This is a genomic window from Streptomyces flavalbus (assembly GCF_042674625.1).
Lineage (GTDB): Bacteria > Actinomycetota > Actinomycetes > Streptomycetales > Streptomycetaceae > Streptomyces > Streptomyces flavalbus.
The window spans coordinates 6,917,703-7,827,297 of sequence record NZ_JBHTEB010000001.1 but is presented as its reverse complement, the minus strand read 5'-3'; the positions used below and the strand labels follow the sequence as shown (position 1 = coordinate 7,827,297).

Here is a 909,595-nt window from a genome sequence, read left to right as displayed (position 1 = left end):
GCGGTGGATCCGGTGACCAGGGCGGTGCGGTTGGACAGGTCGAGGTTGAGCATGGAACGACTCCTGGGTCAGGGGGCATGGCCGCCAGACGTCCACCTCCCTGGTGGGGAGGGCTTCATTCCGGCTTACAGTGCGACTTTTCCCGGCCCCGCTATAGACCTTCTTGACCGGTACTAAAACGCGGCACACCGCGCGTCGGCCGGTCCGCGGGGACCGTCCCGGTCGGTGTGCCGCGTCCTGTCGCACGGTTCAGACGACTTCGCCGCTCCGTACGGGGCCCTTGCTCTGCGAGGGGACCTGCTGCGCGGTCTCGGGTGCCGTGCCCGGCGCGGGCCGCTTCCTGCTGCGGCTCCAGCGGCGCATCACCGGCTGCTCCACGAGGCTGTACAGCAGCCAGGCGGCCAGCAGGTTGGCCAGGAACAGCACGATCAACATGCCGATCGCGGGCAGGGTGTCGTAGGTGCGCGTCCCCAGTACCTCGGGCCGGCCGTAGAAGACCACGATGCCCTGGACGAGATAGAAGGCGAAGGAGACGTTGCCGAGCCACACCATGGGCCGACTGCCGAGCAGACCGTTGCGGCCCCGCAGGTCGGAGGAGGCCGCGGAGCACAGGATCATGCCGATCGGGACGACCGTGGTGAGACTGAAGTTGTACGGGTCCGGGACGGTGAGCGCGGCCCAGTAGCCCAGGCAGAACAGGGCCGTTGAGGTCAGCAGGCCGATGCGCGGCCACAGGCCCGCGGCGACGATCCGGGCGAGGATCATGCCCAGCACGAACTCGAACAGCCGCGGCGGCGGGAAGGCGTAGCCGAACCACTCCTGGTTGGCCGTCAGGTCCCCGAAGGGGCTCGGGGCGCCACCGGCCATGAACGCCTTCGTCACCGCCGCCATGACCGCCACACCGGCGACCATCCCGCCGGCCCACAGCCACAGCGCCCGTTCCTTGATGCGCCGTACCAGGACGATGAACAGCGGGAACAGGGCGTAGAAGAGGACCTCCGCGCACAGCGACCAGGACGGGAAGTTGACGCTCATCGCGATGTCGGCCCGGTTGCTGAAGGTGTGCACCAGGAAGAGGTTGGACAGCCATGCCTCCACCGGGGTGGTGGAGGCGAACAGCCACAGCGCCAGCGCCCAGGTCACGATGTGGTTGGGGTAGATCTTCAGCACACGGCGCCGGTAGAAGGCCGTGATCCGGTCCCCGGGGGTCGAGGACCAGGCCAGGACGAAGCCGCTGAGCACGAAGAAGAAGGACACCCCGATGCGTCCGGCGGGCAGGAAGAAGTCGGCCACCGGCTGGGCGACGTCGAGGTCGGCGAAGAAGGTGATGGGCGCGTCCGGCCGCAGCGGGCCGACCAGGTAGGAGGTGTGGTAGACGAAGACGAGCAGGGCCGCCAGGAAGCGGAGACCGGTGAGCGAGGGAAGCGTGGCCGGGCGCTGCGGTGAACCGCTGGTCGCCGGTACGGCGGTTCGGTCTGCCATGTGCACTGCCTTTCGATTGGGGACGCGGCCTGCGGGGCGGTCGGCGCGCGGTGACGCACGGACGGAGCAGGCGGCACGGTCAGCCGTTGCCTTGCTGATCTCGGTATGGGGGGGAGACGCCGGGCCAGAGGGTGCTCGCTGGCCGTGTCGCTGTTCTCCGGCGAACCGGTGCGCAGACTAGTGGGGGGACCCTCGGGCCCTGCTCGCGCTCGGCTTGAGGGTTGCGGCCTGCGGCGTTCCGCTTGCGGGGCGCTCCGGCCGGGGGTGCGTCCCCGGCAGTCGGGGGCGCCTCGAAGGAGGTCCCGCGGGGGGGCTGGTCGGGCGGCGCGCTGGGGGGCGGTGCCATGCTGGTGGCTTGTGGCTTGCTGGCACGGGACCGAGGGGGGCGAGGGGGCGTGGTCCTGCCGGGAAGACGCCAGCCGCCGGTCACAACGTCGGTGTCCCGCTCGTCAGTGCAGTGGGCAGCCCGCGGACCGCGGGACCGTGACCGCCCGTCTCTGCGAGCACGGCCGTCGTCGGCTGTCTCCGACCGGTCGGGCTGGGTGCCGAGGCGCAGAAGGAGCAGCGATGAACGAGACTGAATGGCTGGCGGATCGTTTCGAGGAGAACCGGGTTCATCTGCGGGCGGTCGCCTACCGTATGCTCGGCTCGCCGACCGAGGCGGAAGACGCGGTGCAGGAGTGCTGGCTGCGGCTGAGCCGGTCCTACGACGACGAGATCGCGAACCTGCGGGGCTGGCTGACCACCGTGGTGGGCCGGGTGTGCCTGGACATGCTGCGCCAGCGCCGGGCGCGCCGGGAGGACTCGCTGGAGGACCTCGTTCCGGCGGTGGCCACGTTCTACGAGGACGACAGCCCCGAGGAGCACGTGCTGCTGGCCGACTCGGTGGGGCAGGCGCTGCTGGTCGTCCTCGAGACGCTGGATCCCGCCGAGCGGTTGGCGTTCGTGCTGCACGACATGTTCGGTGTGCCCTTCGACGAGGTCGCGGTGATCGTGGAGCGCAGCCCGGCCGCGGCCCGGAAGCTGGCGAGCCGTGCGCGGCACCGGGTGCGAGGCGGCCGGTCGGCGGCGGACCCCGCCGCGTCCCAGCAGGGGCAGGTCGTGCAGGCGTTCCTCGCCGCCGCGCGTGACGGTGACTTCGACGCGCTGCTGGCGGTCCTGGACCCGGACGCCGTGGCCCGCAACAACGGGGTGCCGGTGGCCCTGGGTTCGGTGGCGGTGGCCAAGGGGGCGGCGACGTTCGCGCCGTTCCTCCAGGTCGCCTGGCTCGCGCTGGTCGACGGCTCGCTGGGGATCCTCGCGCAGCAGGAGGACGGCGGGATGCGTGCGATGACCTTCGATATCTCCGACGGGAGGATCCGCGAGATCGACGTCGTCACCGACCCGGAGCAGTTGCGCGGCATGGACCTGGCGGTGTTGGGGCCGCCGCACCGCGGACGGGGCGGGGGAAAGTAACCGTCACGCGGTGCGCGGACCACACGGCGCGGCCCTGGTTGTCTGACGAACGGGACGGCACTTGTGTGACCGGACGGGGCCGTGCGGACCGCGCCGTGTGCTTCGCCGTCGCCCACCCCACCCGTTCGGCGATCGCCTCCCGGACGGCGGGTCGGGTCAAGAGCGCGTAACAGCGCGACGTCGCCGCCGTTGGGAGCCCACCGCGGTTGCAGGGGGGCGGCTGCCCGCCGCTCGGCCCGCCCTGACATGGGCCCGCCCCCGGGGGAGTGCCCGGGGGCGGTGCGGTGGTTCGAATCAGGCGCCGGTCACGAGGCGGCGGGGGTGCGGGGGGTGTCCTGCGCGACAGCCGCCCCGCTGGTGGCCTCGGCGACCGCGTCGCGCGGCTTGGAGTCCACCTTGTCCATCAGCAGCAGGACGAGCACGGTGGCCACGACGAGGAAGCCGGCGCCGACGCGGAGCGCCAGCGCGTATCCCTCGGTCTGCGCTATCTGCGGAAGGTCACCGTCCGCGACGTGGTCGTTGACGTAGCGCAGGGCGAGGGGAACCAGGGTGGCCAGGCCGAGCGATCCGCCGACCTGCTGCATGGCGGTCTGCACACCGGAGGCGAGACCGGCGTCCTGGCCGGTGACCTCGTGCAGCGCGCCGTTGGTCAGGGCGGGGAAGCCGACGGCGTTGAAGAAGCCGTACACGAGCAGGCCCGGCATGATCCCGGTGAGGAAGGACGCGTCGGTGGCGAGGCCGCCCGCGGCCAGGAGCAGGCCGCCGGCGCTGCCGAGGAAGGAGATCATCAGGATCGGTTTGACCCCGAGGCGCGGCATCAGCGCCGTCGACACGCCCATGCCGACGCCGATGGCGATGGTGAACGGGATGTAGGTCAGACCGGTCTTCATCGGCGAGTAGCCGAGCACCTGCTGGAGGTACAGGGTCAGCAGGAAGGCGTACGTGTAGAAGGCCGCGAGCGCCAGCACGCTGACGCCGTTGGAGGTGACGCGGGTGCGGTTGGTGAAGAACCGCATGGGGATCATCGGGTCGGGGACGCGGGACTCCCACACGGCCATGAAGATCAGCAGGGCGATTCCGCCGAACAACGGGAGCAGCACGTCCGTGGAGCCCCACGGGTCGTCGGCGGCCTGGAGCAGGCCGTAGACGATCGCGACGAGACCGCCGGTGACGGAGAGGGCGCCGACCGCGTCGATGCCCTGGCCGGGGGCGCGGGCCATACGGCTCTCCGGGATGACCCGGGGGACCATGATCAGCGCGAACACGGCGACGGGGACGTTGATGAAGAAGATCCACCGCCAGTCCACCAGGTCGGTCAGCGCTCCGCCGACGATCGAGCCGACCGCGCTGCCCACGGCGGCCATGCCGCCCCAGATGCCCAGCGCCTTGGTGCGTTCCTTGGCGTCGCGGAACAGCACGGGGATCAGGCCCAGCGCCGCCGGGCCGGCCAGTGCCTCACCGAAACCCTGGACGAAGCGGCCGCCGACCAGCATCCCGGAGTTGGCCGCGGCACCGCACACGATCGACGAGATACCGAAGACCAGCACACCGGCGATGAAGATCCTGCGACGGCCGAACATGTCGGAGAGCCGTCCGCCCAGCAGCAGGAAACCGCCCGCGGTCAGCACGTAGGCGTTGACCACCCACGCGAGACCTCCGGGGGTGAAGTCCAGATCGTCTTCGATCTTGGGCAGGGCGATGTTCACGACGGTGACGTCCATCATGAGCATGAACTGCATCGCCGTCAGCACGGCGAGTGCCGCCCATCGCCGCGGGTCGGCGTCGGCGAGGACGCTCCCGCCTTGCGCTTCCTTGTCTGCGCTACTCATACCTAACTCGTTCCTCCGAATGATCCGCGGCCGGGGGTTCCGCCCGCCCGGGCGACATACCGGCCCCACGACGTGGGGGGGGGCACCGGCGGGTCGCCCGCCCCGCCGGTACGCGGGATGGTGTCCGTCTCAGCAGTACGACGAAACAATCTCCAGAGATGTGACACACCGCGCCGACCTCGGCGTTCGCTGTGCCGTCTCCGTGGCCGGGGACCGTCTCGGAGGGGACCGGGGCCGGCAGGATCACAGGGCGGGAGCCTGGCTGTGTCCTGCCGGCGGGGACGAACGCCGCCTGGCCGGTGGTCAGCCCAGGTAGCGCCGGATCGTCGGGGTGAGCAGCTGGATCAGCTCCTCGCTCGACGCCGACGCGATCGGCTCCAGCTTCACGATGTAGCGCAGCAGGACGACGCCCCAGACCTGGCCCGCCGCCGCGTTGATGTGGATCGCGGGGACCTTGATGGTCTCCGCGGCCTGGTAGATGTCCATGCCGGCGATGCCGAGCGCCTTGCCCGCCTGCGCGAAGAGCTGGTTGGCGAGGAACTGGCGCATCTGCGCCGCGCCTTCCTCGCTGTTGACCGCCGCGTGCAGGATGCCGAGGAGCTTCGGCCGCACCTGGGGGTCTTCCCACAGCTCGAAGGCCGCGCGCAGAAGGCTCTCCGCCAGTTGGTCGCGCGGCCCGTTGATCGCCTCGGCGCCGGCCTCGCCGAGGACGCCTCCCAGCGAGTCCAGGGCGGCGGCGCGCTCTTCGGCGCCAATGGCTTCGGACATTTCTCCTCCTGGTTGTCGGTGGTCGGTGCTGTTGCTATGCGCCGCGGTGAGCGGCGGCGAGCTTCTCGAAGGTGGCGGCCAGCGGCAGGTTGTCCCAGAAGGCGGGCGGCCTGCGGAAGTACACCCCGAGCTTGTGGTACTCCTCGCTGCGCGAGATCGTGGCGCCGTAGACGAGGACCCGTGCGCCGCCGTACTCGTAGGGGGCGCTCTTGGCGAACCGGGCGATCTCCTCGTGGAGGGTGGTGGGGTACGCGGTGTCGTCCGGGCTCACCGAGGAGAAGCAGATCCGGTGGATGTCCGGGGACTGGTAGCTGAAGGTCGGGTAGATCGAGAAGGAGTTCTGGACGAACTCCAGGAGCTGCGGGTTGGGCGCCGGCAGCTTCGTGTCCTCCAGCAGCGACAGGACGGACTTCTCCTGGAGGGAGCCCGCCATGAAGTACACGTTGACGGTGTGGCGTATGTAGTCGATGCCGATGATCGAGATCCGGTTGTCCATGCCGAGACCGGCGAAGGTGCGGGCGTGCTCGGCGACGCTGCGCGGCATGGACGGCAGCGCGGCGAGCGTCGACAGCTTCCCGAGGTTGTCCAGCGGGAAGAAGACGTACGTCTTCTTGAAGCCACCGACGACACCGCTCTCGACCCCGTAGAAGGTGACGGGGCTCGACTCCACGATCTCCGGGAGCAGGTTGGCGATCGGGTGGTCCGTCGCCTCGATCCAGCCGTTCGCCACGGCGATCTCGTACGGGTCGCCCACCTCGGTGGGCACCGTGAAGTTGTAGTCGATGTCCCCGCCGTGTCGCTCGCCGCCCGCCATGGCGAGGACGATCACGGACTCCTCCGACACCCCGTCGCCGAACGCGGACAGGACGGACATGACCTTCTCCCGCGAGCAGGGTATGTCCAGCAGGGCGGCCGATTCCTCGATGGCCGAATACACCGCTTCAGCGTTCTTCGTTTCCGACATTCTTCCTCCAGGGTTCATTACAGGTTTCCCGAGGAAACAGGAAAGAAAGCGACGGAGGACATCAGGTATTGACCAGGGCTCACGCCGTGGAGGGGTCGATTTCTGCGACCGTACCATTCGTCCGCCACTTCGATCACGCGTTCCACTCGACGTCCGCTCGATATCAGCTGGAATCCGCCTGTCAGGCAGTCTTCGTCGCAGACAGCATGGCCTCGACGGTGAGGGCGTGCGGCGGGAGGTTGTCCGGATCGTCGGTGACCGCCTTGGTGACCGTGAATCCGCATTCCTCGAGCCAGCTCTGCCAGGTGGAGAGTTTCTGCGGCCCGCCCTGCCCCATGGTGCAGCCGATGAAGAAGCTGGGGTAGAAGTCGACGGTGTAGTTCTCGGTTTCCTTGAGGTTCTCGGGAAACACCGGCACCAGGACGTGGACCTGACCACCGACTTCCAGTGACTTGTTGACACCTTCAAGAATCCGGAAGACGTCACTCTTGTCGAACATGGGCAGGAAGTGCTTGATGAGTACGACGTCGAACCCCTTGGGGACTTCTTCGAAGACGTCGCCGCCGATAAACGAGCAGTATTCCTCGACGCCGTGCGAGCGGAAGTTCTCCAGGCATTCCGCTTCCTTCTCGGGCAGGTCGAAGGTGGTCACCCGCAGTCCGGAGGAGTTCGCCAGCCTGAGGGTGTTGACGGCGCCGAGGCCGGTGTTCCCCGCGAGGTCGAGCACCCGGGACCCGGCCGGGATGTCGACCTGGGAGAAGAACCAGGGGTCGACGTGGGCGGTGACCGTGTTCATCAGCTTCGCCCACGGCTCGCGCAGTTCCGGCAGCTCGGCCAGGGCGCCGTACAGGTCGCCGTCGAAGCCGTACAGCTCCTTCAGGCCGACGGTCGTGCCGGTCCGCACGCTCTCGGTGAGGTAGAACAGCTGCCGCAGCGTGACCGCCTTGATCATGTCCAGGTCGGCGAGTGCCTGCTGGAGGTCCTTCTCGGCGACACCCGCGAGCGCGTCGAGGGTGTAGGTGCCCGCGGCCTCGTCGTGGGCGACGAAGCCCTCCTTGACGAGCAGCAGCAGGAGTTGTTCCACGGCGTCCGGCTTCGCGCCGGCCACCTTTCCCAGTTCGGCCGCCGTCAGGCCGGGGCTGTCCCGCAGCGCGTCCACGAGGCCCAGCTCGAAGCAGGTCAGCAGGGTCATGAACCGGGACGGCCCCACCATGTATTCGCGAAACCGAGCCAGCGTGGCTTCTGGCGTCATGTCACTGGCCTCTCTCAGTAGCGGTAGTGGTCCGACTTGTACGGGCCCTCGACCCGCACGCCGACGTGCTCGGCGTGCTCCGGGCGGAGGGTGGTCAGCTGGACGCCGGGGGCGTCGGGTGCGCGGGCAGCACGGGGACGCCGGTCGGGCAGGCGTCGGGCCCGGTGGTCCGGCGGGGACTCGCCCCTCCGCCGGCCTCGCCTCTCAGCAGGCGTTGAGGAGCCTGGTGCTCGGTGAAGTCAGCACGTTGCGGTGGATGTCCAGGGCCGCCGTGGACTTGTTGAGGGTGATGTAGTGCAGACCGGGGGCGCCCTCGGCGAGAAGCCGCTCGGCCATGGCGGTCGCGTACTCGACGCCGATGCGGTGGCCGTCGCGCGGGTTGCCCCTCGCCGCGTGCAGGCGCGCGGCGAGGTCCTCGGGGAAGGCCGCGTCGGAGAGTTCGGCGAAGCGGGCGATCTGCCGGTGGTCGGTGGCCGGCATGATCTCCGGGATGATCGGGATGTCGCAGCCGGCGGCCACCACCCGGTCCCGCAGCCGCAGGTAGTCCTCCACGTGGAAGAACATCTGCGTGATCGCGTAGTCGGCGCCCGCCCGGCACTTGGCGACGAAGTGCCGGATGTCGGACTCCCAGTCGGCCGAGCGCGGGTGCTTCTCGGGGAACGCGGCCACCCCGACCCGGAAGTCGCCGAGCGAGCGGACCAGTTCGACCAGTTCGTAGGCGTGGCAAAAGCCCTGGGGATGCGCCGTCCACGCCCCCTTCGGGTCGCCCGGCGGATCGCCGCGCAGCACCAGGACGTCGCGGATGCCCGCGTCCGCGTACTGGCCGATGATGTGGCGCAGTTCGGCCACCGAGTGGCCGACCGCGGTCAGGTGGGCGACGGGGCGCAGGGTCGTCTCGGCGGCGATGCGCCGGGTGACCGCCACCGTCCGGTCCCGGGAGGAGCCGCCCGCGCCGTAGGTGACGGACACGAAGTCCGGCCCGAGCGGTTCGATCCGCCGGATCGCCGACCACAGCGTCTGCTCTCCCCTGGCCGTCTTCGGGGGGAAGAACTCGAAGGAGAACGTCGTCACGAGCGGCCTCCGGCGGTGGAGTGGGTGGCCTCGGGTTCGGGGTGGAACGGGAGGATGCGGGGGCCCCGGCGCTCCGGGGCGCGTGTGTCCTGCGTCGCGGCGGGGCCCTCACCGGCCTCGGACCGTTCGTGCGCGCGGTGGGTTGGGCGGCCGGTGTCGGGGCCGGTGGCGTTGACGGTCCCGTTACGGCACCGGAGGTGCTCGACGTCCTTCGGCGGGGGTTGCTGTGCCGGGAGCACGGTGTCCCTGGTCCCGTCGGCGGCGACCGGGGCCGGTGCTTCGCGCGGCGCGGTGACGCGCCGGTGTCGGCCGGTCCTCACGACACACCGGCCAGACGGGGTTCGAGCGCGCGGGCCGCGTCGTTGCCGTAGGTCCGGCCGATACGGGCGGTCAGGTCGGTGGCGAGCAGCTTGTACTCCTGGGTGCCGACCGACTCCAGCACGGTGGTGGCCAGCGCGCAGCCGAGCCGGGCGGCCTGCTCGTGCGGCCACTGCCAGGCCACCCCGGCGAGGAACCCGGCGCGGAAGGCGTCGCCCGCGCCCGTGGGGTCGGCGATCCGGTCCGCGGGTACGGCCGGGACGTGCAGCCGGGGTCCGTCGGCGCGGGCCAGTGACACCCCGTTCGCGCCCAGGGTGGTGATCCAGGTGCCGACCCGGGCGAGGAGGTCGTCCTCGCTCCAGCCGGTGCGTTCGCGCAGCAGCGCCGACTCGTATTCGTTGGTGAACAGCCAGGTGGCCCCGTCGACCAGGCGGCGGGCCTGTTCGCGGTCGATGCGGGCCAGTTGCTGGGAGGGGTCGGCCGCCACCGGGATGCCCAGGCGGTGGGCGGCGGCGGTGTGCCGCAGCATGGCGGCGGGGTCGTCGGCGCCGACCAGGACGAGCGCGAGCGGTCCGCGGTGCGCGGCGGTCTCGGCCAGATCGATGTGGCGGGCCTCGGCCATGGCGCCCGCGTAGAAGGTGGCGATCTGGTTCTGGTCCTGGTCGGTGGTGCACACGAACCGCGCGGTGTGCAGGGTCTCGCTGACCCGCACCGCGGAGGTGTCGACGCCGTTGGTCCGCAGCCAGGTGTCGTACTCGGCGAAGTCCATGCCCGCCGCGCCCACCAGGACCGGGTCCAGGCCCAGCAGGCCGAGGCCGAAGGAGATGTTGGCGGCGACACCGCCGCGGTGCACCTTCAACTGGTCGGCGAGGAACGACAGGGAGACCCGCTCCAGCTGGTCCTTGATCAGTTGTTCGGTGAAGCGCCCGGGGAACACCATCAGGTGGTCGGTCGCTATCGACCCGGTCACGGCGATACGCACAGAAGGGCTCCTTGGACTCCGGGGCGGGACGGACCGGCCGGTGCCGGGTCAGCCCGCCCGCACCGCCTTGCGCAGGGCGTCGGCGCGGTTGGTGTGCTCCCAGGTGAAGTCGGGCAGCTCCCGGCCGAAGTGGCCGTACGCGGCGCTCTGGGCGTAGATCGGGCGCAGCAGGTCGAGGTCGCGGATGAGGGCGGCCGGGCGCAGGTCGAAGACGGCGGTGATGGCGTCCTCGATCTTCGAAACGGGGACGGTGTGGGTGCCGAAGGTCTCCACGAACAGGCCGACCGGCTCGGCCTTGCCGATGGCGTAGGCGACCTGGACCTCGCAGCGGGAGGCGAGACCGGCCGCGACGACGTTCTTGGCGACCCAGCGCATCGCGTACGCGGCGGAGCGGTCCACCTTGGAGGGGTCCTTGCCGGAGAAGGCGCCGCCGCCGTGCCGGGCCATGCCGCCGTAGGTGTCGATGATGATCTTGCGGCCGGTCAGTCCGGCGTCGCCCATCGGGCCGCCGATCTCGAAGCGGCCGGTGGGGTTGACCAGCAGGCGGTAGTCGTCGGTCTCCAGTTTCATGCCGTCCTCGGCGAGCTGGGTGAGGACGGGTTCGACGACGTGCTGGCGGATGTCGGGGGTGAGCAGCCCGTCGAGGTCGATGTCGCTGGCGTGCTGTGAGGAGACGACGACGGTGTCCAGCCGGACGGGACGGCTGCCCAGGTACTCGATGGTGACCTGGGTCTTGCCGTCCGGGCGCAGGTAGGGGACCGTGCCGTCCTTGCGGACCTCGGTCAGGCGGCGCGCGAGGCGGTGGGCCAGTTCGATCGGCAGCGGCATCAGGGTGGGCGTCTCGTCGGACGCGTAGCCGAACATCAGGCCCTGGTCGCCGGCGCCCTGGCGGTCCAGTGCGTCGGCCTCGTCGTGGGAGGCGCCCGCCACGCGGGTCTCGTAGGCGGTGTCGACGCCCTGCGCGATGTCCGGCGACTGCGCGCCGATCGACACCGACACGCCGCAGGAGGCGCCGTCGAAGCCCTTGGCGGAGGAGTCGTAGCCGATGGCGAGGATCGTCTCGCGGACCAGGGTGGCGATGTCGACGTAGGCGGAGGTCGTCACTTCGCCCGCGATGTGCACCTGGCCGGTGGTGATGAGGGTCTCGACCGCGACGCGGGACGCGGGGTCCTGGCGCAGCAGCGCGTCGAGGACGGCGTCGCTGATCTGGTCGGCGATCTTGTCGGGGTGGCCCTCGGTCACGGACTCCGAGGTGAACAGGCGGCGTGACATGGCGCTCCAAGGCAGGAAGGAGTGAGGACGGGGAGACGGCAGGGCCGTCGGCCCGGCGCGGGCCGGTTCGTGACCGGCCCGGTTCTCGCGCCGTCCCGGGTCGTCACGCCCGCGGTCGGGATTCGGGGGCGCGCCGCCTTCTGGCGGGCGGTGGCGGCGTGCTGGCGGGGCCGGTGTGCTGGCCGGGCGGGGCAGGGCGCGGGCGGCGGGCCGGGGGACCGTCAGGTGCCGACCCGCCTCGGGCGGGACGCTGGTGTGCGGCCCGCGGACGTGCGAGGTGCCCTTTCAGAAGGAGTACGGGCCGAAGCGGCCCCACGCCACGAAGACGGCGATGGCGAGCAGGACCACGGCCACCACGGTCCCCTGCTGTTCCTTGCGGCGGACGTGGGTGGTGGCTGCCAGGGCCATCAGCACGGCCAGGCCCGTGGCGGCCAGGGGCACCATGACCGGCGCGATGTCGAGGGCGGCGGGCAGGATCAGGCCCACACCGGCCAGGACCTCCAGGATGCCGATGGTCTTGACGACGCCGCCGTCGAAGTCCTCGACCCAGTCCCAGCCGGACGCGGCCAGCTTCTCCTTGGGCTGGGCCAGTTTCATGGCGCCGCCCGCCAGGAAGGCCGCCCCCAGCACTGAGGCGACGATCCACAAAGTCATGTTCATGAGAGTTCTCCTCCAGGGCCCGAACCCCGCGGCGGCCCCGTTCCCCGCGGGCAGAGAAAGACGCCGCCCACGGCGCACGGCAGCGGGCGGCGGTGGCTCAGGCGGCAGCCCCCCGGCACGTAGGGGGGAGGTCCGCCTTGGACGTGGCGGTGCGTCAGGCGGAGCGGCCGGCCTTGAGGGCGGCGGCGGTGTCCACGACGCGCCGGGCCTGGTGCCGGGCCGCCTGGAGGGTGGCCTCGTCGGGGCCGGAGCCGCTGGCGCCGATGCCCGCGACGTGCGAGGTGCCGTAGGGGTTGCCCGTCTGGAACTGGATCGGGTCGGTGTAGCCGGGCGGCACGATGATGCCGCCCCAGTGGTAGAAGGTGTTGCTCAGCGCCAGGATGGTGGCCTCCTGGCCGCCGTGCGCGGTGCCGCTGGCGGTGAACGCCGAGACGACCTTGTCGGCAAGACCGCCCTGCTGCCACAGGCCGCCGGCGGTGTCGATGAACGCCTTGAGCTGGCTGGCCACGTTGCCGAAACGGGTGGGGGTGCCGAACAGCACCGCGTCCGCCCAGCTGAGGTCGTCCAGGGTGGCCTCGGCGACATCGGCGGTGGCCTCGATGTGCTGGGCCCAGGCCGGGTTGTACTGGATGGCCTCCGGCGGGGCCAGCTCGCGGACCTTGCGCAGGCGCACGGTCGCGCCGGCCTTCTCCGCGCCCTCCGCGGCGGCCTGCGCGAGCGCGTGCACGTTGCCGGTGGAGCTGTAGTAAATGATCGAGACGTTCACAGGTGCCATGATCGGTTTCCTTCGCTAGCTCTTCATCTGACAAGACCGCAGACGTCAACTGCCTTGCGGCCAGGGGAACTTGAGGCGCGCACCCGGCGTTTCCGCTATCGGGCGATGACCAGGGTGCCGGGTGGTGCGGAGTGGAACAAGACCTCCTCGAAGCCGGCCTTGGTCAGCCACTCGTGGTAGTCGCTGCGCCGCCAGGTGCTGCCCTTCTTGCTCTTCAGCAACATCTCGGAGGCGAAGACCAGCGGGAAGGCCGGGCCGCTGCGGTCGTCGTCGACGACGTAGTCGTTGACGACCAGGGTGCCGCCGGGTCTGAGGGCCTGCCGCAGCCTGGTGAAGACCTCGATGTTGCTCTCCGGCCCTTCCTGGTGGGCGATGTGGGAGTACACCGCGACGTCGTACTGCGCGGTGCCGAAGTCGGTGGTGTGGAAGTCGCCGTTGACGCAGGTGAACCGGTCGGCCACCCCGCGCTCGGCCAGCAGCCGGCGGGCGACGGCGTTGATCGGCTCCCAGTCGAGCTGGGTCGCCCGGGCGGCCGGGTTGGCCTCCAGCCAGATACCCGAGTAGATGCCCGACCCGCCGCCCACGTCGAGGATGGAGATCTCGCCGGCCTCGGCGAGACCGAGCAGCTCGGCGGCGAGCGTCGCGGCGGGAACCGACTGCGCGGCGATGGCGGTGACGATCCCCTCCCAGTGCGGGTTGTTGGCGACCTCCACCACGGGGTTGGCCACCGGGCCGCCGACGCGGACCACCTCGGCCAGGTCGGCCACGCTGCCCATGTGCGTCATCTTGAGCCGGGCGAAGCTGGCGAGCGAGGCGGGCTTGCCCTCGACCAGGTAGGCGGACGCCTCGGCGGTGTTGCGGTACTGGCCCTCGCGCAGGTCGACCAGGCCCACGCTGACGAGCCCGTCGAGGAGGCTCTGCGCGCCGCGCTCGGAGATCTGGGCGCGGTGGGCCAGTTGGGAGGCGGTGCTCGCGCCGTTCTCCAGGTGGGTGAAGAGCGAGTGGCTGGCTGCGGCGGCGATGATCCCGGTGGCCCAGTAGCCGTTGATCAGCCGCATGATGTTGTCCGGGGACGGCTTGGTGTTCATCATGCTGGCCCTCCTAGGGGTTGAGTGGAAGCCGTGTGGGACCGGACCGCGGTACGCAGGGCGGCTGCGACGCGTTCGGTCTGGTCTTCGGTGAGTTCGGAGTGCGGGGGGATGGCGAGGTCGCGGGCGAACAGGTCCGCGCGGCCGGGGGTCGCGGTCGCCGACGGTGACCGCGTTCCCGGCGCCGTGGCGCTCCTTCGGCTGGGCTTCCAGGGCCTTGTCCCTGGGGCCTGCCCGGCGGGCCGGCCGGAGGCGAACACCTCGGCGATGGCGGCCAGTTCCCACTCCCCCGGGCTGGCGTAGGTCAGGGGTATGGCGTTCCTCGGGCCCATCTCGCTCACGCTCCGCGCTCGGTCGGCTGGGGACGAAGAGCGGTGGGGGGCTGGTAGCGCGGCGGGGTGAGGTGGTGGATGTCGTGGCGCTGACGTGTCCCTGGTCCGTGCGCCGTTCAGGCGATGGACTGCGGAACGTCGGCCGCCCAGGTGCCGAGTGCCATCTCGGCGGTGATGCCGGGGCCGAAGCCCGCGATCAGGCCGGTGGCACCGGGTGCGAGGCCGTCCTCCTCGAACAGCCGCCGCGCGGCCTCCAGGACGACGGCGCTGGCGATGTTGCCGTACTCGGTCAGCGTCGCCCAACTGTGCCGGAACACCTTGCGGTCGACGTTGAGGAACTTCGCCAGGTCGTCCAGGATGCGCGGGCCGCCGGCGTGGACGATGTAGAAGTCCAGCTTGCCCGCGTCCCAGCTGTGGTCCTTCGCCAGCTCCCGCAGCACCGGCGCCAGCGGCTCCATGGTGCCCGGCACGCGGCGGTCCAACTGGAAGTGGAAACCCGTGTCGCGGACGTCGTAGGAGATCCAGTCCTCGGTGTCCGGGATCAGATACGAGGCGTTGCGCTCCAGTTCGATGCCCACTCCCCCGGTGCCGCGGACCACGGCGGCGGCGACCGCGTCACCGAACAGGCCGTCGGACAGCAGCGAGCCGATGTCGTCGGCGTCGGGCTGGTAGCACAGCGAGCACAGCTCGCAGGAGACGATCAGCACGTTGCTGCCGGGGTGGGCCACGCAGAAGTCGTGGGCCCGGTTGATGGCCGCGCCGCCCGCCGCGCAGCCCAGCTGGGCGATGGGGATCTGGCGGGTGTCGGAGCGGAAGCCGAGCTTGTTGATCAGCCAGGCCGTCAGGGACGGCATCAGGAACCCCGTGCACGATACATATATGATCGCGTCGATGTCCCGGGCCGCCATGTCGGCGTTGCGCAGCGCCTCCTCGATGACCTGCGGGGTCCGCTTCTTCGACTCCACCTCGTAGATGCGGTTGCGTTCCGTCAGGCCCGGGTGCTGAAGCGTCTTCTCGATCGGCTGCACGATGTGACGCTTGCGCACACCGGTGTTCCGGATCAGCCGAAGCGCCAGAGGAAGCTGCGGCTTTCCACCGTGGACTCGTTCGGCGAACGCCAGAGTCTCCTCCATCGTGATGACATATTCCGGCGCGCTCATCGCCGGTTTGCAAAGCCTCGGCATATCGGGAGTCCACTTCTTCGAGAGGAGACGTTGGGCTGGTGACAGGCCGTCATCACCTGCCGCCCCTCGGCGGGGACGGCGGTGGGCTCACTGGCGACGTCGACGTGACCGACCGGGGGTCGGCGGCCGAGCGGGCGGAGTCTCGTGGGTCGGGCACGCCGGTTCGGCCTACGTGCGGGCACCACACAGCACCGGCTGGTGGCCGGGTGTGTCACAGGGACTGGTTTCGGCCGGGTGCACCGGCGCGGACAACCCCACGCCACGATCCTGGGGGCGATTCCAGGCAGGGGGGGTGTGCCGGAATAGTGACACACCCGCATCCTTCAAGCCAAGGTTTGACGTCGAGTGACGTGGGTCACTTCGCCCGGAAAAGGATCTTTAGCGGACTTGTAGATAGACGCTAGGTCGAGTTGAGGTGTGCCTGGTCGACTGTGGACAGGAAATAACGGTCCATTCAGTCTGAGGTGCGCTTCTTGCCCCGGCCTGCCGTTACCTCGTGATGGCCCTCGCCGCGCCAGCGGCCCGAGGGCAACGGCCCTCAGCACGACGAAACGGAACAACACCGCTCGTCATACAGTGAGGAAAGTACCCACATGAACAGGACAGTGAAGGCCGATGTCATCGTTGTCGGAGGGGGCCCTACCGGGCTGATGCTGGCTGGCGAACTCCGCCTCGGAGGCGCGAGCGTCATCGTCGCCGAGGAGTTAGAACAGCCCACCGGCCAGTCCCGTGCCCTGGGATTCACCACCCGCACCCTGGAATCCCTGGACCAGCGCGGTCTCGTCGCACGCTACGGCGACCTGGAGACCAGTCCGATGGGCCACTTCGGTGGTGTCCCGTTCGACTACACCATCCTTGAGGACGCGCACTTCGGGGCCCGTGGCATCCCGCAGGCCCAGACGGAGGCGATCCTGGAGGCATGGGCGCTGGAGCGGGGCGCCGAGATCCGCCGGGGTCACAAGTTCCTCGCCTTCGAAGAGGACGAGAAGGGCGTCACGGTCACCGTGGCCACCCCCGACGGCAGACAGGAGCAGTTGCGGGGCCAGTTCCTGGTGGGCGCCGACGGCGGGCACAGCGCGGTGCGCAAGGCCGCGGGAATCGACTTCCCCGGCACCTCCGGGACCCAGCTCATGTACCTGGCCGACGTCGTGAACAGCGGGGTGCGGCTGCGCCCCCTGGGTGAGCGGCTGCCGGGCGGCCTGGTGCAGGTCTTCCCGATGCCCGACGGCGTGGCCCGCATCATCCTGTCGGTGTACGGCACCTCGCCCGAGGACCACAGTGAGAGCCCCGAGTTCGCCGAAGTCGCCGCGGCGTGGCAGCAGGTGACCGGCGAGGACATCTCGGGTGGCGAGGCCCTGTGGGTCAGTTCCTTCACCGACTCCACCCGCCAGGCCGCCGAGTACCGCAAGGGCCGCGTGCTGCTCGCCGGTGACGCCGCGCACATCCACCTCCCGGCGGGCGGTCAGGGCATGAGCACCGGCATCCAGGACGCGGTCAACCTGGGCTGGAAGCTGGCCGCCACCGTCCGGGGATGGGCACCCGGGGACCTGCTGGACACCTACCACGACGAGCGCCACCCGGTGGGCGCCCGGCTGCTGTCCAACACCCGTGCCCAGGGAATGGCCATCTTCGGCGGTGACGACTCCCAGGCACTGCGCGACCTGTACACGGAGCTGATCGCCCTGGACGAGGTCAAGCGGCATCTGGCGGGCGCGGTCAGCCACATCGACATCCGCTACGACGTCGGCCCGGACGCCCACCCGCTCGCCGGCTACCGCCTGCCGCCGCGCACGCTGGACACCCCCGACGGGCCCACGCGGACCCCCGAGTTGCTGCACCAGGCGCGGGGTGTCCTGCTCGTCCTGGCCGACAAGCCCAAGGTGCGGGCGGCGGCGGTCGGGTGGGAGGGCCGGGTCAGCACCGTCATCGGTGCGCTGCCCGCCCCCTTCGACGAGGTCGCCGCGCTCCTGGTCCGCCCTGACGGGTACATCGCCTGGGCGGGCGGCGACGAGTCCGGTCTCGACAAGGCCCTGCACCGCTGGTTCGGCACCCCCGACGCCGCGAGGTGACCGCCGTCCGGCCCTGCCTTCCCGGGACACGCCGGGACACGGCGGGACGTGCCCGTCGCCGCACGGCCGGGTGTGCCGCTGACCCTGACCGCGCCGCCGCGGCGGGTGCCCCGCGGGGAAAGCGGATGCCGTCCAGGGCCGCCCCCTCCGGACCGCCGCCGGGAGGCCCTGACGGCCGGGCCAGCCGGGTCGTCGGTCCTGCCGCGACGGGCGGACAGCCCCGGGCACGGCTCCGCACCGTCGACCGGACACCGTCGCCCGCTTGAGATGGCTGGCGTTGAGCGGCGGTGCGGCGGGGTGAGGGGGCCAGCGCCGTACCGCGCCCGCCAGCAGGTACCCGCGTCGCTGACGGTCAGCGCGGTGGCGGTGCGGGCGCTCCCCCCGGGGCCGGGGCGAGGGGGTCGGGGATCCGTGGCTGCCCGTGCTCGTCCCCTCCGCGGGGGGCCGACGGCGGCCTCGACCGGGCTCAGCGGGCAGGCCCCCCGGGACCGGACGGCCGCGGTCCGTTGGGTGCCCCGCACCGCGGCACATGTCCCGCTGGCCGACGCGGTCGTCGCCATGGCGCTGCCGGCCGTGCGGAGTACGGGGGACGGCGTGGCCCCCTGTTTCCCGGCCGCGCTCACGGCCACGACCGCGGTGCGAGGAGGGGACCTCAGGCGGGCAGCTGCGTGTCGATGACGAAGCTGATCTCGACGAGCTGGCCGGGCAGGGCCAGTTCGGTGACGCCCAGGACCGTGCTGGCCGGGCGGTGGTCGCCGAAGTACTTCAGGTTGCCCTGCGACACCGCCTCGGCGTTCTGCCGCAGGTCCACCAGGTACAGGGTCTGTGAGACGACCTGGTTCCGGGTGGCGCCGTAGTGGTCCAGGACCCTGTCCATGTTGGCGTGGGTCTGCTGGAGCTGGGCGGCGAAGTCGCCCGGGTGGAGGAACTCGCCTGCCTCGTCGAAGGCGACCTGGCCGGAGACGTGGACCAGGTCGCCGGACCTGATCGCCTGTGCGTAGCCGAAGTCGCTCTCGGCTGGTATGCCGTAGCGGAAGACATCAGGGGTGGTCACGGTACTCGCCCTCCTGGGCTCGCTCTCTTGTGGTTACTGGGGAACTGTAGGAGAGTCTGGGTTGACCTGGAAGAACGCACTTTTCGGTGACTGAGGAACCTGATGGTGACCAAGCAACTGCTCAAGGGCCTGCCCGAGGACGCCGACCTGCGGCGCGCGGACTCCCTGGCACGGGAGATCTTCTCCGACATCGCCAACAAGTGGGCGCTCCTGATCATCGAGGCGCTCGGTGAGCGCACGCTGCGCTTCAGCGAACTGCGCGCCGAGGTCGAGGGCGTCAGCCACAAGATGCTCACCCAGAACCTGCGCATGTTGGAGCGCAACGGCCTGGTCGACCGGGAGGTGCACCCCACCGTGCCGCCCCGGGTCGAGTACACCCTCACCGGGCCGGGCCAGGACCTGCGCGCCGCGGTCGACGTCATCTGCGGGTGGACCCACCAGCACCTGGGACACATCGAGAACGCACGCACCCGTTTCGACACGTGACCGGCTCGCCCTGGAGACACCTTCGGTGACGCGTTCGGGCGGGGTGGTGCCGCGTTCGGCCATCAGTCGCGTGCGTCGCCCGGGCGTCGCTTGCGGTGTGGGGGCGAGTGAGGCGGTCAGGGTGGTGGCAGGTGCCGGGCGGTGGAGGGCTTCCTCCGCTAGGGCGTGTTGCGAAAGTCCCGTCGTCCGCCCGGAGGGCGGGCCGAGCGGCGTCCGGTGCGTGCTCTGGGGGTACCCCCTGCTCGAAGAGCTTGGGGGAGTGCCGGGCGGAAGCCCTCGTACTGGTTGTACGTGGGCTTTCGCCCGGTGCGGCGAGAGTGCGTGCCGGGCGTCGCTCGGCAGGCGGGACTTTCGCAACACGCCCTAGGTGACCTTGCTGGTGGGGACGTGTGCGGGTGCGTCCGTGCTCGCCTCGGCGGCGCTGTCGCGGGAGAGCCGGGCGAGCAGGGCGACCACCGCGAGGGCGGCGAGGGAGACGGCGGCCAGCAGCCACATGGCTGCGTGCATCCCGTGCGTGAACGCCGCGCTGAAGACGCGGTCCGCCTCGGAGAAGGGCAGCGAGGTCTCCCGGGCCAGGATCCCGGTGGCCCGCTCGGGGTTGGTGACCACCTCCTCGGTCCAGGCGCCGGTCGCCTGGTCGTAGCGGGTCAGCTCGCTGGTCAGCCGGTCGGTGGCGGAGGAGCGGAAGAGGACCACCGCGCAGGCCAGGCCGATCGCGCCGCCCAGGTTGTGGAAGGTCCAGGAGGAGCCGACCGCGAGCCCTGCCTGCCGCTCCGGTACGGCCGACAGCGCGGACACGGTGGCGGGGCTGAGGACGCAGGCCCATCCGATGCCCATCGTCGTCAGGGCGAGGGCCAGGTGGGGGGTGGGGGTGTGGGCCGTCAGCCTGGTCAGGAGCAGCGCCGAAACGGTGAAGGCCGTGAAGCCCGCCGCCAGGAGCGGGCGTGGGCCGAAGCGGTCGATGAGGCGTCCGATGACGGGCGACAGGAGCGCCATCACGGCCGTGCCCGGCAGCAGCAGGGCGCCGATGGCGTATCCGTCCAGCCCGCGCACCGCGCTCAGGTAGAGCGGGATGAGGAAGAGCACGGTGGTGTAGAAGCAGGCCAGCGCGAAGTCGGAGGACAGTGCGCCGACGAAGGCGGGCTTGCGGAACAGGGCGAGGTTAAGCAGCGGGTTGGCGCTGCGGCTTTCGACGGCGGCGAAAGCGAGCAGGGCCAGGACGGCGAAGGCGGCGAGGGTGAGGGTCGCCGCGCTGGTCCAGCCCCAGGTGGAGCCGAAGGTGAAGGTGAGGACGGCGGCGGGGATGCCGAGGCCGGACAGCGCCAGGCCAGGCCAGTCGAGACGGCCGTCGGCCGTCTCGTCGCGCGACTCACGGACACTGAACGAGCACACCGCGAGCGCGAGCACGACGAGCGGCACGTTGAGCCAGAACACCCAGCGCCAGCCAGCCGCCGACACCAGGACCCCGCCGAGCAGCGGGCCGACGGCGAGGCCGAGGCCGTTGACGCCGTACAGCGCGCCCATCGCCCGGCCCCGCCGCTCCGCGGGGAACGCGTTCTGCACGATGGCGCCGGTGGCGGTGTACAGCACGGCGCACGCGGCGCCCTGCAGGAAGCGGAAGGCGATCAGCCAGCCGGTGCCGGGAGCGGCGCCGGCGCCCAGGGAGGCCACCCCGAAGACGACGGTGCCGACGTAGAGGACGCGGCGGCGGCCGTGTATGTCGGCCAGCCGTCCCATCGCCACCATGAACATCGACAGCGCGACGATGAAGATGTTGACGACGAGCTGAAGCTCCGTCACCGAGGCGCCGAGGTCGGCCTGGATGCGGGGCGCCGCGGTGTTGACGATGGTCAGGTCGATGCAGCCGAGGAAACTGATCAAACCGACACCGGTGAACGCCCACCAGGTGCGGTCTTTCGCTGCTGGAGTCACTGAGAACGCGTCCTCTACGCCGGATGGGTACGGTCAGGCGGCCAGGGAGGAGGCCGCCCTCTTCTTGAATCTGAGGGAGAGCCAGTTGCCTTTGCCCGGATACTCCCGGGCCACGAACAGCTGGTGGGTGTGGGCCATGGCGGTGGTCATGGGCTGCGGATAGACGATGTGGTCGTATCCCTGGTGGGCCCACATCGGCTGGATGACGGGGCATTCCTCGATGAGATAGGACAGGCATCCCTCGAACGCCTTGCGGGGGTCGACGCACGGGTTGCGGGACACCATGCGGTCGAGGAACGTGCGGATCGTGGAATCCACCGCGGCACGGTATCCGGGATCGTCGCGGTAGGCGTCGCGGACGCGACGCAGGAAGCGCGGGTAATCCGGGTCCCGCAGCGCCTCGTCCCAACGGAGCACGTCGTTGGGCACGCTCAGCCGGCCGAGGGTCTTGCTGTTGCGCTCCAGCCAGGCGTCGCCCTCGCGCAGGGCGCGACGATGGGCTTCGGCGGGGTCGTGCGCGAGGTAGTTGGTGCGCTGGAGGGTGTCCGCCACCGCGACGGTCACCTGGCCGAAGCCGGTGCGGTTGAGCAGTTCCACGGTGGCCCGGAGTTTGTCGCCCTCGTGGTACCGCTGGCCCACGCTGATCAGCAGGACGGCCCGGCGGCCGGACAGGTCGTCCTTCTGGCCGTCCTGCCCGAAGCTCGCCTTGGTACGGCCGTGAAGTACCTGCTCGGTGTCGCGTTCACTCATGCTCAGCTCCACAGTTCGAGCGGGCGGTCGTCGCCGTGGTAGCCGATGAAGTGCCCCAGGGTGATGCGCGGCCGGTCGTGGGAGGGGCGGACGGCGTGGATCTGCCGCGGGTTGAGCAGCAGCAGGTCGCCGGGGGCCGGCTTGAACACGGTCCGGGGCGGGCCGAGCCGGTCGCGGTCGATGCCCCAGGTGCGCTGGCCGCGCAGCCGGTCGTACTCGTCCGCGGTCGGCTCCACTCCCCACAGCTCCAGTTCGCCGCCGGTCTCGGGGATGTCGATGTAGACGTTGACCGACAGCTGGGCCTTGAGGGTGTGGCGGGACTCGGCGGGCAGGTTCCGTTCGAGGGCGTCGGTGTGCGGATTGAGGTCGACGTCCTTGTCCTGGTAGCGGCAGATGCCGATGAACGCCTTGCGGCCGTCGATGTGGAGCAGCCCGGCTCCGGGGCCCCATGCCTCCTCAAGGAGCAGCCGCAGCACGTCGCTGGGCGCGCTGTACGGCGCGAAGAGGTCACGCATCCGCTGGATGTTGGGGCGGGCCTGCGCGTAGTACCGGTCGCGGGATGCCTCGTCGCTTATCTCCGAGAAGGCGAAACCCACGCGCTTGAACTCCGCCGCCTGACTCAGGTCACCGCGCTCGGGATGGTCGAACAGTTTCTCGCGGGCTTTCTCCAGGGCCACCCGCGGAACGAATCCCGGAAGGTGCACCGCGAGGCACGTGCCGTCGATGACCGACCGGATGTCGGCGTGTGTGAGCGTGCGCGTCGTCTTCTCTCTGATGTCGGACATGGTGGTTCCTCGGCTTCTTGTGAAGGGGAATGCGCGATGGGGAAACGCGCGGCGATGTGCTTTTCGAGCATCCACCGCCGCCCGTGCCCGCCGCGTCCGCCTCTGACCCGATCCGGCGGGTCGTCCCCCGGGGGTAGGCGGGTCCCCGGTGTCCTCTCCAGCCCCGATCCGGTGAATACGCCGCAGAGCTGTCGCGGGGGCGAGGCGGGGCCGATCACAATCGGGGGGTGCTGCGCACCGCCTGGTGGGCCCGCGACCTGCGGGTTCGCGCAGCGTGTCCTTCCGGGCGTGCTACCCGGCCCGGGGTCACGCTCCTGCCGCCCCTCGTCTGCCTTGGAGCCCTTCGTGATCGACGAAACCCCGTCCAGTCAGTCCAGCACGGGCTGGCCTCTCGTGACCGTCCAGTCGGAGGACGCGCTGGCCACCGCGGCCGGTGTGCTCGTCGCGGACGACGTCGTGTTCGTCCCGCATCCCCCCGCGCGCCTGCTCACCTCACCGAAGTTCAACGTCGTGATCACCTCCGGCTCCACGGACGGGAAACCGCAGGAGTTTTTGGGGGTGACGGACGTACGGCTGCTGGGGCTGGATGACGGCGAGGTCCAGGCCGTGCTGGCGGCGTTCACCCTCGCCGCGCCGTCCGCCCTGCGCCGCAAGGTGCCGCGGTACTCGGCGGCGGAACTCGGCGAGGCCGTCACGCGCCACGGGGGCGATCTGTGGGCGGCCCTGGCGTCCCTCGGCTACCAAGTGCCGGTCGACGCGGACCGGCAGGCCACGCCGGATGCCTGGCCGACGTTCCGGGCCCTCGCGGACGAGGGGGCCAGGGCCGTCGACCTGCACGACAGCGTCGCCTCGTTCGCCAGCAGCGGCTGCAACGCCTGCGGATGCTGCCTGCCGCAGCATCAGCCACCCGCGCAAGGCGGCCCCCGGCCCTGACCATGAGGAATCCGACGCGGGTGGGACGCGTCAAAGCCTCGGACGCCTGGCGGGCGCTGGCCATCGTCGTGCCCGACATGGTGGCCTTCGGCCGCCTGGTCGCCCCGGACACCACCGGCTACCAGGCGCTGGTCACCGTGCTCGTGGCCGTCCCGTCGGGGGCTGCCCTGTGCCTGCTGCGGGCCGCGCCCGTCGCCGGGTTCTGCGCGCTGTGGCTGCACGCGGTGCTGTGCGGCCTGCTCAGTGTCGTCTCGGTACTCGACTACAGCCCGGTCTTCACGGTGCTGGCGGGGCTGTTCAGTGTGGCGGTGACCCGCCCGCTGCGCGTGGCCCTCGCGGCGCTGGCCATGTCGGCCGTCCCCATGGGACTGACCATCCTGCTCGACCTCCACCACGTGCCAGCCGAACGCCGGTGGCACGCGCTGGCGGGGCTCCTGGCGTTCTTCATGTCCCTCTACGTGGAGGTGTTCCTCTTCGGCCGGTGGATCCGCGCCAGCAACACCCAGGCCGAGCGCACACGGAACCGGCTCGCCGAGGCGCGCCAGACCATCGTCGACGAGCGCGCCCGCATCGCCCGCGAACTGCACGACATCGTCGCCCACACGGTGACCGTGATGGTCCTTCAGGCGGGCGGCGCGCGGCGGGTGCTGCGCAGCGACCCCGACCGGGCCGCCCTCGCCCTCGGCGACATCGAGAGCCAGGGCAGGAACGCGATGGGAGAGCTGCGCCGTATGCTGACGCTGCTGCGCGCCACGGACCAGCCCGCCGACTCCTCCCCGCACGACGGACTGGCGGGACTCGACCGGCTCTTCGACAGCGTGCGGCGCACCGGCGTGTCGGTGGTGTGCGAGGAGCGAGGGCGTCGGCCCCCGCTGCCGGAGAGCCTGGACCTGACCGCCTACCGGGTCATCCAGGAGGCGCTGACGAACGTGACGAAGCACGCCGGTCCGGGGTCCCGCGCCGTGGTCTCGCTGATCTGGGGTGAGTCGTCGCTGCGCGTCGAGATCGACGATGACGGCGCCGGGACCCCGTCCACCCGGCCGGGCGAGCTGTCCACCGGGCACGGCATCCCCGGCCTGCGGGAACGCGCCGAGGTCTTCGGCGGCAGCCTGTCCACGTGCGCCAACGGCCGGGGGTACCGGCTCACGGTGACCCTGCCGATCCCCGAGACCACCCGCTACGGCCCCACCGGAAAGGGACCTGACCTGTGATCCGTGTGATCCTGGCGGACGACCAGCCGCTCGTGCGCTCCGGCATCGGCATGTTGCTCTCGGCCGAACCGGACATCGAGGTCGTGGGTGAGGCCCACGACGGGGCCCAGGCCATCGACCTCGCCTGCGCCCTGAGGCCCACCGTCGTCCTGATGGACATCAGGATGCCCGGCGTCGACGGGGTGGAGGCCACCCGGCGCATCACCGCGGACCAGTTCTCGCGCGGGCAGGGCGTTCCGGTACGGGTGCTGGTCCTGACGACGTACAACGTGCACGAGGCGGTGATCCAGGCGCTGCGGGCCGGGGCCTCCGGGTTCCTGCTGAAGGACGCGGCACCGGAGGAACTGGTGCGCGCGGTGCGGTCGGTGGCCGACGGTGAGGCGTGGCTGGACCCTTCCGTCACCCCGGAGTTGCTCCGCGAGTTCGCCGCACGTCCTGACCGGCTGTTGCCGACTCCGGCGGAGGTGGAGAACCTCACCGCTCGCGAGCGTGAGGTGCTGACGTTGATCGCCCACGGGATGTCGAACGCGGAGGTCGCCGGGCACCTCGTGATCAGTGAGACGACGGTCAAGACGCACTACAGCCGTATCGTCATGAAGCTGGGGGTACGCGACCGGGCCCAGGCCGTCGCGGCGGCGTACCAGTGCGGCCTGGTCCAGCCGGGTACGACGCCTCCACCGCGGAGTCAGGGCCCGGCTCCGCGGTGAGCGCCACGCACCGGCAGGGGTGCCTCGTCCTGCTGTGGGGCGGTGGGGACGGGGGCGCCTGCGGCGTGGAGCCCGGCTGCCGTGTTGCCGGAGCCGACAGGTGTTGCAGAGCAACACGGTCGGCAACAGCGCCGGGCCGCCGGGCCGTTGACGGGGCGCACGGCTGCCGCAGGCGGTGGCAGCGCTTTTGCAACAGGCGTTCTTCGTTGCCCCGCTTACGGGTTGGGGACTGCAACACCCCTGGCTTCGCCCATCCTGGTTCTCCGTCCGTAACCGGCCGCAGAGCCAAGCCCTGCCGCAGTGCGGCGGGGCGGAGGAATGGAGAACACCGTGGACCGCCCCCTGCTGTCCCTGAGGTCAGCCCTGATATTCCTGCTCGCCTTACTCACCGGCGGGGCGGCGAGCGGACTGGCGGCAGCCGCCGGGGAAGGCACCGCGCGCAGCGTGCTCGCGGGACTGGCCGCCACAGGACTGGCCGTGCCCTTCTTCAACCGTCTCATCGCCGCCGACGGCGCGGGCACAGAGGAGAGCCGTGGGTGAACTGCGCCCTTTGGGAGACGACCTGAACGACGCGTCGCGGGCGTTGGCTGAGGCGCTGCGTGAGCTCTTCGAGAGCCTGCACCTGTCCGTCCGCCGGTACGCCGCCCGGCGCCGGCTCGATCCGGGCACGGTCACGCGCTACCTGAACGGCACCCGGCTGCCTCCGTGGCAGGTCATCAGTGACCTGTTCGCCGATGTCGCCGAGCACCGCGGGACCGCGGTCACCACCGAGGCCATCGCGCTGGTACGGGGTCTGTACGGGTCGGCCGTGGATGCCGCCTCCTCCCCCGGGCACGCGGTGGAGATACTGGAGCAGCAACTGGCCGACGCCGAGCGCTCCAGCGTCCGCGGCGACGTCCTGGGCGATGCGCTGCTGGACCGCACGCAGCGCATCGCCGACCTGGAGACGCGGCTCAACCAGCTGGAGGCCGACCGCACCGCGGAACGCAAGCGGGCGGACGAGCTGGCGCACGCGCATCCGGACGTCTCCGGCCTGCTCCAGGAGCGCGACGCGCTCCAGCGGGAGGTCGAGCGGCTGGGGGCCGCCCTGTACGAGGCGCAGGCCCAGCGTGCTGCCGCAGAGGGGCGCTGCGATCTGCTCGAACGCCAGCTGGACGCGGTCGAGCAGGCCACGGCGGCGGCGCTGCCGACCGGGCCGCAGGACATGCCCAAGATCCTCATCGTCGATGACCAGCCGGACAACCTGCTGGCGATGACCGCGGTCCTGACGACGCTGGAGCAGGAACTCGTCACGGTCTCCTCCGGCCGGAAGGCCCTCAAGGCACTCCTGGACCACGACGACTTCGCCGTCATCATCATGGACGTGCAGATGCCGGAGATGGACGGCTACGAGACGTGCGCCCACATCAAGCGCCGCCCGCGGACCAGGGACGTCCCCATCATCTTCCTGACCGCGATGGGCACCGGCTCGGAGCACTCGGCCCGCGGGTACGCGGCCGGTGCCGTCGACTACATCAGCAAGCCCTTCGACCCCTGGGCGCTGCGCGCCAAGGTCGCCGTCTTCACCTCCATCTACCTGGAACGGCGTGGCCAGTAGGAGCGAGGCGGGGCGGTGGGCGGTCATCGGGCGGGTTGGCAGGTGACCGCCTGGGGGAGGTTGAACAGCCGCTGTGGGTCGCAGGCCGCCTTGACGTGCTGCGTTCTCGGGTGGTTGGCGCCGTGGTAGGCCGTCTGCTGGTCGGTGGATTCGGGTCCATGCCGTTGGTGTGGCCGCCGGTGCCGAGGTGGGGTGCAGGGTGCCAGGAGGAGTGGTGCCGCACGACGCCGACGGCCGAGCGGTGCGGGAAGGCGGTCGCGCCGGGTGGCCGGTCGGTGACGGCGCCGCCGAGGGCGCCGCTCCCTCATCCCTTTCCTCCCTCCCACTCCCCCAGCGCGCGGCACGCACCGCGCCACACCGGCCTGTTCAGGAGCCCCCGACGAGACGGGACGAGGGACCCATGACCGCCGTACACCAACCTTCGTGCGAACTGAGCCTGGCGGGGCCGCGGTGGCGCAGGAAGGGCACGCCACCCACCCGCGCCAAGCCGCCTTCACAGCCGCTCGCGCCGTACGGAACCGGTGATCACCTTCAGGTGCCAGGAGGAGCGCTCACCCCCCGACGCTGGCCCGCCACACCGGGCCCTCTCCCTGGCTCCGGGCCGCCATAATGGGGACATGGTCTCCAGTTCACAGCACTCCGCGGCCCCGCCGCCAAGCGACCCGTCGGGCGCGGTCGCCGAGGATCTCGTGCTGTACCAGGAGAAGTTCCGGCGGCGCCTGCCTGAGTCTCTGGAGGAGCTGCGCGGGCCGACCCAGGGGGTCGTGGAGCTGCCGCTGCACATGGCCTGGTCGGGAATGACCTCCTACGACCTGGGCAAGCCCCGTCAGCGCATGGGTCTGTACCGCGCCGTCCTGCACGAGGGCCTGCACGATGACCTGCCCCGCTACCTCAACCGGGATCTGCTCCTTGAGCTGTGGCCGGTGCTGCGCACACTCGTCGGCCGGACGGTGCGCACCGTGTGGGAAGACGCCTTCCCCCAGCTCGCCTCCCGTACCCGGGCTGCCGCGTGACGGACATGCCGGAGCTGCACACGCGGCTCCTTGCGGATGTGATCGCCCTCGGCTCCCCCTATCCCCTGGTCCTCACCGGCGGGTATGCCGTGCGGGCGCACCGCCTGGTCAGCCGCCCCAGCCAGGACCTCGACGTCGCCACCGAGAACCCGGCGCCCATGGCCGACATCGCCGCCACGCTCCGCGGCGGCCTTGAAGCCCGGGGCTGGCAGGTGCGGGCGCTGGAGACCGCCCCGTTGTCCGCCCGCTTCACCGTGACCGACCCGGCCACCGGGCAGGAATGCGAGGTCGACATCCTCAAGGAGAACTTCTGGCGGCCGGTCGTCCGGAGTCCCTATGGGCCCGTCCTCGCGGAGGAGGACGTGATCGGCACCAAGGTCCGCGCCCTCGCCGACCGCGGCGCGCCCCGCGACCTGATCGACGTGTTCGCGGCCTCCCGACGCTGGTCCAACGCCGAGCTTGAGGAGTTCGGCCGCCGCCACGCCCGTGGCCGCTTCGAACCCGAGGACCTCCAGGCGAGCCTCACGGGCGCGGAGTGGACCGACGACGAGGCGTTCACCGCCTACGGGCTCGATGACGCCACCATCACCGCGCTCCGCGTCTGGGCCGTGGAGTGGGCCGACGACCTCGCGGCCCGCATCCTTGAGGAAGCCCGTGACCCGGACATCGACTGATCGCGTCCTCTGACCGGGAGGGGTCGGCGCAGGCCCCCGCGAAAAGCACCGCCGCCGTGGCCCTGCTACGTGGCGGTGCCGTGGGCGTCCATCGTCATGCGGGCCACGTGGAGGGCCAGGTAGGAGATCTCGTCGTCGCTCAGTTGCTGGCCCAGGCGTAGTTCGACGATGGTCGCCAGTTGCTGGGCGGTGCGGGTGGCGTCCGGGTAGTGCTGGCGGATGCCCTTGCCGATGGTGGATTCCTGGCCCTTGAGCTGGCGGTGCTGCTGGATGCGTACGAAGAGGTAGCGCACGTGGGTGATGAAGCGTGCCGCGCTCATGGAGGCGTCGGAGACGTCCAGGCCGTAGCGCTCGCGTACCACGGCGAGCATCTGCTGGATGACGCCGGTCATCGTGTAGGTGAAGGACAGGTCGCCGGAGACGAAGCCCGCGTTGACCAGGTGCAGGGCGAGGGCGGTGGCCTCGGAGGGGTCGAGGGCGGGGGTGACGCGTTCGTTGATGGCGCGCAGCAGGCGCTGGGCCTGGGCGTACTCGGTGGCGTAGAGGGTCTGGACCTCGGCGCGCAGCGGGTAGTCGATGACGATGCCGCGGGCGGCGCGTTCCAGTGCGCCGGAGATGTGGTCGGCGACGGCGACGGCGAGGGTGGGGCGGGTGGACCCGCGGTCCTCGATGCCCGCCTCGTGGAGTGCGGTGATGACCGTCTGGAGGGTCTCCTCGCTGATGAGGGCGAGGGCCTCGGCGAGGTGGTCGGGGTCGCGGCCGTCGGCCGGGACGAAGACCTTCTTGATCAGTTCGGGGTCGACGCGCTTGCCCTGGCCGGAGCTGAAGCCGATGCCGCGTCCGGTGAGGATGACCTCCTGGCCCTTCTCGTCACGCGCGAGGACCACATTGTTGTTGAGGACACGCAGCACCTTCACCGCCGTCCCCCCTTCTGTCCGTGCCCCGTCCTGCGTCTGCCGGTCCGGCGCGTCCCCCATGCTAAGGGGCGGTCACGCGCCGGACCGGCAGCGCTCGTGTCACCGTCGTACGGTCACCACGCGGGCGCCAGCGCCCACGTCCTGGCCGGTGTGCGGTTCGACCGCGGTGAGGTCGGCGGTGTTCAGGACCGTCATCAGGGTGACGGTCGGGTGGTTCGCCGCGCGCACCTTGTCGAGGTCGACGTCTGCCAGCGGGTCGCCGGTGGCGATCTGCTGGCCGGGGGTGACGTGGACGTCGAAGCCGTCGCCCTGCATCTGGACCGTGTCGATGCCGATGTGGATGAGTACCTCGACGCCGTCCGCGGTGCGGATGCCGAAGGCGTGGCCGGTGTCCGCGACGGTGATCAGTTCGCCGTCGACGGGGGCGACGACGCGGCCGTCGGCCGGTTCGATGCCGACGCCCTCGCCGAGCGCGCGGGAGGAGAAGACCGGGTCCTCGACGTCGTCGAGGCCGACCACGCGGCCTGCGACCGGGGCGGAGAGGGGGGTGCTTGCTGCGGCTGCGGGGGCGGGGGTGGTGGAACCAGTGGCGGTGGAACCAGTGGCGGTGGCGCCCGCGGCTCCTGCTGCCGCGGCGCCTACGGTGACCAGTTCGCGGTCGTCGGCCGCCTCGGTCTCCGCGGGAGACGCGGGGGCGGTGGCCTCGGCGTGGGCCGCGGCCTCGGCGGCGTCGCGTTCGGCGTTGGCCTGGGCGCGCTCTTCGGGGGTGCGGTAGTCGGAGAAGTAGACGAGCGCCATCGCGGTGACGAAGGCCGCCGTGATCGCGATGAGGTAGACGCCCACCGGGGAGAACACCGGGATGGTCAGCACGGAGGTGAAGGCGAAGGCCTCGGTGTCCACGCCGCCCAGGACGCCGACGATCACGCCGCCGACCAGGCAGCCCACCAGCATCCGGGGGTAGATCCGCTTGAAGCGCAGGTGGATGCCGTACAGCGAGGGCTCGGAGATGCCGCCGAGCAGGCCCGCGGCCAGGGCGCCGGTGGCGGTCTGGCGCATGAGGGGTTCACGGTGGCGGATGGACAGCAGCAGGACGCCCGCGGTGGCGCCGAAGCAGGCGAAGTTCCAGGCGCCCATCGGGCCCTGGATGAAGTCGTAGCCGATGGTGTTGATGTTCTGGAGCATGAGCGCGTTCAGGGGCCAGTGCAGGCCCAGCGGCACCAGGAACGGGTAGAGCAGCGGGATGACGATGGCGAAGACGATCGGGGCGTTGTTGTTCAGCCAGGACAGGCCCTCGCCGATGCCGTTGCCCGCCCAGATGCCCAGGGGGCCGATGAGGAAGGCGGTCACCGGGATCATGATCAACATGCTGAAGAACGGTACGAAGACCAACTGGATGTTCTCGGGGAACACGCGCTGCAGGGCCTTGTAGACCAGGGCGAGCAGGGCGACCATCAGCAGCGGTACGAACACCTGGCCGCCGTAGTCGTTCAGTTGCATCGGCAGTCCGAAGACGTGGGCCACGGACTCCGTGGTGCCGAGCGTGTCGTTGGTGGTGGTGGTGACGCCGGGGATCTTGGAGCCCGCGTTGAGCATCCCGGTGAAGTTGGGGGTCATCACCGCGGCCATCACCGTGGCGCCGACCCAGGGGTCGATCTTCAGCTTCTTGGCCGCGTTGTAGGCGACCATGATCGGCAGGAAGTACAGCACCGAGCGCCACATCGCGTCGACGAAGACCCAGGTGGCGGACTTGTCCTCGGCGCGGAAGTCGACGACGCCGAGGGCGTCGAGGACGGAGGCGATCGCGATAATCAGCGAGGCGCCGAGGAGGACGCCCAGCAGGGGGCGGAAGGAGTCGGAGAGGTACTCGAAGAAGTTGTCGAGCCAGGCGAAGCGGCCCCGGCCCTTGGCGCGGACCGCGGCCTTGACGTCCGCGTCGGACTGCGGGCGGGCCGCGCCGGAGCGGCTCATCGACGGCAGGTTGATGATCTTTGAGTGGACGTTCGCTACGGCGCCGCCGATCACGATCTGGAAGCGGTCCCCGGACTGGGGCACCGTGCCCATGACGCCGTCGAGGGCGTCGAGGGCGGCCTGGTCGACCTTGCTGCCGTCATGGAGCTGGAAACGCAGCCGCGTCGCGCAGTGCGTGAGGCTCTCGATGTTCTCCGGTCCGCCGACGCCGCGGAGGATGTCCTCCGCCAGCGCGTCGAGCCCCGGTACGGGGGTGGTGTTGATGCGTCCCTGCATCTTTGGTTCCTGCCGTCCTGCGTAGGTCCGCGATCTCTCCCGCCCGGATTCAGGCAACAAAAAAGGCCCGGGTCGCGCACGCGGCGCTTCCCAGGCCTTGCCTCTCCTCAGGCGGTCCGCCGCCGTGGCGTCGCGCGGGGCGACGACGGTGACGTCCTCGGAGAGTAACAATCCTGCGATCGAGATCGATCGTTTGTCACTGTAGCACCGGGCCGGGGGCGGGATGGGGCGCGCGCCGGGTGGCCTTCGTCTCAGCTTGCGTGGTCCTCGTCTCAGCCCGGCGGGTCACTCCGCGGGGGTGAGGGTCTTCCAGAAGGTGTAGTGGTGGTCGGCGGCGAAGTCGGTCGGGCCGGTGTGGGCGGAGGACAGGCGCTGGACGTAGGGGTGGTGGGGGGTGAAGCGGGGCCAGGGGGGTGTGGCGGGGGCGCTGGTCTGGCCGGTGCGGGCGAAGTGGGTCCAGTAGGCGGTCACCGTGTCCGACAGGGCGGCCTGGGTGGGGGTGAGGGGCTCGAAGAGGTCGTTGTCGAACAGGTAGGGCAGGTCGGTCATGTGGCCGGTGCCCGGACAGAAGCTCGTCGGCCGGGGGATGCCGCGGAAGTAGGGGGCATCACTCTCGGCGAAGTCGTAGGCGTAGGTGGGGGTGTGGCGGGCCAGGGCGCGCTGGGTGTCCAGGGCCGGGGTCGACCACGCGGAGTCGGTCAGGACGGCGGACAGGGCCGCACCGGGGGCCGGGTAGTCGGTCACGGGGTACTCGGCCAGGACGGCGGGGGCGTGCTCGCCGAACTCGTCGATGACCTTCTGGGTGTATCCGTCGGCCGTCAGCGGGATGCCGGTCATGGTCTCGTCGAGTCCGGCCAGGCCGCTCATCTCGTCGTGGGTGGAGCCGTGCAGGACCGGTACGCGGGTGAAGCGTCCGGCGGCGATCGCCCGGGAGGGGGCCTCGGGCAGGATCTCGCCGTCCACCACCGGGCGGTAGCCGTCGTGTCCGGTGGCCGACGCCTCGATCAGGTCGGCGGTGGACCTGCGGCGCAGGCAGGCGTCGGCGGTGCGCGGGTCGGCGCAGCCCGCGGCCTGGGCGACGGCGCGGCCACTCGCCTGCGCCTGGGCGGGAGTGAAGGAGCCGTCCCCGCCCACGCAGCCCGCGCTGTGCACGATGGCCTTGCTGAACAGGCCGCGGGATGAGGGCGAGACCAGGTGGGCGCAGACGCTGTAGCCGCCGCCCGACTGGCCCATGACCGTGACGTTGCGGGGGTCGCCGCCGAAGGCGCGGGCGTTGCGCTGGACCCAGCGCAACGCGGCCTGCTGGTCCCGCAGGCCGAGGTTGGCCGGGGCGCGCAGGCCGGGGGCGGTGAGGAAACCGAACGCGCCGAGCCGGTAGTTGACCGTCACGACCATCGCGCCCTGCCGTGCGCTGGCCAGCCTCGCCGCGCGGTAGGTGGCGCCGTCGCCGTAGGTGAAGCTGCCGCCGTGGATCCAGACGATGACCGGCAACGGCTGGCCCGCGGGCGTGGTGGCCTGTTCGGCGGGGGTGGTGACGTTGAGGTAGAGGCAGTCCTCGCTGCCGCCGCCGGGGATGGAGATGGGCTGGTCGGTCGGCTGTGCGCAGGCGCTGCGGGGGGTGCGGGCGTCAAGCGGCGTGGTCCAGGGGTGGACCGGCTGGGGTTCCCGCCACCTGCGTTCGCCGGTCGGCGGGGCGGCGTAGGGGATGCCCTGGAAGGTGCGTACCGCGGCGGTGGCCGTGCCCTGGACGGGGCCTTCGGCTGTCATCACCCCTGCGGTGCTGGCCTGTTGGGAGCTGGGGGTTCCGGCGGCGGGGGCCGCCGCGATCAGCGGGGTGGTGAGGGCCGCTAAGGCGGCGGCCAGGGCGAGGGCGTGCGGCCTCTTGGTGTTCGGCTTCGGCTTCTTGGAGGGCATCCGGGCTCCCGGGTGGGTGGGGTCTTCGGTGGTGTCCGGAACCGTAGCCAGGATTTGGGCAGATGCGCAAGGCGTTCGTCTGAGACGAATGCCTGAGGCGTTTGTCTCGCGCGGGTGCGCAGGCTGTTGCTAGGGTCCGGGCATGGGCATGGGAAACCGGGAGAAGCTGCTGGAGGCGGCGCGTCAGTGCCTGTTCGCCAAGGGCTATGAGCGCACGACGGTCCGCGATCTCGCCTCCGCGGCGGGGGTGAGCATGGCGGCGATCGGCTATCACTTCGGTTCGAAGGAGGCGCTGCTGAACCAGGCGCTCTTCGAGGCGCTCGACTCGGGGGGCGGGGCGTTCGGGCCGTCGGCGGGCGGCGGTGATCTCGGTGCGCTGTGGCGGCGGCTGATCGAGGCGTTCTCGGCCAACCAGACCTTCTGGGTCGCCAATCTGGAGACGGTCCTGCGCGCCCAGCGTGATCCTGAGCTGCGTGCGCAGATGGCCGCCGGGATGCGGCAGGGGCGCAGCGGCATGGCGCGCGAGGTCACCGGGGCGGCGGAGGCCGAGCTGTCCGAGGAGACGGTCCGCACGCTTGGCTCGGTGCAACTCGCCCTGGTCAGCGGGCTGATGATGCAGCACCTCACCGATCCGGAGTCGGCGCCCAGCGCGGATGAGGTGCTGGCGGGGCTGCGGGCGCTGGCCGCCCGTCTGCCTGACGAGGAGGAGGGGGACTGACCTGACCGGCTGAAGCCGCGGTTGCCCTCCCCGGCCGTGCCGGGGCGGGGGGTGTTCCGCTGTGCGGGGGCGTTGATGCTCCTATTGCTGGTCAAGCGGTTTGGAGCCAGTCGCGGTAGGCATGGGCGAGGTCGTCGAGTCGGCGGGTTCCGCGTTCGATGTCGGAGATTCTGGTGGGCCAGACGCCGAGGTGCCGTGCGGCGGCCGTGAGGGTGATGTTCTTGGACAGTCGCAGGGGACGCAGGTCGGCGATCTCGGGAACGTGGACCGTGGTGGTCAGGCAGCGGAAGACCTCACGGGCGATGGCTCGTTTCAGCAGCCGGATGATCTCCTTCTTGGTGCGTCCGGCGGCCGTCTGGCGTGCGGTGTACTCGCGGGTGCGGGGATCGCTGCCCATGCGGACCAGGGCGATGCGGTAGAGGGCGGCGTTGGCGGCCCGGTCACCGCCCCGGGAGAGGCGGTGACGGTTGGTTCTACCGCTGGAGGCGGGGACCGGCGCGGCTTCGCAGAGGGCTGCGAAGGAAGCCTCGGTCCGCATGCGTTCGGGGTTGCCTCCTGCCGTGATCAGCAGTTGGGCGGCGGTGTCGGGGCCGATTCCGTGGGCGGCTCGCAGGCCGGGGTTGCCGGCGGTGACCGCGGTGTCCAGGGCCTTGGTCAGGGCTTCATGCTCGGCGGTCAGCTCCTTGACGCGTCGGGCAAGAGTTTTCAGCGCGGTCAGGACCGCGGCGTGGAGGGCGTCTCCAGCCGGCCGCAGCCGGGCCAGGGCATCGGCACGGTCCGTTGATTTCAGCGGGCCGTACTTGGCGCGGATGGCCTCGGGGGCCGAGACAAGGATGCTGCCGATCTGGTTGAGCGCGGCGGTGCGTGCTTTCACCGCGGAGCGGGCGGCGTTGTGCAGGGCGCGTATGCCGGTGACGGTGTCGTCCTTCGGCACGCTGGAGGCCCGTCCGGACAGAGCGGCGCGGGCTGCGGCGTAGGCGTCGATGGGGTCGGACTTGCCGATCCGGCGGCGTTCGGCCTTGTCGGGGCGGTTGACCTCGATGACCTGGTGCCCGCGCAAGCGGGCAGCGCGAGTGAAGCCGGCCCCGTAGGAGGAGGTGCCCTCCACCCCGATCGCCCTCACGCTGCCGTGGGCGTCGAGGAAGGCCAGGGCGGCGGCGTATCCGGCGGGCGTGGTGGTGAACTCGGCGTCGGCGAGTTGGCCGCCGTTGTCGCTGATGACAGCCACATGGAGGGTGTCGGTGTGGGAGTCGACGCCTCCGAACACCTTCTGGTCGGTGCCAGTGGTGTCTTGCGGGGCCTGTGCTGCCATGCTGGTGAACGCCTTCCTAGCCGGAGGTGGCCTCGGCCGGGTGGCTCAGACAGGACATTGAAGGGGCTTCTGGCCAAGCTCCTATCAGGTCATGGTCCGCCCGGCCGGAGCCATGAGAACCAGGCTCCGGCGGCCGGGCAGAACAACGCGAAGACAGCCCAGCAGGGCGCCAGTCAGTGGCAGAGCCACGACCGCCGGAACCCGCGTACGAGTATCAATGTCAGTGGTGGCAGGCAGGATGACGGCATGACCACTCCTGCCGCTGTGATCAGGGATGCCGCCGCCCTCGTGCTGGCCGCCACCGCGCTCGCCGCCCGTTACACCGACGGCCGCCTCAGACAGCTGGTCACGCGCGGGGACGGGGCGGCCGGGGAGGGCGTCTCGCACACGATCGGCACCATCGAGGGGCTGCCGGAGACACTCGCTGAGCCGGTCACCGTGGAGGTGCGCGGCGAAGTCCTCATGACCACCGCGCAGTTCGCGTACGCCAGCCAGGCGCGCACCGCGCACGGCGGGCAGCCGTTCGCCAACCCGCGCGGTCCCTGGCGGGCACCCTGCGCGCCAGGGACCGCGCCTACACGGTGCCGATGACGTTCTTCGGCTACGGCCTGCTGCCCCTGCCCGGCACCCAAGGCCAGCTCGCCGCGCGGCTGGAGGACCTCGCGCACAGCGAACTGATGGCGCGGACGGCCGCGTTCGGGATCGACGGCATCGTCATCAAGGCCGACCGCGCCCGCCGGGCCACGCGTGCGGTCACCACCACGTGGCAGTACACCCGCTCTTCGCGTCGGCGTTGCCCTCACAGAGCTTGACGTCGAGCACGTTGTCCATATCGATCGTAACGTGGGCGGCCGACCCCCGGGGCACCCCGGCCGGTGGCACGTATCGGGTACCAGCGCTGGTGCGCACCGCCAGCACGGACGAGTAGAACGGGCTGCTAGAGCTGGTCACGACCTTCGCCTTCGCGGTCCAGCCCAGCTCAGACTGGTACTTGGTCACGTACCCGGTCGCTCCAGCCCGCGCGGTGGTGACGGCCTTCTCCCCGGTGTAGAGCACGTGGTACTTCGTGACACTGGTCAGGAAGGGGCTCTTGGCGGCGTTTGATCTCGGGTTGTTCGCCAGCCAGGTACCAGCAGGGGGATTGGCGCTGAAGTAGTCGTCGCTGTTGCAGTCGATGTCGTTCTCGGCTGCCTTGGGGCACAGCGTCTTCAGCGGATAGGTGGCAGTGTTCTGGTCGTCGTCGTAGCACATGATGTCCTCGTCGTCCCAGCAGTGGCCCCCGGGCGTGCCGTGCGGAGCGCTCCGGTTCACGGCACCCAGTGTGTGGAGCAGTTCGTGTCCGGCCGCGGGCCAGGTCCAGCAGTTCGTGCCGACCATGGCGTACGAGGGGCCAGACTCGAACGTTCCGTGTGCGGCGTCGCCGCAGCGGGCGGTCTGCACGAAGATCAGGTACTTGCGATCAGTCCTGTCGTATCCCTGCGTCCTCAAGTTCTGCACCACGGAGTCGTACTCCATGATGTTGGTCGTGGAGGAAACGACCACGTTGCCGATGTTGACCGTGCAGTCACTGTTCCGCACGTAGCGGACGTACAGTTCCCCGCCTGTTTTCAGCGCCGACCTGTTGACGGCGTTGCCTATTTCGGTGGCCATCCCCGCGAACTCGTCCGCCATCTCGGCGTAACGGTCGGCGCCCGCAGGGGAGCGGACATAGAGAACCTGGACTTTTTGCGTGCCGCCGTCGTCACCGATGCAGGCGGCGGCCGTGCGCGGCGGTGCCGCAGCGGTGGCGCTGGACAACGGGACGATGGTGCCCACCAGCGCCATCGCCGTGCCGAGCAGCACTGACAGCAATCTCATTCTTCTCATGGGACCCCTTCGACGAATGCGTCGCGGAAGTGATGAGGCCCTGCTCGGCATGTTCCACGGTGGCGACACCTCCCTGTGACGCCCGTGGCAGTTCGGATCAGTTCCGCTGAGAGTGTGCGAGCAGGGCTGGGCTGAGCCGCGCAGGGCGGCTCCACAGGTTCTCTGTCCCCCAAGCGCAGCGCAACGGCTGCCTCCTGTCCCGGACAAGCGCACCACTGTCCGAGCAGGTGCGAGCCCCTGCTCCCGGTGTGTCCCGGACAGGAGACGGCCAAGGGCACCCCGATTCCCCGGCATCGCTGCTCACCGACCGCCATGAGCACCACGGCAGTTCGGGGCCCGATGCTGGATTGGTTGTGGCTCTCCCACAGGGCTGATCGTGCAGCGGGCGGGCAGCTCTGCCTTATATCCCGTGCTGCTGGCCTGCCGAGGCACCGGGGCACGCGGCCCCCAACGGCTCCCTGGACACGGCCCAGCTGGCTCAGCTCCGAGCACGCCGCCCGTCCCGGGCGGCTGGTCTTCCCCGACGTCACCTCACCCAGCGATCTGGGAGCAGCAGAACCGATGCGTCGACGCAGCCTCGGCGGGAGCAGGAGAGGGCACGGCTCATGGGGATGCGGGACGTATGGGTGCGGGCACAGCGCATTGTCTACAACAGCCGGACCGTGCGGGCAGACACGATCACGCAAGTCGAGTGGGAGCGCCGGTCGTCCCCGTACCTGACCGCTTGTCGTCAAGAGCGGCGACGAGGTCCACCATCAGGTACGCCCCTACAGGCCAGGGGCCGAGCCACTCACCGAAAAGGACGGCCACCGCACTGGCTGACGGGCAGCTGTCCGCCATGGCCAAGACCGCGGCTGTCCCGGGCACCCGCGAACTTCGGCGCTACGCGCCCCCGATCCGAGGATGCGTTTCCCTCCCCGGCTAAAGCCGGGGATACCCACGCGAGTTCGGGGATGGCGGACTCCGACCCGCAGGGCCACTTCGCCTACTTCCTCAAGCGGCTGAGCGGGCGCGGTCTGGCGTACGCGCACGTCCTGGAGGGCGACATGTCGACGAAGAGCGCCCGGGTCGACTACCGGGCGCTGCGGGCGCGGTTCGACGGGGTGTACATCGCCAACAACGGCTACGACCTGCCGCGCGCCCAGGCGGCGGTGCGCGGCGGGCACGCCGACCTGGTCGCCTTCGGCGTGCCGTTCCTGGCCAACCCGGACCTGGTCCGCCGCTACCGGGAGGGCCTGCCGGTCGGCGAGGCGGACCCGGCCACGTTCTACGGCGGAGGGGAGGCCGGGTACACCGACTACCCGTTCCATCCGGGCGGCGGGGACGGGGCGGCGGGGACGGGGCGGCGGGCCGGGCGGGCGGCCTGGCGGGGGCGCCTGCCCTGGTGGACATGCCGCCGGTGGGGGGCTGACGCGGGGGGGGCGGCCCCGCTGGCCCCGCTGCCACGGCCCGGGCCGCGCGGGGCGGGCCGGGGCCGCGCGGGGCGGGCCGGGGCCGGGAGGGGCCGCCTCGTGTCACCGGCGCCAGAACAGGTGGTGGGTCACGCCGCTCGGGCTGGGGACGGTCTCCAGGTGGAACCGGTCGAGGAGTTCCTCCGGGGACCGCCACAGCCGCAGTCCGGAGCCGAGCCGTACCGGGGAGACCGCCACGTGCAGGGTGTCGACGAGGTCGGCGTCCAGGAACTGCCGGATGGTGGTGACGCCGCCGCCGAGGCGGACGTCCTTGCCGCTGGCCGCCTCGCGGGCCTGTGTGAGGACGGTGGCCGGGTCGCCGCCGGTGAAGTGGAAGGTGGTCTCGCCGAGCGTGAACGAGGGGCGGGGGTGGTGGGTCATGACGAACACCGGTGTGCGGAAGGGGGGTTCCTCGCCCCACCAGCCGCGCCAGTCGTGGTCCTGCCAGGGGCCGCGCTGGGGGCCGAACTTGTTGCGGCCCATGATCTCGGCGCCGATGTGGTGGGTGAAGTCCCGGGTGAAGTAGTCGTCCAGGCCCCGGCTGCCGCCGGGGTCCGTGCGCATCGGCCAGCTCGCCGTGGCCCCGGCCCAGGCGAACAGCCGCTCGGGGCGGACGTGGCCGAACGGCCGCTCCAGGCTCTGGTCCGCACCGGCGGCGACGCCGTCGCTGGAGACGCAGAAGTTCATCACTTTCAGCAGTTGGTCCACGGTGTTGTCCCCTCCGGGTTCCGTCGCGTCCTGGTGCGGCGGGGTGCGCCGCACACCCTGACGTCGATCGGGCGGGGCCCGGATCGACACCGGGCCGCGGCCCTTTTTCCCGAGGCCACCTCGGGGTGGGGTGCCGGGGGGACGGGCGCTGGCGCTCTGCGCGGAATAAATTTGACAGGAAAACTAATAGCGGCTGCAAAAAAGAGGTTATGGGTGTTTCTTTGTTGCCGTTTTACGTGCGGGGCGGCCGGGTTGCGGGGAGAGGGAGTCCGTGCGGAGCCTGGTATGAAGAGGTTTTTTCGGCGAGAAGCGGGTGAGTGGAATGCCGAATTGGAGCAATGTCGTTTCCGTCCCCGGCTGGTTCGGCTGGGAGGACCAGGGCGCCGGAGTCGCCGTCGGGAACATCCGGGGTACGGGTGACTCGGACGTGCTGGTCTTCCACGTCGACAATCCCGGCGGGGAGAACCACGGCTACTACCGCATCGGCTGGAACATCCAGGGCGATGCCACGGTGGCTGGCGGGTGGACGGACGTCAAGGCGGTGCCGGGCTGGTTCGGCTGGGAGGACCAGGGCGCCGGAGTGGCGCTGGGAGACATCAACGGCAGCGGGAAGCAGGACCTGTTCGTCTTCCACGTCGACAATCCCGGCGGGGAGAACCACGGCTACTACCGCATCGGCTGGGACCTCAACGCCAACGGCGACGTCTCCGGCTGGAGCGACATCAAAGCCGTCCCCGGCTGGTTCGGCTGGGAGAACCAGGGCGCCGGTATCGCGCTCGGGGACATCAACGGAAACGGAAAGCAGGATCTGCTCGTCTTCCACGTCGACAACCCCGGCGGAGAGAACCACGGCTACTACCGCATCGGCTGGGACCTCAACGCCAACGGCGACGTCTCCGGCTGGAGCGACATCAAAGCCGTCCCCGGCTGGTTCGGCTGGGAGAACCAGGGCGCCGGGGTGGCGCTGGGGAACATCAACGGAAACGGTATGCGCGACCTGATGGTCTTCCACGTCGACAACCCCGGCGGGGACAACCACGGCTACTACCGCATCGGCTGGGACCTCAACGCCAACGGCGACGTCTCCGGCTGGAGCGACGTCCGGCCGGTTCCCGGCTGGTTCGGGTGGGAGAACCAGGGCGCTGACGTCGCCCTGTGGGACATCCGCGGGGACGGCAACTCGGACATGCTGATCTTCCACGTCGACAATCCGGCCGGGGACAACCACGGCTTCTACCGGATCGGCTGGGATCTGGAGCCCGCCTAGGGGCCCCGGGGGGGGCGGTCCCGTCCGGGAAAAAATTGTCGGGCGGGGATGTCGAGAACGCGCATCCGGCTCCGTCCTTGGGGTGAGCGGCGGTCACAATGGCCGCCACGAGCCCTCAAGGAGAGCCCACGATGGCCAAGTACCTGCTGCTGAAGCACTACCGCGGCGCCCCGGACCCGGTCAACAACGTGCCGATGGACCAGTGGACGCCGCAGGAGATCGCGGCGCACGTGCAGTACATGCACGACTTCGCCGCCGAGCTGGAGAAGACCGGCGAGTTCGTCGACGGGCAGGCGCTCGCCCCGGAGGGGGCCTGGGTCCGCTACGACGGTGAGGGGCGCCCGCCGGTCACCGACGGGCCGTTCGCGGAGACCAAGGACCTCATCGCCGGGTGGATGATCATCGACGTCGACGGCTACGACCGCGCCGTGGAACTGGCCGGGCGGCTGTCGGCGGCCCCCGGCGCGGGCGGCAGGCCGATCCACGAGTGGCTGGAGGTGCGCCCGTTCCTGGCCGCGCCCCCCACCATCACCGAGTGAACGCGCCCATGGACGAGGTTCTCCTCAGGAGCCTCACCCCGGGCGTGCTCACCGTCCTCGTCCGCCGCGGAGCCGACTTCGCGGCGGCCGAGGACGCCGTCCAGGACGCCCTGGTCGAGGCGCTGCGGGTGTGGCCGGACGCGCCGCCGAGGGATGCCAAGGGCTGGCTGGTCACCGTGGCCTGGCGCAAGTTCCTCGACCAGCGGCGCGCGGACGCCGCCCGCCGCAGGCGCGAGGACCGCCTGGAGGAGGAGCCCGCGCCGGGGCCCGCGCCCGCCGCCGACGACACCCTCCAGCTGTACTTCCTGTGCGCCCACCCCTTGCTGACGCCCGCCTCGGCCGTCGCGCTCACCCTGCGCGCGGTCGGCGGGCTCACCACCCGGCAGATCGCCGACGCCTACCTGGTGCCCGAGGCGACCATGGCGCAGCGCATCAGCCGGGCCAAGCGGACCGTCTCCGGGGTGCGCTTCGAGCGACCCGGCGACGTCGCCACCGTGCTGCGGGTGCTCTACCTCGTCTTCAACGAGGGCTACTCGGGCGACGTCGACCTCGCCGCCGAGGCCATCCGGCTCACCCGGCAGCTCGCCGCCCGCGTCGACCACCCCGAGGTGGCCGGGCTGCTCGCCCTGATGCTGCTCCACCACGCCCGGCGCGCCGCCCGCACCACCGCCGACGGCAGCCTGGTGCCGCTCGCCGAGCAGGACCGCTCCCGCTGGGACACCGCGCTGATCGCCGAGGGCGTCGCCGTCCTGCAACGGGCCCTGGCCCGCGACCAGTTGGGCGAGTTCCAGGCACAGGCGGCCATCGCCGCCCTGCACGCGGACGCGCCCCGCGCCGCCGAGACCGACTGGGTGCAGATCGTCCAGTGGTACGACGAACTGCTGCGGCTGACCGACAGCGGCGTCGTCCGGCTCAACCGCGCCGTCGCCGTCGGGCAGGCCGACGGACCGCGCGCCGGGCTCGCGGAACTCGCCAGGCTGGACCCCGCGCTGCCCCGGCACACCGCGGCGGCGGCCTACCTCCACGAACACGACGGCGACCTGGCGACCGCGGCCCGGCTGTACGCGCAGGCGGCGCACCGGGCCGCGAACCTCGCCGAACGCGACCACCTCACCCGCCAGGCGGCGCGGCTGAACACGGGCCAGGATGCCCGGTGACGGGTCGGTGATGACGTAGTCACCGCACCAGGACAGGGCCCGCCGGTTCCGCCGGGGCGTGCCGCTGCGGCAACGGTCGAGAGGTGCGGTCAACGTTCGTTGAACGTAGGGGGAGGGACCCGCTAGGGTGCCATGCGCACGCACATCCTGTCGCTGCTCACCCCTGGGGACGCATCAGTGGACTCTGCCCCACCGCTGCACGTGACGCTCGAGCGTCTCGGAACGCTGACGGCCGAGCGGGGCATCGATCGGTCGGAACTGCTCGACCCCGGCGAACTGGCCGCCAGAACAGCCCTCCCGCTCCGGACGGTCCGGGCGCTCCTGCGCGGGGAGGCGCCGCCCGAGGACACGGTCAACGAGCGGGTACGGGCGCGGATCCACGCCCTGGCGAGCGCCCATCTGGAGCGTACCGGGCAGCGCATGTCCGACCTCGTCGGCAGCATTTCGCGGGAGCTGGGTGTCTCCGCCTACTGGGCCCGGCAGGTCTGTTCCGGTCAGAAGGTTCCCAGCGTGGAACTCCTGCACGGCCTGGTGGGGTTCTTCCGCGTCGAGGGGGGAGAGGCGTTCTTCACCGCGCCCGCCGACGAGGCTGTCAACCGTGTTCTGATGCCCGTCGTCGCCGCGCTCCAGCGGACATCGGACCGTGCGGAAGCGTCAGGTGACCCGCTGGCCGCCGCCGGGCTGTCGGGGTACGGCGACGTGCGCGGCGTCGCGCTGCGCAAGGCCGGGCGCCTTCCGCCGGAACGGTGGAAGGTACTCAACGCCACCCTGGAGGCGTTGCTGGAGCTCGACGAGAGGGAGGGCGAGCGGTGACGGCCGGAGCCCGGTCCATGAGGCGTCTCCGTGCCCGATTACTCGCCGCGCTGGAGACACCCGACCGCGATGAGGATCTCATCCCCGCGGTCGGCAGGGCGATCGAGCGGGTGCGGGGACGGCCGGTGCGGCTGTGCGCGGTGGCGTTCCCGCCCGAGACGGCCAGCGGGGTGTGGATCGACCGCACCCAGTCCGACATCCTCGCCTATGAGCGGCACACCGACCCGGGACACCAGTTGGTGATCATCGGGCACGAGGCGTGGCACATGTTCCAGGGGCACTGCTCTTCGCTCACCGCGCACGGATCGGTCGCCACCCGGGCGAAGGACAGCGCGGACACGGCCCTGCGGGACCTGCTGGAGGTGCTGGCGGCCACCGAGGTGCCCGGCGCCGCCGGGCCAGCGGACCGGACCGCGCCCCGGCTACACATCGCCATGAGGGCCGACGCAGGCACCCACCGTGAGGAGGACGAGGCGGAGTTCTTCGGCGTCCGCTTCGCGACGAGCGTGCAGGCGGCTCTCCTGGCGTCCCGCTCCTCGGCGGACACGGACAACCTGGCGGGCCGTATCCAGGCTTCCATGGCCCACCGCATCCGGCGGTCCTGACCCGTTCCCTCACCCCACACCACACACGAGACCGCGAGGAGTTGCGCAGGGTGGACCAAGGGACCGACAGCACGGCGTTCTACATCTGCGGAACCCTGCTGCTCGTCATCTGCCTGGTGAAGGTGCCCGCCCTCTTCCACCGGTGGCACGACATGCTGCTGCGCGCGGCCTGCCTGCTGCTCTTCGCCGGGGCGCTGATCTTCTTCTTCGCCGCGCCGGAGTCCATCGCCGCGATCAACGACCTCACCGGCGTACCCAACTTCGCGGCGCCCGTGGCGTACTCGGCCATGATCGCCTTCTCCGGCGCAAGCCTCCTGCTGATCATCAACTGGCGGCCCGCGCCACCCGAGCGGACCCGCCGCGCCTCACGCATCTGCATCACGGTCTACGGCCTCCTGATCGTCGCCGTCATCGTGCTGTTCTGGGCGGGCGAGGCACCGGTGGAGCAACTGACCCTGTTCGACGGCTACTACGCCAGCACGCCCTACATCCGGGAGATGATCCTCACCTACCTGCTGGCGCAGTGCGCGGCCACGCTCGCCACCAGCGTCCTGTGCTGGCGGTGGTCCTCGCAGGTCCACGGCTCCCTGCGCGCCGGTCTGTGGCTCCTGGGTCCTTGCTACCTGCTGCACGTCTGCTACGACGTCACCAAGCTGGTCGCCATCGTCGGCATCTGGCGGGGCCATGACTGGTACTTCCTCATCGACCAGGTCGCCCCGCAGTTCGCCGCGCCGTCCGCGCTGCTGGGCGTCACCGGATTCGCCGTGCCCCTGGTCGGCCCGCGGATCGCGGAACACACCCGTTCGCTGCGGCGGCTGCGCCAGCTCGCCCCGCTCTGGCGCGAACTCCAGGAGGTCCCGACACCGGGAGCCCTGAGGCTGCCGTGGTGGACCGCGCCGACCGTCCGCCTGACCTGGCGGCAGACCAGCATCTTCGACGCGCTGCTCGCCTTGTCCCCCCTCCTGGACACCCTGGTGCGCGACGAGGCGTACCAGGCCGCTCTGGCCGCGGGGGACGACGAGGACGGCGCGGCTGTCGCCGCGGACGCGGCCATGATCGTCGCTGCCAGCGCACAGCGGCGGCGAGGCACCGCCGAGGGTGTCAGGCCGCCTGTCGCGGCGCAGCCCTGGGGCCCCCATGACCTGGTCCCGCTGTCGCGGGCCGTCGTCTCCCCCGTCGTCGCCCGTTTCCGTCAGTACCCCAGTGCTCCCGCAGAAAGTAACGCATCATGACCGAGCCGTCGCAGGCGCCGAACACCCGGGCCGTCATCATCGGAGGCAGCCTCGCTGGCATGTTGGCCGCGGCCGCCGTCAGGGACCATGTCACCGACGTGGTGATCGTCGACGCCCACGAGATACCCGTCGGGCCCGAGCCACGCCCCGGGGTGCCGCAGGCGGCGCACCTGCACGTCCTGGTCTCCGGGGGCGCCGAGGCTGTCCACGAGCTGCTGCCGGGTGCGGTCGGGCAGTTGCTGGGGTCGGGCGCCAACCGGGTGCCCATGACCACAAACATGGTCATGCACTCCCCCGAGGGCTGGTACCGCCGCTGGCGGCGTGACAGCCACTACCTGATCGCCGCCAGCCGCGACCTGTTCGACTCGGTCGTCCGCCAGCACGTCCTGAAGGACTCCAAGGTCACCGTCCGGTCCCCCGCCAAGGCCACCGGTCTCGTGGGCTCGGCTGACCGCGTCACCGGCGTGCGTCTGCACGGCGCCGACGGCGAGGAGAGCGAACTCGCCGCGGACCTCGTCATCGACGCCTCCGGCCGGGCCTCCCGCACCCCGCGGTGGCTCGCCGCGCTGGGCGTCACCCACCTCAGCGAGGACGTCGTCGACGCGGGCTACGCCTACGCCAGCCGCGTGTACCGCGCCCCTGTTCCCACGCACAACTGGCCCGTGATCAACCTGCAGGCCGACCCGCGCCGTCCCGGCCCGGCGAGGGCGGGCGGCATCCTGCCCATCGAGGACGGCCGCTGGCACGTCAGCCTGATGGGCACCCCGGGCGGCCACCCTCCCCGCGACCCGGCTGGCTTCGACGCGTTCGCCCGCACCCTCAGGCACCCCCTGGTGGCCGACCTGATCGCCCAGGCCGAGCCGCTCACCGGCATCACCGTCACCCACACCACGGCCAACCGGCGGTACTACTACGAGCGTCTGCGCACCTGGCCCGACGGTCTCGTCGCCCTCGGAGACGCCGTCGCCGCGTTCAACCCCGTCTACGGCCACGGCATGTCCGTCGCCGCCCTCGGCGCCCTCGCCCTGCGCACCCAGCTGTCCCGCCACGGCCTCGGCAGCGGCCTGGCCCGGCGAGCGCAGCGCGCCATCGCCCAGCCCGTCGACCTCGCCTGGACCCTCGCCACCGGCCAGGACATCCACTACGCCACCACCCAGGGCAGGACCGCCGGGATGCTCGACCGGCTCCTGCACCGCTACGTCAGCCGACTGTCCCACACGGCGACCGGCTCCTACCACGTCGCCACCGCCCTGACCGACGTCCTGACCCTCCAGTCCCCGGGCACCTCCCTGCTGCGCCCCAGCGTCCTGGCCGCGGCCCTGCTCGGCCCAGGGCGCCCCCCGCTCAACGCCCCCACCTTCACCCCGGCGGAACGCCGCCTTCTGGCCGCGGCGGACATCTCCCTGCCCTCGGCCACCGGATAGTCCTGCCCCCGGGCAGCGGCCAACCGGCCACGGCAGCATCGAATCAACGATAGTTGAGCGGCTGGAATCAATCGTTGACACCCGGGGTGAGGCGTAGCAGGATCGGCGGGCAACGGGGACAGGCCGCCCAGGCCCCTGGGAAGACGGCGCACACACGCGCGCCGTCCTCAGCCGCTCCCGGTCACCTTGCGCTCCCCCTAGAGCAGGGGCGGCCGGGAGCTTGGGCGGTGTCGGTACCGGGTTACGGGGTGAAGCGGACCGGGAGGGTTCGAGGGCCGCGGATCATCATGCCCGGGCGCCAGGTGAGTGCGGCGGGGTGGACGTCCAGGGCGAGGTGGGGGCAGCGCTCCAGCAGGGTGCTGATCGCGATGCGGGCCTCCAGGCGGGCCAGGGGGGCGCCCAGGCAGTAGTGGATGCCGTGGCCGAAGGCGACGTGGCCGCGGGCGTCGCGGGTGATGTCGAAGCGGTCGGGGTCGGGGAAGCGGGCGGGGTCGCGGTCGGCGTCGGCGAGGGCGATGAGGACGAGTTCGCCGCCCGCGGGGATGGTCGTGCCGCCGATGGTCACCGGCTCGGTGGTGAACCGGTAGGTGGGGGTCTCCACGGGGCCGTCGTAGCGGAGCATCTCCTCCACGGCGCCGTCGATGAGGGTGGGGTCGGCGCGCAGCGCGGCCAGTTGCCCGGGGTGGGTGAGCAGGGCCAGGACGCCGTTGGAGATGAGGTTGACGGTGGTCTCGTGGCCCGCGACGAGCAGCAGCCAGGCCATGCCGATGAGTTCCTCCTCCGTAAGCCGGTCCCCGTCGTCCTCGTGGGTGCCGGTTGGGGGGTGCATCAGGGCGCTGAGGAGGTCGTCGCCGGGGTGCTGGCGCTTGTCGCGCACCAGGTGGGTGATGTAGCGCGCCATCTGGGCGGCGGCGCTCTTGCGGAGGTCGGGGTCGGTGGCGTCGAGGGCCTCGTTGGACCAGGCGCGGAAGGAGGCGCGGTCCAGGTCGGGGACGCCGAGGAGTTCGCAGATCACGGAGATCGGCAGCGGGAAGGACAGCGCCTCGACGAGGTCGGCGCGGCCGTCGGGGGCGGTGCGCATCCGTTCCACGAGGGCGTCGGCCGTCTTGTGGATGCGGGGCGCGAGTTCCTCCACGCGGCGGGCGGTGAAGGCGCGGGCGACCAGTCTGCGCAGGCGGGTGTGGTCCGGCGGGTCGGCCCGGAGCATGTGGGGGCCCGAGGAGACCGCCCCCAGCGGCAGGTCGGGCGAGGCCCTGCTCCAGTCCTTGGACAGGCGGGGGTCGGCCAGCGCGGCCCGCCCGGCCTCGTAGCCGACGACGAGCCAGGCCAGCGCGCCGCCTTCCGGCATCCGGATGCGGTGCACCGGGCCCTGCCGCCGTAGCCGGGCGTAGACGGAGTAGGGGTCGCGGGTGAACGGCTCCCCCAGCGCGGCCAGATCGACGACGGCCATGCGCACCACCTTCCAACGGGCTTGGTTGCGCCAACTGTTGGCATGGTGCCCGCTGGGTGGGGCGGTGGCCAGGCGGCATGACGGGGGCGTACCCGGCGGGCGGCACGGTGGGGTGCCGCCCGCAGGGCGCGGCAGCGGGCGGCACGGCGAGGTGCTGCCCGCCGCGTGCGGGGGTCAGGCCCCGGCGTCGCCCGTGATGTGGCGCTGGATGAAGTCGTGGGCGCGGTCGCCGAACTGGGCGCCCCACTTCAGGGAGCGGTCGACGGTGGTCTGGAAGTGCACGCCGCCCCAGACGCGGCTGTCGGCGCAGTCGCGGTTGAAGTCGGACCAGGTCGGCCAGGTGAGGGTGAGGTCGCGGGCGGGGACCTGGCCCGGCTCGGTCTGGCCGGAACCGGCGGGGAAGTCGACCGTCCAGTCGAGGACGTCGTCACCGAGGTAGCGGCGGGCCGCCTGCGCCTCGGCCGCGCACAGGGTGGTGGAGCCGGAGGGGTACTCGGCGTGGTCGCCGACGGGCAGGTAGGACTTCCACTCGTCGGCGGGCACGTCGCTCGCGGTGCCCGCGCCGGGTCCGGCCCAGGCGGTGACCTTGCCGCGGCCGTAGACGTGCCGTACCGCGGTGAACGGCCGTACGGCGTCGTACTTGACCTTCCAGTGCCAGGCGGCGATCAGGTCGTCGAAGCGGGCCACCGAGACGGCGGCGAACAGGTGGGCCCAGCCGTCCAGGTCGAGGTCGTGGGCGAGCGCGGCGGCGGTGGGGGCCTGGGTGATGCCCGCCAGCTTGTTGTCGAACCACTCGGCGAGCAGCTTGCGTTCGTCGGTGAGGGTGGCCGACGCCTTGAGGATCTCGTCGGTGGCGCGCTTGTAGGCGCGGGCGTTGGTGTGGGTGGTGTGGTCGGGCGCGGGGAGCGTGAACTGGCCGGGGTCGGTGAAGGTGTAGGGCTTGACCAGGCGCGCCTGCGGGGTGACGAAGCGCTGGATGACCCAGATGCCCTTGTCGCCCGGTCCGCCGCCGACGCGGCGGCGGTGCGGGTGCATCGCGGGCTGCCAGCGGGAGGGGTTGGTGAGGGCGTAGGGGGAGTTCACGGGCTGGTAGCCGGTGTAGTCGTCGTAGGGGGCGCTGGGGTATCTGCGGCCGATGTCGCCGAGGTGGTTCATGCCGTCGTGGGCGCGGGCGGCGACGGCGGCCTTGCCCGCGGTGTTGCCGATGCCGACGGCGGTGGTCAGGTCCTCGGAGTCGTCGTCGGGGTTCAGGCCGACGGCTATCAGGGCCTGCCGCATGACCGGTTCGCGTTCTTCGAACAGGGCCTTGGCGACCTGGTATCCGGCGTGCAGGCCCGCGATGTTCTTGTTGCGGTTGGTGGCGGACTCGGCGGCCGGGCGGCGCGGGATACGGCAGTGGATGCCGACCGCGGTGGGGTGGTAGGGCGCCAGCGCGTCGAACCAGGAGATCTGCAGGGTGCTGGTGAGCCAGACGAAGATGGTGGCGTCCATCGGACCGATCGCGCCCTCGGGCGGGAAGACGCCGTCGGCGCGGGTGGTGATCAGGTCCCGGATGAAGTTGCCGTTGTCGAAGTCGAAGGTGACCGCCGGTCCGTCCGCCGCCGCGGCCGGTGTGGCGGCGGCGGTGGCGCCCAGGGCGGCGAGGGTCGCGGTGGAGGCGCCGCCGATCAGCAGCGACCGGCGCCGCGGTGCGAAGGGGGTGGCCGCCGCCGTGGGTGCGGCGGGTGTGGCGGGCTCGGGCGTGGTCATGGGGTCCTCTCTGCTCTGTGCGCTCTGCTCGGTTCCGCGCGGCACGGGGGGGGGCGGCGGCGCCGGGGGCGGGTGCCCGGGCGCGGGGACGTCCCCCCACCGGGCTGGCTGGGCCTGCGCGGTGGGGGGACGTCGCGTGGTGGGTGCGCCGGACGGGACCGTGCTCGGCGGTCAGCTGCCGATGCTCTGCGGGTGGCGGAAGAAGTTCGGGGCGTCGTAGCGGCGCTTGACGGCGACCAGGCGGGAGTAGTTCTCCGCGTAGTACGACTGCCGCCAGTCCCCCAGGTCGGGGTTGGGGAAGTTGAGGTAGGACTCGCCGCTGGAGAGCGGGTCGATGACGTGGAAGGCTTCGGTGGGCCACACCATGGCGGCCTCGGCCTCCTCCGCGGTGGGCCGCGGGTTGGCCAGCAGCGTCGCGCAGGCGACGAAGAACTCCGCGCCGCGGTGCACGTAGGCGGTGTGGGTGCGCGGCACCCGGTTGGCGGCGCCGCCCAGGGCGGTGAAGTACAGGTACGTGGTGTGGCCGGGCCTGCGGTTGGCTTCGAACGTGGCGAGCAGGTCGGCGGTTCCGGAGCTGCCGGTGGGGCGGTCGAGCAGGCGGGTGCGCTCCCGCAGGAAGGGGGTGCGCTGGATCTTGGCGTCCGGGTTGGAACCGGCGCGGTGGCACTGCTGCACGGTCATCTGCTCGCAGGTGTAGACGGCCTTCATCGCCTCGCCGTAGGGGTACTCCTGGACGTGGCGCAGGGTGGGGGTGGCGCCCGCCGCGGCGGCCAGGTCGTTCAGGGCCTGCTCGATCTCCTGCTGGGGTCCGTGGTAGCCGCCGTGGATCTTGAGGAGGGGGACGTTGCCGGGGGCGCCGTCGCGGACGAGGAGGGTCAGGGTCGCGCCGAGGTTGTCCGAGCCGGTGGAGCACCACTCCTGCCAGGCGGTGATGACCTCCTGGGCCTTGTCCCAGGGCCAGTAGGTGTCGAAGTAGACCAGGCGGGGCGCGGTGATGGGGCGTACCTCAAGGTCGACGGCGACGCCGAAGTTGCCGCCGCCGCCCCCGCGCAGGGCCCAGAAGAGGTCGGGGTGCGACTCGTGGGAGGCGCGCACGATACGGCCGTCGGAGAGCACCACGCGGGCGGAGACGAGGCGGTCGCTGCCGATGCCGAACTTGCGGGCCTGGAAGCCGATGCCGCCGCCGGAGAGGTAGCCGCCCTGGCGGATGGTGGCGCAGGTGCCGGTGACGATCTGCCGGTTGTGGGCCTGCAGGGTGGTGACCGCGTCGATGCTCTGCACGCCGGGGCCGAGCCGTACCGTGCGGGGGCCGACGGCGATGTGGCTGAGCCGGGAGACGTCGAGGATCATGCCCGGGCCGGTGGACCATCCGGCCAGGTTGTGGCCGCCGCTGCGGGTGTGGACGGCGAGGTCGTGGTCCTGGGCGAAGGCGATGGCCGTGGCGACGTCCTGGGGGGTCTCGCAGTAGACGATTCCCTGCGGGGTCACGGTGTCGAGTTCCACCAGGACGCACTGCTTGGCATAGGTGTAGGCGTCGTCGGTGGGCAGGACGACGTCTCCGCGGAGGTGTTTGCGGAGCTGCTCCCACTTGTTCTCACTGCCATAGACCGCCCCCGCGGATGTCCCGACCGTGGCGGCGGCGAGCGCGAGGCCGCCGCCGCGGCGCAGAAGGGATCGTCTACTCAGCATCATTCCTCCAGGACCAGGGACCAGAACTGACAGGTGGCGTTCATGCTGAGCGTCTTGGTGGGTCAGGACGTCGGTCTGACATTTGTTTTTCCGCGCTGAGCAGGGCCGACGGGCATGACACGCCCCATTTTCGTTACTCGGCGAAGTTTTCATGCCGGGCACTCGGCATGTCAAGGGGATTCCCTTTTCCTAGCTTTCTTCGAGCAACTCTTGAGTGGCTGCTGGTAGGGTGCCGGGCCGAATTCAGTGAAACTGGTTCTGGTATTGGCTCAGCGGTAACGGCCGGGGATTGTCATTCTGCCGCCGCAAAGCCACGTCCACACGATTACGCGAATGCGTGGCAAAAAAAAGGGGGGAGGCGGGGACCCCGGGTGCTCGGTGACGAGTGTCCGGGGTCCCCGCCTCTCCTGGGTGCCTCCCGAGTGCCGGGGGCGGGGGGTCAGGCGGCGACGGTCTTGGTGTCCGCCGTCTCGTCGGGCGCGGCGGGGGCGGGGGCGGGGGTCTTCGGGCCGCGCAGGGCGATGTAGACGAACAGGACGGCCATCACGGCGACGCCCGCCCACATGGACTGCTGCCAGCCGTCGACGTAGGACTCCTTGGCCGCGTCGGCCAGGTCCGCCGCGCGGGAGCCCGCGCTGGGTGCGGCCTCCAGGGCGGTGGCGATGCCCTCGCGGGCGGTGTCCGCGGTCTGCTCGGGGATGCCGTCCAGCTCGTCGTCGATGGCGTTGCGGTATCCGGCTGACAGGATGGCGCCGAGCAGGGCGACGCCGAGGGCGGTGCCGAACTCGCGGGTGACGTCGTTGAGGGCGGAGGCCACGCCCTGCTTCTCGCTCGGCAGGGAGCGGGTGATGGCCTCGGTGGAGGGCACCATGGAGAAGGCCAGGCCGATGCCCATGACGATGATGCCGGGCAGGATCGACAGGTAGCCGCCGTCGACGGAGACGAACAGCGCCATCAGGGCGAGGCTGACGCCGATCAGCGCGATGCCCAGGCTCATCGTGGCGCGCGGGCCCACCGCCGCGGCCAGCCGGGGGGCCAGGCCGGAGGTTGCCATCATGGCGATCGCCAGCGGCATCAGCGCCGCCGCGGACGCCAGCCCGGACCAGCCCACCACGGCCTGCAGGAAGGGGAAGAGGACCACGGCGATCCCGCCCTGGACGCCGAAGACCACCACCAGCGTGATCGAGCCGCCGGCCAGGCCGCGCTCCCGGAACAGGCGTACGTCCAGCAGCGAGGCGTCCCGGCGGCGCAGTTCCCAGGCCACGAAGACGACCGCCGCGATGAGGCCGACGGCGAGGCTGGCCAGCGTCACCGAGGCGCCCCAGCCGCGCTCGGGGCCCTCCTGGAGGAAGTAGATCAGGGCGGCCACGGCGACGACGGACACCAGCGCGCCGACGGTGTCGAAGGTGTGCGGGCTCCGCTCGTGGGAGTTGGGCACCGACTTCAGCGTCATGGCCAGGGACGCCAGGATCAGCGCCACGGGCAGGGCGAACAGCCAGCGCCAGTCGGCGACGTCGACGAGGAAGGCGGACAGGAACATGCCCAGGATGCCGCCACCGCCGGCGACGCCGGTCCACACGCCGATCGCCTTGCCGCGCTGCTCCTCGGGGAAGGTCGAGGTGATCACGGCCAGGGTGATCGGCATGATGATCGCGGCGCCGACACCGCTGGCCACGCGCGCGGCGATCATCACCTCGGCGGTCGGGGCGGCGGCGGCCACCACGCTGGCGACGCCGAACAGGACCAGGCCCGCGATCAGCATGGGCTTGCGGCCCAGCCGGTCCCCGACCGCGCCGAGCGGCAGCAGCAGCGCGGCCAGCGCGAGGGTGTAGATGTTGATGATCCACAGGACCGTGCTCTGCGAGGTCTCGAAGTCGACCGCCATCTCCGTCTGGGCGACGTTCAGCCCGGACACCGATGCCATGACGGCCATCAGCGCGACGGAGACGGTGATCAGGATCTGGCGCAGCTGACGCGCGTCCAGCGTGCCCCCGCCGCTCCCGTCAGCGGGTGCCGCCTGTTCAGGGTTCGTGCTCATGGGTTCCTCTCAAAAAAGGGTGCCGGTTCGGCGCCGGAAGGACCGGTCGCCACAGGGGGAGGGGAGGCGGGCGCTGCCTGCTACCCGCGCGCCCGGCACCCCGGAGGGCGGTGAGGGCGGCGTACCGGGACCAGCCCTAACGGGCGACTTTTAACAGCCATGGGCAAATGATAGCAGCTGTCACTTGGCAGTTGTGAGAGATTGAGTGACTCTCGCACTCGCGGGGGCGCGGACCGCCCACGGGCGCGGCCGGACCGCCCCGCGCGGGCACGTTGGCGTGAGCATGACAGATGCGGTCGGCCGCGGGCGGGCTGCCGGAAATCCGCCGCCAATCATCCGAGTTCAATTGCGGCGCGGCTCCAGCCGGGCCCGTTCCGCCGATTTCTGCGGCTGCGCCCACTGAGCAATCTCAGCGATGACACCGTGCGGACCCGGCCGTCACTGTGGTCTTTGAAGCGTGTTCTCACTGGTGCGGCCACCTCGGAACGGGAAGGTCTTAAATGTCGTCCAATCTCTTCGGGTTTACTGGTGATTTCGACGTCATCGTCATCGGCGGCGGGCCCGCCGGCGCGACGACCGCCGCGCTGCTCTCCAAGCGCGGGCACCGCGTTCTCGTGCTCGACCGTGAGCGGTTCCCCCGCTATCACGTCGGCGAGTCGCTCATTCCCGGCGTGATGGTTCCCATGGAGGAACTCGGCCTGAAGGAGCGCATGGAGGCCAAGGGATTCGAGCGCAAGTACGGCGGCACCCTGGTCTGGGGCAACAACGAGATCCCGTGGAACTTCTCGTTCTCCACCGGCGGCCGTATCCCCTACGCCTTCCACACGCGCCGCGCCGACCTGGACGCGCTGATCCTGGACCGGGCCCGCGAGCTGGGTGCCTTCGTCGTGGAGGACGCGACGGTGAAGGACACCATCGAGGAGGACGGCCGGGTCGTCGGCGTCCGCTACGCCCTGCGCGGCATGAACGCCACCCACGAGGCCCGCGCCCGCATGGTCGTCGACGCCTCCGGGCAGGCCCGCGTCATCGGCCGCAAGTACTCCGAGGTCCACTGGCACGAGCAGCTGCGCAACGTCGCGGTGTGGACGTACTTCGACAACTGCCACCGGCTGCCGGGTGACGAGTGGAGCAACATCCTCATCGAGGGCACCCAGGACGGCTGGTTCTGGGGCATCCCGATCGACAAGGGCGTCTTCAGCGTCGGCTACGTGACGCGCTCGGAGATGGCCAGCGCCTCCGGGAAGTCCCTGGAGGACCTCTTCGACTCCGAGATCGCCTCCACCACCAAGCTGAAGGAACTCCTCAAGGACGCCACCCAGGCCGCGGGCTACCGCTCCGCGCGTGACTGGTCCTACGCCAACGAGCGCTTCCACGGCAACGGCTGGGTCCTGGTCGGCGACGCCGCCGCGTTCGTGGACCCGCTGTTCTCCACCGGCGTGGCGCTGGCGACCCTGGCGGCGAGCACCCTGTCGAAGGTCATCGACCAGATCCTTGAGCACCCGCACATCGAGGAGGAGGCGCTCGCCCGCTACTCCCGCTCCTACCAGGAGTTCTTCAACGACATCCGCGAGTTCGTCGAGGGGTTCTACGACCGCTCCAAGACCAAGGGCTTCTACTTCAACCTGGCCCAGGACATGGTCGACCCGGAGAAGAAGAACGACGCCGAGGTCGACTTCGTCAAGCTCGTCTCCGGGCTCAGCGGACGCCAGGGCGGCCTGTTCGAGCTGAACGTGGACGACCTCATCAAGGAGGGCGACGCCACCCCGGCCGCCGCCGGGGAGTAGCCGCCCGGCCGGCCGCACCACGAAGCTCCTGGCGGCGGGATCCCTCGGGGGACGCCCGCCGCCAGGAGCTTCGCCGTCTGCCCGGGGCACACGCCGCACGCCGGTGCCGCGGCCGGGTCAGCCCGCCCGGTCCGGCGCGGTCACCGGGGCGGGCCCGGCCGCGGCGGGCGGTCGGCCCTCCTCCGCGAGGACTTCCGTGCGCGGTGGGGGCGCGGGCGGTGCCCCCTGGCCGCGACCCCCGGAATGCCCGATGATCACCAGGGCGCCCGCCACGATCACCAGGTTCTTCAGGATGTACTGGCCCTCCAGGGTGCCGATGCACAGGGATTCCCAGGTCTCCTTCGGGAACAGGAAGAGCGGGGTGAACGTCCCCGCCATGTGCCCGAGCAGGACGATGACGGTGAGCGGACGGAGTTTCCCGCTGACCAGGAGCAGCCCGATCACCGTTTCCAGGGCGCCGGTCAGCACGGAGGCGGTCGTTCCCTCGATGAGCCCGAACGTCAGTTTTTCCACGGTATCCGCGGCCAGCGGTTCGGCCGGGCTCACTCCGGGAAAAAGCTTCGGCACCCCGAACCACAGGAAGATAATTCCTATAGCGGTCCGGAGTGCCGTGACCCCGATGGCGGCGCCGAGACCCTCGAGGAAACGAACAACCTGTCCGTAGATGCGCATGGGTTTTTACTCCCCCGCATGTGTCCCATTTCCGGATGAATCGCTTGAAGATTTTCATGTCCGGCTTAAGGCACGGTGGAGACGGAGCAGGACGAAGCTGCACCTCGGGCAGGAGGTCGGTGGAGGCCGCGGATATGGCGGAAAACGCCGTTCTCAGTGGCCGGAGGGCGCCGGGTTCAGCAGGACCCGCGCTTCCAGGGAGCCCTCGGCGAGCTGGTAGTACGTCTGGAGCTTGAAGTACTCGCCGCCGGGGTGGGCGGCGACGTTGTACAGGCCCTGGACGGGGCCGGGGTAGGTGTGCCCGACGCGGCCCGCGAACGTGGCCACCTTCTCCTCCAGGGCGATGCGCCCGGCCAGCGCCCGCGCGTCGGGGACCATGGTGGCGAAGGTGATCCGCTGGATCTTGTCGGAGTCCCACTTGAGGGTGGTGTAGATGCCCACCGCCTGCCGTGCCATCTGGAGCATCTGCTCGCTCGGCTCGCCCAGCCCCAGGTCGCGCAGCATCGCGCGGACGGTGTCCGGCTCGCGGCAGCTGTCGGGGAACTGCAGGAAGTAGACGTTCACCGTGCGGCTCGGGTAGTCGATCCCGATCATGCTGTTGCGGTCGTCCAGGCCGTAGCGGGCGTAGAAGTCGAGGTTCTCCCCCAGGCTGGCGGGCATCGACGGCAGCGCGGCGACCTTGGACAGCTTCTGCAGGTCGTTGCCGGGCAGGAACGTCCAGGTCTTCTTGAAGCCGTCGACGACGGAGAAGTCGACGCCGTGGGCGGTGACCGGCAGGTGTTCCTGGACGTCGTCCAGGAGGGTGCCCACCGGGTGGTCGGTCGCCTCGGCGATGTTCTTCGACACCGCGTAGCGGTAGGGGTTGACGTCCGCGGGCAGTGCCGTGAAACGGCAGTCCAGGTCCTGGCTGCCGCGCGTGGTCACCCGGAAAGCCACGACGACCTTCTCCAGGTCGTAGGCGGACAGGATCGGCCAGACCTTGTCACGCGAGGGGGATATGTTCAGCAGTCCGGACGTCTCCTCGATGGCGGCGTAAAGACCTTCCATGCCTGCGCTGGTCATTTGTCCTCCAGTTCACACTTAGCTTTTCTTTATTTCTGCGACGAGCAGGGCCGACGGGCATGGCACGCCCCATTTTCTTCACCCCGCGAAGTGTCGGCGCCGGGCACTCGCTATGTCAAGAAGATCCCTTTCCTTAGTTCATTTCGAGCGGCTCTTGAGCGGCGACTGGTAGGGTAACGGTTCAGGATTTCCCACATATGAATGGTCGGCATCGAATGCTTGGAGTCACTTGATGTCCGAAGGTATTTCCGATGGTTTTGGCGCGGAAGAGCTGTACTCGGTCATCGAAGAATCGGCCCGGCTGGTCGATGCACCGTTTTCCCGTGACAAGGTGTGGCCCGTCCTTTCCGCATTCGAGCGTGGGTTCTCGGCCGACGGCGGTGTCATCCTGAGTCTCCAGGCCAGTGACCGGGTCGCGGAGATGGAGTATTCAGTCCAGGTTTCCCCGGGGATCGGCGACCCTTATGGCCACGCTCTGGCCAGCGGAATTCTCACGCGGACCGACCACCCGGTGGCCACCCTGCTGCCGGAGATCGTGACCCTGGCGCCGACCAGTGAGCACTACGTCGACTGCGGGGTCGTCGGCGGTTTCAAGAAGATCTACGCGAACTTCCCGCACGACCCGCAGACGGTGTCGAAGCTGGCGGCCTGGCGTCCATGCCGCCCGCGGTGGCCGCGAACGCCGAGTTCTTCGCCCGGTACGGCCTGGACGAGGTGGCGCTGATCGGCGTCGACTACAAGAACAAGACGATGAACCTGTACTTCCAGCTCCCCGCCGCCGTCCGCGGGGACCTGGACGCGAAGGCCGTGCTGGCGATGCTGCGCGAGACCCGGATGAGCGAGCCGAGCGAGGAGATGCTGGCGTACGCGGCCCAGGCGTACCGGGTCTACACCACCCTCAGCTGGGACAGCGGCGACATCCAGCGGATCTCCTTCGCGCCGCAGCCGCGCCGCAGCCTGGACCTGGCCGAACTGCCCGCCCGGCTGGAGCCGAGGATCGAGCAGTTCATGCGCGCCACGCCGCACACCTACCCCGGCGCCCTGGTCAACGCCTCGGCCGCCAAGTGGTCGCCCCAGCGCGAAGTCCTGGACCTCGCGGCGTACTACCAGGTCTCCGCCGTGCACATGAAGGCAATCCAAGCTCAGGAAGGCGCCACCTCATGACGACATCCGGCCGCGCCCAGCAGATACCCTTCGACTTCGACAACGGCAACTTCGTCCGGGACCTGATCACCGCGCACGGCACCGGCGGCTACCCCCCGGCCGACGCCATGGCCCCCGGCGACGTGGCCTCCTACACCTGGGTGACCCATCTGCTGCAGACGTCCTGGTTCGACGCGCTGGCCCCCTACCACCCCACCGCGGTGGGCGTGTACTCGCAGATCCCGCGCCGCCCGGCCGAGGAGTCGGCGACCAACCGGAACAAGAACATCGCCGGTCTGCACGCCATGTTCCAGGTGGCCAAGGCCGTCTTCCAGGAGCGTGAGCCGGTGCTGCGGCACGCGATGGGCGCGCTCGGCCTGGATGCCGACGACGAGTCGCAGGACGTGACCACCGCGGTCGGCATCGGCAACACCGCGGGCAAGGCCATCGTCGCGGCCCGCGCCCACGACGGCATGAACGCCCTCGGCGACCAGGGCCGCGCCTACCACGGCCAGCCGTATGAGGACTACACCGGCTACCGGCCGGTGAACACCGCCGACGAGCTGACCGACCCCTCCCGCTGGCAGCCCGCGATCGAGCCGCACCGGCGGCGCATCGACGGCGGCCCCGGCGACAAGGCCGTCTTCACCGCCCAGCGCTTCGCCACCCCGCAGCTGGGCCTGGTCACCCCCCAGACCTACAAGGACCCCGGCGAGTTCGACCTGGCCGCGCCCCGGCACCTGGACCACACCGACGCCGCCGCCTACCGCAAGGCCGTCGACGAGGTCCTCAAGGCGTCGGCGCACCTGAGTGACGAGCAGAAGGTCAAGGCGGAGTTCTTCGAGCACACGCCCCTGTCGGTGACGCTGTCGCCGCGCGCCGCGGCCCTGGCGCACGACCTGGACCTGGACGGCTGGGTGCACCTGTTCATGGTGACGTCGGTGGCCCGGTTCGACAGCCTGATCGCCGCCTGGCACCACAAGCGCGCCCACGACAGCGTGCGGCCCTTCAGCGCGGTGCGGCACGTCTACGGCAGCCAGCCGGTCACCGCGTGGGGCGGGGTGGGCAAGGGCACCGTCGACGACATCCCCGCCGACGAGTGGACCGGCTACCTGCCGGTGGGCAACCACCCCGAGTACCCGTCCGGTTTCACCACCCTGTGCGCCGCGCAGGCGCAGGCCGCCCGCAGCTTCCTCGGCGACGACGTCCTCAACTGGACGCACTCCTTCCCGGCGGGTTCGGGCCAGAAGGAGCCGGGCGCCGTCCCGGCCACCGACCTGGAGCTGACCTGGGCCACCTGGAGCGACTTCGAGAAGGACTGCGCCGCCAGCCGGGTGTGGGCGGGCGCGCACTTCAAGAAGACCGTGGAGATCTCCCTCGCCTTCGGTGCCCAGTTCGGTGACCTGGCCCACGACTTCGTGCAGCGGCACATCAGCGGCGACGTCAGCGGCTGACCACCGCTGGCACGGCACGCACGACACGGCACGACCAGAGGGTGCCGTCCCTCTCTCTTCCCTCCCTTGACCAGGACAGGAACCCACTCATGACCATGTCCGGACGTTCTCCCGTCTCCAGTCTCCCGCTGGGCCGCAGGTCGCTGCTGTTCGGCGGGCTCGGCGGCGCCGCCGCCCTGACGGTGGGCGGGCTGGCCTCCGGCCCGGCCGCCGCCGCCGAGAGCGCCGAGCCGGCCCCGATCGACTTCGACCTCGACACCGACAACTTCCTTGAGTGGGCGCAGCCCAGCGACGACATGGCCGGCCAGTCACCGAACGGGGACCTGTTCGGCCCGATGGACGTGACCGTCTTCCTGTGGATCAACCGGCTGACGGCGCTGGCGGTGTTCGACGCGCTGGCGCCGTACCACGAGAGCGCGGTGGGCATCTACTCGCGCATCCCGCGGCGCCCCTCCAGCGAGAGCGCCACGAACCGCAACATGAACACCGCGGCCGTGCACGCCACGTACCAGATCTGGAAGCGGGTCCTGCCGACGAAGATGGCGAGCACGCGGGCGATGATGTCCGCGATGGGCCTGGACCCCGACGACACCTCGGAGAACCTGTCCAGCCCGGTGGGCATCGCCAACGTGGCCGCCAAGGCGGTGTGGGAGGGCCTGAAGAACGACGGCATGAACTTCCTCGGCTACGAGGGGGGCCGCAAGTACAACCCGCGCCCGTGGTCGGACTACACCGGCTACCGGCCCGTCAACACCGCGTTCGAGCTGAACAACCCCTCGCGCTGGCAGCCGCAGCTGCAGCCGCACAACGGGCGTCGGCTCGGCGGCGGCCACGGCGACATGGGCATCTACGTCGTGCAGCACATGGTCACCCCGCACCTGCGCAAGGTGAAGGCGCACATCTTCACCGACCCCTCCCGGTTCCGGCTGGCGCCGCCCACCCACGTCGACCACACCCGGCCGCGGGAGTACAAGCGCTCGGTGGACCAGATCCTGGAGGCGTCGGCGCACCTCACCGAGCGGCAGAAGCTGCTCAGCGAGGTGATGGACAACAAGGTCTGGGGCATCGGCCACTCGTCGATCGTCATGGCCCGCCAGCACACCGAGCAGTTGGGGATGCACGGCTGGATCCACTACATGCTGGAGCACATCCTGGCCACGTTCGAGCCGACGATCGTCGCCTGGCACCACAAGGTGGCCTACGACGCGGTGCGGCCGGTCAGCGCCGTCCGGTACCTGTACGGCAACCGCAAGCTGACCGCGTGGGGCGGTCCGGGCAAGGGCACGGTCAAGGACCTGCCCGCCTCGGAGTGGGCCAGCTACCTGGGCGTCAGCGACCACCCGGAGTACCCCTCGGGCTCCACGACGATCGCCGCCGCCTCGGCGCAGTCGGCGCGCCGTACCTTCGGTACCGACACGCTGGACTGGAAGTTCACGATCGCCGCCGGCAAGTCGCTGGTGGAGCCGGGCATCACCCCGCACGGTGACCTGCCGATCCACATCCGTACCTGGAGCGAGTTCGCCCGGATCTGCGCCGACAGCCGGGTGTGGGGCGGTGTCCACTTCCAGAAGACCGTCGACAGGTCCCTGGAGCTGGGTGAGCAGTTCGGTGACCTGGCCCACGAGTTCGTCCAGCGGCACGTCAAGGGCAACGTCAAGGGCTGAGTCCCGGCGCCCGCCGCGCAACGGCTTTCGTTCGGTGAGCCGTTGCGCGGCCCTTACCCAGCCCTTCTCGTGAAGGGTCCTTCCGCAGGCTCGCCTGGCTTCCTGCCATGAACAAGGAAGACGATCACCATGACGACGTCCGGACCCACCAGTTCCACGCTGGGCCGCAGATCGCTGCTCGTCGGCGGCGCCTCGGCCATGGCCATGTCCACGCTGCTGTTCGCCCGTACGGCCGGTGCCGCCACCGAGGAGGCGCCGCACATCGACTTCGACCTCGACACCGGCAACTACGTCAAGTGGGCGCAGCCCAGTGACGAGCAGGCCGGGCACGCGGCCAGCCTGACGGTCATCGCGCCGATGGACGCGACCGTGTTCCTGTGGACGAACCGGGCGGCGATCCTGGCGGTGTTCGACGCGCTGGCGCCGTACCACGAGAGCGCGGTGGGCCTGCACTCGCGCATCCCGCGGCGTCCGTCCAGCGAGTCGGTGACCAACCGGAACATGAACATCGCCGTCATCCACGCCCAGCTGGGCATCTGGAAGCGGCTGCTGCCCACCGCCGTGGGGGCCCTGCGGCAGATGATGACCGCGCTCGGCCTGGACCCGGACGACACCTCCGAGGACCTGTCCAGCCCGGTCGGCATCGGCAACGTGGCCTCCCGCAAGGTGTGGGAGTTCCTCGAGCACGACGGGATGAACCTGCTGGGCGACGAGGGCGGCCGGAAGTACAACCGTACGCCGTGGGCGGACCCCACCGGCTACCGGCCCGTCAACACCGCCTACGAGCTGGTCAACCCCTCGCGCTGGCAGCCGCAGCTGGGCCCGCACAACGGGCGCCGGGTCGGCGGCGGCAACGGCGACATGGGCATCTACGTCGCCCAGCACTTCGTCACCCCGCAGGCGGGGCGGACCACGCCGCACATCTTCTCCGACCCCTCCCGCTACCACCTGGCCCCGCCCACGCACAGCGACCACACCAACCCGCGCGCCTACAAGCGGTCGGTGGACGAGATCATCGAGGCGTCGGCGAACCTGGACGACAAGCGCAAGGTCCTCGCCGAGGTCATGGACAACAAGCTGTGGGGCATCGGCCACTCCAGCATCGTGGTGGCCCGGCAGAACGACCGCGACGACCACATGGGCGTGCACGGGTGGGCGCACTGGGTGCTCATCAGCATCCTGTCGACGTTCGACACGCTGATCGCCGCCTGGTACCAGAAGGCGAAGTACGACGCGGTGCGGCCGGCCAGCGCGGTGCGGCACGTGTACGGGCGTAGCAAGCTGACCGCGTGGGGCGGTCCGGGCGTGGGCACGGTCAACGACATCCGTGCCGACGAGTGGGCCAGCTACCTGCCGGTGAGTGACCACCCGGAGTACCCGTCGGGGTCGACGTCGATCTGTTCCGCCGGGTCGCAGGCGGCGCGGCGGTACTTCGGTTCCGACACGCTGGACTGGCGCTTCACCGTTCCGGCCGGTGCGCTGGGGGTGGAGCCGGGGCTGACGCCCGCGAAGGACACGGAGGTGTACTTCCCCACCTTCACGTCCCTGGACCAGGCGTGTGCCCGCAGCCGGGTGGACGGTGGCGTGCACTTCAAGACGACGGTGGAGCGGTCCCTGGAGTTCGGCCGGCCGTTCGGTGACATGGCCTACGAGTTCGTCACGCGGCAGGTCAAGGGCGACGTGAAGAAGTGACCTGCTCCTGTTGGTGCGGTGGACGCCCGCCCGCGCGGGCGGGCGTCCACCGTGCCAGTGCCCTACCTTCTCAAGGACAAGGAACGAAAAAGCTATGACGACGTCAGGTCGTTCCACGGTTTCCGTCTTCGCGCCGCAGCGCAGAACGCTGCTGTTCGGTGGGCTCGGGGGTGCCGCGACGTTGGCGCTGGCGGGGGCCGGTTTCTCCGGCTCGGCCGCCGCCGCCGAGGACGCCGCCGAGAACCTCACGGTCGACTTCGACCTGGACACCGGCAACTACATCAAGTGGGCCCAGCCCAGCGACGCGCGGGCCGGGCAGTCGCCCACCTTGGACTTCGTCGGGCCGATGGACGCCACCGTGTTCCTGTGGACGAACCGCACCACGATGCTGGCGGCGTTCGACGCGCTGGCGCCGTACCACCCGACGGCGGTGGGTGTGTACTCGCGCATCCCGCGCCGTCCGGCCAGTGAGTCGGCGACCAACCGGAACCTGAACATCGCCGCCCTCTACGCCCAGCTGGGCATCTGGAAGCGGTTGCTGCCGCGGAACGTGGCCGGGCTGAAGCAGCTGATGGTCGCGCTCGGCCTGGACCCCGAGGACACCTCGGAGAACCTGACCAGCCCGGTCGGCATCGGCAACGTGGCCGCGAAGAACACCTGGAACGCCCTGAAGAACGACGGCATGAACGTCCTGGGCTACGAGGGCGGCCGTAAGTACAACCCGCGCCCGTGGGCGGACTACACCGGCTACGAGCCGGTGAACACGCCGTTCAAGCTGAACAACCCCTCACGCTGGCAGCCGCAGCTCGGCCCGCACAACGGCCGCCGCGCCGGGGGCGGCCCGGGCGACATGGGCATCTACGTCTCCCAGCACTTCGTCACCCCGCAGATCGGGCGGACCAGGGCGCACATCTTCTCCGACCCCGCCCAGTTCGACATCGCCCCGCCCACGTACAGCGACCACACCCGGCCCCGGGAGTACAAGCGGTCGGTGGACGAGATCATCGAGGCGTCGGCCAACCTCAACGACGAGCGCAAGGCGCTCGCCGAGATCATGGAGAACAAGCTGTGGGGCATCGGCCACTCCTCCATCGTCATCGCCCGCCAGTACGACCAGGACGACTCGATGGGTGTGCACGGCTGGTGCCACTGGATGCTCCAGCACATCCTGGCGACGTTCGACACGCTGATCGCGTGCTGGTACCTGAAGCGCACGTTCGACGCGGTGCGGCCGATCAGCGCGGTGCGGCACGTGTACGGCAGGAGCAAGCTGACCGCGTGGGGCGGTCCGGGCAGGGGCACGGTCAACGACATCCCCGCCAACGAGTGGCGCGGCTACCTGCCCACCGGTGACCACCCGGAGTACCCCTCGGGTTCGACGACGCTGTGCGCGGCGGCCTCGCAGACGGCGCGGCGCTACTTCGGCTCCGACGAGTTGCACTGGACGTTCGAGTTCAAGGCCGGGCAGTCGTTGGTGGAGCCGGGCATCGGTCCCGCGAGGGACGTGCAGGTGCACTTCGCGACCTGGACCGAGTTCGACAAGGCCTGCGCGCAGAGCCGGGTGGACGGCGGCGTCCACTTCCGCAAGACCATCGAGCGGTCCCTGGTCTGGGGTGAGCAGTTCGGCGACCTGGCCCACGAGTTCGTGCAGCGGCAGGTCAAGGGCGAAGTCAAGGGATGACCTGCGCTGCCACCGGCGCGCGCTCGGCCCGGCCGGGCGCGCTCTGTTCTTCCTTCCGTCCCGCTTGCGTTTTTGCAGCAACCTCCACAGAACGGGGACACGCATGACGTCCGCACACACCTCCGTCACCGACCTGTCGCTGGGCCGAAGAACGCTGCTGGGAGGTGCCTCGGCGGCGGTGCTGTCGGCGCTGGCCTTCCCCCGGCTGGCGGCTGCCGCCGACGGCAAGGAGCTGGCGGTCGACTTCGACCTGGAGCACGGCAACTACATCAAGTGGACCCAGCCGCAGGACGCGCAGGCCGGGCTGGAGGGCAGGCTGGCGTTCATCGGCCCGATGGACGTGACGGTGTTCCTGTGGACGAGCCGCACCGCGATGCTGGCGGTGTTCGACGCGCTGGCGCCGTACCACGAGAGCGCGGTGGGGATCTTCACGCGGATCCCGCGGCGTCCGGCCGCGGAGTCGGCGACCAACCGGAACATGAACATCGCCACGATCTACGCCCAGTTGGGCATCTGGAAGCGGATGCTGCCCAACGACACGGCGGGCATCCGGCAGTTGATGACCGCGTTCGGTCTGGACCCCGACGACACCTCGGAGAACCTGTCCAGCCCGGTCGGCATCGGCAACGTGGCGGCGAAGAACGCCTGGGCGGCGCTGTCGCACGACGGGATGAACGTCCTGGGCTACGAGGGTGGCCGTAAGTACAACCCGCGCCCGTGGGCGGACTACACCGGCTACGAACCGGTGAACACGCCGTTCAAGCTGAACAACCCCTCGCGCTGGCAGCCGCAGCTGCAGCCGCACAACGGGCGGCGGGCCGGGGGCGGTCCGGGTGACATGGGCATCTACGTCACCCAGCACTTCGTCACCCCGCAGGCCGGCCGGGCCAAGGCGCTCATCTTCGACGACGTGCGCCAGTTCCAGCTGGCGCCGCCCGCGCACAGCGACCACACCAACCCGCGCGCCTACAAGCGGTCGGTGGACGAGATCGTCGAGGCGTCGGCGTCGCTGACCGACGAGCGCAAGGCGCTCGCGGAGATCATGGAGAACAAGCTCTGGGGCATCGGCTACTCCTCCATCGTGATCGCCCGCAAGTACGACGCGGACGACCACATGGGTGTGCACGGGTGGGCGCAGTGGCTGCTCCAGCACCTCCTGGCCACGTTCGACCCGCTGATCGCGGCCTGGCACTTCAAGCGCACGTACGACGCGGTGCGCCCGGTCAGCGCGGTGCGGCACGTGTACGGCAGGAGCAAGCTGACCGCGTGGGGCGGGCCCGGCATGGGCACCGTCGACGACATCCCCGCCAACGAGTGGCGCAGCTACCTGCCGGTGGGTGACCACCCGGAGTACCCCTCGGGGTCGACGACGCTGTGCTCGGCCACCTCGCAGGCGGCCAGGCGGTTCTTCGGCTCGGACGAGCTGGACTGGACGATCAACTACCCGGCCGGTTCCACGCTGATCGAGCCCGGTATGACCCCGGGCAGGGACCTGTCGATCCACTTCGCCACGTGGACCGACTTCACCCGCACCTGCGGCAGGAGCCGGGTCTGGGGCGGGGTGCACTTCAGCAAGACGGTGGAGCGCTCCATCGCCCTGGGTGAGCAGTTCGGTGATCTGGCCCACGCGTTCGTGCAGCGGCAGGTCAAGGGCGAGGTCCACGGCTGAGCCTGCCCCGTTCGTGGTGACCGGTGGCGGTGCGCGCGGGTGCGCGCCCGCCGCCGTCCCGCTGTGTCAACTGACCGGCCTCCGTCTTCTTCAGGGGGCGGGCCTGCCGCCCGCCCGGGGACGGGGCCTTCCTGCCAAGCAGAAGGAAGACGAACATGATGTCCGGACTGAACCCGGTCCTCAGCTCCTCGATGGGCCGCAGATCGCTGATCGCCGGCGGCTCGGCCGCCTTGCTGTCCACGCTGGCGTTCTCCCGCACGGCGGGTGCGGTCACCAGCGAGGAGCAGGTCGAGGTCGACTTCGACCTGGACACCGGCAACTACGTCAAGTGGGCCCAGCCGCAGGACGCCAAGGGCGGCTACTACTCCCCCAGCCTGAACTTCATCGGTCCGATGGACGCCACGGTGTTCCTGTGGACGAACCGGGCGGCGATGCTGGCGGCGTTCGACGCGCTGGCGCCGTACCACGAGACCGCGGTCGGGGTGTACTCGCGCATCCCGCGGCGTCCGGCCGCGGAGTCGGCGACCAACCGGAACATGAACATCGCCGTCATCCACGCCCAGTTGGGCATCTGGAAGCGGTTGCTGCCGCTGAACGTGGGCGGTCTGAAGCAGCTGATGGTGGCGCTCGGCCTGGACCCCGAGGACACCTCGGAGAACCTGACCAGCCCGGTCGGCATCGGCAACGTGGCGGCGAAGAACGCCTGGGCGGCGCTGTCGCACGACGGGATGAACGTCCTGGGCTACGAGGGCGGGCGTAAGTACAACCCGCGCCCGTGGGCGGACTACACCGGCTACGAGCCGGTGAACACGCCGTTCAAGCTGAACAACCCCTCGCGGTGGCAGCCGCAGTTGGGCCCGCACAACGGGCGCCGGGTCGGCGGGGGACCCGGCGACATGGGCATCTACGTCGGCCAGCACTTCGTCACGCCGCAGATCCGGCTGACCAAGCCGCACATCTTCGACGATCCGGCCCGGTTCCAGCTCGCCGCGCCCACGTTCAGCGACCACACCCGGCCCCGGGAGTACAAGCGGTCGGTGGACGAGATCATCGAGGCGTCCGCCAACCTCGACGACGAGCGCAAGGCGCTCGCGGAGATCATGGACAACAAGCTGTGGGGCATCGGCTACTCCTCGATCGTGGTCGCCCGCAACCACGACGCGGACGACACGATGGGCGTGCACGGCTGGGCCCAGTGGACGCTGCAGAGCATCCTGGCGACCTTCGACACGCTGATCGCGTGTTGGCACCAGAAGTACCGCTACGACGCGGTGCGTCCGCTCAGCGCGGTGCGGCACGTGTACGGCAGGAGCAAGCTGACCGCGTGGGGCGGGCCCGGCATGGGCACCGTCGACGACATTCCCGCCAACGAGTGGCGCAGCTACCTGACCACCGGTGACCACCCGGAGTACCCGTCGGGGTCCACGACGCTGTGTGCCGCCGGGTCGCAGACGTCGCGGCGGTTCTTCGGCGACGACACCCTGGACTGGACGTTCGTCTTCCCGGCCGGGTCCTCGCGCACGGAGCCGGATGCTGTGCCTGGCCGGGACGTCGACGTGCACTTCGCCACCTGGTCGGAGTTCGACAAGGCGTGTGCCCGTAGCCGGGTCGACGGCGGTGTCCACTTCCGCAAGACCGTCGAGCGGTCCCTGGTCTTCGGTGAGCAGTTCGGTGACCTGGCGCACGAGTTCGTGCAGCGGCAGGTCAGGGGCGGCAAGAGCTGAGCCCTGTGCTGGTCGGTCGTGTTCTGCCGCGCGGCGGCGGGCCCTGGTGCCCGCCGCCGCGCGCGGCGTGTGCCGGGCGCGGCAGGACCGGGGCGCGCGAAGGCGGGGCGTAGGAAGGCGGGGCGTAGTGAGGCGGGCACGAAAAAGGCGGGGGGCGCTGCCGGGTCCGGTCTGCGGATACGGCAGCGCCCCCCGCGGGGGTGTGTCACACGGTGCCTGACGTGGCGTCGGCGGGGCGGCCGACGGTGTCGGGGTGTTCCATCACCGTCATGGCCCGCTCGAGCATCTCCACCAGGCCGGTGTCCTCGCTGTGGTCGCCCCACAGCACCTGGTGCAGGGCGCCGGTCACGGCGCCGACCAGGACGTGGATCTCCAGGTTGTCGGCGGGCAGGCCCGCGCGTTCGGCGAGCAGTTCGCTGACGGATCTGGCCCAGCTGTCCTGGGACTCGCCGACCAGGGCCCGCATCGCGGGGATCTGGCGCACGAGCTTGCGCCGCCACCGGTACTCCTCGCTGAAGTCCTCGGCCAGCCTGCGCACCATCTCGGTCACCACCGCCCGCAGGGCGGCCAGCGGCGGCTCGCCCGGGGGGCGTTCCCGCAGGAACGCCATCATGTAGTTGGCGTAGTCGTCGGTGAGGACGATGTGTTCCTTGCTGGGGAAGTAGCGGAAGACGGTGCTGGGTGACACCTCGGCGGCGGCGGCGATCTGCTCGATGGTGGTGCTGTCGTACCCTCGCTCGTCGATCAGCCGACGGGCCGCCTCGCGGATCGCGTGGCGGGTGCGCAGCTTCTTGCGTTCACGCAGGCCGAGGCCGTCTGCGGCGACTGCGAGACCCGATACCGGTGCACTGGTCGTTGTAGAGGGCATACGGCTCATTGTCGCGCACCGTCCGCGATGTCGGACAGCGTATCGGGGACGGGCTGTTCCTTGTGGGTGTCCCCGTCCTTGCTGGCCGGGCGGCTGTCGGGCAGCTTGAGGGCGGCCAGCGCCGCGGCGAGGACACCGGCGATGCCGCACACCAGCATCACCGTGCTCATGCCGTCGACGAACGCGGACTCCGCGGAGCGGGCGAGGGCGGGCAGGTCGAGCTGGGCGGCGACGGCCTGGGCGGCGACCACGGACTCGTCGGCGGCGTCGGCCGCCTCGGCCGGGACCCCGCTGGTGTCGAGCCGGTCGGCGAACACGCCGCTGAGGACGCTGCCCAGCAGGGCGATGCCGATGGCGCCGCCGACCTGGCGCAGGGTGGTGTTCAGGCCGCTGCCGGTGCCTTCCTTGCCCTGCGGCAGCACCGCGAGGGCGGTGTCCAGGGCCGGGACCATCACCAGGCTCACGCCCAGACCGGTCAGGCTCATCCACACCACGGTGAAGCCGTAGCCGGAGTTGGTGTCGGTGGTGCTGCCCAGGAACATCGCCGCGGACATGATGAGCAGGCCCGCGATGACCAGCGGCCGGGTGCCGATCTTGGCGGTCAGCGGCGGCACGATCTTGGCGACGACGATCATGCCCGCCATCAGCGGCATCATGCGTACGCCGGTGGCGAAGGCGTCGTTGCCCTGGATGACCTGGAGGTACTGCGGCAGGACGAACATCAGGCCCATGAAGGTGAACATGCCCAGGATGAGGAAGAGCGTGTTCCAGCGGAAGACCGGGTTGCCCAGCAGTTCGAGGTCCACCATCGGCCGGGGCTGGCGGCGTTCGCGCAGCACCAGACCGGCGACCACCAGCACACCGCCGGTGATCGCGGTGATGATGACGGGGTCGCCCCAGCCCTTGGCGGGGGCCTCGATGATGCCGTAGACGAAGGCGCCGAGACCGGCGACGCCCATGAGCGCGCTCAGTACGTCGACCCGGGGGGCGGAGGGGTCCTTGGTCTCGGGGATCAGCAGCAGGCAGGCGATGATGCCGATGGCGACCAGCGGGACGTTGATGACGAAGATCGACCCCCACCAGAAGTGGTCCAGGAGCCAGCCGCCGATCAGCGGTCCGAGCGGCAGGCCGATCGACACGCCCACGGTGACGATCGCGATGGCCTTGGTCTGCTCCTCGCCCTTGAACAGGGTCGGGATGATGGACAGCGTCAGCGGCATGATCAGGGAACCGCCCAGGCCCATGATGGCGCGGGCCCCGATGAGCGCGCCGGGGCTGTCCACGAGCATTCCGATGATGGAGCCGCCGAGGAAGATCAGGAGTCCGGCGATCAGCAGTTTGCGCCGTCCGAAACGGTCGCCGAGGAAGCCCGCGGGGAGCATCGCTGCGGCGAAGACCACGGCATAGGCGTCGATGATCCACTGCAGCTCGCCCGTGGAGGCCCCGGTGTCGGAGGCCAGGGTGGGCAGGGCGACGTTCAGGATCGTCGTGTCGAATCCGACGACGAGGACGCTGATCGTGAGTCCGATCAGCGCTAACCAGCGATTTTTGACAGCCATAAGGAAATGCTAGCAGCTGTCACTTGCGAGCTGGTAGAGATTGGATGCCTCTCCCCCTCGCTGATCATGGCCTGGCGGGCGCCCGCACACGACAGCCGCCGGGGGCGCGGTCAGCCGGCCCGGTTCGCCTCGCGCAGGACCGCCTCGGCCTCGGCCACCGGGTCCGCGGGGGTGTCCTGCGCGCCGGGGATGACCAGGTGGACGCCCTCGACGCGGTCGTCCCGCAGGTCGAGGGCGATACCGCCGAGCACCCGCCCGGCACGGTCCCGCAGCAGGGAGCCGGGACGGCCGCTGAAGCGGTGCTCCTCCAGCCGCACGCCGATCCCGGCCAGCGGCGGGACGACGGCCGTCAGCAGCCGGGCCACGTTGCGGGCGCCGGTGACGTGGGCGGGCCAGGGCAGCGGCTCGCCGCCGCCGTCACTGGCCACGGCGACCGCGGCGACGATCTGCCGGGCCGCCTCCCCGGAGCAGCCCAGGGCGGCGGCCGTCTCCCAGGCGCCGCACCCGAACGCTTCCCGCAGCACGAACACCGCCCGCTCAAGCGGGGAGAGCCGCTCCAGCGCCAGCAGGGCCGCCGTCAGCAGCGACTCGGCCAGCTGAGCCGGGGCCCGCCGCCGCGCGCCGTCGTCCCCGCCGTCGTCCTGGCCGCCGCCGGGCAGCGGGCCGGCGGGCCACGGCCCGCGGTGCGTCTGCTGGCGCAGGCGTGCCGCGCGCAGCACACCGGTGCAGACGGCGATGACCTCGGCCGCGAGGTGCCCCTCGACGGACGCGGGCCGCGCCGCGGTGCCCGCCCAGCGCAGCCGGGCCGTCTCGACCGCGTCCCGTGCCTGGTCCGCGCCGCCCAGCGCCCGCCGGGCGATGGCGAACAGCAGCGGCCGTACCGCCTCGAACTCCTCGGCCCTGGTCACGGGCGCCTCCTTGGTGGGATCCCCAAACGCGCCGGGCGGGCCGCGGACCGCCACCGCCCCGCCCGGACATGCCGCGGCGGCGCGCCCGCCGACCGGGGGCTGGGAAACCGGCGGGCGCACCGCACCAGGGGGTGTGCGGGCGTCATCGTAGGGGCGGTGGCCGGTGGTGGCCCGTGGGGTGGACGGAACGTCGAGTTCGGTTCCGGCAGGTCACGACTGTCCGGAGACCAGCCCGGGAACCGGCCGGGGCGTCGTGGTGGACGGTTCGTCCCCCTCCTGCCGTCGGCCGCGGGCGGTCAGGCCCAGGGTGGCCAGCAGGGCGAGTGCGACCGGCGCGGCCAGGACGAGCAGGACCCTGGCCAGGGACCAGCCCGCGTCGACCATGAGGCCGCCGAACAGGCCGCCGAAGAGCGGGCCGACCTTGCCCGCGCTGTTGGCCCAGCTGACGCCGGTGGCGCGGGCGGACGGCGGGTAGGTGACCGCGGTGATCGCCTGGAGGACGGAGGTGGCCGCGGGCAGGCACAGGCCGAGCAGGAACGCGGTGACGAGCAGCGCGAGGAACTGCCCCGCCGTCGCGGCGGCGGCGCCGAGTCCGGCCGCGGTCAGCACCCACAGGGCGGTCAGCACCCGGAAGCGGTCGAACCGTTTGAGGACGAAGGACACCGACAGCTGTCCGATCAGGCCGCCCCAGCCGAACGCCGCCACGGACACCGCGGCCTTGGACTCCGACAGGCCGCCGTCCTCGGCCAGTTCGGGCAGATAGGTGATGATGACGAAGGCGATGCCCTGGCCGAGGAAGAAGCACAGCCACAGCGGCAGCGTCAGCAGGGCGAACCGCCGGGACAGCACCGTCTTCGGGCCGGGCTGCCGGGCGCGCTTGCGCCGGGTGCCGTGGCTGAAGTCCACGGTGGAGAAGTCCTTGTCCGTGTCCTCGAAGACGCTCGCCAGTACGGCGCGCACCTCATGCTCCGGGCGCCCGCGGGCGGTCAGCACGCTGGCGGACTCCGGGATGGTGCGCACGAGCGCGGGGAGCAGCAGCAGCGGGGCGAGCCCGCAGACCACCAGCAGGGTGGGCCAGCCCGCGGTGGAGTTCAGTACCGCGGCGAGGATGCCGCCGACGGTGGTACCGGCGGTCACCCCGGCGAAGGCCAGCGCCACCATCTGGAGCCTGCGGGCGGCGGGCATCCAGTCCGCGACCAGTGCCATCACCGTCGGCAGGACCGCGCCCAGGCCCAGACAGGCCAGGGCCCGCAGTCCGGCGAACGCTCCGATGCCGCCGGTCAGGCCCATGGCGGCGGTGCCCAGGCCGAAGGTGGCGGTGCCGGCGACGGTGATGGCCTTGCGGCCGTAGCGGTCGGCGAGCGGACCGGCGACCACCCCGCCGATGATCACCGCCAGGACGGTCACGGTCACCGTCACCGTCACGGCCCGGTCACCCACCCCCCAGTCGTCCTTGATCCGGGGGTAGACGAAAGCGGCGACGCTGAGGTCCAGCCCCTCGGCCACCATCGCCAGCAGGCCCACTGTGACGATGCGCCGCTGGCGGGCGCCCATCGGCCGCTGGTCGATGTACTCCTGCGGGCTCAGGCGTGCCGAGGCATCCGTGCTCATGGGCGGCGCCCCTTTCTTTGCGGTCTTGTCCAAGGCGCGTGGTTCATCCGACGGTCCAGGTGTCGCCGCCGGCGAGGAGGGCGGCGAGGTCGCCCTTGCCGCGCTGTTCGACGGCCTGGTCGAGCTGGTCGGCCATGAGGTCGTCGTAGACGGGGCGGGTGACGGAGCGCAGGACGCCGATGGGGGTGTGGTGCAGGGTGTCGGGGTCGGCGAGCCGGGACAGCGCGAACGCGGTCGTCGCGGACGCGGCGTGCGCGTCGTGCACGAGGACCTGGTGCTCGTTCTCCGGCGTGACGGTGACGACCTTCAGCTCCCCGCTCGCCGCATCCCGGATGACGCCCTTGGCCTGGTCGGCGCCGAAGCGGATGGGCTGGCCGTGTTCCAGGCGGATCACCGCCTCCTGGGCCTGCTGCTTGTCCTTCAGCGCGTCGAAGGCGCCGTCGTTGAAGATGTTGCAGTTCTGGTAGATCTCGATCAGTGCCGTGCCCGGGTGGTCGGCGGCCTGCCGCAGTACGTCGGTGAGGTGCCTCCGGTCGGAGTCGAGGGTGCGGGCGACGAACGACGCCTCCGCGCCCAGCGCGAGGGAGACGGGGTTGAAGGGGGCGTCCAGGGAGCCCATCGGCGTCGACTTGGTGATCTTGCCGACCTCGGAGGTGGGTGAGTACTGGCCCTTGGTCAGGCCGTAGATGCGGTTGTTGAACAGCAGGATCTTCAGGTTGACGTTGCGGCGCAGGGCGTGGATGAGGTGGTTGCCGCCGATGGAGAGGGCGTCGCCGTCGCCGGTGACCACCCACACGGACAGGTCGCGGCGGGAGGCGGCAAGTCCGGTGGCGATGGCGGGGGCGCGGCCGTGGATGGAGTGCATCCCGTAGGTGTTCATGTAGTACGGGAAGCGGGAGGAGCAGCCGATGCCGGAGACGAAGACGATGTTCTCCTTCGCCAGGCCGAGCTGGGGCATGAAGCCCTGGACGGCGGCGAGGATGGCGTAGTCGCCGCAGCCCGGGCACCAGCGCACTTCCTGGTCGGACTTGAAGTCCTTGGGCACGAGGCGCAGTTCAGTGGTCATCGCAGGGTGGCTTCCAGTACGTGGGCGAGCTGCTCTTCCTTGAACGGCATCCCGTTGACCTGGGTGTAGGGCGTCACGTCGGCGAGGTAGCGGGCGCGCAGCAGCAGCGACAGCTGGCCCAGGTTCATCTCCGGCACCACGATGTGCCGGTAGCGGGCCAGGACCGTGCCCAGGTTGGGCGGGAACGGGTTGAGGTGGCGCAGATGGGCCTGCGCGATCTCCTTGCCCGCGGTGCGCAGTCTTCGGACCGCCGCGGTGATCGGCCCGTACGTCGATCCCCAGCCCAGCACGAGCGTGCGCGCGGTGCCGGTGGGGTCGTCGACCTCGACGTCGGGGACGTCGACGCCGTCGATCTTGGCCTGCCGGGTGCGGACCATGAAGTCGTGGTTGGCGGGGTCGTAGGAGATGTTCCCGGTGCCGTCCTGCTTCTCGATCCCGCCGATGCGGTGCTCAAGGCCCGGCGTGCCCGGAATCGCCCACGGGCGGGCCAGGGTGTGCGGGTCGCGTTTGTAGGGCCAGAAGACCTCGGTGCCGTCCTCCAGGGTGTGGTTCGGACCCTGGGCGAAGGGGGTGCGCAGGTCGGGGAGGTCGTCGGGGGCGGGGATGCGCCAGGGTTCGGAGCCGTTGGCGAGGTAGCCGTCGGACAGCAGCATCACCGGGGTGCGGTAGGTCAGCGCGATCCGGGCGGCCTCCAGGGCGGTGTCGAAGCAGTCGGCCGGGGTGCGCGGGGCGAGGACCGGGACCGGCGCCTCACCGTTGCGGCCGAACATCGCCTGGAGCAGGTCCGCCTGCTCGGTCTTGGTCGGCAGGCCCGTGGAGGGGCCGCCGCGCTGGATGTCGATGACCAGCAGCGGCAGTTCGAGGGAGACGGCCAGTCCGATGGTCTCGCTCTTGAGCGCGACACCGGGACCGGAGGTGGTCGTGACGGCCAGCGAGCCGCCGAAGGCCGCGCCCAGCGCCGCGCCGATGCCCGCGATCTCGTCCTCCGCCTGGAAGGTCCGCACGCCGAAGTTCTTGTGCTTGCTCAGCTCGTGCAGGATGTCCGAGGCCGGGGTGATCGGGTACGAGCCCAGGAACAGCGGCAGATCCGCCTGCCGGGACGCGGCGACCAGGCCGTAGGACAGCGCCAGGTTCCCGGAGATGTTGCGGTACGTCCCCGTGGGGAACGCCTGCTGCGCCGGAGCCACCTCGTAGGAGACCGCGAAGTCCTCGGTCGTCTCCCCGAAGTTCCAGCCCGCCCGGAACGCGGCGATGTTCGCCGCCGCGATCTCCGGCTTCTTGGCGAACTTCGTCTTCAGGAAGGTCTCCGTGCCCTCCGTGGGCCGGTGGTACATCCAGCTCAGCAGCCCCAGCGCGAACATGTTCTTGCTGCGCTCGGCCTCCTTGCGGGAGAGGTCGAAGTCCTTCAGCGCCTCCACCGTCAGCGTCGTCAGCGGCACCGGGTGCAGGTGGTAGCCGTCGAGGGAGCCGTCCTCCAACGGGTTGGCCGCGTAGCCGACCTTCTGCATCGCGCGCTTGGTGAACTCGTCGGTGTTGACGATGATTTCGGCGCCGGGTGGGAGGTCGGTGAGGTTGGCTTTGAGGGCGGCGGGGTTCATCGCGACCAGGACGTTCGGGGCGTCGCCGGGGGTGATGATGTCGTGGTCGGCGAAGTGCAGTTGGAACGAGGACACGCCGGGCAGGGTGCCCGCGGGGGCGCGGATCTCGGCGGGGAAGTTCGGCAGGGTGGACAGGTCGTTGCCGAACGACGCCGTCTGGGAGGTGAAGCGGTCCCCGGTGAGCTGCATACCGTCGCCTGAGTCCCCCGCGAACCTGATCACCACCCGGTTCAGACGCTGCACGGGCATGAGCACTCCTTCACGACGGTGGGGGGTGGGGGTGGGTCAGGCGGCGGTGCGGACGGTCTCGGTCTCCGCCGGGGGGTCGGGCGCGTAGGGGGTGGCGGTGTCGGCGGCGGTGGGGCGGCCGAGGATCCAGTTCAGGAGCGGGCCGGTCATCGCGGTGGTGATGACGGCCATGACGACCATGAGCGAGTACAGGTCGCGTCCGAGGAAGCCCAGTTGCAGGCCCACGTTGAGGACGATGAGTTCGGTCAGGCCGCGGGTGTTCATCAAGGTGGCGAGCGCGGCGGCGGGCCGGGGGGGCATCCGGTGCAGGCGGGCGGCGGTGAACGCGCCGAGGAACTTGCCGCCGACGGCGACGAGGAGGATCAGCGCGAGGGCTCCCAGCGCGGACCCGTCCAGGGTGGACAGGTCGACCTGGAGGCCGGAGACCAGGAAGAACACCGGCAGCAGCAGGGTGGAGGTCATCTGCCCGAGGCGGTCGTGGATGTGGGTGCGCAGGCGGTCGGTGCCGGTGCGCGGGAGGACCGCGCCGAAGAGGAAGGCGCCGAAGATGTAGTGCAGGCCGACCCATTCGGTGGCGGCGGCGGACAGCAGCAGGCCCGCCAGGACGCACGCGAACACCGTGGGGGTGAGGGTGAGGTGCGGCCTGCTTTCGGCGTAGCGGCGCAGCAGGGGCCGTACGGCGAGGAGCATGGCGGCCAGGTAGGGGATGGCCAGCAGCATCCGCCACTGGTCGGCGTCGGCGGAGCCGCTGGCGGCGACGATGACGGCGAGCAGGGTCCAGGCGAGGACGTCGCCGATGGCGGCGCAGGCGATGGCCATGGCGCCCAGGGAGGTGTGGGTCATGTGCCGGTCGGTGAGGATGCGGGCCAGGACCGGGAAGGCGGTGATCGACATGGCGATGCCGAGGAAGAGCATGAAGCCGGTCTTGTCGTCGGTGCCGTAGTCGTCGGCGAGGTAGAGCGCGAGGAGGGTGCCCAGGCCGAAGGGGACCAGGATGGAGCTGAGGGAGACGGTGGTGGCGAGGCTGGTGTTGCCGCGCAGCAGGGTGGCGTCCACTTCCAGGCCGACGATGAACATGAAGACCGCGACGCCGACCGCTGCCAGGGCGCTGAGCAGGGGCCGGGTGTCGGCGGGGAAGAGGTGCTCGGAGAGCGCCCCGTTGACGACCGTGGGTCCCAGCGCGATACCGGCGAGGACCTCGCCGATCACCGCGGGCTGGCCCAGGCGCCGGGCCAGCGCGCCCAGCAGGCGGGCCAGCAGCACGATGACGGCCAGGCCGAGGAGGAGGGACGTGGTCTGATGTGTGCTCATGCGTTCTGTCTCCGGGTGCCGGGGGCGCGCCGCGCGGCGGGTGGGGTGGCCGCGGGGCGCGGGGGCAGGTCACGCCGCCAGTGGCTGCGGGTCGATGCCCATCGAGGCGGAGAGGATCGGCGGTCGCGTCCAGTCCATGGGGGACAAGGTGATGTCGAGGGGGCGGGGGGTGGGGCCCGCCACCTTCACGGGGCCGACGGTGGCGACCAGCAGGGCCCGGTCCGCGCTGGCGGGGGTGGGGCGGGTGTGGGCGACGGCGTGGATGTACCAGGTGCCTTCGGGGACGCGGGGCAGGGTGAAGCGTCCGGGGGCGGCGGTGTTGCTCCAGGAGGCGGGCACGCCCTGGAGGAGGGCGCTGTCGAAGGCGCCGACGGAGGCGCTGGTGAGGGGGGCGCCGTCGGTGTGCAGGGTGCCGGTCACCCAGCCGGTGGGCGCGGCGGGCGCGGGCCGGGTGGCGCGGTGGTCGGCGCGCACGCTGCTCAGGGAGAGTCTGCGGTACTGGGTGGGGGACAGTCCGACGAGTTCGGTGAAGCGGCGGGTGAAGCTGCCGGTGCTGCTGTAGCCGACGCGGGCGGAGATGTCGGCGACGGTGAGGGCGGTGCTGAGCAGCAGGCGCTGGGCTTCCTGGAGGCGTACGGCGGTCAGGAACCGTCCGGGGGTGACGCCGGTGACGCGGGTGAACACCCTCAGCAGGTGGTACTTGCTGACCATGACGCTGCGGGCCAGGTCGTCGAGGGTGAGGGGTTCCCCGTAGCGTTCGCGGATGAGGGTGACGGTATGCCGTACTGCGTGCTCCATGAGGGGTGCTCCTGGTCGCGGTGGTTCGTGGCCGTGCTGCCGTCGAAGCGGGGCCGCCAGGTCAGCTGTCAGCTGTTGCGGTAGGTGACGCGGACGGCCATGTCCGCCAGTTCGGTGCGCCAGGCGGGGTCGATGGGGGCGTCCGCGATGGCCTTGCGGCCGCGTTCGACGAGGTCGGCGATGTGGCGTTCGACGTCGTCGGGGACGCCGGTGTCCAGTAGGCGGCGGCGTACCTCGTCGGGGGTGTGGCCGGGTTCGGTCATCAGGGTGCGGATGTGTTCGTCGCGTTGCATGGCCCAGCCCAGCAGCAGGGTCATCTTGTACTGGCTGAAGTCCAGGCCCGCGGGTTTGCCGGTCTGGGCGGAGTCGCCGAAGGCGTCCAGCAGGTCGTCGCGGAGCTGGAACGCCTCACCGACGGCCTCGCCGTACTCGGCGAACGCGGCGGCCAGGTCGGGGCGGCCCGCGCCGGCCGCGCCCATGACCAGGGGCCGGTGGATGGTGTAGCGGCCGGACTTGATCAGGGCGATCAGGCGGGACAGGCGGGGGTCGACGGCGAACTCGGCGGCGGCGGTGACGTCGAGGCACTGGCCGACCTGGACCTCGGAGCGCAGGTGGTGCCATTCGGGGAGCAGGCCGGTGGGGGCGTGGGCCATGAGCTGGTCGGAGTAGACCAGGGCGAGGTCGCCGATGAGGATGGCCATGCCCTCGCCGTAGCGGCGGGCCTCGCCGCGCCAGGTGTGGCGGGTGTGGTGCTGGGCGAACGCGGTGTGCATGGTGGGCTTGCCGCGGCGCTGGGTGGAGTTGTCGACGACGTCGTCGTGGATGAGGGCGGAGACGTGCAGCATCTCCAGGCCCGCGGCGGCGGAGACGATGCCGGGGTCCTCGAGGTCGCCGCCCGCGGCGAGGTAGCCGGTGAGGCAGAACGCGGGCCGGATGCGTTTGCCGCCCGAGGTGACCAGGTCGGACAGGGTGGTGAGGACGGTGGCGGCCCGTTCGTCGACCTCGGCGAAGCGGGTGTGTTCGGCGGTGAGGAACGAGCGCAGCCGGTGTTCCACCCGCTCCAGCAGGTCGTCGGTGATACGGCGCACGGATGCGGTGGGCTCTGGGCCGTCGGCGGGCCCGGAGGTCACGTCGGTGGTCACTGCGTATCTCCTTGGGCAGGGCGGGTGAGCTGTCGCGGGGGTGAGCGCGGGGCAGCCCCGGGGCCGGTGGGGGCTGGTCCGGGGCTGTTGTGCTGCGGCTCGCGGCGGGATGCCCGCCGTGGGGTGGGTGCTGTGCGCTGGGGGGTTTCGCGTGCTGGGGCGGGGCAAGGGCGCCTGCGGGAGGGTGCGGGCGCCCTTGCCCCGGGGCGGGGTGCGGGCGGCGGGTCAGGCCGAGGTGCCGGGCTGTTGGCCGAAGCGGCGGGCGAGGGCCAGGCGCTGCACCTTGAGGGTGGCGGTGCGCGGCAGTTCGGCCTGCGGGATCTGGACGGGGTCGGCGAGCTGCGGGAAGTCGGCGACGGCGCGGCGCCAGCGGGCCAGGTCCAGGGGGGCGTCGTCGACGGTGCAGATGACGGGGACGGGTTCGGAGTTGGGGCCCTGGACGACGACGAGTTCGCTGAGTTCGTCGAGCTTGCTCAGGACGACGTCCTCGACCTCCAGGGAACTGCGCACGCCGGGGATCATGTCGACTTCGCGGTCGAGCATGTGCAGGCAGCCGAACTTGGTGCGGTAGCCGACGTCGCCGGTGCGCCACCAGTCGCCGTTGCGGTTGGTGTCGTAGCGGTCCTGTTCGCCGTAGTAGGTCTTGGCCAGGCCGTCCCAGGCGACCTCGATGAAGCCGGGGTTGGCCTCGGAGGGGGTCTGTCCGTCGCGGCTGACGACGCGGACGCGGGCGGCGCCGTGCGGCATGGCCCAGCCCACGCAGCGGCCGTTGGCCTTGTGAGCGGAGTGGCGGAAGTAGGCGCGGCCGACGGCGGGGCCGACCTCGCTCTGGCCGTAGATCTGGAAGAACAGGGCGCCGCGCCGGTTGGACGCCTTCAGCAGGCGGCTCATGGTGCGCGGGTGGATGGCGTCGAAGGTGCTGGAGAACACCTTGACGTTCCCGAACGGCATCCGCGGGTCGTCGGCGAGTTCCTCCCACTCCATCAGGGAGTTGGGCAGCGCCTCGATGAACACCGGCCGGTGCCGGATGAGTTGCTCGGCGACCGCGGCCGGGTCGGCTTCCCGCATGAGCAGGACGGGGTACTGCCTGAGCAGGGCCAGCGACATCGCGGCGACCATGCGGGAGTGCACGAACGGCACGTGGATGGCGACGGTTTCCTTCTTGCGCATCAGCGACAGCAGCCGCCACTGCGGCACCAGGCGGATGCCCTGGGTGCGGGGGGTGTGCACGACGAGCTTGGGGATGCCGGTGGTGCCGGAGGTGTGGGTGATGACGGCGGCCTCGTCGATGGGGCGGACCACCGGCCGTACGCGGGGGGAGCCCGCGAGGGAGGCGAGGGTGACGGCGCCGGGGCGTTCCCCGGCGGAGCTGATCACCCGGCGGGTGAGGTCGTCCAGGGAGATCCCGGCGAGCAGGTCGAGCTTGGCGCCGTCGGTGAGCAGGGTGGGCTGGCCGACCCGCTTGAGGAGGACGGCGACGGTCTCCGCATCCAGGTGGGGGAGAGGTTGACCACGATGCCGCCGATGCGGGAGACCGCGGCGGCGAGCATCCAGTGGTCGGCGTTGGCCGTCTTGAAGATCACGACGTGCTCGTCGGGGCGTACTCCGGCCGCCCACAGGCGGGCCGCGAGGTCGTCGACGTGTTCGGCGTACTGGGCCACCGTCAGCCGCCGTCCCACCTCGGGCAGGACCTCCAGGTCGTGGTCGAGGGTGATCGGCGTCGACGGGTTCACGGCCGCGGCCATCTCCGGCAGGAGGCCGATGTGAAGACCGCGCTTCTGTATCGATGTGTAGACCGTAGAGCCCTTCATGGGGTCTGTCTCCTTTGGGCGCGCTGCGAGGTCGACGGCGGGGTGCGGGAACCGTGGCCGGGCGGTGACGCCGCCCGCGGCTTTCGGTGTGCCGGTGGGCGCGTCGGGAGCGTATGAACCGCCTCTCAAATACCGGTGGACTCCCGGCACAGCCGGGGGTCGTGCGGCTGCGGCCTGGCGGCGCGGGGCGGGTGCCGGGGAGCCGACCACCGCCGCCCGGGGTGGTCTTTCCGGGGGGGGCGGGGCGGTCGGTTCGCCGGGGTGGGTGGGTGCGGTGCGCTCAGGCGGCGCGGCCGGGGGTGGTGCGGTGGGTGCGGACCGCGGTGCGCAGGGCGGCGGCGACGCGTTCGGTCTGGTCGTCGGTGAGTTCGGCGTGCATGGGGATGGCGAGGTTGCGGGCGAACAGGTCCGCGGAGACGGGGCAGGTCTCCTTGCCCGCGAAGACGGGCTGGACGTGGGTGGCCCAGGTGCCGTGTCCGCAGCCGATGCCCTGGGCGCGCAGGTCCTTGGCGAGGGCGGCCCGGTCCACGGACGGGTCCAGGGTGACCATGTAGGACTGCCAGGCGTGGGTGCGGTCCTCGGGCACCTGGGGCAGGGTCAGCAGTTCCTCGTCGGCGAGGAGTTCGCCGTAGCGGGCCGCGACCTGGCTGCGGCGCTTGAGGAGTTCGCCGATGCGGCCGATCTGCACCTGGAGGATGGCCGCGGCGATGTCGGACAGTTTGAAGTTGTAGCCGATCTCGGTGAACTCCGGGATCGGCAGCCCCACCACCTGCGCCTGGTCGAAGATGGAGCCGATGCCGAAGGAGGAGCGCAGCCTCGCGTCGGCGCCCACGGCGGGATCGGTGGCGATCAGGGCGCCGCCCTCACCGCTGGTGGCGCCCTTGCGTCCGTGGAAGGACAGGCACGCCACCTCCGCCAGCGCGCCCGCCTCACGCCCCTGGTAGGTGGCGCCCACGGCGCAGGCCGCGTCCTCCACGACGAACAGGCCGTGGCGGTCGGCGAGGGTCTGCAGTTGGGCGTAGTCGGCGGGCATCCCGACCGTGTCGACGGCGATGATGCCCACCGTGCGCGGGCCGATCAGGTCCGCGACCGCCTGCGGGTCGATGGTGCCGGTGTCCGCGCGCACGTCGGCGAGGACGGGGACGGCGCCCACGTAGCGCACGGCGTGCGCGGGGGCGGGGAAGGTGTAGTCGGCGACGATGACCTCGTCGCCGGGCTTGACGCCGAGGGCGAGCATGGCCAGGTGCAGGGCGGCGCCGCAGTTGCTCACCGCGACCGCGTCCCCGGCGCCGTAGCGTTCCTTCAGCTGGGCTTCCAGGGCCTTGCCGCGGGGGCCCTGCCCGGCGGGCCAGCCGGAGGCGAACACCTCGGCGACGGCGGCCAGTTCCTGCTCCCCCAGGCTGGCGTGGACCAGGGGTATCGCGTCCTTCGGGCTCATCTCGCTCACGCTCCGCGCTCGGTCGGCTTAGGGTCGGTGGGGGGCTGGTAGCGCAGCGGGGTGAGCTGGTGGACGTCGTAGCGCTGGCGCATCTGCTCCACGGCCTTGGGGTCCACCGCCGCCCCGCCGGCCGCCCAGATCTCCGCGATCTCCTCGAAGTACAGCTCGTGGTACGGCGAGGGGAAGCAGGTGAACAGCATCCGGGCGGGCTGGTCGCTGGCGTTGCGGAAGGCGTGCGGGGTGCCGGAGGGCACGAACATCGAGGCGCCCTCGGTGGCGTTGACGGGTGCCTTGCCGTCGGCGGAGCGCCAGTCGTGCCAGGAGTCGCCGGTGCGGGCGGCGGGCTCGAAGCCGAGGAGCTGCAGTTCGCCTTCCAGGACGTAGAAGAACTCCTGGGAGTCGTTGTGGACGTGCGCGCCGACGTCGAAGCCGGGGGGGACGACCACTTCGAACACCGAGACCGCGGAGCCGTCGGCCTGGGTGGCCTTGAAGGTGACCTCCTGGGCCTTGGTGATGAGTTTGCGGCCGCCGCCGGGCGGCAGGATCAGGCCGCTCATGCGGCGTTGCCCAGTTCGGCGGGGGTGTCCACGGCCCAGCGGCCCAGCGCCATCTCCGCGGTGATGCCGGGGCCGAAGCCCGCGATCAGGCCGGTGGCGTCCGGCTGCGGGGTGTCCTCCTCGAACAGGCGGCGGGCGGCGTCCAGGACGACGGCGCTGGCGATGTTGCCGTACTCGGTCAGCGTCGCCCAACTGTGCCGGAACACCTTGCGGTCGACGTTGAGGAACTTCGCCAGGTCGTCCAGGATGCGCGGGCCGCCGGCGTGGACGATGTAGAAGTCCAGGCTGCCCGCGTCCCAGCTGTGGTCCTTGGCGAACTCGCGCAGCACCGGCGCGAGGGGCTCCATGGTGCCGGGCACGCGGCGGTCCAGCTGGAAGTGGAAGCCGGTGTCGCGGACGTCGTAGGAGATCCAGTCCTCGGTGTTGGGGATGAGGTAGGAGGCGTTGCGCTCCAGTTCGATGCCCACTCCCCCGGTGCCGCGGACCACGGCGGCGGCGACCGCGTCACCGAACAGGCCGTCGGAGAGCAGCGAGCCGATGTCGTCGGCGTCGGGCTGGTAGCACAGCGAGCACAGCTCGCAGGAGACGATCAGCACGTTGCTGCCGGGGTGGGCCACGCAGAAGTCGTGGGCCCGGTTGATGGCCGCGCCGCCCGCCGCGCAGCCCAGCTGGGCGATGGGGATCTGGCGGGTGTCGGAGCGGAAGCCCAACTTGTTGATCAGCCAGGCCGTCAGGGACGGCATCAGGAACCCGGTGCACGATACATATATGATCGCGTCGATGTCCCGGGCCGCCATGTCGGCGTTGCGCAGCGCCTCCTCGATGACCTGCGGGGTCCGCTTCTTCGACTCCACCTCGTAGATGCGGTTGCGTTCCGTCAGGCCCGGGTGCTGAAGCGTCTTCTCGATCGGCTGCACGATGTGACGCTTGCGCACACCGGTGTTCCGGATCAGCCGAAGCGCCAGAGGAAGCTGCGGCTTTCCACCGTGGACTCGTTCGGCGAACGCCAGAGTCTCTTCCATCGTGATGACATATTCCGGCGCGCTCACCGCGGGCTTGCATAGCCTCGGCATATCTGGAATCTCTTTCTCTAGAGTCTGCCTTCGGTACGTGAAGAGCCTTTTGTGCGCAGCGTCCGCAGGCGTTGCCGGCCGCTTTTCCGGCTGCCTCGCCCCGGCCGCGCTGCCCGGCCGCCGCCGTCCCGGCATACGAAACGGCCCCCCGGGGCACCGGGGGGCCGTGCGGCGTGGCGGGGGCGGGCCGAAAGGCCCGGAGGAGAAGGTGGCGAGAGGGCGCGGGGCGACCGCTCACCGCGAGCGTCCCGTGAGGGCCCGGACAGGGCCGCCGCAAGGGGCTGCGCGGGGTCAGTCCGCGGCCGTGGGGCGGCTTTTGGGCAGGGGAGGCGTGCTGAAATAGTGACACGTCCGGCAACCGCGCGCCAAGACCAGCCGAAAGTGACGTGAGTCACGCCGGTCGGGGGTGGGGGTGGGCGGTGAAGTGCCCGGTCAGGCGGCCGGGTCGCGTTCCGGCGGCAGGATCAGGGTGGGTTCCAGGACGACCCGGGCGGCGGGGTCGAAGCGCTCCTCGCGGACCTCGGCGAGCGCGGGCCGGGCGCCGCGCTGCTGGCGCCAGCCGGCCTGCGCGAGCACCACCGCGACGTACGGGATGAGGGCCGCCCCGGCCAGCGCGCCGACCGCGACGGCGGGCCAGCGGCTCCAGGTCGCCGCCATCACCACCACGCAGGCGGTGCGCACCAGCATCGCCGTGAGGTAGCGGCGCTGACGGCCGCGCAGGTCCCGGGTCAGTCCCTCCCGCGCCCCGGTGATCGACGCGGTCTGGCCCGCGTCCCGGCGCCGGTGCCAGGGGGTGGTGTTCATCGGACCTCCGAGGGGCACGGTGGCGCGCGGCGCCGGGCGGCGGAACGAACGGGGCGGGGCCGGGGGAACCGGGTGGGGTGGCGCCGTACGGTCGGTGGGGGCGGGGTCGACGGCCGCCCTGGAAGGCCGGGAGTGCGCGGGGCGCGGGGCGCTTGTGGCGGGGGAGGTCACGCGGGCGGGGCGAAGCCTTCGCGTCCGCGGCCCGGGACGAGGGGGCCTGCGCGAGCCGGTAGTCGGCGGCGGGAGCCCGGGGGTGAGGGGTGCGTGGGGGTGGGGTTCGTGGGGTGGAGGGGGCGGCGCGGGTGCCCCCCGGCCAAGGGGGGCACCCGCGCCGTTGGGGCTCAGTGGGCCTCGTGGTCCACTGCGCGTTCCTCCAGGGCCGGTCGGGCGCCGTCGGGGCCGTGGCCGTTGGGGCTGTGGCCGTTGGGGTGCTCGAAGTGCTCCAGGGCCTGGCGCATCTCCTGCTCGGTGGGCTTGGCGATCTGGTTGCCGTACAGCCAGCGGCTGAGCTTGTAGCGCAGGACCTCCTTGCGGCCCTTGGGGTTGGGCACGCCGTTGTGTTCCGGCGCGGGGGCGGGCAGCGGCTTGTAGTCCTCGCGGGCCAGCAGCGCGTACTCGCTGCCGCGCTCCAGGCGCTCGTGTACCTCGACGAACTCGCCGTGCGGCAGCCTGCGGATCCGGCCCGTCTCGCGGCCGTGGAGCAGTTTGTCGCGGTCGCGGCGCTGCAGGCCCAGGCACAGGCGCCGGGTGATGACGTAGGTCAGCGCCGGGACGACGAAGATGCCGATCCGTACCGCCCAGGTGATGGAGTTCAGCGACAGGCTGAAGCGTTCGGCCAGGACGTCGTTGGCGCCGCCGAAGAACAGCACCAGGTACAGGGCGACGAAGGCGCAGCCGAACGCGGTGCGCGTGGGGTGGTCACGCGGCCGGTCCAGCAGGTGGTGTTCGCGCTTGTCGCCGGTGACCCAGGCTTCCAGGAACGGCCACAGCGCGATCACCAGGGCCATCACCGTGGGCAGCACGACCGCGGGGATCAGCACGCCCATGTTGACGGTGTAGCCGCCTGGTAGCACGAACTCCCAGGCTGGCATGGCGCGTAGGGCGCCTTCGAGGAAGCCCATGTACCAGTCGGGCTGGGAGCCCTGGGAGATCTGGTCGGCCTTGTAGGGGCCGTACGCCCACACGGGGTTGATCTGGGCGATGCCCGCCATCAGCACGATGACACCGGTGACCAGGAAGAAGAAGCCGCCCGCCTTGGCGGTGTAGTTCGGCACGAAGGGCTCGCCGATGACGTTCTTCTCGGTGCGTCCGCGACCGCGGAACTGGGTGTGCTTGTGGTAGATGACCAGGGCCAGGTGGACGTTGACCAGGATGAACACGATCGCCGGGATCAGCAGGATGTGCAGGCTGTACAGGCGTGGCACGAGGTCCGTGCCGGGGAACTCGTCGCCGAAGGCGAGCATGTGCACATAGGTGCCGACCACCGGCACGGCCAGGGTGATGCCGGAGGCGATGCGCATCCCGGTGCCGGAGAGCAGGTCATCGGGCAGGGAGTAGCCGAAGAAGCCCTCCAGGATGACCAGGACCAGCATGGTGAAGCCGATCAGCCAGTTGGCCTCGCGCGGCTTGCGGAAGGAGCCGGTCAGGAAGTGGCGCAGGGTGTGCAGGCACAGCGCGCCGATCATGATCAGGGCGGACCAGTGGTGGATCTGGCGGATGAGCAGGCCGCCGCGGACCTCGAAGCTGATCTCCAGGGTGGAGGCGTACGCCTCCGACATGGTCACGCCCTGCAGCGGCGTGTAGGGGCCGTCGTAGACGGTCTCGGCCATGCTCGGCTCGAAGAACAGGGTCAGCCACACCCCGGTGAGGAGCAGCATGACGAAGCTGTAGAGGGCGATCTCGCCGAACATGAACGACCAGTGTTCGGGGAACACTTTGCGGACCATGAAGCGGAACTGGTAAAGCCCGAGGCGGCTGTCCGCCCAGTCGGCTATGCGCTCGCCGTTGCCCGGCTCGGTGCGTGATGTCTGCGGCGCCGTTTCGGTCGCGGTCATACCCGCGCGCCCTCCCCTCGCCGCTCGGCCGTCACAGGCACACCCGTGCCCGGCGCGGGGCCGGTTGCGGGGGCGGCCTGCCGCGGCGGAAGCGGGCCCGTGCCCTGGAGCTGCTGAAACGCTATCGACGTGCGACGCGGCCGGACAACCGCCTTCAGGCCGAAGTTCGAGCCCGGCTCAAGGAGTTCTTGAGCGGTTTTCGAGTCGCGGGGGTGCATGGCGGCCACCTCCAGGCGTAACAGGGCGTGTGTGGCGTCCTCGTTACGAGTGTAGGGCGGCCGTTTCCCGCTCAAGTAGGCCCGCCGGAAGGCTAATTGATCCACTCTGGTCATGCGTCAAAGCGTAGGACCGCGCCGTTCGCGGTCTGCGACCGGGTGCCCCTTGTGGGCGGGGTCAGGGGCGGCGGCGGTCGCCCGCGGGTGAGGTGTGGGGTCCTTGGGGGCGGGCGGCGGGGGTGGTGCGCTGGCGGGCGGCGCCGGTCAGGGCGCGGGCGGCGGGGGTGTCGGGGGCCGGGGTGCGGCGGCGCCGGGTGTGCGGGCCGTGGGTGGTGCTGGGCGGGGCGGTGGGGGCCGGGTACGCGGCGGCGCGGGCGCCGCGCAGGGCGGCCCGCCACAGGCGCGGGCGGGCGGCGGGTGCGTCGGCGGGTTGGAGCTGCTGAAGGAGCAGGGCGGCGGCGCGGGCGTCGGTGGTCGCGGCGGCGGCGAGGCGGGCGGCCAGGCGGCGGCTGAGACGGGCGGCGAGGCGGGCGCGCAGGGTGGGGCGGGGGGCGGCGGTCTGCGGGGGCGCGGTGGCTTCGGGGGCCGGGGGGGCTGTGGGGGCCGCGGTGGTGGCGGTGGGGGTGGGAGATGTCGTGGAGGCGGTGGCCTCGGTGGCCGCCGTTGAGGTGGTGGGTGCGCTGGTCGTGGTGGCCGTGGTGGGGGTGGTGGGGTCCTGGGCGGCGTGCTGGGCGCGGGTGGTGGCGCGCCAGGCGGGGGTGAGCTGGCGGGCGAGGGCGCGGCGCAGGCGGTAGCCGAGGCCGATGGCGGTGTCGTGGGCGGTCAGCAGCTGGTCCAGGACGAGGGCGTCCGAGATGGCGCGGGTCATGCCCTGGCCGTGGACGGGGTGCAGGGCGGCGTAGGCGTCGCCGACGACGAGGAACTGGTCGGGGAAGCGGCGCAGTTTCTCGTAGTGGCGCCAGCGGCTGGCGGTGGCGGTGGCGCGGTAGACCGGGCCGAGGGGGGTGGCGGCGGCGATGAGGTCGCGCAGCAGGGGGTGGCGCAGGGTGCCCGCGGCGCGCAGCAGGGCGGCGTGGTCGGCGGGGGCGGGGCGGTGGTCGGCGGTGGTGACGGTGACCGACCAGCGTCCGCCTTCGATGGGGCTGAGGGTGCCCTGGGCCGGGTGGCCGGGGGCGGGCGTGAGTAACAGGGCGGTGAAGTCGGCGACGTGGCCGACGGGGGGTGCGAAGACGGCGGTGGCGAAGGAGGCGTGGGTCTCGGTGACGGTCTCTTTGGGGGTCCGGTAGCCGAGGTCGGCCAGCCACTGGGGGGCGTGGGAGTCGCGTCCGCTGGCGTCGATGACGAAGTCGGCTGATATCAGCCGTCGTTCGGGGGCGGTGGCGGTGGTGTGGGGGTGGGTGAGGGGGCGTATCCAGACGCCGGTGACGGTGTCGTGGGGGCCGCCTTCGAGGCCGACGGCTTCGTGCCGGGGCAGGAAGGTGACCTTCGGTTCGGCGCGCAGCCGCTCGCGCAGGACGGCGTCGATCAGGTCGCGGCTGGCGCTGAGGTGGCCCTGGCCGGTGGCGGTGCGGGGCAGCCAGCCCGCCGGGCCGAGGACGAGGAGGTCCTCACCGGGGTGGACGCGGACCGCTCCGGCGGCTTCCAGGTCGGCGGTGATGTGGGGGAAGAGTTGCTGGAGGCCCTGCTGGGCGGTGTGGGTGAGGGTGTGGGTGTGGCGGGCCTGGGGGACGCCGCGGCGGCGGGCGGGGCCGTGGGGCATCCAGTCGCGGTCGATGACGGTGACGTGGTCCATGAAGTTGGCCAGGGCCCGTGCCGCGGTGAGCCCGGCGAGACTTGAGCCGATGACCACGGCGTGTCCGTGGCCGCCGCCCGGCGTGCCGGAAACGTGCGCGCTGTGCGTCAACTCGCCCGCCCTCCTTGTCCGTTGTCCTTGCATCATGCGTGCAGCGGGCGCGGGGACGGCATGGTTTGGCCAGTCGTGTCCGGTGGCTTGAGGCGGTGTTGAGGGATTCGCGAGGGGTTCTTGAGCGGGTGGGAGGGCGCGGGTGGTCGGTGGGTGGGGGTGGCCCGCCCGGGGCTGCGCCCGGGCCCCGGGCGGGCGGTGTGGCCCCCCGGCGGGTGCCGGGGGGCCGGGAGGGTGTCAGGGGGTGGGGGCGGGTTGGGTGGTGGTCAGGGCGTGGTCGGTGAGCGGGCCGGCGGCGCCGGTGTAGGTGTGGGGGTCGAGGAGGGCTGTTGCTTGGTCGTGGGTGAGGATGCCGGTGAGCCGGGGGTGTTCGGCGAGGACGTCGGCAAGGGGGCGGCCGGTGTGGGCGGCCTGCTGGGAGGCCTGGGTGAGCAGGTCCTTGGCGGCGCTCTTGCCGAGGCGGGGTGCGAGGTGGGCGCTGACGCGTTCGGAGACGAGCTGTCCGGCGGTGGCGTCGAGGTTGGCGCGCATCGCCTCGGGGTGGACGCGCAGGCCCTGGGCGAGTTCGGCGGCGGTGTGCGCGGCGCCGCCGGTCAGGCGCAGGGCTTCGCGCAGGGGCTGCCATTCGGCGTGCCACAGTCCGGCGGAGCGTTCGTCCTCGGTGCTCATGCACTGGGTCACCACCGCGGCCAGCGCCGGTACCTGGGCGGCGGCGGAGCGGATCAGGGTGGCCAGGACGGGGTTGCGTTTGTGGGGCATCGCCGAGGAGGCGCCCCGTCCGGCCCGCTGGGGTTCGCTGACCTCGCCGATCTCGGTGCGGGTCAGGACCAGCACGTCCGCGGCGATCTTGCCGAGGGCGGCGGTGGTGTGGGCGAGGGCGGCGGCCAGGTCGGCCAGCGGGGTGCGCAGGGCGTGCCAGGGCAGGACGGGGACGGCCAGGTTCGTCTCCTCGGCGTAGGCGGTGGTGAGGTCGTGCAGGTAGGCGGCGGGGTCGGTGTGGTCACCGGCGTACTGCAGGTAGCCCGCCAGGGTGCCCGCGGCGCCGCCGAGGGCGACGGGCAGGCGGCCGTCGGCCAGGGGTTGCAGGCGGGCGGCGGCGTCCAGGACGAGCTGGCGCCATCCGGCCGCTTTGAGGCCGAAGGTGGTGGGGACGGCGTGCAGGGCCAGGGTGCGGGCGGCCATCACGGTGTCGCGGTGGCCTGCGGCCAGGCGGCCAAGGGCGTCGGCGGTGGTGTGCAGGTCGGTGAGGATCAGGCGCAGGGCGCGGGTGGCGACGAGCATGGCGCCGGTGTCGAAGACGTCCTGGCTGGTGGAGCCGCGGTGGACGTACTCGGCGGCCTGCGGTGAGCGCTGGGCGACCTGCGCGGTCAGCGCGCTGACCAGGGCGACGACCGGGTTGGCGGTCTGCCGTGCGGCCAGGGCGAGTTCGCGCAGGTCGAACAGGTCGGCGCGGGCGGCGTCGGTGATGATCGCCGCGGCGTCGGCGGGCACGGTGCCGCAGCGGGCCTGGGCGCGGGCCAGGGCCGCTTCGGCGTCGAGCATGGCCTGGAGCCAGGCGGCGTCGCCGGTGGCCGCCTCGGTGTCGGTGCCCGCCCGCACCGGGGAGAGCAGTCCGGCGTCCAGGTGGGCGGGCAGCGCCGAGGGGGGCGGGGGCTGGTGGGGGCTGGTCATGCGTCTGCTTTCGCGCTCGGGGCGGCGGAGCGGGCCGCGCCGGTGGTCGGGGGCGGGGTGCTGGGGGCCGGGGCGGGGGGCAGGGCGAGGACGGCGGCGGCGATGGCGTCGGAGTCCTCCAGGGTCACCGACCCCACGCCGGGCCTGATGCCCGCGGCGGTCACCCAGTGCACCGACTCGGTGGGCACCCCGTAGGCGAAGCGGCGCGGGTGCGGCACGCCGTGGGCGTCCAGCAGGTGGTAGGGCCGCTGCGACACCGCGAGCCCGCCGGTCTCGTAGCCCTCCTGTCCCGCTCCCCCACCGCCGCTGCTGTGGGGGGTGATGCGGTAGGGGCGGCACTGCCCGGTCGCCAGCAGGTGGCGCATCAGCGGGTCGGCGGTGCGCCGCAGGTCGATCTCGGGCAGCCGGGCCTCGATGAGGGCGGTGGCGCGGATCCTCACGTCGGGCAGTTCGCGGGAGGTCGCGGTGAAGCAGGGCCCGTTGGGTCCGCCGGTGTCGGCGGTGATGTGCAGGGCGGGCCCGGTGACGTCGAGGATCCCGGCGTCCATCAGGGCGGCCATCTCCTCGATGCGGGAGGCGGGCGGGCCGATGGACAGGTAGGCGTTCAGCGGCGTGTACCAGCCGTCGAGGTCGTCGCGGTGGGAGGCGGGGCTCAGTCCGGCGTGGTCGACGGCGAGGCGGATCTCGTTGCGCAGGTCGCGCAGGACGTCCAGGGCGGCCTTGAGGGGGCCGCTGACGTTGCCCTGGCGGGCCAGGCGGACGTCCTCGTCGAGGTAGCCGCGCAGCCAGGCCCGGAAGGCGTCCAGGCCGCGCAGCGCGCCGGGCGGGTAGGGGCGGGCCACGCGCTGCCAGTCCCACCGCTCCCGCGCGGGGATGCCGGACTCCTCCAGCAGGCGGTCCTCCGGTGCGCCGTCGGGGGTGTGCAGGTAGCGGTCGGTGAACTCCTCCACCGCGGGCGCCGGTTCACCGCGGGCGGTGAGCTGGGCGGCGTAGTAGACCGCGCGGACCTCTTTGGAGATCAGCGGCCACAGGTCGGCGGCGAAGTCGATGGCGGCGCCGCCGCGCCGGGCGCGCAGGTCGGCGATGTGCTCGGCGGTCAGCAGGCGGGGGAAGTACCGCCCGTGCGGGCCCTTCTCGTTCTCGCCGCGGGCCTGGTAGGGCACGCCCCGCCGGGACCCGGCGTACAGGCGTGGTTCGCGCCCGGAGGGCTCGTAGACGAGGCGGCCGTCGCCGTCGCGGCGGTAGGTGCCGCCGCGGCCCTGGGTGAACAGGGCCATGTAGTCGAAGAAGTTCAGGCCCAGTCCGCGCAGCAGTACGGGCTGTCCGGGCCGGACGGCGGACAGGTCGACGTCGGCGGGGTTGGCCGGTGGGGTGTAGTGCAGGCGGTGGCGGGCGGCGAAGTCGGCCAGGGCCTGCTCGGTGGCGGTGGGCCGGGCCGCGACGTGGCCCTGTGCCAGGACGACGGCGGCCAGCTGGGTCAGCCGGGTGCCGTCTTCCAGGACGGCCGTCTGGCCGCCGCCGGTCTCCTCCAGCGCGATGGCGCGCACCGGGTGCACGCGCACGTGCACATGGTCGGCGGCCTGGGTGACGATCCGCTGGAACGCCCAGGTGAGGTAGCTGCCGTAGAGGGCGCGGGTGGGGTAGGTGTCCGGGCCCAGGCGGGCTGCCTCAGCCAGTACGGCCGGGCCGGGGGCGGGGTCGGGGTGGGTGTCCAGGGTGCCCGATTCCAGGGCCTTGGCCCACTCGTACAGGCTCGGTCCCTCCGCCAGCGGGCCCTCGATGCGGACGCTGGCGTCGGTGTAGACCGTCACCTGGGAGGCGACGGTGTTCATCAGCAGGTGACGGGACTGGGTGGGGCGCCAGACGCGTCCGGAGCCGGGCGGGTCGGGGTCGACGACGTGCACGGTGACGGAGTCCCAGCGGGGTGACTTGCTCTCCTGTGCGCACAGCCGCTCCAGAACGGACAGTCCCCGGGGCCCGGCGCCGATGAGGCACACCTGTAGGTGCGCGGCCGGTCCGTCCCCCGCCGGCGGGGCGGCGGAAGCGCGGTGGTTGAGGTGCCCTGGTGAGAGAGCACCGCCCGGGGGATCCTGAGCGGCCGCCGTATTGAGCGGCCCTGCGGGGAGTGCGGCGCGTCCTGCGCGGCCGCCTCCGTGCGTACCGTCCACAGTGCCTCCTTCCTTCGCAACCGTCGGCGCAGGCGCTCAACCAGGGCTCGCTTACGCCTGGAAGCGCGCTGGAGCCCTGCGGTGCCCAGCAGGCCCCCAACGAGGCTGTATCGGGATTCGAGTCGCCGGTCGGGTAATGGGTTCTGTCCGCCCGCACGGCGCATCGCGCGCCACCCGGGCCACGGCAGCACCACCCCAGGCGCAGGCGCAGGCGCAGGCGGATACGGGTTCGGACAGACAGGACAGCGCGACGAGCAGCACCAGCACGACGAGCAGCACCAGGACGACGAGCACGATGAGCGTGACGCGTCTGAGCGGCAGCCGGGTGCCGCGGCCAGGCACGGGACACGCACGCGATGGACACGGGGGCGAGCCACCTGATGAAGGAGCTTCGATGACGTCTCACCCATGCCCGAGGGGCCATACCCAGGAAAGCCGGGCCGCCGCCGGGTGCCTGCTGTGCGCTCCGTGCATCCGGCGGGTGGAGCGCGGTCTGCGGGCCCTGCCCGGACTGCACCAGGAGTGTCTGCACCAGGTGTCACCGACGACGGCGCGGCAGTCGAACCCGACGAAGGTGTCGGGCAGCCGCAAGCAGGACCACCTGAACTTCTCCGTCCTGGACGCCCGCCACAACATCCTGACGATCCTGGAGTCGTGGTCGGGCATGGTCGTCGACAAGCTCCACGTCCCGGCCCCGCCGCGGACCGTGCCGCACCTGGCGCGGTTCCTGACACTGCACCTGCCCTGGCTCGCCGCGCAGGCACCGGCCGTGGAGTTCGCCGACGAGATCGACGCCCTGGTGGTGGAACTGCGCCAGACACTCGACCCCGAGCCGAGTGACCTGCAGACCCTCATCCGCAAGTGCGTCGTGGACAACTGCTCCGGGACGATCAGCGTGTCCCCCAAGACCACCGTGAAGGCCGGGCACGGCAGCATCGCCTGTTCGATGGGGCACTCCTGGGAGATGCGCGAGTGGCTGGGCCTGAGAAAACTCATGGAGCGGCAGCGAAAGGGCGTCAGCGCATGACCAAGCCACCCAGCCACCGTCTCGTGCCCACCAAGGTGGCCGCGCTCGCGGTGGGCGTGTCGGAGGCGACCATCCGCAAGTGGGTCAGCCGCGGGAAGATCACCCGCTACGGCGCCCCGCACTGCCCTTCGGAGTTCGACATCGAGGAACTCACCGAGATCGCCTTGCAGCGCCGGACCTGACCCGGCCCCGCCAGGCGCCTGCCCCACGGGCAGGACCGGACCGCCCCCGCGCGTGCCATCGCTGCCGCGCGCGGGGGCGGTCCACTTGTCGTACCCGGAGGAGCGTTCGGGCCGCCACGGCGGCCCAACTCCCCTGCTCCGCAGGCACGTTCACCGCGCGCGTGATCCAGGTCACGCGGGTGGGGTGTTGGCGTCCCCGCGCGGCCCGTGTCACTATCTACCCACGTCTACCCTGCCCAAAAGTTGCCGTGCGGTGGTGGATCGCGTGTCGTCCCCGCGAAGTCCCCCCGCACCCCCTCCTGCACATCCCCCGTATTTCCCTGTATTTCCCTGCATTTTTCCCCTGACGCTTTCTGGGAAGCGGCCATGCCCGCACAAGCCGGTGCTGCTTGTGCGGGCATGGCCGTTTCTGACGTCCATGCGGTCTCCATGCGGAACAGACAAAAGGGAGCTGAGTGCGTTGACTCTTCCGACCTCAGCGGAGGGGGTGTCAGAAAGCCGCCGGACCCGCTCGGTGGGCACTGGCCGCGCCCACGCCAAGGCCATCCTGCTCGGGGAACACGCGGTGGTGTACGGCGCCGCGGCGCTCGCGCTGCCGATCCCGCAGCTCACGGTGACGGCGAGCGCCGGGTGGGCCGCGGACGGCGACGGCCAGGGCGAGTTGTCGTACACGATGACGGGGACGGCGTCGCGGGCGCTGGTGACGCAGGCCTCGGACGGGCTGCGCCGGCTGATCGCCGAGTTCAAGGCGCGGCTGGGGGTTGCGGGCGGGCCGCGGCTGGATGTGCTGCTGGACAGTTCGGTGCCGCACGGGCGGGGGCTGGGGTCCAGTGCGGCCAGTTCGCGGGCGACGGTGCTGGCGCTGGCGGACCTGTTCGGTCACGCGCTGTCGGAGGACGCGGCGTTCGAGCTGGTGCAGACGGCCGAGAACATGGCCCACGGCCGGGCCAGCGGCGTGGACGCGCGGGCGGTGGGCGCGACGGCGCCGCTGTGGTTCAAGGCGGGCCGGGTGGAGCCGCTGCGGGTGGGGCTGGACGCTTTGTTCATCGTCGCCGACAGCGGGACGGCGGGCAGTACCAAGGAGGCGGTCGGCCTGCTGCGGGAGGGTTTCGAGGCGCATCCCGGGGCCCGGGAGCGGTTCGTGGGCCGCGCCTCTGATCTGGTGCGGGACGCCCGTTCGGCGCTGTCCGAGGGCAGGCCGGAGGACCTCGGGGCGCGGCTGACGGAGTATCACGACCTGATGCGGGGGGCGGGGCTGAGCACCAACCGGATCGACGCGCTGGTCGAGGCCGCGCTGTGGGCGGGTGCCCTCGGCGCCAAGATCACCGGGGGTGGGCTGGGGGGCTGTGTCATCGCGCTGGCCCGGCCGGAGCGGGCCAGGCAGGTCACCCGGCAGTTGCATGAGGCCGGTGCCGTACAGACGTGGGTCGTATCGCTGAAAGGGCTCGACAACCATGCGCCGTGAACATCCGATCGCTGTACTGGGGCCAGACGCCGAGGGCGCGCACGGCCTGGAAGGCGGGGGTGCGGTGGCTCTCGCGCACCCGAACATCGCGCTGATCAAGTACTGGGGCAAGCGGGATGAGGGTCTTGTCCTGCCGGTGACCGACAGTCTGTCGATGACGCTGGACGTGTACCCCACCACCACCCGGGTCCGGCTCGGTGAGGGGGCGGGGCCCGATGAGGTGGTGTTCAACGGGGTGAGCGCCTCCGGTGAGGCGCTGCGGCGGATCACCGTCTTCCTGGACCTGGTGCGTGAGCGTGCCGGGCGCACGCAGCGGGCGGTGGTGGAGACCCGTAACACCGTGCCGACGGGGGCGGGGCTGGCGTCGTCGGCGAGCGGGTTCGCCGCGCTGGCGGTGGCCGCGGCGGCGGCCTACGGGCTGCGGCTGGACGCGCGGGAGCTGTCCCGGCTGGCGCGGCGCGGGTCGGGGTCGGCGTCGCGGTCGCTGTTCGGTGGTTTCGCGCTGTGGCACTCCGGTGCTGGCACGGCGAGCCTGGAGGAGGCGGACGCGGTGTCCTACGCCGAGCCGGTCGCCGCCGCGGACGGGCTGGATCCGGCGCTGGTGGTGGCGGTGGTCAACGCCGGGCCCAAGGAGGTCTCCAGCCGGGCGGCGATGCGGCAGACGGTGGCGACCTCGCCGCTGTACGGGCCGTGGGCCGCCTCCAGCGCGGCGGACCTGGCCGAGATGCGGGCGGCGCTGGTGCGCGGGGACCTTGAGGCGGTCGGGGAGATCGCCGAGCGCAACGCGCTGGGGATGCACGCCACGATGCTGGCGGCGCGTCCGGCGGTGCGCTACCTGTCCCCGGCGACGGTGACCGTCCTGGACGCGGTGGTTGAGCTGCGGCGGGCGGGGGTGGCGGCGTACGCGACGATGGACGCCGGGCCGAACGTGAAGGTGCTGTGCCGCCGGGCGGACGCCGCGCGGGTGGCGGACGCGGTGGGCGCGGTGGTGGGCGCCTCCTCGGTGGTCGTGGCCGGGCCGGGGCCGGGGGCGCGGCTGCTGGACGGCGGGGACAGCTGATGGCCGCGGACACCAGCACCAGCACGGGTCCGGCCACCGCTACGGGCACCGGTACGGGCCCGGGTCCGGTCACCGGCACCGGCACCGGCACGGGTGCGGGTGCGGGTGCGGGTGTGGGTGCGGTGGTGCGGCACGCGCCGGGCAAGCTGTTCGTCGCGGGTGAGTACGCGGTGGTGGAGCCGGGCCGTCCGGCGATCCTGGTGGCGGTGGACCGGCGGATCACCGTCACCGTCGCTCCGCCCGCCGCCGACACCGGTGAGGTGGTGCTGGTCTCGGACCTGACGCCCGCGCCGGTGCGGCTGCGCTGGCACGAGGACCGTCTGGTCGCGCCCGGCCCCGGCGGAAAGCCGCGCCCGCCCGCCGGGCCGGTGCACGTGGTGGCGGCCGTGGAGACGGTGGGCCGTCTGCTGGCCGAACGCAGACGGCCGCTGCCCGTCTTCGAGCTGACGGTCAGCAGCCGTCTGCACGAGGAGGGCCGCAAGTACGGGCTGGGCTCCAGCGGCGCGGTGACCGTCGCCGCCGTCTCGGCGGTGGCCGCGTTCAGCGGGCTGCACCTGAGCCGTGAGGACCTGTACCGGCTGGCGCTGCTGGCCAGCGCGCGGATCGATCCGAAGGGCTCGGGCGGGGATCTGGCCGCCAGCACCTGGGGCGGCTGGATCCTCTACCAGGCGCCCGACCGGGACTTCGTCACCGACCTGGCCCGCCGGGTGGGCATCGGCCGCGCCCTCAAGGCGCCCTGGCCCGGCTTCGCCGTGCGGCGCCTGCCGCCGCCCGCGGGGCTGTCGCTGCAGGTCGGCTGGACGGGCCAGCCCGCCTCCACGACCTCGCTGGTGGCCGGGCTGCACCGGCGCAGTTGGCGGGGCAGCCCCGCGCACCGCCGCTTCGTCACGGACGCCGCCGACTGCGTCACCCAGGCGGCGGCCGCCCTGGACGGCGGTGACGGGCCGGGGCTGCTGGCGCAGATCCGGCGGGCCCGCGGCCAGTTGGCCCGGCTGGACCAGGAGGTGGGCCTGGGCATCTTCACCGACCGGCTGACGGCGCTGTGCGAGGCGGCCGAGGCCGCGGGCGGCGCGGCCAAGCCCTCCGGGGCGGGCGGCGGTGACTGCGGGATCGCGCTGCTCGACGCCACGGCGGCGCGCGAGATCGACGACGTACACAGGCGGTGGACGGCGGCCGGGGTGCTGCCCCTGCCGGTGGGCACCGCCGCGGAAGGGACCGAACCATGAGCGCTCAACGCAAGGACGACCATGTCCGGCTCGCCATCGAGCAGCAGCACACGCACCGCGGGATCAACCAGTTCGACGAGGTGGCGTTCGTCCACCACGCGCTGGCCGGGATCGACCGGCCGCAGGTGTCGCTGGCGACGTCGTTCGCCGGCCTCGACTGGCCGGTGCCGATCTACATCAACGCCATGACCGGCGGCAGCGCCAAGACCGGTGTCATCAACCGGGACCTGGCCACCGCCGCCCACGCCACCGGGGTGCCGATCGCGTCGGGTTCCATGCACGCCTACTTCAAGGACCCCTCCTGCGCGCACACCTTCCAGGTGCTGCGCGAGGCGAACCCGGACGGGTTCGTGATCGCGAACGTGAACGCCACCGCGTCGGTGGAGAACGTGTGGCGGGCGGTGGACCTGCTGCAGGCCAACGCGCTGCAGATCCACCTGAACACGGCGCAGGAGACGGCGATGCCGGAAGGCGACCGCTCGTTCGGGTCGTGGGCGGCGCAGATCGAGAAGATCGCCGCGGCCGTCGACATCCCGGTGATCGTCAAGGAGGTCGGCAACGGCCTGAGCCGTCAGACCGTGCTGGCGCTGAAGGAGCTGGGGGTGGCCGCGGCGGACGTCAGCGGGCGCGGCGGCACCGACTTCGCGCGGATCGAGAACGGGCGCCGGGAGCTGGGCGAGTACGCCTTCCTGCACGGCTGGGGGCAGTCCACGGCGGCCTGCCTGCTGGACGCCCACGGCGCGGGTCTGCCGCTGCTGGCCTCCGGCGGGGTGCGCCACCCGCTGGACGTGGCCCGCGCGCTGGCGCTGGGCGCGAAGGCGGTCGGCTCCTCCGGGGGTTTCCTGCGCACCCTGCTGGACGGCGGCGTGGACGCGCTGGTCGGCCAGCTTCGGACGTGGCTGGACCAGTTGGCCGCGCTGCAGACCATGCTCGGCGCGCGCACCCCGGCCGACCTGCAGGCGTGCGATGTGCTCATCTCGGGCGGGCTGCGGGAGTTCTGCGACCAGCGGGGCATCGACACCCGCCCCCTGGCCCAGCGCACCACCACCGGCACGGCGCAGGCCGCCGGTTCCTCCCCCGCGCCCGGTGCCGCCACGGGCGCCGGCGTTGCCGCTCACGACAGGACGGAAAGCACACGATGACCGACGCACACGCGATCGCCGGGGTCCCGATGCGGTGGGTGGGCCCCCTGCGGATCTCGGGCAACGTCGCCACCACCGAAACCCAGGTGCCGCTGGCCACCTACGAGTCGCCGCTGTGGCCGTCGGTGGGCCGCGGCGCGAAGGTGTCCATGCTGGCCGAGCAGGGCATCGTCGCCACCCTCGTGGACGAGCGGATGACCCGCTCGGTGCTGGTGGAGGCCACCGACGCGGGCACCGCCCTGCGGGCCGCGCAGACGATCCACGCCCGCATCGAGGAACTGCGGGACGTGGTGCGCGCCGGGAGCCGCTTCGCCCAGCTCATCGGCATCCGCCACGAGATCAACGCCAACCTGCTGTTCCTGCGGTTTGAGTTCTCCACCGGCGACGCCTCCGGCCACAACATGGCCACCCTCGCCTCCGACGCCCTGCTCAGCCACCTGCTGAACACGGTTCCCGGGATCTCCTACGGGTCGATCTCCGGGAACTACTGCACCGACAAGAAGGCCACCGCCATCAACGGCATCCTGGGCCGCGGCAAGAACGTCGTCACCGAACTCCTCGTACCCCGCGACATCGTCGAGAGCGTCCTGCACACCACCGCGGGCAAGATCGCCGAGCTGAACCTGCGCAAGAACCTCCTCGGCACCCTCCTCGCGGGCGGTATCCGCTCCGCCAACGCCCACTACGCCAACATGCTGCTGGGCTTCTACCTGGCCACCGGGCAGGACGCCGCGAACATCGTCGAGGGCTCCCAGGGCGTGACCATGGCCGAGGACCGCGACGGCGACCTGTACTTCTCCTGCACCCTGCCCAACCTGATCGTGGGCACCGTCGGCAACGGCAAGGGCCTGGGCTTCGTGGAGACCAACCTCGCCCGCCTGGGCTGCCGCGCGGACGCCGAGCCCGGCCACAACGCCCGCCGCCTGGCCGTCCTGTGCGCGGCGACCGTGCTGTGCGGGGAGCTGTCGCTGCTGGCGGCCCAGACCAACCCCGGTGAACTGATGCGCGCGCACGTGCAGTTGGAACGCGACACTACGACACAAAAGGTTGGTGTGTAACGGCATGTCCAGCGATATCGCGATCGGGATTCACGATCTGTCATTCGCGACCACCGAGTTCGTCCTGCCGCACGCGGCGCTGGCCGCCTACAACGGCACCGAGATCGGCAAGTACCACCTCGGCATCGGCCAGCGGTCGATGAGCGTGCCCGCCGCCGACGAGGACATCGTCACCCTGGGCGCGGCGGCGGCGGCCCCGCTGATCGCGGCGCACGGCAGCGACCGGATCCGCACGGTCGTCTTCGCCACCGAGTCCTCCATCGACCAGGCCAAGTCGGCGGGCATCTACGTGCACTCCCTGCTGGGGCTGGCGTCCGCGTGCCGGGTGGTGGAGCTGAAGCAGGCCTGCTACGGGGCGACCGCGGCCCTGCAGTTCGCGATCGGCCTGGTCCGCCGCGACCCCGCCCAGCAGGTCCTGGTCATCGCCAGCGACGTCTCCAAGTACGACCTGGACAGCCCCGGCGAGGCCACCCAGGGCGCGGCGGCGGTGGCGATGCTGGTCGGCGTCGACCCCGCCCTGCTGCGCATCGAGGAACCCTCCGGGCTGTTCACCGCGGACGTGATGGACTTCTGGCGGCCCAACTACCGTGAGGCGGCGCTGGTGGACGGGCAGGAGTCCATCGCCGCCTACCTCCAGGCCGTCGAGGGCAGCTTCAAGGACTACACCGAACAAGGCGGGCGCCCGCTGGAGGAGTTCGCCGCGTTCTGCTACCACCAGCCGTTCACCAAGATGGCCTACAAGGCCCACCGGCACCTGCTGAACTACTGCGGCGCCGACACCGACGCGGACGCCGTGGAGCGGGCCGTGAAGGCCAGCACCGCCTACAACAGCGTCGTCGGCAACAGCTACACCGCCTCCGTCTACCTGGGCCTGGCCGCCCTGCTGGAGACGACCGGCGAGGACCTGACCGGACGCCCCATCGCGTTCCTCAGCTACGGCTCGGGCAGCGTCGCGGAGTTCTTCTGCGGCACCCCCGCCCCCGGCTACCGCTCCCGGCTGCGCACCGCCGCCCACCGCGAGGCCATCGACCGGCGCACCGAACTCGACTACGCCGCCTACCGGGCCCTGCACCAGCGGTCCTTCCCCACCGACGGCGGCGACTACCCCACCCCCGCGCAGACCACCGGCCCGTTCAGGCTGGCCGCCCTCAACGGGCACAAGCGCATCTACGAGGCCCGCTGAGCCCGTCACCCACTCCCCCCCTCCCGGCGGCCTGATCCCGGCGCCGGACAGCACCCCCTCACACGGTCTCGTACGGCAGCCCTGCCAAAGGACGTCCCGTCTCGTCCCGCGGAGGGGCTTTTTCGTGTGCTGTCCGGCGCCACCAGGCCCCCCACCCCCGCTATGTCCCGCCTTGACGCATGTGCGCACCGCCGCCGCTTTTTCACACCACTTGAAGGGAGGGCCGCCGCATGAGCGACGTCAGGATCCTCGGTACGGGCGGCTACGTGCCGGACCGGGTTGTCACCAACGATGAGGTCGGCGCGGCAGCCGGGGTCGACGACGCCTGGATCACCGCCAAGACGCGGATGAGGCAGCGGCGCTGGGCCGCGCCCGGCCAGGCCACCTCCGACCTCGCCACCGCCGCCGCCCGGGCCGCGCTGGAGGACGCGGGCGTCAGCGCCGACCAGTTGTCCGTGATCGTGGTCGCCACCTCCACCCCGGACCGCCCCCAGCCGCCCACCGCCGCCTACGTCCAGCAGCGCCTGGGCGCGGTCGGCGCCGCCGCGTTCGACGTCAACGCCGTCTGCTCCGGCCCCGTCTTCGCGCTGTCCGCGGTCGAGGGCGTCCTCGCCCGCCGCGGCGGGCACGCCCTGGTCATCGGCGCGGACGTCTACTCCAGCATCCTCAACCCCGCCGACCGCAAGACGGTCGTCCTGTTCGGTGACGGCGCCGGAGCCCTCGTGCTGGGCCCGGCCGACACGGGCGGCCGGATCCGTCACACCGCCCTGCACACCTTCGGTGACCTCTCCCCCTCATCGAGGTCCCCGCGGGCGGCAGCCGCCGCCCGCCCAGCGCGGACACCGTCGCCGAGGGCCAGCACTACTTCACCATGATCGGGCGGGAGGTCCGCCGCTTCGTCAACGACCATCTGCCGCAACTGGCCAAGCAGTTCCTCCACGAGGCCGGTGCCGTCCCCGACGACATCCGCCACTTCGTGCCCCACCAGGCCAACGGTGTCCTCCTCGACGACGTCTTCGCCGAGATGGCACTGCCCAACGCCCGGATGCACGAGACACTGGAGCACTACGCCAACACCGGCGCCGCCTCCCTGCTGCTCACCCTGGACGCCGCCGCCCGCCAGGACGCCTTCCGCCCCGGCGAGCTGATCCTGCTGGCCGGTTTCGGCGGCGGCATGGCGGCGGGCTTCGCCCTGGTCGAATGGTGACCAGCCCCACCCGACCCCACCCGACCCAACCGGGCATGGCCTGCATGGCCTGCATGGCCTGATCTGGCTTGGACGTTGCCCGCCCCGGCACACGGGGCGGGCGGAAAACGCCTCAGGCGGCGCAGACGAAGACAAGAGGGGGCAGGGGTGTGCTCCCGGCCGCGTACCGTGGCGGCCGGGAGCATCAGGTCACCGCTGCCGGGTGCCCGCCTTGTGGGGCCACAGGTCACGGGCGAGCAGCTGCTCGGCCGGGGTCAGCGGCAGGTCGGTGCGCAGCCGTTCGGGGTGCGCGGGCGGTGGTCCGCCCGCGGCCAGCCGCGCCCACGGGTCGCCTGCCGCGTCGGGCGGCGGGCCCGGCAGCAGCCCGGACAGTTCCTGCAGGACCCGCGGCTCGCAGTACAGGGACCCGAACAGGGCCAGGGACCGCCACAGCGGGCGGCAGCAGACCGCCAGCGCCTGCCGCCCACCCCGCCACAACCGTTTCATGACCGCCCCATGGTGCGTGCCGCTGCCTGACCTGCCTGACTGTCAACTCCGGGCTGAACACGACGTCTTCGCAGCCCTCACGCGCAGGCTGTCACGGGCGACTCGCGCACCGGTCGAGAACGCCCGCAGCCCGCCCACAGCCACCCCTGGGCCCCGGCTCTTCACGGGTTCGGGGTGTGGGGGTGGGTGGGGGTCGCGTTCAGTCGATGCCGCGGACGAGGTGGGGCTCGAAGGTGTCGTCCTCGTCGATCCCGGCCAGCCGCAGCGCGGGCACCGGCTGCGGGCACGCACGCGTGGCCTGTCCCGGCCTGCTGCCGCCCCTGCTGCTGGTGCTGTCCTCGTCGTCGGTGTCGTACATCCAATCCTCCTGCTCCATCGGCTCACAGCGCTCAGGGCGGTGACACGCGGGGGCCGGACCACGGCCGGGCGGGGTGACCCCGGTCACATACCACCCTGCACACCGGCAGACGAGGCGCGCTCGAAGGGCGGTGGGAAACACATCGAGCCCCACCCGGTCGGCGGGTGCGGGCAGGGATGCGCTCAGGCGCCCGGGGCGGGCGGCCAGGCACCGCCGGGCGCGGCGGCCTTCAAGGCGGCGGCCAGGGCGCGGGCCCGGCCCGGGCCGTCGCTGTCCGCCCCGGCCAGGACCACCCGCGGCGGGCGGGCCCCGGCGGCGCCCAACTGCTCGGCCACCTTGCAGGCCAGGGCCCCGGCACCGCCGTAACCGGCGAGCAGCAGCGGGGCGCCGGTCAGCCCCGCCAGCGCCTCACACGCGTTCGCGGGGCCGGTGTCGGGCGCCAGCAGCAGCAGTTCCTCAACCCCCGGATAGGTGCGGGTGAACAGGTCGTAGCAGGTGGCGGGCGCGCCGGGCGGTAAGACGAGCACGATACGGCCCGCCCGCGGGGCGCGGGCCACCCGCAGCCGTACCAGCACCCCACCCGGCCTGTCCGGCCCGGCGGGCCCTTTCGGCCCTGCGGGCGGGGTGGGCGGCGCGGAGCGGGGCGTGGGGCGGCAGGTGGGGTGGGGGGGCAGGAGGTTCAGGGCCTGGCCGATGGTGGTGGATTCGTCCGCGGTGCGGGGCAGTTGGCGCAGCAGCAGGACGGTGTGGGCGAGGAGGTCGGCGGCGGTGTCCTCCTCCACGTGGGCCGGGTCGTGGACGGCGGTCAGCAGCAGCCCCCCGGCCGTGTCGTGGCGGGCCAGCAGCACGGCGGGCAGGGCGGAGCGGGCCGGGAGGAGGTCGGGGAAGGACGCGTCCAGGCCGCGGGCGGCGAGCGCGGTGTGCAGGCCCTCCAGGGGGTGCGGGGGATCCTCGAAGACGACGGCGCTGGCGACGGGGACACCGCCGCGGCGCCAGGTGCGGATCCAGCCGTCCGGCACCCACTCGTAGGCCGCCAGGTCCAGGGCCCCATCGCGCAGGCGGCGCAGCAGGCCCGCCACGGTGTCGGCGGGGTCCACCTCCACCGACACCGGCAGCGGGTTACGCAGCGGCCCCGGCATCCGGTCCGCGCCGTCCAGCGCGATACCGCGGCCGGGCACCGTGACGGCGAAACAGACCGGCGCCGCACCGCTGGCGCCGCACGCCCGGTACAGCAGCATGGCCCACACCGCCTGGACGACGCTGCTCTCCGCGGTCCCCCAGGCCGCGGCCCAGTGCGCCAGGCGGGCGGTCTGCGCGGCGTCCAGACGCACCCACATCCGCCGGCCCGCACCACCAGGCCCACCCCCCGTACCGGCAGGGGCGGGAAAGGGGGCGGGGGTGAGGGTGGTGGCGGGGGCGGGGGTGAGGGTGGTGGCGGGGGGCGGGGCGGTCGCGGTCCACAACGCGCGGGCCGGGGCGGGGTCCTGGGCGGCGAGCCAGGCGGAGTAGTCCCGCAGGTCGGGGCGGCGCTCACCGCCGGGCAGGGCGCCGTCGGCGAGGTAGGCGCGGTAGAACTGGCGCAGCAGCAGGTGCACGCTCCAGGTGTCGAGCAGGGCCCGGTGGTAGGTGAGCAGGATCCGGGTGCCCACCTGGCCCGGTGCGCCGCCCGATGTGCCCGGTGTGGGGGGTGTGGGGGGCGGGTCCAGGAGGGTGAGGCGTAAGGGGGCGGGGCGGCGCAGGTCGAAGCCGCGCAGCCGGTCGCGTTCCAGCAGGGCGGGCCAGTCACCGGTGCGGGCCTGGCGGGTGATCTCGGGTGCGGCCTGCTCGTGGACGGTGAGCTGAAGGGCGCCGCCGGTGGCGGTGAACGCGGTGCGCAGCACCGTCTCGCAGGCGAACACCGACTGCCAGGCGGCGGTGAAGCGGGGCAGGTCCAGGGGGCCGTGCCAGTCCCAGACGAGTTGTTCGACATGGCGTCCGGTGCCGGGCCGCCCGTCCCCGCTGCGGTAGAGGGCGGCCTGCTGGGGGGTGGCCGGGAAGGGCGGCGGAAGGGGGGTAGCCGGGGTGCGGGCCAACTCCTCCAGCAGGCCGCGCAGCTGACGGGTGAACACCGCCACGTCCGTGTCGGCGACCGTCCGCCCCGTGCCCGCGTCCTGACCCCCGGTGGATCCGTCGGCGCCGGGTGCGGCCAGGCCCAAACCGTCGGTGCCGGGGCGGGCGGTCGCGGGGCGGGCGGGGGCGCTGATCCAGTCCAGGCCGATGTGCAGACGGCCGCCGGCGAGCTGGGCCTGCACCCGTAAGGGGTGCGCGGGCCGCTCCGGGGCGATGCCGGGCACGGGGCGTACCCGCGGCGGCAGCCAGCCGCCGGTGGGCTGCTCCCCGAGCGGGTTCAAAGCCAGACAGGCCCACGCGGGCGGCAGTTCGCGCAGGGTACGCCGCAGGGCGGCGTCGTCGCTGTACTCCCGGCAGGCGCCGAAGCCCGCACCGTTCGCGCGGCCCGCGCAGGCGGCCAGCGGCCCCGCCAGGGCGGCCAGCTGGGCCAGCGGGTCAAGACCGGGGGCGAGGGTGAGGTGGACGGGGTAGGGCTCGGTCAGCCGGCCCACCAGGCGGCGCAGGCGCGGGCGGCCCGCGCGCGGGTCACCGCAGACGTCGAAGACGGCCTCGTCGCTGTGCTGCCAGCGGGCCAGAGCCAGCGCGAACACCCCGGTGAGGACCTGCTCCGTGGTCAGCGCCAGACGGCGGGCCACGTTCTGGGTGATCCGCTCGGTCGCCTCCTGCCCCAGGGAGAACCGGGCGTGCCGGACCAGAACCGACGGTGACGCGGCGGGCGCCGCGCCGAGCGCCGCGGTCAGCGCCAGCCGGTGGCCTTGAGCACTGCCGGAAGCCGCGGGCGTCTTGTCGTCCGGAACCGCGACGGCGGTCGGCCGGGCCTCACCGGTGCCCGCACCGGTGCCCGCACCGGTGCCCGGCGCATGGGCGCCGCTGCCGCCCCGCGCGGCGGGCGGCCGTCCGCCACAGGCGCTACGGGAGCGCCGCTCGGCGACCTGGGCCCAGTGCCCGGCCTCCACGGCGTCCCCGGCCAACTGCCGCAGCTCCCCCACCCAGTCAGCCAGCGCCGCCTGCGCGTCATCTGCCAGCGCCGCCTGCGCGTCATCTGCCAGCGCCGCCTGCGCGTCATCTGCCGGTGCCGCCTCGGCCACCGGTGCCGTCTCGGTCGCCTCGGTCGCCTCGGCCGTCTCGGTCGCCTCGGCCGTCTCGGTTGGCTCGGCCGTCTCGGTCGCCTCGGCCGTCTCGGTCGCCTCGGCCGTCTCGGTTGGCTGGGCTGGCTGGGCTGGCTGGGCTGGCTGGGGCTGTGGTGCCGTCCGCGGGTCGGGGTGCCGGGGCGCGGGGGTGAGGGCGGCGGTCAGGTCATGGAGCAGCACACACCAGGACGCGCTGTCCACGGCGAGCGGGTGGGCGAGCACCGCGAGGCGGCCGGCCCGCGGTGCGGCCCCCGCCCGCCGCTCCCGGGCGAGCACCAGCCGTACCTGCCACCCACCGCGCGCGCTGAGGCCGCGGGCCGCCGACTCCAGCAGCGCGGTGAACCCGGCCTCGTCGAGGAACTCCCCCTCCACCACCACGTCCTGCCCCTGCCCCTGCCCCAGGTCGTCGCTGGTCTGCCAGCCGTCCGTGGGATGCAGACGCGACCGCAGCTGGGGGTGGGCGGCCACCACGGCCCGGGCGGCCGCGCGCAGGACGGCACCGTCCGGCACGGTCTCCCACTCGGCCAGCACCGCCTCATAGGCGTAACGCCCCCCGAAACCGGTGGCCAGGACCGCGCGCTGGGCGGGGGTCAGCGGGCGCACGGCCACCGGCGCGCCGGTGAGCCGGTCGGCGATCCGGCCCGCGAGGACGGCCGCGGACTGCGCGGCGGGCGCCCACAGCCGCAGCCGGTGCAGGCCCGGCCCGTGCCGCAGCAGCCGGTGCCGCCAGCCGCCAGGCCCCCCGCCCGACGGCGCGGGGGCCAGGCCGCCCAGGAGACGTTCCAGCCTGGCGGTGTCCAGCGGCCCGCGCAGCTCGAGATCCCACGGCGCCGGATACGGCGGCCTCCCAGGATCGACGACCACACTGACCGGCGCGTACGGAAGACGGTGAACAGTCATGGTGTCCGGGTGCGCGGCCCGCTGCCACACGGCGGGCTGCCCTCGGTCTCCTTCCTGGCGCGGCAGTACCAACAAGCGGCGCGGCGGCGCACGCGAGAACACATGCACGCGTCAACCGCGAACGTGCAGGCGGTGCGGGAACGTGCAGGCGGTGCGGGAACGTTAAAGCAGTATGGGGGTGTTCGGGGGCGCGGGCGGTGTGCGGGGATACGGACATGAGGGGATGCCGGTGGTGCCGGGGGGGGAGGCGATGACGGGGCCCCGGCCCGCCGGCCCTCTCGCTGCCCCTTCGCCGCCCCTTGCTGCCCTGCGTTTTCCTCGTCCCCTCGTCCCCTCGTACCTGCCCCCTCTTTTTTCCCTTCTTCCCCCCGGGGACGGGCCGTGACTCCTCTTCCCCCTGGACCACGGCCCCCGCGGCGGCGTCTTGGCCTGATTCCCGCGCCCGCAACGGCAAGAATAAGCACGCTATGGCAGGACGCGCCCGAAGTCCCGTTTCCTGAGCGGATATGCAGCGGCCCCCAAGCGGGATGCGAGAGACCCGTATCAGCAGCGGCGTGCGCAGGCCAGGGCCGCGAATGAGCAGACGTGGTTTCCCCGGACCGGGAAATACCCCGGCCCTACCCCGCCCCCCTTCTTTTTGCTGGTGCGCGAAGACAGCGCACACAGCAGCCGGGGAGGCAGACGACGCACGCGGCGCACGGAAACGGGAAATGAGGGCGGGCAGGACGCAAAGGAAGCGCGAAGGAAAACCCGCGGGGCGCCCCCCGGGGGGCTGGCGGGTGCGGGGTGCCGGGGTGCGGGGGGGGTGCCGGGGGGTCGGGAGCGGTGGGGTCAGAGCATCCGGACGGCGGTTTCCGCGTGCTGTTTGGCCAGGGCGAGCAGGGCCAGGCAGTTCTGGCCCAGGACGGTGCGCACATGGCGGCGGGCGCGGGCCAGGTGCTGCCCGGCGCCGGGGCCGGTGGTGAGGTGTTCCTCGCGCAGGACGACGCTCTGGCGGGAGGTGACGGTCACGCCGGTGGCGTCGGGGACGACCGACCACTCGCCGGTGTGGGAGGCGAGCAGGTCCCAGCAGGCGGTCTGCTTGTAGACGATGCGGCCCGCGTGGGGGAAGCAGATCCGCACCGCGGAGGTGGCGCGGCTGCCGGTGTCGGTGAGGGTTTGAAGGGCCAGGCGCTGCACGCCGGGCGCGTCCTCGGTGAGGTGGGCGGCGGTGACGTGCGGGACGAGGCCCGGCCAGTCACCGGCGCGGTAGAGGAAGTCGTAGGCGAGTTCGGCGGGGCCGTTGATGCGCACGGAGTCCTCGAAGGACAGCACCAGGTCGTCCAGGCGGGTCCACCGCTCGGTGAAGTTCTTCAGTCCGGCGAGTTGGCTGTGGCTGTCCAGGTGGGCTATCCAGGACTGCCAGGCGGGCGGGGGTGGGGCGCCGGGGGTGCGGGCACCGAAACGCAGTTCCAGTTCGGTGGTGTGCGGGCTGCGGTCGCGGACGGTGAGCACGCCGCGGATGGAGTCCGGTGCGGGGCCGGGCCGCTGCTGGCAGAACTCGATCCGGCGGGCCACCGGGTCCAGGTGGCGCGAGGAGGTCCAGGACCTCAGCTGCCCGTTCATCAGCGCCCACATCCGGGTGCGTTCGTGTTCGCCGTCGAAGTGCAGGCGCTCCACGTGGATGCATGGCAGGAAGTACAGCGGCATGGTGGCCGCGTCGGCCAGGACGGCGTAGACCACGCCGGCGGGCGCGGCCAGCTGTACTGTCAGTGCCGTCGTGTCGGCACGCTCCTCACCCAACATTCGTCAACACCTCGCTTCGTGGTTCTGCGTCACACCGGCCGCGCGCCCGCCCCCAGAGGAACGGGGGGTGGTCGGGGGTCGCGGGCCGCGGCGCGCCGGTCAGCCGATGGGCGCGGGCTGTAAGGCGAGCCTGCGCGCGACGCGGCAGGCCCGGCCCAGCAGCCGGGGCAGTGCACGGCCGCCGCGCACGAAGAAGTGGCGCCCGGGGACGGTGCGCAGGTGCACGGGTCCGCGGGTGAACTGGCGCCAGCCCTCAGCGATCGAGGCCGGGGCCAGTGGATTGTCCTGGGAGGCGACCACCAGCAGCGCGGAGGCGGGGGCGGGCGCGTCGCTGGGGGTGCGGGCCGCCTCGTGCAGACTGTGGGCCAGCTCGAGATCGGCGCGCAGCACCGGCAGCATGGCGCGCAGGAAGACGCCCTCGTCGCTGGCGGGCGGTATGACGGTGTCCTGCCCCAGCAGGCGCAGCAGGTCGGCGTCGCTGGTGTGGGGGGCGGGCGCCCACGCGGGGACGGGCGGCGGGCAGGCCCCGACCGCGAGCAGGACCGGCGGCGCGGCGCCCCTCTCCTGCAGGGCGCGGGCCACGGTGAACGCGGCCAGCGCGCCCAGCCCGTGCCCGTACAGGGCGTACGGGCCGCCCGATGGCGGGGTGGTGAGGCGGGGCAGTACCTCCGCCAGCAGGTCCTGGCGGGTGGTCAGCGCCCGGCCACCGCGGGCGGCGGACAGCCGGACGGCGACCGGTTCGACCCCGGGGCCGACAGCGCTTCGCCAGCCGTCGAACACGGACACGCCGTCACCGGAGTGTGCGAAACAGTGCAGGCGCACTGGCGGTTCGTCCGACACGGCATCCTCCTTCGCGTCCCCCTGCCACCAGGGCCGGCTTCGAGCATCACCGCCCGCCCTCGAACCCCACTCGAAACCCACCCGAGGCCCCCCGGCCCCCTCCCCCACGACACAGGCCCCCCACCGCCGCCACCGCGCACCACGACCTCCACGAACACCGCCCCCGGGGCTGCGTGCCGGGGACCGCGAAACCCGCCCGGGGGTGGTGTTGACGCCAACCAGCCGCCCCCTTTCTTTCCCACCCCCGCCCGCAGGCAGGCACCCACACCGCTACCGCGCCAGGAGCAGCAGCCCCCGGCACCGGCACCGGCGCGGGCATGGGCATGGGCACAGAAAGGCGGCCAGGGGATACGGCGGGCAGGAGCGCAAAAGGTGAGCAGGGGGAACGCGGAAGACGAAGGCGAGAAAGACCGCCACCCCAGCAGGCGTTGACCGTGTCGCGGAAGCTGCCACGGTGCGGCAAGAACCGGAACCGGCGGCCCAGTGGGCCGCGTCCCAAGGTCGCCGTGTCCGCCCCTCACACCACGTACCGAGCCCGGGGCCGGGCAGGCCCAGGTCCGCAGTAGGCACGGAACCAGGCAGACCAGACCAGGCCCGCAGCAGGCAGACCTCCGGGCAAGACGGCACAGACGAAACCCCCGGGTCCGGCGCCGCACCCGCGCCGCCGGACCGGACACCTACCGGCCGCCACAAACCCGTCCCCAACCGCAAAACCACCCCCAGGACCAGACCGACTCCCGGGGCCGGGCCCGTTCCCAGCGGCGCAGACCGGGCTCGCACCAGACACCCCGGCCCGGACACAAAAGTCCGCGCCCCAAGGCGAGCACGTACCCCGCTTCCCAACCCGGGTGGCGAGCACGCGCCCCGCTTCCCAAGCCGGGTGGCGAGCACGTACCCCGCTGCCCAAGCCGAGTGGCGAGCACGTACCCCGCTGCCCAAGCCGAGTGGCGAGCACGTACCCCGCTGCCCAAGCCGAGTGGCGAGCACGTACCCCGCTGCCCAAGCCGAGTGGCGAGCACGTACCCCGCTGCCCAAGCCGGGTGGCGAGCACGTACCCCGCCCTCCCCGGGGCGGGCGGACGCCCGCGGCCCGGAAGGAACGGGCAGGCACCCCCTACCCCAGGACGGGCAGCTGCTGCCGGTCCCCCGAAGGGGCGGGGCGCCCAGGCCCTCCCCGGGGGGGGCGGGGGCGGGCAGGCCCGCACCGGGGGGCGGGGGGCGGGCAGGCCCGCACCGGGTGGGGGGCGCGGCGCAGGCTCGCCCCCCACCTGCCCGGGGGTGGGTGGGGGGTCAGGCGGCGTAGCGGTCGAAGGTGGACCCGCGGCGCGGCCCGGCCACCACGTCGAGTTCGGGATCGACCGAGAGCATCGCCTGGTGCAGCCGCTGCAACTGCGGGGAGGGCTCGACACCGAGTTCCTCGATCAGTCCCTCGCGCAGCTTGCGGTACACATCCAGCGCGGAGGCCTGCCGCCCGGACCGGTACAGGGCCACCATCGCCTGCGCGTGCAGGCCCTCGTGCTGCGGGTGACGGGCGATCAGGTCGGTCAGCTCGGCGATGAGTTCGGCGTGCCGCCCCAGCCGCAGGTCGGCGTCGATCCGCCGCTCGGTGGTCACCAGCTTCGACTCCTCCAGCCGCGTCACCTCGATCGCCAGCACCGGCCCAAGGCGTACGTCGACCAGGGCCGGGCCCTGCCACAGCGCCAGCGCCTGCCGGAAACTGCGCGCGGCTCGCTCGTCCTCGCCCTCGTCGAAGGCTTCCTGCCCCTCGGCGACCAGCCGCTCGTAGGTGTGCACGTCCACCGACTCCGGCGGTATCTGCAGCAGATAGCCGCCGTGCCGGGTGGCCAGGACGTTCTTCGCCGCGCCCGGCGCGCCCGGCCCCATCGCGGTGCCCAGGCAGCGCCGCAACTGCATGATGTAGGTCTGCAGGGTCGTCATCGCGCTCTGCGGCAGGTCCGTCCCCCAGATCTCCTCCATCAGCGTCGACACCGGCACCACACGGCTCGGGTACAGGGCCAGCAGCGCCAGAACCTGTCGGGGCTTCCCAGCGGTCGGGACGATCGAGTCCCCGTTCACGGCGGCACACAGCGGACCCAAGACCTGAATCTCCATGGTTCCCTCCGTTCGTCGTCGGACACTCCCGATGGCGGAAAGTCGTCGGCGAACTCGCACGCTATCCGAACGACACCGGAGGCATCGGTTCCTTCAGCGGCATTTGAGTAATCCTCAAAGACCCCACAGCCGACGCAGCGTAATTCGAGAAAGGCAGAAGGAAACCCCGAGGAATTGGCCGAAAATATCGCGCCAACGACTAGAAATGCTTTCTTCTCACACCCGGGCACCATATGCGGGTATACTGCGCTCCCCACCGCACACGCCAGGCTCCCGCCCCACCCCACCCCCGGGCACACCACCCGCACCGGCCGGGCCCGGCCCAGCCACCGGGGCAGGAACCCTACCGCCCCCCGCCCAGCACCCCCGACACCGGGGCCCCCAAAACCCCAACCACCCCGGCCACCCCAACCCACCCCAACCCACCCCGCGCCCTCAAGCCCGGCAGGCCCCCCACCCCAGGCACCCACCACCCGCAAGCCCCCCCCCCCCCCCGCAGGCCGCAACCACGACAGCAGGCACCCCCACCCGCACCCGCACCCGCACCCGCAAGCCCGGCAGGCCGCAGGGCCGCCGCCAGGCCGCCAGGCCGCAGGGGCATCCCCAGCCGCGGGCCCACAGCCAGGAAGCCGCAGCCGGGGAAGACGGGCAGGCGGGAGCGCACACCTGCCACAAGCGCGGCGGGCACAGTCCGGCAGCCGCTACCCGACCAGCGCCGTGGCAGCCCCCGTCGGCGATCGTCATGAGGGGTTTGACGCCATCCTCGGCACCGGACCCCGCCCAGCCCGGGAGGTCGTGCCGCTTACCCGGCACGGGGCCAACCCGCCACGACAACCCGTCGGATGTCCGGGTCGATCACCACCTGACAGGCCGTGGAAGAACGGTGGCTCTTCGACTACCCGGCCGCCGAGTGACCGCCGACGGGCACGAAGGCCCCGTCGACCATGCAGCACAGAGCCCCCTCACCGCACCGTGTCCAGGTACTTATGTGAGTGCACCACCGAGTACGAAGTTATGTGCACCACTGGTTAGGCCACGTCGGTCTCCCGCTCGATGGCCTGGAGGCGGTTCTTGAGCCGGTAGCTGTTGCCGTTGATCGAGACGACTTCGCAGTGGTGCAGGAGCCGGTCGAGGATCGCGGTGGCCAGGACCTCGTCGCCGAAGACCTGGCCCCATTCGCCGAAGGTCTTGTTCGAGGTCAGGATGATCGAGCCCTTCTCGTAACGCTTGGAGATGACCTGGAAGACCAGGTTCGCCTCGGCCCGTTCCAGCGGCTGGTAGCCCACCTCGTCCACCACGAGAACGGCGGGCCGGAGGTAGCTGGTGAGCTTGCTGATCAGACGGCCCTGGTCCTCGGCGGCCTTGAGGTGGCGGACCATGTCGTCAAGGCTGGTGAAGTAGATCGAGTAGCCGGCCCGGCAGGCCGCGACCGCCAAGGCGACGGCGATGTGCGTCTTGCCGACCCCGGGCGGTCCGAGCAGAGCGACGTTGGCCTTGTCCTCGACGAAGGAGAGGGTGGCCAGGTCCTTGACCTTGCGCGGGTCGAGGTCGGGCTGGAAGGAGAAGTCGTAGTCCTCCAGCGTCTTGTGGTGCGGCAGCTTCGACAGCCGCAGACCGTTGCGGAAGCGCCGGTCGTCGCGGACGGCGAGTTCCTCGGCCAGCACGAGGTCGAGGAAGTCGAGGTAGCCCATCTTGGCCTCGTCCGCCCGCTGGACGTACTGGTTCAGGGCCTCGGCCAGGTGCGGCAGGCCGAGCTTGGCGGCGGTGGTGCGGATGCGGGTGCTGGTCAGCTCGCTCAACGGGCTTCCTTGGTCGGGGTGGTGAAGGGACGGGTGCCGGTCAGCTCGTCATAGACCGACAGCGGGCGGCGGCCGACCTCGACGTTCGCGGCGGCGGCCCGGTTCAGCAGAGCCTGCAGCGGTCCGGCCTCCGCCTTCGGCGGCTGGCCGCGTCGGGGTGAGGGCAGAGCGTCGTCACCGGTGGTGACGCGGCGGCCTGCGCCGGTGGGAAGGCCGTCCCAGTGCGTCTCATCCACGATGCGGGCGCCCCGGCCAACGGCCCGCGGATGGATGGCCAGCAGGGTCTGGCCGCTTGCATCGGGAACGGTGGAATGGAGGCTGACTTGCGATTTCGTGGCCCGGATCTCGACTAGCTGGCGGGGGCGGACCTTGCGGGCGGGCACCGAGTAGAGGTTCGCGTCGAAGGCGACCAGGCAGTCCTTGCCGACATGCCGCAGGTGCCTTTGGGCGACCACGTAGGGGGCCGCCGGCAGCGGACGCAGGGCCATGTGGTCGCGCACGGCCCGGTGTCCGATGACCTCACCGTGGGTGCCGTGGACCTTCGCCCGCCGCAGCGGGACCCAGGCGGCGAAGGCGGCGTTGAGTTCCTCGATGGAGGAGAAGGCCCGCCCGGCCAGGACGTGGTCGCGGACGATGTTCACCTGCCGCTCGACCCGGCCCTTGCCCTGAGGCCGGTAGGCGGCCAGCACGTCGATGTCGAAGTCGTAGTGGCCGGCGAAGGCGACCGCCTCCGGGTGCAGCGGAACCGCCTCACCCGGGGCGACGTGCCGGCGCACGACCGTCTTGGTGCGGTCATAGACGATACTTATCGGCACCCCGCCGAAGTGCGCGAACGCGGCCCGATGGCAGTCGAAGAACGTGGCCAGGTCCTGGCTGGTGGTGAAACAGCAGAACGGGTCGCGCGAGTACGACAGCGTCATGTGGAAGGAATAGACCTTCGGGATGCCGACATGCGCGAGGATCTTGCCCTCGTCTCCCCAGTCGACCTGGGCCTGAGCACCGGGGACGACCTCGAAGCGCCGGTGCAGGCCCGCCAGCTCACCCGGGCTGATGCCCAGTTCCTCCGCGATCCGGGGCCGGGCTTCCTGCAGATAGAGCTTCACCCGCTGGTAGTTGATCGCGACCCCGTACTCCTGGGCCAGGCGGTCGTGGATCACCCTGCCCTTGAGCAGGATCTCCGACCTGAGCATCGCGTCGATCAGCGGCGCGACCTCATCCACCACCCGCCGAGGCCGCTGATCTGCTGTTTCTCTCTTCGGCGGCGCGACCGCCGCGGAGTCCTTCAGGTACTTGCTGACCGTCCGGCGGTTCAGCCCGGTCTCCTTCGCGATCTCCCGCAAGCTCATCGCACCGGACTCGTACAGCGGCCGGAACCGCCTCAACTCCAGCCAGCGATGTGGATCCAAAACCACCGTCAGCGGCCTCCCTGCCACCCCGAAACGACAGCAGCAGGCTCACGGCTGGCACCCCATCACCGCATCAAGAATGGTGCACTTTCATCCGTACGAGGTGGTGCACGTTCGCTTGTACGCCGACACACCGCTTGACGCTGCCGCAGCACCAAGCAACGACCCGCAGCAGTCGCCGCCCCACCCCGCAGCCAACTTCAGGCGACAACCGGCAACCCCCGAAAAGCGCCCGCCCCGACCCCGCCCACGGCGGCGAGCTCGGCCACCTCGACTTCCTCCAGACCCTCTGCCAGGACGAGACCACCACCTCCTTCCACTTTGCCCCCAGCAAGCGAAGTTCCCCCAGCAGGCGACTCCTCGTCGCGCTCCGGCGGGGACTGACACCCACCGCCTCACCATCAGCTCACGTCAGCAACTGGCAAGACGTGACCTGTCACCGGGGCAATGACGGACCCCGCCGCTGATCCGGTGAGGTCAGCCGTCGAAGCCAATCCAGCCGACAGGCAGATCGGCCAGTGCTCTGACCAGGAAGGATCGCCGGGTTGCTGGTCAGGGCGGTGGGATGGGCGGAGACGTCCGTTCCGACCGCTGGAGGTGCAGGGGCCCGTGTGCGCCAACTGACCGACCAGGAAGGACAGAAACTGCAGCAGAGCGCGCGCCGGGGCAGCACCAGCTCGGTGCGCTACCGGCGCGCGATGATGCTTCTGGCCTCGGCCGGCGGGAATCGGGTGCCCGTGACCGCCCAGCTGGTGCAGGCCGACGAGGACACCGTCCGGGACGTGATCCACCGCTTCAACGAGACCGGCCCGGCCTGCCTGGACCCTCGGTGGGCGAGAGGCCCTTCCCGCCAACTCAGCCCTGACGGGAAGGAATTCGTCGTCCAGACGGCCATCACCCGCCCGACCAAGCTCGGCCAGCCCTTCACCCGCTGGTCCCTGCGCAAGCTCGGCGCCTATCCGCGCAAAGCCCACGGCCACGTGATCCGGACCGGCCGCGAGGCGTCACGCTGCCTGCTCGCCCACCGCGGCGTGACCTTCCAACGCACCCAGACGTGGAAGGAATCCCCAGACCCCAACCGCGAGGCGAAGCTGGACCGGATCGAGAAGGTCCTCCCCTTTTCAGATATTCGCCGACACCATCACGGCGAGGCAGAAACCGCCTGGCCAGGTCACCAAGCTGATCCCGTCCGAGGTCTTCGCCCAGGTCGCCGACGGCATCGAGGGACTGGTTCACCTGCGGGAGCTCGCCTGGACACCAGTGGAGACTCCAGCAGATGCCGTCCAGGCCGGCGACGAGATCACGGTGGTCGTCACCGAGACCGACCGAGAGCGACGCAGGCTATCCCTCTCCCGACGACAAAGCTCATCCGCCGGCGTGTGACACGCTGCGTTCCTGCGACCCTTCCCTTACGCGAGTACTCCTGAACGTCTGCTCAACCACAGGAAGACACGACGCCCCAAACCGGTGAACCTATACGGTCACAGCACCAGCGCTGCCAGGACGCTTCGGTGGACGGCCCCAGCCCAGACATCGAACGCTTCCCGCTCCCCGCTCCCCGCTCCCCGCTCCTGACATGCACCACCAGGCCAGGGGCCACACAGAAGCAAGGGGGCGCCCACGGCCCCAAGGGACGCGAGAGCACAAGACGCAGCACTTCGGTAAGCCAAGCGACCTGCGCCGCCATAAGCCAGCGCGCCACCGCCCGGTCGTCGGCACTCACGGAAGCCTCGAAGAGAGACAACGCGATCAAAAAGCCGCTGAGCGGGTTACGCTCCGGCGAACGGCTCCCCCACGCGGCCCGGCAACCCAGGCGAAAGCCAGAGCAACCGGCCCGCACCCCCCACCACCTGGCACACTCCCCCCGACCCCACACACCCCGCGTCACAAACCGTGTGACCCGTATCCTTCAAGCGACAGACCCACCACACCGTCCCACACGCCCCCGACCATCCGCCGCCCCACGAAGGGGGTGAGGGGCGCGCGGCACCGCACGGGCGCCGCCAACAAGGCAGCACGAACAGCGCCGATCACGGCCCGCCCGCACACTCCCGCACCACCCAGGACACGAAAGGGCGGTCAGACGGGATGGCGGCCGGGCGGGGCGGACAACTGCGCAGAACCCGAACTGACCAGAGCCGACACCCGCGGCCGGTCAGCAAGCCGAGGCAGCAGCAACTCCCAAAAACGGGTCACATTCTGCCGCGACAGCCACGACGCGTCCGCACCCCCCAACACCTCCAAACCCACCGTCGCCGCAACAATCACCCGCGCCGCATCAGCCCACGACACATCCCTGGCCAGCACACCACTACGCTCCGCCCGCCGCAGACTCTCCTCCACCCACCGCTGCCACTCCCTACGCAACGGCGACTCCGCACGCCGCCCGATATCCCCCGCCAACCCGAACCCCCCACGCACCACCACATCCTGCGCCAGATACCCCATCAACTCATGCGTGGCATCCACCACCGACTGCAACGGATCCCCCTGCCGCGCACGAACCGCCTCCGTCACCCGCCGCACCGTCTCCGCCGCCTCCGCCTCCACCGCCTCAGCCAACGAGTTCTTATTAGCGAAATGAAAATGCAGCGCCCCGTTACTCACCCCCGCCCGCTTACTGATCACCCCCAACGACGCAGGCACAAAACCCACCTCAGCAAACACCTCAGCCGCAGCCCGGATCAACGAACGCCGCGTCCGCGCGGCCCGCTCCTGTGTCACCATCTGCTGCCTCCTGGGCAACGGGATGCCGAAAGCCGGCCAAGACACCGACACCTCACACCCCATGCAACGTACACCTAAGACGGCTACCCGCCGCGCCCACACCACCCCACACCACCACGGACACGACCCCGCACGGAACCCCACACCCCACACTAACAAACCGCGTGGGCGGTATCATCCATACGAGGGGCCAGCACACAGACCGCGACCAGCCCCCCACCACCGGCGCCGCCCCGCACGCCCGGCAGGCAGGCACCGTAACCAGCTCCACCACAAGCCAGGCAGCATCAACGGCCCGGAACACGCCGCCCCGGCACTACCGTCACACCCCCCGCCGCCAACCCCCGCGGTCAGCGTAAAGCAGCAGCACCCGCAAACAGTGAAAACCACACCCCCACCGGAACCCCGCCGACACGCCCGCCAGGAACCCACTGGCCCACACCCCCAAAAACCCGCCCCGACCACGCACCACCAGCACCCCAGCACCCCAGCACCCCCCAGAGGTCCGGTTGCTGACCCCGAAACCGCCCACCTCCCTATCCCTGCGGCCTGGAACGCCTGCCAGTGAACTCGCCTGAAAAAAGACGGCGTCGGGCGTAAGGGCGCCCGGACGACAGGAGGCCCTGACAGGTGACACGCCCCCCACCCGGCCCAGCGGAAACCAACCAGCCCCCTCACCCACCCCGCGCCAAAGCAACAGGACCGGAGCGATGACCTTCCCGCCACCACCCCACGACAGAGACACGAAAACACAGAGACACGGGGACACGGGGACACGGGGACACGGGGACACGGGGACACGGGGACACGGGGACACGGGGACACGGGGACACGGGAAGGCGGGGACACGGGGACACGGGAAGGCGGGGACACGGGGACACGGGAAGGCGGGGACACGGGAAGGCGGGGACGCGGGGAGGCGGGGACGCGGGGATACGGGAAGGCGGGGATACGGGGAGGCGGGGACGCGGGGATACGGGAAGGCGGGGATACGGGAAGGCGGGGACGCGGGGATACGGGAAGGCGGGGCCGAGAACCGCCCGGGCTGTACCGGCAGACAGCCAGAGAAGGAAGAAGGAAGAGGGGAGAGCAAGGGAGAGAGGGAGGGAGGGAGGGGGAGGGAGGGAAGGCTTCCCTCATCGGCTCCGGGCTCGGCGCGGCCAGGCCCTCGCCGTCCTCACCGCAGACCACGCTCCAGCACAGCGGCGATTCGCCAAGACCCGCTACTCAACGAGCAGTTCCACTGCCGGGACGGCGGGCCACACCGCCACACGCCCCGCACCCGCCGCCCACGACCGCGCACACGACACCAGCCCCCCGCAGAAGACCCACGCCCACCATGACGTCGCCCTCCGCGCGCACTCCCGCCAAAGGACACCCAGCCAAGCCCGCGCAAGCCCGCCCCGCACCCGGCCCCGCAGCAGAAGAACAACCGCCACCACCAAAGACAGCGCCACCCCCACCACGGCACACCACCCCCCACGGCAAGGGCCGGGAGCTGGCCAAGCAGACACCCCCGGATCCAGCACCGGCGCCACACCCGCACCCGCAGCCGGGCCAGCGGTTACCGGACAGTCAGCCCACACGGCAAAAACACCCAGACCACCCCGGCCCCGGCCCCACACCCCCGGCCACCCCGCCCCGAGGCGGCACCCCCGCACACCACGCCGAAACAGGCCTCAGCGAGCCTCGCCGCCCCCACGACCCGAGGACACCGGCACCTGGGAAAACTGCCCCTCCCCCGCCAACGGCGTCTCCGGCGCCGCCACCAAAATCGACTGCTGCAACCGCCGCAACCGCACCGACGGCTCCAACCCCAAATCCCGCACCAACGTCCCCCGCAACCGGTGATACACATCCAGCGCCTCACCCCGACGCCCCGACCGGTGCAACGCCAGCATGAACTGCGCGTGCAAATTCTCATGCGCCCGGTAACGACTCGTCAGCACCGTCAACTCCGCAAGAAGCTCCCGATGACGACCCAACCGCAAATCCGCCTCAATCCGCTGATCCAACGCACACAAACGGCTCTCCTCCAACCGCTTGGCCTCCATCTCCAACCGCGCCCCCGTCTGCACATCCGCAAACGCCGGACCACTCCACAACCCCAACGCCCGCCCCAACAACCGCGACGCCCCCGGAAAATCACCCACATCCATCGCCCGATACCCCTGCCCCGCCAACCGCTCAAACTCCCGCACATCACTGACCCCGTCATCCCCCAGGACCAGCATGTAACCACCAGGAGCCGTCACCAACACATCCTTCGCCCCCCGCACCCCACCAAAACCACCAGCCACACCGGCCACACCGGCTGCCCCACCAGAACCATCAGCCACACCCGGGCCACCAACGTCCCCAGCACCAGCAGCGCCACCGGACTCAGCAGCGCCACCGGACTCAGCAAGGCCACCAGCACCACCAGCACCAGCAGGGCCACCGGCCCCACCAGCACCCCCAGCCAGCGCCACCGTAATCAAATCCCGCAACTGCAACACATACGTCTGCAACGTCGTCCGCGCACTCCTCGGCGGACGCCCCGCCCACAACTCATCAATCAACGCCGACACCGGCACCACCTGACCAGCATGCAACGCCAACAACGCCAACACCTGCCGAGGCTTCGGCGCCGTCGGAGCGATCGACACCCCGTTCACCCGAACATCCACAATCCCCAACACGTCGATCTGCACGCCGTAGTCCCCCTAGACGAGTGCGCTGTCATTTGACACACCGAGTACAAAACAGTCCGCACGGTTTGTCAACAGCAAACCACCCACGCCGTTTCCACCACCAATCACCCCCGCATCCACCCACCAACCGACCAACACGCCTTCAACCAGCACCGACACGCATCGGCCAGCCGCAGACCGGCCCTTGCCCGCCCCCAGACCTCCACCCAACCCTCGGCCGGAACCGGCGGAAACAGCCCTAGGAAACGGGCGCTCACCCGATACCCCACGCCATGCCCAACCCCGTAACCGACCTCCCGCGCGGTTCCCCGCTCGCCCAACCCCGTACCAAACCTCAACAGTGCAGGCGAAACGCGCCAGAACGGGAATCATGAACGCATAGGCCCCAAGAAGGCAGGACGCACGGACGGCGATCACAGCGGAGTAGGCGTCAAACTGGGTCACAAGAAGAGGTGGGGGACAACGGCCAGGACACACAACCACCCAACACACACGGACCCCACCACCCCCCGGTTCACCCCACCCACATCCTCAGTCCCCGCACTCGAAGAACACTCAAGAAAGATCTCGCCTGCCAGACGGCCGTGGGCAGAGTCGTTGCGCTCCACCTCGGCCATGTGCCGCACGAGACCGAACGGTGTCATTGACGACGGTGATGCTGCGGGGAGCCGTGACTGGTCATCTTTCGGTCCCGAGCATTTCAGGGCGATCGTCGCACGGTGAAAGTCCAACCATGCTTCCAGCATGGTGCCCTCGGCGGCCCGTGGGGGCGGGACGGGCCGTCCATCTGGTGAGGTGTTCATGAACACACCGTGACAGCAACAGCGGTGGACCACGGCCGTCTTCGCTGGTGACGAACACGTGACTCAGGTCGCGTCAGCGCGTCAGCGGCGCGACCTGGCGTGGGCTGGCGTGGCGTCATATGCGATGACCCGCGAGGCGGCACGGGCGGCACGGCTCTCCTCGCTCAGGCCGGAACCGCCACCTGCCCCTGTTGCCCCGACTCCTCACCCTGCTCCCGGTCGGCTTCCGCGAGCACCCGTGCCCCCCGGTCCTCCGCCACGTCCAGCCGCATCAACACCGCGGGGGAGGCGATCGACGGCAGCAAGTGCTTGAGGAGTACCGACACCCGGTACTCCACGTCCCGTAGGCCGCTTTCCATCTGGGCGTACAGCTGAACCCCGTTGAGCGAACCCACCATCAGTTCCGCGACCTCACGCGGGACCACGTGCGCCAGCGTCTCGCCCCGACGGTGCGCCTCACCCAGGATCGCGCTCAGCTCGCCCACCCACAGCGGCCAGGCGCTGCCGTACTGCCGACGCCCCACCGGGTCCGTCGACAACCGTGCCCCCGCCCGCAGCAGCGGGTCCTCGGGCAACCGGTGCGCGACGGTCATCGCGAGGTCCACCACCTCCTGCATCTTGATCTCCCGCTCAGGAAGCACACGGTCCATCTGGACCTCCAGCACCCCCCGCGCAAGCGCTTCCTTGGAGTCAAAATGAAAGTAAAGGGCGCCCTTGGTCACCCCGGCTGTCCTCAGGATGTCCGCCACCGTCGCCGCCGTATAGCCATGCTCAGCAAACACCACCGCCGCAGCTTCCAGCACAGCACGACGGGTTTTGACTGCACGCTCCTGCTGGGCCACCGCACCTCCCTTTCACCCGCACCCCTCCCCCGTTTCCGGCGCCCCCGCACCGCTCAGGGCGCCCACTGGAGTACGCGGGAACAAACCGTCCAGGAGGTACCTTATCGTTAACCAACAACGAGCAACAGCACCTGACTCCCGTCTCTGTATATTCCGCAAACACCCACAAAGCCCACACCTGGCGTCCACTGTCTGTGGCGAGGCGGGGCCAAGACGAGACCAACTGGACTGATACCCCCGGCTGGACGGGGCACTCAGGGCATTTCTCGCGCCCCAACCTCACCGGCTGTGGCGTCACGGTCGCCCCAAGGTCAACCCTCCGTCAACCCACCGCCGCACATCATGACTGAGCGCTATCGGCAATAAACCGATCGTGCGGTTTTTAGGACGCCAGCCCGCCGCACCCCCCGCGGGCGCGGCGGGCGCGGGCTAGTAGGCGAGCTCCCCGATGCCCCCGTCGACCCGCAGGACCGTGCCCGCGGTGTAGGTCGACTCGTCCGAGGCGAGGTAGACCGCCGCCTTCGCCATCTCGGTCGTGGTTCCCAGGCGGTGGAGGGGCACCGTGCGGCGGAGCTCCTCGTAGAGGGCGGCCTGGCGCTCGGGGCCAAGGGGTGCGAAGGCGTTGGTGACGGTCGGCCCCGGGCTCAGGCCGTTGACTCGGATGCCGCGGTCCTTCAACTCGTGGGTCAGACCTCGGGTGTACGAGAGCAGGCCCGCCTTGGCCGCGCCGTAGACCGTCGCGTTGTCGTGTCCGATGTAGGCCGACACCGAACCTACGAGGATGATCGAGGAATGTGGAGAGAAGAGGGGCAGGAGGTCCTTGATCAGGAAGAAGGGGGACTTCAGGTTCACCGCGATCAGTCTGTCGAAGGACTCCTCGGTCCATGCCTCGATCGGGAGGTGGGTGACGTCGGCCGCGTTGCACATCAGGATGTCCAGCTTCGGCCATTCCGCCGTCAGGCGGCGGCTAGCGCCGCTTGGCCGGGTACGTCGCCCGCGTCGCTGGCGACGGGGAGCAGCCGTCCGTACCCGTCCAGTTGGCGGGCGACCTCGTCCAGCCGTTCCTGTGAGCGGCCGGTGACCGCGACGGTCGCCCCCTCGGCGAGGAACTCGCGGGCCGTCTCAAGGCCGATGCCGCTCGTCCCTCCCGTGATCAGGGCGTGCTTTCCCTCTAGACGTCCTTGACGTTCCTGGCGTGCCATGGTTTTTTCTTCTCTCGTCTCTCTCAGATGGCGGTTCGGCCGCCGTCGGCCGCCACGATCGCGCCCGTCATGTAGCTGGCCCGGTCGCTGGCGAGGAAGGCGACCACGTGGGCCACCTCGGTCGGGTCGGAGGTGCGCCTGAGGGCCGTCGTCAGGCCCATGCCGCCCATGTCGGGACCCATCGCCGCGACCACCTTCGAGGTGCGCATCGGGCCGGGGGCGACGGTGTTGACCCGGACGTTCGACGAGGCGAACTCGGCCGCCCAGGTGCGGGTCAGCGATTCGAGCGCCGCCTTGGTGGCGCCGTAGACGGCCATCCCCGGCATACCGAGGCTGGCCGCGGTGGAGCTGACGTTGACGACGCTGCCGCCGCCGTTGGCGGCCATCTTGGGCGCGAGTAGCGCGGTGAGCAGGTATGGCGCGCGTACGTTGACCGCGAAGGCGGCGTCGTAGCCCGTGAGGTCCTGGTCGGTGGTCGGGCCGAACGTCATGACGCTCGCGTTGTTGATCAGTATGTCCACGGCTCCGGCGTCCTCGGCCAGTCGCCGCACGGCGGCCGGGTCCGTCAGGTCGGCCGTGAGGAAGCGGACCGTCGTGCCGGTGGGTGGGGCGCCGAACGCGCGGAGGTCGGCGACGACCTGGGCGCCGCGCTCCGGGTCGGTTCCGGTGATGACCAAGTCGGCGCCCGCGGCGGCCAGGGCCCTGGCCGTCGCGTGCCCGAGTCCACCGATCGCGCCGGATCCGGTGATGAGTGCCGTCTTTCCTGCCAGCTCCACTGCTTCGCCTTTCGCAACCACGGTTGTGACGGGATGGGTAGGTGGTGGGTCGATGGGGGTGAGGGATCGGCCGACTTTTGTGCAGCCGTTCCAGAAGTGTGTGCTCGGAAGCTATGACTTCTTGAACGGGCTGTCAAGAAGTTGTAGTGTCGGACGCGTGGCACGAACCGGACGCCCCCGCGAGTTCGACAAGGACAAGACGCTGGAGCGGGCACTTGAGCTGTTCTGGTCCCGGGGATACGGGGCGACGTCGATCCAGGACCTGGTCGACACGCTGGCCGTCGAGCGCGGCAGCCTCTACGGGACGTTCGGGGACAAGCGCCGCTTCTACCTCGACGCCGTACGGCTGTACTGGGAGGTGTACGAGCGGCACCTGGTCGCCACGCTCGACGCCGACCCCCTGCTGCCCGCGCTGCGCGAGATCCTCACCCACCCGGCGCGTCTGGACGAACTGATCTCCGACGTGGGCGTACCGCAGGGCTGTCTGGTCGGCAACACCACCGCCGAACTCGTCCCCCATGACGATGAGGCCACCGAGGTCGTCAGCCGCTCCTACCGGCGGTTCACCGAGATCGTCACCGACGCGCTCCGCCGGGCGCAGGCCACCGGGGAGATCACGGACAGCGCCCGGCCCGAGGCGCAGGCCCAGCTACTGCTGTACGTCGTCCAAGGGCTCTCGCTGGTGTCTCGGGCGGGGCTCGACCAGTCCGCGGCCCTGGCCGCGGTCGACACCGCTATCGACGCGTTGCGGGCGTGAGCGAAGCCGTCGCGGCGTCCCCCACATGGGGGATCGCGTCTGGATTTGGGGGTGTGGGGGCTCCCGGGGGTTCTAGCCTGCGCAGGCAGGCAGGCAGGACAGCTAGTGGCTTGGTGGTCGTGGGGGGCTCGTGTCGCAGTACGCCAGGGGGGCCACCGATCAGGCGGCGTTGTGGTCGGCCGCCGTCGCCGCGGTGATCACCCTGTCGCTGGGTGAGGGGCGGTACGACTGGTTGAGCCTCGCCGTGGGGGCGGCGCTCGCCCTGCAGATCGCCGCCTTCTACCGGCCCGCCCCGTACGCGCCGGGCGACGTCCTGAACCGTGCCACGGCGGCCGGGGGCTTCGGAGCCGTCGGTGGTCTGGTCGCCTCGATGGTCCTCGCCTGGCCCGTGCAGATGGCGGTCGGTACGCCGCCGTGGTGCCGTGCGGGCGGGGTGGATTCGGACAACTGCGCGGGCGCGGAAGCCTACTGGTGGCTGGGGGTGGTGTGGCTCGTGTCGGCGGTCGCGCTGTCCTGCTGGCACTGGTCGACGGTGGTGCGCCGGACCGCGCCGGTGCCGTCCCCGTCCGCCTGAGGGTCCCCTCCGGCGTACGCCGTGGTGCCGGGTGCCCGGCACCGGTGATTTCACCGATCCCTCCTCCCCCGTCCCCCGACTGCAATCGACGCACGCCGCACCGGGGCGTCCCTCGGTGATCAACAGCAGGCGCAGTCGACCGGTTCGGACAGCCGGTTCAGGCAGACAGAAGGGATCTCGGACATGCCGTTACGCATCAGCCGACGCCTGCGCGTCCTCAGCGCGGTGGCCGTCGGCGTCGTCGGGCTCGGTACCGCCAGCGCCACGCCCTCCCCCGCCTTCGCCGCCACCGTCGTCTACAGCGAGAGCTTCGGCGACGGGCTCGGCACCTTCACCGCCACCGGCTCCGTCGAGACCGGCACGTACGGCGCCCGGATGAGGGGGTCGCTGCTGTCCGACCCCGCCATGACGTCCGCGTCCGTCAACCTGGCCGGGTACAGCGGGGTCACCGTGTCGTACACCAGGGCGGCGTCGGGGCTGGACCTCGGAGAGAGCTTCACCGCGGCCTACTCGGTCGACGGCGGCCCCTTCACCACACTGGAGTCGGCGCGTACGGCGTCGGGCGCGGCGTCGTTCCGGCTGCCCGCGTCGGTCGACGGGCGCGGGCTGCGGCTGCGCTTCTCGCTGGACGCCAACAGTGCGCTGGAGACGCTGACCGTCGACGACGTCCTCGTCGAGGCCACCGGCGGCGGGGGTCCGACCGACCCGCCGCCCGGCTCGCTGCCCCCGGTGGACGACGTCACCAGGCCCGGACCGTACGCCGTGACCATCGACACCTCCGCCGGGCCCGACGACGACGGCTGGCTCGTCTACCCGGCCAACGCCGGTCAGGACGGCGTGGACCACCCGGTCTTCGTGTGGGGGCCGGGAGCCGGGTCCGACCCCGCCGACTACGAGGACATGCTGCGGCAGTGGGCCTCGCACGGGTTCGTGGTGTACAGCGAGGTGTCGTCCAGCAGCGGCGACTACATGGTCCAGGCCCTCGACTGGCTGGAGGCGCAGAACCGCGGTACGAGCAGTGCGCTGTACCAGGACCTCGACCTGACCGAGGTGGCCTTCGGCGGCCACTCACGCGGGTCGATCGGCACCTTCGACGTGGCCGACGAGCCACGGCTGGAGACCACCGTCCACGTCGCGGGCGGCTCCTTCGACGGCAACGGACCGGACAGCCTCCGCAACCCCACCCTCTACGTCGGCGGTGACGAGGACTTCGCCACGGCCAACATGGAGCGCGACTACACCAACACCGACGTGCCGGTGTGGTTCAACGTCCTCGACAACACCGACCACATCTACGCCACCCGCAACGGCCAGCACATCATCACGGCCTGGCTGCGCTGGCACCTGGCCGACGAGGAGTTCCGGCGCACGGCGGACTTCCTGAGCCCCGGCTGCACCTTCTGCGGCCTCGGCGACGTGCGGTACAAGAACTGGTGACCTTCCGGCTGCCGCGGCCAGTGCCCGGTGCCGTCCCGGCGTTCCGTCGGCCGGGGCGGCACCGGGGGCGGCGGTCAGCGCCTCAGGCCCGCGCGGACCACCATGGCGTCGTGGTCCGTGTACGTCGTCGGCTCCGTCTCCAGGCGGGGTGCGGTCAGGTCGCCGTAGACGTGCTGGATGCCCGGCGCCTGGACGGCCGCCGCGTCGGTCAGGGTCCAGTGGCCGTCCGGGGCGCAGGAGGTGCGCCGGTTGACGTCACCGGCGAAGAGCGTCGGGCGGCCCCGGGCGGCGAGTACCTGCCGCAGTTCCGCGCACTGCGTGGAGTTGGCCGTGCCGGGTGCCTCGCCGTCGGTCGACAGGTGGCTGGTGCACACGTCCACGCCGCGGGCCGTGGTGACGCACAGCCAGCGGCGCTCCTCCACGCCGCTGAAGACGGAGAACGGGGCGTCCTCGGTGGCGCGGACCGCCTCCTTGGTCAGGACGGCGTTGCCGAAGACGCCGCGCCCTTCGGGGGACTTGCAGGGCAGGGGCGCGCCCCGGTAGACCACCGTGGCGAAGCGGTAGTGGTAGCCGGTGCGCGCGGCGATCTCCGCGACGTCGCCGCTGCACGCCTCGTTGAGGGTGACGGCGTTGACGTCGTTGGCGCGGGTGCGGGCGACCACCTCGTCCACGATCTTCGGGTACTCCGTCTTCGCGTAGCACCCGGCGTAGCCGCTGGAGCAGACGTTCATCTGGAGCAGGGCGTAGGTGGGGCGGGCGGGGCCGGGGCTGGTGGCGGTGGCCGTGGGGGCCGCCGTCGTGGCGAGCAGGCCGACGGCGAGCAGGCAGGCGGCGAGCAGGCAGGCGGGGAGCACGGGGCGCAGCCGTGCGCGGGCGTAGCTGATCACGGCGCGATTGTGGGTCCGTCGGCGGCGGTTCTGACAGGGGCCCGGCGAAGTGTTCGCCTCCCTGTCGGCAAAGCGTCACGATGGGCCCATGGACGAGATCGACATGGCGGGCGGCGGGCGCGACGAACTCCTCGCGGCGGCGGTACGGCTGCGGGAGGAGGGGCGGCACGAGCAGGCCCGGCAGCGGCTGCTCGCGCTGGCCGCCCGCTACCCCGAGGACCGTGAGGTGGCCTACCAGACGGCCTGGGCCCACGACGTGCTCGGCAGGGAGGCCGAGGCCGTCCCCTTCTACGAGCGTGGTCTTGACGGGCCCGGGCTCACCGCGGAGGACCGTCGCGGCGCGTTCCTCGGGCTGGGCAGTACCTACCGCGTCCTCGGCAGGTACGAGGACGCGGTGAGCACGCTGCGCCGGGCCGTGGCCGAGTTCCCCGACGACGGCGCGCTGCGGACCTTCCTCGCCATGGCCCTGTTCCACACGGAGGACCATCACGAGGCGATGCGTCTGCTGCTGACCCTGGTCGCCGCCACCAGCGAGGACCCCCAGGTGCGCCGCTACCGGCGCGCCATCGAGCAGTACGCCCAGGACCTGTGGGCCACGGTGTGAGTCGACGGGCGCGGCTAGCCAGTGTGCGCGCGGAACTGCTGCCCCGTGGGCTGGACGGTGTCCGGGCGCAGGGCGATCGCGTCGGCGGTCAGCCGTTCGCCGTAGATGTCGGTGATCCTGAGGGCGCCGCCGCAGCCGGTGCCCTGTTCGGAGAGGAAGTAGTTGTACTCGGCGCGGGGCAGGGCGCGCCAGCCGCTGCCGGTGCGCAGTTCCAGGCGTGCCACGGGGTTGCGGTGGCCGATGACCTGGAGGCCGCACCAGTGGGCGCTGGATCCGGTCTTGTAGCGGACGGAGACCGTGTCGGAGGTGGCGGGGCTGAGCAGGGTCCAGGTGATCGGTATCTGGCCCGCGGAGGGTGCGGCGAGTTTCGCGAACGCCTGGGCGGTGAGGTCGAGTTGGCCGGGGGCGCAGGGGGCCGGGCATTCGTTGGTGATGCGTACGGTGATGGCGGCGCCGCTCGCCGCGCGGACGCGGACGTACGCTCCGCACGCCTTGGCCGTCTCGTAGTCCGTGGTGTTCATCGCGGCGGTCATCACGTCGTCGGTGGGGCCGTAGGTGCAGGCGCCGTCGCCGTCCCCGGCGTCGTAGAAGGTGGCGGTGCCCTGGTAGGTGACGTGGGGGCGGATGCGTCCGGCCAGCGGTGCGGTGGCCGGGGCGGGGCGGTCGGTGGCCGTGGTCGACGGGCGCGGGGGGTTCGGCGGTGCGGTGGGGGACGCCTTCGTGGCCTTGGCCTTCGGGCGGGTGGGCGTCGCGGTGGGCTTCCGGTGAGTCGGGGTGGGGTGGACGGTTGCGGCGGGCGTGGCTGCCGCGCGTACGTCCTCGTCGGGGCGGTGGTCGGGGCGTGCCGCCAGGGCTACGGCGATGACGAGCGCGACGGTCGCCACGGCGGCGGCCGGGAGGAGGGCCGTACGCCGCTTGCGGTCGCGGGGTCGGCGGTGTGAAGGGGCTGCCACGGCGGGTCCTTGGGTGGTGGGGCGAACGCGGGGTGCGGGTGAGGCGCGTGGGACGGGAGCCTCCCCGTGGTCAGTCGCCGCCGGGGGCCGGAAGGTTGCCGCCGCTCGTTCTCAGGTGGCGGGGTGCGGGTCAGAAGGCGAAGGAGTTGTGCGGTTCGGGGTCCGTTCGGAACATCCGGGCGAGTTGGCCGAGTGCGCCGTCCGTGTGGGGGGTGATGTGGCCCGCGTGGGCGAAGTGGTGGGCTGACATGCCGCCGAGGTAGAGGGAGCTGAGGGCGGGGAGGGTGAGGGTCAGGTCCGCCGTGTCGTTCGTGGGGACGCAGGTCGCCGTGGCGTCGTCGGCCCGCAGGTGCCAGGTTCCGTTGTTGGCCGGGCACATCTCGTCGTCGTCGATGGTGAACCTCAGGGCGCCGGGGGTGGCGTACGAGCGTTGGGTCAGGGCTTGTGGGACATCGAGGAGGCGGGCCCAGAGGTTGTCCGTCTGGCGGGTGACGCGCATCGCCCGCGGGTTGGTGAGCATCCACCGCAGGGGTTCGTCGCGGGGGCGGCCGGGTGCCACGATCCTCTTGGTGAGGTCGAAGTCGGTGAGCAGGGCCCACAGGGCGCGGTAGGCCACGGGGTTCGTCGCCTCCAGGGCCTCCACCACGAGCGTTCCGGCGTGGTCGGCGGTCGGGGACCAGGGCAGGCGGAAGTTCGCGATGCCGTCCACGTCGCCGTGCTGGTCGCGGTGGACGAGGTAGCGCAGGGGGCCGTTCGTGCCGTCCGGCTCGTCGGACAGGCCGTCCCAGCGCGTTGGGTGGGGGCTGAGTTCCCCGACCCGGTGGGCGCGCACCGCCGCGTGCACCCGGGGCCAGGCCCCCTTGGCGTGCGCGGCGTCGACCAGCTCCAGTGTGCCGGGGTCCGGTGCCGTGGGGCGGAGGGTCGCCTCGTGGCGTGCCAGCTCCCAGCGGGTGCGGTAGGTCGCGGGGGAGAATCCGAACCGGCCGTAGATGCCGCCCTCGCTGGCGCTGAGCATCGCGAGCGGTTCGCCCCGTTCCAGGGCGCCCCGGAACATGGCCCGCATCATCTCCCGCAGGTGACCGTGGCGGCGGTGCGTCGCGGTCACCCCGGTGGCGGTGACGCCCGCCATCCGTACCGTGCCCCCGCCGGGGACCGTCACCTCGAAGGAGAGGGTCGCCGACGCGCCGACGCACCTGCCGTCGACGAACGCCGCGACCGGGTGGAAGGAGCGGTCCCGGGTGTCCGCGTCGGCCAGCTCCTCCAGTCGCCCGGCGCTGAGGGGAGCGGGTTGCGGCGGCCACGGTTCCGGGCCGCCGTGCCACGCGGCGTCCTCGGGCTCCCACTTCGGCAGGCCGTTGGCGAACGGGAGTACCCGGTAGTACGCGGCCATCTCGTCGCGTCGGGGCGGTCGGACCTCGGTCTCCATGCCGGACATTGCATCCGCCGCCCTGACGCGCGAGCAACCGAAATACGCGGCGCCCCGTGGGGTGCCGGGGCGGTCAGTCGAAGTGGCGGACGAAGACGTCCGTCTTGCCGTTGGTGTCGTCGGGCACGAGGTCGTCGGCCGCGGAGTGGAAGACGACGTCGCGGCCACCGGCGCTGACCGAGTCGACCCCGGCCTTGGCGGGCTGGTCGGAGACGGTCTGGTCGGTGCCCGTGGTCAGGTCGCGCAGGACGAGGGACGGGCCGCTGGTGTCGTTCGGGGTGTAGAGGAGGTAGCGGCCGGTGGGGTCGATGGCCACGCCGCGGACGTCCGGGACGAGTTGGGCGGTGCCGGACGCGAGGTCGTGGACGTAGGTGTCGGAGCCGGAGAGGTAGACGACCTTGGTGCCGTCGTCGCTGAGCTGGACGAGTGTCGCCAGTATGGAGGGGTCCTGGCCCTCGATCGGGCCGGAGCTGGTGCCGCTGGCCTGGTCCCAGACGAAGACGTCCTCCTTCAGGCCGTTCTGGTAGGCGACGTGCAGGCCGTCGCCGCTGATGGACGGCCGGGACGGGGCGGTGTGGGTGAAGGTGGCGACGGTCTGCTTGGCGCCCACCGTCCATTCCTGGATCTCGATGCTCTGGCCTTGCGTCGGGGAGTTCCAGTAGACGACGTGGGCGGTGCGGCCGTCCTGGGTCAGCGACGGCTGGTTGCAACTGTAGGCCAGGCAGTTGACGGAGGCGGTGAATCCGGTGGCGACCTGGTACTGGCGGATCCGCACGTTCCTGACCCAGGTCAGGGGGTAGGCGACGTAGCCGCCGTCGCCGCTGACCACCGGCGGGCTGAGGGGCGTGTAGTCCCCCATGCGCTGGGTCACGGTCGTGGTCTGGTCGCGGAGGTACGCCCGGTTGCCCGCCGTCCCCGGGGTGGCGGTGAGGTTCTGCGCCGAGGACATGAAGACGACGTGGCGGCCGTCGGGTGTGATCGAGGCGCCGGTGGAGTCGCCGTCGCCCTGGGTGCCGTCGGGCGCGACGCTGACCCGCTCGACACCGGCTCCGTCGACGGCCGCCGCGGAGGTGGCGCCCACTGCTGAGGCGGCGCCCTGCGGTAACGCCGTGGCCACGCAGGCCGCGAGCGCCGCGCCCAGGGTGAGCCGTACGCGTCTGGTGCTTCTCCTCATTTTCCCCCCAGAAAGAACACGGTCCGCCCCCCGGATCCCCACCGGAGGACCATGACCATGCAACCCTGAGGGCGCTGTGGGGTCAATGCGTCGCACGGCGTATGCAGGGGCGCGGGTTCCGGTCAGGTGCCCAGGACCGCGCGGACCGCCCGGGCCACGCGTGCCGGGGTCTCGGCGGGCCGGGGCGAGGGCAGCAGCATGTGGCTGAGCGTCAGTCGCACCGCCAGGTCGGCGGCCTCCTCGCGCCGGTCCGCCGGGGCGCCCGGCGCCACCTCGCCCAGCCAGTCGGCCAGCAGGTGCCGGGCATTGGAGAAGACCGGCTCGGGCCGACTGGTGAGGAACGGCAGCAGGGCGTCCGTGCCGCCACGGGCCGCGCCCAGCACCGCGTCGATGAAGGGGTTGTCGCCCGCCTCGGCCAGGGCGTGGGCGACGCCCGCCTCCACCGCGGCGCCCACGTCGTCCCGTCGGCGGTCCAGTACGGCGGCCAGGCCGAGCAGGAACGCCTCCGTCTCGCGTTGCACCAGGGCCCGTCCTATGCCCGCCCGGTCACCGAACTCCTTGTAGATCGAGGGCCGGGACACCTCCGCGCGCAGCGCCAGGTCGGCGACCCGGACCCGGTCCCAGCCGCCCTCGGCGGCGAGCGCGCGGGCCTCGGCGAGCACCCGTTCGCGCATCTGCCTGCGCCACGCCACCCGGGGCGGGTCGGGACGGGCGGGCGTTCCCTCCGTGTCCACCTGGTCCTCCACTTCACTGACTAACCGTCAGAACGTTGACACCGCGCCCCCTTTGTCAACGTACTCCATGACGTGTCACCGTCAGGGCCCCCAGTGTCCCTCCCCCTCCCCAAGGAGCCCTCATGAAGCCAGCGTCGAACGACGCCCGCCTCTGGCGGGATCCCCGGCGGCCGTTCTGGCTGCTCGCCCTCGCCGTGCCGACCCTGCCGTTCCAGGCGGGTGCCCTCGTCGCCGTCACCGGTGCGGGGGTGTTCTGGTGGTGGGGGCCGTTCTTCGCCTTCGTCCTCGTCCCGCTCCTGGACCTGCTGATCGGTCCCGACGGCGCCAACCCGCCCGAGGAGGCGATGTCCCGGCTGGAGGCCGACCGCTACTACCGGTGGTGCACCTACCTCTACCTGCCGCTCCAGTTCGGGGCGCTGGTGTGGGCCTGCGGCCGGTGGGCGGACGGGGGGCTGTCCGTCGTCGAGGCGCTCGGCCTCACCGCGACCACCGGAGTCGTCGCCGGTGTGGCCATCAACACCGCCCATGAGCTGGGCCACAAGCGGGAGTTGCTGGAGCGGCGGCTGAGCCGGATGGCGCTCGCGCAGACCTGCTACGGCCACTTCTACGTCGAGCACAACCACGGCCACCACATACGGGTCGCCACCCCGGAGGACCCCGCGAGCAGCCGGATGGGCGAGAGCTTCTGGCGGTTCCTGCCGCGGACCGTGCTGGGCGGCCTGCGGTCCGCCTGGCACCTCGAACGGCGTCGGCTTCAGCGGCGCGGGCGTCCGGTGCTCAGTCGGCACAACGACATCCTGACCGCGTGGGCGATGTCGGTGGCCCTGTTCGCCGTGCTGACCGCCGCCTTCGGGGTGCGGGTGCTGCCCTACCTCTGCCTCCAGGCCGTGCTCGGGTTCTGTCTGCTGGAGACGGTGAACTACCTGGAGCACTACGGCCTGTTGAGGGAGCGGCGGGCCGACGGGCGGTACGAGCGGGTGGCGCCCCGGCACAGTTGGAACAGCGACCACACGATCAGCAACCTGTTCCTCTTCCAGCTCCAGCGGCACTCCGACCACCACGCCCATCCCCTGCGCCGCTACCAGACGCTGCGCCACTTCGACGAGGCGCCGCAGCTCCCCTCCGGTTACGCCACCATGATCGTGCTGGCGTGGTTCCCGCCGCTGTGGCGCCGGGTGACGCATCCGCTGCTGCTGGCCCACTACGACGGTGACCTCACCCGCGCGCACGTGCGTCCGTCCGTCCGGCGCCGCGTCCCGGTCCGCCCCCGCCGGACCGGCTGACGGGCCGCTCACCGCACGGCGGGCCCCGTGCTCCCCCGGATCTCCAGCCGGTGCGGGACGACGACGTCGAGCGGCGGGACGCCCGGCGCGGGGCTGTAGACGCGGTCGGCCAGGCACTGCAGGGCGCGCTCGGCGATCTGCCGCTTGTCGGGCACGACCGTGGTCAGCGGCGGGTGGGCGTACCGGCCGTCCTCGATGTCGTCGAAGCCCACCACGGCCAGGTCGCCGGGGACGCTCAGGCCCGCCTCGTGCGCCACGTGCAGGGCGCCGAGGGCGAGTTCGTCGGTGAACGCGAACACGGCGTCGGGGCGGGCGCCGGACGCCAGCAGGGCGGTCATCGCCTCCGCGCCGTCCCGCCGGTGCAGCGCGGTCACCGTGCGTTCGAGGGCCGGGTCGGGGGTCAGACCGGCGCGGGCGAGGGCGTCGCGGTAGCCCGTGAGGCGCTGCTGGGCGGTGCCGTTGCGCAGGTGGGGCTGGAGGCCGAGGGCGGCGATGCGACGGCGTCCGGTTTCGATCAGGTGGGTGGTGGCCTGGTCGGCGGCGAGCACGTTGTCGACGGCGACCCGGTCGGCGGCGCCGTGCGGGTCCCGCTCCCCCAGCAGGACCACGGGCACGTCGCGGGCGCGGGCGGTCAGGTCCTCGGGGCTCACCGACCAGGGGCTGATGATGAGGCCGTCGACGAGGCGCCCGCCGGTGTCCGCGAGCAGCCTGCGCTCGGCGTCGGGTTCGCCGAAGGTCTGGTCGATGACGACGGTCCAGGAGCGGCGGCGCGCGGCCTCGACGAGGAGACCGGCCAGCTCGGCGAAGTAGGGCGAGTGCAGTTCGGGGACGGCGAGGCCGATCACGCCGGTGCGGCCCGCGCGCAGGTTGCGGGCGGCGAGGTTGGGCCGGTAGCCGAGTTCGTCGAGGGCCGCCTGCACCCGGGCCCGGGTCTCCTCGGCCACCGGGGCCGAGCCGCTGACGACGTTGGACACGGTGCGGACCGACACGCCCGCGCGGGCGGCGACATCCTTCAGACGGCTGCTCACGGCGGCCATCTTCGCATGGTTCGGCGGGCTGGTCGGGGAACTTCGACGGCATGGTTGCAACGTTGCATTCAACGCTGCACGATGAGGAGCGTCGCCAAGGGACCCGAGCGCTAGGGAGGCGCGAGCATGAGCACGTACGAGACGGTCGAGGTCGGCGCGCAGGACGTGGCGGCCGATGTCGCGGCCCTGTACGAGGACGGGATCACCGCGCGCCGGGGCGCCTTCCCGGTGCCCTGGGTGGACCGGCTCCGCGAGGACGTCGACGCGGCGTTCGAGGAGGCGCTGGCCCGGCCCGGCGGCGCGGTGGGGCGGGGCCCGAACCGGTACTACGTGGAGGTCCACCCCGAGCAGATCAGCGGCTTCGTCGAGCTGGTCGACCACCCGTGGGTGCGGTCGCTGTGCGCGGCGGTGCTCGGGCCGGAGTACCGGATCGTGGAGGTGGGCTTCGACGTGCCGCGGCGCGGGGCGGTGGACCAGCCCTGGCACCGGGACTTCCCGATGCCCGAGGAGACCCGGCGCGAACGGCGGCTGACCTCGCTGGCGTTCAACGTGACGACGGTCGACACCACCGACGAGATGGGACCGTTCGAGATCGCGCCGGGCACCCAGTGGGACGACGGCCCGGAGTTCGAGCACGGCATGTTCCCGCCCCGGTCGGCGTACGACCGCTACCGGGAGCGCGCGGTGCGCAAGTACCCGCGGCGCGGGGACGTCTCCGCGCGCAGCGCCCTGACGATCCACCGGGGTACGGCGAACCGCTCCGGCCTGGACCGTCCGGTGCTGGTGCTGGGCGTGGACGGTCCCGAGGCGGACAACAGCGAGCGGCACGACCTGGCGGTCACCCGCCGCTACTGGGACGCCCTGCCGGAGCGGGTGCGCCGCCACCTCGACTGCCCGGTGGTGGAGACGCTGACGCCCATCACGCAGAAGCACACCATCGAGGGTCTGGTGATGGGCGACGCCTGAGCGTCCGGGGCCCCGGTCGGGTCAGCCCTTCAGGCCCGACCGGGAGACGCCCTCGATGACCCAGCGCTGGGCCACGACGTACAGCAGCAGCACGGGAACGCTGGCGATGACCGCTCCGGCCATCAGCAGGTCGTAGTGGATGTTGTTGGCGCTCTGGAAGTTGGCCAGGCCCGCGGGCAGGGTCAGCGACTCCGGGCTGAGCAGCACGTACAGCGGCCACAGGAAGTCGTTCCAGTTGGCGAGGAACGCCAACATCCCGAGGGTGACCAGGGCGGGCTTCGTCAGCGGCAGGACGACGCGGACGAAGATCTGCCAGCGGTTGCAGCCGTCGATCTCCGCCGCCTCCTCCAGTTCGCCGGGCAGGGTGAGGAAGAACTGCCGCAGGAAGAACACGCCGAACGCGCTCGCCGCGCCGGGCACGATCACCGCGGGCAGGCTGTCCACCCAGGCGAACTCGTTGACGATGAGGAAGTTGGGGATCAGCAGCACCATCGGCGGCACGAACAGCGTGGCGACGACGGCGGTGAAGATCACCGTACGGCCGCGGAAGCGCATCCGGGCCAGGGCGTACGCCGCCGGGGTCGCCGTCACCAGCACCAGCAGGGTGTGCGCGGCGGCGGCGACGAGGCTGTTGAGCAGCCAGCGCAGCACGGGGCTGTCGGTGGCGCCGAGGACGTCGCGGTAGGCGTTCAGGGTGCCCGGTGAGGGAATCCACTGCGGGGTCGTGGAGCCCGCGTCGGAGGGCGTCTTGAACGAGGTGACCAGCATGTACAGCAGCGGGCTGAGGTACAGCGCGGCCACCACCGCGAGGATCAGGTGCAGCAGGGAGCGGCGCAGCCGCCGCCGGGCGACGGTCGCGGGCGCCGGTGCGGCATCCGGCTCCCGCACGGGCACGGGGTGCCGGGACTGCGGAACGCGGATCTCGGTCATCGGTCCTCCTGGCGCTCGCGGAAGACACGGAAGACCAGCGCGCTCGCGGCCATCAGCGCCAGGGCGAGCACGAAGCTCATCGCGGACGCCGAGCCCATCTCGAAGCGCCGCAGTCCGGTCTCGGCGATCAGGTAGATCGCGGTCTTCGTCTCGTCGGCGGGCGCCCCGGTGGTGATCAGGTACGACTGCCCGAACATGTTGGCCGAGGCCAGCAGGGTGGAGTTGACCACGAACAGGGCGACCGGCCGCAGCCCTGGCAGGGTGACGTGCCGGAACCGCTGCCAGGCGCTCGCGCCGTCGACACGCGCCGACTCGTACAACTCGGCGGGGATGTCCTGGAGTCCGGCGAGGTAGATCACGGAGTTGAAGCCGAGGGTCCACCAGACGGTGACCAGGACCAGGCCCCACCAGGCGGCCGGGGTGTCGGTGGTCCACTGGATGTCGTCGGGCAGCCCGAGCGCGCCGAGGTAGTGGTTGACCAGGCCGATGTTGCCGTCCAGCAGGAACCGCCAGAGCAGGCCGACCACGGCGACGCCGAGGACGTACGGCGCGAAGTAGACCGCGCGGTACAGGTTGCGGCCCCGGAACCTGCCGTTCATCAGCAGCGCCGTCAGCAGCGGCACCACCAGCAGCAGCGGCACGGACAGCGCGGTGAAGACGCCGGTGGCGCGCATCGCCCGCCAGAAGCGCGGGCCGTCGACGCTGTCCGGGTCGAACAGCTCGCGGTAGTTGTCCAGGCCGACGAAGGGTTTGACGGGGACGTTGATGTCCCAGGCGTGCAGGCTGATCCACACGCCGTAGACGATCGGGGCCACCACGAAGGTGAGGAAGAGCGCCAGGTAGGGCGCCATGAACACGTACGGGGTCCACCACTGGTAGCGCGCGGCCCGGGACGGCGTGCCGCCCCGGGTCCGCCGGTCCCGCGTGGCAGACGGCCCGGCTTTCAGCCGCTGCACCGGGACCGCCTCACTTCGCGTACTTCTGCTTGTTCTCGGCGAGGACCTTGTCGGCGGTCCGCACCCCCTCGTCCAGTGCCGCGGTCACGGACTTGGTGCCGAGGACGGCCTGCTGCACGGCGAGTTCCAGTGCCTTGGTCTGGACGTCGCCGAGGCCGGGCAGGGCGGGCAGGAAGCGGAAGACGTTCACGTCCTCGGCGAGCGGGACCTGCGGCAGCTTGGCGACCTCGGCCTGGGCGCGGACGCTGTTGCGGGCGGGGATCATGCCCGCCTTGGCCCACTCGGTGGAGCGTTCGCTCATGTAGTCGATGAAGAACTTGGCGGCCTGCGCCTTGTTCTGGTCGCGTCCGGCCTGGGAGGTGATGACGAAGTTGTGGCTGGCGGTCCACACCGCGTTGGTGCCGCCGATGTTCGGGACCGGGGACATCCGCCAGTCGACGCTCTTGGCGGTCTCCTTGAGGTCGTTGATCTGCCAGATGCCGTCCCAGGTGAAGCTGACCTTGTTGTTCTTGAAGGCGTTGTACTGGGCGTCCTGCGCGACCTGGGCGGGGCTGTGGCCCGCCTTGATCTGCGCGACCATCCAGTTCAGCGCCTCCGCCCCGGCGTCGGAGCCCCACAGGGCGTGGGTGCCCTCCTCGTCGTAGAGTTCGCCGCCGAACTGCCACAGCAGGGTCATGAACATCAGGTGCGCGGGCCACTTGTTGGGCACCCAGAACGGGTGCGCGACGCCGCTGGACCTCAGTTCGCGCAGGGCGCCCTCGAAGCCGTCGCGGTCGCTGGGGGCGTCCTTGAGTCCGGCCCGGGAGAGCTGGCGGCCGTTCCAGTAGTCGGCGAGGCAGTGCACGTCGAGGGGGACGCTGTAGCGCTGGCCGTCGTAGATGCCCGCCTGCCAGACCGCGGGGATGAAGTCGTCCTCGCTCAGGCCGAGCGCGGAGACCACGTCGTCCAGCGGCATGAGGGTGCGGCGGGCGGCGAAGGTGGCGATCTGGTCGTTGTGGATGACGGCGACGTCGGGGCCCTTGCCCGCGGCGATCGCGGTGGGCATCGCCGGGTAGAGGTCGGCCCACTGGCGGGTGGTGTTCTTGACGGTGATCCGGTCGCCGTAGCGCTTGTTGAAGGAGGCGAGCATGGCCTGCATGTGCGGGCCGTCGCCGCCGGTGAAGCCGTTCCAGTACTCCAGGGTGACCTTGGGGCCGTCGTACTCGCCGCCGGTGAAGGTCGGGGCCGTCGCGCCTCCCTGGTCCGATCCGATCTTGGTGCCTGAGCTGCACGCGGTGAGCAGCCCCGCGGCGGCCGCGGCCGAGGCGCCGAGCAGTGTTCTGCGGGACGGGCGGCCTGGGGTGGTGGTGGTACGCATTCTGGTGCTCCTCGGATGTGGGCCCGCGGCCGGGCCCGGGGACGGAACGGTCGGATCGGTCGGATTGATCGAGCGGATCGGTCGGATCGGCCGGAACGGTCGGATCGGTCGGATCGGTCGGATCGGTCGGGTGGATCGATCGAGCGGATCGGTCGGATCAGGCGGTCGGGTCGGATCGGGTCAGCGCGTGGCCAGGCGGATCATCGTCCAGGACACGGCGGGCAACTCGACGGTGAGCGCGCCGTCGGCGGTCGTGGTGTCCGGCACCGGGCGCGGGCGGACGCGGTCGGGGTGGTCGGCGGTGTTGGTCGCCGTCAGGTCGCCGTCGTGCAGGACGAGGTGCTCCTCGACGCGGGGCGCGGCGCCGAGGGCGCGCAGGTCGGCGGTGAGGGTCAGGGGCTGGTCGGGGTCGCGGTTGACGGCGAACAGCACCACCTCGCCGGTCTCCTCGTCGTGGGTCGCGGTGGCCCACAGGGCGGGGACCTCGCCGTACTTGGCGGTGTCCACCAGCGGGGAGTCCGGTTCGACGCGCAGGACCGTGCCGCGGGCGTGCCGGGCGGTGCGGGCGAAGGGGTGGAAGACGGTCTGCCGCCAGGCGGGGCCGTCCGGCCGGGTCATGATCGGTGCGATGACGTTGGCGAGCTGCGCCTGGCAGGCGGCGCCCACCCGGTCGGCGTGCCGCAGCAGCGTGATCAGCAGGCTGCCCACGACGACGGCGTCGGTGACGTCGTACACGTCCTCGATCAGTTCCGGCGCGGGGCGCCAGTCGAGGGACTGCTCGCCGCCGAAGCGGCTCTGGTACCAGACGTTCCACTCGTCGAAGGACAGCTTGATCTTCTTCTTGCTGCGCAGCTTGGCGCCGATGTGGTCGGCGGTGGCGGTGATGGACGAGATCATCTGGTCCATCTCGGCGGCGCTGGCGAGGAAGGAGCGGGTGTCGGTGCCGGTGGGTTCGTAGTAGGCGTGCAGGGAGACGTAGTCGACGAACTCGTAGGTGTGCTCCAGGACGGTCGCCTCCCAGGAGGCGAAGGTGTCGATGTAGGCGTTGGAGCTGCCGCAGGCCACGAGTTCGAGGGACGGGTCGAACCGCTTCATCGCGCGGGCGGTCTCGGCGGCGGTGCGGCCGTACTCGTGGGCGGTCTTGTGGCCCATCTGCCAGGGGCCGTCGAGTTCGTTGCCCAGGCACCACAGGCGCACGTCGTGCGGCTTGTCCACGCCGTGCGAGCGGCGCAGCTCGGACAGGGTGGTGTCGGAGGGGTAGTTGGTGTACTCCAGCAGGTCGAGCGCCTCGGCGGTGCCGCGGGTGCCGAGGTTGACGGCCATCATCGGCTCGACGCCCGCCCTGGCGGCCCAGCTCATGAACTCGTTGAGGCCGAAGGCGTTCGACTCGACGCTGCGCCAGGCCAGGTCGAGACGGCGGGGGCGGGAGCCGCGCGGGCCGACGCCGTCCTCCCAGCGGTAGTTGGAGACGAAGTTGCCGCCGGGGTAGCGCACGACGGTGACGCCGAGTTCGCGGACCAGGTCCAGGACGTCCGTGCGGAAGCCGTCGGCGTCGGCGGCGGGGTGGCCGGGCTCGTAGATCCCGGTGTAGACGCATCTGCCCATGTGCTCGACGAACGAGCCGAACAGTCGTCGGTCGACGGAGCCGACCCGGAAGGCCGGATCCAGGGTGAGACGGGCCGTGGGCATGAAGCTCTGCTCCCTGTGTTGCGGTCGCCCGCACGGTGGCGCGCGCCCCTGCTGGCGGCAGGGCACGCGCGCCATCGCGCGGAGGGGTGTGGACGGCCGCTGGGGTGGCCGGGGAGGCACGGGCCGTCGCTGCCCGCTACGATTACATCGTTGAAACAGCGTCGTAAATAGGGAGCGGCAAGGTTCTTTCGAAAATGTTCGACGCGGCGCCGCGGCGGGGGCTCGTCCACGGGCCGCGGCGCCGTGTGCGACGGTGAGACGTGTCATCGGGGCTGGAGCACCCGTGGGGTGCGGTGGAGGTGAGCAGGTGGGGGCGAGTCTCAAGGACGTCGCGGCGTTGGCCGGTGTGTCCGTGAAGACGGTGTCCAACGTTGTCAACGGCTACACGTACGTGTCGCCGCCGACCCGTGAGAAGGTGGAGCGCGCGCTGGCCGAGCTGGAGTACCGGCCCAATCTCTCGGCCCGCAACCTCCGCCAGGGACGCACCGGCGTCGTCGCGCTGGCCCTGCCGGAACTGGACGCCCCGTACTTCGCGGAGATCAGCCGCTTCGTGATCGCGGCGGCCACCGACCGCGGCTGGACCGTCCTGATCGAGCAGACCGACGGGCTGCCGGAGCGGGAGCGTGAGGTCCTGGACGGGGTCCGGGAGCAGCGCATCGACGGGCTGATCTTCAGCCCGATCACGGTCGGCCCCGAGGAGCTGGCCGCCCGCACCGACACCACGGCGCTGGTGCTGCTCGGCGAGCGGGTCCTGGACGGGCCGACCCACCACGTCGCCATCGACAACCAGCGTGCCGCCCGGGAGGTCACCGAGCATTTGATCGCCCGCGGCCACACCCGGATCGCCGCCATCGGCCGCCAGGACAACCCCAGCGCCAACACCGCCCACCTGCGGCTCGCCGGTTACCGTGACGCGCTGCGGGCGGCGGGCATCGCGTACGACGACCAACTGGCGCCGCCGACCGCGTCGTACCACCGCGCCGACGGGGCGCGGGTCATGCGGCGGCTGCTGGAGCTGCCGGAGCCGCCGGAGGCCGTGTTCTGCTTCAACGACCTGCTGGCGCTGGGCGCGCTGCGCACCGCGCTGTCCTCGGGTCTTGACGTGCCCGGGGACGTCGCCATCGCCGGGTTCGACGACATCGAGGACGGCCGCTACAGCACGCCGACCCTGACGACCGTCTCCCCCGACAAGGCGCAGATCGCCCGGGTCGCCGTGGACATGCTGGACGCCCAGCTCAGCGGCGTACGGCACTCGGTGCGCCAGCGCGGCAGCGTGCGGGAGGTGGCGGCGGACTACCGGCTGGTGGCGCGGGAGAGCACCCTGGGCCGCCCCTGACGGCATGGCGGTCTACGACTTCACGGCCCCCGCGGCCAGGCCCGCCCGCCAGTAGCGCTGGAGCAGCAGGAAGGTCAGCACGATCGGGACGACGGAGACCAGCGCGCCCACGATGGTGAGGGTCTGGAGTTCGGGCAGGCGGCTGGTCTGGGACTGCCAGGTGAACAGGCCGAGCGTGACGGGGTACAGGTCGTCGTCCTGGAGCATGACCAGCGGCAGCAGGAAGTTGTTCCAGATGACGACGAACTGGAACAGGAACACCGTGACCAGCGCGGGCGCCATCAGCCGCAGGGCGATCGTGCGGAAGACGCGCACCTCGCCCGCGCCGTCCATGCGCGCCGCCTCGATGACCTCGGTCGGTACGGAGGCGGTCGCGAAGATGCGGGAGAGGTAGACGCCGAAGGGGCTGACGACGCTGGGCAGGAACACCGACCAGAAGGTGTTGGTGGCGTCGACCTCGGCGAAGAGCAGGAACAGCGGCAGGGCGAGCGCGGTGGCGGGCACCAGGACGCCGCCGAGGATGACGGAGAACACCGCCTCGCGGCCCCGGAAGTCGTAGACGGCGAGGGCGTATCCGGCGGCGGCGGCGAGCAGGGTGGCTACGGCGGCACCCGCCCCGGCGTACAGCAGGCTGTTGAGGAGCCAGCGGCCGAAGACGCCGTCCTGCTGCTCGAAGAGGGCGGTGAGGTTGGCGCCGAGGTGCCAGTCGGCGGGCAGCAGGCCCGGGGTGGAGACCAGGTCGCTCTGGCTCTTGGTCGCGGAGACCAGCAGCCAGTACACCGGCAGCAGCATGTAGCAGGCGGTGACGGCGAGGAACGCCACGGCGAGGACGGTCGACAGCCGTCCGGGCGCGGACGGGCGGCGGCGGGCCGGTGCCGTCACGGCGTGGGCGCCCTCGGTCCGGGTGAGCAGGCTCATGGCCGCCGCCTCCTCGTGGTCAGGCGCAGGAACGCGAACGACAGCGCGAACGTCACGGTGGCGAGCAGCACGGACAGCGCCGCGGCCTCGCTGTAGTGGTCGCCCGCGGTGAGCGAGTACGCGGCGACGTTGGGGGTGTAGGTGCTGGTCACGCTGGTGGAGATGGAGCGGAACACCTGCGGTTCGGTGAAGAGCTGGAAGGTGCCGATGACGGAGAACACGCCGGTGAGGACCAGCGCGGGCCGGATCAGCGGCACCTTGACGCGCCAGGCGATGGTCCAGCCGCCCGCCCCGTCGACGCGGGCGGCCTCGTGGACGTCGGTCGGCAGGGCCTGCAGCGCGGAGTACAGGATCAGCATGTTGTAGCCGGTGTACGTCCAGGTGACGACGTTGCCGATGGACCACAGCACGAGGTCGGGCCCGAGCGGGTCGACGTCGGCCCCGGCCGACCTCAGCAGGTCCACGAGCGGGGAGAGCCGGGGGTCGTAGAGGAAGGCCCACATCAGGGCGGCGACGACGCCGGGGATGCCGTACGGCACGAAGTAGACCAGCCGGAAGAAGCGTTTGAGGCGGGCCACGGCCGAGTCGAGGAGCAGGGCGAGGACGAGGGCGAGCAGCAGCATCACCGGGATCTGCACCAGCGCGAACAGGCCGACGCGCAGCAGGCTCTCGGCGAAGAACGGCTCCTGGACGACGTCGGCGTACTGCTCGAACCCCGCGAAGACGGAGTGGGTGCGTCCGAAGGTGCCGCCGGTGCGTTCGGTCCTGTGCAGGCTCTGCCAGAACGCGTAGCCGACCGGGACGAGGGTGAACAGGACGAACGGGATGAGGAACGGCAGGAGGAAGCCGTAGGGGGCGAGGAGTCGGCGCGGGCGGCGGGGTACCGGGGTGGCCGGGGCGGGGGTGGTGGCTGTCACGGGCTGCCTTCGACGGTGGGGGGCTGGCCCCCGCCCGGAGACGGGCGGGGTGCGGGGAGCGGGCGCGGCCGGTCAGCCGCCGGTGACGTCGAGGGACTGCTCACGCAGGGAGTCGGCGCTCTGCTCGCCGGTGCGCTTGAGGACCTCGCCGAGGGTGGTCCGGCCGCCGGTGGCGTCCGCGGTGCCGTCGCTGAGGTAGCGGTAGGTGTCCGTCATGGTCGGGCCCCAGGTGAAGTCGGTGTCCACGTGGGCGGACGCCTCCGCGAAGACGTCGAAGATCCGCTGGTCGTCGTAGAAGTCGACCGGCTGGGAGAGCGCGGGCAGGTCGAGGCCCGCCTTGGCCGCCGGGTAGAGGCCGCCCTCGCGGTTGAGGATCTCCAGCGCCTTGGCGTCGGTGTTCAGCCACAGCGCGAACTCGGCGGCCTCGGCGGGGTGTTCGCTGCCCGCGAGGACGGCGGTGGTGGAGCCGCCCCAGTTCCCCGCCCGCTCCTCGCCCGGCTGCCACTGCGGCATGGGGGCCACCGCCCACTTGCCCGCGGTCGACTTGGCGTTGTCGCGGATGGTGCTGTAGCCCCAGGCGGCGCTGACCCAGGTGACGACCTCGCCGGAGTTCCACGCCTTGTACAGCGCGGGCGAGAAGCCCTGGAGGTCGGTGGCGACGAGCTTGTCGTCGATCAGCTTCTGCCAGTAGTCCGCGACCTGGCGGCTCTCGGGGCGGTCGACGGTGACCTTCCAGGTGTCGCCGTCGCGTTCGAAGAGGGTGGCCTCGTTCTGCCAGAGCAGGCCGGTGAACCAGTTCGGGTCGGTCTGGGAGAAGTGGGTGATGTACTTGCCCGCCTTCTTCAGTACGCGGGCGTCGGCCTCGTACTCCTGCCAGGTGGTGGGCGCCTTGAGGCCGAGCTGGTCGAAGATGTCCTTGCGGTAGAACAGCGCCATGGGGCCGGTGTCCTGCGGGACGGCCCAGACGCCGTCCTTCCCGTCGGCGCCGAAGTCGACCTGGGACCAGGTCCAGTCCGCGAACTCCGGCTCGGCGTCGGTCACTCCGGGGCACTGGGCGATGTCGCGCAGGCCGCCCTTGAGGCGGAAGCTGGCGAGGGAGTCGTACTCGATCTGGCCGAGGTCGGGGGCCTTGTCGGCCTTCAGGGCGTTGGAGAGGTTCTGGTAGGTGCCCGCGTTGCCCGCCGGGGTCGTCTTCAACGTGACCTGGATGTCGGGGTGTTCGCTGTTCCAGGCGTCCACCGCCTGCTGCATCCCGGGGACCCAGGACCAGTACTGCAGGGTGACCTTGCCCGAGGACCGCTCACAGGACGTGTCCGCCGCGCCGTCGTCCGTGCCGCCGCCACCGCAGCCGGTCGCCACGGTGAGGACCAGGACCGCCCCGCCGATCACGCGGCGTCTGGCCACGGAAGTGCGATCGCGCATCGCCATGTGGTTGCTCCTTGGGCCGAGGGTCCGCTCCGGTGGAGCGGTGCCGGCAACCTTCACAACAGGAATCCTCAGAAGTCAACAGAGTTGACAGGATCGGCTGGTTTCTATGTCGCTTCGTGATACGGGTGAGGTGTCGTTGTGGGGTTCAATTCGCCGCTCCGAACTGCGAGTTCTTCTTGTCGCGGGGCTGTCGGGTACGGGTGTGTCCGGTTACGGAATCGATTACGCCCAGGGCCGTCAGGCCGAGGCGCGGGCGACGAACTCCGCCCGTACGCGCACCGTTCGGTGTACGCCGCGGCCGTCGAACCGTTCGCCCAGCAGCCGGGCGGCGGCGCGGCCGACCTCCTCGGCCGGGTAGCGGACGGTGGTCAACTGGGGCCGGACCAGGGAGGCGAAGACGGCGTCGTCGTGGCCGACGAGCGCCACGTCGCCGGGGATGTCGACGCCCAGTTCGCGCGCCTTGTCCAGGGCGCCGACGGCGATCACGTCGTTGCCGCAGAACACGGCGTCCGGCCGGTAGCGCCGGTCCATCAGCTCGGCGAACCCGGCGGCGCCCGCCTCCCGGGTGTGCTCGCCGCGGACCACCAGCTCCCGGGGCAGCGAGGTGCCGAACTGGAGGGCGAGCGTCCGCAGCAGTTCCAGGCGCGGGTCGCCGCCCGTGGCGTCCCGTGGGCCCGCGATCATGGCGATCCGGCGGCGGCGTGCCGCGGTCACCCGCTCCAGGGCCTGCCGGGTCGCCGTACGCGTCTCGGGCATGATCTGGTCGACCGGGCCGAACGGGACGTCCGCGCTGACGACTACGGGGATGCCCGCGCGGGTCACCGCCTCGAAGTCCCGGGGCAGCAGGCGGAACGGGGTGATGACCACCCCGGCGAACCGCTGCTGCACCGCCTCCGCGAGCAGGGCGCGCTCCTCGTCGCGGCGGGCCCGCGTGTTGCAGACGACGACGTGGATGCCGAGGCCGCGCAGTTCCTCCTGGAGCGTCGCGGCGAGCTGGGCGAAGAACGGGTTGGCGATGTCCGGCACGATCAGCGCCACCAGGCTGGAGCGGCCGGTGCGCAGGCTGCGGGCGGTGCTGTTGACGGTGAAGCCCAGCTCGGCGATGGCGGCCTCGACGGCGGCGCGGGTCTCGGGGGCGACCGGCCGCTTGCCGGACAGCACGTAGGAGACCGTGGCGGACGAGACACCGGCCGCGCGGGCGACGTCCGCCATGGTGACCCGCTCCTGCACCGCCCACGCTCCTTTCGCGCCGTCACCCTACTTCACGGCGGGCGCGCCGCTGGAAGCGCTCTCACCGGGCGCCGGGGGGCTGAGTGGCGGGGGTCGGGGGGCTGGGTGGCGAGCGCCGGGGGCGGGGCGCCGGGTGGTGGGCGGCGGGCGCCGGTCACCGGGGGCTGGGTGCTGGGCGCCGAGGGCTGGGCGCCGGGGGCCTTACTGGGTGGCGGGGGCTGAGTGGCGGGGGTTGGGTGGCGGGCGCCGGGGGCGGGGCGCCGGGTGGTGGGCGGCGGGCGCCGGGTGCTGCGTGGCGGGCGGCGGGCGGCGGGCGCTGGGTGCTGGGCGCCGGGTGGTGTATCTCGGCCGGGGTGCCCGATCGGGCAGGTCGACCGGCCGGGCGGACGGGGCTGCCGGTGCCGCGCGGGGCGGTCTACCGTTGCCGCGCGTGAGTGACGTACCAGCGGCCCACGCCCGGGTCAGTCTGCGCGCCGTCCGCCACAACACCGGGCTGCTGCGCCGGGCGGCGGGGCGGGCCGAGGTGATGGCGGTGGTCAAGGCCGACGGGTACGGGCACGGCGCCGTGCCGGTGGCGCGGGCCGCCCTCGCCGCGGGCGCCACCTGGCTCGGTACGGCGACCGTCGCCGAGGCGCTGCGGCTGCGCGCGGCCGGGATCGGGGCGCCGGTGCTGTCCTGGCTGAACGGTCCGGGCGCCGACTGGGCGGGCGCCATCGCGCGGGACGTCGACCTGTCCGCCGGTGATCCGGCGCTCCTGGCGGAGATCAGCCGGGCGGCGGCGGGCCACGGGGCGACCGCGCGAGTGCATCTGAAGGCGGACACCGGGCTGGGGCGCGGCGGCTGCCCGCTCGCGGAGTGGCCCGCGCTGGTCGACGCCGCGCTCAAGGGCGAGGCGGACGGCACGCTGCGGATCGCGGGGCTCTGGTCCCATCTGGGGTCGGCCGACGATCCCCGGGACCGGCGCTGCCTGACCCAACTGGACCTGTTCCGGGACGCGGTGCGGTTCGCGGAGCGTGCCGGGGTGCGCGGCGCCGTACGGCACCTGGCCAACTCCGCGGCGACGCTCGCCCTGCCGGACGCCTGCTTCGACCTGGTGCGGCCCGGCATCGCGCTGTACGGGCTGTGGCCCGCCGACCCGCTCACCGACGCCGACCTGCGGCCCGCGATGTCGCTGCGGGCGCGGATCGCGCAGGTCGAGCGGGTGCCCGCGGGCCAGGGGGTGTCGTACGGCCACACCTACCGCACCGCGCGCCGCACCCGGCTGGCGGTGGTGCCGCTGGGGTACGCCGACGGGGTGCCGCGGGCGGCGGGCAACAGGGTGCCGGTGTGGGTGTCGGGGGTGCGGCACCGGATCGCCGGGCGGGTGTGCATGGACCAGTTCGTGCTGGACCTCGGGGACACCCCGGCGGGACCCGGAGACGAGGTGGTGCTGTTCGGGCCGGGGCTCGACGGGGAGCCGACGCTGGCGGAGTGGGTGCGGCCGCTGGACACCATCGCCAACGAGGTCGTCGTACGGATCGGTGAGCGGGTCACGCGCGTGTACACCGGTCAGGTGTGATCGGCGACTTCCGGCACGGGGTGCGGGCGTGGGGCCCGGGTCAGCAGCAGGGTCGCCGTCGTGGCCAGCAGGCAGCACAGTCCGGCCAGCAGCAGGCCGTGGCGCAGGCCGGTGGTGAGTTCCGCGCGGGCCGTGGCGGTCAGGGACCGTCCGGTCAGGGCGGCGGGCCCGAGGACCGCGCCGAGGGAGGCGACGCCCAGCAGCGCGCCGACCTGCTGCCCGACGCCGCCCACCGCCGCCGCCTGGGCGGTGTCCTCCGGGCGGACGCCGCCGAGCAGGGCCGCGTTGTTGGGGGACATCACCAGGCCCATGCCGAGCCCCATCAGCGCGGCGCCGGGCCACCACACCGCGTACGGGTGCCCGGAGGCGAGCGCGGCCACGGCCAGCAGCGCCACCCCGGCGAGCGCGGTCCCGGCGGCGACGGGACGCCACGGCACCGGGCGCCGGGCCAGGCGTCCGGCGACGACGGCGCCGACGACGATGGCCGCCATGGTCGGCAGCAGCCGCACCCCCGCCTGGCCGGGCGAGGTGCCGTCGAGGACCTGCAACCGCAGGCTGAGCACCAGGTAGGCGGCGTTGAGGGCGACGGCCATCAGGAACGTCACGCTGGTCGCGCCGGTGAACACCCGGCCGCGGAAGAAGTCCAGGCGCAGGGCCGGGTGCGCGGTGCGGCGCTCCACCCGCAGCAGCGCGAGCGCCGCCGCGCAGGTCAGGGTGAGCGCGGTGGCCACGGGCGGCGCCGACCAGCCCGCCCGGGGGCCCTCCACCAGCCCGTAGGTGGCGGCCCCGAGGCACGCCACGAGCAGGACCTGACCCGGGCCGTCCAGGGGGCGTCCGGGTCCCGCCGCGACGGGTCCCGGCAGCCAGCGGCCGACGGCGAGGGCGAACAGTCCGACGGGCACGTTGAGCAGGAACACGCTGCGCCAGCCGAGGAGTTCGGCGGAGGAGCCGCCCGCCACCGGGCCGAGGAGCAGCGCCAGGCCGGACACCGCGGACCAGGTGCTCAGCGCCTTCGCGCGTTCCCGTTCGCCGGGGAACACCTGGCTGAGCAGGGCCAGCGTCTGCGGGGTGACCGCCGCCGCGCCGACGCCCTGCACGGCGCGTCCGGCCGCCAGCACCGTCACGGACCCGGCCGCCGCGCAGAGCAGGGAACCGGCGGTGAACACCGCCATGCCCGCCAGGAACACCCGGCGCCGCCCGTACCGGTCGCCGAGGAACCCGCCGGTCAGCAGCAGCGCCGCGTACGGGCAGACGTAGCCCGCGACGACCCACTGGAGGCCGGTCAGGTCGGCGCCGAGGTCGCGGCGGACGGTGGGCAGCGCCAGGCCGACGACGGTGCTGTCGAGCAGGGCGAGGAACAGGGCCGAGCAGACGACGCAGAGGGTGAGGGCGCGTTCGCGACGGCCGCCTGGGGCGCCGGTCACCTCTTCGTCATCACGAAGCACGCGGTGTGCTCCGGCGACTCGACGCGCTCGATGCTGAACTCACGGCCGAACAGCCGCTGTTCCTCGCCGGGTTCGATCATGCTGTGCATCCGGGACACCCCGGCGAACCTCACCCTCGGTACGTCCTCCTTGCGGGCGTAGAAGCACCACAGGACGAACACCGTGCCCGGGTGGGCGTACCGGTGGATGAGGCGGGCCATGTCGGCGCGGGGCTGGCCGGTCATGTCGTCGAGGGCGCCGAAGTCGAGGATGACGTCGAAGGTGCCGTCGACGCCGGGCAGCGGGTACGACGTGATGTCGGCCTGGAGGAAGCGGCACCGGTCCTCGGCGCCCTGCTGCCGGGCGCGGGCGCGGGCCCGGTCCAGGGCGACGCGGGCGTAGTCGACGCCGACGACGTCGAAGCCCCGTCCGGCCAGGTACACGGACTCCGCGCCGGTGCCGCAGCCCAGGTCGAGGACGCGTCCGCCGCCCTCCGGCTTGATCCGGCCGGAGTCGACGAGGTCGACGAGGTGGGGCCGTACGCCGGTGTCCCAGGGGGCGATGCCCAGCCGGTAGAGGGTGTTGTAGAGCCAGGGGCGCATCAGGCCCTCCTTTCGCGGCGTCGGTCGACGGCCGCCTCGTCCGCGGCCAGGGCGGCGCGGACCGCCCCGGTGAGCGGAACGCTCTCGGTGTGCAGGAAGAAGTGGTCGCCGGGCAGCAGGTGGAGCCGGAAGTGGCCGCTGGTGCGGTGCCGCCAGGCGCGCAGGGTATGCGGGGGCGCCTCGGGGTCGTCGAGCCCGCCGAACACGGTCAGCGGGCAGGTCAGGGTGAGCCACGGGGAGGTGAGGCGGTAGGTGTTGGAGGCGGTGAAGTCGGCCCGCAGGACGGGGATGAGCAGGTCCATCAGGTCGTCGTTGTCGAGGACCTCCTGCGGGGTGCCCGCGAGTTCGCGCAGCCGGGCGCGGAAGGCGTCGTCGGGGAGCAGGTGGTCGCGGTCGGGTTCGGTGGGCGCGTCGGGTGCCTCGAAGGCGGACACCAGCAGGTGCGCGGGCGGTCGTCCGTGGACGTGTTCCAGGCGGCGGGCGAGTTCGAAGGCGAGCAGGCCGCCGAGGCTGTGTCCGAACAGCGCGTACGGGCCGCCGTCGAGGGCGGCCAGCACGGTGGGCACGAGGTCGTCCACGAGCGCGTCGACGGACGTGCACGGGGTCTGCGCCATGCGGGCGCCCCGGCCGGGGAGTTCCAGGGGGCGCACGTCGACGCTGTCGGGCAGCAGGGCGGTCCAGCCGCGGTACACGCGGGGTGCGGAGCCGCCCGCGTAGGGGAGGCAGAACAGGCGCACGGCGGTCACTCCCCCGGGTGCGGGGCACCGGCGGGGTCGTCCCGGGGGCCCGGCGCGTGGCCGGTGTGTTCGGGGACGCCGCGCAGCAGGTGCGCGGCGATCGTCCGGAACTGCATGTTGCTGGTGCCCTCGTAGATCTTGCCGACCTTGGCGTCCCGGTACAGCTTCTCCACTCCCCCGGCGTCGGCGTAGCCCTGCCCGCCGAGGGTCTCCACGGCCAGCGACGCGGCGCGCTCGGCGACCTCGGACGCCAGGTACTTGGCGACGGCGGCGGCCCGGGTCAACTCGCCGCCGCGGACGCCGTGTTGCGCCAGCCGGGTCGCGTGGTAGAGCTGTACGCGCGCCGCCTCCAGTTCGGCGCTGACCTTGGCGAGCGGGAAGCGCACCCCTTGGTAGGCGCCGATCGGGTGGCCGAACTGGACGCGGTCGCGCGCGTGCGCCACGGCGGCGGTGAGCGCGCCCTGGGCCAGCCCGACGAGTTGGGCGGCGATGCCGAGCTTGCCGACGTCGAGGGTCTGTACGGCGACCACGTCGCCCCGGCCGACCGCGCCGAGGACGTCGCGCCGGGCGACGCGTACGCCGTCCAGGCGCACCTCGCAGGTGGAGGTGGCGCGGATGCCCATCTTGGCGGTGCGGTCACCGACGGTCAGGCCGTCGGCGCGGCGGTCGACGAGGAACGCGGTGAGTCCCTGGTCGGGCACCCGGGCGAGGAGGAGGAACAGGTCGGCCTCGGCGGCGTTGGTGATCCAGCGTTTGGTGCCGTGCAGGACGAAGCCGTCGCCGTCGGGGCGGGCGGTGGTGGCCAGGGCGAGCGCGTCGCTCCCGGCGAGGTCCTCCGACAGGGCGAAGGCGCCGACGCCGCTCCCGGCCAGTGCGGTCAGGTGCGTGCGCTTCTGGTCGCCGCTGCCGTGGCTGAGCAGCGCCTCGGTGACGAGCGCGTTCTGTACGTCGACGAAGACGGCGACGGCGGGGTCGGTGCGGGCGAGTTCCTCGATGGCCACGACGACGTCGAAGAGGCCGCCGCCGCGCCCGCCGTACCGTTCGGGCACGTGGATCGCCAGGAGACCGGCGGCCCGCAACTCCGCGACGAGGTCGGGCGCGAGGGCCGCGGCACGGTCCATGGCGGCGGCGCGGGGCGCGACGGCGGTCCCGGCGACGGCGGCGACGTGGTCACGCCAGGACTGCTCGGCCTCGGTGAGCCAGGTGACCGGGCGGGGGGTTTCCTGACTGTCCGTCACCGGGTCTCCCGGGTGTCGAGTCCCGTGTCCCACGGCAGGGGTGGGCGTTGGAGTTCGCGCCACAGGGAGCGCTGCTTCACGGCGATGACGGCCGGGGCGACGGCCTTGGTGACCAGCCACTTCAGCACCCGGTTGTCGATCTGCGGCCAGCGGACCAGCCGCATCACCTGCTCGCGCACCCAGCGCACCCGGGGCAGCCGCCGCTCCTCGTAGACGCGCAGGGCGGTCACCGGGTCGTCGTGCGCGGCGAGCGCGTCGGCGAGCACCACGGCGTCCTCGATGGCCTGGCAGGCGCCCTGCCCGAGGTCGGTGGGCATGGCGTGGGCGGCGTCGCCGAGCAGGGTGACCCGGCCGTCGCCCCAGCGCTCACGCCAGTGGTGGTAGAAGATGTCGGTGCGGATCACCGCGGGCGCGGGCGTGGCGGTGACGAGTCTGCTGGGCAGGCCGGGCAGCGGGCGGGCGAGGTCGAGGGCGCGCTCCTTGAACACGCTCTGGTCCTCGCGTTCCCCGGGTTCCGCGACGCGGCTCAGCGTCCAGGCGACCCGGCCGCCGCCGACGTGCCAGGCGCCGCCGCCGACGCCGGTGGGCGCGTGGTGGAACATGTAGACGGTGCCGGGGGCGAGGCCCTGGTCGGTGGGGCTGATGCCGCGGTAGGTGGAGCGCCCGGTGTACAGCGGCTGCGGTGGTTCGCCGTGCAGTTGGGCGAGGATCGCGGAGCGGATGCCGTCGGCGCCGACGAGGACGCTGCCCTGGACCGCCTGCCCGTCGTCGAGTTTGAGGACGACGCCGTCCGGGCCCTGTTCGTAGCCCACGCAGCGGCGGTTCAGGTGCAGGGGGACTCCGGCGCTGTCGCAGGCGCTCATCAGCAGGTCGATCAGGTCGCCGCGGCTGATGCTGACGGAGGGCACGCTGCCCGGCCAGGTGTGGCGGGCGGTGCGCATCCGGTAGATGGGGCGTTCGCGGGCGTCGACGCTGACGCCGCCGAGCACCTTCTCGCCCAGCGCGAGGAGGGTGTCGGCGAGGCCGAGGGTGCCGAGGGCGGTGGTGGCGTTGCTCCAGATGGTCAGTCCGCTGCCCGCCATGACGATCTCGCCCGCCCGGCGGCGTTCGTAGACGGCGACGGGGATGCCGCGCCGCCGCAGGGCCAGGGCGGCGGTGAGTCCGCCGATGCCTGCTCCGGCGATCAGGACGGGCCTGGTGGGGCTCGGTGGGGTGGGCACGTCGTTCTCCGTTACGTCGTGGGGTCGGTCAGCGCCCGCAGGTAGCGGGCCAGCAGCGGGGCGTCGACCGCGGGGAAGGCGGCGCCCGCGCCGAGCAGCCGGGTGGTGGTGGCGCAGTCGTGGACGGGTTCGCGGAAGGCGTCCGCGTCCGGGTGGGCGAGCGGGGCGTACTCCTGGACGACGAGGGCGAGGCCCGCGTCGGACGGGTGCCTGGCGACCAGGTCCCGTACGGCGGTCAGCCACCGGTCGGGCGGCACCAGGCGCGCGGGGTGTCCGGCCAGCGGCAGCGCGTCGGCGAGCAGCCGCAGGGGTGTCTTGGCGGCCGGGGCGTAGTGGAAGGTCTCACCGAGGGCGTCGCGGCGCAGCGCGAGCGCGGTGATCGCGCCCGCCAGTTGTTCGACGGGGATCAGGTCGGTGGCGAGGGCGGTGTCGGGCACCAGGCCGGTGCGGGCGCAGGCCCGCATCAGGTGGCAGGCGACGTCCTGGCTCTGCCACCGTCCGGTCCTGCTGTCCCCGGCGATGCGTCCGGGCCGGTGCACGGCGACGGGCAGCCCGCGCGAGCCCGCCTCCCGGGCCAGCCGCTCGCTGGTCCACTTGGACTGGCTGTAGCCGTTGTCGTCGTACGGCGGTGTGGGCGGCAGGTCGGTCTCCCGCAGCGGGGCGCCGCCGCGGGCCCGCCCGAACACCGCCCGGCTGGAGACCAGGTGCACCGGCGTGGTCCGCTCGGCGCAGGCCAGCCGCAGGAGTTCGCGGGTGCCGTGCACGTTGGCGGCGCGCAGGTCGCGGTACGGCAGGGCGTAGTTGACGACCGCGCCGCCGTGCACGACGAGGTCGGCGCGGGTGGCCAGGGCCTGGAACTGGTGGGCCGGGAGCCCGAGTCGGGGCGCAGCGAGGTCGCCGGGGACGGGGATGACGCGGTCGGCCCAGGTGGGGTCCCACAGGTCGAGCGCGGTGAGGTGGTCCACGAGCCGTCGCCGGGCCGCCTCCGGGTCGGCGGCGCGGACCAGGCAGTGCACGGTCGCCGTGGTGTCGGTCAGCAGCCGGGCGAGGAGGAACGCGCCGAGGAAGCCGGTGGCGCCGGTGAGCAGGATCTCGCGGGGCGGCCAGACCTCCGGGCCGGAGCCGGTGGGGCGGATGGCGTCGTCGAGGGTGACGTCGGTGTCCGGGCGGGCCTCCTCCGCGGTCCGCTGTCCGGTGGCGGCCGGGTCCGGGTGGGCGTCCCGGCCGCTGGCGTCCAGGACGGCGGCCAGGGCGGCCGGGGTCGGGTGTTCGAACAGGGCGCGGACGCCGGGGGCCGCGGGCCACTCGCGTTCGATCCGGTCGTGGAGTCGGGCGGCGAGCAGGGAGTGTCCGCCGAGCGCGAAGAAGTCGTCGTGGACGCCGACGGTGTCGAGGCCGAGGGCTTCGGCGAACAGGGTGGTCAGGCGCCGCTCGGTGGGGGTGGCGGGTCCGGCGCCCCCGGTCCGCGGTGCGGCGGGCGCGGGCAGGGCGGCGCGGTCGACCTTGCGGTGGGCGGTGAGCGGCAGCCGGTCCAGGACCGTCGCCGCCGAGGGCACCATGTACGACGGCAGCCGTGCGGCGGCGGCCCGCAGGACGTCCCGGCCGCCGTCGGTGAGCGCCCCGGGCGCGGCGGGGACGAGGTGGGCGACGAGCCGCTGGTCGCCCGGTGTCGCCTCGTACGGTGTGACGACGGCCTGCGCGACCTCGGGGTGACCGGTCAGGACGGCCTCGATCTCACCGAGTTCGACGCGGTGGCCGCGCAGCTTGATCTGTGTGTCGTCGCGGCCGACGAACTCCAGGGCGCCGTCCGCGCGGTACCGCACGAGGTCGCCGGTGCGGTACCAGCGGCTGCCGTCGCGGGTGACGAAGCGGCGCCGGGTCTGCTCCTCGTCGGCGTGGTAGCCGCGCGCCAACTGCGGTCCGGCGAGCCACAGTTCACCGGTGACCCCGGCCGGGACCAGGCGTCCGTCGGGGTCGGCCACCCGGAGCCGTACGCCGGGCAGCGGGTGGCCGAGGGGCAGCCGGGGTTCGGTGCCGGTGACGCGGTGGGCGGTGGCCCAGACGGTGGCCTCGGTCGGGCCGTACATGTGCCAGACGGCGGCCCCGGCGTCCAGGAGGCGGCGGGCCAGGTCGGCGGGGACGGGCTCGCCGCCGCAGACGGCGGTGAAGCGGGCGGGCGGGCGCCAGCCCGCGTCCAGGAGCAGGTGCCAGGTGGTGGGGGTGGCCTGCATGACGGTCACGCCGGTGTCCCGCAGGCGCCGCGCGAACGCCGCCCCGTCGCGGGTCTCCGCCGGGGGGATGACCTCGATCGCGGCGCCGTTGGCGAGGGGCAGGAACAGGTCGGGCACGGACAGGTCGAACGCGGGGGTGGTCGGGGCGGCCATCCGGTCGTCCGGGCCGGTCCAGCCGAGCCCGGTGAGGTTGTCCAGGAGGCGGCCGAGGGCGCCGTGGGTGATCTCGACGCCCTTGGGTCGGCCGGTGGAACCGGAGGTGTGGATGACGTACGCCAGGTCGTCCGGGCCGGGGTCGGGGGCCGGGGCGAGGTCCGGCACGGGAGCGGGGTCGGGGTCGTCGAGCAGGACGACGGGGCAGGGCACGCCGTCCGGGAGGCTCCCTGCCGTCGCCGTGGTGGTGACCAGCAGGTCGGCCGCGCTGGCGGCGAGCAGCGCGCGGAGGCGCGCGGCGGGCTGGGCGGGGTCGACGGGCACGTAGGCGGCGCCCGTCCTGAGGATGCCGTACAGGGCGACGAACAGGTCCGCCGACCGCTCGGTGGCGAGCACGACCCGCCCACCGGGTCCGGCGCCGCGGGCCCGCAGCCGTCGGGCGAGCTGGTCGGCCGCGGCGTCCAACTCGCCGTAGGTGAGGGACCGTTCGGCGCACCGGACGGCGGGGCGTTCGGGGGCGCGGGCCGCCTGTGCCGCGAACCGGGCCACGACGCTCGGGCCGGGCGGCGTGGCCAGCGGCGCGCCCGTGCCCCAGGTGTCCAGGGCCTCCGTCTCCGCCGCCGACAGCAGCGGCAGGTCGGTGAGCGGTGCGTCGGGGCGGGCGGCGGCGGAGGTGGCGAGGGTGAGGAACCGGTCGAGGAGGCGTCGGGCGGTGGCGTCGTCGTACAGGTCGGCGTTGTACTCCAGGTGCAGCCGGTCGTCGGCGCCGTCGGCGCCCGGCTGCACGATCAGCGTCAGGTCGAACTTGGCGCCGCCGCCCGGCATGTCGACCTGCTCGGCCACGACGCCCGGCAGGTTCAGGGCGGGCGCCGGGAGCGGCATCAGGATGAACAGCACCTGGAACAGCGGGCTGCGCGACGGGTCGCGGGCGGGCCGCAGCTCCTCCACGAGCCGTTCGAAGGGCACCTCGGCGTGGTCGTAGGCGTCCAGGCAGGTGTCGCGCAGTCGGCGCAGCAGGGTGCGGAAGGAGGGGCGGCCGGAGGCGTCGCAGCGCAGGGCGAGGGTGTGGGCGAAGTAGCCGAGGACGCCTTCCAGTTGGGGGTGGGTGCGGCCGGAGTCGGGGGTGCCGACGGCGAAGTCCGGCTGTCCGGAGAGCCGGTGCAGCAGCGCGCCGAACGCCGTGAGCAGGGCCATGAACGGGGTGGCGTCCTCGGTGGCGGCGAGCTGGCCGAGCGCGTCGGCCAGGGCGCGGGGCAGCGCGGTGGAGCGGGTGGCGCCCCGGTAGGTCTGCCGGGTGGGCCGGGGCCGGTCGGTGGGCAGGTCCAGCGGGGGTACGCCGTCCAGCCGCCGCTTCCAGTGGGCGACCTGTTCGGCCAGGTGGGCGCCGGTCAGCCGCCGCTCCTGCCAGGCCGCGTAGTCGCCGTACTGGAGCGGCGGGGCGGGCAGGTCGGGGGTGGTGTCGCGGGTCAGGGCGGCGTAGGCGGCGGCCAGTTCGCGCACCATGATCTCGGTGGAGAGCCGGTCGGAGACGGCGTGGTGGGTGACGACGGCGAGGACGTGTTCCCGCTCCGACAGCCGCACCAGGGTGATCCGGGCCAGCGGCGCCCGGTCCAGCGGCAGGGGCCGCTCCGCCTCCTGCCGCAGCAGGGCGCGCAGGTCGTCCTCGCGCCGGTCGGCGGGCACCGCCGTGAGGTCGACGTGGCGCAGCGGCAGGTGCGCGCGCCGGGCGACGCGCTGCGCGGGCGCGCCGTCGACGGTGACCAGGCCGGTCCGCAGCGCCTCGTGCCGTGCGACGAGCAGGTCCACGGCGGCCTGGAGCGCCGCCACGTCGAGTCGGCCGCGCAGCCGCAGCGCGCCCCGCATGAGGTAGGCGCCCGCGCTGTGCGGGGCGAGCCGGTCCAGGAACCAGACGCGGCGCTGCTGGGCGGAGGCGGGCAGCAGGGTGTGCGGGCCGGGGTCGCGGTCGCGTACGGGGATGGGGGCCTGAGGTGCCTGGGCGCCCGCGGTGAGGAGTTCCGCCTGGGCGGCGACGGTGGGCCGTTCGAACACCGACCGTACGGTGAAGGGGCCGCCGGTGGCCGCGCGCAGCGCCGTGACGAGGCGGGTGGCGAGCAGGGAGTGTCCGCCGAGGGCGAAGAAGTCGTCGTGGACGCCGACGCGGTCGAGGTCCAGCAGGTCGGCCCAGACGGCGGCGACCGCGCGTTCGCGGTGGTCGCGCGGGGCGACGTAGCCGCCGCGGCCGGTGCGCTGCCGGGCGCCGGGGGCGGGGAGCCGGGAGCGGTCGACCTTGTTGCGGTTGAGGGTGAGCGGCAGTTCGTCCAGCACCATCAGGGCGGCGGGCACCATGTGGGCGGGCAGCCGGGTGCGGGCGCGCTCGTCCAGGTCCGCGAGGAGCGGCCCGTGCGGTACGGGCCGTTCGAGGACGACGTAGCCGACCAGGCGCGGGTCGCCGGGGGTGTCCTCCCGTACGGTGACGACGGCGTCGCGGACGTCGGGGTGGTCGCGCAGCAGGGTCTCGATCTCGCCCAGTTCGACGCGGAAGCCGCGCAGCTTGACCTGGAAGTCGGTGCGGCCGAGGAACCGCAGGGCCCCGTCCGGGGTGTAGCGCACCAGGTCGCCGGTGCGGTAGAGGCGGCGGTCGGGGTCGCGCGGGTCGGGCACGAAGCGCTGCCCGGTGAGGTCGGGGCGGTGCAGGTAGCCGTCGGCGAGTCCGTCGCCGCCGATGTACAGCTCGCCGGGGACGCCGACCGGGGTGCGGCGGCGGGCGGTGTCCAGGACCAGCAGGTCGGTGTTGGCGACGGGGTGGCCGAGGGGCAGCGGGTCGTCGTCGGGGCCGACCTGGTGGACGGTGGACCAGACGGTGGTCTCGGTGGGCCCGTACAGGTGCCAGACGGTGGCGCCCGTGCCGGTGAGCCAGTGCGCGAGGTCGGCGGGGACCTTCTCGGCGCCCGCGAGGGCGGTGAAGCCGGGCGGCGGCGTCCAGCCGACCTCCTGGAGCAGCCGCCAGGTGGTGGGCGTGCCCTGGAGGTAGGTGACGCCCGCCGCGCGCAGCCGCTCGCTGAGCCGTTCGCCGTCGAGTACGTCGGCCAGCGGCACGGTCTCGACGCGGGCGCCGCACAGCAGCGGCAGGTAGAGGTCGAGGACGGGCATGTCGCAGGAGACGGTGTTGGCGGCGGCGACCACGTCCCCGGCGCGGACGCCGGGCTCCTCGGCCATGCTGAGCAGGAAGTTGACCACGGGCCGGTGCGGCAGGGCGACGCCCTTGGGGCGGCCGGTGGACCCGGAGGTGTAGATGACGTACGCCAGGTCGTCCGGGCCGGGTCCGTCAGGCAGCGGGTCGGTGGACTCGCGGGCGACGGCGGGCCAGTCGGCGTCCAGGCGCAGCACACGCGCCTTGGTGTCCGGCAGCGCGTCCGCGAGGTGGGCGTGGGTGAGGACGAGTGCGGCGCCGGAGTCCTCCAGCAGGTACCGCAGCCGCTCGGCCGGGAAGTTGACCTCGGTCGGCACGTACGCGGCGCCGGAGCGCAGCACGCCCAGCAGGGCCACCAGCAGGTCGGGGCGGCGTTCCAGGAACAGCGCCACGAAGGTGCCGGGACCGGCGCCCTCGGCGCGCAGCGCGCGGGCCAACTGGTTGGCGCGGGCGTCGAGTTCGGCGTACGTCAGCCGCTGGTCGCCGTCGGCCACGGCGATCCGGTCGGCGTGCGCGGCGAAGGACGGGGCGAGCAGGCCGGGCAGTGAGGTGGCGGGGATGTCGAGCGCCGGTCCCGTACCCCAGCGGGTGAGCAGCGCGCGCTCGTCGGCGGGCAGCACGTCGAGGGCGGCCACGGGTCGGTCGGCGTCGCACAGGGCGTCCAGGACGGTCGCGTACTGGCGGAGCATCCGTTCGACGGTGGCGGCCTGGAACAGGTCGGTGCGGTACTCGGCGACGACGCGCTGACCGCCGTCGTGCGGGTAGGCGGTGAAGGTGAGTTCGTACTTCGCCGACTCCGCGGCCGGGGGCAGCGGTTCGGCGCGCACGCCGGGCAGGGCGAGGCCGGGCGCGTCGAGGTGGACGGCGATGAACATGGCCTGGAAGAGCGGGCTGCGGGCCAGGTCCCGGTCGGGCCGCAGCTCCTCGACGAGCTTCTCGAAGGGCACGTCGGCGTGCGCGTAGGCGTCCAGGCAGGTCTCCCGGACGCGGGCCAGCAGTTCCGCGACGGTGGGGTCGCCGTCGAGGCGGGCGCGCAGGACCAGGTTGTTGGTGAGGTAGCCGACCAGGTTCTCCAGCTCGGGGCGGGTACGGCTGTCGATGGGGGTGCCGATGGCGAAGTCGTCCTGGCCGCTCCAGCGGGACAGCAGCACCGCGTACCCGGCGAGCAGCACCATGAACAGCGTCGCGTCGTGCCGTTCGGCCAGCGCGGTGAGCCGTCGCACCAGGTCGGGCGGCAGGTCGTGGGTGGCGGTGGCGCCGGTGTGGCGGGGGGCGGCGGGGCGGGGCGCGTCGGTGGGCAGGTCGAGGACGGGCAGCCCGGCCAGCCGCTCCCGCCAGTGCTCGACCTGGCGGGCGGGTTCGGGGCCCGCGAGCCAGCGCTGCTGCCAGGCGGCGTAGTCGCCGTACTGCACGGGCAGTTCGGGCAGCGCGCTCTGCTCGCCCGGGTAGGCGGCTGCGAGTTCGCGGGTGAGGACGTCGACGGTGAGGCGGTCGCAGACCGCGTGGTGGACGACGAGTTGGAGGACGTGCCGGTCGGGCGCGAGCCGGAGCAGGGTGACACGGGCGAGCGGCGGCGCGGCGAGGTCGAAGGGCGCGGTGGCCCGCTCGCGCAGGACGCGCCGCGCGTCGTCGGGCCGGTCGGTGAGGTCGACCAGCTCGAACAGCGGTACGGGGTCGGGGTGGACGACCTGGACGGGTTCGTCACCCTGGACGGTGAACGAGGTGCGCAGCGTCTCGTGGCGGCGGGCGAGCCGTTCCGTCGCCGCGCGCAGCGCGTCGGCGTCGAGCGGGCCGTCGAGGCGCTGGGCGCCGTGCATGACGTACGCGGCGGCGCTGTCCGGGTCGAGCTGGTGCAGGAACCACACCCGGCGCTGCTGGAACGACGCGGGCAGCAGACAGGCCCCGGCGTGCGGGCCGGACGCCTCCGGCACGCGGTCGAGGGCGGGTACGGCGGCGGTGGCGGCGGTGTGTTCGTCTGGCGTGGGCAGCGCGGCGGCCAGGTCGGCCAGCACGGGGTGCTGGAAGACGGCGCGGGCGGGCAGGTCGATGCCGAACCGGGCGCGCAGCCGGGCGGCGGCGCGGGCGGCGAGCAGGGAGTGTCCGCCGAGCGCGAAGAAGTCGTCGTGGACGCTGACCGTGTCGAGGCCGAGGACGTCGCACCACACCCGCGCGACCTCCCGTTCGGCGTGGGTGCGGGGCGGTTCGGCGGACCGGTGCGGTACGGCGGCGGCGCCGGGCGGCGGCAGCGCGGCGCGGTCCACCTTGCGGTTGGCGGTCAGCGGCAGGGCGTCCAGGACGGTGAACGAGGCGGGCACCATGGGCGCGGGGAGCGCGGCGACGGCGTGGGCGCGGACGGCGGCGACGGTGTCTGCGCCAGGTTTCTCGGGGAGAACCAGGTACGCGGCCAGCCTCGGGTCTCCTGGCACGTCCTCGCGGACCTGGGCGACGGCCTCCCGGACCGCCGGGTGCGCGGCGAGTACGGACTCGATCTCGCCCAGTTCGATGCGGAAGCCGCGCAGCTTGACCTGGAAGTCGCGGCGCCCGAGGAACTCCAGTCGCCCGTCGGCCCGGTACCGGGCGAGGTCGCCGGTGCGGTACCAGCGGCCTTCGGGCCGGTCGACGAACCGCTCGGCGGTCAGCTCGGGCCGCCTCAGGTAGCCGTCGGCGAGTCCGGCGCCGCCGATCCACAGCTCGCCGGTGGCGCCGAGCGGGCGGGGCGCGCCGTCGGGTCCGGCGACGCGGACGACGGTGTTGGCGAGGGGTCGGCCGAGCGGGACGGGGTCCTCGTCGCCGCGCACCCGGTGGGCGGTGGACCAGACGGTCGTCTCGCTGGGCCCGTACATGTTCCACACGTCGGCCCCGGTCGCGGCCAGCGCCGCCGCGAGGTCGGACGGCAGGGCCTCGCCGCCGCACAGCACCGTGAACCGCCGCCCGCCGGGCCGCCAGCCCGCGTCGAGGAGCAGCCGGAAGGTGCTGGGCGTGGCCTGGAGGACGGTGGCGCCGCAGGCGTCGAGCCGGGCGGCGAGCCGCTCGCCGTCGGCGGCCTCGTCGGCGGGGACGACCTCCACGCGGGCGCCGGTCACCAGCGGCAGGAACAGTTCCAGGGCGGCGATGTCGAAGGAGACGGTGGTGACGGCGGCCAGCACGTCGTCGGCGGTCAGGCCGGGGGTGCGGGCGGTGGCGTGCAGCAGGTTGGTCAGCGCCCGGTGCGGGACGACGACGCCCTTGGGGCGGCCGGTGGAACCGGAGGTGTAGACGACGTAGGCGGGGTCGTCGGGGCGGGGGAAGGCGGCGGGCGGTTCGGTGTGCGGGGGTGGAGCGGCTGGGGCGTCGAGGAGCAGCACCGCGGGGATGCCGTCGGCCGGGAGGCGTGCGCGCAGGGCGCGGGTCGTCAGCAGGGCGCAGGGCCCGGCGTCGTCGAGGACGAGGCGGGTGCGGGCGGCCGGGTGGGCGGGGTCGAGGGGGACGTAGGCGGCGCCCGCGCGCAGCACGCCGAGCAGGGCGGCGACGAGTTCCGGGCCGCGGGGCAGGGCGACGGCGACCCGTGAGCCGGGGGTGACGCCGGTCGCGACGAGCCGGGCGGCGATCTCGTCCACGCGGGCGCGCAGTTCGCCGTACGTGAGGCGCTCGGAGCCGCAGCTCACGGCCACCCGGTCGGCGTCGGCGTGCGGTTGCTCGGAGCCGCGACCCACGGCGGCCCCGTCGGCGGCGGCGGTGAGAAGCCGCTCGACGACGCTCGCCCCGGGCAGCTCCCGTACCGGCCCCGTCCCCCACTCCCGCAGCAGCGTCTCCTCCTCCGCCGAGGCGAGCGGGAGTTCGGACAGCCGTAGCTCCGGTCGGCGGACGGCGGCGGCGAGGAGGCGGCCGTAGTGGTCGAGGAGCCGTTCGGCGGTGGACCGGTCGAACAGGTCGGTGTCGTACTCCAGGACGGCCCGCATCACGTCGCCCCGCGGTACGAGGGCGAAGAACAGGTCGAACTTGGCGGCGCCGGTGTCGGTGCGCAGCATCTCCAGCCGGGGCAGGCCGGGTGCGTCGGTGGCGGGCATGGGGACGTTGCCGAAGACGAACATCACCTGGAACAGCGGGCTGCGGGACAGGTCCCTGCCGGGCGCGAGGTGTTCCACCAGCCGTTCGAAGGGGACGGTGGCGTGCGCGTAGGCGTCCAGGCAGGTGCCGCGGACGCGTTCCAGGAGGCGGTCGAAGGACGGGTCGCCGGACAGGTCGGCGCGCAGGACGAGGTTGTTGACGAAGAACCCCACCAGGTCCTGCACCTCGGGCCGGTCCCGCCCGGCGACGGGCGTGCCGACGGGGATGTCGTCCTGGCCGCTCCAGCGGTGCAGGACGGCGCCGAACGCGGCCAGCGCGGTCATGAACGGGGTGGCGCCGTGCGCCTTGCTGAGCGCGCCGAGGTCCCGCACCACGTCGGCGGGGACTTCGCCGGTGACGGTCGCGCCGCGGTGGGCGCGTACGGGAGGGCGGGGCCGGTCGGTGGGCAGGTCGAGGACGGGCAGGTCCCAGAGCCGCCGGGCCCAGTGGTCGAGTTCGGCGCGTTCCCGGGCGTCGTCGGCGCGCTCACGCTGCCAGGCGGCGAAGTCGCCGTACTGGATGGGCAGTTCGGTGAGCCGCTCGCCGCGGTAGCTGGTGAGCAGGTCGCGCAGGAAGACGCTGCCGGACCACTGGTCGTAGACGGCGTGGTGGAAGGCGGCGACGAAGGCGTGGTCGTCGGGGCCGAGGGTGACCAGGGCGGTGCGGAACAGCGGGGCGCGGTCCAGGGTGAACGGGCCGAGCACGGTCTCGCGGAGCACGGTGTCGAGGTCGGCGGGGTGGTCGGTGAGGTCGAGCCGGGTGAGCGGGACGGTCAGGTGAGGCGCGATGGCCTGCACGGGTTCCCCGTCGACGTCGACAAGGGCGGTGCGGAGGGTCTCGTGCCGTTCCACCAGCGTGTTCACGGCCCGGTGCAGGGCGTCCGGGTCGAGCGGCCCGCGCATCCGGACGGCGACGTGCTCGACGTGCGCCGCGGCGCTGCCCGGCTCCAACTGCTCCAGGAGCCACAGCCGGTGCTGCCCCGAGGAGCAGGGCATGAGTTCGGTGCCGACGGCGGCGGACAGGTCCTGGGTCATGCGGTGCCCCCTCCGACCGCCGTGCGGCGGGCACGTCGGGTGATGGGGGCGGAGTCCGCGCCCGTGGCGGCCGCGGGGGCGGAGTCGGCGAGGTCCGCCGCCATGGCCGCCACGGTGGGCCGGTCGAAGACCAGCCGGACGGGCACCTCCACGCCGAGGGCGGCGGAGGCGCCGAAGGCGACGCGGGTGGCGAGCAGGGAGTGCCCGCCGAGCGCGAAGAAGTCGTCGTGCACGCCGACCCGGGCCACGCCCAGCACCTCGGACCACACCCGGGCGAGGGCCTCCTCCCGCTCGTCGCGGGGCGCCACGTAGGCGGCGCCCAGGTCGGGGCGGGCCCCGTCGGGCGTCGGCAGGGCGGCGCGGTCGGTCTTGCCGTTGACGGTCAGCGGCAGCGCGTCGAGCCGGACCACCGCCGAGGGCACCATGTGCTCGGGCAGCCGCGCCCGTACCCGGTCCCGCAGCCGGGCGGCCGGGTCGTCGTCGCCGTCGGTGACGACGTAGGCGACCAGGCGCCGGTCGCCGGGGGTGTCCTCGCGGGCGACGACCACGGCGTCCCGTACGGCGTCGTCCTCGCGCAGCACGGTCTCGATCTCGCCGGGCTCCACCCGGTAGCCGCGGATCTTGACCTGCTGGTCGGCGCGGCCGAGGAATTCGAGGTCGCCGTTCTCCAGGTAGCGGGCCAGGTCGCCGGAGCGGTAGAGGCGGGCGTCCGGGTCGTCGGAGAACGGGTCGGGCAGGAAGCGTTCGGCGGTCAGTTCGGGCAGGCCGAGGTAGCCCCGGGCGACGGCGGGCCCGCCGACGTACATCTCGCCGCCGACCCCGATCGGCGCGGGCCTGCCGTGCCGGTCCAGGACGTGCACGCGTACGTCGGGCAGGGGGCGGCCGACGTTGTTGGGGATGTCGCCGGTGAGGTCGGCCGCGGTGACCTCGTGGGAGGTGCAGTGCACGGTGACCTCGGTGATGCCGTACATGTTGACCAGCCGTGGCCGGTCGAGCCCGAACCGCTCGGCCCACGGCGCGAGCACGGGCGCGTCGAGCGGCTCACCGGCGAAGACGACGTAGCGCAGCGGGGGCTGCTCGTCGTCGGCGGCGGCGAGCGCGACGGTCATGTAGGGGCGGAACGCGGACGGGGTCTGGCTGAACACGGTGACGCCGTGCGCGCGCAGCAGGGCGTGCAGGGCCTGCGGGGAGCGGGCGTCGTCACGGGGTACGACGACCAGGCGGGCGCCGTTGCAGAAGGCGCCCCAGGTCTCGAACACCGACACGTCGAACGCGTAGGAGTGGAACATGCTCCACACGTCGTCGGGGCGGAAGGCGAAGCGGGTCCCGGCCCCGGCGACCAGCCGGGCCACGTTGCGGTGCGTCACCACCACGCCCTTGGGGCGGCCGGTGGAGCCGGAGGTGTAGATGACGTACGCGGGCGAGTCGGCGTCGGCGCGCTGCGCGGGCGGCTCGTCGCCCAGCGCGTCGAGCGCGGCGGCGTCGGCGTCGAGGTCGACGCGGGGGCCGTCGAAGGCGGGGGCGCGGTCGCGGCCCGCGGCGTGGGTGACGAGGGCGCGCACGTCGGCGTCGCGCAGGGTGTAGGCGAGCCGGTCGGTGGGGTGGGTCAGGTCGAGCGGGACGTAGGCGGCGCCCGCCTTGAGGACGCCGAGGACGGCGACCAGCATGTCCGTGGACCGCTCCATCGCCAGGCCGACGGTGGCGCCGGGGCCCGCGCCGAGGTCGGTGAGGCGGTGGGCGAGCCGGTTGGCGCGGCGGTCGAGTTCGCCGTAGGTGAGCTGGTCGGCGCCGCACTCGACCGCGACCTTGTCGGGGTGGCTGCGGGCCCGCGCGGCGAACGTCTCGTGCAGGGTGCCCGTCACCGGCACGGGTGCGGTGGCGGTGAACTCGTCGAGCCGTGACTGCTCGGTGTCCGGCAGGACGGGGATGTCCCCGAGGCGGCGGTGCGGGTCGTCGATGATGGCGGTCAGGGCGGTGTAGAAGTGGTCGATGAGCCGCTGCGCGGCCCGGTCGGGGAAGCGGGTGCGGTCGTAGACCAGCCGGGGCACCGGCAGCCGCTCCCCCGGCATGATGATCATGGTGATCGGGAAGTGCGGTCGGCCGTCGTAGGTGGACTCACCGATCCGTACGCCGTGCAGGGTCATGTCCGGCACGGGCACGTTCTCGTAGGCGAGGTCCATGTCGAACAGCGGGACGCTGCCCGGGAGTTGGGCGAGGCGGCGCAGTTCGGGCAGGGCGATGTCGGCGTTCTCCCTGGCCTCGGCCATCTCCTGCTGGAGGGCGCGCAGCCAGCCGATGAGGTCGGCGTCGGGGTCGACGTGGGCGCGCACCGGCATGGTGGCGAGCATCGGCCCCATGATCTGCTCGGCTCCCGGCAGCCCGGCCGGGCGCTGGGTGCCGGTGGACCCGGCGATGACGTCGTCGCAGTCGAGGTAGCGGCTGAGCAGCAGTGCCCAGGCGCCCTGCGCGATGGTGTTCACGGTCAGCCCGTGCTCGCGGGCCACCTCGGCGAGGCGCGGGACGAGGGCGACCAGGTCGCGGTCGGGCACCATGCCGTGGCTGGGCTCGCCGGGGCCGGGCGGGCGGCGGTCGATGCTGCCCAGTTCCAGGGGGCGGCGCGGCGGCTCGTACCCGGCGAGGTGGCGGGTCCAGAACTTCTCCGCCCGCTCGGTGCCGCGCCGCTTCCACCAGGCCACGTAGTCCCGGTAGGGGCGGGGCCGTTCCAGCGCGGGGTGCCGCCCCTGGGCGAGCCCGTTGTAGAGCTGCGTCAGCTCGAAGAAGCACAGGCCGAACGACCAGCCGTCCAGCAGCAGGTGGGAGAAGCTCCAGAAGAACGTCCACGTGTCGTCGGCGGTGCGCAGCAGGGCGGTGCGCATCAGCGGGGCCTTGTCGAAGGCGAAGCCGCGCATCCGGTCGTCCAGCGCGAACCGTTCGTAGCGGGCCCGCCGCTCCTCGTCCGTGGCGTCGCGCCAGTCGAGTTCGGGCATGTCCAGCGGCACCGTGCGGTGGACGACCTGGAGGGCCTTGCCGACGCCCTCCCAGTGGAAGCTGGTGCGCAGGATCGGGTGCCGGTCGACGATGGTCTGCCAGGAGCGGCGGAAGGCGGCCATGTCGAGGTCGCCGTGCAGGGTGAGGGTGATCTGCTCCAGGTACACGCCCGCGCCGGGGGTGAACAGGTTGTGGAAGAGCAGTCCTTCCTGGACGGAGGAGAGTTCGTAGACGTCCTCGATGCCGTCGAGCCTCATCGGTTCACCTCGCGGTTGCTGCCGTCGTTCGGGGGGAAGTCGTGGTCGCCGTGCGGGGCCGCCGCCGTACCGTCCAGGGCGGCGGCCAGCGCGCCGAGCGCCGCCTGGTCGAGGTCGGCCAGCGGGAAGTCACTGGGGCTGACCGCGCCGCTGTCCGCCGCCGCGCAGTGCTCGGCGACGGCGCGCAGCGCCCCGTCCAGGTGGGCGGCCAGGTCCTCGGCCAGGGCGCGCGCCGCGTCCCCCCGGCAGGCCCAGTCGATGTGCCACCGCCCGTCGAGGCGGTACGTCGTGACGACGAGCGGATGACCGGGTGCCGTCCCCACGTCCCACACCGGCGGCGCCACCGGCCCGTCCGGGCTGAAGGGGTGCCCGAGGCGCGGCAGTTCGGCCAGCGCGTCCAGGTCACGGAGGAGCAACACGGCGGGGGCGGCGGTACGAAGGCTGTCGTCGCGTACGGCGGCACGGAGCCGTTCCTTGGCCGCCGTCAGCAGCGCCGCCGTCTTGCCGGGCGCGTGCCGCTCGATCGTCACCGGCAGGAGGCGGGAGAAGGCGCCGACGCTTCCGCTGACGTCCAGGTCGCCCAGGTTCAGGGGCCGGGCGTCGTCCTCGACGGCGAAGCCGAGGGCGTGCCGGTCGGTGACCTCGAAGGCGGCGGAGGCGAGCACGGCGAGCGCGACCTCACGGCCGGTCAGCCGGTACGCCGACGCCGCCGCGCCGAGCAGCCGTTCGGCCGCGTCACGCTCCAGCACCGTGGCGAACCGGTGCACGGGCGCGTCCGTCGAGGGCGTGGCCTCCCCGCTGGCGGGCGCGTCCGTCGACGGGGTGGCCTCCCCGCTGGCGGGCGCGTCGGGCAGCGCCCGGACCCAGCGCGGGAAGGGCCGCGTCGGCGGCAGCAGGTCGACGGGGCGCCCGTCGCGCAGCAGCTCGGCCGCCGCGGAGAAGTCACCCAACAGCAGTTGCACACTGCGCAGATCGGTGACCAGCGCGTGTGACAGCCACATCAGCCGACGGTCGCCGGGGCCGAGGTCGAACAGGGCCGCCTTGACGGTGAGCCCGGCCGCCGGATCGAGTTCGTCGCGCATGTCGTCGCCGAGCTGCTTCATGGCCGACGCCCGCCGCTCGGCCGGGAGGGCGGACAGATCGATCAGCGGTACGTACGAGGTCGCGTCACCCGTCGCGTCCGCCGGGCCGACCTCGGTCTGGTGCCAGCCGTCCGGCCCCGCCCCGAACCGCAGCCGCAGCGCCGGGTGCCGACGTACCAGCAGCGCGAGGATCTCCTCCGCCTGCTCGGGCGCGAAGTCGGGCGTGACGGGGAGCGTGAACCGGTGCGCGGTCGTCGGCGGTTCGGGCTCCGCCAGTTCGAAGAGGTGCCGCTGGTACGGCGTGAGCGGCAGCGTCTCGTCGTCCCCGTCCGCCGCCGTCCCGGCCGCCCGCTCGTCTACGACGGCGGCCAGCTCAGCGATCGTACGGTGCCGGAACAGGTCCGCGGCGGTGACGTCCATGCCCTGCGCCCCGGCCCGGGACACCAACTGCACACCCATGATCGAGTCACCGCCGAGGGTGAAGAAGTCGGCGTGCGGGTCGAGCCCGTCGATACCGATGATCTCCGCGGCCAGGGCGGCGAGCGCGGCGGCGGTGGGACCGAGGGCGGCGCGCTGGGGGGTGGGTGTGCGGGTGGTGGTGGGGTCGGGGAGGGCGGTGCGGTCGACCTTGCCGTTGGCGGACAGGGGGATGGCGTCGAGGGTGTGGAGGAGTGGGGGGACCATGTAGGCGGGGAGGCGCTGTTCGGCGTGGGCGCGGACCCGCTGCAACAACTCGTCTTCCGGCGTTGCTGGTTCTTCGGGGACGACGTAGCCGACCAGGCGGCGGTGGTGCCGGTCACCGGGGGCGGCGGCCACGGCGGCGCGTACGCCCTCACAGGAGGCGAGGGCTGCTTCGATCTCGCCGAGTTCGATACGGAACCCGCCGACCTTGACCTGGAAGTCCTCCCGGCCCAGGAACTCGATGTCCCCCGAGGGCAGCCAACGGCCGATGTCGCCGGTGCGGTACAGACGTTCCCCGGTCGTGGGGTGGGTGATGAAGGAGGCGGCGGTGCGTTCCGGGTCACGCCAGTAGCCGTCGGCCAGTCCTGTTCCGGCGATGAACAGCTCGCCGGGCACGAACAGCGGGCACTCGCGGTACTGCGTGTCCAGGACGTGGAAGCGCTGGTTGCGCAGGGGACGGCCGTACGGGATGGAGTCCCAGGTTGGATCGACGGTGCCGACCGGATACGCGATCGACCAGATGCCCGCCTCCGTCGCCCCACCCAGGCTGACTACCTGCGCGTCCGGCGCGAGGGCGCGTATCCGGTCCGGCAGGTCCACCGGAATCCAGTCCCCGGACAGCAACACCAGCCGCAACGGGACGGTCTCGCCGATGGTGTGCTCGACGAACATCCCCATCAACGCGGGGACCGAGTTCCACACGGTGACGCCGTGCTCGCTCACCAGCTCCAGCCAGTGCCCCGGGTCCCGCCCCGTGCCCGGCCCCGGCAGCACCAGCGTGCCGCCGACGCCGAGGACGCCGAACACGTCGAACACCGACAGGTCGAAGCTCAGTGAGGACAGTCCCAGGACCGTGTCCGAGGCGTCGATGCCGTACCGCTCGCACACGTCCACGCACGTGTTGAGCGCGGCCCGGTGCGAGACCGCCACCCCCTTCGGCACACCCGTCGAGCCGGACGTGTAGATCACGTAGGCCAGGTCCCCGGGCCCGGTTTCCGTTGCGGGAGGCTGTGCGTCGTCGGCAGGTTCGGTGAGGTCCACGCGGTGTTCGACGGTTCCGTCCGGCCAGTCGAGTGGGGTTTCCCGGCTGGAGGTGAGGACGACCCGGCAGCCGGAGCGTTCCAGCAGGGAGTGCCTGCGCTCGGCGGGCAGTTCGGGGTCGACCGGCAGATAGGCCGCGCCCGCCATCAGCACACCCAGTGCCGCGACGACCTGCTCCCGGCTCTTGCCCATCGACACGGCGACCAGCTCACCGGGGGCGAGCCGCCGCGCGACCGTGGTCGCCCGAAGCCTCAACTCGTCGTAGCTGAGCGTCCCGTCGGCTGCGATCACCGCGTCCTTGTCCGGGTGCTCCCGCGCGCGTTCCAGCACCCGCGAGTGCAGCAAACCCTCCGGTACCGGCCCGTCGGTTGCGTTCGCCTCCGCCACCACCGCCGGGGCCAACTCCCCCAACCCCGAGGACGACCACGCCGTCTCCTCACCCGCCAGCCCCTCCAGCAACCGGCAGTAGGCGCCGAACATGTCGTCCACCATCCCCGCCGGGAACAGCTCCTCGACGGCGGGCCAGCTCAGGTAGAGGCCCTTGCTGGTTTCCAGGACGGCGGCGTCGATCCACACCTGTGGTGTCTGGACGGACTCGTGGACGAGGTCGCCGAGCCAGTCGAAGAGCGTCTCGCCCTGGTCCCCGGTGTCCTGGACGAGGGTGGAGGTGAAGACGATCGGCATCACGGAGCCGCTGGTCCCGCCGCGCTGTCGGGCGAGTTCGCGCAGGACGTCGACGCCGTTGACGTAGCGGTGTTCCAGGTCCTCCCAGGCGTGTTCCTGGAGGGCGCGGGCGATGGCGGCGATGCCCGTGTCCCGTTCGAGGTCGACGGGGAGCAGGTCGAAGGAGGCGAACTCGCCCACGAGCCGGTCGGCGTCGGGGTGGACGGGGAGGCGGTTGATGACCGTGACGTTGAGGGTGAAGCGCGGGCTGCGGGACCAGCGGCCGAGGACGGTCGCGTAGGCGGCGAGCAGCACGGCGGAGGGGGTGACGCCGTGGGCGGCGGCGCGGTCCTTCACACGCTGCCAGGCGTCCTGGGGAAGGACGTGGCTGCGGGGGGTGAACCGGGGCTCGGTGAGCGTGGAGGGCGCGACGGCCAGCGGGAGTTCGGGAGCCGGGGGGAGTTCCGCGACGCGTTGGCGCCAGTGGTCGAGCGACTTCTCGTACAGCGGGGTGCCGCGGACCTGGGCGGCGGCGAGGACGTAGTCCCGGTAGGAGATCGCGATCTCGGGGAGTTCGGCCGTGGGGTCGGCGTAGAGGGCGCGCCACTCCTGGAGCAGGATGCGGATGCTGCCGATGTCCGCGATGAGGAGGTCGAAGCTGAGGTAGAGCCGGGTGCGGTCCTCGGGGAGGTGGACGGCGGTGATGCCGAACAGGGGCCAGGTGTCGGTGGGGCGCATCTCGTGGGAGACGCGGTCGCGCAGGGCGTCTAGGCGGCGGGCGCGCTCCGCCTCCGGTATGCCGCGCAGGTCGACGCGGTCGAAGGCGTAGCGGCCGGGGTCGGGCAGGATGCGCTGGCGGCCGTCGTCGGTCAGGACGGCGTTGAGCATGGGGTGCCGACGCAGGAGCCGGTTCCAGGCGCCCTCCAGGCGGTCGAGGTCGATGCCGGTGTTCTCGACCTCCCAGTAGATGTGGGCGGCGACGTTGCCGAGGGTGAAGTTGCCCATCCGGCCGATCCACTGGGCCTGCTGGATCTCGGTGAGCGGGAAGGGGTCGTGGAGGTGGTCGGGGTCGGCCACGGCGACCGGGAGGGCGTCAGCCGCTGTTGCGTCGGCGCCGGTTCCGCCGTACTGGGTGACGAGGTCGGCGACCGCGGCGACGGTGGAGGCCCGGACCAGGTCCCGCATGGGGACGGTGACGCCGAGGTCGGCGCGGATGCGGGCGACGACCTGGGTGGCGAGCAGGGAGTGGCCGCCGAGTTCGATGAAGTTGTCGTGCACGCCGACCGGGGCGATGCCGAGCAGGTCCTGCCAGATGGCGGCGACGGCGGCTTCGCGGGTGTCGCGCGGCTCCTGGTACGGGGTGCTCAGGGCGGGCCGGGAATCCTGGAAGACGGGTTCCGGTTCCGTGCCGTCGTCGTTGGTGACCGCGTCCAGGGGCAGCGGTGCGGGGCTGGTGGCCGTCGGGGCGTCGATCCAGTAGCGGCGGCGCTGGAACGGGTAGCCGGGGAGGGCGACGCGGCGGCGGTCGGTGCCGTCGAGGGCCTCCCAGTCGAGGTCGGCGCCCGCCGTCCAGAGCCGTCCCACGGCGCTGAGCAGGAACTCCTGCGCGCAGGCGTCGCTGCCGGGTTCGGGCAGGGTGGGGACGATGGTGCGGTGCGGTGCGCCGTCGGCGCCGCGGGCCAGGGTGGACAGCGTCCGGCCGGGGCCCACCTCGACCAGGAGCAGATCCTGCTGTTCCAGCAGGCGGCGTACGCCGTCGCCGAAGCGCACGGTGTCGCGGGCGTGGCCCGCCCAGTAGGCGGGGTCGGCGAGCTGCTCGGCGGTGATCCAGTCGCCGGTGCGGTTGGACAGGTAGGGGATGTCCGGGGCGCGGGTGGTGAGGCGGGCGCCCTCCTCGGTGAGGCGGGGCAGCACCGGGTCGGTCATCGGGGAGTGGAAGGCGTGGGAGGTGTGCAGGCGGCGGTGGCCGATCTCCCGCCGTTCCAGTTGGCGGGCGAAGGCGGTGACGGCGTCGTCGGGTCCCGCCACGACGCACAGGCGGGGGGCGTTGACGGCCGCCACGGCCAGCGGTGCGGGCAGCAGGCCGCGCAGGGTGTCCTCGTCGAGGGCGACGGAGAGCATGGCGCCCGGGTCGAGGCCCTGCATGAGGGCGCCGCGCCGGGCGACCAGCCGCAGCGCATCGGGCAGGGACAGGGCGCCGGACAGGCAGGCCGCGGTGATCTCACCGACGCTGTGGCCGAGGAGGGCGTGCGGGCGCAGGCCCCAGTCGGTGAGCAGGCCCGCCAGCGCGTACTCGACCGTGAACAGGGCGGGTTGGGCGTACTCGGTGCGCTGGAGGTCGGCGGTGTCCTGGGTCTGCTGGAGGTCGGCGGCGACTGTGTCCTCGGTGCCCTCGCCGTACAGCAGGCTCCGCAGGTCGCGGCCGAGGTGTGGGCGCAGCAGGTCCGCGCAGGTGTCGACGCGGCGCCGGAAGCCGGGCTCGTGGTCGTACAGTTCCCGTCCCATGCCGGGGTACTGGCTGCCCTGCCCCGGGAACAGCAGGGCGATCCGGGCGCCGTCGCGGGCGTGTCCGCTCGCCGTGTGGGCGACGTCGGGGGCGTTGAGGCGGGCGGCGGCCTCGGTGTGGTCGTGGACGACGACGGCGCGCCGGTGGGCGAAGGCGCGGCGCCCGCGGTGCAGGGTGTGGGCGACGTCGGCGAGGTTGTCCGGCGCGGCGCCGGGTGCCGTGAGGGCGGCGGCGAGCGCCCCGCTGGCCTCGTCGACGGCTTCCGGGGTGCGTGCCGACAGGGTCAGCAGTTGTACCGGGCGGCGCGGCGGAGGTGAGGGCGCGGGCTCGGGCGCCTCCTCCAGGATCACGTGCGCGTTGGTACCGCCGAACCCGAACGAGCTGACGCCGATCCGCAGCGGCGTCCCGCCCTCGGGCTTCCAGTCCCGGAGGCGGTCGTTGACGAAGAACGGTGAGGCGGCGAAGTCGATGCGCGGGTTCGGTTCGCGGTAGTTGACCGTGGGCGCGAGGCGGCGGTGCCTGAGCTGGAGCACGGCCTTGATCAGCCCGGCCACGCCCGCCGCGCTGTCCAGGTGGCCGATGTTCGCCTTCACCGAGCCGAGGGCGCAGAAGCCGGTGCGGTCGGTGTCCGCGCGGAACGCCTCGGTGAGCGCGGCGATCTCGACCGGGTCGCCCAGCGGGGTGCCGGTGCCGTGCGCCTCGATCGCCGTGACGGTGTCCGCGTCGACGTCGGCCACGGCCAGCGCGGCGGCGATCGCGGCGGCCTGCCCGTGCACGCTGGGCGCGGTGTAACCGACCTTGTCCGCGCCGTCGTTGGTGAGCGCCGACCCCTTGAGCACGGCGTCGACACGGTCTCCGTCAGCGAGGGCGTCCGCGAGCCGCTTGAGGACGACGACACCGGCGCCGCTGCCGCCGACGGTGCCGTTGGCCGCCGCGTCGAAGGGGCGGCAGTGCCCGTCCGGGGAGAGGATCATGCCCTCTTCGAAGCGGTAGCCGACGCGGTGCGGGACCCGGACGGTGACCCCGCCCGCGAGCGCGAGGTCACACTCGTACGACAGCAGCGCCTGGGCCGCGAGGTGCACGGCGACCAGCGAGGACGAGCACGCCGTCTGCACCGAGACGGCGGGGCCCTCCAGACCGAGCTTGTAGCCGATGCGGCTGGCCAGGTAGTCCTTGTCGTTGGCGATCAGCAGCTCGAACCCGGCGGCGGACGCGTCCACCCGCCGCCCCGGCAGCAGATTGCTGAGCAGATAGCCCGACAGACTGCACCCGGCGTACACACCCACGCCCTGCCCGCCCTCCGGGTGCCCGGCGTCCTCCAGCGCGTGCCAGGCGCACTCCAGCAGGATGCGGTGCTGGGGGTCGAGGAGCGCCGCCTCCCGGGCGCTGTAGCCGAAGAAGCGCGCGTCGAAGCGGTCGATGCCGTCCAGTACGGCACCCGCCCTGACGTAGGCCGGGTCAGCGAGCAGGTCGGGGTCGACGCGGCCCTTGAGGTCGTCGTCGGGGAGGACGGTGATCGACTCGACTCCGTCGCGGAGGTTCTGCCAGAACGCGGTCACGTCGGGCGCGCCGGGCAGCCGCCCCGCCATGCCGATCACCGCGACATCGGGGGTGACCTGGGCTTCAGCCATGGCCGTGGGGTCCTTTCTGGGTGTGCGCCAGTGGGGGGATGGCGGCGGTCACCTGGCGCGGCGGGCGAGGGCCGCGCGGCGCAGCGAGGCGCGGTCCCGGGCGGCACGGGTCGCCCCGGCGGCCGTCGTCGCCCCGGCCAGGTGGGCGGCGAGGCGGCGCACGTTGGGCTCGCCGAACAGCGCGGTGATCGGGAAGGTGAGCCCCAGTTCGTCGCGCAGCCGCCGGTAGATCCGGGTCAGGACCAGGGAGTCCAGGCCGAGGTCGAAGAAGTTGTCGAGCACCCCGACGCCGCCGCCGGGCGCGTGTCCCGACACGACCCGCAGGATCTTCTCCTCCAGATCGGTCGCCGCCGGTGTCACCTCCCGCCGGTCGGTGCCGGTTGTGGTGGTGGGGTCGGGGAGGGCGGTGCGGTCGACCTTGCCGTTGGCGGACAGGGGGATGGCGTCGAGGGTGTGGAGGAGTGGGGGGACCATGTAGGCGGGGAGGCGCTGTTCGGCGTGGGCGCGGACCCGCTGCAACAACTCGTCTTCCGGCGTTGCTGGTTCTTCGGGGACGACGTAACCGACCAGGCGGCGGTGGTGCCGGTCACCCGGCGCGGCGGCCACGGCGGCGCGTACGCCCTCACAGGAGGCGAGGGCTGCTTCGATCTCCCCGAGTTCGATACGGAACCCGCCGACCTTGACCTGGAAGTCCTCCCGGCCCAGGAACTCGATGTCCCCCGAGGGCAGCCAACGGCCGATGTCACCCGTGCGGTACAGACGTTCCCCGGTCACCGGATGATTGACGAAGGAAGCCGCCGTGCGTCCCGGGTCACGCCAGTAGCCGTCCGCCAGACCGACCCCGGCGATGAACAGCTCACCCGGCACGAACAGCGGACACTCGCGGTACTGCGTGTCCAGGACGTGGAAGCGCTGGTTGCGCAGGGGACGGCCGTACGGGATGGAATCCCAGGTTGGATCGACCGCGCCGACCGGATACGCGATCGACCAGATGCCCGCCTCCGTCGCCCCACCCAGGCTCACCACCTGCGCGCCCGGCGCGAGGGCGCGTATCCGGTCCGGCAGGTCCACCGGAATCCAGTCCCCGGACAGCAACACCAACCGCAACGGGACGGCCTCACCACTGTGCTCGACGAACATCCCCATCAACGCGGGCACCGAGTTCCACACGGTGACGCCGTGCTCGCTCACCAGCTCCAGCCAGTGCCCCGGGTCCCGCCCCGTGCCCGGCCCCGGCAACACCAACGTGCCGCCGACGCCGAGGACACCGAACACGTCGAACACCGACAGGTCGAAGCTCAGCGAGGACAAGCCGAGGACGACGTCCGACGCCCCGACGCCGAACCGCTCGCACACGTCCACGCACGTGTTGAGCGCGGCCCGGTGCGAGACCGCCACCCCCTTCGGCACACCCGTCGAGCCGGACGTGTAGATGACGTAGGCCAGGTCCCCGGCACCGGTCGTCAGCTCGGGCAGCGGCTTCTCCACCACGGGCCCGTTCAGGTCGACCAGTTCCTCGGTGACGCCGCGCGGCCAGTCCAGGGGCGTTTCCCGGCTGGAGGTGAGGACGGCCCGGCAGCCGGAGCGTTCCAGTAGCGAGTGCCTGCGCTCGGCGGGCAGTTCTGGGTCGACCGGCAGATAGGCCGCGCCCGCCATCAGCACACCCAGCACCGCGACGACCTGCTCCCGGCTCTTGCCCATCGACACGGCGACCAGCTCACCCGGGGCGAGCCGCCGCGCCACCGCAGCCGCCCGCGTACGCAACTCCCCGTAGGTCAGCGTCCCGTCGACGGCGACCACCGCGACCTTCTCCGGGCACTCCCCCGCCCGTTCCAGCACCCGCGAGTGCAGCAGCCCTTCCGGCACCGGCCCGTCGGTGTCGTTGGCCTCCGCCACCACGGCCGGGGCCAACTCCCCCAGCCCGGACGACGACCACGCCGTCTCCTCACCCGCCAGCCCTTCCAGCAACCGGCAGTAGGCGCCGAACATGTCGTCCACCAGGCCAGCCGGGAACAGCTCCGCCACGAAGTCCCAGTTGAAGGAGAGCCCTTGGGAGTCCTCCCAGACCTGGTGGTCGAGCAGGACCTGCGGTGTCTGGGAGATGCCGAAGACCCACTCCCCGAGCCACTCCACGGGCAGGTCGGGATCGCCGTCCGGCGCCTGGCCGCGGGCGCTGGCGAAGACGACGGGGGCGAAGGGGCCGTCGGCCGCGCCGCGCCGCTGGGCGAGGTCGCGCAGGACCTGTACGCCGCTGTGGGCGCGGTGTTCGAGGTCGGACCACAGCCGCCGCTGGATGCGGGCGGCCAGCGCGGCGAGGCCCGGGTCGGTGTCGTCGAGGTCGATCTCCAGCAGGGTGACCGAGGTGAAGTCGCCTATCAGGGCGTCGACTTCGGGGTGGACGCGGTGCCGGTTGAAGGTCGGGACGCTGAGGGTGAAGCGGCGGGAGCGGGACCAGCGGCCGAGGACGGTCGCGTAGGCGGCGAGCAGCACCGAGGTGGGGGTGAGGCCGAGGGCGGTGGCGCGCTGGCGCAGGGTGGCCCAGGCGTGCGGGGCGAGACGGTGGTCCAGGCGTCGGAAGCGGTGGCCGGAGCAGGCGGCGAGGGGTCGGGCCAGGGGGAGTTCGGGGCCTGGGGGGAGGGTGTCGAGCCGGTCGTTCCAGTAGGCGCGGGCCGTCTCCTGGGCGGCGGCGTCGGGTTGCTGCCGGGTGGCGAGGACGTAGTCGCGGAAGGTCAGTTCCAGTGCGGGCAGGGTGTCGTCCCGGCCCTCGTACAGGGCGCGCCACTCGCGGAAGAACAGCCGTAGGCTCCACACGTCGAAGACGAGCAGGTCGAGGCCGACGTGGACGCGGCAGCGGCCCGCGTCCAGGACGCTGATCCTGATGTCCGCCAGCGGGGCGCGGTCGGTGGGCAGGACGGCGTGGGACATCTCCTCGCGTACGGCGTCCAGGTGGCGGCGTACCTCGTCGGCGGGGGTGTCCCGCAGGTCGTACTCGGTGAGGGGGGAGCCCGGTGCGCCGCCGCCGGTGACGAGTTCCGGTGGCAGGACGCGCTGGGTGCCGTCGGTGCCGATGACGGCGCGGAGCATGTCGTGCCGGGCGATCAGGCGGTGCAGGGCGTCGCGGAGCCGGGCGGGGTCGAGGCCGTCGGCGTCGAACTCGGCGTGGAAGTGGGTGGCGACACCGCCGAGGGGGAACTCCGGGTCGCGTCCGGCGAGGTAGGCGTGCTGGAGGTCGGTCAGCGGGAAGGGGTCGTGGCGTGCCGCCGGGTCGGGGGTGAGCGGCGGGATGGTGGGCTCGGGGGGTTCGGCGGTGTGGGCGGGCAGGCGGTCGAGGAGGGTGGTGGTGAGGTCGCGCGGGGTGCTGCCGCCGAGTTGGGCGAGGGGCAGCAGGACGCCCAGCTCGCGGTGGAGGCGGGCGCGGAGTTCCATGGTGCGCAGGGAGTCCAGGCCGAGTTGGAGCAGGGTCCGGTCGGCGTGGTCGGCGGCGGGGGTGTCGGTCAGCAGGTGGGTCAGTTCGCGCAGCAGGACGTCGGCGCGGGCGTCGGCGGAGGCGGTGTGGAGGGTCTCCGCGAGGGAGGGGCGGGGTGGCGTCGTGGCCGGGTGCGCCGTCCCGGCGCGGGCGAGGGCGGGGAGGTCGCCGTCGAGGTAGGCGGTGCGGCACGCGGTGCGGCGTACCTTGCCGCTCGCGGTGCGCGGGATGTGGTGCGCGGGTACGAGGAGGAGGTCGTCGACCTCGACGTCGTGGGCGGCGGTGACGGCGGTGGCGAGGTCGCGGGCCAGGGTCTTCAGGTCGGCGGTGTCGTCGTCGACGCCCTGGACCACCACCAGGTGTTCCCGTTCGCCCCGCTCTACGGAAAAGGCGGCCGTGGGCAGTTGGGCCAGGCGCGGGTCGGTCTGGCGGCAGGAGAGTTCGATGTCCTGGGGGTGGAGGTTGCGGCCCCGGATGATCACGAGTTCCTTCAGGCGTCCGCAGACGACCAGTTCGCCGTCGTGGAGGAAGCCGAGGTCGCCGGTGCGCAGGTGGCGTCGGCCGCCGTCGGCGAGGACTCCGTGGAAGGTGGCGGCGGTCTCCACGGGGCGGTGCCAGTAGCCGTCCATGACGACCGGTCCGGCGATCCACACCTCACCGACCTGGCCGGGCGGGCAGGGTCGGCGGGTCTCCGGGTCGACGATGAGGAGGTCGGCGCCGGGGCCTGGGGTGCCGCAGCCGACCAGGGTCTGGACGCGTTCGGTGGCCGCGTCGGCCGGTTGGACCCGGCCCCGTTCGAGGGCGGCGGCGTCGGCGTCGACGCGGACGACGGGGCCGCCGCGGTGCCCGGTGACGATCAGCATCGTCTCGGTGAGGCCGTAGGCCGGGAACAGGGCCCGCTCGGAGAAGCCGTACGGGGCGAAGGTGTCCGTGAAGTCGGCGAGGGTGCGGGGGCGGATGCGTTCGGCGCCGATGAGTGCCGTACGCCAGTGGGAGAGGTCGAGTCCGGCGCAGTGCTCCGCGTCGGCGGCGGCGGTGCAGCGTTCGTAGCCGAAGGGGGCGCCGCCGCTGAGGACGGGGGCGTCGGCGGCGGTGACGGCGCGCAGCCAGCGCAGCGGGTCGTCGACGAAGTCGCCGGGCTGGATGAGGGTGGCGGAGCCGCCGACGATGGCGGCGAGCAGCACGCTGCCGAAGCCGAGGGCGTGGTGGGCGGGCAGCCAGTTGACGACGTGGCCGCCGTCGGGGAGGCCGGTGCGGTCGCGTTGGAGTTCCAGGGTGGCGCGGAGGCGTTCGTGCGGGACCGCCACGCCCTTGGGGGTGGACGTGGAGCCGGAGGTGTAGAGCAGCAGCGCCAGGTCGGTCGGGCGGAGGGGGGCCGCCGGGGGCGGGGTGGCGGTCGCGGGCAGGTCGTCGACGCACCGCCAGGCCAGGGGCAGGGTGCCCCGGCGCTGCCAGGCGGCGCGGCACACCTCGCGCACCGGGCGGGTGGTGACGACGGCCGCGGCCTCCGCGTCGAGGGCGATCTCCGCGAGCCGGGCGGCACGGTCGGGGTCCTGCCCGACGGGCGGCGGGAGGGGTACGGCGGCGGCGCCGAGGTGCCAGGCGGCGAGGCAGGCGGCGAACAGGTCGGGGCCGCCGTCGAGCAGCACCAGGACGCGGTCGCCCGGCCGGACCCGGTCGGTGAGGGAGGCGGCGACGGCGTGGGCACGCCCCAGGAGTTCCCCGCGGGTGACGTGGGTCGTGCGGTCGGGCGTGCCGGGCTCCTTGGACGGCTGGACCACGCGCAGTACCTCGCGGTCGGCGGCGCGCTCGCACAGGGCACGCAGGACGTCGGCCGGGGTCGCGTTCCTGGCCGGGCGGCCTCGCACGGTGTGGGTCATCACGGCTCCCTCCGCAGCGGTGCGCGCCGGGTTCGCGGTCGGTGCGCGGCACTCGCCGGTTCACCGTGCCATCGGGGGCCGCCGCGCCCCAGGCTCGTCCGCTCCACCCGACCGGGGTGGGGCCGCCCGCCCCTTGGGAGGTGTCGGACGGGGTACCCGATCGGGCGGTCCGGTGCGCGGCCGGGCACCCCGGGCCGTCGCGTCGTACGACCGCCCCGTCGGCGTGGAGCTGGGCCGGGGGGTGTGGGGTACGGTGCGTCGTCGAGGGGGTGAGCGGGGTGGAGGCAGGGCAGCGGGGGCAGTGGGGGCTGAGTGCGCGGCTGCGGGGTGGCATGGGCCGGTTCACGCGCAGTGAGCGGCGCATCGCCCGGCTGCTGTTGACGGAGCCCGCGGTCGGCACGGACACGGTCTCGCTGCTGGCGCGGCGGGCGGGAGTGAGCGCGCCGACGGTGGTGCGGTTCGCCCGGCGGTGCGGTTTCCCCGGGTACCCGGCCCTGCGTGAGGCGCTGCGCGCCGAGTTGGCGACGCACACGACGCACGCGACGCACGCCGAGTTGACGACGCACGCCGAGTTGGCGACGTACGACGAGTTGGCGACGTACGCCGAGCCGCGGGCGCGGGACGCCTCGGGTGCGCCTGCCGTCACGACCCCTTCCCCCCGTACCCGCCCTGGCGGCACCGCCCCTCACACCGCCCCGCCCACCGCTCCCCACACCACCGCGGCCCGCGCCGCGACCCTGCTGGCCGAGGCGACGCGGGAGACGCTGACATCGTTGCCAGCCGCCGAACTGGACGCGGCGGTGCGGCTGCTGGGGTCGGAGCGGAACCGGGTGTTCCTCGACGGCGGCCGGTTCACCGGCGTCCTGGCGCAGTGTCTGGAGCTGCGGCTCATGGGGCTGCGCGACGGTGTGCGGCGGCTGCCCGACCATCCGGTGCAACTGGCCGCCGTCGCCCGGGACCTGCGACGCTCGGATGTCGTCGTGCTGTTCGACCACCGGCCCTACGAGGAGCGCACGGCGCGCCTCGCGCACCAGGCCAAGGCGGCGGGCGCGCGGATCCTGCTGTTCACGGACCCCACGTTCTCACCGGTCACGGAGATCGCGGACGTGGTGCTCACGGCGGCGGTGCGGTCGCCGTCCCCGCGGGCGAGCCTGGTGCCGACGCTGGCGTTGATCGAGGCGCTGGTAACGGTCCTGGCGGGTTACGGCGCGCGCCGCCCGACGCGCGGCTGAAACCCAGCGAGGGAAACAAGTCCCGTACGAGCAAAGCCAGTTGTAACGCTCGCGGACCAGCGGAACCGCTCCTTCATCCCAGGAATCCCGGGCCGCGGCGATGCACCACGCGTTTCATCTTCCCGTCCAACTCGCTTGGTTGTAACGTCCATGTCATGGTTCCGCAGGACGCTGAGCACGCGCTGAGCACGCTCGGCACGGTCCCCCCTGCGGACCTACTCCCCCCATTTGCTCGCACAATAAGGAGGATGGTCGGTGAGCGAACAAGCACTCCACCATCACGACGTCACCTCCGCTCCGAGGGACCACCGCACAGCCCCCCACACCCTGGACGTGGCCGTTTACCACGAGGACGCCGTCATCCGCTGCGGCCTGATGACCCTGCTGCACTCCGTGTCGGAGGTCGGCTCGGTGTACGCGCTCGACGAACGGGACCTGGTGCGCGACGTCCTGACGCGCCGCCAGCCCGACATCGTCGTGCTGCCCGCCGCGTTCGAGGCGGGTCCGCTCCAGGAGGTGCTGGAACTCACCCGGGGCGCTGGCGTCAAGGTCCTGCTGACGCTCCCGACCGCCGCCCGTGAGTGCGTACGCCGCGCGGGTCGGCTCAACGTGGACGGCTTCCTGCTGGAGAGCGGCCTCACCGAGGAGTCGCTCACGCACGCCGTACGGGCCGTGGCCTGCGGTGAGATGCCCGTCCCGCCCAGCCTGGTGCGCGAGTTGATGTCGGAGGCCACCTCCGGCGGGCGCCGCGACCGGGGCCCGCAGCTCACGCCCCGCGAGGAGGCCGCGCTGACGCTGCTGGTGCACGGCATGAGCAACAAGCAGATCGCGCACCGGCTCGGCATCTCGGAGAACGGCGCGAAGCGGCACGTCTCCAACGTCCTGGCGAAGCTCAACTGCCCCAACCGGACGGTGGCCGCGGTGATCGCCGTGAAGGACGGCCTGATACCCGCGCCCGCGCCGTCGGCGGCGGTCCTGTGAGGGCCCCGACCGGCCACCCCACCCCGGCCACCCCACCCGGGCCGCCCGCTCTTCCGCCCGGTCGGCCGTCGTGGGGTCCGCCCCTTCCTGCCTAGCGTGAGGGGCGACCGCCAGCCTCCCCGTCGACGAGTGAAGGAGGGGCGCGTGATGTCGTGGCATGGCCGAGCCCAGGACACCGGCACCGCGGGAGACCACGGCCCCGGCGAACGGGCGGTGGACGTCCGTACGTTCCGGGAGCTGATGAGCGGCTTCCCCAGCGGCGTCGCGGTGGTCACCGCGGTCGACGACGACGGGGCGCCGCGCGGCATGACGTGCACCTCGCTGTGCAGCGTGGGGCTGTGTCCGCCGACCCTGCTGGTGTGCCTGGACAACCGCAGCGGCACCCTGCGGGCGGCGGTGTCCCGGGGCGCCTTCGCGGTGAACCTGCTGCACACCGGCGGGCGCCGGGCGGCGAGCGTGTTCGGCCGTCCGGGGCCGGGCCCGTTCGCGGACGTCGACTGGGAGCCGGTCGGGCCGCACGGGCTGCCGCGGCTGGTGTCCGACGCGCACACGACGGCGGCGTGCCGGGTGCTGCGCACCGTGCCCGGGGGTGACCACACCGTCGTGCTGGGCGCGGTGGAGCAGGTCGCCACCGCGGACGAGGCGCGTCCCCTGCTCTACGGCCGCCGCCGCTACGCGACCTGGCCCGCGCCGTGAGCCAGCCACCGCCGCGCCGCCAGGCGCGACGAAAGACCGTCGGCGCCGGGCTCCACGCCCGGCGCCGACGGTGTGTCCGTGTCCGCTCCCCCGTCACCGCATCCGGTGCGTGAGGTACTCGTACTGGCCGGGCAGCGCCGCGACCAGGCGTTCGGCCTCCCGGCGCACCTCCGCGAACGCGGCCCGCGCCGCGCCCGGGTCGAGCAGGCCGAGGGCGGGGTGCGGGTGCTTCGGCGGGCGTCCGAGGCCGAGCAGCATCACGGCGTACGAGTACGGCTCGAAGCCGTGGTAGTACGGGTGGACGCTGCTGTCGGACGGCAGCCGGGACTCCCACAACTGGAGCCGCTCGGCCATCCCGTCGGGCAGCGCCCGCTCCTCGGTGGCCTTCCAGTACGGCGTGTCGTTGCGGGTGGCCGCCTTGTAGTGCAGGACGAGGAACTCCCGTACGCCGTCGAGGCAGCGGGCGACGCTCTCGTTGTAGCCGCGGGCCAGGTGCGGGTCGTCGGCCCGGTCCGGCCAGTGCCGTACGAGCTGTTCGATGCCGTGCTGGATGAAGAAGATGCCGGTGGACTCCAGGGGTTCCACGAAGCCGCTGGACAGTCCGATGGCGACGCAGTTGCGCACCCAGGAGCGGCGGTTGCGGCCCACCCGCATCCGGATGTGGTTGGCCTCGGCGTCCGCCGCCCGCGGTCCGACGAACGCCCGCAGCTCCGCCTCGGCCTCCTCGGGGGTGCAGAAGTCGGAGGCGTAGACGTAGCCGGTCCCGATCCGGCCGTACAGGGGAATGGTCCAGATCCAGCCCGCGTCCCGGGCGGTGGCCGTGGTGTAGGGGGCCATGCCGTCCTGGGCGCCGTCGACGGGCACCCGCAGCGCCACCGCGCGGTCGTTGGGCAGGACGTCCTGGTACGACTCGAAGGGCTCCTCCAGCGTCTTGTTGACCAGCAGTCCGCGGAACCCGGTGCAGTCGACGTACAGGTCGCCGGTGAGGGCGCCGTGCTCCCAGGTGACGACCTCCGAGATGTCGCCGCGCTCGTCACGGCGCACCTCCACCACGTCGTCCAGGACGCGGCGTACGCCCAGGTCCGCGCCGTGCAGGGCGAGGAACTCCGCGAGCAGCGCGGCGTCGAAGTGGTAGGCGTACGGGAACTGGGTGTCCTGCTGGAACATGGTCGTACGGCGCGCCCGGTCCCCGCCGTCGTGCAGGGACCGCTCGAACAGGGTGCCGTCCAGGTGCTTCGGGGCGCGCTTGGCCTCGCACAGGGCGGGCAGGACGTAGCAGCTCTCGTCGAAGCGCCGCTCGTGCGGGCCGAGCCGCAGCCACCAGTCGGCGAGGGTGAAGCCGTCGGCGGTGCGCAGCCGTTCGAAGGGGTGGTAGAAGTGCTCGCCGTTCCCCCGCCAGTTCTCGAAGCGGATGGCGAGCTTGTAGGAGGCGTTGCAGGCTGGCATCCACTCCTCCTCGGCGAGGCCGAGGTAGTCGAAGAAGTGCCGTACGGTGCTGAAGGTCGCCTCGCCGACGCCGATCGTGGGCACCCTCGCGGACTCGACGAGGGTGACCCGCACCCGGTCCCCGAAGGTGGCCTTGAGGTAGGTGGCGGTCATCCAGCCCGCCGTGCCACCGCCGACGATCACCACTGAGCGGATCATGCGCGGTTGTCTCCTTCGTGTCGTGCCGGACAGCCGGTGGGGGGCTCCAGCGGCGGGTGGTCGGCCCCGCGCGCGTCCGCGACGGCGCCGGGCAGGTGGTCGCGCGCCTCCCACAGGTAGGGGAAGAAGCGGTGACCGAGCGTCCGTTCGAGGTAGGTGATGCTGGTGCCGCCGGTGCCCCGGGTGGCGCCGCCGATCATCCGGCGGACCAGGGCGACGTGTTCGGTGCGCCAGCGCAGCCACAGCTCGTCGTAGTCGAGGAGGAGTTCGCTGAGCAGGTGCAGCGGGCTGCCGGTGCGCGGCGGGAGGTACAGCTCGGTCCAGCCGGTCAGGCCGTCCCGGCGCGCCGCGTCCTGGTGGGCCTCGGCGAGGCCGCGGTGGCGCAGCGCGGCGGCGACGGGGGCGGGCAGGGCGCCGCCGTGCACGGCGCGCACGGTGCGCAGGTACGCCTCGTGGCGCAGCCCTGAGGTGACCTCCAGCTCCCGGAACTGCGTGGACTGCAGGCCGCTGGCCCCGGCGAGCCGTCCGCGGAAGGCGTGGAACCCGGCGGGTGGCAGGCAGCGCAGGCTGCGCAGTTGGGTCAGCAGGACGCCCGTCGTGTCGTTGATCCGGCGCAGTCGCGCGCAGCCGTCGGTGAGGCGGGAGTCGTCCAGGAGTGCGACGAGGGCGCGCAGGTCGTGCAGGAGGAGCCGGAACCACAGCTCCATCGCCTGGTGCACGACGATGAAGTGCAGTTCGTCGGGTTCGTCGCTGACCGGCTGCTGGAGCCGCAGCAGTTCGGGAAGGCGCAGGTAGTGGTCGTAGGTCGGCGGGCGGTCGGCGCGGGCGGCGCGGTCGCCGTCCGGCCGGGCGGCCGTAGCCTTCATGGGAGTCCTTCCGTTCCGACGCGGCTCCGTCACGGCAGGGGAGCGGGTTACGAGCTTTCCGGGTCCGCGGCTTCGCGGGCAGCGCCGGTCGAGGTACCCGATCGGGCCGGACGGTGGCGCGGACCGAGCGGCACGAACGGTCGGGTCGCGGGGGCCCGACACGGACGCCGGGCCAGGGGCGGGACATGACGAAACGCCGGTCGGCGCACTCACGGACGTGCGCCGACCGGCGGCGCGACGGACTGCCCCGCGGTCCCCTACGGAGCAGTCGTCACGATCACTCGCTGTCGCCGTCCCACCATTTCATCGTTGGAACAGCGCTGTAAAGACCGCGTCAGCGCCGCGCGAAAGTAACGTGCGATACATCTATGCAGTTAACCACGTCGGATGTAACGTCCTCCTCCAACAGGCGGCGGCCTCCGCACCGCCGCACGCACGCTCGTCGAGAAGGACCTGACCGCCATGCCGACCTCCTCGCACCGCCGTACGACGGCGGCCCTCTCCTGTCTCACCGCCCTGCTCACCCTGTCCGCCGTGTCCGCCTGCGGCGGTGACGCCGACGCCGACGGCGGCGAGCCCGCCGTCGGCGCGAAGGCCACCATCGCGGGCACGGTCGTCCAGCGGGACCCCGCGCTGCACGACCTGCTCCCGGACGCCGTCAAGGAGTCCGGCACCGTGCGGGTGGCGACCGACGTCCCGTACCCGCCGTTCGAGATGTACGCCGCGGCGGGCAGCGACGAGATGACCGGACTCGACTACGACCTCGGACAGGCGCTCGGCGCGAAGCTCGGGGTCCGCTTCGCCTTCTCCGCGCAGAAGTTCGACGGCATCGTGCCCGCCCTCCAGGCGGGCAAGTTCGATGTCGCCATGTCCGCGATGACGGACAACAAGGACCGCCAGCAGGTCGTCGACTTCGTCGACTACACCCAGTCCGGGTCCGGGATCATGGTCGCCGACGGCAACCCGGAGAAGATCACCGACCTGGACGACCTGTGCGGCCGCAAGGTGGCGGTGCAGGCCGCCACCAACCAGCTCGACCTGCTCGACGCGCACCAGAAGGAGTGCTCCGCCGCCGGGCGCGGGAAGATCGACATCCAGACCTTCCCCAAGGACTCCGACGCCCAACTGGCGCTGCGCTCCGGCAAGGTGGACGCCGAGGTGCTGACGAAACCGGCCGCGGGCTGGACCGCCAAGACCGCCGACGAGGGCAAGGCGTTCGACCTCGTCGAGGACCCGGAGGCGCCCGGCGGCTACCACGCCTCCCCCAACGGCATCGCCGTCAGCAAGAAGCTCCCCGAACTGACCACCGCGATCCAGAAGGCCCTCCAGGCCCTGATCGACGACGGCACGCTCAAGCGGATCTGCGACCAGTACGGCGTCGGCTCGATCGCCCTGTCCAAGGCCACCCGGAACGCGGCGGTGGACTGATGCCGACCCACACCGAACCCCTGCCCCACACCGCGCCGCCCCGGGTCGCGGCGCGGGACCTGGACGTCGTCCCCGTCCGGCACTACGGCCGGTGGGCCGCCGTCGTGGCCGCCGTCGCCGCCCTCGTCGGACTGGTCGGCTCGCTCGCCCGCAACGCCAACGTGCACTGGGACGTGGTGGGCGACTACCTGTTCGCCTCCCTCGTCTTCGACGGACTGGCGACCACGCTGTGGCTGACGGCCGCCGCGATGGCGCTCGGCCTCGGACTCGGCACGGTCATCGCCGTCATGCGGCTGTCCGCCAACCCGGTCCTGTACGGCCTGTCGTCCCTCTTCGTGTGGTTCTTCCGCGGCACCCCGCTGCTCGTCCAGATCATCTTCTGGGGGTACGCCGCCGCGCTCTACCAGTACGTGCTGATCGGCATCCCCTTCACCGACGTCACGTTCCTGCGCGCGGAGACCAACTCCCTGCTCACCCCGTCGGTCGCGGCGCTGCTCGCGCTCGGGCTCAACGAGGCGGCGTACGCCAGTGAGATCGTGCGGGCCGGTATCCAGTCCGTCGACGCGGGCCAGACCGAGGCCGCCCACTCGCTCGGGATGCGCCCCGCGCTGACGATGCGGCGCGTCGTGCTGCCGCAGGCGATGCGGGTGATCGTGCCGCCGATGGGCAACGAGACCATCAACATGCTGAAGATGACCGCGCTGGTGTCGGTGATCGCCGCGCACGACCTGATGTCCAACATCCAGGCCGTCTACGCGCAGAACTACCAGGTCATCCCGCTGCTCGTGGTGGCCAGCATCTGGTACCTGGCCCTGGTGAGCGTCCTCAGCGTGCCGCAGGCGTGGCTGGAGCGGCGCTACGGCCGGGGCAGCGCCACCGACCGCACCTCCCCGGTGCGGCGTCTGTTCGTCGGCGCGGCGGCGGCGCTGCGCGGGAAGGAGACCGTCCGATGAGCGCCCCCATGGTGCACGCCGAGGGCGTCCGCAAGCGGTTCGGGCGGCTGGAGGTGCTCAAGGGCGTCGACCTGACCGTGGAGCGGGGGCAGGTGTGCTGCCTGCTCGGCCCGTCCGGGTCGGGCAAGTCGACGTTCCTGCGCTGCATCAACCACCTGGAGAAGGTGGACGGCGGACGGCTGTCCGTCGACGGCCAGTTGGTCGGCTACCGGCAGGAGGGCACCCGGCTGCACGAACTGCGCGAGCGCGAGGTCGCCGAGCGGCGCCGGGACATCGGCATGGTGTTCCAGCGCTTCAACCTCTTCCCCCATATGACGGCCCTGGAGAACGTCGTCGAGGCGCCGGTGCGGGTGGCCGGGCTCAGCCGCGCCACCGCGCGGGCGGAAGGGCTCGCCCTGCTGGACCAGGTGGGGCTCGCGGACCGCGCCGCCCACTACCCGGCGCAGCTCTCCGGCGGCCAGCAGCAGCGGGTGGCGATCGCCCGCGCGCTGGCGATGCGGCCGAAGCTGATGCTGTTCGACGAGCCGACCTCCGCGCTCGACCCCGAACTCGTCGGTGACGTGCTGGAGGTGATGCGGCGGCTCGCGGACGACGGGATGACGATGGTGGTGGTGACGCACGAGATCGGCTTCGCCCGGGAGGTGGCGGACACCGCCGTGTTCATGGACGGCGGCACGGTCGTCGAAGCCGGGAAGCCCTCGACGGTCCTGTCCGACCCCGAACAGGAGCGCACCCGCGCCTTCCTGTCCAAGGTGCTGTGACGGCGGCGGTACGGCGGCGGCCGGGCCCGCGCGTGTTCCTGGCGCTGGCCCGCGACCGGCTGCCGCGGTTCCTGGACGACCTCGCCGAACTGGTCGGCGTCGACTCCGGCTCCCACAGCCCCGACGGCGTGAACCGGGTCGCCGCCCTGCTCGCCACCCGCCTGGACGCGCTCGGCTTCGACGTCGAGCGGGTCCCGCTGCCGGACGGCGCGGACGGGCAGCGGTTCGGGGACGCGCTGCTCGCCCGGAAGGCCGGGTCCCTGACCGCCGCGCGGGGCGGGCGGCGGGTGCTGCTCCTCGGGCACATGGACACGGTGTTCGAGGACGGCACGGCGGAGAAGCGTCCCTTCACGGTACGCGGCGGGCGCGCCCACGGCCCCGGCGTCAGCGACGACAAGGGCGGCCTGCTCACCGGGCTGCTCGCCCTCGACCTGCTGCGGCGGGCGGGCGTGGACGCCTACCGGGAGGTGGTGCTGCTGGCCACGCCGGACGAGGAGATCGGCTCCCCGGCCAGCCGTCCGCTGACCGAGCGCGTGGCCCGGCAGAGCGATGTCGCCCTCGCCCTGGAGTGCGCGCGGGAGAACGGCGACCTGGTCTGCGCCCGCAAGGGCGTGGCCGACTTCCGTATCACCGTCACGGGCACGGCCGCGCACGCGGGCATCGAACCGGAGCGCGGCGCGAACGCGGCCCTGGCGGCGGCGCACCTGGTGGTCGCGCTCCAGGCGCTCAACGGCCGCTGGGACGGCGTCACCGTCAACGTGGGCGTGATCCGGGCGGGGACGCGGGCCAACATCGTCTGCCCGGAGGCGGAGCTGCGGGTGGAGGTGCGCTCGGCCACGGCCTCCGGCATCGACGCGGCCCGGGCCGCCCTGGAGGCGGCGGCGTCCCGGCCGGTGGTGGCGGGGACGCGGGCGCGGGTGGAGCAGCTCGACTTCTGCCCGCCGCTGGAGCCGTCCCCCGGGGTACGGCGGCTGCTGGCGACGGCGCGGGCGCTGGGCGCCGAACTCGGGGTGCCGGTCCGGGCGACCGCCACGGGCGGGGTGGGCGATGCCAACTTCGTCGCGGGCGTCGGCACCCCGGTCCTGGACGGCCTGGGACCGGTCGGCGGCGCGGACCACACGCCTCAGGAGTGGCTGGACGTGACCACGGTGCGCCACCGGGCGGCCCTGCTCGCCGCGCTGGTGGCCCAGCTGGGCGACGACCGCGCGTGACCGCGCGGAGGAGGGACAGGGGCGTGACGCACGGTTACACCTAGGGGTCCGGCGCGCGGGCGGGAAGGTTAGGCTCAGCGGCGTCGACCGTTGTTCAGGATGTCGGTCGCCGGGCGGGAAGGAAGCGGGCAGCATGGCCACGGGCGTACTGGCGGACGAGATCCGCCACAAACTGGGCGAACTCAGCCCGGCCGAGCGCAAGGTCGGGCGTGTGCTGCTGGCCGCCTACCCGTCCGCCGGGTTCGAGACGGTGGCGGCGATCGCGGAGCGGGCGGGGGTGAGCGCGCCGACCGTGCTGCGGTTCGTGTCGCGGTTCGGCTTCCGCGGCTTCCCGGACTTCCAGGCGGCCCTGCGCGCCGAGCTGGAGGAGCGCAACGCCTCTCCCCTGTCGCTCTACGAGGCCCCCGACTACGGCCGCCCGGTCGACGAGGCGGCCGACGGCGGGAGCCTGTTGGACCGGGTGGGGCGGGTGTTCCCGGCCGAGGTGGCCAAGACGCTGGCGGAGCTGCCGCCGCACGACCTGGACGCCGCCGTCGGGCTGCTCGCCGACGCCAAGCTCCGCCTCACCCTGGCGGGCGGCCGGTTCACCCACCTGTTCGCGCAGTACCTGGGGCTGCACCTGATGCAGTTGCGGGAGGACGTCCGCTTCCTGCCCGACCGGGACGTGGAGCGCACGGCGACGCTGGCCTCCCTCGGCCGCCGTGACGTCCTGGTCCTGTTCGACTACCGGCGCTACGAGCGGGACAAGGTGGCGATGGCCGAGCTGGTCCGGGACCGGGGCGGCAAGGTGCTGCTGTTCACGGACACCTGGCTGTCCCCGGTCACCAGCAGGGCGGACGTGGTGCTGCCCTGCCGGGTGACCGCGCCGTCCCCGTACGACAGCCTGGTGCCGACGCTCGCGGTGATCGAGACGGTGATCGCCGGGGTGATCGAGGCGCTGGGCGAGTCCGGCCACGACCACCTGCGGCGCGGTGAGGACGTCGCCCAGCACATCGGCCTGGTCTGACCAGCCGCCGCTACCGGTAGCGGATGTGCAGGTGGTTGTCGTGGTTGGCGTAGCTGGTGGTCAGGCCCTCCGAGATCAGTTGCGGGTCGTTGAAGAAGACCAGCTCGACGTGGCCGGGTGCCTTGGCGCGGATCTCCTGCACGAGCCGTCGGGTGGCGGCGCGGTCGTACGTCGACGACTGCCAGGTGATGCGTCCGGCGGTGCACTGCGCGGAGTCGGTGCGGATCGGCCAGACGTCGATGTCCATGCCGACCTCGTGGCTGGCGTGCCCGGGGATGTCCCCGCCGTGTTCGAAGCCCGCGTCGCCGACCGGCAGTCGGCCGTTGCCGGTGGTGGCGAACGTCGCGGCGGCGGCCTCCAGTTGGGCGACGGCGCCCGCGGTCGCCCAGTGGGCGTTCGCGTTGCCGTCGGGGCTCTGCGCGCACATGGCGCCGGTGCCGAAGTCGATGTTCTCGTAGTGCCAGAGCAGGTTCTTCCAGGTGGTCGGTCCGACGATGCCGTCGACACCGAGCCCGGCGTGTGACTGGAAGGTGCGCACCGCCGAGTAGGTCGCGGGCCCGAAGTCGCCGTCCACGGTCAGCCCGGCGGACCGCTTGGCGTTCAGCAGCGCCTGGACCGCCTTCACGGCGGGCCCGTTGTCGCCCTGCCGTACGGCGACGGCGAGGGCGCCCCAGGTGGCGGGGCCGACGACGCCGTCCGCGGTGAGGCCCTTGGACTGCTGGAAGCCGACGACGGCGCTGCGGGTGCCGGAGCCGAAGACGCCGTCCACGGCGACGGTCCGGCCGTGCGCGGCCAGCAGGTGTTGCAGCGCGACGACGTCGGTGCCCCGGTTGCCGTTGCTCACCAGCGGGAAGGCGGCCTGCGCGAAGGACTGCGCGGGCAGGCCCGCCCCGAGGAGCAGCGCCGCCACCGCGGCGAACAGGGTGATGACGCGGCCGAGTTGTCTCATCATGTCCCTCTCACTTCCCCGCCTGGAGGGCGCCCCAGGTGGCGGAGCCGACGATGCCGTCGCTGGTCAGCCCGCGCGAGGACTGGTAGTCACGGACGGCCTGGGTGGTGCCCGAGCCGAAGATGCCGTCGATGGTCACCGTCCGGCCCAGTGCGGCGGTCAGGGCGCGCTGGAGGCGGGTGACCGCCTCGCCCGTGGCGCCGCTCTGGAGGGTCGGCGTGGTGCCCCGGGACAGCAGCGCGGTCCAGGTCCTGGGTCCGACCACGCCGTCCGCCGAGAGTCCCTTGCTGGCCTGGAAGTTCCGTACGGCGGTGGCGGTGCCGGAGCCGAAGATCCCGTCGGGGGTGCCGGGGTCGTACCCGGCGGCCTTCAGCAGGCACTGGGCGGCGGTGACGAGGGGGCCGGTGGCGCCGCTCTGGAGGGTGCCGTAGGCGGTGAAGCTGAGGTTGACCGAGGAGCAGGTGGGCTGGGGCGCGGTGCCGGTGCCCACGTCGAGGTAGTCGCGGTCGATGTTGATCGAGTAGCCGCCGTAGGACTCGGTGACCTCGCCCACGTACTGGTGGATGCGCTGGTGGTTGGCCCAGTAGGTGGAGGGCACGTAGGAGCCGGTGTTGGTGTCGGCGGCGCCGTTCCACCAGGCGTAGAAGAGGTGGTCGACGCGGGTGTAGGCGGTGTTGTCGTACTCGCTGGCGGCGTCCCTGATGCCGGAGGCGGCGCTGGAGTAGAAGCCGGACAGGTAGCCGCTGGCGTGCAGCCGCTCGGTCCAGCCGGACAGGTACGACAGCACGGCCGCCTTGCAGGAGGTCGTGGAGGTGTACGCCTCGATGTCGCTGTAGAGGGCGCTGCCCGCGGGGATGCCGAGGTTGGCGGCGGCGCTGACGGCCCCGGCGGCGGCGGTGACGCCCTGGGACTTGGCGGTGGCCGGGTCGCTGGACATCCGCAGCGAGTAGCTGGTGCACGGCGCCTGGCGGCCGACGTCGATGGGGATGAGGTGCCAGCCGTTGTTGGTCTGGTTGGTCACCCAGCTCGCGGTCAGGTTGGGCTGGGCGCAGCCGCGGAAGGAGCCGCTGATGTAGACGCCGACCGCGCTGTACGGGGAGCTGGTCTGCCAGGCGTTCATGGCGGACTGCGAGGGGGCGGTGCAGGCGTCGAAGCCCTTGCCGAGGTAGCTGCCGGGCTGCGGTCCGGCCGCGGCGAGGGTGCTGGCGGCGGTGCGCTGGCCCGCGCCGGGCAGCTCGGTGCGGGTGGCGTCCGGTGTGAGCCGTGCCGAGGCGAGCACGTCGCGGACGGCGCTCTCGGTGCCCGGGGTGTGGTGGGCGGTGACGAGGACCCCGGCGTCCTCGACGGCGACCTGGATGGTGCCGTTGTCGGAGACGGCGGTGGGGGCGGTGGCCTTGCCCCGTGGGGCGCGGGCGGTCGCGGGGGCGGTCCGCTCGGCGGAGCGGGCGGTGAGGGGTTCGACGACCAGGCCCGCGGTGCGGCCGATGACGCGGGCGGGGCAGTCGCTCTGGTCGCCGGGCTGGCCCAGGTAGACGGCGGGGGTGTCGAAGCGCGGGCAGGCGCCCGGGTCCTTGGCGAGGTCGACCACCCGCCAGTCGGCGGGCGCCTCGAAGCGGTAGCCGTGGTAGGTGACGGTCCGCCGGTCGCCGTCGGGTCTGGAGTCCGCCTGGGCGGTCGTGGGGACGGTCAACGCGCCGGTTCCGGCGAGCAGCGCCAGCAGGGCCGTTCCGGCGCGCAGGCGCCAGCGGGGGCGGGACGACATTCAGGGCACTCCTACTCGTGGGGGGCCGGGGGCGCGCTCACGGTGGCGTGCCCCCGGGTCGGATGGCCGTCGGCGGTGGTCAGACGCCGCAGGTGGGCGCGGACCAGGAGCGGCTGGTGCGTCCGTCCACGTGGGTGTGGTCGTTGTGGTCGGGGTAGCCGGGGCCGAAGATCCCGCCGAAGCCGTGGTAGCGGGCGCGCTGCGCGAGCGCGCACAGCGACGGGTTGCCGACCAGGTCGGCCGCGTCGCCGTACAGGTGGCGGCTGTTGGAGGCGCCGCCGACGGCGCTGTTGCAGGCGTAGGAGCGGAAGCCGCTGCTGATGACGAGCGGGGTGTCGCCGAGGGCGTGCCGCATGGCCTCCAGCTTCCACATCGTCCGCAGGGCGTTGGCCTTGGCCGTGGCCGCGCTGACGGCGCCGCCGGACCAGTCGGAGTTGCACTTGTTCAGCTCGGCGTAGGTGAAGTGGACGGGGGTGCAGTCCGGGTCCTGGAGCGCGTAGATCTTGCTGAACGTCGCGGGACCGGCGACGCCGTCCGCCGTGAGGCCGTACGCCTGCTGGAACTTGGCGACGGCGGCCTTGGTGCGCGCGCCGAAGGCGCCGTCGGTGGCGAGGACCTCGCCGTAGTCGACGTGTCCGGCCACCCGGATCTGGAGCTGGGTGACGTCGGAGCCCGACATGCCCTCGGAGAGGGTGCGGCTCCAGGTGTAGCACTCGTCGGCCTGGGCCGGACCGGCGGTGACCAGCGCACCGCCCACCGTGGCAGCCATGACCATGACAATAGAGAGAAGTAGTCGAACCGCGCGTCGCAGCATCATGCCTCCGCCCTGAACCTGCCCCTCCGCACGGGGGGCCGAGCCGAGTGTGGCGCCCCGGTCGTGACCCTGTCCACACCACCACCGTTTGCCACAGGACCAGACCTCCGGCACAACGTGCGCCGGAGGCAGGCGAGTTACTCGTGCGACACCAGAGCGGCGGTCGAGGGCTGGTGGATCGGGGTTCCCAGGCCCGTCAGCGGGCGGCCCGTGCCGCCGCCGCGGGACGCGACGATCTCCGCCGCGATCGACAGGGCGGTCTCCTCCGGCGTACGGCCCCCGAGGTCGAGCCCGATGGGCGACCGCAGCCGGGACAGCTCCTCCTCGCTCAGGCCCGCCTCCCGCAGCCGGGCGTTCCGTTCGGTGTGGGTACGGCGGGAGCCCATCGCGCCCACGAAGGCGACCGGCAGCCGCAGCGCCACCTCAAGGAGGGGCACATCGAACTTGGCGTCGTGGGTGAGGACGCACAGCACCGTGCGGGCGTCGGTCCGGGTCTCCCGGAGGTAGCGGTGCGGCCACTCCACGACCACCTCGTCCGCCTCCGGGAACCGCGCCCGGGTGGTGAACACCGGCCGGGCGTCGCACACGGTGACGTGGTAGCCCAGGAACTTGCCGACCCGCACCAGCGCCCCGGCGAAGTCGACGGCACCGAAGACGATCATGCGCGGCGGTGGCGTACCGGCCTCCACGAGCACGGTGAGCCCGTCGGCGCCGCGCTCGCCCCGCGCGCACAGCTCGGCCGTGCCCGTGCGGCCCGCGTCGAGCGCGGCACGGGCCTCCGCCACGGCCAAGCCGTCGAGGTCCGGGCCGAGCCCGCCCTGGGTGGAGCCGTCGCCGTGGACGAGGAGCGCGGCGCCCGGGTGCGCGGCCGGCCCCGCGACCACCCGGGCCAGCGCCACCGGTTCACCCCGCTCCACGGCGCTCAGGGCGGAGTGCAGCAGCGCCCTGAGCGGCGAGTCCGCGAGCACCGGGGTGACCAGCACGTCGAGGACGCCGCCGCAGGTCAGGCCCACGGCGAAGGCGTCGTCGTCGCTGTAGCCGAAGCGCTCCACCACACTGCGCCCGGTGTCCAGCGCCTCGGCGCACAGGTCGTAGACCGCGCCCTCGACGCAGCCACCGGAGACCGAGCCGATGACGGTGCCCGCCCGGTCCACGGCCAGCGCGGCACCGGGGCCGCGCGGCGCGCTGCCGCCCACGGACACGACGGTCGCGACGGCGAGGTCGCGCCCGTCGGCCAGCCAGTCCCCCAGCTCCGGCAGCAGGTCAAGCACGGTGACCCGCCGTCAGGACGCGGTCCGGGCGGATGGGGAGGGCGCGGTGCCGTACGCCGGTGGCGTGCCAGACCGCGTTGGCGATGGCCGCCGCGGCGCCGACGATGCCCACCTCACCGATGCCCCTGATGCCGAGCGGGTCGTCGGGGTCGGCGTCGCTGTCGTTGTCGGGCACCCAGTGCGCCTCGATGGCCGGGACGTCGGCGTGCGTGGCGACGTGGTAGTGGGCGAGGTCGGCGCCGACCGGGCCGCCGAAGGCCGGGTCGCGCACCGCCTCCTCGTGCAGGGCCATCGACAGGCCCCAGATCATGCCGCCGGTGAGCTGGCCGCGCGCGGTCAGCGGGTTGACGATGCGGCCCGCGGCGAAGACGCCGAGCATCCGCCGTACCCGCACCTCACCCGTGCCCGGGTCCACGGCGACCTCCGCGAACTGGGCGCCGTAGGAGTGCCGTTCCTTCGCGGTGAGGGCGGCGATCTGCGCGGTGGTGTCCGAGCGTACGGTGATCCCCTCGGCCGGGATCGCCATGCCGGGGACGAGCCGCTCCCGCAGCTCGCGGGCGGCGGCGACGACGGCCAGGGACCAGGAGCGGGTGCCCATGGACCCCCCGGCGATCATCGCGAAGCCGAAGTCGCTGTCCCCGATCCGCACGGTCACCCGCTCCGGTGGCACGTCAAGGGCGTCGGCCGCGACCAGGGTGAGCGCGGTGCGCGCGCCGGTGCCGATGTCGGCCGCGGAGATCCGCACGGTGAACCGGCCGTCGGCCTCGGCGGTGATCGCGGCCGTGGAGGGCGCGGCACCCGCGGGGAAGGACGCGGCGGCGGTGCCGGTGCCCAGCAGCCAGCGGCCCTCGCGCCGCACCCCCGGGCGGGGGTCGCGCCGCGCCCAGCCGAAGCGGCGGGCCCCCTCCTCGAAGCAGGCGCGCAGTCCGCGGTGGGCGAAGGGAAGACCGGAGACGGGCCCGGTCTCCGGCTCGTTGCGCAGCCGCAGCTCGATCGGGTCGATGCCGCACTTCTCGGCGAGTTCGTCGAGCGCGGCCTCCATCGCGAAGGACCCCGGCGCCTCACCGGGGGCGCGCATGAACGTGGGGGTGGGCACGTCGAGCCGGACGACGCGGTTCTCGGTGTGGTGCGCGTCGGCGTCGTACATCACCCGCGCCACCCCGGCGCTCGCCTCGACGAAGTCGTACACGGTGGCGGTACGGCTCACCGACCGGTGGTCCAGGGCGCGCAGCCGCCCGTCGGCGTCGGCGCCGAGGCGGACCCGCTGAACGGTGGCGCTGCGGTACCCGGCCAGCGCGAACATCTGGGCGCGGGTCAGGGCGACGCGCACCGGCCGCCGGGTGAGCGACGCGGCCATCACGGCGGCCACCTGGTGGGCGCGCACCCCCTTGCTGCCGAAGCCGCCGCCGACGTGCTCCGAGCGCACGTGGATCGCCGCGGGGTCCAGCGAGAACAGGTTGGCCAGTTCGCCGACGACCCAGGAGGTGCCCTGGTTGGAGTCGACCAGTTCCAGTCGGCCGTCGTCCCAGCGGGCGGTCGCCGCGTGGGGCTCCATGGGGTGGTGGTGTTCCTCCGGGGTGGTGTACTCCTCGTCCACGACGGCGGCGGACGCGGCGAGTTCGGCGGCCAGGTCGCCCTTGTCGGTCACGCCGGGCGCGTGGCCGCCCAGGGCGTCCACGGGCTCGCTGTCGGGGTGGTCGCCGGTGAACTCGACGGCGTGCGGCAGTATTTCGTAGTCGACGGCCAGCGCCTCGGCGGCCTCCCGCGCCTGCTCGGGCGTCTCCGCGACGACCAGCGCGACGGGCCAGCCCAGGTGGGGCACGGTGTCGTGCTGGAAGACGGCGCAGGTCGGGTCGGGCCTCAGGCCCATCAGTCCGACGTAGTCGGTGTTCAGGTGGGGGGCGTTGCGGTGGTCGAGGACGGCGATGACGCCGGGCATGTCGAGGACCGGACCGCTGGCGATGTCGCGTACGCGGCCCCGCGCGACGGTGGACAGCACCAGCCACCCGTAGGCGAGTTCGCTGAAGGGGACGTCGCCCGCGTAGCGCGCGGCGCCGGTGACCTTGTCCCGGCCCTCCACCCGGACGTGGCCGGTGCCGACCGCGCGGACGGCGGCCGGGGGTGCGGTGGTGGTCATCGCGTGGCCTCCTCGGCGAGTTCGCTCAGCACGGCCACGGTCAGGGCGCGCATCAGGGGAACCTTGTGGGCGTTGTGCGGCAGCGGGCGGGCCGCCGCCAGTTCGGCGTCGGCCGCGGCCTGGTAGGTGTCGGGGGTGGCGGGCGCCCCGATGAGGACCTGCTCGGCGGCACGGGCGCGCCAGGGCCGGGAGGCGACCGCGCCGAACGCGAGGCGGGCGTCGTGGACGATCCCGTCGCGCACGTCGAGCGCGGCGGCCACGGACCCGGTGGCGAAGGCGTAGGAGGCGCGGTCGCGGACCTTGCGGTAGCGGGAGTGGACCGCGACCGGCACGGGCGGCAGCGAGACGCCGGTGATCAGCGCGCCCGCCGGGAGGGCCGTCTCCCGGTGCGGCGTGTCACCGACGGGCAGGTAGAACTCACCGAGCGGCGACGCGCCCTGCCCTTCGGCCGTCTCGTAGTGCACGACGGCGTCGAGGGCGGTCAGCGCGACGGCCATGTCGGAGGGGTGTACGGCCACACAGTTGTCGGAGGCGCCGAGGATGGCGTGGTTGCGGTGCTCGCCGCTGAGCGCGGGGCAGCCGCTGCCGGGGGCGCGCTTGTTGCACGGCTTGGTGGTGTCGGCGAAGTAGGCGCAGCGGGTGCGCTGGAGGAGGTTGCCGCCGACCGTGGCCATGTTGCGCAGTTGGCCGGAGGCACCGGCGAGCACCGCCTGCGTCAGCACCGGGTAGCGGGCGCGGACGTCGGGGTGGGCGGCGAGGTCGCTGTTGGTGACGGTGGCGCCGACGCGCAGCCCGCCGTCCGGGGTGGTCTCGACGCGGTCGAGGGGCAGTTCGCGCACGTCGACGAGGCGGGCGGGGCGTTCCACGCCGCTCTTCATCAGGTCGACCAGGTTGGTGCCACCGGCGAGGTAGCGCGCGTCGGGTGCGTCGTCGAGGAGGGCGAGGGCGCCGGGGACGTCCTGGGCCCTGCGGTAGTCGAACTCCCTCATGCGGCGGCCTCCTCGGACGTCGCCGTACCGCTCTCGGCGGCGCGTGCGACGGCCTCGACGATGGACGGGTAGGCGCTGCACCGGCACAGGTTGCCGCTCATCCGCTCCCGGATCTCCTCGGCGGTCAGCGGTGGCGGTCCTGCGGCCGGGCGGACGTCGCCGGTGACGGCGCTCGGCCAGCCGTCGGCGTGTTCGGCGAGCATCCCGATCGCCGAGCAGATCTGGCCGGGGGTGCAGTAGCCGCACTGGTAGCCGTCGAGGTCGAGGAACGCCTGCTGCACGGGGTGCAGTCGGTCGCCGTCCGCGACGCCCTCGACGGTGGTGATCTCACGTCCTTCGGCCGCCACGGCGAGTTGCAGGCAGGCCACGGTCCTGCGGCCGTCGACGAGGACGGTGCAGGCACCGCACTGGCCCTGGTCGCAGCCCTTCTTGGTGCCGGTCAGGTCGAGCCGCTCGCGCAGGGCGTCGAGCAGGGTGGTGCGGTGGTCGACGGGCAGCGTGTGCTTCTCACCGTTGACGTGCAGGGTGACGACGCTGGAGTGGGATGGCGTTAAACCCATGAGCAACTTCTTCCAGAGCTTAGGTGCTTGAGCTTCGGCGCCTGCGAGGGAGGCGGGTCCCGTGTGTGGGCGTACGGCCATGGCCGGAGTTAGAGTGGACCCTAACCGGACACTTGTCCGCTCACCCGAAAAACGTAACGGACAGGTGTCCGCTTAGCAAGGGCGTGCTTCCGCCACGCGCATCCAGGAGTGATGAGTGCACTACGAGAAGGACGAGAAGGACCCCGCCCGGCGCTCTGACGCCCAGCGCAACCGCGAACGCATCCTGCGGGTCGCGCTGGCCGAGTTCACGCACCGCCCGGACGCGCCGCTCAGCGCCATCGCCAAGAAGGCGGGCGTCGGCCAGGGCACGCTCTACCGGCACTTCCCCAACCGCGAGACCCTCGTCCTGGAGATCTACCGGCACGAGATGCGGCAGGTGGCCGACAGCGCGCGACAGCTCCTCCGGGAACTGCCGCCACCGCGGGCCCTGCGCGCCTGGATGGACCACCTGGCCGAGTTCGCCATGACCAAGGCGGGCCTCGCCGAGGCGATCCGCCTCGCCACCAGCGGGCCGGGCGGCTCCGAGAGACCCTCGCCCACCCCCGTCATCGAGGCGGCCGACCTCCTGCTGCGCGCCAACGAGGAGGCGGGCACCATCCGCCCCGGCGTCACCGCCGACGACTTCACCCTCGCCATCTCCGGGCTGTGGCAGCTCTCCCCGACCGAGGACTGGCGCCCGCGCGTGACCCGGCTCCTCGACCTCGTCATGGACGGCCTCCAGGCGGGCGCGCCCGGCCGCTGACGCCCACGAAAAGGGCCCCCTCCATGCCCACGGGGCGGAGGGGGCCCACACCGACTGACATCCTCGGGTCCGGTGCCGCACCGCACCGGGCCGGGGGGAAGGTCAGAGGCCGGGCAGCTGGCTCTGGATCTGCTGGGCCAGCGACTTCACCTGCTGCGCCTGGTCAGCCGTCTGCGGGGTGATCGGCTGACCGACACCGCCGATGAGGCCGTCCAGCAGGCCCGTACCTCCGGGACCGCCGAGAAGGGCGCCGAGCAGGTCGCCGACCGGATTGCCAGCGGCACCGCCGCCCGGGGCGGGCTGGGGGGTGGGGGGAATGGTCATGCGAGTCTCCGATGCTCTGGGCCGCCCCGCCGTCCGGAGCGGCCGTTGTCCGTCGACTGCACCGCCACCGCGAGGACACGCCCACGCCCGGCGGGACTCATCAGATGGGGTGACAATCCGAGGGGTGGCACCTCGCCTCCCACTGGCCCGTGCGTTCGACCTTCGCCCATGTCTTCGACGGCGGCACGGTCACATGTGGCGGGCGACCTCGTCGCGCAGGCGCGGGAGCATGTCGTGGATGACGCCGGGGCACAGGGTGTCGCCGAAGTCCTTGTGGCCGTAGATCTGGGCGGCGGGGATGCGGTACTGGGCGCACACGTACGCGCACATCAGGACCAGGACCTCCCACTGGGCCGCGGGAGGCACCGCACCCGCGTGGTAGGAGCCCTCGTTGGCGATGCCGATGGCCTGGTTGTTCTGGCCGGAGGTGTGCGCGCCCTGGACGAAGGCCGAGCCGCCGGTGAGGGTGCGCAGGCTGCCGTGGCGGCCCTCGGTGATCCAGCCACCCCGGCTGACCAGGAAGTGGTATCCGGTGTCCACCCAGTTGTTCTTGTCCATGTGCAGGTCCTGCACCCAGTGGGCGTGGGAATGCGCCTGACCGCGGGAGAAGTCGGAGGTGTTGGCGCTCACCGTGTGATGGACGACGATCTTGGTCGGCCGGTACTGGAGGGTGGTGATGGTCCCCCGGGGCGGGCGCGCGCCCCAGGCCGTGGTGGAGTCGATGTCCGGCTCCACCGCTTCGGCGCCGCGGGCCAGCGCCTGGTGGGCGGTGCCCAGGCCGACGGCGCCGGTCACCAGTCCGGCCGTGGCGGCGAGCAGCAGGCGGCGGCGCGGGGCGTTCTCGGTGGTCACGATCACTCCTCGGGCGAGGGTGGTGGGGAGGGAGGGTGCGGGACGCCGGTGGAGCCGCGGGGCGGCTCCACCGTGTGAACGCCCCGCTGGGCGGCGACCGGTGGGGAGGACGCCGCTGGTGCCGGTCAGGTGTTGTTGGCGAGTGCCAGGAGCCGGTCGCGCGTGCCGTTGAACTTGTTCCGGTCCACGTTTCCGGAGACACCGCTGACCGAGCCGGTGCTCGTGTACTGCCACACCGTCCAGTACGGGAAGCCGCTCGGGATCGTCGGGGACGACGCGCTGGTCCAGTGCGCCACCCACAGCGGGCTCTTGCTGGACATGCCGGTCCAGTTGCCCGTGCAGGTGTTCCACCAGCTCGCGGTGGTGTAGATCACCACGTCGCGGCTGGTACGCGACTTGTAGGCGTTGTAGAAGTCGTTGATCCAGCTACGCATCTGCGTGGTGGACAGGCCGTAGCACATCGCCCCGTAGGGGTTGTGCTCGATGTCCAGCACGCCGGGCAGGGTCCGGTCGTCACGCGACCAGGCACCGCCGTTCGAGGCGAAGTAGTTGGCCTGGACGGCGCCGCTGGAGAGGTTGGGCCGGGCGAAGTGGTACGCGCCGCGGATGACGCCCGCGTAGTAGGCGTTGGTGTAGTTCGTGTTGAACCGGTCGTCCTCGTAGCTGGTGCCCTCGGTCGCCTTGATCCAGGCGAACTGGATGCCCGCGTTGCGGACGGACGTCCAGTTGACGGCCCCCTGCCAGTGCGAGACGTCGATGCCCTGGACGCCGTCCGTCTGGGCCATGACGCCGACGGACGGCTCGTCCGCGGCGGCGCGGTCGCCCTGGTGGATGCGGATACCCACGCCCATGTAGGCCTCGCCCTCGCTGATCTGGGGGCGGCCCTTGCCGGGGTCGGGGGCCGCGGAGGCGCCCGAGGTGCAGGTGGCGGTCAGCGCGAGGGCGGCGCCGAGCACGGTGAGGGCCGTGACTAACCGTCTGCGGAGGGAGGTCGCGGGACGTCGGAGCGAGCGCATGGCGGTCTCCTGGCACGTAGGGGGACGGGGAGGAGGTGACGTCGGCCGGTTGCCACCAGGACGGTCCTGAGATTTGACGTGCGCGCGTCATTAGTTACGCACGTAGATTCCGCGGCTGTAAAGCACCTCCAGACGCCTCTGGTGGTCTGGTCCAACGTAAAGGCAGATGTGCAGGAAACTCGGCAACCGGCGGGCGGAAACTTTCACCGCGTGAAAGGTGAGCCGGGCTCAACTCCCGCCCCGGCGGGACGCGTCGCGCGGTGTCGCGCCGCCGGGGAGGGACCCGACGGGCGCGGTCAAGTCCCCGAAGGAAGGCAATCGGTGCCTCACCTCGCTGTGGCTCCGCTGGCCGTGCCGGAATCTGCGCTTAGGTCGTGATCACTGCTCCCGCCGTGCCGCGCGTACGCGGGCCCGCGGAACACTCGCGAAAGGAACCGACGGTGCTCAAGGGCTTCAAGAGCTTCCTCATGCGTGGTGACCTCGTCACCATCGCGGTCGGGCTGGTCATCGCGCTGGCCTTCTCGACCCTGATCAAGGCGTTCACCGACTACGTGATCAACCCGATCGTCAGCCGCTTGCAGGGCGGCAGGTCGGTGGGGCTCGGATGGCAGCTCGGCGACGACGGGAACGACGCGACCTACCTCGACATCGGGCAGTTCATCTCCGCGCTGATCTACTTCGTGATCTTCATGGCGGTCATCTACTTCCTGATCGTCGTGCCGTACAAGACCTACCGGGCCCGGCACGGCCTCAAGGCGTTCACCGAACCCGGCCCCGTCAAGACCTGCCCGGCCTGCCTGTCCGAGGACCTGCCGGTGGCCGCCAGCAAGTGCCTGCACTGCGCCACGGATCAGCCCCCCGCCACCAGCCCAGCGTCGCCGGGGTGAAGGCGCTCGCGGCGCGCTCGCCGGGGGCGAGGAAGGTGCAGGCATTGCGGCCGCTGGCGTGCGGGGTGAGGGCGGCGCTGAGCTGGTGCTGCCCCGCTCCACCGAGCTCATCGCCCGCGTCTTCCTCATGTCCTGCCTGCTGCGCACCGGCGACCTGGCCGCCTGGGAGCAGCAACTGGACCACTGCCACCGCCTCCTCAAGGAGGCTCCCCGGCCCGAGCTGGAGTCGATCGTGCGGGTCGGACAGACCGCCCGCGCCGCCCTGGACGGTCGCTGGGACGAGGCGGAGGAACTCGTCGACGCCCACACCTCCACCCGCTTCGCGGCCACCTCCTGGGGCGCACGCTGGCGGACCCGGGTGACCACCTACACCTGCCGACGCGGACAGGGCCGCGTCGCGGAGGTCGTCGACGACCTCGTCACCGCCGCCGCGGAGCCGGACATGACGCCCCTGCGCCCGGTCGCCATCCTGGCCGCCGCCGAGGCCGGACAGCCCGACCGGGGCCGTGAACTCCTCGCCCGCTGGGGCACCGACCTCGCCGACGACTGGACCGCCGACTTCCTCCTGCCCGTCCGGGGCCTGATCGCCGCGCACCTCGCCACCCCAGACCCCCAGGACCTCTACGACCGGCTCCTCCCCCACGCCGACCAACGCGTCCCTGCCACCGTGGCGGCCCTGACCGGTGCCCTTCGACGGCGCGGGCAACCCGGTCGCCGTCGGCGAGGGCGTGGCCCCGCGGAGCAGCCCGGGGGCCACGGCATCCTGACCTTCGACGTGGACAGCCTCCGTGGTGCGGCGACCGACAGCCAGGGCCGTGTCCGGGCGGCAGGCGTCAGCCTGCCGCCCGCGTCCGCTTTCGGCCAGGAAGGCCGGGGCCCGCGGCACCCCAGGACGGCGGGTCGGAGGATTCTGTGTCGAATGAGCGGATCGGCCCCCTAATCCCCCGGCATTCGCCTGTCCTGATTTCCCCGGCGGCGGCCGGATCTCACCCCTGCGACCGTTTTCCGCGAGTGCCTCGACTTCACGCCCGGCCGCCACCGGAAAGGGAATGATCAGGTCCACTCACCCACCTCCGCCATTCATGCTGGCAATCCGAATGCGCGGTCTTCAAACCTTTGCACCAGGCAAGGCCGAAATCTATTCAACCGGCCGCCGCACGGGTCTTCGCACTCTGGCAGACCCTCAGAAGCTGGTGCTATGAATAGCGGGCTCCGCGCAATTGGCCGTAATGTTCCGCCAGACCTGACGGGGCAGTTCCAGGTATTTCCTTTCACTTACGGAGAGGAGGTGTCCTCATGAAGAAGATCGCCGTCCGCAAGACCGGTGGCGTGAAGCTCACCACCAGCGCGAGCTCCTACTGGCCGCCCATGTGCCTCCTTCCCAACTAGCACATGCGCGAGACGTGGTGCCCGGAAGGACGTGAAGCACGCGCTTCCGGGCACCACGATCACGCGTCTCCGGGAGGCGGCGGTCAGGTTCCAGGGCGAGAGGACACGGAGACGCTATGACGGAGACACGGCAGCCGGTAGTACTCGCTTTCCATGAACTCACGTTCGTTCCCGAGGGGGACGACGTCCTCATAGGCTGCCCGCGGACCGACTCCTACGCCTTGTTCCCCGCCGACGGCGCGGCCCTGCTGGCGCGGCTGAGCCAAGGGACGCCGGTGGCCGACGCCGCCGCGTGGTACACCGCGACGTACCACGAGCCCGTGGACATGGACGACTTCCTGGAGACGCTGACCGACCTGGGATTCATCCGCGAGGACGGCGCGGCCCCGGACCCGCGTCCCCCGCCGGGGTGCGCTTCGGACGCCTGGGCCGGGCCCTGTTCTCCCCGCCCGCCTGGGCCGTCTACGCCCTGGTCCTCGTGGTGTGCGCCGCGCTGCTGGCACGGCAGCCGGAGCTGCGCCCCCACCCCACGTCCGTGTTCTTCACCAGCTCCCTGCTCGTGATGCAGGTGGGGTTGATCGTCGCGCAGCTCCCGCTGGTCTTCCTGCACGAGTCGTTCCACGCGCTGGCCGGTCGGCGACTCGGGCTCCCCTCCCGTCTGGGTATCGGGCGCCGATTGTATTTCGTCGTGTTCGAGACCACGCTGAACGGGCTTCTGGGCGTTCCGCGAAGAAAACGCTATCTACCTTTCCTGGCCGGCATGGTCGCCGATACCGTTTCTTTCTGCCTGCTGATCTGTACCGCTGCCGTGGATTCTGCCGTAAATGACGGCCAGCTTTCGGTGCTGGGCCGCTTCGCCGTGGCCATGGCATTTGTGACGGCCCTACGGTTCGTGTGGCAGTTCTATCTTTTCCTCCGCACGGATCTCTATTACGTTTTCGCCACCGCACTCGGATGCGTCGCCCTGCATGACGCGACGCGTGCGGTCATCCGGAACACCTTCTGGCGCCTGCTGCGCGTCCGGCACCGCATGACCGACCTGGAGCAGTGGTCCGCCCGGGACCGGCAGGTCGCGCGCTGGTACGCACCGTTCGCCGCCACTGGCGTCCTCGTCATGCTGGCCACGGCGGTGGGTACCGCCGTACCCACCCTCTCCCACTTCGTCCACCTGCTGGCCGACCGCCTGGACCACCCCGGCCAGCCGGACCCCGGCTTCTGGGACACGCTCGGGTTCCTGGTGCTGGGCATCGCCCAGTTCGGCATGGCGGGCGTGGTGGCCCTGCGTGACCGTTCCCGGAGCAAGCGGCGTCCGTCCGCTTCCGCCACGTCGTCCGGGTCGGCGACCAGCACCCCCTCCCCCAACTCCGCAGAACAGGAACGGACCTGATGACCGAGCACCCCGCGCACCTGTGGATCGTCGGTACCACGCGTCGCGAGCGCGACCTCGCCCTGCCCGCCGTCGGCACCGTGGAGTTCCACGCCGTCAACAGTCACCGCCGGTGCCGCGGCCCGTACTCCGGCACGGCCGCGCTGCTCAACCGGATCGTGCCGAAGGTACGGGCCACCGCACCCGCGCTGGTCGACGCCCATGACGTGGAACTCCTGTCGATGGCCCCCGACCTGGAAGCGGTCGTGGAACCCTCACGGGAAACCCTCACCTCCCTGGCCGTGCCCGAGGAGCGCACCCGGTTCTACGGCCCCGGCCGCACCCGACGGCTCGTCCACGGCATGGTCGAGTTCCTCAACGCCTACGCGGAGACCGTCGCTGGCCGACCCGTCGCCGTCCGCTTCGACGCCGTCCACGCCGCGGACGCCACCGAGCAGGAGCTCCTGGCCGTTCTCCTGCGCCGCGCGGACCCGGCCCGGTTACGCGTCATCGTCGCCACCACCGAAGGCCCCCTGCCGGAGCACGCCGCCGAGCTGGCGAGTGCCCTGGCCCGGCACGCCGTACGCGTCGACGCCCCGGCCGCCGACGACACCACCGCCGAGGTCCGGGAAAGCGCCGACCTGGTCCGCGCCTACGTGGAGTCCGACGGAACGTCCGACGTCGCCGGGGAACGGGCCGCCTACGAGAGCGCGCCCGCCGGGCTGCGGACCGCCCTGCACGACGAACGGGCCGCGGCCCTGGAGGAGACCCTGTCGCGGTCCTTCCGGCTCGGGGCGATCCCCTACCACCGCGAACACGGCAGCGACCCGCGCGGCGTGGGCCTGCGGTCGCTGCTGGAGGCGTCCGGCCACTGCGTGGACATGGGCTTCTACCACGCCGCGATCGACCTCGGCCGCAGGGCGCGGGCGCTGGCCGACCCCGCGCGGGACGAGCAGGCGTACTGCCTGGCCAGTACCAGGCTGACCAACTCGCTGGCCGTCCTCGGGCACACGGAGGAGGCGGAGGAGATCTACTTCGACCTGCGCGGCCGGTTCACCACGCCGATGGTTCACCTGTTCTCCAACTACGCGCTCGGGATGATCTACACCCGGCACCGCGGCCCCGAAGCCCGCAACCACCACATCGCCCGTGTCCACCTGCACACCGCGATCGCGCTGGCGGCGAACCTCCCCGACGCGCAGGAGAGCTTCCAGACGGTGTTCCAGCAGAACGGGCTGGCCCTGATCGAGATGCACCTGGGCAACCTCCCCGAAGCCGAACGGCTGGTCTCCGCGGGGCTGGCCCGACTCGACGCCGAGCTGGCGCCGGGCGAGCACCTGCTGCACCGCTCCGTGCTGCTCCACAACCGCGGCCAGGTGCGCGCCGCGCTCGGCCGGGTGGAGGAGGGCATCGCCGACATCTCCCAGGTGATCGACGCGGACCCCAACCACCCCGAGTACTACTTCGACCGCGCCTCGCTGTACCGGCGGCTGGGCGACACCGACGCGGCGTTCGCGGACTACCAGACGGCCATCGACATCAGCCCGCCGTTCCCCGAGGCGTACTACAACCGCGCCGATCTGCGTGCCGAGACCGGCGACATCGAGGGTGCGCTGAGCGACTTCGGCTATGTGCTGGAGCTGGAGCCGGACGACCTGCGCGCACGGATCAACCGTGCCTCCCTGCGGCTGGAGTCCGGTGACCTGGCCGGTGCCCGCGAGGACGTGTCGGCCGGGCTCACCCATCACCCCGAAAGCGCCGACCTGTTGTGCACCCGCGGACTGCTCAGCCTGGAGGACGGCGACGCCGACGCCGCGCTGCGGGACTTCACCTCGGCGCTGGAAAGCGATCCGACGCGGTACGAGGCGCTGGCCAACAGGGCGGTCATCTGGCAGGACCGCGGACGGTCCCACGACGCGATCGCGGATCTCACCCGCGCCCTGGAACTCGTGGGGCCCGACGCGTCGCTGCTCTACAACCGCGGTTACGTGCACCGGGCGGCCGGGCACTGGCGGGACGCGATCCACGACTACACCGCCGCCCTCGACCTGCCGGACGCCGACCGGGCCGAACTGCTGTGGGAACGCGCCGGTTGCCGTGCCGAGACCGGCGACGTCACCGGGTGCCGGGACGACCTGACCGCGTGTGTACGGCTGGGCGACGAGCCCTACGCCACCCAGGCGCGCTCCCGCCTCAGGGAGATGTCCGGCGCGGACGCCCCCGCTCGGCACCCGGTGCCGACGGGCAGCGACACCTGACGGCCCGACCGGCGCCCAGGGGCCGGGGACGACAGCGGCAGCCCTCGCCCCCGTCCTCCGCCGAGCGAACCCCGGCCCCGGGGCCCACACGTGCCGCCCACGCCTCCGACACCGTCACAGCAGACGCCCGACCGCTTCCCGCGCCGATTCTTCGCCGTCTTTGATCTGGGCGACCCCCTCTTCGAGCAGCAGAACATGCACCCCGGCAGGATCGCCGAGGAAGCAGCGATCGCCCGTGAACTCCATGGGACCCAGCCTCTGGTGCACTGAACCGCTCCTTGCCGAAGAGGACCGACGTCGGACACGACGGGCCTTCAGGATTCCGCATCCCGCGGGACCGGAGAAGCCCTCGTCAGGGGCGTCGCGGGCGCCCGCCATCCGGAGCTGCTGCCCAAGCTGCTGTGGTGGAACGGGAAGCGCTGAGCCGCCGACGGTTCAGGGCACCAGCCGCAGCCGCGTCGCCTCCGCGACCGCGCCCGCCCGGGTCCGTACGCCGAGCTTGGCGTAGACGCGGCTGAGGTGGGTCTTGACGGTGGCCTCGCTGAGGAAGAGGGCGCGGGCGATCTCCCGGTTGCCGAGGCCCTGGGTGAGGCGGGCGAGGATGTCGCGTTCGCGGGCGGTGAGGGCGGGGGCCGGGGCGCGGATGCCGGACACGACGCGGTCGGTGACGGCACGGGACAGGACCGTGCGGCCCGCCGCGGCGTCCCGGATCGCCGCGAACAGCTTCTCCGGTGGCTCGACCTTCAGCAGGTACCCCGTGGCGCCCGCCGCGACGGCACGGGCGATGTCGGCGTCCGTGTCGAACATGGTCAGCACCAGCACGCGCGGCGCCCAGCCGTCCGCGTCCGGGGCGGTCAGCAGACTGGTGGCGGCCACGCCGTCCATGCCGGTGCCGAGGTGCAGGTCCATGAGGACGACGTCCGGCCGCAGCCGCGCCGCCATCGCCAGTACCTCCTGCCCGTCGCCCGCCTCACCGGCCACCTCGATGCCCCCGGTGCTGGACAGCAGGGCGCGCAGCCCGGCCCGTACGACGGCGTGGTCGTCGCAGAGCAGGACCCGTACGGCGGCCTGGGCGGCGGCACTCACGGCGCCGCCCCCACGGGGGTGCCGGTACCGAGCGGCACGGACACCGTGACCACCGTGCCCCTCCCGGGCGCCGACTCGACGGTGAGCGTGCCGCCCGCCTGCCGGGCCCTGGCCTGCATCACGGGCAGTCCGTGGCCGCGCAGCCGGGCCCGGCCGCGGCGCGGCGCGCGGTCCGGGTCGAAGCCGCGGCCGTCGTCGGCGACGTCCACGGTGACGCGGTCCTCCATGCAGGTCAGGGTGAGGACGGCGCGCGTCGCCCCGGAGTGCTCCCGTACGTTGGCGAGCGCGCCCTGCGCCACCCGCAGCAGCGCCGCCTCGACCGGCTCGGGGAGCGGGCCGGGGTCGGGCCCGTCGAGGCGGAACTCGACGGTGGTGGTCCCGGGCTCGCCGCCGCGTGCGGCGAGGTCGCGCAGCGCGGGTACGAGGGTGCTCCCGGCGAGGTCGAGCGGCGCGAGGTCGCGCACGAACCGGCGGACCTCGTCCAGCGCCCGGCCCGTGACCTCGGCGGCGTCGCGCACATGGTCCCGGGCGGTGTCGGGCGCGGTGTCCCAGTGCCGTTCCGCGGCCTGGAGCAGCATCCGCTGGCTGGACAGGCTCTGGGCGAGGGTGTCGTGGATCTCCGCCGACAGCCGCTGCCGCTCGGCCAGGATGCCCGCGTGCCGCTCGCTGGCGGCGAGTTCCCCGCGGGTGCGCACCAGGTCCTCGATGAGCCGCCGCTGTCGCGCGGTCAGCCTGCGGCTGTGGACGAGTACGGCGGTGGCGACCGCCCCCAGGGCCACCGGGGCGGCGACCAGGTTGGGGTTGAAGGCGCCCGGCTGGGGGGTGTCGGCGAAGACCCGGATCTCGGCGCCGACCACCAGCAGGACGACGACGCCCGCGAGCGGTACGGCGATCCGCACCGGCAGCCGGTGCAGCCCGGTGAACAGCAGGGGTACGGCGCACCAGGTGGCGCTCGGCGCGAGCACGAGGAGCGCCAGCCACAGGGCGAGCACCACCCCGAGCCACACCAGGTGCCGCACGGTGGGCCGCTCCCCGTGCCGGGACGCGGGGGCGAGCACCTGTCCCAGCAGGTAGACCGCCGCGAAGAGCAGCAGCAGCGTCAGGACCACTCCGGTGCGGGCGTTCCCGGCGTCGTGCGTCAGCAGGCGGGCGACCGAGCCGCCCACCAGCAGGACGAACGCGGCTCGCAGGGCCGCCGTCAGCCACCACTCGTCGAGGTCAGGGGCGGGATCGGGATCGGGGTCGGGATCGGGGCCGGGGCCCGGACGCGCCGGGCCCCTCGTGAGGTCACCCGGGGTCGCCGTCATGGGGCAGCCCCCCATCGCCGTACCCGCCTGTCGTGCCGTACCACTGCCTGCCCGTCACCTCACCGACCGACCGTCGTCCCCCGCCCGCGTAGATCCACGTATACAAGTCAGCCCGCGTACCGCACATCATCCGATCGGCTGACGTCGGCATGGCCCGTCGGGGCCCTCCGGTACCACCGTGCGTCCGATGGCCGGGCCCTTCCCGTCCGCCGAGACTGCTGGCACACCGGAAAGAGACCGACCGTCCCCGAGGGAAGCGAGCAACCCGTCATGCCCAGGAAGAACCTCCAGGTCAACCGCGCCACCCTCGGGCACCGGCTCTCCTACGCGCTGCGCCACCCCGGCCGGGTGCCCGGGTACCTGGGGCGGGCCAGCCGGGACGCCTGGCTGCGCTACCGCTCGCCGGACCACATCGCCTACTACCGGGCGGTCATGCGGTCCGACACCCGGGCCGACCCGGACGCGGCGGTGGGCAGCCGCAGCCGGAAGCGCTGGCTGGCGCTGGGCGCCCTGCAGTTCGACTACCTGCTCGGGCACGGGCTGCGGCCCGAGCACCGGCTCCTGGAGATCGGCTGCGGGAACCTGCGCGCCGGTTGGCGGTTCATCGAGTACCTGGACCCGGGCCACTACCACGGCGTCGACATCTCCCCCGACATCCTGTTCGCCGCGCAGGACACGCTGGTGTCCCAGGGCCTCCAGGACCGGCTGCCCACGCTGACGCCGGTACGCGACCTCACCCTGCGGTTCCTGCCGGAGGCCCACTTCGACGTCGTACACGCCCACAGCGTCTTCTCCCACTCACCACTGCCGGTGATCGAGGAGTGCCTGGCCCACGTGGGCCGGGTGCTGGCGCCGGGTGGCTGGTTCGACTTCACCTTCGACCGGACGGAGGGCGAGGAACACCACGTGCTGCGCGAGGACTTCTACTACCGCACCGAGACGCTGACCGGCCTGGCCGCGCGGCACGGTCTGTCCGCGCGTCTGATGGACGACTGGGAGGAGCTGCCGCACGGCCAGTCCAAGATCCGGGTGACGCACGCGCGGGAGCGGTGACGCCGGGGCGGCCGGTTCAGTGGACGGTCTCCCCCGCCCTGTTCCCGGGGGCGGCGTCGAGCCGCGTCCGCTGGTCGTCGGTGGCCAGGGCGAGGACGCGGTCCCGTACGTGCGGCGGGATGTCCACGACGGCGACCTCGACGCCGTCGCGGTGCGCGTGGTCGAGGAAGGTCAGCAGCGCCCTGACGCCGGACAGGTCGATGTGGTCGACGTCCCTGAGGTCCACGGAGAGGCGGGGCCGGTCGTCCTCGCGCAGGGCGGTGAACACCCGGTCGACGGCGAGGAAGGACAGCGGCCCCCGCACGCGGTAGGCGCCGTCGCCGACCCGTACGACGGTGGCCCGGCGCCGCCGCGCGTGCACCGCGTGGAAGACGAGCGCCAGGCCCACCCCCACGGCGACCGCCACCGTCAGGTCGAGGACCACGGTGATGACCATCGTCGCGAACATCACCACGACGTCGCCCCATGGCGAGACCGGCACCTTGCGCAGGCTCTCCCAGTCGAACATGCCGACCGCCGTGAGGATCAGGATGCCGGACAGCACGGCGAGGGGGATGTACTGCACGGCGGCGCCCAGCCCGGCCACGAGGACGAGGAGGACGACGCTGTGCGCGGCGGCCGACCAGGCGGTACGGCCCCCGCTGCGGACGTTGACGACGGACCGGACGGTGGCACCCGCGCTGGCGAGCCCGCCGAAGAGGCCGCTGACGGCGTTGCCGATGCCCTGCCCGATCAGCTCCTTGTTGCTGCGGTGCCGACGTCCGGTGATGTTGTCCATGACCACCGAGGTCAGCAGCGAGTCGATGGAGCCGAGCAGGGCGATGCTGAGCGCGGCCGGGACCAGCGAGAGCAGCGTCGACCCACCGAGGTCGGGCACGGCGATCGAGGGCAGCGCCTCCGGTATTCGGCCTATGTAGTCGACGCCCGCGCTGAGGGTGACCGGGCCGAGGCGGACGTCCTGGAGCGCGGAGTCCGTGAGCCGCAGCGCCGGGGTGACGAGCAGGAGGGCGATCAGGCTCGCCGGGACCACCCGCACCACCCGGGCGGCGACGAGCATGAGCCCGATCGTGCCCGCCACCACCAGGAAGCTCCGCCGCACCTGGTCCAGCTCGCCCAGGATGATGATCAGCGCGATGCCGCCCATGAACCCCGACACGACCGGGTGGGGTATGAACCGGATGAGCGAGCCGAGCCCGCACACCCCGAACAGGATCTGGAAGCCGCCGGCCATGATGAACGCGACGAACGCGGCGTCCAGTCCGTGCGCGGCGATGACCCCGGTCGCGACGACGGTGATGGGCCCCGTGGGACCGGTCACCTGGGCGGGCGTACCGCCGAACAGCGCCGCGAAGAACCCCGCGAAGATCGCGCCGTACAGCCCGACGAGCGCGCCCTCGGGCGTGCCGGTCGCGGTGATGCCGAAGGCGATGGCGAGCGGCAACGCCACTATCGCCACGGTCAGTCCGGAAAGAAGCTCTCGTGCGACGCGCTGGAACATCTGCCCCCACCCTGGTCGACGACACACCGATGTCCGCCCATGACGGACCGCGTTGCCGACCAGACTTCCCGGCGCACCACGAGCAAAGGTGACGTATAGAGAAGGTCAAGACAAGGCCAAAGATCGGCCACGCGAATCAGCCAACCCGCCCTTGACAGCCAGGAGTCGGTCACACTCCGGGCGTCATCAGCTCACCCCGCCACGTCCTGCATGGCCGCCTGAACAGCGGTTACTCACGCCTGATGATCCGTTTGGGCTATTCGGTACGACGACAGGCGGCGGCCTCGGCAAGGGTGCGCCCATGGCGTCGGGTGACCGCCGCCACCGGTGCCGAGGCCCGTTCCGTGGCGCGGGCCGCGGGTGCCGCCTGGCGGGGGCGCGGGCGGGAGCGGGACCTGGCCGTGCAGTCGTTGAAGGCCGCGGCGGCGGCGCTGCTGGCCTGGCTGGTGGCGCGCGAGTGGCTCGGCGATCCGATGGCCCTGATGGCTCCGTGGGTGGCCGTCGTCCTCGTGCGGGCCACGGTGTACGGCTCGCTGCGGCAGGCGGCGCAGCAGTTCACGGCGATCTGCTGCGGGACGCTGCTGGCGACCGCGGCCGAGGTCCTCACGGGCAGCACGCTGGGCGGGCTCGCGCTCTCCCTCCCGCTGCTGATGCTGCTGTCGAACTGGCCCCGCTTCGGGGACCAGGGCGTCTACGCCGCCACGACGGCCCTGTTCACGCTGGCCTCCGGGACCGTCAGCGCGGTGGCGGTGGGGCACCGGGTGGGGCAGGCGGCGCTGGGCGCGGTCATCGGCGTCGCCGTGAACGCGCTCGTCCTGCCGCCGATCCACCTGCGGGACGTGCGCGAGAACCTCGCGGCGCTCGCCCGGGAGACGGGCGACGTGCTGCGCCTCGTGACCGCCGGTCTGCGGCGGCCCGGGTGGGAGGACGCCACCGCCGTCGACTGGCTCGACGCCGCGACGCGCCTCGAACGCCGCCTGGACGCCCTGCGCGCCGCCCGCCGCTGGAGCCGGGAGAGCCTGCGCCTGACCTACGGCCCCCTGCGGGCTCTCGGCCGTCTCCCGGCGGACGTTCCCCCGGCGGAGGAGGACGAGCGTTTCCGTCGGGTCACCGCCCATGTCACGGCGCTGGTCCGGTCGCTGGCGGTGGCCGCCGACCCCCGTCGGACGCCCGCCCCGCCCGACTCGGCGGCCCTGGACGCGTACGCGCGCCTGCTCGACCTCATCGCGGAGGCCTGCCACGCGGAGGCCCGCCGTCTGCTGGACGGCGACGAGCGGGCCGCGGCCGGGGCCCGCGGGGCCGAGTCGACGATGGGGGAGCTGGACCGGCGGCTCAAGGCCGGGCTGCGGGCGCAGGCCGGGCAGGGCGCCGAGGCGACCGCCGTGCTGGGCGCCCTGCTCCTCCAGGCCGAGAACCTCTGGGCCGAGGTGCTCCCGGAGACCGGCGAGCGGTAGCGCACGCGACCGCGGGGCCGTCCGCGGAACGACCACGCCGGGGCTTACGTCCGGGCCGGAGGGGCACGCGGTGGTCGGTGGAACCCTTCCAGCGGAGGACGGTGGCGTGATGGCCGAGTACGAGCGTTCACGGACGATGCCCGCGCAGCCCGAGCAGATCTTCGACCAGGCGGCCAACGTGCGCCAACTGGACGCCTGGCTGCCGCGGGAACTGCACGTCGAGGTCGGGGAACTCCCGGCCGTCACCGTGCACGAGGACCGTACCGACGAGGACACCGCCGCCCTGTGGCGGGCGCGGCCCGACCAGATGCGCGTCGAGTGGGGCACCCGCGACCAGGGCGGCTACGCGGGCTGGCTCCAGGTCTCCGGGACCGGGGGCGGCGCCAGCGAGGTGACGGTGCACCTGTCGTTCTTCGACGACGGCCACGACCCCGGCGCCGACGCCGTGCGGGACGCCCTCGACGCCAGCCTGCGCCGCCTTGAGGACCAGGTGCGGCTGCGGGTCGAGACCGCGTCCGGCTGACCGGGGCCCTCGCTCCCCGGGCGCCCGGCCGCCGCGGGGCCGTCCGACCGCCCGTCCGGGTGACCGGCCCGGGCGCGCGGTGAGGACGGCGCCCCCGCGTGGGACGGATCCCTGCGGGCGCGGAACCACGCGCCCATACCGAGCACCGGCGTGGTGGCACCGCCGCCGCTCCGGGTTGAAGGGAGCCGTACCGATGCGTAGACGACTGGTGACCGCCGGGGCCCTGGCGGTCGCGCTGTCCGGCATATCCGCTCCGCAGGCGCTCGCCGCCGAGGTCAGCGGCCAGGACGAGACGTTCCTGGTGAAGGCCCACCAGGGCAACCTCGCGGAGATCGCGGCGGGTCAGGACGCCGGGAAGAACGCCACGACCGACTGTGTGCGCGAGGTCGGCGCCACCCTGGTCCGGGACCACACCAAACTCGACTCGGACGTGCGGACGCTCGCCGAGAAGCTGGGCGTGACGCTGCCGGGCGCCCCGTCCGCGGAGCAGAAGAAGGAGCTGGCCGCCGTCCAGGCGAAGGCCAAGAGCCCGGCGTACGACGCGGCCTGGCTCACGGCCCAGGAGGGCGCGCACCGCAAGACCCTGACCCTGCTCGACCAGGAGATCAGGACGGGGCAGCACCCCGAGGTCGTCGCCGCCGCCCGCACCGCGCGTCCGGTGGTGGCCATGCACCTGGAACTGGTCCGGGGCGGCGTCTGCCACGCCGCCCGGCACGCCGGGACCATCCGGGCCGGTGAAGCCGGTCGTCTCGCCGCCGCCGAGGCGTCACCGAACGGCCTCGGCGCGCTCACCACGGCCGGGGGCGGACTGCTCGCCGCCGGTGGCATCGTGCTGCTGCTGCGGCACCGGCGCCGGGCCGAGCGGCGCTGAACCTTGGAACGCCACCGGCTGGCCGCCGTGTTCATGACTGTCTGCGGGCTGACCGCGGTGGCCACCGGTCGGCTCCTCGCGGGCGCCCCGCCGACCGCGCCGCAGGACGTGGGCGACGTCCCGGCCGGGGTGTCCCGCGCAGCCGCCGACCGCGCGGCGACCACGTCCCCGCCCGTGCTCGTGCGCGGGCCGCGGGGCCTCCACGCCCCCGTGGTGCCGGTCGCCTCCCGCCCGGACGGCTCCCTGGACCTGCCCCGTGACGCGCGCACCGCGGGCTGGTGGCCGTTGGGGGCCGGGACGGGGGCCGCGCACGGCACCCTCCTGATCGCCGGACACGTCGACACCCGTCAGGACGGCCTCGGCCCCTTCGCCGCCCTGCACGGCCTGCCCATGGGCTCCCGGATCGCGGTGACCGGCGCGGACGGCACGGTCCGCGCCTACCGGGTCGCCGCCCGGCGCACCTACCGGCAGGAACGCCTGCCGCGGGACCTCTTCGCCAGCGACGGCACGCACCGGCTCGCCCTGGTCACCTGCGCGGCACCCTACGACCGTACGGAAGGCCGTTACCTGCGCAACCTCGTGCTCTACGCCACCCCGGCCGGGGCGCCCGCCCCCTGAGGCCGCGGGTGCCGGGATGCGCGCTGCCCACCCGGGCCACAGGGTGGTGGCATGGCAGCCGCGCAGCCCATCGTGATCTACCCACCGGCCGGGGACAACGGTCGGCGGGTCCGTGCCAACGACCAGTTCCTCGGGATGGCCTACGGCGTGCTCGACATCGTCGAGTTCCTGCGGCTGGCGGGCCTGGAGGACGTCGACGACGACTGGGTCCGCCAGTCCTCGCTCATCGAGTGGCGGGGCGGCGGCCCCGAGGAGTGGGGGCACTGAGGCGTACGGTCGCCTCGACCGCCGTGGGCGGCACGGCCCAGGACGGGGCTCTGGTGACCGCCTGCCGCCGGATGGGGTGGAATGGCCCCCGTGAACACGCCACGACACACCACCGAGCGTCCCGGGCGGGCGCGTCCCACCGCCAGCGGCCTGACGGGGGTCGGCGTCGCCGTCCTCGACCGGGAGGGCCGGGTCCTGCTGGGCCTGTCGCACGACGGCCGGTGGGAGCTGCCCGGCGGCAAGGTGGACCCGGGCGAGGACTTCGAGACGGCGGCGGCGCGGGAGCTGGCCGAGGAGACCGGGCTCGCCGTGCCGCCGTCCGGCGTGCGGGTGCTGGCGGTGCTGGTCGACGGGCTGCACGGACTGACACGCGTGACGGCCGCCGCCGTCGCCGAGGGGGCGGCGGGGACGGCACGGGTCACCGAGCCCGACAAGATCGTGCGGTGGGAGTGGTTCGCCCGCGCCGCCGTGCCCCCTGCCGCGCTGCTCTTCCCGCCCTCCGCCGCCGTCCTGGACCGGCTCTGGCCAGCGGACACCCGTCGAGCGCCGCTGTTCAAGGGGTACGACGTGGTCGGCGGCGCGGGATCGGCCGCGAGGGCGTCGCGGGCCGCCGGTTAGACTCGCCCACCGTGGCCGACACCCAGTACGAAGACCTCCTGCGGACCGTGCTCACGTCCGGGACGGCCAAGGGCGACCGGACGGGCACCGGCACCCGCAGCGTCTTCGGGCACCAGCTGCGCTACGACCTCGCGCGGGGCTTCCCGCTGGTCACCACGAAGAAGGTGCACCTGAAGTCCGTCGTGTACGAGTTGCTGTGGTTCCTGCGCGGCGACTCCAACGTGGGGTGGCTGCGCGAGCACGGCGTCACCATCTGGGACGAGTGGGCCGACGCGAACGGCGACCTCGGCCCGGTCTACGGCGCCCAGTGGCGGTCCTGGCCCACCCCGGAAGGCACGCACGTCGACCAGATCAGCGCCGTACTCGACACGCTGCGGCGGGACCCTGACTCCCGCCGGATGCTGGTCTCCGCGTGGAACGTCGCCGAGCTGCCCGCGATGGCGCTCGCGCCGTGCCACGCGCTGTTCCAGTTCCACGTCGCGGACGGCAGGCTCTCCTGCCAGCTCTACCAGCGCAGCGCGGACCTGTTCCTCGGCGTGCCGTTCAACATCGCCAGCTACGCCCTGCTCACCCACATGGTGGCGCAGCAGGTGGCCCTCGAACCGGGTGACTTCATCTGGACCGGCGGCGACTGCCACATCTACGACAACCACGTCGACCAGGTCACCGAGCAACTGTCGCGCACCCCGTTCGACTTCCCCCGGCTGCGGCTGCGGCGGGCCGACTCGCTCTTCGACTACGCCTACTCCGACGTGAGCGTGCTCGACTACCGGCACCACCCGGCCATCAAGGCGCCGGTCGCGGTCTGAGGCCGGTCAGCCAGCGCGGTAGCGGGTCGCCAGCTCGGTGCTCTGCGCGCCGAACGCGGCGAGGTCGGCGGCGAAGACCGCGTCCAGGAGGGCGGTGTCCTCCACGCCGGGCGCGCAGACGGTCTCGCCCAGCTCCAGGCCGCGCAGGCTGGCGGTGACGACGTCGTCGGGCGTCATCCGGGGCACCTGGCTCAGGTCCAGGCCCTGGCGCTCGTGGAACTCGGTGGCCACCACGCCCGGGCAGACGACCTGCACCCGGACGCCGGTGCCCGCCAGCTCCGCGCTGAGCGTCTGGGAGAAGGTGAGGAGGTAGGCGAGGCTGCCGCCGTAGACGGCGCGGCGGGGGAGCTGGGCGTGCGGGGCGGGGCCGCTGAACGCGATCATCCCGGCGACGTTGACGATGCTGCCCCCGCCGCGTTCCCGCATGGCCGCGACGACGGCGCGGGTGAGCAGGGTCGGGGCGAGGACCTTGACGTTGACGAGTTCCGTGGCCCGCTCGGCGGGGAGGTCCGCGAGCGGCATGTAGTGGGCGACACCGGCGTTGTTGACCAGCGTGGTCAGCGGTTCGGTGGCGCAGATCCGGGCGACCGAGTCGATGCCCTCGGCGGTCGACAGGTCCGCGACGACCGTCCTGACCCTGACCTCGCGGTGCGCGGCGGCGAACCACTCCAGACGGTCCGCGCGGCGGCCCACGAGCACCAGGTCGTGGCCGTCGGCGGCCAGGCGTTCGGCGTAGGACCTGCCGATGCCGGAGGTGGCCCCGGTGACGAGTGCGAGCTTGCTCACTGGCTCTTTCCCTTCCCTGTGGCGGCGGGCGCCGCCGGGGTCGAGCCTGCGCCCCGGCGGTGCGGGCAGCCAGGCGTCTCCTCTTCCTGGGAACGCCAGTACCAGGCACCCCGGCGGCGGACGCGGCACACTGGCGACCATGGCAGCGACGGAGTTCGGGCAGGCGGTACGCCGATGGCGGGAACGGGTCTCGCCGGAGGCCGCCGGACTGCCCGCCGGTGGCCAGCGGCGCACCCCGGGGCTGCGGCGCGAGGAGCTGTCCCAGCTCGCCGGGATCTCCGTCGACTACGTCACCCGCCTCGAACAGGGCCGCGCCACCAGCCCGTCCCCGCAGGTCGTCGAGGCGCTCGCCAGGGCGCTGCGGCTGTCGGCGCCCGAGCGCGCCCACCTCTTCCACCTGGCCGGGCTCCAGCCGCCGGGGCCCGACAGCGTGCCCGCGCACCTCACGCCGGGTGTGCAGCGCGTACTGGACCGGCTGACGCACACCCCCGTCGCCGTCTTCGACGCCGCCTGGACGCTCCTCGTCGCCAACCCGCCGTACGCCGCCCTCATGGGCGACCCGTCCCGGTGGCAGGGGCACCAGCGCAACGCGGTGTGGCGCAACTTCCTCGACCCGGACGACCGGGTACGGCACACCGCCCGGTCCCGGCTCGAACTGCGGACGGCGCTCGTCGCCAACCTGCGCGCCGTCACCGCCCGCTACCCGGCCGACCGGCGGCTCAGGCGCCTCGTCGCCGAACTGCGCGGCAGGAGTGAGCTGTTCGCCACGCTGTGGGACACCGGCGTCGCCGGTCACCACGAGGCCGCCCGCAAGATCATCGACCATCCGCGGGTCGGCGCCGTCGCCCTCGACTGCGACATCCTCACCGTGGCGGGCAGCGACCTGCACATCATGGTGTACACCGCCGAGCCCGGCACGGAGGACGCCGACCGCCTCGCCCTGATCACGGCTCTGGGCACGCAGTCACTCGTGGGGTAGGCAGGGCAGGGGGGCGGGGCGCGGGTGTCGCGGGCGTATCGCGGGTGTATGGAAAACCGCATACGCCGTCGCAACCCGCCGCCGTCTGCAATGGGGGCATGAACCACAACGGATCAGTGGCGGCACCGGCCCGCCGTGCGCGCGGGATCGTGCTGCTGAGTTCGATGCTCCTCGGCCTGGCGGGCCTGTTGTTCGTCATGCGGCGGGCGCTCTTCATGGCCGCGCCGCGGTGTGTGGCCGGGCAGTGGCACGGCTGCCTCGACACGTTCAACGGCGTGGTGCTGGTCACCCTCGCCACGGTGCCGTTGGCCGTGCTGCTGGCGTGGGCGCTGGCGCGGCGTCGGCGTGCCGCCGGGGTCGCCGGGGCGTGGCGGAGGTCGCTGGCCGAGGTGGGCATGGTGCACGGGACGGTGCCGTTCGTGTGGCTGACGATGATGCCGGGTGCCGAGCCCGGGGTCGCGCCCGCGCGGGTGAGTCTGGTGCCGTTGCGGGACCTGGTGGTGATGGGGCCGCTCGGGATCGTCGGCAATCTGCTGGTCTTCGCGTCGCTGGGGTTCTTCGCCCCGGTGCGGTGGGCGGCGCTGGCGTCCGTGCCGCGGGTCCTGGCGCTCGGGGCGGGCTGCTCGGTCCTGGTGGAGACCGCGCAGTACGTGCTGCGCCTTGACCGGGTGTCGTCCGTGGACGACGTCCTGGTCAACGCCGCCGGTGCGGTGCTCGCCGGGGTGGCGTCGCGCCGCTGGTGGCGCGGGCGGGAGGAGCGGACGCCGTCGGACCGGGACCGTCCCGTGCTGACCCCGGCGGCGTAGGCAACGGGGCCGTCGCGGGCGGCACCGGCGGGCGTAGGACCGGGACCCTCGCGGGCGGCACCGGCGGCGTGACCGGGACCATCGCGGGGACTGACACCGGCGTCGGGCCCGGGACCCTCGTGGGGACTGACAGCGGCGGGCGGCGGGCCCGGGCCCTCGCGTCCTGACCGGCGGCGTAGGCGGCGGGCCCGCCCCCGCGCATACGTCGGCGATATGCCCCCCTGCCTAGGCTGCGCACATGCGCGTACTGATCGTGGAGGACGAGCCCTACCTGGCCGAGGCCGTCCGGGACGGACTGCGGCTGGAGGCGATCGCCGCCGACATCGCGGGCGACGGCGACTCCGCCCTGAAACTGCTCAGCGTCAACTCCTACGACCTCGCCGTCCTGGACCGCGACATCCCCGGCCCGTCCGGCGACGAGGTCGCCCGGCGCATCGTCGCCTCCGGCAGCGGCATCCCGATCCTGATGCTCACCGCCGCCGACCGGATCGACGACAAGGCGTCCGGGTTCGAGCTGGGCGCCGACGACTACCTCACGAAACCGTTCGACCTGCGGGAGCTGGTGCTGCGGCTGCGGGCCCTCGACCGGCGGCACGCGTACGCCCGGCCCCCGGTCCGCGAGATCGCGGGGCTGCGGGTCGACCCGTTCCGCCGTGAGGTCTTCCGCGACGGACGGTACGTGGCGCTGACCCGCAAGCAGTTCGCGGTCCTTGAGGTCCTCGTCGCCGCCGAGGGCGGGGTCGTCAGCGCCGAGGAGCTGCTGGAGCGGGCCTGGGACGCGCACGCCGACCCGCTGACCAACGCCGTGCGGATCACCGTCTCGGCGCTGCGCAAGCGGCTCGGCGAGCCGTGGATCATCGCCACGGTGCCGGGGGTCGGCTACCGCATCGACGCCGACCGTCCCGGGGGCGGTGACCGCGATGCGTAGGCGCCCGGGGCTGAGCGCCCGGCTGAAGCTCACCCTCAGCTACGCGGGGTTCCTGTTCGTCGCGGGCGCGCTCCTGCTGGCCGTGGTGTGGATGTACCTGCTGCGGTACGTGCCCGACAACTCGCAGGGCCTCCTCGGGATCTCGCCCAACCGCTACCTCCTCATCCACACCTTCGGCCCGGCGGCGGCGGTGGCGATGGCGTTCCTGCTCGTGTTCGGGCTCGTCGGGGGGTGGCTGCTCGCCGGTCGGATGCTGGCCCCGCTCGGCCGGATCACCGACGCGGCGCGGAAGGCGGGGGGCGGGTCGCTGTCCCACCGGATCCGGATGGCTGGCCGCCAGGACGAGTTCCGTGAGCTGTCCGACGCGTTCGACACCATGCTCGAACAGCTGGAGTCCCATGTCGCGGAGCAGCGGCGGTTCGCCGCGAACGCCTCCCATGAGCTGCGCACCCCGCTGGCGATCTCCCGGACGCTCCTCGACGTGGCCCGCGAGGACCCCACGCGGGACCGGGACGAACTCATCGAGCGCCTGCACGCCGTCAACACCCGGGCGATCGACCTCACCGAGGCCCTGCTGCTGCTCAGCCGCGGCGAGCGCGGCACCTTCACGCGTACGGACGTCGACCTCTCCCTCGTCGCGGAGGAGGTGTGCGAGACGCTGCTCCCCCTCGCCGAGCGGCGCCGGATCACGCTCGACGTGACCGGCGGCGCCGCCCGCACCAGCGGCTCGGCGGAGCTGCTGCTGCGGATGGTGACGAACCTCGTCCAGAACGCCGTCGTGCACAACCTCCCGGCGGACGGGACCGTGACGGTGCGCACGGAGGCGTACGGCGGCACGAGCGTGCTGCGGGTGGAGAACACCGGTCCCCGGCTGGCGCCGGAGCTGGTGCCGACGCTCACGGAGCCGTTCCAGCGCGGGGCGAAGCGCGTGCGCACCGACGAGCACGCCGGGGTCGGCCTCGGGCTCGCCATCGTGCGGAGCATCGTCCGCGCGCACGGCGGTGCCCTGCGGCTGGTGCCCCGCCCGACCGGCGGCCTCGTCGTCTCGGTGTGGCTGCCCGGCGCACCGGAGCGTGGCGTTACGGCGCGCCGAGCGGCGACGGCGGCCCGGTAGGAACGAAGCCTCCCGGGACGCGCGGTGTGTCACTCCTTGTCGCGCAGTTCGGCCGCGAGGGCGGTCAGCGGTGCGGCCTCCTCGGTGTGGCCGAGGGCGGTCAGCCGGGTGGCCGCGGCGTCGAGGCGGGCCAGGGCGGGGGCGCGGCGTTCCAGGTAGATGCCCTCCACGGCACCCGCGAGGCGGACGCACTCCGCCCACTCACCGGCGTGGTCCCCCTCCCCCGCCCCGGGCTCCCCGAGCAGGTCGCGGGCCTTCTCCAGGGCGGTCAGGGCGGCCTCATACTCCCCTGCGTAGGCGTTGACCCGCCCGTGTTCGTAGGCCAGGGCGGGGTCCAGGGGGCGGCCCTGGGCCTCGTACCCGGCGGCGCGGGCCTCGTCGGCGACGCGCTCGGCGTCGGTGAGGAACGCGAGGGCGCCGGTCAGGCCCTCGGCCCCCTGCTGCTGGGCCTGGAGGCGGGCGAGTTCGCGCAGGCAACTGCTGAGCTGCTCGTAGCGCGGCGCCCGGGCGTGGGCGGCCAGTGCCTGGTCCACCGCCTCCCGGGCGGGGCCGAACTCGCCCGACTCCGCGAGGAGTACGGCCGCCTCCGAGGCGATCATGGCGTGGCTGCCGGGGTCGTCGTCCCAGTCGGCCGACTCGGCGGCGAGGGCGAGGTACTCGGCGGTGGCGGCCTTGCGGTCCTCGCCCGTGTGCAGCGCGCGGGCGCGGGGCGGTCCCGCCGTCAGCGGGCGACCGGCGTGAACCGCACCCGCAGTGACCGCGGACCCCGGGTGAACACCCCCTGTTCGACGACTTCGTGGCCGTCGGCGAGCCGCATGTCGGGCATGGCGTCGAGGAGTTGGTTGACGCCGGTCTCGACCTCCGCCTTGGCGAGGAAGGCGCCGACGCAGAAGTGGCGGCCGAGGGCGAAGGCCAGGTGGTCGGCGGCGGCGGAGAACGCGGTCGAGGGGGTGAGGTCGTCGCGGAGGATGTCGAAGCGGTCGGGGTCGCGGTAGCGGTCGCCGTCCCGGTTGGCGGCGCCGATGAGGCAGGTGACGGTGGCACCGGCCGGGATGGTGCCGCCGCTGAGCCGTACCTCGGTCGCGGACTGCCGCATGATCATGTGGACGGGCGGGGTGTAGCGCAGCGTCTCGGCGAAGGCGCGGGCCACCAGGCCGCGGTCCGCGCGGACGGCGGCGAGCTGGTCGGGGTGGCGCAGCAGGTTGGCGAAGACGCTGGCGATGGCCTTGTCGGTGGTCTCGCCCCCGGCGGCGAGCAGCAGGCTGCAGAACGCCTTGATGTCCTCGTCGCTCATCTGGACGCCGTCGACCTGCGCGGCGCAGAGGGTGGACAGCAGGTCGTCACCGAGGTTGTCCCGGCGTTCCCGGACGATCGGCAGCAGGTACGCGGCGAACTCCTCCCGGGTCCGCTCCCCCGCCGCGGTCACCTCGGGGTCCCCGGAGAGGTTGCCGAGGTAGGCGATGACCGAGGTGTACCAGCGGTGGAAGCGGGCGTGGTCGGCCTTGTCGAGGCCCAGCATGTCCACGATGACGTTGATCGGGAAGCGCGTCGCGTACTCGGTGACCAGGTCGGCGGAGCCGGTGTGCCGGAATGCGTCGATGAGTTCGCGGGAGTCGCGTTCGATGACGGGCAGGAACCGCTCCTGGAGGTCGCGGCCCCGGAAGGCGGGGGCGACGAGGGCGCGCCGCACGGCGTGCTCACGGCCGCTGAGCGACAGGATCGTCCTGCCGTGCACCGGCTCGACCTGCCAGGCGTAGTTCTCGGTGGTGAACTCGCCGTCGCGGTCCTTGAAGACCCGCTCGACGTCCTCGTACCGGGAGATGACGTAGCTGCCGGTGGCCTCGTGCCAGTGCAGCGGGGCGCTCTCGCGCAGGACGCGGTAGGCCGGGTAGGGGTCCGCGGCGAACTCGGGTGAGAGGAGGTCGGGGACCTGCCGCGCGGTGGACATGGAACCCCCCGGGAGATCGGCGACGACGTACCCGCGCCTCACGGTAGTCGAGCACCCACCGCACGCACAGGGGCGCACGGCCCCGCACGCCCCTCACGCGGGCGCGCTCCGCCCACTTCCTTCACTTCCACGACACACGTTCTTCACATTCGATAGGCTCCCGCCCGCACTGTTCGCACCATCGAGGGGGGATCACCTCATGCGCATACGCACCGCCGTGGCGACCACCGCCGCCGCCACCGGCATCCTCGCCGCCGTGGCCGCCGCGCCCGCCCAGGCCACCGAGTACACCTCGGCGCTGAAGATCAAGGGCATCCAGTACGACGCTCCGGGCTCGGACGACAACCGGTGCAGTGGGGGCAACACCCGGGACGAGTACCTGACGATCAAGAACTACTCCAGCAGCACGACCGTCAACCTCAAGGGCTACGTCGTCAAGGACGCCGCTGGCAACCGGTTCGCCTTCCCCGCCAACCACTACCTCCAGCCCGGCGACTACGTGAAGCTGCGCGGCGGGCGGGGCACCGACTCCGACGCCAACAACGTCGTCTACCGACAGAACTGCAATTTCATCTGGAACAACGACAAGGACACCATCTACTTCTACAAGCCCTCCGGGTCCCGCGCCGACGTCCACTCCTACACCAAGCGGGACAACGACCGGGACGGCAACGGGTACATCAACTACCACGGCTGACCGACCCGTTGCGCACCGCGGTGTTGGAGGACCGGGTGGCGCCCGTTTCGGGGACGCCGCGGTGCCCGGGGGCGTGCGGCTGGAGTGGACCGGCCCGGCGGGAAACCGGCTGTACGTCAAGCGGGGCCGTCCGGGCCGCTGACGCCCGCGTGCCCGGCTGTCATCATGCCCAGGGGACGACGGGCCGGCGGCAGAGGGGAACGGGCGAACGATGAGGGTCATCGTCGTGGGTGCCGGTGTGCTGGGGCTGAGCGTCGCGCGGCAGCTCGCCCTCGGCGGTGCGGAGGTCGTCCTGCTGGACCGGCGGGGGGCCGGTGCCGGTACCACCGCGACCACCTTCGCCTGGACCAATTCGAGCCGGAAGCCCGATCCGGACTACCACCGGCTGAACGTCGCCGGGATGGCGGAGCACGCCAGGCTCGCCGGGCAACTGCCCGGCGAGCCGTCGTACTTCCCCAGCGGGGCGCTGCAATGGGCGGACTCCGCGCACGAACGACGCCTCGCCGACAACGTGGAACGGCTGCGGTCGCTCGGCTACCCCGCCCGCTGGATCACGGCCGGGGAGGCCACGCGCATCGCGGGCGACCTGCGGATTCCGGAGACCATCACGGCCATCGCGCACTTCCCCGGCGAGGGGTACGTGCTGCCGGACCTCTTCGTGGCGAACCTGCTGGCGGACGCCGAACGGCACGGCGCCAGGCTGGTTGTCGGGGAGGTCGTGGCCCTCGACGACCGGCCTGACGGGGTGTCCGTCACGCTGGCCGACGGCGAGGTCCTCGCGGGCGACCGGGTCGTCCTGGCGGCGGGCCGCTGGACCCAGGGGCTCGCCGCGGGGATCGGCGTGGACATCCCCCTGGTGACGGAGACGGGCCGGGGAGCGCAGACCGTCGGTCTGCTCGGGTACGTCAGGTCCCCGGAACTCGGCCTGCGCTGTGTGGTCCACAGCCCCGGCCTCAACCTGCGCCCCGCCGCCGGCGGACAGACCGTCGTCCAGGCCCTCGACCTGAACGCGGAGGTCGACCCGGCGGCCCCGCCAGCTCCGGACGGGGACCTGGCCCGCACCCTCGCCCGGCGGTTCGCCGCCCTGCTGACCGGCCGCCCGGCCCACGCCCCGCGGATCGACCTGCGCGTCGCGTTCCGGTCCCTGCCCGCGGACGGGCACACCATCGCCGGGTACGCCTCCGCGCGGTCCCGCGTCTACCACCTGGTCTCACACAGCGGGATCACCCTGGCGCCGGTCCTCGGACGGCTGGCCGCGGCCGAGGTCAGCACCGACCAGGAGCAGGACCTCCTCACGTCCTTCCGGCCCACGCGGTTCACCGGTGTCCGCCGTTCGGACTTCGAGGTCGACCAGCGCGCCACCACGCTGGGTGAGCAGTAGACCACACGTCCTTCCCGGCCGTGTCAAGCACTACGTCCGAGTAGGGCCGTACATTTTCCTGATCCCGGCATACTTTTGCTGGTTTCAGAAAAAGTTGGGGTCGTTTCAGGTTCAACGTATGGACACCGGTAGCGAAAGCCTCCTACTGTCTCGCCTCGACCCGGACGTTTCGCCGACGTTGCACGGACATGCCCCGATTGACGGGCCGTCCCACCGCACGCTCGTGCCCGAGCAACCACCCCCCACCTGTGTTCCGTTCAGCTCCGCCCGCGCTTGCGCCGCACACGAACGAGGAGTGACCGTGAGACCGTCACACAGGGACTTCGACCGCAGGTCGTTTCTGAGAGCCACCGCCGGAGCCACCGTCGCGGTGGGCGCCGTCACCCTGGCGGGAGCCGTGCCCGCCGCCGCGGCGGACGCCGAACCCAACCACGGCGCGGGGGCGTTGAGCATTCCCCGGGACCGGATCTCCATCCAGCTCTACAGCATCCGCGACAAGGTGAGTTCCCTCGGGTTCGCCGTGGTCTTCGAGGAACTGTCCCGGATGGGCTTCACCGAGGTGGAGTTCGCGGGCTACACCCAGTCCACCGCCATCCTGGGCCGCCAGATCACCGTCCCGGAGATCCGCCGACTGCTCGACGACAACGGGCTGAAGGCCGTGGGCAGCCACGTCGGCATCAACGCGCTGCGCACCGACCTCCAGCGCCAGCTCGACATCGCCGAGGCCCTCGGGATGCCGCACATCGGCACCGCCAACGCGCCCAGTTCCCTCAACACCGTCGACGGCTACCGGGCCGCCGCCGCGGAGTTCAACACCTGGGGCGCCGAGGCGAGCGCGCGCGGGCTGAAGCTCTACCAGCACAACCACGCGGGCGAGTTCGCCTTGGCCACCGACCAGCCCGAGGTCCGGCTGTACGACGTGTTCCTGGAGCACACCGACCCGCGCCACGTCTACCTCGAACTGGACGTCTACTGGGCGTACGTGGGCCAGTACCGCTGGCCCGGCTTCGACCCTGCCGCGTACGTCCGCCGGTTCCCGGACCGCTACCCGCTGTTCCACATGAAGGACGGCGCCACCAACGCGGAGAACGCCAACGGCTACGACATCGTCGAGTTCGGCGCCGGTGACCTGCCCTGGCAGCGGTTCATCCACTCCATCGGCCCGCGCGGCACGCACGTCGGCGTCTGGGAGCAGGACACCGCGCCCAACGCCCTGCCGAACCCGCCGGGTTCGCTGGGGGCGGCGGAGCGCAGCTACCAGGCGCTGTCGGCGCTGCTCGACTGACGCCGCCCTCCTCCACCGAGCCCTCTGCGCTTCCCGCGCTTCCTCCGGCGTTCCCGCTCCCGGCTTCCTGACCGCGCGTCCACACGCGCCCGGCGAAGGAGACACACGACCGATGCACCGCACCCTCAGACGCTGGGCGGCCAGAGCCGCACTCGCGTCCCTGCCGCTGGCCGGGCTCGTCCTGCCCGCGGCCCAGTCCGCCGCCGCGGCGGACGACCCGGCCCTCGACTGGGCCAACTACGAGCGCGTCACGCTCACCAAGAGCGTCGGCGAGCCCATCGACCTCGCCGTGCTGCCCGACAACCGGGTCCTGCACACCGCCCGCAACGGTGACCTGCGGCTCACCGATCCCAACGTCGGCACGACCACGGTCGTCAACCACATCGACGTCTACCGCAACTCGGAGATGGGGCTCCAGACCGTCACCCTGGACCCGGACTTCGAGGACAACAAGTGGGTCTACCTCTACTACTCCCCGCCGCTGGACACCCCCGCCGGTTCGGCCCCGCAGACCCTGCCCGCCGGTGAGGACGACTCCTACTGGGCGCGCTGGGAGGGCTACGACCTGCTGGCCCGCTTCAAGTGGACCGGCGACGGGCTCGACCTGTCGAGCGAGCAGGAGATCATCCGGGTGCCGCACACCCGCGGCCAGTGCTGCCACGTCGCCGGTGACGTCGACTTCGACGCCGACGGCAACCTGTACCTGGCCACCGGCGACAACACCCCCGCCAGCGGCCCGAACACCAACGGCTACGCGCCCATCAACGACGCGCCCGGCTACAACCCGGGCCTGGACACCCGGCGCGGCGCGGGCAACACCAACGACCTGCGCGGCAAGATCCTGCGCATCCGGCCCGGGGCGGACGGCGGCTACACCATCCCCGAGGGCAACCTGTTCCCGCCGGGCACCGCGAAGACCCGCCCGGAGATCTACGTCATGGGTGTGCGCAACCCGTTCCGCATCGACGTGGACGACGCCACCGGCACCCTCTCCTGGGGCGACTACGGCCCCGACGCCGGTACCGCCAACCCGGACCGCGGCCCGATGGGCCTGGTCGAGTGGCAGACCACCAGCAAGCCGATGAACAGCGGCTGGCCGTACTGCACCGGCGACAACTCCCAGCCGTACCGGGACTTCGACTTCGCGACCCTCACCTCCGGGCCCGCGTTCGACTGCTCCGCCCCGGTCAACGACTCCCGCTGGAACACCGGCCTGACCACGCTGCCCCCGGCCGTCCCCGCCACCCTCTGGTACGGCGACCGGGACACCGACCAGCCCTGGCCCGAGCTGACCGCGTTCGGCTCCGGCACCGGCCAGGCCCCGATGGGCGGTCCCGTCTACCACTACGACGAGGACAACCCGGCGGGCACCAAGTTCCCGGCGTACTGGGACGGCAAGCACTTCTTCGGCGAGTTCTCCCAGGACTACGTGGCCGCCTTCACCTCGGACGGCCCCGACGGCCCGGTCAGCAAGATCGAGGACTTCCTGCCGAACACGGCCCTCACCGCGGGCGGCCAGCCGATCTGGGACAACCCCATGGACATGGAGTTCGGCCCCGACGGCTCCCTGTACGTCCTCGACTACGGCGACGGCTTCTTCCGCGAGAACCCCGACGCCGGGCTCTACCGCGTCGACTACACCGAGGGCAACAAGTCGCCGCACGCCGAGTTCACGGCCTCGAAGACCTCCGGGCGGGGGCCGCTTGAGGTGACCTTCGACGCCGGGGGCTCCACCGACCCCGAGGGCCGGGCCCTGACGTACGACTGGGACCTCGACGGTGACGGCAGCTACGACGCCACCGGCCGCACCGCCACCCACACCTACGCGGACGACGGCCAGTTCCAGGCCCGCCTGCGGGTGACCGACCCGCTGGGCCTGACCGCCCTCGCCTCCCGGCAGATCACCGTCGGCAACACCGCGCCGACGGTGGAGATCACCTTCCCGGCCCACGGCGGCTTCTTCACCTGGGGCGACACCGTCCCGTACGAGGTGAAGGTGACCGATCCAGAAGACGGCACCGACGGCGTCGACTGCGCCCGGCTGGCCTGGACCTTCGGTCTCGGGCACAACGAGCACGGGCACCCCGTCGACAGCGGCACCGGGTGCAGGGGCACGGTCGTCACACCGCAGGACGCCGGGCACGGCGCCACCGAGAACGTCTTCGGCGTCCTCGGCGTGACCTACACCGACGGTGGCGGCTCGAACGGCGTACCGGCCCTCACCGGCGAGGCGCAGGTCGTCCTCAACCCGTCCCTGCTGGAGGCCGAGCACGCCGACGTCCTGACCGGCGTCGAGGTCACCGACGACGCCACCGCGTCCGGCCTGCGCAAGCTCACCTCCTTCGACGCGGGGGACAGCATCGCCTACGGCCCCGTCAATCTCACCGGCGTCACCGCCGTACGGACGGTCGCCCACGGCGCCGGGGAACTCCGGCTCCGCTGGGACTCCGCCACCGCCGACCCGTTCGCGACGGTGCGCGTCCCGGCCGGGGACGGCTGGCAGACCGTCAGCACACCGCTCGCGGACGCGCCCTCGGGCACCGGTGTCCTGTACGTCACCTCCAGTGGCGGCGTGACGGCCGACGCCTTCGCCTTCACGGGCCCCGGCGTCGCCGACAAGGCCGGTCCGAAGATCACCGTCTCCGGTCTCACCGACGGCGCGCGGTACGGCGACTCCGCGACACCGGACCTCTCCCTCACCGCCGTGGACGCGGCGTACGGCGAGGTCCCGACGGCCGCCACGCTCGACGGGGACCCGGTCACCGCCGGTGAGCTGGAGCTGTGGCGACTGCCGCTCGGCACGCACGCCCTGGTGGTGACCGCCGAGGACCCGGCGGGCAACGGCACCACGACGAAGGTCACCTTCACCACGAGGACGTCCTTCACCGACGTACGGTCGCTGGTCGAGCGCTTCCACCAGCGGGGCCTGATCACCGACCAGGGCGCCGAGGACCTCCTCGACCGCCTCGACCAGGCCCGCCGCCACGCGGAGGCCGACCGGGACGGCCTGGCGGACAAGGCACTCGCCAGGTTCGCCGCCCTCGCCGCCGACCAGCACCTGGTGCGCGACACCACGGTGTCCGCCGCCCTCGTCCGCGACGCGCGCTGGCTGATGGACTGACGGATGGTGGCCCGCGGCCACCCCTCCCCTGGCGCCCCGCCGTGCGGCACCCTCCCGGTGCCGCACGGCGGGGCGCCGTACGTCACCTGCGGTTATCCCCACCTTCGGCGCGCCGGGACGCCCCCGGACCGGCCGGGTGATGGCTCCATGGTCCCGAGGCGCCCCCGCTCCGTACGTTCTTCCCAGGCCGGGCGGACGCGCCGCGGGCCGTCTCCACGCATCCGCCGAACACGGGAGCCCCACCATGGCCCTGGCCACCGGAACCGCCCCGCCGCACCCCGAGCGAACCAGCACCGCGAGCCAGTCCCCACCGGACACCGGCAGCGAGTTCGCGCCCTTGCTGCGCCTGGTCAAGGGGCAAGGGCTGCTCGACCGGCGCACCGGCTGGTACGCGCGCACCATCGCGGTCAACGCGCTCGGCCTGGCGGCCGTCGTCACCGGCATGGCGCTCATCGGCGGTTCGTGGTGGGTGCTCGCCCTCGCCCCCGTACTGGCCGTCCTGTGTGCCCGTACGGCGTTCATCGGCCATGACGCGGGCCACGCCCAGATCAGCGGCGACCGCGCCACGAACCGCCGCATCGGGCTCGTCCACGGCAACCTGCTGCTCGGGATGAGCTACGCGTGGTGGAACGACAAGCACAACCGCCACCACGCCAACCCCAACCACATCGCCAAGGACCCGGACGTCGCCGCCGACATCCTCGTCTTCACCAGCGAGCAGGCCGCCTCCCGCACCGGCTTCCGCGGCTGGCTCACCCGCCACCAGGCGTGGCTGTTCTTCCCCCTCACCCTCCTCGAAGGTCTCGCCCTGAAGCTCTACGGCTTCCAGGACCTGCGCCGCCAGACCGGCCGCGAGCGCCTGGTGGAGGGCACGCTCCTCGTCGCCCACGTCGCCGGGTACGTCACCCTGCTCCTGACGACCATGCCGCTCACGCACGCGCTCGCCTTCGCCGCGCTCCACCAGGCCCTGTTCGGGCTGCACCTGGGCCTGGCCTTCGCGCCCAACCACAAGGGGATGGACATGCCCGACCCGGACGGCGAGAAGTGGGGGCACCTGCGACGCCAGGTCCTCACCTCCCGCAACATCAGGGGCGGTGTCCTCACCGACTGGTTCCTCGGCGGCCTGAACTACCAGATCGAGCACCACCTGTTCCCCCACATGCCCCGCCCCCACCTGCGGCTCGCCCAGTCGATGGTGAAGGCCCACTGCCGCGACCTCCGCCTCCCCTACGCGGAGACCGGCCTCGTCGACTCCTACCGCCAGGCCCTGCGGCACATGTACGAGGTCGGAGAGCCACTGCGCGCCGACATCTGAGGTGTCCGGCATTACCCCTGACGTAATCGACCACGCTCCCGCGCTACGGCAGCGTGGCACACGTCAACGAGACCCCGAATAGGGTCCGGTCACCGCGGCCCGACGAGGAGTGCCCATGCCCGTCAAGTCCACTTCCACCCCGGCGAGTTCCGTCGCGGACAGCACGCGTCGCGTCGTCCAGGAGTTCCTGGCCGCCCGACTGGCCGGGGACGTCGAGCGGCTCGTCGCGCTCTTCGCGGACGACGTCGACTGGCTGCTCGCGGAGAACCCCGCCGTGCCGTGGATCCGGCCGCGCTCCACCGGAGCCGAGTGCGCCGCCCAGTTCACGGAGCTGGCCGAGCACACGGTGGCCGAGGACGCGCGGGCCAGCGTCGACACGTTCCTCGTCGACGGCACCGACGCGGTCCTGATGGGCCACCTCTCGGGGACCGTACGGTCGACGGGCAAGTCCTTCGCGGGCCCCTTCGCACTGCGCCTCACCGTGGAGGACGGCCGGATCACCCGCCACCACCTGTACGAGAACAGCGTCTCGATAGCGGAGGCGTGCACGCCCACCTCCTGAGGGCAGTTGGGGGCCCTGGCTCCCGTCAAGTCCCGAACGGGCAACTCCGCGCCCCTACGCAGGAATTGCTGGTTTGCCCCGGTTGACGGGCCGGACGTGCGCGATCTATTGACAGTGGGTTTCAGGAGCTTTACGTTTCGCCCTGCCTGAGAGCGCTCTCAGGCAGGGGTCCCGAACCCGCTCCACCGACGGTTCCGCAGCGGTCCACCACCCTCCCCAGGGCGCCGACGGCGCCCTTGCGGTGGTCCGCCGCCCGCCGTCGGCGAGACGAGATCCCGTCCTCCGCGATGACATGAGGTGTTCCCCATGCCAGTCCCCCCACCACGGCCGACCGCCGCGCTGGTCCTGACGGTCGCCCTGGCCGCCGTCGGCCTCGGCCCGGCCGCCACACCCGCGGCGGCCGCCACCGTCCCGGTGGGCGCCGGGAGTTACTCCGACACCCGGCCCTCCGGCACGACCGGCCCCACGACCAACACCGGCACACCGGTGACCCCCAAGGTCACCCAGGCCGCGCAGGGCAAGCCCGTACCCACCAACGACTGGTGGTCCTCGCTGGCCTTCCAGCGCTACGGCGACAACCCGTACTCCACCCCCATGTACGGCCACCCGCTCACCTACCAGGCCGTCTCCGGCGGACTCGAGGTCGGCTACCCGACCAGCCCGGCGATCGTCGGCGACGGACGCCAGTACGAGTACGCGCACAAGCGGGACCTGACGATCGGGCTGAGCGGGCTCAACTCGCCCGACACGAAGGCCGACGCGTGGTCGGACTGGACCGTCACGCCGTACTGGTCGGACGGGACGCGCACGCTGCGCACCACCATCGGGCACGGGATGCCGTTCGTGTACGCCCAGGGCAGCGGCGGCAACGCCCAGATCACCACGGCGTCGACCCCGACCGTCTTCTCCGACCAGGGCAACGTCGTCGGCATCACCGTCGGCGGGCACCACTACGCCCTGTTCGGGCCCAGCGGCAGCGACTGGAACGTGTCCGGGACGACGGTCAGCACCGGCCTCGGCACCCGGGACTACTTCTCCGTGGCCGTCCTGCCCTCCACCGACGCGCTGGCCACGTACCGGAAGTACGCCTACAGCTTCGTCACCGGCTCGCAGGTGGAGTGGAGTGAGTCGGGCGGCACCGTCCGGGCCACCTACCGGGTCACCACCGAGGCCAAGGAGGGCACCGAGCGCGGCACGGTGCTCGCCCTCTACCGGCACCAGTGGATGAACACCGCCGACACCCTCACCCCGTACACCTATGTGTCGCCGCGCGGCACGATGAAGGTCCGCGAGGCGACGTCGTTCACCACCAGCCAGAAGACCGCGCCCGTGCTGCCGGGGCTGCCGAGGACCGACGCCGTGGACACCGCCCGGCTGCGGACCTACCTGAACGAGGTCGCCTCGGCCTCCGACCCGTTCTCCGGGGCCACCGACACCTACTGGACCGGCAAGGCGCTCGGCAAGCTGGCCCAACTCGTGCCGCTCGCCGAGCAGATCGGTGAGACGGCCGTCCGGGACAAGCTGGTCGCGCTGCTCAAGGGCCGGCTCCAGGAGTGGTTCACGGCGGGCGGAGCGAGCGAGTTCTCCTACGACCGGGACTGGAAGACCCTGATCGGCTACCCCGCCTCCTACGGCAGCGACGCCGAACTCAACGACCACCACTTCCACTACGGCTACTACGTGTACGCCGCCGCGATCGTCGCCCAGTACGACGCCTCCTGGGCGGCGGACTCCGCGTGGGGCGGCATGGTCAAGGCGCTGATCCGCGACACCGCCAACCCCAGCCGCACCGACGGCGCCTTCCCCTTCCTGCGCGGCTTCGACGTCTACGCCGGGCATAGCTGGGCCTCCGGCCACCAGGGCTTCGCGGCGGGCAACAACCAGGAGTCCTCCTCGGAGTCCACCAACCTGAGCGCCGCCCTGGTGCTGTGGGGCGCCGCGACCGGTGACACCTCCCTGCGGGGCCTGGGCAGCTACCTGCTCGCCACCGAGAGCGCGGCGATCGCGCAGTACTGGTTCGACGCCGACCAGCAGGTGTTCCCCCAGGCCTTCACCCATGACACCGTCGGCATGGTGTGGGGCAGCGGCGGCGCGTACGCCACCTGGTGGACCGCCAACCCCGAGGAGATCCACGGCATCAACGTGCTGCCGGTGACCGCGGGCGGCTCCCCGCACCTGGGCGGGTACAAGGCGGCGATCCGCCGCAACCTCGCCGAACTCGAGCGCGAGAACGGCGGGCCCGCGGTCGAGTGGCGCGACATCCTCTGGGAGTTCGAGTCACTGGCCGACCCGGCCGCCGCGAAGGCCAAGTGGGACGCTGGCAACGCCGGATACACCCCCGAGCAGGGCGAGTCCAAGGCCCACACCTACCACTGGATCGCCACCCTGGACGCGCTCGGCGCCCCCGACCCCTCGGTGACCGGCGACATCCCGACCTCGGCCGTGTTCAGCAAGAACGGCGTGCGCACCTACGCCGCCCACAACCACGGCTCCACCTCCCGCACCGTCACCTTCTCCGACGGCAAGACGCTCACCGTCCCGGCCCGGTCCACCGCGACGGGGACCGGCACCGGTACCGACCCGGGCACTCCGCCGGGTACGTCCACCGGCAACACCTTCCAACTGCGCACGGGCGGCACCCTCACCACCGCCACCGGTGCCACGGCGGGCGCCGACACCATCGCCTCCGCCGGTGGCGACAACCACGACGGAACGCCCACCAACCCGCTCGTCTACCAGGTCACGGGCGTCAACGGGCGACTGAAGTCGGGCGGCACGACCGCCTTCCGCCTCCCCGTCGACTCCGGCACGGCCATCGCGGTCGCCCCCCAGGTCCGGATCAGCTACGACCTCACCGGTGACGGCACCTTCGACCGCGTCGAGACCTACCGGTACTTCGCCACCGACCCGGTCACCGGGTGGGAGGACTACACCCAGGGCACCGGCCTGAAGTCCGCCTCCGGAACCCTCGGCGACCTGGTGAACGGAACCGTACGGCTGGAGGTGTGGAACGCGATCGGCAACGCCACGTCGCGGGTGCGCACCGGCACGGAGACGTCCGTGGTGGTCATCCCGTACGAGTGACGCGGACGGTGACCGACGGCCGATGACGGTGGCCGCGGGGCCTTGGCCCGCGGCCACCGTCGCCGTGCGGGCGAGCACGGCCCGGGGTCAGGCGGGGGCGCCGTGGAAGCCGCGCGGCCCGTCGAAGGTGAAGCGCGCCCATGTGGAGGGGACGTACGCGGCCACGGTGTAGCGCACCGGCCCGTGGCCGCCGACCGCCCCGACAGCGAGCGGCCGGTCGAACCTCATCGTGGGCCACGACCGGTCGGGCCACAGCACGTCGCAGTCGCCGGAGAGGGTGTCGAGCAGGGCACCCACCTTGTGCGCCTTCGCGGGCAGCAGGCGCTGGTGAACGTTGTGGACACCCATGCGGCCTCCCAACGATCCTCGCCTCACCCGGGGGCCCGGTGAGCCACGGCCGACGAGGGCTGGTCGCGGCGACTCGTCGGCGGCAGTCCTGAACGGTCACGGCGACGGGGCCGCCGGGCAGGAACCGCGCGCGGCGTTCCCGCCGGGCCAGGCTGCCCGTCAGGCACGGTCGCCACGGCCCCCGGGCTGTTCCTCCCCGAGTCCGCCTCAGTTCGTGTCCGTCGGCGGCGGTCAGTCTCGTACGTGCAGCCCGAAACCTGTGCGGCCCGCGGGCTCCAGGCCCTCCTTCAGACGCAGCGACGGGATCTCGTAGTCGCCGAAGTTCTGCCGCCGGAACGGGATCGGCTCGGTCGACTCCAGGGTGAGCAGGCGCTGCTCCCATGCCTTGGCGACGTCCGGCCACGTCTCTTCGGTCATCCGGTCGACGCCGTAGAGCACGAAGGGCGGCAGCACCTCGATACCCGGGTAGTAGAGGATGCCGTGCTGGAACGGGAACAGCAGGTCGTCGATGGGGCCGTTGATCCCGCGAGCGCCGTAGTGCGACTCCGGTCCGCCGACGGTCACCGACAGCAGGGCCTTGCGGCCCGCGAGGGTGCCCTCGCCGAAGCGCTCGCCGTACTTGGTGTCGCTGTGCTCGCCGACTCCGTACGCGAAGTGGTAGGTGAACACCCGGTCCACCCAGCCTTTGAGGATGGCGGGCATGGTGTACCACCACAGAGGGAACTGGAAGATGATCGTGTCGGCCCAGAGCAGCTTCTCCTGCTCGGCGCGGATGTCCTCGGTGAGCGTCCCGGCGTCGAAGGCCCGGCCCGAGTCCGCCGCGACCCTCAGCGGGCTTGAGGCGTGGGGGCCGTAGTCCGCGGCGTCCAGCACCGCCTTCCAGTCCATCGCGTACAGATCGCTCACCCGTACCTCGTGCCCGGCGCCTTCCAAGGTGGACACCGCGAGGTCCTTCAGCGAGCTGTTGAGGGACCGCGGTTCCGGGTGGGCGTGGACGATCAGCGTCTTCATGGGAACTCCTGGGGATCGGATGCCCCCGATCCTGGGCGTCCGGGCGCCCGGCGTTCAGGGGCTCCTCTTCCTGGGCCGGGAGTTCCTGGTATCGGCAGGGCCACCTTCGCGGGGGCCGACGCGGTGATACTGGAGGGCATGGAGGATCTCGCGCACTTCCTGCGGACCCGGCGCGGCCGGGTCGACCCGGCCACCGTCGGCATCCCCACCGACAGCCGCCGCCGGGTCGCGGGGCTGCGCCGCGAAGAGGTCGCGCACCTGTCCGGCGTCAGCGTCGACTACTACGTACGCCTGGAGCAGGGCCGCGCGAAGCAGCCCTCCGAGCAGATCCTCGACGCGCTCGCCCGCGTCCTCGGCCTCGACGAGACCGAACGCGGGCACCTCGACCGGCTCGCCCGGCAGCGCCGCCGCGGGGCGAAGGTGCCGGGCGGGCGGGTCCGGCCCGAGCTGCTGCGCGTCCTCGACCTGATCACCGACGCACCCGCGCTGATCATGAACCACCGCTTGGACGTGCTGGCCGGGAACCGCCTCGCCGGGCTCCTGCTCGGCCAGCCGATACCGGGGCTGAACACCGCCCGGCACATCTTCCTCGAGGAGGCCGAGCGCGGTCTGTACGCGGACTGGGAGACGTGCACCCTGGACGTGGTCGGGCATCTGCGCCTGGCCGTGGGCCAGTTCCCCGAGGACCCTCGCCTGGCCTCGCTCATCGGAGAGCTGGCGATGGGCAGCGAGCGCTTCCGCCGCCTCTGGGCTCGTGCGGACGTCCGCGCCCGCACCCATGGGCGCAAGGCGTACCGGCACCCGCTGGTCGGCCTGCTCGAACTGCACCAGGAGAACCTCGCGCTCCCCGACGCCACGGGCATGGAGCTGCTGGTGCTGTCCGCGGCCCCCGGCAGCCCCACCGAGGACGGCTTGCGCCTGCTCGCGGGCCTGGACACGGACGGCGGCGACACGCGTCCCACCGTCACCACCCGAGTCCGCGAGTAGCCCGCCGACGCCCTGCTCGGCGGCCAGCAGGGGAGCCCGTCCGGGGAGGGGAGCAGGCCCCGACAGAGGGACGGGACGCCCTGCGGAGGGCCCCGGTGAACGGCGCGCGCGTCGCCTCCCTGCGCACGGGCGCCTTCGCACTGGCCCAGGCTGGTCTCCTCGACGGGCTCCCCGCCACTACCCACCGGGGGCTGGCCGCCGACCTCGCCACCCGGTTCCCGTCCGTCGACGTCCAGCCCGGCCTCCTCTTCGTGGAGGACGGCGGCATCTTGCCCTCGGCAGGGCCCGCCGCGCGGCTCGCGGTCGTGCCTGTCGTACGGCCGGGCGGCCAGTCCCCGTTCATCGCCCCTCGACCGCCCACTCACCCTGACCGGCCTGGCCCCAGCACGCGCGAGCTTCGACCGGGCGCCCGCTGGCACCTCCCGCTGACAACGGAAGCACGAGGAGCGAAGGAGTCGGCCTCGCTGTGCGCCACGTCGCGGGCTACTCGCCGCCCAGGTCGGTCAGGTGGAGTTGGCCGCGGGAGGTGATGGTCAGTTTCTGGAAGATGCGGCGGAGGTGTTGGCCTACCGTGCGGTGGGAGATGAACAGGCGGGTGCCGATCTCGCGGTTGGTCATGCCGGTGGCGGCCATTCTGGCGATCTGGAGTTCCTGCGGGGTGAGGCCGTCCGCCGAGGAGGGGGTCGGTCGGCCGACCGCCTCGCCCGCCGCGCGGAGTTCGGCGCGCGCGTCCTCGCCGAACGCGGTGACGCCCAGGGCGTCGAAGCTCTCCAGGGCCGCGCGCAGTGGGCGTCGGGCCTCCAGGATGCGGCGTCGGCGGCGCAGCCACCGGCCGTAGGAGAGCAGGAGCCTCGCCCGGTGGAGGGGCCAGTTGGTCAGCAGGCGGGTGTCGAGGGCCTGTTCGTAGGCGGTCTCCGTCTCGTCCTCGGGGGCGATGAGGGGGCGGGTGTAGGTGGTCATGGCCTTCAGGAAGGGTGCCGTCGTTCGCTGGGCCAGGGTGTCGAGTTCGGTGAAGTAGTGGAGCGCCTCGGTAGCGCGGTGCGTGCGGGTCGCCGCCTCGATCAGGTCCGCGATCCCCCAGTGGCCGACGAAGGGGTGGTAGGCGACGTCGGCCGGGTCCAGGACGCGCGCCAGGTGCTCGTAGGCGTCGTTGTACTGCTTGTTGACCAGGGCGTACCGGCCCCTGGCGAACTGGGCGAAGGCGAGGATGGACTGGGCGCCGACGGAGAGCAGTTCCGCCTCCGTGGTCCGCAGGAGTTCGCTCGCGGCGTCGGATTCGCCGCGCTCCCCGGCGAGCGTGGCCAGGGCCAGGTCGGCCACGTGGGCCCAGCGGGTGCGGCCGGTGTCGCGGGACAGGCGCCGTGACTCGTCGGCGGCGGTCCGCGCCAGCCGGTGCTTGCCCAGTTGGATCGCCGCCCACGCCTGGGACGCCAGCGCTTCACCGAGCAGTCCGAGGCGGCCCTGGTGGCGCAGCCCGTCGACGGCCGCGCAGAGGTACGGCCAGGCGAGGTCGTACGCCCATACGGCGGTCAGCGAGGCGCCCAGCGCGTGCTGTTCGGCGGGGTCGTCGACGGCCCCGGGCGCGAGCTGGGACGTGCGGTCGATGACCCAGGCGGCCTCGGCCACGGGGTCGGCACAGGCGGCGACGGACAGGACCATCGGGTCGCCGTCGTCGCGCTGCAGGCGCCGCGCCGCCTTGACGACGAGGGCGCGGGTCTCCTCGGACGGATGGCCGTACCAGCAGCCGATGGACAGCGGCCACAGCGCCCGGAGCGCCAGCGCCGCGCCGTCGTTCTCGGCTCCGGCCAGTTGGTCCGCCACGTCGGCGAAGGACCGTACCCACTCGGGGGTGAACCAGCTCTCCTCGTTGAGTGACTCCGACCAGAGGGTGAGGCGGAGCCGTTCGTCGGGGGTGAGGCGGGTCGAGCGTGCCTCGGCGAGCTGTCGACGGGCGGTGGCCGCCTCACCCAGCTCGAAGTTGATCTCCGCTGAGCGCAGCAGCAGACGGCCCCGGTGGGTGTGCGGGCGGCTGAGCGGGGCGGCCTGTCGCAAAGCCTCGGCCGCGGCGCGCGGCGCACCGCGGCCAAGGGCCCGGTGGGCGGCCTGTTCGAGGTCGAGCGCGACGTCGTCGTCCGGCCCCTGGGTCGCGGCGGCGCGGTGCCACGCCCGGCGTTCGGGCTGGTCGGCCAGGACCGTCGCCACCGCCGCGTGCGCGGCCAGTCGTCGCGACGCGGGGGCCGCGTGGTAGACCGCCGAGCGGACCAGCGGGTGACGGAAGCGCACCTCGTGGCCGTTCAGTTCGAGGAGCTGGGCGGTGACGGCGGGTTCCAGGGCGTCGAGCGAGTCGGCGCGGTCGTCGAGGCTTCTCGCGGCGCCGAGGATCTCGGCGAGGTCGCCCTCGTCGTCGACCGCCGCGATCAGCAGGACGGTCTGGCTGGCCTCCGGCAGGGCCGCCGCCCGGGAGAGGAACGAGCGTTCCAGGCGCCGGGTGGTGGGCATCCAGGGGAGCAGCGTCCGCGGGACCCTGCGGTCGCTCGTGAGGGTCGCCGGGAGTTCGACCAGGGCGAGCGGGTTGCCGTGGGCCTCGGCCAGCAGGCGGTCACGGACGGGGCGGTCGAGGTCGGGTGCGTGGTCCGTGAGCAGGGCGAGCGCGGCGTCCTGGTCGAGCGGTGCCAGCGGCAGCTCGGGCAGTCCCGCGTCGGTGAGTACGGTGTCGTAGCCCTCCCGTACGGCCATGAGCATGACGACACGGTCGGCTTCCAGCCGTCGTGCGACGAAGGCCAGCACCTCGCTGCTCGGGCCGTCGATCCACTGGGCGTCGTCGATCAGCAGGACGACGGGGGTCTCTTCGGCCAGGCCGCTGACGAGTTCGAGTGCCGCCAGTCCGACGGCGAACATGTGGGGTGCGTCGCTGTCCGCCATCCCGAACGCCGCGTACAGGGCCTGCCGTTGCCGGGCGGGCAGCGTCGGGGTGTGGTCGGTGAGCAGCGGGGCGAGCAGTTGGTGCAGTCCGGCGAAGGGGACCGACGCCTCGGACTGGACGCCGAGCGCCGAAAGGATCCGGCCACCGCGCGCGCCCGCGCTCTCCCGTACCGCGCTGAGCAGGGACGTCTTGCCGATCCCGGCCTCGCCGCGCAGCAGCAGCGCGCCGCCCGCCCCGTCGAGGGCACGGGAGACCAGGTCCGACAGCAGTCGCAGCTCGGCGTCGCGTCCGTAGAGCATGTCCGCCTCCCGCGCCGTGTCCAGGAGACCGCCCCGACCCCGCGGCGTGACCGGCTGTCCGGCCCTTCGGCTGGAAGTGAACGTTTCTCCAGTGACCAGAAACTAGCACGTCGGCGCGGGTGTGGTCCGGCCCCGACCGAGCACTGGCGCGGGGAGCCACGTCACCGGTCGTCGCCGTCCCCCGCCTCCGGCGCCTCCAGTGGGATCGGTATCCGTACGTGGACGGAGGTGCCGCCGCCGGGCGGTGAGTCGATGGTCAGCGTGCCGTCGAAGGCGGACACCCGGTCCGCGAGCCCGGTCAGACCGGTACCGGCCTTCGCCTCCCCCACGCCGCCGACACCGTCGTCCACCACCCGGATGCACAGGACGTCCGTCAGCTCCAGCTCGATGTCGATCCGGGACGCCTGGGCGTGCTTGACGGCGTTGGTCACCGCCTCGGCGACGACGAAGTACGCGTTGGACTCCACGGCCGAGGGCATCCGGCGGTCGACCCGGCTCTCCACGACGGCGGGCACCGGGCACCGGGCCGCCAGCTCCCGCACCGCCGCCACCATGCCCTTCATCGTGAGCACCAGCGGGTAGATCCCCGAGGCGAGCGACCGCAGTTCGTCGATCGCCGTCTGCGCGTTGTCGATCGACTGGGTCAGCAGCTCGACCGTGGTCGTCTCGGTGTCGGGGACCATCTCCCGCGCGAGCCGCAGGCCGATCATCAGGCTGACGAGCCGCTGCTGCGCCCCGTCGTGCAGGTCGCGGGCCGTGCGCCGGTGCACCGCCTCGACGCTCTCCATGACACGGCGGCGGCCGTCCTGCAAGGACGCGGCCATGGTGTTGAAGGAGGCGCCCAGCGCGCCGGTCTCGGCCACCCTGCTGGGCGAGATCCGCACCGACAGATCGCCGCCCGCGAGTCGCTGCGCCGCCTCCGCGACACCGCGGACGGGGCGTACGACGGCCCGGTGCTGGAGGACCGTGAAGGCGGCCACCAGCAGCACCGACGCCGCCAGCCCCAGGCCCGCGGCGATCACCGCACGGTGGGAGTTGGTCCGCGCGGCGGTCTCCCGGGCGTCCAACTGGGCGCGCTCGCTCGCCATGTAATGGTCGAACTGGGCGCGGAGGGTGTCTACGCGGCGCTTCCCCTCGGCCGTCGCGGTCAGGCCGGAGGCGGCGGGGTCGCCCCGCCGCACCCCCTCCACCAGCGGGACGGAGTAGTCGCGCAGCAGGGACTCGACGCTCTTCGTGATCTGCTCGGCCGCGCGCCGCTGGTCCGCGGAGGTGGTGGAACCGGTGAACCGCCTGGCCTCCGCGGGGAGTTCCTCGCGCGCCTCCCGCCACGGCTGGAGGAACTCTCCCGCTCGGTGATCACGTATCCGCGCTGGCCCGTCTCGATGTCGAGGACGAGTTGCTCCATGGCCCCGGCTTCTACGAGGGCCGTACGGGAGGCCCGCCGTGCGGAGGTGGAGTCGTTCGCGTCGGCGATGGCCCACAGCAGCACCACGAACGCGACACCTATCAGCAGGGCGAGCAGCCCGCTCGCCGCGACCGTGAGGCCCGTCAGCCCCAGCCGTCGAGCCTGGCCCCGTCTTCGCACCCTCATGTTCCGCCTAGCTAGGGAGTGTTGCTGTCAGTCACGTGGGGGGCCTCTTCTCGACGGCAGTCACTTGGCAGCCGCGAGAAAGACAGTAAGACACAGAACATGAGCCAATCATAGGGTCAGCGCGCATCTGACATGACTGACATCACTGACATGGCTGCTGACATGACTCCACGCCTGTGGGGCTGGCCGTAGGCCCGTGGCGGACAACCCCATGTCAGGTCACCGGGATCGCACTACAGCCCCGGTCGCGGGTGAGTCCCCAGACTCGGAGCATTCCGAGCCCCACCATGAGTACGAGGAGTACGACATGACTGTCCCGCGCACCGGCACACCCTCCCGCGGCCTGCTGATCGGGGGCCGTGAGGTGCCCGCCCTGTCCGGCCGGACCACCGACGACGTCGATCCGGTGACCGGGGAGGTGTACCTGACGGTGCCGGCGGCCGGTCCCGAGGACGTCGCCCGGGTCGTGGACGCCGCACACGCGGCCTTCGCCGAGTGGGCCGCCACCCCTCCGTCCACTCGCAGGGCCCTACTGGAGCGGGCGGCCGACCTGATGGAGGCGCGGTCCGGCGAGTTCACCGACATCATGATCCAGGAGACCGGCGGCACCCGGACCTGGGCCGCGTTCAACATCCGGATGTCCGCCGACCTGATCCGGCAGGCCGCGGGCATGGCCACGCGTCCCGTGGGCTCCGTACTGGCCAGCGACGTGCCGGGCGAGTGGTCGATGGCGGTCCGCGAACCCGCGGGCGTGGTCGCCGCGTTCGTCCCGTGGAACGGTCCGCTGATCCTGTGCACCCGGGCGATCGCGGTCGCCCTGGCCACCGGCAACCCCGTCGTCGTACGGCCCAGCGAGGACGCCCCCGTCACCTCCGGCTACTTCCTCGCGGACGTCCTCGCGGACGCGGGCGTCCCGGCCGGGGTCGTCAACGTGCTCACCAACGACCGGACCGACGCGCCCGCCGTCGTCGAGGCGCTCATCGCCGACCCGCGCGTGCGCCGCGTCAACTTCACCGGGTCCACGCCGGTCGGCCGTATCGTCGGACGGCTCGCCGGGGAGCACCTCAAGCCCGTCATCCTGGAGTTGGGCGGGAAGAACCCCATCGTGGTGCTCGACGACGCCGATCCGGTGTACGCGGCGTCCGGGATCGCCGTCGCCAAGTTCATGAACTCCGGTCAGATCTGTCTCTCCGTCGACCGGGTCATCGTCCAGAACGGCGTCGCGGACGCCTTCGTGGAGGCCTTCCTCGCCAAGGTGCGCACGGTCGGGCAGGGCGCCGCCGAGGGCGAACACACCCTCGTGGGGCCGATGATCAACGCCCGGGCCGCCGAGCGCGTCGCCGGTCTCGTCGCGGACGCCGTCGCCAAGGGCGCCACCGTCCTGTACGGCGGCGGCCCCGCCGAGGGCTCCTTCTACCCGGCGACCGTCCTCACCGACGTCACCCCGGACATGCGCGTCCACACCGAGGAGGTCTTCGGCCCGGTCGCCACGGTCTACCGGGTGGAGACCGAGGACGAGGCCGTCACCCTCGCCAACGACACCGAGTACGGCCTGTCGAGCGCCGTCTACACGGAGAACGGCGGCCGTGGGCTGGCGGTGGCGCGTCGGCTGCGCCACGGCAACGTGCACATCAACGACCACTCCGTCGCGGACGAGCCGCAGGCGCCGGTCGGCGGGGTGAAGGACAGCGGGTTCGGCCACTTCGGCAGCGACTGGGGCGCCGAGTTCTTCACCGAGACGCGCTGGATCACCCTCGCCGACCGGCACCGCGCCTACCCGGTCTGACCGCCGACCCGCCCCTGACCGCCGCCGACCCGCCCTTGACCGCCGTAGGTCCGATCTTGTACCGCCGTAGGCCCGATCTTGTGAGGACGCCCGTCATGACCGGCTCGTACCCGCCTCTCAGCCGCCCTCGACGGGCCGTTCCGGCCGCCGTGCGGGAACTCCTCGTCCTGCGTCCGATGCCGTCGCGCCGCCGCAGCGCCACCGTGGCCGCCGTCTGCACCGCCGCGCCCGTGCTGGCGGGCCAGGCCCTGGGCCAGCCGGTCCTCGGCCTGCTCGCCAGCACGGGCGCGCTCGCGGCACTGTACGGCGGGCGCGGGACCGCCCGGCAGAAGGCCGCCGCGGTCGCCGGTGCGGGCCTCGCGCTCGCCGTGGGCATGGCGGTGGGCAGCGCGCTCGCCGGACACGCGCTGCTCGCCGTGGTCGGTACGGCGCTGTGGACCGCCGTCGTCGCGGCGCTCTTCGCCGCCGTGGGAGCCCGGCCGCCGGGCCTCGTGATGCCCGTACTGGTCTGCTCCGTGGGGACCGGCCTGCCGCCCGGTGACACCGGGCGGCGGGCCCTGGGGGTGGCCGTGGTGGCAGGGCTGGCGGTGGTGTTGAGCTGGGCCGTCGCGGCGCGGGGCGCCGCCCCTGGTGGTGTGCTCGCCCAGTCCGCGGTCGATACGAGGATGAGGCTGCGGCTCGCTCTGAGGTCGCTGCCGCGCTCACCCTTCCCGTGGATGGCGGTGCGTACCGGCGCCGCCGTGGGGCTGGCCGGTGCCGCCTCGCTGCTCTGCCAGGTGGGACGCCCCTACTGGGCGATGGCCACCGCCGCCGCCGCCGCCGTCCTGGCCCGGGGCAGTCACGCGGCGAGCGCCAACGCCCGTGCCGTGCTGCGCGGCGCGGGAACGGCCGTGGGCTGTCTGCTCGCCGGTGCGCTCGCCGCGCTCCACCCGCGGGGCGTCGCGGTCGCGGCGCTGCTGGCCGCGCTCACCTTCGTCATCGAACTCGTCGTGGCCCGCAACTACGCCGTGGCCATGGTCTTCGTGACGCCCCTGTCGGTCCTGCTGGTGACCGCCGCGAGCGGTGCGTCCGCGGTGCTGGCCCTCACCGGGGACCGCCTCCTGGAGACGGTGCTGGGCTGCGTCGCCGCGGTCGTCGCCGGGCAGCTCGTCACCCGCCGCTGGGCGGTACGGCACCGGCGGCGGGCCGTGTCGGACGTACGGGCCACGGTCGCCGACGTCCTGCGGGAGCCGTCCGAGCCTCGGCACCGGGCGGCGCTGCTGCACGCGCGCGACAGGCTGCGACTCGTCGGTGAGCGCACCGCCGGGGAGCGCCGGGGCGTGCGGACGGCGGTGGCCGCGCTGGACGAGGCCGCCGCGGCGGCGCTCGATCTGGCCGGGCGGGTCCTGGACGGTCCCGGGGGTCCGCCCGGCCCGCCCACCACATGAGCCACGGCTGCGGACCCGACCTGGGTCCGCAGCCGTGGCGTCGTCGCTCCCCGTACCGGGGTCCCGGTGGGTGCGGCGCTCAGCGTTCGCTGTCGAGCGTCGCCATCATCGGGGCGGCGTACCGCTCGCCCGCCGCCGCGCCGACCGGTACCGCCTTCTCGATCTCGGCCAGCGTCTCCGCGTCGAGGGTGACGTCGGCGGCGCCGAGCGACTCCGCCAGCCGGTCCCGGCGGCGGGCGCCGACCAGCGGCACGATGTCCTGGCCCTGGGCGGCCACCCAGGCGATCGCCACCTGGCTGGTGGTGACGCCGAGCCGCTCGCCCACCTCGCCCAGCGCCTGGACCAGGCGCAGGTTCGCCGCCAGGTTCTCGCCCTGGAAGCGCGGGGAGTGGGCGCGGAAGTCGCCGCCGCTCAGCTCCCGCTCGGGCGACCAGTGCCCGCTGAGGAGACCTCGGGAGAGGACGCCGTACGCCGTCAGGCCGATGCCCAGTTCACGCAGGGTGGGGATGATCGACTCCTCGGGGCCGCGGGAGATCAGCGAGTACTCGATCTGGAGGTCGCTGATCGGGGCGACCGCGGCGGCGCGGCGGATGGTGTCGGCGCCCAGTTCCGACAGTCCGATGTGGCGGATGTGACCGGCCTGCCGCATCTCCTCCAGGGCGCCGACGGTCTCCTCCACCGGGATGTCCGGGTTGAGGCGGGCCGGGCGGTAGATGTCGATGTAGTCGGTCTCCAGTCGCCGCAGTGAGTAGGTCAGGCGGTCCTTCACGGCGGCGGGCGACACGTCGTAGGGGACGGGCTGGAAGCTGCCGTCGGGCGCGCGGCGGGAGCCGAACTTGACGCTCAGGACGACGTCCTCACGGCGTCGTTCCCGCAGGGCGCGTGCGATGAGCATCTCGTTGGCGCCGGAGCCGTAGAAGTCGGCGGTGTCGATGAGGTTCAGGCCCGCGTCGAGCGCCGCGTGCAGGGTGGCGATGCTCTCGGCGTCGTCCGCGGGGCCGTACAGGTCGGACATGCCCATGGCGCCGAGGCCGATGGTGGACACCTCCGGGCCGGTCGCGCCGAGCTTGCGTCGGGTCACGGTCATGGCTGTTCTCCTCGTACGTGTCAGGTGTCGGTGCTGGGTGCGTGAGGGGGTGGGGAGGTCAGAGGCGGTCGAGCAGGCCGGTGACGCCCATGCGGCGGGCCAGGCGCAGCCGCAGTTCCTCGGCGGCGCCGTTGATGATCTCGGCGCCGAAGTCGGATCCGTCGGCGACGGTGCGGCGCGGGCGGTGGCCGACGGGCAGGTCCACGACCCGGACGACCTCGTCGGCGACGATCTGCGGGTCGGCGCTCACACCGCCGACCATCATCCGCTCGGTGTCCTCGCCCATGGAGGCGAGGAACGGGGCCACCTTGTCGTAGGCGGCCGTGCGTGCGGTGTCGGCGGGGAAGGCGGCGTTGGCGAAGTGCGCGGTGCCGTGGGTGAACACGCCCGGCATGAGGATCGTGGTCTCGATGCCGTAGGCGGTGACGTCCCAGGCCGTCGATTCGGCGAAGGCGTCGAAGGCCGCCTTGGCGGCGCTGTACGGGGCGAGGAAGGGCGGGATGGCACGGGTGGTGCCGGAGCCGATCCACAGCAACAGGCCCGACTCCTGACGGCGCATCACCGGCAGGGCGGCGCGGTTGACCCGCAGGGCGCCCACGGCGTTGACGTCGAACGCGCGCAGCACCTCCTCCGGGCTGAACGCCTCGGTCACGCCGACCAGCAGGTGGGCGGCGTTGTGGACGACGACGTCGAGTCCGCCGGTCTCCCGCACGACCTGCTCGACGGCGGCCCCGGCGGAGTCCTCGGAGAGCACGTCCAGCTCGACGACGGAGAGTTCACCGGCGGCGTCCTCGGCCTGGGCGAGCAGGGCCTGGGCCTTCTCGGCGTTGCGGCCCAGCGGGTCGCGCATCGAGGCGAAGACGCGGTGCCCGGCGCGGGCGAGGGACACGGAGGACAGGGCACCCATGCCGGTACCGGCACCGGTGACGAGGACCGTCTGGGGTGGGGACATGTTCTCTTCTCCTGACTGTGAGACCTGGGTTCGGTGACTCAGGCTGTCGTCAGGAAGCACACATGGCATCACACATGTGTGTGATTACGACGAGAGTGGTGACTGCGGACCTGACTACCTGGGGCTCTGCAGGGTCGTGTAGAACACGGAGTGGCCCTGCTTGAGGCGCAGCGCGGCGCTCCGCGCGACCAGGCTCTCCAAGGTGGTGCGGACGACCGTCGTCTTGATGACCCGGTCCGGGTGGGCCTCGCCCAGCGCCGTGGCGATCTCGGCCGCGGAGCACGGTTCCGGCTGCTCGGCGAGGTAGTCGCGGATCAGCGCGACCAGCGTCGGCTGGTGCTGCTGCCTGCTGCGCCGGGCACCCGCGGCGGCCCCGGGCGCCTGCTGCGCCGGGATGCCGTTCTCCAGCGCCCGCTGCATGGTGGCGAGCACCGCGTGGTCGTACTCCAGTGCCCGCAACCGCTCCTGGAGCTGTTCGATCTCCGCCCGGACGCCGTCCTGTTCCTGCCTGTTCCGTTCGAGGTCGCTCGCCAGCCGGGCACCGTACTGGGTCACCAGCTCAGTCGTACTGGTCTTGGCGTCAGCCATGCGGGAACTCTCCTCACTCAGGCGATTGCCAGTGATACTACGCCTTGACCTCATATCTGGCCGTTGTCTGATGTCAGTACTCAGTCGGCGGCGACAAGTGGCACCAGGGCGTAGGTACTGGCCAGCCACTGGGCGACCGGGGCTGCGGGGATCTCGAAGAGCGCCCGGTGCCTGGTGTCGCCCACCTCGACCCACACCTTGGAGTGCCTGCCCGACCACATGTCCGACCCTCGGTCCGGGCCCGTAGCGTGCTCATGCTCGGGCCACACCGTGACATCACCCTCGCCCGCCTTCGCCGTCAGCCCCTCCGTCAGTAGTTCCCTGGCGAACACCCAGCGCACCGGCGGTTCGTCCTCGGCGTCGAAGATCAGGGTCACGGCGTAGGGGTCCTCGGGGTGGAACGAGAACTCGCAACTGATCGGCAGGGGCACCAGCCCGGCCAGCCAGTAGGTGCCTTCCACAGTGAGGTGGCACTTCCTCATGTATGACCTCCGCCCACCGAACCGCCCGACTGCCGCTCCCGGCACCCGGCACGCCCCTCATCCTGCGCGTAGGGCCCTGCGCTCTCCCATACGTCATGTGACCGCGTTCGGGACCGTGGGGTTCTGTGGGGTTCTCCCGACATGGCCCGTGGGGAGGCCCCGGGACATGAGTCAGGCGGCCTCGACAGCCACCCGGTACCCGCTCCGCCCACGATGTGGATGACGCGGTGAGCGTCACGCGCCCCGCACGGGGTCACGACCAGTGGAGGCTGCCTTGAACCAGGCGATGGACATCTCGTGGCCGGTCCCCGGCGGTGTCGCCGAACTGGTGCCGCCCCCGGTACGCGGACGCGGGACGGAGCACGGACGGATCACCCAGTGGGTACGCCGTCTCATCCACCGCCGCGCCGGAGGAGTGCTGTGGATCGACGGTCCCGCCGACGTCGGCAAGTCCCGCCTGGTGGCCTGTGCCGGGGACGAGGCGGCGCTCGCCGGTGCCCGGCTGCTCGTCGGCGCCGGGCTGGCGGGGGGCGAGCTGACTCCGTTGGCGCCGCTGCTGGACGCGCTCACCCAGGGCGTCGACGACTCCGCCCACGACCTGCGCGGTCACTCCCTTCTCCAGGGTGACCCCTACTGGCTGGTGCGGGAGATCGGGGACCGGTTGCGGGCGCTGGCGCGGGACCGCCCCGTCGCACTGCTCCTCGATGACCTCCAGGTCTGCGACGAGCTCACCCTGCACACCGTGCGCGCGCTCACCGTGCGACTCGCCGACCTGCCGATCCTGTGGGTACTCGCCGCCCGGTCACACGGCGACCGGCCCGCCGTGGAGGCCCTGCGCCGCGACCTGCTCGCCGGGCCCGCCACCCATCTGGGGCTCCAGCCGCTCACCGAGGACGCGGTCCGGGAGATGGCCCGGGACCTGCTGGGGCCACGTGCCCCCGAGGCGGTCCCCTATCTGCGCTACCTCGACGGCCTGCCGGGCGCGGTACGGCACCTGTGCGCGCGTCTGGCGAGCGAGCCGTCCGCGACCGCCGTCGCCCCCGCCACCGCCGCCGCGCTGGAGCGCGAACAGTCGGTCATCGCCCCGCTGGTCGCCCGTCGCCTACGCCAACTGTCCGACGAGGCGCGGCAGTTGACGCAGTGCGCGGCGGTCCTCGGTGAGCGGTTGTCCGCCCGGCACCTGGCACGGGTGCTCGACTGCTCCGAGACCGCCCTGCTCAGGCCGCTGCGTGAGGTGCTCGCCGCCCGTCTGCTCCGCGCGGAGGAGGACCAGCTCCGGTTCCGTCACGCGCTGGTGCGGCGGGCGGTGTCCGCCGGTCTGCCCCGGCCCGTACGGCAGTCCGTCCGCCGCCGCTCCGTCGACCTGCACCTCAAGGCGGGCGTACCGGCCACCGCGGTCGCCGCCGAGCTGGTCGACGTGGCGGAGCCGGGCGACATGGCCGCGATCGACGTCCTGCGCGCCGCGGCGCGTGCGCTGGCCGCCGTGTCGCCGCGCACCGCGACCGACCACCTCCGGCGCGCGATGTCCCTGGCCCAGGGCGTCCCCGAGGAGCAGCGGCGGATCGCGGCGGAGCTGACGCCCCTGCTGTGGCAGGTGGGTGAGGTGGGCCGGGCGCGCGAGCTGGCCGACGGGATCCTCCAGTCACCGCCGGACGCCACGACCCACGCGCGGACGTGTCTGCACCTGCTGCGCATGGCGGGCCAGTTCCGCCTCCCCCGCCCGGACGCGCACCTTGATCGCGCCCAGCGCCGCCACGACGTCCCGAAGCCACTGAAGGACGAGTTGCTGTCCCTGACACTGCTCAACGACGCGCTCGCGGGCGACGTCGAAGAGGTCGACGGGCTGGCGTCCGACGCCCTGGAGCGGATCCACGGGACGGGTGCGGTCGGCGCCCTGACCCTGCGCACCGTCCGGTCGCTGACCGCCTGCCACCGGCAGGACTGGGACGCCGCCCTCCGGCACGGCGACGCCGCGGCCACGAGCATCGCCCGGCTCGACCCGGTGCACGCCTACGCCCTGCCCGAGGTCGCCCTGTCGGTCAGTTGGCACGCCTCGGTGCTGGGTCTGGCGGGCCGGGACCGCACCGCGCTGGAACTGGTCGACGACGGACTCCACGCCGCGCAGGCCAGCGGTCGCCGCGCGCTCCTCCCCCTCTGGCGGGCGGCACGCGCCCGACTGCTGCTCGACGCCGGTCGACTCACCGACGCGGCCAGCGAACTGTCGGCGGCGGAGGCGGTCACCGCCGACGTGCCCGCCAGGGGCGAGGCATCGGCCCTGTGCACACGCGTCCGCGTGGCCTGCCACACCGGCGACGACGCGGCCCTGGAGACCTGCGCGGCCCGGGCCGACGCCTGCCTCGCCAGCGACGATCCGCGGGAGCGGCACGTCGGTGCCTGGCTCACCGTGGTCATCGCGGCGCACCGCGACGAGCGTCCGGAGCCTCGGCACCTCGCCGCCGCCGCGACCTACCTGCGGCACGGGTCCGTCCATGCCGCTTGTGTCGATCCCGGCGACGCGGTCGTGCTGGTGCGCGTCGCGCTGCGCCGCGGTCGGCGGGACATCGCCGCCGAGACGGTCGAGTTCGCCGAGGACCGCGCCCGGCGCAACCCCGGCTTCGCGCTGTTCCAGGCGGTGGCCGCGCACACGAGGGGCCTCCTCGACGGGGACCGCGACCGGCTGCTGACCGCGACCGAACGGTACGGGGACGCGCGCCCGCTGCTCGCGGCCGAGGCGCTGGCCGACACGGGCGAGCTGACGACCACGGCCAGTGCGGCCCGGACCTGTTTCGAGCGGGCGCTGGAGCTGTACGACGGCTGCGGCGCGCGACAGGAGAGCGCCCGCGTGCGCAACCGGCTGCGCGGGCTGGGCATCAGGTCGGCGACGGGCACCCCCCGCGCAGCCGAGACCGGGTGGCGCGGTCTGACCCCGGCGGAACTGGGCGTCGTACGGCTGATCGCGCACGGCGCCACCAACCGCGCGGCGGCGGAGCGGCTGTTCCTGTCCCCGCACACGGTGAACACCCATCTGCGCCACGCCTTCCACAAGCTGGGCGTCCGCTCACGCGTCCAACTGGCCCGTCTCTACCTACGGGAAGTGGACCAGACGGGCACGACGTCCTGACCCGCACACCACGACGAACGACCCCACGGAAGCGAGACACGCCATGTCCCATCACCTCGACTCCCCGCTCGCCCAGCAGGACCCCCGGCTCGACATCACGGACCTCTACGTCTTCCGGGGCGAGCAGGGCACCGTCTTCGTCACGGACCACAGTCACTCACTCGCAGGCGAGGACGTCCCCCGGGGGCTGCACCCGGAGGGCAAGTACGAGTTCAAGATCGATGCCAATGGTGACGCGGTCGAGGACGTGACGTACCGCTTCACCTTCGGCGCGGCCGACGCGAACGGTGTCCAGGCGTACCAGGTCCGCCGACTGTCGGGACCGGACGCGCGGGACGACTTCGCCGAGGGCACGCTGCTCGGTGAGGGGCGCACGGGCGAGACGCTGGCGCTGCCGGGCGGGAGCCGGGCCTGGGTCGGCAGGGCGGGCGACCCCTTCTGGATCGAGCCCGACGTGCTGCACGCCGTCGGGCACGCCTTCCAGGACGGCACGCGGGTCGACCTGTCCGACTGGAACCCCGCGGAGGCGACGAACCTCTTCGCGGGGCACACCGTCCACTCCATCGTCCTGGAGGTCGCCGACGGTGAACTGCTGCCGGTCGCGGGCCGGGACCGCACGATCGACGTGTGGGCCGTGGCCTTCCTCGGCACCGACGCGGGCGGCTGGCGTCCGGTCAACCGGGCTGGCCTGCCGATGATCCACCCGCTGTTCACGCAGTACGACGGGGTGCTCGGCGACCGCCTCAACGTGAACGTGCCGTCCGAGGACGTCGCGCTGTACGGCGAGGCGCTCACCGCGTCGGTGGCGGGCGTGGTGCGGGCCTACGGCACGGCGGAGGACCCGGACGCGTACGCCAGGGCGGTCGTGGGGCGCATCCTGCCCAACGTCCTGCCCTACGAGGTCGGCACCCCGGCGTCGTACGGCTTCGCGCGGTGGAACGGGCGGACGTTGACGGACAACGCGCCCGACGTGATGTTCTCCTTCGCCAGCAACACCCCGGTGGCGCTCGGCCTCACGAAGGAGTCGGTGACGGCCAGGCCCACCCGGACCTTCCCGTACGTGCCTCGGGCCGTCTGAGTCGGCGGCTCGCCAGGGACCGGCTCTTCGACGCCGGTCCCAAGGGCGTGTCTTCACTGCTCCAGGTACCGCAGCACCGCCAGCACCCGGCGGTGCTGGCTGGAGCTGGCCTGGCTGAGGCCGAGCTTCATGAAGATGCCCGTCACATGGCGCTCCACGGCGGGCACGGTCACGAACAGTTGGCGGGCGACGCCGCTGTTGGAGTGCCCCTCGGCCATCAGCGCCAGGACCTCCCGTTCCTTCGGGGTCAGCGCGGCCAGCGGGTCGGCCGTGCGCTTCCTGCCGACGAGGGTGGCGATGACGTCGGGGTCGAGGGCGGATTCCCCGGCGACCACCCGGCCGACGGCGTCGGTCAGGACCTGTGGGCTCGCCACCTTCTCCTTGAGCAGGTAGCCCACACCGCTCGGGTCGTCGCCGACCAGGTCGAGGGCGTACGAGGCGTCGAGGAACTGTGAGAGCACGATGACGGCGGTCTCCGGCCGCGCGGCGCGGATCTCCTGCGCGGCCCGGAGGCCGTCGGCGTTCAGGTCCGGTGGCATCCGGATGTCGGTGATCACGACGTCGGGCCGCTGTTCCCTGGTGACGCGGACCAGTTCCACGGCGTTGTCCACGGCGGCGACGACCTCGATGCCCGCGGCGCGCAGGATGGTCGCGATGCCCTCGCGGACTAGGGCCTGGTCTTCTCCGAGCACTGCCCGCAGAGCTTCACTCATGACGCACATACTAGTCAGACACATGGCAGTCCCATGTCATGTCAGTCATATGACTTCAGTTCCGCCCACTGGGTTGTGGGGTCTTCCCTACATCGTGGGTCGGCGGGCCATATGACAGGACTCCAGCCTGCTCGATGGTGAGTCATGTGTTCCGGCGGAAGACTGGGTCGCGTGCCGAGCAGTTCCGGCGAGGACCCATCCGAAGACCTCATCCGAAGAACCCATCCGAAGAACCCATGAACAGGAATGATCACCATGACTGAGACCCAGACCCGCGTCGCCCTGGTCACCGGCGGAACCGGAGGCATCGGCCGGGCCGTGGTGGACCGCCTGGCGAAGGACGGCTTCGCCCTCGCGGTGCACTACGTCGGCAACAAGACCAGGGCGGACGAGACCGTCGAGGCCATCAGGTCCCGTGGCGGCAAGGCCCTCGCGGTGGCCGGTGACGTGGCCGACGAGGTGGCGATGGCCGCCGCGTTCGACGCCGTCGAGGCGGAGTTCGGCGGCATCGACGTCGTGGTCAACACCGCGGGCATCATGCTCCTGTCGCCGATCGCCACGCTGGACCTGGCCGACCTGGACCGGATGCACCGCACCAACATCCGCGGCACGTTCGTCGTCTCCCAGCAGGCGGCCCGGCGGCTGCGCGGCGGCGGTGCGCTGATCAACCTCTCCTCGTCCCTCACCCGCCTCCAGTTCCCGACGTACGGCGCCTACGCGGCGAGCAAGGGCGCGGTCGAGGCGATGACGCTGGTGCTCGCCCGCGAGCTGCGCGGCCGGGACATCACCGTCAACGCCGTCGCCCCCGGCCCCACCGCCACCCCGCTCTTCCTGGAGGGCAAGGACCAGGCGGCGCTCGACAACCTCGCCAAGGCCGCCCCCCTGGAGCGGCTGGGTACGCCGGAGGACATCGCGGAACCCGTCGCCTTCCTCGCCGGTCCGGCGCGCTGGATCAACGGCCAGACCCTGTACGCCAACGGCGGCATCGCCTGAGCCACCAGCCCGGCGTCACCCCACTCCCCTCCCCACTGCCCCAGGTCAAGGAGACTCCCATGAGCAACGTCGTCGTCATCACCGGCGCGTCCAGCGGTTTCGGCGCCCTCACCGCCCGCGCCCTCGCCGACACCGGCAACACCGTCTACGCGGGGATGCGCAACACCACCGGCCGCAACGCGCCCCAGGTGCGGGCCGCCGCCGACTACGCCGCCGAGCACGGCGTGGACCTGCGCGCCATCGAGATGGACGTCAACTCGCAGGACTCGGTCGACGCCGCCGTCAAGCAGGTCATCGCGGAGCACGGCCGGATCGACGTCGTGATGCACAACGCCGGTCACATGGTCACCGGCCCGTCCGAGGCGTTCACCCCCGAGCAGCTCGCGGAGTTGTTCGACGTCAACGTGCTGTCCACGCAGCGCGTCAACCGCGCCGTCCTGCCGCACCTGCGCAAGGCGCGTCGCGGGCTGGTGCTGTGGGTGTCCAGCTCCAGCGTCAAGGGCGGCACCCCGCCCTACCTCGGCCCGTACTTCGCGGCCAAGGCGGCCATGGACTCCCTCGCGGTCAGCTACGCCGCCGAACTCGCCCGCTGGGGCGTGGAGACGTCGATCGTCGTGCCGGGCTCCTTCACCCGCGGCACCAACCACTTCGCCCACTCCGGTCACCCGTCCGACCAGGCCGTGGAGGCGGAGTACGAGACCAGGTACGCGGGGCTGATGGAGCAGGTCGCGCAGAAGCTGGCGGCGCTCGCGCCGGAGGACGCCGACGCGTCGATGGTCTCCGACGAGATCGCCCGGATCGTGGCGCTGCCCGAGGGGACGCGGCCCTACCGGGTGCACGTCGACCCGGCCGACGACGGTTCGGCGGAGGTGTCCGGGACCGCCGACCGCGTCCGCCGCACGTTCCTGACCCGCATCGGCCTGGACGACCTGCTGACCGCGCACCCCGCGGACGCGGACGTCTGAATGTCGCACGTTCATGTGATGCGCGTCCTGCCCGCCGTTGGCAGGCTGTGTCGCAGGACATCAGCGCAGGTAACCGACGAAAAGGGTGTGGTGTTGCGATGCCGTTCGTGACGGTCGGGCAGGAGAACAGCGGTGCGATCGAGCTGTACTACGAGGACCACGGCAGTGGCCGTCCGGTGGTGCTGATCCACGGCTACCCGCTGAACGGGCACTCGTGGGAGAAGCAGGAGCGGGTGCTGCTGGAGGCCGGGTACCGGGTGATCACGTATGACCGGCGGGGGTTCGGCCGGTCGTCGCAGCCGGTGGTGGGCTACGACTACGACACGTTCGCGGCCGATCTGAAGGCGCTCCTCGACCACCTGGAGCTGCGGGACGTCGTCCTGGTCGGGTTCTCGATGGGCACCGGCGAGGTGACGCGGTACCTGGGCCGGTACGGCTCGGACCGGGTGGCCAAGGCGGCGCTGCTGGGCGCGATCCCGCCGTTCCTGCTGAAGACCGAGGACAATCCGGAGGGTGTCGACGCCTCGGTGTTCGAGGGGATCAAGGAGGCGGTGCTGAAGGACCGCCCGGCGTACTTCAAGAGCTTCCTCGACGACTTCTACAACGTCGACATGTACGCGGGGACGCGGATCAGCGAACAGGCGTGGCAGAACAGCTTCAACGTGGCGGTGTCCGCGTCGGCGTGGGCGGCGTACGCGTGTGTGGACGCGTGGCTGACGGACTTCCGCGCGGACCTGCCGAAGATCGACGTGCCGACGCTGCTGGTACACGGCGACGCGGACCGGATCCTGCCGTACGAGGTGACCGCGAAGCGGCTGCCCGGGCTGATCGAGGACCTGACGTTCGTCACCGTGGAGGGCGGTCCGCACAACATCGCCTGGACGCACCCGGAGGAGGTCAACGAGGCGCTGCTGGACTTCCTCGCCGAGTGACCCGACGCGGGGGCGGGGCTCAGGGGCGGGGCGCCGCCGTTGAGCCCCGCCCCCGCACGAGGCTGGTGCGCGTCGTCGGCGCCCGCGGCGTCCACGATCCGCGGGTCCGCCGGTTGCGGACCGTGCCGCGTGATCGCCTAGGGTGCGGTGATGCTGACTGTGCGAACCATGACGGAGGCGGACGTCGCCGCCGTGTCGTCGATACGGGTGACCGGCTGGCAGGCCGCGTACGCCGGGATCCTGCCGGGGTCGTACCTCGACCGCATGACGGTGGAGGAGGACGCGCGGCAGCGGCGGCGGCACTTCGCGGCGCCGCGGGCGGACATCGCCCAGTCGGTGGCGGTCGACGGCCAGGGGGAGGTCGTGGGGTGGGCGTGTCTCGGGCCCGCGCGTGGCGACGGGGCGGGCGCGGACACGGGTGAGGTGTACGCCCTGTACGTGCGGCCCTCGCTCGTCGGCTCGGGGATCGGGCGGACCCTGCTCGCCGCCGTGCACGAGGACGCCCGCGTCCGGGGGTTCCGCGCGATGCTGCTGTGGGTTCTCACCGGCAACGCCCCGGCCCGCCGCTTCTACGAGCGGGCCGGGTACGTCGCGGACGGTGCCGTCCGGGCCGAGGACTACGACGGTGCGTCCGTGTCCGAGGTCCGCTACCGCCGCGCGCTGTAGGGCCGCCGGATCAGCGCACGACGTCGAAGACGTTCTTCTGGATGCCGTTGGAGTACACCTCGTGCTCGACGAGGGTCAGCCGCTGCTTGTCCTTGTCCGTGGCGCTGAAGAGCCGCTTGCCCGCGCCGAGCAGTACGGGGAAGACGAGCAGGTGGTAGCGGTCGATGAGACCGGCGTCGGAGAGGGCCTGGTTCAGGGACGCGCTGCCGTGGATGATGATCGGCCCGCCCTCGGTCTCCTTCAGCGCGGCCACGTCGTCCAGTGAGCGCAGGATCGTCGTCTCGCCCCAGTTGGTCGCGAGGTCGTCCTCGGTGAGCGTGGTGGAGACGACGTACTTCGGCATCACCTTGTAGTCGGCGAACTCCGCCATGTCGGGCCACACCGGGCTGAACGCCTCGTAGCTGGCCCGGCCCAGCAGCATCGCGGTGGCCTCCTGCTGCTCGCGGCCCTTGATCTCGTACGCCTCGGGGAGGAACTCGATGTCCTTGAAGGTCCAGCCCGAGTTGCGGTAGCCGGGCTCCCCGCCCGGGGCCTCCACGACGCCGTCGAGTGAGACGAAGGCGGTGCTGATCAACGTACGCATCCTGGGTTCCTCGGTTCCTCGGTGTCTCGTGCGCTGAACTCCCAGCGCGCTGCGTGTACATGCTCTCTGACTGGGGTGCGCCGGAAAACTCATCGGTGTATTGACGGTTCCGTGATCGGCGTCCTACCGTCCTCCCAACCAATCGATAGGGAACTTTACTAACAGTTCCTCGCGACGGGTCGTGACGTCGACACGTCGGCTTGAAGGGCAGGTGCGCTCCCATGGCAGACACGAGCCAGGGCCCCCCGGGAGTCCCGGGCACGCCGCGGGTGCTGCGGGCCATGAACGACCGCGCCGCCCTCGACCTGCTCCTCGAACACGGCACCCTCTCGCGGACCCGGATCGGCAAGCTCACCGGTCTGTCGAAGCCGACGGCCTCCCAGCTCCTCGCGCGGCTGGAGGCCGCCGGGCTCGTCGTCGTCACCGGCACCAGCGCGGGCCGCCCGGGGCCCGGCGCCCAGTTGTACTCCCTCAACGCCCAGGCCGCCTACGCCGCCGGGCTCGACGTCAACCAGCACCGCATCCGGGCCGCCGTCGCGGACGTCACCGGCGCCGTCGTCGGGGAGTTCGAGCTGCGCACCGGGGGCCGTGGCGCGCACGGCGTGGTGCGGCAGGTCGGTGCCGCGCTGGACGGGGCGGTCAAGGCGGCCGGGCTCACCCGGGGTGACGTGCGGCGCCTGGTCATCGGCACGCCCGGCGCCTTCGACCCGGCCACCGGACGGCTGCGGTACGCCTCCCACCTGCCCGGCTGGCACTCCCCCACGCTGCTGGAGGAGCTGGCCGCCGCCCTGCCGATGCCGTTCGAGTACGAGAACGACGTCAACCTCGTGGCGGTGGCCGAGCAGCGGCTCGGTGCCGCCCGCGGCCACGCCGACTTCGCCCTGCTGTGGAACGAGGAGGGCATCGGCGCCGCCCTCGTCCTCGGCGGTCGGCTGCACCGCGGCTTCACCGGCGGCGCGGGCGAGGTCGGCTTCCTGCCGGTGCCGGGCACGCCGCTGGTCCGGCAGGTCACCAAGGCCAACTCCGGTGGCTTCCAGGAGCTCGCGGGCGTCCAGGCCGTCCCCCGGCTCGCCCGCGAGGTCGGCATCGACACCCCCGAGCACCCGTACGTGGAGGTCGCCAACGCCCTGCTCACCAGGGCCGCCGCGGTCGAGGGGGACGACAGCCGGTACGCGGAGCTGCTCGACCGGTACGCGGAGCGGCTCGCCACCGGGCTCGCCTCGCTCGTCGCCGTCCTCGACCCCGAGCTGATCGTGCTCTCCGGGGGCGTGCTGGTCGCCGGGGGCGAACCCCTGCGGGCGCGCGTCCAGTCCGAGCTGGCCGACCTCGCCGCCTCACGGCCCCGGCTCGTCCTGACCGCCGTACCCGAGTCCCCCGTGCTGCGCGGGGCGCTGGAGAGCGCCCTCGCCACCACCCGCGACGAGGTCTTCGACACCTCGCGCTGACGTCCCCGTCCGCCTCGCCTCTCGCTGACCTCCCCCTCCACCTCGCTCACCCGCTCCGTCCCAGGGAGACACCCCGCCATGCCCACACGCCCGCGCAGCACCACCGCCCTGCTCGCCGCCACCGCCTCGGTCGCGCTGTTCGCCTCCGCCTGTACCGGTGCCACGGACAACGCGGCGACCGACGACCCCAACGCCGAGACCACCATCACCTTCTGGCACGGCTGGTCGGCGCCGTCCGAGGTCAAGGCGATCAAGGACAACGTGGCCCGCTTCGAGGAGGCGCACCCGAACATCACGGTGAAGGTCGTCGGCAACATCAACGACGACAAGCTCAACCAGGCCCTGCGCGCGGGCGGTTCGAACGGCCCGGACGTCGTCGCCTCGTTCACCACCGCCAACGTCGGCAAGTTCTGCGCCTCGGGCGCGCTCGCGGACCTGAAGCCGTTCCTGGAGAAGGACGAGGTGGACCTGGACGCGACCTTCCCGAAGGTGCTCCAGGAGTACACCCAGTTCGAGGGCACGCGCTGCACGCTCCCGCTGCTCTCCGACGCGTACGGCCTCTACTACAACAAGGACGCCTTCGAGGAGGCCGGGATCACCGCCCCACCGAAGACGTGGTCGGAGTTCAGCGAGGTCGCGAAGAAGCTGACCAAGCCGAAGGGCGACTCGTACGAACAGCTCGGCTTCATGCCGAACTACCTCGGCTACGAGACGGTCGTCTCGCACTACATGTCCCAGTGGGACCACCGGTACTTCGACGACGACGGCAGGTCCAACGTGGCCAAGGACCCGGCGTTCGCGGAGATGATGACGTACCAGAAGTCCCTGGTGGACGACCTCGGCGGGTTCGGCAAGCTGGACAGGTACCGGACCACCTTCGGGGACGAGTGGGGCGCCAAGCACCCCTTCCACACCGGGCAGGTCGCGATGCAGCTCGACGGCGAGTGGCGGCTGAACTTCATCGAGCAGGCCGACGTGGACTTCGAGGTGGGCGTCGCCCCGCTGCCGGTCGCCGACGACGAGGTGGACGAGTACGGCAAGGGCTACCTCTCCGGCACGGTCATGGGCATAGCCCCGCAGAGCGAGAAGCAGAACGCCGCCTGGGAGCTGGTCAAGTACATGACCATGGACACGGACGCGGTGGTGAGCTTCGCCAACGCCATCGGCAACGTGCCGTCCACGCTGGACGCCCTCAAGTCGCCCGACCTGGAGTTCGACGACCGCTTCCAGGTGTTCCTCGACATCGCCCGGCACCCCGAGTCGACCACGTCGGACAACGCGGTCAACGGCTCCGCCTACCAGGACACCCTCACCGACTTCGCGCAGAAGTACGAGAAGGGTGAGGTCAGCGACCTGAAGAAGGGCCTGGCGGAGACCGCCGCCCAGATCGACCGCGACATCGACCAGGCGAAGTAACGGGCGCCCCCGTCATGACAAGCGCCCACGCCCAACGGCGTGCCAAGCGCCGCCGGGAGACGCTGCGCACCCTCGCCTTCATGTCGCCCTGGCTGATCGGGTTCGGTGTCTTCTTCGCCTATCCGCTCGTCTCGACGGTCTACTTCTCGCTGATGAAGTACGACGGTCTCAACCCGCCGACCTGGCGCGGCCTGGACAACTGGACGTACGTCCTCACCTCCCTGCCGAAGTTCTGGCCCGCGATGCAGAACACGCTGTGGCTCGCCGTCGTCATGGTCGCCTGCCGGGTCCTCTTCGGACTGGGAACCGGACTGCTGATCACCAAGGTGAAGACGGGTACGGGGATCTTCCGGACCCTGTTCTACCTGCCGTACCTGGCCCCGCCGGTGGCCGCGACGCTCGCCTTCGTGTTCCTGCTCAACCCCGGCACCGGGCCGGTCAACTCGCTGATTGAGGCGGTCGGCCTGCCCGCGCCGTCCTGGTTCAACGACGCCGACTGGTCCAAGCCCGCGCTGACGGTGCTCGCCGTGTGGGGCGTCGGTGACCTGATGGTGATCTTCATGGCGGCGCTGCTCGACGTGCCCAGGGAGCAGTACGAGGCCGCCGAGCTGGACGGCGCGTCGGCGTGGCAGCGGTTCCGGTTCGTGACGCTGCCGAACATCTCGCCGATCATCCTGTTCGCCGTCGTCACCGGGATCATCGGCGCGATGCAGTACTACACCCAGCCGATCGTGGCCGCGAAGGTCGCCTCCGGGGTGATGGGCGGCTCAGGCCAGACCTTCGAGCCGGGCTACCCGGACGACTCCACGCTCACGCTGCCGCAGCTCGTCTACAACCTCGGCTTCGGCCGCTTCGACTACGGTGCCGCCTGTGTCGTCGCCCTCGTCCTGTTCGCCCTCTCCATGACCTTCACCGCGCTGCTGATGCGCAGGCGCGGCGGTCTGATCGGCTCGGGTGACTGAACCATGACCGCTACGACTGTTCCCGTCCCTGTTCCCGTCCCCGCCGCCGTCCGGCGCCGGGCGCTGCTGCACTGGATCGGCGTGCACGCGCTCGCCGTCGCCGCGGCCCTGTTCTTCGTGCTGCCGTTCGTGTTCGTCTTCCTGACCTCGCTGATGAGCGACCAGCAGGCGCTCACCCGGGACCTCACCCCGAACTCCTGGCACTGGGACAACTACGTCCAGGTGTTCCGGACGCCCGGCTTCGGCACCTGGTGGCGCAACTCGCTGCTGTACGCCGGGCTCGGCACCGTCCTGGTGGTGGTCTCGTCGGTGCCGGTGGCGTACGCGCTCGCCAAGTTCCGCTTCCGCGGGCGCCACCTGTCCCTGCTGCTGGTCATCTCGATGATGATGCTGCCGCCGCAGGTCGTGATCATCCCGATGTACCTGTTCTGGGCCAAGCAGCTCGACCTGTCCGGAAGCCTGTGGCCGCTGATCATCCCGATGGCCTTCGGCGACGCCTTCGCGATCTTCCTGCTCCGGCAGTTCCTGCTGACCATCCCCAACGAGTACGTCGAGGCCGCCCGGATCGACGGCTGCGGCGAACTGCGCACCCTGGTCCGGGTCGTGCTCCCGATGGCGCGGCCCGGCATCGCCGCCGTCGCCCTGTTCCAGTTCTTCTACTGCTGGAACGACTACTTCGGGCCGCAGATCTACGCCTCCGAGAACCCGGGTGCGTGGACCCTGAGCTACGGCCTGGAATCCTTCAAGGGCGCGCACCACACCGACTGGAACCTGACCATGGCCGCGACCGTGCTGGTCATGGCCCCCGTGATCCTCGTGTTCTTCTTCGCGCAGAAGGCGTTCGTCGAGGGAGTCACACTGACCGGAGTGAAGGGCTGAGGGACACATCATGAAGCTCGCTGTCGTGGGGGGCGGCTCCACCTACACCCCCGAACTGATCGACGGTTTCGCGCGGTTGCGCGACACCCTGCCCGTCACCGAGATCGCCCTCGTCGACCCGGCCACCGACCGGCTCGACCTCGTCGCCGGACTCGCCCGCCGCATCCTCGCCCGGCAGGGCCACCCGGGGCGGATCGTCGCCACCGCCGACCTGGACGCCGCCGTCGCGGACGCCGACGCCGTACTGCTCCAGCTCCGGGTCGGCGGCCAGGCCGCCCGGAACCAGGACGAGACCTGGCCGCTGGAGTGCGGCTGCGTCGGCCAGGAGACCACCGGCGCCGGGGGCCTCGCCAAGGCGCTGCGGACGGTCCCGGTCGTCCTGGACATCGCCGAACGGGTCCGGCGGGCCAACCCGGACGCCTGGATCATCGACTTCACCAACCCCGTCGGCATCGTCACCCGCGCCCTGCTGATGGCCGGGCACCGGGCCGTGGGCCTGTGCAACGTGGCCATCGGCTTCCAGCGCAGGTTCGCCGCCCGGCTCGGCGTCGCCCCGGCCGACGTCCACCTCGACCACGTCGGCCTCAACCACCTGACCTGGGAGCGGGCGGTACGGCTCGGCGGGCCCGACGGGGAGGACGTACTCCCCCGGCTGCTCGCGGAGCACGGCGACACGATCGCCGCCGACCTGCGTCTGCCGCGCCCGCTCCTGGACCGGCTCGGCGTCGTCCCGTCGTACTACCTGCGCTACTACTACGCGCACGACGAGGTCGTCCGCGAACTGCGCGACAAGCCGTCGCGGGCGGCGGAGGTCGCGGCGATGGAGCGGGAACTGCTGGCGATGTACGGCGATCCGGCGCTCGACGAGAAGCCCGCGCTGCTCGCCAAGCGGGGCGGCGCCTTCTACTCGGAGGCCGCCGTCGACCTCGCCGCCGCCCTGCTCGGCGGGGGCGGTGCGCCGTACCAGGTGGTGAACACGTACAACGACGGCACGCTGCCGTTCCTGCCGGACGACGCCGTCATCGAGACCCAGGCGGCGGTGGGCCCGAAGGGCGCGCTGCCGCTGCCGGTGGCGCCGCTCGACCCGCTGTACGCCGGGCTCGTCGCGGGCGTGACCGCGTACGAGGACCTGGCGCTGGACGCGGCGCTGCGCGGCGGGCGGGAGCGGGTGTTCAAGGCGCTCCTCGCGCATCCGCTGGTCGGGCAGTACGCGTACGCCGAGAAGCTCACCGACCTGCTGGTCGCGCACAACCGGGAGCACCTCGCGTGGGCGTGAACGGGTTGCTCCTGGCCATCGACGCCGGGAACAGCAAGACCGACGTGGCGGTGCTCGACCGGGGCGGCACCGTGCTCGGGGCGGTGCGCGGCGGTGGCTTCCAGCCGCCGGTGGTGGGGGTGGCGGCGGCTGTCGACGGGCTCGCGGAGACGGTGGGCCGGGCGGTCGCGGACGCCGGGCTCCCCGTCGCCGCCTCCTTCGACCATGTCGCGGCCTGCCTCGCCAACGCGGACCTGCCGGTGGAGGAGGCGGAGTTGGCGCGGGCGTTGCGGGAACGGGGCTGGAGCCGCTCGGTGCGGGTGCACAACGACACCTTCGCGATCCTGCGGGCCGCCGTCGACGAGCCGCGGGGCGTGGCCGTGGTCTGCGGGGCGGGCATCAACTGCGTCGGGATGACGCCGGACGGGCGGACCGCGCGCTTCCCCGCGCTCGGGCGGATCTCCGGGGACTGGGGCGGGGGCGGCGCGCTCGCCGAGGAGGCGCTGTGGTGGGCGGCCCGCGCGGAGGACGGGCGGGGCGGGCCGACGGAGCTGGCGCGGGCGCTGCCCGCCCACTTCGGCCTGGACACGATGTACGCCCTGATCGAGGCGCTGCACCTGGGCCGGATTCCGCGGGCGCGGTGCCATGAGCTGGCGCCGGTGCTGTTCCGGGTGGCGGCGGCGGGCGATCCGGTGGCGCTGTCGCTGGTGCACCGGCAGGCCGAGGAGATCGTCGCGCTGTCGACGGTGGCCCTCGGCCGGCTCGGTCTGCTGGACGAGGAGACGCCGGTGGTCCTCGGCGGCGGCGTCCTCGCGGCGCGGCACCCTCGCCTGGAGGAGCGGATCGTGGACCTCCTCGCCGAGCGCGCCCCGAAGGCGGTCATCCGCTTCGTGACCGCGCCGCCGGTGCTGGGGGCGGGGCTGCTCGCCCTGGACGCGGCGGGGGTTACGGCTCCGGAGGCGGCGGCGCGACTGCGGGCGCACTACGGCGGGTGAGGGGCGGGGGGCTGGTGAACTCGGGGCGCCTGCGCGTGCGTGGGAGGCGCCCCGGGCGGCGGTCGGTTCGCGGGTTACCGTGTACGGGTTCCCCTGCCGCCCACGCCCGAAAGATTGCCACCCGGCTTGATATCCGATAGGTGCACCCTGGCCGCGAGCCGCGAGCCGCGAGCCGCGAGCCGCGAGCCGCGAGCCGCGAGCCGCGAGCCGCGAGCCGCGAGCCGCGAGCCGCTGACGTGGTGGGGGCTCGGGTTTGTCAGAGGCGGCCGAGTTGCTCGGTAGCCAGCCCCTTCGCGTGCCCGTGGGGGCCGACGCCCACCGCTGGAGCACCTTCCACGGCGAGCGCGTCCTCGTCGTCGCCGCCCGTACGGTCACCTCGACCGTGCGCGTCCTGGAAACCCTCCCCGCGCTGCTGCGCGACGACAGCCGGGTGACCGTCGTCTTCGCCCACGACCCCACCTCCGCGTTCAACGACGGCGTCCTGGACCTCCTCCACACCGCCGGTTGCCGGGTCGCCCCCTGGGAGCAGCTGGCGCGGATCACCCCCGACCTCATCCTCTCCGCCAGCGAGAACATCGACGTCCCCGAGGGGGACTGCCCGGTGCTGGTGCTCCCGCACGGCGTCGGCTTCCACAAGCTCGTACCGGATGCGCGTGGTCCGCGCGAACGGCTCTCCGGGGTCGTGCCGGACGCCCTGCTGGAGTCGGGGCGGGCGTGGCTCGCGGTGTCGCATCCGGCGCAGGAGGAGCAGTTGCTGGCCACGCACCCGAAGGCGGTCGGGCGCACGCTGCTGGTCGGGGACCCGTGCCTGGACGAACTCGCCGCCAGCCGGGCGCACAGGGCGGCGTACCGGGAGGCGTTGGGCGTCACGGAGGACCAGCGGCTGGTCGTCCTCAGCTCCACCTGGGGGCCGACGTCCGTCCTGGGCGCTCACCCGGACCTCCTCGCCCGCCTCCTCGCCCACCTCCCCCACGACGAGTACCGGGTCGGCGCGATCACGCACCCCAACGTGTGGTCGGCGCACGGCGCCTGGCAGCTCCGTACGCTCCAGGCCGCCGCGCTGGAGGCGGGGCTGCTGATGGTGCCGACGGTGCACGCCTGGCGGCCCGCGCTCGTCGCCGCGGACGTCCTGGTCGGTGACCACGGCTCGGTGACGCTGTACGGCGCGGCGGTCGGCACTCCGCTGCTGCTCGCGGCGTTCGGCGGTGACGCGGTGCCGGGGACTGCGGTCCACGAGCTGGCCGCCGTGGCGCCCCGGCTCGACACGCGCGGCGATCTGCGGCGGCAGGTGGAGGACGCCGTACGAGCGCACACGCCCGACCGGTACGCCGCCGTCGCGGCGCAGGCGTTCGCCGAGCCGGGACACGCCCTGGCCCGGCTCCGTGGCGTCCTGTACCGCCTGCTCCGGCTGCCCGAGCCGACGTCACCGTCGCCGGTCCCGCTGGTGCTGCCGGTGCCGGAGCGGCCCGCCGCGCCGGTGACGTCCTGGCAGGTAACGGCCGAGGTCACGGGGGACGGTACGTCGCCCACGGTCACCGTGCGCCGCGTCCCGGCGGCGGTCGCGGCGTACGCGCCCGCGCGCCCGGACACCGCCGCCCGCTTCACGCACCTGGCCTGCGCGGACGACGAGCGTGACCACCGGCTGACCGAGAGCGCGTCGGTCCTGGTCCGGCGGCAGCCCGCGGCCACCGCGGTGGGGGCGCTGCGCTGGATCGCGGAGACGCTCGCCCGGCAGCCCGGCAGCCTCCTAGCGGCGTCGGCGGTGCGCGGTGGCGGCTGTCTGGTGGGGTTGAGCGACGGTCGGGTGGTGACGGTGACGGTCACCGGCCCGGCGCTGGATCCGGGGCTGCCGGGCGCGGTCGTCTACGCCTGTCTGCGGGCGGGGCTGGCGCTGGACGACGCGCGGCCCCTGACGCTGCGGGTCGGTGACGGGCGGGCCGAGGACGTCGTCCTGCGCGTCCGCCCGGCCCCCTGACGCCCGGGTCCGGCAGTCGGCGGGCGCCGACGCCGCCGGTCTCAGGCGCCGCCGGTCTCAGGCGCCGCCGGTCTCAGGCGCCGCCGGTCTCAGGCGCCGCCGTCGAGGCCGTCCAGCCGTCGCCGCAGTTCCCGTGCCCGCTCCTCGTCGCCGAGCGCCTCGTGGATGTCGGCGGCCCGGCCGAGGCACTCCCGGACCAGTGCGGTACGGCCGCCCGCCCGTTCCGCGAGGTCCGCGAGCCGCTCCCGGGCCTGTGCCTCGTACGCCGTCCCGTTCGCCACGCCGCCGAGGACGCGCACCGCGTCGCCCAGTTCCCTGATGCCGTCCTCCATCTGGCCGAGGTGCCCGTGGACGACGCCGATGGCGGCCGTGACCCGGGCGGCCATCCGGTGGTCGGGTTCCGCGCGGCCCTCCAGTTCGCTCCGGGCGCGGCGCAGCAGGGCCATGGCCTCCGCGTGGTCGCCGCGGGCGTCGAGCGCGCTGCCGAGGAAGAAGGTGGCGAGGGCGACCCCGCGGGTCTCCCCGGCCTGTTCGTTGAGTGCGAGGGAGCGCCGGTACGCCTCGACGGCCCGCGGTGGGTCGACGACGTCGAGGTACCGGCCGAGGAACTCCTGCACGGAGGCGCGCAGGTCGAGGCGGTCGGTCGTCTCGGCGAGGGCGACGGCCCGCTCCAGGTGCTCGCCCGCGCGGTGGGTCTCGCCGAGGTCGAGCAGGGGGCGGGACAGCAGGGCGCGCAGCCGGGCCTCGCCCGCCGTGGCCTCGGCCAGCTCCCCCGGTGTGTCGGCGGTGGCCGCCGCGGCGGCTGCCGCGTCGATGCCCAGTTCGAGGGACTCCCGCCAGGCGCCGAGGTAGCGGTGGTACAGGAACAGCACGGTGAACGCCTCGGCCAACTGCCAGGCGAGGGTGTGCAGTCCGTGTCGTACGGCCATCCGCAGGATCGCGAGGATGGCGGGCCGCTCGGCGTCCAGCCACTCCAGCGGCGCGGGTCCACCGGGCGCGGCGAAGGGGTCGTCGGCGTCGCTGAGCAGGTCCGAGAGGTCGGCGGTGCGCAGGCGTTCCCTCCTGAGCGCGCGGTCGGCGTACGCGGTGAGCGCGAGGTAGTGTCCGCCCACCCGGCGTGCCAGTGCCGTCGGCTCGGTCGGCGGTTCCTCCTCGGCGGCGCGTTCCCGGGCGTGCAGCCGGACCAGGTCGTGCATCCGGAACCGGCGGTCGCGCAGCGCCTCCACCAGGCTGGCCTTCTTGAGGACGCCGAGCAGGCGCCTGGCGCTGGCCGTGTCGGTCCCGGCGGCGACGGCGGCCACCCCGGCGTCGAAGACGCCGAAGGGCAGCCAGCCGAGCAGCCGGTAGAGGCGGGCGGCGTCGGGCGGCAGCAGCCGGTAGGACGGCCCGAGGACGGTGGACACGGCGGACTCCTCTCCCTCCAGGGCGAGACCGGCCAGCCGACCGCTCTCGTCGTCGAGTTCGTCGGCCAGTTCCGCCATGGTCAGGGTGTCGTCGGTGGTCAGGCGTGCCGCCACGACCTGCAGGGCCACCGGCAGTCCGCCGCACAGGTCGACCAGCCGCTCGGCGGCGGCGCGTTCGGCCTCGACCGTGTCGGGGCCGCAGCGGTCCCGCAGCAGTTCGAGGCCGCCGTGCGCGTCGAGGGGCTTGACGGAGATCAGCCGGGCGCCGTCGTGGGCGGCCAGTTCCGCGAGCCTGCTCTGGCTGGTGGCCAGGACGGCGCTGCCGGGTCCCTTGGGGATGAGGGCGCGGACCTGCCGGGGCTGGTTCACGTCGTCGAGGACGAGCAGGAGGCGCAGGTTGGCGGTGCGGGAGCGGAACAGGCTGGCCCGTTCGGCGAGTGAGTCGGGCAGTGCGAGGTCGCCGCCGGGCAGCGCCCGCAGGCACATGGCGAGGGCCTCGGAGACGTCGGCGCCGGGGCCGGTGAGCGGGGTGGTCTGGTCGCGCAGGGCGGCGAAGTCGACGTAGAGCTGTCCGTCGGGGAACCGTTCCCGGGCGCGTGCCGCCCACTGCCACGCCATCGCCGTCTTGCCGACGCCGGGGAGGCCGTCGAGTACGTCGACGCTGACGGGCGCGGTGCCGGGGGTGGCGTCGAGGGTGGCGAGTTCGGCGTGGCGGTTGCTGAACCGGACGGTGACGGCGGGTACCTGGTCGGGTCTGACGGTGGGTCCGGTCGCGGGCTGGGGCGCCGTCGACTGCACGGTGAAGGTGATGCCGCCGTGGATGTGGGAGCCCTGGAAGACGGGGCCGTGGTTGACGCCGCCGCTCACCAGGTTGACGAAGGTGTGGGAGGTGTCCGGGGCCAGCGCCGCAAGTAACCGGGCGAGTTCCTCGGCGGCGCCCGGTTCGGTCTGGAAGATGTCCGCCAGCCGCTGCCGCAGCCGCGCGTGCACCCGTTCCTCACCGCGGACGTCGCCCGTGGCCCGCGCCCGCTCCAGCGCGTCCCGGGTCGCCCGCAGTTCCTCCTCGCCGTCGTCCGCGGGGCCGTCCGACCGTCGGAAGAACCGCCCCAGGCCGCTCTTGGCCCGCTCCCACGACTCCGAAACGATCAGTCCGACCAGCGTCGTCGCCCCCGACGCGGCCAGAGCGGCCAACTCCGCTTCCACACGGCCCCCTTCACCATCCGGCCCCGCAGGGCGGTCGGATCCCCACCGTAGAGAGATCTTGGACGCTTGGACAGTCAGGCACGCTGAACGCCGGGGTGCGCGCAAGCCGCCGGTCGCCCCCGGCGGCGTGGCCGGGCCGTCGTCAGACGCGGAACAGCGCCGAGACGTACTCCGTCATCAGCCGTTCCTTCAGCCGTGCGGGCAGGGCGTCGAGGAGGGTCAGGACCGGGGCCATCCGGGTGGGCGGTGGCTGGGCGCCGCCCAGGCCAGCGAAGGCCAGGACGGCGGCGATGTCGTCGGGGGTGAGGGTGTCGGGGTCCAGGGTGGCGGCCAGGGCGAGGAGTTGGGGGTCGGGGGCGGTCCCGGGAGCCGTGCGGGCCGACGTGAGCGCGTCGGTGAGGTCGGCCAGGAGGGGCGGGACGCGGTCGGCGGTGGCCGGGGTGAGGGTCAGGTGGAGGTTGGGGGGCAGGGGGCCGTGGGAGAGCTGGGGCTGGAGGTACCAGTCGCGTTCCCTCATCTCGTCCGCGACGTGCAGGACCCGCGCGAGGTCGGGGGTGCCGTCCGGTCCGGTCACGGTGAACGCGACGAGGCTGCCGGTGGGTTCTCCGAGGACGCGGACGCCGGGCAGGGCGCGCAGCGCGGGCAGCAGGTGGTCGGCGGCTGCCGCGACCTGGCGGGCCAGTGCGGTGTAGCCGTCCTCGCCGAGGTGCTGGAGCACCGCCCACGCCTGGGCCGCGAGTCCGGCGGGCCGGGTGCCCTGCGCGGTGGGGTTGACGACCGGGTAGCCGGGCCAGCGGGCGTACGCGAAGTACTGGTGGCGGCGGAGTTCCGCGTCCCGGTACAGCACGACGGAGGCGCCCTTGTCGGCGTAGCCGTACTTGTGCAGGTCCACCGAGAGGGACGTCACCCCGGGCACCGTCAGGTCGAACGGCTCGACCGCGCGGCCGGTGCGGCGCAGGAACGGCAGGAACCAGCCGCCGATGCAGGCGTCCACGTGGCACAGGACGCCCCGGGCCGCGGCGGCTGCCGCGATGTCGGCCACCGGGTCGAGGACGCCGTGGGCGTACGAGGGTGCGGAGGCGACCACCAGGACGGTGCGGTCGGTGAGCGCGGCGGCGACGTCCGCGGCGGCGGGCCGGAACGTCTCCGGGTCGACGGGGACGGTGACCGTCTCCAGGCCCAGGTAGTGGGCGGCCTTGTGGAAGGCGGGGTGGGCCGTCGCGGGCAGCACCAACTGCGGGTCGGTGACGCCGCGTTCGGCGCGGGCGTGGTCGCGGGCGGTCTTCACCGCGAGCAGGATCGACTCGGTGCCGCCGCTGGTGAGGGTGCCCTGCGCGCCCGGTCGTCCGAGGACCGTGTTGACGGCGCCGACGAGGTCGTTCTCCAGGCGGAGCGCGCTGGGGAAGACGGTGGGGTCGAGGCCGTTGACGGTGGCGTGGACGCGGTACGCCTCGGCGGCCAGGTCGTCGAGTCCGGGGACGCCCGCGTCGTACACGTAGGCGAAGGTCCGGCCGCCGCGGGTGGGGGCGTCGGCGGCGCGCGAGGCGCGCAGTTCGGCGAGTACGTCGGCGGCGGGGCGGCCCTTGGGCAGGGCGGGGGCGGCGGGGTCAGTGGGCACGTCGGGTCTCATCCTCCTGGGCGGGTGCGGGGTCGGGGCGTTGAGCCGGGCGGACTCGCGCTGGTAGCGGCGCAGCAGCGGGAGCGAGGCCAGTACGAGGAGGGCGGGGAGCAGGCTCATCGCGGTGTTGATGCCGGTGAGGGCCGACTCCGGCTGGCTGACGCGTTCGTCGGCGTCGGAGGAGCGGAATCCGGTGACCGTGAGGACGAGGGCGAACAGGGCCGGGCCCGCCGCCAGGGCGAGCGTCTCGGCCGCCGTCCACACGCCGGTGAAGGTGGCGGCGCGGCGCCGTCCGGTGCGGGCGGCGTCGGTGGCGAGCGTGTGGGCCAGCAGGGTCAGCGGCAGCAGTTGCAGACCGGCGTAGGCGACGCCCGCCGCGGCGACGGCCGCGTAGGCGAGGGCGGGGTGGGTGTGCGGGGTGAGCGCGAGCAGGGCGCAGGCGGCGGTGAACAGCAGGGAGGCGTACCACTGTGCGGTGGTGGTGCCGCGGGCGCGGGCGAGGCGGTTCCACAGCGGGGTGGCCGGGATGAGCGGGCCGATCATGCTGAGGAAGAGCCAGGTGACGGATGCCGCCGAGTCGAGGACGTAGGTGGCGAAGTACTGGGTTCCGGCGAGCATCACGCCCACGGCGAGGGCCTGCACGGTCCACATGCCCGCCAGTGGGGCGAAGGCGCGGTGGTCGCGGGCCGCCGCGAACTGGGCGCGCAGGGAGGGTTCGGCCGCGCTGCGCGCGAGGACGGGGGCGCGGCGGGTGGCCGCCCAGGCGCCCAGCATCCCCACGGCCAACAAGACGGCGATGACCACGCCCATGGTGCGGTATCCGGCGGGGTCCTCGTCGTCGGTCCGCGCGACGGCGGGGGCCAGCGCCCCGGACAGCAGGATGGACACGCCGAGGAAGGCGACCCGCCAGGCCAGGACCCGCGCCTGTTCGCCGGTGTCGTCCGTCATCTCCGCTGGCATGGTCACGTACGGCACCTGGAAGACGGCGTACGCGGTGGCGGCGAGGACGAAGAGCGCGGCCACGTAGGCGGCGGCGCCGGTGCCGCGCAGCGGGGGCGCGGCGAAGACGAGGGCGAACAGCGGGGGCAGGGTGAGCGCCCCGGCCAGCAGGAAGGGGCGCCGGGAGCCGCCCTGTGCCCGGCTGCGGTCGGCGGCGGCCCCGATGAGGGGGTTGACCACCACGTCCCACGCCTTGGGCAGGGCGACGGCGGCACCGGCGAGCGCGGCGGGCACGGCGAGCACGTCGGTCAGGTAGTACAGCAGCACCAGCCCGGGGACGGTACCGAAGGCGCCGGTGCCCAGGGATCCCAGGCCGTAGCCGATGCGTACCGTGCGGGGCAGGGCAACCGTGGTCCGCTCGGCGCCGGTCATGCGCGGCATTCTCGTCCGACTGACGGGCGCACGACAAGCGGGCGTGCAGACGGCTTCCGTCGGGGCTCACCGAGCGCCGCCTTGACGACCGCGGCCCTCTCAGTGCCGACGCTGGGCGGCCATCCACTGCCAGATGTGGGTTCCGTCGATGCTGGGGTCGTTGCGGGCGACGTAGATCCACGAGAAGTGGCCGTGGAACTGGTAGCCGTTCCAGATGACGTGGTCGTAGAGCGTCATCAGCGATCCTGGGACCACCTCGTGCGCGTGGATGGTGTTGGCCTGCGGGTCCACGACGGTGTCGTCGCCGGAGGCGACGAGCCAGCTGGGGGTGGTGATCCGGGCCAGCTCACTGTCGGGGAGCAGCGGCGCTCCTCCGGGCGGGAAGGAGGTGACGACGCCACAGATCGGTACGGACGCGGCGAACAGGGTGGGATAGACGGTGGTCATCTTCATGCTCATGTAACCGCCGTTGCTGCACCCGGCGACGTAGATCCGGTCGCGGTCGATGCGGTGCCTGCGGACGACCTCGCCGATGATCTCGTGGATGAGGGGGGCGAAGCGGGGGCCGTCCTCCATCCAATAGGAGGTGCTTTGCGGGGCGAGGACGTAGGCGCCGCCGAAGATGCGCTGCGCCTCGGGGGTGGCGAAGCCGAGGGCCCCTCGGTTGGCTCGTAGCGTGGTCTCGTTGTCGTAGTAGTCGTTGGGCAGTGAGGCGCCCTCTCCCCCGCCGTGCAGCCAGACGACCAGCGGACGTTTGTCGCGCCGGGGGGAGTGGACATCGGTGGGTGAGTACAGCCGGTACTTCATTCCTGAGCCGGAGACGTGGGCGCTGAACGCGTCCACCTCAGGGTCCGAGAGTCGGGGGTTCTGCACGAACTTCTCGATGACGAGGGTGCGGTGGTTGCGCAGGACGATCGGGGCGTGCTGAGTGAGGGTGTAGGTGAGGTCGAGCATCACGTTGCGGCCCTCGTCCGCGAGGTAGCTGAGCGTGCTCCCCCCGGTCTGGCCCTCCGCGTAGTCCAGTTCGAGCACGATGTTGCCGTTGCGGTCGAGCCGAACAGCGGTCACCGTGCGGTCGAGGTCGTAGTCGCTGACACTGTCGTCGTCGGGGGTGGCGGGGAACGGCCTGGTGCCTTTGGCGTGCACGCCGAAAGTCGCGGTGGTCAGGCCGCCCGGGTCGATCGGGCCGAGCCGGGCGGTCTCCAGGGTGATCGAGGTGACTTGTTCGCCGCCGTCGAGCACTTGGGCGTTCAGGGTGAATCGTACGGTGGCGGGCGTACGGCCGGCCGCGTACGCGGCGACGCCGGGGAGGGACAGCCCGGCGGCGCCCGCGCCGGCGGCCAGAATGGTGCGACGGCTGATACGCGTTGCCATGCGGACTCCTTATGGGGTCGGAGGCTTCACCGTGGCCTGTGCGCCGCACTCGTCTGATGCGGCCACAGCCGACACGAGGTCAGTAGAACAGGGAGGATCGCCGACGGGCAGGTCTCTGCCGGACAAAGGATCGCGCTGAATCGCCTGCGAGCTCGGGTCGATGACAAAGCCAAGATCCCCCTCGCACGGCGGGCGCGCTACAGGGCGCCTCGTGGCGCACACGGTCCGCTCCCCAAGCAGCGGTGCTGGCCCGGGCGTTGGGAGGAACCGATGGTGACCAGGTTGAGGACCTCGCGGGCTGCGTATCGCTTGAGGCGTCGGAGGATCTCCCGACGGGTCTGGCCCTCCTGGGTGCGGCGTTCGTAGTACGTCCTCTCCGCACGAGCGGTCCGGGGTGGCTGGTGGCCGCGTCGGCTACTTCACGGCGCCAGCGGTGAGGCGCTGGTGTACTGGCCCTGCATGACGGACAGCCCCAGGGGGACTGTCTGCTGGTCGTTGGAGATGAGCAGGACGAGGGGGTAGAGGAACTCGTTCCAGCTCCAGACGGAGAAGAACACGCACATCACCGACAGCGTGGGCCAGCTCATCGGCAGGACGATGCGCCACAGGATGGTCCAGCGGCCCGCGCAGTCCAGGGAGGCCGCTTCGATGAGTTCCCGCGGGAAGCTGCCGAAGACGGAGGACAGCAGGTAGGTGCCGCAGGCGCTGTAGGTGATGCCGACGCCGGGACTGATCTGGATGCTGTTGACGAGCTTCTGGGTGCAGTCGACGCGTTCCCAGACGTCTCCGATGATGCTCCAGCTCCACTGCTCGGGCCAGGACAGGGAGCCGTGGGCGCGGTAGTCGGCGCTGGTCTTGGAGGAGTTGACGAGGATGATGCCGAAGGGTGCGAGGAAGGCGAGGACGAAGACGGTGACGGCGGCGACGACGTCGTAGGAGCCCGCACCGCGTTGGCCGGGCGCTTGTCTCTTGCGGTCCCGCCGGGGGGAGGTACGGCCGGGGGCCTCCGCCTTCTGGACGGGGGGCTCGGCTCCGCAAGGCGTCCACTTCGCGGGGCCTTCCCCCTCTCCCTCTCACCGACCCGGCTGCCCCCGTACCGCCCTTCGCCCCACCCGCCCTCGCTTCGACCGTATCCGTCACGCCGGTGTCGTTGTGCTGGTCTGAGGCTCAGGTGCGGACCGAATCAGGCTGGCACTCGACGACTGCCGCGAGCGCCCGCGGAGCGGCTTACGCCACGGTGATGACGGCCTTGCCGCGGGCGTGGCCCCGTTCCACGTGGCGTACGCCCTCGGCGGTGTCGGCCAGGGGGTACGTCCGGTCGACCACGGGGGTGAGTACGCCGGACTCGATGAGCTGGACGACGGCGAGGAGGTCGTCGTGGGCCGGTCCGGCGGGGGCGGCGGGGAGGATGGGGCGGAGCCGCTGCCGGACGAGGGGGTTGACCGCGGCCAGCCGCAGCAGGGAGCCGACCGCGCCGAAGAGGTGGCCGGGTGAGCCGCCGCCGTTGGCGACCAGGGTCCCGGTCGGGGTGAGGGCGCCGCGCAGCCGGTTCAGAGGGTGGTTGCCGACGTTGTCCAGGATGACGTCGTAGTGGGCCCGCTGGTCGGTGAAGTCCTCGCGCGCGTAGTCGAGGACGTGCGCGGCGCCCAGGGAGCGGACCAGTTCGGCGTTGCCCGCGCCGCACACGCCGGTGACCTCCGCGCCCAGCGCGGCGGCGATCTGGACGGCGAAGGTGCCCACGCCCCCGCCCGCCCCGTTGACCAGCACCCGTTGTCCCTCCTGGACCCTGCCCACCGTGCGGATGCCGCGCAGGGCCGTCACCGCCCCCAGCGGTACGGCCGCCGCCTGTGCGTAGGTGAGGCGGGCGGGCTTGGGCACCAGGAGGTCGGCGGTGGTGCGCGCGTACTCGGCGAAGGCGCCCGGGCAGAAGCCCAGCACCTCGTCGCCGGGGCGCAGTCCCCGTACGTCGGCGCCGACGGCCGCCACCTGTCCGGCCGCGTCGAGCCCGGCCACCGCGCTCTTCGGCCGGGTCACTCCGACGCCGCCGAGCAGCCGCGCCACGTACGGGTCGCCGCGCAGCATGTGCCAGTCGTAGGGGTTCAGGGCGGCGGCGCGCACCCTGACCAGCACCTCACCGGCCTTGATCCGCGGCCGGTCGACGTCCGCGAGACGCAGGACGTCCGGCGGTCCGAACCGCTCCTGGGTGACTGCCCTCATCGTCTCTCCCCCTCCGGACCGGCCCCCAGGGTGTACGGCGTACACCTCTCTCTGGGCACGGTAGGTGTACGCCGTACACCCGTCAAGGGAAAGAGGTGAGGGTGGGTCAGGCCGGGCGGCGGGCGAGCCGTTCGAGGCCGTCGAGGGTCAGGTCGAGGGCGAACTCGAACTCGTACTGGTCGTCGCAGCCCGAGCCGACGACGGACTCCTTGTCATGGGCGACCGCCCTGGCCAGCGCGGTGATGTGCGGAAAACGCTCCGCCATCTCCTCAGGCGACGGCGCGTCCGGCTCCGGCGCGCGGTCGGGGCGGTCCTCGAACAGCTCCTGGGAGAAGCCCAGCATACGGCTGCCCATGACGTGCATCGCGTGGTGGACGAGGTCGATCGAGAACCCTCCGGCCCGGAAGATCCCGATCATCGAGTCCAGGTACGCCATCACGGCCGGGGTCGGGTTGGCCCGTGCCTTCATCCGCGCCTCGATGACCTCCGGCGCCCACGGGTGGCGCAGCAGCATCCGGCGGGCCGACAGCACCCGGCGGCGGACGGCCGTCTTCCAGTCGGCGTCGGGGGTCGGCGGGTCGATCTCGCCCACGAGGACGTCGATCATGCCGTCCAGCAGTTCGTTCTTGTTGGCGACGTGCTTGTAGAGCGCCATGGGGACGACGCCGAGCGCCTGGGCGATCTTGCGCATACTGAGCGCGTCGGCCCCGCCCTCGTCGGCCAACGCGACGGCGGCGGCCAGGACCCGCTGCCTGCTCAGGGGGGTGCGCGGCTGCGCGGCGGCGTCGGCCTGCGTGCTGATCTCCACCATCTCCTTGGGCACGGCGGGCCTTCGAATGTAACAGCGCCCACCGGCCCCTCCCTGACACCGGCCCCGGGAGTGTGGCGGCGACTGACCGACGCCCGGGACCGGAGGTTCGCGACCGGGTCAGGGCTTGCGGGCCACGCCGCCGTAGATATCGGTGGGTTCCGGGGTGGTGCCCGGTTCGGGGCGCCACAGGGGGCAGGAGACGATGCCCGGTTCCAGGAGTTCCAGGCCCTCGTAGTATGCGGCGAGCTGCTCCGGGCTGCGCAGTACGTACGGGATCGCGCCGGTGTCGTCGTAGCCCTGCTGGGCGGACTTCAGCGACTCGTCGGTGTCCGTGCTGTCGTAGTGGACGAAGTAGCTGCCGGACGGCAGGGCGGCCTGGAGGCGGCGGACGATGGACTTGGCCTCCTCGTAGTCCTGGATGTGGCCGAGGATGCCCATGAGCATCAGGGCGATCGGCTTGTCGAAGTCCAGGAACCCCTTCGCCCGCTCGATGATCTCCTCGGGCCGGTGCAGGTCGGCGTCGATGTACTCCGTGACGCCCTCGGGGGAGCTGGTGAGCACCGCCTCGGCGTGCCGCAGCACCAGCGGGTCGTTGTCGACGTACACGATGTGCGACTCGGGCGCGATGCGCTGGGCGACCTGGTGCGTGTTGTCGTAGGTCGGCAGGCCGGTGCCGATGTCGAGGAACTGGCGGATGCCGAGTTCGCCCGCCACGAAGGTGACGGCGCGGATCAGGTAGTGGCGGGAGGCGCGGGCCATGGTCTCGATGTTCGGGGCGACCTCGCGGTAGGCGTCACCCGCGACGCGGTCGACCTCGTAGTTGTCCTTCCCTCCCATCCAGTAGTTCCAGATCCGGGCCGAGTGCGGCACCGTGGTGTCGATCTTGGACCATGCTTCCTGGTCCGGGGTGGGCTGGCCGTCTGCCATGGGTGGTCTCCTGCCGTGGAACGCGTTCTGTCACTGCCTGGACGTCAATGTCTGAGCGTCAGTGTCTGGACGTCAGTGTCTGGACGTCGGTGTCCGGTGCCGTGCCTGGGGTTGACGGCGGCGGGAGGTCCGGCCCGGATGGGGCGGCAGGGCGGCGGCCAAGGGGTGGCGGGACCGACAAAGTCGGTCCCGCGCGGGAGTAAGCCCGCTGAAGGCTCATCGTCGTGTATGTGTCCCACTCCCGTCACGGCGATGGAACCCTCCCCCCTCGGTGGTGTGTGTCAGGCGATCAGGAAGTCCGCCTGGCCCGCCTTGGCGCCCTCCAGGAACGCGATCATCTCCTCGCGGGTGTAGACCAGCGCGGGCCCCTCGGGGTCCTTCGACTGGCGGAAGGCGACGCTGCCGTCCGGGAGGCGCTTGGCCTCGACGCAACTGCCGCCGTTGGTGCCGCTCCAGGGCTTGTGCCAGCCCTCGGTTCCCAGGTCGGCGGCGGACATGCCGTTGCGGACGGGGTCCTTGGATTCCATGGCTTCCATGGTCACAACTCCTTACGCATTCTTTCCAGGATGGCCCTGGTCTTCCCGACCGGCTCCGCCTGCACGGACATCCGGTCCATGACCTCAAGGTGGGTGACTACGTCCTCTGGTCGCTCGATGTAGGTGGCGCCGGTGAGGTTCTCGGTGTAGATCACGTCGGGCAGTTCGGAGAACCCGAAGCGGAACTGGTGGAAGGGGCCGAAGGCGCCGGGGTGGGCCCCCACGGCGACGGGCATGACCTGGATGCGGACCTTCGTCGTCTCCAGGATCTCGATGACCCGGTCGAGCTGGGCCCGCATCACCTCGGCCCCGCCGACGGGGCGGCGCAGCACCGTCTCGTCCAGGATGGCCCAGATGTTGGGGGCGTCGGGCTTGGTGAGCAGGTCCTGGCGCCTGAGGCGCAGGTCCACCCGGCGGGCGATCTCCTCCTTCGGCTCGGTGGGGAACCCGACGCGGAACAGCGCGGTCGCGTAGTCGCGCGTCTGCAACAGGCCGGGTATGTAGTGGGGTTCGTAGAGGCGGATGAGACTGGCTTCGCTCTCCAGGCTGACGTACGCCCTGAACCAGTCGGGCAGCACGTCGCGGTAGTTGTACCACCAGCCCGGCTGGTTGGCCTCCCTGGCCAGCGCCAGGAAGTCGTCGATCTCGGCCGCGGGGACACCGTAGGCGCGGAGGAGTTCCTTCACGTACGGGATGCGCAGGCCGACCTCGGCCTTCTCGATCCGGCGGACCGTCAGGGGGGTCACGTCGATCGTCGCCGCCGCGTCCTCGAACGTCATGCCCGCCTGCTGGCGCAGTTGCGCCAGACGCTTGCCGAGGACCCTGCGCAGGACGGTGGGAGCGCTGCCGCCAGAACGGTTCTCGCTCACTCCCCACCCCCGAGAACGGCTGTCACCTTCCGCAGTGTGCCACGCCGTCGACGACACAGACAGTGCGTTGCCGATAGTTCTGAAATTATCAGAACGTCGCTTGCGGAGCGATCCTCTCGGCGGCCATAGTGCTTGACGTGACGTGGCCCACGGTTTGGGCGCCCTCGAGCACAACCGCGCGCGGGCGCAAGCTAATTGACGCTCCATCAGCTTCGGTGGCTCGACCAGCTCCGCCAACACCGTCAGCCACGCCGCCAGCGCCCCGCTCCCCGGGTAACGGGCGAGCCGGTGCGTCCGACCGCGTGCTCTTACGAGGGGAACCGATGACGGCATTCACCACGCGGCGCCACGGGCCGTCGCCCGCACCGGACGATGTCGAGAACGGGATGACCGACGGTGGGGAGGTGACTGAGGGTGGGGAGGTTCACCTGCGCTCCACGGTCCCGGCCCGGCCCGCCTGGGCCACCGCCGTGCGGCGCACCGTCATCGAACACCTCGCGGAGCTGCGGCTCTCCCCCGACCTGCTGGACAACGCTGTCCTGATGGCCGACGAACTGTTCGCCAACGCCGTGCGCCACGCCAGTCACGGCCCCGACGACACGGTCACCCTCACCATCGACACCAGCGAGCGCACGCTGCGGGTGTCCGTGGCCGACCGCTCACCCGTGCCGCCACGGTCGCGTACGGCGAGCGACACGGCCGAGTCCGGACGCGGACTGGCCATCGTGAGCGCGCTGGCCGACGACTGGGGCGTGGCACCGCCCGAACCGGGCGCCCCCGGCAAGAGGGTGTGGTTCACCCTCGTGCTCCCGGGAGCGGTCTTATGAAGGGGGACGGCGGCACCGCACCGCCCGTGTCCCCCGCTCTCGCTTCGGCGCTCGCCGCCGAGTTGACCCGCAGGGCCGACGAGGACCGTGAACTGATGCGGCAGGCGGAAACGATCCCGCCACCGGATCACCGGCGCCGTATCGCCCAGTGCCATCGCGACAACGCCGAGGCCCTCGCGACGATCGTCCGCCGCCACGGCTGGCCCACCGCCGCGCTCGTCGGCGCGCCCGCCTCGACCGCGGCCCTGATGATCCTGCTGCACGCCCCCGACCCCGGCTTCCGGCGCGACGGCCGGGACCTGATCGCGCAGGCCGTGGCGGAGGGGCACTGCCCCGCCATCCACCTGGCGTACATCACCGACCACTGCGCCGTCGACGAGGGCCAGCCGCAGCTCTACGGCACCCGGATCGACCCGAAGACCCTGCGCCCGTACCCGATACGCCAGCCGCGGGACGTCGACGAGCGTCGCCGGGAGGTCGGCCTGGGCCCGCTCCAGGAACAGTTGGAGGCGCTGGGCATCCGCGTCTGACCACCCGTCGTACGGCCCCGCCTCACCACACCACCTCGTGGGTGTGGCACGGGATGCCGGAGGGGTCGCAGTCGGCGCACTTCTCGCAGTGCCGCCAGAACGCGCGCAGCGTCCGCCGACGGCGGAACTCCGCGGCGACGCTCCCGACGCGCTGCCGGTGACCGAACGCGCCCCCGCCGTCGTGCCACGTCCAGCCCGGGGCCGACGTCCGCGGCGCGGGGCCGAGGGGCGCCTCGCGGGTACGGCGTTCCGTCAGCGAGGTGATGCGGTCGGTGAAGTCGGGGTCGGGCAGGGGCAGGTCCAGGTCGTCGTCGACGTAGGCCAGGGCCGCGGGCACGTAGTCGAGTACGGCGTTGAGCTGTGCCGTGCGGGTGGCCAGGTCGGGCGCCTGGTCCCGGCGCGGGGTCCGCAGTGCCGTGGTGAACTCATGGAGTCCGCCGTCCGGTTCACCGCAGCCGGAGGTGACGGCGGCGGCCTGGGCGCGCCACCACCACTCCGCTTCCGGCCGCTCGCCGTGGGCCAGGTGGTGCAGGTACAGGCAGTAGGTGGCGGCGCTGTCCCCGGCACCTGCGGCGTACTGCCACCACAGCCGTGCGGAGTCCTCCCGCTCGGTGAGCTGGAGGACGCACCCCAGCACGCGCGCCCCGCACGGCTCGGGCAGCGCGCGGGCCACGAAGTGCCTGAGGCTGGTCAGGGCGCCGTCGCTCATGACGGCTGTCTCGCACAGGGCACGCAGGTCCTGCGCCGCGGCGTCCTGTTCGGGCACCGGTGCCGTCCCGGGGACCGGTGCTATCTCGGGCTCCGGGTCATCCGGCGCGCACTCGGCGCGCCGGGCCGCCGCGCGCGCGGCGACGCGGAGGGCCGCGGCGTCGATCTCCTCCAGGGTGTAGGGCTCACTGACCAGCCGGGAGCGGTCCAGCAACTGGTCAACGGGCGACGTCATCGGTTCGTCCTTCCTTGGCCAGACCCAGGATCTCCCGCAGGCGGCGGCGCGCGTAGCGGGCGGTGGAGCGGACCGCCGCGGGGGTGATGCCGAGGTGGTCGGCGGCCTCGCGGGTGGACTGCCCGTGCAGGGAGAGCAGCAGGACGACGTCCCGCTGCCGCTCGGGCAGTGCCTCGATGGCCCGCATGAGGCTCAGGTTCTCCTCCAACTGCCCTATGGGGTCGACCGCCTTGCGCAGCGCCGCCGTCTCGAAGGCGGCGGTGTCGATCAACGACTCGCGCCGGCCGCGGGCGCGGGCCACGTCGATGGTGCGGTGCTTCATCACCTGCCAGGCGTACGCCGCCGGGCTCTCCTTGGTTAGCACCTCCTGCCACCCCGTGAGCAGTTGCTCGAACGCCCAGTCGACGGCCTCCTCGGCGTCGGCCTTGTGCTTCAGGTACGACTTCGCCCAGGCCACGTACAGGGGGCGGTGCATCCGGTGGAAGGCCTCGAAGTCCAGGGGCAGTTCGGGCAGCTCGGTCATCGTCGTGACGCCGGTCGGCGTGTCCGGGGCGCCCCGCCTCACGCCCGTCCGTCCCTCTGGTCGCCCCGGCGCAGTTCGCTGATCCCCCACCGCACCCCGGCCGCCGCGGCACGCCGCAGCAGGGCCACCACGTCACGGCCCAGCACCCGCACCGCGAGCACCAAAAGGATCATCTCGTCAACTAACGGCAAAGACACGCGACTTCGCCCTTCCGTTCGGCGCACGAGCCAACCGGCCCGGAAGGACGCGGCTGCGCCCTCTGCCTGTGATGGCGTCCCGGGGTCCGCCATCGTGCACCCCGCGGGGCCGCGGTTCTCACGGACTGGATGCGTTCGATTACGCGGAAGCGCCGCGACTGGTCCCGTGACGCCGCCCCTCCCCCCTCACCCCACCGGGACCGCCAGCCCCGACCTGCGCGGGGACGAGCACCCTGGGCGCTCCGCCGGCGCCACACATGTGACGAGCATCACAGCATAAGCGAGGGGCAACCGAAAAGCGGCCCTACACCCGGTTCGCGAGCCTTTGGGTGCGAACACTTACTCGGGCATCGCTCACCCGTTCCGTCTTCGCTCCTGTCACCGACCAGGGCCGCTCCGACACGGTCGATGGACGGCGGCCACTCGGCGCACGGGCCGGTGAAGCCGGTCAGCACGCGGTTGGCCAGTCCGTTCCTCCCCGCTCAGCGAGCGGTGGCGGCGACGGCGGCCGTGTTGCCGTAGTACGCGTCCGGTCCGTGCTTGCGGGTGAAGTGCCGGTCGAGCAGGTGCTGCGGAGGCTCAGGGGCGTCGACGGGTGACCGCAGGGCCAGGGTGTGCAGGGCCATCTCCGCGACCGCCTCGCAGACGATCGCGTTCTCGAGCGCGGTGGTCGCCGTGGCCCCCCAGGTGAACGGGCCGTGCCGGGAGACGAGCGCGCCCGGCACCTCTTCCGCACGTTGCGGGTCGCCTTCGAGGAGGGCCACGATCACCTGGCCGGTGTTGTACTCGTAGTCCCGCGCGCACTGTTCGGCCGTCAGGTCCTCCGTCACCGGGACCGGTCCGTTGAAGGTGTCCGCGTGGGTGGTGCCGAGGACGGGGATCGGGCGGCGCGCCTGCGCGAAGGCGACGGCGTGCGTGGAGTGCGTGTGGGTCACGCCGCCGATGTGGGGGAACGCGCGGTACAGGCACCGGTGGGTCTCGGTGTCCGTGGACGGCTTGAAGTGCCCCTCGACCACCCGCCCGTCCGCAAGGGAGACCACGACCAGGTCCTCGGCGGTGAGGTCCGCGTACGACACACCGGACGGCTTGATGACGAAGACCCCGGCGTCACGGTCCACGCCGCTCACGTTCCCCCAGGTGAGGGTGGCCAGGCCAGCCTCCGGAATTCGCAGGTTGGCCGCCAGAACCTCCCGGCGGAGGTCCCCGAAGGAGAGGGACTCGCTCACTACGCTCACCGTCTTTCCGTCATCGGCTGACCGCCACCGACCCGCGAGGGCCTTCGCGGCCACGCACGAACCCTGCTTCGATTGTGCGCGCTAACATAGCGCAGCCTCAAGAGCTGGCCCAAGAATTCGGAGCGCATCCTCCCGACTGGACTTTCCCCAGTGTGAGCGCACACATCAGAGTGCGGCGAACGGACTCCTGTCCGGGCCGCCCCCACCCCCGGATGAGCCTCGGTTCATCCCCCAGATGAGGCCTCGGCCCATCCCCCGGATGAGGCCTCAGCGCGCCAGTGGTCAGGCGGTACCTTGAGTAAGGGCCCGTGACGAACTAGGAGGGGAAGAGGCTTGACCCAGCTCCCGGAAGTCTCCAGAGCACCCACCATGGCGGATGTGGCGCGCGTGGCTGGCGTGTCGCACCAGACCGTCTCGCGCGTGCTCAGCGGTCATCCCAACGTCAGCGCCAAGACCCGTATGGCGGTGACGGAGGTCATCCAGCAGTTGGGCTACCGCCGGAACTCCGCGGCTCGGGCTCTCGCCACCCGCCGGACGCACACGCTGGGCGTCATCGCGGTGAACAGCACGCTGCACGGACCCGCCAGCACGCTCTTCGGCGTCCAGGAGGCGGCCCGGGAACGCGGCTATCTGACCACCGCCGTGACCCTGCGCACGCTCACGGAGTCCTCACTCACCGAGGCGATGCACCACCTCACCACCTGGGGCGTCGAGGGCGTGATCGCCATCACCCCGCAGCGTGACGCGGTCCGGGCCCTGGCCGCGCTGGAGGCCCCCTTCCCCGTGGTCACCGTCGAGGGCGGCCACGCCCTCGACCTCCCCGGCGTGTCGGTCGACCAGTACGCCGGGGCCCGCATGGTCACGGAGCACCTCCTGGCGGCGGGCCACTCCACCGTCTGGCACGTGGCCGGTCCCGCCGACTGGCTGGAGAGCGAGGGCCGTACGGCCGGTTGGGAGAGCGCGCTGCGGGACGCCGGGGCCGAGGTGCCAGCCGTGCTGCGGGGCGACTGGAGCCCCCTGTCGGGCTACCAGGCCGGTCAGCAGCTCGCCGGGCGGGCGCTGGCGTCGGCCGACCGTGGCGCGGGGCTCACCGCGGTGTTCGTCGCGAACGACCACATGGCGCTGGGTGTGCTGCGGGCCTTCCGCGAGGTGGGGCTGCGCACCCCGGCGGACGTCGCGGTCGCGGGCTTCGACGACACACCCGAGGCGGAGTTCTTCCCTCCCCCGCTCACCACGGTCCGCCAGGACTTCGGCTCGCTCGGCCGCAAGAGCATCGAACTGCTCCTGAACCACATCGAGGGCACCGCGTCCGAGACCGCGCACCTGACGATCGCCCCGGAACTCATCGTCCGCGCCAGCACGGCCCGCCGCAGGCCCGCGATCGAAGACTGAGGGGACTGAGGGGCCGAAGGGACCGGATCACGTCCCGCCGACGGTCCTCCGCGCCCCGCACGCACGTGAGGGGCGCCTTACGCGACCCCTCTTCGCCAGCGTCAGCGCCCCCGTCATTGGGGACGCTCACAAAGGCGGCTCCCACCCTCTCCGCAGTCCCGCCGCCGATCCGATTCCCGCCACAGGGCCCTTGCGCACCAGAATTGTTAGCGCTCACAATACGAGAGCAAGAACCGAGGGCAAGACCCACTCCGTCCGTCGGCCCGCGGAGCAGTCCGCCGCCGTACGGCCCCTTCGAAAGGCGATCCGGTGACCTCCCTCCGAGCCTCCTCCGACGACCGCGAGCAGTACACCGTGGGCGTCGACTTCGGCACCCTGTCGGGCCGCGCCGTGGTCGTCCGGGTACGCGACGGTCAGGAACTGGCCTCCGCCGTCCACGAGTACGCCCACGCGGTGATCGACGAGCGCCTTCCCGGCACCGGTGCGCAGCTCCCGCCGGACTGGGCGCTCCAGCACCCCGACGACTGGCGCGAGGTGCTGCGCGGGGCCGTGCCGGAGGCCGTGGCCGCGTCCGGCGTGGACCCCGCCGACATCGTCGGCGTCGCCACCGACTTCACCGCCTGCACGGTGCTGCCCACGCTCGCCGACGGCACCCCCCTGGCCGAGACCGCCCTCGCCGGGCGCCCGCACGCCTGGCCCAAGCTCTGGAAGCACCACGCGGCGCAGGCCCAGGCCGACCGCATCAACGAGCTGGCGCACGCGCGGGGCGAGAAGTGGATCGGCCGGTACGGCGGCAGGATCTCCGCGGAGTGGCAGTTCGCGAAGGCGCTACAGGTGCTGGAGGAGGACCCCGAGGTCTACGACGCCTGCGCCCGGTGGATCGAGGCGGCCGACTGGATCGTCTGGGAGCTGACCGGCGCCGAGTCCCGCAACACCTGCACCGCCGGTTACAAGGGCATCCACCAGGACGGCAGCTACCCCGACGACGGCTACCTGGCCGCGCTGAACCCGCGGTTCGCCGATTTCGTCCGCACCCGGCTCGACTTCCCGCTCTCCCCGCTCGGCTCCCGCGTGGGCTCGCTGAGCGACCGGGCCGCAGCGTGGACCGGCCTGCGCCCCGGCATCGCGGTGGCCGCCGGGAACGTAGACGCCCATGTCACCGCCGCCGCGGCCCAGGCGGTGGAGAACGGGCGGCTGCTGGCCATCATGGGCACCTCCACCTGCCACGTCGTCAACGCCCCCGTCCTCGCCGACGTCCCCGGCATCTGCGGCGTCGTGAACGGCGGCATCGTGGAGGGGGCGTACGGATACGAGGCCGGGCAGAGCGCGGTCGGTGACATCTTCGCCTGGGTGCTGCGCCAGGGCGTCCCGCGCGCGTACTACGACGAGGCCGCCGAACGCGGCGAGGACCTGCACGCCCTGCTCACCCGCAAGGCGGCGGGCCAGCCGGTCGGCGGTCACGGCCTGATCGCCCTGGACTGGCTGAACGGCAACCGCTCCGTCCTCGTCGACCACCACCTGTCCGGCGTCATCGTCGGCCTGACCCTCGCCACCCGACCCGAGGACGTCTACCGCGCCATGCTGGAGGCCACGGCCTACGGCACCCGGGTCATCGTCGAGGCCCTGGAGCGGGGTGGCGTACCGGTGGAGGAGTTCATCGTCGCCGGTGGACTGGCCAAGAACGAACTGCTCATGCAGATCTACGCGGACGTCCTGCGCCGCCCGGTGTCCCTCGCCGCGTCCAGGCAGGGCCCTGCCCTCGGGTCGGCCATCCACGCCGCCGTCGCCGCGGGGGCGTACCCCGACGTGCGCACCGCGACCGCCGCGATGGGCCGTCTGGAACGCGCCGTCTACGTGCCCGACCCGGCGCGCGCCGACGCCTACGACGCGCTGTTCGCGGAGTACCGGCTGCTGCACGACCACTTCGGCGCCGACGACCTGCTGCACCGGCTGCGCGCCGTCCGCAACGCCTCGCTGACCGCCAACTGACCCCGCCCGCCCGCCGACCGCGTCCGTCGCGGTCGGCACCTGAACCACCGAACCACTCTCTCCCCAGGAGTTCACGTGTCCAGCGCCCCTTCCCCCGTCCGTGAAGTCTGGTTCCTCACCGGCAGCCAAGGGCTGTACGGAGAAGAGACCCTGAAGCAGGTCGCGGAGCAGTCCGAGCGGATCGCCGCCACCCTGGCGGGTGCGGACGGCCTGCCGGTCCGGGTCGTGTGGAAGCCGGTGCTGACCGACGCCGCCGCCATCCGCCGCGTCTGCCTGGACGCCAACGGCGACGACCGGTGCGTGGGCCTCATCGCCTGGATGCACACCTTCTCCCCGGCGAAGATGTGGATCGCTGGCCTGGACGCGCTGCGCAAGCCGCTGCTGCACCTGCACACCCAGTCGAACGTGGCCCTGCCCTGGGACACCATCGACATGGACTTCATGAACCTCAACCAGGCCGCCCACGGCGACCGCGAGTTCGGGCATGTCCAGGGCCGCGTCGGCGTGCCGCGCAAGACGGTCGCCGGTCACGTCTCCGACCCGGTGACGGTCGACCGCATCGTGACCTGGGCGCGTGCCGCGTCCGCCCGTGCCGAGCTGGCCGGTCTCAAGGTCGCCCGCTTCGGCGACAACATGCGCGACGTCGCCGTCACCGAGGGCGACAAGGTCGAGGCGCAGCTCCGCTTCGGCGTCTCCGTCAACACCTACGGCGTCAACGACCTGGTGGAGGTGGTCGACTCGGTGGACGGGAGCGAGGTCACCGCTCTGGTCAAGGAGTACGAGGACGCCTACCGTCTGGCGCCCGAGCTGCGGGCGGACGGTGAGCGCCACGCGTCGCTGCGGTACGCCGCACGGATCGAGGCGGGCCTGCGGTCGTTCCTCACCGAGGGCGGCTTCAAGGCGTTCACCACCAACTTCGAGGACCTCGGCGGCCTGCGCCAGTTGCCGGGGCTCGCCGTGCAGCGGCTGACGGCCGAGGGCTACGGCTTCGGCGGGGAGGGCGACTGGAAGACCTCCGTCCTGCTGCGCGCCCTCAAGGTCGCCGCCGAGGGCCTGCCCGGGGGCACGTCCTTCATGGAGGACTACACCTACGACCTGACACCCGGCGACGAGTTGATCCTCGGCGCGCACATGCTGGAGGTGTGTCCGTCGCTCGCGGGTGCCACGCCCGCCTGCGAGATCCACCCGCTGGGCATCGGTGGCCGCGAGGACCCCGTGCGGCTGGTGTTCGACGCGGCCCCCGGCCGTGCCGTCGTCGTCGGTCTGAGCGACCTCGGTGACCGCTTCCGCCTCGTGGCCAACGAGGTCGACGTGGTGCCGCCGCCGCACCCGCTGCCCGCCCTGCCGGTGGCCCGCGCGGTCTGGCGGCCCCTGCCCGACCTGCGTACGTCCACGGAGTCGTGGCTGACCGCGGGCGGCCCGCACCACACGGTCCTGAGCACGGCGCTCACCGCCGAGCACCTGGACGACCTCGCGGAGATGCTGAAGGTGGAACTCGCCCTCATCGACGAGACCACCACGTTCCGGCGGTTCCACCGCGAACTGCGCTGGAACCAGGCGTACCACCGCCTGGCCCTCGGCATGTGAGGCCCGGTGGCTGAGCCGTCAGCTCAACTGGCGCAGCCACAGGACCAGGTGCCAGTCCTGGTCGTTGGCGAGGGGGTCGGCGGCGTGGGCGGCGCGGCCGTCGACGGTGGAGGGCATGACGAAGGCGCAGGTGGCCGAGCCGTCCTCGTGGTAGTTGGCCATGTTGGCGCGCAGGATCGTCTCGGCCAGCCGGTCGGTGTCCGCGGTACGGAGGGTGGTCGGCAGGCGGAGCAGGGAAGTGGCCGTGAGGACGCTCCAGTAGTGCGGGAAGACGTCACCCCAGAGCCGGTTCTCGCCGAACCAGTAGCCGTCCCAGTGCCGGATGGCGATGCCGTGCAGCCGGGCGTGCGGCTGGGGTCCGCCGAAGGCCAGCAGCCAGGGCAGCCGCTCCTCGACCGCGTCGTGGAAGAGGGCCTCGCCGGTCAGGGCGTACGCGTCGCTGAGGAGGTCGAGGAGCGGGGCGACGATGGCCTGCTCGTAGCTGACCTCGTGGGCGGGCAGTTGGCGGCCCATGCGGAGGAATTGACGTGCGCTGTCGACGAGTTGGTCGCGCAGGCGGTCGGCGCGGGCGGTCTGGCCGACGGTGTCGAGGGTGTCGCAGACGGCCGTCGTCGCCGGGGAGACGTCGATGGACAGATGGGTGGCGCCGCCCAGGTCGAAGCGGCGCTCGATGACGCGGGCGGCGCGCTCCAGGTCCTCTGCGCGGCCGTGCGCCTGGTACCGGTCGTGGAAGAAGCGGGCCAGCCAGGGCATGTCGTACAACCGGGGTTCGATGTGCCAGCTCTGGGATCCGCGCCGCGGGGCGTCGCTCGCGTCGAGCAGGTGGCGCACGGCGAAGTCGGACCAGCCGTCCAGGAGGGGGCCGGTCTCCCGCGGGTCCGCGAGGCCGTGGGCGGTGGCGGCCTGCAACAGCAGCGGCATGGCGATCCGCTCGGAGCCGTCGGACCAGTCCGACCAGCCGTTGGTGGGGCTGGTCAGTCCGGTCCGGGTGTTCACGGGGACGAAGGCGTGCGCGAGCAGACCGGGGCGTTCCGTGGCCCGCTGGTGGCGGATGACGTAGGCGACGCGGCGGCGGACGACCTCCTCCAGCGGGAGGTGGAAGAGGACCTCGGTACGGGCGCCGTCGCCGATGTCCAGGGTGCGGGTGCCGTGCGCGGACGACTCGACCCGGTACCGGCCGTCCGCCTCCCGCTCCACCTTCACCTCCGGGTCCGGGCTGCTCACCGACGCCGCCTCGACGACGATCGGGGTCCCGGTCTCGGCGGCGTACGCGGAGAAGACGGCCGGTGGCCGGGTGGCGGCGGTGAAGTCGTCGACCGACGCGTACCAGCCCAGCTCCCAGGCGACCGACGTCGACTCCCCCGGCGCCAGCCGCAGCACCGGCTGTCCGCCGAACGCGTGCGGGTTGCGGGCGTGGTCGGTGACCTGGAGGACGAGGTGGCCCCGGACGTGGGACTGCGAGTCCTGGTTGCGGGACTCCACCGAGTACGCCCGCACCGCGCCCTCCCGCACGACCAGCCCCAGGCAGCGCCCCCCACCCGACATCGGCTGGGCCAGGACCCACGCCCAGGTGCCGCCGGCGAAGACGTGGGCGTGCACCGCCTCCTCCAGGGAGGTCCGCGCGTCCTGGTACCAGTCGGCGAACGGCGTCTGGACGCCGAGGCCGGTGACGGCGAGCGGCTCGTCACCGCTGTTGACGACCGTGTAGCGCTCACGCAGCAGGTCCCCGGCCACGGAACGCCGCGCCTCCACCCGGACGCCGGGCAGCGGTGTGTGCACCGTCTCCACGCTGTCGCCCGCCGCCCACAGCCGTGCCGGCGCGAGCCAGCGGGCCGCTCCCCGGTCCGTGACCAGGTGCCCGCTGCCCCACTGGTGTTCCACCGAGTGCCACGGTGCGCTGGCCTGGTCGAGCAGGAAGCGCCGGGCCGGGGCCCCGTCGTCCGCGAACCGCGTCGGCGCGCCCGTCACCGGGTCGAGCACCACGCGCCCCGTACCGAAGCGAAGCGATTCCGGAACCCCGGCCTCGGTGGATGACACTCGACCACTCCTCACGTGTACCTGAGCCCGTTCGGGCGGCAGTGGTCACATTCAAGGCAGCGCCCCCGGGTCACGTACAGGGCGGCGAAAGTTTTCGACCGCCGACGGTGACCGGCGTTCGCGTCCGCCGACTTCCTGGCCGTACCGTCACGAGGGTGAACGACGACTCGGTGCTCGATGATCCGGTAGGCCAGTCGCTCGGCGGTCCGCACGCGCGTCTCGCCCGGCGGCGCGGCGGGGCCGCCACCTATCTCGCGGACGTGGCGACCTTCTCCGCGGTGCCCGTCCAGCCGGACGCCGCGGACTGGGCCGATCTCGCCGAGCTGCTCGGGGGTCCGGGCGCCTTCGCCGACCTGTTCAGCAGTCCGGCCGCCCCGCCGCCGGGCTGGGAGCCGGTCTTCAGTCTCGCGGGCCGTCAGATGATCTGGCCCGGCGGCCACCTCCCCGACCGGGCCGGGACCGGTCCCGACACCGGCTTGGTCGTACTGGGCAAGGAGGACGTGCCCGAGATGCGCGCCCTCGTCGCACGGACCGAGCCGGGTCCCTTCTGGCCGCGCTCCCACGAACTCGGCACCTACCTGGGCGTCCGGGCCGGAGGCACCCTCGTGGCGATGGCCGGGGAGCGCCTCCGTCCGCCGGGCTGGACGGAGATCAGCGCCGTCTGCACCGCTCCCGAGGCACGGGGGCGGGGCCACGCCGCCCGTCTGGTGGGTGCGCTCGCCGCGCGGATCGTGGCGCGCGGCGAGCGCCCCTTCCTGCACGTGGCCGAGACGAACACCGCCGCCATCGCGCTGTACGAGCGCCTCGGCTTCGAAACGCGCGGACAGGTGACCTTCCGGGGTTTCCGCACGGGGCCGTCGTAGGTCGCGGTGCCGTGGCCGGAACTGTAGGGATCTCCGCTGCTGGCACCAGGCCCCGCGCGCCCCACCGTGGCACGCGCCGCCCATCACCAGCACAATGCAAGACGCGCTCCTGGCTCCTCCGTACCCGTTCCAGCACGCTGTCGCCACGGCAACCGGCCCCGCACCGAAGCAGGTTGTGACCCGGCCGGTCGCCTTCCCCTCTGTCGGAAAGAGGTCCCGTCATGTCCGAACAGCAGGCACTCGTCCTCGACCCCACCGGTAGCGACCCGGACGCCGAACACCAGACCCTGCGCGAGCGCGGTCCCGCCACCCCCGTGGACATCCTCGGTGTGCGCGCCTGGTCCGTCTCCGATCCCGCCCTCCTCAAGCAGTTACTCACCAGCAAGGACGTCTCCAAGGACGGGCGCGCCCACTGGCCGGACTTCGCCCGGACCATCACCACCTGGCCGCTGGCCCTGTGGATCGCGGCGGAGAACATGTTCACCGCGTACGGCTCGGACCACAGCCGCCTGCGCCGCATGGTCGCCCCCGCGCTCTCCGCCCGCCGCACCGCCGCGCTCCAGCCCGGCATCGAGGCCCTGGTCACCGGCCTGCTCGACGACCTCGCCGCCCGCCCGGCCGGGGAGAGCGTCGACCTGCGCGAGCACCTCGCCTACCCGGTACCGCTCGCCGTCATCGGACAGCTCCTGGGCATCCCCGCCCACCGGCGCGCCGAGTTCCGCGCCGTGGTCGACAAGGTGTTCGCCACCCACCTCACCGCCGAGGAACAGGCCGCCAACACCGCCGCCCTCTACGGCCTGCTGGACGATCTCATCGACGCCAGGCGGACCGCGCCCGGCGAGGACATGACCTCGCTGCTGATCGCCACCCGCGACGAGGAGGGCGACGGTTCCACCCTCAGCGCCACCGAACTGCGCGACACCCTCCTGCTGATGATCAGCGCCGGGTACGAGACCACCGTCAACGTCATCGACCAGGCCCTCACCGCCCTGCTGTCCGACCCGCGGCAGCTCGCCCACGTCCGCTCCGGCGGGTGCACCTGGCAGGACGTCGTCGAGGAGACCCTGCGCCACGAGCCCGCGGTCAAGTACCTGCCCCTGCGCTACGCCCTCACCGACATCCCGCTCCCCGACGGGCGGACCATCCGCTCCGGGGACGCCATCCTCGCCTCCTACGCCGCCGCCAACCGGCACCCCGACCTGCACCACGACGCCCACCGGTTCGACGCGACCAGGGTCAGCAAGGAGCACCTCGCCTTCGGGCACGGCGTCCACTTCTGCCTCGGCGCCCCGCTGGCCCGCCTCGAAGTCGCCACCGTCCTGCGCCTGTTCTTCGACCGCTTCCCCGACGCCCGACTCGCCACCGAGGACCTGCGACGCCTGCCGAGCCTCATCAGCAACGCACACACCAGCGTCCCCGTCGTGCTGCGTCCCGCGCCGGCGGACCGGCCATGACCTCAGCGAGCTGGTAGCCGCCGCCGACCTGCGGCGCCGCCGCCTCAGTCGGGGCGCTTCGCCATGACGACCAGGCCCGCACCGCTGTACTCCTCCGGGGGCAGCCGCAGTTCGGCGGCCACGCGCAGGCCCCGCCTGCTCGACCAGGTCGACGAGTTGTTCCGGGAAGGATGGCACGGGGGAGGTTGAGCAGCGACCACCCTCCGAGCACGCCCGCTGAAACCCTGGTCCCTTCCGGACTGGGGCGGGGCATCATCCCGCGTCATTTCTTCAGCCCAGGTTGTACAGCCTGGGCTGTCGATCTACTCTCGGGGCATGACCACGGACGACGAACCCCCGACCGAGGCCGCGCTTCAGGCGGCTGCCGACATCTGGGTGGTGGTGAGCCGGATTCGCCGCAAGCTGCGGGCCCTGGAGGCCGCCGAGGAAGCGGTGGGTCCGGGCCGGGGTGAGGACCGGGAGCCCTCTCCGCCGCAGAGTTCCGTCCTGCGCCGCCTCGCCCGCAACGGCCCCGCCTCCGCCAGTGACCTCGCCGCCGCCGAGGGCGTACGGCCGCAGTCGATGGCCAAGACCGTGCTCGCCCTGGAGCAGGCCGGGCTCGTCGTCCGCAGCCAGGACCCCGACGACGGGCGCCGCCAACTGGTTTCGCTCACCGAGCGCGGGTACGAGCGGCGCCGGGGCGACCGCCTCGCCCGTCAGGAGTGGCTCGCCCGGGCCCTCCAGGAGCACGGCACCGAGGAAGAGGTGCGGGCCGTCATCACCGCCATGGCACTGCTCGACAGGGTGGCGCAGGCGTGACCCGGCTCGCCCGACGCTCACGCGGGCCGCGGCAGGGTGAGCGGAGCGGCTTCGACCGGCGCCTGGTCGCGCCCATGGTCCTCGGCTCGGTCCTGAACCCGGTCAACTCCTCGATGCTCGCGGTCGCGCTGGTCCCCATCGGCCGCGCCTTCGACGTGCCGCCCTCGCAGACGGCCTGGCTGGTCTCGGGCCTCTACCTCGCGACTGCCGTGGGCCAGCCGGTGATCGGCCGACTCGTGGACACGTTCGGGCCGCGACGGCTCTATCTGCTGGGCACCGCCCTGGTCGGCGCCGCCGGACTGCTGGGCACCCTCGCGCCGAACCTGTGGGCGCTGGTCGCCTCCCGCGTCCTGCTCGGGTTGGGGACCTCCGCGGCCTTCCCGGCCTCGATGTCGCTGCTGCGCTCCGAGTCCGAGCGCACCGGCGAGAAGAGCCCCAGCGGGGTCCTGACGGCGCTGTCGGTCTCCAACCAGGTCTTCGCGGTCGTCGGACCCGCCCTCGGCGGCCTGCTGATCGGCACCGGCGGCTGGCGGCTGGTCTTCGCCGTCAACGTGCCGCTGTCCCTGGCCTGCCTGGTCCTGGGCGCGCTGTGGCTGCCGCGCGCCACTCCCCCGGCCAGGGCGGCGCGCACCGACACGCCGGGGATGCTGCTGTTCGCCGGGTCCCTGACGGCGTTCATGTTCTTCCTGATGGACCCTGCCGTCGCCCACTGGTACCTGCCGGTGCTCGGCCTGGTGACGGGGGCGGTGTTCGTCCGCCGCGAACTCCGCGCGGACGAGCCGTTCATAGACCTGCGGGTCCTCGGCGGGAACCCACCCCTGCTCATGACGTTCGCCCGGCAACTCCTCGCCTACACCACGTCGTACGCCTTCTTCTACGGCTACAGCCAGTGGGTGCAGGAGGGCCGGGGGCTGGACGCGTCCCAGGCCGGTCTGCTTCTGCTGCCGCTGTCGGTGACCGCCGTCGGTGTCACCGCGCTGACGGGCCGCCGGGGGCAGGTCCGGGGCAAGCTGGTGGTGGGCGCCGTCTGTCAGTGCCTGGGCGTCGCCGCCCTGCTGCCGCTCGGCGGCGACAGCCCGGTCTGGCTGCTCGTGCTGCTCAGCGCGGCCGTGGGCATCCCGCACGGGCTGATCGGGCTGGCCAACCAGAACGCCCTGTACGCGCAGGCCGACCCGGCGCGCATGGGCTCGTCGGCCGGACTGCTGCGTACGTTCATGTACGTCGGGGCGTTGTTCGCCTCGGCGGCGAACGCGGTGTTCTTCCGTGCGGGCGCCACCAGTTCGGGGCTGCACTCCATGGCGTGGCTGCTCGTCGGCGTGACGGCGGTGTTCCTGCTCGTGTGCGTCGCGGACCGGTCACTGGGCCGCGTCGGCCGCGACGCGTGAGGGTGCCGCCCAGGGGACCGCCGCGGGGTGGCTCCAGATGCCTAGGGCGTGCGCGGCAGGCGGATGGTGACGGTGGTCCCGGCGCCCGGCCGCGACGCCACGTCGACCTCGCCGTGGTGGGCGTGGACGATCGCCTCGACGATGGCGAGTCCGAGTCCGGAGCCGCCGTAGGCGCGGCTGCGGCTGGCCTCGGCGCGCCAGAAGCGTTCGAAGACGCGGGGCAGGTCCTCGGGGGAGATGCCGGGGCCGTCGTCGATGACGGCGAGTCGTACGTGCTCGGGGGTGTCGGAGATCTCGACGCGTACGGCGGTCTGGGGCGGCGTGTGCTGGACCGCGTTGCCGACGAGGTTGCGCAGGACCTGCTGGAGGCGGGTGGCGTCGCCGGTGACGGGGGCGGGCGGTGCGGGTGTCAGGGTGATGTCGCGTTGGGGGTAGATGATCTGGGCGTCCTCGATGACGCTGGCCGCCAGGGCGGTGAGGTCGACGTCGTCCTGCTCGACGGGGCGGCCCGCGTCCAGGCGGGCGAGCAGGGAGAGGTCCTCCACGAGCAGGCGCATCCGCCCCACCTCGTTCTCGATGTGCTCGAAGGCGGTCTCCAGGCCCCCCGGCCCGGAGAGGCCGCCCTGGCGGTGCAGGTCGAGCCAGCCGGAGATGGTGGTGAGCGGGGTGCGCAGTTCGTGGGAGGTGTCGGCGGCCAGGGAGCGGACGGTGGCCTCCGCGCGGGCCTGGGCGTCGAAGGCCCGGTTCACCGCCTTGGCGAGCAGGTCGGCCTCGCTGCCGTTGCGGTGGGTGGGCAGGCGTTCGGTGCGGGAGCCCGCGGCGATGGCGTCGGCGCTGCGGGCCATGCGGACCAGCGGGAACATGCCGAGCCGCAGCACGAGGACGGACAGGGCGAGCAGGACCAGCAACGCGGCTCCGACGAGGGCGAGTTGACGGTTGATCAGCGTCGCCGTGGTCGCGTCCTCCACCGAGGTGTCGATGGAGAGGATGACGGCGGCCGGTTCGACCGTGGGCTGGCCGGGTCCGCGGTCGATGGTCAGGCCGGGGCTCGGGATGCGTACCGCGCTGATGTCCCCGCCCTCCAGGGTGAACAGGTCGCCCGTCGGCACCGTGACGCTCAGCCCGGCCAGGTGCCGCCCCGCCCGGGACGCCGAGCCGGTGCTCAGCAGGACCTCGTTGTCCGCGTCGACGGCGACCGTGCCCAGGGGGGAACCGAGCAGGGCGCCGAGCTGGTCGGCGTCGGCGGTCTGCGGGCCGCGCCCGATGACCTCGGTGAGGCGGTCGGCGGTCGCGCGCAGCGTGGTCTCGTCGCGCCGGTCGAGGAAGTCCTCCATGAGGGCGGCGCTGATGACGGCGCTGGCGACCAGGCCGAAGACCAGCAGGACGGCCAGCCCCACGAGCAGGCGCAGCCGGACGCTGGACCAGGACCAGGACCAGGACAGGCGACGGCCTCCGAGGCTCATGTGCGGTTCCGCTCTCGGAGCGTGTAGCCGACGCCTCGGACGGTGTGCAGCAGGGGTGGGTGTCCGTGGTCGATCTTGCGGCGGAGGTTGGAGACGAACCGTTCGACGACGACGGTGTCGCCGCCGAAGTCGTACTGCCAGACGGCTTCGAGGAGTTGGGCGCGGGAGAGGACCTGGCCCTGGTGGTCCAGCAGGTAGTGCAGCAGGCGGTACTCGGTGGGCGAGAGGTCGATGAGCTGGCCCGCGCGGCGGACCTCGTGGCGGGGGTCGTCGAGGGTGAGGTCGGCGCAGCGCAGGGCTGTCCCCTCGGCGGCGGGCGCCGTGCCGCGGGCGCGGCGCAGCAGGGCCTGGAGGCGGGCGCCGACCTCGACGACGCTGAAGGGCTTGGTGACGTAGTCGTCGCCGCCCAGGCGCAGGCCGCGTACCCGGTCCTCGACGGCGTCGCGGGCGGTGAGGAAGAGCACGGGGACGTCGACGGCGCGGGCGCGCAGGAGCTGGAGGATCTCGAAGCCGTCGGCGCCGGGGAGCATCACGTCCAGGACGACGACGTCGGGGGGACGGCGGGCGACCTGGTCGAGGGCCTCGGTCAGGTCGCGCGCCGTGTCCACCTCGAACCCCGCGAACTCCAGCGCGGAGACCAGCAGGCGCCGGATGCCGGGATCGTCGTCCACGACGAGGACACGGTCAGGGGTCCCGGGGTCGGTGACGGCGTTCATGAGGGCTCCCGCTGGTCCCGCTGACGTCGGATTTCACCGACCGCAACATATTGACAATGATGCTGTAGCACATACGGTACTGCACATGGCACAGCTTCCTCACCTCACGATGTCCGCGACCCTCGGGGACCAGGCGTACACGGCGATCCGCGAGGCGATCGTCTCGGGCGTCCTCGAACGCGGCCAGAAGGTGACCGAACGGGGTCTCGCCGAGTCGCTGGGCATCAGCGCGACGCCGGTGCGGGAGGCGCTGCGCCGACTGGAGCAGGACCGGCTGGTGGAGCGGACGGGCCCGCGCTCCGTACGCATCGCGAAGTTCGCGGAGGAGGAACTGCGCGAGTTCACCATGATCGGGGACACCCTGCGCGCGCTGGCCGCCCGGCTGGCCGCCGAGAAGTCGACCGCGGCCCAGCGCCGGGAGATGAGCGCGGTGCTCGACGAGGCCGACCGCCTGCGCGGGGCGGCCCGTGAGTGCGAGCCGGGCAGCGAGGAGGAGCGGAAGCTGATCGAGGAGATCCTCGCGCACATGCGCCGGTTCCACGCGCTCGTGGACGAGGCCAGCGGCAACTCCACCCTGCTCCAGATGCTGCACATGGTCGACGCCTTCGGCGCCGACGAACGGCGCAGCTCGGTGCTGTCCGAGGTCAGCGGCGCCCGGCGCGCCGCGGTGGACGAGCGCTACGGCCAGCACCGCGCCATCTACGACGCCATCGCCTCCGGTGCCGGTGAACGCGCGGCGGCGCTGATGATCGCGCACAGCCGCTCCTCCAGCGACTCCCTGATCACGGCGCGCTTCGCGGACTGAGAGGCCCGCGGATCGGCAGCTCGGGCACAGCCCGGACCGAGAAGCTATAGCAAATAGCACAACCCTCAGCCGCACGGCTCCGGTCCACGGGAGACCGGATGCTATGGCATATGGCAAAGGAGCCGTCATGCCGGACACCGCACCACCCAAGCCCCGGGAAACCCGCCCGCCCACCGCGCGGCCCGCCCGGCGCATGAGCGCCACGACCGTCCTGTGGGTGACCCTCGCCGTCTTCGCCCAGGAGTCGGTGTGGAACTTCTACGACGCCCAGGTCCCCGCCGAACTCCGCCACTACCTCACCTCGGCGGGCCTGATCGGGCTGATCATGGGCATGGACAACGTCCTCGGGGTCCTGATCCAGCCCTGGACGGGCTTCCTGTCGGACCGTCGCGCCCGCGACGGCAGGGGCCGCTGGGCGATCATCCTCAGCGGTGCCGCACTGGCCTCCGTGCCCTTCGCCCTGATCCCCTGGACGCGCGACCTGCCCACGCTGTTGCTGTGCGTCGTCGCCTTCGCGGCCACGGCCAACGCCTTCAAGGGCGTCACGGAGACCCTCGTCTCCGACTACGTCTCCCCCACGCACCAGAGCAAGGCGCAGGGCTTCGTCAAGGCGGGCGTCAGTCTCACCATCGTCGTCTCGTCCCTGATCAGCCTGCTGGTCGTCGACCGCAGCACCACCCTCGCGTTCGCCGTCCCACCGGCCCTGATGCTGCTGCTGCTCACCGCCTCGTGGACGGTCCTGCGCCGCCGCCGTACCGCCTCGGCGGCAGACGAGGAGTCGGCCACCGCGGAGTTCGCCTCCCCGTGGGCCGTCGTCAAGGACATGGTCCGCGACCCGTCCCGCGCCCGGGCGCTGCTGATGCTCGGCATCTTCTGCTTCGCGGGCATGTGGTCCGCCCTGCGCTCCCTGATGACCCCCTACGGCACGGAGGCCCTGGGCCTGTCCCGGGGCGCGGCGGGCGGACTCGCCCTGCCCGGCGCCCTCGCCTTCCTGGTCTGCGTCGTCCCCCTCGCGTACGCCTCGTCCCGGCTGGGGCAGGCGCACGCCATGCGCTACGGCGTGGGCCTGTTCGTCGTGGGCCTGCTCGTCGGCTTCCTCTCCCCCACCGTGCCCGGCACGGTGACCGCCCTGGTGATCACCTCCGTCGGCTACGCGACCTTCGCTGTGAACGCCCTGGTGGCGCTCTGGGACCTGGCCCCCAGCAGACATGTCGTGGGCACCTACACCGGTCTGTACACGGTCGCCTCGTCGACCGGCGCGGCGCTCGGCCCGGCCCTGCTCGGCCTCACCGTCGACCTGACCGGATGGCGGTTCATGCTGCTGGACGGCGCCGGGTTCGCCGCGATCACCTTCGTCGTCTTCACCCGCCTGGCCCGCCGTGTCACCCGCACGACGACCAAGGCCTGACCCCAGCCATCCCAGCAAGGAGACAGAGACCTCATGGAGTTCCGCATCCTCGCTCCCACCGGAGCCCTCGGCGCCGGCTTCGACGCCGAGGCCTTCCGGCGCGGCGTCGAGGCCCGCCCGCACGTCATCGCCTGCGACGCGGGATCGACCGACTCCGGCCCCGCCGCCCTGGGCTCCGGGCAACCGAAGCTCTCCGACCAGGCCGTCGCCCGCGACCTGCGCCTGCTGCTGACCGCCCGCGCGGAACTCGGCGTACCGCTGATCATCGGGTCCTGCGGCACCAGCGGCCGCGACGTGGGCGTGGACCGCGTCGCCGCCCTCGTGCGCGGCATCGCCGCGGCGGAGAACCTCCACTTCAGGCTCGCCCTGATCTACGCCGACCAGCCCGCCGAGCGGCTCCGGGCGCTGCACGACGCCGACCGCATCAGACCGCTCCCGCACGCTCCCGCCCTCGACCCGGAGGTGTTCGCCCGCGGGCACACCGTCGCCATGATGGGCGTCGAACCCCTCCAGGAGGCGCTGCGCTCCGGCTGCGACGTCGTACTGGCCGGACGCGCCAGCGACACCGCGCTGTTCGCCGCGCTCCCCCATATGCGCGGCGCCGACCCCGGGCTGACCTGGCACATGGCGAAGACGATCGAGTGCGGTGCCGCCTGCGCGGTCCCCCCGTCCGCCAACGGGCTCCTGGTGCACCTGCGGGACGACCACTTCGACGTCACCACCCTCGCCGCGGACAGTCGGCTCACGCCCCGCTCGGTCGCCGCCCACACCCTGTACGAGAACGCCGACCCGTTCCACATAGAGGAACCGGCGGGCACCCTCGACACCACCGACGCCACGTACGAGAGCGTCGACGCACGCACCGTCCGGGTGCGCGGCGCACGCTTCGTCCCCGCCGACGGCTACACCAACAAGCTCGAAGGCGCCGAACTGGTGGGCCACCAGACCGTCATCGTCGGGGGCGTGCGCGACCAGGTGGTCATCCGGCACCTGCCCGACCTGGTGCCGTTCGCCAAGAAGTACTTCGCCGACAAGATCCTCGACGTGTTCGGCGGCGACGTCGACCCCGCCGACGTGGATATCGACTACCGCTTCTACGGCGACGGCGCGGTGCTGGCCGCCGCCGAACCCGAGCCGCTGCGCCCCCGCGAACTCGGTGTCCTCATCACCGTGACCGCGCCGGACCAGGCCACGGCGCACGCCGTGGCGACCTTCGTCGCCCACGCCAGCAGCCATCTGCCGATCCCCGAGTACGACGGTCTGGTCTCCACGCTCGCCTACCCCTACTCCCCTCCCGAGATCGACCGCGGACCGCTGTACCGCTTCACCCTCAACCACGTCGTCACCGGCGTGACCCCGACCGAACTGTTCCGCACCGTCACCGAGGAGCTGTGACCATGGCGACCCTGCTCGACTTCTGCTCCCTGGTGCGCTCCAAGAACGCCGGGCCCTTCACCCTCACCTTCGACTTCATGTGCCACGACCAGGCCGCCTACGACGCCCTGGTGGCCACCGGATTCCTCAACGAGGACCTGTTCTCGCGTCTCTACGGGGCCGACCCGCGGGACATCCTGCTCGTCAACCACCCCCGGGCGCTGGCCGTGAAGGTCTCCCTGCCCCGCCCCCACGTCCAGGGCGACCCGCGCGACAGCGACTGCTACGCCGGTCAGCAGTACGCCCCCCTGATGGACCTGCGCGTGGAGCCTCTCGCGGAAGGGCGCACCGCGTGACCGGCGAGCGCCCCCTGTCCCCCTGGGACCTGCCCGCCGGTCACCCCGGCGTGTCCTTCCTGACCGGCCGCACGCCGCTGTTCGCCCTCGCCCGCGATCCGCGCTTCTCCTCCTGCCTGTACGTGCCGGGCCGCCACGGCCCCGACGGCCCGCCCCGCCCCCTGGTGGTCGCCGTGCACGGCACCCGGCGGCGTGTGGAGGGCCTCCGCGACGCGTTCGCCGACTTCGCCGAACGCCATGACTGCGTGGTCCTCGCCCCGCTCTTCCCCGCCCAGATCACCGGCCCGAACGACGTGCACAGCTACAAGCTGCTCTCCCCGGCCGGGTTCCGCCCGGACGAGGTACTCCTGGCCATGGTCGAGGAGGCGGCCGTCCGCTGGCATGTGCGCAGCGACCGCTTCCACCTCCACGGCTTCTCCGGAGGCGGCCAGTTCGCCCACCGCTTCGCCTACCTCCACCCCGACCGGCTGGCGTCCCTGTCCGTCGGCGCGCCCGGACGCGTCACCCTGGCGGACCCGGCGACACCCTGGTGGCACGGTACGGCCGACGCCGAGGAACGCTTCGGCACCAGGCCCGACCTCGCCGCGCTGCGCGACGTCCCCGTCCAGTTGGTCATCGGCGAGCACGACACCGGCACCGGCGACCTCGCGCCTCCCGACGAGCGCGGGTCCGGCCCGGCGGCCGGGAACCGCACCGATCTCATCCACGCCCTGCGCGCCAACTGGCGTGCGCACGGCATCGACGCCCGGCTGGACACGGTTCCGGGCGCCGGGCACGACCACTTCGCGGTCCTGCCCGCCGTCCAGCGGTTCCTCGCCGCGCAGATCGCCCCGTAGACCACCGCGCTCGCGCTCAGCCCGCGACCTGGCTCAACGCCCGCATGGCCTCGCGCTCGATACCGGAGAGTTCCCCGAGAACGAGGCCCGCTCGCTCCAGGTGCGCGGCGTCGCCCGTCGCACCGGCTTCCGCGATCAGCGCCGCGACCCGCGTCCACTGGGCGGCAGCCTCGGCGTACAGCCGGTGGGCGGTGCGCAGCTTGCCGCTGTCGATCACCTCGGTGCACTCCCCCAGGAAGTCCCGGTAGAGGTTGCGGAACAGCGCTCCGCCGGTTCCGGCCTTCTCCATCAGGAGCGCCGCCCGCGGGAGGTCCCGCTGCGGGTCGTCGGTCCGCCCCAGCCATGTCCGTACCCTCTCCCCCGCCCTCTCGATGCCCCGGTACCCGAGGTTGGCGATGGGTGGGTGGAGGAAGGCGTCGGCGCAGGCCGCGAGGGCGGGAAGGATACGCTCCCGCGGCGAGGGCGGTTCCCCCGGCAGGTCCAGCGTGAAGGAGCGGTGCCGCGCGGTCATCGGGCCACGCGCGGCCCTGGCCTCCGCGAGGCTGCTCAGGCTGGTGGACACCGCGCCGCCCTGCTGGTCGGTGTCCACCAGGTAGGCGTCGTGGTCGTCATAGCCGTACATGGCCACGATGTGACCGCCGAAGTGCACCTTCGTGCTGAAGTAGTCGAGGTGGTAGCTGTCGAGCTGGAGCCCGACCGGTCGCCCCCCGTCGATGGCCGCGACCACGTTGTCCCATGCCCGGCGCGGCGAGGTGGTCTCCCGGACCGACAACCGCGCCCCGAGCCTGTCAGCGAGGTTCACGGTGAGCTGGAACGGCTTGACCCGCCCTCCGAGGAACGGGAACCCCATGGTCTTGCTGTCCCAGTAGACGAAGGACAGCCCGGAGCCGAGACCGAACACCATGGGCTCCGACAGTTCGACCCCTTGGTGCCTCAGCAACACTCCGACAGCCGTCGTCTCACAGTGCCGCAATCCACGGGCGTCGACGTCCACGACTCTGGCCACGCCCGGCACTCTATAGGGGTCAGTGCGGGTGGCGGACCAGCACCGCGTGCGTGACGTTCGGGGAGCCGACCACCTCCGACACGCGGTAGCCCTCGATCCCGTCCCCCCAGGTTGTCGAACAGCCGCTCGCCGCGCCCGATGAGCATCGGCGCGATCACCAGGTGCATCTCGTCGATCAGCCCGGCGCGTCCTGCCACGGCCCGCGCTGCGGCCCGAACATGTTCCGCCCCGTGATCGTGGCGCCGACGTTCTGGTCGCCCCAACCGACACCGTCACCGAAGGGGGCGTCCGCGCGCTGGTTGACGCCCGCCATGAAGCCGTCGAGGGAGATCGTCACGTTGTGTACCCGGACCTTGGGCATGGCCGTCGCCTCTCGTCAGGATGACCCGCTGTCATCCTCACGTCTAACGACGCGAACCCCCATCGACACACCCGGTCGTCAGATTCCCATCGACGCCATCTCGATCGCCGAGCGGTAGTTGGCCGCGGCGGTGACCACGCAGGCGCGGTAGGTCCGGTTGTCCTTCACGGCCAGGAAATAATCGCGCAGGTTCTTCCAGTAGCTGACCAGGTAGCCGAGCCCCGGCACGAAGCCGGGCGGGCGCGGCACGAGGGAGAATGCCTCGCTGCACCGGAGGATCTGGCCGGTGGCGGTCGACAGGACGGCGGCGACCGCCGCGTTCATGTTCCATCCCGCCGCCAGTTCCGGGCTCCAGATCGCGCCCGCGATCTCCCGCAACCGCTCCTGCTCCTCAGGCGTCGGATCGCTCAGGGCGCCCGCCGCCACCGACTCCCGCGCCGCGGTCGACGGCCCGACCGCGGCCACGCCCGGTCCGGCCGCCGACAACGTGAGCACCGCCGCCGTCATGACCGCGGCAGCCGCCGTCCCTCGTCTCACGATGCGCCTTCCACCCATGGTCACCGTCACTCCTCCCCTGGACCCCGAACCGGCCCGCCCGGACGGACGGACCGGACGCTTGACGGTGGCACGCGTCCGACGACCGGGTCAACGTCAGTAACTCGTCAGGGAGTTGCTACTGGCCGGACCGTGGCTCAGGGGGCGATGCCCACGCCGTCGATACGGCTCCACGCCCGTTCCTGGGCGGCGGACAGGGCGGGCCAGCGCAGTCCGCCGGGGCGGGGGCGGACCCGGGTGGCGAACGGCGCGGGCTGGAAGGCGGGATCGTAGTGGCAGCCGCCACCGTGGGCGGCGTCGAACGTGCCGCAGGCCCGCGCGATCGAGTGCGGGGTGGGCTTCTGGCCGGTGCGCGCCCAGGTGTCCAGTGCCGCGAGGGAGGTGGCGTACTCGGCGTCGCTGAGCGCGCTGTGCTCGCTCTCCGTCGTGAACGTCTGGACGAGGTTCTCGCCCTGGTCGGCGCTGCGGACGCTGGCGCGGTAGGCGGCCTCGTGCTCGACGAAGACCTGGGGGTCGTCGATCGCGTGCAGGGTGAGGACGGGCACGGTGACGCGGCCGGTGAGGTCGCTGTCGTAGGAGAGGTCACGGCGTGCGGTGGGGTCGGCCGAGAAGCGTGCCACGCCCGCGTTGAGCGCCTCGTCGTCGTGCGAGCCGTCGTACCGGACGCCGCGGTTGCCGAACGGGTTACGGCCGCCGAGCCGGTGGACGACGATGTCGCGGACGAGGAAGGCCGCGTACCGCATGTTCGTGGCCAGTGCGCGTTCCGGGATACGGGTGACGGCCAGGATGTCGTCGAGGTTGCGCTGCTGGAGCGGGGTGCGCTCGGCGGGGGCGGAGTCGATGCCGGTGCACTCCTGGAGGCGTGCGTGCACCTCGTCGGGCGTCATCCTGGAGTCGGCGGGCAGTCCTTGCCAGGGCGGGTACGGCGGCTCGGTGGGGCGGGGCAGGTTGCGGCAGTAGAACTGGTGGACCGCGCGCAGGTCGACGCGGGTGTCGTAGCCGCGTGAGCCTCCGGCCAGGAAGCCGTTCGTCAGCAGCACGCCGTCGTAGGCGCCGCGCTTCCTGCCGTGGGTCTCGGTGAGCTTGGCGGCGACGTTCCCGCCCCACGACTGGCCGTGGAGGTAGGTCCGGTCGGGGCGGCCGAAGCGGTCGACGAAGAGTTGGCGCACGTTCTCGGTGTCGGCGGCGGCCATGCGGACGCCGTATCCGCCGCGCCGGTACGAGGACGCGGCCCAGGCGTATCCCTCGTCGACCATGACGGCCCAGCGTGCCAGGTCCTCGGTGGGGGTGGAGGCGTCGTAGGAGGTCCTCGACGTCCCGCAGCGGGCTGTCGGCCGCGAGCGGTTCCTCGCTCACCACGTCGAGGGCCGCCGCGGCGATCTGGCCGCCGCGTACGGCGTCGGCGAGGGCGCGTTCGTCGACGACGGCCCCACGTGCCGTGTTGATCAGGACCGCCGTCGGTTTCATCCGGCGGAAGGCGGAGGCGTCGAGGAGACCGCGGGTGCGCTCGGTCAGTCCGGTGTGCACCGACACGTAGTCGGAGGTCTCCAGGAGCACCGGAAGGTCGACGAACCGCACGGACGGGTCGGTCCGCAGGTCCTCGGGCACGTTCGTCGCGCACAGCACCCGCATCCCGAACGCCCGCGCCAGGGGCACCACGGCCCGCGCCGCCGCCCCGTAGCCGATGAGGCCCAGGGTCGAGCCGCGCAGTTCGTGACCGTCCTCCCGCGGCCAGCCCCCGGCGGCGACGCCCGTCGCGCTCTGCACCAGCCGCCGTGCCGAGGCCAGCAGCAGGCCGAGGGTGTACTCGGCCACGGCGTTGGCGTTGATCCCCGGCAGGTTGCTCACCGTGATGCCGAGCCTGCCCGCGGCGGCGATGTCGATGGAGTCGTAGCCGACCCCGGTCCGTACGACGGCCCGCAGCCGGGGCGCCCGGGACAGGACGTCGGCGGTCAGGGGCTCGTTGGCGACGAGCGCGGCGTCCACGCCGTCGAGCGCGGCCACGAGCCGCTCGGGGTCGCGTCGGCCGACCATCGGTGCGTGCTCGGTGGTGTGGCCGTGCGTCCGGAGATACTGATCGACCTTGTCGCCGGGCCGCAGGTAGTCCGTGGTGATCAGGATGCGTGGCACGTGTTCCTCGTCTCTGACGGCGCCCGTGCCGGGCTCGCGCCGGGCCACGGGACGGTGCTGGTGCTACGGGGTGAGGGTCGGGGTGGTGCGCCGCTGGAGCGTGCTGATCCGGGCGACGACGAGGATCGACAGCGCGGCGACGAGGGCGATGTCGACGAGCATCAGCGGCCAGCCGTTGAGGTCGACCATGCCGCCGACCAGCGCGGGGCCCAGGAAGCCGCCACCGGCCCAGCCGACGGTGTACATGCCCGCGTAGGTCCCGAAGACCCGCGCCGAGGGGGCGAGGTTCCACAGCACGACCACCGCGTTGACCAGGAAGCAGGTCGCCCCGGCGGCGGCGAGGCACAGGGCGACGACGGCGCCCGTCGGCGTCTGGATCACCGTGCCGAGCACCATGGCACCGGCGAAGACCGACATGCCCGCGGCCATGACGCGCAGCCGCCCGTAGCGCTCGGCGAGTACGGCCGCCGGGTAGGCCGCCAGGATGAAGGCGATCCCGCTGGGCAGGGTCAGGCCGCCCGCGGCGCCCCGTGACATGCCGAGCGCCTCCATCCCGTACGGCGTGATCAGCGACCGGGAGGCGGCCCACGCGCTGCCGAAGACGAGGATCGCGACGAGGAGCAGGAGCCGACTGCGGTCGGTGTCCCTGACGATCTCGACGAAGGTGTCCCGGACCCGTGGCTCAGGGCGGTCGGCGCCGGAGGTGTCGTGGGTCTCGGCGACGGCGGCCTGGTAGGCCGGTGACCGGCTGTCGCGGACGGTGGCCGCGAGCACCGCGACCGAGACCAGCATGATGATCGCGGGGATCGCGAAGGCGAGGCTCAGGTGGTCGTCGACCAGGAAGATGCTGATGAGCGCGGCGACGATGGCCGTGACGCTCGACGCGATCTTGACGACGGCGTTGGCCCGGCTGCGCCGCTCGGGCGCGATGAAGTCCGGGACGAGCGCTTCGGCGATCGGTTTGAAGGTGTTGGCGACGAGCGCGTAGGCGAACATCACCGCGATCAGGAGCGGCAGGGACGCCGCGGTGTGCGGGATGACGATGAACAGCGTGGCGGCGATCGGCATCCCGACGACCAGGTAGGGCATCCGCCGTCCCCAGGAGGTCCGGGTGCGGTCGGAGCGGTTGCCGATCCACGGCTGGATGAAGATGCCCAGCAGGTTGTCCATGCCCATCAGCAGGCCCACGACGGCCGCGCTGGTGAGGTGTTCCCGCAGCAGCGGGGGGACTTGGGCCTCGTAGAAGTTCCAGGTCGACTCTTGGGCGAAGACCGCGAGAGCGACCAGGAACGTGATGCGCCGGGTACGTGTGCGCTGCCCTACCGACGTCGTCGTCATCAGGGTCGTCCCTTCGCGCCGCCACCATGCTGGGCAGCTACTGGAGAGGTTGTCGGGGTGGGCGTGGGGGGCGGGGCAACTCCGGGGTGGTGGCCGGAGGGTGCGGCTCCGGTGTGCTCACCGGTGCACCGATCTACCGGTCGATTCCCGCCACCAGGGTCAGGTCGTCGGTGACCCGGATCCGGCAGTCCGGTCCGAAGGAGCAGGACGACTCGCGTTCCTCGAAGATCGCCGGGCCTTCCAGCTCGGTTCCCGGCGTGAGGGCGTAGCGGTTCCAGACCGTCGCCTCCAGCGGCCCGTGTCCGGGGAAGTGGACCGGCCGGACACCGCGGCTGGCGTCGCCGCCCTTCGGGTGGCCGCCCTCCGTCGGCGTCTCGTCACCGGGCAGCCGCGTCGACAGCCGCCAGTTCACGACCTCCGCGGGTCCGTCGAGGGACCGGCCGAAGACCGCGCGGTACGTCGACTCGAAGGCGGCCCGGACACGGTCGGCACCGGCCGGGCCGAGGTCCCGCTCGGGCAGGTCGACCTCGATCTCGAAGCCCTGGCCGAGGTAGCGCATGTCGACCGAGCGGCGGACCCCGACCTGGGCCGGGTCGTGCGGCGGGAGCGTCTGGGTGGCGTGGGCCGTCATGTCGTCGTACACCGCGGCGACCTGGTCCCAGTCGACGTCGGTGAGCGGCGACGGCAGGCTGCGCACCTCGTCGACGGTGGGGGCGGCGGCGAGGAGTCCGCAGGCGGACATGACCCCGGCGCGCATCGGCACGATCACGCGGGGGATCTTCAGCGCCTTCGCCAGCCCAGGTCAGTCCCCGGCGCGGGTCGTGCAGCAGCAGGTCGGTGAAGGTTCCGCCGACGTCGACGCCGATCCGGGCCGTGCGGGTCATCGGGCCGCCTCCTCATGGGCGCTGGCGCTGGGGGTGCGGGCGGGGTGCCGCCGGTGGGGCGGAGCGGTGTAGCCCGCGATCTCGTCGGCGATCAGGAGTTCGGGTTCGCGTTCCTCGGCGGGGCCGAACCCGCCGCCCCCGGCGAAGGAGATGACCACCGAGGAACCGGGGGCCAGGTGCGAGACCGACTTCAGCGGGACGCGCTCGCCGGAGTCCAGGACGACCTGTGCGGTGGCACCGGGGTCGCCGCCCGCGAGGCCGAGCGCCGGGTGCCGTTCGCGGTCCCCGAGCAGGACCATGTGCACCGGTCGGCCGGTCGGGTTGTGCACCTCGATGTCCTGGCCGAGGCCGCCGCGGCGTCGCCCCCGGCCGCCCGATCCGGGCCGCAGCTCCTTGCGAAGGAAGTGCAGCGGGGACGCGGCTTCCAGGGCCTCGATGCTGCCGCCGCCCGAGTTGGTGGGGAAGGCGGTCGTGGAGAGTCCGTCCTCCTCCTTGGAGGCGCCCATGCCCGCGTTGGCGAAGAGCATCAGGCTGAAGGGGCGGCCGTCGTCGTCGACCCCGGCGAACCGGACCCGCAGGGCGGGGGCGCCCCCGCTGTCGGCGATGACACGGTCGGGCAGCACCGGCGCGAGCGCCTGGTAGATCGCGCAGGACAGCAGGTGCCCGGTGAGGTGCCGGGCCAGGACGGGCGCGGGGAACGTGGGGTTGACGATGGTGCCCTCGGGCGCGGTGACCCGGATCGAGCGGTACGAGCCCCACTGGGTCCGCGTGGACGGGTCGAGGAGGATCTTCAGCGGGTACACGGAGTAGGCACGCGTGTGGTTCAGCGTCGAGTTCGTCGCGTACGGCACCTGCGGGGAGCTGCCGGTGTAGTCGATCCCGACCTCGGCGCCGCGGACGGTCACCGCGCTCGCGATGTGGGTGGGGTGGCCGTCGACGCCGTCCGCGTCCAGGGCGACCCGGTAGACGCCGTCCGGCAGGTCACGGATTCCCGCTCGCATCGCGGCGTCGGTGACCGCGTGGACCTGGGCCGCGAAGTCCTCGAAGTCCTCCTCGCCGAAGTCGGTGAGGAACTCCCGGGCGCGGCGGCGGCACACGGCGTGCGCGGCGGCCTGCGCCTCCAGGTCGCCCCACACCTGGTCCGCCAGCCGTACGTTCGTCAGCAGGAGGTCCTTGACGCCCCGCTCGATGCGACCGGCCCGGAACAGGCGCAGCGGCGGGATCAGGATGCCCTCGGAGATCAGCTCGGTCGCGCCCGTCGAGGGGGTGCCGCCGATGTCCGGGGAGTGCGCCACGGTGCCGGTGAACCCGACGAGCCGTCCCCGATGGAAGACCGGGCTGATCATGGCGATGTCGGGCAGGTGGCCGGTGGCGATCCACGGGTCGTTGGTGATGACGCTGTCGCCGTCCCGCCACTCGTCCAGCGGGAACCGTCGCAGGACCCGTTCGGTCAGCGAACTCATCAGGGCGGCGAAGGCCGGTATCCCGGCCCGCGACTCGGCCATGGTGCGGCCCGCGCGGTCCATCAGGACGACGGTGTAGTCGTTCGACTCCCGGATGATCGTGGAGAAGGCCGTGCGCAGCACGGTCGCGGCGGCCTCGTCGGTGGCGGCGGCGAGGCGGTCCCAGCGCACCTCAAGGCCGATCGGGTCGGACACGGGCCTGGTCATGAGGTCGCGGTCTCCTCTCCGGACGTACGGCCCGCCGCTCCCCCGCCGCCCGCGATCCTCGCCGCGATCGCCCCGCCCAGCTCCCGTGTGGTGCCGGTGCCGCCGAGGTCGGGGGTGACCGCGGCGGGCTGCTCGTCGAGCACGTCCTCGATCGCGGCGACCACCCGGGCGGCGGCCTCGTGCTCGCCGAGGTGGTCGAGCATCATCGCGCCGCTCCAGATCTGGCCGACCGGGTTGGCGATGCCGCGGCCCGCGATGTCCGGCGCCGACCCGTGGACGGGCTCGAACAGGCTGGGGTAGGCGCGGTCGGGGTTGATGTTGGCGCTGGGGGCGATGCCGATCGTGCCGGTGCAGGCGGGGCCGAGGTCGGAGAGGATGTCGCCGAAGAGGTTGCTCGCGACGACGACGTCGTACCGGTCGGGCTGGAGGACGAACTTCGCGGTCAGGATGTCGATGTGGTCCTTGTCCGCGGTCACCTCGGGGTAGCGGGCGGCCATCTCGGTGGCGCGTTCGTCCCAGTAGGGCATCGAGATCGAGATCCCGTTGCTCTTGGTCGCCCAGGTCAGGTGCCTGCGGGGGCGGGAGGCGGCGAGTTCGAAGGCGTAGCGCAGGACCCGGTCGACGCCGGTGCGGGTCATGACCGTCTCCTGCACCACCGTCTCGCGTTCGGTGCCCTCGAAGATCCGGCCGCCGATGCTGGAGTACTCGCCCTCGGTGTTCTCGCGGACGACGTGGAAGTCGATGTCGCCGGGCCGGTGGTCCCGCAGCGGGCTGCGGACGCCGCGCAGCAGCCGGACGGGGCGCAGGTTGACGTACTGGTCGAAGCCCCGGCGCAGTTGCAGCAGGCTGCCCCAGAGCGAGACGTGGTCGGGGACCACCTCCGGCCAGCCGACCGCGCCGAAGAAGATCGCGTCGAAGCCGCCGAGGACGTCCCGCCAGTCCTCGGGCAGCATCGTGCCGTGCTTCAGCCAGTAGTCGGCGCTGGCGAAGTCGAACTCGGTGACGTCGAGGTGGAAGCCGTGGGCGTCGGCGGCGGCCCGCAGACACCTCAGGCCCTCCGGGACGACCTCGCGGCCGATCCCGTCGCCCGGGATCGCTGCGATGCGATAGCTCTGCGGCACGAATCCACTCCAGTCCAGGTGAGGGAGGCGCACGTCCGGTGAGCGGCACTCTCAAGAAGGGAGGCATTCCGGCCACGGCGCGATGGGTCCTACCTTGGCCAGCGCTGACACCCGTTACAAGGCCGTAACGGGCAAGGTACGTTTTCCCCCATGGAAAGCCTCCGGCGTTCGGGCCGCCCCGCGGCCAGGGGCCGTTCACTCGTGGACGACCTGCACTTCTTCCACGTGGTGGCGTCGAGTGAGACCCTGACGGCCGCCTCCCGGGAACTCGGCTGCTCGCTGCCCGTCGTCAGCAAGCGCCTCAGCGCGCTGGAGCGCCGCCTCGACGTCCGGCTCGTCCAGCGCGGCGCCCGCCGACTCGTGCTGACGTCGGAGGGCGAGCTGTACGCGGCCCGGGTGGAGGCGATCCTGGACCAGGTGCGCGAGCTGGAGGACACGATCACCGACCGCGCCGCGGGGCTGCGCGGTTCCCTCGTCGTCGAGGCCACGCTCGGTCTCGGCCGCGCGCACATCGCCCCGCTGGTGGGCGAGTTCGCGGCGGCCCACCCGGGGCTGCACGTGCGGATGCAGACCTCCGCGCTGCCGCTGCGGCCCCACCGGCGCGAGTTCGACGTCGCGGTCCACGTCGGGATGCCGCCCGACTCGTCGTTGCGGATGCGGCGGCTCGCCGAGAACCGGCGGGTGCCCTGCGCGGCACCGTCGTACCTCGCCGAGTACGGCGCCCCGGCGAGCGTCGAGGACCTGGTCGACCACAACTGCATCGTGCTGCGGGAGAACGAGGGCGACTTCGCGCTGTGGCGCTTCGGGGACGCGGACCGGCCCCGCCATGTACGGGTCCACGGGGGCCTCTCCAGCAACGACGGTGACGTGGTGACCGGTTGGGCGTTGGAGGGCCGGGGCATCATCATGCGCTCGGAGTGGCACGTCGGACCGCATCTGGACCGCGGCGAACTCGTCCGCGTGCTGCCTCACGTGCCGACACCGCCCGCCGACATCTACGCCCTGCTGGAGGAGGACGGGCACGTCCCGCGCCGGGTCAGCGCGCTCATCGAGTACCTCGCCGAGCGGCTCCCGCCACGGCTGCGGCGCGCGCCGGAACAGCCCTCGGCGACCTGACGGCGCGAGAGCGGTCCCGGCGACCTGACGGCGCGGGAGCGGTCCCCCGGCGACCTGACGACGCCGGGGCGGGAACCGTCAGGAAACCCTCAGGTTCGCCGGGGGGCCGTCGTCAAGTCCGCTCAGCAGGCTGGGGCGGGTCGGCTTCCTAGCAGTGAGGGAATCAGTGATGGCTACGCTCTTGTACCGGCTGGGCGCGTGGGGTGCTCACCGGTGGCGCACGATGGTGATCGGGTGGCTCCTCGCCCTCGGTGTGGTGACCGGCCTGGGAGTCTCCTTCGCCGGGTCCTTCACGGACAGCGGTTCCCTTCCCGGCTCCCCGGCCCAGTCGGCCCTGACCAGGATGGAACGGCACTTCCCCGAGCCGGACGTGCAGTCGGCGCAGATCGTGTTCCAGGCGCCGCCCGGCCACGAGCTGGCCGAGGCCGCTCTGCGCGGGCCGCTGGAGACCAGTCTGGCGGCCATGGGCCGGGTCCCGGGGGTGAGCGGGGTCAGCGACCCGTCCGAGAGCGGCACCGTCTCCGCGGACGGGCGGACCGCGGTGGCGCGGGTCACCTTCTCCACCAGGGAGGAGGACGACGTACCCGCCGCCACCCTGGACGGCGTGAGGTCCGCGGGCACCGCGGCCGAGCGGGCGGGCCTGAGGACGGTCTACGGCGGTGAACCGTACGAGTCCTCACATCCGCCCGTCGGGCCCGGTGAGCTGGTCGGACTGGGCGTCGCCCTGGTCATCCTGGTGATCACCTTCGGGTCGATGCTCGCGGCGGGCCTGCCGCTGCTCACCGCGGTGCTCGGGATCGTCGGCACGATGGCGGCGATGGCCGGTCTGGCCACGGTCTTCGACGTCTCCGACAACGCGCCCACCCTGGCGATCATGCTGGGCCTCGCCGTCGGCATCGACTACGCCCTGTTCATCGTCTCCCGGCACCGCGCCCAGCTCGGCACGGGGATGCCGGTCCGGCAGTCCATCGCCACGGCCACCGCCACGGCGGGCAGCGCCGTCGTCTTCGCCGGGGCCACGGTCCTCATCGCCCTGGCCGGACTGTCCGTCGCCGGTGTGCCGATGCTGACGTCGATGGGCCTGGCGTCGGCCGGAGCGGTCGCGGTGGCCGTCGTCACCGCGGTGACCCTGCTGCCCGCGCTGCTGGCCATGGCCGGACAGCGGCTCACGCCCAGGGCGCCCCGGCGCGGCGGGTTCCTGCCCACCGTAGGCCGCCGGACGGCCCAGGACGGCCCGGCGCCCGGCATGGGCGTGCGCTGGACGCGGGGCGTGCTGCGCCACCCCGTGCGCCACCTGGTCCTCGGCACCGCCGCCCTCCTCGCCCTGGCCGTCCCCGGCATGGAGCTGAAGCTCGCCCTCACCGACGAGGGTTCCGCCGCCACCAGCAGTTCCAGCCGCCAGGCCTACGACCTGATCAGCGACGCCTTCGGCCCCGGCGCCAACGGCCCCCTGGTCGTGCTCGTCGAGGACGACGACCCCGCCACCGTCACCGCCACGGCCGCCGCCGTCGAGGACGCCCTGCGCGCAGTGCCGGGCATCGCGGACGTCAGCGGCGCCGACCTGGCCGAGGACGAGACGGCGGCCCGCGTCCAGATCATCCCCGACACCGGGCCGCGCTCCGAGGAGACCAGCGCCCTCGTCTCCCACCTGCGCGACCGGCTACGCCCGCTGGCCGACTCCACCGGCAGCTCCGTCGCCGTGACCGGCATGACCGCCGTCAGCATCGACGTCTCCGACAAGCTGAGCGGCGCGCTCGCGCCCTTCGTGATCGTCGTCGTCGGCCTCTCCCTGCTCCTGCTGATGACCGCGTTCCGCTCCATCGCCATCCCCGTCAAGGCCACCCTCGGCTTTCTGCTGTCCGTGGGCGCCGCCTTCGGAGCCACCGTCGCGGTGTTCCAGTGGGGGTGGCTGGCGGACCTGCTGGGCGTGCCGAGCCAGGGGCCGGTGGCCAGCTTCGTGCCCATCATCGTGATGTCGGTGCTGTTCGGACTGGCCATGGACTACGAGGTGTTCCTCGTCTCCGCGATGCGGGAGGACTACCACCGCCACGGCGACGCCCGCGACGCCGTCCTGGGCGGAGCCCGCAACGCCGCCCGCGTGGTCACGTCCGCCGCGCTCATCATGGTCGCGGTGTTCGTCAGCTTCCTGTTCTCCCGTGACGCCGACATCATGCCGATCGCGTTCGCCCTCGCCTTCGGGGTCCTCGTCGACGCCTTCCTGGTCCGCATGACCCTCGTACCCGCCGTACTGGCCCTGCTCGGCGACCGGGCCTGGTGGCTGCCGCGCCGCCTGGACCGGGTGCTGCCCCGCCTCGACGTCGAGGGCGAGGACTTCCACGCCCCCGGGACGGCGGGCGCGCACGCCGCCCCCGTCAAGGAGTCCGCGTCGGCGGGTCTGTGACGCGCCCGGAGCCCGTGTCCGTCCTCAGGCCGTCGCGAGTTCCGCTGCGAGGAAGCCCTCGACGGCCTTCCGCGCGCGGCGGTCGAACTCGGCGTACTGCGCCTCGCGTTCGGCTCCCGCGACGGCGTCGCCTACCAGCAGCCGGCCCTCGGCATCGATGCGCTGCGGGCGCTCCTCGGCGTCGGGGAGCAGGGCGACGGACGAGAAGGAGAAGCCGCAGTAATAGGCGATGCCCTCGCTCAGGTTGGTCTCCAGCACGGCCCGCATCCCCTCCGTGACGGGGTCATCGGAGGTGGCACCGGCCAGGCCCAGCCACAGGATGCGCTTGCCCGCCAGGCGCGGCCTGCTGCGGCCGTAGGCGAACCCGTAGTTCCACACGCGGTCGATCCAGCCCTTGAGAAGGGCGGGCACGCTCTGCCAGTACACGGGGAACACGGCGACGACGATGTCGGCGTCGAGAACGCGCCGCATATGGGTCTGGACCTCGTCCGAGTAGGGCTTCTCCCGGTTGCCCCAGTCCGGCTGGTCCGCCACGTTCATCCGCGGGTCGAACCCCTCGGCGTGCAGGTCGAGAAGGTCGACACGGTATCCGGCCGTCTCGAGTCGCTCCCTGGTGCGGCGGGCGGTGTGTGCGGTGAGGGAATCGGCTCGGTGGTGTGCGATGACCACAAGGGCGGTCCTGGCAGCGCTGCTGCGGTGCGACACGGCTTCTCCTGGCGGGTGTGGGTGCGTCCGACCGGTCCAGTAGACACGTGATCCACTAGACGATCCATAGGAGAAACCCTCCACTACATAGGAGTTCGTCTACGATGACTGCGTGGATCCTTTGAGTGCGTTACTCGGTGGCATCCGGGCCGAGGGCTCCGTCGTCACCCACGCCGTGCTGGAAGCGCCCTGGAGCATCCGCTTCGTCGACGGCGCCCCGCTCACGATGGTCACGGTGCTGCGGGGCGGTGGCACCCTGTTGCTGCCCGACGGCACCGAACAGGCGGTCGGCGTCGGCGACACGGCCATCGTGCGCGCCTCCGACCCGTTTCACCTCGCGGACCATCCGGCCACCGTCGACCGCCCCCATGTCGAGTACGAGATCGCCTGCTTCACCGCGGACGCCGAATGCACCGCGCGGGATCTCGGCGGCATCCGGTGGGGCAACGATCCGGACGGAGCCACCGCACTGATCGTGGGCGCGTACCGCGCCTCGGGCCATCGCCATGAGCGACTGCTCCGCGCGCTGCCGCCCGTACTCGTGGTCAACGAGGGCACGGAGGTCTGCGCCTGGCTGGAGACGGCCGCCGCCGACGCCGCCCTGCGCACTCCCGGCTCCCAGGCTCTGATGGACCGGCTGCTGGACTGGGCCCTGGTGTGCACGCTGCGTACCTGGTTCGACCGGGCGGGCGCGGAAGCCCCCGACTGGTATCGCGGCCTGGCCGACCCGATCCTCGCCCCCGCTCTCGAAGCCTTCCACGCCCGGCCTTCCGAGAGGTGGACGGTAGAGGCGCTCGCCACCGAATCCGGTGTCTCCCGGGCGCTGTTCGCCAAACACTTCACCAAGGTGATGGGTCGCCCGCCCCTGACCTACCTCACCGAATGCCGTATGGACGAGGCCGAGGCACTCCTGTCCGACACCGACTCCTCCATCGCCCAGATCGCCAAGTCGGTCGGCTACGCCGATGCCTTCGGCTTCAGCGCCGCCTTCAAACGCCACCGGGACGTGAGCCCTAGCGCCTTCCGCGCGAGGTTGACCGTTTCCTCGGGTCAGCGTGCCCTTCCTCGCGGCTTCAGGGGTGCGTTCGGACATCGCCGGCCGCACCCTTGAAGCCCCGAGGCAGGGCGCGCTGAAGGGCGATGGTTCGCGCCCGCCATGAGTGCGGTGGCTGGTTCAGCGTGCGTGGCGCCGCCATGGAGGTCTGCGCCGCCGGGCAGGGACGCGACCGGGGCTGATCCGCGACCACCGGACGAGACGGGCGGCGGCGGTCAGGACGAGTGCGCGGATGTCGTCGAGCGGTCCGGTGACGGTTGTCCACCGGTGCCGGACGCCGCGGGCCCGCGCGGTGGCGGAGCGCTCGTCGGAGCCCGGTGGCCCGTCGGGCTCCCGCAGGGCCTCCTGGGCGATGCGCTGCCACAGGTGGCCGGGCGGAGCCGTCGACAGGTCCGACGCCCGCGCGCCGCGCGCCGCGGTCACCACGCGGGTCATACGCGCCAGTTCGTCGCGGCAGCGCGGGCAGGCCGCGAGATGCCGCAGATCGCCGCCGTCGGTGTCGCCGCTCGGGTGACCGAGTGCCAGCTCCACCAGGTGCGACGGGTGGACGTGGCCCACTGCGCCCTCCTGTTCTCGGGGCTTCGTCGTCTTCGCCGGTACCCGCCGCTCGCGCGAGGCCGGAAACGCTGTCACCCGCGCACCGGCTCCGCCGTGACGACGAGGTTGGCCAGGTAGCCCCCGCGCTCAGGGTCGAACGGCGGAGCACACGTGATCAACGTGAGGACCGGGTCACCCGTACGCCGGAACGCGGAGGGCGGCAGCTCGTCCTTGGGCACGGTGGTGCGCGAGACGACGCGGAAGACGACCGGCGCGGCCTCCGCCCGCCCGACCTCGACGCGGTCTCCGGGCCGTACCTCGTAGAGCGCGGCGAACTCGCCGAGCGCACCCGTCTCGCCGTCCACGTGCCCGACGAGCACGGCCGATCCCTCGGGGCTGCCGGGGGCCGGGCCGTAGCGGTACCAGCCAGCCACGGAGGGGTCCCCGGGGACGGTCACGCTTCCCTGGTCGGTCACGCCGACCGCTCGTACCCGGGCGTCGAGGCCGACATCGCGGACCCGGACGCGCTGGGGCGGCGCGACGGCGGCAGCGGTGTCGGACCGCGCCTGCGCCGTGCCGGGCGGCGTGGTGGCCGCGGCCGTCCGCCGCGGGAGCGCGGAACCGAAGTCGGCCGGTGCCGTCGCGGGCTCCGACGGCTGGCCGGAAACGGCGAGGACGGCTGCCACTCTGGCAGCCGCCGTCGCCAGTCCGGTCAGCCGTCGCGCGGACTCAGCCACGTCGGACAGCGGCCCGGCGGGCCACCAGCGCACCCGTCGCGGTGACCAGCCCGGCTGCCGCGACCCAGGTCAGCCACTGGTCGGAGGAGTTCGGGGTGACGGCGGACCCGGTGACGCCCGCGTGGACCGCCGTGGGCGTCGAGTCCATGCCGCTGAAGGTCTGGGTGGCCAGGGCCAGGTTCTTGTCCTCGGCGCTGCCCCAGGCGTAGACGACGTTGCTCGTACCCTCCTTGAGCTTCAGGTCGGCCGGGCCGACGGCCACGGTGTCCGTGCCGGTGAGGACGGCGTCCGCGATCACGCTGCCCGCGTCGACGGCCGTGGTGTCCTCGTCGGGGTTGGCCAGGTCGGTGAAGAGGGCCTGGCCGCCCGCCCGTACGTCCACGGCGGGCGCGGCCGCGACATGGCGCACCGTCAGGCGTGCCGTGCCCGCGTCCACCGTCGAGACGTCGTTGGCGAACGCCGTCAGTCGCGGCTCGCCGTCGGCGGAGAGATGGGCGGCGATGGTGGCGTTGCCGCCCTCGGGCACCTTCACCTGTTCTTCCAGGGCGGGTGAGCCGTCGGGGTCCTGCCCGGCTTCGAAGACCTGGATGTCGTAGGTACCCGCGTCGAGGGACTGGGGGTCGGTCACGGTTCCGGGCTTGAAGTCGCTGAGCAGTTCCTCGCCGTTGGCGTAGACGTCGACGGTCATGCCGGGGATGCCGTGGAACACGGACACCATGCCCTTGTCCTCAGCCTGTCCGGGCCCCGCCAGGGCGGGTGCGGTGGCGCCGAGGGCGAGGGCACAGGCCCCGGCCGTGGTGGCGATGGCGATGGTGGTCCTGGCAGTCATGGCGATCATTCCTTCGTGGGGAGCCTCCGCCTGTTGGGGAGTCTCGACGCTGTTTCGCGGGTGGGCGGTGCCGTGGATGCGTCCGCGGCACCGCTCCCGCCGGTCAGGAGCCCGCGCCGGGTGCGTCGCCCCGGTCGACGGCCGTGCGCAGACGGTGCAGGCCGCGCCGGGCGTGGCTCTTGACCGTGCCCAGGGGCACCCCGGTGCGCTCCGCGATCTGAACCTGTGTCAGGTCCTCGTAGAAGGCCATGCACAGCACCTCCCGCTGGGCCTGCGGCAACCGGGCCAGGGCCTCGACGAGCAGCACGCGGTCGAGCACGTCGTCCGGCGCGGGCGGGATGGGCCCGGCGGGCACGGCGTTCCGCGCGGCCGACTCGACCAGGGACAGGCGCCGGGTCCTGGCCGCCAGCGCGTCGACGATCTTGCGGCGCGTGATGCCGACCAGCCAGGCGCCGAGCGGACCCCGCTCGGGCCGGAAGCCGTGCCGTCCCCGCCAGGCGCCGACGAAGACCTGCTGGGTGACGTCCTCGGCCTCGTGCGTGTCGCCGAGGGAGCGGGTGGCCATGGTGTGCACGAGTGAGCCCCAGTGCCGGTAGATGGCCGCGAACGCCTCCTCGTCGGCGGCGACGAGGCCGTGCGCCAGTTCCTCCTCGTACCGCGTCTCCTCCACGGGCGGGGCGAGGGTGGTGGTCGGTCGGGTGTGGGTGTTCATGGCCGTTCCTCCTGCCGTGCGCGTGGCTTCAGTGTTGAAGTCACAAACGACGCAGACAACGTGCGTCGTTTGTGCGTCGTATAGTGAGAGGGTGAACGCGCGTACGGGAAACGGTGAGGACCAGGTCGACGAGGGCGGCCCGCACGGTGGTGGCCTGACCACCGGCGAGGTGGCCCGGCGCCTGGGGGTGGCACCCACGACCGTCCGCACGTGGGACCGCCGGTACGGGCTCGGACCCGAAGCGCACACGGGTGGTCGGCACCGGCGCTGGACGGCGGCGGACGTGGCGAGACTGGAGCGCATGTGCGCCCTGACGGTGACCGGGCTGCCGCCGGCCGAGGCGGCCCGGATCGCCCGCGGCGAGAAGTCACCCGCGGCGCCCGAGCCCCCGCCTTCCGCCGGTCCACGCCCCAGCACGGCCCGGCGCCGGAGCCGGGCGGGGAGCGGCCTGCGACTCGGCGACGCACGTCAGGAGTGCAGGGGCATCGCCCGGGCGGCCCTGCGTCTGGACGCCGCCGTCCTGGACGAACTTTTGCTCGGCGCGATAGCCGAACACGGGCTGGTCGCCGCCTGGACCGAGGTGATCATGCCGACGCTCCAGGCCGTCGGCCGCAAGTGGGAGACCTCGGGCGAGAAGTACGTCGAGGTCGAGCACTTCCTGTCCTGGCACGTCTCCGGCGCGCTCCGGCGCGCCACCTCGCACACGGTCGCGGACCGGCCCGGTGCCACCACGGTGCTCGCCTGCGTGCCGGGGGAGAGCCACACCCTGCCGTTAGAGGTCCTGTCCGCGGCGCTGACGGAGCGGGGCGTCCCGGTGCGGATGTTCGGTGGTGCCCTGCCCGTGGAGTCGCTCGTCGCGGCGGTGCGCAGGACCGGGCCCGCCGTGGTGGGCCTGTGGGCACAGTCGCGCACCACCGCCAGTCGGCCGCTGGCCCAGTACGTGGCCGGGATGGAGTGGGGTGTGCGCGGCGCCCGTCGCAGGCCGGTCGTCCTGACCCTGGGCCCCGGCTGGGCCGGGCAGTCGGTGGCGGGGCTGGCGCGTCCGTCGGGCCTCGCCGAGGCCGTCGCGGCCGTGGAGTCCTCGGTGTCCTCCTGACGCGTCGCTCCCCGACGGCGCTTGGTCGTGGCGCCTGGGCATCGGCCGGGCGACGTGGTCCGCTGGACCGGTACGCCGCCCCGTGGCCGTTGACGGGCGGTCGCCGCGCTCGCGGCACGTCCGGCACCGGCCGGGCCGCGCGGACGGCGGCGACGGAGGAGGAGCGTGAGCGACCAGGACCGCCGGGTACCGGACGCGGTCGTCGTGGGCGCGGGGCTGGCCGGTCTCGCCTGCGCCCTGGACCTGTGCCGCGCCGGATGGCGGGTGGTTCTGCTGGAGGCGTCCGACGGTGTGGGCGGGCGGATGCGCACGGACCGCAGGGACGGGTTCCTGCTGGACCGGGGCTTCCAGGTGTTCAACACCTCGTATCCGCAGGTGAAGCGGCGGCTGGAGCTGAGGAGGCTGCGGCTGCGGCCGTTCACCGCGGGCCTCGTCGCGCACACCCCGGGCGGACCTGTCCGCCTCGCCGATCCGACCAGGGAGCCCCGCGCGGTGGGCACTCTGCTGCCGGGGCGGGTGCTGTCGGCCCGCGATCTCGCCGCGCTGGCGGCGCTCACGGTGCGGGACGCCGTGCTGCCCGTGTCCGCCACCGCGCGGCGCCGGGACCGCCCCACCTCGGAGGCCCTCTCCGGCCTGGGGCTGTCGGACGCCGTCATCGCCGACGTCCTGCGGCCGTTCCTGTCCGGCGTCTTCCTGGAGGACCGGCTGGAGACGTCCGCGCGCTTCTTCCACCTGGTCTGGCGAAGCATGGTCCGGGGTTCCCTGTGCCTGCCAGCGGACGGGATCGGCGCCGTACCGGCCCAGCTCGCCGAGGGCCTGCCCGGCGGTGTGCTGCGTCTGGGCACGCCCGTCGCGGAGGTCACCGACGCCGGAGTGCTGCTCCGGGACGGGAGCGAGGTGCCCGCCCGGACCGTCGTCGTGGCGACGGACCCGGCGACCGCCGCCACGCTGCTGCCGGGACTGGCCGTGCCGGACACCCGCACCGTCACCACCTACTACCACGCCACCGACGGCCCACCGCTGGCCGAACCGACCCTGATGGTGGACAGCACCGGGACGGTCCTGAACACCTGCGTCCTCAGCGAGGTCGCCCCCACCTACGCGCCGCCCGGCACCGGGCTGGTCTCCACCTCCGTACTGGGAACGGACCCTCCTGGCAGGGCGGAGGCGGTGCTCCGGCGTCTCGCCGAGATGTACGGCACCGACACGGGCGGCTGGCGGCAGGTCGCCGCCCACACGGTCGAGGGGGCGCTCCCGGCGATGCCTCCCCCCTGGCCGCTGAGCCGCACCACCCGCCTCGGCCCGGGGCGGTACGTGTGCGGGGACCACCGGGCGACCGGCTCCGTGCAGGGTGCCCTGGCGTCGGGGGCGCGCGCCGCGCGCGAGGTGACGGCCGACCTGCGACCGGACGGATGACGCCGGTACGCCGGGAGGCGCCCGGCCGCGTCCGGGTAAGGCCCCGCTCCCGAACCCGTCACGAGCCGAAGAGATCGCTGTGCGTCCCCAGGAGTGAAGCGTGGAACTGAACGGCGCGCGTGTCCTGGTGGCCGGTGCCACCGGGGTGCTCGGTGGTGCGATCACCACCGAACTGGCCGATCGGGGTGCCCGCGTGGCCCTCGCCGGACGTGCGGGGAGCCGCCTCGCGCACGCCGCCCGGACGCGTCCGGGCACGCCGACCGTGTCCTTCGACGCCTACGCTCCCGAGTCGTGCGCCCGGGCCGTGCGCGAGGTGGCGGCGGCGTGGGGAGGGCTGGACGCCGTCGTGGTCGCGTTCGGGTCGGTCGCCTTCGGCCTGGCCGCGGAGGTCGGTGACAAGGTGGCGGAGCACCTGATGGCGGTCAACCACCTGGCGCCCGCCGCGTTCTTCCGCGCCGCGCTCGGCATCCTGCGACCCGGCTCCGCGATCGCCGCCGTCACCGGAGTGGTGGCCGAACGGCCACAGCCCCGGATGGCCGACTACAGCGCCTCCAAGGCCGCGTTGACCGCGTGGCTGGACGCCGTACGCCGCGAAGCGCGCGGTGCGGGGATCACGGTCCTGGAGATCCGGCCGACGCACCTCGACACCGGCTTCGCGGAGCGACCCGTGACGGGCACCACCCCACGGCTGCCCGAGGGCGGCGACCCGCGTCAGGTGGCCGTCGGGGTCGCCGACGCGCTGGAGGCCGATGCCGAACTGCTGCGCTCGGGCCCGGACGGAGGCCCGGTCGTCGAGCGCCGGGCCCGGTGAGACGGTGGTGTCCCGCCGAGGGGTGCAGCCGCTCGGCCGTCGCGGCGTCGCAGGCAAGCTCGGACCGGCACGGACCGGCACGGACCGGCACGGACCGGACGTCCCCGGCACCGCGTCGAACGGACGGCTGCCCCGGAGTCGGCTGACCGGGCTCGCCTCCGCCGTCTGCGGGCTGCGGGAGTGGGCACCGCCCCGGCGCGGACCAGGACGCGTCGCGTGGTGGCGTCGGGCACCCCGGGTACCGCCGACGTCCAGCAGGAGGACTGACCGGTCGGCTCCGCCACCCCCGTCACGCGACCTCCTCCTCCGCGCTCGGAGCCGCGCCCGTCGCACGCTCGACCAGCGCGGCGAACTCGTGCCGTGCGGCCGGGGGCGCGCCGGAGCGCTCGAAGTGCGTCAGGCCCAGGTCGGCCAGCTCCTCGATCTTCGCCTCCACCACGTCCCGGGCTCCGGTGCGCCGCAGCGCGGACCGCGCCTGTCGCACGGCCTTCCCGGACGTCAGGTCCGCGTCCGGTGCCAGCGCCGCGGCGGCCTGGCGGTCATCGCGCGCGTCGGCGAGTTGGACGGCGACGGCGAGGAGGTAGGTGAGCTTGCGGGAGCGCAGGTCGTCGTCGGCTGGCTCGCCGGTCAGCGCCGGGTCGCCGAACGCCCCCAGGAGGTCGTTGCGCAGTTGGAAGGCCAGCCCGGCGCACCGGCCAGCCGCCCGCAGCGCGTCCAGCACCCGCTCGTCGGCCCCGGCGAGGCACGCTCCCAGCGCGAGGGGCCGGGCGACGGTGTAGAGGGCGCTCTTCAATGTGGCGATGGTCAGCGCCTCGTCGACCCCGGAGGACCGGGCGGCCTGGGCGTGCAGGTCCCGGTACTGTCCGGCGACCATCTCGGTGCGCATCGCCCGCCACTCCGCGTGCAGGCGCGCGCCGTGCGGCGTACCGAGTGCCGTCTCGGTCAGCAGGTCGTCCGCCCAGGCGAGCGCCAGGTCACCGGCGAGGACGGCGGCCGACGTGCCGAAGGACTCCGAGGAGCCGTACATACCCGCCGCCCAGTGCCTGCGGGCGAGTTGGACGTGCAGGGCCGGTACGCCGCGTCGCCGCACGGATCCGTCCATCACGTCGTCGTGCACCAGGGCGCACACCTGCAGCAGTTCGAGTGCGGCTCCCGTACGCAGGACGGCGGAGGGATCCCCCGAGCCGCCCGCGGCGCGCCAGCCGCAGTGGGCGAACGCGGTGCGCAGCCGCTTGCCGCCCCGCGTGGCCAGCGCGGCGAGGCGGTCGGCCAGCTCCCGGCCGAAGACGGGGTCGACGGCACGGGAGAGACGCAGCCGTTCGTCGAGTACCTCTCCGAGGACGGGGCCCACGGCGTCGGCCGCCGCGAGAGGGGCGTCCACGGGTTCGGCCGGTGGGGCCGCCACCGACGGCAGTCCAGGCATAAACGGCCCCTTCTCACTCTTGGTTGTCCGCACGGCCCTGCTTCCGCCCGGCGCCCTTCCAGGGATGCACCGACCGCCGTCCCGTCCGGCGCCGACGTCGACCGGGCTCACGGCGGTGGTCGAGTTGCCGTACCGGCCGGGCGACTCGGTGGTCGTGGGCCAGCCGCTCCCGGTGCCGGTCGAGGAACGCCCAGTAGCCAGCGGTGTAGGGGCACGCCTGGTCACCGGTGCGGTCGCCGGGCCGGTAGGCGCAGGGGCCGCGCAGGTCGCTCATGCGGTTCACGTAGGCGCCGCCCGACGTTGGGGCTTGGTCGTCATGCGCATTCCGTCGGCGTACTGGGACATGCCCACGACGTTGGGGACCATGACCCGGTCGTAGCCGTCCACGAAACAGCGGTGGGACCAGTCCGGGACCGCGGCCGGGTCCCAGCCGAGGTTCAGGGAGGAGGAGAGCAGGCCGTGGCTCATGACAGGGTCGGCGGCGTGCATGGCGTCCTCGTAGGGGCCGAACGTGGCCAGGCGGTGCTCGACGAACACGCCATCGGGCACTGATGGGCAGTCGCTTCCGAGGGAAGCCTGCGACTCAAGCGTCTAGACCCCGACGCCAAGGTTGGGTGCCTACTCGCCCAGCACGCCGCTTGACAGGCGCAGCAGCGATCCTGGCTTGTCGACGTACGACGCGCCGTATTCGTACGTCAGCGTGCCCTTCCTCGCGGCTTCAGGGGTGTGTTCGGCAGTTCCGGTGCGGGCAGGGGAGCGCCGTCGTAGCCCCGCACCTCGCCGAAGCGTGACCCGGCCATCCAGTCCTCGCGGGCCTGGACGATGTCCTCGTGGGTGCGGCCGATGAAGTTCCACCACATGATGATCTCCTCGCCGAAGGGCGGGCCGCCCAGGAGGACGAGGCGGGCGGGGGACGGGCCGTCGTTGGTGATCGTCAGGGCGCGGTGTCCGGGGGCGGTGTAGCCCAGGGCGGCCGGTTCGATGGTCGTGCCGTTGAGGCGGACGTCGCCGGTGTCGACGAGGAGGCCGTGTTCGAAGTCCGGGTCGACGTCGAGGGTGAGGGTCACGCCGGGGGCGACCGACAGTTCGGCGCCGAGGAGGGGGGTGAAGGTGCGGACCGGGGACGTGTCTCCGGCGAGGGTGCCGAGGAAGACCCGGGCCTGACCGCCGTCCAGGGGTACCGGGGTCGGGACGTAGTGCTGGAAGTCCCGTGCGGTGGCGCGGTGTTCGTCGGGCAGCGCGACCCACAACTGCACGCCGTGCAGGACGGTGGTGTCGGGCGTGGAGACCTCGGAGTGGGCGATGCCGTGGCCGCCTGTCATGAGGTTGAGTTCGCCGGGGCGGACGAAGGCGTGGCTGCCGAGGCTGTCGCGGTGTTCGATCTCGCCGCTGAAGAGCCAGCTCACGGTCTGGAGTCCGGTGTGCGGGTGCGGGGCGACGTCCATCCCGCCGGTGCTGCCGACGTCGTCGGGGCCGTAGTGGTCGGCGAAGCACCAGGCGCCGATCAGTGAGCGGGCCCGCTGCGGGAGGGTGCGCCGTACCGGCATGGCGCGCGGGCCGCCGAGGGGGACCTGGCGGGCCGTGAGGATCTCGACGACGGACGGCTCGCCGGGCGCTTCGCCGCACTTCAGCTCGGTGGGGTGGGTCTCGGTGTTGCTCACGGGTGTCCTCCCAGCGGCTGAATGTTCGACATTCAACATTCTCTGTCGATGTGGTGATGATATGACGAGGGACGGATGATCGCTCAAGGTAAGGAGATCATGTGACAGGGACGGCGGCGACGAGACCCGGCCAGCGGGTCTACGTCGACAAGCAGAGCCCCGAGGCGTACCGCGCGCTGACCGCGACGGCGGAGGCGGTACGGCGGGAGGCGGCGGACGCGGGGCTCGACCGGATCCTCGTCGAACTGGTCAACCTCCGCGTCTCGCAGCTCAACACCTGCGCGTACTGCCTCGACCTGCACACCCGGGCGGCCCTGCGCGCGGGCGAGTCCACCCGGCGGCTGGGCGTACTGGCCGCCTGGCGCGACACCGAACTGTTCAGCCCCCGGGAACGCGCCGCCCTCGCGCTCGCGGAGGCCACCACCCACCCCGCCGACGCCGCCGCGCAGACCGCGGCCTACGCGCAGGCCCGTGCCGCGCTGACCGACGACGAGATCTCCGCGGTCATCTGGGTGGCGATCACCATGAACGCCTTCAACCGGGTGTCGATCATGAGCAAGCACCCCGTGCGGGGTGAGGGCGCGGCGCCGCCGCGCTGACCCCAAGGGTGGCTGAGGCGCCGCGTCACCCGCCCCGGAAACCCGGGTGCGGGTGGGATCTCCGCCGTGCCACGATGGCGGGGGAAAGCGAGGTCTCGTGGACGAGTTGGGGCGGTTCCGGCAGGCGCTGGTCGCATGGGCGGCCGGTGGTACCGGGGCGAGCGCCGCCGCCGTACGGGCGCGGGAGCTGGCCGGTCGCGGGGTGCACACCGTCGTCCTCGTCGAGGGCAGCAGCGACCAGGCCGCGCTGGAGGCGCTGGCCGCGCGCCACGGCCGGGACCTCGCCGCGGAGGGCGTCGCGGTGGTGCCGCTCGGCGGCGCCACGAACATCGGGCGCTTCCTGGACGTGTGCGGTCCCGCGGGCCTCGGGCTGCCGCTCGCCGGGCTCTGCGACATCGGTGAGGAGCGGCACTTCCGGCGTCATCTGGAGCGGGTCGGGCTCGGTTCCGCGCTCACCCGGGCCCAGTTGGAGAAGCTCGGGTTCCAGGTGTGCGTCGCCGACCTGGAGGACGAGCTGATCCGCGCCCTCGGCGCCGACGGCGTGCGGGACGTCATCGCGGCGCAGGGCGAGGCGCGGCCCTTCCACACCTTCCAGAACCAGCCCGCCCAGCGGCAGCGGCCCGTGGAGCACCAGTTGCGGCGGTTCATGGGCACCCACAGCGGCCGCAAGGCGCTCTACGCGCGGGCGCTGGTCAGCCAGTTGGACCTGGGGCGCGTGCCCCGGCCGCTGGAGCGGCTGCTCACCCACGTCTGAACCGTCGTTCAGGGGTTTGACTCGCGGTGCAGGACGAGCAGCGCGACGTCGTCGGTGCGCTGCCGGGCCGCGCTCGCCTTCCTCAACAGGTCGTCGATCAGCAGGTCCAGGTCCTCGTGGCCGGTGTGGGCGAGGTGCTCGGCGAGGGCGGCGATGGAGTCGTCGAGGTCGACGCCGGGGGTCTCCACGAGCCCGTCCGTGTAGAGGGCGAGCAGCGTTCCCGGGGCCAACGGGACCTCCGTCACCGGGAAGTCGGCGTCGGGGTCGATGCCGAGGAGCGGGCCCGGCGGCAGCACGAGGGGCCGGGTGTCGCCGTCCGGCAGCCGCAGCAGCGGGGGCGGGTGACCGGCGCTGGCCAGCGTCACGCGTCCGCGCGCGAAGTCGAGGCGGGCGTAGAGGCAACTGGTGAACAGGTCCACGCCGAGGTCGGTCAGCAGCCGGTTGGCCGCGGCGAGGACCCGCGCGGGCGAGGTGCCGACGGTGGCGTGGGCGTGGACGGCGGTGCGCACCTGCCCCATGAGCGCGGCGGCGGCGACGTTGTGGCCCTGGACGTCCCCGATGACCGCCGCGGCGGCGGTGTCCCCGAGCCGGATGACGTCGTAGAAGTCGCCGCCGATGTCCATGCCGCGGGTGGCGGGCAGATAGCGGGCGGCGACCCGCAGGCCGGTCACCTCCGGCAGGACGTGCGGCAGCAGCGCCTGCTGCAGCCCATGGGCGAGGGCGTGCTTGGTGTCGTAGAGGCGGGCCCGGTCGAGCGCCTGGGCGATGAGTCCGGCCAGCGAGGTCAGGACGGCGCGTTCCTCGGCGGGGAACTCACGGGGGTGGTCGTAGGACAGGACGCAGCAGCCGATGGGCTTGCCGGAGATGATCAGCGGCAGGAAGGCCCACGCCTGTTTGCCGCCGCTGGCCGCCGGGGCGTCCGGGTAGATACGGCTCAGTTCCGCCGCGCTGGCGAAGAACGCGGGGATGCCGCTGGCGAGGGTGCGTCCGGCCGGGGTGAACTCGGTGTCCACGGTCAGGCCGTCGAGGCGTTCGACGGCCTCGGGGGTGTAGCCGCGGTGGCCGGTGATCCACAGTCGGCCCGCGTCGGCGATGGAGAGGATCAGGCCCTGCGCGCCGAACGCGGGCATGATCTGGTCGGCGATCAGCTCGATGACGTCCTGCACGCCGACGACCTCGGTCAGCGCGGAGGCTAGGTGGACGAGCTGGTAGAGCTGGCCCGCGCGGGCCGGGGTGGCCGCCTCCGCACCCTTCGCGCCCCCGGTGTTTCCGGTGTCCCCGGTGTCCCCGGTGTCCCCGGTCTCCCCCGCGCCCGCCGTCCCCGTCACGCGCGGCGCCGTCAGCAGGCGGGGGAGGACGCCGATGGGGGCCAGGCGTACGCTGATGCCGCTGGAGTCGGGGAAGAGGTGGAACTCCAGCCACTGGTCGGGTGGGCGGCAGGCGGTGAACGACACGGGTTCGCGACTGATGACGGCGGCCCGGTAGCGGTCCTCGTAGAGGGGGTCGTCGAGCCAGCGCACCGACTGCCACGGCAGGGTGCCCAGCAGCTCACCGGCCGCGCGGCCGAGCAGTTCGCAGGCGCCGGAGCTGACGTAGGTGAAGTGCCCCTCCAGGTCGAGCGCGCAGCTGCCGCCCGGCAGGCGCTCGACGAAGTCGGCCACGGCCAGCGCCGGGCTGACGTCCGGGCGTGCGGCGGCCGGGGCGACGACGCGCGGACCGGCGTCGGACCACCGGGGCAGGCCCCGCTCGGCGGCCTCCTCCAGGAGCCGGGCGAGGCGTCGGCAGCGGGACATGATGTGGCCGCGTTCCCTGCCGGTCATGTACGGCGGCCGGGTGGCGGACCACAGCAGCAGGAGCGCGCCCCAGTGCCGGACGCCGGAGACCGGGGCGGCGGCCATCGTCAGCGGGTAGGGCAGCGCCATCGCGGTGCGCGGGTAGCGGTGGGCGATCTCCTCCTGGCCGCCCAGCCAGATCAGCCGGTTCTGCCGGACGGCGTCGGCCACCGGCGCCGGGGCGGTCAGCGACACCCGCGCCCAGGGCGCGGCCAGCTCGATCGAGGCCCCGCAGAGCACTTCGAGGCGCAGGAGCTGCCGGTCGGCGTCGAGGAGGTACAGGACGCCGATGGACGCGCCGGTGCGGCGGACCGTCTCCGCGAACGCGGCGTCCAGCGCGTCCCGCGCGGCGACCGCACCAGCGGCACCACTGCCGTCACCGGCACCGCCAGCACCGCCGCTCGCACCGCCAGCACCGCCGCTCGCACCGCCAGCACCACCGGGCCCGCTACGGCCACCAGCACCACCACCAGGCCCACCAGCCCCGCTGGCACCACCAGCATCACCCGCGTCAGCCGTGCTGGTCACCCGGCACCTCCAGCGTCCCGGGCGGCGGAGGTGCGCGGTGGCCGTCGCGGCACCCGGCCGCATATGCGCTCCGCACGTACCCAGCCTCTCCCATAGGGCGACGCTACGCCTCCGCGGCGGCCGGGGCACGCCGTCCCGCGAGCCACCCGCGGCGGACGACCGCTCCCACGACACCCGTGGCCCCTACGGGGTCATCGCCCGTATCAGCCCCAGCAGCCGCGCCGGGTCGAGTTCGTTGTCGCCGCGCAGGGCCGCCACGACCTCGCGGACCTTGGCGGGCGACGGGCTGGTGCCCAGGAAGTCGCGGGTCACGGGCGGGCCCCACTGGGCGAGCCCGCTCGCGGACATCGGCGCCCAGCCTGGCTCCAGGTCGTGGGAGAACAGGTCGCCGTCGGTGAAGTGCTCCAGCATCAGGCGGTCCGGGTCGCGCCAGTAGTCGAAGAGCTGGCTGCCCTGGATGTGCCGTCCGATGCCCCAACTGCGCCGGTAGCCGCGCTCGGCCAGGTACTCCCCGCCGGCGGCGAGCGCGTCCAGGTCGGTGACCTGGTAGGCCGAGTGGACGTAACCGGTACCGGGGCCCAGGTGCATCGCCAGGGTGTGGTGGTCGACGGGCCGGTCGCCCTGGTCGCAGCGGAGGAACGCCATCGTCGGCCCGCGCTCCCGCTGCCCGTCCAGGAACAGGAAGTCGGAGACGATCAGGCCGAGGGTGTCGAGGTACCAGTCCAGCGTGTGGGCGAACACGCTCGTCTCCAGGACCACGTGGCCGAGCCGCTGGATCCTGGACGGCTCCCGGGGCGGGCGCTGGGTGGCGTTGGTACGGCGGTGGCGGGGGCCGGAGTTGAGGGTGAGCGGGCGCTGCCCGGGCAGGGCGCGCAGCTCCCCGGCGCAGTGCACGACCCGGACCGGGAACCCGGAGGGGTCGAGCAGGGCGACCGTGCTGCCGCCGCCGGGGACGTCCGCGTCCCGCACGGACGTGCCGGTGGCGCGGGCCAGCCGGTCCAGGTCCGTACGGTCGGCGGCGCGGAACACCGGGCCGATGAACCGGGAGGCGCGGCCACGCCGGACCACCACGCAGGGCGGGCCCGCGAAGGTGCCCCGCAGCCACAGCTCCCCCTCGGTGCGGGCGGCGACGCCGAAGCCGAAGTCCCGGGCGAACACCTCCGCCCGGTCCAGGTCCGGCTTCTCGAACTCCAGCCAGGCCAGGTCAGCCACCTTGACCACCGGGTTCCGGGCTCGCCCCGGGTGCTCGCCACGCAGGGCGCCCCGCTCGCTGTGCAGGTCCTGGTGGGCCGTGCGGACGTCGCCCCGCGCCGCCGCCCCGTCATCCCGCGCGTGCCGTACGGACATGGTGCCCTCCCAGCCCCGGGTGGCCGCCGAAGCGGCGACTGATGACATCCTCAGCTTTGAGATTCCCGCCAGTCAAGAACCGCGCACAGCCTCCTGAGGAGCCGGGAGACCTCGCGCTGTCGGCCCGGTGGGCTGCCCGGTGGACTCGGCCGTACACTGCCAACGCACAGGGGTGTGGGTGCAGTTGACCAGCAGTTGACCGGGGGGAGCCACCATGTCAGGGAACCCGTATGACGCGGGCAGTGGATTCGTCGTGCCGCCGATGCCGCCGGGCCCGCCGCCCGCGCCGCCGGACAGTCTGCGCGCGCTGGCCGTCGCCCTGCTGAACCTCAGCGGTCTCGGCCTCGGCTACGCGCTGGCGCGCCGCTGGCTCGCCACCGCCGTGTGCTGGGCGGCCACCGCGGTCCTGCTGTTCGTGGCGCTGCCCGCGGACGCGGACGGCGTCCCGTCCGCCGCGGTCGGCTGCTACCTGGCGTTCCTGGTGCTGGCGGCCGTGCACGGGGCGGTGACCGGGCTGCGCAGGCCGCTGGTGTGGCCGGGGAACCGGCCCGTCGCGGTGGTCCTGGGCGTGGCCCTGCTCGCCGTACCGGCCGGTGGTGCCGTGCTGTACGACGACGCCCGGGACGAGGCCGTGGAGCGGATGCTGCTCGAACGGCTCGCGGAGGCGGACGCCTTGGTGGCGGCGGCCGGGAAGGAGTCCTGGAGCGGCGCCGAGCCCGACTTCCGCGAGGCGCTGGCCGCCTACCGCGACCTCAGCACCGAGCACGGCGGCTCCCGCGCGGCGAGGCAGGTCCCGGACCGGATGCGGACGTACTACACGACGGTCGGCGCGGCGTACGAGGACAAGGACTACTGTCACGCCGTCGAACCGCTGAAGTACCTGCGTGACGTCCCGGACCGGATGCCCGACGAGGCGCTCGGTTCGCTGGTGACCTGGCCCGACGACCGGCTGGCCACCTCGCTGTACGAGTGCGGCGCGGGCAAGCTGGCGGACGGGCAGGCCGACTGGACGGCGTCCTTCGGCCAGCTCCTGAGCACGTTCCCGGAGTCCGAGCAGGCCGGGAAGGTGACGCCCGCCGTGAAGTCCGCGGTGGACGGCGCCGCGAAGGGCCTGCGCGGCGACGAGCCGTGCGCCGCCATGGCGGACCTGCGGTCCCTGAGCGCCCGTATCACCGAGCTGTCGGACAACGCCAGCGGCACGGAGCAGGCGCTGAGCGAGGAGGCCGACCGGGCGGACGGGCGGGCCGCCTCGGGCGCCTACGCGTGCGGCATCGACCAGTACGAGGACGGGGAGTTCGAGGACGCCAAGGCGACGATGGACCAGTTCGTCGCGGACAACAAGAACCACAGGAACAGTGAGCGGGCGCGGAAGGTCGCCATCGCGGCCGAGGTCGCCCAGACGGTCCCGGCGGCCGGGAAGCGGCTGCCGACCACCGCGACCGGCGGCAGCATCTCCGTCACGGTCAAGAACGACAGCCCCGACGACATCCGGGTCCTCTACACGGGCCCCGTCACCGGCAGCTTCACCCTCAAGGCGTGCGGGAGCTGCGACGCGTACCCGCTGGCCAGCACCATCGGCGGGACGTTCGAGCCGTGCAGCGACAGCGGCAAGAACTACCCGCAGAAGACGATCAGCCTGCCGGTGGGCACCACGTACTTCGTGCACAAGCCGCTCGGCGACAGCCTCTCGTCGCCCGCCTCGGACACCGCGAAGCTGGACCCGGGGTACGTCTACACGGAGTGCGCGTACACGACGGAGTCCTTCGGCTCGGGGCTGTAGACCGGCACCCGCTACGGCGTCCGACCGCAGCCGCCCGGACCGGTGCCGCACGCGCCGGGCCGGGCGGCCAGCGGGACGCCGTTGGCGCGCAGCACCTCGCGGACGTCCAGGATCAGCGGGAACACCTCGTGGTTGCGGTCCCCGCCCTGCTCGTCCCACGCCCACTGCTCGGCCTCGACGGCCATCCGGTCCTCGGCGAACACCCGCTCGGTGAACCGCCGGATCAGCGGCCAGGCCAGGGCGAGGGCGCCGGGGAGCCGGGGCTTGGAGATCATCAGCAGTCCGTAGGCGCGGCAGCTCCGCTGCTCGGCGTCCGCGGGGACGTACGCGGTCCAGAGCCGGAACGCGGGCCGCTCGGCGCCCTCGGGCACCAGGTCGAGGGTCTGGTACGGGTACTCGGTGCGGATGGTCAGGACGTCACCGGAGTCGCTGCCCCTAACGCCCCCGGCGGCGAGCAGGCTGGCGCCGCGGTCGCGTCGGCCGCCGGTGTGGGTGAAGAGGTAGCGGGCCTCGACCGACGTCGCGCTGGTGCGGTAGCCCAGCAGGTCGGGGTGGATCCTGCCGACGACGCCCCGGTGCAGGAACTGGTGGTTCATGTCGAGCAGGTTCTCGTGCAGGAAGGAGTAGTGGCAGCGCACCGTCCGGGAGAACGTCATGGTGCGGTGCGTGGGCGCGTGGAAGGCGGGCAGCCAGGGCAGTTCGGTGGTCTCCGCCTTCGCCGGGTCGCCGGGGAAGACGAACACCAGGCCGTACGCCTCGCGGACGGGATAGCCGCGCACCCCGCGCGGCGGGCGGGCGTCGCCCTTGGACAGGTACGGGATCTGCGAGATCCGGCCGTCGCCGCGGTACGCCCAGGCGTGGTAGCAGCAGCGGAGGGTCTCGCCCTCGACGACGCCCATGCTGAGCGGCACCTGCCGGTGGGCGCACCGGTCCTCCAGCGCGTGCACGACGCCGCTCTCCGTGCGGAACAGGGCGATCCGCTCACCGGCGAACACGGCCGCCCGCACCCGCCCTCGGCGCACGCTCCGCGACCGGGCGAGGGGGTACCAGTGGTCCGGGTTCAGGCCGACCCGCCGCAGGTCGGCCGCGCCGGACTCCGGCTCGCGCCGCGCCGACGGCCGACCGCTCCCGGCGTCGGTGACGGCTCCGGCGGCGCCGTCGAACTCGGCCTCGGGCATGACTCGCTCCCTCGCGTGTGGGGACAGCACCCTCCACCCTGCGGGCCGTCCCCGACACGCGCCCCGTCGAGCGCTCCGGACGGGTGACGCGCCCCGGCGCGGCTCCTCAGCCGGTGTGGCGGACGCGGAACCGGTCGGGTGCCGCCGGGTCCCGGTCCGCGACCTGCACGGGCGCCCCGGCCCACTGCCAGACCGCGCCGCCCGGTGGGCGGGAGAACGCGATCCGCCCGCGGGTGCCGTCGACGGTGACGGACGGCCAGGCTTCCGCGACCCGTGCCCGGTCCGTGCCGTGGGAGCGCAGCGCCTGGGCGAGTACGGCGATGGTGTCGTACCCCTCGAAGGCGACGAACGAGGGTGCCGCGCCGAGCCGTTCGCGCAGGGCCGTCGCCACCCGGGCGCCGAGCGGGGTGAGGTGTGCGGGCAGGTAGCGCAGGAACGGGACCGCGGCGCCGTCCGCGCCCAGGGCCGCCGCCCAGGACGCGAACTCCGGTTGTCCGGCCGGTGCGCCGATCAGGACCCCGGCGAGGCGCGGGTCCTGTCGTACGGCCTGGACGAGGGGCACGGCGGGGTCCGGGTGGCCGACCAGGAGGAGCAGGGCGGTCGCGCCGTGGGCGAGGAGCGCGTCGCGGACGGCGGTGGGGGTGAGCGCGGTCGTGTCGAGTGCGGTGACGGTGCCGCCGTGCGGCGTCACGTGCTCGCGCAGGACGCGGGTGCCGGACGCCCAGTAGACGCTCGGCTGGGTCGCCACGGCGATGCGGCGGTGGCCCGCGGCGAGCAGGAGGTCGGCGTAGGCGCGCCAGCCGCGGGACTGCGGTGGGCACAGGCGCGCGACCCATCGCGTCGGCCGCTCGGTGAGCGTGTCGAGCACCGCGGAGGAGCAGAGGTACGGCAGCCCGAGGGCGTCGGCCCGGGTGGCGGCGGCGCGGGCGACGACGCTGTGGTACTCCCCCGCCAGCGCGGTCACGCCCAGGTCGGCCAGTTCGCCGACGGCCGCCTCGGCCCGCCGGGGGTCGGCCGCGGTGTCCCGGACCAGCAGTTCGAGGGGTCGTCCTGCTATGCCGTCCGCCGCGTTGACGTCGCGGACGGCCAGTTCGAGTCCGGCGAGGAGGTGGTGGCCCGGCTCGGTCCAGCCAGGGCGGGTGAGCGGGGCGAGGGCGCCGATCCTGACCGGCGGCGGTGGGGTGCTCATGCGGGGTCCTCCTGGTGTGGGCCGCCCTCTCGGCGTACGTACGCTCCCGCCTTCGCCGCCGCCACGGCGGCCTCGGCGGCGCGGTCGGCGGCGGCCTCGTCCGGGTGGTCGCCGGTGGTGAGGAGCCGGTAGTACAGGGGGGCCGAGACGGCGCGGACCACCTCGTGCGGGTCGGTGCCCTCGGGGACCTCGCCGCGCTCGACGGCCCGCTCGACGCAGGGCGCCCACTCCGCCACCCGGGTCTCGTAGAAGCGGCGCAGCGCCTCGGCGGTCCGCCTCTCGCAGGTGGCGGCGGCGATGACGGCCTTGAACAGCGCGCCCTGCCTGTCGTCGGCCAGGGTGCGCCGTACGAGTTGGGCGTTGGCCTTCAGGTCACCGAGCAGGGAGCCGGTCTCGGTGCGCGGCAGGGACTGCTCGGCCATGTCGGTCAGCAGGTCCGCGACCAGGCCGGTGACCGTGCCCCAGCGCCGGTAGACGGTCGTCTTGCCGACATCGGCGCGGCGCGCGACGTCGGCGAGGTCGAGCCCGGCGAAGCCGCCCTCGGCCAGGGCGTCCCCGGCGGCCTGGAGCACGGCGGCGCGCACCCGCGCCGTGCGTCCTCCGGGGCGGACGGTCCCCGGTTCGGTGTCTCCCACCATGTCCTCACTCCCCGGGACCAATAATGGGACCCCAGTTTCGTTTACTGCCGGCTCCTGCTATCTTACGGATCACCTTAACGGAACCACAGAACCGTTAACAGTGACCGAGGAGTGACCATGGACATGGAGTACCGACGGCTGGGCGCGTCCGGGCTCAAGGTGCCCGCGCTGAGCTTCGGCGCCGGGACCTTCGGCGGCCGGGGGCCGCTGTTCGGCGCCTGGGGCACCACCGACGTACGGGAGGCGCGGCGGCTGGTCGACATCTGCCTGGACGCCGGGATCACCATGTTCGACACCGCGGACGTCTACTCCGCGGGCGCCTCCGAGGAGGTGCTGGGCGCCGCGCTCAAGGGGCGCCGGGACCAGGTGATCGTCTCCACCAAGACCAGCCTGCCCATGGGCGACGGGCCGGGTGACGCGGGCTCCTCGCGGTCCCGGCTGATCCGCGCCTGCGAGGACGCGCTGCGCAGGCTCGGCACCGACCACATCGACCTGTTCCAGTTGCACGCCTTCGACGCCGGGACGCCGGTCGAGGAGGTGCTGGCCACGCTGGACGACCTGGTGCGCGCGGGGAAGGTCCGCTACCTCGGGGTCTCCAACTTCTCCGGCTGGCAGACGATGAAGTCCCTCGCGGTCGCGGAGCGGTACGGGCGTCCGCGCTATGTCGCCCACCAGGTCTACTACTCCCTGATCGGCCGGGACTACGAGTGGGAGCTGATGCCGCTCGGGCTCGACCAGGGCCTCGGCGCGGTCGTCTGGAGCCCGCTGGGCTGGGGTCGGCTCACCGGCAGGGTGCGCCGGGGTCAGCCGCTGCCCGCGGGCAGCCGCCTGCACGACACCGCCGACTACGGCCCGCCGGTCGAGGACGCCTACCTGTACCGGGTGGTCGACGCCCTCGACGAGATCGCCGCGGAGACCGGCCGGGCCGTGCCGCAGATCGCCCTGAACTGGCTGCTCCAGCGGCCGACCGTCGCCTCCGTCATCATCGGCGCGCGCAACGAGGAGCAGCTTAGGCAGAACCTCGGCGCCGTGGGCTGGGCGCTGACGCCGGAGCAGATGGCGCGGCTCGACGCGGCGAGCGCCAGGCCAGCGCCGTACCCGCACTTCCCCTACCAGCACCAGGAGGGGTTCGCCCGGCTCAGCCCGCCGGTGGTCTGAGGCACCGGTCCGCGCGGCGGGGGCCGGTGCCCGCACCGGCGGGCGGGTCCGGTCAGACGCGCAGCCAGACCGCCGTGTCCCGGGGCAGCAGGCCGTCCGCGTCGAGCGGGCCGCTGGTCAGGAGCACGCGCTCGTGGGCGGGGAGCGGCGTCGCGCGGTCGGAGAGGTTGACGACGCAGACCAGGCCGTCGGCGCGGGCGAAGGCCAGGACGTCGTCCCCGGACGGCAGCCAGGTCAGCGGGCCGTCGCCGAAGCCCCGGCCGGAGCGGCGCAGCGCCAGCGCCTCCCGGTAGAGGGCCAGCATGGACCCCGGGTCGGCGCGCTGCCGGTCCACGGCGTACGCGCCCCAGTCGGCCGGTTGCGGCAGCCACGGGTCGGCGGCCGTGGAGAAGCCGTACGACGGGCCGTCCGCCGTCCAGGGCAGCGGCACCCGGCAGCCGTCCCGGCCGGGGTCGGTGCCGCCGGAGCGGAAGTGCATGGGGTCCTCGATGCGGTCGAGCGGTATCTCCGCCTCGGGCAGGCCCAGTTCCTCGCCCTGGTACACGTACACCGAGCCGGGCAGGGCGAGGGTGAGCAGGGCGGCGGCGCGGGCGCGGCGGGTGCCGAGTTCCAGGTCGGTGGGGGTGCCGAAGGCCTTGGTGGCGAAGTCGAAGGCGGTGTCGGCGCGGCCGTAGCGGGTGACCGTGCGGGTGACGTCGTGGTTGCACAGGACCCAGGTGGCGGGGGCGCCGACGGGGGCGTGTTCCGCGAGGGTGGCGTCGATGGTGCGGCGCAGCCGGTCAGCCTCCCAGGGGCAGGTGAGGAAGTTGAAGTTGAAGGCGGTGTGGAGTTCGTCGGGGCGCAGGTAGCGGGCGAAGCGTTCGGCGTCCGGGAGCCAGACCTCACCGACGAACATGGCGCCGTACTCGTCCGCGATGGACCGCCAGGCGCGGTAGATGTCGTGGAGTTCGTCCTGGTCGATGTAGGGGTGCGGGTCCACGCCCTCCTCGAAGTCGGCGAGCGCGGGGTCCTTGACGAGCAGGGCGGCGGAGTCGATGCGGACGCCCGCGACGCCGCGCTCGAACCAGAAGCGCAGGATGTCCTCGTGCTCCTGGCGGACCGCCGGGTGGGCCCAGTTGAGGTCGGGCTGCTCGGGGGTGAACAGGTGCAGGTACCACTCGCCGTCGGGGACGCGGGTCCAGGTGCGGCCGGAGAACTGCGACGGCCAGTCGTTGGGCGGGAGTTCGCCGTGGGCGCCGCGGCCGGGCCGGAAGTGGAACCGTTCCCGTTCGGGGCTGCCGGGGCCCGCGGCCAGTGCGGCGCGGAACCAGCGGTGCTGGTCGGAGACGTGGTTGGGGACGATGTCGACGATGACGCGGATGCCGAGTCCGGCGGCCTCCGCGATGAGCTTCTCGGCCTCCGCGAGGGTGCCGAAGGCCGGGTCGATCACGCGGTAGTCGGCGACGTCGTAGCCGCCGTCGACCATGGGTGAGGCGTACCAGGGGGTGAACCAGACGGCGTCGACGCCGAGTTCCGCGAGGTAGGGCAGTCTCGCCCGGACTCCCGCGAGGTCCCCGGTGCCGTCGCCGTCGCCGTCGGCGAAGCTGCGGGGGTACACCTGGTAGATGACGGCGTCGCGCCACCAGTCGTCGGTGCGGGGCGAGTGAGGGGCTGCCACGTGTCGGTCCTTTCGGGCAGGGCGGATCGTCGGATGGACTGCGAGGAGGGGTGCGGCGTCAGCCCTTGAGGCCGCCTGCCGTGAGGCCGCTCATGATGTTCCGCTGGAAGATCAGGAAGATCAGCAGCGTGGGCAGGGAGGCGATCGTCAGCGCGGCGATCAGGACGTTGACGGGGACGCCGTTGGAGAGCGAGTAGATGCCCACGTTGAGGGTCTGCTTGGCCGGGTCGGGCAGGGTGAGCATCGGCCACAGGAAGTCCTTCCACACCCCGACGACCGCGAAGATCGACACGACGCCGAGGATCGGCCGGGAGACCGGCAGCACGATCGACCACAGGACGCGCGTCGGGGAGGCGCCGTCCATGGCGGCGGCGTCGAGGAGTTCCTTCGGGATGGAGTCGAAGAACCGCTTCAGCAGGAAGATGTTGAAGGCGTTGGTGACCGAGGGCAGCCAGATCGCCCACGGGGTGTTGAGCAGGTTCCGCTCCACGACCGGCACGTCGAGGACGGTCAGGTACTGCGGGACGACGAGCACGGTCGCCGGGATCATCAGCGTGGCGAGCATCATGCCGAGGATGGCCTTGCCCAGCACCGGGCGGAGCCGGGAGAGGGAGTAGGCGGCGGCGACGTCCAGGACGAGCTGGAAGGCGAGCGCGCCGAGGGCGTAGTACAGGGTGTTGAACAGCAGGCTGGCCAGGTCCATGACGTCCCAGGCGCGGCTGTAGTTCTCCGGTGTGAAGGAGTCCGGTACGAGGGTGGGCGGGGTCTGGATGACCTCCTGGGCGTCCTTGAAGCCGCTGGAGACCATCCAGTAGAGGGGGCCGAGGAAGGCCAGGGTGAACAGGCCGACGACGACGGTGAAGACGGTCCAGTAGATGAGCCTGCCGCGCGGCCGGGCGAGTTGGGCCGGTGAGATGAGTGTGCGTGTGGACATGCCGGTCTCCCTCGCGTCAGGCGTCCTCGGCGCGGCTGAGCTTCACGTACGCCGCCGAGAAACCGGCGAGCAGGACGAGGAGCAGCAGGCCGAGCGCCGCCGCGGCACCGTAGTTGTTGAAGTTGAAGGCGTACTGGTAGATGAGGTAGACGACGGTGGTGGTCGAGCCCTCGGGTCCGGCGCCGCCGGTGAGCAGGAACGGTTCGACGAAGACCTGCATGGTCGCGATGATCTGCATCAGCAGCATCAGGGACAGGATGAGCCGGGTCTGCGGGATGGTGACGTGCCAGATCTTGCGGAAGAGTCCGGCGCCGTCGAGTTCCGCGGCCTCGTACAGCTCGCCGGGGATGCCCTGGAGCGCGGCGAGGTAGATCAGGGCGGCGCCGCCCATGTTCATCCAGGTCGAGGCGATGACGATGGACAGCATGGACAGGTCGGGGTCCTGGAGCCACTGCTGTTCGGGCAGGTGCAGGGTGGTCAGGAGGTCGTTGAGGAGGCCGTAGCCGGGGTCGTAGAGGTACTTGAAGAGCAGCACGGAGGCGACCGGCGGCAGCATCACGGGCAGGTAGACCAGCAGGCGGAGGTAGCCCTGGCCGTGCTGGAACTCGTTGATGACGATCGCCACGGCGAACGGGACGACGAAGCCGAGGAGCAGCGCGAGGACGGTGAACAGCAGCGTGTTGCGCCACGCCTGCCAGAACGCGGGGTCGTGGTAGACGGTGGTGAGGTTGTCCAGGCCCACCCAGGTGGTCTCGCCGCCCTCGGTCTTCTGGAAGGCGAGGAGGAACTCCCTGACCATCGGGTACCAGGAGAACACCGCGAAGCAGACGACCGCGCCGATGAGGAAGCCGTGGGCGGTGAGGTTGCGCCGCACCGTCCTGGCGAACCGGCCCGCGGGTGGTCGTACGGGCGTCCTGTGCGGTGGGGAGTGGCGGGCCGGGTCCGCCGTTGTCGGGGTGAGGCTGGGGGCCGACATCGTCGCTCCTTGGTACGGGTCTGCCGGATGGTGTGCCGGACGGCGCTCCCCGGCGGGGGCGGGCCGGTGCGCCCGCCCACGCCGGGAGGGGGTCACTGGTTGGCCAGGACCTGGTTGACCTGCGCCTCGGCCGTGTCGAGGAGCTTGTCGATGTCGGCGTCCTCGTTGGTGAGGATGCCGGACATGACGTTGTCGAGGACCTTGTAGATCTCCTGCGCCTTCGGCGGCTCGGCCTTGCCCGGGACCGGGTTGTCCATGAACGTCCTGAAGTTGGCGACGGGCATGGTGGCGTTGGCGACGCGGGCGGCGTCGTCCTTCTTCTTGGACTCGCCCAGCCAGAAGTTGGGCTGCGGGACGCCGACCGGGAGCTTGTCGGCCTTGGTGCGGGCCCAGTCGAACTGGCCCTTGCCGACGGTGAGGTTCTTGAAGTTCAGCCAGGCGACGGCGGCCTTGATCTTGTCCGGCGATATGCCCTTCTTGATCATGTAGTTGTTGCCGCCCGCGAGGGTGTTGCGCTCACCGGGGATCGGGCCCATGCCGAAGTTCTCGTACTCGGCGCCGAGTTGCTGGACCATGTAGGCGATGTCGTCGGGGGCGGCGAGGAACATGCCGAGCTTGTCGGTGGCGATCTGCTTCTGGAGGTCGCCCCACTTCAGCAACTGGGTCTTGCCCATGCTGTCGTCCTCCCAGCGCATGGCGTGGAGGTTCTGGGCGACCTGGCGGCCGGTCTCGTCGTTGAACGCCGCCTTGGTGCCGCTGGGGTCCACGACGTCGCCGCCGAGGCTGTACATGTGCGCGGTGAAGTGCCAGCCGCCGGTGTTGGCCGCGCTGTACTCCCCGAAGCCCGCGATGCCGTCCCCGAGGGCGGCGATCTTCTTGGCGGCGGCCCGCACCTCCTCCCAGGTGCGCGGCGGGGCGTCGGGGTCGAGCCCGGCCTGCTGGAACAGCTTGCGGTTGATGAGCAGGCCCATCGTGTAGTTGCTGGTGGGCAGGCCGTACAGCTTGCCGTCCTGCTTGAGCGAGCCGAGGACGTTCGGGTCGATGTCCTTCAGCAGCGGGACGGTCCTGTCGTTGACGTAGGCGGTGATGTCCTCGGCGCCGTCGTTGTCGAGGACCTGCGGCAGGTCGGTGAAGTAGGTGTAGAACACGTCGGGCTGCGACTTGGCCTTGAGCATCGCGGTGAACCGCGGCGGCTCCAGGCACTGGCCCGGGGTGGAGCGGCCCTCGATGGTGACGTTCGGGTACGTCTTGTTGAACTCGGCGACGTCCTCCTGCCACTCCTTCAGCTCGGCCGCCTTCGCCTTGGGCGGCATACAGTCGATGGTGATCGTGACCTTGGTCTTCGGGTCCAGCGGCGCGGCCGGATTGGAGTCGCCGCCCCCTTCCGAACCTCCGGCGCCGTCGTCGCTGCTGCTCGTACCGCAGGCGGCGAGAGCGGTCAGCGTGAGCGCGGAGAGGAGGGCGACCGCGCTGGCGCGGCGGGAACGGCGGAACCGGGCAGTTCTCATGACTGGACCCCTTCGGGCATGAACGTGGAGGTCGCCCCACCGCCGGTGCGTTGTGGGGCGTCGCACACTCAACCACCACCGACAAGCGAGCGCAAGATATCGCGCAGACTCTGTAATTGATTGACAAGCGGAAGAGAAAAGGCCGGTGCAAGCCGCATACACGGCGTGCACCGGCCCGCCCAGGGCCGTTCGGCCTACGGGTTGATATTGATCTTGAAAGTGGACGTGGTGTTGCGCACGTCCACGGCGTTGCCGCTCAGCTCCAGCCCGTTGAAGGTCACCTCACCGACCGCGGGCCCCTGCTCCGCCTCGGGCATCTCGTTGGCCCACAGACCGAAGCCCGACTTGGCGTCGTAGGCGTCCCCGCTCTTGCGGGCGCCCGTGATGGAGATGTCCGTGAACACGGTGTCCTTGATCGGGTACTGCGGCTGCCCGCCCACGTACTGGGTCTGGAACATCACCCCGCTGTAGGTGGGGTCGACGATGTCCACGTGGTTCACCCGGATGCCCTGGAACACCTTGGACGCGGAGAACAGCCAGATGCCGGGGAAGGTCTGCGCGCCCCAGAAGTGGCCGCCCGCGCGGACGATGGAGACGTTCTCCACGGTCGTCGGCCCGGTCCCGAAGCCGTTCATCGGGTAGCCGAAGTCCAGCGAGGAGATGGTGATCCCGGAGTAGACGAGCGTGTCCGCGATGTGGATGTTGCGGAAGGTGTTGTTGTAGCCGCCGTACACGGCCACGCCCGCGGCCCGCCAGGTCAGGGTGGACGTCAGGTTCTCGTAGACGTTGTCCTTCATGTCGGCGCCGCCCGCGTCGATCGCCGAGAACAGCGCGAAGCTGTCGTCGCCGGTGGCGCGCGCGTCGTTGTTGGAGACCAGGTTGTCCGTGGAGCCGTTGGTCATGTTGACGCCGTCGGCGAACATGTTCCTGATCCGGGAGTTCCTGATCGTCATCCGGTCGGTGTTGGCGCCCCAGTACAGGCACACCATGTGCTCGTTCCAGATGTCGTCGATGACGATGTCCGACACGCCTGAGAAGTCGAACACCTTGCCGGGGCCGTCGATGCGCGAGGTGTAGTTGCCGAAGTAGGCGAACCCCTTGAACAGCGACCCCTTCGCCGTGCCGTCCGCGCGGAAGCCGACGTCGGTGTTGTCCTGCGTCGACGGCGCGTGGAACTGGGTGTACCAGGGCCCGGCGCCGACCACCTTGACGGCCTTGCCGTACACCTGGAACTTGCTCGCCGTCTGGTAGTCGCCGGGCGGCAGGTAGACGCCCACCAGCTTGCCCGTGGTGTCCATCCGCACCCGGTCCAGGGCGTCCTGCACGGCCTGGTGCGTGAACCCGTTCGGCACGGTGTACGTCGCCGGGTCGGGGTTGGCGACCGGCGCGACCTGCTCCAGGCTGACGAAGTCGATGGCGTACGTCGACGTGTTCGCCGCGTCCTTCTGGAGCCGTATCCGGCTGCCCGCCGGGACGGTCTCCCCCAGCATCAGGTGGGCCTCGTCGTAGATGTGCCGCGGGGCGCCCGCGCCCGGGGAGTTGCCGGGTGACGCCTCCGCGCCGTACAGCCAGGCGTACTTCGACGTCAGCGGCAGCGCCTTCCTGAAGACGCCGTCGACGTAGACGTTGATGGTGGAGTCGATGCCCCCGCCGCCGGGCGCGTCCGGGATGGAGAAGCGGGTGACCAGGGTGTTGGTGGCGGCGCGGGTGGTGAACTCGACGTACTCGCCCGTCGCGTCCAGGCTGACCGCCCTGCGGCCGGACGCCTCGCCCGCGATGTCACCGACGGTCCTGTTGGGTCCGGCGACGGTGGCGCCGCCGCCCGTGGTGCCGTCCTCGGCCTCGTACATGTCGTACGGCATGTTCGCGCCGCGGCCGACGAACAGCGGCTGGGTGGTGGTGTTGTTCTCCCGCTTGACCGGCACCTCGTTGGCGTCCGGCGCCACCACCACCTTGACGGTGTACGAGCCGTTCGCCGCCGTCCACGGGCCGAGGCCGACCTCGGCCGAGGCGCCCGCGGCGAGGCTCCCGGAGTACTCGCCGGTCAGGGTGCGGACCACGGCGCCCTTGGAGTCGGTCAGGGTGAGGGTGACGCCGTGGGCGCCCGCCGCGCTGGCCTTGGTGCCCTCGTTCCTCAGCCGCACCTTGAACGTCACCGCGTCACCCGCGGTCGGGCTGGACGGCGCGGTGGTCACCGCCGTGGCGACCAGGTCCGAGCTGTCGACGGGCCTGACGACCAGCGACGTGGGACTGGTGTAGGTGTTGTTGGTCTCGTTCTGCTCGGTGACCTCCTCGGCGGCGTCCGCGACGGCGCTGAGCTGGTAGGTGCCCGCCGCGCGTGCCCCGAGGGAGGCGGTGACGGTGGTCTGCGCACCGGCCGCGAGGGCACCGACCCGCGCGGTGGCGACCTCGGTGCCGCCGAGCCGCACGGCCACACCGCTCGCCGGGGCGGCGGCGGAGCCGGTGTTGCGGACGGTGGCCGAGACGCTGATCGTGTCCGACTCCACCGGATTGGCGGGCGACACGGTCAGGCCGGTCACCTCCAGGTCCGGGTTGGGCGCCGGAACCCCGATCACCTGGAACTCGGCGACCTGCCCCGCCGGGGCGCCGGAGTTGGCGGTGAACCTCAGCCGCACGTCGGCGGCCCGCGCGGCGACGGGCACGGTGACGGTGTTGCCGTCGGCCGGGTCGAAGCGGTAGCTCTTCGCCGCGACCAGCGAGGTGAAGTCCTGCGCGTCCTGGTCCCGGCCGAGGACCTCGATGGTCTGGTTCCGGGCCGACCAGGCGGTGTCCGGGTTCAGCCTGAGCACCAGCCGGTCCAGGTCGGCGTTGGCGCCCAGCCTGACGGTGAGGGTGTTCGGGTAACTGCCGCCCGCGCCCTCCCAGTACGTCGCCACGTCGTTGTCGTTGGCGTTCTGCGCGACGTAGGTGTGCACCACGGAGGAGGCGCTGATCGGCTTGCCGACGGCCAGGTTGGAGCCCTGCCCGCCGCTGCCGTTGCGGGTGACGCTGTTGCTCGGCGGTGACGTGTTGCCCGCCGCGTCCTTCGCCCGCACCTGGTAGGTGACGGTGCTCGTCGCGGGCTGGGTGTCGGTGTACGTGGTGACGTCGCCGCCGACGCTGGCGCGCAGGGTGTTGTTGGCGTAGACCTCGTACGCCGTGACGCCCCGGTTGTCGGAGGCGGCGGTCCAGGTCAGCCTGATCTTGCCGTCGCCGGGTTCGGTGAGGGCGAGGTTCGTCGGCGCGGTCGGTGCCTGGGTGTCGCCGGTGTCGGCGGCGCGGGTGACGGTGTTGCTGTTGGCGGACTGGTTCCCGGCCGCGTCCCTGGCCCGCACGTAGTAGGAGACGGTCTGGTCGGCGGGCCGGGTGTCGGTGAAGGCGGTGACGTCACCGGCGACGCTGGTCAGCAGCGACCCGTTGGCGTAGATGTCGTAGCCGGTCACGCCGACGTTGTCGGTGGCCGCGTTCCAGGTCAGCCGGATCTGCCCGGTGCCGGGTTCGGTGAGCGCCAGACCGGCGGGGGCGCTGGGCGCCTGGGTGTCGCCGGTCTCGGGGCCGTAGACCTCCAGCTCGGAGATCTGGGCGGCGTTCTGCACGGAGTTCGCGGTCACCAGCACCCGCACGTAGCGCGTGGTGGTGGCGTCGAAGGCGATCGTGGCCGTTTGGTCGCTAGCGGCGTCGAAGGTGTACGCCCGGGAGGCCGTCAGATCGGTGAAGTCGGTGCCGTTGGTACTGCCCTGGACCTTCAGCGTCTGGCTGCGCGCCTCCCAGGTGCCCGGCAGCCGCAGCACCACCCGGTCCACCCGCACGGAGGAGCCGAGGTCGGCCCGCAGCCACTGCGGGAACGCGCCGCCCGCGCTCTCCCAGTACGTGGCCCGGTTGCCGTCGTTGGCATTCGCGGCGGCGTACACCTGGGTGTGGCTGCTGGCCGTCAGGGTGCGCCCGGCCGCCAGGTTGACGGACGAGCCGTCGGCGGCGTGCACCTCCAGCTCGGAGAGCTGCGCCGCCCGCCAGCCGGTGTTCTCGGTGACCGCGATCCGCACGAAGCGGGTCCGGGTCGCCGGGAACGCCACGGTCACGGTGTTCCCGGAGCCCGGGCTGAACGCGTACGACGCGCTGTTCTTCAGCGTGTTGAAGCTGGTGCCGTCGGCGCTGCCCTGCACGGACAGGGTCTGGCTGCGGCTCTCCCAGCCCGCGGGGAGCTTGAGGACGACCTCGTCGACGTTCTCCGTGGCGCCGAGGTCGGCCTGCACCCACTGGGGGAAGGTGCCCCCGGCGCTCTCCCAGTACGTGCCCTGGTTGCCGTCGGTGATGTTCGGCGCGGCGTACTCCGCCACGGAACTGCTCGCCGTCGCCCGGTCTCCGAGGGCGATGTTCGGTCCCCCGGCGGCCTGGGCGGTGAACGCCGGGCCGCCCAGGGCGAGGAGGCTGGTCACGACCACGGCGCTGAGCACGCGCGGTCTCCGTGTGGGGATTCTCATCGGTCTCCGATCTCGTTCCTGCGTGTGGGGAGCGGGGCCCCAGCTCCCGTTCCTGCGGGGAGCGGCAATTCAGCCCCGGTTGATCACGAACTGGGAGCCGGGTTCGACCAGGACGTCGCCCTCGGCGGAGTGGGAGATCGCCACGTTGGTGAGGGTGGCGCTGCCGCGCGCCCCGCCCTGCGCGAGGATCCCGGAGCCGTTCACCGAGTTGTCGATCGTCACGTCCCTGATCTGGGCGCCGGGCACCGCGCCCCCGCCGCCCTTGAACTGGATGCCGTCGTAGGTGGAGTCATGGATCTCGGTGTCCCGGATGGTGACGCCGGGGATGTCCAGTCCGGCGGCGAACAGGGTGATGGCGCCGAACTCCTGGGCCTCGCCCCAGAAGGCCCCGCCCGTGCGGTGCAGGGCGTTGCCCGCGATCAGCGTCTGGCCGGAGAACGGCAGCGGGTCGTGGTCGGTGGCCAGCATGATGCCGGGGTAGTTCATGGTGTCGGCGACGACGTTGTTCTCGATGGTGTTGCCGTAGCCGCCGTACACCGCGATCCCGTTGGCCCGCCACGGCAGTTGGACGGTGTTGTTGCGGAAGTGGTTGTCGTGGCCGATGTCGACGGAGGTGTCCTTGACGTAGCGGCTCGCCCACACGGCCAGGGCGTCGTCGCCGGTGTTGCGGAAGGACGAGTTGTAGACCGTGGAGTTGCGGGTGCCGTTGGCGAAGTTGATGCCGTCGGCGTAGGTGTCGCGGATCCTCATGCCGGTGAACTCCAGGCCGTCGCCGGGGCCCCACAGCTCGGGGATGTTGGAGTAGTCCCGGCCGACCCACACGCCGACGTTGGCGTGCTCGATCCACACGTTGCTGATCTTGGTGTTCCTGCCGAAGCGGCCGTTGAGGCCGACGCCGCCCTCGTGGTTGCCGTCGCCGCCGCGGATGGTGCCGGAGCCGAAGATGGCGAGGTCGGAGATCTGGGTGTTGTCGTCGATGTCGAAGCCGAAGTTGCCCTCGTGCGGGTGGTTGATGCCGCCCGCCTCGTGTGGCGGGGTCAGCGTGTAGAGCTGGGAGTGCCACATGCCCGCGCCGCGGATGGTGACGTCCCGGATGCCGACCTGGTTGTAGGTGCCCCGGTCGAGCGGGTCGTCGGTGAGGATCTTCTGCTCCTGCCGCCACTGCCCGGCCGGGATCCACACGCAGTCGATCTCGCCCTTCTGGTCGGCGGTCACCGCGCGCTGGATCGCGTCGGTGTCGTCGATGCCGTCGCCCGGGACGGCGCCGTAGGCGGTGATGGAGGTGCAGGCGGCGGGTTTCGCGGCCGGGGGCGCGACCTGCTCCAGGTCGACCAGGTCCACGATGTAGAAGGCGGCCCGGTCGTCGGCGTCCCGCTGGAGACGGAACTTCGTGCCCGGCGGGTAGCTCTGCCCGAGCAGGGCGTGCGACTCGTCGAAGAGCCGCCGCGCGTCGCCGCCGGGGGTGTTGGTCAGGCCCTCGGGGCTGTCGGTGTTGCCGTACAGCCAACTGTGCTTGGACGACAGCGTCAGCTTCCGGGCGAAGGTGCCGTCGACGTAGAGGCTGAGGGTGGCCTCGGTGCCGCCGCCGCTCGCGGAGTCCGGGATGGAGTTGCGGACGACGAGGGAGTTGGCGGCGCCGGTGGAGGTGAACTCCACGTACTGCCCGGTGGTGTTGAGCCGCACCGACTGCCGTCCGGAGGACTCGGTGGCGAAGTTGGTGTGGCCGAAGGTGCGCTTGCGGTCGGCGGTGAGCAGGGTGCCGTCGTAGCGGGCGTCCTCCGCCTCGTACTCGGTGTACGGCACGGCGGCGCCGCGGCCCACGACGATGGACCGGGCGAAGACGTTGTTGTCCTCGTTGGTCTCGGTGACCTGGTTGGTGGCGTCGGCGGTGGCGGTGAGGGTGGCGCCGCCGTTGGTCGCCGTCCAGGTGCCGGAGAGGGCGACGGTGGCGCTCTCCCCGGCGGCGATCGCGCCGGTGGTGCCGTTGAGGGTGGTGGTGCCGACGGTGAGCCGGGTGACGGTTCCGGCCGGGACGCCGGTGGTGCCGTCGTTGCGGACGGTGACGGTGAAGGAGACGGCGGCGCCGACCGCGGGGGCGGACGGGTTGCTGGCGATGCCGCTGACGCGCAGGTCGGGGCCGGGGCTCTGGCTGACGACCAGCTTCGTCGCGGCGGTGCGGCTGTTGTTGGTGTCGTCCAGTTCGGTGACGGTGTCCGTCGGGTCGACGACCGCCGACACCGTGTAGGGGCCCCTCGGCCGCTTGCCGACGGCCACCCGTACGGTGCTGGACTCACCCGGCTGGAGCGCGCCGACCGGGGCGGACCCGGCGACGGTGCCCTCCAGGCTGACGTCGACGGTGGTCGCCGGGGAGGCCGCCGTACCGGCGTTGCGGACCGTGGCGTCGACGGTCACCGCGTCCGTCTCGGACGGCTGCGCCGGGGACCAGGTCAGGCCGGTGACCGTGAGGTCGGGGTGGGGGGCGGCGGTGCCGACGACCTGGAACTCGGCGACCTGGGCGCCGGGCGCGCCGGTGTTGGAGAAGAAGGTCAGTCGGAGGTCGGCGTAGCGTCCGGTGACCGGGATCGTGACGGTGTTCTGGTTGCCGGAGGGGCTGAAGGCGTAGTCGGCGCGGGCCTTCAGGGAGGTGAAGGCGGACGCCGACTGCTCCCGGCCGAGCACCTGGAGGGACTGGGTGCGCGGGCCCCAGATCGGGTCCGGGTTGAGCTTGACGACGACGGCCGCGACGTCGGCGTTGGCGTCGAGCCTCACGGTGAGGCTGGCGGGGTGGCCGGAGGACTCCCAGTACGTGCCGGTGTTGTCGTCATTGGCGTTGGCCGCGACGTAGTTCTGGGTCGTGGAGGTGGCCTCGATCGGCTTGTTGCGGGCGAGGTTGGTGCCCTCCACCGGCGGCTCGGAGGTGCCGCTCTCGCCGTAGACCTCCAGCTCCGCCAACTGGGCGGCGTTCCAGCCGGTGTTGGTGGTGATCTGCACCCGGACGTAGCGCGTGCGGGCGCCGTCGAGGTCGACGCTCACGGTGTTCGCCTGGGCCGGGGTGAACGTCCGTGCCGTGGCGGCGGCGAGGGTGCCGAAGCCGTTGCCGTCGGCGCTGCCGAGGATGCCGAGGGTCTGGGTGCGCGCCTCCCAGGAGGCGGGGAGCTTGAGCACCACCCGGTCGACGTCGGTCTCGGCACCGAGGTCGACCTGCACCCACTGGGGGAAGGCGCCGGTGGGGCCTTCCCAGTACGACTGCTGGCTGCCGTCGCTGACGTTGCCCGCCGGGTAGCCGCCGAGGGCGCCGCCCGCCGTCGCGGGTCTGCCGAGCGCGACGTTGGTGACGGCGGCCGTGTCGGCGGCCTGTGCGCTCACGGGGAGCAGGCCCAGGGCGATCAGGCCCGATATCAGCAGCGTGACGAGGAAACCTCGTCGTTTGTGTGTCCCGCTCATACAACCCTCTCCACGAATCTCGGCGGATCGCCGAGGAATTGAGTGATTTCATCAATCTTTTACGTAACCGCGGGCACAGATTTCTACCGGGTCATCACTTTGTCAACAGCCGCGACATGACGAAGGCCCCGACCTCAGGGTCGGGGCCTTGCGAGAGGGCTTGGTGGAAGGGCGAGCGAAAGGGCTTGCGGAAGGGTCAGGCGGTGGGCGGCTGGGTGGTCGAGCCGCGCAGCACCAGTTCGGGCTCGAAGAGCAGCTCACCGGCGTGTGTCCGGGTGCCCTGGAGCTGGGCGCAGAGCAGTTCCACGGCGGCCCGGCCCATCGCCTCGATCGGCTGCCGGACGGTGGACAGCGGCGGCTCGGTGCAGTTCATGAACGCGGAGTCGTCGAACCCGACGACCGACACGTCCGCCGGGACGGAAAGACCGCGCCTGCGCACGGCCCGGATGGCGCCGAGGGCGAGGGGGTCGCTGGCGCAGACGACGCCGGTGACGCCCCGGTCGAGCAGCCGGGCGGCGGTGGCCTGGCCGCCCTCCAGCGAGAACATCGACCGCACGACGAACTCGTCCGGCAGCGGGGTCCCCACGGACTCGGCCACCACGCGGGCGGCGTCCAGCTTGCGGTTGGAGGGCACGTGGTCGCTGGGGCCCAGGATCAGGCCGATGCGCTCGTGCCCCAGCGAGGTGAGGTGGCGCCACGCCTGCTCCACGGCGACCGCGTCGTCACAGGCGACGCAGGGGAAGTCGAGGCCGTCGATGGAGGCGTTGATCAGCACGACCGGGATGTCGCGCTCCGCGAGCTGCCGGTAGTGGTCGTGCGGGGCGTCGGCCTGCGCGAACAGACCGCCCGCGAAGACCACGCCCGAGACCTGCTGCTGGAGCAGCAGCTCCACGTAGTCCGCCTCGGAGACCCCGCCCTTGGTCTGGGTGCACAGCACCGGCGTCAGCCCCTGCTGGGCGAGGGCACCCCCGATGACCTCGGCGAACGCCGGGAAGATCGGGTTCTGCAGCTCCGGCAGCACCAGGCCGACCAGCCGGGCGCGCTCGCCGCGCAACTGGGTGGGCCGCTCGTAGCCGAGGACGTCCAGCGCCGTCAGCACGGACTGGCGCGTCGCCTCGGAGACCCCGGGCTTGCCATTGAGGACACGGCTGACCGTCGCCTCGCTGACGCCCACCTTCCTGGCTACCTGAGCAAGTCGTCGCGTCATGAACGCAAGGCTAGCGCAAATTCCGCAAAAGAATTACACCCGTTTCGCCGGGCCACTCGCACCGAGCTGCCGATCCGGCCACCCATGGCCGCTTTTGCGCCACCCGGTGCGCGGAAGTGGCGTGTTCAACTGTTGCCGCCGTGAGGCATGAGGCGCAGCCTGGAGCGCGGGAGCGCTCCCATACCGGAACCCCCTGTTGTCATATCCATGCCATGCGCCTCGTCACTGGAGCCGAGATGCCACGACGCCGCTGGACAGGGCCCCTGCTGCTGGCCCTCCTGCTCACCGTGCTCGCCCCGCTGCCCGCCGCCGCGCGCCAGCCCACCGCGGCGCCCCCCGCGCCGACCGCCGACCGCGTGCCGCTGCCGTCGATCTCCGCGACCACCACCCAGGTCGCCTCGGGCCTGCGGCGCCCCACCGCCATCGTCGCCCCCGACGACGGCACCGGACGGCTGTTCATCACCGAGAAGCCCGGCCGGATCCGCGTCTACCACCCGGACACCGGCCTCGCCGCGACCCCGCTGATCGACATCACCTCCGTCGTGGACGAGTCGTCGGGCAACGAGCGCGGCCTGCTCGGCCTCGCCCTCCCCGCCGACTTCGCCACCAGCCAGGACCTGTACCTGGCGTACACGGCGCTGCCGGACGGCGCGGTCACGCTGGCCCGCTACCGGCTCGACGAGTCCCGGCTCGAAGTGCTGCTCTCCCAGCCGCACACCGAGTTCAACAACCACAACGGCGGCCAGCTCGCCTTCGGCCCCGACGGCAACCTGTACTGGAGCATCGGCGACGGCGGCGGCGCCGCGGACCCGCTGCGCGCCCCGCAGCGCCTGGACACCCTGCTCGGCAAGATCCTCCGCGTCGACGTCCGCCGCGCCTGCGCCCCGCTCCCCTACTGCGTGCCCGCCGACAACCCGTTCGTGAACACCCCCGGAGCCCGCCCGGAGATCTGGCACTACGGGCTGCGCAACCCCTGGCGGTTCTCCTTCGACAGCGTCGACGGCTCGATGTGGATCGGTGACGTCGGCCAGGGCCGCTGGGAGGAGATCGACCACATCGCCCGCGGCCGGGGCGGCCTGAACCTCGGCTGGTCCTGCTACGAGGGCCTGGAGAAGTTCGCGGACGGCGACTGCCACGCGGGCGAGACCTACACCCCGCCGGTGTTCACCTACTCCCCCTACACCGGCGGCTGTTCGGTGATCGGCGGCCACGTCTACCGCGGCCAGCGGAACGCCGCCCTGCTCGGCGGCACGTACATCGCCACCGACTACTGCTCCTCCACGGTGTGGGCGCTGCGGCCCGACGGCAACGGCGGCTACGAGCAGGCGGAGATCGGTCAGACGCCGACCCAGGTGACGGCGATCGGCACCACCGTCGAGGGCGAGTTCTACATGGTCAACGACCTGCCCGGCGGCCTGCACCGGGTGTCGTTCGCCCAGGAGGCCCCGACCTGCCGGGTGGACCGCACGGTGGAGCGCTGGGGCACCGGCACCAAGGTCGAACTCACCGTCACCAACACCGGCACCACCGCGCTGAACGGCTGGACGCTGAAGTTCCCGCTGGCCCTCGGCCAGACCGTGGTCTCCGACTGGAACACGGACCTGACCCAGCTCAGCAACACCATCACCGCGACGAACGCCTCCTACAACGCCGCCGTCGCCCCGGGCGCCAGTTTCACCATCGGCTACGTCGCCAGCCACACCGGCGACGCGTCACCGCCGCCGCGCTTCACCCTCAACGGCGACGCCTGCGCCATCGGCCGCTGACCCGGCCTCAACCGGCTGCCGCGGCCCCGAACCACCGCGGCAGCCGGTCGAGCAGCTCCCGCTGGTCCTCCCCGGCCCAGGCGACATGGCCGTCCGGCCGCAGCAGGATGGCGGGCGCCGCCAGTTCCTCGCTGACGTCCACGACGTGGTCGACGCGGTCCGCCCAGCCCGCCACCGACAGCGCGCCGGTCTGGTCGAGCAGCAGCCCGCGGCCCTGGCGCAGCAGCGGGTAGAGCCGCCCGCGCTTCAGCTCCACGTCCCGCTGACGGCGGCCGACCAGGTCGTGGTCGTCGCCGAGGTCGTAGCGGACGTCGAGCGCGGTGATCTTCGCCATCAGGTGGCTGCTGACCTCCTCGTAGTCCATCAGCTCCGCCAGCAGTCGGCGCACCGCCCGCGCCCCGGGCTCGGTGGACATCAGCTCCATCTGGGCGCGGGTGTTGTCGAGGACGGCGGCGGCCACCGGGTGCCGTTCGGTGTGGTAGCTGTCCAGGAGCCCGTCCGGCGCCCAGCCGTTGATCTCGGCGGCCAGCTTCCAGCCGAGGTTGAAGGCGTCCTGGACCCCGAGGTTGAGGCCCTGGCCGCCGGTCGGCGGGTGGACGTGCGCCGCGTCCCCGGCGAGCAGCACCCGGTCGACGCGGTAGCGCTCGGCCTGCCGGGTGGCGTCACCGAAGCGGGAGAGCCAGCGCGGTGAGTGCACCCCGAAGTCGGTGCCCCCGGTCGTCCGCAGCGCCTGCGCGAAGTACTCCAGGGTGGGCGGGGTGGCCCGGTCCTCGGCCACCTCGGGGGCGGGTACGACGATCCGGTACACCCCGTCGCCGAGGGGCATGGCGCCGAACCGCAGTTGGGTCCTGCGCACCTCGGCCGTCACGGCGTCCAGCGTCTCCTGCGGCACGGACACCCTCATCTCGCCGATCAGGGTGTCGTGGCGGGAGGGTTCGCCGGGGAAGCCGACGCCGAGCAGTCCGCGCACCGTGCTCCGGCCGCCGTCGCAGCCGACCAGGTAGCGCGAGCGCAGCCGGGTGCCGTCGGCGAGTTCGGCGGTGACGCCCTGGTCGTCCTGGGCCAGCCCGACCAGCGCCTGGCCGCGCCTGACCTCGGTGCCGAGCGCGACGGCGTGCTCGGCCAGCAGCCGGTCGGTGACGGTCTGCCGGATGCCGAGGACGTAGCCGTGCGCGGTGTCCAGGCGCGGCGGCGTCGAGGTGCGGATGGCCGCGAAGAAGCCGCCGCTGAGCGGGTGTCGCTGCCCGAGTTCGAGGAACCGGTCCAGCAGGCCGCGCTGGTCCATCACCTCGATGCTGCGCACGTGCAGGCCGAGCCCGCGCACGAACGGCGTCGGCTCCGCCTCCTTCTCCAGTACGACCACCCGCACGCCGTGCAGTCGTAGTTCGGCGGCGAGCATCATGCCGGTCGGTCCGCCACCGGCGATGATCACGTCAATCATGGAACCCCCAGTTCGTTGGCCGGGCGATTCTCCGCCACGACGGGGGCCTTGCCGCAAGGCCCCCCGTGCGCTATAAGTTGAGAGTGGCAAGGAGAGGGTTCACCTCCTTGCCTTTCTTCTTGGCCCTTCTTGTCCGGCCCTTCTCGTCTGCCTTCACCCCGGCTGTCACGTCTGCCGCCGCTGTCTCGTCGTACGGGTGCAGGTGATTCCTCGATCAAGGAGCGGACGATGAACCTGGCCCTGTGGATCGCCGCTGGCCTCCTGGCCGCGGTGGCCCTCGTCGGCGGAGTCAGCAAGACGTTCGTGCCCCGCCAGACCCTGGGCGCGCACGACGGCGGCGGGTGGACCCTCGACGTCAGCGACGGTTTCGTGAAGTCCCTCGGCGTTCTGGAGCTGTCGGCGGCGGCGGGCCTGATCCTGCCCGCCGCGCTCGACATCGCGCCGGTGATGGTGCCGGTGACCGCCGCCTGCTTCGTCCTGCTGATGATCGGGGCGATGATCACCCATGGCCGCCGGGGCGAGTTCCGGTACGTCGGACTGAACGTGGCCTACTTCTCGCTGGCCGTGTTCATCGCGTGGGGCCGCTTCGGCCCGGAGTCCTTCACCGGCTGACGTCCCCGGCGCGCGGCGGGTCAGCCCGCCGCCCGCTTCACCAGGGCGGCGATCCGCGCCTCGGCGTCGGGGGTCAGCTCCGCCAGGGCGTAGGAGGTGGCCCACAGGGCGCCGTCGTCGAGGTGTGCCTGGTCGCTGAAGCCGAGGGTGGCGTACCGCGCCTTGAACTTCCGCGCGCTCTGGAAGAAGCAGACGATCTTGCCGTCCCTGGCGTACGCGGGCATCCCGTACCAGAGCTTGGGCGCGAGGTCCGGCGCGCTCGCCGTGACGAGGGCGTGGACCCTTTCGGCCAGGGCGCGGTCCGGCGCCTCCATCTCGGCGATCTTGGCGAGTACGGCGGCCTCGTCCTGGGCCGCCTTCTCGGCGCGGGACGTCCTGCGCGCCGACGCCTTGAGTTCCTGGGCGCGCTCCTTCATCGCGGCGCGCTCCTCGTCGGTGAAGCCGTCGTAGCCGTCGGTGGCGGACTTCTGGGCGTTCTTCACGGGGTGTTCCTCCTGGTCTGCGAACGGGTGGTGGGGGTGGCCGGTCAGGCCCAGGCCCCGGCGATCTGCCGGGTGCTGGCGTTCAGCCGGTTGAACAGGTTGGTGACGCCGACCATCAGGACGAGGGCGGCCAGTTGGGTCTCGTCGTAGTGGGTGGCGGCGGCGTCCCAGACGTCGTCGCCCACCGGGTCGGGACGGTCGGCGAGCCGGGTGGCGGCCTCGGCGAGCGCCAGGGCCGCCCGCTCCGCGTCGGTGAAGTACGGGGCCTCGCGCCAGGCGGCGACCGTGGCAAGACGCTCGTCGCTGACCCCGGCCTTGCGGGCGGTCTTGGCTCCGGCGTCGACGCAGGAGGAGCAGCCGTTGATCTGGCTGACCCTCAGGTGCACCAGCTCCAGGGTCTGCGGGTCGACGCCGCCGGAGTGGGCGGCCTTGAAGACCTGCTGGATGGGCTGCATCGCGGCGGACAGGACGACGGCGGGGTTGCGCATCCGGGACTGCATGGTGTGCTCCTCTTCTGGGCCGGTGCCCCGTTCCCCCGGGGCATGGCTCCATCACAGCCGCACCGGTGCGCACGGACCACGGCGGTGGGACACCGTGGGACAGCCGGAACGCCCTTGACCAGCGGCGACTTGGCTCGCGAGACTTCACCCGGAGCGGGACGGAACACCGGGGGAAGGGCGGGGGACAGTGGTGGACGCGTCAGGGCGGCAGGCACGGGGCGAGCCGCAGGGGGAGCTGGCGGGGCGGCTGCGCGCGCTCCAGGAGCTGTCCGGGCTCGGGGTGCGGGCGCTCGCGCGGGACACCGGCCTCAGCTCGTCGTCGCTGTCGCGCTATCTCAACGGGCAGACGGTGCCGCCGTGGCCCGCGGTGGTCGCCCTGTGCCGGGTGGTCCGGCGTGACCCGCGCCCGCTGCGCCCGCTGTGGGAGCGCGCGTCGAACCCGTTGCCCGCGCCGCCGAAGAGCAGCCGCCAGGGCCGCCCGCTCCCCCGCAACGACCTGCCGCGTGACGTGCCGGACTTCACCGGGCGTGCGGAGCAGCTCGCGGCCGTGTTCGCCGCCGTGGAGAGCCACCGGGTGGTGTCCGTCGACGGGATGGCGGGCGTCGGCAAGACGTGTCTGGCGGTGCACGCCGCGCACCGGCTGGCCGCCGACTTCCCCGACGGCCAGCTCTACGTCGATCTGCACGGGTTCACCGAGGGCAGGCCGCCGCTGGACGCCGACTCCGCGCTGCGGGCGCTGCTCGCCGCGCTCGACGTGCCCTCCGAGCGGGTCCCGCAGGACGGGCTGGAGCAACTGGCCGCCTGCTGGCGGGCGGAGCTGGCCCGCCGCCGGGTCGTCGTGGTCCTCGACAACGCCGCCGACGCCGAGCAGGTCCGTCCGCTGCTGCCGGGCGCGGGTCCCTCCGTCGCCCTGGTCACCAGCCGCAACCGGCTCCTCGGCCTGGACGAGGTGCCGCCGGTCTCGCTCGACGTGCTCAGCCCCGAGGAGAGCGCGGAGCTGCTGGTCCGGGCCAGCGGCGACCCGGGCGGCCCCGAGGGCAGGCTGGCCCGCGACCCGGAGTCCGCCGCCGAGGTGCTGCGGCGGTGCGGGCACCTGCCGCTGGCGCTGCGGCTGGCCGGGGCGCGGCTGCGGCACCGGCCGGGCTGGACGGTGGGCGTGCTGGTGGAGCGGCTGGCGGCGGGCGCGAGCGAGTTCGACACCGCGTTCGCCATGTCCGTAAGGCAGTTGGGCCGCCCGCAGGCGCGGCTGTTCCGGCTGCTGGGGCTGCTGCCGGGGGCGTCGTTCGACGAGTACGTCGTCGCGGCGCTCGCGGACCTGCCGGTGCGGGACGTGCGGGCGATGCTGGAGGAGCTGCTCGACGCGCACCTGGTCCAGCAGCCCACGGCGGACCGCTACCGGCTGCACGACCTGGTGCACCAGCACGCCCGCCGCGCCTCGGCGGAGCAGGACCCGGCGGCGGAGCGGGAGCGGGCGCTCGGCCGGGTCCTGGACTACTACGTGCACGCCGCTGCCGCCGCCGACGCGGCGATGCCGTTCCTGTCCCCCGGCGCGCCCCCCACGGCGGGCCGTCCCCCGGCCGAACTGCCGCCGTTCGCCGACAAGAACGCCGCGTTCGCCTGGCTCACCGCGGAGTACGGCAACCTGATGGCCGCCTTCGAGACGGCCGCCGCCGTCGGCGCCGACACGCACGTGTACGAGCTGCCGCGGTTCCTGCGGGCGTACTTCGCGCGGCGCTGCGGTACGACGCACCTGAACGTCCTCTTCGAGCGGTCGCTGGCCGCGGCCGAGCGGCTGGGCGATCCGGTGCGGCTGGCCGAGGCGCACAGCGACCTGGGGTTCGCGCGCTACAACGCGGGCCGTCTGGCGGAGGCCGCCGCCGGGTACGAGGCGGCGGGGCTGCGGGTGGCGCAGGCGGGGGACGCCCGGGTGGCGGCCGAACTGGCGTTGCGCCGCGGCTATCTGAGCTGGGACGCGGGCGGCGTCGAGGAGCCGCTCGACCTCTTCCGGCTGGCGGGGAAGCTGTACGAGGAGGCCGGTTGTCCCGCGGGGGCCGCGCACGCCGCCGCCGCGGAGGCGTGGGCGACGCTGCAACTGGGGCACCGGGAGGAGGCGGCGCGCCGGCCCGGGAGGTGCTGGACGTCCCGCACGCCGACCCCGCCTGGGCGCCCGCGCTGACGGCCCGGATCACCCTCGGCGTGGCGCTCGCCGACGTGGCGCCGGAGGAGGCGGCGGACCACCTGTGCCGGGCGCTGGTCCTGGCCCGGGAGGACGGGCACCTGAACAACCAGGCGTGGTGCCTGAACTGCCGGGGCGTCGCGCTGCGCCGGATGGGCCGCTACGAGGAGGCGCTGGCCAGCCACCGGGAGGCGTTCGCGCTGCTCGACGAGTTGTTCGAGGAGCACTGGAAGATCCACTTCCTGAACGGCTACGCCGAGACGTGCCGCCTCGCGGGCCTGCCCGAGGAGGCGCTGCGGCTGCACCGGCAGGCGCTGGAGCTGGCCCCGCGGCTGGGCAACCGGCACCAGGAGGCGCTGGCCCACGAGGGCATCGCCGTACTGCTCGACGGGACCGATCCGGAGGGGGCCGCCCGGCACCGGGCGTCGGCGCGGGCTCTGGTGGGCGAACTTCACCCGTTCGGCGCCGCTCCGGCGTGAGGGGGCGCGAGCGGGCGTTTCCGGCCCGGGGGTCGGTCGTTGGGCCAGGCATGATCAAGAACCTCGTTCGTGTCTCCGTCCTGGCCGCCGCTCTCCTGGCGACCGCCGTTCCCGCCGCGCAGGCCGCCTGGCACCCGGTGCCGTCCGCCGGGGTCCCCGGGGCGCCGTTCCTCAACGGTGTCCTCGGTTCGCTTGAGCTGGGGCACCCGGCGTCCTCCCCGCAGTCCCTGGTCCCCTCCGGGGTGCTGGGCAGGTGACCGGCGGCGCGTGAGGGGCGGTCCGGGTCTCCCGGGCCGCCCCTTCGTCATGTCAGGGGCCCTGTTCCTCCGCGTGCCGTACGGCCTTCTTCACGTCCGCCTCGACCGAGTTCCGGGACTGGCCCTGGTCCTTGGCGTGCTCGGTGACCGCCGCCTGGACGTCGCGGGCGAGGTCACGCCAGGCCCGCCAGGCGGTCTCGTAGGTGGTGGTCTGCTGTTCGCTCCACGGGTGGGCGGTGGGCGACCCGTACTGGGCGCGCAGCCGCTCGACCTGGGCGTGCGCGGTGTCGGCGGCGCGCTGCATCTCCACGAGTTCGTCGAAGGTGTGTGCCACGGGCGGATCGTATGCCGATCACCCGGAATGCCCCGTTCTCGACTCGCGCGCCGGTCTCGACCCTTTGACAAAGCGGAACATTGATCCGTATCGTAAACGGAACAACGCTCCGCTTCCGTTCGCGGGTGCGGAGCCGAGCGAAAGGACCGCGCGCCATGGCCGGACCAGGCCCCGCCCTCCCCCTCAACGCCTTCCACTCCCCCGCCCCCGTCCTCTCCGTCAGCCCGGTGACGCTGTCCGTGCCCGGACGCCCCGTGGACCTCGAACTGCGCGTCTCCGCGCCCGTCACCGGCACCGGACTGCCCGTCGTGCTGCTGTCGCACGGGCACGGCCCCTCGAACCACCTCTCCTCGCTCAACGGCTACGCGCCGCTCGCCCACTTCTGGGCGGCGCACGGGTTCGTGGTGCTCCAGCCCACCCACCTCAACTCCGCGACGCTGAGCCACCTGGTCGCCGACGACCCCGGGGCGCCGCTGTTCTGGCGCTCGCGTGCCGAGGACATGCGGCACATACTCGACCGGCTCGACCTGATCGAGGAGGCCGTGCCGCAGCTCGCCGGGCGCGTGGACCACGACAGGGTCGCCGTCGTGGGGCACTCCCTCGGCGGCCACACCGCGAGCCTGCTGTTGGGCGCCCGGCTCACCGACCCCGACGACGGTCGGGTGGTCGACCTCCTCGAACCGCGGATCAGGGCGGGCGTGCTGCTCGCGGCGCCCGGCCGGGGCGGCGACGCCCTGAACGGGCCGCGGGCGGACCTGGTGTCGGCCTTCCGGACCTCCGACTTCAGCACCATGATCACGCCCGCCCTGGTCGTCGCCGGTGACCAGGACGACTCCCGGCACTTCACCGACCTCGGCCCGGAGTGGCACGCCGACCCCTACGCCCTCGCGCCCGCCCCCAAGACCCTGCTCACCCTGTTCGGCGCGGAGCACGGCCTCGGCGGCGTCGCCGGGTACGACGCCGCCGAGACCACCGACGAGGACCCCGGCCGGGTCGCCGCGCTCCAGTGGCTGACCTGGGGCTACCTCCGCAGCCAGCTCAGGCCCGGGGACGCCGCCTGGCAGACGGTGCGGGACGCGCTCACGCGGCGGGCGGACCCGGTCGGGCGGGTGGAGTGCAAGTAGCCGCGCACCAGCGTCAGTCGTAGTTGTCCCCGTGGGTGAGGGTCTCCCAGGCGACGAAGAGGTTGTTGCTGCCCGCCGGCCGGTTCCGCTCGGTCAGCGTCCGGGTGTTGGTCATGGCGTGGCCGAGCCGGTTGTGCATCGCGTTGTAGCCGACCTCGGTGACCGGGCCGAGGCCGAGGTGCAGGGTGCCGCCGCACAGCCAGCTCGGTACGGCCGTCCCCAGCTCGTACTTCGCCTGGAAGCCCAGCGCGTGCCGCAGCCGCTCGCCCACGTCGGTGCCGTACAGGTCCTGCCCCTGGATGCGGCTCGTCTCCGCGACGTGGGAGATGGCGGAGATGCCGTAGCCGGTGTGGGTGAGGTCCCGGCAGGTCTCCTGGGTGAGGCCGGTGACGAAGGTGCCCTGCCCCTGCCAGTACCGGACGATCTTGTCGCGGGTGTCGAGGTTCTGGCTCGGCACGGTCTTCGGCAGGTCGCCGTCGGAGGCGAGGTAGACGTAGGCGGCGGTGCGGGTGCGGAACCTGGCCATGGCCTGGTCGTACGACGTCCGGTCCTCCAGGAAGACGGAGATGCCGACGGCGGCCTCCATCATCGACAGCTCCCAGTTGCCGTTGGAGTTCGAGCCGTTGATGACCTCGGGGAGGTAGACGGTGCGCAGCATCGTCGCGAAGCGGCCGGAGTTGGGCCAGCCCCCGGTGTACGTGTACTTGATGATCTCGGCGGCCCTGGGCCAGGAGGAACCGGCCCAGCCGGTCTGCAACGGCGCGTTGCTGTTGGTGTGGTCCTGGATGACGGCGGACCAGGCGTCCATCAGCTCGATGGCCTTGCGCGCGTGCCGCTCGTCCCGGGTGACGTACCAGGCGAGCGCCTGGGTGTAGGCGGCGATCGCGTCCTCGCGTTCGTCGGTGCAGCCGTAGTTGGGGTTGGAGTAGGAGCCGCACTCGACGACCGCCCGGGGCCTGGGGACGCGGTTGAGGTCGGCGTACCTGCTGGCCATCATCTGGTCGAACGCGCCCTTCCAGGGCTGTGCCCCGGCGTTGACCATGCTGCGGGTGAAGTCCAACTGCCCCCGGGAGACGGTGACTCCGGGGTGGGTGAAGGTGGCGGGCGCGGCGTCGGCGCGCGGGGCGCCCGGCCAGGCGAGCAGCCCGGCCAGCAGGGCGGTGACGGCGGCGGTGAGGAGGAGAGGGAAGAGGGGGAGGAGCGGGGAACGGCGGCGGGTTCCGCGGTGGGGGTGAGCGGATGTGGGTGACATGAAGGTCCGTTCTCGCATGTGAACGACATTCGCTTCGCTGAACTAGCACTGCGAGCCGACCATAGGTACGGACCAACACCCCGTCAAGCGGGAGGACGCGTCAGGCTTCCGTGCCCGCCAGCGCGTCGATCGCCGCCATCGCGGTACCGCGCAACCGCCCCACGTCCACCCCCGCGCGGGAGCGCAGGTTGATGCCGTACGCCAGCAGGGCGAGCATCTCCGCGCCCGTGTCCGGGTCGGCGCCCTCGGCCAGTTGGCCCAGCCGCCGGGCCGTCAGCAGCGTCTGGCGCAGGGCGTCGCGGAGCGCCGCGTGCTGCCGGTCGAGGAGGGCGAGCACCTCGGGGTCGCCGTTCCCGGCGCCCGCGTGGGCGTTGGAGATCATGCAGCCCCAGCGCGCGTACTCGCCCGAGCAGCGGGTCTCGACCAGCCCGCTGAAGAAGTCCCGGAGGGCGGGCAGCCCCCGCTCGTCCGCGGTGAGCCGTTCGAGGACGGGACGTGAGCGGCTCGCGGCGTAGCGGTCGAGGGCGGCGCGGTACAGCTCCTGCTTGCCGCCGTAGGTGGCGTACAGGCTGGAGCGGTTGAGTCCGGTCGCGTCCACGATGTCCTGGATGCCGGTACTGGCGAACCCCTGCCGCCAGAAGAGCCGGACGACCGTGTCCAGGGTCGCCTCCGGATCGAAGTGCTTGATATCCGGCATGTCCGCTCCCGCCCGCTTCCGTGCGCCTATGACACGTCACCTACGCGCCAACTTGAAATGAGAGTTCCAAGATAACGCCGCGGGCGTCGACGTGGAGCGCGCTCCAAGGGCTATCTTGAAACAACCGTTCCAAGATTTTCCGGAGGGACCCATGAGCGTCAACGCCGAACTGCGCGCCTTCTTCGACAGCCGCCAGGCACAGTTCCCCGAGCACGTCCGCGCCGTGATGCGGCGGGCGGCGCGGGAGCTGGCCGACTCCGGGCAGGCCGACCGCGCCCTGACCGTGGGCGACAAGGCCCCCTCCTTCACCCTGCCCTCCGCCACCGGAGAGACGGTGGAACTGGACGCGCTGCTGGCCGAGGGTCCGGTGGTGCTGACCTTCTACCGCGGCGCCTGGTGCCCGTACTGCAACATCGCCCTGCGCTCCCTCCAGCGGCACCACGACGCCATCACCGCCCGCGGCGCCCGGCTCGTCGCCGTCTCCCCGCAGACGCCCGACGCGTCCCTCACCCTCGCCGAGAAGCACGAGCTGGCCTTCGACGTGCTGAGCGACCTCGGCAGCGACACCGCCAAGCAGTACGGCCTCGCCTTCGACGTGCCGGACGACCTGGCCGCCGTCTACGAGGAGTTCGGCATCGACCTGCACCGCGCCAACGGCGGCCACGCCCGCACCCTGCCGCTGCCCGCGACCTTCGTCATCGACGGCGGCGGCACCATCCGCTGGGCGTTCGCCGACACCGACTACACCACCCGCGCCGAACCGGCCGACATCCTCGCCGCGCTGGACGGGCTCCGCGCCGCCTGACGCTCACCCGGACGGCACGGCTGCGACGCGCCAAGGCGGACGGGGACCCGCGTCACGCGGGTCCCCGTCCTCCCAGCCCCCGGGTCAGGCGCCCGGCAGCACCCCGGTGCGGGCCACCTCGGCGTACCAGTGGGCGCTGGCCTTGGGGATGCGGGTGCCGGTCGGGTAGTCCACGTACACCGCGCCGAAGCGCTTGCTGTAGCCGTGGGCCCATTCGAAGTTGTCCAGCAGGGACCACAGGAAGTAGCCCCGCACGTCCGCGCCGTCCTTGATGGCCTCGTGCACGGCGGCGAGGTGGCCGCGCAGGTAGGCGATGCGGTCGGGGTCGTTGACGTTGCCCTCGGGGTCGGCGTAGTCGGGGAACGCGGCGCCGTTCTCCGTGATGACCAGCGGCAGTTCGGGGAAGTCGGACGACAGCCGCAGCAGCAGTTCGTGCAGGCCCGACGGGTCGATGGCCCAGCCCATGGCGGTGGTGTCGCCGGGCGGCTGGTGGAAGGCGACCTCGTCGGCGCCCGGCCACGGGCTGTGCGCGCTGTTGCCGTGCCCGTCGGAGTTGTGGGTGCCGGAGCCGTCGGCCCGGGAGACGAGCGTGGGCGAGTAGTAGTTGACGCCGAGGAAGTCCAGCGGCTGGTGGGCCGCCTTCAGGTCGCCGTCCTGCACGAAGGACCAGTCGGTGAGTGAGGCGGTGTCCGCGAACAGGTCCTCGGGGTAGGCGCCGCGCAGCATGGGGCCGGTGAAGACCCGGTTGGCGAGTGCGTCGATGCGGCGGACCGCGTCGGCGTCGGCCTCGCTGCCGGTCAGCGGGCGGACGTGGTGGATGTTGAGGGTGACCGAGCACTGCGCGTCGGCGGGGAGGCGGTCGCGCAGCGCCTGGACGGCGAGTCCGTGGCCGAGGTTGAGGTGGTGGGCGGCGCGCAGCGCGGCGACCGGGTCGGTGCGGCCGGGGGCGTGCACCCCGGAGCCGTAGCCGAGGAAGGCGCTGCACCAGGGCTCGTTGAGGGTGGTCCAGGTCTTCACCCGGTCCCCGAGGGCGTCGGCCGCGAGGGCCGCGTACTCCGCGAACCGTTCGGCGGTGGCGCGCTCCGGCCAGCCGCCCGCGTCCTCCAGCTCCTGCGGGAGGTCCCAGTGGTAGAGGGTGGCGACGGGCCGGATGCCCTGGGCGAGGAGTTCGTCGGCGAGGCGGCGGTAGAAGTCCAGGCCCTTCTGGACGGCGGGACCGCGGCCGGTCGGCTGGATGCGCGGCCAGGCCAGGGAGAACCGGTAGGCGCCGACGCCGAGTTGGGCCATGAGCGCGACGTCCTCGCGCCAGCGGTGGTAGTGGTCGGTGGCGATGTCACCGGTGTCGCCGTTGCGGACCCGCCCGGGGGTGCGGGCGTAGGTGTCCCAGATGGACGGGGTGCGGCCGTCCTCGGCGGCGGCCCCCTCGATCTGGTACGAGGCGGTCGCGGTGCCCCAGAGGAAGCCCTTCGGGAAGGTGCGGGAGGCGTCCGGGGCGGACGCGGTCTGCTGCTGCGCTGCGGTGACCACGTAGGTCCTTTCAGGTGGGAGGGGAACGGTGGGGAGGGATCAGCCCTTGACGGCGCCCGCCATGATGCCGCTGACGATCTGACGGCCGAAGACGATGAACATCGCAAGCAGGGGCAGGGTGCCGAGCAGGGCGCCCGCCATGATCAGGGACTGGTCGCGGATGTACCCGGCGCTGAGCTGGGTGAGCGCGACGGGGACCGTCGGGTTGGTCATGTCGAGGACCACGAACGGCCAGAAGAAGTCGTTCCAGGCGTGCACGAACGTGATCATGAACAGCACGGCCATCGCGGGGCGGGCGACCGGCAGCACGATGGACCAGAAGATCCGCAGCGAGTGCGCGCCGTCCACCCGCGCCGCCTCGACGAGTTCGTCCGGCAGCGCCTCCGACAGGTACTGCCGCATGAAGAACACACCGACCGCGCTGACCAGGGTGGGGAAGATGACGGCGGGCAGCTCCTGCGACCAGCCCAGCTCGGCCATCATCATGAACAGCGGTACGACGCCCAGTTGCGGCGGCACCATCATCGTGCCGATGACCAGCATCAGCAGGATGTTGCGGCCCTTGAACCGCAGCTTGGCGAAGGCGAACCCGGCGAGCGTCGCGAAGAACACCGTGGACAGGGCGATCACCCCGGCCACGATCAGGCTGTTGATCATGGCCTTGCCCATCGCGGCCTCGTCCCAGGCGCGGGCGAGGTTGCTGAACAGGTTCGGGCCGGGCAGGAACGGCGGCGGGGTCTGGCTGACCCGGGTGTTGTCGGTGGAGGCCGCCACCATCGTCCAGTACAGCGGGAAGATGGACAGGATCGCGGTGATGGCGAGCAGGACGTAGGCGAGCGGGCCCGCGTGGTGCTGACGCCCGGCACGCTGGCCGAGGAGGCGGCGGCCGGTGGTGCGCTTCTCGGGGGCCCGGGCCGCCGGGGCGTTGCTCCGGACCGGGAGGCTCTCGGTGGTCATCGCGGACTCCTGGGGGCGACGCGGGCGGTGCGGGCGCGCAGCAGCCTGATCAGGCGCTGGGCGACGAAGACGAGGACGAGCAGCAGGAACATCGCCCAGGCGACCGTCGCCGAGCGGCCCATCTGGTAGTTCTTCCAGCCCTCCTCGTACAGCAGCAGACCGAGCGTCTGGTACTGGTTGTCCGCGCCGCCGGTCACGCCGTTCGGGCCCTGACCGAAGATCAGCGGCTCACCGAACAACTGGGTCGCGCCGATCGTGGAGAGCACGATCGTGAAGACGATGGTGGAGCGGATGCCCGGCACGGTGACGTGGGTGAACTGCTTCCAGCGGGAGGCGCCGTCGATGGCGGCGGCCTCGTACCGGTCGGCGGGGATGGCCTGCATAGCGGCGAGGTAGAGCAGCGCGTTGTAGCCGGTCCAGCGCCAGATGACGATGGTGGAGATCGCTACCTGGGCGGGCCACTTGTCGGCCTCCCAGTTCACCGGGTCGAGGCCGATGCCGCCGAGCGCCCAGTTGATCATGCCGAAGTCGCGCTCGAAGAGCATGGTGAAGACCAGGGCGGCGGCACCGACCGAGGTGGCGTACGGCACCAGCGAGGCGACGCGGAAGAACAGCGAGCCGCGCATCCGGTAGTTGAGCAGGTGCGCCAGACCGAGCGCCATGAGGAGCTGCGGGACGGTGGAGATGACGCCGATGGTGATCGTGTTCTGGAGGGCGTTCCAGAAGCGGGAGTCGTTCCACAGGTCGACGTAGTTGTCGAACGCCACCCACTCCATGACGTCCAGGGTGGCCAGTTCCACCCGGTGCAGGGAGATCCAGGACGTGTAGATCAGCGGGTAGAAGCTGAACGCGGCGAAGATGACGAAGAACGGCGCGACGAACGCGTACGGGGCGCCCTTGATGTCGGCCAGGTGCAGCAGCGCGCCGAGCCGCCGGGTGGGCCGGTCGCCGCCCGGCTCGGCGCGATCCGGCCGGGCGTTGGTGGTGGAGGTGGCCACCGCGGTTCCTTCCTGAGAGCGGGTGGGTGAGCCGGGGCTCGGGGCCCGCCCGCCCGTGGGTACGGGCGGGCGGGCCCCCGGGGACGGCGGCCGGTCAGCCGACCGCCTTCTCGATGCGCTCCGCGGTGGTGTCCCACGCCTCGTCACGCGCGGTGCCCTGCTGCTCGATCAGGGTCAGGCCCTGGGAGAAGGTGTCCTTGATGGTGCCGTCCTTGCGGCCCAGCACCTGCTTGTCGGGGATCTCCTGGGCGGCGGCGCCGAAGATCTGGCCGATGGGCGCGCCGTTGAAGTACTCCGAGGTGGCGTTCTTGACCTCGGCGCTGTCCAGCGCGGTCTTGGAGGAGGGGATGTTGCCCAGCTCCTCGAAGATGTGGGTCTGCTGCTCGGGAGCGGTCAGCCAGGCGACGAGCTTCTTGGCCTCCTCCTTCACCGGGCTCTTGTCGATCACGCCGAGGAAGGAGCCGCCCCAGTTGGCGCCCTGCGGGGCCTTGGCCACGTCCCACTTGCCCTTGTTGGCGTCACCGGCCTTCTCGCTGATGTGGCTGAGCATCCACGCCGGGCAGACGGCGGTGGCGAAGGTGCCGTTGGCCAGGCCCGGGTCCCAGCCCGGCTGGAACTGGCGGAGCTTGGCGGTCAGATCGTCCTCGGCGGCGTCCGCGGCGAGGTTCCACGCCTCCTTGACGACCGGGTTCTTGTCGTAGATCAGCTCGCCCTGCTCGTCGTAGTACTGCTCGGAGTGGCCGTAGACCATCGCGTTGAACAGGCCGCTCGCGGCGTCCATGTAGGCGACCTTGCCGCCCTTGAAGCCCTTCTTGAAGTCGCGGCCGACCTCGACGTACTTGGCCCAGTCGCCCTCCCAGAGCTTGCCGACCTCCTCGCGGTCGGTGGGCAGGCCCGCCTGCTCGAAGTAGTCCTTGCGGTAGCAGACGGCCATCGGGCCGATGTCGGTGCCCAGGCCCAGGACCTTGCCGTCGCCGGTGGTGATCTGGGACAGCTTCCACGGCAGGAAGTGGTCGGTGCCGGGCACGTCGGAGAAGTCGGCGAAGCGGTCGGCCTGGGTGTCGGTGATTTCTTTGGCCCTACCAATTTCTATGCCCTGGATGTCCTTGAGGCCGTTGCCCGCGGCCAGCCTCGTCTGGAGGGCGGTGTAGTAGGTCTGCTCGTCACCGGCCACCTCGACCTGGACGTCGACGCCGGGGTTCTCCTTCTCGTACTGCTCGATCAGGCCCGTCTCCTTGATGCCCATGACCCCGAACAGGCCCATGGTGATGACGGTCTTGCCGTCCTTCTTGCCGCCGCCCGTCACCGAGTCGTCGCCGCCCGAGCAGCCGACGAGGAGCGCGAGCGCGCCGGTGGCCGCGACGAACGCGACGGCTCTGGTTCGGAACGACCTGTCTGCAAGGCCCATGGTTTCTTCCTCCAACGGACGGCTCTGGCACACCGGAGTCATGAGAGTGGATGATCTTGGTGGGCACGTTCCCACCGAGGGGTGGGAACGTACCCACCGGTGGTGAGAAGACTCATGGCAGCGACCGTCCCTGTCAATAACTTGAAAACAATTGCCCGAACGGACCCGGGCTGAGCGTTCGCTTCCCGAGCCCGGTGGGGGTGCTGCCGCCGTTCCCGCGTCTGCCACAATGCCGCTGGTCAGGTCCGCGTCGGTGAGGAGCACGCAGTGGGGAACCGCCGTCCCACGATCAAGACGGTCGCCGCCCGCGCCGGGGTGGGACGGACGACCGTCTCCCGGGTCATCAACGGCTCGGAACTCGTCAGCGCCGACGCCCGCGCCCGGGTGCTCGCGGCGATCAAGGAGCTGAACTACGTCCCCAACTCCGTCGCCCGGGGGCTGGTGACCAGCCGCACCAACGCGGTGGCCCTGGTGATCCCGGAGTCGGAGAGCCGCCTCGGCTCCGAGCCGTTCTTCGCCGCGCTGATCCGCGGGGTGAGCGGCGCGCTCGCCGAGACCCGCACCCAGCTCCAGCTCATGCTCGTCCGTGACCAGGCCGAACGCGACCAGCTCACCGCCTCGGTGGCGACCCGCCGGGTGGACGGGGTGCTGCTGGTCTCCGTGCACGCCCAGGACCGGCTGCCCGGCATCCTGGAGGACCTCGGCCTGCCGACGGTGCTCGCGGGCCGCCGTGACGAGGGCGAGCGGCTCAGCCACGTCACCTCCGACAACGCGGGCGGCGCCGCGGCTGCCGTACGGCACCTGCTGGAGCGCGGCAGGCGCCGGATCGCCACCATCACCGGGCCGCTCGACATGGACGTGGGCCGCAGCCGCCTCGCGGGCTGGCGCGACGCGCACCGCGCGGCCGGGGCCGTCGCCGACGAACTGCTGGTGGAGGCCGGGGACTTCACGGAGGAGGGCGGGCGCCGGGCGATGCGTTCACTGCTTGAACGCGCGCCGGATCTGGACGCCGTCTTCGCCGCGTCCGACCTGATGGCCGTCAGCGCCCTGACGGAGCTGCGCCGCCAGGGGCGGCGGGTGCCGGGGGACGTCGCCGTCGTCGGTTTCGAGGACTCCGTCCTCGCCCGGCACACCCATCCCCCGCTGACGACGGTCCGGCAGCCGGTGGAGGAGCTGGGCCGGACCATGGCCGGGATCCTGCTCGACGAGATCACCGAGGCGGCACCGGCGGGGCGCCAGGTCACGCTGCCCACGGAGCTGGTGGTGCGGGAGTCGTCGTAGGGGGTGCCGTTCTCCCCGAGGTCGGGAGTGCCGTTTTCCGTGGGGGTGACGGGGGAACCCGGGGCGCGCGTACGGAAGGGGGCCGGGCGGGCGTACGGAACGGAAGGGGGCGTACGGAAGGGGACGAGCCGTGTCCGACACCGATCTGCTCCGCATCCGGGAGGACGCCCTGCCGCTGTCGGACGCGGCCTCGCTGGACCCGCTGCTCGACCGCGTGGGGGACGCCCGCTATGTGCTGGTGGGCGAGGCGTCGCACGGTACGGCCGACTACTACCGGCTGCGGGGCGCGCTGACCCGCCGCCTGATCGAGGAGAAGGGGTTCTCCCTCGTCGCCGTGGAGGGCGACTGGCCGGACTGCCAGGCCGTCAACGCCTCGGTGGTCGCGGCGCCGGCGCGTACACGGGGACCGTGCTGGCGGCGACCGGGTGGGGTGCGGAGCCGCGGGTCATGGACGTGCCGCCCGCGCACGCGGGCAGCCTGGAGGAGCTGCTGCACCAGGCCGCGGTGCCCGGGCGGCGGGCCCTGTTCGTCTTCCCGCACGTGCAGTTGCAGCGGCCTCCGTCGACGGGCCCGCGCGCGTGGTTCCACCAGGAGCGCGGGCACCGGGCGATCGGCGTCGTCTACCGGCCGCGCCACGAGCACCTCGGCACCTACGTGCCGACGGTGCTGTCCCAGCGGTACGACGCCTTCTGCTACCTCGACGACAGCGAGGCGGTCACGCCGCTGCGCGGGGCTCCGGTGCTGCTGTGACGTGTGGTGCCGTGCGGTGACGGAGGGCGTCGGGGTCCTGCCGCGGTTCTTGGTGAACGTTTTCCGCACCCGTGGTGAACCGAAAGCGCGTTCACGGCGTGCAACCCGGCAAGAACCGGCCGCAGCCAGGCGCGCCGCCTGGAAAGGAACGACGCATCGTGCCCACGGACTACGCATGTCACACGGCGGCTGAGCAGGCCGCTCACTGCCTCGCTCCCGTCTCCGCCTTACTGGCGCCCGACGCGCACGGGCCGACGGCCGACGCGGAGGTCATGCCGGTCGTGCTGCGCAACTACCTGGGCGCCGCGCGGCCCGCCCCGACGACGGTGCGGACGGCCGCGCCGGTGGTCACGGTGTCGATGGGCGCGCTGGCGGTGCGGCTCTGTCTCGACGGGCTGCGCGCGGAGATGGAGGGCGCGCTGTCGCTGTGGCACGGGAGTCTGGCGCAACGGTTCCCGGAGGTGCTGGGGCGGGGGCGGGCGGCGGTGCGCGAGTGGCAGGTGCTCCAGGAGCTCCAGGCCGACGCGCAGGAGGTGCTCACGCTGCTGGCCCAGCGGGAGCGGCACGGGCCGTCGGGGGCGCGGATGCTGGGCGGGCAGATCATGCTGCTGGAGGACGCGCTGTGCGGCGCGCTGCGGCGCCTTGCGGTGCCCGCGGACGCCGCCGAGGAGTGCGCGGGCGGGCTCGCGCGGGCGGTGGGCTCGCTGTTCGGCCTGGGGGCGGCGCCGGTCGCGCACTGAACGGGGCGGGCGGGACGCGGGGAAGGGGTGAGGCGGGGAGGCGGGAAGGCGGGGAGGCGGGAAGGCGGGAAGGCGGGAAGGCGCCGGGAAGTGCGCGCTTTGCGGAACCTTTGCGTGGGGGCCGGTCGTTGGAGGGTCGAGCGCGCGTGAGCGGGTTCGAGACAGACGGCAGAAGCCCTTCATCAATACCGAGGTGACCTTCGATGGCAGTGTGGGACCGGCTCAAGGACCAGGCCAAGGCGCTCCAGCAGTCCCAGGGCGGGCACGGCGGCCGTGGCACGCGGTCCGGCGGTGGATCACGGGCCCAGCTCGTCAGCGCGCTGAAGACCCAGCTCGGTTCGCTGAAGACGGAGCTGAAGAGCGGCGCGTACCGGGACGCCAGCATGGCGATGTGCGCGCTGGTCGCGGCGGCCGACGGGCATGTGGACGCGGCGGAGCGGCAGCAGATGGAGTCGCTGATCGTCAGCAACGACGTGCTGCATAACTTCCCGCCCGAGCAGCTCCGCCAGCGCTTCGGCAAGCACGTCGACCGCCTGACGTACGACTTCGCGCAGGGCAAGGCCGAGGCCCTGCAGGAGATCGCCAAGACCGCCAAGAAGCCGACCGAGGCCCGCGCGGTGATCCAGATGGGCATCGTGATCGCGGGCGCCGACGGCCACTTCTCCCAGGCGGAGGAGACGGTCATCCGGGAGGTGTGCGGCGCCCTGGGGATCTCCCCGGCGGAGTTCCAGCTCTGATCCGCACCGGCCGCCGGGTCCGTGGCACCGCCCGGCCCGGGGAACAATCCGGGCGCGGGTGGTGCTGATCCGGGTGCCCCTGGGGGATCGTGGAGTGGATCTCGGTTGGGGGGCTTCCTGATCCGGCGGAGGAGCGTGAAGACCGATGGCGACCGCAGAGCGTGACTGGCCGTCCGCGAGTGAGGGCACGTCTTTGGTGACGAGGTGTGGGCGCAGGATTTCCGTGCGCCGGCTGCGGCTCGCGGTCGCGGAGCGGCCCATCAGCCGGGTCACGCTGGACGTCGGGCAGTACCCGGGCGGGGAGTCCGGGGTGTGGGCGGCGCTCACCGCGGCCGAGGCGCGTGATCTGGCCGGTCTGCTGTTGCTGCACGCGCGCCAGGTCGAGCGTGACGCCGAGACCAGCGCGCCGTCGGGTGTGACCTCCTGACCGTCCGGTCAGCCTGGCGGGGGCGTCTGACGGTCGGTCAGGTCGATCAACCGGTCGAGCGGGGTGCCGTGCGCCCAACGGCTCAGCAGGGCGCCGTCCACCAGGCGGGTGTCGGGCCTGGCGCGCGCCCACGCGGTGTCCCGGGCGCCGAAGGTGCCCCGGTGCACGACCAGCCGCAGCGGGGGTTCGCGGTCGCGCCGGTGGGGCGGGTCCTCGTCCGGCAGCGGTTCGGCGACGGGGCGGAACGCCACCTCAAGGCGCGGTCCGTCCGCGCGGCGGGCCCGCACCCGGGGCCGTACCCCGCCACCGGGCGCCCGGCGTGCCGTCCAGCCGTCGCGGCGCAGCATGTGGCAGACGGCGAGGGCGAGGCCGTCCGGGTCCAACTCGGCTATCTCGTGCGGGGTGTAGTACCCGAGGCGGCGGCGGAGCCGGGGCCGACGGCACACGACGGTCACCGGGACGACGACCGCCACCAGGGCCGCCGCGGCCATGAGGACCCCGGCGCCCAGGTGGCGGTAGGCCGCCGTCAGGGCGGCGAACGCGCCACACGCGACCAGGACCAGCACGGTGAGCGCGGGCAGTACCTCGCGTAACTCGGGTCCGTACCGGCCCTGGGTGCGCAGCAGTCGCACCGCCTGGCGTCGCCGGGCACCTCTCGATGCCGGTCGGCCGGTTACCCGGCGGCGCCATGTCACCGGGCCAGCTCCCCCCAACCCTCAGCGCGTGCGCGTGGGGGAAGGCATACCCAGGCGGGCGGGGTGTCAGCCCCGGGCGAGCAGTTCCAGGGTGTCGATCACCCGGTTGGAGAAACCCCACTCGTTGTCGTACCAGGCGACGACCTTGATGTGGCGGCCGTCGACCCGGGTGAGGGCGGAGTCGAAGATCGACGAGGCCGGGTTGCCGGTGATGTCGGCGGAGACCAGCGGGTCGTCGGAGTACTCCAGGATTCCGGCGAGCGGGCCCTCGGCCGCGGCGCGGTACGCCTCCAGCACCTCGTCGCGGGTCACGTCCCGCGCGACGGTGGTGTTGAGTTCGACGATCGAGCCGACCGGGACCGGCACCCGGATCGAGTCGCCGGACAGCTTGCCGTCGAGGTTCGGCAGCACCAGGCCGATCGCCTTGGCGGCGCCGGTCGTCGTCGGCACGATGTTGACGGCGGCGGCGCGGGCGCGGCGGGCGTCGCGGTGCGGGCCGTCCTGGAGGTTCTGCTCCTGGGTGTAGGCGTGCACGGTCGTCATGAAGCCGTGCTCGATCCCGGCGAGCTGGTCCAGTACGGCGGCCAGCGGCGCGAGGGCGTTCGTCGTGCACGAGGCGTTGGAGACGATGGTGTGCAGCTCGGCGTCGTAGGCGTCGGTGTTGACGCCGTAGGCGAGGGTGACGTCGGCGCCGTCCGAGGGCGCGCCGACGAGCACCTTCCGCGCGCCCGCGTCGAGGTGGGCGCGGGCCGCCTTGGCGGAGGTGAAGCGGCCGGTGGCCTCCAGCACGATGTCCACGCCGAGTTCGGCCCAGGGCAGCCGTGCCGGTTCGCGCTCGGCGAGCACCTTGATCCGGCGGCCGTCGACGACGAGGGTGTCCCCGTCGACGGTCACCGGGCGGCCGAGGCGGCCCGCGGTGGTGTCGAAGGCGAGCAGCCGGGCGAGGGCGGCGGGCTCGGTGAGGTCGTTGACGGCGACGATCTCCAGGTCGCTGTCGCGTTCCAGGAGGGCGCGCAGCACGTTGCGCCCGATGCGGCCGAATCCGTTGATGGCGATGCGCGTCATGAGGGGTGTCCCTTCATCCCTTCGTCCCCGGGGGTTCCGGCGTCCCTGCGGTCCGACGCCCCGGGGCCTTGCGTCCCTTGGTTCGTCACCAGCCTCGCGCGCCGCGTCCGCGGGTGGCCGGGGCGGGAGCGCCACGGTTCGCAAGGATCGCGCCAGGCGCTCCCGGCCGCCCCGTCCCGCCCCTACTCGCCCCGGGCGAAGGTGCGCCGGTACTCGCTCGGGGTGGTGCCCAGGATGTGCTGGAAGTGCAGGCGCAGGTTGGCGCCGGTGCCCAGGCCCACGTCGACGGCGATCTGCTCGACGCTGCGCTCGGAGCGCTCCAGCAGTTCACGGGCCGCGTCGACGCGGGCGCGCATCACCCACTGCATCGGCGTGTACCCGGTGTCGTCGACGAACCGCCGCGACAGGGTGCGCGGCGAGACCGCGGCGTGCCGGGCGAGCACCTTGAGGCTGAGGGGCTCGCCGAGCCGGTGCAGCGCCCACTCCCGGGTGGCGGCGAACCGCTCCCCCAGCGGCTCGGACACGCTGCGCGGCACGAACTGCGCCTGCCCGCCGCTGCGGTAGGGCGCCGCGACCAGCCGCCGGGCGGCGTGGTTGGACGCGGCCACGCCGAGGTCGCCGCGCAGGACGTGCAGGCACAGGTCGATGCCGGAGGCGGCCCCGGCGGACGTCAGCACGCTGCCCTCGTCGACGAACAGCACGTTCTCGTCGACCTGGACGAGGGGGTGCCGGGCCTTCAGGGCGCGCGCGTAGTGCCAGTGGGTGGTGGCGCGCCTGCCGTCGAGCAGTCCGGTCGCGGCGAGCGCGAACGCGCCGGTCGAGATGGCGGCGAGCCGCGCGCCCCGGGCGTGCGCGGCGCGCAGCGCGTCGACGACCGCGGGCGGCGGGTCGTCGCGGTCCGGGAACCGGTAGCCGGGGATGAAGACCAGCTCGGCCCACTCCAGCACGTCGAGGCCGTGGGCGACGTGGTACGACAGTCCGTCGCCGCCGGTCACCAGGCCGGGCGCGGCCCCGCACACCCGTACCTCGTACGGCATACTCGCCCGGGTCGTGAACACTTGCGCGGGGATGCCGACGTCGAGCGGCTTGGCCCCTTCGAGTACCAGGACGGCGACGCGGCGCAGCGGAGGAGGTGGCACGCCGGACAGGGTACGAGGCGCCGGGCCCGGATCGCGTCAGTGGGTGTTCCAGCTCGTGGGGACGCCGTGGTACGGGCGGCGTTCGAGGCGCCGCCAGGTCGCCTTCGGGGGCCGCGCGGCGGGCGGGTCCGGCGGGCCGGGGCGCGCGTCCGTGTCCTGGCGGCGCTGCCGCAGCCACGCGAACACGGCGACGAGCGCGGCGAGGTCCTGGGCGCTCGCCTCGCCCTTCTCGACCCGCAGCAGCGGTTCGTACGGAGCCTCCACCCGCCTCTCCCTCCCGCTGGCCACCGGGGCCGACGTTAGGGGCGGGCGGGCGGTCGCCGCCATGCGGGCGGGCCGGGACTGGGGTCGATGCTGGGGCGGTCACCAGGGCGGCGCGCCGGGTCGCTCGGGCAGGCTCGGGGCCCATGACGATATCCCGCCCGTTGCCGGAACGCGCTGGAGTGCCTCGTGGGTGATCTGTCCTCCCGGTCCGCCTGGTCCCGGCTGCGCGGCCATGTCGCCGCCCACCGCGGACGGTACGCGGTCTACCTGATCGGCTGTCTGCTGTTCTCCAGCGGCGCCGCCTGCTTCATCCACGCCGACCTGGGCACCGACCCGCTCGACGTGTTCGCCCTCGGCGTCCTGGAGCACGCGCCGCTGACCATCGGCATCGTGCAGGCCACGGTCGCCGCGGTGTGTCTGGCCGGATGGGCGGCGTGGAACCGGCGCAGGCCGCCGGTGTCGCCGTTCGTCACGTTCTTCCTCTGCGGCAGCATCATCGACGCGCTGCGGGCGCTGGAGGCGGCCTCCCTGCTGCCCGTCCCCAGCACTGTGCTCATGCTCGTCGGGGTGGGGCTGTGCACCTACGGCTCGGCGCTGATCATCATCAGCGGGATCGGCATCCGCGCCATGGACCTGGTGGCGATCACGATGACGCACCGCTGGCGCTGGCCGTTCTGGACCGCCAAGGGCAGCCTCGAACTGGTGCTGCTGGCGGCCGGTTGGGTACTGGGCGGGCCGGTGGGCGTCGGCACCGTCTGCTTCCTGGTGCTCGTCGACACCCTCCTCCAGCCCTGTATGCGGCTGAACACCCGCCTGTTCTCGCTGCGCAACCACGGGCTCGCGGCTCCGGCCCCGGTCACCGCCCGGCTGGAATCCGACCCCGCCTGAGGAAGGCCACGCCCTTGACCACCGTCGACACCTCCGCGCGACCGGCCGCCGGATGGGCGCTGCGGATGCGGGACGCGGCGCCCGCGCGGCCCCCGCTGGTGCGGCTCGTCTGCGTGCCCTACGCGGGCGGCGGCGCGGCGGCCTTCCACAGCTGGTCGGAGCTGCTGCCCGCGACGATCGAACCGTGGGCGGTGCGGATGCCGGGCCGTGACGCCCGCCTCCAGGAGCCGCTGCGCACCGACCTGCTGGCCACGGCACGGGAGCTGGCGCGGGCGCTGGCGCCCGAACTGGGCGGGCCGTACGCGTTCTTCGGGCACAGCCTGGGCGCGTTCCTCGCCTTCGAGACGGTGCGCGCGCTGCGGGAGCTGGGGCTGCCGGAGCCGGTGCTGCTCGCCGTGTCGGCCCGGAACGCGCCGCAGCACCGCACGTACGCCGGGACCGTGCACCGGCTGCCCGACGACGAGTACCTCGACGTGCTGGACCAGCGGTACGGCGCGATCCCGCCGCTGCTGCGCGAGGACGCCCAGATGCGGGCGATGTACCTGCCGATCCTGCGCGCCGACACCACGATGCTGGAGACCTACCGCTACACGCCGGGGCGTCCGCTGGGCTGCCCGGTGGTGGCGTACGGCGGGGTCGACGACCCGGAGACGACGACGGCGTCCCTGGCCGCGTGGGGAGAGGTGACGGGCGCCGGGTGCGGCACGCTGCTGCTGCCCGGCGGGCACTTCTTCCTCCAGCCGTCGCGGGAGCCGCTGCTCACGCACCTGTCGGCGGAGCTGCTGCGCGCGCTGGTGCCGTGAGCGCGCTGGTACGCGGGACGTTCAGCGTCTGCGGGCCGTGATGAGGACGTACCCGAGGCCGGGTGTGTCGAAGGTGTCGTCCTCGGTGTCGAGGAGGACGCGCACCACCTCCTCGCCCGCGAGGGCCACCCATTCGTCGCGGTGCTCCGCCAGCGTCGCCCGCAGCCGGTCCCGCAGCGGTCGCGGGACGCACACCCGCGCGGTGACGTCGGACTGGTCGAGGACGTCGAACCCGGCGGCGCGCAGCATCGGCTGGTAGGCGGCCAGCGGTACGGCCGTCACCAGCGGGTGGGGCGTGGACCAGTCGCGGCCGGGCTGGTGGAACATGTCGGCGACGGCGAGCCGGGCCCCCGGTCGGAGCACCCGGGCGGCCTCCCGCAGGGCGCGCGGCTTGTCGGTCATGTGGATCAGCGACTCGAAGAACCAGGCGGCGTCGAACGACGCGTCCGGGTACGGCAGTTGCTGGGCGTCGGCCCGTTCGAAGCGGACCCGGTCGGTGAGCCGGGCCTGCCGGGCGCGGACGCTGGCGTGCTCGATCTGACGGCGGCTGACGGAGACCCCGACGACCTCCACCGGGTGGCCGCGCGCCAGTTGGAAGGCGGGCTGCCCGATGCCGCAGCCGAGGTCCAGCACGCGCTGCCCGGTCCGGGGCGCGAGCCGCTCCACCATGAGCGCGGTCAGCCGCTCGGCGGCCACCTCGAAGCTCGCGTCGTCGTCCGCGTCCTTCCAGTAGCCGACGTGCAGGTTGCTGGCGCAGATGCGCGCGTGCGCGGCGACGAAGGAGTCGTACAGTTCGGCGACCGCCTCCGTGTGGGACGGGTGCGACGAGGTCATGTGGTGCCTCTCTGCGTCGGAGCACCGGAAGGTGGTGCGGGCGCCGTGCGGTGCCGTCGGCTGGCAGGTGCCCCGGTACGGCACCGCACGGGGCCGGTCAGGTGGTGTAGTACCAGCTCATCGGGGTCGCCCCGGCACCCGCGGCGGGGGTCTCGGGCGCCGGTTCCTGGCCGGGGTCAGCGGCGCAGCGCCGCCGCAGCGCGTCCAGGGCGGGCAGGGCCCGGGTCACGGTGTCGAAGGGCAGCCCGAAGTCGACCAGGCAGGCCACCTCGTCCACGCCGACGCCGCGCAGCCGCTCCACCGTCGCCGCGCACTTGTCCTCGGTGCCCAGCAGGGACCGGCGGCTGTAGTAGTCCTCGGCCATCAGCTCCGCCAGCTTGTCCTGCTCGGCCGCGTCGGTGCCGCGGGAGGTGCCGCTGACCTTGTCGTCGTTGCGCTTCTGCGTCATGAAGGACGCCAGGTAGCCCTTCACCGGCTCGCGTACGAGGTTCCACACCCGCTGTTCGTCGTCGCCGACGTAGGTGTGCATCCCCACGGTGACCGTGCCCGCCGCGGGGTCGTGCCCGGCCTCCTCGCGGGCGGCGCGGTAGTGGGCGATGTCCTCCTCCAGCTTCTCCCAACTGGTCAGCAGGGACAGCACGTTGAGTCCGCGCCTGCCCGCCTCCACCCAGGTCTGCGGGTTGGAGGTGTGCACGAGCCACATCGGCAGCTCCGGCTGGCAGGGCCGCGGATAGGTCCGTACGTCCAGGGGGCGGCCGTCGGGGCCGGGGAAGGACCGGGACTCGCCCCGCCACAGCGCGGCGATGGTGTCGACGTTGTCGAGGGTGTACTCGCGCCGGGTGGCGTAGTTGTCGGGGTAGAAGACGAAGTCGCCCTGGTGCCAGCCGGTGGCCAGGCACACCCCCACCCGCCCCTGGGAGAGCTGGTCGACCAGGGACCACTCCTCGACGACGCGGACGGGGTGGTGGTGGGGCGCCACCACGCTCCCGGCCCGGATGCGCAGGTTCTCCGTGGCCACGGCGATCCCCGCGGACAGTACGGCCGGGTTGGGGAAGCTGCCCCCGAACTCCTGGAAGTGCCGCTCCGGGGTCCAGATGGCGGTGAAGCCCTGGCGGTCGATGAAGCGGGCCACGTCCAGGATGAACCGGTAGCGGGCGCCGAAGTCGTTGCGGTCGTTGGCGGAGAAGAAGTAGACGCTGAAATCCATCGGTATCGGTTTCCTCACCTGTCGCCGTCGGGGCCCGCCGGGTTGAGCGAGGCGGGGAACAGGCTGGCCGGGAAGGTGCGTGGATCGAGCACGGGGGCCAGCATCCCCGCGATGCGGGCCAGGTTCTCGTCGTGCGCGATGGTGTGGTGGTCGGCGTGCATCTCGTGGATGGTGATCCGCGGGCCGACGAACTGGGCGAGCCCGTTCGACTTGTCCGCGCTGGTCCTGGGCACGGGCGGCAGGTCGTTGCTGTTGCCCGGGGCCAGGAAGCCCTGGGTGGCGTGGAACAGGGTGGTGGGGACCGCGCTGCGCAGCGGCTGCGGCCGGTACGCCTGGAGCAGGTCGCCGTTGTGCAGCATCAGCTCGTGCCGGACCAGGATCTGGTGCTTGATCATGTCCGGGTCGGGCCGGGCGGCGGAGCGGTCGTGGATGTGGCGGGCGACCAGGTCGAGCTGGGCGTCCAGGTCCAGGTCGGCCAGCGCGGCGAGGCTGATCTGCTCGCCGACGCCCCACCGCTGGCACATGGCGTTGCCCAGCATCACCAGCGAGAACGCCTCCGCCTCCACCTCGGTGACGGTGCCCCAGTCGACGCTGTCCCAGGCTTCCGTGCCCGGCATGATCGGGTCGATGGCGATCAGGTGGCTCACCTCCTCGCCCGCCTGCTGGAGCTGCCGCGCCATCTCGTAGGCGAGCACCCCGCCGAAGGAGCAGCCGCCCAGCAGGTAGGGCTCGCCGGGGAAGCGGGCGCGCAGTTCGTCGGTGTAGTGCGCGGCCATCTCCTCCACCGAGTCGTACCGGCGGGGCGCGCGGTCCGGGGTGGCCGCGCCGATCTGCTCCAGGCCGATGACGGGCTTGTGCAGCCCGAGGTGGCGGGAGAGGTAGATCGCGTAACTCACCTCGCCGTACAGGTTGTGCGCCCAGATGGAGCGGCGGCTGTCACCGTGCCGGTTGATGGCGACGACGGGCGACGCCCCCTCCGGGGCGGCCTCCGCGCGCGGCGCGACGGCGGGCTGGGTGCCGTACACGCGGCCCGCGTTGGCCCGCGAGAGCAGCAGCCACGGCTCGGCGTCGATCTCGACCACCTCGGGCGGCGGGGCGATCCAGCGGTGGTACTCCCCCACCGGGGCCCCGGCCCCGGACGCCCGTACGACGACGGTCCGTCCGGCGCGGCCCAGGGGGCGCGGCACGTATCCGGCGGCGGCGACCGCGAGGGCGGTACGCCACTCGGTGGCCCGCTCCAGCCTGCCGCGCAGCGCCTCGCGGTCCATCGGCGCGACCGGGGCGAGCGCCGCGGTCACCTGGTCGAGGGCCTCGTCGCGCCCCCGTCCGGCGAGGTCGTCCGTCCGCGCGGGCAGCCGGGTCGCGCCCCAGACCCCGGCCAGGTGCGCCGCCGTCTCGGCCAGCGACCGGGCCTCGCTCTCGCCGGTGGGCGCCTCGCCGGGCGCCGGGGTCTGCACCAGCAGCAGCTCGGTCACCTCAAGGCCGCGGTCCTGCACCAGCCGGGCCGTCTCCACGGCGACCAGACCGGCGAGCCCGTACCCGGCGATCCGGCAGCTCCCCTCCGGCCGCTCCCCCACGATCGCGTCGGCGCAGGCCCGGGCGAGCAGCGCGACGTCGGCGGACGGGGCGTCACCGGAACGGAAGCCGGGCGCCTCGACGCCCGTCACCGGGCCGTCCTGGGCGAGCGCGCCGACCAGGTGCATGGCCCAGGTCAGCTCGCCCGTGTCCCCGAAGAGGCAGTAGGCGGGGTCGCCCTCCCCGGCCGCGGTGAACGGCACCAGCCTCGCGGGGGCGGGCGCCGCCGGGCGGGGGCGCGGGGCGGGCGGGACCGGTTCCGGGCCGAGGGTGTCGGGGACCTCGTCGGGCAGGACGTAGCTCTTGTCGAGGTGCGTGACGAGGCGGTCGACGCTGGGGTGTTCGAGGATCGCCGCCATGGGGATGTGGTCGCCGTAGCGCGCCTGGATCGTCTGCATGATCCGCATCGCGCCGATGGAGTCGACGCCGTAGCTCGCGAAGTCCCGGTTGGGGTCGACGTCCTCGGTACGGATGCCGATGCCGTCGGCGACGGCCTCGCGGACGTGGTGGCGGAGGGTGGCGAGGCGGTCGGGGTCGGCGGGGGGAGGGGATACAGGGGCGGGGGCGGGGGCGGCTGCGGGAGCTGGCGCGGGGGTGGGCGCTGGCGCGGGTGCGGGAGCTGGCACGGATGCGGGCTGGGGGGTACGGCGTTGTGGGGGCGTCTGCTTGGGGGTTGCCGTGAGCGGGGCGGGCGCGGGCGGGACGGGCGCGGGTGTGGCGGCCGGGAGCCAGTGCCGTTCCGGGGCGAACGGGTACGTCGGGAGGGAGACCCGGGTGCGGGGGGCGGCGGTGTGCAGGGACCGCCAGGGAACCTCGGCGCCGCGCACCCACAGCGTGGCGAGCCTGCCGACGTCGCCGTTGGCCGCCCGGCGCAGGGCGTCCGCCAGGTCGTCGGCGTCGGCGGCCGGTTCCGCGCCGTCGGTGGTCGGGGTGCCCCGTACCAGCCGTGCCGTCTGACCGCCGTCGAGGTGGGTGCGCAGGACGTCCGCGAGGTCGGTGAGGGTGGCGGCGGCGATGGCGAGGCGCGCCTCCAGGTGGGTGCGGCCGACCTGGAGGGTGTAGGCGACGTCCGCCGGGGACACCGTCCGCAACCGGCCGTCGCGTTCCCACGCCTCCAGCCGGTCGAGGAGCCGACGCGCGGCGGCGCGCAGCCGTTCGTCGTCGCGGGCGCTGAGGACGTAGAGCTGGTCGGTGCCGTCCGGGGCGCCGGGCGCCGTGGGGCGGGACGGCGGGGCCTCCTCGACGACCAGGTGGGCGTTCATGCCGCCGAAGCCGAAGGAGCTGACGCCCGCGCGGCGGGGCAGCGGGGCACCGGTCGCGCCGTCCGTGAACGGGGTCCAGGGGCGGGCGGAGGTGACGAGGTGGAAGGGCGAGTCCGCGAGCTTGATCAGCGGGTTGACGCGCTCGACGTGCAGGGTGGGCGGCAGCATCCCGTGGCGCAGGGAGAGCAGCACCTTGAACAGGCCCGCCATCCCGGCCGCGGTCTCCAGGTGCCCGACGTTGGTCTTCACGCTGCCGAGACCGCAGTACTGGCGGGGGACGGCGGCGCGGTCCGGCTCCGTGGGCGGGTCGAACGCGGTCCGCAGTCCGGTGATCTCGATGGGGTCGCCCAGCGCGGTGCCCGTGCCGTGCGCCTCCACGTAGCCGATCGTCTCGGGGCCGACGCCCGCGCGCTTCTGCGCCAGCGCGATCACCTCGGCCTGCGCGGCGGGGTTGGGCGCGGTGAGCGAGGCGGCCCGGCCGCCGTGGTTGGTCGCGGAGCCCGCGATGACGCCGTGGACGTGGTCGCCGTCGGCGAGCGCCCGGTCCAGCGGCTTGAGCAGCACGGCGCCCACGCCCTCACCGCGCACATAGCCGTCGGCGCGGTGGTCGAAGGACTTGCAGCGGCCGTCCGGCGCGAGCATCCCGGAGCGGCCGAACGCCTCGAACGCCGTCGGCGCGACGATGACGTTGACGCCCCCGGCGATCGCGAGTTCGCAGTCACCGGTCTGGATGGCGCGCACGGCGCGGTGCACGGCGACCAGGGAGCTGGAGCAGGCGGTGTCGACCGGTTCGCTGGGGCCGCGCAGGTCGAGCAGGAAGGAGACCCGGTTGGCCAGCACGCTGTGGTCGTTGCCGGTCATGAGCTGGCCGTCCACGTCCACCCCGCGTTCGCGGGCCAGCTCCCCGTACTCGGAGGAGGCCACGCCCACGTAGACGCCGCAGGCGGTACCGGCGAGGGTGGCGGGGTCGTAGCCCGCCTCCTCGATGGCCGACCACACGGTCTGGAGGAACAGCCGGTGCTGCGGGTCCATCACGCGCGCCTCACGCGGCGTGATCTGGAAGAAACCGGCGTCGAACCGGTCCACGCCGTCCAGGAACCCGCCGTGCATCGGCGGACGCCCGGCCGGTGCGGTGCCGAACCGGTCCGCGGGCGCCTCGGAGATCAGGTCGCGGCCCTGGAGCAGGTTGGCCCAGAACGCGTCCGGGTCGGGCGAGCCGGGGAACGCCCCGGCCATGCCGACGACGGCGATGGCGCCGGGGGTGGGGGCAGGGGCGGGAGCGGGCGCTTGCACGGATACGGATACGGGGGCGGCGGCAGGGGCAGGGGGGTCGTGGCGTTCGGCCGGGGGCTCCGGTCGCTCCTCCGCGGGCGGGGCCGTCGCGCCGTTCGTCGCCTTGACGAGGTACTCGACGAGCGCGGCCGTGTCCCGGCACCCGTACAGCACGGGCGCTGGCACCTCGACGCCGGTGTCGGTGGAGAGGCGGTCGGCGAGCTGCACCATCGTCACCGAGTCGAAGCCGAAGTCGCTGAGGTGGTCGGCCGGGTCGATGTCGGAGGGTGCCACGCCCAGCAGCGAGCAGATGGCGTCGGTGACGGTCGCCAGCATCGCGGTGAAGGCGGACGGTGTGGTGCCGCCCGCGGTGTCGACGTTCGGGTCAGGGCGGGTCACGGAGGGCTCCTCGGAAGGGCTGGTGCCGGAGGTGGCGGCTGCGGCGGAAGGGCTGGTACCGGGAGGGGCGGCTGCGACGGAACGGCTGCCACTGGGGGTGGCCGCCGCGGCGGGTGACGTGCGGATCCAGTAGCGGCCGGAGGCGAAGGGGTAGTGCGGCAGGGAGACGATCCGGGCACCGGCCGGGCCCGGGTCGGCCACGTCCGTGCCCCCGTCGACCCAGGCGCGGGCGGCGTCGAGTACGGCGGCCTCCTCGGCGGACGCGGCGGCGGGCGGCGCCGATCCGGCCGACTGCTGATGGCTCCGCACGAGCCGCTCGTCGGCCCGCTGTTCGGCGTACGCGTCGAGGACCTCGACGGCGTCGGTCAGGGTGTGGACGACCGCGCCGAGGCGCGCGGGCAGCGGCTCGCGGCCGACGCGCAGGGTGTGGGTCACGTCCCGCACGCTGAGACCGGCCCCCGGGCCGCGCAGGAAGTCGGCGAGGCGGCGGGCGTGGGTGGCGAGGGCGTCCGGGCGGCGGGCCGACAGGGTCAGCAGGTACGGGCCCGGCGCGGGGGCGACGGCCTCCGGTTCCCGCGGGGCCTCCTCGACGATCACGTGGGCGTTGGCGCCGCCCGCGCCGAAGGAGCTGACGGCGGCCCGGCGCGCGGAACCGTCCGGCTGCTCGGGCCAGGGCACGGGCTCCCGCGGGACGAGGAAGCCGTCGGCGGTCAGGGGGCCGTCGGTGCCGAGGGTCGGGGCGAGGGTGCGGTGCCGCAGTTGCAGGATGACCTTGGTCAACTGGGCCATGCCCGAGGCGGCTTCGAGGTGCCCGGTGTTGGGCTTCACGGAGCCGACGCGCAGCCGGTGCCCGCGTTCGCCGACGCCGTAGGCCCGGCGCAGGGCGGCGAGTTCGAGCGGGTCGCCCACCGGGGAGCCGGTCGCCTGCGCCTCCACGTACTGCACGGTGTGGGCGGCGACGCCGGACGCGGCGAGGGCCTCGGCGATCAGCTCGGTCTGCGCCGCCGCGCTGGGCACGGCGTACGCCTCGGTGGGGCCGTCGGAGTTGACGGCGGAGCCGCGGATGCAGGCGTGCACCCGGTCGCCGTCGCGCAGCGCGTCCGAGAGCCGCTTGAGGACGAGGGCGCCGACCCCCTCCCCGGTGACGATGCCGTCGGCCGCCGTGTCGAAGACCCGGGGTCGGCCGCCCGGCGACAGCATCTTCGCGGCGGCCAGGTCGGTGTGGTGGCTGGGGTGCAGGATGACGTTCACGCCCCCGGCGACCGCGGTGCCGCACTCCCCCGCGCGCAGGCTGCGTACGGCGAGGTGGACGGCGGTGAGCGCGGACGAGCAGGCGGTGTCGACGGCGAGGCTCGGCCCGGTCAGGCCGAAGGTGTGGGAGACCCGGTTGGCGATGGACCAGCCCGAGGACAGCGCCTGTACGGCGTTGCCCCGGCCGCGCTCCTCGGCGGCGAGCAGCGCGTACTGGTGGTGCATGACACCGACGAAGACGCCGGTGCGCCGTCCCTGGCCGGTGGCCTGTGCGCGCAGCCGGGCCGGGGGCAGCGCCGCGTCCTCCAGCGCCTCCCAGACCGTCTCCAGGAAGAGCCGTTCGGCGGGGTCCATGCGTTCGGCCTCGCGCGGGGAGACGCGGAAGAGCAGGGGGTCGAAGCGGTCGACGTCGGCGAGGAAGCCGCCCCAGGCGGAGCCGTCGCCGGGGTCGCCGCCGCCGTCCCAACGGTCGGGCGGTACGGGCGTGATGAGGCTGCGGGCGGCGAGCAGGTGGGCCCAGAGCGTGTCGACGTCCGGCGCGCCCGGGTAGCGGCCCGCCACCCCGACGATCGCGATCGGCTCGTCGGCGTCGGGCGGGGGCGGCAGGGTCGCCGCGTGCGAGGGCGCGGTCGCCGCGTGCGAGGGCTGGGGTTCGACGAGGGCGGCTTCCGCCGAGGCGGCTCCCGCCGGAGGGGCTGCCGCCGGGGCAGGTCCCACCAAAGCCGCTTCCGCCGGAGCAGGCCCCACCGAAGCCGCTTCCGCCGGAGCAGGCCACACCGAAGCCGCTTCCGCCGAAAGGGCTCCCACCGGGGCAGGTTCCGCGAAGCCGGGCTCCGCACGGGCGGGCTCCACGCGGGCGGGCTCCACGCGGGCGGGCTCCACGCGGGCGGGCTCCGTCAGAACAGGCCCCGTCAGGACAGGCCCCGTCGCGGCGGGCCGTTCCGTCACCCGCTCCGGGTGCTCGGCCCCGCCCGTCAGTCCCGACAGTTCCGCGGTCTTGGCCGTGACCAGCGACTGGGCGATGGCCCGTACCGACTCCCCGGAGACCACGACCTCGTGCGGCACCCGCCCGATCTCCCGCTCCAGCCGCTCCACCGCTTCCAGCACCGTCAGCGAGTCGGTGCCGAAGGACGCCAGGGGGACGGCGGGGTCCAACTCGTCGACGGGCATCCGCAGGAGTTCCGCGAAGAGGTTCCGCAGGTGTTGCTCCGTGCCCGCGAGGAGCCCGTCGTCGGCCGCGGGGGCGGCGGGCGCGGCGGGCGCGGCGGCCACCGCTTCCACGGTCCCCGGAACGGGGTCCGGGACCTCCGCCGGTACGCTCCACGCCCCCCGCTCCGCGAGGAACAGGTGCTGTCCGGCCTGGTGGTCGGTCCAGTCCCGGACGCCGACGCGCCGGACCCTGTCGTACCCCGACTCGGCGAGGAGCGCCTCCCAGGCGGCCGGGGCGAGCAGCGGCGCGTGCGGGAGCCGCAGGTCGGCGTCCCGGGCGAGCCACCAGCCGTCCGTGAGGCCGAAGATGGGCGTCACGGCGTCGAGGACGCGCGTGGCCTCGTTGACGGCGAGCAGCCCACCGGGGGCGGTCAGCTCTGCCACGTTGCGCAGCGTCCGCCGGATGTCCCCGGTGGCGTGCAGGACGTTGGTGGCCACGACGATGTCGTAGCGGTGGCCGTCGAAGCCCTGCGCGGCCAGGTCCCCGGCGATGTCCAGCACCCGGAAGTCGGTGCGGACGCGCCCGTCGGACAGCCGCTGCCGGGCGGCGGCGACCAGCGACGGCGAGAGGTCGGTGACGTCGTACGAGACGGCCGTACCGTGCGCCGCGAGGACGTCCAGCACCGCGCGCGTCGTCGCGCCGGTGCCCGCGCCGATCTCCAGGACGCTCAGCCGCCGTTCGGGGTCGGCGTCCAGGGCGTCGGTGACCGCCGCGCGGATCGCCGTGGCCGTGAGGTGGTTGAAGTAGCGGGTGCGCGGGTCGTCGGCGTACAGCGCCGCCATGCGCCGGTCGGAGCCGCCGGGGAAGAGGACGTCGAGTCCGCTGCGGCGGCGGGCGAGGACGTCGGGGAGGGCCGCCGTGCAGTCGTCGAGGAGGTCGAGGGTGGGGGTGAGGTGGGGGAAGCGCTCCACGAGCCGGTCCCGCAGCGCGGCCCGGCCGCCCTCACCGTCGTCGCTCTCCTCCAGCATGGACGCCAACGCGTCGTGCAGCCGCCTCCGTTCCTCGTGCACCTCAAGCCGCTCGCCCGCGTCGGCGCCCCGCAGGGCGTCCCGGACCGCGAGGCGCGCGTAGGCGTCCACGGCGTCCAGGTAGTCCGGCGCGTACGGCTCACCGGAGGCGAGCTGCGCGGCGGCGACGGCCGACGTGGGCGCGGCCAGGGCGTCACCGGCCGGGCGACCGCCCAGGTCCCGAGTCACGGGGTGCAGCCGGGTCACCCGGCCCAGTTCGTCCGGGTCGGCGCGCAGCGGCGCGACCTGGGTGAGTCCGGCGGCGAGCACCTGCCGGAAGGCGCGCAGGCCCTCGTCGGCGGTCAGCGGCTGGACGCCCCAGCGGGCGAGGCGTTCGCGGTGCTCGGGGGTGGCGACGGCGCCCTCGTCGCCCCAGAACCCCCAGTCGAACACGGTGACCGGCCACCGCAGCCGGGTGGCGAGGTGGGCGCCGTACGCGCTGAGGAACGTCGATCCGGCCGCGTAGTTGGACTGCCCTGGGTTGCCGGTGTGGGCGATGGCGGAGGAGAAGAGGGCGAAGAAGTCGAGCGGTTCGGCGGCGAGGGCGTCGGCGAGCGCGACGGTGCCCCGGGTGCGCGGGGCGAACGCGGCGTCGAAGACGTCGTCGTCCAGGTGCCCGATGGTGCGGTCCGCGAGGACGAACGCGGTGTGCACCGCCCCGTCGACGCCGCCGTACCGCTCGTGCATCAGCCGGACGGCGGCCCGGCTGGCGGCCGGGTCGGTGAGGTCGCCGCAGTGGTAGGCGACCTGTCCGCCGTGCGCGCGGAGCCGGGCGAGTTCACCGTCCGGGAGTTCGGCCTCGGTCCTGCGGCCCATGACGACCAGCCGGGCGTCGTACGCGCGCAGCAGGTGGGCGCTGATGACCCGGCCGAGGCCGCCGAGGCCCCCGACGACGAGGTACCGGCCGCCGCGGCGCAGCGGCAGCCGGTCGTCGGCCGGGGCGGGCAGCCGGGCGGGGACGAGGTGCTTGACCAGGCGGGTTCCCGCGCGGAGGGCGGTCTCCTGGAACGGCTGTCCCGCGGGCTCGGCGGCGAGGGCGGAGACGAGGGGCGTCCAGGTGGCGCGCGCCGCGCACGCCGCGAGGTCGGCGCGGCTCAGGTCCACGCAGACGACGTCGAGGAAGGTCAGCTCGCGGGAGAGCGTGCGGGCCATGCCGTGCAGGGCACCGGCGTACGGGTTGTCCACGGGGCTGTCGGGCAGCGGCTGCTGGCTGTCGCTGGTGAGGACGACGAGCCGGACGCCCTGCGGGCGCAGGTCGGACAGGGCCTGCGCGAGGTGGAACAGGGCACGGCAGCCGAGGCGGCTGCTCTCGGCGAGGTGCGTGAGGTCGGTGGTGGAGTGGCGGCGGGTGTCGACGCCGCCCGTGAAGTAGATCGTCGTGGTGTCGGGGTGGGCGGCGAGCAGGGCGCGGTGGTCGGCGCGGTCGCGCAGGGCGCCGAGGTCGGCCCGGGTGGCGTCGCCGCCGTGCGCGCGGGCCAGGGCGTCGGCGAGGCCGTGGTCGTGTCCGGCGGTGAGGATCAGCGCCGGTCCGCTGGCGGTGGCGGCGTCCCGCGGCAGGGGTTCCAGGTGCCAGGCGGGCACGAGGTAGGGGACGTCGGGTTCGGCGCGCGGGGGCCGTACGACGGTCAGTCCCGTGAACTCGACCAGGACGCGTCCGGTGGCGTCCGTCATCAGCACGTCGCACCGGGCCGTGCCGCGCGTCTCGTCGGCGGAGACCAGGCGGGCGTGGGCGTAGCGGGGGGCGGTGGCCGGGTCGTGGACGCGGACGCGGTCCACGGCGGCGGGCCGGGTGGCCGGTTCGTCCCAGGCGGGGAGCGCGCCGTGGACGGCGTGCAGCGCGGCGTCGGTGGTGCCGGGGTCGGCGGTGCCGCCGTGCGGCTGTCCGGCGCCGGGGGCGGCGAGTTCCGCCAGGGCCTGTCCTTCGCCGCACCAGAGGCGTGTGACGCGGCGGTAGGAGGGGCCGTAGTCGAGGCCCGCGGCCCGTGCCCGCGCGTAGAAGTCCTCGTGGCCGATCTCGCGGGCGCAGTCGCGGCGTACGGCGTCGAGGTCGACGGCGCGCGGTGCGGTGAACCGGGCGTCGGGGTCGGCGGTGACCGTGGCGTGCACGACGGGGTGGTCGGCGGGGCCGGTGGTGATCTCGACGCGCAGCCGCTGGTCCTCCGTCAGGGTGCGTACGGTGGGGCGTTCGCCGGTGTCCATGAGGACGGGGGTGCGCCAGCGTACGTCGGTCAGTTCGGTGACCGGTCGGGCCGCCGTGCGCTCGGCCGCCGTACGGGCCAGTTCGAGGAGGGCCACTCCGGCGAGCACGGGTCGGCCGTCCACGAGGTGGTCGGCGACCCAGGGGTGGTCGGGGCCGAGGCCGACGGGGGACGACGCCTGGTCCAGCCGTGCCGGGGACGTCTCGTCGGACCGTGCCGGGAGCCCTTCGGCTGACGGTGCCGGGGACCCCGCCTCCGGCCGTGCCGCCGGGACCGGTGCCGCGTCCACCGTGTCGGGCCAGTGGACCGGCCCGGCGAACGGGTACGTCGGCAGCGGCACGACGCGGGGCGCGGAGCCGGAGCGTGGGTTGGGCCGGGGCCAGTCGAAGTCCTCGCCCCCGGCCCAGCGGGCGGCGAGGTCGTGCAGGCGGCCCCCGGCGAGCAGGGCGGTGGCGTCGGTCGCCCGCTGGCGGGGGGCCTCGGGTGCCAGGGTGCCGGAGGCGTGCGCCGTGCCCGTGCGGACGTACTCCGTGAGCGCCTCACGCAGGCTCCGGTGGTCCGCGACGACGAACGCGGCGCGGTGCTCGAAGCCCTCCCGCCCGGTGCGCAGGGTGTGGGCGATGTCCGCGAGCGGCGGCAGGGACTCCCCCGGGGCGTCGAGGAAGCGGGCCAGCCGGTCGGCGGCGGCGGTGAGGCGGTCGGGGGTGCGGGCGGAGAGCAGGACCAGGTGGTGGTCCGTGCCGTCGTCGGCGGGGCGCGGGCGGTCGGGGGCCGGGTACTCCTCGATGACCGCGTGCGCGTTGGCGCCGCCCGCGCCGAAGGAGCTGAGCGCGGCGCGCCGGGGCAGTCCGGGGCGGCGTGGCTGCCAGGGTTCGGCGGCGCGCTGGAGCCGGAACGGGCTGCCCGCGAAGTCGATCTTCGGGTTCGGCGGGTCGCTGTTCAGGGTCGGGGCGAGGGTGCGGTGCCGGAGCTGGAGCACGATCTTGGTGAGGCCCGCGATCCCGGCCGCGGCCTCGGCGTGCCCGATGTTGGGCTTCACCGAGCCGAGGGCGCAGAACTGGCGCTCGTCGGTGGACCGGCGGAACACCCGGGTGAGGCCCTCGATCTCGATGGGGTCACCGAGTTCCGTGCCGGTGCCGTGCGCCTCGACGTAGCCGATGGTCGCCGGGTCGATCCCGCACCGGTCGAGCGCCGCGCCGATCACGGAGGCGTGGGCGCGCGGTGAGGGCACGGTGTAGCCGTTGGTCCGGCCGCCGTGGCTGACGGCGGTGGCGCGGATGACGGCGTCGATCCGGTCGCCGTCGGCGAGCGCGGCGGCCAGCGGCTTGAGGATGACGGCGCCGACGCCCTCGCCGGGCACGAAGCCGTTGCCGCCCTCACCGAAGGCGCGGCACACGCCGTCCGGGGAGAGCATCCGCTGCTCCGCGAGCATGGCGAACTTCGACGGGTGCAGGTTGAGGTAGGCGCCGCCCGCCACGGCCATCCGGCACTCACCGCGCCGCAGGCTCTCGCAGGCCAGGTGGAGCGCGGTGAGGGAGGCGGAGCAGGCGGTGTCGACGGTGAGGCTCGGGCCGTGCACGTCGAGGTGGTAGGAGAGGCGGTTGGCGAGGGAGAACTCCATCGAGTACGCGGAGACCGGGTTGCCCTTGCCCCACTCCTCCGCGCCGACCAGGCCGTAGGCGAGGCCGGTGGCGCCGACGAAGACGCCCACCGCGTGGCCGTCGCCGTCGGTGCGGGTGGCGCGGTGCAGCCGGTCGCGGGTGTACCCGGCGTCCTCCAGCGCCGACCAGGCGACCTCCAGGAAGAGCCGTTCCGCCGGGTCCATGCGGCGGGCCTCGCGGGGGGCGACGGAGAAGAACAGCGAGTCGAAGCGGGCCACGTCGTCGAGGAAGCCGCCCCAGCGCCCGTAGCTGGTGCCGCGCGCGCGTGCCCCGTCCCGGTCGAACCAGCGCTCCTTGTCCCAACGGGACGCCGGTATCTCACCGATGGCGTCCTCGCCGCGCACCAGCATCCGCCACAGCTCGCCCACGTCGCGGGCGCCGGGGTAGCGGCCCGCGAGGCCGACGACCGCGACGGCGTCGTCCGGGACGGGCTCCCTGGGCGCCACCTCGACGGGCACCGCGGCCCGCGCCTTCGCCGGGGCGTCGGTGACCGTGCCATTGCGGCGGGCGCCGTCCCCGGAGAGGGCGCCGAGCGCGGGCCCGTGGTGGGCCGTCAGATAGCCGGTGAGGTCGTCGATGGTGCGGTGCTCGAAGAGCAGGGTCGCGGGCATCGGGCCCAGCTTGTCCTCCAGGGCGACGGTGACCCGCTTGACCATCACGGAGTCGATGCCGAGGGCGGAGAACTCCAGGTCGGGGCGGATGCGTTCGGGCCGCAGCCGGGTGAGTCTGCCGAAGACGTCGAGCAGGAAGTCCCGCGCGGTGTCGGCGGCCTCGGGGGTGCCGTCGTCCCCCTCGGCGTTCGTGTCCGTGTCTGAGTCCGTGTCCGGCGTGCTGAGCCGGGACTGGACGAACCGTTCGATGCGCTCGCGGTGGCCGTGGACGACGACGACCTCCGGTGCCCGCGACCGCAGCGCGGCCCGCAGCACCCGCAGGCCGGTCTCCGGCTCCATCTCGACCATGCCCTGGAGCTGTTCGACCGCCTCGCGGTCGGTGTCGCTGAGGGTCATGCCGCCGTCCGCCCACAGCGGCCAGGCGATGGAGACGGTGGTGCCGCGCCGCAGCCCGCGCTCGACCAGGGCGGCGCGGGCGGTGGCGAGGCCGCCCAGGGCGCGGCTGGCGGCGGCGTAGTCGGACTGCCCGGGGTGTCCGGCGTACCCGGCGAGGGAGGAGAACAGCACGAAGTGGTCGAGGGGTTCGTCGCGGGTGGCCTCGTCGAGGGCGCGGGCGCCGAGGAGTTTGGGGGCGAGCACGCGCGCGTGGCTGCCGGGCGCCTTGTTGACGATGTACGCGTCCTCGTTGACCCCGGCCAGGTGCAGTACGCCGGTGACGGGGCCGTACGCCGCGCGGGCCTCGTCGACGGCGCGTCGGACGTCCTCGGGCCGGGTGACGTCGCCGCGCACATAGCGGACGCGGTCGCCGAAGTCGCGCAGCAGGTCGGCCACGCGGGCGCCAGGCGCGGACCGGCCGAGGAGCACCACGCGGGAGGTCGGCGCCAGGTGGCGCGCGAGGCTCACGGCGAGGCCCCCGCCGCCGCCGGACAGCAGGTGCACCCCGCCGGTCACGGTGGCGCCGTCGGCGTCGGGGAGGACGGCGGGCGTCATGGTGCGCAGCCAGCGGCCCTGGGCGTCGTACCGGACCTCGTGCAACGGCGCGTCGTTCGCGGCGAGTTCGCGCAGGGCGAGGGCGAGCGCGTCGGCGCGGTCACCGGCCGCCACGGCGACCAGCCGCAGCCTGCTGTCCTCGCGGGCCGCGATCGAGCAGAAGCCGCCGAGCGCGTCCGCCGACGGCGCGCTGTCCTCCCCGACCGCGACGCAGGCGAGGGCGAGCCGGTCACCCACCCGGCCGCGGATCAGGGTGCGCAGGGCGGGATAGGCCAGGTCGAGGCAGTGCTCGGGGCCTTCGGCGGTGACGAGGAGGACGCGCCGTGGGGTGGCGTCCCGGTCCGCGAGCCCGGCCCACAGCCGCTCCCAGGAGGCGTCGTCGGCGAGGGCGGTCTCGTCGGCCCGGACGACCGTCGCGTCCTGCGGTACGGCGAGGCCGGGGCGGCGCGCGGCGGACGCGTCGAGCACGACGAGGGGGCGGTCCGCGGCGGCGGGACTGGCCGCGGGGGGCTCGGCGTGCCGCCAGCCGGAGGTGTAGGCGACGACCTCGTGCGCCTCCCGCGCCTCGGTCATCGCGGCGACCGCGTCGGCCACGGACAACTGCCCGGACCGCACGCGTTCGAGTATGTCCCGCCGGTTCTTCCTGGAGTTCACCGCGCACCTTCCATGAGGCGTTCCGCTTCGTCCACCGACAGTCGGCCGTCGTTGAGGGCCTGGAGCAGGTCGGGCAGGCTGGTCCCCGGGCTGTCCGCCGGGGGCTCGTCGAAGGGCTCCGCCCAGTGGCGCTGCGCTTCGAAGGGGTAGCCGGGCAGCGGGACGCGCCGCCCCGGCCGTACCGGCAGGCCGCCCGCGCCCGTCACCCACGCGCGGGCCGTGTCGTACGGGTCCGCGTCGCCCCTGGTCGGCTGCTCCGCCGAGGAGGCCGCGGCGGTGCCGGTGACGGTCCGTGGACCGGGGTCGCCGTCCAGCGACCGCCGTATCTCCGCCGTCAGTTGGTCCGTCGTGTCGACGACGAACGCGGCGCGGTGGGCCATCGGGTCGCGTCCCACGGTCAGCGTGTGCGCGATGTCCGCGAGGGCGAACGGGCCGGTCCGCTCGGCGGGGTCCGCGGTGAGGGCGGCGTGCAGGTCCGCGAGCCGGGCCCGCAGTCGCTCCGGCGTCCGGGCGGACACCGGCACGACCAGCGGGCCCCGGCCGGTGTCGCGGGCCTCGGCGCGCTGGTCGACGTAGTCCTCCAGGAGGACGTGGGCGTTGGTGCCGCCGAGGCCGAAGGAGCTGACCCCGGCCCGGCGCGGTGTGCCGTCCGCCCCGCGCTGCCAGGGGGTGAGCCGGTCGACGACGCGGAACGGGCTGCCGTCCAGGTCGAGGAGCGGGTTGGGCTCGGTGAAGTGCAGCGTGGGCGGCAGGGCGCCGTGCCGCATCGCCAGCACCGTCTTGACGACGCCGGTCAGCCCGGCGGCGGCCTCCGTGTGGCCCACGTTGGACTTGACGGTGCCGAGCCAGCACCAGGGGTCGACCGGTTCGGTGTCCGGCCTGCCGTCGAGCGCGGCGAACGCCTTGCGCAGCCCACGGACCTCGATGGGGTCACCGACCTCCGTGCCGGTGCCGTGCGCCTCGATGTAGGTCACCGTGCGCGGGTCGACGCCCGCCTCCCGGTACACCGAGCCGATCAGGTCGGCCTGCGCGGTCGGGTTGGGCATCATCAGGGAGTTGACGTGCCCGCCGCCGCCGTGCGAGACGCCGCTGCCGCGGACCAGCGCGTAGACGGTGTCGCCGTCCGCGAGCGCCCGGGACAGCGGCTTCACCAGCACCGCGACGCAGCCCTCGCCGCGGACCATGCCGTTGGCCCGCCGGTCGAAGGCGGCGCAGCGGCCGTCCGGCGACATGATGCCGAGCTGGCCGAGGGCCACGAACAGGTCGGCGGTCAGGAACAGGTGCACCCCGCCGACGATCGCCGCGTCGCACTCGCCGGAGCGCACCGAGCGCACCGCCCGGTGCAGTGCGGTCAGGGAGCTGGAGCACGCCGTGTCGACGGCCTCGCTCGGGCCGCGCAGGTCGAGCTGGTAGGAGATCCGGTTGGCGATGAGGCAGTGCCCGTTGCCGCTGACGACGTGCCCCTCGCGGTGACGGCCCGCCCGGTGCAACTGCCAGTCGTAGTCGCGGGAGGTGGCGCCGACGAAGACGCCGGTACGGGTGCCGCGCAGGTCACCGGGCCGGTGTCCGGCGTCCTCCACGGCCCGCCATGCCGTCTCCAGGAGCAGTCGCTGCTGGGGGTCCATCAGCTCGGCCTCCATCGGCGTCATGCCGAAGAAGTCCGCGTCGAAGCGGTCGACGCCCTCGATGAAGGAGCCCCAGCGGCTGTTGACCGTGCCCGGCGTGCGGTGCGGGTCACCGAAGACCTCACGCCAGTCGAAGCGGTCGCGGGGGATCTCGTCGACCAGGTGCGTGCCGTCGCGCAGGTGCCGCCACCAGGACGCCAGGTCGGACGAGCGAGCGTACCGTCCGGCCATGCCGACGATCGCCACCGGGTCGTCGTCCGGGACGGGCGGGGGCACGGGTGCGGGTGCGGGGGTTGCGGCGCTCACCGGCTCCGGGCGGGGCCTGCGGGACGGTGTGGGCGCGTGTTCGGTGAGGTGGGCGGCGAGGGCGTCGATCGTCGGGTGCTCGTAGAGCAGCACCTTCGGCAGCTTGCCGAACTCCGGCTCCAGGCTGCGCACGAGCTGGATCGCGCTGAGCGAGTCCATGCCGTACCGGTCGAACGGGACGGCGGTGTCCACGTCCTCGGGCGCGCGGCCGAAGAACCGTGCGAAGACCGGGAGGAGCCGCTCGCGGACCTCGGCCTCGTCGGCCGGTGGCGCGGACGACTCGGACGCCGCGGAAGGCGCGGGCGGCTCGGGCGGGAGGGGCTGCGCGGGCCGCTCGGTGGTCTGCCGGACCTCCGGCGTCGGGGCCTCGACGGCGACCGGGGGCGCCGCGGGGACGCTCGGCGCCGGGGCGGCCGTCGCCGGTACGCGGCTGTAGAGCACGGCGTTGTCGAACTCCGTCTCCGCCAGGTCCGGCGCCCCGAGCGCCCAGGTGGCCTCGAAGCCCTGCTCGGCCAGCGCCGAACGCCAGCGCGGCACGTCGAAGAACGGGGAGTGCGGCAGCCGGGCGGGCACGTCGACCGCCGACCAGTAGCCGGGCAGCGGGCCGATCATCGCGGTCATGCAGTCGTGGTTGCGCACCAGCTCCTCCAGCACGAGCACGCCGGACGGCGCGAGCAGGGAGCGGATGCGGCCGAGGCTCTCGCCCAGGTGGCGGGTGGCGTGCACCGAGTTGGCGGCCACGACGATGTCCACGCCGCCGGGGGTGAAGCCCTGCTCGGCCGGGTCCCGGTCGAGGTCGAGGACCGCCGTGGTGAACTCCGCGGCGCTGTCCGCGAACCGGGCGCGGGCGGCGGGCAGGAACGCCGGGGAGACGTCCGTGAACAGGTACCGCACGGCGTCGCCGTGCTCGGCGAGCGCTTCGAGGAGCCGACGGGTGGTGCCGCCGGTGCCGCCGCCGATCTCCAGCAGCCGGACCGGCTCACCGGGCCGTTCCCGCCGCAGTTCCCGCACCCGGGCGGCGATCAGCCGGGCCACGATCTCGTTGTGGTGGTCCGCGACCGCGTTGCCGTCGTAGATGCGCAGCAGCAGGTCCGGGTGGTCCGGGGAGAAGAACACCTCCAGGGCGTCCGCCCGCCCGGTGAGCATGTCGGGGAGCCGGGGCAGGCACACCTTCACCAGGTCCGTCCAGGGCGCCAGTTCGGGGTGCTCGGCGGCCAGCGCGGACGCCTCGGTGAGGAAGTCGCCCGCCCTGCTGGACGCGTCGGCGGACCCGGCCGTCATCGCGGCCAGCGCGTCCGCGAGCCGCCCGTACTGCTCCTCGTCGGCGAGCAGCGCCCGCAGCCGCCCGGCGGTGGGGGGCGTGCCCGCGTCGGCCAGCAGGTGGCGGCACCAGCGCCTGAGCATCTCGTTGAGCCGCTCCATGCCCGCGGCGGCCCGGCGTCCGTCGAAGCCGCTCGCGGAGATGTGCCGCTCGGCCTCGCGCACCTCGACGGGCGTGTCCGGTACCTCGGCCACCGGGGTGCGATCGGTGAACCAGTACCGCTCCCCGGCGAACGGGTACGTGGGCAGGGGAATCCGGGGGGTCGCCGGGTCCGGTACGGCGGTGGCGGGCAGCGAGTCGACGCCCGCCGCCCACGCCCGCGCGGCGTCGAGCAGGTCGCGGCCGGGCGCGTTGGCGGTCACCTGTACGCGGTCCGTGGCGCGCGGGTCGGCGAGGTGGGCGTCCAGCGCGGCGAGGAGACCGGCGGCGGAGTCCGCGACCACCGCGAGCCGGTGCGCCAGCGCCTCCCGGCCGTGGTACAGCGTGGCCGCCATCCGGTCCAGCGGGGTGTCGGGCGCGGCGGCCAGGGCGTCGCGGTGACGGCGCACCAGGTGCCGTAGCGCCTCGTCGTCGCGGGCCGAGTACGGGAACAGCCGGGGCTGGTCGGGCACGGGCGGGGCCGTGCGCACGGCGGCCGGGGCCTCCTCGATGACGGCGTGGGCGTAGGAGCCGCCGAAGCCGAAGGAGCTGACCCCGGCGAGGCGGGGCCGCCCCGGGGCCGTCTCCCAGGCGACGGGCGCGGTGTTGACGTACAGCGGGGTGCCGTCGAAGCGGCAGTCGGGGTTGGGTGACTGGTAGTCGGGCATGGCGGGGATCACCCCGTGCCGCATCTGGAGCACGGTCTTGACGACGCCGACCAGTCCGGCCGCGCCCTCCGCGTGCCCCAGGTGGGCCTTGGCGGAGCCGATCGCGCAGAACGCCGTACGGTCGGTGTGGCGGCGGAGGGCCGACACGGCGCCCTCGACCTCGATCGGGTCGCCGAGCGCGGTGCCGGTGCCGTGCGCCTCCAGGTAGCCGAGCTGGGCCGGGTCGATACCGGCCCGGGTCCAGGTGGCGTCGAGCAGGTCCGTCTGCCGGGCGGGGCTGGGCGCGGTGACCGAGCCCGCGCGCCCGCCGTGGTTGACGCCGACCGCGCGGACGACGGCGTGCACGGGGTCACCGTCGGCCAGGGCCCGGTCGAGGGGCTTAACCAGGACGGCGACGACGGCCTCGGCGGGCACGTAGCCGTCGGCGCGGGCGTCGAAGGTGTGGCAGCGCCCGGACGGCGACAGCGCGCCGAGCGCCGAACTGCGCACGTAGTGCTGCGGGTCGAGGACGAGGTTGGTCCCGGCCGCGAACGCCATCTCGCACTCGCCCCGGCGCACCGCCTCCACGGCGAGGTGCAGCGCGTACAGGGAGGACGAGCAGGCGGTGTCGACGACGAGGGAGGGCCCCGCCAGGTCGAAGTGGTAGGCGGCGCGGTTGGCGGCCATGGTGACGGAGGTGCCGGTCACGTCGTGCGCGCCCGGGGCGCGTCCGGCCGCCGTCATCAACTGGTCGTAGTCGTTGAAGCAGCGGCCCACGTAGGTGCCGGTGGCCGAGCCGCGCAGCCTGCCCGCGACGCCCGCGTCCTCGGCGGTCTCGTGGAGCACTTCGAGCAGCAGCCGGGTCTGCGGGTCGAGCCCTTCGGCCTCCGCGCGGCCCAGGCCGAAGAAGGCCGCGTCGAAGCGGTCCACGTCGTCGAGGAAGCCGCCGTGCCCGCAGTCGGTGGCGTCCGGCGTGCGGCCGGTCGGGTCGTGGTACTCGCGGTGGTCCCAGCGGTCGGCGGGCACCTCGGTGACGAGGTCGCGTCCGCCGAGGAGGTCGGCCCAGAAGCCCGCGAGGTCGCCGGAGCCGGGGAGGCGGCCCGCCATGCCGATGATGGCGACGGGCTGCTCCCGCTGGTCGGCGGGTTCGGCGGCGGGCGCGCGCGTCACCTCCGCGTCGAGCGCGGCCCGTACGGCGTCGGGGTGCGCGTCGAGCAGGTGGCTCACCAGGCGTTCGGTGTCGGGGTACTTGAAGAGCGTGGTGGCGGGCAGGTCGACGCCGAGCCAGGAGCCCAGGTCGGTGGTGAGGGCGGTGAGTTCGACCGAGGTGAGGCCGAGGGTCATGAAGCCCCGGTCCGGTGTCACGGCGTCCGGTGCGTGGCCGGTGCGGCGCAGGGCCGCGGTGATGTGGTCGGTGAGGCGGGCGCGCACGTCGTCCCCCGTTTCCGTGGCGGGTGCTGCGGGTTCTGCGGGAGGTGCGGTGGTGGTGTCCAGGGCCGCTGTCAGCCGGTCCCGGTCGCCGTGCAGGACCACGACCCGCTCCACGCCCAGGCCGAGGGCGGTGTCGAGGGCGTCGAAGGCGGTGTCGGTGTCCAGGGGGACCGAGCCGGTGCGGGCGAGGACGCGGTCCTGGAGCGCCGGGTCGATGCGCATCCCGCCGTCGCGCCACAGCGGCCAGTCCACGGCGAGGGTGGCCCCGTGCCGCTCCCCCGCCTTCCGCCGCTCCGCCCGCCAGGCCGCGAAGGCGTCCAGGGCGCGGTTGGCGGCGCTGTAGTCGGCGCCGCCCGCGTTCCCGGCCGCCGCGGCGAGCGACGAGTACAGCAGCAGGTAGTCGAGCCGGTCGTCGCGGGTGGCGGCGTCGAGGTGGGCGGTGCCCTGGAGCTTGGGCGCGAGGACCCGTTCGGCGGAGGCCCGGCTCTTGTTGACGACGAGCGCGTCATCGAGGACGCCCGCCGCGTGTACGACACCCGTGAGCGGGCCGAACCGCTCGCGCACCGCGCGCACGGCCGCCGTCAGGGCGGCGTGGTCGGTGACGTCGGCGGTGAGGTAGGCGGCGCGGGCGCCGAGGCGTTCGAGTTCCGCGACGGCGGCGGCGGTTCGCTCGTCGGCCGGGGAACGGCCCAGCAGGGCCACGGAGACCGGGCCGACGGCGGCGATACGGCGGGCGGTGTGCAGGCCGAGGCCCCCGGCGCCGCCGGTGACCAGGTAGACGCCGCCGGGCCGGGCCAGCCGTACGCCGGTGGCGTCGGTCGGGGTGGCGACCGGGGCGAACGCCTCCGCCAGGCGGCCCTGGGCGGTGTGTCGGACCTCGGTGCCGAAGGCGTCGCCGGGGGCGGCGTGTGCCTCGGCGAGGAGGGAGGCTGCGGTGGGCTCCGTGGCCGCGTACCGGACCGTCTTCAGCAGGAGTTTCGGCTGTTCGAGCCGGACGCTGCGGGCGAGGCCGCCGACGGCGGCGTGTGCCGGGGCGGGGCCCTGGGAGGCGTAGGCGTAGACCACCGGCAGGGGTTGGGCGAGGCCGACGGCCAGGGCGCGGCAGAGCAGCAGCGTGGAGAGGACGCCGCCCCCGCCCGTGTCCCCGGTGACGTCCCCGGCGGACAGCGCCCACAGGTGTAGCACCGCCCGGGGCGCCCGGCCCTCCGCGCGCAGGGTCTCGACGAGCCTCGTGTAGTGCTCCGCCTCGCCGGGCTCGATGACGAACTCGTCCGGCGCGGTCCGCAGGTAGGACATGCCGGGTCGGACGCGGACGACGGCGGGGTGCAGGGCGCGCAGGTCACGGTGGCGGTGGTCGTCGGTGTCCAGGAGGAGCAGGGGGCCGTTGTCGGGGGTGAGGGGGGTTGAGGGGAGCGGGAGGGGGTGGGTGCTGGGGACGTACAGCAGGGTCGCGGTGTCTTCTGCGGGCGGCGGGGAGGGGGCGCCCTGCGACGGCGACGGCTCGGTTTCCACCGCTGACCGCCCGGCCCGCGACGCTGGCGGCGGCTCGGCCTTCGATGCTGACGGCGCGGCCTCCACAGGCGACCGCTCGGCCTTCGAGGGGGCCGCGTCGCCGAGCCAGTACCGCCGCCGTTCGAAGGGGTAGGTCGGCAGGGGGACGCGCTGGACGGCGCCGGGTACGGGCGTCCAGGCGGGCGCGCCCCCCGCGGCCCACGCCCGTGCCGCCTCGGCCTCCGGCCCGCCCGTACCCTCGGCGCCCACGGAGTCGGCGCCCAGGTAGGCCGGGCACGCCGCCCGGCCCCCCGCGGCCAAGGCGTCCAACGCCGCCGCGAGTTCGTCGGTGCTGGCGGCGACCACCGCGAGCCGGTGCGGCATGGCGCGGCGTCCCGTGCGCAGCGTGTGGGCGACGTCGGCCAGGCTCGCCACCCGCCCGGCGTACAGGTGTCCGGCGAGCCGCCGGGCCAGCTCACGGAGCTGGTCGGCGGACCGCGCGGACAGCGGTACCGCCAGCGGCCCGCGGTCGGCGCCGGTGTGCACGGCCCCGGTGAACTCCTCGATGATCACGTGCGCGTTGGCGCCCCCGGCGCCGAAGGCGCTCACGGCGGCCCGGCGCGGCAGCGGGCTTCCGTCGTCGGGGTCGACGGGGCTGGGCCAGGGTTCCGGCGCGGTGGGCAGCCGGAACGGGGTGCCCTCCCAGCGGATGCCGGGCGCGGGGGCGCCGATGTCGCCCACGGCGGGCAGGGTGCGGTGTCGCAGGGCCATCAGCACCTTGGTGAGTCCGGCCATCCCGGCCGCCGCCTCCAGGTGGCCGATGACGGGCTTGGCCGAGCCGATCACGCAGTGCCCGGGGGCGCCGCCGTCCCGCCCGTAGACGGCGGCGAGCGCCTCCGCCTCGATCTGGTCGCCCAGCGGCGTGCCGGACGCGTGCGCCTCGACGTAGCCGATGGTGCGCGGGGAGACCCCGGCGTCGTCGAGCGCGGCGGCGACGACCCGGGTCTGCGCCTCGGGGCTGGGCACGGAGTAGCCGCCGGTGCGTCCGCTGTGCTGGACGCTGGAGCCGCGCAGCAGGCCGTAGACGTGGTCGCCGGAGGCGAGGGCGTCGTCGAGGGGCCGCAGGAGCAGGGCGCCGACGCCCTCGCCGGGGACGTAGCCGTCGGCGTCGCGGCCGAAGGGGCGGCAGTGCCCGGTCGGGGAGAGCAGGCCGAGTTCGGCGAGGCGCAGGTACTTGTAGGGGTGCAGCGAGAGGTTCACCCCGCCGACGAGGGCGGCGCGGCACTCGCCGCGGCGGAGCGCGTCGGCGGCCAGGTGCAGGGCCACCAGGCTGGCGGAGCAGGCGGTGTCGACGGTGATGCTGGGGCCGGTGAAGTCGAAGAAGTAGGAGATCCGGTTGGACAGGGCGGACGCCCAGGAGCCCGCGATGTCGCCGGTGCCGTCGCGCAGCCGGTCCAGGCCGTGCAGTTGGTAGTCGGTCCACATGGCGCCCGCGAAGACGCCCACGCCCCGGCCGGTCTGCTCGGCGAGCCCTTCGGGGGTGTGCCCGGCGTCCTCCAGGGCCTCCCACGCGGCCTGGAGCAGCAGCCGCTCGTGCGGGTCCATCAACTCCGCCTGCCGGGCGCTGAGTTGGAAGAAGGGCGCGTCGAACTCGGCCACGCCGTCGCAGAAGGCGCCCCAGCGGGAGTAGGTGCGTCCGGGGGTGCCGCGCCGGGGGTCGAAGTAGGGGTCGTGGTCCCAGCGGTCGGCGGGGACGGGGCCGGTGCGTTCCTTGCCCTCGCTGAGGACGTCCCACAGTTCGTGCGGGGTGGCGGCGCCCGGGTAGCGGCCCGCGAGTCCGACGATGGCGAGGGGCTGGTTGGCGGGGTCGGGGTCGGGGCGGCGCGGGGCCGCGGGGACGGTCACCGCCTCGCGTACCGGTTCCGCCGCCACCGCGTACTCGGCGCTCAGGTGGCCCGCGAGGCGCCGTACGGTGGGGTGTTCGAAGAGCAGGGTCGGGTACAGCTCCGTGCCCAGCAGCTCCTCCAGGTCCCCGGCGAGGCTGAGCAGGTCGACGGAGCTGAGGCCGCACTCGTAGAACCCGAGGTCGCGGTCGACGCCGTCGGCGGCGACACCGAGCCGCTGGGCGACCAGGGCGGCGACGCGGTCCTCGAAGGAACCGGACGAGGACCCGGACGCGGGACCGCTCACCACCGGCCGGGCGGGCTCGGTGGGCCGGGGCGGCTCGGCGGGGCGCGGCTGCGCCCGGTCCGTGATCAGCGCCGCCGACCGCACCCGCTTGGCGCGGAAGCCGGTCAGCTCCGCGAGCACCTCGCCGTCCGGCGCGCACACCGCGATGTCGGCCTGGAAGAGTTCGCTGTCGAAGCCGCCGGTGACCGGTCCGGGCACATGGACGAGGTTCTCGGCGCCGATGCCCCCGCGGGCCCGGAACGACTCGACGAACAGCGGGATGTAGGCGTGCCGGGGCGCGCCGAGGTCCTGCTCCGGGAAGAGCAGCATCGGGATCAGGGTGGCGAAGTCCAGGACGGCCGGGTGGGCGTGGAAGTGCCCGAGCTGGTCCGTCGCCTCGTCCGCGAGCCGCATCCGCGCCAGCGCGTGCCCGGGGCCGACGCGGACGGTGCCGGAGGCCCGCATGAACCCGGTGTGGTGGATGTCGAGGGCGCGGACGAAGCCGTACAGCTCGTCGACGCCGACCGTGCGGGGCGCCTCGGCGTCGAGCCGGTCCGGGTCGACGCGCGGCCACGGCCGGTCGCCCGCCGTCTGGTGGAGTTCGGCGGTGCAGTTGGTCTCCCAGGGGGCGTCCGGGGTGCGGTCGGGGCGGCTGCGCACGGTGACGGGCACGGGCGCGCCCGGCTCGGCGTCGCCGAAGGCGACCTCGACGGTGTGGCGGCCGTCCGTCGCCGTCCCGGCGATGGGGGCGTGGAAGACGATGCGGCGCAGTTCGAGGTGGTCGGGGTCGGCCCCGGCGCGCCGGGCGGTGCGCAGGACGAGGTCGAGGAGGAAGACGCCGGGCAGGACCGGCACCTGGTGGACCAGGTGGTCGCGTACGGCCGGGTCGTCCGCGCTGACGCCGGTCCTGGCGCGACGGCCCGCGAGGGGGCGCGGCGGATGCTGCGGGTGCTGGACGGATCGGTTCTCCGGCATGGCTAGATCAGTTCCTCCAGCTCGAGCAGTGGACGGGTCGGCCGGGTGGGCGGGAGGTCCGCCGGGCGGGGACGGTCCGCCGGGTGGGAGCGGTCCGCCGGGCGGGGGCGGTCGAGCCAGTACCGGCGCCGTTGGAACACCGGCGCGGGCAGCGGGGTCCGTACGGCCGTCCGGTCGGTGTCGGGGGCCTCGCGGAGGACGACGTGGCAGTTGGTGCCGCCGAAGCCGAAGGCGCTGAGCCCGGCGCGCCGCACCCCGTGCCGGGGCTGCCAGGACGTGAGCCGGTCCTGGACGCGGAACGGTGAGGTCTCGAAGGCGAACCGGGGGTTGGGGCGTTCGCAGTGCAGGGTGGGCGGGAGCTGCCGGTGCTGGAGGGACAGCACGATCTTCTGGAGTCCGGCCATGCCCGCCGCCATCAGCAGGTGGCCGACGTTGGACTTCACGCTGCCGACGGCGCAGAACTGGCGCTCGTCCGTGGCCGCGCCGAACACGTGCGTGAGGGAGCGCAGTTCCATCGGGTCGCCGATCATCGTGCCGGTGCCGTGCGCCTCGACGTAGGAGACGCTCGCCGGGTCGGCGCCCGCGCGGCGCAGGGCCTCGCGGACGACGTCCTGCTGGGCGTCGGGGTTCGGGGTGGTGAGGCCCATGGTGCGGCCGTCGTTGTTCATGGCCGTCGACTCGATCACCGCGAGGACGCGGTCCCCGTCGCGCAGCGCGGCGTCCAGCGGCTTGACGAGGACGGCGCCCACGCCCTCGCCGGGCACGAACCCGTTGGCGGCGGCGTCGAAGACGTGGCAGGTGCCGTCGGGTGACAGGGCGCGGGCGGCGCTGAGCGACAGGTAGGGCGTCTCGTCGAGGAGCAGGTCGGCGCCGCCGACGATCGCCATCTCGCACTCCCCGAGCAGCAGGGACTGCCGGGCCAGGTGGAGGCTGGACAGCGAGGACGAACACGCGGTGTCCACGGTGAGGTTGGGGCCGCGCAGGTCGTGCAGGTGGGCCAGGTGGGCGGCGATGAAGTTCTGGTTGAGGCCGGTCGCCGTGGCCCGCCCGGGCACGGTGACGCGGGTGCCGTAGGTGCTGGTCCCGGAGCCGACGAAGACGCCCACGGGCCGTCCGTTCAGCTCCTCGCCGCGGTACCCGGCGTCCGCGATGGCCGTCTCGGCGGCTTCGAGGAAGAGCCGGATCAGGGGGTCCATGTGGGCGGCGTCGTCCTCGGGGATGCCGAAGTAGGCGGGGTCGAACTCCTCGATGCCGTCGAGGTAGCCGCCCCACTTGCTGATGCTCATGCCGGGCGCGTACTCGGGCGAGTAGAGGCTGGCGACGTCCCACCGGCCGCGGGGCACCTCGCGGACGCCGGAGCGGCCGTCGCGGAGCAGTTCCCAGAAGGCGGCGGTGTCGGGGGCGCCGGGGAAGCGTCCGGCCATGCCGATGACCGCCAGCGGGGTCGTCGCCGGGGCGGGTTCCGGGGCGGGGGCGGGTTCCGGCGCGGGCGCGGGGGCCGCGGGCCTCGCCTCGGCCGTGGTCCGCGGCTGGTCGCCCGCCCAGCGGCCCAGGCCCTCCGGGTACGTCAGCGTCAGGTGGCGGGCGAGGCGGTCGACGGTCGGGTGCTCCAGGATCACCGAGGGGTCCAGGGCCGTGCCGGTGACCTCTTCCAGCCGTACGACGATGCTGGCGATGAGGATGGAGTCCACGCCGAGGTCCGCGAACGGGCGGTCGGGGGCGATGCGCTGCCGGTCCAGGTCCGTGACGTCGGCGAGGACGCCGGTGAGGTGCGCGGCGCAGCGCTCGGCGAGCCGGGCGGTGTCGTGCTGCTGCTCCATGGGGGCGGCCTCCGGGGTCGCGGCGGGCGGGGCGGTGACCGCCACCGGCGCGGCGGCCACCACCGGCGCGGCGGCCACCACCGGCGCGGCGGCCACCGTCGGCGTGGCGGTCACCACCGGCGTGGCGGTCACCGTCGCGACGGCCGCCAGGTTGACGTCCCCCGCGGTCGCCAGCGCCGCGTCGAGCAGGGTGAGGCCGTCCTCGGGGCGCAGGGCGGTGAAGCCGAGTTCGCCGTAGCGGGGGGTGACCACCTCGCCCATGCCGATGCCGGACCAGCTTCCCCAGGCGAGGGAGAGCCAGCGGGTGGCGGTGCCGCGGCGCCGGGCGTGGGCGGCGGCGAAGGCGGCGTAGTCGTCCAGGGCGGCGTTGGCGGCGGCGTAGTCGCTGAGCCCGACGGCGAGTTCGGGCAGCCAGGCGGAGAGGGAGGAGTAGAGGACGACGAAGTCGGGCGCGTCGTCGCCGAGCGCCCCGGCGAGCGCGGACAGGGCGGGGCCCTTGGGTTCCCAGGTGGTGTCGAACTCGTGCGGCGGCTTGTGCACGAAGGCGGGCGTGGGCGACACCGCGCCCGCGCAGTGCAGCACCCCGGCCGGGGGGCCGAAGCGGGCGCGCACCTCGTCGAGGAAGGCGGGGAGCCGCCCGGGGGTGCCGTGGCCGACCAGGACCTCGGCCCCGGCCGCCTCCATCCGCGTGACGGCCGCCGCGCACGGGGCCCACCAGTCGTCCGGGGTGGCCTGGGCCCACTGCGCGCGGGGCGGCAGGGCCCGGCGTCCGGTGAGCGCGATCCGCCGGGCGCCCCTCGCCACGAGCAGTTCGGCGGCGGCGAGGCCGAGGCCGCCGGTGCCGCCGGTGACGAGGTAGGGCCGGTGCGCGGTGACGGTGACCGTGCCGAGGTGACCGGGACCGCCGGGCGTCCCGGAGGGCGCCGTCCCCGTCGTCCTGACCTCGCGGGTGCCGTGGGCGTAGCGGACCTCGGCGCTGCCGGTCCCGGCGGCGTACTCGGCGGCGGCCAGCGCCAGGGGGCCCGGCAGACCGGCGGCGGGCAGGGCGTCGTACTCGACCGTGACGGCGGTGACGGCGGCGTACTCCGCGCCGACGGCACGGACGCATCCGGCGACGCGGGCGGCGGTGAGGACGGCGTCGCCCGCTGCGGCGGGGCGGGACGCGGCCGAGGGGCGCGGGTGGACCACGGTGACCGGGTGGCGGCGGGCCCGTGCCGCCAGCTCCTGGAGCAGCGCGAGTCGGCCCTCGTGGCGGGGCGGGGCGCCGGGGGCCGCGAAGGCGTCCACGAGGTCGACGACCAGGTCGAACGGCTCGTGGGCGGTCAGTTCCTGGCGCAGGACGCGCAGGGTGGCGTCCCGGTCGCCGAGGTCAGCTTCGAGGGTGCGGGCGCTCGGCAGCGGCACGGGGGACGGTTCGCGCAGGACGACCACGGTGGGCGTCGCGAGCCCGGCGACCTCCTCCAGCAGCCCGGCACCGGCCTCCGCACCGGCCAGGACGAGGACGCTCCGGGGTGACCGCTGCGGCTGCCCGAGGGCCTCGGGGGTCCAGACGGGGCGCAGGAGGCGCAGGTTCCCCTCGGGAGCCGGTGTCTCCGCCGCCTTGGGGCCGTACTCCGTGGAGTGGTCGAACGGCCGGGCGGGGAACGGCACGCGGCGCCGCCCCGGTGCGACCGGCCAGGTCACGGACTCCCCACCGGCCCAGCGCCGGGCGAGGTCCGACTCCACGGGCCCGGTGGACGGCGCGGGCGCGGCGGCGTCCGTCACCAGCCCGGGGGCCGCCCGTCCCGCGAGGTAGGCGTCGAGCGCGGCGACGGCCTCGTCGGCCGAGGCGGCGACCACGGCCAGCCGCGCGGACAACGGCTCCTGCACCACCCCGGAGGTGTGCGCGAGGTCGGCGAACTCGGCGGGCCGTCGCCGCAGTTCGTCCCTGAGCAGGGTCGCGTAGGCCCGCAGCCGGGTGTGGTCCGGCGCCGACAGCACCAGCGCGGACGCCCGCCCGTCGACCGGCGCGGCGCTCCCGGCGGCGGGCGGCGGCTGCGGCGCCTCCTCGACGACGACGTGGGCGTTGGCCCCGCCGAACCCGAAGGCGCTGATCCCGGCGCGCAGCGGCATCGGCGCTCCCCCGGCGTCCACGGGTCGCCACGGCCGCGCCTCGCGCAGTATCCGGAACGGGCCGCCGTCGAGCCGCAGGTGCGGGTTGGCGCGCTCACCGACGGGGTTCGGCGGCAGGGTGCGGTGCTCCATGGCCAGCAGCACCTTCAGCAGGGCGGCGATCCCGGCGGCGGACTCCAGGTGCCCGATGTTCGACTTGACCGCGCCCAGGTGGCACCAGGGGGCGTCGGCGGTCGCGCCGAGCCGTTCGAAGGCGGTGGTCAGTCCGGCGATCTCGATGGGGTCGCCCAGCTTGGTGCCGGTGCCGTGCGTCTCCACGTACGACACCCCGCGCGGGTCGGCCCCGGCGCGCTCCAGGGCGGCGGTCACGACCTCGGCCTGGGCCTCGGGGCGGGGCGCGGTGAGCGAGTGGGCGCGCCCGCCGTGGTTGACGGCGCTGCCGCGGATGACGGCGCGCACCGGGTCCCCGTCCGCGAGCGCCCGGTCCAGCGGTTTGAGGACGACGACGCCGACGCCCTCGCCGCGCACGAACCCGTCGGCGCGCTCGTCGAACGTCCAGCAGCGGCCGGTGGGCGACAACATGCCCGCCTGCCCGAGCGAGTCGAACCAGCGCGGGTTGAACAGGGCGTTCACGCCACCGGCGAGGGCGAGGTCGCACTCCCCCGCCTCCAGCGCGGCGAGCGCCCGGTGCAGCGCGGTGAGGGAGCTGGAGCAGGCGGTGTCGACGACCTCGCTGGGCCCGCGCAGGTCCAGCAGGTACGACAGCCGGTTGGCGATGACGCTCTGCACGTGGCCGGTGATGCTGTGGGCGGCCACCCGCTCGCCCGTCCGGCCCAGCAGGTCGGCGTAGTCGGAGAGGGTCGCGCCGACGAAGACGCCGGTACGGCTGCCCGCGAGGGAGGACGGCCGGATGGCCGCGTTCTCGACGGCCTGCCAGCCCGCCTCCAGGAATAGCCGCTGCTGGGGGTCCATCAGGCTCGCCTCGCGCGGGGACACGGCGAAGAACTCGGCGTCGAAGGCGAGCACGTCGTCGAGGAAGCCCCCGGTGGGCGCCGGGTCGCCGAAGCGCTCCACCGGGCCGGGTCCGACCAGGTCGTGCCCCTCGACCAGGTGCCGCCAGTACGCCGCGAGGTCCGGGGACCCCGGCAGCCGCCCCGCCATGCCGATGACGGCGACCGGGGGCATGGTCCCACCGGGAACCGGAGCGGGGGCGGGAGTGGGAACGGGCGCGGGAGCCGGAACGCCAGCGGGAGGCAGGGTGACGGTCGGGGCCTCGTCCGTCTGTGGGGCCACCGGTACCGGCGTGTCCCCCAACGCGGCGGTCAGCGCGGCGATCGTCGAGTGCTGGTAGAAGACCACGGGCGTGAGCGTCAGGCCCAGCAGTTCGTTGAGGCGGTTGGCGAAGTCGGTGAACAGCATGGAGTTGAAGCCGAGGTCACCGAACTCGGCCGTGTCGCCGAGCTGCGCCACGGGCACCTTGAGCAGCCTGGCGGCCTCCGCGCGCAGCAGTGCGCGCAGGTCGGTGCCCGGCGCCTCGGGGGCCCGGCGTTCGGCGACCGGCGCGGGTGCGAGTGCCGCGCCGATGCGCCGCTGGTCGCCGTGGCCGACGAGGACGCGGGGGCGGCCGAGGCGGAGCGCGGCCTCCAGGGCGGCGAGGGCGGCCGGGGTGCCGATGGGGACGAGGCCGAGCGTGGTCTCGGTGAGTCGGCGCACCGCGTCCGGCATCCGCATCCCGCCGTCCCGCCACAGCGGCCAGGCGATCGACACGGACGTCCCGGACCGCTGCCCCGCCGCCACCAGGCGCGCGCGCCGCTCGGCGTAGGCGTCCAGGAAGCGGTTCGCGGCGCAGTACGACGTCTGTCCGGCGTTGCCGAGGGTGCCGACGTAGGACGACATCAGGACGAAGAAGTCCAGCGGGTCGTCGGCGGTCGCCTCGTCGAGGGCGACGCAGCCGACCGCCTTCGGCGCGAGGACGGCACGCACCTGGTCGGCGGTGCGGGAGCGGGCCGGGCCGTCGTCCAGGACGCCCGCGGCGTGGATGACGCCGTGGACGGGGCCGTGGACCCGGCGCGCGTCGGCCAGCGCGGCGGCGAGGGCGGCCGGGTCGGCCACGTCGGCCCGCACCTCGTGCACGGCCGGGTCGGAGCTGGCGGGCGCGGTGGAGCGGCTCACCCAGGTGACGCGGGCCCCGTGGCGTTCGACGAGGTGGGCGGTGAGCAGGCGGCCGACGCCGCCCCGGCCGCCGGTGATGACGTAGTGGCCGCCGCGCCGGAACGGCGCGGGTCCGGCTGGGGACTTGGGGGCCTGCCGCCAGGCGCGGGCGAGGAGGCCGTCGCCGGTGAGCCGTCCCTCGGGGGTGTCCAGCGCGGACAGCACCTGGGCGAGGCCGGGTTCCGGCGCGTCCTCCGCGACCTCCAGGCGCACCGAGCGGAAGCCCGGCACCTCGTGCTCCAGGGCCCGCCCGAAGCCGGACGCCAGCGCCGCCGCCGGGTCGTCGTGGTCGGGGCGGGTGAGGTTCACGTAGGTCACGGCACCGAGCCGGGCGAGGGCGTGCAGGGCGTCGGGCGCCTCGTCCAGGGCCCGGGGCAGCGGTCCGCGCGGGCCGTCCAGACCGCGCCGGTCCACGACGACCAGCCGCCGTCCGGCCTCCGGGTTGATCCCGGTCAGCTCCCGGACGTGGTCCGCCGTCCCCGCCCAGGCGGGCGTGCCGCCCACGACGACGACGGCCGCACCGGCAGCGTCGGTCCCGGCCGGGGTGGCGGGCGTCCAGTCGGGGACGTGGAGTTCGGCCGCGGTCTCTGAAGGCGCCTGCGGCTCCTCGGTCACGGGCAGCCAGTGCCGGACGCGGGCGAACGGGTAGCCCGGCAGGGACACCCGCCGTCCGTCCCGCGTCGGCAGGATGTCGGCCCAGTCGAGCCGGGCGCCCTGGCACCACAGCCGGGCCAGCTTGGTCAGCTCACCGTGGGCGGCGAGGGTGCGGAGGACCTCGGTGGCGGCCGGGGTGCCGTCGAAGACGTCCCCGAGGCGGGTGTCGTCGTCGGCGCGGCCGGTGAGGGCGCCGTCGACACCGCGGACCGCCTCCGCGAGGGGGCCGTCGTGCGCGGTGATCTCCTCCAGGCGTGCGGCGAGTTCGTCGAGGCCGTCGACGACGAGGGCGAGCCGGGTGGGGTGGGCCTCGCGGCCCTCGCGCAGGGTGAAGGCGATGTCGCGGAGGCCGGGCCGCGGCCCGGCCGCCGTGCGCAGGTGGGCGGCGAGCCGGGCGCAGGACTCGCGCAGGCGGTCCTCGTCCCGCGCCGAGAGCACGACCAGCTCGGGCGCGGCGGACGTCTGCGGTGGCGTAGGCCGCTCGGGGGCCTCCTCGACGACCAGGTGGACGTTGACGCCGCCCGCGCCGAAGGAGCTGAGGCAGGCCCGGCGGGGCGCTCCGGCCGGGGCGGCGGGCCAGGCGGCGGTGTCCTGCTGCACGTGGAAGGGCGTGGCGTCGAAGTCGATGTCGGGGTTGAGGCGCGCGGAGTGCAGGGACGGCACGAGCGTGCGGTGCCGCAGTTGCAGGAGCACCTTGGTGAGCCCGGCGAGGGCCGCCGCCGCCTCGGTGTGCCCGATGTTGCCCTTGACGCTGCCGACGGGGACGGTCGCCGGGCCGTTCCCGGGGCCGAACGCCTTGCCCAGGCCGCGGATCTCGATGGGGTCGCCCAGCGGGGTGCCGGTGCCGTGCGCCTCGACGTAGCCGATCTGCGCGGGTTCGACCCCGGCCCGGCGCAGGGTCCGTGCGATGAGGTCGGCCTGCGCCTGGGGGCTGGGCACGGTGAAGCCGTTGGTGCGTCCGTCGCTGTTGGTGCCGACGGCCCGGATGACGCCGTAGACGTGGTCGCCGTCCGCGAGGGCGTCGCGCAGCGGGCGCAGCAGCACGGCGCCGACGCCCTCGCTGGTGACCATGCCGTCCGCGTCGGCGCCGAAGGGGTGGCACCGGCCGGTCCGCGACAACATGCCGAGCTGGGCGTACTGGATGCGCCGGGCGGGGTGCAGGATCAGGTTCACGCCGCCCGCGAGGGCGGCGGAGACGGTGCCCGCGCGCAGCGCGTCGACGGCGAGCTGGAGGGCGACCCCGGAGCCGGAGCAGGCGGTGTCGACCGCGACGCTCGGACCGGTGAAGTCCATGAAGTACGAGACCCGGTTGGCGAGTTGGTAGAGGTCGCTGTTGGGGTACCTGCTGTGCCCGTCGAGGGCGGCGTTGGCGCTGAGGACGGCGTAGTCGGGGCCCATCGAGGCGACGTAGACGCCGACGTCGCGGCCGAGGTCGGCGGCGGTGTGCCCGGCGTCCTCCAGGGCGTGGTGGGCGGCCTGGAGGAAGAGCCGCTGCTGGGGGTCCATGGTCTCGGCCTCGCTGGGCGCGAGGTGGAAGAACTGGGCGTCGAACTCGTCGACGCCGTCGAGGAGTCCGCCCGCGGAGGTGTAGGTGCGGTCGGGTCCGCCGCGCGGGTCGACGACGTCGCGCCGGTGCCAGCGCTCGGCGACGTCGCCGAGGGACTCGGCGCCCGCCTTGAGGTTCTCCCACAGCTCGGCGGTGTCGCGGGCGCCGGGGTAGCGGCCCGCGATGCCGACCACGGCGATGCCGTCGGACGGGCCGGGGCCGGGGTCGGCGGGCGGCGGCGCGGGCTGGGGCTCGGGCTGCCGTTCCCGCACTTCGGTCACGGGTTCCCGGGTGGGTGGTGCCAGCGCGGCGGCGAGCGTGCCGAGGGTGCGGTGTTCGAAGAACAGCGTCTTCGGGAGCCGTCCGAAGGTCTTCTCCAGGGCGACGGTCGCGTCCACGATCTCCAGCGACTCCAGCCGCAGGGACTCCAGCGTGGTGTCCGGTGTCAGCCCGGCCGCGGGCAGTCGCTTCAGCCGTGCGACGACCGTGCGTACGGCGTCGAAGGCGTCGCCCGTGCCACCGGTGGCCGTCTCCCGGGCCGCGGGTGCGGGGGCGGTCGGCGGGGCCGTCTCGCCGGTGACGGCCTGGTGCAGTGCCGCCGGGTCGGTGAGTTCGTCCGCGAGCAGCGCGAGGGTCTCGCGCCGGGCGGCGTCACCGGCCGCGCTGCCGCCGGGCTGGGGGGCGGGGCGGGGCGCGTCCGGGTCCGGCGCCTCGGCCGCGGCGCCCTCGTCGGGCTGGAAGACCAGGGCGGCGAGGTCGGTGAGGCTGGCCCGGAAGACCTGGGCGTCCGGGCCGGGTTCGGGTTCGCCCATCGCGGTGTGGAAGAAGGCGCGCGCCGGGGCGTTGCGGTCCGTGGGCCGGTGCTCGGCCCTCAGGTGCGCGGGGCCGTCCGTGGCCGTGACGGCGCGGGCGACGGCGGCGAGGAAGGCGTGCTCCACGCCCCGCCCGAGGACGCGGCAGCTCAGCAGGAAGGTGTCGAGCAGGACGTCGCCGTCCCGTTCGCGGGTGACGGCGGCGCCGACCAGCCCGTAGTCGCCGAACCGGTCGTGGACCTCCGCCACCCAGCAGCGGGCCCCCTCGGCCCGCAGTCGGCGCAGGTCGGACTCGGTGCGGCGGAGGGGGGCCAGGTTGAACTGGTTGGTGCGCTGGGTGAGCTGGGCGAAGCGGGCGAGGTCGGTCTCGTCGGCCTCGTGGACGTCGACGCGCAGGCCGAGGCCCTCGATGAAGCGGGCCAGCGAGGGGGCCGCCTCCTTGGCCTCCTCGCGGCGCCGGGACGCCTGGTACATGGCGGTGCGGCGGCGGTCCTCGTCGGTGACCTCGGCGCGGTCGAAGGCCCACAGCCGGGCGAGGAACGCGGGCCAGTCGGCCTCGTCCCAGGGCAGCCGCAGGGCGAGCACCCGGGGCTGCGCGGCGCGGACGGCGGCGACCTCCACGGGGTTGTCGTCGAGGAAGACGAAGGAGTCGAGGCCGACGCCGAGTTCGGCGGCGAGCGCCTCGATGTTGGCCGGTTTGGGGTTCCAGTCGACGCGGCGGGCGGCGATGTGCTCGGGCCGCAGCGGCATCTCCGGGCGCTGCCGGAACACCTCCTCGACGTCCTCGGCGGAGTTCTTGCTGGCCAGGCAGATCAGCACGCCCTCGTCGTGCCGTCGTACCGCCCACTCCTGGAGCCGTCGGTGGGCCTCGCCCAACTGGACGCCGCGGGGGCCGTCCTCGCCGACGACGCCGCGCCACAGGGTGTTGTCGCAGTCGAGGACGAGCACCTTGAACGGCTTGCCGAGCAGCGCGTGGACGTGCCGGACGACGGCCGTGGCCAGGGCGGTGCAGGCTTCGGGCGTGTAGGGGATGGAGGCGTGTTCCTCGCGTGCGGCGTCGTGGTGGTCGGCCACCCAGTGGCCGTCACGGCGGTCCTCAAGGCGTACGAGGTGCACGCCCCGGGCGCCCTCCAGCGCGCCCCGTACCCGGTCCTCCAGCGCCGCCAGTTCGGGGCCGCGCCGGTCGGCGGCGGGCGGGGAGGCGGGGCAGAGCGCGATGAGCAGGGGCACCGCGAAGCGTTCGGCGGCGGCGCGGGCGGCGGCGGCGAACTCGTCGGCGGTGCGTTCCCCGTCGGCGCCCTCCGGCCAGTCCTCGGCGCGCAGCAGGACGGCGTTGCAGCCGCGCCGGTTGGTGGCGAAGGCGCTGTCGGGGGCGAGGAGTTCCTGGAAGACCTGGCCGTAGGAGGTGAGGTCCACGGCCAGGTCGAGGCCGAGGCGGTCGGTCCAGTGGGCCAGCGGCTGGCGCAGGGGGTCGGTGGTGAAGGTGGCGGCGACGGCGAGGGTGCCGGACCTGCCGGTGGGCTCGGCCGGTGGCTCCTGCGGGAACTCGTCGAGGACTTCCGTGCTGCCCGCGTCGGTTCCGGTGGCGATCCGGTGGACGACGGCGGCGGCGACCGGTTCGACGGCGAGTGCGGTGTCGTCGGTCATGCTGTCGGCGAAGGTGGTCGCCAGCCGCGGTGGCCGCACGAGCAGCGCGGCGAGGCCGGGGTGGTCGACGGTGACGGCCTCCACCAGGCCCTCCACCGCCCGTTTCGCGGCGGTGTAGTGGGACAGTCCGCGATGGGGTGCGGGTGCGTAGGCGGAGGAGACGGCGACGACGACGCCCCCGGTGGGCGGGTCGGCGGTGAACGCGGCGAGGGGCGCCTGGACGAGCCGCAGCGCCTCCGCGACGTGTTCGCCGGAGCGGGTCACGGTGTCCGGGTGGAGGTCCATGGGGCGGGCGGGCGGTCCGGCGTTGAGGACCAGCAGGTCGACGGGGCCGTCCTGGTCGCGGATGGTCCGGCTCAGCCCGGCGCACCAGGCGGGGTCGCCCACGTCGCCCTGGTGCGGGTGGACGCGGGCGGCGTCGGGGCCGAGGGCGGCCAGCAGCGCCTCGGTCTCGGCGGTGCTGTCGCGGTAGGCGACGTGGACGGTGGCCCCGGCGAGGGCCAGCGCCTGGACGAGGGCGGCGCCGAGGCCGCGGCTGCCGCCGCACACCAGGGCGGTCCTGCCGCGCAGCGGCCGGGCGTCCCCGAGCAGGGCGCGCAGCCGTGCCGGGTCGGAGGGGGCGGCCTCGCGGCGGGCGAACGCGCGCACCTCGACGCGGGCGGTGGTGTGTCCGGCGGTGACGTCGCCGGTCAGCCGGAGGGACCGGTAGCGCGGGTCGACGTCCGCGAGCACGGCCCGCGCGGTGAACCCGTGCCCCGCGCCGCCGCTGGCGGTGAAGTCGGCGTCGATGCCGCTGACCAGGGCGGCCCGGCCGGGGATCTCCATCCCGGCGAGCTGGCTGGCCCAGGCGAGCACGCTGACGTGCTCGGGTCCGACGCCCCGGCGGGTGAGGCCGCGGGCGTCGGTGAAGCGGCCGAGGGCCCGCCAGTCGGGGCGGTAGCGGGTGCCCGCCCCGGTGCCGGGGACGAGGTCCTCCAGGGGGGTGCGGGCGGCGGCGTCGGTGAAGCGGGGCGGGGTGGCGTCGTCCGGGGCGGGGTGGACGGGGCCGGTGTCGTAGCGCACGTCGATCTCGGCGAGCGCGCGGCGGCCGTCCAGCAGGCGCAGGACGGTGGCGTGCGGGCCGTCGGGCGCGGACTGCCAGGTGTAGCGCTGGTCGGCGTAGACGGGGCCGAGGAAGCGGGCCCGCAGGGAGGCCAGGCGCTGGCCGCCGTCCGCCGGGGGTTCGGTCAGGGCGAGGGCGTGCAGGACGCACAGGGCGCCGTGGGCGACCGGTTGCCCGAAGGGGGTCTGCCGGGCGTACGCCGCGTCCAGGTGCAGGGGGCTGGCGTCCCCACCGGCCTCGGCGAAGTCCAGGACGTCCTGTCGTGTGACGCGGAAGTCACCCGCGACGACGTGGGGCTGCATACGCCGTTGTTCCTCCAGTCGGGTCGGTCGGCGTTCCGGGGCCTGCGGTCGCTGGCGCGGCCCGTCAGCCGCGGGTTCCGGCGGCCTCCCGGGCGGCGCGGATCCTGCGGGTCAGCCCGGTGAGCACGTTGCCGGGGCCGATCTCCCGCAGTTCGCAGTCGGGGAGGGTGAGCAGGTGGTGCACGGTGTCGGTCCAGCGGACCGGGGACCACAGCTGACGGCAGAGCAGGTCGCGGATGTCGCCGTCGCCGTACGGGCGGGCGGTCGCGTTGGCGATGACGGGGATCTTCAGCCGTCCGAAGACGTACTGCCCCAGGAACCGGTCGAGGCGTTCGGCCGCGGGCCGCATGTGCCGGGAGTGGAAGGCGCCGCTGACGGTGAGCGGCACGACCGCGTCGGCGCGCGGTGCCAGCGCCCGGGAGACCCGCCGTACCCCTTCCGGGGTGCCGGAGATCACGATCTGGTCGGGGGCGTTGAGGTTGGCGAGGTCGGTGTCGGTGTCGGCGGCGTCCAGGGCCTCGCGCACCTCGGACTCGGTCAGCCCGATCACCGCGGCCATCGCGCCGGGCCCGGCCTCGGCCATGAGGGCGGCGCGCTGGGCGACGATCTCCAGGCCGGTGCGGAAGTCGAAGGCACCGGCGGCGAAGAGCGCGGCGTACTCCCCGAGGCTGTGTCCGGCGACCACGTCGGGGATCACCCCGGTGGTGCGTACGGCGTCCACGTAGGCGAGGGCGTCGACGACGTACACGGCGGGCTGGGTGTAGCGGGTGTCCGCGAGGCGTTCCGCGGGTCCGTTGAGGCACAGGTCGGTGATGGAGTAGCCGAGCGCGGCGTCCGCCTGGCGGACCAGGTTGGGGTAGGAGGCGAGCAGTTCCGCCCCCATGCCGACCCGTTGGGAGCCCTGCCCGGCGAAGACGTGGGCGACAGTCATGTTCCGCTCCCGGGTGAGGTCATGGCGGTCAGGCGGGCCAGCCGGTCGGTGAGGACGTCCGCGGCGCCGCGCATCAGCCAGTCGGCGATCTCGTCGACGTGCCGGTTGCGCCAGTCCTCCCTCGGGGTGCCGCGCAGCCGGGAGTTGAGGGCGCCGAGGGCGGGGCCGCAGTTGATCTGGTAGTCGACCTGGTGCTCCTCCGAGCCGCTCATGGCGAGCCGGATCGACTGCACGAAGTACGCCTTGAAGACCAGCAGCATCCGGTGCTTGGGGTCCCGCTCCGCGAGGGCCAGCGACTCGGGGTTGGCCTGGGCGTAGTAGGCGCGGGTCTCCTGCCACACCTGGTCGAAGGTGCGGCGGAAGTAGCGGCGCTGGAGCTGGTCGGCGGTCTGCTCGTCGAGGTCTTCCAGGGAGTCGTGGCGGCGGTACAGCTCGTAGAGCTTGTTGGCGCGCGCCGGGTAGAACAGGCCGCGGCGCAGCACCTGGGCCTTCGCGCCGGTCTCCAGCATGTCCCCGGCGGGGACGACGGTCATGTCCTGCACCTCGGCCCGCTGGAGCATGTCCTTCACGCGGTCGCTGGTGCCGCACTCGGCGGTGCACTGGTTGACGCTGCCGGTGAGCGCGAAGTCGGCGCCGAGCACGAACGCGGCGGCGACCGCCTCGGGTACGCCGAGGCCGCCCGCGGCGCCGACCCGGACGGCCGCGGCCGGGGGGAAGGCGCGGCCCGCGGCGTCCCGCTGCCGGACCATGTCGGGCAGCAGGACGACCAGTTGGCGCTGGTCGGTGTGGCCACCGGAGTCGGCCTCGGCGCACAGGTCGTCGGCGAGGGTGATCCGTTCGGCGAGGGCGGCCTCCTCGGCGGTGACGGCGCCCTCGGCGAGCAGCTCCGCGACCAGGGCGCGCGGCGGCGGGTCGAGGAAGTACTGCGCGACCTCGGGCCTGGACACCTTCGCCATGACCCGGTTCGGCACGTGCACGGAGCCGTCGCGGGCGCGGCGCAGGCCGCTGATCCGGTACTGGACCAGCGGCCGGGTGGGGACGATGAAGGACGCCGCCTCCACCCGGCGCACCCGGTGCGCGAGGAACAGGCGGACCTGTTCCTGTTCCTTGGCCTGGTTCTCGTGCGAGGCCAGCAGGTTGAGGCCGTAGGGGCCGTCGCCGATCTCCCGCTCGAAGCGGCGGATGGCGGAGACGACCCGCTCGGCGCGCAGTCCGCCGGTGCCGAAGTAGGACAGCAGCCCGGCCCGGCCCATGCGGATGACCATCTCCTCGGAGGCGACGGCCTTGTACATGGAGCCCGCAGCGTAGGCGTACCGCACGTTGTGCTCGGCGCGGAACGCCGCGCTGCCCAGTGCCTCGGCGCGGACGCGGTCCTGGCCGTCGGCCGGGTGGACGGCCCGCGCGAGCGATGTGGTCATCCCTGCTCCTTAGCCCCGTCGTGTTCGGTACGGCGTCGGTGCCTCGTCGCTGGCGCCCTTGTCAGGCGGTGCCGCCCGCCTTGCGCTGCTCGTAGCGTTCGAGGATCGCGGGCATCTCGGCGCTGACGAAGCCGAGGAAGCGCTCCATGTTGGCGAGTCGCTTCAGGCGTTCGTCGGAGGCGTTCTCCTTGCGGAGCGCGGCGAGGCCGTCGGCGGCGATGCGGTGGAAGTCGGGGAACTCCGAGAAGATGCCGCGCACCTTGGGGCCCCAGCTGTTCTCCCGCAGCCGGATCGTGTAGTTCTCGTCCAGCGACCCGCTGCGCTCGAAGACGCTGACGGGGTCGTTCTCGGGGGTGAGCTGGTCGACGATCCGGTCGATCGCGGCGCGCGGGACGCCGAGGGACTTCTCGATGTCGGCGGCGGTCTGCTCGGGCGGGTCGCAGATCATCATGTAGCCGACGACCCGGCCGCGGTCGTGGGGCATCCCGTCGTTCTCGAAGTAGTACTGGGCGACCTTCTCGACGAAGGCCGTCTGGCCTTCGGTGAGGGGGGTGATGGTGGCGGTCTGCTCGGTCATGCGGCGCTCTCCTCGCGTGCGTCCGGAAGGTCAGGCGGCGGTGCGGTGCTCGGCCCAGCGCTTGGACATGTCGGCCAGGTCGCCGACGATGTGGCCGAACAGCTCCTCGATCTCGGCGATGCGCTTGCGCCGGTCGTCGTCGGCGTCGGCGAGCACCTCCAGGCCGAACTGGAAGATCCGGTGGTACTCGGGCCAGCTCGCGAAGGTGTCGGAGACCGCCTTGGGGTAGCCGTCGTCGACGAGGCGGTAGCGGGTCTCCTCGCCGGGGGTCTCGACGCGCTGGTAGAGACCGGCCAGGGTGAGCTGCTCGATGAGCTGCTCGATGGCGTCGGGGGTGGCGTCCACCGCGGCGCAGATCTGGTCCACGGTCTGCTCGATGGGGTCACTGATGATCATCCACGCCATGACCCGGCCCTTCTCCCAGGTCACGCCGTGGGCCTCGTGGTAGTGCCGGGCCACCTGGTCCACGAAGGTGCGTTCGCCCTCGGTGAGGGTGGCGTAGGTCTTGTCCGTCGTACTCGTCACTGGTCCCGCCTCTCGGTTCGGCGTCCGGCCGCTGCGGCCCCGTGGGACGCGGGGGGAAGCCCAGCGTCCGCTGGAGCCAGCCGCCAAGCCTGGTCGACGGGGGCGCGCACCCGCCCCCGGAACGCCCCCAGCAGCGACCCCAGTTCGGGGTGCCAGGGGGCAGGGGTCGGCTACCTGGGGGTGGTGGGGCGGCGCGGGCCGTCGGCTCGGCACGGCGGTGCCGGGGGCCCGCTCGGGGGGATCAGGCGGAGGCCCACATCTCGTCGGCCTGGGAGGCCGGTCCGGCGGCCAGGGCGCGGCCGAGTTCGGCGCGCTTGGCGATGCCCAGCTTGGCGTAGGCCTGGCTGAGGTGCCACTCCACCGTCTTGACGGTGACGAACAGCGCCTGGGAGATCTCCCGGTTGCTCAGTCCGGCCGCCGCCTTGTGCGCCACGCGCTCCTCGGCGGGCGTCAGCGGGGCGCGCTGCTGCGGTCCGCCGCGGGCCTGGCGGACCCCGGCGAGCCGGAGTTCGCTGCGGGCCGTGGCCTCCAGCACGGACGCGCCGATGCGCTGGGCGGTGTCCATCCCGGCCGTGAGGCGGCGCCGGGCGGCGGCGCGGCGGCCCTGGCGGCGCAGCGCCGCCCCCAGGGCGACCTGGACGCGGGCGCGTTCGAGGAGGTACGGCGAGGAGGCGAGGAGGTGTTCGGCGCTCTCCAGCATCTCCAGCCCCTCGTCGCCACCGACGATCTCGCCGTAGGTGCGCAGCGCGGCGGCGAGCGGCCGGGGGGCGCCGAAGGCGCGGGCGCGTTCGGTGACGTCGGCGGCGAGGGCGCGGGCGGCGCGCGGTCCGGTGGTGATGGCGAGCGCCTTCGCGGCGTCCGACAGGTACTCGGAGGACGCGGACGGGTACAGCCAGCCTTCCTGGTCCGCGAGGTCCCGGCACTCGGTCAGTTCGCGCAGCCCGGTCTCGAAGCGGTCCTGCCGGATGCGCAGCCGGATGCGGGCGATGCGCAGCGGCACGAACAGGGCGCTGCGCGGCAGCCGTCCGGTCAGGCCGTGGCGGTGGAGCGCCTCCTCCGCCTCGTGCAGCCGGTCGGTCTCGATGAGGCAGTGGGTGAGCACCGCGGCGGCCAGGGGCACGCTGGCCAGCATCAGGGAGTGGCCCTCGTGCTGGCGCAGCAGGCGGCGCGCCCCGGTCTCCGCCTCGGCGAGCCGTCCGGTGTCGAGGAGGACGCCGCCGAGCAGGCTGGCGGAGGTGGCGGCGGCGAGCAGGTGTCCGGCGTTCAGGGCGCGGTGGGCGGTCTCCCGCAGGGCGCGTTCGGCGGACTCGGCCTCGTCGCACTGGCTGAGCGCCCAGGCGGCGACGACGGTGTCCGTGAGTTCGGTGTCCTCGGCCGGGAGGGGGGCGTCGTCGGGGACCGCGGCGGCGGCCAGCCGGGCGACCCGGGTGACGGACAGGCCGCGGGAGAGCGCCTCTATGGCGGCGTGCGCGCGGGGGGCGCCCACGGCGGGCAGGCGGTCGGTGGGCCAGTGGCCGGGGGTGGTGCGGGCCACCACCGCGGCGACGGTGCGGGCGGCCTGGTCGGTGGGGTCAGGCACGTCCTGTTCGTCGCGCAGGGCGCCGGTGACCGCGAGCACCCGCAGGGCCTCGTCGTAGCGGGCGGCGGCGGTGAGCGCGACGGCCAGTTCGAGCCGTAGTCGGCAGCGGACGACGGGGTCGTGGGTGCGGCGCAGGGCCTCCCGCAGGTGTTCCACGGCCTCGGGCTGCCGGGCGCGCAGTTCCGCCGAGCCGAGCTGGCCCAGTATCCAAGGGTCGCGTTCGGCGTTGGAGTCCGCGAGCGCCCGGCGCAGGTAGCGGGTGGAGTCGCCGGGTTCGACGCGGCGCATCGCCTCGACGGCGGCGGCGCGCAGGGTGCGGACCGTCCAGGGGTCGTTGCCGGGTTCGGTGCGGCACAGGTGCTCGGCGACGGTGACGATGTCGGCGCCGGAGGCATGCAGCGTGTAGGCGGCCCGCCGGTGGACCTGGCTGCGGGTTTCCGAGGACATCCGGGAGTACACGATGGGTCGTACGACGGAGCGCCGGAAGGCGTACGGCAGGCCGGGGTTGAGGACGCCCGCCTCGCGCAGGACGTGGGCCGCCTGGAGCGCCTCGGAGTGGCTGAGCCCGGCGGCGGCGGCGCAGTGCCGGGGTTCGGCGTCGTCACCGAGGACCGCGACGGCGTCCGCGAGGGCCTGCGCGGCCTGCGGTAGGTCATGTAGTTGGCGCACCACCTCCTTGGCCATCCGGGCGGGGGCCAGGTGGGGGATGGTCTCGGCGGCGGGCTGCTGCGGGCTGATGCCGCGGCGGCTCATCTCGTCCAGCAGTTCCGTCAGGTGCAGCGGGTTGCCCTCGCTGGCGGCGAGGCAGGCCGCGGTCACGTCGTCGTGCGGGGCGTCGCCGAGGCGTGCGGTGATGGCCTCGCGGACGGCGCCGCGGCCGAGCGGTTCGAGGACGGCGTGCCGGGCGTCGGGTGAGCGGCTGGCGGACAGCAGCAGTTCCTGCGCGGGGCCGCCCTGGGGGTCGGGGGTGCTGGTGAGGACGAGCAGGACGCCGCTGCGTTCGAGGCGGTTGACGAGGTAGTTGACGAACTGCAGGGAGGCGGTGTCGGCGTGGTGGGCGTCGTCGATGAGCAGCAGCAGGGGCGTCGTGGCGGAAAGGTTCCGGCACAGCCAGTACAGGCCGTGGAGGACCCGGTAGAGTCCGGCGCCCTCGTGCGGCGGGGCACTGATGCCCTCGGGGTCGGCGTAGTCGAAGATGCTGCCCGCGAGGGTGGCCGGGCCGGTGAGCAGGGCGTCCACGGCGCCGTCCACGGCGGTCAGCCGGTGTTCGAAGAGCTGACGCACCACCACCCAGGCGAAACCGCGCTCCAGTTCCCCCGCACGGGCGTGCAGGACCTGTAACCCGGCGTCCTCCCCGGCGGACCGGGCGGCCGCCAGGAGCTGGGTCTTGCCCGAGCCGTGGGCGCCTTCGAGCAGGACGACGCCGCCGTGTCCGTCGAGCACGTGGTCGATGCCGGTTCTGATCAGTTCCAATTCGCGGTCACGCTCAAGAAGCGGGAAATTCCGCCGCATATGCCACACCCCTTGATGGAAATCGAGAAACCGGAAATATTCCAGAAAAGGGAAGATGGACGAATTCTGCTGCGCTTTTGGCGCGCGGCGTTACTATCCCGTTCGCGACGGCTGCAACATGTTCCCCCGTTCTCAGGTCCAGCACCTTGCCACCGCACAGGTCAGAAGTCCGTGTCAAGCTACCACATGCCCCTGTCCCATGCCATGGCAGAAAGTGTTGATAACCCGTCAAGAAATGTCGGTCTTTTCGCCAGTGGCGGGGAATAGAGCATGACGACCACCCCTTCCCGGCCCTGGCCGAAAAGGGGTGGTCGAAGGTGGGTCAAAGGGTGCCGTTCGTTATGTCACGCGGGGCGCAGGTTGACCGGCAGCTTGTCGAAGCCGACCATCTGCGGGGGGATCGCCCAGGCGAGGTCGCCGTCCCGGTCGACCGAGATCTCCTTGAACCGGTCGAACAGGACGTTCAGCACCAGCCTGGTCTCCAGCCGCCCCAGCGCGTTGCCGATGCAGTGGTGGGTGCCGAACCCGAACCCGAAGTGGCGGCCCTCGCTGCGCCGGTGGATGTCGAACGCCTCGGGGTCCGGGAACTGCCGCTCGTCCCGGTTGGCCGAGCAGAAGCTCGCCGCGACGTGCTGGTTCTCCGGGATGGTGACGCCCGCCAGCTCCACCTCGCGGGTCGAGGCGCGCAGCCCGGTGGTGATCGGGGTCGGTGCCGCAGCACCTCCTCGACCGCCTGCGGGATCAGCGCGCGGTTCTGCCGCAGCTCCGCCTGGGCGTCCGGGTTGAGGTCGAGGAGATCGATGGAATTGGCGATGGTCATCGTGGTGCTGATGTGCCCGCCGGCGAACATGACATTCGCGAAGTTGACCGTCTCGTCCTCGGTGAGGCGGTCACCGTCCAGCTCGGCGTTGGCGAGCCGGGTGAGCATGTCGTCGGTGTCCGAGTTCTTCCGCTCGCGCACCTTCTCACGCAGATAGGAAATCGCTTCCTGCTGCAGCTCCCCGAGGGCTTCCAGATAGCCCTCCTGCGCCATTTCCTCAGGCGTCACGTTCATGACCTTGCGGGCCCAGTCGTAGAACAGGACCCGGTCCTCGGCGGGCAGGCCGAGGATTTCCAGGATGACGGCGATGGGCACGGTGTACGCGAGGTCCGCGACCAGGTCGACCTGGTCGCGGTCGCCGATCTCGTCCACGATCTCGTGGGTCGCCCGGATGATCTGCGGCTCGTAGGCGGCGATCGACGCCGGGGTGAAGGCGGTGCTCAGGATCTGCCGGACCCGGGTGTGCCGGGGCGGGTCCATCTGCGGAAGGCTCTCCAGGCCCGACTCCGGGAACCCCATCCGGTGCATCTCGGAGGAGAAGGTCCCGGGGTTGGTCAGGACGTGCCGGGCGTCGGCGTAGCGGTACACCACCCACCAGCCGGTCGCCGGGTCCTGGTGCACGGGATGCTCGTCGCGCATCAGGCGGTACCAGTCGTAGATCGCCGGGTCGTTCACATTGGGCTGAGCCGGGATCTCGGTCTCTGTCGTGGACACCCCATCACCTTTCCCCTCACAGGACGGGTCAGTCGATGCAGCGTCGCCAGAAGGCCCCGGGGCGCACACTGGGGTCTCCCCCAGCACCCACCCCAGAGCCTTGGACGGTGATACAGGTCAGCTGTTGATGTCTCGCTGGTTGAAGCGGCGCACCCCCAGCACGAAGAGCACGCCGGAGGCGATGACCAGCACCAGGGCGTCCGCCCACTGGAAGCCGTGCCGCAGCGGCTCACCGCCGATGTAGTAGTGGAAGGGCGACACGTAGGCGAGCCAGTCCGCGCCGAGCTGCCCCGCGAAGGTGTCCAGGGTGTACGACACCACGCCGATCACGGCGCAGGACACCAGGACGACGGACCTGCGGCCGACCACGCCGCCCAGGCCGATGGCGAGCGCCCCGAAGAGCACGGCGAGCAGCGCCAGGTTGAGGCACTGCGCGAGGAACTCCACCGGGGTCACACTGGTCAGCTCCGAGCCGTTGCGGATGGCCAGCAGGCCCAGCCACACCAGGGCGGCGATCGCGAACGCCCCGGCGATCAGCGCGCCGAACCGCTCGGCGGCGAGCTGGGTGCGGGTGACGGGGTGGGCGAGGACCAGGTCGAGCTGGCCGGACTCCTCCTCCGCGGCGATGGCGCGGGTGCCCGCGGTCACGCCGTAGATCATGGCCAGCAGCGGAAGGAGGATGCCGAAGACGCTGGCGTGCAGGTAGCCCGCCGCGGACTGGTCGATGTGCAGTCCCTCCCGCAGGGCCTCGGGGAGGTTGGCGGTGTTCTCGCGCTGGGACGGGTAGGTGCTGGCGTACACCGTGGCGACCGCGGCGGTGCCGACCGCCCAGCCGGTCAGGGCGCGTCGGCTGTCGGAGAGGTACTTCACGAGGATGGCGCTGCTCATCGGGGGGACCTGGTCCTTTCGGTGCGGTTCACGGGGGCGGGCGGCGGCGGTGTCATACGGCACGCGCCGTCTCGGTGCGCGGTGCGTCCTCGGCCCCCGCGTAGTAGCTCTGGAACAGCTCCTCCAGGGCGGGTTCGGTGGCCCGCAGGCTGGTGACCGTGTACTGGGCGAGCACCTTGACCAGGGCGTCCGGGCTGCCGGAGATCTGGCCGGTGAGGGTGGTGCCCGCCTCGTCCAGGCGCAGCCGGTCCGCCTCGTCCAGGGCCGCGAACGCGGTCGCCGGTACGGGCGCGTCGAAGGTGACCTCGATGTCCCGGACGGCGCCGCTGCGCAGGTTGGCCACGGTGTCCAGGGCGGCGAGGCGGCCGTCGCGGATGATGCCGACCCGGTCGGCGACCGCCTCCACCTCGCTCATGATGTGGCTGGACATGAAGACCGTCTGTCCGGCGTGCCGGGCCTCGGCGACCATGTCGAGGAACGTCTGCTGCACCAGCGGGTCGAGCCCGGAGCTGGGCTCGTCCAGGATCAGCAGCTCCGGCTCGTGCATGAAGGCCTGGACCAGGCCGACCTTCTGCCGGTTGCCCTTCGACAGCTTCTTGATCATGGTGGTCTGATCGAGCCCGAGCCGCTCGGCGAGCGCGTCGATGCGCACCTCGGGCACCCCGCCGCGGAGCTGGCCGAGGAAGCGCAGGTAGCTGCGGACGTTCTGGCGGCCGTCGCAGACGAAGTCCCCGGCCAGGTAGCCGACCCGGCGGCGCAGCTCCACGCCGTCCTCACGCGGCCGGAGCCCCAGCACCGTCGCCTGCCCCGAGGTGGGGCGGATGAGGTCGAGCAGCAGCCGGATGGTGGTGGACTTGCCCGCGCCGTTCGGGCCGAGGTAGCCGAAGACCTCGCCCCGTCGTACGTCGAGGGACAGGTCGACCAGCCCGCGGCGCGTGCCATAGGTCTTGGTGAGCTTCCGCAGCTCGATCACGTTCTCCATGGCGCGGAACGTACCGAAGTTTCAGAGATCTGTAAACGTTTTGAGATTTCGACTTCCTCGTTATGCTGAGATCCAGTCAAGACGGAGGGCGTTGATGGACGAGAGGGACACACAACTGCGCGACTGCGCCGAGCGGCTCGCGCTGACGCTCGCGCAGAGCGGTATGCAGCGGACGACCGCCCGGGTGATGACCGCCCTGCTCTTCACCCAGCAGGAGGCGATGACCTCGGCGGATCTCTGCGAGGAACTCCAGATCAGCAGCGGCGCGGTCTCCGGCGCCGTCAACCAACTGGTCCCGACCGGCATCATCGAGCGGGTCCCGGCGCCCGGCAGCCGCCGCGACCACTACCGCTTCCGGGAACACGCCTGGGCGACCCTGATGGGCAACCAGAACGCCCTCCTCGACAGCATGTGGAACGCCGCGGCGGAGGGCATCAAGACGGCGGGCCGGGACAGCACCGCGGGCCGCCGCCTGGACGAGATGCAGGACTTCTACGGCTTCATGCAGCGCGAGATGGCCGCCCTGATCGACAAGTGGCGCGAACGCTACGACGCCCAGGAGCCCGACCGGAGCTGACACCGGTCGGCCCGGCCGTCGGCCTCACGCCCCGCCCTTGGACTCGATCCGCCCCAGCGGCGCGTCGCTCGCCGCCAGGTCCCGCCGCACGGCCGCCCAGCTCGCGTCCTCGACGCCGAGGGCGTGGCGCAGGTACGCCAGGGTGGCGCGCTGGACGAGGGCGAGGCGGGCGGGGTGTTCGTCGGTGGTCTCGCGGGCCTCGTACCCGGCGATGCCACCGAGGGAGTGTTCCGCGCCGAACAGGGTGAGCAGGCTCTTCGGGCCGCGGCTGAGGTGGTAGGGGTCGGCCAGCCAGCCCGGCCCCCGGGTGGTGAACGGCAGGTCGTCCTTGTCGCCGTACACGACGAGGGCGGGCGTCGTCATGTGGGTGAAGTCCGGGTTCATGAACGGGAAGTGCTCGGCGGCGTACGGGGTCAGGTCGGCGCCGCCCCGCCCGGCCGTGGCCAGCAGGACGCCCGCCCCGATCCGCGCGTCGGACAGGTCCGTCGCCTCCTCGGTCACCGGGTCGACGACGCGCAGGCCGAGCAGGTTGCCCGCGCTCTGGCCGCCGAAGGAGTGCCCGGCCGCGGCGATCCGGTCGCGGTCGAGACGGCCACGGAGACCGGGGACGGCGCCTTCCAGCACGTCGAGGTGGTCGAGGACGCGCTTCAGGTCCTCGACGCGGTACCGCCACACGCGCGGGTGGCGGGGGTCGTCCGGGGACAGGCCGACGGTCCGGGAGTCGAGGTGCGTGGGCTGGACCACCACGAAGCCGTGCGCGGCCCAGTGGTCGGCCAGCGGGCCGTAGGCGTCCAGCGACGAGCCGTGGCCATGGGACAGCAGGACGACGGGCAGCTCGCTCCCGGTCACCGGCGCGGTGACCCGGACCCGGAGGTCCGTACCGCGGCCCGGCGCGTCCAGCACCAGCGGCTTCACGGAGACGACGGGCGTGTCTGCGGACATGGGGCGTCCTTTCGGGGAGGTGGGCAGGGGGCGGCACCGGACGCCGGTCTGCCATGATGGGCAAGCGGGACGTTGTCCCGGTTACCTTTCGAATATACGGGACGATGTCCCGTTTAGCTGGGCGGCCAGGTCAGGGCCGCTGTCCGGGAGGCGGAGGCGAGATGAGCGGCGGCGACCAGGGCGCACGGGAACAGGCGCGGGGCACGGCCCGCGCGCCCCGGGCCAAGCGGGCGGACGCGCGGCGCAACGAGCAGGTCCTGCTGGACGCCGCCGCCGCGGTCTTCGTCGCCTCCGGCGTGGAGGCGCCGATCCGGGACATCGCGGCCAGGGCCGGGGTCGGGACGGCCACGATCTACCGCCACTTCCCGACCCGCGCGGACCTGATCGTCGCCGTCTACCGGCACCAGGTGGAGGCCCTCGCGGAGGCCGGGCCCGGGCTGCTGGCGGACGGCCCGACGCCGTACGCCGCGCTGGAGCGCTGGATCGACCTCTTCGTGGACTTCGTGGCGACCAAGCAGGGACTCCCCGCGGTGCTCCAGTCCGACGACCCCTGCTTCGACCCCCTGCACGCCTACTTCCTCGACCGGCTCGTGCCGGTGTGCGGCGAACTGCTCGACGCCGCCGCCGAGTCGGGGGAGATCGACCCCGGCATGGACCCCTACGCCCTCATGCGCGGCGTGGGGAGCCTGTGCGCGGGGGCGGGCGCCAACCCCCGTTACGACGCCCGCCGCATGGTCGGGGTCCTGGTCGCGGGACTGCGCTCGCGGGCCTGAGCGTCGCCCCGGGGAAGCGGCTGACGGGCGGTTGTCAGTGGTGGGTGTCACGCTGGGGTCACACAGGATCTGCGGAAGGAATCAGCGCCATGATCACCACGGACTTCGTCCCCGGTTCCCCCTGCTGGCTCGACCTCGGCGCGCCCGACGTCCGCGCCGCCGCGGCCTTCTACGGCGCCGTGCTCGGGTGGGAGTACGAGCCCATGGGCGACGGTGGGGACATGGAGGGCGGCATGTTCCGCAAGGAGGGCAAGACCGTCGCCGGGCTCGGCAAACTCACCGAGCAGGGCGCGCGTTCGGCCTGGATGATCTACCACAGCGTCACCGACGCGGACGCCACGACGGAGGCCGTGCGGCGCGGCGGCGGCACGGTGCGGGTGCCCCCGACGGACCTCGACGAGTGGGGCCGCATGGCGCAGTACAGCGACCCGCTGGGCGGGCAGTTCGCGGTCTGGCAGCCGGGCACCAACCAGGGCGTGGAGCTGGTGGACCAGCCGGGCTCCCTGTGCTGGACGGAGCTGTACACCAGCGACGCGGCGGGCGCGAAGGAGTTCTACGGCGACGTCCTCGGCTGGCGGTTCAGCGACATGGAACTCCCCGGCGGCGGAGGCACGTACACCCTCATCACGCCGGCCGGGCAGCCCGAGGAGCGGATGCACGGCGGCGTGATGGAACTACCCAAGGAGAACCTGGCGCTGACCGGCGGACGGCCGTACTGGCACCCGGTGTTCGCGGTCGACGACTGCGACGCGGCGGTCGCCCGGGTCACCGAGCACGGCGGCAGTGTGCAGATGGGCCCGGAGGACGCGGAGGGGGTGGGCAGGCTCGCCGTCTGCCTGGACCCGGCGAACGCGGACTTCGTGGTGCTGACCCCGCCGAGCAGCTAGTGCCGGGGAACGGTCAGTGGCCGATGTCGTGCTCGCCCGCCTCGACGAGGCCGCTCTCGTAGGCGCAGATCACGATCTGTATCCGGTCGCGGAGCCCCAGCTTGGTGAGGATGCTCGACACGTGTGACTTCACCGTGGCCGCGCCGATGAGGAGCCGGTCGGCGATCTCCGCGTTGCTGGCGCCCCGGGCGACCGCCGTCATGATCTCCCGCTCCCGGCCCGTCAGCCGGTCCAGCCGCTCCGCGACGGCGGTGTTGACGACCCGGCGCCCGGCGAAGCGGTCGATGAAGCGGCGGGTGATCGAGGGCGCGAGCAGCGTCCCGCCCTCGGCCACCGTGCGTACGGCGGTGGCGAGTTGCTCGGGCGGGATGTCCTTGAGGACGAAGGCGCTCGCGCCGGAGCGCAGCGCCTCGTAGACGTACTCGTCCGGGTCGAAGGTCGTCAGGATCAGCACGCGCGGGCCCCAGTCGGCCTCGGTGAGGATGCGGGAGGTCGCCTCCAGGCCGTCCATCTCCGGCATCCGGATGTCCATGAGGATGACGTCCGGGTGGTGCTGGTGGGCGGCCTCCAGGGCCTCGACGCCGGTGCCCGCCTCGGCGACCACCTCGATGTCCGGGTGGACCCGAAGGATCATGGCGAAGCCGCGCCGGACGAGCGCCTGGTCGTCGGCGACGACGACGCGGATGGTCACGTGGGCTCCCCCTTGACGGGCAGTCGGGCGGCGAGCCGGAAGCCGCCGCCGGGGCGCGGACCGGCGTCGAGGCCGCCGCCGAGCAGCAGCGCCCGCTCCCGCATCCCGACGACGCCGTGCCCGGGCAGGCCCTCGTGCGCGGTGGACACGGACCGCACGGCGGCGCCGTGGCCGTCGTCGAGCACCTCGATGGTGAGGCAGTCGCCGGTGTCGTCGAGCCGTATCTCGGCGTGCGTGCCGGGCCCGCTGTGCTTGAGCACGTTGGTCAGCGCCTCCTGGACGATGCGGTACGCCGAGAGGTCCACCCGGGCCGGGAGCGGTCCGGGGGGCGCGCCTGTCACCGACACCCGCAGTCCCGCCTCCCGCACCTGGGCCACCAGCCGGGGCAGGTCGGCCAGGCCCGGCTGGGGTCCCAGTCCGTCGCGCTCGGCGTCCGGGCGCAACACTCCCAGCAGGTGGCGCAGTTCGTCCAGCGCCTGGCGTCCGGCCTCCTCCACCGCGGCCATCGCCTCCCGGGCGCCGTCCGGGTCCTCGGCGGCCACCATCCGCGCGGCACCGGCCTGCACGGTCATCATGCTGACCCGGTGGGCGACCACGTCGTGCAGTTCCCGGGCGATGTGGGTGCGCTCCTGGGTCGCGGCCCGCCGTGCCTCGGCGGCCCGTTCACGGCGCTCCCGCGCGGCGTGTTCGGCGCGCAGCCGCAGTCGGCGGCCGAGGTACCAGGCCCCGGCGAAGACGGCGGCGCCGAAGCCGACGTCGCCCCAGGGCGTGGCGTGGAACAGCCCCTCAAGGACGAGGGCGGCGACGGCGACGGCGACGGCGACGCCGGGCGGGCCCCAGCGGTGGTCGTCGGCGTACCGTCCGACGCCGTAGAGCGCGACGATGACCAGGCCGCCCATGGTGGAGTAGGTGGTGCCCAGCGTCGGCGCCCACGCGGCGAGCGTCACCCACAGCACCGCGACGGGCCTGCGCCGACGCCAGCAGAGGGCGCCCGCGGCGACGGCGATGAGCAGCAGCGCGGGGTGGAGGAGGTCCCGCGCCGGACGCAGGGAGGCCGAGTCGCCGGGGCCGTCCCGCAGCAGCGCCGCCAGGGTGAACAGCACGGCGGCGAGGGCCGCGTCGGCGCCGCGCGGCCAGCGGGCGAACGGGCCGCGGCGCCCCCTCGGGGCGCTGCCGTCCGTGCCGTCGGGGGGTTCGGTGTGCGGGGCCGTGGGGTTCATCGTCGCTCCCAGCGAAGGCGTCCGGTGCCCTGCGGCGGGCCGCCGGGGCGCACCGGGCACGTCATCGTATGACCGGCCCCGGAGCCCGGTCACCCGCCCGCGGGCGGATGCGGTCCTCCCCCGCCGGACGGAGGCGCGGCCCGGCCCCGCCCGCCGTGCGCGGGAGGCGCTGACCCGCCCGGCGGCGGGCGACGGCACGGGGGCACGGCGCCCACGATGGAGCCGCTCGACCCGCCCTCCCCGTACGCCGGGACCGCGGGTGTCCCCGGGCGTCCCGCCGCCGCGCCCGGCCGCCGAACGGCCGTCCCGCGTCCGTGCGCCCTTCCGTCTCCTCACAGGAGCCACAGCCATGAACCGACTGACACGCCGGATCGGCGACGCGAGCGCCCGCCGTCCCTGGGTGACCATCGCCGCCTGGCTGGCCGCGCTGGTCCTCCTCCTGCCGCTGGCCGCGCTGGCCGGTGCCTCGTTCGTGGACGACCTCGTCGCCCCGGGCAGCCAGAGCGAGGAGGCGATGGACCTGCTGGAGGAGCGGTTCCCGGAGGCGTCCGGCGGCACCGCGATGGCGGTGTTCGCCGTCCCGGAGGGGCAGCGGATAGCCGGTCACCGGCCCGCCGTCGAGGCGGCGGTGGACCGGATCGCCGAGGTGGCGCACGTGGCCGTGGTCAGCGATCCGTTCACCGCGGGCACGGTCTCCCCGGACGGCCGGATCGGCTACGCGCGGATCGCCTTCGACGTGCCGCCGATGGAGGTGGACCCGGAGGACGTCGACGCGCTGGACGCCGCGGTCGCACCGGCGCGCGGGGCCGGGGTGACGGCCGAGCTGGGCGGTGACGTGGTGTTCATCAACGCCAAGACGCCGACGTCGGGCGCGGAGGCGGCGGGGCTGCTGACGGCGCTGGTCATCCTGGTGGTCGCGTTCGGCACGGTCACGGCGGCGCTGGTGCCGGTCGCGCTCGCCGTGGTCGCCGTCGCGGCGGGTCTGGGCGGCGTCGCGCTGCTGTCGCACGCCATGGACGTCTCCAGCGCCGCGCCGACGATCGGCGCGATGATCGGCCTGGGCGTGGGCATCGACTACGCCCTGTTCATCGTGGCGCGCTGCCGGGAGAACCGGGCCGCGGGCCAGGACGCGCGCACCGCGCTGTCGAACGCCATGGCCTCGTCGGGCGTGGCGGTCCTGTTCGCCGGGGGCACCGTCGTGGTGGCGATGAGCGCGCTGGCGCTGACCGGTCTGGGCTTCCTGACGTCGATCGGGCTGAGCACCTCGCTGGTGGTGCTGTGCGCGGTGGCGACCGCGCTGACGCTGCTGCCCGCGCTGCTGTCCCTGCTGGGCGAGCGGGTCCACCAGGGGCACGCGCGCGGGGGACGCTGGCGGCTGACCCGGCGTCGCGCGGGTGCCGGGCGGCCCCAGGAGACGGCGTGGTGGCGGTTCGCGCACCGGGTCTCCGGGCGCCCCTGGCCGTACCTGCTGGCCGCGTGCGCCGCGCTGGTGGCGCTGGCGCTGCCGTCGCTGCGGATGGAGACGGGGTTCCCGGACGCGGGCGACGACGCCGTGAGCACGACGCACCGGCGCGCCTACGACCTGCTGGCGGAGGGCTTCGGCCCCGGTTTCAACGCGCCGCTGCTGATCGTCGTCGACCTGCGGGAGCCGGGGGTGGACGCCGACGGCGTCACGGCGCTGTCCCGGCGCGTCGCCGACGACCCCGGCATCGCGTCGGTGGGCGAGCCGCAGGTCTCCGCGGCGGGCGACACGGTGGTGCTGCCGACGGTGCCGACCACCGCCCCGGCGGACCCGGCGACCGCCGACACCCTCGTCCGGGTCCGCGACGCCGTGCCCGGCAACGTCGCCGTGTCGGGGCTGACCGCGATGACCGACGACCTCACCCGGCAGCTCGGTCACACCCTGCCGGTGTTCGTCGCCGCGGTCCTCGTCGTGTCGTTCCTGCTGCTGACGCTGGTGTTCCGCTCGGTGGCGGTGCCGCTGAAGGCCGCCGTGCTGAACCTGCTGTCCATCGGGGCCGCGTACGGCGTCGTCGTCGCCGTCTTCCAGTGGGGCTGGCTGGCGTCCGTGTTCGGCCTGGAGGAGACGATGCCGATCGCCTCACCGCTGCCGACGGTCTTCTTCGCGGTGCTGTTCGGGCTGTCCATGGACTACGAGGTGTTCCTGCTGTCCCGGGTCCGCGAGGAGTACGACGCCACCGGTGACCCCGTGGAGTCGGTGGCCCGGGGGATGGCGGTCACCGGGCGGGTGATCACGTCCGCCGCGCTGATCATGACGGTGGTCTTCCTCAGCTTCGTCGTGAACCCGTCACCGCTGGTCAAGATGATGGGCCTGGGGCTGGCCACCGCCGTCGTGCTGGACGCGACGATCGTCCGCATGGTGCTCGTCCCCGCGGCGATGGCCGTGCTGGGCCGGGCGGCCTGGTGGCTGCCGCGCTGGCTGGAGCGGCGCCTGCCGCGCCGGGCGCCGCGGTCGCCCGAGCCGCCGGTCGCCCTGCCGGAGGGCACCGCGCGGGACGGGCACGGGCACGCCGTGTCGCCCTTTTCAGGTTGACCGGCGTGGGCACCCAGCCCGTATGGGTTGCCCCATTCCGCCCGGAGTGCCGTCCCGGCGGCTCTCCCCGGCGCCCGAGAACGTCACGGCCGCCCGGCGGTTCGTGCGGGCGGCGCTGGCCGGTGCCGCGCCGGACGTGCTGGACACCGCCGAGCTGCTCACCGGCGAGCTGGTGACCAACGCGGTGGTGCACGCCCGCACCGAGGCCGAGGTGTGGGCGTGGGCCGACGGCGGCCGGGCCCAGGTCCGGGTCAGCGACCGGCGTCCCGAGTGGGGCGTCGTACCGCACGAGAGGCACCCCTACGCCAGTACGGGGCGTGGTCTGGCGCTGCTGCGGGAGCTGGCCGCCAGCTACGGCGTGCACAGCGACGCGGAGCGCAAGACGGTCTGGTTCGACCTGTGGCCCGAGGCGGCGGCGCCCCCGACGTCGGCGTGGGAGACCCTGGCGCCGCCCGGCCGCACCGTGACCGTGGCCCTCAGGGACGTGCCGTACACCCTGTACTGGGCGGCGCAGCAGCACTGGGAGGGCCTGCTGCGCGAGCTGCTCCTCGTCTCCCTGTCCGGCGGCGCGGCGGGGGTGCCGCCCAAGGACCTGGCCGTCGCCCAGGACACCAGCCATCTGGTCTCCTCGTCCATGACGGCGGCGGTGGAGCAGGAGACCCCGGACAGCACCACGCTGTCCCTGCGGGTCGCCTTCGCCGCGGACGCCGCGCCGGGGGTGGCGACACTGCGCCGGGTCGTCGACGCGGCGGAGGCGGCGGCCCGCCAGGGTGACCTGCTCGCGCTCCCGGCGCTGCCGCAGATCCGGGGCTTCCGCCACTGGCTGTTCGACGAGATCGCCGGTCAGCTCTCCGGCGCGTACCCCACCTCGTGGACGCAGGCGCCGGGGACCCCGGGCGCCTCCCCCGCGCAGCTCGCGCCGTGGGACGCGAGCGAGGTGGAGGCCGCGGACGTGCCGACGGTCGCGGCCGACGACCGCAACCGGATCATCGCGGTGAACCACTCCGCGGCGAGCCTGCTGGGCTGGCAGGCGCACGAACTCGTCGGGCGGCGGCTGACGGCGCTGATGCCCGAGCACCTGCGGGCCCGCCACCGGGCGGCGTTCACCTCGCTGCTGCTGACCGGCGAGTCCCGCATCCTGGGCCGCTCCATCCCGGTCCCGGCGCTGCACCGGGACGGCAGGGCGATCCCCGTCCGGCTGTTCATCCAGACCCAGGAGGCGGTCGACGGGCGCACGGTCTTCGTCGCCCAGCTCACCGCGACCACGGCTCCCCCGGCGCCGTCCGAGCCGCCGCGGGAGGAGGGGTACGTCACCCGGCCGGTGCCGGGCCCCTCGCGGCTGCCCACCGCCGCCGAGCGGCGGGCCACGGCGGTGGACGGGCGGCGGGCGGCGGAGTGGCTGCCGGTGTTCGCCGCCACCAGCAGGGCGCTGACCAGCACCCTCGATCCCCCCGAGATGCTGCGCCGGGTGTGCCGGGTGCTCACCCGGCACCTGGCGGACTGGTGCGCCGCGGACCTGCTCGACGAGCACGGCCGGGCGGAACGGGTCTGCATCGTGCACCGCGATCCGCGGGCGCGGATCTCGGCGGAGCACCTGGGACGGCTCCCCGCGGCGCCCGAGAACACCGGCGACCCGCTGTCGCGGGTGCTGCGCGGCGCGGGCCCGCTGCTGGTCACCGACCTCTCCCCGCTCCGCCCCACCCAGAGTCCGCTCGACGCCCGGCAGCGGGACCTGGTGACGCGGCTGGGCGGCGGCAGCGCCGTGCTCGCGCCGCTGCGGGCCCGGCGGGGCGTCGTCGGCGCCCTGACCATGGTCCGCGTCCGTGACGAGGAGCCGTTCGTCAAGGACGACCTCGTGCTCATCTCGGAGCTGGTCCGCAGCATCGCCCTCGGCGTCGACGACGCCCGGCTGCACCAGTCCACCCGCTCCAACGCCGAGCAGCTCCAGCGCGCCCTGCTGCCCGAGCTGCCCCGGGTCGGCCAACTGGAGCTGACCGCCCGCTACGTGCCGTCCAGCGCCACGGCGGAGGTCGGCGGGGACTGGTACGACGCCTTCACGCTGCCCGACGGCGACACCGCGCTGGTCATCGGGGACGTGTCGGGGCACGACCTGCAGGCCGCGGTCGCCATGAGCACCCTGCGGAACATGCTCCGCGGCATCGCCGTCGACCGCCAGGAGCCGCCCGGGGTCGTCCTGCGCCGGGTGGACCTCGCCAGCGGCACCCTGTCCCCGGAGCTGACCGCCACCTGTGTGTACGGCGTCCTCAAGGGCGACGGCGGGCGGTGGAGCCTGCACCACGCCTCCGCGGGCCATCCGCCGCCGCTGCTGACCACGCGGTCGGGCGAGGCCCGCTACCTGGACACGGGCGGCGGTCTGCTGCTCGGCGTGGATCCCGGGGCGCCCCGCCCCTCGGCCCACGACGAGCTGCCGCCGTACTCCACCCTGCTGTTCTTCACGGACGGCCTGATCGAGCGCCGTGGTGAGCCCATCGACGACGCCCTGGAACGCCTGCGCCAGCACACCGGCGCCTACGCGCGGGCGCCCCTCGACGTCTTCTGCGACGAGCTGATCATCCAGCTCGGCGCCGACAGCACCGACGACATCGCCCTGCTCGCGCTGCGCCCCACCCCCTAGGACCGCGCCCGGCCCTCGCCCGGCGTGGCCCGGAGGTCGGCCAGCAGCTCGGCCTGTCCGGCGAGCAGCCCGGACAGGATGGTCCGCGCGACCCGCAGGAGTTCCGCGACCTGGGGGCTGGTCAGCGAGTAGTACACGGTGGAGCCCTCCTTGCGGGTCCTGACCAGGTTGGCCCGCCGCAGCACGGCCAGTTGCTGGGACAGGTGCGCGGGCTCGATGCCGACCTCGGGCAGCATCTCCGCCACCGCGTGCTCCCGTTCGCTGAGCAGTTCCAGGACCCGGATGCGGGCCGGGTGCCCCAGCGTCTTGAAGAACTCGGCCTTCAGTTGGTACAGCGGCGTACTCATCGTGCCGTCGCCTCCCCGCCGCCCCGGCGCGCCCGCACCGGCCGGGGCCCGGCGCACCGCGTCCATCCGCTCGTCACGTCCATGCGGTACATCCTCGCCCCCGGCGCCCGCCGCGCCGAACCCGGCCACCGCGTACGGCGACGCCGGGCTCATCGCGCGGCCTCGGCACGGTTCCCGGCCGGGGGCAGTACGTCCGTCAGCTCCAGGTGGGCGCGGGCGTGGCGGATCGCCTCGGGGGTGGTGGCGAAGTCCCGTCCCTGGTGCCGCAGCAGCTCCAGCGCACCCACGGAGTCCAGGACCTGCCGCTGACCGGGGCGGATGCCGGACGCCAGGACGAGGACGCCGCGCCGCGCCAGCTTCCGCACGGCGTCCTTGAGGACGAGGGCCCCGGTGGCGTCCATCGTCGACACCCGCGACATCCGCAGGATGACCACCCGTACGTCCGCCACCTCGGCCAGCTCCAGCAGGAAGCGGTGCGCGGCGGCGAAGAACAGCGGTCCGTCGATGCGGTAGGCGACGATGTGCTCGGCGAGCAGGGCGTGCTCCTCGGCGCTGTGGTCGCCCCGGTCGAGCGGCACCTGGTCGAAGCGGACCTGCTGGGCGACGGCGCGCAGGGCGAGCACGGCGGCCACGACCAGGCCGATGATCACCGCGTACACCAGGTCGAGGACGAGGGTGGCGACGGCGGTCAGGACGAGGATCAGCGCGTCGGAGCGGGTGGCCCGCGCCATCGCCCTGAGCGAGCCGACCTCGACCATGCGCACGGCGGTGGCCAGCAGCACCCCCGCGAGCGCGGCGAGCGGGATGCGCTCGACCAGCGGCGCCGCCGCGAAGACGATCACCGCGAGGACCACGGCGTGGGTGAGGGCGGAGAGCCGGGAGCTGGCGCCGGTGCGGACGTTGACGGCGGTCCGGGCGATCGCGCCGGTCGCGGGCACCCCGCCGAACAGCGGCGCGGCGATGTTGGCGATCCCCTGGCCGAACAGCTCGCGGTCGGGGTCGTGCCGCTGGCCCACGGTCATGCCGTCCGCCACCGACGCGGACAGCAGGGACTCCAGCGCCGCGAGCGCCGCCACCGCCACGGCCGGGGCGAGCAGCGCGCCGAGCGTTCCGACGTCGAGGAAGCCGAGGGAGGGCGCGGGCAGTCCGGCGGGCAGGTCGCCGATGGGCCGGGCGGCGTGCAGGCCGGTGGTCTCGGCGACGACGGTGGCCGCGACGACGGCGACGATGGAGAACGGGACGCCGGGCCGCCAGCGCGCCCCCGCCAGCATCACCGCCGCGACGGCCACCGCGAGGCCGACCGCCGTCCAGTTCGGGTCCCCCGCGAACGCCCGGACGGCCCCCCAGGTCACGGCGAGCACGTGGTCGCCCTCGGGCTTGGGCACGCCGAGCGCGTTCGGGACCTGCTGGAGCGCGATCACGCAGGCGATGCCGAGGGTGAAGCCCTCCACCACCGGCGCGGGCACGTACCGCATGTACGTCCCGGCGCGCAGCACGGCCAGCGCCACCAGCATGACGCCCGCCATCAGTCCCACGGTGAGCACCCCGGCCGGGCCGTGCTCGGCGACGATCGGCACCAGGACGACGGTCATGGCCCCGGTGGGCCCGGACACCTGGAGGTTGGAGCCGCCGAACAGCGCGGCGAGCACCCCGGCGACCACGGCGGTGGCCAGCCCCGCCTCGGCCCCGAGCCCGGAGGACACGCCGAAGCCGAGCGCGAGCGGCAGGGCCACGATCGCCACGGTCAGCCCGGCGAGCAGGTCCCGCCCGGGGGCGCGCCGCACGTCCGCCAGGTCGGCGCGGGCGGGCAGCAGCGCGGTGACACGGGCCACGGCCCGGCGTATCCGCGACGGCGCAGGGGTCACGAGTCCTCGACTTCCTCATGCGCGCAGGCGCATCTCAGCAATTGCGAAAGTTGGCAATTCAGCATGTTGGCACACCTGGACCAGCGCGGACCAGCCATGGAGGTGATACGCCGGAGAAGAGAGGGATTGCCCGTACTTGCCCCACTCCGCGGTGGAATCATGGTGCCGCACCCCTACAGAGCGGAGTCGGCGTGGTGGAGCGAGCACAGGACGACGGACCAGGGCCGGACGAGGAGGCGCTGCTGTGGACCGTGGCGGCGGCGATGCGCAGGCTGGGCCCCAACGCGAGCATGGCGCAGATCGCCCGTGAGGCGGGCCTGGCCCCGGCCGCCCTCTACCGCCGCTTCCCCACACCCGACCTGCTGCACGACCGGCTGGCCGAGGCGTTCTCCGACCGGCTCCTCGCCCATCTCCAGCAGACGTTCAGCCTGCCCGTCGAGCGGCAGTTGGAGCACTTCCTGCACACCGTGGGACTGCACCTGGCGCTGAGCCACGGCGTCCTGCCGCACCAGTTCGGCCGCATGGCCACCGCCGACCAGCGCGAACGCCTCTACGAGGCGACCAGCCAGCTCCTGGAGCGGGGCAGGCGGGCCGGTGTGATCGCCCCCGACGTCGCCCTCTCCGACATCGCCACCGTCATCTGGGGGCTGCGGGGCATCGTCGCCACCACCGACGCCATCGCCCCGGACGCCTGGGAACGGCACCTCGACATCGCCGTGGCCGGGCTGAGGAACCCGGCGCTCACCTTCACCCGCCCGCCGCTGAGCACCGAGACCCTGGACCGGGTGATCCACCGGCCCGTCTGACGGTCCCGGACGCGGCGGCGGTCAGTCCGGCCGCACCCAGCCCGGCACCCAGGTCCCGGGCGCGTCATGGCCGGGCGTCGTGGCGGCGAGGTGGGCGCGCAGGGTGGTCAGCGCCGGGTGGGGGTTGTCGCGGTGCCAGAGGAGGGAGTGCGGGTAGACGGGCGTCGGGTCGGTCACCGGGATGCGGCGCAGCCCGTGGTCGGCGGGCCAGACCAGCCGGGTCAGCTCCCCCATGAAGGTGGCGAGCGCCGGGGTGTCGGCGACGGTGTCGAGGAGCGCGTCGGAGCCGAAGTTGGGCCCGGTCGCCTCGATGGTGAGGCCGAACTCGGCCACGAGGTCGTCGTAGTAGGCGGCCCACTCGGTGCCGGGCACGATGCCCGGCATCCAGATCCGGTGCCCGGCGAGCTGGGCGACGGTCACCGAGCGGGCGCCCGCCAGCGCGTGGCCGGGGCCGGTGAGGAGCTGGAGCGGTTCGTCGAGGACCCGCACGGACTCGATGTCCTCGGGCAGCGGACGGCCGGGCGCGGCGACGGCGCGGAAGGACGCGTCGATCTCACCGGAGCGCAGCGCGGCGACGGCCGTACCGATGTCGAACAGCCACACCACGTCGAGGTCGACGGCGGGGTGGGCGCGGTGGAAGGCGCGCATCAGGCCCGACGCGGCGCCGCGTGAGGCGATCACGTCGACGCGCAGCGGGCGGCGCCCGGGGCGCACGGAGGCGACCGCGCGCTCCTCGACGCGCAGCAGTTCGCGGGCGTGGGGCAGGAACGCCTGCCCGTCGATGGTCAGCTCGGCGCCGCGCGGGGTGCGGGTGAACAGCCGTACGCCGAGGTCGCGTTCCAGGGCGGCGACGCGTTTGGAGACGGCCTGCTGGGTGACCGCCAGCCCGGCGGCGGCCTCCTGGAACCGCCCCGCGTCGGCGACGGCGACGAAGGTCCGGATGGTGTCGAGGTCCATGCCGCCCACCCTAGGAGCACAACTGTTGGTTGTGAGCAGGTGGCTCCGTGGTTGTTTGATCCACGGGTACGCGGCCCGCTTCGATGTCCCCGGTCACAAAACGGTTGTGCGGGTGAGGGTCGTCAAGGGGGCGTCGGGCATGGGGAGCGGGCGACGGTTCGGGTGGCTGTGGGCGGCGTACGGCACCAGCGCGCTCGGTACGTGGCTCGCCTTCGGCGCGCTGCCGCTGATCGCGGTCCGGGTGCTGGACGCCGGACCGGTCGAGGTCGCCGCGCTCGCCTCCGTGGGGGCGGCGGTGGGCGCCGCCGTGGCGGTGCCGCTGGGGCCGTGGGTGGAGTTCCGGAGCAAGCGGTACGTCATGGTCGCGACGGACCTGGTCCGGTGCGCGGCACTGCTGACGATCCCGGTGGCGTACGCGTGCGGGGCGCTCACCTTCCTCCAGCTCCTGCTGGTCTCGGCGGTCGTCGCGGCGGCCGACATCACCTTCCGGGCCGCGTCCGGCGCGTATCTGAAGGCGCTGCTGCCCGCCGAGGAGCTACTGGTCGCCAACGCCCGCTTCGAGGCGACCAGTTGGACGACGACGATCGTCGGGCCGCCGCTGGGCGGGGTGCTGGTCGGGTTCCTCGGCCCGGTGGCGACGGTGGCCGCCGACGCGGTCAGCTATCTGCTCTCCGCCCTCGGCGTGCACGCCTCCCGTGGCCCCGAGCCGCGCCCCGGGCGCCGGAAGGCCGTACGCCCGCGGGCCCGGGACCTGCTGGAGGGCTGGCGGTTCATCCTCGCCGACCCGGCACTGCGTCCGCTGTTCCTCAACACCGCCGTGTTCAACGGGCTGGTGATGGCCACCCAGCCGCTGCTGGCGGTGCTGATGCTCGGGCGGCTGGGGTTCACGCCGTGGCAGTACGGCCTCGCCTTCGCCGCCCCCTCGGTCGCCGGGCTGCTCGGCGCCCGGCTGGCCCGGCCGCTGGTCACCCGGTACGGGCGGCACCGGGTCCTGACCGGGGCCGGGACCCTGCGCGCGGTCTGGCCCCTGGGGCTGGCCTTCCTGGGGCCGGGCACCGGCGGGCTCGTCCTCGTCATCGGCGTGGAGTCCGGGCTGATCTTCTGCTGCGCGGTGTTCAACCCCGTCTACGCCACCCACCGCCTCCAGCGCACCCCCGCCGACCGGGTCGCCCGCACCCTGTCGGCCTGGGCGGTGACGGGCAGGGCCACGACCGCCGTCCTGACGGCCGCCTGGGGCGTGCTGGGCACCCTCCTCGGCCCACGGACGGCCATCGGCCTGGCGGGCGCGCTCCTGCTGACGACGCCCCTGCTGCTGCCGCGCCGCCCGCGCACGGCCGACTGAGGACGAGGACGCGGACAGCGGACGGGGGACGAGGGACGAGGACAACCGGTCAGCGGACGAAGACGACCGGTCAGTGGATGTCCTCGACCTCAAGGTCCTTGCCCACGACCAGCGTGACCACGCCCGCCGCCGCGTCGTCCGCCTGGGTGGCGGGGACCCCTCCGGGCAGCCGGGCGGCGAGCGCCGCGGCCTGCCGCTCCAGACCCGCCGGGTACGTCACCGTCGTCGTGCCGGTGGCCTCCGGGGTGTTGCCCGTGCCGGTGACCCTGAGACCGGCGCCGGTCAGCCGCTCGGCGACGGTGGCGGCGAGGCCGGAGGTGCCGGTGCCGTTGAGGACCTGGACGGAGACGGAGGAGGCGTAGAGGGGCTCCTTCGCGACCGCCTCCAGCCGGTCCTTGTCGACCTCCTTGTCCTTGGCCAGGTCGGTGAACAGCTCGGTGGCCAGCGGGTACTGCCAGACGACGTTGGCCGTGTCGCTCGGCACGTCGGCCTCGCGCGGGTAGTTGGGGACCGTGAGGAAGGTCAGCCGGTCGCTGGGGATGCCCTTCAGTTCCGTACCGAGCCCGTACAGCGGCTTGATCCCGGCCAGGTCGGGGTCCGTGGTGAGGGACTTGGTGGCGGACTTCAGGAAGCCGTAGAGCGCGTTCGGGCTGGTCAGCTTGGACTGCGCCTTCTCGGCGAGGGCGTTCATGAACTCCTGCTGGCGGCCGATGCGCCCGATGTCGGAGCCGTCGCCGACGCCGTAGCGGACCCGGACGTAGCCGAGGGCCTTCTCGCCCTCGACGGTCTGGCAGCCGGGCTCCATGTCCAGCTTCGCCTTGTCGGAGTGGATGGCCTCCTCGGGGCAGACCTCGATGCCGCCGAGGGCGTCGACCATGCCCTTGAAGCCCTGGAAGTCGACGGACATGAAGTGGTCGATGCGCAGCCCGGTGTTGGTCTCCACGGTCTTGATGGTGCAGGCGGCGGCCCCGGCGACGTCACCGCTGGTGCCGCCGAGCGCGAACGCCTCGTTGATCTTGAAGTGGTGGACCGGGGAGGTGCTGCCGTCGCCCTTGTCGCACGCGGGGATCTCCACCCAGGAGTCACGCGGGAACGACACGACCGTGGCCCACTCCCGGTTCGCCGGGATGTGCAGCACCATCAGCGTGTCCGACTGCATGGTGGTCAGGTCCTTGCCGTACTTGGCGTTGGCGCCCTCACGGCTGTCGGAGCCGACGACGAGGATGTTCTTCGACCCCGGGCTGAGCTTCTCGGGACGGTCGCCGCCGATCTTGTCGTCCACGTCGGCGGACGTGATGTTGTCGTTGAGGTCGTGGTAGACCCACGCGCCCACCCCGGCGATCCCGAGGACGACGACCGTGGTCACCCCCGCGCTCCACGCCAGGATCCGCCCCCGCCGGGTCAGCCGGGACTTCCCCGCGCCGCCCGGCGTGCGCCGTCGTTTCCCCGATCCGCTCACCCGCGCCCCCTCTGTCGATCGCATGGTCGGAGGCTCGGCCGCCTCACCGTGATCAGACCACGATCGTCGCCTGATGGTTGCACGCCGCCGAACACGTACTCGAATACGCCTGGACGCGGCGATATCACTCGTTCGGGTACCAATCCGGATATCTCTGTCAGGAATCGCGGCGCCGTCCCGCTCAGCCTTCGGGGAGCAAACGAACCGCACGAGCACGGAGCACCACATGAAGCACCACATCGCCGTTCTCGGCGCCGGTTACGCCGGGGCCTACGTGGCCGGGAACCTGGTCCGCCGACTGTCCCCGCGGGACTTCGCGATCACCGTCGTCAACGCCGAGCCGGACTTCGTCGAGCGGCTGCGGCTGCACCAGCTCGCGGTCGGCCGGAAGGTAGAGGCCCCGAAGCTCACCGACGTCTTCGCGGGCACCGGGATCCGGCTGCGCGTGGCCCGGGTCACCGCCATCGACCCCGAGCGCCAGGTCGTCACCGTCACGGACCCCGACGGGACCCAGGACGAGCTGGCCTACGACACCCTGTGCTACACGCTCGGCAGCCATGTCGCCGACCACGGCGTCCCCGGGGTGACGGAGCACGCCTTCCACGTCACCCGTCGGCCCGCGGCGCTGCGGCTGCGCACCCGCCTGGACGAGCTGGAGGCCCTCGCCGGACCGGACGCCGACCGGCGGGTGCTGGTCGTCGGCGACGGCCTCACCGGCATCGAGACCGCCACCGAGATCGCCGAGGGCCGACCCGGCCTCGCGGTCACCCTGATCGCGCGCGGCGAGCTGGGCGCCACGCTCGGCCCCGGGGCCCGCCGCCATCTGCGCCGGGCCTGCGACCGGCTGGGCATCGCCGTCCGGGAGCACACCACCGTCGAGGCCGTCGAGGCGACCGGGGTGCGGTGCGCCGACGGCACCGTCCTGCCGTCCGACGCCACGGTGTGGACGGGCGGGTTCACGGTCAGCCCGCTCGCCGCCGCCAGCGGGCTCACGGTCACCGCGAACGGCCTGGTCGTCGTCGACCGCGCCATGCGGTCGGTCTCGCACCCGAACGTCTACGCGGCGGGCGACAGCGCCCACGCCATCGGCGACAACGGCCGACCGCTGCCGATGTCCTGCGGCTCGGCCGGGTACACCGGACGGCAGGCGGTGGCGTCGATCGTCGCCAGCCTCACCGGCCGCGAGGTCCCGCGCACCCCGCTGGTCTACCTGGGCAACCACATCAGCCTCGGACGGCGGGACGGCATCCTCCAACTGGTGGACGGTGAGGCACGCCCCCGGCGGGGGTACGTGGGAGGCCGGAAGGCCGCGCGGGTCAAGGCGGCCATCCTGCGGGGAGCGCTGTGGACCACCTCGCACCCCACCTTCGGCCTGCCCTGCCGCAGGCGCCGTCTGTCCGCCGCGGCCCACGCGCCCCACGCGCCCGCCGAGAAAGCCGTCGTGTAGCCACCTAGGGTGGTCCGAGTGAACAGCGCCACCACCGATCGCTTCGACACCGGTCGCTTCGAGGCCAGCCGCAACCGGCTGGCCTCGCTGGCGTACCGGCTGCTCGGGTCCGCCGCCGACGCCGAGGACGCCGTGCAGGACGCCTTCCTGCACTGGCAGGGCGCCGACCGGCAGCGGATCCGGGTGCCGGAGGCGTGGCTGACCAAGGTCGTCACCAACCTCTGCCTGGACCGGCTCCGCTCGGCGCGGGCCCGCCGGGAGCGCGCCGTCGGCGCCTGGCTGCCGGAGCCGCTCCTGGACGGCGACCCGATGCTCGGCCCCGCCGACACCTTCGAGCAGCGCGAGTCGGTCTCGCTGGCCGTGCTGACCCTCATGGAGCGCCTGTCGCCCCAGGAACGGGCCGTCTACCTGCTGCGGGAGGCGTTCTCCCACAGCCACGCCGAGATCGCGGAGATCCTCGACATCAGCGAGGCCGCGAGCCAGCAGCACCTGCACCGGGCCCGGCGCCGCGTCGCCGCCGAGCGCGGGCACGGCGGCGGCAGCGAGGTCGATCCGGCGTCCGCCCGCCGGATCGTCGAGGAGTTCTTCACCGCCGCCGCCTCCGGCCGCACCGAACGCCTGGTGGCCCTGCTCACCGACGACGCGACCGCGGTCTCCGACAACGCCGGTCGCACCGGGACGCTCCAGCGGTACGACTCCCCGCAGCGCGTCGCCGCCGTCGCGCGGGCCGGTTTCCGGTCCACCCCGGCGAAGCGGCGGCTGGCCGGGGGCGTGTCGGCCGTCCACTACGCGCTCGTCAACCGCGCCCCCGCGCTGCTCTTCGTCCGTGGGGACCAGGTCATCGGCGCCGTGGCGTTCGACCTCGCCGACGGCGGGATCACCACCCTGCGCGGCATCGCCGCCCCCGACCGCCTCGCCCGGCTCACCGCGGCCTGGCGGCGGAGCGCGCCGCGGGAGCCGCTCGTCGCCGAGTGGTGAGGCGCGTCGTGGTGAGGCGCGTCGTGGTGAGGCGCGTCGTGGTGAGGCACACCGTCGTGAGGCGCGTCAGAACCCGATGGCCTCGCGGAGCAGCAGGACCGTGCCCCGGCCCGGCCGCGGCTCCGCGTTCAGGACGAGCAGTCGGTTGACGGCGCTGGGCCTGCCGTACACCGCCTGGGCGCGGACGTTCTCCAGGGGCAGGGCGTGCTCCTCGATCCGGCGCAGCGCGGTGGCGAGGTCGGGCACCACCTTCTGCGCGCCGACGACCCAGACGGCCCGGGCGGCGCCGCCCGCGTTGGCGGGCAGTTGGGTGCCGCTGCCCGAGGCCAGCACGAGCGAGCCGGTCTCCGTGACCGCGGCGACACTGTTGACGACGACGTCAGGGCTGGCCGCCAGCCGTCGTATCTCGTCGGCCTGCGTGGCGCGGTCCATGGCCAGGATCCGCGGCCGGACGGCGTCGTACCGGCCGCTGCCGCTGATGTCCTCCTCGATGCCGGACAGCCGCAGCGTCTCGCTGGCGCCGGTGAAGACGCTGGCGCCCTCGGGGAGCAGTTCCCGGACGCGGACGCGGGCCGCCGCGGCGTCGTCGAGGATCTCGACGGTGAACCCGTTGGCGCGCAGCGCGTCGGCCGCCCGCTCCAGCCGCTCGGCGGGTGCCGGGGCGTCGAAGCCCGGGGCGGCGTCGGCGGCCCGGGGCGCGCCGCCGGTCAGCGGGGAGGTGTCGAGGTACCTGACTTCGTACACCCGCTCGGCGAACCTCCAGCCCTCCTCGGTGCGCTGGTAGCGGTCGTGGTAGACGGCGAAGTTCATGCCCTGGCGTCCGTCGAGGGCGCGCGCGAGTTCCTGGACGTAGGTGCGGCCGGTCGCGGTGTCCCCGTCGAGCACGATGGTGCCGGGGTGGCTGTTCTGCACGAAGAAGTCCCACTGGCGCTGCAACCGCTCGCCCCCGGCGAGGATCTCCTCGCGGCCGACCTGCTCCACGGGGATGTTGGGCATCCGCAGGACGCCGTCCGGGGTGAACAGGGCCGCCAGGCGGGGCCGGTCGCGCATCATCAACGCGTCGGTGAACTCGGCGCGCAGCGCCTCGATCTCGACGCGGTCGGCGACGGCCTGGAAGTCGTTCATCGGGTTCCCTCTCGGTGTGGGTGACGTCCTCACCCTTACGACAACGCGGCCCGCCCGAATGTGAGGTGACGCCGCGTCGTCACATCCCGGGGCGCCGCCGGGTCGTAGCGGGGAGGCCACGGCGGCGAGCGAGGGAGACGGCGGACCATGACCAGCGGAGCGACCACCCGTGCCGAGCGGAGCGATCCGGACCTCGGCGTGCTCCTGGGCGAGCGGCACCACCTGCTGAACCTCGGCTACCGGCTCCTCGGGTCCCGTACCGACGCCGAGGACGTCGTGCAGGAGACCTACGCCCGCTGGTACGCGCTGTCGGAGCGGCAGCAGCGGGCCGTGGAGTCGCCCGGCGCCTGGCTGGTGACGGTCGCCAGCCGCATCTGCCTGAACCTGCTCGGCTCGGCGCGGGCCCGGCGGGAGACGTACGTGGGCGACTGGATACCGGAGCCGCTGCCCGGGCCCGCCGGGCACCTCACCGGGCGTTCCGGCGCCGACGACCCGGCCGAGCGGATCGCGCTTGACGAGTCGGTGACGATGGCCTTCCTGGTCGTGCTGGAGGCGATGACCCCGGCCGAGCGGGTCGCGTTCGTGCTGCACGACGTCTTCCGCTACCCGTTCGGCGAGGTCGCCGAGATCGTCGGCCGTACCCCGGCGGCCTGCCGCCAACTGGCCTCCTCGGCCCGCCGACGGGTGCGCACCGCACGGCCGCCCGCGGGCCCGGGGGCCGGGCAGGCCAGCGTCGTGCGGCGGTTCCGTACGGCGTGGGAGGCGCGGGACATCGACGCCCTGGTCGGCCTGCTCGACCCCGGCGCCACCGCGACCGCCGACGGCGGCGGGCTGGCCGTCACCCATCCGCGCCCGATCGTGGGCGGCGAGTGGATCGCGCGCGCCTACGCCGAGATCGCCCGGGTCGCGGGCCACCGCACGACGTTCGAGGAGCGCGTGGTCAACGGCCTGCCCGGGCTGGTCGCGTGGCAGGACGGCGCGCTCGCGACCGTGTTCGCGTTCGAGGTCGCGGGCGGCCGGGTCAGGAACATCTGGGCGGTGCGCAACCCGGAGAAGCTCCGGGCCTGGCAGGCCGGTTGAGGGGCCCGGCCCGCTACCGGGGCGCCGTGGTGCTGGTCGCCGTGGTGTCCCGGGCGCGCGACGGTGACGGGTCGGTGACCGGTGGGTCGTCCGTGGCCGCCGAGGGCCTGGCCTGGTCCCGTGCGGTGGTGGGGTCCGCGGTGGGGGTGTCGGGGACGGGGCTGGCGACGGGGGCCGTGGCGCTCGGCGCGGGAGCGGGCGGGGTGCGCGGGGCGGGCGAGACGCTGGTGAGCGGTGGGGCGAGGGGGGTGGCCGGGCGGTCGGGGCCGCCGGTGCCGGGCTGGCGCAGCGGCAGGACGACGAGGGCGGCGACCCCGCAGGCCACGGCGGTGCCGAGGGCGGCGCGCAGCAGCTTGCGGCGGGCCGCGCGGCGCCGGATCGCCGTGTAGCGGCCCGGCGGTGGGCCCAGGAACTCGGTAGGGGGCCGCAGGATGACCGCGAGCGGATCGTCGGGGGCGAAGTCCGGGTCCTCGTCAGAGTGAGTGATCAAGGCTTCTCCTCAGGTGAGCGCGGAGCAGTTCGCGGGCCGCGTGCAGGTCGGCCTTGATGGTTCCCTCCTTGCGCCCGGTCAGGGCGGCCACCTCCCGGATCGGCATGTCAGCGTAGTAGTGCAGCAGGATCGGCACGCGCAGTCGCTCCGGCAGCGCCTGGACGAGCAGCCGCACCGACGGGTCGGCCTGTTCGGGCTGCGGGGTCAGGGCGGCCTCGGTGCTGGCCCGGTGCACGGCCCGGCGTTCGCGCTCCAGTCTGCGCCAGTGGTCGCGGACGATGTTGGCCGCGGTGACGTAGAGGAACCCCCGTGGTTCGGACACGGAGGTCCAGCGGGCCCACAGCCGGGTGAACGCCTCGGAGGCGATCTCGTGGGCCGTCTCGTCGTCGTCGACCAGTCGGCGGCACCACCCGGCGAGACGCGGGTAGAGGGCGACGAACAGCTCGGACGCTGCCGTTTCGCGCGAGCGTTTCAACGTTCTCCAAGGATCTCCGTGGGGGTGGCGCGGGGCGCGGCTGCTCAGTTGCCCGGACCGGTGGCGTCCAGCGTCGCGAAGACGATGACGTTGTCCGGGTAGCCGTCGGCGGTGCGCTGGCCGCCGCAGGTGACGAGCCGCAGCTCCGGTGCGCCGACGTCTCCGTACACGTCGTCGGTCGGGAACCGCGCCTTCGCGACGGTGCGCACGGAGGTGACGGTGAACGCCACCTCCGTGCCGTCCTCCAGCCGGGCCACGACGCCCGCGCCCCGGCGCAGCGCGGACAGGTGCCGGAAGACCCCGTCGCCGTAGCGGCCGACGGTGACGTGGCCGAGGATCACCGACGGTCCCGTCTGCCCGGGTGCCGGGGAGTGCTCGTACCAGCCCGCCCGGTCGTGCGCGGTGACGGGCGGCACCTCCACCGTGCCGTCCGGGGCGAGCCCCAGCCGGATGAGGGGCGTGTCGACCCCGATGGCCGGGACGCGCAGCCGTACCGGCACCGGACGCCCCGTCGGGGACGCGGAGTTCGCCGGGGTCCGGGTGCCGGGCGGGGTGCGCGCCCCCCGCCCGGCCGGAGGGCCACCGCAGCCTGCGAGCGGCGTGGTCAGGGCCGCGAGGGCGAAGGCCCGTCTGGAGAGCGCGGTCATGCGCCGGCGGCCCGCCCGCGGCGGTGGCGTACGAGGACGACGGCGCCGCCGCTCAGGGCGACCGCCGCGGCGGCGCCCCCGCCGACCAGCGTGCCGCCGTCGCCCGGCTCGGAGGCCGTGGGCGCCACGCCGGTGTCCGGCGCCCCGCTGGGCACGACGGACACCTGCGGCCGGGTCGGCTCGGCGGAGGGCGCGGTACTGGCGTCGGAGTCGCCGGTGGCCGGGGCGGGCGCGGCGGTGCCGTCGGTGGCCGGTGCGGGCGTCGCGGTGTCGTCGGTGGCGGGGGCGGGCGTCGGCGTGGCGTCGCGGTCGGGGGCCACGGTGGGGCTGGCGGGGGCCGGGCTGCCGCCGTCGGCGTGGGCGGGCAGCGCGGCCCCGAGGACGGCGGTACAGCCAACGGCCAGGGCGGTGAGGGCGGTTCGGCGCATCGGTGTCGCTCACTTTCGTCGTGGTGACGGGTCGTGCGGAGAGACGAGGCAGCGAGGGAGCACGTTGCAAAGAGAAGGTAAAGCCGTGTGGGGCGCGCGCGAGGTGAACCGGATGCGGTGGCGCCCACGTTGTGCGGTCGGTACGGCAAGCACCGGGGAGGACACGTTGAACGGGAAGACCAGACTCGTCGTCGCGGGGACGACCGTCGCGCTGCTGGCGGCGGGCGGTTACGCGGTGGTCGACGCGGCCGGTTTCCTCCGCGAGACCGGCCCGCTCACCGCCGACGAGATCAGCTCGGCGTCCCGGGGCTTCCTGGACGCGTGGGCGGAGGGGGACGTGGCCGCCGCGGCCGGTCTCACCGACGACGCCGGGGCGGCCTCCGACGCCCTGACCCTCTTCCGGCGGGAACTGGGCCCACGGCTGACCGTACGGCCCGCCCCCACCACGTCCGCCACGGTACCGTTCGACGTCACCGTCCGCCTCGACGGGGAGGGCGCCGGTTCGGTGTGGACGTACGGCTCCGCCCTGACGGTCGTACGGGACCCGGAGTCGGACGGCGAGGCGCGGGTGGCCTGGTCGCCGAAGGTGGTGCACCCCCGGCTGGCGAACGGCGACCGGCTGGAACTGGCGCGGGCGGACGGCATGTCGGTCCGGGTCACCGACCGGGACGGCCGGAGGCTGACCGCCGAGGAGTTCCCCTCGCTCGCGTCGGTCATCCCCGAACTGGGCGAGCGGTACGGCGAGAAGCTGGGCGGACGCCCCGGCACCGAGGTCCGCGTCACCCGGCGCGACGGCCGTCCGGGACCGTCGCTGCACGAGGTGTCGGCGGGTACCCCGGCGACGCTGCGCACCACGCTGTCGGCGCGGGTGCAGCGGGCCGCCGAGCGGGCGGTGGCCGACCACCCGCGGTCCTCCGCGGTGGCGGTCGCGCCGAGCAGCGGCGAGATCCTGGCGGTGGCGAACAACCGGGAGGACGGCTTCAACGCGGCCTTCCTGGGCCAGCGCGCCCCCGGCTCCACCCTGAAGGTGATCACCTCGGCGGCGCTGCTCGAGGAGGGCGTCGTCAGCCCGTTCCGGCGGGCGGAGTGCCCGAAGTACGCCGAGTACGGGGGCGCCACCTTCCACAACCTCGACGGGTTCGAGATCCCCGGCGGCACGTTCTCCGACGCCTTCGCGCGGTCCTGCAACACCACCTTCGTCAAGGCCGCGGACGACATCGGCTCGGACACCGTGGCGCGCGAGGCCAGGGAGGTGTTCGGGCTCGGGCTGGAGTGGCACAGCGGTCTGGCCACGTTCGACGGCAGCGTCCCGGAGGCGAAGGGCGCCGAGAAGGCGGCCGGGATGATCGGGCAGGGCCGGGTGCAGGTGAACGCGCTGAACATGGCGTCGGTCGCCGCGACCGTCGTGGCGGGCCGGTTCCGCCAGCCGGTGCTGGTCGCCCCGGAACTGGCCGGGCAGCCCGTCGCGGAGGCACCTCGGTCCCTGCCGCGCGGCGTCGCCGGGCAGTTGCGGGACCTGATGCGGCGTACGGCGACGGAGGGCACGGCGGCGCGGGCGCTGGCCGGGCTGCCGGGGGACGTCGGCGCGAAGACGGGGTCGGCGGAGGTCGGCGGGGCCGCCGTCTCCGACAGTTGGTTCACCGGGTTCCGCGACGACGTCGCGGCGGCGGCCGTGGTGGAGGAGGGCGGCCACGGCGGCGACGCGGCCGGGCCCGTCGTCCGCGAGATCCTGGCCGCGGGGGACGCCCCGTGAGGACCGCGCAGGGCTGGGCGGGCCGCCTGTCCTGGTACGGGCTGTTGGCCGTCGCCGCCGCGACGGCGGTCGTGGCGGGTTCCGCACGCGGGCCAGCGCCCGACGCGCACCACGTCGAGGCGGGGCAGGTCTGCCGCTCCACGCTGCCGCCCGGCCTGGAACTGTCCTGCGGCACCGACGGGTTCGGCGACCTGCGCCGCGTGTGCCCCGGCCACGGCACCTGCACCCGCACCACGGCGGTCACGGTACGCAACGACGGCACGTCCGCCGTCTACGTCACCGTGATCAGCGGCCCCCGCCAGGGCGTCCGCGACCAGGGAGCGAACCACCTCGTCCCCTCCGGCGCCACCGCCGTCCTGCGCCCCGGCAGGGCGGAGTACCTGTACGACATCACCCTCCGAGCAACCCACCCGGAACCGGCGGTCCTGAAGGTGGTACAGGTCCGCTGACCCGCCCCGTCCTCAGGTGATCGTCTCGCCGTCGTGGAGGCCGCCCACGCAGCGCTTGGTGAAGGTGTCCGTGCTGCCCTCGACCGCCGAGATGACGATCACGCCGCCGCCCTGGACGCACTCGTACGCGCTGACGTCGGCGGCGGCGTGGGCGGGACCGGCGGACAGGGCCAGAACGGTCAGGGCCGCGGCCAGCGCCTGGAACGGCAGGGTCGTGGACGTCATGCGGGGTACGCGGGTCATCGGGGTTCTCTTTCCGTCTCCGGGGCCCAGTGCGCCTCCAGCGTCACCCGTGCCCCGGAGGGCCGCTAGTCGGCCGCCCGCCGTACGGCTAGCGTGACCGGATGGAGCAGAGCCAACAGCCGTCCCCCTCCTCCTCGTTCGGCACGGCCGCGGTCGCCTACGCCGAGCACCGTCCGGACTACGCGCGCCCCGCCGTGCGCTGGGCCTTGGCGCCCGCGCCCGGCCCGCGGGTGCTCGACCTCGGCGCGGGCACCGGCAAGCTGACGGGCACGCTGCTCGCCCTCGGCGCCGAGGTCACCGCGGTCGAGCCCGACCCGGCGATGCGGGCGGAGCTGCGCCGCGCCCTGCCGGACGTGCGCGCCCTCGCGGGCAGCGCCGAGGCGATCCCGCTGCCGGACGCCAGTGTCGACGCCGTCCTGGCGGGCAACGCCCTGCACTGGTTCGACATGGCCGCCGCCGGACCGGAGATCGCCCGCGTCCTCGCCCCCGGCGGCGTCCTCGCTGGCCTGTGGAACCTCCTGGACGACGAGGTCGAGTGGGTCGCCGCACTGGCGCGGGTCGCCACCGCGGCGGCCATCGGCCCCCGGGACACGCCCGCGAGCTGGCGTACGGAGACGGCCGCCGCGCACCTGCCCAGGGGCGGCGCGGACGCCTGGTTCGAGACGCCGGAACAGGCCGTGTTCCCGCACGCCCAGCGCCGTACCGCCGACTCCCTCGTGGCCACCCTCGCCACCCGCGCGGGCGTGCTGGTCATGCCGGAGCCGGACCGCCGGGCCCTGCTGGACCGCGTCCGCGCGTTCCTCGCCAGCAGACCCGAGACCGCCCACGGCGAGTTCACGCTCCCGATGCTGACCGGCGTACTGCGCGTCCGGCGCCGGTGAGGCGGCGCACCGTCACGACTGCTGCCGGGCCGGGGGCACCGCCAGACAGAACTCGTTACCCTCAGGATCGGCGAGGACGACGTTGTCGGCGTGCCGGGCCCGGACGGTCGCGCCAAGAGCGGTCAGGCGACGGACCTCCGCCCCCGGGTCCGCCGCGCGCAGGTCCAGGTGCACGCGGTTCTTCACCACCTTGACCTCCGGCACCCGCTGGAACCACAGCCGGGGCCCGCCGTCCGCCCGCTCGACGAGCACCGTGGGGTCGTCTTCCGTACGGGTGATCCCCAGCGAGCGCAGCCGGGCCAGCTCGGCCTCGTCGTACGGGGCGACGGCGTAGCCGTCCAGGGCCGCGGCCCAGAAGCGGGCCAGGGACGCGGGGTGGGCACAGTCGAAGACGATGTCGTGGAGGTGTGCCATGCGCCCATGGTGGGCGCACGGCAGCGGCGCCGTCAGCGGGTGCGGCGCGATGATCGTTTGCGTGGGCGGCGCGGTGATCGTTTCCGTGGGCGGCTCCCTACACTGGCGCGCATGGCATGTCGCATCAGTGAACTCATCATCGACGCCGCCGATCCCGAGCGGCTCGCGGTGTTCTGGAGTGAGGTCCTCGGCTACGTCGAAGTGGGCCGCGAGGACGACGGGAGCATCGAGATCGGGCCGCCCGGCGTCGGCTTCGGGGGCCCGCAGCCCACGCTCATCCTCAGCCCCAGCACCGACCCGCGGCCCGCCAAGCTCCGGCTGCACATCGACGTCAACCCCACCGACCGCGACCAGGACGCCGAGTTGGAGCGGCTGCTCGCGCTCGGCGCCCGGCCCGCCGACGTCGGCCAGGACGGCACCGAGAACTGGCACGTGCTCACCGACCCCGAGGGCAACGAGTTCTGCCTCCTGCACGCCCGGATCGCGCCCGTGTGACGGCGCCCGGCGCGTCCCGTGTCGCTGGGCCGGGGGAACTCGCGGCGTTTCCGTGCGGAGGCGGCGCGGGCGTGGTCATGCTGGGGCCTCCTGTACGACGGCGGTTGACGCCAGCGAGGCGAAGAGCCGTGGGCGGGGCCCGGCCGGGTCACGCCCCGGTGGGGGGAAGAGCGTGTCCGAGGCTGAGGTGGACGGCGGTTCATCGACGGGTGCGGTGCCGCAGGTGCGTGGTGAGGGGCGAGGCCGCCCCAGCACGGCGAAGGGGAGCGGGGAACCGGGGGCGGGACAGCGGGAGTTCGCCCACGTGGTGCGCGAGCAGATCTTCGGGCCGCTGGCCAGCCGGGGCTGGTCGTACGCGCGGATCAGCGAACGGCTCGGGGCCGGGCCGTGGTTCGGCGCGGACGTGCTGCGCCGGATCGCCGACGGCAGGTGCGTGCCCGACCGGGAGGCGCTGGAGGCGGTCCTCGACCTCGTGGGCGAGGTGTCCGGGACGCCGGTGACCCGGGAGGCCCGGGACCATGTGCGGCAGGCGTACCTGCGGGCCCTTGAGCAGGCCCGCGCGGGCCTGCACCGGTGGTACATGGAGACCTTCGCCAACGACCAGCTCCGCGCGGAGACCGCCCGCGTGCGCCACCAGCACCTGGTGCAGCCAAGCGCCGGTACCGGTTCCGGCGGCGACGGCGGGGAGTCCGCGCCGCACGCCGCGCTGGCGCTGCGCCGGGAGGTGGCACGGCACGTGGACGACGTCGTCCGCGGCGGTGTCGTCCTGCCGGTGCGGCTGCTCGGGCCCGAACCGGCCGAGCCCGTCGACGTCACCGCCGTACTGGACGAGGTGGACGACGTCCTCCAGCACGTGGCGCGGGTGCTGCACCGGGCGATCGCCGCGGACGAGGCCGCCATGGCCGCCGCCGAGGCCCGCCGCCCGGAGCCGACGCCGACCCCGCCGCCGTCACCCGAGCCGGTGCCGGTGCCGGTGCCGCCGACCGTCGTGGGCCACCCGGGCGACGGTGACGACGGCCCGGGGCGCGGGGGCCGGGTCGCCGGGTACGTCACGACCGCCGTGCTGGTGGTGGCGGCGGTCCTGCTCGCCGCCGTCTACCTGCCGTCCCTGCGCGACGAGGACGCGGGCGGCGGCTCGGACACCGCCACCGGGCCGACGGCGTCCAGCACCCCGGGCGGCGGCGACGGCGCGGGAGCCGGGGCGGGCGACGGCGGCGACGGGAACGGCGGCCGGGGCTCCGGGCCCGGGCCGGTCGCCACGGGTGACAGGGACGGCGCGAACGGGCAGGGCGGCCAGGAGGAACCGGACGCCACGGCGACCACCCCCGACGACGGCGGCGGCACCGTCGACGACCCGGGCGACCCGGAGGTGTCCGACGACCCCACGCGGCCGGACACCGAGCAGGACACCGGCCCGGTGCTGGGCGGCGCGGGCATCAACGCCTCGCCGCGGCTGGACGGCGCCGACTGCTCCCAGCCGGTCGTGTTCACCTTCTCCGCCGCCGCGCAGCGGCCCGGCACCATCGAGTACACCTGGCACCCGGACGACCGCCTCATCGCCCGCGGCGTCCAGAGCCGCGCCGGGACGATGACGTTCACCGCCCCCAACGAACAGCACGAGGAGTTCAGCGTCCAGCTCACCGGCACCCAGCCCGGCGAACGCGTCCAGGGCGGCATGACCGTCGAGGTCACCTCCCCCCAGGCCGACCGCACGGTCATCGGGGACTCCTTCGACCTCACCTGCACCTAGGTGTTCTGTCCACGGAGGTTGGCGACAGCGATCACTGATGTGTGATCTTGAAATGGGTGAGGGCCTTCTGGCTCGGTGTGGATTGCGAGATCTGCACCGGCGACCAGAGAGGCCCTCGTGCCCCACCGTAATGCACCCCTGACCGAGACCGGACGACTGCGCCTGGCCCGCTGCGTCGTGGACGACCACTGGCCCCTGCGGCGGGCCGCGGAACGCTTCCAAGTCTCCGTGAGCACCGCCAAGCGATGGGCCGACCGCTACCGGCAGCACGGCGAGGCGGGCATGGCCGACCGGTCCAGCCGCCCGCACACCAGCCCACGGCGGACCCCGACCCGCACCGAGCGGCGGATCATCAAGGTCCGTGTGCTGCGCCGCTGGGGACCTGCGCGGATCGCGGGCCTGCTGCGGCTGGTTCCTTCCACCGTCCACCGGGTGCTCACCCGCTTCGGCCTGGCCCGCCTCACGCACCTGGACCGGGCCACCGGCCACGTCATACGCCGCTACGAACGGGAACGTCCCGGCGAGCTGGTGCATGTGGACATCAAGAAGCTCGGCAACATCCCCGACGGCGGCGGCCACAAGGTCCTGGGGCGCCAGGCGGGCCGAAGGAGGCGTTGCGGGGCTGGCTACAGCTACCTGCACACCGCCGTCGACGACCACTCCCGCCTGGCCTACAGCGAAATCCTCACTGACGAGAGGAAGGAAACCGCCGTCGCCTTCTGGGGGCGGGCGCAGGCGTTCTTCGCCTCGTGCGGGGTCACCGTCGAGCGCGTGCTGACCGACAACGGTTCCTGCTACAAGTCCCGTCTGTGGCGCGATGCCCTGGCCGCAGCCGGCATCACGCACAAGCGCACGCGCGCCTACCGGCCCCAGACCAACGGCAAGGTCGAACGGTTCAACCGCACCCTGCTCGACGAATGGGCCTATGCCCGCCCCTACCGCTCGGAACAGGAACGACGCGACGCCTTCCCCAACTGGCTGCACACCTACAATCACCACCGCGGACACACCGCGCTGAGAGGTCAGCCACCCGCCAGCCGCGTTCCCAACCTCACGGGCCAATACACCTAGGGCGCGGCGGCGCGGCCGGAGAATAATGGCCGCATGACGCGCCGACTCACCGACATGAGCGCCCCCGCCCGGCTCGCCGCCGACGGTGAGGGCCTGGGGCAGGACGAACTGGCGCTCGCCGCGCGCAACCACGGCCTGCCCCTGGAGGCCCTGCGCTACGACGTCACCCCGCCGGGCCTGCACTACGTCCTCACGCACTACGACATCCCGCACGTGCCGGACGCCGACGCCGACGACTGGCGCCTGACGGTGGACGGCCGGGTACGGCGCACCCTCAGCCTCTCCCCCGAGCGGCTGCGCGCCCTCCCCCCGGTCACCACGCGCGTGACGATGGAGTGCGCGGGCAACGGCCGGGCCCTGCTGACCCCGCGCCCGGTCAGCCAGCCCTGGCTGGTCGAGGCCGTCGGCACGGCGGAGTGGACGGGCGTGCCGCTGCGGCTGCTCCTGGCGGAGGCCGGGGTGGCCTCCGACGCCGTAGACGTCGTGTTCACCGGCGCGGACCACGGCGTGGAGCGCGGGGTCGAGCAGGACTACCAGCGCGCCCTGCCGCTCGACGTCGCCACCGGGGACGACCCGGAGGTGCTGGTCGCCTACGCGATGAACGGCGCGCCCCTGCCGCCCCAGCACGGCAGTCCGCTGCGGCTGGTGGCGCCCGGCTGGTACGGGATGGCGCACGTGAAGTGGCTGCGCGCGATCACCGTCGTCGACGAGCCGTTCACCGGCTTCCAGCAGTCCGTCGCCTACCGGCTGCGGCAGACGCCCGACGACCCGGGCGAACCGGTCACGCGGATCGCTCCCCGGGCGCTGCTCGTGCCGCCCGGCTTCCCCGACTTCATGTCCCGGACCCGGGTGGTCGCCCCCGGCCCGGTGCCGCTGGAGGGCCGGGCCTGGTCAGGACGGGCGCCCCTGGCCGCGGTGGAGGTCAGCACCGACGGCGGCGCGACCTGGCACCCGGCCGACCTGGAACCGGACGACGGCCACCGCTGGGCGTGGCGGCGCTGGACGTACGCCTGGACCGCCGTCCCCGGCGAGCACGTGCTGAGCGCGCGGGCCCGCGACGAGGCCGGGAACGAGCAGCCGCTGGAGCAGCCCTGGAACCGCGGCGGCTTCGCCAACAACCTGGTCCAGCGGGTGCCGGTGCTCTGCCCCGAGCCCTCCGCGCCGTGAGCCCCTGTCAGTGCCGTATGGCACGATCGGACAGGTGACCAGCACCACCGCCACGACCGCGCGGCAGCACCTGCGGGACCTCGCGCTGCTGCGGCGGGTCCGGGACCGCATCGACCGGGAGTACGCGCAGCCGCTGGACGTCGCCGCGCTGGCGCGGGGCGTGAACATGTCGGCCGGGCACCTGAGCCGCCAGTTCCGGCAGGCGTACGGCGAGTCGCCGTACGCCTACCTCATGACCCGGCGTATCGAGCGGGCGATGGCGCTGCTGCGCCGCGGGGACCTCAGCGTCACCGAGGTCTGCTTCGCGGTGGGCTGCGCGTCGCTCGGCACCTTCAGCACCCGGTTCACGGAGCTGGTCGGGATGCCGCCGAGCACCTACCGGCGGCTCGCGGCGAGCGCGACGGCGGGGCTGCCGTCGTGCGTGGCGAAGCAGGTCACGAGGCCGGTCAGGAACCCGGCCGGAAACCCGGTCCGCAAGCCGGTCGGCGAGGCGGTCAGGAATCGAGAAGCACCGGTCGGCCGCGCGCACTAGCGTGACCGTCATGGACGTCACGATTCACTCGAGTTTCCTCCCGCACGACGACCCGGACGCGGCGCTGGCGTTCTACCGCGACACGCTCGGCTTCGAGGTGCGCAACGACGTCGGGTACGGCGGGATGCGCTGGATCACGGTCGGCCCGCCCGGCCAGCCCGGCACCTCCCTCGTGCTGACTCCCCCGGCCGCCGACCCCGGGGTCACCGACGACGAGCGCCGCACCGTCACCGAGATGATGGCCAAGGGCACCTACGCGGGGATCGTGCTGGCCACCACCGACCTCGACGGCACCTTCGAGCGGGTGGAGGCCAGCGGCGCGGAGGTCATGCAGGAGCCCGCCGAGCAGCCGTACGGGGTGCGCGACTGCGCCTTCCGCGACCCCGCGGGCAACATGGTCCGGATCCAGCAGACACGCTGAGCGGCACCGCCGACGACGACGATCACGAACAGGGAGACGAAGGACAGCATGAGCACGGACACGACCGCGTCGGCACCGCACCTCGCTGACAGCCACGAGATGATCCGCGTGCACGGGGCGCGCGTGAACAACCTCAAGGACGTCAGCGTCGAGATACCCAAACGCAGACTCACGGTGTTCACCGGGGTCTCCGGTTCGGGCAAGAGCTCGCTGGTGTTCGACACGATCGCCGTGGAGTCACAGCGGCTGATCAACGAGACGTACAGCGCGTTCCTGCAGGGCTTCATGCCGACGCTGGCGCGGCCCGAGGTCGACGTGCTGGACGGGCTGACCACCGCGATCGCCGTCGACCAGCAGCGGATGGGGTCCGACCCGCGGTCCACCGTCGGCACCGCCACCGACGCCAACGCGATGCTGCGCATCCTCTTCAGCAGGCTCGGCACCCCGCACATCGGCCCGCCCGGCGCGTTCTCCTTCAACGTCGCCTCCGTGTCGGCGAGCGGCGGGTTCACCGTCGACCGGGGCGCGGAGAAGACGAAGACGGAGAAGGTGACGTTCAGCCGCACCGGCGGCATGTGCGTGCACTGCGAGGGCCGGGGCACCGTCTCCGACATCGACCTCACCCAGCTCTACGACGACTCCAAGTCGCTCGCCGAGGACCCGTTCACCATCCCCACCTACACCGGGGACGGCTGGGTGGTGCGGATCATCAAGGAGTCCGGCTTCTTCGACGTGGACAAGCCGATCCGCGCGTACACCAAGAAGGAGCGGTACGACTTCCTGTACCGGGAGCCGACCAAGGTGAAGATCAACGGCGTCAACCTCACCTACGAGGGGCTGATCCCGAAGATCCAGAAGTCGTTCCTGGCGAAGGACCGGGAGTCGATGCAGCCGCACATCCGGGCGTTCGTGGACCGGGCGGTCACCTTCACCCGGTGCCCCGAGTGCGACGGCACCCGGCTCAGCGAGCTGGCGCGGTCCTCGCGGATCGGGGGCGTGAACATCGCCGACGCGTGCGCGATGGAGATCCGCGACCTGGCCGAGTGGGTGCGCGGCATCGAGGAGCCGTCGGTGGCGCCGCTGCTGGCCGCGCTCCAGCACGCGCTGGACTCGTTCGTGGAGATCGGCCTCGGCTACCTCTCGCTGGAGCGGCCCTCGGGCACGCTGTCCGGCGGTGAGGCACAGCGCGTGAAGATGATCCGCCATCTGGGGTCCTCGCTCACCGACGTGACGTACGTCTTCGACGAGCCGACGATCGGTCTGCACCCGCACGACATCCAGCGGATGAACGACCTGCTGCTGCGGCTGCGGGACAAGGGCAACACGGTGCTGGTGGTGGAGCACAAGCCGGAGATGATCGCCATCGCCGACCACGTCGTCGACCTCGGTCCGGGCGCGGGCACGGCGGGCGGCATGGTCTGCTTCGAGGGCAGCGTGGCGGGGCTGCGGGCCAGCGACACCGTCACCGGCCGCCACCTCGACGACCGGGCGGCGCTGAAGGAGTCGGTGCGCGAGCCCACCGGGGTGCTGGAGATCCGGGGCGCGTCCGCGAACAACCTGCGGGACGTCGACGTCGACATCCCGCTCGGGGTGCTCACCGTGGTCACCGGCGTCGCGGGGTCCGGGAAGAGTTCCCTGATCCACGGGTCGATCCCGGCGAGCGAGGGCGTCGTCTCGGTGGACCAGACGCCGATCCGCGGCTCGCGGCGCAGCAACCCGGCGACGTACACGGGTCTGCTGGACCCGATCCGCAAGGCGTTCGCCAAGGCCAACGGCGTCAAGCCCGCCCTGTTCAGCGCCAACTCGGAGGGCGCCTGCCCGACCTGCAACGGCGCCGGGGTGATCTACACCGACCTCGGGATGATGGCCGGGGTCTCCACCACCTGCGAGGAGTGCGACGGCAAGCGGTTCGAGGCGTCGGTCCTGGAACACCGCTTCGGCGGGCGGGACATCAGCGAGGTGCTGGCGATGCCGGTCACGGAGGCGGAGGAGTTCTTCGGCACCGGCGAGGCCCGCACCCCCGCCGCCCACCGGATCCTCCAGCGCCTGGTGGACGTCGGGCTCGGCTACCTCACCCTCGGCCAGCCGCTGACCACCCTCTCCGGCGGTGAGCGGCAGCGGCTGAAGCTCGCCACGCACATGGCCGACAAGGGCGGTGTGTACGTCCTCGACGAGCCGACGGCGGGCCTCCACCTCGCCGACGTCGAGCAGTTGCTGGGCCTGCTGGACCGGCTGGTGGACTCCGGCAAGTCGGTGATCGTCGTCGAGCACCACCAGGCCGTCATGGCCCACGCCGACTGGATCATCGACCTCGGCCCCGGCGCGGGCCACGACGGCGGCCGGATCGTCTTCGAGGGCACCCCGGCCGACCTGGTCGCCGCCCGGTCGACGCTCACCGGGGAGCATCTGGCGGCGTACGTGCGCTGACCGCCGGGGTGGCCCGTCAGTTCGCTGACGGGCCCTCGGCCTCGTCGCCGCCCTCGGCCAGCAGCCGCTCCACCTGTTGCTCGGGCGGGAGGGGCCCCCAAGGCGCGCTGCGGGTGTGGGCGCGGGCCTACGGGGACGACTCGCCCACGACGCGGCGGCTGGCCGAGATGCTCGTGGAGCGCGGCGACCTGGCGGGCGCGGTGGACGTGTGGCGGTCCTCCGACCCGGTGCGGCAGAACCCGGCCGGACTCCACGCGGAGCACCTGAACGCCCTCGAACCCGACGACCGGCTCGACGACGACGATCCCGGGGACTGGGCGTTCACGGAGGGCCAGCGCGGCTCCCCGCCGATTCTCGCGGACGGGGTGGCCGCTGTCAGCCCCGCAGCCGGTCCGCCAGCTGCTCCCGGTCGGTGAGGAACCAGAGCTGGCGCCCGCCGTTGCTCTCCCGTACGAAGTCCGCGAGCGCCGAACTGGCGCCGACGTGCGCGGAGATGTCGCCGAGGACCACCAGCCCCACGCCGTACTGGGCGAACTTCTGGACGATGTGCCCCGCGACGCGGGTCCGTAGCTGGAAGAAGTCGGCGCCGAACCGCTGGGCGGGGACGACGACCCAGCGGGCCCCGAGGTAGCCCGCGTCGCCGATCAGGTCCACGGCGTCGCGCTCGCCCTCGATGGCCGGGCCGTCGGCCGCGCACACCAGCACCGGAACGTCGTGGATCTTCTCCAGGGAGGTCATGCCCGCCAGGCTACTGGCGCCCCTGAGCACCCTTCTATCGACAATCCGCGTTGTTCCTAGAACCTAGAATGGCCGAGTGGAGGACATCGACGCGATCGCGGCGCTACAGGATCCGGTACGGCGCCGTCTGTACGAGTACGTGGCGGCACAGGGCCGCGAGGTCGGCCGCAACGAGGCCGCCGAGGCGGCCGGGGTGGCGCGCACCCTCGCCGCGCACCACCTGGACCGGCTGACCGAGGCCGGGCTGCTGGAGAGCGGCAGCCGTCGGCTGACGGGCCGCTCGGGGCCGGGGGCGGGCCGCCCCGCCAAGGTGTACACGCGGGCGCGCGCCGAGCGGTCGGTGTCGCTGCCCGCCCGGGACTACCGCACCGCCGCCGAACTGCTCGCCGAGGCCGCGGAGGAGGCCGGTCTCGACGCCGGGCTCCGCGCCGCCGCCCACCGCAGGGGCGCCGCCCTGCGCGGTACGGCCACCCCGTGCGGCGACCTGGACGCGGCGATGGAGGTGCTCGCCGCCCGTGGCTACGAGCCGCGTCTGGAGGACAGCGAGGGGGCGGCGGCGGCGGTACGGATGCGCAACTGCCCCTTCCACACCGTCGCCGAGCGCTTCCCGCCGCTGGTCTGCGGGATGAACCTCGCGCTGCTGGAGGGGCTGATCGGCGCGGACGGCCCCCTGCGCGCCCGGATGGACGCCCGGCCGGGAGAGTGCTGCGTGGTGGTCGAGGACGCCACGGAGGGCCGGAAGAGCGCCGGAGACTCTAAAAACAATATCGATTGACATAGAAAAACAAGGCGTGCTGGGATGGGGCCATGACCTCATCCGCGCACGCCCGCCATCTCGCCCAACTCAACGTCGCCACGCTCCGTTTCCCCCTGGACGACCCGCGCACGGCCCCCTTCGTCGAACTGCTCGACCCGGTCAACGCCGCGGCCGACGCCGCGCCCGGGTTCGTGTGGCGGCTGATGGAGGACGGGGCGCCGGACGCCACCGGGCTGCGCCCGGCGGGTGACGACGTCATCGTCAACCTGTCGGTGTGGGAGAGCCAGGAGGCCCTGTGGGACTTCACCTACCGCAGCGGGCACCTGGAGGTGATGCGGCGGCGGCGCGAGTGGTTCGAGCGGCACGTCGAGGCGCACATGGTGCTCTGGTGGGTCCCCGCCGGTCACCTCCCGACCGCCGCGGAGGCCCTGGAGCGGCTCGCCGACCTGCGGACGCACGGGCCGTCCCCGCGCGCGTTCACCTTCGCCGCGCCCTACACCGCCGAGGAGTCCGCGCAGGCGGACGGCTTCACCGCCGTCAGCGGCGCGTAGCCCGGTCGAGCGGCGGACGTCACCGCGGCGCGGCGGGCAGGGCCGCGCGCACCGCCCGGTGCACGGCGCGGGCCAGTCGGGCGCCCCACAGGGAGCGCGGGCCCGCGAACCGCTGCGTCCCGGCGCCGGAGACGGGAGCCGCGACGCACACGGCGTCGGTGGGGGTGCCCGAGCAGTCCAGGCCCGCGTCCAGCAGCGCCTGCACCTTGGCCTCGGTGGCGGTGGCCACCGCGTTGACCAGGGCGGCGTCCGTGAGCGGCACCGGGAGGGCGACGACGATGTTGATGGTGCCGGGGGCCGCGGGGGCGGCGGTGCCCTCCGCGGCGGATGCGGCCCAGCCGCGGACGTTCACCCCCGCGGTGACGACGGCCTCGACGCCGCCGTCCCGGGCGTGGCCGTACGCCGTCACGTCCGCCGCCGTCATCAGGCCGACGCCCGCCGTGCGCAGACCGAGGCCGGTCGCCAGCTCCGCGAGGTGCCGGTCGGGGTCGGTGCGCCGGTAGCCGTGGGCGACCTGGGCGTTCAGCACCCAGGCGCGCTCACCGATGCCGCCGCCCAGCACGGCGTTGCTGATCATGCGGTGGCCGGGTCCCGGGGACCAGACCAGGGTGTGCAGGGTCTCGCCGTCCTCCCGACGGGGCAGGCAACGCACAGGCAGGTGACCGCCGGGCACGGAGCGCGGCGGGGGGACGAGCGCGGTCAACGGGCGGGGCTCCTTCACGGGGCGGCACCCCCGTGAGGCACGCGGGGCTCCTCCGGGGGCGGGGACCCGGTGATCGTACGCGGGGCTCCTTCAGGGGCGAGACCCGGCGGTCGTACGCGGGGCTCCTCCGAAGCGGGACCCGGTGGTCGTACGCGGGGCTCCTCCGAAGCGGGACCCGGTGGTCGTACGCGGGCCCGGCGGCGAGCCGGGAATGCTGCGGGGGCGGTCCGCGTTGAGCACGACGTAGCTGGCATGGACGGGTCAGAGAACCGTGGAACCCGTGGTGCCGGTGGAAGGAGGAGCCCATGGCCCGCAGCACAGTGCGCCCCGTCGTCACGCTGAGGTCGACGGCCGGTACCGGGGTCACCTACGTGACCCGCAAGAACCGGCTGAACGACCCCGACCGGCTGGTCCTGCGCAAGTACGACCCCGTGGCCGGGACGCACGTCCCGTTCCGCGAGACCCGCTGATCCGGCGACCCGATCGACCGACCGAGGGCCCGGCACCGCACACCGCGGTGCCGGGCCCTTCGCCGTACCGGACACCTCGGGCGGTCAGGCGCAGCCCCACGCTCCCATGCCCTGGATTCTGGCCAGCCGTTTGGCGATGGCGATCTGCTGCCCGCGGGTGGCCAGGTCCGCGCGCGGCGCGAACCGCAGACCTCCGGCCGCCACCCAACTGGACGTCTTGAACTGGAGGCCGCCGTAGTAGCCGTTACCGGTGTTGGCCTTCCAGTTGCCGCCGGACTCACAGGCGGCGATGGCGTCCCAGTCGGGACCGAGGACGGTGGACGACTGCGCGGCGGCGCCCGTGGTGGTGGCGAGCGTCACGGCGACGGCCAGCGCCGTCAGCACGGTCCGCGGACCACGGCGGGCCCGGACACCGGGACGCGCTACACGTTCATCTTTCGACACGATCATCACACCGGGACAGTGACAGGGCCGCCCGCCCGGCCACGGCAACGACGGTGCGCGACACGCTTGTACCACCCCGACGGCGCAACGGTTCGGCGGAGGTCGAGCGAGGGTTCCGCCGTACTCAGCCGTAAGAAGTTGCGTCAACAACGTTGACGTCCAGCCGGACCCCCCGCACATTACCTATCGGTAGCACCTCCCGGTAACACCTGCCCCGAGCCGCCGTTTTCGCCTGTCGAGAAGAGAGCACCCGCCGATGAGGATTTTCCGCCGTGTCATGCTCGCGTCAGTCACCGCGCTGAGTGCCGCGACCCTGGGCCTGACCGCCCCCGCCGCGCACGCCGCCGAGCCGCTGGACTACGTCGCCCTCGGCGACAGTTACAGCGCGGGCAGCGGGGTGCTGCCCGTGGACCTCAGCTCGCCGCTGTGCCTGCGGTCCCTGGCCAACTACCCCCGCGTCATCGCCTCCCGGACCGGCGCCCACCTGACCGACGTCACCTGCGGCGCCGCCCAGACCAAGCACTTCACCGAGTCCCAGTACCCGGGCGTACCGCCGCAGGTCGCGGCGCTCGGCGCGGACACCGAGCTGGTGACGCTGACGATCGGCGGCAACGACAACGGCACCTTCATCAACGCCCTGACCGCCTGCGGCACCGCGGGACTGCTCAGCGGCGGCCAGGGCAGCCCGTGCAAGGACAAGCACGGCAGCACCTTCGACGACCAGATCGAGCGGAACACCTACCCCGCTCTGAAGGCCGCCCTGGAGAACGTCAAGGCCAAGGCCCCCAACGCCCGGGTGGCGGCGCTGGGTTACCCGTGGATCATGCCCCCGACCCCCGACCCGTCCTGCTTCGCCAAGCTGCCGGTCGCCTCCGGTGACGTGGCCTACCTGCGCGGCATCCAGGCCCATCTGAACGCCGTCGTCCAGCGGGCCGCCCAGGAGACCGGGGCCACCTTCGTGGACTTCGCGCAGGCGTCCGAGGGCCATGACGCCTGCAAGCCGCTCGGCACCCGGTGGATCGAGCCGCTGCTCTTCGGCACCAACCTCGTGCCCGTCCACCCCAACGCGCTCGGCGAGTCACGGATGGCGCAGCACACCCTCAGCACCCTCGGGATCGGCTGACCGGGCGCGCGGCACGCCGCTCACGCCGCCCGCACCACCACCGTCGGCTGCCGGGTCGCCGCCCACCCGGTCGCGGCCCGGACCCGGTAGGTCGTCTTGGCCGGGTCGACCAGCGGCTCGCCGAGCACGATCCGGCGCGCGGCGCGCAGTTCGTCGCACACGTCGGTGGGCAGGGCGGCGTAGCACGCGCCCTGCCCACCGGGGCCCGACGGCCGCCAGTAGCCGTATCTGCGGCGGCCCCCCTCGTGGACGGTGACGAAGACCGGCGTCCCCGGGTCGGAGACGATGCGCAGGACGTCGGCGGCGGTGCGGCTGACCGGGGCGGAGGAGCGGGCGTTCACCAGCGGCCTTTCCACGAGGTTCCACGGGGTCTTCGAGACCGCCTACCCGGTCCGGCCGGAGTTGATCTCGCTTGCCCGCAGTCTCCACCATGCCACTGACAACGGCCCGCTCCCCGGGGCCCCGGCCGTGACCTCCCGTCAGCTCCCGTCAGCTCCCGTCAGGAGGTCAGAAGGTCAGCTTCCAACTGTCGATGTAGCCGGTGTCCTGCGCCGCGACGTCCTGCACCCGCAGCCGCCAGGTGCCGTTGGCCGTCTCGCTCGACGCGTCGACCGTGTACGTGGCGATGACGTTGTCGGCGGAGTCGGAGCTGCTGGAGTTCTTCAGCCGGTAGGCGGTGCCGTCCGGGGCCAGCAGGTCGACGACCAGGTCGCCGCGCCAGGTGTGCTTGATGTCCACGCCGACCCGCAGCCCGGCGGGGGCGTTGCCGGTGCGGCCGGAGACCGTCAGGGACGAGGTGACCGCGGCGCCGTTGTCGGGGATGGCGACGTCGGTGGTGGTCTCGTAGACCTCGCCGGGCGGCAGCGGGTCGCCCGTGCCCAGGGTCCACACGGCGTGCGCGAGGGCGTCGCTGTTGCGGTCCAGGGCGGTGTCGTTGATGTTCGCGGTGGTGTCGCAGGACGAGTGGTAGCAGCGGTCGAACGCCTGGCCCGCGGTGCCGCCCCACTTGGTGGCCTGGGCCGCCGTCTTGGTGCGGCTGGCGCCGGTGAACAGACCGCCGACCGGGATGCCGACGTTCTTGAAGGCGGCGTGGTCGGAGCGGCCGTCGCCCTCGGTCTCTATCTCGGTGGGCACGCCGATGCCGGTGTACCAGTCCTTGAAGACCTTCTCGATCGCCGGGTCGTCGTCGTAGACGAAGTAGCCGGGGTTCGGTGAGCCGACCATGTCCAGGTTGATGTACCCGGAGATCTTCGCGCGTTCGGTGGCCGGGAGGTTGGCGACGTAGTACTTCGAGCCGACGAGCCCGAGTTCCTCGGCGCCCCACCAGGCGAAGCGGAGGTGCTTGGTGGGCTGGAGCTGGGCGCGGGAGACGGCGAGCGCCGTCTCGAGTACGGCGGCGGAGCCCGAGCCGTTGTCGTTGATGCCCGCGCCGGAGGTGACCGAGTCGAGGTGCGCCCCGGCCATCAGGACCTGGTCGGGGTCGCCGCCGGGCCAGTCGGCGACGAGGTTGTAGCCGGTGCTGCCGGAGGAGGTGAACTGCTGGATCGTCGTGGTGTACCCGGCCGCGTCCAGCTTGGCCTTCACGTAGTCGAGCGAGGCCCGGTAGCCGGTGCGGCCGTGGGCGCGGTTGCCGCCGTTGGCGTTGGCGATCGACTGGAACTGGGTCAGGTGCGCCTTGACGCCCGCGAGCGGGATGTCCGGCGCCGCGAGGGCCGCGGGGGCGGCGGCGCGCTCGGGGGCGGCGGAGGACGCGGCCGGGACGGCCAGCAGGCCCGCGAGGGCGACCGCGGCCACGGCGGCCACGCGTCTGGAGGCGGTACGGGACGGTCTCGTGGTGGAGGAAGTCATGTGGGGGGTCCGCACTTTCTCGTCGGTGGGGAGTCTCGGACGGTGCCTGGTTCGGTGGTGCCAGAGCGGTGCGAGTGCCGTGCGCGCGCCAACGACCCGAGGGACGCGGGGCGTTGCGCGCTGGTGCGGAAGTGCGCGCCTGATGTTCAGCCAGAGACCGACGGACGGTCAAGAGCTGTATCCGGTCACGAGCGTCCGCTGAGCGGACACGTGCCGGTGTGGCGCACGTCGTTGCCGCCGGGCGGCGGGCTCTGATGGTGTGGGGCGCATGGCTGAGACGACGATGAACGTGCTGCTGGTGCGCAACTCCCCCGGCAGCGGCCCCGGCCGCCTCGCGCCCTGGCTGCGTGAGGAGGGGCTGGCCGTGACGGAGCTGCCCGGCGGGTCGGCGCCCGTCGACCCGGCCGGTTTCGCCGCCGTGGTGCTGCTGGGCGGCGGCTTCCTGCCCGACGCGGACGCGCACGCGCCCTGGCTGCCCGCCGAGCGCGACCTCGCCCGGCGGTGCGCCGAGAGCGGGGTGCCGCTGCTCGGCGTGTGCCTGGGCGCCCAGGTGCTCGCGGTCGCCACCGGCGGCGCGGTGACCGGCGCGCACGGTCGGCCGGAACGCGGCTCCCACACCGTCGTACGGCGTCCCGAGGCGGCGGGCGACGCGCTGCTGGCCGGGCTGCCGGAGGCGTTCCCCGTGATCCAGAACCACCGGGACCAAATCACCGCGCTGCCGCCCGGCGCCGTGCACCTGGCGCGGAGCGCCGACTGCCCGGTGCAGGCGTTCCGGGTGGGTGAGCGGGCCTGGGGCGTGCAGTTCCACCCCGAGGTCGGTGCCGAGCGGCTCGCCGACTGGGACGAGGCCGCGCTCGCCGACGCGGGTCTTGACCTCGCGGCGCTGCGGACGGCGGCGCTGGCGGCGGAGCCCGAGGCGCGCCGGGCCGCGCGGCGGCTGGTGGCCAACTTCGCCGCCGTGGTGCGGGGGGCCGTCCGGCCGGTCGCAGGTCAGCCGCGGTGAGCGGGCGGCCCGGTGTTAATTTGTGAGCCATGGCTCTGCGCAACGCGGTGATGGCCGCTCTACTGGAGGGTGAGGCGTCCGGTTACGACCTCGCGAAGGGGTTCGGGGCCTCGGTCGCCAACTTCTGGATGGCCACCCCCCAGCAGATCTACCGGGAGCTGGAGCGCATGGCTGCCGACGGGCTCGTCTCCGCGCGGGTCGTGCGGCAGGAACGGCGGCCCGACAAACGGCTGTTCTCCCTCACCGACGCCGGGCTCGCCGCCGTGCGCGCCTACGTCGCCGAGGTCCCGACGAAGCCGACGGCGCTGCGGGACGAGCTGATGGTGAAGGTGCAGTGCGCCGACGTCGGGGACGTGGACGCCGTACGGGAGGCGATCGCCGAGCGGGTGGCGTGGGCGACGGCGAAGCTGGCCCGTTTCGAGCGGATGCGGGAGCGGCTGCTGGCCGGGCGCAGCGAGGACGAGTTCTTCGCCACCGCCGAGCGCGTCGGCCCCTATCTGACGCTCCAGGGCGGCATCGCGTTCGCGCGGGAGAACCTGCGGTGGGGCGAGATGGCGCTGAGGCGGCTCGAACAGCGCGCCGCGGCGAGCGGGGCCGGGTAAGGGGTCACATCGTGGTCGGCGGCAGGCTGGCCGTCGTAGGGTTTGGGTCCGCGGGGCCGTGCCCGCGCGGGGAGCGGTTGGGGGCGGCGGTACGGCCCACCGCCGCCGCGAGTTTGCGCAGGCGGCGCCAGTCGAGGCGGGGCGCCGGGTCGGGGACGCCGGGCCGGTTCCGTGGGACGCGGACGCGCAGGGCGCGGCGTTCGATGCGGCAGCGGACGGGGACGGGCAGGGTGACGGGCTCGCCGTCGAGCCCGGCCTCCACCTCGGGCGCGTCGGCGTGCAGCACCACGTCGTGGGAGGTGGTGGTGGCGAACCCGCGCGGGTCGAGGAGGAGTTCGGCGGCGTCCACGGCGCTGTCCACCCGGACCGCGACGACGCCGAGCCGTCCGGTGTCCAGGCGGGCCCGGCGGCCGAACCCGAACGGGTCGTCCATGCGGTAGGGGTTGTTGCTGACGAGGACGGCGTGCGGATCGCTGAACGTGGCCCGGCCGACCCGGGCGGTCAGCCGCGGCCCGTGCTGGCGGGACAGCAGGTCGGGCAGCAGGCCCAGCGCCGTACCGACCTTGTCGGCGCGGTAGCCGGGGCTCTGCACCACCGCCCCGTACACGCCGAACGAGGCGTTGTTGACGAAGGGGCGGTCACCGGCGAAGCACAGGTCGACGCGGACCTCGACGCCGTCGGTGAGGGCGTCCAGGCAGGCGGCGGGGTCGTCGCGGTCCAGGCCGAGGTCCATCGCGAAGTGGTTGCGGGTACCGGCGGAGATCACCAGGAACGGCAGCCCGTGTTCGGCGGCGACCGCGGCGACCAGTGCCTGGGTGCCGTCGCCGCCGCCCACGCCGAGCAGGTCGGCGCCGTCGGCCACCGCGGCGCGGGCCAGCTCGGTCACGTCCTGCGGCTTGTCGGGGTCGAGCAGCACGACGCGGGCGCCGAGCCGTTCGGCCTTCTCGCGCAGCGCGAACCGCTCCACCTTGCCGCCGCCGGAGAGCGGGTTGAGCAGCACGAAGGGGCGGCGCGGCGGCGGGGTGCGGTACTCCTTGGCGCGGCTGCGGCGCAGGCCGGTGGTGCGCAGCGCGTACCGGCCGCTCCACACCGCCGCCGACCACAGCAGCGCGGAGAGCAGGACGACCCACAGCAGGTTGGCGCGGGCGAAGAGGATGATCACGGTGACGGGGGTGAGCAGGGCGACGGTCGCGGCGGCCAGGCGCGGGGCGCCGCGGCGGGACAGCGTCCACCACAGCGCGGCGAAGGTGACGGCGAGTCCGGCGAGGCCGAGCAGGAGCAGCAGCAGTCCCGCGACGCCGCCCTCGACCAGCGGCAGCAGGACCGCCGCGGCGGCGGCCGTCAGCGACGACCGGGCCGCCCAGGCCTGGCGGCGGTGCGCCCGCACCCTGACCACCGGTACCACCCGACCTCTCCCCCCAGCCCGCCGGACCGTACCGGCGGGACCGCTCTTCGGAGAACCTTCCCCGAAAGCGCCGGGCCAGCCCCCGCGGCCCGCGGCTCAGCCGTGCCCGGCGTGCACGGGGCGGTGCGCGCGGTCCTCGGGGCGGGACCGTCCGGTGCCCCCGCGGTGCCTGCGCCAGTCCCGCACCGCGAGGACGAGCGCGGCCAGCACCGGCAGGACGCCGCAGAGGACGGCGACCGCGACCGCCGTGCGGTACTGGTCGTCGTCCTGGGCGAGGACCAGGTAGAACAGGCCCGGCAGCGCCGCCGTGCCCACGGCGCCGCCGAGCCGCTGCCCGGTCTGGAGGGCGCCGCCCGCGGCCCCGGCCATCCGCACCGGCACCTCGCGCAGCGACATGGTGACGTTCGGGGAGATGACGCAGCCGCTGCCGACGCCGCCGAGGAACAGCACGGGCGCGGCGAGCCACGGCGCGAGGTCGGTGGGCGCCCAGTGCAGGATCAGCGCGGTGCCGCCGAGCCCGGCGACGACGCCCGCGAGGCCGCACACCGTCAGCAGCCGCCCGAGCCGCTCCACCAGCCGTCCGGCCACGAACGCGGCCAGCGCCGACCCGGCCGCGAACGGGGTCACCGCGAGCCCGGAGCGCAGCGGCGAGTACCCGAGGCCGTTCTGGAAGAACAGCGCGAAGACGAGCCACACCCCGCTGAACCCCACGAAGTACAGGGTGGCGATGGCGGCGCCGGTGGCGTAGCCGCGGGCCTCGGTGAGCAGCCGCGGGTCGAGCAGCGGCTGTCCCTCGCGGGCGGCGACCGCGCGCTCCCAGCGGGCGAAGACGGCGAGCAGCGCGAGGCCGACGAGGAACAGCCACCACACGGTGCGCACCCCGCCGGACTCCGCGAGCACCAGCGGCAGCATCAGCGCGAGGACGCCGGTGCCGAGCAGGGCGACGCCGGGCAGGTCGAGCCGCTGGCCCCCGGCGGGGCGGGCGTGGGGCAGCAGGCGCAGGCCGAGGACGAGGGCGAGGGCGCCGACCGGGACGTTGACGTAGAAGATCCACCGCCAGCCCTCGGGGCCGCTGGCGAGGGCGAGGATGAGTCCGCCGGTGACGGGGCCGATCGCGCTGGAGATGCCGACGGTGGCACCGAACAGGCCGAAGGCCCGGCCGCGCTCGCCACCGCGGAACATCTGCTGGATGAGGGCGGAGTTCTGTGGCGCCAGGAACCCGGCGCACACGCCCTGCGCGACGCGGGCGGCGACGAGGGCGCCGATGCCGGGGGCGGCGCCCGCCGCCGCGCTGCACACCACGAAGCCGCCGAGGGCCAGCAGGAAGATCCGGCGGCGGCCGAGCGCGTCGCCGAGCCGCCCCGCGGTGACCAGCACCAGCGCGAAGGCGAGGGCGTAGCCGGAGACGACCCACTGGATGGCGGGCGCGGAGGCGTTCAGGTCCCGCTGCATGGTGGGCAGGGCGACGGCGACGATGGTGACGTCGAGCAGGCTCATGAACCCGGCCACCAGGGTCACCCAGAGCGCCTTCCAGCGCCGGGGGTCCGTGCCGTCCTGGGGCCGTCCGGGCCCGCGCTCCGCGCCCTGCGGCCGTGTCCGTGATCGCACCGCGACTCCTCACTGTCGGCCGCCGAAGCGGTGTGCGCCGTACCGGGCACCAGTTCTACGAAGTACCACTGATCCCCGCCCGTACGCCGGACTCGGCGCCCCCGTCCGCGTCCGGCACGTTGTGCCGGACCGGCAAAACGGTTCGGGCCCGGCCGCGGGCCCGCCGCATGATCGACGGGAGCGGACCGGCGTACCCGGAGGACTCATGCAGGCGCACGTCAAGGATTTCACCCACCGGCTGGTTCCCTCACCAGCGGGCAGGATCCATCTGGTGGAGCAGGGCACCGGGCCGCTGGTGCTGCTGGTGCACGGCTTCCCGGAGAGCTGGTACTCCTGGCGCCACCAGTTGCCCGCGCTGGCCGCGGCCGGGTACCGCGCGGTCGCCGTCGACGTCCGCGGCTACGGACGATCCTCCCGCCCCGCGGACCCGGCCGCCTACCGGATGCTGGACCTGGTGGACGACAACGCCCACGTCGTCCACGCGCTGGGCGAGGAGTCGGCGGTGGTCGTCGGCCACGACTGGGGCGCCAACATCGCCGCCAACTCCGCGCTGCTGCGCCCGGACGTCTTCCGCGCGGTGGGGCTGCTGAGCGTCCCGTACACCCCGCGCGGCGGGCCACGGCCCAGCGAGGTCTTCGGCCGGATGGGTGGCCCGGAGGAGTTCTACGTCTCCTACTTCCAGGAGCCCGGACGCGCCGAGGCGGAGATCGAACCCGATGTGCGCGGCTGGCTCGCCGGGTTCTACGCCGCCCTGTCCGGCGACACCCTGCCCGCGCCGGGCGCGCCGGACCCGCACTTCGTGGGCCCCGGCGGAACGCTGCGGGACCGGTTCCCGGCCGGGGCGACGCCCGCCTGGCTGGGCGAGGGCGACCTCGACGTGTACGCGGGTGAGTTCGAGCGGACCGGTCTGACGGGGGCGCTGAACCGGTACCGGAACATGGACCGCGACTGGGCGGACCTGGCCGACCAGGACGGTGCCGCGATCACCCGGCCGTCGCTGTTCGCCGGTGGTCTGCTCGACGCGTCCACCACCTGGCTGAAGGACGCCATCGACGCCTTCCCCGCCACCCTGCCGGGCCTGGTCTCCTCCCACCTGCTGGAGGGCTGCGGCCACTGGATCCAGCAGGAGCGCCCGGACGACGTCAACCGCATCCTGACCGACTGGCTGGCGGCACTGCCCTCCTGACGGGATGCCGGGCCGGACAGAGACCGTGCGATTGGCATGGACCTGTCGGGCCTGGCCCGCTAAGCTCCGCACCAGCACCGTGAGAGCGCTCTCAATCAGTTGTTGTTCCACCCCCACACCGGGAACGACGAAGGGCAACCCACCCATGAGACGCACCCCCACCAGCCTTACGCCCGTACGGCGCACCCTCAGGCACGTCGGCCTGGCCACGCTGCTGGTCGTGGGCGGCCTGGCCGCCGCGGGCACCCTCCCCGCCGCCGCCGACAGCGGCACCCCCACCGCCACCGAGGAATCCGCCTCCCCCGGTCTGCTGGACGCCATGCGGCGGGACTTCGGGCTCACCCGCGCCCAGGCCGAGGCCCGCCTCGCCGCCGAGGAGCGGGCCACCGCCCTCGAACCCACCGCACGCCGGACCGCGGGAGCCGCGTACGCCGGTTCCTGGTTCGACGCCGACAGCGGGAAGCTGACCGTCGCCGTCACCGCGGACGCCTCCGGCGCGACGGTCCGCGCCCTGCGCGACGCCGGGACGGCGGTCCGCACCGTCGAGCACAGCGCCCGGCGGCTCGACGCGGCCAAGGCACGCGTGGACCGGCTGGACGCCCCGGCGGGCGTCAGCGGCTGGCACGTCGACCCGGCCGCCAACTCCGTCGTCGTGGACGTCGTCGCGGGCGAGCGCGCCGACAACGATGTCCAGCGGTTCGTGGACCGCGCCCGCGAGGCCGGTCCGGTGACCGTGCGGACGGTGGCGGCGGCTCCCGAGACCTTCGCCGCGGGCACGGTCGGCGGCGACCCCTACTACACGGGCAACGTCCGCTGCTCCATCGGCTTCTCCGTGCACGGCGGGTTCGTCACCGCCGGGCACTGCGGCCGGGCGGGCGCCGGGGTGAGCGGCTGGGACGGGTCGTACATCGGCACCTTCCAGGGCTCGTCGTTCCCGGACAACGACTACGCCTGGGTCAGCGTCGGCAGCGGCTGGTGGACGGTGCCGGTGGTGCTCGGCTGGGGCACCGTCTCCGACCAGCTCGTGCGCGGCTCCGCCGAGGCACCCGTCGGCGCCTCGATCTGCCGCTCCGGCTCCACCACCCACTGGCACTGCGGCACCGTGCTGGCGAAGAACGAGACCGTCAACTACAGCCAGGGCGCCGTCCACCAGATGACCAAGACCAGCGTCTGCGCCGAACCCGGCGACTCGGGCGGCTCGTTCATCAGCGGCGACCAGGCCCAGGGTGTCACCTCCGGCGGCTGGGGCAACTGCTCCAGCGGCGGCCAGACCTGGTTCCAGCCGGTGAACGAGATCCTCAACCGCTACGGCCTGACCCTGCACACCGCCTAGTGGGCGACCGTCCGGCTACCTCCGGGTCCGGACCAGCAGGTACAGGAAGTACGGCGTCCCGATGACGGCCGTCATCACCCCGGCGCCCACCTGGGCCGGGGCGATGACGGTCCGGCCGAGCAGGTCGGCGGCGCACACCAGGGCGGCCCCGAGCAGCAGCGCCACGGGGACGACCCTGACGTGCCGTCGGCCCACCAGGGCGCGGGCGGCGTGCGGGGCGACGAGGCCGACGAAGCCGACGGTGCCCGCGGCGGCCACGGCGGTGGCGCTCAGCAGCACACCGAGGGCGAGGAAGCCGGACCGGGCGGAGGCGGGCCGCAGTCCGAGCAGGGCCGGGGTGTCGTCGTCCAGGGAGACCAGGTCGAGTTCGGTGCGCCGGGCCACCGCCACCGCGACGCCGAGGGCGAGCACGGCGGCGACCGGGAGGGCGTCGGGCAGCGTGCGGCCGTAGGTGGAGCCGGACAGCCAGGTGAGCGCCTTGGTCGCGTTGAACGGGTCGGTCAGCACGATGAAGAGGCTGATGAGCGCGGTCGCCGCCGCCGACACCCCGACGCCGACGAGGACGAGGCGGTTCTGCTGGAAGCCGCCCCGGGCGGCCAGCCCGAACACGACGACGGCGCTGACGGCGGCACCGCCCAGCGCGGCGCCCGCCACCGCCCACGGCCCGGCGAGCGGCACCGAGGTGACCAGCAGCACGGCACCGAGCGCGGCGCCCTGGGAGACGCCGAGGATGCCGGGTTCGGCGAGCGGGTTGCGGGTGACGGCCTGCACCAGCGTGCCGGACAGGGCCAGCGCCGCCCCCGCGAGGAGCGCGGCGACGACCCGGGGCACCCGGGTGTCGAGGATGAAGGAGACCGACGGGACGGCCTGGCCCCGCGCCCAGTTGACGACGTCCCCGAGGAGCAGCTTGGCGTCCCCGAGCAGCACCCCGGCGACCGTCACCCCGAGCACCACGGCGACGAGGACGCCGGTGGTGGTGAGGAAGACGGCGCGGCCGGGGATGCGCAGCCGGTCCGGGGCGCTGGCGCCGCCGGTGTCGCGGGCCCGTACCGCCATCGTGACCAGGAAGACCGCGCCGAGCAGGCTGGTGACGACGCCGGTGGGCACGGCGACCGCCGACTGGGCGCTGACCAGCGCCCGCAGCAGCACGTCGGCGCCGAGGACGAGGCCCGCGCCGACCAGTCCGGCGACGGGCAGCGCGAGCCGGGTGCGGCGGTACGGGGCGAGGCGGCGGGCCAGCGGGCGGACGAGCGCGGGCGCGCACAGCCCGACGAAGCCGATGGGCCCGGCGAGGGTGACCGCCGCCGCCGAGAGCAGCGCGGCGAGCACGACGACCGTGACCCGGGTGGACCGCACGGGCACGCCGATGCCGCGGGCGGTGTCGTCGCCGAGGGCGAGCGCGTCGAGCCGACGGGCCGTCAGCAGCAGTCCGGCCAGGGCGAGGACGGCGACGGGCGCCATCTGGAGGACGCCGTCGAAGCCGTTCTGGCTGATGCTGCCCTGGTTCCACTGGTAGAGGCCCTCGGTCTGCTCCGGGAAGAGCAGGAGCAGTCCCTCGGTGGCGGAGGACAGCCCGAGGGTGAGCGCGCTGCCCGCGAGGACGAGCCGCACGGTGCCCGCGCCGAGGCCGGACAGCGCCAGGACGACCGCGGCGGCGCCGAGTCCGCCGAGGAAGGCCACGCCGGAGGAGGCGAGCAGCGGCAGCGACACGCCGGTGGCGGCGAGCAGGCCGAGCGCCAGGTAGGAACCGGCGTTCACGGCGAGGGTGTCGGGGGCGGCCAGCACGTTGCGGCTGACCGCCTGGAGGGCGGCGCCCGCGAGGCCGAGGGCGACGCCGACGAGGAGTCCGGCGGTCATCCGGGGCAGCCGGGAGGCGATCACCACGGAGGCGTCGCCGGGGTCGGCGCGGCCGGTGAGGGCCTTGAGGACCTCGGCGGGTCCGACGGCGGCGGTGCCCTGGGTGATGTCGACGACGGCGAGCGCGGCGACCAGCAGGACGAGCACGGCCGTCACCGCGGTCGCGCCCGTCCTGGCGGTGCCCTCCCGCGGACGGACGGCGGGGGTGGTTGCGGTGACGGCCATGGCGTTACTTCGTCAGCGCGGCGACAACGGCGTCGACGTACGCCGCCATGGACTTGGGGCCGCCGAACATCCAGATGCCGTCGGGCAGCCGGTGCACGTTGCCCTTCTTGACGAAGGTGAGCGACTTCCACACGGAGTTGTCGGCGAGGTCGTCCGCGAACGGGTCGGACGCCTCGTCGCTGCCGCCGATGTAGGCGAACCGCACGTCGCCCAGCTCGGTGAGGCCCTCGACGTCGGTGGTGGCCAGGCCGTAGTTCTCGTCGCCCTCGACGGTCCAGGCGTTCTCCAGGCCGATCGCCTCGTTGACGGCGCCGACCAGGGAGCCGCTGGTGTAGGGGCGGATGGAGACCTGGTTGGAGGCGACGTAGCCGTCCGCGAAGGCGATGTCGGCGCCGTCGAGCCCGGCGTCGGTGAGGGCCTTCCTGCCCTCCGCCACCTTGGCGTCGAAGGCGTCCTTGGCCTGGGTGGCGGCGGCCTCGGTGCCGGTGGCCTCGGCGATCAGGTCCAGGTTCTCCTTCATCCGGCCGATCTGGTCGGCGGCGTCGGCGGAGCGGACCTGGAGGACCGGGGCGATCTTCCTGAGCTGCTTGACGGCGGCGGCCGGGAGGTCGGTGGTGGCCACCACGAGGTCGGGGCCCAGCGCGGCGATGGTGTCCATGCTGGGCTCGCCGCGGGTGCCGATGTCCTTGGGGGTGTTGGTCAGCGGGGCGGAGGTGTCCCAGGTGGTGTAGCCCTTGACGTCCGCGACGCCGACCGGGTCGACGCCGAGGGTGACGAGGCTCTCGACGACGTTCCACTCGGTGCCGACCACCTTCTCGGCGGGTCCGTCGAGGGTGACCTTCGCGCCGCTCGCGTCGGTGAGGGTGATCTTCTCGGTGCCCTTGTCGTCGCCGCTGGCGGCGGGTTCGGTGGAGCCGCAGGCGGTGAGGGCGAGGGCGGCGGCGACGGCCGCGGCGGCGGTGCTGAGGGAGCGTCTCATGAGGTGGTGCTGAGCCTTTCGGTGCGTGCGTGGTGGCGGCCGATGGCGCGGGTGCGCAGACGGCCGGTGAGGGGGTCGGTGGTGACCTCGACGCGGATGCCGTAGACCTCGGTGAGGCGGTCGGGGGCGAGGACGTCCTCGGGCGGGCCGTCGGCGACGACGCGGCCCGCGTGCAGCAGGGCGACGCGGTCGGCGACGGCGGCGGCCTGGTCGAGGTCGTGCAGGACGACGCCGACGGCGATGCCGTGCTGGTCCGCCAGGTCCCGCATCAGGTCGAGCAGTTCGACCTGGTAGCGCAGGTCCAGGTAGGTGGTGGGCTCGTCGAGGAGCAGGACGCCGGTCTCCTGGGCGAGGCAGCTCGCCAGCCAGACCCGCTGGAGCTGGCCACCGGAGAGGCGGTCGGCGGCGCGGTCCGCGAGGTCCTCGACGCCGGTCATGGCCAGGGCGCGCGCCACCGCGGCGGGCCCGTACGGGTCGGTCCGGCCCCAGCGCCCGCGGTAGGGGTAGCGGCCGAACTCCACCACGTCCCGCACGGTCAGCCCGCTGGGCGTGGGCCGTCCCTGGGTCAGCAGGGCGACGCGGCGGGAGAACTCACGGGCCGTCAGCGCCAGGCCGTCCGTCTCCGTGCCGTCGTCGGCGCCGACGGTGAGCGTGCCGCCGCGGGCCCGCTGGAGGCGGGCGAGGGTGCGTAGCAGCGTGGACTTGCCGCTGCCGTTGGGGCCCACCAGGGCGGTCACCGCTCCGGGCCGGAGCGCGATCGCCGCGTCATGGACGACGTCGACGCCGTCGTACGCGACGGTCACGTTCCGGGCCGCCAGCGGGCGACCACGCACGTGGGGGGCCTTGTCGGCCGTTTCACCTGTACTCACACGCTAAGGTTAGCCTAACCTTACTTTCGGCGCGATCACAGGGGCTCACTTGTGTCACCAGCGAGGCTCGCGGCATCAGTAAGGCTCGTGTCGTCAGTAAGGCTAGGAACCTCACCTTCATGTCGACGACACGGATGCCGAACACGCCCAGGCTCTACCAGGCCGAAGTCGCCCGCTCCGAGCGGGTGTCACCCTCCCTGCACCGGGTGACCGTCACGGGCCCGGACCTCGTCGACTTCCCCTGGCTCGGCTACGACCACCGGTTCCGGCTCTTCCTCCGGTTGCCGCACCAACGCGCGCTGCGGCTGCCGGAGCTGGCGGACGGCCGGTGGTGGCACGCCTACCTCGCCATCCCCGAGGACGAACGCCCGCACTGCGCCAACTACACCGTCGCCGACCACCGGCCGGGCGCCGCGGAGCTGGACATCGACTTCGTCGTCCACCACGGCCCGAGCGGCGAACCGGAGGGCGGCGCCGCGATCTGGGCCTGCCGGGCCGCCCCGGCGACGCGCTCGCCGTCCTCGACCAGGGCCTGCTGTTCGACCGCCCGGCGGACGCCTCCGAGGTGCTCATCGTCGCCGACGAGAGCGGACTGCCCGCCACCACCGGCATCCTGCGCTCACTGCCCCGCGACACCGTCGGCCGCCTCATCCAGGAGGTCCCCGCCCCGGGCGACCGGCGCCCGCTGGACGCGCCCGCCGCGCTCACGGTCACCTGGGTCGTCCGCGACTCCCCCGACACCGTTCCGGGCACCGCCGCCCTGACGGAACTGCGCCGCCACACCCGCGTCGACCCCACCGGATACGCCTACGTCGTCGGGGAGTCGGCGCTCGCCGCCGAGGGGCGCAGGCACCTGCACGGCGCGGGGCTGCCCAAGGACCGCATCACGTTCTCCGGCTACTGGAAGCACCGGGGGCGCGAGGCCGCCTGAACCGGCCGGGCGCGCTCATCCCCCCTCCAGCAGCTCCGCCGCCAGCGCGTCCCAGTCCACCCCGGCCAGCTCGGTGCCGTCCGGCACCACCTCGTAGGTGCCGCGCAGCCAGTTCTCCAGCGTCCTGAGGTCCGCCTCGAACAGCGCCTGGACGCCCCGCGACCGCAGCCGCAGGCACACCTTCCACCGGCCTCTGCCGCGCAGCGGCCAGATCCGCACGTCGCCCTCGCCGGTCGCCTCCGTCAGGCCGTCGGAGAGCAGGTCGCGGCCGATGTGCCAGGTCACCCGCGGCCCCTCGGCCGGGCGGAAGGTGACGGAGACGGTGAGCGGGCTGGCCGGGTCGTAGCGGAGGTCGGCGGCGAGCGGGACGCGCAGCGCGTTCCACACCACGCGGTGGACCCGCAGGGACAGCGGCGCCACGCGCCGGGGCAGCGGGCGGCGGGCCGGGGAGCCGGGCAGGTGGTCGGTCATGGCGGGTGGTTCCCTTCGGGGGGCGGCCGGTACGCCTTCACAGTCGCCCGCGGACGCCCCGTGCACACCCGTCTGCCGACCGCGCGCCGCTTCTGCGTCAGGTCGCGCCCCCGGCCCGCCGCGAACCCCCGCACCGCCGCTCGCGGCAGTGACGTGGGCGACAGCGCGGGCGGGTGTGAACGCCGGGACCCGTGGGCAGTCAATGGCCGTGCGAAACGAACTGGTGTCGGTTTTGTGGGGGTCACCGTGCGCGTGTGCGTGATCGGTGCAGGTCTGTCCGGGCTGGCTGTGGCGCGTGCGCTCAAGGAGCGCGGGATCGGCTTCGTCTGCCTGGAGAAGGCGCCCGACGTCGGCGGGATCTGGCGGCGGCCGGGGGCCGGTGAGCCCGGTCCCGGCTATCTGTCGCTGCACCTGAACACCGCCAAGCAGCTCACCGCCTACCGCGACTTCCCGATGCCGGACGCCTACCCGCTCTACCCGCGGCACGACGAGGTCGCCGCGTACCTGCGGGCGTTCGCCGAGTGGACGGGGGTGCTGGACCGGATCGAGACGCGCACCGAGGTCGTGTCGGTACGGCGGCGGGACGACGGCCTGTGGACGGTGCTCAGCCGGGACGCGCAAGGCACGGTGACCGCGCGGCAGTTCGAGCAGGTGATCGTCGCCTCCGGGCACAACTCCGCGCCGTCGCTGCCCAGTCCGCTGCCGCCGGGCGCCGACACCTTCAGCGGAACGATCCTGCACTCGCTGGACTACCGCGACGGCTCCGACTTCACCGGCCAGCGCGTCGTCGTCGTGGGCCTCGGCGCCTCCGCGGTGGACATCGCCGCCGACCTCTCCCGGCACGCCGGGCGGACCCTGCTGTCGGTCCGCCGGGGACTGCACATCCTGCCCAAGCAGCTCTTCGGGCTGTCCCTCGACGAGATCGCCGAGGCGCCCTGGTGGACCGGGATGTCCTTCGAGGAGCAGCGCCGGTTCGTGGAGCAGGCGCTGCTCGTGGCGCGGGGCAGGCTGGGCGACTACGGGCTGCCCGAGCCGGACCACCCGGTCTTCTCCTCTGCGGTGACCATCTCCGACGAGATCCTCAGCCGCATCCGGCACGGCACGGTCACGCCGAAGCCGTCCATCGCGTCCTTCGACGGTCCCCTGGTCACCTTCGCCGACGGCACCTGGGCCGAGGCGGACGCCGTGGTGTACTGCACCGGCTTCCGCATGGACTTCCCCTTCCTGCCCGCCGGGTGCCCGGCCGGGGCGGACGGCGCGGTGCGGCTGTACAAGCGGGCGGTCGCGCCGGAGCGCCCCGGGCTGTACTTCGTGGGGCTGGTCCGGCCGCTGGGCGCCATCACGCGGCTGGTGGAGGCGCAGGCGCACTGGCTGGCCCGGATCATCGCCGGGGAGACCGGGCTGCCGCCCGCCGAGGTGATGCGCGCGGAGATCGACGCGTACCTCGACGGGATCGCGGCCCGCTACGGCCGCACCGAGGGCGCCTCCATCCAGGTGGACGTCGGCCCCTACCTGGGCGAACTGCGGGAGGTGCAGGCCGTCTAGCCGTCCGCTCCCCCGCCCCGCGCCACCGGAGGCTCCCCGCGGGCCGTCCGCCGGGAGCCTCCCGGGTGTCAGTGCACCACCTCCAGCGGGGGTGTCACGGCCCGTTCGTTCGGCGGGCGGACGGCGTACGCCTCACAGGAGAGGTACGCCGTCACCCGCGGCGGGCTGCCCTGCTGGTGGACGAGGGCCAGGTAGGCGATCAGGCCGACCCCGTCCTCCGGACGCCGGTCGGTGACGGCGGCCAGGGCGCGGGCCAGCGGCGCCGGGTCCATGCCGTGGCGGCGCAGCACCGCCGACGCGCGGGCCAGGGACTCGCCGTCGTGGGGGGCGTAGTCCCGGACCGGGATGTGCAGGGTGAAGCCGGTCGGACGGGCCACCGCACTGTCGGTGAGTGCATGACACGTCAGGGCCGGACGGCGGTCCAGGCTGGGCAGGCCGGGACCCGCCACCGTACGGAAGAACTCCGCCACGCTCTCGGGGTCGGGCCCGCCCGCCACCCGGGACAGGCCCGGTGCCTCGGTGGGTGAGAGGCGGTCGTGGCGGAGGTAGACCTTGACCCGGGGGGTGTCCCAGTCGCCGAGGTCCAGGGCGAGGAAGGGGTAGCCGTCGGCGTCCGGCAGGGCCGCGAGGGCCCGGCCGTGACCGAGGCGGCGGAGGGCCTCGGCCAGCGTCTGGGCGGCCCGCTTGCGTCCCGCCGCCGCCGGGTTGAGGTACACCTTCACCCCCGGCACGCCGCCGGGCCGCAGCTCCAGCGCGGTCCACAGGGCGAGCGGGCCCTTGGGGGACGCGGGCAGGAACAGGTCCGCCAGGGCGTCGAGCCGGTCGGTGGCGAAGTTCCAGCGTCCGGCCATGGCCCGGACGGCCCTCAGCCCCTTGCGGCCGGTGCGTGCCAGGCTGCCTGCGCCGCAGCCTGGTTCCACCAGCACGCGCAGGGCGGGTGCCGTGCCGGGCCGGAAGGAGAGGGAGAACTCCACCGGGGTGTGGTCGTCGGACAGGAAGGACTCGGCGGCCGGGGGCAGGTCGAGCGGCCGGGCGGCCACCGCCCCCAGCGCCTCGGTCAGGACGTCCGCGTAGGTGTCGGCGTCGGCGTCGGACAGTCCCGCGACGCCGCTGAGCCGGTGCAGTTGCCGGGTGGTGAGGTCGCCGAGGGTGGATATGCCGGGCCCCTGGCGGTCACCGGTCCTCAGGGGGGTCACCAGGCGGCCCGCAGGGGCTCGGCGGGGGCAAAAAGATACCCGCCTGGTGGGGCGGGTACCGGGGTGCGGTCCGACGGTAGGGGTTGTGGTCTGCCGGGACGATATGCGACATCGACAGATATGTGACGCATCACGCCTCCTCTGCCTCGTAAGCGTTCGGATGCCGCGTTGCTCACTACCCGTACCGTTGAACCTTCATGCGGTGTACGAAAGTTGGTGCGCTGTGGAGTGCGTCACTCCATGATCCCGTCGGGTCAGCCCTTCATCCAGTTGAGGAAGCTGCTCCAGAGCCCGCGCTCGGGCTTGCGCGCGGGCGCCGCGGCGGCCGGGGTGTCGGCGACCGGGGTCCGCGGGGTCTGCTGCTGCGCGGTGGGCTGGCGCAGCGGGCGGATCGGGGTGAAGCGGGCGGGCAGGGTGGCCAGGGCCCGGTTGAAGGGCCCCGGACGCCACGTCAGGCTGTCCTCGGGTACGGCGAGTTCGATGTCGGGCAGGTGGTTGAGCAGGTTCTCGATCGCCGTCACCGTGATCTGCCGGGCCGGTTCCTTCGACGGGCAGGCGTGCGGGCCCGCGCTCCATGCCAGGTGGGCGCGGTTGCTGCCCGCCTTGCGGGCGGCCGACAGCGCCGGGCCGGTGTTGGCGGCGGCGAAGCCGACCAGCACCAGGTCGCCCGCCTGGAGGTGCTGTCCGGCGAACTCCATGTCCGACGCCGGGTAGTGCGGCGCGTAGTTGGACATGGGAGGGTTCTCCCACAGCGTGTCGTCGATGGCCTCCTCGATCAGTCCGCCCTCGCGGGCGTACCGGTCATGGGTGAGGAGCCGGTGCAGGGTGTTGCCGATCAGGTTGCGCAGCGGTTCGGCGCCCGCGCCGAGCAGCAGGGCGAGCTGGTGGACCATCTCCTCGTCGGTGAGGGCCGCCTCGTGCTGCATCAGCCAGGAGGTGACGTCGTCGCCCGGCCGGGACCGCTTGATGGCGACGAGTTCCCCGACGGCCTGGAAGAGGACCCCGACCGCTTTCTCCGCGTTGACGCCGTCGAACATGCCGGAGATGCCGAACAGCACCCGGTCACCGATGTCGGCGGGGCAGCCGAACAGCTCGTTGAAGACGAACAGCGGGAGCTGCTTGGCGTAGTCACCGAGCAGGTCGGCCGAACCGCGGGTGCCGACCTGGGAGATGAGGTAGTCCGAGATCTGCTCGGTGCTGCGCGCCAGCCGCCTGCTGTCCACCTTGGCGAAGCTGTCGGTGACCGCCTGGCGCAGCCGGATGTGCTCCGCGCCGTCCGCGAACATGCAGTTGGGGCGGTACGCCAGCAGCGGGGCGACGGGGCTGTCCGGGCTGACCTTGCCCTCGTTGAAGGCCCGCCAGCGGCGCGCGTCCTTGCGGAAGGAGGTGGAGTCCTGGAGCAGTTGCAGGGCCGTCGCGTAGTCCGTGACCAGGGTGGCCTCGACGCCGGGGCTGAGTTCCACGGGGGCGGCGGGGCCGTAGTGGCGCAGGAACTCGTAGTAGGCCTGCGGGTCGGCCGCGAACTCCGGCCCGTACAGCGGCACCCGGCCGCCCGAGCCGTGGGCCGGGCACCCCGGCGGGGGGACCGGGGTGGTGGGTTGAGCGTCCATGTGTACGTTCAGCTTCCTAGTGGGCACGGTCCAGCAGATAGCGGACGAGGGTGGTGAGCGCGGCGGCCGACGACTTCTCGTCGCGGGCGTCGCAGGTGACGACGGGGGTGTCGTCCAGCAGGTCGAGCGCCTCGCGCAGGGCCGCCTCGGTCCGGTCGGGGGAACCGTCGAAGTGGTTGACGGCGATGGCGTAGTCCAGGCCGTACTGCTCGATCAGGTCGATCACGGCGAAGGAGTCCGCCAGCCGCTCGGGGTCGACCAGCACCAGCGCGCCGAGCGCGCCGCGCGCCATGTCCTCCCACATCTGCACGAAGCGGAGCTGCCCGGGGGTACCGAACAGGTACAGCACGACCCGGTCGCTGATCGTGAGGCGGCCGAAGTCCATGGCGACCGTGGTGGTGGTCTTGCCGTGCACGCCCTTGAGGTCGTCGACGGACTCGGCGGCCCGGGTCATCGTCTCCTCGGTGGACAGCGGCTCGATCTCGGAGATCGAGCCGATGAACGTCGTCTTGCCCACCGCGAAGTGCCCGACGACCAGGATCTTGACGGCCGTCTGCGCCGCCCCGCCGCGGACGTAGTCCCGCTCACCCAAACTTGGCGCGGAGCCCATTCAGCACCTCCTCCAGGATCTGCCGCTCGGCGAGCGGCGCCCGCTGCACCGGCGGGCGGGTGATGAGGTAGCCGCCCTCCGCGAGCGAGGCGAGCAGGATCCTCACCACGCCCAGCGGAAGCCGGGTGTGCCCGGCGACCTCGGCGACCGAGAGGTACCCGGCCGAGCAGACGTCGAGCAGGCTCTGTTCCTCGGGGGACAGCCGGGTCGGCCGCTGGGCGTGGTCCTCCGCCGCGGTGACCAGGGTGATGAGGGAGAGCTGTTCCTCCTGGGGCAGTCCGCGCCCCTTGGTGATGACGTACGGACGCACTAATTCGGCGCCCTCCGGCCCCCACTCCTCCTGGCCCGTCATGAGCGGGCGCCGAGGTTCTCGCGCGGCGGCGTCATCAGTTCCTTGCCGAGCCTGCCGACGAGCTGCTGCATCCGGAAGGTGATGTCGGCCATGTCGACGTCCGGCGAGGCCGAGACGGCGAGGTAGGCACCCTCACCGGCGGAGATCAGGAAGACCCAGCCGCCGTCGAACTCGACCAGCGTCTGCCGCCACCGCTGGCTGGGGTCCTCACAGAAGAACCCCAGGGACCGGCTGAGCGACTGCACCCCGCTCATCGCGGCGGCGACCCGGTCGGCGTCGTCCTTGTCGAAGTCCTTCGTACGGGCCATCAGCAGACCGTCGGCGGATATCAGGACCGCGTGCAGTGCGCCGGGAATCTCCAGGGCGCTGTCGAGCATCCACGACAGATCGTTCACGAGACCTCATGCCCTTCGCTGCTTGCTTCACGTGTGCGGCTCGTCTGGTCCCCCGTGTCGGGCTGCGCGGCCCGGCCGGACCGCGTGCCCCGCTGGAAGGCGCCCATGATCGCCGCGGTCTCCGCGCCGGAGCGGGGGGCGGCGTCGCCCGCGTCGCCGGAGCTGGTGCCCGGCACGATGGCCATGGGCCGCTTGCGGCGGCGCCGGGGCAGTCCGTCGGCGGTCGAGCCGGTGGTCAGCGCGGGCTCGGGTCCGCCGTCGCGGGCGGTGCCGTTCGGGGTGGCCGGTGCCTTCTTCTCGGGCATTCCGGTGAGCAGGTCGTGCGGCAGCAGAACGACGGCGCGTACACCTCCGTAAGGGGAGGTGGAGTCCACGGCCACCTCGAAACCGAACCGCTCGGCGAGCACACCGATGACCGCGAAGCCGAACTGCGGCGGGTTGCCGAGACCGGAGACGCCGGAGGCGCGTTCGCTGGAGAGCAGTCGCTGGGCGCGTACGCGTTCCTCGTCGCTCATGCCGACACCGGCGTCGTCGACGATGACGCAGATGCCCTTGGGCACGGGCCGGATGTTGATCTCGACGACGGTGTCCGGGCTGGAGTAGCTGGTGGCGTTGTCCAGCAGCTCCGCGAGGGCGAGCGCGACCGGCTCGACGGCCCGGCTGGTGATGCCGAAGTCCACCTGGGAGAGGATCTCCACCCGGCGAAAGTGCCGGATCCGGCCCTGCGCGCTGCGCACCACGTCGTAGACCGAGGCGACGTCCCGGCGACCGCCCAGCCAGCCGTCGCAGAGCACCGCGATGGACTGCGCGCGGCGGCCGAACTGCGAGTTGGTGTGGTCGATCTCCAGGAGGTCCTCCAGGATGACCGAGTCACCGTACTTGGCCTGGAGCCGGGAGAGGACGAGCTGCTGTTCGGCGGCGAGACCCTGAAGCGTCCGCATCGCGGACTTCAGTACGGTCTTCGTCGCGTCGTCGGCCTGTTCCTGGGCCGCTCGGACGGACTGTGCGTAGTCGTTCTCCAGCTCCGTGTAATGAGCCTTGAGGCCCTGGATCTCCTGCCGCAGATTCCGTGCCGCCCTGCGTTGGCGGACAAGGAGCGCGACGGCGACAACGATGACAGCGAGCAGCGCCAACAGCGCCGCAATCACTATGTATTCCGTCATAAGACTCTCTTCAGGCGACTGACAGCCCGCTTGCTTGATGTACGTCTCTGTGCGGATGCCCCGGCGGACCGCTCGCACCGGGGGTGGCTGCCCAGGCTGCTGTCCCTGACGTCGGAAGATGCCGTCGTGCACCCATCCGCCCGCTCCGCAAACGCGGTGATCGTATCACCGGACAATCGCATGAATGGACGTCAACAAAGCCGTCCTTGAGGGGCCTTGGAGCGGTGGAACGGGCCCGGAGCACTCCCTTACGGATGTGAAAAGTCGCGGAATTACCGATTCTCCCGGAACTTGCGCCGCGCCCCGAGACGTCGCCCCTTCAAGTGGGGCGAACCGCGCACCACTTTCATCACGGGGAAGTAGAACCGGGGGATTCGTATGAGTGACCGCCGTTTTGCCGCACGGCAGCTACGCGTCCGCGCGGCCGAAGCGGAATTCCAGCGTCAGGTACCCGTGCAGACGGCGAACGGGGAGGAGTCGGACTACGCGCCGCTGCCGTTCATCGCGAACTACTCCAAGGGGCTGCCGCACGACCGGCTGGGCGAGGTGGACCCGGCGGCCTACAACCTGCTGCGCCGGGCGCTGCACACCGGGCGGCACGAGGACTTCGAGCGGATTCCGCTGGCCGGTCCGCGCAAGCTGGTCAACCCGCAGGCCGGGCTCGCCTTCGACCTCCAGGGCCCGGACGCGCAGGCGCTGACGGTGCCGCCCGCGCCGCGCATCGACAGCGCGCAGGGCGCCGCCGAGGCGGTCGAGCTGTACTGGATGGCACTCTGCCGTGACGTGCCGTTCACCGACTTCGCCGCCAGCCAGGAGGCCGCCGACGCGGCCGCCGAGCTGACCGCGATGCCCTCCCTCGCCGGTCCCACCGAGCGCGGCGAGGTCACCCCGCGGACCCTCTTCCGCGGGACCACGCCGGGGGACCTCGTGGGGCCGTACCTCTCGCAGTTCCTGCTCAAGGACATCCCCTACGGCACGCTGCTGATCAAGCAGACCCTGGACACCCTGGTCCGCCCGGTCGACCACCTCACGACGTGGGACGACTGGCTGGAGGTGCAGAACGGCGACACCACCGTCCCGGACCAGCGCGACTTCACCCGGCGCCGCTACGTCCAGACGCCGCGCGACCTCGCCCACTACGTCCACTTCGACGCGCTGTACGAGGCGTACCTCAACTCCGCGCTCATCCTGCTGGGCAGCGGCGCCCCGGTGGACGCGGGCAACCCGTACCAGTACTCCCACAACCAGGAGGGCTTCGGCACCTACGGCGGCCCGCACCTGCTGTCGCTGGTGACCGAGGTCGCCACCCGCGCGTTGAAGGCCGTCTGGTACCAGAAGTGGTACGTGCACCGGCGGCTGCGGCCGGAGGAGCTGGGCGGCCGCATCCACCAGCACCTGAGCAACGTGCGCGAGTACCCGGTCCACTCCGGCGTCCTCGGCTCGACCGCCGTCGACCGGGTCTTCAAGAAGTACGGCAGCTACCTGCTCCCGCAGGCGTTCCCCGAGGGCAGCCCCACCCACCCGGCCTACGGCGCCGGGCACGCCACCGTGGCGGGCGCCTGCGTGACCATCCTCAAGGCGTGGTTCGACGAGCGGCACCTGCTCACCGACCCGGTGGTACCCAGCAAGGACGGCAAGAGCCTCAAGCCGTACACGGGCGCGGACGCCGGACGGCTGACGGTCGGCGGCGAACTGAACAAGGTCGCCGCCAACGTGGCCATCGGCCGGAACATGGGCGGGGTGCACTGGCGCAGCGACTACACCGCCTCGGTGCGCCTCGGTGAGGAGATCGCGATCGGGCTGCTGCGGGAGGCCAGGGAATCGACCCTGGAGGACGCGTACTTCAGCCTCACCCGCTTCGACGGCACCACCATCTCCGTCTGACCCGCACGGTACGACGGTGTGCCACCGGTGACGGTCCCCGGGCCGTCACCGGTCGCACCCCTCGGCTGCCGCCCGGCCGCTGACGGCCAGTAAGGTGCCGTTACTCGGGCGCACTTGGGGGGACGACGACATGGACCCGATCCTGACCGGCCTGGCGGCTTCCAGCCTGGCCTCGGCCGCGGGCAGCGACGCCTGGCGGGCGGCCGTCGATCGTCTCCGTGCCCGGCAGCGGGGCGCGGGCCAGCGGGAGCAGCCGGGGCAGCCCGGTGACCCCTTCCAGGAGTCCCCGGTCGGCTTCCCGGGCGCCACGGACGGCGCCACCCCCGACGGCTCCGGTACCGCCGCCGACCCCACCACGACGGTGCCGCACCAGAGCCCGGCCGCCCTGTCGGACGTCCTGGAGGACTACTACGAGAAGGTCGGCCGCCGCGCCGACGTCAGCTTCTTCGCCGCGATCGCCGCCGCCGTGCTCGGCTACCTCATCATCGTCGCGGGCATCCTGGTGGGCATCTACCGCTCCGACGACCTGGTGCTCTCCGTGGTCGCCACCGCGTCCGGCCTCTTCTCCCAGGTGCTGTCGTTCTTCTTCTTCCGCAACCGGGCCGAGGAACGCCGGATGATGATCCAGGCCCTGGCCGACCTGCGGCAGGACGCCGAGCGCAACGCCCGCGCCACCCGCGCCCTCGAACTGGTGGCCCAGGTACAGCAGCCGCTGCTGCGGGACAACCTCGCCGCCGCCATCGCGCTGGAGCTGAGCGGGGTCACGCCCGACCTGAAGAACCTGCACGGCTCACTCCAGCTCTTCGCCACGGCGCCGGGCAACGGTCACGGCAACGGTCATCCGGCCGCGTCCGGCGAACGGCCGGTGTGACGCGACGGGCCCGCGGACCCGCAGCCCCTCAGGCGCCCTCGTCCATCAGCCCGGCCGCGAGTGTCGCCCCCAGTTCCCAGCACGCCTCCACGTCGGCCTTGCCCGGCTCCCCGGTGACGGTGACGGGCTCCGCGGCGCGCCGCCAGCCCAGGCCCGTGGTGATCGACTCGATGGCCCGGACGGCGCCCGTGACGTCGTTCCCGCCATGCACGTAGTAGCCGAAGGGCCTGCCCCGGGTGGCGTCCAGGCAGGGGTAGTACACCTGGTCGAAGAAGTGCTTGAGGGCGCCGGACACATAGCCGAGGTTCGCCGGGGTGCCCAGCAGGAAGCCGTCGGCGCCGAGCACGTCCGACGCCGTCGCGGCCAGCGCCGCCCGCCGCACCACCCGTACGCCCTCGATCTCCGGTGCCGTCGCACCCGAGACCACGGCCTCGAAGAGGGCCTGGCAGTTCGGGGAGGGCGTGTGATGCACGATCAGCAAGGTGGCCACGGGCGAACCCTGCCGCCTCCCCGCCACCGACCGCAAGCCGCCCCGCGGACCCGGAGACCTCCCGCAGGTGGAGCCCCGCTGTCGGCCACGGCGGGCGGACCGGGCCCGGACGCCGCGAGCACCCGCGGTTCACCGCGATTCCTCGTTCGTGGTCGACCCGTGCGGGCTCGGCCGCGCGCCGTAGGCTCTCGTCACGGGCCTGACCGGGCTGGTGACGGTGCGGGGGCGAAGTGCGCTGGTCGTTGGCGGAGTTGCCGAATCTGCGGATTCCGCCGCCTGAACTCACCGTCGCAGTGCTGGGCCCATCCGGGACCGGGCCGCGCTGGGTCCGCCGGAGGGCCTCGCGGCGCACGACCGTCAGTGGTGGTACGCGATGGCTGGCGCGGTCTGCGAACGGCTGGGCGACCCGGACGGCACCGTGCGCCACTTCGCCACCGCGCTGGCCGAGCTCGACGCTGACAGCGACGACCGGCCAGACGTGGAGTTCCGGCTCGGCGTCGCCCTGCACTCCCGCTTCCCCGCGGGCGGACCGCCCGGCGACGTCGACGAGGCGATCCGCCTCTTCCGCGGCGTGCTGACGGTGGCCGACCCGGGCGGTTGGCCGCGCCTGATGGCCGCCACGCACCTGGCGCGCTGCCTGGCCGACCGGTTCACGGCCGCCGGGGCCCGGCCGACCTGACGGCGGCGACGACCGTGCTGGAGGAGGAACTCGACGTCGCCGGTCAGCCGCCATGTGCCGCCGCCGACCACGATCCCGAGGAGGTCCGTACCTGGATCTCCGCGCTCGACGTGCTCGGCGAACGCCTGCGTGAGCGGGCCGAACTCGGCCATGACGAGGGCCTGCTGGCCATGGCCCTGGACCGGGCTGGCGCCGCCCTGGCCATCGCCGGGGACGACCCCGGGCTGCGCGCGGCGCGGCGGCCACCCCGAGGTGTCCCGGGCCCTTGAGGCGTCATCCACGCGCCTCACCCAGGTGGCGCTGCCCCGGTGGGGGCCCTAGTAATGGGCAGGGTAAGCACCACGTGCCGCCTTCGGAGGGGCAGGGGGCGGCCGTGTACCACTCCCCCCTGGAGCGCAGCATGACCACGCCCTCATCGTCACCCACCCCTTCGGACCCGACCGCCACGGCAGCGGCCGGACCGGCACCGGCGCCCATGGCGCCGCCGGTCTCCGGCGCGGCACCGGCGCCCGGCACCGAACCGATGCCCGTGACCGAACCGGTGCCCACCACGGAACCGGTACCCGCCGCCGAACCACCGCCCCGCCCGGCCCACGATCCCGACCCCGCCCCGGGCGAGGACGAGGGCGGGGCACCCCCGGCGAAACCGGCGGCGCCGCCGACCCTGGTGCCCCTGGCGCCGGACACTCCCGCCCCCGCACCCCGGCAGGCGACCCCCACCGTCGACTACGGCGGCGCGGCCGGTGAGCTGGTGCACGCGGCCGTCAGCGACCGGCCGCTGGAGGAGGTCATCCGCATCATCACCCTGCTGGAGGAGTCACCCGAGCACGCGGGGGCCGTCGTCGACGTCCTGCGGGCGGTCGCGGTGGACCGCCCGGTGGACGACGTCGCCCGGCTGATCACCGAGCTGACCCGGCCGCCGCGCCAGCCGGACAGCGCGGACATCGCGATCCGCACGGCGGTCGAGACCCGTACGGTCGAGGAGGTGTCGCGGCTGATGGAGCTGCTGCACGAGACGCCGGTGCAGCCGCACTGCGGGCAGGAGGCCGTGCACGCCGCCGCCACCGGCCGCCCCGTCGAGGAACTCGTGGAGCTGATAGGGCGCCTGGCGCGCGAACGGCACGGTGACGTGCCCGCCCTGGACCAGGAGCCGGAGCCCCCGGCCGGTGGTCCGGGACGGGCCCACCCGGTGGCGGTCGTGCGCGGGCCGGTGCGGGTCCGGCGCGACCGGGACCGGGAGCGGTCCGGCAGGTCCGCGTTCTGGCCGAGCTGGCTCGCCGCCGCGGCCCTGCTGGTGTGCGGCGCGGCGCACTTCCCGCTGCTGCGCGAGGGCGTCCCCCTCAGCGTCTACACGGCGACCCTGGCGGTGTCGGGACTGTGCGTCGTCCTGGCCGTCGTGGTGGCCTGCCGGGTGACCCCGGCCGTGCTCCTCGCGGGCGTGCTGGTGCCCGCGGTGCTGGCCGGGGCGGTGGTGTCCGAGGGCTGGGTGCGGGCGCCGCAGCTCTCGCAGGCGCTGGGCATCATGGTGGCGCCGCCGTGGAGCGCGGGCCTGACCGCGGTGTGCGCGTCGCTGGCCTCGCTGGCGGCCCTGCTCCTGCTGCTGATGCTCCAGCTCACGGACCGGCACCCGCCGACGCGGCGGCCCTACGAGGCTAGCCGGGTGGCGGACTGACGGAGGCTCAGCCGTGGCAGGGGTGGTCGGTGGCACACCGCCGACCACCCCTTCTCGTCGCTCATAACCCCAGCTTATGAGCCCATAGATCGAACCCCCGTACCGACTTAGGCTTGCCTTAGCTTAGGCTTCCCGTTCGAGTCGCCTGTCCTCGCTCGAAGGGAACCTGATCATGCCCCGCCCCCTGCGGGTAGCCATCGTCGGAGCCGGCCCCGCCGGGATCTACGCCGCCGACGCCCTGCTCAAGTCCGAGGTGGCCGCCGACCCCGGCGTGTCCATCGACCTCTTCGAGCGGATGCCCGCGCCGTTCGGCCTGATCCGTTACGGCGTGGCTCCCGACCACCCCCGCATCAAGGGCATCATCACCGCCCTGCACCAGGTCCTGGACAAACCGCAGATCCGGCTCTTCGGCAACGTCGACTACCCGACCGACATCAGCCTGGACGACCTGCGCTCCTTCTACGACGCCGTGGTCTTCTCCACCGGCGCGACGGCCGACCGCAACCTGCCCATCCCGGGCATCGACCTCGACGGCTCCTACGGCGCCGCCGACTTCGTCTCCTGGTACGACGGCCACCCGGACGTGCCGCGCACCTGGCCGCTCGACGCCGAGAAGGTCGCCGTGCTCGGCGTCGGCAACGTCGCCCTCGACGTGGCCCGCGTCCTCGCCAAGACCGCCGACGAGCTGCTGCCGACCGAGATCCCGCCGAACGTCTACGCGGGCCTGAAGGCCAACAAGGCGCTTGAGGTGCACGTCTTCGGCCGCCGCGGTCCGGCGCAGGCGAAGTTCAGCCCGATGGAGCTGCGGGAGCTGGACCACTCCCCCAACATCGAGGTCATCGTCGACCCCGAGGACATCGACTACGACGCGGGCTCCATCGAGACCCGGCGCGGCAACAAGCAGGCCGACATGGTCGCCAAGACCCTGGAGAACTGGGCGATCCGCGACGTCGGGGACCGCCCGCACAAGCTGTACCTGCACTTCTTCGAGTCGCCCAGCGAGATCCTCGGGGAGGACGGCAAAGTCGTCGGCCTGCGCACCGAGCGCACCGAGCTGGACGGCACGGGCAACGTCAAGGGCACCGGCAGGTTCACCGACTGGGACGTCACCGCCGTCTACCGCGCGGTGGGCTACCTCTCCGACAAGCTGCCCAAGCTGCCCTGGGACCTCGACTCGGGCACCGTCCCCGACGAGGGCGGCCGGGTCATCGAGGAGAGCGGCGCGCACCTGCGGTCGGTGTACGTCACCGGCTGGATCCGGCGCGGCCCGGTCGGTCTGATCGGCCACACCAAGGGCGACGCCAACGAGACGGTGTCGAACCTGCTGGACGACTTCGCGCAGGGGCGGCTGCACGAGCCCTCGGCGCCCGCGCCCGAGGCGGTGGACGCCTTCCTCGCCGAGCGCGAGGTCCGCTTCACCACCTGGGACGGCTGGTACAGGCTGGACGCCGCGGAGAAGGCGCTCGGCGAGCCGCAGGGCCGCGAGCGGGTGAAGATCGTGGAGCGCGAGGACATGCTCCGCGAGAGCGGCGCGTAAGCCTGGCGCGCGGTCCGGCGTGGGCGCCCCTGACGGGGGGTCCACGCCGGACGCGTCTTCGCCGTGGTCAGACCTCCAGCTCGTTCTCGATCTTGCGGAGCTGGTGGCGGGCCATCGCCAGGTTGGCGCGGCCGGAGTCGAGCACGAGGTAGAGGAACAGGCCCTTCCCGCCGCGCCCCTTGATCAGGCGGATCAGGTGGTACTGGCTGCTGAGGGTGATGAGGATGTCCTCGATCTCCTCCTTCAGGCCCAGGTGCTCCATCGTGCGCAGCTTGGACCGTACGACGTCGGTGTTCCCGGCCGCCGCCACGTCCAGGTCGAACGTCTTGCTGCCGCCGAGGGTGCCGAGGGCCATGCCGCTGGTGTAGTCGACGAGCGCGGCGGCCCGCGCGCCCTCGATGGAGCTGAGGCATTCCTTGAGCGAGGTTTCCAGGTTGGCCATGGGAGGGGTCCTTTCGAGCGGTGGTGATGGTCGGGCCGGTGCTCCGGGGTGAGCGGTCCGGCGGGGACGGGGGCCGGGACCGGGCGGCTCAGCCGCCGGTCTCGGGCTGCGGCCGGGCGCGGGACCCGGCCGGGGACGGGGGCCGCCGTGGGGCGCGGACCGGGAGGGTGCCGATGGGGCGCTCGGGGTCCGGGTCGGCCACCGGCCGCCGGACCGTGTCGTCCGGGCCGACGCGGGCGGCCACCAGCTCACCGATCCGCACGCCGCTGCGCCGCCCCTCCAGGTGCAGCCGCCCGACGTTGACGCGGTCGTCGGCGAGCAGCGTGAGCACCGCGGAGGGGCCCGCCGTGTAGGTGGCGACGTAGCCGTCGGCGCCGCGCAGGAGCAGTTCGCGGAAGTCGCCGCGGGCGGTGAGGTCGGCCATGCGCTGGGCGACGCCGAGGGCGGCGGCGGTCACCGCCGCGAGCGACTCCGGTTCGGTGCCCGGCGCGTCCTGGGCGAGGACGAGGCCGTCGACGCTGGCCGCCAGGGAGCCGGTGAGCTGGGGCAGCCGGGAGCGCAGTCGGCGCAGTTCGTCCAGGACGTCGGCCTCCACGGCCATGAGCAGTCTCCTTTCGGCACGCTGTCGGCGCGCGCGGATCACAGGGCCTCCAAGGCGTCTCGAAGCCGTCGCAGCAGCGCCGTGTCGGGGTCCTCCACCACGGGCGGCAGCCAGTCGGGCGGGGGGCCGTGCGGTGCGGGGGGCCGCGGTGCCGGGGTGACGAGTCCGTCGGCGGCCAGGCGGCGCAGCTCCACCAGGGTGTGGAAGGCGCGGCAGGCCAGGGCCGACGCGATCTGGGCCGCCGTACGCTCGCCGTCGATCTCGGCGAGGACGCGGCGGCGGCGCGCGGGCAGCGTCCGGGCGCGGGGGCGGGCACCGGTGGCGAGGGGGGCACGGGCGAGGGGGGCGCTGTCGACGTCCGGCCGGGGCCATATCCCGTCCAGCAGGGCGCGGCGGCGGGCGCACTCGCGCAGCAGCACGTCCACCGGCACCGGGCGCACCGCGCCGATCCAGTGCGCGGCGCCCGCGCGGAACCGTACGTCGTCCGCGCCGGGCCCGAGGACGAAGTACGCGGCGTCGAAGAGGGCGCCGAGGTGGCACAGCTCCAGGGCGCCCGCGGCCAGCCGCCCGCTGTCGACGAGCTGGCGGCCGACCCGGCGTCGGGCACCCGCCCGGTCCACGGCGTCCCGCCAGCCGTCGGGGTCGACGGCGGCGCTGCGGGTGAGCAGGGCGCCGAGGTCCGGGGCGACGGGCGACTCGGCGTGGGTGACCCGGCCGTCGGTGAGGTAGAGGGCGCCGGTCGCGCCGAGCAGGACGCCGGTGGCGCGCTGGTCGGCGAGCGCGGCGAGGCAGTGGGCCGCGGTGCGCACGTCGGGGGCGGTGGTCATCCGAGCACCAGCCGCTCGGCGAGTTCCGCGAGGCGGATGCGGGCCAGCGCGAGGTTGCCCTCGGCGCGCCCCAGCCACAGGTGGAGCACCACGCTGCTGTCGAACGCCGTGGTCACGAACCGTACGACGTGGTAGTCGTCCGGTGTGGTGAGGATCACGTCCTGCACGGGCGGTTCCTTGCCCGGTGCGGTGGCGTCGCCCGCGTCGGCCGGGCGGAAGGAGGCGCTCTCCGCGGCGAGCCGGGCCAGTTCGGCGGTCTCCGCGGCGGCGGTCTCCAGGTCGCCGCCGGGTGCCTCACCGACGGCGCCCAGGGCGAGCCCGCTGATCCAGTCGATCACCGCGGCGCCCCGGGCGCCGGGCAGGCGCATGGCGTCCAGCAGACTCTCGTCGATCCCGGGCACGCCGGATCCCCTCCCCGTGTACGGCCGTACGGCGAACGCGGGACCGACGCTACGGACCGTGCGGGACCCGGGGAACGCTTCCGCACTTTCGTTCGGAATATGCCAACAGGTGTTCTTTTCTGACCATCACAGGATCGAGCGCCACACGGTTGACGACGCCCGGCGCACACACGCCGGTGACCCTCGCCACGCACCCCGGTGACCCTCGCCACCGCCCCCCGGTGATCCGGAACCGCTCCCGGGGGCGATACTGGCTGATACCCGACGCCCTCGTTCCCTGCTGGAGCCATGCCGAGTTCGCCCGCCGACCGCCCCCCGACCGCCCCGACCCTGTGGCTGGCCCGCGGCCACCAGCCCGGTCCCGACGCCCCCGGCACGGTCCGGCGCACCCTGCGCGCGCTGGCGGAGCGCGGGGTGATCGACGGCCATCTCGAACCGCCGGGGACGGGCGGGGACGGCGCGCACGTCTTCGAGGCCCGCTGGCGGGTCGCCGGGGAGGTGACGGTGCGCGCCCGGCTCTCCCTCGACGGCGGCGCGTGGACGCTGGCGGCCGAGGCGGAACGGGCCTGGGACCCGCGCTGGCCGTCCCCGGCGACCATGTTCTGGCCCGCGGACGCCGACGCGGAGTGGGACCGGGAGGCCGACACGGGGCTGCGCCTGCGGGACATCAACCCCCTGCCGTCCGACGAGAAGGACTTGCGGCGGGTCCTGAAGGGCGCGGCGCGCGCCACCTGGACGGTGCACGTCGTCGTGCACGAGGCGATGACCCCGGACGCGCGCGGACGCCGCCCGCTGGCCGCGCTGCTGCCGCCGGGCCTGGCGCACCGGGTGGTGGAGCACCGCGCCGCCCCGCAGCAGCTCCGGTCGGTCAACTGGGCGCTGCGGGACCGCGGCGTCGAGGTGCCGCGCGGCGGCGCCGCGGTCCTGCCGGGCGATCCGGCGCCGGACGGCTGGAGCGCGGAGCGGTTCTCCGTGCGCACGGTGTTCCTGGACGGCTCGGAGCCCACCGAACTGCTCGACGCCGTGGGCCGCTTCGCCGCGCTGCCGCGGCCCCTGCCCGAGGGCGCCGACGCCGCCGTGACCGCCCTGCGCGAGGACTGGCACCTGCTCACCCTGGAGGAGGAGCTGGACCGCCAGCGGCAGTTGGTGACCATGTACGCCGAGGCGCTGGAGGCGATGACGCGTTCGCGGGACCTGTACCGGGAGGCCGCCGAGCGCGCCCACGAGGCGCTGGCCGCCTACCGGGACGCCCCCGCGCCCGGTCCGGAGAGGACCGGGGCCGCCTCCCGGGGGCCGTCCCCGTTCCAGCAGCTCACCCGCACGCTCGAACGCCTCAAGGGCGGCTCCAGGCCCCCGCGCCCCGTCCGGCACACGGACACCGAACCCGCGTCGGAGCGGCCCCAGGAGCAGTAGCCCCACGGTGGACGCCGGAACCCCCGTTCGGGTGGGTGGCCGTATTCCGTCGGCCATACCAACGCCATATGCGGGAATCCAGAAAGACGGGGCACGCGTCGAGCGGTGCACCGGACTGAGGAGGGCCCGTGGATTCGACCACAGCAGTACTCGTCGCCGTAGCGCTGGTCCTCGCGGCGCTGGTCCTCGCGGCGGCCGTGGCGCTCCTGGTGCGGCTGGTACGGGCGCGGCGCGGCCTGCGGCGCGCCGGGCTGCCGACCGGACCGCGCTGGGTGTTCTGGGGAGCGGTCCTGTACTTCGTCCTTCCGGCGGACGTACTGCCCGACCCCGTCTACCTGGACGACGTGGGCGTACTCCTGCTGGCCCTGCGCAGTCTGCGCGCCCCGCTGGCCGACAGGACCGGGCGGCCGGTACGGGAGCCGTCGACGGCCGGTCGCCCCACGGACACCGTCTGAGCGCCCCTCCGGCCCACCGGCGCGCAGCCCCCCGCCATGCGCCCCATTAACTACCGCACGCCCCCTGAGTGCTCCATGTCACAAACAGTCAACCGACAAGGGAACTCAACCGTCTCAGGTTCAGGACGGGCCAACTGGCCCACGACTACGGAGCGTAGGGAAACCATTCACTCGTTCGAATCGTATAAGTCCATGGAAAGCCTGGAGATCCAGCGGGCCAAGCGACGACACGGGATGTCGCCGCCTTGACCGGGGGAGCACCGAAAAGGGAGAGACGATGCAACCGTTCGCGCTGAACTACGCACGCCCCGCGGCGGATGTGGACCTGACCACTCCATACGCCTACGACGCCGGACTTCAGTTGAACGTGACCAGGGACGGTCGCATCGCCGCGACCGACCACGCGCTCCTGCGGGAGTTGGGCACCACGACCTCCACCGCCGGTTCGAAGACACACTTCGACGACTGACCACGGGCCGTCCGACGATGACCGTACTGATCCTGACCTCCGACGAGGACGTGACCGCGGACATGGTGGTCGTCCACCTGAACGCGTCCGGGGTCCCGGTGGTCCGGCTCGACCCCGCCGACCTGACCGGCGGGGTGGCGCTCTCGGGTGAGTACGTGCACGGCTCGTTCCGCGGTCATCTCTGGTCCGCGGGCCGTCTGTTGACCATGGACGGCCTGCGGTCGGTGTGGGTGCGCAGGCCCGGCACCCCGGCCGCCCGCGTGCCCCAGCCCTCCCCGTGGCTGACGGAGGAGTCCGCGCAGGCGCTGTACGGCATGTTGCGCAGCTCCGGCGCGCGCTGGATGAACCACCCCGACGCCGCCCGCAGGGCCCGGCACAAACCGTGGCAGCTCCGCCTCGCCCAGCGCAGCGGGCTGCCCGTCCCGGCCACCCTGATCACGACGTTCCCGCAGGCCGCCCGGGACTTCGCGGCCCGCTTCCCGGACCTGGTCGTCAAACCGGTCTCGGGCGCCCACCCCCAGGAGCCGCCGCGGGCGGTGCCGACCAGCAGGGTGGCGCCGGGCACCGACTTCGCCGCGGTGGCGTACGGCCCCACGCTGCTGCAACGGCGGATCGCCAAACGGGCCGACATCCGGCTCACCGCCGTCGGCGACCGGCTGCTGGCCGCCCGCAAGGAGGCGACGGCGGACGCCGACCCCGAGGAGGTGGACGTCCGGTTCGACCGGTCCCCGGCACCCTGGCGCCCGGCCGAGGTGCCGCCCCGCGTCGCGGACTCCGTCCACACCTACCTGCGGGAGGCCGAACTGGCGTACGGCGCCTTCGACTTCGTCGAGGACGGCGACGGGGTGTGGTGGTTCCTCGAGTGCAACCAGTCGGGGCAGTTCGGCTTCGTCGAGGTGGACACCGGGCAGCCCATCGCCCGCGCCATCGCCGACTGGCTCTCCCATCCGACGGGACGGCGCCCACCGCAGGTCAGGGATGTGAACAGCGTGGTGCCCTGACCCGGACGGGCCGCGCGCTCAGTGCGGGCGCGGGCCCGGCAGCATCCCCTGGCGCTGCCAGCCCGCGCCCGGGGCGGACGGATGGCGGTCGACGCCGGGTGGCGCGCCCGGTGCGCGCAGGGGGCGCATGACCAGCTCCAGTTCCCTGCCGACGCGTTCGGCCTCGCTGCGTACATGGGCGGGAACGTCTCCACGTTCCGCCACGAGTCGGTCGTAGATCGGGGAATCCTGGAACACCCGGCAACGCGCCTTTCCTCTCGGCAACCCATGAACATGGGCATGACTGCCGAGTGTAAGCGACCGGGCACGCCTCGGTGCGGACGGAGTAGAACCGCTGGAGCCGCCCCGGAGCCCGCCCCGTGCCCCGCGCGCCCCTCGGCCCGGTTCACACCCCCCGCCGCACCCCGGCTCAGCCCACCAGGGAGAGGTCGCCCTCCCCGTCGTTCTCCTTCTCCTTGTGCTGGTCCTCCGCCAGCAGGGCGTCCGCGCGGGCGATCGCGTCCTGGACGCTGGTCGTGCCCATCATCACGCAGAGTGTGTAACTGACGTCCTCCAGCTCCCGCGCCCTCGCGGGAACCGCGTGCTCGGACTGCGCGATCCGCAGCGCAGCGTAACGGGTGAGCTGTCTCCTGACGGCCTTCGGGTCCGGAACGATCACGGTGCGCCCCTCTCTCGATCTTCGGCTTCGCGTATGCCCGGGGAGCACCGGACCATTCCTGCCGTCCGGTCCTTTTCTCCCAAGTGACCAAATACCGTGGGTCATTCGCCTCGGAAGCGCGACGCGCGGGGCCGACGGCGCGCTCCCCCGCCGACGGCCCACACGCGGGGCGGTGCGGGGCGCGTCAGACGGCCTGCCCGCTGTGCAGTTCGGTGTAGGCGCCGCCGCGGCGCAGCAGCTCGTCGTGGGTGCCGGTCTCCAGGACCCGGCCGTCGCCCATCACCACGATCCGGTCCGCGCCGCGCACGGTGGACAGCCGGTGGGCCACCACGAAGGTCGTCCGGCCGTGCAGCAGCCGGGCCAGCGCCTGCTGCACCAGCGCCTCGGAGCGGGTGTCGAGGGCCGAGGTCGCCTCGTCCAGGATCAGCACCCTGGGGTCCCGGATCAGCGCGCGGGCGATGGCGAGCCGCTGCCGCTGCCCGCCGGAGAGCCGGGCGCCGCGCTCGCCCACGAGGGTGTCGAGGCCCTGCGGCAGCCGGTCGACGAACTCCAGCGCGTTGGCGTCCCGCAGCGCCGCCCGCACCGCCTCCTCGTCGGCGTCGTCCATGCCGTAGGCGACGTTCTCCCGGATGGTGCCGTCGAAGAGGATCGACTCCTGCGGTACGACGGAAACGAACCGCCGGTACGTGCGCAGGTCCAGGGTGTTCATGTCGGTGCCGTCGAGCAGCAGCCGCCCGGAGGTCGGCCGGATGAAGCCGATGACGAGGTTGAGCACGGTGGACTTGCCCGCCCCGGAGGCGCCGACCAGCGCGATGGTCTCCCCCGGCGCGACGGAGAGGCTGAGGTCGCGTACGGCGGCCCGTCCGCCGTCGTAGGCGTAGCCGACGTCCTGGAAGGTGACGGCGCCGCGCAGCGCGGTGAGTTCGGCCTTGCCCTCGTTGTCCTCCAGCTCGGGCGCCTGGAGCACCTCGCCGACCGAGCGCACCGACTCCAGGCCCTTGGTGATCACGGGCGCCAGACCGGCCAGCGTGGTCGTGGAGTTGGTGAGGGTGGTCAGGAAGGCGCTGAGCATGACGACGTCACCCGCGGTGACGCCCCAGACGTCGTAGTACGAGATCAGCGCGGCACCCGCGAGCACCAGCACGCCGACGACGTTGAGCACCACCCAGGCCAGCGAGCCGAACCGCCCGTTGACCAGGTCCAGGCGCATCCCGGAGTCGAGCAGCCGCGTCAGGGTGCCGTCCATGCGGCGCAGGGCCTTGCCCTCCAGGCCGTGGGCGCGGGTGACCGGTATCAGCCGGGTCATCTCCGTCACCCGGGAGGAGAGGGTCTCCACCTCGTGCCGGAAGTGCTCGTTGTGGGTGCGCAGCCGGGCCCTGAGGCGGGCGACGACCAGGGCGGCGGCGGGCACGATGACGAGGAAGACGGGCAGGAACTCCGGGGTGCGCACCCCGATGATCACCAGTCCGCCGATGAGGACGGTCCCCGCGCCGAGGCCGGTCTCCGCGGTCTGCTGCACCATCTGCTCGACCGTCTCGACGTCCCGGACCACCTTGGCCTGGAGCACCCCGGCGCTGACCCGGGAGTGGTAGCCGATGGAGAGCTGTTGCATCCGGGTGCACAGGGCCGAGCGCAGCGCGGTGCCCATGCGGCGCACGCTGCCGTAGAGGAGGCGGACGTAGAGCACGTGCAGGGGGTAGTTGACCAGCAGGATGAACATGATCACGCCGGTGCTGGTCCAGAGGGTGCTGATGGGCTGGTGCTGGACGACGGTGTCGATGATGGACGCGGTGATCAGCGGCAGCAGCCAGACGGGGCTGTGCTTGACGGTGAAGACGCCGACGGCGGCGGCGAGTCGCCAGCGGTCGGCGCGGAACAGGTAGGCGAGCGTGCGGACGGGGTGCTCGCCCCGGTAGCGGTGGTCGAGTGGTCTCTCCTGCGTCGGCGCCATCGGCGGTGTTCCTCCCAGTGCCCTGATGGAAGCGCTCTCGCGGGCAGCAAGCGCTTCCCTTCCCTTGCGGGCGAGGAGTACACCAGGTCGGGGCGGGACGGCGGGGACGTCCAGGGCGTGAGATCAGGACACCGGCGCCGGCGGGCGCGGGGGTGGTCAGCCCGCGGTCAGCGCCGGGTCCAGGGCGCGGGCCAGTTCCGCCGCGGCGCGGCCGAGTTCGCTCTCGTCGGCGGGGAGCTGGTCCGGCAGTCCGCGCAGCTCGCGCACGGCCTCGCGGGCGGCGCGCTCCCAGGCGACCGGGTTCTCACGGTGGTTGAGGAGCTTGGGGTAGGCGCTGGCGGTGCGCTCCCACTGGTCGGCGTGGGCGATGCTGGCGAGCAGCCGGACGACCTCCGGACGGCAGGTGACGTGCGGCAGCCGGGCCAGTTCCGCGAGGAAGGGGACCGTCGCGGCGGTGGCCTGCGCCACCACGAAGCCGTACTGGCAGATCCGGTCCCGCAGTTCACCGAGGGCGGCGGCGGCCGTCGGGGCGCCGCCCCAGGCGATCTTGTTGAGCAGCAGGGGGATCGCCGCGGCGGAGCCGGTGGAGTCCGCGAGGTCCGGCCAGGGCACCTCGCCCAGGCCCCGCAGGGGCTCCGCGGGCGCGGTCTCGTGGTCGGCGCGCTGGCTGTGCTGGTTGCGCTCGGTGCTCGGCTGGTGCGTCGGAGCGGTGCGCATGGCGTGGGCCTTTCCGCGGCGGTCAGGTCAGCGAAGGGGGCGGCGCGGCAGCCGGGCCGCGGCCGGGGGTGTTGCGCTGGGGCGCTCGGCGCACCGGTAGGGCCAAGGCGTCTCCCTGAAATGACGTCAGGCGTCGGCGTCGGCCGAGGGGTTGACGCCGAGGGCCATTATCCACGCCGACGGCGTCCGCGTGCAATTGCACGAGAAATTGCGCGGAATCGGGGTAGGAAGAGAGAGGCCCCGCGCACCGCGAGTCGTGCGGGCCCCCGGTGGGCGCACGGCCCCCCGGCGGAACGCGAGAAACGGCAAGGAGAAGCCAGTGTCAGCAACCCCCAACGGAGTGCGCGCCAGTTCCCTGGACGCCGCGTGGACCAAGAGCCAGCACAGCACCGCCGAGGGCAACTGCGTGGAGGTGGCCCATCTGACGGACGGGTCCATCGCGATGCGCAACTCCCGGGACCCGGAAGGGCCCGCGCTCATCTACACCGCGGCCGAGATGGCCGCGTTCCTCGCCGGGGCGAAGGACGGGGAGTTCGACCACCTGGTGTGACGCCGGGGCGCGTCCGGTGCCCCGGGGCCCCGCCGACAGCGGGCGCGCCAGGCGGAGTTGCCGCCCGGGAGGTGCGGTGCGGACGGGCGGACTGCGGTAGCGTGGTTGTCACTTCTGCCGTTTCGCTGGGAGCCAGGATGTCCGCCGAGTCGCAGCGCATCTCCCGTCTCGAACCCTATCTGGCACGGACGGAACCGGCTCCCACGCTCCTGAAGATGCTGGTCGGCGTGCAGTTGGCCGGTTTCCGCGAGGACGCGGGGTACGCCCAGGACCAGGCGGCCAGGGCGCTCGGGTTCAGCGCGGCGAAGCTGTCCCGCATCGAGTCGGGCAAGGGCCGCAGGCCGCCCTCCGAGACCGACGTCCGCGCCCTGCTGAAGCTGTACGGCACCGACGAGTACGAGGGTTCGGTGCTGCTGAAGCTGCTGCGGCGGGCCGGGGAGCCGGGCTGGTGGCAGCGGTACGACAAGCGGCTGATGCCGGAGTGGTTCGACCGGCTGGTGGGCCTCCAGGAGGCCGCCGAGGCGATCCGTACCTTCGAGATCCAGTACGTCCCCGGGCTGCTCCAGATCCCCGCGTACACCCAGGCCGTGATGGAGCGCGGGCTGCCCGCCGCTCCCGGGCCCGAGGTACGGCGCCGGGTGGAGCTGCGGACCAAGCGCACCGAGCTGCTGCACCGGGCGGACCCGCCCCGGCTGTGGGCGGTCATCGACGAGTCGGTGCTGCTGCGGGTGCTGGGCAGCAAGGCCGTGATGCGGGAGCAGTTGGAGCACCTGCTGGAGATGGCGCGGCGCCCGCACATCACCGTGCAGGTGGTGCCGCTGGACGCCACCAACGCGTCGTCGCCGACGATCCCGGTCACGTATCTGCGCTTCGGCGGCCTCGATCTGCCGGACGTGGTCTACCTGGAGCACATCCGCAGCGCCCACTTCCTGGAGGACCAGGACGAGACGGAGGAGTACCGGGTCGTCCTGGACCGGCTGGCGGACGAGGCGCTGACGCCGAGGGAGTCGCTGGCGCGGATCGACGAGACGCTGCGGGCCCGCTACTGACCCGCACCGCCTCCGCGCCGCCCCCGGCTCACCGCACGATCCCGACGCCCCCGAACTCGATCCACTCGTGGGTGAGCTGACGGGGCGCCACCTCGGTGTCGGGACGCCAGGTGGAGACCTCCACGAGCCCCGGCTCCAGCACGTCAAGACCCTCGAACAGCCGCTCCACGTCCTTCTCCTCACGGACCCTGCCCCAGTGCCCCTGGGTGGCCTTGTCCATGAAGTCGGTGACGAAGGCGCGCACCTCGGGGTCCGGGCTGACGAGCTGGCACATCACCATCGCGCTGCCCGGCACCAGCCGCTCCCGCACCCGGGTGGCCACCGCGAGCGGGCCGTCGGTGTCGCTGTCCGGGATGCAGTGGAAGACGGAGTTGAACAGCACGGCCACCGGCTGGGAGAAGTCGATCAGCCGCTGGGTCTCGGGGTGCGCGAGGATGCCGTCGGTCTCCCGCATGTCGGCGTGGATCACGGCGGTGCGCTCGTCCTGCTCCAGCAGGGCCCGCCCGTGGACGAGCACCATCGGGTCGTTGTCGACGTAGACCACGTGCGCGCCGGGGTCGACGCGCTGGGCGACCTGGTGGACGTTGTCCTGGGTGGGCAGGCCGGAGCCGTGGTCGAGGAACTGCCGGATGCCGTGCTCCTCGGCGAGCGTCCTGACGACGCGCTGGAGGAAGCGGCGGTTGTTCAGGGCGAGGCGGCGGGTGCTGGGCACCACCTTGTCGAGTTCCTCGCAGGCCGCGCGGTCGGCGGCGTAGTTGTCCTTGCCGCCGAGGTAGTGGTCGTACATCCGCGCGGCCGTCGGGACGCTGGCGTCGATCTCGGTGGACAGCGGCTTGTCGGTCTGCATCGTTCCCCCAGCGTTGCGCCGAGCGCCAACTCGACTGGTGTGACAGGGATTACATCCTAGGGAGGCGATGTTGGCCGATGCCAGTCCATGGCGACGACGACCGCTACGGGGTCAGGCCGCGTCCAGCTCCGCGAGTTCGGCCGGGGTGAGGACGAGGTCCGTGGCCGCCACCGAGTCGCGGATGGTCTCGGGCCTGCTGGCGCCGGGGATGGGGATGACGACGGGGGACTTGGCGAGCATCCAGGCCAGGCAGACGCGCTGCGGGCTCACCCCGTGCGCCTCGGCGATCCGGGCGAACGGGGCGTGTACGGAGCCCAGTTCACCGGCGCGGGAGATCCCGCCGAGCGGGCTCCACGGCAGGAAGGCGATGCCGAGTTCGTCGCAGAGCCGCAGCTCCGGCTCGCTGGAGCGGAAGGCGGGCGAGAACTGGTTCTGCACGGAGACCAGCCGCCCGCCGAGGATGTCGTTGGCCAGCTTGATGCGCTCCGGGTCGGCGTTGGAGATCCCCGCCATCTGGATCTTGCCCTCGTCGAGCAGGTCGCGCAGGGCGCCGATGGACTCCTCGTACGGCACCCGGGGGTCGGGCCGGTGGAACTGGTACAGCCCGATGGCCTCCACGCCGAGCCGCCGCAGCGACGCCTCGCAGGCCGCCTTGAGGTGCCGGGGGCTGCCGTCGAGGGTCCAGCTCCCGTCGCCGGGCCGCAGGTGGCCGCCCTTGGTGGCGACGAGGACGTCGGCGCCGCGCTCGTGCTCGGCGAGGGCCTTGGCGATGAGCGTCTCGTTGTGGCCGACCTCGTCGGCGTCGCGGTGGTAGGCGTCGGCGGTGTCGATGAGGGTGACGCCCGCGTCCAGGGCGGCGTGGACGGCGGCGAGGGAGCGGGCCTCGTCCGGACGCCCCTCGATCGACATGGGCATGGCGCCCAGCCCGATCGCACTGACGTCGACGGCACCGATACGGCGAGTGTGCATCTGCTCGTGACCTCTTTCGACTGTCGCGCGGAACCTGGCGTCCGGCGGGCCGGTGGGTACGGCGCCGGACATGATCCAGCGTGACGGCCCGCGCGCCGGAGGTCCAATAGAGGAAGGTGAACGGATTCAGCAGCGGGGGAGCTGAATGCCCGCACGCGCGGCCGACAGGATGTGTGCGCGCAGCAGCTCGACGTACCGCCGCATGGTGCGGTAGGCGGGGTCGGTGCTGGGGTAGCGGCTGGCGAACTGGAGGCCCTCGTGCAGCCGGGTGACCCAGACGCACACCTGGTCGCCGTACGACACCCGGATGAGGCCGTAGGCGTTCAGCTCGCGCCACCGCTCGGAGCCGACGGTGGCGCGGGCGTCCACGTAGGAGACGATCGAGTACAGGTCAGGTGAGGTGGGGCGGAAGTCGGAGCCGAGCAGGCGCAGCACGCGGGCGATGGGGAGCTGGGCGAGCGGGCGGCTGGCGCGCAGCGCGGAGCGGACCATGCGGACGGCGCTGTCGAAGCCGTCGGCCTGGGCGACGGGGATCTCGATCGGGGCGCCGCCCACGTACCAGCCGACCGAGTCCGACCAGCGGGACTTCATCCTGGTGTGGAACGGTACGACGGTGCGGTACACCGGCTGTCCGGTCAGCTCGTGGACGATGAGCGCGGTGGCCGCGAGGATGCCGACCAGGGTGCCGCCGTGGGGGCGGCAGTAGGTCTCGAAGGCGGCGGCGTCCTTCTCGTCGACGAGCATCTCGTGCATGAGCTTCTGCGGCGGCAGCGGCCCCTCGTGGGCGTCGAGCCCCAGGTCGACGGGGAAGTTGGGCAGCGTCCCGCCGCACCGGGCGACGAACTCCCGCCAGCGGGCGACGACCGTGTGCGTGGCGTCGATCCGGTCGGCGTCGGTGCGTTCGCTGGCGCAGAAGTCGATGTAGCTGGCGGCCGGGGCGGCGGGCGGGGTCCGTCCCGCGCTTCCGGCCGCGTACAGCTCGTGGATCTCGGCGGGGATGCGGTGCAGGGAGTACGCGTCGACGTTGCTGTGGTCGAAGGCCATGTACACGCTCGCGCTGCCCTCCCGGACGACGGCCGTGTAGATGAAGTTCGGCCAGCCGAGGGCGTCCGCGGCGACGTCGAAGCGGTCCTGGAGGTACCGGCTCAGCGTCGCCGCGTCGGTGAAGTCGCCGCGGTCCTCGCGGTGCAACCGGACCGCGTCCGGAGCCAGCGTGAACCGGCGCATGTCGTCACCGACCCAGCGGAACCCGCTGCGCAGCGTCTCGTGCCGCAGCGTCCAGGCGCGCAGGGCGCCGTGCAGCACGTCGAGGTCGACGTCGCCGGGGATGTCGAACGCGGCCCCCAGCCAGGTGGGCACGAACAGCCCGTCCTCCCGCACCGACCGCGCCGTACGCAGGTGCGACTCCTGTACGTACGCGGGTGGCCTGACGTCCTCCCCCAGGCCGGTCGCCGTCTCTACGGTCGCGGGATGCAGCGTCCACTCCACGAGCCGTCCGGGCCGGATCTCGCAACGCTGGAGGTCGGTCATTCGCACAGGGCACTCCGTTCGCCTGCCCTCGGAAGTCGGGGCGGACAGGGGTCGGCAAAGGCACATTCAGGCCAACGACTCGAATGATCCGAAGGAAACGCCCGACGCGACACCGACCGCCCGACAGCGTGGCGAACGACGCGGTCAGTGCCCCCCTTTTTTTGCGGCGCTAGTCACTGATCCGGTGGTGCACGGCCCGCTTCCCCGCCGCCTCACCGAGTCGGCTGGCCATCTCGGCCACCAGCGCGTCGGCCGCCGCCGACGAGGCCGCGTCTTCGACGGTGACGTACCAGGTACCGGCCAACTCCCAGGACGCGGAGACGGTCGCGCCACCGACGCGGAACGCGAGATCGCCGTCCTCCTCAAGCACCTCGCAAGGCAGGGACGTCGGCTGGAGCGCAGCGGCAGGACCGACGGGCAGGGGCGGCCAGTCGTCGCCGTCCGCTGTGGGGATCGTGTAGTCGGGCATGGGCGCATACTGCCAGTTCGGACGGGTCAGTAGCCTCGGGTGGCATGGGGCTCGTGGTTGATGTGGTGGTGGACTGTCCGGGTGCCGACGACGAGATGGAGCGGGTGCTCGGGCTGGCCGAGGCTGTGGGTGGGCCCGTCACCGTCACGTTCGTGTGGGAGGGGCGGGAAGAGGCGGAACGGGCGGTGCTGGTGCCCGCGGTGACGTTGGCGCTCTGGGAGCACTGGGCGCCCGCTGCGTACCCGGGCGAGCGGGAGGCGGTGGCAGCGGAGTTGGCCCGGCCGGTGGAGGTCGGCCCGTTCACGCTCTATCGGCGTCGGGTGGGAGGGCGCACGGCGGTGGCGCGTGACGGCGTGGTGGTGGCCGAGCTGTTGGGTCCCGCTGAGGCGCGGTGGCTTGAGGAGAAGGCCCGCGACGCCCGTCAGGGGTTCATGGACCCGCGGCAGCGGGCGGCGTACGAGGAGTTCCTCGCCCGGCAGGCGGAGATCGGGTGAGGAGCCTGGCCTACGGCGACGAAGCGGCCCGGGCGGGGCGCCGCGCCTGACCCACGCCAAGACTGCCGCCCGGCCGGGAAACAACTCCGGGCGGCAGTCGGTTCTGGGGCTCGCGGTCGCCGGGGAGGGGGCGTCAGGCGCCCTTGCCCTTCAGGTACTCCGCCACCCCGGGGGCCTCGTGGGCGTCCTCGACGCCGATGACGGCGCCGACCGACTTCGCGTCGGGCTTGAGGATGTAGGTGGACAGGCTCGCCGGGCTGTTGACGTCGGAGAAGTTCTGCGGGGTGCCGAGGCCGGTGTCGGCCTTGGTCTGGGCGCGGTGGGCCTTGACCACGTCCTCGCGGGCGAGGCTGCCGCTCTCGCAGGCGTTCTCCAGGTCCTCGCCGATCAGCTTCGCCGCGTTGTAGCCGGAGAGCACGCCGGAGTCGACCGGGGAACCGGGGTACTTCTTCTGGTACGCGCCGACCATGTTCTTCACGCCCGGCAGGTTGGAGCTGACGGCGGGCGCGGCGCTGACGATGTGGACCATGGCCTCCAGGGCCTTGGCCGCGGGCGTCTTCATCAACTGCGGGGCGTAGCCGGGGGCGCTGGTGACGATCGGGACCTGGAGGCCGCGGGAGGCCGCGACGCCCGCGAGGGACGCCGTCTGCGCCGGGCCCGCGCTGATCAGGATGGCCTTGACGCCCGCCTTGCGCAGCGCGGAGACCTGCGCGGACAGGTCGGTGTCGGTGGCCTTGATCTTCTGGTCGACGATCTTCATGCCCGCCTGCTCGGCGGCCCAGGTGGAGCCCTCCAGGGCGTTGGCGCCGTAGTCGCCCTCGAAGTAGACGTGGCCGATCGCGTCGCCCTTCTTCAGCTTGGCGGTGCGGGTGAGGAAGTCGACGCCGGCGATCATGTCGACGTCGTAGGTGGTGCCGAGGACCTGGACGGCGTCCTTGCCGAGCAGGGAGGCCGCCCATGCCTGCGGGAAGGTCAGCAGGTGGTCGCTCTCGATGTCGTCGAGCAGCGCGGCGACCACCGGGGAGCCGATGACCTGCGGCAGCGCCACGACGTCCGGGGAGATGTCGGCGTAGGCGGTGACCGCCTTCTGGACGTCGTAGCCGTGGTCCTCGACCACGATCTTGATCTTGCGGTCGCAGATGCCGCCCTCGGCGTTGATCTCGTCGGCCCACATCTGCTGGGCCTGCACGATGGACTTGCCGAGGGTGGCGTAGGGACCGGTGAGGTCGGTGAGCGCGCCGAGGGTGATGGTCTTCTCGGTGACGCCGGGGCCGCCCTTCACGCCGTCGGCGCCACTGGTGGTCTTGTCCTCGTCCGCCTTGGAGCTACACGCGGTGCCCGCGAGCAGGAGCGCCGACACGGCCGAGGCGAGGACGATTCTGGAGGTGGTGCGGTGCCTGCGGGGCTTGACGTTCACGGGGTGTGCTCCTTGGCTCGTGCGGCTGAGGCGGGTGGTGCGGACGGAGTGGTCGGAGTCGGTTCCTGGGGCTGTTCGGGGCGGCGTCCGCCGCGCACGCGGGCCCGCACCCGGCGGGTCAGTCCGTGCAGGCCGTCCGGCGCGTAGAGCAGGACGACGACGATGGCGGCGCCGTAGAGGTAGCGGGCGGCCTCGGTGGGGCCGACGCCGCCCTCACCGGTGCCGGGTGCCGTGACCAGCGGCAGGTGGTCGGCGTAGCGGGTCATCAGCAGCGGCAGCGCGGTGACGAACGCCGCGCCCGCCACCGCCCCGGCGACGGAGCCGAGGCCGCCGATGACGATCATGGCGAGGTAGTCCACGGAGAGGGCGAGGCCGAAGTAGTCCGGGACGACGCGGCGGAAGGCGAGGGCGAGCAGCGCGCCCGCCAGGCCCGCGTACATCGAGGAGACGACGAACGCCGCCGAGCGGTAGCGGGCCACGTTGACGCCCATCACGGACGCCGCGGTCTCGCTGTCGCGCAGCGCCACCAGGGCGCGTCCGGGGCGGCCCCTGAGGACGCCGCGGGCGGTGAGGCAGGTGACGGCGAAGAGCAGCAGGCCGAGGTACCACAGGCGTTCCTCGGTGCCGAACGGCACGCCGAGGACGGTGAGGTCGGTGTCGTCGCCGAAGCTGAAGCCGCCGACGGTCAGCGGGGGCACCGAGCGGCCGTTGAAGCCGCCGGTGACGGAGTCCGCGGTGAGCAGGACGTGGTGGCCGAGGAAGACCAGGGCGAGGGTGGCCACCCCGAGGTAGATGCCGCGCACCCGGCCCGCGACGGGGCTGAACAGGCCGCCCGCCGCCCCGGCGAGCAGCACCGCGAGGACCAGGGCGAGCACCGGTGGCAGGCCGAGGCCCGGGTCACCGGCGAACCAGGCGTAGCCGTAGGCGCCGACGGCGAGGAAGAAGGCGTGGCCGAGGGAGAGTTGGCCCGCGGTGCCGGAGAGCAGGCTCAGGCCGACCGCGCCGATGGCCGCCGCCATGGCGAACAGGCCGATGCGCAGCCAGAACGCCTCCAGGTAGAAGGGCAGGGCGCACATCAGCGCCACGGGCAGCGCCCAGCGGGCCCACTTGGCGAGGTCAGACACGTGCCGCTCCCTTCGCGCCGAACAGTCCGGTGGGCCGGACCAGGAGGACCAGCACCATCACCGCGTACGGGGCGACGTCGCCGAAGCCCTCGCCGAGGACGTGCAGGTCGGACTGGTAGCCCGCGACGAGCGCCTCGGTCAGGCCGATCAGCAGGCTGCCCGCGAGGGCGCCGGGCGGGGAGGCGAGGCCGCCGAGGATCGCGGCCGGGAACGCCTTGAGCGCGATCTGCCCGGTGGTGCGTTCCAGACCGGGCGCCGGGAAGGCGACCAGGAACACGGCGGCGAGCGCGGCGAGGCCGCCCGCGAGGCACCAGGCGAGGGTGCGCACCCGGGTGAGCGGTACGCCCATCAGCGCCGCCGCCTCCACGTCCTCGGCCGCCGCGCGCAGCGACAGGCCCCAGGTGCTGTACCGGAAGAGGGCGAAGACCCCGGCGATGACCAGCGCGGAGACGACGATCGCGGCGATCCGGCTGTCCGCCACCGTGAACGATCCGACGGTGGTGACGGAGTCGCCCCAGGGGTCCCCGGTGCTCAGCAGGTCGCCGCCGATGCGCCGGGCCAGGTCGGTGACGAGGACGATGTCGATGCCGATGGTGACGATGGTCTGCACGTGCGCGGCGTGCGCGTCCTGGCCGCCGGTGCGCTGGAGCACGTACCGGTCCAGGAGCCCGGCGACGGTCGCGGTGGCCAGGACGGCCAGGGCGAGCGCCCCGGCGAAGCCGAGGTCGTCGTGGAGTACGGCGGTGAGGTAGCCGCCGAGCAGCAGCAGCGAGCCGTGGGCGAAGTTCAGGACGCCGGACGCCTTGAAGATGATCACGAAGCCGAGGGCGACCAGGGCGTAGACCGAGCCGAGGGCGAGGCCGTTGAGGACGTTGTCGACGAAGGTGGTCATGCGGCGTCCTCCCCGCCGTCGGTGGCGCCGTCCGCTTCGGTGCCGAGGTAGGCGCGCAGCACCTCGGGGTCGCGTTGGACCTCTTCGGGGGTGCCGTGGGCGATGGCCTTGCCGAAGTCGAGGACGGTGACCTCGTCGGCGAGGCGCATGACCAGGCCCATGTCGTGTTCGACGAGCAGCACGGAGAGTCCGAGTTCCTCTCGTACGGCGCGGATGACCTCGGCGGTGCGGGCGCGTTCGGCGGCGTTCATGCCGGCGACCGGTTCGTCGAGGAGCAGCACGCGTGGTTCCAGGCAGAGGGCGCGGGCGAACTCGACGCGCTTGCGGTCGCCGTAGGAGAGCGCGGCGACGGGGGCGTCGAAGTGGTCGGCCAGGCCGGTGAGGTGGGCGAGTTCGCGGGCGCGGGCGAGGTGCTCGCGCTGTTCGCGGCGGGCCTGCGGCAGGCGCAGGGCGCTGGCGGCGAAGCCCGCGTGGGACAGGGCGTGGCGGCCGAGCATGAGGTTGTCGGCGACGGTGCCCTGGGTGGTGACGATGTTCTGGAAGGTGCGGGCGACGCCGAGCGCGGCGATCTTGTGCGGGGCGAGCCGGGTCAGCTCGGTCGCACCGAGGCGGACCGTGCCGCTCGCGGGCCGGTACAGGCCCGACAGGACGTTGAAGCAGGTGGACTTGCCCGCCCCGTTGGGTCCGATGACGGCGTGCACGGAGCCCGGGGCGACGGTGAAGGAGACGTCGTCGAGGGCGGTCAGACCGGCGAACCGGACGGTGACGCCGCTGACTTCCAGCGGGAGCGGAGGTGCGGTGGTGCGGGTGGTCACGCGGCCCCCTGACCTTCGGTGGCGGCCTCGCCCAGGTAGAGGCGGCGCACCGCGTCGGTGCGGGCGAGTTCGTCGGCGGGTCCGGCGAGGCCGACCTCACCGACGTCGAGGACGTAGGCGTGGTCCGCGAGGGACAGCGCCATTCCGGCGTTCTGTTCGACGAGGAGGACGGCGGTGCCCTGGGCGTTGATCTCGCGGATCACCTCGGCGATCCGGTGCACCATGCGCGGGGCGAGGCCGAGGGAGGGCTCGTCGAGCAGCAGCAGCCGGGGGGCGGCCATCAGGGCGCGGCCGATGGCGAGCATCTGCTGCTCGCCGCCGGAGAGCAGACCGGCGGCCTGCTGGGTGCGCTCCGCGAGCCGCGGGAAGAGCGCGAAGACCCGGTCGCGGGCGCCCTTCGCCTGGTGGGCGCCGCGGCGGCCGAGGCCGAGGGCGCCCGCGCGCAGGTTCTCCTCGACGCTGAGCCCGGCGAACACCCGCCGCCCCTCGGGTACCTGGACGACTCCGGAGCGGACGGCGGTGACGGGGTCCTGGCCGTCGAGGACGGTGTCGCCGTAGCGGATCCTGCCCGCCGTGACGGCGCCGCGATGCAGTCGCAGCGTGCCCGAGACCGCGCGCAGCAGCGTCGTCTTGCCCGCGCCGTTGGCGCCGAGCAGGGCGACGACGCCGCCCGGTGGGACGGTCAGGGACACGGAACGCAGGGCGGACAGGGCACGGCCGTAGGCCACGTCGAGGTCCTCGACGTGCAGCGCGGGCTCGCCGTCCGGTGGTGCTTCGGGCATCACGGCTCCTCGGGTCCGTGCCCGGGCGGGCACGGGCTGTGGTGGGAAGGTGCCGCTCACGACAGCACGCGCGCCGCGCGCCGGTACAGGCTTCGCCGCGCTGACGCTGCGCCTTCCCAACCCGGGTGGGGCCGACTTGTGCGGGTGCCCAGGGGCCCGGCGCACGCCGGTGGCCTGCGTGACCTCCCCGTGATGGTCCGCGTTGGGCACGGCGACGCGCGCGGGGCCTCCGCCGCGGCCCGCGCTCCCCTCGCACGCCCGGTGCGCGCGTTCGGCACCGACAGGAAGAGAAGACCCTTGCCTCGACAGGACCCGCGCACGCTGTTCGGCTTCGACGGGCGGCGGTTCGCGCCCTGCTACGACCCGGGGAACCGGCGGGCGCGCGCCTTCGCCGACGCCTTCGGCACCCTGCCGGACGGCTCCGACCTGCGGCGGCTGGAGCTGCCGGTGGAGCACCTGGCGGCGGACCGGTTCCGGCTGTACGGGGCGCTGGACCTGGCGGCGCTGCGGCGGGAGGTGGACGGGCCGTACCGGGAGGTGCTGGAACGGCTGGCCGGGATGCCGTTGTTCGGGTACAACGACTCGCCGCTGGCGCTGCGGCACCACCAGGCGTGGGCGGAGCACGTGGGGCGCGCGGCGTTGTCGGCGTCCTGGCACCACCACTACGCGGCGGCCCTGGTGATCCACGTGTACCGGCGGACCACCCCGCCGGAGCGGCAGGGCCCGGCGCACATGCGGCTGGTGTACGCGGTGGCCGCGGCGGCGGACCTGCTGACCTCGATGACGCTCGTCACGGACGACTGGCTGGACGGCTCGGGCACCCGCAACGGGCGTCCGGCGTGGCACCTGCGCCATCCGCGCTCGTTCGCCAACGACCATCTGATCATGGCGGTGCAGGCGCTGAACGTGCTGCGCTGGGTGGTGCCGGACCACCACCCGCTCAAGCGTCAGATGTACGACCGGGCGGTACGGCAGATCGGCCACATCGCGCACTACTTCGCCTACCACGCGGTGCTGGACCTGCGGCGCGACGGAGGTGCGCCGGGCGCGGACGGGGCGGACGGGGCGGCGCCCCGGCCGGTGCCGCTGGACGACCTGACGCTGGACGCCTACGAGTCCGTGACGTTCAGCCGGGCGACGGACTGGGTGGACTTCATGGTGGCCCTGGGCCGACTGCTGGCCTGCTACGGCGACGGCATCCCCGACGGGGGCGCCTTCACGGAGTACCTCGCGGGCGCCACCACCGCGGCCTGCGTGATCGACGACCTGGTGGACGCGGACACCGGCGAGGACGTGCGCACCGGTGAGCCGACCATCCAGCTCTGCCTGGCGGTGCACAAGGCGAAGGGGCTGCTCGGGCCGGTGTCCGAGGAGGACGCGGCGGACATCCGGCACACGCTCACCCGCCACCTCGGCGTGGACGACGCCGCGCACGCCGGGCGGGTCCTGCGGATGTACGAGCGGCACGGCGTCACGGAGCTGGCGCTGGACTACCTGGAGGGCGTCCTCGAACAGCTCCCCCGGCTGCGCCGGGCCGCGCGGGAGGAGTGCGGGGCGCCGGGGGACCTCCCGGCGTTCCTGCTGCGCTGGCTGGCGATCGACCGGGGCGGGGCGACGGAGCGGGCGGGCGATTGCGACGCGCTGCTGGGTCAGGAGCGCTTCCGGGAGCTGGTCGCCCGGCTGGCCAGGCCGGAGGAGGGCGACGGTCTGGTCCGCGCGCGCGTTCCCGGTCCGGCCCGGAGCTGACCGGGCTTTCCCGGTCCGGCCCGGCGCTGACCGGGCTTTCCCGGTCCGGCCCGGCGCTGACCGCGCGACCGTACCCTGAATGTCATGCGTACCCGCCCCACCCTGAGCTGGACCCCGCCCGAGGACCTGCCGCCGGGCACGGCCGACCCGGGCCCGGTCGCCGACGTGCTGGCGGCGGGCGGGGTGCTGGTGCTCAGCGGGGCGGGGATCTCCACCGAGTCGGGCATCCCGGACTACCGGGGCGTGGGCGGGAGCCTGAACCGGCACACGCCGATGACGTTCCAGGAGTTCACCGCCAGCGCGCGGGCCCGGCGCCGGTACTGGGCACGCAGTCACCTCGGCTGGCGGACCTTCGGGCGTGCCCTGCCCAACGCCGGGCACCGGGCGGTGGCGTCGTTCGGGCGGCATGGGCTGCTGGCGGGTGTGATCACCCAGAACGTCGACGGTCTGCACCAGGCCGCGGGCAGCGAGGGCGTCGTCGAACTCCACGGGAGCCTGGACCGGGTCGTCTGCCTGTCCTGCGGCGCCTTCAGTCCGCGCCGCGAGCTGGCGCGGCGGCTGCGGCAGGCCAACGCGGGCTTCGCGCCGGTGGCGGCGGGCCTCAACCCGGACGGCGACGCCGACCTCACCGACGAGCAGGTGGCGGACTTCCGGGTGGTGCCGTGCGCGGTGTGCGGGGGCGTCCTCAAGCCGGACGTGGTGTTCTTCGGGGAGAACGTGCCGCCGCGGCGGGTGGAGCACTGCCGTGAGCTGGTCCGGGCGGCCAGCTCGCTGCTGGTGCTGGGTTCCTCCCTCACCGTGATGTCGGGACTGCGGTTCGTCCGGCAGGCGGCCGAGGCCGGGAAGCCGGTGCTGATCGTGAATCGGGACCCGACCCGGGGCGACCGTTACGCCCGCACCCGGGTCGCGCTCCCGCTGGGCGACACCCTCACCGCCGTGGCCGGGCGGCTGGGCGTGCCCCTCACTCCCTGACTCAGGACGGCCGCAGCAGCCGTCTCGCGGTCAGCGCCAGCGTGATCTCCGCGAGGTCGGCGGGGCGGGCCAGGGAGCGGTGGGTGAGCTGCTCGAAGCGGCGCAGCCGGTTGAGGACGGTGTTGCGGTGGCAGTACAGGCGGCGGGCGGCCCGCTGGGCGGAGCCGTCGCAGGCGAGCCAGGCGGCGAGGGTGTCCAGGAGGACCTCGCGGTCGGCGGGGTCGAGCTGGGCGAGCGGGCCGAGCACGCGGTGCGAGAGGGCGGCGCCCAGTTCGGGTGAGGTGACGATCAGCGCGGCGGGCAGGTGGTCGGCGAGGCGGACCGCGCCGCCCTCCGGGGGGCAGATGGTCAGCGCCGTGTCGGCCAGGCGGCGGGCGTCGCCCACTGCGGCCAGCCCCTCCACGACCCCGCCGATGCCGATCCGCACGCCCGCGGTCGGCCCGGTCGGCTCGATCACCGGCTCGGGCAGGTCGCCGTCGCCGACCAGGACGATGCCGTAGTCCGCGTCGGCGCCGGAGTGCCAGTGCACGGGCAGCCCCGGCGGTACGGCGGCGGCGCGGGCGTCGGCGCACTGCGCGGGGTGGCCACCCGCGATGGCGACGACGACGTACCGTCCGCTCTCGGGCAGGTCGAGCACCTCGGCGGCCTCGGGCAGGTCCGCGATGCGGCTGGTGCCGTCGAGCAGGGCGGCGGCGAGGACCCGTACCCGGTTCTCGCGGCGCCAGGCGAGCTGCCGTTCGACCTGCCGGTAGGACTCGGCGACGAGGGTGCAGTGCTCGTCGACGAAGTTCCACACGTCGGACGCCACGTGCACCAGCAGCCGGATGTCCTCGGGCGCGGTGCGGGAGGTCTCCTCGACCAGGCCCTGCCAGACCAGGGAGCCGCCGAGCCGGAAGGCGTGCAGCAGGGCGTCGAGCGGGATGCCCTGCTCGGCGCGGCGGGCGCCGATCTTCCAGGTGCAGCGGCGGGCGCCGTCCCGGGCGCCGCGCGGGTCGAGCAGGGAGGCGATGCTGTGCCCCAGCGAGCGGTGCACCTCCTGCCAGGTGGCGACGGGTTCGGTCTCCATGGCGGACCGGTAGCACGCCTCCTCCTCCTGGAGGACGGCCACCAGCCGGTCGGTGAGGTCGGGCAGTCCGTCCTGCAGCACGCGGGCGGCGCGGTGCAGGACGCGGATGGCGTCGGCGTCGATCAGTGACCGGACGGGACGCCCGGCGCGCGGTGGCGGTACGGCGGTCGGCCGAAGGCGGGTCGCCGTTCGTGGCCGTAGTGCTTGCTGCATCGCGGTCCTCCCCCAGGGGCGGTTGCCAGGCGGTGCGGTCGCGTCGGGCCTCCGACCGGTTCCCGGTCGGCCGGGTGGCCCGTGGCGGCGGCCGGCATCTGACTCTTGCTGCCCCGAAGGATGGCATACCGTCCGGTCGGTCCCTAGGGTTGTGCACCGGTCTTTTCGGACTGTTCCACCAGCCGGGCCAGCTCGACCCGGGACCGTACGCCCAGTACGGCGAAGACGTTGCGCAGGTGGTAGTCGACGGTGCGGGTGCTCACGGAGAGGGTGCGGGCGACCTCCCGGTTGGTGGCGCCCTCGGCGACGCACTGTGCGATACGCCACTGCTGCGGGGTGAGCCGGGACAGCGCCCCGCCGCCGGTTCCGCTGGGCGCGGCGCCGTTGGCGCGCAGTTCCTGCCGGGTCTGTTCGGCCCAGACCCCGGCGCCGCAGTGGTCGAACCCGGCGAGGGCGGCGCCGAGCCGGTCGCGGGCCTCGCGCAGTCGGCGGCGGCGCCGCAGCCACTTGCCGTACAGCAGTTGGGTGCGGGCGCGTTCGAAGTCGCCGACGGCGTGCTCGTGCAGGTCGAGGGCGCGCTGGTAGAGGGCGTCGGCCTGCTCGGGCGGGGCGAGCAGGGCGCGGCAGCGGGCGAGTTGGGCGGGGGCCTGCGGGTCGGCGCCGAGGGACGCCCAGACCGCGAGGTCGGCGAGGACGCCCTGGGTGTCGTCGGGGCGTCCGGCGAGCGCGGCGGCCTCCACGAAGCAGGGCACGGCGAGCATCCACACGGCGAAGTGGCCGCGCCGGGGGCCGGGTCTGACCAGCGGTCCGAGCCGGTCGGCGGCCTCCAGCGGGCGGCCCCGGCCGAGGTCGGCGCGGGCCGCCGCCCAGTGCGCGAGGGTGGCGGCCTGGACCAGTCCGTGCCGCCGGGCGGTGCCGAGGGCGGCGGTGACGTGGCGGGTGACGACGGTTCCCTCGCCCTCGATCGACGCCGCCAGGGCGAGTACGGCGTGGTGGTGGGCGGCGGTGTTGCGTTGCCCGGTGCGCTGGGCGGCGCGCAGCCCGTCCTCGGCGTGGGTACGGGCCAGGGCGTGGCGTCCGGCGCGCAGTTCGGCGTAGGCGAGGTACTCCAGGGCGCGGGGTACGAGGGCGTCGCTGCCGTGGGCGCGGGCCGCCGCGAGCGCCCTGGCGCCCGCCCTAACCGCCGCGGACATGTCACCCAGGAGGAGAGCGGCGACCGCCGGGCGCAGCAGGGCCTCGGGTTCGCCGTCGACGGGGGTGTCCGCGACGACGCGCCGCAGGGGGGCGGCGGCGAGGTCGAAGCGCCCTTGGAGGACGGCGCGCATTCCGTAGCCGTACTCGGAGGCGAGGTCCGGCGTCCGCCCCGCCGCGTCCAGCGCCTCCAGGCAGGCCCCCGCGTCGCCCGCCGCCCAGGCCGCGTCGGCGGCGGTGAGGGCGGCGGTGGTGGCGAGGGCCGGGGCGGTCGGGGTGAGGAGGGCCGCGGCGGAGAGGAGGGACTCGCGGGCGTCGGCGACCGGGCCGTCGTAGCGTTCCGCGAGGCCCCGGACCAGCTCGGCCCGGCCGCGTACCGCCGCGGGCGCGGTGCCGTACCCGGCGTCGTCGAGGAGCCGCAGCGCCCAGCGGGGGCGGCCCGCGTGCAGCGCCTGTTCGGCGGCGGCCGTACAGCTCGCCGCCCGCCGCGCGCCGTCCGCGGTCAGTTGGGCGGCGCGGCCGTGGGCGAGGGCGCGCAGCCACTGGGGCGCCGGGACGGCGGGGTCGGCGGCGGCGCGGGACAGCTCGGCGGCGACCAGCGGCGCGGGCCCGCTGGTGGCCCAGGCCCGGTGCAGCAGCGCCGGGAGCCGCTGCCCGTCGGCCGCGAGCACCCGGGCGAGCGCCCGGTGCACGGCCCGCCGCCGCTCCGGCGGGGCCCCGGCGTACACGGCCCGCCGCACCAGCCGCCCCACGAACCGGAACCGGCCATCGGCCAGCCCGACCGCGTCGGGCAACGACTCGGGCGCCCCGGGCACGGCGAACCACGAACCGCCGTCAGCCGGGCCAAGCGGCTCGGGGGGCGCGGACGCGGCGCACCGCAAACCACCGTCCGCCGGACCGAGCGCATCGGACAGCGGCTCAGGGGGCGCGGACGCCGCGAAACGCAGCCCGCCCTCAGCCGGACCAGGCGCCTCGGACGGCCCGGACGCCGCGCACCGCGGACCGCCCTCCGCCCGCCCCACCACGTCTGGCAGCAGGTCGCGGGGCGTGGAGGCGGTGGGCTGGAGGTGGTGTACCGCGCGCAGTACGAGGTCGGCGTCGACCGAGACCTCGTCGCTCTCGCGCAGGGCCGCGGCCGCCGTGAGGAGCAGGTCGGTCGCGGCGGGGGTGAGGCCGCGCAGCGCGTCCCCCGCGACACCGCTCAGTGTCGCGGCGTCGGCGAGGGGGCGGGGCAGCGGGCGCTCCGCGGTCAGCTCGGCGGGGCCCAGGCGGCGGATCAGCGCCAGCAGCAGGGCCGGGTTGCCCTCGGCCTCGTCGAGGAGTTCCTCGCGGACCGCAGGGTCCACGCCCCCGCCGGTCACGTCGTCCAGCAGCGCCCCGGCGTCCGCCGGTGCCAGCGGGTGCAGTCCCGTCACCGGGAGCCCGGCGAGGTCCCGTTCCGCCGCGCGGTGCCCGGCGACGCCGATGAGCAGGCCGATGCGGCCCGCGCGGTGCAGTTGCCGGGCGGCGCTGCCGAGGGCGGCGCGGGAGGCGGCGTCCCACCGGTGGGCGTCGTCGACGCAGACCAGCAGCGGCGCGTCCACGGCGGCGCAGGCCAGCGCGTCGAGGAGCGCGCGCACCGGCCGGGCGGGCGCCCCCGCCGCCCCGACCGCGGCGCCCGACTCCGCCGCCACGGCCGCCGCGGCCCTGCACAGGGCGTACACGGCGGCGCAGGAGGTCCGGGCGAGGGCCGGGTCGGCGCGGACGGCGAGGACCCGGCCGCCGTCGAAGGTGCGGGCCGCGTGGTCAAGGAGTGCCGTACGGCCGAGACCCGGCTCGCCGGTCACCACGAGCACCGCGCTGTCCGTCCGCAGCCGCTCCAGCAGCGCGGCCACCGCCCGGCGCTGGGTGCCGCGCCCGTACAGCCGGTGGGGCGCTTGCACGGTCGTCGTTACGGTCATTCCCGGGAGGTTACGTAGAAGTAACCGGGTCCGGAAGCGTGGCGTCCGCGCCCCGCCCCCGCCCATCCGCCGCGCCACCTGCCGTTTCGTACGGCGTCGGCGGCGCAGGTCTGTGCCGCTGCCCAGGCGGGCGGCGCCCGCGCCGGGCCCCCGCACAACGCCGACGGCGGCCGTGCGCGGGGGCACGACCGCCGTGGCGGGCAGATCCTCCAGACGTCAGGAGGTGTGCGGGCAGTTGCCCCGGTACTCCTCGATCGTCAGGCTGGGCCGCGGCAGCGGGCACAGGAACTGCTCGTAGCGGGTGTCGTTGTCGATGAACCGCTTCAGCCACGAAATGCTGTACTTCGCGATCGTGGTGTCGTTGGAGTTCGGGGTGAAGTGCGTGGCCCCGTTCAGCTCCAGGTACGCCTTGTCCAGGGACGACGGCAGGGTGCTGTAGAACGGCTCGGCGTGGGTGGCCACCGGGGCGATCGTGTCGCCGTCGGCCCCGATGATCAGGGTGGGGGTGCGCACCTCGGGCCAGGTCTTGTCCGTGTTCCACGGGGTGAGCGGGATGGCCGCCTGGAGCGACGGCCGGGTCTTGGCGGCCTCCAGCGTGCCGCCGCCGCCCATGGAGTGGCCCATCACGCCGAGCCTGGTGCTGTCGATCCGGCCGCGCACCGAGCTGCGTTCGGTGAGGTAGTCCAGCGCGGACAGGAGCTGACGGCCCCGGGAGTCGGGCTGGTCCAGCGTGGTGAGGGTGTCGATGGTGAAGACGACGAAGCCCTGCGAGGCGAGCCGCGGTCCGAGCCAGGCGATGGAGGACTCGTAGGCGGTGAACCCGGGTGAGATGACGACCGCGCCGAAGGTGCCGTCCGCGGTGCTGGTCGGGTAGTAGATCGTGCCGCCGCCGAAGCCGGTGACGAGCAGCGAGGACACGCTGGTCTGCGAGACGGCGTACGGGCCGCGCAGCGCCTCGATGCTGGACTGGGTCGGCGCCGGGCCGCGCTCGTAGGGGTTGTCCGCGGCGTGCGCGCCGGGGCTGGCGAGGGTGCTGAGCCCGACGACGGCGGCGATCGCCGCCGCGGCGCCTGCGAGTCGGCCCGTGCGGCGGCGGGCGCGGCCGGTGCCGGTGGGGGGTGTGACGCTGGTGGCGGTGCTGCTGTGCGGGTGCTCCTGCACGACGGGGAGTCCTCTCGGTCGGGGCGGGCCGTCCTGCCGTACGCGGTCCACTCGGCGTGGAGGGTTGCGTGGACCGCGTCCGGCGGCGCCGCCTCTGGCTGGCGGTGCCACTGTCGGGGCGGGCCCCGGGCGAGGGGACCGGCGAAATCACCGGTGTCGTGCGGGGGCGGGGGTTGCGGGCGCGGGCCACGGGTGTGCGACGCTCGGCTCCGACCGGGCAGTGACGTCAAGGGGCGAGGGGCGACGACATGCGTATCGGACTGCTGGGCACCGGACCGTGGGCGCGGATGGCGCACGCCCCGGCCCTGGCCGGACACGGCGAGCTGGAGTTCGCCGGGGTGTGGGGGCGGCGCCCGGACGCCGCGAGGGAACTGGCCGACCAGTACGGGGTGCGGGCCTACGACGACGTGGACGCGCTGGTTGCCGACGTGGACGCGGTGGCGATCGCGCTGCCGCCCGAGGTGCAGGCGGAGCTGGCGGTCCGGGCGGCGCGGGCGGGACGCCATCTGCTGCTCGACAAGCCGCTGGCGCCGACGGTGGCGCGGGGCCGGGCGGTGACGGAGGCGGCACGGGCGGCCGGGGTCGCCTCGGTGGTGTTCTTCACCAAGCGGTTCCAGCGGGCCACGGAGGCGTGGATCGAGGAGCAGGCGGCGGCCGGGGGCTGGTTCACGGCGCGGGCGCAGTGGCTGGGCGCGGTGTTCACCACGGACAGCCCGTTCGCCGCGTCACCGTGGCGGCGGGAGAAGGGCGCCCTGTGGGACGTGGGCCCGCACGCGCTGAGCGTGCTGCTGCCGGTGCTCGGGGACGTACGCCGGGTGGCGGCGGTGGCCCGCGGGCCGCAGGACACCGTCCAGCTCGTCCTCGACCACGACGGCGGCGCGTCCAGCACCCTCACCCTGAGCCTGACCGCGCCGCTCGCCGCCCAGGGCTCGGGCGTGGAGCTGCGCGGCACGAGCGGCGTGACCGAGCTGCCGACCCCCGCGGAGACCCCGGTGGACGCCCTGGCGCGGGCGGCGAGCGCCCTGCGCACCGCCGCCCGCACCGGCACCCCGCACCCGTGCGACGCCGCGTTCGCGCTCCGGGTGACGGAGATCCTCGCGGAGGCCGAGCGGCTCCTGGACGGGCGGGTCAGGGACGGAAGTGGACCCGCTCCCGGCTGATGGGGAATCCGGCCTTCTCGAAGTGGGCGGCCATCGGGACGTTGCCGCGGTCGGTGGCCGCCGCGATGAAGGGCGCGCCCTCGTCGACGAGGAAGTGGGCGCACTCGGTGAGCAGGTCGTAGGCGTAGCCGTGGCCGCGGTGTTCCGGGAGGACGCCGATGAAGCCGATGCAGGGGCCCGAGGGGTTGTGGGCGGGGATGTGGATGCCCACCGGGTCGCCCTGCGGGGTGCGGGCGACACGCCACCACTCGCGGGGGGACGGGCACCAGTGGAAGAAGTCGAGTTCCTCCTGGGCGGCCAGGTCCACGCCGCCCTTGTCGATGGCGAGCAGGGCGTGCGCGTCGAGGGTGGCGGAGTGGATGCGGCGCAGCGCGTCGAGGAAGACCGCGTCGTCCGGTTCGGGGGTGTGGCGCAGCCGGGTGGGCCGGGCGGGCAGGCCGTGCTCCGGGGTCCAGCGGTACAGGTAGCGCTCGACGAGGAGTTCGTACCCGGCGGCGCGGGCGGCGGCGAAGCGGGTCTCGGCGGCGGCGCGCTGCCGTGGGTCGTCGCGCCAGCCGCTGGGCAGGGTCAGCTCCAGCTCGACCCGCCAGGGCGCGGTGCGCAGCAGCTCCGCGCCCGCCGACTCCTCCCCTTCGGCCACGTCGAACCAGTTGACGTTGACCGGCGCGGTGTCGTCGGGCCCGCCCCACCAGGCGGCGCGGGCGACGACCCGGCCGTCGCGCAGGACGACGCGCCGCCAGTCGGGGCGGTGGCGGGTACGGCGGTGGGTGTCCCGCTGGCCCAGCGGGTCGGGCAGGGTGTCGAACAGGGGCGCGTCGCTGTCGTCGAGCGCGCGGATGACCAGGTCGGTCACGGAGTCCTCCGGGAGGCGGGGAGCGCTCCCGGTCAGAGACGGCACGCCGGGGCAACGGGAAGGGAGCGCGGGAACGGTGTGGATCTCATGGCACTGCCCTCCCTCCGTCGTCTCGGGGCGTGGAGAGGACGCTACGGGGAGTCCCGTTGGCCGTCCAGTGGTTTTTTTCGGCCCGGGAACGGTACTCCTGCCTGCACCGGAGCCCGTCGCGGTGGGCGGCGTACCGGGCCGCGGGATTGCACCACGGGCTCACGAGGTGAATGGTGAGTTATCGGACCCGATGACACCAACGGGGCCGAAGCAGCAGTGACCCGGACCGAGGAGCACAGATCATGTCTACGTCACCGTCCGGCGCGTCCCAGCCCTCCCAGGACCGCGCCACCCCCGACGCCCTGCTCCACACCCGCACCGGCACGGACGTGTCGCCCGAGGACGTGGTGCTCGCGTCCGGCAAGGACCTGACCCCGCGCACGCTGGAGTGGGCCAAGCGGAAGCTGGCGGCGGAGGGGCCCGCCGCGCTGGACAAGCTGCTCCCGTAGCCGACAGGCGCACGTCCGAGCGCGGGGGCACCGTGTCAGCCGGTGCCCCCGCGCTCGCGCGGCGCCTACGGCAGGTCGTCGTCGGTGATGTGGACGGCGGCCTCTTCCGCGCCCGCCGCGCCGCCGTCGATGCCGACGTCCTCGGCGACCTCCTCCTTGGTGGTGTCGGAGCGCAGGCCCTCGTCGGGGGCGACCAGGCGTCCGGCGCGCTCGCCGCCCGCCTCGGGGTCGACCGGTTCGCCGTCCCCGTCGGCCAGGTCCCCGATGCCGTCCCCGGCGGGTGCGGCCGTGTCGGGGACCTCCTGGGAGAGGCGTTCGTCGAGGGTCTCGCCGTCGTGCTGCTCGGCGGCGGTGGTGCCGTGCTTGGTGACGCCGAGCGGCTTCTCCGGCGGGGAGTAGCCCTCGTCCAGGATGTCGTCGTAGTCGCGTTCGTCGACGGCGTCCTCAAGGTCCAGGGGAGCGGCGTCCTCCTGTTCCTCGTTGGTCCCCGTGGGCTGGTACACGTCGTCCCCCATCGGTTCGGGGTTCGTGCCCATGAGTCCTCCCTGTCGCCTCGCGTCCCGGTGATCCTCCTCCGCGTATCCCGTTCCGTGCCCGCCAACCTCCGCTGTCCGGGGGAAGCGCTCAGGGCGCCGCGCTCGGGCCGTCCGGGCGGTCGCGGCGCTGGTCGGCCATCTCCTGGCTGAGCCGCGCGGTCTCCGCCTCCGGCAGCCGTTCGAAGCCGTCCCCGGTGATCACGGAGACGACGGGGAAGATCCGCCGGTTGAGGTCCGGGCCACCGGTCGCGGAGTCGTCGTCGGCGGCGTCGTACAGGGCGTGCAGCGCGGCGAGGGCCGCCTCGCGCCGGGCCATGCCGGGCCGGTACAGCTTCTTCAGGGCGCCGCGGGCGTACGGCGATCCGCTGCCCTCGGCGTGGAAGGCGGACTTCTCGTAGGCGCCGCCCGCCACGTCGTAGGCGACGATGCGGCCCCGCCGCCCCTCGGGGGCCGTGGGGTCGTAGCCCGCGAGCAGCGGGACGACGGCGAGGCCCTGCATGGCCTGGGCGAGGTTCTGCCGCAGCAGGCCCGCGAGCCGGGCCGCCTTGGCGCCGAAGGTCATCGGGGTGCCCTCGATCTTCTCGAAGTGCGCCAGTTCGACCTGGTAGAGCTTGACCATGTCGAGGGCGAGTCCGACGCTCCCGGCGAACGCGACCGCCGTGTGGTCGTCGGCGGGGTGCACCTTCTCCAGGTCGCGCTGGGCGATCAGGTTGCCCATGGTGGCCCTGCGGTCCCCGGCGATCAGGACGCCGTCGCCGTAGGCGAGGGCCAGGACGGTGGTGCCGTGCGGGAACCGGCCGGGCTCGGCGCGCACCCCGTCGGGGAGCGGGCTGCGGGTGGGCAGCAGCGCGGGCCGGTGTGCCGCGAGGAACTCGGTGAACGACGAGGAGCCGGGGGTGAAGAACTCCGCCCCCAACCGCCCGCCGCCGGTCTCGTCGTCGCCTGCCATCCGTGGCTCCCCCTTCGTCGTCGGGTCGACACAGGGAGTCCTACCTGAGGCGGACCCGTGGGAAACCCCGGCCGGCGGGGGCCGGGCGAGGTGTCCCCCGGGTCCGCCTCCAGGGCGGTCAGCGGACGGCGGGGCCGCGGTGCGGGGGCTGCTCGGGGGCCGGGCGGTAGACCGGGGGCGGGACGTCCCGGACGGCGGGGTCGTCGGGGCGTACGGTCACCGGGGTGCCGTGGTGGTGGAGGGTGAGCGGGCCGCCGCTGAGGAGGGTGTAGGTGGCCTTGTCGGGGGTGATCTCCACCCGCAGTCGGCGGCCGAGCATCTGGAGGGTGAAGGCGAGACGGCTGAACCGCTCCGGCAGCCGGGGCGCGAAGCCCAGCGTGGCGCCCTCGCGGCGCATCCCGCCGAACCCGGCGACCAGCGCCAGCCAGGTCCCGGCGAGGGAGGCGATGTGCAGTCCGTCGCGGGTGTTGTGCTCCAGGTCCTCCAGGTCCATCAGCGCGGCCTCGGCCGTGTAGTCGTGGGCGAGGCGCAGGTGCCCGGCCTGCGCGGCGATGACGGCCTGGACGCACGCCGACAGGGAGGAGTCCCGGACCGTCAGCGGCTCGTAGTAGGCGAAGTTGCGGGCGACGTGCTCCGCGTCGAAGTAGCTGTGGCAGGTGTACATGGCGAGGACCAGGTCCGCCTGCTTGACGACCTGCTTGCGGTAGAGGTCGAAGTACGGGAAGTGCAGCATCAGCGGGTACTGGTCGGCGGCGGTGCCCTCGAAGTCCCAACGCTGGTAGCGGGTGAAGCCCGCGTGCTGCTCGTGGACGCCGAGTTCGCGGTTGTACGGGATGTGCACGGCCTTGGCCGCGTCCCGCCAGGCGGCGCTCTCCTCGTCGTCGGCGCCGAGCCGGGCCGCCTCCTCCGGGTACCGCTCGACGACGTCGGCGGCGGCCAGCAGGTTCGCCCGCGCCATCAGGTTGGTGTACGTGTTGTCGTCGGAGACGGCGCTGTACTCGTCGGGTCCGGTGACGCCGTTGATGTGGAAGACGCCCTGGTGGTCGTGGTGGCCGAGGGAGCGCCACAGCCGGGCGGTCTCGATCAGCAGCTCCACGCCGGTGTCCCGTTCGAAGGCGGTGTCGCCGGTGGCGGTGACGTAGCGGACCACCGCGTCGGCGATGTCGGCGTTGACGTGGAAGGCGGCGGTGCCCGCGGGCCAGTACGCCGAGCCCTCCGAGCCCTCGATGGTCCGCCAGGGGAACGCGGCGCCGCGCAGCCCGAGTTGGGCGGCGCGCTCGCGGGCGGCCGGCAGGGTGGACTGCCGCCAGCGCAGCGCCTCCGCGACGGAGTTCGGTGAGATGTGGGTGAGCAGCGGCAGGACGAAGGTCTCGGTGTCCCAGAAGGCGTGGCCGTCGTAGCCGGAGCCGGTGAGTCCCTTGGCGGGGATGGCGCGGCCCTCGGCGCGGGCGCCCGCCTGGAGGACGTGGAACAGGGCGAAGCGGACGGCCTGCTGGATCTCCTCGTCGCCGTCGACCTCGACGTCCGCGCGGGCCCAGAAGTCGTCCAGGTAGGACCGCTGTTCGGCGAGGAGTCCCGGCCAGCCGCTGTGCGCCGCCGCCGCGAGCGCCGCCTCGACCTGGTCGCTCATCGCGGGCCGGGAGCGGTTGGCGGACCAGCCGTGCGCGACGATCTTCTCGACCCGCAGCCGCTGGCCGGGCTCAAGCACGGAGGTGACGGTGAGGCGGGCCACGTCGACGTTGCTCTCGCTGCTGGTGGTGGTGCGGTCGGGGCCGGTGACGACGTGGTCGGCGGCGACCGCGACCCGCAGTCCGCTGTGCCGGGTGCGGTGCACCAGCCGCAGCCGGGGGCCCGCCGTGTGGTCCTCCTCGGGCTCCAGCGGGGACTTCAGGGCCCTGGCCTGGCGCGGGTCGCCGTCCTTCGGCGCGGGCAGGGACTCGTTGGCGACCAGCTCCGACTGGATGACCACCCGGGCCGCGCGGCCCACGGGTTCCACCTCGTAGGCGACGGCGGCGATGGCCCGCTGGGTGAGCGAGACCAGCCGGGTGGAGCGCACCCGGATCGTGGTCCCGGCCGGTGAGGTCCACTCGCAGGTCCGCTCCAGGACGCCGCGGCGCAGGTCGAGGACGCGTTTATGGCTGACGAGGCGCCCGTAGCGCAGGTCGAAGGGCTCGTCGTCGACGAGGAGCCGCAGCACCTTGCCGTTGGTGACGTTGATGACGGTCTGCCCGGACTCCGGATAGCCGTACCCGGCCTCCGCGTACGGCAGCGGGTGCACCTCGTGGACGCCGTTGAGGTAGCTGCCCGGCAGTCCGTGCGGTTCGCCCTCGTCGAGGTTGCCGCGCCAGCCGACGTGGCCGTTGGAGAGGGCGAAGACGGACTCGCTCTGGGCGAGCACGTCGAGGTTGAGGGAGGTCTCGCGTACCGTCCACGGCTCGACGGCGTACGACCGCTGCGCTATCACTCCTTGCCTCCCAGCTCCGCGAGGTCGCTGACGACGACGTCGGCGCCGTGCGCGTACAGGGCGTCGGACTGGCCGACGCGGTCGACGCCGACGACGTACCCGAAGCCGCCCGCGCGGCCCGCGTCCATCCCGGCGAGCGCGTCCTCGAAGACGGCCGACTGGGCGGCGGTGACGCCGAGGTCGCGGGCGGCGGCGAGGAAGGTGTCGGGGCGTGGCTTGCCCGGCAGGTTCCGCTCCCGGGCGGTGACGCCGTCGACGCGGGCGTCGAAGAGGTGCTCGGCGTCGATGGAGCGCAGCACGTCGAGGGTGTTGGCGCTGGAGGAGACGATCGCGGTGCGCAGGCCCTGGGCGCGGGCGGCGGCGAGGTAGCGCAGGGTGCTGTCGTAGGGCTCGACGCCGTCGGTGCGGATCTTCTCCAGGAGCAGTTCGTTCTTGCGGTTGCCGACGCCGTGCACGGTGGCCGCGTCGGGTGGGTCGTCGGGGGTGCCGTCGGGCAGGTGGATGCCGCGGGAGGCGAGGAAGGTGCGGACGCCGTCGGCGCGGGGGCGGCCGTCGACGTACTCGTCGTAGTCGTGGTGGGCGTCGAACGGCCGGAAGTCTTCGCCGTCGCGGTCCCGCAGGAACGCGTCGAACGTCTCCTTCCAGGCGGCGGCGTGCACGACCGCCGTTCTGGTGACGACGCCGTCCAGGTCGAAGAGACAGGCCAGGATGCCTTCGGGCAGACCGAGATCCTTCATAGGGACACCGTTCCCCACGGGCGGCCGTTGAGTGGGTAATGCGGACCACATGATGCGCACTTGTAGGAATACGCGCGGCTGGGAGACTCGGCGGTGTGCATGATGACGATCGGACGGCGCCCCTGACCTTCGACGCCCTGCTGGCCCGCGCCCGCGCGCTCACCGGGGCCGGGCGGCGCCGGGCGGTGCTCGGCATCGCGGGCGGCCCCGGCGCGGGCAAGTCGACGCTGGCGGAGCGGCTGGTGCGGGAGCTGAACGGCGGGGGTGAGCCGTGGGCGGCGCGGGTGCCGATGGACGGCTTCCACCTCGCCGACGTCGAACTGCGGCGGCTTGGCCGCCTGGACCGCAAGGGCGCGCCGGACACCTTCGACGCGGGCGGGTACGCGGCGCTGCTGCGGCGGCTGCGGGAGGAGTCCGGCGAGAGCGGCGAGACGGTGTACGCGCCGGAGTTCGAGCGGGACCTGGAACAGCCGCTCGCCGGGGCGATCCCGGTGGGGCCGTCGGTGCGGCTGGTGGTGACGGAGGGCAACTACCTGCTGCTTGACGCGGACCCGTGGCGCCGGGTGCGGGCGGCCCTGGACGAGGTGTGGTTCTGCGAGCTGCCGGAGGCCGAGCGGGTCCGCCGTCTCGTCGCCCGGCACGAGGAGTTCGGCAAGGCGCACGAGGCGGCGGTGGCGTGGGCGCTCGGCAGCGACCAGCGCAACGCGGACCTGATCGCGCCGACGCGGGCACGGGCGGACCTGGTGGTGCCGGTGGAACGGGTCGGCGGGGACCGGCCGCGCGCGAGCCGGACCCCCGGCGGCCGGACAGCTCCAGACCGGGTCGCCGGGGGTCGGCCGATCACGGGGTGAGTCAGCGGGTGTCGCTGGTCTCCGTCTCCGTCAGGGTCGCGCGGCCCGCCTCCAGCCGGGCCGCGGGGATGCGGAAGGGCGAGCAGGAGACGTAGTCCAGGCCCGCCTGGTGGAAGAAGTGGATGGACTCGGGGTCACCGCCGTGCTCGCCGCAGACGCCCGTCTCCAGCCGGGGGTTGGCGGCGCGTCCGGCCTCGACGCCGATCTCGACCAGCCTGCCCACGCCCTCCTGGTCGATGGTCTCGAACGGGGAGGTGTCGAAGACGCCCTCGTCCAGGTAGAGCGGGACGAAGGAGCCCTCGGCGTCGTCGCGGGACAGGCCCCAGGTGGTCTGGGTCAGGTCGTTGGTGCCGAAGGAGAAGAAGTCGGCGGCCTGGGCGATGCGTCCGGCGGTGAGCGCGGCGCGCGGCAGTTCGATCATCGTGCCGATGGGCAGGTCCAGGTCCTCGCCGGTCTCCTCGGTGACCTCGGCGAGCACCCGCTCGGTCTCGGCGCGCACCAGGCGCAGCTCCTCGACCGTGCCGACCAGCGGGATCATGATCTCCGCGCGCGGGTCGCCGCCCGCGCGCCGCCGTTCGACGACGGCCTCCGCGATCGCCCGCACCTGCATGGCGACCAGCCCCGGGACGGCCAGCGCCAGGCGGACGCCGCGCAGGCCGAGCATGGGGTTCTGCTCGTGCATCCGCTCGACGGCGGCGAGCAGCTCCCGGTCGTGCGGGTCGGGGTGGACGGCGGTGGCCAGCCGGACGGCGAGTTCGGTGCGGTCGGGCAGGAACTCGTGCAGCGGCGGGTCGAGCAGCCGGATCGTCACCGGCAGGCCGTCCATCGCGGCGAGGATGCCGGTGAAGTCGGCCCGCTGGAGCGGCAGCAGGGCGCCGAGCGCCGCCGCGCGGGCGGCGTCGTCGCGGGCCAGGATCATCGCCTCGACCAGTGACCTGCGCTCCCCGAGGAACATGTGCTCGGTGCGGCACAGGCCGATGCCCTGGGCGCCCAGGGCGCGGGCGCGGACGGCGTCCTCGGGGGTGTCGGCGTTGGCCCGCACCTCCAGGCGGCGTACGGCGTCGGCGTGGGCGAGGGCGTCGAGGACGGCGGCGGTCACCTCGCTGGTGGCGGTGCCGTTCTCCAGGGCCTCCCCGACCTCGGAGGCGGTCAGCGGCAACGCGCCGAGGTGCACGGTGCCGGTGGTGCCGTCGACGGAGACGACGTCGCCCTCGGTGACGACGGTGCCGGTGGCGGTGGTCAGGCGCCGGGCGACGGGGTCGACGGTGAGGGACTCGGCGCCGCAGACGCAGACCTTGCCCATGCCGCGGGCGACGACGGCGGCGTGGCTGGTCTTGCCGCCGCGGCTGGTCAGCACCGCCTGCGCGGCGATCATGCCGGGCAGGTCGTCGGGGGTGGTCTCGCGGCGCACCAGGACGACGTCCTCGCCCTCGGCGGCGCGGCGCTGCGCGGTCGCGGAGTCGAAGACGACGGCGCCGACGGCGGCGCCCGGCGAGGCGGGCACGCCGCGGGCCAGCGGTACGTCGTCGGAGTGCACGTCGAAGCGGGGGAACATCAGCCGGGTCAGGGCGGCGCCGTCGACCCGGACCAGCGCCTCGTCGGCGTTGATCGCGCCCTCCTCGCGCAGGTCGCGGGCAATGCGGAAGGCGGCCTGCGCGGTGCGCTTGCCGACCCGGGTCTGGAGAATCCACAGCTTGCCGCGCTCGACGGTGAACTCGACGTCGCACAGGTCGCGGTAGTGGCTCTCCAGGGTGCGCAGGTGGTCGCCGAGTGCGAGGTACGACGTCGCGTCGAGCCGCTTCAGCTCGGCGAGCGGCACGGCGTCGCGGACGCCGGAGACGACGTCCTCGCCCTGCGCGTCGGGCAGGTAGTCGCCGTACATGCCGCGTTCGCCGGTGGCGGGGTCGCGGGTGAAGGCGACGCCGGTGCCGGAGTCGGCGCCGAGGTTGCCGAAGACCATCGCCTGGACGTTGACGGCGGTGCCGAGGTCCTCGGAGATGTGCTCGCGGTGGCGGTAGACGCGGGCGCGTTCGCCGTTCCAGGAGTCGAAGACGGCGCGGACGGCGCGGCGGAGCTGCTCGGCGGGGTCCTGCGGGAACTCCTCGCCGGTCTCCCGGCGGATGATCTCCTTGAACTCCTCGGTGAGGGCGTGCAGTTCACCGACGTCGAGGTCCTGGTCGGCGGCGACGGCGAGCTTGGCGCGGTGCGCGGCGATGGCGTCCTGGAAGAGGTCGCCGTCGACGCCCATCACGGTGTGCCCGAACATCTGCACGAGCCTGCGGTAGGAGTCCCAGGCGAACCGCTCCCGCCCGGATGCCTTGGCGAGCCCGACGACGGAGTCGTCGTTGAGGCCGATGTCGAGGATCGTCTCCATCATGCCGGGCATGGAGAACCGGGCGCCGGAGCGCACGGACACCAGCAGCGGGTCGTCGGGCGCGCCGAGCCGACGGCCCATGGCGTCCTCCAGGTCGGCGAGCGCGGCGGCGGTCTGCGCGTGCAGCTCCGGGGGCTCCGCGCCGCTGGCCAGGAAGGTCCGGCAGGCTTCGGTGGTGACGGTGAACCCGGGGGGCACGGGGAGGCCGAGCCGGGTCATCTCGGCGAGCCCGGCGCCCTTCCCGCCGAGCAGGGCGGCCATGTCCCGGTCGCCCTCGCCGAATGCGTACACGTACTTGATGGGTGCGTTCATCGTGGCTGGCCTCTCACTTGTGCGGGACGACGGCGACGGGGCAACCGACGTGGTGGACGGCGGCATGGGTGACCGGGCCGGTGCGCGGGCCGATGGCGCGTTCGGAGAGCTGGTGGCCGACGACCAGCAGGCTGGCCTCGGAGGCGGCGCGTACCAGGGCGGTCGCGGGCTTCTCCCGCACGACCGTCTCCAGCACGGGTACCTCGGGGAACTTGTCCCGCCACATCAGCAGGACGGCGGACAGGAAGCTCTGCCACTCCTCGGCGCGGTAGGGGTTGTCGACGAGGCCGATGTCGCCCTGTCCCAGCCCGAACGCGGACGGCGGCTGCCAGGCGTGCACCACGCGCAGCCGGGCTCCGCGCAGCCGGGCGGCGTCGAAGGCGAACTCGATGACCTCGTCGCAGGGCTTGGTGACGTCCAGGCCGAGGACGACGTCCCGGTAGGGGGTGCTGGTGGTGGCGCTGCCGTCGGCGGCGGGCAGGTGCGAGTCGGCGGCCTGTTCGTCGGCGCGTACCAGGACCACGGGGGCGGTCGCGCGGGCGATGACGCCGAGCGCGACGGAGCCGACCAGGAACCCGGTGAAGCCGCTCAGGCCGCGGGAGCCGAGCACCAGGAGCTGGGTGCGGTCGGCCGCGGTCAGCAGGGCGGTGGTGGCGGGTCCGGGGACCTGTGCGTCGTCGTGGCGTACGCCGGGGCAGGCGCCGACGACGCGCTCCTCCGCGCGGTGCAGCACGCGCCGGGCGACGTGGCGCAGCGCCGCGTCCGAGGGGTCGGTGCCGTGTGGTCGGCTCGCCCCGTCGTGCGCGTGCAGCAGCCGCAGGCCGCACCGGCGGCGCTCGGCCTCCCGGGCGGCCCATTCGGCCGCGGCCAGGCTCTCCGGTGATCCGTCGACTCCGGCGACTACGGGCGGGAGCATGTGGCACACCTCCTGTGCTCGGTCCGCTCTCTCCCCCACAGCGTCCCGCCGCCCGGAGAGCGGCGGCATGGGTCGGTGGGGGTGCCCGCGGGGACCGTTCGGCCCCGTTGGTCCCGGCCCCGGAACGCCGGGAGCCGGGCCCGGTAGGGACCCGGCTCGGGGTACGGCGACGAAGGGGGCGGTTTCAGCCGGTTCGCCCCCGGCTCCGTACCGCCGGGGCCGCCCACCGCCACAGCAGTTCGGCGAGGACGACCGTGGCGGCGGTGGCGAGGCACGCCAGCCAGGCGGTGGCCGTCAGCGGGACGGTGCCGAAGACCGTGCGGGCCCACGGCAGGTGGACGGCGGCGACCTGCACGGCGAGGACACCGGCGAGGCACAGCCACAGGGTGCGGTTGCGCAGTTGGTGGCGGCCGAGGACGGGCCCTTCGTCGGCGCGGGCGTTGAGGGTGTTGAACAGTTGGAACAGCACGAAGGTGGTGAACGCCATGGTCAGCGCGGTGTCGGCGGTGGTGTGCGCACGGGCCAGGGCGAGCAGGGTGACGGTGCCGAGGGCCATGACCGCGCCGGAGCGGGCGATGGCCAGCGTCCGCCGCAGGTCGAGGATGCGCTCGCGCGGGTCGCGCGGCGGATGGCGCATGACGTCGTCGTCGGCCGGGTCGACGGCGAGCGCCATGGCGGGCGGCCCGTCCATGATGATGTTGATCCACAGCAGTTGGGCGGCGGTGAGCGGGGCGGGCAGCCCGGCGAGCGAGGCGCCCAGCAGGGTGAGGATGGCGCCGATGTTGGTGGCGAGCTGGAAGCGGACGAACTTCACGATGTTGGCGTAGATGGCCCGGCCCTCGCGCACGGCCCGCACGAGGGTGGCGAAGTCGTCGTCGGTGAGGACCATGTCGGCGGCCTCCTTGGCCACGTCGGTCCCGGTGCCGCCCATGGCCACGCCGATGTGCGCGGCGCGCAGCGCGGCGGCGTCGTTCACTCCGTCGCCGGTCATCGCCACGACGTGCCCGCGCTCCGACAGGGCGCGCACGATGGCGGCCTTGTGCTCGGGCGCGACCCGGGCGAAGACGCCGATGCCGTCGACGCGGGCGGTGAGGTCGGCCGCCGTCATCCGGTCGAGGTCGGCGCCGGTGACCACCTCGCCGGGGATGTCCAGCTCGCGGGCGATGGCCGCGGCGGTGTCCGCGTGGTCCCCGGTGATCATCTTCACGGCGACGCCCGCCGACCGGCACAGCGCCATCGCCTCCTTGGCGGCCGGTCGGGGCGGGTCCGCGATCCCGGCGACGGCGGTGAGGGTGAGCCGTGGCAGCCGGGGCGGGTCGGTCGGCGGGCCGTCCAGGACGGCGGTGGCGGCGCCCAGGACGCGCAGTCCGGCGCCGCCCAACCGGGCCGTCACCGCGCGGATCGCCGCGCGGTGACCGTCGTCGAGCGGGCGGGTGCCGTCGGCGGCGCGGACGCCGTCGCACAGCTCCAGCAGGACGTCCACCGCGCCCTTCACCCACACGTGGGTGCGCCCGTCGGCGCCGGTGTGGAAGGTGGCCATGTACTTCGTGGCCGGGTCGAACGGCAGCTCGGCGGTGCGCGGGGCACGGGCGCGCAGCGCGTCGGCGTCCAGTCCGGCCTTGGCGGCCAGCACGACCAGGGCGGCCTCGGTGGGGTCGCCGAGGAAGCCGTCGTCGGTGAGGCGGGCGTCGTTGCACAGCGCGAACGGCAGCACCGCCTCGGGCGCGCAGGGTGTGCCGTCCTCGGCGCGGACGGCGCCCCGCGTGCCGTACCCCTCGCCCGTGACGTCGTAGTGGCGTCCGGCGGTCCACAGGGCGCGGACGGTCATCTCGTTGAGGGTGAGGGTGCCGGTCTTGTCGCTGCACACGACGGTCGCCGCGCCGAGCGACTCCACCGAGGCGAGCCGTTTGACGACGGCGCCGCGGCGAGCCATCCGGTACACGCCGAGCGCGAGGGTCAGCGCCAGGACGGCGGGCAGGCCCTCGGGGATGGCGGCGACGGCGAGGGCGACGGCCCGCAGCGCGATGTCCGGTGGCGACTCGCCGCGCACCAGGGCGCTGAGGGCGTACAGGACGACCGCGACGCCGCTGAGCAGGGCGAGGCGGCGGCCGAGGCTGTCCAGTTGGACCTGGAGCGGGCTCGGCGGTTCGGCGCCGGTGCGCAACGCCTCCGCGATGGCGCCGAGTTCGGTGCGCATCCCGGTGGCGGTGACGACCATCTCGGCGCGGCCCCGGGTCAGCGCGGTGTTCATGAACACCATGCCGGTGCGCTCGGCGAGCGGGACGGTTCCGGTACCGGGCGTCTCGACCGCGGCGGTGCCCTTGGCGACCGGCTGGGACTCGCCGGTCAGGGCGGCCTCCGCCACCTCCACCGACTCGGCGACGACCAGCCGCCCGTCGGCCGGTACCCGGTCACCGGCCTCCAGCAGGACCACGTCCCCGGGGACCAGCGACCCCGCCTCGACCTGCGCCTGCGTCCCGTCGCGGCGGACCCGCGCGGTCGGTACGAGCATCCGGCGCAGCGCCTCCAGGCTGCGCTCGGCGCGCCGCTCCTGGGCGTAGCCGAGGGCGGCGTTGATCTGCACGACGACGGTGATGACCACCGCGTCCTTGAGGTCGCCGAGGGCGGCGGCGACCACGGCGGCCAGCAGCAGGACGCCGATGAGCCAGTTGCGGAACTGGTCGAGGAACCGCAGCCACCCGGGCCGCCGGGCGGGTTCGGCCAGCCGGTTCGGCCCGTACGTGGCCGCGCGTGCGGCGGCCTGCGCGGCGGTGAGCCCCGCCGCCGGGTCGACGCCCAGGCCGTCCGCCACCTGCGCGGGCGGCAGCAGGTGGGCGTCCCGGACCACCTCCGGGAGGGTCTCGTCGGGCGTCGGCGCCTGGGCGCCCGCCACCACCGGGCCACGCATCGCTGCTCTCCCCTCCGCGGGCCGGGCGACCGGCCCGCCACTGCCTCCAGCCTCAGTCGGCCCGGGTACGGCCCGCAGGGGCCGGACGGTCCTCGGGGGCGCACCGAACGGCCCTGCCCCCGGCGTCGGCGCGCGGGCCACCCTGGAGGCGGAGAAGGGGACGGCGGGACGGTCCGGCACCCGGCACCGCGCCCACGTCCTACGGACCTGGAGGTGGGCCATGACCGCACCGGTGGTCGTCGGACTCGATGGCTCCCCCGCGAGCGTGACCGCCGCGTGGTGGGCCGCCCGGGCGGCGCTGGACCGGCGGGCTCCGCTCCTGCTGCTGCACTCCTGGACCACCCAGCCCCTGGACGTGCCGATCCCGCAGGAGGCCCGCAGCAAGCAGCTCTACGGGCAGCAGGTGCTGCACCGCGTGTCGGCGGAGCTGCTGCACCGCCACGCCGGACTGACCGTCGCCACCGAGCTGGTGCCGGAGCCCGCCGCCGAGGCCCTGCTGGCCCGCACCGGGGACGGCGACCTGCTGGTGCTCGGCAGTCGTGGGCACGGCTCGGTCGCGAGCTTCCTGCTCGGCTCGATCAGCCTGCACGTGCTGAGCCTGGCGCGCTGCCCGACGGTGACCGTGCGGGCCGGTGACACCGTCGTCGAGACCGGCTGGGGGCAGCCGCCGACCGCGGACCACGACGATGTCGTGGTCGGTGTGCAGCACCCCGGCCCGGACGCCGACCCGCTGCTGGAGCTGGCCTTCGCGGAGGCCGCCTCGCAGGGCGGCCGGGTCCGCGCGGTCCGCGCGCTGCCGCCGTCCTGGCGGTCGGGCACCGGGCCGTGGGCGGCGGAGGGCGAGCGGCTCGCCGCGGCCCTCGAACCCTGGCGGCGGAAGTACCCGGACGTCCCCGTCGTCGAGGAGACGGCGGCGGGCCCCGCGGCGCCGGTGCTGCTGTCCGCGTCCGCGCACGGACGTCTCGTCGTCGTCGGACGCCGCCGCCGTCCGCACCAGCCGTGGCGGCTGGGCCCCGTCGCGCACGCGGCCCTGCACCACGCCCCCTGCCCGGTGGCCGTCGTCCCGCACGACTGACCACCGTCCCGTCCCGCACCACCCGACCCCAGGAGACCCAGATGACCCTCAGCAACAGCGCGGCCCAGGACGCTGGCGGTGTGCGGGTGCGGACCCGCGGCGCGGTGCCCGAGGAGGACCTCGCCTACCTCCGTGCCAAGGTCGGCGCCGCCCTGGACCGGCCGGGACTGCCCGCCGTGACCGGCGAGGTGCGGATCGCGCGGGCGACGGCGTCGCACACCGAGGCGCCGTGGTCGGCGGGCGGTGAGATCCGCGTCGGCGGCGAGCTGGTCGTCGTCCACGACGAGGAGCCGTCCGCCCGGGAGCTCGCGGACCGGCTGCACGACCTGCTGCGCGCCCGGGTCGACCGGCTCACCCACCGCGGCGAGGCGGCGCGCCGGGCGGCGACCCCGCCACCGTGGCGGGGCGGCCCCACGGCGTGACCTGCGCGGACACCGCGCGACGCGAAGGCCGGGTCCCGCGGGACCCGGCCTTCGCGCTGGCCCGGAAGGTCCCGGCGCACCGGGTCCGTTGGTCCCTGCGCCCGGCGGGACGGTCAGGTCGCGGAGGGGACCATCGGCCACTCCGGCGGAGGCCCCCCACCAGGAAGAGTAGGCATCGGGAGGGCATCGTCCCCCGCGGTGCTCCCCCACCCGTAGGTCGTCGGCGGTTCCGGCGGCCGTCACAGCGCAGCAGCGGAGGCATCCATGACCCGGCAAGACGTCGGCACCCCTGACGAAGCCACGCCCGGAGCGCCGACCGACATCGCGGTCGCCGTGGACCGGTTGGTCGCCGCGGGCCTCAAGGCCCTGGCCGACTACGAGGAGTTCGACCAGGAGCGTATCGACCAGATCGTCAAGAAAGCGTCGGTGGCCGCCCTCGACCGGCACACCGCGCTGGCCCAGCTCGCGGTCCAGGAGACCGGTCGCGGCGTCTTCGAGGACAAGGCCGCGAAGAACATGTTCGCCTGCGAGCACGTCACGCACAGCATGGGCAAGATGAAGACGGTCGGCGTCATCGCCCGCGACGACATCGAGGACATGGTCGAGATCGCGGAGCCGGTGGGCGTGGTGTGCGCGATCACCCCGGTCACCAACCCGACCTCCACCACGATCTTCAAGGCGCTGATGGCGCTGAAGACCCGCAACCCGATCGTCTTCGCCTTCCACCCCTCCGCCCAGCAGAGCTGCGCCGAGGCCGCCCGGGTCGTCCGGGACGCGGCGATCGCGGCGGGCGCGCCCGAGGCGTGCGTGCAGTGGATCGAGACGCCGTCGCTGGAGGCGACGAACACGCTGATGCACCACCCGGGCGTGGCGCTGATCCTCGCCACCGGCGGCAACGCGATGGTGCAGGCCGCCTACTCGGCCGGGAAGCCCGCCCTGGGCGTCGGCGCGGGCAACGTCCCCGCCTACGTGCACCGGGACGCCAAGGTCCGCCGGGCCGTGAACGACCTGGTGCTGTCGAAGTCGTTCGACAACGGCATGATCTGCGCCTCCGAGCAGGCCGTGATCCTGCACACCGAGATCTACGACGCCGCGGTGAGCGAGTTCCGGCGGCTGCACGCCCACGTGGCGACCGCCGAGGAGAAGGCGAAGCTGGAGAAGTTCCTGTTCCCGGTCGACAAGACCAAGGGCGGCGGCTGCGAGCCGAAGGTCAACGCGGCGGCGGTCGGGCAGAGCCCGGTGTGGATCGCCGAGAAGGCCGGGTTCAGCGTCCCGAAGGACACCTCCATCATCCTCGTCGAGGCCGGTCGCGTCGGCCCGGACGAGCCGCTGACCCGGGAGAAGCTGTGCCCGGTCCTGGCGGTGCTGCGGGCCGAGGACGACAAGCAGGGCTTCGACCTCGCCGCCGACATGATCGCCTTCCACGGCCAGGGCCACACCGCGGTGGTCCACACCGAGGACCGCGCGCTCGCCGAGGCGTACGGCACCCGGATGAAGACCGTCCGCGTCATCGTCAACGCGCCGTCCTCGCAGGGCGCGATCGGCGGCATCTACAACGGCCTGCTGCCCTCGCTGACGCTGGGCTGCGGCTCCTGGGGAGGAACCTCGGTGTCGAACAACGTCTCGGCGGCGCAGCTGCTGAACGTCAAGCGGGTCTCCACCCGCCGCAACAACCTCCAGTGGTTCAAGGTGCCGCCGAAGATCTACTTCGAACCGCAGGCGATCCGCTACCTGACGTCCATGCCGGACGTGCACCGGGTCACCGTGGTCACCGACGCGACCATGACGAACCTCGGCTACGTCGACCGGATCAACCGGGTGCTCCAGCGGCGCCGGGAGCCGGTCAGCGTGCAGGTCATCGACAACGTCGAGCCGGAGCCGAGCATCGACTCGGTGCGCCGCGGCGCCCGGCTGATGGGTGACTTCCGGCCGGACACGATCATCGCGCTCGGCGGTGGTTCGCCGATGGACGCGGCGAAGGTGATGTGGCTGCTGTACGAGCAGCAGGCGGCGGGCAAGGACATCGACTTCGCCGACATGCGGCAGAAGTTCTCCGACATCCGCAAGCGCGCCTTCCGCTTCCCCGAGCTGGGCAAGCTGGCCCGCCTGGTGTGCGTGCCGACCACGTCGGGCACCGGTGCCGAGGTGACGCCGTTCGCGGTCATCTCCGACCCGGCGTCGGGCAAGAAGTACCCGCTCGCGGACTACGCGCTCACGCCGAGCGTGGCGATCATCGACCCGCTGCTGACCACCAAGCTGCCTCCGACGCTCGCCGCCGACAGCGGCTTCGACGCGCTGACCCACTCGATCGAGGCGTACGTCTCGGTGTACGCCAACGACTTCACCGACGGTCTGGCGCTGCACGCGATCCGGCTGATCTTCGGCAACCTGGAAGCGGCGGTCAACGACCGGGCGAACAGCCCGGAGGCCCGCGAGAAGATGCACAACGCGGGCACCATCGCGGGCATGGCGTTCGGCAACGCCTTCCTCGGCATCGTGCACGCCATGTCGCACACCCTGGGCGCGACCTTCCACGTGGCGCACGGCAGGACCAACGCGATCCTGCTGCCGCGCGTCATCCGCTACAACGGCACCGTCCCGACGAAGCTGACCGGCTGGCCCAAGTACGAGAACTACCGGGCCCCCGAGCGCTTCCAGGAGATCGCCGTCGCGCTGGGCCTGCCCGCGGCCACCCCGCAGGAGGGCGTGGAGTCGCTAGCCTCGGCGGTGGAGCGGCTGCGGGACGCGGTCGGCATCGAGCCGTCGTTCGGCGCCGTCGGCGTCAACAAGAAGGCGTTCATGGCGGCCCTGCCGCAGCAGGCGATGAACGCCTACGAGGACCAGTGCGCCCCCGCCAACCCGCGGATGCCGATGCTGGACGACATGCAGGAACTCATGCGGGCCGCGTACTGACCGCTCCCGCGACGAGCCGAACCGCCCCGGTGGAGACCCCACCGGGGCGGTTCGTATGTCCGGGAGGTCAGGTCGTGATGCGGCGGCCCGTGATGAGGCGGGGCTCGATGCGGACCCACAGCGGGCGCCCGCCGCCCGCCCAGGGGCGGGTGTAGGCGCGTTCGTCGAGGAGGCGGGCGACGGCCGGGTCCGTCACGGCCTCCGCGTCGCCGCGGACCAGGACGCTCCAGCCCTGGCTGAGGGCGTCGTCGACGCGGTCGGTCTCGAAGCCGACGCGGCGGCCGACGGCCAGCGCGGGCGTCGCCCCCGGACGGGTGCGGTAGACGACGGCGCCGTCCACGACGCCGTAGTTGACCGGCACCACGGCCGGGCCCTCCCAGGTGTTCACCGCGATCCGGCCCACCCCGTGCGTCGACAGCAGCTCCCGGCACTCCCGCTCGCTCAGCTCGGTGAACGACGGGTGCGGGGAGGCGTGCCCGATGCCCGGCGGCAGGTCGGTGTCGCCGCCGGTCAGCTCGCTGACCGTGGTGCGCAGCACGCCCGCCAGCCTGACCAGCACGCCCGCGTCCGGTGTCGCGCCGGGCCGTTCCTCCAGGTAGCGGAGGTAGCTGGGCGCCATCCCGGCCCGCAGGGCGGTGGCCGTGCGGGTCAGCCCCGCCGCCGTGCGCCGTTGCGCGATCCGGCGTCCGAGGTCGCCCGGCGCGTGGTGCGTCCGTGCCGTCTGCGCCTCCTGTGTCGGAACCCTGGCGGTCATGCCCGTCACCTCCGTGCGTCAAATGGCCGCGCACCGGTCGTCCTGACGGACGCCGGTGCGGAGTGGACCGTGTGTTCTGTTGTCGGTTGTCCTGTCGTCGGTTCAGCAGGCGGTCAGCCCGTGTGCCCGGAACTGTCCGCGTACCCGTTCCACCAGGTCCGGGTCGGGCGACGGGGTGCCTTCCAGCGGGAAGGGCATTCCGAGCGCCTCGTACTTCGCCGCGCCCAGCTTGTGGAACGGCAGCACGTCCACGCGCTCCACCGAGCCGAGCCCGGCGACGAACCGGGCGAGCCCGTCGATCGCCTCGGCGTCGTCGGTCCAGCCGGGGACCAGCACGTAGCGGATCCACATCCGCTTGCCGAGCCGGTCCAGGCGGGTGGCGAAGGACAGGGTGGGGGCGAGTTCGCCGCCGGTCAGCTTCCGGTAGGTCGCCACGTTGAACGACTTGATGTCCAGCAGCACCAGGTCGGTGTCGGCCAGCAGCTCGTCGCTCGCGCGGGCGCCGAGGAAGCCCGAGGTGTCCAGGGCGGTGTGCAGTCCGGCCTCCTTGCAGCGGCGCAGCAGGGCGCCGGTGAAGGCGGGCTGGAGCAGCGCCTCGCCGCCGGTGACGGTGACGCCGCCCCCGGCGGTGGTGAGGAAGGCGCGGTACTTGTCGATCTCGGCCATCACCTCGTCGACGGTGGCGTCCTTGCCGTCCCGCATGTGCCAGGTGTCGGGGTTGGCGCAGTACAGGCAGCGCAGCGGGCAGCCACTGACGAAGAGCACGAACCGGGTCCCGGGACCGTCCACGCCGGTGGACAGGTCCCAGGAGTGGATACGGCCGTGAACGGCCCGCCCGGGGACCGACCCGGGCGAGGCGTTCACATCGGTACCGGTGTCCACGGTGGTCACAGCGCTCCGTGGAAGGTACGGCTGATGACGTCGAGCTGCTGCTCACGGGTCAGCCGTACGAAGTTCACCGCGTACCCGGAGACCCGGATCGTCAGCTCGGGGTACTTCTCCGGGTGCTCCATGGCGTCCTCCAGGGTGGCCCGGTCCAGGACGTTGACGTTCATGTGGAAGCCGCCCGCCGACATGTAGGCGTCGAGGATGCCGGTGAGGTGGTGGGCGCGGTCACCGGGGTGGTTGCCGAGCCCCTGCGGGGTGATGGTCGTGGTGAGCGAGATGCCGTCCTTGGCCTGCTCGAACGGCAGCTTCGCCACCGACAGCGCGGACGCGGCGACACCGTGCCTGTCCCGGCCGTTCATCGGGTTGGCGCCCGGCGCGAACGGCTGTCCGGCGCGCCGCCCGTCGGGGGTGTTGCCGGTGTGCTTGCCGTACACCACGTTGGAGGTGATGGTCAGCACGGACTGGGTGTGCTCGGCGTCCCGGTAGGTCGGGTGCTTGCGCACCTTCGCCATGAACGACTCCACCAGGTCGACGGCGAGCGCGTCGGCGCGGTCGTCGTTGTTGCCGTAGGCGGGGTACTCCCCCTCGGTCTCGTAGTCGACGGCGAGCCCGGTCTCGTCCCTGATGACCTTCACGCGCGCGTGCTTGACGGCGGACAGGCTGTCCACGGCGACCGAGAGACCGGCGATGCCGCAGGCCATGTAGCGGTGCACGGGGTAGTCGTGCAGGGCCATCTCGATGCGCTCGTAGGCGTACTTGTCGTGCATGTAGTGGATGACGTTGAGCGCGTCGACGTAGGTCTCGGCGAGCCAGTCGAGGACCTTGTCGTACGCCCCGGACAGCTCGTCGTAGTCGAGGTACTCCCCGGTCAGCGCGGGCAGTTCGGGCGCGATCTGGTCGCCCGACATCTCGTCCCGGCCGCCGTTGATCGCGTACAGCAGCGCCTTGGCGAGGTTGACGCGGGCGCCGAAGAACTGCATCTGCTTGCCGACCGCCATCGCCGAGACGCAGCAGGCGATCGCCGTGTCGTCACCGGCGTGCGGGCGCAGCAGCTCGTCGGACTCGTACTGCACGGCGCTGGTGTCGATGGAGACCTGGGCGCAGAACTCCTTGAAGCCCTCCGGCAGCCGCGGCGACCACAGCACGGTCAGGTTGGGCTCGGGCGCCGGGCCGAGGTTGTAGAGGGTCTGGAGGAAGCGGAACGACGTGCGGGTGACCAGCGGGCGGTCGTCGTCGCCGATGCCGCCGATGGACTCGGTGACCCAGGTGGGGTCGCCGGAGAACAGGGCGTCGTACTCGGGGGTGCGCAGGAAGCGCACGATCCGCAGCTTGATGACGAAGTCGTCGACGAGTTCCTGGGCGCGCTCCTCGTCGATGACACCCGCCGCGAGGTCCCGCTGGAGGTAGACGTCGAGGAAGGTGGAGGTGCGGCCCAGCGACATCGCGGCGCCGTTCTGCTCCTTCACCGCGGCGAGGTAGCCGAGGTACAGCCACTGCACGGCCTCGTGGGCGGTGGCGGCGGGCCGGGTGACGTCGCAGCCGTAGCTGGCCGCCATCCGCCTCAGCTCGTCCAGGGCGCGGATCTGCTCGGCGATCTCCTCGCGGTCGCGGATGACGTGCTCGGTGGACGGGCGGGCGTCCAGCAGGGCCCGCTCGGCACGCTTGGCGGCGACGAGCCGGTCGGTGCCGTAGAGCGCGACGCGCCGGTAGTCGCCGATGATCCGGCCGCGGCCGTAGGCGTCGGGCAGGCCGGTGATGATCCCGGCCTTGCGGGCGGCCCGCATGTCGGGGGTGTAGGCGTCGAAGACGCCGTCGTTGTGGGTCTTGCGGTAGGTGCCGAAGACCTTCTGCACGAACGGGTCGGGCTCGTAGCCGTAGGCGCGCAGCCCGTTCTCCACCATGCGCAGCCCGCCGTTGGGCATGATCGCGCGCTTGAGCGGGGCGTCCGTCTGGAGTCCGACGATCAGCTCGCGCTCCTGGTCGATGTAGCCGGGCGCGTGCGCGGTGATCGTGGACGGGGTCGCGGCGTCGACGTCGTAGATGCCCTTGCGCCGCTCCTCGGGGAAGAGGGAACTCACCTTCTCCCAGACCGTGCGGGTGCGCTCGGTCGGCCCGGCCAGGAACGCCGCGTCGCCCTCGTAGGGCGTGTAGTTGGCGTGGATGAAGTCACGTACGTCGATCTGCTCCCGCCACCGGGTTCCGGTGAATCCGCGCCATGCCGCTGCCGCCGGTTCCTTCGCTGCCGCCGTCATCGCGGGTCTCCCTCTCTCAACCTCATGTGGATGTGTCCCCACTGCCTCGATGCTCGCCGTTGGGGCGGGCCGCGGGGCAGGGCCGACCGGGGCAGGACGGCCCGCCATCGGTCCCCCGCACCGGGCCGTTCGGCCCGCCGTGGCCCCGGGGTGGGAGGGTGGGGCCATGTGGCGGCCGGGGTTGCGGGTTTCGGAGCGCGCCCGGGGGTGGCTGGTGCCCCTGGTGGCGGTGGTGCTGCTGGCGCAGATGGCGGTGGCGATGGTGACCGCCGCCGTGCGGCAGACGCCGACCATCGACGAGCCGGTGTACGTGGGCGCCGCCGCCGACTACCTGCACGGGTACGGGCTGCGCCACAACGCCGAGCACCCGCCGCTGGGCAAGCTGGTGATCGCGGCGGGGGTGGCGTTCTCGGGGGCGCGGGTCGACGGGGCGGACTTCGACGGCGGGCAGGGCGCGTGGGGGCGGCACCTGCTGTACGAGTCCGGCAACGACCCGGGGCGGCTGCTGCTCGCGGCGCGGCTGCCGGTGATCGTGCTGACGCTGCTGTTCGGCGTGGTGGTGTTCCGCTTCGCGCGGGAGCTGGCGGGCCGGTGGGGCGCGGTGCTGGCGCTCGCCCTGTACGCCTGCTCGCCGGACGTCGTCGCGCACGGTTCGCTGGCGACGCTGGACGTGCCCACGGCGGGGTTCCTGCTGACGTCGGTGTGGCTGCTGTGGCGGGCCCGGACGCGGCCGAGGTGGTGTCTGCCGCTGGCCGGGGCGGCGCTGGGGGCGGCGGTGGCCACGAAGATGAGCGCGCTGGCGGCCTTCCCGGTGCTGGTGGGGCTCGCGGCGCTGTCGGCGTGGGCGCCGGGGGGTGCCCGGCGGTGGCGCCGGGCGGTGCTGGGCGCGGCGGTCGTGGCACTGGCCGCGGTCGCCGTGGTGTGGGCGGTGTACGCGCTGGCCGATCCGCGGCTGCGCTGGGCGCCCCGGCAGCACGTGCCGGACGTGGCGGGGCTGCGCGGGCACCTGGTGGCGCTGCTGCCGTTCCCGGAGGCGTACCGGGACGGGACGCGGATCCAGTTCCACCTGGAGACCTACCCCTGGGAGGGCTTCTTGTTCGGCCGGGTCTACACCGGGTCGCTGTGGTACTACCTGCCCGCCGCGCTGCTGGTGAAGACGCCGCTGGGCGCGCTGGCGCTGTGGGCGGCCGGTGCGGTGGCGGTCCTCGCGGTACGGCGGCTGCGGCCCGCGGCGCCGTACGTGCTGCTGCCCGCCCTGGTGCTGCTCGCCGCCGCGATGCGCGGCTCGCGGGACTTCGGCACCCGGTACGCCGTCTTCCTGCCGATGTTCCTGGCGGTGGCGGCGGGCTGTGTGCTGGCGGTGCGGTGGCGGTGGGTGCCGGTGGTGTCGGGGGCGCTGGCGGTGTGGGTGGCGGTGAGTTCGCTGCGGACCTACCCCTACTACCTGCCGTACGCCAACGAGGCGTTCGGGGGGACGGCGGCGACCCGGCGGCACCTGCACGACTCCAACGTGGACTGGGGGCAGGACCTGGGGCGGCTCGCCGACCGGCTGCGGGAGCGGTACCCGGGGGAACGGGTCTGGCTGGTCTACAAGGGCAGCGGGGTGCCGTCCGCGTACGGCATCGACGCCGAGGACCCGCGCCGGGTGCCGGAGGGTGACGTACACGGGCTGCTCGTGGTGTCGGACTCGGCCGCCGCGAAGGCGCGGGGGCGGCTGGCGGACCTGCTGGCGGGCAGCCGTGAGGTGGACCGGGTCGGGTACTCGATCACCCTCTACCGCCGCTGATCCACGGCGTCTTGGCCCTCGTATCCCCTCGTATCCCGCCCTGGTCAGGGCTGTGCGTGAGCTATGTTGAGAACTTCTTGCGGACAAGTGGACAAGCGGACAAAGGGAGAGGGGCACCGGTGCCATCGCCGCAGCAGGCACGCGCACAGGCATCCGCGATCACCTCGGGGAAGACGGTTCCGGAGGCGGAGGCCGCCCCGGCCTCCCAGCTCAGGGCGCTCTTCGACCGGCCGCGGCTGTCGCCGGGGCAGCGGCGCATCGCCCAGTACCTGATCGAGCACCTCACCGAGGCGGCGTTCCTGTCGATCACCGACCTCGCGGAGCGCGTCGGGGTGAGCCAGCCGTCGGTGACCCGGTTCGCGGCGGCGGTCGGGTTCAGCGGCTACCCCGCGCTGCGGGAGAAGCTCCAGTCGATCGCGCTCGGCACCCTCGCCCACGGTCCGGCCACGGCGGCGGAGAAGACCGCCAACGAACTCCAGGCGGCGGTGGACGCCGAGGTCGAGAACCTGGAGAACCTGCGCCGGGACTTCGCCGACCCCAGCCAGGTCATCGAGGTCGGCCGCGAGCTGTCCGCGTCGACGCCGCTGACCGTGCTGGGGCTGCGGATCTCCGCCTCCCTCGCCGAGTACTTCGGCTACGCCGCCCGCCGGATCCACCCGGACGTCCGGCTGGTCACCCGGGGCGGCACCGTCGCCTACGACGCGCTGCTCCAGGCCCGGGAGGCGGGCGGCTCCTGGGTGCTGGCGTTCTCGCTGCCCCGGCACGCGCAGGAGACGCTGACCGCGGTGCGGGTGGCGCGGGAGGCGGGGCTGCGGGTGGCGCTCATCACCGACCTGGCGCTGGGGCCGGTGGCCGACGCGGCGGACGTCACCTTCGCCACCGGGACCGGGTCCCGGCTGGTGTTCGACTCCTACGCGGCGCCGGGGGTGCTGGCCGCCGCGCTGCTCCAGGCCATGACGGACGCCGACCCGGAGCGGACGCAGGCCCGGCTTGAGGCGTACGAGCACATCGCGGAGCAGAACCAGTTCTTCCTGCCGAGCTGAACGCGCACATCAAGGCGCACATGAATGTTTTCATGCGTCTTGCCAACAGGACGGCATATATAAATACTGCTCGCGGATGCCGACGTCCCCTACCCACGTCGGCGCCGGGGCGCCGCGAGCGTCCATGGCGCGGCCCCGGTCATCCCCTAGACCGGGGCCGCCCCGACCGGCGGACCCCCGTGACGACGCAGCACACCCGGAAGCGATGAACATGCCCCTGACGTCCACGCGCACCAGCGCGGACTGGCCGTGCCAGGTCAAGACCCCCGGCAGCTACGACTGGGAGCGCTCCGCCGCCAAGTGGCTGCGCGAGCTGGTGCCCGCGCGCTACGCCAGCTATCCGGTGTTCCTGCGCCATCCCGTGCTGCTCGCCCGGCACGCCCAGCTCCAGGTCGAGCAGGAGATCCGGACCGTCCGCACCGCCCTCCAGACCGCCCGCGCGGACCTCCCCCGGCTCGGGATGCAGGAGTCCGTCATCGAGCACACCATCAAGCTCTACGCCGCCGAGGTGCTCCAGCTCCAGCACATCGCCCGCAGCGTCCGCGCGGTCACCCAGGCGCTCGCGGACCACCACGCGGGCCGCTGAGCCGCGCCGGGTCCGGCGGGGCGGCGGGCGGCAGACGGCAGGCGGCGGGCGGCGGGCGGCGGGCGGCGGGCGATCAAGTCCGGCGGACTTCGCGACCCGGGGTGTGTCGATGTGCCATGCTCAACGCGTGACCAGCGAGCCGGTCGTCCCCCCGGAGCGCGGCGCCGCGGCCGAGGCCGCCGCGACGTCAGCGGTGCTGGAGCGTGCCCGCGGGGCGGTCATGGCGCTCACCGGGTGCTCCGCGGACGCCGCCTTCGAGGAGCTGACGCAGCGGGCGAAGGCCGGGGGCCGGACGCTGATCGAGGAGTGCTGGCGCACCCTCGGCGGCCTGCCCCGCCACGCACCGGACGCCACCCCGCGCCCTCCGGGCACCACCCCGCGTTCCCCGGGCGCCACCCCGCCCCCTTCGACCGCCACGCCGCGCCCTCCGGCCGCCGCCGTCCCCCCGGACTCCTTGGCCATCTCGCCGGACGCCTCGCGGCCTCGGGCCGACGGCGCCCCACCGGCAGCCCCGCGGTCCCCTGCCGACGCCATCTCTCCGGACAACACCTTGCAGCCCTCGCCTGACGCCATCTCGCCCGACACCTCGCAGCCCCCGGCCGACGCCATCTCGCCCGACACCTCGCAGCCCCCGGCCGACGCCGTCTCGCCCGATGCCTCGCGGTCCCCGGCAGACGGTGTCCCGGGGGCGGCCGACCGGGCCGGGGTGCTGGCGCGGCTGGGGGTGGCGCTGGTCGCCGTCCGGGACTGGCGGGAGCTGGCCCGGTGTCTGTGGGAGCACCTCGGGCCGCCGGTCGGTGCCGACGCCGTCATGGTGTACGTGCCGCGGCCCGACGGGGGTCTGGAGCTGGCCGGGCACGCCGGGATCGACGACGCGCTGGCCGCGCGCTGGCGCCAGGTGCCGCCGCTGCGCGGGCTCGCCCCGCTGGACGCGCTGCGCACCGGTGAGCCGCGCTGGCTGGCGGAGGCCGCGGTGGCCGACGAGCGGTACCCCGTGATCGGCGATCCACCGGAGCGCTGGCGGTCCCGCGCCTGGCTGCCGGTGCCCACCGGTCCGGGCGGCCCGGGGGTCGCCGTCGGGGTGCTGCGCGAGCGGGGCGAGCCGTTCGGCCCCGAGGAGCGCGAGCTGCTGCGGGCCGTCGTGCCGCTGTGCGCCGGGCGGCTGCGCGATCTCGGCCCCACCGGACCGCGGGACGCCCTCGACGCCGTGGCCGCCGCCTTCGACGTACTGCCGGGCGCCGTGGCCCTGCTACGGCCGGTGGGTACGGCGGCGGATGACGACTACGACGTCGTCGCCGCCACCCCGGAGGCCGCCGACGCCCTGGGCCGCCCCGGCCGCCCGCCGACCGGGCTGCGGTTGCGGGAGTGCTGGCCCGGCGCGCACGACAGGCTCTGGCCGGGGCTGCGGCGCGCCCTGGAGACCGGGGAGCCGTACGAGGCGGGGCCGTTCGTGGTGGGCGCCGGGGCGGCGGAGCCGGTGACCTACGCGGTGCGGGCCGAGCGGCTGGGCGACGGACTGATCGTCACCTGGCCCCGCGTCGACCCGTCGGACCGGCAGGAGCGGCGGCTCGCGGACGTACAGCGGCTCGGCAACCTCGGCTGGGCGAACTGGAACCTGGTCACCCACGAGGCGCTCTGGTCGGACCAGATGCGCACCGTGCTGGGCCTCGCCCCCGACGACGACGCCCCGCTCCCCCTCACCGCCCTGCCGGATCTCGCGGTGCCCGAGGACCGCCCGCTGTTCACCGGCGCGGTCCGGGCGCTGGTGCGCGAGGGACGCCCGCTGGACGTGCCGTTCCGGGTCCGCGCGGGCGGGGCGGTCCGGTATCTGCGGGCCGTCGCCGAAGCGACGACGGACGTGCACGGCACCCCCGTCGAGGTGCACGGCTTCGTCCAGGACCTGACCGCGCAGCGCAGCGCGGAACTGGCCCTGGTGGAGAGCGAGCGGGCCATCCTGGTGCAGCACGGCGTCCTCCAGGCCGAACGGGCGCTCGCGGGCCGCCTCCAGCACGCGCTGCTGCCGCTGCCGCGCCGCCAGCCCGTCCGGTTGGCGGGGCTGCGCGTGGAAGTGGCCTATCTGCCCGCCCAGTCGGGGCTGCACGTCGGCGGCGACTGGTTCAGCGCGATCGAACTACCCGACGGCACCGCCCTGTTCGTGGTCGGCGACGTCGCGGGGCACGGCGTCGACGCCGTCGCCACGATGGCCCAGCTCCGCTTCACCGCCAAGGGCATGGTGAGCACGGGCTCGTCACCGACGGGGGCGCTCAACCGCCTGAACACGCTGCTGCTGCACTCCCACGACTCGCACGGCACGGCCACCCTGGTGCTGGCCCGCTACCACCCGGAGGGGCGGCGGCTGGTGTGGGCGCAGGCGGGTCATCTGCCGCCGCTGCTGAAGCGGGGCGGCGAGGTGCGCTACCTCGACCGCCCGGCCGGGATGCTGCTCGGGGCGAGCGCCACGCCCGCGTTCGAGGAGGCGGAGTGCCGTCTGGAACCGGGCGACCGGCTGCTGCTCTACACCGACGGTCTGGTGGAGCGGCCGGGTGAATGCCTCGACGTGGGTCTGAAGCGGCTGGCCACGGCCACGAAGGAGCGGCACTCGGAGGTGCCCGGCTCACTGAGCCCGCTGCTGTCGGCGATGCTGGAGGGCGAGCGGCGCGACGACGTGTGCGTGCTCGACATCAGGGTGCCGGACGGCGCCGCCTAGGTCCCGTTCAGGTGTCTTGGACGTGGGGCCGCTCGTCCGGGTTGTCCCGGAAGCGGTACGCCTCGTCCTTGACCAGCAGCGCGAGCAGGGCGGCCACGGTCAGCCCGGACTCGGCCGGATGGCGCAGCACCTTCGAGGGCTCGATCCGGTACGTGTTGCCGCGCCCCTCGCGGGTGTGCGAGAGGTAGCCGTCCCGCTCCAGATCGCTGATGATCTTCTGTACGGCCCGTTCGGTGAGGCGGCAGTACGCCGCGATGTCACGGATGCGGACGTTGTGGTCGTCGGCGATGGCGGCTAGTACACGGGCATGATTAGTGAGAAACGTCCATCCTGTATGCGGCTCAGGCACTCCACCCATGGAGCCAGCATAGGGCCTCCGTTTCCCGCATACAGAAGCATGAAATTTGTTTCCGGTATCCCTTGACGTGTTCTCATGGGTGGGGTGAGCCTGATGACGTACGCCCTGGAGACCCGAGGAGAGGCGGCCATGCCGGAGTCCGCGCGTTCCGCGTTGCCCCCGTCAGCGGATGCCGTAGCGGCACACGGCGGCGACGGCCTCGCCGCCCGGGTGCCGAGCGGCCTGCTGGCCGAGACCCGGTCCGAGGGAACCCGCACATGTGTGACCCTCCGTGGGGAACTGGGCCTGCCGGTGGACGACGACCTGCAGAAGATCCTCCGGGAGACCCTGGCCGACTCCATCGAGGGTATCGACCTGGACCTCACCGGGGTGGAGTTCTGCGACTGTTCCACCCTGAACACCTTGCTCACCGTGCGCGAACAGGCCCTGGCCGACGGCAAGACGGTCACCGTCCGCGCGGCCGGGCCCGCCGCGGGGCGGCTGCTCGCGCTGACCGGCACGCTCACGATGTTCACCCCGGCCCTGGCGGGCGGCGGCGGCAGCGACGGCGGCCTCGGGGTGGAGGTCGTCCAGTTGCGCCGGGCCATGCAGACCCGGCCGGTGATCGACCTGGCCCGCGGGGTGCTGATGGCGTCCTTCGGACTGAACCCGGACCAGGCCTGGGAAGTGCTGGTGGCGGCCTCGCAGAACACCAACACCAAGCTGCACCGCCTGGCCGACGACCTGGTGACCGCCGTCCAGGGCGATCCGCTCCCGGACGCGGTGCAGCGCCAGGTGTCCGCCGCGGTGGCCCGGGTCATGGCGACGCGGGCCGACGGCGCCTGAGCCTCACGCCGCCGCGAGGAACCGCCGCAGGGACGCCCTGAACGCCGCGACGAAGGCGTCCCGCGCGGCGTCCGGGAGGGCGTCGAGGGACAGGTAGGGGTTCAGGTCCTCCAACTCCACCAGCAGCAGCTCCCCGCCCGGGGCGCGGCAGGCGTCCACCCGCTGGATGCCGTGCTCGATGCCGTTCCAGTCGATGAAGCGGCGGGCGAACTCCAGGTCCTCGACGGTGGGCTGGTACGGCTCCAGGCGCCAGCGCCGCTCGGGGTCGGGGGCGTAGAGGGCGTACTGGAAGTCGTGGTCGACGAAGTAGAAGGAGACCTCGTAGCGGAAGTCGACGTACGGCTGCACGAGCACGTCGCCGTCGGCCAGGCCGGACAGCTCCCCCGCGGACAGGACGCGCAGCCCTATGGAGTCGGCGCCGAGCCTGGGCTTGACGACGTACCGCTCGGCTGGCGGCAGCCGGTCGAGGTGCGCCGCGCGGTCCACGGTGGGGATGACGGGCATCCCGGCGGCGGTCAGGTCGATCAGGTACTGCTTGCCGGTCATGTCGGCGCGGCCGGTGAGCTGGTTGTAGACCGGCGCCCCGGTGCGCAGCGCCCGCGCGCGGAACTCCTCGTACGCCGCCTGGTAGGCGAGCACCGGCCCGCTGTTGCGGACGACCACCGCGTCGAAGGCGTCCAGCAGCGCGGCGGCGTCCAGCGGGTGGCACAGGGCGAGGTCGAACTCCTCGCGCAGTTGGGCGGTGAGGTGGATGTCCTCGTCGCAGTAGCGGCGCCCGCGCGCCTGGTAGGCCAGGTCGGTCACGTACAGGACGCGGGGGCGGGCGGACGGCATACGGATCTCCCGGGGGTGCGGAACGGTCCCGAAAGGCTAAGCCGTGCCGCCCCGAGGGCCTCAGCCCCCTCCCTGTCCGGCACTGAGTGCCAGCACCTTGCTCATGAGTGCCATCGGCCGGGCGCAAGGGGCGCCGCGCGCCACCCCACCGGGGTGCGACTGAGGCCCAAATTAGTGGTACCGAGTCCCTTTACGGCTGGCACTGAGTGCCATACGCTGTGCGCGTGCACGGTGGCACGGTGACCGGGCACGTCCGTGCACGGGTGAGCCGCGCACGTGGGATTTCCGGCCGAGCGCAGGGAGTTGACCAGCGTGTACCACCACACAGGACACGACTCAGGGCACCACTTCGGACGTCCGACCTACCACCAGTCCGCCCAGCGCCCCACCGGCGCCGCCCCGCAGGGCGCCGGGACCGCGGCGGGCGTGCTCGACCACGCCGCCCCGGAGCCGGAGGCGCTGGTCTACCAGCGCTGCACCTGGTGCGGCACCGCCATGTACCACCGGCTGCTGTGCCCGGTCTGCCAGGGCAGCGACCTGCGCCAGGAGCGCAGCGAGGGCACCGGCACGGTCCGCCACTCCACCGTGCTGCACCGCAACACCCCCGCCGCGCGCAACGTCTCCCTGATCGAGATGGCGGAGGGGTTCGTGGTGCGCGGCCGGGTCATGGGCCCGCCGGTCAGCATCCACAGCGGCGACCGGGTGCGGCTGTCCACCGCCAAGGACCCGGTGCGCGGCGAGCCGGTGTTCCAGTTGCTCGACGAGCCGTACCGGCCCTGGTCCTGACCCGGCCTCAGGAGTCCGGCGTCACCCTGATCCCGACCGTCCCGGACGTGCCCCGCCGCAGCCTGCTGCCGAGCAGCGTGAGGCGGCCGACGACGCCGTACTTGCGGGCGATGAGCCTGCGGTAGCGGGCGGCGGTGGCGGCGTCGGCGATCTCGGCGGTGGCCGGGTACTCCGGGCCGAGGGGGTTGCCGCGCAGGTCGCAGGCGGCGACCCGGACGTCGGCGCGGCGCCTGATCCGCTTGACCTTCCAGGAGTCGGCGACCGTCCACACCCCCAGCGCCCCGTCCCCGTCGCGGACCACCCACACCGGGGTGGGCACGCCCGTGCCGTCCTTGCGGTGGGTGATGAGCAGGAGGTACTTGCCGTCTCCGAGCTGCTTCACCGGCGTCTCGTCCATTCCCGGAGTCTAAGGCGAACGCGGGCGTCTAGATTGCTCCTTGACAGTGCACCAGGCATCAGGCACCAGGCACACCAGGAGCTGACCCGTGACCGAGAACCCGGCCGCGACGGACGGCGTCGCAGAGACGCTGCGCGAGCGCATCAACACCAGCCAGCCGCACACCGCGCGGATCTGGAACTACTGGCTCGGCGGCAAGGACAACTACGAGGTCGACCGCGCCGCGGGCGACCAGATCCGCCAGCTCCACCCGGGTATCGGTGACTACGCCCGCGCGGACCGGCTGTTCCTCGGGCGGGCCGTGCGCCATCTGGTGGAGGAGGCCGGTATCCGCCAGTTCCTGGACATCGGCACCGGACTGCCGACCGCCGACAACACCCACGAGGTCGCGCAGCGCCTCGCCCCGGAGTCGCGGATCGTCTACGTCGACAACGACCCGCTGGTGCTGGCGCACGCCCGCGCCCTGCTGACCAGCACCCCCGAGGGCCGTACCGACTACCTCGACGAGGACCTGCGCAACGTCGACACGATCCTCGAACACGCGGCGAAGACCCTGGACCTCAGCCAGCCGGTGGCGCTGGTGCTGCTCGGCGTGGTCATCTTCATCGGCGACGACGAGGACCCGTACGCGCTGGTCCGGCAGTTGATGGACCGGCTGCCGTCCGGCAGCTACCTGGTGCTGTCGCACACCATCACCAGCCCGGCGATGCCCGACGTGGATGAGGCGGTGAGGTTCTGGAACGAGCACGGCACCCCGAAGCTGACCCAGCGCACGCCCGAGGCGGTGGCCCGGTTCTTCGACGGCTACGAACTCCTCGAACCCGGTGTGGTGTCGTGCTCGCGCTGGCGTCCGGAGCCCGTGGACGGGCCGGAGCCGGAGGAGGTCGCCATGTTCGGCGGGGTGGCCCTGAAGCGGTGAGCCGCCGCCCGGCGCGGTGAACACCGGCGGGCCCCGGCACGTATGGACGAGGGGCGCCCGACCACCGGGCGCCCCGCGGCGCTGACGCCGCGCGTTCGGGGTTCGGGAGCCACGCATGAGGCACGCACGACGACGGATCGTCCGGCGGGTGACACGGCTGGCGGCCGTCGGTGGACTGCTGCTGGGCACCGTGATGGTCAGCAGGGCCGTCGCCAGCGAGTCCCCGGCGCCGCCCGAGCCGCGCGGCACGTCCGGTGGTGCGTGGACGGCGCCCGCCGCCCCGCTCCTGGACCGGCTCGGCACCGCCCGTACGGCGGGCAGTTGGATCGGTGACGACGGGCGGCCGGTCGTCGCGGTCACCGACCGGCGGGCCGCCGCCGAGGTGCGGGCGGCGGGCGCGGCGGCGAAGGTCGTCCGGCACAGCATGAGCGACCTGGAGTCGGCCACGGCGGCGCTGCGCGCGGCGCCCCGGGTGTCGGGCACCGCGTGGGCGGTGGACTACCGCGCCAACGAGGTGGTGGTCCGCGGCGACAGCACCGTCTCCGCCGCCGACTGGTCGCGGCTGACGGACCTCGCCGACGGCATGGACGGCACCGTGCGCATGGAGCGCGCCGAGGGCGCCTTCACCACCCGGCTGAACGGGGCGCGGCAGATCCTGTCGACGGCCGGTCGCTGCTCGGCGGGGTTCAACGTGACCGACGGGCGGCGGGACTTCATCCTCACCGCCGGGCACTGCGGGCCCACCGGCTCGGTCTGGTTCGCGGACAGCCGGGGCAGCCAGCAGGTGGGCCGCACGATCCGCGGCAGCTTCCCCGGCGACGACTTCTCACTCATCGCGTACGCGGACGGCCGGGCGGGCGACGGCGCCGACGTGGTCGCGGTCGGCGCGGGGCGCGGGGTGCGGATCACCGGGCTGGGTGATCCGGCGGTCGGCCAGCGGGTGTTCCGCAGCGGCAGCACCACCGGGCTGCGGGACGGCCGGGTGACCGCGCTGAACGCCACCGTGAACTACCCGGAGGGCACGGTCAGCGGCCTCATCGAGACGGACGTGTGCGCCGAACCGGGCGACAGCGGCGGCCCGTTGTTCTCCGAGGGGATCGCACTGGGGGTGACCTCCGGGGGCAGCGGTGACTGCGCGGCGGGGGGTACGACGTTCTTCCAGCCGGTGACGGAGGCGCTGGACGCGCTCGGTCTCGACCTGATCGTGTCGGCGCCACGGGGCGCGGGCGCCTCGCCGGAGCCGTCCGCGGCGGCGACGCGGGGCGCGGGGGCGCCGGGTGTGGCGTCGCCGGGTACGGCGTCGCCGGGGTCGTCGGCTCCGGTGGACGGGGGCGTGCGGGCGACGGCGCTGCTGGCGCGGCTGTCGGACCCGCGGAACGTCGGGCCCGGACTGCTGGTCGTCGCGGGGAGTCTGGTCGCGCTGGTGGCGACCCGGTGGATCCGCGCCGAGCAGGACCGCAGGTCCTACCAGCGGCACTACTCGGCGATGTGGGGATGACTGGCCGGTGTCGGTGCGTGGGAGATGGACGGACCCGGCGCCGGTCAGGGCGCCGGGTGACGGGCGGATGCCCGCGGTGGTCAGGCGGCGGCGCGAGCCGACTGGGGGGCCGCGGCGGCCCACTCCATCACGAGGCGCTGGTACTCCGCGCGCTGCTCGGTGTTGAGTGTCCCGCCCGCCCGGCGCCACAGGGCCCGGATCTCCTCGTTGACCTCCGCGGCCGATCGCTCGGAGACGGGTTCAACAGTGGTGGACATGCTGTGCAGCATACGAGTTACGAGGTGAAGGTGCTGTGAGTATTCAGGAGCGAATCCGGCATTTCGGACCGTGTCGCTTGTCACGTGCCCGGCTTGCGGCCGTAGACGAAGACGTCGTCGCCCGTCTTCAGCAGCGACCAGTACTTCTTGGCCGTGGTGCTCGTCATGTTGACGCAGCCGTGTGAGCCGGGCGGGTTCCACATGCTGAGCTGCACCGAGTGGAACGCCTGGCCGCCGTCGAAGAACTGGCTGTAGGGCATCGGCACGTTGTAGATGGTGGAGACGTGGTCGATGTTCCGCCAGTAGACCTTCTTCAGGCCGGTGCGCGTCTCGTAGCCGTCGCGGCCGGTGCGCACCGGCACGGGCCCGTACACGAGCTTCTTGCCGTCCTGGATCCAGCTCAGCTGGAGGGTGAGGTTGACGCAGGCGATCCGGCCCTTGTTGACCGGGCACTTCCCGTCCTTGTTCGGGTTGCTCCCGACCGCCTTCTGCTTGCGCATGAGGTCCATCACACCCCAGGTGATGGGACCGGCGTAGCCGACGTTGGGCGTGATGCCGTGCTTGGTCTGGAACGCCTTGATCGCCTTGCAGTCGGCGGCCGACTGCCTGCCGTCGACCGGTCGGCCCAGGAACTTCTCCACCTGCTTCTGGTACGGGCCCGTCTGCGTCGTGCAGCTCGCCGCCTGCGCCGTACCGGCGCCCGCGACGACGGTGACCGGCGCCACCAGCGCCGTGACCCCGAGTACGACGGCTCCCCGTCTGCGTCTGTCCCCCATGAGTGGCCCCGCCTTTCGCGTGGAGAGTGCGCTCCGCCGGTCGGTGCGGACGCGCTGTCTGTCAGCTAGACGGTAGGCGACGGCGGAAGGTTGCACGGCGGGCCCGGCCCGTCACGTAGCACAGCTCACACGGCTCAGCGGTAGCCGGTGGTGTCCGCGGGCCTGCCCGGGTCCTGGACCTCGACGAGGTAGCGCCAGGCGTCGGGGCGGCTGCCGTCGAGGTCGGTGAAGCCGTACTCCCGCGCGAGGCCACCGCTGGAGAGGGAGTGGCCGTTGAAGCGGGCCACGTCCGGGTCGACGGCGAGGGCGGCGACGGCGCGGCCGACGTAGCGCGGGGTCTCCGAGATCGCGAAGTGCGGCTCCTTCTCCAGGGCGTCGCGCCAGTTGTCCTCACGGACGCCGAACGTCTCCAGCATCATCTCCGAGCGCAGCCAGCCCGGGGTGAGGGCGACGGCGGTGGCGCCGCGCGGGCCGAGTTCATGGCCGAGGGCGAAGGCCATCCGCAGCACGGACGCCTTGGCGAGGTCGTAGAAGAAGTTCACGCGGTAGGTGTCGCGGTTGTACTCGGCGGTGCCGTCGGTCATCTCGACGACCAGGCCGCCGGGGCGGCGCAGCAGCAGCGGCAGGGCGTGGTGGCTGGTGACGGCGTGCGTCTCCACCGCGAGGCGGAGCAGCCGCAGCCCGTTGTCCAGGTCGTGCTCCCAGACGGGGGTGTCCCACTGGAAGAGCTTCTCGCCGCCCCAGACGTCGTTGACGAGGACGTCGAGGCGGTCCTGCTCGGCGGCGATCCGGTCGACCAGGGCGCGGACGGCGGCGGGGTCGAGGTGGTCGGTGGGTACGGCGACGCCCCGGCCGCCCGCGGCGGTGACCAGGTCGGCGGTGTCCTCGATGGTCTCGGGGCGGTCGTACTCCGAGCGCTGGTGGCGGGTGGTGCGGCCGGTGACGTAGACGGTGGCGCCCGCGGCGCCGAGTTCCACGGCGATGCCGCGTCCGGCTCCCCGGCTCGCCCCCGCCACCAGTGCGACCTTGCCCGTCAGCGGTCCTGTCATGTGTCCGGCCTCCCGTGTCGTTCCTCGCTGTCTCTGCCACGAGGGTGCCGGGGAAGCCGGACATCTCCTGTCGCCTTTTCCGTGGGGATCGCGGAGATCGCCCGGACGGCGCCGTCAGTGGCCCCGGGCGATCCACTCCGCCAGGTGCGGGGCCTCCGCGCCGATGGTCGTGGCGTCGCCGTGACCGGTGAGGACCCGTGTGTCGGGCGGCAGGGTCAGCAGCCGGTCGCGGATCGAGTCGATGATCGTCGGGAAGTGGGAGTAGGACCGGCCGGTGGCGCCGGGGCCGCCCTGGAAGAGGGTGTCGCCGGTGAACACCGCGCCCAGGCCGGGGTCGTACAGGCAGACCGCGCCGGGGGCGTGGCCCGGGGTGTGCAGGACGGTGAGGTCGGCGCCCGCCGCCTCGATGACCTGGCCGTCCTGGAGGTGTGCGTCGGGGTCGCGGTCCGGGTGGGTCTGCTTCCACAGCGGCAGGTCGTCCGGGTGCAGCCAGATCAGCGCGCCGGTGCGGTCGGCCAGCGCGGGCGCGGCGCCGACGTGGTCGTTGTGGGCGTGGGTGCACACGATCGCGGTGAGGCGCCGGTCGCCCACGGCGGCGGCGATGGCGTCGGCGTCGTGCGCGGCGTCGATCACGACGCACTCGGTGTCGTCGCCGACGATCCAGACGTTGTTGTCGACGTCCCAGGTGCCGCCGTCCAGGCTGAACTGCCCGGAGGTGACAAGGCGTTCGATGCGGGCGGCCATCACGGCACCACCACCGAGCGCAGCACGTCACCGGCGTGCATCCGCTCGAACGCCTTCTCCACCTCGTCCAGTTGGATGGTCTCGGTGACGAACGCGCCGAGGTCGAGTCGGCCCTGCTGGTGCAGGTCGACGAGCATGGGGAAGTCCCGGGAGGGCAGGCAGTCGCCGTACCAACTGGACTTGAGGGCGCCGCCGCGGCCGAAGACGTCCAGGAGCGGCAGTTCGAGCTTCATCTCGGGGGTGGGCACGCCGACCAGGACGACGGTGCCCGCGAGGTCGCGGGCGTAGAACGCCTGCCGGTACGTCTCCGGGCGGCCGACGGCCTCGATGACGACGTCCGCGCCGAAGCCGCCGGTCAGTTCGCGGATCGCCTCGACGGGGTCGGTCTGGGCGGAGTTGACGGTGTGGGTGGCGCCCATCCGGCGGGCCAGCTCCAGCTTGCGGTCGTCGATGTCGACGGCGATGATCCGCGCCGCCCCGGCGAGCCGGGCGCCCGCGACCGCGGCGTCCCCGACGCCGCCGCAGCCGATCACGGCGACGGTGTCGCCGCGGCCGACGTTCCCGGTGTTGATCGCGGCGCCGATCCCGGCCATCACGCCGCAGCCCAGCAGTCCGGCGACGGCCGGGGAGACCGCCGGGTCGACCTTGGTGCACTGGCCCGCCGCGACCAGCGTCTTCTCCGCGAACGCGCCGATGCCGAGGGCCGGGGACAGCTCCTGGCCGGTGGCGGCGAGGGTCATCTTCTGCCCGGCGTTGTGGGTGTCGAAGCAGTACCAGGGGCGGCCACGGCGACAGGCCCGGCACCGCCCGCACACCGCGCGCCAGTTGAGGATCACGAAGTCACCGGGGGCGACGTCGGTGACGCCGTCGCCGACGGACTCCACGATCCCGGCCGCCTCGTGGCCGAGCAGGAAGGGGAACTCGTCGTTGATGCCGCCCTGCTTGTAGTGCAGGTCGGTGTGGCAGACCCCGCACGCCCGCACCTGGACGACGGCCTCCCCCGGCCCCGGGTCGGGCACGACGACCGTCTCGACGCGGACCGGCTCGTCCTTCCCCGGTGCGATCACACCCCGTACTTCCTGCGCCATGGCGCTGGCCCTTTCCTCGGCGGCTTCCGTCGTCTTCGACCGTACGCGCGACTGATCGGTAACGTCAGCCGTCGCGGCCGTCCGCGGCCGGTTGTCAGTGGCCCCGCGTAGATTGAACTCCTCGCCCGGCCCGTGAAGGAGACCCGTGAGCCTCGCCCCGACCGAACCCGGCCCGCCGCCCTGGCGGCTGCTGCTCGGCTATGTCGCACCGCACCGCTGGTCCCTGCTCACCGGGGCGCTGCTGTCCCTGCTCACCGGCGCCACCGGGCTGCTGCTGCCGCTGGTGGCCCGGGAGCTGATCGACGACCTCGCCCACGACCGGACCATCACCGGCGCGCTGCTGCTCATGTCGGTCCTGGTGGTGGCCAACGCGTCGGTGGGCGCGCTGGGTTCGTACGTGCTGCGGCGGACCGCGGAGTCGGTGGTCCTCGGCGCGCGCAAGGCCCTGTCGTCGTACCTGCTGCGGCTGCGGATACCCGCGGTGGACCGCAGTGAGCCGGGCGACCTGATGGCCCGGATCACCTCCGACACCACCCTGCTGCGCGAGGTCACCACGGACTCCCTGGTCGGCCTCGGCACCGGCGGGCTCACCCTGGTGGCGACGGTGGTGATGATGGGCCTGGTGGACCCGGTGCTGCTGGCGGTGACGCTCGCCGTGGTGCTGGGCGCGGGCACGGTGCTCGGGGTGATCGTGCCCCGGATCAACCAGGCCAGCAGACGGGCGCAGGACGCGGTCGGGGTGATGGGCGCCTCGCTGGAGCGGGTGCTGGGCGCGCTGCGCACGGTGAAGGCGTCCGGCGCCGAGCACCGCGAGGAGCTGACGCTGCACACCGCCGCCGAGGACTCCTGGCGGCAGAGCGTGCGCGCCGCCAAGTGGTCGGCGGCGGCGGGGAACACGGCGGGCCTGGCGATGCAGAGCGCGTTCATCACGGTGCTCGCGGTGGGCGGGGCGCGGGTGGCGACCGGCGTGATCGACATCGGCACGCTGGTGGCGTTCCTGCTGTACGTCTTCTATCTGATGGCGCCGATCCAGCAGGTGGTGGGCGCGATCACGCAGTACCAGACGGGCGCGGCGGCGCTCACCCGCATCCAGGAGGCGCTGCGGCTGCCCGCCGAGGAGCGGGCCCCGGCGGCGCCGCTGCCGGAGGAGTCGGCGGAACCGGCCGCGGTCGCCTTCCACGACGTCCGCTTCCGCTACGCGGACGATCTGCCGTACGTCCACCACGGGGTCAGCTTCGCGGTGCCGCCGCGCGGCATGACCGCGTTCGTCGGGCCCTCCGGCGCGGGCAAGACGACGGTGTTCTCGCTGATCGAGCGGTTCTACGACCCGGAGTCCGGGGTGATCACGCTGGACGGCCGGGACGTCGCGGAGTGGGAGCTGCCGCGGCTGCGGTCCGCGATCGGCTATGTGGAGCAGGACGCCCCGGTGCTGTCCGGTTCGCTCCGCGACAACCTGCTGCTCGGCAACCCGGACACCGACGAGGCGGCGCTCGCCCGGGTGCTGAAGACGACCCGGCTCGACGGGCTGGTGGCGCGGCTGCCCGCCGGTCTGGACACGCTGGTCGGACACCGTGGCACCCGGCTCTCGGGTGGGGAGCGGCAGCGGGTGGCCATCGCCCGCGCGCTGCTGCGCCGCCCCCGGCTGCTGCTCCTGGACGAGGCGACCTCGCAGCTCGACGCGGTGAACGAGGCGGCGCTGCGGGACACGGTCGCCGACGTGGCGCGGGCGACGACGGTGCTGGTGGTCGCGCACCGGCTGTCGACGGTGACGATGGCGGACCGGATCGTGGTGATGGACGCGGGCCGGGTCAGGGCGGTCGGCACCCACCGCGAGCTGGTGGCCGCCGACCCGCTGTACGCGGAGCTGGCGGCCACCCAGTTCCTGGCGACGGCGGGCTGAGCCGTGCGGCGCCCGCGGGGGGGCTACCTGATGCCGTGGACCAGCCCGACGACGGGAGCGACCGGAGCCGCGACCTGCTCCAGTTCCTTCAGGCGCCGGAGCTGGGCCACCTGCTGGGAGGGCAGGGGCAGGGCGTCCCGGTAGCGGACGGGCATGTCCTTGACCTGGAGCGAGTCGACGATGGCCAGCGGGCTGATCTTGCCGGTGCCCTTGGCCTCCGCCTCGGCGGCGCCCGCCGCCGTGGGGGCGGCGAGACCCGCGACACCGGCGGCGAGACCAACGGCAGCGACGATACGACGTGTTGAGATCATGCCTTCAGCAACGGCACCGGACCCGGCCCGGACACGGGGCCCCGGCGCCGGTCACCCGTCAGGCGCAGCGGGGGGTCTGCGTTTGCCGGGCGGCGGGAGGCGGAGGAGGCTCGTAGGTGAGGCTCTTTCGCGGCCCGCGCCGACCGGGCCGCGGCTCTTGGAGGAGGTCACCATGGGCACTGCGGCAGGTACCGGCTTCGACACCGAGGCGCTGCGCCGGGGCATCGAGGGACAGGACGCGTCGACGCTGCTGTCCCTGTACGCGGACGACGCGCAGGTACGCATCGTGGACCACAACACCCAGCCCAGCCACCCCAAGGTGATGCGCGGCCGGGACGAGATCAGTTCCTTCCTCGACGACGTCTACAGCCGGGACATGACCCACACGCTGGACAACTGCGTCGTGCAGGGCGACCGGCTGGCGTTCAGCGAGTCCTGCGAGTACCCGGACGGGGTGCGCGTGCTCGCCGAGTCGATGGTCTCGCTGCGCGACGGGAAGATCACCGAGCAGACGCTGATCCAGGCCTGGGACGAGTAGGCCCGGAGCGGCGCTGGCTCACGCCCCCCGGTCCCCGCCCGGGGGGCGCACGATGCACAGCAACTGGCGGACCAGTTCGTCGACGACCTCGTCCAGCGTGGCGTCGACCCATCCGGCGTTCCAGTCGTGGAGCAGTCCGTTGACGCTGCCGATGAACGCCGTCGCGGCGAGCCGGTAGTCGCGGGGGGCTGCCTCCCCGCGCGCGACGGCCGCGTCGGCCTCGGCGCACAGCAGGTCGACCCACCGGGCGCGGCGGGCCAGCCGCTGTTCCTCCAGGCGGGGGCTGACGCCGACGATCTCCACGAAGGTGATGCGGATGCGGCGCGGGTCGGCGGTGACGTTGGCGGCGTAGGCGCGGAAGATCGCGGCGGCCCGCTCGGCGAGCGGCAGGCCGCCCGCGTCCGCGACCGCCGCGAACACGGCCTGCTCGGCCCAGTCGTTGACCTGGAGGTGCAGGGCGGCGAGGACGTCCTCCAGGGTGCGGAACTCCTCGTAGAACTGGCGGGTGGACAGGCCCGCGGCCTCGCTGAGCGCGGCGACGGTGGTGGCGCGGTAGCCGGGGGTGTCGCCGAACAGCCGTAGCGCCGCGTCCAGGAACCGGGCGCGGCGTTCGGCCTTGCGTTCCTCGGCGGACCTGCCGCCGTACCGGCCGGTCGGCGCCCTGAGCCTGCCCGCCACGTGGTCCCTCCCCCGTGCGCCCCGTCGATGCGATCTCCAATTTTGTCGTGTACGCGGTCTTGTGGTGAAGGCCAACCCTCCTTACTTTTCAGTAAGTTCACTCTGAACGTGCTCGTATTCAGATTCCCCCCTCCGAGGAGAGAGCACCCATGCCTGCCATCAGACCCAGGCACCTTTGCTCCGTGGCCGCCGCCCTCGCCCTGACCCTGGCCGCCCCCGCGACCGCCGCCACCGCCGACCCCGGCCCCGCCGCCCTGCGGGAGGTGCTGTTCGTCGGCAACAACTGGGACGGCACCGCGGACGTGCTGAAGTCCTCCGGCGACTTCGCGAGGATCGGCCGGATCAACGTCGTCCCCGACAAGGCCCAGCGGATGGCCGAGATCAACGCCGACCCGATCCGGTGGATCTACTTCATGGCGATCCGCAACAGCGTCGGTGAGGGCCACGACCAGTTCGTGGATGACATGTACGCGACGCCGGACGGCCGCTCGATGGTGGTCTCCCGGCCCAGTTTCGCGGACGTGGTCTCCATCGACGTCACGACCGGCGCCGTCAACTGGCGTTTCCCGGTGTCCGGTTACCGCGCCGACCACATGGCGGTCTCCCCCGACGGCACCCGGGTCGCCGTCTCCGCCTCCACCGCCAACACCGTGCACGTGCTGGACATCGACACCGGCGCGCAGGTCGGCAAGTTCGCCACCGGCGACAAGCCGCACGAGAACGTCTTCACCGGCGGCGGGAACTACATCTGGAACATGTCCATCGGTGAGGTGAACACCGACCTCGACGCGCCCTGGCTGGACTGGACGAAGGGCGACCGCAAGATCACCGTCGTGGACGCGCGGACGTTCCAGCAGGTCAAGGTGGTCGACATGCGGTCGCGGCTGGACGCGATCGGACTGAAGGACTACTCCGACGCGGTGCGGCCCGCGGCGTTCAGCCCGGACGAGTCCAAGCTGTACTTCCAGGTGTCGTTCTTCAACGGCTTCTTCGAGTACGACGTCGCCACCGACCGCATCACCCGCACCAAGACCCTGCCGAAGAACCCGGCGACCAGCGACGACCGCACCTCGTTCGTCAACGACTCACGCCACCACGGCATCTCGATGAAGCCGGACGGCAGCAAGCTGTGCGTCGCGGGCACGATGGACGACTACGCGACCGTCGTGGACCGCACGACGCTCCAGGAGGGTCCGCTGGTGCCCGCCGCGAAGCCGTACTGGGCCACCGTCAGCGGCGACGGCAGGTCCTGTGTGATCTCCGAGAGCGGCGCCGACCAGGTCACCGCGATCGACTTCGCCACCGGCCGGAAGACCGTCTCCGTCCCCGTCGGCGACCACCCGCAGCGGGTCCGCCTCGCCCGCGTCCCCGCCGACTGGACGTCCCCGTCCGCGAGCTGACCGCCCCGCGCGGCCCACGCCACCCCCGCGTGGGCCGCGCCCCCACGTGTGCCCACCGCGGCCCGGGAAGGCGACCGGTGACCGCGCGCCCCGCGGCAGGGCGTTAGCATCAGGCCACGCGCATCATGCTCGCAGGTGAACGGCAAGCGACCCAGGGGGCCCGTTACCACATGCCGGTCAAGGTCAGTGTTGTCGTCCCGGTGTACAACCCGGGCCGGTATATCGAGGAGTGCGTCGCGTCGCTGCTGAGGCAGTCGCTGCCGCCCGACGAGTACGAGGTGATCTTCGTCGACGACGGTTCCACCGACGAGACGCCCGCCCGGCTGGACGCGCTCGCCGCCGAGGACCCCCGGGTCAGCGTCATCCACCAGGAGAACTCCGGCTGGTCGGGCAAGCCCCGCAACGTCGGCATCGCCGCCGCCCGCGGCGAGTTCGTGATGTTCGTCGACCACGACGACCACCTCGGCGACGAGGCCCTGGAGCGGATGTACGACTACGGCGTCGCCCATGACGCGGACGTGGTGGTCGGCAAGATGGCGGGCCAGGGCCGCGGCGTGCCCGTGGAGCTGTTCCGCGTCAACCGGCCGCGCGCCTCCGTCGCGGACGCCCCGCTGATCGACAGCCTCACCCCGCACAAGATGGTCCGCCGCGCCTTCCTCGACCGCACCGGCCTGCGCTTCCCGGAGGGCAGACGGCGCCTGGAGGACCACGTCTTCGTCGCCGAGGCGTATCTGCGCGCCGACAACGTGGCGGTGCTCAGCGACTACGTCTGCTACTACCACACCCGCCGCGACGACGGCTCCAACGCGGGCTTCCAGCGCTTCGACCCGGCCGGGTACTTCGGCAACCTGCGCGAGGCCCTCGACGTCGTCGAGCGGTACACCGAGCCCGGCCCGCTGCGGGACCGGCTGCTGCGCCGCTGGCTGCGCAACGAGATGGTGGAACGGCTGCGGGGCCGCCGTCTGCTGGCGGCGCCCGAGGACTTCCGCCGCGAGCTGTTCAAGGAGATCCACGCCGTCGTCGTGGAGCGCTTCGGGCCCGGCGTCGCGGCCGGGCTCCAGCCCGTCCAGCGGATCGTCGCCGCGCTGGCCGCCGCCGACCGCTACGACGACGTGGTGGCGTTCGCCGAGTGGGAGTCCGCGGTGGGGCTGACGGCCACCACGGAGGGCGTCGAGTGGCGGGACGGCGCCCTGCACGTCGAGGTGGCCGCCGAACTGACCCTCGACGGTACGCCGATGACCTTCCCCGCCGACGCCCCCGAGCCCTCGTTCGACGAACCGCCGCGCGATGTCGCGGACGCGGTGGAGCGGCTGGGCGCGGAGAACGCCGCCCACTTCGACAAGGCCACGCTCGACCTGGTGCTGCGCGAACGCGCCAGCTCCGCCCCGCACTTCCAGCCCACCCGGGTCACCCGGGAGCGGGTCCCGGTCGACGACGGCTCCCGGGTCCGCCTGGTGCTGCGGGCGACCGCCACCGTCGACCCCGGCGGGGCGGCGAGCGGACGGCCGCTGGCCGCCGGGGCGTGGGACGCGGTGGCCCGGGTCCGGATGGGCGGCTGGACGAAGGAGACCAGGGCCGCCGTGGGCACCACGGCGCTGCCGTACGCCGGGGTGGTCGCGGGGCACGTGGTGCTGCCGTACGCCACCAGCCCGCACGGCAACCTGTCCCTGGACGTGGACCAGGCGCGCGGGCGGCTGCGGCTCGACCGGAACGGGGTGAGCGACGTCCGCGTCGTCAAGGGGCGGCTGCGGGCGCGACTGCCGCTGTACGCGCCCGGGGCCACCGAGGTGCTGCTGCGGCTGACGGCGTCCGGGAAGCGGGCCGTCACCGTCCCCGGCACGCTCTCCCCCATGCCCTCCGGGCCGCGCGCGGTGCTGGACGCCGTGGTGCCGAACGGGCGGCTCACCGGCGACGGGAGCTGGCGGGTCGGCCTCGGCCCCGACCCGCGCGCGGACGAGCCGCAGTTCGTGTCGCTGCCGCTGGCGCTGCGCACGGCGCCGGGCGGGGTACGGGACCGGGTGGTGCGCGTCCGGCGCTCGCCGGGGGTGCGGCGGCTGGTGCGCCGGGCACGGCGGGTGCTCGGCAGGGCGAAGGCGTGGACGAAGGGAAAGTGACGGGATGCGCGCGCTGGACATCGAGGGCGCCTGGGTGCTGGAGCCCAAGGTCTTCCCGGACGAGCGGGGCAGCTTCCACGAGTGGTACCGGGGCACGGAGTTCCGCGAGGCCACCGGCTACGACCTGACGCTCGCGCAGGCCAACTGCTCCGTCTCCCGGCGGGGCGTGGTGCGCGGCGTGCACTTCTCCGACGTGCCGCCCGGGCAGGCCAAGTACGTCACCTGCGTGCGCGGCGCCGTCCTGGACGTGGTGGTCGACCTGCGCGTCGGCTCCCCGGACTTCGGGCGCTGGGAGGCCGTACGGCTCGACGACGACACCCGGCACGCGGTGTTCCTCGCGGAGGGCCTCGGGCACGCCTTCATGGCCCTCACCGACGACGCGACGGTGGTGTACCTGTGCTCCACCGGGTACGCGCCGAAGCGCGAGCACGGGGTGCACCCGCTCGACGCGGACCTCGGCATCGACTGGCCCGCGGGCGTCACCCCGGTGCTGTCGCCGAAGGACGCGGCGGCGCCGACGCTGGCTCAGGCCCGGGACACCGGGCTCCTGCCGTCGTACGACGCCTGCCGCGCCCACTACCGGCGGCTGCGGCCCTGAGGGCTCAGGGGCCGGGGGCTCAGGGGCTGGGGGCCAGCCGCTCCACCGCGGCGCGCAGCGGCTTCCAGCCCCGGGTCCGGCGCACCCCGCGGTTGCGGGCCCGGACCAGGGGGCGCCAGAAGTCGGCGCCGAGCAGGTCCTCGGGCCGGACCGCACGGACGCGTTCCAGGACCGCCTCGGGCACCTTCTGCGGGTCGGGCACCTCGTACTCCGCGAGGATCTCGTCGTAGCGGTCGCGGAGGACGGTGTTGCCCGGGTCGGCGCCGAAGACCAGGAGCTGGCCGGTGGGCTGGGTGTCGACGAGGACGGTCGCGAGGTCCGGGCGGTAGCGGGCCAGGATCTCGATGACCTTGTAGACGTCACCGGTCCAGGCGTCGGTGTGGCGGTCGCGGGCCGCCTCGTCCACGTTCCGCGGCAGCATGTCGTCGAGGACGATCACGCTGGACCAGTCCGAGTACCGCTCGACGTTCATGAAGTCCCGCAGCGCGTACTCGAACAGGTGCATCCCGTCGATGAACGACAGGTCCAGGGTGGTGCGCCGCCAGCGGCCCAGCGGGTGCCGACCGCGGGCGAGGTTGCGCACCGGGTGACGGCCGCCCCTGAGGTGGGCCAGCGGGTCGGCGCGGGCGAAGAAGTCGTCGCTGGTCGCCTTGACCAGGTGGACGTCGCAGCGGATCTCCGACGTCACCTTGGGCGCCGGGTCGACCGCGATGCTCGGCACCCGCGACAGCGTCAGACTGCGGCCGTCGTTGACACCGATCTCCAGGTAGTTGCGGTTGGCCGTGGCCTTGTGCAGTGCCCGGAGGAATTCGTGCCGTTTCACGTGGGGACTCCTTGGTGCTCCTTGCGGATCTGGGGCAGTGCCTCGTGCAGCGCGGCGCGCCAGTCGCGCGGCTCGGGCAGGCCCACCGCCGCCCAGCGGCCGTGGGCGAGAACGCTGTACGCGGGGCGCGGCGCGGGCCGCGGGTAGGCGGCGCTGGTGGTGGGGCGCACCCGGTCGGGGTCGGCGCCGAGGCCGCGGAAGACCTCGCGGGCCAGCTCGTACCAGGTGGCCTCGCCCGCGCCGGTGGCGTGGAAGACGCCGTGCGCGGCCGGGCCGGTCAACGGGCCGAGGTCGGCGAGGCGTTCGGCGACGTCGGCGCTCCAGGTGGGCTGGCCGCGCTGGTCGTCGACGACGTCGACGGTGTCGCGGGACGCCTCCAGCGCCATCATCGTACGGACGAAACTGGGGCCGTGGACGCCGTACAGCCAGGCCGTGCGCACCACCGCCGCGTGCTCGGGGAGTTCGCCGAGCACCGCGCGCTCACCGGCGAGCTTGGTGCGGCCGTAGGCGGTGCGCGGGGCGGGGGGATGGTCCTCCGGGTAGGGGGAGGTGCGGGCGTCGCCGTCGAAGACGTAGTCGGTGGAGACGTGCAGCAGCCGGGCCCCGCTCGCCGCGCAGGCGCGGGCCAGCAGCCGCGGTCCGTCGCCGTTGACCGCGAGGGCGCGGGCCTCGTCGGTCTCGGCGGCGTCGACGGCGGTGTACGCGGCGCAGTTGACGACGATGTCCGGCCGGTGCTCGGTGAAGGCCCGCTCGATCGCGTCGGGGTCGGTGACGTCCAGGGCGGTTCGGGCGAGCCCGGTCACGTCGGCGCCGCGCCGGGTCAGGGCGGCGACGGTGTCCCGGCCGAGCATCCCGCCCGCCCCGGTGACCAGCCACCTCATGCGCGCCCCCGCTTCAGCGGCTCCCACCAGGAGCGGTTGTCGCGGTACCAGGCGACGGTCTCGGCGAGCCCGGCGGTGAAGTCGTGCCGGGGCCGGTAGCCCAGTTCGGTGCGGGCCTTGGACCAGTCGACGGAGTAGCGCAGGTCGTGTCCCTTGCGGTCGGTGACGTGCTCCACGCGGTCCCAGTCGGCGCCGCACGCCTTCAGCAGCAGGGCGGTGAGGTCGCGGTTGGTCAGTTCGGTGCCGCCGCCGATGTTGTAGACCTCGCCGGGGCGGCCCTTGGTCCGCACCAGCTCGATGCCCTGGACGTGGTCCTCGACGTGCAGCCAGTCACGGACGTTGAGTCCCTCGCCGTACAGCGGGACGGTCAGCCCGTCGAGGAGGTTGGTCACGAACAGCGGGATGACCTTCTCCGGGAACTGGTACGGCCCGTAGTTGTTGGAGCAGCGGGTGACGCGGACGTCGAGGCCGTGGGTGCGGTGGTGGGCGAGGGCGAGCAGGTCGGAGGACGCCTTGGAGGCGGAGTACGGCGAGTTGGGGCTCAGCGGGTGCGTCTCCGGCCAGGAGCCGGTGTCGATGGAGCCGTAGACCTCGTCGGTGGAGATGTGCACGAAGGGTCCGACGCCGTGCCGGTAGGCCGCGTCCAGCAGGGTCTGGGTGCCCAGGACGTTGGTGCGCACGAAGTCGGCGGCGGAGTCGATGGAGCGGTCCACGTGGGACTCGGCGGCGAAGTGCACGACCTGGTCGGCGTCCGCCATCAGCTTGTCCACCAGGGCGGCGTCGCAGATGTCGCCGTGCACGAAGTCCAGGCGGGGGTGGTCGGCGGGCAGGTTGGCGCGGCGGCCCGCGTAGGTGAGCTTGTCGAGGACGGTGATCCGCGGTGCGTCGGGCCCGCCGTCGGCGAGCAGTGTGCGGACGTAGGCGGAGCCGATGAATCCGGCGGCGCCGGTGACGAGGAGGTTCATGTGTGGATCTGCACCTTGCTGTGGTCTCCGAGGACGAGTCGGTGGGCGCTGGGCACGCTGGGCGCGGTGGTGACCTGGGCGTGTCTGCCGATCAGGGAGTTGTCGATGCGGCCGACGCCGTCGATGGAGGAGTCCCGCAGCACGATGGAGAACTCCAACTCGCTGTCCTGGATGCGGCAGTTCTCCGCGATGGAGGTGAACGGGCCCACGTAGGAGTCGCTGACGACGGTGCCCGCGCCGATGACGACGGGGCCGACGATCCGGGAGCGGACGACCCGCGCGCCCGCCTCGACGACGACCCGGCCGATCGTCTCGGACGCCTCGTCCACCTCGCCGTCGATGCGGCGCTCGACGGACTCCAGGACCGTGCGGTTGACCTCCAGCATGTCACCGACGTTGCCGGTGTCCTTCCAGTAGCCCTTGACGACGGTGCAGCGCACGTCTGCGCCGGTGTCGAGGAGGTGCTGGAGGGCGTGGGTGATCTCCAACTCGCCGCGCCAGGACGGGGTGATGGCGCGCACCGCGTCGTGGACGGCGGGGGTGAAGAGGTAGACGCCGACGAGGGCGAGGTCGCTCTTGGGGTGTTCGGGCTTCTCCTCCAGGCCGATCACCTGCCCGGTGGGCCCGAGTTCGGCGACGCCGAAGGCGCGCGGGTCGGAGACGCGGGTCAGCAGGATCTGCGCGTCGGGGCGGGTGGCGCGGAACTCGTCCACGAGGTCGGCGATGCCGCCGACGATGAAGTTGTCACCGAGGTACATCACGAAGTCGTCGTCCCCGAGGTACTCCCGGGCGATCAGCACCGCGTGGGCGAGTCCCAGGGGGCGTTCCTGGGGGATGTAGGTGACGTCGAGACCGAATCTGGAGCCGTCGCCGACCGCTTCCCTGATCTCCTCGGCGGTGTCACCGACGACGATGCCGACATCGGTGATCCCGGCCGCCGCGATCGATTCGAGTCCGTAGAACAGCACGGCCTTGTTGGCCACCGGCACGAGCTGTTTGGCCGATGTGTGCGTGATCGGCCTCAGGCGTGTTCCAGCGCCACCGGAGAGCACGAGAGCCTTCATCTGGTTCACCTTAGCGGTGATCGCCGGGACCGACGTCGCTTTGTTGTCACTCACCGGTTACGGCGACTTGTCCGGCCGTTCGGCTCAGCGGCGCAGCGTGATCTCGCTCCACACCTGCTTGCCGCCGCTGACCGGCATACTCCCCCACGCCGTCGACATGGCCTCGACCAGCAGCAGGCCCCGGCCGCCGGTGGCCTCCCAGCCGATGCTGGTGGGTTTGACGGGGGTGCGCGGGGAGGAGTCCGCGACGGCGATGCGCAGCCGGTCGCTGAGCAGGGTGAGGTCGAGGCGGACCTGTCCGTCGGTGTGCACCAGGGCGTTGGTGACCAGTTCCGAGACGACCAGCAGGGCGGCGTCGACGTGTTCGGCGGCGCCCCAGGAGCGCAGGGTGCGCCGGGTGAAGCGGCGGGCGTGACGGACCGCCTCGGGGACCCGCCACACCGTCCAGCTCTCCCGGCGGGGGCGGACGGCCATGCCGTCGTAGCGCATCAGCAGCAGGGCGATGTCGTCGCTGCGCCGGGCGCCGTCGAGCAGCGCGTCGGCGACCAGGCCGAGGTGGGCGGGGTCGGCGGCGGCGAGCGCGGCGGCGAAGTGGGCCATGCCGGTGTCGAGGTCGGAGTGCGGGGACTCCACGAGGCCGTCGGTGGTCAGCGCGACCACGCTGCCGGGGGCGAGCCGCAGCGGGCTCATCGGGAAGTCGGCCTGCGCGACCACCCCGAGGGGCGGCCCGCCGTCGGCCTCCGCGATGTCGGTGGCGCCGTCCGGGTGCCGCAGCACCGGCGGCAGGTGCCCGGCGCGCACGCACCAGGCGGAGCCCTCCTCCATGTCGACGTCGACGTAGGCGCAGGTGGCGAAGAGGTCGGTCTCCATGTCGACCAGGAGCCGGTTGGCGTGGCTGACCACGACGTCCGGTGGGTGCCCCTCGGCGGCGTAGGCGCGCAGCGCGGTGCGCATCTGGCCCATGAGGGTGGCGGCGCCCGCGCTGTGCCCCTGGACGTCGCCGATGACGAGGGCCACGTGGTTGTCGGGCAGCGGGATGACGTCGTACCAGTCGCCGCCGACCTCGAGACCGGCGGTGGCGGGCAGGTAGCGGGCGACGGCCTCGGCGCCGGGCAGCCGGGGCAGGCGGCGCGGGAGGAGCTGGCGCTGGAGCATCCCGACGAGTTCGTGTTCGGCGTCGAAGGCGTGGGCGCGCAGCAGGGCCTGTCCGGCGAGTCCGGCGGCGGCGGTGAGCAGGGCGCGTTCGTCGGGGCCGAAGTCGTGCGGGTTGTCCCAGCCGATCAGGCAGGCGCCGACCATCCGGCCCCCGGCGGGCAGCGGCAGCACGGCGAGGCCGCCAGGGCCGACCTCGCCGAGCGCGGGTTCGAGGACGGTGGTCCCGGCGGGCCAGATCTGCGTGCGGCCCTCGCTGAGCGCGGCGGCGAGGGTGGGCATGGTGCGCACCGGGGTGTCCGGCCACTCGCCGCGCCACTCCAGGCGCCACACCTCCGGCCAGGACTCGGGTTCGGGCGGGTCGAGGACGGTGACCACGAGCCGGTCGTGCTCCAGCTCGGCGAGGGCGATCCGGTCGGCCCGCAGGGGTTTGCGCAGCGCGGAGACGAGGGCCTGGCTGACGTCGCGGACGGTGCCCGCGGTGGCGAGCGCGGCGGCGAGGCGCTGGATGCGGGCGACGTCGGTGACGTCGGAGCGCAGGTGGGAGGCGTCGACGACGCTGCCGACGAGCCGGGCCGGGCGGCCCTCGCCGCCGGGCAGCAGCCGTCCGCGCAGCCGCAGCCACTTGGGGGGTCCGGCGGGCTGCACGACCCGGAACTCCAGCTCGCGCTCCCCGATGGACATGTGGTCGGCCTCCACCACGGACATCAGCGACGGCAGGTCCTCGGGGACGGTGCGCCCCAGCAGGGTCTCCACCCGGCCGTCGAACTCGCCGGGGGGCAGTCCGAACAGCTCCAGCAGCCCGTCCCCGACCCGGACCCGCCCGCTGTCCATCGCCAGCCCGAAGGCGTACGGGGGTGGCTCGCCGCCCTCGGGGTGCCAGTCGGGGACCGGGCCGACGACGGCGTCGGCGATCAGCTCCAGGCAGCCGCGCTCCTCGGGGCCGAAGCCCGCCGGGCGCTCGCTGACGGCGAGCAGGCAGCCGCCCTCGTCCTCACGGTGCGCGGGCAGCGCGGCCAGGTGGAAGGCGGGTGACGGGGTGCGCCGGGAGTCGGCCCGGTCGGCCAGCTCGTCCGGGCCGAGCCACACCGCGTGTCCGGTGCGGTGGGCGTCGGCGGCCGGGGAGCGGCCGTCGACGGCGTAGGCGTCGCGCAGCCCGTACAGGGTGCGGGGCACCCCGGCGGACTCGACCAGGCACAGCGAGTCGCCGTCCTCACTCGGCGTGTAGACGGCGGCGAACGTCGCCCCCGCGAAGACGAGCGCCTGCTCCAGGACGCGGTGCCGCCGTTCGGGGGAGTCGGGTTCGGCCATGAGCGCTTTCAGGGCACCTTCGGTACGCGGCGTTCCCGCCTCGCGTCCCGCGGCACCGTGACTGACCACGTGGGTATTACAGCGCTTATGGGGCGAGGGCGCAGCCCCTGCGCGCGTTCCGTGGGGCGGGCGGGGCGTGCGAACGGTTTCGGCCACGGGCCGGGCCGCCCTGTGGGGGCGGTCCGCTCGCCGTGCGCGACCGGCCGCTGAGAGGGAGATTTGTTCCGGGACCCGGTGCGCGGCACGGCGAGGAGGTGGTCGGCGTGTCCGAGGGGCAGGACACGGGGTGGCAGGCGCCGACCTCCCGGCTGCCGGTCGGCCTGCCGCTGCTGTCGCTGACGCTGGCCGCCATGATGGACGACGTCCAGGCGCACTCCGGCGCGGTCTATCTGCTCGCGCCGGACGAGCCGGTACTCCAGATGGCGGTGATGGCGGGGCTGCCGCGGGCGTTCGCGGCGCCCTGGGAGCGGGTGGGCCTCGCGGCGCCGATCCCGGTCGCCGAGGCGACCCGGGAGCGCGCGCTGGTCTGGGTGCGCGACGAGGAGGAGATGGCGCGCCGCTTCCCCCGGGTGGCCGTGGTGCTGCCGTACCCGTTCGCGCTGGCCGCGCTGCCGGTGGCGACGGAGTCCACGGTGTACGGGGCGGTCTTCGTCACCTGGCCCGGCGGGCACCCTCCGGAGCTGTCGCGGCGGGAGCGGGAGCATCTGACGGCCGCCTGCCACCGGCTCGCCGTCCGGCTGGAGCGCGCCGCCCGCGAAGGGCTCCCGGTGCGCCCGGAGCCCGACCTGCTGGCCGCCCCGCTGATCGGCAGCGCCTCCGGCACGCTCGGGTCGGTCGAGGCGACCCGGATGGTGTCCCGGCTGCCGTACGGGCTGTGCTCGCTGGACATGCAGGGGCGGATCACGTTCGCCAACCCGACCGTGGCCGACCTGCTCGGCGTACCGCTGGAGCGGCTGCTCGGTACCCAGCTCTGGGCGTCGGTGCCCTGGCTCAACGACCCGGTGTACGAGGACCGGTACCGGGCGGCCCTCTTCAGCCAGCAGGCCACCTCGTTCGTGGCGCTGCGCCCGCCGGGCGACTGGCTGTCGTTCCGGATGTACCCGAGCAGGACCGGGCTGAGCGTGCGGATCAGCAGGGCGCGGGCGGTGGCGGAGCTGGCGCGGGACGCGCCCCGGTCCGGCGACGGGCCGTCCCGGCTGGTGACCATGTCGCAGGTGCTGAGCCTGGCCGGGGCGCTGACCCAGGCGGCGGGCGTGCAGGACGTGGTGCAGCTCGTCGCCGACGAGATCGCGCCCGCCGTGGGCAGCCAGGCGCAGGTGCTGCTGGGCACCGGGGCGGGGCGGCTGCGCGTGCTGGGGCACCGCGGCTATCCGGACCCGCACATGGTGGAGCAGTTCGACGGGCTGCCGCTGGACTCCTCGACCCCGGGCGCGCAGGCGCTGACCAGCGGGGTGCCCGCGTTCTTCGAGTCACGGGAGCACCTGGAGCGGCTGTACCCGGCGCGGCCCGCGACGCCCGACGGGTTCGTCTCCTGGGCGTTCCTGCCGCTGATCGCCTCCGGGCGGCCGGTGGGCACCTGCGTGCTCGCCTACGCCGAGCCGCACGCGTTCCCGGCGGACGAGCGGGCGGTGCTGACGAGTCTGGGCGGGCTGATCGCGCTGGCCCTGGAGCGGGCGCTGCTCTACGACGCCAAGCACCAGCTCGCGCACGGGCTCCAGGAGGCGCTGCTGCCGCACTCGCTGCCGCCGCTGCCCGGCATCGACACCGCCGCCCGCTATCTGCCGGGCACCCGGGGCATGGACATCGGCGGCGACTTCTACGACGTGGTGCCGATGGGCGGGGAGGCCGCGGCGGTGATCGGGGACGTGCAGGGCCACAACGTCACCGCGGCCGGGCTGATGGGGCAGATCCGGACCGCCGTACGGGCGTACACCGCCGTCGGGCAGTCCCCGCAGGAGGTGATGGCCAGCACCAACCGGCTGCTGATCGACCTGGGCTCGGACCTGTTCGCGAGCTGTCTGTACCTGCGGCTCGACCCGGAGCGCGGGCGGGCCGTGATGGCGCGGGCGGGGCATCCGCCGCCGCTGCTGCGCCGCCCGGACGGCCGGGTGCGGGTGCTCGACCTGGCCGGGGGTCCGCTGCTCGGCATCGACGACTCCGCCGCCTACCCGACGACGGAGGTCGCCCTCGCGCCCGGTTCCGTGCTCGCCCTGTACACCGACGGCCTGATCGAGACGCCGGGCGTCGACATCGAGGACGCCCTCGCGGACCTGGGTCGACGGCTCACCGCGGCGGGGGACATGCCGCTGGACGAGCTGGCGGACACGCTGGTCGGGCCGGGGGCGGCGGCGGAGGAGCGCGACGACGACGTGGCGCTGCTGCTGTTGCGGGCGCGAGGGCGGGGGCGGGAGGACGCCTGAGGGGCTCTCCCCCGCCCTCGCGGCGCGGTCCGGTCCCTCCGCCGAAGGACCGGACCGCGGGGTCCGCCGCCGCTGGTGGGGGCGGTCGGCGGACGTCTGTGGGGGCGCGGCGTCGCTCCTGCCGCGTGGGTCCCCGTGGGCTCAGTCGCCCCGTGTGTGTCCCTTGCGGGCGCCGAGGCCCACCTCGTCGCCGAGGCCGGGCACCTCACGGGCCGCGCCCTGGTCCTCCTCCCCGGCGCCCGCGTCGCCCGCGCCTTCCGCGCCGTCCGCGCCTTCCGTGCCGAGGGTGGCGCCGACCGCCGCCAGGGCGGTGGTGACCGGCTGGAAGAAGGTCTCGCCGCCGATCGTGCAGTCGCCGCTGCCGCCGGAGGTCAGGCCGATCGCGCTGCCGTCCTGGGTGAACAGGGAGCCGCCGCTGTCGCCGGGCTCGGCGCAGACGTCGGTCTGGATGAGGCCGGTGACCGTGCCCTCGGGGTAGTTCACGGTGGCGTCGAGCCCGGTGACCGTGCCGTCGAAGAGGCCGGTGGTGCTGCCCATCCGGAAGACCCGCTGGCCGACCGCCGCCTCGGCGGCCCGCGCGATGGGGACGAGCTGCCCGCCGCCGACGTCGACCTCGCTGGGCGCCTCGGTGGCGGGGTCGTCGTACCGGACGAGCGCGAAGTCGCCGTCGCCGGGGAAGACGGCCTGCTCGACGGTGCCGACCGGCGCCCCGTTCTGCGCGTCGGACCACTGCTCGGCCGCGACCCCGCAGTGTCCGGCCGTGAGGAAGGCGGGGGCGCCGTCGGCGGCGGTGACGTTGAAGCCGAGGGAGCAGCGCGCGCCGCCGCCGAAGATGGCGTCGCCACCGGAGACGAAGGTCTTGAAGGTGCCGGCGGACTTCTTGAGGGTGGCCATGCCGGAGCCGAGGGTGTCGACGGTCGACTCCAGTTGGTCCCAGTCGCCGCCCGTGACGGTGGAGTCGGCGGTGACGAGGATCTTGTTGGTGCGGGGGTCGACCGCCCAGGCGGTGCCGGGGATGGTGGCCTCGCTCTTCAGCGTCCGCGCGGCCACCTCCAGTTCGCCCATGCTGTTGTCGACCTGCCGGACCGTCGCCCCGGCCTTCCTGGCCTGGACGACGACCTGGTTGTCGTCGCCGACGACGTTGACGACGAGCTGCTGGCTGGCGGAGTCGTAGTACGAGCCCGCGAAGGCGTCGCCGAGGAGCCCGGCGAGCTGGGTGGCGAGGCCGGAGGCGTCCGCCGCCTTGAGGGTCTTCGGCGCCGCGGCGTCCGGGGCGCCGTCCTGGGAGGCGTTGGCGTGCGGCAGCAGGACGGCCGCCGCGCCGAGCGCCGCCACGCCGCCCACCGCCATCGCGGCCCTGCGCTTCGGCATTCGCTTGTGACTCAACCTTCTCGACCTCCTGGGGGACGGGGTCTGGGTGGCCGCCGGTCGGCAGCTTTCGGGGGGCGCCTGGATGGCCATGGGTACGGACGGGGCGCGCGGGGCGTTCAATTCCGGTTCCGCGCGCCGGGGCTGACGGCGCGTCTCGGCCAGGTCGGCACCCGATGTAGTCGGTCCGCGACGGTCCGTCTCGAACGCGGGGCGGAATCCCGGCTTCAGGGAATCTGCACACCGATTGCCCATCCGGGGCACCGGTTCCGTGGGATCTGCACAACCGCCCGCCGCCGGGCACGTCTTTGGGGCGGGAGTGCCGGATTCGCCGCGGGGGCGGCAAGGGGACGGCTGCGACGATCCCGCGCGGGCTGTGAAGAAGTCGCTGGCAAGCGGTGCCCGGCTCTGCACGGTTGACCCAGGGCGAGGCGCAAGTGCGCAGGTGGGACGGGGTGATTGATTGGAAGGGCGCGGCGGCGGCGTGCTTTGATCCAACGCACCGCGGGGCCCGCCACGGCACCCGGCAGGGCGCCCGGCGCCCGCGGTGGCGGCCGTCCGTCCCCGGAAGGGGTCCCCGGAAGGGGCCGCTCCCCCTTGTGAGATATCCATAGGAAGGGAAGTTCCATCATGAACTCCACCCCCCAGGTTGAGACCGCCGAGATCGCCGACGCCGACCTCGACAACGTCGCCGGTGGCCTCACGGTCAACGCCGTGGGCACCGTCACCGGTCTGGTGGACGGCATCGCCCCGGTCTCCGGCCTGGTGAACACCGCCGTCAGCACCGTCGAGGGCGCCACCGGCCTGAGCACCGCGCCGGTCGCCAACCTGGTCGCCGGTCTCTGATCGCACCCGGACGCGTCCCCGAGGTCCCGGAGCCGTCGCCCGGCTCCGGGACCTCGGACCGCGCCGAGGACATCCCGTGCAGTTCCGCCAACAGGCCCTCGCCAAGCTCCAGTCGCCGGAGGAGCTGGACCTCCCGGTACGGCTCGCCCGCCCGCAGGGCTGGCTCGTGCTGTCCGTGACGGTCCTCGCCCTGGCCGCCGCGTCCGTGTGGGCGGTGACCGGCACCGTCTCCGCCACGGTGGACGCGCCCGCCATCCTCACCCACGGCAAGGGCAGTTACGTCCTGCAGAGCCCGGTCGCCGGGCAGGTCACCGCGGTCCTCGCCAAGGAGGGCGAGCGGCTGCCCGCCGACTCCCCCGTGCTGAAGGTCCGTACGGCCGACGGCGAGACCGTGGTGCGCACCCTCGCCGCGGGCCGTCTCACCGCGCTCGCCGCGACGATCGGGCAGATCGTCGCCACCGGCGCCGACCTGGCCGCCGTGGAGCGGACGGCCGGGGCGGACGACCCGCTGTACGCGACCGTGTACGTCCCCGCCCAGCAGGCCGCCGCCATCCCCGCCGACGCCGCCGTGGACCTGACCGTCCAGACCGTGCCCGCCGACCGGTACGGCGTGCTGCGCGGCCACGTACGGGCGGTGGACCGCGCGCCCCAGTCCGCCCAGCGGATCGCCGCGTTCCTCGGGGACGCCCAGCTCGGCGAGCAGTTCACCGAGGACGGCCGCCCGGTCGCCGTCACCGTACGCCTGGACCCCTCCGGCAGCACCGACAGCGGCTACCGGTGGTCCACGTCGGACGGCCCGCCGCACGCCCTCACCTCCATGACGCTGGCCACCGGATCGATCCGGCTGGCCGACCAGCGTCCCGTCGACTGGCTGCTGCCATGACCGCCACCCGCGCCGCCCGCGGCCGACGCCGCGCCGCACCACCCAGACGCTCCGCCCCCAGGGCCCGCGCCCGGACCGTGCGCACCCCGACCGTCCTCCAGATGGAGGCCGTGGAGTGCGGCGCCGCGGCGCTCGCGATGGTCCTCGGCCACTACGGCCGCCACGTCCCGCTGGAGGAACTCCGCATCGCGTGCGGGGTCTCCCGTGACGGCTCCCGCGCCAGCAACCTGCTGAAGGCGGCCCGCTCCTACGGCCTGACCGCCAAGGGGATGCAGATGGACCTGGCGGCGCTCGCCGGGGTGGCGGCGCCCGCGATCCTGTTCTGGGAGTTCAACCACTACGTCGTCTACGACGGCATGGGGCGCCGCCTGGGACGGCGCGGGGTGTTCGTCAACGACCCCGGCAAGGGCCGCCGCTTCGTGCCGCTGGAGGACTTCGACGGCAGCTTCACCGGCGTCGTCCTCACCATGGAACCCGGCCCGGACTTCACCGGCGGCGGCCGTCGGCCCGGCGTCTGGGGCGCGCTGCCCGCCCGGCTGCGCGGCACCGCCGGGACGCTGCCCGCCGCCGTGCTCGCGAGCCTGCTGCTGGTGCTGGTCGGCGCCGCCGTGCCCGCGCTCAGCCGGACCTACATCGACACGTTCCTGATCGGCGGCCAGACCTCGCTGCTGGGGACGCTGTTCGCGGCCATGGGCGCCTGTGTGCTGCTGACGGTGGTGCTGACCTGGCTCCAGCAGGCCAACCTGCACCACGGCCGGATCATCTCCTCCACCCTCTCCAGCGCCCGCTTCCTGCGCCACCTGCTGCGGCTGCCGGTCACCTTCTACGCCCAGCGCAGCCCGGCCGACCTGGTGCAGCGCCTCCAGTCCAACGACGCGGTGGCCGAGACGCTGGCCCGCGACCTCGCCGCGGCGGGCGTCGACGCGGTCGTGGTGGTGCTGTACGCCGTCCTCCTCTACACCTACGACCCGCAGCTCACCTTCGTCGGCATCGGCGTGGCCCTGCTGAACATCGTCGCCATGCGGGTCGTCGTACGGCTGCGCGCGACGCGTACGGCGAAGCTGCGCGCCGACAGCGCGCGGCTGACGAACACCGCCTACACCGGGCTGCAGTTGATCGAGACGATGAAGGCGACCGGCGGCGAGGACGGCTACTTCCGCCGGTGGGCGGGGCAGCACGCGACCACCCTGGAGGAGCAGCAGCGGCTCGGGGTGCCCACGGCGTGGCTGGGGGTGGTCGCGCCGACGCTGGCGACGGTGAACAGCGCGCTGATCCTGTGGATCGGCGGGCTGCGGGCGGTCGAGGGCCATATCTCGGTGGGTCTGCTGGTCGCCTTCCAGGCGCTGGTGACCCGCTTCACCGCGCCGCTGACCCGGCTGAACGGCGTCGCGGGCCGCGTCCAGGACTTCGCGGCGGACGTGGCCCGGCTGAAGGACGTGGAGAACTTCCGCGCCGACCCGCTGTACGAGCGGGTCGGGGACCGGCCCGACGCCACCCGCCGCCTGGACGGGTACGTCGAGCTGGAGAACGTGTCCTTCGGCTACAGCCCGCTGGACAAGCCGCTGCTGACCGGGTTCGACCTGACCGTGGGCCCGGGGCAGCAGGTGGCGCTGGTCGGCGGCTCCGGCAGCGGCAAGTCCACGGTGTCCCGGCTGATCTCGGGCCTGTACGCGCCGTGGGAGGGCGTGATCCGCGTCGACGGGCGGCGCCTTGAGGACATCCCGCGCGGGGCGCTCGCGGCGTCGGTGTCCTTCGTCGACCAGGAGGTGTTCCTCTTCGAGGGCACCGTCCGCGACAACGTGGCGCTGTGGGACCCGTCGATCCCCGACGAGGCGGTGGTGGAGGCGCTGCGCGACGCGGCCCTGTACGACGTGGTGGCGCGGCGGCCGGGCGGCATCCACAGCCCGGTGGAGCAGGACGGCCGGAACTTCTCCGGCGGGCAGCGGCAGCGCCTGGAGATCGCCCGCGCGCTGGTGCGCCGCCCCAGCATCCTCGTCCTCGACGAGGTGACCAGCGCCCTGGACGCGGAGACGGAGCTGGTGGTGATGGACAACCTGCGGCGGCGCGGCTGCGCCTGTGTGGTGATCGCGCACCGGCTCAGCACCGTGCGCGACAGTGACGAGATCGTCGTCCTCCAGCACGGCACGGTCGTGGAGCGCGGGCGGCACGACGAGCTGGTGGCGCGCGGCGGGGCGTACGCGGCGCTGGTCAGGGAGCGGTGAGATGACGTCCGTGTCCGTGCCGGACGGCGATCTCGTCCTGGGCGCCCTGGGGGCGCTGGGCTCGGCGGTCGACTGCGCCGGGTTCACCCGCCTGGACCTCGAAGGGCCGCAGGTGCTGTGGCTGGTCGCGGCCGGGGCGCTCGACCTGTTCGCGGTGGACGCCGAGCGGCAGGGCCACTGGCACCACCTCGGCCGTCTGGAGGCGGGCACGCTGCTGCTGGGCCCGGTCTCCGGCGCCCGGCACACGCTGGTGGCCCGGCCGCTGCGGGAGTGCGTGGTGCGCCGGATCGGGCTGCGCGAGCTGTACCAGCCCGCGCCCACCCAGACGTGGTCCTACGACGAGTGGGGCAACCCGCAGTACGTGCCGCCGACGACCAGCCCGCTGGAGTACGCCCTCGCGCTGGGCGTCGGCCGCGGTCTGTCGGTCCTCTTCCAGGCGCCGATGGCCAGCGAGGGCGCGGCCGAGGTCACGGATGACGACGTGTTCTGGATGCGGGTGCCGCCCGGGAGCGTGCAGTACGGGTCGCTGTACGGCGCGGAGGCGGCGGCCGACCTGCTGGTGGACCCGGCGGTGTGGCAGTCCATGGTCGGCCAGCAGTACCGGCTGCTGACCACCCTCGACCGCTGGATAGCGGAGCTGGAGCGCAGCCACGAGACCCGTACGGCGGCCGGTATCCGCGCCGGTGAGGCGGTGCGGGACCAGGCGGACCGCACGCTGCTGGCCGCGATCGGCGGGCCGTCGGCCCGGCGTGCCACGGCCGCCGACGCGGACGCCACCTACGCGGCGTGCCGCCTGGTCGCCCGCGCCAGCGGGATCGCGCTGGCCGACCCCGGGCACGGCGGCGCCGACGGCGACCGGCTCGACCCGGTGGAGCGGATCGCGCTGGCGTCCCGGGTGCGCACCCGCGCGGTGCGGCTGGCGGGGCGCTGGTGGCGGGAGGACGTCGGCCCGCTGGTCGGCCACCGGGCGCTGTCCGGAGCGCCGGTGGCGCTGCTGTGGCGGCGCGGCGGCTATGTCGCCGTCCATCCGGCGACCGGCCGGGAGACGCCGGTGGAGAAGGCCAACGCGGCGGAGTTCGAGCCGCGCGCGGTGATGTTCTACCGGCCGCTGCCCGACCGGCCGCTCGGCCCGCTGGGCCTGCTGCGCTTCACGCTGCGCGGCACCGGCGGCGATCTGACGGCGCTGCTGCTGAGCGGTCTGGTGACGGTCGCGATCGGCGCGCTGGTGCCGGTGGCCACCGGCAAGGTGCTCGGCGAGTACGTGCCGACGGCGCGGGCCGGGCTGATCGGGCAGGTCTGTCTGGCGGTGCTGCTCAGCAGCGTGGTCGCGGCGGCGTTCCTGCTGCTCCAGAACCTGACGATCCTGCGCCTTGAGGGCCGCGTCGAGGCGGCGCTCCAGCCCGCGGTGTGGGACCGGCTGCTGCGGCTGCCGACGCGGTTCTTCACCGGCCGCTCCACCGGCGAGCTGGCCAGCGCGGCGATGGGTATCAGCGCGATCCGCCGGATGCTCGCGGGCGTCGGCCCCACCGTCGCCCAGTCCGTGACGGTCGGCGCGGTGAACCTGGCGCTGTTGCTGTGGTTCAGCGTGCCGATGGCGCTCGCGGCGCTCGGGATGCTCACGGTCGTCGCGGCGGTGTTCCTGGGCCTCGGGCTGTGGCAGGTGCGCTGGCAGCGGCGTCTTGTGGTGCTCACCAACAAGCTGAACAACCAGGCGTTCCAGACCCTGCGCGGGCTGCCCAAGCTGCGGATCGCGGCGGCCGAGAACTACGCCTACGCGGCCTGGGCGGAGCAGTTCGCGCGCAGCCGGGAACTCCAGCAGCGGGTGGGCCGGATCAAGAACCTCACCACGGTGCTCGGCGCGGTCTACCTGCCGCTGTGCTCGCTGCTGATGTTCATGCTGCTGGCGGGCCCGGCGCGGGGCGACATGTCGGCGGCGGACTTCCTCGCCTTCCACACCGCGGTGACCATGCTGCTCACCGCCGTCACCCAGGTGACCGGCGCCCTGGTCTCGGCGGTGGCGGCGCTGCCGCTGTACGAACAGATCAAGCCAGTGCTGGCGGCGGCGCCCGAGGTGCGCGCCGGGAGCACCCGGCCCGGTCCGCTGACCGGCGCGCTGGAGGCCCGGCGGCTGTCGTTCCGCTACTCCGACGACGGTCCGCTGGTCCTGGACGACGTCTCCTTCGCGGTGCGGCCCGGCGAGTTCGTGGCGGTCGTCGGCCCGAGCGGCTGCGGCAAGTCGACGCTGCTGCGCCTGCTGATCGGCTTCGACCGCCCGACCTCCGGCAGCGTCCTGTACGACGGTCAGGACCTGGCCGCCCTCGACCAGTCCGCGGTGCGGCGGCAGTGCGGGGTGGTCCTCCAGCACGCGCAGCCGTTCACCGGCTCGATCATGGACGTCATCAGCGGCACCGAGCCGCACACGCCGGAGGAGGTGATGGCGGCGGCCGAGCTGGCGGGGCTGGCCGAGGACATCCGGCGGATGCCGATGGGGCTGCACACCCTCGTCTCCGGGAGCGGTTCGGTCTCGGGGGGCCAGCGGCAGCGGCTGATGATCGCGCAGGCGCTGATCCGCCGTCCGCGCCTCCTGTTCTTCGACGAGGCGACCAGCGCCCTGGACAACGACACCCAGCGCACCGTCATCGAGAGCACCAAGGCCCTGAGCGCCACCCGGATCGTCATCGCGCACCGGCTGTCGACGGTCCTGGACGCCGACCGGGTCCTGGTGATGGAGGACGGCCGGATCACCCAGGAGGGCCCGCCCGCGCGGTTGCTGGCCGACACCGGCGGGCGGCTGTACGAGCTGGTGCGCCGTCAGCTCGCGTGAGGCGGCCGACCGCCCGGTTCGCGCCGTTACCGTGCCGGACACCTTTGGCACCGGGTGTGAGCGGGTACTCGCGGGCCCATGCGAATCAGCGTGGTGGACGTGGGATCGAACACGGTGCGGCTGGTGGTGGCGGACGCGGAGGGCGGGGTGCCACTTCCGGTGCACACCGCGAAGTGGCGGCTGAGACTGTCCGAACAGGTCAGACCCGGCGGCCCGGTGCCCGAGGAGGCCGTGGAGCGGCTGGTCGGCGCGGTCGCCGACGCGGCGCGGACCGCGGCCCGCTGGCACGCGGCCGGTCCGCTGGCCTTCGCGACCGCCGTGGTGCGGGCCGCGCCGAACCGGGAGGAGGTGCTGCGCACCGTCCGCGACCGCACCGGCGTGGAGCTGTGCACGCTGCCCGGTGAGGTGGAGGCGGAGCTGACGTTCCTCGGCGCGCGGCGCTGGATGGGCTGGCGGTCGGGGCCGCTGGCGCTCATGGACATCGGCGGCGGCTCCCTCGAAGTGGCCTTCGGGCGGGGGCGGATGCCGGACTTCGCGGCGTCGCTGCCGCTGGGCGCGGCGCGGCTGACCCACGAGTTCTTCGCCGGGCAGGACCCGCCGTCGCCGGAGCTGGTCCGCGTGCTGCGCCGCAAGGTGCGGCACCAACTGCGGGACGTGGCGGCGCGGATCCGCTGGGAGGGCCCGCGCACCGCGGTGGTGACGTCCCGGACGTTCCAGCAGCTCGGCAGGTTGTGCGGGGCGGCGCCCGGCCGTCACGGACCGTTCACGGAACGCCAGTTGCACCGCTCGGACCTGCGCCGGGCGGTGACCCGGCTGGCGGAGCTGCCCGCCGCCGAGCGGGCCCGGCTGCCCGGCATCTCCGCGCCGCGCGCCGCGCAGAGCCTGGCCGGTGCGGTGGTGGGGCACACGGCGATGAAGCTGACCGGGCTGCGCACGGTCACCGTCTGCCCGTGGGCGATCCGCGAGGGGATCATGCTGCGGCACATCGAGGACGGCGGGTCCTGGTGGGCGGAGGTCTCCCGCCCCGCCGAGGAGCCCGCGGAGGGACCCGGCGAGCCGGTCCCGCTGCGCATCGCGACGACGACGAGCTGAGACGCCGAGACGAGGACGGGAGAGCGACATGTCCGACGAGAGGACGGGCGCGGGGCGCCCGCACGACGACGGGCGCCCCGAGGACCGCGCGGAGACGGCGCGGGAGGAGGTGCTGCGCGAGATAGAGAAGATCGAGCGCCGCACCCGGGACACCGACGAACAACGGGCACACCGGGGCGAGGCCGGAGAGGCCATCACCCCCAATGTCGAGGCCCAGGAGGAGTCCCAGGGCGACTGACCCCCGGTGGTGGGGGTCGCGTGGTGGGGGTCGCCGTCCGTCACCTGGACGGCGACCCCCACCGGCGCTCCGCCAGCACCCGTGCCACGCCGTCCAGGCTGGCGGCCGACGCGTGGCCCCCGCGGGGAGCGCCCAAGCGGACGCAAGGTCCGCCGCCGTCCGGGTACCCGGCCCGCATGGCACACCGCGAACCACCCCTGCCGCCCGCCCGGGGCCCCCTCTCGGCCGCCGTCCTGGACCGGCTGACGGAGACCGGACCGCCCCCGCACCCCGCGGACGCCGCGGACGCGACGGCGTACGGCGACGACCTCCAGCTCGCCCTGTACCTCTGCTACGAGACGCACTACCGCGGCTTCGCGGGGGTGCGCCCGGAGTGCGAGTGGGACCCGGAGCTGCTGCGCGCGCGGGCCGCGCTGGAGGACCGGTTCCTGTCCGCGCTGCGCGCCGACACCCGGGTCCACGACTCGGTGACCGACGCCCTCGCGGACCTGCTGGTCGAACCCGTCGACGGGACGGGCGTGACCCACTTCCTGCGCGACGAGGGCGAGCTGTGGCAGCTCCGCGAGTACGCGATGCAGCGCTCCCTGTACCACCTCAAGGAGGCCGACCCGCACGCGTGGGTGCTGCCCAGGCTGTGGGGGCGCGCGAAGGCGGCGATGGCGGCGGTGGAGTTCGACGAGTACGGCGGCGGCCGTCCCGACCGGGTGCACGCGCGGCTCTTCGCCGACCTGATGACGGACCTCGGCCTGGACACGTCGTACGGCCACTACCTGCCGGTGGCGTCCGCGGAGGTGCTGGCCACGGTGAACCTGATGTCCCTGTTCGGGCTGCACCGGTCGCTGCGCGGCGCCCTCGTGGGCCACTTCGCGGCGGTGGAGGTGACCTCCTCGCCGGGCTCGCGCAGGCTGGCGGAGGCGATGCGCCGCACCGGGGCGGGACCGGCCGCCGAGCACTTCTACGACGAGCACGTGGAGGCCGACGCGGTGCACGAGCAGGTGGTGCGGTACGACGTCATCGGAGGGCTTCTGGAGGAGGAGCCGTACCTGGCGTCCGACGTGGCCTTCGGCATCGACGCGACCGGGCACGTCGAGGACCGGCTCGCGGCCCGGCTGCTGACCGACTGGCACGCGGGCCGGTCGTCCCTGCACACTCCCGAAACACGCCTTACACCCCATATGTCGTGATGTTCGGGGTACCTGGGGTGCGTGACTTCCTCTGTGACACCGGCCCCGCCGGACGAGACCGCTCCCCCGCTGGCCCCACCGGGCGTCTACGCCCCGCAGGAGGACACCGCGCTGCTCGCGGGCGCCCTGGCCGAGGAGCCGCTGCCGCCGGGCGCGCACGTGCTGGACGTCGGGACCGGGACGGGCGCGCTGGCGCTGCGGGCCGCGCGGCGCGGGGCGCGGGTGACGGCGGTGGACGTGTCCTGGCGGGCGGTGCGCGCCGCGCGGCGCAACGCGCGGCGGGCCGGGCTGCCGGTGCGCGTCCGGCACGGTGACCTGTTCGCGCCGGTGCGCGGTGAGTCGTTCGACCTGATCGTGACCAACCCGCCGTACGTGCCGGGCCCCGACGACGCCCGGGAGCCCTTCGGCGCGGTGACGTCCTGGCACGGCGGCCGGGACGGGCGGGCGGTGCTGGACCGGATCTGCCGGGAGGCGCCCGCCCTGCTCAGCCCCGGCGGCACCCTGCTGCTGGTCCACTCCGCGCTCAGCGACCCGGGCCGGACCGTCGGACACCTGCGCGCGTCCGGGCTGTCGGCCGCGGTCACGCACCGGCATCGGATCGCCTTCGGTCCGGTCCTGCGGGCGCGGGCGGAGTGGCTGCGGGAGCGGGGGCTGCTGTCCGCGACCGAGGACCGGGAGGAGCTGGTGATCGTCCGTGCCCAAGCCCCCTGCTGAACCGCCCCGCGAACCCCGCCGGATACGGATGCGGCGGCGCGGCCCGCTGCTGGTGGAGGGCCCGGTCGAAGTGGAACTGGAGGACGGCACCACCGTCTCCTCCGACCGCTTCCGGGTGGCCCTGTGCACCTGCCGCCGCAGCCGCCGCTACCCGTGGTGCGACACCAGCCACCGGGACCGGCGCTAGCGCGCATGGTGCCGGGGACCGGTGGGCGGCCCCACTCCGCCTCACCGGTCCCCGGTGCGAGACCGCGACGTGCCCCGTGCGGGACCCGCACTCCCCAGTTACGGGTCCGCTGCACTCACGGGGACCGTACGATCCCGGTCTTCTCAGAACGCGAAGAACGCCCCGTGGGCGTTCCGCGCGCACTCGTTGCCGAAGGTGCGCTCGTAGGAGACGCGCTGGCCCTGCCAGACCCCGTCGACGGTGACGACCACGGGCCGGTACTCGCGCGTGCACAGCACGTCGTCGCGGGCCTGGAGGGCGTCGAGGTCACCGCCCGCGCCGAGCAGTTCCGCGCAGGCCGCGAGCGGCGCCGGGTGCGTGCCGACGGGCCGGGCCGCGCAGTCCAGTGTGACGGCGCGTTCGGGGGCCGCGAGGGCGGCCGTCTCGCCGTGGCCCACGGTGAGCACCAGGGCCGAGGGGGCGTAGAGCGCGGACGGGGCGGCCTCGGTGGCCCGCGCGGCCCCGGTCAGGGGTCCGCAGACGGCGGTGGCCGTGAGGCCGAGGGTCGCTGCCCAGCGCGCGGGGTTCCGCATCGTGTGCATCCTTCCGCTCGAAGTCCAGGGGTGCCGGGACGGCGTCCTGGTCGGTGCCGGACCGGCGAGCGCGAGTCTGCCGAGTCCGCCGCCGAAACTCACATCGACCCCACCGGTTTCAGTAACCTTGCGTGTTGAATCAGTGGCGGGAAGTCACGGAATTCGAACGTTGCAACTCCCGTGGCAGCCCACTCCCGATCGATCTTGTTGGCTGAATGGCCGGTTTCCGCCGCCTCGTTAATCGGCCGGAAACAACCCGCGCGGGGGCGGCCGGGCGCCCTCGCGCTACTCGCCAGTATCGTCGGGGCGCGCGACGCGGCTCGACGAGGAGAGGCGGGAGTTGGCGATGGCCAAGCACTGGGCGGACTTCCAGTACGAGATCTACCTGAACGGCATGACGGGCGCGGTCCCCCGGCTGCCCACCGACCTGACCAGGCTGGAGGAGCTGACCGAGCGGCGCCTCGGCCCGGGCCCGGTCGGCTATGTCGCGGGCAGCGCGGGGGACGGCAGCACGGCCCGCGCCAACCGGGCGGCGCTGGACCGGCGCCGGATCGTGCCGCGGATGCTGCGGAACGTGGCGGAGCGTGACCTCACGGTCGAGGTGCTGGGCCGCACCCTGCCCGCCCCGCTGGCGCTGGCGCCGGTCGGGGTGCTGTCGATCATGCACCCGGAGGCGGAGCTGGCCGCCGCGCGGGCCGCCGCGGCGCAGGGCGTGCCGTTCACGCTGTCCTCGGCGTCCAGTACGCCCCTGGAGGAGGTCGCGGCGGCGATGGGGGACGCCGAGCGCTGGTTCCAGTTGTACTGGGCCAGGGACCGCGAGGTCACGCGCAGCTTCCTCGACCGGGCGAAGGCGTCCGGCTTCTCGGTGCTGGTCGTCACCCTCGACACCCCGCTGCTCGCCTGGCGCCCGCGCGACCTGGACCAGGCGTACCTGCCGTTCCTGCACGGCGTGGGCACCGCCAACTACTTCTCCGACCCGGCGTTCCGCGCGGGCCTCGCCAAGCCGCCGCACGAGGACCTCAACGCCGCGGTGATGCACTTCGTCGGCATGTTCGCCGACCCCGGAAAGACCTGGCCGGACCTCGCCTTCCTGCGGGAGCACTGGGACGGCCCGATCGTCCTGAAGGGCGTCCTGCACCCGGACGACGCCCGGCTCGCCGCCGACGCCGGGATGGACGGGGTGGTGGTCTCCAACCACGGGGGCCGCCAGGTGGCCGGTGCGGTGGCGGCGGCCGACGCGCTGCCCGCGGTGGCGCGGGCGGTGGGCGACCGGCTGACGGTCCTCTTCGACAGCGGGGTGCGCACCGGCGACGACGTCTTCAAGGCCCTCGCCCTCGGCGCCCGCGCGGTCCTGCTGGGCCGCCCGTACGTCTACGGCCTCGCCCTGGACGGCCAGCCCGGCGTCGAGCACGTCATCCGCTGCGTCCTGGCCGAACTCGACCTCACCCTGGCCCTGTCGGGCCACGCGGTCCCGGGCACGGTGGGGGCGGGGGACGTGGTGGAAGCCTGAGGGTCTCCGGCGGGCGGGGCCTCGTGCCGCCCGCCCGCCGGACCGACGTCAGGCCCTGCGGCCCGGGAGTTCCACCCGGCGGGCCGACGGGCCCTCCGTGCCCGTGACCGACAGCGGGTCGGGGCTGGCCGACGGGGAGCCGGTCAGCCAGCGCTGGCCGTCGGAGCCGTCACGGACCTTGACGACGATGTCAGCGCCCGGCGCGTCGGTGGTGGCCGCGAGGGCGAGCTGCTCCTCCCAGCGGGTCAGCAGCTCGCCCCGCACGGTGAGGTCGTAGCGCACGTCGACCCCGCGCTCCACGTCGGCGGCGGCGCACTCACCGAGGATGACGACCCCGGCGTCCGCGTGCGAGTCCAGGCACAGCCGCGGCTCGGCGACGCTCCGCAGCAGCCCGTCGTCCTCGTACGACCACTGCTGGCCGCGCGCGTCGGAGCACGGCGCCAGCTCGGTGCCCGCCCCGGCCCGCACCGCGCCGCGCACCGCGAGGCACAGGTCGGCGGCGGCGTTGCGCAGCCCGATGCGGCGTACGGCGCCGGGCAGCGCGGCGCTGTCGGGCGGCGCCGACACCCCCGGCTGGGCCTGGCGCCCGGTGGCCGCGCTGCTGGAGGCCGCCGGGTCGGCGTCACCGTCGTAGGACCACAGGTTGGCCACCAGGACGGTGGCGAGGATTCCGGCGGAGGCGACGCCGACGCCGGTGAGCAGGGCGCGCGGGGTGGGCAGCACGACCGGGGTGGGGAGGCGGGCCAGCAGCCGGTGGCGCCGGGCCCGGCCGCCGTGCCGCCCGGAGCGGCGGCCACGCGGGCCCTGGGAGCCGCGGGCGGGCCGGGAGTCTAGGTAGCGGCGGGCGCCCCAGCCCAGTACGGCCTCCGCGAGCAGCGCCCCCAACCCGCTCTCCACATGGCTGAGTTGCTCCGCCGCGGAGCGGCAGTAGCGGCAGTCGTCGAGGTGCTCCTGCACGTCCGGCAGCAGGGTGCCGCCGCGGCGGATCGGCACGTCCAGGAGTCGGTTGTAGTAGCCGCACTCCTTGCTCGGCGCGAGTTCCCGGTGGGCCCGTACACAGCCCTCGCGGAATTTGTCCCGGGCCTGTTCCAGGGCGGCCGAGGCGCTGTGGGTGTCGATGCCCAACAGACCGGCCGGTACGGAAATCGGCTCCGCCTCGACCTCGGTGTGCCAGAGCAGACAGCGGGCGACCGGGGTGAGGCCGAGGAATGCCCGTTCGGCCAGCTTGCGGTTTTCCGGCGTCAGGGAGCCCGCCGCGCGCATACCGCGGCCCCCGGCGGGTTTCAGCAGTTCCGGCAGTACGCCGGATATCTGGTCGTCGGCGGACCAGCGGCGGACCGTGTCGCGCACGGCCACCAGCAGCAGGGGCCGCAGCGCGACGCCCGGCTCGCCCAGCGTCAGCCGGTCGAAGACCTGGTGGAAGGCGGTGCCGGTGACCATCGAGGCGGCCTGGGCCGAGGAGGCGAGACAGATGACGGCGTATTCGTGCACCGGCTGCCAGTGGCGCGCCATCAGCAGGCCGGTGGAGTGGGCGACCTCGTCGTCCGCGGCGCCGGTGAGCCGGGCCGCGAGGGCCTCGTCGGACTCACCGGGCGCCGCACCGGGCGGCGGATAGGGAGGTCGAGGGGGGTGGGGGGTGGGCACTTGAGCGGATTCCTTCCCACGCGCGCGTGGACACACATGAGTTCTGTCGCCGAAAAGGGGGCGCCTTATTGGTGCGTACCTTTTTGGCGGTGAGCGGGGTGCGTGAATTCACCTTTGGCACTCCGGACCCGGTTCAACAAGTCCGCGAGCGCTGGCAATTGCCCCCCGCATGGCGGGTTCACCCTCGCACAGGTCACTCATGACCAACAAGGCACTTGGGCAACATCGGTTTCACTGAAAGTGAGTCAATTGGCGGGCGCCTCACCAGCGGGTTCGCACCGGCATTCGATGTTCCCCGCGCCCCGTGTGAATCACGCGCACACACCGGCGCCCCGCGCACGCTCCCGCCCACGCCGCCCCGCGTAGTCCGATGGAACCCGGCCCTCTCGGAGGCCCCGCGCAGGACGGCGGCTCTCCTGCGCGCGCTGGGCCGACCAGGGCCTGTCGTTTGGATCATGCCGCAGACGCGGGGTCTGATCATCCACCGCCGATGCCCTGCGGCCTGACCCAAACGACAGGCCCTGGTCCCGCTCCTCCCGCCCTCGGCCAGGCGGCCCCGAAAAGCACGGTGCCCGGGTCAGATCTGCCAGGACCTGAGCCGGTCGGCCGCCGCGTAGACGTCCGCCTTGCCGTCGATCAGGTCGCGGGCGAGGTCCACCAGGGCGCCGTACGGCGGGTCGATGCCGACGCCGCTGACGAACATGTACGCCACGGCGGTCGCGCACGCGAAGCGGGCGTTCGCCGACGGCAGGGGCTTGAGCAGGGCGAGGGTGTGCAGCAGGGCGGCGGCCCGCCACGCCGGGTCGGAGTCCACGCCGAGCCGGGGCGGGTCGACCCGGTGCCGGGCGACGGCGGCGACCAGCGCCGAGAAGTCGTTGACCGTGGGCTGGTCCGGCATGACCTCCTCGTGGCGCTGGAGCAGCCAGGGCACGTCGATATGGACGACGGGAGGTGTCATGGGTCAGGCGGCCCGTCCCTCGCCCTTGGCGGGCGGCTCGTCGTCGGGGAAGGCCTCCGCGAACTCGTCGGCGTGCGCGGCGAAGAACCGGCGGAACGCCTCCGCGCCTTCCTGGAGCGCCCGGTGGCGGGCGATGTCGGCAGCGGCGGCCTCACGCACGAGGGCCTTCATCGACGTACCGCGCTCCTTGGCGATCTGTCGCAGGTCCTCCAGCTCGCGCTCGCTGAACTCCACATTCAGAGCTGGCATGACATCACGGTACCGCTCGGGTACTTACCCGTAAATACCACCAGCTCAGGATGGGTACGGCACGGTACCGAGGCAAGCCGAACCCGGTCCGTTTCGTTCGAAAGCGATGAGACGCGCGTCACATTCGTGTCGACGACTGTCACATTCCGGAACCCGCACGGCCTCCCAGCCGTGAGCACACCACCGCGAGCTGCTGTTCGGCGTCGTCTACAACGTCCTCGGCAGGGTCGCCGACACCGACGACGTGCTCCAGGAGACCTGGCTGTCCCGGACGGCCCGGCTGAACCGCTCCCCCTGGCCGAGGTCGCCAACCCGCGCGCCTACCTGGTCCGCATCGCCGTCAACCACGCCCTGGGGCGGCGCGCCAGATCAGCCGCCGCCAGGAGACCTACGTCGGCCCCTGGCTGCCGGAACCCCTGCTCACCGACGTCCGGGACACCGCGACGGCCGCCAGCGACGCCGCGGACCCGGCGCTGCGCGGCGCGTCGGTCTCCCTGGCGATGCTGGTGGTCCTGAAGTCCCTCACCCCACTGGAGCGGGCGGTGTTCGTGCTGGGCGAGGTGTTCGGCTACGCGCACACCGAGATCGCGGAGATCATCGACCGCACCCCCGGGTACGCCGGGAGGCCACCGAACGGTTCGTGCGGGCCGCGCTCGGCGGGGACGTCGCCGCGCTGATGGAGATCCTCGCCCCCGACGTCACCGTCTGGACGGACGGCGGCGGCCTCCCCGGCGTCTCGGCGCTGCGCCCGGTGCGCGGCCGGGACAAGGCCGTGTGCCTGCTCACCGGCTACGCCGAGCGGCACGGCTCCGGCCTGGAGCTGCGCTACCGCCGCGTCAACGGCGACGACGCCGCGGTGGTGTTCGCGCACGGCTCGCCGTACGCCGTGATGGTCATGGACCTCACCACCGACGGCGAGCGGATCTCGGACGTCTATCTGGTCACCAACCCCGACAAACTCACCCATGTCCGCGACAGCGCGGACGAGCCCGGCCAACCCGGGAATGCCAACGACGCCTGAACATCTCGGCGTCGGGCTCCGTACAAGTACGGACGGTCGCCATGACCAGGTCGCCGCCCCCACACTCGTAGGAGTCCATCCGTGAGACGCAACACGCGCAGACGCCCCACCGGCGCGCGACGCGCGACATTCGCAGCGGTCGCCCTCATGCTCGGCGGAGGAGGGCTGGTGGGGGTGAACGTCTACGCCTCCGCCACCGGCAGCGGGGAACGCGTCCTTCTGGACGGGGGCCGCGCCGCCACCATCGACTGCCCCGACGTCGGCGAGCGGCTCACCGAGGTCCCGGACGACGCCCGCGCCGACGTGGACCGGGAACTCGCCGCCCTGGACCAGCAGGTGGCGGACGCCTACCAGCGGCTCCAGGAGGCGGCGGCGGGGGGCGGCGCGATCGACCCGGCGGCGATCACGGACCCGCTCAAGGAGCAGCGCGGTGCGTCGATCGGCCGGATCACGGCGGCCGTCGACCGCTCCGGCGAGTCCCCGCAGGGGCTGGCGGACCTGGCGACCTGCGCCGTGAGCGTCACGCGGGCGGAGCCGGAGCAGGGGGAACAGACCGGCGAAGGTGCGGGTGAAGGCGCCGGTGACGGCGGTGACGGGCAGGCCGGGAACGGTCCCGTCGCCGCCGACTACGCCGACATCACCTCGGTGCAGCCCACCGCGCGGCGCCCGCGCCCGCGGGACGGCGCCTCCCGCGGCACCTTCACCACCAGCTGCGGCGTCAACGAGAACGGCCTGTTCAACTCCGACAACATCATCGTCGCGCCGGGTGTCTCCAACGGCGCCCACCACTTCCACGACTACATCGGCAACCAGTCCAACACCGCCTTCGCCAGCGACGAGGACCTCGCCAACGCCGAGACGAGCTGCGCCAACCCCGGCGACAGGTCGACGTACTACTGGCCGGTGCTGCGCCTGCGGAACGGCACCGTGGAGCGGGACGCCGAGTCCCCCGGCGGCGGGATCGAGGGCAACGCCGGTGAGATCGTCACGCCCGCCGAGGTCACGCTGACGTTCGAGGGCAGCCCGGTCAGCGAGGTCACCGCGATGCCGAGGCTGCTGCGCATCATCACCGGCGACGCCAAGGCGTTCGTCAACGGCACCGCCAACGCCAACGCCTCCTGGAGCTGCACCGGTTTCGAGGACCGCCAGCTCAGGGACAAGTACCCGCTGTGCCCGGACGGCAGCGCCGTGGTGCGCACCTTCCGGTTCCAGAGCTGCTGGGACGGCAGCGGCATCGACAGCGCCAACCACCGCACCCACGTGGCCTTCGCCGACGCCGAGGGCCGCTGCCCGGAGGGGTTCCGGGCGATCCCGCGACTGGTGCAGCGGATCGTGTACGACGTGGCCGCGCCGAGCCTGGACGACGGCGGCCGGACGACGCCGCTGTTCGCGGTGGACTCCTTCCCGGAGCAGTTGCACAAGCCGGTCACGGACCACGGCGACTTCGTCAACGTCTTCGACGAGGAGCTGATGGACGCGATGGTCGGCTGCATCAACAGCGGCCGGGACTGCGACTCGACCGACCTGCCGGACGACGCGCCCACGCCTCCCGCCGAGGAGCCGACCGAGGACCCGAGCGAGGCGCCCGGTGAGGAGCCCAGCGAGGAGCCGAGTGAGACACCCGGCGAGGACCCGAGCGAGTCGCCCCGCGAGACGGCCCAGCCGACGCGGGACCCCCAGGAGTCCGACGAGCCGGAGGCCCCGCAGAACACCGACCGCGCCGAGCACCCCGCCGACCAGGGCAACAAGGGCGACGTGACGGCGCGCCCCACGACCGCCTCCCCCAAGATCCGCACCTCACCTCCGGCCACCGCCCGCCCCTCCGACGACGGCAATGCCGCCGCGGCGCAGGTCAGCACCGCGCCGAGCCCTGAGCGGAGCGAGTCGCTGACCGCGCCCCAGACGGTCGGCGGCGGGCTGGCCGAGACGGGCGCGAAGCTGTGGCCCGCGGCCATCGGGACCGTCCTGCTGATCGGCGGCGGACTGCTCCTGCTGCGGACGTCACGGGGCAGGCGCACGGTGTGAACCGGGCACCCCGGCGCCACTGGTGATTTACGCGGTGCCGGGCATCGGGCGGGTGGCGAGACTGCGGTGACCTGCCCGCCCCTTCCGCACGGAGGTGCAGATGCCCGGCCCGCTCACCACTCCCCCGGCCAGGAACGGCCCCTTACCGCGCTGGACCACCCGGCTCGGCGCGCTGATCGCCGCGCTGCTGCTGTCGGCCGTCGGGATGGCCGCCGTACCCGCCCGGGCGGCCGACGGACCGACCGTCACGACCCACTACGGCCAGGTGCGGGGGACGGCGGACGAGACCGCCGCCTCCTACCTCGGCATCCCGTACGCCGCGCCGCCGGTCGGCGCGAACCGGTGGAAGCCGCCGTCCCCGCCCCGCCCCTGGACCGGCGTGCGGGACGCGACCAGCCCCGGCAACCCCTGTGTGCAGGCCCTCACCCCCACCCCCTGGGGCAACCTGGCGGGTCCGGGCACGCCGAGTGAGGACTGCCTGTACCTGAACGTCTACACGCCCGCGAAGCGTTCCCTCGTCAAGCGCCCGGTGATGCTGTGGATCCACGGCGGCGGCTACACCGTGGGCTCCGGGACGTTCTACGACGGCGCCGAGCTGGCCGCCCGGGGCGATGTCGTCGTCGTGAACTTCAACTACCGGCTCGGCGCGTTCGGCTACCTGGCCCACCCGGACCTGGCGAAGGAGTCGCCGCTGGGGCTGTCCGGCAACTACGGGCTGCTCGACCAGCAGGCGGCGCTGCGCTGGGTGCGGCAGAACGTCGCGGCGTTCGGCGGCGACCCCGGCAACGTGACGCTCTTCGGTGAGTCGGCGGGCGGCGGCAGCGTCTGCCAGAACCTCGTCTCGCCGCGCACGGTCGGCCAGTTCGACCGGGCCATCGCCCAGTCGGGCTGCGGGTTCCCGCTGCCCACGCAGGAGTCGCAGGAGAGCAACGGCACGGCCTGGGCCGACGCGCTGGGCTGCGCGGACGTGGCGTGCCTGCGTGCCAAGCCCGCCGACGTGCTGCTGCGGGCCGCGCAGTCGCCGACGGCCCGCTGGACGCCCAACGTCGACGGGGTGCTGCTGCCCGAGCAGGTGACGGACGCGCTGGCGGCCGGACGGTTCCACCGGGTCCCGGTGCTCCAGGGCACCACCGCCGACGAGGGCAGGCTGTCGGTGGCCACCGCCTACGACCTGGCGGGACGGCAACTCACCGCGGCGGGCTACCCGGTGGCGGTCCGCGCGGCCTACGGCGAGCGGGCCGACGCGATCCTGGCCCGCTACCCGCTGTCGGCGTACGGCACCCCGGCGGAGGCGCTCGGCGCGGTCTTCACCGACTCGCAGTTCGCCTGCCCGCAGTCCCGCACGGCCGACCTGATGGCCCGTTACGTCCGCTCCTACCAGTACGAGTTCGCCGACCGGCACTCCATGGACTACCTGGACCTGCCGCTCAGCTTCCCCATCGGCGCCCCGCACGGCTCGGAGATCCGGTACGTCTTCGGCGGGGTCTCCGGCACCCCCGGGCAGAACGCCCTGGCGGACCGGATGCTCGGCTACTGGACCAACTTCGCCCGGACGAGCGTCCCGTACGCCGCGGACGCCCCGTACTGGGCCACGTACCCGAAGGTGCAGAACCTCGCACCGGAGGCGATCACCTCGGGGACGACGTTCCCGCGGGACCACAAGTGCGACCTGTGGAGCCAGCCCGCGTCCTGAGCACCTGGTAGGACAGGCGCTGGGCCCGGCCGGGCTCAGCGCCTCGCCACGAACACGTGCGCGGCGACCGGCGCGGGCAGCTCGGCCGCCGTACCGCCGTCGCCGACCGTCACCCCGCCGGGCGACGGCGTCACGCGCACGACCGCGCCGGGCCGCGCCCCCGCGCGGCGCAGGGTGAGCATCAGCCGGGGGTCGGTCTGCACCGGCTCCCCGATCCGCCGTACGACCACGCTCGCGCCGTCCGGCCCGGGCGCCAGGTCGCTGAGGCTGACCAGGCCGTCGCCGAGGAACGCCGCCACGGCCCCCGTCTCGCCCAGTTCCGCCAGGCCCGGGATCGGGTTGCCGTACGGCGACTCGGTGGGGTGGCCCAGCAGTTCGAGGACGCGACGCTCCACGGCCTCGCTCATCACGTGCTCCCAGCGGCAGGCCTCGGCGTGCACCTGCTCCCACTCCAGGCCGATCACCTCCACCAACAGGCACTCCGCGAGGCGGTGCTTGCGCATCACACGGGTGGCCAGCCGACGGCCCTCGTCGGTCAGCTCCAGGTGCCGGTCGTCCGCGACGCGCAGCAGGCCGTTGCGTTCCATGCGGGCGACGGTCTGGCTGACGGTGGGTCCGCTCTGGTTGAGCCGCTCGGCGATCCGGGCCCGCATCGGGACCGCGCCCTCCTCCTCCAGCTCCAGGACGGTGCGGAGGTACATCTCCGTGGTGTCGATCAGTCCGGACATCCGGTCCCCTACTCGTGGTCGGCGGTCGGGCCGTCGGTCAGGACGGCCGCGGTCGTGGTGAGGTGCTGGGCGAGGAGGTCGGCGGCGGTGTCGGCGTCGCGGTCCAGGGCCGCCTCCTCCAGGCGCCGGTGCTCGGCGGCGCCGTCGCGTCCGGGGGCGCGCCGCGCCGACCAGCGGCGGGCCAGCTCGCTGGCCGTCCAGAGCCGGTCGCAGGTGGCCAGCAGGACGGGGTTGCCGCAGCCCTCCAGCAGGGTCCGGTGGAAGACCCGGTGGACCTCGGCCCAGGCGGCGCTGTAGTGCTCGCCCTCCCCCGGCAGGTAGGCCGGGGTGCGGGCCAGCCGGTGGTGGGCGGCCCGGACGCGCGCCTCCCACTCGACGTCGCCGCGTTCGACCGACATCCGCAGCACGACCGGCTCGATGGTCCGGCGGGCCTCCGCGATCTCCTGCCAGCGGCGGTCGGAGAAGGCCGGGACGGCGAAGCCCCGGTTGGGCAGCCGGTCCGCGAGCCCGTCCCCGACCACCCGGACGAGCGCCTCCCGCACGACGGCCAGGCTGACGCCCCGCTCCTTGGCGATGTCCTGCGGTTTGAGCGGATCTCCGGGGGCGTGGTCGCCGCGCATGATCGCGTCGCGCAGGTGTGCGTAGACCTGCTCGGAGAGCATCTGCTTCCCCGACGGGTTTCCTGCGGGGTTTCCCGCGGGGCTCTCCGGCGGGGCGGAGATGTGGGATGTCTGCTTCATGGACGTCAGCATAGACGATCCAGCGGATAATCGATTATCGGTGTTATGGTCGATTCAGAGTCGCTCCACGGCTCCGCGTCACCGCATCCCCGCATCCCCGAGAGGAACCACACGATGAGCGCCAACGACCCCTTCGCCCGCCTCCCCGAGGCGGCCTCCTTCACCGTCACCAGCACCACCGTCGACGACGGCGCCCCCTGGCCGATCGAGCAGTACTCCGGGATCTCCGGCGTCCCCGGCGGGAAGGACGCCTCGCCGCAGCTCTCCTGGAGCGGCGCCCCGGAGGGCACCAGGAGCTACGCCGTCACGGTGTACGACCCCGACGCCCCGACCGGCTCCGGGCTCTGGCACTGGGCGGTCGCCGACATCCCCGCCACCGTCACCGAGCTGCCCGAGGGCGCGGGCGACGACACCGGCTCGGGGCTGCCCGAGGGCGCCTACCAGCTCCCGAACGACGTGCGGGCGAACCGCTTCATCGGCGCCGCGCCGCCCGCCGGGCACGGCCCGCACCGCTACTTCGTCGTGGTGCACGCCCTCGACGTCGAGTCCATCGGCGTCCCGGCCGACGCCACCCCGGCCGTCCTCGGCTTCACGATGTCGGGTCACGTCCTCGGCCGCGCGGTCCTGACCGCCACCGCGGAGACGCCCGCCTGAGGCGCCTTCCGGGTGCGGGGGCGAGGCGGCTGTGGACCATGGGAGGCATGGTGAACGCCGAGAAGTCCACCGCACTGCCCGAGCGGGCCCGCCGCGCGCTCGCCTCGTCGGGCGTGTGCCTGCTGACCGCGGCCGAGGTGTCGGCGCACGTCGGGACGGACGCCGCCGGGTGGGCGGACTTCGCCCGGCACTGGGAGGAGCTGGCGCCCGACCCCTACGCCGCCGAACGCGGCACCCAGCGCACGCGCCGCTACGGCCGCTTCCGGCTGGCGGACGGCACCGGGGACCTCACCCCGCTGCCGCACCGGGCGTTCGTGCAGCCGGAGGCCAGCAATCCGCTGTACGTCACCGTGGACCGCCACTTCGAGCCGCTGACCGACGCCTTCGCCGCCGACCCCGTGCTGCGGGCGCTGCTGCGCCTGCTGGGCGGGGCGGCGGCGGACCTGGCGGACGTCGAGGCGTGGGAGGCCCAGGTGCACCCCTTCCGGGTGCTCGCGCGGGCCGGTGGCGCCGGGGAGCCGACGCCCGAGGGCCTGCACCACGACGGCGTCACCCTGGTCTCCGCGCTCCTGGTCGACCGGCGCAACGCCTCCGGCGGCCAGACCTGCGTCGTCGGCACCGACGGCGAACCGCTGCTGGAGACGACGCTGAGCGAGCCCGGCACCCTGCTGCTCGGCGACGACCGCCGCACGGTGCACGGGGTCTCCCCCATCCGCCCGGTCGACGACACCGCACCGGCCTGGCGGGACGTTCTGGTGGCCACCCTGATCCCGGCCGGGAGGGACTGAACCGTCCCTCCCGGCCGGGGGTGACCAGCGACCGGCGGCTAGCCCTGGTCGGCGACGAACGCCGCCATCCAGGCCAGGGCCGCGTTCCAGTTGATGGTCAGCTCGTTGGTCGACCAGGACTGGATGTCGTCGATGTAGCAGAACTGGCCGACGCAGCCCTGGAGCTTCGCCTGCGCGAGCGGGTCCTGGATGCTGGAGTTGGGACCGCCCGCGAGGGAACCGGCGGGCGGGTGGGGCAGGTTCGGGTCGAGCTGGTGGGCGTACCAGCGGCTGTGCTGGTTCTCGGCGCTGACGTCGCCGTAGCCGGTGACGTAGGACAGGTTCAGCGCGTTGCGCCCGAGGACGTAGTCCATGCTCTGCACGGCCCCGTCGCGGTACTTCGACGCGCCGGTGATGTCGTAGGCGCTGGCGATGACGACGGCGTTGTTGAGGACCTGGTGGTTGGAGCCCCAGTCGTAGACGTTGCCGTCGGGGGCGTACGGCATCCCGTACGGCTGTGCCTTCAGGGTGGCGAGGTAGCGGTCGGCGCCCTTGACGACGGACTGGCGGACCTTGTCCCGGCCGGGGAGCCGGTTCGGCACGGTGGCGAGGTCCAGGCGGCCCGCCGCGGCGGTGCGTGCCCAGTCGAAGCCGGTCGCGCCGAAGATGTCGGCGGTGTGCACCGGCGAGTCCAGGACGTACCGCTCGAACTGCTTCTCACCGGTGGTGAGGTACAGCTGGGACGCGGCCCAGTAGAAGTCGTCGCTGGCGTCGGTGTCCGGGTAGGCGCCGCCGCCGACGCCGTCGTTCGGGTCGGGCAGCAGGTCGGGGTGGGCGAGCGCGGCGGCCCAGGCGGTGCGGGCGGCGGTGAGCAGCTCGGCCGCGAACTTCCGGTCGTAGGGCTTGTAGAGGCGGGCCGCCTGCGCCGCGGAGGCGGCGAGGTTGAGGGTGGCCGTGGTGGTCGGCGGGTGCAGCTCGCGCTTCTGCGGGTCGGCGCTGGGCATCAGCGGCAGCCCGGTCCACGCCTCGTCATGCACCTTGTGGTGCGCCATCCCGGCGAGCGGCTGCCCGCCCGGTACCTGCATCTTCAGCATGAACTCCAGTTGCCAGCGCACCTCGTCGAGCAGGTCGGGCACCTTGTTGCCGCTCTCGGGGATGGCGAGGGAGCCGTCGCCGAACCGCGCGGGCTGCCCGGTGCGGGCGTGCAGGGCGCGCTCGTAGGTGCTGAGCAGCTCCCAGACGGAGATGCCGCCGTTGACGACGTACTTGCCGTGGTCGCCCGCGTCGTACCAGCCGCCGGTGACGTCGAGGGAGTAGTCGCAGACGCCGGGCTGGCAGGGCACGTCGGCGTCGCCCTGGTTGGGCGCCACGTTGAGGTGACCGGCGGCGCGGCCGTAGCCGGGGCGCAGGTCGTCCCGTATCGCGATGCCGCTGCGCTGGGTGTAGTAGAACTTCACGGCGTCGAGGCGCAGCCGCTCGTAGGCCCGCGCGTCGATGTCGAACGGGCGGCTGGTCTCGCCGTCCGCGACCAGGGTGAGCCCCTTGCCGCGGGCCTTGTAGCCGCTGAAGTCGATGGAGTGCACGGTCTGCGCGGAGGACGCGTCGGTGCCGCGGGGCACGGTCCAGCCGCGGGCGGCCACGGTCCCGTCGGCCCTCTTGAGCTGCCAGGGCAGCCGGGTGGCGGCGTCGGTGACCAGGGTGGCGTTCTTCGGCCCGGCGGGCAGGTAGGCGACCTGGTTGACCCGCACCCGCGGCCCGGTGTCGGGCTCGTACCGCTCCGGGGGCACACCGCCCAGCAGCGAGACGTCGTCCGTGCAGAACCGCCACGGGTCGGCGCTGCCGCCGACCTGGAAGGCGACCTGGGCGCGGGCGGTGTCGACCGGCGAGGTGAACGTGTACGCGTAGGAGTTCCCCGAGACGCTGAGCTGCGGGCTCACCTCGAACCAGGTGTCGTAGGGCGCGTCGGACAGGCCCACGATCGCCCGGACCACGTGCCCGTCGGGCACTCCGTCGGCGTAGAAGGAGAAGCGGTACGACTCGCCCTTCGTGAGGGTGATGTCGTTCTGCCCGATGGTGGCGTCCCACCGGTTCTGGGTGCCGCCGGGCACGTCCGCGCAGAGGCGGCCGTCGGTGAGGTTCGGGGTGACGTTGCTGGTGGTCCACCACGGGTCGAGGGTGGTGTCGAAGGTGCCGTTCCTGACCTGCTCTACCTCGTCGGCCCCGGCGGGGGCGGCGGGCAGCGCGGTCAGGCCCGCCGCCAGCAGGGCTGTCAGGGACAGCAGGGCGGTTCTGGGTCGTTTCACGTCTGGGCTCCTGGAAGGGAGGTGCGGGTGGCGCTCCCGGGCCACCATGCCGTGGGAGCGCTCCCAGATGCGGTCGGAGGCCATCGTTGTGGGAGTCATGACGCACGTCAACGGTCCGGACAGGACCGGTTCGACGGCGCCGTTCGACGGGCGGGGTCCGCGCGTGGCGGAAGATCCACGGCAAACCCCGCGCCCGGACGCATGACGCCGCCGCGTCCCTGGGCACTCGGGGCTTGCCGACCGGTACGGACCAAAAGCACTAGTCTGGAACTCAGGCAACACAGTTGTTCACTGTGCGTGGACGCGATGGAGTGGCGATGGTGAGCCCGGATCACCCGTTCGACGAGGCCGCGACGGCCCGGGTCGCCCTCGACGGCGACGGCATCCTGACCGAGTGGAACGAGGGCGCCCGGCGGCTGCTCGGCTGGACCGCCGCCGAGGTGGTCGGCCACCCCGCCGCGGAGCTGGTCGCCGGTGGTCACCTGAAGCCCGTCAGCGAACTCACCGGCGACCGCCTCGGCGGCACCCTCACCCTGCGCCACCGGGATGGCCGAACGCTCCCCGTCTGGCTGCTCGCGCACCCCCGCACCCCGGGCTGGCTGGTGGTCACCCCCCTGGACGACGCGCCCCCGGCGCCCGGGGACGCGCTGGCCCACATCGACCTGATGCAGTCGCCGTGCGCCATGTCCATCAACGACGAGCACCTGCGGCTGCGCCGGGCCAACGAGGCCATGGCCGCGGTGCTCGGACTGCCCGAGGAACGGCTGCGGGGCCTCAGGCCCACCGACGTGAGCATCCAGCCGCACACCATCGAGCTGGAACGGCACATGCGCCAGGTCATCGCCAGCGGCCAGCGCAGCCACGTACGCCTCTACGTGCCGTTCGGCGGCGACGGCAAGGTCACCGCCTGGCTCGCCCTGATGGCCCCCGTCCTCGACGCCGAGGGCCGGGTGCGGGGGGTGAGCGTGGCCGCGCACGACTTCACCGAGCAGTACCTCGCCCGGGAGCGGCTCCAACTGGTCAACGAGGCCAGCGTCGGCATCGGCACCACCCTCGACGTCACCCGTACGGCACAGGAGCTGGCGGACGTGTGCGTGCCCGCCCTCGCCGACTTCGTCAGCGTCGACCTGCTCGACCCGACCGACGACGGCGACCCGCCGACCCGGCTCACCCCACCGGTGACCCTGCGCCGCGTCGCCCACCGCTCGATCCGCCCCGGCACCCCGGAGGCCGCGATCGCGCTGGGCGACACCGGGGCGTACCCGGCCGAGTCGCCGCAGGCCAACTCGCTGCTCACCGGCCGCACGATCATCGCCACGCTCCCCGACGACGACCTGGAGCGCTGGCTCGCCAAGGACGACCGCCGCCGCGCCCGGACCGCCGAGTACGAGGTGCGCTCCGGCATGTCGGTGCCGATCCGGGCCCGCGGCACCACCCTCGGCATCGCCGTCTTCTCCCGCTACCGGCGCACCGACCCCTTCACCCCGGACGACGCGCTGCTGGCGGAGGAGATCACCGCCCGCGCCGCCGTCTGCGTCGACAACGCCCGCCGCTACTCCCGCGAGCGCGACACCGCCCTCGCCCTCCAGCGCAGCCTGCTGCCGCGCAGCCTCGCGCACACCGCCGCCGTGGCGGCCTCCTCCCGCTATCTGCCCGCCGCCCGCTCCGGAGTGGGCGGCGACTGGTTCGACGTGATCCCGCTGTCCGGGATGCGGGTCGCCCTGGTCGTCGGCGACGTCGTCGGCCACGGCGTGCAGGCGTCCGCCACCATGGGGCGGCTGCGCACGGCGGTGCGCACCCTCGCCGACATCGACCTCGCCCCCGAGGAACTCCTCACCCACCTGGACGACCTGGTGGTACGGCTGTCCGAGGAGACCGGCGGCGACGGCAGCACCGGCGAGGTCGGCGCGACCTGCCTGTACGCCGTCTACGACCCGGTGTCCCGGCGCTGCGCCCTGGCCCGCGCCGGGCACCCGCCGCCCGTGCTGGTGCCGCCGGGCGGCGCGCCCCGGGAGGTGGACCTGCCCGCGGGACCGCCGCTGGGCGTGGGCGGGCTGCCCTTCGAGTCGGCCGAACTGGCGCTGGCGGAGGGCAGTCTGCTCGCCTTCTTCACCAACGGGCTGATCGAGTCCCCGCTCCGCGACGAGAACGCCGCCCGCGCCCTGCTGCGGGAGGCGCTGACCGAGGACTCCGGTTCGCTGGAGCAGACCTGCGACCGGGTGCTGCGCACCCTGATGCCGAAGGACGGCAGCGCCGTCGACGACGTGGCCCTGCTGCTGGCGCGCACCCGCGGGCTGCCGCCGTCGCAGGTCGCCACCTGGGACATCCCCGCCGACCCGGCGCTGGTCGCGCCGATCCGCAAGCAGGTCCTCGACCAGCTCGGCGAGTGGGGCCTCGGCGAGGCCTCCTTCACCACCGAGCTGGTGGTGAGCGAGCTGGTCACCAACGCCATCCGCTACGGCGCCCCGCCGATCCGGCTGCGGCTGATCCATGACGCGGCGACGCTGATCTGCGAGGTCTCCGACACCAGCCACACCGCCCCGCACCTGCGCCGGGCCAAGACCTGGGACGAGGGCGGGCGGGGGCTGCTCCTGGTCGCCCAGCTCACCCAGCGCTGGGGCAGCCGCCACACCACCGAGGGCAAGACGATCTGGGCGGAACTGACGCTCCTCGAACCGGAAGAGGGATGAGCGGTTCCGGACGGGGCACCCGAACGGTCACGGAGCGTGCGTGAGGAGAGCGGGAACATGACGGCTACCGTGTTACCGGCCCGGGGCCGGGCCGCCCTCGTGGGTGCCGTGGCCGTGCTGGCCGTGCTGGCCGTGCTGACAGGGCTCACCGGCTGCGGCACCACGGTCGGCACACCGGGCGCGGCGGACACCCCGGCGCCGCGCGAGGTGAGCCCGGCGGCCTCGGCGTCGGTGAGCGTGCCGAACACCTCGGAGCTGCCCGACATCACCGAGGAGGCCACGGTGCCCGGCGACGCCGCGCACGACAAGGACGACTCCGCCCGCTGCCACACCTCCGAACTGCGCGCGTCGGTGGGCCGCGGCTCGCCCGGCGCCGGGCAGCGGAACTACCCGGTCGTCCTCACCAACGCCTCCGGACGTACCTGCACCCTGCACGGCTACCCGGGCGCCGCGTTCGTCGACAGCGCGGGCGAGCAGCTCGGCCCCGACCCGCGGCGTGACCCGATGGAGGCGACCACCGTCCGGCTGGCGCCGGGGCAGCGGGCCTGGGCGGGGCTGAGCTTCTCCAGCCCGCAGATCAGCGGCGCGGAGACGGCCACACCGGCGGCGCTCCTGATCACTCCGCCGGACGAGTTCGACCAGCTACGGGTGGCGTGGACGGCCGGTCCGGTGCCCGTCGCCGGGAACGCCTCGACGGTGCGCCTGACGGTGGTCCGCCCCGGCACCGGGAGCTGACGGCGGCGCGCCTCAGCGGGGCCCGGCGGCCCGGTAGGCGCCGGGCGGGACGCCGTAGCGCTCGCGGAACACCCGGCTGAAGTGGAAGGGGCTGACGAACCCGGAGGCGGCGGCGACGCGTTCCACGGACAGCTCGGTGCTCTCCAGCAGCCGGGCGGCGTGCCGCAGCCGGGCCTCGCGGAGCGCCCGCATGGGCGACTGCCCCGCCTGCCGGGTGAACAGGTGCGCGAACCGCGACGGCGACAGGGCGACCCCCGCGGCGAGGGAGGCGACGGTGTGCGGGGCGCCCGGGTCGGCGGCGATGACGGCGAGGGCCCGGTGCACCCGGGCGTCGGTGCCGGGCGGGGGCGGCGGGGTGCGGGCGGTGGCGGTGGCGAGCACGACGGCCTCCTCCAGGGCGCCGAGGGCGAGTTCCCGGGCGGCGGTGCCGTGCGCCACGGCGACCAGTTCCCCGGCGTCCACGGCGGTGGGCGGGGCTCCGGTGCCGGTCCAGCGGGCGTCGGCGTGGGTCCGGCGCAGGGCGGCCCCGATCCGGGCGTGCAGCGCGGCGGGCACCGGGGTGACGGCGTACATGCCGTCCCCCACGGCGTACGGCCGCAGCCAGGTCAGCCAGCCCGGCCGGACCTGGCAGTGCGCCCACCAGAACCGCCAGTTCCGGGCGCCCGGCGCCACGCCGTACTCCTGCGCGACCCCGGGCGCGAGCACCAGCAGGTCACCCGCCGCCGCGTGCGCCTCGGCGGCGCCCTGCCGGAGCCGCCCCCGCCCGCCCGTGGTCCACACGACCAGCCAGCTCGCGGAACCGTCCGGCCGGTCCACCCGGTACCCGGCGGTCTCGTCGAACCGTCCGGTCACCAGCAGGCCCGGCGGCGGTGAGGGGTCGCCGGGCGCGGCAGCCACGGGCAGGTCCTCAGCGTTCACGGGCATCCTCCGAAACCGCGTCCCGGCCTAGCGTGGAAGGCGACGCCCCCCGACCCAGGAGGACAGCGATGACAGCCACGGGCATCGACGCCGCCGGTACCCCCATCCTGCCGGAGTCAGCCGTCGCCCGTTTCCGGCAGGACGGCTACACGGTCCTCCCCGGCCTGTTCGCGCGGGCGGAGGTCGACGCCCTGTGCGCCGACCTCGAAGCGCTGCGGGCCACCGGCCGCCCGGTGCCGGGCCACTTCGAGCCCCGCCCGGACGCCACCGGGGACCCGCTGGCCACCCACCCCCGGGTGATGCACCCGCACGAGTTCCTCGACCGCGCGCGGGACGTCCTCCTGGACGCGCGGCTGCGTACGGTCCTTGAGGTCCTCCTGGGCGAGGAGGTGCTGGCCGCGCAGAGCATGTTCTACTTCAAGCCGCCGGGCGCCCGGGGCCAGGCCCTGCACCAGGACAACTTCTACCTGCGGGTGGAGCCGGGGACGTGTGTGGCGGCCTGGCTGGCCTGCGACGTCATCGACCGCGCCAACGGCGGCCTGGAGGTGGTCCCCGGCACCCACCGGATGGACCTGTTCTGCCCGGAGGACGCGGACCCGGAGCTGTCCTTCGCCCGCGAGTACGTGCCCCCGCCGCCCGGCCTCAGCGCCGTGCCCGTCGACATGTCCCCGGGTGACGTGCTGTTCTTCAACGGCAGCCTGGTGCACGGCTCGGGACCCAACCTGAGCGCCGACCGCTTCCGCCGCTCGTTCATCGGGCACTACGTCGGCCGCTCGGCGCGGCGCATCGGGACGTACTACCGGACGGTGGCGATGAGCGGGGAGCGGGTGGTGCTGGCGGAGAGCGAGGGGGCGGGCCCGTGCGGCACGGAGTTCGCCGCGGGCGGGCCTCACTGAGCCGGGAGCAGCCGGAACGTGTTGCCGTCGGGGTCGGCCAGCAGGACGGCGCCGTCCGCGCCGTCGTCGAGGCGCTTCGCGCCGAGGGAGACCAGCCGCTCGGCCTCCGCCTGCTGGTCGCCGTCCGCGGCGAGGTCGAGGTGCAGGTCCTTGCCCGGGTCCGGCATCAGCGGCGGACCGCCCCAGGTGATCTTCGTGCCGCCGTCGGGTGACTGGACGGCGGTCTCCTCGTCCTGGTCCCAGACCAGCGGCCAGCCGAGCGCCGCGCTCCAGAAGTAGCCCACGGCCTGCGAACCGTCGCAGGCGAGCGCCCCGAGCAGGCCGCACCCGGCGAGGAAGCGGTTGCCCGGCGCGAGGACGCAGAACTCGTTGCCCTCGGGGTCGGCGAGCACCACGTGGGAGGCGTCGGGCCCCTGGCCGACGTCGGCGTGGCGGGCGCCGAGGTCGAGCGCCCTGGCCACGATCTCGCGCTGGCCCTCCGGGGACGTGGTGGTCAGGTCGAAGTGCAGCCGGTTCTGGGCGGTCTTGGGGGCCTCGGTGGGGCGAAAGGCGAGGCGGTAACCGGCGTCGTTCCCGGACAGCAGGGCGACGCCGGTGCGGGGGTCGTCGGCCCGCTCCAGGCCGCCGAGGACGCCGGACCAGAAGTGGGCCAGGGGCTCCGGCTGGTGTGCGTCGAAGGAGATCGCGATGAGTCGGCTGGTCATCGCGCCACGATAGGCGCGACTCCCGCGCGGGAGTACCGAATTACGGGTGGTCCTCTTACGGGTGGTCCTCTTACGGGTGGCACCCGCCCTGCCGTTGCTGCCCGCAGGTGACCCGCCCGGCGTGGGTGCGGGCCGGGGGGTGGGGCGGCGCGCATCCTCGGCCCAGGTGACCGGCGCCCGGCCGGTCCGGCCGTGCGGGAGGAAAGCGGTGCCGACACGTTCGCGCTTGCGCTCACTGGTCCGGATGCTGACGGCGGCGGCCGTCCTGACGCTGGCGCTCGGCGGGCCCGCCGAGGGGCGTCCCCTCCCGGCGCGGGCCCCGGCCGCCGAGCCCCCGGCGACGCTGTGCGCGCCCGCGGGCACCCTGCGCGGCGCGGCCGGGCAGCGCGCCACCGTCAGCCTGTGCGCGGGCAGCGGCACCCCGACGCTGGCCGTCTCCGCACCGGCGTCCTGCCACCGGCCCGGCGCCCGGGCCCGCCTGGGCTGTCTGACGTCGGGCAGCTGGACGGCGCGGCGGGACGGCGAGACCGTCGCCTCCGGCACGCTGCCCGGGTCGGCGGCGTACCCCGGGCCGGGGCGGTACGACATCGAGGCCGAGGTGCGGGTGCGCTCCGCCCCCGACGGGGTCGACCTGCGGGGCACGGTGCACGCCACCCTCACGCTGACCGCGCCGAAGGCGGCGCCCACCCACCGGGTGGAGGTCACCGGCGGTCCGCTGCGGCCGGGTGCGACGACCACCCTGACGTACACCGTGTACCGCGACAGCGACCAGGGCGACGGCAGCGCGCGGTTCGGGCTCATCGGTGAGGAGGGCAGCGGGGTGCGGCTGGTCACCGAGGACGCCCGCTGCGTCAACCCGCTGATCGGCCGTCACCCCTCCGACACCCGGCTGCCGCACGCCCTGGACTGCGCCCTCACCGACCTCCAGCCCGGCCACCCGGCCACCGTGACCGTCCGGGTGGCGCTGGACGCACGGTGCTCCACCGTGGTGTCCAAGCTGGGCTACTGGATGCCGCGCGGGCAGGCCCTCTACACCGGCGGGATGCTGGCGGGGCCGACCGTGGGCTGCGCGTAGGTGCGCGGCGTCAGGGCTGGATCGGCATGGACCAGCAGTTGCCGGACGCGGACTTGCCGGAGAGCCGGTCGGTGAGCCAGTCGACCGCGTCGCCCTGGTCGGTGAGGAGGGGGCCGAAGTGGTTGAGCAGCGGGCTGACCACGTTCGGCAGGATCACCGGCTTGTAGGTGACGTTGCCGCCCTTGCGGCACCAGTCGACGGCGAGCCTGCGGGACTGGCCGTGCGGGACGAGGTTGTCGTTGACACCGGTGGCGACGCGCACCGGGCCGGTCGGCTTCAGGTTGCCGATGCGCTGTTCGGCCAGGAAGTCCTGGAGCAGCGGCTCCGCCGCGATGATCTGGCTGATGGACCGGCCGTCCCTGGTCCAGGCGGTGCTGCGCTGGTAGCCGTAGGCGAGGATCGCGTCGCCGACGCAGCGGTGCGCCAGGTCGTCGAGCGCGGCGCGGCCCTTGTCGTTGATGTGCTCGTCGGCGAGGGGGCGCAGCGCGGGCTCGGACTGGAGGAAGCCGTTGAGCGACCAGCCGAGGGCGCCGACGAGTTCGCTGCCGTCGATGGCGGCGGTGACCTCGGTCAGGTCGGCGGGCGGCGCTCCGACGTAGCTGCCGGAGAGGGTCACGTCCGGGGCGTACGTCGGCTGGAGTTCGGCGGCGGAGGCGGTGGCGCCGCCGCCCTGGCTGTACCCGAAGAGGCCGACCGGCGAGGACGCGGTGACCGACGCGCCGCTCAGCGAGCGGGCGGCGCGGACCGCGTCCAGCACGGCGTGACCCTCGTCGACGCGGTTGACGTAGGTGTGCAGCCGGTCGGTGGCGCCGAGCCCGGCGTAGTCGGTGACGACGACGGCGACGCCCTTGGCCAGCAGCCGGTAGACGGCGAGGTCCTCGTAGCCGACGGAGACGGTGTCGCCGTTGATCGTCAGCGGGTACTGCAGGCCCAGGGAGGCGGCGCACTGGTCGCCCTGGCCGAGGGTGCCGGGGGCGACGGCGACGAGCGGGCGCGGTCCGGAGCCGGACCAGGCGGCGGTGGGTTCGATGTAGGCGCCGGTGACGGCGACCGGGCCGCCGCCGGAGTCGGTGGACTTGTACATCAGCCGGGTGGCCCGGCCGGGCAACGGGCCGCCCAGGCTGGGCAGGCTGAGCGCGAGCGGCAGGGGCTCGCTGCGGACGAGGGCGCCGTTGGCCGCGGGCAGGCTGGCGGGCGGGGTGTAGAACGCGGGAACCGTGATGGCGCGGCTGTCGCGCGCGGCTTCCCGCCCGGTCCCGATGGCCGCGGTGGCGGGCAGCGCCTGGGCGGCGAGACAGGCCGCCGCGGTGGCGGTGGTGACCGCCACGGCGAGCAGGCGGGGGCGGCTGCGTGCGGGCATGACTGACCTCCTGGTGACGGCAAGTAGGCAGAACGGACCTTGCTCGCGTCACTCCGGAGTGACGGCCCCGACAGTACCCAGCCTGGGGTTACTGGCGGTAGCACCCAGAAGGTTACGGTTCAGTAATGTGACGCTCCATCAGTGACGACTCCCGCGGCGACACGCGCACGGGGCACCGGGAAAACCGGTTGCCCCCACGGCACCGCGCCCCGCACGATCACGCCATGCCCGCTACCGCACACCCGCTGCCGCCGACCGCCGCCGCCCCCCGTACGCCGGGGACGCGACAGCGGCCGTCCCACCGGGGAGGGCCGACAGCGCCGCGGTCATGACCGGCGCGCTCGTCGCCGGGCTGGTCGCGGGGTACGGCATCGCCGTGCCGGTCGGCGCGGTGGGCACCTACCTGGTGTCCCTGACCGCGCGCACCTCGCTGCGCACCGGCGCCTGCGCGGCGCTCGGCGTCGCCACCGCCGACGGTCTCTACGCCCTGCTCGCCGCCCTCGGCGGCTCCGCGCTCGCCGCCGCGCTGCGCCCGGCGCTGGGGCCGCTGGGCTGGGTCGCCGCGCTGGTGCTGGTCACCCTCGCGGTGCGCGGCGCGGTGACCGCCGTACGCCAGTACCGCGAGCGACTGCGCGCCACCCGGGCGCGGACGCCCCCGCCCGGTCCCGGCCGGGCCTTCCTCGCGCTGCTCGGGATCACCCTGCTCAACCCGACCACCGTGATCTACTTCGCCGCCCTGGTCGTCGGCGCCCGCGCCACGGACGCCCCGCGCCCCGTGGAGCAGGCGGTGTTCGTGCTGGCCGCCTTCGCCGCGTCCGCCAGTTGGCAGCTGCTGCTCGCCGGGGGCGGCGCCCTGCTCGGCCGGACGCTGACCGGGCGCCGCGGGCGACTGGTGACGGCGCTGGTGTCGAGCGGCGTGATGGCGGGGCTGGCGGTGCATATGGTGGTGGCCTGAGCACGCGTACGTGACGAAGGGTACGAAAGCCATGCCTCTCGACGGCGAGTACGAGCCGAGCCCCGCCCAGTGGGTCCGCGACCAGGTCGAGTTGTACGAGAGCTCCGGCGGCACCGAGGGGACGACCCTCCGGGACACCGGGCTCCCCGTGATCATCATGACCAACCGCGGCGCCCGCAGTGGCAAGATCCGCAAGACGCCGCTCATGCGGGTCGAGCACGGCGGGCGGTACGCGGTGGTGGCCTCCCAGGGCGGCGCGCCGCGGCACCCGTTCTGGTACCACAACCTCAAGGCCGACCCGCGCGTCGAGCTCCAGGACGGCCCGGTCCGGCAGGACATGACGGCCCGTGAGGTCACCGGCGAGGAGCGGGAGGAGTGGTGGCGGCGGGCCGTCGCCGCCTATCCCCCGTACGCCGAGTACCAGGAGAAGACGGACCGTCTCATCCCGGTGTTCGTGCTCGAACGGACCGAGCACCAGTAACGCCGGTGAGGGGGGAGCCGGTGCCGTACGGGCCCCGGAGAGAACTCCCGGAGAAATTCTCCGCACGGGTGGCATGAAGCGCCCGGGGCCGGGCACCCGCACCTCATGCCCCGCCGCGTTCCCCCGTCGCGGCGGGGCTTTCCCCTGCCTCCTGCGCGAGGCGGTCGGTGACGTCGAGGAAGACCTGGTCCGCCTCGGGCACGGTGCGGGCGATGGTCCGCTTGATGCGTACGGCGACCTCCTCCACCCGCTCGCTGTCCAGGCCCGGCACCAGGTCGACGCGCGCCGCCACCAGGGTCGTGTCGACGCCGGTCTTCATCGTGAACAGCGCCTCCACGCTGTCGATCTCGGGCTGGGCCCGCAGCACCGCCTCGATCCGGCCGCTGGCCCGCGGGTCGGCGGCCTCCCCGATGAGCTGGTCCCGGGCGTCCCGGCCCAGCCGGTAGGCCACGTAGACCAGCAGCGCGCCGATCGCCAGCGACGCGGACGCCTCCCACACCACCTGCCCCGTCGCCATGTGCAGGGCCATCCCGGCCAGCGCGAGGCAGACGCCGAGCACCGCGGTGCCGTCCTCGGCGATGACCGTGCGCAGGGCGGGGTCCCGCAGCCGGGCGAGGCCGCCCTGGCGGCGCATCTGGTACAGGGCCCGCAGCAGCGAGGCGCCCTCCGCGAGCAGGGCCACGCCGAGCACGACCAGGCCCGCCACATAGCCGCCGAAGGACTCCTCGGTGCCGTTCCTGAGCGCCTCGAACCCCTGGAAGAAGGAGAAGCAGCCGCCCATGACGAAGATGCCGACGGCCGCGAGCAGCGACCAGAAGTAGCGTTCCTTGCCGTAGCCGAACGGGTGCCGCCGGTCGGCGGGGCGGCGGCTGCGGCGCAGCGCGGCGAGCAGGAAGACCTCGTTCAGGCTGTCGGCCACCGAGTGCGCCGCCTCCGACAGCAGCGCGGGCGACCCCGCGGCCATGCCGCCGATCGCCTTGGCCACCGCGATCACCAGATTGGCGGCGAGCGCCACGAGGACGGTGATCCGGGTCCTGCGGTCCGCCTTCCGGTCCTTCGTCATACGCCTTCCGTGGGGTCGGGTCGCCTGTGTCGTCGCCGTGCCGGGGGCCTGCCGGTCACTTCCGCCGAATGCCCCGGACGGGGAAGATCACACGGTGGCGGGCGGAAACGGGGGAAGTCGGGGAACCCGGAGGACGACGACGGGTTCCCGGTGCGGAGGAGAGCGGACCATGAGCGCGGACGGCGACGGCAACAGCGCGTACGGCAGGACCGCCTTCAAGCGGTCCAGGAGCCACTTCGCGGACCGGATCACGGCCGACGGCCGGGACGGCTGGCCGGTGGAGGCGGGCCGCTACCGGCTGGTCGTCAGCCGCGCCTGCCCGTGGGCCAGCCGGGCGGTGGTCGCCCGGCGGCTGCTGGGCCTGGAGGACGCCCTGTCGATGGCGGTGGCGGACCCCGTGCAGGACGACCGTAGCTGGCGCTTCACCCTGGACCCCGGCGACCGGGACCCGGTGCTCGGCATCCGCTTCCTCAGCGAGGCGTACGACCGGCGCGAGACCGGCTACCCGGGCGGCGTCAGCGTGCCCGCGATCGTGGACGTGCCCAGCGGGCGGCTGGTCACCAACGACTACCAGCGCATCACCCTCGACCTCGCCACCGAGTGGACGGCCCTGCACCGCGAGGGGGCGCCCGACCTGTACCCGCGGGCGCGGCGCGACGAGATCGACGCGGTGATGGCGGACGTCTACGAGGACGTCAACAACGGCGTGTACCGGGCGGGGTTCGCCACCGGCCAGCAGGAGTACGAGGAGGCGTGCGCCGGGGTGTTCCGGCGCCTCGAACTGCTCGCGGACCGGCTGGCGGGGCAGCGGTACCTGGTCGGCGACACGATCACCGAGGCGGACATCCGGCTGTTCACCACGCTGGTCCGCTTCGACGCCGTCTACCACGGCCACTTCAAGTGCAACCGCTGGAAGCTGACGGAGAACCGGGTGCTGTGGGCGTACGCACGGGACCTGTTCCAGACGCCAGGTTTTGGAGACACGGTCGACTTCGACCACGTCAAGCGGCACTACTACCAGGTGCACACCGGCATCAACCCGACCCGTATCGTGCCGCTCGGCCCGGACCTCGCGGGCTGGCTGACCCCGCACCACCGGGAGGAACTCGGCGGGCGGCCGTTCGGGGACGGAACCGCGCCCGGTCCGGTGCCCACCGGTGAGGAAGTGCCCGCGCCCCGGTAGGAATGGGGCGCACGGCCCGAACGCAGGAGTGAGGAGACACCAGGTGGCGTACAAGAAGAAGATCCCGTTCGGCTACCAGCCGGTCGGCTGGGTGCTCGGCTGGGCGGGCGGCGCGTTGGCGGGGATCGCCTTCCGCAAGACGTGGAAGGCGATCCGGCACGAGGACGACGCGCCCGACGCGCTCGACCCGGACCGCAAGTGGGGCGAGATCCTGCTGGCCGCCGCGATCCAGGGCGCCATCTTCGCCGCGGTGCGCAGCGCCGTGGACCGGGGCGGCGCCAAGGCCATCGAGCGCTCGACCGGCGTCTGGCCCGCCCGCGACAAGGGCGGCCGGGACTGACCCCGGGGCCGGGAGTGACCGGGGGGCTCAGCCCATCTTGGGCCCGTGCGGTACGGAGCGGCGGAGGCTGAAGGAGTGCCCCGCGGGGTCGGCGTAGGACCGTTCCTCGAACGGTCCCGTCGCGTCCTTGGTCTCCGTGGGGCGCCCGCCGAGGGAGACGATGCGGCGCTCGGCGGCGTCCAGGTCCGTCACCTCGAACTCCAGGTGCGCCTGGAGGGAGTTCTCGGGCCGCGGCCAGCTCGGCGGGGTCGCGTTGACGTCGCGGCGCAGGGCCAGTTGGGTGCCGTCCGGGCTCCTGATCTCCACCCGGTTGGCGGTGACGTGGATCTCCTCGGCGTCCAGCAGCTCCTTGTAGAACTCGGCGAGCTTCTCGGGCTCGGCGCAGTCGAGCACCACGACGCCCGCTTTCACCAGTGCCATGTCTCCTCCGTCGGATCCGGGGCGCGGGGCGGTGGTGCGCCGCGCCCTCCTTCCCACGGTTGTCCCGGCTGGGCGGATTCAGTCGGCCGGGGGACGCGAACGGTCAGCGGGTGAGCTGGAAGGTGCGGCGGTACGCCTGTGGGGAGACGCCGATCGCGGCGTGCAGGTGCTGGCGCAGGGAGGCGGCGGTGGCGAAGCCGACCTCGGCGGCGACGCGGTCGACGGTCAGGTCGCTGGACTCCAGGAGGTGGCGGGCGCGGGCGACGCGCTGCTGGATGAGCCAGCGGCCGGGGCTGAGGCCGACCTCGTCGTGGAAGCGGCGGGCGAAGGTGCGCAGGCTCATCGCGGCGTGCGCGGCGAGGTCCGCCAGGGTGAGCGGCTCACCGAGCCGTTCCAGGGCCCAGGCGCGGGTGGCGGCGGTGCTCGCGGCGCCGGTCTCGGGCACCGGCTGCTCGATGTACTGGGCCTGGCCGCCGTCCCGGAACGGCGGCACCACGCAGTACCGGGCGACGGTGTTGGCGAGCGCGCTGCCGTGGTCCTTGCGCAGCAGGTGCAGGCACACGTCCACCCCGGAGGCCGCCCCGGCCGAGGTGAGGACCTGGCCGTCGTCGACGAACAGCACGTCCGGGTCGAGGTCGATGTGCGGGTACATGCGCCGGAACCGGTCGGCGAGGTGCCAGTGCGTGGTGGCCCGGCGCCCGTCGAGGTACCCGGCGGCGGCCAGCACGAACGCGCCGGTACAGATGGAGACGAGCCGGGTGCCGGGCCGGACGTGGGCGAGCGCGGCGGCGACCGGCGCCGGGAGGCCGTCGGTGACGTACGGCGGCGCGACGGGCGCGACGATCACGGTGTCCGCGGTGGCCAGCGCCTCGGGGCCGTGCTCGGGCGTGATGGTGAAGTCCGCGGCGGTGCGCACCGGTTGGCCGTCGACGCCGCAGGTCAGCACCTCGTACCGGTCCGGGACCATGCCCAGGATGCGGCTGGGGATGCCCAGTTCGAAGGGGTAGACGCCGGTCATGGCGAGGACGACGACCCGGTGGGGAGCGCTCATGGCAGGATTCTATCGGAGCATGACCATCGTGCCATTTCCCCGGCGGGCGGGCGCGGGCAGGCTGGATGACCATGAACACCATGAGTTCCGTTCAGACGATGCGCGCTGTCAGCCAGGACGTCCTCGGCGGTCCCGAGGTCCTGAAGGTGGTCGAGGTGGAGCGGCCCGCCCCGCGACCCAACGAGGTGCTGGTGCGGGTCCGCGCCGCCGGGGTCAACCCGACCGACTGGAAGCACCGGGCCACCGGCGCGTTCCTCGGCCAGCCGCCGTTCGTCCTCGGCTGGGACGTCTCCGGCACCGTCGAGGCGACCGGCGTCGGGGTGGCCGCCTTCCGGCCCGGCGACGAGGTCTTCGGCATGTTGCCCTACCCGTTCGGCCACGGCTCGCACGCCGAGTACGTCACCGTGCCCGCCCGCGCCCTCACCCACAAGCCCACCGCGATCGACCACGTCCAGGCGGGCGCGCTGCCGCTGGTGTCGCTGACGGCCTGGCAGGCCCTGGTGGAGGTGGCGGACCTCCAGGCGGGCCAGCGGGTGCTGATCCACGCGGCGGCCGGGGGCGTCGGCCATGTCGCGGCGCAGCTCGCCAAGTCCCGTGGCGCCCAGGTGATCGGCACGGCGAGCGCGGGCAAGCACGACTTCCTGCGCGACGTCGGCGTCGACGAGGCGGTCGACTACCGCTCGACGGACTTCACGGAGGCGGTCCGGGACGCCGACGTCGTCCTGGACACCATCGGCGGCGACTACGCGCTGCGCTCGCTGAAGGTGCTGCGGCCGGGCGGGGTGGTGGTGTCGATCCTGCCCGTGGGCTCCCAGGAGTTCTACACGGAGGCGGAGCGGCTCGGCGTCCGCGCGGTGCGGATGCTGGTGGACGCCGACCGCACCGGCATGGAGGAGGTCGCCCGGCTGGCCGCATCGGGCGCGCTGCGCGCCACGATCGCGGGCGCCTTCCCGCTCGCCGAGGCCGCCAGGGCGCACGAGCTGGGCGACACGGGCCGCACGACGGGGAAGCTGGTTCTCGTCATGGACTGACCGGCGACGCGCTCCCGCCCTCGCGGTGAACTCCCTTACGCTCGGCTGGAATTCAACGACATATGTCAACTGAACATGCTGGAATTCACTCCATCGAGGGTAACTTGCAGGGCGGGAACCGTTGTGAAGCAGCCTGGAGGCGATGTCGTCGTGGGGCAGGAGGCCGCGCCGCTCACCCGGCATCTGCGCGTGCTCCAGAACGGTGGTCACACCGTCCTGGAGTTCCGCGGTGAGATCGACATCCTCGCGGCGGCGGAGATCGGCCCGCAGCTGGACGCGGTGACCGGGCAGCCGGGCTGCCGGATCGTGATCGACCTGCGGGGGGTGGAGTTCTTCGACTGCTCCGGGCTGCGGCTGCTGCACCGCGCCCGGGGCCGGGTGCGCGAGCACGGCGGCCAGCTCTCGCTGGTCTGCACCCATCCGCTGACCCTGCGGGTCCTGCGCATCACCGGCCTGCACCGACTGCTGCCCCCGCTGCCCACCCTGGAGGCGGCCCTCGGCGGCCCCGGCGCGCCCTCCGGCTCCTCCTGACCGCCGCGCCCCCGCGCGACTCCCCCATGGGTCGTACATCAGTCAACGAGCTGGTCTGGCAGGGGAATTGGGGGGCATCCGGTCAGTAGGAAGGAGGGCCGTCCATGACGACTCCCATCAAGCGCCTCCCGGCGCGGATGCCCGGCTGGGCCAAGGTGCTGAGCGCGCTCGCGCTGGTGCTCGTCCTGCTCTTCGCCGGTTTCCGGCTGAGCGTGGTCCCGGGCCTGAAGGACTTCTTCGGCACCGAGACCGAGGACCGCTCGGGTCCGGCCCTGCTGCAGTCCATCAAGGACATCAGCCGTTACGACGCCGCCTCCGGCAACTTCCAGATCGTGGTGGACCTGGAGAAGGACACCAAGTTCGTGCCCGACGCGATCCGCGGGTCCCGCACCCTGTACGTCGGCGCGGGCACCGTCGACGCCTACGTCGACCTCGGCTCGGTGGGCGAGCGGGACGTCACGGTCAACGAGGACCGTACGACGGCCAGTCTGCGCCTGCCGCACGCGAGGCTCGGCAAGCCCGCCCTCGACCCCGACCGCTCCTACGCCGTCTCCAAGCAGCGCGGGCTGCTCGACCGGCTCGGGGACGTCTTCTCGGACAACCCCAACAGCGAACAGGCCGTGCAGCGGCTCGCCGTGCGGCACATCGGTCAGGCGGCGCGGGAGAGCGAGCTGACCGCACGCGCCGAGAAGAACACCACCGACATGCTGGAGGGCCTGCTGGGCTCCCTCGGCTTCGAGGAGGTGCACGTCACCTACGGGTCGGCCACCGCGCAGCCGCGGCCCTGACGCCCGCCGGGCGCCCACCGCGTCCGCCGTTCCGCAGCACGCCCAGGGAAGTTCCAGACAGGAGGACCGAATGGCCCGTGCGGCCCTGCGTTCCCTCGTACCGTCCCGGCTGCGTCCCGCGAGGCCGCCGGGCGAGTCGGAGCCGGACCCCGCGCCGAAGGCCGCGCCGAAGCCCCGGCGCCGTCTGCTGCCGCTGCTGGCGCGGGTGCTGGCGATGACGGTGGCCTTCGTGTTCATGGTGGCCTTCGCCATCGTGCTGGCCCGGCTGACCCTCCAGCCCTCCCCCGCCTCGGAGGCGCTGACCCACAGCAACCTGCGCCCGGGACGCTCGGTGCGGGCCTACCTCGACCAGCCCGAACTGCGCGACGCCGTCAAGCAGATCGGCGGCAACCTGCTGCTCGGCGTCCCCTTCGGCGTGCTGGTGCCGGTGCTCGCGCCGCGGGCGCGCGGGGTGCTGCGGGTGCTGGCGCTCACCGCGTTCGTCATGCTCCTGGTGGAGCTGGCGCAGGGCGCGATGGTCACCGGGCGCGCCTTCGACATCGACGACGTCATCCTCAACACCGTGGGGGCGCTGGTGGGTTACCTCCTGCTCGGGCGGCGGCTGGGGCGGGCGGTGCACGCGCGCGCGGGCGCCGGTTGAGCCATGGCGGGACCGTGGTCCGTACCAAAGTATTGACGACCCCTTAGTTCACCACTTGAATCAAGGGCAGCGCTCTTCCCGTTCTCACCCCCCACCACAGTCGGCGCCCTGCTCCCGGGGCGCCGTACGGAAGGGAACGCCGTGCCCTCCCCCCGCCTGTCGCGCAGATGCCTGCTGGCCGTGCTGTCCGCCGTACTCGTCGCCGCCGGGGCCGCCGTGCCCGCGAGCGCGGAACCGGCCGCCGCTCCGGCCGCCGTCCAGGCCGTCACCTTCTCGGACACCTTCGACGGTCCCGCCGGGGCGGCGGCCGACTCCTCGAAGTGGCAGATCGAGACCGGCGACAACGTCAACAACCACGAGCGGCAGTACTACACCTCCGGCGCGAAGAACGCCGCGCTCGACGGCCAGGGCCATCTGGTGATCACCGCCCGCCGCGAGAACCCGGCCAACTACCAGTGCTGGTACGGCACCTGCCAGTACACCTCGGCCCGGCTCAACACGGCCGGGAAGTTCACCGCGCAGTACGGGCACGTCGAGGCGCGGATGAGGATCCCGCGGGGGCAGGGCATGTGGCCCGCGTTCTGGATGCTCGGCAACGACCTCGGACAGGTCGGCTGGCCCGACTCCGGTGAGATCGACATCATGGAGAACGTCGGCTTCGAGCCGTCGACGGTGCACGGCACCCTGCACGGCCCCGGCTACTCCGGCTCCGGCGGCATCGGCGCGGGCTACACCCTGCCGGGCGGGCAGGTCTTCGCGGACGCCTTCCACACCTTCGCCGTCGACTGGGCGCCCGACTCGATCACCTGGTCCGTGGACGGCCAGGTCTACCAGCGCCGCACCCCCGCCGACCTGGGCGGCCGGACCTGGGTCTTCAACAAGCCGTTCTTCCTGATCCTGAACCTCGCGGTGGGCGGCTACTGGCCCGGCGACCCGGACGGCTCCACGGTCTTCCCGCAGCAACTGGTCGTGGACCACGTCTCGGTGACCACCAGCGACACCGCGACCGGGGTCGCGATCCGCGGCCTCGCGGGCAAGTGCGTGGACGTGGCCGGGGCGAACTCCGCCAACGGCACCCCCGTACAGCTCTACGACTGCAACGGCACCGCGGCCCAGCGCTGGACGGTCGGCGCGGACGGCACGCTGCGGGCGCTCGGCAAGTGCCTGGACGTCACCAGTAACGGCACGGCGGACGGGTCGACCGTCCAGCTCTGGGACTGCACCGGCGGCGCCAACCAGAAGTGGGTGGTCACGGCCGCGCGCGACATCGTCAACCCGCGGGCCGACAAGTGCCTCGACGTGACCGGGAACGACTCGGCCAACGGCACCCGGCTGCAGATCTGGACCTGCACGGGCGGCGCCAACCAGAAGTGGACGGTCGGCTGAGCGACCGCCGCGGGCGGGTCAGCGCGGGCTCCAGGTGAACTTGTCGCCGCCCACCCAGCGCACCACGTCGGGATCGTCGAGGTCGTGGACCGTGATGCCGAACGCGGCGGCCGTCTCCAGGACGTCGGTGACGGCCTTCGCCGCGCCCACGACCTCGCCGTCTATCTCGACGATGCGGAAGGGCGGCCTGCCCGGCTGGACGCCGAGCACCATGATCCGCGGTTGGGACAGATAGGGGCTCGCGATTTCGGTCATGTCTTAGAGCGTAGGACGCAATCGGGCGAAACGGACCCTCATCGCGCGTAGCCGCCGCTCACCGGCGCCTTCGGGGCCGTGTCCGACGGGGCGGCACCGGCCGTCGTGCGGACCCGGCCGGGCTGGGGAACCCTGGAGGGGCCGGACGTGGAGGTGGCGATGGATCCCGTCGAGGCGCTGGAGCGGATCGCCTTCCTGCTGGAGCGGTCCCTGGCACCGACGTACCGGGTGCGCGCGTTCCGCACCGCGGCCCGCACCCTGTCGGCGCTGCCCACGGACGAGGTGCGGCAGCGGGCGGAGGCCGGGTCCCTGGAGTCCCTGCGCGGGGTGGGCCCGAAGACGGCCCAGGTGGCCCGCGAGGCGCTCGCCGGAGAGGTGCCCGGGTACCTGGCGAAGCTGGCGGCCGAGGCCGGTCGGCCCCCCGAGGGCCCCGGGGCGGGGCTGCGGGCGCTGCTGCGCGGGGACTGCCACACCCACTCGGACTGGTCCGACGGCGGCAGCCCGATCGAGGAGATGGGCCGGACCGCCGCCGCGCTGGGCCACGAGTGGGCCGCGCTGACCGACCACTCGCCGCGGCTGACGGTGGCGCGCGGGCTCAGCCCGGACCGGCTGCGCGAGCAGCTCGACGTGGTCGCCGCGCTCAACGCCGACTGGGCGCCGTTCCGGCTGCTCACCGGCATCGAGTGCGACATCCTCGACGACGGCTCGCTCGACCAGGAGCCGGAGCTGCTGGAGCGGCTCGACGTGGTCGTGGTGTCCGTCCACTCCAAGCTGCGCATGGACGCGCGGGCGATGACCCGCCGCATGGTACGGGCGGTACGCGATCCGCACGCCGACGTCCTCGGGCACTGCACCGGACGGCTGGTGACCGGGCGCGGTCGGCCGCAGTCGCGGTTCGACGCGGACGAGGTGTTCGCGGCGTGCGCCGAGTCCGGCACCGCGGTCGAGGTCAACAGCCGCCCGGAGCGGCTCGACCCGCCGCGCGCCCTGCTGCGCCGGGCCGTCGCCGCGGGGACGCTGTTCGCCGTGGACACCGACGCGCACGCGCCGGGCCAGCTCGACTGGCAGATCCTCGGCTGCGCGCGGGCCGAGGAGTGCGGGGTGCCCGCGGACCGGGTGGTGACCACCTGGACCGCGGACGAGCTGCTGGCCTGGACGAGGCAGGGCGAGGTGCCCGAGCGCGCTCGGTAGCGGCGGGACGGGGTACTCGGGTCGCAGCCGGACGCCTACGGTCGAAGGGAGACCGCCACCCATGGAACGCGCCGCCGTGTTCGACGTGGACGGGACGCTCGTGGACACCAACCACCTCCATGTGACGACCTGGTGGGAGGCGCTGCGGCAGGCCGGACACCGGGTCCCGATGCACGCCGTGCACCGCGCGGTCGGCCTCGGCTCCGACGACCTGGTCGCGCACCTGCTCGGCGAGGACCGGGACCGCTACCAGGACGAGGAGATCAGCGCCGCGCACAAGGCCCTGTACGGGCAGTACTTCGACCGGCTGCCGCCGCTGCCCGACGCGGGCCGCCTGCTGCACCGGCTGCACGAGGACGGGTGGGCCGTGGTGCTGGCCACCTCGGCGGGCGGTCCCGAACTGGCGGCGCTGCGCCGGGCGATCGACGCCGACGACGCGATCACGGCCACCGCCAGCGCCGACGACGTCAGCGCGGGCAAGCCCGCGCCCGAGCCGGTGGAGCACGCCCTGGAGCTGGCCGGGGCGCCCGCCGACCACTCGGTGTTCGTCGGCGACACGGTGTGGGACATGCGCGCGGGCACCCGCGCCGGGGTGCGCTGCGTGGGCGTGCTGTGCGGCGGCATCCCCCGCGCCGACCTGGTGGCGGCGGGCGCCGAGGTGGTCTACGACGACCCCGCACACCTGCTGGCCGCACTGCCGGAGAGCCCGTTCGCCTGAGAATCACAGGCGAGTGACGCAAGTCACCTGAGATTGTGCCGCACCCCGGAACACCGCAGGGGGGTTCCCCGTTGAAGAGACCGTGGGTGTGGATGGGACAGTGTCCCCGGGCCTCACCTTTTGCCCACAGGGACGATCGTTCGGCTGAAGCCCTGTGGAGCCTTTCGCCGAGAGGCGACCGCCATCCGCACCCACACCCAAGGCCGCCCCGACCGCGATCCCCCCCGTCCGGTCGGGGCTTTTTCCTGCCCGGCCCGGGGTGCCCGCCGCCGCGCCCGGGGTACTCGGCCCTTCCGCCCGGAGCGTACGGCCGAGAGGAGCCGACAGTGAGCAGCAGCGCAGGGGGCAGCAGGATCGTCGTCACGGGCGCCACCGGCAACGTCGGCACCAGCGTGGTACGCCTGCTGTCGGAGGACCCCGAGGTCGGGTCGGTGCTGGGGCTGGCCCGGCGGATACCCGACTGGGAGCCGCCGAAGACGGAGTGGGCCGGGGTCGACCAGGCCTCCGAGCGGAGCGACCTGGCCGCCCACTTCGAGGGCGCCGACGCCGTGATCCACCTCGCCTGGGCGTTCCAGCCCACCCACGACCCGGCCACCACCTGGCGGACCAACGTGCTCGGCGGGCTGCGGGTGTTCGACGCGGTGGCCGCGGCGGGCGTGCCGACGCTGGTGCACGCCTCCTCGGTCGGGGCGTACTCGCCGGGCCCGAAGGAGCACGCGGTGGACGAGTCCTGGCCGACGCACGGCTGGCCGGACGCCGCGTACTGCCGGGAGAAGGCGTATCTGGAGCGGGCCCTGGACACCTTCGAGCGCGCCCAGCCGCAGGTGCGGGTGGTGCGGATGCGGCCCGCGTTCCTCTTCAAGCGGGAGTCGGCCAGCGAACAGCGCCGGATCTTCGGCGGCCGGTTCCTGCCGGGCCCGCTGGCCCGGCCTGAGCTGCTGCCCTTCCTGCCGGACGTCCCCGGGTTGCGGGTGCAGGCCCTGCACACCGACGACGCGGCGCGGGCGTACCTGGCGGCGCTGCGCGCGGACGTGCGGGGCGCCTTCAACCTCGCCGCGGACCCGCCCGTGGACGCGGAGGTGCTGGGTGAGCTGCTCGGCACGGAGCGGCGGGTGCGGCTGCCGCGCGGCGCCGCCCGCTCGGCGATCGCCGCCGCGTGGGGGCTGCGGTTGCTGCCCGCCTCGCCGCACCTGTTCGACGCGGTGCTGCGGCTGCCGCTGATGGACTGCTCCCGGGCCCACACCGAGCTGGACTGGCGTCCGGAGCGTACGGCGACGGAGGTGCTGGAGGAGTTCCTCCAGGGGCTCCAGCAAGGCGCGGGCGCCCCGACGGAGCCGATGCGGGGCCGCAAGGTCGGCTGAATCCCGACCAGGACCGTCCCTGGGCTCCTAGCCCGACGACTCGTCGGGCGTCGGGTGCTCGGGGTGCACGGTCGCACCGTGCGCGGCGCCCTCGCGGCCGGTGCCCGCCTCGTCGGTGTCGGGTACGTCGTGGGAGGAGCCCGTGGACTCCGTCTCCTGACCCTCCTGACCGCTGTCGTCGGTGCCGGGGTCGGCCTCGCGCGGGTCGACGTCCCAGTGGTCGTCGCCCGCTCCGCTGAGCTGGTCCTGCATGTCGCGGGGTACGGGGTCGCCGCCGTTCTCGCCGGGTGCCTCGTTGCGGTGCATGGCCACGCTGGTCTCCCTCCGTGCGGCCACCCGCCCCAGGCGGGTGACGAACCGGGCGGGTACCTTCCTGACCAGGGCCGAAACCTCAGCCCGGCGTCCGCTCCCGCAGCGCCGCGCGCCAGGCGGGCGGCTGCCCCTCGGGGGCTGGTTCGGGGCGGCGGCCACCGCGCGCGAAGAAGTCCGCGAGCGGCAGGATCGCGGCGCCGACGGTGACCGCGTCGGGGCCGAGCGTGCCCAGCTCGATGGTGACCTTCTCGGCGGGGTGGCGCAGCGCGTAGGCGGTGGCGTGGCGGCGTACGGCGGGCAGGAACCCGGTGCCGAGCTGGAGCCCGGCCCAGCCGCCGATGAGGATGCGCTCCGGCTGGAAGAGGTTGATCAGGTCGGAGAGCCCGGCGCCCAGGTACTCGGCGGTCTCCTCCAGCACGGTGTGCGCGACGGGGTCGACGTCCGGGCCCCGGTCGGGGTGGGCGGCGGCGAGCATCGCGGTGAGCGCGGTCTCCTCGTCGACGCCCTCCGGGGGGTGTCCGCCGCCCTCGCGCCAGCGCTCAAGGAGCGACTCGGCCCCGGCGTACGCCTCCAGGCAGCCGAGGGCGCCGCAGCGGCAGCGGCGCCCCCTGACCCGTACGGTCAGGTGCCCCCACTCCACGGCCCGGCCCTGGGAGACGTCGGCGGTGACCAGGCAGGCGCCGACGCCGGAGCCGAAGAGGACGACGGCGGCGTTGCGGGCGCCCCGGCCGCCGCCGAACCACATCTCGGCCTGGCCGAGCGTCTTGGCGCCGTTGTCGATGAAGCAGGCGACGGTGTCGGGGAGCCCGGCGGCGGAGCGCAGCAGGGACTCCAGCGGCACGGCGTCCCAGCCGATGGTCTGGCCGTGCACGACGGCGCCCCGGTCGGGGGTGCGTTCGACGATGCCGGGGACGCCGATGCCGACGCCGAGGAGCTGGTCGGGGGTGATGCCGGTGGCGGCGAGCACCTCGGTGACGCCGTCCCGGATGTGGCCGACGATCACCTCGACGTCGTAGCCCTGGTCGGCCAGGGGGCGTTCGGCGCGGGCGAGTTCGGTGAGGGCGAGGTCGAACAGCTCGATGCGGACCCGGGTCTCACCGACGTCCACGCCGATCATGTGGCCGCTGCCGGGCGCGACCCGGAGCAGGGTGCGGGGACGTCCGCCGTCGGAGTCGACGCTGCCCGCCTCCTCCAGCAGTCCGTCGGCGATCAGGTCGGCGACGACGTTGCTGACGGAGCCGGAGCTGAGGCCGGTGGCCGGGCCCAGCTCGAAGCGGCTGAGGGGGCCGTCGAAGTAGAGCCGCTGCAGTACGGCCGTGCGGTTGGCCCGCCGCAGATCGCGTACCGTGCGCCCGTTGCGCTCCGCCATGTGGCTCCTTTCGACCCCGGCCCGACCGGCGAACCCCGCCCGACCTGCGACCTACCGCCCTGGCCGGTCGTACGCGATATTACTCCAACCCTTAATTCATGTGATGAACGAAGCACCGGTCCAGATCGTTCTCACGGGGTCAGCTCCTCGATCTCGGCCAGCGCCGCGAGGAGTTCCGGGTCGACCATCTGCCGCACCCACGCCTCGTGCTCCTCGCCCACGGCGCGCGGCACGGTCTCGGTGAGCATGATCATGTAGAGGTAGGCGCGGTAGAGGGCGAGCCGGAGGCTGGCCGGACGGTCGAAGTCGGCCCGCCCTCCGGCCTCCCGGTAGCCCGCGAGGAACGCCTCGTCCTTGCGGATGTCACCGAGCAGCGCCAGGGAGACGAAGTCGGCCGCCGGATCGCCCCAGAACATGCGCTCGCCGTCGATGAGGCCGCTGACGCGGGGCGCCCCCGAGGAGCGGTCGACGAGGATGTTGCCGGGCCAGAGGTCGAAGTGGACCAGGCACGGCTCCGTCACCTCCTCCAGCGCGCCCCCGGCGGCCCGGACGGCGAGGGCGATCTCGTCGACGGGGCGGGGCAGCCGGGCCCGGTAGTGGCGGGCGTCGTCGAGGACGGCGTCGAACATCGCGGTGAACGCGGTGCGCCAGTCGGCGGCGAGCGGGCCGAGGGCGCCGGAGGGGTAGCCGAAGCCGGGCCCGGTGACGCGGTGCAGCCGGGCCACCGCCCGGCCCAGCTCGGCGCGCAGGGCGCCCTGCTCGGTGGCGTTCAGGGCCCCGTCGTCCCAGGTCGTGCCCGGACAGGCGGTCATCAGCAGGTACGGCACGTCGGCCGCCGGGCCGGACAGCGCCAGGACGCGCGGCGCCGGTACGTCGGCCTGGGCGGCCCCGCGGTAGAACTCGGCCTCCCCGACCAGGAGCCGCCGCTCGTACCGCAGCCCGGGCACGGTCGGCGCGGGCGGGACCTTCAGCACGTACCGGCCGCCGTCCGCGAGGCGCAGTTCCTCCACCGCGTTGTAGGTGCCGCCGGTGAGCGGCGTCACCCCGGTGAGCCGGTCGGCGGGCAGGCCCGCCGCGCCCAGGATGGTCCGGGCCCTTCCCCAGGAGTCCACCGCCATGTCCCGCCCCTCCCCCGTCATGGCCCCAGCCTACGGAAACCGCGGCCCGCGGGCCGGAAATTCGTTCGCCCCCGTCAGTGTTCTCCGAATACCTTAGGAATCTGCCTAGGAGCCCTAGGTAGTACCCAGCGAAGTGCACACCCCCGGAGAACCCATGAAACCGCTCACCGAGCAGGACATCCGCGCCTCCTTCATCAACTGCTCGAAGGGCGAGGCCAAGCGGCTCGCCGTCCCCCGTGACCTCGGCGAACGTCCCTGGGAGGATCTCGACTTCCTCGGCTGGCGCGACCCCGGGGCACCCGACCGCAGCTACCTGGTCACCGAGCGGGACGGCCGGACCGTCGGCGTGACCCTGCGCTTCCCGCCGCCGCAGCGCGGTTTCCTGCACCGCAGCCTGTGCTCGCTCTGCCTGACGGGGCACCCACGCGGCGGGGTCGCCCTGATGACCGCGCGCAAGGCGGGCGCGGCGGGCCGCGAGGGCAACTCCATCGGCCTGTACATGTGCGCCGACCTAGCCTGCTCGCTGTACGTCCGCGGCAAGAAGGTCCCCGAGAACGGCACCCGCCTGGACGAGAGCCTCACCCTGGACGAGCAGATCGCCCGCACGACGGGCAACCTCACCGCCTTCCTCGACAAGCTCTTCGCCTGAGCCTTCCCGGACAGGCTTCCTCGCCTGACGCACCCGGCGGACCGTACGCCCGAGTTGCGGCGATACGTTCGATACGGGGTGTGACGGGGAACAGCCCAAGGGATGCGAGTGGTAAGTGAGTGGCCGCAGTCCCTTGTCCGCGCGGCGAAGCGGAGCCGGGAGCCCGTCGTCGTCCAGGCGCTGCGGTCGACGTTCGCGGCGACGATCTCCTACGTCATCGCCGTCCAGCTCAGTCCCGAGGCCGCGCCGCTGACGGCGCCGCTGACCGCGCTGCTGGTCGTCCAGGTCACCCTGTTCGCCACCCTCACCAACGGCGTCCGCCGGGTGAACGCGGTGGTGGCGGGCGTCCTGGTGGCCATCGCGTTCAGCCTGCTGGTGGGTCTGACCTGGTGGAGCCTGGGGCTGCTGATCCTCGCCTCGCTGGCGGTCGGGCACCTGGTGCGGGTCGACGAGTACGTGCCCGAGGTGGCGATCAGCGCGATGCTGGTGCTCGGCGTGACCACCCACGGGGAGTACGCGTGGGCGCGGGTCCTGGAGACGCTGATCGGCGCCTTCGTCGGCCTGGGCACCAACGTGCTGCTGCCGCCGCCGGTGTGGACCGGGGAGGCGGGCGCGTCGATCGAGGGGCTGGCGCGGCGGCTGCGGCAGATGATGCTGCGCATCGGGGAGCAGGCCGCCGACCGCACCCCCTTCGCGCTGGCCGCCGAGCGGCTGCACGAGGCGCGCCGCCTCGACCACGACATCGTCCAGGTGGACGCGGCGCTGCGGCAGGCGGAGGACAGCCTGCGGCTCAACCCGCGCGTGCGCGAGGGGCTGCTGCACCGGGTGGTGCTGCGCACCGGCCTGGACACGCTGGAGATCTGCACGGTGGTCCTGCGGGTGCTCGCCCGCACCCTCACCGACATGGCGAAGGAACGCGAACCCGAGCCGCTGTTCGAGCGGGAGACCGGTCTCGTCGTGCAGCAGGTGCTGTCCGAGATCGCCGACGCCGTGGTCAGCTTCGCCGTGCTGGTCACCACCCATGTCAGCGCCAACGCCGAGTCGGCGGAGGCGCGGCTCACCGCCGAGCTGAACACCGCGGCGGCCACCCGCGACAAGCTGGCCCAGCTCCTCCTCGACGAGGTGCGGCGCGACGCCCCGCAGTGGCAACTGCACGGCGCCGTGCTCACCGAGGTCAACCGCATCCTGGACGAGATGGACACCGAGCACCGCTCGCGCCGTCTGCTGGAGGAGCTGGACCGCTGCTCGCGGGAGCAGCGCGAGCGGATGCCGCGGCTGACCCGGTTCCAGGAGTGGCTGGGACGGCTGCCCCGACGCCGGAACCGCACCGCCTCCCGCCGACGTTCTCTGTGAGGAGGCCGCCCGCGGGCGGCGGGGGCACCAGCGCGAGGAGAGCGGACGGATGACGGCGAGTGGCGTGCGGGTCGACGGGAACACACTGCGGCTGCCGGGCGGGGTGGCGGTGCGGTTCATCCGCACGCTGCGGCTGCCGGAGAAGGGCACCCACGCGCTGCCGCCGGGCCTGGGCGAGTTCCCGGTGCGCCGGGTGGCGGACTACCCGGACACCGTGCCCGCCAAGTGGCGGGCGCGCGGCGGGGTGATGCTGCCGGTGTACCTGCGCGAGGCGATGTGGCTGAGCTTCGCGGGCACCGTGGAGCCCGCCGCGCTCCAGGTCGGCGTGGGCAAGGTGTGCGCGGTCTCGGGCAGGCCGTGGAGCGACCGGCTCACCCGGCGCCCGCAGAACTACGTGGTGCTGCCGCGCCAGCCGTGGCTGGACGGCATCAACTCCGGCAAGGGCACGGTCCGGCAGTTCGTGGCGGTGCCGCTCGGACTGGGCGCGACGGTGGAGGGCCAGGTCACCGGCGAGGAGACCTGGGGCGGCGTCCAGCTCCAGGCGTTCCCGCTGAACGACACGGTGCTGGCCGGGTGGCGGGAGGAGCAGCGGCGCCGGGCGGCGGCGGTGGCGCGGATGCCCCAGGCGCCGGGGGCGACGGGCGCGGCGTACGGCGGCGCGATACCGGCGGCCCCGCAGATGGCGGCGCCGGGGGCGGCCCCGGCGGGCGGCGCGCCGCGTCCCCGGGCCGCGGCGGCGATGGGTCTCGGGGGGGGCGGCTCGATGCGGCAGGAGGTCTACCAGGACGACCGGCCGCTCTCCGACTGGGCGACGGCCCCGGCCGGGCGGGTCTTCGTGCACCTGGTGACCCCGCCCGAGTGGCGCCGCATCACCGGCGAGGCCCCGCCCCCGTCCCCGGTGGACCGGGCGGCGTACACCGCGGCCGGGCTGCCCTGGTACGACTACTACGACGCGGACGCCGACGACCTCGCGCCCACCGACCCGCTCACCGCGGTGCGGCCGGTCGGTGACTGGCTCGGTGACGACCACGAGCCGTGGCAGGAGCCCGCCCCGCACCAGGTGCACCCGCTGGGCGACGCGCCGGGCAAGCCCGTGCAGGACGGCGACTGGTAGGGGGTCGGTTCAGCCGTCGCCGTCCGCGCGCCGCCGGTGCAGGGCGCGCGGGCAGTCCCCGCTCGCCTGCGAGAGCAGCACGTGCACGCGCTCGGTGAGCTGGGCGACGGTGTCGGCGGGCGTGTGGAACGGCAGCCGTACGTCGCCGTGGGCGCGGCGGCGTTCGATGCGCAGGGTCAGTCCGTGCCGGTCGACGGCGAGCGGCTGGACGCGGGTCGCGCCGAGCAGGCTGCCGGGCTCCACGAGCCGAGTGAGCCGTTCGACGGCGTCGCCGTGGCGGTCCGCGAGATGGGTGAGCAGCCCGGCCTCGGCGGTGGCGAGCGGGTCGGGCGCGGCGGCGGTGAACTCGTCGAGGCCGATGAGCGTGGCGCCGGAGCGCTGCCGCAGGACGACGCGGGTGGGCCGGAAGACGAGGTGGCCCTCGGCGAGGGAGAACCAGCCCGCGATCCACAGCCGGGCCCGGATCCGCTGGCGCACGGGCACGGGGGCGACGTCCGCGAACTCCAGCACGGCGGAGGGTTCACCGCGCGGGGCGCACAGGGCGACCGCGAGCAGCGCGCTGTCCTCGGGCACGTCCAGCAGGACGCGACCGTCGTCGTCCACGGTGTGCGCGCCGATGAGTTCCTCGCGGACGCCCTCGGTGGCCACGGAGCACGACCACGCGGTGGCGAGCACCGAGCGGGCGTGTTCCGCCGTGGCGGGGGCGGCCGTCCAGACCTGGCTGTCACCCATGCACCCATCCTCCTCATTAGGTAAGCCTTGCCTAACCTACCGAAGATCGAGGAGTACGCCAACCGGACCCCGCCGTGTTCCCGCCCTACGGCGTCCAGTGCGCGGGCGCTCGCACCGTCCCCGGCAGCCGGGTGCCCGCGCTCCCCCGGGCCGCGGTGACCTGGGGCTGGGTGAGGAAGAGGGCGCCGGTCAGATCCGCGTCACCGAGGTCGGCGTCGCGCAGGTCGGCACCGAGGAGGTCCGCGCCGCGCAGATCGGCGCCGCTCAGGTCGGCGGCGATGAGGTAGGCACCGCGCAGGCTCACCCCGCGCAGGTCGGTGCCCTTGAGCCGGGCGCCCATCAGATCGGCGCCCCTGCGGTCCCTCCGCCGCCCGCGCACGTCCGCCCGCGCCAGCTCGCTCACCCGCGTCAGCAGGTCCCCGACCCGCTGCCGGTGCGGCCCCACGTCCAGCGCGACGAGTTCCTCCGCCGTCTTCCGGGTGAGGCCCTCGGTCTCCTCCAGCACCCGGCGCACCTCAGCGTGCAGCGGCCGGGCGGCGGCCAGCGCCAGCGCCTCGGTCAAGTAGGAGAGCAGCTCGTGCAGTTGCCGTACGACCGGGAAGACGTCGAACATCAGCCGGGCGTGCGCACGGGAGGCGGCACGCCAGTCGCGCCCGGCGAACGTCACCTGGGAGACGTGCTGACCGGCGCCGAAACAGTCATAGACCGTGCAGCCGTTGAACCCCGTCTCCCGCAACCGGGCGTGAATCCGGCACCGGTGGTCCTCGGCGAGGTTCGGACAGGGCGTCCCGGCGTCCTTGTTCCGGGCGAAGTCGGCGGAGGCGGTGAAGGGCAGGGCGACACAGCACAGGCCGAAGCAGTTGACGCAGTCCCCGCGCAGCGCGGCGGCCCCCGTTACGGGACCACCCGGTTGTTCTTGCATGAGAACCACCCTAAACGGCGGCCCGGACCCGAAACCTCACCGATGAGATCCGCGCCTTGTGGGGGTCCTCTCATCCCACCGAAAACAACCTGCGCTACCACTGAGCATGACACCGAAGGGCAGGACCCCCCGTCCCGCTGCGAGGAGACCACCATGTGCACCCACCAGCCCCCGTGCCCCACCTCCGAGAGCCCCGACCTTCCCCAAGCTCTCCCCGACGGCCGAGCCGTCGCCCCGCACCGCGCCGAGGGCACGCTGACGGTGGCCGCCTGACCCGCGCCGTCAGCTCACGTCAGGACGCCCAGGCGGTGGAGGCGGTCGGGATCGGCGACGATGTACATCTCGGTGATGCGGCCGTCGGCGATGGTGACCCCGAGGAGGGAGACGGGCTTGCCGTCGACCAGGGCGAGGGCGCCCACGCCGTCGTTGACCCGCACCAGGCGCTCGTCCAGGCCCAGCTGGCGGAACCGCATCGCCTGGCCCGCGATCCTGGTGGCGCCGCGCAGGAGTTGGGACACCGTGCCCTCGTCGGCGCGCAGGACCGCGTCCGGGTGGAGCACGGCGACCAGCGCCTCGAAGTCGCCGCCGCGGGAGGCGGCGAGGAAGGCTTCGAGGACCTCCTTCTGGCGGGTGACGTCGCGCTCCGGGGCCGGGGCGGCGTTCTGGACCCGGCGGCGGGCGCGGCTGGCCAGTTGGCGGGTGGCGGTCGAGGTGCGCTCCACGATGGGCGCGATGTCGTCGAAGGGCACGGCGAACATGTCGTGCAGGACGAACGCCAGTCGCTCGGCCGGTTCCAGGGTGTCCAGGACGACGAGGAGGGCGAGTCCGACGGAGTCCCCGATCAACGCCTCCCGCTCGGGGTCGACGTGGTCAAGCTCGCTGACGACGGGGTCGGGGACGTATGCCTCCATGGGCTGCTCGCGGCGGGCGGCCCGGGAGCGCAGCATGTTCAGGCAGACCCGTCCGGCCACCGTCGTCAGCCAGCCGCCGAGGTTGCGCACCTCACTGACGTCGGCGCCGCTGTAGCGCAGCCAGGTCTCCTGTACGGCGTCGTCCGCCTCGGTCAGTGAGCCGAGCATCCGGTAGGCCACCGCGCGCAGTTGGCCGCGGTGCTCCTCGAAGCGGTCCGCCAGCGCCTCGGTGTCGTGCACGTTCGTCTCCCCCTGTTGTGGTGTGCGTCGGCTCGCGGTGTCAGCGGCTGAACAGTTCGAAGGCCACGGCCGGGACGCCGCCGAAGCGCTCCCCCGTCGACCTGGCGTTCCCCGTCAGGAACGAGCGGACGTACGCCTCCGGTTCCTCGTCCGTCAACGCCTCTATGTACGCGCGGTGTTCCAGCAGGGAGCGCACCGCCCGCTCCAGGCCCGCCGTGGCGTCCACCGCGTGGGTCGGGGTGCTGGAACCGGCGACCGCGACCCAGCGCACGCCGTTCCAGGGGGCGAGGCCGCGCTCGGTCAGCTCGGGGAAGATCCAGCGGTTGCCCGCGTCGCCCACCGCGTCCAGGGTGGCCCGGCCCACGGCCACGTGGTCGGGGGTGTTCCAGGCGACGCCGCCCCAGGTGTCCCGGTGGTTCAGGGTGATCACCAGCTCGGGGCGGTGGCGGCGCACGGCGGCGGCGATGTCGCGGCGCAGCGGGACGCCGTACTCGATGACGCCGTCGCGGTGGTCGAGGAACTCCACCTCCGTGACGCCGACGACCGCCGCGCTCGCCCGCTGCTCGCGCTCCCGCAGCGGGCCGCACTCGGCGGGCGCGAGCGTGTCGATGCCCGCCTCGCCGCGGGTCGCCAGCACGTACGTCACCTCGCGGCCCTCGTCGGTCCACTGGGCGATGGCCGCCGAGCAGCCGTACTCCAGGTCGTCCGGGTGGGCGACCACCGCGAGGGCGCGGCGCCAGTCGTCGGGCATGGGCTTGAGCTGGGGCGGCGTCGGCTCGGTCATGTCCGCAGACTAACCGGTGCCGCTGACATCACGCTTCGTCACGGGCCAGGGCCAGCAGGCGGTCCAGGACCCGTGGGCCGCCCGCGCGCACGCCGTCGTGTTCGAACTCGTCGGTCACCCAGGTGCGCAGGCCGCGGATCGCGCGGGCGGTGGTCAGGGCGTGTGCGGTGTCGACGTACATGTCGTCGTGGTAGACCGCCGCGGCCACCGGAACCTCGTTGGTGGCGAGGCGCTCGGCGTCGTACAGCGGGCGCCAGTCGGTGCGGGCGGCGAGCAGGTCGGCGGTCTCGCGCAGCGGGCGCAGGGCCGGGTCGGCGTCGAACATCCACGGGTGCACGGACTCGCCGGTGAACAGCAGCGGGGCGTCGCCCGCGAGCGCCTTGGCCGCGTCGAACTGCGGGAACTCCGCGCGCACCCGCTCCGCCGACCAGTCGGTGGGCCGCGCGTCCTGGCCGTAGATCGCCTCGTGGACGAGGGCGTACAGGGGGTGGCCCGCGTACGACAGGAGGGATTGGACCTCCTCCTGGAAGGCGTCCGAGAGGGCCGGGCCCGCGGGGGTGTTCACGAAGGCGTGTTCCAGGAGGTAGTGCAGGCGGTGGGAGCCCTCGCCGCCGCCGAGCAGGATGCCGAGGGACTGGAACGCCTCGACGGTCAGGCGGTAGCCGTTCGGCAGGACGACCTCGTGGTTCAGGAGGTGGTCGGCGATACGGCGGGCCCGCTCGACGTCCTGCGGGTAGCGGGCGTAGTGCGCGGTGACCTTGCGCTCGACGCGCGGGTAGGCGGCGCGGTAGACGTCGTCGGCGTGGGCGTCGAGGGACGGCAGGCCGCCGGTGATCAGGGCGGTGCGCAGGCCCTCGGGCGCGAGGGAGAGGTAGGTGACCGTGCAGAAGCCGCCGAAGCTCTGGCCGAGGACCGTCCAGGGGTCGCCGCCGGTCAGTTCGCGGCGGATCAGCTCGCAGTCGCGGACGATGGCGTCGGCGCGGAAGTGGGTGAGGTAGTCGGCCTGGGCGGCGGGGCCGCCGCGCAGGGGCAGGGTCTGGCGGTTGGCGGGGGTGGAGTGGCCGGTGCCGCGCTGGTCGAGGAGGAGGACGCGGTACTCCTTCAGGGCCCGGCCGAGCCACGCCTGCTTCCCGACGAAACGATTCGCCCCGAAGCCGGGGCCGCCCTGGAGGTAGACCAGCCAGGGCAGGTCCTCCTGGTGCGCCTTGTCGCTGGCGGCGACCTCGCGGCCGTACACCTCGATGGTCTCCCCGGCCGGGTCGGCGTGGTCGAGGGGCACGGTGAAGCGGCGGTCGGTGAGGACGACGCCGGGCTGGCGGTAGCTGTCGGACAACGTTGCTCCCGGGACGGACGGTGTGCGGACCGCGTCCCAGTTCAGCACACTCGGGCACGGCGGGCGGGACCGGGGATCAGGGTCGGCGGCTGAACGGCGGTTCAGCCGACGCGCCCCGGTGTCCTGAACGGCGGTTCAGCAGCCGCGTCAGCGGCCCGAGAGGCTGGAGCGGCGTACCACCAGCTCCGGCTGGAGCACCACCCGCCGGTGTTCGTGCCGCACCGGACCGCTCTCCGCCTCCGTCTCCTCAAGCAACAGCCCCGCCGCGAGGGCGCCCATGGTGACCGCGGGCTGCCGGACCGAGGTGAGCGGTACGGCGGCCGCCGCGGCGAACTCGATGTCGTCGTAGCCGACGATGGCGAGGTCGTCGGGGACGCCCACCCCGGCCGCGTACATCGCCTGGAGCACGCCGAGGGCGAGCAGGTCGTTGGCGCAGAACACGGCGGTCGGGCGGTCGGAGAGGCCGAGCAGCCGGGCCCCGGCGTCCCGTCCGGCGGCGACATCGAGCCGCTCGGTGGGCAGCTCGCGCAGCGCGTCGGGGCCGAGCCCGGCCTCGGCCAGGGCGTTCAGGGCACCGGTGCGCCGGTCCCGCACCTGGTTCAGCTCGGGCGGCCCGCTGACGTAGGCGATGGAGCGGTGCCCGGCGTCCACCAGGTGCCGTACCGCGAGCGCGCCGCCCGCGACGTCGTCGACGGAGACGGAGCACTCGGTGGCGCCCTCGGCGACCCGGTCCACCAGCACGAAGGGGATGCCGTGGCGGCGGAACGCGGCGATGTTGCGGCCGGTCGCGTCGGCCGGGGTGAGCAGCACGCCGCGCACCCGCTGCTCGGCGAAGAGGGACAGGTAGTCCGCCTCCTCGGCCGGGCTCTGGGCGCTGTTGCAGACCATCACGCCGAGCCCCGACTCGCGCGCGGCCCGCTCGGCGCCGCGCGCGACGTCGACGAAGAACGGGTTGCCCATGTCGAGGACGAGCAGCCCCATGATCCGGCTGCGGCCCGCGCGCAACTGGCGCGCGGACTCGCTGCGGACGTAGCCGAGCCGGTCGATCGCGGACAGCACCCGTGCGCGGGTCTCGCTGGCGACCGTGTCCGGCCGGTTGATGACGTTCGAGACCGTTCCCACGGAGACTCCGGCGGCGCGGGCGACGTCCTTGATACCCACCGACTGGGCCATCAGGCGGGGACCTCCTGGGATACGAGGGGCGGCGGGAGAGGCATCACACTACCGCTCCGCCGCCGGGTCGCCGCCCGCCTCATGCGGGCAGCCGGAAGTCGACGACGCGGAGCGCCGAGGGTGTCGTACCGCTGGACTTCTCCTGGTACATGAAGGACAGCACGCCGTCCTGCGCGACCCGCGTCTCGTCGATGACGACCTCGCCGAAGGCGTTGAGCCCGGCGCCGTCGAACAGCAGCCGCCAGTCGGTGTGTCCGGTGGCGGCGGAGGCGCCCGCGATCCGGCCGAAGGGGAGGACCGCGTAGGCGTTGTCGTAGCAGTCCAGGACCAGCTTGGTGCGCTGGCTGGAGTTCAGCGGGACCGGGATCTCGGTCTTCTGCCAGCCGCCGGAGGCGTTCTTGCGGACGTGGAAGGCGCGGCCGTTGGCGGTGCGGTCGGTGACGTAGTTGGTGGTGCACTGGCCGAAGCGGCCGGGGACGTAGCTGATGAGCGCGTGCGGGCGTCCGGCGGAGTCGGTGGCCTGGCTCTCCTGGTTCATCAGGGAGTGGTCCGGGTTGAGCGGGTCGACGACCAGGGCGGGGTCGGTGACCGCGACCCGGTCGGCGCCGCCGGTGGTGCCGACCACGGCCCCGGCGTTGTTGCGCCAGGTGCGGCCCCGGTCGTCGGAGTAGACGTAGCCGGTGTCGTGGTTGGTGATGCCGCCGCTGGCGCACATCACGGCGGCGTTCTGCTCGCGCCAGGTGAAGAAGGCGTGCAGTCGGCCGCCGCGGTCGTAGTCGATGCCGTGCAGGTACATGTTGCGGGCGGTGCTGGAGCCGTGCTCGCTGGTGTAGGTGCCGGTGGAGCTGGTCCACTCGCCCAGCGCGCTCCAGCGGGTGCCGTCGTACTCGGCCAGCGCGTTGCGGCCGTTGCCGGAGACCCCGGCGCGGTAGCTGAGCTGGAGGCGGCCCTCGGGGGTGGCGATGAACTGCGGGTAGGTGAACTGGCTGGTCAGGGCGAGGCCGTCGAGGGTGGACTGGGGCGCGCCGAAGCGGCTCGCGGTCCAGCTCAGCCCCGTCGGGTCGTCCATCAGTCCGGCGACGGACTTGACGTAGGTGAAGCCGTCGCTGTGTGAGTCCATGGTGAGGTGGAGGCGGCCGTCGACGCGGGAGACGCCCATGGAGATCACGTTGTGGGAGTCGTCGTAGCGCAGCGTGTGGCCGACCCTGACGGTGGACCAGGTGGTGGCGCCGAGCGGGCGGCGGGCGACGACGGCGCCCCGGTCGGCGGTGTACCAGGCGGCGTACTGGTGGCCCCGGTAGGTCAGCAGGCCGTTCTTCTGGAAGGAGTTGTTGTTGACCAGGCCGTCGTAGGAGACGAAGTACAGGGCCTGGGGGTCGAGGGTGGTGGTACCTGTCCGGGTGACGGACGGGCCCGGGGCGGCGGCGCGGGCGGCGCCGGACCCGAGGCCCGGCCCGGCCACGGCCCCCAGCAGGGCCGTGGCGATCACGGTGCGTCTCTTCATGGCTGCGGCTCTCTTCGACTGAGGGGAGGTGCTCAGGCCAGGTGGAAGACTTCGGTGAGAGGCCGCATCGCCTCGTCGGGTCGGGCGCCGTCCAGTGACTCGAAGAACGGCGCCATCTCCGCCTGCCAGCGGGCGTTGACGTCGGTGGCCTCCATGGCGGCCTGGGCGGCGGCGAAGTCCTCGGTCTCCAGGTAGCCGACCAGCAGGCCGTCCTCCCGCAGGAAGAGCGAGTAGTTGTGCCAGCCGGTGGCGGAGAGCGCGTCGAGCATCTCCGGCCACACGGCGGCGTGCCGCTCGCGGTACTCGTCGAGGCGGTCCGCCCGGACCTTCAGCAGAAAGCACACGCGTTGCATCAACGGCCCCCTGGCTCTCAGAAGTCGAACTGGTCGATGTTGTCGGCGTTGAAGACGGTCGGCTTGCCGAGGCTGATCACACCGTCCGCGCCGATGGTGTACTCGCCCATGTCACCGGCGGTGAAGGTCTCGCCCTCCTGGCCGGTGATCTGGCCCGAGGCCAGCGCGACGGCGGTACGGGCGGCCAGCTCGCCGAGCTTCGCCGGGTCCCACAGCTCGAACGCCTCGACGGTGCCGTTCTTGACGTACTTGCGCATGTCGTTGGGGGTGCCGAGGCCGGTCAGCTTGACCTTGCCCTTGTACTTGGAGCCCGACAGGTACTGCGCGGCGGCCTTGATGCCGACGGTGGTCGGGGAGATGATCCCCTTCAGGTTCGGGTACTCCTGGAGCAGGCCCTGGGTCTGCTGGAAGGACTGCTGGGCGTCGTCGTTACCGTAGGCGACCTTGACCAGCTTCATGTCCTTGTACTTGGGGTCCTTCAGCTCCTCCTTCATGAAGTCGATCCAGGTGTTCTGGTTCGTCGCGGTCTGCGCGGCGGACAGGATCGCGATCTCGCCCTTGTAGTCGAGCTGCTCGGCGAGGAGCTGCACCTCGGTGCGGCCGAGGTCCTCGGCGGACGCCTGCGAGATGAAGGCGTTGCGGCACTCGGGCTTGGTGTCGGAGTCGTAGGTGACGACCTTGATGTCGTTGCTCATGGCCTGCTTCAGGGCCGTGCACAGCGCGCCCGGGTCCTGCGCGGAGACGGCCATCGCGTCGACCTGCTGCTGGGTGAGCGTGTTGACGTAGGAGACCTGGCCGGAGGTGTCCGTGGCGCTGGACGGGCCGACCTCCTTGTAGCTGTTGCCCAGCTCCTTCAGGGCCGCCTCGCCGCCCTTGTCGGCGGTGGTGAAGTACGGGTTGTTGACCTGCTTGGGCAGGAAGCCGACAGTCAGGCCCTTCTTCAGTTCGGCGTTCGGGTCGGCCTTCCCGGCCGCGGCGGTCTTGCCGCCCTCGTTGGCCACGTCCTCCTTGGTGGTGCCGCCGCAGGCGGTGGCGGCGAGGGCGAGCGAGGTGACGGCGGCGAGGGTCACGGAGACACGCCGGAGGGATGACTTGCGCATGGTGGGGTTCCTTTACGGGTGGGCCGGGGGGTGGGCTAGGAGGACGAGGCGGGGGCGGCGGACTGGGCCTGGCGTCCCGCTCGGGCGACGGCGATCTGCCGGGCGACCCGGGGGCCGAGCACCGACAGCACCAGCAGCACGCCGGTGACGACGATCTGCGACTGCGCGGAGACGTCCTTGAGGCTCATGACGTTCTGGAGGGCGCCGAGCAGGAAGACACCGGCGATGGCACCGCCGAGGGTGCCCTTGCCGCCGTCGAAGTCGATGCCGCCGAGGAGTACGGCGGCCACGACGGACAGCTCCAGGCCGGTGGCGTTGTCGTAGCGGGCGCTGGCGTAGTGCAGCGCCCAGAAGACGCCGGTCAGCGACGCCATCAGGCCGGTCAGCGTGAACAGGATGAGCTTCTGCCGCTTGACCCGGATACCGGCGAACCGCGCCGCCTCCTCGCTCGCGCCGATCGCGAACAGCGACCGCCCGAACGGGGTGGCGTGCAGCGCGACCACGGCGATGGCGAGCAGCACGAGGAACGGCAGGAGCGCGTACGGGATGAACGTGTCGCCGATGCGTCCGGCGGCGAAGTCCAGGTACGGGGTGGGGAAGTCGGTCACCGCGTCGGAGCCGAGCACGATCTGCGCGATGCCCCGGTAGGCGGCGAGGGTGCCGATGGTGACGGCGAGGGACGGCAGCCCCAGCCTGGTGACGAGCAGGCCGTTGACCAACCCGCAGACCACGCCGAGCAGCAGGCAGATGGGGATGATCGTCTCGATGGTCATGCCCTGGTTCCACAGGGCGCCCATCACGGCGCCGGAGAGCCCGGCGGTGGAGGCCACCGACAGGTCGATCTCACCGGAGACGACCAGCAGTGTCATCGGCAGGGCGATCAGCGCGATCGGCAGGGTGTTGCCGATGAGGAAGGACAGGTTGAGCGCGTTGCTGAAGCCGTCCACGGTGGTGAAGGAGAACAGCAGCAGGACGATGAGCAGGGCGCCGACCACGGTGTCCCAGCGGATCGCGCGATGTGCCAAAGAAGCGGACTCAGGCATGGCGGGCGTTCCTCTTCTTCAGTGCGGTGGCCACGCGCAGCGCCACGATCCGGTCGACCGCGATGGCGAGGATGAGCAGGATGCCGTTGATCGCGAGCACCCAGACCGAGCTGACGCCGAGGGCGGGCAGCACGCTGTTGACGGAGGTCAGCAGCAGGGCGCCGAGGGCCGCGCCGTAGACGCTGCCGGAGCCGCCGGTGAAGACCACGCCGCCGACCACGACGGCGCTGACGACGGTCAGCTCGTAGCCGTTGCCGGTGCCGGAGTCGACGTTGCCGAACCGGGCCAGGTACATCGCCCCGGCGAGTCCGGCGAGCGCCCCGCAGAAGGTGTACGCCGTCAGGATGCGCTTGCGGACGGGGATGCCCGCGAGCCGCGCGGCCTCCGGGTTGGAGCCGAGCGCGTACAGCTCCCGGCCGCTGCCGAAGTGCTTGAGGTAGTAGGCGGTGGCGACCAGCACGGCGAGCGCGATCAGCGCCAGGTAGGGCACCGCGGAGAGGCCGCCGGAGCCGAAGTCGACGAAGTCGCCGGGCAGGTCGGCCGCGGTGATCTGGCGGGAGCCGACCCAGATGGAGTCGATGCCGCGGATGATGTAGAGCGTGCCGAGGGTGACCACCAGGGCGGGCACCTGCCCGAGGCTGACGAGCAGACCGTTCAGCAGGCCGAAGCCGATGCCGAGCAGCACCGCGAGCGCGATGGCGACGACGGGGTTGCCGCCGCCCTGGAGGTAGGTACCGGCCGCGAAGGCGCTGATGCCGAGGGTGGAGCCGACGGACAGGTCGACGTTGCGGGTGATGACGACCAGGGACTGGCCGGTGGCGACCAGCACCAGGATGGTCGCGTTCAGCAGCAGGTCCTTGATGCCCTGCTCGGAGAGGAACTCGCTGTTGCCCGCCTGGGTGACGGCGATCATCACCAGGAAGACGAGCAGGATCGCCAGTTCCCGCATCTTGAAGACACGGTCGACGAGCCGGGTGCCACTCGACTTGGGGACGTCGACCACGGGGGTCTTCTCGGGGGTGGTCACCGTCATGCGGCGGCCCTCCCGGTGGCTGCGGCCATCACGGTTTCCTCGGTGGCTTCGGAGCGCGGGATCTCGGCGGTGAGGCGGCCCTCGTGCATCACCAGCACGCGGTCGGCCATGCCGAGGATCTCGGGCAGGTCGGAGGAGATCATCAGGACGGCGACGCCGTCGGCGGCGAGCTGGGACAGCAGCCGGTGCACCTCCGCCTTGGTGCCGACGTCGATGCCGCGGGTCGGCTCGTCGACGATCAGCACCTTGGGCCCGGTGGCGAGCCACTTGGCGAGGACGACCTTCTGCTGGTTGCCGCCGGAGAGGGTGGCCACCGCGTCGGCGATCCGGGCGTACTTCACCTGGAGTTTGACGGCCCAGTCCAGGGACCGGCTGCGCTCGGCGCCGCGGTCCATCAGGCCCGCCCTGACCGTCGTACGGAGCCCGGTGAGGCCGATGTTGCGCTCGATGGACATGTCCATCACCAGGCCCTGGGCGCGGCGGTCCTCGGGGACCAGCGCGAGCCCGGCGGCCATCGCGGTGGACGGGGCGCCGTTGGTGAGCGCGCGACCGTCGAGTTCGACCTCGCCCGCGTCCCAGCGGTCGATGCCGAAGACGGCGCGGGCGACCTCGGTGCGTCCGGCGCCGACGAGCCCGGCGAGACCGACGATCTCCCCGCGGCGCACCTCGAAGGAGACGTCGGTGAAGACGCCCTCGCGGGTGAGGCGGCGGACGCTGAGGGCGACCTCGCCGGGGGTGACGTCCTGCTTGGGGTACAGCTCGTCGAGGTCGCGGCCGACCATGCGGCGCACCAGGTCGTCCTCGGTCATGCCGTCGAGGGGCTCGCTGGAGATCCAGGCGCCGTCGCGCAGGGTCGTCACCCGCTGGCAGATCTCGAAGATCTCCTCCAGCCGGTGCGAGATGAACAGCACGGCGGCGCCCTGCTCGCGCAGGGTCCGTACGACGCCGAAGAGGCGGGCGACCTCGCTGCCGGTGAGGGCGGCGGTCGGCTCGTCCATGATGAGGACGCGGGCGTCGAAGGAGAGGGCCTTGGCGATCTCGACGATCTGCTGGTCCGCGATGGACAGCCCGCGGGCCGGGCGGTCGGGGTCGAGTTCGACGCCGAGCCGGGTCATCAGGGCGAGGGTGGCCTCGTGGGTGGCCTTGTGGTCGATGCGGCCGAGGGCGCGCCGGGGCTGGCGGCCCATGAAGATGTTCTCGGCGATCGACAGGTCGGGGAAGAGCGTGGGCTCCTGGTAGATCACGGCGATTCCGGCGTCGCGGGCGTCGCCGGGTCCGTGGAAGACGACGGGCTCACCGTCGAGCAGCACCTGGCCGGCGTCCGGCCGGTGCACCCCGGCGAGCGTCTTGATCAGGGTCGACTTGCCGGCGCCGTTCTCACCGGCGAGGGCGTGCACCTCGCCGGGGAACAGCTCCAGGGAGACGTCCCGCAGAGCGCGTACCGCGCCGAAGGACTTGGAGACGTCCTCGAGCGCAAGCACCGGCGCCGAACCCGTGTCGGACGGGTGGGTCATGGGGGCTCCTCGACGACGCGGCGCGAACGGCGAGGCGTCCCACACGGCGTCGTGAAAGGTTTCAACTGGGTTGCCGGGACGTTAGGCAGGCAGGGCGGCGCACGTCAATGGTTCCGTGTCGAAAAGTTTTCGATACCCGAAGGTCACGACCGAGTCACGGAGAGACGGGTTGGTCAGAGTGCTTGACACCCCTGCTGGCGGCTCATAACTTGCCGTTCTGAATCGTTTCATCAATGTCGTTCGCCACAGGAGCCCTCAAGTGACCGATGTCGCCGCGGTGAAGGCCGCCCTGAAGACCCAGGCCATCGAGACGCCGTCGTGGGCGTACGGGAACTCGGGGACCCGTTTCAAGGTGTTCGCCCAGGCCGGTGTGCCCCGCGACCCCTTCGAGAAGCTGGCCGACGCCGCCAAGGTGCACGAGTTCACCGGGGTCGCCCCGACGGTCGCCCTGCACATCCCCTGGGACAGGGTGGAGGACTACGCCGCGCTGGCGAAGTTCGCCGAGGAGCACGGGGTGCGGCTCGGCGCCATCAACTCCAACACCTTCCAGGACGACGACTACAAGCTGGGCAGCGTCTGCCACCCGGACGCGGCGGTCCGCCGCAAGGCCGTCGACCACCTGCTGGAGTGCGTCGACATCATGGACGCCACCGGCTCCCGCGATCTGAAGCTGTGGTTCGCCGACGGCACGAACTATCCCGGCCAGGACGACATCCGCGCCCGGCAGGACCGGCTCGCGGAGGCGCTGGCCGAGGTGTACGAGCGGCTCGGGGACGGGCAGCGGATGCTGCTTGAGTACAAGTTCTTCGAGCCCGCGTTCTACACGACGGACGTGCCGGACTGGGGGACGGCGTACGCGCACTGCCTGAAGCTCGGGCCGAAGGCGCAGGTCGTGGTCGACACCGGCCACCACGCGCCGGGGACCAACATCGAGTTCATCGTGGCGACGCTGCTGCGGGAGGGGAAGCTCGGCGGGTTCGACTTCAACTCGCGGTTCTACGCCGACGACGACCTGATGGTGGGGGCGGCCGACCCGTTCCAGCTCTTCCGGATCATGTACGAGGTGGTGCGCGGGGGCGGGTTCACGCCGGACGTCGCGTTCATGCTCGACCAGTGCCACAACATCGAGGCGAAGGTCCCGGCGATCATCCGGTCGGTGATGAACGTGCAGGAGGCCACGGCGAAGGCGTTGCTGGTGGACCGGGAGGCGCTGGCTGCCGCGCAGGCTTCGGGGGATGTGCTGGGAGCCAACGGTGTGGTGATGGACGCGTTCAACACGGACGTGCGGCCGCTGCTTCGTGAGGTGCGGGAGGAGATGGGGCTCGCCCCTGAGCCCATGGCCGCGTATGCCCAGTCCGGGTGGGCTGAGCGGATCGTGGCTGAGCGGGTTGGTGGGGAGCAGGCCGGGTGGGGGGCGTGAGCGGCTGCCGGGTTCTGTTCGTCGCGGACTGCGGGCTGAGTGTGGCTGGTCGCGCAGTTCCCCGCGCCCCTGAAGGGGCGCTCACCCTCCCCTCTCTTGAAAAGGACTGAATGATCATGGCAACGCACCCCGAAGCCGCCGCCCTCCTCGCTCGTTCCCATCGGCTCGGTGCCGATCCCCGGAACACCAACTACGCCGGGGGCAACGCCTCCGCCAAGGGCACCGACACCGATCCCGTCACCGGGGGTGAGGTGGAGCTGATGTGGGTGAAGGGGTCCGGTGGGGATCTCGGGACGCTCACCGAGGCGGGGCTCGCCGTGTTGCGGCTCGACCGGATGCGGGCGCTCGTGGACGTCTACCCGGGCGTGGAGCGCGAGGACGAGATGGTCGCCGCGTTCGACTACTGCCTGCACGGCAAGGGCGGCGCCGCCCCCTCCATCGACACCGCGATGCACGGGCTCGTCGAGGCCGCGCACGTCGACCACCTGCACCCCGACTCCGGGATCGCGCTGGCCTGCGCGGCGGACGGCGAGAAGCTGACCGCCGAGTGCTTCGGGGACACCGTGGTGTGGGTGCCGTGGCGGCGGCCCGGCTTCCAGCTCGGCCTGGACATCGCCGCCGTGCAGGCCGCCAACCCGCAGGCCATCGGCTGTGTCCTCGGCGGACACGGGATCACCGCCTGGGGCGACACCTCCGAGGAGTGCGAGCGCAACTCGCTGCACATCATCCGCACCGCGGAGGCGTTCCTGGCGGAGAAGGGGAAGGCGGAGCCCTTCGGGCCCGTCGTCGAGGGGTACGAGGCGCTGCCCGAGGCCGAGCGGCGGGAGCGGGCGGCGGCGCTGGCGCCGTACGTGCGCGCCCTCGCCTCCCAGGACAAGGCGCAGGTCGGGCACTTCAACGACTCGGACGTGGTCCTCGACTTCCTGGCCGCCGCCGAGCATCCGCGGCTCGCCGCGCTGGGGACGTCGTGCCCCGACCACTTCCTGCGCACCAAGGTCCGCCCGCTGGTCCTGGACCTGCCGCCGACCGCGCCGCTGGACGAGGCAGTCGCCCGGCTGAAGGAGCTGCACGCCGAGTACCGCGAGGAGTACGCCGCCTACTACCAGCGGCACGCCGAGCCCGACTCCCCCGCGATGCGCGGCGCCGACCCGGCGATCGTGCTGGTGCCGGGCGTGGGCATGTTCTCCTTCGGCAAGGACAAGCAGACGGCGCGGGTCGCCGGGGAGTTCTACGTCAACGCCATCAACGTGATGCGCGGCGCGGAGGCCGTGTCGACGTACGAGCCCATCGAGGAGTCGGAGAAGTTCCGCATCGAGTACTGGGCCCTTGAGGAGGCCAAGCTCCAGCGGATGCCGAAGCCGAAGGCGCTGGCCACCCGGGTGGCGCTGGTCACCGGCGCGGGCAGCGGCATCGGGAAGGCGATCGCGGAGCGGCTGGTCGCCGAGGGCGCCTGTGTGGTCGTAGCGGATCTGAACGGGGAGAACGCGGCGGCCGTCGCGGAGGAGCTGGGCGGTCCGGACAAGGCCGTCGCGGTGACCGTGGACGTCACCTCCGAGGAGCAGATCGCGGAGGCGTTCAAGGCGGCCCTGCTCGCGTTCGGCGGGGTCGACCTGGTGGTGAACAACGCCGGGATCTCCATCTCCAAGCCGCTCCTTGAGACGTCCGCGAAGGACTGGGACCTCCAGCACGACATCATGGCGCGCGGCTCGTTCCTGGTGTCGCGGGAGGCGGCGCGGGTGATGACCGCGCAGGGCCTCGGCGGTGACATCGTCTACATCGCCTCGAAGAACGCCGTCTTCGCCGGTCCGAACAACATCGCCTACTCCGCCACCAAGGCCGACCAGGCCCACCAGGTGCGCCTCCTCGCCGCCGAACTGGGCGAGCACGGCATCCGCGTCAACGGGGTCAACCCGGACGGCGTGGTGCGCGGCTCGGGCATCTTCGCGGGCGGCTGGGGCGCCAAGCGCGCCGCCGTGTACGGGGTGCCGGAGGAGAAGCTGGGCGAGTTCTACGCGCAGCGCACGCTGCTCAAGCGCGAGGTACTGCCGGAGCACGTCGCGAACGCGGTGTTCGCGCTGACCGGCGGGGAGCTGTCGCACACCACCGGCCTGCACGTCCCGGTCGACGCCGGTGTCGCCGCCGCGTTCCTGCGGTGAGCGGGACCGTGAAGTCGTACGCCGCGGTCGACCTGGGCGCCTCCAGCGGGCGGGTCATGGTCGGCCGCGTCGGCCCCGACAGCCTGGAGCTGGCCGAGGCGCACCGGTTCGCGAACCGGCCGGTGCGGGTGCCGGAGGGGCTGCGCTGGGACGTGCTCGGGCTGTACGCGGGCGTGCTGGACGGGCTGCGGGCGGCGGGGCAGGTCGACTCCGTCGGCATCGACAGTTGGGCCGTGGACTACGGCCTGCTGGACGCCGACGGGGCGCTGCTCGGCAACCCGGTGCACTACCGCGACGCCCGCACCGAAGGGGTCGCGGAGAAGGTGTGGGCGACCCTGCCCGCCGCGGAGCTGTACGGGGCAACCGGGCTCCAGTACGCGCCCTTCAACACGCTGTACCAGTTGGTCGCCGCCCGGGACTCCGCGCAGTTCGCGCACGCCGAGCGGCTGCTGCTGATCCCGGACCTGCTGGCGTACTGGCTGACCGGCGAGCAGGGCACCGAGCTGACCAACGCCTCCACCACCCAGCTCGTCGACCCGCGCACGCGCACCTGGTCGACCGGGGTGGCCGAGCGGCTCGGCGTCGACCTGGGCCTGTTCGCGCCGCTGCGGCAGCCCGGGGACGCGGCCGGGCTGCTGCGGGCGCCGGTGCTGGAGGAGACGGGGCTGCGCGGGCCGGTGCCGGTGCGGGCGGTCGCCTCGCACGACACGGCGTCCGCGGTGGCCGCCGTCCCCGCGGTCGGTGAGCGGTTCGCGTACATCTGCACCGGCACCTGGTCGCTGGCCGGTCTGGAGCTGGACGCGCCGGTGCTGACCGAGGAGAGCCGGGCCGCCAACTTCACCAACGAGCTGGGCATCGACGGCACGGTCCGCTACCTGCGCAACATCATGGGTCTGTGGCTGCTCCAGGAGTGCGTACGCGCCTGGGGCGAGCCGGACCTCGGTGAGCTGCTGCGGGAGGCGGCCCGGGTCCCGGCGCTGCGGTCGGTGGTGGACGCGGGTGACGCGGCGTTCCTGGCGCCGGGGCGGATGCCGGAGCGGATCGCCGAGGCGTGCCGGGCGTCGGGGCAGCCGGTGCCCAAGTCCCGGGCGGAGATCACGCGCTGCATCCTCGACTCCCTCGCGCTGGCCCACCGGCGGGCCGTCGAGGAGGCGCAGCGGCTGGCCGACCACCCGGTGGACGTCGTGCACGTCGTGGGCGGCGGCACCCGGAACGCGCTGCTGTGCCAGCTCACCGCCGACGCCCTGGGGCTGCCGGTGGTGGCGGGCCCGACGGAGGCGGCGGCGTTCGGCAACGTGCTCGTGCAGGCGCGGGCCGACGGCCTGGTGGGCGACCGGACCGACATGCGGCTGCTGCTGAAGCGGACCCAGCCGCTGACCCGGTACGAGCCGCGCGGTGACACGGAGCGGTGGCACGCGGCGGCGGCCCGGCTCGCCACCGCGCACCAGTGAGCCGGGCGGGTGGGCGCGGTCTCCCCCGGCCGCCCCACCCGCACTACCCTGCACCCATCCGATGACCGAGGAACGAGGAGCCGCCATGCGTGTCGCCCTGTTCATGACCTGCATCAACGACACGCTCTATCCGGACACCGGACGCGCCGTGGTGAAACTGCTGACCAGACTGGGCGTCGAGGTCGACTTCCCGATGGCCCAGACGTGTTGCGGGCAGGCCCACTACAACACCGGCTACCGGCACCAGGCGGAGCCGATGGCCCGGCACTTCTCCGATGTCTTCGGGGAGTACGAGGCGATCGTGACGCCGTCCGGGTCGTGCGCGGCGATGGTGCGGGAGCTGTACCCGCGGATGGGTGAGCGGGCCCGCGCCGAGGGGCGCGGCACCTCGCTGGCGACCGCGGTGGCGCCGGTGGCGCCGAAGACGTACGAGCTGACGGAGTTCCTGGTGGACGTGCTGGGGGTGACGGACGTCGGGGCGTACTTCCCGCACCGGGTGACCTACCACCCGACGTGCCACGGGCTGCGCGGGCTGCGGCTCGGGGACCGGCCGCGGCGGCTGCTGGAGGCGGTGAAGGGGCTGGAGCTGGTGGAGCTGCCGGGCGCGGAGGAGTGCTGCGGCTTCGGCGGGACGTTCTCGGTGAAGAACGCGGACGTCTCCGCGGCGATGGGCGCCGACAAGGTCCGCAACGCCGAGTCGACGGGCGCGGAGGTGCTGTGCGCGGCCGACAACTCCTGTCTGATGCACCTCGGGGGCACGATGACCCGGCTGCGCACCGAGCTGCGTCCGGTGCACCTGGCGGAGATCCTGGCGAGCACGGAGGAGGCACCGGCCGTATGAGCGGGACGTTCGTCGGGATGCCGTCGTTCCCGAAGGCGGCGCACGAGGCGGTGCGCGACACCACCCTGCGGGGCAACCTGCGGCACGCCACCCACACCATCCGCGCCAAGCGGGCGGCTGCGGTCGCCGAGGTCGAGGACTGGGCGGAGCTGCGCGAGGCGGGCAAGCGGATCAAGGACCACACCCTGCGCCACCTCGACCGCTACCTGGAGCGGTTGGAGGAGTCGGTGACGGCCGCGGGCGGCGTCGTCCACTGGGCCGCCGACGCCGAGGACGCCAACCGGATCGTCACCGAACTGGTCCGGGCGACCGGCGAGTCCGAGGTCGTCAAGGTCAAGTCGATGGCGACGCAGGAGATCGGGCTGAACGAGGCCCTGGAGGCGGCGGGCATCCACGCCTACGAGACCGACCTCGCCGAGCTGATCGTGCAGTTGGGCAGGGACCGGCCCTCGCACATCCTGGTCCCGGCGATCCACCGCAACCGGGGCGAGATCCGGGACATCTTCCGCGAGGAGATGGGCGAGTGGGGCCGCCCCGCCCCCGAGGGCCTCACCGACGCCCCCGCCGAACTCGCGGAGGCGGCCCGGCTGCACCTGCGGGAGAAGTTCCTGCGCGCCAAGGTCGGCATCTCCGGCGCCAACTTCATGGTCGCGGAGACCGGCACGCTGGTCGTGGTGGAGTCCGAGGGCAACGGGCGGATGTGCCTGACCCTGCCGGAGACGCTGATCTCGGTGGTCGGCATCGAGAAGGTGGTGCCGACCTGGCGGGACCTTGAGGTGTTCCTCCAGACCCTGCCGCGCTCCTCCACCGCCGAGCGGATGAACCCGTACACGTCGACGTGGACCGGCACTTCCGACGAGGACGGCCCGCGCGCCTTCCACCTCGTGCTGCTCGACAACGGCCGCACCGACACCCTCGCCGACGAGGTCGGCCGCCAGGCCCTGCGCTGCATCCGCTGCTCGGCCTGCCTGAACGTGTGCCCGGTGTACGAGCGGGCGGGCGGCCACGCCTACGGCTCGGTCTACCCGGGGCCGATCGGCGCGATCCTCAGTCCCCAACTGCGGGGCACGGGCAGCGAGATCGACGCCTCCCTGCCGTACGCGTCGTCGCTCTGCGGCGCCTGCTACGACGTGTGCCCGGTCGCCATCGACATCCCCGAGGTCCTGGTGCACCTGCGGGAACGCGTCGCGCAGGGCGGCCAGGTGACCCGCGAGGGCAACAAGGTGGTGCTGAAGCCCGCCAAGGGGCACGCCGCCGAGCGCGCCGCGATGCGGGCCGCCCGCTGGACGTTCGCCCACCCCGGCGCCCTGCGCACCGGGCAGCGGCTGGCCTCCCGCACCCGGCGCTTCCACCCGCGCTCGCTGCCCGGTCCCGGCCGGGCGTGGAGCGGCACCCGGGACCTGCCGCCGGTGCCGGTCGAGCCGTTCCGGGACTGGTGGCAGCGGACCAACGGCGGAAAGGACGCCAAGTGAGCAGCAGGGAACGGGTTCTGGGCCGGGTGCGGCGCGCGCTGGCGGACGTGCCGCGCGACGGGACGCCGTACGAGGAGGCGGTCGCGCGGGACTACCGCACCGAGCACGGTGACCGGAGCGTCGAGCGGACGGTGGACCTGCTGGCCGAGAACCTCGCGGACTACCGGGCCCTGGTGCACCGCTGCGCCCGCGCCGAGCTGCCCGCGCTGATCGCCCGGCTGCTCGCCGGGCGCGGCGCCGAGTCGGTGCTGGTCCCGCCGGGTCTGGACGCGGGCTGGCTGGCGCAGACGGAGGTCCGCCGGGTCGAGGACCGGGCGGAGAGCACGGCGGCCGAGCTGGACCGGGTGGACAGCGTGGTCACCGGGTGCGCGGTGGCGATCGCGGAGACCGGCACGATCGTGCTGGACGGCTCCCCCGACCAGGGCCGCCGCCGCATCACCCTCGTCCCGGACCACCACATCTGTGTCGTACGGGTGCCGGAACAGGTCGTCCCGTCGGTGCCGCTGGCCCTGCCCCGCCTCGACCCGCTGCGCCCGCTGACCTGGATCTCCGGGCCGTCCGCGACCAGCGACATCGAGCTGGACCGGGTGGAGGGCGTGCACGGGCCGCGGGTGCTGGAGGTCGTCCTCGTCGACTGAGCGACCCGTTGGAGCCCCTCTCGGCATTTGCCTAATACCTTTAGGCAAATGCATACTCGGCCCGTCCGAGGAGAGGAGCGTCATCAGCCATGGCCCGTGTGGGACTGACCCCGGAGCTGCTCACGCGCGCCGGGGCGGAGCTGGCCGACGAGGTCGGCTTCGACCAGGTGACCGTCTCCGCGCTCGCCCGGCGCTTCGACGTGAAGGTGGCGAGCCTGTACTCCCACCTGCGCAACTCGCAGGAGCTGAGCACCCGGATCGCCCTGCTCGCGCTGGAGGAGATGGCCGACCGCGCCGCCGAGGCCCTCGCCGGGCGCGCGGGCCGGGACGCCCTGACCGCGTTCGCGCACGTCTACCGCGACTACGCGCGTGAGCACCCCGGCCGCTACACCGCCGCCCGGCTCCCGCTCGACCCGGCGACCGCCGCCGCCAGCGCGGGCGTCCGGCACGCCCAGATGACCCGGGCGATCCTGCGCGGCTACCACCTCACCGAACCGGACCAGACCCACGCCGTGCGGCTGCTGGGCAGCGTCTTCCACGGCTACGTCAGCCTGGAGGCGGCGGGCGGCTTCAGCCACAGCCAGCCCTCCTCGGAAGAGAGCTGGGACCGGGTCCTGGACGTTCTCGACGCCCTGCTGCGGAACTGGCCCGCGGCCGGTCCCGGCACCCCCGGCACAACGGATTGAGACGATGCGCACCGAGCACCCCCATTGGATCACCACGCCCCTCACCGCGGACCTGCTGCGCGGCGCCCTCGACCTGGAGCGCACCGTGCACGGCCTGCTGCCGCACCGGCTGCCCGCCAGGGCCCGCGCCCAGAACACCGACCCACAACTGGAGATGGCCGAGTCCCAGCCCTCCGGCGTGCGGCTGGCCTTCCGCAGCCGGGCCACCGCCGTGGAGCTGGACACCCTGCCCACCAAGCGGGCCTACGCGGGCGCCCCACCCCGCCCGGACGGCGTCTACGAGCTGCTCGTCGACGGCTCCCCGGCCGGACGGACGACGGTCACCGGCGGCCACACCGTGACCGTCGACATGCGCACCGGCCAGACCGAGCTGCGGCCCGGCGAGCCCGGCACCGCCCGCTTCACCGGGCTGCCGGAGCGCGCCAAGGACATCGAGATCTGGCTGCCGCACAACGAGATCACCGAGCTGGTCGCGCTGCGCACCGACGCCCCGGTGGAGCCGCTGCCGGACCGGGGCCGCCGGGTGTGGCTGCACCACGGCAGCTCGATCAGCCACGGCTCCGACGCCGAGGGCCCCACCACCACCTGGCCCGCGCTGGCGTCCCGGCTCGCGGGCGTGGAGCTGGTCAACCTCGGCTTCGGCGGCAGCGCCCTGCTCGACCCGTTCACCGCGCGGGCGCTGCGGGACACCCCCGCCGACCTGCTGAGCGTCAAGATCGGCATCAACGTCGTCAACCAGGACCTGATGCGGCTGCGGGCCTTCACCCCGGCCGTGCACGGCTTCCTCGACACCCTCCGCGAGGGCCACCCCGACGCGCCGCTGCTGGTGATCTCCCCGGTGCTGTGCCCCATCCACGAGGACACCCCGGGCCCCACCGGCTACGACTTCTCCGCGCTGGCCGAGGGACGCCTCAGCTTCCGCGCCACGGGCGACCCGGCGCAGACCGTGGAGGGCAAGCTGACCCTGACCGTCATCCGGGACGAGCTGGCCCGCGTCGTCGAGCGGCGGGCGGCCGACGACCCGCACCTGCACTACCTCGACGGCCGGGACCTCTACGGCGAGTCCGACGCCGCCGAACTGCCGCTGCCCGACCAACTGCACCCGGACGCCGCCACCCACCGCCGCATCGGCGAACGCTTCGCCCGGCTGGCGTTCGCCCCGGACGGCCCTTTCGCCGCCGGGGACGCGTAGTCACGGGCGGCTCAGTCGCCGTCGTACTCCCGGCGGGCCCGCTCGACCTCCTCGAGGTGGCTGGTGGCCCACTCCGCGAGGTGCGCGAAGAGCGGGGCGAGGCTGCGGCCGAGGTCGCTGATCTCGTACTCCACGCGCGGGGGGACCTCGGCGTGGTAGGTGCGGGTGATCAGCCCGTCGCGTTCGAGCTGGCGCAGCCGCTGGGTCAGCACCTTGGGGGTGATGTGGGCGATCCCGCGCTGGAGTTCCACGAACCGCTGGCGGCCGTAGGTGTGCAGGGACCACAGGATCGGCGTGGTCCAGCGGCTGAACACGATGTCCACGACGGGGCTGATGGGGCAGGCCAGTTCGGGATCGGCGCGGTCGACGGTGGTCATGCGTCCCCTCTGAGGTAGTCACTTTCCCCTAGGTACCCACTATCCCCACGATGCTAGCTTCCCCGCGTCAACCGAGAACGACCACCGGGGAGTTGGACATGATCGTGGTGACGGGGGCGACCGGCAACGTCGGGCGCTCGCTGGTACGGACCCTCGCGGCGGCCGGTGCGCCGGTGACCGCGACCTCGCGCGGGATCGCGGACGCCGACCTGCCGGACGGGGTACGGCGGCTGCCCGCCGACCTCACCGACGTGGAGAGCCTGCGGCCCGTCCTGGAGGGCGCCGACGCGCTGTTCCTCCAGAACGGCGGGCCGAGCGCGCAGCTGCTCGACGCGCCGGGCATCCTGGGCGCCGCGAAGGCCGCGGGCGTCGAGCGCGTCGTCCTGCTCTCCTCGCAAGGGGTGACGACCCGCCCGGAGTCGGCCTCGCACGGGGGCGTCGCGCGGGCCATCGAGGACGCCGTACGGCAGTCCGGGCTCGACTGGACGGTCCTGCGGCCCGGCGGCTTCGCGTCCAACGCCTTCGCCTGGGCGGCGTCGGTCCGCGCCGAGCGGACGGTCGCCGCGCCGTTCGCCGACGTCGGCCTGCCCGTCGTCGACCCGGACGACATCGCGGAGGTCGCCGCCGTGGCGCTGCGCGAGGACGGGCACGCCGGGCGGAGCTACGAGCTGACCGGCCCCGCCGTGATCACGCCGCGGGCGCAGGCCGCCGCCCTCGGGGACGCGCTCGGTGAGCCGGTCCGCTTCGTCGAGCTGACCCGGGAGCAGGCCAGGGAGCGGCTGCTGGCGTTCATGCCGGAGCCGGTCGCGGAGACGACCCTCACCATCCTCGGTGCGCCGACCCCGGCCGAGCGGCGCCTCAGCCCCGACACGGAACGCGTCCTCGGACGGCCAGCGCGCGCCTTCGCGGACTGGGCGCGGCGGTACGTGGCCGCGTTCCGGTGAGCGGGCAACCCCGTGACAGATGGGGTGAACAAGCGCTTGGATAGGGGCGGACCATTCACCGCGACGCCCGGAGGGCCGGTTGTTCACTTCCGTCGACGATGTCTCCGCCCGGCTCGCGGAGACCGGCTATCTGGCCTCCCCCGCGGTCGCCACGACCGTCTTCCTCGCCGACCGGCTCGGCAAGCCGCTGCTCGTGGAGGGCCCGGCGGGCGTCGGCAAGACCGAGCTGGCGAAGGCGGTCGCCCGGGTCGCGGGCGCCGAGCTGGTGCGGCTCCAGTGCTACGAGGGCGTCGACGAGTCCCGGGCGCTGTACGAGTGGAACCACGCCAAGCAGTTGCTGCGGATCAGCGCGGGCCGCGACGAGACCTGGGACGAGACCCGCACCGACATCTTCAGCGAGGAGTTCCTGCTCCCCCGCCCGCTGCTCACCGCCATCCGCGGCGACGCGCCGAAGGTGCTGCTGATCGACGAGACCGACAAGGCGGACGTGGAGGTGGAGGGCCTGCTCCTTGAGGTCCTCAGCGACTTCCAGGTGACCGTGCCCGAGCTGGGCACGGTCACCGCGACCCGCCGCCCGTTCGTCGTCCTCACCTCCAACGCCACCCGCGAGCTGTCCGAGGCGCTGCGCCGCCGCTGCCTGTTCCTGCACATCGGGTTCCCGGAGGAGGAGCTGGAGCGGCGGATCGTCCGGCTGAAGGTGCCCGGCGTCGACGCGGCGCTGGCCGAGTCGGTGGTCCGGGTGGTCGGCGCGCTGCGCGCCCTCGACCTGCGCAAGGCGCCCTCTGTCGCGGAGACCGTCGACTGGGCGCACACCCTGCTCGCGCTCGGCGCGCACACCCTCGACGAGCAGGTGGTACGGGACACCCTGGGCGTCGTCCTCAAGCACCAGGAGGACATCGCGAAGGCGGCGGCCAAGCTCGACCTGGACGCCGTGTGACCGGGGTGGCTCCCGAGGGGTCCAACGGTCTCGACGGGCGGCTGACGGGGTTCGTGGCCGCGCTGCGCGCGCACGGCGTCCGCGTCGGCACCGGGGAGACCGTGGACGCGGCCCGCGCGGTGACGGCGCTGGGGCTGGCCGACCGGGAGCTGCTGCGCGAGGGGCTGGCGGCGACGCTGCTGCACACCGCGGCGCAGCGGCCGGTGTTCGACCCGGTCTTCGACCTGTACTTCCCGCGCGGCGTCGGTGGGCCGCAACACAGTACGACGGACCGGGACGACCTGCGGGAGCGGCTGGCCGCCGCGCTCGCCGCGGGCGACACCGAGCTGCTCGGGCGGCTGGCGGCGGAGGCCGTCGACGGCTTCGGCGGGTACGGGAGTTCACCGGGCTCGGACGGCTTCTCGTCGTACCAGACGCTGGAGCGAATCCGGCCGCAGACGCTGCTGGCGCAGGTGCGGCGGAGTATGCGGGCGGGCACGCCCGGGTTCACCGACCGGCTGCTGGACGACGAGATCCGGGCCCGGATCGAGGTGTTCCGGCGGCAGGTGGCCGCGGAGGCGCGGCGGCGGGTCGCGGAGCGGCGCGGGCGGGACGAGATCGCGCGACGGGCGATCGCGCCGACCGCGGACCGGGTGGACTTCCTGTACGCCGGGCGCGACCGGGTCGCCGAACTGCGCCGTACGGTACAGCCGTTGGCGCGCAAGCTGGCCACCCGGCTGGCCGCCCGCCGTCGCCGGGCCGCCCGGGGCAGCGTCGACCTGCGGCGCACCCTGCGCGGTTCGCTGTCGACGGGCGGGGTGCCGATGCGGCCGGTGCTGCGCAGGCGCCGTCCGGCCCGGCCCGAACTGGTGCTGCTGTGCGACGTGTCGGGCTCGGTGTCCGGGTTCTCCGACTTCACGATGCTGCTGGTGCAGGCGCTGCACGACCAGTTCAGCAAGGTGCGGGTGTTCGCGTTCGTCAACCGGGTCGACGAGGTGACCGGGCTGCTGGCGCGCGGCACCGCCGACCCGGAGGGTCTCGGCGCCCGCATCCGCGCCGAGGCGACGCTGACCGGCTGGCACGGCAGCAGCGACTACGGCGTCGCCCTGGGCGAGTTCGCGGAGCGGTACGGCGACGCGGTGGGCCCGCGGACGACGGTGTTCGTGCTCGGGGACGCCCGCACCAACATGGGCGACCCGAACCTGCCCGCCGTACGGCGGATCGCCGGGCGGGCCCGGCGCCTGTACTGGCTGAACCCGGAGCCGCGCGCACTGTGGGGCACCGGTGACTCCGCCGCGCCCGAGTACGCCGGGCTGGTGGAGATGCACGAGTGCCGCAACGCCCGTCAACTGGGCGGGATCGTGGCGCGGCTGCTGCCGGTGTGAGCCGGTGCGGTGTGCGGGTGGCGCGGCGCTAGTCGGCCTTGGCGTACTCCTGGGCCATCTGTCCGGCGAAGTCGTAGACGACGCAGGGTTCGTCGCCGATCACCCAGGCGTCGTGGCCCGGGGAGCACACGAAGGCGTCGCCGGGGCCGACCTCGCCCTCGCCGCCCTCGTCCATGACGACGTGCAGCCGTCCGCTGACCACGTAGCCGTTGTGGTGGACCTGGCAGGTGTCGGTGCCCGCGATCGGCTTCACGGACTCGGTCCAGCGCCAGCCCGGCTCGAAGGTGGCCACGGCGAAGTCGAGCCCCGTCAGGTGGACCGCCTCCAGGTGCCCGCGGGGGAAATCGCGGCGCTCGTCGGGCTTGTCCAGCGTCTTGACCTCCAGCATGACGCTCTCCCTTCCGGCCGCGGGACCGGTCGTCCGGCTGCCCCCACTGGCATCGCGGTGGCCCCGCCTCCGTCCCTCCATCGTCCGCCTGTCAAGCGGGGGGCGCCATTCGGGGGACGGTCCGTCAGGTGCCCTCGCCACACAGCCGCGCGAAGCGGTCCGCGTCCACGTTGCCGCCGGAGACGATCACCCCGACGCGGCGCGGTGTCGGGGTCACCCGGCCGGTGAGCAGGGCGGCGAGCGGGGTGGCGCCGCTGGGTTCGACGACCGTCTTCAGCCGCTCGAACGCGAACCGCATCGCGACGCGGATGTCGTCGTCGGAGACGAGGGCCACGGTGTCGACGAGGCGCCGGTTGAGGGCGAAGGTCAGTTCGCCGGGTGTCGTGATGGCCTGGCCGTCGGCGATGGTGCGCGGCACGGGGACGGTGACGCGGCTGCCCGTCTCCAGGGACCGCTTGGTGTCGTCCCCGGCCTCCGGTTCGACGCCGATCACCCGGATACCGGGGTACAGGTCCTTCGCCGCGGTGGCGCTCCCGGCGATCAGCCCGCCGCCGCCGACCGGGACGACCAGCGCGTCCAGTTCCCCGGTCTCCTCCAGGAGTTCCAGGGCCGCGGTGCCCTGTCCGGCGATCACGTGCGGATGGTCGTACGGCGGGATGAGGCTCAGGCCGCGCTCGGCGGCGAGGGCCTCGGCGATGGCGGCGCGGTCGCCGGTGTAGCGGTCGTAGGTGACGATCTCGGCGCCGTACCCGGCGGTGGCGGCCATCTTGGAGCGCGGGGCGTCCTCGGGCATGACGATGACCGCGGTGGTGCCGAGTTCGCGGGCGGCGAGGGCGACGGCCTGGGCGTGGTTGCCGGACGAGTAGGCGGCGATGCCGCGGGCGAGCTGGTCGGGGGTGAGCCGGGACGCCGCGTTGAAGGCGCCGCGGAACTTGAACGCGCCGACGCGCTGGAGGTTCTCGCACTTGAGGTGCACCTCGGCGCCGACGAGCGCGTCCAGGGTGCGGGAGCGCAGCACCGGGGTGCGGTGGGCGACGCCCTTCAGACGGGCGGCGGCGGCGTGCACATCGGCGGCGGTGACCTGGGGTGTCGACACGGGCGCCACTGTACGCCGGGCTCCGGAGGGCGTGGTTTCTGTGACCGACGCCACACCGGTTACCGGCAAGTTTTGCCGCTGGCGGTGACTGCCTCGCCCGCCGCATCCGTACTCCCTGGCGTCCGGGCTGTTCACTTCGGGAGGCACGATGCGCTTGTCGCGCAATATGGTCGGTACCGTCTTCGTCGGCGGAGCGCTGAGTCTGACGCTCACCGCGCTCGCGTACCCGGCCGTGCTCGGCATCGACAAGACCGCGTCGGACACCAGCCGCATCATCGCCAACACCCGGTACGGGCCGCTGACCGAGGCCGACCGTGACTTCGTGGTCAAGGTGCGCTCGGCCGGGCTGTGGGAGTACCCGCTCGGTGAACTGGCCATGGAGCGGGGCACCACGCCGGAGATGAAGGAGGCCGGGGAGCACCTGGTCGTCGGCCACGCGGGGCTGGACGCCACCTGCCGGAAGATCGCCCCCGAGCTGGGCATCGTCCTGCCCAACCAGGCGACCCCGCAGCAGCAGCAGTTCGTCGCCACCATCGAGTCCAAGGCGGGGAGGGAGTTCGACTCCACCGCGGCCAACATCATGCGCGTCACGCACGGCCAGATCTTCCCGGCGATCGCGAAGATCCGCGCCAGTACGCAGAACACGCTCGTCCGGCAGTTGGCCGACCAGGCCAACGACACGGTGCTCGACCACATCACCGTGCTGGAGAAGACCGGCATGGTCAACTACGACCAGGTCAACTTCCAGCAGACCGCTCCGCCGAAGCTGCCGCAGGAGCAGCTCACGCCGCCCCCGCCGCAGCCGGGGTCGCCGGTGGTGGTGCTGACGCCGCGGCCCGATCTGGACGTCAGGACCACGACGCCGTCGCCGAGCGCCACTCCGACGGTGCGGTGACCCACGGCTCGCTGGCCGCCGTCCCAGGTCAGCGGGGTGTGGAGGGGCGTGCCTAGGATGATCCCGCACAGACCGCACGCGGGAGGCCGTCGGGCTGACCCGCCTGAGAAGGGGGTCCGCCATGGGCGCGCCACGTCTGGGCAGTACGCCGCTGCCGGGGATCGGCGTCCGCTACGACCTGACGACGCGGGAGCGGCGGCACCTGTCGGTGGTCGCCCACCGGGACGGGCAGCGCACGCTGAACGCGTACGCCAAGGACGATCCGGACGCCTGCGCGCTGTCGGTGCGGCTGACCGCCGAGGAGGCGGCCACGCTGATCGACGCGCTGATGCCCGCCCACCACACGCCGAACCTGCTGTCCACCACCGACCTCGGGCTGGTGGCCGAGCGGATCGGGCTGTCGGCGGTCTCGCACTGGAACGGGCGGCTGCTCGGCGACACCCGGATGCGGACCGCGACCGGCGCGTCCATCGTGGCGGTGCTGCGGCGCGCCGAGGCCATACCGTCCCCCGGGCCCGACTTCCGGCTGGCGGGCGGTGACACCCTGATCGTGATCGGCACCCGCGAGGGCGTGGAGGCCGCCGCCGCGATACTCGGGCGGGAGTGACCGGGATGCACTCCTCGGCCGTCTTCCTGATCGAGTTCGGCGCGCTCATCCTCGGCCTGGGGCTGCTGGGGCGGTTCGCCGGGCGGTTCCGGTTCTCGCCCATCCCGCTCTACCTGCTCGCCGGGCTGGCCTTCGGTGAGGGCGGGTTGCTGCCGCTCGGGACCAGTGAGGAGTTCGTCGCCGTCGGCGCCGAGATCGGTGTCATCCTGCTGCTGCTCATGCTGGGCCTGGAGTACACGGCCAGCGATCTGGTGACCAACCTCAAGACGCACTACCCGGCGGGACTGGTCGACGCCGCGCTCAACGCGCTGCCGGGTGCGGCGATGGCGGTACTGCTGGGGTGGGGACCGGTGGCGGCGGTGGTGCTGGCGGGGGTCACCTGGATCTCGTCGTCCGGTGTCATCGCCAAGGTGCTGGGGGACCTGGGGCGGCTGGGGAACCGGGAGACGCCGACGATCCTGAGCATCCTGGTGCTGGAAGACCTGTCGATGGCCGTGTACCTGCCGGTGGTCACCGCGCTGCTCGCCGGGACCGGGCTCGCGGCGGGGAGCGTGACGCTGGCCGTCGCGCTCGGGGTGGCGGGGCTGGTGCTGGTGGTCGCGGTGCGGTACGGGCGGCACATCTCCCGGTTCGTCTCCAGTGACGATCCGGAGAAGCTGCTGCTGGTCGTGCTCGGGCTGACGCTGCTGATCGCCGGGCTGGCGCAGCAGCTCCAGGTGTCGGCGGCGGTGGGCGCGTTCCTGGTGGGCATCGCGTTGTCGGGGGAGGTCGCCGAGGGCGCGCACACGTTGCTCGCGCCGTTGCGGGACCTGTTCGCCGCGGTGTTCTTCGTCTTCTTCGGGCTGCACACCGATCCGGCGACGATCCCGCCGGTGCTGCTGCCCGCGCTGGCGCTGGCCGTCGTCACGGCGCTGACGAAGATCGCCACGGGGTACTGGGCGGCGCGGCGTGCGGGGATCTCCGTGAAGGGGCGGTGGCGGGCCGGGGGCGCGCTGGTGGCCCGCGGCGAGTTCTCCATCGTGATCGCGGGGCTCGCCGTGACCGCCGGTATCGAGCCGTCCCTCGGGCCGCTGGCCACGGCGTACGTGCTGATTCTGGTCGTCGTCGGGCCGCTCACGGCGCGGTTCACCGAGCCGGTCGCCCTGCGGGTGGCCGACAGGTTCCGTCGGCCCGCGGCCGTGGCGCCCGAGCGGCCGGTCGACAATCAGGATGTGGTGGGTCGCTGACCCTGCCGTCGGGGGGTTCGTCGCCGCGGGGCTCGATCGATAGTAGCCATGGACATAGTAGCCATGTACTGTATCTCGGGTGAGCACGGCATCTGAGGGCGCTACGCCCGGGTTTCTCGTGTGGCGGCTGTCCATGAAGTGGCGGGTCGCCGTCGATCGCGCGGTGGGGCCGTTGGGGCTGACGCACGCGCAGTACGCCCTGGTGGCGTCGTTGTACGGGATGCGGCGGTCCGGGGAGCGGCCCAGTCAGCGGCGGCTCGCCGACCATACGGGGCTTGAGCCGTTGTACGTGTCCAAGCTCGCCCGCGCCCTGGAGACCTCCGGTCTGGTGGAGCGCGGGCGCGATCCGCACGACCCGCGCGCCGTCCAGTTGGCGCTGACCGAGGAGGGGGTGGAGGTCACCCGGCGTGCCATCGGGGTCGTGCAGGGGCTGCTCCAGCAGTTGCTGGCGCCCCTGGGCGGGCTCGATGATCCCCGCGCCCTGGAGTTCTCGCGGAACCTCGCCGCCCTGCTCGACGCACCGCTCGATCCATCCGCTGACCACAGGCAGGAGCAGTCATGACCACCACGCCCACCACCACGCCCACCGCCGACAGCCGCGCGCTGGCGCTGGCCCACTACGCGGCGCGCGGCGTCCTCGAATCCGTACTGGCCCGCTACGACGTCACCTTCCAGCAGAGCGTCGCCCTCCGGGTGCTCGCCGTCGCCGAGGGTCCGGTCGGCCGGGAGGTCGTCGTGCGTCAGGTAGCGGGGTCGCTGAAGGCCGACGCGGACGACGTGCGGGGCGTCGTCGAGGAACTGGTCGGCAAGGGGCTGTGCGCCCCCGAGGGCGCCGCGCTGCGGCTCACCGACGCCGGGCGGGAGTTCTACGCCGCCTCCGGTGCCGAGACCGCCGAGATCTCCGCGCGGATCTGGGCGGGCATCCCCGCGGAGGACCTGGCGGCCACCGGGCGCGTGCTCGCCCTAGTGCGTGAGCGGGCCGACGCGGAGCTGGCCGCCCTGGCGAAGTAGTGGAATGTTTAACCACCTGTGGGGGTTGAGCGCGTCGAAGGAGGTCGACAGTGGACACGACGTACTACGACCACGGGACGCCCGCCGAGCGCTGGGAGCGCGCGGGGATGTTCTTCGACGCCAAGGAGTACGCGACCGCCGCCCGCGTCCTGGGCGCGCTCGTCGAAGAGGTGCCGGAGCAGACCGGGCCGCGGCTGCTGCTGGCCCGCGCCTACTACCACTCGGCCCAACTGGGTCGGGCGGAGGCCGAGTTGCGCCGCATCGTGGAGCGTGACCCGGTGGAGCAGTACGCCCGGCTGCTGCTCGGCCGCACCCTGGAGCGGCAGGGGCGGGCGGCGGAGGCCGAACCGCACCTGCGGCTCGCCTCGGCGCTCGCGGGCGACTTCCCGGAACTCTGACGTCAGCGGCGTGTCATGCTGGCCCGATGTGTGCTGCCGCTGATCGCGCCCGCCGACCCTCGCTCGTCGAGCAGGTGGAGGAACTGCTCGCCACCGGCGGGCCGTTGCCCCTGGTAGAGGCCGGGGAGCCGGTGCTGCGGCAGCCCGTCGCGCCCTACGACGGGGAGCTGCCGCCCGCGCTCCTCGACCGTTTCGTGGACGCCCTGCGGCTCACCATGCGGGCCGCGCCCGGCGTCGGGCTCGCGGCGCCGCAGGTGGGCGTCGCGCTGCGGATCGCGGTGATCGAGGACCCCGCGCCGGTGCCCGAGGAGGTGCGGGTGGCCCGTGAGCGGGTGCCGCAGCCGTTCCGGGTGCTCGTGAATCCGTCCTATGAGCCTGTGGGGGCCGAGCGTGCCGCCTTCTTCGAAGGGTGTCTGAGCGTGCCGGGGTGGCAGGCCGTGGTGGCCCGGCCCGCCGCGGTGCGGCTGACGGGACTCGACGAGCGCGGCCGTGCGCTGGACGAGGTGTTCAGCGGGTGGCCCGCGCGGATCGTGCAGCATGAGACCGACCATCTGGACGGTGTCCTCTACCTCGACCGCGCGGACCTGCGGTCCTTCTCCTCCAACCGGGCCATGGCCGAGCACTGGAACGCGCCCACGCCGCACGGCGCCGCCCGTGCGCTCGGCTTCCGGCTGCCCGAGTGAGGGTGCTCAGCCCCGGTACGCCTCCAGCAGGCGCAGCCAGACCTCGCTGATCGTCGGGTAGGACGGGACCGCGTGCCACAGGCGGCTGATCGGCACCTGGCCCGCCACGGCGATCGTCGCCGCGTGGATGAGTTCGCCGACGCCGGGGCCCACGAACGTCACCCCGCGCAGGATCTCCTCCTCCAGGTCCACCACCATCCGCGCCCGGCCCTGGTAGCTGTCGGCGTACAGGCCCGCCCCGGCGACCGAGCTGAACGCGACGTCGACGGCGCGCACCCGGTGGCCCGCCTGTTCCGCCTCCGCCAGGGACAGGCCCACCGCGGCGGCCTCCGGGTCGGTGAAGACGACCTGCGGTACGGCGTGGTGGTCGGCGGTGGCCGCGTGGGCGCCCCACGCCTCGCCCTCCGCCAGCGGGTCACCGGCGGCGCGGGCGGCGATCGCGGCACCGGCGATCCGGGCCTGGTACTTGCCCTGGTGGGTCAGCAGGGCGCGATGGTTGACGTCCCCGACGCCGTACAGCCAGTCGGTGCCGTCGACGCGGAGGCTGTCGTCGACCGTGAGCCAGGAGCCGGGCTCCAGGCCGACGGTGTCCAGGCCGATGTCGTCGGTGCGCGGGGCGCGGCCGGTGGCGAAGAGGATCTCGTCGGCCTCGATGCGCTCCCCGGTGTCGGTGACGGCGACGACGGTGCCGTTCTCGCGGGTGACGGACTTGACGGAGGTGCCGGTGCGGACGTCGGCGCCCGCCTCGGTTAGCGCCTCGGCGACGAGTTCGCCCGCGAACGGCTCCATCCGGTTCAGCAGGCCCTTGCCGCGCACCAGGACGGTCACCTGGGAGCCGAGGGCCTGCCAGGCGGTGGCCATCTCGGTGGCGACGACCCCGCCGCCGACCACGATCAGACGGCCGGGCGCCGCCTTGGCGCTGGTCGCCTCCCTGCTGGTCCAGGGGCGTACGTCGGCGAGTCCGGGCAGGTCGGGCAGGAGGGCGCGGCTGCCGGTGGCGACCGCGACGGCGTGCCGGGCGGTGAGGGTGTGGGTGGTGCCGTCCGGCGCGGTGACCGTGACCGTGCGGGGGCCGCTGATCCGGCCGTGGCCGCGGTACAGCTCGGCGCCGATGCCGGTCAGCCAGTCGACCTGGCCGTCATCCTGCCAGTTCGAGGTGTAGTAGTCGCGGTGCGCGAGCACCGCCGCGGTGTCCAGCGGGCCCTGCACCGCCTGGCGCAGTCCGGGCACCCTGCGGGCGTCGGCGCGGGCGATCACCGGGCGCAGCAGGGCCTTGCTGGGCATACACGCCCAGTACGAGCACTCGCCGCCGACGAGTTCGCTCTCCACGACCGCGGTGGACAGTCCGGCCGCGCGCGTGCGCTCGGCGACGATCTCCCCCACGGGCCCGGCCCCGAGCACCACGACGTCGTATGCGATGGAATCCGTTTCCGTCATGGGGTCAGTCTGCTGGGTGGTGTGGCGCGGGGCCACACGGGTACGAGCGCGGGCGGAATACGTGCCGGTCCGGCCGCGTTGTGCCGACGGCTTCGCCCCGACACCAGGAAGAGGGAACACGCCATGAGCAGCACCGTGGAGCTGACCAAGGAGAACTTCGACCAGACGGTCACGGACAACGACTTCGTCCTGATCGACTTCTGGGCGTCCTGGTGCGGTCCGTGCCGTCAGTTCGCTCCGGTCTACGAGAAGGCGGCCGAGGACAACCCCGACCTGGTGTTCGGCAAGGTGGACACGGAGGCGCAGCCGGAGCTGGCGGCGGCCTTCGGTATCCAGTCGATCCCCACGCTGATGATCGTCCGGGACCGGGTCGCCGTGTTCGCGCAGCCGGGCGCGCTGCCCGAGGCGGCGCTCACCGATGTGATCGGGCAGGCCCGCAAGCTGGACATGGACGAGGTCCACAAGGCCGTCGCCGCGCAGCAGGCGCAGGGCGAGCAGCAGGCATAGCGCGGCTGGTTCCCGGTACGCCGCTCCCACGGTCCGTGGGGGCGGCGTACCCGTGTGTTCAGCTCGACTCGCGCGGGACGACCGTGGCGCCCAGCACCTCGCGGCGCTCCGGTGGGGCGGCGGGGTCGCGGACCGCGCGGTCGACCAGCTCGGCCAGGTCGCGGCCGGAGGGCAGGTCGATGTGGACGGTGCTGAGGCGGGGCCGTAGCAGGCGGCCGAGCATCAGGTCGTCGGCGCCGATGACCGCCGTGTCGCCGGGGATGTCGACGCCCGCGTCCATCAGGGCACGCATCAGCAGCATCGCGTACTCGTCGTTGTAGGCGAACACCGCGTCCAGGCCGAGGCCGCGCCAGCGGGCGGCGAGCCGGGCGGCGTCGTCCTCGTCGTAGGCGAGGGGCAGCTCGATGACGGTGGCGCCGGTGCCGCCGGTGCCGTGCACGGCGTGCCGTACGCCGTGCAGCCGGGGCCGGGAGAAGACCTCAAGGCCGGGTTCGGCGGGGACGACGACGCCGATGCGGCTGCGGCCGCGGGCGCGCAGGTGGGCGGCGGCGGCCCGGCCGACGGCGGTGTGGTCCATGAGCAGGGCGTGCGCGCCCTCGACGGTCTCGGGGCCGAGGGTGACCACGGCGCGGGCGCCGGAGCGCTTGAGTACGGCGACGCCCTGCGGGCCGAGTCCGGAGCCGGGCACCAGGACGGCGACCGGGCGCAGTTCGGCCCAGGCGCGGGCGGCCTCGTCGCCGTGCGTGCCGACGGCGCCGTACTGCACGACCGTGTAGTCGAGGCGGCCGAGCGCCCCCTGGAGGTCGCTGAGGAACTGGCTGTAGAGCGGGCCCACGGGGATGGTCGGGGCGGGCATGAGGACCATCCGGCTGTGCCCGGCGCGCAGACTGCGGGCGGCGGCGTGCGGTACGTACCCCAGTTCCTTCGCCGCCTCGTGCACCCTGCGGCGCGTGGGCTCGCTGATCCGTACGGCGCTGGTGTTGTTCAGGACGTAGGAGACCGTGGCGCGTGAGACCCCGGCCAGGCGCGCCACGTCGGCGCTGGTGGGTACGGAGCCGACGGCGGCCGACGCGGGCGTGGGCGGTTTCGGTATCTGCACCATGACGTACCGCATCTTGGCAGAACCGGGGGACCGGACGTCGACCGGGGACCCGACGGGTGAATCTTGTACGAATCGGCAGGGCGGGCCGTCAGCCGGGCGGCCGGGGGGCCGTCAGGCGTGTGACCAGGTCCGTCCAGCCCGCCTCCAGGCGCTCCATGGGCATCCCGCACACCTTGGTCAGGTGGTGGATGGCGGCCGGGTCCAGGTAGCCGATCAGGGTCTGGGCGAGGACCTCGCAGTCGGCGTCGGGGACCGCCTCGCGCAGCAGCAGCAGGATGTGCCCGTAGAGCAGCCGCCACGACGGGGCGGTGTAGCGGCGGTCCGCGCTGCGCTCGGCGGCGAGGTGCAGCTCCAGCGCCTCGGCCGACCTGCGCAGGGCCGCCACGCCGAAGGCGTGCAGCCGCTCCACCGGCGGTGCGCCGGGGCCCAGCGGCGGCGGGCCGGAGAGGAACGCGGCCTGGAACTTCTGCTCGGAGTGGTCGAGCAGCGCGGTCAGCAGGCCGACCCGGTCGCCGAAGCGGCGGAAGACGGTCCCCTTGCCGACCTCGGCGGCGGCGGCCACGGCCTCCATCGTCACCCCGGCCGCGCCGTGTTCGGCGACCAGCCGGGCGGCGGCCTCCAGCAGGCGGGCGCGGTTGCGCGCGGCGTCGGCGCGCAGGCACTGCTCCTCGGCCGAGGTGCTGAGCTGGATCAACTCGGCGCTGTCCAGGGGCTCCTGGGGCGGCGGGAAGGGCGGCAGGGCGGCGCACATGAGGACAGGGTAAAGCACCGGGAAGAAACTGGACCGCGGTCCGGTTAGGGTGCTACAACATTGAAGCGGACCTCGGTCCGGTTCTAACGGTAGTCGTGTCTCAGCCCTGGGAGTTCCCATGTCCGTACAGATCCTCGCCCTCGTCGGAAGCCTGCGCTCCGGTTCGCACAACCGCCAGCTCGCCGAGGCGGCCGTCAAGCTCGCCCCCGAGGGCGCGGAGGTGCGGCTCTACGAGGGCCTGGCCGACGTTCCCTTCTACAACGAGGACATCGACGTCGAGGGCTCCGTCCCGGCCGCCGCCGCCCGGCTGCGGGAGGCCGCGGGCGCCGCGGACGCCGTGCTGCTGTTCACGCCCGAGTACAACGGCACCATCCCGGCCGTCCTGAAGAACGCCATCGACTGGCTGTCCCGCCCGTACGGCGCCGGGGCGCTGACCGCCAAGCCGGTCGCCGTGGTCGGTACCGCCTTCGGCCAGTACGGCGGTGTCTGGGCGCAGGACGAGGCCCGCAAGGCGGTCGGCATCGCGGGCGGCAAGGTCCTGGAGGACGTGAAGCTGTCCATCCCCGGCTCCGTCACCCGCTTCGCCGAGACCCACCCGGCCGACGACGCCGAGGTGGCCGCTCAGCTCGCCGACGTCGTGGCCCGGCTGCACGGCCACGCGGGCACGCAGGCCGCCGCCTGACGGTCACGGACCCTGGCCTGACCCCGCCGCCCCTGGTGCGGCGGGGTCAGGCCATGTTGCTGAGGACGAGGTAGCCGACGGACAGCAGCAGGGCCAGCACCGCGACCGGCACCGCGAGCAGGGCCGTCGTCCACACCAGCGCCCTGGTGGTGTGCTCCGCCGAGCGCGGGTAGCGGCCGGGGCGGGTGCGCAGCTCGTACCGGGCCAGCGCGCGCAGCGCGAGCGCCGCGACGGACGTCACCAGGGCGACGACCATCGGGGCCACCAGTCCGGCGTCGGCGGCGTGCACCGTGACGGCGTCGAGCGTGCCGTCGGCGCTCAGGTTCCGCCCGACCTCCGCCGCCGCCACGGCGGTCCGCACGAGCAGGAACACCGACGTGACGGCCAGGGCGAGGGCCGCGGCGGCCAGCACCGGGGCCCGGCGGGCTCCGGCGGGGACGCGGGGCGTGGGTGGTGTGGGCGCAGGGCCTGGGACAGGGCGGGGCGGTGGCTTCGGCGAGGGCTGGGGTGGTGGCTTCGGCGGGGGCTGGGGTGGTGGCTTCGGTGTGGGGTCTGGTCGGGGTGGTGGCGGGGGTTTCGGCGTGGGTGCGGGCCGGGGCGGCGGCGGTTTGGGTGGCGGCGGGGGCACGTCCAGGGGCCTGGTGGGGTCGGCGTCCCTCGGTGGGGGCGGTGGTGACCGGTGGTGCGCCTCCGGCTGGTCCTTGCTCCTCACCTCCGCCGTCACATGCACCACCGCCTCCCCCACCGCCCCCTTCAGCACCACGTCCCCGCTCAGCCGCCCCGGCGTCGCCGTCGTGACGCGTACGTCGAGGCCGTCGTCGGTCGGGGTGGCCCGGAGCCAGTCGGCCTTGGGGTGGGGCACGCAGGAGCGGGCGAGGGGCGGTCCGAGCAGCCGTACCGTCTGCCGGGGCGCGGGCGCGCCCTGGGGTACGGCGCCGAAGTCCAGGCGTACCGGGTGCGGGTTGATGGCGACCTCGTCCAGCGCCCGCTGGGCCTCGTCCGCGATGAACCGGATGTCGTTGCGGACCATCTCCGCCAGCGCCTCCCGCGCCCCCGCGGCGATCGGCAGGTCCCGGTTCTCCATCCGGGCGCGCAGTTCCGCGATCGCCCCGCGCCGGGTGTAGAGGTCGGGGCTGCGCATGGCGGCCCGTACGTCCTCGGGGACCGGCGCCGGGGTGATCCGGCGGCGGTGGCTGCGGGCCAGGTACATGTCGCCCTGCATGTCGACCGTGCGGCTCGGGGTCTGGTTCGGGTTCTGCTGCCGCACGTGGTCGAAGACGTACTCGTACAGCTCGTCCAGGGCGACCAGGCCGTCCTGGTCGAGGTCCGCCTCGCCGGTGGCCAGGCCCTGCACCACGGCGTGGGTGAAGAGCGAGGGCCGGGGGCGGGGCGCGGAGCCCTCGGCGAGGTCGGAGCCCTCGAAGGCGTACTCCATGGAGTTGGAGGCGGTGATGACCGCCCAGCCCCGCCCGCCACCCAGGTTCTCCCCGGCGAAGGAGTCCAGGACGTGCGCGTCGGCGGCGGCCCGTACGGACGTCGGCCCCTGGGAGAAGGCGCCGCCGTAGCAGCAGTCGAGGAACAGCACGATGCTGCGGACCGGGTCGCGGCCATCCGGCGGCGTACGAAGTCGGCGGCGACGGCCGTGGAGGCGAGGCGGCGCGGCAGGGTGTTGCGGGCGGCGAAGTACAGCTCCCCGGACTCGCTCTTCAGGCCGTGGCAGGAGAAGTGCAGGACGAGGGTGTCGGCGGGGCGGCGGTCGGCGAAGAAGTCGTCGATGCGCAGGGAGATGACGTGCGCGGGTTCGTTGCGCATCACGTCGACCCGGAAGCCGCCGATGTCGGCGTCGCCGAGCACCCCGGCGAGGGCGACGGCGTCGTGGGCTGGCGCCTTGAGCTTCTTGAGGCCCTTGTCGTCGTAGCTGTCGTTGGCGATGATCAGCGCGTCCCTGGCCCCGCCCGTGGTCACGCGCCCACCGCCGAGTGCCGCTTGACGAACAGGTCGAGCGCCTCCGCCACCTGCTCGTCCGTCGCCTCGGAGATCTCCAGCACGTCGTCGCCGAGGGCCAGCCGCAGCGCCGGGCGGGTCTCGTCCCGGTTGCGGCCCAGCCACTGCCGTACGACGGTGGCGACCTGTCCGAGGCCGGTGGCGGCGGTGCCCAGGCTCACCAGCAGGGCGCCGACCGCGGCGACGTCGACGGCGCGGGTGCCGGGCGGCGGCTCGGCGGCGGGGACGGCCGTCACGTCGTCCACGTCGAGCCGGAGCAGTTCCTCGCGGAGGTAGCCGGTCAGCCGCGCCACGTGGTCGGGTTCCGCCCCTTCCTCGGAAAGGACGATCCGCAGTTCTCTCTCCACCGGTTCAGCCCCTTCGTAGCTGCTCGTCGGGGCGGCGCGGAGTCGTCGGAGCACCGGTGGCTCCACGTCATTGCTTACAGTGTCGGTCGCCCGGCACGGGTCGGCAAACCAGCGGTGTGTTCTGTCTTTGATGGTTCAACCGCTGCTGCTGACTAGCCGTCGGCCCGCCCGCGGGACCACCATGGGACCAGGGGTCCTCGGGGTAGCAGGAGGAGGCGGCCATGGCCGAAACCGTTCCCACGCGGACGTCCCGGACTCCGCCCGACCTCCGGCCCGGCGGGGTCCACGGCGGCGACCATCCCTGGCGGATACGGCTCGTCAAGCACCCCAAGCGGTTCGAGTCCTCGCACTTCCGCGCCGCGAAGAAGGCCGCGAAGAAGATCCTCGCCGAGACCGGCGACGACCACCTCCCCTACGGCCCGCCGCCCGGCGCCGACGAGCACTGGGAGATGCACCACGGCGGCAGCCTCTGGGTCAAGGGCACCGGCGGCTGGCAGTTGTACCGGGCCCGGGTCGGCATCGAGTGGAGTATGCAGTTCTGCGCCGACCCCGTGAAGGTGGACCGGCTGCGCCGGGAGGCCGCCGAACTCGTCGACGCCTTCCCGCGCACCCTGCCCGCGCTCGCCGCGCTCGGCTACGAGGAGGCCGAGGAGCTGCTGCGCACCCCGGTCACCGACGCCGACGGGGTGGAGGCGTGGACCGACGGCCTCTTCAACTCCTGTGTGCCGCTGAGCCGCTCCAACCACCAGGGCATCCTGCCCAAGGTGCCCGGCGAGCACCACTACCCCTGGCCCGTCAAGGGCGCGGACTACTTCCGCTACGAGGACTTCCGACTGTGGGTGACCCTGCCCGACGGCACCCACGGCGCGGTGGCCCCGGTGGGCCGCCGCGGCTCCGGCGACGGACACGTCCGGCTGCTGCACGTGCCGGAGGGCAGCGCGGCGGCGGACACCGTGGCCGAGGCCCAAGAACTGCGGATGATGGCGGTACTGCCGCCCAACAGCCCCGTGGCGCTCCAGGCGTTCGCGGAGCAGATCGCACCCGGCAGCCGTACCGCCTCCGGCCCGCTCACGGCCGATGCCGCGGTGCCGCCGCCACCCACCTGACCGACAGCGGAGGCGGCACATGCCGCGCACCCTCGTGATCTGCCTCGACGGCACCGGCAACCAGGTCGGCGCCCACCACCCCACCAACGTCGTCCGGCTCTACGAGATGCTGGAGACCGACGACCCCACCCGGCAACTGCTGTACTACGACCCCGGCGTGGGCACCATGGCCTCCGCCAACGCCTACGGGCCGCTCACCCGCAGACTCTCCCGGATCGGCGGCCTGGCGTTCGGCAGCGGTCTGAGGACCAACCTCGCCGAGGCGTACACCTATCTGATGCGGAACTGGGAACCGGGCGACGCGGTGTACGTCTTCGGCTTCAGCCGGGGCGCCTACACGGCCCGCGCGCTCGTCGGGATGCTCAACAAGCCGGGGCTGATGCGCCCCGGGTCGGAGAACCTGGTGCCGTACGCGGTGGCGAAGTACGCCTTCAACCAGGACCTCGGCAAGAGCCAGCAGGAGGTCGCCCGGTTCTCGCGGGCGTTCTGCCGGGTGACCGAGGACGAGCCGCTGTGGCCGGTGGTCAAGCGCAACAACCCGCGGCAGGTGTCGCGTTACGCGCTGCCGGTGGCCTATCTCGGGGTCTGGGACACCGTGAAGGCGGCCGGGGTGCTGCGGCTGGGCAACCTGCGCTGGCCGTACACGCGGATGCTGCCGAACGCGGCCCGCATCCGGCACGCGGTCTCCCTCGACGAGCGGCGCCGCCCGTACCGGGAGTACCTGGTCACGCCGCGGGAGGGGGAACTGCGGGACACCGTGGAGGAGGTGTGGTTCGCGGGCGTGCACTGCGACGTCGGCGGCACCTTCGCCCACGAGCGGGGCGAGCCGCTGCTGTCGACCGTCTCCCTGAAGTGGGTCACCGACGCGGTCCTGGACGACCTCCACTTCCGGCCCGGCGCCTACGCCGAAGCCTGCGCCGTCACCGAGGAGTTCGCGCACGCGCCCGTGCACGACAACGGCCCGCTGTGGGTCCTCGCGGGCCGCCGCTCCCGGCCGCTGCCGCCGGACGCCCGCTGCCACGCCTCCGTACGGCTGCGGCGGGAGCGGGACGCCGGGTACCGCCGGGGCGCGCTGCCCGACCCGGCGGACGCGGCCCGGTGGGCCGACCCCGACTGGACCAAGCCGCAGCCGCCGCCCGGCGGTTGAGGCACCCTCGTCCTACGGCTTGCGGGCGACCGCGCCGTACATGGCGATGTCCTCGTCCCGGATGCCCTGCTCGCCGGTGCCGTCCGGATGCCACTTGTGGACCTGGACGATGCCGGGGTCGACCAGGTCCAGGCCCTCGAAGAACTCCGCGGCCTCCGGGAGGGTGCGCAGCCGCATCGGCATGTTGCGGGCGGCGTACTCGCGGGCGACCCGGCCCACCTCCTCCGGCGCGAACTCGGCGGTGCCGATGGACATCGCCAGGTAGCTGCCGGACGGCAGCGGCTGGAGGAGGCGGCGGACGATGCCCACCGCGTCGTCCTCGTCCAGCATGAAGTGCACGATCGCGATCACCGTGAGCCCGACCGGGCGGCCGAGGTCGAGGGTCTCGCGGAACTCCGGCGAGCCGAGGATGGCGTCCGGGTCCCGGAAGTCGGCCTCGATGTACGCCGTCCTGCCCTCGGGCGCGCTGGCCAGCAGCCCCTGCGAGAGGGTGAGCACGATGGGGTCGTTGTCGACGTAGACCACCCGGGACTCCGGGGCGACCCGCTGGGCGATCTCGTGCAGGTTGGGCGAGGTGGGGATACCGGTGCCGATGTCGAGGAACTGCCGTATCCCCGCCTCCTCGGCCAGATAGCGCACCGCGCGGTTCATGAAGTCCCGGTTGGCGCGCATGTGGATCGGCAGGGCGGGCCACTCACGCGCCATGGCGTCGCCCGCCTCCTTGTCGGCGGGGTAGTAGTCCTTGCCGCCGAGGATGTAGTCGTAGATCCGCGCCGAGTGCGCGCTCTCGGTGTCGATGCGGTCGGCAGGCCATCCGTTCTCGGGCAACGCCGCCCCTCCCCTTCAGTCGGTCACGCTCGTGGACACTCGGTCAGTTAACAGACACACACATCAGAGCAGGAAGTCGGCGTCGCCCGCCTTCACCCCCGTCAGGAACCTGGTCATCTCGTGCGGGGTGAACACCAGCGCGGGGCCCTCCGGATCGGTCGACTGACGGACCGCCACCCGGCCGTCGGCGAGCTTCTTCACTTCCACGCAGGCGCCGCCCGCGTCGTCGCTCCACGGCCTGGTCCAGCCGAGCGCGCCGAGTTCCCGGGACGGCATTCCGTTGCGTATGGGGTGGGGCACGGTCACAGCTCCTTGCGAATCGCGCCGAGGAGTTCCTCGGTCTTCCTGGCGGGCGTCGCCTGGGCGCCCAGCCGGTCCAGGGCCTCGCGGTAGACCACGACGTCGTCGGCCTTGTCCAGGTAGACCGCGCCCACCAGGCCGTTGAGGTAGACGATGTCGGGCAGTTCGGGGGCCCGGAACCGGAACAGGTGGTACGCCCCCGCGCGCATCGCGGGGTGCGGGCCGTTGGCGAACGGCATGATCTGCAAGGTCACGTGCGGCAGGGTGTTGACCTCGATGAGGTGGTCAATCTGGGCGCGCATCACCTCGGCGCCGCCGACCGGCCAGCGCAGCACCGTCTCGTCCATCACCACCCACAGCCGGGGAGGCGACGCGCGGGCCAGCAGTTCCTGGCGGCGCATCCGCAGCGCGACCCGGCGTTCGGTGGCCTCCGCCGGGGCGTGCGGGTTGCCCGCGCCGAGCAGGGCGCGGGCGTAGCTCTCGGTCTGGAGCAGGCCGTGCACGAACTGGTTCTCGTAGGCGCGGATCTGCAACGCGGCCTGTTCCAGGCTGAGGTAGGCGGCGAACCAGTCCGGCATGACGTCGCGGTAGGTGTGCCACCAGCCGCGTTTGTTGGCCTCCCGGACGGACTTCAGGAAGGTGTCGATCTCCTGCTGGTCGCGCACCCCGTAGATCTGGATCAGCTTCTCGACGTCGGCGAGGCGCAGCCGGGCGACCTTGGCGGACTCCATCCGGCGGATCGTGGAGTGGCTGACCCCGATCGCCGCGCCCGCCTGCTCGTACGTCAGTCCGGCCCGGGTGCGCAGTTCCTCCAACTGTCTGCCGAGGATCATGCGCAGGACGGAAGGGGCGCCGCCCCAGTCGGTCTCCGCGGTCACGCCTTACCCCTTTTGCCCGAGCTTCCGCCAGATCGTTTTCGGCAGGTCTTTCCCGCAGATCGTTTCCGTTCGAAGGATGCACTTGGCCAGTTGCAAATTTCAACTCGCCAGTTGCGACGTGATGTTGGCAGGTGCCACAGTAGGCGTACCGACTCGGTCGCCGCATCGGCAGACACCGCAGCCTGGTAGGGGGGAGGGGCTGTGCGCGAGCACACGAAAGGCATACGGCAATGGCTCCGCCCTCTCCCTCCCGGCCACCGGCTCGACTGCCCGGGGACCCGGACCGGTTATCCAGCCCCTCCCCCCTGCCGGATCTCCCCGACCGGCCACCCGGAGGCGAGCGCCACGGTCGACTCCCCGGGCCCCTGGGCCCCGACCGGCTCGCCTCCGGGCCTCCACCGCCCGAGCGGACACAGACCTACGTCCTGCCGGGGATCCCGGAGTCGGCGGGTCTGGCCCGCCGACAGCTACGCGCCCTGCTGACCGCGTGGCACGTCGACGAGGAGTCGCGCGACAACGCCGTACTCGTCGTCGCGGAACTCGTCGGCAACGCCGTCACCCACTCGGCGAGCGAACGGATCATGTACCGGGCGCACCTCACCGCCACGGGCGTGCTCCGTATCGAGGTGGAGGACCAGAACCGCGGCGGCGGCGACCCGCGCCCCCGCCACTCCGGCCCCGACGACCAGAGCGGACGCGGCCTGTTCCTGGTCGAGGCGCTCAGCACCGCCTGGGGCGTCACCGGCCCCGCACACCGCCCCGGCCGCACGGTCTGGGCCGAACTGCCGCCCGGACCGCCTGAACCGGCGTCCGGACCGCCTGAATCGGCGCCCGGGCCGCCTGAACCACCGCCCCACTCCCCCGCACCGCCGCCCGGACCCGCGCCCCAACCCCCCGCACCCCCCGTCGGCGGCCCCCCGACCGCACGGCCCACCCCCCACTCGGCCGAAGGACTCGACCCCCATGGACCGAACGCACAGCCCTGACCTGTCCTGCCCCCGCCCCGCGCGCCCCCACACCGGCCGCGCCCTGCGCATCCCCGACCAACTGCCCACCAGCCTCGGCTACGACGCCGTCGGCACCCCGCGGGAGCACGGTGAGCGCATCCTGGCCTGTCTGCCCCGCGTCGGCTGTGTCTTCGCCGACGACCAGCGCTGGTGGTGGATCGTCCCGGCCGGGTCCCACCTCGGGGTCGACTGGCCCCCGAGCGTCCGCTACGCCGTCGGCGCCCGGCTGTCCGACCCGTCCTGGACGCCCACCCGGCCCCGTCCCGTCCCGCACCTGATCCACAGCCCCGACGCGGGCTCCCCGTACACGCCGCCGATACCGCTGTACTTCCTGGCCTGCCGACTCACGGGCAGCGCACCGCGCTGGTCCCTGACCTTCCCCAACTGACGCACGGCCGCGGCTCCCGTTTCCCGGCCCTTCCCTTAGGCTGTGCAACCGTTCTTCCGATGAGGAGCTGGAGCAGTGGCCAGTCGCGAGCGCGGTGACGACGACGGCGGCGCCTCGGACGAGGTGTGGCGCCGCTTCGCCGAGGACTGCCGACGGTCCCCCGCCGCCGGGGCGCCCCGCGAGCCGTCCGCGCGGGAGCGGGCCGCGGGCGCCCGGGTGGAGGCACCGGGGCCGGTGGACGCCGTAGGAGAGCTGTGGCAGCCCGACGACGCCCGGGACGCCCCGGCCTGGCGGGAACTGGACGGACCCGGCCGCCGTCGGCTGGTCTGCCGGGCGCTCGGCGCCGCCGCCGCGGTGGTGCTGTTCCTGCTCGTGGCGTCCGGCGGCCCCGGCAGCGAGCGGGAGAAGTACGAGACGCCGGGCGGTTCCCTGGTCCAGCAGTCGGAGGACGCTCCCACCGAACGCCCCACCACCGCCGAGGAGCCTGGCGCCGACGCCGACTGACAACACAGGAAAAGGCAGTATCGTCAGGTGGGCCCGGGGGCGCGAGGGGGCACGAGGGGGGCACGAGGGGGATCGACGTCGTACGCGGTGAGGCAGAGAGGCAGTAGCCATGACCCGGACCGGCACGGAACTCCGTCGAGTGGCCCGCGGGGTCAGACGACGCATACGGAAGCTGGCGGAGCCCCCGGTGCCGCAGTCCGCCCACCGGCTGGTGCCCGAACCGGTGTTCATCATCTCCTCCGTGCGCTCCGGCTCCACGCTGCTGCGGGTCCTGCTCAACAGCCACCCCGAGATCCGCGCCCCGCACGAGATGCACCTGCGCACCCTCACGGTCGACCTCAGCAAGCCGTACTCCAAGAAGGCCATGGCCGAACTCGGCCTGGACCAGCGTGAGTTGGAGTACCTCCTGTGGGACCGCGTGCTGCACCGGGAGCTGGTGCGCAGCGGCAAGCGGATCATCGTGGACAAGACGCCCGGCAACGCCGGGGTGTGGGAGCGGCTGCACGAGGCGTGGCCGAAGGCGCGGTACGTCTTCCTGCTGCGGCACCCGGCGTCCATGGTCAGCTCGCTGATCAACAACCGTCCGGACCGGGAGCTGACGGCGACGGTCAAGGAGGTCCGCGGCTATGTCGAGGCCGTCGAGGCGGCCCGCGCCGCGCTGCCCGGACTCACCGTCCGCTACGAGACCCTCACGGAGCGGCCCGAGGACGTGACGCGCGAGATCTGCGCCTTCCTCGGCGTGGAGTGGACGCCGCGGATGCTGGACTACCGCAAGGTCGACCACGGCCCGTTCGTGCCGTTCATCGGTGACTGGAGCGAGAACATCAAGTCCGGGAAGATCCAGCGGGCCCGGGCGCTGCCCGCCCCCGAGGACGTCCCGGCGCCGCTGCGCGAGATCACCCGCGCCTGGGGATACCCGAGTTGACCGCGCGGGGCGACCGCCGGGGGGTGCACTGCCGCTGCAGTTGCCCCGGCGCCACGGTGTGGGTGACGGGTGACCCCGCGGCCGACCGGCTGGCCGCCGCGTACGCGCTGGCGGAGCGGCTGCACGGGGAGGGACGGCGGGTGGAGGTGCTCGACCGGTTCGACGAGCTGTGCACCGACGCCCGCCGGGTCGGGCTGATCGCGGAGGTGCTGGCCCGCAACGGCGTGGTGGCCGTGGTGCCCTGCGCGCCCCGGGCCATGGCCGTCGTACGCGCCCGGCACCAGGCCAGCGACACCCGGTACCTGGAGGTCTGCGTGAACGGGCGAATGAGCCCCGAGGAGTCGGTACTCGCCATACACGGGCAGCTCACCGGCGGTCACTGAGGGCCCGCGCGCACGCTGTGGCCTGCCAGGTTTACTCGTGGGAAGGCCGTGGCTAGGGTGACCCGGTGTTCGCCCGCCGGTCACTCACACAACTCCAGTAAGAGGTGTTCTGTTCTGTCTGGGTTCCCGCACGAAGGAATCGTGAGCGAGACTCTGCCACGCGACCCCGCGCAGGCACCGCCGCCACCGGTGGCCTCCGACAGACCCGCCGACCGGGCGGCCCGGGACTCGGGCACGGGACGGGACGCGTTCTTCGACAACGCCAAGTACCTCGCGATCGTGCTGGTCGCGATGGGGCACGCCTGGGAGCCGCTGCGCGGCGGGAGCCGCACCGTCACCGCGCTCTACATGCTGGTGTACGCCTTCCACATGCCCGCCTTCATCGTCATCTCGGGCTACTTCTCCCGCAGCTTCGACGCGGCGCCGGGTCGGGTGAAGCGGCTGCTGACCGGCGTCGTGGTGCCGTACGTCGTCTTCGAGGTGGCGTACAGCCTGTTCACCCGGTGGACGGACGACGATCCGAACCGTCCGATCAGCCTGCTGGACCCGCTGTACCTGACCTGGTTCCTGGTGGCGTTGTTCATCTGGCGGCTGACCACCCCGGTGTGGAAGCTCCTCCGCTGGCCGCTGCCGGTCGCCCTGGGCATCGCGATGCTGGCGACCCTGTCGCCGGACATCGGCAAGGACCTCGACCTCCAGCGGGCGCTGCAGTTCCTGCCGTACTTCGTGCTGGGGCTGCTGCTGAGGCCGGAGCACTTCCAGGTGCTGCGGCGCCGGGCCGTGCGGATGCTGGCGGTGCCGGTGTTCTGCTGCGCCGCCCTCACCGCGTACTGGGCGGTGCCGCGGATGGACTACGCCTGGTTCTTCCACCGCTCCAGCGCCGAGGAGTTCGGCGTGCCGCCCTGGTACGGGCCGGTGATGACGCTGGCCGTCTTCGGCTGCTCGACGGTCCTCGCCGCCTGCTTCCTCGCCCTCGTGCCGCGCCGCCGCACCTGGTTCACCGCGCTGGGCGCGGGCACCCTGTACGGCTATCTGCTGCACGGCTTCTTCGTCCAGGCCGCCAACCACTGGAACTGGGCCGACCACGCCTGGTTCCACCGGCCGCTGGGTGAGATCACCGTCACCCTGGTCGCCGGGGCGGGAGTGACGCTGCTGTGCTCGCCGCCGGTGCGCACCGTCTTCCGGTGCGTGGTGGAGCCGAGGATGGAGTGGGCCTTCCGGCGCGAGCAGCGGGCCTGAGCCGGGCGTCGCGGCCCGCGGGAGGGGTGGGCAGCCACGCCGTCGATGGCCGTATCCAAAGATCGGATCGGACGGGGCGTTCCCACCGGGCCGCGCGGCCGCAGGGTGGCGGTGACGTCTCCGCGCCTGGCGGGGACGCCCGCGTCCGCCCGTGAAGGGAACCACCCACGTCCGCACCGCGCAGCGCCACCGCGCCCCGTGACGTCCGTCCGGCCCTCAAGAGCGGCGCCGTCTGCGACGATGGACGCAGCTCCGTCGGGAGCGTGCGACGGGTTGAGGCGTCGGTGGCCGCCTCCCCAGGTCGCGGGGAGCGCGGAACGGCCACCGCCGCTGGAGGGGACGTGTCGGAACGGAACGGCCGGATCGCCGTGCTGTCCGCCTTGCCGCTCGCCATGATGGCGCTGGTGTCGCTGGTGGACGTCGCCATCGGGCCGTCGGTGGGGCTGCTGCCGCTGCTGTCGCTGGGGCCCGCCTTCGCCCCGCTGGTCGGCGGCTGGCGGCGGACCGCGGCGATCGGGGTGGCGGCGATGCTGCTCACCGTCGGCCTGGGGCTGTACGACGGTCTGCTCGGCGGGGCGCGCGGCGCCGTGAGCGTGCTGTCCGTGCTCGGGGTGACCGCGGCGGGCCTGGTCGCGGTGGCGATGCGGCAGCGGCGGGAGGCGGAGCTGGCCAGTGTGCGGTCGATAGCCGAGGCCGCGCAGCGGGTGCTGCTCAAGCCGGTGCCGCGGCTGGCGGGGCAGTTGCGGGCCGCCGTCTCGTACACGTCGGCGGTGGCCGAGGCCCGGATCGGCGGTGACCTGTACGAGGTGGTCGCGGCGCCGCAGGGGGTGCGGGTGGTCGTGGGCGATGTGCAGGGCAAGGGCCTGGAGGCGGTGGAGACGGCGGCCGTCGTCCTCGGCGCGTTCCGCGAGGCCGCCCTGGACGAGCCGGATCTGACGCGGGTGGGGCGTCGGCTGTCGCGGTCCGTGGACCGGCAGTTGGAGGGCGAGAAGTTCGTCACCGCGATCCTCGCCGAGGTGACCGACCATGAGGTCACGTTCCTCAACTACGGCCATCCGGCGCCGTTGCTGATCCGCGCCGACGGCTCCTCCACGCTGCCGGAGCCCGACGTGTACGCGCTGCCGCTGGGGCTGGGCGCGCACGGCGCGTCCGAACCGCTGCCGTACCGGGCCGACTTCCGTCCCGGGGACCAACTGCTGCTGTACACCGACGGGATCACGGAGGCCAGGGACGGCGACGGGCGCTTCTACCCGCTGGCGGAGCGGGCTCATCTGCTCAAGGAGCACGACCCGGAGTCCGCCCTGGACACCTTACGGCGGGACCTGCTCCAGCACGTCGGGGGTCCGCTCCAGGACGACGCGGCGATGCTGCTGCTGCGCTACCGCTGAGGGGCCCAGGTCCCCTCTTACTCCCGGCTCACTTCCGGCCTACTTCCGGTTGACACACGGCCCCGTGTCCGGCAGGTGCTCCTCCGCCCACCTGCCCAGCTCCAGGATGGCGGGCTTCAGGGCCGCCCCCGACTCCGTGAGCGCGTAGCTCACCCGCAGCGGCGGGCCCTCGTCCACCTCGCGGTCGACGAGGCGGAGGGCACCGAGTTCCGTGAGGCGGTCGGAGAGCATCCGCTCGCTGATGCCGGGAATCGCCCTGCGCAGGTCCGCGAAGTGCGCGGGCTGCTCCATCAGAACGGCCATGATCGGGCCGGTCCAGCGCTTCCCGAGCAGGTGGAAGACCCGGGTGATGGCGTCGTCCACCTTCTTGCAGGCACCTGCGGAGTGGCTCTGGTCGACCGGCATGGCCCCAGCATACTCGTCTCCATGAGATGAAAAAAAGTAAGTGACTGTGTAATCTGAAGTCACAAGCGAAACTTCACTTGCTTTCGTCTGGAGACACGCATGACCACGCTGCTGCACATCGACTCGTCCGTCTTCCAGGGCGAGGCATCCGCCTCCCGGGCCGTCGCGGAGACCTTCCGCAGGACCTGGCAGGAGCAGCACCCCGACGGCACGGTGATCTACCGCGACCTCGCCAAGGAGCCGGTGCCGCACCTCACCGCCGAGGCGCACACCGCGGGCTTCGTCGATCCGGCCACCCACACGCCCGAGCAGGCCGCGGCCTTCGGCAGGCGGCTGGAGCTGATCAGGGAGCTGGAGGAGGCCGACGCCGTGCTGATCGGCGCGCCGATGTACAACTACACGATCCCCTCGACCCTCAAGGCATGGCTGGACAACGTGGTCCTCTTCGGCCGTACCGCGGGCGAGGCCCCGTCCGCCAAGGGCACCCCCGTCACCGTCGTCGCCAGCCGCGGCGGCTCCTACGGCCCCGGCACCCCGAAGGAGGGCAACGACTACGTGCGGAACTACCTCCACGTGATCCTGGCGGACGCGATGGCCATGGAGGTCGAGTTCATCGTCCCGGAACTCACCATGGCGCCGCACAACCCGGCGATGTCCGAGCTGGTCCCGCTGTACGAGTCCTCCCGGGAGCGCGCCCACCAGCACGCGGTCAGCAGGGCCCGGCAACTCGCCCACCAGGGCTGAGCGGCGGGGCGACCGGGCCCCTGTCCCCGCGGCGGCGCGACCCCCTACGGTGATCACCGTGACTGCGCTGACCGATGAGAACGCCCCCGGCCGCCACGGCCCCACCGCGACCACCGAGGCCGACCCCCGCGAGGTGGGCCGGGTGCGCACCGAGTACGCACCCGCCTACGACGGTGACCCGGACCCCGGCGAGATCGTCTGGACCTGGGTGCCGTACGAGGAGAACGACGGGCGCGGCAAGGACCGCCCGGTGCTGGTGGTGGCCCGGGAGGCGGCGGGCACACTGCTCGCCGTCCAGCTCTCCAGCAGGCGGCACGACGGGGAGCGGGACTGGGTGCCGATCGGCAGCGGACCGTGGGACCGGTCGGGCCGGGACTCCTGGGTCGGCGTGGACCGTGTGCTGCGCCTGCACGAACAGGGGATGCGGCGGGAGGCCTGCGCCCTGGACCGGATGCGCTTCAACTCCGTACGCCACCGGCTGCGGGAGCGCTACGGCTGGAGCTGACGCCGTACGGAAGCGACGGACGAGCCCTACGGCTGGAGCTGACGCCCCGGGAACGTCTGCTCGAAGGCCGCGCGCACCGTGTGTCCCGGGGTGCGGTCGAGGACGCCGAAGACCACCTGCGTGAAGGTCCCGGCGAACCGCCCGCCGGGGCCGAGCAGCGCGTGGAAGGCGCCCGCGACCTGCGCCGGGTCCTTGCGGAAGACGCCGCAGCCCCAGGCGCCGAGGACCAGCCGCCGGTAGCCGTGGTGCGCCGCCGTCTCCAGCACCCGCTCGGCGCGGCGGGCGAGCGCCGTCGGCAGCTCGGCCGCCCGCTCCGGGGTCCGGCTCAGCACCACGCCCGCGTTGGGCGCCGCGGCGGTGAGGAAACCGGCGGTGTACGGCTCGTCGAGGAGCCCGCCGCGGTCGTCGCGGAAGACGGGCACCGCGGGTGAGTGGATGACCCGGTCGGTGTAGAACGGGTCGCGGTGGGCGCGGTGGTGGTCGTAGAACTCCGGGACCCGCAACTGGCAGGCGTGGAGCGCGGAGGCCCGGCACAGGGCCTCCTCCTGCGCCTGCGCGCCGTTGAGGTAGCCGCCGCCCGGGTTCCGGGCCGAGGCGAAGTTGAGGACGGCGACCGGGTCGGGGTCCGCCCACCGCATCCTGCGGGCGGCCTCCAGGCTGCTCTCGCCGGTGACCTGGAACGAGGTCGCCACCGACGGCACCACCTCGACCGGCACCGGCTCCGGGCCGTACATCCGGGTGCCGTCCCGGGCCGCGTCGAGGGCCGCGGCGAGGGAGACCCACCGCCCGTCCGGGGCGTGGTAGCCGCCCGCGGCGACGATCTCCTCGGTCTCGCGGGCGATGCCGCGCAGGCGCGCGCTCATGGCGCCACCCCCGTGTGCGCCATGGACGCGCGCCCCGCGGCCGTCATCATTCGGTCATCTCCCCGTCGTCTCCCCCGCCATGCCCGTGAACGCATCGTGAGCGATGCTGGTCGTGCGGTGCAACAGAGTTTCCCCGCCGCCGGAACTCTCCCGGGGTCCGGCGGCCGGGTCCGAAAAAGCCCGCATCGTACCCTTGTGCGAGACGGCGCGACGGTCTTGGGTGGGACGGGTGTGCCGGTCGGGCCCCACCGGGCGACGACCGGCGACATGGTGGAATCTCAGGAGGATCCCGACATGTCCGAAGCGAGAACCACTCCACCGGGGAGTGGTGGCACCGATACCCGCACCGCCGTCACCGAAGCCGAGGTGGAGGCCCTGGTGCGGGGCATCTGCTTCAAGACCGGACCGCCTCGATCCCTCGGTGTCGAAGTGGAATGGCTCGTCCAGGAGCCGCGCGCCCCGTGGCTCCCCGTCTCACCCGAACGTCTCGAAGCGGCCTACGCCGCACTGCGGACCGTGCCCCTGGCATCGGCGCTCACCGTCGAACCCGGTGGCCAGCTCGAACTCAGCTCGCCGCCCGCCGCCTCCCTGATGGAGTGCGTGGGCACCGTCTCCGCCGACCTGGAAGCCGTCCGCGCGGTACTGCGCGAGCACGGGCTCGGTCTCCTCGGCGTCGGCCAGGACCCCTGGCACCCGCCCCGGCGCTTCCTGCGCCAGCCGCGCTACGACGCCATGGAAGCCTGCCTCGACCGCACCGGCCCCGCCGGGCGCGCCATGATGTGCACCTCCGCCTCCGTCCAGGTCTGCCTGGACGCGGGCACCGAGGAACCGGGCCCGCTCGGGCACGTCCGCCGCTGGTGGCTGGCCCACCAGCTCGGCGCGGTCCTGGTGGCCGCGTTCGCCAACTCCCCGCTCGCCGGACGGGAGCCGACCGGCTGGCGCTCCACCCGGCAGCTGACCTGGATGGAGATCGGCGCGGACCGGGCGGGCGCGCCCCCGCTGGACGCCGACCCGCGCGCCGCCTGGGCCCGGCACGTGCTGGACGCCCCGGTGATGTGCGTACGCCGGGACGGCGGGCCGTGGGAGGTGCCCGAGGGGCTGACCTTACGGGAGTGGACCCGCTCGGGCGGGCCCCGGCCGCCCACGTGGGAGGACGTCGACTACCACCTGACGACGCTGTTCCCACCGGCCAGACCGCGGGGCCACCTGGAGCTGCGGATGATTGACGCGCAGCCCGGCGAGGACGGGTGGATCGTGCCGCTCGCCGTGACGGCGGCGCTGTTCGACGATCCGCAGGCCGCCGAGACCGCCTACCGGACGGTGAAGCCGCTGGCCGAGCGGGCGCACGGGCGCCCCGCGCCGCACAACCCGCTGTGGGCCGCCGCCGCCCGGCACGGGCTCGCCGACCCGGAGCTGCACGAGGCGGCCGTGGCCTGCTTCGCGGCGGCCCTCGCGGCGCTGCCCCGGCTCGGCGTCTCCGCCGGGGTCATCGCCGCCGTCACCGCCTACCGGGACCGCTATGTCGTGCCGGGCCGCTGCCCCGCCGACGATCTGCTGGACGAGATGAACGAGCTGGCTGAGCTGGACGAGCTGGACGGGAAGGACCTGAGCACATGACCGAGCACGTCACCGAAACCGCCGTCGACACCGAAGCGTTCCGGGAGCGTGCGCTGGCCTCGCTGCTCACCGCCCGGGACCGGACCACCCTGCTGACGTCCTGCGTCGAGGAGCCGGACCTCACCGCCCAGCACTCGCCGCTGATGTCGCCGCTGGTGTGGGACCTGGCGCACATCGGCAACCAGGAGGAGCTGTGGCTGCTGCGGGCGGTCGCCGGGCAGGACGCGATCCGGCCCGAGATCGACAGCCTGTACGACGCCTTCGAGCACCCGCGCGCCGAACGCCCCAGCCTGCCGCTGCTGTCCCCGAAGGAGGCCCGCGCCTACGCCGCCGAGGTGCGCGGGCGGGCGCTGGACGTGCTGGAGTCGGCCGCGTTCCGGGGGACGCGGCTGACGGAGGCGGGCTTCGCCTTCGGCATGATCGCCCAGCACGAGCAGCAGCACGACGAGACCATGCTGATCACCCACCAGCTCCGCAAGGGCCCGCGGGCCCTGACCGCCCCGGACCCGGAGCCGGTGCCGCTGTTCACCGGACCGGCGGAGGTGCTGGTCCCCGGCGGCCCGTTCACCATGGGCACCTCCACGGAGGCCTGGGCGCTGGACAACGAACGGCCCGCGCACCGGCGTGAGGTGGCCCCGTACTGGATCGACACCACCCCGGTGACGAACGGCGCCTACCAGGCGTTCATCGAGGACGGCGGCTACGACGAGCCGCGCTGGTGGACGGCGGAGGGCTGGAACCACATCCGCCGCCACGCCATCAAGGCGCCGCTGTACTGGCGCCGGGACGGCGGGCAGTGGCTGCGCCGCCGGTTCGGGATCACCGAGGTGGTGCCCGCCGACGAGCCGGTGCTGCACGTGTGCTGGTACGAGGCCGACGCCTACGCCCGCTGGGCCGGGCGGCGGCTGCCCACCGAGGCGGAGTGGGAGAAGGCGGCCCGCTTCGACCCGGCGACCGGCGGCTCCACCCGCTACCCGTGGGGCGACGCCGACCCGGCGCCCGAGCACGCCAACCTCGGCCAGCGGCACCTGCGCCCGGCCCCGGCGGGCAGCTACCCGGCCGGGGAATCACCGCTGGGGGTCCGGCAGTTGATAGGCGACGTGTGGGAGTGGACGGCCAGCGACTTCCTGCCGTACCCGGGCTTCACGGCGTTCCCGTACAAGGAGTACTCGGAGGTGTTCTTCGGACCCGACCACAAGGTGCTGCGCGGCGGTTCGTTCGCGGTGGACCCGGTGGCCTGCCGGGGCACGTTCCGCAACTGGGACTACCCGATCCGGCGGCAGATCTTCTCCGGCTTCCGCACCGCGCGGTCGGCGACGGCAGCCGCCTGATGTGCCGTCATATCGCCTACGTGGGACCCGAGGTGCCGCTCGGCAGGCTCCTGGTCGAGCCGCCGCACGGTCTGTACCGGCAGTCCTGGGCGCCGCGTCGGCAGCGCCACGGGACGGTCAACGCCGACGGTTTCGGGGTCGGCTGGTACGCCGAGGGCGACCCGGTCCCGGCGCGCTACCGCCGGGCCGGGCCGATCTGGGCCGACCTGTCGTTCGCGGACCTGGCCCGGGTGGTGCGCTCGGCGGCGCTGCTGGCCGCCGTGCGGGACGCCACCCTGGCGGGCGCGGACGCCGAGGCCGCGGCGGCGCCGTTCGCCTCCGGGCGCTGGCTGTTCAGCCACAACGGCGCCGTCCGGGGCTGGCCCGGCTCGCTGGCCGCGCTCTCTGGCACCCTGCCGCCGGAGGACCTGCTGGGCCTGGAGGCCAGAAACGATTCCGCGCTGGTCTGGGCGCTGGTCCTGGCCCGGCTGCGGGCCGGGGACGACCCGGGCCTGGCGCTGTCCGCCACGGTGGCGGAGGTCGCCTCCGCCGCCCCGGGGTCCCGGCTCAACCTGCTGCTGACCGACGGCGCGTCGATCACCGCGACCGCCTGGGGCGACACGCTCTGGTACCGCCCGCTGCCCGGCGGCGGCACCGTCGTCGCCTCCGAGCCCGCCGACGACGCCCCGCAGTGGCGGGAGGTCCCCGACCGCACCCTGCTCACCGCCAGCCGCGCCGAGGTGCGGCTCACCCCGCTCAAGGAGCCGAGCGACGCCTCGCTCCCCGCACCGCCGAAGGAGCCCCGCACGTGAGTCCGTTCCTTCTCACCCGGACCCTGCCCGAGGACGCCACCGACGCCGCGCTGCGCGCCGACGTCCTGCTGGGCCTGACCCGCGACCCGAAGACGCTGCCGCCGAAGTGGTTCTACGACGCCCGGGGCAGCGAGCTGTTCGAGCAGATCACCGAACTGCCCGAGTACTACCCGACCCGCGCCGAGCGGGAGATCCTCCTCGGCCGGGCCGCCGAGATCGCCGCGGCGGCCCGCCCGCGCACCCTGGTGGAGCTGGGTTCCGGCTCCTCCGACAAGACCCGGCACCTGCTCGACGCGCTGCCGGGCCTTGACACCTACGTGCCCGTCGACGTCAGCGAGAGCGCCCTCACCCAGGCCGGTCAGGCGCTGGTGGCCGAGCGGCCGGGGCTGCGGGTGCACGCCCTGATCGCCGACTTCACCGCCCGGATCGAACTGCCGGACACGCCGGGGCCGCGCCTGGTGGCGTTCCTCGGCGGCACCATCGGCAACCTGCTGCCCGCCGAGCGCGCCGCGTTCCTCGCCGCGGTCCGGGCGCTGCTCTCCCCCGGCGACGCCCTCCTCCTCGGCACCGACCTGGTCAAGGACGAACAGGTGCTGGTGCGGGCGTACGACGACGCGGCGGGGGTGACGGCCGCCTTCAACAAGAACGTCCTGGCGGTCGTCAACCGTGAGCTGGGCGCCGACTTCGATCCGGAGGCGTTCACCCATGTGGCCCTGTGGGACGCCGGGCGCGAGTGGATCGAGATGCGGCTGCGGGCGCGGACCGCGCAGACCGTGAAGATCCCCGCGCTGGACCTCGCCGTGGACTTCGAGGCGGGCGAGGAGCTGCGCACCGAGGTGTCGGCGAAGTTCCGCGAGGACGGCGTCCGCACCGAACTCGCCGCGGCGGGCCTGGAGCTGACCCACTGGTGGACGGACGCCGAGGGCCGGTTCGCGCTGTCGCTGAGCGTGGTGCCGTAGCCGTGCCGTAGCGGGTCAGGGCAGGTCAGGACAGGGGTACCGCCAGCGCCTCGGTGACGCGCCGGGAGGCGTTGCGGGCCTCTGTCGCCGGGTCGGCGCCGTTGAGGACCCTGGTCATGTACTCCTTGATCGGGTTGTCCGCCTCGACGTTGGCCCACTCCGGTGTGGCGGGGGTCGCCCGGCCCTGGGCGGCCCCGGCCGCCATGGCGGCGACCCCCTCCTCACCGGCCACGGCGGTGGCCAGGGTGGTCTTGTTGGGCACGTAGTTCATCATGCGGGCCAGCTCGGTGTTCCACTTCTCCCCGGCCAGCGCCGAGACGACCTCGATCGCGCCCTCCCGGTGGTCGGTGTTCTTCGGTACGACGAGGTCGGAGCCGCCGGTGAAGACGGCGCCGGGCCGCTCGGCGGTCGGGCCGGGCACCGGGAAGAAGCCCAGCTCGCCCTCCAGGTCGGGGTTCTCCTGGAGGATGGTGCGGGCGGTGCCGGGGACGGCGACGATCTGCGCGACCTGCCCGGCGGCGAACACCCCGGCCTGCGGCGGGTGTTCCTCGTCGGCGTCGACGGGGCCCTCGCCGAGCGCCTGGAGCTGGCGGTAGAAGTCCATGCCGCGCAGGGCGGCGGGGCTGTGCAGGGTGCCCTTCCAGGTGCCGCCGGTGTCCTCCGCGAGGTCGCCGCCCTCGTCCCAGATGAACCCGGCGAGGGTGTACCAGTCCTGTCCGGCGAGGTAGATGCCCTGGTTGCCGCCGGTGTTGAGCCGCTCGGTGGCGGTGAGCCACTCCTCGCGGGTCTTCGGCACGGCGTCGATCCCGGCCTGGGCGAAGAGGTCCTTGCGGTAGATGACGACCCGGTTGGCCGCGTACCAGGGGATGCCGTACTGCTGGGAGAGCTGCTCACCGGGTTCCGCGAGGCCGGGCAGCCAGTCGCGCATCCCCCAGTCCCGCATGGACTCCAGGGTCAGGTCGAGCAGGCCGCCGCCGTCGACGTACTGCGAGACCTGGGTGTTGCCGACCTCGATGACGTCGGGGCCCTCGGGCGAGGTGTCCTTGAGGGCGGTGTGCACCTTGTCGCCGATGCCGGTCCACTCCTGGATGCGGATGTCGAGGTCGAGGTCGGTGTGCTCGCTCTCGAACTCCTCGGTGAACCGGTCGATGAACTCCTGGGACGCGCTCCCCTTCATCAGCCACACGGTGACCGTGTGCCGCTCGGCGCCGTCCTCGCCGGGCAGCAGACCGCAGCCGCTGGTCAGGATGGCGGAGAGGCAGACGAAGGCGAGCAGACGGCCTGGAGGTCTCACGAGGGGTCCTGTTCTGTCTGGTGGACAGGGTCGAGGGGCCCGACGTGGGGGGACGAGCGTGTGTGCTCGCACGGGTGTGCTGGATTTTGGTATGGACCAATGCGGAGGTCAAGCGGAACGGGGAACCCGGAGGCGACGCCTCGCGCTCCGTCGCAGCCTGGGGCACCGTTGAGTGACGTACGACACATCCGAGCACGGCGGAAGGAACACCCGCATGTCGAACCACACCTACCGGGTCACGGACATCGTCGGCACCTCGCCGGAGGGCGTGGACCAGGCCATCCGCAACGGCATCAGCCGCGCCTCGCAGACCCTGCGCAACCTCGACTGGTTCGAGGTGACCGAGGTGCGGGGCCAGTTGGACGGCGGGGAGATCGCCCACTGGCAGGTGAGCATGAAGGTCGGCTTCCGCCTGGACGACGGGGACTGACGGCACCCGCGCGGGGTCAGGTGCGGCCCTCCCGCTCCTGGGCCGTCCGCAGCGCGGCGGACGGGGCCGCCCAGCGGGCGCGGACCACGGTGAAGCCCGCCCGTTCGGCGTCCTCGCAGACCAGTTCGTCGTCGTCGACCAGCACCCGGACGTCCCGGGTGCTGGCCAGGCGGCGCAGGATCTCCAGCTTGGTGCGGCGGGCGGGCCTGCGGTCGTCGTCGCGGCGCATGTGGACCGTGCCCTCGGGCAGCCCGTGCGCCGCGAGCCACTCCACGGTGTCGCGGCGGCAGCGCTCGGGGCGGCCGGTGAGGTACACGACCTCGCACTCCTCGGCGCTCGCCAGGGCCAGCGCCACCCCCTCGGCCAGCGGCGGGTCGTGCGGCGCGGCGGCGAAGAAGGCGTCCCAGTCCCGCGGCCTGCGCTGGAGGAACCGCTGCCGGTGGGCGGTGTCGGCGAGGGTGTTGTCCAGGTCGAACACGGCCACGGGGCGCTTGCTGTGGGCTGTCACACGGCCACCCTAGACAAACGGCCACCCTGGACAAACGGCCACCCTGGACAAACGGCCGCCCTGGACGAACGGCCGCTTGGCCGAACGGCCGCCTGGACGAGGCGGGAATGCCCCGGCGTGCCAGGCGTTGACGTCTGCGTGACCTCCGTACTGGCGTCGACGCGCTTCTCCGTCCTGGACCGCTCCCGCACCCGCGAGGGGCGGCCGGTCGGGGAGGCGCTGCGGGACACCGTGGAGCTGGCGCGGGAGGCGGAGCGCCTCGGCTACCACCGCTTCTGGGTCTCGGAGCACCACGGCGTGCCCGGCGTCGCGGGCTCCGCGCCGACCGTGCTGGCCGCCGCCGTGGCCGCCGCGACCCGCACCATCCGGGTCGGTACCGGCGGCGTCATGCTGCCCAACCACCAACCCCTCGTGGTCGCGGAGCAGTTCGGCGTCCTGGAGTCGCTGTTCCCGGGACGGATCGACATGGGCCTCGGCCGCTCGGTCGGCTTCACCGACGGGGTGCGCAGGGCGCTGGGCCGGGACCGGGGCGCCGCGGACGACTTCGCCGCGCAGCTCGACGAACTCCTCGGCTGGTTCCGCGGCACCTCCCCGACCGGCGCCCACGCGCGCCCCGCCGAGGGCCTGCGCGTCCCGCCGTTCGTGCTGGCCATGGGCGAGGGCGCCGACATCGCGGCCCGCGCGGGCCTGCCGATGGTGATCGGCGACCTGAGGAACCGGGACCGGATGCGGCGCGGCGTCGACCGCTACCGCGACCGCTTCTCGCCCTCCCCCTGGGCGGCCGAACCGTACGTCGTCATCTCCGGCACCATCGCGGTGGCCGCGACCCCCGAGGCGGCCCGGCGGCTGCTGGTCCCCGAGGCCTGGTCGATGGCGTACTCCCGCACCCACGGCACCTTCCCGCCGCTGCCGCCCGCCGAGGCCGTCGAGTCCCGCACGATGACCGCCAAGGAGCGCGCCCGCTACGAGGAGGGCCTGGCCGGGCACATCGCGGGCACCGAGGAACAGGTCGAGCACGAGCTGGAGACGGTGCTGAAGGCGACGGGCGCTCAGGAGGTGCTGGTCACGACCAGCACGTACGACCGTACGGCCCTGCTGGACTCCTACCGGCGGCTGGCGGCGGTCACCTCCCGCCTGCGCTGACCGCGCCCGCCGATCCGCCCGTGGCCCGGATGGGCCAACTCCACGGGCGCCCCCCGGCCGCCGCGGCCAGAGTGGTCGTCATGACGGAATCCGGCGAGCGACGCCACGGCAAAGCCCCCTCGGCCACCCGCGAGCGCGGCGTCCGCGGTGCCCAGGACGCCGCCGAACGGGCCGCGGAAGGGCTCAGCTCCCTGATCCGGCACCGCCTGGAGGGCGTCTCCGCGGTCCGCCGCGGCGACGAGGACGGCTGGATCGTCAACGTCGACGTCCTGGAACTCGCCCGCATCCCCGACACCACCAGCCTCCTCGCCGTGTACGAGGTGGAGCTGGACGCGTCGGGTGAGCTGACCCAGTACCGCCGCATCGCGCGCTACCGGCGCGGCGCCCAGGACCAGTGACCGGCGGCCCCAGCGACCCGCCCGGAAGGACACCGATGCTCACCTACGAGGAAGAGGTCGTCTGCGCGCCCCGCGCCGGAACCCTCTACGACGTGCTGGAACTCATCCTCGACCGCGGCATGGTGATCGACGTCTTCGCCCGCGTCTCCCTCGTCGGCATCGAGATCCTCAAGATCGACGCCCGGATCGTGGTCGCCAGCGTCGACACCTACCTGCGGTTCGCCGAAGCCTGCAACCGCCTCGACCTGGAGCACGACTCGCGCAGCAAGACCGTGCCGGAGATGTTCGGCGGGCCCATGGCCAAGACGCTGGGCCGGGCCGGTGCCAAGCGGGCCGGGCGGTCCCTCACCGAGAAGGTGCACGACCTCCTCACTCCCGAGGCGGAGGACGAGGACGAGGACGGCACCATCGCCGACGAGGCGGCCGAGGAGCGTCCGCGCCGCCGCCCGCCCGCCGAGCGCGCCGCGCGCCGCGAGCGCGAACGCCCCGCCCGCCCCCGCCCCCGTCGCCGCGCGGAGGAGGACGAATGACGGCCCCCACCACCCCCACGACCCCAACCACCCCCACGACCGCCACGGCCCCGGCGACCGCCACCGCGACCCGCGCCCTGTACGTCTACGGCATCACTCCCCCGGACGCCCGGCCCCCGCGCTCGACCGGCGTGGCCGGTGCGCCGGTCTCGCTGCTGCGCGCCTCCGGCCTGTGCGCGGCCGTCTCCGACGCGCCCGAGCGGCTGCGGCCCCGGCGCCGCGACCTGGTGGCCCACCAGGAGGTGCTCGCCGAGCTGGCCGCCCAGGGCCCGGTCCTGCCGATGCGGTTCGCGATGGTCAGCCCCGACGCCGACGCGCTGCGCGCCCGGCTGCGCGACGGCCACCGGGACCTCACCGACCAGTTGGACGCCGTACGGGACCGCGTGGAGATGAACCTCAAGGGAACCGTCGTGCCCGGCTACTTCGCGGAGCTGCTGCGCCGTGACGAACGGCTGCGCGCGCTCGCCGCGCGCACCCGGCGGCGCCCCGGCTACCAGGCCAACGTCCGCCTCGGGGAGGCGCTCGCCGCGGGTGTGCGCGCCGAGGCGCGCCGGGCCGCGCGGCAGGTGCTCACCCGGCTGACCCCGCTGGCCGTGCGCACGGCCGGGGGCGAGGTGGACGACGACCAGGTGCTCAGCGTGTCGTTCCTGCTGCGCGCCGCCGACGAGCGGCGGTTCCTGGACGCGGTCGCCGAGCAGGCCCGCGCCCTCGGCGACCGGCTGGCGCTCAGCGTCACCGGGCCGCTGCCCTGCTACAGCTTCGTCGACGCGGGGCCCGCCGCGGCCACGCCCGGACGGTGACGATGGGACTGGTGAGCGGGCTCCTGCTGCTGCCCCTGGCCCCGGTGCGGGGCACCCTCTGGATCGCCGACCAGCTCGTCACCGAGGCCCGGCGCCAGACCGGCGATCCACGCGCCGCGCGGGCCCGGCTTGCCGCGCTCAACGACGCCCTCGACCGGGGTGAGATCGACGAGGCGGCGTTCGAGCGCGAGGAGGAGCGGCTGCTCACGCTCCTTGAGGACATCCCGCCCGGCCCCGGCCGTACCCGGCCCCGCCCCCACCGCCCCCAGGGAAGGCGTCCATGAACGACACCAAGGTGGCCCTGACCGCGGCCGTGGCTGGCGGCTATCTGCTGGGCCGTACCAGGAAGGCGCGCCTGGCGATCGCCGTCGCCTCGTACCTCGCGGGACGGCGCCTCGGCCTCTCGCCCGGACAGCTCGTCGCCGCCAGCCTGACGAGGCTCCAGCAGGCGCCGGAGTTCCAGGAGCTGTCCGACCAGGTGCGCGGCGAGCTGCTGCGGACGGGCCGCGCGGCGGTCACGGCCGCCGCCAACCGGCGCGTCACGGCCCTCGCGGACACGCTCCGGGAGCGCACCGAGGCCCTCGGCGGGGCGGGTGAGCCGAGATGACCACGGCCTCTCCGCTCGACGACCTCAAGGACGCGCTCGGCGGCTACGTCACCGCCCTGGGCGGCAGCCTCGCGGGCCGGGCGGGGAAGCAGGTCGGCCGCCTCACGGACCGGCTGTCCGAGGCGGGCCGGGGCGGCGGCCGACGCGGCGACGGCGGAGGCGGCGGCGGCGGCGTCAAGGCCACCGTCATCGTGGAGTCGATCGACGTCGGGGTGCCCGTGCGCACCGCGTACGACCAGTGGACCCGGTTCGAGGACTTCGCCACCTTCACCAAGGGCGCCCGCAGCGTCACCCGCTCCGACGAGGTGGAGTCCGACTGGAACGTCAAGGTCGGCCCGTCCAGCCGCAGTTGGCGGGCGACCGTGTGGGAGCAGCTTCCCGACGAGCGGATCGCCTGGACGTCCGAGGGCGCCAAGGGCACCACGCGGGGCGCGGTCACCTTCCACGAGCTGGCGCCCTCCCTGACCCGGATCGTGCTGGTCGTCGAGTACTTCCCCACGGGCTTCTTCGAGAAGACCGGCAACCTCTGGCGCGCCCAGGGCCGTCGGCTCCGCCTCGACCTCAAGCACTTCGCCCGCCACGTCACCCTGCACGCCGACGAGGAGGTGGAGGGCTGGCGCGGCGAGATCCGCGAGGGCGAGGTCGTCCGCACGCACGAGGAGGCCCTGGAGGACGAGGCGTACGACGCCGTCGACGAAGAGGACGAGTACGAGGATGAGTACGAGGACGAAGACGAAGACGATGACGAGGCCGAAGAGGACGACGAGGAGGACGACGAGGACGGGGACGACGGCCGCGCCGTCCGGCGGCGTCGCTGACCGCACGGCGGGAGCCGCGCCGTGACCGACCTCGGCACCTGGCCGCCCGCGGAATCCGGCGCCCAGCCGTACGCGCCCGTCAGCGGAAACCTCGCCGACCTGCTGGAACGCGTCCTCGACAAGGGCATCGTCATCGCGGGCGACATCAAGATCGACCTGCTCGACATCGAACTGCTCACCATCCGCCTGCGGTTGTTCGTCGCCTCCGTCGACACCGCGAAGAAGGCGGGCATCGACTGGTGGGAGACGGACCCGGCGCTGTCCTCCCGGGCGGCGAAGAGCGCGCTCGCCGAGGAGAACGCCCGGCTGCGGGAGCGCCTGGCCCTCCTGGAGGGCGCGGCGGACGCGGAACCGGAGGGCGTCCGGTGAACGCGACCCTCCTGTGTGCCTTCGCCGTGACCCGCGACCCCGGGTCCTCGGCCGACCTGGGGGGCACGCCCGGCCATGACGGCGGCGGCCCGCTGCGGGTCCTCGCGGCCGGGGAGCTGTCTCTGCTCGTGCAGGACGTGCCCGCGTCCGCGTTCGACGAGACGGCCCTGGCGGAGCGGCTGGAGCGGCGCGACGAACTGGAGCGCGTCGCCCGTGCGCACCACCGGGCCGTCGAGGTGGCCGCGCGCTGGGGTCCGGTGGTGCCGCTGCCGCTGGCGACGCTGTACCGCACCGAGGCCGCCGCCGCGCGGGCCGTCACCGGGCGCGCCACCGAGTTGTCCGCCCTGCTCGACCGGCTGCGGGACCGCAGGGAGTGGGCGGTGAAGATCCACGCCCGGGAGACCGGGGGGACCCGGGAGGCCGGGGCCGTGTCGGTGCCGCGGGACGACGGCGCCGGTCGGGCCGCCGCCGGGCGGGCGTACCTGAGCCGGGCCAGCGCCCGGCGGCGTACCCGGAGCGAGGCGCGGGAGCGGGCCCTGGCGGAGGCGGGCGCCGTGGACCGGGAGCTGCGGCGGTACGCCGTCGCCGCGACCCGGCACCGGCCGCAGAGCGAGCAGTTGACCGGCACCGCCGCCCCGCAACTGCTGAACGTGGCCTACCTGGTGGCCGAGGCGGAGCGGGCGGCCTTCACCGGCGCCCTGGAACGGCTCACCGCCGAGGGGCGGCGCCGGGGCGTCGAGGTGGTCGCGTCCGGGCCCTGGGTCCCGTACTCGTTCGCCCGCCTCGACGAGGAACGGCGGGAGGCCACCGTATGACCGTCCCCGACGTCAGGGAGCCGGGGCGGCCGTCCGTGCCGTGGGACGAGGCGGAGCCGTACGCGCCGGTCGGGGTGCCGCTCGTGGACCTGCTGGACCGGGTGCTGGCGACCGGGGTGGTGGTCAGCGGGGACCTGGTGCTGGCCATCGCCGACGTGCCGCTGGTGCGGATCTCGCTGCACGCCCTGCTGTCGTCGGTCAACGAGCGGGTGCCCGCTCCCTGGCCGGACAGCGGGCCGCTGTGAGCGCGGGACGGGCCCGCTCCGTCGACCTCGATCCGGAGCGGGTGGCGAACGACCTGGCCGCGCTCGTGCTGACCGTGGTGGAGCTGCTGCGGCAGCTCATGGAGCGGCAGGCGGTGCGCCGGTTCGACGAGGGGACGCTGAGCGCGGAGCAGGAGGACCGGCTCGGGACGGCGCTGATGCTGCTCGACCGCCGTATGGACGACCTGTGCGAGCAGCACGGGCTGAGCCGCTCCGACCTGAACCTCGACCTCGGCCCGCTGGGGCCGCTGCTGGCCGACCCGGACCCGTGAGGGGCCGCGCCCCTCACGGGTGACCGTCGGTGGGGGTCACTCGCTCCCCGGACGGATGTCGCCGGGCTCGACGCCCTCGGCCTCGATGCGCTCCTTGCGGACCTGGCCGCGTACGGTCTCCTCCTCGGTGCGCTCGTCGGTGGTCATCCGCACCCGCTCCACGGGCACCGCCTCGGTCTCCACGACGGGGCGCTCCTCGTGCAGGGTGACCTCGTGCTCGGCCTCGCTGATCTCGGGGCCGGAGAGCGCGGCGTCCCGGTTGGCGTCGGTGATGGGCTCGCGCTCGACGCGCACCTCCTCGTGCCTGAGCGGCACGGTCGTCTCGACCTCCTCGGTGACCACGTACTTGCGCAGCCTGGCCCGCCCGGACTCCCGCCGTTCGACGCCGACGTGCATCTGCTCCTCGGAGCGGGTCATGGCGTCGTCGTCGGCGTACCGTCCGGTTCTGCCCGCCGCACCGGCGGTACCGGCCATGCCGCCGGTCCCGGCCATGCCCGCGGCACCGGTGGCGCCCATCGTGCCCGTCGTGCCCGCGGCGTAGCCGGTCTCGCCGTACGGCCCGGCCTGCCCGGCCTGCCCCGTCTCGCCGTACTGCCCGGTCTGGTCGTCCTCCAGGACGCTGTCCCAGTTGATGCCGTAGTAGTCGTAGAGGCGGTGCTCCTCCGACTCCGACAGGTGGCCGCCCGCGTCGACGTCCACGTTGGGCGCTTCCTTGACCTGGTCCTTGCGGTACGGGACCTCCACGCGGTCCTCGACGAGGTGGGCCTCCCGGATGGGGACGAAGGACTCGTTGGAGCCGAACCACCCGGTCTTGACGGTCACCCACTCGGGACGGCCGGTCATGTCGTCGAAGAAGACGTGCTTGGCCTCACCGATCTTGTGGCCCTCCCCGTCGTAGACGGGGTGGTCCAGTACGTTGCTGATCTGGTCGCGGGTGATCATCTGGCATCACCCTCCTTCCGGAATACGGTGCGACGCGTTCCGAGTCACCGCCACAGGAGTCCAGAAACGGAACATAGGCACCCCAAAGCACATATTTCCCTCACCCGGTCTGGGCGGCGTGGGCCAGCGCGCGGCGGTCCTGGTGGGCGCCGGGCGGGATCACGGGCCGTACGTCGACCTCCGCGACCAGGCCACGGGTGGCGGCCACCCGCCAGAGGGAGGCCAGCAGGGAGTCGTCCCCGACGAAGGCGGCGGCCGTGCTGGCGGCGCCGCTGTCCAGGCGGTAGCCCAGCCGTACGGGCTGCACCGGGACGCCCGCGTCCAGGGCCGCCTGGAACACGGCCCGCCGGAAGGTCCCCTGCGCGCGCCCGCACCAGGTGCTGCCCTCGGGGAACACGCCCACGGCGGCACCGGAGCGCAGCGCGTCCGCGAGGTGGGCGACGGTGCCCGGGAGGGCGCGCAGCCGGTCGCGCTCGATGAAGACGACCCCGGCCCGCGCGGCGAGCGCCCCCGCGACCGGCCACCGCCGTATCTCCGCCTTGGCGATCATCCGGGCGGGGCGTACGGCGGCCAGCAGCGGGATGTCCAGCCACGAGATGTGGTTGGCGACCAGCAGCACCCCGCCCGCCGGGGCGGCACCGCCGCGCACCCGGACCCGCACCCCCGCGGCGCGTACGACCGTCAGCGACCACCGGCGCACCAGCGCGGCCGGGACCCGCCTGCCGACCGGGAGCAGCACGATCCCGGCGAGCAGCACCACCGCCACGGCGGTCAGCCGCAGCACGGCCCGCGCCGTCACCGCGCCCCGCCCCGCGGGCTCGACGCAGGCCCGCGGGGTGCAGGGCGCGCCGGGCAGCCAGACGCTCATCAGACCGACGGGACGAGGGAGAGGAAGTGCCGCAGGTAGCGCTCGTTGACCCGGCGCATCGACAGCAGCACGTACAGGTCGGCGACGCCGAAGTCCGCGTCGTGCGCCGGCTCGCCGCACACCCAGGCGCCGAGGCGGAGGTAGCCGCGCAGCAGCGGCGGCAGTTCGGTGCGCCCGGCCGGGCGGGCCACGCCGTCCGCGCGCCACGGCAGCAGCGGCCGTACCCGGTACTCCGCGGGCGCCAGGTGCTTGTCGCGCACCCGGTCCCAGGTGGCGGCGGCGAGGGTGCCCCCGTCGGCGAGCGGTACGGAGCAGCAGCCCGCCAGCCACTCGTGGCCGCGGTCGGTCATGTAGCGGGCGATCCCGGCCCAGATCAGGCCGATGACGGCGCCGTCGCGGTGGTCGGGGTGGACGCAGGAGCGGCCGACCTCGACGAGCTGGCCGCGGACCGGGGCCAGCGCGGTGAGGTCGAACTCGCCCTCGGAGTACAGCCGCCCGGCGACGGCGGCCCGCTCGGGCGGCAGCAGCCGGTAGGTGCCGACGACCTGCCCGGTGTGGTTGTCGTGGACGAGCAGGTGGTCGCAGTACGCGTCGAACGCGTCGACGTCGAGACCCGGCTCGGCGCTGGCCAGCAGCGCGCCCATCTCCCCGGCGAAGACGTCGTGCCGCAGGCGCTGGGCGGCCCGGACGTCGGCCTCGTCGCGGGCCACGGTGACGGTGTAGCGGGTGGGGGCCGCGGGCTGCGGGGGACGGTCGAGCGTGGACACGCCGGTCATGGGTTTCTCCTGGTCAGGGACGGGCGACGGCGAGCGGTGCCGTCGTCCCTTGTTCTTCCGAGACGGGTTGGCGCCCACGTGACGACTGCCGGGAGAGTTGATGTGAACCTGTTGAACGACAGAAACCGGACGGGCCCGGGGCGAAAACCAGACGGGCCCGGAGCGGAAACCAGACGGGGCCGGAGCGGAAACCAGACGGGGCCGGGGATGAGCACCACACCCCGGCCCCGCCCGCCCGCCACCGCGGCGAACGTCCCTGGCGGCTACCGCTTGGCCGCCTTGCGCGTGGCCCGCAGCCACTCCTTGTTCATGCTGGTGATCGACATCAGCGGGATGCCCTTGGGGCAGGCGGTCGCGCACTCCCCGGTGAGGGTGCAGCCGCCGAAGCCCTCCTCGTCCATCTGCGCCACCATGTCGAGCACCCGCGTCTCCCGCTCGGGCGCGCCCTGCGGCAGCACGTTCAGGTGGTTGACCTTGGCGGAGGTGAACAGCATCGCCGCGCCGTTGGGGCACGCGGCCACGCACGCCCCGCAGCCGATGCACTCCGCGTGTTCGAACGCGAAGTCGGCGTCCGGCTTCGGCACCGGCGTGGCGTGCGCCTCCGGCGCGGAGCCGGTGGGGGCGGTGATGTAGCCGCCCGCCTGGATGATCCGGTCGAACGCCGACCGGTCCACCACCAGGTCCTTGATCACCGGGAAGGCGGACGCCCGCCACGGCTCGATGTCGATCGTGTCGCCGTCCTTGAAGGACCGCATGTGCAACTGGCAGGTCGTGGTGCGCTCCGGGCCGTGCGCGTCGCCGTTGATGACGAGGGAGCAGGCGCCGCAGATGCCCTCGCGGCAGTCGTGGTCGAAGGCGACGGGGTCCTCCCCCTTGAGGATGAGTTCCTCGTTGAGGGTGTCGAGCATCTCCAGGAACGACATGTCGGAGGAGATGCCGTCCACCTCGTACGTGGACATGGCGCCTTCGGCGTCGGCGTTACGCTGCCGCCAGACGCGCAGGGTGAGCCTCATGCGTAGCTCCGCTGGGTGGGGTGGACGTACTCGAAGACCAGGTCTTCCTTGTGCAGCACGGGGGCCGTGCCGGTGCCGGTGAACTCCCAGGCCGCGGCGTAGGAGAACTCCTCGTCGCGGCGGGCGGCCTCACCGTCGGGGGTCTGGGACTCCTCGCGGAAGTGGCCGCCGCAGGACTCGGCGCGGTGCAGCGCGTCGAGGCACATCAGCTCGGCCAGCTCCAGGTAGTCCACGATGCGGTTGGCCTTCTCCAGCGACTGGTTGAACTCCTCGCCGGTGCCGGGCACCTTGATCCGCCGCCAGAACTCCTCGCGGATCTGCGGAATCCGCTCCAGCGCCTTGCGCAGCCCGGACTCGGTGCGGGCCATGCCGCAGAACTCCCACATCAGCTCGCCTAGTTCGCGGTGGAAGGAGTCCGGTGTGCGGTCGCCGTCGACGGCGAGCAGCCGCTCCAGGCGCTCCGTCGTCTCCGTCGTCACCGCGCGCACGGCGGGGTGGTCGTCGGTCAGCGGCTCCTGGTGGGGGTTGCGGGCCAGGTAGTCGTTGAGGGTGGCGGGGAGCACGAAGTAGCCGTCGGCCAGGCCCTGCATCAGCGCGCTCGCGCCGAGCCGGTTGGCGCCGTGGTCGGAGAAGTTGGCCTCCCCGATCGCGAACAGCCCGGGGACGGTGGTCTGGAGGTCGTAGTCGACCCACAGGCCGCCCATCGTGTAGTGCACGGCCGGGTAGATCCGCATCGGCACCTCGTACGGATCCTCGTCGGTGATCCGCTGGTACATGTCGAAGAGGTTGCCGTACTTCGCCTCGACGGCCTTGCGGCCCATGCGCCGGATCGCGTCCGCGAAGTCCAGGTACACGCCCTGCCCGCCGGGGCCCACTCCCCTGCCCTCGTCGCAGACGTTCTTGGCGGCGCGGGAGGCGATGTCGCGGGGCACCAGGTTGCCGAAGGACGGGTAGACGCGCTCCAGGTAGTAGTCGCGCTCGTCCTCGGGGATCTTGTTCGGCGGGCGGTCGTCGCCCTTGGCCTTCGGCACCCAGATCCGGCCGTCGTTGCGCAGCGACTCGCTCATCAGCGTCAGCTTGGACTGGTGGTCGCCGGTGCGCGGGATGCAGGTGGGGTGGATCTGGGTGAAGCAGGGGTTGCCGAAGTACGCGCCGCGCCGGTGTGCCCGCCAGACGGCGGTGGCGTTGGAGTTCATGGCGTTCGTCGACAGGTAGAAGACGTTGCCGTAGCCGCCGGAGGCGAGGACGACGGCGTCCGCGAAGTAGGTGTCGATCCTGCCGGTGACCAGGTCCCGGGCGACGATCCCGCGCGCCCTGCCGTCCACGACGATCAGGTCGAGCATCTCGGTACGCGGGTGCATCTCGACGTTCCCGGCCGCGATCTGCCTGCTGAGCGCCTGGTAGGCGCCGAGGAGGAGCTGCTGCCCCGTCTGGCCGCGGGCGTAGAAGGTGCGCGAGACCTGGACGCCGCCGAAGGAACGGGTGTCGAGCAGGCCGCCGTACTCGCGGGCGAACGGCACGCCCTGCGCCACGCACTGGTCGATGATCTCCACGGAGATCTGCGCCAGCCGGTGCACGTTGGACTCCCGGGCCCGGAAGTCGCCGCCCTTGACGGTGTCGTAGAACAGCCGGTGCACGGAGTCGCCGTCGTTGCGGTAGTTCTTCGCCGCGTTGATGCCGCCTTGCGCGGCGATGGAGTGGGCGCGGCGCGGGGAGTCCTGGTAGCAGAACTGGACGACGTGGTAGCCCTGCTCGGCGAGGGTGGCCCCGGCGGAGCCGCCCGCGAGGCCGGTGCCGACGACGATGACGGTGTGCTTGCGCCGGTTGGCCGGGTTGACCAGCTTGGCCTCGAAGCGCCGCTTGTCCCAGCGCTCGTGCACCGGCCCGGCCGGGGCCTTGGTGTCGGCGATCGGTTCGCCCGTCGCGTAGTTCACGTACTCGTTCACGTCGGTCACGTCGGTTATGTCAGTCATGTCAGTCCACCAGTCCGGTCATGACGCCCACGGGTGCGGCGACGAAGCCGATCGTGAGCACCAGCGCGAGGGCGTTGGCCGTGGCCTTCAGGGCGCGGTCGCGGGTGCGGCTGCCGACGCCGAGGGTCTGGGCGGCGCTCCAGAAGCCGTGCCGGATGTGCAGGCCGAGGGCGAGCATCGCGGTGAGGTAGATCGTGTTGCCGTACCAGGTGGAGAAGGTGTCCACGACGTTCTGGTAGGGCTTGCCGTGCTCGAAGCCGCCGGTGTGCACGGTGCCGGTGGTCAGGTCCAGGACGTGCCAGACGATGAACAGGCCGAGGATGATCCCGCCCCAGCGCATGGTGCGGGTGGCGTAGGAGGCGCGGGCCTTCCCGTGCACGTACTTGCTGGGGCGCGCCCGCAGGTCGCGGCGGCTGAGCTGGTACGCGGAGACGGCGTGCGCGACGACGGCGACGACCAGCACCACCCGGATCATCCACAGCGCCCACTCGTAGTGCAGGAACGGCTCGCCGAGGGTGCGCAGCCAGTGGGCGTAGTGGTTGAACTCGCCGGGCCCGAAGAAGATCTTCAGATTGCCGATCACATGGACGACGAGGTAGATCAGCATAATCAGTCCGCTGACCGCCATCACCGTCTTCTTGCCGACGGAGCTGTCCCACATCGTGCGTGCCATGGACGGCCGTCGGTCCGTCCGCGTTGCCAGAGCCATGGCTCAAGACGCTAGGGCCGAAGGTCCCCATCGGTCCAAGACATGGAACACCTTGATTCGATAGGCGCAGCCTATGGTCGGGCTAGGATGGCGGGGTGCAGTTCCAGCAGCTCCAGTACTTCGTGGCCGTCGCCGAGACCCGGCACTTCACCCGCGCCGCCGAACTCGTGCACGTGGCCCAGCCCTCGCTGTCCCAGCAGATCAAGGCGCTGGAACGGGAGTTGGGGGCGGACCTGTTCCTGCGGGCCCGGGGCAACATCACCCTCACCGACGCCGGGGAGGCGCTGCTGCCGCTGGCCCGGCGCATCCTCGCGGACGCGGACACCGCCCGGCACGAGGTGCAGGAGCTGGCGCAGTTGCGGAGCGGGCGGGTGCGGCTCGGTGCCACGCCGAGCCTGTGCACCGGGCTGCTGCCGGACGTGCTGCGCGCCTTCCACGACCGGTATCCCGGGATCCGGCTGATGATCGAGGAGGGCGGCTCGCACGACCTGGTACGGGAGCTGGCGCGCGGCGCGCTGGATCTGGCGCTGGTCGTCCTGCCGCTGCCGACGCCGTCACCCGCGCTGACCACGGTGGAGCTGCTGCGGGAGGACCTGGTGGTGGTGTCGTCGCCGGAGGCGCCGCGGCCGGGGGGTGAGCGGCGGACGGTGCGGATCGGTGACCTGGAGGGGGAGCGGCTGGTGATGTTCCGGCACGGGTACGACCTGCGGGAGCTGACGGTCGCCGCGTGCCGTGCCGAGGGGTTCGAGCCGTCGTTCGCGGTGGAGGGCGGGGAGATGGACGCGGTGCTGGGGTTCGTGCGGGCGGGGCTGGGGGTGGCCGTGGTGCCGCGGATGGTGGCGGCGCGGTCGGGGCGTGGGCTGCGGGTGACGCCGCTGGCGCGGCCCGGGCTGCATCGGACGATCGCGCTGGCGCACCGCAGTGACGTGGCGCCGCCGCGGGCCGCGCGGGAGTTGCAGCGGATGTTGTTGGAACGGTGACGCAAGCTGGCCGCGGCCCCGACAGCGCCGTTGTGGTTCTGCGCCGTCCGGGGCCGCGGGCCGTGGGGGGTGCTCGCGCAGTTCCCCGCGCCCCTTCAGGGCGCGTGTGCCTCAGCCTGTTGCATCGACCAAGGCGAGTTCGTGGAGCCGGTCGGGTGGGCCCGGGCGGGCGTAGTACCAGCCCTGGGCCGTGTCGCAGCCGAGTATGCGGAGCTGTTCGGCCTGGGCGCCGGTCTCCACGCCCTCGACCGTGACCGCGAGGTCCAGGCTGTGGGCGAGGGAGACGATGCCCTCGACGATCTTCTGGTCGACGGGGTCGGCCGGGAACTGCTGCATGGACTGGGTGAAGGAGCGGTCCAGCTTCAGGACGCTCACCGGCAGGCGGCGCAGGTTGGCGAGGTTGGAGTAGCCGGTGCCGAAGTCGTCGAGGGCGATGTCGACGCCCATCTCGGCCAGCCGCCGCAGCGGCTTCAGCAGGTCGTCGTCGGCGCCGATCAGCGCGGACTCGGTGACTTCGAGGCAGAGCGCGTCCGGGGTCACGCCCGCGGCCTGGAGGATCTCCACCGTGTCCTGCACCAGGCGGGGGTGGGTGAGCTGGCAGGGCGAGAGGTTGACGTTGATGCGCAGCGGCCCCGCGGCGGACTCGTCGTACCGCTCCCGCCACTCCCGGGCCTGCCGCACCGACTGTTCGAGCACCCAGCGGCCCAGCGGCACGATCAGCCCGGTGTGCTCCGCGAGCGGGATGAACCGGTCCGGGCCGAGGACACCGTGCTGCGGGTGCAGCCAGCGCACCAGCGCCTCCGCGCCGCGCACACTGCCGTCCCCGAGGTTGACCAGCGGCTGGTACTCGATGAAGAACTCGCCCCGGTCCAGGGCCGTCGGCAGCGCCGTGGTCAGCCCGTGCCGGGTGATGGCGCGGGCGTCGGCCTCCGGGTCGGCCAGCTCGAAGCGGTTGCCGCCCGCCGACTTGGCCCGGTACATGGTGATGTCGGCGCTGCGCAGCACCTCGGCGGGGCTGCGCTCGCCGCCCGCCGGGCCCTCGACGACACCGATGCTGCCGCGCACGGTCAGCTCCCGGCCCTCAATGCGGACGGGCGCCAGCAGGACGTTCATGATCCGGGCGGCGAGTTCGTCGACCTCCCGGCTGGCGTCCGGGCCGCAGGTCAGCGCCACGAACTCGTCGCCGCCGAGCCGGGCGACCATCTCGCCGGGCGCCGTCGCGCAGGACTGGAGCCGGTCAGCGACCTCGACGAGCAGCCGGTCACCGGCCGCGTGGCCGAGGCTGTCGTTGATGGTCTTGAAGCCGTCCAGGTCGAGGTAGCAGAGCCCGAAGCGCTGGCCCTCGCCCGCGTTGAGCGCCTTCTCCAGCCGCTCGAAGAACAGGGTGCGGTTGGGCAGCCCGGTGAGGGCGTCGTGGGTGGCCTCGTAGCGCAGCCGGAGGTTGAGCAGCCGCCGCTCGGTGGTGTCCTCCATCATGGCGAGCTGGTACTGCGGGTTGCCGTCGGCGTCGCGCAGCAGGGAGACGGTGAGGTTGGTCCACAGGACCGTGCCGTCGGGCCGGTAGAACGCCTTCTCCACGTGGTAGTGCTCGCGCTCGCCGCGCACCAGCTCCTCGTACAGCCGCCACACCGTGGGCGCGTCCTCGGCGTGCGTCCACTCCTGGACGTTGCGGGCGCGCATCCCCTGCTCGGAGCCGCCGAACATGCGCAGCAGCGCGTCGTTGACCTCCAGGATGGTGCCGTTGAGGTCGGCGATGCCGATCCCTATGGCCGCGCCCTCGAACAGCGCCCGGAAGCGGGCCTCGCTGGCGTGCAGGGCCTGCGCCACCACGCCCTGCGCCTGCAACGCGGCCTGCGCGATGGCCTCCTGCTCGGCGAGGGTGCGTTCGCGCAGCGCCTGGGCGAACCCGGCGGCCATCGCGTGCTGGAGGCGCGCGGAGCGGGCTCGCAGGTCCTCGTGCGGGCCGTCGCCGCCGCAGTAGAGCACCAGGTAGGCGTCGACGCAGTCCAGCGTGCGGCTGAGCGCCTCCGGGTCGGTGCAGTGTGCCGAGACCAGCGCGGCGCCGACCGCCCGGCCCGCCTCCGCGTGGAACGTCCGCTCGCGCAGCGCCTCGCTCAGCCGGGCCGCCAGCGGCAGCAGTTGCCGCTCGAACTCCGGCCGGGTGAGCGACGTCGACGTCACCGGGAACACCGCCCGGCTCCAGATCGTCGCGAACCGGCGCAGTCTGTCCTGAGGCCCGTCCGGCTCCGCGCTCACGCCGTACGCCCCACGCCCGCGAAACCGGAGAAGGCATACGGATCCTCGTCCTCCGGTGCGGTCTCCGGCCGCCAGTGCGGCATCGGCACCAGTCCCGGTTCCACCATGTCGTACCCCTCGAAGAACCGCGCGATCTCGTCGCGCGAGCGCATGATCAGCGGGTTGCGAATGTCCTTGTATACGCCCACCGTGCCCTCGGACCGCTCCGTCGGAAGGGGGATTCCCTCGTACGAGGCATGGGTGAGGATCAGCAGGCTGCCGGGCGCGCACGCGTCGCGCAGCTCGGCCACCGCCCCGTACGGGTCGTCCGCGTCTTCCACGAAGTGCAGTATGGCAACGAGGAGCAGCGCCACTGGTCGGTTCCGGTCGATCAGTCGGGTCACTTGGGGGCTCGACAGGATCTCCTGCGGCTTGCGCAGGTCGGCGGCGACCACGTCGGTGCCCGGCCTGCCGCCCAGGACGGCCTGGCTGTGCGCGACGGCGACGGGGTCGTGGTCGACGTAGACGACGTGCGCCCCGGGGCTGGCCGACTGCGCCACCTCGTGGACGTTGCCGAAGGTCGGGATGCCGGAGCCGATGTCCAGGAACTGGGTGATGCCCTCGGCCGCCGCGTAGCGCACCGCGCGGCGCATGAACGCCCGGTTGGCCTGCATGATCTTCGGCAGGCCCGGCATGAACTCCATGGCCCTGCGCGCCGCCTGCCGGTCGACCTCGAAGTTGTGCGAACCGCCCAGGTAGTAGTCGTAGATCCGCGCGACGCTCGGCACCGAGATGTCGATGCTCCGTGGGGCCCAGGCGGGACGCTCCATCTATCTCTCCAGGCGTAGGCGATCCGGTGTTCGAGCTGAGGCTACTGATCGCCCGCCAATGGAGCGAGCAGAAACGGAAATTGACCATCCGTTCCCGGTCACTGCCTGCGGCACGTGCCAATCCGACTACGCACGGAATCCGGGCGGCGCACAGCGGTCCGCCCCTCCGCGTCGGCTGGCGGAGGGGCGGACGACCGTGCTGCCGTACCGTCTGCTAGTCGGGGAGGCCGACCGGCTTCCCGTCGGGGGCGACGGCGTACCAGGTGCCGCCCACGCCCTGGCCGTTGGTGTCGCCGGGGGCCTTGTCACCGGCGAAGGTGTAGATCGGCACGCAGTCGATGCTCTGCTGCTTGAGGCCGTCGGGCCGGTTGAAGACCACGTAGCCCCGGTTGGGCGTGGAGCCCTGGAGGTCGATGCCCTCGGTGTCCTCGGCGGGGACCGGCGCGACCACCGGCCACTTCTTCAGGCACTCGCCGGTGCACGCGGTGGACATCGGCCACTGGGTGTCCTTCATGAAGCGGTAGACCGTCATGCCGTTCTTGTCGATGACGATCTCACCGAGCTTCGGGTCCTCCCGGGTCGACAGCCCCGGCAGGTCCGCGAGCGTCGCCTTCTTGCCGTCGGGGGCGAGCGCGTACCAGGTGCCCTTGACGCCCTGCCCCTTGGTGTCGCCGGGGTTGACGTCCTTGGCGTAGCGGTACGCGGGCCAGCCGCCGATCGTCAACTGCTTGGTGCCGTCGGCCCGGGTGACCTCGCCGAGCATCGCCTCGTCGATGCCCGCGCCCGCGGCGGCGTCGTCGGCGGGCACCGGCGGCCAGGCGGTGGCGCAGTCGCCGTCGCAGTTGGACTTCGGCGGCTTCGCGGTGTCCTCGTCGAAGCGGTACAGGGTGCGGCCCGCGCTGTCCGTCACCAGGTCGCCGATCTCGGCGTTGGCGGACACCGCCAGCTCGCCCGCGGGAGCCGCCTCGGCCCCGGCGCCGCCCTGCTCGCTCGTGCCGTCGCCGTAGCCGTCGCCGTAGCCGACGCCCGAGCCGTCACCGGCCCCCACGGACGCCGTGGCCGAGGCCGCCGCGCCCACGTTCTGGCTGCCCGGCTGGGCGGCGGGCTGTTCCTGACCGCACGCCGTCGTCAGCGCCAGTACGGCCGCGGCACTCGCCACGAGTGAGGCGCTCCGCCAGGAGGTCTTCATCGTCAACTCCCCGAATCGTCAACATGGGTGTCGCAGCGCCCGCTGCGCCGCCGCACGGCATGGGGTACGCACGGGGGCACGGGTTGTGTTCAACCGCGGCCCGGTTTTCTTCCGGGAGCCGGTGCCGACGCCGTACGGGTGTGCGTCCGCGGGAACGGGCGAACGCCCGGGGGACGGCCGGGGGTTGACCCGGTGTCCCTCCTTCGGGGCATTCCGGCCGCGGCCGGGCGTGCCGTGCCGGGCGGCGGCCGAGGATCTCCGTCGTGCATGGACCCGAACCGACCCACCGCCCCGTCGTCGCACGGGGGTTGGCGCTGGTGACGCTCACCTGGCTGCTCGTCGGCGCCCCGGCCGGGGTTGCGGTGGCGGACGCCTGCGCGTACGCCTCCACCGGGCCCGGCGGCACGGACGCGGTGGCGGTCGCCGGGGACGGCGACGGCGGCTGGCCCTGGCCGACCATCCCGGCGTGCCCGACGCCCACTCCCCCGCCTAAGCCCACTCCTACGCCGACACCACCGCCGCCTCCGCCTCCGCCTCCGCCCACTCCGACGCCCACGCCCGCGCCGAAGCCGCCGAAGCCCCGGCCGACGCCGCCCGCGCCCGCGCCGCCGGTCGCGGCGCCCCCGGCGCCCGTGGCCCCCCGGCCGACTCCGACGCCCACGCCGCCTCCGCCGCCTTCGCCATCGCCTTCGCCGACGCCGTCCCCCACGCCCACCCCGCGGCCGTCGGCCTCGCCGGTGACCTACCCGGAGTACCGGGCCAAGCCGCCGCGGCCGGTCGTGCACCAGCGCACCTCGCCGCTCAGGTTCGTCCTGCTCATCACCCTGCCCGCGGTCATCGCCGTGGCCGCGCTGCGGCCCCGCTGATGCCGACGGCGCCCCGCCCGCAGACCTCCTGGAGGAACCCCTTGCCGGAATGGCTTGTTCTCACCCTCGCCATGGTGGCCGCCTGCGCCCTGGTGGTCGTCATCACGCTGATGCGGAACCGCAGGGCGGACGACGACGAGGATCCCAGCGAGACCCCGGACGTCATCGAGTACATGACGATGTGGATCGGCGTCGTGTACGCCATCGTCCTGGGTCTGGCCATCGCCGGGGTCTGGGAGGCCCGGGGCATGGCCCAGGACCACGTGCGGGCGGAGGCCCAGGCGCTGCACGAGATCTCCGAGCGGGTCCGCGTCTACCCCCCGGACGTCCGTGACCGGATTCGGGAGGATGTCAACTCCTATGTCGGACACGTCGTCCACACCGAGTGGAAGCAGATGGCCGACGGCGGCGGCGTCACCGAGCGCGGCGACGCGATGATGCAGCGGATCCGCCAGGAGGTCACCGACTACGAACCGGCGTCGGAGTTCGAGGCGCAGGCGTACCAGCCGCTGGTCGACCAGGCCGCCGCGGCGGACCAGGCGCGGGCCGCGCGGGCGGACTCCACGGAGCCGACCATGCCGGGGGTGGTGTGGTTCGGGCTGATCGTCGGGGCCGTGGTCACCATCGGGATGATCCTCGCCCTCCAGATCAGAAGGACCCCGCGCGAACTGATCCTCGCCGCGGTGTTCTCCGCGCTGATCGCCTTCCTGCTCTTCCTGATCTGGGACTTCGACGCCCCCTACAGCCGCGGCCTCGCCGCGACGGCGGAACCGTTCCTGACCCTGTTCCCCGGCGCCGGGGACTGAGGGGCCACCGAGGGCGTTACGGCCATGGCGTCACCCGGGCGCCCCACACCCGTAACCCGTTCGCGCTACTGCGATCGCGGTACCCGGGGAGCGTTCCTAGCGTTTCGGGCATCGAGGTGCATTTCTGGCGCGAGCGGAACAGGTCCGCCGCCGCTCCTCGGGGACCCGGAGGATTCACCATGCGCGCGATACGCGTCGCTTCGGCCGCTCTGCTGGGCATCAGCGCCCTCAGTTCCTGTGCGCCCGCCGCCATGGCGAAGGGCGACGACAACGTCACGCCGTTCGGCTTCAGCGTCATGCCCTCGACCATCGCGGCCGGTGGGCAGGTCTCGCTGCGGGTGGAGCGGGAGGGCGGGGGCTGCCGGGGGGTCGCCAACGTCACGTCGGGGGTCTTCGACACCGTGACCATCCGGCCGGGGCAGGACCGGGCCAACGCGGTCGTCGACCAGGACGCCCGCCCCGGGGCGACGTACCGGGTGACGTTCACCTGTGACGGGGTGAGCGGGTCGACGGACCTCACGATCGCCGGGGGGCGCCCCACCGAGCATCCACAGCAGCCGCACCAACAGGGGCAGGAGCAGGAGCCCCCGCCGCCGCGGGAGCATCAGGACGAACAGACCCGCGAACCCGGGCAGCACGAGAAGCACGAGCAGTCCGAGCAGTCCGAGCAGCAGCCCCGTCAGCCCGAGCAGCCGGAGCATTCCGAGCAGCAGCGGCACCACCAGCCCGCGCCGGAGAGCGGTGTGCCGCAGAAGGGTGTGCACGCCGGTGAGGGGGGCACGCTCGCCGGTCTCGACCTCAGGGAGATCGGGCTCGGGCTGGCGCTGGTCACCGGTTCGGTGGGCGCGGCGTACCACCTCTCGCGCCGCCGGAGCGGTGCGGACGGCGCCTGAGCCGGGCCATGTTCTTCGCCCCGGCACCTCCTTGAGGGGAGGTGCCGGGGCGAAGGCGTGCCACGTGCGCCACGTGCGAAGGACGGCGCGTCCGAAGGGTCCCGGGTCAGGCCCGCCGCTCGGCCCGTCGCCGCATCCAGAAGACCCCGCCGCCGATGACCGCCGCGGCGACCAGCCCGCCGCCGATGGCCATGTCGGTCGGCGTCGCGCCGCTGGAGCTGCTGCCGCCGAGGCCGCCGCGGACACCGCCGATGACGGTGAACGCCGCCGGGCGGGTCAGGGTCCGGCCGCCGCAGTTGACGGTGATGTCGTACGCGCCGGGCCGGGCGTTGCTGTTGATGGTGGCGGTGCCCTTGGCGGTCTCGTTGGCACCGTGGATGGGGGTCAGGTTGGTCGTCGGGAAGGCGCCGGACGTCATGGTGCCGCCGGTGCGGCAGCCGTCGACGGTGACCGTCAGTTGGCCGCCGCGGGCGATGACGCTGGGCAGGGCGACGATGTTGCTCGGGGTGTCCCAGGCGACGGCGGCCGGGGCGGCGAGGCCGAGCGTGGCGACCGCGGCGGCCGAGACCGCCAGGGCACGTGTTCTACGCATGTGATCCTCCGCGGAAGACGCCCCGGGGCCCGTCCCCGGTCGATCGGCGAGAAAGCGCCTCCCGCACACGACCCTCGAACGCGCCGCACCGGCCCGCATGTCGGGAATGGTCCGTCCTGGTGAGGCGACACGCCCACGGATCACCACACAATCGGATATCACCGCAGGTCACGGACCGTCAGAAATTTCCTGCGGGTGGCAACTCGGATGGCGCACGGCGCCACGCCGGGGCCACCCGTTCGTATCTGCCCCCGTCGCCGGTTCCGCGTGTGCCGTTTAGCGTTCTCCTATGCGCGGAATGACGCGGCGACGGCCGTGTCGAGAGGGGATGGCGAATGTCTGTTTCCGAGCTGGCCGAGGAGGAGGAGCGGCGGCGGAAGCGCGCCCCGTGGGGCGTGATAGCGCTTGTTCTGCTGACCGGTCTCGCGCTTATTCGGAATGGTTCGGGGGAGTTCGACGTGGGCCCGCCGCAGCCCGCCACCGCGGCGGCGGCCGACGCGGGCGAACGCAGCGCCCCCGACACCTTCCAGGTCGCCGTCCAGCCGCTGCCGTACGCCGTCCCGGACCGGGTCAGGATTCCGGCGATCCAGGTGGACGCGCCGGTCATGCCGGTGGGGCTGGACGCGGCGGGGTGGGTGGACGCGCCACCGCCGGAGGACCCCAACCTCGCGGGCTGGTTCACCGGCGCGGTCTCGCCCGGCGAGAAGGGCACCGCGGTGGTCGTCGGCCACGTCGACAACAAACAGGGTCCCGCCGTCTTCTACGGGCTCGGCGCGCTGAAAAAGGGCAGTCATGTCGAGGTGTCCCGGCAGGACGGGAAGACGGCGCTTTTCGAGATCTACGGCATTGAGGTGTTCGAGAAGAACAACTTCCCCGGTGACCGGGTCTACGGTTCGAAAGGCGCCGCGGAATTGCGGGTCATCACCTGCGGGGGCGGCTTTTCCAAGCAGAACGGATACGACGGGAACGTGGTCGTCTTCGCCCGTCTGACCGAGGTCCGTTAGTACCGCCGCCGGGGAACGGCGACGCGGTAACCGGAGTCCAGCAGGTCCGGCAGGTAGTCGCGCAGGGCGCGGACGCTCTGGCTGCGGTCGCCCCCGGCGTCGTGGGAGAGGACCACGACGCCGGGGGCGGCGCCGTCCTCGACCCGGGAGACGATGGTGCGGGCGCCGGGGCTGGTCCAGTCGAGGGTGTCGACGGTCCAGGCGAGCGGTTCCATGCCGAGTTCGGCGCCGAGTTGGAAGGCGGCGCGGTTCCAGGCGCCGTAGGGGGCGCGGAACCACTCGGGGCGGTCGCCCCAGGCCGCCTCGATGACGTCGCAGGTGCGTTCCATCTCCGCGCGGACGCGGGAGCGGCGCAGCCGGGTGAGCAGGGGGTGGGACCAGGTGTGGTTGCCGACGACGTGGCCCTCGTCGGCCATCCGCGCGAGCAGGTCCCGGTGCGCGTCGGCCATCTCGCCGCAGACGAAGAACATGGCGCGGACGTCGTACTCGGCGAGGGTGTCCAGGATGGCCGGGGTGTAGCGGGGGTCGGGGCCGTCGTCGAAGGTCAGCACCACGGTGCGGCCGAGTCCGGAGACCCGCAGCAGGGGCGCGCGGCGCACCGGCGGGAGGTGGCGGACGGCGCGGGGCGGGCCGTATCCGGCCAGGGGCTGGAGGCGGTGGGCGGAGGGGTTCAGCGGGCGGCGCGCGGGGGGTCCGGCGGCGGGGGCGGCGGGCCCGACCGCCGCGTCGCCCGTACCGAGGGCGAACATCCCGGCGGCCCCGGCCGCACCGGCGGCCCCCAGTGCGGCGGTCCCCGCGAGCAACGCCCGGCGCCGCGTGAGCAACTGATCCTTCTTCATGACTCATCAGTCGCCCGCCCAACGCCCCCCGCACCACCCCGGCACCAGTGCGGCGGCACGAATCCACCCGGGCGGCGCAGCGGGGCGGGACGGGAGCCGCCCGCGCGGGGGCTGCCCGCGCCCAGGTGCCCGCGTCGCGGGCCAGGTGGGGGGGTCGGATAATCTCGGGGGGTGACGGAGCAGCGGGCGCAGGGGTTCGAGCGGGGTACGGACGGGCCGAAGGTCATCGTCGTCGGGGTGGACGGGTCCGACTCGTCGCTGCGGGCGGCGGCGTACGCCGGAGGGCTCGCCCGGCGGCAGGGCGCGCTGCTGGCGATGGTGTACGTGCAGCCGGTGCTCGCCGGGGGCGCGGCGCTCGGGGTGCCGGTCGCCGACACCACCGACGAGATCGCCGAGGACCTGGTCGCGCAGATCAGGGAGGCCACCGAGCGGGTCAAGGGCATCTTCGACGTCCGCTGGGAGTTCCACACGTTCCGCGGCGACCCCTACAACGGCCTGGTGAAGGCCGCCGACGACCTGAAGGCGGACGCGGTGGTCGTCGGCGCCTCCGAGCAGGCCGGGCACCGGATCGTCGGGTCGGTGGCGATCCGGCTGGTGAAGGCCGGGCGGTGGCCCGTGACCGTCGTACCGTAGGCCGTCGGCGGACCCCCGTCACTTCCCCATCCGCAGGCCGTCCTGCGCGGCGCCCCGGCTGAGCACCACGTCGCGGATGCGGTCGCGCACGGCGCGCACGTCGGCGCCCCGCGCGAGGGCGTCGTTGAGGTTCACCACCCGCCCGGCGTCGACGTCGAAGAGCTGGGGCACGAACTCGGCCCGGGTGACCCGCCAGCGTCCGCCGGGCCCGGCGGGCGGGGCGAAGGTGAAGCGGCCGAGGGTGGACTGGTTGCCGCGCGGGTCGGTGGCCCCCTGGTGGTTGACCATCTCACCGGCGATCTGGTCGCCCATGCCGTAGACCACCCAGGTGCCGTTGACCTTCTCGTACGCCTGCGGCACGTGCGCGTGGGTGCCGAGCACGAGGTCGATGTCGGGCCGGTCGGCGGTGGCCGAGGCGGTGAGCCGCTCGGCGAGTTCGAGTTGCCGCTGGTCCGGGGCGTCCTGCCACTCGGTGCCCCAGTGCACGGAGACCACGACCACGTCGGCCCCGGCCTGCCGGGCGGTGCGGGCGTCGGCGACGATCCGGTCCGCGTCGGTCAGGTTGACGGCCCAGGGCTGGTCGGGCGGCAGGGGCTGCCCGTTGGTGCCGTAGGTGTAGGCGAGGTGGGCGACCTGGGCGGCTCCGGCGCGCAGCACGGTGACGGTGCGCGCCTCGGCCTCGGTGCGCGCCGAGCCCGTGTGCCGTACGCCCGCGCGGTCGAGGGCGTCCAGGGTGCGGCGGATTCCGGCGGCGCCGTCGTCGAGGGTGTGGTTGGAGGCGGTGGAGCAGCCGTCGTAGCCGGTTTCGGCGAGCGCCCGCGCGATCTCCGGCGGGGACTTGAAGGCGGGGTAGCCGGTGTAGTGGCCGTTCTCGCCGTACACGGTCTCCATGTGGCACAGGGCGAGGTCGGCGCGGGAGACGACGGGGGCGATCCCGGCGAGCATCGGGCGGAAGTCGTAGCCCTGGCCGCCCGCGTCGAAGCGGGCCCGGTCGATGATCGAGGAGTGCGGCAGGACGTCCCCGGAGGCGACGAGGGTGAAGCCGCGGTCGTCGGCGGCGGTGGGGGCGGGGCGTCCGGGCCGGTCGGGCGGCTGCCGGTGCTCGGCCTGGCAGGCCGCCGCCGCGGCGAGCACGGTGGTCAGGGCCAGGGCCACCTGGTGTCTGCGTGCGATCATCCGTTCACCCCAGAGCGCGAGCAATAGTATTTACCCACAAATAGGTACGAAGGTGGATCAGCGCGCAAACAACCCCAGCGCTCCCTTTAACCCGTCCGGTGTCCGCCCGCGGGGTCCGCGGACCGTTCGTCGAACCGTTCGTCGACGCGATCGACCGTCCGTCGCAGATCCTTGTCCGCCGTCTGTCCCGGCGCCCCGCCCTGCGATGCCATACGGCCATGACGGCCGGAACCACACTCACCGACGTGACGACGACCGCCGAGCACGAGCTTGCCGCCCTCCAGCGCGAGCACGGCCGGCCCCTCTTCTCGCTGCTGCTGCGGCTCTGCGACGGAGACCGGCAACGCGCCGAGGACCTGGTGCAGGAGACCCTGGTGCGGGCCTGGCAGCATCCCGAGGCCCTGCGCGCCGACGCCTTCGAGTCCGTACGGCCCTGGCTGCTCACCGTGGCCAGGCGGCTCGCGATAGACGCCCGCCGGGCCCGGCAGGCCCGCCCGCCGGAGGTCGGCGACGCGGTGCTGGAGAACGCCCGGGTCTGCGCGGACCACGCCGAGCGGTCCGCCGCCGCCGTCGACGTACGGGAGGCTGTGAAGACACTCACTCCGGAGCACCGGCAAGTCCTGGTGCTGGTGTACTTCCAGGAGGCGAGCGTGGCGGAAGCGGCGAAGGCCCTGGGCATCCCACCCGGTACCGTGAAGTCGCGCGCGTACTACGCGCTGCGCGCCCTGCGCCGGGTTCTTCCGGGTTACGCGGCCGACCTGCGGTGAAACCGAGAGCTGGGTCAAGCCTCCGTAAAGCGCCTTGCCGCTGACCCCGGTTGGGTAATCGGCTGTCCTCATCCGTGTTCCGGAGCGGGACTCGGGGGTCGGGCGACGCGCGCAGGCACCGGAGGAAGGCAGGAAGGGATGCAGGACAGAGATCACCACAGTACGGGCGGCACCGGCGACGGTGAACTGACCGTCCCCATGGCCTGGTTGTACGCCGAGTACATCGCCGAGGAACTGCTGCGGACCGGCGACCTGATGCCGCCGACGTCCTTCGAGTTCCGCGCCGGGCGCGACGCCCTGGCGCTGACGATCTTCCTCTCCGACGGCGGGGGTGAGCTGTCCGGCATCCGGGTCGTCTCCCAGCTGGAGAACTGGCTCTCCCTGACGGCGTACGACCAGCCCTGGCAGGACTGGGTGGGTGAGCGGATGGCGCAGCTCACCGCCGAGGCCGCCGCCCTGGGCGCGGACGCCCCGGACTCACCGGACCTGGAGCTGGCCCGCGCGGCCTGGCGCTGGCTGGAGGAGACCGAGCTGCTGGCGCCGGACCTGAACGCCGTGCCGGGCGGCGCGGCGGCGGTGGGCGAGGACGACGGGCCGAAGGTGTGGACCCCGGCGTGGCAGCTCGGGCTGCCGCTCGGGCACCTCGCCATCCACTTGTTCTGAGGCCGGACCAATCCGCGGGCCGGGCGGCTCCGAATCACCAGGTTGCGATTCGGTGTACGGCTTGAGTGATTCGGCTGCCGGGTGCGTACCGGTGGGTGCGAGGAGTAACCGCAGCAACCCCACCCGCACCCAACGGCACGAGGATTCGGCATGAGGTCCCTGGAAAGGCATCGCGACGTCGGCGCGTACGCGCTCGGCGTGCTGGACGAGGCGGAGTCCTTCCGTTTCGAGGACCACCTCATGGACTGCGCGAGCTGTACCGCGCACGTCACCGAATTCGGGCCCGCCACCCGGCAGTTGATGCTCTACCGGCGGGCGACACCGCGGTCGGTGCACCCCATGGCGGGGCCCGGCCCGCGGCTCCTGGAGCGGCTGCTCGGCGAGGTCGCGGCCCGGCACCGGGCGCGGCGCAGGCTGCGGCGGTACGCGGTGGCCGCGGCGGTGGCGCTCGCGGTCGCCGGACCCGGCGCCGTCCTCCTCACCGGGGGCGGCGACGGCGGCGGGGAGGCGGCGGTGCGGGTGACGGCCACGGACGCGCGCTCGGGCGTGTGGGCGCGGGTCACCGGCGCGGACGAGACCTGGGGCAGCCGGGTCGAGGTGACCGTCAAGGACGCGGCGGGCCCGCGCGTGTGCCGACTGGTCGCGGTCGGCCACGACGGCTCGGAGGAGACGGTCACCACCTGGACCGTTCCCGGGCACGACGCCCGCCCGCACACCATGAACGGCGGCGCGGCCCTGCACCCCCACGAGATCGACCGCTACGAGGTGCGCACCGCGGACGGCACCCGGCTGGTGACGCTCCCCTCGCCCTGACCCGGGCGCCTACTTGAGCAGCCGGGACAGTCGGCGGTCGGCCAGCGGTCGGCCGCCCGTCTGGCAGGTCGGGCAGTACTGGAGGGAGGAGTCGCTGAAGGACACCTCGCGGATGGTGTCGCCGCACACCGGGCAGGGCTCACCCGTCCGGCCGTGCACGCGCAGGCCGCTCTTCTTCTCCGCCTTCAGCCGCCCCGCCGCGAGCCCCCGGGACCGCTCCACGGCCTGGGTGAGGGTGCCCCGCAGCGCCGCGTACAGCGTGCCGACGTCCTCCGAGGTGAGGGAGGCGGCGAGCTTGTACGGCGACATCCTCGCGGCGTGCAGGATCTCGTCACTGTAGGCGTTGCCGACCCCGGCGATCAGGCTCTGGTCGCGCAGCGCGCCCTTGATCCGGCGCCGCTCGTCCTTCAGCAGCGCCGCCAGCCGCGCCTCGTCGAAGTCGTCGGCGAGCGGGTCGGGTCCCAGCCGGGCCACCCCCGGCACCTGCTCCGGGTCGGCCACGACGTACACCGCGAGCCGCTTCTGGGTGCCCGCCTCGGTGAGGTCGAAGCCCGCGCCGTCCGCCAGGGCCACCCGCAGCGCCAGCGGGCCCTTGCCGGGCTTGGGCGGCCCGTCGGGCAGCCGGTCCTTCCACTGCAGCCAGCCCGCGCGGGCCAGGTGGGTCACCAGGTGCGGGCCGCCGTCGGTGACGACGTCGAGGAACTTGCCGTACCGGCGCACGGCGGTGACCTCGTGGCCCTCGACGGCGGACAGGGGTGGGTCGTACGTCTTCAGGACGCTGATGGCGACCGGCAGGACGCGGACGATCCCGTGACCGACGAGGTGCTCGGTCAGGAAGTCCTTCAGCGCTTCGACCTCGGGCAGTTCCGGCATACGTCCAGGGTGCCAGGGGCGCCCGGGGCGTGCGCTCAGCGCCGTACCGGCACCACGAACTCGCACCACACCGCCTTGCCGCCGCCGCGCGCCTCCACGCCCCACACGTCGGTGAGCAGGTCGACGAGGAGCAGTCCGCGCCCGGACACCCCGGACTCGCCCGCCTCCCGGCGCCGGGGCAGGGCGCTGGAGGTGTCCTCGACCTCGACGCGCAGCCGCCGGTCGCCGCCGGTGAGGACGCGCAGGGTCAGGATGGCGGCGCCCTCGGTGTGCATCAGCGCGTTGGTGACCAGTTCGTCGGCGACGAGTTCGATCTCGTCGGCGCGGTCCCCGGCGCCCCAGGAGCGGACCGCGGCGCGGATCATGTGCCGGGCCTGGGTGAGCGCCTCCGGGTCGCCGGGCGCCACGTGCTGCTGGAGGCGGCCCCCGGTCTGCGGCGCGTCCAGGCCGCGGCGGCGCAGCAGGAGCAGCGCCACGTCGTCCTCGCCGCCGCGCTCCCCGGCCACCTCGATCAGCCGGTCCGCGAGGTCGCGTACGTCGTCGGGGCCGGTGGCGACGACGCCGGTGAGGATCTGTATCCCGTCGTCGAGGTCGGTGCCGGGCTGCTCCACCAGGCCGTCGGTGCACAGCACCAGGGTGTGGCCGGGGTCCAGCTCCAGCGTCGAGACCGGGTACTCCAGGCTGCCGAACTCCGCCGAGAGGCCGAGCGGCAGCCCCCCGTCGACGGGCACCCGGCGGCAGCTTCCGTCCGCGGCCCGCACCAGCGGGTCGATGTGCCCGGCCCGCACCACCTGCACCACCCCCGTGCCCAGGTCGGCCTCCGCGTACAGGCAGGTGGCGAACCGGTCGGTGTCCAGTTCGTGCAGGAAGACCGAGGCGCGGGCCATCACGGTGGCCGGGGTGTGCCCCTCGGCGGCGTAGGCGCGCAGCACGATCCGCAGTTGGCCCATGACGGCGGCGGCGTGCGTGTCATGGCCCTGGACGTCCCCGATGACGGCGCCGACCCGGCCTCCCGGCAGCGGGATCAGGTCGTACCAGTCGCCGCCGATGTCCCGGCCGAGGGAGCCGCCGATCTCCGCGGAGCGGTAGCGCACGGCGACGTCGGCGCCGCGCACGCTGGGGATGGTGCGCGGCAGCATCGCCTGCTGGAGGCCCTGGGCGAGGTCCTTCTCCTGCTCGTAGAACATCGCCCGCTGCAGGCTCTGCGCGATGCTGCTGCCGAGGGCGATGAGGATGTTGCGCTCCTCGGGCGTGAAGCCGTGGCGGTCACTGTAGAGCAGGCCCATCGCGCCGATCGGCCGGGTCTGCACGATCAGGGGCAGATAGGCGGCCGAGGTGATGTGCAGGTCGGTGATGTGCGGCCACAGCAGCGGGTAGCTCTCGGCGAAGTCCTCCGGGGACTCGATGAAGCGGGGGCGCAGGGTGCGGACGACCTCGCTCATCGGGTACTGCTCGTCGATGCCGGTGACCAGGGTGCCGGGCACGAAGCTGCCCGCCGGGCCCTCGGCGATCAGCCGGATGCGGTGCGCCTCGACCAGGCCCATCACCAGGCTGGTCGCGCCGAGGTGGCTCAGGCCCCGGGTGTCCTTGAGCACGTCGATGACGTCCTGGACGGTGCGGGCGTGCGCGAGGGCGGCCGTGGTCAGCTCGACGACGTTGGTCTGCTGGCGCCGGGCGTCGTCGCGGGCGGCCTGGTCCCGGCGGGCCTCGGTGTCGCTCAGCTCCTGGGTGGCGTCCCGGACGATGCCGATGATGCGGCGCGGGCGGCCGTCCTCGTCGCGGCGGATGTAGCCCTGGGTGTGGGTCCAGCGCAGGGTGCCGTCGCGGCGACGGACGCGGAAGTAGGCGCCGTAGTTCTCGCTGCCCTCCTTCAGCGCGCGGGAGACGTAGGTGTCGAGGCGTCTGGCCTCCGAGGGCGGCACCCGTTTGCCGAGGGAGTCGGGGTTGTCGTCGTACTCGCCGGGGAGCAGGTCGAAGATCTCGTGGGCCTGGGCGTCCATGGCCATCAGTCCGGTGTCCAGGTCCCAGTCGAAGCTGCCCATGCGGTTCAGCGCCAGAATCGGGTCCGGGTGGGCGGGCCAGTCCTCCGGGAGGGAAAGGTCACTCGCTCCCCGATCAGCCATGCGCCCACCTTGCCAGTGTTTGTCCGATTCTTCGACTTGTCGTGGTCTCATGCGGGGGGCGGGAGGGGGTCAACCGGGTCGTCGGTGGCGTCGGGGATCAGGCCGCCGCCGTCGGGGAGGTCGGGGGTGTCGGGGACGGACTCGGGAGCGGACTCGGAGGCGGACTCAGGGGTGGAGTCGGGGGCGGCCTCAGGGGTGGAGTCGGGGGCGGCCTCAGGGGTGAACTCGGGGACGGGGGTGTCGGCGGGCCGCGCGGGCGCGCTCGGTGTCACCGGCGCCTCCGAGGGCACCGGCGCCACTGGCGCCACTGGCGCTTGCGGAGTCACCGACGCTTGCGGCGTCACCGGTTCCACCGTGCGCGCCGGTGGCGGCAGCCGCCGGTCATGCCGCACCGCGTGCCCGAGCCGCCGTTCGAGCCAGCCGCCGTCGACGAGGTCGAGGAGGGTGAGCCCGCCCATCACCCGGGGCGCCCGGGTCACCACGACGACCCCCTCGGGCCGGTACGACGGCCAGGGCCTGCCCTTGGTCACCGTGCCGCGCGGCAGCGCGAGCGGCGGTGTCAGCGGGTTGCCGCAGGCGCAGCGCAGCCGGGGCAGGCCCCGTTCGTCGACCAGGACGGCGGTGCCCGCCTGGAGGACGGCCTGCCGGACCAGGACGCGGCCGGGGGCGCGGTACCCGTGGTCGGTGACCCGGGTGTCGGCGCGCAGGACGACCGGCGTGAGGGAGTGCAGATAGGCCGACAGCTCGTCCCGCGTCACCCCGATGGCCCGGGCGAAGGCGTCCGCGCGGGCCGGGTCCGCGGTGAGCAGGTCGGTCTGCCGCTCGACGTCGCAACTGAGGGTCCGCCGGGTGCCGCCGTAGAGGCCGGGGGTGCCGCCGGAGAGGGTGCGGGGGGCGGACGGTGTTCGGGGTGGCGCGGCCGGGGTAGCCGGGGTGGTGGCCGTGGAGCGGGTGAAGGGGTCAGGCCCGTGGGCCGCGGCGGGGTGCAGCAGGAGGGCCGGGCCCGGACGCGGGGCGCCACCGCCGTCGGCGCAGCCGGTGACGAGGAGCGCCGCCCAGAGCAGGCAGGCGGTGGCCAGGATTCCGGTGGAGGTACGCACCGCTCTGCTCCCGCTCGGCATCGGCCTGATAAATCACTAACGTCTGGTTCGTCATCGTCTGCTCCACCATTGTCTGCTTGATCGGCACGGGTACCGCAACCGAGGAGAGCGCACGGCCGTGGACTGGTTCACCGCATCCGACTACTGGCTGAGCCGACTGGTCTTCCAGCGGGCGCTCGCCGCCGTCTACCTCGTCGCGTTCCTGACGGCGGCCCTGCAGTTCCGGGCGCTGCTCGGGGAGCGCGGGATGCTGCCGGTGCCCCGGTTCGTGGCGCGGGTGCCGTTCAGGCGGTCGCCGAGCGTCTTCCACCTGCACTACTCCGACCGGTTCTACGCGCTGTGGGCGTGGGCGGGCTGCGCGGTGTCGGCGGCGCTGCTGGCGGGCGCGGACGGGCTGCTGCCGCTGTGGGGCGGGATGCTGCTGTGGCTGGTGCCGTGGCTGCTGTACCTGTCGATCGTCAACGTCGGCCAGACCTGGTACTCCTTCGGCTGGGAGTCCCTCCTCCTGGAGGTCGGCTTCCTCGCGGTCTTCCTCGGCAACGACGAGGTCGCGCCGCCGGTCGTGGTGCTGTTCCTGCTGCGCTGGGTGCTGTTCCGGGTGGAGTTCGGGGCCGGGCTGATCAAGATGCGCGGGGACGAGTGCTGGCGGAGGCTGACCTGCCTGGACCACCACCACGAGACCCAGCCGATGCCGGGCCCGCTGAGCTGGTTCTTCCACCGGCTGCCGAAGCCGCTGCACCGCGCGGAGGTGGCCGCCAACCACGTCACCCAGCTCGTGGTGCCGGTGCTGCTGTTCGTGCCGCACCCGGTCTCCACGGCCGCCGCCGCGCTGATGGTCGTCACCCAACTGTGGCTGGTGCTGTCCGGCAACTTCTCCTGGCTGAACTGGATCACCATCGTGCTGGCGCTGTCCGCGATCCGCTTCCCGGCGGACCCGCCGACGGTGCCGGACGCGCCGCTCTGGTACGTCGTGGTCGTCCTCGCCGTGGCGGCGCTGCTGCTGTACCTGAGCTACCAGCCGGTACGGAACATGGTCTCCCGGGCCCAGGTGATGAACCGCTCCTTCGACCCGCTGCACCTGGTGAACACCTACGGCGCGTTCGGCAGCGTCAGCCGCGTCCGCTACGAGGTGGTCATCGAGGGCACCACGGACGACACCCCGCGCGAGGACTCCGACTGGCGGGAGTACGAGTTCCGGGGCAAGCCGGGCGATCCCCGGCACTGGCCGCGCCAGTTCGCGCCCTACCACCTGCGCCTGGACTGGCTGATGTGGTTCGCCGCGCTGTCGCCGGGCTACGCCGGGGCCTGGTTCACGGCGCTGGTGGAACGCCTCCTGGAGAACGACCGGGCCACCCTGAAGCTGCTGCGCCGCTCACCGTTCCCACCCGACGAGCCCCCGCGCTTCATCCGCGCCCGCCTGTTCCGCTACCGCTTCACCACCTGGCGCGAACTCCGCGCGACGGGCGCGTGCTGGCGACGCGACTTCGTACGCGAGTACCTGCCGCCGACCCGGCTGTCCTAGCTGGCCGCGCCGAGCCCGTAGACCCGCCCCACCACCACCGCCGCCGGGGTCGCCCACATCGTCCTCGTCCCCACCTCGGCGAGCCGCCCGTCAGCGACGGCCACCTCGACCCGTCCACGGCGGTCATGACGGGTCCCTCGGGCCGGGCACGGGGGCGTCCGGTGGCAGCAGGCCGGTCTCCTTCAGGTCCCGCCAGAAGGCCGCGGGCACCGGGGCGCGGAACTGCTCGGCGCAGTCGTCGGCCTCGGTGGCCGAGCGCGCGCCCACCAGGACGCTCACCACGGCCGGGTGGGCGGCGCAGAAGGCGAGGGCGGCGGCGCGCAGGGTGGTGCCGTGGCGGGCGGCGACGGACCTCAGGCGCAGGGCGCGGTCCAGCAGCTCGGGCGGCGCGGCGGCGTAGTCGTAGCGGGCGCCCGGCCGGGGGTCGGCCAGCAGCCCGGAGTTGAAGGCGCCGCCGACGACGACCGCCGTACCGCGGTCCAGTGCCGTGGGCAGCAGGTCGGTGAGCGCGCCCTGGTCGAGGAGGGTGTAGCGCCCGGCGCACAGCACCACGTCGACGTCGGTGTCCGCCACGAAGCGGGTCAGCATCGCCGTCTGGTTCATGCCCGCGCCGATCGCGCCGACCACGCCCTCCGCGCGCAGCCGCTCCAGCGCCGGGTAGCCCTCGCGGAAGGCCTGTTCGGCGTGGTCGTCGGGGTCGTGGAGGTAGACGATGTCGACGCGGTCGACACCGAGGCGGGCCAGGCTGGCGTCGAGGGTGCGGCGGACGCCGTCGGCGGTGAAGTCCCAGACGCGGCGGTGGGTGGCGGGGACGGCGAAGCCGTTGGCGAGGTCGTCGCCGGGGGCGGTGGCGTGGACGGGTTCGAGGCGGCGGCCGACCTTGGTGGAGAGGGTGAACTCGGCGCGCGGGCGGTCGCGCAGGGCCTCACCGAGGCGGCGTTCGGCGAGGCCGAGGCCGTAGTGCGGGGCGGTGTCGAAGTAGCGGACGCCCTGGCGCCAGGCGGCGGCGACGGCCTGGTGGGCCTGTTCGTCGCTCACCTTGGTGTAGAGGTTCCCGATGCCGCCGGTGCCGAGGCCGAGGGCGGTCACCTCGACGCCCCTGCCCCTGAGCGCGCTCACCGGGCCACCTGCCGCGGGCGCAGGCCCTGCATCCCGCCGTCCACGGGGAGTGCCGTGCCGGTGGTGGCGCCGGACAGCGGGCTGGCGAGGTAGGCGATGGCGCCCGCGACCTCCGCCGCCGTCACCAGCCGTCCCATGGGCTGGCGGGCCGCCAGCGCGGCGCGTTCGGCGGCCGGGTCGTCGGCCGCGTCCAGCAGTCGGCCGACCCACGGGGTGTCCGCGGTGCCGGGGTTGACGCAGTTGACGCGGATGCCCTCGTGGACGTGGTCGGCGGCCATGGCGAGGGTCAGGGACAGCACGGCGCCCTTGGTCGCGCTGTAGAGCGCCCGCCGCGGCAGGCCCGCCGTGGCCGCGATGGAGCAGGTGTTGACGATCGCGGCGTGCGCGGAGCGCCGCAGGTGCGGCAGCGCGGCCCGCGCCACGCGGACCATGCCGACGACGTTGACGTCGAGGACGCGGTGCCACTCGGCGTCGTCGTTGTCCTCGACCGTCCCCTGGGCGCCGGTACCGGCGTTGTTCACCAGCACGTCCAGGCCGCCGAGGTCCGCGACGGCCGCCGCCACCGCCGTACGGACGCCGTGGTCGTCGGTGACGTCGGCGCGGTAGCCGCGCAGGGGCGCGCGGACCGGTGCCGGGTCCCGGTCGAGTACGGCGACCCGGGCGCCGCGTGCGGTGAGGAGTTCGGCGGTGGCCCGGCCGATGCCGGAGGCGCCGCCGGTCACCAGGGCCGTCAGCCCCGTGAAGTCGCTCATGCCGTCGTGTTCCCCTCCTCGGCGGCCCAGTAGGCGCCGTCCGGATAGGTGTACCGCGCGATCGACTCCGGCCGCATGGTGGCGGAGAAGCCCGGCGCGGTGGGTGCCGTGTAGTGCCCGTCCCGGATCACCACCGGGTCGAGGAAGTGGTCGTGCAGGTGGTCGACGTACTCGATGACCCGGTCCTCGGTGGTGCCGGAGACGGCGAGGTAGTCGAACATCGCCAGGTGCTGGACGAGTTCGCACAGGCCGACGCCGCCCGCGTGCGGGCAGACCGGCACGCCGTACTGCGCGGCGAGCAGCAGGACGGCGAGGTTCTCGTTGACGCCGCCGACGCGGGCCGCGTCCAGTTGGACGACGTCCACGGCTTCGGCCTGGAGGAGTTGCTTGACGACGATCCGGTTCTGGGCGTGCTCCCCGGTGGCGACCTTGACGGGGGCGACGGCGCGGCGGATCGCGGCGTGGCCGAGGATGTCGTCGGGGCTGGTGGGTTCCTCGATCCAGTAGGGGTCGAACTCCGCGAGCGCGCGGGTCCAGCGGATGGCCTCGTCGACGTCCCAGCGCTGGTTGGCGTCGACGGCGATGCGGACGTCCGGTCCGACCGCGGCGCGGGCGGCCCGGCAGCGGCGGACGTCGTCGGCGAGGTCGGCGCCCACCTTGAGCTTGATCTGCCGGAAGCCGTCGGCGACCGCGCGGGTGGCGAGCCGGGTGAGCTTGGCGTCGTCGTAGCCGAGCCAGCCCGGGGAGGTGGTGTAGGCGGGGTAGCCGCGCCGGGTCAGGGTCTCCCGGCGTCCGGCGAGGCCCTCGCGGCGGCGCCGCAGCAGGGCGAGGGCCTCGTCGGGGGTGAGGGCGTCGGTGAGGTACCGGAAGTCGACCTGGCCGACGATCCACTCGGGGTCGGCGTCCGCGAGGAGCCGCCACAGCGGGACGCGGGCCCGCTTGGCGGCCAGGTCCCAGGCGGCGTTGACGACCGCGCCGATCGCCATGTGCATCACGCCCTTCTCCGGTCCGAGCCAGCGCAGTTGGCTGTCACCGGTCAGGTCGCGGTAGAGGGTGCCCGGGTCGGCGCAGAGCGCGGTGACGGACCGGCCGAGCAGATGCGGGCGGAGCGCGTCGATCGCGGCGGTCTGCACCTCGTTGCCCCGCCCGATGGTGAAGGTGAACCCGTGCCCCTCGTGCCCGTCGCCCGCGTCGGTGCGCAGGACGACGTAGGCCGCCGAGTAGTCGGGGTCGGGGTTCATCGCGTCGGAGCCGTCGAGGTCGCGGGAGGTGGGGAAGCGGACGTCGTGGGTGTCGACCGCGGTGACGCGGGCGGAGGTCGGGGGCACGGAGGGCCTTTCGGTCCGGGGCATCGGGACAGCGCCCCCTCTTGCTTATCAGACCACTTGACCCTGAGAACACCCCGAAACGACCCCATCCCGCGCATTGGTCGGACCACTCGCCTCGCTAGACTGCCCGGCACCGACGCCAGGAGAAGCAACGACGTGGACACGACGGAGACGCCCGGCCCGCGGCGCGGCACGGTCACCCAGCGCGCCATCGAGCGGATCAAGGCGATGATCGCGGAGGGCCGGTTGGAGCCGGGCCAGCGGCTGCCCACCGAGCGCGAGCTGGCGGCCCGGCTCGGCATCTCCCGCAGCTCGATGCGGGAGGCCATCCGCGCGCTCACCGTCCTCGGCGTGCTCCAGGCCAGGCACGGCTCCGGCATCTACGTCACCCAGCTCGGCGCCGGGGACCTCCTGGAGACCTTCGGTGTCGTCGCCGACCTGTCGCGCGGCCCGCGGCTGCTGGAGCTGCTGGAGATCCGGCGCGTCCTGGAGTCCACGGCGACCGCGCTCGCCGCCGCCCGCGTCACCCCCGCCCAACTGGCCGAGGTGGAGCGGCACCTGACGGCGATGGACACCACCGACGACCCCGAGCTGATCCTCGCCCACGACCTGGCCTTCCACCGCGCGATCGCGGTGGCCGCGGGCAACGAGACCCTGACCGCGATCCTGGACGGCCTGTCCTCGCGCACCTTCCGCGCCCGCGTCTGGCGCGGCTACCAGGAGGCGGGCGCCTTCGACCGCACCCGCCGCGAACACGCCGCGATCCACCGCGCCCTGACCGCCCGCGACCCGGAGGCGGCCAGGGCGGCGGCAGCCGCCCACGTCGGCGAGGTGGAGACCTGGCTGCGGGCCCACCTCACCGACGAGTGACCGCGCGTACGGGCCTCAGGCCCGCGCCAGCCGCAGCGTCACCAACTGGAACGGCCGCAGCCGCAGGGTGATCCGGTCGCCGTCCCGCTCCACGGCCCCATCCTCCAGCGGACGCTCCAGCAGGTCGGTCGCCACCGCCCCCGCCACCGCGAACCCGGCGGTCAGCGTGGCCCGCGCCCGCCCGCCGTGCGCCTCGTGGCAGCGCACGACCACGTCACCGCTGCCGTCGTCGGCCAGCTTCACGGCGGTCACCACCACCGCGTCCCGGTCCACCGACACCAGCGGCGCGACCGGCCCGGCGCCCTCCCGGCGCCGCCGCGGCAGGTTGACGCGCCACCCCTCGCGCACCGCGTCCCCGATGCCCGCGCCCGGCACCAGGGCGTGCCGGAAGCGGTGGACGCCCTGGTCGGTCTCGGGGTCGGGGAAGCGCGGGGCGCGCAGCAGCGAGGCGCGGACGGTGGTGGTCGTACCGCCGTCCTCGCGGACCGTGCGGGTGACGTCGTGGCCGTACGTCGAGTCGTTGACGACGGCGACGCCCCACCCCGGCTCCGCCACCCGCACGAAGCGGTGGTTGCACGCCTCGAACTTGGCCGCCTCCCAGCTGGTATTGGTGTGGGTGGGCCGGTGGACGTGCCCGAACTGCGTCTCGGACGCGTACCGCTCGGCGTGCACGTCCAGCGGGAACGCCAGTTTCAGGAACTTCTCCGTCTCGTGCCAGTCCACCTCCGTGTCGATCTCCAGCCGCCGCTCCCCCGGCGGCAGCGACAGCACCTGGGTGACGCGGGAGGCGCCGAAGGACCGTACGACGCGCACCGAGGCGCCGTCCGGCCCGGCCGTCACGGACTCGGCGGCGGTCAGGTCGGTCACGGTGTTGCGGTAGAACTCGTCGACGTCCCAGGCGTCCCACATGTTCGGGAAGTCGGTGTGCAGTTGGAGCAGGTTGGCCGCGGCGCCGGGCGCGACGGCCTCCCGGTCGGCCTCCACGTCGTACGCGGAGACGACGAGGCCGCGCCCGTCGATCTCGACGCGCAGGTGGCCGTTGTGCAGGACGTGTCCACCGCCGGGCCGGTCGGCGCGCGTGGTGCGGCCCTCCGCGGTGGGGGTGGCGGCGGCGCCCGCCGGTACGCCGTCGCGGGTGTGCGGGGCGGCGTTGAACACCAGCGGGACGGTTCCGGTACCGGCGAGGGCGCGCTGCGCGGCGTCCACGATGCCCTCCAGCTCCCCGGCGATCCGCTCGTAGGTGGCGCGGGCCTCGCGGTGCACCCAGGCGATGGAGGAGCCGGGCAGGATGTCGTGGAACTGGTGCAGCAGCACCGTCTTCCAGATCCGGTCCAACTCCTCGTACGGGTAGGGGAACCCGGTGCGCACGGCGGCGGTCGCCGCCCACAGCTCGGCCTCCCGCAGCAGGTGTTCGCCGCGCCGGTTGCCCTGCTTGGTCTTCGCCTGGCTGGTGAGGGTGGCCCGGTGCAGTTCGAGGTACAGCTCACCGACCCAGACGGGCGGGTGGGCGTACTCCGCCTCGGCCTTGGCGAAGAACGCGGACGGTGTCTCCCACACCACCGTGGGCGAGCCCTCCAGGTCGCGCAGCCGGGCGGCCTTGGCGACCATCTCGCGGGTGGTGCCGCCCCCGCCGTCGCCGTAGCCGGTGGGGGCGAGGGAGTGCCGGGCGACGCCCTTGTCCTGGAAGTTGCGCACGGCGTGCGCGAGCTGGGTGCCGTGCATGGTGCAGTTGTAGGTGTCGACGGGCGGGAAGTGGGTGAAGACCCGGGAGCCGTCGATGCCCTCCCACAGGAAGGTGTGGTGCGGGAACCTGTTCGTGCGCGACCAGGAGATCTTCTGCGTCAGCAGGTACCTGGTGCCCGCCGCCCGGATGATCTGCGGCAGCCCGGCGGCGAAGCCGAAGGTGTCCGGCAGCCACGCCTCGTCGTTGTCGACGCCGAACTCGTCGAGGAAGAACCGCTTGCCGTGCACGAACTGCCGGGCCATCGCCTCCGACCCCGGCATGTTGGTGTCCGACTCCACCCACATGCCCCCGGCGGGCACGAACCGCCCCTCCGCCACCGCCTTCTTCACCCGCGCCCACACCTCGGGCCGGTGCTCCTTCACCCACGCCCACTGCTGCGCCTGCGACATGGCGAAGACGAAGTCGGGCTCGTCGTCGAGGAGCGCGGTCATGTTGGCGGTGGTGCGGGCCACCTTGCGGACCGTCTCGCGCAGCGGCCACAGCCACGCGGAGTCGATGTGCGCGTGCCCGACGGCGCTGATCCGGTGCGCGGAGGGCGCGGCGGGGGCGGCGAGCACGCCGGTGAGCCGCTCACGGGCGCGGGCGGCGGTGCCGCCGACGTCCTGGAGGTCGAGGGCGTCCAGCGCCCTGTCGACGGCGCGCAGGATGTCGTGGCGGCGGGGCGACTCCCCCGGCAGCTCCGCCATCAGCTCACCGAGCACCTCAAGGTCGAGGACCAGGTTCCACACCGTCTCGTCGAGGACGGCGAGGTCCATGCGGGCGAGCGTGTACTGCGGTTCGCGGCCCGCGGTCTCCCTCTCCCCCATCGGCGTCGGACGGAAGCCCCGCGCGCCGAGGACGACGGGGTTGGAGGCCGCCTCGACGTGCAGCCGCACCTCCTCCCCGCCCGCGACGGGAGCCCCGATCCGCACCCACTGGTTGCGCGGGTTGAGCCCCTTCACCGGGGTGCCGTCCGGCCGGTACACCAGGCCCTCGCACTGGAAGCCGGGCATGTTCTCGTCGAAGCCGAGGTCGAGGACGGCCTCGACGGTCCGCCCGGCCCACTCCTCCGGGACGGTGCCGGTGACCCGGAACCAGCTCGTCCCCCACGGCACGCCCCAGCGGGCGCCCACCGCGATCGGCTCCGGCGGCGCCGCCAGCCCCTCGGCGACCGGGACGGGCTCACCGGGGGCGTGCCAGACGGCCACCTGGAGCGGCACGGACTCGGGATAGACGGCGGGGCGGACACGTTCGTCGAGGACGCGCCGCAAGCGGGCTTCGACGAGGCTGCGGTCGTCATGCATGTCGGTACAGCTCCCCTGCGGCGGGTGGTTCGAACCACTCGGGCCGCTACGATGAGCGGTCCGTCCGACCTCCGTGCCGGGGGTCTGCCGACGAGCGTGGAGGGGCACGGGTGGTGGACGCCTGGAAGGGCGCGCTGAAGGCCGCGACGGTCGCGCTCGACCGGCCCGACGGCGGGGGCGGCACCGGCTTCGTCCTCGCGCCCGGCGTGGTGGTGACCTGCGCGCACGTGGTCAGGGGCACGGACACGGTACGGGCCCGGATCGCGGCGACGGGCCACGACACGACCCTGACCGTCTCCCCCGACGACCGCCACCACGCGGCGAACGGCCTGGACCTGGCGGTCCTGCGCGGCGCGATCGACGGCGTGCCGCCTGTCCTCACCTCGTCCCACGCGACCCTCGGCGACCCCATGTCGGTCTACGGCCACCCCAGCGGCGACTTCCGCGCCGGGCAGTGGGCGGTCCTGGAGTACCAGGGCGACTCCCGGCTGACCTTCGACGACGACGCGATAGCGATGCCGCGGGTCTACGGCCCCCCGGTGGGCGAGGGCTTCAGCGGCAGCCCGGTCGTCAACCACCGCACGGGCGCGGTCTGCGGCATGATCACCACCGCCAACGCGGCGGGCAGCGCCCACATGGTCCCGGTGGCGGAGATCCTCGCCCGGTGTACGGTGCCGGACCCACCGGTCGGCTGGCTGAACACCCTCACCGACGAGCAGCTACGGGCCGGGGAGTTCCGGTACCCCGGCCCCGGACTCCGGGACTACCTGTCGGCGGCGCGGGACGGGGCGGACGAGCATCCGTACGCCTCACTCCTGACGGACGTGGGCGACGTACCGCTGTCGCGGGTGTACGTGCGGCAGGAGGCGTCGAGGCCGGGCGGCGGTGAGGGCAAGCCGGGACCGTCCGGGAAGGAGAAGGCCGTCGCCGAGAGCGTGCTGGAGTCCGACCGCCATGTGCTGTACACGGGCGGCGCGGGCTCCGGGAAGTCCAGCCTGCTGCGGCACCTGACGCTCACCGCGGCGACGGCGTGGCTTGGAGACCCCGGCCAGGCCCCGCCGTACCTCCCCGTCCGGGTCACCGCCGACCAACTGCTCGACCTGCCCTTCCCGGAGGCCGTGGCGGCGGCGGTCGCGCGGGACCTGCCGGGGCTGCGGCGCTCGCTGCCCGCCGACGTCTTCACCGCCGCGCCCCTGCCGTCCGTGGACTGGCTGGTCTGCGTCGACGGCCTCGACGAGGTGCTCGACCCCGAGGCCCGGCGCGAGGTGATCAAGCGGCTCCAACGGTGGGCGCAGGAGCCGTACCTGCGGTTCGTGGTGGCCAGCCGGTCGCTGCTGCACGCCGACATGGACCGGCTGGGCGCGCTGCGGCGGTACGCGCTGCTGCCGCTCGGGGACCAGGAGATCAGGGGGGTCGCACAGGCGTGGTTCACGGCGCTGAAGATGCCGGACGCCGAGCGCCGGGCCACCGAGCTGATCGCCGAGGTCCGCCACGGTCGGCTGGGCGAGGTGTCCCGCAACCCGCTGACCCTGACGATGATCTGCGTCGTGGCGGCCCTGTCCGAGCTGCCGCGCAACCCGGCCAAGCTGTACGGCCGGTTCGTCGGCATCCTCCAGGAGAAGGGGGCGCAGCGCCTCAGCCGTACGGCGCCCAGGGGCCACGGCATCACCCCCGACCTGCTCGACCGGATGCACGAGGTGCTGCGCCTGGTGGCCGAGCAGCGGCAGGGCGGCGACGCGCGGCCCCTGCTCGACCAGGTCCTCGAACAGCTCGCGCCCGAGGCGCCGCCGAAGGAGCTGGTGCTGCGCGCCCTGACGTTCACCGGACTGGTCACCCAGCGCGGCGGGGAGCTGGCGTTCCCGCACCAGACCGTGCAGGAGTACCTCGCCGGGTGCGCGACCGCCGAACGGCTCAGCCCGAAGGACCCCGAGGCGCTGCGCATCATCCGCGAGGAGATCGCCGCGGAACGCCCCAACGTGGCCCTGTTCATGGCCGCGCACTGGCACGAACGCGGTATGCCGCTTGAGGAGTTCCTGCGCACCGCCGTGGACGACGGGGGATGGCGGGACCTGCTGCTGTGCGCGACGATCCTGAGCGACGGTCTTGTGGTCGACCAGGGGTTGACGGCGCGGTTCGCGCGGGCGGTGTTGAAGTTGTACGGCCGCCCCGTTTCCGTCGGCGACCTCAACGTGAACAACGTGCTCGACCGGCTGTTCGCGGTGCTGGAGCCACCGGAGCTGGCCGCCATCGTCGACGACCCGTCCGTCCCGCACCAGCCGCGCGTCGACGCGCTTGGGCACTATGTACGCCGAGACGCGGACGGAGCGGCGGACCTGGCCGGGCGGCTCGCTGACGACACGGGCCTGCCCGCCACCCTGCGGACGGACGCCGCTCAACTACTCGCTCAGGCGGGCGATTCTTCCGGGGCCGTCCGCCGTCTGCTCGGCCTCGTCCGCGACCCGGACCTGCTGCCCGAGCCGCGGTACGAGGCCGCGGTCGCGCTGTTCGAGCTGGAGCAACCGACCGGACTGATGGTCTTCCGGGAGGTGTTGGGCAGCACCGAGTTTCCCACGCTCGCGGTCGAGGCCTTCCGATCCTCTGGGGCGGTGGTCGAGGACCGGGCCGCCTGGGCGGAACTCAGCGACACGCTGGCCAAAAATCCGACGATGGGCGACCCCAGCTCCCCCGAGCACCGCTATCTGACGCGCAGTCTGCGCTCCATCCTGGAACCGGAAATGGCGCTTCAGCTCAGCTTGGACCGTTCGCTGCCCCTCCACCTCCGTTACGAGGCGAACTCCCTGCTCCGGTCGAACCGGGAAAGCGCGGAGCAGGCCGCGGAACAGGTCCTGGCGTCCGACATCCTCACCGACCCGGCGGTAAAGGAGACCATCGCCTACACCGCCGTCACCTTGTGTGAGGACCCCGACCTGATCGAGCGGACCGCGCGTGACGAGCAGTTCCCCCCTGACGTGCGGGTACGAGCCGTCCAGCGCCTGGTGGAGTTCGGTCGGCACCGGGCCGTCGTGGAGTGCGGCGAGGCGCTGATCTCCCAGCCGGTGGCGCCCTGGCATGTGGTCCAGCTCTCCCAGTCCTTCAGGGAGCTCGGCCTGTCCACGCGGCACCGACAGATACTCCTCGGTCCCCTGACCGACTCGGCGCTCCAGGTGGCAGAACGGGTGCACTGCGCCAGGGAGCTTACGACCCTGGGCGAAGCGGAGTCGGTACGGGACGTCCTCACCCAGCTCGCGGCGGACCCGGGCATCTGCGGGCACGACAGACTGCTCGCCGTCACCGTCGTGCCGCACCGGGACCCCGCGGCGGAGGGCGACGCCCTCACCGCCATGGCGGGCGACACCGCGCTGCCGGGCGCGGTACGCCGGGACGCGGCACGGCGGCTGTTGAACGCGGGACACCGGGACACCGCCTCGGGACTGCTGCGTGCTCTCGCGGAGGATTTCCGCACCGGTACGGCACACCGTATCGATGCCCTGGCAGACCTGGCCGAGGTCGACATCCGGGGGGCGTCCGAGACGCTGCACCGGCTCTTGGACGACGCCGCGCTGCTCGATCACCACCTGTGGCGGCTGCTGGAACTCGCCGACGCTCTTCATCCAGACGTAGCCCTGTGGGAGCGGCTGCAGGCGCTACTCGTCGACGAGACGGTGCCCGCCGCATCGCTGCTGGATATCGACGCCCACTGCAAGCGCCGGGCCGCGGTCGTGCCCCTGGTGCGCGCCTCGCTGGACCGGCTAGCCGACGACCCTGACGCCGATCCGGAGGTCCGAGCCAAGGCCAGCGCTCGTTCCATCGGGTTGGTGCCCTATCCACGGTGGAAGGCCCGGATGGCGGGACTGAGCCCAGACCCCCTGCACCGGCTGAGCCTGCACGCGGTCACGGGCGAGCGATTCCCCTTCGGTAACCACCCGGTGGTGTGCGAGACCCTGTCCTACCACGGGGACGAGGACTGGTTCGAGGTCAAGTCGGGTGCTCTGGCGGGCGTCGACGCCCCCGATGCCGTATTGCGGTGGCTTGACCTAGTGGCCGAGCGCGTCCCCTGCGCCATCATCGACCTTCGCTTCATCGGTTATCTGGTGGAAGGCCCTTCCGAGATCGACCGGCTGAACGCCTCGCTCCTCAACTGGGCCGGGGACCCCGGGGCGCCGCTCGCGGAGCGGCTCGCGGCGACCGAGGTGGCGGTCGGCGTTCTCGGCACGCCCTGGTACGACCTCGCCGCCGACGCCGACGTCCCGCCCCAACTCCGGGTGGCCATCTGCCGCTCCCTCCCCGGCAGCGGCGCCCACAACCGCATCCCCCTCACCCGCGCCATCGCCACCGACCCCTCCGCCCCGCTCCAGGCCCGAGCCCAGGCCGCCGTCCTCCTCGCCGAAGACCTCGGTGAGGAGGGCCGCCGTATCCTCCACAGCCTCTCCAGCCCCGACACCACCGACCCCGAGGCCCACCTGGCCGCCGCCTCCGCCTGGGAGGAGCTGGACATCGGCGCCGAGGCCGTCGCCGCCTACCGCCGGGTCCTCGACGGAGCCGCGCACCCAGATGCCCGCGTCACCGCCGCCACCGCCCTCACCAAGTACCGCGCCTGGCGCCGCCCCGCGACCCGGACCCTGGCGGCGATCCTCAACGACCCCAACACCCCCACCCCCACCCGGCTCGACGCCGCCGAGCACCTCGTCACCGCCCACGAGTCCGCCGAGGCCCACCTGGGCCTCCTCCGCCTCACCCGCGCCGCGCGCCTCTCCCCCGAGGACCGCGCCCGCGCGCTCCGCCTTCTCCCTCCCGACCTGCACCCCGAGGAGCCCACGTGACCGACTGGACCGGCCGTACCGCCGTGGACATCGCCGCCGCCGTACGGGACAAGCGGGTCACGCCGAGGGAGGTCGTCGAGCAGCACCTCAGGCGGATACAGGAGTGGGACGGCAGGATCGGCGCCTTCCGTGAGGTGCGCGCCGAGCGGGCGCTGATCGAGGCCGACGAGACCGGCGCCCGCGGCGACCTCGCCGAACTGCCCCTCGCGGGCGTCCCCGTGGCCGTCAAGGACAACCTCGCCGTGCGCGGTGAGGCGACCCGCGTCGGCTCGGCCGCGACGCCGGACACCCCGGCCGCCGAGGACCACGTCACCGTCGCCCGGCTGCGGGCGGCGGGCGCGGTGGTCGTCGGGATGACCAACGTGCCCGAACTGTGCGTCTTCGGTACGACGGAGGGCCCGTACGGCACCGCCCGCAACCCGTGGGACACGACCCGGACGGCGGGCGGGTCCTCCGGGGGCAGTGCCGCCGCGGTGGCCGCGGGCATGGTGCCGGTCGCGCTCGGCAACGACGGCATGGGCTCGCTGCGCATCCCCGCCGCCAACTGCGGTCTCGTCACCCTCAAGCCGGGCCACGGGGTGGTGCCCGCGGGCATCGGGGACGGCGACTGGTTCGGCATGTCGGAGAACGGGCCGCTGGCCACGACGGTCGCGGACGCCGCCCTGACGCTGTCCGTGCTGGCGGCTACGGACCTCGCGCCGCGCACCGCCGACGGCAGCCTCCGCGTCGCCCTCTCGCTGCGCAGCCCGCTCGCCGGGATCACCGTCAGTGACGCGTATACGAACGCCGCGCGCGAGGCGGCGGGCCTGCTGATGCGGGCGGGGCACCTGGTGCGGCGGGCGGACCCGCCGTACCCGGCGTCGCTGGGGGTCACCGCGCTCACCCAGTGGACGGCGGGGACGGCGGTGGACGCGCGCGGGCTGGACCCACGGTTGCTGGCGCGGCGGACGCGGGTGCACGCGGCGGTGGGGCGGCGGTTCGTGGACCGGGCGCGGGAGGGGCGGGCCCGTACGGCGCTCCGCGAGCGCGTGGAGCCGTTCTTCGGGGCGTACGACGTGCTGCTCACCCCGGCGCTGGCCCGCCGTGCGCCGCGGGCGGCGGACTGGCACGAGCGGGGCTGGCTGCGCAACCTCGTCGCCGACTCGGCCTACTCGCCGTTCACGCCGCCGTGGAACCTGACCGGCTGGCCCGCGCTGGTCGTGCCGGTGGGCACGCTGCCCTCGGGCGCGCCCGCCGCCGTGCAGTTGGTGGGGCGGCCGGGGTCGGAGGCGGCGCTGCTGGGGCTGGCGGCCGGGATCGAGCGGGCGCGGCCGTGGCGGCGTACGGCGCCGCTCGACTAGGAAGCAGGGTCAGAGATCCCGGTACATGACGTGCAGGCCGACGAGCCCGTGCTTCGGGTGGTCGTACGCCTGCGGAATCGTGCCGAGGACGGTGAAGCCCAGGGACTTCCACAGGCCGACCGCCGGGTTGGTCTCGACGACGGCGTTGAAGACCATGCCGCGGTAGCCGTGGGCCTTGGCCTCGCCCAGGACGTGTTCGGCGAGGGCGCGGCCGATGCCGCGTCCGCCGTGGTCGGGGTCGACCATGAAACCGGCGTTGGCCAGGTGGGCGGCGGGGCCGCCGTAGTTGGGGGTGAGGTAGGCGGAGCCGACGACGGCGCCGGTGGCGTCCTGGGCGACGTACACCCGTTTGGCCGGGTTCATCCACAGGGCGCGGGCCGCGGGTTCGGTGGTGTCCGGGTCCCAGGTGTAGGTCTCGGCGGCGGCGACGATGCGGTGCCAGAAGGGCCAGATGCGCGGCCAGTCGTCGGCGGTGGCTTCCCTGATCAGCATGGACGTGAGTGTGGCACGCCCATGCTGACCGGCGATCGCGAGGGGACGCCCCCGGGTCAGTCGACGCTGGGCAGGATGTGGGGCTCGGCGAGGTCGTCCTCGTAGCCCGCGAGTCGGATGGGGGCGGATCGGGCCCACACGTCGAGGCTGCCGATCTCGCCGGGCCTGCGGCCCGCGCGTTCCGGGTGCTCCTTGGGGCGTTGGTCGCGATTCGTCTTCTCCGGTGTCACCGCGCACTCCTTATGTGTCGGGTAACCCTCGGGACGTGCCGTCCGGCCGCGCTCCGGCCGCCCGGTGCCCTCGGGTCCTGGGGGAAACAGTCGGACGCGGTGGCGCCGGCAACTCCTGGGAGAGCAGGCCGTGGTGTACCGGCTTGTCCCGGGACGGACCGTGGGTTGGGTGGAGCCCCGTGGTGCTGTCCGTCCGCTCTAGGTTAACCAAATGAGCGGCCCCCCGCTCGATGGGGCTGAAAACAAGGTGTAACTATGCCAAGTCGAAACGTAGGCGCTTCGCACCGTTCTGCGACTGTTCGTTACATGATGCCCGGCCTGCGTGCCACCCGCTCGGCTTACCCTGTCGAACACCTCTTCGGTGCCGAGGGGATGTACGGGCGGTCAGTTCAGGTCCCGTTGGCCCGTCCGCAAGCTGCCCATGATTGCGTGGCGTTCCGCTACGGCTGTCTCGCGGGAGGACGGACGCATGGAACTGCGCGGCGTCGAGGAGCTGATGGAGCGGCTGCGGGGCTGCGCACTGCGCGACCACGCGCTGCGGACGGCGGCGCTGCTGCGCCGAAGTCGCCCCGCCGACAAGGAACTCCAGGTGGCGGGGCTGGTGCACGTGCTCGGTGAGACGCCGCCCGGCGGGGACGCCGACCGCGCCGCCGACGCCGTACGGGCGCTGCTCGGTGAGCGCGTCGCCCGGCTGGTGTGGCTGCACGCGCCCGCCGAGCGGTACCTCGCCGCCGTCTCGTCCCCGGCGGGTGTGCCGGGCGCGGGGAACGGCGCGATGTCGCCCGCGGAGGCCGCCGCGTTCGCGCGTGACCCGCTCGCCGACGACGCCCTGACCCTGCGCCAGGCGCACGAGGCCGCCACGGGGCCGGGGCTTGACGCCGGGGTCCTGGAGGACTGGCGTACGGTCCTGGAGCTGGTGGCGGCCCGGACGGTTCACCACTTGCCGGGCGCGTAGTCCTTCAGGAAGACGCCGTACAGGTCCTCGCCCCGCTCGCCGCGGACGATGGGGTCGTAGACGCGGGCGGCGCCGTCGACGAGGTCGAGCGGGGCGTGGAAGCCCTCCTCGGCGAGGCGGACCTTGTCGGGGTGCGGGCGCTCGTCGGTGATCCAGCCGGTGTCGACGGCGGTCATGAGGATGCCGTCCTTGTCGAACATCTCCTGGGCGCTGGTGCGGGTCAGCATGTTCAGCGCGGCCTTGGCCATGTTGGTGTGCGGGTGCCCGGCGCCCTTGTAGCCGCGGGCGAAGACGCCCTCCATGGCGGAGACGTTGACGATGTAGGTACGGCGGGAGGCCGAGGCCGCCATCGACGGGCGCAGGCGGCTGATGAGGATGAAGGGGGCCGTGGAGTTGCAGAGCTGCACCTCCAGCAGCTCCACCGGGGTGACCTCCTCCACCGTCTGCACCCAGCTGTTGGTGTCGTGCAGGTCGGGCACCAGGCCGCCCGCGTCGATGGCGGTACCGGCGGCGATCCGCTCCAGGGAGGCGGAGCCGGAGACCAGGGCCAGGTCGGTGACGTCCTGCGCGGTGAGCGCGCCGCCCCCCGCGACGGGCAGCGCGGCGACCGCGCCGGAGCCGAAGGTGCCGATCACCTCGGCGGCGGGCAGCTCACCGGCGGGCAGCGGGGCGGACTCGGCGGCGAGCAGTTCGCCGTACGCCTGCGGGGAGCGGCGTACGGTCTGCGCGGCGTTGTTGATGAGGATGTCGAGCGGGCCCTCGGCGGCCACCGAGTCGGCGAGCGCGACGACCTGGGCGGGGTCGCGCAGGTCGATGCCGACGATCTTCAGCCGGTGGATCCAGTCGGCGCTGTCGGGCTGGGCCTTGAAGCGGCGGATGGCGTCGTTCGGGAACCGGGTGGTGATCGTGGTGTGCGCGCCGTCGCGCAGCAGCCGCAGCGCGATGTACATGCCGATCTTGGCCCGGCCGCCGGTGAGCAGCGCGCGCTTGCCGGTGAGGTCGGCGCGGGCGTCGCGGCGGGCGCGGTTGTCGGCGGCGCACTGCTGGCAGAGCTGGTGGTAGAAGTAGTCGACCTCGACGTAGCGCTGCTTGCAGATGTAACAGGAGCGGGGGCGCTGGAGTATCCCCGCGATCTGGCCCTCGGCGGTGCGGGAGGAGGGCAGGATGCCCTCCGTCTCGTCGTCGATGCGGTCGGCGGAGCCGGTCGCGGTGGCCTCGGTGACGGCCCGGTCGTGGGCGGTCTTGGCGGCCCGGCGCTCCTGGCGGCGGCGCTGCTTGACCGTGCGGTAGATGTGCGAGGTGGCCCGGCGGACCAGGATCGCGTCGGGGTGGTCGACGTCGAGCTGGTCCAGTTCCTCCAGCACGCTGAGGCAGACGGCGAGCCGTTCCGGATCGATGCCGGGGCCGTGGACGACCTCTTCCGTGGTCGCCGCGGAGTCGTCTGTCACCGTCATGGGCGTTGCCGTTCCCTGGTCTGCCGTCGTGGCGCGCTGGTCGCGCCGCATTCGAACAGGGGATTTTACGGAGCGGCGGGCCCTGGCGCCAAACCCGTGACGATCATGGGTCGCAGACGGCGGTGAGCGCCGCCACCTCCTCGGTGACCGCGCGGGCCAGCAGGTCGAGGTCGGGCACGGCCTCGGCGTCCGCGACGAGCCCGTAGTGCACCCGGCCGCGGTACGTCGAGACGGCGACCGCCAGGGACTGGCCGCGGGCGAGCGGCGCGTACGGGTAGACGGCGGTGAGGCCGTGACCGCCGAGCCTCAGCCCGAGGCTGGGCAGCGGCACGCTGGTGACGAGGATGTCGAACCAGAGCCGGGCGGCCTGCGCGACCAGCGGTCCGCCGAGCCGGTGGCCGAGGGCGGGCACGTGGTCGGCGAGCAGGGCGACGGCGCCCGCGCCGCGGCCGGGGCCCGCGTCCTTGTTGCGGTCCATGGCGGTGCGCACGGCGGCGAGCCGGGCGAGCGGGTCGCTCTCCCCGACGGGAAGCCGTATCAGGTACCCGGAGAGCCGGTTGCCCTGCGGGTGGGCGGTGCGCGGGCGGCGCTTGGAGACGGGGATCAGGGCGCGCGGCGCGACGCCGTCGCTGCCGTCGCCGCGCGCGTCCAGCCAGCGGCGCAGGGCGCCCGCGACGACGGCGATCACGACGTCGTTGACGGTGCCGCCCTCCGCCTTGCGGATGCGGTGGACGTCGTCGAGGTCGACGACCACCCCGGCGGTACGGCGGCTGCCACTGGGCTCGGAGGTGAGCGCGGGGGTGGTCTTCATGCCGAGGGTGGAGACGGCGACGGAGGCGCCGATGTCCAGGGCGCGGCCCACGTCGGCGAGGGCGCCGCGCAGCATCCCGGGGAGCCTGCGCACGTCGGGCAGCGGGCCGCGGGCGGGTTCGGGGGGCCGGGGGCGGCGGGTCGGCAGGTCGGTGGGGTCGAGGACGGCGGCGGCCAGCGCCAGGGCGCGCAGTCCGTCGGCGAGGGCGTGGTGGAACTTGAACAGCACGGCGAACGACGTGCCGTCCGCGCCGGGCAGCACGTGCGCCTCCCACGGGGGCCGTCCGCGCCCGAGCGGGCGCTGCATGAGGCGGCCCGCGGCCTGCTGGAAGTCGCCGGTGGGGGCGTGCAGCCGGACGTGGTCGAGGGGGTCGAAGCCGGGGTCGGGCTCGCGGGCCGCGCCGCCGAAGGCGAGCGGTCGCCAACTGTCGCGGATGCGCATCCGCAGGCCGGGGACGGCGGCGGCGCGGGCGGCGAGCAGGTCGGCGGCGTGGGCGCCCGCGGTGGGCGAGCGCGCCGTGAAGACGCCGAGCGCGCCCAGGTGCATGGGGTGCCGCTCGGAGTCGATGCTCCAGAACGCCAGGTCGAGGGGTGCGAGCGGGTCGGAAGTCAATGGCTTGCCTCGCGACGACGACGGTGAGTCAGCAGTTAATCGCGATCGGGCGATTACGGTCAAGTACGATCAAGCTACGCACAGTTAACATCATGTGACGTATGGGCGCGCTGTGACTACCGCCGTATGGTGCCGGGGAAGGCCCCCGGGCGGGGGTGCTACGGGACCCGCTGGCCCTTCCCCAGCGCGATCACCCCGCCCTGGGAGACGGTGTACAGCTCGGCGTCCCGCTCCGGGTTGACGCCGATCGTCGCGCCGGGCGGCACCTCCACGTTCTTGTCCAGCACCGCCCCCCGCACCACCGCGCCCCGCCCGATGTGCACGTTGTCGTGCAGCACCGAGCCCTGCACCACCGCACCCGGGTCGACCACCACCCCCGGCGACAGCACCGACCGGGTCACCTGCCCGCGGATCAGGCACCCCGCGCTGATGATCGACTCGCTGGCGATGCCGCCCGCGTTGAACCGGGCCGGGGAGAGCTGGTTCGAGTGGGTGTAGATCGGCCAGCTCCGGTTGTAGAGGTTGAAGGCGGGACGCTCGGCTATCAGGTCCATGTGGGCGTCGTAGTACGCGTCCAGCGTGCCCACGTCCCGCCAGTAGCCCTGGTCGCGGCTGGTCTCGCCGGGGACGTGGTTCTCGCTGAAGTCGTAGAGCTGGGCCTCGCCGCGCGCGGTGAGCTGGGGCAGGATCGAACCGCCCATGTCGTGCACCGACTCCGGGTCCTCGGCGTCCCGCTGGAGGGCCTCGATCAGGGCCTTGGTGGTGAAGACGTAGTTGCCCATCGAGGCGAAGACGCAGTCGGGGCTGTCCGGCAGTCCGGGCGGGTCGGCGGGCTTCTCCAGGAACCGCTCGACCGTCAGCCCGTCGGAGCCGGGCGTGATCACCCCGAACGACGACGACTCCGAGCGCGGCACCCTGATCCCCGCCACCGTCACCCCCGCGCCGGACTCGATGTGCTGGGCGAGCATCTGGCGCGGGTCCATGCGGTACACGTGGTCGGCGCCGAACACGGCGACGTACTCCGGCCGTTCGTCGTAGACCAGGTTCAGCGACTGCAGGATGGCGTCCGCGCTGCCGAGGTACCAGCGCGGGCCGAGCCGCTGCTGCGCCGGGACGGGCGTGACGTAGTTGCCGAGCAGGCTCGACATCCGCCAGGTGGTGGTGATGTGCCGGTCGAGCGAGTGCGACTTGTACTGCGTCAGCACGCAGATGCGCAGGATGTCGCCGTTGACGAGGTTGGAGAGCACGAAGTCGACGAGGCGGTAGGTGCCGCCGAAGGTCACCGCTGGTTTCGCGCGGTCCGCGGTGAGCGGCATCAGCCGCTTGCCCTCCCCGCCCGCCAGCACGATCCCGAGTACCGAAGGTCCTCCACGACGCATGGCCGCCCCTCCCTCACCCTGGTTGACCGATGAGTGCCCCGTGGGGTGAGTGAGTAAGCCTGTTCGAACGCGCCGGGGCGGGCCTGGTTACTTCAGGACCTCCTCGTACAGCCGCACCGTGCGCCGCGCCACCGTGTCCCAGCCGAACTCCCGCACCGCCCGCTCCAGTCCCGCCTGACCCATCTGCGAGGCCGCCACCGGGTCGGCGAGTACGGTGTCCAGCGCGCGGGCGAGGCCCGCCTCGAAGTCGTCGTCCACGAGGACCAGCAGGCCCGTCTCGCCGTCCTCGACCACCTCCGGGATGCCCCCGACCCGGGACGCCACCACGGGCGTCCCGCACGCCATCGCCTCCAGGTTGACGATGCCGAGCGGCTCGTACACCGAGGGGCAGACGAACACGTCGGCGTGGGTGAGGAGTTGGATCACCTCCGGGCGCGGCAGCATCCGCGGGATCCAGTGCACACCGTCGCGTACGGCGCTCAGCTCCGCGTACAGCTCCTGGAACTCCCGCTCGATCTCCGGGGTGTCGGGGGCGCCCGCGCACAGCACCACCTGCGCGGCCGGGTCGATGTGCCGCACGGCGCGCAGCAGGTGCGGAACGCCCTTCTGGCGGGTGATGCGGCCGACGAACAGCACGTAGGGGCGGCCCGGGTCGATCCCGAGGCGCTCCAGGGTGTCGGTGCCGGGGTCGGGCCGGTAGAGGGCGGTGTCGATGCCGTTGTGCACGACGTGCACGCGGGCCGGGTCCAGGGCCGGGTAGCAGGCGAGGATGTCCTCGCGCATGGCGCCGGACACGGCGATCACCGCGTCGGCGGCCTCGATCGCGGTGCGTTCCGCCCAACTGGACAGCGCGTAGCCGCCGCCGAGCTGCTCGGCCTTCCACGGCCGCAGCGGCTCCAGGGAGTGCGCGGTCATCACGTGCGGCACGCCGTACAGCAGCTTGGCGACGTGGCCCGCGAGGTTGGCGTACCAGGTGTGGGAGTGGACCAGCTCGCGGCCCTCCAGCGCGGCGGCCATCGACAGGTCCACGGAGAAGGTGCGCAGCGCGTCGTTGGCCTCGTCGAGGGCGGGCCAGGGCCGGTGGCGTACGACGCCCGGGGCGCGGCCCTCGCCCCAGCAGTGCACGTCGAGGTCCACCAGGGAGGTCAACTCCCGGGCGAGGAACTCCACGTGCACGCCCGCGCCGCCGTACACGTCCGGCGGGTACTCCCGGGTCAGCAGTCCCACTCGCACCCGCGACTCCCTGGCTCGGCGGCTGGTGCCCATATGGTCGCCCATGAGGGGGTACGGGCGGAAGACCGCAGGGGGCTCAGGGGGTTCGGGGGTTCCTGGGGTCCGGGGTTCACCGGGTTCCCGGAGCTCGGGGCTTGGGGCTCGGGGCTCGGGTGAGGCAGCAGTCGCCGCACAGGCCGCCGCCGGGCGCCCGGTAGTACAGGCAGCAGCTACGGCGCCGGAAGGCGGTGCCGGTGAGGGTGCCGGTCCCGGTGAGCGGGGGGTGGGCGAGGAGGCGGCGGGTGAGGGCTCCGGCGCGGGCGGCGACGTCGGGGCGGCCGTGCGCGTGCGCCCAGCGGTCCAGCTCGCGGGCGGCGCCCGTCAGCGCGGAGGCCGCGTTGCCCCACAGCAGCCCGGACGCCAGCCGGTACCGGTCGCGCAGCAGCGCGGCGAGGGGTGCCAGGTGGGCGTCCAGCACGACCGCCGCGACGGTCTCCGCGTCGCCGGGCAGCGGGCGCACCCCGGCCAGCCACAGGTCGTCGGGGGCGCTCGCGTCGGGGTCCCAGCGCAGCCGCCCGGGGTCGAGGTCGGGGACGCGCCCGTACACCGCGGCGCAGCCCAGCGCCACCGACCAGAGGCGGGCGGCAAGGCCGAGGTGCGCCACGGAGGCCGCGGTCCGCGTCTCCCGGGTGCCCAGGGAGCGGGCCACCTTCCGCACCCGGAAGGTGACGCAGTCGCCCCGCCCCCGCGACACAGTCCCGTCGTAGACGTCGGCCAGCGTCGGCAGCCCGGCGGGCGGCTCGCACGCCAGGTCAACGGCCGTCCTCAGCACAAAGAACCCGCCAAGCGCCGCCAGCGCGCCGAGCAGGGGGTCTGGCCGGGGGTCGAGTTCCGCTTCGGGGTCCACGCGGAGCAGTACTACCAGGCCCCCTAGGGGCGCAGGTCAGGGGGGTCGGGGGCCGCTGTCACCCGACCTGGGGATGACAGGGGTGGGGGCGTACTCCATCGGCAGTAGGACCCAATGCCTGCCTAGGGACGACGACGGGAACAGTTTGAGGAGGCATGGTGTTGGCTATGGAAGCCGACCGTTCGCCGCGCCGGGTGAAGCGCACCCGCCTCACGCAGAGGAGCAGCCGATGAGCGCCCTCGCGTTGTCCGTGCTGCTGTCGCTCGTGTCCGCGATCGCGTACGCGGGCGGAGCCATCGTGCAGGAGCGTGTCGCGGAGACCTCGCCCCGCACCCAGCAGTACGCCCCGCTGCGCCGCCCCAGCTGGTGGGTGGCGGTCGCGCTCAACGGCCTCGGCGGTCTGCTGCACGTCGCGGCGCTCGCCTACGGCCCGCTCAGCCTGGTGCAGCCGCTCGGCGCGCTGACCATCGTGTTCGCGCTGCCGATGGCGGCCCTGTTCGTCGGCCGCAGGGCCGGGGCGACCGCCTGGCGGGGCGCGATCATGGCGACCGTGGGTCTGGCGGGGCTGCTCTCCCTGGTCGGCGCCTCCGACAACCAGTCCCTCGGGGCCACCGAAGAGATCGCGGCGTTCCTCGTGACCGGCGGTGTCGTGGTGACGCTGATGGTCGCGGGCCGCGCCGCGCACCGGCACCCCGCCGTGCGCGCGATGCTGCTCGCCACCGGGTCCGGCATCGCCTTCGGCATGTCCTCGGTGTTCACCAAGACCGTCGCGGTCGACTGGACCGGCGGCGTCACGGCGGCGGACCTCCCCCCGCTCGCCGCGATCGCGGTGCTGGCCACCGCCGGACTGCTGCTGTCGCAGGCCGCCTACCGGGGCGCCGGTCTCGCCGCCCCGCTGGCCACGCTGACGGTGGTGAACCCGGTGGTGGCCGCCGCGGTCGGCATCACGATGTTCGGTGAGAGCTTCCGGTACGGCACCACGGGCACCGTGCTCGCGCTGAGCTGCGGTGTGGTCGCCGCGGGCGGGCTGATCCTGCTGACGGCGCAGCGCATCCAGAACCAGGACCCGGAGGCGGTGTCAGAGGAACCGGGCGCCGAGGGGCAGCGGGCCGAGGAGCAGCGGCAGGCTGACGTGGAGGTGGACGACCCCGGCCCGGTGGACGAACTGGTTCCCGAGCTGCGCGCCGAGGTGTTCGTACCGCGGCCGGTCTCCGAGGCCGCCCGCGAGAACCGGGCACCCGCCAGCTCCGACGCGGGGGCGAGGTCGGCTGTCCGGCCGGTGCTGTACTACCCCTCCGGCTACGGAGCCGCGTTCGTCCCGGTGCTGGTCCTGGACCGGCACCGGGCGAGGGTCAAATCCTGACGCCCCCGGCGCGCAGATAGGCGACCGGGTCGACGTCCGTACCGAAGCCGGGCCCCGTCCGCACCTCGAAGTGCAGATGCGGGCCCGTGCTGTTGCCGGTGGACCCCGAGCGGCCGATGCGCTGCCCGGTGCCGACGTGCTGGCCCGTCTTGACGGAGATCGCCGACAGGTGGGCGTACTGCGTGTAGCGGCCGTCGCCGTGCTTGATCACGACCTGGTAGCCGAAGGAACCGCCCCAGCCCGCGCTGACCACCTGACCGGCCCCGACGGACCTCACGGAGGTGCCGGTGGGGACGGGGAAGTCGACGCCGGTGTGGTAGCCCTTCGACCAGGACGAGCCGGACGCGTGGTACGGGGTGCCCAGGGCGGCGCTCACCGGGGCGACCAGCGACTGGGACGCGCGCTCGTCGGAGCGCGAGGTGGTCTTGGGCTCGGAGCGGGACTCCTTGCGGGGGGCGGCCTTCTTCTCCCGCTTGGGACTCTTCTCCTGCCTGGGACTCTTCTCCTGCTTGGATTCCTGCCCGGATTCCTGCTTGGTCTCCGGTTTGGCTTGCTTGGTGCTTCTCTCCTGCCTGGCGCTCTCGTGTCTCTTGGCCTCGCCGTGCAGGCTGAGCCGCTGGCCCGGCAGGATCAGGTCGGGGTCGGCTCCTATGGTCGCGCGGTTGGCGGCGTACAGGCGCTGCCAGCCGCCCCGGACGCGCTCGGTGTCGGCGATGCCGGAGAGGGTGTCGCCACGGACCACCGTGTACATCTCGGCCTTCCCGGCCCGGGACTGCGGGGTGGTCTGCGGCTGGACGTCCTGCACGGAGGTCCTCGCCTGGCCGGACTTCCTGGCCGTGGGCGTCGTGGCGGGGCTGACCTCGGGGCTCGCGCCGCCGCGGGTGAGCCCGGCCCGCGTCGAGCAGGTCGGCCAGGCGCCGGGTCCCTGCCCGTCGAGGACCTTCTCGGCCACGGCGATCTGCTGGTCCTTGGTTGCGAGGTCGGCGCGCGCGGCGTACCGGCTGCCGCCGTACGCCTCCCAGGTGGACTGGGTGAACTGGAGGCCGCCGTAGTAGCCGTTGCCGGTGTTGATGTCCCAGTCGCTGCTGGACTCGCAGGCGGCGACCTTGTCCCAGGTCCCGACGTCGGCGGCCTGGGCGCCGCCGGTGCCGACGAAGGGGATGGCTATCCCGGCGCCGCCGACCGTGACGGTGAGTGAGGCACGGTTGATCCTGTTCGGCTGGTACCGGCGGTGCCGACCGCGTACGGCCATGAGGAGCCCCTTCGACATGCGTCAGAGGGGCCTAAAAGTATGTGCGTTCAACAGCCGGTGACAAGACGGGAATTCGGCCGCCGGCACACCAAGTGGCCGGTTACGGACGCCGTTTGGCCGGATCGGCGGGCAGGGCGGGTGAGCCGGGCGTGGGCGGTGTGCGTACTGGTGCCCGTGGGCCCCGGACATGCGGCCGGGGTACCGGCACGTCAGGATGGCCGGGAGGGCAGACTGGCGGCACACGCAGCACGCCCGGTACGAACGGATCCCTTAGGGAGTTGGCGGTATGAGCAGCAAAGCCCAGATCGGTGTCACGGGTCTCGCGGTCATGGGCCGCAATCTCGCCCGCAACTTCGCCCGCAACGGCTACCCGGTCGCGGTGCACAACCGGACGGCGGCGCGCACGCACGCGCTGGTGGAGGAGTTCGGCGGCGAGGGCGAGTTCATCGCGGCGGAGACGGCCAAGGAGTTCGTGGACGCGCTGGAGCGCCCGCGCCGACTGGTGATCATGGTCAAGGCAGGTGACCCGACCGACGCGGTGATCCAGGAGTTCGCGCCGCTCCTGGAACCCGGCGACATGATCATCGACGGTGGCAACGCGCACTTCGCGGACACCCGGCGCCGGGAGCGGGAACTGCGCGAGCGCGGCATCCACTTCGTCGGCACCGGCATCTCCGGCGGCGAGGAGGGCGCGCTGCACGGCCCGAGCATCATGCCGGGCGGCTCGAAGGAGTCGTACGACTCCCTGGGCCCGATGCTGGAGAAGATCTCCGCGAAGGCGGCGGACGGGGCGCCGTGCGTCACCCACGTCGGCCCCGACGGCGCCGGGCACTTCGTGAAGATGGTGCACAACGGCATCGAGTACGCCGACATGCAGCTGATCGGTGAGGCGTACCAGTTGCTGCGCGACGTGGCGGGTTACTCGCCCGCGCAGATCGCGGAGATCTTCCGCACCTGGAACACGGGCCGCCTCGACTCCTACCTGATCGAGATCACCGCCGAGGTGCTGTCCCACGTGGACGCGGCGACGGGCGAGCCGTTCGTGGACGTGGTGGTGGACCAGGCCGAGCAGAAGGGCACCGGCCGCTGGACCGTGCAGATCGCGCTGGACCTGGGCGTGCCGGTGTCGGGCATCGCGGAGGCGGTCTTCGCCCGCTCCCTGTCGGGCCACGCGGCGCTGCGGGAGGCCTCGCGCGGGCTTGCGGGCCCGAAGGCGACGCCGCTCGGTGAGGCGGAGGCGGCGGCGTTCGCGGACCGGGTGGAGCAGGCGCTGTACGCCTCCAAGATCGTCTCCTACACGCAGGGCTTCCACGAGATCGCCGCGGGCAGTGAGGAGTACGGCTGGGACATCGACCTGGGCGCCGTCGCGGCGATCTGGCGCGGTGGCTGCATCATCCGCGCGGCCTTCCTCGACCGCATCCGCGCCGCGTACGACGCCCGCGCCGACCTGCCGAGCCTGCTGTCGGACGAGACCTTCGCGCAGGAGATCGCGGCGGCGCAGGACGACTGGCGCGAGGTCCTCGTCGCCGCGACCCGGCAGGGCGTCCCCACGCCCGGCTTCTCGGCCGCTCTCGCCTACTACGACGCGCTGCGCGCCGAGCGCCTGCCCGCCGCCCTCACCCAGGGCCAGCGGGACTTCTTCGGCGCGCACACCTACCGGCGGACCGACCGGGAGGGCTCGTTCCACACCCTGTGGGGCGGCGACCGCTCGGAGGTCACGGGCTGACGTCCCGCGCGTGTGCCGGGGCCCCGCGGGTGCGGGGCCCCTTCGCGTGTGCGGGACGCGTCAGGTGAGCGGCGGCCCCGGCTCCGGGTTGGGCACCGGCTCGGGTCCCGGCGGAATGGGGGACGGGTCCGGCTCCGGCAGCGGACTGGGGCCGGGTCCGGGGCCGGGCGGGGGCTGCGGCACGGGGTGGGGGCCCGGCAGCGGGGGCGTCGGGTTCGGGGGTGGTGGGGGCGGGGGGTGCGGACCCGGCGGGGGCATGGGCTCCGGGCCCGGTCCTGGTCCGGGGGGCGGAGGTGTGGGGGCCGGTCCCGGGGGCGGGGGTGTGGGGGCCGGTCCCGGGGTGGGTCCCGGTGGGGGTTCGGGGGGCGGTACCGGGTGGGGTTCCGGGTGCTGGGGCCCGGGGCCCGGCGGCGGCTCGGGTGGTACGGGGTCCGGGTGGTGCGGGTCGGTCATGCTGTCCTCCGGCCAGTGGCGAACGTACGTCGGCTCTGGACTCCTCCCCCGCCTACCCGTGCCCCGCGCCCCCAGTCACCCGCGGGGGTCAGCTCAGGCCCCCGGGTGGCGGCCCTGTGGCCCGCCTGGAGACGGGGCCGCCGCCCCGGCCGCCGCCGCGAGCCCCGGCCGGGGACTGCACAGCACCGGCACCGCCGTGCTGGTCATCCGCTGGGCCGGAGCCATGGAAGCCTGCGCGAGGACGATCGCGTCCGCGTCACCGACGGCGTCGACAGCGGCGGCGACGCTACGGACGTACGCCTCACCGTCCCCCGCGGCGAAGTGCTCCCAGGCACCCGCCACCAGCGCGCTCCGCACCTCGACGGCACGACCGGCGCGCCGAGCCTCCTCCTCGACGAGGGCGACGGTGGGCCCGAGCGTGCTCTCCACCGTCGCCAGCACCACGAGGCGGGGCCCCGCGGCCACCGCGGCGGCGGCCATCGGCCGGTCGACGCGCAGCACGGGCACCCCCGCACCGGCGCCCGCCACCTCCGCGACGCCGCCGATGGTCGAGCAGGTGCACAGCACGGCCCGCGCCCCCTCGGCGACGGCCCGGTCCACCAGGGCCCGCACGTCGGCGGCGACCGCCGCGGGCCCACCGTCGCCCCGGGCCCGCTCCAGCAGCCCCTCGTCGACGAGGTGCCGCAGCTCAAGCCCCGGATGGTGCGCGTCGCGCAGGGCGTCGAAGACGGGCACGTGGACGGGCGAGGTGTGCAGCAGAGCGAGCACGTGGTGCGTCCCGTCCCCGCTCAGAACCGGCCGGGATGCGCGGAGAGCCACGCCTTCGCGGCCCGCAGCAGTTCCGGGTCGGCCGCCGGTGCCAGGTCCGGGTGCCGCTCGGCCCACCGGACGACGTACGGACACAGCGGGGCCACGACCACGCCCTCCCGATCCGCGACGGCGTACAGCTCACGGGCCAGCGAGCCCGCGATGCCCTGGCCCTCGTGGGCGGGTTCAACGATGGTGTGCACCGGAACAAGCGCGCGGCGCGGATCGTCGAGAACGAAGTACTCGATACGGCCGACCACCGCACCGTCGTCACCGACGGCCTCCAGTCGGCCCGCGGCCCGGTCGTCGCGGATCTCGATGTCGCTCATGGGGCACCCCACTCCTCGCCGGTCAGCCCCCTACGGCCTGCGGGCTGCGCTGCTGGTCGGAACCCGGCACCGGTGCGGAGGGGTCGGCCCCGAGGGCCACGACGCGGTTGTCCGCGTCCACGTGCACCACCCTCGGCTCCAGCTCCCGCGCCTCGGCGTCGGTCACCTGAGCGTAACTGATGATGATCACGAGGTCCCCAGGATGCACGAGGTGCGCCGCGGCCCCGTTGATCCCGACGACCCCGGACCCCCGCTCCCCCTCGATGACGTACGTCTCCAGCCGGGCACCGTTGGTGATGTCGACGATGTGCACCAACTCCCCGGGCAGCAGGTCCGCGGCGTCGAGCAGATCAGCGTCGATCGTCACCGATCCCACGTAGTGCAGGTCGGCCTGGGTGACGGTGGCGCGGTGGATCTTGGACTTGAACATGGTGCGCAGCATGTTGAACTCCTGGAAGACGGCTCCCTGCCTGCTTTGTGCAGGTCAAAGGCGGTCTTGACCTTACACCGACACCCCCGTCCGATGTTTGTGAGGAACATCGCTCCGGCCGCGTGATGGCTTCCTGTCTGGGCTTTCGCGCCGTCACCGACGCCTGCACAGGCAATCGCTCGACGGTACGCGCCCCTGCGTACTTGCGTGCGCCACGCCTCCCTTCCGTAGCGTCCAGCCGATGACGAAACGGCCTCGCACACCGCGAAGGAGAGCTGTTGAAGCCGACCGAGGAAGTGCTCCGGAACCTGACCCAGCCCTCGAACATCTCCGTCCACTCCGACGACGCGCTCGTCGGGAAGGTGAAGGCCGCCATCACGGCGGACGACGAGAAGCGTGAGGAGAACGAGGACGAGCCGCTCCGCCGGAAGCCCGCCCTGGCCCCGATCGCACAGACGGAGCTGCCCCGGCAGTTCGAAGTGACCCTCTGGGACGTGCTCCACACCCTCGCCCGGGCCACTGCCCTGTCGTGGCGTGGTGCGGGCCGGGGGCTGGCGGAACACTGGGGCGCACTCAAGTACACCCAGGCCCTGGCCGGCGGTCGTGACTCCTTCCTCGGTCTCACCGACGAAGGCCACCGCATCGCGGACCACTACAAGTCGCTGCAGTCCGGCGAGCTCGGCATCGGCTTCGCGCTCACGCTAACCGAGCACATGCTGCGCAACCGTTTCCCCGACCATTCGGTGACGATCGTTCCCGCCGACACGGTGTTACGCGCGGGCTGGGCCCTCACCAGCAGGGACAAGGGCGAGAAGGTGAAGTACCGCTATCGTCCCCAGTACTTCGCCGAGGTCTGGCGGCCAGGCGAGCCATCCCTGGCCATCCCCCTCGCCTGTAAGGGCAACCACAGCGACTCCGCCACCTCCGCCGAGCAACTGGCCTCCGCCTCGGCCCACGCCGAAGCGGTCCACATCGGCGCGTGGAACGAGACCCCCAGCCTGCTGTTCAGTACGCAGCTCCCGACGGACGGCGGCACGATGACCGTCCACGCCCTCCAGGCACCGGGCAGTGGTGGTCGGCTGTCCCCGGCGGAAGGCCGCGAGCCGAACCTGAACGCCCCACCGTTCCAGGCGAACGTGATGCCAGACATCCACCCGCCCGCCGAGGGCCTGGTGGCACCGGAGCCCGTACGGGGCTGCCACGTGCAGCCGAGGGACTACGCCTGGTTCCAGGAGGCCCTGGCCCACACCACGGCCGCGGGCCTCATGGCCTTCACCGGCTCCGGCCACGCCACCGCCCGCCACCTGACCGACCGGCAGGGCCGCAAACGCTTCACCGGCCTCGAACACGCGGCCAGCATGAGCATCCAGGACGCCGCCCACACCCTCATCGGCAATGCGTACGTCGGCACCGACCATGTCTTCCGCCTGAACGGCCCCCGCGTCGAGGCGTTCTCCGGCGTGGACGAGGAGGTCTTCCGACTTCTCGCCAGAGGCGACACCGAGGAGTACCGCGTCCTCGTCCACGCGAGCCGCCACGTCCGCCCTCGCCTCACCTTCGACAAGACCTGGGGCGGTCCGGTCTCCGTCCACGCCGACGGCTCCGTCTTCGCCCTGCGGCTGCTGCCGGGACAGACCGAGGAACCCAGCGCGTGCTCGTCTCGCTGACGCATCTCTGAGACAACAGGTACGTTCGGCTTCTCGTGATCCATGACTTGGACGAACACACCAAAACTCACGGCGTCTAGGACGCGATGACCGCCCTCAGGCGTTCTCGTCGTGGATCCGCGCACCCAGATCCTCCGCCCACTCCAGCGCCCACACCTTGAGTTCTTCGATCTGCCGGGAGGTGAGCCCGTACGCGGTGTAGTCCTCGTCCTCGTACCAGTCCGCGCCGATGAGCCGGTCCCGGAGGTCTTCGAGGCTGAACTCGTCATGGGCGCGACGGCGGCCCAGGGATTCGAGGTCGGCGGTAGAGCGGTGGCGGGAGGCAGCCTGGACGTCAATGAGGTCGCGGACGGTGCCGCGGTCGGCGAGGGCACGGACCTTGGTGCCGATCACGTCGTCGAGGGAGAGCACTGGGCCGTAGGGGGTCTGGGCGGGCGGAGCCCAGAACGCCTCCTTGAGGACGTCGACCTCGCACTCCTCGCCAGTGTCCGGATCGGTGACGAGGAACCGGCCGCTGAGCGGGTCGGTCTGGACGTGCGTGGTCCGCCATCCGCGCGCGCTGAGACCTGCGGTGAGCGAGGCGACGATCTCCTGCATGGGAGCGGGGTTCTCGGTGGCGACGTCGAGGTCACGGCTGAAGCGTTCGACCAGGCCGTGGGCCTGCACGGCGTATCCGCCGGTGAGGACCAGGGGGTAAGGGGAACCGAGGTCGAGAATCTCGGCGAGGAGACGCGCGTGGAGCGGAGTGAGCTTCACGCGGCGGTCGTGTCGGTCGGAGCGGTGCGGAGCAGCTCGGGGAAGGCGTCCTCCCAGACCTCGCGGATGTAGGGACTGATCAAGCGCCGCAGCACGGTCCACTGTTCGGTGAGCAGCCGGTGGTGCAGGAGGGCCACCAGGTCCTCGCGCAGTCCTTCGGCGAGGACGGTGCGGTAGAGCGTCATACGCGATTTCGGACGGTCCAGGCTGTAGCTCGTCCGCCCGGACCAGACGATGTGGAGCGGCAGGTCCACGTTGCCCTCGACAGGACCGGCCAGCTCCTGCAAGCGCTCGGGCAGCCGACGGCGGTAGCGGTCCCGCAGCACCTCGGCGCGGGCGGCGGTGATCGTCGTGTCCATGCATCCAGTATCGCTGTTGAGAAGCGGCGGCATGGCGAATACGGGGCCCCTGGCCAGCCTAGCCTCTGGCCAGCAGAAACACCCAAATGTTAGATCTTGGACTTTGACATCGTGCGCAGCATGTTGGACGAGAGGGAGGCGGTCGCGGGTGTTGTGGCCGCCTCCGCGCCTCTGCTTACGTGCCCTATGGCTGGACGCGGTTGAGTTGGAAGCGCTGGTTGGTGTTGCCGGTGACCGTCCACTGGGAGATGCGGGCTCCGTCGGCGGTGGAGGCCTCCCATACGTCCAGGGCGAGGCCGCTCTGTCGGTTGACCAGGCTGACCACGCCGCCGCCGTGGTCGACCAGCCGCCACTGCTGGCCGGTGGTGTCGGTGTCCGGCTGCTGGGTGATGTCGGCGCCGGTGCCGTTACCGGCGACCTGTAGGAACAGACCACTGTGCGCGAGCCGGATCTTGTAGTGCCCGGCGTCAGAGGGCAGGAACTCGAACCGCTGGTTGAGACCGCCGGTGATCTGCCACTGGATCAGCCGGGCACCGGCGGCCGTGGACGCGCCGTTGATGTCCGCGGCCTTGCCGCTGTGCTGGGCCACCAGCCGGTAGGCCGCGCCAGCCTCCACCGGGCCCGACCTGAGTGCGGACGCGCGGTAGGTGTGGCCAGCCTGGCAAGTGAACTCGATGAGGTCGGTCTCAAGCCGCTTCGGCTGGACCGGCTCGCCGCTCGTCTCGTCCCGCAGTGTGAAGTCGCCAGCGAAGACGCGGTTGCGTACGCGGACGGCGCCCGTTCGGTCGGGGGTGACGACCAACTCGATCCGGCCGCTGCTCCACTCGGCGCCGACGGTGTGTCCGCCGCGCCCGCGCAGTCCGCTCACCCGCCCGGTGGGCCAGGCGGCGGGCAGCGCTGGCAGCACGTGCAGTTCGCCGTTGTGGCTCTGCAACAGCATCTCCGCGATGCCCGAGGTGGCGCCGAAGTTGCCGTCGATCTGGAAGGGCGGGTGGAGATCGAACATGTTGGGCGCGAGCCGGTCCGTCCGCACCAGGTCGCGGATCAGCTTGTGGGCCCGGTCGCCGTCCTCCAGCCGCGCCCAGAAGTTGATCTTCCAGGCGAGCGACCATCCCGTCCCGTCGTCACCGCGCAGCTCCAGCGTCCGCCGCGCCGCCTCGTGCAACTGGGGGGTCCCGCGCTTGGTGATCTGGTTGCTCGGATGCAGACCGTACAGGTGGGAGACGTGCCGGTGGGTCCGCTCGGTCTCCACCCAGTCGGCCAGCCACTCCTGGATGTTGCCCCGGGAGCCGACCCGCGTCGGCGCCAGCCGGTCCCGGGCCGCCAGCGCCTGGGTGCGGAAGGAGGCGTCCACGCCGAGGACTTCGCTGGCGCGGGCGACGCCGTTGAAGAGGTCCCGCAGGATCTGGTTGTCCATGGTGGGCCCCGCGCAGACGCTGACGTTCGCGTGGTGGGCGAGTTCCGGAGAGTTCGACGGGTTGGTGACCAGGTGTCCGAGCGTCGGATGGGCGACCAGGGTGTCGAGGAAGAACTGGGCGGCGCCCTTCAGCGCCGGATAGTTCGAGCGGAGGAAGTCGACGTCACCGGTGAACAGGTAGTGGTCCCAGACCAGGGTGGCCAGCCACGCGCCACCGGTCTGCCACATCCCCCACAGCGCCCCGTCGACGACCGAGGCGCCCCGCCAGGCGTCGGTGTTGTGGTGCGTCACCCAGCCACCGGCGCCGTACTGCGCCTGGGCCACCCGGGCGCCGGTCACGGTCAGGTCGTCGATCATGTCGAAGACCGGCAGGAGGCACTCGGACAGGTTCGTCGTGTCGGCGGGCCAGTAGTTCATCGGCAGGTTGGCGTTGAGGGTGAACTTCGAGTCCCAGGACGGAGCCATCTGGTCGTTCCAGATGCCCTGCAGGTTCGCTGGCTGGGTGCCCGGCCGCGAGGACGAGATGAGCAGGTACCGGCCGAACTGGAACAACAGGGCGGAGAACTGCGGGTCGTTCGCCTGCGCGTGCTGCGCGATCCGTACGTCGGTCGGCTGGTCGGCCGCCGCCGTACGTCCCAGGTCGACCGTCACCCGGTTGAACAGCGCCTGGTAGTCGGCGAGGTGTCGGCCGCGCAGTCCGTCGACGCCGACGCCGCGGGCGGCGCTGAGGCGGCTGCGGGCGATGCCCTGGTAGTCGCCGTCGACCTTCCGGAAGTCGACGTAGCTGGAGCCGATCGACACCAGCACCGTCACGCTGGTGGCGCCGGAGACCCGCAGCGTGCCGCCCGAGCTGCTGACCGTTCCGCCCGTCACGGTGGCGTGGGCCAGGGCGAGGAACCGGACCTGCCCGGCGATGCCCTCCATGGTGCCGGAGATGCCGTCGAGGGCGATCGTGGTCCCGTCCGGGCTGGAGACCGTGGTCCGCTGGGGACTGTCGAAGGTGGCGGTGAAGCTGAGGGAGTTGGCCCGGTCGGCGGTCAGCCGGACCACGATCACCTGGTCGGGGGCGCTGGCGAACACCTCACGCTGGTACCGCACGCCGTTCAGCACGTAGGTCGTGAGGGCCGTGGCGGTGGTGAGGTCGAGCGTCCGGTGGTACTCCGACGCGCCGGTGGCGCTGCCGAAGGCGAGGCGGAGGTTCCCCACCGGTTGGTAGGCGAGCTGTCCGGCGGGGCTGCCCAGCATCGCCTGGTTGATCAGATCCTGCGCCGCTCCCCACTGGTCCGCGAAGACCCGCCGCCGGATCTCCGCGATGTTGGCCGCGCCGCGGGTGTTGGCGGAGTCGTACGGACCGCCAGCCCAGACGGTGTCCTCGTTGAGCTGCAGCCGTTCGGTGTCGACGTTGCCGAACACCATCGCTCCGAGGCGTCCGTTGCCGATCGGCAGTGCCCGCAGCCAGTCCGTGCCAGCCGGTTCGTCGTACCACAGGGCGAGGTCGTTGGCGGCCAGGACCTCCGGCCGCGTGGCCGCGCCCGCCCTGGCGGTGGCCGTCCACCCACCCGGCACGATCCCCGCCCCAGCCGCCGCCCCGGCGGCGAGGAACCGTCTGCGTGTCACCTCGGACATGTCGTCTTCCCTTCACGGACTGGAGCAGGTCACTGACTCGGGTGTGCCGAACCGCCGGTGAGCGGGTCGGCGGCCGTACGCCGTCCCGCCTCCCCGTCGGCTGGGATCGGCGCGTTGATCTCGCCTCGCGCGTACGTGTTCTGGATCTGCCACTTCTGGTTGTCGCCGCCCCAGCACGCCCACAACTGCACCTTGGAGGTGGCGGTGTTCGCGTCGAGGCAGAGGCCGGAGTGGACGCCGCGGACGGTGCCGTCGGCGCCCACCGTCCACCGCTGGTTGTCGCCACCGTTGCACGCCCACGTGCCGACCACGGTGCCGTTCGTCGTCCCGCCGCCGTACGCGTCCAGGCACTTCTGGCCCCCCAGCGCGGTGATCTGCCCGCCAGCCGTCAAGGTCCACCGCTGGGCGGCCGAGTCGGCGCAGGTGTACACCTGGACCTGGACGTTCGCCGTGGTCCCGCCGGGGATGTCCAGACAGCGCCCGGTACCGGCGTTGCGCAGCAGGCTGGTCGGGGCCGGGACCTCGCCGTCCAGGCCCCAGCCGTACCTGAGGCGCTCGCGGCCGCTGGCGCTGGGGGTGCTGAGCGTGAGGTCGGTACCGGTGCCGTGCAGCTTCTGCATGGCGTACCAGTCGTCGCCCTGGCCAGCGCGTATCTTCCCGCCCAGCCCAGGCCAGTAGACGGAGCCGATCCGCAGTTCCCGGAGCACCGTGGTGGTGGCGCGGAAGTAGCGCACGAAGTTGTCGGTGCTGGTGGCGTCGTGGTAGTCGATCCCGGTGTCCATCGGGGCGCCGAACTCGTCGACGACCGTGCGGTCGGCGCAGGAGCCGATCGCGTTCCGCAGGTACGTCACCCACTGGTCGTAGGTCTTCGCACCGCTGAAGAACGTGTAGTGGTGCAGCGACAGGAACGTGCCGTCGAGGCGGCGGTCGGCGCACATCGACGCGATGTCGGTGTTCAGGCCGGCGCCGCTGACGAAGACGCGGTTGCGCGGGATCGACGGGTGGCCGCTGATCCAGTCGCTCACCAGGTTCGCCCACTCGCTGGCGCTGTGTCCCGCCGGTTCGTTCATCGGTTCGAAGTAGACGAGGCTGTTGGTCCCGTACCGGGCGAGCACGGTGTTCCACATGGTGTCGAAGGCGCTCGGGTTGACGATGCGACCGCCCTGGGCGGCCACCCCGTCCTCCCAGTAGGAGAGGATGACCTTGAATCCCTTCGCGGTGGCCGCGTCTATCGCGCCCGTGTACGCGCTCCACCAGCTCGTCCCGACGGTGTAGGTGTTGACCGGCAGCCGGACGGTGTTGGCGCCGAGGTTGTTCTCGAAGCCGGTGTAGACGGCGTTGGCCTTCGCCACGACGGTCTGGTAGCTGTCGGAGCCGCTCAGCCCGTGCAGGACCAGCGGTCCACCGTGGAAGTTGTCACCGAGCCGGGCCCAGTTGACCCCGCGGAACTGGGCGGTGTCAGCGGCGGCGGCTGGCGAGGCGCTCTGGGGCTCGACGACCGCGAGGGTGCTCAGCGCGGTCAGGACGCAGGCGAGCGCCCGGGCGAGGTGGCGCTGACGAGGCGTGTGGGGCATGGTCGTCCCTTCCCGGTGGGGGGTGTGGTCACGTCCGTGCTGTGCTGGATCTGGTGGCGCCCGCCGCGGGTGAATCGCGGCGGTCTTCGTTAGCGGCGGCTGGCTTGAACCGTCGCGGTCGCCGTGGCGCCGAACAGCGCCAGGGCGACGATCAGCCGCTCCAGGGGCACCAGTTCGTCGGCGGCCCGGCCGCAGTCCGCGCAGGATCGGGTGTGTCGGGTGATGCGCTTGCGCCACAGCGTGCTCGGTACGCCGTCCCAGCCGCCCAGCGCGGCGGTCAGCCGTGGGCAGCGGGGGCTGGCTTCCAGCGCGGCGAGGAGGGCCCGGCTCAGCTCCAGTTGGTTGCGCATCCGCTGGACGCGCACACCCGCGTGGGCCACGCTCGTTCCCAGCGCCGCCGCGAGCTCCGCCCGCGTCAGTCGGCCCGCGGCCTCCAGCCACCACAGCGACAGCAGCGCCCGGGCGTCCGGGTCGAGCCAGCGACTGGCGCGTACGGTCTTCCGGCGATGACCGGACAGCTCGACGTGGATCAGGGCCAGGTTCTCGGCGTCGGCGTCCGGCGGGTCGGTCACCTCGTCGAGGGGGGCCGTCCGTTCGGCGTCCACCTGCCGCCGGTGCAGATGGGTGCTGATCTGCCGGGTCGCGATCGTGGCCAGCCAGGGCCGGAAGCACTCCGGGGCGCGCAGCGTACGCAGCTCGGGAAGGGCCCGCAGCATCGTCTCCTGCACCACGTCGTCTACGTCCGTCAGCTCGCCCAGTGCCCTGCGCACGATCGCGTACACCAGCGGCAGGTACGTCGCGGCCAGGTCGTCGAGCGCTCGTGGATCGCCAGCCTGTGCGGCGACGACCAGGCGGTCGAGGTGGGCGTGGCCGGGTGGTGATGCTCGGCGGCCCGGTGCGACGGCGTTGACGTCGACGGTGTGGGTCACGCGGTGGACAACCGCTGTCATCGATCCTCCGTCCCCATGGTGTCGAGAGCCCCTTCCGCGGTGGACCGGCGGGGTCCGGAGGTGACCGCGAGCAGCCGCCGACCGGCCCGCTCCGGCCGTATGTGCGGTCCCTCGGGTGCGTGTGCCGGTCGTTGACGGGCCGCGGTCACCGCCGTTTCGTCGATCCGGACGCCCAGGCCCGGTGTGTCGCCGAGCACGAAGGCGCCGTCCTCGACGTGCAGGTCCGTCGCGACGCCGGTCGGTGGCCGCAGGTCCTGCAGTTCGCTGACGAGGTGGTTGGGCACCGACGTCGCGGCGTGCAGCAGCGCGACCGGTGTGTTGCCGATCGGGCTGACCGGCAGGTCGTGGGCGTGCGCCAGCGCGGCGACCCGCAGGAAGTGGGTGACTCCCCAGACCGCGGCCGTCTGGACGACGTCGACGCCTCCCGCCGCGATCAGTGGGCGGAACTGTTCGAGGCCGGTGAGGTTCTCCCCGCTGGCGACCGCCGTGCGTACGCCACGGCTGACGGCGGCCAGGCCGTCGGCGTCCCAGCGCCGGACCGGCTCCTCGACCCAGGTCAGGTCGAGGGTGCGTTCCAGCTCCGCGACGTGGCGTACCGCCTGCTTGCGGTTCCAGGACTCGTTCGCGTCCAGCATGAGCCCTGGCCGCCTCCCGTGCGCGGCCTCGGTCAGTACCTCGCGCACGAGGGACAGCCGGTGCCGGTCGCGTTCGACGTCGAGGCCGCCCTTGAGCTTCGCCGCCCTCAGCCCGTGTTCGGCGTAGACCTGGTAGGTGGCGACGAGTTCGTCGTCGGTGAGGCCGATGTCCAGGCCGGAGGCGTAGGCGTGGACCACGCGGTCGTTGCCGCCGAGCAGCCGCCACAGGGGCTCGCCCACGGCCTGGGCCTTGATGTCCCACAGTGCCGTGTCGAACGCGCCGATCGTGCCGAACACCACACCGGCGTGCCCGGCCTTGAAGGTGTGCCGCAGCATCCGGTCGTAGAGGGCGGTCACCGCGCGCGGGTCCTGGCCGTCGAGGGCAGCGAAGACCGCCTCGGCTTCCACGTGCGGTCCCAGGCCGACGCCGGTGATCCCCTCGTCGGTCTCGACGATGACGACCGGCACGGGCATGACGCCGTCGGCGTGGACGCCGTTGGCGTCACCGACGGGTCGGCCCCATCGCTGCGCCGTCGTCAGGGTCCGGTACCCGGTGATGCGCATGTGTCATCCCTTCGTCGCGCCGGCCGTCACGCCGTCGGCGATCTGGCGCTGCAGGAACAGGTAGGTCACCAGCACGGGTAGCCCGGCGATCAGGACGCCGGCTGCGAAGGTGGGGATGTCGGCGGAGTACTGGCCGCGCAGTGAGGTGATGCCCACCATCAGGGTGCGGTGGTCGGCCGACGGCATCATCAGCAGCGCGATGAGCACGTCGTTCCAGCAGAACAGCGCGTCGAGGATGCCCACCGACAGCAGTGCCGGTGCCCCCATCGGCAGCATGATCCGCCGGTAGACGCCGTACAGGGTGTTCCCGTCGATCCGTGCGGCGTCGACGAGTTCGGTGGGCACCGCCCGGTAGTAGCTCGTCAGCAGGAAGACGGTGAACGGCAGGAACTGCGCGACGTAGGCGAGCACCAGCCCCGGATAGGTGTCGATGAGCCCGCCGTCGGCCATGATCCTGGCCAGCGGCACCATGATCACCTGGAACGGGACGAACAGCGCCGCGAGGCAGACCAGGGTCAGCGCGGACGAGCCGCGGAACCGCACCTGGGCCAGCGCGAACCCGGCCATGGACCCGATGAGCAGCAACAGCGCCACGGCGCAGGTCACCACGATCACGGAGTTGAGGAAGTACCGCCCCATGCCGGCGCTGTTCCACGCGGTGCTGAGGTTGTCCCACCGCAGGGCGCTCGCCACGGAGAACCGGTCGAGGACGTACTCGCGGCGGGTCTTCATCGCGACGTTGGCGGTGAACAGCAGCGGGTAGACCGTCGCCAGGGCGAGGAGCGCCATCGGTGCGGCGACGAGCCATCTGCTCGGGCCCAGGCGGGACATCACTCCTCCCTCCCCGCCCGGCGCAGCAGGCTGACCTGTAACAGGCCCACGACCAGCATGACGAGGAAGAGGACGGTGGACGCGGCGGACGCGAGCGCCGGGCGGCTCATCTGCCCCTGCTGGACCCAGATGTAGTACTCGGGCAGGTAGGTCGACCCTTCCGGGCCACCGCTGGTCATGACGTAGAGCAGCCCGAACATCGAGGTCAGCATCCCGATCATCGTGGTGACGACGACGAACGCGATGGTGCGGGACAGCCCCGGGACGATGACGTGCCGGATCATCCGCGCGAGCGAGGCGCCGTCGACGCGGGCGGCGTCCAGAAGCGCGGAGTCCAAGGTCGCGAACCCGGCCAGGAACACCACCAGCGCCATCCCTGACGTCGCCCAGACGTGCACGCCGACGACGGCGAAGACGGCCACGTCGGGGTCGCCGAGCCAGTCGACCGGGCCCAAGCCCAGGCCACCGAGCACGGTGTTCAGCGGACCGTCGTGGGCGAGGAGCAGGTTGAAGATCGCGCCGACGATCACCGGGGAGAGCACGGCCGGGAAGAAGTAGACGCTCCTGAAGACGCGGTGCCCTGGAACCCGCAGGTAGATGAAGGTGGCGAGCAGTCCCGGGATGGCGACCGCGACCGGCAGCAGCAGCACCAGCAGTCCGGTGTTGCGCAGCGCGGTGCGGAACAGCGGGTCGTCGGTCAGCTCGGCGTAGTTGCCGAGCCCCACCGGGGCGCCGTTGTGTTCGCCGTCACCGGTGAAGGAGAAGTTGACGCCCAGTCCCAGGGGCCAGAGCCGGAGCAGCACGATGACGAGGACGGCGGGAGCGACCAGGACGTAGGGGGCGAGGCGTTCGGCGCGTCGGCCGGGTGACATGGTCTCAGCCCGCCTGGTCGGACGCCGCCAACTGCTCGACCGCCGCGTCGACCGTGACCGATCCGCTGAGCAGTTGCTGGGACAGCCGCCCCATCAGGTCCACGGTCCTGGACGGCAGGGCCACGTGCAGGGCGGGCTTGCCACCGTCGATCTCGGACACGAGGGTGGCGACGGCGGGGCCACCGCCGGAGACGTCCACGGTGCGGTCGGCCGCGATGGCGCCCGCGTCGGCGTAGAACGACCTCAGTGCGTCGGTCGAGGTCAGGGAGCGCACCAGGTCGGCGGCGGCCTCGGGGTCCTTGGTCCGCTTCGCGACGGCGTAGCCGATGCCGCCGTCGTAGGGAAGGCTCGGCGTGGCGCCGGGCGTGACGACCGGCGCCCTCATGACGCCGATGTCGTCGGCGTCGAGGAACTCGGCGAAGTCCTTCCAGTGGCCGACGTCCGACATCAACCCGATGACGTGGGCGGCCTTGTGGGACTGGAACACCGCGAACGCGTCGTTGAACATCGCGGTCGAGTTCGCCCCGTCGTTGTTCAGGCCCTTGTCGTCGGCCTCTTTCCACAGCGAGAAGATCCGCTTGACCGCTGGCGAGGACCAGTCCCGTCTACCCGCGATCCAGTCGTCGTACTCCGTGGGCGACAGGACGCCCGAGCCGAGCCCGGACAGGAAGAACTGGATTCCGATGCCCTCCTTGTTGCCCTGCGCGAGGCACCTGGCACCGGTCGCCTTGGTGAGGGTCCGGCAGTTGGCGACGAACGCGGGCCAGTTGGTGGCGGGCCGCTCCGGGTCCAGTCCCGCCTTCCGGTAGAGCGACTTGTTGTAGTAGATGGGGTGGCCTTGCAAGGTGACCGGAGCGGCGTAGGTCCTGCCGTCCTTGGTGAAGGCCTCCCATCCGGCCAGCCGCTTCCTGTCGGCACGGACGTACTCGTCCAGCGGCAGCAGGAAGTCCGCGCGGTCACGGATCTGCCCGCCCCCGTTGAAGAGCATGACGTCCGGGCCCCTGCCAGCCTGGATGGCCGCCCCGAGCAGGGTGTAGTACTGGTCGAACGGCTGCGCGACGAACTCGACCGTCACGCCGGGATGTCGCCTGGCGAAGTCGGCCTTGGCCTTCTCGACGTAGGAGGACGCTGTGGCGTCGCCGGACTTCCAGTCCCAGACGACGAGCCTGCCCTTCGCACCACCGGACGCCGAGTCCGGGTCGGAGGCGCTTCCGCAGCCGACCGAGACGACGAGCCCGGCGACCAGGATCGCCGACCACCGTGTGCGCTGGTTCATTGCTGCCCCACTCTCCTGAGGTGGCCGGGTGCCCGGCAGTTGAGGCTGAGGAGGAACGCAACTCGTATGACGTATGTAACTCGTATGACGTATGACGTCAACCAGATGCCGTATAGTTGGCGAGCATCCGTGGTATGGCACGGGTCCCCGGGGGGTGTCATGACGGCAGTACCGCAGTCATCCGCGGAGGCCGCTGAGGCCCCCGCCTGGAGTCGGCGCCCGGTGAACCTCGCCGCGGCGGTCACCGCCGAGCTGGTGGAGCGGATCGTCCGTGGAGTCCATCCGTCCGGTTCGCCGCTGCCCCCCGAGCCCGTGCTCTGCGAGACCTTCTCGGTCAGCCGCACCGTGGTCCGCGAGGCGGTGAAGATCCTCCAGGAGAAGGGGCTGGTGCAGGTCCGTCAGGGCGCTGGCACGATGGTCACCCCGCCGACGATGTGGAACATGCTCGACGAGCTGGTCCTCGGCGCGACCATCGCCGAGGACGAGAGCCTGGCCATCCTCGACCACCTCGTCGCGACCCGCCGCGCGCTGGAGTCCGACATGGCCAACGTCGCCGCCCGCCTGGCGGACGCCGAGGCGATCGAGGAGCTACGGGCTCTGGTGGAGCGGATGGACGAACTCGTCGACGACCCCGCCGCTTACCACGAGGAGGACCGGGCGTTCCACGACACCGTCATGCAGGCGTCGGGGAACCGCATCGGCCGTGCCGTGGTTCGTTCGCTGGAGCGCCAGGTCATCGACTCCGCCCGGTACATGGGCCGGACCGGCCGCGCCTTCTGCGTCGCCTCCAACCACGGCCATCGGCGCGTCTACGAGCGGATCGCCGCGCACGACCCCAAGGGCGCGGCCGAAGCGATGTTCACGCACATCACCGAGGCGTGGGTGGTACGCCGCAGCGGGCCGGGCGAGCCGACCCTGCTGGGGCGTTAGCGGCGGGACCGACGCGTTTCCGTCACCGCGGTGCCCACTGCTGGTTGGCGCCGCCGTTGCAGGACCAGAGGATGATCCTGGTGCCGTTGGCGGTGCCGCCGGCGTTGGCGTCCAGGCACAGTGCGGACTGGACGCCGGTGATGGTGCCGTTGGCGTTGACGTTCCACCGCTGGTTGTCCTGGCCGTTGCAGTCCCAGACGATGACCGCGGTGCCGTTGGTGGTGCCGCGTCCGCTCGCGTCGAGGCACTTGCCGCCGTTGACGGTCAGTTGTCCGCCGACGGTGTGGGTCCAGGTCTGGCCGACCGCTCCGGTGCAGTCCTGGAGCTGGGTCTGGGTGCCGTTGGTGGTGGCGGGGGCGGTCAGGCAGCGGCCGGACTGCGCGCCCACGATCTGCTGGCCGGTGGGCGGCGGGGTGGTGCCCTGCGGCCCGGCGGACGCCATCACGTCCTGGGCGCCGGAGGGCCAGTTGCCGTTGGTGACCGTGACGTTGCCGGAGACCACGTTGCCCCGGTCCCCGTTGGTGACGTTCGTGCTGCCGTTGGTCGACCAGTTGTTGGTGACGGTCCAGTTCCCCATGTTCTCGCCGCCCCAGTAGTTGGCCGTCGCCCATGTACCGGTGTTCGCGAAGACGTTGTTGGTCGCCGTGTAGTACTTCGAGCCCTCGTCGAAGTACACCCCGAAGTACCCGTTGGTCCGCAGGCAGTAGTTCCGGCTGATCTGCGCGTTCGGGTTCCATCCGAGGGTGTAGATGCAGCCGCCGTCGTTCATCTGCTGCATGACGTCGTGGATGTGGTTGCCGATGAGCCGGTTGTTGGACGCGGTGGTCGGCGTCGTGTAGCGCGGCTGGTAGTCGTACAGGCCGCGGTTGGCGTAGTGGGTGCTGCCGCCCGCGTCGTTGGCGCCCCAGCCGTACCCGATCGACATGCCGGAGTACGGCATGTCGTAGACCTCGTTCTGGGCGACGGTGCTGTTGGTGACGTACGTGGTCAGGACGGATACGACGCCCCGGTAGTCGGCGCCGAGGTCGTGGATGCGGTTGTCGCTGATCGTGATGTCCCGGTTGACCATGCGCTGGTCGCTCGGGTGGTGGGCGTCGGCGCGGACGCCGCCCACGAGGATGCCGCCCGCTGAGCTGCGGGCGATCTCCGACCGGGTCACCGTGATGTCGGCGGCGCCCAGGCCGACGCCGCTGGTGTGCGCGCCCGCGTCGTTGCCGATGCCGATGGCCGTCTGGCCCAGGTTGACGAACCGGGAGTCGCTGAAGGTGATGGTGTGGGCGGCGGAGACCTGCACGGCGGCTGGCATCTGCTGCCAGTGCGGCCGGGCGGCCTCGAACTGCGTGCAGCCGTTGTGGCAGGAGTCGAAGCTGGGCCAGCTCCAGTCGCCGGAGATGTAGGCGCCCGTCTGCTGGTCCGCGTAACCCTGGTTGCCGCTGGGGCCGAGCCAGCTCGTACCGGTGAAGGTGATTCCCTGGAAGGCGACGTGGTGCGCCGGTTCGCTATACGTGCCCCCGACGCTCACCAGTGACTGCAGCCTCGGCAGTTCCACGTCGGCGGTGCTCATGTTCTGCCCGGCCAGGGGGATGTAGTACAGGGCTCCGGCCGTGGGGTTGAGGTACCACTCGCCGGGCGAGTCCAGGAACTCGTACGCGTTGGACAGGTAGAACGGACCGGCGCGGTGGGGCCGCATGAGGGTGTCGTAGCCGAAGTTGTTGTTGTTCCACGCTGGCTGCCGCATCGTGATGAAGTTCGAACTGATGCTCTGCACCGGCGAGTACCGGTCGGTGAAGGAGTTGACGCCCTCCACCTCGATCCGGCTCTGGTTCGCCAGGTTGTTCAGATAGCCCAGCGCACCGCTGGAGAACCTCATTCCGGTGCTGGAGGGCGTGAAGTCCGCCCTGTTGACCTGTGTGCGGGCCCGGGTTGCGACGGCGCCGTCGACGTAGAGCTGCCGGGCGTCGGGACCGGCGGGCACGTCGGCCTTCCAGATGTTCCTGGCCGCGTCGGCCACCGTCCAGCCGGTGACCGCCCGGGCACCGGTGATCACCGGGCGCGCGGACGGGGCGGCCTGCCACACGACCGTGTGACCGCCCGAGCCGGAGTCCTCCGCGGTCAGCCGCAGGGTCTGGGTCAGCCGGTACACGCCGTCGGCCAACTGCACCACGATGTCGTCCGCCATGGCGTCGTTGAGCGAGCGCACCATCGCCTGTGCGACGGGCAGTGAGCACGGCCGCGCGCTGGAACAGTCGGTGCCGGTGCCGGACGGCGAGACGTACACCGTGACGGGAGCGGCGGACGCGGGCGCGGGGGACGCCATCACGGCGGTCGCGGCCAGACCGGCTGTGGCGGCTCCGGTCAGCAGCCGCCTCGGTAGCGCGAGAGGGGTGAACACGTCTCCTCCTTATGGCGGTTCCCGGGCGGGCCGAAGGGGATGACGGCACGCACGCCGGAGAGCCGGGCGGCCTCCGGATCACCGCCCACGGCGATCAGGTGGGGGCCGAAGCGGGTGCGCGCCGGTACGAGCCAGGCCGCGGCGGCGACGGCGAGCAGCAGCAGCAGGAACGACAGCGGCAGCGGTGACTCCGCTCACGCGGGCTGCGAAGCGTCGTGGGCTTGCCAGCGCCGTTCTCGGTCGAATAACCGCGAACTTTCACCGGACGCGATGGCGACATCGCAGCCACGAGAGTAAATGCCTCCATGAACGCCTGGCAATACCAGCGGACATCGCGGCAGGAAATTACTGGCACGCGAGAATCTGTTATCGAATAGGGCCGTCCACCGTCGCGCGCCGAACCAACGGCGATTGATACGTGAAAAGTGTTATGGAGTCGACCGCACCCGATTCATATTGACTGTCGCGATACGCCGCTGCATCCTGGCCCGCAAACCACGGGAGACGGCCGCATCTGGTGTGACTCCCCCCGTTGCTCCGCCGGAAGGGGAGACGGAATGCGTCGCATCATCGTTGTCTTCGGGGCGATAGCGAGCGTGCTTCTGTCGCTCGTCGTCGCCCAACCGGCGTCAGCGGCGCCGGCTTTCCGGGCCCTGGTCTTCACGAAGACCGTGGGCTACCGGCACGATTCGATCCCCGCTGGCCTCGCGATGTTCCGGGAGCAGGCGGCGGCCAACAACTTCGAGGTGGTCCACAGCGAGGACTCCAGCGTTTTCACCCCGGCGAACCTCGCCACCTTCGACGTGCTCATCATGTTCCAGACCTCGGGAATGGTGTGGACCACGGCGGCCCAACGTCAGGCGGTGGAGGGCTACCTCGCCAGCGGAAAGGGCGTCGTCGCGATCCACAACGCCACCGACATGGGCATCGAGGGCGAGTACCCGTGGTGGGACCAGACCATCAACGGCGGCGCGCACATGCCGGAACACTCCCCCGGCGTGCTGGGCGGCACCGCGATCGTCGCGGACAAGAAGCACCCGTCGACGGCCGGTCTGCCGGACCGCTGGAACCGCAGCGAGGAGTGGTACAACTTCGACCGCAACCCGCGCGGTGACGTCCATGTCCTGGTCACCGCGGACGAGCGGACGTACAACCCGGCCCCCGCGCCATGGGTCCTGACCACCCCATCTCCTGGTGCCGCAACACCGGCGGCGGCCGGGTGTGGGCCACCGGCATGGGGCACGCCAGCGCGGCCTACAGCGAGACCCACTTCCGCGACCACGTCCTCGGGGGCGTCAAGTGGGCCGCGGGGAACGAGCCCGGCGACTGCGGCGGCACCGTCTGGAGCAACTTCGACAAGCGCACCCTCGACGACAACACCACGGACCCGATGGCCCTCGCGGTCGCCCCGGACGGGCGGGTGCTCTACGTCCAGCGGGCCGGGCAGGTGAAGATCTTCAAACCGGCCACGAACAGCACCGTGACGGCCGGGACGCTCAACGTGTACACCGGCGGCGAGGACGGCCTCACCGGACTGGCGCTCGACCCCGACTTCGCCAGCAACGGCTACGTGTACCTGTACCACTCCCCGGCCGGAGTCCCGAACGACATCAACCGGGTCTCCCGGTTCACGCTCACCGGCGACACCCTGAACATGTCGAGCCAGGTGACGGTCATCGACATCCCCGCGACCCGGGACCGCACGTTCGCCGAGCCCGGGCACACCGGCGGATACATCGAGTTCGGCCCCGACAAGAACCTCTACATCGGCACCGGGGACGACGTCCCACCGAACCTCGACGCCAACTGGCAGGGCTACGCCCCGCTGGACTGGCGGCCGGGCAAGGCCAACCTCGACGCCGCCCGCACCGCCGGCAACACCAACGACCTGCGGGGCAAGCTCCTGCGCATCCGGCCGTCGGCCGACGGCGGCTACACCATCCCGTCCGGCAACCTCTACCCGCAGGGCACGGCGCGGACCCGGCCGGAGATCTACGCGATGGGCTTCCGCAACCCGTTCCGCTTCTCGATCGACCCGGCCAACGGGTGGGTCTACCTCGCCGACTACGGCCCCGACCGGAACCCTCCCGCGACGAACCGCGGCCCCGAAGGGCTCGTCGAGCTGAACGTCATCAAGGCGCCGGGCAACTACGGCTGGCCGTTCTGCCACGGCGACAACCAGGCCTACGCGCCCTACAACCCGGACACCGGTGTCGTCGGCGCCAAGTTCAACTGCGCCGCGCCGGTCAACAACTCACCGAACAACACCGGCCTGACCAGCCTCAAGCCGATCGTCGCGCCGAACATGTGGTACGGCTACGGCGTCTCACCGGACTTCCCCGAACTCGGCTCCGGCGGTTCGGCGCCGATGGGCGGACCGGTCTACCGCTACGACGCCGCGAACCCGTCCGGGACGAAGTTCCCGCCCTACTACGACGGGGTCCACTTCTTCTACGAGTGGTCACGCCACTCCGTCAAGGAGGTCCACTTCGACTCCGCGACCGCGGTCACCCGGACCAACCCCTTCCTGCCCGCCAGCAGGTTCCTCAAGCCGATGGACATGGAGTTCGGGCCCGACGGCTCGCTGTACCTGCTCGAATGGGGCACCGACTTCTTCGGCGGCAACAACGACTCGGGGCTCTACCGCATCGACTACGTCCAGGGAGGGCGGTCGCCGATCGCCAAGGCCACCGGCACGCCCACCAGCGGGAACGCGCCGTTGACCGTGCAGTTCAGCAGCGCGGGAACCACGGACCCCGATCCCGGCAACACGCTCAGCTACCACTGGACGTTCGGTGACGGCACCACGTCCACGGCGGCGAACCCGTCCCACACCTACACCGCCAACGGCAACTACACCGCCCAGCTCAAGGTCACCGACAACACCGGCAAGACGGCCTTCGCCAACGTGCCGATCACCGTGGGCAACACCGCACCGGTCGTCACGATCACGGTTCCGGCCGACGGCGGAATGCTGGACTTCGGGGACCGTGTCCCGTACAGGGTGTCCGTCTCGGACCCGGGCGGCGCGCCCGTCGACTGCGCCAAGGTGTTCGTCAACCCCGCCCTCGGCCACGACGACCACCAGCACGAGACCACGGACTACCCGGGGTGCTCGGGCACCATCGACACGACGCTGCTCGGCGGGCACCCCGACGGCGCCAACCTGTACTACGTCCTCAACGCCCGCTACACCGACGACGGTGGCCCCGGCGGTGCGGCCCCGCTCACCGGCCACGCCCACGCGATCCTCCAGCCCAAGCACAAGCAGGCCGAGTTCTTCACGGACCAGTCCGGTGTGCAGCTCGTCGAGCAGGCCGGAGCGGAGAGCGGCAAGCGGGTCGGCTACATCTCCGCCAACGACTGGATCGCGTTCGACCCCATGAGCCTGTCGGGCATCACGAGCGTGCGGTACCGGCTGTCGTCGCCGGGCGGCGGCGGATCGATCGAACTGCGCGCCGACTCCCCGACCGGCACCCTCCTGGCCACCACACCGGTACCGAGCACCGGCGGCTGGAACACCTACCAGTCCACGCCAGCCGTGAACACCACCGGTCTCGCTGGCTCGCACAAGCTGTACCTGGTGTTCAGGGGCACGTCGGACAACTGGTTCGACCTCGACTCGCTCACGTTCGGCGGCGGCGGAGTCGGCGAACCGGGCAGCGGCGGCGGCGTGGCCGGTCGGACCTGGACGGTCGCGGCGCAGCACAGCGGCAAGTTCATGGACGTCAGCGGCGCCTCGACCGCTGACGGCGCCCAGATCGTCCAGTGGCCGGGCACCGGCGGCGACAACCAGAAGTGGCAGGCCGTCGACGCCGGTGGCGGCGCCGTCCACCTGAAGGCGGTGCACAGCGGCAAGTGCCTCGCCGTCACGGGCGGGTCCACCGCCCAGGGCGCGTTCCTGCAGCAGTCCACCTGCGACAACGGCAACGCGCAGAAGTTCCTCGTCACACCGACCACCACGGCGGGCGTGTACACGATGAAGAGCCTTCCCAGTGGACTGTGCGTCGACGTCAACGGCGGTTCGACGGCCGACGGCGCACGGCTCCTGCAGTGGGGCTGCCACGGCGGCACGAACCAGCAGTGGCGGTTCACGGCCGTGTAGCGCGTCCGTTCGCCGTCGGCACCACCAGACTCCGGAAGGGCCACCGCTCAGCGGCGGGTGGCCCTTCCGGCGTGCCGTCCGCGGTGGCGGGATACCGACGGTCGGCGGCCGGTGCGGCGAAGCCCTTCCCCGCTGTGCGTCGAGAAGTGGAACTCCCCTATGTCACAAAGGCGTTGACAGGCCCGAGACTGGGGCGAGGGAGGGCACGGTGACTCTGGAACACAGGCGGGATCCCTGGCGGCTGCTGTTGGTCGAGGACGACCTGGAGCTGGTCGAGTTGCTCGGCGGGGTGCTGCGGGACGAGGGGTACGCGGTGGATGTCGCGACCGATGGGCAGCGTGGGCTGCATCTCGGGCTCAGCCGCAGCTATGACGTGCTCGTGATCGACCGGCGGCTGCCGGTGCTGGACGGGCTCGGTCTGCTGCGGCGGCTGCGGTCGCGGCCGGTGCGGTCGCCGGTGCTGCTGCTGACCGGGATGGGCAGTGTGCCGGACCGGGTGGACGGGCTGGACGCCGGGGCCGACGACTATCTGCCCAAGCCCTTCGACCTGGACGAACTCACCTCCCGGTTACGGGCGCTGTGCAGACGGTCGCTGGACGCGACCGACGTGCTGCGGATCGGTTCCGGCCAGTTGTACGTCGGGCGGCGGGAGGTGGTGCTGGCGGACGGTGAGCGGGTGGGGCTGGCGGCGCGGGAGTTCGCGCTGCTGTGGGCGCTGGCCACCCGCCCGGACGCGGTGTACTCGCGGGCGGAACTGCGCCGGACGGTGTTCGAGGAGGCGCACGCGCCGTCCATCGTCGACACCTACGTGTACTACCTGCGCCGCAAGCTCGGGCGCGGGGCGGTGCGCACGGTCCGCGGGGTCGGCTACCGGCTGGGGTCGTTGTGAGGGAGCCGGGGCGGGCGGGAGACGAGGCGGTGCGGCGGGCCCGGCGGCGGATCGTGTGGACGACCGCCGCCATCATCACGCTGCTGATCACCGTCGTCGGCGGGGTCGCGTACACGGTGATGACGCACGCCCAGGACGACCAGGTACGCCGTGAGGTGCGCTATGGCGCCGCGCACAGCGACCTGTCCCGGCCGCCCGCGTGCATGTGGCTGTACGGCCGGGGCGCGGCCGTGATGCCGAACGCGCCGGTCGGGTTCCCGTTGTACGCCGACCTGGACCGGGTGCGGCAGACCCGGGCGCCGGTCGAGCGCACGGTGCGGCGCGCGGGCACCGTCTACCTGGTGCGGACGGAGATGCGGGACAGCGGCGACGTGGTGCAGGCCGTGCTGGACCTGCGGACCCAGCTCGCCGACCGCAGCCACCTGTGGTTCGCGCTGAGCGTGGCCGAGGTGGTGGGGCTGGCCGCGGCGGGCGTCACGGGGCTGGTCCTGGGGCGCCGGGCGGTGGCGCCGCTGGCGGAGGCGCTGGCCCGGCAGCGGCGGTTCGTCGCCGACGCCAGCCATGAGCTGCGCGCGCCGATCACCCGGGCGCACACGCGGGCGCAGGTGCTGGCGCGCCGGGCGGCGAAGGACGGGCTGCCCGCCGCGCACCGGGAGGGGCTGGCGCTGCTGGTGACCTCGCTGGGGCGGCTCGGGGAGGTGCTGGACGACCTGCTGTCGTCGGCGGCCCTGACGGCCGGGCAGACGTGGCGGGCGGTGCGACGGGTGGACCTGGTGGCGCTGGCCCGGTCGGCGGCGGCCGAGGAGGCGGAGCGGGTCCGTGAGCGCGGGCTGACCGTGCGGGTGGACGGGCCGCCGCATCCGCTGTGGGTCGACGGGGTCGCGTCCGCGTTGCGCCGGGCGGTCGGGGAGCTGCTGGCCAACGCCATCGCGCACACCCCGCCGGGCGGCCGGATCGAGATGGCGCTGTCCCGTTCCGGTACGACGGTGGTGCTGGCGGTCACGGACACCGGGCCCGGTTTCGACGCCGGGGAGGCCGAGCGGCTGTTCCGGCGGTTCCACCGGGGCGGTGGCGGCCGGTACGGGCTGGGGCTCGCGCTGCTGCGGGAGGTCGTCACGAGCCACGGCGGCACGGTCGCGGCGACGGCGGGCGGACCCGGGCACGGTGCGCGCTTCACCCTCCGGCTGCCGCAGAGCGCGCCGCCGCCCCCGGCGGTCCCGGAACCCGCGTTCAGGACCTGGCGTGCGTGGCGAGCAACCGTGCCGCTGTCCGGACGTCCGCGTCCAGTGGGCGGTCCGGGTCGACCGGGGCGATCGCGGCGGTGAGGGTGTCGAGGAGGGCGGCGCAGCGGGGGGCGGTGGGGTGTCGGGCGCCGACGTGCACGGCCTGGCGCAGGCCCAGGGCGAGCGAGCCGCACAGCAGGACGAGCAGGTCGGCCATGTCGTGGGCGCGCAGGGCGGCCTGGGTGCCGAACGGGACGATGTCCTGGTTGTGCAGGTTCGTCGGCAGGCTCTGCATGGCGGCGGGGGTGGCGCAGCGGCGGATCTCGGCGACGAGGGCGGTGGTCGCCAACTGGACGCCCTGGAGGCCGTGCTGGGCGCCGGGTTCGGTGGCGAGCATGGGCGGGAGGCCGCCGTTGCGGGCCGGGTCCACCAGCAGGTCGAGCTGGCGTTCGGCGAGGTTGCCGAGCTGGGCGGTGACGGAGGCGAGCAGGTCGGCGGCGAACGCGGCGGGCTGCCCGAAGAAGTTCCCGCCGTGCACCGTCCGCCCTGGAGTGTCCTCCGCACCGGGCAGGAACAGCGGGTTGTCGCTGACCCCGGCCAGGTCCGCCGCGACCACCGTGTCGACGTACCGCAGCGCGTCCCGCGCGGCGCCCAGCACCTGCGGGGAGCAGCGGATGCTGTACGGCTCCTGGAGCGGGCGTTCGCCGGACGGGACCGTACCGGCCAGGTGGTGCCGCATCCGGGCGCCGGTGTCGGCGGCGCCGGGGTGGCCGTAGGCGCGCAGCAGGTCGGCGTCGAGGAAGCCGGGGTCGCAGCCGAGCAGGTCGGCCAGCAGGCAGGTCAGGGCGGTGAGGGCGTGGTGGGCGGCGTGGACGGTGTCCAGGGCCAGGGCGAGGGCGGCGGTGGTGACGGAGGTGCCGTTGACGAGGGCGAGGGCGTCGCGGCCGTCCAGCGTGAGGGGGCGCAGTCCGCTGGCGGTGAGCGCCTCGGCGGCGGGCATCCGGTGGCCGTCGACGTAGGCGTGGCCCCGGCCGCGGAGCGCCTGGGCGGCGTAGGCGAGCGGGATCAGGTCGCCGCTGGCGCCGACGGAGCCGTAGCGCGGGACGGCCGGGGAGAACGTCGTACCGAACATGTCGGCGAGGCGGTCGACGACCTCGGCGGAGACCCCGGACAGGCCCTGGGCGAGGGACCGGGCGCGCACCAGCAGGGCGGCGCGGACGATGCCGTGCGGCAGGTCGGGGCCCTGTCCGGCGCCGAGGTGGGCGAGGGTGTTGTCGCACTGGTCGGCCTCGTCGGCCCGTCCGGCGTAGCCGACGAGGGCGCCGAATCCGGTGGTGCTGCCGTAGATGGGCCGCCCCCCGCCGTCGCCGTCGCGCAGGGCGCGGAAGAGGCGGCGCCCGCGGTCCAGGCGGGCGCGGGCCGCGTCGTCCACGGTGACGGTCAGCGGCCCGGCCGCGCGGCGCAGGACGGCGGGGTCGAGGGGCGCGGTGAGGGTGACGGTGTCCTGGGTGGTCAGCACGTCCGGGACGGTAGGCGGGGAATCTCAGAGGGCTCTGAATTGCGCTGGCTAGCTTCCGGGCCATGGCGCACGACTACCTCATCATCGGAGCGGGCCCGGCCGGACTCCAGCTCGCCGCCTTCCTGGAGCGCGACGGCGCGGACTACATGGTGCTGGAGCGCGGCGGCGGTCCCGGCACCTTCTTCACCCGGTTCCCCCGGCACCGCACCCTCATCTCCATCAACAAGGTGCACACCGGGTACGACGATCCGGAGCTGCGGCTGCGGATGGACTGGAACTCCCTGCTGAGCGACGATCCCGAGCTGCTGTTCACCCGCTACAGCAGACGGTACTTCCCGGCCGCCGACGACATGGTCCGCTACCTGCGCGACTTCGCGGAACGCACCGGCGTACGGGTGCGGTACGGCACCGCCGTGGAGCGGGTCGCCCGGGACGCCGACGGGTTCGCCGTGACCGACGCCACCGGGGGGACCTGGCGGGCGCGGCGCGTGGTGGTGGCCACCGGGGTGCCGCTGCCGAACCTGCCGTCCGTACCCGGCATCGAACTGGCCGAGCGCTACGACACCTTCGACCCCGACCCGGAGTCCTTCACCGACCAACGGGTGCTGGTGCTCGGGCGCGGCAACTCCGCCTTCGAGACGGCGGACAGCCTGATGGAGACCGCGGCCGTCATCCACCTGGTCGGCTCCGGTTCGCTGCGGATGGCCTGGCGGTCGCACTACGTGGGCCATCTGCGGGCGGTGAACAACAACTTCCTGGACAGCTACCAGCTCAAGTCGCAGAACGCCCTGCTGGACGGGCGGGTCCTGGAGATCCGGCGGGACGGGGACGGCTTCCGCGTGCCGGTGGCGTTCGAACGGGTCGACGAGGTGGTGAAGGACCTCCACTACGACCGGGTGATCGTCGCGACCGGGTTCCGCTTCGACGCGTCCGTGTTCGACGGGAGCTGTACGCCCGAGACGGTGGTCGACGGCCGGTTCCCCGCCGTCACCGCCGTCGGGGAGTCGGTGAACGTGCCGGAGCTGTACTTCGCCGGGACGCTGACGCAGGGCCGCGACTTCAAGAAGTCGACCACCGGTTTCATCCACGGCTTCCGCTACTCGGTGCGCGCCCTGCACCGCGAGCTGCGCCGCCGTCACCACGGTGAGCCCTGGCCGGTGGCGGAGCTGGGGCCCGGCACCGAGGGCGCCGTCCGCCGGATCGTCGAGCGGGTCAACCGGTCCTCCGCGCTGTGGCAGCAGTTCGGGGTCCTCGGCGACCTGCTGCTGCTCGCCCCGGACGGCACGCTGCGCTACGCCGAGGAGGTGCCGGTCGGCCATGTGCCGCGGGCCGTGCGCGCGGGGCACCTCGGGGAGGTGGCCGCCCACGCGGTGATCACCCTGGAGTACGGGGCCGACCACGACCGCGTGGACCCCTTCGACGTGACGGCGGGCCGCCCCTCCCAGCAGGACACCTCGGGTCTCGACGGCCGCTACCTGCATCCGGTGCTGCGCTGGTACCGCGCCGGGGAGTTCGTCGCCGAGCACCACCTGACGGAGAACCTGGAGAACGAGTGGGACGACGAGGCCGTGCACCTGGCCCCGCTGCGCGCGTTCCTCACCACCTACCGCGGCGCCCCGGTGGCGCCATGACGCTGCGCGCGCTGCACGACAGGGCCCGCCGGATCCTGGACCCGGTGCGCTACGACTTCGTGGCGGGCGGCGCGGGCGCGGAGCGCGTCCTGGCCGACAACGAGCGCGCGTTCGACCGGTACCGGCTGCTGCCGCGGGTGCTGCGCGGCAACGCGCGGCGGGACACGTCCGTCGATCTGCCGGGTGCCCGCGGGGCCGGGCCGGTGCTGGTCGCGCCGACCGCCTTCCACCGGCTGCTGCACCCGGACGGCGAGCGGGCCACCGCCCGCGCGGCGGCGGCCGAGGGCGCCGTCCTGGTGACCGGCCTGGCCGCGACCGTCGCGGTCGGCGAGGTGGTCGCGGCGGCCCGGGAGACGGTGGCCGACGCGGCGGTGTGGTTCCAGCTCTCCCTGCACCCGCGCCCCGAGGTCACCGAGGCGCTGGTGCGGCGGGCGGAGCAGGCGGGCTGCACCGCGCTGGTGGTCACCGTCGACGCCCCGGTGTTCGGCCGCCGCGCCCGGGACCTGCGCAACGGCTTCACGGACCTGCCGCCCGGCTACGCCGCCGAGAACATGCGGGACCTGCCCGGCGCCCCACCGGGCGCCCTCACCGACATCCCCATGTCCCCGGCGCTGTCCTGGCGGGACTTCGACGCGCTGCTGGCCGCGACGGCGCTGCCCGTGCTGGTGAAGGGGGTCCTGCACCCGGCCGACGCGCTGCTGGCCGTCGCGCACGGGGCGGCCGGGGTCGTCGTCTCCAACCACGGCGGGCGCCAGTGCGACACCGTACCGGCCGCCGTGGACTGTCTGTCGGCGGTCGCCGGGGCGGTCGCGGGCCGGGTGCCGGTGCTGCTCGACGGCGGGGTGCGCCGGGGTTCGGACGTGGCCGTGGCGCTGGCGCTGGGCGCGGCGGCGGTCGGGGTGGGCCGCCCGGTGCTGTGGGGGCTGGCCGCCGACGGGGAGGCGGGCGTGCGGCAGGTCCTCGCTGAGCTGCGGGACGGCTACGACCACACGCTGGCGCTGTGCGGGGGCGGCGGCAACACCGATCTGACGCCGGACATGGTGGTCCGCGGGGACGGTCCGTGGTGAGCGGCGGGCGGGGTCCTGACACCTGGTGGCTGCCGCGTGCCGTGGTGGCGCTGCGGGTGCGCGTCTTCGAGCGGGTGAACGGCGACCGGGCGGTGACGCTGCCCAACGCGGCGTACGGCCCCGAGGTGTTCGAGCGGGTGTACGCCCATCCGGCCGCCAACGGCCGCAGCGCCGGGGCGGGGTTGTCCGACCTGTTCTGGTACTGGCTGGCGCCGGGGCCCGAGGTGCACCAGGAGCACCTGGAGCCCGGGCCGCGCTACGAGGAGGTGGCGGAGACGACCCGGCGCATCCTCGCGGGCGGCTCGGCGGACCTGACGGCGGCGGCCACCCGGGCGGTCGCCGGGGTGCTGGACGCGCTGCCCGCGGACCGGATCAGCCTGGTGCGGCTGCGTGACCTGGTGATGCCCGCCTGGGCGGAGTTCTGCTACGGGCTGGTGTTCCGCGAGCCGTGCCCGCCGCACGCCCGGAAGCTGATCACCGGGCACGCGGAGGACGTGATCACCGCCCTGAAGTGCACGGGGTTGCGGCATCCGCGGCGCCGGGCGCGGCTGACGGCGTACCTGCGGCAGCGGGTGGCGGCCGGTGACGTGCCGCACCGGCTGCCGTCCTCGCTGTCGCCCGAGGAGCGGGTCTTCTACCTCCAGGGCACGTTCTTCAACACGGCGGTGGTGCAGTTGTCGGAGGCGACCGCGCACGTGCTGCTGGCGCTGGCCCGGCATCCGGAGGCGCAGCGGAGGCTCGCGGGCGACCCGGACGACGAGCGGTACCTGACGCACGTACTCGACGAGACGATGCGGCTGTACCCGCTGTTCGGCATCGCGCACCGCGTCACCACGGACGACATCCCGCTCGACGGGCGCACCACGCTGCCGTCCGGCTCGGTGGTGTGCTTCAGCTACCCGGACTACCACGCCGCGGGCTACGACCGGCCGGACGAGTTCGACCCGGACCGCTGGGCGTCGCTGTCCGCCCGGGACGTCCACCACATCCCGTTCGGGGTGGCGGCCAACCGGCCCTGTCCGGCGTGGCGGTTGTCGCCGCTGGTGCTGCGGGCCGCCGTACGGGAGGTGCTGCGCCGCTTCCAGTTGGACTCGCCGGTCGCGCACACCCGGTCCATCCCGCACCGCGCGCCGTGCCTACTGGTCCCGCGCGGGCTTGAGCCCGGGGCGCGCCTCGCGCAACTGCGGCGGTTCCTGCGGGTGCGGGACGGGGTGGAGGACGTCACCCGGGGGGTGCGGCAGCTCGTGCTCGGCACGGTGATGGTGCTGCACGCCCGTCGACTGCGGCTGGCCGCACGGTACTTCGAACGGTTTCCGCCCGACCGCTGCCCGGTGGCCCACGGTACGCGGGACCGGTCCACGGGAGATCACTCCTCGGGAGACAGCGCATGACGCCCTCGGAACTCGCCCCCGCGTTCTTCCTCGCCGTCGTGGTGATCCTCGCCGTGTGCCGGGTCGTCTCGGCGCTGCTGGGGCGGCTTGGTCAGCCGCCGGTGGTCGGGGAGATGCTCGCGGGGGTCGTCCTCGGTCCCTCGGTGCTCGGCGCGCTCCTCCCGGGGGTGGAGGCGGGCCTCTTTCCGGAGGAGTTGCGGCCGGTCCTGTACGTGGTGGGGCAGATCGGGCTTGTGGCGTTCATGTTCCACGTCGGCTGGGACTTCCGGGTGGACCGGCTGCGCGGGGTCGCCCGGTCGGCGGGGCTGGTCTCGGCGGCGGGGGTGCTGGTGCCGGTGGCGCTCGGGGCGGCGCTGATCACCGCCGTCGGGGAGCGGACGGGAACCCTGGTGCCGGGGGTGCCGCTGGTGGTGTCGGCGCTGTTCGTGGGGGTGGCGCTGGCGGTGACGGCGTTCCCGATGCTGGCGCGGATCATCTCCGAACGGGGCCTGGCCGGGACCCGGTACGGGTCGCTGTCGCTCGGTGCGGGTGCCGTGGACGACGCGCTGGCGTGGGTGCTGCTCGCGGGGGTCTTCAGCATCTCCGGGGGCAGCGCGGATCTGGTGTCGGTGGCCGTCGTCGGCTCCCTCGGGCTCGTGGTGGTGCTGGCGGTGGTGACGCGGCTGCACGGCCATACGGTGCGGCTCTCGGAGCGGGTGGCGCCGGAGAGCCTGCTGCCGGTGCTGGTCGGGGCGCTGTTCCTGGTGGCCTGGTACACCGACGAGATCGGGCTGTACGCGGTGTTCGGGGCGTTCAGCCTCGGGCTGGTCTTCCCCCGGTCGGAGCGCCTGGACCACACGGCGGAGACGCTGAAGCCGGTGGGCACGGTGTTCCTGCCGCTGTTCTTCACCTACTCGGGCCTGAACACGGACTTCGCGCTGCTGGCCTCCGGGCCGGTGCTGCTGCTGACGCTGGGCTGTGTGCTGGTGGCGGTGGCGGGGAAGTTCGGGGCGTGCTGGCTGGCGGCGCGGCTGGCCGGGGAGCCGGGGGCGGTGGCGCTGCGGGTGGGGGCGCTGATGAACGCGCGGGGGCTGATGCAGCTCATCGCGCTCAACCTGGGCCTTGCGGCGGGCATCGTGACGCAGGCGCTGTTCAGCGCGCTGGTGGTGGTCGCCGTGGTCACCACGGTGATGGCGACGCCGTTGCTGGCGTGGATAGACCGGCGGGAGCGGGCGCGGGGCGGGGGTCCACGGCGTGCGGCGGCGCCTCAGGTGCGCTGAGCCCGGGCCGCCAGCGCCCGCTTGTCGGGCTTTCCGGCGGGGGTGAGCGGCACCTCGTCGAGGAGGGTGAGCCGGGTCGGGGCGGTGGCCTCGCCCAGTTCGGCCGCCACCAGGGCGCGCAGTTCCGCGAGGTGCGGCGCCTGGCCCGGCGCGGGCACCACGTGGGCGTGGACGGCCTCGCCGGTGTCGTCGTCGGGGACGGCGACGACGTACGCCTCCCTGACGGCCGGGTGGGTGGCGAGCACCCGCTCGACGGGTCCGGCGTAGTAGAGCTGGGCGTTGACGATGACGACGTCACGGGCGCGGCCGGTCAGCCAGAGGCGGCCCGCGTGGTCGAGGTGGCCGATGTCGCGGGTGCGGACCCAGCCGTCGGTGAACACCTCGGCGCTCAGGGCGGGTTCGCCCCAGTAGCCGCAGCCCTGGGAGGGGGTGCGGGCATAGAGCTCGCCGTCCGTGCCGGGCGGCAGGGGCCTCCCGTCGGCGTCCCGTACCTCCAGGTCGACCGGGGGGACGCCCAGCGAGCCGGGTCCGTCGTACGGGGTGGCCATGGAGATCATGCCGGTCTCCGTCTGGCCGTAGCCGTGGAAGACGACGGGTCCGAGCACCTCGGCGGCCTCGCGCAGCCGGGCGGCGTCGATCGGGGAGCCGGAGACCATCAGGGCGCGCAGGGCGCCGAGGTCGGCGGGGCGGGCCCGGACGCTCGCGACGAGCTTGGTGAGGCGGGCCACGGTGATGACGCTGCCGGTGGCGCGGTGGCGCACCAGGCTGTCGGGGAAGGCCGGGGCGTCGGCGGTGACGAGGGTGCCGCCCGCGGCCAGGGCGAGCAGGCCGTACTCCAGCATGACCTGGCTGGCGAGGGTGCCGAAGACGAGGAAGCGGCGCAGGCGCGGGGCGAGTTCGCGGATGGCGGGGGGCCAGCGGTCGGGGTGGGCCGCCCAGGCGGCGGTCATCGCGGCGTAGGTCTGCGCGCACGCCTTGGGGACGCCGGTGCTGCCGCTGGTGTGCAGGAGCCGGGCGACGTCGTGCGGGCGGGCCGTGACGCGGGGGCGGCGGCCGTCGTCCTCGGCGGCGAGCAGGTCGGCCAGGGCCAGGGGCGGGACGGTACCGGTGCCGTCCTGGTCGTCCGGCCGGTCCGGGCTGTCGGTGACCCGGTGGGCGATGTCCGCGCCGGTGAGCAGCTGGTGCCGTTGGTCGGCCGTGAGGCCGGGGCGTACGCCGACGACGCGGGCGCCCACGGTGTGGGCGGCGAGGACGGCGGCGAACGCCTCGGGGGTGACGCCGAGCAGCAGGGCGACGCCGTCGCCGGGGCGCACGCCCCTGGCGCGCAGGCCGCGCGACACCCGCCCTACCAGGGCGAGGAGTTGGGCGCCGGTGACGGTCCGGTCGCCGTGCTCGAAGACGGGGCGGTCGCCCGCCGCGTCGAGGAGGTCGAGGACGGCGCCGGGAAACTGCTCAGCCAAGGCAGGACTTCACGAACGCGGCGAGCGGCTGCCGGTGCACGGCGGGGATGTCCCAGTCGTTCTCCAGGTTCTCCGCCAGGTGGTGGGTGCCCGCGAGGCCGCCGTCGCGGTAGTACCGCACCACGGGGTGCAGGTAGGTGGCGTCCATGGCGTGCTCGGGGTCGTTCTCGCGGACGCGGGGCACGGTGACGTCGAACGGGTCGACGTGGTCGTGGTCGGGCCCGTACTCCAGGTCGATGACGAACCGGTGCGCGGCGGGCCCGAGTCCGCCGTCGGTGACGTAGTCGAGCGGGACCTCCTCCGCGTAGCGGGTGTGGTCGTCGTGGACGGTCGCGACGTCGCCGAGGAAGCCGAACTGCTGCCACAGCCCGGAGGAGCGGTTGACGCGCTCCACGAGGGCGTCGGCGACGGCCTCGGGCGTGGCGGGCAGGGTGCGGGACGGCCACGGCGTCGCGTGGTGGCGGGCGCCGAGGACGCGGTGCAGGGCGCGCGTGCCGTAGCGGAAGCCGTGGATGAAGCCGTTGGTGGACCGTTTGAAGTCGCGCTGCTGGGTGAGCGTGCCCGCGAAGTACAGGCCGGGGACGTTGACGGACTCGTAGGCGGAGGTCTGGGCGGGGAACCGGTCGTCGATGGTGAGGGCCGGTCGGCAGTCGGCGGCGAACGGCGTGGCGTCGAAGCGGAAGCCGGTGCAGACGATGACGCGGTCGTAGTGGAGTTCGCGGAGCCGCTCGGTGGTCCGGGCGTACCGGAACTCGACCCGGTAGCCGCCGTCGGGCCGCTGTTCGATCGCCTCCACGGTGCCGTCCAGGACGGCGTTCTGCGACTTGAGCTGGTAGCTGTCGAGGAAGTTGTTGTTGACCGCGCGCAGATGGCCGACGAAGTGGGTCTTCCAGGCCAGCTTCAGCGAGTGCGGTCCGGCGACGTGGATGACGGCGGCCTTCTCCATGAGGGCGTCCGCGGTCTCGAAGGCGGAGTTGCCCTTGCCGAGGACGAGGACGCGCTGGTTGGTGAAGGAGGCCGGGTCGGTGTCGAAGGCGTCGTAGCGTTCGGTGCGCTCGATGCCGGGTATGTCCGGTACGTGTGGGAGAGAGACGCCGGTGGCGACGACGAGGCGGCGGGCCCGGAAGGTCCGGCCGGTGGTGTCGCGCGCCAGGAAGCCGTCACCGTCGCGGGAGATCCGCTCCACGGCGGTGTCGTATCGCACCCGTACGCCGGTGCGCGTCGCGAAGTCGCGCAGGTAGCGGACCATGTCGTCGGCGGCCGGGAAGTAGCGCTCGCTGTACCGGGTGAAGAGCAGTTCGGGATCGTCGGTGAGCAGCGAGTTCCAGTCCATGCGCAGGGCGCGTTCCGGGTCGGTGTAACCGGTGTTGACCTTGTTGATGGAGATGAGCTGTCGATGCCGGGGGAAGCGGGTGAAGAACGTGCCGGGGCCGCTCCCCCGCTCCAGGACGACGTAGTCGCGTCCGTCGCGTTCCAGCAGAGCGGCGAGCTGGAGACCGGCCGGTCCGGCCCCGAGGATGAGGTAGTCGCGCACCATGGGCCGGACGCTAGCGGCCCTGGATCAGAGGTCTCTGAGATTGCGGAAATCCCCCCTTGAACTCCCCCCTCCGTCACAGGTGTTGACGCTTGATGAAACAACTCAATAGATTCAGTATCATCGACTCAGGAGACCGGATGACCGACACCGCCCCGACCGCCGCGCCCCGTGCCGAGGTCTTCACGACGTACTCCCCCGCGACCGGTGAGCCGGTCGCCGAACACCCGGTGGCCGGGGCGGCGGAGGTCGCCGACGCCGTCTCCCGGGGCCGTACCGTCCAGGAGGGCTGGGCGGCGCTGCCCGCCTCCCGGCGCCGGGACCGGTTGCTGCGGTGGAAGAAGGCGCTCGCCACCGAACTGGACACGGTGGCCCGCACCATCGCGGAGGAGACCGGGAAGCCGTCCGGTGACGCCGCCCTGGAGGTCGTCCTCACGCTGGAGCACCTGGCCTGGGCCGCCCGCAACGCCGACCGGGTGCTGCGGCGGCGCCGGGTGGGCGCCGGGCTGTTCGCCGCCCACCAGCGGGCCTCGCTGGTGCACCGGCCGGTCGGGGTCGTCGGGGTGATCGGGCCGTGGAACTACCCCCTCTACACGCCGATGGGCTCCATCGGTTACGCCCTGGCCGCCGGGAACGCCGTGGTCTTCAAGCCGTCCGAGCTGACCCCCGGCACCGGCGTGCTGCTGGCCGAACTCTTCGACGCCGCCGTGCCCGGACACGCCGGGCTGCTCGCCACCGTCACCGGACCGGCGTCCACCGGGGAGGCGCTGGCCAGGTCCGGGGTGGACAAGCTGGCGTTCACCGGGTCGCCGGGGACGGCGCGCAAGGTGATGGCGGTGTGCGCGGAGACGCTGACGCCGTTCCTCGCGGAGTGCGGCGGCAAGGACGCGGTCATCGTCACGGCGGACGCCGACCTGGACGCCGCCGCCGACGCCATCGTGTGGGGGGCGCTCAGCAACGCCGGGCAGACCTGCGCGGGCGTGGAGCGCGTGTACGCGGTGCGGGAGATCCACGAGGCGCTGTGCCAGCGGGTGGCCGAGCGGGCGGAGAAGCTGCGCCCCGGTGCCGACGCGGACGCGCCCTACGGGCCGATGACGCTGGCGGGACAGGTCGACGTCGTCGAGCGGCATGTGTCGGGGGCGCTCGCGGCGGGCGCGCGGGCGCTGGTGGGCGGCGCGGAGTCGGTGCGCGCCCCGTTTGTCGCGCCCGTCGTGCTGACCGACGTCCCGGAGGACGCGGCGGCGATGACGGAGGAGACCTTCGGGCCGGTCGTGGCGGTCAACGCGGTGGCCGACGTGGACGAGGCGGTGGAGCGGGCCAACGCCTCCCGCTACGCCCTGGGGGCGGCGGTGTTCTGCCGGAGCGGGCGTGCCGGTGCGGCGATCGCGGCGCGGCTGCGCGCCGGTGCGGTGTCGGTGAACTCGGTGCTCGGCTTCGCCGCCGTGCCCGCGCTGCCGTTCGGCGGTTCACGGGACTCCGGGTTCGGGCGCATCCACGGCGCGGAGGGGCTGCGCGCCTTCACCTCCGTGCAGTCGGTGACCGTGCAGCGGTTCACCCCGCCGCTCGCGCTGACCTCCTTCGCGGTCCCGGCCGCCACCCGGGAGCGCGCGGTACGGCTGGCCCGCGCGCTGCACCGGCGCCGCTGAACAGGCCGCTGAACCGCCGGTCAGGCGTCGAGGAGCGGGGCGAGGTAGCGGCGGGCGAAGGCGCGGGCCTGGTCGTCGTCGTCCATCTCGACACAGCTCACGGGGTTGAGCAGGAAGGACACCGCGACCCGCACCATCAGCTCGGCGACCGGGCGCGGGTCGTCACCGGGACGGCCCTCGGCCTGCTGCGCGCGGCGCAGATGCCCCGTCAGGTACTCGACGGTGGCGGAGAGCGAGGAGCCGCCCTGCACCGTCAGATAGGGCAGCACCAGCTCCGGTTCCAGGCGCAGCAGCCCGCCGAAGAGCGGATGGGCGCGGGTGTGGCGCAGGGCGACCACGAACCCCTCGACGATCCGCTCCCCCATGGTCGGCAGCCCCGCCACCGCGCTGTCGAGCCGCTGGAAGAACCGGCTCAGCTCGCGCAGCAGCGTGTCCTCGACGAGCTTGTCCTTGCTCTGGAAGCGCCGGTAGACGGTGACCCGGGAGACACCGGCCCGTTTGGCGACGTCGTCCACGGAGGAGCGGCGCAGGCCGAGCAGCGTGAACTGCTCCAGGGCCGCGTCGAGGATCCGGCGGGCCACCGGGTCGTCCGGCTCCGGCTGCGCGAGGGCACGGGCGAGCCACGCGGCGTTCGTGTCAGTGCTCATGGTGTTCCTCACGATACCGCCACGCCATCGCCCAGATACCTTGATACATATAGCATAACTATGTATCTCGCTGTCGCAGTGGACACCGGAGGACCTGATGGGCAGTCGTCTCACCGAAGAGCAGGCCGACTTCGTCTCGGCCGTGCGTGACTTCGCCAAGCGCGAGTGCGGCACCCGCGAGCAGCGGGACGCGCTCACCGAGGGCGGCCGGACGGCGCACAGCCCCGAGCTGTACGGCAGGCTGGCCGAGCTGGGCTGGCTCGGGGTGTGCCTGCCCGAGGAGTACGGCGGCGCGGGCGGCGGACTCGCCGACGCCTGTCTGTTCCTGGAGGAGACGTCCTACGGCATGGTCCCGTGCGGCGGCTTCGTCACCACCGTCATCGCCGCGAAGGCGTACGAGGGTTTCGGCACCGAACGGCAGCGGAGCGAGGTGCTCGGCGGCGCCGTGCGCGGCGACGTCCTCGCCATCGCCATGTCGGAGCCCGGTGCCGGGTCGGACGTGGGCGCGCTGCGCTGCCGGGCCCGGCGGGAGCGGGACGGCACCTGGGTGATCGACGGCCAGAAGACGTGGATCTCCAACGCGCACTGCGCCCGGAGCATCCTGCTGGTGGCCCGCACCGGCGAGGACAAGCACGGCGGGCTGACCATGTTCCACCTGCCCACCGACACCCCGGGGATGGAGATACGAGGCATCGAGACCATGGCGGGCCGGGAGGTCAACGACGTCTTCCTCTCCGGTGTGCGGCTGCCCGCGGACGCCGTCGTCGGCCAGGTCGACAACGGCTGGCGGCAGTTGATGGCCGGGCTCAACCACGAGCGGCTCTTCCTCGCCGCCAACATGCTGGGCCTGGCGCGCCGCGCCTTCGACGACGCCGTCTCCTACGTCCGCTCCCGGGAGCAGTTCGGGCGGCCCGTCGGCTCCTTCCAGGCGCTGCGGCACCGGATCGCCGACCTCGCCACCGAGATCGAGTGCACCCGGCTGCTGGTGCGGGAGGTGGCCCTCGACTGCGACGCGCACCCGGACCAGTTGTTCCCGCGCGAGGCGTCGATGGCCAAGCTGAAGGCCACCGAGGTCGCCAAGCGGACCGCCCTGGAGGGGATGCAGATGATGGGCGGCTACGGCTACACCACGGAGTTCGACATGGAGCGCCACCTGCGGGCCGCGGTCGTCTCCACGGTCTACGGCGGCACCAGCGAGATCCAGCGGGACGTCATCGGCAAGACGTACGGCCTGTGAGGGTCCCGTCCGCGTGAAACGGCCGTGGCCGCCACCCTCGTACGGGGCTGGCGGCCACGGCCGTCCGGGGCGCGGGCGCGCTCACTCGCCGTAGAGCGCGGCCAGTGCGGCGCCGTACTTGTCGCGGATGACCCGGCGGCGCATCTTCAGCGACGGCGTCAGCTCGCCCGTCGCCGGGCCCCACTCCTCGGCGAGCAGCTCGTACCGCTTGACCTGCTCGGTGCGGTTGAGGCGGGCGTTGGCGGCGGCCACGGCGCGGTCCACCTCGGCCCGGACGGTGGGGTGCGCGGCCAGGGCCGCCAGCCCCTCGGCCCCGACGCCGTTGGCCGCGGCCCAGGCGGGGGCGGCCTCCGCGTCCAGCACCAGCAGGGCGACCAGGTAGGAGTGGTGGTCGCCGTGCACCATCGCCTGGCCGATCAGCGGGTGCTCCTTGAGGGCGTTCTCCACCAGCGCCGGGGAGACGTTCTTCCCCGTCGAGGTGATGATCATCTCCTTCTTGCGGTCGGTGAGCCAGAGGTAGCCGTCGTCGTCGATCCGGCCGATGTCGCCGGTGGCCAGCCAGCCGTCGGCGTCCACCGCGGGCCGTACCGAGCCGTCCGGCTGGAGGTAGCCGGAGAAGACGGACGGCCCCCGGACCAGGATCTCGCCGTCGTCAGCGATGCGGAGTTCCACGGTGCCCACCGCACGCCCCACCGAGCCGAGCCGGAAACCGGTCTTCGGGCTGTTGCTGGTGGCCACGCCGGTGGTCTCGGTCAGCCCCCAGGCGTCCATGACGGCGATCCCGAAACCGGCCCAGAACCGCACCACCTCGCCCGGCATCGGCGCCGACGCGCTCGCCGCCCACGTCACCCGGTCCAGACCGCCCGCCGCCAGCATCGGCAGCAGGACGTCCTCGCGGACCCTGGCGTAGCGCTCCGCCAGGTCGGCGGGCGGCTCCTCGCCCCGCTCCCGGTACCCGACGTGCTCTCGGGCGACCTCGAACGCCCCGTCGATGACGGCCCGCTGCTCGGCGGGCATCAGCGACAGCACGGCCCGTACGGCGGCGGACAGCTTCTCCCAGATCCTCGGCACCCCGAAGAACTGCGCGGGTCGCACCTTGCGCACCACCTCGCCGACCCGGGTCGGGTCGGCGCAGAGGTAGACGTGCGCGGCGCGGTGGCAGGGCAGGTAGATGCCCAGCATCCGCTCCGCGATGTGCGCGAACGGCAGGTAGCAGATGTGCTCGGCGTGCGGGGGCAGCTCCACCACGGCGTCCAGCGCCAGCGCGTTGGACATCACCTGGCGGTGGGTGAGGACGACGCCCTTGGGCTCCCCGGTGGTGCCCGAGGTGTAGACGACGGTCAGCGGGTCGTCGGGGCGCGCGGCGTCCAGCTCCTTCGCGAACCCCTCGGGCACCGGCGCGTGCGGCAGGTCGGCGTACGGGACGTGGGCCTGTCCCGGCTCCGGTTCGGCCACCACGAGCCGCTCCAGCGGGGTGTCGGCGTCGGTGAGCAGCGGCTCCCACACCGCCACCTGGGCCGCCCCCTCCACGACGGCGAGGCGGGCGCGGCAGTTGCGGGCGATGTGGGTGATCTGCTCGGGCGCCGAGGTGCCGTAGACGCTGACCGGGACCGCGCCGAGGCGGACCAGTGCCAGGTCCGTCAGCCAGTGCTCGGGCCGGTTGGACATCATCATCAGCACGTGGTCGCCGCGGCCGACGCCGAGGGACCGGTACCCGGCGGCGAGGCTGCGGGTGCGCTCGTGGACCTCCGCCCAGCTGAGCGTCACCCAGTCGCCGCCCGGCTCCGCCGACTGCCAGGACAGCGCCGGGAGTTCTGGGTGGGCGTCGGCGTTGCGGGCCAGCAGGTGCGGCAGGGTCCGTTCGACCGGGTCGTCGGGCAGGTCGACGGTGGTGCGGGGTGCCGAGGTCATCGGGGCCTCCTTGTGGGTCGGAGGGGACGTCTCCTCTGGGAGACCGGGGGTCAGACGCGGGGTGGGTCGGTGAAGGTCTCGCCCTTCTCGGCCATCGCCAGCAGCAGCGCGGGCGGCGTGAACCGGTCGCCGTGGCGGTCGGCCAGTTCCCGGGCGCGGGCGACGAAGCCGGGCAGGCCGCCGTCGTAGCCGTTGACGTACTGGAGGACGCCGCCGGTCCAGCCGGGGAATCCGATGCCGAAGATGGAGCCGATGTTGGCGTCCGCGACCGACGTGAGCACGCCCTCCTCCAGCAGCCGGACGGTGTCGAGGGCCTCGACGAAGAGCATCCGCTCCGTCAGCTCGGTCAGGTCGGCGGGCTGCCGTCCGGGGTCGGTGAACTGCTCGCGCAGGCCCGGCCAGAGCCCGACGCGGCTGCCGTCGACGTAGTCGTAGAAGCCCGCGCCAGCGGAGCGCCCGGTCCGGCCGAACTCGTCGATCATGCGGTCGACCACGGCGTCCGCGGGGTGCGGCTCCCAGGTGCCGCCCGCCGCCTCGACCGCGCGGCGGGTCTCCTCGCGGATGGCGCGCGGGAGGGTGAGGGTGAGTTCGTCCATCAGGGAGAGGACCTTCGCGGGGTAGCCCGCCTGGGCCGCCGCCTGTTCGACGGAGGCCGGTTCGATGCCCTCCCCGACCATGGCGACGCCCTCGTTGATGAAGTGGCCGATGACGCGGGAGGTGAAGAACCCGCGCGAGTCGTTGACGACGATCGGCGTCTTGTTGATCTGCCGGACCAGGTCGAAGGCGCGCGCCAGCGCCTCGTCGCCGGTGCGCTCGCCCTTGATGATCTCGACGAGGGGCATCTTGTCGACGGGTGAGAAGAAGTGCAGCCCGATGAAGTCGGCCTGGCGCTCCACGCCCTCGGCGAGGGTGGTGATGGGCAGGGTGGAGGTGTTGGAGCACAGCAGCGCGTCGGGGGCGACCATGTGCTGGATCTCCTGGAACACCTTGTGCTTGAGGGCGGTGTCCTCGAAGACGGCCTCGATCACCGCGTCACAGCCCGCGAGGTCGGCCGCCTCCGCGGTCGGCGTGATGCGGGCGAGCAGCGCGTCGGCCTTCTCCTGGGTCGTACGGCCCCGGGAGACCGCCTTCGCGCACAGCTTCTCCGAGTAGCCCTTGCCCTTGAGGGCCGACTCCAGCGACACGTCCTTCAGCACGACGTCGATGCCCGCGCGGGCGCACGAGTAGGCGATCCCCGCGCCCATCATCCCCGCGCCGAGGACGGCGACCTTGCGGACCTTGCGCGGCTCGACGCCCTGGGGCCGGTTGGCACCGGAGTTGACCGCCTGGAGGTCGAAGAAGAACGCCTGGATCATGTTCTTGGTGACCTGCCCGGTCACCAGTTCCGTCAGGTACCTGGCCTCGATGGCGAACGCCGTCTCCACGTCGACCTGGGCGCTCTCCACCGCGGCGGCGAGGACGTTGCGCGGGGCGGGGTGCGGGGCGCCGCCCGTCCTCTTCTTCAGCAGCGCGGTGAAGGCGGGGAGGTGCGCGGCGAGCTTCGGGTCCGCGGGGGTGCCGCCGGGGATGCGGTAGCCGGGCCGGTCCCAGGGCTGCTGCGACTCGGGGTGGGCGTCGACGAACGCCCGCGCACGGGCGAGGAGTTCGGCCGGGTCGGCGGCCAGTTCGTCGACCAGACCGGCCTCCAGGGCGCGGGCGGCGCCGTACTGGGTGCCCTCCAGGAGGACCTTCCGCAGGGCGTCGGCCACCCCGAACATCCGGACCGTGCGGGTGACCCCGCCGCCGCCCGGCAGCAGCCCCAGGGTGACCTCGGGAAGGCCGACGCGGGTGGCCGGGCCGTCCAGCGCCACCCGGTGGTGGCAGGCGAGGGCGATCTCGTAACCGCCGCCGAGGGCCGCGCCGTTGATCGCGGCGACGACCGGCCTGCCCAGCGTCTCCAGCACCCGCAGCGAGCGCTTGACGCGCATCCCGGCGTCGTAGGACGCCTGCGCGGTCTCCGGCGTGACGGAGATCAGGTCGCGCAGGTCGCCGCCCGCGAAGAAGCTCTTCTTGGCGGAGGTGACGATGACACCCCGGATGGCGTCCCGGTGTTCCGTCAGCCGTGCCGCGACGGCGTCCAGCGAGTCGATGAACGCGGCGTTCATGGTGTTGACGGCCTGGGCGGGGTCGTCGAGGACGAGGGTGACGACGCCGGTGTCGTCCTGCTCCCAGCGGATGGTGGTGGACTCGGTGCTCATGAGGTGACTGCTCCTGGTCTTCCGTCGGTCTTCCGTCGGGAGGGGTCAGACGCGTTCGACGACCGTGGCGATGCCCATGCCGCCGCCCACGCACAGGGTGGCCAGCCCGTACCGGAGGTCGCGGCGCTCCAGTTCGTCGACGAGGGTGCCGAGGATCATCGCGCCGGTCGCGCCGAGGGGGTGGCCCATCGCGATCGCGCCGCCGTTGACGTTGACCTTGTCCAACGGCAGGCCCATGTCCTTCACGAAGCGCAGGACGACCGCCGCGAACGCCTCGTTGATCTCGACCAGGTCGATGTCGTCGATGGTCAGGCCCGCCTTGGCGAGCGCCTTGCGGGTGGCGGGCGCGGGGCCGGTGAGCATGATGGTGGGGTCCGCTCCGGAGACGGCGGCGGAGACGATCCGGGCGCGCGGGGTGAGGCCGTGGCGCTCGCCGGTCTCCTTCGTGCCGATGGCGACCAGCGCCGCGCCGTCGACGATGCCGGAGGAGTTGCCCGCGTGGTGGACGTGGTCGATCTTCTCCACCCAGTGGTACTTCTGGAGCGCGACCGCGTCGAAGCCGCCGAGGTCGCCGATGTCCGCGAACGACGGCTTCAGCTTGGCGAGGGAGTCGGCGGTGGTGCCGGGGCGCAGGTGCTCGTCGTGGTCGAGGACGACCAGGCCGTTGCGGTCCCTGACCGGCACGACGGAGCGCTCGAAGCGGCCCTCCTTCCACGCCGTGGCCGCCCGCTCCTGGGACAGCGCCGCGTACTCGTCCACGTCCCGGCGCGAGAAGCCCTCGATGGTGGCGATCAGGTCGGCGCCGATGCCCTGCGGGACGAAGTTCGTGGCGTGGCTGGTGGCGGGGTCGAGGGCCCAGGCGCCGCCGTCGCTGCCCATCGGGACGCGGGACATGGACTCCACGCCGCCCGCGAGGACGAGGTCCTCCCAGCCGGAACGGACCTTCATGGCGGCCAGGTTGACGGCTTCGAGGCCCGAGGCACAGAAGCGGTTCTCCTGCACGCCCGCCACCGTGTCCGGCAGTCCGGCGGCGATGGCGGCGATCCGCGCGATGTCGGAGCCCTGGTCGCCCACCGGGCCGACGACGCCGAGCACGATGTCGTCGATCGCCGCCGGGTCGAGGCCAGGGAAGCGGCGGAGGGTCTCGTGGATGAGGCCGACGACCAGGTCGATCGGCTTGGTGCCGTGCAGGGCGCCGCTCGCCTTGCCGCGTCCGCGCGGGGTGCGGATCGCGTCGTACACGTACGCTTCGGTGCTCACCTTGGGGTGCCTTCCAGGTCGGGTCTGCGGGAGGACAGCGGTATGTCAGCCGGGGTTCAGCGCAGCAGTGAGCGGCCGATGATCTCCTTCATGATCTCGGTGGTGCCGCCGTAGATGGTCTGGACCCGGCCGTCGAGGAACGCGCGGGCGACCCGGTACTCGCTCATGTAGCCGTAGCCGCCGTGGAGTTGCAGACAGCGGTCCGCGACGCGCTTCTGGAGTTCGGTGGCCCACCACTTGGCCATGGAGGCGTGCACCGGGTCGAGCTGGCCGCGGCTGTGCTCGGTGACGCAGCGGTCCACGAAGGTACGCGTGACGGCGGTCTCGGTGGCCATCTCCGCGATCTCGAAGCGGACGTGCTGGAGCCGCGCCAGCGGTCGGCCGAACGCCTCGCGCTCCTTCACGTGGCCGGTGGTGACGTCCAGGATCTCCTCGGCCGCGGCGGCGGCGCCGACCCCGATGGCCAGCCGTTCCTGGGCGAGGTTGCCCATGAGGTAGGTGAACGCCTGGTTCTCCTCGCCCAGCAGGTTCTCCTTGGGCACGCGCACGTCGTGGAAGAACAGCTCGGCGGTGTCCTGGGCCTTCTGGCCGATCTTGTCGAGGTTGCGGCCCCGCTCGAAGCCCGCGGCGCCGCGCTCGACGACCAGCAGGCTCTGCCCGCCGCTGCCGCCCTCGGGGGTGGTGCGGGCGACGACGATCACCAGGTCCGCGAGGACGCCGTTGGAGATGAACGTCTTGGAGCCGTTGAGCAGGTAGTGGTCGCCCTCGTCGGTGGCGGTGGTGCGGATGCCCTGGAGGTCGGAGCCCGCGCCGGGTTCCGTCATGGCGATGGCGGTGACCAGGTCGCCGGAGGTGAACCCGGGCAGCCAGCGCCGCTTCTGCTCCTCGGTGGCGAGGCGGGTCAGGTAGGGGCCGACGATGTCGTTGTGCAGACTCAGGGCGAGTCCGGAGGCGCCCGCGCGGGCGAACTCCTCGATGAGGACGGCGCTGTAGCGGAAGTCGTCGGTGCCCCCGCCGCCGTACTCCTCGTCGACGGCCATGCCCAGCAGGCCCTGGCGGCCCGCGGAGCGCCACACCTCGCGGTCGACGACGCCGTCCTTCTCCCACCGGTCGTGGTGCGGGAGCACCTCCTTGGCGAGGAAGGTCCGCACGGTCTCGCGGAACGCCTCGTGCTCGGGGCCGTACAGCTCTCGGGGCAGGGTCACAGCCAGCTCCTCACGCGTTCGGTCAGCCGGGCGGGCTCGGGTCCTACGGGGGTGATGTTGAGCATGGTCACGCCCGCCTCGCGGAACACCTCGACGCGGTCGCGGACGTAGCCCTCGGGGCCCGCCAGGCAGAGCTGTTCGAGGAGTTCGGCGGGTACGGCGGCCTCCGCGTCCTTCTTGCGGCCCGCGAGGTAGTGCTCCTGGATGGCGGCGGCCTCGGCCTCGTAGCCGTAGGAGCGGACCAGGTCGTGGTAGAAGTTCCGGCCGGGCGCGCCCATGCCGCCGACGTACAGGGCGACGGTGGGCCGCATCAGGTCGCGGGCGGCCTCGGCGCCGTCGCCGATGGCGAGCGGTCCCCCGGCGACGACGGACAGCGGGCCGAGCGCCGGGTCGCGCCGTGCGGTGCCCTCGGCGAGGGCGTCGCCCCAGACCTTGGCGGAGTGCTCGGGGACGTACAGGAACGGCAGCCAGCCGTCCGCGAGTTCGGCGGTCATGCGGACGTTGGCGGGGCCGAGCGCGGCGACGTACACCGGGATGGTGTCGCGGACGGGGTGGTTCAGCAGCTTCAGCGGTTTGCCGAGGGTGCCACCCTTGTCCGGGGGCAGCGGCAGGTCGGTGATGCCGTGGTGTTCGATGACCTCGCGGCGCCAGATCCGCCGGGACAGCTCGATCACCTCGCGGGTGCGGCCCAGCGGGCGGTCGTAGCGGCGGCCGTGCCAGCCCTCGACGACCTGCGGGCCGGAGGCGCCGACGCCGAGCAGGGCGCGGCCCCCGGTGAGCGCGTCGAGTCCGGCGGCGGTCTGGGCGATGAGGGCGGGGGTGCGGGAGTAGACGTTGAGGATGGCGGAGCCGATCCGCATCCGCTCGGTCTTCGCGGCGAGGTATCCCATGACCGTCGGGGAGTCGAAGCCGTACGCCTCCGCCACCCAGACGGCGTCGAGCCCCGCGGACTCCAGGGCGGCGGCCTGGTCCGCGGCGGCGCGTGGGTCGGCCGCGTAGGTCAGGGGTGAGGACAGTTCCATCAGCGGGGGTCCTTCAGCAGTTCGGGTACGTCCCAGTCGCGGGCCACGTCGGGGGTGTGGGCGCCGGGGACGGCGGGCGGGCGCCGGAGGGTGCCGGGGGTGTCGGAGAAGCGGGGGGCGGGAGCGGGCTGGGTGACGCCGTACGCCTCGGTGTAGGTGCCGCGCTCGGTCAGGTGGCCGTGGGCGGATGCCTCGCGCAGGGAGAGGACGGGCGCGACGCACGCGTCCGTGCCCTCGAAGCGGGCCGTCCACTCGGCGCGGGTGGCGGTCTTGAACCGGGCGGTGAACAGGGCGCGCAGCTCGGGCCAGTCGCGCGGGTCGGCGCGGTCGGGCAGGTGCGCGGCGTCCAGGCCGAGCAGGTCGACGAACTCGGCGTAGAACCGCGGTTCCAGGGCGCCGACCGCCATCCAGCCGCCGTCGGCGGTCTCGTAGACGGCGTAGTAGGGGCAGCCGCCGTCGAGCAGGTTGTGGCCGCGGGCGTCCCGCCAGGTGCCCTCGGCGAGCATTCCCCAGAACATGGCGGTGAGGTGCGCGGTGCCGTCCACGATGGCGGCGTCCACGACCTGGCCGCGGCCGGTGGCGCGGGCGGTGAGCAGTGCCGCGAGGACGCCGGTGGTGAGGTAGAGGGAGCCGCCCGCGTAGTCACCGAGGAGGTTGACGGGGAAGACGGGGCGGCCGTCCGCGGTGCCGATCATGGAGAGGGCGCCGGTGGTGGCGATGTAGCCGATGTCGTGCCCGGCGGCGGTCGCGAGGGGTCCGTACTGGCCCCAGCCGGTCATCCGGCCGTACACCAGGGCCGGGTTGGCGGCCATGCAGTGCTCGGGGCCGACGCCGAGGCGTTCCGCGACGCCGGGCCGGTAGCCCTCCAGGAGGATGTCGGCGCGGGCCGCCAACGCGCGGACGGCGTCCGGTCCTTCGGGTGTCTTGAGGTCGACGAGGACGGAGCGCTTGTTGCGGTTGGTGACGTCGCGGGCGGGGTCGCCGCCGAGCGGTGGGCGGCCGGGGCGGTCGACGCGCACCACGTCGGCGCCCAGGTCGGCGAGGAGCATCGCGGCGAACGGTCCGGGACCGATCCCCGCCAGCTCGATCACTCGCACGCCGTCCAGCGGTCCCGCCACGGCGTGGCCGGAACGGTCGGTGGAGTTCTGGCTCATGGGTTCCCTTCTCGGTGAGGGACGGGCGCAGGCGCCGCCAACCGGAGAATTACTGAGCGTTCGCTAAAACGTAGGAGTGCGGTGCCGGTCGGTCAACTCCCCGTGCTGGACTTGTTTTTGTCAGCGATAACCGGGAAAGTTACTGAGAGTCGGTCACCGGATGCCGGGCCTGACTGATCGATCGCTCAGTATCCGGAAGGGGGCGGGCCGGACGCACCGCCGTACGATGTCGCCGATCGCCGCCCGTCCCGAGGAGAGTCCTTGAACACCGCGCCGAGCCAGGACACCACCCCACCGGCGGAGCACTGGCGCTCCTACGAGCCGCTCGAACTGCACGCCATCCTGATGGGCGCCATGGAAGCCTTCAACGAGCACGGCTACCACGGCACCTCGGTCAGGGACATCGCCGGTCGGGTCGGCGTCACGGTGCCCGCGCTGTACTACCACTACGAGAACAAGCAGGCGCTGCTCGCCACGCTCCTTGAGACGTCCATCAAGGACGTCCTGGACCGCTGCCGGGCCGCGGCGGCGGAGGCCGGGGACGATCCGCTGGCCCGGTTCTGCGGCATGGTCGAGTCGATCGTGCTGTACATGGCGCACCGGCAGCAACTGGCCTTCCTGGACACGGAGATACGCAGCCTGGAGCCCCAGAACCGGGCGCGTTACGTGGCCCTGCGCGACTACCTGGAGCACATGCTGCTCGACACGGTCGAGGCGGGCCGCGCCCAGGGCGTGTTCACCACGCCGATCCCCGCCGACGCGGTGCGCTCGGTGCTGGTGATGTGCCAGGGGGTCGCCAACTGGTTCCGGGAGGACGGCCCGCTCACCGCCGAGGAGGTCGCCGAACGCCATGTGCTGCTGGGCCTGAGCACCGTCGGCCACCCCGGCGCGGTCACCGGCGAACTGGCACTGCCGCTGGCACGGCACGCCGCCCTCCGGGGTCCGGTCCCCCGCACCCCGGCTTCACCCTGACGCCGTTCCCCTCCCGGGGACGGCTCCCACGAGAGGACACCCCCGCATGGACGTGTTCGAGGCCCGCGCCCGCTTCGAGGAGCTGCGGGAGCGGGACGGTCTGGTCGATCCCGCCGAACTGGACGAGATCTGGGCGGCGCTGGCGACCGTCCGCGCCGAGGAGATACTCGGCGAGTGGAAGGGCGGCGAGTTCCAGACCGGCCATCCCCTCAACGGCGAGCTGGCCAAGTCGGACTGGTACGGCAAGACGTTCGTCTCCGTGCACGACGCCAAGCCGCTGATGTGCCGCGGGGCGGGCGGGGAGCTGTACTCCAACGTGGAGCTGGGCAAGGGCGAGGCGAGCCTGTGGAACGTGGAGTTCCGCGGGGAGACGACCGCCACGATGGCCTACGACGGCCGACCCGTCTTCGACCACTTCAAGCAGGTGGACGACACGACCCTGATGGGGATCATGAACGGCAAGGGCATCCCGGCCGAGGGGCCCTTCTACTACTTCTACCTCGAACGCGTTCCCGGAGAGGCCGCGTGAGACGCGTCCGTGCCGCGGTCGTCGAGGCGCCGGGCGCCCCGTTCACCGTACGGGACGCGGACCTTGAGGACCCGCGGCCCCGTGAGGTGCTGGTGCGGCTGGCCGCGGTCGGCGTCTGCCACACCGACCTGGGGATGCGGGAGACCTGGCCCCGGCATCTCACCCCGATGGTCTTCGGCCACGAGGGCGCCGGGCGCGTCGAGGCGGTCGGGGCGGAGGTGACCGGCCTCGCGCCGGGGGACCACGTCTGCCTCACCTTCGCCAGTTGCGGCGGCTGCGACCAGTGCGCGGCGGACCACCCGGCCTACTGCCGTGCGGCGCGGGCGCTGAACCTCTCCGGTGGCCGCGCCGACGGCAGCAGCCCGCTCTCGCTCGACGGCACTGCGCTGCACGCCGGTTTCTTCGGCCAGTCCAGCTTCGCGACGTACGCCGTGGTCGACGCGCGCGGGGTGGTCAAGGTGCCCGGCGACCTGCCTGCCGAGGTCGTGGCGCCGCTGGGCTGCGGGGTGCAGACCGGCGCGGGCACGGTGCTCAACCGGCTGCGTCCGCAGCCCGGCAGCTCGCTGGTCGTGCTGGGCGCGGGCGGGGTCGGGCTGAGCGCGCTGCTTGCGGCGGTGGCCGTGGGCTGCGACCCGGTGGTGGCCGTCGACCCGGTCGCCTCCCGCCGCGCCCTGGCCGTGGAACTCGGCGCCAAGGCGGCCCTGGCCCCCGGCGACGGGCTGGTCGCGGCGGTGCGGGACCTGACCGGCGGCGGGGCGCACCACGTCGTGGAGACCACCGGCCGTCCGGAGGTGGCCCGGCAGGCCGTCGGCGCGCTGCGCCCGCGCGGCGCGCTGGCCCTCCTCGGGCTCGGCGGTGAGGTCACGTTCGACGTGATGGGGCTGCTCGCCAAGGGCGTCCGGGTGCACGGGGTGATCGAGGGGGACTCCGACCCGGGCCGTTTCGTCCCGGAGCTGGTCGGGCTGCACCGGCGCGGGCTGCTGCCGGTGGAGCGGCTGGTCACCACGTTCCCGTTCGAGGAGATCGGCGCGGCGGTGGCCGCGATGGCGGACGGCGGCGTGGTGAAGCCGGTCCTCACCTTCGGCTGACCGGCAACCGCGGTACCGGGGCCGGTGTCCCGGGGTCTGATCACGGGGCCCGGCCCCTGACGGCCTGTGATTGACTGACCGCATGGCCTCCGCCTCCCCGTCCGCCCGCTCGACCGCGACCGGTGATCCGACCGCGGCCACCCGGCCTCGCGACCGCAGGCAGCACATCGTGGACGCGGCCGGTCGGGTCTTCAGCGAGCGCGGGTACCACAAGGCGTCCATGGAGGAGGTGGCCGCCGGGGTGGGGATCACAGCGGCGGCGCTGTACCGGCACTTCCCCAACAAGTACGCGCTGTTCGCCGAGTGCGCGCAGGTCATGGTGGACCGGCTGGTCGCCGCGCTCGACGAGGTGCCGCCCGGGGCGCCGCTGCCGGACGTGCTCACCCCGGTCACCCGGGTCACCCTCGCCCACCGGGCGTCGGGGGGCGTGTACCGGTGGGAGGCGCGGTACCTGAACGGGGCGGACCGCCGCCGACTGGGGACGCGGTTCGCCCGTCTCGTGGGACGGGTCGACGAGGCGGTGCAGCGGGAACGGCCCCTGCCCGACCGGCGGTTGCGGGCCGTCGCGGCGCTCGGCGCGATCGGGTCCATCACCATGCATCGCACCTCCATCGCCCAGCGCCGGGCGGAGGACCTGCTGCTGGCGTCCGCGCTGCGGGTGGCCGCGACCGACCCGGCGGCGGGCCGTGCGGGCGCGCACTCCGTCGAGCTGCCCGCCCGGCCGGTGCCGCGCACCCGGCGCGCGGAGATCCTCGCGGCGGCCATCCCGCTGTTCGCCCGCGACGGGTTCGCCAACGTCACCAACGGGCAGATCGCGGAGGCGGTGGGCGTGACGCCGTCCGCGCTGTACCGCCACTACCCCGGCAAGATCGACATCCTGGCGGCGGCCTGCCTGCAGGCGGCGGGGCTGCTGGCGCAGGGCGTGGAGCAGAGCCTGCGCGAGGTGGCCGACCCGCACGAGGCCGTGGTCGCGCTGGCGGCGACGTACGTGGCGTACAGCTTCGAGTACACCGAGCTGAACAGCGTCGCCGAGGCCGAGCTGGCGGGGCTGCCGACCGGGCTGCGGCGGCCGGTGGTCCTGGCGCAACGGGAGCACATCGCGGTCTGGGAGCAGCAGTTGCGGCTGGCCCGCCCGGAGCTGGACCCACGGCAGGCCCGGGTGCTGGTGCACGCCGGGTTCGGGGTGGTGGTCGAGGCGGGCCGCACCCTGCGGTGGCGGGACCGCCCCGACCACCGCGAGGCCGTGACGGCCCTGCTGGTGGCCGCGCTGGGCCTGTGAGACGACGGCTTGACGACCCTAGGCCGCCCTGTTGCCGGTGGGAATGGTGATGGGGGTGGTGGTGCCGGAGGAGCCCTTGTTGAGGAACAGCATGGCCAGGGCCCGGACGAACTGGTCGAACATGTAGAAGGTGCCGGGCATGACGGGCGACAGGCCCTCGCGGAAGAGGATGAACGCGGGCCACGCCGTGCGCACCAGGGCCGCCGCCGCGTAGTCGCGCTTGAGGCCCAGCCAGTCGCCGACCTCGTTGCTGAGGACGTAGCGCACGAACTCGTTGAGGAAGCCGCGGGTGACGCCGAGGTCGACCTGCGCGGTCAGGCCGAGGAGGTCCTCGGCCAGGGCGATGCCCTCGGTGGACGGCGTGAGGATCGGGGTCAGCACCCGCGCCGACTGCGCCTCGGCCTCCGCCCAGGTCTTCGGGATGTGCTCGTACGGCACCCCGAGCAGGTGGATCGCGACCTGCCAGGAGTGCAGGAACGCCTCCTGGTCGGCGGCCGGGTACGGGATCTTCCAGTCGAGCAGCTTGCGGTGGACGTAGGTGCCCAGGCTGTGGAAGGTGACGAGGATGTCGGCGGCGCTGATCGGGACGGACTCGTCGGCGACCGCCCGCCAGTGCGGTGACCGCGGCAGCAGGTGGCGCACGGTGGCGTGCACGACGCGGGTCTTGTTGGCGGTGACGACGAACTGCCCCGTCGGCTTGAAGGCGCCCAGCTCGGACAGGTCGTAGCCGAAGGTGAACGTCTTGGCCGCGCGGTCCTGCATGTCGGCGCCGCCCGCGGACCAGTAGACGCTCTTGGCCTCGCGGGGGATGACGGTGCTCATGATGCCGCTGCCGAGGCCGTACAGCATGAACAGGTAGGTGTCCCGGCGCCGGTTGAAGTCGGCGGCGCGGTCCAGTTTGGCCTGGTCGGCCCAGGAGGGCAGCCGGTTCACCTGCTGGAGGTACGCGGTGAAGTCGGCGGGCAGGCCGGTGGGCAGCGGGTCGTTGTTGTTCACCCACGACGCCCATGCCTTGTTGATCGCCGGGACGTGCCCGCCCTCCAGCATCCTGACCATCAGCGGATCCGCCAGGTCGTCCCAGATCCACTCCGGGCCGGTCCCGGCGGCGGCCGTGGCCGCCGAGCCCGTCGACGCCCACGCCCGCGGGGTCGCCACGCCCACGAGGCCGAGTGCCACGCCGAGCGAAAGAGCCTTGCGCCTACTGAGGTTCTCCATTGACTTACCTGCTTCCCTGGTGGGGCAGAGGGTCTCAAATGCCGCCATGAGCATGGCTGTTGCTCCATCGGCGCGCACTGAGCCGCGTCGCACGGATGTGATTTCCGATTAACATAGCGAGGGCCGTGGGCGTCGGCAATGGTGGTGACGGAGGCTCGTCGCGGCCAACTTCAATACGGGGTGCGGCGAACAGGCCGTACTGTCGGACCGTTGCCGAGGAGGAGGTCTGATGCGCAGCGTGACCTATTCGATGAACGTCTCACTCGACGGCTACATCGTCGGGCCGGACGGGAGCTTCGACTGGTCGGAGCCCGACCAGGACGTGTTCCGCCACTGGATCGAGGAGATCCGCGGGGTCGACGTCCATCTGCTGGGGCGGCGGCTGTACGAGACGATGCTGTTCTGGGAGACCGCCGCCGAGGACCCCGCCCTCGACGACGACCAGCGGGAGTGGACCGCGCTCTGGAACCCGCTGCCGAAGGTGGTGTTCTCCAGGACGCTGTCCAGCGTGCGGCAGAACGCCCGGCTGGCCACCGGTGGCCTGGCGGAGGAGATCGAGCGGCTGCGGAAGGAGCCGGGGCAGGGCGAGATCGCGATCGGCGGCGCGACCCTCGCCCACCAGGCGGCCGAGCTGGACCTGATCGACGAGTACCGGGTCATGGTCTACCCGGTGCTGGTCGGCGGCGGTACGCCCTACTTCCCGCGGCACGAGCGGCGGGTGGACCTCGACCTGGTGGAGACCCGCACCTTCAACTCGAAGATCGTCCACCTCCGTTACCGTGTGAGGCGCTGACCGATCTCGAGGAGCGCGCCCGTGTCCACCACCCCCGCGGAGCCCAGTGGCGGACGGGCCTCCTGGGCCCTGCTGCTCGTCCTGTGCGGCACGATCTTCCTTGAGGGCAGCGACGTCGCCATGCTGGCCGTCGCCCTCCCCACCATCCGCGCCGACCTGGGTCTGGGCACCGGCACCGCGGCCTGGGTGATGAGCGGCTACGTCCTCGGGTACGCCGGTTTCACGCTGCTCGGCGGGCGCGCGGCCGACCTGCTGGGCAGGCGGCGGATGTTCCTCGGCTGGCTCGGCGTCTTCCTGGTCTTCTCCATGCTGGGCGGCTTCGCGACGAACGGCTGGATGCTGGTCGTGGCGCGGTTCGTCACCGGGGTGGCGGCGGCGTTCATGACGCCCGCCGCGATCTCGATCATCACCACGTCGTACCCGGAGGGGCCGCGGCGCGAGCAGGCCCTGCTGGTGTTCGCCGGGGTCGGCGCGGGCGGCTTCTCCACGGGACTCGTCCTGGGCGGGGCGCTGACCGAACTCGGCTGGCGGTGGGTGTTCTTCGCCCCGGTGGTCCTGGCGGGCGCCATACTGCTCGCCGCGTTCCGGCTGGTCCCGGCCACGGCACGCCCCGCGCCCGCCCGGCACGGCTACGACCTCCTGGGCGCGGCCACCGTCGCCGCCGCGATGCTGCTGGTCGCCTACGGCATCGTCCGCCTCGAACACGGCGGTGAGGGGCTCGGGCTGACCGTCGGCGTGCTCGTCACCGGTCTCGCGCTGGTGGCGGTGTTCGTCGCGGTCGAACGGCGCGCCACGGCACCGCTGGTGCGGCTGGGGATCTTCCGCAGGGCGGCGCTGGTCCGGGCCAACGTGGGGGCGCTGCTCTTCCTGGGCGCGTTCTTCGGCTTCCAGTTCATCGTCACGCTCTACCTCCAGGAACTGCGCGGCTGGTCGTCCCTCCAGACGGCGGTCGCGCTGGTCGTCATGGGCTGCGACGCCGTGCTGGCGCCCACCGTGACGCCGCGCCTGGTCAGGCGCTACGGCAACGCCCGGGTGATCCTCGGCGGCTTCCTGCTGGCGGTCGTGGCGTACGGACTGTTCCTGCCGGTCGGCCTGGACTGGCCGTACGTGGCGATGTTCCCGAGCCTGCTCATCGCGGGCGCCGCCTTCGCCTGCGCCTACGGCCCCCTCTCCATCACGGCGACCGACAGCGTGGCCGAGGAGGAGCAGGGGCTCGCTGGGGGGCTGCTCTACACGTTCACCCAGTTCGGCTCGGCGGTCGGGATCTCCGCGGCCACGGCTGTGTACGGGGTCGCCGCCGCCGGTGGCGACGGCTCACCGGGCGCGGTGCTGGACGCCTACCGCACGGCGCTGGTCGTGCCCGTGGTCATGGTGGCGCTGGGCGCCGTGGTCTCCGCCTTCGGCCTACCCGGCCGCCCCACGAACCGCCCGACGCGGCGCGCGCAGGGTGAGGGCGGTGACTCCACCGAGGGCGCCGGTCGCGGCGAGACGCAGCGCGCGGTGCCGTAGCGGCGGGGCCGGACGGGGGGTGGGGCCGGTGGTGTGGTCGCGGGCGTTCCCCACCCCCTCGGCGAGGCGCAGGGGCCGGCGGCCGGTGTGCGCGTCCTTGGTCTGGGTCCGGCAGGAGAAGCCGTCCGTTGGTCAAGCGCGCGTCAACTCACTTGTGCGCGAGGTCTGGACAGTCCCCTGAGGGCGTGTTGTCATTCCGCTGGCCCGGTTTTCCAACGTTGGAAGGACGCGGGGGAAGGCCGCGCTGGACGTCCACGCCCGCTGCGCGAGGAAGGGTTCCATGACAAGGACGACAAGACGCCGATCAGGTGCGAGACGGCCCGGACGACCACTGCGCTCACGGGGCGCGGTCTGGGCCCTGCTGACCGCCGCGGCCCTGGTACTGCCCACCACCGCCCTCACGCCCGCCGCGTCCGCCGCCGGGACGACGACCGCCGCTGGCGGCGCGTCCGTGCGCGCGGCCGCCGAACAGGCCCCGGTCCAGGTGCACGGCCTGAAGGGCGAGTACTTCCGGATGTCGGCGCCCGGCGCCCGGGACTTCGCCGTGCTCGGCGGCACCGTGCTCGACCCGCAGATCAACTTCTCCGGACTGACCGGCACCTTCCAGGAGCTGACCGGGCAGACCGAGCACACCACCGCCCGCTGGACCGGCCAGCTCACGGCACCGGAGACCGGCGACTACACCTTCTACGCCATCGGGGACAACGGCTTCCGGCTGTTCGTCGACGGCGAGCCGGTCATCGACCACTGGGAGCCCGACTGGGACCGGGAGCAGACCAGCGCGCCCGTCCACCTGACCGCCGGTGAGCGGCACGAGTTCCGGCTGGAGATGTTCCAGGACCTCGGCGGCGCGAACATGTACCTGCGCTGGTCGACCCCGACGCTGCCCAAGCAGATCGTGCCGATGTCGGCGTTCACCCCGCCCGCCGGTTTCGAGGTCTATCCGGTGGAACCGGTCGTCACCGAGGACGGACGGCGGCTGCGCGCCCGCTTCGACGGCCCCGTCGGCGACGTCCAGGCGGCCCGGGAGCACCTGGAGGTCGAGGCCGACACCACCGAGATGCCCGTCGAGTCGGCCACCGTCGACCCCGCCGCCCCCGACACCCTGCTGGTGAACCTGGCCGAGCCGGTCCAGCGGGGCCAGCAGGTCAGGTTCGGCTACGACGGCGAGGCCGGTCTCACCGTCGGCGGCGAGACCGTGCCGAAGCTCGTCCGCTGGGCGCGGAACACCTCCAGCCACCGTCTCACCACCGAGTGGGGCGACAAGGTCGACCCGAAGCACCCGCTCCCGGAGTACCCGCGCCCGCAGCAGGTGCGCGAGCGGTGGAGGAACCTCAACGGCCCCTGGCAGTTCAGCGGCGCCGACGCCGGTGAGCAGCCGGTGTTCGGCAAGGACCTGGACGAGAAGATCATCGTGCCGTTCCCGGTCGAGTCCCAGCTGTCGGGACTGGAACGCCACGAGGACCACATGTTCTACCGCAGGCTCGTCGACGTACCCAGGGACTGGGAGGTCGGCAAGGGCAACCGGCTGAAGCTCCACTTCGGCGCCGTCGACTACCAGACGACGGTCTGGGTCAACGGGCGGCGGGTGGCCGAGCACACCGGCGGCTACGACGCCTTCAGCGCCGACATCACCGACGCCCTCAAGCGGAGCGGCCCGCAGGAGATCGTCGTCGCGGTCACCGACACCGGCGGCGCCGACCAGCCGATGGGCAAGCAGTCCCGGAACCCGGGCGGCATCTTCTACACCCAGTCGTCGGGCATCTGGCAGACGGTGTGGATGGAACCGGTCGCCGACGTGTCGATTGACAACGTAGTCACCACCCCGGACATCGACTCCGGCACCCTCGCGGTCACCGTCGAGTCCGAGAACGCCTCCGCGCGCGCCCGCGTCGAGGCCGTCGCCCGCGACGCCCGCGGCCGGGTCGTCGGCCGGGTCAGCGGACCCGCGGGCCGCGAGCTGCGGCTGCCCGTGGCCCGGCAGCACCTGTGGACGCCGGACGACCCCTACCTGTACGACCTCGACGTCCGCCTCACCGACGGCAAGTCGGCCGACCAGGTGGGCAGCTACTTCGGGATGCGGGAGATCGGCGTCGAGGAGGTCGGCGGCTACCAGAAGCTCGTCCTCAACGGGAAGCCCATCTTCTCCCTCGCCACGCTCGACCAGGGCTTCTGGCCGGACGGGCTCTACACCGCGCCCAGCGACGCGGCCCTCGCCTTCGACCTCAAGGCGCACAAGGAACTCGGCTTCAACGCCGTGCGCAAGCACATCAAGGTCGAGCCCGCGCGGTGGTTCTACCACGCGGACCGGCTCGGGCTGCTGGTCTGGCAGGACTTCGTCTCCGGCGACTACCGCACCGACACCGGCCGCGAGGGCTTCGTCGACCAGGGCATGGAGGTCGTACGGGAGCACCACAACGCGCCGTCCGTCATCGGCTGGATCGTCTTCAACGAGGGCTGGGGCGAGTGGGACCGCACGGTCACCGGCCAGATCACGGAGGCGGTGCGGGCGGCAGACCCGTCGCGCGTCGTCAACGCCCACAGCGGGGTCAACTGCTGCAACTCCAAGGGCGACTCCGGCAAGGGCGACATCATCGACCACCACGACTACAACAACACCGACCCGCCCTTCCCCGACGCCACCCGGGCCGCCATGGACGGTGAGCACGGCGGCTTCACCCTGCGCACCCCGGGCCACATGTGGCCGGGCGCCCCGACCGTGATCTACAGCGGCGTCAACACCAAGGAGCAGCTGACCCGCCGGTACGTGGAGAACACCGAGCGGTACTACCTCGACCAGGCCGGGGCCGAGCTGTCCGGGTCGGTCTACACCCAGATCACCGACCTGGAGAACGAGCTCAACGGCCTGTGGACCTACGACCGCAGGGAGATCAAGGTCGACCCGGCCCCGGTGCGGGAGATCAACCTCAAGGTCATCGCGGCCGGTGCCGCCGCGGGCGACCGGGAGCCGCTGACCGGCGGCGGCCACTGGACCCTCGACGAGGGCACCGGCGCCACCGCCGCGGACGACGGCCCCAACGACAGTCCCCTGACCCTGTCCGAGGGCACCACGTGGACGGACGGCGTCAGCGGCAGCGCGCTGAGGTTCGACGGGCGGGGGCAGTACGCCGCGACCGACGGGCCGGTGCTCGACACCACCGGCAGCTACTCGGTGGCCGCCTGGGTGCGCCTCGACGGGCTCCCCGGCAACTACGCCACCGCCGTCAGCCAGGACGGGCGCCGCCAGGCCAGCCCGTTCTACCTCCAGTACGGGCAGGGCGCCTTCGCCTTCAGCCTGCCCGGCGGGCAGCGGCCCGGCTGGTGACCACCCCGGAGCTGGGCCGCTGGTACCACCTCGTCGGCGTCCGGGACGGGGCGAGCGGCCAGATCAGGCTGTACGTCGACGGGAAGCTCGCGGCGACCAACGCCAGCGGCCCGAACTACGTCAGCACCGGCCCGCTGGCCGTGGGCCGCGCCCAGTGGGACGGCGACGACACCGACTTCTGGAACGGCGCCGTGGACGAGGTGCACGCCTACGACAAGGCGCTCACCGCCGAGGAGGTGAGCGCCCTGCACGCCGGGGAGAAGCCGTAGCCGCTCCCGGTGACCCGCGGCGGGCGGCGCTCAGGCGCCGCCCGCCGTCGCCGTCAGCTCACGGCGCCCACGGCGCCTCCACCGCCCAGGTGGTGTCCTCGGTGAACAGGGCGGGGTTGTCCCAGGTGTGGTTGCCGCCCGGAGTGGCCAGCCACACCTCGGCGTTGTAGTGGCGCAGGTACTGCTCGGGGTAGTTGTACGCGGACAGCCGCACGCCTCCGCCCGCGCCACGGACGGGGCAGAAGGTGGCGTCGGCGCGGAACAGGTCGCCGCTGCCGCCCTCCTTGTAGACGCGGTAGGCGCGGTGGCGCAGGTACTCGCCGGGGTAGTTCCGCGACTCGAAGGAGTAGCAGGAGCTTTCGGCGAGTCCGGGAACGATCCGCCAGGTGGCGTCGTTCTTCAGCAGCGCGGGGCTGCCGCTGGTGACGACCTCCGTGAAGGCCGCCCCGTCCTGGTGCCGCAGATAGCGGTCGGTGTGGCCGGGGGTGGTCACGCGCAGGGACCGGTACTGCCCGGTGGGCAGGGTGAGCGGGGCCTGCGGGGAGCGGGAGGCGTCGATGAGGGCCCGGTTCGCGGCGCGTACGCGCGCCTCGTCGACCTTGACCACCTGGCGGTCGTAGGTGAGCAGGCCGTTGGCCTCGTTCTCGACGTCGGTGATCTCCGTGTAGACGGCGGCGGACAGGCCCCTGGGCATCCGCACCTCGCGGATGCCGTCGAGGAGGCCCACGAAACGGTTGTTCAGGTGGGCGAGGGTGGGCTGGTCCTCGTAGCTGAAGCCGCCGCCCGGGTACCACTCGTGGCCGGGCACCTTGTAGCCGAGGCCGCCGTACTCGCCGAGGACGGCGGCGCGGGTGGCGCTGGGCACGGTGGTGCCGGGGCCGACGTAGACGTGGTGGTCGAGGACGTCGCCGTTGCCGCCGTCGACGGCGCCGCAGCAGTTGACGCCGCTCATGTTGTTGACGAGGCGCGAGGGGTCGTACGCCTTCACCTCACTGGCGATGCGGGCCTGGTCGTACTGGCCCCAGCCCTCGTTCTGGTTGACCCACATGACCAGCGACGGTGAGCTGCGGTGCTGGTCGATGATCCGGTCGTACTCGGCCTCCCACTGGACGCGGGCCGCCGCGTCGGGGGTGCGCAGGTCCATCGACGGCATGTCCTGCCAGACCAGCAGGCCGAGCCGGTCGGCCCAGTAGAACCAGCGCTGCGGCTCGACCTTGATGTGCTTGCGGACCATGTTGAATCCGAGGTCCTTGTGCTTCTGGAGGTCGTGGCGCAGGGCGGCGTCGGTGGGCGCGGTGTAGATGCCGTCCGGCCAGTAGCCCTGGTCGAGGGTGCCGGTCTGGAAGACGAACTGCCCGTTGAGGACGGGGCGCAGGACGCCGTCCACGCGGGCTACGGCGATGGAGCGCATCCCGGTGTAGCTGCCGACGGAGTCGACCGTCGCGGTGCCGGAGAGCAGGTCGGCGCGGACGTCGTAGAGGAACGGGTCGTCGGGGGTCCAGCGGTGCGCGTTGGGCACGGGCACGGTGAACTCGGTGCCGACCGGGCCGGTGGCGGTGCCCACGGTGGTGCCGCCGCTGGAGACGGTGACGCGGGCCTGCTGGCCGCTGGTGCCGCCGCCGCGGACGGTGACCCGCAGCCGGTTGTTCGCGAGGTCGGGCACGAGGTCGAGCCGTGCGATGTGCGCGGCGTTCACGGGTTCCAGCCACACCGTCTGCCAGATCCCGGACGCGGCGGTGTAGAAGATGCCGCCGCCGGGGTGCGGGGTGACGTCGTTGACGCGCTGCTTCCCCACGGCCTGACCGCCGGTCTGGGTGGGGTCCCAGACGGAGACGACGATCGTGTTGGTGCCGCCGTTCAGCAGGTCGGTGATGTCGTGGGAGAAGGCGTCGTAGCCGCCGGAGTGGACGGCCCCGGCCTGGCGGCCGTTGACCCAGACCGTCGTACGCCAGTCGCTGGCGCCGAAGTTGAGCTGGACGCGGCGGCCGTTCCACTGCGACGGCACGGTGAAGGTGCGCTTGTACCAGAGCTTGTCGTTCTGGGTGATCCGGCGCTGGATGCCGGAGAGCGCGGACTCGGCGGGGAAGGGGACGCGGATCTGCTCGCCGAACGTGGCGGGCTGACCGGCGTCCGCGGAGGTGACGGCGAAGTCCCAGACGCCGTTGAGGTTGGCCCAGTCGGGGCGGGTGAGCTGCGGGCGCGGGTATTCGGGCAGGGGGTTGTCGACGGGGACCTGGTTGGTCCACGGGGTGGTCATGGGCGCGGGCTTGGGCGTCCACGCCTGGGGCGCGGCGCTCGCGGGGACGCCGGACGCGGCGACGGCCGTACCGGCGAGGAGCGCCAGTACGGCCAGTGCGCGGGCGGGGGGTCTGAGGGCCCGTAAGGGCCGCCGGGCGGGTGAGCTACGCATCGTGCCTCCTTGCGGGGTGGGGGTGGGAGACGTGCGGGTGCGTACGGCGCCGGGGCCCTCGCTTCCGGCTACAGGAGCTGCCGTCTGCGGCCCAGCCACGTCTGGGCGATGACGACGAGGGCGAGGAAGGCGCCGCTGACGACCTGCTGGTAGGAGGAGTCCAGGGAGCCGATCTGGTTGATGACGTTCTGGATCACCTTCAGCAGCAGGACGCCGACCAGTGAGCCGCTGACGTAGCCGAGCCCGCCGGTGAGCAGGGTGCCGCCGATGACGGCGGCGGAGATGGCCTCCAGTTCCATGCCGTTGCCGAGGATGGTCACGCCGGAGGCGAGCCAGGCGGCGTTGAGCGCGCCCGCCAGCCCGGCGAGCACCCCGGACAGCGTGTAGACGAGGATCTTGGTGCGGGCCACCGGGGCGCCCATCAGCGCCGCCGCGTCCTCGTTGCCGCCGACCGCGTACACGTGCTGCCCGAACCGGGTGCGGCGCAGCACGACGGCCCCGGCGACGAACAGGGCGAGCGTGATCCACACCGGGTTGCCGAGGCCGAGGGTGGAGCCCTGGCCGAGTTCGGCGAGGAAGGACCCCTTGGCGATGAGGTAGGTCTCGGCGCCCTCGTCGGTGAGGGCGAGCATCAGCCCGCGGGCGCCGAGCATGGCGGCGAGGGTGACGATGAAGGGCGCGAGGCGGGAGCGGGCGACGAGGAGCCCGTTGACGACGCCGATCGCGCCGCACACGGCGAGCGGCAGCAGCAGCGCCACGAGGGTGCCGTGCCGGGAGCCCCAGGCGGCGAGCACCCCGCCGAGGGCGAACAGGGAGCCCACGGACAGGTCGATGCCGCCGGTGATGATGACGAAGGTCATGCCGAGCGCGACGATCGCGAGGAACGCCGAACTGGTCGCCATGTTGCTGACGTTGTCGCCGGTGGCGAAGGAGTCGAAGCTGATCGAGGCGACGATCGAGACGATCACCAGCACGGCCAGCGCGCCGTGCTGCTGGACCAGCGCGCTGAGCCGCTCGGAGCGGGCCGCGCCGACCGGTTCGGCGCCCCCGGCCGTCTTGCTCGCGGCGGTCACGGGTGTGTCCGGCCTGGTCACGGTCATCGCTTCCCCCGTCCCCGTGCCGCGTAGACGGCGGCGACGATCACTATGGCCTGGGCGATCTGGGTCCATGACGGCGGCAGATCGTGCTTGATGAGGGTGGCGGTGAGCAGTTGGATGAGGACGGCTCCGGCCACCGTGCCCGCGATGTTGACCCGCCCGCCGGTGAGCGGGGTGCCGCCGACGACCACGGCGGTGATCGCGGACAGCTCCATCAGGTTGCCGAGCGAGGTCGGGTCGCTGGCCTGGAGCCGGGCGGTGGCGAGCACCCCGGCGACGGCGGCGAGCAGCGCGCAGACGACGTAGACGGTGATCAGCACCCGGCGCACCGGCAGCCCCGCGAGCTGGGCGGCCGGTCGGCTGTCGCCGATGGCGAGGAGCTGGCGCCCGAAGGTGGTGCGGCGCACCACGAACGCCACCAGCAGGGCGAGCGCGGCGGCGATCAGGATCAGGTACGGCACCCCGGCGATGTCGTCGGAGCCGAGGGAGGCCAGCGCCGGGTTGTGCAGGTCCTCCAGTTGCGGCAGCAGGACCAGGGCGAGGCCCCGGCCGCCGACCATCAGGGCGAGGGTGGCGACGATGGGCTGGACGCCGACGAACGCGACCAGCGCCCCGTTGGCGAGCCCCACCCCGGCCGCGAACAGGGCGACGACCAGCAGGGCGGGCAGCAGTCCGTAGCCGAGGTAGAGGGCGGTGACGGAGGCGGCGAGCGCCATCACCGCGCCCACCGACAGGTCGACGCCCTCGGTGCCGATGACCAGGGCCATGCCGAGCGCGACGATGATGACGGGGGCGACCTGGACGGCCTGGGTGCGGAAGTTCTCGGCGGACAGGAAGTGCGGGGTGATGACGGTGTTGACGACGAGGAGGGCGGCGACGCCCGCGTAGACGCCGTAGGTCTGGAGCCAGTTCAGGACGCGGGCCCGGTCCCAGGTGGCGGTGGTGAGGGTGGCTTCAGCCATCGAGGGCCGCCCCCTTCGCCACGCCGTGGGCCGGGGCGTCGTCCCCGGCGATGGTGCGCATCAGCTTGTCCTCGGTGACGTCGTCGCCGGTGAGTTCGCCGACGACGGCGCCGTCCTTCAGTACGACCACGCGGTCCGATCCTTCGATCAGTTCCTCCAGGTCGGAGGAGATGAGCAGGACGCCCAGGCCGTCGGCGGCGAGTTCGTCCACGAGCTTCTGCACCTCGGCCTTGGCGCCGACGTCGATGCCGCGGGTGGGCTCGTCGAGCAGCAGGACCTTGGGGTTCATCGCCAGCCAGCGGGCGAGCAGCACCTTCTGCTGGTTGCCGCCGGAGAGTTCGCCGACCTTCTGGTGCGGTGAGGACGCCTTGATGCGGAGCCGCTTGACGAAGGTGTCCACGACGCTGTCGACGCGGGCCTCGGAGACCAGGCCGAACCGGGAGAGCCGGGGCAGCACCGCGAGGGCGATGTTCTCGCGGACCGACAGGCCGGGGACGATGCCCTCGCTCTTGCGGTCCTCCGGCAGCAGGCTGATGCCCGCCCGGATGGCGGCGGGCGTGGAGCCGCCGCGCAGCGGGAGCCCGGCGACGGTGACCTTGCCGGAGCGCACGGGCAGGGCGCCGGAGATGGCCTTGGCGGTCTCGGTGCGCCCGGAGCCGAGGAGTCCGCCGAGGCCGACGACCTCGCCGGGGCGGATGCGCACGGAGACGCCGTGCAGCTTGTGCGGGACGGTCAGCGCGTCGGCGGTGAGGACCGGTGCGGCGTCGGCGTCGTGGTGGTCGCCGGTGAACTTGGTGACGCCCTCGCGGCGGACCTCGCCCAGCTCGCGGCCCAGCATGGTGGAGACCAGGGCGAGCCGGTCGAGGTCGGCGAGGCGGCCGTGGTGGACGCGGCGGCCGTCGCGCAGCACGGTGACGGTGTCGCAGACGGCGTACAGCTCGTCGAGGCGGTGGCTGACGTAGATGACGGCGATGCCGTCGTCCCGCAGGCGGCGGATCACCGAGAACAGGGTCTCCACCTCGCGGGGTTCGAGGGAGGAGGTCGGTTCGTCCATGACGACGATCCGGGCGTCGGTGGCCACCGCGCGGGCGAGGGCGACCATCTGCTGGGCGCCGACGCCGAGGGTGCGCAGCGGCTGCCGGACGTCGACCTGGACGCCGTAGGTCCGCAGGGTCTGTTCGGCCTCGCGGTGCATCCGGGTGAAGTCCAGCAGGCCGAGGCCGGTGCGGGGTTCGCGGCCGAGGAAGAGGTTGCGGGCCACGCTCAGCAGCGGGATGAGGTTGACCTCTTGGTAGATGGTGGAGATCCCGGCCTTCTGGGCCTCCAGCGGGGTGCCGAAGGAGACCTGGCGGCCCTGGAAGGTGATCTCGCCGTGGTCGGGGCGGTGGACGCCGGTGAGCAGTTTGATGAGGGTGGACTTGCCCGCGCCGTTCTCGCCGATGAGGGCGTGCACCTCACCGGCGCGCAGGGTGAGGTCGACGTCGTCGAGGGCCCGGACGCCGGGGAAGGTCTTGCTCAGTCCGCGGACGGCGAGGACTTCGGCCGTCGGTGCCAACTGTGCCTCCTGGGATAAGTGGTGACGGAGGGACAGAGGGGCCCGGTCCGGGGGGAGGTGAGCGGCCGGGCCCCGGGGCGGGTCAGTAGGCCTTGCCGAGGTCCTGCTCGGCGTTGTCCGCGGTGTAGGCGCCGTCCTCGATGATGATGTCCTGGGGGACCTCCTCGCCCTGGGTGAAGGTGTCCAGCGTCTGGAACGCCAGCGGCCCGAAGCGCGGGTTGGACTCGATGACGCCGCTGATCCAGCCGTCGACGATGCCCTGGACGGCGTTGCGGGTGCCGTCCACGGTGACGATCTTGACGTCGCCCGCCTTCTTCCCGGCGCCCTTGAGCGCGGCGACGGCGCCGAGGCCCATCTCGTCGTTCTCGGCGTAGATGCCCTTGATGCCGGGCTTGGACTGGATGAGCTGCTCGGTGACCTGCTGGCCCTTCTCGCGGGCGAAGTCGCCGGTCTGCTCGAAGACCACCTTCAGGCCCGGGGCCTTCTCGGCGAGGCGCTCCTTGAAGCCCTGGGTGCGCTCGGTGGTGACGTTGTTCCCGGCGGAGCCGAGCAGGATGGCGACCTCGCCCTCGCCGCCGGTGGCCTCGATCATCTGGTCGGCGGCGCGGCGGCCCTGCTCGACGAAGTCGGAGGCGATGAAGGAGACGTAGTCCTTGCAGGGCTCGGCGTTGATCTTGCGGTCGATGGTGACGATCGGGACCTTCCTGGCGGCGGCGGCCTTGAGGACGGGGTCCCAGCCGTCGGAGTTGAGCGGGGCGATGACCAGCAGGTCGGCGCCCTTGGCGAGCAGGTCCTGGACGTCGCTGATCTGCTTGGAGAACTGCGACTGGGCGTTGGCGGTGAGGAGCTTGACGCCCCTCTTCTTCGCCTCGTCCTTGATGGACTGGGTCTCGGCGATCCGGAAGGGGTTGGCCTCCTTCTCCGACTGGGAGAAGCCGACCGTGGCGTCCGCGAGGTCGAGCTGCTCGCCGCCGTAGGCGTCGATGCCGCAGTTGGCGCTGCCGGGCTTGGGCTCGACGACCTTCTGCTGGGTGTCGGCGGCGGCGGTCGAGGACTGCTGGTCCCCCGCCGCGTCGTCCTCCGACTTGGCGCAGGCGGTGGCGGTCAGGGCCACGGCGGCGGCGAGGGCCACCACCACGGGACGGGCGAGGAGCTGAGGACGGTGAGTGCGGTTGCGCTGCATGGTGACCCCGATCCGGGTGACGCTGGCAGGGAACGTGGGGAGGGTGACGGACGAGCGGAAGCGGTGCTCCTCCCCCGGTGCGAACGTTGTCAGGTCCGCCGCATGAGGTTTTTACATCGTTGGAAGAGGGCTGTAAACCCCTTGCGCACAAGGTCTGTTCGAGATGCCGGATGGACGGCGGCTGTCGCCAGCGGCCGACGGCCCGGTCCGGGGGCGCGCGGGGCGGGGGCCGCCATGCCTCCCTGCTCCCGAGTTGCGCCTTATCTCCCGCCGCCGCGGGAGGCGATCCTGGTATCCGGCAGCAGTCAATCAAGGTGATCCCCCCATGAGCGTGAACCGCACCGACGACACCCCCACGACGACTCCCGCCCCCTCCCCCCAGCCCGCGCCGAGAAGACGATTGGGCGGCCCGACGACCGTGACGCTGGCGGTGACCGTCATCGGCGCGGTGGTGGCCGCGGCGGTGACCCCGCTCGGGGACCGCGTGATGAACTCCCTCTTCGACGAGCCGACCTGCCCGGGGGCGGCGTGCGAGGGGAAGAACCCGCAGAGCGAGGGGTGCGGTGAGGACGCCCGCACCCTCAAACCCGCCGTCAACAACCCGGCCCAGTTGCAGATCCGCTACAGCGAGGCGTGCCGGGCGGTGTGGGCGCGCGTCCAGAACGGCAACCCCGGGGACGTGGTGATGGTGGAGGTGCTGCCCGGCCGTACCGCGCGCAGCGCCGAGGTCGAGTACGACCACGACCAGTTCACCAGCATGGTCACCGTCCCGGACGGCGAGTTCCGGGCGACGGCCTGCGTGATCCCCAAGCGCGGCGGCACCAGCACCTTCGAGCGGTACTGCGTCCACGGAACGGAGGCGACCGCCTGGCGGTGACGCCGCGGCCCCTCCAGGGGGTCAGCGTGCTCTCCCGTTCCCCGAACCGCGGCCCGCCCCGGACGCACGGAAGTCGGGTCACCGCCTGGCTGGGACGGGAGCGGTGAGCAGTGAACGGTGAGGGTCGGGCGGGCAGGCAGTGAACGGCGAGGGTCGGACGGGCGGGCAGTGAACGGCGAGGAGCAGCGGACCGTCAGCCCGCGGTGCGGCGACCCAGCGCGCTGCCGCACTCCCGGAACCACCGCCCGCCCCGGACGCCCCGCAGCGGGAGCACCCCCTGACCGGGACGGGCGGGCGGTGAGCAGTGAACGGTGGTGGACGGCAGGCCGTCAGCCCGCGGACCGGCGGCGGGTGGCTGGTGCGGCGGGCGACGGGCGGTGGGCGGTGGGCGACGGGCGACGAGCGGCAGGCCGTGCCCAGCCGGTACGGCGGCCAGCGGGCGGTGCCCAGCCCGCGGACCGGCGCCCCAGTGTGCTCTCCCGCTTCCCCAGCCGGTACGGGCGGGCAGCGGACGGTGCCCAGCCCGCGGCGGCGGGCCGTCAGCCCGTGGACCGGCGCCCCAACGTGCTCTCCCGCTCCACCAGCCGGTACTCGGCCCGGATGCGGCGCGGTTCGGGGGCCGTGCCGCCGAGGCGGGTGAGGACCGACTCCACCGCCAGCCGCCCGATGGCCTCCTTGTCCGGCGACACCGACGTCAGCGTCACCGCGCCGAACCGGCCCTCGATCACGTCGTCGAAGCCCACGACGGCGATGTCCTCGGGGACCCGCAGCCCCCGCTCGTGGAGCACCCGCATCGCGCCGATGGCCATGGGGTCGTTGTAGGCGAACACGGCGTCCGGGCGCCGCCCGGAGTCCAGCAGCCGGGACATGGCCGCCGCCCCGTCGGCGTGCCCCCAGCCGTCGGTCTCCGCCACCAGCCCCTCGTCGGCGGGGAGTCCGGCCGCGGCAAGCTCCTCGCGCCAGCCGCGCACTCTCAACTGCGCGGGCTCGCTGCGCCCGCGCCGGTCCCCGATGAACGCGATCTCCCGGCGCCCGAGGCCGACCAGGTGCCGCACGGCGGTACGGGCGGCGTCGACGTTGTCGATGGCGATGTGGTCGTACGGCAGGTCGTAGTCCCGTTCGCCGATCAGCACCAGCGGGACGTCCGCCCGGTCGCGCAGGTCCTCGGTCTCCAGCTCGATGGGGCTGAGGATGAGGCCGTCGATGACCCGGGCCCGGAAGCCCTGGCTGACCAGGATCTCCTGCTCGCGGCGGCCCCCGGTGTGGTCGAGCAGCACGATGTAGTCCTGCTCGGCCGCCGCGTCGATGACCGCGGCGGCGAGTTCGGCGAAGTAGGGGTTGCCCAGCTCGGGCAGGGCGAGCGCGATGATGCCGGTGCGCCCCTTGCGCAGGTGGCGGGCGGCCAGGTTGGGCCGGTAGCCGAGCGCGTCGATGGAGCGCTGGACGCGCTCGCGCATCGCCGGGGTGACGTGCTGGTAGTTGTTCACCACGTTGGAGACGGTCTTGATCGAGACCCCCGCGTGCGCGGCGACGTCCTTGAGGCTGACCCGCACGTCCATCCCTTCCCGGCCCTGACGGGCGGCCATTTACAACGTTATACGTCCCGGAGTTATACAGTCGGCGGCCCTGACTGACAAGCCGGGGTCAGGGCCGCCACCGCCCTCACTCGAAGAACTTCAGCCCCCACCCGGTGTCCGTGTTCGGCCCCGGGACGTTGGCGCGGCGGTAGGTGGTGTTCCCCCACCAGCAGAACGTACCGGTGTACCAGTACCGGTTGGCCCAGGTGTACGGCGTGCCCTTCGGCACCGCGTGGAACATCAGCGGGAACCGCGGACCGGCGGGCGGGCTGGTGCCGATGTCACCGTCGAGGAGCACGAAGCTGTGGTGGCCGGGGCCGTTGACGTACAGCGTCGGGTCCCAGCCGGACATCATCGTGTCCCGGTTGGAGCCGAACAGGCAGCCGTTGGACTTGTACCAGTCCCACACGTACGTCGGGTCGCCACCGGCGCGCAGCCGCAGGTCGGCCAGGCAGTACTGCTCGCTCCAGCTCCCGTTGGCGGAGTACACGATGTGCAGTTGCCCGTTCGGGTCCTTGATCGCCTCCGGGGCCTCGTTGATGTACGGGTTGCCCACCACCCGCTCCCAGCCCTCCCGCGGCTGCGAGATGACGTACCGCGCGCCGACCGGGGTGGTCGGGCTGCTCATCCGGGCGATGTAGAGGTTCTGTTCGACGTTGGTGTCCCCGGCCCAGCCGGACCAGACGAACCAGCGCTGGCCGTTGAAGGTGAACAGGGTGCCGTCGATGGCCCACTTGTCGTCCGGCAGGGCGAGCTTGGTCGCGGCGCCGTAGCCGCTGTCGGGGCTGGCCGAGCTGATGACGTACGTACGGCGGGCCGCGCCGGACCCGGCCGCGAAGTAGACGTAGTACCGGCCGCCGTCCCGCACGATCTCCGGGGCCCAGACCTCGGGCAGGTTGCCGGGGTTGGTCCACACCCGCCGGTCGGGCGCGGTCGCGAGCTGCGCCGTCGAGGGGGCCTGGCGTACGGCGACGCCGTCGCCGGTCGAGCGGACGGCGATGTAGGTGGAGCCGACCCGGATCACGCTCGGGTCGGCGGCGCGCAGGCTGGTCTGGTCCGCGCGGGCGGGTTCGGCGGAGGTCAGGAAGAGCACGGCGGCGAGGACGCCGGACAGGGCGACGGCGAGGGCGCCGTACAGCGGGCGGAAGCGTTTCATGGGTCCCGTTCCGTGGTGGGGTCTGCGCCGCCGGATGCCGACGGCGGAACGTGGGTGGGGTGATGACGCACGGTCAGGATGGTGCCGTGGGGAGCTATTTGACCGGGTCGCGGCGTGAGGTTCACGCGTACGGGGGCGCGCGGCGGAGAGCACGTGTGGTCCGCGGCAGACCATGCGCGGGCACCTGCGCGCGCACCGCCCACACGGTCCACACCGGACCATGCGCGGGCACCCGCGCGCACACCGCCCACACGCGGTCCACACCGGACCGTCCGCGGGCCCGCGCGCACACCGCCCGCCCACGGTCCACACCAAACCATCCGCAGGCACCCGCGCGCACCGCCCACACACGGTCCCCGCCGGACCGTCCGAGGACACCGGCGCGCACCGCATCACACCGCCGCTTTACATCGTTGAAGAAGCGGTTGCCCTCAGCATCCCGACCGGCGCTGAACATGTCAACGACCTGTCACCCGTTCGGCGTCTCCCCCACCCCTGCCACCGCCACCAGCACCGCGCTGTCCCCGAACCGCCAGACCGGCGCGACCTGGCCGAAACCCGCCCCCCACAACAGCCGTTCGTGGCACTCCACCGACAACTGCCCCCCGGCCCCGCCGCCGAGGACCGCGAGCCGCTGCTCGCGCTCGGTGAACAGGTCGGCCAGCTCGGGGTCCCGGGCCGCCGCCGCCCACCACGACCGCCAGTCCTCGTGGTCGTGCCCGCCGGTCCGCTCGGCGCGGCGGCGGCCCACGTGCGCGCAGATGTCGGCGCAGCGCGCCGCCTCCGGCGGGAAGTGGTCGCCGTTGACGAGCACGCCGCCGGGGCGCAGCAGGGCGGCGAGCGCGCCGTAGACGCGCTGGAGCACCGACTCGGGGAGGTAGTGCAGGGCGGTCGTGGAGACCGCCGCGTCCACCGGGCGGTCGAGGCCGAGGGCGCGGGTCCAGCCGTCGGCGCCGATCACGGTGTCCGCGTAGCGGGCGGCGCCCGCGTGGTGGGTGCGGCCCAGTTCGAGGAGCAGGGGGTCCATGTCGACGGCGACGATCTCGGCGTGCGGCAGCCGGGCCGCGAGCCGGGCGGCGAGGGAGCCGGGTCCGCAGCCCAGGTCGAGCAGGAGGGGCCGGGCGCGGTCGGCCGTCACGTGCTCGACGACGTCGGCGATCACGGTGAACCGCTCCTCGCGGTCGACCGCGTACCGCTGCTGCTGCCGCTCCCAGCGCTCCACCCACGTCCTGGCCGCCGCCATACTCAGGCCCATCTGGTCGCGCCACCTCTTTCGTCTCGCGTCTGCCGGGTCCCCCGGATACGGGACCGAATCTACAGGTGGAAACGGTTATCACTTGCCCGGTGGTGGCGGTGCGTCACACGAGGGAGGTCAGTACGTCGGACAGCCGGTCGATCTCCTCCTCCGTGTTGTAGACGTGCAGGCTGACCCGCACCGAGCCGTCCCGCTCCCCCGCGCCCGCCTGGCAGAGGCTGTCGGCGCGCACCATGAAGCCGTGGCTGAAGAGGATGAACCCGAGGTCGTCGGAGGGGATGTCCCGGTGCCGGAAGGTGACGATGCCGTGGCGGCGCTGCTCGTGCGGCAGCGCGCTGTCGGCGGCGAGGCTGGTCTGGCAGCCGAGGACCTCGTAGGCGTCCAGGAGGCGCAGCCGGTCGGTGAGCCGGGTGGTGAGCGCGGTCGTCCAGCGGGCAATGCGGTCGGGACCGGCCGCGTCGAGCCAGTCGAGCGCTGCGCCGAGGGAGACGATGCCCACCGTGTTGGGGGTGCCCTGCCAGCCGGTGGGCCGGAACGCGGGCCCGCGCGCGTTGCGTGCCCAGACGGCCCCGGTGCCGGGCAGGGCCATCGCCTTGTGTCCGGAGAAGACCACGAAGTCGACGTCGAGCGCCGGGTCGTCGAGCCGCACCGGCTGGTGGCCGACGCTCTGCGCCGCGTCCAGGCAGATCGGTACGTCCGGACCGACCGCGGCGCGCAGCCGGTGCACGTTCATGTCGCCGCCGTACACGTGGTGGACGTGGGTGGCGGCCACGAACCGGGTCCGCGGGCCGACGGCGTCGGTGAGGGCGCGGTGGTCGTAGTCGCCGGACGACGCCTGGTACGGCAGCGCCCGCACCCGGACGCCGGTGCCGCGCTCGGCCAGCAGCCGCTGGGCCTCCTGCCAGGGGTCGAGGTTGGCGCGGTGGTCGTGGAACGGGACGAGGATCTCGTCGCCGTCGTCGAGCAGCGGAACGAGCCAGTCCCGGGCGACGGCGCGCAGCCCCTCGGTGGTGCCGCTGGTGAAGTGGACGGCGGAGCGCTCGGGTTCGGGGTCGTGCAGGAACTCCCGCACCCGTCGCCGGGTGCGCTCCACGAGGTCCGTGGTGCGGTTGGCCCACGGGTAGGTGCCACGGCCCGCGTTGGCGTTCGACGTCGTGAGGTAGCGCTGTACGGCGTCCAGGACGGCGTACGGCTTCTGGGCCGTGGCCGCGCTGTCCAGGTAGACCAGGTCGGGGTGGCCGGTGAGGATCGGGAACTGCTCGCGCAACTCCCGCTGCCACACCGGTGTCCCGGCCTGCTGGGGCGCGGCGCTCACTCGCGCACCAGCGGCGCGCCCGCGTCCCGCCAGCCGACGATGCCGCCCGCGAGGCTGCGGACGTCGGGGTGGCCCATCCGGGTCAGCTGGGCGGCGTACCGCAGGGACTTCTCACCGACGGGGCAGGCCAGCAGGACGGGGGTGGACTTGCTGAACGGGAGCCCGCCGCGCAGGAGTTCCTCGAAGAGCTCGTCGACGATGTTGACGGAGCCCTCGATGTGCAGCGCGGCGTACGCGTGCGGGCCGCGCAGGTCGACGACGAGCGGGCGGGGGTCGCCCTCGGTGGTCCAGCGCCGGGCGTCGGCGGCGCCGATGACGCGGGCCTCGGCGCGCGCCTCGGCGTCGGTGAGCGTGGCGAGGGAGGGGGTGCGGCTGGTCCTGCCGAGCAGTTCGGGGCGGCGGGCCCGTACGTAGCTGAGGTAGCTCTCGGCGCGGTCGCAGACGACGAACACCGCGCTCTGCCGCTCCCCTGACCCCGCGAGCCGGGTGTCGGCGTCCCGCAGGTGCCGTACCGCCCCGTGGTAGGCGGCGCCGCCGGTCGGTCCGGTGAGCAGGCCGCAGCGGCGGATGAGGGTGACCATGCCGTCGATGGCGTCTCCGGAGGTCACCGCTTCGAGGGTGTCGTAGGTGGCCGGGTCGAAGAGGCCGACCTGGTGGACCTCGTCGATGGTGCGGATGCCGGGGATGAAGTCCGACTTGTCGGCGACCAGGCCGACGACGCGTACCGCCGGGTCGTGTTCGCGCAGCACCCGGGCGATGCCGGTGGAGGAACCGGCGGTGCCGACGCAGGCGATGAACCAGTCCGGGGCCCGCCCGTCGAGGTCCTTGACGATCTCGGGCCCAGTGCCCTCCGCGTGCGCCTCGACGTTGCGGGGGTTGAAGTACTGGTCGGTGTGGAGGTGGCTGGAGCCGGGGCGGGTGAGGGCGCGGTGGAAGTGGGTGAGCGGGTCGTCGGTGTCGGTGGGGTCGAGGCACTCGCTGCGGCCGGGCAGTTCCTCGATCTCGGCGCCGAGGAGCAGCAGCAGTTCCTTGATCTCGGGGACCCGCATCCGGTTGGTGACGCTGCGGAACTTCCGGCCGTGCATCCCGGCGAGCAGGGCGAGGGCCTTGGCGGTGTTGCCGCTGGACAGTTCCACGACCGTGCCCTCGCCCCCGGCCTCCAGTTCGGGGCGGGCCATGTGCCAGGCGGGGCGGTCCTTGACGGAGCCGAAGGGGTTGAGCATCTCCAGCTTGGCGTAGAGGTCGATGTGGCGCAGTCCGTGCACGGCGGGGTCGATGCGCACCAGCGGTGTGTTGCCGATGGCCTCCGTGATGCTGTCGTACCTCATGCGGGCGTTCCCCCCGGGTGAGTGATCGGCCAGTAGTCCTCGTCCAGGCGCCAGCGCCAGGATTCCTCCTCCCGCTCCACGGCCACGGTGCGCGCGAGGGGCTGCCGCTGCGCGTGGTGGGCGTGGAAGTCCATCGTGTATCCGGCGGTGTTGACGAAGGCCAGCAGGTCTCCCACGCGTGGCAGCCGGGGCAGGAAGACCGTGCGGCGGGTGATCAGGTCGGCCTCCAGGCAGAGGTTGCCGACGAGGTGGACGCCGACCGGCCGCTCCTCGGGGGCGGGGTCGCCGCGCGGCAGCGGCACGGGGTCGACGAGGACGCCGTGCTCCTCCAGGGTCATGTCCCCGGCGTTCATGCCGAGCCGGACGAGGTGCGTGTCGCCGGTGGGCCGTACCTCCAGGACCCGGGCGAGGGTCAGCCCGCACTGGTCGGCCAAGGAGCGGCCGGGTTCGACGTGCAGGTCGTGGAGGTGTTCGAGGAGCAGGGTGGCGGGGGCGCGGCCGAGGACCGGGGCGGGGGTGGAGAGCAGTTCGTCGAGGTAGCCGGGGCCCGCGGTGGGCCGGTGGCCAGGGTACAGGGCGGCCGTGCCGCGGACGGTGCCGCCCTCGTTGCGCAGGCCGTAGCCGTGCCCGCGCCAGGTCAGCGGCGGGCGCACCCCGAGGACGGCCTCGCTGAGGGCGGTGGTCCAGCGTTCCCACTCCCCCGCGTCGGCGACGTAGCCGACGCCGAACCCGCCGCCGATGTCGACGGCGCGCGGGGCGAGGCCGCGGGCCCGGCACTCGTCCAGGAAGAGCACGCACTGTTCGAGCGCCCGGACCTTCTCCTCCAGGCCGGTGGTGTCCAGGTGGTAGGCGACACCGGTCAGTTCGACGGCGTCCGCGTGCCGCTGTACGGCGGTCAGCAGCGCGTCGGTGTCGTGCGGCGGGGTGCCGAAGCGGCTGCGGCGGGACAGCACCCGGGTGCCCGCGCCGCCCGCCTCGAACCCGGACAGCCGCGCCAGCACCTGGACCCGGGGAAGCCCGTATTTCCGTACCAGTGCCGCCAGTTGGTCCAGCTCCCCGGCCGAGTCGAGGTTCACCGTCGCTCCGACGCGGGCGGCCAGCCACAGGAACTCCGGGTCCTTGGGCCCGGTGGCCATGATCCGGTCCCCGGTGAGTCCGCAGCCCAGGGCGTGCCGCAGTTCCCCGGTCGAGGCGACGTCCACGCCCACGGCGGCGGGGTCCTCGACGGCGAGGCGGCGCGGCAGGGCGGCGGAGCGGTTGGCCTTGAGCGCGAAGTACACGCGTCCGGCGAGGTGGTGACGGCGGTAGACGGCCCGGAAGCGGGCCGCATTGGCGGCGGCGGTGTCCGGCAGCAGCACGTTCAGGGGCGAGCCGAGCGCGTCGACGAGGGAGTGCAGGAACGGCGTGTCCTCCAGCAGTTGGGCGAGCGGCGGCTCCACTCGCGGCCTCAGGTACAAGGGCACGTCCACCGAGGACCCCTCCCGCGTCGGCCGACGGTCGCGCGACAACCGTTGGAGTAGTCGTTTCCCGGTACACGCGCCGCTAAGCCTCGCCGGGTCGCGGGCGGGGCGTGCGGGGCCGCCTTGCGCCGTGGGGCGGGTTTGGGGTAGGCGGGGCCTCCCTGTCGCGCTCGGCACCGGACACGTGAAGGCGGCCCGGTACGGCTGTTGCGCCGTGCCGGGCCACCTTCGCACTTCGGTCGGTGAGAGGCTCTAACAGCGGTTACACCGATGAACCGCTAGACCGTCTCACGGCCGTTAGGGCTTACGACCCACTCCGCAGTAGGCGTCCACCGCGTTCGCCGGGTTGGCCGGATCGTCCTCCTGGGCGCGCCAGGCGGTGACCTGGGCGACGCCGGGCTCGACGAGGTCGAGGCCCTCGAAGAACCCGGCGATCTCCTCGACGGGGCGGACGTAGTACGGGACCGCGCCGCTGGAGTTGTAGGCGTTGGACGCGGCGATCATGCCCTCGCTGGTGGCGGTGCTGTCGCTGATCACCAGGTGGCTGCCGGACGGCAGGCCCGCCATCAGCCGGTCCACCAGGCCGCGCGCCTGCTCGTACTCGGCGACGTGGCCGAGGGTGTTGAGGATCATCAGGCCGACCGGCTGGGACAGGTCCAGCGTGCCCGCGGCGGCCTCCAGGACGGAGTCCGGGTCGTAGAGGTCGGCGTCCAGGTAGGCCGTCTTGCCCTCGGGGGTGCTGGTCAGCAGGGCGTTGGCGTGGGCCAGCACGATCGGGTCGTTGTCGACGTAGACGATCCGCGACTCGGGGGCGACGCGCTGGGCGACCTGGTGGGTGTTGTCGGCGGTGGGCAGCCCGGTGCCGATGTCCAGGAACTGCCGGATGCCGACCTCGCCCGCGAGGTAGGTGACGGCGCGGCCGAGGAAGGCGCGGCTGGCGACCGCCACGTCCACCAGACCGGGGAAGATCTCCTTGATCTGGTCACCGATCTCGCGGTCTACCTCGTAGTTGTCCTTGCCGCCGACGAAGTAGTTCCAGAACCGGGCCGAGTGCGGCTTGGAGGTGTCGATGCGGGCGCGTATGTCCGCGGCATCGACCAGTTGGGGATTGGAGTCCGACACGGCAAGCGCCTCCCACGGCAAAGCGTCAGTGATCAGTGCACAACCTAAGCCACGTTTGCCGGTGGCATAGCCCGGTTGCCGGTTGAAGTCCCGCCCGCACCGCATGATTTCAGCCATCCGTCGTCCGCCGTTCGCCCCCGCTACGCCACCTCGGCGGGCGCCGGTTCGTCGGTGCGCTGGGCGAACTGGGTGCGGTACAGCTCGGCGTACCGGCCGTCGTCGGCCAGGAGCTGGTCGTGGGTGCCGCGTTCGACGATGTGGCCGGATTCCAGGACGAGGATCAGGTCGGCGGCGCGGACGGTGGACAGCCGGTGCGCGATGACCAGCGCGGTACGGTCCCGCAGCGCCTCGGCAAGCGCTTCCTGGACGGCGGCCTCCGAGGTGTTGTCGAGGTGCGCGGTGGCCTCGTCGAGGATGACGACGCGCTGCCGGGCGAGCAGCAGCCGGGCGATGGTCAGGCGCTGGCGCTCCCCGCCGGAGAAGCGGTAGCCGCGCTCACCGACCACCGTGTCCAGGCCGTCCGGCAGTTGGCGGACGAGGTCGTCGAGGCGGGCCCGGCGCAGCGCGTCCCACAGCTCGTCCTCGGTGGCGTCGGGCCGGGCGAGCAGCAGGTTGGCGCGGACGGTGTCGTGGAAGAGGTGGCCGTCCTGGGTGACCATGCCGACGGCGCCGCGCAGCGAGGCGGCGCTCAGCTCGCGCACGTCGACGCCGCCGACGCGGACGGCGCCCGCGTCCACGTCGTACAGCCGGGGCAGGAGCTGCGCGATGGTCGACTTGCCCGCGCCGGAGGAGCCGACGAGGGCGACGGTCTGGCCGGGTTCGGCGCGGAACGAGACGCCGTGCAGGACCTCGGTGCCGCCCCGGGTGTCGAGGGCGGCGACCTCTTCGAGGGAGGCGAGGGAGACCTTGTCGGCGGACGGGTAGCCGAAGCGGACGTCCTCGAACTCGACCGCCACCGGGCCCTCGGGGAGCTGGCGGGCGTCGGGGCGGTCCTTGATGAGGGGTTCTAGGTCGAGCACCTCGAAGACGCGCTCGAAGCTGACGAGGGCGCTCATCACCTCCACGCGCGCCCCGGCGAGCGCCGTCAGCGGCGCGTACAGCCGGGTCAGCAGCAGCGCGAGGGAGACCACGGCGCCCGCCTCCAGGGTGCCGCGCAGCGCGAAGAAGCCGCCGAGGCCGTAGACGAGGGCCAGCGCGAGGGCGGAGACCAGGGTGAGGGCGGTGATGAACGCGGACTGCGCGGTCGCCGTGCGCACCCCGATCTCCGCGACCCGGCGGGCGCGGGCGGCGAACTCCGCGGACTCCTCCTCGGGCCGCCCGAAGAGCTTGACGAGGGTGGCGCCGGGTGCGGAGAACCGCTCGGTCATCCGGGTGCCCATCGCGGCGTTGAGCGTGGCGGCCTCGCGCTGCATCCGGGCCATCCGGCGGCCCATCCAGCGCGCCGGGACCACGAACACCGGCAGCAGCACCAGCGCCAGCAGGGTGATCTGCCAGGACAGGGTGAGCATCACGGCGAGCGTGAGCAGCAGCGTGACGATGTTGCTGACCACGCCGGACAGGGTGTTGCTGAACGCCCGCTGGGCGCCGATGACGTCGTTGTTGAGGCGGCTGACCAGCGCGCCCGTGCGGGTGCGGGTGAAGAACGCCACCGGCATCCGCTGCACGTGGTCGAACACGGCCGTCCGCAGGTCCAGGATGAGCCCCTCCCCGAGCCGCGCCGACAGCCGCCGCCCGAGGATGCCGAGCGCCGCCTCGGCGACGGCGATCCCCGCGATCAGCAGCGCGAGGCGTACGACGGTGGCGGTGTCGCCGTCCGACACGATCACGTTGACGACCCGCCCGGCGAGCACCGGCGTGGCCACGGCGAGCAGCGCGGTCGCCACGCCGAGCAGGACGAAGGCGGCGATCCGGCGGCGGTGCGGCCGGGCGAACCCGGCGACCCGGCGCAGGGTGGCACGGGCGAGGGGGCGGCGGTCCCGCTCGGCGTTCATGACGCTGTGCAACTGGGTCCAGGCGGTGGTCTCCATACTCATACCGGGCAACGTAGGACCTCGACCAAGGTTGGGGTCAAGGCCGTACCCGTTCGCTCCTCGGTCAAGGCCGTACCGCGCCCCAGGCAACGCCCTGGCAACACCCTGCCACTCCCCCGGCAAGGCCGTACCGCTCCCCACCCGTAAGCCCCCGGCCCCGTGCCCGCAACGTGCGGGTCAGGCGGCGCGGACACCCTTCCCGGATGTGACAGCGCCACGACTCCCCCGCCCGCCGGTGCCCGCGCGGGAACTCCTCGGACGGCTCCCGCTCCGCCGGACACTCGGCCTGCTGCCGCTCGCCCTGGTCGCGGTGGTCGCCGTGCGCCACCGGGCCGTCCTCGCGGACGGGTTCGCGCAGTTGGCGACGGCCCGCTGGCCGTGGCTGCTGGCGGCGGGCTGCGCGACCTGTCTGACCTGGGTGGCCGCCGCCGTCACCCGGCAGGGCGCGCTGGTCGAGCGGCTGCCCGCGGCACGGCTGCTGGCGACGCAGTTCGCGGCGGGCGCGGCCAACCACCTCCTGCCCACGGGGCTGGGCGCCGGGGCGGTCAACCTGCGGTTCATGACGGTGTGCGGGATTCCGCTGGCCCGTTCGTCGGCGGCGCTCGCGCTGTACCTGCTGGCCGAGTCGGTCGCGCGGGTCGGGCTGCTGCTCGGCCTGCTGCTGGCCTTCCCGGGGGCGCTGCGCGTCGGCGCCCTGCTGCCGGAGGGGACGTTCGGGCCGGTGCTCGCCGGGGCGGTGGCGGCGGTCGCCGTGGGGGCCGGGGCGCTGCTGGCGGTGCGGCGGGTGCGCGGCGCGGTGACGTCGTTCCTGCGGACCGCGCTGCGGGAGGCCCGCTCGGTGCACACCCGGCCGTCCCGGGCGCTGCTGCTGTGGGGCGGTTCGCTGGCGTTCCCCACGCTCCAGGCGGCCGGGCTGGTCGCCGTCGGGCTGTCGCTGGGTCTGGACCTGCCGGTCGCGCACATGATCGTGGCGTACCTGGCCGCCACGGTCGCCGTCGCGCTGGTCCCGACGCCGGGCGGCCTCGGCTCGGTGGAGGCCGCGCTGGTCGTCGCCCTGGTCGCGGCGGGCGCGCCGGTGACCGTGGCGACGGCGGTGGTGCTCGCCTACCGCGTCATCACCGTGTGGCTGCCGCTGCTGCCGGGGGCGCTGACGCTGGGGGCGCTGGTACGCCTGAAGGTGATCTGAGGCCCGGCGCCCCACCCGAGCCCCCGCGCCCCACCCGTGCGCCGTCTCACCAGGCCACCGGTTTGCCGTCCCGGAAGAAGCCGCCGGTCGGGCCGTCGTCGGGCAGGGTGGCCGCCCAGACCACTCCCGCCGCGCCCTCGGGCACCGGGCGTCCGCCGCCGCCCATGTCGGTGGCCGTCCAGCCGGGGCAGACCGAGTTGACCAGGACGCGGTGACGGCCGCCCAGTTCCCCGGAGAGCAGCCGGGTGAGCGCGTTCAGGGCGGCCTTGGAGACGCTGTAGGCGGGGGTGCCGCCGCTCATCCAGTTCAGGGCCCCGGCCTCGCTGCTGACGTTGACGACGCGTGGGTGCGGGCTGCGGCGCAGCAGCGGCAGCAGGGCCTGGGTGGTCCGCCAGGCGCCGAACAGGTTGGTCTCCAGGGCCCGTCTCACCTCGTCCAGGTCGGCGGTCCTGGCCTGCGCCCAGGTGTCGTACAGGATCGCGGCGTTGTTCACCAGCACGTCGGCGCGGCCCAGCTCGCGGGTGACCCGGTCGGCCATCGCGGCCACGCTCGCGTCGTCGGCGACGTCGAGCTGGACGGCGGTGACACGGCTGCCGCGCGGGTCGAGCCGGGCGGCGGCGGCCTCGCCCTTGGCGAGGTCACGGGAGCCGAGGACGACCCGGTGGCCGCGCTGGGCGAGCTGCCGTACGACCTCGTAGCCGATGCCGCGGTTGCCGCCGGTCACCACCGCGACGGGCAACTCCCGCGCGCCGCCGTCGGGTTGCTTGGCCATGTCGGGCTCCTTGGACTCGGGACGTGATCGTTCACCCTGCACGGCCAGGGTCGCACGGGCCGGCGCCGGGCACCGGGCGGCGGGCCAGGCGCCGTCGTCCTGTGGGAAGTCCGCGGGTGCCCGGGGCCCCGACCTGGTGCGAACGCCCGTGCCGCATACGGCAGGATGAGCGGTCGCGCCGCGGTCTCGGACCGCCCTATGGCGCACAGCCCCGCAATCGCGCAGTATCGAGCAGGTGACGACGTGACGAGACTTCACATCCGGCCGTCGGCGAACGACTTCGCCGCACGCTGTACGCCCGGAGGTACCCGGTGAACCGAGCGGTCACCATGCACGACCTGGTCGTCGCCGGGATCGCCCTGGCGGCGGGACTGCTGGCGGCGTTCCTGCTGCGGGTGCTGACGCGCTGGCTGGCCAAGCACGCCAAGCGCACCCGCTGGGAGGGCGACGACGTCCTCGTGGGCGCCCTGCGCACGCTGCTGCCGTGGGCGGCGGTCGCGGGCGGCGCGGCGTCCGCGGCGGCGGTGCTGCCGCTGACCAGGACGGTCCAGCACCACACCAACCAGGTGCTGACCGTGCTGCTGATCTTCGTGGCGACGGTGACGGCGGCGCGGATCGTCGCCGGTCTGGTGCAGACGGTGACGCAGTCCAGGTCCGGGGTGGCCGGATCGGCGACGATCTTCGTCAACATCACCCGCATCCTGGTCCTCGCCATCGGCTTCCTGGTGGTGCTCCAGACCCTCGGCATCTCCATAGCGCCGCTGCTGACCGCCCTCGGCGTCGGCGGTCTGGCGGTCGCGCTGGCCCTCCAGGACACGCTGGCCAACCTGTTCGCGGGCATCCACATCCTGGCCTCCAAGACCGTCCAGCCCGGTGACTACATCCGGCTGAGCAGCGGTGAGGAGGGCTACGTCGAGGACATCAACTGGCGGCAGACGACCGTGCGGGCGCTGTCCAACAACCTCGTCGTGATCCCCAACGGCCAGCTCGCCAAGACCAACATGACCAACTACATGCGCCCCGAGCAGCAGCTCACCATCCTGGTGCAGGTCGGCGTCGGCTACGACAGCGACCTGGACCAGGTGGAGCAGGTGACCGCCGAGGTGGTCACCGAGGTGATGACCGAGATCACCGGCGCCGTCCCGGACCACGAGCCCGCCATCCGCTTCCACACCTTCGGCGACTCCCGCATCGGCTTCACGGTGATCCTCGGCGTCGGCGAGTTCAGCGACCAGTACCGGATCAAGCACGAGTTCATCAAGCGACTGCACAAGCGCTTCCGCCAGGAGGGCATCCGCATCCCCGCCCCGACCCGGACGGTCGCCCTGCACCAGGACGGCGCGGGCCTGCCCCAGGTCCTCCAGGCGCAGGAGACCCTCATCCCGCACCAGCGGGAGAGCCGGGCGCCGCGGCAGTAACGCGGCGCGGCGGCCCAGCGCCGAGGGGTCCCCGGGGCACGCCCGCGAAGATCACGGCACCGCGTGCCAGCCCCGTGCCCCGGGATTCCCCGGCACGAGATATCTTGATGTCGAGCAATGTTGCAGACGTGGAGCGGAGCACCCGGTGACTGACTCGACCATCATCTACACACACACTGACGAGGCCCCGGCCCTGGCGACGTATTCCCTCCTGCCGGTGGTCCAGGCGTACGCCTCGCAGGCGGGTGTCGCCGTGACGACCCGGGACATCTCGCTGGCGGGCCGCATCATCGCGGTGTTCCCGGAGTACCTCACCGAGGACCAGCGCGTCCCCGACGCCCTCACCGAGCTGGGCGAGCTGGCCAAGACGCCCGCCGCCAACATCATCAAGCTGCCGAACATCTCGGCGTCCATCCCGCAGCTCAAGGCCGCCGTCGCCGAGCTTCAGGCGCAGGGCTACGCGCTGCCGGACTACCCCGACGAGCCGAAGACCGACGAGGAGCGCGACATCCGCGCCCGCTACGACAAGGTCAAGGGCTCCGCCGTCAACCCGGTGCTGCGCGAGGGCAACTCCGACCGCCGCGCCCCCGCCTCGGTGAAGAACTACGCCAGGACCCACCCGCACCGCATGGGCGCCTGGACCCCCGAGTCCAAGACCAACGTGGTGACCATGGGCGAGAACGACTTCCGCTCCACCGAGAAGTCCGTCGTCATCGAGGCGGACGGCACGCTCCGCATCGAGCTGGTCGGCGCCGACGGCACCACCACCGTCCTGCGCGAGTCCGTGCCGGTGCTCGCCGGTGAGGTCGTCGACGCCTCCGTGATGCGGGCCGCGAAGCTGCGCGAGTTCCTCACCACGCAGGTCGCCCAGGCCAAGGCCCAGGACGTCCTGTTCTCCGTGCACCTGAAGGCCACGATGATGAAGGTCTCCGACCCGATCATCTTCGGCCACGTGGTACGCGCCTTCTTCCCGAAGACCTTCGAGCGGTACGGCGCCGTCCTCGCCGCGGCCGGGCTCAGCCCGAACGACGGTCTGGGCGGCATCCTCAAGGGCCTGGACGGGCTGCCGGAGGGCGCCGAGATCAAGGCGTCCTTCGACGCCGAGCTGGCCGAGGGCCCGAAGCTGGCGATGGTCGACTCCGACAAGGGCATCACCAACCTGCACGTCCCCTCGGACGTCATCGTGGACGCCTCGATGCCCGCGATGATCCGCACCTCCGGCCACATGTGGGGCCCGGACGGCGAGGAGCACGACACCCTCGCGGTCATCCCGGACTCCAGCTACGCCGGTGTCTACCAGGCCGTCATCGAGGACTGCCGCGCCCACGGCGCCTTCGACCCGTCGACGATGGGCTCCGTGCCGAACGTCGGCCTGATGGCGCAGAAGGCCGAGGAGTACGGCTCCCACGACAAGACCTTCGAGATCCCGGCCGCGGGCACCGTCCGCCTGGTCGACGCCTCGGGCGCCGTCCTGATCGAGCAGCCCGTGGAGGCCGGTGACATCTTCCGCGCCTGCCAGACCAAGGACGCCCCGATCCGGGACTGGGTCAAGCTCGCCGTCACCCGCGCCCGCGCCACCGGCGACCCGGCGGTGTTCTGGCTGGACGAGAGCCGCGCCCACGACGCCAACCTGATCGCCAAGGTCGAGCGGTACCTGCCGGAGCACGACACCGAGGGCCTGGACATCAGGATCCTCAACCCGGTGGAGGCGACCAAGCTGTCCGTGGAGCGCATCCGCCGCGGCGAGAACACCATCTCCGTCACCGGCAACGTGCTCCGCGACTACCTCACCGACCTCTTCCCCATCCTGGAGCTGGGCACCAGCGCCAAGATGCTGTCGGTGGTCCCGCTGATGGCGGGCGGCGGCCTGTTCGAGACGGGCGCGGGCGGCTCCGCCCCCAAGCACGTCCAGCAGCTCGTCAAGGAGGACTACCTGCGCTGGGACTCCCTCGGTGAGTTCTTCGCCCTGGTGCCGTCCTTCGAGCAGTACGCCGAGACCACCGGCAACGCCAAGGCCAAGGTCCTCGCCGCCACTCTCGACCGCGCCACGGCGACCTTCCTCAACGAGGACAAGTCCCCGACCCGGCGCGTCGGCGGCATCGACAACCGCGGCAGCCACTTCTACCTGTCCCTGTACTGGGCGCAGGAGCTGGCCGCGCAGACCGACGACGCCGACCTGGCGAAGGCGTTCGCGCCGCTCGCCGAGACGCTCGCCGCCAACGAGCAGAAGATCGTCGAGGAGCTGCTCGCCGTGCAGGGCAAGCCCGCCGACATCGGCGGCTACTACCAGCCCGACCCCGCCAAGGCCGCCGCGGTGATGCGCCCGTCGGCCACCTGGAACGAGGCCCTCGCGTCCCTGAGCTGACGCCCGGCCCCACCCGTTAGTTCTCCGCCCCGTCCGGCGTACCCCTCCGGACGGGGCGGAGCCCGTTCGCGCGCCGGGCGGCTCATCGTCGTACGGCCTGCCGCGCCCCACTGACACCCCCTGGAGCCGCCCGTGCCCCCGTCCTTCGCCCTGCTGCCCGGCGCCGCCGACTCGCCGTTGATCCTGCACGTGCCGCACTCCGCGCGGGAGATACCGCCCGCCGTGCGCGCGGGCGTCGTGCTCGACGACGCGGAGCTGGAGCGGGAACTGGACCACATCACCGACGCGCACACCGCCGAGATCGCGGCCGGGGCGGCCGAGGCGGCGCGGGTCACGCCGTGGCGGTTCGTCAACCGGCTGTCGCGGCTGGTCGTCGACCCGGAGCGGTTCCCGGACGAGCGGGAGGAGATGCTCGCGGTGGGGATGGGCGCCGTCTACACGCGGACCACGCACCAGGAGGTGCTGCGGCCCGACGGCTTCGACCCGGCGCCGCTGGTCGAGCGGTACTTCCGCCCCTACGCCCGCGCGATGTCCGACGCCGTCGCGGACCGGCTCGCGGCGACCGGGCGGGCCGTGGTCGTCGACGTGCACTCCTACCCCACCGCCCCGCTCCCCTACGAGCTGCACGGCACCGGCCCGCGCCCGCCGGTCTGCCTCGGCACGGACGCCTTCCACACCCCGCCGGAGCTGCTCGACGCGGCCCGCGAGGCGTTCGCGGCGTGCGGGGAGACCGGGCTGGACAGCCCGTTCGCGGGGACGTACGTACCGCTGGAGTACTACCGGACCGACCCGCGGGTGTCCGCGCTGATGGTGGAGATCCGCCGGGACACCTACATGACCGAGCCCGGCGGCCCGGCCGGGGACGGGCTGACCGCGCTGGCGGCGGCGCTGGCGCGCCTCGTCGACGCCGTCGCCGTCGGCGCGGTCTGAGCCCGGCCGGACCACTCCCGCGCGACAGGGGCCCGGTGGGCGGTGAGGGTGAGGGAATGACCGAGGAGACCCCCACACTGACCGGCCAGGCCCCGCCCCCGGTGCGGGACTGGCCCGCGCTGGACCTGGAGGGGACCCGGTTCGACCCGGTCCTCGCCGAGCTGATGCGGGAGGGCCCGCTGACCCGGATCCGGCTGCCGCACGGCGAGGGCTGGGCCTGGCTGGCGACCCGGTACGACGACGTCCGGCTGATCACCAACGATCCCCGGTTCGGCCGGGCCGAGGTGCCGCGGCGGCAGGTCACCCGGATGGCGCCGCACTTCAAGCCCCGGCCGGGATCGCTCGCCTTCGCCGACCAGCCCGACCACAACCGGCTGCGCAAGCCCGTCGCGGGCGCCTTCACGGTGGCCGCCATGAGACGGCTGCGGCCCCGCGCCCAGACGGTGCTGGACGGCCTCGTGGACGGCGTGCTGCGCGACGGGCCGCCCGCCGACCTGGTCGAACGCGTCCTCGAACCGTTCCCGATCGCCGTCGTCAGCGAGGTGATGGGGGTGCCCGAGGAGGAGCGGGAGCGGGTGCACTCCTGGACGAGGACCATCATCTCCACCTCCGGTGGCGCCGAGGCCGCCGGACAGGCCAAGGACGGCCTGTACGCGTGGATCACCGAGACCGTCAGGGCACGGCGCGCCAGCACCGGCGACGACGTGTACGCGCTGCTCGGCGCCGCCGTCGGGCGCGGTGAGATGAGCGAGGAGGAGGCGGTCGGCCTCGCCGGTCCGCTCCAGATCGGCGGCGAGGCCGTCACCCACAACTGCGGCCAGATGCTGTACCTGCTGCTGACCCGCCCCGAGCTGATGTCCCGGATGCGGGAGCGGCCCGCCGACCGCGGCCCCGTCCTCGACGAACTGCTGCGCTACATCCCGCACCGCAGCTCGGTGGGCCTGGCCCGGATCGCCTCCGAGGACGTCGACCTGCACGGGACGCTCATCCGCGCGGGCGACCCGGTGTACGTCTCCTACCTGGCCGCCAACCGCGACCCGGAGGTGTTCCCGGACCCCGACCGGATCGACCCCGACCGCGACCCCAACCCGCACCTGGCGTTCGGCAACGGCCCGCACTACTGCACCGGCGCGGTCCTCGCCCGTACGCTCACCGAACTCCTCCTCGACACGCTGCTGGACCGGATGCCCGGACTGCGGCTCGCGGTCCCCGCCGAGGAGGTCGAATGGCGGCGCCGGACGATGATCCGCGGCCCGCGGACCCTGCCCTGCGCCTGGTGATCAGGCCCGCAGCCACTCCGTGACGACCACGTCCCCGCCGGTGCGCAGCCGCAGCGCGAACGGACCGGCGGGCGGGGTGTCACTCGTGAAGCGGCCCATGTCGTCGGCGGTGAGCGCGGGCGGCGCCGCCACCCGGGCACCGCCGAGCACCTCGATCCGCACCGGCTGCGGCGGCAGCACCTGCCCCATCAGGCCCTCGGACGTCACCTCCACGTCCACCGTCAGCTCCCCGGTGCGGAAGGTCAGCATCCGCGGCGGATCGGTCACCCCGCGCACCGGGATGGCGTCGATCAACGAGTCGAAGGTCAGCTCGGCGAGCCGGGCGTCCAGGTCGTGCAGGGTGAACGCCTCGACTGCGGTGCGCCGCAGCTCGGGCGGTACCGGGTCGAGGATGGCGGCGGCGCGGCGCAGCTCCTCCTCCAGCAGACCGGCGCCGAACTCCTCGTCGTCGAATCCGTGGTCGTCGTCGCGGTTCACAGCACTCCCCGTGCGTCGAGTCGGGCCCGCAGCCGTCGCAGACAGCGCTGCCGCAGCGGGCCGATGCTGCCTACGGCGATGCCCAGCGCGCTGGACACCTCCTGGTAGCTGGGCGGCGGTGAGGACATCAGCACCCGCAGCAACTGGCGGCAGCGCTCCCCGAGTTCCTCGAACTCCTGCCACATCCGCCGAATCCGTTCGGACTGGGCGGCGGCCTCCTCGGAGTCGAGGAGCGACTGCTCCGGCGTACGGTCCTCGCTGACCCGGTCGAGCACCTGCGGATCGTCCGTGGGGGTCAGCCGCCGCGAACTCCGGATCACCTTCAGGCTCTCGTGGCGTGCGGTGCTCGCCAGCCAGGAGCCGGTCTTGTCGGGTTCCCGGATCCGCCCGAGGTGCTGGGCGAAGCGGAACCACACGGTCTGGTACACCTCGTGCGCGTCGGCGTCCGAGAGCCGGTGTGCGCGCACCACCGACCACACCAGCGGGCTCAGCCCTTCCACCAGCGCTTTCCAGGCCGCCGCGTCTCCGTCGACGGCGGACTGGACGAGCGCGCCGACATCTGCACGGTCCACGGCCCCACCCCTCGAGTACGGCAAGTCATCGTACGCCGTGGTGGGGCATGTCTCTGACCTCATCTCGGCCTCATACGGACGCCGCGGGAGCCTGGACGGGCACCGGGCTCCAGGTGGACGGCTTGAGCGCCGGTACGTCCGCCCCCCGCACCTCCGCGAACTCGCTGACCTGGGAGAGCAGTTGCTGCGCGGCGGCGCGCGGGTCGCGCTGGCCGCCGCTGACCATCAGGTCGGCGACCATCCCGGCCACCACCGGCGTCGCGAAGGAGGTGCCGCTCCAGTGGGCGAGGCCCTCGAACATCACCTGGTCCGGCTTGGCCGCCGCGCCGTCGTCGCTCAGCACCCCGCTGTGGCTGGGTTCCTGGCAGGTGCAGGCGTAGCCGAAGCCGTAGCGGCAGGTGTCGTAGGTGGAGTGCTGGTAGACGTACGGAACCGGGGTGGTGAAGCCGGTGAGGGAGCTGGTGAGGCGCTCGCCGGGGGCGAACACCCGCACCCAGGGGCCGTGGTTGGTGAAGCAGGCGCCGTACGCGCCGTCGCCGCGCAGCGCGCCGACCGAGAGCACGCTGTCGGCGAAGGCGGACTGGCTGGCGTAGGCGGCTGGCCAGAACGGGGTGCTGCTGCCGTTGTTCCCGGCGGCGGCGACCAGCAGGGTGCGCTGCTGGCGCAGTTCGGCCATGAAGGCGTCCATGCCGAGGAGCCCGTCGAGGCCGCCGTTGGTGGTGCCCGCGGAGAGGCTGATGATGTCGGGCCAGCCGTGCCGGTCGACGCTGTCGAAGAGCGCGGCGCCGAAGTCCGATTCCAGCATGGCGCCGACGTCGCTCAGGGTGCCGAGGACGGTGACGTTGGTGTTGGGCGCGACGGCGGAGACGACCCCGGCGATGAACGTGCCGTGGCCGACGTACTGCTTGAGCATCCCGTCCGCGTCGGTCTCCTGGACCGCCATGTCCCCGTCGACGTGGGCGAGCTGCGGCCAGGACTGGTAGTCGTGCAGCAGGCCGGTGTCGATGACGAGGACGCCGACCGCGGTGTCCGGGTCGTGGGCCACGCCCGGCGCGGGCGCCGGGTTGGTGCCGTCCGCGCGCGGGGCGGGCACGGGTTCGTCGCCGGGGCAGGCGTTGACCGGGGCGATGTGGATGACGTGGTTGCGGCTGACCAGGCGGCGCCGCGCCCGGCCCGCCCGCTCCCGCACCGCGCGCAGCGCGTGGCCCACCATCGGGTCACCCTCGGCGCCGCCCTGGCCCGGGTCTCCGACCTGGATGCGGGTGACGCCGGTGCGGTTGGCGCGCGGGCTGACCCGGCGCACCGGCTCCGGGTCGAGGTCGGGGGTCTCGGTGAAGTACGTGCGCACCGCGTCCTCGACCAGTGCCGCGTCCTCCCCGTCGCGGACGAGGACGACACCCTTCTCGTAGAGGAACTCCGCGGAGTCGTCGGGTCCCATCGCCAGGGGGACGTCGGGCATCGAGCGCTGGATGTGGCCGAACTGCTCGCGGAATCGCTGTGGTGCCATGGGTGTCCCCTCACTGACGCGGCGGTCTTCAGACAGAGCCCGGTGCGGACTGCTTGATACAGACCCGAACCGGTGTGACTCGGTTCCACGGCCACTACCATCCGGAGGGTGACAGCGGGAAGCGACTCGGTACTCGGACTGCTGCCGAGGGTGTTCGCCGCCCCGAACGCCGCTCTGGCGGAGGCGGAACGCCTGCTCGGCGCGGATCCGCCGCCCCTGCACGCCTCCGTCGCCCACCAGGTGATCGGCATCTGGCAGCGCGACTTCGGGGACCTCAGACTCGCCCTGAGCCATCTGCGCCGCGCCCGCGACCTGGCCGCCCGCGCGGACCTCGCCGAACGGGAGGCGGACGTCCTCGCCACCCTCGGGGTGGCCCTGGTGCACGCGGGCCGCACCCGGCAGGGACTGGCCGCGTTCGAGCGGGGCGTGCGGCGCGGCAGCGGGCACACCCGCGCGCGCGTGCTGTACCGCAGGGCGTACGCCTGGTGGGTGCTCGGCCAGCATCCGCAGGCACTGGAGGACGTACGGCGGGCGATTCCCGTGCTGCGTCAGGAGGACGACACCATCTGGACGGCGCGGGCGCTGACGCTGCGGGCGACCGTGCACTTGGCGCTGGGCGCGGTGGACCGGGCGGACGCCGACTTCACCGCCGCGGAGGCGCTGTGGGACACCACCGGCCAGGAGCACGACAAGGCCGACGCGGTGGAGAGCCGGGGCCTGGCCGCGTTCCGCTCCGGTGACATCCCGGCGGCGCTGCGGCTGCTCGACGAGGCCGAGAGGCGGTACGCCAAGCTGGGCACGCCGACGTTCATGCTGAACATCCGGCGCTGCGAGGTGCTGATGGCGGCGAATCTGGCGCCGGAGGCGCTGGCGGAGGCGGACGCGGCGATCGCCGTCCTGGACGGGATCGGCGGGCAGTCCACCCGCAAGGCGGAGCTGTTGCTGGCCGCCGCCCGCGCGGCCCGGCTCGCGGGCGATCCGCACACGGCGATAGCGCGCGCCGCGCTCGCCGTGCGGCTGTTCGCGGCGCAGCGCCGGACCTGGTGGGAGACGCACGCGCGGCTGGTGCTGATCGAGGCGCGGGTGGCCGCCGGGCGCCGTTCGGGGCGGCTGGTCGCGGACGCGGCGCAGGTCGCCGAGGAGCTGGCCGCGTTCGGCGCCCCGGCCGCGCCGGAGGCGTCGCTGCTCGCGGGCCGGATCGCGCTGGGCCTGGGCTGGACGGCGGACGCCGAACGGCATCTGGCGGTGGCCGCGCGCAGCAGGCGCAGCGGGCCGCCGCTCGCGCGGCTGACGGGCTGGGCGGCGCAGGCGCTGCGGGCGCGCGCCGCGGGGTCCCGGCGCGGGGTCCTTGAGGCGTGCCGCCGCGGCCTGGACGTCCTGGACGACCACCGGATGACGCTGGGCGCCTCGGAGCTGCGGGCCCGTGCCACCGAGCAGGGCGCCGAGCTCGCGGCGCTGGCGCAGGAGGCGAGCCGGGCGCGGGGCGGGCCGCGGCGGCTGCTGGTGTGGAGCGAACGGTGGCGGGCGACCGTCCTGTCCGCGCCGCCGACCCGGCCCCCGGCCGACCCGGCGCTGCTCACCTCGCTGACCGCGTTCCGGACCATCGCGGCGCGGGCGGAGGAGGCCCGCATGGACGCGCGGCCCGTTCCGGCGCTGGAGCGGGAACAGCGGCGTCTTGAGCGGGAGATCCGCTCCCGCACCCTGCACATGCGCGGCGAGGCGCCCGGCGGCGGCGACCGGTTCGACGTGGACCGGCTGCTGGCCCGGCTCGGCGACACCCAGCTCGTGGAGTTGGCGGTCCTGGACGGGCAGGTGCACGTGCTGCTGTGCGGGCAGGGCCGGGTACGGCGGTTCGAGGCGGGGCGGCTGGCGGCGGCGGAGTCGGAGGCCGAGCACGTCCAGGCCGCGCTGCGGCGGCTGGCCCACCCCGGGGCGGAGCACCGGCTGCCGGTGGTGGAACAGATGGGCCGCCGCCTGGAGGAACTGCTCCTGGGCCGGGCCGCGGAACGGCTGGGCGGCGGCCCCGTCGTCGTGGTGCCGCCTGCGCGGCTGCACCGGGTGCCGTGGGCGCTGCTGCCGTCGCTGCGGGAGCGGGTGCTGAGCGTGTCGCCGTCGGCGAGCAGTTGGCTGCGCGCCCGGGAGACCGAGCCGCCGCCGGGCGGCCGTCACGTCCTGGTCCGCGGCCCCGGCCTGGCCTCGGGCGGCGCGGAGGTCCCGGACCTCGCCGACCGCTACGGCAGGCCGACGGTCCTGGAGCACGACGAGGCGCGGGTGCCGCGGGTCCTGGAGGAACTCGACGGCGCGGCGCTCGCGCACATCGCCGCGCACGGCACGTTCCGCGCGGACGCGCCGCTGTTCTCCGCCCTGCGGATGGCGGACGGCCCGCTGATCGTGCACGACTTCGAGCGCCTCGACCGCAGCCCGTACCGCATCATCCTCTCCAGTTGCGACACCGCCCGCCTCGCCTCGGTCGGCGCCGACGAACTCCTCGGCCTGGTCACGGCCCTGCTCCCGCTCGGCACGGCGGGTGTGGTGGCGAGCAGCGCCCCGGTGAACGACGCGGCGGTGGTCCCCCTGATGCTCGCCCTGCACAAGGGCCTCAGCGCGGGCCTCTCCCTGGCCGAGGCGCTGAGGGACGCCCGCAGGGCCCTCCCGAACGACGCGACCCACCAGGCGACGGGCTGGGCGTTCACGGCCTTCGGCGCGGCGTGAACGGACAGACCGACGCTCACGCGCTCAACCCCACCGCCCCACTCAACGCCCCCCGGTCACTCGCCCCGAGCCGCGCGTACGCGCTGTACAGGTGGTTCCCCACCGTCCGCACGGACAAGGTGAGCCGCTCGGCGATCTGCCGATTGCTGAGCCCCGCCGCGGCGAGCGTCACGATCTGCCGCTGACGCGCCGTCAACTCCCCCAGCACCAGCCCGGCCAGCGCGGGCGTCCGCGCCCCCGGACACCGCCGCGCCAGCGCGACCGCCCGCGTGCGTGAGGTACGAGCCGCCCGCGGCTCCCCGTGTACGCCCGCCGCCTGCGCGTACGCCTCCGCCGCGAACAGCAGGAACCCCCGCTCCTCCAGCGCCCGCGCCGCCCGGTCCAGCGCGGCCCCGTCCCGCCGGGCGAGGGCGTGGGCGTGGTCGGCGAGGACCCCGACGGGCAGTTCCCCGGCCCGCTCGGGCGCGCCGAGGCGTACGGCGTCGTAGCGGTCGTAGGCGACCTCGTCGTCGAGCCCGGCCACCGCCGCCTGGACGTCCCCGCGCGCGGCGGCGACCCAGGCCGCGGAGCGTCGGTTGGCGATCATCCGCTCGGCGGTCGCCAGGTCGCCCGTCTGCGCGGCGGCCAGCGCGAGTTCGCCGCGGCAGTCGCGGTCGTCGGGGGCGTACCGCAGCCCCTGCCGCGCCCACGCGGCGGCCTCCCGCAGCTCGCCGCGCAGGCGCGAGAAGCGGGCGCGCACGGCGGCGTACCCGGCGGGTATCGCGACGCCCTCGTCCGCGAGCCACTCCCCCACCGGGGTGGCCAGCGGCCGTACGTCGGCCAGTTCGACGTGCCGGAGCAGGGTGGCCGCCTCGGCGGCGAGGGCGGGCCCGCAGCGGCCGGGGGCGCCGGTGAGGCGGCGGGCGCGCAGGGTGCCCGCGCAGGCGCGCAGCACGGGGCCGTGCAGGGGGTGGGCCAGGCGTACGGCGGAGTCGGGCACGCCGTCGGGCAGGTCGTCGACGCGGATCAGCCGCTCGGCCTCCAGGCGTTCCAGGACGCGCAGGTCGAGGCTGTCGAGGTCGACCGGCAGGGGTTCGGCGAAGGCGAGGCGGTCGAGGACCTCCCGCTCCTCGGGGTCGGTGCGGTCCAGGACGGGCGCGGTGCGTTCACGCAGGGCGGCGGTGACCGGGACGGGGCCGCGCCAGGTCCGCTCGCTGGTGTCGGGGTGCCGGGTGAACAGGCCGCGTTCGCGCAGCGCGCCCACCAGGTCGCGCAGGAGGCGCAGGTCGCCCTGGGCGAGGCGGTGCAGCCGGTTGGCGGTGAGCGGCTCCAGGGGGCCGTCCGCGCCCGCGGCGGCGAGGTGCACGGTGTCCTCACGCGGGAGCGGCTCCAGGGTGAGGCGGGGCAGCAGTTCGCCGGTCCACAGCCGGGACACGGCGCTGGGCGTGCGGGCGCCGTCGGTGGCGACGACGAGCAGCCGGGTGCGGCCCTGGACGGCGAGCTGGTGGACGAGGGCGGCGGAGGCGTCGTCGAGGAGGTGGGCGTCGTCGACGACGAGGAGCCTGCGCCCGGAGAGCAACTGCACGGCGCGGTGCAGGGTGGCGCGCTCCGGCAGCAGGTGCGCGAACGCGGCGTACGGCACCGCGCGGGTCTCGGGGGTTCCGGCGGCGCGCGCCCAGTCGGTGCCGCGGACGGCCTCGGTGACCAGCCGTGTCTTGCCGCAGCCCGCGGGCCCGGTGATCACCGTGCCGGGGCGTCCGGCGGCCAGGGAGCGGCGTACGGCGTCGAGTTCGTCCTCGCGGCCGGTGAACGGCCAGGGCAGTTCCAGGGTGTTCGCGCCGCCCTCGGACGCCGTGTCCCGGGCGGACGTCATGTCCCGTGCGAAAGTCATCACGACAGCAGGAGCCGGGTTACTCAGTTCTGATACAGGGCGACTTGAGTAGCCTTCGACTCAGGCGTACGGGGCGAGCGCCCCGCCAGTCTTGGCGCATGTCCGGACGCTACTGCTCCCTCGCGCAGGCGTCGGCTCCGGTGTTCGCCCCGGGGCTGACCGCCGAGCGGCTCAGTGCGCTGCTGCGCGGACACCGGATGTGGGTCAACGGGACGGTCCTGCACTACTGCTTCTTCGACCGGGAGGACGACGCCTCGGTGATCACGGTGCCAGGTTCCGGGGAGACCCGGCGGGTGTCGTGGGTGGGCGCCAAGGAGCAGCGGGACGTGGTGCGGGAGTGCTTCGCGGAGTGGCGGGGCCTGGGGATCGGCCTGTCGTTCACGGAGGTCGCCGACCGCTCGGAGGCGGAGCTGCGGATCGGGTTCCAGTGGGGCGACGGCTCCTGGTCCGCCGTCGGCAAGGACGCCCTGCGGACGGGCGCCGGTGAGCGCACCATGAACTTCGGGTGGGACCTGACGGCCCCCGGGGAGCGTGCCACGGCGCTGCACGAGATCGGGCACGCGCTGGGCATGGTGCACGAGCATCAGAGCCCGTTCGCGGGGATCCACTGGGACGACGAGGCGGTCTACGCCGAGCTGGCGGGTCCGCCGAACTTCTGGAGCCGGGAGCGCACGCTCGTCAACGTGCTGCGCAAGCTGGACGCGGACGAGGTCAACGGGTCCTGCTGGGACCCGCTGTCGATCATGGAGTACCCGTTCTCGCCGGGGCTGATCCTGGAGCCGGAGCAGTTCCGGGCGGGGCTGAACCCGCCGGGGACGCTCTCGCCGCTCGACAAGGAGTTCGTGCTCCGCTGGTATCCGCCGCTCGCGCCGCCGCGACCGCCCGCGCTGGTGCCGTTCCGTTCGGCGCCGCTGCGGCTGGCCTCCGGGGAGCAGGCGGACTTCCTGCTGGAACCGCCGGAGACGCGTGAGTACACGGTGGGCGTCTTCGGGGACGGCGACACCGTCGTGGTGCTCTTCGAGGAGCGGGACGGCGAACCCCGCTACCTCGCCGGTCAGGACGACGGCGGCACCGACCGCAACGCCACCGTCAGGGCCCGGCTCGTCAAGGGCCGCCGCTACTTCGTCCGTGTGCGCCTGTACTCCGGCTGGGGTTCGGGCGAGACGGCCGTCATGTGCTGGTGACAGCGCACGACGGCCGCGCCGCACGGGCGCCTGGACCATGGTCCGGCACCGGGGGAGCGGCCGGGCGCGTCACCCTTGGGGGAGGGTGACGCGTCCGGCCACGCCATCACAGGTGGCGCTCAGACCAGGTCGAACCGGTCCAGGTTCATGACCTTGTCCCAGGCGGCGACGAAGTCGGTCACGAACTTCTCCTTGGCGTCGTCGCTCGCGTAGACCTCGGCGAGCGCGCGCAGCTCGGAGTTGGAGCCGAAGACCAGGTCGGCACGGGTGCCGGTCCACTTGACCTCGCCGGTGGCCGCGTCGCGGCCCTCGAACGTGGTCTGGTCCTCGGAGGTGCCCTTCCACTGGACGCCCAGGTCGAGCAGGTTGACGAAGAAGTCGTTCGTCAGCCTGCCCGGCGTCTCGGTGAGGACGCCGGCCTTGGAGCCGTCGTAGGTGGCGCCCAGCACGCGCAGGCCGCCGACCAGGACGGTCAGCTCGGGCGCGCTCAGGGTGAGCAGGTTGGCGCGGTCGAGCAGCAGGTACTCGGCCGGGAGGCGGTTGCCCTTGCCGTAGTAGTTGCGGAAGCCGTCGGCGGTGGGCTCCAGGGCGGCGAAGGACTCGGCGTCGGTGTGCTCCTCGGTCGCGTCGACGCGGCCCGGGGTGAACGGCACCTCGATGTCGTACCCGGCGTCCTTGGCGGCCTTCTCGACACCGGCGCAGCCGCCGAGGACGATCAGGTCGGCCAGGGAGACCTTCTTGGCGCCGGAGTTGAACTCCTGCTGGACGCCCTCCAGGACGCGCAGCACGGAGGCCAGCTCGTCGGGGTTGTTGACCTCCCAGCCGCGCTGCGGCTCCAGGCGGATGCGGGCGCCGTTGGCGCCGCCGCGCTTGTCGCTGCCGCGGAAGGTGGACGCGGACGCCCAGGCGGTGGTGACGAGCTGGGCGACGGTCAGGCCGGAGTCGAGGAGCCTGGCCTTGAGGGCGGCGATGTCCTCGGCGCCGATGACCTCACCCTCGGCGGCGGGCAGCGGGTCCTGCCACAGCAGGGTCTCCTCGGGCACCTCCGGGCCGAGGTACTGCGACTTCGGGCCCATGTCGCGGTGGGTCAGCTTGAACCAGGCGCGGGCGAAGGCGTCCGCGAACTGGTCGGGGTTCTCGTAGAAGCGGCGCGAGATGGGCTCGTAGACCGGGTCGAAGCGCAGCGCCAGGTCGGTGGTGAGCATCGTCGGGCGGTGCTTCTTCGACGGGTCGTGGGCGTCGGGGACGATCTCCGGGGCGTCCTTGGCGACCCACTGCTTGGCGCCCGCCGGGGACTCGGTCAGCTCGTACTCGTACTCGAAGAGGTTCTTGAAGAACCCGTTGCTCCACTGGGTGGGCGTGGTGGTCCAGGTGACCTCGAGGCCGGAGGTGATGGTGTCGGCGCCCTTGCCGGTGCCGAAGGTGTTCTTCCAGCCCAGGCCCTGCTCCTCCATGGAGGCGGCCTCGGGGTCGTCGCCGACGTGGTCGGCGGGGCCCGCGCCGTGGGTCTTGCCGAAGGTGTGGCCACCGGCGATGAGGGCGACGGTCTCCTCGTCGTTCATCGCCATGCGGCGGAACGTCTCACGGATGTCGCGGGCGGCGGCCAGCGGGTCCGGGTTGCCGTTGGGGCCCTCGGGGTTGACGTAGATCAGGCCCATCTGGACGGCGCCGAGCGGGTTCTCCAGCTCGCGGTCGCCGGAGTAGCGCTGGTCGTCGAGCCAGGTGGTCTCGGGGCCCCAGTAGACGTCCTCCTCCGGCTCCCAGACGTCGGCGCGGCCACCGGCGAAGCCGAAGGTCTCGAAGCCCATGGTCTCCAGGGCGACGTTGCCCGCGAGGATCATCAGGTCGGCCCAGGAGATGTTCTGGCCGTACTTCTTCTTCACCGGCCACAGCAGACGGCGGGCCTTGTCGAGGTTGGCGTTGTCCGGCCAGCTGTTGAGCGGGGCGAACCGCTGCTGACCGGCACCGGCGCCGCCGCGGCCGTCGCTGATGCGGTAGGTGCCCGCGCTGTGCCAGGCCATGCGGATGATCAGCGGACCGTAGTGGCCGAAGTCGGCGGGCCACCAGTCCTGGGAGGTGGTGAGCACCTCGGCGATGTCCCGCTTGACGGCGGGCAGGTCGAGGGACTTGAACGCCTCGGCGTAGTCGAACTCCTCACCGAGCGGGTTGGCCACGGCGGGGTTCTTGGCGAGGATCTTCAGGTTGAGCCGCTCCGGCCACCACTGACGGTTTCCGCCGCCCTGAGTCGGGTGCGCGGCGCGTCCGTGCGCGACCGGGCAGCCGCCTGCGCCCTCCGCCTTGGGGTCGGTGACGATGGCATCAGGGTTCTCGGCCATGGGGTGAATCCTTCCGGAACTTGGACTGAACGAGGTGCTCAGGAACTGCGGGTGGTGGAACAGTCGGGGCACAGACCCCAGTAGATGACCTCGGCCTCGTCGACCGTGAAGCCATGGGCGTCAGCGGCGGTGAGGCAGGGCGCCTCGCCGACCGCGCAGTCGACGTCGACGACGGTGCCGCAGGACCGGCACACCAGGTGGTGGTGGTTGTCCCCGACCCGTCCCTCGTAGCGGGCGGGGCTGCCGGGTGGTTCGATGCGGCGCACCAGACCGGCGGCGGTGAGCGCGTGCAGGGCCTCGTACACCGCCTGCACGGAGACCTGACCGACGCGCTCGCGCACCCCGGCCGCTATGGCGTCCACGCCGAGGTGGTCACCGCCGCGGACGGTCTCCAGCAGGGCGACCCGCGCGGACGTCACCCGCAGGCCCGCGCCGCGCAGGGCGTCGGCGGGGCTCGGGGTGCCGGGGGCGCCAGGGGCGCCCGGAGTCCGAGGTGCGGTCATGCCGCAGAACCTACCGCCTCAAACACGAATGGTTCAAGAAAAGGAATGAGTCCAAGTCTGGGGTTGGTCAGGGACGCGTCAGACACACCGAGCCGGAGATCTCGTCGAGGGCGTCGCGCAGGGTGCCGCAGCGCCCGGACGACACCCGCCCCGCCGCGTCCGCCAGGGCCAGCGGCAGTCCCGCGCACCGCGCCACCACCCCGGCGGCGGCCCCCGGCTCCGCCGCCACCAGCGCGGCCCCCAGCCTCCTGACCAGCAGCGCCCGGGCCTCGGCCGCGCTCAGGGGCGCGAGCGGCACGGACACGGCGCCGTGCCGGGTGGCGAGGCCCAGCAGCGGGGCGCGACTGGTGACGACGACCATCGCACCGCCCGTTCCCGGGAGCAGCGGCGCGACCTGTTCGCCGTACCGGACGTCGTCGACGACGATCAGCAGCCGTCGGCCGTCGGTGAGCGAGCGGACCAGCGCGGCGCGCTCGTCGGGCGGCACGGGCCGGTCGTAGGGGCCGCCGCCGAGGGCGCGCACCAGCCAGCCGGTCGCGTCGTCCACGGTGAGGGCGCGCCGGTCGTCGGAGCCGCGCAGACTGATCCAGACCTGGCCGTCCGGGAAGTCGTCCGCCACGCGCCGCGCCCAGTGCCGTACCAGGGAGGTCTTGCCGACGCCGTGCCGCCCGGTGACGACGGCGACGGCGGGACCCGGCGTGCCGGGCCGGGGCAGCAGCGCGTCCAGGCGGGCGGTCTCCGCGGTCCGGCCGACGAAGCCCGGCACCGCGCCCGGCAACTGCCGGGGCACGGGCGGCAGCGCGAGGCGGCCCGCGCCGGTCCGGGGGCCGCCGAGCAGGTCCGCGTGCAGCGCGCGCAGCTCCGCGCCGGGCGCCACGCCGAGTTCCCCGGCCAGCCGCCGCCGTACCGTCTCGTACGCCTCCAGCGCCTCCGACCGGCGCCGGGCGCCGCGCAGCGCGCGGACGTACTGCGCCCAGAACCGCTCCCGGGCCGGGTGCCGTGCGGTCAGCTCGGCGAGGTCCGCCAGCAGCTCCGCGCCCCGGCCCCTGGCCAGCAGCAGGTCGTTGCGCCGCTCGACGGCCTGGAGGCGCCGCTCGTCGAGCCGGTGCCGGTCGGCGGTGAGCGCCTGCGCGTGCACGTCGGCGAGGGCGTCGCCGCGCCAGAGCCCGAGGGCGCGTTCGAGGGCGCGGAGCTCCCCCTCCGCGTCACGCGCCGCGCGCGCGGCGCCCGCCGTCCGCAGCTCCTCCTCGAACGCGCCCAGGTCGACGTCGCGCGGGCCGACGTCGAGCAGATAGCCGTCGGCGCGGGTGCGGACCAGGTCCTGCGCGCCGAGCGGGGCGAGGACCGACCGCAGCCGGGTGACGGCGAGCTGGGTCGCGCGCCGGGCCCGCGCGGGCGGCTCGCACCCCCACAGGGCGGTCGTCAGGTCCGACATGGGGACCGTACGGCCCGCCCGCAGCGCGAGCTGCGCCAGCAGGGTGCGCGAGTTCGTCGCCCTGACCGTGCGCGCCTCGTCTCCGACGACCAGGGAAACCGGCCCCAGAATGGCAACTCTCATGACAATACTGTCGCTTCGCGCTCTTACACTTCGCTCTCAGCGCGCTGCCATGTGGGTCGAGGGGTGCAATACGCCGGTGGACGAGTCGGTGAACGGGAAAGAACAGGCGGAAGAGGCCGCCACCTACGGCGTGCTGGGGCCCCTGCTGGTGCGGGTGGCGGACCGGGCGGTGCCGATCGGCTCCCCGAAGTGCCGTGTCGTCATGGCGGCGCTGATCCTCGCCGACGGCGAGCCCGTGCCGTCGACGCTGCTCGCCGAGGCGGTCTACGCCCACCAGGCACCGGCCCGGCCCGTGAACGCCGTCCACCAGCTCGTCCTCCGGCTGCGGCGCGGCCTGGCCGCCGCGGGCGCCGCCGACAGCGTCGCCACGGACGGCGACGGCTACCGGCTCGCCGCCCCGCCCGGCGCCACCGACCTGAGCCGGTGGACGACGCTCAGGCACCGCGCGGACGCCGCCCGCGGCGCGGGCGACCTGGCCAGGGAACTCACGGCGCTGGACGAGGCCCTGGCCGTGTGGCGGGGCGCCCCGCTCGCCGACGTGCCCTCCGACCTGCTGCACCGGCGCCACCTGCCCGTCCTGACCGAGCAGCGGCGCCAGGCGGAGGAGCGCCGCGTCGACGTGGCCCTGGCCCTCGGCCGGTACGCGGAGGCCATCGGGCCGCTCCTTGAGGTGACGGCGCGGCAACCGCTGCGGGAGAAGCCGTGGGCACAGCTCATGACCGCGCTGCACGGCTCCGGCAGGCGCACCGAGGCGATCGAGGCGTTCCACCGCGCCCGCGTCCACCTGCGGGACGAACTCGGCGTCGAACCGGGCGAGCTGGTGCAGCGCACCCTCCAGGAACTCCTCCAGGACACCCCGGCGGTCACCGCCCCCGCCACCGCGCCGCGCCCGGTCCCCCGGCACCTGCCCGCCGAGCGGGTCGCGTTCTCCGGCCGGTACGCCGAGACCGCCACCGCCCAGGCCGCCCTCAGCGGCGCCGACGGCCACCGCCCCGGTCTGGTCGTCGTGACGGGGATGCCCGGCGTCGGCAAGACGTCCCTGGCGATCCACGTGGCCCGCCGCGTCGTCCCCCGCTACCCGGACGGGCAGTTGTGGGTCGACCTGCGCGGCGCCAGCCCCAGCGTCACCACGCCGCAGCAGGCGCTGACGTCGCTGCTGCGCGCCCTGGGCCACCCCACGATGAGCATCCCGGAGGACCCCGAGGACCAGGTGGGCCTGTTCCGCTCGCTGCTCGACGGACAGCGGGTGCTGATCGTCCTCGACGACGCCCGCAGCGCCGAGCAGGTCCGCCCGCTCCTGCCGGGCGAACCGGGCTGCGGGGTGCTCGTCACCAGCCGGGCCGACCTGCTCGGCCTCGCCGTGACGGACGGCGCCGTACGGGTGCGGCTGGCCCCGCTCAGCGACGGGGAGGCGCGGGAGATGCTGCGCCGACGGCTCGGTGAGCCCAAGGTGCTCGCCGATCCGGCGGCGACGGCGCGGCTGCTGGAGCGCACAGGCCGGTTACCGCTGGCGCTGGCGGTCGTCGCGGCCCGGGCGGCGGCCGGTCCCGACGCGCCGCTGGCCGAGCTGGACGCGCAGCTCGCCGCCGCCGGTTCCCGGCTGGACGCCCTGTCCAGCGGCGACGAGCGGACCAATCTGCGCGCCGTGTTCTCCTGGTCCTTCGACGCGCTGTCGCCGGGGGCGGCCGATGTCTTCGTACGGCTCGGGCTGCACCCCACCCACGAGCTGTCCCTGACCGCCGCGGCCAGTCTCGCCGGGCGGCCCGTGACGGAAATCGCCGCCGGGGTGGAGGAGTTGGTGGCCACCAACATCGTGAACCGGGTCTCCGGCGGGCGGCTGGCGCTGCACGACCTCGTGCACGAGTTCGCGGCCGAGCTGGCGGGCGCGCGGCTCGACGCCGGGGAGCGGGACCGGGCCGTGCACCGGTTGCTCGACCACTACAACGGGACCTGCCACGCCGCCGCCCGGACCGTCGACCCCGCGCGCGTGTCCATCCCGCTGCCCGCGCCCGCCGCGGGCGCCGCCGTCACCGACTTCGCCGGGGCCGCCGACGCGAAGGCGTGGCTCGTGCGGGAGCGGGACACCCTGCTGGCCGCCTCCGCGCTGGCCGTGGCCCGCGGCCTCGCCCGGCACTGCTGGCAGCTCGGCTGGGGCCTGGCCGACTTCCTGGTCTCCAGCGCCGACTGGTCCAGCCTGGAGGTCCTGCTGCGCACCAGCCTCGCGGCCGGGGAGGGCGAGACCTACGGGATGTCCCTGGCCCACGCCCACCAGCTCATCGGGCGCGCCCTGCGGCACCTGGACCACCCCTCGGGCGCCGTGCACCACCTTCAGCGGGCCGTCGCCGCCGCCCGGCGCGTCGGGGACACGCTGGCGGAGGCGCGTGCGCTGGGCGGGCTGGGCGCGGTGGCGGAGGACCGCGGCGACTGGCGCAGCGCGCTCGTCCACGACCGGGACGTGCTGCGGCTGGTGCGGGAGCACGGGCTGGGCGCCGTCGAGGCGGAGGCCCTGAACCACGTCGGCTGGGACCTGGCCCAGCTCGGGTCCTACGCGGAGGCGCTGGACTACTGCACCCAGTCGCTGGACCTGGCGCGGGCGGGCGGCGACCAGCGCATCGAGGCGGCGGCGTGGGACAGCCTGGGCCTGATCCACCGCCTCGAACTCCGCCGTGAGCAGGCACTGGAGGCGTACGGCCACGCCCTGCGCATCCGGCGCGCCCTGGACCACCGGGTGGGCGTCGGCGAGACCCACATCCACCTCGGCGACGCCCACGCCGCGTTCGGCGCCCTCGCCGACGCCGTGGCGCACTGGCGCGCGGGCATCGCCGAACTGGACCGGGCGAGCCCGGGCCGGGCCCGCCGCGAGCGGGCCCGGCTGGGGCACTTCGGCTGACGGCGCTCAGCAGTCCGCCAGTCCGCAGGCCAGGGACATCCTCGCCAGCCACTGCGCGAACCCGGGCGTGTCGGTGTCCCAGGTGGCGAGGTAGCCCGCGCCGACGGTCTCGCTGACGCCCCCTCCGAAGTCCCACGGGCTCGGCACGAGCGGCAGGGTCACCGACTTGCCCTTCCCGTCGAACGACTCGGAGAACACCACACCGGGCGCGGCGGCCTCCCAGGCCAGTCCGCCCTGCTCCGCGTACGACTGGTTGGACGCCCGTAGCGAGACCGACCCCCGGACGGGGAACCGCGTGACGTCCCCCACGGCGTACTTCGCGCCGCGCCGCAGCAGTTCGCCGTCGGCGCCGACGGGCACGGCGCGGGTGTAGCCGATCCCGTGCGGGTCGACCCCGCCGCACAGTTCCATGCCCGCCCCGAAGAGCGACCCCGAGGCGCACAGCGAGATCGACCACTCGCGGACCCAGCCCGCGGCCTTCTTGAAATGCCACGGCGCGTCGGTCGACTTGCAGTCCTGCGGCGAGCCGCCGAGTATCTGGCAGGTCACCGACCACTCCAGCTCCCCCTGGGCGGCGAACCGGAACGCGTCACGGTAGGTGAAGCGGTCCGAACCCTCGTAGCCCAGCGGCACCAGGGTCCGTTCGATCACGTCCTTGGGGAGCGGCAGGCCCTTCGGTCCGTACGGCACAGCGGTGTCGATCTTCCCGAGGTGGGCGCGCCGCGCCTTGAAGTCCTCGCGTTGCACGATCTGCCGGTAGCGGGCGGGACCGAGGTACTTCTTCGCCGCCGCGCTGGGGGCGGTGTAGCGGCCCTCGGCGTCGATGAAGTACTTCAGGCCGTCCGGGTCGGACATGCTGGCCGGGTTGTTGTTCGCGTAGGCGTACCCGTTCATCTGCTGGGGGTCCATCGGGTCGATGACCGGGTCCGCCGAGAGGAACCGGCCGAGGCCCGGGTCGTACTCCCGCGCCCCCAGCCGGGTCAGCCCCGTCGTGGTGTTGGTGGTGCCGCCGACGAAGCCGCGGTCGCCGCCGCGCCATGTGGCGCTGCCGGGGCGGGGGTTGCCGAAGAGGTCCGTGCGGCGGACGTCCATCGCGGCCGGGTCGGTCGCGCTGACCGCGATCTGGGCGGTGTCGTGGTGGTCGGTGGACAGGTACAGCAGCCCGTCGGCCTTGGTGCGGGTGCCGACGCCGGAGACGTACCGGCGGCCGGTCCGGGCCTTGGTCCCGGTGTCGAGGACGATCTCGCCGTCCCCGACGTAGAGCGTCACCTTGCCGGGGTCCCGGCGCAGCAGCGGGGCGCCCGAGGCGTCGTAGACGTACGACGTCCGCGCGGTGCCGCTGGTGATGCTGGCGAGCTGCCCGGCGCCGTCCCACTCCAGGGTCTGCCGCCCGGCCGGTCCGGGCCGGGACAGGGTGTGTCCGGCGTCGTCGTAGGTGTACGAGGCGGTGCCGCCGGTGCCGGTCGTCGTGGAGGTGAGCGTGTGCGGCTGGTCGGCGGGCGCCCCCGGCTCGGGCCGCGGGTAGTGGTAGGCCGTCGTGACGTCCGCCGCGCCGTTCAGGCCCTTGGCCGTCTTCTGGGTCCGGTTGCCCGTGAGGTCGTAGGCGAAGGTCTGCCAGTACGGCGCCGGGCCGCCGACGACGCTGGTGGAGGGGGCGTCCGCGCAGCCGCTGACCTGCGTCCAGACCTGGGTGACGCGCCGCAGGTGGTCGTAGGCGTAGCACTGGGTGTCGGCGACGGACCCGGCCGCGTGGTCGACGAGGGAGGTGATGTTGCCCGCCGGGTCGTAGCGGTAGTCGACCTTGTGGGCGGTGGTGCTGCCGTCCACCTCGCGGGTGAGCTGCTGCTGGGTCGGGCGGCGGGTGACCGGATCGTAGGCGTACCAGCGGGTGAGCTGCCGTGACGGCTGTCCGAGCGCCGGTTTCGGGCCGAGGACGACGCTGGACGGCTCGCCCAGTTCGGTGTACGCGGTCGCGTCGACGTAGGTCGTCGCGCCGGTGAGCCGGGCGGGCTGGCCCAGGGGCGTGTAGGTGTGGGTGAGGGTCTCGCTGGCGAGGTCGCCGAGCGCGGGCAGCGTCCGGCTGGAGAGGCTGCCGTCGGGCTTGTAGGTGTACGTCGTCGGGTAGTTCCCCGCGAGTTCCTCGGCGCCCGGCACGCTCGGGACCGTCACCGACGTCTTCGACGGCCGTCCGGCGGCGTCGAGTTCCTCCGTGCGTGTCACATAGGCGTCGCCGTGGTCGTAGCTGGTCGCGGAGGCCAGCACGCCCTTGCCGCCGGGCAGGGTGTCGTAGACCGACCTGGTCAGCGGGGTGCTGCCGGTGTCGGTCACCAGCCGGGTCTCCACGACGCGGCCGAGGTCGTCGTACACCGTGGCGACCGTCCTGCCGCGGGCGTCCGTGGTGGTGAGGGGCTGGCCCGCGTCGTCGTAGGTCGTGGTCGTGGTGCCCGTGTCGGGGTCGTGCGCCGCCGTCTTGCGGCCGAGCAGGTCGTACGCGTAGCGCCACACGTTGCCCGCCGGATCGGTGACGGTCTGGAGGGAGCCAGCGTCGGTGTAGGTGTACCGGGTGGTGTCCCCGTCGCCCCGCGCCGACCGGTCGCGGTACTGGGTGAGGGAGGTCACCCGGCCCTGGGCGTCGGTGACCGTGGTGGTGGCGGTGCCCCCGGGCGGCGGGACGACGGTGACCGTGTCGCCCGTGTGGGTGGTGGTCGTGCGCCACTTCTCCTCGTTGGCCGCCATCTGGAGGGTGGCGGTGACGCGTCCGGCGCCGTCGTACTCGGTGACCGTCGAGCCGGGCACGGACCCGGCGGGCGGCTGGTAGAAGGACCCGACCGCGCTCTTGTTGTAGTACGGCTCGTCGGTGCGGACCGCAAGGCCACGGGAGTCGTAGGTGGTGTTGGTGAGGATCCAGCCGCCCTCGGCGGCCGGGCTGGGCGCCTGGGTCTGCCGTGGCCTCAGCAGTCCGTCGAACAGCTCGTACGACGTGGTGGTGTTGCCGTTGGCGACGAGTTTCTCGGTGCTGACCCAGTTGGGGCCGCCGCCGTCGCTGACGTGGTAGGCGTAGCGCACGTCGGGGGTGTCGTCGGCGGGCGTGCGGCCGGGGTTGTGGACGGTGCGCAGGCGTCCCAGGGCGTCGTAACCGAGGCTGGTCCTGCGGTCGTTGGCGTCCGTGACGGTGGTCGCAAGGCCCCAGGCCGGGTCGAGGGTGGTCGTCTGGGTGTGGTCCAGGGCGTTGGTGACGGTGCTGGCGGTCGTCAGCCCGTTGGTCTGGGTGTACGTGGTCGTCGTGATGCGCTGGAGGGGGTCGGTGGTCCGGGTGGCGCGGCCGTAGCCGTCGTAGGCGGTGGTCGTCGCCACGTACTGCGGGGTGCTGCCGGAGTGGCCCTTGGCGGTCTCCGTCCTGGTCGCGAGGCCGCGGGTCGGGGCCGCGTCGTAGGCGTGGCCGTCGTAGAAGGTGCGGGTGTCGGCGAGGACGGCGGAGACGACGGGGTCGCCGGAGTGGCAGGCCACGCCCTCCTTGACGACGTGCTTCGGCAGGCTGACGAGGTGGGTGGTGGCGTTCTGGGCGTAGCTGGTGGTGGTGCACTCCTCGTCGCCGGTGACGCCGGTGTCGCCGTGGTCGTCGACGCGGGTGACGTTGCCGTGGTCGTCGTAGGAGGTGTCGACGCGGGTGGTGCGGTCGGTGCCGCCCGCGAGCCGCGTCCGGGACACGTCCCGGACGCTCTCCACCTGGTGTGCCCGCAGGGTCGTGCCGAGGACGGTCTGGGTCGCCGTCTGGCGGGACCACGGGGTGCTGATCCTGCCGGACACCTCGGTGGCGGTGTCGCCCAGGTAGGTGATCGACTCCCGTTCGAACCCGGCGTACTGCTGGTGGTCCGGGACGCTCGTGCCGGTGGAGTCGGTGACGGTGGGCGTCTTGGTGCCGCCCGCCCGGTTGAGGCGGTCGCCGTACATGCCGCGGAAGAACCGGTGGGTGGTCTTCAGGCGTGGGTGGTCGAGGTCCTGCCTGGGGTCGCCGGTGCGGACGACGACGCGCTCGTAGCCGCGCCACTGCGACCAGCTCCGCCGGGCCAGCTCGGCCAGGGGGTTGTCGTCCCAGGCCCAGGCGGCGCCGCCGGTGTACTCGTAGGCGGTCACGGTGGGCGCGGCGCCGGTGAGGTTGTCGATCTCCTGCACCTGCGCGACGACGTACTTGTGGAACCAGTCGTCGACCGGCTCGATGGCGGGCGGCATCGCCCAGCGCACCGGGAAGCAGCGCCGGGTGTTCGTCTCGGGCACGGGCCGGGTGCCGGGGGCGCAGTCGGCGGGGGCGTAGGTGACGCTGATCCGGCCGCCCGACTCGGTGTCGATGGCGGTCATCCGCGGCTTGTTCAGCTTGGGCAGGCCGTCGGTCGCGGCGTTCACGCGGTTCTCGTACAAGGTGCCGGTGAAGGTGACCGCGGGCAGCGCCACCTCGGTGGGCTTGCCGAGGCCGGTCCGCCTGACCTTGTTGAGCCACAGGCCCGCGTTGGTGCCGTCGCCCGGGGTGGGCCAGGTGTGCGTCAGGTCCCACCGGTCGACGGAGCGGTAGCCGCCGTCAGCGCCGAGGACCTGCGTGGTGATCCTGGCGAGGCGTTTCGTGGTCCAGAACGACGGGGTGCGCTGGGCGTCGGAGCAGGTCGCGCCCGCGCAGTCGAGGTCCCAGGGCACGTCGGGCCAGGCGGTGGCGGTGCGCTGGGCGCAGTCCGCGCCGCTGACGCAGCGGTCGGCGGGCGTGAACACCACCTTCGCCGGGACCTGACCGTAGTCGTCGCCGGTGCGGGTACCGTAGTGGATCTCGGAGAGGACGCCGCCGCGGGTGTAGGTGGCCGTGGACCGGCCCAGGTTCTGGCCGTACCTGCCGGTCTCCGGGGTGTAGAAGTAGCTCATCGAGTTGCCGTGGACGTCCACGACGTAGTCGAGGTTCCAGCGGTACGCCTGGACGCAGGCCGACTCGGCGAAGGTCGCGGCGTGGCAGGGCTCGTCCTCGTCGTTGCCGTAGACCGGGGCCGTCCAGGCGGACTGGGTGGTGGCGTCGCCGCTCGTCCAGCCGGGCAGCCGGTTGAGGCCGTAGTAGTAGCGGGTGCCGTCGGTCGCGGTGAGGATCCAGTACTCGCCGTCCCTGTCGCCGTTGACGCCGTCGGTCCTGCGGTCGATCCGGGTGCCGTCGTCGGACTCCGGTCGCCACCGGCCGTCGCCGCCCTTGACGAGCCTGCCGCTGAGGGCCTGTGAGGCGACCGTGGCGTTGTCGGTCTCCCAGCACAGGTCACCGGTCTTCGTCTGGCCGTTATTCCCGCCGAGGTCGTCGGCGCACGGCTTGTAGGTGCGTTCGATGTAGCCGGGCCAGAGGTCCCAGCCCTCCCCCACCCAGGACGGCTGGGCGTTCTGGGCGACGACGCGTCCGTCGACGGACTGCGAGGAGTACGACAGCGCCAGCGCGGGCGCGAGCCCGCCGGGGACCGGTGGGGCCTTGAGCCCGTACCGCCAGGAGAACCCGCCGCTGTTGAGGTCGGTCTGCCAACTGCCGCTCGGGGAGAGCGAGGTCGCCGCGTAGTCGCCGGTCGCGCCGCCGGTGTCGGCGGCGACCGCGAACGTCGTGGACCGGGCGAGGTCGACCTCGGCGGTCACCGTCCTGGCCCGCGCGTCGTTGCGGGCGCTGAGGACGGCCGTGCCGGGCCCGGACAGGGGGGTCAGGGTGAGCCGGTGCGCCCAGTCGCCGCCGTGCGCGTCCTGGAAGCCGGAGTAGTCGACGACCACCCTGACCCTGCCGGTGTCGGTGGTCTGGTCGGCCGGTGTGACGGACAGGGCGACACCGTCGGCGCCCTCCTTCAACGCCCGCGCCCGGGGCAGTACTTCGACCCGGACCCGCTCCGGGGCGCCGTGGCTGCCCGGCCCGACCTGCACCGGCAGCGCGGCGGCGTCGGTGAGGGCACGGGCGCCCTCGGGCAGGTCGACGGTCGCCGTCCCCGGCGTGGGCCAGGTCGCCGCCGCGCGCCTGGGTGCGCCGGTGGGCATCCCGGCCGGGTCGGGGTCGGCGGGCCGGACCACCTTCACGGGCACGGACCGCACCGGCTCCGGCCTCTCGAAGACCGGCTGGCGGGACGACGACCCGGCGTCCGGGGGGAAGGCGGCGGCGCCTTCGGTGGTCATCAGCAGGGAGGCTGCCAGGGTGACCACGGTGATGACGGGCGTGAGTTTCATGCGTCCCTCCTCAGACCTGGGTCTTCAGATAGCCGAGTACGCGGTCGAGGCGGGCGCCGGGCCCGCAGTCGGGGTCGGCTGGCGCGTCCGGGACGACCAGCACGGAGTTGTCGAACCGCTCACCGGACTGCGCGACACAGCGGTAGAGCTGCTTCGCGGGCCCGCCCTCGGGCGGCGCGTCCCAGACGAAGCCGACGGTCTGCACCGCCTGGTGCCCCTCGCAGTCCGTCTCGACGGAGCTGAACAGGTCCCCGGTGGCGGTGTCCCGGCAGGTCTTGAGCGCGGTGGTGAGGTGGGCGAGGTACCAGTCGCTCGCCGCCATGATCCCGAGGCTCCACTCCGGGTGGTACTGGGCGGGGACGCGGAACGGCGAGGAGGTGTGGTCGTGGGGCGCCCCGCTGTTGACGTAGCGGAAGAGGTGGCGGTACCCCTGCGTGTAGCCGAGGAGGAACTCCGTGGTCTGGCCCTCGCAGCCGGGGTCGGGTGAGGCGAAGTGGCCCTGCCCGGGGACGTTGCAGCGGTAGACCGGGACGGCCGACTCGTCGGGGGCGTTGACGTGGAAGCCGCCGACGACACCGAGCCGGGTGTAGCCCTCGCAGTTGGTGGTGGAGCTGAGGAAGTAGTCGCCGGGACCGGTCCGGCAGGAGTAGATCGTCCGGGTGCCCTCCGTGCCCTCCGGCAGCGGGAACCCGAGCGGGTGCTCCAACTGGGCCGCCGGGTGCACCGGGCCGGTGGTCACGACGTGGTCACCGGCGACGTTGAACCGGGTGAGCTGGCCGACGTGGAGCGGGTCGGTCGACGGGGCCGGGTCCACCAGCGTGTCCATGACCTGGTCGCCGGTGCGCGCCCCCGCCCAGACGCGGACCTCGTCCACCGCCCCGCGCAGCGGCGTGGCCGTCGAGCCCACCCGCAGCTTGCCGCCCGCGTTCCAGGGGGTGGCCGCCGCCTCGCCCTGGAGCTGTCCGTCGACGTACAGCCGCAGCACGCCCGCGGCCTGGTCGTGGACGCCGGTCAGCAGGGTCCAGGTGTTCGCGACCGCCGCCCTGGAGGAGGTGACGGTGGTCTCGGCGGCGCCCGCCGTGTCGGTCCTGGCGCTGCTGAGCTGCCAGCGCTTCAGGGTGCCGTTGTAGCGGAGCTGGAAGGCGCTGGCGTTGGTGCCGCGCTGCTCGATGACCGTCTGGTCCGCGCTGCCGGGGTCCTGCCAGCACGTGTCGTCGGGGTCGGCGCAGACGGAGTCCAGCTTCACCCAGGTGTTGACGGTGTGGCTGGAGTCGGTGCGCAGGGACGACGTCGAGGTGGCGGTGCCCGCGTCGAGGTGCAGCGCGGTGCCGAGGTCGGCGGCCGGGTCGTCGTGCTTGCCGCGCACCCAGGAGGTGGCGCCCGCCAGGGTGAGGTCGCGGTAGTACCCGGAGATGTCGCCCGCGGTGGTGCCCTCCCCGTCCTCGAAGGGGACGCGCAGTTCCAGGGTCGCCGGGTCGACCACCGCGAGGTCGTGGATGGCCTCGGCGGACAGGATGCGGTCGTAGGCGCGGACCTCGTCGACGGCGCCGCGGAACTTGTTGATGTAGCCGCCCGCGTGCTGGTTGCGGCCGATCTGGAGGGGCCCGGTCGCGTCCCAGGCGGTGGTGAATGAGGCGGTGCCCTGGTCGCGGCCGTCGACGTACAGCCGGATGGTCCTCGTGTCGGCGTTGTAGACACCGGTCAGGTGCGTCCAGCGTCCGGCCACGGCCGGGGTGCGGGCGATGACCCTGGTCGCGGTGGTCGACGTGGCCGTGTCCCGGATGCCGAACGACCAGCTCCTGGCGGCGGCGTGGTAGGCGAGCGCGTATCCGGAGTGGGTGGCGCCGTTCTGGGTGAGGACGACCTGGGGGGTGTCGTCGGCGGCCGTCAACCTGGCCCACGCCGACACGGTGAAGGACCGGTTGGTGTGCATCGGGGCGGTGCTGCCGAGGGCGACGCCGTCGGCGCCGGTGAACAGCAGCCCGCCGCGGGTCCGGCCGGTGGTCCACGGGGTGACGGTCGGGTTCACGACTCCGTCGCGGTGACCGGCCGTCGCGTCGGGGGCGGCCTTCTCGGTCAGGCCGTCCAGGTGCCAGTAGCCGACCGGTCCGGCACCGGCGCCCACCTTGAGCCAGTAGACGTCCGGCTGGACGCTCTTGTTGCCCGCCTTGTCGACCGCCCACACCTGGAGCCGGTTCGTGCCCTGCGCGGGCGGGGTGATGCGGGCGTTCGCGGCGACGCCACCGCTGGCCGCGACGGTGCCCTGCTCGACGGTGCCGCCGCCCTCGATGGTGTAGCGGAACGAGGTGACGTCGGCGTCGGCCGCGATCCGGAACGCTCCGGTCCGCCCGGCCCCGCCGGTGTGGCCGCACCCGTCCTCGGTGGCGTCGTCGGGGAACAGGCACTCGGGGTACAGGCCGTCCGCGCTGGTGACGACCGGTGTGCCGGGCACGGTCCGGTCGATGGTGACCTCACACCAAGGGCTGACGGGCCCGTCGTCGACGAAGTCGTTGCCGACCACCCGCCACATGTACGTGTGCCCGTCGAGGACGTGCTGCGCCGGGACGTCGACGGAGAACGGCGACCCGGACGCGGCGGTGCTGGCGAAGGCGTACCAGAGCCGTGAGCTGGCGTTGAGTTCACGCCACTCGTACCACGCCCGTACGCTGCCCCCGTCCGGGTCGGAGACGCGTGACCCCAGCCGGACGCCGCGCGGGGCGCCGCTGGTCTGGGTCGGGTTGAGGGACGGCCGGTTGGCGCCGGACCCGCACGGGACACCGGGCTCGTTGGAGAGGCTGTAGGGCGCGTTGGGCCGGGTGTTGTAGGTGACGGTGAGGGTGGGGTTCTTGGCGAACTTCTTCCACGCGAGCTGGTCCGCCTCGTAGTTCACGGTGCTGGTCCGCGGGGCGCGCAGCACGATCGTGGTGTCCGCGTCGGCCCGGCGCACACCGCCGCTGTCGGCCGGGAAGGCACCCAGCGCGTTCCAGCCGACCCAGGCGTCCGGGCAACTGGCGCTGTAGCCGTGGGCGACCGTCCGGCTGCCGAGGCTGACCAGCTCCCGGGGCTGCCGGTTCCAGGTCGTGGGCGACAGCAGCGGCTCGGTGGCCTTCGCCTCCACGGGCCTGGCCGTGCAGGACGGCGCCCAGGTCTCCAGCGCGTTGAACTCGGCGCCGAGGATGCGCTTGCCGACCAGCGAGCCGGTGTTCCACTGGAAGTACGACCGGTGTACGTCCGCCCCGTTGCACCCCGCCCAGCCCGCGCAGGTACCGACCTTGGCGACGCCGTCGTCGCCGCCCTGCCAGTACTGCTGGTCCGGGTACCCGGAGGCGACCATGGACAGCCCGTACAGTCCCGGACTGACGTCGGGATCGATGGACACGGGATAGACGGTGTCGGCGTCGCGGAGCATCTCCTGATCGGGCCGCAACGTCATGGCACGCGCGGAGAGCGACACGTGAACGCCCGCGGTACGCCCCCGCTTCCCCTCGCTGGCGTCCCACATGGTGGCAGGTGGCGCGGCGAAGGCGAGGGCGCCGTCAGGGGTACGCGCCTCGACGACCCCGGACTTCTTCACGTCCAGGGTCCCCCCACGAACCCGCAGCGGAAACCGCAGCGCCTTCAGCGCGTCCTGCCGCGCCGCGGCGGGGGTACGTACGACGAACCGCTGGGCGTACCCCACCTCCGAGACGACGAACTCCAGGTCGACGCCGGGCAGGACACCCCGGTAGACGGCTCTGTTGCCCTCCAGCTCGGGCCTGGGCAACGCCCCCGGCCAGTCCAACTCGACGGACGCCCCCAGCCGGTCGTACCGCACCATGGGCCTTTCGGATCCTCCACCGGAGAACGCCATCCGCACCCCCGCGGCCTTCGGCGCGACGGTCCCGTCGCCCCGCCTCACCAGCGTGGTGTCGGGCTTGGTCCAGCCACCGGCCGACGTCCGCACACGGGTCGGCAGGACGCTGAACGTGGACGTCATCGTGCCGTCCGGATTGGCGTACACGGTCTCGGTCTCGCTCAGTTGGGACACGACGACCTGCCGCTCACCGCTCTCCCGGGCCCGCGCGCTGGCCCACGCGACGCTCCCCCGCGGATACGCCTCGCTCCGCGCGACCGCGGCGGCACCCTCTCCGCGCCCACCCGACGGCAGCGCGTCCGGCGCGACCCCATGAGCGCACCCACGAGCACCAGTCCCCACAACCCCCGCGCTCGTCTTCGCATGACGCCTCCTCACCGGATCCCCACCGGTGCCCCCACGGCACCGGGGCGACCCCCGTCTCTCCGGTCGGAGAGCAGATCCTCGCGAACGGCGACTTCAAATCGGCTTCAGCTACGACGCGTCGCCACGGGTGGGCTTCGATCACTTCGGGGAGGGAGCGCTCACCCGGACTGCCGCCGCCCTCCTAGGCGCCTACTGCGCCAAGCTGTGCGCTGGCAGAACCTGAGGAACACGGTCGCGGCGGCGGACGGGAGGCGCGGGAAACGCCTGGTTTCCCATGCGCACGGTTGCACCTAGCCCTCGATCACGCCTTCCCTTCACAACGGGTATCCGTCCGTGCATCATGCCGAGATGGAGATCGCCGAGATGGTGCACGTTTATGTGAGCACGCTCGTGTGGCCCTGCGTGGTGCTGGGGTGCGTGCTTGCCTTTCGTAGACAGTTACGAGAACTGTTCTCCCGAATGCGAAGAATAGAAACCCTCGGCGGAGCCGCCGAGTTCGAGGCCATGGTTCGAGAAGTGGCCGACATGGCCGAGGACGTACAAGAAAACAGTCGGCACAATATTTCGCCCGCCGAAGCGCGCCGTCTGACCCGCCCGGTGATTGACCCACAATCCTCGACCGTCTCCGGCGAGAGCGGAACAGAGACGTTGCATCGGCTTGTGCCAGAGCGTATTTCCCACGAAGACCTGGCGGGGGACCGTAGGATCGATCCCCTTCTCGATGACGCGTTTCGGATGGTGGAGAACCTGCCCGCCACGGCCATCGTCACCGCGCACGCTCGCATGGAGTCGTTTGTCTATCTTTTCTTGCGGAACATGAATGGCGGTGCTCCCTCCACCGAGCCGTCCCTAGTGGGCGCCCTGGGGCAGATAGGAGTGTCAGCCCGGACCCTGACGCTTGCCCAGCGGCTTGTCGACCTCGGGGACCAAGTGCGTTATGAGAACACCGGAGTCACCAGGGCCGCCGCCATTCAGTACATCGAGTCCTGCACGGCGGTGCTGTCCGAAGTCCGCGGCATGACCCCCAGACTGCCCGCTTCCCCGCCCACTCGGCATTGACGCGACGGCAGACGCGACCGCGGCTGTGGGATCCGCTTGAAGGACGGACCCCACAGCCGCTCGTCAGGCAGGCGGACGTCAGCCGCTGACCGTGATGTTCGAGCTTCCGCTGCTCTGGTAACCCTCGGTTGCCATGATCATGTAGTACCTGAACTGGCCCAGGTTCATGCCCGCGCGCGCCCAGGCGTCGAAGTGGTTCCCGGTGGTGATGGTGCCGGAGCCGCTGGTCACCTTCGACTGGCGGACGCTCCAGTACTGGTCGAAGGTGCGGGTGCCCTCGACGGACGGGGCGTTGTACCGCGTGGTCTTGTAGATGTCGTACGTGCCACCGTCGCTGTAGACGGTGCCCCGGTACTCGCCGGTGGGCCGGTAGCTGCCCCAGTTGTCGACGATGTAGTACTCGACCAGCGGGTTGGAGGTCCAGCCGTAGAGGCAGCCGTAGCCGTTGCCCGACGGGTTGAAGTAGCCGGTGTAGCGGACCGTCCGGCGCCCGCCGGTGTTCCACCCCTTGCCCGCGACGAAGTTGCCGCAGTTGGTCCACTGGGTGCTGTAGCTGCCGCCGCCGTTGAGCGTCATGGAGACGGAGCCTCCACCGTCGGTCCAGAACGAGTAGTACATGCCGTCGTAGCCGGTCTGGTTGGTCCTGATGGTGGTGGCGGCGTGGGCGGTGCCGGGCAGCAGCAGCCCGGACGCGGTGGCGAGTGCCACGGTGCCAGCGCCGCCGAGGAAGCCTCGGCGGCTCAGGCCGCCGAAGGGAGCCGGGTTGTGCTTGATCTCTTCGTGCTGCATACGTCCTCCCGAGGAAGGCTGGTGGGGGGCCGGGCGGCTTCTGCCGCCCGCGGCCTTGCGTGGAGCACGGCGGGGGTTACCCCGTCGTCGCGGTGGCCACAGTTTTCGTACGACGGCATGAGCCTGTCAACAGTTTCGGCAGACTTTCGGAAACATCCCCTTAACCCGAACGAGCTTCGACTCGCGTGTATGCGCAGGTCAGTCGCCATCTCGCGTTCACTTTCACGAGAGGCGTGTTGAGATCCAGAGGCGTATCAACGCAAGTGCGGGAACAGGGTTCGAAACATTCGGACTCGCCATCGCGGCAGCGCAGCCGCCACCACGATGGCGAGAACCGAGGCAGCCTCAGTGCCCGGCAACCACACCCGACAGTTCGTTGGTGCTCTCCGGCAGGGTGACCGAGGTGGTCTTCTCGCCCGTGTTCAGGTCGACGGCGTGCAGCGCCTTCCTGCCGGGCTCGGAGACGTAGGCGACGTGGCCCCGGACGAACAGGGTGGGTCGGGCCTGCTGCCAGTCCAGGGGCTCCTGCCACTTGCCGACGACGGGGATCCTCTTCTCGACCTTGCCGGTGGTCTCGTCGATGACGTGGAGGGCGCCGTCGGTGCCGAGGACGAGGGCCTCACCCCGCGGGCCGCGGCCCAGGGAGCGGAAGGAGTAGCTGGCGCCGAGGTCGACCAGGCGGAGCTTCTCCCGCTCCGTGTCGATCAGGGAGACGCGGGTGGGGCGCTCCAATTCGGCCTCGGGGTCGGTCTTGTAGTCGCCGAGGAGGACCGGCGAGGCGTCGCTGCCCGCCTGGTTGCCGATGCGGCCGTAGTCGTCGGGGGCGTCGATCTTGGTGAACTCGCCGTCCTTGTAGAGGAGGATGCCGTCCTCGCAGCCGACGGCGATGACCTCGTTCTCGGCGGCGGCCTCACCGTGGACGCCGGGGCAGTCCTCGTTGCGCGCGATCTCCTTGCCGTCCTCGTCGAGCACCAGCGCGCCGGTGCGCTTCTCCTCGGTGCCCACGGTGCTCAGGAGTCGGCCGTCGGCCAGTTCGATGGCGACGCCGTGGTGCGCCTCGGCGGAGGTGTAGGTGCGTCCCTCCGGCTTCTCACCGCGGCCCAGGTCGGCGGGGTCGAAGACGTTGACCTCTCCGGTGCCGTCGGTGAAGAGCGCGGTCTTCCCGGCGTGGCGTACGACGTGGCCGGGCTTCGCACCCTCGTACGCGATGTCGGTCAGCACCTGTCCGGTGGCGTTGAGGACGCGGAAGCCGCTGTCGGTGGAGACGATGACGTGGTCCTCGTCGCCCGCCGGGTTGACCCGGTTGAAGCCGGGCAGCTCGATGGTCTTGGCGAGTTCCAGACTCTCGCCGTCCAGGATGTAGAGGCCGCCGTCGAAGGTGGCCACCAGCGGGTTCTCGACGGCTGTGGCGGGTTGGGCGCTTGCGGTGGCGTCGGTCTTGGTGTCGGCGGAGGAGGAGTCCTCCCCGCCGCAGGCGGTCAGCACGGTGGCGACCGCCAGGGCCAGTGCCGTGCCCGTGAGGGCCCTGCCGCGTATCGACTTGTTCACTTTCCTGTTCCTTTCAGGGGGAGGCTCAGTGGCCGGTCAGGCCGGTGACGATGGCGGTGGTGTTGGCGCGCATCATCCGCAGGTAGGTGTCCGCGCCCGCGCCCTCGGCGGTCAGGGACTCGGAGTACAGCTCGACCACGCGCACCCCTTCGCCCATCTCCGCGCGCAGCACTTCGGCCAGGCGCCTGGGTTGGGAGGAGTCGGCGAAGACGGTGCGTACGTCTGCCTCCGCCATCGCCTCCGTGAGGTCGCGCAGGTCCGAGGGGCTGGGCGAGGCGAGCGTGGTGCCGCTGGGGATGACCGCGCCGATCACCTCGAAGCCGAAGCGGTCGGCGAGGTAGCCGAAGACGTGGTGGTTGGTGACCAGGGCCCGCCTGTCCGCGGGGACGCGGTCGAAGGACTTCTCCATCCAGGTGGCGAGGTCGGTGAGCTGCTCGGCGTAGCGGTCGGCGTTGGCCCGTACCGTGTCGGCGTCCACACCGTCGACGTGCGCGATGATCTCGTCGGCTATGCGGCCGGTGACCTTCCGCATCCGGTCGGGGTCCGTCCAGAAGTGCGGGTCCGGCTGCCCGCCGTCGTCGGCGGTGTGGAAGGTGAGCGGGTCGGCCGCCTCCCCGGCCGCGAAGGCCGCGACACCCGCCTCGCGGGCCGCGTCCACGTGCCGCAGGACGTTCTCCTCCAGGCCCAGCCCGTTGTAGACGACCAGGTCGGCCTGCTCCAACTCGGCGGCCTGCACCGCCGACAGGCCGAAGGAGTGCGGGTCGGCGTTGGGCTTCATCAGGACCGTGACGTCGGCCTCGTCGCCGACGATCTCCCGGGTGACGTCACCGAGGATGTTGGTCGTGACGACGATCGCGGGGCGGTCGTCGCCGGTGGTGCAGGCGGTGGCGGTCGCGGCTGCCACCAAGGCGAGCAGACCGGCGATCAGGTGCCGCAGGCGTGCGACGCCCACCCGCGCGCGCCGTTTCACGTCGGTACGGCTCATCGTCCGGTCTCCGCCATGAGTACGGGCTTCACGTCCACGTCGAAGGAGCGCGCGACGCGCAGGCCGTCGTTGTAGTCGAGCTCGAACACCTTCCCGCCGTCGGGGTCGTTGACGTAGGCGCGGCTGCGGTCGACCTCGATGACGGGGGCCGGGCCGTCGACGGCAGGCCGTTTCCCGGGCTGGAGGAGTGGTTTCGTACGTGCTACGCGCTTACCGGTCTCGATCTCGTAGCCGTGCACCGCGCCGTCGGCCTCCAGGACGAGCAGCGGGGAGCCCTCGCCAGCGGTGTTGGCCGCGACGACCGGCCCGGTGTCCACCCGTGTCCAGTTCCGCTCGGTGACGTCGAGGACCCATACGGCGTCGTCCCCGGCGGGGGCGGTGAGGGTGTCGCTGCCGGGGCGGTGGCGGAAGGCGGTGGCGCGTTCCGCCTCCGGGACGTCCTCTCCGTACGGAATCCGCTCGGCGGTGAAGGAGCCACCGGCCGCCCGGACCAGCAGGGCGCCGTCGGCGCAGCCCAGGACGACGCCGCGCCGGGTGACGGCGTCGCCCCGGGGCTCCTCGCACGTCGCGTCCGGGGCGGCGACGCGCTCGCCCTCGCGGTCCAGGACGACGAGTTCGCTGGTGCCGCTGCCCCTGTGGGCGAGGGCGAGCAGGTGTTCCTCGTACGGCACCACGGGACCGGCGTAGCTGCCGGGCACCGTCCGCGGGGACCCGACCCGCCCCTTCTCCAGCTCGCCACGGTCGTGGAGGAGGGCGTGCCCGTCCTCGTCGGTCACCGCGGTCACGGTGGCGTCGGCGCGGACCTGTGCCCGGCCGCTGGCGGGGAGTTCGCCCACGTCACGGGTGGCCGCGCTGTAGTAGTGGACGTGGTCGCCGTGGTCGACCATCCAGGCGCCGCCGTCGAGCACGTGGGTGGCCCCGGGGGCGTGGAGGTAACCGAACCGGCCGTCCGTGTCCAGTCGTACGGCGTCCTTCACCGGGGGTGTCCGGTGCACCTCGCCGGTGATGAGGTCGAGGACTCCGGTGTCTCCGCTGGCGGGGTCGTTGAGAAGCAGGCGGGCCTGCTGCTCGGCGGCCTCCCGGGCTCCCTCGACGTACCCGTGAGGAGTGGCTGAGGGGGAAGTGGTGGCGCGCTCGGGGGAGTTGTCCTCCCCTCCCGCGCAACTCGTGGTGAGCAGCGCGGTGAGCGCCAGCGCGGCCCAGGGAGTGACGTTTCTGCGGACGGTCATGAAGATCGCCTCTGGCTTCTCTCGGGTGCGGTTTCAGTGGGCGTGGCGCGTACGGCGGCCACGCAGCCCGGACAGCGCGTGGGACAGGAAGAACAGGCTCACCGCGAGCGCCGAGACGGTCGCTCCGGCGGCGGTGCTCAGGTGCCAGGACAGCAGCAGTCCGCCGAACGTGGCCGAGGCCCCGAGCAGGGCGGCGAGCGTCATGACCGCACGTACGGAGCGGGCCCAGGGCAGGGCGGCGGCTGGCGGTGCGATGAGCAGGCCGAGGACGAGCAGCGTCCCCACGATGTGGAACGAGGCGACGATCGCAAGGCCGAGGAGGCCGAGCAGCACGGCGTGCGCCAGGCGTGGCCGCAGGCCCAGGGTGTGGGCCTTGCGCGGGTCGAACGCCAGGGCCAGGAAGGCGCGGTGGCCGAGCGCCGACACCCCCAGCGCCGCGAGCAGCGCGACCGCGAGCACGAGGAGGTCCCGCTCTCCTACGGCGAGGACGTCGCCGAAGAGGAAGCCCGTCAGGTCGACCGCGAAGGACTGCGAGCGCGACACGATGATCACGCCGAGCGAGAGCATCCCGACGAACAGCAGCCCTATGCCGGTGTCCTGCGACAGCTTCGGCGTGCGGCCGAGCGCGGTGACGCCCGCCGTCATGACGGCCGCGCTGACGACCGCGCCCACCATCAGGTTGCCCCCGAGGAGCGCGGCCACCGCGACGCCCGGCAGCAGCCCGTGGGACATGGCGTCACCGAGGAAGGCCATCCCCCGCAGCACCACCCAGGTGCCCGCCAGCGCGCAGATGGCGGACACCAGCATCCCGCCCCACAGGGCCCGCTGCACGAAGGTCACCTCGAACGGGGCCGTCATCCATTCCATACGATGGACACTACAATGAAAATCATGTTCAAAAAACCGCCCTCCTCCCCCGCCCCGCCGCCGGACCGGAGCACGCACATCCGCTTCTCCGCCCTGTGCGCTGGCTATCCAGGGCGCCCTGTGCTCCGCCAAGTCAGCGCGGACATAGGCAAGATGACCATGACGGCGCTCGTCGGCCCGAACGGCAGCGGCAAGTCGACCCTGCTCGGTGTGCTCGCCGGTGTGATCAAGCCGACATCGGGCGATCTCCTCCGCTCCGGCGACCGACCGCCTGCCTTCGTCCCCCAGCGCGGAGCGGTCGGTGACGCCCTCCCGCTCACCGTCCGGCAGACCGTGGAGATGGGACGCTGGGGCGACCGGGGCCCCTGGCGCCGACTGACCGCACGGGACCACGGGACCGTGAACGCGGCCCTCGACCGGCTCGCCATCGGCGACCTCGCCCCACGCCAACTGGGCGAACTCTCGGGCGGCCAACGCCAACGGGCGCTCATCGCCCAGGCGTTGGCACAGGAGTCGGACCTGCTCCTCCTCGACGAGCCGACCACCGGCCTGGACCCGGAGGCGAGGGAGAGCATCGGCACCCTGCTGACGACCCTCGTCACGGAGGGGGCCACGGTCATCCAGGCCACCCACGACCTGGCGACGGCACGCACGGCGGACACCTGCCTGCTCCTCCAGGACGGTCACCTGACGGGACAGGGAGACCCGGACCAGGTCCTGACGACGGCGGCCCTGGCCGGGGCGTGAAGCCAGGACTTGTCCCGGGCTGCGCGCACCACGCCCGCTACCGAGCCCCATTGTCGAGCCCGCTGACCTCGGTCAAGGACGCCGGTCCCCGACTGGTCGCCGAGAGCCGAGAAATGACCAAGGGCCGGGTTCGGATGGCTCCGAACCCGGCCCTGATCTGCGACTGTCTCCAGTCGGGACGACAGGATTTGAACCTGCGACCCCTTGACCCCCAGTCAAGTGCGCTACCAAGCTGCGCCACGTCCCGGTGTGCTCGCTCCGCGGTGGACCGCGTGATCGTGCAGGTCAACCCTACCCCATGTGCGGGAGGGGTCAGGACGGGCCCTGAGCGGGCGTGGGCTACTCGGTCGCCGTGTAGGCCGCCGTCGTGCGGGACGCCGCCGCGCGGGCGGACTCCTCGTCCTCGCCGCTGGCGATGCTCGCCGCGCACCACGCCTCGCTGCTCTCGGTCATGAAGCGGCGGCCCTCCGCGGAGCCGACCCAGGCCATCGCCTCGGCGGGGCCGACGGACGCGCCGGTGGTCAGGTGCAGGGCGAGGCCCATGACCGCCGAGTCCCAGCCGACGCCGACCGCGCCGGGGCCGAACTCGGTCCAGCGTTCGTCGTCGACGTGGGCGACGTGTTCCAGCTCGAAGCGGGTGCGCTCCTCGCCCTCGGCGGTCAGGCGCAGTTCGATCCAACTGATGTCGCCGCCGTACTCCCAGGTCGCGGCGAAGCTCTTGGGCGGGTCGCAGCGCTCCACGGTGCCGCCCGCGTTGCCCTCCAACTGGTAGCGGCCGCCGAGCACCAGGTCCCCGGAGACCGGCAGGAACCAGCGGGGGATGCGCTCGGCGTTGGTGCAGGCGTCCCAGACGTCCGCCAGCGGGGCGTCGTAGGTCTGGCCGATGGTGATGACGCGGGCCTCGCCCGCCTCCAGGACGCGCTTGCCGACCGTGCGGCGGACGGCGTTGATCTGGTGGGTCACGTCGATCTTCACGGGGTGCTCCTCGGGGGGTCGTCGTCGGCTTCCGCGGCGCGCAGGCGGCGCTCTCGTCTGCCGCGGGCCAGTTCGGTGGCCAGGGCGTCCAGGTGAGGGGTCCAGAAGCGGCGGAACCGGTCCAGCCAGGCGTCCACGTCGCGCAGCGGTGCGGAGTTGACCGCGTACAGGCGCCGGGTGCCCTCCGGGCGTACCGTCGCGAACCCGTTGTCGCGCAGCACCTTCAGATGCTGTGAGACCCCGGGCTGCGATATCCCGAACTCCTCCCGGATGACCTCGCTGACCGCCCCGGAGGTCATCTCGCCGTCGGCCAGCAGTTCCAGGATCCGACGGCGCACCGGGTCGCCCAGCACATCGAAAGCGTGCATGGGAGGACTGTATCAGCAGGCGCTTATATAAGCTCGTGCTACTTCTTACCGGCTCCTGCCGTCTCCTCGCGCAGGAAGTGGATCAGCCGCGGCGTGTTCTCCGTCGTGCCCGCCGTCACCCGCCTGGGCCACCAGATCTACGACGACATGCGGCGCATGGAGGACGTCATCACTGAGCCACGCCACGGGGGACCGCCACGTCGGCGCCTTCATCGACGTCCGCGACGGTGTGTCCGACGGCGAGCGCCTGCTCGGTGGCCTGTCGTCCGGTGGGTCCGTTCGCGCCGAAGACGACGATGTTCACGGCGTTCTCCTCAGGGGTGAGTGAGGGGGGGACGCCTGTGTGAGGGGTCGTCGGGCCGTGAGTGTGACATCCGCTGCCTGGTGCCCCTCGGTCGTCGTAAGACTTCCGTCACCGTGGAACGGTCGCCGCCGCGCTCCCCGTCCCGGTTCAATGGATCTTCCGGAGATCAGCAGAGGACACCAGCGAAGGAGACGGGGATGGGGCGCTTGCGACGGGGGATGACGAGGCCGGTCGTCCTGGGGGTGCTCGTGGTGGGGCTGGCGCTGGCCGGGGTGGGGCTGTACTGGTTCCAGCCCTGGAAGCTCTGGCAGGACGAGACCGTCGAGGAGGCCCTGCCGCAGGCGACGGCCGCCGCGCCCGCCAAGGGGGCGCAGACCGGGCCGTCGCCGTCCGCCGAGCCCGCCAGGCCCGCCGAGCCCGTCACCGTCGCCCGCGGGGAGCTGATCAGTCACGAGCACGACACCTCCGGCACCGTGAAGCTGCTACGGCTCTCCGACGGCTCGCACGTCGTACGGCTGGAGGACCTCGACACCAGCAACGGGCCCGACCTGCGCGTGTGGCTCACCGACGCGCCGGTCAAGAAGGGCACCGCCGGGTGGCACGTCTTCGACGACGGTGCGTACGAGAGTCTCGGCAAGCTCAAGGGCAACAAGGGCAGCCAGAACTACCCGCTGCCCGCGGGTGTCGACCCCGCCGACTTCAGCAGCGTCAGCATCTGGTGCGACCGGTTCGACGTGTCGTTCGGGGCGGCTGAGTTGGCGCCCGTCTGAGTGCGTTCAGGCGCCTCCGAAGGCCGCCTTGGCGATGTGTTCGGCGATCGCCATGGACGCCGTCGCGGCCGGGGAAGGGGCGTTGCGTACGGCGGTGACGCGGCCGACCTGGTGGATGCGGAAGTCGTCCACGAGGGTGCCGTCCCGGTCCAGCGCCTGGGCGCGCACGCCCGCGCCGCCGCGCACCACGTCCGCGACGCCGACGCCGGGGACGTAGTGGGCGGCGTCCCGCATGAACGCCTTGCGGGACAGCGAGCCGCGGTACTCCTTGATGCCGGTACGCCAGTGCTGGGCCGCCATCCGCCAGGAACCGGGGTAGGCGGCCAGGCCGAGCAGGTCACGCGGGGAGACCTTGGCGAGCCGGTAGCCCTCCCTGGCCAGGGCCAGGACGGCGTTCGGGCCGACCTCCACCGAGCCGTCGACGCGCGGGGTGAAGTGCACGCCGAGGAACGGGTAGCGCGGGTCGGGCACCGGGTAGATCAGGCCGTTCACCAGGTGCGTCCGGTCCGGCCGCAGGAGCATGTACTCGCCGCGGAACGGCATGATCCGCGGCTCTGCCTCGTCCTGCGCGAGCCGGGCGACGGCGTCGGAGTGCAGGCCCGCGCAGAGGATCAGCCGGTCCACCGTGAGCCGTTCCTGCCCGGAGGCCACCTCGACGCCGCCGGGCACGCTGGTCACCGACGTGACCGGGAAGCCGAGCCGGACCGTCCCGCCGGACGCCTCGACGTCCCGGGCGAACTCCCGCGCGATCGCCCGGTAGTCGGTGATCGCGGTGCGCGGCGAGTGCAGGGCGGCGATGCCCCCGGCGTGCGGCTCGATCTCCCTGATCTCCTCGCGGGAGACCCGGCGCAGGTCGGGCACGTGGTTGTTGCGGGCCCGCTCGTACAGGTTCTCCATCCGGCCCAGCTCGTCCTCGCGGACCGCCATGACCAGCTTGCCGATCTCCCGGTACGGCAGCTTCCGGTCCTGGCAGAACTCCTTGAGGAGGGCCACGCCCCGCACGCACAGCTCGGCCTTGAGGCTGCCCGGCGTGTAGTAGATCCCGGCGTGGACGACACCGGAGTTGTGGCCGGTCTGGTGGCGGGCGACCTCGTCCTCCTTCTCCAGCACCACGACCCGGGTGCCGGGGCGGCTCAGCGCGATCTCGCGGCCGGTCGCCAGTCCGACGATCCCGGCGCCGACGATGCCGATCGTCTCGTCAGCCATCGGTGTCCTCCTTGTCCTCGATGACCCTTCCCCTCCCGAAGTGAAGCGCGACCGCCCCGGCCCGGCTGGAGAACCGCGGAATACGCCCGCCCTGATTCCCTCCCGGGCACCGCCGCACCCGCGCGACGGCGACACCGGAACGCCGGTCACCGCGTCCCTCGACGCGGTGACCGGCGTTCAGCGTGCGGTCCTGCGGGGCTCAGCCCGCGCTGACCAGTCCCTGGGCGGTGGCCTGGCTGGTCCGCTGCCGGGAAGCGCGCAGTGCGGCGGTGCCGATGAAGAGCATGGAGACCACCCCGGCGAGGGCGAAGGCCGTGAAGCCCCAGTCGCCCTTGTCCGCGGCGAGCAGCTGGCCGCCCAGCCACGGTCCGAAGACGGCGCCGAAGCGGCCCATGCCGGAGGTCCAGCCGACCGCGGTGGCGCGGCGGTCGGCGGGGGTGGCGATGGAGACGGTGGCGTAGATCATGGTCTGGGCGCTGTTGAGGAAGACGCCGGTGACGAAGACGACCACGAAGGTCAGCGCCAGCGGCATGTGGACGCTGAGCAGGAACACCCCGGCGGCGGTCAGCGCGAACCAGATGGCGGAGATGCGCGGGGCGCCGAAGCGGTCCGAGGCGCGTCCGGCGACCAGCATCCCGACGATGCCGCCGAGGTTGAACAGCACCACGAAGGTGAGCGCGGAGCCCAGTTCGTAGCCCTCGCTGCGCATCAGGGTGGGCAGCCAGGTGGCGACGCCGTAGACGAGCAGCAGGCCGCCGAAGGAGGCGATCCAGTACAGCAGGGTCTGCGACCACTGACCGCCGCGGAACAGGCTGGCGACAGCGGCGAAGCGGTCGGCGGCGGGCTTGCCGGTGGGGGCGGCCGGCGCCTCGACGCCGTAGCGGCTGGCGAGTGCGGCGGCCTCGTCGGTGCGGCCCTTGGCGGCCAGGAAGCTCAGCGACTCGGGCAGGTACTTCAGCAGGACGGCCGCGAAGAGGATCGGCACGACGCAGACCCAGAAGGCGGCGCGCCAGCCGAGCGGCTCGACGACCCACAGGGCGACGTAGGCGGAGAGGATGCCGCCCGCGTGGTGGGCGGTCATCAACATGCCGATGGTGAGGGCGCCGCGGCCCCGCGGGGCGTAGTCGGAGACCATGCTGATCGCGGTGGGCAGCAGACCGCCGAGCCCGACACCTGCGAGGGTGCGGCCGAGGCCGAAGACGCCGACGCTCCCGGCGAGCGCGCACAGGCCGGAGGCGAGCGAGAACAGGGTCACGCAGGCGACCATCAGCTTCTTGCGGCCGATCCGGTCGGCGACGGTGCCCGCGGTGAGGGCGCCGACCAGCATCCCGAAGGTGGCGTAGCTGCCGAGGTCACCGGCCTGGTCCGGGGTGATGCCGAGTGCCTTCTCCGCCAGCATGTGGGGCAGCACCGAGCCGTAGATGAACATGTCGAGGCCGTCGAAGAGCACGGCGAGCCAGCACAGGCCGACGACGAGCAGAGCGAGTCTGCCGCCGCGCGCGGACAGGGCGGGGGAGGAGGACATCGTTGTTTTCCTCTCGTCCAGGAGGAGTTCCCTGGAGGGGACGTGAGATGCGGGGGCCGACGCGGCTCGTGCGGCTCGGCCCCGGGTGGTGCGGCAGACGCTAAGGAGACCCGGGGCCGAGTGTCAACGTTTTTGTCAACAATCTCATCGACGATTGAGTCCGGACCTGTGGCCAGCGGCCGCCCCGAGAGGCGGGCCGCGGCGCCGGTCAGGCCACCGGTGGTGTGCCGTGCGTGTGGAAGGACTCGATGGTCTTCAGGCCCCACGCCTGGCCCTTGGCGCGCTCCGCCTCGGTCCAGGTGATCAGCGGCCAGTCCGGGGCCAGCACCAGCCGGGTGAGCGGGTTGCACAGCTCGACGCGGTTGCCGCCGGGCTCGTAGACGTACAGGAAGAACGTCTGCTGGATGGCGTGCTTGTGCGGGCCCGTCTCGATGAACACGCCGCTGTCGATGGCGAGGTCGGCGGCGCGCAGGATGTCCTCGCGGGTGTCGGTGGCGAAGGCGAGGTGGTGCAGCCTGCCCGAGGAGCCGGTCCAGTCCGAGGTGTAGACGACGTCGTACGACTTGTTGGTGAAGGTCAGCCAGCGGGCCGCGATCCTCCCGGTGTCGAGCCGGATCTGCTCGGTGGGCCGGGCGCCGAGCACCCGCTGCTGGAACTCGGCGTTGGCGACGACGTCGGCGGCGAGGAAGTTGACGTGGTCCAGGCGTCTGACGCCGACGCCGCGGTTGGGCTTGGCCTGCGGCTGGTTCTTCAGCGCGGGCCGCGACTCCTCTGGGGCGGCGTAGTGCTCGCTCTCCCAGTACAGGGCGTGTTCATGGCCGTCGGGGTCGGTGGTGACGTAGACCTTGCCGAGGCCGGGTTCGTCCTCCGTCCAGTGGCCGGTGCCGCCCGCCGCCTCGACCGCCCTGACACGGCGCTGGAGCGCCTCCTCGCTTGAGGTGCGCAGGGCGAGGCGGCCGAGGCCGGGCGTGTCGCGGGCGGTGAGGACGAGGCTGTGGTGCTCGTAGTCGTCGTAGGTCCGCAGGTAGACCGTGTCGCCGTGCTGGCCGTTGACGGTGAGACCCATGAAGTCGGTGAAGAAGGCGACGCTGGCGTCCAGGTCCGGGGTGAAGAGCTGGGCGTGGCCGATGTGGGCGATGTCGCCGAGCGGAGGGGTCATCGGTGACCTCCAGGGGATGGTGCGGGCGGGGGTGCCGTCTCGGCGGACCGTGCGAACACGGTGCCGTCGAAGATCTTGCGGGCGGTGCGGACCACGGCGGTACGGCGGGCGGACGGCCGTCCGTCGGCGTCGGTGCCGACGCTGCTGACGACGTCCAGGAAGCCCGTGGGGTGTTCGACGCGGACCCTGTCGTCGCGGTCGTCGTCGGGGGTGAGCCGGGCGGTCGCCGCGCCGACGCCGCCCTCGATCCGCAGTCCGGCGGCGACGCTGGCGGCGCCGAGCACGCCGATCGAGGTGTGGCAGCGCACGGGGATGAAGGTGCGGGTGGTGACCGCGCCGCCGTGCCGGGGCGGGGCGAGGAGGGTGAGCTTGGGGACCGTCGTGTCGGACACGTCACCGAGGCCCATCCGGTGCCCGGCGGCCAGCCGTATGCTCCGCAGCCGTTCGGCGAGGGCGAGGTCCTCCTCCAGGTCCCGGGGTGCCTCGTAGCCGGTGACCTTGAGGTCGGAGGCGGTGATCAGCACGGTCGGCATCCCGTTGTCGACGCAGGTCACCCAGACTCCGTCGATCTCGTCGCGGACGTTCCCGGTGGGCAGCAGCGGTCCGCTGCCCGGCGGGAACTCGATCACCACGGGCGCCGCCGTGCCCGGCACGCCGGAGATCTCGGCGTCCCCGGTGTAGTCGACCCGGCCGCCGGGGGTGGGGAAGGTGGCGGTGGCCAGGTCACCGGAGTTGACCATCCGGACGCGTACGGACGTCCGCTCGCCGCCCGGTGTGACGAGGCCGCGCTCCACGGCGAACGGGCCGACGCCCGCGAGGATGTTGCCGCAGTTCTGACGGTCGGTCACCTCCGCTCGGTCGACGGCTACTTGAAGGAAGAGGTAGTCGACGTCGGCGTCCGGGTCGGTGGACGGGGAGATGACGGCCACCTTGCTGGTGAGCGGGTGGGCGCCGCCGAGGCCGTCGATCTGGCGCTCGTCGGGGCTGCCCATGATCCGCAGCAGCAGGTCGTCACGGGCGGCCGGGTCGGCGGGCAGGTCGGCGGCGAGGAAGTAGGCGCCCTTGGAGGTGCCGCCGCGCATCAGCAGGCAGCGCACCTCCTCGGGCCCGCGGTTCACGACCGCTCCCCCGCGGCGTACGCGGCGTACTCGTCGTAGCTGCGGTACTCGACGCCGAGCCGCTTGAGCGTCTCCCGCAGTCCGTAGCGGTCCAGGCCCAGTTCTCCGTCGAGGAACGCGGCGCGCGCCCCGGCCTCCTTGGCCTCCCGGGCCGCGGACCTCTCCGCGGTCTCCCGGGCGCGTTCGCGCGGGACGACCACCACGCCGTCGTCGTCGGCGAGGATCACGTCACCGGGGCGGATGACCTGCCCGTCGATGGCCACGGGTACGTTGACCGAGCCGCCGGTCGCCTTCACGGTGCCCTGCGCGGAGACCGCCCGCGACCAGGCCGGGAAGCCCATGTCGCGCAGCTCCTGGGTGTCGCGGACTCCGGCGTTGATGACCAGTCCGCGCACCCCGCGCCGCCGCAGCGCGGTGGCGAACAGCTCGCCGAACATGCCGTCGGTGGACGGGGAGGTGGTCGTGACCACCAGGACGTCGCCCGCGCCGCACTGCTCGACGGCGGCGTGGATCATCAGGTTGTCGCCGGGCCAGCTCAGCACGGTGACGGCGGTGCCGGCCATCCGCACGCCCTGCTGGATCGGGCGGACGCCGGGGCCGAGCAGCCCCGTGCGGCCCATCGCCTCGCTGACGGTGGCGACCCCGTAAGCGGCCAGCGCCTCGACGTCCCCAGGGTCCGCCTTCGGCGGGTTGGTGACGATGACGCCGCTCATGCCAGCTCCTTCGCGATCTGCGGGTAGGGGCGCATGTACGCCTCGGCCAGGGTCTGGTGCGGCAGGCCGAGGTTCGGACCGGCGTTGCGCTTGAGCTGGACGCCGCGGCGGACGGCGAGGTCGGTGTAGTAGTCCCACAGGTGCCGCTGGGCGCCGAGGCACTCCATGGCCTTGCGCTTGGTGTCCCAGACCTCGGTGATGTCGAGCAGCACCTCGGGCCGGAAGCCGCTCATCTCGGGCTGGTGCGGCTCGAAGTAGAAGACGGGCGGGGCGCCGATGATCTCGCCGGGGCCCGGGTAGCCGATGGCCTGCGCGAGCACCCGGGCCTCAAGGGCCATGCGGTTGGCGGCGGGGTGGTCGCCGTTGTAGGGGTCCTCGACGGGGTGGGTGAGGACGACGTCCGGCTGGGTGTCGCGGTAGACCTCCACGAGCCTGTCGGTCAGCTCGGGGGTGGCGATCAGCGGGTAGTCACCGGCGTCGAAGAAGCGGACCTTGGCGCCGAGGGTGGCGGCGGCGCGCTCGGCCTCGTCGCGGCGGATCGCCTTGATCTCGTCGAGCTTCCTCCCCTCGCGCCAGGCCTTCGCGGACTCGCCGCGCTCGCCGAAGGTCAGACAGGCGATGGTGACCTTCTCCCCGCGGGCGGCGGCCAGGGCGATGGCGCCGCCCGCCCGCCACACGAAGTCGCCCGCGTGCGCGGTGACGACGAGTGTCGACCGGGGTGGGGTGGCGGGCGGGTTGCCGTGCGTCATGCTGGATCTCCTTGGTGGACAGGGGTGCCGCCCGCCTCACCCGGGCCACGCGGGGCGCGCGTCAGTCGCGCAGCGCCTCGATCACACTGGTGAGGTGGGCGCGGACGGCCGCCTCGGCCGCCTGCGGGTCCCTGGCCCGGATCGCCTCGATCATGGCCAGGTGCTCGTTCAGGGATTGCTGTGGGCGCCCCGGCCGGAGCGCCAACTGGAAGCGGTGGCGCACCAGTTGGGCGTTGAGCCGCTCCAGCAGCTCCAGGGCGGTGCCCTGGCCGGAGAACTCCCGGATCCGGGTGTGCAGCCGGTGGTTGAGGTCGGAGTAGGTCACCGGTTCACCGTCGGCCACGGCCTTGGTCATCGCCGTGCCCAGCTCGGTGAGTTCGGCGAGCTGGTCGTCGCTGGCGGCGACGGCGGTCTTCGCCGCGCACAGCCCTTCCAGGGCCATGCGGCACTCGGTGATCTCGACCGCCTCCTCCACGGTCACCACCCGGACGCGCGAGCCGCGGTTGCGGATGCGCTCGACCAGGCCCTGTGCCTCCAGATCGATCAGCGCGGCCCGGATGCTGGCCCGTGTCACACCGAACTGCTCGGCGAGTTCGTTCTCCACCAGCCGCTGCGCCGGTGCCATCTCGCCGTGCAGGATCGCCTGCCGCAGCCGCGCGAGCGCGTGCTGTTTGGCCTGCTCTCCGGTGCTCGGACGGGCTTCTTTCGGCATGTGCCCTCCCTGAGTGAGTGCCTGTCGAACGTAAATCTAGCCAAACAACATTGTCAACAATTTTGTTCGACTTATTGCTGTCATGATGGGTGCTGACAGGGGTCCGGAGGGCCGCTGACAGGGTGTCCAGAGGGCGGCGCGGACGGGGGACACTCTGTCGGCGGTGGCGGGGCGTCCGCCCTGGCTACGGTCGCCCCATGGACCACAGCTTCGCCCTGCACATCCCCGACGCCGCGCTCGAACCCGAGCCGCTCGACCCGGCGCAGATCGTCTCCGGGACCCCCGAGGTGACCGGGAAGGTGGTGTGGGAGTCGCCGGACGGTCGGCGGATGCACGGGATCTGGCAGATCACGCCGGGCGTGGTGACCGACGTCGAGGCCGACGAACTCTTCGTGGTGGTCAGCGGGTCGGCGACGGTCGAGGTCGAGGGCGGGCCGACGCTGCGGGTCGGCCCCGGGGACATGGCGGTGCTGCGTGCGGGGGACCGTACGACGTGGACGGTGCACGAGACGCTGCGCAAGGCGTACGCGGTCAGCCTCTGACGTGCGCCCGCTCGCGGGCGTTCAGCCCCCGGCCGGGGGCGCCGTCGTGCCGCGCACCCGCAGCTCCGGCGCGCACAGGTGCACCTCCCCCGCTCCCCCGGCCCCGGCGAGCCGGTCGAGCAGCAGGTGGGCGGCGCGGCGGCCGACCTCGTGGGCGGCGTTGTCGACGGTGGTCAGCCAGACGTGCCGCAGCCGGGCGAGGCTGGTGTCGTCGTAGCCGACGACGGACAGGTCCCGCGGCGCGCCGAACCCCAGCTCCTCCGCCGCCGACAGCACCCCCACCGCGGTGATGTCGTTGACGGCGAACACCGCCGTGGGCCGCTTCCGATCCCCGCGGCCGAGCAGCCGTACGGTGCCCCGGTAGCCGCCCTCCTCGGTCATGTCGGTCGGCTCGACCACCGCCGTGTCCGCCAGCCCGTGCCGCCGCGTCGCCGCCTCGAAGCCGCGCCGCCGCAGCTCCCCCACCGCGCCGTACCCCGCGAGGTGCGCGATCCTGCGGTGGCCGAGGCCGATGAGGTGCTCGGTGGCCAGCCGGGCGCCCTCCTCGTCGTCGCCCGCGACCGTGTCGACGCCGGGCGGCACCGGTTCGCGGGCGCCCGCGACGACGACGGGCACCCGGTCGGCGACGGGACCGAGCGCCGCCGGGTCGGGCAGCGTGCCGACGATGACCAGGCCGTCCGCCCGCAGGTCGAGGAAGGGGCCGGTGGGGTCCTGCCCGGCGCGCCGGTTGAGGCGGGCGTCGGCGAGCAGCATGTGCAGGCCACTGGTGTGCAGCGGCGGGTTGAGGCCGTCGAGGAGGTCGACGAACCACGGGTTGCGCAGGTCGTTGAGGAGGACGCCGATGGTGCGGGTGCGGCGTTCGCTGAGGCTGCGGGCGGCCGAGTTGGGCCGGTAGCCCAGCTCGCGCACCGCGCGCAGCACCGCCTCCCGCTTCTCCGGGCGCACCCGCTGCGAGCCGCGCAGCACCAGCGAGACCAGCGACTTGGAGACACCGGCGCGCTCGGCGACGTCGCGGATGGTCGGCTGTCTCATGCTTGGACCGTTCCAGAGCGGGTGCGGCTTGTCAAAAGGGTGGCGGAGGGTTGACAGCCTCGTGCTTCGTCCCCAGGGTGGGCCTGGAGAGGTTGTGGACCGGTCCAACGAGGGACTGCGAGGGCTGACATGACTGACATGGCTGACACGGTGGAGACGCTCGGGGTGGCCGTCGTCGGGTTCGGCTGGATGGGCCGGGTGCACACCCAGGCGTACGCCCGCCTCCCGCACCACTATCCGCGGCTCCCCCTGCGGCCGGAGCTGGTGGCCGTCGCCGAGGAGGTGCCGGGGCGGGCCGAGCGGGCGGCCGGGCAGTACGGCTTCGGCATGGCGACCCGGGACTGGCGGGAGGTGGCCGCCGACCCGCGGGTGAGGGCGGTCAGCGTCACCGCGCCGAACTTCCTGCACCGGGAGATCGGGGTGGCGATGGCCGAGGCGGGCAAGCACCTCTGGATCGAGAAGCCGGTCGGCCTGACCGCCGACGACGCCCGCGCGGTCGCGGACGCCGTCACCAAGGCGGGCGTGCAGGCCACGGTCGGCTTCAACTACCGGGGCGCGCCCGCCGTGGAGACCGCCCGTGACCTGGTCGCCAGCGGTGAGCTGGGCACCGTCACGCACGCCCGCGTCCGGCTGTTCAGCGACTACGCGGCGCATCCCGAGGCGGCGCTGACCTGGCGGTACGAGCGGGAGCGCGGCGGCAGCGGGGTGCTGGGCGACCTGGCCTCGCACGGCGTGGACCTGGCCCGCTTCCTGCTCGGTGAGATCGCCGCCGTCACCGCGGACACCGCCGTCTTCGTCCCGGAGCGGGCCCGCCCGACCGGCGCCACCGAGGGCCACGCCCGGGCGAGCGGCGGTGCGCGGGGCCCGGTGGAGAACGAGGACTACGTCTCCTGCCTGCTGCGCTTCGCCTCCGGAGCCCGGGGCGTCCTGGAGGCGTGCCGGGTCTCGGTCGGCGAGCAGAACGCCTACGGCTTCGAGGTGCACGGCACCCGGGGCGCGGTCTTCTGGGACTTCCGCAGGATGAACGAACTCGGCGTCAGCCGTGGCACGGACTACCAGGACCAGCCGGTCAGCACGGTGTACGTCGGCCCCGGCGACGGCGAGTTCGGCGCGTTCCAGCCGGGCGCGGCGAACGCGATGGGCTACGACGACCTGAAGGTGATCGAGGCCCACCGCTTCCTGCGCTCCATCGCCGAGGGGACCCCGTACGGCGCCACGCTGACCGACGCGGTGCGCGCGGCGACCGTCCTCGACGCGATGGCCCGGTCGGCCCGGACCGGTTCCTGGGTCAGCCCGGAGCCCTCCTCGACTCCGTAACCCTGCCGCCACCTCCCCTACCGTTCCAAGGAGCACCACTCCATGCGCATAGGAATCCTCGGCCTCGGCCGCATCGGCGCGTTCCACGCCGAGACCCTGTCCGGGCTCGCCGCCGTCGCATCGCTGGTCGTCTGCGACCCCGTCACCGACGCCGCGAAGGCCGCCGCGGAGCGGTTCGGGGCCGAGGTCGCGGACTCCCCTCAGGCGGTGCTGGCCGCCGGGGTGGACGGCGTGGTGGTGGCCGCGGCGACCGACGCGCACCCGGAGCTGATCCTGGCGGCGGTGGCGGCGGGCGTGCCGGTCTTCTGCGAGAAGCCGGTGGCCCGCACGATGCCGGAGGCGGTGGCGGTGCTGGCGGCCGTCGAGGGCGCGGGCGTGCCGGTGCAGATCGGCTTCAACCGCCGCTTCGACGCCGGGTTCGCCGCGGCGCGGGAGGCGGTGCGCTCCGGTGCGCTGGGCCCGCTGCACACCGTACGGGCGACGACGCTGGACCCGGCGCCGCCCCCCGCGGCGTACGTCGCCGCCTCCGGGGGCATCTTCCGGGACTGCTCGGTGCACGACTTCGACGCCCTCCGCTGGGTGACGGGCCGCGAGGTGCGCGAGGTGTACGCGGTGGGCGGCAACCGGGGCGCGGAGTACATCCGGGCGGCGGGCGACGCGGACACCACGGGGGCGCTGCTCACGCTGGACGACGGGACGCTGGCGGTGGTGTCCAACAGCCGTCACAACGGGCGGGGTTACGACGTCCGGCTGGAGCTGCACGGCTTCGCCGACTCGCTCGCCGTGGGCCTGGACGACAAGCTGCCGCTGCGGTCGGCGGAGCCGGGGGTGGCGTTCCCGGCCGGGGCGCCGCACGACTTCTTCATGGACCGCTTCGCCGCCGCCTACCGCGCCGAGCTGACCGCGTTCACCGAGGTCGTCGCGGGGGCGCGGCCCTCGCCGTGCACGGTCGCGGACGCGGTGGAGGCGGGCTGGGTCGCGGAGGCGTGCGCGCTGTCGCTGCGGGAGCACCGGCCGGTGCGGGTCGACGAGGTGCGGGGCGGCTGAGGTGCCGGGCCGTCGTCGTCAGTGGTGGAAGCCCGGTTGGGGCTCCGCGGGGACCACGGGGCCGTGCGCCAGCCGGGTGACGGCCGCCTCGATGTCGTCGGCGAGCAGCGCGACCTTGTCGTAGCCGATGCCGTGCCGGACCAGGACCCGCTGGACGACGGTGTCCTGGCGTCCGGCGGGCAGCGGGTAGGTGGGGACCTGCCAGCCGCGGCGGCGGAGCTGGTCGGAGAGGTCGTAGAGGGTGAACGGCGTCGCGGTGGGGTCGGTGAGGGTCCAGCAGACGGCGGGCAGCGCGTCGTGCCCGTCGTGCAGGACGGTGAACGGGCCCATGCCGGTGAGCCGTTCGGCGAGCATCCCGGCGCTGGCGGCGCAGGCGCCGTGGACCTTGGCGTAGCCCTCCCGGCCGAGGCGCAGCAGGTTGTAGTACTGGGCGACGACCTCGCCGCCGGGGCGGGAGAAGTTCAGGGCGAAGGTGGGCAGGTCGCCGCCGAGGTAGTCGACGTGGAAGACGAGGTCGGCCGGGAGCACGTCGGCCGACCGCCACACCGCCCAGCCGACGCCGAGCGGGGCCATGCCGTACTTGTGCCCGGAGGCGTTGATCGAGGCGACCCTGGGCAGCCGGAAGTCCCAGACCAGGTCGGGCTGGAGGAACGGCGCGACGAAGCCGCCGCTGGCCGCGTCGACGTGCAGGGGGATGTCGAGGCCGGTGTCGGCCTGGACGCGGTCGAGTTCGGCGGCGAGGTCGGCGACGGGTTCGTAGCCGCAGGTGAAGGTGACGCCGAGGATGGCGACGACGCCGATGGTGTGCTCGTCGACGTGGTCGCGGAGTTGGTGCGGGCGCAGGCCGAGGGCGTCGTCCTCCAGGGGGACCTGGCGCAGTTCGACGTCGAAGTAGCGGGCGAACTTCTCCCAGCAGACCTGGACGGGCCCGGTCACCAGGTTGGGCCGCTCGGCGGGTTGGCCCGCGGCGCGGCGGCGCTGGCGCCAGCGCCACTTCAGGGCGAGGCCGCCGAGCATGGCCGCCTCGCTGGAGCCGGTGGTGGAGCAGCCGACGGCGCCGCCGCCTGGCGGGGCGTTCCAGAGGTCGGCGAGCATGTGGACGCAGCGGTTCTCGATCTGGGCGGTCTGCGGGTACTCGTCCTTGTCGATCATGTTCTTGTCGAGGCACTCGTCCATGAGCTGGTGCACCTCGGGCTCCGCCCAGGTGGTGCAGAACGTCGCGAGGTTCTGCGAGGCGTTGCCGTCGAGGGTCAGTTCGTCGTGGATGAGGGCGCGGACGGCGCGGGCGTCGGAGACGCCGTCGGGGACCCGCTTCTTCGGCAGGGTCCCCTCGCTGACGGGCAGGGCGTAGACGTCGTCGAAGGGGCCCGGCGCGGGGCCGTCGGTCTGGTGCAGGGCCATGGCATCGCATCCACGCGTCGAGGGCCGTCGCTGGCGGGAGGCCGGGGGCGAACACCCGAGCGGCGCGGACGGACGGGGGACACCGACGCCCGCCCCCGACCTCCCTCTCCTGTGCACCCTGGCACAGCGGGCGCGGACGCGCCGCCCGAAGGCGCCTGCCCGGGTGGGCGTCCCGGCGCGCGGCGGTGGCGGAGCTGCTGCGGCAGGCGGTGGAGCGCGGGGAACTCGCCGCGGACACCGACATGTCGCTCGCCGTCGACCTGTTCGGCGCGCCGCTGTACTTCCGGATGCTCGCCGTCGGCGGCCCGACCGACGACGCCTACGCCACCCGGCTCACCCAGGCGGTGCTCGCGGCGCTCACCGCCGGCCATTAGGGGACGGCAGCCAGTCCGTGCAGTGGCAGCCGAGCCCTGGAGTCCGGATGCGCCGTAGCGCCTCGCCCCTGTCCCTGGCCCTGTCGCGAGGGCGCCGTTCCGCCGACGCGGGTCGGGACGCGGCAGGTGCCAGGGGCGCTGGTGGGGTGTCCGGAGGCCGGGCAGGTGTTCGCCGGGGAGTGGTACGCCAACCAGGCGTCAGGCTCGTCGTCGACCAGCCCACCGGCCGGGTCCTGTACGCCGGGCTGGGCCCCCGGCAGACCCTGCGCGCGCCGGGCGCGAAGAAGGACGCGGTGGTCGTGCTGGACGCGCGGAAGCTGGCGCACACCTCCGAGACGCAGGAGTTCGCCGTCGGCCACGCGAGGGAGGACGGCGCCCGGCTGCGCGCCGTGGGCACGACGGTCCCGGTCGGCGCGGCGACGGCCGGTGTCGTCCTGGCCACGGCGGGGACGGTGCTGCTGCTCCGGGGGCGGCGTACCGGGGAGTGAGGGGTCACGCCCCGCAGGAGCGCAGGAACCTGCGGGTGCGGACGGCGATCGGCAGCGGCCTGTCCGGCTCGCAGGGGTACATGTCCTGCTCGACGATGGCGAACAGGTCGACGCCGAGCCGCTGCGCGGCGGCCAGCACCGGCTCCAGCTCCGGCACGCCGGACGGCGGTTCGCACATCACCCCGCGCCGCACGGCCGGTCCGAACGGTACGCCGTGCGCGACGACGTCGGCGAGGATCTCCGGGTCGACCTGCTTGAGGTGGAGGTAGCCGACGCGGTCGCCGTAGGTCTCGATCAGCTTGACGCTGTCGCCGCCGCAGTAGGCGTAGTGCCCGGTGTCCAGGCAGAGGCTGACGAGGTCGGCGTCGGTGGCGTCGAGGAAGCGCGTCACGTGCGCCTCGGTGTCGATGTGGGTGTCGGCGTGCGGGTGGACGACGATGTCGAGGCCGTAGGTCTCCCGCACCTGGCGGCCGAGGCGTTCCATGCCCTCGGTGAGGTGCCGCCACTGCTCGCCGGTCAGCTCGGGCGGTTCGAGGATCTCGGCGGTCTTGTCGTCGCGCCAGAAGGAGGGGATGACGACGAGGTGCCGGGCGCCCATGGCCTGGGTGAGGGCGGCGACCTGGCTGACGTGCTCCCAGGTGGGCTCCCAGACGGCGGGGCCGCGGTGCAGGCCGGTGAAGACGGTGCCCGCGGAGACCTTCAGGCCGCGCCGGGTCACCTCGTCGGTGAGGCGGGCGGGGTCGGTGGGGAGGTAGCCGTAGGGGCCGAGTTCGATCCAGTCGTAGCCCGCCTCGGCGACCTCGTCGAGGAAGCGTTCCCAGGGGACCTGCCGGGGGTCGTCGGGGAACCAGACGCCCCAGGAGTCGGGGGCGGAGCCGACCCGGATGCGGTCCAGCGCTGCGGGCATGTCAGGGCTTTCCTTCCGTGGGGCTGGCGGCCGGGGCGGTGAGGTCGTCGGCTTCGGGGAGTTCGTCGACGTCGACGCCGCGCACCTGGGCCAGTTCGTGCTTGAGGGCGGCGAGTTCGGTGCCGCCCGCCATGTGGTGGGTCAGTTCCTCCAGGGTGACCTCGCCGCGGTCGGCGGAGAGTTCGAGGGTGCCGAGCCGCAGCACGCTGAAGTGGTCGCCGACCATGTAGGCGTGGTGGGGGTTGTGGGTGATGAAGATGACGCCGAGTCCCCGGTCGCGGGCGGCGGCGATGTACTTCAGGACCACGCCGGACTGTTTGACGCCGAGGGCGGCGGTGGGCTCGTCGAGGATGAGGACGCGGGCGCCGAAGTGGACGGCGCGGGCGATGGCGACGCACTGCCGCTGGCCGCCGGAGAGGGTGCCGATGGGCTGTTCGAGGTCGTCGAGGGCGATGCCCATCGCGCGCAGTTCGTGGTCGGCGGTCCGCTTCATGCGGGCGATGTCGAGGCGGCGGACGGGCCAGGGGCCCTTGGTGAGTTCGGAGCCGAGGAAGAAGTTGCGCCACACCGGCATCAGCGGCACGGTCGCGAGGTCCTGGTAGACGGCGGCGATCCCGCGGTCCAGGGCCTCGCGCGGGGTGGAGAACCGTACCGGTTCGCCGTCGACGCGGAACTCGCCCTCGGTGTGCTGGTGCAGCCCCGAGACGATCTTGATGAGGGTGGACTTGCCCGCGCCGTTGTCGCCGAGGACGCAGGTCACCTTCCCGGGGTGGACGGTGAGGTCGACGCCGTGCAGGGCCCGGATGTTGCCGTAGGACTTGCCCGCGCCGCGCAGTTCGACGAGGGGGGCGGTGTCGCTGGTGGTCATGGGTGGGTCACCTCCGGGTCGCGGTCGCGGTCCTGCGGACCCACAGATTGATCAGGGTGGCACCGAGCAGCATCACGCCGAGGAACGCCTTGAACCAGTCGGGGTTCCAGCCCGCGTAGACGATGCCCTGCTGGACCATGCCGAACATGAAGGCGCCGAAGACCGGGCCGATGGCGGAGCCGTAGCCGCCGGTGAGCAGGCAGCCGCCGATGACCGCGGCGGCGATGTAGATCAGCTCCTGGCCGACGCCCTCGCCGGACTGCACGGTGTTGAAGGAGAACAGGTTGTGCATCCCGACGAACCAGGCGCCGAGGCCGACCAGCATGAACAGCGAGATCTTGGTGAAGGTGACGGGGACGCCGACGGCCCGCGCGGACTCCTGGTTGCCGCCGACGGCGAAGACCCAGTTGCCGTACCTGGTGCGCAGCAGCACCCAGGTGGCCAGGGCGGCGAAGACCAGCCACCACACCACGGTGATCTTCACCTGGATGCCGCCGACGTCGAAGGAGGACGCGAACAGGTCCCTGGCCTGCGCGAAGCCGTCCATGTCGCTGATGTCGTCGGTGGCGACGTTGCCGGTGACCAGTTTGGTGATGGCGAGGTTGGCGCCCTGGAGGATCAGGAAGGTGCCGAGGGTGATGAGGAAGCTGGGCAGTCCGGTCCTCACCAGCATCCAGCCGTTGAAGAACCCGATCGCGAGGGAGACGACGAGCGCGACGAGGACGCCCGTCCACACGTTCACGGTGAGCTGGTAGCTGACCATGCTGGCGGTGAGCGCGGAGCTGATGACGGCGACGCCGGCAGACAGGTCGAACTCGCCGCCGATCATCAGCAGCGCCACCGGCAGCGCCATGATCCCGATGGTGGACGACTGGTAGAGGATGTTCGCCATGGAGCTGCCGTCGCGCACCGGCGGCGCGGCGAACAGGAAGAACACCAGCACGGCGAGGGCGCCGAGGAAGACGCCGACCTCGGGCCGGGCCAGCAGCCGCAGCGCCAGGGGGCGTTGCCGGGTCCGCCCGTCGGCCTTTCCCGGGCCGGGGCCCGGCGGTGTGCCCACCGCCGGGTCAGCCTGCTGGGCCATGCTCATCACCGGGTGCCCTTCGCGGCGTAGTCGGCGATCGTGTCGACGTTGTCCTTGTCGACGAACGCCGGTCCGGTGAGCACGGGCTGCTCGCCGCCGCCGCTGTAGTTGCCGTTGTTCTTGTAGAGCCACAGCCCGTCGATGGCCAGGTAGCCCTGGAGGTAGGGCTGCTGGTCGACGGCGAACTGGATGGAGTCGTCCTGGATCGCCTTGGTGAGCTGCTTGTTCAGGTCGAAGGTGGCGACCTTCGCGGAACTGCCCGCGTCCGCGACCGACTTGACGGCGGTCAGCGCGAAGGGCGCGCCGAGGGTGACGACGTAGTCGATGGAGGAGTCCTGCTTGAGCTGGGCGGTGATGGTGGACTGCACGGAGGGCATGTCGGTGCCGTTGACGTAGAGGGTCTCGGTCTCGCCCTCGAAGGTCTTCCGCACGCCGTCGCAGCGCTGGGTGAGGCCGATGTTGCCCTGTTCCTGGATGACGCAGACGGCGTGCTTGGCGCCGACCTCGTTGAGCTTCTTGCCGAACGCCTCGCCCGCGACGGTCTCGTCCTGCCCGAAGAACTCCAGCAGGCCGAGGTCCTTCCAGTCGCTGAGGCCGGAGTTGAGGCCGACCACGGGTATCCCGGCCTCGGCGGCCTTGGCGATGACGCCCTTGAGCGCGTCCGGCTTGGCGAGGGTGACGGCGATGCCGTCCACCTTCTGGTCGATGGCGTTCTGCACCAGGTTGGCCTGGGTGCCCGCGGCGGGGTCGGCGGAGTAGACGAGCTTGACGTTGTCCTTGGCGGCGGCGGCCTCGGCGCCCTTGCGGACGATGTCCCAGAAGGTGTCGCCCGGCGACTGGTGGGTGACGAGGGCGATCGTCATCCGGGGCGTGGACGCCTTGCCCGCGGATGCCTCCGCTCCGCCCTCCTCCGACTTCTTTCCGCCGGACTCGCTGGAGCACCCGGCGAGGGTCAGGGCCGCCGCCGCGGCGAGGGCCACGACGGGGGCGAGTTTGCGGGAGTGCGAAGAGCGGTCCATCTTGCCTGCACCTCACTGTGCGACCGGGTGGGGAACACTGCTGTCGTGCTGGGACGGGATGTAATCCCCTGAGGTGACCGCTGTCAATACTTTGTCCAGACATCATTGCACAAGCAGGTCCGAATGTCCGGACAAATCAGAGGCGGCGGTGTCCCTGTGATCACCCCTACCCCACTTCCCCCCTCCTCCCCCACTCAGCGCAGCGTGAACGCCGTCTCGACCAGCGCTATATGGCTGGACGCCTGGGGCGCGTTGCCGAGCTGGCGGCCCGCGTCCGCGTCCCACCGCTCGGCCAGCAGCCCCACGTCGTTGCGGACGGCGAGCACCCGCTCGAAGGTCTCCCGCGCCGCCGCCCGGTGCCCCGTCGCCGCGAGCGCGTCGGCGTACCACAGGGAGCAGGCGACGGACGCGCCCTCGGAGCCGTCGGGCGTGTACCGGCGCAGGAACCCGCCGTGCCGCAGCCGGGCCATGGCCCGCACGGTGCCCCGCACCCGCTCGTCGTGCGCGGGCAGGAAGCCGAGCCGGGGAATGAGCAGCGCGGAGGCGTCCAGCTCCGGGGAGCCGTACGACTGGACGAAGCTGCCCTGCGCCGGGTCCCAGCCCTGGCGGCACACCTGCCCGCCGATCTCCCGCCGCATCGCGCGCCACTCGCCGGAGGAGCCGTTGCGGCCGAGCAGCCCGCCCATCCGCAGGGCGCGGTCGGCGGCCACCCACGCCATCACCTTGGAGTGCGTGAACTGCCGCCGCGGGCCCCGGATCTGCCACAGCCCCTGGTCGGGCTCCCGCCAGTGCCGGTGCAGGAACCCCATCAACGCCTCGACCAGCTCCCACACATGGGCGGGCAGCGCGATCCCGGCCCGCAGCGACAGGAAGAGGGTGTCCAGGACCTCGCCGTACACGTCGAGCTGGAACTGTCCCGCCGCCGAGTTCCCGAACCGCACCGGCCGCGAGCCCTCGTACCCGGTGAGCCACGGCGCCTCGGTCTCCGGCAGCAGCCGCTGCCCGGCGACGCCGTAGACGGTCTGGAGGTCGGCGGGGTCGCCCGCGACGGCCCGGACCAACCAATCCAGCCAGGCGGCGGCCTCCTCCCGGTAGCCGCTGCGCAGCAGGCAGGACAGGGTGAGGGTGGAGTCGCGCAGCCAGCAGTAGCGGTGGTCGAAGTTGTGCGCGCCGCCGATCCGGCCCGGCAGCGAGGTGGTGGGCGCCGCGACGATCCCGCCGGTGGGCGCGTAGGTGAGCGCCTTCAGCGTGATCAGCGACCGTACGACGGCCTCCCGCCACGGCCCCCGGTAGCGGCACTGCCCGACCCAGCGCCGCCAGTAGCCCACCGTCTCCTTGAGCGCCGTCTCCGCCGGTACGGACAGCGGGGCGGGCGGCGCGGTCCGGTGGGAGGGCGACCAGGCCAGCGTCAGCGCCACCCGCCGCCCGGCCGGGACGGTGGCCTCCCAGACGGTGGCGTCCTGGCCCTCTTGGGCCCGTACGGCGGTGTCGGCGCCGAGCCACACGGCGTCGGGACCGGCCACCGCGACCGTGCGGCGCCCGGCGTCCCGCACCCAGGGCACCACCCGGCCCTGGTGGAACCGCAGCCGCAGCTCGCTGCGGACCGGCACGGCACCGGACAGCCCCTCCACCACCCGCACCAGACAGGGCAGTTGGGCGCGCGGCGGCATGAAGTCGGTGACCCGGACCGCACCGGTCGCGGTCTCCCACACGGTGTCCAGGACGAGGGTGTCGGGCCGGTAGCCGCGCCGGGCGCACACGCCGCCTTCGGTGGGCGCGACGCGCCAGGAGCCGTTGTCGCCGGTGCCGAGCAGCGCGGCCAGGCACGCCGGTGAGTCGAAGCGCGGCAGACAGAGCCAGTCGGCGGAGCCGTCCCGGCCGATCATGGCGGCGGTCTCCAGGTCGCTGACGAGGGCGTAGTCCTCGATGGGTGCGCTCATGGCGGTGGTTCTTCTCAGTGCTGCTTCTCGGCGGTGCCCTTCGCCGGGCTCTGTCTCAGGTGCCGTCGCGGCGCCGGACGCTGATGTCCCGGAACTCGGCGACGGCGTCCTCGGTGTAGAGGCCGACCGTGCCCCGCGGGTAGGGCCGGGTGCGGTCGGTGTGGGTGACCAGCGGCTCGCCGTCGACGCGGACGGTCATCGTCGCCCCGGTCTGCCGGACCTCGACGTCGTGCCAGTCGTCGACCGGGTAGGAGCCGTGGTGCGTGGCGAGGAAGCACTGGTTCCCCGGGCAGGCGGGGTCGGCCTTCCCCAGCTCCCAGCCGTTGGGCTTGAGGACGAGGTAGTAGAAGTGGGTGTCGTCGGTGTAGTGCCAGACCGCCCACGCCGCCTCCCACGGGTTGGGCTCCGGCTCCCGCAGCCGCCGCGCCGTGCGCATCCGCAGCCGGTACGTCAGATCGCCGTACCCCTCCACGGACGTGACCAGCGCGGCATGGGTCTCGTCCGCGTGGCGTGCCGGTCGGGGGGCGAGTACGAGGGTGCCGTCCCGCTCGGTGACGGCGCCGCCGCCGTCGTAGGTGACGTGCCAGGGGCCGTGGGTGCTGCCCTCCGGCCACCGCGTCCCGGGCGCCGTCCGCTCCGCCGGGCGCCCGCGCTCCGCCGGGCCCGCCGCGCAGGCGGGCACGAGGGCGGCGGGCGCCAGCACCAGGGCCAGCAGCCATCCGGAGCGGCGGACACGGGCGGTGTTCATACGGCTTCGTACTCCTGGCTCGCGGCGGCGGCCGGTGCCGGGCCGAGGTCGTGGGCCAGCCGGGCGAGGATGCGGTCGGCGGCGTGCCCGTCCCCGAACGGGCTCGGCGCCGCCGCCATCCTCCGGTACCGGACCGGGTCGTCGAGCAGCGCGGTGACGCCCGCGTGCACGGCGGCCGGGTCCGTGCCGACGAGCTGGGCGGCACCCGCCCGGACCACCTCGGGGCGCTCGGTGGTCTCCCGCAGCACCAGCACGGGCTTGTCGAAGCTGGGCGCCTCCTCATGCACACCGCCCGAGTCGGTGAGGACGACCTCGCAGTCGGCGAGGGTGGCGATGAAGTCGAAGTAGTCCAGCGGCTCGGTCAGGGTGATCCCCGGCCGCCCCGCGAGCACCGGCAGCAGCGCCTCGCGGACGGCGGGGCTCTTGTGCAGCGGCACCAGCACCTCCACGTCGCCGCGCTCCGCCAGCCCGCCGCAGCACCCCGGCGAGCGCCCGCATCGCCGGACCCTGGTTCTCCCGCCGGTGCAGGGTGACCAGCACGCCCCGGCGGTCACCGTGGAACGCGGACCGCCCGGTGCCCGTGCGGCGCGCCCAGAAGAGGTTGTCGATGACCGTGTTGCCGGTCACCGCGACCTGCCGCTCCGGCACCGCCTCCGCGGTCAGCGCGGCGGCGGCGCGGGGCGTGGGCGCGAAGTGCCACCGCGCCATCCGGGTGACCAGCCGCCGGTTCAGCTCCTCGGGGAACGGGTCGTCGAGGACGCCGCTGCGCAGCCCCGCCTCCACATGGGCGACCGGGACGCGCTCGTAGAAGGCCGCGAGCGCCCCGCACAGCGTGCTGCTCGTGTCGCCCTGCACCACCACGAGGTCGGGGCGCTCCGCCCGGATCAGCTCACCGAGCCCGTCGACGAGCCGGGCGGTGAGCGCGGACAGCCGCTGCCGCTCCCGCATCACGGCGAGGTCGTGGGTGACGGTGAGGCACAGTCTGCGCAGCATCTGGTCGAGCATCTCCCGGTGCTGTCCGGTGCTGACCAGGACGGGCGAGAACCGCGACGCGCCCTCCATGGCGCGTAGCACCGGCGCCAGTTTGACGGCCTCGGGCCGGGTGCCGAGCACGACCGCCACCCGGAGGGCGCGGTCCTGCGCGTCGCGGGACACCTCCGCGTCCCGGGGCGGGAATTCGGTCAGAGCCATGTGATCACCACGTTGGGGAGAGGGCAACCGCACGCGGAAGGCGTGCGAAGCGGGAGGAGGGCCGGTTCACACGGCGGTCCTGGTGCCCGGCCGCGACCCGGCGGGGGTGCGGGCGGGCGGCGGTGGCTCGGGGAGCCTGCGGGTCTTCGTCCAGACGCCGCGCCCGGAGAGCTGCCGCCAGACCGCCGCCCAGCCGACGGGCAGCCAGTGGTAGCAGTAGAGGGTGAAGAGGAACCCGTACAGCACGGCGCGTACGGGACCCGTGCGGGCCTCGGCGCGGTGGTACACGTACGCGCACACCGGGGCGACGCCGAAGGAGACCAGCGCCCAGACGACGAGGGCGGCGCCGTGGTGCGCGGTCAGCGTGTCGAGCGTCGTGCGCGCGTCCGTGAGGCCGGTCGCCACGGCGACGGCGCCGACGTAGAAGGCGACGACGGAGAACGTCGTCAGCAGCACCAGCAGCGGCAGGGTGAGCGTGATCAGCAGGTCCGCGGCGACCCGGAGCGCGAGCTGCGCGCGCAGGATGCCGGGGATGCGGGTGGCGCACTGGAGGTGCCCCTGGAACCAGCGGGTGCGCTGGCGCAGGAAGGGGCGCGGCCGGGTCAGTCCCTGCTGGGCCACGTGGGTGCGGGAGGTGAAGTGGCTGCGCCAGCCGTGGCAGACCAGCCGCACCCCGAGGTCGAGGTCCTCGGTCAGACAGCGACTCCACGGCGCCTCGCCCACCGTCTCCAGCGCGGAGAGCCGGGTGAACTGGCCGTTGCCGCCGAGGCCCGCGCTGCCGATGCGGCTGCGGGCCCGCTGGAAGATCTCGGTGAAGGTGACGAACTCGATGTCCTGGAGCCGGGCCAGGAGCCCCGAGGGCGCGTTGTGGATCCGCACCGCGATCTGGACGGCGCCGACGCCCGGGTCCCGGAACGCCGGGGCGACCACGCAGAGCGCGTCCGGGCTGAGCCTGCCGTCGGCGTCGAGGACGGCGACGATGATCTGGTCCGCGCCGTACCCGGCGAAGGCCGGGGTGTGCCAGGTGGTCCGCAGGTGCCGGTAGGCGGCGTTCAGGGCGGCGCCCTTGCCCTGGCGGGCCTGCGGCGGGGTGCGGCGCAGCAGCAGGACGCGGGGGTCGGCGCAGCGTCCGACGATGTCGGCGGTGCCGTCGGTGGAGCCGTCGTCGACGACGAGGGCCACCCAGTTGCGGTCCGGCAGCGCGAGCAGCCGCTCCAGGCTCGCGCCGATCACCAGCTCCTCGTCCAGGCAGGGCAGCACGAAGACGAAGAGCAGCGGGTCCATGGGTCCGTCGCCGGTGCCCGGCGCGCTCTCCTTCCGTCCAAGGGCGAACATGCCCAGGACGTAGAGCAGGAAGCAGACGAGGACCGCTGAGGCGACGAGGGTCATGAGCGTGCCCCGTTCGGGGAGTTCGGGGGGTTCGGGGGCCGCGAGGGCGGCGAGGGCGGCGGGGCGTTCCACCACTGGGCGACGACGCTCGCGGCCTCCTTGCCGTCGGCGGAGTAGTCCAGCGCGCGTTCGCGTGCGGGGGGTGTGGGGAGCTGTTCCCAGACCCACCAGTGGACCCCGGCCCACCACGGCAGCCCGGAGAAGGCGCGCAGCAGCGCCTCGTAGCCGACGGCCTGTTCGGCGGCGTCCGGCACGGTCGACACGGTGCGTGAGTACGGCGCCGTGACGCCGCCGCGCTCACTGGCGTACCCCGCCTCGGTGAACAGCACGGGCCTGCCGGTCCGCGCGGCGAACGCCGCCAGCCGGTCGCGGACCGGCGTCCAGGCGCGCAGCAGTCGGCGTACGTCCCGGGTGGGGCGTTCGCTGAGCGGCCAGTAGGCGTCGACGCCGACCAGGTCCACGGTGTGCCAGAAGGCGACGCCCTCGTAGGCGTCGTAGTTGGCCGCGTAGACGAGCGGGCCGCCGTAGATCACCCGGACCCGGTCCGCGACCGCGGTCCAGCGGGTCAGGTCGCCGTCGGTGCCCGCCAGTTCGGTGCCGATCGCGAAGGCGTCGGCGCCGCACCGGGCCGCGATGCGGGCGTAGTGCGTGATGAACCGCGTGTAGGCGGTGAACCAGGCGTCCGGGTCGGCGGGGCGGATGGTGGCGCGGTCGGTGCCGTCGTCCAGGTCGACATGGGGTTTGAGCAGGGCGTTCAGTCCCTGCGCGTGCGCGAGGGCGACCATCCGGGCGACCCCGGCGTCGGAGGCGGTCATGGGGGTGGGCCGGATGGTGGCCGTGCCGGGCGCGGGCTGGTACCAGGTGGGGTTGAGCTGGACCCAGTTGGCGCCGAGCAGCGCGATGCGGCGCAGGAGTTCGGGCGCGTACGGGTCGTCGTAGCCGCCGGTCTCGTACGTCGGGAGGGCGAAGCCGCGGTGGGCGGGCGCGGCGGCGCCGGGGCCGGGCGCCTGGTGCGGGCGCCGGTAGCCGATCCGCCGGAAGACGCGCAGGGGCACGGTCCTCACCTCGCCGTCCTGCCCATGACGTCCTGCGGGGTGACGAAGGTGTAGCCGAGGTCGCGCAGGCCGCGCAGGATCTCCTGGAGCTTCCCGGTGCCGAGGGGCGGGTGGTAGAAGAAGCTGGCCACGCCGTCGCGCACGACGAGGTTGCGCCGGGCCGCGTCGATGAGGTCCGACGGTCCGCGCGGGGGTCGGCCGTTGTGCCCGCTGGCCTCGACGTTGCCCAGGTTCTCCGGGATGACGGCGGTGCCGTAGAGGTCGCGGACGCCGTACGGGTAGAACTGGTCGACGCGCTGGTACGGGTCCGGGGGGCCGCCGGTGAGGGTGCTGGCGTAGGCCATCGTCTCGTCGTAGCGGTAGCCGAACAGGCTCTCGACGGCGGTGTAGTCGTCGGGTCCGGCCGCGTAGTGCGGGAACTCGAACACCCGCGGCCGGGGCAGTCCGGCGGCGCGGAACTCGGCGAGGCCGCGGTCGAGGCGCTCGCGGGTCCGCTGCCGCGAGTGGCCGGGCACCAGACCGTCGGTGACGACGTCCTCGCGGCCGTCCCTGCGGATGACCTCGTGGGCGGTGAAGAACTCGTAGTCCTCGCCGGTGACGCCCTGGTACGGGTTGCGGCGGTCGCCGAGCTGGTGGGTCACGCCGTGCATGACCAGGGTGCCGCCGCTGTCGATGAGGTGGCGCAGCGCGTCGACGACCTCGGGGCGGTCCTTGAGGGTGATGGTCGTGGGCCTGCCGTCGTGCTGGGCACCGCGCGGGTCGCGGTAGACGGGGATGACGCCGAAGCTGAACGGCACCCCGGCCTGGTGGAGGCAGTCCGCGATCTCCCGGAGCTGCGCGGGGTCCGCGTGGGGTGAGATGTCCTCCAGCCGCACCAGGGCGCGGTGCCGGGCCCGGGTGCCGGGGGCGAGCGCGTCGAAGAGCAGGTCGCCGAAGGCGAGGTAGCGGTCGGAGGCGTCGATCTCGTAGAAGGGGTCCTCGGCGACGTACCAGAGGTTCGCGGCGCGCACCGCCCACGGGGACCGCGCGGCGCCGGGGCCGAGGGCCGTGGCCAGCACCCGCGCCTTGTCCGGGTCGTCGACGCGGACCCGCCGCACGCCCGGGTCCGCGCGGTCGGTGTGCCGGGTCAGGGTGGTGCCGCGGTAGGTGACGCCGGTGACGCCCTCGACGCTCTCGCCGGGGGTGTGGAAGCCGTAGCGGGACTGCCAGGCGCGCGGATCGCGGCCGGAGAGGCGGTGCAGGTTCTCACCGACCCAGAGGGCGGGGACGCGGGAGCGCAGGATGTCGTCGAGGAGGGCGCCGGGGATGCTCGGGGCGGCGGAGGAGCTGAGGTACAGCACGGCGGAGTGCCGGTGCGCTTCCCCGGCGCGGTAGTGCGAGACCGGTTTGACGGTCCACGGCCCGAAGTGCGACGCCAGGTGCGCGGCCTGCTGGGCGCTGAGCCGGTCCGACCAATCGCCCGCGCCGCTGTCGTACAGCACCAGCGCGGGCCGGGCCCCGGCGGGCGCGGTGGGCGCGGCCCGCCCGGTCAGCTCCCCCGGCGCCGTCCAGCGCGGGGGCGCGCCGGGCGCGGTGAGGTCGGCGGCGTCCCGGGCGGGCGCCACGGCGGCGGGGGCGGCGGACGGGGCGGGGCCGCAGCCGCCCGCCTCGTCGGAGAGCCGGGGGGCGACGACGTTCGGCCAGGTCCAGATGCCGCCGGTCAGCAGCCCGGCGAGCCCGAGCGCGACCAGCCCCCGGCCCCTGCGGTCGAGCCCGCCGAACCAGCGCCGGGCCCGCTGCCCGCCGAAGGCGGCCACCAGGACGCCGAGCACCAGCGGATAGACGATGAGCGCGACGGCGGCGACGGTGATGAGCGGGGTCATGAGCCGGGTCCAAAAGGGGTGAATCTGTATGCTTACGACGTATACAGACACCATCAACCCATAAGACTCCTGGGTCAAGCGGGACGAGGACGGGGCAGGCGGGCATGGCGAACGACTCGGGCAACGGACGGCCGGGGCGCCGCGCGAGCGACCGGGGCCGTTACGGCCGACTGAGCAGGGAGCGGGTGCTGGCCAGCGCGCTGGACCTGGTCGACCGGGAGGGCCTGTCCGCGCTGAGTATGCGGCGCCTCGGCGCCGAGCTGGGCGTGGAGGCGATGGCGCTCTACCGCTACGCCGCGAACAAGGACGCCCTCCTGGACGGCCTGGTCGAGGCCCTGTACCTGGAACTGGCGGACCGCCTGACCGCCGTACCCGAGGACGGACCCGCCCCCACCTGGCGCACCGGCCTGCACCGCGTCGCGCGGGCGACGTACGCCGTCTGCCTCGCCCACCCCCGGGCGGTCCCGCTCCTGGCCACCCGCATGTTGGCGGTCCCGCTGGCCCGCCGCCCGCTCGCCGTGCTGAAGGACCACGAGCGGGTGCTGTCCCTGCTCCGGGAGGCGGCCTGGACGAGGCGCGCGCCGCCACGGCCTTCCGCGCCGTCACCTCCTGGCTGCTGGGCTACGTCCTGGTGGAACTGCGCCCGATGGTCGACAACCCCGACGAGCCGGACCCCGCGTTCCGCCTCGGCCTGCACCGGATGCCGCCCCGGGAGCTGCCCCTGCTCCGCGAGGCGGCCCCCGCCCTGGCCGACCAGGGCGGGGAGGAGGGTCTGACGGCGGGCCTGGACGCGCTGCTCGACCGGTTGGTGGGCCCGGGGAGCTAGCGACCGCCTGCGCGCCTGGCCCCTCGGGCTTGGTCCCTCAGTGCGCGGCGTCCAGGCGCGCCCGCTGCTCGGCGGTCAGCTCCAGGTCGACCGCGGCGAGGTTCTCCTCCAGTTGCGCCACGGAGGACACCCCGGCCAGCGGGACGATGGGCAGCTCGGCGCCGATCTGCCAGGCGAGGACGACCTGGTTGACCGTGGCGCCGGTCTCCCGGGCCACGTCGCGCAGCGCCGCCAGCCGGACGGGGTTGCCGGGGTGCTCGAAGTCGGACGGCAGCCGCTCCGGGTGGGTGTAGGCGCCCTTGAGGAGGGGCGAGTACGCCACCAGGGTGAGACCGGGCTCGGCACGCAGGTAGCTGATCAGCTCGGCGCCCGCGTGCCCGAGGGTGCCGTCCGGGAACAGCCCGCCGTCCGGGACGTCGAAGCGGGGCCGCAGGTGCGTGTGCGCGTACTGGAGGACCTCGTACCCCGGCAGCCCCGCCGCCGCCGCGAGCGCACGGGCCCGCTCCACCCGCCAGATGGCGTGGTTGCTGACACCGAGCAGCCCGACGGTCCCCTCGGCGACCAGCTCCCCGAAGCCCTCGACGGTCTCCCGCAACGGCACGGTGTGGTCCTCGATGTGCGCGTAGAGCAGGTCCAGCTTCGCCACCCCGAGCCGTTCGCGGCTGCGTTCGGCGGCCTCGCGGATCACCTTCGCGGACAGGCCCTCCGGGTTGTCGACGTAGCTGGTGCCGGGGGCGAGGGGGCGGGCGCCGAGCTTGGTGGCGATGACGATCTCGTCCCCGACGCCACGGCTGCGCCGCCACCGGCCGAGCAGTTCCTCGCTCTGGCCGCCCTGGCCGCCGTCGGCCCAGAAGGCGTAGTTGTCGGACGTGTCGATGAAGTTCCCCCCGGCCTCGACATAGCGGTCGAGGACGGCGAACGAGGTCTCCTCGTCGGTAGCGGAACCGAACCACATCGCCCCGAGCGCCAGCACGCTGACCTCGCGTCGGGTGTCCGGGCTGGTGCCGATGGTGCGGTACTTCATGGTGCTCCTCCCGTGCGTGGCCCCGGGCGGGGCCCACGAACGGGAGTCTTCAACTTGGAGCGCACGCGAGGTCAAGCGCCGGGCGTGGCCGGTCACTTGGCGAAGGGCCCCTCAAGGGCCGCCCACTGGAGCAGCATGATGGTCTTGGCGTCCGCGATCTCACCGCCGCGGATCATCTCCAGGGCGGTGCTGAAGGGCAGTTCGACGATCTCGATGTCCTCGCCCTCGTCCTCCAGCCCGCCCCCTTCGTGGGTACGGGTGGCCGGTCCGTAGGCGGCGGCGTAGAAGCTGACCCGCTCGGTCACCGAGCCGGGGCTCATGTACACGTCGAAGACATGCCGTACGTCCCCGACGGTGTGCCCGGTCTCCTCGACGACCTCACGCCGTACGGCGATCTCCGGGTGCTCGTCCTCGTCGTCGAGCAGTCCGCCCGGCGTCTCGATCAACATGCCGTCGGGGTGGCCGTTGACGTAGACCGGGAAGCGGAACTGCCGGGTGAGCAGCACGGTCTCGCGCTCGGCGTCGTACAGCAGGATCGTCGCGCCGTTGCCACGGTCATGGGTCTCGCGCTCCTGGGTGCTCCAGGTGCCGTCGGCGTGCTGGAAGTCGAACGTCGTGGCCCGTTCGACGTACCAGTGACTGGAGAGCAACCGCACCTCCCGCACCCGCACCCGCGGATTGCCGCTCAGCTCCCGCCCGACTCGGTCGAGCCCGGTGCGCCCACGGCGGTCGGGGGTGTCGACTCCGGCGGTCATCGGACGGGGAGGGGTTGGCGGGGCGGGTCCACACATTCCACAAACGCGCTCGTGTCCATGAACATGCTTGTACCACCGCACCCACCCCTCTCACGCCTCTCACCCCAGGGCGCGGTCCAGGCGACGGGCCTTGACCCGGCGTGCGGGTGCCGCCGGGTCGGCGACCGTCCCGGCGGTCTGCGCGCGGGGCGCGGTCGTGGGCCTGCTGGTGTCCAGGGCGGCGGCGACCCGGGCCAGGGTCCGGTCGTCGGGCCGGACGGCGACGTGGAAGTGCGAGACCTTCACCGGGGTGAGGTCGCCGCCCCAGGCGACCGTGCCCTCGCAGTCCACGAGGATGTCCCGCACGATCGCCTCCTGGTGGGGCCAGAGCCCTTCGCTCCCGGCGAGCGGGTAGGCGGCGGGGTGGAGGGCCACGGCGGTGCCGGAGAGGTGGTTCGACTCGAAGTCGGCACCGATGTCGCGGCGGGTGGTGTACGCGGTGAGGCCGCCGCCCTCGCCGGAGTCGAGGGCGGCGATCTCGTAGTGCCAGCGGCGTGCGACGTGCAGCAGCACCGCCGCCGCGGCGCCCCCGCGCAGGCGGGCCGACGCCCCCGAGCCCTCGACGGGGAAGACGGCGGTGGCGTCGGGGTCGATCGGCCAGCCGTTGGCGGAGCGGGTGCCGGTCCACCGGGTGGTGTCCGGGTCCGCGCCCGCCGCGACGGCCGGGGCGGGGGTCAGGGTGTTCTGTGCGAGGGCGAGCACACCGGCGCCCGCGGCGGCGCCCAGGAGACCGCGTCTGGTGATCATTGTGGGTTCCTCACTCATCCGGTCAGGACGTGACGGCGGAGACGCCGGGGTCGCCCCCCGCACGCCAGATGTTGTGGTCCAGACCCCAGCCCGGCTGGAAGTCGTACTCGTTGATCTGGTTGAACGACCAGTTCCGCGGCAGGGGGAAGCCGAGGTTCCCGGAGAAGCCCCACGACATCCCGGAGACGAAGGACCAGCGGGCCCCGGCCTCCGCCGAGACGCGGATGCAGACGTTGCGGGAGCCGTAGACGCCGAACGTGTAGCGGCCCCCCAGCTCGGCCAGCCCGGCCTTGACGCCGTTGAAGTACGGCACCACGTGGGAGCCGATCTCCTCGTCCGTGGCGTCGTAGTCGACCCCGAAGTAGATGCACGTCCCGGCGCCGATGCCGTGCTCGACGGCCTTCTGGTGGGCCTTCTTCCCCTGGTCGTGGCCCTTGTCGTAGGTGAAGTTCTCCAGCTGGGTGCCGTTGTACTGGAAGATCGGGAAGAACCTCAGCCCGGCGTCCAGGATGGTCCGCGGCTCCCCGGGCTTGAGGGCCTTGCCGAGGTAGTACGGGTCGCCCGGGGCGAGGTGTTCGTCCAGGTAGCGTCCGACGATCTGGTAGCCGTTCGCCTTGAGCAGCCGCCCGCGTTCGGCGGTGATCTCCGTGATGCAGTCGCAGCCGGTCGCGTCCCGCGAGACGTCGCCGGACGAGACCAGGAGCTGGGCCCAGGTGGTGTAGTCGTTGTGGCCCGTGACGGGGATCTGCGAGAACTGCTGGAAGGCCATCAGCCAGCCCAGGTGGGTGCCGGTCTGGACGTCGATGGGGATGTCCTGCGGGAGGTAGGCCCGCTCCCCGTCCGCCGTGTACGTGGGCGAGTTGAAGTAGCACGCGGAACGGAACAGGTAGCGCAGGTCCCCCGTCAGGGTGCCGGAGCCCTTCCCCTTCAGCGCGGCCTGCGTGCCGGGTCCGAAGTACCCGTTGATGGAGTTCAGGGGGATGCCCAGCTCGTACTGGATGCCCATCATGAGCCCCTGCTGGACGTCACGGGAGTAGATCCCGTCGCAGGGCACCGGGTTCATCGCGGGGATGCCGATGTCGGCGACGTAGCGGGCGTTCAGCCGCTGCTGGATCGTACGGACGTGGTCGTCGCCGCCGGGGACCTTGCGGAACTGGTCCATCCGCAGCAGCGCTCTCAGGACGTACGGCCACATCCGGTACGCCTGGGCGGCGTTCGAGTAGTCCAGGCCCATGTCGCCGTAGAGCTGTTCCAGGGAGTCCTCGGAGTCGGACGTCCACCGCTCCCGCTCGGTCGAGGCCCAGTAGCCCTTGCACCACAGGGCGCCGTTGTAGAGGCGTACGAGGTTCTCGTTCTCCTCCTCGACGGGCATGATGCGGCGGTTCCTCACCGCCTCGAAGGTGCCGGGGCCGAAGTTCTGCACCGTGGGCGAGATGCCGAGTTCGTGCTGGAGCCCCTGGGTCAGCGACAGCACCGTGGACCAGCTGATGCGGCCGTTCTCCGGACACCTGACGTACCCGGGCGCGTCGCCGTAGGTCTTGTTCACCCAGTTCTGCGTCCGGTAGACGTGGATGTCCCCGCCCACCCCCGTCCATTCCGCGGCCGGGTCGATGGTCGATCCCTGGCGGGCGTACATGCCGAGGTCGCCGGGGCACTCGGTGTTGTAGTTGTAGCCGTGCGGGAGGATCATCGCGCCGGTCCGCTTGGGGGCCTCGTTACGCAGGTGGTCGATGAGGCTCCTGATGCCGCGCAGCATCGGCTCGCCCACGGCGTCGCGGGAGCGCACCATCCCCACGATCGAGTAGAAGCCGGTGTTGCGCCCCACCCCGTCGACGTACGCGTCGCCGTTCCCCTCACCGCGTTCGTATCCACGGCCCTCGTAGACGTGCCCGTGCGGGCAGACGAGGAAGTTGTAGGCGATGTCGTCGAACTCGGGCAGGTGGCCCGCGTAGATGGTCGCGATCTCCCTCCGGCAGTCCTCCTCCGTCTCCAGGTCGCTGGTGCTTCCCGCGCCGAGGTAGTGGATGAACACTCCCATGTGGGCCGTCCAGGGCGAGGAGGACGGCACGGGGGGTGCCGTGGCGTGCGCCCGGGTCCCCTCGCTGGCGTACGCGCCCCAGGTGGCGCGCAGGTTGATGGTGATGGACATGGTTCCTCGTTTCAGCGGCCGTTCGTGGCGGGGTCGGGCGGGTGTCAGCAGGCGTAGTGCGGGTCGAAGGCGTAGTCCGCGTCGTCGGTGAACCAGTAGTGGCCGCTGATCGCGTTGTCGGCGGGGACGCCGTCGAGGAACTTCTCGTAGCCCAGGGACAGGTCGGCGTAGTAGTTGCCCGCCTCGATGCAGAACCGCGCGAGGTTCGTGGCCATGTTGATGTCACGCTTCAGCGCGACCTCGCTGTAGTAGCCGGGGAAGCCGTTGTTCCACACGGACGTGGCCCGGTCGTTGAAGTCGCCGCAGTCGTCGCCCCACCACGGGTCGTCCCGGTCCCACCGGCAGTAGGCGCCCTCGAAGTTCGGGAGGTCGAAGGCGTAGAGGTACCCGTCCGCGTCGGCCGCGGCCATCGCGCTCAGGTCGGTGCCGGACCGTACCGGGGTCGGTGCGCCCGGCTTGGGCGCGGAGGTGCCCGCGTCCGGCGCGGCGGCTGCGGGTACCCCCGTGCCGACGAGCCCGATCAGGGCCGCCGCGGTCAGCGCCACGGCCGTTCTCATGTACTTCCTCGTGCTGTTCATGTCGTACGTCGTCCCTTCAGGTGGTCTGCCGCGACGGGTGTTCGCCGCGGAGGATCAGTGCCGCCTTCCGCAAGGCGGCCAGCCGCATGGCGCGGGCGTTGGTGACGTCGGCCCGGTACCGGGCGCGCAGTGCGGCGAGGTGCCGCCGTTCGGCGTCCGCGGCGGCCTCCGCGAGGCCGGAGGTGACGGCGCACTCGGCCTCGGCGACGGCGTACCGGATCTCGTCGGCCTTGGTCGCCGAGGCGCCCAGCGCGGCCCGCAGGCGCTGCGGCGAGGAGTACGGCAGCCCGCGCCCGGCCACGCACACCGCCCAGCCGCGCAGCGCGCCGGTGACCGCCGGGTCGGTCTCCGTCCGGCTCAGGGCCAGCGAGACGATGTCGCGGTCCACGGCGTCGGCGCCGAACCAGGTGCGGAAGTCGCCGTACAGCTCACCGCGGGCCTCGCTGGTGCAGCCGCGGGTGCTCCGCCCGGTGGTCATGCCGCTGGGGAGCGTGACCTCGACGGTGTCCCGGCCGCCGCCCTGCCAGGCGCGCAGCGCCGCGGCCCGGCGCTGCGGGGTCAGGCCGCGGACGTACGTGTCGACCGGGTCCGCCCCGCGGCTGGCGGCGTCCCCGTCCGGTCCGGAGGGCCGGACCAGGGAGCCGTAGCCGTGTTCACGCGCCCACGCGGGGTCGGCGAGGACGAGGCGCATCGGCGGGGGCGGGGGCCCGTTCCGCGCCGGTTCGGGCACCGGCGGCAGGTGGAACCCGGCACGGGCCATGCAGCGCCGCTCCAGCACCAGTTCGGCCCGGCGCAGGGTCGCCGACTCCTCGGCCGTGACCTGCCGCGGCAGCGCCCGCGCCGGACCGGCGTCCGGCCCGACCGCCCCCCGCCCCGGTCCGCACCCCGCGAGTCCGGCGAGCAGCAGCGCCGTCAGCACGGGCAACAGCGCCACCGCCCGCGGGGACGGCCGCGTCGCCGCCGCCGACGGCCGTGCCTCTGTCGCCGCCGACGGCCGTGTCGCCGTCGACGCTGGCGGGCGCACGGACGACCGCCCTGGCAGCACACCGAATCCACGCACCGGCTCCCCCTCACCCGTTCCCCGGAGTTCCCGCGGGCGCACGGGGGCGTGTGCGGTGGCCCCCGGCCCGACGGACGACGGCAGCGCGCCGGGTGCCACATCCCGGTCAAGGACGGTGGCGCGTGCCGTAGGTGTCACTTCCGGTCCGCTCGCGCGAAGGCGTCTCCCGCAGGCGGACCATCGACTTGGTCGCCCTCAGCGTGACAACGGCTCCATCGCCCCGCACGCACTTTCGGGCTCGACCGAAAGACTTGAGCGGGCGGGACGGGACGGGGCCCGCGCACGTCGGAAACGGCTGTCAGACCCGCGTGAGAGACTCGTTCAACAGCTGATATCACGGGGGTACCGCTGTGCTGCACATCCACTTCTCGTCGGAAGACCTGGGCCGGGTGCGCCTGGCCCCGCAACCGGACCCGGTCTGGGAGCTGCTGCTGAGCCTGCACGCGCTCGGCGGCTCCCCGGACCACATCGTGTTCGGTCCCTGGCGGGCCGAGACCCTGACCGGTCCCGATCCGTCGCTCTCCCTGCTGCTCCAACTGGCGCCGCCCCGCGGCTACTCACCCGACTTCCTCACGCCGCCCGCGGGCGCCGACCTGGAGTCGACGCTGGAGGCCGTGATGAGCGTCGACCGCGCACGGCTGCGCGCCGAACTCACCCTGCTGGCCGCCCAGCGCGGTGAGACGCCGTGGATGCGGCGGGTGGCCGGGGGCGAGGCGGCGGCGATGCGCGAGCTGGGCGCGGCGATGTACCGGTACCACCGGCGGGTCCTGTCGCGTTCGTGGCACCGCATCCGCGCCGTGGTCGAGGCCGAACGCGCCATGCGCGTGATGGACTTCTTCGAAGGCGGTGTCGAACGGCTGCTGGGCAACATCCATCCGCTGGCGCGCTGGGAGCCGCCGGTGCTCAAGGTGGCCTATCCGGTGCGCCAGGACCTGTTCCTGGAGGGCCGGGGGCTGCTCCTGATCCCGTCCTACTTCTGCTGGGGCAGGCCCGTCACCCTGCTCGACGACGCCCTGGACCCCGTGCTGGTCTACCCCGCCAACCGCGACCTCCAGCTCCTCACGGAGGATCCGGCGGCGTCGGACCCCGCGGCCCTGTCCCGCCTCCTGGGGCGCACCCGCGCGGCGGTCCTGGTGGAGGTCGCGGCGTCCGACGGTACGACGGGCGGGGGGATCGCCCGTCGCCTGGGCATGTCGGCCGCCTCGGCGAGCGAGCACGCCGCCGTCCTGCGGGAGGCCGGTCTGATCCTCAGCCGCCGGGTGGCCAACACCGTGTGGCACACCGCGACCCCGCTCGGCCGGGCCCTCGCGGAAGGAGGCCGTCCGGTGAAGGCGCACCACATCTCGGGCGGCGTGCTCCCGCGACCGTCCACCAAGTCCCCACGGGCGGACAGGTGCGCGGTGTGAGCAACGGCCAAGGGCCGGGTTCGGACACCTCCGAACCCGACCCCAGCGCCGAACGAGCCGCCACGATGGCGCCGCCCAGTACGGTGACCGTCGCAGCGCTTGCCTGAGCAGCCGTCGGCTACGGTCGCCGGGCTCAGGGGGATGAAGGGGGGAGACGAATGCGGGTCGACCAACTGTGGCGGTACCCGGTGAAGTCGGTGGGTGGTGAGCGACTGACCGCCGCCACGGTCGGTGCGCTCGGGATCGAGGGTGACCGGGGCATCGCCGTACACGACGAGGGGCAAGAGGTCACCTGGGCCGGTGCTGTTCCGGCGCTCATGCGAGTGCGGGCGGTCACCCTCGGGCCGGGCGTGGCTGAGCTGGTCCTGCCGGACGGCCAGCGGTTCCGCTCCGACGCGCCTGACGCTTCCAGTCGACTCACTGCGGCTGTAGGGGCCAGGGTCACGCTGGCCGAGCACCAGCAGCACCGGCCTGACGCCGCACTCCACGTACTGACCACGACGACACTGCGCAGCCTCGGCTCGGCGCTGCCGGACACCGCGATAGACGTCAGCCGGTTCCGGCCCAACCTGGTGCTCGACGACGTGCCCGGCGACCACGCGACCGGGTACCCCGAGCACGACTGGATCGGCCGCCGGATGGCCATCGGCACGCTGCGGTTGCGTTTCACCGAGGGGTGTGACCGCTGCGTGATGGTCACCAAGGAGACTCCGACTGTCCCGCACGACCGCGCGGTGCTGCGCTGGGTCGCCCGCGAGCTCGGCAACGCCCTCGGCGTGTACGCGGCAGTCGAGCAACCCGGCCATGTCCGCATCGGGGACAAGGCCCACTGGCTCGACTGAAGGCCCTCCACTGTGACCGAGCACCAAGGGCCAGGCTCGGATGCCTCCGAACCCGGCCCTGACCTGCGACTCATACGAGTCGGGACGACAGGATTTGAACCTGCGACCCCTTGACCCCCAGTCAAGTGCGCTACCAAGCTGCGCCACGTCCCGGTGCGCTGTCCCGCGGGGAGCCGCGTGATCGCGCGGACAGCACTTTACCGCACGTGCGGGGGCGGATCGAAGGGGGCGCCGGGGCGGGGGACAATCGGCGTATGAGCGGTGAGGCGGGACGGTGGCAGGCCGGGGCGCGGGACCGGGACGCGGAGGGGCGGGCGCGGAACGCCCGGCCCCGGGACGGGCTGGGGCGGCCCCTGCCGTACGGGGCGGACGGGGTGGAGCGGCAGCCCGAGGGGGTGGTGCGCGGGCCGGAGGAGACCGTCGTCGAGGCGCAGGCGCTGCTGGACGCGGGGAAGCCGTTCCACGCGCACGAGGTGTTCGAGGACGCCTGGAAGTCGGGGCCGGAGGCGGAGCGTGACCTGTGGCGGGGGCTCGCCCAGGTGGCCGTGGGGCTCACCCACGCGGCCCGTGGGAACAGCACCGGCGGGGCGCGACTGCTGCGGCGCGGCGCGGGGGCCGTCGTGGAGTGGGCGGCGCGGACGGGGCGGCAGCGGCCGTACGGGGTGGACGTCGCCGCGCTGGAGGTGTGGGCGGCGCGGCTCGCGGCGGACGTCGAGGGGGGTGCCGGACCGGTGGACGCGGCGGCGCGGGCGCCCCGGCTGCGGTGATCCACCGGGCGGTGGCGGCACTGTCAGTGGCGTACGGCAGACTCGGGGTGTGCGAGAGATTCATGTCATCGGCATCGGCGCGGGCGACCCGGACCAACTGACCCTCCAGGCGGTCAGGGCGCTCCGGGACACCGACGTGTTCTTCCTGCTCGACAAGGGCGAGGCCAAGTCCGACCTCACCGGGCTGCGCCGGGACATACTGCGCACGCACCTGCCCGAGGGCGGCTACCGCGTGGTCGAGGCGCGCGACCCGGAGCGGGACCGCGGCGCGGGCGGCGCGGCGTACTCGCCCGCGGTCGGTGACTGGCGCAGCGCCCGCGCGGAGATCTACGAGCGGCTCATCCGCGAGGAGCTGGGCGAGGACGAGCGCGGGGCGTTCCTGGTGTGGGGGGACCCCGCGTTGTACGACAGCACGATCGGCATCCTGGAGGAGGTGCTGGAGAGGGGTGCCGTCGCCTTCGCGTACGACGTCGTCCCCGGGGTGAGCAGTGTCTCCGCGCTGGTCGCCCGGCACCGCACCGGGCTGAACCGGGTGGCCCGGCCCGTGCAGATCACCACCGGGCGGCGGCTCGCGGAAGGGTTCCCGGAGGGCGTCGACGACGTGGTGGTGATGCTGGACGCGCAGCAGGCATTCCGGCGGTACGCCGACCGGGACATGGACATCTACTGGGGCGCGTACATAGGCACCCCGGACGAGATCCTCGTCTCCGGGCCGATCGCCGAGGCGGCGCCGCGGATCGAGCGGCTGCGCGCCGAGGCGCGGGAGCGCAAGGGGTGGATCATGGACACGTACCTGCTGCGCCGCCACCCGGCGGAGGACTGAGGCGACGCGACGCCCCCGCACTCCAGCGATCCGCACCCAGGCGGCCCGGCCCCGCGTGCGGGTGCCCCCGGGCGGTGTGATCGTGACCTCGTGACCGTCACCGAGAGCACCGCCCCGCCCGCCGCGCAGCCGCCCGTGCTGGACGTGCGCCGCCGGAACATCGTCTTCGTGACGATCGTGCTGGGCATGTTGCTGGCGGCCCTGGACCAGACGATCGTCGGCACGGCCCTGCCCACGATCGTGTCGGACCTGGGCGGTGCCTCGCACATGTCCTGGGTGGTCACCTCGTACCTCCTCGCGGAGACCGTGGCGACGGTGCTGGTCGGCAAGTTCGGCGACCAGTTCGGGCGGAAGCTGGTCTTCCAGGTGTCCACGGTGGTGTTCATCGTGGGGTCGTTCCTGTGCGGGCTGGCCTCCAACATGACGCTGCTGATCGTCTGGCGGGGGATGCAGGGCGTCGGCGCGGGCGGGCTGATGGTCACCTCGATGGCGCTGATCGCGGATGTGATCCCGCTGCGCGAGCGCGGCAAGTACCAGGGCGCGATCGGGGCCGTGTTCGGGGTGGCGACGGTCATCGGGCCGTTGCTCGGGGGGCTGTTCACCGACCATCTGTCGTGGCGGTGGGCGTTCTACGTCAACGTGCCCATCGCCATCGTGGTGGTGTTCGCCGCCGCCCGCACCATCCCGGTGGTGAAGGCGGTGGTCCGGCCGGTCATCGACTACCTGGGCATCGCGCTGGTCGCGGTCGGGGCGAGCGCGCTGATCCTGGCGACGAGCTGGGGCGGCACGGAGTACGCGTGGGGTTCGGGGGTCGTCGTCGGGCTGTTCGTGGGCGGGGTGGTCGCGCTCGGGCTGTTCTGCCGGGTGGAGTCCCGGGCGGCCGAACCGATGCTGCCGATGCGGCTGTTCGGCAACCCCGTGTTCGCCGTCTGCTCGGTCCTCAGCTTCATCGTCGGCTTCGCGATGCTGGGCGCGCTGACCTATCTGCCGACGTACCTCCAGTACGTCGACGGCGACTCCGCCACGATCTCCGGCGTGCGGACGCTGCCGATGGTGATCGGGCTGCTCATCGCCTCCGTCTTCAGCGGGAACGTGGTCAGCAAGACGGGCCGGTACCGCGTCTTCCCGATCGTGGGCACGGTGGTGATGGGCCTCGGGCTGTTCCTGATGTCCCGGATGGGGCCGGGGACGGGCACCTGGCTGGAGTCGCTGTACATGTTCGTGCTCGGGACGGGGATCGGCCTGTGTATGCAGGTGCTGACGATCGCCGTGCAGAACACCGTCGACTACGCCGACCTGGGCACCGCCACCTCCGGCGTCACCTTCTTCCGTACGCTGGGCAGTTCCTTCGGCACCGCCGTCTTCGGCACCATCTACACCAACGCCCTCACCCCCAACCTCACCGACGGGGTCGCGGAGGCGGCGCGCACCGGCGCGGTGGACCCGGCGGACGTCTCCCGGGCGGCGACCAGTCCGGAGGGCGTGCACGGGCTGCCGTCGGAGGCGGCCGGGCCGATCGTGGGCGCGTACGCCGACACGATCCAGACCGTGTTCCTGTGGACCGTGCCGGTGGCGGCCGTCGGGTTCGTCGTGGCGCTGTTCCTCAGGCAGGTCCCGTTGCGTGACAGCGCGCGGCTGGTCTCCACCGACATGGGCGAGGGCTTCGGTTCCCCGCGGGCCGCGGATTCCCAGCCGGTGCTGGAGGCCGCCGTCGCGCGGATCATCAGCGGTACGGACCCGGCGACCCTGCGCCGCATCGTGCGCGACTCCGACACCCGGCTCGACCCGGCCGGTGCCTGGGCCGTGATGCAGGTGCAGTTGCTGCACCGGCTGGTCGGCCACGCCAGCCTCGGCCTGATCGCCGCCCGGCGGCGTGTGCCGCCCGAGGTGCTGCTGCCGGTCTTCGACCGCATGGTCGACGAGGGCTACCTGACCCGCGACGGCTCCCTGCTCTCCCACACCCAGGCCGGTGCCCGCGAGGCCAAGGTCATCAGCGGCGCCTGGACGAGCTGGCTGGAGGAGCACGTCCAGCGGGACGTCGGCCGCCCCACCACCGACGAACTCCACGCCGCCGTCGACGCCATCGCCAAACGCCTCCTGGCGGAGGACCTCAGCGGCGGCCTGCCGGAACGGGCGGGCGCACTGGCGTCCAGCGGGGCGACGCGCTGAGCACGGCGGTTCCCGTCCGCGCCCGCGTCACTTCAGGTGGCGCCCCAGCCACTCCACCGCCCCGGCCACGTCCGGCACCGCCCGCGTCCCCGGTGGCAGCGGGGGCCGTCGTACGACGACCACCGGCAGGGCGAGGTCCCGGGCCGCCGCGAGTTTGGCGGAGGTCGCCGTGCCGCCGCTGTCCTTGGTGACCAAGGTGTCGACGCGGTGGTCCCGGAGCAGCGCCGACTCGTCGGCGGCGGTGAACGGGCCGCGGGCCAGGATGACATCGAGGCGGGGCGGCAGGGGCGGCTCGGGCGGGTCCACCGAGCGGACGACGAAGTGCGGGCCGGTCAGATGGGCGAAGGCGGCAAGGCCCAGGCGGCCGGTGGTGAGGAGGACCCGGCGGCTGCCGAGGGCGGGCAGGAGGTCCGCCGCCGCCGGGAGGGAGGGCACGGGATGCCAGCGGTCCCGTGGGCCCTGGCGCCAGCCGGGACGGCGTAGCACCACCGCGGGCACCCCGGTCGCGGCGGCGGCGCGTGCCGCGTTCGCGGTGATGGTCTCGGCGAACGGGTGGGTGGCGTCAACGAGCGCGTCCACGCGCCGCTCCCGCAGCCAGGCGGCCAGCCCGTCGGCCCCGCCGAAGCCGCCGGTCCGCACCTCGCCCGCGACCGCTCCCGGCCGCGCCGTGCGCCCCGCGAGCGACGTGGTCACCCGCACGCCGGGGTGCCCGGCCAGGACGGCGGCCAGTTCACGGGCCTCGGTGGTGCCACCGAGGATCAGCACATGGGAGGGCATGGCAGGGACCCTACGTGACCCCGCGCGCCCGCGTTCCGTCAGCGTTCACGGTCCCCTCATCCGCGGGTCTTCAAGCGCCGCCCGGCCCGAACTACCGTCTCGGCGTCGCCCCGTCCCCGATGAGTGAGGTTCGCGATGTCCGTACGGCATGTCCTCGCCGCCCTGACCCTGGCCACGGTCCCCGTGCTGGCCCTCCCCGCCACCGCGCACGCCGCCGTACCGCCACAGAAGCAGAAGGCGCACTTCGACCTCCAGGCGCACCGCGGCGGCCTCGGCCTGACCACCGAGTCCACGCTGGAGGGCTTCGGCAAGGCGCTGCGCCTCGGTGTCTCCACCCTGGAGCTGGACACCCAGATCACCAAGGACCGCAAGGTCGTCGTCACCCACGACCGCCAGGTCAGCGCGCAGAAGTGCCGGGACACCGCGCCGGTGGTGCCGGGCGACCCGATGTACCCGTACGTCGGCAAGTACGTCAAAGATCTGACGCTGGCCCAGATCAGGACCATGGACTGCGGCTACCAGCAACTGCCCGGCCACCCGGGGCAGGAGCGGATCGCGGGCGCCCGGATGGTCGAGCTGAAGGACGTGCTGGACCTGGTCAAGCGGTACCGGGCCCGGCAGGTCACCCTCAACGTCGAGACCAAGGTCGAGGCGGGCGCCCCCGAGCAGACCGCGCCGCGCGAGCTGTTCGTGCGCCGGGTCTTCGAGGAGATCCGCGCCTCCGGCATCGAACGGCAGGTCACCATCCAGTCCTTCGACTGGGGCGCCCTGAAGGCCATGCACGAACTGGCGCCCCGCTGGCCGCTGGTCGCGCTGACCAACCACGACTTCCTCCAGGTGGGCCAGCCCGGCGCCTCCCCCTGGCTCGGCGGCATCGACGCCGACGACTACGACGGCGACTTCGTCAGGGCCGCCGCCGCCATCCCCGGCGTACGGGCCCTCTCCCCCAACTACGGCTTCCCGCAGAACGGCAAGATCGGCGACCCCGGCTTCCGCTTCTACCCGGACCGCCAGATGATCGACTCCGCCCATGCCCGGGGCCTGAAGGTCGTGCCGTGGACCTGCGACGACCCGGCCACCATGGAGGCGCTCATCGACCTGGGCGTGGACGGCATCATCACCGACTACCCCGACCGGCTCCGGCAGATCATGGCCGACCGCGGGATGCGCCTGCCGAAGGCGTACCAGCCGCGCTGAACGACAGCGCCCGACTGACTATGGTCGAGTGATGGAGTCGGTACGTGGTGTCCTGATCGACATCGACGGGGTCCTCACCGTGTCCTGGCAGCCGCTGCCGGGCACGGTGGCGGCGTTGCGGGAGATCCGGGACGCCGGGCTCCCGGTGGCCCTGGTCACCAACACGACGTCCCGCACGCGGGCCTCGATCGCCGGGACGCTGGCCGACGCCGGGTTCCCGGTGGACGCCGGGAACATCCTCACCGCGCCCGCCGCGACCGCCGCGCACCTCGCCGGGAAGCTGCCGGGCGCGCGCTGTCTCCTGCTGAACCACGGGGACGTCGCGGAGGACCTGGCCGGGGTGACCGTCGTGGC

747 protein-coding genes, 2 tRNA genes and 21 pseudogenes (2 of these 770 only partly in view) are annotated in these 909,595 nt (G+C 73.2%); 341 read left to right on the top strand and 429 right to left on the bottom strand.

Annotation, left to right across the window (positions count from 1 at the left end; translation table 11 throughout):
- Positions 1 to 53: the beginning of an SDR family NAD(P)-dependent oxidoreductase gene (locus ACFQZ6_RS34760; RefSeq protein WP_381617675.1), read on the bottom strand. It extends 745 nt beyond the left edge of the window; the window shows 53 of its 798 coding nt (coding positions 1–53); it begins with the start codon at positions 51 to 53; its stop codon lies beyond the left edge, outside the window.
- A 196-nt stretch (positions 54 to 249) separates the two neighbouring features.
- A complete protein-coding gene (locus tag ACFQZ6_RS34755; protein WP_381617672.1) occupies positions 250 to 1,482 on the bottom strand; it encodes an acyltransferase family protein in 1,233 nt (410 codons plus the stop codon).
- Positions 1,483 to 2,049: 567 nt separating this feature from the next.
- On the opposite strand from ACFQZ6_RS34755, the gene ACFQZ6_RS34750 reads away from it, so the two are divergent.
- Complete coding sequence (locus tag ACFQZ6_RS34750; protein ID WP_381617669.1) at positions 2,050 to 2,937, top strand: sigma-70 family RNA polymerase sigma factor; 888 nt, start codon at positions 2,050 to 2,052, stop codon at positions 2,935 to 2,937.
- Between the two features lie 305 nt (positions 2,938 to 3,242).
- On the opposite strand, the gene ACFQZ6_RS34745 is transcribed toward ACFQZ6_RS34750, so the two are convergent.
- The 13 genes and pseudogenes from ACFQZ6_RS34745 to ACFQZ6_RS34685 form a co-directional block, all read right to left on the bottom strand.
- Positions 3,243 to 4,766 carry a DHA2 family efflux MFS transporter permease subunit gene (locus ACFQZ6_RS34745; protein ID WP_381617666.1) on the bottom strand — a complete coding sequence of 508 codons (1,524 nt, stop codon included), beginning with the start codon at positions 4,764 to 4,766 and terminating at the stop codon, positions 3,243 to 3,245.
- A gap of 303 nt (positions 4,767 to 5,069) precedes the next feature.
- On the bottom strand, positions 5,070 to 5,534 hold the full coding sequence (locus ACFQZ6_RS34740; protein ID WP_381617663.1) for a TetR/AcrR family transcriptional regulator: 465 nt from the start codon (positions 5,532 to 5,534) through the stop codon (positions 5,070 to 5,072).
- Positions 5,535 to 5,568: 34 nt separating this feature from the next.
- Positions 5,569 to 6,498 (bottom strand): aromatic prenyltransferase, encoded by a 930-nt coding sequence (locus ACFQZ6_RS34735; RefSeq protein ID WP_381617660.1) that lies wholly within the window; start codon positions 6,496 to 6,498, stop codon positions 5,569 to 5,571.
- Between the two features lie 181 nt (positions 6,499 to 6,679).
- Positions 6,680 to 7,750, bottom strand: a complete 1,071-nt coding sequence (locus tag ACFQZ6_RS34730) for a methyltransferase (protein ID WP_449334080.1) — start codon at positions 7,748 to 7,750, stop codon at positions 6,680 to 6,682.
- Positions 7,751 to 7,764: 14 nt separating this feature from the next.
- Positions 7,765 to 7,916: pseudogene (locus ACFQZ6_RS34725) on the bottom strand (adenosylhomocysteinase); the annotation flags it as partial.
- Between the two features lie 38 nt (positions 7,917 to 7,954).
- A complete protein-coding gene (gene metF / locus ACFQZ6_RS34720; protein WP_381617655.1) occupies positions 7,955 to 8,821 on the bottom strand; it encodes a methylenetetrahydrofolate reductase [NAD(P)H] in 867 nt (288 codons plus the stop codon).
- Complete coding sequence (locus ACFQZ6_RS34715) at positions 8,818 to 9,141, bottom strand: hypothetical protein (RefSeq protein WP_381617652.1); 324 nt, start codon at positions 9,139 to 9,141, stop codon at positions 8,818 to 8,820. The genes metF and ACFQZ6_RS34715 overlap by 4 nt, the downstream gene beginning before the upstream one ends.
- Positions 9,138 to 10,121, bottom strand: a complete 984-nt coding sequence (locus tag ACFQZ6_RS34710; protein ID WP_381617650.1) for a carbohydrate kinase family protein — start codon at positions 10,119 to 10,121, stop codon at positions 9,138 to 9,140. Before ACFQZ6_RS34710 ends, ACFQZ6_RS34715 begins: the two co-directional genes overlap by 4 nt.
- Positions 10,122 to 10,169: 48 nt before the next feature.
- Complete coding sequence (gene metK, locus ACFQZ6_RS34705; protein WP_381617647.1) at positions 10,170 to 11,393, bottom strand: methionine adenosyltransferase; 1,224 nt, start codon at positions 11,391 to 11,393, stop codon at positions 10,170 to 10,172.
- Positions 11,394 to 11,678: 285 nt separating this feature from the next.
- Positions 11,679 to 12,053, bottom strand: a complete 375-nt coding sequence (locus ACFQZ6_RS34700) for a DoxX family protein (protein ID WP_381617644.1) — start codon at positions 12,051 to 12,053, stop codon at positions 11,679 to 11,681.
- Between the two features lie 154 nt (positions 12,054 to 12,207).
- On the bottom strand, positions 12,208 to 12,831 hold the full coding sequence (gene wrbA / locus ACFQZ6_RS34695) for an NAD(P)H:quinone oxidoreductase (RefSeq protein ID WP_381618894.1): 624 nt from the start codon (positions 12,829 to 12,831) through the stop codon (positions 12,208 to 12,210).
- A gap of 92 nt (positions 12,832 to 12,923) precedes the next feature.
- On the bottom strand, positions 12,924 to 13,919 hold the full coding sequence (locus ACFQZ6_RS34690; RefSeq protein ID WP_381617641.1) for a methyltransferase: 996 nt from the start codon (positions 13,917 to 13,919) through the stop codon (positions 12,924 to 12,926).
- 445 nt (positions 13,920 to 14,364) lie between these two features.
- Positions 14,365 to 15,432 (bottom strand): type III polyketide synthase, encoded by a 1,068-nt coding sequence (locus ACFQZ6_RS34685; protein WP_381617638.1) that lies wholly within the window; start codon positions 15,430 to 15,432, stop codon positions 14,365 to 14,367.
- Between the two features lie 593 nt (positions 15,433 to 16,025).
- Here ACFQZ6_RS34685 and ACFQZ6_RS34680 point away from each other — a divergent pair.
- The gene (locus tag ACFQZ6_RS34680; RefSeq protein WP_381617635.1) at positions 16,026 to 17,501 is read left to right on the top strand and encodes an FAD-dependent monooxygenase; all 1,476 of its coding nucleotides are present in this window, start codon (positions 16,026 to 16,028) and stop codon (positions 17,499 to 17,501) included.
- A gap of 652 nt (positions 17,502 to 18,153) precedes the next feature.
- Here ACFQZ6_RS34680 and ACFQZ6_RS34675 read toward each other — a convergent pair.
- Positions 18,154 to 18,555, bottom strand: coding sequence for a RidA family protein (locus ACFQZ6_RS34675; RefSeq protein ID WP_381617632.1), 402 nt, complete (start codon positions 18,553 to 18,555; stop codon positions 18,154 to 18,156).
- A 102-nt stretch (positions 18,556 to 18,657) separates the two neighbouring features.
- Here ACFQZ6_RS34675 and ACFQZ6_RS34670 point away from each other — a divergent pair, with 102 nt between their 5' ends.
- A complete protein-coding gene (locus ACFQZ6_RS34670) occupies positions 18,658 to 19,041 on the top strand; it encodes a winged helix-turn-helix transcriptional regulator (RefSeq protein WP_381617629.1) in 384 nt (127 codons plus the stop codon).
- 363 nt (positions 19,042 to 19,404) lie between these two features.
- Here the strand turns inward: ACFQZ6_RS34670 and ACFQZ6_RS34665 are convergent, their stop codons facing one another.
- The 3 genes from ACFQZ6_RS34665 to ACFQZ6_RS34655 all read right to left on the bottom strand — a co-directional run bounded on the left by ACFQZ6_RS34665 (position 19,405) and on the right by ACFQZ6_RS34655 (position 22,508).
- Positions 19,405 to 20,922, bottom strand: a complete 1,518-nt coding sequence (locus ACFQZ6_RS34665; protein WP_381617626.1) for an MFS transporter — start codon at positions 20,920 to 20,922, stop codon at positions 19,405 to 19,407.
- Positions 20,923 to 21,006: 84 nt separating this feature from the next.
- On the bottom strand, positions 21,007 to 21,723 hold the full coding sequence (locus ACFQZ6_RS34660; RefSeq protein WP_381617623.1) for a tRNA-dependent cyclodipeptide synthase: 717 nt from the start codon (positions 21,721 to 21,723) through the stop codon (positions 21,007 to 21,009).
- A 2-nt stretch (positions 21,724 to 21,725) separates the two neighbouring features.
- Positions 21,726 to 22,508, bottom strand: a complete 783-nt coding sequence (locus ACFQZ6_RS34655; RefSeq protein WP_381617620.1) for a 2OG-Fe(II) oxygenase — start codon at positions 22,506 to 22,508, stop codon at positions 21,726 to 21,728.
- A 345-nt stretch (positions 22,509 to 22,853) separates the two neighbouring features.
- On the opposite strand from ACFQZ6_RS34655, the gene ACFQZ6_RS34650 reads away from it, so the two are divergent.
- The 5 genes from ACFQZ6_RS34650 (at position 22,854) to ACFQZ6_RS34630 (ending at position 26,956) form a co-directional block, all read left to right on the top strand.
- On the top strand, positions 22,854 to 23,441 hold the full coding sequence (locus ACFQZ6_RS34650; protein WP_381617617.1) for a hypothetical protein: 588 nt from the start codon (positions 22,854 to 22,856) through the stop codon (positions 23,439 to 23,441).
- A 20-nt stretch (positions 23,442 to 23,461) separates the two neighbouring features.
- Positions 23,462 to 24,652, top strand: coding sequence for a sensor histidine kinase (locus tag ACFQZ6_RS34645; RefSeq protein ID WP_381617614.1), 1,191 nt, complete (start codon positions 23,462 to 23,464; stop codon positions 24,650 to 24,652).
- Complete coding sequence (locus ACFQZ6_RS34640; protein WP_381617611.1) at positions 24,649 to 25,359, top strand: response regulator; 711 nt, start codon at positions 24,649 to 24,651, stop codon at positions 25,357 to 25,359. Before ACFQZ6_RS34645 ends, ACFQZ6_RS34640 begins: the two co-directional genes overlap by 4 nt.
- Positions 25,360 to 25,689: 330 nt before the next feature.
- Positions 25,690 to 25,899 carry a hypothetical protein gene (locus ACFQZ6_RS34635; RefSeq protein ID WP_381617608.1) on the top strand — a complete coding sequence of 70 codons (210 nt, stop codon included), beginning with the start codon at positions 25,690 to 25,692 and terminating at the stop codon, positions 25,897 to 25,899.
- Positions 25,892 to 26,956 carry a response regulator gene (locus tag ACFQZ6_RS34630; protein ID WP_381617605.1) on the top strand — a complete coding sequence of 355 codons (1,065 nt, stop codon included), beginning with the start codon at positions 25,892 to 25,894 and terminating at the stop codon, positions 26,954 to 26,956. Before ACFQZ6_RS34635 ends, ACFQZ6_RS34630 begins: the two co-directional genes overlap by 8 nt.
- Before the next feature lie 23 nt (positions 26,957 to 26,979).
- Here ACFQZ6_RS34630 and ACFQZ6_RS34625 read toward each other — a convergent pair whose 3' ends face one another.
- Positions 26,980 to 27,264, bottom strand: a complete 285-nt coding sequence (locus tag ACFQZ6_RS34625) for a BBE domain-containing protein (RefSeq protein WP_381617602.1) — start codon at positions 27,262 to 27,264, stop codon at positions 26,980 to 26,982.
- A 309-nt stretch (positions 27,265 to 27,573) separates the two neighbouring features.
- Between ACFQZ6_RS34625 and ACFQZ6_RS34620 the strand changes: the two genes are divergently transcribed.
- Positions 27,574 to 27,969 (top strand): hypothetical protein, encoded by a 396-nt coding sequence (locus tag ACFQZ6_RS34620; RefSeq protein WP_381617599.1) that lies wholly within the window; start codon positions 27,574 to 27,576, stop codon positions 27,967 to 27,969.
- Positions 27,970 to 27,974: 5 nt separating this feature from the next.
- Entirely contained in the window at positions 27,975 to 28,643 is a 669-nt protein-coding gene (locus tag ACFQZ6_RS34615; protein WP_381617596.1) for a nucleotidyl transferase AbiEii/AbiGii toxin family protein, read from the top strand.
- Positions 28,644 to 28,708: 65 nt separating this feature from the next.
- On the opposite strand, the gene ACFQZ6_RS34610 is transcribed toward ACFQZ6_RS34615, so the two are convergent.
- From ACFQZ6_RS34610 to ACFQZ6_RS34600, 3 genes are all read right to left on the bottom strand, one after another.
- Positions 28,709 to 29,560, bottom strand: a complete 852-nt coding sequence (locus ACFQZ6_RS34610; RefSeq protein ID WP_381617593.1) for a PRD domain-containing protein — start codon at positions 29,558 to 29,560, stop codon at positions 28,709 to 28,711.
- A 99-nt stretch (positions 29,561 to 29,659) separates the two neighbouring features.
- A complete protein-coding gene (locus tag ACFQZ6_RS34605; RefSeq protein WP_381617590.1) occupies positions 29,660 to 31,804 on the bottom strand; it encodes a glucose PTS transporter subunit IIA in 2,145 nt (714 codons plus the stop codon).
- Between the two features lie 285 nt (positions 31,805 to 32,089).
- Positions 32,090 to 33,718 (bottom strand): carboxylesterase/lipase family protein, encoded by a 1,629-nt coding sequence (locus ACFQZ6_RS34600; protein ID WP_381617587.1) that lies wholly within the window; start codon positions 33,716 to 33,718, stop codon positions 32,090 to 32,092.
- A 142-nt stretch (positions 33,719 to 33,860) separates the two neighbouring features.
- Here ACFQZ6_RS34600 and ACFQZ6_RS34595 point away from each other — a divergent pair, with 142 nt between their 5' ends.
- Complete coding sequence (locus ACFQZ6_RS34595) at positions 33,861 to 34,436, top strand: TetR/AcrR family transcriptional regulator (RefSeq protein ID WP_381617584.1); 576 nt, start codon at positions 33,861 to 33,863, stop codon at positions 34,434 to 34,436.
- A 91-nt stretch (positions 34,437 to 34,527) separates the two neighbouring features.
- Here ACFQZ6_RS34595 and ACFQZ6_RS34590 read toward each other — a convergent pair whose 3' ends face one another.
- The gene (locus tag ACFQZ6_RS34590) at positions 34,528 to 35,748 is read right to left on the bottom strand and encodes an IS110 family transposase (RefSeq protein WP_381617581.1); all 1,221 of its coding nucleotides are present in this window, start codon (positions 35,746 to 35,748) and stop codon (positions 34,528 to 34,530) included.
- A gap of 291 nt (positions 35,749 to 36,039) precedes the next feature.
- Between ACFQZ6_RS34590 and ACFQZ6_RS34585 the strand changes: the two are divergent.
- Positions 36,040 to 36,455 (top strand): annotated as a pseudogene (locus ACFQZ6_RS34585) (NAD-dependent DNA ligase LigA); the annotation flags it as partial.
- 46 nt (positions 36,456 to 36,501) lie between these two features.
- Here the strand turns inward: ACFQZ6_RS34585 and ACFQZ6_RS34580 are convergent.
- On the bottom strand, positions 36,502 to 37,590 hold the full coding sequence (locus ACFQZ6_RS34580) for a hypothetical protein (protein WP_381617578.1): 1,089 nt from the start codon (positions 37,588 to 37,590) through the stop codon (positions 36,502 to 36,504).
- Positions 37,591 to 39,128: 1,538 nt separating this feature from the next.
- Complete coding sequence (locus ACFQZ6_RS34575) at positions 39,129 to 39,773, bottom strand: dihydrofolate reductase family protein (RefSeq protein WP_381617575.1); 645 nt, start codon at positions 39,771 to 39,773, stop codon at positions 39,129 to 39,131.
- Between the two features lie 322 nt (positions 39,774 to 40,095).
- On the opposite strand from ACFQZ6_RS34575, the gene ACFQZ6_RS34570 reads away from it, so the two are divergent.
- The 7 genes from ACFQZ6_RS34570 to ACFQZ6_RS34540 all read left to right on the top strand — a co-directional run bounded on the left by ACFQZ6_RS34570 (position 40,096) and on the right by ACFQZ6_RS34540 (position 46,810).
- On the top strand, positions 40,096 to 41,040 hold the full coding sequence (locus tag ACFQZ6_RS34570; RefSeq protein WP_381617572.1) for a hypothetical protein: 945 nt from the start codon (positions 40,096 to 40,098) through the stop codon (positions 41,038 to 41,040).
- A gap of 131 nt (positions 41,041 to 41,171) precedes the next feature.
- Positions 41,172 to 41,579 (top strand): YciI family protein, encoded by a 408-nt coding sequence (locus ACFQZ6_RS34565; protein ID WP_381617569.1) that lies wholly within the window; start codon positions 41,172 to 41,174, stop codon positions 41,577 to 41,579.
- Between the two features lie 8 nt (positions 41,580 to 41,587).
- Entirely contained in the window at positions 41,588 to 42,736 is a 1,149-nt protein-coding gene (locus ACFQZ6_RS34560) for an RNA polymerase sigma factor (protein WP_381618891.1), read from the top strand.
- A gap of 201 nt (positions 42,737 to 42,937) precedes the next feature.
- Positions 42,938 to 43,549, top strand: coding sequence for a hypothetical protein (locus ACFQZ6_RS34555; RefSeq protein WP_381617566.1), 612 nt, complete (start codon positions 42,938 to 42,940; stop codon positions 43,547 to 43,549).
- Between the two features lie 17 nt (positions 43,550 to 43,566).
- Positions 43,567 to 44,154, top strand: a complete 588-nt coding sequence (locus tag ACFQZ6_RS34550) for a toxin-antitoxin system, toxin component (RefSeq protein WP_381617563.1) — start codon at positions 43,567 to 43,569, stop codon at positions 44,152 to 44,154.
- Positions 44,155 to 44,204: 50 nt separating this feature from the next.
- On the top strand, positions 44,205 to 45,386 hold the full coding sequence (locus ACFQZ6_RS34545) for an MAB_1171c family putative transporter (RefSeq protein ID WP_381617560.1): 1,182 nt from the start codon (positions 44,205 to 44,207) through the stop codon (positions 45,384 to 45,386).
- A complete protein-coding gene (locus ACFQZ6_RS34540) occupies positions 45,383 to 46,810 on the top strand; it encodes an NAD(P)/FAD-dependent oxidoreductase (protein WP_381617558.1) in 1,428 nt (475 codons plus the stop codon). Before ACFQZ6_RS34545 ends, ACFQZ6_RS34540 begins: the two co-directional genes overlap by 4 nt.
- Positions 46,811 to 47,051: 241 nt before the next feature.
- Here ACFQZ6_RS34540 and ACFQZ6_RS34535 read toward each other — a convergent pair whose 3' ends face one another.
- The 4 genes from ACFQZ6_RS34535 to ACFQZ6_RS34520 all read right to left on the bottom strand — a co-directional run bounded on the left by ACFQZ6_RS34535 (position 47,052) and on the right by ACFQZ6_RS34520 (position 53,736).
- Positions 47,052 to 48,260 (bottom strand): cytochrome P450 family protein, encoded by a 1,209-nt coding sequence (locus tag ACFQZ6_RS34535; protein WP_381617555.1) that lies wholly within the window; start codon positions 48,258 to 48,260, stop codon positions 47,052 to 47,054.
- A gap of 174 nt (positions 48,261 to 48,434) precedes the next feature.
- Positions 48,435 to 50,009, bottom strand: coding sequence for a vanadium-dependent haloperoxidase (locus tag ACFQZ6_RS34530; protein ID WP_381617552.1), 1,575 nt, complete (start codon positions 50,007 to 50,009; stop codon positions 48,435 to 48,437).
- 171 nt (positions 50,010 to 50,180) lie between these two features.
- Positions 50,181 to 51,698, bottom strand: a complete 1,518-nt coding sequence (locus ACFQZ6_RS34525) for an FAD-dependent oxidoreductase (RefSeq protein ID WP_381617549.1) — start codon at positions 51,696 to 51,698, stop codon at positions 50,181 to 50,183.
- Positions 51,699 to 52,137: 439 nt separating this feature from the next.
- Positions 52,138 to 53,736, bottom strand: a complete 1,599-nt coding sequence (locus ACFQZ6_RS34520) for an MFS transporter (protein WP_381617546.1) — start codon at positions 53,734 to 53,736, stop codon at positions 52,138 to 52,140.
- A gap of 500 nt (positions 53,737 to 54,236) precedes the next feature.
- Between ACFQZ6_RS34520 and ACFQZ6_RS34515 the strand changes: the two genes are divergently transcribed.
- Complete coding sequence (locus tag ACFQZ6_RS34515) at positions 54,237 to 55,520, top strand: NAD(P)/FAD-dependent oxidoreductase (RefSeq protein WP_381617543.1); 1,284 nt, start codon at positions 54,237 to 54,239, stop codon at positions 55,518 to 55,520.
- Between the two features lie 117 nt (positions 55,521 to 55,637).
- On the opposite strand, the gene ACFQZ6_RS34510 is transcribed toward ACFQZ6_RS34515, so the two are convergent.
- Positions 55,638 to 56,192, bottom strand: coding sequence for a DoxX family membrane protein (locus tag ACFQZ6_RS34510; RefSeq protein WP_381617540.1), 555 nt, complete (start codon positions 56,190 to 56,192; stop codon positions 55,638 to 55,640).
- 153 nt (positions 56,193 to 56,345) lie between these two features.
- Positions 56,346 to 57,254: an aromatic prenyltransferase gene (locus ACFQZ6_RS34505; protein WP_381617537.1), complete on the bottom strand. Its 909-nt coding sequence runs from the start codon at positions 57,252 to 57,254 to the stop codon at positions 56,346 to 56,348.
- A gap of 232 nt (positions 57,255 to 57,486) precedes the next feature.
- On the opposite strand from ACFQZ6_RS34505, the gene ACFQZ6_RS34500 reads away from it, so the two are divergent.
- The 8 genes from ACFQZ6_RS34500 to ACFQZ6_RS34465 all read left to right on the top strand — a co-directional run bounded on the left by ACFQZ6_RS34500 (position 57,487) and on the right by ACFQZ6_RS34465 (position 68,281).
- A complete protein-coding gene (locus tag ACFQZ6_RS34500; RefSeq protein WP_381617534.1) occupies positions 57,487 to 57,978 on the top strand; it encodes an aromatic prenyltransferase in 492 nt (163 codons plus the stop codon).
- The gene (locus tag ACFQZ6_RS34495; RefSeq protein ID WP_381617531.1) at positions 57,912 to 58,418 is read left to right on the top strand and encodes an aromatic prenyltransferase; all 507 of its coding nucleotides are present in this window, start codon (positions 57,912 to 57,914) and stop codon (positions 58,416 to 58,418) included. The genes ACFQZ6_RS34500 and ACFQZ6_RS34495 overlap by 67 nt, the downstream gene beginning before the upstream one ends.
- The gene (locus ACFQZ6_RS34490) at positions 58,415 to 59,851 is read left to right on the top strand and encodes a vanadium-dependent haloperoxidase (protein WP_381617529.1); all 1,437 of its coding nucleotides are present in this window, start codon (positions 58,415 to 58,417) and stop codon (positions 59,849 to 59,851) included. Before ACFQZ6_RS34495 ends, ACFQZ6_RS34490 begins: the two co-directional genes overlap by 4 nt.
- A 95-nt stretch (positions 59,852 to 59,946) precedes the next feature.
- Positions 59,947 to 61,515, top strand: a complete 1,569-nt coding sequence (locus tag ACFQZ6_RS34485) for a DUF6851 domain-containing protein (protein WP_381617526.1) — start codon at positions 59,947 to 59,949, stop codon at positions 61,513 to 61,515.
- A gap of 129 nt (positions 61,516 to 61,644) precedes the next feature.
- Positions 61,645 to 63,207: a DUF6851 domain-containing protein gene (locus tag ACFQZ6_RS34480; protein ID WP_381617524.1), complete on the top strand. Its 1,563-nt coding sequence runs from the start codon at positions 61,645 to 61,647 to the stop codon at positions 63,205 to 63,207.
- Between the two features lie 94 nt (positions 63,208 to 63,301).
- A complete protein-coding gene (locus ACFQZ6_RS34475) occupies positions 63,302 to 64,888 on the top strand; it encodes a DUF6851 domain-containing protein (RefSeq protein WP_381617521.1) in 1,587 nt (528 codons plus the stop codon).
- A gap of 103 nt (positions 64,889 to 64,991) precedes the next feature.
- Positions 64,992 to 66,557 (top strand): DUF6851 domain-containing protein, encoded by a 1,566-nt coding sequence (locus tag ACFQZ6_RS34470; protein ID WP_381617518.1) that lies wholly within the window; start codon positions 64,992 to 64,994, stop codon positions 66,555 to 66,557.
- 155 nt (positions 66,558 to 66,712) lie between these two features.
- Complete coding sequence (locus tag ACFQZ6_RS34465) at positions 66,713 to 68,281, top strand: DUF6851 domain-containing protein (RefSeq protein ID WP_381617515.1); 1,569 nt, start codon at positions 66,713 to 66,715, stop codon at positions 68,279 to 68,281.
- 205 nt (positions 68,282 to 68,486) lie between these two features.
- On the opposite strand, the gene ACFQZ6_RS34460 is transcribed toward ACFQZ6_RS34465, so the two are convergent.
- The 18 genes and pseudogenes from ACFQZ6_RS34460 to ACFQZ6_RS34375 form a co-directional block, all read right to left on the bottom strand.
- Complete coding sequence (locus ACFQZ6_RS34460; RefSeq protein WP_381617512.1) at positions 68,487 to 69,149, bottom strand: TetR/AcrR family transcriptional regulator; 663 nt, start codon at positions 69,147 to 69,149, stop codon at positions 68,487 to 68,489.
- A 5-nt stretch (positions 69,150 to 69,154) separates the two neighbouring features.
- The gene (locus ACFQZ6_RS34455) at positions 69,155 to 70,708 is read right to left on the bottom strand and encodes a DHA2 family efflux MFS transporter permease subunit (protein WP_381617509.1); all 1,554 of its coding nucleotides are present in this window, start codon (positions 70,706 to 70,708) and stop codon (positions 69,155 to 69,157) included.
- A 110-nt stretch (positions 70,709 to 70,818) separates the two neighbouring features.
- Complete coding sequence (locus tag ACFQZ6_RS34450; RefSeq protein ID WP_381617507.1) at positions 70,819 to 71,616, bottom strand: RNA polymerase subunit sigma-24; 798 nt, start codon at positions 71,614 to 71,616, stop codon at positions 70,819 to 70,821.
- 210 nt (positions 71,617 to 71,826) lie between these two features.
- Positions 71,827 to 73,227, bottom strand: coding sequence for an MFS transporter (locus ACFQZ6_RS34445; RefSeq protein WP_381617504.1), 1,401 nt, complete (start codon positions 73,225 to 73,227; stop codon positions 71,827 to 71,829).
- A 43-nt stretch (positions 73,228 to 73,270) separates the two neighbouring features.
- Complete coding sequence (locus ACFQZ6_RS34440; RefSeq protein ID WP_381617501.1) at positions 73,271 to 74,293, bottom strand: 2-oxoacid:ferredoxin oxidoreductase subunit beta; 1,023 nt, start codon at positions 74,291 to 74,293, stop codon at positions 73,271 to 73,273.
- Positions 74,290 to 76,140, bottom strand: a complete 1,851-nt coding sequence (locus ACFQZ6_RS34435; protein WP_381617498.1) for a 2-oxoacid:acceptor oxidoreductase subunit alpha — start codon at positions 76,138 to 76,140, stop codon at positions 74,290 to 74,292. Before ACFQZ6_RS34435 ends, ACFQZ6_RS34440 begins: the two co-directional genes overlap by 4 nt.
- Before the next feature lie 36 nt (positions 76,141 to 76,176).
- A complete protein-coding gene (locus ACFQZ6_RS34430; RefSeq protein ID WP_381617495.1) occupies positions 76,177 to 77,451 on the bottom strand; it encodes a cation:proton antiporter domain-containing protein in 1,275 nt (424 codons plus the stop codon).
- A gap of 69 nt (positions 77,452 to 77,520) precedes the next feature.
- Positions 77,521 to 78,249 carry a helix-turn-helix domain-containing protein gene (locus ACFQZ6_RS34425; protein WP_381617492.1) on the bottom strand — a complete coding sequence of 243 codons (729 nt, stop codon included), beginning with the start codon at positions 78,247 to 78,249 and terminating at the stop codon, positions 77,521 to 77,523.
- Between the two features lie 68 nt (positions 78,250 to 78,317).
- Positions 78,318 to 79,391, bottom strand: a complete 1,074-nt coding sequence (locus ACFQZ6_RS34420; protein WP_381617489.1) for a polyprenyl synthetase family protein — start codon at positions 79,389 to 79,391, stop codon at positions 78,318 to 78,320.
- A gap of 225 nt (positions 79,392 to 79,616) precedes the next feature.
- A pseudogene (locus tag ACFQZ6_RS34415) lies at positions 79,617 to 81,202 on the bottom strand (class I adenylate-forming enzyme family protein).
- 280 nt (positions 81,203 to 81,482) lie between these two features.
- The gene (locus tag ACFQZ6_RS34410; RefSeq protein ID WP_381617486.1) at positions 81,483 to 82,640 is read right to left on the bottom strand and encodes a DegT/DnrJ/EryC1/StrS family aminotransferase; all 1,158 of its coding nucleotides are present in this window, start codon (positions 82,638 to 82,640) and stop codon (positions 81,483 to 81,485) included.
- A gap of 5 nt (positions 82,641 to 82,645) precedes the next feature.
- Positions 82,646 to 83,197: a cupin domain-containing protein gene (locus ACFQZ6_RS34405; RefSeq protein WP_381617484.1), complete on the bottom strand. Its 552-nt coding sequence runs from the start codon at positions 83,195 to 83,197 to the stop codon at positions 82,646 to 82,648.
- A complete protein-coding gene (locus ACFQZ6_RS34400) occupies positions 83,194 to 84,270 on the bottom strand; it encodes a type III polyketide synthase (protein ID WP_381617481.1) in 1,077 nt (358 codons plus the stop codon). The genes ACFQZ6_RS34405 and ACFQZ6_RS34400 overlap by 4 nt, the downstream gene beginning before the upstream one ends.
- Before the next feature lie 432 nt (positions 84,271 to 84,702).
- A complete protein-coding gene (locus ACFQZ6_RS34395; protein WP_381617478.1) occupies positions 84,703 to 85,074 on the bottom strand; it encodes a DUF3099 domain-containing protein in 372 nt (123 codons plus the stop codon).
- Positions 85,075 to 85,415: 341 nt separating this feature from the next.
- On the bottom strand, positions 85,416 to 87,128 hold the full coding sequence (gene qcrB, locus ACFQZ6_RS34390) for a cytochrome bc1 complex cytochrome b subunit (RefSeq protein WP_381617475.1): 1,713 nt from the start codon (positions 87,126 to 87,128) through the stop codon (positions 85,416 to 85,418).
- Positions 87,129 to 87,521: 393 nt separating this feature from the next.
- On the bottom strand, positions 87,522 to 89,246 hold the full coding sequence (locus ACFQZ6_RS34385; protein WP_381617472.1) for an FAD-dependent oxidoreductase: 1,725 nt from the start codon (positions 89,244 to 89,246) through the stop codon (positions 87,522 to 87,524).
- Between the two features lie 237 nt (positions 89,247 to 89,483).
- On the bottom strand, positions 89,484 to 90,917 hold the full coding sequence (locus ACFQZ6_RS34380) for a lyase family protein (protein WP_381617469.1): 1,434 nt from the start codon (positions 90,915 to 90,917) through the stop codon (positions 89,484 to 89,486).
- On the bottom strand, positions 90,914 to 92,914 hold the full coding sequence (locus ACFQZ6_RS34375) for an FAD/NAD(P)-binding protein (protein ID WP_381617466.1): 2,001 nt from the start codon (positions 92,912 to 92,914) through the stop codon (positions 90,914 to 90,916). The genes ACFQZ6_RS34380 and ACFQZ6_RS34375 overlap by 4 nt, the downstream gene beginning before the upstream one ends.
- A 565-nt stretch (positions 92,915 to 93,479) precedes the next feature.
- Here ACFQZ6_RS34375 and ACFQZ6_RS34370 point away from each other — a divergent pair.
- The 9 genes and pseudogenes from ACFQZ6_RS34370 (at position 93,480) to ACFQZ6_RS34330 (ending at position 102,635) form a co-directional block, all read left to right on the top strand.
- Positions 93,480 to 94,112 (top strand): hypothetical protein, encoded by a 633-nt coding sequence (locus tag ACFQZ6_RS34370; RefSeq protein WP_381604191.1) that lies wholly within the window; start codon positions 93,480 to 93,482, stop codon positions 94,110 to 94,112.
- Positions 94,109 to 94,294: a hypothetical protein gene (locus ACFQZ6_RS34365; RefSeq protein ID WP_360228327.1), complete on the top strand. Its 186-nt coding sequence runs from the start codon at positions 94,109 to 94,111 to the stop codon at positions 94,292 to 94,294. The genes ACFQZ6_RS34370 and ACFQZ6_RS34365 overlap by 4 nt, the downstream gene beginning before the upstream one ends.
- Positions 94,295 to 94,808: 514 nt before the next feature.
- Positions 94,809 to 95,759, top strand: a complete 951-nt coding sequence (mvk, locus tag ACFQZ6_RS34360; RefSeq protein WP_381604193.1) for a mevalonate kinase — start codon at positions 94,809 to 94,811, stop codon at positions 95,757 to 95,759.
- Positions 95,760 to 95,823: 64 nt separating this feature from the next.
- Positions 95,824 to 96,819, top strand: a complete 996-nt coding sequence (mvaD, locus tag ACFQZ6_RS34355; protein ID WP_381604194.1) for a diphosphomevalonate decarboxylase — start codon at positions 95,824 to 95,826, stop codon at positions 96,817 to 96,819.
- A complete protein-coding gene (locus ACFQZ6_RS34350; protein ID WP_381604195.1) occupies positions 96,819 to 98,045 on the top strand; it encodes a phosphomevalonate kinase in 1,227 nt (408 codons plus the stop codon). Before mvaD ends, ACFQZ6_RS34350 begins: the two co-directional genes overlap by 1 nt.
- Complete coding sequence (fni, locus tag ACFQZ6_RS34345; RefSeq protein WP_381604197.1) at positions 98,042 to 99,187, top strand: type 2 isopentenyl-diphosphate Delta-isomerase; 1,146 nt, start codon at positions 98,042 to 98,044, stop codon at positions 99,185 to 99,187. Before ACFQZ6_RS34350 ends, fni begins: the two co-directional genes overlap by 4 nt.
- Complete coding sequence (locus tag ACFQZ6_RS34340) at positions 99,184 to 100,245, top strand: hydroxymethylglutaryl-CoA reductase (RefSeq protein ID WP_381604199.1); 1,062 nt, start codon at positions 99,184 to 99,186, stop codon at positions 100,243 to 100,245. Before fni ends, ACFQZ6_RS34340 begins: the two co-directional genes overlap by 4 nt.
- A gap of 4 nt (positions 100,246 to 100,249) precedes the next feature.
- Positions 100,250 to 101,428, top strand: a complete 1,179-nt coding sequence (locus ACFQZ6_RS34335; RefSeq protein ID WP_381604201.1) for a hydroxymethylglutaryl-CoA synthase — start codon at positions 100,250 to 100,252, stop codon at positions 101,426 to 101,428.
- Positions 101,429 to 101,658: 230 nt separating this feature from the next.
- A pseudogene (locus ACFQZ6_RS34330) lies at positions 101,659 to 102,635 on the top strand (3-oxoacyl-ACP synthase III family protein).
- A 189-nt stretch (positions 102,636 to 102,824) separates the two neighbouring features.
- Here the strand turns inward: ACFQZ6_RS34330 and ACFQZ6_RS34325 are convergent.
- The 8 genes from ACFQZ6_RS34325 to istA form a co-directional block, all read right to left on the bottom strand.
- A complete protein-coding gene (locus tag ACFQZ6_RS34325; protein WP_381604203.1) occupies positions 102,825 to 103,121 on the bottom strand; it encodes a DUF6059 family protein in 297 nt (98 codons plus the stop codon).
- A gap of 199 nt (positions 103,122 to 103,320) precedes the next feature.
- A complete protein-coding gene (locus ACFQZ6_RS34320; protein ID WP_381604205.1) occupies positions 103,321 to 103,479 on the bottom strand; it encodes a hypothetical protein in 159 nt (52 codons plus the stop codon).
- A 182-nt stretch (positions 103,480 to 103,661) separates the two neighbouring features.
- Entirely contained in the window at positions 103,662 to 107,618 is a 3,957-nt protein-coding gene (locus ACFQZ6_RS34315; RefSeq protein WP_381604207.1) for a condensation domain-containing protein, read from the bottom strand.
- Between the two features lie 831 nt (positions 107,619 to 108,449).
- Positions 108,450 to 109,403 carry an aromatase/cyclase gene (locus ACFQZ6_RS34310; RefSeq protein WP_381604209.1) on the bottom strand — a complete coding sequence of 318 codons (954 nt, stop codon included), beginning with the start codon at positions 109,401 to 109,403 and terminating at the stop codon, positions 108,450 to 108,452.
- A gap of 99 nt (positions 109,404 to 109,502) precedes the next feature.
- Positions 109,503 to 110,225: a thioesterase II family protein gene (locus tag ACFQZ6_RS34305; RefSeq protein ID WP_381618888.1), complete on the bottom strand. Its 723-nt coding sequence runs from the start codon at positions 110,223 to 110,225 to the stop codon at positions 109,503 to 109,505.
- 1,307 nt (positions 110,226 to 111,532) lie between these two features.
- Positions 111,533 to 112,354, bottom strand: coding sequence for an AfsR/SARP family transcriptional regulator (locus ACFQZ6_RS34300; protein ID WP_381604212.1), 822 nt, complete (start codon positions 112,352 to 112,354; stop codon positions 111,533 to 111,535).
- A gap of 1,028 nt (positions 112,355 to 113,382) precedes the next feature.
- A complete protein-coding gene (gene istB / locus ACFQZ6_RS34295; RefSeq protein WP_381604214.1) occupies positions 113,383 to 114,153 on the bottom strand; it encodes an IS21-like element helper ATPase IstB in 771 nt (256 codons plus the stop codon).
- Positions 114,150 to 115,499: an IS21 family transposase gene (gene istA, locus ACFQZ6_RS34290; RefSeq protein WP_449334067.1), complete on the bottom strand. Its 1,350-nt coding sequence runs from the start codon at positions 115,497 to 115,499 to the stop codon at positions 114,150 to 114,152. The genes istB and istA overlap by 4 nt, the downstream gene beginning before the upstream one ends.
- A gap of 620 nt (positions 115,500 to 116,119) precedes the next feature.
- Between istA and ACFQZ6_RS34285 the strand changes: the two are divergent.
- A pseudogene (locus ACFQZ6_RS34285) lies at positions 116,120 to 116,674 on the top strand (helix-turn-helix domain-containing protein); the annotation flags it as partial.
- Between the two features lie 10 nt (positions 116,675 to 116,684).
- The gene (locus tag ACFQZ6_RS34280; protein WP_381618885.1) at positions 116,685 to 116,942 is read left to right on the top strand and encodes a S1 RNA-binding domain-containing protein; all 258 of its coding nucleotides are present in this window, start codon (positions 116,685 to 116,687) and stop codon (positions 116,940 to 116,942) included.
- 696 nt (positions 116,943 to 117,638) lie between these two features.
- Here the strand turns inward: ACFQZ6_RS34280 and ACFQZ6_RS34275 are convergent.
- The 7 genes from ACFQZ6_RS34275 to ACFQZ6_RS34245 form a co-directional block, all read right to left on the bottom strand.
- A complete protein-coding gene (locus tag ACFQZ6_RS34275) occupies positions 117,639 to 118,286 on the bottom strand; it encodes a ScbR family autoregulator-binding transcription factor (RefSeq protein ID WP_381604218.1) in 648 nt (215 codons plus the stop codon).
- Positions 118,287 to 119,965: 1,679 nt separating this feature from the next.
- On the bottom strand, positions 119,966 to 120,979 hold the full coding sequence (locus ACFQZ6_RS34270) for an AfsR/SARP family transcriptional regulator (protein WP_381617463.1): 1,014 nt from the start codon (positions 120,977 to 120,979) through the stop codon (positions 119,966 to 119,968).
- A 440-nt stretch (positions 120,980 to 121,419) separates the two neighbouring features.
- The gene (locus tag ACFQZ6_RS34265; RefSeq protein ID WP_381618882.1) at positions 121,420 to 121,725 is read right to left on the bottom strand and encodes a mycothiol transferase; all 306 of its coding nucleotides are present in this window, start codon (positions 121,723 to 121,725) and stop codon (positions 121,420 to 121,422) included.
- A gap of 221 nt (positions 121,726 to 121,946) precedes the next feature.
- A complete protein-coding gene (locus ACFQZ6_RS34260; protein WP_381617460.1) occupies positions 121,947 to 122,624 on the bottom strand; it encodes a ScbR family autoregulator-binding transcription factor in 678 nt (225 codons plus the stop codon).
- Between the two features lie 429 nt (positions 122,625 to 123,053).
- The gene (locus ACFQZ6_RS34255) at positions 123,054 to 123,551 is read right to left on the bottom strand and encodes an SDR family oxidoreductase (RefSeq protein WP_381617457.1); all 498 of its coding nucleotides are present in this window, start codon (positions 123,549 to 123,551) and stop codon (positions 123,054 to 123,056) included.
- A 29-nt stretch (positions 123,552 to 123,580) separates the two neighbouring features.
- Positions 123,581 to 123,826, bottom strand: coding sequence for an SDR family NAD(P)-dependent oxidoreductase (locus ACFQZ6_RS34250; protein ID WP_381617455.1), 246 nt, complete (start codon positions 123,824 to 123,826; stop codon positions 123,581 to 123,583).
- A 23-nt stretch (positions 123,827 to 123,849) separates the two neighbouring features.
- Positions 123,850 to 124,602 (bottom strand): SDR family NAD(P)-dependent oxidoreductase, encoded by a 753-nt coding sequence (locus ACFQZ6_RS34245; RefSeq protein WP_381617452.1) that lies wholly within the window; start codon positions 124,600 to 124,602, stop codon positions 123,850 to 123,852.
- Positions 124,603 to 124,759: 157 nt separating this feature from the next.
- On the opposite strand from ACFQZ6_RS34245, the gene ACFQZ6_RS34240 reads away from it, so the two are divergent.
- The 3 genes from ACFQZ6_RS34240 to ACFQZ6_RS34230 all read left to right on the top strand — a co-directional run bounded on the left by ACFQZ6_RS34240 (position 124,760) and on the right by ACFQZ6_RS34230 (position 127,370).
- Positions 124,760 to 125,359, top strand: a complete 600-nt coding sequence (locus ACFQZ6_RS34240) for a TetR/AcrR family transcriptional regulator (protein ID WP_381617450.1) — start codon at positions 124,760 to 124,762, stop codon at positions 125,357 to 125,359.
- Between the two features lie 130 nt (positions 125,360 to 125,489).
- Positions 125,490 to 125,933, top strand: coding sequence for a hypothetical protein (locus ACFQZ6_RS34235; RefSeq protein WP_381617447.1), 444 nt, complete (start codon positions 125,490 to 125,492; stop codon positions 125,931 to 125,933).
- A gap of 183 nt (positions 125,934 to 126,116) precedes the next feature.
- Positions 126,117 to 127,370, top strand: coding sequence for a poly(ethylene terephthalate) hydrolase family protein (locus ACFQZ6_RS34230; RefSeq protein ID WP_381617444.1), 1,254 nt, complete (start codon positions 126,117 to 126,119; stop codon positions 127,368 to 127,370).
- Positions 127,371 to 127,444: 74 nt separating this feature from the next.
- On the opposite strand, the gene ACFQZ6_RS34225 is transcribed toward ACFQZ6_RS34230, so the two are convergent.
- Positions 127,445 to 128,257 carry an endonuclease/exonuclease/phosphatase family protein gene (locus ACFQZ6_RS34225; protein WP_381617441.1) on the bottom strand — a complete coding sequence of 271 codons (813 nt, stop codon included), beginning with the start codon at positions 128,255 to 128,257 and terminating at the stop codon, positions 127,445 to 127,447.
- 88 nt (positions 128,258 to 128,345) lie between these two features.
- Between ACFQZ6_RS34225 and ACFQZ6_RS34220 the strand changes: the two genes are divergently transcribed.
- Positions 128,346 to 128,861 carry a tetratricopeptide repeat protein gene (locus ACFQZ6_RS34220; protein WP_381617438.1) on the top strand — a complete coding sequence of 172 codons (516 nt, stop codon included), beginning with the start codon at positions 128,346 to 128,348 and terminating at the stop codon, positions 128,859 to 128,861.
- 14 nt (positions 128,862 to 128,875) lie between these two features.
- On the opposite strand, the gene ACFQZ6_RS34215 is transcribed toward ACFQZ6_RS34220, so the two are convergent.
- The 4 genes from ACFQZ6_RS34215 to ACFQZ6_RS34200 form a co-directional block, all read right to left on the bottom strand.
- Positions 128,876 to 129,814, bottom strand: coding sequence for an expansin EXLX1 family cellulose-binding protein (locus tag ACFQZ6_RS34215; RefSeq protein ID WP_381617435.1), 939 nt, complete (start codon positions 129,812 to 129,814; stop codon positions 128,876 to 128,878).
- Positions 129,815 to 129,944: 130 nt separating this feature from the next.
- Positions 129,945 to 131,240 carry a GNAT family N-acetyltransferase gene (locus ACFQZ6_RS34210; protein WP_381617432.1) on the bottom strand — a complete coding sequence of 432 codons (1,296 nt, stop codon included), beginning with the start codon at positions 131,238 to 131,240 and terminating at the stop codon, positions 129,945 to 129,947.
- A 73-nt stretch (positions 131,241 to 131,313) separates the two neighbouring features.
- Positions 131,314 to 132,414, bottom strand: a complete 1,101-nt coding sequence (locus ACFQZ6_RS34205) for a hypothetical protein (RefSeq protein ID WP_381617429.1) — start codon at positions 132,412 to 132,414, stop codon at positions 131,314 to 131,316.
- A gap of 122 nt (positions 132,415 to 132,536) precedes the next feature.
- On the bottom strand, positions 132,537 to 133,148 hold the full coding sequence (locus tag ACFQZ6_RS34200; RefSeq protein ID WP_381617426.1) for a TetR family transcriptional regulator: 612 nt from the start codon (positions 133,146 to 133,148) through the stop codon (positions 132,537 to 132,539).
- Between the two features lie 122 nt (positions 133,149 to 133,270).
- On the opposite strand from ACFQZ6_RS34200, the gene ACFQZ6_RS34195 reads away from it, so the two are divergent.
- Positions 133,271 to 134,431: an alkane 1-monooxygenase gene (locus ACFQZ6_RS34195; protein ID WP_381617424.1), complete on the top strand. Its 1,161-nt coding sequence runs from the start codon at positions 133,271 to 133,273 to the stop codon at positions 134,429 to 134,431.
- Positions 134,432 to 134,439: 8 nt separating this feature from the next.
- Here the strand turns inward: ACFQZ6_RS34195 and ACFQZ6_RS34190 are convergent, their stop codons facing one another.
- On the bottom strand, positions 134,440 to 135,459 hold the full coding sequence (locus tag ACFQZ6_RS34190) for a LacI family DNA-binding transcriptional regulator (RefSeq protein WP_381617421.1): 1,020 nt from the start codon (positions 135,457 to 135,459) through the stop codon (positions 134,440 to 134,442).
- Between the two features lie 126 nt (positions 135,460 to 135,585).
- Between ACFQZ6_RS34190 and ACFQZ6_RS34185 the strand changes: the two genes are divergently transcribed.
- Positions 135,586 to 136,425, top strand: coding sequence for a phytanoyl-CoA dioxygenase family protein (locus ACFQZ6_RS34185; RefSeq protein WP_381617418.1), 840 nt, complete (start codon positions 135,586 to 135,588; stop codon positions 136,423 to 136,425).
- Between the two features lie 21 nt (positions 136,426 to 136,446).
- Here ACFQZ6_RS34185 and ACFQZ6_RS34180 read toward each other — a convergent pair whose 3' ends face one another.
- The 4 genes from ACFQZ6_RS34180 to arfA all read right to left on the bottom strand — a co-directional run bounded on the left by ACFQZ6_RS34180 (position 136,447) and on the right by arfA (position 141,357).
- Positions 136,447 to 137,355, bottom strand: a complete 909-nt coding sequence (locus ACFQZ6_RS34180) for a carbohydrate ABC transporter permease (protein ID WP_381617415.1) — start codon at positions 137,353 to 137,355, stop codon at positions 136,447 to 136,449.
- Entirely contained in the window at positions 137,352 to 138,311 is a 960-nt protein-coding gene (locus ACFQZ6_RS34175) for a carbohydrate ABC transporter permease (protein ID WP_381617412.1), read from the bottom strand. The genes ACFQZ6_RS34180 and ACFQZ6_RS34175 overlap by 4 nt, the downstream gene beginning before the upstream one ends.
- Before the next feature lie 10 nt (positions 138,312 to 138,321).
- A complete protein-coding gene (locus ACFQZ6_RS34170; RefSeq protein WP_381617410.1) occupies positions 138,322 to 139,668 on the bottom strand; it encodes an ABC transporter substrate-binding protein in 1,347 nt (448 codons plus the stop codon).
- A gap of 180 nt (positions 139,669 to 139,848) precedes the next feature.
- The gene (gene arfA / locus ACFQZ6_RS34165) at positions 139,849 to 141,357 is read right to left on the bottom strand and encodes an arabinosylfuranosidase ArfA (protein ID WP_381617407.1); all 1,509 of its coding nucleotides are present in this window, start codon (positions 141,355 to 141,357) and stop codon (positions 139,849 to 139,851) included.
- A gap of 307 nt (positions 141,358 to 141,664) precedes the next feature.
- Between arfA and ACFQZ6_RS34160 the strand changes: the two genes are divergently transcribed.
- Positions 141,665 to 142,693, top strand: coding sequence for a LacI family DNA-binding transcriptional regulator (locus ACFQZ6_RS34160; RefSeq protein ID WP_381617404.1), 1,029 nt, complete (start codon positions 141,665 to 141,667; stop codon positions 142,691 to 142,693).
- Between the two features lie 12 nt (positions 142,694 to 142,705).
- Here the strand turns inward: ACFQZ6_RS34160 and ACFQZ6_RS34155 are convergent, their stop codons facing one another.
- The 4 genes from ACFQZ6_RS34155 to ACFQZ6_RS34140 all read right to left on the bottom strand — a co-directional run bounded on the left by ACFQZ6_RS34155 (position 142,706) and on the right by ACFQZ6_RS34140 (position 147,186).
- A complete protein-coding gene (locus ACFQZ6_RS34155; RefSeq protein ID WP_381617401.1) occupies positions 142,706 to 143,611 on the bottom strand; it encodes a carbohydrate ABC transporter permease in 906 nt (301 codons plus the stop codon).
- The gene (locus ACFQZ6_RS34150) at positions 143,608 to 144,528 is read right to left on the bottom strand and encodes a carbohydrate ABC transporter permease (RefSeq protein ID WP_381617398.1); all 921 of its coding nucleotides are present in this window, start codon (positions 144,526 to 144,528) and stop codon (positions 143,608 to 143,610) included. Before ACFQZ6_RS34150 ends, ACFQZ6_RS34155 begins: the two co-directional genes overlap by 4 nt.
- Before the next feature lie 72 nt (positions 144,529 to 144,600).
- Positions 144,601 to 145,950 carry an ABC transporter substrate-binding protein gene (locus tag ACFQZ6_RS34145; RefSeq protein WP_381617395.1) on the bottom strand — a complete coding sequence of 450 codons (1,350 nt, stop codon included), beginning with the start codon at positions 145,948 to 145,950 and terminating at the stop codon, positions 144,601 to 144,603.
- A 243-nt stretch (positions 145,951 to 146,193) separates the two neighbouring features.
- Positions 146,194 to 147,186 carry a LacI family DNA-binding transcriptional regulator gene (locus ACFQZ6_RS34140; RefSeq protein ID WP_381617392.1) on the bottom strand — a complete coding sequence of 331 codons (993 nt, stop codon included), beginning with the start codon at positions 147,184 to 147,186 and terminating at the stop codon, positions 146,194 to 146,196.
- A gap of 430 nt (positions 147,187 to 147,616) precedes the next feature.
- Between ACFQZ6_RS34140 and alr the strand changes: the two genes are divergently transcribed.
- The gene (gene alr, locus ACFQZ6_RS34135) at positions 147,617 to 148,744 is read left to right on the top strand and encodes an alanine racemase (RefSeq protein ID WP_381617389.1); all 1,128 of its coding nucleotides are present in this window, start codon (positions 147,617 to 147,619) and stop codon (positions 148,742 to 148,744) included.
- Here the strand turns inward: alr and ACFQZ6_RS34130 are convergent.
- The 9 genes from ACFQZ6_RS34130 to ACFQZ6_RS34090 are packed head-to-tail and all read right to left on the bottom strand — an operon-like array spanning position 148,735 to position 180,854.
- Complete coding sequence (locus ACFQZ6_RS34130) at positions 148,735 to 150,189, bottom strand: MFS transporter (RefSeq protein WP_381617387.1); 1,455 nt, start codon at positions 150,187 to 150,189, stop codon at positions 148,735 to 148,737. The genes alr and ACFQZ6_RS34130 overlap by 10 nt on opposite strands.
- Complete coding sequence (locus ACFQZ6_RS34125) at positions 150,165 to 150,770, bottom strand: class I SAM-dependent methyltransferase (protein ID WP_381617384.1); 606 nt, start codon at positions 150,768 to 150,770, stop codon at positions 150,165 to 150,167. The genes ACFQZ6_RS34130 and ACFQZ6_RS34125 overlap by 25 nt, the downstream gene beginning before the upstream one ends.
- Positions 150,770 to 151,507, bottom strand: a complete 738-nt coding sequence (locus ACFQZ6_RS34120) for a thioesterase II family protein (RefSeq protein WP_381617381.1) — start codon at positions 151,505 to 151,507, stop codon at positions 150,770 to 150,772. The genes ACFQZ6_RS34125 and ACFQZ6_RS34120 overlap by 1 nt, the downstream gene beginning before the upstream one ends.
- A 5-nt stretch (positions 151,508 to 151,512) precedes the next feature.
- Positions 151,513 to 152,745 (bottom strand): acyl-CoA dehydrogenase family protein, encoded by a 1,233-nt coding sequence (locus ACFQZ6_RS34115; RefSeq protein WP_381617378.1) that lies wholly within the window; start codon positions 152,743 to 152,745, stop codon positions 151,513 to 151,515.
- Complete coding sequence (locus tag ACFQZ6_RS34110) at positions 152,742 to 153,965, bottom strand: FAD-dependent oxidoreductase (protein WP_381617375.1); 1,224 nt, start codon at positions 153,963 to 153,965, stop codon at positions 152,742 to 152,744. The genes ACFQZ6_RS34115 and ACFQZ6_RS34110 overlap by 4 nt, the downstream gene beginning before the upstream one ends.
- An 11-nt stretch (positions 153,966 to 153,976) precedes the next feature.
- On the bottom strand, positions 153,977 to 164,659 hold the full coding sequence (locus ACFQZ6_RS34105; protein WP_381617372.1) for a non-ribosomal peptide synthetase: 10,683 nt from the start codon (positions 164,657 to 164,659) through the stop codon (positions 153,977 to 153,979).
- On the bottom strand, positions 164,656 to 167,904 hold the full coding sequence (locus ACFQZ6_RS34100) for a non-ribosomal peptide synthetase (protein ID WP_381617369.1): 3,249 nt from the start codon (positions 167,902 to 167,904) through the stop codon (positions 164,656 to 164,658). Before ACFQZ6_RS34100 ends, ACFQZ6_RS34105 begins: the two co-directional genes overlap by 4 nt.
- A complete protein-coding gene (locus ACFQZ6_RS34095; RefSeq protein ID WP_381617366.1) occupies positions 167,901 to 175,508 on the bottom strand; it encodes an amino acid adenylation domain-containing protein in 7,608 nt (2,535 codons plus the stop codon). Before ACFQZ6_RS34095 ends, ACFQZ6_RS34100 begins: the two co-directional genes overlap by 4 nt.
- Before the next feature lie 48 nt (positions 175,509 to 175,556).
- Positions 175,557 to 180,854 carry an amino acid adenylation domain-containing protein gene (locus tag ACFQZ6_RS34090; RefSeq protein WP_381617363.1) on the bottom strand — a complete coding sequence of 1,766 codons (5,298 nt, stop codon included), beginning with the start codon at positions 180,852 to 180,854 and terminating at the stop codon, positions 175,557 to 175,559.
- A gap of 332 nt (positions 180,855 to 181,186) precedes the next feature.
- Here ACFQZ6_RS34090 and ACFQZ6_RS34085 point away from each other — a divergent pair, with 332 nt between their 5' ends.
- From ACFQZ6_RS34085 to ACFQZ6_RS34075, 3 genes are all read left to right on the top strand, one after another.
- Positions 181,187 to 182,086 carry a MurR/RpiR family transcriptional regulator gene (locus ACFQZ6_RS34085; RefSeq protein WP_381617360.1) on the top strand — a complete coding sequence of 300 codons (900 nt, stop codon included), beginning with the start codon at positions 181,187 to 181,189 and terminating at the stop codon, positions 182,084 to 182,086.
- Between the two features lie 255 nt (positions 182,087 to 182,341).
- On the top strand, positions 182,342 to 183,067 hold the full coding sequence (locus ACFQZ6_RS34080) for a LuxR C-terminal-related transcriptional regulator (RefSeq protein WP_381617357.1): 726 nt from the start codon (positions 182,342 to 182,344) through the stop codon (positions 183,065 to 183,067).
- A gap of 147 nt (positions 183,068 to 183,214) precedes the next feature.
- A complete protein-coding gene (locus ACFQZ6_RS34075; RefSeq protein WP_381617354.1) occupies positions 183,215 to 183,763 on the top strand; it encodes a flavin reductase family protein in 549 nt (182 codons plus the stop codon).
- A gap of 93 nt (positions 183,764 to 183,856) precedes the next feature.
- Here the strand turns inward: ACFQZ6_RS34075 and ACFQZ6_RS34070 are convergent, their stop codons facing one another.
- Positions 183,857 to 185,407, bottom strand: coding sequence for a tryptophan halogenase family protein (locus ACFQZ6_RS34070; protein WP_381617351.1), 1,551 nt, complete (start codon positions 185,405 to 185,407; stop codon positions 183,857 to 183,859).
- The gene (locus tag ACFQZ6_RS34065) at positions 185,404 to 186,273 is read right to left on the bottom strand and encodes a tryptophan 2,3-dioxygenase family protein (protein WP_381617348.1); all 870 of its coding nucleotides are present in this window, start codon (positions 186,271 to 186,273) and stop codon (positions 185,404 to 185,406) included. The genes ACFQZ6_RS34070 and ACFQZ6_RS34065 overlap by 4 nt, the downstream gene beginning before the upstream one ends.
- A gap of 462 nt (positions 186,274 to 186,735) precedes the next feature.
- Between ACFQZ6_RS34065 and ACFQZ6_RS34060 the strand changes: the two genes are divergently transcribed.
- From ACFQZ6_RS34060 to ACFQZ6_RS34040, 5 genes are all read left to right on the top strand, one after another.
- On the top strand, positions 186,736 to 187,701 hold the full coding sequence (locus tag ACFQZ6_RS34060; protein ID WP_381617345.1) for an ABC transporter substrate-binding protein: 966 nt from the start codon (positions 186,736 to 186,738) through the stop codon (positions 187,699 to 187,701).
- Complete coding sequence (locus ACFQZ6_RS34055; RefSeq protein WP_381617342.1) at positions 187,701 to 188,654, top strand: amino acid ABC transporter permease; 954 nt, start codon at positions 187,701 to 187,703, stop codon at positions 188,652 to 188,654. Before ACFQZ6_RS34060 ends, ACFQZ6_RS34055 begins: the two co-directional genes overlap by 1 nt.
- Positions 188,651 to 189,415 carry an amino acid ABC transporter ATP-binding protein gene (locus ACFQZ6_RS34050; protein WP_381617339.1) on the top strand — a complete coding sequence of 255 codons (765 nt, stop codon included), beginning with the start codon at positions 188,651 to 188,653 and terminating at the stop codon, positions 189,413 to 189,415. The genes ACFQZ6_RS34055 and ACFQZ6_RS34050 overlap by 4 nt, the downstream gene beginning before the upstream one ends.
- Positions 189,412 to 190,626, top strand: a complete 1,215-nt coding sequence (locus tag ACFQZ6_RS34045) for a M20/M25/M40 family metallo-hydrolase (protein WP_381617337.1) — start codon at positions 189,412 to 189,414, stop codon at positions 190,624 to 190,626. Before ACFQZ6_RS34050 ends, ACFQZ6_RS34045 begins: the two co-directional genes overlap by 4 nt.
- A 133-nt stretch (positions 190,627 to 190,759) precedes the next feature.
- Positions 190,760 to 191,632: a MurR/RpiR family transcriptional regulator gene (locus tag ACFQZ6_RS34040; RefSeq protein ID WP_381617335.1), complete on the top strand. Its 873-nt coding sequence runs from the start codon at positions 190,760 to 190,762 to the stop codon at positions 191,630 to 191,632.
- Positions 191,633 to 191,642: 10 nt separating this feature from the next.
- On the opposite strand, the gene ACFQZ6_RS34035 is transcribed toward ACFQZ6_RS34040, so the two are convergent.
- From ACFQZ6_RS34035 to ACFQZ6_RS34005, 7 genes are all read right to left on the bottom strand, one after another.
- Positions 191,643 to 192,584 carry a penicillin-insensitive murein endopeptidase gene (locus ACFQZ6_RS34035; RefSeq protein ID WP_381617333.1) on the bottom strand — a complete coding sequence of 314 codons (942 nt, stop codon included), beginning with the start codon at positions 192,582 to 192,584 and terminating at the stop codon, positions 191,643 to 191,645.
- Positions 192,585 to 192,591: 7 nt separating this feature from the next.
- A complete protein-coding gene (locus ACFQZ6_RS34030; RefSeq protein WP_381617330.1) occupies positions 192,592 to 194,343 on the bottom strand; it encodes a glycoside hydrolase domain-containing protein in 1,752 nt (583 codons plus the stop codon).
- Between the two features lie 79 nt (positions 194,344 to 194,422).
- The gene (locus ACFQZ6_RS34025; protein WP_381618880.1) at positions 194,423 to 195,157 is read right to left on the bottom strand and encodes a D-Ala-D-Ala carboxypeptidase family metallohydrolase; all 735 of its coding nucleotides are present in this window, start codon (positions 195,155 to 195,157) and stop codon (positions 194,423 to 194,425) included.
- Positions 195,158 to 195,294: 137 nt separating this feature from the next.
- Positions 195,295 to 196,428, bottom strand: coding sequence for an XdhC family protein (locus tag ACFQZ6_RS34020; protein ID WP_381617327.1), 1,134 nt, complete (start codon positions 196,426 to 196,428; stop codon positions 195,295 to 195,297).
- Positions 196,421 to 198,565 carry a xanthine dehydrogenase family protein molybdopterin-binding subunit gene (locus ACFQZ6_RS34015; protein ID WP_381617325.1) on the bottom strand — a complete coding sequence of 715 codons (2,145 nt, stop codon included), beginning with the start codon at positions 198,563 to 198,565 and terminating at the stop codon, positions 196,421 to 196,423. Before ACFQZ6_RS34015 ends, ACFQZ6_RS34020 begins: the two co-directional genes overlap by 8 nt.
- Positions 198,562 to 199,554, bottom strand: coding sequence for an FAD binding domain-containing protein (locus ACFQZ6_RS34010; RefSeq protein ID WP_381617322.1), 993 nt, complete (start codon positions 199,552 to 199,554; stop codon positions 198,562 to 198,564). The genes ACFQZ6_RS34015 and ACFQZ6_RS34010 overlap by 4 nt, the downstream gene beginning before the upstream one ends.
- Positions 199,551 to 200,114 carry a (2Fe-2S)-binding protein gene (locus tag ACFQZ6_RS34005; RefSeq protein ID WP_381617320.1) on the bottom strand — a complete coding sequence of 188 codons (564 nt, stop codon included), beginning with the start codon at positions 200,112 to 200,114 and terminating at the stop codon, positions 199,551 to 199,553. The genes ACFQZ6_RS34010 and ACFQZ6_RS34005 overlap by 4 nt, the downstream gene beginning before the upstream one ends.
- Positions 200,115 to 200,310: 196 nt before the next feature.
- Between ACFQZ6_RS34005 and ACFQZ6_RS34000 the strand changes: the two genes are divergently transcribed.
- Entirely contained in the window at positions 200,311 to 200,898 is a 588-nt protein-coding gene (locus tag ACFQZ6_RS34000; RefSeq protein WP_381617317.1) for a TetR/AcrR family transcriptional regulator, read from the top strand.
- A gap of 102 nt (positions 200,899 to 201,000) precedes the next feature.
- On the opposite strand, the gene ACFQZ6_RS33995 is transcribed toward ACFQZ6_RS34000, so the two are convergent.
- From ACFQZ6_RS33995 to ACFQZ6_RS33985, 3 genes are all read right to left on the bottom strand, one after another.
- The gene (locus ACFQZ6_RS33995) at positions 201,001 to 201,222 is read right to left on the bottom strand and encodes a hypothetical protein (protein WP_381617314.1); all 222 of its coding nucleotides are present in this window, start codon (positions 201,220 to 201,222) and stop codon (positions 201,001 to 201,003) included.
- 189 nt (positions 201,223 to 201,411) lie between these two features.
- Complete coding sequence (locus ACFQZ6_RS33990; RefSeq protein WP_381617311.1) at positions 201,412 to 202,074, bottom strand: peptidoglycan recognition protein family protein; 663 nt, start codon at positions 202,072 to 202,074, stop codon at positions 201,412 to 201,414.
- A gap of 125 nt (positions 202,075 to 202,199) precedes the next feature.
- The gene (locus ACFQZ6_RS33985) at positions 202,200 to 203,090 is read right to left on the bottom strand and encodes a lysozyme (protein WP_381617308.1); all 891 of its coding nucleotides are present in this window, start codon (positions 203,088 to 203,090) and stop codon (positions 202,200 to 202,202) included.
- A 440-nt stretch (positions 203,091 to 203,530) separates the two neighbouring features.
- Here ACFQZ6_RS33985 and ACFQZ6_RS33980 point away from each other — a divergent pair, with 440 nt between their 5' ends.
- From ACFQZ6_RS33980 to ACFQZ6_RS33965, 4 genes are all read left to right on the top strand, one after another.
- Complete coding sequence (locus ACFQZ6_RS33980; protein WP_381617305.1) at positions 203,531 to 203,977, top strand: large conductance mechanosensitive channel protein MscL; 447 nt, start codon at positions 203,531 to 203,533, stop codon at positions 203,975 to 203,977.
- Positions 203,978 to 204,035: 58 nt separating this feature from the next.
- A complete protein-coding gene (locus ACFQZ6_RS33975; RefSeq protein WP_381617302.1) occupies positions 204,036 to 204,917 on the top strand; it encodes a hypothetical protein in 882 nt (293 codons plus the stop codon).
- Positions 204,918 to 205,775: 858 nt separating this feature from the next.
- Positions 205,776 to 206,753 carry a hypothetical protein gene (locus tag ACFQZ6_RS33970; protein ID WP_381617299.1) on the top strand — a complete coding sequence of 326 codons (978 nt, stop codon included), beginning with the start codon at positions 205,776 to 205,778 and terminating at the stop codon, positions 206,751 to 206,753.
- Positions 206,753 to 208,990 carry a tetratricopeptide repeat protein gene (locus ACFQZ6_RS33965; protein ID WP_381617296.1) on the top strand — a complete coding sequence of 746 codons (2,238 nt, stop codon included), beginning with the start codon at positions 206,753 to 206,755 and terminating at the stop codon, positions 208,988 to 208,990. Before ACFQZ6_RS33970 ends, ACFQZ6_RS33965 begins: the two co-directional genes overlap by 1 nt.
- A 114-nt stretch (positions 208,991 to 209,104) precedes the next feature.
- Here ACFQZ6_RS33965 and ACFQZ6_RS33960 read toward each other — a convergent pair whose 3' ends face one another.
- The 3 genes from ACFQZ6_RS33960 to ACFQZ6_RS33950 form a co-directional block, all read right to left on the bottom strand.
- Complete coding sequence (locus ACFQZ6_RS33960) at positions 209,105 to 209,236, bottom strand: hypothetical protein (RefSeq protein WP_381617293.1); 132 nt, start codon at positions 209,234 to 209,236, stop codon at positions 209,105 to 209,107.
- A 189-nt stretch (positions 209,237 to 209,425) separates the two neighbouring features.
- Positions 209,426 to 210,076 carry a response regulator gene (locus tag ACFQZ6_RS33955; protein WP_381617290.1) on the bottom strand — a complete coding sequence of 217 codons (651 nt, stop codon included), beginning with the start codon at positions 210,074 to 210,076 and terminating at the stop codon, positions 209,426 to 209,428.
- Positions 210,073 to 211,383 (bottom strand): sensor histidine kinase, encoded by a 1,311-nt coding sequence (locus tag ACFQZ6_RS33950; protein WP_381617287.1) that lies wholly within the window; start codon positions 211,381 to 211,383, stop codon positions 210,073 to 210,075. The genes ACFQZ6_RS33955 and ACFQZ6_RS33950 overlap by 4 nt, the downstream gene beginning before the upstream one ends.
- Positions 211,384 to 211,653: 270 nt before the next feature.
- Here ACFQZ6_RS33950 and ACFQZ6_RS33945 point away from each other — a divergent pair, with 270 nt between their 5' ends.
- Entirely contained in the window at positions 211,654 to 212,436 is a 783-nt protein-coding gene (locus ACFQZ6_RS33945; RefSeq protein ID WP_381617284.1) for a class I SAM-dependent methyltransferase, read from the top strand.
- A 16-nt stretch (positions 212,437 to 212,452) separates the two neighbouring features.
- On the opposite strand, the gene ACFQZ6_RS33940 is transcribed toward ACFQZ6_RS33945, so the two are convergent.
- The gene (locus ACFQZ6_RS33940; RefSeq protein ID WP_381617281.1) at positions 212,453 to 213,934 is read right to left on the bottom strand and encodes a SulP family inorganic anion transporter; all 1,482 of its coding nucleotides are present in this window, start codon (positions 213,932 to 213,934) and stop codon (positions 212,453 to 212,455) included.
- A 311-nt stretch (positions 213,935 to 214,245) separates the two neighbouring features.
- On the opposite strand from ACFQZ6_RS33940, the gene ACFQZ6_RS33935 reads away from it, so the two are divergent.
- The 7 genes from ACFQZ6_RS33935 (at position 214,246) to ACFQZ6_RS33905 (ending at position 219,094) form a co-directional block, all read left to right on the top strand.
- A complete protein-coding gene (locus ACFQZ6_RS33935; RefSeq protein WP_381617278.1) occupies positions 214,246 to 215,388 on the top strand; it encodes an FUSC family protein in 1,143 nt (380 codons plus the stop codon).
- Positions 215,389 to 215,497: 109 nt separating this feature from the next.
- A complete protein-coding gene (locus tag ACFQZ6_RS33930) occupies positions 215,498 to 215,911 on the top strand; it encodes an SRPBCC family protein (protein WP_381617275.1) in 414 nt (137 codons plus the stop codon).
- A gap of 193 nt (positions 215,912 to 216,104) precedes the next feature.
- Positions 216,105 to 216,782, top strand: a complete 678-nt coding sequence (locus tag ACFQZ6_RS33925) for a DUF4142 domain-containing protein (protein ID WP_381617272.1) — start codon at positions 216,105 to 216,107, stop codon at positions 216,780 to 216,782.
- 33 nt (positions 216,783 to 216,815) lie between these two features.
- Positions 216,816 to 217,400: a class F sortase gene (locus tag ACFQZ6_RS33920; RefSeq protein WP_381618877.1), complete on the top strand. Its 585-nt coding sequence runs from the start codon at positions 216,816 to 216,818 to the stop codon at positions 217,398 to 217,400.
- A gap of 51 nt (positions 217,401 to 217,451) precedes the next feature.
- Entirely contained in the window at positions 217,452 to 217,667 is a 216-nt protein-coding gene (locus tag ACFQZ6_RS33915; protein ID WP_381617269.1) for a hypothetical protein, read from the top strand.
- Between the two features lie 81 nt (positions 217,668 to 217,748).
- Positions 217,749 to 218,285 (top strand): nucleotide triphosphate diphosphatase NUDT15, encoded by a 537-nt coding sequence (locus tag ACFQZ6_RS33910; protein ID WP_381617267.1) that lies wholly within the window; start codon positions 217,749 to 217,751, stop codon positions 218,283 to 218,285.
- Positions 218,286 to 218,296: 11 nt separating this feature from the next.
- Positions 218,297 to 219,094 (top strand): thymidylate synthase, encoded by a 798-nt coding sequence (locus ACFQZ6_RS33905; protein ID WP_381617265.1) that lies wholly within the window; start codon positions 218,297 to 218,299, stop codon positions 219,092 to 219,094.
- Between the two features lie 6 nt (positions 219,095 to 219,100).
- On the opposite strand, the gene ACFQZ6_RS33900 is transcribed toward ACFQZ6_RS33905, so the two are convergent.
- Positions 219,101 to 219,880 (bottom strand): SDR family NAD(P)-dependent oxidoreductase, encoded by a 780-nt coding sequence (locus tag ACFQZ6_RS33900; protein ID WP_381617263.1) that lies wholly within the window; start codon positions 219,878 to 219,880, stop codon positions 219,101 to 219,103.
- Between the two features lie 139 nt (positions 219,881 to 220,019).
- On the opposite strand from ACFQZ6_RS33900, the gene ACFQZ6_RS33895 reads away from it, so the two are divergent.
- The 4 genes from ACFQZ6_RS33895 to ACFQZ6_RS33880 all read left to right on the top strand — a co-directional run bounded on the left by ACFQZ6_RS33895 (position 220,020) and on the right by ACFQZ6_RS33880 (position 223,707).
- A complete protein-coding gene (locus tag ACFQZ6_RS33895) occupies positions 220,020 to 220,859 on the top strand; it encodes a helix-turn-helix transcriptional regulator (protein WP_381617261.1) in 840 nt (279 codons plus the stop codon).
- A gap of 98 nt (positions 220,860 to 220,957) precedes the next feature.
- Positions 220,958 to 221,665, top strand: a complete 708-nt coding sequence (locus ACFQZ6_RS33890; protein ID WP_381617258.1) for a VanZ family protein — start codon at positions 220,958 to 220,960, stop codon at positions 221,663 to 221,665.
- Positions 221,666 to 221,903: 238 nt separating this feature from the next.
- The gene (locus ACFQZ6_RS33885; protein ID WP_381617256.1) at positions 221,904 to 222,593 is read left to right on the top strand and encodes a response regulator transcription factor; all 690 of its coding nucleotides are present in this window, start codon (positions 221,904 to 221,906) and stop codon (positions 222,591 to 222,593) included.
- On the top strand, positions 222,586 to 223,707 hold the full coding sequence (locus ACFQZ6_RS33880) for a sensor histidine kinase (RefSeq protein WP_381617253.1): 1,122 nt from the start codon (positions 222,586 to 222,588) through the stop codon (positions 223,705 to 223,707). The genes ACFQZ6_RS33885 and ACFQZ6_RS33880 overlap by 8 nt, the downstream gene beginning before the upstream one ends.
- A 29-nt stretch (positions 223,708 to 223,736) precedes the next feature.
- Here the strand turns inward: ACFQZ6_RS33880 and ACFQZ6_RS33875 are convergent.
- Together ACFQZ6_RS33875 and ACFQZ6_RS33870 are read right to left on the bottom strand one after the other, a co-directional pair.
- A pseudogene (locus ACFQZ6_RS33875) lies at positions 223,737 to 224,414 on the bottom strand (hypothetical protein); the annotation flags it as partial.
- A 14-nt stretch (positions 224,415 to 224,428) separates the two neighbouring features.
- The gene (locus ACFQZ6_RS33870) at positions 224,429 to 225,655 is read right to left on the bottom strand and encodes a cytochrome P450 (protein ID WP_381617250.1); all 1,227 of its coding nucleotides are present in this window, start codon (positions 225,653 to 225,655) and stop codon (positions 224,429 to 224,431) included.
- 199 nt (positions 225,656 to 225,854) lie between these two features.
- Between ACFQZ6_RS33870 and ACFQZ6_RS33865 the strand changes: the two genes are divergently transcribed.
- The 7 genes from ACFQZ6_RS33865 (at position 225,855) to ACFQZ6_RS33835 (ending at position 237,100) form a co-directional block, all read left to right on the top strand.
- Positions 225,855 to 226,352, top strand: coding sequence for a lamin tail domain-containing protein (locus ACFQZ6_RS33865; protein WP_381617247.1), 498 nt, complete (start codon positions 225,855 to 225,857; stop codon positions 226,350 to 226,352).
- Between the two features lie 211 nt (positions 226,353 to 226,563).
- Positions 226,564 to 227,733 (top strand): NAD(P)/FAD-dependent oxidoreductase, encoded by a 1,170-nt coding sequence (locus tag ACFQZ6_RS33860; RefSeq protein ID WP_381617244.1) that lies wholly within the window; start codon positions 226,564 to 226,566, stop codon positions 227,731 to 227,733.
- 301 nt (positions 227,734 to 228,034) lie between these two features.
- A complete protein-coding gene (locus tag ACFQZ6_RS33855) occupies positions 228,035 to 229,018 on the top strand; it encodes a sugar phosphate isomerase/epimerase family protein (RefSeq protein WP_381617242.1) in 984 nt (327 codons plus the stop codon).
- 112 nt (positions 229,019 to 229,130) lie between these two features.
- Positions 229,131 to 232,139: a PQQ-dependent sugar dehydrogenase gene (locus tag ACFQZ6_RS33850; RefSeq protein ID WP_381617239.1), complete on the top strand. Its 3,009-nt coding sequence runs from the start codon at positions 229,131 to 229,133 to the stop codon at positions 232,137 to 232,139.
- A 244-nt stretch (positions 232,140 to 232,383) separates the two neighbouring features.
- Complete coding sequence (locus ACFQZ6_RS33845; protein ID WP_381617236.1) at positions 232,384 to 233,454, top strand: fatty acid desaturase family protein; 1,071 nt, start codon at positions 232,384 to 232,386, stop codon at positions 233,452 to 233,454.
- 115 nt (positions 233,455 to 233,569) lie between these two features.
- A complete protein-coding gene (locus tag ACFQZ6_RS33840) occupies positions 233,570 to 234,016 on the top strand; it encodes a nuclear transport factor 2 family protein (RefSeq protein ID WP_381617234.1) in 447 nt (148 codons plus the stop codon).
- Between the two features lie 306 nt (positions 234,017 to 234,322).
- Positions 234,323 to 237,100, top strand: coding sequence for a glycosyl hydrolase (locus ACFQZ6_RS33835; RefSeq protein WP_381617231.1), 2,778 nt, complete (start codon positions 234,323 to 234,325; stop codon positions 237,098 to 237,100).
- A 99-nt stretch (positions 237,101 to 237,199) separates the two neighbouring features.
- Here the strand turns inward: ACFQZ6_RS33835 and ACFQZ6_RS33830 are convergent.
- Together ACFQZ6_RS33830 and ACFQZ6_RS33825 are read right to left on the bottom strand one after the other, a co-directional pair.
- Positions 237,200 to 237,448 (bottom strand): annotated as a pseudogene (locus tag ACFQZ6_RS33830) (SRPBCC family protein); the annotation flags it as partial.
- A gap of 231 nt (positions 237,449 to 237,679) precedes the next feature.
- On the bottom strand, positions 237,680 to 238,459 hold the full coding sequence (locus ACFQZ6_RS33825) for an NAD(P)H-dependent oxidoreductase (RefSeq protein WP_381617228.1): 780 nt from the start codon (positions 238,457 to 238,459) through the stop codon (positions 237,680 to 237,682).
- 138 nt (positions 238,460 to 238,597) lie between these two features.
- Here ACFQZ6_RS33825 and ACFQZ6_RS33820 point away from each other — a divergent pair, with 138 nt between their 5' ends.
- A complete protein-coding gene (locus ACFQZ6_RS33820) occupies positions 238,598 to 239,446 on the top strand; it encodes a helix-turn-helix transcriptional regulator (RefSeq protein WP_381617225.1) in 849 nt (282 codons plus the stop codon).
- A 483-nt stretch (positions 239,447 to 239,929) separates the two neighbouring features.
- Here ACFQZ6_RS33820 and ACFQZ6_RS33815 read toward each other — a convergent pair whose 3' ends face one another.
- Entirely contained in the window at positions 239,930 to 242,668 is a 2,739-nt protein-coding gene (locus ACFQZ6_RS33815; protein ID WP_381617222.1) for a helix-turn-helix transcriptional regulator, read from the bottom strand.
- A 161-nt stretch (positions 242,669 to 242,829) separates the two neighbouring features.
- Positions 242,830 to 244,149, bottom strand: coding sequence for a sensor histidine kinase (locus ACFQZ6_RS33810; RefSeq protein WP_381617219.1), 1,320 nt, complete (start codon positions 244,147 to 244,149; stop codon positions 242,830 to 242,832).
- Between the two features lie 417 nt (positions 244,150 to 244,566).
- Here ACFQZ6_RS33810 and ACFQZ6_RS33805 point away from each other — a divergent pair, with 417 nt between their 5' ends.
- Positions 244,567 to 246,045: an aldehyde dehydrogenase family protein gene (locus ACFQZ6_RS33805; protein ID WP_381617216.1), complete on the top strand. Its 1,479-nt coding sequence runs from the start codon at positions 244,567 to 244,569 to the stop codon at positions 246,043 to 246,045.
- Positions 246,046 to 246,140: 95 nt separating this feature from the next.
- Entirely contained in the window at positions 246,141 to 247,472 is a 1,332-nt protein-coding gene (locus ACFQZ6_RS33800; protein WP_381617213.1) for an FUSC family protein, read from the top strand.
- A gap of 79 nt (positions 247,473 to 247,551) precedes the next feature.
- Here the strand turns inward: ACFQZ6_RS33800 and ACFQZ6_RS33795 are convergent, their stop codons facing one another.
- The 4 genes from ACFQZ6_RS33795 to ACFQZ6_RS33780 all read right to left on the bottom strand — a co-directional run bounded on the left by ACFQZ6_RS33795 (position 247,552) and on the right by ACFQZ6_RS33780 (position 250,581).
- On the bottom strand, positions 247,552 to 248,559 hold the full coding sequence (locus ACFQZ6_RS33795; protein WP_381617210.1) for an aldo/keto reductase: 1,008 nt from the start codon (positions 248,557 to 248,559) through the stop codon (positions 247,552 to 247,554).
- Between the two features lie 58 nt (positions 248,560 to 248,617).
- Positions 248,618 to 249,511 carry an SDR family NAD(P)-dependent oxidoreductase gene (locus tag ACFQZ6_RS33790; protein ID WP_381617207.1) on the bottom strand — a complete coding sequence of 298 codons (894 nt, stop codon included), beginning with the start codon at positions 249,509 to 249,511 and terminating at the stop codon, positions 248,618 to 248,620.
- Between the two features lie 114 nt (positions 249,512 to 249,625).
- Positions 249,626 to 250,099, bottom strand: coding sequence for a hypothetical protein (locus ACFQZ6_RS33785; RefSeq protein WP_381617204.1), 474 nt, complete (start codon positions 250,097 to 250,099; stop codon positions 249,626 to 249,628).
- 80 nt (positions 250,100 to 250,179) lie between these two features.
- Positions 250,180 to 250,581 carry an SsgA family sporulation/cell division regulator gene (locus tag ACFQZ6_RS33780; RefSeq protein ID WP_381617201.1) on the bottom strand — a complete coding sequence of 134 codons (402 nt, stop codon included), beginning with the start codon at positions 250,579 to 250,581 and terminating at the stop codon, positions 250,180 to 250,182.
- Between the two features lie 274 nt (positions 250,582 to 250,855).
- Here ACFQZ6_RS33780 and ACFQZ6_RS33775 point away from each other — a divergent pair, with 274 nt between their 5' ends.
- Together ACFQZ6_RS33775 and ACFQZ6_RS33770 are read left to right on the top strand one after the other, a co-directional pair.
- A complete protein-coding gene (locus tag ACFQZ6_RS33775) occupies positions 250,856 to 253,702 on the top strand; it encodes a helix-turn-helix transcriptional regulator (RefSeq protein WP_381617198.1) in 2,847 nt (948 codons plus the stop codon).
- A 43-nt stretch (positions 253,703 to 253,745) separates the two neighbouring features.
- A complete protein-coding gene (locus ACFQZ6_RS33770) occupies positions 253,746 to 254,780 on the top strand; it encodes a DUF4331 family protein (RefSeq protein WP_381617196.1) in 1,035 nt (344 codons plus the stop codon).
- A 53-nt stretch (positions 254,781 to 254,833) separates the two neighbouring features.
- Here ACFQZ6_RS33770 and ACFQZ6_RS33765 read toward each other — a convergent pair whose 3' ends face one another.
- Entirely contained in the window at positions 254,834 to 255,493 is a 660-nt protein-coding gene (locus ACFQZ6_RS33765) for a response regulator transcription factor (RefSeq protein WP_381617193.1), read from the bottom strand.
- A gap of 255 nt (positions 255,494 to 255,748) precedes the next feature.
- On the opposite strand from ACFQZ6_RS33765, the gene ACFQZ6_RS33760 reads away from it, so the two are divergent.
- The 4 genes from ACFQZ6_RS33760 (at position 255,749) to ACFQZ6_RS33745 (ending at position 259,049) form a co-directional block, all read left to right on the top strand.
- Positions 255,749 to 256,486, top strand: coding sequence for an SDR family oxidoreductase (locus tag ACFQZ6_RS33760; RefSeq protein WP_381617190.1), 738 nt, complete (start codon positions 255,749 to 255,751; stop codon positions 256,484 to 256,486).
- Between the two features lie 59 nt (positions 256,487 to 256,545).
- The gene (locus ACFQZ6_RS33755; protein ID WP_381617187.1) at positions 256,546 to 257,451 is read left to right on the top strand and encodes an SDR family oxidoreductase; all 906 of its coding nucleotides are present in this window, start codon (positions 256,546 to 256,548) and stop codon (positions 257,449 to 257,451) included.
- A 98-nt stretch (positions 257,452 to 257,549) separates the two neighbouring features.
- Complete coding sequence (locus ACFQZ6_RS33750) at positions 257,550 to 258,383, top strand: alpha/beta fold hydrolase (RefSeq protein WP_381617184.1); 834 nt, start codon at positions 257,550 to 257,552, stop codon at positions 258,381 to 258,383.
- A 150-nt stretch (positions 258,384 to 258,533) separates the two neighbouring features.
- Positions 258,534 to 259,049 (top strand): GNAT family N-acetyltransferase, encoded by a 516-nt coding sequence (locus ACFQZ6_RS33745; RefSeq protein WP_381617181.1) that lies wholly within the window; start codon positions 258,534 to 258,536, stop codon positions 259,047 to 259,049.
- Positions 259,050 to 259,059: 10 nt separating this feature from the next.
- On the opposite strand, the gene ACFQZ6_RS33740 is transcribed toward ACFQZ6_RS33745, so the two are convergent.
- Entirely contained in the window at positions 259,060 to 259,632 is a 573-nt protein-coding gene (locus tag ACFQZ6_RS33740; protein ID WP_381617178.1) for a dihydrofolate reductase family protein, read from the bottom strand.
- A 221-nt stretch (positions 259,633 to 259,853) separates the two neighbouring features.
- Between ACFQZ6_RS33740 and ACFQZ6_RS33735 the strand changes: the two genes are divergently transcribed.
- The 7 genes from ACFQZ6_RS33735 to ACFQZ6_RS33705 all read left to right on the top strand — a co-directional run bounded on the left by ACFQZ6_RS33735 (position 259,854) and on the right by ACFQZ6_RS33705 (position 268,559).
- Positions 259,854 to 261,077, top strand: a complete 1,224-nt coding sequence (locus tag ACFQZ6_RS33735; protein ID WP_381617175.1) for an ROK family transcriptional regulator — start codon at positions 259,854 to 259,856, stop codon at positions 261,075 to 261,077.
- Positions 261,078 to 261,155: 78 nt separating this feature from the next.
- A complete protein-coding gene (locus ACFQZ6_RS33730) occupies positions 261,156 to 262,493 on the top strand; it encodes an ABC transporter substrate-binding protein (protein ID WP_381617172.1) in 1,338 nt (445 codons plus the stop codon).
- Between the two features lie 14 nt (positions 262,494 to 262,507).
- A complete protein-coding gene (locus ACFQZ6_RS33725; protein ID WP_381617169.1) occupies positions 262,508 to 263,455 on the top strand; it encodes a carbohydrate ABC transporter permease in 948 nt (315 codons plus the stop codon).
- Positions 263,456 to 263,458: 3 nt separating this feature from the next.
- On the top strand, positions 263,459 to 264,334 hold the full coding sequence (locus tag ACFQZ6_RS33720) for a carbohydrate ABC transporter permease (RefSeq protein ID WP_381617166.1): 876 nt from the start codon (positions 263,459 to 263,461) through the stop codon (positions 264,332 to 264,334).
- Positions 264,335 to 264,344: 10 nt separating this feature from the next.
- Positions 264,345 to 265,610, top strand: coding sequence for a family 4 glycosyl hydrolase (locus ACFQZ6_RS33715; protein WP_381617163.1), 1,266 nt, complete (start codon positions 264,345 to 264,347; stop codon positions 265,608 to 265,610).
- Entirely contained in the window at positions 265,601 to 266,584 is a 984-nt protein-coding gene (locus ACFQZ6_RS33710) for an N-acetylglucosamine kinase (RefSeq protein WP_381617160.1), read from the top strand. Before ACFQZ6_RS33715 ends, ACFQZ6_RS33710 begins: the two co-directional genes overlap by 10 nt.
- Before the next feature lie 295 nt (positions 266,585 to 266,879).
- Positions 266,880 to 268,559, top strand: coding sequence for a hypothetical protein (locus ACFQZ6_RS33705; protein WP_381617157.1), 1,680 nt, complete (start codon positions 266,880 to 266,882; stop codon positions 268,557 to 268,559).
- Positions 268,560 to 268,648: 89 nt separating this feature from the next.
- Here ACFQZ6_RS33705 and ACFQZ6_RS33700 read toward each other — a convergent pair whose 3' ends face one another.
- The 10 genes and pseudogenes from ACFQZ6_RS33700 to ACFQZ6_RS33655 all read right to left on the bottom strand — a co-directional run bounded on the left by ACFQZ6_RS33700 (position 268,649) and on the right by ACFQZ6_RS33655 (position 280,888).
- The gene (locus ACFQZ6_RS33700) at positions 268,649 to 271,165 is read right to left on the bottom strand and encodes an NB-ARC domain-containing protein (protein WP_381617155.1); all 2,517 of its coding nucleotides are present in this window, start codon (positions 271,163 to 271,165) and stop codon (positions 268,649 to 268,651) included.
- 142 nt (positions 271,166 to 271,307) lie between these two features.
- Positions 271,308 to 272,795: a pyridoxal phosphate-dependent decarboxylase family protein gene (locus tag ACFQZ6_RS33695; protein WP_381618873.1), complete on the bottom strand. Its 1,488-nt coding sequence runs from the start codon at positions 272,793 to 272,795 to the stop codon at positions 271,308 to 271,310.
- A gap of 108 nt (positions 272,796 to 272,903) precedes the next feature.
- Positions 272,904 to 274,154: pseudogene (locus ACFQZ6_RS33690) on the bottom strand (MFS transporter); the annotation flags it as partial.
- A 99-nt stretch (positions 274,155 to 274,253) separates the two neighbouring features.
- Positions 274,254 to 275,528: a carboxylesterase family protein gene (locus ACFQZ6_RS33685; protein ID WP_381617152.1), complete on the bottom strand. Its 1,275-nt coding sequence runs from the start codon at positions 275,526 to 275,528 to the stop codon at positions 274,254 to 274,256.
- A gap of 419 nt (positions 275,529 to 275,947) precedes the next feature.
- Positions 275,948 to 276,214 carry an ABC transporter permease subunit gene (locus ACFQZ6_RS33680; protein WP_381618870.1) on the bottom strand — a complete coding sequence of 89 codons (267 nt, stop codon included), beginning with the start codon at positions 276,212 to 276,214 and terminating at the stop codon, positions 275,948 to 275,950.
- A 541-nt stretch (positions 276,215 to 276,755) separates the two neighbouring features.
- Entirely contained in the window at positions 276,756 to 277,745 is a 990-nt protein-coding gene (locus tag ACFQZ6_RS33675) for an NAD(P)-dependent alcohol dehydrogenase (protein WP_381617149.1), read from the bottom strand.
- Between the two features lie 106 nt (positions 277,746 to 277,851).
- A complete protein-coding gene (locus ACFQZ6_RS33670) occupies positions 277,852 to 278,556 on the bottom strand; it encodes a TetR/AcrR family transcriptional regulator (protein WP_381618867.1) in 705 nt (234 codons plus the stop codon).
- A gap of 117 nt (positions 278,557 to 278,673) precedes the next feature.
- The gene (locus tag ACFQZ6_RS33665; protein WP_381617146.1) at positions 278,674 to 279,483 is read right to left on the bottom strand and encodes an SAM-dependent methyltransferase; all 810 of its coding nucleotides are present in this window, start codon (positions 279,481 to 279,483) and stop codon (positions 278,674 to 278,676) included.
- Between the two features lie 281 nt (positions 279,484 to 279,764).
- On the bottom strand, positions 279,765 to 280,010 hold the full coding sequence (locus tag ACFQZ6_RS33660) for a DUF397 domain-containing protein (RefSeq protein WP_381618864.1): 246 nt from the start codon (positions 280,008 to 280,010) through the stop codon (positions 279,765 to 279,767).
- Positions 280,011 to 280,021: 11 nt separating this feature from the next.
- On the bottom strand, positions 280,022 to 280,888 hold the full coding sequence (locus ACFQZ6_RS33655) for a helix-turn-helix domain-containing protein (protein ID WP_381617143.1): 867 nt from the start codon (positions 280,886 to 280,888) through the stop codon (positions 280,022 to 280,024).
- 404 nt (positions 280,889 to 281,292) lie between these two features.
- On the opposite strand from ACFQZ6_RS33655, the gene ACFQZ6_RS33650 reads away from it, so the two are divergent.
- Both ACFQZ6_RS33650 and ACFQZ6_RS33645 read left to right on the top strand, forming a co-directional pair.
- A complete protein-coding gene (locus ACFQZ6_RS33650) occupies positions 281,293 to 281,715 on the top strand; it encodes an ATP-binding protein (protein ID WP_381617140.1) in 423 nt (140 codons plus the stop codon).
- Between the two features lie 26 nt (positions 281,716 to 281,741).
- Positions 281,742 to 282,245, top strand: a complete 504-nt coding sequence (locus tag ACFQZ6_RS33645) for a DUF6624 domain-containing protein (RefSeq protein ID WP_381617137.1) — start codon at positions 281,742 to 281,744, stop codon at positions 282,243 to 282,245.
- 22 nt (positions 282,246 to 282,267) lie between these two features.
- Here the strand turns inward: ACFQZ6_RS33645 and ACFQZ6_RS33640 are convergent, their stop codons facing one another.
- From ACFQZ6_RS33640 to araD, 4 genes are all read right to left on the bottom strand, one after another.
- Positions 282,268 to 283,188: a hypothetical protein gene (locus ACFQZ6_RS33640; RefSeq protein WP_381617135.1), complete on the bottom strand. Its 921-nt coding sequence runs from the start codon at positions 283,186 to 283,188 to the stop codon at positions 282,268 to 282,270.
- Positions 283,172 to 283,753, bottom strand: a complete 582-nt coding sequence (locus ACFQZ6_RS33635; protein ID WP_381617133.1) for a sigma-70 family RNA polymerase sigma factor — start codon at positions 283,751 to 283,753, stop codon at positions 283,172 to 283,174. Before ACFQZ6_RS33635 ends, ACFQZ6_RS33640 begins: the two co-directional genes overlap by 17 nt.
- Complete coding sequence (locus ACFQZ6_RS33630; RefSeq protein WP_381617131.1) at positions 283,750 to 283,884, bottom strand: hypothetical protein; 135 nt, start codon at positions 283,882 to 283,884, stop codon at positions 283,750 to 283,752. The genes ACFQZ6_RS33635 and ACFQZ6_RS33630 overlap by 4 nt, the downstream gene beginning before the upstream one ends.
- A gap of 506 nt (positions 283,885 to 284,390) precedes the next feature.
- A complete protein-coding gene (gene araD / locus ACFQZ6_RS33625) occupies positions 284,391 to 285,143 on the bottom strand; it encodes an L-ribulose-5-phosphate 4-epimerase AraD (RefSeq protein ID WP_381617128.1) in 753 nt (250 codons plus the stop codon).
- 333 nt (positions 285,144 to 285,476) lie between these two features.
- Between araD and ACFQZ6_RS33620 the strand changes: the two genes are divergently transcribed.
- The 3 genes from ACFQZ6_RS33620 (at position 285,477) to araA (ending at position 290,111) form a co-directional block, all read left to right on the top strand.
- Positions 285,477 to 286,535, top strand: a complete 1,059-nt coding sequence (locus tag ACFQZ6_RS33620; protein WP_381617125.1) for a LacI family DNA-binding transcriptional regulator — start codon at positions 285,477 to 285,479, stop codon at positions 286,533 to 286,535.
- 309 nt (positions 286,536 to 286,844) lie between these two features.
- Entirely contained in the window at positions 286,845 to 288,524 is a 1,680-nt protein-coding gene (gene araB, locus ACFQZ6_RS33615) for a ribulokinase (protein WP_381617122.1), read from the top strand.
- Between the two features lie 75 nt (positions 288,525 to 288,599).
- Positions 288,600 to 290,111 carry an L-arabinose isomerase gene (gene araA, locus ACFQZ6_RS33610; protein WP_381617119.1) on the top strand — a complete coding sequence of 504 codons (1,512 nt, stop codon included), beginning with the start codon at positions 288,600 to 288,602 and terminating at the stop codon, positions 290,109 to 290,111.
- Positions 290,112 to 290,129: 18 nt separating this feature from the next.
- On the opposite strand, the gene ACFQZ6_RS33605 is transcribed toward araA, so the two are convergent.
- Complete coding sequence (locus ACFQZ6_RS33605; RefSeq protein WP_381617117.1) at positions 290,130 to 292,148, bottom strand: hypothetical protein; 2,019 nt, start codon at positions 292,146 to 292,148, stop codon at positions 290,130 to 290,132.
- A gap of 155 nt (positions 292,149 to 292,303) precedes the next feature.
- Here ACFQZ6_RS33605 and ACFQZ6_RS33600 point away from each other — a divergent pair, with 155 nt between their 5' ends.
- From ACFQZ6_RS33600 to ACFQZ6_RS33585, 4 genes are all read left to right on the top strand, one after another.
- Entirely contained in the window at positions 292,304 to 293,011 is a 708-nt protein-coding gene (locus ACFQZ6_RS33600) for a GNAT family N-acetyltransferase (protein ID WP_381617114.1), read from the top strand.
- A gap of 221 nt (positions 293,012 to 293,232) precedes the next feature.
- Positions 293,233 to 294,465, top strand: a complete 1,233-nt coding sequence (locus tag ACFQZ6_RS33595) for a cytochrome P450 family protein (protein WP_381617111.1) — start codon at positions 293,233 to 293,235, stop codon at positions 294,463 to 294,465.
- A 315-nt stretch (positions 294,466 to 294,780) separates the two neighbouring features.
- A complete protein-coding gene (locus ACFQZ6_RS33590) occupies positions 294,781 to 295,263 on the top strand; it encodes a MarR family transcriptional regulator (RefSeq protein WP_381617108.1) in 483 nt (160 codons plus the stop codon).
- On the top strand, positions 295,260 to 296,648 hold the full coding sequence (locus ACFQZ6_RS33585) for an MFS transporter (protein ID WP_381617105.1): 1,389 nt from the start codon (positions 295,260 to 295,262) through the stop codon (positions 296,646 to 296,648). The genes ACFQZ6_RS33590 and ACFQZ6_RS33585 overlap by 4 nt, the downstream gene beginning before the upstream one ends.
- A 41-nt stretch (positions 296,649 to 296,689) precedes the next feature.
- Here the strand turns inward: ACFQZ6_RS33585 and ACFQZ6_RS33580 are convergent, their stop codons facing one another.
- Positions 296,690 to 298,111 (bottom strand): sensor histidine kinase, encoded by a 1,422-nt coding sequence (locus ACFQZ6_RS33580; RefSeq protein ID WP_381617102.1) that lies wholly within the window; start codon positions 298,109 to 298,111, stop codon positions 296,690 to 296,692.
- Positions 298,108 to 298,827 (bottom strand): response regulator transcription factor, encoded by a 720-nt coding sequence (locus tag ACFQZ6_RS33575; protein ID WP_381617099.1) that lies wholly within the window; start codon positions 298,825 to 298,827, stop codon positions 298,108 to 298,110. The genes ACFQZ6_RS33580 and ACFQZ6_RS33575 overlap by 4 nt, the downstream gene beginning before the upstream one ends.
- Positions 298,828 to 298,912: 85 nt before the next feature.
- On the opposite strand from ACFQZ6_RS33575, the gene ACFQZ6_RS33570 reads away from it, so the two are divergent.
- From ACFQZ6_RS33570 to ACFQZ6_RS33550, 5 genes are all read left to right on the top strand, one after another.
- Positions 298,913 to 299,632, top strand: coding sequence for a GntR family transcriptional regulator (locus ACFQZ6_RS33570; protein ID WP_381617096.1), 720 nt, complete (start codon positions 298,913 to 298,915; stop codon positions 299,630 to 299,632).
- Positions 299,633 to 299,759: 127 nt separating this feature from the next.
- Positions 299,760 to 301,040 (top strand): MFS transporter, encoded by a 1,281-nt coding sequence (locus tag ACFQZ6_RS33565; protein ID WP_381617093.1) that lies wholly within the window; start codon positions 299,760 to 299,762, stop codon positions 301,038 to 301,040.
- Between the two features lie 33 nt (positions 301,041 to 301,073).
- Complete coding sequence (locus ACFQZ6_RS33560) at positions 301,074 to 302,435, top strand: acyclic terpene utilization AtuA family protein (protein WP_381617090.1); 1,362 nt, start codon at positions 301,074 to 301,076, stop codon at positions 302,433 to 302,435.
- Between the two features lie 2 nt (positions 302,436 to 302,437).
- Positions 302,438 to 302,770 carry a DUF4387 domain-containing protein gene (locus ACFQZ6_RS33555; RefSeq protein WP_381617087.1) on the top strand — a complete coding sequence of 111 codons (333 nt, stop codon included), beginning with the start codon at positions 302,438 to 302,440 and terminating at the stop codon, positions 302,768 to 302,770.
- Entirely contained in the window at positions 302,767 to 303,606 is an 840-nt protein-coding gene (locus tag ACFQZ6_RS33550) for a poly(aspartic acid) hydrolase (RefSeq protein ID WP_381617084.1), read from the top strand. Before ACFQZ6_RS33555 ends, ACFQZ6_RS33550 begins: the two co-directional genes overlap by 4 nt.
- Positions 303,607 to 303,622: 16 nt before the next feature.
- Here ACFQZ6_RS33550 and ACFQZ6_RS33545 read toward each other — a convergent pair whose 3' ends face one another.
- The 10 genes and pseudogenes from ACFQZ6_RS33545 to ACFQZ6_RS33500 all read right to left on the bottom strand — a co-directional run bounded on the left by ACFQZ6_RS33545 (position 303,623) and on the right by ACFQZ6_RS33500 (position 312,671).
- A complete protein-coding gene (locus tag ACFQZ6_RS33545) occupies positions 303,623 to 304,612 on the bottom strand; it encodes a BtrH N-terminal domain-containing protein (protein ID WP_381617081.1) in 990 nt (329 codons plus the stop codon).
- Complete coding sequence (locus ACFQZ6_RS33540; protein ID WP_381618861.1) at positions 304,540 to 304,779, bottom strand: hypothetical protein; 240 nt, start codon at positions 304,777 to 304,779, stop codon at positions 304,540 to 304,542. Before ACFQZ6_RS33540 ends, ACFQZ6_RS33545 begins: the two co-directional genes overlap by 73 nt.
- A gap of 8 nt (positions 304,780 to 304,787) precedes the next feature.
- Positions 304,788 to 304,973 carry a hypothetical protein gene (locus ACFQZ6_RS33535; protein ID WP_381617078.1) on the bottom strand — a complete coding sequence of 62 codons (186 nt, stop codon included), beginning with the start codon at positions 304,971 to 304,973 and terminating at the stop codon, positions 304,788 to 304,790.
- A gap of 78 nt (positions 304,974 to 305,051) precedes the next feature.
- The gene (locus ACFQZ6_RS33530) at positions 305,052 to 305,510 is read right to left on the bottom strand and encodes a hypothetical protein (RefSeq protein ID WP_381617075.1); all 459 of its coding nucleotides are present in this window, start codon (positions 305,508 to 305,510) and stop codon (positions 305,052 to 305,054) included.
- Between the two features lie 155 nt (positions 305,511 to 305,665).
- Positions 305,666 to 306,805: pseudogene (locus ACFQZ6_RS33525) on the bottom strand (hypothetical protein); the annotation flags it as partial.
- 64 nt (positions 306,806 to 306,869) lie between these two features.
- Positions 306,870 to 307,658: pseudogene (locus ACFQZ6_RS33520) on the bottom strand (NAD(P)-dependent oxidoreductase); the annotation flags it as partial.
- Between the two features lie 63 nt (positions 307,659 to 307,721).
- Positions 307,722 to 308,996, bottom strand: coding sequence for an MFS transporter (locus ACFQZ6_RS33515; RefSeq protein WP_381617072.1), 1,275 nt, complete (start codon positions 308,994 to 308,996; stop codon positions 307,722 to 307,724).
- 133 nt (positions 308,997 to 309,129) lie between these two features.
- On the bottom strand, positions 309,130 to 309,765 hold the full coding sequence (locus ACFQZ6_RS33510; protein ID WP_381617069.1) for a hypothetical protein: 636 nt from the start codon (positions 309,763 to 309,765) through the stop codon (positions 309,130 to 309,132).
- A gap of 111 nt (positions 309,766 to 309,876) precedes the next feature.
- Positions 309,877 to 311,550, bottom strand: coding sequence for a hydantoinase B/oxoprolinase family protein (locus ACFQZ6_RS33505; protein ID WP_381617066.1), 1,674 nt, complete (start codon positions 311,548 to 311,550; stop codon positions 309,877 to 309,879).
- On the bottom strand, positions 311,547 to 312,671 hold the full coding sequence (locus tag ACFQZ6_RS33500; protein ID WP_381617063.1) for a tartrate dehydrogenase: 1,125 nt from the start codon (positions 312,669 to 312,671) through the stop codon (positions 311,547 to 311,549). Before ACFQZ6_RS33500 ends, ACFQZ6_RS33505 begins: the two co-directional genes overlap by 4 nt.
- A 150-nt stretch (positions 312,672 to 312,821) precedes the next feature.
- Here ACFQZ6_RS33500 and ACFQZ6_RS33495 point away from each other — a divergent pair, with 150 nt between their 5' ends.
- Both ACFQZ6_RS33495 and ACFQZ6_RS33490 read left to right on the top strand, forming a co-directional pair.
- Positions 312,822 to 313,787, top strand: a complete 966-nt coding sequence (locus tag ACFQZ6_RS33495) for a LysR family transcriptional regulator (RefSeq protein WP_381617061.1) — start codon at positions 312,822 to 312,824, stop codon at positions 313,785 to 313,787.
- Between the two features lie 169 nt (positions 313,788 to 313,956).
- Entirely contained in the window at positions 313,957 to 316,188 is a 2,232-nt protein-coding gene (locus tag ACFQZ6_RS33490) for an MMPL family transporter (protein ID WP_381617059.1), read from the top strand.
- A 24-nt stretch (positions 316,189 to 316,212) separates the two neighbouring features.
- Here ACFQZ6_RS33490 and ACFQZ6_RS33485 read toward each other — a convergent pair whose 3' ends face one another.
- Positions 316,213 to 316,893 (bottom strand): NAD(P)H oxidoreductase, encoded by a 681-nt coding sequence (locus ACFQZ6_RS33485; protein ID WP_381617056.1) that lies wholly within the window; start codon positions 316,891 to 316,893, stop codon positions 316,213 to 316,215.
- A 112-nt stretch (positions 316,894 to 317,005) separates the two neighbouring features.
- On the opposite strand from ACFQZ6_RS33485, the gene ACFQZ6_RS33480 reads away from it, so the two are divergent.
- A complete protein-coding gene (locus tag ACFQZ6_RS33480) occupies positions 317,006 to 318,004 on the top strand; it encodes an AraC family transcriptional regulator (RefSeq protein ID WP_381617054.1) in 999 nt (332 codons plus the stop codon).
- Between the two features lie 63 nt (positions 318,005 to 318,067).
- Here ACFQZ6_RS33480 and ACFQZ6_RS33475 read toward each other — a convergent pair whose 3' ends face one another.
- The 4 genes from ACFQZ6_RS33475 to ACFQZ6_RS33460 all read right to left on the bottom strand — a co-directional run bounded on the left by ACFQZ6_RS33475 (position 318,068) and on the right by ACFQZ6_RS33460 (position 320,762).
- Positions 318,068 to 318,505, bottom strand: coding sequence for a hypothetical protein (locus ACFQZ6_RS33475; RefSeq protein WP_381617051.1), 438 nt, complete (start codon positions 318,503 to 318,505; stop codon positions 318,068 to 318,070).
- 71 nt (positions 318,506 to 318,576) lie between these two features.
- Positions 318,577 to 319,221 carry a class F sortase gene (locus tag ACFQZ6_RS33470; RefSeq protein WP_381617048.1) on the bottom strand — a complete coding sequence of 215 codons (645 nt, stop codon included), beginning with the start codon at positions 319,219 to 319,221 and terminating at the stop codon, positions 318,577 to 318,579.
- Positions 319,214 to 320,050: a DUF4397 domain-containing protein gene (locus ACFQZ6_RS33465; RefSeq protein WP_381617045.1), complete on the bottom strand. Its 837-nt coding sequence runs from the start codon at positions 320,048 to 320,050 to the stop codon at positions 319,214 to 319,216. The genes ACFQZ6_RS33470 and ACFQZ6_RS33465 overlap by 8 nt, the downstream gene beginning before the upstream one ends.
- Before the next feature lie 103 nt (positions 320,051 to 320,153).
- Complete coding sequence (locus ACFQZ6_RS33460) at positions 320,154 to 320,762, bottom strand: RNA polymerase sigma factor (protein ID WP_381617042.1); 609 nt, start codon at positions 320,760 to 320,762, stop codon at positions 320,154 to 320,156.
- A 91-nt stretch (positions 320,763 to 320,853) separates the two neighbouring features.
- Here ACFQZ6_RS33460 and ACFQZ6_RS33455 point away from each other — a divergent pair, with 91 nt between their 5' ends.
- The 3 genes from ACFQZ6_RS33455 (at position 320,854) to ACFQZ6_RS33445 (ending at position 324,085) form a co-directional block, all read left to right on the top strand.
- Positions 320,854 to 321,858, top strand: coding sequence for a MerR family transcriptional regulator (locus tag ACFQZ6_RS33455; RefSeq protein ID WP_381617039.1), 1,005 nt, complete (start codon positions 320,854 to 320,856; stop codon positions 321,856 to 321,858).
- Between the two features lie 165 nt (positions 321,859 to 322,023).
- The gene (locus tag ACFQZ6_RS33450) at positions 322,024 to 323,274 is read left to right on the top strand and encodes an NAD(P)/FAD-dependent oxidoreductase (RefSeq protein ID WP_381617036.1); all 1,251 of its coding nucleotides are present in this window, start codon (positions 322,024 to 322,026) and stop codon (positions 323,272 to 323,274) included.
- A 100-nt stretch (positions 323,275 to 323,374) separates the two neighbouring features.
- Entirely contained in the window at positions 323,375 to 324,085 is a 711-nt protein-coding gene (locus ACFQZ6_RS33445) for an SDR family NAD(P)-dependent oxidoreductase (protein WP_381617033.1), read from the top strand.
- Positions 324,086 to 324,374: 289 nt separating this feature from the next.
- Here the strand turns inward: ACFQZ6_RS33445 and ACFQZ6_RS33440 are convergent, their stop codons facing one another.
- The 3 genes and pseudogenes from ACFQZ6_RS33440 to ACFQZ6_RS33430 all read right to left on the bottom strand — a co-directional run bounded on the left by ACFQZ6_RS33440 (position 324,375) and on the right by ACFQZ6_RS33430 (position 327,169).
- A complete protein-coding gene (locus tag ACFQZ6_RS33440) occupies positions 324,375 to 325,508 on the bottom strand; it encodes a polyprenyl synthetase family protein (protein ID WP_381617031.1) in 1,134 nt (377 codons plus the stop codon).
- 13 nt (positions 325,509 to 325,521) lie between these two features.
- Positions 325,522 to 326,042: pseudogene (locus tag ACFQZ6_RS33435) on the bottom strand (hypothetical protein); the annotation flags it as partial.
- Between the two features lie 161 nt (positions 326,043 to 326,203).
- Positions 326,204 to 327,169: a pirin family protein gene (locus ACFQZ6_RS33430; RefSeq protein WP_381617028.1), complete on the bottom strand. Its 966-nt coding sequence runs from the start codon at positions 327,167 to 327,169 to the stop codon at positions 326,204 to 326,206.
- A 101-nt stretch (positions 327,170 to 327,270) separates the two neighbouring features.
- Here ACFQZ6_RS33430 and ACFQZ6_RS33425 point away from each other — a divergent pair, with 101 nt between their 5' ends.
- Both ACFQZ6_RS33425 and ACFQZ6_RS33420 read left to right on the top strand, forming a co-directional pair.
- Positions 327,271 to 327,768, top strand: a complete 498-nt coding sequence (locus tag ACFQZ6_RS33425; protein WP_381617025.1) for a carboxymuconolactone decarboxylase family protein — start codon at positions 327,271 to 327,273, stop codon at positions 327,766 to 327,768.
- Between the two features lie 97 nt (positions 327,769 to 327,865).
- The gene (locus tag ACFQZ6_RS33420) at positions 327,866 to 328,522 is read left to right on the top strand and encodes a TOPRIM nucleotidyl transferase/hydrolase domain-containing protein (protein ID WP_381617022.1); all 657 of its coding nucleotides are present in this window, start codon (positions 327,866 to 327,868) and stop codon (positions 328,520 to 328,522) included.
- Between the two features lie 8 nt (positions 328,523 to 328,530).
- Here ACFQZ6_RS33420 and ACFQZ6_RS33415 read toward each other — a convergent pair whose 3' ends face one another.
- Positions 328,531 to 330,690, bottom strand: a complete 2,160-nt coding sequence (locus ACFQZ6_RS33415; RefSeq protein ID WP_381618859.1) for a SpoIIE family protein phosphatase — start codon at positions 330,688 to 330,690, stop codon at positions 328,531 to 328,533.
- Between the two features lie 375 nt (positions 330,691 to 331,065).
- Complete coding sequence (locus ACFQZ6_RS33410; RefSeq protein WP_381617019.1) at positions 331,066 to 332,229, bottom strand: VOC family protein; 1,164 nt, start codon at positions 332,227 to 332,229, stop codon at positions 331,066 to 331,068.
- A 214-nt stretch (positions 332,230 to 332,443) separates the two neighbouring features.
- On the opposite strand from ACFQZ6_RS33410, the gene ACFQZ6_RS33405 reads away from it, so the two are divergent.
- On the top strand, positions 332,444 to 334,009 hold the full coding sequence (locus tag ACFQZ6_RS33405) for a hypothetical protein (protein WP_381617016.1): 1,566 nt from the start codon (positions 332,444 to 332,446) through the stop codon (positions 334,007 to 334,009).
- An 11-nt stretch (positions 334,010 to 334,020) separates the two neighbouring features.
- Here ACFQZ6_RS33405 and ACFQZ6_RS33400 read toward each other — a convergent pair whose 3' ends face one another.
- The 3 genes from ACFQZ6_RS33400 to ACFQZ6_RS33390 form a co-directional block, all read right to left on the bottom strand.
- On the bottom strand, positions 334,021 to 335,187 hold the full coding sequence (locus ACFQZ6_RS33400) for a Rieske 2Fe-2S domain-containing protein (RefSeq protein WP_381617013.1): 1,167 nt from the start codon (positions 335,185 to 335,187) through the stop codon (positions 334,021 to 334,023).
- A 106-nt stretch (positions 335,188 to 335,293) separates the two neighbouring features.
- Positions 335,294 to 336,376, bottom strand: coding sequence for an ABC transporter substrate-binding protein (locus ACFQZ6_RS33395; protein ID WP_381617010.1), 1,083 nt, complete (start codon positions 336,374 to 336,376; stop codon positions 335,294 to 335,296).
- Positions 336,373 to 337,014: a TetR/AcrR family transcriptional regulator gene (locus tag ACFQZ6_RS33390; RefSeq protein WP_381617007.1), complete on the bottom strand. Its 642-nt coding sequence runs from the start codon at positions 337,012 to 337,014 to the stop codon at positions 336,373 to 336,375. Before ACFQZ6_RS33390 ends, ACFQZ6_RS33395 begins: the two co-directional genes overlap by 4 nt.
- Before the next feature lie 123 nt (positions 337,015 to 337,137).
- On the opposite strand from ACFQZ6_RS33390, the gene ACFQZ6_RS33385 reads away from it, so the two are divergent.
- Positions 337,138 to 338,172 carry an aldo/keto reductase gene (locus tag ACFQZ6_RS33385; protein WP_381618856.1) on the top strand — a complete coding sequence of 345 codons (1,035 nt, stop codon included), beginning with the start codon at positions 337,138 to 337,140 and terminating at the stop codon, positions 338,170 to 338,172.
- Positions 338,173 to 338,224: 52 nt separating this feature from the next.
- Here the strand turns inward: ACFQZ6_RS33385 and ACFQZ6_RS33380 are convergent, their stop codons facing one another.
- The 7 genes from ACFQZ6_RS33380 to ACFQZ6_RS33350 form a co-directional block, all read right to left on the bottom strand.
- Entirely contained in the window at positions 338,225 to 339,829 is a 1,605-nt protein-coding gene (locus tag ACFQZ6_RS33380) for a glycoside hydrolase family 13 protein (protein ID WP_381617004.1), read from the bottom strand.
- 58 nt (positions 339,830 to 339,887) lie between these two features.
- The gene (locus ACFQZ6_RS33375) at positions 339,888 to 340,763 is read right to left on the bottom strand and encodes a carbohydrate ABC transporter permease (RefSeq protein WP_381617001.1); all 876 of its coding nucleotides are present in this window, start codon (positions 340,761 to 340,763) and stop codon (positions 339,888 to 339,890) included.
- Between the two features lie 16 nt (positions 340,764 to 340,779).
- On the bottom strand, positions 340,780 to 341,739 hold the full coding sequence (locus tag ACFQZ6_RS33370) for a carbohydrate ABC transporter permease (protein ID WP_381616998.1): 960 nt from the start codon (positions 341,737 to 341,739) through the stop codon (positions 340,780 to 340,782).
- A 92-nt stretch (positions 341,740 to 341,831) separates the two neighbouring features.
- Positions 341,832 to 343,247, bottom strand: a complete 1,416-nt coding sequence (locus ACFQZ6_RS33365) for an extracellular solute-binding protein (RefSeq protein WP_381616995.1) — start codon at positions 343,245 to 343,247, stop codon at positions 341,832 to 341,834.
- 194 nt (positions 343,248 to 343,441) lie between these two features.
- Positions 343,442 to 347,728, bottom strand: coding sequence for a discoidin domain-containing protein (locus ACFQZ6_RS33360; protein WP_381616992.1), 4,287 nt, complete (start codon positions 347,726 to 347,728; stop codon positions 343,442 to 343,444).
- A gap of 69 nt (positions 347,729 to 347,797) precedes the next feature.
- On the bottom strand, positions 347,798 to 351,172 hold the full coding sequence (locus ACFQZ6_RS33355; protein WP_381616989.1) for a CARDB domain-containing protein: 3,375 nt from the start codon (positions 351,170 to 351,172) through the stop codon (positions 347,798 to 347,800).
- 196 nt (positions 351,173 to 351,368) lie between these two features.
- Positions 351,369 to 352,379 (bottom strand): LacI family DNA-binding transcriptional regulator, encoded by a 1,011-nt coding sequence (locus ACFQZ6_RS33350; RefSeq protein WP_381616987.1) that lies wholly within the window; start codon positions 352,377 to 352,379, stop codon positions 351,369 to 351,371.
- A gap of 236 nt (positions 352,380 to 352,615) precedes the next feature.
- Between ACFQZ6_RS33350 and ACFQZ6_RS33345 the strand changes: the two genes are divergently transcribed.
- Positions 352,616 to 354,145, top strand: coding sequence for a PQQ-dependent sugar dehydrogenase (locus ACFQZ6_RS33345; protein WP_381616984.1), 1,530 nt, complete (start codon positions 352,616 to 352,618; stop codon positions 354,143 to 354,145).
- A 7-nt stretch (positions 354,146 to 354,152) separates the two neighbouring features.
- Here the strand turns inward: ACFQZ6_RS33345 and rox are convergent, their stop codons facing one another.
- Positions 354,153 to 355,586 carry a rifampin monooxygenase gene (rox, locus tag ACFQZ6_RS33340; RefSeq protein WP_381616981.1) on the bottom strand — a complete coding sequence of 478 codons (1,434 nt, stop codon included), beginning with the start codon at positions 355,584 to 355,586 and terminating at the stop codon, positions 354,153 to 354,155.
- A gap of 228 nt (positions 355,587 to 355,814) precedes the next feature.
- Between rox and ACFQZ6_RS33335 the strand changes: the two genes are divergently transcribed.
- Positions 355,815 to 356,198, top strand: a complete 384-nt coding sequence (locus ACFQZ6_RS33335; RefSeq protein ID WP_381616978.1) for a DoxX family protein — start codon at positions 355,815 to 355,817, stop codon at positions 356,196 to 356,198.
- 20 nt (positions 356,199 to 356,218) lie between these two features.
- On the opposite strand, the gene ACFQZ6_RS33330 is transcribed toward ACFQZ6_RS33335, so the two are convergent.
- Both ACFQZ6_RS33330 and ACFQZ6_RS33325 read right to left on the bottom strand, forming a co-directional pair.
- Complete coding sequence (locus ACFQZ6_RS33330) at positions 356,219 to 356,614, bottom strand: iron chaperone (protein ID WP_381618854.1); 396 nt, start codon at positions 356,612 to 356,614, stop codon at positions 356,219 to 356,221.
- A 110-nt stretch (positions 356,615 to 356,724) separates the two neighbouring features.
- The gene (locus tag ACFQZ6_RS33325) at positions 356,725 to 357,180 is read right to left on the bottom strand and encodes a carboxymuconolactone decarboxylase family protein (protein ID WP_381616975.1); all 456 of its coding nucleotides are present in this window, start codon (positions 357,178 to 357,180) and stop codon (positions 356,725 to 356,727) included.
- 187 nt (positions 357,181 to 357,367) lie between these two features.
- On the opposite strand from ACFQZ6_RS33325, the gene ACFQZ6_RS33320 reads away from it, so the two are divergent.
- The 3 genes from ACFQZ6_RS33320 to ACFQZ6_RS33310 are packed head-to-tail and all read left to right on the top strand — an operon-like array spanning position 357,368 to position 360,092.
- A complete protein-coding gene (locus ACFQZ6_RS33320) occupies positions 357,368 to 359,356 on the top strand; it encodes an ATP-binding protein (protein ID WP_381616972.1) in 1,989 nt (662 codons plus the stop codon).
- Entirely contained in the window at positions 359,311 to 359,835 is a 525-nt protein-coding gene (locus ACFQZ6_RS33315) for a tetratricopeptide repeat protein (protein ID WP_381616969.1), read from the top strand. The genes ACFQZ6_RS33320 and ACFQZ6_RS33315 overlap by 46 nt, the downstream gene beginning before the upstream one ends.
- Positions 359,836 to 359,885: 50 nt before the next feature.
- Positions 359,886 to 360,092 (top strand): hypothetical protein, encoded by a 207-nt coding sequence (locus ACFQZ6_RS33310; protein ID WP_381616966.1) that lies wholly within the window; start codon positions 359,886 to 359,888, stop codon positions 360,090 to 360,092.
- A 52-nt stretch (positions 360,093 to 360,144) separates the two neighbouring features.
- Here ACFQZ6_RS33310 and ACFQZ6_RS33305 read toward each other — a convergent pair whose 3' ends face one another.
- Positions 360,145 to 360,426 carry a hypothetical protein gene (locus tag ACFQZ6_RS33305; protein ID WP_381616963.1) on the bottom strand — a complete coding sequence of 94 codons (282 nt, stop codon included), beginning with the start codon at positions 360,424 to 360,426 and terminating at the stop codon, positions 360,145 to 360,147.
- A 155-nt stretch (positions 360,427 to 360,581) separates the two neighbouring features.
- On the opposite strand from ACFQZ6_RS33305, the gene ACFQZ6_RS33300 reads away from it, so the two are divergent.
- Positions 360,582 to 361,550, top strand: coding sequence for an alpha/beta hydrolase family protein (locus ACFQZ6_RS33300; protein WP_381616960.1), 969 nt, complete (start codon positions 360,582 to 360,584; stop codon positions 361,548 to 361,550).
- Between the two features lie 13 nt (positions 361,551 to 361,563).
- On the opposite strand, the gene ACFQZ6_RS33295 is transcribed toward ACFQZ6_RS33300, so the two are convergent.
- Together ACFQZ6_RS33295 and ACFQZ6_RS33290 are read right to left on the bottom strand one after the other, a co-directional pair.
- Positions 361,564 to 362,802, bottom strand: coding sequence for an alginate lyase family protein (locus ACFQZ6_RS33295; RefSeq protein ID WP_381616956.1), 1,239 nt, complete (start codon positions 362,800 to 362,802; stop codon positions 361,564 to 361,566).
- Positions 362,803 to 362,902: 100 nt separating this feature from the next.
- Complete coding sequence (locus ACFQZ6_RS33290; RefSeq protein WP_381616953.1) at positions 362,903 to 363,499, bottom strand: TetR/AcrR family transcriptional regulator; 597 nt, start codon at positions 363,497 to 363,499, stop codon at positions 362,903 to 362,905.
- A 151-nt stretch (positions 363,500 to 363,650) separates the two neighbouring features.
- Here ACFQZ6_RS33290 and ACFQZ6_RS33285 point away from each other — a divergent pair, with 151 nt between their 5' ends.
- Positions 363,651 to 364,304: a peroxiredoxin-like family protein gene (locus ACFQZ6_RS33285; RefSeq protein WP_381616950.1), complete on the top strand. Its 654-nt coding sequence runs from the start codon at positions 363,651 to 363,653 to the stop codon at positions 364,302 to 364,304.
- Between the two features lie 84 nt (positions 364,305 to 364,388).
- Here ACFQZ6_RS33285 and ACFQZ6_RS33280 read toward each other — a convergent pair whose 3' ends face one another.
- From ACFQZ6_RS33280 to ACFQZ6_RS33265, 4 genes are all read right to left on the bottom strand, one after another.
- Entirely contained in the window at positions 364,389 to 365,831 is a 1,443-nt protein-coding gene (locus ACFQZ6_RS33280) for a GH1 family beta-glucosidase (RefSeq protein ID WP_381616947.1), read from the bottom strand.
- Between the two features lie 39 nt (positions 365,832 to 365,870).
- The gene (locus tag ACFQZ6_RS33275; protein ID WP_381616944.1) at positions 365,871 to 366,788 is read right to left on the bottom strand and encodes a carbohydrate ABC transporter permease; all 918 of its coding nucleotides are present in this window, start codon (positions 366,786 to 366,788) and stop codon (positions 365,871 to 365,873) included.
- Entirely contained in the window at positions 366,785 to 367,786 is a 1,002-nt protein-coding gene (locus tag ACFQZ6_RS33270; RefSeq protein WP_381616940.1) for a carbohydrate ABC transporter permease, read from the bottom strand. The genes ACFQZ6_RS33275 and ACFQZ6_RS33270 overlap by 4 nt, the downstream gene beginning before the upstream one ends.
- A 94-nt stretch (positions 367,787 to 367,880) precedes the next feature.
- Positions 367,881 to 369,194 carry an ABC transporter substrate-binding protein gene (locus ACFQZ6_RS33265; RefSeq protein WP_381616937.1) on the bottom strand — a complete coding sequence of 438 codons (1,314 nt, stop codon included), beginning with the start codon at positions 369,192 to 369,194 and terminating at the stop codon, positions 367,881 to 367,883.
- A 267-nt stretch (positions 369,195 to 369,461) separates the two neighbouring features.
- On the opposite strand from ACFQZ6_RS33265, the gene ACFQZ6_RS33260 reads away from it, so the two are divergent.
- The 6 genes and pseudogenes from ACFQZ6_RS33260 to ACFQZ6_RS33235 all read left to right on the top strand — a co-directional run bounded on the left by ACFQZ6_RS33260 (position 369,462) and on the right by ACFQZ6_RS33235 (position 373,129).
- The gene (locus tag ACFQZ6_RS33260; RefSeq protein WP_381616934.1) at positions 369,462 to 370,475 is read left to right on the top strand and encodes a LacI family DNA-binding transcriptional regulator; all 1,014 of its coding nucleotides are present in this window, start codon (positions 369,462 to 369,464) and stop codon (positions 370,473 to 370,475) included.
- Between the two features lie 130 nt (positions 370,476 to 370,605).
- A pseudogene (locus ACFQZ6_RS33255) lies at positions 370,606 to 370,854 on the top strand (erythromycin esterase family protein); the annotation flags it as partial.
- Positions 370,855 to 370,883: 29 nt separating this feature from the next.
- Entirely contained in the window at positions 370,884 to 371,225 is a 342-nt protein-coding gene (locus ACFQZ6_RS33250) for an erythromycin esterase family protein (RefSeq protein WP_381616931.1), read from the top strand.
- Positions 371,226 to 371,383: 158 nt separating this feature from the next.
- Positions 371,384 to 371,965, top strand: a complete 582-nt coding sequence (locus tag ACFQZ6_RS33245) for a hypothetical protein (RefSeq protein WP_381616928.1) — start codon at positions 371,384 to 371,386, stop codon at positions 371,963 to 371,965.
- A gap of 203 nt (positions 371,966 to 372,168) precedes the next feature.
- On the top strand, positions 372,169 to 372,702 hold the full coding sequence (locus ACFQZ6_RS33240) for a tellurite resistance TerB family protein (protein ID WP_381616925.1): 534 nt from the start codon (positions 372,169 to 372,171) through the stop codon (positions 372,700 to 372,702).
- 223 nt (positions 372,703 to 372,925) lie between these two features.
- Positions 372,926 to 373,129 carry a hypothetical protein gene (locus ACFQZ6_RS33235; protein WP_381616922.1) on the top strand — a complete coding sequence of 68 codons (204 nt, stop codon included), beginning with the start codon at positions 372,926 to 372,928 and terminating at the stop codon, positions 373,127 to 373,129.
- A gap of 8 nt (positions 373,130 to 373,137) precedes the next feature.
- Here ACFQZ6_RS33235 and ACFQZ6_RS33230 read toward each other — a convergent pair whose 3' ends face one another.
- From ACFQZ6_RS33230 to ACFQZ6_RS33215, 4 genes are all read right to left on the bottom strand, one after another.
- Positions 373,138 to 373,761, bottom strand: coding sequence for a hypothetical protein (locus tag ACFQZ6_RS33230; RefSeq protein ID WP_381616919.1), 624 nt, complete (start codon positions 373,759 to 373,761; stop codon positions 373,138 to 373,140).
- A gap of 129 nt (positions 373,762 to 373,890) precedes the next feature.
- A complete protein-coding gene (gap, locus tag ACFQZ6_RS33225; RefSeq protein WP_381616916.1) occupies positions 373,891 to 374,889 on the bottom strand; it encodes a type I glyceraldehyde-3-phosphate dehydrogenase in 999 nt (332 codons plus the stop codon).
- A 182-nt stretch (positions 374,890 to 375,071) separates the two neighbouring features.
- Positions 375,072 to 376,028 carry a GlxA family transcriptional regulator gene (locus ACFQZ6_RS33220; protein ID WP_381616914.1) on the bottom strand — a complete coding sequence of 319 codons (957 nt, stop codon included), beginning with the start codon at positions 376,026 to 376,028 and terminating at the stop codon, positions 375,072 to 375,074.
- Between the two features lie 36 nt (positions 376,029 to 376,064).
- The gene (locus ACFQZ6_RS33215) at positions 376,065 to 376,292 is read right to left on the bottom strand and encodes an acyl-CoA carboxylase subunit epsilon (RefSeq protein ID WP_381616912.1); all 228 of its coding nucleotides are present in this window, start codon (positions 376,290 to 376,292) and stop codon (positions 376,065 to 376,067) included.
- 186 nt (positions 376,293 to 376,478) lie between these two features.
- Between ACFQZ6_RS33215 and ACFQZ6_RS33210 the strand changes: the two genes are divergently transcribed.
- Together ACFQZ6_RS33210 and ACFQZ6_RS33205 are read left to right on the top strand one after the other, a co-directional pair.
- Positions 376,479 to 377,180, top strand: a complete 702-nt coding sequence (locus tag ACFQZ6_RS33210) for a YczE/YyaS/YitT family protein (protein ID WP_381616909.1) — start codon at positions 376,479 to 376,481, stop codon at positions 377,178 to 377,180.
- A gap of 14 nt (positions 377,181 to 377,194) precedes the next feature.
- Positions 377,195 to 377,983 (top strand): thioesterase II family protein, encoded by a 789-nt coding sequence (locus tag ACFQZ6_RS33205; protein ID WP_381616907.1) that lies wholly within the window; start codon positions 377,195 to 377,197, stop codon positions 377,981 to 377,983.
- Between the two features lie 21 nt (positions 377,984 to 378,004).
- Here the strand turns inward: ACFQZ6_RS33205 and ACFQZ6_RS33200 are convergent, their stop codons facing one another.
- From ACFQZ6_RS33200 to ACFQZ6_RS33155, 10 genes are all read right to left on the bottom strand, one after another.
- Positions 378,005 to 378,817, bottom strand: a complete 813-nt coding sequence (locus ACFQZ6_RS33200) for a class I SAM-dependent methyltransferase (RefSeq protein WP_381616904.1) — start codon at positions 378,815 to 378,817, stop codon at positions 378,005 to 378,007.
- A 97-nt stretch (positions 378,818 to 378,914) separates the two neighbouring features.
- The gene (locus ACFQZ6_RS33195; protein ID WP_381616901.1) at positions 378,915 to 380,024 is read right to left on the bottom strand and encodes a MupA/Atu3671 family FMN-dependent luciferase-like monooxygenase; all 1,110 of its coding nucleotides are present in this window, start codon (positions 380,022 to 380,024) and stop codon (positions 378,915 to 378,917) included.
- Positions 380,025 to 380,038: 14 nt separating this feature from the next.
- Positions 380,039 to 394,114: an SDR family NAD(P)-dependent oxidoreductase gene (locus ACFQZ6_RS33190; protein ID WP_381616898.1), complete on the bottom strand. Its 14,076-nt coding sequence runs from the start codon at positions 394,112 to 394,114 to the stop codon at positions 380,039 to 380,041.
- Positions 394,111 to 404,217, bottom strand: coding sequence for an SDR family NAD(P)-dependent oxidoreductase (locus tag ACFQZ6_RS33185; RefSeq protein WP_381616895.1), 10,107 nt, complete (start codon positions 404,215 to 404,217; stop codon positions 394,111 to 394,113). Before ACFQZ6_RS33185 ends, ACFQZ6_RS33190 begins: the two co-directional genes overlap by 4 nt.
- Positions 404,218 to 404,219: 2 nt before the next feature.
- The gene (locus tag ACFQZ6_RS33180) at positions 404,220 to 416,423 is read right to left on the bottom strand and encodes an SDR family NAD(P)-dependent oxidoreductase (protein WP_381616892.1); all 12,204 of its coding nucleotides are present in this window, start codon (positions 416,421 to 416,423) and stop codon (positions 404,220 to 404,222) included.
- Positions 416,424 to 416,487: 64 nt separating this feature from the next.
- Positions 416,488 to 417,354, bottom strand: coding sequence for an ACP S-malonyltransferase (fabD, locus tag ACFQZ6_RS33175; RefSeq protein WP_381616889.1), 867 nt, complete (start codon positions 417,352 to 417,354; stop codon positions 416,488 to 416,490).
- The gene (locus ACFQZ6_RS33170; RefSeq protein ID WP_381616886.1) at positions 417,351 to 418,772 is read right to left on the bottom strand and encodes a PfaD family polyunsaturated fatty acid/polyketide biosynthesis protein; all 1,422 of its coding nucleotides are present in this window, start codon (positions 418,770 to 418,772) and stop codon (positions 417,351 to 417,353) included. Before ACFQZ6_RS33170 ends, fabD begins: the two co-directional genes overlap by 4 nt.
- 61 nt (positions 418,773 to 418,833) lie before the next feature.
- Positions 418,834 to 419,349, bottom strand: coding sequence for a hypothetical protein (locus ACFQZ6_RS33165; RefSeq protein ID WP_381616883.1), 516 nt, complete (start codon positions 419,347 to 419,349; stop codon positions 418,834 to 418,836).
- Positions 419,350 to 419,379: 30 nt separating this feature from the next.
- Entirely contained in the window at positions 419,380 to 419,874 is a 495-nt protein-coding gene (locus tag ACFQZ6_RS33160; RefSeq protein ID WP_381616876.1) for a hypothetical protein, read from the bottom strand.
- A 241-nt stretch (positions 419,875 to 420,115) separates the two neighbouring features.
- The gene (locus tag ACFQZ6_RS33155; RefSeq protein ID WP_381616874.1) at positions 420,116 to 422,896 is read right to left on the bottom strand and encodes a helix-turn-helix transcriptional regulator; all 2,781 of its coding nucleotides are present in this window, start codon (positions 422,894 to 422,896) and stop codon (positions 420,116 to 420,118) included.
- Here ACFQZ6_RS33155 and ACFQZ6_RS33150 point away from each other — a divergent pair.
- Complete coding sequence (locus ACFQZ6_RS33150; protein ID WP_381616871.1) at positions 422,882 to 423,232, top strand: hypothetical protein; 351 nt, start codon at positions 422,882 to 422,884, stop codon at positions 423,230 to 423,232. The genes ACFQZ6_RS33155 and ACFQZ6_RS33150 overlap by 15 nt on opposite strands.
- Positions 423,233 to 423,309: 77 nt before the next feature.
- On the opposite strand, the gene ACFQZ6_RS33145 is transcribed toward ACFQZ6_RS33150, so the two are convergent.
- The 5 genes and pseudogenes from ACFQZ6_RS33145 to ACFQZ6_RS33125 form a co-directional block, all read right to left on the bottom strand.
- Complete coding sequence (locus tag ACFQZ6_RS33145) at positions 423,310 to 423,435, bottom strand: hypothetical protein (protein WP_381618925.1); 126 nt, start codon at positions 423,433 to 423,435, stop codon at positions 423,310 to 423,312.
- 30 nt (positions 423,436 to 423,465) lie between these two features.
- Positions 423,466 to 423,633, bottom strand: a pseudogene (locus ACFQZ6_RS33140) (cytochrome P450); the annotation flags it as partial.
- Between the two features lie 95 nt (positions 423,634 to 423,728).
- Positions 423,729 to 424,424: pseudogene (locus ACFQZ6_RS33135) on the bottom strand (cytochrome P450); the annotation flags it as partial.
- Positions 424,425 to 424,616: 192 nt separating this feature from the next.
- Entirely contained in the window at positions 424,617 to 425,387 is a 771-nt protein-coding gene (locus tag ACFQZ6_RS33130) for an ABC transporter permease subunit (RefSeq protein WP_381616869.1), read from the bottom strand.
- 52 nt (positions 425,388 to 425,439) lie between these two features.
- Entirely contained in the window at positions 425,440 to 426,369 is a 930-nt protein-coding gene (locus tag ACFQZ6_RS33125; RefSeq protein ID WP_381616866.1) for an ABC transporter ATP-binding protein, read from the bottom strand.
- A 94-nt stretch (positions 426,370 to 426,463) separates the two neighbouring features.
- On the opposite strand from ACFQZ6_RS33125, the gene ACFQZ6_RS33120 reads away from it, so the two are divergent.
- A complete protein-coding gene (locus ACFQZ6_RS33120) occupies positions 426,464 to 426,946 on the top strand; it encodes a GbsR/MarR family transcriptional regulator (RefSeq protein WP_381616864.1) in 483 nt (160 codons plus the stop codon).
- A gap of 24 nt (positions 426,947 to 426,970) precedes the next feature.
- On the opposite strand, the gene ACFQZ6_RS33115 is transcribed toward ACFQZ6_RS33120, so the two are convergent.
- Positions 426,971 to 427,888, bottom strand: a complete 918-nt coding sequence (locus tag ACFQZ6_RS33115; RefSeq protein WP_381616861.1) for an alpha/beta hydrolase family protein — start codon at positions 427,886 to 427,888, stop codon at positions 426,971 to 426,973.
- Between the two features lie 161 nt (positions 427,889 to 428,049).
- On the opposite strand from ACFQZ6_RS33115, the gene ACFQZ6_RS33110 reads away from it, so the two are divergent.
- Both ACFQZ6_RS33110 and ACFQZ6_RS33105 read left to right on the top strand, forming a co-directional pair.
- Positions 428,050 to 428,661: a TetR/AcrR family transcriptional regulator gene (locus tag ACFQZ6_RS33110; RefSeq protein ID WP_381616858.1), complete on the top strand. Its 612-nt coding sequence runs from the start codon at positions 428,050 to 428,052 to the stop codon at positions 428,659 to 428,661.
- 89 nt (positions 428,662 to 428,750) lie between these two features.
- Complete coding sequence (locus ACFQZ6_RS33105; RefSeq protein WP_381616856.1) at positions 428,751 to 429,548, top strand: VOC family protein; 798 nt, start codon at positions 428,751 to 428,753, stop codon at positions 429,546 to 429,548.
- Between the two features lie 13 nt (positions 429,549 to 429,561).
- On the opposite strand, the gene ACFQZ6_RS33100 is transcribed toward ACFQZ6_RS33105, so the two are convergent.
- Positions 429,562 to 430,239, bottom strand: a complete 678-nt coding sequence (locus ACFQZ6_RS33100; RefSeq protein ID WP_381616853.1) for a response regulator — start codon at positions 430,237 to 430,239, stop codon at positions 429,562 to 429,564.
- Positions 430,236 to 431,459: a sensor histidine kinase gene (locus ACFQZ6_RS33095; protein ID WP_381616850.1), complete on the bottom strand. Its 1,224-nt coding sequence runs from the start codon at positions 431,457 to 431,459 to the stop codon at positions 430,236 to 430,238. The genes ACFQZ6_RS33100 and ACFQZ6_RS33095 overlap by 4 nt, the downstream gene beginning before the upstream one ends.
- Before the next feature lie 349 nt (positions 431,460 to 431,808).
- Here ACFQZ6_RS33095 and ACFQZ6_RS33090 point away from each other — a divergent pair, with 349 nt between their 5' ends.
- Both ACFQZ6_RS33090 and ACFQZ6_RS33085 read left to right on the top strand, forming a co-directional pair.
- Complete coding sequence (locus ACFQZ6_RS33090) at positions 431,809 to 434,013, top strand: MMPL family transporter (protein ID WP_381616847.1); 2,205 nt, start codon at positions 431,809 to 431,811, stop codon at positions 434,011 to 434,013.
- A gap of 22 nt (positions 434,014 to 434,035) precedes the next feature.
- Complete coding sequence (locus tag ACFQZ6_RS33085) at positions 434,036 to 436,648, top strand: SpoIIE family protein phosphatase (RefSeq protein ID WP_381616844.1); 2,613 nt, start codon at positions 434,036 to 434,038, stop codon at positions 436,646 to 436,648.
- Here ACFQZ6_RS33085 and ACFQZ6_RS33080 read toward each other — a convergent pair.
- Both ACFQZ6_RS33080 and ACFQZ6_RS33075 read right to left on the bottom strand, forming a co-directional pair.
- Complete coding sequence (locus ACFQZ6_RS33080) at positions 436,645 to 436,995, bottom strand: ArsR/SmtB family transcription factor (RefSeq protein WP_381618851.1); 351 nt, start codon at positions 436,993 to 436,995, stop codon at positions 436,645 to 436,647. The two genes, ACFQZ6_RS33085 and ACFQZ6_RS33080, sit on opposite strands and share 4 nt — an antisense overlap.
- Positions 436,996 to 437,144: 149 nt before the next feature.
- Positions 437,145 to 438,860 (bottom strand): SulP family inorganic anion transporter, encoded by a 1,716-nt coding sequence (locus ACFQZ6_RS33075; protein ID WP_381616841.1) that lies wholly within the window; start codon positions 438,858 to 438,860, stop codon positions 437,145 to 437,147.
- Between the two features lie 191 nt (positions 438,861 to 439,051).
- On the opposite strand from ACFQZ6_RS33075, the gene ACFQZ6_RS33070 reads away from it, so the two are divergent.
- Positions 439,052 to 439,666: a TetR/AcrR family transcriptional regulator gene (locus tag ACFQZ6_RS33070; RefSeq protein WP_381616838.1), complete on the top strand. Its 615-nt coding sequence runs from the start codon at positions 439,052 to 439,054 to the stop codon at positions 439,664 to 439,666.
- 21 nt (positions 439,667 to 439,687) lie between these two features.
- Here ACFQZ6_RS33070 and ACFQZ6_RS33065 read toward each other — a convergent pair whose 3' ends face one another.
- Positions 439,688 to 440,623, bottom strand: coding sequence for a LysR family transcriptional regulator (locus tag ACFQZ6_RS33065; protein ID WP_381616835.1), 936 nt, complete (start codon positions 440,621 to 440,623; stop codon positions 439,688 to 439,690).
- 139 nt (positions 440,624 to 440,762) lie between these two features.
- Here ACFQZ6_RS33065 and ACFQZ6_RS33060 point away from each other — a divergent pair, with 139 nt between their 5' ends.
- The gene (locus ACFQZ6_RS33060) at positions 440,763 to 441,965 is read left to right on the top strand and encodes an MFS transporter (RefSeq protein ID WP_381616832.1); all 1,203 of its coding nucleotides are present in this window, start codon (positions 440,763 to 440,765) and stop codon (positions 441,963 to 441,965) included.
- A 70-nt stretch (positions 441,966 to 442,035) separates the two neighbouring features.
- On the opposite strand, the gene ACFQZ6_RS33055 is transcribed toward ACFQZ6_RS33060, so the two are convergent.
- Positions 442,036 to 443,448, bottom strand: coding sequence for an LCP family protein (locus ACFQZ6_RS33055; RefSeq protein WP_381616829.1), 1,413 nt, complete (start codon positions 443,446 to 443,448; stop codon positions 442,036 to 442,038).
- Between the two features lie 202 nt (positions 443,449 to 443,650).
- Here ACFQZ6_RS33055 and ACFQZ6_RS33050 point away from each other — a divergent pair, with 202 nt between their 5' ends.
- Positions 443,651 to 444,871: an NAD(P)/FAD-dependent oxidoreductase gene (locus ACFQZ6_RS33050; protein WP_381616826.1), complete on the top strand. Its 1,221-nt coding sequence runs from the start codon at positions 443,651 to 443,653 to the stop codon at positions 444,869 to 444,871.
- A gap of 18 nt (positions 444,872 to 444,889) precedes the next feature.
- Positions 444,890 to 445,849, top strand: a complete 960-nt coding sequence (locus tag ACFQZ6_RS33045) for a sigma-70 family RNA polymerase sigma factor (protein WP_381616823.1) — start codon at positions 444,890 to 444,892, stop codon at positions 445,847 to 445,849.
- Positions 445,850 to 445,915: 66 nt separating this feature from the next.
- Here the strand turns inward: ACFQZ6_RS33045 and ACFQZ6_RS33040 are convergent, their stop codons facing one another.
- A complete protein-coding gene (locus ACFQZ6_RS33040; protein ID WP_381616820.1) occupies positions 445,916 to 446,974 on the bottom strand; it encodes a nuclear transport factor 2 family protein in 1,059 nt (352 codons plus the stop codon).
- A gap of 147 nt (positions 446,975 to 447,121) precedes the next feature.
- Between ACFQZ6_RS33040 and sigJ the strand changes: the two genes are divergently transcribed.
- Positions 447,122 to 448,054 carry an RNA polymerase sigma factor SigJ gene (sigJ, locus tag ACFQZ6_RS33035; protein ID WP_381616817.1) on the top strand — a complete coding sequence of 311 codons (933 nt, stop codon included), beginning with the start codon at positions 447,122 to 447,124 and terminating at the stop codon, positions 448,052 to 448,054.
- Positions 448,055 to 448,067: 13 nt separating this feature from the next.
- Here sigJ and ACFQZ6_RS33030 read toward each other — a convergent pair whose 3' ends face one another.
- The 4 genes from ACFQZ6_RS33030 to ACFQZ6_RS33015 are packed head-to-tail and all read right to left on the bottom strand — an operon-like array spanning position 448,068 to position 450,094.
- Entirely contained in the window at positions 448,068 to 448,544 is a 477-nt protein-coding gene (locus ACFQZ6_RS33030) for a hypothetical protein (RefSeq protein ID WP_381616815.1), read from the bottom strand.
- Positions 448,528 to 449,019, bottom strand: a complete 492-nt coding sequence (locus ACFQZ6_RS33025; protein WP_381616812.1) for an RNA polymerase sigma factor — start codon at positions 449,017 to 449,019, stop codon at positions 448,528 to 448,530. Before ACFQZ6_RS33025 ends, ACFQZ6_RS33030 begins: the two co-directional genes overlap by 17 nt.
- Positions 449,020 to 449,063: 44 nt before the next feature.
- Complete coding sequence (locus ACFQZ6_RS33020; RefSeq protein WP_381616809.1) at positions 449,064 to 449,666, bottom strand: class F sortase; 603 nt, start codon at positions 449,664 to 449,666, stop codon at positions 449,064 to 449,066.
- Positions 449,663 to 450,094: a sortase-dependent protein gene (locus ACFQZ6_RS33015; RefSeq protein ID WP_381616806.1), complete on the bottom strand. Its 432-nt coding sequence runs from the start codon at positions 450,092 to 450,094 to the stop codon at positions 449,663 to 449,665. The genes ACFQZ6_RS33020 and ACFQZ6_RS33015 overlap by 4 nt, the downstream gene beginning before the upstream one ends.
- Positions 450,095 to 450,260: 166 nt before the next feature.
- Here ACFQZ6_RS33015 and ACFQZ6_RS33010 point away from each other — a divergent pair, with 166 nt between their 5' ends.
- Both ACFQZ6_RS33010 and ACFQZ6_RS33005 read left to right on the top strand, forming a co-directional pair.
- The gene (locus ACFQZ6_RS33010) at positions 450,261 to 451,847 is read left to right on the top strand and encodes a penicillin-binding transpeptidase domain-containing protein (protein ID WP_381616803.1); all 1,587 of its coding nucleotides are present in this window, start codon (positions 450,261 to 450,263) and stop codon (positions 451,845 to 451,847) included.
- A complete protein-coding gene (locus ACFQZ6_RS33005; RefSeq protein ID WP_381616800.1) occupies positions 451,844 to 452,296 on the top strand; it encodes a hypothetical protein in 453 nt (150 codons plus the stop codon). The genes ACFQZ6_RS33010 and ACFQZ6_RS33005 overlap by 4 nt, the downstream gene beginning before the upstream one ends.
- A 12-nt stretch (positions 452,297 to 452,308) precedes the next feature.
- Here the strand turns inward: ACFQZ6_RS33005 and ACFQZ6_RS33000 are convergent, their stop codons facing one another.
- On the bottom strand, positions 452,309 to 452,539 hold the full coding sequence (locus tag ACFQZ6_RS33000; RefSeq protein WP_381616797.1) for a hypothetical protein: 231 nt from the start codon (positions 452,537 to 452,539) through the stop codon (positions 452,309 to 452,311).
- 101 nt (positions 452,540 to 452,640) lie between these two features.
- On the opposite strand from ACFQZ6_RS33000, the gene ACFQZ6_RS32995 reads away from it, so the two are divergent.
- Positions 452,641 to 453,420, top strand: a complete 780-nt coding sequence (locus ACFQZ6_RS32995) for a class I SAM-dependent methyltransferase (RefSeq protein WP_381616794.1) — start codon at positions 452,641 to 452,643, stop codon at positions 453,418 to 453,420.
- Between the two features lie 12 nt (positions 453,421 to 453,432).
- On the opposite strand, the gene ACFQZ6_RS32990 is transcribed toward ACFQZ6_RS32995, so the two are convergent.
- Positions 453,433 to 453,834 (bottom strand): VOC family protein, encoded by a 402-nt coding sequence (locus tag ACFQZ6_RS32990; protein ID WP_381616791.1) that lies wholly within the window; start codon positions 453,832 to 453,834, stop codon positions 453,433 to 453,435.
- 111 nt (positions 453,835 to 453,945) lie between these two features.
- On the opposite strand from ACFQZ6_RS32990, the gene ACFQZ6_RS32985 reads away from it, so the two are divergent.
- The 8 genes from ACFQZ6_RS32985 to ACFQZ6_RS32950 all read left to right on the top strand — a co-directional run bounded on the left by ACFQZ6_RS32985 (position 453,946) and on the right by ACFQZ6_RS32950 (position 462,113).
- Entirely contained in the window at positions 453,946 to 454,329 is a 384-nt protein-coding gene (locus ACFQZ6_RS32985; protein ID WP_381616788.1) for a VOC family protein, read from the top strand.
- 172 nt (positions 454,330 to 454,501) lie between these two features.
- A complete protein-coding gene (locus ACFQZ6_RS32980; protein ID WP_381616785.1) occupies positions 454,502 to 456,079 on the top strand; it encodes a hypothetical protein in 1,578 nt (525 codons plus the stop codon).
- 117 nt (positions 456,080 to 456,196) lie between these two features.
- Positions 456,197 to 457,150, top strand: coding sequence for an IS481 family transposase (locus ACFQZ6_RS32975; protein WP_381616782.1), 954 nt, complete (start codon positions 456,197 to 456,199; stop codon positions 457,148 to 457,150).
- A gap of 33 nt (positions 457,151 to 457,183) precedes the next feature.
- Positions 457,184 to 458,317, top strand: a complete 1,134-nt coding sequence (locus ACFQZ6_RS32970; protein ID WP_381616779.1) for a sulfite oxidase — start codon at positions 457,184 to 457,186, stop codon at positions 458,315 to 458,317.
- A gap of 109 nt (positions 458,318 to 458,426) precedes the next feature.
- Positions 458,427 to 458,849, top strand: a complete 423-nt coding sequence (locus tag ACFQZ6_RS32965) for a helix-turn-helix transcriptional regulator (RefSeq protein WP_381618848.1) — start codon at positions 458,427 to 458,429, stop codon at positions 458,847 to 458,849.
- 10 nt (positions 458,850 to 458,859) lie between these two features.
- Positions 458,860 to 459,270 carry a VOC family protein gene (locus ACFQZ6_RS32960; protein WP_381616777.1) on the top strand — a complete coding sequence of 137 codons (411 nt, stop codon included), beginning with the start codon at positions 458,860 to 458,862 and terminating at the stop codon, positions 459,268 to 459,270.
- 48 nt (positions 459,271 to 459,318) lie between these two features.
- Positions 459,319 to 461,697, top strand: a complete 2,379-nt coding sequence (locus ACFQZ6_RS32955; protein WP_381616774.1) for an ATP-binding cassette domain-containing protein — start codon at positions 459,319 to 459,321, stop codon at positions 461,695 to 461,697.
- A 113-nt stretch (positions 461,698 to 461,810) separates the two neighbouring features.
- Positions 461,811 to 462,113: a hypothetical protein gene (locus tag ACFQZ6_RS32950; protein WP_381616771.1), complete on the top strand. Its 303-nt coding sequence runs from the start codon at positions 461,811 to 461,813 to the stop codon at positions 462,111 to 462,113.
- On the opposite strand, the gene ACFQZ6_RS32945 is transcribed toward ACFQZ6_RS32950, so the two are convergent.
- Positions 462,073 to 462,435, bottom strand: coding sequence for a DUF4180 domain-containing protein (locus ACFQZ6_RS32945; protein ID WP_381616768.1), 363 nt, complete (start codon positions 462,433 to 462,435; stop codon positions 462,073 to 462,075). The two genes, ACFQZ6_RS32950 and ACFQZ6_RS32945, sit on opposite strands and share 41 nt — an antisense overlap.
- Before the next feature lie 76 nt (positions 462,436 to 462,511).
- Between ACFQZ6_RS32945 and ACFQZ6_RS32940 the strand changes: the two genes are divergently transcribed.
- Together ACFQZ6_RS32940 and ACFQZ6_RS32935 are read left to right on the top strand one after the other, a co-directional pair.
- Complete coding sequence (locus ACFQZ6_RS32940) at positions 462,512 to 463,210, top strand: helix-turn-helix transcriptional regulator (RefSeq protein WP_381616765.1); 699 nt, start codon at positions 462,512 to 462,514, stop codon at positions 463,208 to 463,210.
- Between the two features lie 32 nt (positions 463,211 to 463,242).
- Complete coding sequence (locus tag ACFQZ6_RS32935; protein WP_381616762.1) at positions 463,243 to 463,743, top strand: DUF3291 domain-containing protein; 501 nt, start codon at positions 463,243 to 463,245, stop codon at positions 463,741 to 463,743.
- A 19-nt stretch (positions 463,744 to 463,762) separates the two neighbouring features.
- Here the strand turns inward: ACFQZ6_RS32935 and ACFQZ6_RS32930 are convergent, their stop codons facing one another.
- On the bottom strand, positions 463,763 to 464,446 hold the full coding sequence (locus tag ACFQZ6_RS32930) for an adenosylcobinamide amidohydrolase (RefSeq protein WP_381616759.1): 684 nt from the start codon (positions 464,444 to 464,446) through the stop codon (positions 463,763 to 463,765).
- Positions 464,447 to 464,751: 305 nt separating this feature from the next.
- Here ACFQZ6_RS32930 and rpmG point away from each other — a divergent pair, with 305 nt between their 5' ends.
- Positions 464,752 to 464,916, top strand: a complete 165-nt coding sequence (gene rpmG / locus ACFQZ6_RS32925) for a 50S ribosomal protein L33 (RefSeq protein WP_210919441.1) — start codon at positions 464,752 to 464,754, stop codon at positions 464,914 to 464,916.
- A gap of 84 nt (positions 464,917 to 465,000) precedes the next feature.
- On the opposite strand, the gene ACFQZ6_RS32920 is transcribed toward rpmG, so the two are convergent.
- Positions 465,001 to 465,366: a transglycosylase family protein gene (locus ACFQZ6_RS32920; protein WP_381618845.1), complete on the bottom strand. Its 366-nt coding sequence runs from the start codon at positions 465,364 to 465,366 to the stop codon at positions 465,001 to 465,003.
- A 271-nt stretch (positions 465,367 to 465,637) separates the two neighbouring features.
- Here ACFQZ6_RS32920 and ACFQZ6_RS32915 point away from each other — a divergent pair, with 271 nt between their 5' ends.
- Complete coding sequence (locus tag ACFQZ6_RS32915; RefSeq protein WP_381616755.1) at positions 465,638 to 466,483, top strand: SGNH/GDSL hydrolase family protein; 846 nt, start codon at positions 465,638 to 465,640, stop codon at positions 466,481 to 466,483.
- A 20-nt stretch (positions 466,484 to 466,503) separates the two neighbouring features.
- On the opposite strand, the gene ACFQZ6_RS32910 is transcribed toward ACFQZ6_RS32915, so the two are convergent.
- Positions 466,504 to 466,839 carry a hypothetical protein gene (locus ACFQZ6_RS32910; protein ID WP_381616752.1) on the bottom strand — a complete coding sequence of 112 codons (336 nt, stop codon included), beginning with the start codon at positions 466,837 to 466,839 and terminating at the stop codon, positions 466,504 to 466,506.
- 151 nt (positions 466,840 to 466,990) lie between these two features.
- Positions 466,991 to 468,331, bottom strand: a complete 1,341-nt coding sequence (locus ACFQZ6_RS32905; protein ID WP_381616749.1) for a M28 family metallopeptidase — start codon at positions 468,329 to 468,331, stop codon at positions 466,991 to 466,993.
- A 268-nt stretch (positions 468,332 to 468,599) separates the two neighbouring features.
- On the opposite strand from ACFQZ6_RS32905, the gene ACFQZ6_RS32900 reads away from it, so the two are divergent.
- Both ACFQZ6_RS32900 and ACFQZ6_RS32895 read left to right on the top strand, forming a co-directional pair.
- Positions 468,600 to 469,334 carry a type 1 glutamine amidotransferase gene (locus ACFQZ6_RS32900; RefSeq protein WP_381616746.1) on the top strand — a complete coding sequence of 245 codons (735 nt, stop codon included), beginning with the start codon at positions 468,600 to 468,602 and terminating at the stop codon, positions 469,332 to 469,334.
- 29 nt (positions 469,335 to 469,363) lie between these two features.
- On the top strand, positions 469,364 to 469,936 hold the full coding sequence (locus ACFQZ6_RS32895) for a PadR family transcriptional regulator (RefSeq protein WP_381616743.1): 573 nt from the start codon (positions 469,364 to 469,366) through the stop codon (positions 469,934 to 469,936).
- Between the two features lie 4 nt (positions 469,937 to 469,940).
- On the opposite strand, the gene ACFQZ6_RS32890 is transcribed toward ACFQZ6_RS32895, so the two are convergent.
- Both ACFQZ6_RS32890 and ACFQZ6_RS32885 read right to left on the bottom strand, forming a co-directional pair.
- Positions 469,941 to 471,341 (bottom strand): diacylglycerol/lipid kinase family protein, encoded by a 1,401-nt coding sequence (locus ACFQZ6_RS32890; RefSeq protein ID WP_381616741.1) that lies wholly within the window; start codon positions 471,339 to 471,341, stop codon positions 469,941 to 469,943.
- Between the two features lie 96 nt (positions 471,342 to 471,437).
- On the bottom strand, positions 471,438 to 472,949 hold the full coding sequence (locus ACFQZ6_RS32885) for an MFS transporter (RefSeq protein ID WP_381616738.1): 1,512 nt from the start codon (positions 472,947 to 472,949) through the stop codon (positions 471,438 to 471,440).
- A gap of 205 nt (positions 472,950 to 473,154) precedes the next feature.
- On the opposite strand from ACFQZ6_RS32885, the gene ACFQZ6_RS32880 reads away from it, so the two are divergent.
- Both ACFQZ6_RS32880 and ACFQZ6_RS32875 read left to right on the top strand, forming a co-directional pair.
- Positions 473,155 to 474,135, top strand: coding sequence for an alpha/beta fold hydrolase (locus ACFQZ6_RS32880; protein WP_381616735.1), 981 nt, complete (start codon positions 473,155 to 473,157; stop codon positions 474,133 to 474,135).
- Between the two features lie 145 nt (positions 474,136 to 474,280).
- Positions 474,281 to 475,468 carry a S1 family peptidase gene (locus tag ACFQZ6_RS32875; RefSeq protein WP_381616732.1) on the top strand — a complete coding sequence of 396 codons (1,188 nt, stop codon included), beginning with the start codon at positions 474,281 to 474,283 and terminating at the stop codon, positions 475,466 to 475,468.
- A 15-nt stretch (positions 475,469 to 475,483) separates the two neighbouring features.
- Here the strand turns inward: ACFQZ6_RS32875 and ACFQZ6_RS32870 are convergent, their stop codons facing one another.
- From ACFQZ6_RS32870 to ACFQZ6_RS32860, 3 genes are read right to left on the bottom strand one after another with little or no spacing between them, the layout of a single operon-like run.
- On the bottom strand, positions 475,484 to 477,550 hold the full coding sequence (locus tag ACFQZ6_RS32870) for an iron ABC transporter permease (RefSeq protein ID WP_381616729.1): 2,067 nt from the start codon (positions 477,548 to 477,550) through the stop codon (positions 475,484 to 475,486).
- Between the two features lie 4 nt (positions 477,551 to 477,554).
- Positions 477,555 to 478,529: an ABC transporter substrate-binding protein gene (locus ACFQZ6_RS32865; RefSeq protein WP_381616726.1), complete on the bottom strand. Its 975-nt coding sequence runs from the start codon at positions 478,527 to 478,529 to the stop codon at positions 477,555 to 477,557.
- Positions 478,526 to 479,398: an ABC transporter ATP-binding protein gene (locus tag ACFQZ6_RS32860; RefSeq protein ID WP_381616723.1), complete on the bottom strand. Its 873-nt coding sequence runs from the start codon at positions 479,396 to 479,398 to the stop codon at positions 478,526 to 478,528. Before ACFQZ6_RS32860 ends, ACFQZ6_RS32865 begins: the two co-directional genes overlap by 4 nt.
- Before the next feature lie 134 nt (positions 479,399 to 479,532).
- Here ACFQZ6_RS32860 and ACFQZ6_RS32855 point away from each other — a divergent pair.
- A pseudogene (locus ACFQZ6_RS32855) lies at positions 479,533 to 480,329 on the top strand (siderophore-interacting protein).
- Positions 480,330 to 480,344: 15 nt separating this feature from the next.
- Here ACFQZ6_RS32855 and ACFQZ6_RS32850 read toward each other — a convergent pair.
- Complete coding sequence (locus tag ACFQZ6_RS32850) at positions 480,345 to 480,800, bottom strand: SsgA family sporulation/cell division regulator (protein ID WP_381616720.1); 456 nt, start codon at positions 480,798 to 480,800, stop codon at positions 480,345 to 480,347.
- A gap of 246 nt (positions 480,801 to 481,046) precedes the next feature.
- On the opposite strand from ACFQZ6_RS32850, the gene ACFQZ6_RS32845 reads away from it, so the two are divergent.
- On the top strand, positions 481,047 to 482,345 hold the full coding sequence (locus tag ACFQZ6_RS32845) for a flavin-containing monooxygenase (RefSeq protein WP_381618842.1): 1,299 nt from the start codon (positions 481,047 to 481,049) through the stop codon (positions 482,343 to 482,345).
- 68 nt (positions 482,346 to 482,413) lie between these two features.
- On the opposite strand, the gene ACFQZ6_RS32840 is transcribed toward ACFQZ6_RS32845, so the two are convergent.
- The 6 genes from ACFQZ6_RS32840 to ACFQZ6_RS32815 all read right to left on the bottom strand — a co-directional run bounded on the left by ACFQZ6_RS32840 (position 482,414) and on the right by ACFQZ6_RS32815 (position 487,671).
- Positions 482,414 to 483,541, bottom strand: a complete 1,128-nt coding sequence (locus ACFQZ6_RS32840) for a tryptophan dimethylallyltransferase family protein (protein ID WP_381616717.1) — start codon at positions 483,539 to 483,541, stop codon at positions 482,414 to 482,416.
- Between the two features lie 254 nt (positions 483,542 to 483,795).
- Positions 483,796 to 485,151, bottom strand: a complete 1,356-nt coding sequence (locus tag ACFQZ6_RS32835) for a cytochrome P450 (RefSeq protein ID WP_381616714.1) — start codon at positions 485,149 to 485,151, stop codon at positions 483,796 to 483,798.
- A gap of 16 nt (positions 485,152 to 485,167) precedes the next feature.
- Complete coding sequence (locus ACFQZ6_RS32830; protein ID WP_381616711.1) at positions 485,168 to 485,761, bottom strand: GTP-binding protein; 594 nt, start codon at positions 485,759 to 485,761, stop codon at positions 485,168 to 485,170.
- Positions 485,736 to 486,113 (bottom strand): DUF742 domain-containing protein, encoded by a 378-nt coding sequence (locus tag ACFQZ6_RS32825; protein ID WP_381616708.1) that lies wholly within the window; start codon positions 486,111 to 486,113, stop codon positions 485,736 to 485,738. Before ACFQZ6_RS32825 ends, ACFQZ6_RS32830 begins: the two co-directional genes overlap by 26 nt.
- A complete protein-coding gene (locus ACFQZ6_RS32820; protein WP_381618839.1) occupies positions 486,110 to 486,490 on the bottom strand; it encodes a roadblock/LC7 domain-containing protein in 381 nt (126 codons plus the stop codon). Before ACFQZ6_RS32820 ends, ACFQZ6_RS32825 begins: the two co-directional genes overlap by 4 nt.
- A 14-nt stretch (positions 486,491 to 486,504) precedes the next feature.
- Positions 486,505 to 487,671: an ATP-binding protein gene (locus tag ACFQZ6_RS32815; protein WP_381616706.1), complete on the bottom strand. Its 1,167-nt coding sequence runs from the start codon at positions 487,669 to 487,671 to the stop codon at positions 486,505 to 486,507.
- Between the two features lie 453 nt (positions 487,672 to 488,124).
- Between ACFQZ6_RS32815 and ACFQZ6_RS32810 the strand changes: the two genes are divergently transcribed.
- Together ACFQZ6_RS32810 and ACFQZ6_RS32805 are read left to right on the top strand one after the other, a co-directional pair.
- Positions 488,125 to 489,555 (top strand): vanadium-dependent haloperoxidase, encoded by a 1,431-nt coding sequence (locus ACFQZ6_RS32810; protein ID WP_381616703.1) that lies wholly within the window; start codon positions 488,125 to 488,127, stop codon positions 489,553 to 489,555.
- Between the two features lie 130 nt (positions 489,556 to 489,685).
- On the top strand, positions 489,686 to 490,426 hold the full coding sequence (locus ACFQZ6_RS32805; protein ID WP_381616701.1) for a TRADD-N-associated membrane domain-containing protein: 741 nt from the start codon (positions 489,686 to 489,688) through the stop codon (positions 490,424 to 490,426).
- A gap of 28 nt (positions 490,427 to 490,454) precedes the next feature.
- Here ACFQZ6_RS32805 and ACFQZ6_RS32800 read toward each other — a convergent pair whose 3' ends face one another.
- Positions 490,455 to 490,916: a flavodoxin family protein gene (locus tag ACFQZ6_RS32800; RefSeq protein WP_381616698.1), complete on the bottom strand. Its 462-nt coding sequence runs from the start codon at positions 490,914 to 490,916 to the stop codon at positions 490,455 to 490,457.
- A gap of 373 nt (positions 490,917 to 491,289) precedes the next feature.
- Here ACFQZ6_RS32800 and ACFQZ6_RS32795 point away from each other — a divergent pair, with 373 nt between their 5' ends.
- From ACFQZ6_RS32795 to ACFQZ6_RS32780, 4 genes are all read left to right on the top strand, one after another.
- A complete protein-coding gene (locus ACFQZ6_RS32795) occupies positions 491,290 to 491,595 on the top strand; it encodes a hypothetical protein (protein WP_381616695.1) in 306 nt (101 codons plus the stop codon).
- A gap of 14 nt (positions 491,596 to 491,609) precedes the next feature.
- Positions 491,610 to 491,864, top strand: a complete 255-nt coding sequence (locus tag ACFQZ6_RS32790; protein ID WP_381616693.1) for a hypothetical protein — start codon at positions 491,610 to 491,612, stop codon at positions 491,862 to 491,864.
- 131 nt (positions 491,865 to 491,995) lie between these two features.
- Positions 491,996 to 493,267: a hypothetical protein gene (locus tag ACFQZ6_RS32785; RefSeq protein ID WP_381616690.1), complete on the top strand. Its 1,272-nt coding sequence runs from the start codon at positions 491,996 to 491,998 to the stop codon at positions 493,265 to 493,267.
- 172 nt (positions 493,268 to 493,439) lie between these two features.
- Entirely contained in the window at positions 493,440 to 494,804 is a 1,365-nt protein-coding gene (locus ACFQZ6_RS32780; RefSeq protein WP_381616688.1) for an FAD-dependent oxidoreductase, read from the top strand.
- 67 nt (positions 494,805 to 494,871) lie between these two features.
- Here ACFQZ6_RS32780 and ACFQZ6_RS32775 read toward each other — a convergent pair whose 3' ends face one another.
- The 4 genes from ACFQZ6_RS32775 to ACFQZ6_RS32760 all read right to left on the bottom strand — a co-directional run bounded on the left by ACFQZ6_RS32775 (position 494,872) and on the right by ACFQZ6_RS32760 (position 497,075).
- Positions 494,872 to 495,246, bottom strand: a complete 375-nt coding sequence (locus tag ACFQZ6_RS32775; protein ID WP_381616685.1) for a hypothetical protein — start codon at positions 495,244 to 495,246, stop codon at positions 494,872 to 494,874.
- A gap of 88 nt (positions 495,247 to 495,334) precedes the next feature.
- Positions 495,335 to 495,847 (bottom strand): roadblock/LC7 domain-containing protein, encoded by a 513-nt coding sequence (locus ACFQZ6_RS32770; RefSeq protein ID WP_381616682.1) that lies wholly within the window; start codon positions 495,845 to 495,847, stop codon positions 495,335 to 495,337.
- 38 nt (positions 495,848 to 495,885) lie between these two features.
- Positions 495,886 to 496,674, bottom strand: a complete 789-nt coding sequence (locus ACFQZ6_RS32765; protein ID WP_381616679.1) for a hypothetical protein — start codon at positions 496,672 to 496,674, stop codon at positions 495,886 to 495,888.
- On the bottom strand, positions 496,671 to 497,075 hold the full coding sequence (locus ACFQZ6_RS32760; protein ID WP_381616676.1) for a hypothetical protein: 405 nt from the start codon (positions 497,073 to 497,075) through the stop codon (positions 496,671 to 496,673). Before ACFQZ6_RS32760 ends, ACFQZ6_RS32765 begins: the two co-directional genes overlap by 4 nt.
- A gap of 288 nt (positions 497,076 to 497,363) precedes the next feature.
- On the opposite strand from ACFQZ6_RS32760, the gene ACFQZ6_RS32755 reads away from it, so the two are divergent.
- The 4 genes from ACFQZ6_RS32755 to tgmB all read left to right on the top strand — a co-directional run bounded on the left by ACFQZ6_RS32755 (position 497,364) and on the right by tgmB (position 500,413).
- Positions 497,364 to 498,488 (top strand): hypothetical protein, encoded by a 1,125-nt coding sequence (locus ACFQZ6_RS32755; RefSeq protein WP_381616673.1) that lies wholly within the window; start codon positions 497,364 to 497,366, stop codon positions 498,486 to 498,488.
- A 128-nt stretch (positions 498,489 to 498,616) separates the two neighbouring features.
- Complete coding sequence (locus tag ACFQZ6_RS32750) at positions 498,617 to 498,943, top strand: DUF1232 domain-containing protein (protein ID WP_381616670.1); 327 nt, start codon at positions 498,617 to 498,619, stop codon at positions 498,941 to 498,943.
- 277 nt (positions 498,944 to 499,220) lie between these two features.
- Positions 499,221 to 499,412: a putative ATP-grasp-modified RiPP gene (gene tgmA, locus ACFQZ6_RS32745; RefSeq protein WP_381616668.1), complete on the top strand. Its 192-nt coding sequence runs from the start codon at positions 499,221 to 499,223 to the stop codon at positions 499,410 to 499,412.
- 17 nt (positions 499,413 to 499,429) lie between these two features.
- Positions 499,430 to 500,413 (top strand): ATP-grasp ribosomal peptide maturase, encoded by a 984-nt coding sequence (gene tgmB / locus ACFQZ6_RS32740; RefSeq protein WP_381616665.1) that lies wholly within the window; start codon positions 499,430 to 499,432, stop codon positions 500,411 to 500,413.
- An 18-nt stretch (positions 500,414 to 500,431) separates the two neighbouring features.
- On the opposite strand, the gene ACFQZ6_RS32735 is transcribed toward tgmB, so the two are convergent.
- From ACFQZ6_RS32735 to ACFQZ6_RS32720, 4 genes are all read right to left on the bottom strand, one after another.
- Positions 500,432 to 500,650 (bottom strand): hypothetical protein, encoded by a 219-nt coding sequence (locus tag ACFQZ6_RS32735; protein WP_381616662.1) that lies wholly within the window; start codon positions 500,648 to 500,650, stop codon positions 500,432 to 500,434.
- A 172-nt stretch (positions 500,651 to 500,822) separates the two neighbouring features.
- Positions 500,823 to 501,071 carry a DUF5133 domain-containing protein gene (locus ACFQZ6_RS32730; protein ID WP_381616659.1) on the bottom strand — a complete coding sequence of 83 codons (249 nt, stop codon included), beginning with the start codon at positions 501,069 to 501,071 and terminating at the stop codon, positions 500,823 to 500,825.
- Positions 501,072 to 501,255: 184 nt separating this feature from the next.
- Positions 501,256 to 503,022 carry an ABC transporter ATP-binding protein gene (locus ACFQZ6_RS32725; protein ID WP_381616656.1) on the bottom strand — a complete coding sequence of 589 codons (1,767 nt, stop codon included), beginning with the start codon at positions 503,020 to 503,022 and terminating at the stop codon, positions 501,256 to 501,258.
- Between the two features lie 156 nt (positions 503,023 to 503,178).
- The gene (locus tag ACFQZ6_RS32720; RefSeq protein ID WP_381616654.1) at positions 503,179 to 503,739 is read right to left on the bottom strand and encodes a hypothetical protein; all 561 of its coding nucleotides are present in this window, start codon (positions 503,737 to 503,739) and stop codon (positions 503,179 to 503,181) included.
- A 319-nt stretch (positions 503,740 to 504,058) separates the two neighbouring features.
- On the opposite strand from ACFQZ6_RS32720, the gene ACFQZ6_RS32715 reads away from it, so the two are divergent.
- Both ACFQZ6_RS32715 and ACFQZ6_RS32710 read left to right on the top strand, forming a co-directional pair.
- Complete coding sequence (locus ACFQZ6_RS32715) at positions 504,059 to 504,289, top strand: DUF397 domain-containing protein (protein ID WP_381616651.1); 231 nt, start codon at positions 504,059 to 504,061, stop codon at positions 504,287 to 504,289.
- A gap of 137 nt (positions 504,290 to 504,426) precedes the next feature.
- Positions 504,427 to 505,338 carry a helix-turn-helix domain-containing protein gene (locus ACFQZ6_RS32710; protein ID WP_381616648.1) on the top strand — a complete coding sequence of 304 codons (912 nt, stop codon included), beginning with the start codon at positions 504,427 to 504,429 and terminating at the stop codon, positions 505,336 to 505,338.
- Positions 505,339 to 505,366: 28 nt separating this feature from the next.
- Here the strand turns inward: ACFQZ6_RS32710 and ACFQZ6_RS32705 are convergent, their stop codons facing one another.
- From ACFQZ6_RS32705 to ACFQZ6_RS32690, 4 genes are all read right to left on the bottom strand, one after another.
- Positions 505,367 to 506,185: an SAM-dependent methyltransferase gene (locus ACFQZ6_RS32705; protein WP_381616645.1), complete on the bottom strand. Its 819-nt coding sequence runs from the start codon at positions 506,183 to 506,185 to the stop codon at positions 505,367 to 505,369.
- A gap of 111 nt (positions 506,186 to 506,296) precedes the next feature.
- Complete coding sequence (locus tag ACFQZ6_RS32700; protein WP_381616642.1) at positions 506,297 to 507,154, bottom strand: aldo/keto reductase; 858 nt, start codon at positions 507,152 to 507,154, stop codon at positions 506,297 to 506,299.
- Positions 507,155 to 507,280: 126 nt separating this feature from the next.
- On the bottom strand, positions 507,281 to 508,684 hold the full coding sequence (locus ACFQZ6_RS32695; RefSeq protein ID WP_381616639.1) for a condensation domain-containing protein: 1,404 nt from the start codon (positions 508,682 to 508,684) through the stop codon (positions 507,281 to 507,283).
- A gap of 169 nt (positions 508,685 to 508,853) precedes the next feature.
- The gene (locus ACFQZ6_RS32690; protein WP_381616636.1) at positions 508,854 to 509,153 is read right to left on the bottom strand and encodes a hypothetical protein; all 300 of its coding nucleotides are present in this window, start codon (positions 509,151 to 509,153) and stop codon (positions 508,854 to 508,856) included.
- A gap of 44 nt (positions 509,154 to 509,197) precedes the next feature.
- Here ACFQZ6_RS32690 and ACFQZ6_RS32685 point away from each other — a divergent pair, with 44 nt between their 5' ends.
- Positions 509,198 to 509,647 (top strand): hypothetical protein, encoded by a 450-nt coding sequence (locus ACFQZ6_RS32685; protein WP_381616633.1) that lies wholly within the window; start codon positions 509,198 to 509,200, stop codon positions 509,645 to 509,647.
- Positions 509,648 to 509,780: 133 nt separating this feature from the next.
- On the opposite strand, the gene ACFQZ6_RS32680 is transcribed toward ACFQZ6_RS32685, so the two are convergent.
- Genes ACFQZ6_RS32680 through ACFQZ6_RS32660 form a run of 5 tightly spaced genes read right to left on the bottom strand, consistent with a single transcriptional unit; the run spans position 509,781 to position 514,677 of the window.
- Positions 509,781 to 511,064, bottom strand: a complete 1,284-nt coding sequence (locus ACFQZ6_RS32680; RefSeq protein WP_381616630.1) for an ABC transporter substrate-binding protein — start codon at positions 511,062 to 511,064, stop codon at positions 509,781 to 509,783.
- Entirely contained in the window at positions 511,061 to 512,140 is a 1,080-nt protein-coding gene (locus tag ACFQZ6_RS32675) for a branched-chain amino acid ABC transporter permease (RefSeq protein WP_381618836.1), read from the bottom strand. The genes ACFQZ6_RS32680 and ACFQZ6_RS32675 overlap by 4 nt, the downstream gene beginning before the upstream one ends.
- Before the next feature lie 40 nt (positions 512,141 to 512,180).
- Entirely contained in the window at positions 512,181 to 513,080 is a 900-nt protein-coding gene (locus tag ACFQZ6_RS32670; RefSeq protein WP_381616627.1) for a branched-chain amino acid ABC transporter permease, read from the bottom strand.
- A complete protein-coding gene (locus ACFQZ6_RS32665; protein ID WP_381616625.1) occupies positions 513,077 to 513,895 on the bottom strand; it encodes an ABC transporter ATP-binding protein in 819 nt (272 codons plus the stop codon). The genes ACFQZ6_RS32670 and ACFQZ6_RS32665 overlap by 4 nt, the downstream gene beginning before the upstream one ends.
- Positions 513,892 to 514,677: an ABC transporter ATP-binding protein gene (locus ACFQZ6_RS32660; protein WP_381616623.1), complete on the bottom strand. Its 786-nt coding sequence runs from the start codon at positions 514,675 to 514,677 to the stop codon at positions 513,892 to 513,894. The genes ACFQZ6_RS32665 and ACFQZ6_RS32660 overlap by 4 nt, the downstream gene beginning before the upstream one ends.
- A 297-nt stretch (positions 514,678 to 514,974) precedes the next feature.
- Here ACFQZ6_RS32660 and ACFQZ6_RS32655 point away from each other — a divergent pair, with 297 nt between their 5' ends.
- Together ACFQZ6_RS32655 and ACFQZ6_RS32650 are read left to right on the top strand one after the other, a co-directional pair.
- Complete coding sequence (locus tag ACFQZ6_RS32655; protein ID WP_381616620.1) at positions 514,975 to 516,423, top strand: polyprenyl synthetase family protein; 1,449 nt, start codon at positions 514,975 to 514,977, stop codon at positions 516,421 to 516,423.
- 84 nt (positions 516,424 to 516,507) lie between these two features.
- Positions 516,508 to 517,395 carry an NAD-dependent protein deacetylase gene (locus ACFQZ6_RS32650; protein ID WP_381616617.1) on the top strand — a complete coding sequence of 296 codons (888 nt, stop codon included), beginning with the start codon at positions 516,508 to 516,510 and terminating at the stop codon, positions 517,393 to 517,395.
- 1 nt (position 517,396) lies between these two features.
- Here ACFQZ6_RS32650 and ACFQZ6_RS32645 read toward each other — a convergent pair whose 3' ends face one another.
- From ACFQZ6_RS32645 to bdeA, 3 genes are all read right to left on the bottom strand, one after another.
- Positions 517,397 to 518,674 (bottom strand): PucR family transcriptional regulator, encoded by a 1,278-nt coding sequence (locus ACFQZ6_RS32645; RefSeq protein ID WP_381616614.1) that lies wholly within the window; start codon positions 518,672 to 518,674, stop codon positions 517,397 to 517,399.
- 143 nt (positions 518,675 to 518,817) lie between these two features.
- Positions 518,818 to 521,805, bottom strand: coding sequence for a helix-turn-helix transcriptional regulator (locus ACFQZ6_RS32640; RefSeq protein WP_381616611.1), 2,988 nt, complete (start codon positions 521,803 to 521,805; stop codon positions 518,818 to 518,820).
- A 216-nt stretch (positions 521,806 to 522,021) separates the two neighbouring features.
- The gene (bdeA, locus tag ACFQZ6_RS32635; protein ID WP_381616608.1) at positions 522,022 to 522,966 is read right to left on the bottom strand and encodes a bis(hydroxyethyl) terephthalate hydrolase; all 945 of its coding nucleotides are present in this window, start codon (positions 522,964 to 522,966) and stop codon (positions 522,022 to 522,024) included.
- A 248-nt stretch (positions 522,967 to 523,214) separates the two neighbouring features.
- Here bdeA and ACFQZ6_RS32630 point away from each other — a divergent pair, with 248 nt between their 5' ends.
- The gene (locus ACFQZ6_RS32630; protein WP_381616605.1) at positions 523,215 to 524,126 is read left to right on the top strand and encodes a Gfo/Idh/MocA family protein; all 912 of its coding nucleotides are present in this window, start codon (positions 523,215 to 523,217) and stop codon (positions 524,124 to 524,126) included.
- On the opposite strand, the gene ACFQZ6_RS32625 is transcribed toward ACFQZ6_RS32630, so the two are convergent.
- Entirely contained in the window at positions 524,095 to 524,979 is an 885-nt protein-coding gene (locus tag ACFQZ6_RS32625) for a GNAT family N-acetyltransferase (protein WP_381616602.1), read from the bottom strand. The two genes, ACFQZ6_RS32630 and ACFQZ6_RS32625, sit on opposite strands and share 32 nt — an antisense overlap.
- A 332-nt stretch (positions 524,980 to 525,311) precedes the next feature.
- Here ACFQZ6_RS32625 and ACFQZ6_RS32620 point away from each other — a divergent pair, with 332 nt between their 5' ends.
- A complete protein-coding gene (locus tag ACFQZ6_RS32620; protein ID WP_381616600.1) occupies positions 525,312 to 525,518 on the top strand; it encodes a hypothetical protein in 207 nt (68 codons plus the stop codon).
- Positions 525,519 to 525,583: 65 nt separating this feature from the next.
- Here ACFQZ6_RS32620 and ACFQZ6_RS32615 read toward each other — a convergent pair whose 3' ends face one another.
- The 4 genes from ACFQZ6_RS32615 to ACFQZ6_RS32600 all read right to left on the bottom strand — a co-directional run bounded on the left by ACFQZ6_RS32615 (position 525,584) and on the right by ACFQZ6_RS32600 (position 530,204).
- Positions 525,584 to 526,054 carry a DUF5709 domain-containing protein gene (locus ACFQZ6_RS32615; protein WP_381616597.1) on the bottom strand — a complete coding sequence of 157 codons (471 nt, stop codon included), beginning with the start codon at positions 526,052 to 526,054 and terminating at the stop codon, positions 525,584 to 525,586.
- An 88-nt stretch (positions 526,055 to 526,142) separates the two neighbouring features.
- The gene (gene prcB, locus ACFQZ6_RS32610) at positions 526,143 to 527,003 is read right to left on the bottom strand and encodes a proteasome subunit beta (RefSeq protein WP_381616594.1); all 861 of its coding nucleotides are present in this window, start codon (positions 527,001 to 527,003) and stop codon (positions 526,143 to 526,145) included.
- Between the two features lie 118 nt (positions 527,004 to 527,121).
- Positions 527,122 to 529,467, bottom strand: a complete 2,346-nt coding sequence (locus ACFQZ6_RS32605) for a glycoside hydrolase family 65 protein (RefSeq protein WP_381616591.1) — start codon at positions 529,465 to 529,467, stop codon at positions 527,122 to 527,124.
- A complete protein-coding gene (locus ACFQZ6_RS32600) occupies positions 529,464 to 530,204 on the bottom strand; it encodes a beta-phosphoglucomutase family hydrolase (RefSeq protein WP_381616588.1) in 741 nt (246 codons plus the stop codon). Before ACFQZ6_RS32600 ends, ACFQZ6_RS32605 begins: the two co-directional genes overlap by 4 nt.
- Positions 530,205 to 530,299: 95 nt before the next feature.
- Between ACFQZ6_RS32600 and ACFQZ6_RS32595 the strand changes: the two genes are divergently transcribed.
- Positions 530,300 to 531,055: a nucleoside/nucleotide kinase family protein gene (locus tag ACFQZ6_RS32595; RefSeq protein ID WP_381616585.1), complete on the top strand. Its 756-nt coding sequence runs from the start codon at positions 530,300 to 530,302 to the stop codon at positions 531,053 to 531,055.
- 1 nt (position 531,056) lies between these two features.
- Here ACFQZ6_RS32595 and ppdK read toward each other — a convergent pair whose 3' ends face one another.
- The 3 genes from ppdK to ACFQZ6_RS32580 all read right to left on the bottom strand — a co-directional run bounded on the left by ppdK (position 531,057) and on the right by ACFQZ6_RS32580 (position 537,565).
- The gene (gene ppdK, locus ACFQZ6_RS32590) at positions 531,057 to 533,741 is read right to left on the bottom strand and encodes a pyruvate, phosphate dikinase (protein ID WP_381616582.1); all 2,685 of its coding nucleotides are present in this window, start codon (positions 533,739 to 533,741) and stop codon (positions 531,057 to 531,059) included.
- A gap of 13 nt (positions 533,742 to 533,754) precedes the next feature.
- Positions 533,755 to 534,657: a universal stress protein gene (locus tag ACFQZ6_RS32585; RefSeq protein ID WP_381616579.1), complete on the bottom strand. Its 903-nt coding sequence runs from the start codon at positions 534,655 to 534,657 to the stop codon at positions 533,755 to 533,757.
- 184 nt (positions 534,658 to 534,841) lie between these two features.
- Positions 534,842 to 537,565 carry an HAD-IC family P-type ATPase gene (locus ACFQZ6_RS32580; protein ID WP_381616576.1) on the bottom strand — a complete coding sequence of 908 codons (2,724 nt, stop codon included), beginning with the start codon at positions 537,563 to 537,565 and terminating at the stop codon, positions 534,842 to 534,844.
- Positions 537,566 to 537,785: 220 nt separating this feature from the next.
- Here ACFQZ6_RS32580 and ACFQZ6_RS32575 point away from each other — a divergent pair, with 220 nt between their 5' ends.
- From ACFQZ6_RS32575 to adhE, 3 genes are all read left to right on the top strand, one after another.
- On the top strand, positions 537,786 to 538,640 hold the full coding sequence (locus tag ACFQZ6_RS32575; protein ID WP_381616574.1) for a universal stress protein: 855 nt from the start codon (positions 537,786 to 537,788) through the stop codon (positions 538,638 to 538,640).
- A gap of 41 nt (positions 538,641 to 538,681) precedes the next feature.
- Positions 538,682 to 539,062 (top strand): hypothetical protein, encoded by a 381-nt coding sequence (locus ACFQZ6_RS32570; protein WP_381616571.1) that lies wholly within the window; start codon positions 538,682 to 538,684, stop codon positions 539,060 to 539,062.
- Positions 539,063 to 539,326: 264 nt separating this feature from the next.
- Positions 539,327 to 541,975: a bifunctional acetaldehyde-CoA/alcohol dehydrogenase gene (gene adhE / locus ACFQZ6_RS32565; RefSeq protein WP_381616568.1), complete on the top strand. Its 2,649-nt coding sequence runs from the start codon at positions 539,327 to 539,329 to the stop codon at positions 541,973 to 541,975.
- A 67-nt stretch (positions 541,976 to 542,042) separates the two neighbouring features.
- Here adhE and ACFQZ6_RS32560 read toward each other — a convergent pair whose 3' ends face one another.
- The 3 genes from ACFQZ6_RS32560 to pflB all read right to left on the bottom strand — a co-directional run bounded on the left by ACFQZ6_RS32560 (position 542,043) and on the right by pflB (position 545,869).
- Complete coding sequence (locus ACFQZ6_RS32560; protein WP_381616565.1) at positions 542,043 to 542,729, bottom strand: helix-turn-helix domain-containing protein; 687 nt, start codon at positions 542,727 to 542,729, stop codon at positions 542,043 to 542,045.
- A gap of 102 nt (positions 542,730 to 542,831) precedes the next feature.
- Positions 542,832 to 543,611: a pyruvate formate-lyase-activating protein gene (gene pflA / locus ACFQZ6_RS32555; protein ID WP_381618833.1), complete on the bottom strand. Its 780-nt coding sequence runs from the start codon at positions 543,609 to 543,611 to the stop codon at positions 542,832 to 542,834.
- Between the two features lie 5 nt (positions 543,612 to 543,616).
- Entirely contained in the window at positions 543,617 to 545,869 is a 2,253-nt protein-coding gene (gene pflB / locus ACFQZ6_RS32550; RefSeq protein ID WP_381616562.1) for a formate C-acetyltransferase, read from the bottom strand.
- 166 nt (positions 545,870 to 546,035) lie between these two features.
- Between pflB and ACFQZ6_RS32545 the strand changes: the two genes are divergently transcribed.
- The 4 genes from ACFQZ6_RS32545 to ACFQZ6_RS32530 all read left to right on the top strand — a co-directional run bounded on the left by ACFQZ6_RS32545 (position 546,036) and on the right by ACFQZ6_RS32530 (position 551,991).
- On the top strand, positions 546,036 to 547,655 hold the full coding sequence (locus ACFQZ6_RS32545) for a phospholipid carrier-dependent glycosyltransferase (protein ID WP_381616559.1): 1,620 nt from the start codon (positions 546,036 to 546,038) through the stop codon (positions 547,653 to 547,655).
- A 119-nt stretch (positions 547,656 to 547,774) separates the two neighbouring features.
- Positions 547,775 to 548,698, top strand: a complete 924-nt coding sequence (locus tag ACFQZ6_RS32540) for a MurR/RpiR family transcriptional regulator (protein ID WP_381616556.1) — start codon at positions 547,775 to 547,777, stop codon at positions 548,696 to 548,698.
- Positions 548,699 to 548,903: 205 nt separating this feature from the next.
- A complete protein-coding gene (locus tag ACFQZ6_RS32535; protein ID WP_381616553.1) occupies positions 548,904 to 549,284 on the top strand; it encodes a hypothetical protein in 381 nt (126 codons plus the stop codon).
- 127 nt (positions 549,285 to 549,411) lie between these two features.
- On the top strand, positions 549,412 to 551,991 hold the full coding sequence (locus ACFQZ6_RS32530) for a SpoIIE family protein phosphatase (RefSeq protein ID WP_381616550.1): 2,580 nt from the start codon (positions 549,412 to 549,414) through the stop codon (positions 551,989 to 551,991).
- A 7-nt stretch (positions 551,992 to 551,998) separates the two neighbouring features.
- On the opposite strand, the gene ACFQZ6_RS32525 is transcribed toward ACFQZ6_RS32530, so the two are convergent.
- Entirely contained in the window at positions 551,999 to 552,349 is a 351-nt protein-coding gene (locus ACFQZ6_RS32525; RefSeq protein WP_381616547.1) for a helix-turn-helix transcriptional regulator, read from the bottom strand.
- A gap of 75 nt (positions 552,350 to 552,424) precedes the next feature.
- Here ACFQZ6_RS32525 and ACFQZ6_RS32520 point away from each other — a divergent pair, with 75 nt between their 5' ends.
- Complete coding sequence (locus ACFQZ6_RS32520; RefSeq protein ID WP_381616544.1) at positions 552,425 to 553,174, top strand: ANTAR domain-containing protein; 750 nt, start codon at positions 552,425 to 552,427, stop codon at positions 553,172 to 553,174.
- A 3-nt stretch (positions 553,175 to 553,177) separates the two neighbouring features.
- On the opposite strand, the gene ACFQZ6_RS32515 is transcribed toward ACFQZ6_RS32520, so the two are convergent.
- Complete coding sequence (locus ACFQZ6_RS32515; RefSeq protein ID WP_381616541.1) at positions 553,178 to 554,008, bottom strand: hypothetical protein; 831 nt, start codon at positions 554,006 to 554,008, stop codon at positions 553,178 to 553,180.
- Between the two features lie 426 nt (positions 554,009 to 554,434).
- Here ACFQZ6_RS32515 and ACFQZ6_RS32510 point away from each other — a divergent pair, with 426 nt between their 5' ends.
- Positions 554,435 to 554,794: a Zn-ribbon domain-containing OB-fold protein gene (locus tag ACFQZ6_RS32510; RefSeq protein ID WP_381618830.1), complete on the top strand. Its 360-nt coding sequence runs from the start codon at positions 554,435 to 554,437 to the stop codon at positions 554,792 to 554,794.
- 7 nt (positions 554,795 to 554,801) lie between these two features.
- Here ACFQZ6_RS32510 and ACFQZ6_RS32505 read toward each other — a convergent pair whose 3' ends face one another.
- On the bottom strand, positions 554,802 to 555,191 hold the full coding sequence (locus ACFQZ6_RS32505) for a PPOX class F420-dependent oxidoreductase (RefSeq protein ID WP_381616538.1): 390 nt from the start codon (positions 555,189 to 555,191) through the stop codon (positions 554,802 to 554,804).
- Between the two features lie 88 nt (positions 555,192 to 555,279).
- On the opposite strand from ACFQZ6_RS32505, the gene ACFQZ6_RS32500 reads away from it, so the two are divergent.
- The gene (locus ACFQZ6_RS32500) at positions 555,280 to 556,110 is read left to right on the top strand and encodes an SAM-dependent methyltransferase (protein ID WP_381616535.1); all 831 of its coding nucleotides are present in this window, start codon (positions 555,280 to 555,282) and stop codon (positions 556,108 to 556,110) included.
- 115 nt (positions 556,111 to 556,225) lie between these two features.
- Complete coding sequence (locus ACFQZ6_RS32495) at positions 556,226 to 557,608, top strand: S1 family peptidase (RefSeq protein WP_381616532.1); 1,383 nt, start codon at positions 556,226 to 556,228, stop codon at positions 557,606 to 557,608.
- A gap of 80 nt (positions 557,609 to 557,688) precedes the next feature.
- On the opposite strand, the gene ACFQZ6_RS32490 is transcribed toward ACFQZ6_RS32495, so the two are convergent.
- The 5 genes from ACFQZ6_RS32490 to ACFQZ6_RS32470 all read right to left on the bottom strand — a co-directional run bounded on the left by ACFQZ6_RS32490 (position 557,689) and on the right by ACFQZ6_RS32470 (position 561,522).
- Complete coding sequence (locus tag ACFQZ6_RS32490) at positions 557,689 to 557,877, bottom strand: hypothetical protein (protein WP_381616529.1); 189 nt, start codon at positions 557,875 to 557,877, stop codon at positions 557,689 to 557,691.
- Between the two features lie 68 nt (positions 557,878 to 557,945).
- Positions 557,946 to 558,641 (bottom strand): L,D-transpeptidase family protein, encoded by a 696-nt coding sequence (locus tag ACFQZ6_RS32485; RefSeq protein WP_381616526.1) that lies wholly within the window; start codon positions 558,639 to 558,641, stop codon positions 557,946 to 557,948.
- 134 nt (positions 558,642 to 558,775) lie between these two features.
- Positions 558,776 to 559,690: an SDR family oxidoreductase gene (locus tag ACFQZ6_RS32480; RefSeq protein ID WP_381616523.1), complete on the bottom strand. Its 915-nt coding sequence runs from the start codon at positions 559,688 to 559,690 to the stop codon at positions 558,776 to 558,778.
- A 114-nt stretch (positions 559,691 to 559,804) separates the two neighbouring features.
- Positions 559,805 to 560,434 (bottom strand): MBL fold metallo-hydrolase, encoded by a 630-nt coding sequence (locus tag ACFQZ6_RS32475; RefSeq protein WP_381616520.1) that lies wholly within the window; start codon positions 560,432 to 560,434, stop codon positions 559,805 to 559,807.
- The gene (locus ACFQZ6_RS32470; RefSeq protein WP_381616517.1) at positions 560,434 to 561,522 is read right to left on the bottom strand and encodes an S-(hydroxymethyl)mycothiol dehydrogenase; all 1,089 of its coding nucleotides are present in this window, start codon (positions 561,520 to 561,522) and stop codon (positions 560,434 to 560,436) included. Before ACFQZ6_RS32470 ends, ACFQZ6_RS32475 begins: the two co-directional genes overlap by 1 nt.
- Positions 561,523 to 561,667: 145 nt before the next feature.
- Here ACFQZ6_RS32470 and ACFQZ6_RS32465 point away from each other — a divergent pair, with 145 nt between their 5' ends.
- Positions 561,668 to 563,422 (top strand): ABC transporter ATP-binding protein, encoded by a 1,755-nt coding sequence (locus tag ACFQZ6_RS32465; protein ID WP_381616514.1) that lies wholly within the window; start codon positions 561,668 to 561,670, stop codon positions 563,420 to 563,422.
- 23 nt (positions 563,423 to 563,445) lie between these two features.
- Here ACFQZ6_RS32465 and ACFQZ6_RS32460 read toward each other — a convergent pair whose 3' ends face one another.
- On the bottom strand, positions 563,446 to 563,733 hold the full coding sequence (locus tag ACFQZ6_RS32460; protein WP_381616512.1) for a hypothetical protein: 288 nt from the start codon (positions 563,731 to 563,733) through the stop codon (positions 563,446 to 563,448).
- A gap of 172 nt (positions 563,734 to 563,905) precedes the next feature.
- Here ACFQZ6_RS32460 and ACFQZ6_RS32455 point away from each other — a divergent pair, with 172 nt between their 5' ends.
- Complete coding sequence (locus tag ACFQZ6_RS32455) at positions 563,906 to 564,271, top strand: nuclear transport factor 2 family protein (RefSeq protein WP_381616509.1); 366 nt, start codon at positions 563,906 to 563,908, stop codon at positions 564,269 to 564,271.
- Between the two features lie 18 nt (positions 564,272 to 564,289).
- Here the strand turns inward: ACFQZ6_RS32455 and ACFQZ6_RS32450 are convergent, their stop codons facing one another.
- Positions 564,290 to 564,949, bottom strand: a complete 660-nt coding sequence (locus ACFQZ6_RS32450; RefSeq protein ID WP_381616506.1) for a TetR/AcrR family transcriptional regulator — start codon at positions 564,947 to 564,949, stop codon at positions 564,290 to 564,292.
- Positions 564,950 to 565,098: 149 nt separating this feature from the next.
- On the opposite strand from ACFQZ6_RS32450, the gene ACFQZ6_RS32445 reads away from it, so the two are divergent.
- The 3 genes from ACFQZ6_RS32445 to rfbC all read left to right on the top strand — a co-directional run bounded on the left by ACFQZ6_RS32445 (position 565,099) and on the right by rfbC (position 569,061).
- Positions 565,099 to 566,349, top strand: a complete 1,251-nt coding sequence (locus ACFQZ6_RS32445) for a YncE family protein (RefSeq protein ID WP_381616504.1) — start codon at positions 565,099 to 565,101, stop codon at positions 566,347 to 566,349.
- 170 nt (positions 566,350 to 566,519) lie between these two features.
- On the top strand, positions 566,520 to 568,463 hold the full coding sequence (locus tag ACFQZ6_RS32440) for a glycosyltransferase family 2 protein (protein WP_381616501.1): 1,944 nt from the start codon (positions 566,520 to 566,522) through the stop codon (positions 568,461 to 568,463).
- 4 nt (positions 568,464 to 568,467) lie between these two features.
- Positions 568,468 to 569,061, top strand: a complete 594-nt coding sequence (rfbC, locus tag ACFQZ6_RS32435) for a dTDP-4-dehydrorhamnose 3,5-epimerase (RefSeq protein ID WP_381616499.1) — start codon at positions 568,468 to 568,470, stop codon at positions 569,059 to 569,061.
- Positions 569,062 to 569,080: 19 nt separating this feature from the next.
- Here the strand turns inward: rfbC and ACFQZ6_RS32430 are convergent, their stop codons facing one another.
- The 5 genes from ACFQZ6_RS32430 to ACFQZ6_RS32410 form a co-directional block, all read right to left on the bottom strand.
- Positions 569,081 to 569,884, bottom strand: coding sequence for a class I SAM-dependent methyltransferase (locus ACFQZ6_RS32430; RefSeq protein WP_381616496.1), 804 nt, complete (start codon positions 569,882 to 569,884; stop codon positions 569,081 to 569,083).
- Entirely contained in the window at positions 569,881 to 570,765 is an 885-nt protein-coding gene (rfbD, locus tag ACFQZ6_RS32425) for a dTDP-4-dehydrorhamnose reductase (protein WP_381616494.1), read from the bottom strand. Before rfbD ends, ACFQZ6_RS32430 begins: the two co-directional genes overlap by 4 nt.
- Positions 570,762 to 571,730, bottom strand: coding sequence for a dTDP-glucose 4,6-dehydratase (gene rfbB, locus ACFQZ6_RS32420; protein ID WP_381616491.1), 969 nt, complete (start codon positions 571,728 to 571,730; stop codon positions 570,762 to 570,764). Before rfbB ends, rfbD begins: the two co-directional genes overlap by 4 nt.
- Positions 571,727 to 572,794 carry a glucose-1-phosphate thymidylyltransferase gene (locus tag ACFQZ6_RS32415; protein WP_381616488.1) on the bottom strand — a complete coding sequence of 356 codons (1,068 nt, stop codon included), beginning with the start codon at positions 572,792 to 572,794 and terminating at the stop codon, positions 571,727 to 571,729. The genes rfbB and ACFQZ6_RS32415 overlap by 4 nt, the downstream gene beginning before the upstream one ends.
- Positions 572,795 to 572,878: 84 nt before the next feature.
- Positions 572,879 to 575,326, bottom strand: coding sequence for a SpoIIE family protein phosphatase (locus ACFQZ6_RS32410; RefSeq protein ID WP_381616485.1), 2,448 nt, complete (start codon positions 575,324 to 575,326; stop codon positions 572,879 to 572,881).
- A gap of 185 nt (positions 575,327 to 575,511) precedes the next feature.
- Between ACFQZ6_RS32410 and ACFQZ6_RS32405 the strand changes: the two genes are divergently transcribed.
- A complete protein-coding gene (locus tag ACFQZ6_RS32405; RefSeq protein ID WP_381616482.1) occupies positions 575,512 to 577,677 on the top strand; it encodes a SpoIIE family protein phosphatase in 2,166 nt (721 codons plus the stop codon).
- 141 nt (positions 577,678 to 577,818) lie between these two features.
- Here ACFQZ6_RS32405 and ACFQZ6_RS32400 read toward each other — a convergent pair whose 3' ends face one another.
- Entirely contained in the window at positions 577,819 to 579,063 is a 1,245-nt protein-coding gene (locus ACFQZ6_RS32400) for a S1 family peptidase (protein WP_381616480.1), read from the bottom strand.
- A gap of 612 nt (positions 579,064 to 579,675) precedes the next feature.
- Here ACFQZ6_RS32400 and ACFQZ6_RS32395 point away from each other — a divergent pair.
- The 9 genes from ACFQZ6_RS32395 to ACFQZ6_RS32355 all read left to right on the top strand — a co-directional run bounded on the left by ACFQZ6_RS32395 (position 579,676) and on the right by ACFQZ6_RS32355 (position 589,235).
- Complete coding sequence (locus ACFQZ6_RS32395) at positions 579,676 to 579,891, top strand: type A2 lantipeptide (protein WP_381616478.1); 216 nt, start codon at positions 579,676 to 579,678, stop codon at positions 579,889 to 579,891.
- A 76-nt stretch (positions 579,892 to 579,967) separates the two neighbouring features.
- On the top strand, positions 579,968 to 580,774 hold the full coding sequence (locus ACFQZ6_RS32390) for an HlyD family efflux transporter periplasmic adaptor subunit (protein ID WP_381616475.1): 807 nt from the start codon (positions 579,968 to 579,970) through the stop codon (positions 580,772 to 580,774).
- Entirely contained in the window at positions 580,771 to 582,996 is a 2,226-nt protein-coding gene (locus ACFQZ6_RS32385) for an NHLP family bacteriocin export ABC transporter peptidase/permease/ATPase subunit (RefSeq protein ID WP_381616473.1), read from the top strand. The genes ACFQZ6_RS32390 and ACFQZ6_RS32385 overlap by 4 nt, the downstream gene beginning before the upstream one ends.
- 1 nt (position 582,997) lies before the next feature.
- A complete protein-coding gene (locus ACFQZ6_RS32380; protein ID WP_381616470.1) occupies positions 582,998 to 585,820 on the top strand; it encodes an NHLP bacteriocin export ABC transporter permease/ATPase subunit in 2,823 nt (940 codons plus the stop codon).
- Positions 585,821 to 585,898: 78 nt separating this feature from the next.
- Positions 585,899 to 586,912: a Ppx/GppA phosphatase family protein gene (locus ACFQZ6_RS32375; RefSeq protein ID WP_381616467.1), complete on the top strand. Its 1,014-nt coding sequence runs from the start codon at positions 585,899 to 585,901 to the stop codon at positions 586,910 to 586,912.
- A 28-nt stretch (positions 586,913 to 586,940) separates the two neighbouring features.
- Positions 586,941 to 587,150, top strand: a complete 210-nt coding sequence (locus ACFQZ6_RS32370) for a hypothetical protein (RefSeq protein WP_381616464.1) — start codon at positions 586,941 to 586,943, stop codon at positions 587,148 to 587,150.
- A gap of 176 nt (positions 587,151 to 587,326) precedes the next feature.
- Positions 587,327 to 588,334 carry an iron-containing redox enzyme family protein gene (locus ACFQZ6_RS32365; protein WP_381616462.1) on the top strand — a complete coding sequence of 336 codons (1,008 nt, stop codon included), beginning with the start codon at positions 587,327 to 587,329 and terminating at the stop codon, positions 588,332 to 588,334.
- 21 nt (positions 588,335 to 588,355) lie between these two features.
- Entirely contained in the window at positions 588,356 to 589,048 is a 693-nt protein-coding gene (locus ACFQZ6_RS32360) for a HemK2/MTQ2 family protein methyltransferase (protein ID WP_381616459.1), read from the top strand.
- Between the two features lie 28 nt (positions 589,049 to 589,076).
- The gene (locus ACFQZ6_RS32355; RefSeq protein ID WP_381618827.1) at positions 589,077 to 589,235 is read left to right on the top strand and encodes a CDGSH iron-sulfur domain-containing protein; all 159 of its coding nucleotides are present in this window, start codon (positions 589,077 to 589,079) and stop codon (positions 589,233 to 589,235) included.
- 143 nt (positions 589,236 to 589,378) lie between these two features.
- On the opposite strand, the gene ACFQZ6_RS32350 is transcribed toward ACFQZ6_RS32355, so the two are convergent.
- Positions 589,379 to 589,807 (bottom strand): subtilase-type protease inhibitor, encoded by a 429-nt coding sequence (locus tag ACFQZ6_RS32350; RefSeq protein WP_381616456.1) that lies wholly within the window; start codon positions 589,805 to 589,807, stop codon positions 589,379 to 589,381.
- A 346-nt stretch (positions 589,808 to 590,153) separates the two neighbouring features.
- Here ACFQZ6_RS32350 and ACFQZ6_RS32345 point away from each other — a divergent pair, with 346 nt between their 5' ends.
- Entirely contained in the window at positions 590,154 to 591,317 is a 1,164-nt protein-coding gene (locus tag ACFQZ6_RS32345) for a lactate 2-monooxygenase (protein WP_381616453.1), read from the top strand.
- Positions 591,318 to 591,365: 48 nt separating this feature from the next.
- Here ACFQZ6_RS32345 and ACFQZ6_RS32340 read toward each other — a convergent pair whose 3' ends face one another.
- The 3 genes from ACFQZ6_RS32340 to ACFQZ6_RS32330 form a co-directional block, all read right to left on the bottom strand.
- Positions 591,366 to 592,961 (bottom strand): RICIN domain-containing protein, encoded by a 1,596-nt coding sequence (locus ACFQZ6_RS32340; RefSeq protein ID WP_381616450.1) that lies wholly within the window; start codon positions 592,959 to 592,961, stop codon positions 591,366 to 591,368.
- A gap of 577 nt (positions 592,962 to 593,538) precedes the next feature.
- The gene (locus tag ACFQZ6_RS32335; protein WP_381616448.1) at positions 593,539 to 593,919 is read right to left on the bottom strand and encodes a toxin Doc; all 381 of its coding nucleotides are present in this window, start codon (positions 593,917 to 593,919) and stop codon (positions 593,539 to 593,541) included.
- Positions 593,920 to 593,922: 3 nt separating this feature from the next.
- Positions 593,923 to 594,168: a hypothetical protein gene (locus ACFQZ6_RS32330; RefSeq protein ID WP_381616445.1), complete on the bottom strand. Its 246-nt coding sequence runs from the start codon at positions 594,166 to 594,168 to the stop codon at positions 593,923 to 593,925.
- A 190-nt stretch (positions 594,169 to 594,358) separates the two neighbouring features.
- Here ACFQZ6_RS32330 and ACFQZ6_RS32325 point away from each other — a divergent pair.
- The 3 genes and pseudogenes from ACFQZ6_RS32325 to ACFQZ6_RS32315 all read left to right on the top strand — a co-directional run bounded on the left by ACFQZ6_RS32325 (position 594,359) and on the right by ACFQZ6_RS32315 (position 598,907).
- Positions 594,359 to 595,189: pseudogene (locus ACFQZ6_RS32325) on the top strand (sigma factor).
- Between the two features lie 81 nt (positions 595,190 to 595,270).
- Positions 595,271 to 597,214 carry a DUF1996 domain-containing protein gene (locus ACFQZ6_RS32320; RefSeq protein ID WP_381616442.1) on the top strand — a complete coding sequence of 648 codons (1,944 nt, stop codon included), beginning with the start codon at positions 595,271 to 595,273 and terminating at the stop codon, positions 597,212 to 597,214.
- A gap of 100 nt (positions 597,215 to 597,314) precedes the next feature.
- Positions 597,315 to 598,907, top strand: coding sequence for a carboxylesterase/lipase family protein (locus tag ACFQZ6_RS32315; RefSeq protein WP_381616439.1), 1,593 nt, complete (start codon positions 597,315 to 597,317; stop codon positions 598,905 to 598,907).
- Positions 598,908 to 598,942: 35 nt separating this feature from the next.
- Here the strand turns inward: ACFQZ6_RS32315 and ACFQZ6_RS32310 are convergent, their stop codons facing one another.
- Positions 598,943 to 599,635 (bottom strand): metal-dependent transcriptional regulator, encoded by a 693-nt coding sequence (locus tag ACFQZ6_RS32310; RefSeq protein WP_381616436.1) that lies wholly within the window; start codon positions 599,633 to 599,635, stop codon positions 598,943 to 598,945.
- Positions 599,636 to 599,643: 8 nt separating this feature from the next.
- Positions 599,644 to 600,375 carry a GntR family transcriptional regulator gene (locus ACFQZ6_RS32305; RefSeq protein ID WP_381616433.1) on the bottom strand — a complete coding sequence of 244 codons (732 nt, stop codon included), beginning with the start codon at positions 600,373 to 600,375 and terminating at the stop codon, positions 599,644 to 599,646.
- 114 nt (positions 600,376 to 600,489) lie between these two features.
- Here ACFQZ6_RS32305 and ACFQZ6_RS32300 point away from each other — a divergent pair, with 114 nt between their 5' ends.
- Together ACFQZ6_RS32300 and ACFQZ6_RS32295 are read left to right on the top strand one after the other, a co-directional pair.
- On the top strand, positions 600,490 to 601,029 hold the full coding sequence (locus ACFQZ6_RS32300; RefSeq protein ID WP_381616430.1) for a YbhB/YbcL family Raf kinase inhibitor-like protein: 540 nt from the start codon (positions 600,490 to 600,492) through the stop codon (positions 601,027 to 601,029).
- Positions 601,030 to 601,076: 47 nt separating this feature from the next.
- A complete protein-coding gene (locus tag ACFQZ6_RS32295) occupies positions 601,077 to 601,817 on the top strand; it encodes a 2OG-Fe dioxygenase family protein (protein ID WP_381616427.1) in 741 nt (246 codons plus the stop codon).
- 38 nt (positions 601,818 to 601,855) lie between these two features.
- Here ACFQZ6_RS32295 and ACFQZ6_RS32290 read toward each other — a convergent pair whose 3' ends face one another.
- Positions 601,856 to 604,099: a glycoside hydrolase family 9 protein gene (locus ACFQZ6_RS32290; protein WP_381616424.1), complete on the bottom strand. Its 2,244-nt coding sequence runs from the start codon at positions 604,097 to 604,099 to the stop codon at positions 601,856 to 601,858.
- Positions 604,100 to 604,419: 320 nt separating this feature from the next.
- Here ACFQZ6_RS32290 and ACFQZ6_RS32285 point away from each other — a divergent pair, with 320 nt between their 5' ends.
- Positions 604,420 to 606,789, top strand: coding sequence for a SpoIIE family protein phosphatase (locus tag ACFQZ6_RS32285; protein WP_381618824.1), 2,370 nt, complete (start codon positions 604,420 to 604,422; stop codon positions 606,787 to 606,789).
- A 57-nt stretch (positions 606,790 to 606,846) separates the two neighbouring features.
- The gene (locus ACFQZ6_RS32280; protein ID WP_381616421.1) at positions 606,847 to 607,524 is read left to right on the top strand and encodes a DUF4232 domain-containing protein; all 678 of its coding nucleotides are present in this window, start codon (positions 606,847 to 606,849) and stop codon (positions 607,522 to 607,524) included.
- Between the two features lie 12 nt (positions 607,525 to 607,536).
- Here ACFQZ6_RS32280 and ACFQZ6_RS32275 read toward each other — a convergent pair whose 3' ends face one another.
- Entirely contained in the window at positions 607,537 to 608,448 is a 912-nt protein-coding gene (locus tag ACFQZ6_RS32275; protein WP_381616418.1) for a helix-turn-helix domain-containing protein, read from the bottom strand.
- A 62-nt stretch (positions 608,449 to 608,510) separates the two neighbouring features.
- Here ACFQZ6_RS32275 and ACFQZ6_RS32270 point away from each other — a divergent pair, with 62 nt between their 5' ends.
- Entirely contained in the window at positions 608,511 to 609,338 is an 828-nt protein-coding gene (locus ACFQZ6_RS32270) for a phytanoyl-CoA dioxygenase family protein (RefSeq protein ID WP_381616415.1), read from the top strand.
- Here ACFQZ6_RS32270 and ACFQZ6_RS32265 read toward each other — a convergent pair.
- Positions 609,332 to 610,042, bottom strand: coding sequence for a VOC family protein (locus ACFQZ6_RS32265; protein ID WP_381616412.1), 711 nt, complete (start codon positions 610,040 to 610,042; stop codon positions 609,332 to 609,334). The genes ACFQZ6_RS32270 and ACFQZ6_RS32265 overlap by 7 nt on opposite strands.
- Positions 610,043 to 610,268: 226 nt before the next feature.
- On the opposite strand from ACFQZ6_RS32265, the gene ACFQZ6_RS32260 reads away from it, so the two are divergent.
- Positions 610,269 to 611,117 (top strand): hypothetical protein, encoded by an 849-nt coding sequence (locus ACFQZ6_RS32260; protein ID WP_381616409.1) that lies wholly within the window; start codon positions 610,269 to 610,271, stop codon positions 611,115 to 611,117.
- Positions 611,118 to 611,127: 10 nt separating this feature from the next.
- Here ACFQZ6_RS32260 and ACFQZ6_RS32255 read toward each other — a convergent pair whose 3' ends face one another.
- Complete coding sequence (locus tag ACFQZ6_RS32255) at positions 611,128 to 612,477, bottom strand: lipase family protein (protein WP_381616406.1); 1,350 nt, start codon at positions 612,475 to 612,477, stop codon at positions 611,128 to 611,130.
- A 328-nt stretch (positions 612,478 to 612,805) separates the two neighbouring features.
- On the opposite strand from ACFQZ6_RS32255, the gene ACFQZ6_RS32250 reads away from it, so the two are divergent.
- Both ACFQZ6_RS32250 and ACFQZ6_RS32245 read left to right on the top strand, forming a co-directional pair.
- Positions 612,806 to 613,432, top strand: coding sequence for a LysE family transporter (locus tag ACFQZ6_RS32250; protein ID WP_381616403.1), 627 nt, complete (start codon positions 612,806 to 612,808; stop codon positions 613,430 to 613,432).
- A 31-nt stretch (positions 613,433 to 613,463) separates the two neighbouring features.
- Positions 613,464 to 613,913 (top strand): nitroreductase family deazaflavin-dependent oxidoreductase, encoded by a 450-nt coding sequence (locus tag ACFQZ6_RS32245; RefSeq protein ID WP_381616400.1) that lies wholly within the window; start codon positions 613,464 to 613,466, stop codon positions 613,911 to 613,913.
- Positions 613,914 to 614,016: 103 nt separating this feature from the next.
- Here ACFQZ6_RS32245 and ACFQZ6_RS32240 read toward each other — a convergent pair whose 3' ends face one another.
- Positions 614,017 to 614,976, bottom strand: coding sequence for a cation diffusion facilitator family transporter (locus ACFQZ6_RS32240; protein ID WP_381616397.1), 960 nt, complete (start codon positions 614,974 to 614,976; stop codon positions 614,017 to 614,019).
- 169 nt (positions 614,977 to 615,145) lie between these two features.
- Here ACFQZ6_RS32240 and ACFQZ6_RS32235 point away from each other — a divergent pair, with 169 nt between their 5' ends.
- Both ACFQZ6_RS32235 and ACFQZ6_RS32230 read left to right on the top strand, forming a co-directional pair.
- The gene (locus ACFQZ6_RS32235) at positions 615,146 to 616,159 is read left to right on the top strand and encodes a glutathione S-transferase family protein (RefSeq protein WP_381616395.1); all 1,014 of its coding nucleotides are present in this window, start codon (positions 615,146 to 615,148) and stop codon (positions 616,157 to 616,159) included.
- Between the two features lie 43 nt (positions 616,160 to 616,202).
- Positions 616,203 to 616,499, top strand: a complete 297-nt coding sequence (locus ACFQZ6_RS32230; protein WP_381616392.1) for a DUF4235 domain-containing protein — start codon at positions 616,203 to 616,205, stop codon at positions 616,497 to 616,499.
- A 27-nt stretch (positions 616,500 to 616,526) separates the two neighbouring features.
- On the opposite strand, the gene ACFQZ6_RS32225 is transcribed toward ACFQZ6_RS32230, so the two are convergent.
- Positions 616,527 to 616,919: a VOC family protein gene (locus ACFQZ6_RS32225; RefSeq protein ID WP_381616389.1), complete on the bottom strand. Its 393-nt coding sequence runs from the start codon at positions 616,917 to 616,919 to the stop codon at positions 616,527 to 616,529.
- A 103-nt stretch (positions 616,920 to 617,022) separates the two neighbouring features.
- Positions 617,023 to 617,970: a GlxA family transcriptional regulator gene (locus ACFQZ6_RS32220; protein ID WP_381616386.1), complete on the bottom strand. Its 948-nt coding sequence runs from the start codon at positions 617,968 to 617,970 to the stop codon at positions 617,023 to 617,025.
- Between the two features lie 80 nt (positions 617,971 to 618,050).
- Here ACFQZ6_RS32220 and ACFQZ6_RS32215 point away from each other — a divergent pair, with 80 nt between their 5' ends.
- From ACFQZ6_RS32215 to ACFQZ6_RS32195, 5 genes are all read left to right on the top strand, one after another.
- A complete protein-coding gene (locus ACFQZ6_RS32215; RefSeq protein WP_381616383.1) occupies positions 618,051 to 619,001 on the top strand; it encodes an NADP-dependent oxidoreductase in 951 nt (316 codons plus the stop codon).
- Positions 619,002 to 619,076: 75 nt separating this feature from the next.
- Positions 619,077 to 619,532 (top strand): anti-sigma factor antagonist, encoded by a 456-nt coding sequence (locus tag ACFQZ6_RS32210; RefSeq protein WP_381616380.1) that lies wholly within the window; start codon positions 619,077 to 619,079, stop codon positions 619,530 to 619,532.
- A gap of 104 nt (positions 619,533 to 619,636) precedes the next feature.
- Entirely contained in the window at positions 619,637 to 620,320 is a 684-nt protein-coding gene (locus ACFQZ6_RS32205) for a DUF4230 domain-containing protein (RefSeq protein ID WP_381616378.1), read from the top strand.
- Positions 620,321 to 620,390: 70 nt separating this feature from the next.
- Positions 620,391 to 620,960, top strand: a complete 570-nt coding sequence (locus ACFQZ6_RS32200) for a VanZ family protein (RefSeq protein ID WP_381616375.1) — start codon at positions 620,391 to 620,393, stop codon at positions 620,958 to 620,960.
- A 141-nt stretch (positions 620,961 to 621,101) separates the two neighbouring features.
- Complete coding sequence (locus ACFQZ6_RS32195; RefSeq protein WP_381616372.1) at positions 621,102 to 622,346, top strand: ricin-type beta-trefoil lectin domain protein; 1,245 nt, start codon at positions 621,102 to 621,104, stop codon at positions 622,344 to 622,346.
- 18 nt (positions 622,347 to 622,364) lie between these two features.
- Here the strand turns inward: ACFQZ6_RS32195 and ACFQZ6_RS32190 are convergent, their stop codons facing one another.
- Positions 622,365 to 622,601 carry a hypothetical protein gene (locus ACFQZ6_RS32190; protein ID WP_381616369.1) on the bottom strand — a complete coding sequence of 79 codons (237 nt, stop codon included), beginning with the start codon at positions 622,599 to 622,601 and terminating at the stop codon, positions 622,365 to 622,367.
- Positions 622,602 to 622,760: 159 nt separating this feature from the next.
- On the opposite strand from ACFQZ6_RS32190, the gene ACFQZ6_RS32185 reads away from it, so the two are divergent.
- From ACFQZ6_RS32185 to ACFQZ6_RS32175, 3 genes are all read left to right on the top strand, one after another.
- Entirely contained in the window at positions 622,761 to 623,792 is a 1,032-nt protein-coding gene (locus tag ACFQZ6_RS32185) for a PHP domain-containing protein (RefSeq protein WP_381618821.1), read from the top strand.
- A gap of 61 nt (positions 623,793 to 623,853) precedes the next feature.
- Positions 623,854 to 624,510 carry an HAD family hydrolase gene (locus ACFQZ6_RS32180; protein ID WP_381616367.1) on the top strand — a complete coding sequence of 219 codons (657 nt, stop codon included), beginning with the start codon at positions 623,854 to 623,856 and terminating at the stop codon, positions 624,508 to 624,510.
- Positions 624,511 to 624,836: 326 nt separating this feature from the next.
- The gene (locus ACFQZ6_RS32175) at positions 624,837 to 625,871 is read left to right on the top strand and encodes an SDR family oxidoreductase (RefSeq protein WP_381616364.1); all 1,035 of its coding nucleotides are present in this window, start codon (positions 624,837 to 624,839) and stop codon (positions 625,869 to 625,871) included.
- Positions 625,872 to 625,898: 27 nt separating this feature from the next.
- On the opposite strand, the gene ACFQZ6_RS32170 is transcribed toward ACFQZ6_RS32175, so the two are convergent.
- The 3 genes from ACFQZ6_RS32170 to ACFQZ6_RS32160 form a co-directional block, all read right to left on the bottom strand.
- Positions 625,899 to 626,183: a hypothetical protein gene (locus ACFQZ6_RS32170; protein WP_381616361.1), complete on the bottom strand. Its 285-nt coding sequence runs from the start codon at positions 626,181 to 626,183 to the stop codon at positions 625,899 to 625,901.
- A gap of 79 nt (positions 626,184 to 626,262) precedes the next feature.
- Positions 626,263 to 627,552, bottom strand: coding sequence for an ROK family transcriptional regulator (locus ACFQZ6_RS32165; RefSeq protein WP_381616359.1), 1,290 nt, complete (start codon positions 627,550 to 627,552; stop codon positions 626,263 to 626,265).
- Positions 627,553 to 627,683: 131 nt separating this feature from the next.
- Positions 627,684 to 628,691 (bottom strand): phosphotransferase family protein, encoded by a 1,008-nt coding sequence (locus ACFQZ6_RS32160; RefSeq protein ID WP_381616356.1) that lies wholly within the window; start codon positions 628,689 to 628,691, stop codon positions 627,684 to 627,686.
- A 133-nt stretch (positions 628,692 to 628,824) separates the two neighbouring features.
- On the opposite strand from ACFQZ6_RS32160, the gene ACFQZ6_RS32155 reads away from it, so the two are divergent.
- The 3 genes from ACFQZ6_RS32155 (at position 628,825) to ACFQZ6_RS32145 (ending at position 631,786) form a co-directional block, all read left to right on the top strand.
- On the top strand, positions 628,825 to 629,319 hold the full coding sequence (locus ACFQZ6_RS32155; RefSeq protein WP_381616353.1) for an FBP domain-containing protein: 495 nt from the start codon (positions 628,825 to 628,827) through the stop codon (positions 629,317 to 629,319).
- 102 nt (positions 629,320 to 629,421) lie between these two features.
- The gene (locus ACFQZ6_RS32150) at positions 629,422 to 630,672 is read left to right on the top strand and encodes an FUSC family protein (protein ID WP_381616350.1); all 1,251 of its coding nucleotides are present in this window, start codon (positions 629,422 to 629,424) and stop codon (positions 630,670 to 630,672) included.
- A 49-nt stretch (positions 630,673 to 630,721) separates the two neighbouring features.
- Complete coding sequence (locus tag ACFQZ6_RS32145; RefSeq protein WP_381616347.1) at positions 630,722 to 631,786, top strand: hypothetical protein; 1,065 nt, start codon at positions 630,722 to 630,724, stop codon at positions 631,784 to 631,786.
- Positions 631,787 to 631,795: 9 nt separating this feature from the next.
- Here ACFQZ6_RS32145 and ACFQZ6_RS32140 read toward each other — a convergent pair whose 3' ends face one another.
- The 12 genes from ACFQZ6_RS32140 to ACFQZ6_RS32085 form a co-directional block, all read right to left on the bottom strand.
- Positions 631,796 to 632,518, bottom strand: a complete 723-nt coding sequence (locus tag ACFQZ6_RS32140) for a DUF2470 domain-containing protein (RefSeq protein ID WP_381616344.1) — start codon at positions 632,516 to 632,518, stop codon at positions 631,796 to 631,798.
- A gap of 85 nt (positions 632,519 to 632,603) precedes the next feature.
- Complete coding sequence (locus tag ACFQZ6_RS32135; RefSeq protein WP_381616341.1) at positions 632,604 to 633,440, bottom strand: pentapeptide repeat-containing protein; 837 nt, start codon at positions 633,438 to 633,440, stop codon at positions 632,604 to 632,606.
- A 287-nt stretch (positions 633,441 to 633,727) separates the two neighbouring features.
- Positions 633,728 to 634,591, bottom strand: coding sequence for a sigma-70 family RNA polymerase sigma factor (locus ACFQZ6_RS32130; protein WP_381616338.1), 864 nt, complete (start codon positions 634,589 to 634,591; stop codon positions 633,728 to 633,730).
- Positions 634,592 to 634,631: 40 nt separating this feature from the next.
- On the bottom strand, positions 634,632 to 635,375 hold the full coding sequence (locus ACFQZ6_RS32125; protein ID WP_381616335.1) for a PIG-L deacetylase family protein: 744 nt from the start codon (positions 635,373 to 635,375) through the stop codon (positions 634,632 to 634,634).
- Between the two features lie 28 nt (positions 635,376 to 635,403).
- Complete coding sequence (locus ACFQZ6_RS32120; protein ID WP_381616332.1) at positions 635,404 to 636,708, bottom strand: alpha/beta fold hydrolase; 1,305 nt, start codon at positions 636,706 to 636,708, stop codon at positions 635,404 to 635,406.
- 147 nt (positions 636,709 to 636,855) lie between these two features.
- On the bottom strand, positions 636,856 to 637,881 hold the full coding sequence (locus ACFQZ6_RS32115; RefSeq protein WP_381616329.1) for a LacI family DNA-binding transcriptional regulator: 1,026 nt from the start codon (positions 637,879 to 637,881) through the stop codon (positions 636,856 to 636,858).
- Positions 637,882 to 637,960: 79 nt separating this feature from the next.
- On the bottom strand, positions 637,961 to 639,385 hold the full coding sequence (locus ACFQZ6_RS32110; RefSeq protein ID WP_381616326.1) for a BNR repeat-containing protein: 1,425 nt from the start codon (positions 639,383 to 639,385) through the stop codon (positions 637,961 to 637,963).
- A 32-nt stretch (positions 639,386 to 639,417) separates the two neighbouring features.
- Complete coding sequence (locus tag ACFQZ6_RS32105; RefSeq protein WP_381616323.1) at positions 639,418 to 639,738, bottom strand: L-rhamnose mutarotase; 321 nt, start codon at positions 639,736 to 639,738, stop codon at positions 639,418 to 639,420.
- A gap of 17 nt (positions 639,739 to 639,755) precedes the next feature.
- Complete coding sequence (gene rhaS / locus ACFQZ6_RS32100) at positions 639,756 to 640,838, bottom strand: rhamnose ABC transporter substrate-binding protein (RefSeq protein WP_381616320.1); 1,083 nt, start codon at positions 640,836 to 640,838, stop codon at positions 639,756 to 639,758.
- A gap of 35 nt (positions 640,839 to 640,873) precedes the next feature.
- On the bottom strand, positions 640,874 to 641,881 hold the full coding sequence (locus tag ACFQZ6_RS32095; protein ID WP_381616317.1) for an ABC transporter permease: 1,008 nt from the start codon (positions 641,879 to 641,881) through the stop codon (positions 640,874 to 640,876).
- The gene (locus tag ACFQZ6_RS32090; protein WP_381616314.1) at positions 641,874 to 642,914 is read right to left on the bottom strand and encodes an ABC transporter permease; all 1,041 of its coding nucleotides are present in this window, start codon (positions 642,912 to 642,914) and stop codon (positions 641,874 to 641,876) included. The genes ACFQZ6_RS32095 and ACFQZ6_RS32090 overlap by 8 nt, the downstream gene beginning before the upstream one ends.
- Positions 642,911 to 644,428 carry a sugar ABC transporter ATP-binding protein gene (locus ACFQZ6_RS32085; RefSeq protein WP_381616312.1) on the bottom strand — a complete coding sequence of 506 codons (1,518 nt, stop codon included), beginning with the start codon at positions 644,426 to 644,428 and terminating at the stop codon, positions 642,911 to 642,913. Before ACFQZ6_RS32085 ends, ACFQZ6_RS32090 begins: the two co-directional genes overlap by 4 nt.
- A gap of 259 nt (positions 644,429 to 644,687) precedes the next feature.
- On the opposite strand from ACFQZ6_RS32085, the gene rhaI reads away from it, so the two are divergent.
- The 8 genes from rhaI to ACFQZ6_RS32045 all read left to right on the top strand — a co-directional run bounded on the left by rhaI (position 644,688) and on the right by ACFQZ6_RS32045 (position 654,284).
- Positions 644,688 to 645,848: an L-rhamnose isomerase gene (rhaI, locus tag ACFQZ6_RS32080; RefSeq protein ID WP_381616309.1), complete on the top strand. Its 1,161-nt coding sequence runs from the start codon at positions 644,688 to 644,690 to the stop codon at positions 645,846 to 645,848.
- Positions 645,849 to 645,964: 116 nt separating this feature from the next.
- Entirely contained in the window at positions 645,965 to 648,004 is a 2,040-nt protein-coding gene (locus ACFQZ6_RS32075; RefSeq protein ID WP_381616306.1) for a bifunctional aldolase/short-chain dehydrogenase, read from the top strand.
- Positions 648,001 to 649,455, top strand: a complete 1,455-nt coding sequence (locus tag ACFQZ6_RS32070; protein ID WP_381616304.1) for a rhamnulokinase — start codon at positions 648,001 to 648,003, stop codon at positions 649,453 to 649,455. Before ACFQZ6_RS32075 ends, ACFQZ6_RS32070 begins: the two co-directional genes overlap by 4 nt.
- 85 nt (positions 649,456 to 649,540) lie before the next feature.
- The gene (locus ACFQZ6_RS32065) at positions 649,541 to 650,296 is read left to right on the top strand and encodes a (Fe-S)-binding protein (protein WP_381616301.1); all 756 of its coding nucleotides are present in this window, start codon (positions 649,541 to 649,543) and stop codon (positions 650,294 to 650,296) included.
- Positions 650,293 to 651,768 carry a LutB/LldF family L-lactate oxidation iron-sulfur protein gene (locus tag ACFQZ6_RS32060; RefSeq protein WP_381616299.1) on the top strand — a complete coding sequence of 492 codons (1,476 nt, stop codon included), beginning with the start codon at positions 650,293 to 650,295 and terminating at the stop codon, positions 651,766 to 651,768. The genes ACFQZ6_RS32065 and ACFQZ6_RS32060 overlap by 4 nt, the downstream gene beginning before the upstream one ends.
- Entirely contained in the window at positions 651,765 to 652,406 is a 642-nt protein-coding gene (locus ACFQZ6_RS32055; RefSeq protein ID WP_381616296.1) for a LutC/YkgG family protein, read from the top strand. Before ACFQZ6_RS32060 ends, ACFQZ6_RS32055 begins: the two co-directional genes overlap by 4 nt.
- Before the next feature lie 89 nt (positions 652,407 to 652,495).
- Positions 652,496 to 653,092, top strand: coding sequence for a TetR/AcrR family transcriptional regulator (locus ACFQZ6_RS32050; RefSeq protein WP_381616294.1), 597 nt, complete (start codon positions 652,496 to 652,498; stop codon positions 653,090 to 653,092).
- A gap of 4 nt (positions 653,093 to 653,096) precedes the next feature.
- On the top strand, positions 653,097 to 654,284 hold the full coding sequence (locus tag ACFQZ6_RS32045; protein ID WP_381616291.1) for a GDSL-type esterase/lipase family protein: 1,188 nt from the start codon (positions 653,097 to 653,099) through the stop codon (positions 654,282 to 654,284).
- Between the two features lie 11 nt (positions 654,285 to 654,295).
- Here the strand turns inward: ACFQZ6_RS32045 and ACFQZ6_RS32040 are convergent, their stop codons facing one another.
- A complete protein-coding gene (locus tag ACFQZ6_RS32040) occupies positions 654,296 to 654,661 on the bottom strand; it encodes a winged helix-turn-helix transcriptional regulator (protein WP_381616288.1) in 366 nt (121 codons plus the stop codon).
- Between the two features lie 98 nt (positions 654,662 to 654,759).
- Here ACFQZ6_RS32040 and ACFQZ6_RS32035 point away from each other — a divergent pair, with 98 nt between their 5' ends.
- The 3 genes from ACFQZ6_RS32035 to ACFQZ6_RS32025 all read left to right on the top strand — a co-directional run bounded on the left by ACFQZ6_RS32035 (position 654,760) and on the right by ACFQZ6_RS32025 (position 657,906).
- Positions 654,760 to 655,605, top strand: a complete 846-nt coding sequence (locus ACFQZ6_RS32035) for an NAD(P)H-binding protein (protein WP_381616285.1) — start codon at positions 654,760 to 654,762, stop codon at positions 655,603 to 655,605.
- 79 nt (positions 655,606 to 655,684) lie between these two features.
- Entirely contained in the window at positions 655,685 to 656,542 is an 858-nt protein-coding gene (locus ACFQZ6_RS32030) for an AAA family ATPase (RefSeq protein ID WP_381616282.1), read from the top strand.
- Entirely contained in the window at positions 656,539 to 657,906 is a 1,368-nt protein-coding gene (locus ACFQZ6_RS32025) for a vWA domain-containing protein (RefSeq protein WP_381616280.1), read from the top strand. Before ACFQZ6_RS32030 ends, ACFQZ6_RS32025 begins: the two co-directional genes overlap by 4 nt.
- 28 nt (positions 657,907 to 657,934) lie before the next feature.
- On the opposite strand, the gene ACFQZ6_RS32020 is transcribed toward ACFQZ6_RS32025, so the two are convergent.
- Positions 657,935 to 658,294 carry a cupin domain-containing protein gene (locus ACFQZ6_RS32020; protein WP_381616277.1) on the bottom strand — a complete coding sequence of 120 codons (360 nt, stop codon included), beginning with the start codon at positions 658,292 to 658,294 and terminating at the stop codon, positions 657,935 to 657,937.
- Between the two features lie 124 nt (positions 658,295 to 658,418).
- The gene (locus tag ACFQZ6_RS32015; protein WP_381616275.1) at positions 658,419 to 659,390 is read right to left on the bottom strand and encodes a threo-3-hydroxy-L-aspartate ammonia-lyase; all 972 of its coding nucleotides are present in this window, start codon (positions 659,388 to 659,390) and stop codon (positions 658,419 to 658,421) included.
- A 148-nt stretch (positions 659,391 to 659,538) separates the two neighbouring features.
- On the opposite strand from ACFQZ6_RS32015, the gene ACFQZ6_RS32010 reads away from it, so the two are divergent.
- From ACFQZ6_RS32010 to ACFQZ6_RS31980, 7 genes are all read left to right on the top strand, one after another.
- Positions 659,539 to 660,285: a DUF4142 domain-containing protein gene (locus ACFQZ6_RS32010; RefSeq protein WP_381616272.1), complete on the top strand. Its 747-nt coding sequence runs from the start codon at positions 659,539 to 659,541 to the stop codon at positions 660,283 to 660,285.
- A 121-nt stretch (positions 660,286 to 660,406) separates the two neighbouring features.
- Positions 660,407 to 660,892, top strand: coding sequence for a cation:proton antiporter regulatory subunit (locus tag ACFQZ6_RS32005; RefSeq protein ID WP_381616270.1), 486 nt, complete (start codon positions 660,407 to 660,409; stop codon positions 660,890 to 660,892).
- 5 nt (positions 660,893 to 660,897) lie between these two features.
- Positions 660,898 to 662,118 carry a cation:proton antiporter gene (locus tag ACFQZ6_RS32000; RefSeq protein WP_381616267.1) on the top strand — a complete coding sequence of 407 codons (1,221 nt, stop codon included), beginning with the start codon at positions 660,898 to 660,900 and terminating at the stop codon, positions 662,116 to 662,118.
- Between the two features lie 79 nt (positions 662,119 to 662,197).
- Positions 662,198 to 662,680 (top strand): MarR family winged helix-turn-helix transcriptional regulator, encoded by a 483-nt coding sequence (locus ACFQZ6_RS31995; protein ID WP_381616264.1) that lies wholly within the window; start codon positions 662,198 to 662,200, stop codon positions 662,678 to 662,680.
- A complete protein-coding gene (locus tag ACFQZ6_RS31990; protein WP_381616261.1) occupies positions 662,677 to 663,129 on the top strand; it encodes a MarR family transcriptional regulator in 453 nt (150 codons plus the stop codon). The genes ACFQZ6_RS31995 and ACFQZ6_RS31990 overlap by 4 nt, the downstream gene beginning before the upstream one ends.
- Positions 663,130 to 663,179: 50 nt before the next feature.
- Positions 663,180 to 663,527 (top strand): tetratricopeptide repeat protein, encoded by a 348-nt coding sequence (locus tag ACFQZ6_RS31985; protein ID WP_381616258.1) that lies wholly within the window; start codon positions 663,180 to 663,182, stop codon positions 663,525 to 663,527.
- A gap of 26 nt (positions 663,528 to 663,553) precedes the next feature.
- Positions 663,554 to 664,210 (top strand): peptide deformylase, encoded by a 657-nt coding sequence (locus ACFQZ6_RS31980; RefSeq protein ID WP_381616255.1) that lies wholly within the window; start codon positions 663,554 to 663,556, stop codon positions 664,208 to 664,210.
- A gap of 6 nt (positions 664,211 to 664,216) precedes the next feature.
- Here the strand turns inward: ACFQZ6_RS31980 and ACFQZ6_RS31975 are convergent, their stop codons facing one another.
- Positions 664,217 to 665,647: a dihydrolipoyl dehydrogenase family protein gene (locus tag ACFQZ6_RS31975; protein ID WP_381616252.1), complete on the bottom strand. Its 1,431-nt coding sequence runs from the start codon at positions 665,645 to 665,647 to the stop codon at positions 664,217 to 664,219.
- A 123-nt stretch (positions 665,648 to 665,770) separates the two neighbouring features.
- Here ACFQZ6_RS31975 and trxA point away from each other — a divergent pair, with 123 nt between their 5' ends.
- Complete coding sequence (trxA, locus tag ACFQZ6_RS31970) at positions 665,771 to 666,154, top strand: thioredoxin (RefSeq protein WP_381616249.1); 384 nt, start codon at positions 665,771 to 665,773, stop codon at positions 666,152 to 666,154.
- 58 nt (positions 666,155 to 666,212) lie between these two features.
- Here trxA and ACFQZ6_RS31965 read toward each other — a convergent pair whose 3' ends face one another.
- Both ACFQZ6_RS31965 and ACFQZ6_RS31960 read right to left on the bottom strand, forming a co-directional pair.
- Positions 666,213 to 667,256 carry a LacI family DNA-binding transcriptional regulator gene (locus ACFQZ6_RS31965; RefSeq protein ID WP_381616246.1) on the bottom strand — a complete coding sequence of 348 codons (1,044 nt, stop codon included), beginning with the start codon at positions 667,254 to 667,256 and terminating at the stop codon, positions 666,213 to 666,215.
- Positions 667,257 to 667,344: 88 nt separating this feature from the next.
- On the bottom strand, positions 667,345 to 668,007 hold the full coding sequence (locus tag ACFQZ6_RS31960; RefSeq protein ID WP_381616243.1) for a TetR family transcriptional regulator: 663 nt from the start codon (positions 668,005 to 668,007) through the stop codon (positions 667,345 to 667,347).
- A gap of 118 nt (positions 668,008 to 668,125) precedes the next feature.
- Between ACFQZ6_RS31960 and ACFQZ6_RS31955 the strand changes: the two genes are divergently transcribed.
- The gene (locus tag ACFQZ6_RS31955) at positions 668,126 to 668,689 is read left to right on the top strand and encodes an NAD(P)H-dependent oxidoreductase (protein WP_381616240.1); all 564 of its coding nucleotides are present in this window, start codon (positions 668,126 to 668,128) and stop codon (positions 668,687 to 668,689) included.
- Positions 668,690 to 668,735: 46 nt separating this feature from the next.
- Here ACFQZ6_RS31955 and ACFQZ6_RS31950 read toward each other — a convergent pair whose 3' ends face one another.
- From ACFQZ6_RS31950 to ACFQZ6_RS31940, 3 genes and pseudogenes are all read right to left on the bottom strand, one after another.
- Positions 668,736 to 670,274, bottom strand: a complete 1,539-nt coding sequence (locus ACFQZ6_RS31950; protein ID WP_381616237.1) for a hypothetical protein — start codon at positions 670,272 to 670,274, stop codon at positions 668,736 to 668,738.
- A 32-nt stretch (positions 670,275 to 670,306) separates the two neighbouring features.
- A pseudogene (locus ACFQZ6_RS31945) lies at positions 670,307 to 670,654 on the bottom strand (caspase family protein); the annotation flags it as partial.
- The gene (locus ACFQZ6_RS31940; protein WP_381616234.1) at positions 670,651 to 671,094 is read right to left on the bottom strand and encodes a hypothetical protein; all 444 of its coding nucleotides are present in this window, start codon (positions 671,092 to 671,094) and stop codon (positions 670,651 to 670,653) included. The gene ACFQZ6_RS31940 and the pseudogene ACFQZ6_RS31945, both read right to left, overlap by 4 nt.
- Positions 671,095 to 671,261: 167 nt before the next feature.
- Between ACFQZ6_RS31940 and ACFQZ6_RS31935 the strand changes: the two genes are divergently transcribed.
- Together ACFQZ6_RS31935 and ACFQZ6_RS31930 are read left to right on the top strand one after the other, a co-directional pair.
- Positions 671,262 to 672,146: a DUF6424 family protein gene (locus ACFQZ6_RS31935; protein WP_381616231.1), complete on the top strand. Its 885-nt coding sequence runs from the start codon at positions 671,262 to 671,264 to the stop codon at positions 672,144 to 672,146.
- Positions 672,147 to 672,165: 19 nt separating this feature from the next.
- Complete coding sequence (locus ACFQZ6_RS31930; RefSeq protein WP_381616228.1) at positions 672,166 to 673,293, top strand: DUF2235 domain-containing protein; 1,128 nt, start codon at positions 672,166 to 672,168, stop codon at positions 673,291 to 673,293.
- Positions 673,294 to 673,305: 12 nt separating this feature from the next.
- On the opposite strand, the gene ACFQZ6_RS31925 is transcribed toward ACFQZ6_RS31930, so the two are convergent.
- The 3 genes from ACFQZ6_RS31925 to ACFQZ6_RS31915 all read right to left on the bottom strand — a co-directional run bounded on the left by ACFQZ6_RS31925 (position 673,306) and on the right by ACFQZ6_RS31915 (position 675,299).
- Positions 673,306 to 674,121, bottom strand: coding sequence for an SAM-dependent methyltransferase (locus ACFQZ6_RS31925; RefSeq protein ID WP_381616225.1), 816 nt, complete (start codon positions 674,119 to 674,121; stop codon positions 673,306 to 673,308).
- Between the two features lie 63 nt (positions 674,122 to 674,184).
- A complete protein-coding gene (locus ACFQZ6_RS31920; protein WP_381618818.1) occupies positions 674,185 to 674,397 on the bottom strand; it encodes a DUF397 domain-containing protein in 213 nt (70 codons plus the stop codon).
- A 26-nt stretch (positions 674,398 to 674,423) separates the two neighbouring features.
- Positions 674,424 to 675,299, bottom strand: coding sequence for a helix-turn-helix domain-containing protein (locus ACFQZ6_RS31915; protein ID WP_381616222.1), 876 nt, complete (start codon positions 675,297 to 675,299; stop codon positions 674,424 to 674,426).
- A gap of 230 nt (positions 675,300 to 675,529) precedes the next feature.
- On the opposite strand from ACFQZ6_RS31915, the gene ACFQZ6_RS31910 reads away from it, so the two are divergent.
- From ACFQZ6_RS31910 to ACFQZ6_RS31880, 7 genes are all read left to right on the top strand, one after another.
- Positions 675,530 to 676,285 carry an ATP-binding protein gene (locus ACFQZ6_RS31910; protein WP_381616219.1) on the top strand — a complete coding sequence of 252 codons (756 nt, stop codon included), beginning with the start codon at positions 675,530 to 675,532 and terminating at the stop codon, positions 676,283 to 676,285.
- Positions 676,263 to 676,694, top strand: coding sequence for a hypothetical protein (locus tag ACFQZ6_RS31905; protein ID WP_381616216.1), 432 nt, complete (start codon positions 676,263 to 676,265; stop codon positions 676,692 to 676,694). The genes ACFQZ6_RS31910 and ACFQZ6_RS31905 overlap by 23 nt, the downstream gene beginning before the upstream one ends.
- Before the next feature lie 75 nt (positions 676,695 to 676,769).
- The gene (locus ACFQZ6_RS31900; RefSeq protein WP_381616213.1) at positions 676,770 to 677,198 is read left to right on the top strand and encodes a hypothetical protein; all 429 of its coding nucleotides are present in this window, start codon (positions 676,770 to 676,772) and stop codon (positions 677,196 to 677,198) included.
- Positions 677,199 to 677,385: 187 nt separating this feature from the next.
- Positions 677,386 to 678,123, top strand: a complete 738-nt coding sequence (locus tag ACFQZ6_RS31895) for a sulfotransferase family protein (protein WP_381616210.1) — start codon at positions 677,386 to 677,388, stop codon at positions 678,121 to 678,123.
- 23 nt (positions 678,124 to 678,146) lie between these two features.
- Positions 678,147 to 678,506, top strand: coding sequence for a hypothetical protein (locus tag ACFQZ6_RS31890; RefSeq protein WP_381618815.1), 360 nt, complete (start codon positions 678,147 to 678,149; stop codon positions 678,504 to 678,506).
- Between the two features lie 189 nt (positions 678,507 to 678,695).
- Positions 678,696 to 679,745, top strand: coding sequence for an acyltransferase family protein (locus ACFQZ6_RS31885; RefSeq protein WP_381618813.1), 1,050 nt, complete (start codon positions 678,696 to 678,698; stop codon positions 679,743 to 679,745).
- 392 nt (positions 679,746 to 680,137) lie between these two features.
- On the top strand, positions 680,138 to 681,133 hold the full coding sequence (locus ACFQZ6_RS31880) for a PP2C family protein-serine/threonine phosphatase (protein WP_381618812.1): 996 nt from the start codon (positions 680,138 to 680,140) through the stop codon (positions 681,131 to 681,133).
- A gap of 39 nt (positions 681,134 to 681,172) precedes the next feature.
- Here ACFQZ6_RS31880 and ACFQZ6_RS31875 read toward each other — a convergent pair whose 3' ends face one another.
- A complete protein-coding gene (locus tag ACFQZ6_RS31875) occupies positions 681,173 to 681,538 on the bottom strand; it encodes a winged helix-turn-helix transcriptional regulator (RefSeq protein ID WP_381616207.1) in 366 nt (121 codons plus the stop codon).
- Between the two features lie 99 nt (positions 681,539 to 681,637).
- Here ACFQZ6_RS31875 and ACFQZ6_RS31870 point away from each other — a divergent pair, with 99 nt between their 5' ends.
- Together ACFQZ6_RS31870 and ACFQZ6_RS31865 are read left to right on the top strand one after the other, a co-directional pair.
- A complete protein-coding gene (locus tag ACFQZ6_RS31870; protein WP_381616204.1) occupies positions 681,638 to 682,282 on the top strand; it encodes an FMN-dependent NADH-azoreductase in 645 nt (214 codons plus the stop codon).
- A gap of 58 nt (positions 682,283 to 682,340) precedes the next feature.
- Positions 682,341 to 682,787 carry a type II toxin-antitoxin system PemK/MazF family toxin gene (locus ACFQZ6_RS31865; RefSeq protein WP_381616202.1) on the top strand — a complete coding sequence of 149 codons (447 nt, stop codon included), beginning with the start codon at positions 682,341 to 682,343 and terminating at the stop codon, positions 682,785 to 682,787.
- A 26-nt stretch (positions 682,788 to 682,813) separates the two neighbouring features.
- Here the strand turns inward: ACFQZ6_RS31865 and ACFQZ6_RS31860 are convergent, their stop codons facing one another.
- Positions 682,814 to 683,650, bottom strand: coding sequence for a TIGR02452 family protein (locus ACFQZ6_RS31860; RefSeq protein WP_381616199.1), 837 nt, complete (start codon positions 683,648 to 683,650; stop codon positions 682,814 to 682,816).
- Positions 683,651 to 683,944: 294 nt separating this feature from the next.
- Here ACFQZ6_RS31860 and egtA point away from each other — a divergent pair, with 294 nt between their 5' ends.
- The 4 genes from egtA to egtD are packed head-to-tail and all read left to right on the top strand — an operon-like array spanning position 683,945 to position 688,348.
- Positions 683,945 to 685,267: an ergothioneine biosynthesis glutamate--cysteine ligase EgtA gene (gene egtA / locus ACFQZ6_RS31855; RefSeq protein ID WP_381616196.1), complete on the top strand. Its 1,323-nt coding sequence runs from the start codon at positions 683,945 to 683,947 to the stop codon at positions 685,265 to 685,267.
- Positions 685,264 to 686,598, top strand: a complete 1,335-nt coding sequence (gene egtB, locus ACFQZ6_RS31850; protein ID WP_381616193.1) for an ergothioneine biosynthesis protein EgtB — start codon at positions 685,264 to 685,266, stop codon at positions 686,596 to 686,598. Before egtA ends, egtB begins: the two co-directional genes overlap by 4 nt.
- Entirely contained in the window at positions 686,598 to 687,389 is a 792-nt protein-coding gene (gene egtC, locus ACFQZ6_RS31845; RefSeq protein ID WP_381616190.1) for an ergothioneine biosynthesis protein EgtC, read from the top strand. The genes egtB and egtC overlap by 1 nt, the downstream gene beginning before the upstream one ends.
- Positions 687,386 to 688,348: an L-histidine N(alpha)-methyltransferase gene (egtD, locus tag ACFQZ6_RS31840; RefSeq protein WP_381616187.1), complete on the top strand. Its 963-nt coding sequence runs from the start codon at positions 687,386 to 687,388 to the stop codon at positions 688,346 to 688,348. The genes egtC and egtD overlap by 4 nt, the downstream gene beginning before the upstream one ends.
- A gap of 25 nt (positions 688,349 to 688,373) precedes the next feature.
- Here the strand turns inward: egtD and ACFQZ6_RS31835 are convergent, their stop codons facing one another.
- On the bottom strand, positions 688,374 to 689,642 hold the full coding sequence (locus ACFQZ6_RS31835; RefSeq protein ID WP_381616184.1) for an extracellular solute-binding protein: 1,269 nt from the start codon (positions 689,640 to 689,642) through the stop codon (positions 688,374 to 688,376).
- A gap of 214 nt (positions 689,643 to 689,856) precedes the next feature.
- On the opposite strand from ACFQZ6_RS31835, the gene ACFQZ6_RS31830 reads away from it, so the two are divergent.
- Positions 689,857 to 690,072: a dodecin gene (locus ACFQZ6_RS31830; protein ID WP_381616181.1), complete on the top strand. Its 216-nt coding sequence runs from the start codon at positions 689,857 to 689,859 to the stop codon at positions 690,070 to 690,072.
- A 16-nt stretch (positions 690,073 to 690,088) separates the two neighbouring features.
- Here ACFQZ6_RS31830 and ACFQZ6_RS31825 read toward each other — a convergent pair whose 3' ends face one another.
- A complete protein-coding gene (locus tag ACFQZ6_RS31825; protein WP_381616179.1) occupies positions 690,089 to 690,580 on the bottom strand; it encodes a phosphatase domain-containing protein in 492 nt (163 codons plus the stop codon).
- A 138-nt stretch (positions 690,581 to 690,718) separates the two neighbouring features.
- On the opposite strand from ACFQZ6_RS31825, the gene ACFQZ6_RS31820 reads away from it, so the two are divergent.
- The 11 genes from ACFQZ6_RS31820 to ACFQZ6_RS31770 all read left to right on the top strand — a co-directional run bounded on the left by ACFQZ6_RS31820 (position 690,719) and on the right by ACFQZ6_RS31770 (position 696,595).
- Positions 690,719 to 691,723 (top strand): LLM class flavin-dependent oxidoreductase, encoded by a 1,005-nt coding sequence (locus ACFQZ6_RS31820; RefSeq protein WP_381616176.1) that lies wholly within the window; start codon positions 690,719 to 690,721, stop codon positions 691,721 to 691,723.
- An 80-nt stretch (positions 691,724 to 691,803) separates the two neighbouring features.
- Positions 691,804 to 692,121, top strand: a complete 318-nt coding sequence (locus ACFQZ6_RS31815) for a gas vesicle protein GvpO (RefSeq protein WP_381616173.1) — start codon at positions 691,804 to 691,806, stop codon at positions 692,119 to 692,121.
- Positions 692,122 to 692,156: 35 nt separating this feature from the next.
- Positions 692,157 to 692,651 carry a gas vesicle structural protein GvpA gene (locus ACFQZ6_RS31810; RefSeq protein WP_381616170.1) on the top strand — a complete coding sequence of 165 codons (495 nt, stop codon included), beginning with the start codon at positions 692,157 to 692,159 and terminating at the stop codon, positions 692,649 to 692,651.
- The gene (locus ACFQZ6_RS31805; protein ID WP_381616167.1) at positions 692,648 to 693,451 is read left to right on the top strand and encodes a GvpL/GvpF family gas vesicle protein; all 804 of its coding nucleotides are present in this window, start codon (positions 692,648 to 692,650) and stop codon (positions 693,449 to 693,451) included. The genes ACFQZ6_RS31810 and ACFQZ6_RS31805 overlap by 4 nt, the downstream gene beginning before the upstream one ends.
- 2 nt (positions 693,452 to 693,453) lie before the next feature.
- A complete protein-coding gene (locus tag ACFQZ6_RS31800) occupies positions 693,454 to 693,735 on the top strand; it encodes a gas vesicle protein GvpG (RefSeq protein WP_381618809.1) in 282 nt (93 codons plus the stop codon).
- Entirely contained in the window at positions 693,732 to 694,058 is a 327-nt protein-coding gene (locus tag ACFQZ6_RS31795) for a hypothetical protein (RefSeq protein WP_381616164.1), read from the top strand. Before ACFQZ6_RS31800 ends, ACFQZ6_RS31795 begins: the two co-directional genes overlap by 4 nt.
- Positions 694,055 to 694,876, top strand: a complete 822-nt coding sequence (locus ACFQZ6_RS31790; protein ID WP_381616162.1) for an SRPBCC family protein — start codon at positions 694,055 to 694,057, stop codon at positions 694,874 to 694,876. The genes ACFQZ6_RS31795 and ACFQZ6_RS31790 overlap by 4 nt, the downstream gene beginning before the upstream one ends.
- A gap of 21 nt (positions 694,877 to 694,897) precedes the next feature.
- Positions 694,898 to 695,245, top strand: coding sequence for a gas vesicle protein (locus ACFQZ6_RS31785; RefSeq protein ID WP_381616159.1), 348 nt, complete (start codon positions 694,898 to 694,900; stop codon positions 695,243 to 695,245).
- A complete protein-coding gene (locus ACFQZ6_RS31780) occupies positions 695,242 to 696,060 on the top strand; it encodes a GvpL/GvpF family gas vesicle protein (protein ID WP_381616156.1) in 819 nt (272 codons plus the stop codon). Before ACFQZ6_RS31785 ends, ACFQZ6_RS31780 begins: the two co-directional genes overlap by 4 nt.
- A complete protein-coding gene (locus ACFQZ6_RS31775; RefSeq protein ID WP_381616153.1) occupies positions 696,057 to 696,305 on the top strand; it encodes a gas vesicle protein in 249 nt (82 codons plus the stop codon). The genes ACFQZ6_RS31780 and ACFQZ6_RS31775 overlap by 4 nt, the downstream gene beginning before the upstream one ends.
- Complete coding sequence (locus tag ACFQZ6_RS31770) at positions 696,302 to 696,595, top strand: gas vesicle protein K (protein WP_381616150.1); 294 nt, start codon at positions 696,302 to 696,304, stop codon at positions 696,593 to 696,595. Before ACFQZ6_RS31775 ends, ACFQZ6_RS31770 begins: the two co-directional genes overlap by 4 nt.
- Before the next feature lie 36 nt (positions 696,596 to 696,631).
- On the opposite strand, the gene ACFQZ6_RS31765 is transcribed toward ACFQZ6_RS31770, so the two are convergent.
- The 6 genes from ACFQZ6_RS31765 to ACFQZ6_RS31740 all read right to left on the bottom strand — a co-directional run bounded on the left by ACFQZ6_RS31765 (position 696,632) and on the right by ACFQZ6_RS31740 (position 702,840).
- Positions 696,632 to 697,537 carry a DUF2382 domain-containing protein gene (locus ACFQZ6_RS31765; RefSeq protein ID WP_381616147.1) on the bottom strand — a complete coding sequence of 302 codons (906 nt, stop codon included), beginning with the start codon at positions 697,535 to 697,537 and terminating at the stop codon, positions 696,632 to 696,634.
- A 100-nt stretch (positions 697,538 to 697,637) separates the two neighbouring features.
- Complete coding sequence (locus ACFQZ6_RS31760) at positions 697,638 to 698,405, bottom strand: lysophospholipid acyltransferase family protein (protein WP_381616144.1); 768 nt, start codon at positions 698,403 to 698,405, stop codon at positions 697,638 to 697,640.
- Positions 698,405 to 699,181: a GNAT family N-acetyltransferase gene (locus ACFQZ6_RS31755; protein WP_381616141.1), complete on the bottom strand. Its 777-nt coding sequence runs from the start codon at positions 699,179 to 699,181 to the stop codon at positions 698,405 to 698,407. Before ACFQZ6_RS31755 ends, ACFQZ6_RS31760 begins: the two co-directional genes overlap by 1 nt.
- A gap of 263 nt (positions 699,182 to 699,444) precedes the next feature.
- Positions 699,445 to 700,194: a succinate dehydrogenase/fumarate reductase iron-sulfur subunit gene (locus ACFQZ6_RS31750; protein ID WP_381616139.1), complete on the bottom strand. Its 750-nt coding sequence runs from the start codon at positions 700,192 to 700,194 to the stop codon at positions 699,445 to 699,447.
- Entirely contained in the window at positions 700,191 to 702,167 is a 1,977-nt protein-coding gene (locus ACFQZ6_RS31745) for a fumarate reductase/succinate dehydrogenase flavoprotein subunit (protein ID WP_381616136.1), read from the bottom strand. Before ACFQZ6_RS31745 ends, ACFQZ6_RS31750 begins: the two co-directional genes overlap by 4 nt.
- A 1-nt stretch (position 702,168) precedes the next feature.
- Positions 702,169 to 702,840, bottom strand: coding sequence for a succinate dehydrogenase (locus ACFQZ6_RS31740; protein ID WP_381616134.1), 672 nt, complete (start codon positions 702,838 to 702,840; stop codon positions 702,169 to 702,171).
- A gap of 131 nt (positions 702,841 to 702,971) precedes the next feature.
- Here ACFQZ6_RS31740 and ACFQZ6_RS31735 point away from each other — a divergent pair, with 131 nt between their 5' ends.
- Positions 702,972 to 703,856: a LysR family transcriptional regulator gene (locus ACFQZ6_RS31735; protein ID WP_381616131.1), complete on the top strand. Its 885-nt coding sequence runs from the start codon at positions 702,972 to 702,974 to the stop codon at positions 703,854 to 703,856.
- Between the two features lie 111 nt (positions 703,857 to 703,967).
- On the opposite strand, the gene ACFQZ6_RS31730 is transcribed toward ACFQZ6_RS31735, so the two are convergent.
- The 3 genes from ACFQZ6_RS31730 to ACFQZ6_RS31720 all read right to left on the bottom strand — a co-directional run bounded on the left by ACFQZ6_RS31730 (position 703,968) and on the right by ACFQZ6_RS31720 (position 708,110).
- Positions 703,968 to 706,112 carry a putative bifunctional diguanylate cyclase/phosphodiesterase gene (locus tag ACFQZ6_RS31730; protein WP_381616129.1) on the bottom strand — a complete coding sequence of 715 codons (2,145 nt, stop codon included), beginning with the start codon at positions 706,110 to 706,112 and terminating at the stop codon, positions 703,968 to 703,970.
- On the bottom strand, positions 706,109 to 706,921 hold the full coding sequence (locus ACFQZ6_RS31725) for an SAM-dependent methyltransferase (RefSeq protein ID WP_381616126.1): 813 nt from the start codon (positions 706,919 to 706,921) through the stop codon (positions 706,109 to 706,111). The genes ACFQZ6_RS31730 and ACFQZ6_RS31725 overlap by 4 nt, the downstream gene beginning before the upstream one ends.
- 214 nt (positions 706,922 to 707,135) lie before the next feature.
- Positions 707,136 to 708,110, bottom strand: coding sequence for an SCO0930 family lipoprotein (locus ACFQZ6_RS31720; protein ID WP_381616123.1), 975 nt, complete (start codon positions 708,108 to 708,110; stop codon positions 707,136 to 707,138).
- Positions 708,111 to 708,373: 263 nt separating this feature from the next.
- On the opposite strand from ACFQZ6_RS31720, the gene ACFQZ6_RS31715 reads away from it, so the two are divergent.
- From ACFQZ6_RS31715 to ACFQZ6_RS31705, 3 genes are all read left to right on the top strand, one after another.
- Entirely contained in the window at positions 708,374 to 708,976 is a 603-nt protein-coding gene (locus ACFQZ6_RS31715) for a hypothetical protein (RefSeq protein ID WP_381616120.1), read from the top strand.
- A gap of 41 nt (positions 708,977 to 709,017) precedes the next feature.
- The gene (locus ACFQZ6_RS31710) at positions 709,018 to 709,782 is read left to right on the top strand and encodes a bestrophin-like domain (RefSeq protein WP_381616117.1); all 765 of its coding nucleotides are present in this window, start codon (positions 709,018 to 709,020) and stop codon (positions 709,780 to 709,782) included.
- Between the two features lie 179 nt (positions 709,783 to 709,961).
- On the top strand, positions 709,962 to 710,675 hold the full coding sequence (locus ACFQZ6_RS31705) for a hypothetical protein (RefSeq protein ID WP_381616114.1): 714 nt from the start codon (positions 709,962 to 709,964) through the stop codon (positions 710,673 to 710,675).
- 106 nt (positions 710,676 to 710,781) lie between these two features.
- Here the strand turns inward: ACFQZ6_RS31705 and ACFQZ6_RS31700 are convergent, their stop codons facing one another.
- Entirely contained in the window at positions 710,782 to 711,267 is a 486-nt protein-coding gene (locus ACFQZ6_RS31700) for a hypothetical protein (protein WP_381616111.1), read from the bottom strand.
- A gap of 335 nt (positions 711,268 to 711,602) precedes the next feature.
- Between ACFQZ6_RS31700 and ACFQZ6_RS31695 the strand changes: the two genes are divergently transcribed.
- Entirely contained in the window at positions 711,603 to 712,271 is a 669-nt protein-coding gene (locus tag ACFQZ6_RS31695) for a class F sortase (protein WP_381616108.1), read from the top strand.
- On the opposite strand, the gene ACFQZ6_RS31690 is transcribed toward ACFQZ6_RS31695, so the two are convergent.
- Complete coding sequence (locus ACFQZ6_RS31690; protein ID WP_381616105.1) at positions 712,268 to 713,110, bottom strand: polysaccharide deacetylase family protein; 843 nt, start codon at positions 713,108 to 713,110, stop codon at positions 712,268 to 712,270. The two genes, ACFQZ6_RS31695 and ACFQZ6_RS31690, sit on opposite strands and share 4 nt — an antisense overlap.
- A 171-nt stretch (positions 713,111 to 713,281) precedes the next feature.
- Here ACFQZ6_RS31690 and ACFQZ6_RS31685 point away from each other — a divergent pair, with 171 nt between their 5' ends.
- Positions 713,282 to 713,743, top strand: coding sequence for a universal stress protein (locus tag ACFQZ6_RS31685; RefSeq protein WP_381616102.1), 462 nt, complete (start codon positions 713,282 to 713,284; stop codon positions 713,741 to 713,743).
- A gap of 18 nt (positions 713,744 to 713,761) precedes the next feature.
- Here the strand turns inward: ACFQZ6_RS31685 and ACFQZ6_RS31680 are convergent, their stop codons facing one another.
- The gene (locus tag ACFQZ6_RS31680) at positions 713,762 to 714,919 is read right to left on the bottom strand and encodes a CapA family protein (RefSeq protein ID WP_381616099.1); all 1,158 of its coding nucleotides are present in this window, start codon (positions 714,917 to 714,919) and stop codon (positions 713,762 to 713,764) included.
- 218 nt (positions 714,920 to 715,137) lie between these two features.
- On the opposite strand from ACFQZ6_RS31680, the gene ACFQZ6_RS31675 reads away from it, so the two are divergent.
- The 3 genes from ACFQZ6_RS31675 to ACFQZ6_RS31665 all read left to right on the top strand — a co-directional run bounded on the left by ACFQZ6_RS31675 (position 715,138) and on the right by ACFQZ6_RS31665 (position 717,162).
- Positions 715,138 to 715,686, top strand: a complete 549-nt coding sequence (locus ACFQZ6_RS31675) for a sigma-70 family RNA polymerase sigma factor (protein WP_360219326.1) — start codon at positions 715,138 to 715,140, stop codon at positions 715,684 to 715,686.
- A gap of 138 nt (positions 715,687 to 715,824) precedes the next feature.
- Entirely contained in the window at positions 715,825 to 716,349 is a 525-nt protein-coding gene (locus ACFQZ6_RS31670) for a hypothetical protein (protein ID WP_381616096.1), read from the top strand.
- A gap of 150 nt (positions 716,350 to 716,499) precedes the next feature.
- Positions 716,500 to 717,162 (top strand): zf-HC2 domain-containing protein, encoded by a 663-nt coding sequence (locus ACFQZ6_RS31665; RefSeq protein WP_381616093.1) that lies wholly within the window; start codon positions 716,500 to 716,502, stop codon positions 717,160 to 717,162.
- 9 nt (positions 717,163 to 717,171) lie between these two features.
- Here the strand turns inward: ACFQZ6_RS31665 and ACFQZ6_RS31660 are convergent, their stop codons facing one another.
- The 3 genes from ACFQZ6_RS31660 to ACFQZ6_RS31650 are packed head-to-tail and all read right to left on the bottom strand — an operon-like array spanning position 717,172 to position 721,258.
- A complete protein-coding gene (locus ACFQZ6_RS31660; RefSeq protein WP_381616091.1) occupies positions 717,172 to 718,035 on the bottom strand; it encodes an Fpg/Nei family DNA glycosylase in 864 nt (287 codons plus the stop codon).
- A 35-nt stretch (positions 718,036 to 718,070) separates the two neighbouring features.
- Entirely contained in the window at positions 718,071 to 720,158 is a 2,088-nt protein-coding gene (locus ACFQZ6_RS31655) for a SpoIIE family protein phosphatase (protein WP_381616088.1), read from the bottom strand.
- A 47-nt stretch (positions 720,159 to 720,205) separates the two neighbouring features.
- The gene (locus tag ACFQZ6_RS31650; protein ID WP_381616086.1) at positions 720,206 to 721,258 is read right to left on the bottom strand and encodes a DUF6777 domain-containing protein; all 1,053 of its coding nucleotides are present in this window, start codon (positions 721,256 to 721,258) and stop codon (positions 720,206 to 720,208) included.
- Between the two features lie 118 nt (positions 721,259 to 721,376).
- Between ACFQZ6_RS31650 and ACFQZ6_RS31645 the strand changes: the two genes are divergently transcribed.
- Entirely contained in the window at positions 721,377 to 722,780 is a 1,404-nt protein-coding gene (locus tag ACFQZ6_RS31645; RefSeq protein WP_381616083.1) for a lipase maturation factor family protein, read from the top strand.
- Between the two features lie 123 nt (positions 722,781 to 722,903).
- Here ACFQZ6_RS31645 and ACFQZ6_RS31640 read toward each other — a convergent pair whose 3' ends face one another.
- From ACFQZ6_RS31640 to ACFQZ6_RS31630, 3 genes are read right to left on the bottom strand one after another with little or no spacing between them, the layout of a single operon-like run.
- Complete coding sequence (locus ACFQZ6_RS31640) at positions 722,904 to 723,899, bottom strand: aldo/keto reductase (protein WP_381616081.1); 996 nt, start codon at positions 723,897 to 723,899, stop codon at positions 722,904 to 722,906.
- Positions 723,896 to 724,651: an SDR family NAD(P)-dependent oxidoreductase gene (locus tag ACFQZ6_RS31635; protein WP_381616078.1), complete on the bottom strand. Its 756-nt coding sequence runs from the start codon at positions 724,649 to 724,651 to the stop codon at positions 723,896 to 723,898. Before ACFQZ6_RS31635 ends, ACFQZ6_RS31640 begins: the two co-directional genes overlap by 4 nt.
- Positions 724,648 to 725,979 (bottom strand): enolase C-terminal domain-like protein, encoded by a 1,332-nt coding sequence (locus ACFQZ6_RS31630; RefSeq protein WP_381618807.1) that lies wholly within the window; start codon positions 725,977 to 725,979, stop codon positions 724,648 to 724,650. The genes ACFQZ6_RS31635 and ACFQZ6_RS31630 overlap by 4 nt, the downstream gene beginning before the upstream one ends.
- A gap of 156 nt (positions 725,980 to 726,135) precedes the next feature.
- Here ACFQZ6_RS31630 and ACFQZ6_RS31625 point away from each other — a divergent pair, with 156 nt between their 5' ends.
- On the top strand, positions 726,136 to 726,849 hold the full coding sequence (locus ACFQZ6_RS31625; protein ID WP_381616075.1) for a FadR/GntR family transcriptional regulator: 714 nt from the start codon (positions 726,136 to 726,138) through the stop codon (positions 726,847 to 726,849).
- A 15-nt stretch (positions 726,850 to 726,864) separates the two neighbouring features.
- Here ACFQZ6_RS31625 and ACFQZ6_RS31620 read toward each other — a convergent pair whose 3' ends face one another.
- Entirely contained in the window at positions 726,865 to 729,876 is a 3,012-nt protein-coding gene (locus tag ACFQZ6_RS31620; RefSeq protein ID WP_381616072.1) for an alpha-mannosidase, read from the bottom strand.
- A gap of 110 nt (positions 729,877 to 729,986) precedes the next feature.
- Here ACFQZ6_RS31620 and ACFQZ6_RS31615 point away from each other — a divergent pair, with 110 nt between their 5' ends.
- Together ACFQZ6_RS31615 and ACFQZ6_RS31610 are read left to right on the top strand one after the other, a co-directional pair.
- The gene (locus ACFQZ6_RS31615) at positions 729,987 to 734,696 is read left to right on the top strand and encodes a trypsin-like peptidase domain-containing protein (protein ID WP_381616069.1); all 4,710 of its coding nucleotides are present in this window, start codon (positions 729,987 to 729,989) and stop codon (positions 734,694 to 734,696) included.
- Positions 734,693 to 736,036 (top strand): amidase, encoded by a 1,344-nt coding sequence (locus ACFQZ6_RS31610; protein WP_381616066.1) that lies wholly within the window; start codon positions 734,693 to 734,695, stop codon positions 736,034 to 736,036. Before ACFQZ6_RS31615 ends, ACFQZ6_RS31610 begins: the two co-directional genes overlap by 4 nt.
- Before the next feature lie 9 nt (positions 736,037 to 736,045).
- On the opposite strand, the gene ACFQZ6_RS31605 is transcribed toward ACFQZ6_RS31610, so the two are convergent.
- Complete coding sequence (locus ACFQZ6_RS31605) at positions 736,046 to 736,528, bottom strand: GNAT family N-acetyltransferase (protein ID WP_381616063.1); 483 nt, start codon at positions 736,526 to 736,528, stop codon at positions 736,046 to 736,048.
- Between the two features lie 56 nt (positions 736,529 to 736,584).
- Positions 736,585 to 736,758 (bottom strand): hypothetical protein, encoded by a 174-nt coding sequence (locus ACFQZ6_RS31600; RefSeq protein WP_381616060.1) that lies wholly within the window; start codon positions 736,756 to 736,758, stop codon positions 736,585 to 736,587.
- Between the two features lie 469 nt (positions 736,759 to 737,227).
- Between ACFQZ6_RS31600 and ACFQZ6_RS31595 the strand changes: the two genes are divergently transcribed.
- Positions 737,228 to 737,713, top strand: a complete 486-nt coding sequence (locus tag ACFQZ6_RS31595) for a metal-dependent phosphohydrolase (protein ID WP_381616058.1) — start codon at positions 737,228 to 737,230, stop codon at positions 737,711 to 737,713.
- Here the strand turns inward: ACFQZ6_RS31595 and ACFQZ6_RS31590 are convergent.
- The 5 genes from ACFQZ6_RS31590 to ACFQZ6_RS31570 all read right to left on the bottom strand — a co-directional run bounded on the left by ACFQZ6_RS31590 (position 737,692) and on the right by ACFQZ6_RS31570 (position 744,088).
- A complete protein-coding gene (locus ACFQZ6_RS31590) occupies positions 737,692 to 739,167 on the bottom strand; it encodes an SDR family NAD(P)-dependent oxidoreductase (protein ID WP_381616055.1) in 1,476 nt (491 codons plus the stop codon). The genes ACFQZ6_RS31595 and ACFQZ6_RS31590 overlap by 22 nt on opposite strands.
- Before the next feature lie 103 nt (positions 739,168 to 739,270).
- Positions 739,271 to 740,590, bottom strand: coding sequence for a wax ester/triacylglycerol synthase family O-acyltransferase (locus ACFQZ6_RS31585; protein ID WP_381616052.1), 1,320 nt, complete (start codon positions 740,588 to 740,590; stop codon positions 739,271 to 739,273).
- A gap of 158 nt (positions 740,591 to 740,748) precedes the next feature.
- Entirely contained in the window at positions 740,749 to 741,969 is a 1,221-nt protein-coding gene (glgC, locus tag ACFQZ6_RS31580; protein ID WP_381616049.1) for a glucose-1-phosphate adenylyltransferase, read from the bottom strand.
- Positions 741,970 to 742,056: 87 nt separating this feature from the next.
- Positions 742,057 to 743,202 carry a glycogen synthase gene (gene glgA / locus ACFQZ6_RS31575; protein ID WP_381616046.1) on the bottom strand — a complete coding sequence of 382 codons (1,146 nt, stop codon included), beginning with the start codon at positions 743,200 to 743,202 and terminating at the stop codon, positions 742,057 to 742,059.
- Between the two features lie 109 nt (positions 743,203 to 743,311).
- Complete coding sequence (locus ACFQZ6_RS31570; protein WP_381616043.1) at positions 743,312 to 744,088, bottom strand: (2Fe-2S)-binding protein; 777 nt, start codon at positions 744,086 to 744,088, stop codon at positions 743,312 to 743,314.
- A gap of 229 nt (positions 744,089 to 744,317) precedes the next feature.
- Between ACFQZ6_RS31570 and ACFQZ6_RS31565 the strand changes: the two genes are divergently transcribed.
- Positions 744,318 to 745,451, top strand: coding sequence for a DMT family transporter (locus tag ACFQZ6_RS31565; protein ID WP_381616040.1), 1,134 nt, complete (start codon positions 744,318 to 744,320; stop codon positions 745,449 to 745,451).
- On the opposite strand, the gene ACFQZ6_RS31560 is transcribed toward ACFQZ6_RS31565, so the two are convergent.
- Positions 745,441 to 746,703 carry a transglycosylase family protein gene (locus ACFQZ6_RS31560; protein WP_381616037.1) on the bottom strand — a complete coding sequence of 421 codons (1,263 nt, stop codon included), beginning with the start codon at positions 746,701 to 746,703 and terminating at the stop codon, positions 745,441 to 745,443. The genes ACFQZ6_RS31565 and ACFQZ6_RS31560 overlap by 11 nt on opposite strands.
- Before the next feature lie 286 nt (positions 746,704 to 746,989).
- Here ACFQZ6_RS31560 and gndA point away from each other — a divergent pair, with 286 nt between their 5' ends.
- Positions 746,990 to 748,429, top strand: coding sequence for an NADP-dependent phosphogluconate dehydrogenase (gndA, locus tag ACFQZ6_RS31555; protein ID WP_381616035.1), 1,440 nt, complete (start codon positions 746,990 to 746,992; stop codon positions 748,427 to 748,429).
- Positions 748,430 to 748,975: 546 nt separating this feature from the next.
- On the opposite strand, the gene ACFQZ6_RS31550 is transcribed toward gndA, so the two are convergent.
- From ACFQZ6_RS31550 to panD, 3 genes are read right to left on the bottom strand one after another with little or no spacing between them, the layout of a single operon-like run.
- Positions 748,976 to 749,650 carry an aspartate/glutamate racemase family protein gene (locus ACFQZ6_RS31550; RefSeq protein WP_381616032.1) on the bottom strand — a complete coding sequence of 225 codons (675 nt, stop codon included), beginning with the start codon at positions 749,648 to 749,650 and terminating at the stop codon, positions 748,976 to 748,978.
- 20 nt (positions 749,651 to 749,670) lie between these two features.
- Complete coding sequence (locus ACFQZ6_RS31545; RefSeq protein WP_381616029.1) at positions 749,671 to 750,018, bottom strand: GNAT family N-acetyltransferase; 348 nt, start codon at positions 750,016 to 750,018, stop codon at positions 749,671 to 749,673.
- A 22-nt stretch (positions 750,019 to 750,040) separates the two neighbouring features.
- Positions 750,041 to 750,460 (bottom strand): aspartate 1-decarboxylase, encoded by a 420-nt coding sequence (gene panD, locus ACFQZ6_RS31540; RefSeq protein ID WP_381616026.1) that lies wholly within the window; start codon positions 750,458 to 750,460, stop codon positions 750,041 to 750,043.
- Positions 750,461 to 750,726: 266 nt separating this feature from the next.
- Between panD and ACFQZ6_RS31535 the strand changes: the two genes are divergently transcribed.
- Positions 750,727 to 752,115 carry a hypothetical protein gene (locus ACFQZ6_RS31535; RefSeq protein WP_381616023.1) on the top strand — a complete coding sequence of 463 codons (1,389 nt, stop codon included), beginning with the start codon at positions 750,727 to 750,729 and terminating at the stop codon, positions 752,113 to 752,115.
- A 96-nt stretch (positions 752,116 to 752,211) separates the two neighbouring features.
- On the opposite strand, the gene ACFQZ6_RS31530 is transcribed toward ACFQZ6_RS31535, so the two are convergent.
- The 9 genes from ACFQZ6_RS31530 to ACFQZ6_RS31490 form a co-directional block, all read right to left on the bottom strand.
- A complete protein-coding gene (locus ACFQZ6_RS31530; RefSeq protein WP_381616020.1) occupies positions 752,212 to 752,871 on the bottom strand; it encodes a nucleotidyl transferase AbiEii/AbiGii toxin family protein in 660 nt (219 codons plus the stop codon).
- Positions 752,868 to 753,230 carry a hypothetical protein gene (locus tag ACFQZ6_RS31525; RefSeq protein ID WP_381616017.1) on the bottom strand — a complete coding sequence of 121 codons (363 nt, stop codon included), beginning with the start codon at positions 753,228 to 753,230 and terminating at the stop codon, positions 752,868 to 752,870. Before ACFQZ6_RS31525 ends, ACFQZ6_RS31530 begins: the two co-directional genes overlap by 4 nt.
- Positions 753,231 to 753,414: 184 nt before the next feature.
- Positions 753,415 to 756,273, bottom strand: coding sequence for a glycosyl hydrolase family 95 catalytic domain-containing protein (locus ACFQZ6_RS31520; protein ID WP_381616014.1), 2,859 nt, complete (start codon positions 756,271 to 756,273; stop codon positions 753,415 to 753,417).
- A 29-nt stretch (positions 756,274 to 756,302) separates the two neighbouring features.
- Positions 756,303 to 757,847, bottom strand: a complete 1,545-nt coding sequence (locus ACFQZ6_RS31515; RefSeq protein ID WP_381616011.1) for an RICIN domain-containing protein — start codon at positions 757,845 to 757,847, stop codon at positions 756,303 to 756,305.
- 89 nt (positions 757,848 to 757,936) lie between these two features.
- A complete protein-coding gene (locus tag ACFQZ6_RS31510; RefSeq protein WP_381616009.1) occupies positions 757,937 to 758,797 on the bottom strand; it encodes an RNA polymerase sigma factor in 861 nt (286 codons plus the stop codon).
- Entirely contained in the window at positions 758,794 to 759,996 is a 1,203-nt protein-coding gene (locus ACFQZ6_RS31505) for a mandelate racemase/muconate lactonizing enzyme family protein (protein ID WP_381616006.1), read from the bottom strand. Before ACFQZ6_RS31505 ends, ACFQZ6_RS31510 begins: the two co-directional genes overlap by 4 nt.
- Before the next feature lie 3 nt (positions 759,997 to 759,999).
- On the bottom strand, positions 760,000 to 760,827 hold the full coding sequence (locus ACFQZ6_RS31500) for a carbohydrate ABC transporter permease (protein WP_381616003.1): 828 nt from the start codon (positions 760,825 to 760,827) through the stop codon (positions 760,000 to 760,002).
- On the bottom strand, positions 760,827 to 761,699 hold the full coding sequence (locus ACFQZ6_RS31495; RefSeq protein WP_381616000.1) for a carbohydrate ABC transporter permease: 873 nt from the start codon (positions 761,697 to 761,699) through the stop codon (positions 760,827 to 760,829). Before ACFQZ6_RS31495 ends, ACFQZ6_RS31500 begins: the two co-directional genes overlap by 1 nt.
- 4 nt (positions 761,700 to 761,703) lie before the next feature.
- The gene (locus ACFQZ6_RS31490; protein ID WP_381615997.1) at positions 761,704 to 762,975 is read right to left on the bottom strand and encodes an ABC transporter substrate-binding protein; all 1,272 of its coding nucleotides are present in this window, start codon (positions 762,973 to 762,975) and stop codon (positions 761,704 to 761,706) included.
- A 159-nt stretch (positions 762,976 to 763,134) separates the two neighbouring features.
- Between ACFQZ6_RS31490 and ACFQZ6_RS31485 the strand changes: the two genes are divergently transcribed.
- A complete protein-coding gene (locus ACFQZ6_RS31485) occupies positions 763,135 to 763,905 on the top strand; it encodes a FadR/GntR family transcriptional regulator (RefSeq protein ID WP_381615994.1) in 771 nt (256 codons plus the stop codon).
- A 22-nt stretch (positions 763,906 to 763,927) separates the two neighbouring features.
- On the opposite strand, the gene ACFQZ6_RS31480 is transcribed toward ACFQZ6_RS31485, so the two are convergent.
- Positions 763,928 to 766,222: a ricin-type beta-trefoil lectin domain protein gene (locus tag ACFQZ6_RS31480; RefSeq protein ID WP_381618804.1), complete on the bottom strand. Its 2,295-nt coding sequence runs from the start codon at positions 766,220 to 766,222 to the stop codon at positions 763,928 to 763,930.
- A 38-nt stretch (positions 766,223 to 766,260) separates the two neighbouring features.
- Positions 766,261 to 766,455, bottom strand: coding sequence for an ABC transporter permease subunit (locus ACFQZ6_RS31475; protein WP_381618801.1), 195 nt, complete (start codon positions 766,453 to 766,455; stop codon positions 766,261 to 766,263).
- A gap of 399 nt (positions 766,456 to 766,854) precedes the next feature.
- Here ACFQZ6_RS31475 and ACFQZ6_RS31470 point away from each other — a divergent pair.
- From ACFQZ6_RS31470 to ACFQZ6_RS31460, 3 genes and pseudogenes are all read left to right on the top strand, one after another.
- Positions 766,855 to 770,402, top strand: a pseudogene (locus tag ACFQZ6_RS31470) (ThuA domain-containing protein).
- Between the two features lie 208 nt (positions 770,403 to 770,610).
- Complete coding sequence (locus ACFQZ6_RS31465; RefSeq protein ID WP_381615991.1) at positions 770,611 to 771,291, top strand: response regulator transcription factor; 681 nt, start codon at positions 770,611 to 770,613, stop codon at positions 771,289 to 771,291.
- Positions 771,288 to 772,616: a sensor histidine kinase gene (locus ACFQZ6_RS31460; RefSeq protein ID WP_381615988.1), complete on the top strand. Its 1,329-nt coding sequence runs from the start codon at positions 771,288 to 771,290 to the stop codon at positions 772,614 to 772,616. The genes ACFQZ6_RS31465 and ACFQZ6_RS31460 overlap by 4 nt, the downstream gene beginning before the upstream one ends.
- On the opposite strand, the gene ACFQZ6_RS31455 is transcribed toward ACFQZ6_RS31460, so the two are convergent.
- Positions 772,522 to 774,033 carry an HAL/PAL/TAL family ammonia-lyase gene (locus ACFQZ6_RS31455; protein ID WP_381615985.1) on the bottom strand — a complete coding sequence of 504 codons (1,512 nt, stop codon included), beginning with the start codon at positions 774,031 to 774,033 and terminating at the stop codon, positions 772,522 to 772,524. The two genes, ACFQZ6_RS31460 and ACFQZ6_RS31455, sit on opposite strands and share 95 nt — an antisense overlap.
- 62 nt (positions 774,034 to 774,095) lie before the next feature.
- Between ACFQZ6_RS31455 and ACFQZ6_RS31450 the strand changes: the two genes are divergently transcribed.
- From ACFQZ6_RS31450 to ACFQZ6_RS31435, 4 genes are read left to right on the top strand one after another with little or no spacing between them, the layout of a single operon-like run.
- A complete protein-coding gene (locus ACFQZ6_RS31450; protein ID WP_381615982.1) occupies positions 774,096 to 775,664 on the top strand; it encodes an NAD(P)-binding domain-containing protein in 1,569 nt (522 codons plus the stop codon).
- Positions 775,661 to 776,731 carry an alpha-hydroxy acid oxidase gene (locus tag ACFQZ6_RS31445; protein ID WP_381615979.1) on the top strand — a complete coding sequence of 357 codons (1,071 nt, stop codon included), beginning with the start codon at positions 775,661 to 775,663 and terminating at the stop codon, positions 776,729 to 776,731. The genes ACFQZ6_RS31450 and ACFQZ6_RS31445 overlap by 4 nt, the downstream gene beginning before the upstream one ends.
- Positions 776,725 to 778,122 (top strand): cytochrome P450, encoded by a 1,398-nt coding sequence (locus ACFQZ6_RS31440; protein ID WP_381615976.1) that lies wholly within the window; start codon positions 776,725 to 776,727, stop codon positions 778,120 to 778,122. The genes ACFQZ6_RS31445 and ACFQZ6_RS31440 overlap by 7 nt, the downstream gene beginning before the upstream one ends.
- Positions 778,119 to 779,381 (top strand): cation:proton antiporter, encoded by a 1,263-nt coding sequence (locus ACFQZ6_RS31435; RefSeq protein ID WP_381615973.1) that lies wholly within the window; start codon positions 778,119 to 778,121, stop codon positions 779,379 to 779,381. Before ACFQZ6_RS31440 ends, ACFQZ6_RS31435 begins: the two co-directional genes overlap by 4 nt.
- On the opposite strand, the gene ACFQZ6_RS31430 is transcribed toward ACFQZ6_RS31435, so the two are convergent.
- Together ACFQZ6_RS31430 and ACFQZ6_RS31425 are read right to left on the bottom strand one after the other, a co-directional pair.
- On the bottom strand, positions 779,369 to 780,841 hold the full coding sequence (locus ACFQZ6_RS31430) for a class I adenylate-forming enzyme family protein (protein ID WP_381615971.1): 1,473 nt from the start codon (positions 780,839 to 780,841) through the stop codon (positions 779,369 to 779,371). The genes ACFQZ6_RS31435 and ACFQZ6_RS31430 overlap by 13 nt on opposite strands.
- Positions 780,834 to 782,378 (bottom strand): NAD(P)-binding domain-containing protein, encoded by a 1,545-nt coding sequence (locus tag ACFQZ6_RS31425; RefSeq protein WP_381615968.1) that lies wholly within the window; start codon positions 782,376 to 782,378, stop codon positions 780,834 to 780,836. The genes ACFQZ6_RS31430 and ACFQZ6_RS31425 overlap by 8 nt, the downstream gene beginning before the upstream one ends.
- Positions 782,379 to 782,515: 137 nt before the next feature.
- Here ACFQZ6_RS31425 and ACFQZ6_RS31420 point away from each other — a divergent pair, with 137 nt between their 5' ends.
- The gene (locus tag ACFQZ6_RS31420; protein WP_381615965.1) at positions 782,516 to 784,021 is read left to right on the top strand and encodes an aldehyde dehydrogenase family protein; all 1,506 of its coding nucleotides are present in this window, start codon (positions 782,516 to 782,518) and stop codon (positions 784,019 to 784,021) included.
- A gap of 20 nt (positions 784,022 to 784,041) precedes the next feature.
- On the opposite strand, the gene ACFQZ6_RS31415 is transcribed toward ACFQZ6_RS31420, so the two are convergent.
- Positions 784,042 to 784,668, bottom strand: coding sequence for a TetR/AcrR family transcriptional regulator (locus ACFQZ6_RS31415; RefSeq protein ID WP_381615962.1), 627 nt, complete (start codon positions 784,666 to 784,668; stop codon positions 784,042 to 784,044).
- A gap of 97 nt (positions 784,669 to 784,765) precedes the next feature.
- On the opposite strand from ACFQZ6_RS31415, the gene ACFQZ6_RS31410 reads away from it, so the two are divergent.
- A complete protein-coding gene (locus ACFQZ6_RS31410) occupies positions 784,766 to 785,905 on the top strand; it encodes an acyl-CoA dehydrogenase family protein (RefSeq protein WP_381615959.1) in 1,140 nt (379 codons plus the stop codon).
- Positions 785,906 to 785,986: 81 nt separating this feature from the next.
- Here ACFQZ6_RS31410 and ACFQZ6_RS31405 read toward each other — a convergent pair whose 3' ends face one another.
- The 6 genes from ACFQZ6_RS31405 to ACFQZ6_RS31380 are packed head-to-tail and all read right to left on the bottom strand — an operon-like array spanning position 785,987 to position 794,694.
- A complete protein-coding gene (locus tag ACFQZ6_RS31405) occupies positions 785,987 to 787,816 on the bottom strand; it encodes an AMP-dependent synthetase/ligase (RefSeq protein ID WP_381615956.1) in 1,830 nt (609 codons plus the stop codon).
- Between the two features lie 50 nt (positions 787,817 to 787,866).
- Entirely contained in the window at positions 787,867 to 790,053 is a 2,187-nt protein-coding gene (locus ACFQZ6_RS31400; RefSeq protein ID WP_381615954.1) for a 3-hydroxyacyl-CoA dehydrogenase NAD-binding domain-containing protein, read from the bottom strand.
- Positions 790,054 to 790,098: 45 nt separating this feature from the next.
- Positions 790,099 to 791,313 carry an acetyl-CoA C-acetyltransferase gene (locus tag ACFQZ6_RS31395; RefSeq protein WP_381615951.1) on the bottom strand — a complete coding sequence of 405 codons (1,215 nt, stop codon included), beginning with the start codon at positions 791,311 to 791,313 and terminating at the stop codon, positions 790,099 to 790,101.
- A gap of 56 nt (positions 791,314 to 791,369) precedes the next feature.
- Positions 791,370 to 792,518: an acyl-CoA dehydrogenase family protein gene (locus tag ACFQZ6_RS31390; protein ID WP_381615948.1), complete on the bottom strand. Its 1,149-nt coding sequence runs from the start codon at positions 792,516 to 792,518 to the stop codon at positions 791,370 to 791,372.
- Positions 792,515 to 793,540, bottom strand: coding sequence for an LLM class F420-dependent oxidoreductase (locus ACFQZ6_RS31385; protein WP_381615945.1), 1,026 nt, complete (start codon positions 793,538 to 793,540; stop codon positions 792,515 to 792,517). The genes ACFQZ6_RS31390 and ACFQZ6_RS31385 overlap by 4 nt, the downstream gene beginning before the upstream one ends.
- Positions 793,540 to 794,694 carry a CaiB/BaiF CoA transferase family protein gene (locus ACFQZ6_RS31380; RefSeq protein WP_381615942.1) on the bottom strand — a complete coding sequence of 385 codons (1,155 nt, stop codon included), beginning with the start codon at positions 794,692 to 794,694 and terminating at the stop codon, positions 793,540 to 793,542. Before ACFQZ6_RS31380 ends, ACFQZ6_RS31385 begins: the two co-directional genes overlap by 1 nt.
- Before the next feature lie 261 nt (positions 794,695 to 794,955).
- On the opposite strand from ACFQZ6_RS31380, the gene ACFQZ6_RS31375 reads away from it, so the two are divergent.
- From ACFQZ6_RS31375 to ACFQZ6_RS31360, 4 genes are all read left to right on the top strand, one after another.
- Positions 794,956 to 795,666, top strand: a complete 711-nt coding sequence (locus ACFQZ6_RS31375; RefSeq protein WP_381615939.1) for a TetR/AcrR family transcriptional regulator — start codon at positions 794,956 to 794,958, stop codon at positions 795,664 to 795,666.
- Positions 795,667 to 795,712: 46 nt separating this feature from the next.
- A complete protein-coding gene (locus tag ACFQZ6_RS31370; protein WP_381615936.1) occupies positions 795,713 to 796,195 on the top strand; it encodes a DUF4334 domain-containing protein in 483 nt (160 codons plus the stop codon).
- Positions 796,192 to 797,283: an NAD(P)-dependent alcohol dehydrogenase gene (locus tag ACFQZ6_RS31365; RefSeq protein ID WP_381615933.1), complete on the top strand. Its 1,092-nt coding sequence runs from the start codon at positions 796,192 to 796,194 to the stop codon at positions 797,281 to 797,283. The genes ACFQZ6_RS31370 and ACFQZ6_RS31365 overlap by 4 nt, the downstream gene beginning before the upstream one ends.
- 82 nt (positions 797,284 to 797,365) lie before the next feature.
- Entirely contained in the window at positions 797,366 to 798,562 is a 1,197-nt protein-coding gene (locus ACFQZ6_RS31360) for a TetR/AcrR family transcriptional regulator (RefSeq protein ID WP_381615931.1), read from the top strand.
- 18 nt (positions 798,563 to 798,580) lie between these two features.
- Here the strand turns inward: ACFQZ6_RS31360 and ACFQZ6_RS31355 are convergent, their stop codons facing one another.
- Positions 798,581 to 799,777, bottom strand: a complete 1,197-nt coding sequence (locus ACFQZ6_RS31355; protein WP_381615928.1) for an oxygenase MpaB family protein — start codon at positions 799,775 to 799,777, stop codon at positions 798,581 to 798,583.
- 229 nt (positions 799,778 to 800,006) lie between these two features.
- Here ACFQZ6_RS31355 and ACFQZ6_RS31350 point away from each other — a divergent pair, with 229 nt between their 5' ends.
- From ACFQZ6_RS31350 to ACFQZ6_RS31340, 3 genes and pseudogenes are all read left to right on the top strand, one after another.
- Positions 800,007 to 800,570: a dihydrofolate reductase family protein gene (locus ACFQZ6_RS31350; protein WP_381615925.1), complete on the top strand. Its 564-nt coding sequence runs from the start codon at positions 800,007 to 800,009 to the stop codon at positions 800,568 to 800,570.
- A 21-nt stretch (positions 800,571 to 800,591) separates the two neighbouring features.
- A complete protein-coding gene (locus ACFQZ6_RS31345) occupies positions 800,592 to 802,079 on the top strand; it encodes an MFS transporter (protein WP_381615922.1) in 1,488 nt (495 codons plus the stop codon).
- Positions 802,080 to 802,437: 358 nt separating this feature from the next.
- Positions 802,438 to 805,673 (top strand): annotated as a pseudogene (locus ACFQZ6_RS31340) (LamG-like jellyroll fold domain-containing protein).
- Positions 805,674 to 805,731: 58 nt separating this feature from the next.
- Here the strand turns inward: ACFQZ6_RS31340 and ACFQZ6_RS31335 are convergent.
- The 5 genes from ACFQZ6_RS31335 to ACFQZ6_RS31315 form a co-directional block, all read right to left on the bottom strand.
- On the bottom strand, positions 805,732 to 808,083 hold the full coding sequence (locus ACFQZ6_RS31335) for an AbfB domain-containing protein (protein WP_381615919.1): 2,352 nt from the start codon (positions 808,081 to 808,083) through the stop codon (positions 805,732 to 805,734).
- 68 nt (positions 808,084 to 808,151) lie between these two features.
- Positions 808,152 to 809,183, bottom strand: coding sequence for an ABC transporter permease (locus ACFQZ6_RS31330; protein WP_381615916.1), 1,032 nt, complete (start codon positions 809,181 to 809,183; stop codon positions 808,152 to 808,154).
- Complete coding sequence (locus ACFQZ6_RS31325; RefSeq protein WP_381615913.1) at positions 809,180 to 810,142, bottom strand: ABC transporter permease; 963 nt, start codon at positions 810,140 to 810,142, stop codon at positions 809,180 to 809,182. Before ACFQZ6_RS31325 ends, ACFQZ6_RS31330 begins: the two co-directional genes overlap by 4 nt.
- On the bottom strand, positions 810,135 to 811,697 hold the full coding sequence (locus tag ACFQZ6_RS31320) for a sugar ABC transporter ATP-binding protein (protein ID WP_381615910.1): 1,563 nt from the start codon (positions 811,695 to 811,697) through the stop codon (positions 810,135 to 810,137). Before ACFQZ6_RS31320 ends, ACFQZ6_RS31325 begins: the two co-directional genes overlap by 8 nt.
- Before the next feature lie 82 nt (positions 811,698 to 811,779).
- Positions 811,780 to 812,880: an ABC transporter substrate-binding protein gene (locus ACFQZ6_RS31315; protein WP_381615907.1), complete on the bottom strand. Its 1,101-nt coding sequence runs from the start codon at positions 812,878 to 812,880 to the stop codon at positions 811,780 to 811,782.
- 325 nt (positions 812,881 to 813,205) lie between these two features.
- Here ACFQZ6_RS31315 and ACFQZ6_RS31310 point away from each other — a divergent pair, with 325 nt between their 5' ends.
- Positions 813,206 to 813,757 (top strand): DUF2690 domain-containing protein, encoded by a 552-nt coding sequence (locus ACFQZ6_RS31310; RefSeq protein ID WP_381615904.1) that lies wholly within the window; start codon positions 813,206 to 813,208, stop codon positions 813,755 to 813,757.
- A 539-nt stretch (positions 813,758 to 814,296) separates the two neighbouring features.
- Here ACFQZ6_RS31310 and ACFQZ6_RS31305 read toward each other — a convergent pair.
- The 8 genes from ACFQZ6_RS31305 to ACFQZ6_RS31270 all read right to left on the bottom strand — a co-directional run bounded on the left by ACFQZ6_RS31305 (position 814,297) and on the right by ACFQZ6_RS31270 (position 824,997).
- Positions 814,297 to 815,310, bottom strand: a complete 1,014-nt coding sequence (locus ACFQZ6_RS31305) for a LacI family DNA-binding transcriptional regulator (RefSeq protein ID WP_381618798.1) — start codon at positions 815,308 to 815,310, stop codon at positions 814,297 to 814,299.
- 109 nt (positions 815,311 to 815,419) lie between these two features.
- Complete coding sequence (locus tag ACFQZ6_RS31300) at positions 815,420 to 816,490, bottom strand: glycoside hydrolase family 43 protein (RefSeq protein WP_381615902.1); 1,071 nt, start codon at positions 816,488 to 816,490, stop codon at positions 815,420 to 815,422.
- Between the two features lie 469 nt (positions 816,491 to 816,959).
- On the bottom strand, positions 816,960 to 817,745 hold the full coding sequence (locus ACFQZ6_RS31295) for a class I SAM-dependent methyltransferase (RefSeq protein WP_381615899.1): 786 nt from the start codon (positions 817,743 to 817,745) through the stop codon (positions 816,960 to 816,962).
- Between the two features lie 103 nt (positions 817,746 to 817,848).
- Entirely contained in the window at positions 817,849 to 819,060 is a 1,212-nt protein-coding gene (locus ACFQZ6_RS31290; RefSeq protein WP_381615897.1) for an aminotransferase class V-fold PLP-dependent enzyme, read from the bottom strand.
- Positions 819,057 to 820,388 carry a pyridoxal-phosphate dependent enzyme gene (locus tag ACFQZ6_RS31285; RefSeq protein WP_381615894.1) on the bottom strand — a complete coding sequence of 444 codons (1,332 nt, stop codon included), beginning with the start codon at positions 820,386 to 820,388 and terminating at the stop codon, positions 819,057 to 819,059. Before ACFQZ6_RS31285 ends, ACFQZ6_RS31290 begins: the two co-directional genes overlap by 4 nt.
- The gene (locus tag ACFQZ6_RS31280) at positions 820,385 to 821,857 is read right to left on the bottom strand and encodes a Y4yA family PLP-dependent enzyme (protein ID WP_381615892.1); all 1,473 of its coding nucleotides are present in this window, start codon (positions 821,855 to 821,857) and stop codon (positions 820,385 to 820,387) included. The genes ACFQZ6_RS31285 and ACFQZ6_RS31280 overlap by 4 nt, the downstream gene beginning before the upstream one ends.
- Before the next feature lie 288 nt (positions 821,858 to 822,145).
- A complete protein-coding gene (locus tag ACFQZ6_RS31275; RefSeq protein WP_381615889.1) occupies positions 822,146 to 822,970 on the bottom strand; it encodes an SAM-dependent methyltransferase in 825 nt (274 codons plus the stop codon).
- A 140-nt stretch (positions 822,971 to 823,110) separates the two neighbouring features.
- Positions 823,111 to 824,997 carry an ABC transporter ATP-binding protein gene (locus ACFQZ6_RS31270; protein ID WP_381618795.1) on the bottom strand — a complete coding sequence of 629 codons (1,887 nt, stop codon included), beginning with the start codon at positions 824,995 to 824,997 and terminating at the stop codon, positions 823,111 to 823,113.
- A gap of 208 nt (positions 824,998 to 825,205) precedes the next feature.
- Between ACFQZ6_RS31270 and ACFQZ6_RS31265 the strand changes: the two genes are divergently transcribed.
- Positions 825,206 to 826,186, top strand: a complete 981-nt coding sequence (locus tag ACFQZ6_RS31265; protein ID WP_381615887.1) for a lysylphosphatidylglycerol synthase transmembrane domain-containing protein — start codon at positions 825,206 to 825,208, stop codon at positions 826,184 to 826,186.
- Between the two features lie 46 nt (positions 826,187 to 826,232).
- Here the strand turns inward: ACFQZ6_RS31265 and ACFQZ6_RS31260 are convergent, their stop codons facing one another.
- Positions 826,233 to 826,958 carry an SDR family oxidoreductase gene (locus ACFQZ6_RS31260; RefSeq protein WP_381615884.1) on the bottom strand — a complete coding sequence of 242 codons (726 nt, stop codon included), beginning with the start codon at positions 826,956 to 826,958 and terminating at the stop codon, positions 826,233 to 826,235.
- 311 nt (positions 826,959 to 827,269) lie between these two features.
- Between ACFQZ6_RS31260 and ACFQZ6_RS31255 the strand changes: the two genes are divergently transcribed.
- From ACFQZ6_RS31255 to ACFQZ6_RS31240, 4 genes are all read left to right on the top strand, one after another.
- On the top strand, positions 827,270 to 828,376 hold the full coding sequence (locus ACFQZ6_RS31255) for a mechanosensitive ion channel family protein (RefSeq protein ID WP_381615881.1): 1,107 nt from the start codon (positions 827,270 to 827,272) through the stop codon (positions 828,374 to 828,376).
- 145 nt (positions 828,377 to 828,521) lie between these two features.
- Positions 828,522 to 830,741, top strand: coding sequence for an NADP-dependent isocitrate dehydrogenase (locus ACFQZ6_RS31250; RefSeq protein WP_381615878.1), 2,220 nt, complete (start codon positions 828,522 to 828,524; stop codon positions 830,739 to 830,741).
- 132 nt (positions 830,742 to 830,873) lie between these two features.
- Complete coding sequence (locus ACFQZ6_RS31245) at positions 830,874 to 831,671, top strand: N-formylglutamate amidohydrolase (protein ID WP_381615876.1); 798 nt, start codon at positions 830,874 to 830,876, stop codon at positions 831,669 to 831,671.
- Between the two features lie 56 nt (positions 831,672 to 831,727).
- Positions 831,728 to 832,951 (top strand): cytochrome P450, encoded by a 1,224-nt coding sequence (locus ACFQZ6_RS31240; RefSeq protein WP_381615873.1) that lies wholly within the window; start codon positions 831,728 to 831,730, stop codon positions 832,949 to 832,951.
- Here the strand turns inward: ACFQZ6_RS31240 and ACFQZ6_RS31235 are convergent, their stop codons facing one another.
- Genes ACFQZ6_RS31235 through ACFQZ6_RS31225 form a run of 3 tightly spaced genes read right to left on the bottom strand, consistent with a single transcriptional unit; the run spans position 832,952 to position 835,507 of the window.
- Positions 832,952 to 833,428 (bottom strand): hypothetical protein, encoded by a 477-nt coding sequence (locus tag ACFQZ6_RS31235; protein ID WP_381615870.1) that lies wholly within the window; start codon positions 833,426 to 833,428, stop codon positions 832,952 to 832,954. It abuts the gene before it with no gap.
- Positions 833,425 to 834,063, bottom strand: coding sequence for an RNA polymerase sigma factor (locus ACFQZ6_RS31230; RefSeq protein WP_381615867.1), 639 nt, complete (start codon positions 834,061 to 834,063; stop codon positions 833,425 to 833,427). The genes ACFQZ6_RS31235 and ACFQZ6_RS31230 overlap by 4 nt, the downstream gene beginning before the upstream one ends.
- A 7-nt stretch (positions 834,064 to 834,070) precedes the next feature.
- Positions 834,071 to 835,507 (bottom strand): S8/S53 family peptidase, encoded by a 1,437-nt coding sequence (locus ACFQZ6_RS31225; protein WP_381615864.1) that lies wholly within the window; start codon positions 835,505 to 835,507, stop codon positions 834,071 to 834,073.
- A 108-nt stretch (positions 835,508 to 835,615) separates the two neighbouring features.
- Between ACFQZ6_RS31225 and ACFQZ6_RS31220 the strand changes: the two genes are divergently transcribed.
- On the top strand, positions 835,616 to 838,219 hold the full coding sequence (locus ACFQZ6_RS31220) for a CHAT domain-containing protein (protein ID WP_381615861.1): 2,604 nt from the start codon (positions 835,616 to 835,618) through the stop codon (positions 838,217 to 838,219).
- 16 nt (positions 838,220 to 838,235) lie between these two features.
- On the opposite strand, the gene ACFQZ6_RS31215 is transcribed toward ACFQZ6_RS31220, so the two are convergent.
- Positions 838,236 to 840,071: a LuxR family transcriptional regulator AbsR2 gene (locus ACFQZ6_RS31215; RefSeq protein ID WP_381615858.1), complete on the bottom strand. Its 1,836-nt coding sequence runs from the start codon at positions 840,069 to 840,071 to the stop codon at positions 838,236 to 838,238.
- Between the two features lie 116 nt (positions 840,072 to 840,187).
- Between ACFQZ6_RS31215 and absR1 the strand changes: the two genes are divergently transcribed.
- Positions 840,188 to 841,273 (top strand): beta-glucuronidase AbsR1, encoded by a 1,086-nt coding sequence (absR1, locus tag ACFQZ6_RS31210; protein WP_381615855.1) that lies wholly within the window; start codon positions 840,188 to 840,190, stop codon positions 841,271 to 841,273.
- Between the two features lie 119 nt (positions 841,274 to 841,392).
- Here absR1 and katG read toward each other — a convergent pair whose 3' ends face one another.
- From katG to ACFQZ6_RS31195, 3 genes are all read right to left on the bottom strand, one after another.
- Complete coding sequence (katG, locus tag ACFQZ6_RS31205) at positions 841,393 to 843,609, bottom strand: catalase/peroxidase HPI (RefSeq protein WP_381615852.1); 2,217 nt, start codon at positions 843,607 to 843,609, stop codon at positions 841,393 to 841,395.
- 38 nt (positions 843,610 to 843,647) lie between these two features.
- On the bottom strand, positions 843,648 to 844,112 hold the full coding sequence (locus ACFQZ6_RS31200; RefSeq protein WP_381615850.1) for a Fur family transcriptional regulator: 465 nt from the start codon (positions 844,110 to 844,112) through the stop codon (positions 843,648 to 843,650).
- A 67-nt stretch (positions 844,113 to 844,179) separates the two neighbouring features.
- Complete coding sequence (locus tag ACFQZ6_RS31195) at positions 844,180 to 845,670, bottom strand: AfsR/SARP family transcriptional regulator (RefSeq protein ID WP_381615847.1); 1,491 nt, start codon at positions 845,668 to 845,670, stop codon at positions 844,180 to 844,182.
- Positions 845,671 to 845,758: 88 nt separating this feature from the next.
- Here ACFQZ6_RS31195 and ACFQZ6_RS31190 point away from each other — a divergent pair, with 88 nt between their 5' ends.
- Positions 845,759 to 848,560 carry an AfsR/SARP family transcriptional regulator gene (locus tag ACFQZ6_RS31190; RefSeq protein WP_381615844.1) on the top strand — a complete coding sequence of 934 codons (2,802 nt, stop codon included), beginning with the start codon at positions 845,759 to 845,761 and terminating at the stop codon, positions 848,558 to 848,560.
- A 6-nt stretch (positions 848,561 to 848,566) separates the two neighbouring features.
- On the opposite strand, the gene ACFQZ6_RS31185 is transcribed toward ACFQZ6_RS31190, so the two are convergent.
- Entirely contained in the window at positions 848,567 to 854,776 is a 6,210-nt protein-coding gene (locus ACFQZ6_RS31185; protein ID WP_381615841.1) for an RHS repeat-associated core domain-containing protein, read from the bottom strand.
- A 10-nt stretch (positions 854,777 to 854,786) separates the two neighbouring features.
- Positions 854,787 to 858,803: a LamG-like jellyroll fold domain-containing protein gene (locus ACFQZ6_RS31180; RefSeq protein ID WP_381615838.1), complete on the bottom strand. Its 4,017-nt coding sequence runs from the start codon at positions 858,801 to 858,803 to the stop codon at positions 854,787 to 854,789.
- Positions 858,804 to 859,343: 540 nt separating this feature from the next.
- On the opposite strand from ACFQZ6_RS31180, the gene ACFQZ6_RS31175 reads away from it, so the two are divergent.
- Positions 859,344 to 860,054: a hypothetical protein gene (locus tag ACFQZ6_RS31175; protein ID WP_381615835.1), complete on the top strand. Its 711-nt coding sequence runs from the start codon at positions 859,344 to 859,346 to the stop codon at positions 860,052 to 860,054.
- 78 nt (positions 860,055 to 860,132) lie between these two features.
- Here ACFQZ6_RS31175 and ACFQZ6_RS31170 read toward each other — a convergent pair whose 3' ends face one another.
- From ACFQZ6_RS31170 to aztB, 5 genes are all read right to left on the bottom strand, one after another.
- Positions 860,133 to 860,843, bottom strand: a complete 711-nt coding sequence (locus tag ACFQZ6_RS31170; protein ID WP_381615832.1) for a glycoside hydrolase family 11 protein — start codon at positions 860,841 to 860,843, stop codon at positions 860,133 to 860,135.
- 345 nt (positions 860,844 to 861,188) lie between these two features.
- On the bottom strand, positions 861,189 to 862,391 hold the full coding sequence (gene aztD, locus ACFQZ6_RS31165; RefSeq protein WP_381615829.1) for a zinc metallochaperone AztD: 1,203 nt from the start codon (positions 862,389 to 862,391) through the stop codon (positions 861,189 to 861,191).
- Positions 862,392 to 862,416: 25 nt separating this feature from the next.
- Positions 862,417 to 863,376 (bottom strand): zinc ABC transporter substrate-binding protein AztC, encoded by a 960-nt coding sequence (gene aztC / locus ACFQZ6_RS31160; protein WP_381615826.1) that lies wholly within the window; start codon positions 863,374 to 863,376, stop codon positions 862,417 to 862,419.
- Entirely contained in the window at positions 863,373 to 864,605 is a 1,233-nt protein-coding gene (locus ACFQZ6_RS31155) for a hypothetical protein (protein ID WP_381615824.1), read from the bottom strand. Before ACFQZ6_RS31155 ends, aztC begins: the two co-directional genes overlap by 4 nt.
- A gap of 33 nt (positions 864,606 to 864,638) precedes the next feature.
- A complete protein-coding gene (gene aztB / locus ACFQZ6_RS31150) occupies positions 864,639 to 865,472 on the bottom strand; it encodes a zinc ABC transporter permease AztB (protein WP_381615821.1) in 834 nt (277 codons plus the stop codon).
- A 15-nt stretch (positions 865,473 to 865,487) separates the two neighbouring features.
- Here aztB and aztA point away from each other — a divergent pair, with 15 nt between their 5' ends.
- Positions 865,488 to 866,219 (top strand): zinc ABC transporter ATP-binding protein AztA, encoded by a 732-nt coding sequence (gene aztA, locus ACFQZ6_RS31145; protein WP_381615818.1) that lies wholly within the window; start codon positions 865,488 to 865,490, stop codon positions 866,217 to 866,219.
- 173 nt (positions 866,220 to 866,392) lie between these two features.
- On the opposite strand, the gene ACFQZ6_RS31140 is transcribed toward aztA, so the two are convergent.
- The 4 genes from ACFQZ6_RS31140 to ACFQZ6_RS31125 all read right to left on the bottom strand — a co-directional run bounded on the left by ACFQZ6_RS31140 (position 866,393) and on the right by ACFQZ6_RS31125 (position 867,866).
- A tRNA-Pro gene (locus ACFQZ6_RS31140) sits at positions 866,393 to 866,466 on the bottom strand.
- A 92-nt stretch (positions 866,467 to 866,558) separates the two neighbouring features.
- Positions 866,559 to 867,194 carry an SRPBCC family protein gene (locus ACFQZ6_RS31135; protein WP_381615815.1) on the bottom strand — a complete coding sequence of 212 codons (636 nt, stop codon included), beginning with the start codon at positions 867,192 to 867,194 and terminating at the stop codon, positions 866,559 to 866,561.
- Positions 867,191 to 867,562: an ArsR/SmtB family transcription factor gene (locus ACFQZ6_RS31130; protein ID WP_381615812.1), complete on the bottom strand. Its 372-nt coding sequence runs from the start codon at positions 867,560 to 867,562 to the stop codon at positions 867,191 to 867,193. The genes ACFQZ6_RS31135 and ACFQZ6_RS31130 overlap by 4 nt, the downstream gene beginning before the upstream one ends.
- A gap of 169 nt (positions 867,563 to 867,731) precedes the next feature.
- Positions 867,732 to 867,866 carry a hypothetical protein gene (locus ACFQZ6_RS31125; RefSeq protein WP_381615809.1) on the bottom strand — a complete coding sequence of 45 codons (135 nt, stop codon included), beginning with the start codon at positions 867,864 to 867,866 and terminating at the stop codon, positions 867,732 to 867,734.
- Positions 867,867 to 868,063: 197 nt separating this feature from the next.
- Between ACFQZ6_RS31125 and ACFQZ6_RS31120 the strand changes: the two genes are divergently transcribed.
- Positions 868,064 to 868,636: a DM13 domain-containing protein gene (locus ACFQZ6_RS31120; RefSeq protein WP_381615806.1), complete on the top strand. Its 573-nt coding sequence runs from the start codon at positions 868,064 to 868,066 to the stop codon at positions 868,634 to 868,636.
- 6 nt (positions 868,637 to 868,642) lie between these two features.
- Here ACFQZ6_RS31120 and lhgO read toward each other — a convergent pair whose 3' ends face one another.
- The 7 genes from lhgO to ACFQZ6_RS31085 form a co-directional block, all read right to left on the bottom strand.
- Positions 868,643 to 869,842 carry an L-2-hydroxyglutarate oxidase gene (lhgO, locus tag ACFQZ6_RS31115; protein ID WP_381615803.1) on the bottom strand — a complete coding sequence of 400 codons (1,200 nt, stop codon included), beginning with the start codon at positions 869,840 to 869,842 and terminating at the stop codon, positions 868,643 to 868,645.
- A gap of 199 nt (positions 869,843 to 870,041) precedes the next feature.
- The gene (locus ACFQZ6_RS31110) at positions 870,042 to 871,367 is read right to left on the bottom strand and encodes an MFS transporter (protein WP_381615800.1); all 1,326 of its coding nucleotides are present in this window, start codon (positions 871,365 to 871,367) and stop codon (positions 870,042 to 870,044) included.
- Between the two features lie 208 nt (positions 871,368 to 871,575).
- A complete protein-coding gene (locus ACFQZ6_RS31105; RefSeq protein WP_381615797.1) occupies positions 871,576 to 872,526 on the bottom strand; it encodes a catechol 2,3-dioxygenase in 951 nt (316 codons plus the stop codon).
- Entirely contained in the window at positions 872,523 to 873,644 is a 1,122-nt protein-coding gene (locus tag ACFQZ6_RS31100; RefSeq protein ID WP_381615794.1) for a 4-oxalomesaconate tautomerase, read from the bottom strand. The genes ACFQZ6_RS31105 and ACFQZ6_RS31100 overlap by 4 nt, the downstream gene beginning before the upstream one ends.
- Positions 873,641 to 874,357 carry a 4-carboxy-4-hydroxy-2-oxoadipate aldolase/oxaloacetate decarboxylase gene (locus ACFQZ6_RS31095; protein WP_381615791.1) on the bottom strand — a complete coding sequence of 239 codons (717 nt, stop codon included), beginning with the start codon at positions 874,355 to 874,357 and terminating at the stop codon, positions 873,641 to 873,643. The genes ACFQZ6_RS31100 and ACFQZ6_RS31095 overlap by 4 nt, the downstream gene beginning before the upstream one ends.
- Positions 874,354 to 875,106: a PIG-L deacetylase family protein gene (locus tag ACFQZ6_RS31090; RefSeq protein ID WP_381615789.1), complete on the bottom strand. Its 753-nt coding sequence runs from the start codon at positions 875,104 to 875,106 to the stop codon at positions 874,354 to 874,356. The genes ACFQZ6_RS31095 and ACFQZ6_RS31090 overlap by 4 nt, the downstream gene beginning before the upstream one ends.
- Before the next feature lie 61 nt (positions 875,107 to 875,167).
- Complete coding sequence (locus tag ACFQZ6_RS31085) at positions 875,168 to 875,818, bottom strand: GntR family transcriptional regulator (RefSeq protein WP_381615786.1); 651 nt, start codon at positions 875,816 to 875,818, stop codon at positions 875,168 to 875,170.
- A 197-nt stretch (positions 875,819 to 876,015) separates the two neighbouring features.
- On the opposite strand from ACFQZ6_RS31085, the gene ACFQZ6_RS31080 reads away from it, so the two are divergent.
- Positions 876,016 to 876,360 (top strand): cupin domain-containing protein, encoded by a 345-nt coding sequence (locus ACFQZ6_RS31080; protein ID WP_381615783.1) that lies wholly within the window; start codon positions 876,016 to 876,018, stop codon positions 876,358 to 876,360.
- A gap of 21 nt (positions 876,361 to 876,381) precedes the next feature.
- Here the strand turns inward: ACFQZ6_RS31080 and ACFQZ6_RS31075 are convergent, their stop codons facing one another.
- Positions 876,382 to 877,392 carry a LacI family DNA-binding transcriptional regulator gene (locus tag ACFQZ6_RS31075; RefSeq protein WP_381615780.1) on the bottom strand — a complete coding sequence of 337 codons (1,011 nt, stop codon included), beginning with the start codon at positions 877,390 to 877,392 and terminating at the stop codon, positions 876,382 to 876,384.
- Between the two features lie 138 nt (positions 877,393 to 877,530).
- Here ACFQZ6_RS31075 and ACFQZ6_RS31070 point away from each other — a divergent pair, with 138 nt between their 5' ends.
- Both ACFQZ6_RS31070 and ACFQZ6_RS31065 read left to right on the top strand, forming a co-directional pair.
- A complete protein-coding gene (locus tag ACFQZ6_RS31070) occupies positions 877,531 to 878,709 on the top strand; it encodes a Gfo/Idh/MocA family protein (RefSeq protein ID WP_381615777.1) in 1,179 nt (392 codons plus the stop codon).
- A gap of 42 nt (positions 878,710 to 878,751) precedes the next feature.
- Positions 878,752 to 879,756 carry a Gfo/Idh/MocA family protein gene (locus ACFQZ6_RS31065; protein WP_381615774.1) on the top strand — a complete coding sequence of 335 codons (1,005 nt, stop codon included), beginning with the start codon at positions 878,752 to 878,754 and terminating at the stop codon, positions 879,754 to 879,756.
- 18 nt (positions 879,757 to 879,774) lie between these two features.
- Here ACFQZ6_RS31065 and ACFQZ6_RS31060 read toward each other — a convergent pair whose 3' ends face one another.
- Positions 879,775 to 881,157 carry a glutamate decarboxylase gene (locus ACFQZ6_RS31060; RefSeq protein ID WP_381615771.1) on the bottom strand — a complete coding sequence of 461 codons (1,383 nt, stop codon included), beginning with the start codon at positions 881,155 to 881,157 and terminating at the stop codon, positions 879,775 to 879,777.
- Between the two features lie 8 nt (positions 881,158 to 881,165).
- Between ACFQZ6_RS31060 and ACFQZ6_RS31055 the strand changes: the two genes are divergently transcribed.
- Together ACFQZ6_RS31055 and ACFQZ6_RS31050 are read left to right on the top strand one after the other, a co-directional pair.
- Entirely contained in the window at positions 881,166 to 881,531 is a 366-nt protein-coding gene (locus ACFQZ6_RS31055; RefSeq protein ID WP_381618792.1) for a TetR-like C-terminal domain-containing protein, read from the top strand.
- 179 nt (positions 881,532 to 881,710) lie between these two features.
- Complete coding sequence (locus tag ACFQZ6_RS31050; protein ID WP_381615768.1) at positions 881,711 to 882,019, top strand: porin PorA family protein; 309 nt, start codon at positions 881,711 to 881,713, stop codon at positions 882,017 to 882,019.
- A 4-nt stretch (positions 882,020 to 882,023) separates the two neighbouring features.
- On the opposite strand, the gene ACFQZ6_RS31045 is transcribed toward ACFQZ6_RS31050, so the two are convergent.
- The 11 genes and pseudogenes from ACFQZ6_RS31045 to ACFQZ6_RS30995 form a co-directional block, all read right to left on the bottom strand.
- Positions 882,024 to 882,926 (bottom strand): sugar phosphate isomerase/epimerase family protein, encoded by a 903-nt coding sequence (locus ACFQZ6_RS31045; protein WP_381615765.1) that lies wholly within the window; start codon positions 882,924 to 882,926, stop codon positions 882,024 to 882,026.
- A gap of 1 nt (position 882,927) precedes the next feature.
- Positions 882,928 to 883,794 (bottom strand): ATP-binding cassette domain-containing protein, encoded by an 867-nt coding sequence (locus tag ACFQZ6_RS31040; RefSeq protein WP_381615762.1) that lies wholly within the window; start codon positions 883,792 to 883,794, stop codon positions 882,928 to 882,930.
- 7 nt (positions 883,795 to 883,801) lie between these two features.
- Positions 883,802 to 884,884 carry an ABC transporter permease gene (locus tag ACFQZ6_RS31035; RefSeq protein ID WP_381615759.1) on the bottom strand — a complete coding sequence of 361 codons (1,083 nt, stop codon included), beginning with the start codon at positions 884,882 to 884,884 and terminating at the stop codon, positions 883,802 to 883,804.
- Positions 884,884 to 885,897 carry a sugar ABC transporter substrate-binding protein gene (locus tag ACFQZ6_RS31030; RefSeq protein WP_381615756.1) on the bottom strand — a complete coding sequence of 338 codons (1,014 nt, stop codon included), beginning with the start codon at positions 885,895 to 885,897 and terminating at the stop codon, positions 884,884 to 884,886. Before ACFQZ6_RS31030 ends, ACFQZ6_RS31035 begins: the two co-directional genes overlap by 1 nt.
- A gap of 194 nt (positions 885,898 to 886,091) precedes the next feature.
- Entirely contained in the window at positions 886,092 to 887,837 is a 1,746-nt protein-coding gene (locus ACFQZ6_RS31025; RefSeq protein WP_381615754.1) for a glycoside hydrolase family 15 protein, read from the bottom strand.
- 55 nt (positions 887,838 to 887,892) lie between these two features.
- Positions 887,893 to 888,585 (bottom strand): family 16 glycoside hydrolase, encoded by a 693-nt coding sequence (locus ACFQZ6_RS31020; RefSeq protein ID WP_381615751.1) that lies wholly within the window; start codon positions 888,583 to 888,585, stop codon positions 887,893 to 887,895.
- Positions 888,582 to 889,022 (bottom strand): UDP-N-acetylglucosamine 2-epimerase, encoded by a 441-nt coding sequence (locus ACFQZ6_RS31015; protein ID WP_381615748.1) that lies wholly within the window; start codon positions 889,020 to 889,022, stop codon positions 888,582 to 888,584. The genes ACFQZ6_RS31020 and ACFQZ6_RS31015 overlap by 4 nt, the downstream gene beginning before the upstream one ends.
- A gap of 91 nt (positions 889,023 to 889,113) precedes the next feature.
- Positions 889,114 to 889,776, bottom strand: a pseudogene (gene wecB / locus ACFQZ6_RS31010) (non-hydrolyzing UDP-N-acetylglucosamine 2-epimerase); the annotation flags it as partial.
- Positions 889,777 to 889,842: 66 nt separating this feature from the next.
- Positions 889,843 to 891,240, bottom strand: coding sequence for a glycosyltransferase family 2 protein (locus ACFQZ6_RS31005; protein WP_381615745.1), 1,398 nt, complete (start codon positions 891,238 to 891,240; stop codon positions 889,843 to 889,845).
- Entirely contained in the window at positions 891,162 to 892,229 is a 1,068-nt protein-coding gene (locus ACFQZ6_RS31000; RefSeq protein WP_381615742.1) for a glycoside hydrolase family 113, read from the bottom strand. Before ACFQZ6_RS31000 ends, ACFQZ6_RS31005 begins: the two co-directional genes overlap by 79 nt.
- Positions 892,226 to 894,082 carry a DUF2334 domain-containing protein gene (locus tag ACFQZ6_RS30995; RefSeq protein ID WP_381615740.1) on the bottom strand — a complete coding sequence of 619 codons (1,857 nt, stop codon included), beginning with the start codon at positions 894,080 to 894,082 and terminating at the stop codon, positions 892,226 to 892,228. Before ACFQZ6_RS30995 ends, ACFQZ6_RS31000 begins: the two co-directional genes overlap by 4 nt.
- 104 nt (positions 894,083 to 894,186) lie before the next feature.
- Between ACFQZ6_RS30995 and ACFQZ6_RS30990 the strand changes: the two are divergent.
- Positions 894,187 to 894,908: pseudogene (locus ACFQZ6_RS30990) on the top strand (TetR/AcrR family transcriptional regulator C-terminal domain-containing protein).
- A 37-nt stretch (positions 894,909 to 894,945) separates the two neighbouring features.
- On the opposite strand, the gene ACFQZ6_RS30985 reads toward ACFQZ6_RS30990, so the two are convergent.
- The 6 genes from ACFQZ6_RS30985 to ACFQZ6_RS30960 all read right to left on the bottom strand — a co-directional run bounded on the left by ACFQZ6_RS30985 (position 894,946) and on the right by ACFQZ6_RS30960 (position 901,134).
- Positions 894,946 to 895,932, bottom strand: a complete 987-nt coding sequence (locus tag ACFQZ6_RS30985; protein WP_381615737.1) for an aldo/keto reductase — start codon at positions 895,930 to 895,932, stop codon at positions 894,946 to 894,948.
- A gap of 92 nt (positions 895,933 to 896,024) precedes the next feature.
- The gene (locus ACFQZ6_RS30980; protein WP_381615734.1) at positions 896,025 to 896,687 is read right to left on the bottom strand and encodes an NUDIX domain-containing protein; all 663 of its coding nucleotides are present in this window, start codon (positions 896,685 to 896,687) and stop codon (positions 896,025 to 896,027) included.
- Positions 896,688 to 896,786: 99 nt separating this feature from the next.
- A complete protein-coding gene (locus ACFQZ6_RS30975) occupies positions 896,787 to 897,473 on the bottom strand; it encodes a hypothetical protein (protein WP_381615732.1) in 687 nt (228 codons plus the stop codon).
- A gap of 22 nt (positions 897,474 to 897,495) precedes the next feature.
- A complete protein-coding gene (locus tag ACFQZ6_RS30970) occupies positions 897,496 to 899,622 on the bottom strand; it encodes a glycoside hydrolase domain-containing protein (RefSeq protein ID WP_381615729.1) in 2,127 nt (708 codons plus the stop codon).
- 44 nt (positions 899,623 to 899,666) lie between these two features.
- Positions 899,667 to 900,200, bottom strand: a complete 534-nt coding sequence (locus ACFQZ6_RS30965; protein WP_381615726.1) for a peptidase inhibitor family I36 protein — start codon at positions 900,198 to 900,200, stop codon at positions 899,667 to 899,669.
- A 16-nt stretch (positions 900,201 to 900,216) separates the two neighbouring features.
- Positions 900,217 to 901,134: a hypothetical protein gene (locus ACFQZ6_RS30960; protein ID WP_381615724.1), complete on the bottom strand. Its 918-nt coding sequence runs from the start codon at positions 901,132 to 901,134 to the stop codon at positions 900,217 to 900,219.
- Between the two features lie 476 nt (positions 901,135 to 901,610).
- Here ACFQZ6_RS30960 and ACFQZ6_RS30955 point away from each other — a divergent pair, with 476 nt between their 5' ends.
- Both ACFQZ6_RS30955 and ACFQZ6_RS30950 read left to right on the top strand, forming a co-directional pair.
- Positions 901,611 to 902,666 (top strand): ArsR family transcriptional regulator, encoded by a 1,056-nt coding sequence (locus ACFQZ6_RS30955; RefSeq protein ID WP_381615721.1) that lies wholly within the window; start codon positions 901,611 to 901,613, stop codon positions 902,664 to 902,666.
- Between the two features lie 158 nt (positions 902,667 to 902,824).
- A complete protein-coding gene (locus tag ACFQZ6_RS30950) occupies positions 902,825 to 903,508 on the top strand; it encodes an MOSC domain-containing protein (RefSeq protein WP_381615718.1) in 684 nt (227 codons plus the stop codon).
- 79 nt (positions 903,509 to 903,587) lie between these two features.
- Here the strand turns inward: ACFQZ6_RS30950 and ACFQZ6_RS30945 are convergent.
- Positions 903,588 to 903,661 (bottom strand) — tRNA-Pro (locus ACFQZ6_RS30945).
- Between the two features lie 101 nt (positions 903,662 to 903,762).
- On the opposite strand from ACFQZ6_RS30945, the gene ACFQZ6_RS30940 reads away from it, so the two are divergent.
- From ACFQZ6_RS30940 to ACFQZ6_RS30930, 3 genes are all read left to right on the top strand, one after another.
- Positions 903,763 to 904,275: a DUF309 domain-containing protein gene (locus ACFQZ6_RS30940; protein ID WP_381615716.1), complete on the top strand. Its 513-nt coding sequence runs from the start codon at positions 903,763 to 903,765 to the stop codon at positions 904,273 to 904,275.
- Positions 904,276 to 904,324: 49 nt separating this feature from the next.
- Positions 904,325 to 905,098 (top strand): precorrin-6A synthase (deacetylating), encoded by a 774-nt coding sequence (cobF, locus tag ACFQZ6_RS30935; RefSeq protein WP_381615714.1) that lies wholly within the window; start codon positions 904,325 to 904,327, stop codon positions 905,096 to 905,098.
- 90 nt (positions 905,099 to 905,188) lie between these two features.
- A complete protein-coding gene (locus tag ACFQZ6_RS30930) occupies positions 905,189 to 907,267 on the top strand; it encodes an MDR family MFS transporter (protein WP_381615711.1) in 2,079 nt (692 codons plus the stop codon).
- Between the two features lie 27 nt (positions 907,268 to 907,294).
- On the opposite strand, the gene ACFQZ6_RS30925 is transcribed toward ACFQZ6_RS30930, so the two are convergent.
- Positions 907,295 to 908,044 carry a cobalt-precorrin-6A reductase gene (locus tag ACFQZ6_RS30925; RefSeq protein ID WP_381615708.1) on the bottom strand — a complete coding sequence of 250 codons (750 nt, stop codon included), beginning with the start codon at positions 908,042 to 908,044 and terminating at the stop codon, positions 907,295 to 907,297.
- Positions 908,045 to 908,179: 135 nt separating this feature from the next.
- Between ACFQZ6_RS30925 and ACFQZ6_RS30920 the strand changes: the two genes are divergently transcribed.
- Both ACFQZ6_RS30920 and ACFQZ6_RS30915 read left to right on the top strand, forming a co-directional pair.
- Entirely contained in the window at positions 908,180 to 909,241 is a 1,062-nt protein-coding gene (locus tag ACFQZ6_RS30920; RefSeq protein WP_381615705.1) for a glycerophosphodiester phosphodiesterase family protein, read from the top strand.
- Positions 909,242 to 909,272: 31 nt separating this feature from the next.
- Positions 909,273 to 909,595: the 5' end (the start) of an HAD-IIA family hydrolase gene (locus ACFQZ6_RS30915; RefSeq protein ID WP_381615703.1), read on the top strand. It continues 475 nt past the right edge of the window; the window shows 323 of its 798 coding nt (coding positions 1–323); it begins with the start codon at positions 909,273 to 909,275; its stop codon lies off the right edge, out of view.

Excerpts from the sequence above, each read along its gene's own strand:
- ACFQZ6_RS34755 (WP_381617672.1), bottom strand. The coding sequence starts at position 1,482 with ATGGCAGACCGAACCGCCGTACCGGCGACCAGCGGTTCACCGCAGCGC.
- ACFQZ6_RS34750 (WP_381617669.1), top strand. The coding sequence starts at position 2,050 with ATGAACGAGACTGAATGGCTGGCGGATCGTTTCGAGGAGAACCGGGTT.
- ACFQZ6_RS34745 (WP_381617666.1), bottom strand. The coding sequence starts at position 4,766 with ATGAGTAGCGCAGACAAGGAAGCGCAAGGCGGGAGCGTCCTCGCCGAC.
- ACFQZ6_RS34740 (WP_381617663.1), bottom strand. The coding sequence starts at position 5,534 with ATGTCCGAAGCCATTGGCGCCGAAGAGCGCGCCGCCGCCCTGGACTCG.
- ACFQZ6_RS34735 (WP_381617660.1), bottom strand. The coding sequence starts at position 6,498 with ATGTCGGAAACGAAGAACGCTGAAGCGGTGTATTCGGCCATCGAGGAA.
- ACFQZ6_RS34730 (WP_449334080.1), bottom strand. The coding sequence starts at position 7,750 with ATGACGCCAGAAGCCACGCTGGCTCGGTTTCGCGAATACATGGTGGGG.
- metK (WP_381617647.1), bottom strand. The coding sequence starts at position 11,393 with ATGTCACGCCGCCTGTTCACCTCGGAGTCCGTGACCGAGGGCCACCCC.
- ACFQZ6_RS34700 (WP_381617644.1), bottom strand. The coding sequence starts at position 12,053 with ATGAACATGACTTTGTGGATCGTCGCCTCAGTGCTGGGGGCGGCCTTC.
- ACFQZ6_RS34690 (WP_381617641.1), bottom strand. The coding sequence starts at position 13,919 with ATGATGAACACCAAGCCGTCCCCGGACAACATCATGCGGCTGATCAAC.
- ACFQZ6_RS34685 (WP_381617638.1), bottom strand. The coding sequence starts at position 15,432 with ATGCCGAGGCTTTGCAAACCGGCGATGAGCGCGCCGGAATATGTCATC.
- ACFQZ6_RS34680 (WP_381617635.1), top strand. The coding sequence starts at position 16,026 with ATGAACAGGACAGTGAAGGCCGATGTCATCGTTGTCGGAGGGGGCCCT.
- ACFQZ6_RS34670 (WP_381617629.1), top strand. The coding sequence starts at position 18,658 with ATGGTGACCAAGCAACTGCTCAAGGGCCTGCCCGAGGACGCCGACCTG.
- ACFQZ6_RS34660 (WP_381617623.1), bottom strand. The coding sequence starts at position 21,723 with ATGAGTGAACGCGACACCGAGCAGGTACTTCACGGCCGTACCAAGGCG.
- ACFQZ6_RS34655 (WP_381617620.1), bottom strand. The coding sequence starts at position 22,508 with ATGTCCGACATCAGAGAGAAGACGACGCGCACGCTCACACACGCCGAC.
- ACFQZ6_RS34625 (WP_381617602.1), bottom strand. The coding sequence starts at position 27,264 with ATGAGGGAGCGGCGCCCTCGGCGGCGCCGTCACCGACCGGCCACCCGG.
- ACFQZ6_RS34620 (WP_381617599.1), top strand. The coding sequence starts at position 27,574 with ATGGTCTCCAGTTCACAGCACTCCGCGGCCCCGCCGCCAAGCGACCCG.
- ACFQZ6_RS34615 (WP_381617596.1), top strand. The coding sequence starts at position 27,975 with ATGCCGGAGCTGCACACGCGGCTCCTTGCGGATGTGATCGCCCTCGGC.
- ACFQZ6_RS34605 (WP_381617590.1), bottom strand. The coding sequence starts at position 31,804 with ATGCAGGGACGCATCAACACCACCCCCGTACCGGGGCTCGACGCGCTG.
- ACFQZ6_RS34600 (WP_381617587.1), bottom strand. The coding sequence starts at position 33,718 with ATGCCCTCCAAGAAGCCGAAGCCGAACACCAAGAGGCCGCACGCCCTC.
- ACFQZ6_RS34595 (WP_381617584.1), top strand. The coding sequence starts at position 33,861 with ATGGGCATGGGAAACCGGGAGAAGCTGCTGGAGGCGGCGCGTCAGTGC.
- ACFQZ6_RS34590 (WP_381617581.1), bottom strand. The coding sequence starts at position 35,748 with ATGGCAGCACAGGCCCCGCAAGACACCACTGGCACCGACCAGAAGGTG.
- ACFQZ6_RS34570 (WP_381617572.1), top strand. The coding sequence starts at position 40,096 with ATGCCGAATTGGAGCAATGTCGTTTCCGTCCCCGGCTGGTTCGGCTGG.
- ACFQZ6_RS34565 (WP_381617569.1), top strand. The coding sequence starts at position 41,172 with ATGGCCAAGTACCTGCTGCTGAAGCACTACCGCGGCGCCCCGGACCCG.
- ACFQZ6_RS34560 (WP_381618891.1), top strand. The coding sequence starts at position 41,588 with ATGGACGAGGTTCTCCTCAGGAGCCTCACCCCGGGCGTGCTCACCGTC.
- ACFQZ6_RS34550 (WP_381617563.1), top strand. The coding sequence starts at position 43,567 with ATGAGGCGTCTCCGTGCCCGATTACTCGCCGCGCTGGAGACACCCGAC.
- ACFQZ6_RS34540 (WP_381617558.1), top strand. The coding sequence starts at position 45,383 with ATGACCGAGCCGTCGCAGGCGCCGAACACCCGGGCCGTCATCATCGGA.
- ACFQZ6_RS34535 (WP_381617555.1), bottom strand. The coding sequence starts at position 48,260 with ATGGCCGTCGTCGATCTGGCCGCGCTGGGGGAGCCGTTCACCCGCGAC.
- ACFQZ6_RS34530 (WP_381617552.1), bottom strand. The coding sequence starts at position 50,009 with ATGACCACGCCCGAGCCCGCCACACCCGCCGCACCCACGGCGGCGGCC.
- ACFQZ6_RS34525 (WP_381617549.1), bottom strand. The coding sequence starts at position 51,698 with ATGCTGAGTAGACGATCCCTTCTGCGCCGCGGCGGCGGCCTCGCGCTC.
- ACFQZ6_RS34520 (WP_381617546.1), bottom strand. The coding sequence starts at position 53,736 with ATGAGCACGAACCCTGAACAGGCGGCACCCGCTGACGGGAGCGGCGGG.
- ACFQZ6_RS34515 (WP_381617543.1), top strand. The coding sequence starts at position 54,237 with ATGTCGTCCAATCTCTTCGGGTTTACTGGTGATTTCGACGTCATCGTC.
- ACFQZ6_RS34510 (WP_381617540.1), bottom strand. The coding sequence starts at position 56,192 with ATGCGCATCTACGGACAGGTTGTTCGTTTCCTCGAGGGTCTCGGCGCC.
- ACFQZ6_RS34505 (WP_381617537.1), bottom strand. The coding sequence starts at position 57,254 with ATGACCAGCGCAGGCATGGAAGGTCTTTACGCCGCCATCGAGGAGACG.
- ACFQZ6_RS34500 (WP_381617534.1), top strand. The coding sequence starts at position 57,487 with ATGTCCGAAGGTATTTCCGATGGTTTTGGCGCGGAAGAGCTGTACTCG.
- ACFQZ6_RS34495 (WP_381617531.1), top strand. The coding sequence starts at position 57,912 with ATGCCGCCCGCGGTGGCCGCGAACGCCGAGTTCTTCGCCCGGTACGGC.
- ACFQZ6_RS34490 (WP_381617529.1), top strand. The coding sequence starts at position 58,415 with ATGACGACATCCGGCCGCGCCCAGCAGATACCCTTCGACTTCGACAAC.
- ACFQZ6_RS34485 (WP_381617526.1), top strand. The coding sequence starts at position 59,947 with ATGTCCGGACGTTCTCCCGTCTCCAGTCTCCCGCTGGGCCGCAGGTCG.
- ACFQZ6_RS34480 (WP_381617524.1), top strand. The coding sequence starts at position 61,645 with ATGACGACGTCCGGACCCACCAGTTCCACGCTGGGCCGCAGATCGCTG.
- ACFQZ6_RS34475 (WP_381617521.1), top strand. The coding sequence starts at position 63,302 with ATGACGACGTCAGGTCGTTCCACGGTTTCCGTCTTCGCGCCGCAGCGC.
- ACFQZ6_RS34470 (WP_381617518.1), top strand. The coding sequence starts at position 64,992 with ATGACGTCCGCACACACCTCCGTCACCGACCTGTCGCTGGGCCGAAGA.
- ACFQZ6_RS34465 (WP_381617515.1), top strand. The coding sequence starts at position 66,713 with ATGATGTCCGGACTGAACCCGGTCCTCAGCTCCTCGATGGGCCGCAGA.
- ACFQZ6_RS34460 (WP_381617512.1), bottom strand. The coding sequence starts at position 69,149 with ATGCCCTCTACAACGACCAGTGCACCGGTATCGGGTCTCGCAGTCGCC.
- ACFQZ6_RS34455 (WP_381617509.1), bottom strand. The coding sequence starts at position 70,708 with ATGGCTGTCAAAAATCGCTGGTTAGCGCTGATCGGACTCACGATCAGC.
- ACFQZ6_RS34445 (WP_381617504.1), bottom strand. The coding sequence starts at position 73,227 with ATGAGCACGGATGCCTCGGCACGCCTGAGCCCGCAGGAGTACATCGAC.
- ACFQZ6_RS34440 (WP_381617501.1), bottom strand. The coding sequence starts at position 74,293 with ATGACCACTGAACTGCGCCTCGTGCCCAAGGACTTCAAGTCCGACCAG.
- ACFQZ6_RS34435 (WP_381617498.1), bottom strand. The coding sequence starts at position 76,140 with ATGCCCGTGCAGCGTCTGAACCGGGTGGTGATCAGGTTCGCGGGGGAC.
- ACFQZ6_RS34430 (WP_381617495.1), bottom strand. The coding sequence starts at position 77,451 with ATGAGCACACATCAGACCACGTCCCTCCTCCTCGGCCTGGCCGTCATC.
- ACFQZ6_RS34425 (WP_381617492.1), bottom strand. The coding sequence starts at position 78,249 with ATGGAGCACGCAGTACGGCATACCGTCACCCTCATCCGCGAACGCTAC.
- ACFQZ6_RS34410 (WP_381617486.1), bottom strand. The coding sequence starts at position 82,640 with ATGAGCCCGAAGGACGCGATACCCCTGGTCCACGCCAGCCTGGGGGAG.
- ACFQZ6_RS34405 (WP_381617484.1), bottom strand. The coding sequence starts at position 83,197 with ATGAGCGGCCTGATCCTGCCGCCCGGCGGCGGCCGCAAACTCATCACC.
- ACFQZ6_RS34400 (WP_381617481.1), bottom strand. The coding sequence starts at position 84,270 with ATGCCGAGGCTATGCAAGCCCGCGGTGAGCGCGCCGGAATATGTCATC.
- ACFQZ6_RS34395 (WP_381617478.1), bottom strand. The coding sequence starts at position 85,074 with ATGAACACCACCCCCTGGCACCGGCGCCGGGACGCGGGCCAGACCGCG.
- qcrB (WP_381617475.1), bottom strand. The coding sequence starts at position 87,128 with ATGACCGCGACCGAAACGGCGCCGCAGACATCACGCACCGAGCCGGGC.
- ACFQZ6_RS34380 (WP_381617469.1), bottom strand. The coding sequence starts at position 90,917 with ATGACCAGCCCCCACCAGCCCCCGCCCCCCTCGGCGCTGCCCGCCCAC.
- ACFQZ6_RS34370 (WP_381604191.1), top strand. The coding sequence starts at position 93,480 with ATGACGTCTCACCCATGCCCGAGGGGCCATACCCAGGAAAGCCGGGCC.
- ACFQZ6_RS34365 (WP_360228327.1), top strand. The coding sequence starts at position 94,109 with ATGACCAAGCCACCCAGCCACCGTCTCGTGCCCACCAAGGTGGCCGCG.
- ACFQZ6_RS34350 (WP_381604195.1), top strand. The coding sequence starts at position 96,819 with ATGGCCGCGGACACCAGCACCAGCACGGGTCCGGCCACCGCTACGGGC.
- fni (WP_381604197.1), top strand. The coding sequence starts at position 98,042 with ATGAGCGCTCAACGCAAGGACGACCATGTCCGGCTCGCCATCGAGCAG.
- ACFQZ6_RS34340 (WP_381604199.1), top strand. The coding sequence starts at position 99,184 with ATGACCGACGCACACGCGATCGCCGGGGTCCCGATGCGGTGGGTGGGC.
- ACFQZ6_RS34335 (WP_381604201.1), top strand. The coding sequence starts at position 100,250 with ATGTCCAGCGATATCGCGATCGGGATTCACGATCTGTCATTCGCGACC.
- ACFQZ6_RS34325 (WP_381604203.1), bottom strand. The coding sequence starts at position 103,121 with ATGAAACGGTTGTGGCGGGGTGGGCGGCAGGCGCTGGCGGTCTGCTGC.
- ACFQZ6_RS34320 (WP_381604205.1), bottom strand. The coding sequence starts at position 103,479 with ATGTACGACACCGACGACGAGGACAGCACCAGCAGCAGGGGCGGCAGC.
- ACFQZ6_RS34315 (WP_381604207.1), bottom strand. The coding sequence starts at position 107,618 with ATGACTGTTCACCGTCTTCCGTACGCGCCGGTCAGTGTGGTCGTCGAT.
- ACFQZ6_RS34310 (WP_381604209.1), bottom strand. The coding sequence starts at position 109,403 with ATGTTGGGTGAGGAGCGTGCCGACACGACGGCACTGACAGTACAGCTG.
- ACFQZ6_RS34300 (WP_381604212.1), bottom strand. The coding sequence starts at position 112,354 with ATGGAGATTCAGGTCTTGGGTCCGCTGTGTGCCGCCGTGAACGGGGAC.
- istA (WP_449334067.1), bottom strand. The coding sequence starts at position 115,499 with ATGAGCTTGCGGGAGATCGCGAAGGAGACCGGGCTGAACCGCCGGACG.
- ACFQZ6_RS34275 (WP_381604218.1), bottom strand. The coding sequence starts at position 118,286 with ATGGTGACACAGGAGCGGGCCGCGCGGACGCGGCGTTCGTTGATCCGG.
- ACFQZ6_RS34265 (WP_381618882.1), bottom strand. The coding sequence starts at position 121,725 with ATGCTGGAAGCATGGTTGGACTTTCACCGTGCGACGATCGCCCTGAAA.
- ACFQZ6_RS34255 (WP_381617457.1), bottom strand. The coding sequence starts at position 123,551 with ATGTGCAACGCGGCCGACGTCACCCACCTCCCGATCGAGGCATGGACC.
- ACFQZ6_RS34250 (WP_381617455.1), bottom strand. The coding sequence starts at position 123,826 with ATGGCACGCCAGGAACGTCAAGGACGTCTAGAGGGAAAGCACGCCCTG.
- ACFQZ6_RS34230 (WP_381617444.1), top strand. The coding sequence starts at position 126,117 with ATGCCGTTACGCATCAGCCGACGCCTGCGCGTCCTCAGCGCGGTGGCC.
- ACFQZ6_RS34220 (WP_381617438.1), top strand. The coding sequence starts at position 128,346 with ATGGACGAGATCGACATGGCGGGCGGCGGGCGCGACGAACTCCTCGCG.
- ACFQZ6_RS34210 (WP_381617432.1), bottom strand. The coding sequence starts at position 131,240 with ATGGAGACCGAGGTCCGACCGCCCCGACGCGACGAGATGGCCGCGTAC.
- ACFQZ6_RS34205 (WP_381617429.1), bottom strand. The coding sequence starts at position 132,414 with ATGAGGAGAAGCACCAGACGCGTACGGCTCACCCTGGGCGCGGCGCTC.
- ACFQZ6_RS34195 (WP_381617424.1), top strand. The coding sequence starts at position 133,271 with ATGAAGCCAGCGTCGAACGACGCCCGCCTCTGGCGGGATCCCCGGCGG.
- ACFQZ6_RS34185 (WP_381617418.1), top strand. The coding sequence starts at position 135,586 with ATGAGCACGTACGAGACGGTCGAGGTCGGCGCGCAGGACGTGGCGGCC.
- ACFQZ6_RS34180 (WP_381617415.1), bottom strand. The coding sequence starts at position 137,355 with ATGACCGAGATCCGCGTTCCGCAGTCCCGGCACCCCGTGCCCGTGCGG.
- ACFQZ6_RS34170 (WP_381617410.1), bottom strand. The coding sequence starts at position 139,668 with ATGCGTACCACCACCACCCCAGGCCGCCCGTCCCGCAGAACACTGCTC.
- arfA (WP_381617407.1), bottom strand. The coding sequence starts at position 141,357 with ATGCCCACGGCCCGTCTCACCCTGGATCCGGCCTTCCGGGTCGGCTCC.
- ACFQZ6_RS34155 (WP_381617401.1), bottom strand. The coding sequence starts at position 143,611 with ATGAGCCTGCTCACCCGGACCGAGGGCGCCCACGCCGTGACGGCACCG.
- ACFQZ6_RS34145 (WP_381617395.1), bottom strand. The coding sequence starts at position 145,950 with ATGCGCGATCGCACTTCCGTGGCCAGACGCCGCGTGATCGGCGGGGCG.
- ACFQZ6_RS34125 (WP_381617384.1), bottom strand. The coding sequence starts at position 150,770 with ATGCGCCCCTGGCTCTACAACACCCTCTACCGGCTGGGCATCGCCCCC.
- ACFQZ6_RS34105 (WP_381617372.1), bottom strand. The coding sequence starts at position 164,659 with ATGACCCAGGACCTGTCCGCCGCCGTCGGCACCGAACTCATGCCCTGC.
- ACFQZ6_RS34100 (WP_381617369.1), bottom strand. The coding sequence starts at position 167,904 with ATGAGGCTCGACGGCATCGAGGACGTCTACGAACTCTCCTCCGTCCAG.
- ACFQZ6_RS34095 (WP_381617366.1), bottom strand. The coding sequence starts at position 175,508 with ATGGCTGAAGCCCAGGTCACCCCCGATGTCGCGGTGATCGGCATGGCG.
- ACFQZ6_RS34090 (WP_381617363.1), bottom strand. The coding sequence starts at position 180,854 with ATGACCCACACCGTGCGAGGCCGCCCGGCCAGGAACGCGACCCCGGCC.
- ACFQZ6_RS34085 (WP_381617360.1), top strand. The coding sequence starts at position 181,187 with ATGGGCCGGTTCACGCGCAGTGAGCGGCGCATCGCCCGGCTGCTGTTG.
- ACFQZ6_RS34075 (WP_381617354.1), top strand. The coding sequence starts at position 183,215 with ATGTCGTGGCATGGCCGAGCCCAGGACACCGGCACCGCGGGAGACCAC.
- ACFQZ6_RS34070 (WP_381617351.1), bottom strand. The coding sequence starts at position 185,407 with ATGATCCGCTCAGTGGTGATCGTCGGCGGTGGCACGGCGGGCTGGATG.
- ACFQZ6_RS34065 (WP_381617348.1), bottom strand. The coding sequence starts at position 186,273 with ATGAAGGCTACGGCCGCCCGGCCGGACGGCGACCGCGCCGCCCGCGCC.
- ACFQZ6_RS34060 (WP_381617345.1), top strand. The coding sequence starts at position 186,736 with ATGCCGACCTCCTCGCACCGCCGTACGACGGCGGCCCTCTCCTGTCTC.
- ACFQZ6_RS34055 (WP_381617342.1), top strand. The coding sequence starts at position 187,701 with ATGCCGACCCACACCGAACCCCTGCCCCACACCGCGCCGCCCCGGGTC.
- ACFQZ6_RS34050 (WP_381617339.1), top strand. The coding sequence starts at position 188,651 with ATGAGCGCCCCCATGGTGCACGCCGAGGGCGTCCGCAAGCGGTTCGGG.
- ACFQZ6_RS34040 (WP_381617335.1), top strand. The coding sequence starts at position 190,760 with ATGGCCACGGGCGTACTGGCGGACGAGATCCGCCACAAACTGGGCGAA.
- ACFQZ6_RS34035 (WP_381617333.1), bottom strand. The coding sequence starts at position 192,584 with ATGATGAGACAACTCGGCCGCGTCATCACCCTGTTCGCCGCGGTGGCG.
- ACFQZ6_RS34030 (WP_381617330.1), bottom strand. The coding sequence starts at position 194,343 with ATGTCGTCCCGCCCCCGCTGGCGCCTGCGCGCCGGAACGGCCCTGCTG.
- ACFQZ6_RS34025 (WP_381618880.1), bottom strand. The coding sequence starts at position 195,157 with ATGCTGCGACGCGCGGTTCGACTACTTCTCTCTATTGTCATGGTCATG.
- ACFQZ6_RS34015 (WP_381617325.1), bottom strand. The coding sequence starts at position 198,565 with ATGACCACCACCGCACCCCCGGCCGCCGTCCGCGCGGTCGGCACCGGC.
- ACFQZ6_RS34010 (WP_381617322.1), bottom strand. The coding sequence starts at position 199,554 with ATGAGGGAGTTCGACTACCGCAGGGCCCAGGACGTCCCCGGCGCCCTC.
- ACFQZ6_RS34005 (WP_381617320.1), bottom strand. The coding sequence starts at position 200,114 with ATGGGTTTAACGCCATCCCACTCCAGCGTCGTCACCCTGCACGTCAAC.
- ACFQZ6_RS33995 (WP_381617314.1), bottom strand. The coding sequence starts at position 201,222 with ATGACCATTCCCCCCACCCCCCAGCCCGCCCCGGGCGGCGGTGCCGCT.
- ACFQZ6_RS33985 (WP_381617308.1), bottom strand. The coding sequence starts at position 203,090 with ATGCGCTCGCTCCGACGTCCCGCGACCTCCCTCCGCAGACGGTTAGTC.
- ACFQZ6_RS33965 (WP_381617296.1), top strand. The coding sequence starts at position 206,753 with ATGACCGAGCACCCCGCGCACCTGTGGATCGTCGGTACCACGCGTCGC.
- ACFQZ6_RS33960 (WP_381617293.1), bottom strand. The coding sequence starts at position 209,236 with ATGGAGTTCACGGGCGATCGCTGCTTCCTCGGCGATCCTGCCGGGGTG.
- ACFQZ6_RS33950 (WP_381617287.1), bottom strand. The coding sequence starts at position 211,383 with ATGACGGCGACCCCGGGTGACCTCACGAGGGGCCCGGCGCGTCCGGGC.
- ACFQZ6_RS33945 (WP_381617284.1), top strand. The coding sequence starts at position 211,654 with ATGCCCAGGAAGAACCTCCAGGTCAACCGCGCCACCCTCGGGCACCGG.
- ACFQZ6_RS33940 (WP_381617281.1), bottom strand. The coding sequence starts at position 213,934 with ATGTTCCAGCGCGTCGCACGAGAGCTTCTTTCCGGACTGACCGTGGCG.
- ACFQZ6_RS33930 (WP_381617275.1), top strand. The coding sequence starts at position 215,498 with ATGGCCGAGTACGAGCGTTCACGGACGATGCCCGCGCAGCCCGAGCAG.
- ACFQZ6_RS33925 (WP_381617272.1), top strand. The coding sequence starts at position 216,105 with ATGCGTAGACGACTGGTGACCGCCGGGGCCCTGGCGGTCGCGCTGTCC.
- ACFQZ6_RS33920 (WP_381618877.1), top strand. The coding sequence starts at position 216,816 with ATGACTGTCTGCGGGCTGACCGCGGTGGCCACCGGTCGGCTCCTCGCG.
- ACFQZ6_RS33915 (WP_381617269.1), top strand. The coding sequence starts at position 217,452 with ATGGCAGCCGCGCAGCCCATCGTGATCTACCCACCGGCCGGGGACAAC.
- ACFQZ6_RS33910 (WP_381617267.1), top strand. The coding sequence starts at position 217,749 with ATGGCCCCCGTGAACACGCCACGACACACCACCGAGCGTCCCGGGCGG.
- ACFQZ6_RS33895 (WP_381617261.1), top strand. The coding sequence starts at position 220,020 with ATGGCAGCGACGGAGTTCGGGCAGGCGGTACGCCGATGGCGGGAACGG.
- ACFQZ6_RS33890 (WP_381617258.1), top strand. The coding sequence starts at position 220,958 with ATGAACCACAACGGATCAGTGGCGGCACCGGCCCGCCGTGCGCGCGGG.
- ACFQZ6_RS33885 (WP_381617256.1), top strand. The coding sequence starts at position 221,904 with ATGCGCGTACTGATCGTGGAGGACGAGCCCTACCTGGCCGAGGCCGTC.
- ACFQZ6_RS33880 (WP_381617253.1), top strand. The coding sequence starts at position 222,586 with ATGCGTAGGCGCCCGGGGCTGAGCGCCCGGCTGAAGCTCACCCTCAGC.
- ACFQZ6_RS33870 (WP_381617250.1), bottom strand. The coding sequence starts at position 225,655 with ATGTCCACCGCGCGGCAGGTCCCCGACCTCCTCTCACCCGAGTTCGCC.
- ACFQZ6_RS33865 (WP_381617247.1), top strand. The coding sequence starts at position 225,855 with ATGCGCATACGCACCGCCGTGGCGACCACCGCCGCCGCCACCGGCATC.
- ACFQZ6_RS33860 (WP_381617244.1), top strand. The coding sequence starts at position 226,564 with ATGAGGGTCATCGTCGTGGGTGCCGGTGTGCTGGGGCTGAGCGTCGCG.
- ACFQZ6_RS33850 (WP_381617239.1), top strand. The coding sequence starts at position 229,131 with ATGCACCGCACCCTCAGACGCTGGGCGGCCAGAGCCGCACTCGCGTCC.
- ACFQZ6_RS33845 (WP_381617236.1), top strand. The coding sequence starts at position 232,384 with ATGGCCCTGGCCACCGGAACCGCCCCGCCGCACCCCGAGCGAACCAGC.
- ACFQZ6_RS33840 (WP_381617234.1), top strand. The coding sequence starts at position 233,570 with ATGCCCGTCAAGTCCACTTCCACCCCGGCGAGTTCCGTCGCGGACAGC.
- ACFQZ6_RS33835 (WP_381617231.1), top strand. The coding sequence starts at position 234,323 with ATGCCAGTCCCCCCACCACGGCCGACCGCCGCGCTGGTCCTGACGGTC.
- ACFQZ6_RS33825 (WP_381617228.1), bottom strand. The coding sequence starts at position 238,459 with ATGAAGACGCTGATCGTCCACGCCCACCCGGAACCGCGGTCCCTCAAC.
- ACFQZ6_RS33820 (WP_381617225.1), top strand. The coding sequence starts at position 238,598 with ATGGAGGATCTCGCGCACTTCCTGCGGACCCGGCGCGGCCGGGTCGAC.
- ACFQZ6_RS33815 (WP_381617222.1), bottom strand. The coding sequence starts at position 242,668 with ATGCTCTACGGACGCGACGCCGAGCTGCGACTGCTGTCGGACCTGGTC.
- ACFQZ6_RS33805 (WP_381617216.1), top strand. The coding sequence starts at position 244,567 with ATGACTGTCCCGCGCACCGGCACACCCTCCCGCGGCCTGCTGATCGGG.
- ACFQZ6_RS33800 (WP_381617213.1), top strand. The coding sequence starts at position 246,141 with ATGACCGGCTCGTACCCGCCTCTCAGCCGCCCTCGACGGGCCGTTCCG.
- ACFQZ6_RS33795 (WP_381617210.1), bottom strand. The coding sequence starts at position 248,559 with ATGACCGTGACCCGACGCAAGCTCGGCGCGACCGGCCCGGAGGTGTCC.
- ACFQZ6_RS33790 (WP_381617207.1), bottom strand. The coding sequence starts at position 249,511 with ATGTCCCCACCCCAGACGGTCCTCGTCACCGGTGCCGGTACCGGCATG.
- ACFQZ6_RS33785 (WP_381617204.1), bottom strand. The coding sequence starts at position 250,099 with ATGGCTGACGCCAAGACCAGTACGACTGAGCTGGTGACCCAGTACGGT.
- ACFQZ6_RS33780 (WP_381617201.1), bottom strand. The coding sequence starts at position 250,581 with ATGAGGAAGTGCCACCTCACTGTGGAAGGCACCTACTGGCTGGCCGGG.
- ACFQZ6_RS33770 (WP_381617196.1), top strand. The coding sequence starts at position 253,746 with ATGTCCCATCACCTCGACTCCCCGCTCGCCCAGCAGGACCCCCGGCTC.
- ACFQZ6_RS33765 (WP_381617193.1), bottom strand. The coding sequence starts at position 255,493 with ATGAGTGAAGCTCTGCGGGCAGTGCTCGGAGAAGACCAGGCCCTAGTC.
- ACFQZ6_RS33760 (WP_381617190.1), top strand. The coding sequence starts at position 255,749 with ATGACTGAGACCCAGACCCGCGTCGCCCTGGTCACCGGCGGAACCGGA.
- ACFQZ6_RS33755 (WP_381617187.1), top strand. The coding sequence starts at position 256,546 with ATGAGCAACGTCGTCGTCATCACCGGCGCGTCCAGCGGTTTCGGCGCC.
- ACFQZ6_RS33750 (WP_381617184.1), top strand. The coding sequence starts at position 257,550 with ATGCCGTTCGTGACGGTCGGGCAGGAGAACAGCGGTGCGATCGAGCTG.
- ACFQZ6_RS33745 (WP_381617181.1), top strand. The coding sequence starts at position 258,534 with ATGCTGACTGTGCGAACCATGACGGAGGCGGACGTCGCCGCCGTGTCG.
- ACFQZ6_RS33740 (WP_381617178.1), bottom strand. The coding sequence starts at position 259,632 with ATGCGTACGTTGATCAGCACCGCCTTCGTCTCACTCGACGGCGTCGTG.
- ACFQZ6_RS33735 (WP_381617175.1), top strand. The coding sequence starts at position 259,854 with ATGGCAGACACGAGCCAGGGCCCCCCGGGAGTCCCGGGCACGCCGCGG.
- ACFQZ6_RS33730 (WP_381617172.1), top strand. The coding sequence starts at position 261,156 with ATGCCCACACGCCCGCGCAGCACCACCGCCCTGCTCGCCGCCACCGCC.
- ACFQZ6_RS33725 (WP_381617169.1), top strand. The coding sequence starts at position 262,508 with ATGACAAGCGCCCACGCCCAACGGCGTGCCAAGCGCCGCCGGGAGACG.
- ACFQZ6_RS33720 (WP_381617166.1), top strand. The coding sequence starts at position 263,459 with ATGACCGCTACGACTGTTCCCGTCCCTGTTCCCGTCCCCGCCGCCGTC.
- ACFQZ6_RS33715 (WP_381617163.1), top strand. The coding sequence starts at position 264,345 with ATGAAGCTCGCTGTCGTGGGGGGCGGCTCCACCTACACCCCCGAACTG.
- ACFQZ6_RS33695 (WP_381618873.1), bottom strand. The coding sequence starts at position 272,795 with ATGAGACCCGACGTGCCCACTGACCCCGCCGCCCCCGCCCTGCCCAAG.
- ACFQZ6_RS33685 (WP_381617152.1), bottom strand. The coding sequence starts at position 275,528 with ATGGCAACGCGTATCAGCCGTCGCACCATTCTGGCCGCCGGCGCGGGC.
- ACFQZ6_RS33675 (WP_381617149.1), bottom strand. The coding sequence starts at position 277,745 with ATGAGGGCAGTCACCCAGGAGCGGTTCGGACCGCCGGACGTCCTGCGT.
- ACFQZ6_RS33670 (WP_381618867.1), bottom strand. The coding sequence starts at position 278,556 with ATGGTGGAGATCAGCACGCAGGCCGACGCCGCCGCGCAGCCGCGCACC.
- ACFQZ6_RS33665 (WP_381617146.1), bottom strand. The coding sequence starts at position 279,483 with ATGGCAGACGGCCAGCCCACCCCGGACCAGGAAGCATGGTCCAAGATC.
- ACFQZ6_RS33660 (WP_381618864.1), bottom strand. The coding sequence starts at position 280,010 with ATGGAATCCAAGGACCCCGTCCGCAACGGCATGTCCGCCGCCGACCTG.
- ACFQZ6_RS33640 (WP_381617135.1), bottom strand. The coding sequence starts at position 283,188 with ATGACGTCGCCCGTTGACCAGTTGCTGGACCGCTCCCGGCTGGTCAGT.
- ACFQZ6_RS33630 (WP_381617131.1), bottom strand. The coding sequence starts at position 283,884 with ATGATCCTTTTGGTGCTCGCGGTGCGGGTGCTGGGCCGTGACGTGGTG.
- ACFQZ6_RS33595 (WP_381617111.1), top strand. The coding sequence starts at position 293,233 with ATGTCCGAACAGCAGGCACTCGTCCTCGACCCCACCGGTAGCGACCCG.
- ACFQZ6_RS33590 (WP_381617108.1), top strand. The coding sequence starts at position 294,781 with ATGACCACGGACGACGAACCCCCGACCGAGGCCGCGCTTCAGGCGGCT.
- ACFQZ6_RS33580 (WP_381617102.1), bottom strand. The coding sequence starts at position 298,111 with ATGAGCCTCGGAGGCCGTCGCCTGTCCTGGTCCTGGTCCTGGTCCAGC.
- ACFQZ6_RS33575 (WP_381617099.1), bottom strand. The coding sequence starts at position 298,827 with ATGAACGCCGTCACCGACCCCGGGACCCCTGACCGTGTCCTCGTCGTG.
- ACFQZ6_RS33570 (WP_381617096.1), top strand. The coding sequence starts at position 298,913 with ATGGCACAGCTTCCTCACCTCACGATGTCCGCGACCCTCGGGGACCAG.
- ACFQZ6_RS33565 (WP_381617093.1), top strand. The coding sequence starts at position 299,760 with ATGCCGGACACCGCACCACCCAAGCCCCGGGAAACCCGCCCGCCCACC.
- ACFQZ6_RS33560 (WP_381617090.1), top strand. The coding sequence starts at position 301,074 with ATGGAGTTCCGCATCCTCGCTCCCACCGGAGCCCTCGGCGCCGGCTTC.
- ACFQZ6_RS33555 (WP_381617087.1), top strand. The coding sequence starts at position 302,438 with ATGGCGACCCTGCTCGACTTCTGCTCCCTGGTGCGCTCCAAGAACGCC.
- ACFQZ6_RS33540 (WP_381618861.1), bottom strand. The coding sequence starts at position 304,779 with ATGCACCTGGTGATCGCGCCGATGCTCATCGGGCGCGGCGAGCGGCTG.
- ACFQZ6_RS33535 (WP_381617078.1), bottom strand. The coding sequence starts at position 304,973 with ATGCCCAAGGTCCGGGTACACAACGTGACGATCTCCCTCGACGGCTTC.
- ACFQZ6_RS33515 (WP_381617072.1), bottom strand. The coding sequence starts at position 308,996 with ATGACGACGACGTCGGTAGGGCAGCGCACACGTACCCGGCGCATCACG.
- ACFQZ6_RS33505 (WP_381617066.1), bottom strand. The coding sequence starts at position 311,550 with ATGACCAGGCCCGTGTCCGACCCGATCGGCCTTGAGGTGCGCTGGGAC.
- ACFQZ6_RS33495 (WP_381617061.1), top strand. The coding sequence starts at position 312,822 with ATGGAAAGCCTCCGGCGTTCGGGCCGCCCCGCGGCCAGGGGCCGTTCA.
- ACFQZ6_RS33490 (WP_381617059.1), top strand. The coding sequence starts at position 313,957 with ATGGCTACGCTCTTGTACCGGCTGGGCGCGTGGGGTGCTCACCGGTGG.
- ACFQZ6_RS33465 (WP_381617045.1), bottom strand. The coding sequence starts at position 320,050 with ATGACTGCCAGGACCACCATCGCCATCGCCACCACGGCCGGGGCCTGT.
- ACFQZ6_RS33460 (WP_381617042.1), bottom strand. The coding sequence starts at position 320,762 with ATGAACACCCACACCCGACCGACCACCACCCTCGCCCCGCCCGTGGAG.
- ACFQZ6_RS33440 (WP_381617031.1), bottom strand. The coding sequence starts at position 325,508 with ATGCCTGGACTGCCGTCGGTGGCGGCCCCACCGGCCGAACCCGTGGAC.
- ACFQZ6_RS33410 (WP_381617019.1), bottom strand. The coding sequence starts at position 332,229 with ATGTCCGTACGGCACGCGCGGGATGACGGGGCGGCGGCGCGGGGCGAC.
- ACFQZ6_RS33405 (WP_381617016.1), top strand. The coding sequence starts at position 332,444 with ATGTCAGGGAACCCGTATGACGCGGGCAGTGGATTCGTCGTGCCGCCG.
- ACFQZ6_RS33400 (WP_381617013.1), bottom strand. The coding sequence starts at position 335,187 with ATGCCCGAGGCCGAGTTCGACGGCGCCGCCGGAGCCGTCACCGACGCC.
- ACFQZ6_RS33395 (WP_381617010.1), bottom strand. The coding sequence starts at position 336,376 with ATGAGCACCCCACCGCCGCCGGTCAGGATCGGCGCCCTCGCCCCGCTC.
- ACFQZ6_RS33390 (WP_381617007.1), bottom strand. The coding sequence starts at position 337,014 with ATGGTGGGAGACACCGAACCGGGGACCGTCCGCCCCGGAGGACGCACG.
- ACFQZ6_RS33385 (WP_381618856.1), top strand. The coding sequence starts at position 337,138 with ATGGAGTACCGACGGCTGGGCGCGTCCGGGCTCAAGGTGCCCGCGCTG.
- ACFQZ6_RS33375 (WP_381617001.1), bottom strand. The coding sequence starts at position 340,763 with ATGTCCACACGCACACTCATCTCACCGGCCCAACTCGCCCGGCCGCGC.
- ACFQZ6_RS33370 (WP_381616998.1), bottom strand. The coding sequence starts at position 341,739 with ATGTCGGCCCCCAGCCTCACCCCGACAACGGCGGACCCGGCCCGCCAC.
- ACFQZ6_RS33365 (WP_381616995.1), bottom strand. The coding sequence starts at position 343,247 with ATGAGAACTGCCCGGTTCCGCCGTTCCCGCCGCGCCAGCGCGGTCGCC.
- ACFQZ6_RS33360 (WP_381616992.1), bottom strand. The coding sequence starts at position 347,728 with ATGAGAATCCCCACACGGAGACCGCGCGTGCTCAGCGCCGTGGTCGTG.
- ACFQZ6_RS33355 (WP_381616989.1), bottom strand. The coding sequence starts at position 351,172 with ATGAGCGGGACACACAAACGACGAGGTTTCCTCGTCACGCTGCTGATA.
- ACFQZ6_RS33350 (WP_381616987.1), bottom strand. The coding sequence starts at position 352,379 with ATGACGCGACGACTTGCTCAGGTAGCCAGGAAGGTGGGCGTCAGCGAG.
- ACFQZ6_RS33345 (WP_381616984.1), top strand. The coding sequence starts at position 352,616 with ATGCCACGACGCCGCTGGACAGGGCCCCTGCTGCTGGCCCTCCTGCTC.
- rox (WP_381616981.1), bottom strand. The coding sequence starts at position 355,586 with ATGATTGACGTGATCATCGCCGGTGGCGGACCGACCGGCATGATGCTC.
- ACFQZ6_RS33335 (WP_381616978.1), top strand. The coding sequence starts at position 355,815 with ATGAACCTGGCCCTGTGGATCGCCGCTGGCCTCCTGGCCGCGGTGGCC.
- ACFQZ6_RS33330 (WP_381618854.1), bottom strand. The coding sequence starts at position 356,614 with ATGAAGGAGCGCGCCCAGGAACTCAAGGCGTCGGCGCGCAGGACGTCC.
- ACFQZ6_RS33325 (WP_381616975.1), bottom strand. The coding sequence starts at position 357,180 with ATGCAGTCCCGGATGCGCAACCCCGCCGTCGTCCTGTCCGCCGCGATG.
- ACFQZ6_RS33310 (WP_381616966.1), top strand. The coding sequence starts at position 359,886 with ATGATCAAGAACCTCGTTCGTGTCTCCGTCCTGGCCGCCGCTCTCCTG.
- ACFQZ6_RS33300 (WP_381616960.1), top strand. The coding sequence starts at position 360,582 with ATGGCCGGACCAGGCCCCGCCCTCCCCCTCAACGCCTTCCACTCCCCC.
- ACFQZ6_RS33295 (WP_381616956.1), bottom strand. The coding sequence starts at position 362,802 with ATGTCACCCACATCCGCTCACCCCCACCGCGGAACCCGCCGCCGTTCC.
- ACFQZ6_RS33290 (WP_381616953.1), bottom strand. The coding sequence starts at position 363,499 with ATGCCGGATATCAAGCACTTCGATCCGGAGGCGACCCTGGACACGGTC.
- ACFQZ6_RS33285 (WP_381616950.1), top strand. The coding sequence starts at position 363,651 with ATGAGCGTCAACGCCGAACTGCGCGCCTTCTTCGACAGCCGCCAGGCA.
- ACFQZ6_RS33275 (WP_381616944.1), bottom strand. The coding sequence starts at position 366,788 with ATGACCACCGAGAGCCTCCCGGTCCGGAGCAACGCCCCGGCGGCCCGG.
- ACFQZ6_RS33265 (WP_381616937.1), bottom strand. The coding sequence starts at position 369,194 with ATGGGCCTTGCAGACAGGTCGTTCCGAACCAGAGCCGTCGCGTTCGTC.
- ACFQZ6_RS33240 (WP_381616925.1), top strand. The coding sequence starts at position 372,169 with ATGGCAGTGTGGGACCGGCTCAAGGACCAGGCCAAGGCGCTCCAGCAG.
- gap (WP_381616916.1), bottom strand. The coding sequence starts at position 374,889 with ATGACGCGCATCGCCATCAACGGATTCGGCCGCATCGGGCGCAACGTG.
- ACFQZ6_RS33200 (WP_381616904.1), bottom strand. The coding sequence starts at position 378,817 with ATGACCTCGTCGCACCCGTCCCACACGGAGGCGGTCGCCGAACTGTAC.
- ACFQZ6_RS33195 (WP_381616901.1), bottom strand. The coding sequence starts at position 380,024 with ATGGATTTCAGCGTCTACTTCTTCTCCGCCAACGACCGCAACGACTTC.
- ACFQZ6_RS33185 (WP_381616895.1), bottom strand. The coding sequence starts at position 404,217 with ATGCCGGAGAACCGATCCGTCCAGCACCCGCAGCATCCGCCGCGCCCC.
- ACFQZ6_RS33180 (WP_381616892.1), bottom strand. The coding sequence starts at position 416,423 with ATGCAGCCCCACGTCGTCGCGGGTGACTTCCGCGTCACACGACAGGAC.
- fabD (WP_381616889.1), bottom strand. The coding sequence starts at position 417,354 with ATGACTGTCGCCCACGTCTTCGCCGGGCAGGGCTCCCAACGGGTCGGC.
- ACFQZ6_RS33170 (WP_381616886.1), bottom strand. The coding sequence starts at position 418,772 with ATGACCACATCGCTCGCGCGGGCCGTCCACCCGGCCGACGGCCAGGAC.
- ACFQZ6_RS33165 (WP_381616883.1), bottom strand. The coding sequence starts at position 419,349 with ATGACCGAGCAGACCGCCACCATCACCCCCCTCACCGAAGGCCAGACG.
- ACFQZ6_RS33130 (WP_381616869.1), bottom strand. The coding sequence starts at position 425,387 with ATGAGCAGCGCCATCCTCGTGAAGTACCTCTCCGACAGCCGACGCGCC.
- ACFQZ6_RS33125 (WP_381616866.1), bottom strand. The coding sequence starts at position 426,369 with ATGGAGAACGTGATCGAGCTGCGGAAGCTCACCAAGACCTATGGCACG.
- ACFQZ6_RS33120 (WP_381616864.1), top strand. The coding sequence starts at position 426,464 with ATGGACGAGAGGGACACACAACTGCGCGACTGCGCCGAGCGGCTCGCG.
- ACFQZ6_RS33115 (WP_381616861.1), bottom strand. The coding sequence starts at position 427,888 with ATGTCCGCAGACACGCCCGTCGTCTCCGTGAAGCCGCTGGTGCTGGAC.
- ACFQZ6_RS33110 (WP_381616858.1), top strand. The coding sequence starts at position 428,050 with ATGAGCGGCGGCGACCAGGGCGCACGGGAACAGGCGCGGGGCACGGCC.
- ACFQZ6_RS33105 (WP_381616856.1), top strand. The coding sequence starts at position 428,751 with ATGATCACCACGGACTTCGTCCCCGGTTCCCCCTGCTGGCTCGACCTC.
- ACFQZ6_RS33095 (WP_381616850.1), bottom strand. The coding sequence starts at position 431,459 with ATGAACCCCACGGCCCCGCACACCGAACCCCCCGACGGCACGGACGGC.
- ACFQZ6_RS33090 (WP_381616847.1), top strand. The coding sequence starts at position 431,809 with ATGAACCGACTGACACGCCGGATCGGCGACGCGAGCGCCCGCCGTCCC.
- ACFQZ6_RS33085 (WP_381616844.1), top strand. The coding sequence starts at position 434,036 with ATGGGTTGCCCCATTCCGCCCGGAGTGCCGTCCCGGCGGCTCTCCCCG.
- ACFQZ6_RS33080 (WP_381618851.1), bottom strand. The coding sequence starts at position 436,995 with ATGAGTACGCCGCTGTACCAACTGAAGGCCGAGTTCTTCAAGACGCTG.
- ACFQZ6_RS33065 (WP_381616835.1), bottom strand. The coding sequence starts at position 440,623 with ATGGACCTCGACACCATCCGGACCTTCGTCGCCGTCGCCGACGCGGGG.
- ACFQZ6_RS33060 (WP_381616832.1), top strand. The coding sequence starts at position 440,763 with ATGGGGAGCGGGCGACGGTTCGGGTGGCTGTGGGCGGCGTACGGCACC.
- ACFQZ6_RS33055 (WP_381616829.1), bottom strand. The coding sequence starts at position 443,448 with ATGCGATCGACAGAGGGGGCGCGGGTGAGCGGATCGGGGAAACGACGG.
- ACFQZ6_RS33050 (WP_381616826.1), top strand. The coding sequence starts at position 443,651 with ATGAAGCACCACATCGCCGTTCTCGGCGCCGGTTACGCCGGGGCCTAC.
- ACFQZ6_RS33040 (WP_381616820.1), bottom strand. The coding sequence starts at position 446,974 with ATGAACGACTTCCAGGCCGTCGCCGACCGCGTCGAGATCGAGGCGCTG.
- sigJ (WP_381616817.1), top strand. The coding sequence starts at position 447,122 with ATGACCAGCGGAGCGACCACCCGTGCCGAGCGGAGCGATCCGGACCTC.
- ACFQZ6_RS33020 (WP_381616809.1), bottom strand. The coding sequence starts at position 449,666 with ATGACCGCGCTCTCCAGACGGGCCTTCGCCCTCGCGGCCCTGACCACG.
- ACFQZ6_RS33015 (WP_381616806.1), bottom strand. The coding sequence starts at position 450,094 with ATGCGCCGAACCGCCCTCACCGCCCTGGCCGTTGGCTGTACCGCCGTC.
- ACFQZ6_RS33000 (WP_381616797.1), bottom strand. The coding sequence starts at position 452,539 with ATGACCCGCGTACCCCGCATGACGTCCACGACCCTGCCGTTCCAGGCG.
- ACFQZ6_RS32995 (WP_381616794.1), top strand. The coding sequence starts at position 452,641 with ATGGAGCAGAGCCAACAGCCGTCCCCCTCCTCCTCGTTCGGCACGGCC.
- ACFQZ6_RS32990 (WP_381616791.1), bottom strand. The coding sequence starts at position 453,834 with ATGGCACACCTCCACGACATCGTCTTCGACTGTGCCCACCCCGCGTCC.
- ACFQZ6_RS32985 (WP_381616788.1), top strand. The coding sequence starts at position 453,946 with ATGGCATGTCGCATCAGTGAACTCATCATCGACGCCGCCGATCCCGAG.
- ACFQZ6_RS32970 (WP_381616779.1), top strand. The coding sequence starts at position 457,184 with ATGACGCGCCGACTCACCGACATGAGCGCCCCCGCCCGGCTCGCCGCC.
- ACFQZ6_RS32960 (WP_381616777.1), top strand. The coding sequence starts at position 458,860 with ATGGACGTCACGATTCACTCGAGTTTCCTCCCGCACGACGACCCGGAC.
- ACFQZ6_RS32955 (WP_381616774.1), top strand. The coding sequence starts at position 459,319 with ATGAGCACGGACACGACCGCGTCGGCACCGCACCTCGCTGACAGCCAC.
- ACFQZ6_RS32945 (WP_381616768.1), bottom strand. The coding sequence starts at position 462,435 with ATGACCTCCCTGGAGAAGATCCACGACGTTCCGGTGCTGGTGTGCGCG.
- ACFQZ6_RS32935 (WP_381616762.1), top strand. The coding sequence starts at position 463,243 with ATGACCTCATCCGCGCACGCCCGCCATCTCGCCCAACTCAACGTCGCC.
- rpmG (WP_210919441.1), top strand. The coding sequence starts at position 464,752 with ATGGCCCGCAGCACAGTGCGCCCCGTCGTCACGCTGAGGTCGACGGCC.
- ACFQZ6_RS32920 (WP_381618845.1), bottom strand. The coding sequence starts at position 465,366 with ATGATCGTGTCGAAAGATGAACGTGTAGCGCGTCCCGGTGTCCGGGCC.
- ACFQZ6_RS32915 (WP_381616755.1), top strand. The coding sequence starts at position 465,638 with ATGCTCGCGTCAGTCACCGCGCTGAGTGCCGCGACCCTGGGCCTGACC.
- ACFQZ6_RS32905 (WP_381616749.1), bottom strand. The coding sequence starts at position 468,331 with ATGACTTCCTCCACCACGAGACCGTCCCGTACCGCCTCCAGACGCGTG.
- ACFQZ6_RS32900 (WP_381616746.1), top strand. The coding sequence starts at position 468,600 with ATGGCTGAGACGACGATGAACGTGCTGCTGGTGCGCAACTCCCCCGGC.
- ACFQZ6_RS32895 (WP_381616743.1), top strand. The coding sequence starts at position 469,364 with ATGGCTCTGCGCAACGCGGTGATGGCCGCTCTACTGGAGGGTGAGGCG.
- ACFQZ6_RS32880 (WP_381616735.1), top strand. The coding sequence starts at position 473,155 with ATGCAGGCGCACGTCAAGGATTTCACCCACCGGCTGGTTCCCTCACCA.
- ACFQZ6_RS32875 (WP_381616732.1), top strand. The coding sequence starts at position 474,281 with ATGAGACGCACCCCCACCAGCCTTACGCCCGTACGGCGCACCCTCAGG.
- ACFQZ6_RS32870 (WP_381616729.1), bottom strand. The coding sequence starts at position 477,550 with ATGGCCGTCACCGCAACCACCCCCGCCGTCCGTCCGCGGGAGGGCACC.
- ACFQZ6_RS32865 (WP_381616726.1), bottom strand. The coding sequence starts at position 478,529 with ATGAGACGCTCCCTCAGCACCGCCGCCGCGGCCGTCGCCGCCGCCCTC.
- ACFQZ6_RS32850 (WP_381616720.1), bottom strand. The coding sequence starts at position 480,800 with ATGACCGACCACCTGCCCGGCTCCCCGGCCCGCCGCCCGCTGCCCCGG.
- ACFQZ6_RS32835 (WP_381616714.1), bottom strand. The coding sequence starts at position 485,151 with ATGGACGCTCAACCCACCACCCCGGTCCCCCCGCCGGGGTGCCCGGCC.
- ACFQZ6_RS32830 (WP_381616711.1), bottom strand. The coding sequence starts at position 485,761 with ATGGGCTCCGCGCCAAGTTTGGGTGAGCGGGACTACGTCCGCGGCGGG.
- ACFQZ6_RS32825 (WP_381616708.1), bottom strand. The coding sequence starts at position 486,113 with ATGACGGGCCAGGAGGAGTGGGGGCCGGAGGGCGCCGAATTAGTGCGT.
- ACFQZ6_RS32820 (WP_381618839.1), bottom strand. The coding sequence starts at position 486,490 with ATGCTCGACAGCGCCCTGGAGATTCCCGGCGCACTGCACGCGGTCCTG.
- ACFQZ6_RS32815 (WP_381616706.1), bottom strand. The coding sequence starts at position 487,671 with ATGACGGAATACATAGTGATTGCGGCGCTGTTGGCGCTGCTCGCTGTC.
- ACFQZ6_RS32805 (WP_381616701.1), top strand. The coding sequence starts at position 489,686 with ATGGACCCGATCCTGACCGGCCTGGCGGCTTCCAGCCTGGCCTCGGCC.
- ACFQZ6_RS32795 (WP_381616695.1), top strand. The coding sequence starts at position 491,290 with ATGGCTGGCGCGGTCTGCGAACGGCTGGGCGACCCGGACGGCACCGTG.
- ACFQZ6_RS32785 (WP_381616690.1), top strand. The coding sequence starts at position 491,996 with ATGACCACGCCCTCATCGTCACCCACCCCTTCGGACCCGACCGCCACG.
- ACFQZ6_RS32780 (WP_381616688.1), top strand. The coding sequence starts at position 493,440 with ATGCCCCGCCCCCTGCGGGTAGCCATCGTCGGAGCCGGCCCCGCCGGG.
- ACFQZ6_RS32775 (WP_381616685.1), bottom strand. The coding sequence starts at position 495,246 with ATGGCCAACCTGGAAACCTCGCTCAAGGAATGCCTCAGCTCCATCGAG.
- ACFQZ6_RS32770 (WP_381616682.1), bottom strand. The coding sequence starts at position 495,847 with ATGGCCGTGGAGGCCGACGTCCTGGACGAACTGCGCCGACTGCGCTCC.
- ACFQZ6_RS32765 (WP_381616679.1), bottom strand. The coding sequence starts at position 496,674 with ATGACCACCGCCCCCGACGTGCGCACCGCGGCCCACTGCCTCGCCGCG.
- ACFQZ6_RS32755 (WP_381616673.1), top strand. The coding sequence starts at position 497,364 with ATGCCGAGTTCGCCCGCCGACCGCCCCCCGACCGCCCCGACCCTGTGG.
- tgmA (WP_381616668.1), top strand. The coding sequence starts at position 499,221 with ATGCAACCGTTCGCGCTGAACTACGCACGCCCCGCGGCGGATGTGGAC.
- tgmB (WP_381616665.1), top strand. The coding sequence starts at position 499,430 with ATGACCGTACTGATCCTGACCTCCGACGAGGACGTGACCGCGGACATG.
- ACFQZ6_RS32725 (WP_381616656.1), bottom strand. The coding sequence starts at position 503,022 with ATGGCGCCGACGCAGGAGAGACCACTCGACCACCGCTACCGGGGCGAG.
- ACFQZ6_RS32720 (WP_381616654.1), bottom strand. The coding sequence starts at position 503,739 with ATGCGCACCGCTCCGACGCACCAGCCGAGCACCGAGCGCAACCAGCAC.
- ACFQZ6_RS32710 (WP_381616648.1), top strand. The coding sequence starts at position 504,427 with ATGTCCGCCGAGTCGCAGCGCATCTCCCGTCTCGAACCCTATCTGGCA.
- ACFQZ6_RS32705 (WP_381616645.1), bottom strand. The coding sequence starts at position 506,185 with ATGCAGACCGACAAGCCGCTGTCCACCGAGATCGACGCCAGCGTCCCG.
- ACFQZ6_RS32700 (WP_381616642.1), bottom strand. The coding sequence starts at position 507,154 with ATGCACACTCGCCGTATCGGTGCCGTCGACGTCAGTGCGATCGGGCTG.
- ACFQZ6_RS32695 (WP_381616639.1), bottom strand. The coding sequence starts at position 508,684 with ATGACCGACCTCCAGCGTTGCGAGATCCGGCCCGGACGGCTCGTGGAG.
- ACFQZ6_RS32690 (WP_381616636.1), bottom strand. The coding sequence starts at position 509,153 with ATGCCCGACTACACGATCCCCACAGCGGACGGCGACGACTGGCCGCCC.
- ACFQZ6_RS32685 (WP_381616633.1), top strand. The coding sequence starts at position 509,198 with ATGGGGCTCGTGGTTGATGTGGTGGTGGACTGTCCGGGTGCCGACGAC.
- ACFQZ6_RS32675 (WP_381618836.1), bottom strand. The coding sequence starts at position 512,140 with ATGTGCGCCCTGCCCTTCTACCTGGAGGCGTTCTGGCTGCGCATCGGC.
- ACFQZ6_RS32670 (WP_381616627.1), bottom strand. The coding sequence starts at position 513,080 with ATGACCACCTTCGTCGACAACGTCCTCAACGGCCTCGCCCTCGGCTCG.
- ACFQZ6_RS32660 (WP_381616623.1), bottom strand. The coding sequence starts at position 514,677 with ATGCCCGAAGCACCACCGGACGGCGAGCCCGCGCTGCACGTCGAGGAC.
- ACFQZ6_RS32650 (WP_381616617.1), top strand. The coding sequence starts at position 516,508 with ATGCGTACCCGCCCCACCCTGAGCTGGACCCCGCCCGAGGACCTGCCG.
- ACFQZ6_RS32645 (WP_381616614.1), bottom strand. The coding sequence starts at position 518,674 with ATGCAGCAAGCACTACGGCCACGAACGGCGACCCGCCTTCGGCCGACC.
- ACFQZ6_RS32640 (WP_381616611.1), bottom strand. The coding sequence starts at position 521,805 with ATGACCGTAACGACGACCGTGCAAGCGCCCCACCGGCTGTACGGGCGC.
- ACFQZ6_RS32630 (WP_381616605.1), top strand. The coding sequence starts at position 523,215 with ATGCGTATCGGACTGCTGGGCACCGGACCGTGGGCGCGGATGGCGCAC.
- ACFQZ6_RS32620 (WP_381616600.1), top strand. The coding sequence starts at position 525,312 with ATGTCTACGTCACCGTCCGGCGCGTCCCAGCCCTCCCAGGACCGCGCC.
- ACFQZ6_RS32615 (WP_381616597.1), bottom strand. The coding sequence starts at position 526,054 with ATGGGCACGAACCCCGAACCGATGGGGGACGACGTGTACCAGCCCACG.
- prcB (WP_381616594.1), bottom strand. The coding sequence starts at position 527,003 with ATGGCAGGCGACGACGAGACCGGCGGCGGGCGGTTGGGGGCGGAGTTC.
- ACFQZ6_RS32600 (WP_381616588.1), bottom strand. The coding sequence starts at position 530,204 with ATGAAGGATCTCGGTCTGCCCGAAGGCATCCTGGCCTGTCTCTTCGAC.
- ppdK (WP_381616582.1), bottom strand. The coding sequence starts at position 533,741 with ATGAACGCACCCATCAAGTACGTGTACGCATTCGGCGAGGGCGACCGG.
- ACFQZ6_RS32585 (WP_381616579.1), bottom strand. The coding sequence starts at position 534,657 with ATGCTCCCGCCCGTAGTCGCCGGAGTCGACGGATCACCGGAGAGCCTG.
- ACFQZ6_RS32580 (WP_381616576.1), bottom strand. The coding sequence starts at position 537,565 with ATGCGTGGCCCGGTGGTGGCGGGCGCCCAGGCGCCGACGCCCGACGAG.
- ACFQZ6_RS32575 (WP_381616574.1), top strand. The coding sequence starts at position 537,786 with ATGACCGCACCGGTGGTCGTCGGACTCGATGGCTCCCCCGCGAGCGTG.
- ACFQZ6_RS32570 (WP_381616571.1), top strand. The coding sequence starts at position 538,682 with ATGACCCTCAGCAACAGCGCGGCCCAGGACGCTGGCGGTGTGCGGGTG.
- adhE (WP_381616568.1), top strand. The coding sequence starts at position 539,327 with ATGACCCGGCAAGACGTCGGCACCCCTGACGAAGCCACGCCCGGAGCG.
- ACFQZ6_RS32560 (WP_381616565.1), bottom strand. The coding sequence starts at position 542,729 with ATGACCGCCAGGGTTCCGACACAGGAGGCGCAGACGGCACGGACGCAC.
- pflB (WP_381616562.1), bottom strand. The coding sequence starts at position 545,869 with ATGACGGCGGCAGCGAAGGAACCGGCGGCAGCGGCATGGCGCGGATTC.
- ACFQZ6_RS32545 (WP_381616559.1), top strand. The coding sequence starts at position 546,036 with ATGTGGCGGCCGGGGTTGCGGGTTTCGGAGCGCGCCCGGGGGTGGCTG.
- ACFQZ6_RS32535 (WP_381616553.1), top strand. The coding sequence starts at position 548,904 with ATGAACATGCCCCTGACGTCCACGCGCACCAGCGCGGACTGGCCGTGC.
- ACFQZ6_RS32525 (WP_381616547.1), bottom strand. The coding sequence starts at position 552,349 with ATGGGTGGAGTGCCTGAGCCGCATACAGGATGGACGTTTCTCACTAAT.
- ACFQZ6_RS32520 (WP_381616544.1), top strand. The coding sequence starts at position 552,425 with ATGGGTGGGGTGAGCCTGATGACGTACGCCCTGGAGACCCGAGGAGAG.
- ACFQZ6_RS32515 (WP_381616541.1), bottom strand. The coding sequence starts at position 554,008 with ATGCCGTCCGCCCGCCCCCGCGTCCTGTACGTGACCGACCTGGCCTAC.
- ACFQZ6_RS32505 (WP_381616538.1), bottom strand. The coding sequence starts at position 555,191 with ATGGACGAGACGCCGGTGAAGCAGCTCGGAGACGGCAAGTACCTCCTG.
- ACFQZ6_RS32495 (WP_381616532.1), top strand. The coding sequence starts at position 556,226 with ATGAGGCACGCACGACGACGGATCGTCCGGCGGGTGACACGGCTGGCG.
- ACFQZ6_RS32490 (WP_381616529.1), bottom strand. The coding sequence starts at position 557,877 with ATGCTGCACAGCATGTCCACCACTGTTGAACCCGTCTCCGAGCGATCG.
- ACFQZ6_RS32485 (WP_381616526.1), bottom strand. The coding sequence starts at position 558,641 with ATGGGGGACAGACGCAGACGGGGAGCCGTCGTACTCGGGGTCACGGCG.
- ACFQZ6_RS32480 (WP_381616523.1), bottom strand. The coding sequence starts at position 559,690 with ATGACAGGACCGCTGACGGGCAAGGTCGCACTGGTGGCGGGGGCGAGC.
- ACFQZ6_RS32475 (WP_381616520.1), bottom strand. The coding sequence starts at position 560,434 with ATGGCCGCCCGCATCGAACGCCTTGTCACCTCCGGGCAGTTCAGCCTG.
- ACFQZ6_RS32470 (WP_381616517.1), bottom strand. The coding sequence starts at position 561,522 with ATGGCGCAGGAAGTACGGGGTGTGATCGCACCGGGGAAGGACGAGCCG.
- ACFQZ6_RS32460 (WP_381616512.1), bottom strand. The coding sequence starts at position 563,733 with ATGATCTCAACACGTCGTATCGTCGCTGCCGTTGGTCTCGCCGCCGGT.
- ACFQZ6_RS32455 (WP_381616509.1), top strand. The coding sequence starts at position 563,906 with ATGGGCACTGCGGCAGGTACCGGCTTCGACACCGAGGCGCTGCGCCGG.
- ACFQZ6_RS32445 (WP_381616504.1), top strand. The coding sequence starts at position 565,099 with ATGCCTGCCATCAGACCCAGGCACCTTTGCTCCGTGGCCGCCGCCCTC.
- ACFQZ6_RS32440 (WP_381616501.1), top strand. The coding sequence starts at position 566,520 with ATGCCGGTCAAGGTCAGTGTTGTCGTCCCGGTGTACAACCCGGGCCGG.
- rfbC (WP_381616499.1), top strand. The coding sequence starts at position 568,468 with ATGCGCGCGCTGGACATCGAGGGCGCCTGGGTGCTGGAGCCCAAGGTC.
- rfbD (WP_381616494.1), bottom strand. The coding sequence starts at position 570,765 with ATGAGGTGGCTGGTCACCGGGGCGGGCGGGATGCTCGGCCGGGACACC.
- rfbB (WP_381616491.1), bottom strand. The coding sequence starts at position 571,730 with ATGAACCTCCTCGTCACCGGCGCCGCCGGATTCATCGGCTCCGCCTAC.
- ACFQZ6_RS32415 (WP_381616488.1), bottom strand. The coding sequence starts at position 572,794 with ATGAAGGCTCTCGTGCTCTCCGGTGGCGCTGGAACACGCCTGAGGCCG.
- ACFQZ6_RS32395 (WP_381616478.1), top strand. The coding sequence starts at position 579,676 with ATGAACTCCACCCCCCAGGTTGAGACCGCCGAGATCGCCGACGCCGAC.
- ACFQZ6_RS32385 (WP_381616473.1), top strand. The coding sequence starts at position 580,771 with ATGACCGCCACCCGCGCCGCCCGCGGCCGACGCCGCGCCGCACCACCC.
- ACFQZ6_RS32380 (WP_381616470.1), top strand. The coding sequence starts at position 582,998 with ATGACGTCCGTGTCCGTGCCGGACGGCGATCTCGTCCTGGGCGCCCTG.
- ACFQZ6_RS32375 (WP_381616467.1), top strand. The coding sequence starts at position 585,899 with ATGCGAATCAGCGTGGTGGACGTGGGATCGAACACGGTGCGGCTGGTG.
- ACFQZ6_RS32370 (WP_381616464.1), top strand. The coding sequence starts at position 586,941 with ATGTCCGACGAGAGGACGGGCGCGGGGCGCCCGCACGACGACGGGCGC.
- ACFQZ6_RS32365 (WP_381616462.1), top strand. The coding sequence starts at position 587,327 with ATGGCACACCGCGAACCACCCCTGCCGCCCGCCCGGGGCCCCCTCTCG.
- ACFQZ6_RS32355 (WP_381618827.1), top strand. The coding sequence starts at position 589,077 with ATGCGGCGGCGCGGCCCGCTGCTGGTGGAGGGCCCGGTCGAAGTGGAA.
- ACFQZ6_RS32350 (WP_381616456.1), bottom strand. The coding sequence starts at position 589,807 with ATGCGGAACCCCGCGCGCTGGGCAGCGACCCTCGGCCTCACGGCCACC.
- ACFQZ6_RS32345 (WP_381616453.1), top strand. The coding sequence starts at position 590,154 with ATGGCCAAGCACTGGGCGGACTTCCAGTACGAGATCTACCTGAACGGC.
- ACFQZ6_RS32335 (WP_381616448.1), bottom strand. The coding sequence starts at position 593,919 with ATGACACCTCCCGTCGTCCATATCGACGTGCCCTGGCTGCTCCAGCGC.
- ACFQZ6_RS32330 (WP_381616445.1), bottom strand. The coding sequence starts at position 594,168 with ATGCCAGCTCTGAATGTGGAGTTCAGCGAGCGCGAGCTGGAGGACCTG.
- ACFQZ6_RS32315 (WP_381616439.1), top strand. The coding sequence starts at position 597,315 with ATGCCCGGCCCGCTCACCACTCCCCCGGCCAGGAACGGCCCCTTACCG.
- ACFQZ6_RS32310 (WP_381616436.1), bottom strand. The coding sequence starts at position 599,635 with ATGTCCGGACTGATCGACACCACGGAGATGTACCTCCGCACCGTCCTG.
- ACFQZ6_RS32305 (WP_381616433.1), bottom strand. The coding sequence starts at position 600,375 with ATGAAGCAGACATCCCACATCTCCGCCCCGCCGGAGAGCCCCGCGGGA.
- ACFQZ6_RS32300 (WP_381616430.1), top strand. The coding sequence starts at position 600,490 with ATGAGCGCCAACGACCCCTTCGCCCGCCTCCCCGAGGCGGCCTCCTTC.
- ACFQZ6_RS32295 (WP_381616427.1), top strand. The coding sequence starts at position 601,077 with ATGGTGAACGCCGAGAAGTCCACCGCACTGCCCGAGCGGGCCCGCCGC.
- ACFQZ6_RS32280 (WP_381616421.1), top strand. The coding sequence starts at position 606,847 with ATGACGGCTACCGTGTTACCGGCCCGGGGCCGGGCCGCCCTCGTGGGT.
- ACFQZ6_RS32275 (WP_381616418.1), bottom strand. The coding sequence starts at position 608,448 with ATGCCCGTGAACGCTGAGGACCTGCCCGTGGCTGCCGCGCCCGGCGAC.
- ACFQZ6_RS32270 (WP_381616415.1), top strand. The coding sequence starts at position 608,511 with ATGACAGCCACGGGCATCGACGCCGCCGGTACCCCCATCCTGCCGGAG.
- ACFQZ6_RS32265 (WP_381616412.1), bottom strand. The coding sequence starts at position 610,042 with ATGACCAGCCGACTCATCGCGATCTCCTTCGACGCACACCAGCCGGAG.
- ACFQZ6_RS32255 (WP_381616406.1), bottom strand. The coding sequence starts at position 612,477 with ATGCCCGCACGCAGCCGCCCCCGCCTGCTCGCCGTGGCGGTCACCACC.
- ACFQZ6_RS32250 (WP_381616403.1), top strand. The coding sequence starts at position 612,806 with ATGACCGGCGCGCTCGTCGCCGGGCTGGTCGCGGGGTACGGCATCGCC.
- ACFQZ6_RS32245 (WP_381616400.1), top strand. The coding sequence starts at position 613,464 with ATGCCTCTCGACGGCGAGTACGAGCCGAGCCCCGCCCAGTGGGTCCGC.
- ACFQZ6_RS32240 (WP_381616397.1), bottom strand. The coding sequence starts at position 614,976 with ATGACGAAGGACCGGAAGGCGGACCGCAGGACCCGGATCACCGTCCTC.
- ACFQZ6_RS32235 (WP_381616395.1), top strand. The coding sequence starts at position 615,146 with ATGAGCGCGGACGGCGACGGCAACAGCGCGTACGGCAGGACCGCCTTC.
- ACFQZ6_RS32225 (WP_381616389.1), bottom strand. The coding sequence starts at position 616,919 with ATGGCACTGGTGAAAGCGGGCGTCGTGGTGCTCGACTGCGCCGAGCCC.
- ACFQZ6_RS32220 (WP_381616386.1), bottom strand. The coding sequence starts at position 617,970 with ATGAGCGCTCCCCACCGGGTCGTCGTCCTCGCCATGACCGGCGTCTAC.
- ACFQZ6_RS32215 (WP_381616383.1), top strand. The coding sequence starts at position 618,051 with ATGAGTTCCGTTCAGACGATGCGCGCTGTCAGCCAGGACGTCCTCGGC.
- ACFQZ6_RS32210 (WP_381616380.1), top strand. The coding sequence starts at position 619,077 with ATGCTGGAATTCACTCCATCGAGGGTAACTTGCAGGGCGGGAACCGTT.
- ACFQZ6_RS32205 (WP_381616378.1), top strand. The coding sequence starts at position 619,637 with ATGACGACTCCCATCAAGCGCCTCCCGGCGCGGATGCCCGGCTGGGCC.
- ACFQZ6_RS32200 (WP_381616375.1), top strand. The coding sequence starts at position 620,391 with ATGGCCCGTGCGGCCCTGCGTTCCCTCGTACCGTCCCGGCTGCGTCCC.
- ACFQZ6_RS32190 (WP_381616369.1), bottom strand. The coding sequence starts at position 622,601 with ATGACCGAAATCGCGAGCCCCTATCTGTCCCAACCGCGGATCATGGTG.
- ACFQZ6_RS32185 (WP_381618821.1), top strand. The coding sequence starts at position 622,761 with ATGGATCCCGTCGAGGCGCTGGAGCGGATCGCCTTCCTGCTGGAGCGG.
- ACFQZ6_RS32180 (WP_381616367.1), top strand. The coding sequence starts at position 623,854 with ATGGAACGCGCCGCCGTGTTCGACGTGGACGGGACGCTCGTGGACACC.
- ACFQZ6_RS32165 (WP_381616359.1), bottom strand. The coding sequence starts at position 627,552 with ATGGCGGAGCGCAACGGGCGCACGGTACGCGATCTGCGGCGGGCCAAC.
- ACFQZ6_RS32160 (WP_381616356.1), bottom strand. The coding sequence starts at position 628,691 with ATGACGGGGGAGGGGCGGGACATGGCGGTGGACTCCTGGGGAAGGGCC.
- ACFQZ6_RS32155 (WP_381616353.1), top strand. The coding sequence starts at position 628,825 with ATGAAACCGCTCACCGAGCAGGACATCCGCGCCTCCTTCATCAACTGC.
- ACFQZ6_RS32150 (WP_381616350.1), top strand. The coding sequence starts at position 629,422 with ATGCGAGTGGTAAGTGAGTGGCCGCAGTCCCTTGTCCGCGCGGCGAAG.
- ACFQZ6_RS32145 (WP_381616347.1), top strand. The coding sequence starts at position 630,722 with ATGACGGCGAGTGGCGTGCGGGTCGACGGGAACACACTGCGGCTGCCG.
- ACFQZ6_RS32140 (WP_381616344.1), bottom strand. The coding sequence starts at position 632,518 with ATGGGTGACAGCCAGGTCTGGACGGCCGCCCCCGCCACGGCGGAACAC.
- ACFQZ6_RS32135 (WP_381616341.1), bottom strand. The coding sequence starts at position 633,440 with ATGCAAGAACAACCGGGTGGTCCCGTAACGGGGGCCGCCGCGCTGCGC.
- ACFQZ6_RS32125 (WP_381616335.1), bottom strand. The coding sequence starts at position 635,375 with ATGACCGAGCCGACGCCGCCCCAGCTCAAGCCCATGCCCGACGACTGG.
- ACFQZ6_RS32115 (WP_381616329.1), bottom strand. The coding sequence starts at position 637,881 with ATGGCCCAGTCGGTGGGTATCAAGGACGTCGCCCGCGCCGCCGGAGTC.
- ACFQZ6_RS32110 (WP_381616326.1), bottom strand. The coding sequence starts at position 639,385 with ATGAAGAGACGCACCGTGATCGCCACGGCCCTGCTGGGGGCCGTGGCC.
- ACFQZ6_RS32105 (WP_381616323.1), bottom strand. The coding sequence starts at position 639,738 with ATGCAACGCGTGTGCTTTCTGCTGAAGGTCCGGGCGGACCGCCTCGAC.
- rhaS (WP_381616320.1), bottom strand. The coding sequence starts at position 640,838 with ATGCGCAAGTCATCCCTCCGGCGTGTCTCCGTGACCCTCGCCGCCGTC.
- ACFQZ6_RS32095 (WP_381616317.1), bottom strand. The coding sequence starts at position 641,881 with ATGCCTGAGTCCGCTTCTTTGGCACATCGCGCGATCCGCTGGGACACC.
- ACFQZ6_RS32090 (WP_381616314.1), bottom strand. The coding sequence starts at position 642,914 with ATGACGGTGACCACCCCCGAGAAGACCCCCGTGGTCGACGTCCCCAAG.
- ACFQZ6_RS32085 (WP_381616312.1), bottom strand. The coding sequence starts at position 644,428 with ATGACCCACCCGTCCGACACGGGTTCGGCGCCGGTGCTTGCGCTCGAG.
- ACFQZ6_RS32075 (WP_381616306.1), top strand. The coding sequence starts at position 645,965 with ATGGCAACGCACCCCGAAGCCGCCGCCCTCCTCGCTCGTTCCCATCGG.
- ACFQZ6_RS32065 (WP_381616301.1), top strand. The coding sequence starts at position 649,541 with ATGCGTGTCGCCCTGTTCATGACCTGCATCAACGACACGCTCTATCCG.
- ACFQZ6_RS32060 (WP_381616299.1), top strand. The coding sequence starts at position 650,293 with ATGAGCGGGACGTTCGTCGGGATGCCGTCGTTCCCGAAGGCGGCGCAC.
- ACFQZ6_RS32050 (WP_381616294.1), top strand. The coding sequence starts at position 652,496 with ATGGCCCGTGTGGGACTGACCCCGGAGCTGCTCACGCGCGCCGGGGCG.
- ACFQZ6_RS32045 (WP_381616291.1), top strand. The coding sequence starts at position 653,097 with ATGCGCACCGAGCACCCCCATTGGATCACCACGCCCCTCACCGCGGAC.
- ACFQZ6_RS32040 (WP_381616288.1), bottom strand. The coding sequence starts at position 654,661 with ATGACCACCGTCGACCGCGCCGATCCCGAACTGGCCTGCCCCATCAGC.
- ACFQZ6_RS32035 (WP_381616285.1), top strand. The coding sequence starts at position 654,760 with ATGATCGTGGTGACGGGGGCGACCGGCAACGTCGGGCGCTCGCTGGTA.
- ACFQZ6_RS32020 (WP_381616277.1), bottom strand. The coding sequence starts at position 658,294 with ATGCTGGAGGTCAAGACGCTGGACAAGCCCGACGAGCGCCGCGATTTC.
- ACFQZ6_RS32010 (WP_381616272.1), top strand. The coding sequence starts at position 659,539 with ATGCGCTTGTCGCGCAATATGGTCGGTACCGTCTTCGTCGGCGGAGCG.
- ACFQZ6_RS32005 (WP_381616270.1), top strand. The coding sequence starts at position 660,407 with ATGGGCGCGCCACGTCTGGGCAGTACGCCGCTGCCGGGGATCGGCGTC.
- ACFQZ6_RS32000 (WP_381616267.1), top strand. The coding sequence starts at position 660,898 with ATGCACTCCTCGGCCGTCTTCCTGATCGAGTTCGGCGCGCTCATCCTC.
- ACFQZ6_RS31990 (WP_381616261.1), top strand. The coding sequence starts at position 662,677 with ATGACCACCACGCCCACCACCACGCCCACCGCCGACAGCCGCGCGCTG.
- ACFQZ6_RS31980 (WP_381616255.1), top strand. The coding sequence starts at position 663,554 with ATGTGTGCTGCCGCTGATCGCGCCCGCCGACCCTCGCTCGTCGAGCAG.
- ACFQZ6_RS31975 (WP_381616252.1), bottom strand. The coding sequence starts at position 665,647 with ATGACGGAAACGGATTCCATCGCATACGACGTCGTGGTGCTCGGGGCC.
- trxA (WP_381616249.1), top strand. The coding sequence starts at position 665,771 with ATGAGCAGCACCGTGGAGCTGACCAAGGAGAACTTCGACCAGACGGTC.
- ACFQZ6_RS31965 (WP_381616246.1), bottom strand. The coding sequence starts at position 667,256 with ATGGTGCAGATACCGAAACCGCCCACGCCCGCGTCGGCCGCCGTCGGC.
- ACFQZ6_RS31960 (WP_381616243.1), bottom strand. The coding sequence starts at position 668,007 with ATGTGCGCCGCCCTGCCGCCCTTCCCGCCGCCCCAGGAGCCCCTGGAC.
- ACFQZ6_RS31955 (WP_381616240.1), top strand. The coding sequence starts at position 668,126 with ATGTCCGTACAGATCCTCGCCCTCGTCGGAAGCCTGCGCTCCGGTTCG.
- ACFQZ6_RS31935 (WP_381616231.1), top strand. The coding sequence starts at position 671,262 with ATGGCCGAAACCGTTCCCACGCGGACGTCCCGGACTCCGCCCGACCTC.
- ACFQZ6_RS31930 (WP_381616228.1), top strand. The coding sequence starts at position 672,166 with ATGCCGCGCACCCTCGTGATCTGCCTCGACGGCACCGGCAACCAGGTC.
- ACFQZ6_RS31920 (WP_381618818.1), bottom strand. The coding sequence starts at position 674,397 with ATGCCGTCCCGGGAACTCGGCGCGCTCGGCTGGACCAGGCCGTGGAGC.
- ACFQZ6_RS31910 (WP_381616219.1), top strand. The coding sequence starts at position 675,530 with ATGGCTCCGCCCTCTCCCTCCCGGCCACCGGCTCGACTGCCCGGGGAC.
- ACFQZ6_RS31905 (WP_381616216.1), top strand. The coding sequence starts at position 676,263 with ATGGACCGAACGCACAGCCCTGACCTGTCCTGCCCCCGCCCCGCGCGC.
- ACFQZ6_RS31880 (WP_381618812.1), top strand. The coding sequence starts at position 680,138 with ATGATGGCGCTGGTGTCGCTGGTGGACGTCGCCATCGGGCCGTCGGTG.
- ACFQZ6_RS31875 (WP_381616207.1), bottom strand. The coding sequence starts at position 681,538 with ATGCCGGTCGACCAGAGCCACTCCGCAGGTGCCTGCAAGAAGGTGGAC.
- ACFQZ6_RS31870 (WP_381616204.1), top strand. The coding sequence starts at position 681,638 with ATGACCACGCTGCTGCACATCGACTCGTCCGTCTTCCAGGGCGAGGCA.
- ACFQZ6_RS31860 (WP_381616199.1), bottom strand. The coding sequence starts at position 683,650 with ATGAGCGCGCGCCTGCGCGGCATCGCCCGCGAGACCGAGGAGATCGTC.
- egtA (WP_381616196.1), top strand. The coding sequence starts at position 683,945 with ATGTCCGAAGCGAGAACCACTCCACCGGGGAGTGGTGGCACCGATACC.
- egtB (WP_381616193.1), top strand. The coding sequence starts at position 685,264 with ATGACCGAGCACGTCACCGAAACCGCCGTCGACACCGAAGCGTTCCGG.
- egtC (WP_381616190.1), top strand. The coding sequence starts at position 686,598 with ATGTGCCGTCATATCGCCTACGTGGGACCCGAGGTGCCGCTCGGCAGG.
- ACFQZ6_RS31830 (WP_381616181.1), top strand. The coding sequence starts at position 689,857 with ATGTCGAACCACACCTACCGGGTCACGGACATCGTCGGCACCTCGCCG.
- ACFQZ6_RS31815 (WP_381616173.1), top strand. The coding sequence starts at position 691,804 with ATGACGGAATCCGGCGAGCGACGCCACGGCAAAGCCCCCTCGGCCACC.
- ACFQZ6_RS31810 (WP_381616170.1), top strand. The coding sequence starts at position 692,157 with ATGCTCACCTACGAGGAAGAGGTCGTCTGCGCGCCCCGCGCCGGAACC.
- ACFQZ6_RS31805 (WP_381616167.1), top strand. The coding sequence starts at position 692,648 with ATGACGGCCCCCACCACCCCCACGACCCCAACCACCCCCACGACCGCC.
- ACFQZ6_RS31800 (WP_381618809.1), top strand. The coding sequence starts at position 693,454 with ATGGGACTGGTGAGCGGGCTCCTGCTGCTGCCCCTGGCCCCGGTGCGG.
- ACFQZ6_RS31795 (WP_381616164.1), top strand. The coding sequence starts at position 693,732 with ATGAACGACACCAAGGTGGCCCTGACCGCGGCCGTGGCTGGCGGCTAT.
- ACFQZ6_RS31790 (WP_381616162.1), top strand. The coding sequence starts at position 694,055 with ATGACCACGGCCTCTCCGCTCGACGACCTCAAGGACGCGCTCGGCGGC.
- ACFQZ6_RS31775 (WP_381616153.1), top strand. The coding sequence starts at position 696,057 with ATGACCGTCCCCGACGTCAGGGAGCCGGGGCGGCCGTCCGTGCCGTGG.
- ACFQZ6_RS31765 (WP_381616147.1), bottom strand. The coding sequence starts at position 697,537 with ATGATCACCCGCGACCAGATCAGCAACGTACTGGACCACCCCGTCTAC.
- ACFQZ6_RS31760 (WP_381616144.1), bottom strand. The coding sequence starts at position 698,405 with ATGAGCGTCTGGCTGCCCGGCGCGCCCTGCACCCCGCGGGCCTGCGTC.
- ACFQZ6_RS31755 (WP_381616141.1), bottom strand. The coding sequence starts at position 699,181 with ATGACCGGCGTGTCCACGCTCGACCGTCCCCCGCAGCCCGCGGCCCCC.
- ACFQZ6_RS31750 (WP_381616139.1), bottom strand. The coding sequence starts at position 700,194 with ATGAGGCTCACCCTGCGCGTCTGGCGGCAGCGTAACGCCGACGCCGAA.
- ACFQZ6_RS31745 (WP_381616136.1), bottom strand. The coding sequence starts at position 702,167 with ATGACTGACATAACCGACGTGACCGACGTGAACGAGTACGTGAACTAC.
- ACFQZ6_RS31740 (WP_381616134.1), bottom strand. The coding sequence starts at position 702,840 with ATGGCACGCACGATGTGGGACAGCTCCGTCGGCAAGAAGACGGTGATG.
- ACFQZ6_RS31725 (WP_381616126.1), bottom strand. The coding sequence starts at position 706,921 with ATGGAGCGTCCCGCCTGGGCCCCACGGAGCATCGACATCTCGGTGCCG.
- ACFQZ6_RS31720 (WP_381616123.1), bottom strand. The coding sequence starts at position 708,110 with ATGAAGACCTCCTGGCGGAGCGCCTCACTCGTGGCGAGTGCCGCGGCC.
- ACFQZ6_RS31705 (WP_381616114.1), top strand. The coding sequence starts at position 709,962 with ATGCGCGCGATACGCGTCGCTTCGGCCGCTCTGCTGGGCATCAGCGCC.
- ACFQZ6_RS31700 (WP_381616111.1), bottom strand. The coding sequence starts at position 711,267 with ATGCGTAGAACACGTGCCCTGGCGGTCTCGGCCGCCGCGGTCGCCACG.
- ACFQZ6_RS31695 (WP_381616108.1), top strand. The coding sequence starts at position 711,603 with ATGTCTGTTTCCGAGCTGGCCGAGGAGGAGGAGCGGCGGCGGAAGCGC.
- ACFQZ6_RS31690 (WP_381616105.1), bottom strand. The coding sequence starts at position 713,110 with ATGAAGAAGGATCAGTTGCTCACGCGGCGCCGGGCGTTGCTCGCGGGG.
- ACFQZ6_RS31680 (WP_381616099.1), bottom strand. The coding sequence starts at position 714,919 with ATGATCGCACGCAGACACCAGGTGGCCCTGGCCCTGACCACCGTGCTC.
- ACFQZ6_RS31675 (WP_360219326.1), top strand. The coding sequence starts at position 715,138 with ATGACGGCCGGAACCACACTCACCGACGTGACGACGACCGCCGAGCAC.
- ACFQZ6_RS31670 (WP_381616096.1), top strand. The coding sequence starts at position 715,825 with ATGCAGGACAGAGATCACCACAGTACGGGCGGCACCGGCGACGGTGAA.
- ACFQZ6_RS31665 (WP_381616093.1), top strand. The coding sequence starts at position 716,500 with ATGAGGTCCCTGGAAAGGCATCGCGACGTCGGCGCGTACGCGCTCGGC.
- ACFQZ6_RS31660 (WP_381616091.1), bottom strand. The coding sequence starts at position 718,035 with ATGCCGGAACTGCCCGAGGTCGAAGCGCTGAAGGACTTCCTGACCGAG.
- ACFQZ6_RS31655 (WP_381616088.1), bottom strand. The coding sequence starts at position 720,158 with ATGGCTGATCGGGGAGCGAGTGACCTTTCCCTCCCGGAGGACTGGCCC.
- ACFQZ6_RS31635 (WP_381616078.1), bottom strand. The coding sequence starts at position 724,651 with ATGAGCGACTTCACGGGGCTGACGGCCCTGGTGACCGGCGGCGCCTCC.
- ACFQZ6_RS31620 (WP_381616072.1), bottom strand. The coding sequence starts at position 729,876 with ATGCATGACGACCGCAGCCTCGTCGAAGCCCGCTTGCGGCGCGTCCTC.
- ACFQZ6_RS31605 (WP_381616063.1), bottom strand. The coding sequence starts at position 736,528 with ATGCTGATCAGGGAAGCCACCGCCGACGACTGGCCGCGCATCTGGCCC.
- ACFQZ6_RS31595 (WP_381616058.1), top strand. The coding sequence starts at position 737,228 with ATGGAACTGCGCGGCGTCGAGGAGCTGATGGAGCGGCTGCGGGGCTGC.
- ACFQZ6_RS31590 (WP_381616055.1), bottom strand. The coding sequence starts at position 739,167 with ATGACGGTGACAGACGACTCCGCGGCGACCACGGAAGAGGTCGTCCAC.
- glgC (WP_381616049.1), bottom strand. The coding sequence starts at position 741,969 with ATGCGTCGTGGAGGACCTTCGGTACTCGGGATCGTGCTGGCGGGCGGG.
- ACFQZ6_RS31565 (WP_381616040.1), top strand. The coding sequence starts at position 744,318 with ATGAGCGCCCTCGCGTTGTCCGTGCTGCTGTCGCTCGTGTCCGCGATC.
- ACFQZ6_RS31560 (WP_381616037.1), bottom strand. The coding sequence starts at position 746,703 with ATGGCCGTACGCGGTCGGCACCGCCGGTACCAGCCGAACAGGATCAAC.
- gndA (WP_381616035.1), top strand. The coding sequence starts at position 746,990 with ATGAGCAGCAAAGCCCAGATCGGTGTCACGGGTCTCGCGGTCATGGGC.
- ACFQZ6_RS31545 (WP_381616029.1), bottom strand. The coding sequence starts at position 750,018 with ATGAGCGACATCGAGATCCGCGACGACCGGGCCGCGGGCCGACTGGAG.
- panD (WP_381616026.1), bottom strand. The coding sequence starts at position 750,460 with ATGCTGCGCACCATGTTCAAGTCCAAGATCCACCGCGCCACCGTCACC.
- ACFQZ6_RS31525 (WP_381616017.1), bottom strand. The coding sequence starts at position 753,230 with ATGGACACGACGATCACCGCCGCCCGCGCCGAGGTGCTGCGGGACCGC.
- ACFQZ6_RS31520 (WP_381616014.1), bottom strand. The coding sequence starts at position 756,273 with ATGTCCGAGGTGACACGCAGACGGTTCCTCGCCGCCGGGGCGGCGGCT.
- ACFQZ6_RS31515 (WP_381616011.1), bottom strand. The coding sequence starts at position 757,847 with ATGCCCCACACGCCTCGTCAGCGCCACCTCGCCCGGGCGCTCGCCTGC.
- ACFQZ6_RS31510 (WP_381616009.1), bottom strand. The coding sequence starts at position 758,797 with ATGACAGCGGTTGTCCACCGCGTGACCCACACCGTCGACGTCAACGCC.
- ACFQZ6_RS31505 (WP_381616006.1), bottom strand. The coding sequence starts at position 759,996 with ATGCGCATCACCGGGTACCGGACCCTGACGACGGCGCAGCGATGGGGC.
- ACFQZ6_RS31500 (WP_381616003.1), bottom strand. The coding sequence starts at position 760,827 with ATGTCCCGCCTGGGCCCGAGCAGATGGCTCGTCGCCGCACCGATGGCG.
- ACFQZ6_RS31495 (WP_381616000.1), bottom strand. The coding sequence starts at position 761,699 with ATGTCACCCGGCCGACGCGCCGAACGCCTCGCCCCCTACGTCCTGGTC.
- ACFQZ6_RS31490 (WP_381615997.1), bottom strand. The coding sequence starts at position 762,975 with ATGAACCAGCGCACACGGTGGTCGGCGATCCTGGTCGCCGGGCTCGTC.
- ACFQZ6_RS31485 (WP_381615994.1), top strand. The coding sequence starts at position 763,135 with ATGACGGCAGTACCGCAGTCATCCGCGGAGGCCGCTGAGGCCCCCGCC.
- ACFQZ6_RS31480 (WP_381618804.1), bottom strand. The coding sequence starts at position 766,222 with ATGGCGTCCCCCGCGCCCGCGTCCGCCGCTCCCGTCACGGTGTACGTC.
- ACFQZ6_RS31450 (WP_381615982.1), top strand. The coding sequence starts at position 774,096 with ATGGCGCACGACTACCTCATCATCGGAGCGGGCCCGGCCGGACTCCAG.
- ACFQZ6_RS31445 (WP_381615979.1), top strand. The coding sequence starts at position 775,661 with ATGACGCTGCGCGCGCTGCACGACAGGGCCCGCCGGATCCTGGACCCG.
- ACFQZ6_RS31435 (WP_381615973.1), top strand. The coding sequence starts at position 778,119 with ATGACGCCCTCGGAACTCGCCCCCGCGTTCTTCCTCGCCGTCGTGGTG.
- ACFQZ6_RS31425 (WP_381615968.1), bottom strand. The coding sequence starts at position 782,378 with ATGGTGCGCGACTACCTCATCCTCGGGGCCGGACCGGCCGGTCTCCAG.
- ACFQZ6_RS31420 (WP_381615965.1), top strand. The coding sequence starts at position 782,516 with ATGACCGACACCGCCCCGACCGCCGCGCCCCGTGCCGAGGTCTTCACG.
- ACFQZ6_RS31415 (WP_381615962.1), bottom strand. The coding sequence starts at position 784,668 with ATGAGCACTGACACGAACGCCGCGTGGCTCGCCCGTGCCCTCGCGCAG.
- ACFQZ6_RS31410 (WP_381615959.1), top strand. The coding sequence starts at position 784,766 with ATGGGCAGTCGTCTCACCGAAGAGCAGGCCGACTTCGTCTCGGCCGTG.
- ACFQZ6_RS31405 (WP_381615956.1), bottom strand. The coding sequence starts at position 787,816 with ATGACCTCGGCACCCCGCACCACCGTCGACCTGCCCGACGACCCGGTC.
- ACFQZ6_RS31400 (WP_381615954.1), bottom strand. The coding sequence starts at position 790,053 with ATGAGCACCGAGTCCACCACCATCCGCTGGGAGCAGGACGACACCGGC.
- ACFQZ6_RS31385 (WP_381615945.1), bottom strand. The coding sequence starts at position 793,540 with ATGGAACTGTCCTCACCCCTGACCTACGCGGCCGACCCACGCGCCGCC.
- ACFQZ6_RS31380 (WP_381615942.1), bottom strand. The coding sequence starts at position 794,694 with ATGAGCCAGAACTCCACCGACCGTTCCGGCCACGCCGTGGCGGGACCG.
- ACFQZ6_RS31370 (WP_381615936.1), top strand. The coding sequence starts at position 795,713 with ATGGACGTGTTCGAGGCCCGCGCCCGCTTCGAGGAGCTGCGGGAGCGG.
- ACFQZ6_RS31360 (WP_381615931.1), top strand. The coding sequence starts at position 797,366 with ATGGCCTCCGCCTCCCCGTCCGCCCGCTCGACCGCGACCGGTGATCCG.
- ACFQZ6_RS31355 (WP_381615928.1), bottom strand. The coding sequence starts at position 799,777 with ATGGAGAACCTCAGTAGGCGCAAGGCTCTTTCGCTCGGCGTGGCACTC.
- ACFQZ6_RS31350 (WP_381615925.1), top strand. The coding sequence starts at position 800,007 with ATGCGCAGCGTGACCTATTCGATGAACGTCTCACTCGACGGCTACATC.
- ACFQZ6_RS31335 (WP_381615919.1), bottom strand. The coding sequence starts at position 808,083 with ATGCGTAGCTCACCCGCCCGGCGGCCCTTACGGGCCCTCAGACCCCCC.
- ACFQZ6_RS31330 (WP_381615916.1), bottom strand. The coding sequence starts at position 809,183 with ATGACCGTGACCAGGCCGGACACACCCGTGACCGCCGCGAGCAAGACG.
- ACFQZ6_RS31325 (WP_381615913.1), bottom strand. The coding sequence starts at position 810,142 with ATGGCTGAAGCCACCCTCACCACCGCCACCTGGGACCGGGCCCGCGTC.
- ACFQZ6_RS31315 (WP_381615907.1), bottom strand. The coding sequence starts at position 812,880 with ATGCAGCGCAACCGCACTCACCGTCCTCAGCTCCTCGCCCGTCCCGTG.
- ACFQZ6_RS31310 (WP_381615904.1), top strand. The coding sequence starts at position 813,206 with ATGAGCGTGAACCGCACCGACGACACCCCCACGACGACTCCCGCCCCC.
- ACFQZ6_RS31300 (WP_381615902.1), bottom strand. The coding sequence starts at position 816,490 with ATGAAACGCTTCCGCCCGCTGTACGGCGCCCTCGCCGTCGCCCTGTCC.
- ACFQZ6_RS31295 (WP_381615899.1), bottom strand. The coding sequence starts at position 817,745 with ATGGGCCTGAGTATGGCGGCGGCCAGGACGTGGGTGGAGCGCTGGGAG.
- ACFQZ6_RS31285 (WP_381615894.1), bottom strand. The coding sequence starts at position 820,388 with ATGAGGTACGACAGCATCACGGAGGCCATCGGCAACACACCGCTGGTG.
- ACFQZ6_RS31270 (WP_381618795.1), bottom strand. The coding sequence starts at position 824,997 with ATGGAGACCACCGCCTGGACCCAGTTGCACAGCGTCATGAACGCCGAG.
- ACFQZ6_RS31260 (WP_381615884.1), bottom strand. The coding sequence starts at position 826,958 with ATGGCCAAGCAACCCGACGGCGGCGCGCGGGAGTTGCCCGTCGCGGTG.
- ACFQZ6_RS31240 (WP_381615873.1), top strand. The coding sequence starts at position 831,728 with ATGACCGAGGAGACCCCCACACTGACCGGCCAGGCCCCGCCCCCGGTG.
- ACFQZ6_RS31230 (WP_381615867.1), bottom strand. The coding sequence starts at position 834,063 with ATGAGGTCAGAGACATGCCCCACCACGGCGTACGATGACTTGCCGTAC.
- ACFQZ6_RS31225 (WP_381615864.1), bottom strand. The coding sequence starts at position 835,507 with ATGGCACCACAGCGATTCCGCGAGCAGTTCGGCCACATCCAGCGCTCG.
- ACFQZ6_RS31215 (WP_381615858.1), bottom strand. The coding sequence starts at position 840,071 with ATGACGTCCGCCCGGGACACGGCGTCCGAGGGCGGCGCGAACACCCTG.
- absR1 (WP_381615855.1), top strand. The coding sequence starts at position 840,188 with ATGTCCGGACGCTACTGCTCCCTCGCGCAGGCGTCGGCTCCGGTGTTC.
- katG (WP_381615852.1), bottom strand. The coding sequence starts at position 843,609 with ATGGCCGAGAACCCTGATGCCATCGTCACCGACCCCAAGGCGGAGGGC.
- ACFQZ6_RS31200 (WP_381615850.1), bottom strand. The coding sequence starts at position 844,112 with ATGACCGCACCTCGGACTCCGGGCGCCCCTGGCGCCCCCGGCACCCCG.
- ACFQZ6_RS31195 (WP_381615847.1), bottom strand. The coding sequence starts at position 845,670 with ATGAGAGTTGCCATTCTGGGGCCGGTTTCCCTGGTCGTCGGAGACGAG.
- ACFQZ6_RS31185 (WP_381615841.1), bottom strand. The coding sequence starts at position 854,776 with ATGAAACTCACGCCCGTCATCACCGTGGTCACCCTGGCAGCCTCCCTG.
- ACFQZ6_RS31175 (WP_381615835.1), top strand. The coding sequence starts at position 859,344 with ATGGAGATCGCCGAGATGGTGCACGTTTATGTGAGCACGCTCGTGTGG.
- ACFQZ6_RS31170 (WP_381615832.1), bottom strand. The coding sequence starts at position 860,843 with ATGCAGCACGAAGAGATCAAGCACAACCCGGCTCCCTTCGGCGGCCTG.
- aztC (WP_381615826.1), bottom strand. The coding sequence starts at position 863,376 with ATGAGCCGTACCGACGTGAAACGGCGCGCGCGGGTGGGCGTCGCACGC.
- ACFQZ6_RS31155 (WP_381615824.1), bottom strand. The coding sequence starts at position 864,605 with ATGACCGTCCGCAGAAACGTCACTCCCTGGGCCGCGCTGGCGCTCACC.
- aztB (WP_381615821.1), bottom strand. The coding sequence starts at position 865,472 with ATGGAATGGATGACGGCCCCGTTCGAGGTGACCTTCGTGCAGCGGGCC.
- aztA (WP_381615818.1), top strand. The coding sequence starts at position 865,488 with ATGAAAATCATGTTCAAAAAACCGCCCTCCTCCCCCGCCCCGCCGCCG.
- ACFQZ6_RS31130 (WP_381615812.1), bottom strand. The coding sequence starts at position 867,562 with ATGCACGCTTTCGATGTGCTGGGCGACCCGGTGCGCCGTCGGATCCTG.
- ACFQZ6_RS31120 (WP_381615806.1), top strand. The coding sequence starts at position 868,064 with ATGGGGCGCTTGCGACGGGGGATGACGAGGCCGGTCGTCCTGGGGGTG.
- lhgO (WP_381615803.1), bottom strand. The coding sequence starts at position 869,842 with ATGGCTGACGAGACGATCGGCATCGTCGGCGCCGGGATCGTCGGACTG.
- ACFQZ6_RS31110 (WP_381615800.1), bottom strand. The coding sequence starts at position 871,367 with ATGTCCTCCTCCCCCGCCCTGTCCGCGCGCGGCGGCAGACTCGCTCTG.
- ACFQZ6_RS31105 (WP_381615797.1), bottom strand. The coding sequence starts at position 872,526 with ATGACCCCTCCGCTCGGCGACATCGCCCACATCGGCCACGCCCAGCTC.
- ACFQZ6_RS31095 (WP_381615791.1), bottom strand. The coding sequence starts at position 874,357 with ATGAGCGGCGTCATCGTCACCAACCCGCCGAAGGCGGACCCTGGGGAC.
- ACFQZ6_RS31090 (WP_381615789.1), bottom strand. The coding sequence starts at position 875,106 with ATGACGCACGGCAACCCGCCCGCCACCCCACCCCGGTCGACACTCGTC.
- ACFQZ6_RS31085 (WP_381615786.1), bottom strand. The coding sequence starts at position 875,818 with ATGCCGAAAGAAGCCCGTCCGAGCACCGGAGAGCAGGCCAAACAGCAC.
- ACFQZ6_RS31080 (WP_381615783.1), top strand. The coding sequence starts at position 876,016 with ATGGACCACAGCTTCGCCCTGCACATCCCCGACGCCGCGCTCGAACCC.
- ACFQZ6_RS31075 (WP_381615780.1), bottom strand. The coding sequence starts at position 877,392 with ATGAGACAGCCGACCATCCGCGACGTCGCCGAGCGCGCCGGTGTCTCC.
- ACFQZ6_RS31070 (WP_381615777.1), top strand. The coding sequence starts at position 877,531 with ATGGCTGACACGGTGGAGACGCTCGGGGTGGCCGTCGTCGGGTTCGGC.
- ACFQZ6_RS31065 (WP_381615774.1), top strand. The coding sequence starts at position 878,752 with ATGCGCATAGGAATCCTCGGCCTCGGCCGCATCGGCGCGTTCCACGCC.
- ACFQZ6_RS31060 (WP_381615771.1), bottom strand. The coding sequence starts at position 881,157 with ATGGCCCTGCACCAGACCGACGGCCCCGCGCCGGGCCCCTTCGACGAC.
- ACFQZ6_RS31045 (WP_381615765.1), bottom strand. The coding sequence starts at position 882,926 with ATGCCCGCAGCGCTGGACCGCATCCGGGTCGGCTCCGCCCCCGACTCC.
- ACFQZ6_RS31040 (WP_381615762.1), bottom strand. The coding sequence starts at position 883,794 with ATGACCACCAGCGACACCGCCCCCCTCGTCGAACTGCGCGGCGCGGGC.
- ACFQZ6_RS31035 (WP_381615759.1), bottom strand. The coding sequence starts at position 884,884 with ATGAGCATGGCCCAGCAGGCTGACCCGGCGGTGGGCACACCGCCGGGC.
- ACFQZ6_RS31030 (WP_381615756.1), bottom strand. The coding sequence starts at position 885,897 with ATGGACCGCTCTTCGCACTCCCGCAAACTCGCCCCCGTCGTGGCCCTC.
- ACFQZ6_RS31025 (WP_381615754.1), bottom strand. The coding sequence starts at position 887,837 with ATGAGCGCACCCATCGAGGACTACGCCCTCGTCAGCGACCTGGAGACC.
- ACFQZ6_RS31020 (WP_381615751.1), bottom strand. The coding sequence starts at position 888,585 with ATGAACACCGCCCGTGTCCGCCGCTCCGGATGGCTGCTGGCCCTGGTG.
- ACFQZ6_RS30995 (WP_381615740.1), bottom strand. The coding sequence starts at position 894,082 with ATGACCCCGCTCATCACCGTCGCCGCCGTCGCGCTCATCGTCTATCCG.
- ACFQZ6_RS30985 (WP_381615737.1), bottom strand. The coding sequence starts at position 895,932 with ATGAAGTACCGCACCATCGGCACCAGCCCGGACACCCGACGCGAGGTC.
- ACFQZ6_RS30980 (WP_381615734.1), bottom strand. The coding sequence starts at position 896,687 with ATGACCGCCGGAGTCGACACCCCCGACCGCCGTGGGCGCACCGGGCTC.
- ACFQZ6_RS30975 (WP_381615732.1), bottom strand. The coding sequence starts at position 897,473 with ATGATCACCAGACGCGGTCTCCTGGGCGCCGCCGCGGGCGCCGGTGTG.
- ACFQZ6_RS30970 (WP_381615729.1), bottom strand. The coding sequence starts at position 899,622 with ATGTCCATCACCATCAACCTGCGCGCCACCTGGGGCGCGTACGCCAGC.
- ACFQZ6_RS30965 (WP_381615726.1), bottom strand. The coding sequence starts at position 900,200 with ATGAACAGCACGAGGAAGTACATGAGAACGGCCGTGGCGCTGACCGCG.
- ACFQZ6_RS30950 (WP_381615718.1), top strand. The coding sequence starts at position 902,825 with ATGCGGGTCGACCAACTGTGGCGGTACCCGGTGAAGTCGGTGGGTGGT.
- ACFQZ6_RS30940 (WP_381615716.1), top strand. The coding sequence starts at position 903,763 with ATGAGCGGTGAGGCGGGACGGTGGCAGGCCGGGGCGCGGGACCGGGAC.
- ACFQZ6_RS30925 (WP_381615708.1), bottom strand. The coding sequence starts at position 908,044 with ATGCCCTCCCATGTGCTGATCCTCGGTGGCACCACCGAGGCCCGTGAA.
- ACFQZ6_RS30920 (WP_381615705.1), top strand. The coding sequence starts at position 908,180 with ATGTCCGTACGGCATGTCCTCGCCGCCCTGACCCTGGCCACGGTCCCC.